At 65.8% G+C, this 670,751-nt stretch carries 599 protein-coding genes, 7 tRNA genes, 1 pseudogene and 3 riboswitches (1 of these 610 cut by a window edge); of the genes and pseudogenes, 261 read left to right on the top strand and 346 right to left on the bottom strand.

Translation table 11 applies throughout. From position 1 onward, the window contains the following. Positions 1-261, bottom strand: partial view of a TRAP transporter substrate-binding protein gene (locus CAL13_RS18030; protein WP_086073141.1) — the beginning only. 837 nt of this gene lie to the left of the window's left edge; 261 of the gene's 1,098 nt are visible here — the first part of the coding sequence; its start codon is at positions 259-261; its stop codon lies beyond the left edge, outside the window. Positions 262-584: 323 nt separating this feature from the next. Here CAL13_RS18030 and CAL13_RS18035 point away from each other — a divergent pair, with 323 nt between their 5' ends. Continuing rightward, the gene (locus tag CAL13_RS18035; RefSeq protein WP_086073142.1) at positions 585-2,288 is read left to right on the top strand and encodes an argininosuccinate lyase; all 1,704 of its coding nucleotides are present in this window, start codon (positions 585-587) and stop codon (positions 2,286-2,288) included. Here the strand turns inward: CAL13_RS18035 and CAL13_RS18040 are convergent. After that, on the bottom strand, positions 2,240-2,662 hold the full coding sequence (locus CAL13_RS18040) for a VOC family protein (protein WP_086073143.1): 423 nt from the start codon (positions 2,660-2,662) through the stop codon (positions 2,240-2,242). The two genes, CAL13_RS18035 and CAL13_RS18040, sit on opposite strands and share 49 nt — an antisense overlap. 94 nt (positions 2,663-2,756) lie before the next feature. Further along, entirely contained in the window at positions 2,757-3,491 is a 735-nt protein-coding gene (locus CAL13_RS18045) for a GntR family transcriptional regulator (RefSeq protein WP_086073144.1), read from the bottom strand. Between the two features lie 407 nt (positions 3,492-3,898). Between CAL13_RS18045 and CAL13_RS18050 the strand changes: the two genes are divergently transcribed. The 14 genes from CAL13_RS18050 (at position 3,899) to CAL13_RS18115 (ending at position 18,361) form a co-directional block, all read left to right on the top strand. Then, positions 3,899-4,903 (top strand): ABC transporter substrate-binding protein, encoded by a 1,005-nt coding sequence (locus CAL13_RS18050; RefSeq protein ID WP_198297863.1) that lies wholly within the window; start codon positions 3,899-3,901, stop codon positions 4,901-4,903. Between the two features lie 19 nt (positions 4,904-4,922). Further along, positions 4,923-5,744, top strand: a complete 822-nt coding sequence (locus tag CAL13_RS18055) for an ABC transporter permease (protein WP_086073145.1) — start codon at positions 4,923-4,925, stop codon at positions 5,742-5,744. Continuing rightward, positions 5,741-6,514: an ABC transporter ATP-binding protein gene (locus tag CAL13_RS18060; RefSeq protein WP_086073146.1), complete on the top strand. Its 774-nt coding sequence runs from the start codon at positions 5,741-5,743 to the stop codon at positions 6,512-6,514. The genes CAL13_RS18055 and CAL13_RS18060 overlap by 4 nt, the downstream gene beginning before the upstream one ends. 71 nt (positions 6,515-6,585) lie before the next feature. Beyond that, the gene (locus CAL13_RS18065; RefSeq protein WP_086073147.1) at positions 6,586-7,317 is read left to right on the top strand and encodes a maleate cis-trans isomerase family protein; all 732 of its coding nucleotides are present in this window, start codon (positions 6,586-6,588) and stop codon (positions 7,315-7,317) included. Then, complete coding sequence (gene hydA, locus CAL13_RS18070; RefSeq protein ID WP_086073148.1) at positions 7,314-8,831, top strand: dihydropyrimidinase; 1,518 nt, start codon at positions 7,314-7,316, stop codon at positions 8,829-8,831. The genes CAL13_RS18065 and hydA overlap by 4 nt, the downstream gene beginning before the upstream one ends. Further along, complete coding sequence (locus CAL13_RS18075) at positions 8,828-10,168, top strand: amidohydrolase family protein (RefSeq protein ID WP_232467695.1); 1,341 nt, start codon at positions 8,828-8,830, stop codon at positions 10,166-10,168. The genes hydA and CAL13_RS18075 overlap by 4 nt, the downstream gene beginning before the upstream one ends. Positions 10,169-10,217: 49 nt before the next feature. Continuing rightward, complete coding sequence (locus tag CAL13_RS18080) at positions 10,218-10,907, top strand: hypothetical protein (RefSeq protein ID WP_157664897.1); 690 nt, start codon at positions 10,218-10,220, stop codon at positions 10,905-10,907. A 229-nt stretch (positions 10,908-11,136) separates the two neighbouring features. Beyond that, complete coding sequence (locus CAL13_RS18085; RefSeq protein ID WP_086058609.1) at positions 11,137-11,577, top strand: MarR family winged helix-turn-helix transcriptional regulator; 441 nt, start codon at positions 11,137-11,139, stop codon at positions 11,575-11,577. 73 nt (positions 11,578-11,650) lie between these two features. After that, the gene (locus CAL13_RS18090) at positions 11,651-11,860 is read left to right on the top strand and encodes a DUF1656 domain-containing protein (protein ID WP_086058610.1); all 210 of its coding nucleotides are present in this window, start codon (positions 11,651-11,653) and stop codon (positions 11,858-11,860) included. Further along, positions 11,857-12,777: an efflux RND transporter periplasmic adaptor subunit gene (locus CAL13_RS18095; RefSeq protein WP_086058611.1), complete on the top strand. Its 921-nt coding sequence runs from the start codon at positions 11,857-11,859 to the stop codon at positions 12,775-12,777. Before CAL13_RS18090 ends, CAL13_RS18095 begins: the two co-directional genes overlap by 4 nt. Then, a complete protein-coding gene (locus CAL13_RS18100) occupies positions 12,774-14,237 on the top strand; it encodes an efflux transporter outer membrane subunit (protein ID WP_086058612.1) in 1,464 nt (487 codons plus the stop codon). The genes CAL13_RS18095 and CAL13_RS18100 overlap by 4 nt, the downstream gene beginning before the upstream one ends. 5 nt (positions 14,238-14,242) lie before the next feature. Continuing rightward, entirely contained in the window at positions 14,243-16,255 is a 2,013-nt protein-coding gene (locus CAL13_RS18105; RefSeq protein ID WP_086073150.1) for an FUSC family protein, read from the top strand. 107 nt (positions 16,256-16,362) lie between these two features. After that, the gene (locus tag CAL13_RS18110; protein ID WP_086073151.1) at positions 16,363-17,250 is read left to right on the top strand and encodes an EamA family transporter; all 888 of its coding nucleotides are present in this window, start codon (positions 16,363-16,365) and stop codon (positions 17,248-17,250) included. Between the two features lie 73 nt (positions 17,251-17,323). Then, on the top strand, positions 17,324-18,361 hold the full coding sequence (locus tag CAL13_RS18115; RefSeq protein ID WP_086073152.1) for a hypothetical protein: 1,038 nt from the start codon (positions 17,324-17,326) through the stop codon (positions 18,359-18,361). Here the strand turns inward: CAL13_RS18115 and CAL13_RS18120 are convergent. Next, on the bottom strand, positions 18,351-19,058 hold the full coding sequence (locus CAL13_RS18120) for a hypothetical protein (RefSeq protein WP_086073153.1): 708 nt from the start codon (positions 19,056-19,058) through the stop codon (positions 18,351-18,353). The genes CAL13_RS18115 and CAL13_RS18120 overlap by 11 nt on opposite strands. Positions 19,059-19,305: 247 nt before the next feature. Between CAL13_RS18120 and CAL13_RS18125 the strand changes: the two genes are divergently transcribed. Further along, positions 19,306-19,719 (top strand): HVO_A0114 family putative DNA-binding protein, encoded by a 414-nt coding sequence (locus CAL13_RS18125; protein WP_198297864.1) that lies wholly within the window; start codon positions 19,306-19,308, stop codon positions 19,717-19,719. Between the two features lie 6 nt (positions 19,720-19,725). Here CAL13_RS18125 and CAL13_RS18130 read toward each other — a convergent pair. From CAL13_RS18130 to tyrS, 15 genes are all read right to left on the bottom strand, one after another. Beyond that, positions 19,726-19,816: transfer RNA gene (locus tag CAL13_RS18130), tRNA-Ser, on the bottom strand. Between the two features lie 107 nt (positions 19,817-19,923). Then, positions 19,924-21,663, bottom strand: coding sequence for a peptidase M14 (locus CAL13_RS18135; RefSeq protein ID WP_086073154.1), 1,740 nt, complete (start codon positions 21,661-21,663; stop codon positions 19,924-19,926). Positions 21,664-21,666: 3 nt separating this feature from the next. Further along, complete coding sequence (locus tag CAL13_RS18140) at positions 21,667-22,530, bottom strand: ABC transporter permease (RefSeq protein WP_086058620.1); 864 nt, start codon at positions 22,528-22,530, stop codon at positions 21,667-21,669. Positions 22,531-22,534: 4 nt separating this feature from the next. Further along, on the bottom strand, positions 22,535-23,458 hold the full coding sequence (locus CAL13_RS18145) for an ABC transporter permease (protein WP_086073155.1): 924 nt from the start codon (positions 23,456-23,458) through the stop codon (positions 22,535-22,537). Positions 23,459-23,501: 43 nt separating this feature from the next. Continuing rightward, a complete protein-coding gene (locus tag CAL13_RS18150) occupies positions 23,502-25,031 on the bottom strand; it encodes an ABC transporter substrate-binding protein (protein WP_086073722.1) in 1,530 nt (509 codons plus the stop codon). Positions 25,032-25,097: 66 nt separating this feature from the next. Next, a complete protein-coding gene (locus tag CAL13_RS18155) occupies positions 25,098-26,948 on the bottom strand; it encodes an ABC transporter ATP-binding protein (protein WP_332459890.1) in 1,851 nt (616 codons plus the stop codon). Between the two features lie 152 nt (positions 26,949-27,100). Next, positions 27,101-28,798: a SpoVR family protein gene (locus tag CAL13_RS18160; RefSeq protein WP_232467696.1), complete on the bottom strand. Its 1,698-nt coding sequence runs from the start codon at positions 28,796-28,798 to the stop codon at positions 27,101-27,103. After that, entirely contained in the window at positions 28,795-30,060 is a 1,266-nt protein-coding gene (locus CAL13_RS18165) for a YeaH/YhbH family protein (protein ID WP_086073156.1), read from the bottom strand. The genes CAL13_RS18160 and CAL13_RS18165 overlap by 4 nt, the downstream gene beginning before the upstream one ends. 10 nt (positions 30,061-30,070) lie before the next feature. After that, on the bottom strand, positions 30,071-31,996 hold the full coding sequence (locus CAL13_RS18170) for a PrkA family serine protein kinase (RefSeq protein ID WP_086058623.1): 1,926 nt from the start codon (positions 31,994-31,996) through the stop codon (positions 30,071-30,073). 290 nt (positions 31,997-32,286) lie between these two features. Beyond that, the gene (locus CAL13_RS18175; RefSeq protein WP_086073157.1) at positions 32,287-32,928 is read right to left on the bottom strand and encodes a riboflavin synthase; all 642 of its coding nucleotides are present in this window, start codon (positions 32,926-32,928) and stop codon (positions 32,287-32,289) included. Positions 32,929-33,100: 172 nt separating this feature from the next. After that, positions 33,101-34,228: a bifunctional diaminohydroxyphosphoribosylaminopyrimidine deaminase/5-amino-6-(5-phosphoribosylamino)uracil reductase RibD gene (gene ribD, locus CAL13_RS18180; RefSeq protein WP_086073724.1), complete on the bottom strand. Its 1,128-nt coding sequence runs from the start codon at positions 34,226-34,228 to the stop codon at positions 33,101-33,103. Between the two features lie 80 nt (positions 34,229-34,308). Continuing rightward, positions 34,309-34,791 carry a transcriptional regulator NrdR gene (gene nrdR, locus CAL13_RS18185; protein WP_086058625.1) on the bottom strand — a complete coding sequence of 161 codons (483 nt, stop codon included), beginning with the start codon at positions 34,789-34,791 and terminating at the stop codon, positions 34,309-34,311. 24 nt (positions 34,792-34,815) lie between these two features. After that, entirely contained in the window at positions 34,816-36,060 is a 1,245-nt protein-coding gene (gene glyA / locus CAL13_RS18190; RefSeq protein ID WP_086058626.1) for a serine hydroxymethyltransferase, read from the bottom strand. A gap of 441 nt (positions 36,061-36,501) precedes the next feature. Next, complete coding sequence (locus tag CAL13_RS18195; RefSeq protein WP_086058627.1) at positions 36,502-37,155, bottom strand: YbhB/YbcL family Raf kinase inhibitor-like protein; 654 nt, start codon at positions 37,153-37,155, stop codon at positions 36,502-36,504. Positions 37,156-37,214: 59 nt separating this feature from the next. After that, positions 37,215-38,444, bottom strand: coding sequence for a tyrosine--tRNA ligase (gene tyrS, locus CAL13_RS18200; RefSeq protein WP_086058628.1), 1,230 nt, complete (start codon positions 38,442-38,444; stop codon positions 37,215-37,217). A 149-nt stretch (positions 38,445-38,593) separates the two neighbouring features. Here tyrS and CAL13_RS18205 point away from each other — a divergent pair, with 149 nt between their 5' ends. Continuing rightward, positions 38,594-40,018 (top strand): M23 family metallopeptidase, encoded by a 1,425-nt coding sequence (locus tag CAL13_RS18205; protein WP_232462432.1) that lies wholly within the window; start codon positions 38,594-38,596, stop codon positions 40,016-40,018. A 29-nt stretch (positions 40,019-40,047) separates the two neighbouring features. Beyond that, on the top strand, positions 40,048-41,166 hold the full coding sequence (locus tag CAL13_RS18210; protein WP_086073158.1) for an anhydro-N-acetylmuramic acid kinase: 1,119 nt from the start codon (positions 40,048-40,050) through the stop codon (positions 41,164-41,166). Between the two features lie 130 nt (positions 41,167-41,296). Here CAL13_RS18210 and erpA read toward each other — a convergent pair whose 3' ends face one another. The 16 genes from erpA to pmbA all read right to left on the bottom strand — a co-directional run bounded on the left by erpA (position 41,297) and on the right by pmbA (position 63,115). Beyond that, positions 41,297-41,668, bottom strand: a complete 372-nt coding sequence (gene erpA / locus CAL13_RS18215) for an iron-sulfur cluster insertion protein ErpA (protein WP_086058630.1) — start codon at positions 41,666-41,668, stop codon at positions 41,297-41,299. 89 nt (positions 41,669-41,757) lie between these two features. Further along, positions 41,758-42,537, bottom strand: coding sequence for a DUF6776 family protein (locus tag CAL13_RS18220; protein WP_086073159.1), 780 nt, complete (start codon positions 42,535-42,537; stop codon positions 41,758-41,760). Then, on the bottom strand, positions 42,537-43,601 hold the full coding sequence (argC, locus tag CAL13_RS18225) for an N-acetyl-gamma-glutamyl-phosphate reductase (RefSeq protein WP_086058632.1): 1,065 nt from the start codon (positions 43,599-43,601) through the stop codon (positions 42,537-42,539). Before argC ends, CAL13_RS18220 begins: the two co-directional genes overlap by 1 nt. 129 nt (positions 43,602-43,730) lie before the next feature. Continuing rightward, the gene (rpsI, locus tag CAL13_RS18230) at positions 43,731-44,123 is read right to left on the bottom strand and encodes a 30S ribosomal protein S9 (RefSeq protein ID WP_066355857.1); all 393 of its coding nucleotides are present in this window, start codon (positions 44,121-44,123) and stop codon (positions 43,731-43,733) included. 9 nt (positions 44,124-44,132) lie between these two features. Next, on the bottom strand, positions 44,133-44,561 hold the full coding sequence (rplM, locus tag CAL13_RS18235; protein WP_086058633.1) for a 50S ribosomal protein L13: 429 nt from the start codon (positions 44,559-44,561) through the stop codon (positions 44,133-44,135). A gap of 320 nt (positions 44,562-44,881) precedes the next feature. Then, positions 44,882-45,592, bottom strand: coding sequence for an ABC transporter ATP-binding protein (locus tag CAL13_RS18240; protein WP_086058634.1), 711 nt, complete (start codon positions 45,590-45,592; stop codon positions 44,882-44,884). Beyond that, entirely contained in the window at positions 45,589-46,392 is an 804-nt protein-coding gene (locus tag CAL13_RS18245) for an ABC transporter ATP-binding protein (RefSeq protein WP_086058635.1), read from the bottom strand. The genes CAL13_RS18240 and CAL13_RS18245 overlap by 4 nt, the downstream gene beginning before the upstream one ends. Then, positions 46,385-47,251: a branched-chain amino acid ABC transporter permease gene (locus CAL13_RS18250; protein ID WP_086073160.1), complete on the bottom strand. Its 867-nt coding sequence runs from the start codon at positions 47,249-47,251 to the stop codon at positions 46,385-46,387. The genes CAL13_RS18245 and CAL13_RS18250 overlap by 8 nt, the downstream gene beginning before the upstream one ends. Positions 47,252-47,396: 145 nt before the next feature. Next, the gene (locus CAL13_RS18255; RefSeq protein ID WP_086058637.1) at positions 47,397-48,278 is read right to left on the bottom strand and encodes a branched-chain amino acid ABC transporter permease; all 882 of its coding nucleotides are present in this window, start codon (positions 48,276-48,278) and stop codon (positions 47,397-47,399) included. Between the two features lie 96 nt (positions 48,279-48,374). Next, on the bottom strand, positions 48,375-49,529 hold the full coding sequence (locus tag CAL13_RS18260) for an ABC transporter substrate-binding protein (RefSeq protein WP_086073161.1): 1,155 nt from the start codon (positions 49,527-49,529) through the stop codon (positions 48,375-48,377). 469 nt (positions 49,530-49,998) lie between these two features. After that, entirely contained in the window at positions 49,999-53,514 is a 3,516-nt protein-coding gene (locus tag CAL13_RS18265) for an autotransporter outer membrane beta-barrel domain-containing protein (protein WP_157664898.1), read from the bottom strand. A gap of 187 nt (positions 53,515-53,701) precedes the next feature. Further along, entirely contained in the window at positions 53,702-55,633 is a 1,932-nt protein-coding gene (locus CAL13_RS18270; RefSeq protein ID WP_086073163.1) for a hypothetical protein, read from the bottom strand. 35 nt (positions 55,634-55,668) lie between these two features. Beyond that, entirely contained in the window at positions 55,669-57,624 is a 1,956-nt protein-coding gene (locus tag CAL13_RS18275) for a hypothetical protein (RefSeq protein ID WP_157664899.1), read from the bottom strand. Between the two features lie 108 nt (positions 57,625-57,732). After that, complete coding sequence (locus tag CAL13_RS18280) at positions 57,733-59,748, bottom strand: hypothetical protein (protein ID WP_086073165.1); 2,016 nt, start codon at positions 59,746-59,748, stop codon at positions 57,733-57,735. Positions 59,749-59,834: 86 nt separating this feature from the next. After that, a complete protein-coding gene (locus CAL13_RS18285) occupies positions 59,835-61,367 on the bottom strand; it encodes a hypothetical protein (protein ID WP_086073166.1) in 1,533 nt (510 codons plus the stop codon). Positions 61,368-61,750: 383 nt separating this feature from the next. Next, complete coding sequence (pmbA, locus tag CAL13_RS18290) at positions 61,751-63,115, bottom strand: metalloprotease PmbA (RefSeq protein ID WP_086073167.1); 1,365 nt, start codon at positions 63,113-63,115, stop codon at positions 61,751-61,753. Positions 63,116-63,299: 184 nt separating this feature from the next. On the opposite strand from pmbA, the gene yjgA reads away from it, so the two are divergent. After that, entirely contained in the window at positions 63,300-63,851 is a 552-nt protein-coding gene (yjgA, locus tag CAL13_RS18295; protein WP_086058645.1) for a ribosome biogenesis factor YjgA, read from the top strand. Then, positions 63,848-64,531 (top strand): alpha/beta hydrolase, encoded by a 684-nt coding sequence (locus CAL13_RS18300; protein ID WP_086058646.1) that lies wholly within the window; start codon positions 63,848-63,850, stop codon positions 64,529-64,531. Before yjgA ends, CAL13_RS18300 begins: the two co-directional genes overlap by 4 nt. A 47-nt stretch (positions 64,532-64,578) precedes the next feature. Here the strand turns inward: CAL13_RS18300 and CAL13_RS18305 are convergent, their stop codons facing one another. Continuing rightward, positions 64,579-67,029, bottom strand: coding sequence for a bifunctional acetate--CoA ligase family protein/GNAT family N-acetyltransferase (locus CAL13_RS18305; protein WP_086073168.1), 2,451 nt, complete (start codon positions 67,027-67,029; stop codon positions 64,579-64,581). Between the two features lie 58 nt (positions 67,030-67,087). Here CAL13_RS18305 and gltX point away from each other — a divergent pair, with 58 nt between their 5' ends. Then, positions 67,088-68,500, top strand: a complete 1,413-nt coding sequence (gene gltX / locus CAL13_RS18310; RefSeq protein ID WP_086073169.1) for a glutamate--tRNA ligase — start codon at positions 67,088-67,090, stop codon at positions 68,498-68,500. Between the two features lie 70 nt (positions 68,501-68,570). On the opposite strand, the gene CAL13_RS18315 is transcribed toward gltX, so the two are convergent. After that, on the bottom strand, positions 68,571-69,074 hold the full coding sequence (locus CAL13_RS18315) for a hypothetical protein (protein ID WP_086073170.1): 504 nt from the start codon (positions 69,072-69,074) through the stop codon (positions 68,571-68,573). 663 nt (positions 69,075-69,737) lie between these two features. On the opposite strand from CAL13_RS18315, the gene CAL13_RS18320 reads away from it, so the two are divergent. The 4 genes from CAL13_RS18320 to CAL13_RS18335 all read left to right on the top strand — a co-directional run bounded on the left by CAL13_RS18320 (position 69,738) and on the right by CAL13_RS18335 (position 75,402). Beyond that, on the top strand, positions 69,738-72,677 hold the full coding sequence (locus tag CAL13_RS18320; protein ID WP_086058650.1) for a ribonucleoside-diphosphate reductase subunit alpha: 2,940 nt from the start codon (positions 69,738-69,740) through the stop codon (positions 72,675-72,677). A 22-nt stretch (positions 72,678-72,699) separates the two neighbouring features. Continuing rightward, a complete protein-coding gene (locus CAL13_RS18325; protein ID WP_086073171.1) occupies positions 72,700-73,878 on the top strand; it encodes a ribonucleotide-diphosphate reductase subunit beta in 1,179 nt (392 codons plus the stop codon). Positions 73,879-74,143: 265 nt separating this feature from the next. Further along, a complete protein-coding gene (locus CAL13_RS18330) occupies positions 74,144-74,668 on the top strand; it encodes a histone H1-like DNA-binding protein (RefSeq protein WP_086058652.1) in 525 nt (174 codons plus the stop codon). 173 nt (positions 74,669-74,841) lie between these two features. Further along, a complete protein-coding gene (locus CAL13_RS18335) occupies positions 74,842-75,402 on the top strand; it encodes a YggT family protein (RefSeq protein ID WP_086058653.1) in 561 nt (186 codons plus the stop codon). Here the strand turns inward: CAL13_RS18335 and CAL13_RS18340 are convergent. Beyond that, positions 75,322-76,326: a LysR family transcriptional regulator gene (locus tag CAL13_RS18340; RefSeq protein ID WP_086073172.1), complete on the bottom strand. Its 1,005-nt coding sequence runs from the start codon at positions 76,324-76,326 to the stop codon at positions 75,322-75,324. The genes CAL13_RS18335 and CAL13_RS18340 overlap by 81 nt on opposite strands. A gap of 157 nt (positions 76,327-76,483) precedes the next feature. Here CAL13_RS18340 and CAL13_RS18345 point away from each other — a divergent pair, with 157 nt between their 5' ends. The 3 genes from CAL13_RS18345 (at position 76,484) to CAL13_RS18355 (ending at position 79,044) form a co-directional block, all read left to right on the top strand. Further along, positions 76,484-77,671: a M20 aminoacylase family protein gene (locus CAL13_RS18345; protein ID WP_086073173.1), complete on the top strand. Its 1,188-nt coding sequence runs from the start codon at positions 76,484-76,486 to the stop codon at positions 77,669-77,671. A gap of 73 nt (positions 77,672-77,744) precedes the next feature. Next, a complete protein-coding gene (locus CAL13_RS18350) occupies positions 77,745-78,740 on the top strand; it encodes a Bug family tripartite tricarboxylate transporter substrate binding protein (protein WP_232467697.1) in 996 nt (331 codons plus the stop codon). Positions 78,741-78,756: 16 nt separating this feature from the next. Continuing rightward, entirely contained in the window at positions 78,757-79,044 is a 288-nt protein-coding gene (locus tag CAL13_RS18355; protein ID WP_086073174.1) for a muconolactone Delta-isomerase family protein, read from the top strand. A gap of 48 nt (positions 79,045-79,092) precedes the next feature. On the opposite strand, the gene CAL13_RS18360 is transcribed toward CAL13_RS18355, so the two are convergent. From CAL13_RS18360 to CAL13_RS18395, 8 genes are all read right to left on the bottom strand, one after another. After that, a complete protein-coding gene (locus CAL13_RS18360; RefSeq protein WP_086058657.1) occupies positions 79,093-79,599 on the bottom strand; it encodes a glycine zipper 2TM domain-containing protein in 507 nt (168 codons plus the stop codon). Positions 79,600-79,862: 263 nt separating this feature from the next. Then, entirely contained in the window at positions 79,863-80,810 is a 948-nt protein-coding gene (locus CAL13_RS18365; RefSeq protein WP_086073175.1) for a carbohydrate kinase family protein, read from the bottom strand. Between the two features lie 26 nt (positions 80,811-80,836). Next, positions 80,837-82,492, bottom strand: coding sequence for a DUF3426 domain-containing protein (locus CAL13_RS18370; RefSeq protein WP_086073176.1), 1,656 nt, complete (start codon positions 82,490-82,492; stop codon positions 80,837-80,839). 24 nt (positions 82,493-82,516) lie between these two features. Further along, complete coding sequence (prmA, locus tag CAL13_RS18375; RefSeq protein ID WP_086058660.1) at positions 82,517-83,440, bottom strand: 50S ribosomal protein L11 methyltransferase; 924 nt, start codon at positions 83,438-83,440, stop codon at positions 82,517-82,519. A gap of 80 nt (positions 83,441-83,520) precedes the next feature. Next, complete coding sequence (accC, locus tag CAL13_RS18380; protein ID WP_086058661.1) at positions 83,521-84,867, bottom strand: acetyl-CoA carboxylase biotin carboxylase subunit; 1,347 nt, start codon at positions 84,865-84,867, stop codon at positions 83,521-83,523. An 8-nt stretch (positions 84,868-84,875) separates the two neighbouring features. Further along, the gene (gene accB, locus CAL13_RS18385; RefSeq protein ID WP_086058662.1) at positions 84,876-85,337 is read right to left on the bottom strand and encodes an acetyl-CoA carboxylase biotin carboxyl carrier protein; all 462 of its coding nucleotides are present in this window, start codon (positions 85,335-85,337) and stop codon (positions 84,876-84,878) included. Between the two features lie 94 nt (positions 85,338-85,431). Next, positions 85,432-85,866, bottom strand: a complete 435-nt coding sequence (aroQ, locus tag CAL13_RS18390; RefSeq protein ID WP_086073177.1) for a type II 3-dehydroquinate dehydratase — start codon at positions 85,864-85,866, stop codon at positions 85,432-85,434. Between the two features lie 195 nt (positions 85,867-86,061). Further along, entirely contained in the window at positions 86,062-86,592 is a 531-nt protein-coding gene (locus CAL13_RS18395) for a TlpA family protein disulfide reductase (RefSeq protein ID WP_232467698.1), read from the bottom strand. Positions 86,593-86,674: 82 nt separating this feature from the next. Between CAL13_RS18395 and mpl the strand changes: the two genes are divergently transcribed. The 13 genes from mpl to CAL13_RS18460 all read left to right on the top strand — a co-directional run bounded on the left by mpl (position 86,675) and on the right by CAL13_RS18460 (position 102,996). Continuing rightward, positions 86,675-88,063 carry a UDP-N-acetylmuramate:L-alanyl-gamma-D-glutamyl-meso-diaminopimelate ligase gene (gene mpl, locus CAL13_RS18400; RefSeq protein ID WP_086058665.1) on the top strand — a complete coding sequence of 463 codons (1,389 nt, stop codon included), beginning with the start codon at positions 86,675-86,677 and terminating at the stop codon, positions 88,061-88,063. Beyond that, positions 88,060-88,674: a YqiA/YcfP family alpha/beta fold hydrolase gene (locus CAL13_RS18405; RefSeq protein WP_086058666.1), complete on the top strand. Its 615-nt coding sequence runs from the start codon at positions 88,060-88,062 to the stop codon at positions 88,672-88,674. Before mpl ends, CAL13_RS18405 begins: the two co-directional genes overlap by 4 nt. A gap of 61 nt (positions 88,675-88,735) precedes the next feature. Then, a complete protein-coding gene (locus tag CAL13_RS18410) occupies positions 88,736-90,802 on the top strand; it encodes a ribonuclease catalytic domain-containing protein (RefSeq protein WP_086073726.1) in 2,067 nt (688 codons plus the stop codon). 84 nt (positions 90,803-90,886) lie between these two features. Further along, positions 90,887-91,570, top strand: a complete 684-nt coding sequence (locus CAL13_RS18415) for a response regulator transcription factor (protein WP_086073179.1) — start codon at positions 90,887-90,889, stop codon at positions 91,568-91,570. Positions 91,571-91,595: 25 nt separating this feature from the next. Further along, positions 91,596-94,112, top strand: a complete 2,517-nt coding sequence (locus tag CAL13_RS18420; RefSeq protein ID WP_086073180.1) for a sensor histidine kinase — start codon at positions 91,596-91,598, stop codon at positions 94,110-94,112. A 106-nt stretch (positions 94,113-94,218) separates the two neighbouring features. Beyond that, the gene (locus CAL13_RS18425) at positions 94,219-95,313 is read left to right on the top strand and encodes an ABC transporter substrate-binding protein (protein WP_086058669.1); all 1,095 of its coding nucleotides are present in this window, start codon (positions 94,219-94,221) and stop codon (positions 95,311-95,313) included. Between the two features lie 176 nt (positions 95,314-95,489). Further along, a complete protein-coding gene (locus CAL13_RS18430) occupies positions 95,490-97,262 on the top strand; it encodes an ABC transporter permease (RefSeq protein WP_086073181.1) in 1,773 nt (590 codons plus the stop codon). Next, positions 97,255-98,340 carry an ABC transporter ATP-binding protein gene (locus tag CAL13_RS18435; protein ID WP_086073182.1) on the top strand — a complete coding sequence of 362 codons (1,086 nt, stop codon included), beginning with the start codon at positions 97,255-97,257 and terminating at the stop codon, positions 98,338-98,340. Before CAL13_RS18430 ends, CAL13_RS18435 begins: the two co-directional genes overlap by 8 nt. A gap of 44 nt (positions 98,341-98,384) precedes the next feature. Next, positions 98,385-99,278 carry a TonB family protein gene (locus tag CAL13_RS18440; protein ID WP_086073183.1) on the top strand — a complete coding sequence of 298 codons (894 nt, stop codon included), beginning with the start codon at positions 98,385-98,387 and terminating at the stop codon, positions 99,276-99,278. Further along, on the top strand, positions 99,275-100,168 hold the full coding sequence (gene aroE / locus CAL13_RS18445; protein WP_086058673.1) for a shikimate dehydrogenase: 894 nt from the start codon (positions 99,275-99,277) through the stop codon (positions 100,166-100,168). Before CAL13_RS18440 ends, aroE begins: the two co-directional genes overlap by 4 nt. A 7-nt stretch (positions 100,169-100,175) precedes the next feature. Continuing rightward, on the top strand, positions 100,176-100,910 hold the full coding sequence (gene mtgA / locus CAL13_RS18450) for a monofunctional biosynthetic peptidoglycan transglycosylase (protein ID WP_157664561.1): 735 nt from the start codon (positions 100,176-100,178) through the stop codon (positions 100,908-100,910). Between the two features lie 44 nt (positions 100,911-100,954). Further along, positions 100,955-102,133 carry an LPS export ABC transporter permease LptG gene (gene lptG, locus CAL13_RS18455; RefSeq protein WP_086058675.1) on the top strand — a complete coding sequence of 393 codons (1,179 nt, stop codon included), beginning with the start codon at positions 100,955-100,957 and terminating at the stop codon, positions 102,131-102,133. Positions 102,134-102,162: 29 nt separating this feature from the next. Continuing rightward, on the top strand, positions 102,163-102,996 hold the full coding sequence (locus CAL13_RS18460) for a symmetrical bis(5'-nucleosyl)-tetraphosphatase (protein WP_086059588.1): 834 nt from the start codon (positions 102,163-102,165) through the stop codon (positions 102,994-102,996). Between the two features lie 11 nt (positions 102,997-103,007). Here the strand turns inward: CAL13_RS18460 and CAL13_RS18465 are convergent, their stop codons facing one another. The 4 genes from CAL13_RS18465 to CAL13_RS18480 form a co-directional block, all read right to left on the bottom strand. Continuing rightward, complete coding sequence (locus CAL13_RS18465; protein ID WP_086059589.1) at positions 103,008-103,754, bottom strand: lysophospholipid acyltransferase family protein; 747 nt, start codon at positions 103,752-103,754, stop codon at positions 103,008-103,010. A gap of 186 nt (positions 103,755-103,940) precedes the next feature. Continuing rightward, positions 103,941-104,333: a Holliday junction resolvase RuvX gene (gene ruvX / locus CAL13_RS18470; protein ID WP_086073184.1), complete on the bottom strand. Its 393-nt coding sequence runs from the start codon at positions 104,331-104,333 to the stop codon at positions 103,941-103,943. Further along, the gene (locus tag CAL13_RS18475) at positions 104,326-104,916 is read right to left on the bottom strand and encodes a YqgE/AlgH family protein (RefSeq protein WP_086058677.1); all 591 of its coding nucleotides are present in this window, start codon (positions 104,914-104,916) and stop codon (positions 104,326-104,328) included. The genes ruvX and CAL13_RS18475 overlap by 8 nt, the downstream gene beginning before the upstream one ends. Positions 104,917-105,003: 87 nt before the next feature. Next, positions 105,004-105,168 (bottom strand): rubredoxin, encoded by a 165-nt coding sequence (locus tag CAL13_RS18480; RefSeq protein WP_086059590.1) that lies wholly within the window; start codon positions 105,166-105,168, stop codon positions 105,004-105,006. A gap of 147 nt (positions 105,169-105,315) precedes the next feature. Here CAL13_RS18480 and thiD (CAL13_RS18485) point away from each other — a divergent pair, with 147 nt between their 5' ends. The 3 genes from thiD (CAL13_RS18485) to hemL all read left to right on the top strand — a co-directional run bounded on the left by thiD (CAL13_RS18485) (position 105,316) and on the right by hemL (position 108,151). After that, positions 105,316-106,125 carry a bifunctional hydroxymethylpyrimidine kinase/phosphomethylpyrimidine kinase gene (thiD, locus tag CAL13_RS18485; RefSeq protein WP_232462435.1) on the top strand — a complete coding sequence of 270 codons (810 nt, stop codon included), beginning with the start codon at positions 105,316-105,318 and terminating at the stop codon, positions 106,123-106,125. Then, on the top strand, positions 106,122-106,787 hold the full coding sequence (thiE, locus tag CAL13_RS18490; RefSeq protein ID WP_086073185.1) for a thiamine phosphate synthase: 666 nt from the start codon (positions 106,122-106,124) through the stop codon (positions 106,785-106,787). The genes thiD (CAL13_RS18485) and thiE overlap by 4 nt, the downstream gene beginning before the upstream one ends. Positions 106,788-106,867: 80 nt before the next feature. Next, positions 106,868-108,151, top strand: coding sequence for a glutamate-1-semialdehyde 2,1-aminomutase (gene hemL / locus CAL13_RS18495; RefSeq protein ID WP_086073727.1), 1,284 nt, complete (start codon positions 106,868-106,870; stop codon positions 108,149-108,151). A gap of 106 nt (positions 108,152-108,257) precedes the next feature. Here the strand turns inward: hemL and CAL13_RS18500 are convergent, their stop codons facing one another. The 15 genes from CAL13_RS18500 to CAL13_RS18570 all read right to left on the bottom strand — a co-directional run bounded on the left by CAL13_RS18500 (position 108,258) and on the right by CAL13_RS18570 (position 124,835). Further along, entirely contained in the window at positions 108,258-108,662 is a 405-nt protein-coding gene (locus tag CAL13_RS18500) for a RidA family protein (RefSeq protein ID WP_086058680.1), read from the bottom strand. Between the two features lie 62 nt (positions 108,663-108,724). Beyond that, the gene (locus CAL13_RS18505; protein ID WP_086073186.1) at positions 108,725-110,407 is read right to left on the bottom strand and encodes an AMP-binding protein; all 1,683 of its coding nucleotides are present in this window, start codon (positions 110,405-110,407) and stop codon (positions 108,725-108,727) included. A gap of 35 nt (positions 110,408-110,442) precedes the next feature. Then, on the bottom strand, positions 110,443-111,627 hold the full coding sequence (locus CAL13_RS18510) for an acyl-CoA dehydrogenase family protein (protein WP_086058682.1): 1,185 nt from the start codon (positions 111,625-111,627) through the stop codon (positions 110,443-110,445). 186 nt (positions 111,628-111,813) lie between these two features. Next, positions 111,814-112,644 (bottom strand): enoyl-CoA hydratase family protein, encoded by an 831-nt coding sequence (locus CAL13_RS18515; RefSeq protein WP_086073728.1) that lies wholly within the window; start codon positions 112,642-112,644, stop codon positions 111,814-111,816. A 56-nt stretch (positions 112,645-112,700) separates the two neighbouring features. Continuing rightward, complete coding sequence (locus CAL13_RS18520; RefSeq protein ID WP_086073187.1) at positions 112,701-113,579, bottom strand: SDR family NAD(P)-dependent oxidoreductase; 879 nt, start codon at positions 113,577-113,579, stop codon at positions 112,701-112,703. After that, complete coding sequence (locus CAL13_RS18525) at positions 113,576-115,945, bottom strand: bifunctional salicylyl-CoA 5-hydroxylase/oxidoreductase (RefSeq protein WP_086073188.1); 2,370 nt, start codon at positions 115,943-115,945, stop codon at positions 113,576-113,578. Before CAL13_RS18525 ends, CAL13_RS18520 begins: the two co-directional genes overlap by 4 nt. A gap of 119 nt (positions 115,946-116,064) precedes the next feature. Beyond that, complete coding sequence (gene siaD / locus CAL13_RS18530; RefSeq protein WP_086073189.1) at positions 116,065-116,868, bottom strand: biofilm regulation diguanylate cyclase SiaD; 804 nt, start codon at positions 116,866-116,868, stop codon at positions 116,065-116,067. Further along, positions 116,868-117,242: a biofilm regulation phosphoprotein SiaC gene (gene siaC / locus CAL13_RS18535; RefSeq protein WP_086058686.1), complete on the bottom strand. Its 375-nt coding sequence runs from the start codon at positions 117,240-117,242 to the stop codon at positions 116,868-116,870. The genes siaD and siaC overlap by 1 nt, the downstream gene beginning before the upstream one ends. Before the next feature lie 23 nt (positions 117,243-117,265). Then, entirely contained in the window at positions 117,266-117,808 is a 543-nt protein-coding gene (gene siaB / locus CAL13_RS18540) for a biofilm regulation protein kinase SiaB (RefSeq protein ID WP_086073190.1), read from the bottom strand. A 15-nt stretch (positions 117,809-117,823) separates the two neighbouring features. After that, positions 117,824-119,812 (bottom strand): biofilm regulation protein phosphatase SiaA, encoded by a 1,989-nt coding sequence (gene siaA / locus CAL13_RS18545; RefSeq protein ID WP_086073191.1) that lies wholly within the window; start codon positions 119,810-119,812, stop codon positions 117,824-117,826. A 324-nt stretch (positions 119,813-120,136) separates the two neighbouring features. Further along, entirely contained in the window at positions 120,137-120,838 is a 702-nt protein-coding gene (locus tag CAL13_RS18550) for an ABC transporter ATP-binding protein (RefSeq protein ID WP_086073729.1), read from the bottom strand. Beyond that, complete coding sequence (locus CAL13_RS18555; protein ID WP_086073192.1) at positions 120,838-121,686, bottom strand: ABC transporter ATP-binding protein; 849 nt, start codon at positions 121,684-121,686, stop codon at positions 120,838-120,840. Before CAL13_RS18555 ends, CAL13_RS18550 begins: the two co-directional genes overlap by 1 nt. Continuing rightward, positions 121,683-122,732, bottom strand: a complete 1,050-nt coding sequence (locus CAL13_RS18560; protein WP_086058690.1) for a branched-chain amino acid ABC transporter permease — start codon at positions 122,730-122,732, stop codon at positions 121,683-121,685. Before CAL13_RS18560 ends, CAL13_RS18555 begins: the two co-directional genes overlap by 4 nt. A 2-nt stretch (positions 122,733-122,734) precedes the next feature. Continuing rightward, entirely contained in the window at positions 122,735-123,655 is a 921-nt protein-coding gene (locus CAL13_RS18565) for a branched-chain amino acid ABC transporter permease (protein ID WP_086073193.1), read from the bottom strand. A 16-nt stretch (positions 123,656-123,671) separates the two neighbouring features. Beyond that, entirely contained in the window at positions 123,672-124,835 is a 1,164-nt protein-coding gene (locus CAL13_RS18570; RefSeq protein ID WP_086073194.1) for an ABC transporter substrate-binding protein, read from the bottom strand. 166 nt (positions 124,836-125,001) lie between these two features. On the opposite strand from CAL13_RS18570, the gene CAL13_RS18575 reads away from it, so the two are divergent. The 6 genes from CAL13_RS18575 to CAL13_RS18600 all read left to right on the top strand — a co-directional run bounded on the left by CAL13_RS18575 (position 125,002) and on the right by CAL13_RS18600 (position 130,796). After that, entirely contained in the window at positions 125,002-125,919 is a 918-nt protein-coding gene (locus tag CAL13_RS18575) for an alpha/beta hydrolase (RefSeq protein WP_086073195.1), read from the top strand. Next, positions 125,916-126,404, top strand: a complete 489-nt coding sequence (locus CAL13_RS18580) for a MarR family winged helix-turn-helix transcriptional regulator (RefSeq protein ID WP_086058694.1) — start codon at positions 125,916-125,918, stop codon at positions 126,402-126,404. Before CAL13_RS18575 ends, CAL13_RS18580 begins: the two co-directional genes overlap by 4 nt. 26 nt (positions 126,405-126,430) lie before the next feature. Then, on the top strand, positions 126,431-127,474 hold the full coding sequence (locus CAL13_RS18585) for a hypothetical protein (RefSeq protein WP_086073196.1): 1,044 nt from the start codon (positions 126,431-126,433) through the stop codon (positions 127,472-127,474). A 91-nt stretch (positions 127,475-127,565) separates the two neighbouring features. Then, positions 127,566-128,792, top strand: coding sequence for a bifunctional glutamate N-acetyltransferase/amino-acid acetyltransferase ArgJ (gene argJ, locus CAL13_RS18590; RefSeq protein ID WP_086073197.1), 1,227 nt, complete (start codon positions 127,566-127,568; stop codon positions 128,790-128,792). A gap of 15 nt (positions 128,793-128,807) precedes the next feature. Beyond that, positions 128,808-129,680, top strand: a complete 873-nt coding sequence (locus CAL13_RS18595) for an ATP-binding protein (RefSeq protein ID WP_232467699.1) — start codon at positions 128,808-128,810, stop codon at positions 129,678-129,680. Between the two features lie 144 nt (positions 129,681-129,824). Further along, complete coding sequence (locus CAL13_RS18600) at positions 129,825-130,796, top strand: Nudix family hydrolase (protein ID WP_086073730.1); 972 nt, start codon at positions 129,825-129,827, stop codon at positions 130,794-130,796. Here the strand turns inward: CAL13_RS18600 and CAL13_RS18605 are convergent. The 7 genes from CAL13_RS18605 to CAL13_RS18635 all read right to left on the bottom strand — a co-directional run bounded on the left by CAL13_RS18605 (position 130,774) and on the right by CAL13_RS18635 (position 142,448). Next, positions 130,774-132,399 carry an efflux transporter outer membrane subunit gene (locus tag CAL13_RS18605; RefSeq protein WP_086073199.1) on the bottom strand — a complete coding sequence of 542 codons (1,626 nt, stop codon included), beginning with the start codon at positions 132,397-132,399 and terminating at the stop codon, positions 130,774-130,776. The two genes, CAL13_RS18600 and CAL13_RS18605, sit on opposite strands and share 23 nt — an antisense overlap. 17 nt (positions 132,400-132,416) lie before the next feature. Then, a complete protein-coding gene (locus CAL13_RS18610) occupies positions 132,417-135,539 on the bottom strand; it encodes a multidrug efflux RND transporter permease subunit (RefSeq protein ID WP_086073200.1) in 3,123 nt (1,040 codons plus the stop codon). Next, positions 135,536-138,637 carry an MdtB/MuxB family multidrug efflux RND transporter permease subunit gene (locus CAL13_RS18615; protein WP_086058701.1) on the bottom strand — a complete coding sequence of 1,034 codons (3,102 nt, stop codon included), beginning with the start codon at positions 138,635-138,637 and terminating at the stop codon, positions 135,536-135,538. The genes CAL13_RS18610 and CAL13_RS18615 overlap by 4 nt, the downstream gene beginning before the upstream one ends. Further along, positions 138,634-139,953, bottom strand: coding sequence for an MdtA/MuxA family multidrug efflux RND transporter periplasmic adaptor subunit (locus CAL13_RS18620; protein WP_086073201.1), 1,320 nt, complete (start codon positions 139,951-139,953; stop codon positions 138,634-138,636). Before CAL13_RS18620 ends, CAL13_RS18615 begins: the two co-directional genes overlap by 4 nt. 184 nt (positions 139,954-140,137) lie before the next feature. Beyond that, positions 140,138-140,887 (bottom strand): cell division protein ZapD, encoded by a 750-nt coding sequence (zapD, locus tag CAL13_RS18625; protein WP_086058703.1) that lies wholly within the window; start codon positions 140,885-140,887, stop codon positions 140,138-140,140. A 56-nt stretch (positions 140,888-140,943) separates the two neighbouring features. Continuing rightward, positions 140,944-141,594: a dephospho-CoA kinase gene (gene coaE / locus CAL13_RS18630; protein ID WP_232462643.1), complete on the bottom strand. Its 651-nt coding sequence runs from the start codon at positions 141,592-141,594 to the stop codon at positions 140,944-140,946. Between the two features lie 20 nt (positions 141,595-141,614). Continuing rightward, positions 141,615-142,448, bottom strand: coding sequence for a prepilin peptidase (locus tag CAL13_RS18635; RefSeq protein WP_086073202.1), 834 nt, complete (start codon positions 142,446-142,448; stop codon positions 141,615-141,617). 205 nt (positions 142,449-142,653) lie between these two features. On the opposite strand from CAL13_RS18635, the gene CAL13_RS18640 reads away from it, so the two are divergent. Next, positions 142,654-143,451 (top strand): copper resistance protein NlpE N-terminal domain-containing protein, encoded by a 798-nt coding sequence (locus tag CAL13_RS18640; RefSeq protein WP_086058705.1) that lies wholly within the window; start codon positions 142,654-142,656, stop codon positions 143,449-143,451. A 99-nt stretch (positions 143,452-143,550) separates the two neighbouring features. Here CAL13_RS18640 and CAL13_RS18645 read toward each other — a convergent pair whose 3' ends face one another. From CAL13_RS18645 to CAL13_RS18660, 4 genes are all read right to left on the bottom strand, one after another. Then, on the bottom strand, positions 143,551-143,784 hold the full coding sequence (locus CAL13_RS18645) for a response regulator transcription factor (RefSeq protein WP_086058706.1): 234 nt from the start codon (positions 143,782-143,784) through the stop codon (positions 143,551-143,553). 111 nt (positions 143,785-143,895) lie between these two features. After that, positions 143,896-144,738: a pantoate--beta-alanine ligase gene (gene panC / locus CAL13_RS18650; RefSeq protein WP_086058707.1), complete on the bottom strand. Its 843-nt coding sequence runs from the start codon at positions 144,736-144,738 to the stop codon at positions 143,896-143,898. A 42-nt stretch (positions 144,739-144,780) separates the two neighbouring features. Continuing rightward, positions 144,781-145,671: a segregation and condensation protein A gene (locus CAL13_RS18655; protein WP_086073203.1), complete on the bottom strand. Its 891-nt coding sequence runs from the start codon at positions 145,669-145,671 to the stop codon at positions 144,781-144,783. Between the two features lie 17 nt (positions 145,672-145,688). Further along, positions 145,689-145,877: a DUF3460 family protein gene (locus CAL13_RS18660; RefSeq protein WP_086058709.1), complete on the bottom strand. Its 189-nt coding sequence runs from the start codon at positions 145,875-145,877 to the stop codon at positions 145,689-145,691. Positions 145,878-146,051: 174 nt separating this feature from the next. On the opposite strand from CAL13_RS18660, the gene CAL13_RS18665 reads away from it, so the two are divergent. The 5 genes from CAL13_RS18665 (at position 146,052) to CAL13_RS18685 (ending at position 152,479) form a co-directional block, all read left to right on the top strand. Then, positions 146,052-147,440: a DHA2 family efflux MFS transporter permease subunit gene (locus CAL13_RS18665; protein WP_198297814.1), complete on the top strand. Its 1,389-nt coding sequence runs from the start codon at positions 146,052-146,054 to the stop codon at positions 147,438-147,440. After that, on the top strand, positions 147,430-148,989 hold the full coding sequence (gene glpK / locus CAL13_RS18670) for a glycerol kinase GlpK (protein WP_086073204.1): 1,560 nt from the start codon (positions 147,430-147,432) through the stop codon (positions 148,987-148,989). The genes CAL13_RS18665 and glpK overlap by 11 nt, the downstream gene beginning before the upstream one ends. 133 nt (positions 148,990-149,122) lie before the next feature. After that, on the top strand, positions 149,123-150,019 hold the full coding sequence (locus CAL13_RS18675; RefSeq protein WP_086058712.1) for a LysR family transcriptional regulator: 897 nt from the start codon (positions 149,123-149,125) through the stop codon (positions 150,017-150,019). A 180-nt stretch (positions 150,020-150,199) separates the two neighbouring features. Beyond that, positions 150,200-151,393, top strand: a complete 1,194-nt coding sequence (locus CAL13_RS18680; protein ID WP_086058713.1) for a CaiB/BaiF CoA transferase family protein — start codon at positions 150,200-150,202, stop codon at positions 151,391-151,393. Positions 151,394-151,486: 93 nt separating this feature from the next. Beyond that, entirely contained in the window at positions 151,487-152,479 is a 993-nt protein-coding gene (locus CAL13_RS18685; protein ID WP_198297865.1) for a Bug family tripartite tricarboxylate transporter substrate binding protein, read from the top strand. Between the two features lie 43 nt (positions 152,480-152,522). Here the strand turns inward: CAL13_RS18685 and CAL13_RS18690 are convergent, their stop codons facing one another. Beyond that, on the bottom strand, positions 152,523-153,146 hold the full coding sequence (locus CAL13_RS18690) for a LysE family translocator (RefSeq protein ID WP_086058715.1): 624 nt from the start codon (positions 153,144-153,146) through the stop codon (positions 152,523-152,525). A 70-nt stretch (positions 153,147-153,216) separates the two neighbouring features. Then, positions 153,217-154,131, bottom strand: coding sequence for a LysR substrate-binding domain-containing protein (locus tag CAL13_RS18695; protein ID WP_086058716.1), 915 nt, complete (start codon positions 154,129-154,131; stop codon positions 153,217-153,219). Between the two features lie 188 nt (positions 154,132-154,319). On the opposite strand from CAL13_RS18695, the gene gtdA reads away from it, so the two are divergent. From gtdA to CAL13_RS18740, 9 genes are all read left to right on the top strand, one after another. Continuing rightward, complete coding sequence (gene gtdA / locus CAL13_RS18700; protein ID WP_086058717.1) at positions 154,320-155,372, top strand: gentisate 1,2-dioxygenase; 1,053 nt, start codon at positions 154,320-154,322, stop codon at positions 155,370-155,372. Positions 155,373-155,758: 386 nt separating this feature from the next. Continuing rightward, a complete protein-coding gene (locus CAL13_RS18705) occupies positions 155,759-156,457 on the top strand; it encodes a fumarylacetoacetate hydrolase family protein (RefSeq protein WP_086073205.1) in 699 nt (232 codons plus the stop codon). A gap of 39 nt (positions 156,458-156,496) precedes the next feature. Continuing rightward, positions 156,497-157,759 carry a flavin-dependent oxidoreductase gene (locus tag CAL13_RS18710; protein ID WP_086073206.1) on the top strand — a complete coding sequence of 421 codons (1,263 nt, stop codon included), beginning with the start codon at positions 156,497-156,499 and terminating at the stop codon, positions 157,757-157,759. A 45-nt stretch (positions 157,760-157,804) separates the two neighbouring features. Continuing rightward, the gene (locus CAL13_RS18715) at positions 157,805-158,794 is read left to right on the top strand and encodes a tripartite tricarboxylate transporter substrate binding protein (RefSeq protein WP_232467700.1); all 990 of its coding nucleotides are present in this window, start codon (positions 157,805-157,807) and stop codon (positions 158,792-158,794) included. Between the two features lie 46 nt (positions 158,795-158,840). Then, positions 158,841-159,479 (top strand): maleylacetoacetate isomerase, encoded by a 639-nt coding sequence (gene maiA / locus CAL13_RS18720; RefSeq protein WP_086073733.1) that lies wholly within the window; start codon positions 158,841-158,843, stop codon positions 159,477-159,479. A 31-nt stretch (positions 159,480-159,510) separates the two neighbouring features. Beyond that, positions 159,511-159,885 (top strand): chorismate mutase, encoded by a 375-nt coding sequence (locus tag CAL13_RS18725; protein WP_086058720.1) that lies wholly within the window; start codon positions 159,511-159,513, stop codon positions 159,883-159,885. A gap of 41 nt (positions 159,886-159,926) precedes the next feature. After that, positions 159,927-160,871 carry a Bug family tripartite tricarboxylate transporter substrate binding protein gene (locus tag CAL13_RS18730; RefSeq protein WP_086073734.1) on the top strand — a complete coding sequence of 315 codons (945 nt, stop codon included), beginning with the start codon at positions 159,927-159,929 and terminating at the stop codon, positions 160,869-160,871. 16 nt (positions 160,872-160,887) lie between these two features. Next, complete coding sequence (locus CAL13_RS18735; protein ID WP_086073207.1) at positions 160,888-162,228, top strand: FAD-dependent oxidoreductase; 1,341 nt, start codon at positions 160,888-160,890, stop codon at positions 162,226-162,228. A gap of 451 nt (positions 162,229-162,679) precedes the next feature. Continuing rightward, a complete protein-coding gene (locus tag CAL13_RS18740) occupies positions 162,680-163,867 on the top strand; it encodes a 3-hydroxybenzoate 6-monooxygenase (RefSeq protein ID WP_086073208.1) in 1,188 nt (395 codons plus the stop codon). A gap of 130 nt (positions 163,868-163,997) precedes the next feature. On the opposite strand, the gene CAL13_RS18745 is transcribed toward CAL13_RS18740, so the two are convergent. The 5 genes from CAL13_RS18745 to CAL13_RS18765 form a co-directional block, all read right to left on the bottom strand. Next, positions 163,998-165,002: a Bug family tripartite tricarboxylate transporter substrate binding protein gene (locus tag CAL13_RS18745; protein WP_086058723.1), complete on the bottom strand. Its 1,005-nt coding sequence runs from the start codon at positions 165,000-165,002 to the stop codon at positions 163,998-164,000. 294 nt (positions 165,003-165,296) lie between these two features. Next, positions 165,297-166,037, bottom strand: a complete 741-nt coding sequence (locus tag CAL13_RS18750) for an amino acid ABC transporter ATP-binding protein (protein WP_086058724.1) — start codon at positions 166,035-166,037, stop codon at positions 165,297-165,299. Positions 166,038-166,093: 56 nt separating this feature from the next. Further along, a complete protein-coding gene (locus CAL13_RS18755) occupies positions 166,094-167,122 on the bottom strand; it encodes an amino acid ABC transporter permease (RefSeq protein ID WP_086059598.1) in 1,029 nt (342 codons plus the stop codon). 133 nt (positions 167,123-167,255) lie between these two features. Next, positions 167,256-168,446: an amino acid ABC transporter permease gene (locus tag CAL13_RS18760; RefSeq protein WP_086073735.1), complete on the bottom strand. Its 1,191-nt coding sequence runs from the start codon at positions 168,444-168,446 to the stop codon at positions 167,256-167,258. A 66-nt stretch (positions 168,447-168,512) separates the two neighbouring features. Further along, positions 168,513-169,529 carry an amino acid ABC transporter substrate-binding protein gene (locus tag CAL13_RS18765; protein WP_086059600.1) on the bottom strand — a complete coding sequence of 339 codons (1,017 nt, stop codon included), beginning with the start codon at positions 169,527-169,529 and terminating at the stop codon, positions 168,513-168,515. 229 nt (positions 169,530-169,758) lie between these two features. Between CAL13_RS18765 and CAL13_RS18770 the strand changes: the two genes are divergently transcribed. From CAL13_RS18770 to cheD, 3 genes are all read left to right on the top strand, one after another. Beyond that, positions 169,759-170,433, top strand: a complete 675-nt coding sequence (locus tag CAL13_RS18770; protein WP_086058725.1) for a cell division ATP-binding protein FtsE — start codon at positions 169,759-169,761, stop codon at positions 170,431-170,433. Then, positions 170,430-171,338 (top strand): cell division protein FtsX, encoded by a 909-nt coding sequence (locus CAL13_RS18775; RefSeq protein WP_086058726.1) that lies wholly within the window; start codon positions 170,430-170,432, stop codon positions 171,336-171,338. Before CAL13_RS18770 ends, CAL13_RS18775 begins: the two co-directional genes overlap by 4 nt. 281 nt (positions 171,339-171,619) lie before the next feature. Then, a complete protein-coding gene (gene cheD / locus CAL13_RS18780; protein WP_086058727.1) occupies positions 171,620-172,255 on the top strand; it encodes a chemoreceptor glutamine deamidase CheD in 636 nt (211 codons plus the stop codon). A gap of 110 nt (positions 172,256-172,365) precedes the next feature. Here the strand turns inward: cheD and CAL13_RS18785 are convergent, their stop codons facing one another. Next, on the bottom strand, positions 172,366-176,001 hold the full coding sequence (locus tag CAL13_RS18785; protein WP_086073209.1) for an indolepyruvate ferredoxin oxidoreductase family protein: 3,636 nt from the start codon (positions 175,999-176,001) through the stop codon (positions 172,366-172,368). A gap of 208 nt (positions 176,002-176,209) precedes the next feature. On the opposite strand from CAL13_RS18785, the gene mutY reads away from it, so the two are divergent. After that, entirely contained in the window at positions 176,210-177,292 is a 1,083-nt protein-coding gene (mutY, locus tag CAL13_RS18790) for an A/G-specific adenine glycosylase (RefSeq protein WP_198297866.1), read from the top strand. Here the strand turns inward: mutY and rodA are convergent. The 5 genes from rodA to CAL13_RS18815 all read right to left on the bottom strand — a co-directional run bounded on the left by rodA (position 177,254) and on the right by CAL13_RS18815 (position 183,019). Beyond that, on the bottom strand, positions 177,254-178,390 hold the full coding sequence (gene rodA / locus CAL13_RS18795) for a rod shape-determining protein RodA (RefSeq protein ID WP_086058729.1): 1,137 nt from the start codon (positions 178,388-178,390) through the stop codon (positions 177,254-177,256). The genes mutY and rodA overlap by 39 nt on opposite strands. Beyond that, on the bottom strand, positions 178,387-180,441 hold the full coding sequence (mrdA, locus tag CAL13_RS18800; protein WP_232467701.1) for a penicillin-binding protein 2: 2,055 nt from the start codon (positions 180,439-180,441) through the stop codon (positions 178,387-178,389). Before mrdA ends, rodA begins: the two co-directional genes overlap by 4 nt. 15 nt (positions 180,442-180,456) lie before the next feature. After that, on the bottom strand, positions 180,457-180,921 hold the full coding sequence (gene mreD, locus CAL13_RS18805) for a rod shape-determining protein MreD (protein WP_420042463.1): 465 nt from the start codon (positions 180,919-180,921) through the stop codon (positions 180,457-180,459). A gap of 73 nt (positions 180,922-180,994) precedes the next feature. Next, positions 180,995-181,894 (bottom strand): rod shape-determining protein MreC, encoded by a 900-nt coding sequence (gene mreC / locus CAL13_RS18810; RefSeq protein WP_086058732.1) that lies wholly within the window; start codon positions 181,892-181,894, stop codon positions 180,995-180,997. Between the two features lie 81 nt (positions 181,895-181,975). Further along, positions 181,976-183,019, bottom strand: coding sequence for a rod shape-determining protein (locus tag CAL13_RS18815; RefSeq protein WP_057653883.1), 1,044 nt, complete (start codon positions 183,017-183,019; stop codon positions 181,976-181,978). Between the two features lie 217 nt (positions 183,020-183,236). Here CAL13_RS18815 and gatC point away from each other — a divergent pair, with 217 nt between their 5' ends. Genes gatC through gatB form a run of 3 tightly spaced genes read left to right on the top strand, consistent with a single transcriptional unit; the run spans position 183,237 to position 186,542 of the window. Then, a complete protein-coding gene (gene gatC, locus CAL13_RS18820; protein ID WP_086058733.1) occupies positions 183,237-183,545 on the top strand; it encodes an Asp-tRNA(Asn)/Glu-tRNA(Gln) amidotransferase subunit GatC in 309 nt (102 codons plus the stop codon). Positions 183,546-183,547: 2 nt separating this feature from the next. After that, positions 183,548-185,086, top strand: coding sequence for an Asp-tRNA(Asn)/Glu-tRNA(Gln) amidotransferase subunit GatA (gene gatA, locus CAL13_RS18825; RefSeq protein ID WP_086073210.1), 1,539 nt, complete (start codon positions 183,548-183,550; stop codon positions 185,084-185,086). A 1-nt stretch (position 185,087) separates the two neighbouring features. Beyond that, positions 185,088-186,542 carry an Asp-tRNA(Asn)/Glu-tRNA(Gln) amidotransferase subunit GatB gene (gene gatB, locus CAL13_RS18830; RefSeq protein WP_086073211.1) on the top strand — a complete coding sequence of 485 codons (1,455 nt, stop codon included), beginning with the start codon at positions 185,088-185,090 and terminating at the stop codon, positions 186,540-186,542. A gap of 1,138 nt (positions 186,543-187,680) precedes the next feature. On the opposite strand, the gene pyrE is transcribed toward gatB, so the two are convergent. Beyond that, positions 187,681-188,355, bottom strand: coding sequence for an orotate phosphoribosyltransferase (gene pyrE / locus CAL13_RS18835; RefSeq protein WP_086073212.1), 675 nt, complete (start codon positions 188,353-188,355; stop codon positions 187,681-187,683). A gap of 215 nt (positions 188,356-188,570) precedes the next feature. Here pyrE and CAL13_RS18840 point away from each other — a divergent pair, with 215 nt between their 5' ends. After that, positions 188,571-189,353 carry an exodeoxyribonuclease III gene (locus tag CAL13_RS18840; RefSeq protein WP_086058737.1) on the top strand — a complete coding sequence of 261 codons (783 nt, stop codon included), beginning with the start codon at positions 188,571-188,573 and terminating at the stop codon, positions 189,351-189,353. Here CAL13_RS18840 and CAL13_RS18845 read toward each other — a convergent pair. The 6 genes from CAL13_RS18845 to metX all read right to left on the bottom strand — a co-directional run bounded on the left by CAL13_RS18845 (position 189,335) and on the right by metX (position 196,784). Beyond that, positions 189,335-191,434 (bottom strand): putative bifunctional diguanylate cyclase/phosphodiesterase, encoded by a 2,100-nt coding sequence (locus CAL13_RS18845; RefSeq protein ID WP_086073213.1) that lies wholly within the window; start codon positions 191,432-191,434, stop codon positions 189,335-189,337. The genes CAL13_RS18840 and CAL13_RS18845 overlap by 19 nt on opposite strands. Positions 191,435-191,698: 264 nt before the next feature. Beyond that, a complete protein-coding gene (locus CAL13_RS18850; protein WP_086073214.1) occupies positions 191,699-192,544 on the bottom strand; it encodes a universal stress protein in 846 nt (281 codons plus the stop codon). 71 nt (positions 192,545-192,615) lie between these two features. Further along, entirely contained in the window at positions 192,616-193,494 is an 879-nt protein-coding gene (locus CAL13_RS18855) for a universal stress protein (protein ID WP_086073215.1), read from the bottom strand. Positions 193,495-193,545: 51 nt separating this feature from the next. Continuing rightward, positions 193,546-194,739 carry a muropeptide transporter gene (locus tag CAL13_RS18860; RefSeq protein ID WP_086073216.1) on the bottom strand — a complete coding sequence of 398 codons (1,194 nt, stop codon included), beginning with the start codon at positions 194,737-194,739 and terminating at the stop codon, positions 193,546-193,548. An 81-nt stretch (positions 194,740-194,820) separates the two neighbouring features. Continuing rightward, positions 194,821-195,435, bottom strand: a complete 615-nt coding sequence (gene metW, locus CAL13_RS18865; protein WP_086058742.1) for a methionine biosynthesis protein MetW — start codon at positions 195,433-195,435, stop codon at positions 194,821-194,823. Next, positions 195,432-196,784 carry a homoserine O-succinyltransferase MetX gene (gene metX, locus CAL13_RS18870; protein ID WP_232467702.1) on the bottom strand — a complete coding sequence of 451 codons (1,353 nt, stop codon included), beginning with the start codon at positions 196,782-196,784 and terminating at the stop codon, positions 195,432-195,434. Before metX ends, metW begins: the two co-directional genes overlap by 4 nt. Next, positions 196,774-196,852: riboswitch (SAM riboswitch) on the bottom strand. Its footprint overlaps the gene before it by 11 nt. 179 nt (positions 196,853-197,031) lie before the next feature. On the opposite strand from metX, the gene CAL13_RS18875 reads away from it, so the two are divergent. Further along, positions 197,032-197,253, top strand: a complete 222-nt coding sequence (locus CAL13_RS18875; protein ID WP_086059603.1) for a LuxR C-terminal-related transcriptional regulator — start codon at positions 197,032-197,034, stop codon at positions 197,251-197,253. A 31-nt stretch (positions 197,254-197,284) separates the two neighbouring features. Here the strand turns inward: CAL13_RS18875 and CAL13_RS18880 are convergent, their stop codons facing one another. Continuing rightward, the gene (locus CAL13_RS18880; RefSeq protein WP_232467703.1) at positions 197,285-197,884 is read right to left on the bottom strand and encodes a hypothetical protein; all 600 of its coding nucleotides are present in this window, start codon (positions 197,882-197,884) and stop codon (positions 197,285-197,287) included. 215 nt (positions 197,885-198,099) lie between these two features. Here CAL13_RS18880 and gshA point away from each other — a divergent pair, with 215 nt between their 5' ends. The 6 genes from gshA to CAL13_RS18910 all read left to right on the top strand — a co-directional run bounded on the left by gshA (position 198,100) and on the right by CAL13_RS18910 (position 204,739). Continuing rightward, a complete protein-coding gene (gene gshA, locus CAL13_RS18885) occupies positions 198,100-199,680 on the top strand; it encodes a glutamate--cysteine ligase (protein WP_086073217.1) in 1,581 nt (526 codons plus the stop codon). 333 nt (positions 199,681-200,013) lie between these two features. Further along, on the top strand, positions 200,014-201,129 hold the full coding sequence (locus CAL13_RS18890; RefSeq protein WP_086073218.1) for a TRAP transporter substrate-binding protein: 1,116 nt from the start codon (positions 200,014-200,016) through the stop codon (positions 201,127-201,129). A 31-nt stretch (positions 201,130-201,160) separates the two neighbouring features. Beyond that, positions 201,161-201,784 carry a TRAP transporter small permease subunit gene (locus CAL13_RS18895; protein WP_086073219.1) on the top strand — a complete coding sequence of 208 codons (624 nt, stop codon included), beginning with the start codon at positions 201,161-201,163 and terminating at the stop codon, positions 201,782-201,784. Then, the gene (locus CAL13_RS18900) at positions 201,781-203,784 is read left to right on the top strand and encodes a TRAP transporter large permease (RefSeq protein ID WP_086073220.1); all 2,004 of its coding nucleotides are present in this window, start codon (positions 201,781-201,783) and stop codon (positions 203,782-203,784) included. The genes CAL13_RS18895 and CAL13_RS18900 overlap by 4 nt, the downstream gene beginning before the upstream one ends. A gap of 83 nt (positions 203,785-203,867) precedes the next feature. Beyond that, entirely contained in the window at positions 203,868-204,266 is a 399-nt protein-coding gene (locus CAL13_RS18905) for a DUF6152 family protein (RefSeq protein ID WP_086073221.1), read from the top strand. Next, positions 204,263-204,739, top strand: coding sequence for a DUF6644 family protein (locus CAL13_RS18910; RefSeq protein WP_198297867.1), 477 nt, complete (start codon positions 204,263-204,265; stop codon positions 204,737-204,739). The genes CAL13_RS18905 and CAL13_RS18910 overlap by 4 nt, the downstream gene beginning before the upstream one ends. Positions 204,740-204,754: 15 nt before the next feature. On the opposite strand, the gene CAL13_RS18915 is transcribed toward CAL13_RS18910, so the two are convergent. Next, on the bottom strand, positions 204,755-205,318 hold the full coding sequence (locus CAL13_RS18915) for a PAS and helix-turn-helix domain-containing protein (RefSeq protein WP_086073222.1): 564 nt from the start codon (positions 205,316-205,318) through the stop codon (positions 204,755-204,757). Positions 205,319-205,455: 137 nt separating this feature from the next. Here CAL13_RS18915 and CAL13_RS18920 point away from each other — a divergent pair, with 137 nt between their 5' ends. After that, a complete protein-coding gene (locus CAL13_RS18920) occupies positions 205,456-205,911 on the top strand; it encodes a cupin domain-containing protein (RefSeq protein ID WP_086073223.1) in 456 nt (151 codons plus the stop codon). Between the two features lie 183 nt (positions 205,912-206,094). Here the strand turns inward: CAL13_RS18920 and CAL13_RS18925 are convergent, their stop codons facing one another. Beyond that, complete coding sequence (locus CAL13_RS18925) at positions 206,095-207,552, bottom strand: amino acid permease (protein WP_086073224.1); 1,458 nt, start codon at positions 207,550-207,552, stop codon at positions 206,095-206,097. A gap of 370 nt (positions 207,553-207,922) precedes the next feature. Continuing rightward, positions 207,923-207,997 (bottom strand) — tRNA-Arg (locus CAL13_RS18930). 221 nt (positions 207,998-208,218) lie between these two features. Between CAL13_RS18930 and CAL13_RS18935 the strand changes: the two genes are divergently transcribed. Next, positions 208,219-209,181, top strand: a complete 963-nt coding sequence (locus CAL13_RS18935; protein ID WP_086073225.1) for a c-type cytochrome — start codon at positions 208,219-208,221, stop codon at positions 209,179-209,181. 87 nt (positions 209,182-209,268) lie between these two features. On the opposite strand, the gene CAL13_RS18940 is transcribed toward CAL13_RS18935, so the two are convergent. After that, on the bottom strand, positions 209,269-210,462 hold the full coding sequence (locus CAL13_RS18940) for a hypothetical protein (protein WP_157664900.1): 1,194 nt from the start codon (positions 210,460-210,462) through the stop codon (positions 209,269-209,271). Between the two features lie 14 nt (positions 210,463-210,476). Between CAL13_RS18940 and CAL13_RS18945 the strand changes: the two genes are divergently transcribed. After that, positions 210,477-210,938, top strand: a complete 462-nt coding sequence (locus CAL13_RS18945) for a helix-turn-helix domain-containing protein (protein ID WP_086073227.1) — start codon at positions 210,477-210,479, stop codon at positions 210,936-210,938. Between the two features lie 148 nt (positions 210,939-211,086). On the opposite strand, the gene CAL13_RS18950 is transcribed toward CAL13_RS18945, so the two are convergent. Beyond that, positions 211,087-211,704 (bottom strand): SecDF P1 head subdomain-containing protein, encoded by a 618-nt coding sequence (locus CAL13_RS18950; RefSeq protein ID WP_086073228.1) that lies wholly within the window; start codon positions 211,702-211,704, stop codon positions 211,087-211,089. Positions 211,705-212,050: 346 nt separating this feature from the next. On the opposite strand from CAL13_RS18950, the gene thiC reads away from it, so the two are divergent. Beyond that, positions 212,051-213,964, top strand: coding sequence for a phosphomethylpyrimidine synthase ThiC (gene thiC / locus CAL13_RS18955; RefSeq protein ID WP_086058763.1), 1,914 nt, complete (start codon positions 212,051-212,053; stop codon positions 213,962-213,964). 84 nt (positions 213,965-214,048) lie between these two features. Then, a complete protein-coding gene (locus CAL13_RS18960) occupies positions 214,049-214,894 on the top strand; it encodes a hypothetical protein (RefSeq protein ID WP_086058764.1) in 846 nt (281 codons plus the stop codon). 444 nt (positions 214,895-215,338) lie between these two features. Here CAL13_RS18960 and CAL13_RS18970 read toward each other — a convergent pair whose 3' ends face one another. Then, complete coding sequence (locus tag CAL13_RS18970) at positions 215,339-216,202, bottom strand: helix-turn-helix transcriptional regulator (RefSeq protein WP_086073230.1); 864 nt, start codon at positions 216,200-216,202, stop codon at positions 215,339-215,341. Positions 216,203-216,369: 167 nt separating this feature from the next. Between CAL13_RS18970 and CAL13_RS18975 the strand changes: the two genes are divergently transcribed. Further along, complete coding sequence (locus tag CAL13_RS18975; RefSeq protein WP_086059608.1) at positions 216,370-216,876, top strand: YbaK/EbsC family protein; 507 nt, start codon at positions 216,370-216,372, stop codon at positions 216,874-216,876. A gap of 91 nt (positions 216,877-216,967) precedes the next feature. Here the strand turns inward: CAL13_RS18975 and metH are convergent, their stop codons facing one another. Continuing rightward, positions 216,968-220,744, bottom strand: coding sequence for a methionine synthase (gene metH, locus CAL13_RS18980; protein ID WP_086073231.1), 3,777 nt, complete (start codon positions 220,742-220,744; stop codon positions 216,968-216,970). A gap of 86 nt (positions 220,745-220,830) precedes the next feature. Further along, a riboswitch (cobalamin riboswitch) is annotated at positions 220,831-221,031 on the top strand. A 92-nt stretch (positions 221,032-221,123) separates the two neighbouring features. On the opposite strand from metH, the gene CAL13_RS18985 reads away from it, so the two are divergent. The 5 genes from CAL13_RS18985 (at position 221,124) to CAL13_RS19005 (ending at position 226,439) form a co-directional block, all read left to right on the top strand. Next, positions 221,124-223,052, top strand: coding sequence for a TonB-dependent receptor domain-containing protein (locus CAL13_RS18985; protein WP_086073232.1), 1,929 nt, complete (start codon positions 221,124-221,126; stop codon positions 223,050-223,052). An 8-nt stretch (positions 223,053-223,060) separates the two neighbouring features. Further along, positions 223,061-224,041, top strand: a complete 981-nt coding sequence (locus CAL13_RS18990) for a cobalamin-binding protein (protein WP_086073233.1) — start codon at positions 223,061-223,063, stop codon at positions 224,039-224,041. 65 nt (positions 224,042-224,106) lie between these two features. Further along, a complete protein-coding gene (locus tag CAL13_RS18995; RefSeq protein ID WP_086073234.1) occupies positions 224,107-224,895 on the top strand; it encodes a thiazole synthase in 789 nt (262 codons plus the stop codon). Next, on the top strand, positions 224,892-225,701 hold the full coding sequence (thiD, locus tag CAL13_RS19000; RefSeq protein WP_086058771.1) for a bifunctional hydroxymethylpyrimidine kinase/phosphomethylpyrimidine kinase: 810 nt from the start codon (positions 224,892-224,894) through the stop codon (positions 225,699-225,701). Before CAL13_RS18995 ends, thiD (CAL13_RS19000) begins: the two co-directional genes overlap by 4 nt. 57 nt (positions 225,702-225,758) lie before the next feature. Continuing rightward, positions 225,759-226,439: a protein-L-isoaspartate O-methyltransferase family protein gene (locus tag CAL13_RS19005; protein WP_086058772.1), complete on the top strand. Its 681-nt coding sequence runs from the start codon at positions 225,759-225,761 to the stop codon at positions 226,437-226,439. A gap of 31 nt (positions 226,440-226,470) precedes the next feature. Here CAL13_RS19005 and rfaE2 read toward each other — a convergent pair whose 3' ends face one another. The 6 genes from rfaE2 to ubiE form a co-directional block, all read right to left on the bottom strand. After that, positions 226,471-226,959: a D-glycero-beta-D-manno-heptose 1-phosphate adenylyltransferase gene (gene rfaE2 / locus CAL13_RS19010; RefSeq protein ID WP_086058773.1), complete on the bottom strand. Its 489-nt coding sequence runs from the start codon at positions 226,957-226,959 to the stop codon at positions 226,471-226,473. Beyond that, on the bottom strand, positions 226,956-227,834 hold the full coding sequence (locus tag CAL13_RS19015; protein ID WP_086058774.1) for a ferritin: 879 nt from the start codon (positions 227,832-227,834) through the stop codon (positions 226,956-226,958). Before CAL13_RS19015 ends, rfaE2 begins: the two co-directional genes overlap by 4 nt. Before the next feature lie 224 nt (positions 227,835-228,058). Next, complete coding sequence (gene ubiB / locus CAL13_RS19020; protein ID WP_086073235.1) at positions 228,059-229,612, bottom strand: ubiquinone biosynthesis regulatory protein kinase UbiB; 1,554 nt, start codon at positions 229,610-229,612, stop codon at positions 228,059-228,061. A 3-nt stretch (positions 229,613-229,615) separates the two neighbouring features. Then, on the bottom strand, positions 229,616-230,350 hold the full coding sequence (locus tag CAL13_RS19025) for a ubiquinone biosynthesis accessory factor UbiJ (protein WP_086073236.1): 735 nt from the start codon (positions 230,348-230,350) through the stop codon (positions 229,616-229,618). Between the two features lie 267 nt (positions 230,351-230,617). Beyond that, a complete protein-coding gene (locus CAL13_RS19035) occupies positions 230,618-231,613 on the bottom strand; it encodes a Tim44 domain-containing protein (RefSeq protein ID WP_086073238.1) in 996 nt (331 codons plus the stop codon). A 178-nt stretch (positions 231,614-231,791) separates the two neighbouring features. Further along, the gene (gene ubiE, locus CAL13_RS19040) at positions 231,792-232,565 is read right to left on the bottom strand and encodes a bifunctional demethylmenaquinone methyltransferase/2-methoxy-6-polyprenyl-1,4-benzoquinol methylase UbiE (protein ID WP_086058779.1); all 774 of its coding nucleotides are present in this window, start codon (positions 232,563-232,565) and stop codon (positions 231,792-231,794) included. Between the two features lie 174 nt (positions 232,566-232,739). On the opposite strand from ubiE, the gene phoB reads away from it, so the two are divergent. The 3 genes from phoB to serA all read left to right on the top strand — a co-directional run bounded on the left by phoB (position 232,740) and on the right by serA (position 236,127). Further along, positions 232,740-233,453 (top strand): phosphate regulon transcriptional regulator PhoB, encoded by a 714-nt coding sequence (gene phoB / locus CAL13_RS19045; RefSeq protein ID WP_086058780.1) that lies wholly within the window; start codon positions 232,740-232,742, stop codon positions 233,451-233,453. Continuing rightward, a complete protein-coding gene (gene phoR, locus CAL13_RS19050) occupies positions 233,450-234,757 on the top strand; it encodes a phosphate regulon sensor histidine kinase PhoR (protein WP_086058781.1) in 1,308 nt (435 codons plus the stop codon). Before phoB ends, phoR begins: the two co-directional genes overlap by 4 nt. Positions 234,758-234,927: 170 nt before the next feature. Further along, positions 234,928-236,127, top strand: coding sequence for a phosphoglycerate dehydrogenase (serA, locus tag CAL13_RS19055; protein WP_086058782.1), 1,200 nt, complete (start codon positions 234,928-234,930; stop codon positions 236,125-236,127). On the opposite strand, the gene CAL13_RS19060 is transcribed toward serA, so the two are convergent. Beyond that, on the bottom strand, positions 236,075-236,986 hold the full coding sequence (locus CAL13_RS19060; RefSeq protein WP_086058783.1) for a LysR substrate-binding domain-containing protein: 912 nt from the start codon (positions 236,984-236,986) through the stop codon (positions 236,075-236,077). The genes serA and CAL13_RS19060 overlap by 53 nt on opposite strands. A 103-nt stretch (positions 236,987-237,089) precedes the next feature. On the opposite strand from CAL13_RS19060, the gene CAL13_RS19065 reads away from it, so the two are divergent. Genes CAL13_RS19065 through CAL13_RS19080 form a run of 4 tightly spaced genes read left to right on the top strand, consistent with a single transcriptional unit; the run spans position 237,090 to position 240,102 of the window. Then, positions 237,090-237,533, top strand: coding sequence for a VOC family protein (locus CAL13_RS19065; protein ID WP_086058784.1), 444 nt, complete (start codon positions 237,090-237,092; stop codon positions 237,531-237,533). A 12-nt stretch (positions 237,534-237,545) separates the two neighbouring features. Beyond that, positions 237,546-238,232: a 5-oxoprolinase subunit PxpB gene (gene pxpB, locus CAL13_RS19070; protein ID WP_420042404.1), complete on the top strand. Its 687-nt coding sequence runs from the start codon at positions 237,546-237,548 to the stop codon at positions 238,230-238,232. A 38-nt stretch (positions 238,233-238,270) separates the two neighbouring features. Beyond that, the gene (locus tag CAL13_RS19075) at positions 238,271-239,305 is read left to right on the top strand and encodes a biotin-dependent carboxyltransferase family protein (protein ID WP_086073240.1); all 1,035 of its coding nucleotides are present in this window, start codon (positions 238,271-238,273) and stop codon (positions 239,303-239,305) included. A gap of 11 nt (positions 239,306-239,316) precedes the next feature. Beyond that, positions 239,317-240,102 carry a LamB/YcsF family protein gene (locus tag CAL13_RS19080; RefSeq protein WP_086073241.1) on the top strand — a complete coding sequence of 262 codons (786 nt, stop codon included), beginning with the start codon at positions 239,317-239,319 and terminating at the stop codon, positions 240,100-240,102. Positions 240,103-240,135: 33 nt separating this feature from the next. Here CAL13_RS19080 and CAL13_RS19085 read toward each other — a convergent pair whose 3' ends face one another. The 5 genes from CAL13_RS19085 to CAL13_RS19105 form a co-directional block, all read right to left on the bottom strand. Then, positions 240,136-240,852: a GntR family transcriptional regulator gene (locus tag CAL13_RS19085; protein ID WP_232467704.1), complete on the bottom strand. Its 717-nt coding sequence runs from the start codon at positions 240,850-240,852 to the stop codon at positions 240,136-240,138. A gap of 62 nt (positions 240,853-240,914) precedes the next feature. Beyond that, complete coding sequence (locus CAL13_RS19090; RefSeq protein WP_086073242.1) at positions 240,915-241,838, bottom strand: XamI family restriction endonuclease; 924 nt, start codon at positions 241,836-241,838, stop codon at positions 240,915-240,917. Next, on the bottom strand, positions 241,835-243,421 hold the full coding sequence (locus tag CAL13_RS19095; RefSeq protein ID WP_086073243.1) for an Eco57I restriction-modification methylase domain-containing protein: 1,587 nt from the start codon (positions 243,419-243,421) through the stop codon (positions 241,835-241,837). The genes CAL13_RS19090 and CAL13_RS19095 overlap by 4 nt, the downstream gene beginning before the upstream one ends. 125 nt (positions 243,422-243,546) lie before the next feature. Continuing rightward, a complete protein-coding gene (locus CAL13_RS19100; RefSeq protein WP_086073244.1) occupies positions 243,547-247,512 on the bottom strand; it encodes a DUF3683 domain-containing protein in 3,966 nt (1,321 codons plus the stop codon). 325 nt (positions 247,513-247,837) lie between these two features. After that, a complete protein-coding gene (locus CAL13_RS19105) occupies positions 247,838-248,359 on the bottom strand; it encodes a YqaA family protein (protein WP_086073245.1) in 522 nt (173 codons plus the stop codon). A 319-nt stretch (positions 248,360-248,678) separates the two neighbouring features. On the opposite strand from CAL13_RS19105, the gene ilvA reads away from it, so the two are divergent. From ilvA to CAL13_RS19135, 6 genes are all read left to right on the top strand, one after another. Then, positions 248,679-250,187, top strand: a complete 1,509-nt coding sequence (gene ilvA, locus CAL13_RS19110) for a threonine ammonia-lyase, biosynthetic (protein ID WP_086058792.1) — start codon at positions 248,679-248,681, stop codon at positions 250,185-250,187. A gap of 39 nt (positions 250,188-250,226) precedes the next feature. Next, a complete protein-coding gene (locus tag CAL13_RS19115; RefSeq protein ID WP_086058793.1) occupies positions 250,227-251,120 on the top strand; it encodes a LysR family transcriptional regulator in 894 nt (297 codons plus the stop codon). A 252-nt stretch (positions 251,121-251,372) separates the two neighbouring features. Then, positions 251,373-251,759: a cupin domain-containing protein gene (locus CAL13_RS19120; RefSeq protein WP_086058794.1), complete on the top strand. Its 387-nt coding sequence runs from the start codon at positions 251,373-251,375 to the stop codon at positions 251,757-251,759. Between the two features lie 163 nt (positions 251,760-251,922). Further along, entirely contained in the window at positions 251,923-252,909 is a 987-nt protein-coding gene (locus CAL13_RS19125; RefSeq protein WP_086073246.1) for a Bug family tripartite tricarboxylate transporter substrate binding protein, read from the top strand. Continuing rightward, positions 252,906-254,129, top strand: coding sequence for a CaiB/BaiF CoA transferase family protein (locus CAL13_RS19130; protein ID WP_086073247.1), 1,224 nt, complete (start codon positions 252,906-252,908; stop codon positions 254,127-254,129). The genes CAL13_RS19125 and CAL13_RS19130 overlap by 4 nt, the downstream gene beginning before the upstream one ends. Beyond that, positions 254,129-255,295: an acyl-CoA dehydrogenase family protein gene (locus CAL13_RS19135; RefSeq protein ID WP_086073248.1), complete on the top strand. Its 1,167-nt coding sequence runs from the start codon at positions 254,129-254,131 to the stop codon at positions 255,293-255,295. The genes CAL13_RS19130 and CAL13_RS19135 overlap by 1 nt, the downstream gene beginning before the upstream one ends. A gap of 51 nt (positions 255,296-255,346) precedes the next feature. Here the strand turns inward: CAL13_RS19135 and CAL13_RS19140 are convergent, their stop codons facing one another. The 3 genes from CAL13_RS19140 to CAL13_RS19150 are packed head-to-tail and all read right to left on the bottom strand — an operon-like array spanning position 255,347 to position 257,727. Further along, positions 255,347-256,087 (bottom strand): IclR family transcriptional regulator, encoded by a 741-nt coding sequence (locus CAL13_RS19140; protein ID WP_086058798.1) that lies wholly within the window; start codon positions 256,085-256,087, stop codon positions 255,347-255,349. Between the two features lie 46 nt (positions 256,088-256,133). Then, on the bottom strand, positions 256,134-256,688 hold the full coding sequence (locus CAL13_RS19145; protein ID WP_086058799.1) for an adenine phosphoribosyltransferase: 555 nt from the start codon (positions 256,686-256,688) through the stop codon (positions 256,134-256,136). A 34-nt stretch (positions 256,689-256,722) separates the two neighbouring features. Continuing rightward, the gene (locus CAL13_RS19150; RefSeq protein WP_086058800.1) at positions 256,723-257,727 is read right to left on the bottom strand and encodes a LysR family transcriptional regulator; all 1,005 of its coding nucleotides are present in this window, start codon (positions 257,725-257,727) and stop codon (positions 256,723-256,725) included. Between the two features lie 305 nt (positions 257,728-258,032). Here CAL13_RS19150 and CAL13_RS19155 point away from each other — a divergent pair, with 305 nt between their 5' ends. From CAL13_RS19155 to CAL13_RS19185, 7 genes are all read left to right on the top strand, one after another. Then, on the top strand, positions 258,033-258,986 hold the full coding sequence (locus tag CAL13_RS19155) for a succinylglutamate desuccinylase/aspartoacylase domain-containing protein (protein WP_198297868.1): 954 nt from the start codon (positions 258,033-258,035) through the stop codon (positions 258,984-258,986). A 104-nt stretch (positions 258,987-259,090) separates the two neighbouring features. Further along, positions 259,091-260,068, top strand: coding sequence for an ABC transporter permease (locus CAL13_RS19160; protein ID WP_086058801.1), 978 nt, complete (start codon positions 259,091-259,093; stop codon positions 260,066-260,068). 346 nt (positions 260,069-260,414) lie between these two features. After that, positions 260,415-261,332: an ABC transporter permease gene (locus CAL13_RS19165; RefSeq protein ID WP_086073250.1), complete on the top strand. Its 918-nt coding sequence runs from the start codon at positions 260,415-260,417 to the stop codon at positions 261,330-261,332. Next, positions 261,329-262,309: an ABC transporter ATP-binding protein gene (locus tag CAL13_RS19170; protein WP_086058803.1), complete on the top strand. Its 981-nt coding sequence runs from the start codon at positions 261,329-261,331 to the stop codon at positions 262,307-262,309. Before CAL13_RS19165 ends, CAL13_RS19170 begins: the two co-directional genes overlap by 4 nt. A 2-nt stretch (positions 262,310-262,311) precedes the next feature. Continuing rightward, positions 262,312-263,391 (top strand): ABC transporter ATP-binding protein, encoded by a 1,080-nt coding sequence (locus CAL13_RS19175; protein ID WP_420042464.1) that lies wholly within the window; start codon positions 262,312-262,314, stop codon positions 263,389-263,391. 23 nt (positions 263,392-263,414) lie between these two features. Beyond that, a complete protein-coding gene (locus tag CAL13_RS19180) occupies positions 263,415-264,311 on the top strand; it encodes an alpha/beta hydrolase (RefSeq protein WP_086073251.1) in 897 nt (298 codons plus the stop codon). An 89-nt stretch (positions 264,312-264,400) separates the two neighbouring features. Next, the gene (locus CAL13_RS19185; protein ID WP_086073252.1) at positions 264,401-265,546 is read left to right on the top strand and encodes a M20 family metallopeptidase; all 1,146 of its coding nucleotides are present in this window, start codon (positions 264,401-264,403) and stop codon (positions 265,544-265,546) included. Positions 265,547-265,773: 227 nt separating this feature from the next. Here CAL13_RS19185 and CAL13_RS19190 read toward each other — a convergent pair whose 3' ends face one another. From CAL13_RS19190 to CAL13_RS19265, 16 genes are all read right to left on the bottom strand, one after another. Continuing rightward, on the bottom strand, positions 265,774-267,837 hold the full coding sequence (locus CAL13_RS19190; RefSeq protein ID WP_086058808.1) for a UvrD-helicase domain-containing protein: 2,064 nt from the start codon (positions 267,835-267,837) through the stop codon (positions 265,774-265,776). 9 nt (positions 267,838-267,846) lie between these two features. Further along, on the bottom strand, positions 267,847-269,994 hold the full coding sequence (locus tag CAL13_RS19195; RefSeq protein WP_086073253.1) for a primosomal protein N': 2,148 nt from the start codon (positions 269,992-269,994) through the stop codon (positions 267,847-267,849). A gap of 349 nt (positions 269,995-270,343) precedes the next feature. Then, the gene (hemE, locus tag CAL13_RS19200; RefSeq protein ID WP_086073254.1) at positions 270,344-271,426 is read right to left on the bottom strand and encodes a uroporphyrinogen decarboxylase; all 1,083 of its coding nucleotides are present in this window, start codon (positions 271,424-271,426) and stop codon (positions 270,344-270,346) included. A 9-nt stretch (positions 271,427-271,435) separates the two neighbouring features. Then, entirely contained in the window at positions 271,436-272,509 is a 1,074-nt protein-coding gene (locus tag CAL13_RS21385; protein WP_232467705.1) for a hypothetical protein, read from the bottom strand. A 136-nt stretch (positions 272,510-272,645) separates the two neighbouring features. Continuing rightward, positions 272,646-273,815 carry a PepSY-associated TM helix domain-containing protein gene (locus CAL13_RS19210; RefSeq protein WP_086073255.1) on the bottom strand — a complete coding sequence of 390 codons (1,170 nt, stop codon included), beginning with the start codon at positions 273,813-273,815 and terminating at the stop codon, positions 272,646-272,648. Positions 273,816-274,212: 397 nt separating this feature from the next. Next, positions 274,213-274,641, bottom strand: coding sequence for a F0F1 ATP synthase subunit epsilon (locus tag CAL13_RS19215; RefSeq protein ID WP_086058813.1), 429 nt, complete (start codon positions 274,639-274,641; stop codon positions 274,213-274,215). 155 nt (positions 274,642-274,796) lie between these two features. Further along, the gene (gene atpD / locus CAL13_RS19220) at positions 274,797-276,197 is read right to left on the bottom strand and encodes a F0F1 ATP synthase subunit beta (protein ID WP_086058814.1); all 1,401 of its coding nucleotides are present in this window, start codon (positions 276,195-276,197) and stop codon (positions 274,797-274,799) included. 81 nt (positions 276,198-276,278) lie between these two features. Then, entirely contained in the window at positions 276,279-277,175 is an 897-nt protein-coding gene (gene atpG / locus CAL13_RS19225; protein WP_086058815.1) for a F0F1 ATP synthase subunit gamma, read from the bottom strand. Positions 277,176-277,278: 103 nt separating this feature from the next. Beyond that, positions 277,279-278,820, bottom strand: coding sequence for a F0F1 ATP synthase subunit alpha (gene atpA, locus CAL13_RS19230; RefSeq protein WP_086058816.1), 1,542 nt, complete (start codon positions 278,818-278,820; stop codon positions 277,279-277,281). Between the two features lie 71 nt (positions 278,821-278,891). Continuing rightward, positions 278,892-279,431, bottom strand: a complete 540-nt coding sequence (locus CAL13_RS19235) for a F0F1 ATP synthase subunit delta (protein WP_086058817.1) — start codon at positions 279,429-279,431, stop codon at positions 278,892-278,894. A gap of 12 nt (positions 279,432-279,443) precedes the next feature. Beyond that, entirely contained in the window at positions 279,444-279,914 is a 471-nt protein-coding gene (locus tag CAL13_RS19240) for a F0F1 ATP synthase subunit B (protein ID WP_086058818.1), read from the bottom strand. 142 nt (positions 279,915-280,056) lie between these two features. Next, positions 280,057-280,299: a F0F1 ATP synthase subunit C gene (gene atpE / locus CAL13_RS19245; RefSeq protein ID WP_003815363.1), complete on the bottom strand. Its 243-nt coding sequence runs from the start codon at positions 280,297-280,299 to the stop codon at positions 280,057-280,059. 112 nt (positions 280,300-280,411) lie between these two features. Continuing rightward, positions 280,412-281,293, bottom strand: a complete 882-nt coding sequence (gene atpB, locus CAL13_RS19250) for a F0F1 ATP synthase subunit A (protein WP_086058819.1) — start codon at positions 281,291-281,293, stop codon at positions 280,412-280,414. 68 nt (positions 281,294-281,361) lie between these two features. Continuing rightward, positions 281,362-281,892, bottom strand: coding sequence for an ATP synthase subunit I (locus CAL13_RS19255; protein ID WP_232462444.1), 531 nt, complete (start codon positions 281,890-281,892; stop codon positions 281,362-281,364). Positions 281,893-282,176: 284 nt separating this feature from the next. After that, positions 282,177-283,715: a DUF1254 domain-containing protein gene (locus CAL13_RS19260; protein WP_086073256.1), complete on the bottom strand. Its 1,539-nt coding sequence runs from the start codon at positions 283,713-283,715 to the stop codon at positions 282,177-282,179. Positions 283,716-283,880: 165 nt separating this feature from the next. Next, positions 283,881-284,663 (bottom strand): enoyl-CoA hydratase, encoded by a 783-nt coding sequence (locus tag CAL13_RS19265; protein ID WP_086058821.1) that lies wholly within the window; start codon positions 284,661-284,663, stop codon positions 283,881-283,883. Between the two features lie 199 nt (positions 284,664-284,862). Here CAL13_RS19265 and CAL13_RS19270 point away from each other — a divergent pair, with 199 nt between their 5' ends. Then, positions 284,863-286,629, top strand: coding sequence for a M61 family metallopeptidase (locus CAL13_RS19270; RefSeq protein ID WP_086073257.1), 1,767 nt, complete (start codon positions 284,863-284,865; stop codon positions 286,627-286,629). Between the two features lie 55 nt (positions 286,630-286,684). Beyond that, positions 286,685-287,821, top strand: a complete 1,137-nt coding sequence (gene mnmH / locus CAL13_RS19275; protein ID WP_086073258.1) for a tRNA 2-selenouridine(34) synthase MnmH — start codon at positions 286,685-286,687, stop codon at positions 287,819-287,821. 94 nt (positions 287,822-287,915) lie between these two features. On the opposite strand, the gene CAL13_RS19280 is transcribed toward mnmH, so the two are convergent. Then, positions 287,916-288,815 (bottom strand): NAD(P)/FAD-dependent oxidoreductase, encoded by a 900-nt coding sequence (locus CAL13_RS19280; RefSeq protein ID WP_086059612.1) that lies wholly within the window; start codon positions 288,813-288,815, stop codon positions 287,916-287,918. Between the two features lie 221 nt (positions 288,816-289,036). Here CAL13_RS19280 and folB point away from each other — a divergent pair, with 221 nt between their 5' ends. Then, positions 289,037-289,396 (top strand): dihydroneopterin aldolase, encoded by a 360-nt coding sequence (gene folB, locus CAL13_RS19285; RefSeq protein WP_086059613.1) that lies wholly within the window; start codon positions 289,037-289,039, stop codon positions 289,394-289,396. Between the two features lie 105 nt (positions 289,397-289,501). Next, entirely contained in the window at positions 289,502-290,527 is a 1,026-nt protein-coding gene (ttcA, locus tag CAL13_RS19290) for a tRNA 2-thiocytidine(32) synthetase TtcA (RefSeq protein WP_086073259.1), read from the top strand. A gap of 7 nt (positions 290,528-290,534) precedes the next feature. Here the strand turns inward: ttcA and CAL13_RS19295 are convergent, their stop codons facing one another. The 5 genes from CAL13_RS19295 to hemA form a co-directional block, all read right to left on the bottom strand. Beyond that, a complete protein-coding gene (locus tag CAL13_RS19295; RefSeq protein ID WP_086073260.1) occupies positions 290,535-291,110 on the bottom strand; it encodes a UbiX family flavin prenyltransferase in 576 nt (191 codons plus the stop codon). Next, positions 291,107-291,433 carry a Grx4 family monothiol glutaredoxin gene (gene grxD / locus CAL13_RS19300; protein ID WP_086058826.1) on the bottom strand — a complete coding sequence of 109 codons (327 nt, stop codon included), beginning with the start codon at positions 291,431-291,433 and terminating at the stop codon, positions 291,107-291,109. Before grxD ends, CAL13_RS19295 begins: the two co-directional genes overlap by 4 nt. Positions 291,434-291,484: 51 nt before the next feature. Then, positions 291,485-292,240, bottom strand: coding sequence for a peptide chain release factor N(5)-glutamine methyltransferase (prmC, locus tag CAL13_RS19305; RefSeq protein ID WP_232462645.1), 756 nt, complete (start codon positions 292,238-292,240; stop codon positions 291,485-291,487). Between the two features lie 57 nt (positions 292,241-292,297). Then, the gene (gene prfA, locus CAL13_RS19310; RefSeq protein ID WP_086073261.1) at positions 292,298-293,380 is read right to left on the bottom strand and encodes a peptide chain release factor 1; all 1,083 of its coding nucleotides are present in this window, start codon (positions 293,378-293,380) and stop codon (positions 292,298-292,300) included. 78 nt (positions 293,381-293,458) lie between these two features. Then, positions 293,459-294,733 carry a glutamyl-tRNA reductase gene (gene hemA / locus CAL13_RS19315; protein WP_086073262.1) on the bottom strand — a complete coding sequence of 425 codons (1,275 nt, stop codon included), beginning with the start codon at positions 294,731-294,733 and terminating at the stop codon, positions 293,459-293,461. Between the two features lie 199 nt (positions 294,734-294,932). Between hemA and CAL13_RS19320 the strand changes: the two genes are divergently transcribed. The 4 genes from CAL13_RS19320 to CAL13_RS19335 all read left to right on the top strand — a co-directional run bounded on the left by CAL13_RS19320 (position 294,933) and on the right by CAL13_RS19335 (position 297,065). Further along, positions 294,933-295,008 (top strand) — tRNA-Phe (locus tag CAL13_RS19320). Between the two features lie 178 nt (positions 295,009-295,186). Further along, positions 295,187-295,732 (top strand): MOSC domain-containing protein, encoded by a 546-nt coding sequence (locus tag CAL13_RS19325; protein ID WP_086073263.1) that lies wholly within the window; start codon positions 295,187-295,189, stop codon positions 295,730-295,732. 155 nt (positions 295,733-295,887) lie between these two features. Beyond that, on the top strand, positions 295,888-296,427 hold the full coding sequence (locus CAL13_RS19330) for a methylated-DNA--[protein]-cysteine S-methyltransferase (RefSeq protein WP_086073264.1): 540 nt from the start codon (positions 295,888-295,890) through the stop codon (positions 296,425-296,427). Beyond that, positions 296,424-297,065 (top strand): DNA-3-methyladenine glycosylase I, encoded by a 642-nt coding sequence (locus CAL13_RS19335; RefSeq protein ID WP_086058831.1) that lies wholly within the window; start codon positions 296,424-296,426, stop codon positions 297,063-297,065. The genes CAL13_RS19330 and CAL13_RS19335 overlap by 4 nt, the downstream gene beginning before the upstream one ends. Positions 297,066-297,107: 42 nt before the next feature. Here CAL13_RS19335 and CAL13_RS19340 read toward each other — a convergent pair whose 3' ends face one another. Together CAL13_RS19340 and CAL13_RS19345 are read right to left on the bottom strand one after the other, a co-directional pair. Beyond that, the gene (locus CAL13_RS19340; protein ID WP_086073265.1) at positions 297,108-297,914 is read right to left on the bottom strand and encodes an aspartate dehydrogenase; all 807 of its coding nucleotides are present in this window, start codon (positions 297,912-297,914) and stop codon (positions 297,108-297,110) included. Continuing rightward, the gene (locus CAL13_RS19345; RefSeq protein ID WP_086073740.1) at positions 297,911-298,891 is read right to left on the bottom strand and encodes a cation diffusion facilitator family transporter; all 981 of its coding nucleotides are present in this window, start codon (positions 298,889-298,891) and stop codon (positions 297,911-297,913) included. The genes CAL13_RS19340 and CAL13_RS19345 overlap by 4 nt, the downstream gene beginning before the upstream one ends. 248 nt (positions 298,892-299,139) lie before the next feature. On the opposite strand from CAL13_RS19345, the gene CAL13_RS19350 reads away from it, so the two are divergent. After that, positions 299,140-301,629, top strand: coding sequence for a hypothetical protein (locus CAL13_RS19350; protein WP_157664901.1), 2,490 nt, complete (start codon positions 299,140-299,142; stop codon positions 301,627-301,629). Positions 301,630-301,668: 39 nt separating this feature from the next. Here the strand turns inward: CAL13_RS19350 and CAL13_RS19355 are convergent, their stop codons facing one another. The 4 genes from CAL13_RS19355 to CAL13_RS19370 all read right to left on the bottom strand — a co-directional run bounded on the left by CAL13_RS19355 (position 301,669) and on the right by CAL13_RS19370 (position 306,466). Further along, a complete protein-coding gene (locus CAL13_RS19355; RefSeq protein ID WP_086073267.1) occupies positions 301,669-302,691 on the bottom strand; it encodes a 2Fe-2S iron-sulfur cluster-binding protein in 1,023 nt (340 codons plus the stop codon). A gap of 24 nt (positions 302,692-302,715) precedes the next feature. After that, positions 302,716-303,195, bottom strand: a complete 480-nt coding sequence (locus tag CAL13_RS19360; RefSeq protein ID WP_086058835.1) for a GlcG/HbpS family heme-binding protein — start codon at positions 303,193-303,195, stop codon at positions 302,716-302,718. A gap of 48 nt (positions 303,196-303,243) precedes the next feature. Further along, complete coding sequence (locus tag CAL13_RS19365; RefSeq protein ID WP_086058836.1) at positions 303,244-304,704, bottom strand: aldehyde dehydrogenase family protein; 1,461 nt, start codon at positions 304,702-304,704, stop codon at positions 303,244-303,246. Between the two features lie 226 nt (positions 304,705-304,930). Continuing rightward, the gene (locus tag CAL13_RS19370) at positions 304,931-306,466 is read right to left on the bottom strand and encodes a hypothetical protein (protein WP_086058837.1); all 1,536 of its coding nucleotides are present in this window, start codon (positions 306,464-306,466) and stop codon (positions 304,931-304,933) included. A gap of 275 nt (positions 306,467-306,741) precedes the next feature. Here CAL13_RS19370 and CAL13_RS19375 point away from each other — a divergent pair, with 275 nt between their 5' ends. Together CAL13_RS19375 and CAL13_RS19380 are read left to right on the top strand one after the other, a co-directional pair. Beyond that, entirely contained in the window at positions 306,742-307,461 is a 720-nt protein-coding gene (locus CAL13_RS19375) for a GntR family transcriptional regulator (RefSeq protein WP_086058838.1), read from the top strand. An 8-nt stretch (positions 307,462-307,469) separates the two neighbouring features. Further along, positions 307,470-308,399, top strand: coding sequence for an ornithine cyclodeaminase family protein (locus CAL13_RS19380; RefSeq protein WP_086073268.1), 930 nt, complete (start codon positions 307,470-307,472; stop codon positions 308,397-308,399). Between the two features lie 92 nt (positions 308,400-308,491). On the opposite strand, the gene CAL13_RS19385 is transcribed toward CAL13_RS19380, so the two are convergent. The 4 genes from CAL13_RS19385 to CAL13_RS19400 form a co-directional block, all read right to left on the bottom strand. Next, entirely contained in the window at positions 308,492-308,782 is a 291-nt protein-coding gene (locus CAL13_RS19385) for a 2Fe-2S iron-sulfur cluster-binding protein (RefSeq protein ID WP_086058840.1), read from the bottom strand. Positions 308,783-308,890: 108 nt separating this feature from the next. Further along, positions 308,891-309,214, bottom strand: coding sequence for a ferredoxin (locus CAL13_RS19390; RefSeq protein WP_086073269.1), 324 nt, complete (start codon positions 309,212-309,214; stop codon positions 308,891-308,893). Then, on the bottom strand, positions 309,211-309,513 hold the full coding sequence (locus CAL13_RS19395; RefSeq protein ID WP_086058842.1) for a 2Fe-2S iron-sulfur cluster-binding protein: 303 nt from the start codon (positions 309,511-309,513) through the stop codon (positions 309,211-309,213). Before CAL13_RS19395 ends, CAL13_RS19390 begins: the two co-directional genes overlap by 4 nt. Positions 309,514-309,528: 15 nt before the next feature. Further along, positions 309,529-310,260: a TenA family transcriptional regulator gene (locus CAL13_RS19400; protein ID WP_086058843.1), complete on the bottom strand. Its 732-nt coding sequence runs from the start codon at positions 310,258-310,260 to the stop codon at positions 309,529-309,531. A gap of 354 nt (positions 310,261-310,614) precedes the next feature. On the opposite strand from CAL13_RS19400, the gene CAL13_RS19405 reads away from it, so the two are divergent. From CAL13_RS19405 to mdoH, 5 genes are all read left to right on the top strand, one after another. Next, a complete protein-coding gene (locus CAL13_RS19405) occupies positions 310,615-310,839 on the top strand; it encodes a hypothetical protein (protein ID WP_086073270.1) in 225 nt (74 codons plus the stop codon). Between the two features lie 132 nt (positions 310,840-310,971). After that, positions 310,972-311,352 carry a hypothetical protein gene (locus CAL13_RS19410; RefSeq protein ID WP_086073271.1) on the top strand — a complete coding sequence of 127 codons (381 nt, stop codon included), beginning with the start codon at positions 310,972-310,974 and terminating at the stop codon, positions 311,350-311,352. A 100-nt stretch (positions 311,353-311,452) separates the two neighbouring features. Then, the gene (locus tag CAL13_RS19415) at positions 311,453-311,773 is read left to right on the top strand and encodes a DUF1488 family protein (protein WP_232462446.1); all 321 of its coding nucleotides are present in this window, start codon (positions 311,453-311,455) and stop codon (positions 311,771-311,773) included. A gap of 315 nt (positions 311,774-312,088) precedes the next feature. Next, positions 312,089-313,600: a glucan biosynthesis protein G gene (locus CAL13_RS19420; protein ID WP_086059616.1), complete on the top strand. Its 1,512-nt coding sequence runs from the start codon at positions 312,089-312,091 to the stop codon at positions 313,598-313,600. Then, positions 313,581-316,109: a glucans biosynthesis glucosyltransferase MdoH gene (gene mdoH / locus CAL13_RS19425; protein WP_086073272.1), complete on the top strand. Its 2,529-nt coding sequence runs from the start codon at positions 313,581-313,583 to the stop codon at positions 316,107-316,109. The genes CAL13_RS19420 and mdoH overlap by 20 nt, the downstream gene beginning before the upstream one ends. A 344-nt stretch (positions 316,110-316,453) precedes the next feature. Here mdoH and CAL13_RS19430 read toward each other — a convergent pair whose 3' ends face one another. The 5 genes from CAL13_RS19430 to apaG form a co-directional block, all read right to left on the bottom strand. Beyond that, positions 316,454-317,407, bottom strand: a complete 954-nt coding sequence (locus tag CAL13_RS19430) for a D-2-hydroxyacid dehydrogenase family protein (protein WP_086073273.1) — start codon at positions 317,405-317,407, stop codon at positions 316,454-316,456. A gap of 46 nt (positions 317,408-317,453) precedes the next feature. Further along, positions 317,454-318,332, bottom strand: a complete 879-nt coding sequence (locus CAL13_RS19435) for a DsbC family protein (RefSeq protein ID WP_086073274.1) — start codon at positions 318,330-318,332, stop codon at positions 317,454-317,456. Between the two features lie 49 nt (positions 318,333-318,381). Further along, positions 318,382-319,551, bottom strand: a complete 1,170-nt coding sequence (locus CAL13_RS19440; RefSeq protein ID WP_086073275.1) for a UbiH/UbiF family hydroxylase — start codon at positions 319,549-319,551, stop codon at positions 318,382-318,384. Continuing rightward, entirely contained in the window at positions 319,548-320,858 is a 1,311-nt protein-coding gene (mltA, locus tag CAL13_RS19445; protein ID WP_086073741.1) for a murein transglycosylase A, read from the bottom strand. Before mltA ends, CAL13_RS19440 begins: the two co-directional genes overlap by 4 nt. Positions 320,859-320,923: 65 nt before the next feature. Continuing rightward, positions 320,924-321,298, bottom strand: a complete 375-nt coding sequence (apaG, locus tag CAL13_RS19450; RefSeq protein ID WP_086058851.1) for a Co2+/Mg2+ efflux protein ApaG — start codon at positions 321,296-321,298, stop codon at positions 320,924-320,926. Positions 321,299-321,394: 96 nt separating this feature from the next. On the opposite strand from apaG, the gene rpe reads away from it, so the two are divergent. The 7 genes from rpe to CAL13_RS19485 all read left to right on the top strand — a co-directional run bounded on the left by rpe (position 321,395) and on the right by CAL13_RS19485 (position 327,744). Further along, entirely contained in the window at positions 321,395-322,111 is a 717-nt protein-coding gene (rpe, locus tag CAL13_RS19455; protein ID WP_086073276.1) for a ribulose-phosphate 3-epimerase, read from the top strand. A 112-nt stretch (positions 322,112-322,223) separates the two neighbouring features. Then, entirely contained in the window at positions 322,224-322,931 is a 708-nt protein-coding gene (locus CAL13_RS19460; protein WP_086058853.1) for a phosphoglycolate phosphatase, read from the top strand. 262 nt (positions 322,932-323,193) lie between these two features. Next, positions 323,194-324,714 (top strand): anthranilate synthase component I, encoded by a 1,521-nt coding sequence (gene trpE, locus CAL13_RS19465; RefSeq protein WP_086073277.1) that lies wholly within the window; start codon positions 323,194-323,196, stop codon positions 324,712-324,714. Between the two features lie 29 nt (positions 324,715-324,743). After that, a complete protein-coding gene (locus CAL13_RS19470) occupies positions 324,744-325,316 on the top strand; it encodes an anthranilate synthase component II (protein ID WP_086073278.1) in 573 nt (190 codons plus the stop codon). A 23-nt stretch (positions 325,317-325,339) separates the two neighbouring features. After that, positions 325,340-326,365 (top strand): anthranilate phosphoribosyltransferase, encoded by a 1,026-nt coding sequence (gene trpD, locus CAL13_RS19475; RefSeq protein WP_086058856.1) that lies wholly within the window; start codon positions 325,340-325,342, stop codon positions 326,363-326,365. Between the two features lies 1 nt (position 326,366). Further along, positions 326,367-327,155 carry an indole-3-glycerol phosphate synthase TrpC gene (gene trpC / locus CAL13_RS19480; protein ID WP_086058857.1) on the top strand — a complete coding sequence of 263 codons (789 nt, stop codon included), beginning with the start codon at positions 326,367-326,369 and terminating at the stop codon, positions 327,153-327,155. A gap of 79 nt (positions 327,156-327,234) precedes the next feature. Next, entirely contained in the window at positions 327,235-327,744 is a 510-nt protein-coding gene (locus CAL13_RS19485) for an acyl-CoA thioesterase (RefSeq protein ID WP_086058858.1), read from the top strand. A gap of 18 nt (positions 327,745-327,762) precedes the next feature. Here CAL13_RS19485 and CAL13_RS19490 read toward each other — a convergent pair whose 3' ends face one another. After that, positions 327,763-329,478 carry a response regulator gene (locus CAL13_RS19490; RefSeq protein WP_086073279.1) on the bottom strand — a complete coding sequence of 572 codons (1,716 nt, stop codon included), beginning with the start codon at positions 329,476-329,478 and terminating at the stop codon, positions 327,763-327,765. Positions 329,479-329,764: 286 nt separating this feature from the next. On the opposite strand from CAL13_RS19490, the gene CAL13_RS19495 reads away from it, so the two are divergent. Further along, a complete protein-coding gene (locus CAL13_RS19495; RefSeq protein WP_086073280.1) occupies positions 329,765-331,687 on the top strand; it encodes a glycoside hydrolase family 15 protein in 1,923 nt (640 codons plus the stop codon). A gap of 74 nt (positions 331,688-331,761) precedes the next feature. Continuing rightward, positions 331,762-332,922 (top strand): DNA topoisomerase IB, encoded by a 1,161-nt coding sequence (locus tag CAL13_RS19500; RefSeq protein WP_086058861.1) that lies wholly within the window; start codon positions 331,762-331,764, stop codon positions 332,920-332,922. Here the strand turns inward: CAL13_RS19500 and CAL13_RS19505 are convergent. Together CAL13_RS19505 and CAL13_RS19510 are read right to left on the bottom strand one after the other, a co-directional pair. Next, on the bottom strand, positions 332,855-334,411 hold the full coding sequence (locus CAL13_RS19505; RefSeq protein ID WP_086073281.1) for a DHA2 family efflux MFS transporter permease subunit: 1,557 nt from the start codon (positions 334,409-334,411) through the stop codon (positions 332,855-332,857). The genes CAL13_RS19500 and CAL13_RS19505 overlap by 68 nt on opposite strands. Before the next feature lie 68 nt (positions 334,412-334,479). Next, positions 334,480-334,974 carry a MarR family transcriptional regulator gene (locus CAL13_RS19510; RefSeq protein ID WP_086073282.1) on the bottom strand — a complete coding sequence of 165 codons (495 nt, stop codon included), beginning with the start codon at positions 334,972-334,974 and terminating at the stop codon, positions 334,480-334,482. A gap of 157 nt (positions 334,975-335,131) precedes the next feature. Here CAL13_RS19510 and CAL13_RS19515 point away from each other — a divergent pair, with 157 nt between their 5' ends. Next, positions 335,132-335,875, top strand: a complete 744-nt coding sequence (locus tag CAL13_RS19515) for an aldolase (RefSeq protein WP_086073283.1) — start codon at positions 335,132-335,134, stop codon at positions 335,873-335,875. A 108-nt stretch (positions 335,876-335,983) separates the two neighbouring features. Here the strand turns inward: CAL13_RS19515 and CAL13_RS19520 are convergent, their stop codons facing one another. Beyond that, complete coding sequence (locus CAL13_RS19520; protein WP_086073284.1) at positions 335,984-336,841, bottom strand: MetQ/NlpA family ABC transporter substrate-binding protein; 858 nt, start codon at positions 336,839-336,841, stop codon at positions 335,984-335,986. A gap of 191 nt (positions 336,842-337,032) precedes the next feature. Between CAL13_RS19520 and argB the strand changes: the two genes are divergently transcribed. From argB to CAL13_RS19540, 4 genes are read left to right on the top strand one after another with little or no spacing between them, the layout of a single operon-like run. Then, the gene (gene argB / locus CAL13_RS19525) at positions 337,033-337,932 is read left to right on the top strand and encodes an acetylglutamate kinase (protein WP_086058866.1); all 900 of its coding nucleotides are present in this window, start codon (positions 337,033-337,035) and stop codon (positions 337,930-337,932) included. Further along, positions 337,932-338,678, top strand: a complete 747-nt coding sequence (locus CAL13_RS19530) for a pyrimidine 5'-nucleotidase (RefSeq protein ID WP_086058867.1) — start codon at positions 337,932-337,934, stop codon at positions 338,676-338,678. Before argB ends, CAL13_RS19530 begins: the two co-directional genes overlap by 1 nt. A gap of 31 nt (positions 338,679-338,709) precedes the next feature. Then, positions 338,710-339,285, top strand: a complete 576-nt coding sequence (gene slmA / locus CAL13_RS19535) for a nucleoid occlusion factor SlmA (protein WP_086058868.1) — start codon at positions 338,710-338,712, stop codon at positions 339,283-339,285. A 17-nt stretch (positions 339,286-339,302) separates the two neighbouring features. Beyond that, the gene (locus CAL13_RS19540; RefSeq protein ID WP_086073285.1) at positions 339,303-340,265 is read left to right on the top strand and encodes a 3-hydroxyacyl-CoA dehydrogenase family protein; all 963 of its coding nucleotides are present in this window, start codon (positions 339,303-339,305) and stop codon (positions 340,263-340,265) included. A 23-nt stretch (positions 340,266-340,288) separates the two neighbouring features. On the opposite strand, the gene CAL13_RS19545 is transcribed toward CAL13_RS19540, so the two are convergent. Both CAL13_RS19545 and hmpA read right to left on the bottom strand, forming a co-directional pair. Next, the gene (locus CAL13_RS19545; RefSeq protein WP_086073286.1) at positions 340,289-340,483 is read right to left on the bottom strand and encodes a hypothetical protein; all 195 of its coding nucleotides are present in this window, start codon (positions 340,481-340,483) and stop codon (positions 340,289-340,291) included. Between the two features lie 55 nt (positions 340,484-340,538). Then, complete coding sequence (gene hmpA / locus CAL13_RS19550) at positions 340,539-341,720, bottom strand: NO-inducible flavohemoprotein (protein ID WP_086073287.1); 1,182 nt, start codon at positions 341,718-341,720, stop codon at positions 340,539-340,541. Between the two features lie 140 nt (positions 341,721-341,860). Between hmpA and norR the strand changes: the two genes are divergently transcribed. After that, complete coding sequence (gene norR, locus CAL13_RS19555; protein WP_086073288.1) at positions 341,861-343,456, top strand: nitric oxide reductase transcriptional regulator NorR; 1,596 nt, start codon at positions 341,861-341,863, stop codon at positions 343,454-343,456. Between the two features lie 6 nt (positions 343,457-343,462). On the opposite strand, the gene CAL13_RS19560 is transcribed toward norR, so the two are convergent. After that, a complete protein-coding gene (locus tag CAL13_RS19560) occupies positions 343,463-343,864 on the bottom strand; it encodes a carboxymuconolactone decarboxylase family protein (RefSeq protein ID WP_086073742.1) in 402 nt (133 codons plus the stop codon). Positions 343,865-344,063: 199 nt separating this feature from the next. Between CAL13_RS19560 and CAL13_RS19565 the strand changes: the two are divergent. Continuing rightward, positions 344,064-344,846, top strand: a pseudogene (locus CAL13_RS19565) (LysR family transcriptional regulator); the annotation flags it as partial. 72 nt (positions 344,847-344,918) lie between these two features. Here CAL13_RS19565 and CAL13_RS21565 read toward each other — a convergent pair. The 4 genes from CAL13_RS21565 to gpmA form a co-directional block, all read right to left on the bottom strand. Further along, complete coding sequence (locus CAL13_RS21565; RefSeq protein WP_086073290.1) at positions 344,919-345,716, bottom strand: HesA/MoeB/ThiF family protein; 798 nt, start codon at positions 345,714-345,716, stop codon at positions 344,919-344,921. Further along, a complete protein-coding gene (locus tag CAL13_RS19575; RefSeq protein WP_086058875.1) occupies positions 345,713-347,185 on the bottom strand; it encodes a S41 family peptidase in 1,473 nt (490 codons plus the stop codon). Before CAL13_RS19575 ends, CAL13_RS21565 begins: the two co-directional genes overlap by 4 nt. 33 nt (positions 347,186-347,218) lie before the next feature. Beyond that, entirely contained in the window at positions 347,219-348,847 is a 1,629-nt protein-coding gene (locus tag CAL13_RS19580; RefSeq protein WP_086073291.1) for a murein hydrolase activator EnvC family protein, read from the bottom strand. Positions 348,848-349,286: 439 nt separating this feature from the next. Then, positions 349,287-350,036 (bottom strand): 2,3-diphosphoglycerate-dependent phosphoglycerate mutase, encoded by a 750-nt coding sequence (gene gpmA, locus CAL13_RS19585; protein ID WP_086058877.1) that lies wholly within the window; start codon positions 350,034-350,036, stop codon positions 349,287-349,289. A 159-nt stretch (positions 350,037-350,195) separates the two neighbouring features. On the opposite strand from gpmA, the gene CAL13_RS19590 reads away from it, so the two are divergent. The 6 genes from CAL13_RS19590 to CAL13_RS19615 all read left to right on the top strand — a co-directional run bounded on the left by CAL13_RS19590 (position 350,196) and on the right by CAL13_RS19615 (position 355,136). Continuing rightward, the gene (locus CAL13_RS19590) at positions 350,196-350,618 is read left to right on the top strand and encodes a rhodanese-like domain-containing protein (RefSeq protein WP_198297679.1); all 423 of its coding nucleotides are present in this window, start codon (positions 350,196-350,198) and stop codon (positions 350,616-350,618) included. A 45-nt stretch (positions 350,619-350,663) separates the two neighbouring features. Continuing rightward, entirely contained in the window at positions 350,664-350,921 is a 258-nt protein-coding gene (gene grxC / locus CAL13_RS19595) for a glutaredoxin 3 (RefSeq protein ID WP_086058878.1), read from the top strand. Positions 350,922-351,000: 79 nt separating this feature from the next. Then, entirely contained in the window at positions 351,001-351,522 is a 522-nt protein-coding gene (gene secB / locus CAL13_RS19600; protein WP_086058879.1) for a protein-export chaperone SecB, read from the top strand. Further along, positions 351,506-352,585 carry an NAD(P)H-dependent glycerol-3-phosphate dehydrogenase gene (locus CAL13_RS19605; RefSeq protein ID WP_086058880.1) on the top strand — a complete coding sequence of 360 codons (1,080 nt, stop codon included), beginning with the start codon at positions 351,506-351,508 and terminating at the stop codon, positions 352,583-352,585. Before secB ends, CAL13_RS19605 begins: the two co-directional genes overlap by 17 nt. 212 nt (positions 352,586-352,797) lie before the next feature. Further along, positions 352,798-353,673: a Bug family tripartite tricarboxylate transporter substrate binding protein gene (locus CAL13_RS19610; RefSeq protein ID WP_420042465.1), complete on the top strand. Its 876-nt coding sequence runs from the start codon at positions 352,798-352,800 to the stop codon at positions 353,671-353,673. Positions 353,674-353,810: 137 nt separating this feature from the next. After that, a complete protein-coding gene (locus CAL13_RS19615) occupies positions 353,811-355,136 on the top strand; it encodes a cytochrome P450 (RefSeq protein WP_086073743.1) in 1,326 nt (441 codons plus the stop codon). Positions 355,137-355,155: 19 nt separating this feature from the next. Here the strand turns inward: CAL13_RS19615 and CAL13_RS19620 are convergent, their stop codons facing one another. Together CAL13_RS19620 and CAL13_RS19625 are read right to left on the bottom strand one after the other, a co-directional pair. Beyond that, positions 355,156-355,626: a tRNA (cytidine(34)-2'-O)-methyltransferase gene (locus CAL13_RS19620; RefSeq protein ID WP_086058882.1), complete on the bottom strand. Its 471-nt coding sequence runs from the start codon at positions 355,624-355,626 to the stop codon at positions 355,156-355,158. An 18-nt stretch (positions 355,627-355,644) separates the two neighbouring features. Further along, on the bottom strand, positions 355,645-356,415 hold the full coding sequence (locus CAL13_RS19625) for a ComF family protein (RefSeq protein ID WP_232467707.1): 771 nt from the start codon (positions 356,413-356,415) through the stop codon (positions 355,645-355,647). Between the two features lie 115 nt (positions 356,416-356,530). Here CAL13_RS19625 and CAL13_RS19630 point away from each other — a divergent pair, with 115 nt between their 5' ends. Further along, positions 356,531-357,475, top strand: a complete 945-nt coding sequence (locus CAL13_RS19630) for a methyltransferase domain-containing protein (protein WP_232462448.1) — start codon at positions 356,531-356,533, stop codon at positions 357,473-357,475. An 18-nt stretch (positions 357,476-357,493) separates the two neighbouring features. Here CAL13_RS19630 and CAL13_RS19635 read toward each other — a convergent pair whose 3' ends face one another. From CAL13_RS19635 to rsmB, 7 genes are all read right to left on the bottom strand, one after another. Beyond that, positions 357,494-358,738: a YbdK family carboxylate-amine ligase gene (locus CAL13_RS19635; RefSeq protein ID WP_086058884.1), complete on the bottom strand. Its 1,245-nt coding sequence runs from the start codon at positions 358,736-358,738 to the stop codon at positions 357,494-357,496. Between the two features lie 229 nt (positions 358,739-358,967). Beyond that, the gene (locus CAL13_RS19640; protein ID WP_086073294.1) at positions 358,968-360,437 is read right to left on the bottom strand and encodes a TrkH family potassium uptake protein; all 1,470 of its coding nucleotides are present in this window, start codon (positions 360,435-360,437) and stop codon (positions 358,968-358,970) included. Between the two features lie 78 nt (positions 360,438-360,515). Next, on the bottom strand, positions 360,516-361,895 hold the full coding sequence (gene trkA / locus CAL13_RS19645; protein ID WP_086073295.1) for a Trk system potassium transporter TrkA: 1,380 nt from the start codon (positions 361,893-361,895) through the stop codon (positions 360,516-360,518). Beyond that, a complete protein-coding gene (locus CAL13_RS19650; protein WP_086058887.1) occupies positions 361,892-362,569 on the bottom strand; it encodes a response regulator in 678 nt (225 codons plus the stop codon). Before CAL13_RS19650 ends, trkA begins: the two co-directional genes overlap by 4 nt. Positions 362,570-362,581: 12 nt before the next feature. Further along, positions 362,582-364,897 (bottom strand): sensor histidine kinase, encoded by a 2,316-nt coding sequence (locus CAL13_RS19655; protein ID WP_086073296.1) that lies wholly within the window; start codon positions 364,895-364,897, stop codon positions 362,582-362,584. Beyond that, the gene (locus tag CAL13_RS19660; RefSeq protein ID WP_086073297.1) at positions 364,894-365,478 is read right to left on the bottom strand and encodes a DUF4390 domain-containing protein; all 585 of its coding nucleotides are present in this window, start codon (positions 365,476-365,478) and stop codon (positions 364,894-364,896) included. Before CAL13_RS19660 ends, CAL13_RS19655 begins: the two co-directional genes overlap by 4 nt. Before the next feature lie 39 nt (positions 365,479-365,517). Beyond that, positions 365,518-366,927, bottom strand: coding sequence for a 16S rRNA (cytosine(967)-C(5))-methyltransferase RsmB (rsmB, locus tag CAL13_RS19665; RefSeq protein WP_086073298.1), 1,410 nt, complete (start codon positions 366,925-366,927; stop codon positions 365,518-365,520). 410 nt (positions 366,928-367,337) lie between these two features. Between rsmB and CAL13_RS19670 the strand changes: the two genes are divergently transcribed. Next, positions 367,338-368,216, top strand: a complete 879-nt coding sequence (locus CAL13_RS19670) for an MBL fold metallo-hydrolase (protein ID WP_198297988.1) — start codon at positions 367,338-367,340, stop codon at positions 368,214-368,216. 78 nt (positions 368,217-368,294) lie between these two features. Here the strand turns inward: CAL13_RS19670 and CAL13_RS19675 are convergent, their stop codons facing one another. Continuing rightward, on the bottom strand, positions 368,295-369,593 hold the full coding sequence (locus CAL13_RS19675) for a multidrug effflux MFS transporter (protein ID WP_232467708.1): 1,299 nt from the start codon (positions 369,591-369,593) through the stop codon (positions 368,295-368,297). A 179-nt stretch (positions 369,594-369,772) separates the two neighbouring features. On the opposite strand from CAL13_RS19675, the gene CAL13_RS19680 reads away from it, so the two are divergent. Beyond that, the gene (locus CAL13_RS19680; RefSeq protein WP_086073747.1) at positions 369,773-370,024 is read left to right on the top strand and encodes a helix-turn-helix domain-containing protein; all 252 of its coding nucleotides are present in this window, start codon (positions 369,773-369,775) and stop codon (positions 370,022-370,024) included. A gap of 212 nt (positions 370,025-370,236) precedes the next feature. After that, on the top strand, positions 370,237-371,523 hold the full coding sequence (gene rimO / locus CAL13_RS19685; RefSeq protein WP_232462646.1) for a 30S ribosomal protein S12 methylthiotransferase RimO: 1,287 nt from the start codon (positions 370,237-370,239) through the stop codon (positions 371,521-371,523). A gap of 18 nt (positions 371,524-371,541) precedes the next feature. Here the strand turns inward: rimO and CAL13_RS19690 are convergent, their stop codons facing one another. After that, positions 371,542-372,093, bottom strand: coding sequence for a ferritin-like domain-containing protein (locus tag CAL13_RS19690; RefSeq protein ID WP_198297820.1), 552 nt, complete (start codon positions 372,091-372,093; stop codon positions 371,542-371,544). 303 nt (positions 372,094-372,396) lie between these two features. Between CAL13_RS19690 and CAL13_RS19695 the strand changes: the two genes are divergently transcribed. Continuing rightward, the gene (locus CAL13_RS19695) at positions 372,397-372,981 is read left to right on the top strand and encodes a TIGR00730 family Rossman fold protein (RefSeq protein WP_086059624.1); all 585 of its coding nucleotides are present in this window, start codon (positions 372,397-372,399) and stop codon (positions 372,979-372,981) included. 39 nt (positions 372,982-373,020) lie between these two features. Next, entirely contained in the window at positions 373,021-373,596 is a 576-nt protein-coding gene (locus tag CAL13_RS19700) for a hypothetical protein (protein ID WP_420042466.1), read from the top strand. Between the two features lie 4 nt (positions 373,597-373,600). Here the strand turns inward: CAL13_RS19700 and CAL13_RS19705 are convergent, their stop codons facing one another. Then, positions 373,601-376,153 (bottom strand): hypothetical protein, encoded by a 2,553-nt coding sequence (locus CAL13_RS19705; RefSeq protein WP_157664903.1) that lies wholly within the window; start codon positions 376,151-376,153, stop codon positions 373,601-373,603. A gap of 250 nt (positions 376,154-376,403) precedes the next feature. On the opposite strand from CAL13_RS19705, the gene CAL13_RS19710 reads away from it, so the two are divergent. Further along, entirely contained in the window at positions 376,404-377,030 is a 627-nt protein-coding gene (locus CAL13_RS19710; RefSeq protein WP_086073301.1) for a pyridoxamine 5'-phosphate oxidase family protein, read from the top strand. Between the two features lie 47 nt (positions 377,031-377,077). Here CAL13_RS19710 and fmt read toward each other — a convergent pair whose 3' ends face one another. Both fmt and def read right to left on the bottom strand, forming a co-directional pair. After that, positions 377,078-378,022 (bottom strand): methionyl-tRNA formyltransferase, encoded by a 945-nt coding sequence (gene fmt, locus CAL13_RS19715; protein ID WP_086073302.1) that lies wholly within the window; start codon positions 378,020-378,022, stop codon positions 377,078-377,080. A 2-nt stretch (positions 378,023-378,024) separates the two neighbouring features. Then, positions 378,025-378,537, bottom strand: coding sequence for a peptide deformylase (def, locus tag CAL13_RS19720; RefSeq protein WP_086073303.1), 513 nt, complete (start codon positions 378,535-378,537; stop codon positions 378,025-378,027). A 270-nt stretch (positions 378,538-378,807) separates the two neighbouring features. On the opposite strand from def, the gene dprA reads away from it, so the two are divergent. The 3 genes from dprA to CAL13_RS19735 all read left to right on the top strand — a co-directional run bounded on the left by dprA (position 378,808) and on the right by CAL13_RS19735 (position 381,459). Further along, entirely contained in the window at positions 378,808-379,959 is a 1,152-nt protein-coding gene (gene dprA / locus CAL13_RS19725; RefSeq protein WP_086059625.1) for a DNA-processing protein DprA, read from the top strand. A 37-nt stretch (positions 379,960-379,996) separates the two neighbouring features. Next, complete coding sequence (locus tag CAL13_RS19730; protein WP_086073304.1) at positions 379,997-380,905, top strand: hydroxymethylglutaryl-CoA lyase; 909 nt, start codon at positions 379,997-379,999, stop codon at positions 380,903-380,905. 68 nt (positions 380,906-380,973) lie between these two features. Then, positions 380,974-381,459, top strand: coding sequence for a hypothetical protein (locus CAL13_RS19735; protein ID WP_086073305.1), 486 nt, complete (start codon positions 380,974-380,976; stop codon positions 381,457-381,459). A gap of 41 nt (positions 381,460-381,500) precedes the next feature. Here CAL13_RS19735 and CAL13_RS19740 read toward each other — a convergent pair whose 3' ends face one another. The 8 genes from CAL13_RS19740 to CAL13_RS19775 all read right to left on the bottom strand — a co-directional run bounded on the left by CAL13_RS19740 (position 381,501) and on the right by CAL13_RS19775 (position 391,869). Further along, on the bottom strand, positions 381,501-382,538 hold the full coding sequence (locus CAL13_RS19740; RefSeq protein WP_086073306.1) for an amino acid ABC transporter substrate-binding protein: 1,038 nt from the start codon (positions 382,536-382,538) through the stop codon (positions 381,501-381,503). 196 nt (positions 382,539-382,734) lie between these two features. Beyond that, positions 382,735-384,006, bottom strand: coding sequence for a phenylacetate--CoA ligase family protein (locus CAL13_RS19745; RefSeq protein ID WP_086073307.1), 1,272 nt, complete (start codon positions 384,004-384,006; stop codon positions 382,735-382,737). Positions 384,007-384,023: 17 nt separating this feature from the next. Then, positions 384,024-384,827, bottom strand: coding sequence for an ABC transporter ATP-binding protein (locus tag CAL13_RS19750; protein WP_086073308.1), 804 nt, complete (start codon positions 384,825-384,827; stop codon positions 384,024-384,026). A 730-nt stretch (positions 384,828-385,557) separates the two neighbouring features. Then, positions 385,558-386,886, bottom strand: coding sequence for an ABC transporter substrate-binding protein (locus CAL13_RS19755; RefSeq protein ID WP_086073309.1), 1,329 nt, complete (start codon positions 386,884-386,886; stop codon positions 385,558-385,560). 68 nt (positions 386,887-386,954) lie between these two features. Continuing rightward, positions 386,955-388,019: a branched-chain amino acid ABC transporter permease gene (locus CAL13_RS19760; RefSeq protein ID WP_086073310.1), complete on the bottom strand. Its 1,065-nt coding sequence runs from the start codon at positions 388,017-388,019 to the stop codon at positions 386,955-386,957. 6 nt (positions 388,020-388,025) lie between these two features. Further along, positions 388,026-388,955, bottom strand: coding sequence for a branched-chain amino acid ABC transporter permease (locus tag CAL13_RS19765; protein WP_086058907.1), 930 nt, complete (start codon positions 388,953-388,955; stop codon positions 388,026-388,028). Between the two features lie 36 nt (positions 388,956-388,991). After that, a complete protein-coding gene (locus CAL13_RS19770; RefSeq protein WP_232462647.1) occupies positions 388,992-389,741 on the bottom strand; it encodes an ABC transporter ATP-binding protein in 750 nt (249 codons plus the stop codon). 154 nt (positions 389,742-389,895) lie between these two features. Beyond that, positions 389,896-391,869, bottom strand: coding sequence for an AMP-dependent synthetase/ligase (locus CAL13_RS19775; RefSeq protein ID WP_086058909.1), 1,974 nt, complete (start codon positions 391,867-391,869; stop codon positions 389,896-389,898). A gap of 184 nt (positions 391,870-392,053) precedes the next feature. Here CAL13_RS19775 and CAL13_RS19780 point away from each other — a divergent pair, with 184 nt between their 5' ends. Then, entirely contained in the window at positions 392,054-392,725 is a 672-nt protein-coding gene (locus CAL13_RS19780; RefSeq protein WP_086058910.1) for a Crp/Fnr family transcriptional regulator, read from the top strand. A 50-nt stretch (positions 392,726-392,775) separates the two neighbouring features. On the opposite strand, the gene CAL13_RS19785 is transcribed toward CAL13_RS19780, so the two are convergent. Next, positions 392,776-393,399 (bottom strand): LysE/ArgO family amino acid transporter, encoded by a 624-nt coding sequence (locus tag CAL13_RS19785; RefSeq protein WP_086073311.1) that lies wholly within the window; start codon positions 393,397-393,399, stop codon positions 392,776-392,778. Between the two features lie 112 nt (positions 393,400-393,511). On the opposite strand from CAL13_RS19785, the gene CAL13_RS19790 reads away from it, so the two are divergent. Both CAL13_RS19790 and CAL13_RS19795 read left to right on the top strand, forming a co-directional pair. Next, positions 393,512-394,423: a LysR family transcriptional regulator ArgP gene (locus CAL13_RS19790; protein ID WP_086073312.1), complete on the top strand. Its 912-nt coding sequence runs from the start codon at positions 393,512-393,514 to the stop codon at positions 394,421-394,423. 84 nt (positions 394,424-394,507) lie between these two features. Next, positions 394,508-395,014 (top strand): copper chaperone PCu(A)C, encoded by a 507-nt coding sequence (locus CAL13_RS19795; RefSeq protein WP_086058913.1) that lies wholly within the window; start codon positions 394,508-394,510, stop codon positions 395,012-395,014. Between the two features lie 13 nt (positions 395,015-395,027). On the opposite strand, the gene CAL13_RS19800 is transcribed toward CAL13_RS19795, so the two are convergent. Continuing rightward, entirely contained in the window at positions 395,028-395,753 is a 726-nt protein-coding gene (locus CAL13_RS19800; RefSeq protein WP_086073313.1) for a YggS family pyridoxal phosphate-dependent enzyme, read from the bottom strand. Between the two features lie 99 nt (positions 395,754-395,852). On the opposite strand from CAL13_RS19800, the gene CAL13_RS19805 reads away from it, so the two are divergent. Then, complete coding sequence (locus CAL13_RS19805; protein WP_086073314.1) at positions 395,853-397,097, top strand: aminotransferase-like domain-containing protein; 1,245 nt, start codon at positions 395,853-395,855, stop codon at positions 397,095-397,097. Between the two features lie 72 nt (positions 397,098-397,169). Here the strand turns inward: CAL13_RS19805 and CAL13_RS19810 are convergent, their stop codons facing one another. Genes CAL13_RS19810 through CAL13_RS19830 form a run of 5 tightly spaced genes read right to left on the bottom strand, consistent with a single transcriptional unit; the run spans position 397,170 to position 403,282 of the window. Next, positions 397,170-398,543, bottom strand: a complete 1,374-nt coding sequence (locus tag CAL13_RS19810) for a four-carbon acid sugar kinase family protein (RefSeq protein WP_086073315.1) — start codon at positions 398,541-398,543, stop codon at positions 397,170-397,172. After that, complete coding sequence (locus CAL13_RS19815) at positions 398,536-399,801, bottom strand: ribulose-bisphosphate carboxylase large subunit family protein (protein ID WP_086058917.1); 1,266 nt, start codon at positions 399,799-399,801, stop codon at positions 398,536-398,538. Before CAL13_RS19815 ends, CAL13_RS19810 begins: the two co-directional genes overlap by 8 nt. Before the next feature lie 8 nt (positions 399,802-399,809). Then, positions 399,810-400,349: a VOC family protein gene (locus tag CAL13_RS19820; protein ID WP_086058918.1), complete on the bottom strand. Its 540-nt coding sequence runs from the start codon at positions 400,347-400,349 to the stop codon at positions 399,810-399,812. A gap of 12 nt (positions 400,350-400,361) precedes the next feature. Continuing rightward, positions 400,362-402,239, bottom strand: a complete 1,878-nt coding sequence (locus CAL13_RS19825) for a TRAP transporter large permease (protein ID WP_086073316.1) — start codon at positions 402,237-402,239, stop codon at positions 400,362-400,364. 29 nt (positions 402,240-402,268) lie between these two features. Next, positions 402,269-403,282: a TRAP transporter substrate-binding protein gene (locus tag CAL13_RS19830; protein WP_086073317.1), complete on the bottom strand. Its 1,014-nt coding sequence runs from the start codon at positions 403,280-403,282 to the stop codon at positions 402,269-402,271. A 155-nt stretch (positions 403,283-403,437) separates the two neighbouring features. Between CAL13_RS19830 and CAL13_RS19835 the strand changes: the two genes are divergently transcribed. Continuing rightward, positions 403,438-404,358: a LysR family transcriptional regulator gene (locus CAL13_RS19835; protein ID WP_198297869.1), complete on the top strand. Its 921-nt coding sequence runs from the start codon at positions 403,438-403,440 to the stop codon at positions 404,356-404,358. Between the two features lie 41 nt (positions 404,359-404,399). Here the strand turns inward: CAL13_RS19835 and CAL13_RS19840 are convergent, their stop codons facing one another. Further along, positions 404,400-405,050, bottom strand: coding sequence for a 2-hydroxychromene-2-carboxylate isomerase (locus CAL13_RS19840; protein WP_086059627.1), 651 nt, complete (start codon positions 405,048-405,050; stop codon positions 404,400-404,402). Between the two features lie 77 nt (positions 405,051-405,127). After that, on the bottom strand, positions 405,128-406,192 hold the full coding sequence (selD, locus tag CAL13_RS19845; protein WP_086073318.1) for a selenide, water dikinase SelD: 1,065 nt from the start codon (positions 406,190-406,192) through the stop codon (positions 405,128-405,130). A gap of 87 nt (positions 406,193-406,279) precedes the next feature. On the opposite strand from selD, the gene CAL13_RS19850 reads away from it, so the two are divergent. The 5 genes from CAL13_RS19850 to CAL13_RS19870 all read left to right on the top strand — a co-directional run bounded on the left by CAL13_RS19850 (position 406,280) and on the right by CAL13_RS19870 (position 411,260). Then, positions 406,280-406,744 (top strand): HIT family protein, encoded by a 465-nt coding sequence (locus CAL13_RS19850; protein WP_086073749.1) that lies wholly within the window; start codon positions 406,280-406,282, stop codon positions 406,742-406,744. A gap of 29 nt (positions 406,745-406,773) precedes the next feature. After that, positions 406,774-407,232, top strand: coding sequence for an STY0301 family protein (locus tag CAL13_RS19855; protein WP_086073319.1), 459 nt, complete (start codon positions 406,774-406,776; stop codon positions 407,230-407,232). Continuing rightward, a complete protein-coding gene (locus CAL13_RS19860) occupies positions 407,233-407,985 on the top strand; it encodes a uracil-DNA glycosylase (RefSeq protein WP_086073320.1) in 753 nt (250 codons plus the stop codon). A gap of 307 nt (positions 407,986-408,292) precedes the next feature. Then, complete coding sequence (locus CAL13_RS19865) at positions 408,293-410,044, top strand: DEAD/DEAH box helicase (protein WP_086058925.1); 1,752 nt, start codon at positions 408,293-408,295, stop codon at positions 410,042-410,044. Between the two features lie 31 nt (positions 410,045-410,075). Beyond that, positions 410,076-411,260: a class I SAM-dependent methyltransferase gene (locus tag CAL13_RS19870; protein ID WP_086073321.1), complete on the top strand. Its 1,185-nt coding sequence runs from the start codon at positions 410,076-410,078 to the stop codon at positions 411,258-411,260. Between the two features lie 6 nt (positions 411,261-411,266). On the opposite strand, the gene CAL13_RS19875 is transcribed toward CAL13_RS19870, so the two are convergent. Together CAL13_RS19875 and CAL13_RS19880 are read right to left on the bottom strand one after the other, a co-directional pair. Then, the gene (locus CAL13_RS19875) at positions 411,267-412,397 is read right to left on the bottom strand and encodes a CCA tRNA nucleotidyltransferase (protein WP_086073322.1); all 1,131 of its coding nucleotides are present in this window, start codon (positions 412,395-412,397) and stop codon (positions 411,267-411,269) included. A gap of 40 nt (positions 412,398-412,437) precedes the next feature. Further along, complete coding sequence (locus tag CAL13_RS19880; RefSeq protein WP_086073323.1) at positions 412,438-414,612, bottom strand: transglycosylase SLT domain-containing protein; 2,175 nt, start codon at positions 414,610-414,612, stop codon at positions 412,438-412,440. 28 nt (positions 414,613-414,640) lie between these two features. On the opposite strand from CAL13_RS19880, the gene CAL13_RS19885 reads away from it, so the two are divergent. The 5 genes from CAL13_RS19885 to CAL13_RS19905 all read left to right on the top strand — a co-directional run bounded on the left by CAL13_RS19885 (position 414,641) and on the right by CAL13_RS19905 (position 419,672). Next, on the top strand, positions 414,641-415,264 hold the full coding sequence (locus CAL13_RS19885) for a 5-formyltetrahydrofolate cyclo-ligase (protein ID WP_086073324.1): 624 nt from the start codon (positions 414,641-414,643) through the stop codon (positions 415,262-415,264). A gap of 216 nt (positions 415,265-415,480) precedes the next feature. Then, complete coding sequence (locus tag CAL13_RS19890; RefSeq protein ID WP_086073325.1) at positions 415,481-416,911, top strand: circularly permuted type 2 ATP-grasp protein; 1,431 nt, start codon at positions 415,481-415,483, stop codon at positions 416,909-416,911. Between the two features lie 2 nt (positions 416,912-416,913). After that, a complete protein-coding gene (locus tag CAL13_RS19895) occupies positions 416,914-417,882 on the top strand; it encodes an alpha-E domain-containing protein (RefSeq protein WP_086058931.1) in 969 nt (322 codons plus the stop codon). Between the two features lie 32 nt (positions 417,883-417,914). Beyond that, positions 417,915-418,715 carry a transglutaminase family protein gene (locus CAL13_RS19900; protein ID WP_086073326.1) on the top strand — a complete coding sequence of 267 codons (801 nt, stop codon included), beginning with the start codon at positions 417,915-417,917 and terminating at the stop codon, positions 418,713-418,715. Positions 418,716-418,808: 93 nt separating this feature from the next. After that, the gene (locus CAL13_RS19905) at positions 418,809-419,672 is read left to right on the top strand and encodes a proteasome-type protease (protein ID WP_232462451.1); all 864 of its coding nucleotides are present in this window, start codon (positions 418,809-418,811) and stop codon (positions 419,670-419,672) included. 111 nt (positions 419,673-419,783) lie between these two features. On the opposite strand, the gene metF is transcribed toward CAL13_RS19905, so the two are convergent. The 5 genes from metF to CAL13_RS19930 all read right to left on the bottom strand — a co-directional run bounded on the left by metF (position 419,784) and on the right by CAL13_RS19930 (position 424,160). Then, entirely contained in the window at positions 419,784-420,629 is an 846-nt protein-coding gene (gene metF / locus CAL13_RS19910; RefSeq protein ID WP_086058933.1) for a methylenetetrahydrofolate reductase [NAD(P)H], read from the bottom strand. Continuing rightward, positions 420,626-420,964, bottom strand: coding sequence for a phage holin family protein (locus CAL13_RS19915; RefSeq protein ID WP_086058934.1), 339 nt, complete (start codon positions 420,962-420,964; stop codon positions 420,626-420,628). The genes metF and CAL13_RS19915 overlap by 4 nt, the downstream gene beginning before the upstream one ends. 77 nt (positions 420,965-421,041) lie before the next feature. Continuing rightward, positions 421,042-422,460, bottom strand: a complete 1,419-nt coding sequence (gene ahcY, locus CAL13_RS19920) for an adenosylhomocysteinase (RefSeq protein ID WP_086058935.1) — start codon at positions 422,458-422,460, stop codon at positions 421,042-421,044. 125 nt (positions 422,461-422,585) lie between these two features. Continuing rightward, positions 422,586-422,698: riboswitch (S-adenosyl-L-homocysteine riboswitch) on the bottom strand. Continuing rightward, on the bottom strand, positions 422,691-423,722 hold the full coding sequence (locus CAL13_RS19925; protein ID WP_086058936.1) for a glycosyltransferase family 4 protein: 1,032 nt from the start codon (positions 423,720-423,722) through the stop codon (positions 422,691-422,693). Its footprint overlaps the riboswitch before it by 8 nt. A gap of 207 nt (positions 423,723-423,929) precedes the next feature. Then, positions 423,930-424,160 (bottom strand): DUF1289 domain-containing protein, encoded by a 231-nt coding sequence (locus tag CAL13_RS19930; protein WP_086059628.1) that lies wholly within the window; start codon positions 424,158-424,160, stop codon positions 423,930-423,932. Between the two features lie 186 nt (positions 424,161-424,346). Between CAL13_RS19930 and CAL13_RS19935 the strand changes: the two genes are divergently transcribed. Then, positions 424,347-425,102 carry a Fic family protein gene (locus CAL13_RS19935; RefSeq protein ID WP_086073327.1) on the top strand — a complete coding sequence of 252 codons (756 nt, stop codon included), beginning with the start codon at positions 424,347-424,349 and terminating at the stop codon, positions 425,100-425,102. A 110-nt stretch (positions 425,103-425,212) separates the two neighbouring features. Here CAL13_RS19935 and CAL13_RS19940 read toward each other — a convergent pair whose 3' ends face one another. From CAL13_RS19940 to leuC, 3 genes are read right to left on the bottom strand one after another with little or no spacing between them, the layout of a single operon-like run. Further along, positions 425,213-426,094 carry an alpha/beta fold hydrolase gene (locus CAL13_RS19940; RefSeq protein WP_086073328.1) on the bottom strand — a complete coding sequence of 294 codons (882 nt, stop codon included), beginning with the start codon at positions 426,092-426,094 and terminating at the stop codon, positions 425,213-425,215. Positions 426,095-426,137: 43 nt separating this feature from the next. After that, on the bottom strand, positions 426,138-426,812 hold the full coding sequence (gene leuD / locus CAL13_RS19945) for a 3-isopropylmalate dehydratase small subunit (RefSeq protein WP_086073329.1): 675 nt from the start codon (positions 426,810-426,812) through the stop codon (positions 426,138-426,140). Beyond that, positions 426,805-428,229 (bottom strand): 3-isopropylmalate dehydratase large subunit, encoded by a 1,425-nt coding sequence (gene leuC / locus CAL13_RS19950; protein ID WP_086073330.1) that lies wholly within the window; start codon positions 428,227-428,229, stop codon positions 426,805-426,807. Before leuC ends, leuD begins: the two co-directional genes overlap by 8 nt. A 141-nt stretch (positions 428,230-428,370) precedes the next feature. On the opposite strand from leuC, the gene CAL13_RS19955 reads away from it, so the two are divergent. Further along, a complete protein-coding gene (locus CAL13_RS19955; RefSeq protein ID WP_086058941.1) occupies positions 428,371-429,294 on the top strand; it encodes a LysR family transcriptional regulator in 924 nt (307 codons plus the stop codon). A 120-nt stretch (positions 429,295-429,414) separates the two neighbouring features. Here CAL13_RS19955 and metK read toward each other — a convergent pair whose 3' ends face one another. After that, a complete protein-coding gene (gene metK / locus CAL13_RS19960) occupies positions 429,415-430,578 on the bottom strand; it encodes a methionine adenosyltransferase (protein ID WP_086059629.1) in 1,164 nt (387 codons plus the stop codon). Positions 430,579-430,830: 252 nt separating this feature from the next. Here metK and CAL13_RS19965 point away from each other — a divergent pair, with 252 nt between their 5' ends. The 6 genes from CAL13_RS19965 to CAL13_RS19990 all read left to right on the top strand — a co-directional run bounded on the left by CAL13_RS19965 (position 430,831) and on the right by CAL13_RS19990 (position 436,561). After that, positions 430,831-431,736 carry a lysophospholipid acyltransferase family protein gene (locus CAL13_RS19965; protein ID WP_086073750.1) on the top strand — a complete coding sequence of 302 codons (906 nt, stop codon included), beginning with the start codon at positions 430,831-430,833 and terminating at the stop codon, positions 431,734-431,736. Continuing rightward, positions 431,733-432,623, top strand: coding sequence for a lysophospholipid acyltransferase family protein (locus CAL13_RS19970; RefSeq protein ID WP_086073331.1), 891 nt, complete (start codon positions 431,733-431,735; stop codon positions 432,621-432,623). Before CAL13_RS19965 ends, CAL13_RS19970 begins: the two co-directional genes overlap by 4 nt. A gap of 138 nt (positions 432,624-432,761) precedes the next feature. After that, entirely contained in the window at positions 432,762-433,655 is an 894-nt protein-coding gene (dapF, locus tag CAL13_RS19975; protein ID WP_086073332.1) for a diaminopimelate epimerase, read from the top strand. A gap of 20 nt (positions 433,656-433,675) precedes the next feature. Beyond that, a complete protein-coding gene (locus CAL13_RS19980; protein ID WP_086058944.1) occupies positions 433,676-434,335 on the top strand; it encodes a DUF484 family protein in 660 nt (219 codons plus the stop codon). Positions 434,336-434,367: 32 nt separating this feature from the next. Beyond that, positions 434,368-435,297: a tyrosine recombinase XerC gene (gene xerC / locus CAL13_RS19985; RefSeq protein WP_086073333.1), complete on the top strand. Its 930-nt coding sequence runs from the start codon at positions 434,368-434,370 to the stop codon at positions 435,295-435,297. Between the two features lie 58 nt (positions 435,298-435,355). Further along, positions 435,356-436,561, top strand: a complete 1,206-nt coding sequence (locus CAL13_RS19990) for a fumarylacetoacetate hydrolase family protein (protein WP_086073334.1) — start codon at positions 435,356-435,358, stop codon at positions 436,559-436,561. 10 nt (positions 436,562-436,571) lie between these two features. On the opposite strand, the gene CAL13_RS19995 is transcribed toward CAL13_RS19990, so the two are convergent. The 3 genes from CAL13_RS19995 to CAL13_RS20005 form a co-directional block, all read right to left on the bottom strand. Continuing rightward, entirely contained in the window at positions 436,572-437,609 is a 1,038-nt protein-coding gene (locus CAL13_RS19995) for a metal ABC transporter substrate-binding protein (RefSeq protein ID WP_086073335.1), read from the bottom strand. Positions 437,610-437,892: 283 nt separating this feature from the next. Next, complete coding sequence (locus CAL13_RS20000) at positions 437,893-438,738, bottom strand: metal ABC transporter permease (RefSeq protein ID WP_086073336.1); 846 nt, start codon at positions 438,736-438,738, stop codon at positions 437,893-437,895. Positions 438,739-438,778: 40 nt separating this feature from the next. Continuing rightward, on the bottom strand, positions 438,779-439,525 hold the full coding sequence (locus tag CAL13_RS20005; RefSeq protein ID WP_232462453.1) for a metal ABC transporter ATP-binding protein: 747 nt from the start codon (positions 439,523-439,525) through the stop codon (positions 438,779-438,781). Positions 439,526-439,930: 405 nt separating this feature from the next. Here CAL13_RS20005 and CAL13_RS20015 point away from each other — a divergent pair, with 405 nt between their 5' ends. From CAL13_RS20015 to CAL13_RS20065, 11 genes are all read left to right on the top strand, one after another. Continuing rightward, the gene (locus CAL13_RS20015) at positions 439,931-440,524 is read left to right on the top strand and encodes a Fur family transcriptional regulator (RefSeq protein WP_232467709.1); all 594 of its coding nucleotides are present in this window, start codon (positions 439,931-439,933) and stop codon (positions 440,522-440,524) included. 463 nt (positions 440,525-440,987) lie between these two features. Then, positions 440,988-442,094: a CobW family GTP-binding protein gene (locus CAL13_RS20020; protein ID WP_086058951.1), complete on the top strand. Its 1,107-nt coding sequence runs from the start codon at positions 440,988-440,990 to the stop codon at positions 442,092-442,094. 48 nt (positions 442,095-442,142) lie between these two features. Further along, positions 442,143-442,607: an RNA polymerase-binding protein DksA gene (gene dksA / locus CAL13_RS20025; RefSeq protein WP_086058952.1), complete on the top strand. Its 465-nt coding sequence runs from the start codon at positions 442,143-442,145 to the stop codon at positions 442,605-442,607. A 175-nt stretch (positions 442,608-442,782) separates the two neighbouring features. After that, the gene (gene hslV / locus CAL13_RS20030) at positions 442,783-443,322 is read left to right on the top strand and encodes an ATP-dependent protease subunit HslV (protein ID WP_086058953.1); all 540 of its coding nucleotides are present in this window, start codon (positions 442,783-442,785) and stop codon (positions 443,320-443,322) included. A gap of 85 nt (positions 443,323-443,407) precedes the next feature. Next, positions 443,408-444,742: an ATP-dependent protease ATPase subunit HslU gene (hslU, locus tag CAL13_RS20035; RefSeq protein ID WP_086073338.1), complete on the top strand. Its 1,335-nt coding sequence runs from the start codon at positions 443,408-443,410 to the stop codon at positions 444,740-444,742. A 112-nt stretch (positions 444,743-444,854) separates the two neighbouring features. Next, complete coding sequence (locus CAL13_RS20040; protein ID WP_232467853.1) at positions 444,855-445,391, top strand: GNAT family N-acetyltransferase; 537 nt, start codon at positions 444,855-444,857, stop codon at positions 445,389-445,391. Continuing rightward, the gene (locus CAL13_RS20045) at positions 445,384-445,947 is read left to right on the top strand and encodes a cob(I)yrinic acid a,c-diamide adenosyltransferase (protein ID WP_086073339.1); all 564 of its coding nucleotides are present in this window, start codon (positions 445,384-445,386) and stop codon (positions 445,945-445,947) included. Before CAL13_RS20040 ends, CAL13_RS20045 begins: the two co-directional genes overlap by 8 nt. A gap of 144 nt (positions 445,948-446,091) precedes the next feature. Next, a complete protein-coding gene (locus CAL13_RS20050; protein ID WP_232467710.1) occupies positions 446,092-446,691 on the top strand; it encodes a DUF4142 domain-containing protein in 600 nt (199 codons plus the stop codon). A 184-nt stretch (positions 446,692-446,875) separates the two neighbouring features. Continuing rightward, positions 446,876-447,364, top strand: coding sequence for a (2Fe-2S)-binding protein (locus CAL13_RS20055; protein WP_086073340.1), 489 nt, complete (start codon positions 446,876-446,878; stop codon positions 447,362-447,364). Then, the gene (locus tag CAL13_RS20060) at positions 447,361-448,500 is read left to right on the top strand and encodes an FAD binding domain-containing protein (protein ID WP_232467711.1); all 1,140 of its coding nucleotides are present in this window, start codon (positions 447,361-447,363) and stop codon (positions 448,498-448,500) included. Before CAL13_RS20055 ends, CAL13_RS20060 begins: the two co-directional genes overlap by 4 nt. Then, on the top strand, positions 448,497-450,830 hold the full coding sequence (locus CAL13_RS20065) for a xanthine dehydrogenase family protein molybdopterin-binding subunit (protein WP_086073341.1): 2,334 nt from the start codon (positions 448,497-448,499) through the stop codon (positions 450,828-450,830). Before CAL13_RS20060 ends, CAL13_RS20065 begins: the two co-directional genes overlap by 4 nt. 41 nt (positions 450,831-450,871) lie before the next feature. Here CAL13_RS20065 and lipA read toward each other — a convergent pair whose 3' ends face one another. The 6 genes from lipA to CAL13_RS20095 form a co-directional block, all read right to left on the bottom strand. Further along, positions 450,872-451,849: a lipoyl synthase gene (lipA, locus tag CAL13_RS20070; protein WP_086058958.1), complete on the bottom strand. Its 978-nt coding sequence runs from the start codon at positions 451,847-451,849 to the stop codon at positions 450,872-450,874. Between the two features lie 159 nt (positions 451,850-452,008). Then, positions 452,009-452,764 (bottom strand): tetratricopeptide repeat protein, encoded by a 756-nt coding sequence (locus CAL13_RS20075; RefSeq protein WP_086058959.1) that lies wholly within the window; start codon positions 452,762-452,764, stop codon positions 452,009-452,011. A gap of 29 nt (positions 452,765-452,793) precedes the next feature. Next, on the bottom strand, positions 452,794-453,420 hold the full coding sequence (lipB, locus tag CAL13_RS20080) for a lipoyl(octanoyl) transferase LipB (protein ID WP_086073342.1): 627 nt from the start codon (positions 453,418-453,420) through the stop codon (positions 452,794-452,796). Positions 453,421-453,423: 3 nt separating this feature from the next. Beyond that, the gene (locus CAL13_RS20085; RefSeq protein WP_086058961.1) at positions 453,424-453,699 is read right to left on the bottom strand and encodes a YbeD family protein; all 276 of its coding nucleotides are present in this window, start codon (positions 453,697-453,699) and stop codon (positions 453,424-453,426) included. A gap of 25 nt (positions 453,700-453,724) precedes the next feature. Then, a complete protein-coding gene (locus CAL13_RS20090) occupies positions 453,725-454,618 on the bottom strand; it encodes a D-amino acid aminotransferase (protein ID WP_086073343.1) in 894 nt (297 codons plus the stop codon). Positions 454,619-454,718: 100 nt separating this feature from the next. Then, the gene (locus CAL13_RS20095; protein ID WP_086058962.1) at positions 454,719-456,059 is read right to left on the bottom strand and encodes a D-alanyl-D-alanine carboxypeptidase family protein; all 1,341 of its coding nucleotides are present in this window, start codon (positions 456,057-456,059) and stop codon (positions 454,719-454,721) included. A 372-nt stretch (positions 456,060-456,431) separates the two neighbouring features. Between CAL13_RS20095 and CAL13_RS20100 the strand changes: the two genes are divergently transcribed. Beyond that, positions 456,432-457,922: a putative bifunctional diguanylate cyclase/phosphodiesterase gene (locus CAL13_RS20100; RefSeq protein ID WP_198297870.1), complete on the top strand. Its 1,491-nt coding sequence runs from the start codon at positions 456,432-456,434 to the stop codon at positions 457,920-457,922. A 188-nt stretch (positions 457,923-458,110) separates the two neighbouring features. On the opposite strand, the gene CAL13_RS20105 is transcribed toward CAL13_RS20100, so the two are convergent. From CAL13_RS20105 to CAL13_RS21620, 6 genes are all read right to left on the bottom strand, one after another. Beyond that, entirely contained in the window at positions 458,111-458,761 is a 651-nt protein-coding gene (locus CAL13_RS20105; protein ID WP_086073345.1) for an alpha/beta hydrolase, read from the bottom strand. A gap of 12 nt (positions 458,762-458,773) precedes the next feature. Then, a complete protein-coding gene (locus CAL13_RS20110; RefSeq protein ID WP_086058965.1) occupies positions 458,774-459,418 on the bottom strand; it encodes an ABC-type transport auxiliary lipoprotein family protein in 645 nt (214 codons plus the stop codon). Next, entirely contained in the window at positions 459,415-460,368 is a 954-nt protein-coding gene (locus CAL13_RS20115; RefSeq protein ID WP_086073346.1) for an MlaD family protein, read from the bottom strand. Before CAL13_RS20115 ends, CAL13_RS20110 begins: the two co-directional genes overlap by 4 nt. After that, positions 460,355-461,200 carry an ABC transporter ATP-binding protein gene (locus CAL13_RS20120; RefSeq protein ID WP_086058967.1) on the bottom strand — a complete coding sequence of 282 codons (846 nt, stop codon included), beginning with the start codon at positions 461,198-461,200 and terminating at the stop codon, positions 460,355-460,357. Before CAL13_RS20120 ends, CAL13_RS20115 begins: the two co-directional genes overlap by 14 nt. Continuing rightward, on the bottom strand, positions 461,197-462,333 hold the full coding sequence (locus tag CAL13_RS20125) for an MlaE family ABC transporter permease (RefSeq protein WP_086058968.1): 1,137 nt from the start codon (positions 462,331-462,333) through the stop codon (positions 461,197-461,199). Before CAL13_RS20125 ends, CAL13_RS20120 begins: the two co-directional genes overlap by 4 nt. A gap of 119 nt (positions 462,334-462,452) precedes the next feature. Then, positions 462,453-462,581 (bottom strand): hypothetical protein, encoded by a 129-nt coding sequence (locus tag CAL13_RS21620; RefSeq protein WP_269768184.1) that lies wholly within the window; start codon positions 462,579-462,581, stop codon positions 462,453-462,455. Between the two features lie 18 nt (positions 462,582-462,599). Here CAL13_RS21620 and CAL13_RS20130 point away from each other — a divergent pair, with 18 nt between their 5' ends. The 3 genes from CAL13_RS20130 to CAL13_RS21390 are packed head-to-tail and all read left to right on the top strand — an operon-like array spanning position 462,600 to position 464,454. Continuing rightward, positions 462,600-463,484 carry a biotin--[acetyl-CoA-carboxylase] ligase gene (locus tag CAL13_RS20130; RefSeq protein WP_086073347.1) on the top strand — a complete coding sequence of 295 codons (885 nt, stop codon included), beginning with the start codon at positions 462,600-462,602 and terminating at the stop codon, positions 463,482-463,484. Next, positions 463,481-464,296, top strand: coding sequence for a type III pantothenate kinase (locus CAL13_RS20135; RefSeq protein WP_086073348.1), 816 nt, complete (start codon positions 463,481-463,483; stop codon positions 464,294-464,296). Before CAL13_RS20130 ends, CAL13_RS20135 begins: the two co-directional genes overlap by 4 nt. Further along, positions 464,296-464,454: a hypothetical protein gene (locus tag CAL13_RS21390; RefSeq protein WP_086073349.1), complete on the top strand. Its 159-nt coding sequence runs from the start codon at positions 464,296-464,298 to the stop codon at positions 464,452-464,454. The genes CAL13_RS20135 and CAL13_RS21390 overlap by 1 nt, the downstream gene beginning before the upstream one ends. A 102-nt stretch (positions 464,455-464,556) precedes the next feature. Here the strand turns inward: CAL13_RS21390 and CAL13_RS20145 are convergent, their stop codons facing one another. From CAL13_RS20145 to CAL13_RS20155, 3 genes are all read right to left on the bottom strand, one after another. Then, the gene (locus CAL13_RS20145) at positions 464,557-465,864 is read right to left on the bottom strand and encodes a 3-deoxy-D-manno-octulosonic acid transferase (protein ID WP_086073350.1); all 1,308 of its coding nucleotides are present in this window, start codon (positions 465,862-465,864) and stop codon (positions 464,557-464,559) included. Between the two features lie 31 nt (positions 465,865-465,895). Then, on the bottom strand, positions 465,896-466,801 hold the full coding sequence (gene waaC, locus CAL13_RS20150; RefSeq protein ID WP_086073351.1) for a lipopolysaccharide heptosyltransferase I: 906 nt from the start codon (positions 466,799-466,801) through the stop codon (positions 465,896-465,898). Between the two features lie 118 nt (positions 466,802-466,919). Further along, entirely contained in the window at positions 466,920-467,852 is a 933-nt protein-coding gene (locus tag CAL13_RS20155) for an NAD-dependent epimerase/dehydratase family protein (RefSeq protein WP_086073352.1), read from the bottom strand. Between the two features lie 236 nt (positions 467,853-468,088). On the opposite strand from CAL13_RS20155, the gene CAL13_RS20160 reads away from it, so the two are divergent. The 8 genes from CAL13_RS20160 to CAL13_RS20195 all read left to right on the top strand — a co-directional run bounded on the left by CAL13_RS20160 (position 468,089) and on the right by CAL13_RS20195 (position 477,710). Then, positions 468,089-471,049 carry a glycosyltransferase gene (locus CAL13_RS20160; protein WP_157664904.1) on the top strand — a complete coding sequence of 987 codons (2,961 nt, stop codon included), beginning with the start codon at positions 468,089-468,091 and terminating at the stop codon, positions 471,047-471,049. Positions 471,050-471,130: 81 nt separating this feature from the next. After that, positions 471,131-472,156 (top strand): glycosyltransferase, encoded by a 1,026-nt coding sequence (locus CAL13_RS20165; RefSeq protein WP_086073354.1) that lies wholly within the window; start codon positions 471,131-471,133, stop codon positions 472,154-472,156. A 1-nt stretch (position 472,157) separates the two neighbouring features. After that, positions 472,158-473,288 (top strand): FAD-dependent oxidoreductase, encoded by a 1,131-nt coding sequence (locus CAL13_RS20170; protein ID WP_232467712.1) that lies wholly within the window; start codon positions 472,158-472,160, stop codon positions 473,286-473,288. A gap of 3 nt (positions 473,289-473,291) precedes the next feature. Further along, positions 473,292-474,089, top strand: a complete 798-nt coding sequence (locus CAL13_RS20175) for a pyridine nucleotide transhydrogenase (RefSeq protein ID WP_086073355.1) — start codon at positions 473,292-473,294, stop codon at positions 474,087-474,089. Further along, entirely contained in the window at positions 474,086-474,919 is an 834-nt protein-coding gene (locus tag CAL13_RS20180) for a sugar phosphate isomerase/epimerase family protein (RefSeq protein ID WP_086073356.1), read from the top strand. The genes CAL13_RS20175 and CAL13_RS20180 overlap by 4 nt, the downstream gene beginning before the upstream one ends. Next, positions 474,916-475,272 carry a DMT family transporter gene (locus CAL13_RS20185; protein ID WP_086073357.1) on the top strand — a complete coding sequence of 119 codons (357 nt, stop codon included), beginning with the start codon at positions 474,916-474,918 and terminating at the stop codon, positions 475,270-475,272. The genes CAL13_RS20180 and CAL13_RS20185 overlap by 4 nt, the downstream gene beginning before the upstream one ends. Continuing rightward, a complete protein-coding gene (locus CAL13_RS20190; RefSeq protein WP_232467713.1) occupies positions 475,269-476,102 on the top strand; it encodes a glycosyltransferase family 2 protein in 834 nt (277 codons plus the stop codon). Before CAL13_RS20185 ends, CAL13_RS20190 begins: the two co-directional genes overlap by 4 nt. A 360-nt stretch (positions 476,103-476,462) precedes the next feature. Beyond that, on the top strand, positions 476,463-477,710 hold the full coding sequence (locus tag CAL13_RS20195) for a hypothetical protein (RefSeq protein ID WP_157664905.1): 1,248 nt from the start codon (positions 476,463-476,465) through the stop codon (positions 477,708-477,710). 161 nt (positions 477,711-477,871) lie between these two features. Here CAL13_RS20195 and CAL13_RS20200 read toward each other — a convergent pair whose 3' ends face one another. From CAL13_RS20200 to CAL13_RS20255, 12 genes are all read right to left on the bottom strand, one after another. Continuing rightward, positions 477,872-478,612, bottom strand: a complete 741-nt coding sequence (locus CAL13_RS20200) for an ABC transporter ATP-binding protein (protein ID WP_086073360.1) — start codon at positions 478,610-478,612, stop codon at positions 477,872-477,874. 25 nt (positions 478,613-478,637) lie between these two features. Then, positions 478,638-479,432, bottom strand: coding sequence for an ABC transporter permease (locus CAL13_RS20205; RefSeq protein ID WP_086073361.1), 795 nt, complete (start codon positions 479,430-479,432; stop codon positions 478,638-478,640). A 17-nt stretch (positions 479,433-479,449) separates the two neighbouring features. Further along, positions 479,450-480,571 (bottom strand): rhamnan synthesis F family protein, encoded by a 1,122-nt coding sequence (locus CAL13_RS20210; protein ID WP_086073362.1) that lies wholly within the window; start codon positions 480,569-480,571, stop codon positions 479,450-479,452. Continuing rightward, a complete protein-coding gene (locus CAL13_RS20215) occupies positions 480,564-481,511 on the bottom strand; it encodes an NAD-dependent epimerase/dehydratase family protein (protein ID WP_086073363.1) in 948 nt (315 codons plus the stop codon). Before CAL13_RS20215 ends, CAL13_RS20210 begins: the two co-directional genes overlap by 8 nt. Then, the gene (locus tag CAL13_RS20220) at positions 481,512-482,672 is read right to left on the bottom strand and encodes a glycosyltransferase family 4 protein (RefSeq protein ID WP_198297871.1); all 1,161 of its coding nucleotides are present in this window, start codon (positions 482,670-482,672) and stop codon (positions 481,512-481,514) included. A gap of 92 nt (positions 482,673-482,764) precedes the next feature. Beyond that, positions 482,765-483,820 (bottom strand): glycosyltransferase family 2 protein, encoded by a 1,056-nt coding sequence (locus CAL13_RS20225; protein WP_086073365.1) that lies wholly within the window; start codon positions 483,818-483,820, stop codon positions 482,765-482,767. Further along, on the bottom strand, positions 483,817-484,386 hold the full coding sequence (gene rfbC, locus CAL13_RS20230) for a dTDP-4-dehydrorhamnose 3,5-epimerase (protein WP_086073366.1): 570 nt from the start codon (positions 484,384-484,386) through the stop codon (positions 483,817-483,819). The genes CAL13_RS20225 and rfbC overlap by 4 nt, the downstream gene beginning before the upstream one ends. Next, entirely contained in the window at positions 484,383-485,285 is a 903-nt protein-coding gene (rfbA, locus tag CAL13_RS20235; protein WP_232467714.1) for a glucose-1-phosphate thymidylyltransferase RfbA, read from the bottom strand. Before rfbA ends, rfbC begins: the two co-directional genes overlap by 4 nt. Beyond that, the gene (rfbD, locus tag CAL13_RS20240) at positions 485,282-486,181 is read right to left on the bottom strand and encodes a dTDP-4-dehydrorhamnose reductase (RefSeq protein WP_086073367.1); all 900 of its coding nucleotides are present in this window, start codon (positions 486,179-486,181) and stop codon (positions 485,282-485,284) included. Before rfbD ends, rfbA begins: the two co-directional genes overlap by 4 nt. Further along, on the bottom strand, positions 486,178-487,248 hold the full coding sequence (gene rfbB / locus CAL13_RS20245) for a dTDP-glucose 4,6-dehydratase (RefSeq protein ID WP_086073368.1): 1,071 nt from the start codon (positions 487,246-487,248) through the stop codon (positions 486,178-486,180). Before rfbB ends, rfbD begins: the two co-directional genes overlap by 4 nt. A gap of 2 nt (positions 487,249-487,250) precedes the next feature. Continuing rightward, positions 487,251-488,162 carry a glycosyltransferase family 2 protein gene (locus tag CAL13_RS20250; RefSeq protein WP_198297872.1) on the bottom strand — a complete coding sequence of 304 codons (912 nt, stop codon included), beginning with the start codon at positions 488,160-488,162 and terminating at the stop codon, positions 487,251-487,253. 59 nt (positions 488,163-488,221) lie between these two features. Beyond that, positions 488,222-489,328 (bottom strand): MraY family glycosyltransferase, encoded by a 1,107-nt coding sequence (locus tag CAL13_RS20255; RefSeq protein WP_086073370.1) that lies wholly within the window; start codon positions 489,326-489,328, stop codon positions 488,222-488,224. A gap of 498 nt (positions 489,329-489,826) precedes the next feature. On the opposite strand from CAL13_RS20255, the gene CAL13_RS20260 reads away from it, so the two are divergent. Then, entirely contained in the window at positions 489,827-490,396 is a 570-nt protein-coding gene (locus tag CAL13_RS20260) for an SRPBCC family protein (protein ID WP_086058999.1), read from the top strand. Positions 490,397-490,553: 157 nt separating this feature from the next. Next, positions 490,554-491,444, top strand: a complete 891-nt coding sequence (locus CAL13_RS20265; protein ID WP_086059000.1) for a DMT family transporter — start codon at positions 490,554-490,556, stop codon at positions 491,442-491,444. A gap of 55 nt (positions 491,445-491,499) precedes the next feature. Here the strand turns inward: CAL13_RS20265 and CAL13_RS20270 are convergent, their stop codons facing one another. From CAL13_RS20270 to CAL13_RS20305, 8 genes are all read right to left on the bottom strand, one after another. Next, complete coding sequence (locus CAL13_RS20270) at positions 491,500-492,699, bottom strand: acetyl-CoA C-acyltransferase (protein ID WP_086073371.1); 1,200 nt, start codon at positions 492,697-492,699, stop codon at positions 491,500-491,502. A 70-nt stretch (positions 492,700-492,769) separates the two neighbouring features. Further along, positions 492,770-495,118, bottom strand: a complete 2,349-nt coding sequence (locus CAL13_RS20275; RefSeq protein ID WP_232467854.1) for a 3-hydroxyacyl-CoA dehydrogenase NAD-binding domain-containing protein — start codon at positions 495,116-495,118, stop codon at positions 492,770-492,772. 296 nt (positions 495,119-495,414) lie between these two features. Further along, on the bottom strand, positions 495,415-496,629 hold the full coding sequence (gene clsB, locus CAL13_RS20280; protein WP_086073373.1) for a cardiolipin synthase ClsB: 1,215 nt from the start codon (positions 496,627-496,629) through the stop codon (positions 495,415-495,417). Then, positions 496,626-497,483 carry an endonuclease/exonuclease/phosphatase family protein gene (locus CAL13_RS20285; protein ID WP_086059004.1) on the bottom strand — a complete coding sequence of 286 codons (858 nt, stop codon included), beginning with the start codon at positions 497,481-497,483 and terminating at the stop codon, positions 496,626-496,628. The genes clsB and CAL13_RS20285 overlap by 4 nt, the downstream gene beginning before the upstream one ends. A 41-nt stretch (positions 497,484-497,524) precedes the next feature. Continuing rightward, positions 497,525-499,312, bottom strand: coding sequence for an aspartate--tRNA ligase (aspS, locus tag CAL13_RS20290; RefSeq protein ID WP_086059005.1), 1,788 nt, complete (start codon positions 499,310-499,312; stop codon positions 497,525-497,527). 91 nt (positions 499,313-499,403) lie between these two features. Then, positions 499,404-500,072, bottom strand: a complete 669-nt coding sequence (locus CAL13_RS20295; protein ID WP_198297822.1) for a DUF502 domain-containing protein — start codon at positions 500,070-500,072, stop codon at positions 499,404-499,406. A gap of 15 nt (positions 500,073-500,087) precedes the next feature. After that, on the bottom strand, positions 500,088-500,426 hold the full coding sequence (locus CAL13_RS20300) for an FmdB family zinc ribbon protein (RefSeq protein WP_086059007.1): 339 nt from the start codon (positions 500,424-500,426) through the stop codon (positions 500,088-500,090). A 187-nt stretch (positions 500,427-500,613) separates the two neighbouring features. Then, positions 500,614-501,873, bottom strand: coding sequence for a putative Na+/H+ antiporter (locus CAL13_RS20305; protein ID WP_086059008.1), 1,260 nt, complete (start codon positions 501,871-501,873; stop codon positions 500,614-500,616). Positions 501,874-502,066: 193 nt separating this feature from the next. On the opposite strand from CAL13_RS20305, the gene CAL13_RS20310 reads away from it, so the two are divergent. Both CAL13_RS20310 and CAL13_RS20315 read left to right on the top strand, forming a co-directional pair. After that, a complete protein-coding gene (locus CAL13_RS20310) occupies positions 502,067-503,293 on the top strand; it encodes a CaiB/BaiF CoA transferase family protein (protein ID WP_198297873.1) in 1,227 nt (408 codons plus the stop codon). Between the two features lie 27 nt (positions 503,294-503,320). Continuing rightward, positions 503,321-504,274: a hydroxymethylglutaryl-CoA lyase gene (locus CAL13_RS20315; protein WP_086059009.1), complete on the top strand. Its 954-nt coding sequence runs from the start codon at positions 503,321-503,323 to the stop codon at positions 504,272-504,274. A 4-nt stretch (positions 504,275-504,278) separates the two neighbouring features. Here the strand turns inward: CAL13_RS20315 and CAL13_RS20320 are convergent, their stop codons facing one another. Then, on the bottom strand, positions 504,279-505,064 hold the full coding sequence (locus CAL13_RS20320) for a GntR family transcriptional regulator (RefSeq protein ID WP_157664535.1): 786 nt from the start codon (positions 505,062-505,064) through the stop codon (positions 504,279-504,281). Between the two features lie 215 nt (positions 505,065-505,279). Between CAL13_RS20320 and CAL13_RS20325 the strand changes: the two genes are divergently transcribed. The 9 genes from CAL13_RS20325 to CAL13_RS20365 all read left to right on the top strand — a co-directional run bounded on the left by CAL13_RS20325 (position 505,280) and on the right by CAL13_RS20365 (position 514,249). After that, complete coding sequence (locus tag CAL13_RS20325; RefSeq protein ID WP_086059637.1) at positions 505,280-506,155, top strand: HpcH/HpaI aldolase/citrate lyase family protein; 876 nt, start codon at positions 505,280-505,282, stop codon at positions 506,153-506,155. Positions 506,156-506,229: 74 nt separating this feature from the next. Next, positions 506,230-507,444 (top strand): CaiB/BaiF CoA transferase family protein, encoded by a 1,215-nt coding sequence (locus tag CAL13_RS20330; protein WP_086073375.1) that lies wholly within the window; start codon positions 506,230-506,232, stop codon positions 507,442-507,444. Positions 507,445-507,567: 123 nt separating this feature from the next. After that, positions 507,568-508,431: a branched-chain amino acid ABC transporter permease gene (locus CAL13_RS20335; protein WP_086059012.1), complete on the top strand. Its 864-nt coding sequence runs from the start codon at positions 507,568-507,570 to the stop codon at positions 508,429-508,431. Continuing rightward, a complete protein-coding gene (locus CAL13_RS20340) occupies positions 508,428-509,447 on the top strand; it encodes a branched-chain amino acid ABC transporter permease (RefSeq protein WP_086073377.1) in 1,020 nt (339 codons plus the stop codon). Before CAL13_RS20335 ends, CAL13_RS20340 begins: the two co-directional genes overlap by 4 nt. Before the next feature lie 10 nt (positions 509,448-509,457). Further along, on the top strand, positions 509,458-510,162 hold the full coding sequence (locus tag CAL13_RS20345; RefSeq protein WP_086073378.1) for an ABC transporter ATP-binding protein: 705 nt from the start codon (positions 509,458-509,460) through the stop codon (positions 510,160-510,162). A gap of 75 nt (positions 510,163-510,237) precedes the next feature. Continuing rightward, positions 510,238-511,467 carry an amino acid ABC transporter substrate-binding protein gene (locus CAL13_RS20350; RefSeq protein ID WP_086073379.1) on the top strand — a complete coding sequence of 410 codons (1,230 nt, stop codon included), beginning with the start codon at positions 510,238-510,240 and terminating at the stop codon, positions 511,465-511,467. Positions 511,468-511,522: 55 nt separating this feature from the next. Beyond that, positions 511,523-512,311, top strand: a complete 789-nt coding sequence (locus CAL13_RS20355; protein ID WP_086059016.1) for an ABC transporter ATP-binding protein — start codon at positions 511,523-511,525, stop codon at positions 512,309-512,311. Next, positions 512,304-513,251 (top strand): HpcH/HpaI aldolase/citrate lyase family protein, encoded by a 948-nt coding sequence (locus tag CAL13_RS20360; RefSeq protein WP_157664906.1) that lies wholly within the window; start codon positions 512,304-512,306, stop codon positions 513,249-513,251. The genes CAL13_RS20355 and CAL13_RS20360 overlap by 8 nt, the downstream gene beginning before the upstream one ends. Next, the gene (locus CAL13_RS20365) at positions 513,248-514,249 is read left to right on the top strand and encodes an HpcH/HpaI aldolase/citrate lyase family protein (protein ID WP_232462458.1); all 1,002 of its coding nucleotides are present in this window, start codon (positions 513,248-513,250) and stop codon (positions 514,247-514,249) included. The genes CAL13_RS20360 and CAL13_RS20365 overlap by 4 nt, the downstream gene beginning before the upstream one ends. 15 nt (positions 514,250-514,264) lie before the next feature. Here the strand turns inward: CAL13_RS20365 and CAL13_RS20370 are convergent, their stop codons facing one another. Continuing rightward, positions 514,265-519,466 (bottom strand): autotransporter outer membrane beta-barrel domain-containing protein, encoded by a 5,202-nt coding sequence (locus CAL13_RS20370; protein ID WP_086073381.1) that lies wholly within the window; start codon positions 519,464-519,466, stop codon positions 514,265-514,267. Positions 519,467-520,081: 615 nt separating this feature from the next. On the opposite strand from CAL13_RS20370, the gene CAL13_RS20375 reads away from it, so the two are divergent. The 11 genes from CAL13_RS20375 to CAL13_RS20425 all read left to right on the top strand — a co-directional run bounded on the left by CAL13_RS20375 (position 520,082) and on the right by CAL13_RS20425 (position 530,118). Further along, positions 520,082-521,215 carry an ABC transporter substrate-binding protein gene (locus CAL13_RS20375; RefSeq protein ID WP_086073382.1) on the top strand — a complete coding sequence of 378 codons (1,134 nt, stop codon included), beginning with the start codon at positions 520,082-520,084 and terminating at the stop codon, positions 521,213-521,215. Between the two features lie 14 nt (positions 521,216-521,229). After that, positions 521,230-522,105, top strand: a complete 876-nt coding sequence (locus tag CAL13_RS20380) for a branched-chain amino acid ABC transporter permease (RefSeq protein ID WP_086059020.1) — start codon at positions 521,230-521,232, stop codon at positions 522,103-522,105. After that, positions 522,102-523,067, top strand: coding sequence for a branched-chain amino acid ABC transporter permease (locus CAL13_RS20385; protein WP_232467715.1), 966 nt, complete (start codon positions 522,102-522,104; stop codon positions 523,065-523,067). Before CAL13_RS20380 ends, CAL13_RS20385 begins: the two co-directional genes overlap by 4 nt. Next, entirely contained in the window at positions 523,060-523,818 is a 759-nt protein-coding gene (locus tag CAL13_RS20390; RefSeq protein ID WP_086059639.1) for an ABC transporter ATP-binding protein, read from the top strand. Before CAL13_RS20385 ends, CAL13_RS20390 begins: the two co-directional genes overlap by 8 nt. Beyond that, positions 523,815-524,612, top strand: coding sequence for an ABC transporter ATP-binding protein (locus tag CAL13_RS20395; protein WP_086073383.1), 798 nt, complete (start codon positions 523,815-523,817; stop codon positions 524,610-524,612). Before CAL13_RS20390 ends, CAL13_RS20395 begins: the two co-directional genes overlap by 4 nt. Before the next feature lie 125 nt (positions 524,613-524,737). Then, on the top strand, positions 524,738-525,490 hold the full coding sequence (locus CAL13_RS20400; protein WP_086072475.1) for a maleate cis-trans isomerase family protein: 753 nt from the start codon (positions 524,738-524,740) through the stop codon (positions 525,488-525,490). A 3-nt stretch (positions 525,491-525,493) separates the two neighbouring features. Beyond that, entirely contained in the window at positions 525,494-526,315 is an 822-nt protein-coding gene (locus CAL13_RS20405) for an alpha/beta fold hydrolase (RefSeq protein ID WP_086057533.1), read from the top strand. After that, on the top strand, positions 526,306-527,349 hold the full coding sequence (locus CAL13_RS20410) for a 2,5-dihydroxypyridine 5,6-dioxygenase (RefSeq protein WP_086057532.1): 1,044 nt from the start codon (positions 526,306-526,308) through the stop codon (positions 527,347-527,349). The genes CAL13_RS20405 and CAL13_RS20410 overlap by 10 nt, the downstream gene beginning before the upstream one ends. A gap of 20 nt (positions 527,350-527,369) precedes the next feature. Further along, positions 527,370-528,020 carry an N-carbamoylsarcosine amidohydrolase gene (locus CAL13_RS20415; protein ID WP_086059024.1) on the top strand — a complete coding sequence of 217 codons (651 nt, stop codon included), beginning with the start codon at positions 527,370-527,372 and terminating at the stop codon, positions 528,018-528,020. A 35-nt stretch (positions 528,021-528,055) separates the two neighbouring features. Next, positions 528,056-529,276 carry an FAD-dependent monooxygenase gene (locus CAL13_RS20420; protein ID WP_086073384.1) on the top strand — a complete coding sequence of 407 codons (1,221 nt, stop codon included), beginning with the start codon at positions 528,056-528,058 and terminating at the stop codon, positions 529,274-529,276. 119 nt (positions 529,277-529,395) lie between these two features. Then, positions 529,396-530,118 carry a TetR/AcrR family transcriptional regulator gene (locus tag CAL13_RS20425; protein WP_232467716.1) on the top strand — a complete coding sequence of 241 codons (723 nt, stop codon included), beginning with the start codon at positions 529,396-529,398 and terminating at the stop codon, positions 530,116-530,118. Positions 530,119-530,151: 33 nt separating this feature from the next. Here CAL13_RS20425 and CAL13_RS20430 read toward each other — a convergent pair whose 3' ends face one another. Next, complete coding sequence (locus CAL13_RS20430; protein ID WP_157664907.1) at positions 530,152-533,085, bottom strand: hypothetical protein; 2,934 nt, start codon at positions 533,083-533,085, stop codon at positions 530,152-530,154. 160 nt (positions 533,086-533,245) lie between these two features. Then, positions 533,246-534,913 carry a GMC family oxidoreductase gene (locus tag CAL13_RS20435; RefSeq protein ID WP_086073387.1) on the bottom strand — a complete coding sequence of 556 codons (1,668 nt, stop codon included), beginning with the start codon at positions 534,911-534,913 and terminating at the stop codon, positions 533,246-533,248. A 186-nt stretch (positions 534,914-535,099) separates the two neighbouring features. On the opposite strand from CAL13_RS20435, the gene CAL13_RS20440 reads away from it, so the two are divergent. Then, entirely contained in the window at positions 535,100-537,286 is a 2,187-nt protein-coding gene (locus tag CAL13_RS20440; RefSeq protein WP_086073388.1) for an NEL-type E3 ubiquitin ligase domain-containing protein, read from the top strand. On the opposite strand, the gene CAL13_RS20445 is transcribed toward CAL13_RS20440, so the two are convergent. Beyond that, positions 537,276-537,764 (bottom strand): GAF domain-containing protein, encoded by a 489-nt coding sequence (locus CAL13_RS20445; protein ID WP_086059030.1) that lies wholly within the window; start codon positions 537,762-537,764, stop codon positions 537,276-537,278. The genes CAL13_RS20440 and CAL13_RS20445 overlap by 11 nt on opposite strands. Positions 537,765-537,970: 206 nt before the next feature. Between CAL13_RS20445 and CAL13_RS20450 the strand changes: the two genes are divergently transcribed. Both CAL13_RS20450 and ubiA read left to right on the top strand, forming a co-directional pair. Next, on the top strand, positions 537,971-539,176 hold the full coding sequence (locus CAL13_RS20450) for an aminotransferase-like domain-containing protein (protein ID WP_086059640.1): 1,206 nt from the start codon (positions 537,971-537,973) through the stop codon (positions 539,174-539,176). Between the two features lie 16 nt (positions 539,177-539,192). Continuing rightward, positions 539,193-540,119, top strand: coding sequence for a 4-hydroxybenzoate octaprenyltransferase (ubiA, locus tag CAL13_RS20455; RefSeq protein WP_086073758.1), 927 nt, complete (start codon positions 539,193-539,195; stop codon positions 540,117-540,119). Positions 540,120-540,127: 8 nt separating this feature from the next. Here ubiA and CAL13_RS20460 read toward each other — a convergent pair whose 3' ends face one another. Beyond that, positions 540,128-541,531, bottom strand: a complete 1,404-nt coding sequence (locus CAL13_RS20460) for a DUF1254 domain-containing protein (protein ID WP_198297874.1) — start codon at positions 541,529-541,531, stop codon at positions 540,128-540,130. Between the two features lie 317 nt (positions 541,532-541,848). Here CAL13_RS20460 and panB point away from each other — a divergent pair, with 317 nt between their 5' ends. Then, a complete protein-coding gene (gene panB, locus CAL13_RS20465; RefSeq protein ID WP_086073390.1) occupies positions 541,849-542,694 on the top strand; it encodes a 3-methyl-2-oxobutanoate hydroxymethyltransferase in 846 nt (281 codons plus the stop codon). A gap of 45 nt (positions 542,695-542,739) precedes the next feature. Here the strand turns inward: panB and CAL13_RS20470 are convergent, their stop codons facing one another. Genes CAL13_RS20470 through CAL13_RS20500 form a run of 7 tightly spaced genes read right to left on the bottom strand, consistent with a single transcriptional unit; the run spans position 542,740 to position 549,579 of the window. After that, on the bottom strand, positions 542,740-543,804 hold the full coding sequence (locus CAL13_RS20470; RefSeq protein WP_420042468.1) for an ABC transporter substrate-binding protein: 1,065 nt from the start codon (positions 543,802-543,804) through the stop codon (positions 542,740-542,742). Then, the gene (locus CAL13_RS20475) at positions 543,804-544,976 is read right to left on the bottom strand and encodes an NAD(P)/FAD-dependent oxidoreductase (RefSeq protein ID WP_086073392.1); all 1,173 of its coding nucleotides are present in this window, start codon (positions 544,974-544,976) and stop codon (positions 543,804-543,806) included. Before CAL13_RS20475 ends, CAL13_RS20470 begins: the two co-directional genes overlap by 1 nt. Continuing rightward, positions 544,973-546,400 carry an FAD/NAD(P)-dependent oxidoreductase gene (locus CAL13_RS20480; RefSeq protein ID WP_086073393.1) on the bottom strand — a complete coding sequence of 476 codons (1,428 nt, stop codon included), beginning with the start codon at positions 546,398-546,400 and terminating at the stop codon, positions 544,973-544,975. The genes CAL13_RS20475 and CAL13_RS20480 overlap by 4 nt, the downstream gene beginning before the upstream one ends. Next, positions 546,393-546,710, bottom strand: a complete 318-nt coding sequence (locus CAL13_RS20485; RefSeq protein WP_086073394.1) for a (2Fe-2S)-binding protein — start codon at positions 546,708-546,710, stop codon at positions 546,393-546,395. The genes CAL13_RS20480 and CAL13_RS20485 overlap by 8 nt, the downstream gene beginning before the upstream one ends. Next, a complete protein-coding gene (locus CAL13_RS20490; protein WP_086059037.1) occupies positions 546,707-547,501 on the bottom strand; it encodes an ABC transporter permease in 795 nt (264 codons plus the stop codon). Before CAL13_RS20490 ends, CAL13_RS20485 begins: the two co-directional genes overlap by 4 nt. 42 nt (positions 547,502-547,543) lie before the next feature. Next, on the bottom strand, positions 547,544-548,431 hold the full coding sequence (locus CAL13_RS20495; protein WP_086059038.1) for an ABC transporter permease: 888 nt from the start codon (positions 548,429-548,431) through the stop codon (positions 547,544-547,546). After that, entirely contained in the window at positions 548,428-549,579 is a 1,152-nt protein-coding gene (locus CAL13_RS20500; protein ID WP_086073395.1) for an ABC transporter ATP-binding protein, read from the bottom strand. The genes CAL13_RS20495 and CAL13_RS20500 overlap by 4 nt, the downstream gene beginning before the upstream one ends. Before the next feature lie 255 nt (positions 549,580-549,834). Between CAL13_RS20500 and CAL13_RS20505 the strand changes: the two genes are divergently transcribed. Continuing rightward, entirely contained in the window at positions 549,835-550,698 is an 864-nt protein-coding gene (locus CAL13_RS20505) for an IclR family transcriptional regulator (RefSeq protein WP_086073396.1), read from the top strand. A 6-nt stretch (positions 550,699-550,704) separates the two neighbouring features. Here the strand turns inward: CAL13_RS20505 and CAL13_RS20510 are convergent, their stop codons facing one another. The 5 genes from CAL13_RS20510 to CAL13_RS20530 form a co-directional block, all read right to left on the bottom strand. Next, positions 550,705-551,943 (bottom strand): MFS transporter, encoded by a 1,239-nt coding sequence (locus tag CAL13_RS20510; RefSeq protein ID WP_086073397.1) that lies wholly within the window; start codon positions 551,941-551,943, stop codon positions 550,705-550,707. Between the two features lie 273 nt (positions 551,944-552,216). Beyond that, positions 552,217-553,578, bottom strand: coding sequence for an MFS transporter (locus tag CAL13_RS20515; protein ID WP_086073398.1), 1,362 nt, complete (start codon positions 553,576-553,578; stop codon positions 552,217-552,219). Further along, positions 553,575-554,699, bottom strand: a complete 1,125-nt coding sequence (locus tag CAL13_RS20520; protein WP_086073399.1) for an aromatic ring-hydroxylating oxygenase subunit alpha — start codon at positions 554,697-554,699, stop codon at positions 553,575-553,577. Before CAL13_RS20520 ends, CAL13_RS20515 begins: the two co-directional genes overlap by 4 nt. Before the next feature lie 739 nt (positions 554,700-555,438). Continuing rightward, on the bottom strand, positions 555,439-555,945 hold the full coding sequence (gene ssb, locus CAL13_RS20525; RefSeq protein WP_086059644.1) for a single-stranded DNA-binding protein: 507 nt from the start codon (positions 555,943-555,945) through the stop codon (positions 555,439-555,441). Between the two features lie 148 nt (positions 555,946-556,093). Further along, complete coding sequence (locus CAL13_RS20530; RefSeq protein ID WP_086059040.1) at positions 556,094-557,278, bottom strand: MFS transporter; 1,185 nt, start codon at positions 557,276-557,278, stop codon at positions 556,094-556,096. Positions 557,279-557,395: 117 nt separating this feature from the next. Here CAL13_RS20530 and uvrA point away from each other — a divergent pair, with 117 nt between their 5' ends. Beyond that, positions 557,396-560,296: an excinuclease ABC subunit UvrA gene (uvrA, locus tag CAL13_RS20535; RefSeq protein WP_086059041.1), complete on the top strand. Its 2,901-nt coding sequence runs from the start codon at positions 557,396-557,398 to the stop codon at positions 560,294-560,296. Between the two features lie 41 nt (positions 560,297-560,337). After that, positions 560,338-561,003, top strand: a complete 666-nt coding sequence (locus CAL13_RS20540) for a glutathione S-transferase family protein (protein WP_086059645.1) — start codon at positions 560,338-560,340, stop codon at positions 561,001-561,003. Between the two features lie 94 nt (positions 561,004-561,097). Here CAL13_RS20540 and CAL13_RS20545 read toward each other — a convergent pair whose 3' ends face one another. Genes CAL13_RS20545 through CAL13_RS20555 form a run of 3 tightly spaced genes read right to left on the bottom strand, consistent with a single transcriptional unit; the run spans position 561,098 to position 563,964 of the window. Further along, positions 561,098-562,225, bottom strand: a complete 1,128-nt coding sequence (locus tag CAL13_RS20545; protein WP_086073400.1) for a deoxyguanosinetriphosphate triphosphohydrolase — start codon at positions 562,223-562,225, stop codon at positions 561,098-561,100. 45 nt (positions 562,226-562,270) lie between these two features. Then, positions 562,271-563,347 carry a 3-dehydroquinate synthase gene (gene aroB / locus CAL13_RS20550; RefSeq protein ID WP_086073401.1) on the bottom strand — a complete coding sequence of 359 codons (1,077 nt, stop codon included), beginning with the start codon at positions 563,345-563,347 and terminating at the stop codon, positions 562,271-562,273. Beyond that, positions 563,344-563,964 (bottom strand): shikimate kinase, encoded by a 621-nt coding sequence (locus tag CAL13_RS20555; protein ID WP_086059044.1) that lies wholly within the window; start codon positions 563,962-563,964, stop codon positions 563,344-563,346. Before CAL13_RS20555 ends, aroB begins: the two co-directional genes overlap by 4 nt. A gap of 114 nt (positions 563,965-564,078) precedes the next feature. Between CAL13_RS20555 and CAL13_RS20560 the strand changes: the two genes are divergently transcribed. Continuing rightward, positions 564,079-566,523: a penicillin-binding protein 1A gene (locus CAL13_RS20560; RefSeq protein WP_086059045.1), complete on the top strand. Its 2,445-nt coding sequence runs from the start codon at positions 564,079-564,081 to the stop codon at positions 566,521-566,523. 45 nt (positions 566,524-566,568) lie between these two features. Here the strand turns inward: CAL13_RS20560 and cyaY are convergent, their stop codons facing one another. Next, positions 566,569-566,898, bottom strand: coding sequence for an iron donor protein CyaY (gene cyaY / locus CAL13_RS20565; protein ID WP_086059046.1), 330 nt, complete (start codon positions 566,896-566,898; stop codon positions 566,569-566,571). Positions 566,899-566,929: 31 nt separating this feature from the next. On the opposite strand from cyaY, the gene lptM reads away from it, so the two are divergent. Both lptM and lysA read left to right on the top strand, forming a co-directional pair. Continuing rightward, positions 566,930-567,157, top strand: a complete 228-nt coding sequence (lptM, locus tag CAL13_RS20570; RefSeq protein WP_086059047.1) for an LPS translocon maturation chaperone LptM — start codon at positions 566,930-566,932, stop codon at positions 567,155-567,157. Beyond that, a complete protein-coding gene (gene lysA, locus CAL13_RS20575) occupies positions 567,154-568,446 on the top strand; it encodes a diaminopimelate decarboxylase (RefSeq protein WP_086073402.1) in 1,293 nt (430 codons plus the stop codon). Before lptM ends, lysA begins: the two co-directional genes overlap by 4 nt. Positions 568,447-569,503: 1,057 nt before the next feature. On the opposite strand, the gene ccsB is transcribed toward lysA, so the two are convergent. The 3 genes from ccsB to CAL13_RS20590 all read right to left on the bottom strand — a co-directional run bounded on the left by ccsB (position 569,504) and on the right by CAL13_RS20590 (position 573,727). Then, positions 569,504-570,793: a c-type cytochrome biogenesis protein CcsB gene (gene ccsB, locus CAL13_RS20580; RefSeq protein WP_420042469.1), complete on the bottom strand. Its 1,290-nt coding sequence runs from the start codon at positions 570,791-570,793 to the stop codon at positions 569,504-569,506. Between the two features lie 59 nt (positions 570,794-570,852). Continuing rightward, the gene (locus CAL13_RS20585) at positions 570,853-572,943 is read right to left on the bottom strand and encodes a cytochrome c biogenesis protein ResB (RefSeq protein WP_420042405.1); all 2,091 of its coding nucleotides are present in this window, start codon (positions 572,941-572,943) and stop codon (positions 570,853-570,855) included. A gap of 82 nt (positions 572,944-573,025) precedes the next feature. Beyond that, entirely contained in the window at positions 573,026-573,727 is a 702-nt protein-coding gene (locus tag CAL13_RS20590) for a c-type cytochrome (RefSeq protein ID WP_198297875.1), read from the bottom strand. Positions 573,728-573,938: 211 nt separating this feature from the next. Between CAL13_RS20590 and yihA the strand changes: the two genes are divergently transcribed. Together yihA and hemB are read left to right on the top strand one after the other, a co-directional pair. Further along, the gene (yihA, locus tag CAL13_RS20595; RefSeq protein ID WP_086059050.1) at positions 573,939-574,562 is read left to right on the top strand and encodes a ribosome biogenesis GTP-binding protein YihA/YsxC; all 624 of its coding nucleotides are present in this window, start codon (positions 573,939-573,941) and stop codon (positions 574,560-574,562) included. Then, positions 574,559-575,569, top strand: coding sequence for a porphobilinogen synthase (gene hemB / locus CAL13_RS20600; protein ID WP_086073403.1), 1,011 nt, complete (start codon positions 574,559-574,561; stop codon positions 575,567-575,569). The genes yihA and hemB overlap by 4 nt, the downstream gene beginning before the upstream one ends. Before the next feature lie 170 nt (positions 575,570-575,739). On the opposite strand, the gene dsbD is transcribed toward hemB, so the two are convergent. From dsbD to CAL13_RS20705, 21 genes are all read right to left on the bottom strand, one after another. Beyond that, positions 575,740-577,851: a protein-disulfide reductase DsbD gene (gene dsbD / locus CAL13_RS20605; protein ID WP_420042406.1), complete on the bottom strand. Its 2,112-nt coding sequence runs from the start codon at positions 577,849-577,851 to the stop codon at positions 575,740-575,742. Positions 577,852-577,929: 78 nt separating this feature from the next. Continuing rightward, positions 577,930-578,274, bottom strand: a complete 345-nt coding sequence (cutA, locus tag CAL13_RS20610) for a divalent-cation tolerance protein CutA (protein WP_086073405.1) — start codon at positions 578,272-578,274, stop codon at positions 577,930-577,932. A 212-nt stretch (positions 578,275-578,486) separates the two neighbouring features. Then, entirely contained in the window at positions 578,487-578,882 is a 396-nt protein-coding gene (rplQ, locus tag CAL13_RS20615) for a 50S ribosomal protein L17 (protein ID WP_086059056.1), read from the bottom strand. A 138-nt stretch (positions 578,883-579,020) separates the two neighbouring features. Continuing rightward, positions 579,021-580,007, bottom strand: coding sequence for a DNA-directed RNA polymerase subunit alpha (locus CAL13_RS20620; protein WP_086059057.1), 987 nt, complete (start codon positions 580,005-580,007; stop codon positions 579,021-579,023). Positions 580,008-580,240: 233 nt separating this feature from the next. Beyond that, entirely contained in the window at positions 580,241-580,864 is a 624-nt protein-coding gene (gene rpsD, locus CAL13_RS20625; protein ID WP_086059058.1) for a 30S ribosomal protein S4, read from the bottom strand. 11 nt (positions 580,865-580,875) lie between these two features. Continuing rightward, a complete protein-coding gene (gene rpsK, locus CAL13_RS20630; RefSeq protein WP_086059059.1) occupies positions 580,876-581,277 on the bottom strand; it encodes a 30S ribosomal protein S11 in 402 nt (133 codons plus the stop codon). Positions 581,278-581,292: 15 nt separating this feature from the next. After that, a complete protein-coding gene (gene rpsM, locus CAL13_RS20635; RefSeq protein WP_057654208.1) occupies positions 581,293-581,658 on the bottom strand; it encodes a 30S ribosomal protein S13 in 366 nt (121 codons plus the stop codon). Positions 581,659-581,699: 41 nt separating this feature from the next. After that, entirely contained in the window at positions 581,700-581,813 is a 114-nt protein-coding gene (gene rpmJ / locus CAL13_RS20640) for a 50S ribosomal protein L36 (RefSeq protein ID WP_066357345.1), read from the bottom strand. Between the two features lie 33 nt (positions 581,814-581,846). Then, entirely contained in the window at positions 581,847-582,065 is a 219-nt protein-coding gene (infA, locus tag CAL13_RS20645) for a translation initiation factor IF-1 (protein WP_086059060.1), read from the bottom strand. Positions 582,066-582,074: 9 nt separating this feature from the next. Beyond that, on the bottom strand, positions 582,075-583,406 hold the full coding sequence (gene secY / locus CAL13_RS20650) for a preprotein translocase subunit SecY (protein ID WP_086059061.1): 1,332 nt from the start codon (positions 583,404-583,406) through the stop codon (positions 582,075-582,077). A 13-nt stretch (positions 583,407-583,419) separates the two neighbouring features. After that, positions 583,420-583,860 carry a 50S ribosomal protein L15 gene (gene rplO / locus CAL13_RS20655; protein WP_086059062.1) on the bottom strand — a complete coding sequence of 147 codons (441 nt, stop codon included), beginning with the start codon at positions 583,858-583,860 and terminating at the stop codon, positions 583,420-583,422. A gap of 9 nt (positions 583,861-583,869) precedes the next feature. Next, entirely contained in the window at positions 583,870-584,055 is a 186-nt protein-coding gene (rpmD, locus tag CAL13_RS20660) for a 50S ribosomal protein L30 (protein ID WP_086059063.1), read from the bottom strand. Positions 584,056-584,058: 3 nt separating this feature from the next. Further along, complete coding sequence (rpsE, locus tag CAL13_RS20665; protein WP_066357354.1) at positions 584,059-584,580, bottom strand: 30S ribosomal protein S5; 522 nt, start codon at positions 584,578-584,580, stop codon at positions 584,059-584,061. Between the two features lie 15 nt (positions 584,581-584,595). Next, positions 584,596-584,961: a 50S ribosomal protein L18 gene (rplR, locus tag CAL13_RS20670; RefSeq protein WP_086059064.1), complete on the bottom strand. Its 366-nt coding sequence runs from the start codon at positions 584,959-584,961 to the stop codon at positions 584,596-584,598. 21 nt (positions 584,962-584,982) lie between these two features. After that, complete coding sequence (rplF, locus tag CAL13_RS20675; protein WP_086059065.1) at positions 584,983-585,516, bottom strand: 50S ribosomal protein L6; 534 nt, start codon at positions 585,514-585,516, stop codon at positions 584,983-584,985. Between the two features lie 10 nt (positions 585,517-585,526). After that, complete coding sequence (gene rpsH / locus CAL13_RS20680) at positions 585,527-585,922, bottom strand: 30S ribosomal protein S8 (protein ID WP_086059066.1); 396 nt, start codon at positions 585,920-585,922, stop codon at positions 585,527-585,529. Positions 585,923-585,932: 10 nt separating this feature from the next. After that, entirely contained in the window at positions 585,933-586,238 is a 306-nt protein-coding gene (rpsN, locus tag CAL13_RS20685; protein WP_086059067.1) for a 30S ribosomal protein S14, read from the bottom strand. An 11-nt stretch (positions 586,239-586,249) separates the two neighbouring features. Continuing rightward, positions 586,250-586,789, bottom strand: a complete 540-nt coding sequence (rplE, locus tag CAL13_RS20690) for a 50S ribosomal protein L5 (RefSeq protein WP_086059068.1) — start codon at positions 586,787-586,789, stop codon at positions 586,250-586,252. A 12-nt stretch (positions 586,790-586,801) separates the two neighbouring features. Continuing rightward, the gene (gene rplX / locus CAL13_RS20695) at positions 586,802-587,122 is read right to left on the bottom strand and encodes a 50S ribosomal protein L24 (protein ID WP_086059069.1); all 321 of its coding nucleotides are present in this window, start codon (positions 587,120-587,122) and stop codon (positions 586,802-586,804) included. Positions 587,123-587,132: 10 nt separating this feature from the next. Then, positions 587,133-587,510: a 50S ribosomal protein L14 gene (gene rplN / locus CAL13_RS20700; protein WP_086059070.1), complete on the bottom strand. Its 378-nt coding sequence runs from the start codon at positions 587,508-587,510 to the stop codon at positions 587,133-587,135. 413 nt (positions 587,511-587,923) lie between these two features. Further along, positions 587,924-588,679 carry an aspartyl/asparaginyl beta-hydroxylase domain-containing protein gene (locus tag CAL13_RS20705; RefSeq protein ID WP_198297876.1) on the bottom strand — a complete coding sequence of 252 codons (756 nt, stop codon included), beginning with the start codon at positions 588,677-588,679 and terminating at the stop codon, positions 587,924-587,926. 249 nt (positions 588,680-588,928) lie between these two features. Between CAL13_RS20705 and CAL13_RS20710 the strand changes: the two genes are divergently transcribed. Beyond that, positions 588,929-590,356 carry an NAD-dependent succinate-semialdehyde dehydrogenase gene (locus CAL13_RS20710; RefSeq protein WP_086073406.1) on the top strand — a complete coding sequence of 476 codons (1,428 nt, stop codon included), beginning with the start codon at positions 588,929-588,931 and terminating at the stop codon, positions 590,354-590,356. Between the two features lie 120 nt (positions 590,357-590,476). Here CAL13_RS20710 and CAL13_RS20715 read toward each other — a convergent pair whose 3' ends face one another. From CAL13_RS20715 to CAL13_RS20800, 17 genes are all read right to left on the bottom strand, one after another. After that, positions 590,477-591,475: a hypothetical protein gene (locus CAL13_RS20715; protein ID WP_157664908.1), complete on the bottom strand. Its 999-nt coding sequence runs from the start codon at positions 591,473-591,475 to the stop codon at positions 590,477-590,479. A gap of 975 nt (positions 591,476-592,450) precedes the next feature. Then, entirely contained in the window at positions 592,451-592,732 is a 282-nt protein-coding gene (gene rpsQ, locus CAL13_RS20725; RefSeq protein ID WP_066641788.1) for a 30S ribosomal protein S17, read from the bottom strand. Positions 592,733-592,734: 2 nt separating this feature from the next. Continuing rightward, the gene (gene rpmC / locus CAL13_RS20730) at positions 592,735-592,926 is read right to left on the bottom strand and encodes a 50S ribosomal protein L29 (protein WP_086059075.1); all 192 of its coding nucleotides are present in this window, start codon (positions 592,924-592,926) and stop codon (positions 592,735-592,737) included. Positions 592,927-592,936: 10 nt separating this feature from the next. Continuing rightward, positions 592,937-593,353, bottom strand: a complete 417-nt coding sequence (rplP, locus tag CAL13_RS20735; protein ID WP_029579982.1) for a 50S ribosomal protein L16 — start codon at positions 593,351-593,353, stop codon at positions 592,937-592,939. Positions 593,354-593,355: 2 nt separating this feature from the next. After that, the gene (rpsC, locus tag CAL13_RS20740; RefSeq protein ID WP_086059076.1) at positions 593,356-594,156 is read right to left on the bottom strand and encodes a 30S ribosomal protein S3; all 801 of its coding nucleotides are present in this window, start codon (positions 594,154-594,156) and stop codon (positions 593,356-593,358) included. Between the two features lie 9 nt (positions 594,157-594,165). After that, positions 594,166-594,495, bottom strand: a complete 330-nt coding sequence (rplV, locus tag CAL13_RS20745) for a 50S ribosomal protein L22 (RefSeq protein WP_086059077.1) — start codon at positions 594,493-594,495, stop codon at positions 594,166-594,168. Positions 594,496-594,498: 3 nt separating this feature from the next. Next, positions 594,499-594,774: a 30S ribosomal protein S19 gene (rpsS, locus tag CAL13_RS20750; protein WP_086059078.1), complete on the bottom strand. Its 276-nt coding sequence runs from the start codon at positions 594,772-594,774 to the stop codon at positions 594,499-594,501. A 12-nt stretch (positions 594,775-594,786) separates the two neighbouring features. Continuing rightward, positions 594,787-595,614: a 50S ribosomal protein L2 gene (rplB, locus tag CAL13_RS20755; RefSeq protein WP_086059079.1), complete on the bottom strand. Its 828-nt coding sequence runs from the start codon at positions 595,612-595,614 to the stop codon at positions 594,787-594,789. Continuing rightward, positions 595,615-595,911 carry a 50S ribosomal protein L23 gene (gene rplW / locus CAL13_RS20760; RefSeq protein WP_066357397.1) on the bottom strand — a complete coding sequence of 99 codons (297 nt, stop codon included), beginning with the start codon at positions 595,909-595,911 and terminating at the stop codon, positions 595,615-595,617. Beyond that, positions 595,908-596,525, bottom strand: a complete 618-nt coding sequence (gene rplD / locus CAL13_RS20765; RefSeq protein ID WP_086073409.1) for a 50S ribosomal protein L4 — start codon at positions 596,523-596,525, stop codon at positions 595,908-595,910. Before rplD ends, rplW begins: the two co-directional genes overlap by 4 nt. Before the next feature lie 5 nt (positions 596,526-596,530). Then, a complete protein-coding gene (gene rplC, locus CAL13_RS20770; protein WP_198297687.1) occupies positions 596,531-597,220 on the bottom strand; it encodes a 50S ribosomal protein L3 in 690 nt (229 codons plus the stop codon). 253 nt (positions 597,221-597,473) lie between these two features. Next, positions 597,474-597,785 carry a 30S ribosomal protein S10 gene (rpsJ, locus tag CAL13_RS20775; RefSeq protein WP_066357409.1) on the bottom strand — a complete coding sequence of 104 codons (312 nt, stop codon included), beginning with the start codon at positions 597,783-597,785 and terminating at the stop codon, positions 597,474-597,476. 63 nt (positions 597,786-597,848) lie between these two features. Continuing rightward, entirely contained in the window at positions 597,849-599,039 is a 1,191-nt protein-coding gene (gene tuf, locus CAL13_RS20780) for an elongation factor Tu (RefSeq protein ID WP_086059082.1), read from the bottom strand. 78 nt (positions 599,040-599,117) lie between these two features. Further along, a complete protein-coding gene (gene fusA, locus CAL13_RS20785) occupies positions 599,118-601,223 on the bottom strand; it encodes an elongation factor G (protein WP_086059083.1) in 2,106 nt (701 codons plus the stop codon). 18 nt (positions 601,224-601,241) lie between these two features. Then, a complete protein-coding gene (rpsG, locus tag CAL13_RS20790) occupies positions 601,242-601,712 on the bottom strand; it encodes a 30S ribosomal protein S7 (RefSeq protein ID WP_086059084.1) in 471 nt (156 codons plus the stop codon). A gap of 310 nt (positions 601,713-602,022) precedes the next feature. Beyond that, positions 602,023-602,400, bottom strand: coding sequence for a 30S ribosomal protein S12 (gene rpsL, locus CAL13_RS20795; RefSeq protein WP_086059085.1), 378 nt, complete (start codon positions 602,398-602,400; stop codon positions 602,023-602,025). Between the two features lie 446 nt (positions 602,401-602,846). Continuing rightward, positions 602,847-604,121 (bottom strand): hypothetical protein, encoded by a 1,275-nt coding sequence (locus CAL13_RS20800; RefSeq protein ID WP_157664909.1) that lies wholly within the window; start codon positions 604,119-604,121, stop codon positions 602,847-602,849. Positions 604,122-604,498: 377 nt separating this feature from the next. Here CAL13_RS20800 and CAL13_RS20805 point away from each other — a divergent pair, with 377 nt between their 5' ends. After that, a complete protein-coding gene (locus CAL13_RS20805) occupies positions 604,499-605,218 on the top strand; it encodes an FHA domain-containing protein (RefSeq protein ID WP_086073411.1) in 720 nt (239 codons plus the stop codon). Between the two features lie 15 nt (positions 605,219-605,233). Here the strand turns inward: CAL13_RS20805 and CAL13_RS20810 are convergent, their stop codons facing one another. The 4 genes from CAL13_RS20810 to CAL13_RS20825 are packed head-to-tail and all read right to left on the bottom strand — an operon-like array spanning position 605,234 to position 611,135. Then, positions 605,234-605,626, bottom strand: a complete 393-nt coding sequence (locus CAL13_RS20810; protein WP_086059088.1) for a DUF4150 domain-containing protein — start codon at positions 605,624-605,626, stop codon at positions 605,234-605,236. A gap of 13 nt (positions 605,627-605,639) precedes the next feature. Continuing rightward, the gene (locus CAL13_RS20815) at positions 605,640-608,249 is read right to left on the bottom strand and encodes a DUF2169 family type VI secretion system accessory protein (RefSeq protein ID WP_086073412.1); all 2,610 of its coding nucleotides are present in this window, start codon (positions 608,247-608,249) and stop codon (positions 605,640-605,642) included. Between the two features lie 46 nt (positions 608,250-608,295). Continuing rightward, a complete protein-coding gene (locus tag CAL13_RS20820; protein WP_086073413.1) occupies positions 608,296-608,754 on the bottom strand; it encodes a hypothetical protein in 459 nt (152 codons plus the stop codon). A gap of 14 nt (positions 608,755-608,768) precedes the next feature. Next, positions 608,769-611,135 carry a type VI secretion system Vgr family protein gene (locus CAL13_RS20825; RefSeq protein WP_086073414.1) on the bottom strand — a complete coding sequence of 789 codons (2,367 nt, stop codon included), beginning with the start codon at positions 611,133-611,135 and terminating at the stop codon, positions 608,769-608,771. A 250-nt stretch (positions 611,136-611,385) separates the two neighbouring features. On the opposite strand from CAL13_RS20825, the gene CAL13_RS20830 reads away from it, so the two are divergent. The 3 genes from CAL13_RS20830 to CAL13_RS20840 all read left to right on the top strand — a co-directional run bounded on the left by CAL13_RS20830 (position 611,386) and on the right by CAL13_RS20840 (position 614,188). After that, the gene (locus CAL13_RS20830; RefSeq protein WP_086073415.1) at positions 611,386-611,781 is read left to right on the top strand and encodes a TssQ family T6SS-associated lipoprotein; all 396 of its coding nucleotides are present in this window, start codon (positions 611,386-611,388) and stop codon (positions 611,779-611,781) included. Positions 611,782-611,877: 96 nt separating this feature from the next. After that, a complete protein-coding gene (locus tag CAL13_RS20835) occupies positions 611,878-612,297 on the top strand; it encodes an MEKHLA domain-containing protein (RefSeq protein ID WP_086059648.1) in 420 nt (139 codons plus the stop codon). 289 nt (positions 612,298-612,586) lie between these two features. Continuing rightward, a complete protein-coding gene (locus CAL13_RS20840; RefSeq protein WP_157664910.1) occupies positions 612,587-614,188 on the top strand; it encodes a hypothetical protein in 1,602 nt (533 codons plus the stop codon). A 222-nt stretch (positions 614,189-614,410) separates the two neighbouring features. Here CAL13_RS20840 and rpoC read toward each other — a convergent pair whose 3' ends face one another. From rpoC to CAL13_RS20905, 13 genes are all read right to left on the bottom strand, one after another. Next, the gene (gene rpoC / locus CAL13_RS20845; RefSeq protein WP_086059094.1) at positions 614,411-618,658 is read right to left on the bottom strand and encodes a DNA-directed RNA polymerase subunit beta'; all 4,248 of its coding nucleotides are present in this window, start codon (positions 618,656-618,658) and stop codon (positions 614,411-614,413) included. Continuing rightward, positions 618,658-622,770, bottom strand: a complete 4,113-nt coding sequence (gene rpoB, locus CAL13_RS20850; RefSeq protein WP_086073417.1) for a DNA-directed RNA polymerase subunit beta — start codon at positions 622,768-622,770, stop codon at positions 618,658-618,660. Before rpoB ends, rpoC begins: the two co-directional genes overlap by 1 nt. A gap of 213 nt (positions 622,771-622,983) precedes the next feature. Further along, on the bottom strand, positions 622,984-623,370 hold the full coding sequence (gene rplL / locus CAL13_RS20855; protein ID WP_086059096.1) for a 50S ribosomal protein L7/L12: 387 nt from the start codon (positions 623,368-623,370) through the stop codon (positions 622,984-622,986). A gap of 78 nt (positions 623,371-623,448) precedes the next feature. Further along, positions 623,449-623,973: a 50S ribosomal protein L10 gene (gene rplJ, locus CAL13_RS20860; protein WP_086059097.1), complete on the bottom strand. Its 525-nt coding sequence runs from the start codon at positions 623,971-623,973 to the stop codon at positions 623,449-623,451. A gap of 226 nt (positions 623,974-624,199) precedes the next feature. Beyond that, the gene (gene rplA, locus CAL13_RS20865; RefSeq protein WP_086059098.1) at positions 624,200-624,904 is read right to left on the bottom strand and encodes a 50S ribosomal protein L1; all 705 of its coding nucleotides are present in this window, start codon (positions 624,902-624,904) and stop codon (positions 624,200-624,202) included. 2 nt (positions 624,905-624,906) lie between these two features. Then, positions 624,907-625,338 (bottom strand): 50S ribosomal protein L11, encoded by a 432-nt coding sequence (gene rplK, locus CAL13_RS20870; RefSeq protein WP_086059099.1) that lies wholly within the window; start codon positions 625,336-625,338, stop codon positions 624,907-624,909. An 89-nt stretch (positions 625,339-625,427) separates the two neighbouring features. After that, the gene (gene nusG, locus CAL13_RS20875; protein WP_086059100.1) at positions 625,428-625,961 is read right to left on the bottom strand and encodes a transcription termination/antitermination protein NusG; all 534 of its coding nucleotides are present in this window, start codon (positions 625,959-625,961) and stop codon (positions 625,428-625,430) included. A gap of 10 nt (positions 625,962-625,971) precedes the next feature. Next, complete coding sequence (secE, locus tag CAL13_RS20880) at positions 625,972-626,352, bottom strand: preprotein translocase subunit SecE (protein ID WP_086059649.1); 381 nt, start codon at positions 626,350-626,352, stop codon at positions 625,972-625,974. Between the two features lie 72 nt (positions 626,353-626,424). Next, positions 626,425-626,500: transfer RNA gene (locus CAL13_RS20885), tRNA-Trp, on the bottom strand. A 283-nt stretch (positions 626,501-626,783) separates the two neighbouring features. Beyond that, positions 626,784-627,974, bottom strand: coding sequence for an elongation factor Tu (gene tuf, locus CAL13_RS20890; RefSeq protein ID WP_086059082.1), 1,191 nt, complete (start codon positions 627,972-627,974; stop codon positions 626,784-626,786). A gap of 51 nt (positions 627,975-628,025) precedes the next feature. After that, a tRNA-Thr gene (locus CAL13_RS20895) sits at positions 628,026-628,100 on the bottom strand. A 116-nt stretch (positions 628,101-628,216) separates the two neighbouring features. Then, positions 628,217-628,290: transfer RNA gene (locus tag CAL13_RS20900), tRNA-Gly, on the bottom strand. 216 nt (positions 628,291-628,506) lie between these two features. After that, positions 628,507-628,593 (bottom strand) — tRNA-Tyr (locus tag CAL13_RS20905). A 178-nt stretch (positions 628,594-628,771) separates the two neighbouring features. Between CAL13_RS20905 and CAL13_RS20910 the strand changes: the two genes are divergently transcribed. After that, positions 628,772-629,503 (top strand): DeoR/GlpR family DNA-binding transcription regulator, encoded by a 732-nt coding sequence (locus CAL13_RS20910; protein ID WP_198297877.1) that lies wholly within the window; start codon positions 628,772-628,774, stop codon positions 629,501-629,503. Positions 629,504-629,630: 127 nt separating this feature from the next. Here the strand turns inward: CAL13_RS20910 and CAL13_RS20915 are convergent, their stop codons facing one another. The 7 genes from CAL13_RS20915 to CAL13_RS20945 form a co-directional block, all read right to left on the bottom strand. Further along, on the bottom strand, positions 629,631-630,635 hold the full coding sequence (locus CAL13_RS20915) for an asparaginase (protein WP_086073419.1): 1,005 nt from the start codon (positions 630,633-630,635) through the stop codon (positions 629,631-629,633). Next, positions 630,628-631,545, bottom strand: a complete 918-nt coding sequence (locus CAL13_RS20920) for a ParB/RepB/Spo0J family partition protein (protein ID WP_086059103.1) — start codon at positions 631,543-631,545, stop codon at positions 630,628-630,630. The genes CAL13_RS20915 and CAL13_RS20920 overlap by 8 nt, the downstream gene beginning before the upstream one ends. Before the next feature lie 33 nt (positions 631,546-631,578). Continuing rightward, positions 631,579-632,379 (bottom strand): GNAT family N-acetyltransferase, encoded by an 801-nt coding sequence (locus CAL13_RS20925; protein WP_086073420.1) that lies wholly within the window; start codon positions 632,377-632,379, stop codon positions 631,579-631,581. 5 nt (positions 632,380-632,384) lie between these two features. Continuing rightward, the gene (locus tag CAL13_RS20930) at positions 632,385-633,185 is read right to left on the bottom strand and encodes a ParA family protein (protein ID WP_086073421.1); all 801 of its coding nucleotides are present in this window, start codon (positions 633,183-633,185) and stop codon (positions 632,385-632,387) included. After that, entirely contained in the window at positions 633,182-633,853 is a 672-nt protein-coding gene (gene rsmG, locus CAL13_RS20935; protein ID WP_232467717.1) for a 16S rRNA (guanine(527)-N(7))-methyltransferase RsmG, read from the bottom strand. The genes CAL13_RS20930 and rsmG overlap by 4 nt, the downstream gene beginning before the upstream one ends. Before the next feature lie 14 nt (positions 633,854-633,867). Then, on the bottom strand, positions 633,868-635,784 hold the full coding sequence (gene mnmG / locus CAL13_RS20940; protein ID WP_086073423.1) for a tRNA uridine-5-carboxymethylaminomethyl(34) synthesis enzyme MnmG: 1,917 nt from the start codon (positions 635,782-635,784) through the stop codon (positions 633,868-633,870). Between the two features lie 3,249 nt (positions 635,785-639,033). Beyond that, entirely contained in the window at positions 639,034-639,240 is a 207-nt protein-coding gene (locus CAL13_RS20945) for a cold-shock protein (RefSeq protein ID WP_066357490.1), read from the bottom strand. Positions 639,241-639,631: 391 nt separating this feature from the next. Between CAL13_RS20945 and CAL13_RS20950 the strand changes: the two genes are divergently transcribed. Continuing rightward, positions 639,632-640,798, top strand: coding sequence for a pyridoxal phosphate-dependent aminotransferase (locus CAL13_RS20950; RefSeq protein WP_086073424.1), 1,167 nt, complete (start codon positions 639,632-639,634; stop codon positions 640,796-640,798). On the opposite strand, the gene CAL13_RS21295 is transcribed toward CAL13_RS20950, so the two are convergent. Then, positions 640,795-641,004 carry a hypothetical protein gene (locus CAL13_RS21295; RefSeq protein ID WP_157664911.1) on the bottom strand — a complete coding sequence of 70 codons (210 nt, stop codon included), beginning with the start codon at positions 641,002-641,004 and terminating at the stop codon, positions 640,795-640,797. The genes CAL13_RS20950 and CAL13_RS21295 overlap by 4 nt on opposite strands. A gap of 1,084 nt (positions 641,005-642,088) precedes the next feature. Between CAL13_RS21295 and CAL13_RS20955 the strand changes: the two genes are divergently transcribed. The 4 genes from CAL13_RS20955 to CAL13_RS20970 all read left to right on the top strand — a co-directional run bounded on the left by CAL13_RS20955 (position 642,089) and on the right by CAL13_RS20970 (position 647,054). Continuing rightward, positions 642,089-642,595, top strand: a complete 507-nt coding sequence (locus CAL13_RS20955) for a sigma-70 family RNA polymerase sigma factor (RefSeq protein ID WP_086059109.1) — start codon at positions 642,089-642,091, stop codon at positions 642,593-642,595. Continuing rightward, complete coding sequence (locus CAL13_RS20960; RefSeq protein ID WP_086073425.1) at positions 642,592-643,578, top strand: FecR domain-containing protein; 987 nt, start codon at positions 642,592-642,594, stop codon at positions 643,576-643,578. Before CAL13_RS20955 ends, CAL13_RS20960 begins: the two co-directional genes overlap by 4 nt. Before the next feature lie 200 nt (positions 643,579-643,778). Continuing rightward, positions 643,779-646,268: a TonB-dependent siderophore receptor gene (locus CAL13_RS20965; protein ID WP_086073426.1), complete on the top strand. Its 2,490-nt coding sequence runs from the start codon at positions 643,779-643,781 to the stop codon at positions 646,266-646,268. A gap of 99 nt (positions 646,269-646,367) precedes the next feature. Further along, positions 646,368-647,054 carry a nitroreductase gene (locus tag CAL13_RS20970; protein WP_232467718.1) on the top strand — a complete coding sequence of 229 codons (687 nt, stop codon included), beginning with the start codon at positions 646,368-646,370 and terminating at the stop codon, positions 647,052-647,054. A 42-nt stretch (positions 647,055-647,096) separates the two neighbouring features. On the opposite strand, the gene CAL13_RS20975 is transcribed toward CAL13_RS20970, so the two are convergent. Beyond that, on the bottom strand, positions 647,097-648,317 hold the full coding sequence (locus CAL13_RS20975; protein WP_086059112.1) for an MFS transporter: 1,221 nt from the start codon (positions 648,315-648,317) through the stop codon (positions 647,097-647,099). A gap of 189 nt (positions 648,318-648,506) precedes the next feature. On the opposite strand from CAL13_RS20975, the gene CAL13_RS20980 reads away from it, so the two are divergent. Then, a complete protein-coding gene (locus tag CAL13_RS20980; RefSeq protein ID WP_232467856.1) occupies positions 648,507-649,403 on the top strand; it encodes an AraC family transcriptional regulator in 897 nt (298 codons plus the stop codon). 39 nt (positions 649,404-649,442) lie between these two features. On the opposite strand, the gene mnmE is transcribed toward CAL13_RS20980, so the two are convergent. Then, on the bottom strand, positions 649,443-650,915 hold the full coding sequence (gene mnmE, locus CAL13_RS20985) for a tRNA uridine-5-carboxymethylaminomethyl(34) synthesis GTPase MnmE (RefSeq protein WP_086073428.1): 1,473 nt from the start codon (positions 650,913-650,915) through the stop codon (positions 649,443-649,445). A gap of 105 nt (positions 650,916-651,020) precedes the next feature. On the opposite strand from mnmE, the gene CAL13_RS20990 reads away from it, so the two are divergent. The 7 genes from CAL13_RS20990 to CAL13_RS21020 are packed head-to-tail and all read left to right on the top strand — an operon-like array spanning position 651,021 to position 658,826. Continuing rightward, the gene (locus tag CAL13_RS20990; RefSeq protein WP_086073429.1) at positions 651,021-652,622 is read left to right on the top strand and encodes an ABC transporter substrate-binding protein; all 1,602 of its coding nucleotides are present in this window, start codon (positions 651,021-651,023) and stop codon (positions 652,620-652,622) included. A gap of 28 nt (positions 652,623-652,650) precedes the next feature. Continuing rightward, positions 652,651-653,625, top strand: coding sequence for an ABC transporter permease (locus CAL13_RS20995; RefSeq protein WP_086059116.1), 975 nt, complete (start codon positions 652,651-652,653; stop codon positions 653,623-653,625). Further along, a complete protein-coding gene (locus CAL13_RS21000) occupies positions 653,622-654,551 on the top strand; it encodes an ABC transporter permease (protein ID WP_086073430.1) in 930 nt (309 codons plus the stop codon). The genes CAL13_RS20995 and CAL13_RS21000 overlap by 4 nt, the downstream gene beginning before the upstream one ends. A gap of 14 nt (positions 654,552-654,565) precedes the next feature. Further along, positions 654,566-655,639: an ABC transporter ATP-binding protein gene (locus CAL13_RS21005; protein ID WP_232467719.1), complete on the top strand. Its 1,074-nt coding sequence runs from the start codon at positions 654,566-654,568 to the stop codon at positions 655,637-655,639. After that, entirely contained in the window at positions 655,636-656,760 is a 1,125-nt protein-coding gene (locus tag CAL13_RS21010) for an ABC transporter ATP-binding protein (RefSeq protein WP_086073431.1), read from the top strand. The genes CAL13_RS21005 and CAL13_RS21010 overlap by 4 nt, the downstream gene beginning before the upstream one ends. Positions 656,761-656,775: 15 nt before the next feature. Beyond that, positions 656,776-657,636, top strand: a complete 861-nt coding sequence (locus tag CAL13_RS21015) for an N-formylglutamate amidohydrolase (protein WP_086073764.1) — start codon at positions 656,776-656,778, stop codon at positions 657,634-657,636. Further along, a complete protein-coding gene (locus CAL13_RS21020) occupies positions 657,633-658,826 on the top strand; it encodes a M20 aminoacylase family protein (protein ID WP_086073432.1) in 1,194 nt (397 codons plus the stop codon). The genes CAL13_RS21015 and CAL13_RS21020 overlap by 4 nt, the downstream gene beginning before the upstream one ends. A gap of 80 nt (positions 658,827-658,906) precedes the next feature. On the opposite strand, the gene CAL13_RS21025 is transcribed toward CAL13_RS21020, so the two are convergent. From CAL13_RS21025 to CAL13_RS21040, 4 genes are all read right to left on the bottom strand, one after another. Next, positions 658,907-660,334: a hypothetical protein gene (locus CAL13_RS21025; protein ID WP_086073433.1), complete on the bottom strand. Its 1,428-nt coding sequence runs from the start codon at positions 660,332-660,334 to the stop codon at positions 658,907-658,909. A gap of 141 nt (positions 660,335-660,475) precedes the next feature. Then, positions 660,476-661,624 (bottom strand): acyl-CoA dehydrogenase family protein, encoded by a 1,149-nt coding sequence (locus CAL13_RS21030; RefSeq protein WP_086073434.1) that lies wholly within the window; start codon positions 661,622-661,624, stop codon positions 660,476-660,478. A gap of 31 nt (positions 661,625-661,655) precedes the next feature. Then, positions 661,656-663,758, bottom strand: a complete 2,103-nt coding sequence (locus CAL13_RS21035; protein ID WP_086073435.1) for an acetate--CoA ligase family protein — start codon at positions 663,756-663,758, stop codon at positions 661,656-661,658. A gap of 141 nt (positions 663,759-663,899) precedes the next feature. Next, the gene (locus tag CAL13_RS21040; protein ID WP_086073436.1) at positions 663,900-665,267 is read right to left on the bottom strand and encodes an MmgE/PrpD family protein; all 1,368 of its coding nucleotides are present in this window, start codon (positions 665,265-665,267) and stop codon (positions 663,900-663,902) included. A 286-nt stretch (positions 665,268-665,553) separates the two neighbouring features. On the opposite strand from CAL13_RS21040, the gene CAL13_RS21045 reads away from it, so the two are divergent. Further along, positions 665,554-666,543: a Bug family tripartite tricarboxylate transporter substrate binding protein gene (locus CAL13_RS21045; RefSeq protein WP_086059122.1), complete on the top strand. Its 990-nt coding sequence runs from the start codon at positions 665,554-665,556 to the stop codon at positions 666,541-666,543. Positions 666,544-666,621: 78 nt separating this feature from the next. On the opposite strand, the gene CAL13_RS21050 is transcribed toward CAL13_RS21045, so the two are convergent. The 5 genes from CAL13_RS21050 to rpmH all read right to left on the bottom strand — a co-directional run bounded on the left by CAL13_RS21050 (position 666,622) and on the right by rpmH (position 670,342). After that, entirely contained in the window at positions 666,622-667,521 is a 900-nt protein-coding gene (locus tag CAL13_RS21050; protein ID WP_086059123.1) for a LysR family transcriptional regulator, read from the bottom strand. A 22-nt stretch (positions 667,522-667,543) separates the two neighbouring features. After that, positions 667,544-669,244, bottom strand: a complete 1,701-nt coding sequence (yidC, locus tag CAL13_RS21055) for a membrane protein insertase YidC (protein ID WP_086073438.1) — start codon at positions 669,242-669,244, stop codon at positions 667,544-667,546. A gap of 48 nt (positions 669,245-669,292) precedes the next feature. Further along, complete coding sequence (yidD, locus tag CAL13_RS21060; RefSeq protein WP_086073765.1) at positions 669,293-669,565, bottom strand: membrane protein insertion efficiency factor YidD; 273 nt, start codon at positions 669,563-669,565, stop codon at positions 669,293-669,295. A 139-nt stretch (positions 669,566-669,704) separates the two neighbouring features. Beyond that, on the bottom strand, positions 669,705-670,085 hold the full coding sequence (gene rnpA / locus CAL13_RS21065; RefSeq protein ID WP_086073766.1) for a ribonuclease P protein component: 381 nt from the start codon (positions 670,083-670,085) through the stop codon (positions 669,705-669,707). 122 nt (positions 670,086-670,207) lie between these two features. Beyond that, positions 670,208-670,342 carry a 50S ribosomal protein L34 gene (rpmH, locus tag CAL13_RS21070; RefSeq protein ID WP_057654304.1) on the bottom strand — a complete coding sequence of 45 codons (135 nt, stop codon included), beginning with the start codon at positions 670,340-670,342 and terminating at the stop codon, positions 670,208-670,210. Positions 670,343-670,751 lie beyond the last annotated feature (409 nt).

The raw sequence follows: 670,751 nt of genomic DNA on the forward strand, positions 1-670,751 counted from the left end.
CACGCCATCGAGCACCTGCAGGGCCGGTACGATCTCGCCTGCGGGAAAAGCGCGAATGGCGAACTTGCCACCGGTGGCTTCACCCACGTACTTGGCCAGGTTTTCGCCGCCGCTGTAGATGGCGTCGGCGCTGCGCGGGAAGCTGGATGCCAGGCGCCAATGGATGGTGGGCGCGTCCTGGGCAAAAACCGGGGAAGCGAGCGTGGCGCTACCGGCGGCCGCGCCCAACGCGGCGTTTTTCAGGAACGAACGGCGTTGCATTGCGGGTGTCTCCTGGGTGTAGGAAGAAATCGTCTTGCGCGGCGCCGCCCGGGTAGGACGGCCGCGGTCATCTTTTTGTGCACAGAGCTTTCAGGGCCCTGTCATTCCGGGTCGGAATCTTAAGGGCGAAATTGCCGTCCGCGCGCTTGCGGATAACCCTTAAATCATTGTTACAGCTGCCGCCGTAAAAACAGGGACGTTTCAAGGCGCGTCTTTGGCGTGTCCCGCACGTCACCCGCGTCACTGCCGTCAGTCCACCGCTCGCTAGAATGATTCTCCACTAAAACAAAGACGCCCCGGCAGGGGCGATGGAGAGCCCCCCGATGAGACGCCATTTCGCCCCCGCCTGCCTGGCTATCGCCCTTTCGTCGCTTGGCGCCGCGGCGGCCGCGCAGACCGCGCCAGGGCAACCTGCGCCGCCCGCCACCCCGAACGCGACGTCGGCGTCCTCCGCGGCTCCTTCTTCCGATGCGGGCCACGGCGGCGCGGGCCTAGCCGCTTCCCAAGCGCCGGACGCCGCGGCCAAACCGGCCGCCGCCCACCGGCGCGACGAATTCTTCTGGCTGGGGGAAATCAACAAGGCCACCGCCGTGATCAATACCGATCAAGGCCTGCTCGACAAAGCCATGGCGCCGCAACTGGCCGCCGCGGTCGCCAAAGTCATTCAGGATGGCAACCAGCCGGGCGGCAAGCGGCCGTCAACCGTCATCACGTTCGAACCGCTACTGATCAAGGCCGGGGGCATGGACGTCACGCTGCTGCACGCAGGCCGCTCCAGCCAGGACATGCACGCCACCTATCGCGCCGCCATCCTGCGCGACAAACTGCTGGAGCTGGCCGACCAGCTCAACATCACGTCGGCCACCCTGGTGGATCTCGCGGCCAGGCATGCCGGCACTATCGTCCCCAACTACACCAATGGGGTTGCCGCCCAGCCGAACAGCTACGGTCACTACCTGTTGGGCCATGCCGCCGCGCTGGACCGCGATGCGCAACGCATTCGCGAAGCCTACGCGCGCATCGACCGTTCCCCTATGGGCACCACTGTCCTGAACGGCACAAGCTGGCCCCTGGACCGCCAGCGCATGGCGGACTACCTGGGCTTCAGCCGACTGGTCGACAACGCCTACGACGCGTCGCAGATTTCATCCATGGACGAGCCGGTGGAGGTTGCGTCCATCGTCACCAGCATCGCGCTGCACACCGGCAATTTCATCGAAGACATCATGACGCAGTATGCGCAGTCGCGGCCGTGGATCCTGCTGCAGGAAGGCGGCGGCAACACCTATGTATCCAGCGCCATGCCGCAGAAGCGCAACCCCGGGTTGCTCAACTCGACGCGCAGCGATGCGTCCACGGCGCTCACGCTGGCGATGGGCCCAGTCATCCAGACGCACAACATCACCCCCGGCATGTCCGATCCCAAGGAAGTGGCGCAGAACTCGGCCATGGTGGACAGCGCCATCAAGGCCTTGAAGAAGTGGGATCGCGTAATGAAAGCGCTGGTCATCAACCCCGACCGCGCCCTGGAAGAATTGAACAGCGATTGGACCGCTTCCCAGGAACTGGCCGACGTCCTGATGCGCAAGTACCAGCTTCCCTTCCGCGAAGGCCACCACTTTGCTTCGGAAGTCGTGGAATATGCACGTCAGCACGATATCAAGCCGCTGGACTTTCCCTACGCCCAGGCGCAGCGCATCTATGCCGAGACCGTGAAGGGCACCCGGTACCCGCAGGCGCTGCCGATGAGCGAGGCCGAATTCCGGTCTACCCTGGACCCGGTCGCCATCGTGAAGAACCGCGCCACAGCCGGCGGCCCCCAACCGGCGGAAATGGACCGCATGCTCAAGGATGCCCGCGATCGTCTGGCAGCCCAGGCGGCGTGGATTTCGCAGCATCGAGAACATATCGACGATGCGCTGGCGCGCCTGGACAAGGACTTCGACCGGCTGCTGGACAGCGGCAAGGACAGCCCCGATCAGCCCGCCAGCGGCAATGCGGGATTCCACGCGACTTCCCACAAATAGCCGTCCGGGTCCTGGAAATAGCCGGCATAGCCGCCCCAGAAGGTTTTGCCGGCGGGCTTGACGACCTGGCCGCCCGCCTGGCGCGCCTGCTCCAGGACGGCGTCGACTTCGGTTTCGTTGCGCACGTTGTGCGCCAGGGCAAAACTTGGGACGCCCGGCGTCGCGGCAGGCAGACCGGTGTCGTGCGCCAGGTCTTCCCGCCCCCAGAGCGCCAGCTTCAGGCCGGGCTGCATATCGAAGAACGCCACCGCGCCGTGCTCGAACTCCACGCCGACGATGCCTTCGGTCGCCAGACCCATGCCGTCACGGTAGAAATGCACCGCGCGTTCCAAGTCGGAGACGCCCAGCGTAATGAAAGAAATGCGGGATTCCATTTTGACTCCTCCTTGGTGTGGACGCGCGCCGTTCAAGCGGGCTGCCATGACGGAGTGGGAGAGATGGCCGACGGCGGCCTTCGGCGTTGCCGCTTCAGGAAAAAAACAGGGACTGCAGATCCACCCGGCCTGCAGGCTCCGGTTCTTCGAGCGCGAGCGTCGCCTCGATATGCTGCAAATGATGCCGCATCAATGCCGCCGCCTGGGCGCCGTCGCCCGCCTCGATCGCATCGATCATCGTTTCGTGTTCGTGATAAGGGCAAGCCGGCGTATTGGGCTTGTCATACAGGGTAATGACGAGACAGGTCTGCGCGCAAAGCTCGCGCAGCGTCCGCGTCAGGATCCGGTTGCCGGTCAACTCGGCCATCAGCATGTGGAAAGCGCCCGATAACCGGATGATGGCGGCGCGGTCGCCCGCCGCCCGCGCCGCGGCTTCCTGACGCACGTGCGCCCGCAAGCGCGCGATATGCGACGCCTTGGGCCCCCGGGCGAGAAGATCCGCCATCGAGGGTTCGATCAGCTGGCGCATGGCGAATACCTCGCGCGCCTCCTCCACTGTCGGCTTGGCGATGAAGGCGCCGCGATTGGGTATCAGCGTGACCAGGTTCTCGTGCGCCAGCCGGGCCAATACCTGGCGTATGCGTCCACGCGTGCTGCCCGTGACTTCGGCAAGATGGTCCTCGACCAGGCGCGTTCCAGGCAGCAAACGATGTTCGAACACGGCCTGCTGCAGGCGGCGGTAGATATCCTCGTTCGCCAGTATGGGCGCCGGGGCGGCCGGCTTGGCGCTGGCGGCGCCTCGCGCGCCCTTTTCGTTCGGAATGGCCATAGGGAAGTGGTGTCAGGCGGAGGGCGGTGAAACGGCGCAGAACGAGGGGCGTTCATTGACGGCCCGTTCCGCAGCGACATTCTAGATTGCGCACAATATCGATGGGAAGAGGCGACGATCTGTTCACGCGCCGGAGCCATCGCCGCACGTGCGCCTGCCGCATCGCTTGCGCCCCCGCACCGCCTTTTGCACCCGCCGGGTGCATCCCGGCCCACCTTGGCGCAACCCACCTCGCCCTCGCGGATGGCGATCGATCGGAAAAACGCCGGCTCCCACTGCCGCAACAAAGCAGGAACAGATTGCGCACAATCCACCAGAAAATTGGCACAGCTATTGCTTTGACACAAGACATCGCAGCCGCATCGGCCAGCGACCGGACCGCCCCCCTTCATTACAGGAGCTTTCCCATGTCTTTCCTCAAAGCGGTGGCAGCCATCGCCATGGTGACCTTGGCCGGGTCCTACGGCCCCGCCCGCGCCGCCGACCCCGAGATCAAGCTGGGCTTCGCCAAATGCGCGCATTGCGTTCCGATGGGACTGACGCCGCAACTGGCCAAGGGCGTCGCCATCGACGCCACGGCCTTCACTTCCGGGAACGACGTGTTGACTGCCCTCGTTTCCAAAAGCGTGGACATCGCCCAGGTCACGTACCTGCACTTCGTGACCGCGCTGGACAAAGGCTTTGATATCGTCGCCATCTCCGGGGAGGTCAATGGCGGTTCGGAGCTGTTGAGCGCGCCGGCCCTCGGCCTGAAGGCGGACGACTGGGACGGGCTGAAGAAGCTGGTCGCGGCGCGCAAGCAGGCGGGTACGCCCCTGCGCGTGGCCGCCTCGCGCGGCAACGCACAGGACCTGCACATGCGCGGTGTATTGGCGACGCACGGCATCAACCCGGACAAGGACGTGCAGTTCATCAACATCCCGAACCCCGCGGACCATGCCGCGGCCCTGCAGCGCAACGAAGTGGATCTCGTGTCCACGGTGGAACCCTTTGCTTCACAGATCCGCATGAACGGCGCCGGCAAGCACTTCGACTTCCCCTACGACCAGGCGGCCGGCAAGCTGACCAACCTGATCGTCACACGGTCGGATGTGATCAGGGCCAAGCCGCAGGCGGTGCAGTCCACCGTCGATGCCGTGGTGGCGCTGGTCGGCAAACTGAAAACCGACCAGGGAATGTGGGTCGGCGCGATAGCCAAATACACCGCCCTCGATCCCAGGATTGCCGCCGCCGCGCTGGACAACGCGTATCCGGACTACGCCATGTACCAGAAGCAGACGCTCGCGATCGCCAGGATGATGAAGGACCTGCACTACGTGTCCACGGACGTCAGCGCGCAAATCCCGTCGCACATGGATTACAGCTTCCTGGCCAGGTCCACGGGCAAGACCCCGGCCGATCTGGGTCAGTAAGGCGGCGGAGCGACACATCATGCACCTGTTGCGTCATAAGGAGCGGCTCGCGGTACCGCTCATCGTCCTGCTCGCCTGGGAGGCATTTTCCCGATCCGGCTGGATTCCGCCGGCATTGCTGCCCGCACCTTCCCGGGTCATCCTGACCTGGGCCGACTGGATTTTCGGCACCGACGGCAGCACGCAGTCCTACAGCGGCGAATGGCTCAATGCGGCCGTCGCCAGTCTGCTGCGCGTCCTGGCGGGATATGCCATCGCGGCCGCCAGCGGCATCCTGCTGGGAATCGCCATCGGCTGGTGGCGCTGGGTAGAGAAGACGGTCGAGCCCACCATCCAGGTACTGCGGCCGATACCGCCGGTGTCATGGATTCCGCTGGCCATCATATGGTTTGGCATCGCCAACAAGCCCGCGATTTTCCTGGTGTTTCTCGGCGCGTTCTTCCCCATTTTGATGAACACCATCCATGGCGTGAAAAACGTGGACCGCAACCTTATCCGGGCCGCGGCAATGATGGATGCCACGCAATGGCAACTGCTGCGCCACGTAGTGATGCCGGCGGCGCTGCCGAGCATTTTCTCGGGGCTGCGCATCGCCATCGGTTCGGCATGGATGCTCACCGTCACCGCGGAGATGGTTGCCGTCAAGAGCGGCCTGGGCTACTCCTTGTGGGACTCGTATTACTTCCTGCGCTATGACCTCGTCATTGCGGCCATGGTCAGCATCGGTCTGCTGGGCTTCCTTTCCGACCTTCTGTTGAAACACATCATGAATGGCGCTTTGCATTGGCAGCGCGCCTCCACGCTGCAAGGCAATCAACACGCCGCCAGGAGTCCGCGATGAGCCATGTCGTTTTCGAAGGTATCGGCAAAACCTTTTACGACGCCCGCCGCAACACGGAACTGCTCACCCTGCAGGACGTGTCGCTCAGCGTGGGCGAACACGAGCTGCTTTGCCTGCTGGGACCATCGGGGTGCGGCAAGTCCACGCTGTTGAACATGCTTGCCGGTTTCGAGCAGCCGACCACCGGCCGGGTGACGGTGCAAGGCAAGCCGGTGACGCGGCCCGGTGCGGACCGCGGCATGGTGTTCCAGCAGGCGACCCTGATGCCCTGGCTGCCCGTCTGGGACAACGTGGCCTTTCCTTACCGGCTGCGCGGCATGCCCAAGGCGCAGCGGCGACGGCTTGCGCAACCCTACATCGATCTGGTGGGACTGACCGGCTTCGAGGACCACTACCCTTCCGAACTGTCGGGCGGCATGAGCCAGCGGGTCGGCATCGCTCGCGCGCTCCTGCTGAACCCGGGCGTGATTCTGATGGACGAGCCCTTTGCTGCGTTGGACGCGCAGACCAAGGCCGATATCCAGGAAGAGCTGGTCGCAATCTGGCAGAAGTCCCGATCGACCATCGTGTTCGTCACCCATAGCGTGGAAGAGGCCCTGATCCTCGGCACGCAGGTCGCCGTCATGACGCATCGCCCCGGCCGGATCCGCGAGCTTATTCCCATCGACCTGCCGCGGCCTCGCGACACCACCTCCGCCCTGTTCAACGAGATCAAGCGCCACGTGCTGTCCCTGATCCGCGAAGAGGCCGCGTTGGCGCGCGCCGCCTGACCCGCCCTGTCTCCTTCCCGGGCATGCCGGCGCGGCGCCGGCATGCCGTCCTATCTTGCTGGAATGCATCCATGACCGTGAACCGCCTGTTGTTGGGCATGCTGACCCCGTCATCGAATACCGCACTGGAACCCGTCACCAGCGCCATGCTTTCCGGGCTGCCCGAGGCCACCGCGCATTTCGGCCGTTTCCCCGTCACCGAGATCGCGCTGTCGGAACGGGCGCTGGCGCAGTTCGACGACGCCCCCATCCTGCAGGCCGCGACGCTTCTGGCGCACGCCAGGATGTCCGTGATCTGTTGGAACGGTACCTCTTCCGGCTGGCTGGGCTTCGACGCCGACCGCGAGCTTTGCCGCCGCATCGAGTCGGCCACCGGCATTGCAGCCTGCACGTCTGTCCTGGCCCTGAATGAAATCTTCGAACGTCGAAGCGTACGAAACTTTGCGCTCGTCACGCCCTACACCGACGACGTCCAGGCGCGAATCCTCAACAACTATCTCGATGCCGGGTACACGTGCGTGGCCGAACGGCATTTGGGCAGGCGCGACAACTTTTCGTTCTCCGAGGTCGATGCCGACACGTTGCGCGGCATGGTGCGCGAGGTGGCGAAATCCGGACCGGACGCGATTTCCATCTTCTGCACGAATCTGCACGGCGCACCCCTGGTGGAAGAATTGGAGCGCGAGGTCGGCATTCCCATCTACGACACCATTGCCACCGCCGTGTGGAAGTCGCTGCGCCTGGCCGGCGCAGACACGCGCCGCGTTCAGGGCTGGGGGTCGCTGTTCCGGGAGGTCCTATGAGCGACGCGCCCGCATCCGGCAACAAGCCATACGACCTCGTGGTGCGCCATGCTCGGGTGGCGACTGCCAGCGACGTGTTCGAGACGGACATCGGGATACGCGACGGACGTATCGCCGCGCTTGCGCGGGACCTGCCGCCGGGCGCCGAGGAAATCGACGCGGCCGGCCGCTGGGTATTGCCCGGCGGCGTGGATGCGCACTGCCATCTCGCGCAGAAAACCGGCGACAACTCCGTGATGGCAGATGACTTCCTGTCCGGGACCCGCTCGGCGGCCTGCGGCGGCACCACGACGGTGATCCCCTTCGCGGCGCAACTGAAGGGCGAGTCGCTTGCGCAGGCCGTGCGCGACTATCACGCCGTCGCCGACGGCAAGGCCTGCATCGATTACGCCTTCCACATGATCGTGTCCGATGCGACAGCGCAGGTCACGCAGGAAGAACTGCCGGCACTGATCGGCCAGGGCTACACGTCTTTCAAGATCTACATGACCTATGACGATCTCAAGCTGAACGACCGGCAAATCCTCGATGTCCTCGATACCGCGCGCCGGCACGGCGCCATGACGATGGTTCACGCCGAAAGCAGCGACTGCATCGCCTGGCTGGCCGATCGCATGCTGGCCGAAGGCTTGCAGGCGCCGCCCTACCATGCGTTATCGCGCCCTCCGGTCGTGGAGCGTGAAGCGACGCATCGCGCGATTTCGCTGGCGGAGCTGCTGGATACGCCCATCCTGATCGTGCATGTATCGGGGCCGGAGGCCATCGAACAGATACGCTGGGCGCAGACGCGCGGCCTGAAAATCTATGCCGAAACCTGCCCCCAGTACCTGTTCCTGACCGCAGCCGACCTGGGCGGCGACGCCTTGCACGGCGCCAAGTGCATCTGCAGCCCGCCGCCGCGCGACGCCGCTGCGCACGAGGCCGTCTGGAATGCGCTGGCCAACGGCACTTTCCAGGTGTTTTCTTCGGACCATGCCCCCTTCCGCTTCGACGGCGAAGGCGGCAAGAAGCCGCAAGGCGACGATACGCCCTTCAACCATGTTCCGAACGGCATCCCCGGACTGGAAACGCGGCTAGCGCTGCTGTTTTCCGAAGGCGTGCTGGAAGGCCGTCTGGATATCAACACCTTCGTCGCCCTGACGGCGACACAGCCCGCGAAGCTTTACGGCCTTGCGCCACGCAAGGGCACCATCGCCATTGGCGCGGACGCCGATATCGTCGTCTGGGACACCGGCCTGCCTCGCGTGGTGCGCAATGCGGACCTGCATCACAACGTGGATTACACCCCGTACGAGGGACGAACCGTCCGCGCGTGGCCCGGCATCACGCTCAGCCGGGGCCGCGTGGTCTATCGTGACGGAGAGTTCGTCGGGGAAGCCGGCCATGGGCGGTTCCTGCCCTGCGAGCGGCCGTTGGCGGCACGCCCCCGGCCCGCCAGGCACCGGCGCGCGCCATGGCTGGACGTCCTTTCAAGGGTCGCGCCGGACACGGCGAACGACGGGGCCACGCCATGACGACGCCCTTTCCCGCTTTCGACCTGATGATCGTCGGCGCGACCGCTTTGACGGCGGATCCGGCCCGCCCGTGCATCGAGAACGCGTGCATCGGGGTGCGCGATGGCGCGATCGCCTGGATCGATGCGTCGCCGCCTGCCGGGGCAACGGCAAGACGGCTGCTGGACGCCACCGGGCGCGTCGTGACCCCGGGTTTCGTCAATGTCCACACGCATTCCGTACTGACCCTGGTGCGCGGCGTCGCCGCGGATCTCGGCTTTGCGCCTTCCTATACTCCGGGCATCCCCAAGGCGTCGGATCTGGACGATTCGCAGGCCTGCGCCCTGGCCCGGCTCGGCGCCGTGGAAGCACTGCTCGCGGGCTCCACGACGATCGGCGACCACTTCACCCATGCCGACAGCACGACGGCGGCAATCGCCGAACTCGGCGTTCGGGTCGCAGCTAGCTGGCGCATCCTGGACGTGGATTTCGACCGCGTCGCCCGCAACCGGGAATGGGTGCACGAGCCGGCGATCGGTCAGGCGCTGCTCGACCGCGGACTGGCCCTGGCGCAGCGCTGGGCCGGCCATCCCCGGGTCACCGTCCAACTGGCGGCGCACGCCGCGGACACTTGCTCGGATGCGCTGCTCGCCGAGGTCGCCAGCCACAGCGAACGGCTCGGGCTGCGGGTGAATACCCATCTCGGCCAGAGCGCGGCCGAAGTGGAACGGGTGCGCGGGCGCACCGGCAAAACATCGACGCAGGTCCTGGACGAAGCGGGCTTGCTCAACGACAGGCTGATCGCAGGCCACTGCATCTACGTCACCGCCGACGATGCGGCGCGCCTTGCCGCCGCGGGCGTTCACGTCGCGCATATCCCGAAATGCAACGCCGCCTCCGGCCGCCTGGCGCCTACGCCGATGCTGCGCCGCGCCGGTCTGAACATCGCGCTGGCGACCGACACGCAGCACGGTGACATGATCGAATTGATGCGCTGGGCGCTGGCGACCGCCCGCATACAGGAGGGAAAGGTCGATGCCTCGTGGCAACCGGCCGATGTCTTTCACATGGCGACCCAGGGCGGCGCCGATGCGCTGGGCGTGGGACACCGCCTGGGCAGCCTGACCGTGGGCAAGGAAGCGGACATGGTGATACTGGACGCGCGGCGCCCGCATTGGGTTCCCCGGACCAATCCCGTGGGCACCCTGGTGCACACGGGACAGGGCCGCGATGTGGAAACGGTAATCGTCGCAGGCGATATCGTCGTCGAGCAAGGGCGGCCCATTCGGGCCGATCTGGACCGTATCTGCCAGGATGCCGAACGCGCGGCCAGAACCGTATGGCAGGCGGCGAGATAGACGCGGTCCCACGCTTTGGATCGGACCCGGTCCATGGAATGGGTTCGATTTGCGCGCGATGGAGGCTGAGCGAGCGGTGGGAAGAATCGGAACCGGAGTGGGATTATTCCGACAGACCGATCCCCTACAAACTCGAGTGACAGCAATGGCATCAGTCTTTTCGGCAAACGCGTTCCGCACGCTCTCGTATCCGCAGGAAGATCTTTCGCACGGCGGCGAGGCCGCCCGGCAATTGCCGGGGCGGCACGCAAGATCCGCCGAATCCATCGGAACGCCGGACGAAGAAGACCCGGCATGGCCGGGCCACACTTTGCACCAGAACGCCGAGCGCCATATGCGGACCTTCGGTCAACATAACGAACCGTGCCGGGATGCCGCTTCGGACGCGGAAAGGTCGGATTGCAGCCGCGTGACGTTCTTCAAACGGTGGAACGCGGAAGCCGAACAGATCGTAGGCAAGGACAGTCTGGGCGCAAAGGCGCCCAACCCCCTAAGGGTGCGTAGCTGGTTTTTCGCCATCGGCGAGTTCCTTGGCAAAGTCGACACCGTGCTGCGGGAAACCGAGGCCATCCGTTGCGCCGGCAAAGAACGCATCGAGGAAATACTCGGCATTTTCCGCAGGCACGGAATATTCGACTGGATCTCGCGCGCGATCGAGACCAAGCAAGCGTGCCGTCCCGATCAGGCCAAAGAGCGGGCAGAGGCGCTGATCCGGTACGCCTTTGCCAACACCATCTGACACCAGGCGGACGGCAGCTTTTCCTGCGCCGCCGCCCGCCTCCCCTCCTGCCCCTTCGCCTCCTGCCCCTTCGCCTCCTGCCCGCCCCGCCTCCTGCCCCTTTCGTCTTCTGCCCCTTTCGCCTTCTGCCCCTTTCGCCTCGCGTGTCGCCCCGTGCACCGCCGCACCGGCACACCGGCAGCCGCTGTTTGCTCTACAATCTCGGCCTAATTAGTAGTAAGCTAACTATATGTCAGCCCTCAAACGCCAGTTTGCCGTGACCAGCGGCATGCACACCAGCGCCCGCAATTGGCAGCGCGTGGTCCAGACCCGCCTGGGCCACCATGGCGTTTCCCCCGGCTGCATCAATCCGCTGCTGCTGATCGGCCGTTCCGGCGGCGGCTTGCGTCAGGTCGAGCTGGCCCAGCAATTGGGCATGGAAGGACCGTCCCTGGTGCGTCTGCTGGACAAACTGGCCGGCCTGGGGCTGGTCCGCCGTCAATGCGATGCCAACGATCGCCGCGCGAACCAACTTTGGCTGACCGACGCCGGCCAGGCCCTGTACGGCCAGATCGAGGAAGGACTGATCGCGCTGCGCCGGGAAGTCCTGGCCGAAATGTCGAACGCAGAACTGGACGCAGTGTTGAAGTTCTATCGCCTGATGGAAGAGGCTGCCTCGAATACTCCCTGACGCGGCCCGTGAGCGGCCGCGCAGCGCCACCCTATCCCCTATCGCAACAACCCCTTAGCAACGACACCCCATCATGGTTGGAGAATTCAGCCTTTACGGCGTCTTTATCCCGACGCTGCTGGGCCTCATGCTGCTCGCCTACCTGGCGCATAGCGTGCTGCGCCTGGTGCTGCTTCGCATGGGCGCCTATCGCCATGTCTGGCATCCGCCCCTGTTCAATGTGGGCTTGTACATCCTTGTGCTGGGCGGGCTGTTCGCGCTGGCGCGGAGTTCGCAGCTATGAGCCGCATCGCGCGCCGCACCGTATCCGTGGCCATCACCCTGGCCGTCGTCGCCGCTGCCATCGTGGTGGTCCGGCATCTCTGGCAGTACTACATGTACGAGCCTTGGACCCGGGACGCCCACGTCAACGCCGACGTGATCCAGGTCGCACCGGACGTGTCCGGCCTGGTATCCGAGGTCCGCGTCCAGGACAATGCCGAGGTTCATCGCGACGATGTTCTGTTCGTCGTGGATCAGGCGCGCTACCGCATCGCGCTGGAGCGGGCGCAAGCGGCCTTGGCGCAGAGCCGGGCCAATCTGGCGCAGCTGCAGCGCGAAGCCCGGCGCGACCGCGAGCTGAAGGACTTGGTGGCCACCGAAACCGTCGAGGAACGGCGTGCGCGCCTGGAACAGGCTGAAGCCGCCGTCGCCACGGCGCAGTCGGCCGTCGATCTGGCGCAGCTGAACCTCGAACGCTCGGTGGTGCGCAGCCCCGCCGACGGCCGCCTGAACGACCGTACAGTGCGCGTGGGCGACTATGTAACTGCCGGCAAGCCGGTGCTGGCGGTGCTGGACACGCATTCCTTCCGTGTCGACGGCTATTTCGAGGAAACGCGTCTGCACGGCATCAAAGTCGGAGACCGCGCAGACATCCGCATCATGGGCGAAGAAGGCGTGTTGCACGGTCATGTGCAAAGCATCGCGGCCGGCATCGAAGACCGCTATCGCAGCAACGGCGCCAACCTGCTGCCCAACGTCGCGCCCGCCTTCGACTGGGTGCGCCTGGCGCAACGCATACCGGTGCGCATCGCCATTGACGATGCACCGCCGGACATGCCGCTTATCGCTGGCCGCACAGCCACCGTCAGTATCCACGTTGCCGGCGCAACGCCGCGCGAAACCACCGCGACAGTCCCCGCACAAGCTCCGAAATCATGAACATGCGTTGGGTGCGCCATCTGGGCGCCGGGATTGCCGCGGTTTCCCTGGCGGCATGCCAGGCCGTCGGCCCCGATTATCGGCTTCCCGAAGATTCGGCATTCTCCAGGGTTCAGCAACGCCCGCTCCGGCTGGACGCCCGCGGATCGCAAGCCGTCGATCCGGCGCAAGCCGCCGTGGAGGGCCGCTGGTGGAAGCTGTACTCGGACCCGGCGCTCGACGCGCTGGTCGAACAGGCGCTGAAGGCCAACACCGAGCTGCGCATCGCGGCGGCACGGTTGAAGCGGTCGCAAGCGCTGTACGCCCGCGCGCGGGCGGCCGGGGGCTTCGGCGCAGAGCTGGAGGCCTCCGGCGGCCGGGGCCGCATTTCCGCCGAATCGCTGCTGCAGCCGGAACAGTTGCCGCCGTTCAACCTGGCCGACGCCAGCCTGGCCGTGTCCTACCAGCTCGATCTGTTCGGCCGGATCCGTCGCGGCGAAGAGGCGGCGCAGGCCAATACGGAGGCCGCCCAGGCGGCGAGCGAACTGGCCCGGATCAGCGTGGTGGCGTCCGTGGTCGGCGCCTACAGCGAAATCTGCCACAGCAACCATGAGTTGGAAGTCGCCCGGCATTCGCTGGCGGTGCAGCAGCGCAGCCGCGACGTCGTGGCCCGGCTGGCCGCGGCTGGCCGCGACACGCCTGTCGAAGTCGCGCGCGCCGATTCCCAGGTCGCGGCGCTTCGGGCTGCCATTCCGCCAATGGAGGCGCGCCGGCAGGCGGCGGGATACGAACTGGCAGCCTTGCTTGGCGACACGCCCGATAAGCTGCCGGCCGCCGCCATGCAATGCCAGGAAGCGCCCGAGCTGAGGCAACCGATTCCCCTGGGCAACGGCGCCGCCCTCTTGCGCCGCCGGCCCGACGTTCGACATGCCGAGCGGGAGCTGGCCGCGGCAACCGCCGAAATCGGCGTAGCGACCGCCGAGCTATACCCGGACATCCGCCTGGGCGCCTCCGTCGGCGCCAGCGGGCTGCTGGAAGACTTCGGCAAACCGGCGACGCAGGAATGGATGATCGGCCCGCTGATCTCGTGGACATTGCCGGATCGCGGCGCGCGGGCGAGGGTTGCCGCGACCCAGGCCGGCGCGGAGGAAGCCCTGGCCAGGTTCGACCAGGTCGTTCTGGACGCGCTGCGTGAAACTCAGACCATCCTCAGCCAATACGCCGAGGATCTGCGGCGTGTCGCAGCGTTGCGCGACGCGCGGGACAAGGCCCGTGCGGCGGCGCAGGCCGAACGCCGTTTGTACAGCGCCGGCCGCCAGCCCTACCTGTCCAGCCTGGATGCCGAGCGCTCGCTTGCGGCCACGGAAGCCACCCTGGCGGACGCGGAGGCACGCGTATCCCGTGACCAGATCAAGCTGTTCCTGGCGCTGGGCGGCGGATGGCAGGATGATGCCTCCCGCACGGCCGCTAGCGGGGAATAGCGGCCATGCTGATCCTGGATCGACAGGCGTGGATACATTCCGCCAAATCGTTTCTGGCCGCAAATATCGCGCTGTACATTGCCCTGGCCACCAACCTGCCCCGTCCGTATTGGGCCATGACCACCGCGTACATCGTGATGCAGCCCGTGCTCGGCGGCACCAATTCGCGCGGCATCTATCGCGTGGCCGGCACGCTGATCGCAGCGGTCGCGGTGATCGTCATCGTCCCGAACCTGCTGCAAACGCCCGTGATGCTCAGTCTGGCGTTATCGCTTTGGCTGTCGGCGTGCCTGTTCGTCTCGCTGCTGCACCGCGGTCCTTCCTCATACGTCTTCATGCTGGCCGGCTACACCGCGGCCTTCATCGGCTTTCCGGCGGTGCTGGCGCCCGACGCCATCTTCTCCACCGCCCTGGCCCGCAGCGAGGAAATTTTCCTTGGCAGCCTGTGCGCGGTCCTGGTGGGCGCGCTCGTCTTTCCGAGCTCGATCAAAACGATGGTGCGCCAGCGCATCGACGATCTGATGGGCGACGCGAAACAGTGGTGCGCGCAGGTGCTGGACCGCCGGGACAGTCCGGACGCGCTGCGGCGCCGGATGGCGGGCAACCTTTCACAGCTGGACCTCATCGTTCCCTTCGCCAAGCGCGACGATCCCCGCATGGGCAAGGTGGACGAATGGATGCTCGAGTTGCGCGCGCGCATGCTGGGCATGCTGCCCGTGCTGGCCGCCATCGAAGACCGCTTCAAGAATCTTGCGTCGGCCTCCGGCGAAGACGCGGAACTTGGTCAATTGGCTGCCGAGATGCGCGCCTGGGTCGAAAGCAACGAAATTCCCGGCCTGGACGCCCTGGCGGCGATCCGGCGCCGCATCGCCGCGCAGCATGCGGGCCTGGACGGCTCCCACGCCAGCCTGCTGCGCGCGACACTGAGATTGCGCCTGAACGAACTGGCGGAGCTGTGGTACGACAGCCGCCAGCTTCAACACGCCATCGCCACAGGCGAAACACCGCCGAAGCCGGCATTCGGGCTGGACCTGCGCCGGCTCGTCCGCCTGGGCAACCGTCACATCGATTGGGGAATGCTGACGTTTTCCGCGCTGGCGCCCGGGGCCACGCTGTTCGTCTATTGCATGCTGTGGATTGCCGTGGGCTGGCGCGACGGCGCCTCCGGCGCCATGATGAGCGCGGTGGCGGCTTCGTTCTTCGCCGCGCAGGACGACCCGGCGCCCAACATCCTGGCCTTTCTGTTGTGGGCGGTCGTGGCGATGGTGATCACGGGCGTGTATCTGTTCGGCATCCTGCCGGCCATCCAGGACTTCGTTCCACTCATCATGGTGATTGCCCCGACCTTCTTGCTGGTCGGCTTGATGGCATCCCGGCCGAAGCTGTTCCTGCCCGGCATGATCCTGATCACCAACATCGCCACCCTGCTGTCCATCCAGAACGGCGGCTACGTCGCGGATTTCCAGAGCTACGTCAACTCCTCAATTTCCACGATCATCGGCCTGGCTTTCGCCGCCGTGATGACCCGGCTATTCCGTTCCGTCGGGGCTGAATGGACGGCGCGGCGCCTGATCCGGCAAGGGTGGGGTGTGCTTGCCGACGCCGCGGAGGGGCGCGGGCGGCAGGACCGTGACCGCTTCCTGGTTCGCATGCTGGACCTGCTGGGGTTGCTGGCGACCCGGCTGGCGTCGCTGCCCGACGGCAGCGACGTCGCCGCCGTCGACATGCTGGACGACGTCCGTATCGGGCTGAACATTTTGAATCTGCGGCGCGCGCGCAACCAGCTGCCCGCCGTCAACGTAGTCAACCTGAACCGCCTTCTGTCCATGGTGGCGGCCCATTACCGTTCGCAACAACGCGCTGGCCGTGGGCTGCCGCCCCCCGCGGCGCTCCGGACGGAACTGGACGCATCCCTATCCCGGCTCGGCACGCTGGTGCCGAGCCAGGCCCGCGACGAATGCCTGCTCGGTCTGGTGGGGTTGCGGTACGGGCTATTTCCCGGCGCCGGGCCGGATTGATCGGGGCGCCGCGGCGCTCGATGCTGCCGCTGCATGCGCCGCGGCGCCCTCGCCGATTCCAGCACCCGGGAAGTCCGTACAATTGCCATCCTTCCCGCAGATCTGCCATGTCCACGCCGCGCGCCTCCTCGCTCCTGCCCCTCCTGTCCGTCTTCGGCTCCGTCACCTTCCTGGGCCTTGGCACATCGTGGGCCAAGCACACCCTTTTCCCGCTCGTCGGCGCGCAAGGGACCACGGCCGTCCGGGTGGGGTTCTCGGCGCTGCTGCTGCTTCTGCTGTGGCGTCCCTGGCGCTGGCGCCTTGCCGACAGGGATGCCCGGATGGTGGCCTGCTACGGCGCCGCGCTGGGCGCGATGAATCTGTGCTTTTACATGGCCCTGCGCACGATCCCGTTCGGCATCGCCGTGGCGATCGAGTTTTCAGGCCCGTTGATGGTCGCCCTGCTTTCTTCCCGGCGCGCCTTGGACTTCATCTGGATCCTGCTGGCGATTGCCGGACTCGGGCTGCTGCTACCCATGGTCAACAACGTGAGCACCCTGGACCCCGCCGGGGTGATGTTCGCGCTTGCCGCGGCGCTGCTTTGGGCAGCCTATATCGTGACCGGCAAGCGTGTCGGGCATCTGCATGCGGGCCATTCGGTATCGCTGGGGCTCACTGTCGCTGCCTTCGTCGCCGTGCCGGCCGGCATCGCCCATGCCGGCGCGGCCCTGCTTTCTCCGACGGTCCTGCTGGTGGGCCTGGGCGTCGCCGCTCTGTCCAGCGCCATCCCCATCTCGCTGGAAATGGTTGCCCTCAAACGCCTGCCGAAACAGGCCTTCGGCATCATGCTCAGCATGGAACCGGCCGTCGCGGCGCTGTTGGCGTTGGTGTTGCTGAACGAGCATCTGACCGGCACCCAGTGGCTGGCCATCGCGCTGGTGATGGCCGCATCCATGGGCACGGCCTTGACGGCGCAACGGCCCACGGTCACGCCCGCGGTTTCCTTGCAGGGCTAGTAGAAAGGCGCCCCAACGCGGGTCATTCAGGCAACACTGCGCCCCCGAGGCGATGGTTCTTTCAATATTTGCAATGGGTATTTTCTTTCTCGGCTGGGCCGCCCAGTACGAGCGCCACTTCATCAAGTATTTGTCCGGCCGCTACGGCGTCGAGCATCTTGCCCCGCCCAAGGGGTTGACGCGGCTTCAGCAGATTGCGGCGCCGATTCTCGGCCGCTCGCGGAGCGCCAACTTGCTCGGCCGAATCTACTGCGGAACGAGAAAGTTCGGCAAAACCGATTTGCTGATCTGCAACGAAGCCAGGATCGATTCGAAAACCAATCCCGCAATCATCAGGGCATTCCCGGGAAAAAAGGTACTTCTGGTCCGGGACCTGGTGGATACCGCGTTTCTCGATGAATGGCGCGCAGACTTCGATGCCATCTACAGCTTCGACTACGAGCAATGCATCGAGCTTGGCATGACCTATATGAATCAGTTCATGCCTGTGGGCTACCAAGAACTGCCTGCTCCCGCCCCCCTGAAAAAAGAGAACAGCAAGCCCACGGCATTGTTCATAGGACGGGAAAAGGGCCGCGGCGCGATGCTGATCGGCTTGGCTGACGCGCTGCAAAACTGCGGCTGCAATGTTGACTTCCGCATTCTTGCCGATGAAAGCACGTCAACCACCACCCCTTATCACATTACTTCGAAGATCGATTATCTCGAACTGCTGGAAGAGACGTTGAAGGCGGATGTGCTCGTTGAAATCAACCAGCCCGGCCAGTCGGGCTTCACACTGCGCACGCTTGAAGCCGCCTACTATGGCAAAAAGTTGATCACCGACAACCAGGCGATAAAGGAATCGCCTTTGTATCACCCTCACAACGTACTGATAGTCGGCGACAGGGAACAGTGGACCGCTGACCTGTTTCGCGATTTCCTTGATTTGCCGCTCCGGCGTGTCGGTCGAGAAACGCTATATGAATACTCGCCGGACTTCATGCTCGAGTCGCTGATCAAGAATCATGGCAAGGCGCACCAGTTCTGCCGGCCCGATGACCGGGACCGATTGAAGGCCGGCCGCATGCGGCGGCGCGGCCCTGCCGACGTTAGGGTGCTTAGCCGATAACCCGGACCTTTACGCCGACGACCGGGTCGGAACCGCCCCCGCCCGAGACGTGGATCACACCCGGATCGACCCCGAGCTTGGCCGCCATGGCCTTCTTCGCTTCCTCTGCGACCAGGACTCCCAATTCCTTCACCCCCGCCGCGTAGCCCTTGATCTCCACGCGTTTGACATTGGTGAAGTTCACCGTGATCGCCAGCGCGACGATCTTTGCCTCCAGGTTCGACCTATCCTGCTCAAGCCGTTCCTTCAGCTTCCGCTTGCTTTTCATCAATCGGTTCAGCGGAAAGATCGACTTCTTGATGCCCTTCACCAAATCCGAGCTCAGTCCCAGGGTCACGAACCCATCGTCGGCAGAACGGCGCGCACGGGTCGGCGCAACGGGATCGGCGGCCTCAGGCCCAGTGGCGGCTTCAGGCCCAGCGGTGGCCGGCGCCGCTGGCGCAGCGGGTGCGGTTCCAGCTTCCAGCGAAGAGGCTTGTGACGCGCGGATCCGCTGCATCAACAGCGCGTCCGTCGCGAAGGACATGGCGGGGCGAGCTGCCATCTGCGTCTGAGCGGTCTCCGAATGTTGGTTCGCGGTCGCCCCGTATTCGGCGAATGCCCGCGTGGCGGGGTCCCGGTAAACGACAGCGGAGACCTGTACCCCTTCCCCGGAGTGGACTGGCGTGTTGGTGGAGTTAAGGGCGGCAATGGCCATGTACGACTTCCTTATTGCGCATCAAGACGAAAGCGCAATAAGTGCATCCAGGCGGCGTACCGTTCGACGGGACTCTGTCCGCTTTTTTTGGCGTGCATCGTTAACGGCATCCGCGTCGCCGGCTATGACAACGAACCTGCAAACCCGATCGCTGCCAGCTGGACGGCAACGCGCATCCCTACACGTTCGTCAGCGTCAAGCAGTTGATCGAAGACTTCATCGCTGAAGTAAGCCGGAGGAAATGACTATGGAACGCAAACTGACTATCACCACCCGCCGCGATTGGGCTACCGCGCTGCGCGAAGCCGGCGCGGCAGCCGCCAACGGTGTGGAGCGTGGTACGTACCAGGGTGAAACGCTGAACTTCGAAACGCCCAGCGCCTTCTTCTCCCGCCTCACATCGAACCGTTGGGCAATGCTCGCTGAACTGCAAGGCGCCGGGAACGTGGGCGTGCGCGAACTCGCTCGCCGTCTAGGCCGTGACGTTAAACGCGTGCACGATGACGCAACTGCACTGGTAGAACTCGGCCTGATCGAGCGTTCGGAAACCGGCGCGCTTTCGTGCCCGTATGTGGATATCCACGTCGATATGCCATGTCCCGGCTCGCAGCATAGAGAGAAGCCACGAAAGCGGGAAATTCGCCAAGTTTTTAGAATATGAATTTTTTGGCGGACAGAGGGGGATTCGAACCCCCGATACGCTTTTGACGTATACACGCTTTCCAGGCGTGCGCCTTCAACCACTCGGCCACCTGTCCTGATCCGGGATCGCGGCTTCGGCTGGGCGAAGAACCGCAAAACGGCAATCCGCGATTCTAGCAGACTTTCCGGCCCGTTGTCCTGCGGCCGGCTTTCGGTCCCGCCGTCACAGCCGCAGATACCCCTCCACCGCCGCCAGCACCGTCTCCGTCTGCACGGTATGGGCAAAACGGAACGCATCCCCATAGACGGTCTCGTCGGGGAACTCCGAAATCAGCATCAAGGGGACTTCCTCGGCGACGCCTTCCGTGATCTGCACCGGGATCCCGTTCATCACTTCGAAGCCGCGCTGCTGCGCGTGGATCTCGAACATGCGCATCTGCCGGGCGTTGAATGCGACCAGCCCTTCCACCTTTTCGGCAAGGCGGCCGGTGGTGTGCTGCAGCAGCGCTTTCGCCTTATCCGCCCAACCGGGATGATGGCGCATCACCAGGAAAAAACCTTTGGGCACCGTCCAAAGCTCGAACCCGCGCGGCAGATACCCCGAAAGCGGGCGAGTCCATTCATGCGCGGGATACCCGTGCAGGTTCACATGCAGTTCCGCATTGCTCATGGCCCAGGCTTTGCGCCGGGCATCCGCTTCGTACCAAGGCGCGTGCTCGCGGTAGCCCAGGTCGTCGCCCAAGGCCGTATAGCGCGCAGCGTGGCTCATATGACGGGGGTTGTGCGCGCATAGCTCCCGGTGCAGCGCATAGCCATCCGGGTTTTCGGACGCGATCAGCACGAAATGGGCGCCCGGCCGGCCTTTCAGCTGCCCGGCTGCCCGCAGGGCGCCGACCACGCCCGACGTTTCGTTGGCATGTTGCCCTCCGGAAATCACTACCGGCTTGGCGCTGCCCTTCACATAGGTGCCCAGCACGGCTCTGCCCTGCCGGGTCTCAACCGTGAAAGGCTCCCCGCCGATTTGCGCCATTTCATGGGCGATGCGGCCGAAGGATAGCGGGCCATCCACTTCAGGCAAAGGCAGCCCGCTGGCATCCGGCGCCGTGGGCGCGACGGCGGCGAAAGGCTTCAACGCCACCACCGCCTTCGCGGGACCGGCCGCCCCGCGCACGTCGGGCACGATCTGCCCCGGCTGCAGACCGCGGTTGCCCAAGGGCCGCCCGGAATGGCGCTGGAAGATCTCCAGCAGGCCGAAATACAGGTCTTCATGCAGGGCCTCCACCGTACTGATGACCTCGTCCTCATAGCCGGAATCGCGCTCGATCGCGGGGATATCGACGCGCATGTCCAGGCGCTCGAAATACGGCTCGGCTGCGGGCCACGGATAGTTGCGCACGGCGTCAACGATTTCCTCGAACACGCGCGAGTACTCCGTCGGCCGCGCCTCGTCGATCTCCACGCCGTCGGCCCGGCCCTGGACCCGCACCCATCCGGTCGGCGACAGGCTCACCACGCCCGCATGATCCGCGGCCACGCGGTTGGGCGCGAAGACGCGCGCCGTTTCGGTTCGCCCATCGGCATACTGCAGTTCCACGACGTAGTGCAGGTCCGCGTCGCCTGCCACGAAATCCAGCCCCACGTCGCCCAGCATGCCGGCAAGGGGATAGGCTTCGAGCGTGAAGCGCCGCGCCGCCGCCTCTTCCCGCACGGGATAGCGCACCACGACGGCTTCCAGGCCTTCGCGGTCCACTTCTTCAAGGAAAAAGTGCACCAGCGGCTTGTAGGCGCTGCGGAACACCGCCGTCACGCCGGCGGCGGCCAGGCGTCGCTCGGCGGCGCGCCGCGCCGCTTCATCTTCGAACAGCCACGCCTGCACGCGGGACCCGCGATACTCGTCCTGCCCGAACTCTCGCACCCATTCGTCCAGCGTTCGTTCGATAACCCTGTCCAGCAATACGGTCATGGCTTATACCTTTCCAGTGGGGTCGAGACGGTCGCGCAGCCAGTCGCCCAGCAGGTTCAGTCCCAATACGGTCAGCATGATGGCAAGCCCGGGGAAGACGCTGACCCACCACGCGGTTTGCAGATAGGTCCTGCCGTCGGCCAGCATGCCGCCCCAGCTCGGGATGGTGGGATCCACACCCAGGCCCAGGAAGGTCAGGCTGCTTTCCAGCAGGATGTTGTTGGCCACATTCAGCGCCATCAGGATGATCAGCGGCCCCAGCAGATTCGGCACGATGTGATGACGGATCATCGCCAGGTCGCGCACCCCGAACGCGCGCGCGGCCTGGACGAACTCGCGCTCGCGCAGCGCCAGGACCTGGCCCCGCACCAGCCGGGCGTACTGGACCCACTGGGAGATGACCATGAAGAAGATCACGTTGAACAGCCCGCCGCCCAGAATGGAGATGAACGTGATGGCGACCAGGATGAAGGGCAGCGCCAGCTGCACGTCGGCGAAGCGCATCACGATCACGTCCCAGATGCCGCGGTAGTAGCCGGCGATCAAGCCCATGACGGTGCCCAGCAGCGCACCGAAGAACACCGACACGAAGCCTGCGGTCAGCGATATCTGGCCGCCGACGATCACCCGCGCGAGCACGTCGCGGCCCAGCGGGTCGGTGCCCAGGACGTGCGCCAGCGACTGAAAGGGCGGTGTCAGCCGCGCCGCCAGGTCCATGCCCTCTCCGCCGTCCGGAAACAGCCAGCCGGACAACAGCACGGCCAGGACCATCGCGGCCGTCAGCACCACTCCCATGATGAATTCCAGGGATCGGAAGCGGTTGCGCGAGCGGCGCTTGGCCGCCGGAGTGCTCAGCGTCGTGGACATGGGCTCACCGGATGCGGATGCGCGGATCGACGATGCCGTAGGCGATATCGACCAGCAGGTTGACGATAATGATGACGAGCGCCAGCACCGTGACGCTGCCCTGCAGCACCGGGTAGTCGCGCGCGGCGATGGCATCGAAGGCGAGCGTGCCCATGCCGGGCCAGTTGAAGACTTTTTCGATGACGACAATGCCGCCGATCAGACCGCCGAACTGCAGCCCGATATAGGTGATGAGCGGAATCGCGCAATTGCGCAGGGCATGCTTGTACAGCACCACGCGCTCGCGCAGGCCCTTGCTGCGCGCCACCATCACGTACTGCGCCGATAAAGTTTCCAGCATGGTCGTTCGCACCAGCCGCACATTCGTGGCGCTGAGGATGATCGCCATGGTCAGCGCCGGCATGACAAGGCTGATGGGACCATCCCACCCTGATGGCGGCAGCAGCGGAAACGTAATGGACAGCAGCAGCACCAGCATCAGCGCCAGCCAGAAGTTGGGAAACGACAGGCCGACCAGGGACAGAATGCGGATGAACTGGTCGGCGGCCTTGCCCTTGTGCACGGCGGCATGCACGCCCAGCGGAATCGAGACGATCAGCGATAGCGCCAGCGACACGAAAGCCAGCAACAGGGTCGCGGGCAGCGCATCGCCAATCAACTGCGACACCGCGGTCCCGCCCATGAAACTGCGCCCGAAATCGCCGGATAGTATCCCGTGCATATACGACAGGTATTGCACGGAGAACGGACGGTTCAGCCCCAGAGCCTGGCGGATGTTCTGCAGATCCTGCTCCGTGACGCTGCCCGCGCCCTGAGTGAGCATGATGGCGGGATCGCCGGTCATGCGCACGGCATAGGACACGAGCAAGGTCACGGCGACGATCACGAAGACCGCCTGCAGGACGCGTTTGACAAGAAAACCGATCATGGGAAAACCGCCCCGGATCGGCCGGGGCGCGAGTCAGGTTGGGCTACTCGACGGCGGCGTCGACGAAGCGGAAGCGGATGTCGCCGGGCACGCTCAGATTCTTTACGCGCTTGTTCACGCCCACCACCGTGTCCAGCGCGTACAGCGGCATTTCCAGCGCGTTGTCCGCGACATAGGCGGCGATTTCACGCAGCATCTTCTGGCGCTCTTCCACGTTGTAGGTGTTGCGCTGCGCCTCGAGCATGGCATCCAGCTTCGGATCCTTGTCGTAGGGATTCCATTTCTGGCCGGTGTGGTACATCAGATAAGCGGTGTTGTCATAGTCGTACGTCCATCCGCCCCAGTACATCTGCCACATTTCGCCCGTCTTGCCCTGCGGAATGATGTCGTTGATCAGGACTGGCGTTTCGTACGGTTTGATGGTCGTCTTGATGCCGACGCCTTGCAGATATCCCGCGATAGCCTGCGCCACCTCCCGGAACTGCGAGTCGCTGCCGCGGATGTCCAACTGAATGGAAGCCCCCGGCTTGACGCCAGCCTTGGCGAGCAATTTCTTCGCTTCGGCCGGATTGAAGGGCAGCGGTTTCAGCTCGGGGTCGTAGCCGAACGACAGATCGCCCTGGAAGCTGGCGATCGGCTTGGCATAGCCCAGCAGCAGCTGCTTGATGATGGCGTCGCGGTCCACCGCCATGATCAGGGCGCGGCGCACGTCGCGGTCCTTTGTGATGCCGCGCGACGTGTCGTAGCGCGCCACCACGGTGCCCGGGCCGCTGGTGCTCACGATGACCGCATTGCTCGACTTCTTGATCGTATCGACCAAACCCAGCGGGATGGCCGTCGCGACGTCGACGCGGCCAGCCTGCAGCTCCGCGACCTGGGTGGCGGGCTCGGCGATGAAGCGGTACACCACTTGGTCCACCTTCGGCTTGCCGTCCCAGTAGTCGTCGTTGCGCGCCAGCGTCAGGCTGATCTTCGGCTTGTAATCGACGAACTTGAAGGGTCCCGTACCGACCGGGTGTTCATTGAAGTACGCGTCGCCCTTTTCCTGGATGTACTTGGGCGGCACGATCATCCCGCCATAACCGGCCAGCTTGGTCAGGATCACCGGATCGGACCGCTTCATCACGAAATCGACCGTGTACGGATCCACCACCACGACCTTGTCGATCGAGTTGTAGTTCGACTGCTGCGGCCCCTTGGCCCCTTCCGGGCCGAGCAGCCGGTCGAAGGTGAACTTGACCGCATCGGCATTGAACGGCTCGCCGTTGTGGAAGCGCACGTTCTGGCGAAGCTTGAAGCGGATCCGGGTGTCGTTGTCCAGGAACTCCCAGCCGGTTGCCAGGGCCGGACGCAGCTTCATGTCGGCGCCGCGCATGGTCAGGCCATCGAACAGGTTGCTGCCCACCGAGCCCCACCACGTCACGAAGGTGTCGATGGGGTCCCAGCTGCCGGCGTCCTGCGTGATCGCCACAGTGAGCGTGCCGGCGGCCTGGGCCGGCGCACCGGCGGCGAGCGCGCCGCCGACGGCAAACGCCGCGGCCAGCCCGCGTGCGGTCTTGGTGAAGGTAAACATGAGCGCCTCCAGGAACGATTGCGTCGTCGCCGACGAAGTAGAAAACAGTCCGCGGCCCATCGCGGTTCAGGCGGCCTGGGCCACCAGGTGGCCCGGCGCAATTTCGACCAGCGGCACCACGCGCGGGGCATCGCCGACGCGCCGCACAGGGCTGGGGATCTCGCCGGAAATCAGCCGGGTGTCGATGTGCCTGCCCGGCTCGGCCACCGGCACGGCGGCCAGCAGTTTGCGCGTGTACGGATGCCGGGGCGATTCGAAGATATTGCGCCGGCTGCCCATTTCCACGATCTGCCCCAGATACATCACCGCCACCCGGTGGCTGACCTTCTCCACCACCGCCATATCGTGCGTGATGAACAGATAGGACAGCCGGCGATGCTTCTGCAAGTCCATCAGAAGATTCAGGATCTGCGCCTGGATGGAGACGTCCAGCGCCGAGACCGACTCGTCGGCGATGATCAGGCTCGGATTGCTGGCAAGCGCCCGGGCGATGCAGACGCGCTGACGCTGGCCGCCGGAAAACTCATGCGGATAGCGGCGGGCATGTTCGGGACCCAGGCCCACCTGCTCCAGCAGCTCGGCGATACGCGCCCGTATCGCCCGCTCGCCCTGCAGCAGCCCATGCGTGACGATGGGCTCCGCGATACTGAATCCCACCGTCTTACGGGGGTCCAGCGAAGCGTAGGGGTCCTGGAAGATGTATTGGATCTGCTGCCGCAGCCGCCGTCGGCCGGCCGCGTCCATGCCGAAAATGTCCTCGCCCCGGTACAGGACCCGGCCGGACGTCGGCTCGATCAGCTGCTGCAAAGTCTTGCCGATGGTCGACTTGCCGCTGCCCGACTCGCCGACCAGGGCCAGCGTTTCGCCGGGATAAATGTCCAGGTTCACGCTTTCCACGGCATGGACGCGATGCGTCACACGCCCCAGAAAGCCGCGGCCGACATCGAAGCGCGTCGTCAGATCGCGCACACTGAGCAAGGGCTCGCGGTAATCGGCCGTGTCCTGCTCATGGGTTTGTCCCACCTCGCGCAACGCGTCCCCCTCCAGCACGACCTGAGGCGTGCGCAACGGGAGATCGCGGCCGGTCATGCTGCCCAGGCGGGGAACCGCCGCCAGCAGCGCGCGCGTATACGGATGCTGCGGCGCCTCGAAGATTTGCGCTACCGGCCCCTGCTCCACTTTGCGGCCGCGCAGCATCACCACCACGTCGTCGGCCATTTCGGCCACCACGCCCATATCGTGGGTGATGAAGATCACCGCCGTGCCCAGATCCCGCTGCAATTCGCGGATGGTGTTCAGGATCTGAGCCTGGATCGTCACGTCGAGGGCCGTCGTAGGCTCGTCCGCGATCAACACCCGGGGTTTGCAGGACAACGCCATCGCGATCATCACGCGCTGGCGCATGCCGCCGGAAAGCTGATGCGGGTAGCGGTCCAGCATGGCTTGCGCATCGGGCAGACGGACTTTCTCCAGGAGGGCGCGGGCCGCTTCACGGGCCGCGGCGCGGGACAGCCGCTGATGCAGGATGAGCGCTTCCGTGATCTGATCGCCCACCGTGAACACCGGGTTCAGGGAGGTCATCGGCTCCTGGAAGATCATCGCCACGTCGTTGCCACGGATCGCGCGCATCGCGTCGTCGGAGGCGCGCGTCAGGTCGATCTCGCGGCCGGTCTTGTCGCGCAACACGATGGCCCCGCTGGCGATCTGGCCGCCGGTATAGTCCGTCAGCCGCATGATGGCCATGGACGTCACGGATTTGCCCGAGCCGGACTCCCCCACGATGGCCAGCGTACGGCCGGGGTAAACATCGAAATCGAGCTGATCGACGGCGCGGAAAACGCCCTCTTCGGTGGGAAAGTCGACCGACACCCCGCGCAGCGAGAGGATCGGTGCAACCGATTCGGCAGGCGTAGACAAGGAAAACCGTGAAACGTGTAAAAACGGAATCTTAACGATTTATCCGCGCTTCTTGGACCGCCGGAGCCATGCCGCAGCCCCGGGGTATCCCTGCTTGCGCGCAGCACAAAAATGGTTCAGCAGCCATCGTGCTCGCCGCCGCACGACCATGCCTAGGGCGACAGCTCGCGGAATGCCAGGGTCTGGCCGTCGGCGTCGGTTTCTTCCATGCGCACCTTGAAGCCCCACAGCCGGGCAAGGTGTTTCATAACCTGGTCGGCCTCCTCGGGAACCAGGGGCCGTCCGCGCGTCTGCTGATGCCGCAGGACGAGCGAGCGGTCGGTATCGCGGTTGAAACGCACCACCTGCACGTCCGGCACCAGGTTATCGCGGTTGTGCTGCTCCGCCAGCAGTTTCCGGACGTGGCGATACCCTTCGTCATCGTGGATCGCCACGACCTCCAGCTGGGGGTTGTCCTCATGGTCCGCGATGGCGAAGAAGCGGAAGTCGCGGATCAGCTTGGGCGACAGGTATTGCGAAATGAAGGACTCGTCCTTGAAGTTGCGCATGGCGAAGTCCAGCGTCTTCAGCCAGTCGCTGCCGGCGATGTCAGGGAACCAGCGCCTGTCCTCTTCCGTCGGATGTTCGCAGATGCGCCGGATGTCGCTCATCATCGCAAAGCCCAGGGCGTAGGGATTGATGCCGCCATAGCCGCGCTGGTCGAAGCCGCGCTGGCACACCACGTTAGTATGGCTTTGCAGGAACTCGATCATGAACCCGTCATCGACCAGGCCTTTCTCGTGCAGACGGTTCAGCAGGGTGTAATGCCAGAAGGTTGCCCATCCTTCATTCATCACCTTGGTCTGCATCTGCGGGTAGTAGTACTGCGCGATCTTGCGGACGATGCGCACCAGCTCGCGCTGCCATGTCTGCAGCTTCGGCGAGTACTTCTCGATGAAGTACAGAATGTTTTCTTCAGGCTCTGCGGGAAAAACCTCGCGCTTTTCGCTGCCGGTCTGCTCTGCCTTGGGCACGGTACGCCACAGGTCGTTGAACTGGATGCGCTGGTATTCCTCGCGGTCCGCCACGCGCTGAAGCTCTTCCTTGTGCGACACCGGCGCCGGCCGCTTGTAGCGGTCCACGCCGTGCGAAGACAAGGCATGGCAGGAATCCAGAATCTCCTCGACGGCATCGATGCCGTAGCGGTCCTCGCAAGCCATCACGTAGTTGCGCGCGAACACCAGGTAGTCCAGCACCCCGTCGGCATCGGTCCATTGCCGGAATAAATAATTACCCTTGAAGAAGGAGTTGTGGCCGTAGCAGGCGTGCGCAATCACCAGCGCCTGCATCGCCATGGAGTTCTCCTCCATCAGATATGCGATGCAAGGGTTGGAATTGATGACGATCTCGTAGGCCAGCCCCTGCACGCCGCGGCGGTATGCCTGCTCGTTGCGGATGAATTCCTTGCCGTAGGACCAGTGGGGATAGCCGACCGGCAGACCGGCCGAGGCGTACGCGTCCAGCATCTGCTCGGACGTGATGATTTCGATCTGATTGGGATAGGTGTCCAGCTTGAATTCGGCGGCCACTTCGGCGATTGCCTCGTCGTAGCGGCGGATCAGGTCGAACGTCCATTCCGACCCGGTCGATATGGGGGACGCCGCGCGGCCGATGCGGGGACCCTCCAGGGTACTCAGGAACTCGCTCACTTCACTATCCTCCTGTCGCGGCGCGTCGTCCTCGGGGACAGACACCTTGCGCGTATCGCCCGGCCCCGTGCGGGGCGCCGGGGCGCTGTCGCCATGCCGCTGCGCGGGATTCTCGCGCGGCGAGATGCCGCCACCGTCCGGCGGCCGGGTCCGGGCTGTCATGCCACCGCCTCTTTGCGGAAAAGCTCGTGGAACACGGAGAAAATCTCGCCGCGCTCGGAGATCCGGCGCATCACGAAATGCTCGGCCGGCTCGCGCTCGTACTCGGCCCAGAGACTGCTCTTGCGCACGTCATGGGTATCGTGGATTTCGATGTACGCGAAATAGCGTGCGGCGGGGAGCAGATGCTCCGACAGGAAACGCGCGCTGCGCGCCGCGTCCGCGCCAAAGGAGTCGCCGTCGCTGGCCTGTGCCGCATAGATGTTCCAGGTGGACGGCGAATACCGCTTCGCGATGACGTCCCGCATCAGCTCCAGCGCGGAGAGCACCACCGTACCGCCGCTCTTGGGGTCGTGGAAAAAGGTGTCTTCGTCCACTTCCTCCGCGTTGTCGGTGTGACGGATGAAAACCAGGTCCACATGCTCATACTTGCGCATCAGGAACAGGTACAGCAAGGTGAAAAACCGCTTGGCCAGGTCCTTTTTGTTCTCATCCATGGAACCGGAAACGTCCATCAGGCAGAACATCACCGCGCGAGCCATGGGCACCGATACCGACACGCGATGGCGGTAGCGCAGATCGATCTCATCAAGGAACGGCACTTTCGAGAGCCGCGCGCGGCAGGATTCGACTTCGGCCCGGGCGGCCTCCAGCGCCGCCTTCGGCGCGCCCTTGCGTTCCAGCTCTTCCAGGCGATCCTCCGCTTCGGACAGCTCGCGGCGGGCGCCCACGCTCAAGGCGATACGACGGGACAGCGATGCCTTGAGTGTGCGGCCCACGCTCAGCGAGCTCGGCGAACCCGTGGTGGTGTAGCCGGCCCGGTGCCATTTTTTCTGGTGCACCTCGCCCAGCTGGGTACGCGCCAGATGCGGCAGCTCCAGGTCCTCGAAAAAGAAATTCAGGAATTCGGCGCGCGACAGGGTGAAGGTGAACTGATCGACGGAATCGCCCTCGCCAGGGTCGCCGCGCCCGCTGCCATCGCCCCCGCCGTCGGGCCGGTCGATGGTGTCGCCTTTCGCGAATTCCCGGTTGCCGGGATGCACGATTTCACGGTCCCCGCCCATGCCGTGGCGCAGGCGGGGCTCGGAGATATCCCGGGCGGGAAGGTTGATTTCCCCGCCCTGGTCCATCTCTTCGATCGAGCGCTCCCGTATCAGGTCCCGTACCGCCTTGCGGACCTGGTGCTTGTAGCGCCGCAGAAACCGCTCGCGGTTGACGGCGCTCTTGTTGCGTCCGTTGAGACGACGATCGATAAGTGAATTCATACTACCTCGCTCAGGAGGACTTTCGCACCCGCAAGTACCATTCGCAAAGCAGGCGGACCTGCTTTTCGGTATAGCCTTTTTCGACCATGCGCTCGACAAAGCTCTGGTGCTTGCTCTTGTCCTCCGCCGACGCCTTGGCGTTGAAGGAGATGACCGGCAACAAGTCTTCCGTGTTGGAGAACATCTTCTTCTCGATGACCTCCCGCAGCTTTTCGTAGCTCGTCCAGGCGGGGTTGCGGCCGCCATTGTTGGCGCGCGCCCGCAGGACGAAATTCACGATCTCGTTGCGGAAGTCCTTCGGATTGGCGATGCCCGCCGGCTTTTCTATCTTCTCCAGCTCATCATTGAGCGCGGACCGGTCGAAGCTTTCGCCGGTCTCCGGATCGCGGAATTCCTCGTCTTGGATCCAGCAGTCTGCGAAGGTGACGTAGCGGTCGAAAATATTCTGCCCGTACTCGGAATACGACTCCAGGTAGGCCGTCTGGATCTCCTTGCCGATGAACTCGGCATACCGCGGCGCCAGATAGCCCTTGATGAATTCCAGGTAGCGGCGCCGCGTTTCTTCCGGGAAGTCCTCACGCGCGATTCGCTGCTCCAGCACATACATCAGGTGAACCGGATTGGCGGCCACCTCCGTCTGGTCGTAGTTGAAAACGCTGGACAGGATCTTGTACGCGAACCGCGTGGAAACCCCGGTCATGCCTTCGTCCGTGCCGGCGTAGTCCTTGTACTCCTGCAGCGCCTTCGCCTTGGGATCCACATCCTTCAGGCTCTCGCCGTCATAAACGCGCATTTTTGAATAAATGCTGGAGTTTTCCGGCTCCTTGAGCCGCGTCAGGACGGAAAACTGGGCCATCATGTCCAGCGTTCCAGGGGCGCATGGCGCATCGGCCAGGGAGCTATTGCGCAGCAGCTTGTCGTAGATCTGGACTTCTTCCGAGACTTGCAGGCAGTACGGCACCTTGACGATGTAGATGCGATCCAGGAACGCTTCGTTGTGGCGGTTGTTCCGGAAGGTCTGCCATTCCGACTCGTTGGAGTGCGCCAGGATCATGCCGTTGAACGGAATGGCGGAAAAACCCTCGGTGCCCTTGAAGTTGCCTTCCTGCGTCGCCGTCAGCAACGGGTGCAGCATCTTGATGGGCGCCTTGAACATTTCCACGAATTCCAGCAGTCCCTGGTTGGCCAGGCACAGCCCGCCGGAATAGCTATAGGCGTCCGGATCGTCCTGCGAATACCGGTCGAGCTTGCGGATGTCGACCTTGCCGACCAGGGAGGAGATGTCCTGGTTGTTTTCGTCGCCCGGTTCGGTCTTGGCAATCGCGATCTGACGCAGCACGGAGGGTGTCAGGCGCACCACGCGGAACTGCGAAATATCGCCGTCGTACTCCTTCAGCCGCTTTACGGCCCAGGGCGACATGATGCCGCTCAGGTAACGGCGGGGAATGCCGTAATCCTTCTCCAGCTGTTCACCGAAGCGATTCGGATTGAACAGTCCCAAAGGGGTTTCGTTTACCGGCGACCCTTTCAAGGCGTAGATGGGATACGTTTCCATCAGCGCCTTCAGCCTTTCCGCGATGGATGATTTTCCGCCTCCGACCGGACCGAGCAGATACAGAATCTGCTTGCGCTCTTCCAAGCCCTGCGCCGCGTGCTTGAAGAACGACACGATCTGGCCGATCACATCCTCCATGCCGAAGAATTCTTTGAAGGCCGGGTAGCGCCGGATGATCCGATTGGAAAACAGCCGCGACAGCCGCGGATCGTTGCGCGTATCGACGATTTCCGGTTCGCCGATCGCGGCCAGCATCCGTTCCGCGGGACTGGCATAAGCCATCGGGTCACGCTTGCACAGGTCCAGATATTCCTCGAGCGAGAGCTCGGTTTCCTGATCCCTGGCGTACTGCGATTTGAAGCCTTCGACGATGTTCAGCATTGGGATACCTCCAACAACATCAGAAAAGGGCCTAGCCGTGCTCCGTCATCCCATTGTGTGCCCTATTTGGCTCCGTGTCGCGAGAAGTGATCACCATATCTTGGTTCATGGCGCTGCTATGTTGCTTTCCCCACACAGCTATCGCAACGGTTTTACGGCCATACGGTTTAGTCCGTCAGCGCCCATGGCAAGTTCCTGGCGCCCCGCACTTGAACGCGCTTTGCAAAGGGTCTTGTCGCACTCCGGGTTGATGAATAACCATGATGAGACTGTCGGAATCGCAAGGAAATTCACCGTTTTTGCGAATGCGCGGCCTCGTCGGAAACTCGCATCATTCGTTCGACGTACCTCGCGATCATGTCGATCTCCAGGTTGACTTTGTCGCCCACCTTTACGTTACGCAACGTGGTCGCGCCTTGTGTATGAGGAATTACGTTAATGGTGATCTCACTACCCTCTGGTGCATCGATGACACGGTTCACTGTGAGGCTGATGCCGTTTACCGTCACAGAGCCTTTATAGGCCAGATATTTCGCCATTTCGCGGGGCGCGCGGATAACCAATTCCCGTGATTCGCCGACCGGCGCATAACGCAATACCTGCCCCAATCCATCGACGTGCCCGGACACCAAGTGGCCTCCAAGCGCGTCGCCGAGCCGCAGCGACTTTTCCAGATTCACTTCGCCTTCACGGTCCAAACCGACGGTGCGATCCAGGCTTTCACGCGACACGTCGATGTCGAAACCGCCATCGTGCAAATCCACCACTGTCATGCATGCGCCCTGGACCGCGATCGAGTCGCCCAAGCGCACATCCGATAAATCGAGATTCCCGGCGTCGATCCTTGCCCGTATCCCGCCGCCGCGATCCGCGCTCGCATAGGGCTGGACTTGGACAATTCGGCCGACGGCCGCAACGATGCCGGTGAACATACAAAAAGCTCCTGGAATATGGAAAATGACATCGACGTCGGCGTCGTCCCGGACCTATGCGCATGCGGCGGGCCTGACAGCGCCGACTCTGTATCGATAGGATACGCGCTTGGCGAAAAAGCCGGGGGAAGGCCCTGACGCAATATCGTGAACCGGCGAAAAAATGCCGGCGCTAGCGGGCCGGCGCCGCCGGCGAATGGGGAGTAGCAGCAGCCAGCAGGGACTGCCAACGATCGGCGAAGCGGCCGCGAAGCCGCACATCGCGGCCCACGGGCTGGATATCGATGAAGTCGAAACGGCGCGCGGCATCCAGGTGGGACAGCATGGGCAGCTTCACCATGCCGGGCGCATCGCCCAGCAGCACGGGCGCCACATAGGCCAGGATCTCATCCACGCACCCCGCGGACAGCAGCGCGCCGGTCAAGCCCGCGCCGGCCTCCACGTGCACTTCATTGACATCGTGGCGGGCCATCCAGGCCATCATGGCAGCCAGGTCGACACGGCCCTTTTCCGCTGCGGGAAGCACGATGACACGAGCATTGCGGCGCCCCAGGCGTTCCGCCTTGACGGGGTCGTCCGTGGCGGTGAACACCCAGACTTCACCGCCGTCGAACAGACGAGCGCTTTCGGAAATTTGCAAATTGCCATCGACGACCGCCCTGCGCGGTTGCCTGGGCACGGGCACCTCGCGCACAGTCAATCGCGGGTCATCCTTCAGCACCGTGCCCATGCCTGTGAGCACCACGTCGGCGCGGGCGCGCCATGCGTGGCCGTCGGCTCGGGCGGGATGGTCCGTAATCCATTGCGACATGCCGTTATGCAGCGCGCTGCGCCCATCCAGGGATGCCGCCATCTTGGCCCAGACCCACGGCGTTCCCCTGCTCATCCGCGCCGCGAAGCCGGCATTCAGCGCCAGCGCGTCCTCCAGGCACACGCCGGTCGTCACCGGGATGCCGGCTGCCCTCAGGCGCGCCAGGCCGGCGCCGTTGACCTGCGGATTCGGATCGCCCATGGCGACCACGACGCGCCCCGGCGCCGCGTCGATCACAGCGTCGACACAAGGGGGCGTGCGTCCGTAATGACTGCAGGGCTCCAGGGTGACGTAGAAGGTCGCCCCGGCGACCGACTCCCCGCGGGAAGCGGCATCGCGAAGGGCGCATATTTCGGCATGCGGTCCGCCCGGAGGCTGCGTGGCGCCCTGCCCCAACACCCGGTTGTCCCGCACGATGACGCAGCCCACGCGCGGGTTGGGTGCGGTGGTATAGAGCACCTCGCGCGCCAGCGACAAGGCATGGCCCATCCAATGGCGGTCCCGGGCGGCCGGATCGACCGGCCCTGAAGGGGGCGCGGCCGCCGCGGGCGACTGCGGCGGATTATTGCTCATGACTCCTTCCGAAGCTTGCCGGACAGCAGCGGCCCCTGCATCTCCCGAATGGCCTCGATGAACTCGCCGATGTCTTCGAAGCTGCGATAGACGGAAGCGAAGCGGACATACGCGACCTTGTCCAGCTTCTTCAGTTCGGTCATGACCAATTCGCCGACGTAGGCGGAGGGCACTTCGCGCTTGCCGCTGGTCAGCAGGCTTTCCTCGATCCGCGCCACGGCCGCGTCGACGTCTTCGGTACTGACGGGCCGCTTGCGCAGCGCCAGCGCCAGGCTGCCTCGCAGCTTGCCTTGGTCGTAGTCGCTGCGGCTGCCATTGCGCTTGACGATGGAAGGCATCACCAGCTCGACGCGCTCATAGGTGGTGAAGCGCTTGTCGCAGTGCTGGCAACGGCGCCGCCGGCGGATGGTATCGCCTTCCTCCGACACCCGGCTGTCGATGACCTGGGTGTCGGCATGGCCGCAAAACGGGCAGCGCACCGTAGTCCCCCGGCAGCCGCTGAATCAGCGGTACACAGGCAGACGGGCGGTGAGCGCGTTCACCCGCTCGCGCACGGCCGCGATGTTGGCCTCGTTGCGCGGATCGTCGAGCACGTCGGCGATAAGGTTCGCCGTCAGTTCGGTCTCCGCTTCCTTGAAGCCGCGCGTAGTGATGGCAGGCGTACCCAGCCGGATGCCGCTGGTGACGAAAGGCTTTTCCGGGTCGTTGGGAATGGCGTTCTTGTTGACCGTGATATGGGCCTGGCCCAGCACGGCCTCGGCTTCCTTGCCGGTGATGCCCTTGGCGCGCAGGTCCACCAGCATGAGGTGGCTTTCCGTGCGTCCGGAGACGATGCGCAGACCACGCTTGACCAGCGTTTCCGCCAGAACTTTTGCGTTCGCTACGACCTGGCGCGCGTAGTCCTTGAACTCGGGCTGCAGCGCTTCCTTGAAGGCCACCGCCTTGGCGGCGATGACGTGCATGAGGGGACCACCCTGGATGCCGGGGAAAATCGCAGAATTGACGGCTTTTTCGTATTCCGCCTTCATCATGATGACGCCGCCGCGCGGGCCGCGCAGCGATTTGTGCGTCGTGGAGGTAACGAAGTCGGCGTGCGGCACCGGATTGGGATACGCGCCGCCCGCCACCAGGCCGGCGTAGTGGGCGATATCGACCATCAGCAGCGCACCATTGTCGTGCGCGATGCGGGCCATGCGTTCGAAGTCGATGTGCAGGGAGTAGGCCGATGCGCCGGCAACGATCAGTTTCGGCTTATGCTCGCGCGCCAGCGCTTCCACCTTGCCGTAATCCAGGACCTCATTGGCGTCCAGTCCATAGGACAGGAAGTTGTACAGCTTGCCGGATGCGTTCACCGAGGCGCCGTGCGTCAGGTGGCCGCCTTCGGCCAGGCTCATGCCGAGCACCGTATCGCCGGGCTTGAGCACCGCCATGTAGACGCCCTGATTGGCCTGCGAGCCGGAATTCGGCTGCACGTTCGCCGCTTCGGCGCCGAACAGCGCCTTCAGCCGGTCGATCGCCAATTGTTCGACCACGTCCACGAATTCGCAGCCCCCGTAGTACCGCTTGCCGGGATAGCCTTCCGCATATTTATTGGTGAGCTGGGTGCCCTGCGCCTGCATGACGGCGGGGCTGGCGTAGTTCTCCGAGGCGATCAGCTCGATGTGCTGCTCCTGGCGCTCGTTCTCCTTTTGAATGGCGGACCAGATTTCTTCATCAACCTGGGAGATGGTGCGGGTACGGTCAAACATGGAAGTTCCTGAACGGAGTCGAAAAGCGGAATGCGGATTCCCCATAGTTTACCGTGCGGTTACCGCGCTTTTCCGGCGGGATGGCGTCGAAAACCTCGCGGGGACGCTATTTTTTGCGGGTCCGGCCGGTTCCCGGAAATTCTGCTCATGCGAACGTGAGCGAGCCTCAAGGAAGGCGCGCCCCGCGTCCGCGCCCCCGCGCCAATGGAAAAGCGCGATGACCGCACCGATTTGGTGCCCGAACGCATGACCGGCTGCCTGGATAGGCGGATGGCAGGCGCGGCGCACACGCGCGAGTGCCGAAGGCGCGCCAGGCGGCCGGAGGAAAAAGCGGCGTTCCGACGGACAAATACGAAAACAAAAAGCGCCGCTCGCAGCGGCGCGGGGGCTGAAAAGCCGCCTGTCTTTGGCTGGGCCGCCGAAAACGACCCCTGGACGCCTTCAGGCGGACGTGGCCCCGATTACCTTTGGCGCCAGGTCCGGGTTCAGCGTATAGGTGCCGGTGACGGACGCCTGCGCCAGTATCTTGTCCTGGATCGCCGCAAGCGCCTGCTTGCCGTTGAACGTACCTTCGACGTCCAACTGCGGCACGCTCAAGGCGTACAGCGTAAAGACATAGCGGTGCACCCTGGCATCGTTCCATGGCGGGCACGGGCCGTCATACCCGAAGTAATCCCCGCTCATATCGCGATCGGCCGCGAACCAGCTGGTGTAATCATTGATGCCCTGCCGGGCGCCGTGCGGCGCCAACGGTCCGCCCTTGCCCCGTGGGGTGATGCCATTGGAAAACGCGCCTTCCTCGATCTCGCGCATGTCCGCCGGCAAATCGACCAGCACCCAATGGAAGAAATTGACGCGCGGCAGGTCCGCCGGGACCACCCGGCCTTCCTGGTTGACGTCGTCGGGCTTGCTGGGCACGTCGGGATCATGGCAGATCAGGGCGAACGACTGTGTGCCTTCCGGTACGTCATCCCAGGAGAACTGGGGATTGAAGTTGTCCGCCAGCGCGACGTGCGACTGCGGGTCGATCCGCGCAAACGCATAGCGCTCGGGGATGGACTCGTTATCGGAAAAAGACAAGCTCGCTAGCTTCATGGCGTGCCTCCAAAGAAAGAACCGGGAGTCGGGGTCGTCTTCGTCGCGGAATGATTCCTTTAAGCCGCCAAGGTAACACGCGCGAACTTCCGTTTTCCCACCTGGACCACGTAGACGCCCTCGGACAATTGCAACGATTTGTCTTCCACCTTCTGGCCGTTGACGCGCACGCCGCCCTGCTCCACGTTTCGCTGGGCCTCGGCGCCCGACGCCGCCAATTGCGCCTCCCGCAGGACCTTCAGGATGCCCAGGGGCGCGCCGCCCAGCGTGACCTCCGGCATGTTCTCCGGGACGGCGCCATCGCGAAAGCGCGCTTCAAAGGCCGCCAGCGCATCACGCGCCGCCTGCTGACCGTGGAAACGCGCCACGATTTCCTGCGCCAATTCAACCTTCGCCTCCCGGGGGTTGCGCCCGGCGTCCGTGGCGGCCTTCAGCGCGGCGATGTCCTCCAGGGACCGGAAGGACAGCAGTTCGTAGTAGCGCCACATCAAGGTATCCGAAATGGACATCAGCTTTCCGAACATGGAGTCCGGCGCCTCGGAAATCCCGATGTAATTGCCCTTCGATTTCGACATCTTTTCGACGCCGTCCGTTCCTTCGAGCAGCGGCATGGTCAGGATGCATTGGGGTTCCTGTCCATACTCCTTCTGCAGTTCCCGGCCCACCAGCAGGTTGAACTTCTGATCCGTGCCGCCAAGCTCCAGGTCCGACTTCAGCGCGACCGAGTCGTAACCCTGCATCAGCGGATACAGGAACTCGTGCACGGAGATCGGAATACCGTTCTTGAACCGCTTGGTGAAGTCCTCCCGCTCCATCATCCGGGCGACCGTATAGCGGGACGCGAGCTGGATCATCCCGCGCGCCCCCAGCGGATCCGACCATTCGGAGTTGTAGCGGATCTCGGTGCGAGCGGGGTCCAGCACCATGCTGGCCTGCGCGTAATACGTTTTGGCGTTCTCTTCGATCTGCTCCCGGGTCAGCGGCGGACGGGTCGAGTTGCGGCCGCTCGGATCGCCGATCATGGACGTGAAGTCGCCGATCAGGAAGATGACCGTATGACCGAGGTCCTGCAGCTGCCGCATCTTGTTCAGCACCACCGTATGACCGAGATGGATGTCCGGCGCGGTGGGATCGAGCCCAAGCTTGATGCGCAGGGGGACGCCGGTAGCGCGGCTGCGCGCCAGCTTGCGCACGAATTCGGATTCAACGAGCAGTTCATCGCAGCCGCGCTTGGCGACGCGAAGATCAGCCTCGACCTCGGGGGTAATGGGAGCTTCTGATTGGGACATATTGGGGGACGGCTTGGCGCGCCCGGGCGGGCCGGAAGGAGGTAAAAATCACAAAAGTTGTCGAAAATTCTAGCCGAATCGGCTAGGATACCGCCCTAATCATAGCCAACTGTCGTAGGGGGTAATGTGTCCCCAAGGTTTTTCCGAAGATGATTTCAGGCCCTCAACAAAAGGGGGACCGCCGCACCAGCCCCGGCGCCTCCAGCCTGCCTTCCTCCCACACTCCCTCCCGCCGTTCCCGAATCGTCCGCGCGGCCGCCCTGGCCACCGCGCTGGGCCTGTTTGCCGCCGCAGCCGCCGTTGGCATGGTGCAGCAGCACCCCGCCGCCGAACTGCCGCCGACCCGGACCATCGAAAAAGTCATGTCGCTGACCTCGGACGAGTACCAGGTCGGCGCCACGTCCTCGGCCCCGTACATCAGCGAAACCCGCATCCGCCGCGGCGACACCCTGGCGGCGGTGCTGCAGCGGCTGCACCTGGACAATGATGCGTTGCAGGCCTTCCTGACGCACGACCCCAGCGCACGCAGTATTTACAAGCTTTATCCGGGCCGCTCCGTGCAGGCCGCGACCGACGCCGACGGCAAGCTGGTCTGGCTGCGCTATATCCATACGCCGGGCAACGATTCCGAAGGCCAGGTGGTGACCCGGTTCCTGGAAGTCCGGCCCCAGGGCGACGGCTACGCCGCGCGGGAAATGACGGAAGACACGGACCGCCAGGTCCGCGTCGCCATGGGCACGATCACGTCCTCGCTGTTCGCCGCGACCGACGCGGCCGGCATTCCGGACTCGGTCACGCTGCAGATGGCCGACATCCTTGGCTCGAAGATCGATTTCCTGCGCAACCTTCGCCAGGGCGACCAGTTCCGCGTGGTGTACGAAACGCGTTCCCACGACGGGCGCTACGCCGGCGCGGGCCGCGTGCTGGCCCTGCAGTTCGAGAACCAAGGCAAGCTGTACAACGCGGTATGGTTCAGCCAGGATGGCGGCGCCACCGGCTCCTACTACGATTTCGACGGCACCAGCCTGCGCGGCGCGTTCCTGCGCACTGCCCTGAAATTCAGCCGCATCAGCTCGACCTTCGGCATGAGGATGCATCCCATCCATAAAACCTGGACGGGGCACAAGGGCGTGGACTATGCGGCGCCCATCGGCACGCCGATCCATAGCACTTCCGACGGCGTGGTGGAATTCGCCGGCGTGCAGAACGGCTACGGAAACGTGGTGATCGTCCAGCACGACAACAAATATTCGACGCTGTACGCGCACCAAAGCCGTATTGCGCCGGGTATCCGCAAGGGCGTGCGCGTAACCCAGGGCGAAGTCATCGGCTATGTCGGCCAGACCGGCTGGGCGACGGGGCCGCATCTGCACTACGAATTCCGCATCAACGACAAGCCCGTGGATCCGCTGTCGGTCGATCTGCCGGTGGCCCAGAAGCTCGAAGGCAAGAGCGCCGTGGCGTTCGCCAAGGAAGCCGCGGTCTATAAGTCGCAGCTGAACATGCTGGCTCAGTTCCAGCAATCCATGCCGGGCACGGCGCTGGCCAGCGCGGCCGACGCCAGCGCAAACTGAGGAGGCCCGCGCCGCGGGCGAACAGTGTCATGAACCTGCCGGACAACCTATATATCGGCCTGATGTCCGGCACCAGTACCGACGGCGTGGACGGAGTGCTCGCCCGCATCCCCGGCGACGGCCGGCCAGACGTACTGGCCGAAGCCAGCCTTCCCATGCCAGCCGCGCTGCGGCGCGAGCTGCTTTCGCTGAATGCGCCGGGCGAGGACGAGCTGGCGCGTGGCGCATTGGCCTCGGCCGCCCTGGCGGAATGTTATGCGCAGGTCACGGCGGAGCTATTGCATACCGCTGCGGTGGACGCCGCGCATATCGCGGCCATCGGCGCCCATGGCCAGACGGTGAGACATCGCCCGGATCTGGGATACACCATCCAGTTGAACGCGCCGGCCCTGCTTGCGGAGCGTACCGGCATCCCCGTCGTGGCGGATTTCCGGACGCGCGACGTGGCTGCCGGCGGCCAAGGCGCGCCTCTGGTGCCCGCATTCCATGCGGCGATCTTCGCCACCGAAGCGCCTCGGGCCGTGCTGAATCTGGGGGGCATTGCCAACGTCACCCTGCTCGCGCCCGGCTGCCCCGTCACCGGCTTCGATACCGGCCCGGCCAACATGCTTCTGGACGTATGGTGCCAGCGGCATACGGGTCAGCCTTTCGACCGGGACGGCGCCTTTGCAGCCACCGGCACGGTAGACCAGAACATCCTCGAGTATCTTTTGTCCAGCGAGCCATGGCTGGGACAGCGTCCGCCCAAGTCCACTGGGCGAGACCTGTTCAACGCCGCATGGCTGGACGCGCGGCTGAACGCCTGGGAAGGGTATTGCCGGCGTCTGGCCCCAGCAGACATTCAGGCCACCCTGCAGCGATTCACGGCCAGCACGGTGGCGCAGGCGATCGAACGGGAAGCCCCTGCAACGCGGGATGTGCTGGTATGCGGAGGCGGCGCGCGCAACGCCGGCCTGATGCGCGATCTTGCCGAATGCCTGAACCGCCCGGTGGTCCCGACCGACGACCACGGCGTGCCGGCGCAGTCAGTGGAAGCCTTTGCGTTCGCCTGGCTCGCCTATGCGCACATCCATCGCATACCGGCGGGCCTGCCCACCGTAACGGGCGCGCGCGGAGCGCGGGTGCTGGGCGCGCTGTACCCCGCGTGACGACAGGCGGCTTACGTACGTCGCGCCAGCCGGCCGGACAGGCAGAGCGGCACGCCACAAAAAGACGAACGCCCCAAGACAAACGGCCAGCATGCGCTGGCCGTTTGTCTTGGGGCGATGACGCTCGGAATCAGACCGAGAAAGAGGACCCGCAGCCGCAGGTCGTCGTCGCGTTGGGGTTGCGAATGACGAACTGCGCGCCTTCCAGATCTTCCTTGTAGTCGATTTCCGCGCCGACCAGGTATTGGAAACTCATGGGGTCCACCAGCAGCTGGACGCCGTCCTTGTCGAGCGTGGTGTCGTCTTCGTTCACGACCTCATCGAAGGTGAAACCGTACTGGAAGCCGGAGCAGCCGCCGCCCTGAACGAACACGCGGAGCTTCAGGTCGGGGTTGCCTTCCTCGGCGAGGAGATCCTTGACCTTGGCCGCGGCGGCATCGGTGAAGATAAGCGGGGTCGGCGGGGCCGACTGCAGATCGACGGTTTCGGTAACTGCGTTCATGTCTTGACTCCTGCCCGCATGGGGCGAATCCGGTAGGGGCGCGCCAAGCGCCCCGAATAAGTCCTACTATAGCGCAGCGGTCCGCCCACTCAAAATGTGACAGGAACTTGCTGGGAGGTCAGCACCACGCCGTTCTGGACCACGTCCACGGTAGCTTCGGACGGCGTGAAATCGGGGGGCAGCGCCAGAATCCCCTCGCTGGTCCGATATTGGTCCATTTCCAGAGGAATCAAGCCGTCGGGCAAAGCGGTTGCAGCGATCGGCGCCCCTTCGGCCTCCTTATCGGATGGCGCAGGGGCGCCGCCGTGGGCCGCCGCCGCGGCATCGGCCGCCTGCAGCGGCGTGAGCGTGAGCTGGACGGGTTCGCCTTCCCGCTCACCCGTGACGGTAAACCGAAGGGCCCCCACGAACGGCGGCTGCCCAGGGCGGACGGCGCGCATGAGCAGCACCCGGTAACGCAAACCCGAAGGCACGCGGACCAGCTGCACCGCGCGCAGGGTCACTGTGCCGGCGGGCCCGGCGGGCAGCAGTTGGTCGTAGAACGCCAGCCGATCGCGAAGTTCGCCCGCCTGAGTTTGCAGCGCCCCGAGACTGTTCTCGAGGGCGCGGCGCGCAGCCTGCTCGACAGCCAGCTCCGCTTCCGTGGCGGCGAGCTGGCCTTGCAGTGACTGTGTCTGCGCCTGCGATTGCTCGAGCTGCGCCCGCAAAGCGGCCGCCTGCTCGGCGGCCGATGCGCCCGACGGCCCGGAAAACGGCATCCGCCAAGCCGCAGCGAACGCGGCGGCCGCGACCAGCAGACCGACCAGGACGCCAGTGCGAAACCCGGCACGGCGGCGGGATGGGACGCCATCGGACCGGGTGGCGGTCATCAGGGCAATACGGCGACGTGACCCAGCCCGGCGTTCTCCGGCAAACCGAACATCACGTTCATGTTCTGGACCGCCTGTCCAGCGGCGCCCTTGACCAGGTTGTCCTGGACGACCAGGATGACCAGCAGGTCGCCGCCGTCGGGCCGATGCAAGGCGATGCGCAAATCGTTGGACGCACGCACCGAGCGGGTCTCGGGCAGGCTTCCTGGAGGCATCACGTCCACGAACGCCTCATCGGCATAGCGCTTTTCGTACAAGGCCTGGAAGTCCGTATCGCGCGCTTCGGGCAGGATACGGGCGTAGATCGTCGAGTGCATGCCGCGAATCATGGGGACGAGATGCGGCACGAAGGTGAGTCCCACCTTGCCGCCCGCCATGCGCTGCAACTGCTCCACGATTTCCGGATGGTGGCGGTGTCCGGACACGCCATAGGCTTTGAAGTTGTCGCTGGCTTCGGAAAACAGCAGGCCGACCTCGGCCTTGCGGCCGGCGCCCGATACGCCGGATTTGCAGTCGGCGATAAGGGTCTGGGTGTCGACCAGCCGGGCGCCGTTTTCGAGCAAGGGCGCAAGCCCCAGCGCCACGGTGGTGGGATAGCACCCGGGATTGCCGACGACACGCGCCTTGGCCACGCGTTCGCGGTTGAGTTCCGGGATCCCGTACACGGCTTCGGCAAGGACGTCCGGGCAAGCGTGCGGCATCTTGTACCACTTCTCGAAGACGCCGGTGTCCTGCAGGCGGAAGTCCGCCGCCAAGTCGATAATGCGCGTGCCGGCAGCCAACAGGGTTTGCGCCTGCGCCATGGCGACGCCGTGCGGCGTGGCGAAAAACACCACGTCGCATTCCGTCAACGGCGCCTTTTCAGGTGTGGAAAACGCCAGGTTCACGCGCCCGCGCAGGTTGGGGAACATGTCGGCCACCGGCATGCCGTCTTCCTTTCGGGACGTAATGGCCGTGAGTTCGGCATTGGGGTGCTGCGACAACAGGCGCAGCAGCTCGACGCCGGTGTATCCGGTTCCGCCGACGATGCCGACCTTCACGCGTGTGCTGGATGCTTGTGCCATGATGCGGATTCCAAAGAAGGAATTTGGATTGTATCGCCGGCCCTTGGGGTGCCAGTGATCGATGTGGCACGGCGCCGGCGAATATGCCCATAAACAAAAAGGCCGCTTTCGCGGCCTTTTTGTTGGACATTAGCGCTTGCTGAACTGCTTGCGCCGACGTGCCTTGCGGAGGCCGACCTTTTTACGTTCGACTTCTCGCGCATCGCGGGTCACCAGGCCAGCCTGCGACAGGGCGGGCTTGAGCGTGGCGTCGTAGTCGATGAGGGCACGCGTGATGCCGTGGCGCACCGCGCCGGCCTGGCCAGACTCGCCGCCGCCATGGACGTTGACCTTGACGTCGAACGACTCCAGGTGACCAGTGAGCTCCAGCGGCTGGCGGACGACCATGCGGCCGGTTTCGCGCGCGAAGAATTCGTCGACGGGCTTGCCGTTGACGACGATCTTGCCCGTGCCTTTCTTGAGGAACACGCGGGCCACCGACGTTTTGCGACGGCCGGTTCCGTAATTCCAGTTACCGATCATGGCGATTCCTTAGATTTCCAGCGGCTTGGGCTGCTGGGCAGTGTGCGGGTGCTCGGCACCGGCGTACACCTTCAGTTTCTTGATCATGGCATAGCCGAGGGGACCCTTCGGCAGCATGCCCTTGACCGCCTTCTGGATGGCGCGGCCCGGGAAGCGCTGCTGCAGCTTCTCGAAGTTGGTCTCGCGGATGCCGCCCGGGTACGTGGTGTGGCGGAAGTACTTCTTGTCCTGCGCCTTGTTCCCGGTAACGACGATTTCCGCCGCGTTGATGATGACGATGTAATCGCCCGTATCGACGTGAGGCGTGAATTCGGGTTTGTGCTTGCCACGCAGGCGGTGTGCGACTTCGCTGGCCACACGACCGAGGACTTTGCCCTTTGCGTCGATCACAAACCACTCACGCTTGACTTCATGCGGCTTTGCCACAAAGGTCTTCATGATGGTTCCTAGATGATTAGATTGCCCTGGCCGAACACCGGCCAGGCTTCTTTCCCGAGCCGGGGCGCTTCCCGCCTGAGGGGACCGTCACGAGCGCATACGTCCGCCCTGCGCCCCCCGGCGCGCACCCCGTTGTCCCGCCCCGCCTAAGCGTTGTAACCCGCCCGTGCTGGCCGAAATAAGGGAAAGTCTTTGATTCTAGCACGAAAACGCTCAATGTTTGAGCGCATCATCCGGAGCGGACCGGACTGCGGGCGCAGCCCCACCCGTCGGCCGACGGCGCGCGTGCGGGGCCGACGGCGCTCGCCGCCCGGCGGCTGCTAGCCGCCCAGATAGGCTTCGAGCACGCGGGGATGGTCCATCAGCTCCCGACCTGTCCCCGACAATGCCAGCGCCCCGTTTTCCAGCACATAGCCGTGCTGCGCGATCTTCAGCGCCTGCCTGACGTTCTGTTCGACGAGGAACAGGGTCAAACCGTCGGCGTTGATCGCGCGCAGTGCACGGAAAATCTCCTGCACGACGATGGGCGCCAACCCCATGGACGGCTCGTCCAGCAGCAGCAGACGCGGCTTGGCCATCAGGGCGCGTCCGATGGCGAGCATCTGCTGCTCGCCGCCAGACAGGTTGCCCGCCACACCGTCCAGCCGCTCCTTCAGCCGCGGGAACAGATTGAAAACGTAATCCAGATCCGCCGCCGTATCGGCCCGGCCACGGCGATAGGCGCCCAGTTCCAGGTTTTCGCGCACCGTCATGGTCGTCAGGATGGCGCGCCCCTCCGGGACCTGCACGATCCCGCGCGCCACGATTTGATGCGGCGACAGCCGGGTAATGTCTTCGCCTTCGAAGAAAACCGAGCCCTTGGCTTTGGGCAGCAGGCCGGACAACGCCAGCAGGGTGGTCGACTTCCCCGCCCCATTGGCGCCGACGAGCGCGGTGATTTCGCCGGGCTGCAGCGCCATGTCCACGCCGCGCACGGCTTCGATATGGCCGTAATTCACTTCCAGCCCGCGGATTTCCAGCATGGCGGTCACTGCACGGCCCTCCTGTCGCCCGCCGGTTGCGGCGGCGCGTCTTCTTCATCATCCCGGCCCAGGTAGGCCTCGATCACCTGTTCATTGCTGCGGATCGCTTCGGGCGGCCCGCTGGCGATGATCTTTCCGAAATTCAGCACCGCGATGGTTTCGCACAACCCCATGACGAAACGCATATCGTGCTCGATCATGAGGATCGTATAGCCGCGCCCCCGGATGGCCTCGATTTCGCGCATCAGTTCGGCCCGCTCGCCCGTATTCATGCCCGCCACCGGCTCGTCCAGCAGCAACAGACGAGGCTCCGTCGCCAAAGCCCGTGCGAGTTCCAGGCGGCGCTGTTCGCCATAGGACAGATTGTCCGCCAGGTCGTACGCCTTGTGGTCGAGCTTCATCCAGGACAGCAGCTCCAGCGCGCGCTCCCGGGCGCGCGTCTCATGGCGCCGGAACCCGGGCAGGCTGAACAGCATGCCGGGCACGCCATAGTCCATATGCCGATAGGCCCCCACCACGACGTTCTGGAGCAGGGTCATCTCCTTGAACAACCGGATGTTCTGGAAGGTGCGCGCGATGCCCGCGCGCGTGATCTGGTGCGGCGCGGCCCCGATCAAACTGCGGCCGTCGAATCGCACCTGACCGCCGCTGGGCCGCAGAAGCCCCGTGATGATGTTGAATACGGTGGTCTTACCGGCGCCGTTGGGTCCGATCAGGCCGAAGATACTGCCTTGCGGCACCTGCAGATTCACGTCCTGCAGCACGTGCAGGCCGCCGAAACGCATGGAGATGGACGCGAGCTCAAGCATGGCGCTTTCCTCCCTTGCGCATCCAGCGGGCGAACCGGACCGGATCCCAAATGCCCTGCGGCAGGAACAGCACGATCAGAACCAGGATCAGGCCGTTGACGACCAGGCGGAAGTCGCTGAAGCCGCGCAGCACTTCCGGCAGCAACGTAATGATGGCGCTGCCCAGCAAGGGGCCGGGCAGGCCGCCGATGCCGCCCAATATCGTCATGGTGAGAATCTCCACACCGCGATCGAAACCGTATTCGCCCGGCCCGATGAAAAACGTCAGATGCGCGTTCAGCGCGCCGGCCAGCCCCGCAATGACGGCGCCCAGGATAAAGGCCAGCATCTTGTTGGCGCGCACGTTGATGCCCATGAGACCAGCCGCGGTCTCGTCGCCCCGTATGGCGTCGAAGGCGCGCCCCATCTTGGACACCCGCACCCGCCAAAGCACCAACAGCACGATGACGACCGACAGCAATACGTGCCACCACTGGGTCAATTGCGGAATGCCGTTCAAGCCCAGCGCGCCGCCTGTGAGCGATTCGGTGTTCAGCACCGCCACGCGGACCACCTCGCCGAAGCCCAGCGTAGCCATGGCCAGGTACACCCCGGACAGCCGTATCGTCGGCAGACCGATGATCGCCGCCACAATCGCAGGCGCCGCCATCCCGCCCGCCAGGGCCACGGAAAACGGCGCATCGTAGTTCATGGTCAGCAGCGCCGCCGTATACGCCCCGATCCCCATGAACGCCGCATTGGCCATCGCAAGCATCCCGCAAGCGAGCGTCAACCAGATCGACAACGCCAGCAGCGCATTGGTCCCCAACGACAAAACCAGATTGCCGTAGATGGCCCAGAAACTCTCAAATCCATTCATGTCCGTTATCCATCACACCGCGCCATCGCATAAATATCCCCACCATCCACCCACCTCGGGACGCGCGGATCCGGCTCCGCCGGTCCGCAGCGTCGCCCCCTTGAGGGGGAAGCGCGCCAGCGCTTCGGGGGTGGGCCCTCCCCTCTCACGCCTTGCGCTGCACCACCTTCCCGAACAGGCCTTGCGGACGCACCAGCAGGATCAGGAACAGCAAGCCGAACGCGACGGCGTCGCGCATGGTGGATCCGATGTACGCGACGGACAGCACTTCGGCGAAGCCCAGGAACAGGCCGCCCAGCATCGCGCCGCGGATGTCGCCCATGCCGCCCAGGATGATCACCGCGATGCCCTTGTGCAGCATCGGCTGGCCCATCAGCGGATAGAGCGCGTTGGAATAGAGCCCGATCAGCAGGCCCGCGACACCTCCCAGCCCGCCGGCCAGGAAGGAAGTCAGCAGGAACAATTGCTCGACATTGATCCCCAGCAGCCATGCCGCCTTCGGCGATTCCGCGATGGCGCGCAGGGCGCGGCCGAACTGGGTGCGGCGCATCACCAGCATCAGCACCGCCATCAACGCGAAGGACAGGAAGATGATGGCAAGCTCGATGGCGGTGACATGGATGCCCGCCACGACCATCGTGCCTTCCGGAACGACGCCTGCCGGAAACCGCAGGTTGCTCGCGCCGTAGATGCCCTGGATGCCGTTGTTCAGGATGATCCCCACGCCGATGGTCGCGATCATGGGAATCAGGTGCGGCGCATTGCGTCGACGCAGCGGCTTGAGTACGAGCCGGTCGATCAGCGCCCCGAGGACGCCCGCCACGATGAAGGCCAGGATCAACGCGACCCATAGCGGAACGCCCAGCCGGGTAATGATGGACAGCGCCGCGTAGGCGCCCACCATGAAGACGGCGCCGTGCGCCAGATTGATGATGCCCAGTACGCCGAAGACCAGTGTGAAGCCCAGGGCAAAGAGGGCATACACGCAGCCCAGCGACAGGGCATTGACGAATTGTTGTTCCAGCATACGGGGGCTTCCGAATCGAAAACGCCTTGCGGGCCGCGGCCAGGCGCCGCCCGCAAGGCGTCGGAGGCGGCCCGGGGGCCGCACTGCCGCACTGATTTACTTCTCTATGACGTACTTGCCGTTTTCGGTCTTGCTGACAATCGGGGCCTGTTCGGCGTCATAGCCGGCGGGCTTGCCGGCGCGGTCCTTGGCCTGGCGGAACTTGAACGCACCGGTCGCGCCGGTCCATTGCACGTCGGGCAGGGCGTCGCGCACGGCGGCGCGGTCGGCAGCCAGATCCCCCTTCAGCTGCACCTTCTTCAGGGCCTGGGCGACGATGTACATGGCGTCATACGCCTGCGCCGAGAACTGGTCCGGCGCCACGTTGTACTTGGCCTTGTAGGCGTCGATGAACTTGGTGTTTTCCGGCGTCTTGTTCTCGATGGACCAGGGGCTGCCGATCCACAAGTTGTTCGAGGCGGAACCCGGCGCCAGTTCGAAGATCTTCACCGAATTCATGCCGTTGCCGCCGATGATCGGGACGTTCAGGCCCAGCTGGCGCGCCTGCACCATGATGGGGCCGCCTTCGGCCAGCAGCGCCGACAGCACGATGGCATCGGGGTTGGTGCCCTTGATTTTGGTCAGCTGCGCCTTGAAATCGACGTCGCCCTTGGCGAAGGTTTCCGTGGTGGTGACCGGAATCTTCAGGTCTTCCAGGGCCTTCTTGAAGTTGTCGTAGCCGCTCTTGGTAAAGACGTCGTCATTGCCGTACAGCACGGCGACGTTCTTCAGGCCGACCTTGTTCTTCACGGTGGTGAGCGTGGCGGGCAGCACGTCGGCTTCCGTCACGGAGTTGCGGAAGATGTAGTTGCCGATCGACGTGATGCCATCCGCGGTATTGGAGGTGCCGAATGCCACCGTCTTGGCGGCCTGTGCAATGGGGTCGGCGGCCTGCGCCGAGTTCGACAGCGTGGGGCCGAACACCATCAGGACCTTGTCCTGGAAAATCAGCTTCTTGAAGACGTTGATGGCTTCTTCTTTCTTGCCCTGCTCGTCTTCGATGACCAGGCTGATCTTGTTGCCGTTGATTCCACCCGCGGCGTTGATCTCCTCAGCCGCCAACTGAAAGCCGTTGCGGATCGAAATGCCATATTGGGCGGCGCCGCCGGACAGGGCTTCCGCCACGCCCAGCTTGATGTCGGCCGCGTGCGCGGCGGGCAGTACCGCGCCGGCCACCAGGGCGGCCAGCACCTTATTGGATACGATCTTCATGGGAAAACCCTCTCTCACGGCGTTATGTAATCAGCGAGGATCTGCGCCCCGCTTGCTGTGGAACCACGCGGCCGGCGGACGCCAGGGCGGGGAAGTCCGCCATTATTACTCGAATTGTTGCGTGTTGAAACCCTTGTAAGCCCGGAAAAGACGCCCTTTTCCTGTGACGGAAGCTCGGGAAAGGGACCGAATAAGGCATTCGGGCCAGGACAAACGCATCATCGCCCCATGTCCGGGCGGGCCCAGCGCGGCAGCGTCCGGGCGATACCGCGCCGTGTCCGCGCAAATATGGCCGACGGTCAAGAGCTTGCGAGAAATCCGAGGTTGCGGGGAATCCGGCCCGGCGGCTGGCTCCGAGCACGCCGGTGCGATCCTGCCAGCGGGTCCGGGGTAGCACCGCACCCATCGGCGCCACTGGCGCCACCTGTCCCGCTCCGGGGGCGCCGCGCCCCCGCGTCAATGATCCGGCTTACCAGACGTAGCGCACGCCCAGATTCAGGGCGACATTGTGGTCCACGGGCCCGCCCTTCGTGTAGTCGACGTCCATATGCACCTGCAGGTTGTGCCTGATTTGCGCCGCCATGCCGGTGCCGAGCACCATGCGGGAGCCCGACAGGTCATTGTTGAACGTTATACCGTTCAGCGTCGTTTCGTTCTTGTCGATGAATTCGTGGATAACCGCGGCCTTGATGTAGGGCTCGACGTAACGCGTGTTGCCGAGGTCGAAGCGTTTGCCCAGCAGCGTCCCCAACTGCGCCTGCACAGAACGCGTCGGCCCGTTTTCGATGTCGAAGTTGTTGTCCAGGTCCTCGCTGGAACTTTTCGCCGCGAAAGCCGAGACCTTCACGTACGGTTCCAAGAAGCTTTGCCTGGGGAGGGGAATGTTCTTGCCGACTTCCAGCGATGCGCCGATACCGGGCGCGCTGTAGTGGCCAGACGCCGTGCGGCCGCTGCTGCCGATCACCCTCAACTGGTTCTGAAAGTTGTTTGCCTTGATGACGCCGTCGGCATACCAACCGTCCGGCCCCATCCATGTCGCGTATGCACCGAGGCCATAACTGTTGATCCGGCCCTTCGAACCACCTTCGACGTCAGCCTGGGAATAACTGTACGAGCCGAAGCCGCCGACGTACAGGTCCCCCGATTGCAGGACCAGCCGCTTGTCGGCGCCAATCAGGACGCCGTACTGGTCCAGGCCGAAGCCCGGCGCCGCCAGTTCGTCGATGCGGCTTGACGAGGAGAACGGACGCACCCAGCGTCCGTCGCCGGCCTTGTTGCCGCGCAGGTCGCCCTGGCGCTGCCGTAGCGTGCTCATTTCCGCGTGCCAGACGAAGGGCAAGGCCGCGGCCGTGCTGAGGGCCGTTTTGGCGGCGGGCGAGAGCACCTGGGGCGCCGGCGTGGGCGGCTCATTATCGGGATTGTTGTTGGGATTGTTATCCGGGTTGTTATCCGGGTTGTTATCCGGGTTGTTGTTGGGATTGTTGTCCGGATTGTTGTCGTCGCCGTCGTCTCGCACGAGCAACCATTGGTTGCCGGTATGCTGCAGCGTGTAGGTGTAGACCCCGGCATCCACCTTGCCGCCTTGCAGCTGGAAAGCGCCCGGGCCGCCGCCAGTCTGCACCACGGGGATATTGTTGCGCGGATTCTTGACGCTCTGGTCCTCGCCATAGGGATCCAGCACATGGGAGCCGGAAGCCTGTCCGCTGACGACCAGCTTGTCGTTGCCCTTGCCCGGGGCGAAGTCCACACCCATGCCGAAGAAGCCGCTTCCCTGCAAGGACGCGGCGGTCAACGTTTTGAACGGGCCCGCGCCCGAGTTGAAGTTGACGCGGCCGGCGCTCAGGCTGAGCGCGCCAACTTCCGGCGCCCGGCCCGCGCCGAGATTCCAGGTGGCGCCATCGCGGATCGCCAGCGTATTGGGATTCATATCCCCGGTCAACACGGCGCCATTGGACAGCTCCACATTGAGGATGCTGTCCGCGTCGCGCTGCATGGCGCCGGTCAGGACCGTGTTGGACACCTGCACATCGGCCTGGCTGCCATCGGCGGCATTGATGAGCACACCGTTGGCGCCACGCAATTGCGCCCCGTCGGCAACCGCCACATTCGCCCTGCTGCCGCCCAATACCGAAATGGCGGCCGACGTGCCTGCGCCGCCCAGCGAAGAGCCGTCGCCTGAAATCCGGACGGTGCCGCTCGCGCCGTTGTCAAGGCCAAGGCCGTCCGTGACGCGCGCTCCATTGGACAACTGGAGCAGCGCGGTCGCGCCGTCCGCCGATATCCCGCCATTCAAAACGGCGTCCGGGTGGTCGCCCTGCACGCCGATGGTGGCGCCGTTGGTGGCCGTGGCCGCGCCGTTCAAGGTGCTCGCACTGCCCAACCCGACGGTGGTGGCGGACCCGGCTCCGTCGGCCGTGGCCATGCCGGATAACGTGGCATGATCCAGGGTAAGGTCCGTCGTCGCGCCGTCCGTGGCACTGACGGTCCCTTGCATCCGCGATCCGCCGGTTTGGGAAAAAACGAGCGAACTGCCGTTGCCAACCGCGCGGGCATCCCCCGAAAGCGCCGTATTGTCGCTCTGCACCATGGCGCCTGCACCATTATCGACCAGCACCAGGGGGCCATTGGGCGCCGCCAGTGTCGCATTCGATAGCAGGATCGTGGACCGGGGAGCCGTGCCGGGGCCGTCGCTCGTGGCGTGTATCGCCGCGCCTTGCTTTCCTTCGACGTGAGAGTCCGCCATCAGGATATTCGGTCCTTGATCCGCCTGGGGGTTGATCGGCGAACCTATTCGAAGTCCGTCGACGTTGCCCACCACCGAACTGCCCTGCAGGAAGGAAATCTGCGCTGGGCCCGTTATATAAGCGCCCGCGCCGTAAAAGGGTTTGGGATTGGACGGCGGCGCGGCGGCGCCGATGCCGCCTTCGATACGCGTACCCATTGTGGTTACCGTGACGTTGGAACCGTAACCTTGCGCATACAGGCCCGTGCCGCCGCTCAGCACGCCACCCGCGACGACGACCCCAACGCTCTTCGTGTTGAGCGGGCCTGCCTGCCCTGCGAACAGCCCCCAGCCGTTCGCCGCGGCATCCGCATTGACCGAGGTATTCGACAGCCTGATGACGTAATCCCCGGGTGTCCATCCTGGGATCGAACCGTAGTTTTGCTGTTGGGCGGTAATACCGGCAAAAGTATTTTCTATCGTGCTATCGCCGATTGCCAGGGCCAGCGGCCCCGATGGCGCGGGGGATAGCGGATCGGCGCCAAAATTGATCGCGGGCTGGGGATTCCCGGCGCCATTGATCGTCGAGTCGGAGATCGTGACTTCCCCGCCGTTCAGGGAAATGACGGGCGCGGTGCCCCGGCCGGTGCCTTGATCGATATTGAAGTTGGCGTCCACGGTTGCATGGTGGATCGTGGTATGCCCGGCCGTGACGATCCGGCCTACCACCGTGCTGCCGCGATTGGCGGGGTCTCCGGATACCGCCAATGTGGACCCTGGGCCGATCAGCGCGACGGACAGCTTGCCGCCAGGCAGGACCTTGACGATGCCTTGCTCGCCACGTGTCGCCAGCGTGTTCGACGGCAAGGACGCGTAGCTGGCGCCGGCTTCGGCGAAGCCCCACACCGTGCCGCTGATTGTCAAGGCATTGTTGTTGCCCAGGATGACGTTGCCCAGGGTGCCGGTGCTCGAGATGTTCACACTTCCACCCAGCTGGGTCACGTTGTAAACATCGCAGTTTTGCGGATTGTTGACGGTCACCGGGCCGTTCGGCGTCAGATTCGCGCTCCCCGGCCGGAGCTTGGTCTCGGTGCGCAGATCCTGCCCTCCCGTGCAAACCAATGCGCGGTCCCCATAGGCATGGGCCTGGCACATCCCCAAAGTGCAGGTCAGAGTGCAGCCCAGGTACCGTGCGAGCGTGCCTAGTCGAAATCTTCGCGTGTTCATCCCCATAACTCCCTGGGCAAAGCTGGAAGCAGGCAAGACTATCGGGAGGTTGGCTACGCTTCCATTGGAAAAATCTGATGCGTTGCTACCGGTTCGGCCCCACGCGTTGGCATCCGGTATTCGATGTGCGCGGAGCTTAGCAATGCGCCACGCCGGCCAGTTTTCTGAAACAGGATTTTCGTTTTGCTTTTTGCCCTTATCTCAGGCGGACCGTCCATGGGCCTTATCGCCCCGGACCCGGAAGCAGCTTTTGCAGGAATGCGCCTTCGCTGTAGGGCGTGACGGTATCGATGATCATCGCCCGGTAAGGCGACACGGCCAGTGTTTTCCCGTTCCAGTGCGTGAAATAAAGCCGGCAGTCGCTGAGGTCGATGCTATCGAAGTCCGATGCGGGAAATCCTGGCGGTCCATCGGGTTCGCCGAATTCGATCGTGATAGGTCCGTGTTCCGGTATGTCGGTGGGCTGGATGACGTAGGGAGGGAGCTGGAAACTGCGATAGTCATTCAGGTTGCCTTCGGTCCTGCCCGACAGCGTCAGGTACACCTGTATCCAGTCGCCCGCTTTGGGCGGGTATTGGTTCCGGAACGTCACCTTTACCTTCAGCGTCAGTCCCTGCCTGTGATCGCCGACAAGATAGTTGCGGGGCTCCGGCATCGGTTCCGGCAGCTGCCGCTGCGGCGGGAAGTCGTCCAGGGCGTCGCGATTCACGATGACGCGCAATGGCTGGGACACCGCCGTATTGGACCGGTTCTTCATCGTGTAGTAGATATCGATGGCCTGGTTCTTGTCGAAGATGCCGGAACTCAGGGGGACCGCCATATCCAGGTCGTGGTCCAGAGCGGGTTCGCGCCATAGATTGCACGCGAGTGGAATATCGGCAGCGGGATCGAACGGCGTTCCGCCGTTTACATGGGCGTAGAGCGCCACCAGTGACCGGCCGTCGGTCAGCGGGTCGGCTGCGGTCGGAATGCTGAAAGGAATGTCCGGACCGTCCAAATTTATGTAGACACCGTCGTTTATCAGCACGCCTCCGCTGGTTGGGACCCCGACATCGCACAGTGGCGCGGCCAGGCCTCGAATGGCCGGGTGAAAGGGAACAATGCAATCGACCCCGATCGGCTGATCGGTTCCATAGATCTCCAACCGCACCGCGATTTGGCCGTTGGGATATACCAGTAGATCGTCTGCCGTGACCTCTTTCGTTCTCATCTGGCGGCTGGCCTGATCGCTGGTGGTCGGCGCGGGAGGGCGCGAGGGGCACAACCGCCGCGAGTAGTCGTCCAGGCCTTGCCAACCCAGCAGTATCCCGGCGGGATTTGCATTGCCGTCGATGTCCTCCATCGTTGCGGTGAACGTTACCCCGTCGATCGGCGACGTTACGGAACGAGGGCTCGGCGCTATCCCGACACTGCCACCGCGCAAGACGACCGCTTTCAAGGGCACCTTTGCATGATTTCCGGTGCGGGTGTCTGTCAATGTCAGTACCAGGGCGCCTTGCCGTGAAGGCAGAGCATTAACTCGAATTTCACCATCGGTACTGGTGTAGGGAACGTCAAGGCGGGCCGAGCCGGCGGATTCGTTGTTTCCATCACCTGTCAGCGCGGCAGAAAATGGTCCGCTCGAGTAAGGTTTACCGCCGAGGGTCAGCCTGAGTTCCAGGGGTGTCGCCAGTGATCCCATTGAGCAAATCGTCGTCGGCTGACCAGCCAACGCATTGAGCGGCTGCGCTTCGAGGGTCTTGTTTTCGACCACCGGAGCGGCCGGCGCCGTGAAGTGCAATGGGACGAACGGCGAAGGCTGCTGTGCATAACAGAGCGCGGTTGCCGTTGCCATGTAATCACTGGCGGTCGGCGCATTGCAGACGACGTATAGATAGACCTTTCCGTTTTGATCGGTCGTTACCGCTCCATCCTGCACCAATTGCGTGCGGGCCGGGTCGGCGTAGAGCACGATGTCGGTGGCGGGCAAGCCGCTATTGTCTTGCAGCAGCAGCGTCACCGGCATATTGGACGCGGGATAAACGTCGCCGAAGCGTACATCGACCTCGATGACGTTGACGTCTTGTCCGCCAGCGGCGGCGTTATTCCTGAAGGCGCGCAGGTGGACGACCGCCATGGCCGACCGGGTGCCGGCCTGGCTGGACCGCGCGGACACGGCAATATCCGTGATCCGCTGTGGAAACCGTCCTGTCACGCCCGGCCTCGTCCTCGTCGGCGCTGCTTCGCCATGCTGATTCCGGTGTGAGGCGATACCGTATCCACCTCTATATTCCTCGCGCGCGACTGTATCGGAGAACCGGCCACGGGTTCGTAGACGTAATAAAGCTTGCCTTCGGACCAGTCTATGTTTGCCAGTGCCTGCGGGAGGAAACCCGCCCGATCGCCTTCACGCCGGTCGAACACGATTACAACGTTCTGGTTGCCATATGCCAGATCCTGTTCGGTGATGGTGTACCTCGCGAGCGCGAGCGGGACGTACACGTTGAGGTTCGCTTCGGTTTCACCGGTCAGATCGAGCCGAACCGTGATGGCGTCTCCCTTCTCGGGCTTGATCCGGCCAAGAAAATCGACGCGCACGGCGAGGACCCGGCTATTCGTGTAATCCTCTAGGAAATAGCGCCCCGGTATCGCGGTCGGCAGCGTCAGATAATCGCTGACCTGCAGTGGAGTGGTTTTCAAACTGTCCCGGTCCACGTCCAGGCGCAGCGGCTGCGAGTACGCTTGATTGCCGCTATCTATGACGTAGTAAAGGTCGACACTGCCGTTCTTCTGGAAAATGGGATTGATCAATGGCGCGAACATCATCACCGTCTTCCCAACCAAATGCCTTTCGATCAGCTTGGCAGCGATTGGCTGGTCGGTTTCATGATCGAGCGGTCCCGGCGACGTTCGTCCGTATAACAGGATCAAGGCCGTGTCGTCGAGCAAGGGATCGTCGACGATGGGGATATCGAATGGAACGCCGGGGAGTTCGGCGCATCCCGCCAGCGCGGCATCCGTAATGTGAGCTGTAAAGTCCGCCACGGGCGGCTCGAGTCCCTTGATCGCGGGTAAGAAGGGGACACGGTGGTATATCGTGAATGGGATGCCGGTTCCTATGATCCCATAGACGTCCAAGGCGACGAAAATATTTCCCAGCTCGTAGGTCTGCAGATCCGTCTTGGTGACAGGCGTCGTCGTGTACTGGAATGTGGTCGGGTCATAATGACTGGTGACGATGGGTTCAGAGCCCGCGAAGTATTTCTGGGAAGCCGGGTCGGCCCCACGCCATTGCAGCGTGATGCTGTCCGGCTGTTGGGTTTCCTCCCCCCAAAGAGTCATGGATACGGAGAGCTTGACACCATCGGGACAGGGGGCCGTGACGATCTCTGGATCCGAGGTGATGACGATGGATTTGAAGACGGTCGCAACCAGGGGCAACCTTCCCTCATTGCCGGTTACCAGGTCCTTCAGCACCAATGTGCACCGTCCATAGTCGTAAGGGAAGATCTTGACGACCAGCTCTCCCTTCTCGTCCGAGATGGGAATGTCGAAGAGAACCTCCCCTGCAGGACTTTCGTACACGTCGATCAAACTGCCGACAAAAGCATCCCCCACGACCGGGATGTCCTGCAGGGCCACTCGGACTTGCAACGGTGTCGTCAGACTGTCCATGCAAGCGATATTGCGGTTCCCGTTCGTCGGATTCAACGATAGCGTCCCTCGCGGCAGCACGAAAGTCACTGGACGCGAGAAATGAATGAGCTGAGATATCGTTTCGGCGCTGGGCCATACCGGCGTCGCCGTAAAACGATAGCGCCGCGCACCTTGCGCGTTGCAGTTGAGGAAGAGCGTGGCTGAACCGTTCGAGTCGGTTTGGATTCGCAGGTTAGAAACAGGCTTGCTGAACCATGCGTCGTAAAAAATCCCGACGTCCGATGCCCGCTCGTTGTTTTGGTCCAGCACGTCGATCTTGACATCGACATACGGCGCCGGCGCAGTACCAAGCGCATACAGGGTAGACACCGTCAGCAAGTTCGCGTGGCGGCCATCGGCGACGGCATTGTCGCGACGAGCTTCGATGGCGGCGATGACGCTAGGCTCATTCCCCGCAGAGGGGGAGTGTTCGCGCCATACCGCCAATGCTGCTGTCCAGTTGGGATCCATGCCTGTATCTCTGTGCCTGATCATCAACAGGCCGCCATCGCGAAATGGCGGCCTTTCCCATGAAAGCGGCGCGGCGCCGAATCCCGATCGCCGCCTTCTATCGCGCCGTCAGAACTTGGAGCTTGGGAACCGGACTCGCCAGAAGCGGGAGTCGGTATGCGGCAAAACGGTATCCACGGTGACGTGGCGCTGGGGCGATGTGTAGGTCTGGTTGGTCGCCTTGTTCGTGTACTCGTAGTACAGGTTTCCCCAGCTGTAGTCGATGTTGGCCAACTGGTCATAGGTGAACCCGGGCAAGTCGATTTCCACGGGGCTTTGCTTCACGTCGTCCGGCTGCACGGTATACAGGATGGGCGCCGGGCTGTACTGCCCGTTCTGATTGTCGATCGTCATTCCGTACGTGTCCAGCCGGACAAGGATCGAATCGCCGGCGTGTGGCGGCGTACTGGCGTTGAACCTTATCTTCACTCCCCATGACTTGTGAGCGTCGTAGGAATCCTTGTAGTAATAGTTGTGCGGAATTCCGGACGGCGGTTGCAGCAATGGGCTGGGCGTGTTGCCACTCAGGTCCTGCCGGTCCACGACGATTGCGAGCGGCTGCGATATGTTTTTGACCGGCCCGTTCTTCATCACGTAGTAAATGACTACCGTTTGATTGACGTCGAATATGCCGGTACTGAGCGCAATCTTGACCGGTAGATCGTGCCCCAGATACTGCACACTCCAGTTCTTGGAGGCCAGATAAAGGTCATTGTCGGGATCCAGTTCCGTACCCCCGGCCGTATGCATGTACAGGGTGATGACGGACTGCCCAGTGCTCAATGGGTCCGCAGCCGACGGGATATACAAGGTGACGTAGCCTGTGTCTATGTCCGCGTAATCACTATCGTTTATGTAGGTGATGCCGTTTTCGGTATCTCCGATAGTGATGTACGGCGCGACCAGCCCTGTGATGCTCGAGTCGAACCAGTCTGGCTGCGTAAACGTCAGGGCATCCGTCGTTCCGTATAGGGACAATTTTGCGTTAAGGCCGCCATTGGGATAGTTGATAAAGTCATCCTCGGTGATGGGGCCGGTCTGGACCTGGCGGCTCGAGGGATCGTTTGTCGTCTGAGTAATCTGCGGGGAGGGGAGTTTCCCCGTCGTGAATGAGTCCGCTCCGGACCATTGGAGCAGCACGCCCGGGGGGTTTGGCGTGCTATTGATGTCCGTGAATGACGCGGTGAAGACCACCTTGTCGACAGGGCCGGTGATCGGATTCGGATTCGCGCTGATCTGGACGGGATCTTTCAGGACGATTGCTTTGAAGTCGAGCGTACCGGTATTGTTGGTGCTCGTATCGGTGAGCGTAAGGGTAAGGTCGCCCTGCTGCGTGGGAAAGACCCTTGCCATGATGTGACCCGCACCGTCCGTATAGGGGGTATCAAACTGGACGGCGCCGGCGTTGCCGGATCCTCCTTTCGGTTTGAGACTGCCCTGGAAAGGCCCGCGCGCGGCATACGGACTGTTGGACAACTTGACGAGTATGCCGATGCCGGTGGTCTTGCTTCCAACCGTGCACGTCATGAGCGGTTGATTGGGGACCTGGTTTGTCGCCTGCAGGATCAATTGACCGGTGGGAACGACGTTGGATTGCTTGAAATTCAGCGGTGCTCCGTCGGTACTGCGCGAGCCATTGACGTACCCATACCATGCGGCATTGCAATCGTCTACCTTCACGACGTAGCTGCGGTCGGCGTGGGCCGTGCATACCGCATACACGTAGCCGGTCGCGTCTGAATTGTCCAGCGTCAACCAGTGCTGGTTGTCAATTGGAATGGTGCATGCCGGGTCCTGATACAGCTTCACGTCGGATGCGGGATTGTCGAGGCCACCCTCAACCTTTAGCGTAAGTGCGGCGCCAGGAACCGGAATGCCGGAGTCGACATAACCTGAAGACCACGCAATAGTCGCCTTGACTTGAATGACATCAGGATGCACGCCGTCGGCGCTTTGTCCGTCCATAATATTGGTCAAGTCGACAATGATACTTCCGATGTCTTTTTCCTCCGCGCTGCCAGCGGGCAATGCTTGTGCGGATTCGTTTTTCTGGACGTGGGTCGGGGCGGACGATTGTTGCGTCATGGTTCTCTCCGAATGCGGGGCTGCCGAGTTGTGTATGGCGATGGATGCGGAATGTCGATGCGACGTACCAAGAACTTCAGCCGCGGCTACGGTTGTTTCTTGAGAAACCGTTGCGCCAGCACAAGCCGGGAGTTCGTGATCGCGCTATAAGGACTGACGGTGTCGACGAAAACCGGCCGCGGAGGGGAGCGGCGGACTTTCCCGTCCGTGGTTGTATGGATGTAGTACAGGTCGCCGTTGGATGCTTCGCGCTGGTGCAGGTCTTCCGGCTGGTAGGCTGCCAGGGTGCCGGAATCGTCACCGTAGACGATGGTGGCCTGACCATCGACGATGTCGGCCGGGGTTATGGTGTATTCCTCCAGCTTGATCCGGATGAACTGGTTCCTGTTGGCGAGTGTGCACCCGACCAGATCGAGGTATGGCTGTACCTTGTCTCCCGCCGTTGGCTGGACCCGGCCATCGAATGCGACGGTGACGACGAGCTTGTCGTTCTTCGCATATTGCTTATTGGTGTATTCGATGGGCTGGGGTATGGCCGGCCGCAGATCGTAGTCGATTTCTACGGAGCTTCCGCCGTATTTGTGCAGGTCGACCGGCACCTTGACACCCAGCGATACATTCTGGTTGCCGCTTTCCTTCACGACTTCATAGTAGATGTCGTAGGTCTTATTGCCTTGTTCGAATATTTCGCTACCGGGCCTGATGAACAGCCTGAGGGGCTTGCTTTCGTCCACCACCGTGCCCCAATCGAGAAGGATGTCTCGTTCGGGCCAAACGGGGTTTTCAGACGAGACCGCCTCATTTTGCTGGCGAGCAGAATCCGTTTCCGTTCCGGGAATCGCGTGGGCATAGAGGAAAACATAGGTTTCATATGCCTGCGCGTCGTTGATGATCGGAATGTTCACCGGCAGGCCCTCCTGCGGGAGGCCGGCGACGATCGTATCCGTGATCTTGCCGTGGTCCGTGATGAGCAACTTGGGCGGTTGCAGCGTACGGAAGGGAATCAACTGCGTTACAGCCACTTGCGCGCCGGCCGGACCTATCTGCAAGTTGAACCCGATGCCCTCCATGGCGGTCAATTCAGCCGCTGTTACTTTCTCCGTCGTGTAGCTGAAACTCGCGTCGTCGCCCGCGAGGGTCTGCTGCAACTGCGGAGGACGGAAGAAGGGATTATCCGCGGCGGACGCGGCTTCGTACGTCAAGGACAAGCCGCCCGGCTGCTTGATCTTCTGGTCGTTGGTGATCCTGGCCGTGATCACAACGCCCTTGTCGGGCTCGTTGACATTGCCTGGATTGGTGACGAACTCGACACGGGAGGAAACGACCGCATCGATGTCCAACTCATAGAAGTTGGAGGCGTCGTTTGCGTCTTCCAGATGCAACTTCAGGGAACCGGATTTGAAGGCGACAGGTTTGACATCGAGTTTATCGTTGCCGTCTGGCGTCTCGCCATTGGGGAAGAGAACGTATCCGGATTTATTCCCTTTTGCGTCGAGTATGGATCCTGTCAGTGTCGGGGCTGGCGTCGGGAGCCCGCTGAATTTCAAATGCAGGGTCGCCGCGTCGCTCAATAGCGAATTGACGACCGTTCCATTCTCGGATGTGAAGGTAAAACCCATGAGCCGCTCCTAACGGGATTCGCGCCAACGCCATTGCGTTGCGCAATGCATTCTCTTTCAAGGGTCGCGGCGCGAGGGAGCAACTTACTGATACGGGATTTGACACAGAGACGGGAGCACAGTCCGGACATGCGAGCAGGACGGTGCCGGAAAAGCAAAAGCGCACGCCGGTTTTTCTCCGGTGTGCGCTTTCGATATGAGGGGTTCAGTGAAATGGCGCCTTGGATATCGGCTCGGCAGAATCCTGTAGGCCGCTCTTGATTCCGCGCGTCTCCATGCTGCCCGGATTTGGACTTGTGGTTTGGTCAGGCCGAAGCAGACGTAATCATGCCGGCGCCGCCGTAGCCGGTCGGGATGGCGGCGCCGAGCAGGCCGACCGGCGCTTACTGCCCCGCAATCGCCATCTGCTCGATCAATATCGAACCGGTGGTTTTCGTCCCGCGTGAAATCGTGTCGGCCCCGACAGCGACGATCTGGCGGAACATGTCGCGCAGGTTGCCCGCGATGGTGACTTCCTGCACCGCATGCTGGATCTGCCCGTTCTCCACCCAATAGCCGAAGGCGCCGCGCGAATAGTCGCCCGTGACGTAGTTGACTCCCTGCCCGATCAATTCGGTCACCATGAAGCCGGTGCCCATTTTGCGCAGCATCGCTTCCAGGTCGTCCGTCGGCTCGGTCAGGCGCGACCGCAAGGTCAGATTGTGCGATCCGCCTGCGTTGCCGGTGGTGGGCATGCCGAGCTTGCGCGCCGTATAGGTGGACAGGAAGTATCCCTGCAGGACGCCGCCTTCGACCACGTCGCGCGGCCGCGTCACGACGCCTTCGTCATCGAAGGGCGAACTGCCCATGGCGCCCGGAATGTGGGGGTCTTCATTGACGTCGATGTGCTCGGCGAAGATCGGCTTGCCCAGGCTGTCCACCAGAAAGCTGGCCTTGCGATACAGGGCGCCGCCGTTGGCCGCCTGCGTCAACGCGCCGAGCAGCCCTAGGGCCAGCGGCGCCTCGAACAGCACCGGGAATTTGCCGGTCCGGATGCGGCGCGCGGACAAGCGGGACAGCGCGCGCTCGGCGGCGTAGCGCCCGACGGCTTCCGGCGACGCCAGATTTTTGGCATCGCGCTCGCTGGTGTACCAATAGTCGCGCTGCATGCCGTTGCCACGGCCGGCGATGGGGGCGACCGAGAGGCTATGGCGGGAATAAGGATAGCCGCCCATGAAGCCGCGCGTGTTGCCCATGACGAACTGGCCTTCGAAGGTGCCCACCGACGCGCCCTCGGTGTTGGTGATGCGCGGATCGACGGCCCGTGCAGCGCGCTCCGCCCGCAGGGCCAGTTCGGCCGCCTCTTCCGTGCCGATGGCCCAGGGGTAATGCAGCGCCAGGTCCGGGTATTCACGCGCGAGCATGTCGGCGTCGGGCAAGCCGGCGGCCGGATCCTCGGCGGTGTGGCTGGCGATATGCCAGGCCGCCTCGACGGTTTCGCGCAGCGCCGCCTCCGAGAAATCCGACGTGGATGCCGAGCCGCGGCGCTGTCCCGCATATACGGTCACGTCGAGCGACCGGTCGCGCGTCTGCTCCACGGTTTCGATGTCGTCCTTGCGCACCGAGACCGACAGGCCCAGGCTTTCGGACACTTCGGCAACGGCGTCGGTCGCCCCGATCTTGCGGGCGTGAACCAGGACGGCTTCGACCAATTCGCTGAAACGGGCGTGGTTTTCCGCTACAGGCAGGGAGGATGAGTAAGTGACCATTGATGCTCGCTATAGGTTGCCCCCTTTCCGGGGCAAGGAAAACCGAGGGGGGCGGGGCTTGCCCGGGCGTTCCCTGCAGCCGGCGCCGACCCATCCCGCACGGCCAGGAACCCCGCGGGCGCCCCGGCGTTTCCCTGAGAGACGGGTATCATAGCCAAACCCGCAAATCCCCTGTTTTCCCAAGATGTCAGATATGACTCCGCCGGTCGGCGACGAGGACGACCGCGACGACCGTCCCAGCAAATCCCAGGTCAAGCGCGAGATGCTCGCCCTGACCGAACTGGGCAAGCGGCTGATCGGCCTGTCGCCCGAGCGGCTGCGCCAGCTCCCGCTCGCGGAACGGCTGTACGAAGCAATACGCGAAGCGCAACGCACCACCAGCCGCGAAGGGCTGCGCCGCCAGACGCACTACGTCGGCAAACTCATGCGCGACGCGCCGGCGCAGGAGATCCGCCAACAGCTGCACGCATGGGAACACGGGTCTCGCGAAGAAACCGCGGCCATGCATCGGCTCGAGGCGCTGCGCGACCGCCTGATCGAAGACGATGCTGCGCTGACCGAATTGCTGTCGCGCCATCCCGAAACGGACGCCCAGCACTTGCGCACCCTGATCCGCGAAGCGCGCAAGGAAGCGCGCGCCAATGCGAATCTGCTGCAGGGCCAGGAGCCGAAGCGCAAGCATTACCGGGCGCTGTTCCAGGCCCTGAAGACCATCGAAACGAGCAACCACGCATGAGCGCCGACACCACACCAGACCTGCTCGATTGCATCGAACACGAAACCGGCCCGAATCCCACGCACGCCGTGATCTGGCTGCATGGCCTGGGCGCCGACGGCAACGACTTCGCCCCCATCGTGCCTGAGCTGCGGCTGCCGTCCGCGCCGGCCGTGCGATTCATCTTCCCCCATGCGCCGGTGCAGCCCGTCACGATCAATGGCGGCATGCGGATGCGATCCTGGTACGACATCCTGGTCCTGGACCTGGTGCGCCAGGAAGACGCAGCGGGCATCCGCCGTTCCGAAGCCGCCGTGCGCGCGCTGATTGCGCGTGAAAACGCGCGCGGCATCCCCACGTCCCGTATCGTCCTGGCCGGTTTCTCGCAAGGCTGCGCCATCACGCTGCATACGGGGTTGCGCCTGCCCGAAAAACTGGCCGGCATGATGGGCCTGTCGGGCTATCTGCCGCTGATCGACCTGGCCGCCGCCGAGCGCCACGGCGCCAATGCGGCCACGCCCATCTTCCTGGCCCATGGCACCCATGACCCGGTGGTGGACATCTCCCGCGCCACGGCCTCGCGCGACATGCTGGTCTCCCTGGGCCACGACGTGCGGTGGCACGCCTACCCCATGCAACACGCGGTCTGCCCCCAGGAAATCGCCGACATCCGCGCCTTCCTCCTGGACGTGCTCAAGTAGCCCAAGGCAGCGCGCCAGCGCTTCGGGGCGGGCCCGCCAGCCTGGACTCACCACCGCCGCGGTGGGACTATCTCTTTCCAGACGCGTCGCAGGGTGGGGTCGTCGGGGTCGGCGTCGTTCCGGAATCCGAGGCTCGTCATCAGGTGCAGCATCGGCCGGTTGTCCGCCAGCACCAATCCTTCGATGTATTCCAGACCCTGCTCGCGCGCGGCGCCCATGAGAGTCGTCATCAATTGGCGGCCCAGGCCCCGGCCCTGCCAGGCATCGCCCACCACCAGCGCGTATTCCGCCCCACGTCCATCCGGGTTGCGGAGATAGTGCGCCAGACCGATGACGGCCTCGTGGCGATGGCCGCGGTGGGCGGGGTTCGGCAACTCGGTGGTGGCGACCAGGGCCACCTCGCGGTCATAGTCCACCTGGGTATAACGGGCCAGCATGCGCGGGGTCAGCTCGCGCATCATCGAAACGAACCGCATGTAGCGCGAGCGTTCGGACAAGCCGCGGATGAAGGTTTGCAGGGATTCGGCGTCTTCGGGCCGGATCGGCCGTGCGACCCAGGGCGTGCCGTCGGCGAAGCGCCGTTCCTGCACGAGCTGGGCCGGATACGGATGAATGGCCATGTGCGGGTAGCCGCCCAGGCGTTGCTGTCCGGTCGAGGCCGGTTGCGCGGTCAGCGTCATCCGCAGCGAACGGGCATAAAGGCGCGCCTCGCCGGCATAAAGCGGATCGATGTCGATCGTCTCGATGTCCGGCACATCGGTGACCAGTTCGGATACCCGCACCAGGGCCTGCTGCAGGGCCTCGAACGCTGCCGTTCCAAAACGTGAAACGAGCACCTTGTTCCATATCCGGCTGCGCTCGATCAACTGACGCGCCAGAAAACCGTTGAGCGGCGGCAGGTCCATGCCCCGGTCGGCGCTGCTCAGCACCGCATCCGGACCACCGGCGCCAAAGCGGATGACCGGGCCGAAGCGTGGATCGCGCTGCACGCGGATGGCCATGGGGCGCGACAGCGGCTCGTGCAGGCCCGGCGGCATCGCGTCGTGAATTGGCGCCAGAAAGGCGTTCAACACGGTACGGGCTTCGGCGGGCGTCAGCGCCTGCCGCCCGTCGCGGCGCACCGCCGCCACGACGTCTTGCGCGGCCTCGGTCCTAGGCAGCGGCCCTTGCGGCAGCGGCGGCTGCGTCTGCAACAGCAACTGCTGGTTGTAGTAATGGGTGGACAGCACGCCGAAGGCGTCGGCGGCGGACTCGGGGGTCCGGAAGGCGGAAGTGCCGGCGTCATCCAGCATGCGGCGCAAAGGCCGCATGCCCGCATCGCCCATGAAGCAGGAGACGATGGGTTTCTGGGCGCGCGGCGCGATCTGGGCCAGCCGTTCCGCCACGGCGCGCAGATCGGCCAGCGCGTCCGGCGCCAGCAGCACCAGCACGCCATCGACGCCGGTGTCGTCGATCAGCGCGGTCAACACCGCCTGCGCGGTATCGGGCGTCAAGGGCGCATGCGTGATGACCGGATTGTCGACCGCCGCGCCGGCTTCCAGCAGGCCTTGCAGCGTACGGGTCGTGGCCGCCGACAGTTCGGCGCGCTGCACCGCTGCCTCCGGACCGATCAGGTCCAGCGCGAGTTGGGGCGGCCCGCTGCCATTGGAAAACAGCGCCACCCGCCGGCCGCGCGGACGGCGCGCATAGCCCAGCACCTTGAGCGCGGAAAACAGCTGCACGAAGTAGCGCACCCGCACCGCGCCGGCCCGGCGCAGCACCGCGTCGAACACCGCGTCGTCATCCTTGCCGCGTCCCGCCTTCAACACGACGACGGGCTTGGCGCTGGCCGCGGCGCGCAGCGCGCTGATGAAGGGGCGCGCCGCCCCCACATCTTCCAGGTACAGCGCGATGCTGTCGGTGCGGGGGTCGGTGGCAAGGAAATCCAGCACGGTGCCCAGGTCGACGATGGCTTCGTCGCCCAGCGAGATCGCGGTGGAAAAACCGAAGTGCACGTCCTCCGCCCAGTCCATCACCGCCGCGATGATGGAGCGGGATTGTGCGACCAGCGCCACCCGGCCCGTGCGCGCCAATGCGGGATGCTGGCTGAAGTTCAGGCCCGCCGGCGGGCGTTGCACACCGAAGGCGCGCGGCCCCAGCAGCTTGCAGCGGTGTTCCTGCGCCCACGCCTGGCACAACGCCACGGTGCCACGCGGATAAGGATCCGCTTGCTCATGCGGCAAGGCGATCAGGGCCCGAGGCGCCCGCGGCGACAGGCGGCGCAAGGTTTCGGCGAACACCGCCGGAGCGACGCACACCAGGGCAAGATCGGGTCGCTCCCCTTCGGCGAGGCCGTTGAATTGCGCCGGGATGTCGGGGGCCACACCTGATGTGCATGCGATGCGGGTGGTGCGCGCATCCAGGTTGCCGGGCATGGCCGCGGCGCCGGGCAGCGGGCGATCTGAAACGATCACCAGTGAACGCGGTTCGAAGAGAGAAGCCAACGCGTGTCGAAGCATGGACTCTCACCCTATTCTAAAATGCCGCCATCGCGCAATATAACCGGCCCTTTCTTCGATGACCCAGACCGCTCAATCCCGCGTCCGCACCCGTTTCGCGCCCTCCCCCACCGGCTACCTGCACCTGGGCGGGGCGCGCACGGCCCTGTTTTCCTGGGCCTTCGCCCGCCATCACGAAGGCGTTTTCGTGCTGCGCATCGAGGACACCGATCTGGAACGATCCACTCCCGAGGCTGTGCAGGCCATCCTGGACAGCATGGAATGGCTCGGCATGCAGCCCGACGAGGGGCCGTTCTACCAGATGCAGCGCATGGACCGCTATCGCGAGGTCGTGGCCCAGATGCTGGCAGCCGGCACTGCGTACCACTGCTACTGCACGCCCGAGGAAGTCGAGGCCATGCGCGAACGCGCGCGCGCCCAAGGACTGAAGCCGCGCTACGACGGCACCTGGCGGCCCGAACCCGGCAAGACGCTGCCGCCCATTCCGGAAGGCCGCCAGCCCGTGGTGCGGTTCAAGAACCCGCAGACCGGCGTCACGAGCTGGAACGATATGGTCAAGGGACCGATCAGCTTCGACAACGCGGAGCTGGACGACCTGATCATTGCGCGTCCGGACGGCACCCCCACCTACAACTTCTGCGTGGTGGTGGACGATTGGGACATGGGCATCACGCACGTGCTGCGCGGCGACGACCATGTGAACAACACGCCCCGCCAGATCAACATCCTGCGCGCGCTGGGCGCGACGCTGCCTGAATACGGCCACGTGCCGATGATCCTGGGCCCGGACGGTGAAAAGCTGTCCAAGCGCCACGGCGCGGTCAACGTCATGGAATATGACAAGCAGGGCTATCTGCCGGAAGCCATGATCAACTACCTGGCGCGCCTGGGCTGGAGCCACGGCGACGACGAACTCTTCAGCCGGGCGCAACTGGTGGAATGGTTCGATACGCGCCACCTGTCGAAGTCCGCATCCCAATGGGATCCGAAAAAGCTCAATTGGGTGAACGCGCATTACATCCGTCAGATGGACAATGCCGAACTGGCGGCGCGCGTGGCGCCCCGCATCTCGGCGCGCCAGGGCGATCCCGCCGCCGCCGACCTGCCGGCCGTCATGGGGCTGCTGAAAGACCGCGCCGAAACGCTGGAACAACTGGCCGAAGGTGCAATGCTGTTCTGCGGACCGTTCCAGGGACCGCCGGCGGAGCTGGCGGCGCAGCATCTGACCGATGACACCCGTGCCGCGCTGCGCGAATTCGCCGACCAGGCCGGCGCCATCGGTTGGACCCGCGAAGCCATATCCGCAACCATCAAGAACGTGCTCGCGGCCCGTGGCATGAAGATGCCTCAGCTTGCCATCCCCTTGCGCGTCGCCGTCACCGGCCAGACGCAAACCCCGGCCATCGACGCGGTGCTCGCTTTGCTGGGCCAGGAAAAGGTATTGCAGCGGCTGGCGCGCGCCCTGGGCTAGGACATCCCGGCAAGGCGGCGCCTGGCGCCTGCCTGCCCGACCCCGCCTCGGGCCGCCCTGTCCCGGCAGGTCAACGCAGCGCGTAGCCCGCTGGCATTTTGCGCGCGCGCAGGACTTCCCCGCGCTTGATATCGCGCAGCACCAGCGTGTTCTGGTTCACGCTTTCGACTCGATACCGGTTGGTATAGATGGGATCCGAGACGTCGACCGGATCGCCATTGGATTCGGTGGTCTGCATGGTGTACATGCCGTTGGCGTACGTCCAGCATCCGGTTTCCGTCAGGCCCGGCCGGGTCCGGTTATTCACCTTGAGCTGGGTCTGGTACCGCATCTTGCCGTCGGCTCCCAGCACCATCAAGGTTTGCTGCGTGCCCGCCATGCCGCGCGGCGTCGACACGGAATACCACGTGCCAAGCAGCGCCTCTGCCCCGGCGCTGGGTGCGCAGGCCACAGGTTTGGGGGGCGACGGCGATTGCTGCGGCGCCGGTGCGGGCGTTTGCTTTTTGACGGCGCAACCGGCCAGAACGAACGCGGCGCACGCAACGCCGGCGAAACGCAAAAAAGAACTGCTCATGATTCCTCACAGGCCACCGAAATGCCCGCAGCAGGCGGGAAAAAACGCATCGGTGTGAATCCCGATTCTGAAGAGCGCGGATCAAAGAAGCAATGTTCCCGCCGCAGGAAAGAAGAAGGCGATGCGCGACTGTGCGAAGGACGCAACATCAGGCAGACCACGATGGCGACATCGTGACGCCGGCGGCGTCGCCACAGTTCCGGGCGAAGGGGCCGTTCATTGCCCCGGGCCGCTGCCGCGGGTCCGTCGAACGGCTGTCCTATGTGTCTACCTATATATATAGGTGGACAGCCGGGACGCCGAAGCGCGCCTTCCGGAGGCGTCACCGTCCCCCCCGGGCGGCCTGGGCCGGCCATCGCTTCATGCGACAATGCCGCCTGACGAAGCATTCACTTCGCCGGCGGTGCAGAGCGCTGTAGGGCGATATATCTAGTAACACACTAAAGAAGTATCACGTTTCAATTCGCGCTTGTGGGCGACACCATCCACCACTAGAATTGGGTCTGGGACTGGGGTCGAACACAACATCTAGTGGTTAGGACAGGCCTGGAGCCATTCCGGCCAGCGCGTCCTTTGTAACCACTCCACTCCCTCCGCCATACACGAACACCCCCCGGGCGCGATCTCGGTCGCGCTTCGCCTCTTCTACGCACAGGAGCTTCCATGCAGCACACTTCGATCGCCTCTGTGACTCGGCCGAGCGCCGTGCCGCCTTCCCAGCCCGACGCCAACGCGCCGGCTTCCGGCCAATGGGCCGGTTATCAGGTCATCCGCCGCAACGGATCGGTGGTTGGTTTCGAGCCGAGCAAGATCGCCATCGCGATGACCAAGGCCTTCCTGGCGGTCAACGGCGGACAAGGCGCCGCGTCCGCTCGTGTGCGCGAGCTCGTCGACAATTTGACGCGCCAGGCCGTCAATGCGCTGCTGCGCAATCGCCCCAACGGCGGCACCTTCCATATCGAGGATATCCAGGATCAGGTCGAACTGGCCCTGATGCGTTCCGGCGAACATGACGTCGCTCGCGCCTATGTGCTTTATCGCGAGAAGCGCGCGCAGGAACGTGCCGCGACCGAACAGAAGGACAAGCCCGCCGCCGCGCCGCAGCCGGAATTCGTTCTGAACGTCACCGATCAGGGCGTGAAGCGCCCGCTGGATCTTGCCGCGCTGCGCGCCACCATCGAAGCCGCCGGCGAAGGCCTGTCGGATTACATCGACGCCGAAACGATCCTGAAGGAGACGGTGAAGAACCTGTACGACGGCGTGCCCGTGGACGAAGTCTTCAAGTCCGCCATCCTGTCCGCGCGCGCGCTGGTCGAGAAGGACCCTGCGTACAGCCAGGTGACCGCTCGCCTGCTGCTGCATACGATCCGCAAGGAAGTCCTGGGCCAGGAAGTGTCGCAGGCCGAGATGGCGCAGCGCTACGCCGAGTATTTCCCGACGTTCATTTCCCGCGGCATCGAGGGCGGCCTGATTTCGCCCGAGCTTGCCAAGTTCGACCTGCCTCGCCTGGCCGCGGCGCTGGACGCCAAGCGCGACCTGCAGTTCACCTATCTGGGCCTGCAGACGCTGTACGACCGCTACTTCCTGCACATCCGGGGCCAGCGCATCGAGTTGCCGCAGGTGTTCTTCATGCGCGTGGCGATGGGTCTGGCGCTGGGCGAAACGAAGCCCGGCGTCGATCGTGAAGCGCGCGCCATCGAGTTCTACGAGATCCTGTCGTCGTTCGACTTCATGAGCTCGACGCCGACGCTCTTCAATTCCGGCACACTGCATTCGCAACTTTCGTCGTGCTACCTGACGACGGTTTCCGACGACCTGGAAGGCATCTACGACGCCATCAAGGAAAACGCGCTGCTGGCCAAGTATGCGGGCGGCCTGGGCAATGACTGGACGCCGGTACGCGCCTTGCGTAGCCACATCAAGGGCACGAACGGCGAAAGCCAGGGCGTGGTTCCGTTCCTGAAGGTGGTCAACGACACCGCGGTGGCGGTGAATCAGGGCGGCAAGCGCAAGGGCGCTGTGTGCACTTATCTGGAAACGTGGCACCTGGACATCGAGGAATTCCTGGAGCTGCGCAAGAACACCGGGGACGAGCGCCGCCGCACGCACGATATGAACACCGCCAACTGGATTCCGGATCTCTTCATGAAGCGCGTCATGGAGAACGGCGAGTGGACGCTGTTCTCGCCTTCGGATTGTCCGGACCTGCACGACAAGTACGGCCGCGAGTTCGAACAGGCCTACCTTAGCTACGAAGCCAAGGTGGCAAGCGGCGAACTGAAGCTCTACAAAAAAATGCCGGCCGTCACGCTGTGGCGCAAGATGCTGTCCATGCTGTTCGAAACCGGCCACCCCTGGATCACGTTCAAGGATCCGTGCAACATCCGCTCGCCGCAGCAGCACGTCGGCGTGGTGCACAGCTCGAACCTGTGCACCGAGATCACGCTCAACACCAACGAGTCGGAAATCGCCGTGTGCAACCTGGGCTCGGTCAATCTGGTCGCGCACATGAAGCCCACGGCGGACGGCGGCTATGAGCTGGATCACGAGAAACTGAAGCGCACGATCAGCGTGGCGATGCGCATGCTCGACAACGTCATCGACATCAACTACTACGCGGTGAAGAAGGCGAAGGATTCCAACGCGCGCCACCGGCCGGTGGGCCTGGGCATCATGGGCTTCCAGGACTGCCTGCATCTGATGCGCGTGCCTTACGCTTCCGAAGCCGCGGTGGAATTCGCCGACCGTTCGATGGAAGCCGTGTGCTACTACGCGTACTGGGCGTCGAGCGAACTCGCTGAAGAGCGTGGACGCTACAGCACGTACGAAGGTTCGCTGTGGGACCGCGGCATTCTTCCGCAGGACACGTTGAAACTGCTGCGCGAAGAACGCGGCGGCAACGTCGACGTCGACATGTCGTCGACGATGGATTGGGATGCGTTGCGCGCACGCATCAAAGCGCATGGCATGCGCAACTCCAATTGTGTGGCAATCGCCCCAACCGCGACGATTTCCAATATCATTGGCGTATCTGCGTGCATCGAACCCACTTACCAGAACTTGTACGTCAAATCGAATCTCTCCGGCGAGTTCACGGTCGTTAACGATTACCTGGTACGCGACTTGAAGAAACTCGGTCTCTGGGACGAAGTCATGGTCGCCGACCTCAAGTACTTCGACGGCAGCCTATCCCGTATCGATCGCGTACCTGCTGAACTCCGCGAAATCTATGCCACCGCGTTCGAAGTCGAACCGCGCTGGCTGGTGGAATGCGCCTCGCGCCGGCAGAAGTGGATCGACCAATCGCAATCGCTCAATATCTATATGGCGGGCGCCTCGGGCAAGAAGCTCGACGAAACCTACAAGCTGGCGTGGCAGCGCGGTCTGAAGACCACGTACTACCTGCGCACGCTGGGCGCCACCAGCGCGGAAAAATCCACGGGACGTGGCGGCGAGCTGAACGCCGTCGCAGCGGGCGGCCAGACCGCATCCAGCGTGGCCGCCTCGCCTGCCCCGGTCCTGCCGGAACCTGAAATCGTCGGAGCGGTTTGCACCATGAGGCCGGGCGACCCCGGCTTCGAAGAGTGCGAAGCCTGCCAATGAACCGCATCCGGAGAATTTTCAAATGATCAATTGGGAAGACGACAACGTTGCGCTGCAACCGGGCCAACCCGCCGCCAAGCCGGCGGCCGGGATGCCGGCGCGCGCGTCGACCGGCGCCTTCGACGACGCCGCATTGCCGGCCGCCGCGCCTGCCCAGCCCGCGCCCCAGGCGGGGGCTGCCGCGCAGCGCGTCAAGGTTGCCGACAAACGCATCATCAACGGCGAGACCGACGTCAATCAGCTGGTCCCGTTCAAGTACAAGTGGGCCTGGGAAAAGTACCTGGCCACCTGCGCCAACCACTGGATGCCGCAGGAAATCAACATGTCGCGCGACATCGCGCTGTGGAAGAACCCCAACGGCCTGACGGAAGACGAGCGTCGCATCGTCAAGCGCAACCTGGGTTTCTTCGTAACGGCCGATTCGCTGGCCGCCAACAACATCGTGCTGGGCACCTACCGGCACATCACGGCGCCCGAATGCCGCCAGTTCCTGCTGCGCCAGGCGTTCGAGGAAGCCATCCATACGCACGCCTATCAATACATCGTCGAAAGCCTGGACCTGGACGAATCGGAAATCTTCAATGCCTATCACGAGATTCCGTCCATCCGCGCCAAGGACGAATTCCTGATTCCGTTCATCGACGCGATTGCCGACCCGAACTTCCATACGGGCACGCCGGAAGCCGATCAGAAACTGTTGAAGTCGCTGATCGTGTTCGCCTGCCTCATGGAAGGACTGTTCTTCTACGTCGGCTTCACGCAGATCCTGGCTCTGGGTCGCCAGAACAAGATGACCGGCGCTGCCGAGCAGTACATGTACATCCTTCGCGATGAATCCATGCACTGCAATTTCGGCATCGATCTGATCAACACCATCAAGCTCGAGAATCCACATCTGTGGACGCCCGAGTTCCGCGAAGAAATCCGCGGCCTGTTCCTGAAGGCTGTCGAACTGGAATACGCCTACGCCGAAGACACCATGCCGCGCGGCGTGCTGGGTCTGAACGCGCCGATGTTCAAGTCCTATCTGCGATTCATCGCCAACCGGCGCTGCCAGCAGATCGGTATCGAGGCACTGTTCCCGCAGGAAGAAAACCCCTTCCCGTGGATGGCGGAAATGATCGATCTGAAGAAAGAGCGAAACTTTTTCGAAACCCGCGTCATCGAATACCAAACCGGAGGCACGCTGAGCTGGGAGTGACCCGGTTCAGGGTGCCGGAAACAACGTAGCGATAGGCGACACGGATGGCCGTGCCGCCTATCGCCGCCATTTGAAATGGCTCGCGCCGTGAGGAGCGGGGGCCATATCAAATGGCAGTGCCGTATTCATTAGCGCACACCGTTTCAGCTGTCGCCTTTCGGGACAGCGGCATGCGCCGATGAATAGCCCGGGCATCGCTTCGCCGATATCGGCGCGGCGGCGCACGGGTTTAAGTTCTGGGACCCCTGAACCTAAGGAGCAAGTCATGGCAACTGCCAAGAAAGCCGCCAAGAAGGCGGTTAAGAAAGCCGCAGCCAAAAAAGCTGTCAAGAAGGCCCCCGCCAAGAAGGCGGTGAAGAAAGTCGCCGCCAAGAAGGCCCCGGCCAAGAAAGCCGTCGTGAAGAAAGTCGCTGCCAAGAAGGTAGCGAAGAAGGCCGTCAAGAAGGTTGCAGCCAAAAAGGCCGTGAAGAAAGTTGCGGCCAAGAAGGTTGCCACCAAGAAGGTAGCCGCCAAGAAGGCCCCGGCCAAGAAAGCCGCAACCAAAAAGGTAGCTGCGAAGAAGGTCGCGACCAAGAAAGTAGCGAAGAAGGCGCCGGCGAAGAAAGCCGCTGCCAAGAAATCGCCTGCGAAGAAGGCCGCTGCCAAGAAGCCCGCCGCCAAAAAGCCCGCTGCGAAGAAGGCTGCCGCCAAGAAGCCGGCCACGCCTCCTTCCACCGCTGCCGCTCCGGGTGCGAAGACCGCGCTGAACCCGGCCGCGTCGTGGCCCTTCCCCACCGGCGGCCGTCCGTAAGGCCGATATCGCCGCACTGTAGTACGAAAGCCACCTGGCAATGCCAGGTGGCTTTTTTGATTTGACGTCGTGTCCGGCTGCGGGCGCAACGCCACCGGATTCATGACATCGTGCGACAATTGGCCTGCCGTAAGACCCCTTTCAATACTTCTTTCCAACAAAAGCAGGCGGCCATGTTCGGCGAAATTTTCCGCTTTCTCCTCGACACCCTTTTCACCTTGTTCGGCGCGGCGCTCGTCGCCCGCGCATGGATGCATGCGGTACGCATGCATCCATTCAATCCCGTCGCTCGCTTTATCTACCAGGCGACCAACTGGCTGGTGAACCCGTTGCGCAGGATTTTGCCGGCACGCGGCGCGATCGATTTCGCATCGCTGGTCGCGGCGTGGCTCACTGCGCTGGTTTATCTGCTGCTGATCTGGGTAACGTCGCTGGGCATGATCGTGCCGCTGTCGGCCCTGCCCGTGGCCTTGGGAATTTCGTTCCTGACGGTGGTCAAGTGGGTCTTCAACCTGATCGTCTGGGTGACCCTGGCGCAGGCCATTCTGTCGTGGGTCAATCCGATGGCGCCGCTGATGCCGCTCCTGCAGACGCTCACCGATCCCCTGCTCGATCCCATCCGCCGCATCCTGCCGCGTTCGGGCATCGACTTCTCACCGCTGGTCCTGCTGGTGCTGGCCCAAGTGGCCCTCATGGTGATCACCCGTATCACCTACGCCGCGTTCGGGCTTTGATCGGTCATCAATACAGCGCGCGCTCGCGAACGTGCGCAGCACTTCGATCAGCCTCCTCGCCGCGGGGGGCAAGGCCCGCCGGCGTCGCACGAATAGCTTGGCTTGCGCGTGCTCGAACACCGGGTTGCGGATAGGGATTGCCACCAATGCGCCTTCCCGCAGTTCCTCCTCCGCCGCCGTCTCCGACAGGAAGGTGATTCCCAGCCCCGACATCGCGTACCGCTTGAGCGCGGCAATGGAATTGCAGGTGAATGCCGGCACGATGGCGATGTCCTCAGAAAACGCCGCCAGTTGGGCAAGCTGCCGCAGGCCGTAGCCCTTTTCCATCAGGCCGACGCGATGCGCGGCCGCCTGTGCCAGAGTGATGGGCCCGCCCTGGCCTGCCAATGCATGTCCGGGCGCCGCCAGCGCCCGCAGCGGCTGCGCGCGCGTCGCCACGATTTCGATGGCGGGGTCGGCAGGCGGGTTCAGGCCCAGGCCGATATGCGCCTCGTCGTCCCGGATCATCCGCACCGCGTCCGTCGCGCCGGCAAGGTCCAGGCGGACTTCCACGTTGGGGTACGCGCGACAATAGCCATCGAGCACATGGCGTCCCACCACGTCCATGAACCCCTCTCCCACCACCAGACGAACCAGTCCCCTCTGCAGGCCGTCAAAGTCGCGCAGGGTGGCCAGGAGCGTTTCTTCGTCCGCTTGCCGCTCGCGGCAGAAGTCGGCGAGGACGGCCGCCATATCGGTCGGCGCGATACCGCGTCCGCGGCGCTCGAACAAAGTCAGTCCCAGGTCGTTTTCCAACTGCTGCAGTTGGCGGCTGATGACGGACGGCTCGATGCCCAGGCGGTCAGCGGCGCCGCGGATGGAGCCCTGGCGGTATACCTCATGGAAATAGCGCAGCCTGCGCTCGTTCAGCGGCGGATTGGACATGTTGCCCTGGCGATTCGGACGGGGAAGGCGCGGATGCGACGCTCGGGACACGCGCCGATTGTTGCCCTTCAGTCAACGGAAGTCTACCAATAGGGCTCTTGTTCCGGGATATTCCCGTGCGGATACTGGCCCTGTTCCACGTCTTCCCGGAATCACCATGACTCCCAGCGTCCTGCAAGACCTACAGCCCCTGGCAGCCTGGCTGCGCGACATCCGCCAGGATCTGCATCGCTACCCCGAGTTGGCTTTCCAGGAACGGCGTACGGCCGATATCGTCAGCCGGCTGCTGCGTGAGTGGGGCTATGAAGTCACGTCAGGCGTCGGCGGCACGGGAGTCGTGGGCACCCTGAAGGCCGGCGCCGGTACGAAGCGCGTCGCGCTGCGCGCAGACATGGACGCGCTGCCCATGCAGGAAAACACCGGACTGCCCTATGCGAGCCAGCACGCGGGCGTCATGCACGCCTGCGGCCATGATGGCCACACCGCCATGCTGCTGGGCGCCGCGCGGTACCTGGCCGCAACGCGCCGCTTCGACGGCACGCTTCATCTGTATTTCCAACCCGCCGAAGAAGCCGGGCACGACAGTGGCGCAGCCCGCATGATTGCCGACGGCCTGTTCTCGCGCTTTCCCTGTGACGCAGTGTTCGGCTTGCACAATCATCCTGGCGAGCCCGTCGGCAAGTTCCTGTTCCGCAAAGGCGCTTTCATGTCCGCAAGCGACAAGATCGTCATCACGGTGCATGGGCGCGGCGGACACGCCGCTCGTCCTCATCTCGCCGTCGATCCGATCGTCGCCGCCTCCAGCATTGTGCTCGCCCTGCAAACCGCGGTATCGCGCAACATGGACCCGATCCAGACCGGCATCGTCACTGTGGGCGCTTTCCACGGCGGCATCGCGAACAACGTCATTCCCGACTCGGCACGGATGGAGCTGAGCGTACGCGCCTTCGACGCGGCAACGCAGGAATTGTTGCGCGAGCGCGTGCGCGCGATCGCGCGGTCGCAAGCGGAAAGTTATGGCGCCCGCGCGGACGTGGAAATCCTGCAAGGGTATCCGGTGCTTATAAACACTGACCCCGAAACCGAGTTCGCGGCCGACGTGGCGCGCGAGCTGTTCGGGGCCTCGAATGTCGACGCGGACTATCGTCCCGTCACTGCCAGCGAAGACTTTGCGTACATGCTGCAGGAGCGGCCCGGCTGCTTCCTGCGCCTGGGCAATGGTGCGGGAGCCGGCAGTTTCCCCGTCCACCATAGTCAGTATGACTTCAACGATAACAACCTTGTCCTGGGCGCCGCGTACTGGAGTCGTCTTGTCGAACGGTTCCTGACCGCCACCCCGGAGTAAGCGCCGATCAGCCCGCCGGGGCCGATGCGGCGCGATACCGGCGCCGAAGCCCAGCGGATCGAAAACCATCCCGGTGTCCATTACTGAAGACGAAACCATGATGCGCCGCCTCGCCGCCCTCTTCTGCCTGACCCTGCTGGCGCACGGCCTGCCTGCCGCGCGCGCCGCCGAACCGTATCCCGACAAGCCGATCCGGATCCTGGTGGGCTATGCCCCTGGGGGGTCGGCGGACACGCTGGCCCGCATGATCGGCCAGGCGCTGGGCCGGCAGTTCGGGCAACCGGTGATCATCGAAAACCGGCCAGGCGCCAGCGGCAATATCGCCGCGACCGCCGTGGCGCGGGCCGCGCCGGACGGCTACACGCTGTTCCTGGGATCCAACGCGACGGCCATCAACATGACGCTGTATCGCAATCTGCCTTTCGATTTGCGCAAGAGTTTCACGCCTGTAGGCATGATCGGCAGTTTTCCCAACGTGCTGACCGTCACGCCCGGCTTCCCGGCCCGCACGCTGCGCGAACTCGTCGACTACGCCAAGCATCATCCCGGCCAGGTGAATTTCGGCTCGTCCGGCACGGGATCATCGACGCATCTCTCAGGCGTGATGTTCGAGCAGCAGGCGGACGTCACACTGACGCACATTCCGTACAAGGGGAGCGCGCCCGCCCTCACCGACCTGATGACGGGACAAATCGACGTGATGTTCGATAACGCGCCTTCGTCTCTGCCTTATGTGCAGAGCGGAAAACTGCGTGCGCTGGCGGTGCTGAGCCCGGCCCGCCTGGATTCCGCGCCCGACATCCCGACCAGCGCGGAGGCCGGCCTGCCGCACTTCCAAATCAAGTCCTGGTACGGCCTGTTCGCACCGCGCGGCACACCGGAAGCCGTCGTGGCGGCGCTGAATGCCGGTATCAACAAGGCTTTGTCCGAGCCGGACCTGCTGGCCCGGTTCAAAAGCATGGGCGTCCAGGCCGAGCCCGGCACGCCGCAATCATTCGACCGTTACGTGAACGATGAGATCGATCGCTGGGGCAAGATCGTCAGGACATCCGGCGCCTCGGCGGAGTAGCACACAGGAGGTCCACATGCAATTTCTCGCCATTTCCCGCCTGCGTACCGAGCTGTACGGCGATGAGGATTTCGCTCCGTACCTGGAAGAGGAAGCACAACGGGCGCGGCAGCTCTACATGGACGGCCATGTCCGCCAGATCTGGTACCGCGGCGATATCCGAGGCGCGTGCTCGCTGATCGAGGCGCCGGACCGCAAGGCTGCGCTCGCCCACCTGGAAACCCTGCCCTTGGTGCGGGCCGGCATGCTGGAAATCCAGCTCGTCATCCCGCTGCAGCCCTATCGCGGCTTCGGCCCACGCTGAACGCCCGCCAAGCGTGCACCGCCTGGCGGGCGCGGGGCGCTTTCGCCCTTACATCGGCGTTACGCGCGTGGGCCCGTTGCCGCTGATGACCTGCACGCGTTGGCCGACGCTGACGGGAACGTCGGCTGCCTGGGCTACGACGCGGGTTTCACCGTTGTCCAGGCGCACGGTGATTTCCAGGCCGGAGGTTTTGTCGACGCGGTTTTCGATGACGTTGCCTGCCAGGGCGCCCAGGATGGCGCCGCCCACGGTAGCGATGGTGCGGCCGCTACCGCCGCCGACGGCGTTGCCGGCCACGCCGCCCAACGCTGCGCCGCCCAGCAGACCCGCGCCGCTGGACTTGTCACTCTCGATGGTGATGGGGCGCACGCCGGTGACCGTACCCGTGCGCACGATCTGCTCGCGCTGCGCCTGATCGTAGCTGTAGACCGCGCTGGACGCGGTGCGGTTCGCGCAGCCGGAGACCATGGCGACCGAAGCGACGACAGCGGTAATCGCCACCCAGCGAACGGCACGGGGGCGGCCAGAGGAAACGGAGGGGACGGTATGGTTCATGATGAAGCGATCTCCTGATCGGTATATGCCAGCGTTGCAGATGATACTCCGCGCACCTGTGGCGAGCCGTCTGAATTGCGGCCGCGGAAATACGCTGCAACCTTTTGTTTTGGACTCGTGCTAGATTTCGCACGCAAATTTCAGACCGAGCCGCGATTGGGCCGGTGCTTATCCGGAAAACGATGACGGGCGTTTCTAGCGCCGGCCGCCCCCAATGGGGGCCGGCGTTCGGAACGATCGGCAGAACGCCAGCCGCTTGCGGCTCAATCCAGCGCCGGCAAGGACAAGCCGTAGGCCTGCCTGAGCAAGTCGCCGATCTCCTCGCGCGTCGGGCGGTGATTCTGCGGCCCGCGCGACGCGATCTTGATGGCGCCCATGACGTTCGCCAGCTTGCAGCTGTCGAGCCAACTCCACCCGTTGGTCAGGCCGTACAGCAGCCCGGCACGATGGGCGTCGCCACAACCGGTAGGGTCCACCACCGCCTTGGCGCGCACCGGCGCAATCGCATGCTCCCGGCCCTCGGTCCACAGGGTGGCGCCCTCCGCGCCGCGGGTCACCACGACGGCCTGCAGCGTCCGCGCCAGCTCCTCGATCCTCTTGCCGGTACGTTGCTCGATAACGCCGGCCTCGTAGTCGTTGACCGTCAGCGCCTGCGTCAGCTCAAGCATGCGGCGCAAATCGTCGCCGTCGAAAAGCGGCATGGCCTGGCCGAGATCGAAGATGAAGGGAATGCCGGCGGCCTTCAGACGCTGCGCATGCGCGAACATACCCTCTTTCGCATCGGGCGCGACGATCGCCCATTGCGCCACGGCCCCTGTCAGGTCGTTGTCGGCCGCATGCGCCATGGCGCCGGGGTGGAAGGCCGCGATCTGGTTGTCGTCCAGGTCGGTGGTGATGAAGCACTGGGCCGTGAAGGTGCCGGGAATCGTTTTCACTCGGCTGGCGTCGATGCCCAGCGTGGACAGGCGCTCCAGGTAATCGCCCGCATCGTCGCCAACCGTGGCGACCGGTACGGGGTTGCCGCCCAGCAGCCTCAGGTTGTACGCGATGTTGCCCGCGCAACCGCCGAATTCCTTGCGCATGGAAGGCGTCAGGAACGACACGCTGAGGGCGTGGATACGATCGGGCAGGATGTGCTCCTTGAAGCGGCCTTCGAACACCGCGATGGTGTCGAAAGCCATGGAGCCGCACACCAGTACCGGAGCTGCCATGTTGAAAAATCCTTGTTTTGCGGAGATCAGGGGAAGAACTTGTCGAGCTGGTAGCCGTTGACGTGCAGACCGTTGACCTGGACCGGCACCGCGATGCTGCGCTCGCCGCCGGCGGGGAACGGCCCCTGGGCGCCAGGTGGCAGGTAGTTCTCGGGCAGGATCGCCTTGCGCACCACTACCGTGTCGGAAAGGTCGGTGAGCTGCAGCATGAAAGCCGGCCACGGCTGGGGCTTGTCGTAGCGGTTGCGCATGGTGACCCTGAGCACCAGGCGCATCTGGCCGTCATCGGCAGCCGCGCCGCTCTGCGGCTGCAGCGACGATGCCGTAATCGAAATGCGTTCCAGGCGCCGCACATAGCCGACTTGACAGCCCATCTGGGCACACACGCTTTCCAAAGCCGGCCGCAGCGCCGGGACGGCGGTGGCGATGGACGTACGGTAAATGTAAACCCACTGCAAGCCCAGCACGAGCAGACCGATCAGGCAGCCGATGCCCCACAAGCGCGCAATCCATGCGCGGCGGCGATGGACCTCTTCGTCCATGAAGATGGGCGGCGCCATGCCGGTGTCGGCATCGTCGTACCGGGTGCGGACCTCGCCGGGGACCGGAATGTAGTCCGGCGCATCTTCATCGGGTTCACGGCGGGCATAGATGCCCGGCCGGGCGACGGCAGGCTCGTCGCGGTCGCGCCGATCGTCGCCAGACAGATGGAGATCGCGCGCCTGTTGCTCGGCGTCGTCGAGATCGTCCTGACGGTAAGGCGCATAGGGTTCGCCGTAGGGGTCGCCATAAACGTCCCGATCGGCGTCGCGATCGGCGTAGGGATCGCCGTAGCGCTCCTCATCCCCGGCCGGCTGGCGTCCGGGCGGATAGCCGGAAAGAAGCAGCGGATCGACGCGGTGCGTGCCGACACGATGGCTGTCGTCCCGGCCACGCAGGACGGCGGGCTCCGCAGGCGGCGCGGCTGCCCCGACGTAAGGCGCCCGCGGCGGCGGCTGTGTCCGAACCGCTTCGGGCCGCGGCGCGAAACCGCGCGGCGATCCGGGCGCACGCACCGGCTCATCGCGATGGGACGATTCGAAACCGGATTGATGTTCGCTGGGCCGCGCCGATTCGGGCCGGCGTCCGGAGCGGATCAGGCGTGCGGACTCCGACGGCGTGTACGAACCGCCCTGATGTGCCGTCTCCCATGACGGCCGGGGCGGCGCGGGATGTTCCGGTTCCCATGGGGGGCGCGCCGCCGCAGGACCGGCGGGCTCGACAGGAGGCGTGGGCGCTGCGGGCGCCGATTCCCATGGCTCGCGCGATACGGTGTGGCGCTCCGGTTCCCAGGGCGGTCGCGGCGCAGCGCCGCGCTCGGGCGACGCCGATTCGGGTCGGGGCGGTATGACGGACGCGGGCGGCGACTCCGGCGCGTAGCCGGCCGAGCGGCTGTCGGCCGCTTTCACGGAAAGCACCGGCGACGTCGCTTCGGGAGGCGGGACCGCGCCTGGCGCGGGGGCGCGTACGGGGGACGGCGCCGGCACAGGCGCCGGACGGCCGGATTCGTCCACGATGGCGGCGTAGCCATCGAAGACCCGCCAACACACGCCGCAGCGCACCAGCCCATTGCGTACGCGCAATTGGTCGGCCACCACCTTGAAAGCGGTGCCGCAATGCGGGCAGCGGGTGGTCATGGCCATGGCGGGCTCCCGTGCCGGGCGGCGTCAGGCCTTGCGCCCGTGCAGGCAGACCCAGCCGTCCCTTTCCTGCCAGACCGACATGGGCATCCACCGCGCATACACGGCACAGACCTCGTCGGCCTGGCGCGCCAGGACACCGGAGAGCACGAGCGAGCCGCCGGCGGCGACGCGCGCGCAAAGCATGGGCGCGAGGACCTTGAGCGGATTCGACAGGATATTGGCCACCACGACGTCGCTCGCGCCCTCTTCCAACGCGTCGGGCAACATGGCCTGAACGTCCACGGCATTCACGCGGGCGTTATCGCGCGTGGCGGCGACCGCCTGCTCATCGATATCCACGGCCCACGTGCGTCCCGCGCCGAGCTTGCGCGCGGCAATCGCCAGAATGCCGGATCCGCAGCCGTAGTCGAGTACGGTGGCGCCGGCCGGCAGATTCGCCTCCAGCCATGCCAGGCAAAGATGCGTGGTGGGATGGCTGCCGGTGCCGAACGCCAATCCCGGATCGAGCTCGATCCGGATATCCCGGGCCGCATCCTGATCCGGCGCGGATGGGGCCGGGTCGTCGCGATGCCAGCTGGGGACGATGCAGATACGCTTGCCGATCGGGATGGGTCCGAACTGCGACTGGGTCAGCCGCACCCAATCCGCATCCGGGACGTCGCGCAACGTCCAGTCGCGCAGGGCATCGGCATAGTCGGCGCCGAGCGCGTCGCCGACCCCTTCCAGAATCTGCGCCGGATCGGCGCCATCGGGCAGGAGGGCAACCACCCGGTTGCGCTCCCAGGCCTGGACGTCGGGCTCGGTGCCCGGTTCGCCGAACAAAGGCTGTTCGGCATCCGTATCGCGATCGGCGTCTTCCACCGATACCGACAGAACGCCCGCTTCCAGCAGCGCATCGGACAGGGCCTCGGCCTGCGCCTCGGAGGAATGGAGCACCAGCTCACGCATGAAACGACCTTCCGTTTAGGCATCGAGGGCCGGCCGCCGGCCCGCGCCGGGCGTGGCCGGCCCTCGAACGTATTGTACGGTCAGGGACGCTGCGACAATTTCTGCTCCAGGTAATGGATGCTGGTGCCGCCTTCGATGAAGCGGGCGTCCTGCAGCAATTCCCGGTGCAGCGGAATATTGGTGGAAATGCCTTCCACCACCATCTCGGACAGCGCAATGCGCATGCGCGCCAACGACTGTTCGCGGGTGTCGCCGTACGTAATGACCTTGGCGATCATGGAATCGTAGTTCGGCGGAACGAAATACCCGTTGAATGCGTGCGAATCGATGCGCACACCTGGACCGCCGGGCGTGTGCCAGTTGGTGATGCGGCCGGGGCTGGGCACGAAACGGAAGGGATCTTCCGCGTTGATCCGGCATTCGATGGCGTGGCCCTTGAGCACGACGTCGCGCTGGCGCAGCGTGAATTTTTCGCCGGCGGCGATGCGGATCTGCTGCTGCACCAGGTCGATGCCGGTGATCAGCTCGGTCACCGGATGTTCCACCTGGATGCGCGTGTTCATTTCAATGAAATAGAACTCGCCGTTCTCGTAGAGGAACTCGAACGTGCCCGCGCCGCGGTAGCCGATCTTGCGGCAGGCGTCGGCACAGCGGTCGCCGATACGCTCGATCAGCCGGCGCGCGATGCCGGGCGCCGGCGCCTCTTCGATGACCTTCTGGTGGCGGCGCTGCATGGAGCAATCGCGCTCGCCCAGCCAGATGGCATTGCGGCCGCCGTCGGCCAGCACCTGGATTTCGATATGGCGAGGGTTCTCGAGGAACTTCTCCATATAGACTTCCGGGTTGTTGAACGCGGCGCCGGCCTCCGAACGGGTCATGTTGACGGCATTGATGAGCGCTGCCTCGGTATAGACCACGCGCATACCGCGGCCGCCGCCACCGCCGGCGGCCTTGATGATGACGGGATAGCCGACCTCGCGGGCGATGCGCAGGATCTCCTGCGGGTTGTCGGGCAGCGCGCCCTCCGATCCCGGCACGACCGGCACGCCGGCGTCGATCATGGCGCGCTTGGCGCTGACCTTGTCGCCCATGAGGCGAATGGACTCCGGCCGCGGACCGATGAAGACGAAGCCGCTTTTTTCGACCCGCTCGGCGAAGTCGGCATTCTCCGACAGGAAGCCGTAGCCGGGGTGAATGGCCTCGGCATCGGTCACTTCCGCGGCCGAAATGATGGCCGGCATGTTCAGGTAGCTTTCACGCGACGGCGGCGGCCCGATGCAGACCGATTCGTCGGCCAGACGGACGTATTTGGCATCGCGATCGGCCTCGGAATGGACGACCACGGTCTTGATGCCCAGCTCGCGGCAGGCCCGCTGAATGCGCAGGGCGATCTCGCCGCGATTGGCGATCAGTATTTTTTCGAACATGGGAACGATCAGCCGATGACGAACAGGGGTTGGCCGTATTCGACGGGCTCGCCGTTTTCGACCAGGATTTCCTTGATGACGCCAGCCTTGTCGGCCTCGATTTCATTCAGAAGCTTCATGGCTTCGATGATGCACAGCGGATCGCCTTCCTTGACCGACTGCCCGACGTCGACGAACGGCGCGGCGCCCGGGTTCGGGGCACGGTAGAAGGTGCCGACCATGGGCGCCTTGATGACATGGCCCTGCGGAACGGCCGGCGCAGCCGGCGCGGGCGCCGCGGCAGCCGCCGGCGCGGCGGGCACCGCCTGCGGCGCCGGCGCGGCCTCAGGGAGCTGATGGTAGGCAACGGGCTGCACCGTCTGCGAGAACTTGACGATGCGCACCTTGCCCTCGCCCTCGGTGATTTCGAGTTCGGCGATGCCGGACTCGGCCACCAGGTCGATCAGGGTCTTGAGTTTTCTGAGGTCCATAGAAGCTGCTTCCCGGAATGTTTGTCCACGGGCACCCCTGCGGCACGCCGTGTCGGATATCTATATAGAGGGTGTGAAAAACAGGTCGAACGAGTCAGTGGCGGGCCGCGTAACGGACCGCGGCTTCGTAGCCGTCCGGCCCGAGGCCGGAAATAAGCCCCACCGCCAGATCTGACAGGTAGGAGTGATGCCTGAAGGGTTCGCGCTTATACAAGTTGGACAAATGTACTTCAATAAACGGTATCGCCACGGCCGCCAGGGCGTCGCGCACCGCGACGCTGGTATGCGTATAGGCAGCCGCGTTGATGACGATGAAATCCGTCCCATCCTCGCGTGCCGCCTGGATGCGCTCCACCAGCTCGCCTTCGTGATTGCTTTGCCACGCCGTGAGCACCACGCCGAGATCCGCCGCAAGTGCCGCAAGGCCGTCATTGATCTGCGCCAGCGTGCGGCTGCCGTAGATGCCCGGTTCGCGGGTACCCAGTAGATTCAGGTTGGGGCCGTGCAGGACCAGTATGCGTTGCGCCATTGCTGCCAGGATGGTGGCCGCCCGGCCGCTTGCAAGACGGCCTGGCAGATTGCCGGTGGATAAGACACGGAAAAGCCGCTGTTCGGCTCCCGGTCCGCGGATATGACCGTCCGGTTACGCCGGACGGGCTGGTACCGCGAAAACCGCGAATAACCCCGCTTTTTACGACAATTTCGCCTATTTGTCCATTCCGCCTCAGCCGGTCAGCTGCTTCAATATCTGTTCGGTCGCGGAAACGTCGAGGACGCCGAGAAACTGCGTTTTCACGTCGCCATTTGCCGTCAAAATGACGGTAAATGGCAGACCGCCGGGCGCATTTCCGAGTCCGCGCATGACTTCGATAGCCCTCGGCCCGCTCACCAGCACGGGATACGAGACCGGCACTTTGGCGAGGAATTTCGCGACGTTCGGTGCCGAATCAATGGCGATTCCCAAAAACTGGATGCCCGGATGGCTTCGATGCAGCGCGTCCAGCTCGGGCATTTCCTTCACGCATGGCGCGCACCAGGTCGCCCAGAAATTGACCAGCATGGGCTTGCCGCGCCACTGCGCAAGCGGTTGGGACTGCCCGTGGACATCCGTGTAGGTCTGCGCCAGCAGAGCGGCCCCGCCGCCAGACTGGGCGCGAACGAGTCCGGGAACGGCCGCCGCGGCGCCGGCGAGGGACAGGAGAAAGCTTCGTCGCTTCATACGGGCATTTCTTCCGACGGGATTTGAAGCGGCCATCTTACCGTCGCGGGCGGCAAACGTGCGGACGCCGGGCGGCGCGAACGCCAGCCTCTACAATGCCGGCAGGAGAAAACAAGCTATGCATCTGCACATTCTAGGCATCTGCGGCACTTTCATGGGAGGCCTGGCGCTGATCGCGCGCGCCGCCGGCCACCGCGTTACGGGCTGCGATGCCGGCGTCTATCCGCCCATGAGCACACAGCTCGCCGAACAGGGCATCGAGCTGATCGAAGGTTACGGCGCCGATCAGATGTCGCTGCGGCCGGATCTGTACGTCATCGGCAACGTCGTGAGCCGCGGCAATCCGCTCATGGAAGCGATCCTTGACGCCGGCGCGCCCTACGTGTCGGGCCCCCAATGGCTGGGCGACCACGTGCTGGCCGGCCAACATGTGCTTGCCGTGGCTGGGACGCACGGCAAGACGACCACCAGCGCGATGCTGGCCTGGATCCTGGAGCATGCCGGCCTGCGGCCGAATTTTCTCGTGGGCGGCGTGGCGCAGGACTTTCAGGTATCGGCGCGGCTGGACCCGGCGCAGCGGTTTTTCGTCATCGAGGCCGACGAATACGACACGGCGTTTTTCGACAAGCGGTCCAAGTTCGTCCATTACCGCCCGCGCACGGCGATCCTGAACAACCTGGAGTACGACCACGCGGACATCTTTCCCGATCTGGCCGCCATTGAGACCCAGTTCCACCACTTGGTCCGAACGGTCCCGGGGCAGGGACGCATCGTGGCGCCCGCCCGCAGCGAGGCGCTGGACCGCGTGCTGGCGCGCGGCTGCTGGTCGCCGATTACCCGCTTTGGCGAAGGCGGCGACTGGCAGGCCGGGGCCGCGGACGGCGACGGCAGCTTCGACGTCCGCCGGGCAGGCGTGGATGTGGGAAGGGTGCGCTGGCGGCTGCTGGGCGAACACAACCGCATGAATGCGCTGGCCGCCATGGCGGCGGCCGAGCATGCGGGCGTGGCGCCCCAGGCTGCCATCGAAGCCCTGTCCGCCTTCGGCGGCGTAAAGCGCCGCATGGAGTTGCGCGGCACGGTGCGCGGCGTGGCCGTCTATGACGACTTCGCCCACCACCCCACCGCCATTGCCACGACACTTGCCGGCCTGCGCCGGCGCGTGGGCACGGCGCGCATCCTCGCGGTACTGGAGCCGCGATCCAATACGATGAAGCTGGGCACCATGGCCGAACGCCTGCCCGACGCCCTTCAGGCAGCGGACCTGGTGTTCTGCTTCGGACAGCACGAGGGCAAGCACGCGCTCGGATGGGACCCGGCGCGCGTCCTGGCGCCCCTGGGCGGGCGCGCGACGAGTTACGATGATCTGCACGCCATGGTGCGCGCCATCGCGGCCGCCGCGCGCGCCGGCGACCATGTCCTGGTCATGAGCAATGGCGGCTTCGGCGGCATCCATGACAAACTGCTCGACGCGCTGGCCGGACCGTCGTCGGCGCGGGAGCAACCATGATTCTCTACCTGCACGGTTTCCGCTCGTCTCCCGCCTCGTTCAAGGCCCGCATGATGGCCGACGAAATGGCGCGGCGCGGCCTGGCGGCCGACTGGCGCTGCCCGCAGCTGCCGGCCAGTCCGCGGGCCGCCGCGGACCTGGCCCTGGCCCTGGCCAGGGAGCAACTGGCGGAACTGGCTCGGCGGGGCATCGCCACACCGCGCGCCCTGACGGTGATCGGCTCCTCACTCGGCGGCTATTACGCGACGTGGGTGGCGGAACAGCTGGACTGCAAAGCGGTACTACTGAACCCCGCCGTCCACGCGCCCCGCGACCTGGCCACGCAGGTGGGCCGCCAGCATATGTATCATTCCGGCGAACCGTTCGAATTCCGCGCCGAGTATGTCGACGAACTTGCCGCCTTGCAGGTGCGCGGACCGACGCATCCGGAACGCTATTTCCTGGTCGCCGCCACGGGCGACGAGCTGCTGGACTGGCGGGAAATGCGCGATTGGTATTCGGGTTGCCGCCAGCGCATCGTGCAGGGCAGCGACCACGGGCTGTCCGACTTCGCCATGTGGATGCCCGAAGTCCTTGCGTTCGCCCTGGACGCCCCTTCCATAAACCAATAACGAACCAGCAGGATTCGTGCGCGCGGCGTTTTCCGGCCGCGCGCCACAGATGGACCACGCCATGCACGTGTTTTACGAAGACGACGGCCAATTCAAGGCCGGCCACATTCTTTCCGAGTCGGACGCCAGCCTGCAGGTGGAGTCCGAGTCGGGCAAGCGCAGCAAGATCAAGCGCGCCAACGCCCTGTTCACCTTTTCGTCTCCGGAACCGGCCGAATTGCTGAAACAGGCCGAAGCGGCCGCCGCCGACATCGACCTGCAATTCCTGTGGGAGTGCGCGCCCCAGGAAGAATTCGACTCGCCCGCCCTTGCTGCAGAGTATTACGGGCACCCGCCCTCGCCCACCGAACAGGCGGCTCTATTGCTGCGCCTGCACGGCGCGCCGGCGTACTTCCACCGGCGCGGGAAGGGACGCTACCGCCCGGCGCCGCCCGACATCCTGGCCGCCGCGCTGGCCGCCATCGAAAAGAAACAGAAGCAGGCGGCGCAGCAGCAGGAATGGGTAGACGAGATGGTCGCGGGCCGCCTGCCGCCGGAAATCGCCGGGATGGCCGAATCCCTGGTCGTCCGGCCCGACAAGAACACCATGCAGTGGAAGGCGCTGGAAGCCGCTTGCTCGCGGCTGCAGAAAAGCGCGGACCGCCTGCTGCTGGACCTGGGCGCCTTTCCCCATGCTCTGGCGCTGCACAAGCGCCGTTTCCTGGCGCAGTATTTTCCGCGCGGCACCGGCTTCCCGGAAGTCGCCGTGCCGGCCCCGGAACGGGAGCTGCCGCTGGCCGACGCCGAGATTTATTCCGTCGATGACGTCACAACCACCGAGATCGACGATGCGCTGTCGGTATCGAGCCTGCCGGACGGCAAGCTGCGCGTCGGGATCCATGTGGCGGCGCCCGGCCTGAGCGTTACGCGCGGCAGCGAACTGGACAAGCTGGCCCGTGCGCGCTTGTCGACGGTCTATATGCCGGGCGACAAGATCCCCATGCAGCCCGAAGCGGTCATCCAGGCGTTTTCGCTGGACGCCGGGCGCGAGGTGCCGGCGCTGTCGCTGTATGCCGTGGCCGATCCGCAAACCGGCGAGATCCTGGAATCCGAAAGCCGGGTCGAGCGCATCGTGGTGCGGGAGAACCTGCGCCACAACCTGTTGGACGAAGTGATCAGCGAAGCGGCCCTGGACGACCCGCAGGCCGACCTGCCCTACGGCCATTGGCTGCGCCCATTGTGGCGCCTGGCGCAAGCCTTGTCCGCGCGCCGCGATGCCGCGCGGGGCAAGCCTGAGAACAACACCCGGGTGGAATACAGCTTCTATCTGGACGGCGACCCGGACGATCCCGATACGCCGGTACGCCTGGTTCCGCGGCGGCGCAACGCGCCGCTGGACCGCATGGTGGCCGAATACATGATCCTGGCGAACAACCTGTGGGGCGGGTTGCTGGCGCGCCACGGCGTGCCGGGCATCTACCGTTCGCAGCAGGCCGGCCGGGTCAGGATGAGCACGCAGCCGTTGCCTCATGAGGCCATTGGCGTGCCGCAATACGCCTGGTGCACGTCGCCGCTGCGCCGCTACGTGGATCTGGTGAATCAGTGGCAGCTGATCGCGGCCGTGGACAACGGCGTGTCGGCGCGCCTGGCCGCTCCGTTCAAGCCGAAGGATGCCGACCTGTTCGCCATCATCGGCGCCTTCGATGCGCAATACGCCGCCTGGGGCGAGTTCCAGAACACGATGGAGCGGTATTGGTGCCTGCGCTGGCTGGCGCAACAGAATATCCAGCGCACCACCGCCAGCGTGCTGCGCGACGACCTGGTCCGCTTGAACAATGCCCCCCTGGTGACCCGGGTGGGGGGCATGCCGGCCCTGGCCCGCGGCACGCAGGTGGAGATCGATCTGCTCGGTTGCGATGAACTGACGCTGGAGCTCGAGTGCCGCTTCATCGGCGAGCTGGCAGCTCCGGCGGCCGCCGACCTGGGCGCGGACGAAGAAACGCCGGGCGAAACGTCCGCCGATGTGGTGGATGCCGCCGAGCTCGACGCGGTGGCGCGGATGCCGTCGGAAGCCATCGACGCCGTCGAAGCGGCTCAGCCCGGCGCCGTCGTGGACGAGAGCGGCACGGAGAAGAACAAGGCGGAATAGCCGCTGGCGTACCTGCGCAGCCGGCCGCGCGGCGCCGCCGCCGCGGCGACCGGCCGGCCACCGCAGGGGGGAAAAGGAGACACGATGCGGATATTGCTCGTCGAAGACAATGCCGACCTGGGGGACGCCATCGAAAGCAAGCTGCGCGCCTCGGGCCATAGCGTCGAATGGGTGCGCGATGGCGAAACCGCGCTGCGCTGGATCCGGCTGGAAGCCTGGGACGCCCTGGTGCTGGACATCATGCTGCCCGGAAAAAGCGGTTTCGACGTCATCCGGGAACTGCGGGCCTCGGGCGTGGAAGCGCCGGTGCTCGTGATCACCGCCCGCGCGGAGATCGAAGACAAAATCGACATGCTCGATCTGGGCGCGGACGACTACTTGGTCAAGCCGTTCGACCTGCGCGAGCTGGAAGCGCGTTTGCGCGCTTTGCTGCGCCGTCCGGCGGGCCGCACGACGAGCGTGGCGGTGCACGGCAACCTGACGCTCGATGTGGCCGGACGCACGGCGCACATCGCCGGCGTGCCGGTTACGCTGGGCCGGCGCGAATTCCGCTTGCTGGAAATCCTGCTCGATCGCATCGGCAGCACGGTCAGCAAGGAAAGACTGATGAGCCAGCTGTTCGACCTGGAAGACGTTCTGCCCAACGCGCTCGAACTGCTGGTTTCACGTCTGCGGCGCAAGATTGCGGGCGCCACCGTGGATATCGTGACTGTGCGCGGCGTGGGCTACCAGGCGCGTCATCACGACGATTCACCGGTTTCTTCCTAGTTTCCCGTCACCCGGAAGCAACGCCATGGACCTTGACGCGGCATCCTCGATACGGGGGCGTGTGTTCGCGATGGGCTGCCTGTTGATGCTGTGCGCCTGCATCGCGGTGGGCGCCTTCCTGCGGGACTACGCCCATCGCGCCGCGGACCGCGCCTTCGACCGGTTGCTGGCGGCGTCGGCGCTGACGATCGCCGGGTCGGTGCAGATCGACGACACCGGGGTAACGGCCGAACCGCCGTTTTCCTCGCTGGCCATGCTGTCGGGCAACGACCGGGTGTTCTATACCGTGCGCAACGCCAGCGGAAAACCGGTCACGGGTTATGACGACCTGGCGGCCACGCTGCCTTTGGCGCAGTCCGCCGCGCCGGTCTTTGCGGATCTGCGGTATCACGACGAACCGGTCCGTGTCGCCACGGTGGGCCGCCTGATTTCCGCGGGGCGCCACGCGGGCTGGGTCACCATCCGGGTAGCCGAAACCCGCGATGCGCGCGAAGCCCTGGCCGCCGAGATCCTGAACCGCAGCGCATTGCCCTTGCTGGTGGTCGTGCCCGTGGCGCTGGCGCTGCTGTGGTTCGGCATCCAGCGCGCATTCGCTCCCCTGTCCCTGATCGAACGCTCGCTTCGCGCCCGGGCGCCGGACGACCTGACGCCGCTCGAGACCCCCGTGCCGCGCGAGGTCAAGGGGCTGGCGGAAGCCTTGAACGGTTTCATGCGCCGCTTGAGCGGCATCATGTCGTCTTTGAACAACCTGGTGGCGGACGCCGCGCATCAGGTGCGTACCCCGCTGGCATCGCTGCGGGCGCAAGCCGAAGTCGCGATGGACGAGACCGATCCCGACCGGCTGCGCGCCCGCGTGGCGCGCATCCACGAGAACGCCACCCAGGCCAGCCAGCTGATCAACCAGTTGCTGATGGACGCGACCATCACGCACCGCCTGGGAATGCGCGGCCAGGCCTCGGTGGGCATCGCCGAAACCATCAACGAAACCCGGCGCCGCATCGGGCCGCTGGAGGCGCAGCGCCTGCGCATCTGGATTGCGCCGGAGGTGCGACGCGCACGTGTCGCCGGCGACCGCGTGGCGCTGCGCGAGATGCTGCGCAATCTGGTGGATAACGCGCTGCGCTACGCGCCTTCCGGACCCGTGGAAATCCAAGCCACGCCTGTGTCGGGGTATCGCGTGGCTCTGACCGTTGCCGATTGCGGTCCGGGCATCGCGGACGACGAGAAGGAAGCGGTGCTGCAGCGATTCACGCGCGGCCGCAGCGGCGCCGGCACGCCGGGATCGGGCCTGGGGCTGGCAATCGCGAAAACCGTCGCGCAGGCGCATGGCGGCGCGCTCTGGCTGCAGGATCGTCCCGGGGGCGGATTGTCGGCCCGCGTCGTGCTGCCGCTCGCGCGCCCGGTGTATCCCAAAGCCCTGCTGGCGGCCGCGGCATTGCTGTTGGCCGGCATGCTGGCCACGCCGTCGGCGCCGGTGCGCGCGCAATCCGGCGACGCCGGCATGACGGACGGCAGGTCCGATGATGTCACCATGGTCACGCGCTTTCCCGCCCAGCGGCCGCCGGAACGGCTCCTCGTCATCGCGGGAACGACGGACACGCCGGCGGCCGCGCCGGTGATCGCGGCCTTCCAGGCCGCACAGCCGGACGCCGCCGTCGAATATCGCGAAATGGGGAGCCGCGAACTGTACGAGGCTACGGTCAGCGGCCGCATGCGCGACACCGATGTGCTGATCAGCTCCGCGGCGGACCTGCAGGTCAGGCTCGCCAATGACGGCTATGCGCTGCGGTACGCTGCGCCGGGCGTGGAAAGACTGCCGTCCTGGGCGGTGTGGCGGGACGAGGTCTTCGGCTTCGCATTCGAACCCGCCGTGATCGTCTACAACCCGCGCCGCTTCAGCGAGGCCACCATGCCGCGCTCGCGCCAGGAATTGCTGCGTTTGCTGGAGACGGAACGCGGACGGCTGCAGGGCCGCGTGGGCACCTATGACATCGCGCGCAGCAGCGTGGGCCAGCTGATGGCGGAAGAAGACGAACAGGTGTCGTCGAACTTCTGGGGCCTGACGAATGCGCTGGGCCAGGTCGGCGCGCGGCTGAGCGGCACCACGGCCGGCCTGCTCGATGCGATCGAGCGGGACGAGCTGGACATCGGCTACAACGTGCTGGGGTCGTATGCGCTGGCCCGCCAGGCGGCCGGCCGTCCCATCGGGGTGATCTTCCCGCAGGACTACGTGCTCGTGCTGCCGCGGTCGGCCTTGATTGCCCGGCACGCTCCTCAGCCCGCGCTCGCGCGCGCTTTCATCGATTGGATCCTGTCGCCGGCCGGCCAGGCGGAGGTCGCGCGGGGCACCGGCCTGGGCGCCGCCGCGCAGGATTCCGCGAACTGGGCGGCGGACGCCGTGCTGACCCGTTCGCAGGGCATCGTCCAGCCCGTCGCCCTGGGGCCGGCGCTGCTGGTCGGCCTGGACCGGCAGCGGCACGCGCGGTTCGTGCAGAACTGGACCCGGCTGGTCACCGATACGCCGGCGGCGGCGACCCGGTAAAGCGATATCACGCCGTCCCATGACAGGACGGCGACAGCATGCGCCATCTAAGATGCGCCCACGCTGGCCGCGCCAGCGATGACTATTCCAACCGGAGAAGACAACCATGCACGTCCCGTCACGCCTGGCGGCGGCTTGCGCCGCCGCTTTTTCCCTTGCCGCCGTCAATGCGCTGGCCCAGACGCCGGCAAGCTATCCCTCCGACTACCAGAAGATCATCGACGGCGCCAAGAAGGAAGGCACGGTGGTGATCTATTCGACCACCGACACCAAGACGGCGGACCCCATCATCAAGGGCTTCGAAGCCGCCTATCCCGGCGTGAAGGTCGAATACAACGACATGAACAGCACGGAGCTCTACAACCGCTACATCAGCGAACAGGCGTCCGGCGGCAGCAGCGGCGACGTGGTGTGGAGTTCGTCGATGGATTCGGCGCTGCAGCTCGCCAAGGACTACGCGCTGCAATACAAGTCGCCGGAGGCGGGCAAGCTGCCGTCCTGGGCGGTGTGGAAGGATTCCGCGTACGGCACGACGTACGAACCGGCGGTGTTCATCTACAACAAGCGGCTGATTCCGCAGGGCGACGTGCCCAAAACCCATGCGGCGCTGGCCAAGCTCGTCGCGAGCCAGACCGACAAATTCCGCAACAAGGTCACCACCTACGACATCGAGAAGTCCGCGGTGGGCTTCATGCTCGCGGTACAGGACAAGATGCACGACCCGCACTACTTCGACACCTTGCGGGATACGGCCAAGGGCGGCCTGGTGGTGCAGTCGTCCACCGGCACGATGATGGAACGCGTCTCCTCCGGCGAAAACCTGCTGGGCTACAACATCCTGGGCTCCTACGCCGAGGCGCGCGCCCGCAAGGACGAATCGATCGGTATCGTTTATCCGACGGACTACACGCTGGTCCTGTCGCGCGTGGCCTTCATCAGCAAGAAGTCCAAGCACCGCAACGCGGCCAAGCTGTGGCTGGACTACCTGCTGTCGCAGAAAGGCCAGGAGCTGGTCGCCAACAAGGCCGACATGGCGTCCATTCGCGACGACGTATCGGGTGACAACGATGTGGACGGCCTGACCAAGAAACTTGGCAATGCGCTCAAGCCGATTCCGGTGAACGAAACGCTGCTCGATTACCTGCAGCAGAAGAAGCGCCTGGAATTCATCAACGACTGGCGCAAGGCGGCGGGCAAGTAAGCCCGAGCGGCGCCCCGGCACTTGCCGGGGCCCCAGGCTGCAAAGGCCGTCCGGGCCATCGTGGGGCCGGACGGCCCATCGAAAACAATAAACACGAGACGAATCGCCGCGGCGCAAGGCTGCGCGTCGCCTTGCCGCCCCTTCATCGCGGGCGGACCGAACACTAGGACAATTCCATGCAGACATTGCGCTCCCGATGGCAGTCGCTGCCGCGCGGCGTGGTGGTGCTGATCACGGCGCTGGCCATCTACGTGCCGCTGTCGTTGATCGTGTACCAAAGCTTCCTGTCCGCGCCCTTCTTCTCGCCGTCACGCGAAGCGGGGCTGGAAGCTTTCCGCTTCATCTTCGACGACCCGGATTTCTACAAGGCGCTGATCAGCGGCCTGATCCTTGCCTTCGGCCTGTTCATCATCGCGGTGCCGCTGGGCGGCATGCTGGCCTTCCTGCTCATCCGCACCGACCTGCCGGGCCGGCACTGGATCCAGCCCCTGATCCTGGTGCCGATCTTCGTTTCGCCCATGGTGCTGGGCTTCGGCTACGTGGTCGCCGCCGGCCCCGTCGGTTTCTTCTCGACCTGGGCGAAGCAACTGCTGGGTTTCGTGCCCTGGAACGTGTATTCGATGACGAGCATCGTCATCATCGCCGGCCTGACGCACGTGCCGCATGCCTATCTGTATATCTCGTCGGCGCTGCGCAGCATGGCATCGGACGTCGAGGAAGCCGCACGCGTCACCGGCGCATCGCCGCTGCGCGTGATGATGTCGGTGAGCCTGCCGATGGTGCGGCCGGCGCTGCTGTACGCGTCGGTGCTGCTGTTCTTCCTGGGGCTGGAGGTATTCGGCCTGGTGCTGGTGCTGGGCGACCCCGAAGGCAACCTGGTGCTGGCCACCTATCTGTACAAGCTGACGAACAAGCTCGGCACGCCGTCATACCACTTGATGGCCGCGGTGGCCGTGGTGCTGATCTGCATGACCGTGCCGCTGGTCGCCTTGCAGAGGCGCCTGATGCGCACCGCGAACCGCTTCGTGACGGTGAAAGGCAAGGCCTCGCGCGCGCGGCCGCTGCCGCTGGGCAAATGGCGCTGGCTGGCCAGCGCGGCGGTGTGGCTGTGGCTGTTCGTCGCCATCGTGGTGCCGCTGGCCGGCGTGGTGCTGCGCGCGTTCACGTCGAACTGGGGCATGGGCGTGTCGTTGCTGGACGTACTGTCGCTGGATGCCTTCCGCTCGGTGATGGGGCAATCCAATCTGCTGCGCGCCATCGTCAATTCCGTGGCGATCGGCGTGTTCGGCGGCGGTCTGGCGGTGGCCTGCTACACCTTCATCGGACTGGCCATGCATCGCAAGCAGGACCACGTCACCCGCTTCCTGGACTACAGCGTGCTCGTGCCGCGCGCGGTCCCCGGCCTGCTGGCCGGCCTCGCTTTTCTGTGGGTGTTCCTGTTCGTCCCGCTGTGGCTGGACAATGCGCTGGACGAAGGCGGCCTGCTGTCCTTCCTGCCGTATGCCGACTGGCTCCGCGAAAACTTCGTGGAATGGCTGCGCGGCATCCGCAGCACCATTTTCAGCGTGTGGCTGGCCTACACGGTCGTCTGGATGGCGTACGGCTTGCGCCTGATTTCCTCCACCCTGCTGCAGGTGGGGCCGGAACTGGAGGAAGCGGCGCGCAGCGCGGGGGCGCGGCGCGGCCAGATCACCCGCCACGTTACCGTGCCGCTGGCCCGGTATGGCCTGATCGGTTCGTGGCTGCTGATGTTCCTGATTTTCGAACGCGAATATTCCACGGGCGTGTACCTGCTGTCGCCGGGCACGGAGACGATCGGCTCCATGCTGGTTTCGCTGTGGGCGGCCGGCGCGATCGACATCGTGGCGGCGCTTTCCTTCATCAATATCGTCCTGGTGGTGATCGGCCTGGGCATCGCCCTGCGATTCGGAGTGAAACTTCATGATTGAACTATCGGTTAGCGACCTGCATCTGGACTACGGCGACAACCCCGTCCTGAAGGGCGTATCGATGGCGTTGAAGCAGGGCGAGGTCGTCTCCCTGCTGGGCCCGTCGGGCAGCGGCAAGACGACGCTGCTGCGCGCGGTGGCCGGCCTGGAAGCGCCCAAGCGCGGCCAGATCGCCATCGGCGAACGCGTCGTCTACGATGGCGCGGCCGGCCGCGAGATTCCCGCCGAAGCGCGCAACCTGGGACTGGTCTTCCAGTCGTACGCGCTGTGGCCGCACAAGACGGTGTTCGAAAACGTGGCCTATCCCCTGCAACTGCGCCGCACTCCGGCGGCCGAAACGCGGCAGCGCGTGCAGGAGGTGCTGGACCAGCTGGGCCTGGGACACCTGGCGCAGCGGCACCCGCACCAGTTGTCGGGCGGCCAGCAGCAGCGGGTGGCGATCGGCCGCGCCCTGGTCTACAACCCGCCCGTCATCCTTCTGGATGAACCGCTGTCCAACCTCGACGCCAAGCTGCGCGAGGAAGCGCGCGCCTTCCTGCGCGAGCTGATCGTGCGCCTTGGCCTGTCGGCGCTGATGGTGACGCACGACCAGAGCGAGGCGATGGCGATCTCCGATCGCATTCTGCTGCTGAACAACGGACGCATCGAACAACAAGGTACGCCCCAGGAAATGTACGGCGCGCCGGCCACGCTGTTCTGCGCCGAGTTCATGGGCAGCAACAACCGCCTGCACGGCAAGGTGACGGAAATCCGCGACGGCCAGGCCCGGCTGCAAGGCGAGGGCTGGTCGCTCTGGGGCAAGGCCGGCGGGGGCCTGGATGCCGGCCAGGATGCCGTCGGCGTCGTGCGCGTGGAGCAGGTTCGCCTTGGCGACGAGGCGCAGGGCAACCACATCGACATGCAGCTGATGACCAGCATGTATCTGGGCGACCGCTGGGAATACGTTTTCCGGCCGCCGGGCGACGAGTCCGTGAGCGCGATCGCGCTGCGCGCCTACGGCCAGGAAAGCCGGGCGCCCGGCGCTTACCGTCTGGCGCTGCCCGCGTCGCAACTGTGGATCTTCCCGGATCGGCGCTGACAGGCGCGGGCACGCAACGCCCGCGAGGCGACTAAAATGCGGGCGTGCATGCCTATCCCTATTCTCACCTGACCCGTACCGCGCGCTGGCTGGGCGCGCCGGCTCAGCATCGCCTATGGCTGGGGCTGGCGATTTCCCTCATCTTTCACGCCCTCGTGCTGGCGGTGCGCTTTGCGCCGCCACGCACGCCGCGCCCGCCCGCGCAGTCGCTGGAGGTCATCCTGGTCAACGCGCGCACCGAGACCGCGCCCGCCCAGGCCGACGTGCGCGCGCAGGCGAGTGTGGAGGGCGGCGGCGATGCCGAAAAAGGCATGGCGCAATCGCCGTTGCCGCAATCGGGCGACGCGCCCAGCGCCGTGGTGCTGGAGGCCATGCGCAAGCGCCAGGCATCCCTGGAAGAGGCCCAGCAGCGTCTGCTTTCGCAATTGCAGGCAAGCACCCAGGTCAGCCCGCCGCGGCTGTCGGGCGAGCCCGTGCCGGACGCGACCACGCCGGGCCGCGACGAACAGGACCAGGACAGCGTGCTGCAGAACGCCCAGGTGGCGGCGCTGGCGGCGCGCGTGCAGGCCTATAACAAGCGGCCGCGCCGCGAGTTCGTGGCCCCGTCCGCCGAAGCCTCGCGCTACGCGCAATACCTGGATGCCTGGCGCAGCCGCATCGAAGCGGTCGGCACCCAGCATTACCCCGACGAGGCCCGCGGACGCGTGTACGGCTCGCTGCGCATGACCGTTTACGTGCGTGCGGATGGCAGCGTGGCAGATGTGGAAATCGATCAGCCGTCGCCGCACGCGGTCCTGAACCAGGCGGCGCGCCGCATCGTGCAACTGGCGGCGCCTTTCGCGCCTTTTCCGCCGGACATCGCCCGCGACACCGACGTGCTCGCCATCACCCGCACCTGGAATTTCGTCAACGATAAGCTGGAGACCCAGGCACCATGACCGCCGCCACCGCCTCCGCCGCCACTGACGCCGCTCCGGCGCCTGGGCGCTACGCCGTCATCGGCAACCCGGTCTCGCATAGCCGGTCGCCACGCATCCACGCGCTGTTCGGCCAACAGACCGGCATCGCGCTGGCGTACGAGCTGCTGCCCGCGCCCGTGGACGCATTCGAAGCGACCGTGCGCGGGTTTTTCACCGGAGGCGGCAAGGGGCTGAACGTGACGGTCCCCTTCAAGCAGGAAGCGCACGCCCTGGCTGCGGCGCACCTGAGCCCGCGCGCGCAACTGGCCGGGGCGGTCAACACGCTGTGGTTGCAGGATGGCGCGCTGCACGGCTGCAATACCGACGGCGTCGGGCTGGTGGCCGATCTGGTCCGGCTCGGCGCCGACCTGAACGGCGCGAGGGTCCTGATCGTCGGCGCCGGGGGCGCGGCCCGTGGCGTGCTGCAGCCGCTCGCCGAGGCCGGCTGCGCCCGCATCCACATCGTCAACCGCACCGCCGAACGGGCGCAGGCGCTGGCCGCGGAGTGGCTGCGCGCCACCGGCGCCCCATCGCCCACCGTCAGCGCCGGCGGGCTGGGCGACGCCTTGAAGGGCGGGCCCTGGGAAGTCGTGGTCAATGCCACGGCCAGCAGCCTGGCCGATGCGGCGCCGGACCTGCCGGCGGGCCTGTACGCGGAAGGCGCCCTGGCCTACGACATGATGTACGGGCCGCAACCCACGCCGTTCATGCGGCAGGCGGCAACCGACGGCGCCGCCCTGGCGGCCGATGGGCTCGGCATGCTGGTAGGCCAGGCGGCCGAAAGCTTTTTCATCTGGCATGGCGTCCGGCCCGATCCCGAGCCGGTCCTGGCGATGCTGCGTCAGGAGCTGGCGCATGCGGCGCCCTAAGCCGCGGATGGCCACGCGGCGGGGTTCGACTGGAAAGATAGCGTGGTTCCGGGTCATTTCGGCCGGAGTCATGCTGCTGCTTTGCGCGGTCATCCTTTACCAGCTCTGGCTGTTCTGCATGGTGGTCTGGTATGCGCACCGCAATCCGGGCAGCAGCTCCGTCATGCGCCAGGAATTGGCGCGGCTGCAGGAAACCGACCCCAAGGCCAGGCTGCGCTTCGAATGGGTGGACTACGACCACATCAGCAATAGCCTGAAGCGCGCGGTGATCGCCTCCGAGGACGCCAATTTCACGGACCATGACGGCGTGGAATGGGAAGCCATGCGCAAGGCCTGGGAGTACAACCAGGAGCAGGCCGAGATGGGCCGCAGCCGCATGCGCGGCGGCTCAACGATCACGCAGCAGGTGGCGAAGAACCTGTTCCTGTCCGGCTCGCGCACCTACCTGCGCAAGGGCCAGGAACTGATCCTGGCCTACATGATCGAATGGGTCATGCCCAAACGGCGCATTCTTGAAATCTATCTGAACATCGCCGAATGGGGCGTCGGCGTGTTCGGCGCCCAGGCGGCCGCGGAGCACTACTACAGAACCGGCGCCGCGCGGCTGAGCGCCGCGCAGGCCGCCCGCCTGGCCGCGATGCTGCCGAACCCCCGGTACTACGACAAGCGCGGCGTCACCGCGTATCTGAGCCGGCGCACCGCCATCCTGCTACGGCGCATGCAGCAGGTCGAGATACCCTAATTTTGTTAAGCTAGCTCGCTTTGCCGATTCAACTTCACGTCCTCATGCGCACCGCCCGCCGATACCTGGCCCGTGAAATCTACCGCTCATGCACGGTCGTGCTGCTGGCGCTGCTCGGCTTGTTCACCTTCTTCGCGCTGGTCGATGATCTGGACAACGTCGGCGACAAATTCACGATCTTCGCGCTGTTCTACCTGCAGGCCCTGGCCATGCCGACGCGCCTGTACGACCTGCTGCCGATCGGGCTGCTGATCGGCTCCATCCTGGCGCTGGCCGGTCTGGCGCAACGCAACGAACTGGTGATCCTGCGCGTGTCGGGCGTCAGCGGCCTGAAGCTGCTTGGCATGTTGTGGATCGTCACCATCCCGCTGATGATCGGCGCGACGGTGCTTTCGGAATGGGTCACGCCCTGGGCCGAAATCAAAAGCGGCGAAGCCAACCTATTGTTCCGCGGCAGCGCGGGCGGCAACCGGCTCGAAAGCGGCTACTGGTTCAAGGAGCCGACCCGCGACGGCGGAAGCCGGACCATCAATATCGCAAAGTTGAAGGCCGACGGCGAAGTGGAAGGCATCACGCTGTACGAGTTCCGCAAGGATCTGGAGCTGATCGCGCTGTCCAAGGCCGAACATGGCCGTTTCGCCGACGGCAAGCTGATCATGGAGAACGTGGCGGAAGACCGCATCGCACCCGACGCCGTCGACGCCCTGGACAATGCGCGTCCGCCCACCGGCCCGATCATCCAGGTCATCAAGCTGCCCAGGCGCGAGCTGACGACGACGCTCACGCCCGGGCGATTGCTGGCCCGCGTGCTGACGCCCGAACGCATGTCGCTGGTGACGCTGCTCGATTACATCGACTACCTGCGGCACAACCAGCTGCAGGCCGACCGCCAGGTCGTGGCGGTATGGCGCAAGGCGGTGTATCCCTTCACCCTGCTGATCATGATGACCATCGCCGCCCCCGTGGCGTTCATGCAGACGCGCCGCGGCGGCGTCGGCGCCAAGGTCTTCATCGGCATCCTGGTCGGGGTGGCCTTCTTCATGGTGAACCAGCTTGCCCTGAACGTGGGCATGCTCAGCCATTGGGCGCCCTGGGTCACCGCCATCGTGCCCAATCTGGCGGCGCTGCTGATTGCGCTGGGCGCGTTGACGCTGATGGAATACCGCCACACCGTGGCCCGCATCATGGACCAGCGCTGGCCGTGGCGCCGCCCGGCCGTATGAGCGCCACGACCGCCCCCAAGGACACCGGCTTGAGCGCAAGCATCTGGATGATCGGAGACTTGCAGGGGTGTTGCGAACCTCTGGAGCGTCTGCTCGCGCACCCGGATCTGGTGGGGGAACCGGAGTCCCGCTTCTGGTTCGCGGGCGACCTGGTCAACCGCGGCCCGCAGTCGCTGGCCACGCTGCGCCGGGTGATCGCCCTGGAAGACCGCGCGGTCGCGGTGCTCGGCAACCACGACCTGCACCTGCTGGCCGCGGCCGCCGGCGTGCGGCGCCCGGGAAAATCCGACACGATCCAGGAAATCCTGGATGCGCCCGATGCAAAGGATCTGATCGATTGGCTGCGCTGGCGCCCGCTGGCGCATTTCGAACACAACCACCTGCTGGTGCATGCCGGCGCGCTGGCGAAGTGGGACGTCGCCAAGACGCTGTCGCTGGCGGGCGAAGTGCAGGACGTGCTGCGGGGCCCCAACTGGCAGCGGGCCCTGCAAAAGATGTACGGCAATCAGCCGACCACCTGGGATGATGAAATGCATGGCGGCAAGCGCCTGCGCGTCATCATCAACGCGCTGACGCGGATGCGGCTATGCACGCCAGCCGGACATATGGAGTTCGATACGAAGGTGGCGCCCGGCGCCTGGCCGGCGGGCCTGATTCCCTGGTACGACGTGCCTAACCGCAAGACGCGCGATATCACGGTGGTGTTCGGCCACTGGTCCACGCTTGGACTGCTGTTGCGCAAGGACGTGATCTGCCTGGACACGGGATGCGTGTGGGGCGGCATGCTGACCGCCCTGCGGATGCAGGACCGGAAGCTGGTCCAGGTCAGTTGCGGCAAGGGGCTGGACCCCAACGCCCACTGAGACGCCGCCGCCTACGTTGACACGGCTTCGTGGATGGCTGCGCGCGCCATGGCCGCAAGGCCGCTGCGGGAATGCGCCGCACCGTCCTCGCCGTGCACCGCGAGCGCCGGCAGATACACCGCTTCCACGCTCAGCCCGCGCACGCCCAGGATGCGCCAAAGATTGCCTACCAGGGTTTCCTCGCCGACGAAGGCCGCATACGGGTCGCGCCGGCCATGCCTTAGAAAGCGCAAGGCCACCGGCTGGATGGCCACTCCCGTGTCGCGCGCAGGCTCCAGCAGGCTGCCATGGAAAGGCAGCGGCTCGAACCCCATGGTGGTCGTACCTTCCGGAAACAGGCCGACTGCCTCGGACCGGGCGAAGCGGGACCGCATGGCTTCACCCACTGCGCGGACCGCGTGCCGATGCCCGCGCTCCAGGAACAGCGTGCCGGCGCCCGCCACCAGCCAGCCTACGATAGGCCAGCGCCGGATTTCCGCCTTGGCGATGAAGGCCGTGGGCCGCACGGCGTTGATCACGAAGATATCGAGCCAGGACACGTGGTTTGCCACCGTCAGGACCGGCCCGGTCATGGCTGGCGTACCGCATACGGTCAGCCGAACGCCGCAAACGCGCAGCAGCAGCCGTGACCAGGTGCGGTTCAGCATCGAACGGCCGCGCAAGCCGATGAACGGGTAGACGACGCCCACCAGCACAAGGCCGGCCAGCACCATTGCGGCCACGATGATGGCGCGAGGGAGAAAGCGGGCGATACGCAACGGCAGCGGCGTGGCGTCCCGCTGCCAATCGTCGGTGTGGCGTGGCGCGTCCGGGCTGGCCTGGGCGCCTGTGTCGGCGCCTGGCGGTTCGCGGCGGGAAAGGGAGGAACCGTGGTCTGTCATGGGCGGTGAAGGTCTGGCCGCGGCCCTTCGGCCGCGCGGCGCCACCATACCATGCCCGCACCGTCACATTGCATCGAGATACCGCTGCAGGATCACCGCCGCGGCCATGGCATCGTCCGGCGCGTTGGTTCCAAGCAAGGCCTGCGCCTCCATGCTGGATCCGCGTTCGTCTACGAGCACCACGGGCAGTCCGAAGCGGCCGTGCAACTGGTTGGCGAACCGGCGGCAACGCGCCGTGGCTTCCTGTTCGCCGCCGTGCGAGTCCAGCGCCAACCCCACCACCAGCCGTTGCGGCTGCCATTCACGCAACAAGGCCGCGATGCGCGTGAAACGCACATCGCGGACCTCGCTGTGAATGATCTCGATCGGCCGCGCCTGCCGGGTCAGCGTATTGCCAATGGCGATGCCGATGCGCTTGGTGCCGAAATCGAAGCCGAGCAGCGTCTCCTCAGGCATGTCCCGCGTCGCCGGCCAGCATGACGGGATCGATGCCAAGCAGCTTCAGGGCAGCCGGGTAGCGTTCTTCCGGCGGCACGTCGAAAATGATGTCCGGATCGGCTGAAACGCTGAGCCAGGCGTTGCGGGCCATTTCGTTTTCCAGCTGGCCGGCTCCCCACCCGGCGTAGCCCAGGGTGACGAGCATGCGTTCGGGGCCGTTGCCGTCGGCCACCGCCTGCAGCACATCGCGCGACGTGGTCAGCGCCAGGCCGCCCAGCTTGATGCTGGACGTGTAGTCGCCAGGCGGCGCGTGCAGCACGAAACCGCGATCCGTCTGCACCGGCCCGCCGAAGAACACCGGCGTTTCCTTGACCGGCGCAATTTCCAGATTCAGGTCGATGCGCTCGAACAGCGTTCCCAGGGTCAGGTCGGTGGGCCGGTTGATTACCAGCCCCAACGCGCCTTTCGCCGTATGTTCGCAAATGTAGATCACCGCGCCGGCCAGAGTGCCTTCCACCATGTTGGGCATGGCGACCAGGAATTGATTCGAAAAATCGACTGCCGGCATGTCGTCGTCCGGCTTGTTATCGTCGTCGCTCATAATGTCCCCCCAGGACAGTTTGCGCCGTTTCCCGCGATACCGCGGCCTTGCTTGCCCGGCATACAGTGTGGTGGATGGTCGTATGGTTCAGATCTCCATCAGCTCGAAGTCTTCCTTGCGGGCCCCGCATTCGGGACAGACCCAGTTCGGCGGCACGTCTTCCCACCGGGTACCCGGCGGGATTCCTTCTTCCGGCAAGCCGGCCGCCTCGTCATAGACCCAACCGCAGATAAGACACATCCAAGTTCGCATAGTTTCCCTGCTATGAAAGTTACGGCTTCGCGGGGCGATAAAACCGCCCAAGCGGACGCGATCCATTAGAATGGGGTCGATCTTACCGAAACCCAACAGGCAACTGGGCGCGTTTGCGCAAAAAACGGGCCCGACCAAGCTGTCGAAGTGACTTCGCCGACTCCCCCCATCGTACTGATCTTCGGGCCGTTCGATCCCACCGGTTCGGACGGCCTGCCCGCCGACGCTGTAACCTGCGCCAGCCTGGGCTGTCACGCGCTGTCCGCGCTGACCGCCCTGACCGTCCAGGACACGGCGGCCGTGGAGGACGTGCAGGCCGTGTCCCCCGAAATGCTGGACGACCAGGCGCGCTGCGTCCTGGAAGACATGCCGGTGCAGGCCATCAAGGTTGGCGGCCTGTACAGCGCGGAAGGAGCAAGCGCCGTGGCGCAGGTGGCCGCCGATTACAGCGATGTCCCGCTGGTGCTGCACCTGGGCCAACGCGCGCCCACGCCGCAGGACGTCGCCGAGCAGGAAGAGGCCGACGACCTGCTGGCGGCCACGCTGGAACTGGTGCTGCCGCAGGCCGACGTGGTGGTGGTCGAGCATGGCCGGCTGGCGCAATGGCATGCCGAGGGCGCCATGGACATCGGCGAGGCCACGTCGCCCGCGCACGCGATGCTGAGCGCGGGCGCGAAGTGGGTGTTGGTGCTGGGCAGCCCGCTGCGGCCCGGGCATTTCGCCAATGTCCTGCTGGGCCCCAACGGGACCACATCGAACTTCCCCTGGCAGACCCCGCCCGAGCGAAGCGGGGATACCGCCGGCATGCTGGCGGCGGCCGTGGCCGCGTTTCTCGCACATGGCCTAGGAGTCCCCCAGGCCGTGGAAAAGGCGTTGGCGCACGCCGACGCGGCCGTGGCCGCCAGTTTCCTGCCTGGCATGGGGCGGCGCGTGGTCAACCGGATGCCACGGCGATGACGGCCCTGCGTTTTCCCCGCGGCCTGTATGGCGTGACGCCGGAATGGGACGACACCGGCCGGCTGCTCGATGCCGTGCGCCACGCGGCGGCCGGCGGCATGCGAGCCCTGCAACTGCGCCGCAAGGACGTGCCCGCGTCGGTGCGGCGCGAGCAGGCAATGGCGCTGGCGAGCGAGTGCCGCGCGCTGGGCGTCGTATTTCTTGTCAATGACGATTGGGAACTCGCCCTGGAAGCGCGCGCCGACGGCGTGCACCTGGGCCGCGACGACGGCGATGTGGCCCAGGTGCGCGCCGCCGCCCCGGATCTGATCATCGGCGCGTCCTGCTACAACGACATCGCCCGGGCGCGGACCATGCTCGATGCGGGCGCGGACTACATCGCCTTCGGCGCAGTCTTTCCGTCCCCGACCAAACCGGCGGCCGTACGGGCGCCGCTGCCCCTGTTCGGCGAAGCGCAGGCGCTGGTGCGCGGACGCCCCGCCCCGCGCCCCGGCGTGGTGGCGATCGGCGGCATCACGCCGGCCAATGCCGTACTCGTGGCGCAGGCGGGCGCGGACGCGGTCGCGGTGATCACCGGCCTGTTCGAGGCGCCCGACATCCGGGCGGCGGCCATGGAATGCGCCCGCGCCTTCCTGCCGCCGCCAGCCGGCGCCACCGGCTGACCCTCCCGCTTCGGAATGGACGGCGGGTCGCGCCCTGCCGTTCCTTCCCGGTCCATCAACTTTTTCTGCAGAACACTCCCATGTCCAGCAACGCCGAACTTTTCGAACGAGCGAGCCGCAGCATTCCCGGCGGCGTGAATTCCCCCGTACGCGCTTTTCGCTCGGTAGGCGGCACCCCCCGCTTCATCGCGCGCGGAGAAGGCGCTTACGTATGGGATGCGGAAGGCAAACGGTACGTGGACTACATCGGATCCTGGGGCCCCGCCATTCTGGGCCACGCGCATCCCGACGTGGTGCGCGCCGTGCAGGACGCGGCCACGCGCGGCTTGTCTTTCGGCGCGCCTACCGAAGCGGAGATCCGGCTTGCCGAAACGCTGATCGAACGCCTGCCCTCGATGGAGCAGGTGCGTCTGGTCAGCTCCGGCACGGAAGCCACCATGACGGCCATCCGCCTGGCGCGCGGCGCGACGGGACGCAACAAGATCATCAAATTCGAAGGCTGTTATCACGGCCATGCCGACAGCCTGCTGGTGAAGGCGGGTTCGGGATTGCTGACTTTCGGCAACCCGACCTCCGCCGGCGTGCCGAGCGAATTCGTCGAACACACGCTGGTGCTGGACTACAACGATCTGGAAGCGGTCAAAACCGCCTTTACCCAGTACGGCCACGATATCGCCTGTGTCATCGTCGAGCCGGTAGCGGGCAATATGAACCTGGTCAAGCCCGTGCCGGGGTTCCTGGAAGGCTTGCGCGAGCAGTGCACGCAGCACGGCGCCCTGCTGATTTTCGACGAAGTCATGACCGGATTCCGGGTGGGACCGCAGGGCGTGCAGGGGCTGACGGGCATCAAGCCGGACCTGACCACGCTTGCCAAGGTGATCGGCGGCGGCATGCCTGTCGGGGCGTTCGGCGGCAGCCATGCCGTGATGCGGCACATCGCGCCGCTGGGCGCGGTGTACCAGGCGGGCACGCTGTCGGGCAACCCGGTGGCCGTGGCCGCCGGCCTGGAAACGCTGCGCCTGATCGGCGAACCCGGCTTCTACGAAGCCCTGAGCGCCAAAACGCGGGCCCTGGCGGACGGTTTGCAGGAACGCGCCCGCGCGGCGGGCGTCGCCTTCAGCGCCGATGCGATCGGCGGCATGTTCGGCATCTACTTCAGCGAAAAAATCCCCACCTCGCTGGCCGAGGTGTCGGCCTGCGACGTGGACGCCTTCAAACGCTTCTTCCACGCCATGCTCGACCACGGCGTGCATTTCGCCCCGTCGGCCTTCGAGGCCGGTTTCGTGTCGGCGGCGCACGATGATGACGCCATTGCGCACACCCTGGATGCGGCCGAGCAGGTGTTCGCGTCGATGAAGGGTTGAGGCGGGCACAAGGGCACAAGGGCGCAAGAGCGCAAGAGCACAAGGCGGCTTCCTCTCCTATGGGGTCGCCGCCGACCGCCTTGCCGATGCCAGGGGCGGATGCGGATCAGCCCGGAATCACCGCGGTGGCTTCGATCTCCACCTTGGCGCGCGGCTCCACCAGCGCCGCCACCTGCACCGCCGTCATGGCCGGATAATGCCGGCCGATGATCTCGCGGTAGTGCGCGCCGATGGCGCGATAGGCGCTGACGTACTCGTCCCGGTCGGTCACATACCAGGTGAGCCGGGTGATGTGTTCCGGCCGCCCGCCGCCTTGCGCCAGCACGCTGACGACGTTCTGCAGGGCCTGGCGCGTCTGGTCGGCGAAGTCGTCGCTTTCGAACTGTTGCGCGCCGTTCCACCCTATCTGGCCGCCGATGAACACCAGGCGGCTGCCCGGGCGGACTTCGGTCATAACGCCGTTCGAATACCCGCGCGGCGGCAGCCAGTCGGGCGGTTGCAGTATTTCCATGAGCCATCCTTTTATGAAGTGAATCGCCGCGAGGCCTGCGGCGCCGGCACGCCGCGCGGGCGTCAGGAGCCTGCGCACGCGGCCTGCTGGCGCAAAACGAAACGTTGAAGCTTGCCGGTCTCGGTGCGCGGCAGCGCGGAGACGAATTCGATCAGCCGCGGGTACTTGTAGGGCGCGATGGCCGCCTTGACGAACTCCTGCAGCTCGGCGACCAGCGCCGCATCGCCCTCACGGCCGGGCTTGAGCACGATATAGGCCTTGACGACCTGTCCGCGCTCGTCGCAAGGCGCGCCCACAACGCCGCATTCGGCCACGGCCGGATGGCGCAGCAGCGCGTCCTCGACTTCCGGGCCGGCGATGTTGTATCCGGCCGAAACGATCATGTCGTCATTGCGGGCCTGGTAGAAAAAGTAGCCGTCCGCGTCCTGGATAAAGGTGTCGCCCGGCAGGTTCCAACCGTCGCGCACAAAGTCGCGCTGACGGGGGTCGGCCAGGTAGCGGCAGCCGGTAGGCCCGCGGACAGCCAGCCGTCCTGGCTGGCCCACCGGCACCGGCTGCATCGCGTCGTCCACCACCTGCGCCACATAGCCCGGCACCACCTTGCCGATGGCGCCGCGGCGCACTTCGTTTTCCGGGCTGGAGACGAAGACGTGGATCATCTCGGTGCCGCCGATGCCGTCGATCATTTCGATGCCGGTCGCCTGCTTCCACAATTGCCGCGTCGTATCGGGCAACGCCTCGCCGGCGGACACGCTTTTGCGCAGGCTCTTCAAATCGTACCCGGCCGCCAGCCCGGCCATCTGCCGGTAGAACGTCGGCGCGGTGAAGACGATGGTCGCGCGGAAATCCTGGATCAGTTTCAGCAGGCCGTCCGGCGTCAGTTTTTCCGCCAGCAACGCGCACGCGCCGATGCGCAGCGGGAAGCACAACAGGCCGCCAAGGCCGAACGTAAAGGCGAGCGGCGGCGTGCCGCAGAACACATCGTCCGGTCCAGGCCGGATGACGTGGCGCGGAAACAGGTCGCACATTGCCAGCACGTCCCGGTGGAAATGCATACAGCCCTTGGGTTTGCCCGTGGTGCCGCTGGTGAAGGCGATCAGGCAGACATCGTCGGCCGCCGTGTCGCAGGCCGTGAAGCCGGGCGGCTTGGCCCGTGCGAGGCTGTCCAGGCTGTCCGGCGCGTCATCGTTGAAGACCATGATGCGCGTCAGGTCGGGGCAGTGGTATTCGTGGCCCGGCTGCATGCACAGCCGGGCTTCTTCCTGCAGCCGCGCGTCGCACAGCATGGCGCTGATTTTCGCTTTGTCGATGATCTGCTTCAGCTCTTTCGCGCGCAGCAGCGGCATGGTCGGCACCGTCACCAGACCGGCCTTGATGGCGGCCAGCCAGGATGCCGCCATCATCGGATTGTTCGGGCCGCGCAACAGCACGCGATTGCCCGGCACCAGCCCCATGTCCTCCACCAGGACGCGCGCGATGCGGTCCGTCAATGCCGCGAGTTCGGCGTACGTCATGGCGCCCTGACCGCCGTCCGATGCCGGCCAGCGCAGCGCCACGCGACCGCCCTGCCCGCGCGCCACATGCGCGTCGACGAGTTCCACGGCGCAATTGAAGCGCGGCGGATATTGCGTGTCCGGGCCGTCCAGCAGCAGCACCGGCCATTCTTCCGGCGGCGGCAGGTTGTCGCGGGCGAAAGTATCGACGTGCGCGGAACCCCGCGCGGGCGTGTCCAGCGTTCCTTGCATGGCGTTCCCCTGTTGTGCCGGCGTCCGGCCCCGGCTCAGCCGCCCTTCAACAGCGCGCGGGCGATGATCAGCTTCTGCACTTCGGTCGCGCCCTCGTAAATGCGCAGGGCGCGGATTTCGCGATACAGCTTTTCCACCGGCATGCCGGAAACCACCCCGGCCCCGCCAAACATCTGCACGGCCCGGTCGATGACGGTCTGCGCCGATTCGGTGGCCATCATCTTCGCCATGGCGGCCTCGCGCGTCGTCGGACGGCCCTGCACGTCGCGCTGCCATGCCGCCCGATACGTCAGCAGGGCAGCGGCGTCGATGGCCGTCGCCATGTCCCCCAGCGCGGCCTGCGTCAGTTGCAGATCGGCCAGCGTCTGCCCGAACATGCGGCGCGACGTCGCGCGCGCCAGGGCCTCGTCCATGGCCCGCCGCGCGAAACCGAGCGCGGCGGCCGCCACCGAGGCGCGAAAGATGTCCAGCGTCATCATGGCGAGCTTGAAGCCCTGACCCGGCTCGCCCAGCCGCTGGCTCGCGGGAATCCGGCAATCGGCGAACTCAAGCGTGGCGAGCGGATGCGGCGCGATGACGTGCAGCCGTTCGGCGATGCGGAAGCCCGGCGTGCCGGCATCGACCACGAAGGCGCTGATGCCGCGCGCGCCGGGCGCTTCGCCGGTGCGGGCGAAGACGCAATAGAAGTCCGCGATGCCGCCGTTCGATATCCAGGTCTTGGCGCCGTTCAGGACGTAGTGGTCGCCGTCGCGCCGGGCCTCGCAGGACATGGCGGCGACGTCGGACCCGGCCTCCGCCTCGGACAGGGCAAAGGCGGCAATGGCTTCGCCGCTGGCGACGCGGGGCAGGTAGCGTGCGCGCAAGGCGTCGGAACCCGCCAGTGCAATCGCGCCGCTGCCCAGACCTTGCATGGCGAAGGCAAAGTCCGCCAGCCCCTCATGACGCGCCAGCGTTTCGCGCAGGATGCAGATCGCGCGCGAATCCACCGTCGGGAGTTCCCCGCCCCAGGCGCCGTCCGGCCCCGCCGGCACGCAATAGCGCAGCCATCCCGCCTGCCCCAGCCGGCGCACCAGCGTGCGGCACGCGGCGTCAGTATCGGCGTGGCCGATATCGGCCAGCTCGCTCCCGCACCACGCCGACGCCTGTTCCAGCAAGGCCCGGTGCGAGGAGTCGAAGAACGGCCAATCCACCCAATCTTTCGCGTCGTGTGTCACCGGCATATCAAACTCCCATCAGAGGCAAACGCCCCAGCGCTTCAGACCTACCCACCCGCAACCACCGCCACAGCCCCAGCCCCAAAAGTTCACAGGTGCCGCCCGATCGGGGCGCCGCGGATCCGGCTTTGCCGGTCCGCAGGCGCGCCCCCTTGAGGGGGAAGCGCGTCAGCGCTTCGGGGGTGGGCCTACTCAATCTCCTTCGAATCTCGGCTCGCGCTTTTCCGCGAACGCCTCGTACGCCCGGCGAAAATCCTGTGTCTGCATGCAGATGGCCTGTGCCTGCGCCTCCGCCTCGATCGCTTCGTCCAGCCCCATGTTCCATTCCTGGTGCAGCAGCTTCTTGGTCATGCCGTGGGCGAAAGTCGGGCCGGCGGCAAGCTGGCCCGCCAGACGGCTCGCCGCTTCCAGCAGCGCATCGGACTCGTGCAATCCGTTGAAGAAGCCCCACGCCAGCCCCTCGTCGGCGCTCATGGCCCGGCCCGTGTAGAGGAGTTCGGCGGCGCGGCCCTGCCCGATGGTGCGCGGCAAGAGCGTGCAGGCGCCCATGTCCGCGCCCGCCAGTCCGACGCGCGTGAACAGGAAGGCCGTGCGCGCGCGAGGGGTGCCCAGCCGCAGGTCGGACGCCAGCGCGACCATGGCGCCGGCGCCCGCGCACACGCCATCGACGGCGGCGACGATGGGCTGCGGGCAGGCGCGCATCGCCTTGACCAGGTCGCCCGTCATGCGGGTGAAATCGAGCAGCTCCGGCATGGTCATGTGCGTGAGCGGCCCGATGATCTCATGCACGTCGCCGCCCGAGCAGAAGTTGCCGCCGGCGCCCGTTACCACGATCACCTTGACGTCCGTCGCGTAGACCAGCGCGCGGAACAGATCGCGCAGTTCCGCATAGGAATCGAAGGTCAGCGGATTCTTGCGCTCGGGCCGGTCCAAGGTGATCACGCCCACCTTGCCGCCTTCGCGCGCCTCCCACCGGAACGTGCGGGGGTGGATGGCCGCCATGGGCCGCTTGTGGTGCGCCATGCCGGGCGCTTGGGCCGCGCCGGCCTCCGGGGTCTCGTTCACGTTGCCGTCCTCCTTTATCCCGCCATGACTTCGCCGCCATCCACGGGGATCGCCTGCCCGTTGATCGCCGCCGCGCCGGGCTGGCAGAGCCAGGCGACGGCGTGGGCCACTTCTTCCGGCCGCACCAGACGGCCCTGCGGATTGCGCTGCGCCAGCCGCTCGCGCGCCTGGCCTTCGTCCATGCCGGTTTTCGCGGCGATGTTGCGGGTCGCATCGCGCACGATGTCGGTGTCCGTGTAACCGGGGCATACGGCGTTGACGGTGACCCCCTTGCCCGCCACTTCCAGCGCCAGCGCCCGGGTCAGCCCCACCACCCCATGCTTGGCGGCGCAATAGGCGCTGACATAGGGATAGCCGATCAGCCCCGCAGTGCTCGCCACGTTCACGATGCGGCCCCACCCCAGCCGCAACATGCCGGGCAGCGCTGCCTGCGTGCAATGGAAGGGCCCGCTCAGGTTCACCGCCAGCATCGCATCCCACATGGCGGCGCCGGTGCGGTCGAAGCGTTCGCTACGGGCCTGACCCGCGTTGTTCACCAGGATGGCGACGGGACCGAGGTCGCGGACGGCAGCGTCGAAGACGGATGCCACGGCGCCGGCCTGCGCCACGTCCGCGGCCCGCGCCGCCACCGTGCCCAGGGGCGCCAGACGGGCGGCGGCCGACGCCAGCGCGGCCTCGTCCCGGCCCAGCAGGGTCACGCAGGCGCCGTCGCGCAACAGCCGTTCAGCGATGGCCAGGCCGATGCCGCGGCTGCCGCCCGTCACCAATGCATGACGGCCCGCCAATGGCCGCTCGGACGGCGCGGGGGCGGCGCGCGGGTCGGTCGGGTCGCTCAGGCCGAGCGGCGCGCCGGCGGAATCGCGCCCCTCGGGCGCGGGCACGGACGCGTTCATGCACGGTCTCGCATATCGCCCGCGGGCTGCGCGGCGGCCGCCCTGGCGAAGTTGGTTTCAAGCTGGCGCTTGCCCGCCAGGTAGTTGGGCGGCCAAGCGATATCGGAATAGCCGATGCGGGCGGTTTCGCGCAGAGTCCATGCCGAGTCGGCCAAATGCGGCCGCGCAAGGGCGCACAGATCGGCGCGGCCCGAGGCGATGATGCCGTTCACATGGTCCGCTTCGAAAATCGCCCCGACCGCGATGGTGGCAATGCCCGCTTCGTTGCGGATGCGGTCGGCGAACGGCGTCTGGTACATGCGTCCGTACACCGGCTGCTGGTCGGGACTGACCTGTCCGGAAGAACAATCGATCATGTCCGCGCCCGCCGCCTTGAAACGCCGGGCGATTGCCACCGCGTCGTCCGCGGTGATGCCGCCTTCCACCCAATCGTGCGCCGAGATGCGGACCGACATAGGCAGATGGCGGGGCCAGACTTCCCGCACGGCTGCGAACACTTCCAGCGGGTAGCGCAGCCGGCCTTCCAGGTCGCCGCCGTATTCGTCGTCGCGCACATTGGTCAGCGGGGAGATGAAGCTGGACAACAGGTAGCCGTGGGCGCAATGCAGCTCCAGCCAGTCGAAGCCGGCGTTCGCCGCCCGCCGGGCCGCGGCCACGAAGTCGTCCCGCACCCGGTCCATGTCGCGCCGCGTCATGGCGCGGGGGGTCTGCGAAATGCCGGGCAGGTAGGGCAAGGCCGACGCCGACAGCAGCGGCCAATTGCCCTCTGCCAACGGGTGGTCCATCTGCTGCCATCCCAGTTGCGTGGAGCCCTTGCGGCCCGCGTGTCCCAGCTGGATGCCGATGCGGGCGTCGCTGTTTCCGTGCACGAAATCCGCGATGCGCGCAAAGGCTGCGGCCTGCTCGTCGTTCCACAGGCCGGGGCAACCCGGCGTGATGCGCGCGTCCGGCGACGTGCACGTCATCTCCACCATGACCAGCCCCGCACCGCCCAGCGCCTTGGCGCCCAGGTGCACCAGGTGGAAGTCGCCGGGCACGCCGTCGCGACAAGCGTACATCGCCATCGGCGAAACGACCACGCGGTTCTTCAGGCGCACGCTGCGCACCTGGTAGGGCGTGAGCATGGGCGGCGGCGGGCGCCGGTCCGCCGGCACATCCAGGCCGGCGCGCCGGGCGATCCAGCGCTCGTAGTCCTGCAGCCAGGCCGCATCGCGCAGCCTCAGGTTCTCATGCGAGATCCTCTGCGAACGGGTCAACAGCGAGTAGGCGAATTGTTCGGGCTCCAGCTGCGCATAGCGGTCGACATGCTCGAACCACTCCGTGGAGTTGCGCGCGGCGTTCTGGATTTTCAGGACTTCGACGCCGCGCACGTCCTCGTACTCCTGCAGCGCGGCGCGCAGGGCATCGCCCCGCGGCAAGCCGGCAAGGCGGTCGGCCAGATCGATGGCGTCCTCCAACGCGAGCTTGGTGCCCGAGCCGATGGAGAAATGCGCGCTGTGCGCGGCGTCACCCATCAGCACCACCGGTACGTCGCGCCGGCCGCCGGGCGTATCGAGGGTGTGCCAGTGCACCCAATGGCGGCATATGACGCGCGGAAAGCGGATCCAAATCGCGGAGCCGCGCAGATGGCGCGCGTTGCTCATCAGCGGCTTGCCATCCAGCCAGGCGGCGAACAGGGACTCGCAGTAGCGGATGCCTTCTTCCTGGCTCATTTCGTCCAGGCCGGCCGCCTTCCAGGTTTCTTCGCGGGTCTCGACGATGAAGGTGGACAGTCCCGGCTCGAAGCGATAGGCATGCGCCTGGAACCAGCCATGCGGCGTGTGGACGAAGGCGAAGGTAAAGGCGTCGAAGGCTTTTTCGGTGCCCAGCCAGACGAAACGGTTATGACGCTGGTCGATATCGGGCTGGAAGGTGTCGGCGTAGGCGGCGCGCACCCGGCTGTTGATGCCGTCGGCGGCGATCACCAGATCGGCATCGTACTGGCACGCCAGCGCCCTGTCGTCCTCCACCTGGGTCTCGAACACCAGCTCCACGCCCACCGCCTCGCAGCGCGCCTGCAGGATATTCAGCAGTTTCTTGCGGCCGATGCCGATGAATCCATGGCCGCCGCTACGCAGCGTACGCCCCTTGAAGTGGATGTCGATATCGTCCCAATGGTTGAAGGCGTCGCTGATTTCGCGGGCCGATACCGGGTCGGCCCGCCGCAGGTTTTCCATGGTGGCGTCGGAGAACACCACGCCCCAGCCAAACGTATCGTACGGACGATTGCGCTCCACCACCGTCACGCGGTTGGCCGGATCGCGCAGCTTCATCAGCAGGCCGAAATACAGGCCGGCCGGACCGCCCCCGACGCAAAGCACCTTCATCGCCCCCTCCCGCCCAGCGCTTCAAGCCTGGATAGTTTAGGCTTCAACTATATACCCGGCGCGCGGGGCGGCGCAACACGGGCTTGTACGGAGGCGGCGGGGTATGGCGCCGGAAACGGCTACGTGGCGGACCGGCGTTCCAGGGCGACGCGGTCGCGGCCGGCCTGCTTGGCCAGATAGAGCGCGCGGTCGGCGCGGCTGAGGGTGGTGGAGACGTTTTCGCCCGGACGATGCTGTGCGATGCCAACGCTCACCGTCAGGAGCAGTTGTTCGCCATCGACCTCGATGGCGTTGCCGCGCACGCCGGCCACGATGCGGTCGATCACGGCTTCGCCTTCCTGCAGGCTGACGTTGGGCAGCAGCGCCAGGAACTCCTCGCCGCCCCAGCGGGCCAGATCGTCGGTGTCGCGCACGGCGGCGCGCATCACGTCGGCCAGCCGCGTCAGCGCGCGGTCGCCGGCGTCATGACCGTAGCGGTCGTTGATGCGCTTGAAATGGTCCACGTCCAGCATCGCGACCACAAAGGCGGGCCGGTCGGACTCGGCGGTCAGCGCCAGTTCCTTCATGCGCTCCATCAAGGCGCGCCGGTTCAGCAGATTGGTCAGCGGATCGCGTATGGAGGATTCGCGCAGCGCCGCGTTCATATCGCGCATCAATTCCTGGTAGCCATCCGAAATGCGCACAAGCTTGGCCAGGCGCCGCAGCTCGCGGTCGTAGCGTGCGACCAGACCGAGCTCCCGCTGGCGGGCCATCATCTGGAAGGCGTCGGACAGATAGGAGATGCGTTCGATGCGTTCCAACTGCTCGTTGGTGTGCTGCCACAGGTCGGCGAGCGCCCCGTGCAGCGGATGACCGGCGTAGGCCGGGTCATCGAGCAGTATCTGGATGCGTAGCTCCAGGTCCTGGTAGCGCTTTTTGTTCATCAGCGGCCGATCACGTTGAAGGGAAACGTGCAGTCTTCCTTGAATTCCTCTGCCAGTTCGCCGACCCGCTCGTTGCGGCTGTCGTAATACCAGTTCACGCAAACCTCGCGGCCGTCGGCATGCGCCGCCTCGAGCAGGTCGAAGATGTCCATCACCGCCTTGACGCTGCTGGTATTCAGGTACTGCAGCTCCAGCGTCAGGGTCAGGGGACGGCGGTCGGCGGCCAGGTATTCGTCCACCCATTGGATGACCGGCCCGTACAGTTCGAACGAGTTTTCCGGATAGGAGTCGCCGCTCAGGTGCAGCCGTCCGCTCGCGCTGTCACTCAGGATGGACGGCGTCGATTGCGAGCCCGGGATATTGAGATCTTTCATATGGCTTCTTGCTTCGATTCGGGTCAGATGACGACGCTCAGGCTGAAAAAGCCCCGTCCGTCGCCGTGCGGGCTCAGCGACGCCTCGATGCCGGCGCTGGCGCGGCGCGCCAGGTCGATCAGGCCCAGCCCCGCCCCGGTGGATGCGCCTGGGTCGCGGGGCTGTCGCAACTGCGTCTTGTAGACCGCCTTCAGCGCCGTTTTGTCCATGGCCGCCAGTTCGCGCACGCGTTCGACCAGACGCTCGCCGTCGGCAATCTCCACGCGATTGCCCGCGGTGACGGTATAGCGGCCCTCGGCATTGCGCGCGATGACCACCGTCGCCGCGGCGTCCGCATCGCCATAGCCCTGCTGGACGGCGTACTGGCGGATGTTCTGCGTCATCTCGATATACGCCGAGAAGACGTCCATGGCTTCGGCCGGGCGCGCCTGTTCCGTTTCCAGGTAATTCTTCAGGGCGTTGCCGATTTCTTCGATCAGGCTGCGCGAGATCGGCCCGTTGAAGCAAAGCAGCGTGCGGTCCTGATTGAATCGCTCTCGCAGCGCGTAGAGATCCGATGCGTTCATGGCGGTATGTGGAAGTTATTCAAACCGGAAGGAAAGGATGGTGATGTCGTCGCGTTGCGGCAGGTCGCCGCGATAGTCGGCCAAGGCGCGATCCAATGCTTCGCATTGGTCCGCCAGGGGCAGGCGCGCCACCGTTTTGAGCATCTGCACGAAGCGCGTGCTGCCGAAGCCGAAGCCGTGTTCGCCGCCGGCCTGGTCAAGGAAACCGTCGGTGCTCAGATAGAACGTGGCGCCGGCCGCCAGGGGCAGCATAAGGTTGGCGTATTCGCCGCGGCGCTTGTCGCCCAGCGACCGGCGCGCGCCCCGATGCTCGCGGCATTCCGCGCCGTCGCTTTCGTAAAGGGAAATCTTGGCGCCCGCGAACGCCAGGCGGCCCGCCGCCCGGTCGATATAGACCAATCCCGCATCGGTATTGGTCGCGAGGGCGTGCGGCAGCTGCATGTCGGCCAGCATACCCCGTATGGCGGCGTCGGTACGCGCCAGGATGGCGGCGGGATCGGCGGGACCGGTTTCGGCGATGGCGACGTCCAGGGCGGCGCGCACGAGCATGGTCATAAGGGCGCCCGGCACGCCATGCCCGGCGCAATCCATGACCCCCAGCAGGCAGTTCTCGCCGTGCGGGCGGAAGACGTAGAAATCCCCGCCCACCACGTCGCGCGGCTTCCACATGACGAAGTGGCGTTCGCCCAGGGACTGCGCCATCTGGCGTCGCGGCAGGATGGCCTGCTGGATCAGGCTGGCGTAATCGATGGAATCGCCGATCTTCTTGTTCGCGCTGGCCATGGCGCGATTCGCCGCTTCCAGCGCCTGCGTGCGCTCGCGCACCTTGATTTCCAGTTCCTGCGTATGGGTTCGGACCTTTTCCGCCATCACGCCGAAGGCCCGGCTGAGATCGCCGATCTCGTCGGCTCCGCCCGCGGGCAGCCGCACGTCGTAGCGGCCGTCCGCGATGGCCCGGGCGGACTGCTGCAGCTTGCGGATGGGACGCAGCACCAGCCGGTTCACGGCATAGCCGAAGGCGGCCAGCAGGCCGCCGATCAGCAATACCACGGCGGCAATGGCAGGCCACAGTCCCGCAGTGCCCCCGATCCGCGCCGCATGCAGGTCCACCGCCGCCAGCACGTACCACCGCAGCTCGGGCACATACGACACCGCCATCAGCTGGCGCTTGCCCTGCATGCGCACCCAGATGGACTGCGCCGCGTCGGGCGTGCCGGGGGCCAGGCGCAATGCGTCGTCCAGCGCCTGGCGTCCGGCATCGTCCTGGATCACGGTGAAGATCCGGCCCCGGCCGCTTTCGGCGGCGGCGCCGGAGTTGTAGTCGATCAGCGCGGGATCCGGATGCGCCTGGATATTGCCTTTGTCGTCGATGATGATGGGCGTCACGCCCGGCTCACCGCTGCCGACGAACTCGTGCAGGAAATCGCTCAGATCCAGGCTGGCGCCGCCGATCGCCAGCGGCTGGCCGTTGTCGCGCGCGATGACGTTGAACCAGACGCGCGTGATTTTCAGCTTGCCGTCGGGGTTGACGTTGATGTTGTAGTCGCCCTTCGCCGCCAGGCTGTCGTAGAACCAGCGGTCCTCCGGATCGTCGGCGCGCAGCTTGTAACGCGGCGACTGCGACAGAGGCTTGCCGGCTTCGTTGAAGTAATAGTTGCCGCTGGCGGCATTGATCAGGAAATAGGCATGGGAGCGGAAGGCATCCCGAAAGCCTTCCGCCTCGCGGAAGAAGCGTTCCCGCTTGGCAGGATCCTTTTCGTCCAGCAGCCAGTCGCGCGCCAGCTCGGAACCGATGAAGCGCTGTGAAAGCGCCAGCTCGCGCAGGACGGGCGCAAGAATGCGCTGGCGGCTGAGCAGCGCGAAGTTGTCGGCGTAGGCGCGGCCGAAGTGTTCGCGCACCTGCTCCATGGCATGCCAGCCGAGCAAGGCGGTGGGAATCAAGGCCAGCAGGCAAGCCAGACCCAATGCGAGCAGCGACTTCGCCCGCAGCCCCAACTTCGCCATGTATGCCACTCCCGCGACGGGACATTGCCGTCCCCAAATTCGCCAGTCCGCATGTCCCGAAGCAACCCGTGGCGGGCTTCGAATCGGCGTCGCGGCCGACCGGCAGGCCACGTACGGTCGATGCCAGTGTAGAGGCCGGGAAGCCGGGGAATACCACCGAACATGCGGCAAAAATGGCTGCTCCAAGCCGCTTACCGCAATACGGGCGTAAAAAACGCCGCAGATACGCGTTTTATTGCGTTCCGTTGCGCGGGCGCGGGATCTTGCCGGCGCAAACGGCCGGCCGAAGACGGCCATGGGCCGCGGCAATGGGCCGGCGCGCGATCAAACGCCAAGGTAGCGGGTCCAGAGGGCGCGGTCGCCGTCCAGCATGCGCGAGTCGCCTGTCCAGACGATCCGGCCCCGCTCAAGGATCAGGTGCCGGTCCGCCAGCGCCAGCAGGCGCTCGACGTATTTATCGATCACCAGGATGGTCTGCCCGGCAGCGCGCAGACGCGCCAGGCATCCCCAGATTTCCTCGCGGATCTTGGGCGCCAGGCCCTCCGTGGCCTCGTCCAGGATCAGCAGGCGCGGGTTGGTGACAAGCGCGCGGCCGATGGCGAGCATCTGCTGCTCGCCGCCGGACAACTGGTCGCCCATGTTGCGAGCGCGTTCCGCCAGCCGCGGGAACAGATCGAACACGCGTTCCGGCGTCCATGGGTCGGCCGCTGCGGCGCGCCGGGTGGCGAAGGCCGTCAGATGTTCCCGCACGGTCAGATTGGGAAAGCACTGCCGCCCTTCCGGGACGATGGCGATACCGGCGCGTGCAATGCGATCCGTCGGCCAGCCCGTCACGTCGCGCCCCTCGAAACGGATGCGCCCGGCCTTCAGGGGCAGTTCACCGTACAGGGTGCGCAGCAGCGTGGTCTTGCCCATCCCATTGCGCCCCAGCAGCGTCGCCACTTCGCCGGCGCGGATGGACAGGTCCACGCCGAACAGTACCTGGCTGGGGCCGTAGCCGCTCTGGACGTCCTGCAGTTCGAGCATCATGCGTTGCGCGGCGGCATGGCGTCCGCCTCTCCCAGATAGGCTTCGCGCACGGCCGCATCCTCCCGGATCCGGTCGGGTGTGCCGCTGGCGATGATGCGTCCGTAGACCAGCACCGAAATCCGGTCGGCCAGGCGGAATACCGCTTCCATATCGTGCTCGACGAGCAGCATGGCCGCGCGGCCGCGCATCGATTCGATGAGATCCGCCAGCCGCAGCGTTTCGTCCGGCCCCATGCCCGCCATCGGTTCGTCCAGCAGCAGGACGCTGGGACGGGCAGCCATGGCCAGCGCGAACTCGAGCTTGCGCTGCTCGCCATGCGGCAGCGTGCCGGCGGGCCGCTGCAGGACGGAAGCGTCGATGCCGCAGTCGCGGGCCAGCGCCCGGGCGGCATCGTACAGACCGCTATCCGCCGCGCGCGGACGCCAGAAGCGAAAGCTGCTGCCGTCCTGCGCCTGCACCGCCAGCAGCAGGTTCTCCATCACGGAAAAGCGCCGGAATACATTGGTGATCTGGTACGAGCGGGACAGGCCCGCCGCCACGCGCCGGTGGGACGGCATGCGCGTGACGTCCACGCCGTTCAGCCACAGCGTCCCCGCGTCGAGCGGCAAGGTTCCCGACAGCAGGTGGATCAGCGTGGACTTGCCCGCGCCGTTCGGCCCGATGACGGCATGGATTTCCCCCGGCATCAGCGTCATGTCGACGTGGTCCGTGGCGACCAGGGCGCCGAAGCGGCGCACCAGGCCGGACGCCCGCAGGGCCGGCGGCGCGGGCGAATCCGGTGTGACCCGCTCGTCCCCATCCGACCGGGCGCGCTGTGCCGCGCCGGCGGCAACCCCTGCGATCATGGCCGCCCTCCTTGCCCTTCCCCGGCCGCCGGAACGTCGGATGCCCGCGCGTCGGCGCGCGTGGCGGCCGCAGGCGGGGCCGACGCATCGCCGCGGGTGGAAGCATTCCGCCTCGAAGGCGCGAACAAGGGCGCGAGCAGGCCGGCGAAGCCTCGCGGCGCGGCGAACACCACGACCAGCAGAAGCAGGCCCAGCGGCAAGTGCCAGTACTCGGTCCATTGCCGAAGCGCCTCTTCCAGCGACAGCATTACCGCCGCGCCCGCGACGCCGCCATAGCGCAGTCCCATGCCGCCCACCAGCACCATGATCAGCAGATTGGCCGATTGCGTCCAATGCAGCAGGTTGGGCGACACGAACAGGTTGTGGTTGGCCAGCAGTGCGCCCGCCAGCCCCGCCACGCCGGCGCCCAGGACGTATGCCGTGAGCTTGAGCCGGTAGACCGGATAGCCCAGCGCCCCCATGCGCGATTCGTTTTCCCGCACGCCTTGCAGGGCAGCGCCGAAGCGCGCATCGGCCAGGCGGTTGAACAGCAGCGTGATCACGATGAAGAGGAGCAGCACCACGTAGTAGAACGGCACATCGGCGCCCAGGTCCACGCCGGGCAGGCTGGCCGGCGCGGTCAGGTTCAGGCCGTCTTCGCCGCCATACTGGCGCAGCGAAATCACCACGTAGTACAGCATCTGCGCAAAGGCCAGCGTGATCATGATGAAGTAGACACCGCGCGTGCGCAGCGAAATGGCGCCCGTCGCCCAGGCCAGCAACGCCGCCACGGCGATCGCCGCCGGCCATGCGGCCAGCGCACTCTGGACGCCCGACGCGTTGAGTATCGCGGCGGTATAGGCGCCGGCGCCGAAAAACGCGGCATGCCCCAGGGCCACCATGCCCCCGTAGCCCAGCACCAGATTCAGCCCCGCCGCGGCCAGCGCGAAGATCAGCACGCGGCGCACGAAGGAAATGTAGAAGTCCAGGTCCAGCATGGGGGCGACCAGCGGGAACGCGGCCAGCGCCGCCACCCCCAACCACGCCCACATCGTCGTCCGGCGCATGATCAGCCGCGCGCCGGGAAAAGGCCCGCCGGGCGGATTACGAGCACGGCCGCCATCAGGATATAGACGGACAAGGCGGCCAGCGTCGGCCCGACGCTGCCGGCCACGGCTGGCGTGAAGATTTCCCGCAGCAGCGCGGGCAGGAAAGCCCGCCCCGCCGTATCGACCATGCCGACCAGCAGGGCGCCGACGAAGGCGCCGCGTATCGATCCGATGCCGCCGATGACGATGCAGACGAGCACCAGGATCAGGATTTCTTCTCCCATGCCGGTCTGCACCGCGGTAAGCGGCCCCAGCAGCGCGCCCGCAATCGCCGCCAAGGCCGCGCCCAGGCAGAACACGCCCAGGAACAGCAGCGGCACGCGCACGCCCATGCGGGTGGCCATCAGCCGGTTGGACGCGCCCGCGCGCACCAGCACGCCGGCCCGCGTCCGGGTGACGAACAAATAGAGCCCGGCCGCCACGAGCAGGCCGACCACGATGATCATGAGGCGGTACGAGGAATACATCAGGTCGGGCAGCAGACGCACCGGACCGCTCAGGGCGGCGGGCGTGGAAAGCATCACGGGCGCGGGGCCCCAGACCATTTTGACGATGTCGTTGGAGATCAGGATCACTGCATAGGTGCCGAGGACCTGCGCCAGGTGGTCGCGCACGGCCAGCCGCCGCACCAGCACGAGTTCCAGCACCGCGCCGATCGCGGCCGTGGCCAGCGCGGCCACGCAGACGGCCGCCACGAAGGAGCCGCTGCGCTGCATCACTTCAGCGGCGACATAGGCGCCCGCCATATACAGCGAACCGTGCGCCAGGTTCAGGATGTCCATGATGCCGAAGACCAGCGTCAATCCAGCGGCAATCAGGAACAGCATCAGGCCGAATTGCAGTCCGTTGAGCAGTTGCTCGAGGACGAGGGTGTATCCCATGAGGCGCCTGCGCCGGTCAAAGCTTGCACTGGTCCACGTAGACGTCCTGGTAGTGATCCACCGCCTTGCCCACCAGTTTGTTGGTCACCCGGCCACTGGCGTCCTTGTCGATGACCCGGACGTAGTAGGCCTGCACGGGATAGTGGTTCGCGCCGTAGGTGAACTTGCCCCGCACGGAGGGAAAGTCCGCCTTTGCGAGCGCGGCCAGGATGGCCTGGCGGTCGGACGCCTTGCCGCCGCTTTGGCGCACCGCGGCGTCGATGGCCATGATCACGTCGTACGCCTGCGCGGCATACAGCGACGGATAGCGGCCGTTGTATTCCTTGCGGAACGCCTCGACGAATTCCTTGTTGGCCGGCACGTCAAGGTCGTGGGCCCACTGGGCCGTGTTGTACATGCCGACCATGTCGGGCCCCACCGCCTGGATCACATCCTCGTCGGCGGAGAAGCCCGGGCCGACCAGCGCGATCCCGTCCTTTAGGCCGGCGCCGACGAATTGCTTGATGAAATTGATGCCCATGCCGCCCGGCAGGAAGATATACACGGCGTCCGGCTTGGCGGCGCGGATCTGCGCCAGTTCGGCGGCATAGTCGGGCTGCCCCAGCTTGGTATAGATTTCATCGGCCACGGGCGCGCCGTAGCCGCGCTTGAACCCGGTCAGCGCATCGCGGCCGGCGGGATAGTCCGGCGCGATGATGAGCATTTTCTTGTAGCCCCGGTTCGCGGCCATCTTGCCTGCCACTTCATGGAAGGCGTCGTTCTGGTACGCGGTGCCAAACCAATACGCGTTGCATTGCGCCCCGGCGTACTGGCTCGGGCCGGGATTGTTCGACAGATACGGCACCTTGGCGGCGAACAGCGCGGGCCCCACGGCCAGCGCCACGTTCGAGCCGATCGGCCCGGTGAAGAAATCGATTTTCTCGCGCTGGATATAACGCGTGACCAGCTGGCGCGCCTGGTCCGGATTGCCGCCCATGTCCGTCTGCAGGAATTCGGCCGGCTGGCCCCCGAGCTTGTTCCCCAGCTTTTTGATCGCCAGATTGAAGCCGTCGCGCGCCTCGGCGCCCAGGGCCGAGAAGGGGCCGGAAATATCGTTGGCGATGCCGACCTTGATGGCGTCCGCGGCGGCGATGCCGGGCAACAGCGCCAGGGCCGTAAGGATAGACGGGATGAAACGCATGCGATGCTCCTGGCGCGAGCCGCGCCGGCCGGTTATTTAAATGTGTGATGCGGTTCCGAAGCCAGCCTTGCGTTCCCCCTGCGCTGGCGCGTGACATAGTTTAGGTTTAAAGTAATGCGCGGAACAAGTCTAGGGTTTTTCCCAATACCCGCGCAAGCCGCCCGCCATGGCCATACTCTACCGCGACTACGATCGCGCCGCGCTCGATATCCAGTACAACGCCCGCGCCACCGCGCCGGATTTCGGCGCCATCATGCGCGAGTATGCCGAACAAAGCCGGCATGCGCGCGAAACGCTGCCCTGCGCGCTGAACGTCGCGTACGGTCCGCACCCTGACGAAACGCTGGACATTTTCCCTGCCGCGGCCGGCGGGCCGGCGCCCGTGTTCGTCTTCATTCACGGTGGCTATTGGCGGCTGTTGTCCAAGGACGACTCCAGCGCAATGGCGCCGGCCTTCACGCGCGCGGGCGCCGCCGTGGTGGCGCTGAACTATTCGCTGGCGCCCGCGGTCACGCTGGACCATATCGTGGACCAGGTCCGCCGCGCCATGGCCTGGCTGCACCGGAACATCGCCGCGCATGGCGGCGACCCCGGCCGCCTGCACGTGGGCGGCAGCTCCGCCGGCGGGCATCTGGTCGGCATGCTGCTGAACGACGACTGGCAACAGCGCTACGGCGTGCCGGCCGACGTCCTGCGCGGCGCCGCGCCGCTGTCCGGGCTGTTCGACCTGACGCCGCTGGTCCACACCCACATCAATGAATGGATGCGGCTCACACCCGAATCGGCCGCGCGCAACAGCCCGATGCTGCACCTGCCCGCCCGCCCCTGCCCGGTTGTGGCGAGCTACGGGGAAAGCGAAACGGACGAGTTCAAGCGCCAGACCATGGACTATCTCGATGCGCTGCGGGCGCGCGGCGGCGATGCCCGCTATGTTCCGATGCCGGGCACCAACCATTTCGACATCGTGCTGCGCCTGAACGACCCCGCGGCTCCCATAACCCGGGCGATTTTCGCCCAGATGGGCCTGGCGCCCGGCCAGGGGCGCCCCGACGCCGGCGCCGCTTCCTCCACTGGCCGGCCATGATCGACACGCCGGACCTGGAATCCCGCGCGGCGCCGGACGACCATCATGCCCTGCGCCTGTGGCTGCGCCTGTTGACGTGCGCCAACCTGGTGGAAGCCGAAATCCGCAGCCGGCTGCGCGCGGAGTTCGACACCACGCTGCCGCGCTTCGACCTGATGGCGCAATTGCAGCGCGCCCCAAAGGGCATGAAAATGGGCGAGCTCTCGCGCCACATGATGGTGACGAACGGCAATATCACCGGCATCACGGACCAGCTCGAAAAGGAAGGCCTGGTGGTGCGCACCAAGCTGGCGTCGGACCGCCGCAGTTCGCTGATCCGCCTGACGCCCCAGGGACGCAAGGTATTCGCCCGGATGGCGCGCGCCCATGAAACCTGGGTCAAGGAACTGTTTTCCGGGCTGCCCGAAAACAGCCGCAACGCACTCTTCCAGACGCTCGGAGAGCTTAAACTTCAGGTCGTGGCGCGCCGCACCCAGGCGCGCTGATCTCTCAACGATCCGTCAGAAACCCGATGATCCCGGTCGCGTTGCCCGGTGGAAACTTCTATCCGATACTCGCCGTATCGCTGGTGTGCCTCGCCACGCTGCTGACCTGGATCGCGGTGCTTTGCACCAACCGCATCGCGCGTCTGCGCCTGCGGGCCCATCCCCGCGCCAATGCCGCCGCGATGCTGGTTCTGGCCCTGGTCGGGGGAATCTTCCCCGTCCGCCAGGCTGTGCACTGGTTCGAAGCACGCCAAGCCGCTGAAAAGCAGGCCGCGCACACCCTGGTGCTGGACGCCCCGCGCACGCTGGACGGCATCGCCATGCCGGCCGGGACGCGCCTGCTGCTGCATCAGCGCGGCCGCCCCGAAAGCTATGAAACGGCGCACTTCCCGCGCCCGGTGCCCGTGGACGGCATTGCCGTGGCAAGCCTGCAACGGTACCTGGCGAAGTCGGATGCGAACACATTCCGCGCGATCGGCGCCTCCGGCGTCCTGCCCGAAGACGAGATCGCAGACGGGTGGCGCTGCTCCCGCGGCCACAAGGTGGAATTCAAGGCGGCGGACGACGGCAGGCTGCGCTTCACCAGCTGTCACCTGGCCGGCGGCAACACGCTGGACGGGCAACCCTTGCCTGCCGGCACGTGGGTCGCCCTGCGCCAGGGCGCGCGGCCGGCCAGCGACTTCCGCCACGTGGACGGCTGGCTGTTGCGCACGGACGGCAGCGAGCCGTCGATTGTCGCGGGCATGCCGCTGCTCAAGGCCGAACTGCGCCTGGACCGGGACCGCCGGCTGGTCTGGTTCGAAGGCAGCCTGGGCAAGGAATACGCGCTCGGCCCCATGACTTATCCCACGGGCACGCGCGTGGCGACGGCGAGCGCCACGCTCGAGGGCGCGCGGCCGGGCGATCTGGTCTTCAGCCCTTCCCGGGGCCGCGCCGCCGGCCGCAACGATGGCGACGACGTGCCGGCCGGCCAGTCAGTGCTGCAGGCCGCCGACGGCGCCGTGCGCGCGGTCATGAGCAACCGCGCCGCGGGCGTGCTCGACTTTGCGTCCATCGGCGTTACGCCGTGATAATAGAGAACTTTCAGTCCGCGCTTTCCGCGACGCTCACGCTTACCCCCACCGCCGGCCCGTCACGCGGGCCGTCATCGAGACACCGTCCATGGCCGTCAATCTGAAGATCCCTTCCGCATCCGAAATCTTTCCTGTTCCCGGCGTCGAGATCGGCGTTGCCGAGGCCGGCATCCGCAAGGCCGGCCGGCGCGACCTGACCGTTTTCCGCCTGGCCGACGGCGCCACCGTGGCGGGCGTGTTCACGCGCAACCGCTTCCGCGCGGCGCCGGTCCAGGTCTGCGAAAGCCATCTCGCAGGCGGCGATGCCATCTCGGCGCTCGTGGTCAACACGGGCAACGCCAACGCCGGCACGGGCGCGGACGGCCTGGAAAAGGCTCAGGCTACCTGCGCGGCGCTGGCCGGCCTTCTCAACATCAAGCCCACGCAGGTCCTGCCGTTTTCCACGGGCGTGATCCTGGAGCCGCTGCCGGTGGACCGGCTGGTGGCCGCGCTGCCCAAGGCCGTCGCGGCGCTGGCGCCCGATAACTGGATGAATGCCGCGCACGGCATCATGACCACGGACACGCAGCCCAAGATCGTCTCCGCGCGCAGGACCATTGGCGGCCACGCCATCACCATCACGGGCATCAGCAAGGGCGCGGGCATGATCCGGCCCAACATGGCGACCATGCTGGGCTTTCTGGCGACCGACGCCGGCATCGCGCGTCCCGTGCTGGAAAAACTCACCCGCCGCATCGCCGACGTTTCCTTCAACCGCATCACGGTCGATGGCGACACCTCGACGAACGATTCCTTCATCGTGATCGCCACGGGGCAGTCTGGTTTGCGCGTGGACAGCGAAAGCGATCCGCACTACGCCGAACTCGAACGGGCACTGGGCGAAGCCGCCGCCGAACTCGCGCAGAAGATCGTGCGCGATGCCGAAGGCGCGACCAAGTTCATGACCATCCGCGTGGAAGAAGCCGCCAACACGGAAGAAGCGCTGAAAGTCGCGTACGCGGTGGCGCATTCGCCGCTGGTCAAGACGGCCTTCTACGCGTCCGATCCCAATCTGGGCCGCATCCTGGCCGCCATCGGCTATGCGGGCATCGAAGATCTGGACGTGAGCCGGCTGCGCCTGTGGCTGGACGACGTGCTGGTGGCCACGCAGGGCGGCCGCAACCCCGATTACCGCGAAGAGGACGGCCAGCGCGTGATGAAGCAGGCCGAAATCCTGGTGCGCATTGCACTGGGGCGCGGCCAGGTGGCCGATACCGTGTACACCTGCGACTTCTCGCATGAGTACGTCAGCATCAATGCCGATTACCGATCCTGATCGCGTGGAACCAAAGTGACCGTTGCCCCTGAACTCGCCGCATTGCTCGCGCGCGCCGACCGCGTGCTGGCCCAACTGGAAGCCTATCTGCCGCCGGCCCCGCCGGAAATCGACTGGAGCGCACATGCGTTCCGCTGGCGCAAGCGCGGCGCGCGCGGCTGGCTGGATGCGGTGCGCCACATCGCGCGCATCGATCTGGACGATCTGCAGCACATCGATCGGCAGAAAGGCATCATCGACCGCAACACCGTGCAGTTCCTGGAGAAGAAGCCGGCCAACAACGTGCTGATGACGGGCGCGCGCGGCACCGGCAAAAGCTCGCTGGTCAAGGCGATGCTGGCGGCTTATGCCGATCGCGGCCTGCGCCTGATCGAGGTTGACAAATCGGATCTGGGGGACCTGGCCGACATCGTCGAACTGGTCGGCTCGCGTCCGGAACGCTTCATCGTCTTCTGCGACGATTTGTCCTTCGAGGAAGGGGAAGCGGGCTACAAGGCGCTGAAATCCGTGCTGGATGGCTCGGTCGCGGCCTCCGGCGACAACGTCCTGATCTACGCCACGTCCAACCGCCGGCATCTGATGCCGGAATACATGAGCGAAAACCTGCAGGCCAAGCACCAGCCCGACGGCGAAATTCATCCCGGCGAAACCGTCGAGGAAAAGATTTCGCTGTCCGAGCGCTTCGGCCTGTGGCTGTCGTTCTATCCCTTCCGCCAGGACGACTACCTGGACATCGTGCGGCATTGGCTGCGCGAACTCGGCTGCCCCGAAGAACACATCGAAGCGGCGCGCACCGAAGCCCTGCAGTGGACGCTGGAACGCGGTTCGCGCTCGGGCCGCGTGGCCTACCAGTTCGCCCGCGACTGGGCCGCAAGACATGTGAGTTAGCCCACCCCCGAAGCGCTGCGCGCTTCCCCTTTGAAGGGGGCGACGCTGGCGGACCGGCGAAGTTGGGTCCGCGGCGTCTTCGGTCTATCTATTACACCGCGGTGAGTTACACCGTTTGATGCGGGCGGGATGGGACGTAACACCATGACGACTGAACAGATTATTGATGTGGCGGCGGGGCTGATTTTGCGGCCCGACGGCAAGCTCTTGCTTGGACAGCGGCCGGAAGGCAAGCCCTGGCCGGGCTGGTGGGAGCTTCCTGGGGGCAAGCTGGAGCCGGGCGAGACGGTGCTGCAGGCCCTGGCGCGCGAGCTGGACGAGGAACTCGGCATCCGTGTGACCCAGGCCACGCGCTGGGTCACTTACGTGCACGCGTATCCCCACACCACGGTGCGGCTCGCCTTCTGCCGCGTCACGGGCTGGGAAGGCGAACCGCGCGGCCTGGAGAACCAGCGGCTGGAGTGGGTGGATCCCGCGCACGCGGCGTCGGTGGGCCAGCTGCTGCCCGCCACCCTGCCGCCCCTGCGCTGGCTGCGCTTGCCGGACACCTATGGCATTTCCAATATCGGCTCGCCGGCGGGCGTGCCCGGTTTTTTGGCGCGCCTGGACGCGGCGCTGGCGCGCGGGCTCAGGCTGGTGCAGTTGCGCGAACCCGGCTGGCCCGAGGGTCCGGCGGCGCCCTCGCTGCACGACGCCTTGCAACAGGTGCTGCAGCGCTGCCGCGCGGCGGGCGCGCGCGTGCTGGTGAACAGCATCCATCCGCAGGACTGGTGGCGCGAGGCCGATGGCGTGCATCTTCGCAGCGCCGATGCGGCCGCCCTGGATACGCGTCCGCTGCCGCCGGAGAACCACTGGGTCGGGGTGTCGGTACACGACGCCGCGCAGATGACGCAGGCGCGCGCCCTGGGTGCGGACTTCGCCGTGGCGGGCCCCGTCGCCCAGACCGCCAGCCATCCCGGCCAGCCGGGCATCGGCTGGGACGCATTCGTGGCGATGAACCGCGACGCCGGCCTGCCGGCCTATGCGATCGGCGGACAGACAATGGACACGTTGGCCACCGCGCGCGAATACGGCGCGCATGGCATCGCGGCAATCAGGGGCGTGTTCGGGGCGTAGCGGCGTCCTTGGTGGCGGACGTCCTTGCAGGCATCGGCGCGGACGCCGGCGCCACGGGCGTGCGTGCGGGCGCCGCGCCGGATTCCAAGGCCGCGGACGCTTCCGCCGGCGCAGGCTCGGCGCCATCCGCTTGCGGCAGCATGGGCGTGTCCACATTGCCGTCCCATCCGCCGCCCAGCGCGGCAATCAGCTGGACGCTGGCGACCAGCCGGTTTCCCATCAGCGAAATGGCGGTGCGCTCGGAACTGAGCGCCGTGTTCTCCAGCACCGCCACGCTCAGATAATCCACCAGGCCCTGCTTGTACTGATTGCGCGTCAACTCCAGGGACTCGCGCGCCGCCTGCAGCGCGCGCTGCTGAATCTCCTGTTCGCGCTCGAAGACGCGCAGCTGGATCATCGTGTCCTCGACCTCGCGGAGCGCGCCCAGCACTGTCTGCCGATAGGCGGCCGCCTGGGCGTCATAGGCGGCGCGCGCCGACTCGACCTGCGATGCGCGCAGGCCCGCATCGAACAAGGTCTGCGCCAGCGCGGGGCCAATCGACCAGAAACGGGCCGGCGCGGTCAGCCATTGCGCGAACTGGCCGCTGCGGAAGCCCCCGTCCGCCGTCAGCGTCAGATCGGGGAACCAGGCAGCCTGCGCCACGCCGATCTGCGCATTGGCCTGCGCCGTGCGACGCTCCGCGCCCGCCACGTCCGGCCGCCGCTCCAGCAACTGCGATGGCAGGCCGACCGGGATCGCGGGCACCCGCTGCGTGAACGGCGCGCGCGCCAAGGAAAACTTCGACGGCGCCTGGCCGAGCAGGACCGCGATGGCGTGCTCGAACTGGCCGCGCTGCCACTCCAGGTCCACCCATTGGGCGCGCGCGTTCTCCAGCTGGGTGCGCGCCACCGCCACATCCGACTTCGCCGCCACGCCGGCCTCGTAGCGGTTCATCGTCAATTCCAGCGAGCGCTGGTTGGTGTCGACGGTTTCGCGCAGCAGGCGCTCCTGCTCGTCCAGCACCCGCAGCTGGAAGTAGGTCTGCGCCAAGGTGCTCTGCGCGCTCAGGCGCGCCGCGGCCAGATCCGCCGCGCTGGCCTGCGCACCGGCGCGGCTGGCCTCCACCGAGCGCCGCACCGAGCCCCACAGGTCCGCTTCCCAACTGACGGTGCCCGTCAGGGAATAGGCGTTGACCACGGTGCTGCCGCCCCCCGTGCCGGACCCGGTGCCCGCGCTGCTGCCGGACCGCGTCACGCCGGCGCCCACGCCGACGGTCGGGAAAAACGCCGAGCGGGCGCCGCGCACCAGCGCCTGCGCCTGCCGGTAATTGGCCTCCGCCTGCGCGATGTCCAGGTTCGCCGCGTCCAGGCGGTTCATCAGGTCGTCGAGTACGGGATCCTGGTAGATGCGCCACCAGGCGCCGCGCTCGGCCGCATCGCTGGGCCGAGCGGGCCGCCAGCCGGGCGTATCGTCCTGTCCTTCCTTGTACTGCGTGCCCACGTCCACCGCCGGGCGCACGTAATCGGGCCCCACGGCGCAGGCGCCGAGCGCGCCGCACAGGATCAAAGAGGAAAGCAGCCGCAGCGGCGTGGCGGGCTGGCGTCGATGTAACGAGCGGGTCATGAATTGGCCTGTTGACACTAGTCCGTGGAAGGCACGACGATGCGCGCGGCGCGGCGGCGGCGCCCCCAGTGGCGCAAACGATCCAGATACAGATAAACCACGGGCGTGGTGTAGAGCGTGAGCAGCTGGCTGACGATCAGTCCCCCCACGATGGTCACACCCAGGGGCTGCCGGATTTCAGCGCCCGTGCCGGTGGCCACAACCAGCGGCACCGCGCCGAAGATCGCGGCCAGCGTGGTCATCATGATGGGTCTGAAGCGGGTGATGCAGGCTTCGTAGATCGCCTCGCGCGGCGCCAAACCGCGCGCGCGTTCGGCCGCGAGCGCGAAGTCGACCATCATGATGGCGTTTTTCTTGACGATGCCGATCAGCAGGAACACGCCGATCAGCGCGATCACGGTGAACTGGCTTTTCATCAGCATCAGCGCCAGCAGCGCACCTATCCCCGCCGAGGGCAGCGTAGAGAGGATGGTGAAGGGGTGGACGAAGCTTTCGTACAGGATCCCCAGCACGATGTACATCGTGACCAGCGCCGCCAGTATCAGCCAGGGCTGCTGCGACATGGTCTGCTGCGCGGCGGCCGCCGTCCCCTGGAATCCGGCCTGGATCTGGTCCGTCGGCAGGCCGATCCGGGCCACGGCCGCATCGATGGCCGCGCTGGCCTGGCTCAGGGAAACGCCGGGCGCCAGACTGAAGGAAATCGTGTCGGCCACGAACAGGCCCTGGTGCTGCACGCTCAGGGGCGCGTTGCCCACCTCGAACGAGGCGAACGCCGCCAGCGGCACCCGATTGCCGCTGCTCGTGACGACATCGACCTTGCGCAGGGACTGTGCGTCCTGCGCGAAGTTCTGCGGCACGCCCAGCACCACATGGTATTGGTTCAGCGGGCCGTACATCACCGATACCTGCCGCTGGCTGAAGCTGTTGTTCAGGACGGCGGAAATCTCGGCCATGCTGACACCCAGACGCGTGGCGGCCTCGCGGTCGATCACCAGATTGACCTGCTGTCCCTTGTCCTCGACATCCGTATCGACGTCCACGAGTTCCGGCAGGCTGGCCAGCGCGCGCTGCACCCGCGGCATCCACGTGCGCAGGGTCGCAAGATCGCTGGTCATCAGCGCGTAGTCGTAGGAGCCGCTGCTGGTCTGGCGCCCGCCGATGCGGATGTCCTGCTGCGCGACCAGGAACATGCGGGCGCCCGGGATGCTTTGCAGGCGGCCGCGCAGCCGCGCGATCACCGTTTCCGAAGAAACGCCGCGCTCCTTCAGCGGCTTGAGCTGGATTTGCATGAAACTGCTGTTGCTGCCGCCCCGGCCTCCCGCGAAGCCGGTCATGCTTTCCACGGCCGGGTCCGCCAGCACGACCTTGCGCATGTACTCCAGCTTCGGCACGGTGGCCTGGAACGAGGTGCCCTGGTCGACGCGGAAAAACCCCAGCAGCTGTCCGGTGTCCTGCTCGGGGAAGAACCCTTTCGGCACCACGATATACAGGTAGACGTTCAGGCAGATGGTCACCAGCAGCACCAGCATGACCAGCGGCCCCCGCTTCAGGCTCCAGGCCAGCGTGCCGGCATAGCGGTCGCTCAGCCAGCCGAAGCCGCGTTCGGACCAGTCGGCCAGCCGCGCCGTCCATCCCCCGCGTCTGGCGGCTTGCGCCGGATGCTCCGGGCGCAGCAGTTTGCCGCACATCATGGGCGTAAGGGTGAGCGAGGTCACCAGCGATACCAGAATGGCCGCCGACAGGGTCACCGCGAACTCGCGGAAAAAGCGCCCGACCACGCCGCCCATCAACAGGATGGGAATGAACACCGCCACCAGCGACAGGCTCATGGACAGCACGGTGAAGCCGACTTCACGGGCGCCGCGCATCGCCGCCCGCCGCGGCGACATGCCCTTCTCGATGTAGCGCATGATGTTTTCAAGCACCACGATGGCGTCGTCCACGACAAAGCCCGTGGCCACGATCAGCGCCATCAGAGAGATGGTGTTCAGCGTATAGCCGCACAGGTACATGATGCTGAACGTGCCGATGAGCGACACCGGCACCGCCACGCTGGGAATCAGGGCCGCGCGCCATCGGCGCAGGAACACCAGCACCACCATCATCACCAGGCCGACCGCGATCACCAGCGTCAGCTCGGCTTCGTGCAGCGATGCGCGAATGCTGGGCGTGCGATCCTGCGCAATGTTCAGCTGCACGCCGCCGGGCATTTGCGCCTGCAGCTGCGGCAGCTGCAGGCGCAGTTCGTCCACCACCTTGATGATGTTGGCGGCGGCCTCGCGGCGCACGATCAGCAGGATGGCCTTGCGATTGTTGAAGAAACCGGTCTGGTAGAGGTCCTCGACGGAGTCCTGCACCGTCGCCACGTCGGACAGCCGCACCGGCGCGCCGTCGCGCCACGCGACGATCAGGGGCCGGTATTGCGCCGCCTTGCTCAGCTGGTCGCTGGCCATGATGGTCCATTGGTACTCGCCGTTTTCGACGAAGCCCTTGGGCCGGTTGGCATTGGCGTTGGCCAGCGCCGTGCGCACGTCGTCCAGCGACACGCCGCGGCTGGTCAGCGCGCCGGGCAGCACATCCACCCGCACGGCGGGAAGCGAGCTGCCGCCCACCGTCACGTCGCCCACGCCGTTCACCTGGGACAGCTTCTGCGCCACGATGGTGGAGGCCAGGTCGTACAGCTCGCCCTGGGTATGCGTATCCGATGTCATGGCGAGCGTCATGATCGGCGCGGCGGACGGGTTCGCCTTGCGGTAGGTCGGATTGCTTTTCAGCCCGCTGGGCAGCAAGGTGCGCGACGCATTGATGGCCGCCTGCACGTCGCGCGCCGCTCCATCGATGTCGCGGTCCAGATCGAACTGCAGCGTGATGCGGGTGGAGCCCTGCGTGCTGCTCGACGTCATTTCGGTGACGCCCGCGATCGATCCCAGCGCCCGTTCCAGCGGCGTCGCCACGCTGGACGCCATGGTTTCCGGACTGGCGCCCGGCAGGCTGGCCGTCACCGATATGGTGGGAATATCGACCTGCGGCAGCGGCGCCACCGGCAGCAGCACGAAAGCCAGCGCGCCCGCCAGCACGACCGCCAGCGACAACAGCGTCGTGGCGACCGGGCGGACGATGAAGGGCGCCGACAGGATCATCGCGGCGCCTCGATGCGCCGGGCGCGGCGTCGCGCGCCCCAGCGATGTCCCAGGCGGTCGAACATCAGGTAGATCACCGGCGTGGTGAACAGCGTCAGCACCTGGCTCACCATCAGGCCGCCGACCATGACGAGCCCCAGCGGCTGGCGCAGCTCAGCGCCCGTGCCGGTGGACAGCATCAGCGGCACGGCCCCGAACAGCGCGGCCAGCGTCGTCATCAGGATGGGACGGAAGCGCAGCAGCGCCGCCTCATGGATCGCCTCGCGCGGCGACAGCCCGCGCTTGCGCTCGGCCTCGAGCGCGAAGTCGATCATCATGATGGCGTTCTTCTTGACGATGCCGATCAGCAGAATGATGCCGATGATGCCGATCATGTCCAGCTCGGTGCGCGACAGCAGCAGCGCGAGCAGCGCGCCCACGGCCGCCGACGGCAGTGTGGACAGGATGGTGATGGGGTGGATGAAGCTTTCGTACAGCACGCCCAGCACGATGTACATCGTCACGATGGCCGCCAGGATCAGCCACAGCGTGCTGGTCAGCGAGGACTGGAACGCCTGCGCCGCGCCCTGGAAACGCGTTTCGATTCCCGTCGGCAGCCCCATATCGCGTTCCGCGGCCTGGATGGCATCGACGGCGTCCGACAACGACGCGCCAGGCGCCAGGTTGAAGGAGACGGTAACCATGGGGAACTGATCCAGCCGGTTCACCGCCAGGACGGTGCTGGATTCGCTGATGCGCGCCACGCTGGACAGCGGCACCTGTGAGCCGCCCGAGGTCGGCACATAGATCTGCGACAGCGCGTCCGGGCCCCGGCTGAATTGCGGCTGCACCTCCAGCACGACGCGATACTGCGCCGACTGCGTGAAGATGGTGGAAACCAGCCGCTGCCCGAAGGCGTTGTAAAGCGCCTCGTCGATCACGGCCGCCGTGATGCCCAGCCGCGAGGCGGCGTCCCGGTCGATGTCGACATAGGTTTCCAGCCCCTCGTCCTGCAGGTCGTCGGTAACGTCCGCCAGCTGCGGCAGCTGCCGCAGCCGTTCCACCACGCGCGGCGTCCAGGCGCTGAGCAGCTTCAGGTCCGGATTGGACAGCGTCATCTGGTACTGGGTGCGGCTGACGCGGTCCTCGATGGTCAGATCCTGCACCGGCTGCATATACACCGTCATGCCGTCCATTCCGGCCAGCGATTGCCGCAGCCGCGCCAGGACTTGCTGCATGGACCCGCTGCGCAGCCCCTGCGGCTTGAGCGCGATCTGCATGCGGCCGGCGCTGAGCGTGGCGTTGCTGCCGTCCACCCCGATGAAGGACGACACGGTCTCGACGTCCGGATCGGCCAGGATGATGCGCGCGGCCTCCTGCTGGCGCGCCGCCATGGCCTGGAACGAGATGGACTGCGGCGCCTGCGTGATGGCCTGGATCAGGCCCGTGTCCTGCGACGGGAAGAACCCCTTGGGCACGACGATGTACAGCAGCACAGTCACCACGAAAGTCGCCAGCGCAACGAGCAGCGTCAGCGGCTGATGATCCAGCACCTTCTTCAGCAGGCGGTCGTAGCCGGCGATGATGCGGTCCAGGAAAGCGCCGGTAGCCAGATGGAAGCGGCCATGCCGGATCTCCGACTCCGGGCGCAGCAGGCGCGCGCACATCATCGGCGTCAGCGTCAGCGAAACCAGCAGCGAAAACAGGATCGACACGGCCAGCGTGATGGCGAATTCGCGGAACAGCCGGCCGACGACTTCCGTCATGAACAGCAGCGGGATCAGTACGGCGATCAGCGAGAAGGTCAGCGAGATCAGCGTGAAGCCGATCTGCCCGGCGCCCTTCAAGGCCGCCTGCAGCGGCGTTTCGCCCTCCTCCAGATGCCGGGCGATGTTCTCGATCATCACGATGGCGTCGTCCACCACGAAACCGGTGGCGATGGTCAGCGCCATCAGGGTCAGGTTGTTCACGCTGAAGCCGGCCAGGTACATCACGCCGAATGTGCCGATGAGCGACAGGGGCACGACCACGCTCGGGATCACCGTGGCGGTCAGGCTGCGCAGGAACAGGAACGTCACCATGACCACGAGCGCGATGGAAAGCATCAGCTCGAAGCGCACGTCCTCGATGGAGTCGCGGATCGTGCGCGTGCGGTCCGCCACCACGGTCACGTCCAGCGTCGCGGGCAAGGCGGCGCGCAGCTGCGGCAGCAAGGCGTTGATGCGGTCCACCACCTCGATCACGTTGGCGCCCGGCTGGCGCTGGACGTTCAGCAGAATGGCAGGCTTGTCGCCCGCCCATGCCGCCTGGCGCACGTCCTCCGCGCCCTGTACCGCCTTGGCCACGTCCGACAGGCGCAGCGGCGCATTGTTGCGATAGGCGATGATCAGGTCGTTGTAGTCGGTCGGCGCCTTCAGCTGGTCGTTCGCGTTGATGGTGGTGGAGCGCTGCGGTCCATCCAGATTGCCCTTGGGCTGGTTCACGTTGGCGGCCACGATGGCCGTGCGCAGGTCCGACATGGACAGGCCGTTGGCCGCCAGCGCATGCGGATTCACCTGCACGCGCACGGCGGGCCGCTGACCGCCCGCGACGCTGACCAAACCCACGCCGGGAATCTGCGATAGCTTCTGCGCCATGCGCGTGTCGATGAGATCGCGCACCTGCGGCAGCGGCATGGTGGGGGAGGTGATGCCCAGCGTCAGCACCGGCGCATCGGCCGGATTGACCTTGTTGTAGGTGGGCGGCAGCGGCAGATCCGATGGCAGCAGATTGGACGCCGCGTTGATGGCGGCCTGCACCTCCTGCTCGGCGACGTCCAGCGGAATATCCAGCGTGAACTGCAGCGTGATCACCGACGCCCCGCCCGAACTCGTCGAGGACATCTGGTTCAGCCCCGGCATCTGCCCGAACTGCCGCTCCAGCGGCGACGTCACCAGCGACGTCATGACGTCCGGGCTGGCGCCGGGGTACAGCGTGACCACCTGGATGGTCGGATAGTCGACTTCCGGCAGCGCGGACACCGGCAGCAGCCGGTAGGCGATGAGTCCGGCGATCAGGATCGCCACCATCGAAAGCGTGGTGGCGACCGGCCGCAGGATGAAGATGCGCGACGGACTCACGGCGCCGTCCGGGCGGGCGCGGCGGGCGCGGTGGCGGGCGCCGGGCCCAGGGATGCGCCCGGCGTCGGAGAAATGGTGGAAGCATCGGTCACCACTTCCACCTTGGCGCCGGCGCGCAGACGGTCGGTGCCTTCGGTCACCACCCGGTCACCGGGCTTGAGCCCCTCTGCCACGACCACCAGTTCGCCGCTGACCGGACCCAGCTTCAGTTGCCGCACCGACACGGTGTTGTCCGGCTCGGCGACGAATACGAACGGACCCTGCGAACCGCGCTGGATGGCGCCATTCGGTATGACCGTCATGCCCTGGCGCGTCTCCACCAGCAGCTGGATATTGACGAACTGGTTCGGGAACAAGGCATCGTCGTTATTGTCGAAGCGGGCCTTGAGCTTGACGGTGCCCGTCGCGACGTCGATCTGGTTGTCCAGGGTTTCGAGCACGCCGGCGGCAAGGCGTTTCGTATTCGTGCGGTCGTAGGCGTCCACCCGCAGCGTCTTGCCGGCGCGCAGCTGCTCGCGCACGTCGGGCAGTTGCGTCTCCGGCAGCGTGAAAATCACCGCGATGGGCTGGGTCTGCGTGATCACGACCAGGCCGTTGGTATCGCCCGAGGACACCAGGTTGCCCGGATCGACCTGACGCAAGCCCAGCCGACCGCTGATGGGCGCCGTGATGCGCGCGAAAGTCAGTTGCAGCCGTGCGTTATCGACGGCGGCCTGGTCGCTCTTTAGCGTGCCTTCGTACTGGCGCACCAGGGCGGCCTGCGTGTCCACCTGCTGCTTCGCGATCGAGTCCTGCTTGTACAGGGCCTGATAGCGGGCCAGATCGCGGCGGGCGTTTTCCAGCTGCGCCAGGTTCTGCTGCTGGGTTCCGAGCGCCTGCTGCAATTGCACATTGAAAGGCCGCGGATCGATCTGCGCCAGCACGTCCCCCGCCTTCACGTGCTGCCCTTCCTTGAAGTTGACCTGCACGAGTTCGCCGTCCACCCTGCTGCGCACGGTTACGGTGTTGTAGGCGGTGACGGTCCCCAGGGCCGGCAGGGTGATGTTTACGTCTTTGGTGGCCGCGGGATAGACCCGGACGGGAACGGCGGGCTCCATCATGGCGGCATTGGCGCCGGGGCGCCGCCCGCCGGGCGCGGCGGCCATGCCGGCACGGTGTCCGCCCGCCCCGGCATTCACGCCGGGCTCGGCCGCTCCCCGGGGCCGGAAGACGAGCCACGCCACGCCGGCCGCGACGAGCAAGACGACGAGCCAGGCAATGATGCGCCGGCGCCTGCTGGCGGGAGCGGGCGTGGGAACTGGAGATCGTTCGGACATGGGGACCAAAGGGGGACGCTACGGGGACCCGCTATTGTCCATCAGACTAAGTCTGTTTTATAGCGATCGCGGCCCGAATTGAAATCGCCCGCAACAGGAATTGAATCGCCGCGCGCCTGCCGGCGAAGCGGCGGGACGCCGGCGGCCGGGGTGGATGCGGGAAGGATGCGCGGCGCGCGCATCCTCAGGCGCACAAGGACATCTCGAAACGGACGTCGCGTCCCACCTGCTGGGGCTTGAGCTCCCCGTCCTGGGTGGAGAAGCGGATCCAGATCATATATTTGTTCGCGCTGATCTCGGGGAAGATGCCGCTTTCGCCATCGACCCAGACCCGCAGCAGCTGGTAGGCCTTGCCCCCCAGCATTTGCTGATACGTGCCCTGCTCCGCCACGGCCTGGCCGCGCCGGCCGGATTCCCGCAACAGACGCAAGCCGATGGTAATGCCCTCGTGCAGGGGCAGCAGCGGTTCCATCCAGGCCTTCAGATCGGCGCAGCGCACCGACTCGGGCTTCTGCTGCCAGGCGTAGTAGGACGGCATTTCGATCTGGGTGCCGCCGCCCGGAACCGCCAGGCGGCCGCGCAGGCTGACCAGCCACTCGTTCTCGCGCAGCGGCTGGCCGGTCTTGCCTTGGGAGACCAGCGCCGTGCTGGTCTTTTCCATATCGCGCAGCATCGCGTCCAGGGCGCTCTGCTCCACGTTGGGGTGGCCGCGCAGCGCGACCAGCTGCAGGCGCTGACGTTCGATATCCTGCAGCACGGCGCTTTTCACATCGGTGCGCTCGATGGCGTCCAGGATGTCGAAGATCGTTCCGACAGCGACCTGATGATTCTTCGGGTCGCCAGGACCCGCGAAGAAGAACAGCCGGTCGAACAGATATTCCAGGCGCAGGTACGCCCGGATGCGTTCGTTGAAGGGATATTCGTAAAGAATCACGCTCGATACAGGCCCGTCGTAGAACCGGTCGGGAGACCGGAGTTGTACCGGAGTTGTTATGGACGCCGCCCGCGATCGCGGGCCCCGGCCGGTGCCGAAGCCAGGGCGCACCACCGGTCGTGCATCGCTCTCGTTCGTGCCTGGAGCGTATCGGCCGACGTGGCGCCGTCGTTCAAGATAACGTCTTGTGCCGCGGCCAGCCGGGTCGCCCGGGCCGCCTGTGCCGCCATAATACGCTGTATGGTCTCGATCGTCAGCCCGCTGCGCGCCTGCACGCGGCGTATCTGTGTTTCAGGATCGCAGTCCACGACACAGATGCGGTCGACGCGATCCGTCCAACGCCCCGACTCCACGAGCAAAGGGACTACGAACACTACGTAACATCCTGTCGCTGAAAGGCCCGCCGCGATGGCTTCACGCGAAATCAACGGATGCAGGATGGATTCCAGCCGCGCCTTGGCGCCCGGGTCCGTGAAAACCTGCTGGCGCATCCAATCGCGGTCCATGCCGCCATCCGCGCGCGCGGACGCGGCGCCGAATTCACGCACGATGGCCGCCATCGCGGCCCCGCCGGGGGCGGTGAGCGCGCGCGAGATTTCGTCGGTATCCACTACCGTTGCGCCCCAGCCGGCCAGCAGATCGGCGACGCGGCTTTTGCCGGAGCCGATACCGCCGGTCAGGCCGATTTTCAAGCGCGGCGTTTCCACTTCCACGATTCTCCCAGGCGTCAGGCCGCCGATGCGCCGGCCACGATCAGCGCAACGATACCAGCAAGCGCAAGGTAGGGCCCGAAGGGCTGCGGCTGATGCCGGCCCAGGCGGCCGGCGGCGATCAACGCCATGCCCACGGCCACGCCGGCCGACGACGCGACGATCAGCACCATGGGCAGCGCCGCCAGCCCCAGCCAGGCGCCCAGCGCCGCCGCCAGCTTGAAGTCGCCGTACCCCATGCCGTCGCGTCCGGTGGCCCACCGGAACAGGTGGTGCAGAACGCGCAGTAAAACGTAGCCCGCTGCCGCGCCCCATATGGCCTGCGCCGGCGCTGCGAAGACATGCTGCGTGTTGACGAGCAGTCCGGCCCACATCAGCGGCAAGGTAATGACGTCGGGCAGCAGCCCGGTCTCCGCGTCGATCCACGCCAGCGCCAGCAGACCGGCGACGAGGCCCATCGCGCAGAGCGCCTGCGGGCTCGCACCGAAGCGCCATGCCATGACGGCGAAAAGCGACGCGCACAACGCTTCCAGCAAGGGCCGCCGCCAGGAAATGGTCCTGCCGCATGCGCCGCACCGGCCGCGTCGCATCATCCATCCCAGCACGGGAACACGGGCCCAGCCCCGTATGGCGGCATTGCAGGTGCCGCAGCGGACGCCGGCGCCCCACAGCCGCGGCCGGCGCGACGCCGCCGCTTGCGAAGCCGCGGCATCGCCGGCATGTTCCCATTCGTATTCAAGCACGCGCGGCAGGCGTTCGACGATCGGGGCCAGCCAGCCCCCGGCCAGCAGGCCGAGCAAGCCTGCCATCCAGATGATCCATTGCGTATCGATGGGGACGGGCGTTTCCATCCTGATATCCCGGACAAGTGGGCATGCCGGATGCTCTGCCCGTGCGGCGCGCCCGACTTGCGGACAGCGGACGCCCGGCATTGTTTCCGACACGTCGTAATTTGTTCAATGCCGTGCCGTTTCGCGGTAACGCGCAACGGCGCCGCGCCGCGGCAGAGCATTCATGCGTAGAATTGTGCGCCTGACTCAACCTGGGTACGCCGTCATGTCCGTCCATTCTCCTGTTTCCGCTTCACGGTTCCAGCCCGTCAAACGGGCCTTTTCGATCGCGGCGCTGGCCGCGGCGCCGGCCATTGCCGGCCTTGCAGGGTGCGCGGACCAGCAACAGCCGGGCTACTACGATCCCCCACGCGGAAGCACAGTCACCGACGCCCAATACATGGGCGTCGGCGCGGGCTACCGCCCCATCGTCCGCGCGCCGTCGCAGCTGCAGATCGACCTGAAAGCGCCGACGCCGACCGAACAGCAGCAGGCAGAAGCGCAACGCGCCAAAGCGATCCAGGACGGCCGCACCAGCGAGGACGGACAGCCGCTGCCGCCGCCGGCGGTCGCATCGGCAGACGCCGAATCCCCGCGGCCGGCGGCCGCGGCGCGCACGCCGACCGCGGCGGAACGAAGCCTGGTGCCGCAGGCCCAGACCTACGTGGGCACCCTGCCCTGTTTCGTGGCCGGCATGCAGTGCGACGCGCAGCGCATCACCCTGACGCTGGCGCCCAATGGACGCTGGCGCGGCCGCTCGGCCTATCTGGACAACTCGCCGGGACGCGAAAAGCCCGTCGCCGAGCAGGGCTGCTGGGCGGTCACCGACGAAAAGCCGCCCCGCGTGTTCCTGATGGGCGCCGACGGCAATACGCGCGCCGAATTCCAGGTGGCCGCCAACAACGTACTGCGGCTGCGGGCCGTGGCCGGCGTCACCCCCAACCTGAATTACACGCTGACGCGGCAGCCAGACCTGGACCCGATCGACGAGCTGGCGCGCCAGACCCCGCCAAGGTGCCCCTGATCCGCCGGCCCCCCATCGCAGGAACCCGCGAAAGGCCCGTTTGAAAACGGGCCTTTTGACATCCCGGGCCGCAAGACCGGCTTGCGCATGCGGCGAGGACTAGCCATTGCACCGCCGATGCGGGCACATCCGGCAAGCCAGTTCCACCGCGTTGCGAACACCCATTTTTTTGAAAATGCGCGCGCGATGCGCCTCCGCCGTGCGCGACGAAATATTCAGTTCGATGGCGATGTATTTGTTGGATTTGCCAATCACGAGGTAGTGCGCGATATCGCGCTCGCGCGGGGTGAGCGCCGCCGGCGCGTGCCACCCCTGTCCGTGCGGATGAACCATGCTGCTGAACTCGCTTGTTTTGTAACGGCGAGTAGTCTTACACGGACGCCCCAGCGCCGAAAGCTGTCAGTTCTGACAGGGTGACAAAATCCGCACGGGACCAGAACAGATTCAGAGTTCGAGGTTATCGATCAGGCGCGTGCCGCCCAGCTTGGCCGCCGCCAGAACGACGAGCGGTTCTCCCGCCGCCATATCCGCGGCATCCGGGGCCTTCAGGTCGCGGCGCCGGCGCACGGAGACATAGTCCACCTGCCAGCCGCGCGCCCGCAGCGCTTCGATGGCCTCGTTTTCCATGGCCGCCGCATCCTGGCAGCCGGCCGCCAGCTGCTGCTGGATCTGCTGCAGCTGTGCGTAAAGGCGGGGCGCCTCGGCGCGCTCGCCTTCGCTCAGGTATCGATTGCGCGATGACAACGCCAGGCCGTCGGGGGCCCGCACGGTTTCGTGCGCAACGACTTCCACCGGCAGCTGGAACTGGCGGCACATGGCGCGCACGATCATCAGCTGCTGATAGTCCTTCTTGCCGAACACGGCCACGCGGGGCTGCACGCAGGAGAACAGCTTCAGAACCACGGTGCAGACGCCGGTGAAAAAGCCGGGGCGGAATTCGCCTTCCAGGATATCGCCAAGATCGTCCGGCGGGCGCACCCGGTAGTTCTGCGGTTCCGGATACATCTCGTGCTCGTCAGGGGCGAACAGGACGTAAACGTCGCGCTGGCGCTCGAGCTTTTCGATGTCTTCAGCCAGGGTGCGCGGATAGCGGTCGAAGTCTTCGGCGGGACCGAACTGCAGCCGGTTGACGAAGATGCTGGCCACCACCGGGTCGCCATGCTGGCGCGCCAGCTTCATCAGCGCCAGGTGGCCGTCGTGCAGGTTGCCCATGGTGGGCACGAAGGAAACGCGGTTCTGCCCGCGCAGCTGATCGCGCAGTTCCTGGATGGTGTGAACGACTTTCAAGAATATCTCCGGGAATGGACGCGGGCGGGCGGGCGCCGGGCATCAGGCCGCCGCGGCGGCCACGCTGGTGTAAGCCAGCCTCACGTAGATGGGCGCATACGGCTCGGCCTGCGTGATCTCGAGCAGCGACTCGCGCGCCAGCTCCAGCATGGCGATGAAGTGCACCACGACGACCGCGGCGGGCGCGCCTTCGTCGATGCGCTCCATGAACATCTCGGTGAACTCCATGTAGCGTACATCGCTGAGCCGCCGCAGGATGTGCGTCATATGGTCGCGAACGGAAAGCTGCTCGCGCGTGATGTGGTGATGCGCGTTCAGTCTGGCGCGCTTCATGATGTCCGCCCAGGCCTGGCGCAGGTCCTCGGGGGTGACGTCGGGCAGCGCCCGCTCCACGCTCACGTCGGCCACGGCTTGCGCGCGCAGGAAGTCGCGGCCCAATTGCGGCAAGGCGTCCAGCTTCTGGGCCGCCAGCTTCATCTGCTCGTACTCGAGCAGGCGCCGCACCAGTTCTGCCCGCGGATCCTCCACTTCTTCGCCGGTGTCGCTTTTCTTGACCGGCAGCAGCATCCGCGACTTGATTTCGATCAGCATCGCGGCCATGAGCAGGTACTCGGCGGCCAGCTCCAGGTTGTGCAGGCGGATCTGCTCGACGTACGACAGGTATTGCCGCGTGACATCCGCCATGGGGATGTCCAGCACGTTGAAGTTTTGCTTGCGGATAAGGTAAAGCAGCAGGTCCAGCGGCCCTTCGAAGGCCTCCAGAAACACTTCCAGCGCATCCGGCGGGATGTAGAGGTCCTGCGGAAGCTGGAACAGCGGCTCGCCGTACAGCCGCGCGAACGCCACGCTGTCGACCACGTCGGGCGTGCTATCCACGGGAGGCTCCACGAGCGCTGCCAGGTCCTCGCCGGGCACGGAGGCGTTCTGCGGCATGAAGGAGGGGCCTGGGATCAGTCGGGCTGATAGACGTACGGCTTTTGGGGCACGCGGGCGGCGCGGAAGCCTTCAAGCAGCTCCGGATCCTGCGGCTTGTCCCACAGCAGACCGCGGCCTTCGCGCTGCCGTTTTTCCACGTCCGGATGCTTCTTTTTGTATTCCTTCAGGAATAGGGTGATTTCCGACTCGTAGTTCTTCGCCATGGAGGTAATGCTTCGGGGAGTTGCGTTGCACACGAGTTTACTTCAGGGCGGCCGGATGCGCGGCGTTACAATGGCCGGGCAACTCCCCGCCGCCGTCCTCCCCCCGACATGCCCACGAAAACGCTGGCTTCCGCCCCGCCGCTCGCCGATCCCGCCGCTTTGCGGGCGGCAAGAATGATTCCCTTTATCGTCGGATGCGCCCTCTTCATGCAGATGCTGGACGCGACAGTGGTGGCGACGGCCCTGCCGGCCATGGCGGCCTCGCTGCATTCCACGCCGGTCAAGCTGAACGTGGCGATTACCTCCTACCTGCTGGCCGCGGCCGTGTTCGTCCCGGTCAGCGGCTGGGCAGCGGACCGCTTCGGGGCCCGCCGGGTGTTCATCGCGGCCATCGTGCTGTTCACGGCAAGTTCGGTGGCCTGCGCGCTGTCGCAGAACGTCGCGCAACTGGTGCTGTCGCGGATCGCGCAGGGCATGGCGGGCGCGATGATGGTTCCTGTGGGCCGCATCATCTTGCTGCGCACCGTGCCGAAGGAAGACCTGCTCAAGGCCATGTCCTTCCTGTCCATCCCTGCGCTGCTGGGGCCGGTGATCGGTCCGCCGCTGGGCGGGTTCCTCGTGACCTACGCTTCCTGGCACTGGATCTTCCTGATCAATGTGCCGATGGGCGTGCTGGGGGTGGCCTTGATTCTTCGCTATATCCGCGAGGTACGCGAACAGGGCGTCCCCGGACTGGATTGGCTGGGCTTCGTGCTGAGCGGCGTCTGTCTGGCCGCCCTGGTCAGCGGTTTCGAGGCCGTGGGCAGGGACGTCATGTCCGACGCGCAGCTCCTCGGGCTGATCGCGGTCGGCCTGCTCTGCGGATTCTGGTATGTGCGCCACTCGCGCCGCGTCGCGCATCCCATCATCGACCTGTCGCTGATGCGCGTGCCCACTTTCGCCATCTCGACGCTGGCGGGCAATCTGTGCCGGTTCTCCGTGGGCGGCACGCCCTTTCTGCTTGCCATGCTGCTGCAAGTGGGCTTCGGCCTGACGCCATTCGCCGCCGGCATGATCACTTTCGCCAGCGCGGCAGGCGCGCTGCTGATGAAGTTCGTCGCCACGCCCATCGTGCGCCGTTTCGGCTTCCGGCGGGTGCTCACCGTGAACGCGCTGTTGACGGGCGCCTTCATCTGCGCATGCGCGCTGTTCGAGCCCACGACCCCGTCGTGGCTGATCATCCTGGTCCTGCTCATCGGCGGCTTTTTCCGGTCGCTGCAGTTCACCGGGGTAAATACCCTTACCTATGCCGACATCACCCCGGATAAGATGAGCCGGGCCAGCAGTTTCGCCGCCATGGCGCAGCAGCTCGGCATCAGCCTCGGCGTCGGGGTGGCGGCGGTGACGCTGAACGTGAGCATGGCGCTGCGCGGCGCCGACCGCGTGAGCATCGGCGACATCGTTGCCGGCTTCCTGGTGATCGGGCTGTGCTGCGCGGCCTCGTTTTTCTCATTCCGCCGGCTCGATCCGGCGGCCGGCAACCAGCTGAACGGACGGAAGGTGCAGACGAGCGATGAAGAATGACTACATCCTGGCCCTGGACCAGGGCACCACGAGTTCGCGCGCCATCGTGTTCGATCGCGCCGGCCGCGCGCGCGGAGTCGGACAACGCGAGTTCCGCCAGTACTACCCGCATCCCGGCTGGGTGGAACATGACGCGGCCGAGATATGGCGCAGCCAGCTGGAGGTGGCGCGCGAGGCGCTGAGCAATGCGGGCGTGACGGCGGCGGATATCGCGGCCATCGGCATCACGAACCAGCGGGAAACCACGCTGATCTGGGACCGGGCCACCGGCCGCCCGTTGTCGCATGCCATCGTCTGGCAGGACCGGCGCACCGCCGAAGCCTGCGACCGCATGCGGGGGGACGGCTGCGCGGACTTCCTGCAACGCCGGACCGGACTGGTGCTCGACGCCTACTTCGCCGGCACCAAGCTGGCGTGGCTGCTGGACAACGTTCCGGGCGCGCGGGCCCGGGCCGAACGCGGCGAAGTCGCCTTCGGCACGATCGATACGTGGCTGATCTGGCAATTGACCGGCGGCAAGGTGCACAGCACCGATTGCACCAACGCGTCGCGCACCCTGTTGTTCGACATCCATACGCAGGACTGGAGCGACGAACTGCTGGAATGCCTGAACATTCCGCGCGCGGTGCTGCCGTCCATCGCGCCCAGCAGCGCGATCGTCGCCGAAACGCTGCCGCAATGGTTCGGCGGCGCCATTCCCATCGCGGGCGTGGCGGGCGACCAGCAGGCGGCCACCTTCGGCCAGGCCTGCTTCAAACCCGGCATGGCGAAGAATACCTACGGCACCGGCTGCTTCATGCTGATGAACGTGGGCGACAAGCCCGTGACGTCGAACCATAAGCTGCTGTCCACGGTCGGCTGGGGCCTGCCGCGGCCCCAGAACGACAATGCGGACGCGCAAGTGTTCCGCGAGGGAACGCCTGCGTGGACGCCGACCTTCATGCTGGAAGGCGGGGTCTTCGTCGCGGGCGCGGCGGTGCAATGGCTGCGCGACGGCCTGGGCATCATCCCGCGTTCGGAAGACATCGAAGCCCTGGCGGGAAGCGTGCAGGACACGGACGATGTTTTCCTGGTGCCGGCCTTCGCGGGCCTGGGCGCGCCTCACTGGGACCCCTATGCACGAGGCACGCTGGTGGGCCTGACGCGCGGAACCACGCGCGCGCACGTGGCGCGCGCCACGCTGGAATCCATCGCGCTGCAAAGCGCCGAGCTGCTCACGGCAATGAAGGCCGATTGCGGGATCGAGCTTTCCGAGCTGCGCGTGGATGGCGGCGCCGCCCGCAACGATCTGCTGATGCAGATGCAGGCCGACCTGCTCGGGGTGCCGGTGGTGCGCCCGCGCGTATCCGAGTCCACCGCCCGCGGGGCGGCGGGCCTGGCCGGTCTGGCGGTCGGCTTCTGGGAAGATATGGATGCGTTCGCGGCCCAATGGCAGGCCGAACGTCGCTTCGAGCCGACCTGGTCCGCAGATCGCCGCGAAGCGCGCCTGCACCGCTGGGCGCAGGCGGTGGAATTGTCCAAGGGCTGGGCGGACGGGGCGGCCCGATAGCGTCCCGGGCGCGGCGGGCGCGGCTCCCAACGCGGTGCCGGCCGGCGGCGGCGGCCGCGCGGCGCCCACCGCCGCTGCGGCCGTGAAGCCCGGCATGCGGTAGGCGCATCCCGCCGGCCTACAATCGCTTGCCATGAATCTCGCGCGCATCGATCTCGTCACGCTTTCGCTTTTCGTCTCGGTGGCCCGGCTGGGCAGTATTTCCGCCGCGGCGCGGCAGGCGCGGCTGGCGGTGGGCGCGGCGAGCAAGCGCATATCGGACCTGGAGGCCGCGCTCGGCTCGCCCCTGCTGTTCCGCAAGGCCGCCGGCGTGGAGCTGACGGATGCGGGCCAGGCCTGCCTGGCGCATGCCACGCGCATCCTGCAGGAGGTCGACCAGATGGCCGGCACGCTGTCGGATTACGCGAAAGGCGTGCGCGGACAGGTGCGCATCGCGGCCAACACATCGTCGATCACGCAGTTCCTGCCGGACGACCTGTCGCGCTTCATGACCGAGCATCCCGCCGTGCGCATCGATCTGGAAGAGCAGAACAGCACCGATATCGTGTCGGCGGTCGTGGAAAACCGCGCCGACATCGGGATCTTCGGCGAGCGCACGCCCGATGGGGGACTGCAAACGTTTCCCTACAAACGGGACGAACTGATGCTGGTGGTTCCGGATAGCCATCCGCTGTCGGCCCGCGCCGGCGTGGCCTTTGCCGAAACCCTGGAATACGACTACGTCGGTTTGCCGGCCAACACCTCGCTGGCGAGCATGCTGGCGCAGGAGTGCGCGCGGCTGGACATGCCCATGAAGCTGCGCATTCAGGTGCGCAGCTTCGACGCCATCTGCCGCATGGTGCTGGCCACGCGGGGCGTGGGCGTCCTGCCCCGCATCGCCGCCGAACCCCACGCCCGCTCCATGCAATTGCGGCTCATCCCTTTGACCGACGACTGGACGCGGCGCTGGCTGCTGCTGGGCGTGCGGGATGTGGAAACGCTTCCGCTCGCGGCGAGGATGCTGCTGGCGCAATTGCGCGCCGCCCAATAGCGGCGGGCCCGGCTCCTTCCGGCGCGCCGCCCAATAGCGGCGGGCCCGGCTCCTTCCGGCGCGCCGACCGGTGTCGGCCTTCGCAATCCTGGAAACCCCCTTTGGCGGATGCGGCATTCCCGCAGGCGCGGCGCTGCGGCAAACTGTGTCGCCCTGGCAGGCGCATCGCCGGGAGGAGCCATGACAAGACAAATACTCGCGGGTATCCGCGTCATCGAACTGGGACAGCTCATCGCCGGCCCGTTCGCCGCCAAGACGCTGGCCGACTTCGGCGCCCAGGTCATCAAGATTGAACCGCCCGGCGTGGGCGATCCGCTGCGCAAGTGGCGCCTGCTGCACGAAGGCACGTCGGTGTGGTGGGAAGCGCAGTCGCGCAACAAACAGTCCGTGTGTGTCGACCTGCGCCAGACGGAAGGTCAGGAAATCGTCCGCATGCTCGCCGCCGAAGCGGACGTGCTGATCGAGAACTTCCGTCCGGGCACCATGGAGAAGTGGGGCCTGTCCTGGGAAACGCTGCACGCGTTGAATCCGCGGCTGATCATGCTGCGCATTTCGGGCTACGGCCAGACCGGCCCGAAAGCCGGCGAACCGGGCTTCGCCGCCATCGGCGAGGCCATGGCGGGACTGCGCTATTTGAACGGCGAGCCGGGGCGCGCGCCGGTGCGGGCCGGCCTGTCGCTGGGCGACACCATCGCGGGCCTGCATGGCGCGCTCGGTGTGCTGCTGGCGCTGTACGAGCGCGATGCGCGCGGCGGCAAGGGCCAGGTTATCGACGCCGCCTTGTACGAAAGCGTCTTCAACCTGACCGAAAGCCTGTTGCCCGAATACTCGGTGTTCAAGGCGGTCCGGGAGCCGGCGGGCGCGGCGCTGCCCGGCATTGCGCCTTCCAATGCCTATCGCTGCCAGGACGGCTATGTTTTGATCGCCGGCAATGGCGACGGCATCTACACGCGGCTGATGGCCCGCATCGGCCGGGAAGACCTGGCGCACGATCCCGCGCTTGCCCACAACGACGGCCGGGTCGCCCGCGTGCAGGAGATCGACGGCGCCATCGGCGCCTGGACACAGAACCGCACCATCGATCAGGTGCTGGAGGCAATGCGCGAAGCGGGCGTTCCCGCCGGACGCATCTACAGCGTCGCCGACATCGCCCAGGATCCTCATTACCGGGCCCGCAACGCCATCGTGAGCGTCCGGTCCGCCAGCGGCGTCGCAGTGGAAATGCCTGCCGTGTTTCCGCTGCTGTCCGAACATCCCGGCGCCGTGCGCGAACGCGCGCCGACGCTGGGCGAGCATACGGACGCGGTCCTGCGCGAGGCCGGCCTGGACGAAGCCCGCATCGCAGCCCTGCGCGAGGCGCGCGTCATCGAGTAATCCCGACACGAGTAACCCCGACATCCGCATCCCGCGCAAACCCGGTGCGGGATCCATCCCGGTTTGCACCACAACAAAGAAGGAGACACTTTCATGCTCAAGCCGCGCATCACTTCCCCGCTGCGCCGTATGCTGGCCCTGGCCGGCCTCTGCGCAGCCGCCGCCGCGCCCCTGACGGCGCACGCCGCATATCCCGACCGGCCCATCACGCTGATCGTTTCGGCCGCCCCCGGCGGCACCACCGACATCGCCGCGCGCCTGATCGCCCAGCCGCTGTCGCGCGCGCTGAACCAGACCGTCGTGGTCGAGAACAAGCCCGGCGCTTCCGGCAGCATCGCCGCGCAGGCGGTCACGCGCGCCGCGCCGGACGGCTACACGCTGCTGCTGCAGTATTCCGGCTACCAGGTCATCACGCCGCTGATCACGCCCAACCTGGGCTGGGATCCGGTGAAGGACTTCACGCCCATCGCCAACGTCCTGTCCGCGCCGCAGGTCGTGGTGATACGCCCGTCGCTGCCGATCAAGTCGCTGAAGGAATTGGTCGATTACGCCAAGGCCCATCCCGGCGAACTGAACTATGCGTCGTCGGGCAACGGCTCGCTGCAGCAGGTGGCGACGGAGCTGTTGAACCAGATGGCGGGAACGCGCATCGTGCACATCCCCTACAAGGGCACCGGCCCGGCCATGAACGATCTGCTGGGCGGCGCCGTCGATATGACGATCACGACGCCGCCGCCCCTGCTGGGACAGATCGCGGCCGGCAAACTGCGTGCGCTCGCCGTCACGGGCAAGAGCCGTCTGCCCTCGCTGCCCGACGTGCCGACCGCGGCGGAAGCCGGATATCCCGATTTGATCGTCTCGTCCTGGTTCGCGATGTACGCCCCGGCCAACACGCCCAAGGATGTGGTGGACAAGCTGTCCGGCGAAATCGAAAAGATCATGCGCACCGAGGAATTCCGCAAGAAAGCCGCGGAACAAGGCGCCGAGGCCGAATTCATGGGACCGGAGGCGCTGGGCAAGTACACGCGCGACGAACTGGTCCGCTGGAAGACCGTGGTGGACAAGGCACAGATCAAGGCCAATTGAGCGCGGCCTTCGCCTGTGACCCGGTGTCCGCCGGTCGCCAGCCTCAGGGCCGCCGCGCCAGCAAGGCCCACAGGCCGGCGCCGGAAAGCAGCGTACCGCCGGCCAGGTGAAAGCCGCGCCGCGCCGCGGGCGACGCCAGCCACCGGCTCGCCGCGCCGGCGCAGCAGGCGTACAGCGTGGCGTTCACCGCCGCCAGCGCCACGAAAGTCACGGCCAGCACCCAGAGCTGGCGCGCGGCATCGCCATCCGGCCGGATGAACTGCGGCAGGAAAGCGACGAAGAACACGATGCCTTTGGGGTTGAGCGCCGTTACCAGCCAGGTATTCGCGAACAGCTTCCATCGCGACACCGCTTGCGCCGCGGGCTGCGCCGGCTGTGCGGACGCGCCGGCCCGCAGCAACCGCAAGCCGAGATACAGCAGATAGCAGCCGCCTATCCATTTCACGACGGTGAACCAGAAGGCCGAGGCCGCGAGCAGCGCGCCGAGCCCCAGCAGGGAAACGGCCAGCGCCGTCGAGTCGCCCAAGGCCACCGCGGCGACCAGGGGCCAGCGCGCGCGACGCCCATGCGCCAGCGAATAGCTGATGACCGACACGATGGTCGGCCCGGGGATGATCAGCAGTACGGCCGAGGCCGCCACGAAAGCCAGCCACTGCTCTATCGGCATGATGTCTTCCTCCTGTCGTGTCCCGTCGCGATGTGCGCCGGTTGGGTTTTCAAGCGTGCAGCCTCGCGGCTCAAGGCTCAGCCACCACGCCCCGCAAGCACTCCAGCGCCGCTTCAACCGCCGCCGGCTGGAAGGTTTCCTGACGCCAGTACATCGTGACCGCGCCGAAGCCGGATAACCGGACAGGCAGGATGCGCATGGCATTCATCTGCGCGAAGCGCAGCGCAGCTCGGTGCGACGCCACGCCGATGAGATCGCTCTGGCTGATCAGCGTCAGGTTGATCGTAACGGAGTTCGATTCCACATGATCGGCCGGCAGCGCCTTGCCGGCCGCCGCCAGCGCGGTATCGAGCGCGTTGCGGATGGGCGTGCCCTTGGGCCACACGATCCAACGGTAGTCCATCAAGTCCTCCCACGTCACGCTGGGCAGGCTGAACACCGGGTGGCGCGGCCGCGCCACCATATGCACCGGCTCCAGATAGAGCGATTCCGACAGGATCGCCGGGTCATGATGCTCGGGCGCGGACCGTCCCACCACGATATCGAGCTCGCCTTGCGCGAGCTGGGCCAGCAAGTGATCCATGGTCGATTCCACCAGCTTGATGCGCGCCTGCGGCATGCGCTCGAGCAGGCGCATGACGGCCAGGGGCACCGTATCGGATGCCGACGCGCCGGAAGCGCCGATCACCACCCTGCCGCCGCCGCCCTGGCGCAGCGCCGCCATGTCGCCGCTGGCGCGCTCCAGTTGCGCGTCGATGCGGCGGGCGTGGGCGATCAGCGCTTCGCCGTAAGGCGTCGGCCGCAGACCGCGCGCATGCCGCTCGAACAGCGGCAAGCCGATATCGTCTTCCAAGTCCTTCAGCCATTTCGACAGGCCGGGCTGCGTGGTGTTCAGCATCGCGGCCGAATGGCTGATGTTGCGCGTCTGAGCCAGGCTCAGGAGCATCTTCAGGTTGCGCAAGCGCAGGCGGTAAGTCCAATCCATCGTTCCCCGGCAGGTCGGCGGGAGCGGGAGGCCCCCTGCGGGTCGGCGCGCAGCCCCGATGGCGTCTCCGTCCCGGGCCGGATCTTCGTCCAGCCATATGGTTTTTGGTATGGATAATACGATTAATTCATTTCCCCAGGCATATCGCGGTGCCGATAATAAGCAAAAAACGTGAAGGAGACACCGCCATGGCCGAAGGCACATCCACGCGCGCCGACCGCGCCGCCTACTACGAGCGCATCGCCCGCAAGAACCTGGCGCCGCTTTGGGAATCGCTGCACAACCTGGTTCCGCGTACGCCGCAGCCCCGCTGCGTGCCGGCGATGTGGCGCTACAACGATGTCCGCGCCGACGTCATGGAAGCCGGCAGCCTGATCACGGCGGAAGAAGCCGTGCGCCGCGTCCTGATCCTGGAAAACCCCGGCCTGCCGGGCCAGGCCAGCATCACCCAGACACTCTACGCAGGCCTGCAATTGATCCTGCCCGGTGAAATCGCGCCCAGCCATCGCCACACGCAGTCGGCGCTGCGATTCATCATGGAGGGCAAGGGCGCCTATACCGCCGTCAATGGCGAGCGCACCACCATGCATCCCGGCGATTTCATCATCACGCCGTCATGGACGTATCACGACCACGGCAATCTGGAAGCCTCCGAAGGGGGCGAGCCGGTGGTGTGGCTGGATGGGCTGGACATCCCGTTGCTGCGCATGCTCGACGCCGGCTTCGCGGAAAACTATCCGGCATCCACCCAGCCGGTGACGCGCCCCGAAGGCGATAGCTACGCACGCTACGGCTACAACATGGCGCCCGTGCGCTACCAGCCGGCGAACGGCAATTCGCCCATCTTCAACTATCCCTACGAACGCAGCCGCGAAGCGCTGGACCGGCTCTACCGCTTCGGCGAGCTCGACGCCTGGGACGGCGTGAAGCTGCGCTACATCAATCCCGCCACGGGCGGCTCGCCCATGCCGACCATGGCCACCTTCATGCAGTTTCTGCCGGCCGGCTTCCAGGGCAAGACGACGCGCAGCACCGACTCGACGGTTTATTCCGTGGTGGAAGGCCGCGGCACGGCACGCGTCGGCGACCAGGAATTCCACTTCGGCCCGCGCGACGTCTTCGTCGCGCCCTCCTGGCAGCCGGTTCAACTGGCCGCCGCGGAAGACGCCATCCTGTTCAGCTTTTCCGACCGGCCCGTGCAGATGGCCCTGGGTTTGTTGCGGGAAGAACGCCTGGAGTAAGGCCCACCCCAAGGTTGGCCCACCCCCGAAGCGCTTACGCGCTTCCCCCTCAAGGGGGTGACGCTGGCGGACCGGCGGGGGAAGCCCACCCCCGAAGCGCTTACGCGCTTCCCCCTTAAGGGGGCGATGCCGGTGGACCGGCGGAGCCGGATCCAGGGCATCCCGGATTTGGAGCCACCAGGGGAGGAAGTCCACCCCCGGAGCGCTGCGCGCTTCCCCCTCGAGGGGGCGATGCCGGTGGACCGGCGGAGCCGGATCCACGGCATCCCGGGTATGGGGGCACCAGCTACATATGACGCATGGCGTGATGAATTAGCGGCGACGTGCCTGCGTCAGCGTTCGACCGATATCTGTTTCTCGTACTTTGTCTTTGAAGGTCTTCATTCATGTCTTACGTCTTCGCTCCGCCAACGATCGTCGCCGTCCCCGTCGCCGGTTCCGCCGACAGCTTTCCCGTGCGCCGGGTGTACTGCGTCGGCCGCAACTATGCCGCGCATGCACGCGAAATGGGCTTCGACCCCGACCGGGAACCGCCCTTCTTCTTCTGCAAGCCGGCCGACGCCGTGATGCCGGTGGCCGAAGGTGAAACGCTGGAACTGCCGTATCCGGCAGAAACGGCCAACTATCACTACGAGATCGAACTTGTGGCGGCCATCGGCAAGGCGGGCGCGAACATCTCCGTGGAAAGCGCGCTGGACCACGTGTACGGCTATGCCGTCGGTCTGGACATGACGCGGCGCGACCTGCAGATGAAGATGCGCGAAGCCGGCCGGCCGTGGGAACTGGGCAAGGCGTTCGACGATAGCGCCCCGATCGGGCCGATCCATACGGTCGCGGCAAAGGGTCATCACGACCAGGCCGGCATCTGGCTGAAGGTCAACGGGCAGGACAAGCAGCGCAGCGACACCTCGAAGCTGATCTGGTCCGTTGCCGAAACCATTGCGTATCTGTCGCGCTATTTCCGCCTGGCGCCCGGCGATCTCATCTACACCGGCACGCCCGAGGGCGTCGGGCCCGTGGTCAAGGGCGATCTCATGGAAGGCGGCGTCGATGGGCTGGGCACCCTGCGCGCGCGCGTGATCTAGCACTCAACGGCGCCCAGGCGCGTAACCGGGAAACGAATCATGAAAGACACCGATGTCATTATCGTGGGCGCCGGCGTAGGCGGACTGGTTCTGGCCCTGAGCCTGCACCAGGCGGGCATCGCCTGCCGGGTCTACGAGGCTGTGCCGGAAATCAAGCCGCTGGGCGTGGGCATCAACCTGCTGCCGCACGCCGCGCGCGAGCTGGACGAGCTGGGACTGCTTCCTGCGCTGGACCGCGTGGGCGTGCACACGCGCGAATCGATTTTCTTCACGCGCCATGGCCAGTTCATCTATAGCGAGCCTGCGGGCAAGGCCGCCGGCTATGCCTGGCCGCAATACTCCATCCATCGCGGCGACCTGCAGATGACGCTGTTGGCCGCGGTGCGCGAGCGCCTGGGCGAAGACAGCGTGCGCGCGGACCATCGCGCCGTGCGCGTGGAACAGGACGACGACGCCGTCACTGTCCATATGACCGACAGCGCCGGCAAGCCGCGCCCGCCCGTTCGCGGCGCCATCGTCGTCGGATGCGACGGCATCCATTCGGCGCTGCGCAAGCAGCTGTATCCGAACGAAGGTGCGCCCCGCTATTCCGGCGTCAACATGTGGCGCGGCGTGACGCGCTGCAAACCGTTCCTGAGCGGCGCCAGCATGGTGCGCGCAGGCTGGTTATCCATCGGCAAAATGGTGATCTATCCCATCCGCGACAACGTCGACGCCGAGGGCAATCAGCTGGTGAACTGGGTGGCGGAAATCGAATCGCCCGAGCCGGCGGTGCGCGACTGGACGCGTCAGGGCCGCCTGGAGGACTTCTTCCCCGCGTTTGCGGATTGGCGCTTCGACTGGCTGGACGTCGCCGCGCTGATCCGGAACGCCGACTCCGTCCTGGAGTACCCGATGGTCGATCAGGACCCGCTGCCCACGTGGACGCAGGGCCGCATGACCTTGCTGGGCGACGCGGCGCACCCCATGGTGCCGCGCGGCTCCAACGGCGCGGGACAGGCCATCATCGACGCACGCTATCTGGCCGGCCAGCTCAAGCGGCAAGGCCTGACGCCGGCGGCGCTGCAGGACTACGACCGCGTCCGGGTCGCCGCCACCACGCGCGTCGTGCTGACGAACCGCAGCAATCCGCCCGACGCCATCCTGCGTGAAGCGTACGAGCGGTCGCACGACCAGCCCTTCGAGCGCATCGACGACATCATCAGCCGCGACGAACTGCAGGCGATTTCGGACCGCTACAAGCAGATCGCCGGTTTTGACCCGGAAACGCTCAGCTCACGCCCATCTTTCCTGAGCGTGTGAACCATTCCCGACGCGCTGGCGCGCTTACGCCATGGAGGAGATGAAATGAAGAACAAGATGATCGCGACATGCCGCGCGCTGGCGGCATGGTCCGTGGGGTTGGTCATGGCGCTGACCGCGGCGGCAAGCCAGGCGGCATGGCCGGAACGGCCGGTGACCCTGGTTGTGCCGTTCACGCCCGGCACCGGCATCGATTTGATTGCGCGCCAGCTTTCGGCGGCCCTGCCCAAGACGCTGGGCCAGCCCGTCGTGGTGGAGAACCTGGCGGGCGCGAGCGGCAACATCGGCACGGAGAAGGTGGCGCGGGCCGCGCCGGACGGCTACACCTTCCTGGTCACGGTCAACACCTTCGTCATGAACCAGCCGCTGTACCGGGAAAAGCTGCATTACGACCCGGTGAAGGACTTTGCCCCGGTCAGCCTGACGTCCTGGGGCACGCTGCTGCTCGTGACGCACCCATCCAATCCCGTCAACACGGTGCGGCAGATGGAGGACGCCGCGCGCAAGCAACCCGGCAAGCTCACCTACGGCACGCCGGGCGTCGGCACGCCGCATCACCTGGCAATGGCGCTGCTGCTGGACCAGACCAAGGTGTCCCTGCTGCACGTGCCCTACAAAGGCACGGCCGGCGCCGTGACCGACATGCTGGCCGGCCGCCTCGACTACATGTTCCTGCCCGTGCACGTGGCGCTGCCGCAGATCAAAGCGGGCAAGCTCAAGGCCATCGCCACCGGCAGCCCCAAACGCATGCCGCAATTGCCGGACGTCCCGACGTTGACCGAATCCGGACTGCAGGGCGCCGACGTGGACATGTGGTACGGCGTGCTCGCCCCACGCGGCACCCCGAAGGAGATCGTCGACAGCCTGAACCGGCAGATCGCCGAAGCGCTGAAGGCGCCTTCGGTGGCCACCGCTTTCGAGGCGCAGGGCATGGTGCCCGCCACCTCCACGCCCGAGGAATTCGGCGCGCTCATCGCCAAGGATGCCAAACGCTGGAGCGACGTGGTGGATCGCGCCGGCATCAAGGCCGACTGACCCGCCACGCCGGATGGATCGGATGGCGGAACGAATGGAAGGATTCATGCAACTCTACAGCTTCTTCAATAGCTCGACCTCATACCGGGTACGCATCGCCATGGCCTTGAAGGGCCTGCGGTACGACTATCTGCCGGTCAACATCCGCGTGCTGGAGCACCGCAAGGACGACTACGTCGATCGCAATCCCTCGGCCAGCGTGCCGCTGCTGGTGGACGGCGAAATGAGCCTGGGCCAGTCCCTGGCGATCATCGACTATCTGGACGCGGCCCATCCAAAGCCGCGCCTGTTGCCACAGGACCCCGCGCTTCGCGCGCGCGTCCTGGAAGTGAGCAGCGTCATCGCCTGCGATATGCACCCTGTCAACAACCTGCGCATCCTGCGCTACCTGCAGGACGTCCTTGGCGTATCGGCGGAGCAGAAGAACGCCTGGTACGCGCACTGGATCCGCGAAGGCATGACTGCCGTCGAAACGCTGCTGCAACGCCACGGCAGCGGCGCTTATTGCTTTGGCGATGCGCCCACCCTGGCCGACTGCTGCCTGGTGCCGCAGATCGCCAATGCCGAACGCATGGGGTGCGATATGTCGGCCTACCCGCGCGCCATGGCGGTGTACGCGCACTGCCAGGCGCAGCCGGCGTTCCAACAGGCCGCTCCCCGCAACCAGCCCGACTTCATCGCGTAGCGGCGCGGCCGACGCGAAATCCGGAGACATCATGCAGGAACCCGATCCCCACGGACGCCCGTTGCGGACGTATGACGACCCCGGCTACGTCCCGCTGTGCGAGACGCTTGCCGACGTACGCGCCAACATCGACCGGCTGGACGATGAGATCGTGCGGCTGATCGCCGAGCGCGCCATGTACGTCAAGGACGCCGCGCGCTTCAAGGGCGACGCCTTCCAGGTGAGCGCGCCGGCGCGCCAGGAAGAAGTGTTCGCCAAAGCGCGCGCACTGGCGCAGCGACACAACCGCGGCTTCGAAAACCTGGACCAGGTCGTCGATGCGACGTATCGGGCCATGGTGGCCGCCTTCATCGCCAACGAGCAGCATTACTTCAACACCATGAAAAAAATCGGAGACTCGAAGTGAACAAGCATGCATGCAGCCGCCTGCGACGCGCCCTGGCCATCATGGGCATCGCGATGCTGGCCCCCGTGGCCGCCGCGCACGCCGCCGACTGGCCCAGCCAGCCCTTCCGCGTGCTGGTGCCCTATGGCGTCGGCTCCAGCCCGGACCAGGTCGCCCGCATCGTCAGCGAAAAAGCCGGCGCCATTCTGGGCCAAACCATGGTCGTGGAGAACAAGCCCGGGGCCGGCGGCAATATCGGCACGTTCGCCATCGCCAGCGCCAAGCCGGATGGCTATACCTTCGGCGTATCGATCACCGGCCCGCTGGTGAACAACACTCTGCTTTTCGACAAGCTTCCCTACGACCCCAAGCGCGACCTGGCGCCGCTCACGCTTGCCGTGCACCAGCCCAACGTGCTCGTCGTGCCGGCCAAGTCCGGCATCCAGAACGTCACGCAGCTGCTGGACGAGATCAGGAAGAATCCGGACAAGTTCAACTTCCCCTCGCCGGGCGCGGGCACCGTATCGCATCTGGCCGTGGAACTGATGCTGCAGCAGATCGGCGCGCGGGCCGTGCACGTGCCCTACCCGTCGTCTCCGGCCGCGCTGACGTCGGTGCTGTCCGGCGACACGCAATTTGCCGCCCTGCCGCCCATCGCGGTCATGCCCATGGTGAAGGACGGGCGGCTGCGCGCGCTGGCCGTGACGTCGTCGCAGCGCTCGTCGCTGCTGCCCGATATTCCCACGCTGGCGGACGCGGGCGTGCAGGGCGTCGAAGGCTCGGCCTGGATCGGTTTCGTCATATCCTCCCAGGTGCCCGCGGACATCCGCCAGAAGCTCGCGGACGCGTTGATCCAGGCCATCAAGGATCCGGAAGTGGCCAAGCGCCTGCGCGCCCAATACATGGATCCCGTGGGCGACACCCCCCAGGCGTTCCGCGCCTACATGGACGACGAATTGAAGCGGTGGGGTCCGCTGATCGAAAAGCTTGGCATCAAAGGCCAGTAGGGCCGGGAGTTATCAGATGTATGTGACCGAACCTTCGCGACGCATCGCCGTACACGGCGAATTCGACGTGGTTGTTTTGGGAGGCGGGCCCGCCGGGCTGCTGGCCGCCGCAAGCGCGGCACGCAACGGCGCCAGCGTGCTGCTGATCGAGCGCTACGGCTTCCTGGGCGGCATGGGCACGGCCGCCGGCGTCTCGAATTTCTGCGGCCTGCACGCCAACATCCACGGCGATATCCAGCAGGTCGTGCACGGCATGACGGATGAACTGCTGGACCGCATGCGCGCGATGGACGGCCTGAACGAGCCGCATTTGATCCTGGGCAAGATCCACGCGCAGGCCTACGACATTTCCGCATTCAAATGCGCGGCGGATGGTCTGCTCCACGACAGCGGCGCGCGCGTCCTGTTCCATGCGCAGGCCTGCGGCGTGACGCGCAACGATGACGGCCAGCTGGACGCCGTCATCCTGGAAACCAAATCGGGCCGGCAGGCTGTGCGCGCGCGCATCTTCGTCGATTGCACGGGCGACGCCGATCTGGCCCATTGGGCGGGCCTGCCCTACGAAAAGGGCGATGCGCAAGGTCACATGCTCTATCCCACTCTGATGTTCAAGGTGGGGAACGTGGACGCCGCGCGGGCGCAGGAAGCGTGGAAGACGATTCCACAGCTGATGGACCAGGCCGAAGCCAGCGGCGAGTTCCGTTTCCCGCGGCGCGGCGCCATCGTGCGTCCGCAGAAACACGACTACGAGTGGCGGGTCAACGTCACACAGCTTTGCAACGCCGACGGGTCCGCGGCCGACGGCACGGACGCCGTTTCACTGTCCGCCGGCGAGCTGGAGGGCCGGCGCCAGATCGTCGAATACCTGAAGTTCCTGCGCGCCAAGGTGCCGGGTTTCGAGAACGCCTATGTCCTCGACATCGCGCCGCAGCTCGGCATCCGCGAAACTCGGCGGGTCGTCGCCGAGTACATGCTGTCGAAGGAAGACGTACTGGGTTGCGCCGACTTCGAGGACAGCATCGGCGTAAACGGCTGGCCTCTTGAGATCCATATGGCGGGCGACGTGAAATGGGTGTGGCCGCCGATCCCCGAATCGCGCGGCTACAACCAGCTGCCGTTCCGCATGATCGTGCCGCGCCGGGCGGCCGGCCAGCCGGACAACGTGCTGGTGGCGGGACGCTGCGCCGGCATGACGCACGAGGGACAATCCGCCGCGCGCGTCAGCGGCAGCTGCTTCGTGATGGGAGAAGCGGCCGGCACGGCGGCGGCCATGGCGCTGCAACGCGGCATCGCTCCCCGGGACCTGCCCGCAGCCGAGCTGCAGCAGCGACTGCGTCAGCAGGGGGTGTGGTTATAAACCCACCCCCGAAGCGCTGCCGCGCTTCCCCCTCAAGGGGGCGACGCTGGCGGACCGGCGGAGCCGGATCCGCGGCGTCCCCGATCGTGGGGCACCTGTTTTCATGGGGGCGGTGGTGGGCCCATCCCCGAAGCGCTGGCGCGCTTCCCCTTCAAGGGGGCGCGCCTGCGGACCGGAGGGAAAGCCCACCCCCGAAGCGCTGCCGCGCTTCCCCCTCAAGGGGGCGCGCCTGCGGACCGGAGGGAAAGCCCACCCCCGAAGCGCTGCCGCGCTTCCCCCTCAAGGGGGCGCGCCTGCGGACCGGCGGAGCCGGATCCGCGGCGCCCCGGTCGGCGCTACTGGCGCGGTGGGCTCTACTGGCGCGGTGGGCTCTACTGGCCGGTGGGCCCTGCTGCCTGGGTGGGCACTGTTCTTGTGGTGCGGTTTGAATGAATGAGAAGGAAGAAGGAATATGAGCGGGACATCTCATCAATCCGTCATCGTCGTCGGTGGCGGGATCGGCGGGCTGGCGGCGGCGCTGGCGCTGGCGCGCCTGGGCATTCGCGTGCAGGTGTTGGAACAGGCCGCGCAGATCGGTGAGATCGGGGCTGGGATCCAGCTGGGGCCCAATGCCTTCGCGGCGCTGGATGCGCTGGGCGTCGGCGAGAACGCCCGCAAGCGCGCGGTGTTCACCGACCACATCATCATGATGGACGCGGTGGATGCGCAGGAAGTGGTGCGGATCGATACGGGGGAAGCCTTCCGGGAGCGATTCGGCGGTCCCTACGCCGTCATTCACCGCACGGACATACACCTGTCCATTCTGGAAGCGGTACGCGAGAACCCGCTGATCGGGTTCAAGACATCGACGCAGGTCGCGGGCCTTGAGCAGGACGGCAACGGCGTGGAAGTCATCGACACGAATGGCGAGCGCTATCGCGCGGATGCCGTGGTGGGCTGCGATGGCGTCAAATCCGTGATCCGGCAGCGGCTGGTGGGCGATGAGGCGCGGGTCACCGGCCACGTGGTCTATCGAGCCGTGGTCGAGCGCGAGAACATGCCCGAGGAATTGCGCATCAATGCCCCGGTCCTGTGGGCCGGCCCGCGCTGCCACCTGGTCCACTATCCCTTGCGAGGCGGGCAGCAGTTCAATCTGGTCGTCACCTTCCACAGCCGCGAGCAGGAGGTCTGGGGCGTGCGCGAAGGCAGCAAGGAAGAAGTGCTGTCCTATTTCCAGGGCATCCATCCGCGCCCGCACCAGATGTTGGACCGCCCGACTTCGTGGAAACGCTGGGCCACGGCGGACCGCGATCCGGTCGAACGCTGGGGCGAGGGGCGCGCGACGGTGCTGGGGGACGCCGCGCATCCGATGGTGCAGTACATGGCCCAGGGCGCCTGCATGGCGCTGGAGGACGCCGTCACGCTGGGCGCCGCCGTCCGCGCCTGCGACATGGACCTGGAAGCGGGTTTCCGCCGCTACGAGTCGGTGCGCATCCCGCGCACGGCGCGCGTGGTGTGGTCCACCCGCGAAATGGGGCGCATCTATCACGCCCAGGGGGTGGAACGCCTGGTGCGCAATTCGCTGTGGGAAGGACGCACGCAATCGCAGTTCTACGACGCGCTGCAGTGGCTGTACGGCTGGCGCGTGCCCACCTTCTGAGAACCACCCTGGCGGGCTATTTGCTTTCGCGCTTCGGCCACCTGCCGGCGCCGCGCGCCGGCACACCGCCGGCAACAAAAAACCCCGCCATGCGCCAGCCGCATGGCGGGGTGTCCTCGGAAGCCAGCGGTCAGTTCAGGCTGGCGCCCGAAACCTTCACGATTTCCTTGTACTTGTCCTTCTCGCTGCGCACGAAGTCGGCGAACTGCGCCGACGACATCGGCTTGGCGTCCGAACCCATCAGCAACAGGCGCTGGCGCACGTCCGGTTGCATCAGCGCCGCGCTATAGGCCTTGTTCAGCTTGTCCACGACCGGCTGCGGCGTGCCGCCCGTCGTGAATACGCCGAACCACGTGCCCAAGTCGAAGTTCTTCACGCCCGCCTCTTCAACGGTGGGCACTTCGGGCAAGATCGAGGAGCGGGCCTTGGTCGTGACGGCCAGCACCTTGACCTTGCCATCCTTGATCAGCGGGGCGGACGCGGCCAGGTTGTCGAACATGAAGTCCGACTGCCCCGACAGCAGCGCCAGCTGCGCCGGCGCAGCGCCCTGGTAAGGGATGTGCTCGACCTTGATGCCGGCGCGCGCCTTCAAAAGCTCGCCCGCCAGATGGCCCGCGCTGCCATTGCCGCCGGAACCATAGTTCAACTTGCCGGGATTCGCCTTGGCGTAGGCAATCAGATCGCCCAGGTTCCGGATATTGTTGTTCTTGGCGAAATCGACGTTGACGACCAGCACATTGGGGACGGACGCCACCAGCGTGACCGGCGCGAAATCCTTGACCGGGTCGTACGGCAGGTTGGAGAACAGCCAGGGGTTGATCGCATGCGTAGCGACCGCGCCCATGACCAGCGTATAACCGTCCGGCTGCGCCTTGGCCGCCAGATCCGCGCCGATATTGCCGCCGGCGCCGGAGCGGTTTTCCACGATCACCGGCTGTCCCAGATCGCCGCGCACCTTTTCCGCGAGCATGCGCGCCATGGTGTCCAGCGGGCCGCCCGGGGGATAGGGCACGATGAAGCGCAACGGCTTGGACGGATAATCATCGGCATGGCTGGCCACAGGCGCCACGGCCGCGAGCGCAAGCGCGCCGCAGGCCAGGATGCGGCCCAGGCGGCCTGAAGTTTTCGGGAACATGTCCTCCACCCTCCTACGTTTTGAAATACTGCGTAGCATAACCTGAGCAACCGCCGCAACCGTGGCGTCCACGCCGCAAATTCCAAAGCCGAAGCGCCGCAAGAAGCGGCTGCTGCGCACGCTCCACACATCGGCCTTTCAAAGGCGATCGGCCAGGCGCCCAGCGGACGGCAAGCGGCTTGTGCCCTCTCGCAAGAAGCGAATCCGAGCGGGCGCCGCGGATCCGGCTCCGCCGGTCCGCGGGGCGCCCCCCGAGGGGGTAGCGCGCAGCGCTTCGGGGGTGGGCTTTCCCTTCTAATGGAGGATCTGGCTCAGGAACAGTTTCGTCCGCTCGTTCTGCGGACGGTCGAAGAACGCGTCCGGCGTGTTCTGTTCGATGATCTCGCCCCGGTCCATGAAGATGACGCGGTCCGCGACCTTGCGGGCGAAACCCATCTCGTGCGTGACGCACAGCATGGTCACGCCGCTTTCTTCGGCCAGCTTTACCATGACGTCCAGCACTTCCTTCACCATCTCTGGATCGAGCGCCGACGTCGGCTCATCGAACAGCATGATCTTCGGGCTCATGCAAAGCGAACGCGCGATGGCAACGCGCTGCTGCTGGCCGCCCGACAGCTGTCCCGGAAACTTGTTGGCCTGCTCGGGAATACGGACCCGTTCCAGATACTTCAGCGCCGTCGCCTCAGCCTCGGCGCGCGGCTTCTTCAGCACCCACATGGGCCCCAGCGTCAGGTTTTCCAGCACCGTCAGGTGAGGGAACAGATTGAAGTGCTGGAACACCATGCCGACCTCGCGCCGGATGGTCTCGATGTGCTTGAGATCGTTGGTCAGTTCCGTCCCGTTGACGACAATCTGGCCCTGCTGGTGTTCTTCCAGGCGGTTGATGCAGCGGATCAGGGTGGATTTGCCCGATCCCGAAGGGCCGCAGATAACGATGCGTTCACCGGGCGCGACGTCCAGATTGATATTGCGCAGAACGTGGAACTGTCCGTACCACTTGTTGACGCCCTGCATACGAATGATGGCCTCGGCCATGCGCGCACTCCCTTGTCGCGGCAGCCGCGCCGTTCGTGGCGGCGCGGCACGCCTGCTTATCGTTGATAGCCCTGCGCCAGCCGCCGCTCCAGCGCCTGGCTGTACTTGGACATCGAGAAACAGAAAATGAAGTAGATGAAGGCGATGAACAGATAGGCTTCGACGCCGAAACCCCGCCACGCCGCGTCGGACAGCGCGGCCTTGGCCGCCAGCGTCAGGTCGAAGATGCCGATGATGACGACCAGCGACGTGTCCTTGAACAGCGAAATGAAGATGCCGACCAGCGGAGGGATCACGATGCGCAGCGCCTGCGGCAGGATGATCTTGCGCATCTGCTGCCAATAGGTCAGGCCCAGCGAGGCAGCGCCTTCGTACTGGCCTTTCGGGATGGCTTGCAGCCCCCCGCGCACCGTTTCCGCGATGTAGGCCGCGGCGAACATGATGATGGCGATCTGCGCGCGCAGCAGCTTGTCGATGGAATAGCCTTCGGGCAGGAAAAGCGGCAGCATGACCGACGACATGAACAACAGGCTGATCAGGGGCACGCCCCGGATCAGCTCGATGTACACGACGCACAGCGCCTTGATGGCCGGCAGGCGCGATCGCCGGCCCAGCGCGAGCAGCACGCCGATGGGAAAGGCGAAAGCGATGCCGAACGTGGCAAGGATAAGCGTCAGCGGAAGTCCGCCCCAGCGGGCGTTTTCGACATAGGTCAATCCGAACACGCCGCCCCACATCAGGACCGCGACGACCGCCAGTCCGGCGATCCAGAGAATGGCAAGTTTCGGCCGCCAGAAACGGCGGATGCCGCTGCACACGACCACCGCCACCAGGACGACGCTCGCCAGCAGCGGCCGCCATTGTTCGTCGTACGGATAGGTGCCGAACAGGATCAGGCGGTGTTTCTCGCGAATGAAGGCCCAGCAGGCGCCGGCCGACGCGCGGCACTCCTGGGCCGTAGACGCCGAGAAATTGGCCCGGATGACGAGCCACTCCGCCAGCGCCGGCACCGCGAGAAGCAGAAACCAGGCGATAAGGACCGTCAGCAGGATGTTCAGGGGCGAGGAAAACAGCCGGGCCCGCATCCATCCCAGCGGACCGGTATGCGTGGACGGCGGGGGCAGCTGCGCGGCGGCATTGGGCGTCGCGTTCAAGGCAAGGTCCTCCGGTGACGCAAGGCGCCTTGCGCGCCGGGAACGGGCATGGCTTGCGTGCGCATCACCGCTCCACGAGCGCAATGCGCTTGTTGTACCAGTTCATCAACACGGAAATGGTCAGGCTGACCGTCAGATAGGCCGCCATGATGATCAGGATGCCTTCGATCGCCTGGCCCGTCTGGTTAAGGGTGGTGTTCACCACGGACACGATGTCGGGATAGCCGATGGCGACGGCCAGCGAACTGTTCTTGGTCAGGTTCAGGTACTGGCTGGTCATGGGCGGGATGATGACGCGCAGCGCCTGGGGCAGCACTACCAGCCGCAGCACCAGCGAGCGCCGCAGGCCCAGCGAACCGGCCGCCTCCCATTGCCCGATATTGACCGCCTGGATGCCGGAGCGCACGACTTCGGCAACGAAGGCGGATGTGTAGATCACCAGCCCGGCCAGCAGCGCGGCGAACTCCGGGGTGAGCGTAACGCCGCCGGCGAAGTTGAAGCCGCGCAGCACCGGCACATCCAGCGACAGCGAAGCGCCGCTGGCCAGCCAACCGAGCAGCGGCAAAGCGATGATCAGACCGATGGCCCAGCGCGTGAGCGGGAAGATTCGTCCCGTGGCCTCGCGCCGTTTGTTGCCCCAGTGCGCCAGCGCCAGCGTCAGCGCGATCGCCAGCCCCAGGCCGCCCAGCATCCAGTCCAGCGCGTCGCCCTGCAAGGACGGCAGTTTCAACCCGCGGTTGGATATGAAAACACCCGGCATGGGCTGGTGCGCCTGCCGCGGGCCCGGCATGTTTTCCGTGATCAGCGCATACCAGAAGAACAGCTGCAGCAGCAGCGGAATGTTGCGCATGACCTCGACATACAGGGACGCCAGCCTGGAGACGAGCCAGTTGCGCGACAGCCGCGCGATGCCGATCAGCGTGCCGAGCAGGGTGGCCAGCACGATTCCGGTCACCGCCACGCGCAGGGTGTTGAGGATCCCCACCATGACGGCGCGGCCGTAGGTATCGGCGGGCGTATAACGGATTGCCGTTTCGCCGATGGCGAAACCGGCCTCGCGCCCCAGGAAGCCGAAACCCGTGGAGATGTTGCGCGACGACAGGTTGTGCAGGGTGTTCGATACGAGGAACCAGGCCACCCATGCGACGATGGCCACCGCAACGATCTGGTAAACGATGGACCGCACGCCGGGATCGTTCCAGGAAAGCTTGCGGACCGGCGCCCCGTTCGGCGGGGCCTTGGAAGCAGGAGTCATTTCGCCACCATACAACAGGCGCGAGCCGCCCACGCCGGGCGGCCCCATGCCTGCTTACACGAACGATCAACGAATCGGCCAACCGTACATCAGGCCGCCCTGTTTCCATGGCGCGTTCAAGCCGCGCGGCAGCTTCATCAGGCTGCCGCCGCCCAGGTTGCGTTCGAAGCTTTCGCCGTAATTGCCCACCTGCTTGACGATGTTATAGGCCCATTTATCGTCCACGCCCAGGTTCTTGCCCATGCCGGGCGTCACGCCGAGGATGCGCTGCACGTTCGGGTTGGCGCTCTTGAGCATCTGGTCGACGTTCTGCGACGTGATGCCGTATTCCTCGGCTTCGAGCATGGCGTTCAAGGTCCAGCGCACCACGTTGAACCACTGCACGTCGTCCTGCCGCACCATGGGGCCGAGCGGCTCCTTGGAGAAGTCTTCGGGCAGGATGATGTACTTGTCCGGATTCTCCAGCGTGGTCCGGGTGGATGCCAGCTGCGACTTGTCGGTGGTGAAGGCGTCGCACCGGCCGGCGGAGAAGGCTCGGACGATTTCGTCGTACTTCTCGATCACCACCGGCTTGAATTCGATCTTGTTGCTGCGAAACCAGTCGGCCAGGTTGAGCTCGGTCGTGGTGCCAGGCTGAACGCACACCGTGGCGCCGTTCAGGTCCTTGGCGCTCTTCACACCCAGATCCTTCGATACCATCACGCCCTGGCTGTCGTAGTAGTTCACGCCGGTCCCGAGCAGACCCAGCGTGGTATCGCGGGTCAGTGTCTCGGTGGTATTGCGCGTCAGGACGTCGATTTCGCCGGACTGCAGGGCCGTGAAGCGCTGCTGGGTATTGAGCGGGGTGATCTTGAACTTGCTGGCGTCATTGAACATGGTCGCGGCAATCGCGCGGCACATGTCCACGTCCAACCCCTTCCACTCGCCCTTGCTGTCTGGCGAGGAAAACCCCGGAACGCCCGTGGACACGCCGCACTGGACGAAGCCCTTCTTCTTGACGTTGTCGAACGTGGCGCCCGCGTGCGCGAGCCCGCAAACGGCCAGCAAGGCGGCGCCCAGGGCGGCCGATTTCCAGGTCTTCATGGCGATCTCCATAGGAAGTGACGGGAAGTTCGAGCGACGGACGGCTGCCGGCCCTAGCTGCGCCGGATGGTAGCCGCCTGAAAAAACCAGGGACATGGGGGAAATCCCTGCGACGCCGCCGCTGATTATGGGGGACGTATCATGCCATAAAGCGCGCAGCGCGGGCGCAGCCGGCCTGCGCGCCGAGGCGCCGCCACGGTACTATTGCGGCTTCATCCCGTCATCCGCCATGATCGAATTCCAGCACGTATTCAAATCGTACGGACGCGGCCGCAACATCCTGGCCGATATCAACTTCCGCATTACGGCGGGCGAATTCGTCTTCGTATCGGGCCCCTCGGGCGCCGGCAAATCCACCCTGCTGAAGCTGATCGGCGGCCTGGAGCCCCCCAGCCGGGGTTCGATCCAGGTCAACGGCCAGCGGCTCGACAAACTGCCGCAGCGGGCCCGGCCCTACCTGCGCCGGGCGGTGGGCGTGATCCTGCAGGACACGCACCTGCTGTATGACCGCAACGCCTTCGAGAACGTCATGCTGCCCCTGGCGGTCACCGGCCAGCCTTGGGATTCGGCCGCGGCACGTGCCCGCGCCGCCCTGGAAAAGGTCGGCCTGTCCGGCAAGGAAAGCTTGAACCCGATCGAACTGTCCGGCGGCGAACAGCAGCGCCTGGCCATCGCCCGGGCCATCGTCAACCGGCCGGCCATCCTGATCGCGGACGAGCCGACGGCCAACCTGGACCACGATAGCGCGCTGCGCATCATGAACGTATTCCGCGACTTCAACCGGGTGGGCGTGACCACCCTGATCGCTTCGCACGACCAGGAACTGATGTCGCACTACGCGCAGCGGGTCTTGCGCATCGAGCCGGGCCGCTTCGCCGATCTGTCCCAGGAGACCCAACCATGAATGCATGGCTGCGGCAACACCGCTATGCATTGGGCATTACGCTGCGCCGCATGCTGGCCCAACCGTTTTCATCGCTGGCCAATCTGCTGGTGATGGCGCTGGCGCTGGCCCTGCCGGTGCTGGGCGCCGCCATCCTGGTCTCGGTGCAGCCCGTGGCGCGCCAGCTTTCCGTCACCCCGGAACTGACCGTCTTCATGAAGGTTGACGCGCCGGCGGGCGCGGCGGCATCGGTCGCCGACCGGATCCGCAAGGAGTTCGGCGACCAGGTCCGTGAAGTCCGTACGGTCGGGCGTGACGCCGCGCTGGCGGACCTGCGCCGCGACCCGGCCTGGGCGCAGGCGCTGGCAGTACTGCCCGGCAACCCCCTGCCCGACGCCGTGGTGGCCACCTTGCGCGACGGCGAGGACCTCGCCGGCCGCGCAGCGCGGCTGGCACAGGCGTGGAAGGGCTGGGACCAGGTGGAGCAGGTGCAGTTGGACAGCGCCTGGGTGCAGCGCATGGAAGCGCTGCTGCGGTTCGGGCGCATCGGGCTGATCTTTCTTGCCGCCTGCGTCGCGGTGGTCGTGCTGGCCACGGTCTTCAATACCGTGCGGATGCAGGCCCTGACCCAGCGCGAGGAAATCGCCGTGGCGCGGCTGGTCGGCGCCACCGAGTCCTTCGTGCGGCGTCCATTTCTTTACCTGGGCGCCCTCTCCGGCGCGCTGGCGGCCTTGCTGGGCATCGCCATCGCAGCCATCGCGCTTTCGCCGCTGAACGAGGCGCTGCTGGCCTTGGCCCGCAGCTACGGGGCCGACTTCGCCCTGCATATGCCCGAAGCGCCCTGGCTGGCCCTGGCGGTAGTGGCCGCCGCGGTGCTGGCCGCCCTGTCCGCCCGCTGGTCGGTGACGCGCAGCACCCGATTCTGAGAGATCGCGGTTTCCGGCGCCGGACCCGGCCGCCCGTGGGGCAAGGCCCGAAGCGGGCAGCGTTGCGATGCCGCAAATTCCCGAGCAGCCGCCCGAATGGCGGCCTGATTCGCGTCTTGGCCCGGCGCTGGTCTACCTACACTGATCCTGCGGCAGCCCGCGGCGCGGCAGCTCGCCAGGGGCCGCCGCGCAACATCGATGAAGTGACATAGAAATAAAGTCGAATTTTCGGCAAATTTTAGTAATATCCGTTTTCCCGCCTCTTCCGCCGCACACCGACCATGTCAGCCCGTGACGCCCGCGCGACGCGCCACTACTTCGATAGTGCCTTCAACTATCAGGCGGTCAAAGTACTGCCCAACGAGTACTACGTGACGGGCGACGATCTGATGATCACGACAGTCCTGGGCTCCTGCGTGGCAGCCTGTATCCGGGATCCCCAGACCGGCGTGGGCGGCATGAATCATTTCATGCTGCCCGAAGGCGACAGCCAGTCCCCCGCATCGGCGACGATGCGCTATGGCGCCTTTGCGATGGAAGTACTGATCAACGAGGTGCTCAAGGCGGGCGCCGCGCGAGAACGTCTGCAGGCCAAGGTATTCGGGGGCGGCGCGGTGCTGGAAGCGATGCACCAGCTGAACATCGGTGAACGCAACGGCCACTTTGTGCTGAACTACCTGAAGATGGAAGGCATCCCGGTGCTGGCACAGGATCTGGGTGACGTCTACGCCCGCCGCATCAGCTTCTTTCCCCGCGACGGCCGCGTGATGGTCCGCAAAATGACCACGAAGCCGCGCGCGATCGAAATCATCGCGAAGCGCGAAGTGGCCGTCGCCGAAACCCTCAAGGAAAAGACGGTCGCCAAGCCCAAAGTGGAGCGCTTCGCCATGCCGGCGCGCCGCGCGCCGGCCGTCTAGGGACCGTTACCGCCGGAATGCCGCGAACCGGCCGGCAGCGGGCGCCGCCAGGCGCGGTGCGCGACGGCCACCGGCATCGATGCGCCGGCAGCCGTGCGTGCGCTCCGGCGTCAGGCGGCCCGCACGGTGCCATGGCCGCTCGTCTCCCCGCCGCGCACATCCAGCTGGCGCAGCAGTTCCGCGCGGCGCGCCTCGGCGCGGGCGATGGCGGCCTCCTTGATATGACCGTATCCGCGGATCTCCTCGGGCAAGCTGGCCAGGGCCACCGCCAGATCCAGATTGGCCCGGCTCAAACGGGGCAGCAGCGACGCGATGGTTTCGCGGTACTCGGCGATCAGCGCCCGCTCCTTGCGCCGCTCGGCGGTATGGCCGAACGGGTCGAACGCCGTTCCGCGCAGGAAGCGTCCTTTGCGCAGCAGGCCGAAGGCCTTCATCATCCAAGGCCCATAGGCCCGCTTGACCAAATGCCCATTGGCGTCGCGCCGGGAAAATGCGGGGGGCGCCAGATGGAAGCTGAGCTTCCAGTCGCCTTCGAACTGCTCGGCGACTTTGCGCAGGAACACGCCGTCGCTGTACAGCCGGGCCACCTCGTATTCGTCCTTGTACGCCATCAGCTTGAAGAGGTTGCGCGCCACGGCCAGCGTCAGCCGCGACGTCCCCGCCGCGCCCTGTTCGGCGGCTGCCACCTGCTCGACGAAATCCACATAGCGGCGCGCGTACGCGCTGTTCTGGTATTCCGTCAGGAAGCGCTGCCGTTTTTCCACCAGCGCCGCCACGTCGGCGGGCAGACGGCGGACGCCGGCGGTGTCGCTGGTATTGGCGCCGCGCCGGATCTCGATGATTTCGGCGCCGCCCTGACGGCCCTCGCCTTCGTCCGGCGCCGCCGGCTTGATCAGCCGCTGCACCGCCGCCAGATCCTGGGCGGCGCGCCGCCCCCAGGCAAAGGCGGCCTTGTTGTTCTCCACCTGCTGCCCGTTCAGCTCGATGGCCCGCAATAGCGCGTCGCGGCCCAGCGGAATCCAGCCCTTCTGATAGGCGTAGCCCAGCATCAGCGGATTTGCGTAGATGGCATCCCCCAACAGACCCACCGCCAGTTCCGCGGCATCCACCGCATCGACCTGCCCCGGCATGCATGCCGCGCCGATATCGCGCCGCAGGCTGTCCGACGGCAGGCGCCAGTCAGGGTTGGAAATGAACGCGGCCGTGGGCGCCACATCGCTATTGAGCAGCAAGCGGGTGCGTTCGGGACGCATGCGGGCAACCGCATCCTGGCTGCTGGCGACCACAAGGTCTCCCGCCAGCACCAGGTCCGCTTCTCCCATGGCGACACGCGTGTTCAGCAGATGCCCCGGCGACTGCGCGAGAATCACATGCGAATGCACCGCGCCGCCCTTCTGCGCCAGACCCGCCATATCCAGCACGGAGCATCCCTTGCCTTCCAGGTGGGCCGCCATGCCGAGCAATTGGCCGATGGTCACCACCCCGGTGCCGCCCACGCCGGCAATGAAAACGCCATAGGGGCGTTCCAGCCCGGGCTGCTGGGGCTCCGGCAGGTCGCGGTCGATGGCGTCCTGAGCGCCGATGCCCTTGGGCTTGCGCAGCTTGCCGCCTTCCACCGTCACGAAACTGGGGCAGAAGCCGTTCAGGCAGGAAAAATCCTTGTTGCAGCTGGACTGGTTGATCGTGCGCTTGCGGCCGAACTCGGTTTCCAGCGGCTCGACGGACAGGCAGTTGGATTTGTCGGAGCAGTCGCCGCATCCCTCGCACACACGGTCATTGATGACGACGCGCCGGGCGGGATCCGGATAGGCGTTGTGCTTGCGCCGGCGGCGCTTTTCCGTGGCGCAGGTCTGGTCGTAGATCAGGATCGACACGCCAGGGTATTCGCGCAGTTCGCGCTGCACGCGGTCCAGTTCGTTGCGGTGCACGACCGGCACGCCCGGGGCCATGCCTTGCATCGTCTTGTATTTCTCGGGCTCGTCGGTGACGACGATGATTTTCTCGATGCCCTCGGCGGCCATCTGGCGCGTGATCATCGGCACGCTGATGGGGCCGTCCACGGGCTGCCCGCCCGTCATCGCCACCGCGTCGTTGAACAGGATCTTGTAGGTGATGGGCGTCTTGGCCGCCACGGCGGCGCGTATCGCCAGCAGCCCGGAGTGGTAGTAGGTGCCGTCGCCCAGGTTGGCGAATACGTGCTTTTCTTCCGTGAAGGGCGCGTGGCCGATCCACGGCACACCCTCGCCGCCCATATGCGTGAAGAGGTCGGTGCTGCGTCCCATCCAGCGGACCATGTAATGGCATCCGATGCCCGCCATGCCGCGCGACCCTTCGGGCACCCGCGTGGACGTGTTGTGCGGACAGCCGGAACAGAACCACGGCTTGCGCTCGGCCACCACGCGGGGCCGCGACAGCGCGCGTTCGCGCGCTTCGATGAATGCCAGGCGGGCTTCGATGCCGGCGCGCACGTCGGGCGGCAGCTCGAACTTCAGCAGGCGCGAGCCGATGGCCTTGGCGACGATTGCCGGCGAGAACTCGTAATGCGCCGGAAGCAGCCAGTTGCCCTGCGGAACCGCCCACTCGCCGCCGTCCTTGTCGTCGAACTTGCCGACCACGCGGGGGATTTTCTTGCCGCTGCCCACCCACGCGAACAGTTCCTCTTTCAGCTGGTATTCCAGGACCTGGCGCTTTTCCTCCACGACCAGGATTTCATCGAGTCCCTCGGCGAAGCGCTGCATGCCGGTGGCTTCCAGGGGCCAGACCATGCCTACCTTGAACAGCCGCACGCCGATGCGGCGGCAGGTCTCGTCGTCCAGGCCCAGATCGGACAATGCCTGCCGCGTATCGAGATATGCCTTGCCCGAGGTCATGATGCCGAAGCGCGCGGATTCGGTGGGCACGTGCCATAGCTCGCGGTTCAGGTTGTTGGCGCGCGCATAGGCCAGCGCCGCATACAACTTGAAGTCCAGCAGACGGGCTTCCTGTTCCAGCGGCGTGTCGGGCAGGCGGATATTGAGTCCGTCCGGCGGCATGCGGAAATCTTCCGGCAAAACGATGCTGACGCGCTCGGGATCGACTTCGACCGAGGCGGACACTTCCACGATATCGGTGATGCATTTCATGCCCACCCACACGCCCGCATACCGGCTCATCGCCCAGCCGTGCAGCCCGTAGTCCAGCACCTCCTGGACGGTCGAGGGAAACAGCACCGGGATCAGACAGGCCTTGAGCAGGTGGTCGCTCTGATGCGGCAGCGTGGAGGACTTGGCGGGATGGTCGTCGCCGGCCACCACCAATACGCCGCCGTGACGGGACGTGCCCGCCGCGTTGGCGTGCTTGAAAACGTCGCCGCAACGGTCTACGCCCGGCCCCTTGCCGTACCACATGCCGAACACGCCGTCGTAGCGGGCGCCGGGAAACAGGTTTACCTGCTGCGATCCCCATACGGCCGTGGCGGCCAGATCCTCGTTCAACCCCGGCTGGAAGACGACGTGGTGCGCCTTCAGATACTTCTCGGCCTTCCACATGTTCAGGTCCACGCCGCCCAGGGGCGAGCCGCGATAACCTGAAATGAACCCCGCGGTGTTGAGCCCTGCGCGCACGTCTCGCATGCGCTGCATCATCGGCAGGCGTACCAATGCGTGTATGCCGCTCATCCAGGCGCGGCCGGTTTCCAGGGAATACTTGTCGTCCAGCTGGACGGCGTCGAGCGCGGCGCGCTGCGCCGGCGTAAGGGGGGCGTTCATGCTGTCTCCGTTTGTTTTGGATCGTTCGTGCCAGCCTGGGCGGCGCCTCTTGTGGAGAGCTCCCGGCCGGGGTGAACAGTTGAACAGGCTTTGCAGGTTGGGCCTGTAACGTTTTTCCCATGCTGTTTTTACCCTTCGGCCGCCGGCCTAGCAAGGGGCACTTACCCTGCGCCGCAGCAAAACCGAAGCGGCGTGACGCGGTGCCATAATGCCGGCCATGGACTTCGCTACCCGCATCGCCGACTGGCAGGCGCGCCATGGCCGGCACGATCTGCCCTGGCAGAACACCCGCGACCCCTACCGCATCTGGCTTTCGGAAGTGATGCTGCAACAGACCCAGGTCAGCACCGTCATTTCCTATTACCAGCGGTTTCTTGAACGCTTTCCCGATATTCATTCCCTTGCCGCTGCCGAAGAGGAAGCCGTCATGCCTTACTGGGCCGGCCTCGGGTACTACGCGCGCGCTCGCAATCTGCACCGCTGCGCCCGCCAGATCGTGGGCGACTGGGGCGGCCGCTTCCCGCCGGACGCGGCATCGATCGCCACGCTGCCCGGGATCGGCCGTTCGACGGCGGCCGCCATCGCGGCCTTCGCCTATGGCGAACGGTCGCCCATCATGGACGGCAATGTGAAGCGGGTCTTCGCGCGTCATTTCGGCGTGGAGGGCGACCCGGCGCGGCGCGACACCGAGCTCCGGCTGTGGGCACTGGCCGAAGCCCAGTTGCGCGACGGCGCCGGCCCGGGCGTCGACATGGGGGCCTACACGCAGGGATTGATGGACCTGGGCGCCACGGTGTGCACGCGCGGCAAGCCGCTATGCGGCGCCTGTCCGGTGCGCGAAACCTGCGTGGCGCAGCGCGACGGCCGCCAGGCGGAACTGCCGACGCCCCGGGCGCGCAAGGCAACGCCGGAGCGAAGCACGGCCATGCTGGTGGTGGAGCACGAGGGACGTGTACTGCTCGAACGCCGCCCTTCGCCCGGCATCTGGGGCGGATTGTGGAGCCTGCCGGAATTCGATGCCGCGCTGAGCGGCACGCAGGCCTGCGCGCAACTGGGCGTGGAAACGGCCAGGGTGTGGGCGCTCGCCGCGTTTTCCCACACGTTTACGCATTTTCGTCTGCACGTGAAGCCGTGGTACGCGATCGTGACGCAGCGCCCGGCCGAAGGCGACCGCCCCAGGCAGTGGCTGGCGCTTGCGGACGCCGCGCAGGCCGCCCTGCCCGCGCCGGTGCGCAAGCTGATCGAGGGGCTGTCAGCGCTTCGTGGTGCGATGGCGGTTGACGCTCATTAGCATCCCGCAGGCAATGCCCACCGTCAGCAGCGCCGTGCCGCCGTAGCTCATGAAGGGCAGCGGCACGCCGACCACCGGCAGAATGCCGGTAACCATGCCGATGTTCACGAACACGTAGATGAAGAACATCATGGTCAGCGAGCCGCACAACAGCCGGCCGAACTGCGTGCTGGCGCGCGTGGCGATGGTCAGGCCGCGGGCGATCAGCAGGCCATACAGCACCAGGATCAGCACCCCGCCGTACAGGCCGAATTCCTCGGCGTAGACGGCGAAGATGAAGTCCGTCGTCCGCTCCGGAATGAAGTCCAGGTGCGTCTGCGTGCCTTTCATATATCCCTTGCCGTACAGGCCGCCGGAACCCACCGCGATCATCGACTGGATGGTATGGAAACCCTTGCCAAGCGGATCCGAACTGGGATTCAGCAACGTGCAGACGCGGTGTTTCTGGTAATCATGCAGCACCACCCAATCGACGTCCGGCTGGCACAGCTGGTCCTCATAGGCGACCAGCGTGCCGATCGCGATGGTGCCGGCGACCACCACCGGAACGAGCAGCTTGAACGACAGACCCGCGAAATAGATCACGCAGAAGCCCGCGCCGAAAACCAGCAGGGCGGTGCCGAGGTCCGGCTGGCGGACGATCAGCAGGAAGGGCACGATCAGCAGCAGGCCCGCCACGAAAAAGTCCCGGATCCGCACCTGGCCTTCGTGCCGCTGGAAATACCAGGCCAGCATCAGCGGCAGCGCAATCTTCATCATCTCGGATGGCTGGATGCGCGTCACGCCCAGGTTCAGCCAACGGGTGGCGCCCTTGCTCGTTTCGCCGAACAGCTCCACCGCCAGCAGCAGCGCGACACCGAGCACATAAACCGGCGGGGCGAGTTTCATCAGCATCTTGGGCGGCAGCAGGGCCACGGCCCACATCGCAAAGAAAGCGATGATGAAGTTGCGCGACTGGTCGGCGAAACGCCAATCCGTGCTGCCGACGGCCGAGTGCATCACGGTCAGGCCCAGCGCCGTCAGCAGGATGAGGATGAACAGCAGCGGCCAGTCGAACGCCGTCACCACCCGCGACAGGAGCAAGAGCACGCGCTTCATCGCGTTGCTCCCGCGGCGGCGGTGCGCGTACCGGCGGGCGACGCGGGATCACGGGGCTGCACGGCGTCCGCGTTGCCCCTTGGCAGCGCCGGCCGCGTCGGGGGCGTCCTGGTCCCGCCCGCGACGGCCGCCCCGGACGCGGGCCGCTGTTCCGTGCCCGCGGTATTGGCCGCCGACAAGTCGGGCTGGCGGGGCGGCGTGTCCGAAGCCTGGCGCGCCAGCCAGTAGTCGAACACCTTGCGGGCGACGGGCGCCGCGGAGCTGGCTCCCCAGCCGGCGTTCTCGACAATCAAGGCCACGGCGATGCGCGGATGATCCACCGGCGCGAACCCCATGAACAGCGCATGATCGCGCAGACGCTCATCGATCGAGCTGGCGTGATAGCGCGCGCCCCGCAGGCTGTACACCTGCGCCGTGCCGGTCTTGCCTGCCGCCTGGTACGGCGCGCCGCGGAAGGCCTGGCGGGCCGTACCGACGCGCACCACATCGGCCATGGCGTTCTTCACCACATCGATATTGGCCTGATGCAGGGATATCTGGTGATCCGGCGAACTGGGCGTAGGCGAGAAGATGCCGGTGCGCGGATCCTCGACTTCATGAACCAGGTGCGGCTTGCGATACAGCCCGTTGTTCGACAGCGTGGCCGTCGCCTGCGCAAGCTGCAGGATGGTGAAGGCGTTATAGCCCTGCCCCACAGCCACCGACACCGATTCGCCGGCGTACCACCGCTGCTTTTCGCGGTCCTTGTAGGCGCTGCGTTTCCATGCGGTGGATGGCAGCACGCCGCGCTTCTCGCCGTCCAGATCGATGCCGGTGATCTGGCCGAAGCCGAACTGTTTGGTGAAATCGTGCAGGGCATCGACCCCGATCTCAGGGCCCAGCGAGAAGAAATACGTATCCGAAGACACAACCAGCGCCTTGTGCATGTCGGTGGGGCCGAACACGGCGCCGGCCGCATTGCGGAACTTCTGCCCGCCGAACTCGAAATAGCCCGGGTCGGGAATGCGGTCGGTGGCGCGGCGCTTGCCAAGCTCCAGCGCGGCCAACGCAACGAAGGGTTTGTAGGTTGAGCCGATGGGATAGGTGCCGTAAATGGGGCGGTTGATCAGCGGATGGTCGGGCGACTCGTTCAGCATGCGCCAGTTATCGACGTCGATGCCATCGACGAACAGGTTGGGGTCGAACGAGGGCTGCGACACGAAGGCCAGCACTTCACCCGTGTCGGGATCGAGCGCGACCAGGGCGCCGCGCTGGTCGCCGAACGCTTCCTCCGCGACCTTCTGCAGCCCGAGGTCGATGGATAGCTTGATGTCGGCGCCCGGTACGGGGTCGATGCGCCGCAGCGTGCGCACGGGGCGGCCGCCCGCCGTCACCTCGACTTCCTCCAGCCCGGTGCGGCCATGCAGTTGCGTTTCCCAGCTTTTCTCGATGCCCTTCTTGCCGATGACATCGGTGCCGCGATAGTTGCCGAGCTGGCCGGCGGCTTCCAGTTCCTCGATGTCGCCGTCCGAGATGCGGCCGATATAGCCGACGACATGGGCTGCCGCCTTGCCTTCCGGATACTCCCGCACCCAGCGCGCGCGCAGTTCCACGCCGGGAAACTGAAAGGCGTGCGCGGCGAACCAGGCGGCTTCCGTATCGTTCAGGTTGTCGCGCAGCGTCAGCGTCGCATAACGGCTGGACTCGGCGATGCGGCGCTTGAGTCTGCGCTGGTCCGCGGGGCTCAGGTAGACGACCGGGGTCAGCGCCTTGAACAGGTCATCGATATTGCCTACCTGGGCCGGCACGATCTCAAGCGTATAGGTGCGGTAGTTGCGCGCCAGGACGGCGCCGTTGCGATCCAGGATTTCGCCGCGGCGCGGCGGTATGGGCACTACGGTGATGCGGTTGCGGTCGGCGCGTTCGGACAGGCCTTCGTACCGGTCCACCTGCAGCAGCCAGAAGCGGCCGACCAGGATGCCGAAGCACAGCAGCGCGGCGATGCCGCCCACCCAGGCTCGCAGCCTGAAGCGTTGTTTCTGCTGGGCGCCGGTTTTTTTGAACTCGAACATGACCGGTGAAAGCAATCAGACCGATGCCGACTCGACGTCGTCCGCGCCCCGCGAGGGCAGATGCAGCACCCAACCGGCCAGCGGCCACATGGCGGCGGTGATCGCCACGCCCACTGCCCAGTCCCAACCGGTCCATCTCCCCGCAATCCATGCCTTGATCAGCACCACGACCACGCGTGCGCCGAAAAAGATCGGCAGCATATGCATGGCCTGGCTCCACAGGTCGAAACGCTGCAGGCGCCGATGCAGCACGATGGCGCCGTAGGCGACCAGCGTATAGAACAGCGCATTGCCGCCCAGCACGCCAGCGTCGTGCACATCCATCAACAGACCGAATATGAAGGCGGTCACCATGCCCATGCGGCGCGGCTCATGCACGCACCAGAAGGCGATGACCAGGATCAGGACGTCCGGGGCCTGCTCCCACAGCCGCCACGGCAGCAGGGACGCCAGCCAGACGAGCAGCACGGAACCCCACACCACGAAGGTGTGCGCGGGACGCGCGACGCGCTCGGGCTCCACGGTTCGACGCGGACGCACCACGCGCGGCGGTTCACTCCGGTTTATCGGGCTCACTGAGCTCGGCCTCCTGGCGGTTGAATTCGGCGCGCTTGACATCGACCTGTAGGACAAGGAAGTGCCGGTAGCGTTCCGGATGGGCCAGCGGTTCGCACACCGCGCGCGCGAAACCGGATGCGGTGTCGCGTTCGACCTTCTGCACTTTCGCCACGGGCAGACCGGCGGGGAACAAGCCGCCGACACCGCTGGTGACGATAGTATCGCCCTCTTTGATGTCGGCATTCGCCGCCAGATAGCGCACCTCCATCTTGCCGGGCTGATTGCCGCCGAAGGCGATCAGCCGCAGGCCGTTGCGCAGGATCTGCACCGGAATGGAAACCTGCTCATCCGTCACCAGTGCGGCTTCCGCCGTCATGGGGGTGACGCGGACGATCTGGCCCACGACCCCGCCTTCGTCGATGACGGGCATGCCGGGCGCCAGGCCCTGGCGGCTTCCCTTATTGAAAACCAGCCGTTGATTGAACGCGTTGGGCGGCTCGTAAAGCACTTCCACGACCACCGCCTGCTGCGACAGGGTGTCCGTGACGCCCAGGAGCCGGCGCAGCTGCGCGTTTTCGGCGGCCAGTTGCGCCGCATGCGTCGCCACCTGCGCCAGTTCGATGCGCTGGCGCTGCAGGGCTTCGTTTTCGGTGCGGACCAGATTGGCGGCGTTGAGCCATTCGCTGACCTGCTGCACCATATCGCGAGGCAGCATCACCGCGCGTTGAAAGGGATAGATGCCCACGGACACCGCCCGGCGGACGGGTTCGAGGACACGCCATTGGGAATCGCCCACCAGCAACGCCAGCGCCAGCACGACGAGAACCGCCAGCTTCGCCTCGGCGGGCAGGCCCTGTCGAAATAGCCGCGGTGTGGTGGCGTTAAGTTGAGGCATGGATACTCACGGGCAGCAGCCCGGTGCCAGGCCGCCCACCGAGGCCGCTTCCCGGAAACGGCCGCGGCCGGGGCGCGAAAATCAGTCGTTGATGAAAATGGCGCCCAGCTTTTCCAGGTGCTCCAACGCCTCGCCGCAGCCGCGCACCACGCAGGTCAGCGGATCGTCGGCCACCACCACGGGCAGGCCGGTTTCTTCCTGCAGCAGGCGGTCGAGATCGCGCAACAGCGCGCCGCCGCCGGTCAGGGCAATGCCCTTGTCGGTGATGTCCGCGCCCAGTTCGGGCGGCGTCTGTTCCAGCGCGATCTTCACGGCTGACACGATCTGGTTCAACGGATCGGTCAACGATTCCAGGATTTCGTTGGAGGAAACCGTGAAGCTGCGCGGCACGCCTTCGGCCAGGTTGCGGCCCTTCACTTCGATTTCGCGCACTTCCGATCCGGGGAAAGCCGAACCGATTTGCTTCTTGATGAGTTCGGCGGTGGGTTCGCCGATCAGCATGCCGTAATTGCGGCGGATATAGTTGACGATGGCCTCGTCGAACTTGTCTCCGCCGACGCGCACGGAACCCTTGTACACCATGCCGCCAAGGGAAATGACGGCCACTTCCGTCGTGCCGCCGCCGATGTCCACGACCATCGAGCCGCTGGCGTCCGATACCGCCAGGCCGGCGCCGATGGCCGCAGCCATCGGTTCTTCGATGAGGTAGACGTGCGACGCGCCCGCGCCCAGCGCCGATTCGCGGATGGCGCGGCGTTCGACCTGCGTGGAGCCGCAGGGAACGCAGACGATGATTCGCGGGCTGGGCGCCAGCATATTGCGCGGATGCACCATGCGGATGAACTGCTTGAGCATCTGCTCGGTGACGGTGAAGTCGGCGATGACGCCGTCCTTCATGGGGCGAATGGCTTCGATGTTGCCGGGCACGCGGCCCAGCATTTGCTTGGCTTCATGGCCGACGGCCTGGATGATTTTCTTGCCGTTCGGCCCGCCTTCGTGGCGGATCGCGACTACGGAGGGTTCATCCAGCACGATGCCTTTGCCGCGAACGTAGATCAGCGTATTGGCCGTGCCGAGGTCGATCGCCATATCGCTGGAAAAATAACTACGCAGGAATCCGAACATGGATATAGGCTCAGCTAGATCAGGAATTTGGGACGTGCACTGCGACCGGACGCTGTGCCAGAACGGCGCGCCTGCGGGTGCAGCGGATTAAACCGTGAATGATAACTTATAATTTCAGCGGAAATAGGCCGCAAATCCCGGCTATTCCAGGCTTTGTAACGGCTCGCGGCCTGCCATGTAACGGCACCGCCCACGCCTCCACATTTTTTACATTCCCATGGCGCTAAACGAAGAAGACGTGGCCCGCATTGCCCGGCTGGCCAGAATCGAGCTCACGCCCGAGCGACGCGCGCACGCGCTGCAGGAGCTCAACGGCATGCTCCATATCATCGAGCGGCTGCAGCAGGAAGACACGCAGGGCGTGGAGCCGATGGCGCATCCGCTGTCCGCGCACGAGGACGTGGCGCTGCGGCTGCGCGAGGACCGCGTGACGGAACCGGCGTCGGAAAGCGCGCGCGAGGCGCTGATGCGCAACGCGCCCGAAGCGGGCGAAGGCCTGTTCCTGGTCCCCAAGGTGTTGGAGTAGTCATGACCAAACCCGCCCTGCATACCGAATTCGGCGATATCGCCGCCCTGCGGGAGGCGCTGGACCGGCGCCAGGTCAGCGCCGTCGAGCTGGCCCGCAGCGCCCTGGACGCCGCCGACGCGGCCGCCAGCCTGAATGCGTTTTTGCATATCGATGCCGACCTGACCCTGGCCCAGGCGCGCGCCGCCGACGAAGCCATCGCCCAAGGCGCCGCCGGCCCGCTGACCGGCGTGCCTATCGCGCACAAAGACGCCTTCGTCACGCAAGGATGGCGCACGACCGCCGGCAGCCGCATGCTGGCCGGCTACGTCAGCCCATTCGACGCCACGGTGGTCGAGCGCCTGCAGCAGGCCGGCGCCGTCTCCATCGGCAAGCTGAATTGCGATGAATTCGCCATGGGTTCCGGCAACGAGAACTCGGCATTCGGCCCGGTCCGCAACCCCTGGGATCCGGCCGCCGTGCCCGGCGGCTCGTCCGGCGGTTCGGCCGCCGCAGTGGCCGCCCGCCTGGTCGCCGCCGCCACCGGCACGGACACGGGCGGCTCGGTGCGCCAGCCGGCCGCGCTGTGCGGCGTCACCGGCATCAAGCCCACCTACGGCACGGTTTCGCGCTTCGGCATCGTCGCCTTCGGTTCGAGCCTGGACCAGGCGGGCCCGCTGGCCGCCAGCAGCCGCGACGCACTGGCCCTGCTCGACGTCATGGCGGGCTTCGATCCGCGCGACGCCACCAGCGTGGAACGTTGCAGCGGCGTTGAAAACGCGCCGGGCCGGGTGCGCCGCGATTTCGACGCGGCCCAGCAGGCGTTCGACGCAAACGGCGGCAAGCCGCTGGCCGGCCTGCGCATCGGCGTACCGGCGGAATATTTCGGCGACGGCCTGGCGGACGACGTGCGCGCGGCCGTGGAAGCGGCCCTTGCCCAGTTCGAAGCCCTGGGCGCGCAACGCGTGGCGATTTCGCTGCCTCGCACCGAGCTCGCCATCCCCGCGTATTACGTGATCGCGCCGGCCGAGGCATCGAGCAACCTGGCGCGCTACGACGGCGTGCGCTACGGCCACCGGGCGGCCGAGTACAGCGACCTGACGGAAATGATCAGCCGGTCGCGCGCGGAAGGCTTCGGCGACGAAGTGCGCCGCCGCATCCTGATCGGCACCTACGTGCTTTCGCACGGTTACTACGACGCCTACTATCTGCAGGCCCAACGCCTGCGCCGGCTGATCGCGCAGGATTTCCAGCGTGCGCTGCAGGAGTGCGACGTAATCATGGGCCCGGTCGCACCGGGCGTGGCCAAGGACATCGGCGAGAACCGCGACGATCCCACCGCCGACTGGCTGGCCGACGTCTACACCCTGGGCGTGAGCCTGGCCGGCCTGCCTGCCATGTCGGTGCCCTGCGGTTTCGGCGCCGGCGCGCACAGCCGCCGCCCGGTCGGGCTGCAGATCATCGGCAATTACTTCGACGAGGGCCGCCTGCTGGCCGTGGCCGACCGCTATCAGCAGGTAACGGACTGGCACCAGCGTGTACCCGGTGGGATGGATAACTGATATGGATTGGGAAATCGTCATCGGGCTGGAAACGCATACCCAGCTCTCCACCGACTCGAAGATCTTTTCGGGCAGCAGCACGCGCTTCGGCGCGGCGCCGAACACACAGGCCAACCTGGTGGACCTGGCGCTGCCCGGCAGCCTGCCCGTCATGAACCGCGGCGCCGCGGAACGGGCCATCCGCTTTGGCCTCGCCGTGGGCGGGCAGATCGCGCCGCGCTCGGTTTTCGCGCGCAAAAATTACTTCTACCCGGACCTGCCCAAGGGCTACCAGATCAGCCAGTACGAATTGCCGGTGGTGAGCGGCGGTGCGATCTCTTTCTTCGTCGGCGAGACGGCGAAAACGGTGCGGCTGACGCGTGCCCACCTGGAAGAGGACGCGGGCAAGTCGCTGCACGAGGACTTCCATCTGGCCAACGGTTCGCCGGCCAGCGGCATCGACCTGAACCGCGCCGGCACACCGCTCCTGGAAATCGTCAGCGAGCCGGAGATGCGCTCCGCCGCCGAAGCGGTCGCGTATGCGCGTGCGTTGCATAGCCTGGTGGTGTGGCTGGGCATTTGCGACGGCAACATGCAGGAAGGTTCGTTCCGTTGCGACGCGAACGTGTCGGTGCGCCCTGTGGGGCAGAAGGAATTCGGCACACGCACGGAGATCAAGAACGTCAACTCCTTCCGTTTCCTCGAGCGCGCCATTCTGTTCGAAGCCCGCCGCCAGATCGAACTGATCGAGGACGGCGGCACGGTGGTCCAGGAAACGCGTCTGTACGACGCGGACCGCGACGAAACGCGCAGCATGCGCAGCAAGGAAGACGCGCACGATTACCGCTACTTCCCGGACCCCGATCTGCCGCCGCTGGTGATTTCGCGGGAATGGGTGGAAGAAGTGCGCGCCACCATGCCGGAACTGCCGGCCGACAAGCGGGCCCGCTTCGAAAGCGAATACGGCCTGCCCGCCTACGACGCGGCCCAGCTGACGATGAGCCGCGATATGGCGGACTACTTCGAAGCCGTCGCGCGGGCGTTGCCGGCCGGGCAGGCGAAGCAGGCGGCCAACTGGATCATGGGCGAACTGAGCGCCGCACTGAACCGGGCGGAGACCGACATTGCAGCCTCGCCGGTCAGCGCATCGGCCCTGGCCGCGCTGATTTCGCGCATCCTGGACGGCACAATCTCGAACAAGATCGCGCGCGAGGTGTTCGGCGCGATGTGGGAAGGCGAGCACGGCGGGCAGCCGGACGCCATCATCGAGGCTCGTGGGTTGAAGCAGATCAGCGATACGGGCGCGATCGGGGCGATGATCGACGAAGTGCTCGCCGCGAACCCTACGGTGGTCGACGAGTATCGGGCCGGGAAGCAGAAGGCGTTCAACTCGCTGGTGGGGCAGATCATGAAGGCCGCCAAAGGGAAGGCGAACCCCCAGCAGGTGAATGAGCTGTTGAAGCAGAAGCTCGGCTGACAGACTGCCGTTCGGTCGTCGATCGTCATCGTGCGGTCGTCATATTCGGCGGTTCGGCGGTGGAGTTCCTGGCCCGTCCGGCGGGGTTGGCCTTCGCCCCGGCCGGCCCGATCGCCCGGTCCGGCGCCCTGCGCGCCGGACACCACTTCGCTGACCTCGTCCGGCGGCCGCTGTCTTGCCGGTTTCTGCTTGATACCCGTGCGGCTCGCCTCCCTACGGTACCCGCTCGTTCGGGCTCAACGTGCCGGCCGGGGCGAAGGCCAACCCCGCCGGACTCCGGGATGTCTCAACCGCGGGCGTCTGGGGGCGAGTTGCGTTCTTGCGCTTCGTGGCCGATGCGGTGGGGGGAAGGAAGAGGTTGCGGGGCCCGCTGATTTCGTCCGCCCTGCGCGGACGAAATCAGCCTACGCATTGTGCTGCGGGGACGGGTGCTGTGTTGCGGGGATGGGTGCTGTGCTGCGGGGACGGGTGCTGTGTTGCGGGGATGGGTGCTGTGCTGCGGGGGCGGGTGCTGTGCTGCGGGGACGGGTGCTGTGCTGCGGGGGCGGGTGCTGTGCTGCGGGGACGGGTGCTGTGTTGCGTGCACGCCGGGCTCGGCCGGCGCGGTAATGGGGCGCTCGCCGCGCCCCGTGGCGCGGCGGGGCGGATCAGCGGGGCGGATGTCGATTCGTTGGGCTCCGGGATGTCTTGAACGCGGGCGTCTGGGTCGACTTGGTCTTGCGGCTCCTGGGCCGGCACCCGCCGCAAGCCACGGCGCGTAGGCGCATTGGGCCCGCGCAGGGCGGGCCCAATGCGCGGGCCCCGCACTATCTTCCAATTCCCATTGTCGGCGCCTACGAAGGCCAAGCACACCGCCCGCCCCAGACGCCCGTGATTGAGACATCCCGGAGTCCGGCGGGGTTGGCGTTCGCCTCGGCCGGCACGTTGAGCCCGAGCAAGCGGGCACCGTAGGGAGGCGAGCCGCACGGGTATCAAGCAGAAAACGGCAAGACAGCGGCCGCCGGACGAGGTCAGCGCAGCGGTGTCCGGCGCGCTGGGCGCCGGACCGGGGCGATCGGGCCGGCCGAGGCGAACGCCAACCCCGCCGGACGGGCCAGGAAAACAGCCCCCCGCCGACCAACCGCCCCCCCAATACCCCTCAAACCCCGTATTTCTGCCGATAAGCCAACACAGCCCCCCGGTGGTCGCCAAATTCCGGCGCATCCTCGAGCAAGGTCAGAATATCGGTCAGCGAAGCGATGCTGACGACGGGAATCCCGTAAGTACGGCTCACATCCTGAACCGCGGAGTGCGCGGACAGCGCATCATCGGGCCCCGCCCTTTCCATGCGGTCCATCGCGATCAGCACCGCGGCCGGCTCCGCGCCCGCGGCCCGGATGATGTCCACCGACTCGCGGACCGACGTGCCCGCCGTGATCACGTCATCGACGATCACCACCTTGCCTTTCAGCGGCGCGCCGACCAGCGTGCCGCCTTCGCCGTGGTCCTTCGCTTCCTTGCGGTTGTAGGCAAAGGGCACCGGCCGGCCGGCGCGGCGGGGATCCGAAGCCAGCGCCATCGCCACCGCCGTGGCCAGGGGAATCCCTTTGTACGCCGGGCCGAACAGCATATCGAACGACACGCCGGAATCCAGCAGCGCGCCTGCGTAGAAGCTGGCCAGGCGACCCATCGACGCGCCGTCGTTGAACAGCCCGGCATTGAAGAAGTATGGACTGACACGGCCCGACTTCACTTTGAAGCTGCCGAAGCGGAGCACGCCCTGCTCCAGGGCGAAGCGGACAAAATCGATGGAAGGAGCGGCAGAGGCGGTCATAGGAGGGTACGAAGAAAAACGATGGACGCAGGCAAACCGGAATTATGCCTGCACCGGCATCCCGCCGCCTGGCAAGGCGATTCCGCTGCATGCCCGGGCCTCAACGTCCCGGCTTGGGCGATAGCGTTCTCATGCAGAAGCGTCATTTCTAGTACGCTAGCGGCCGTCCGATCACTACCTGGGTCACGGCAACGCCGGCCCTCTACCCATCGCCCATGCTCCGCATCATCTCCGCCAATTTGAACGGCATCCGCTCCGCAGCCAACAAAGGCTTCTTTCCCTGGCTGGAACGCCAGAACGCCGACTTCGTCTGCCTGCAGGAACTCAAGGCCCAGGCCGCCGACATGACGCTGGAAATGCTCAACCCGCCCGGGCTGTACGGCTACTTCCATTACGCGGAGAAAAAGGGCTACAGCGGCGTCGGCGTCTACGCGCGCACGCAGCCGCTGCAGGTCATCGAAGGCCTGGGCGTGCCCGAGATCGATTGCGAAGGCCGCTATCTGGAACTGGTCTACGACCGCCATTCCATCATCTCGGTCTACCTGCCCTCCGGCTCCAGCGGCGAGCACCGGCAGACCGCCAAATTCGCTTTCATGGAGCATTTCTACACGCACCTGGCGACCCTGGTGAAATGCGGCCGGCAGGTCGTGCTGTGCGGCGACTGGAACATCGCCCACAACGAGATCGACCTGAAGAACTGGAAAGGCAATATGAAAAACAGCGGCTTCCTGCCGGAAGAGCGCGCCTGGCTCACCAAGGTCTTCAACGACCTGGGATGGACCGACGTCTACCGCCGCCTGCATCCCGATGCCACCGGGGAAGGCTACACCTGGTGGAGCAACCGGGGCCAGGCCTGGGCCAAGAACGTGGGCTGGCGCATCGACTACCAGATTGCCACGCCTGAACTCGCGGCCACCGCCCGGCGCGCGTCCATCTACAAGGACGAACGCTTCAGCGACCACGCGCCCCTGACGATCGACTACGAGACGACGCTGTAGTCCGGCGCCTTGGCCGGGGGCGCCTGCGATATGGCCCGAATGAAGTCGTCCGGCGTCATGGGGCGCCCAAGCAGGAAGCCCTGCAGGGAATCGCAGCCCACGCGGGTCAGGAATTCCTGCTGCTCGTGCGTCTCCACCCCTTCGGCCACGATCTGCAGATTCAGCGTCTGCCCCAGGGCCACGATGGCGGAAACGATTGCGGCATCCTCGGAATCCTGCTCCAGGTCGCGCACGAAGCCGCGATCGATCTTCAATTCCGTGGCGGGCAGCCGCTTCAGGTACAGCAGGCTGGAATAGCCCGTACCGAAGTCGTCGATGGAGATCTTTACGCCCATCTCGTGCAATTGCCGCAGCGTCGCCAGCGTGGCCTCCACATCCCGCATGGCGGTGGACTCCGTGATTTCCAGTGTCAGATTGCTGGCGTCCAGGCCATGCCGTTGCAGCGTGCCGCGCACCGTCTGCACCAGCCCCGGGTGATTGAACTGCTGCGAAGACAGGTTCACGGCAACCGACCAATCGCGGTAACCGGCGTCGCACCACGTCTTCATCTGCCGGCAGGCTTCGTTCAACACCCATTCGCCCATGGCCACGATCAGTCCGGTCTTCTCGGCCAGCGGAATGAATACGGACGGCTCCACCATCCCCCGCGTCGGATGGTTCCATCGCAAAAGCGCCTCGGCGCCCGTGATGGGCCCCGCCGGCGCCCGGAACTTGGGCTGGTAGCGCAAAGAAAGTTCATTGCGGGCCATGGCCTGCCGCAGGTCGCGCAGCAATTCCAGCTGCGTCTGGACGTCCTGGTTCATCGATGCTTCGAAGTAGCAGTACGTACTTCGACCCGAGGACTTGGCGTAGTACATCGCGGCATCGGCGTTGGCCAGCAGCTCGTGCTGGTCGCGTCCGTTGCCCGGATAGATGGCGATGCCCACGCTGGCCGAGACATGCAGCGGATGGCCTTCCATCTCGATCGCTTCCTCGGCAATCCTGACCAGCTTGGAAGCGATGGTCGCCGCATCGGCGGGATCTTCCACCTGAGTCACCAGCACGAACTCGTCTCCGCCCAGGCGCGCCACCGTATCCTGGGCCCGGACATTGGCGCGTATCCGCGCCGCGACTTCGACGAGCAGGCGGTCGCCGATGTGATGGCCATAAGCGTCGTTCACCGCCTTGAAACCGTCCAGGTCCATGAACATCACCGCGAAATACGAGCGTTCCCGGGTCGCCGTGTGGATCGCCTGCTGCAGGCGGTCCTCCAGCAGAAGGCGATTCGGCAGCTTCGTCAGATTGTCGTGCAACGCCAGGTAGGTGAGTTCTTCGTTTGCCTCGGCCAGCGACGTCGCCAGAACGGAGGTTCGGGCTTCCATCCGGACGTCCAGCACTGACGTGATCAGTGCGATGGCGATGACTGCCAGCGTGACGACGATAATGACGACGGCGAGCCAGCCGGGGTCCAGCCCTTCCCTGGCCGCCCCGCACACGCTGCCCAGCGCAAACTGCGCCGCGCCCATGCCCGTGTAGTGCATGCCGACGATAGCGCCGCCCATTACCACCGCCGCGCCCAGCCGCAAGAGCCGGGTGTTGGGCCCGTCGCGCCGCAGCGCGAAGGCGATCCACAGCGCTGCGCCGGAGGCCGCCACGGCAATGGCGACCGACAGAAGAAACAACGACGGCACGTATGTGATCTGCGGCGTCATGCGCATCGCCGCCATCCCGGTGTAGTGCATGCCCGCCACGCCGGCGCCCATCAGGGCAGCCCCCGCGGCCAGCCGCCGCCACGGCAAGGTTTCCTGGCAGACCAGCCACAGGGCGAAAGCGGACGACACGATGGCGATGAGCAACGATGCCGCCGTCAGGCCGAAGTCGTATCCGAGCGGAATGGGCAGGCTGAAGGCCAGCATGCCGACAAAGTGCATCGACCAGATACCGACCCCGATGGCAAGCGCTCCGCCGGCCAGCCACCATCGCGCCGCCGTCCCTTGCGCCGTCGCAACGCGGCCGGCCAGGTCCAGGGCGGTGTAGGAGGCCAGGACCGCCACGGCCAGGGAACATATCACCAGCGCGGTGTTGTAACTGCCCACGTACATGTCTTCATCCAAAAAGCGCGGCTGTCGGCGCCGCTGGCGGCAGCGCTATGCGGCTGGAGGCCGCCTTCAACGGCATATCGGCGCCGCGAACCCGAAACTTGCGCAACAGTAACACTTTGTCGCTACTTTGCCATGCGTCGAAGACATGCGCTCGGCATGCGTTCCCCTTGGGCGTCGGAGAACGGTAGGAAAGCGGGCGGAATACGAGCGCGTGCGCCGGCGGCGGGCCGGCGCACGCGCTTGAAAGCAGGGGAAAAACGGGCTTTACCGGACCTGCTGACGCACGACGAGGACGTCGCAGGGCGCCTTTTCGATAAGGGCATCGGCAACGCTGCCGATTGCCGTGCGGGTCAGGCCGGTCGACCCGTGCGACCCTGTCACCAGCAGTTCGGCATTGGTTTGATCCGCGTAATCCGTCAATACGCGCTCGGGAATGCCGGCGGCTACCTGGACGCGGGGCTTGTCGCGTCCATGCAGTTCGGGGGTGGCTTCCAGGAACTCGGCCGCCGCCTCTTCGGCGGTGCGCTGGAATCCTTTGGCCGTGATGTCGTCCTTGCGGTTCCCCGGCAGATCGAAGGCATGAAACAGCGTCAGGCCGGATACCGGGAGCAAGGCAAGCACCGCGCGCAGGGCATGGCGCGAGCCTTCCGAAAAATCGCTGGCGACCAGCGCGTTGCGATAAGGCCGGGGTGCGCGGCGCTTGACGACGAGAACCGGCTGGTGGGCCTCGCGCACAAGTTTTTCCACCGTGGTGCCCAGCAGGATACGGCCCAGCGTTTCATCGCGCGCCACGCCGGCTACGATCAGGCAGCAGCCGTTTTCGTCGGCGGCCTGGCGCAGGGCCCTGACGGGATCGCCGTTTTTCACCAGCACCCTGATTTGTACGTCCAGTCCTTCCAGGTCTCGCAGCAGGGTGCGCTGCGCCTGGGCTTCGCGCTCGGCAACGGGACGCGGGGGCGTCAACATCGCCCTGGCCTGGGACTCGACCACGTGAAGGGCGATGATGGAGGTTTTCAATTGACGCGCCAGCAGTACCGCCCGATCCAGCGCGCGGTCTCCGCGCGCGCTCAAGTCCGTGGCAAGCAGAATGGGTCCCGAAAAGGTGTGCATCGCTGTCTCCCGGTTGACTCCGGCTCGTGTCCCATCCTTTTATGCGCGCGCCGGGCGGCGCGCCGAAACCGCTAGGGCCTGCCAGCCCGCACCAGCATGACGTCGCTGGGCAAGGCCTGCAGCAGGCGCTCGGCGACGCTGCCCACCATCGCGCCCATGATGCCCTTCATCCCTCTCGCGCCTGCAACCACCAGATCGCACCGCGCCCGAAACACATATTCGGACAGCAGCGTTTCGGGCTCGCCGTACTGGACGACCCGCCGCGCCGGCACGCCCGCCGGCAGATCGTTCACATCGCCCAGGAAACGCCGCATCGCATCATCGAGCTCCCGCTGCAGCGCTTCGGGGGCCTGCGCCGCGTCGCCCGGCATACCGAGCACCGTCTCGCAGGCATGAAACAGCGTCAACGCGGTGTCAGGCAACAGCGACGCGGCCGCGCGCAACGCCTGTGCCGAATCAGCCGAAAAATCGGTTGCCACGATACCGCTCGGATACGGCCCGTGCGGCCGGTTTTTCACCACCAGTACGGGCAAGGCCAGTTGCCGGACCACCTTGCGGACGGTGGATCCCAACAGCAGCTTGCCGAGCGATTCGCTTCTGCCGACGCCCATCACGACCATCCTGCAGGACGAAGCCTGGGCCGTCTGCAAGATCTGTTCCGCGGCGTCACCGCTTTCCACGCGGATATCGCTTTGCACGCCCGCGTGCTGCAGGTCGAGCGCCAGCCGGTAGCGCGCCCAATCGCGATGGTCCTCGCTAAGCCGATGCCAGGACGGCGCGCCGCCGGCGGCGCCTGAGGCATTCGGCTCGAGAACGTGCAGTGCGACGAGCGGGACGCGCAGGGAGCGGGCCAGGACCACCGCGCGGTCCAGCGCCCGGTCGCCCTGGGCGCTGAGATCGGTGGCCAGAAGAATCGGCGCGGCGGGCGGATGCGGATTCGGCGTCGACATGGGCGGGTCTCCTGTGTGCCGTCCGCCCCATTATCGCCCCGGGCGCCGCGTTTATGCCTGGTCCAGCGCCTGGATCTCGCAGCGTCGCCAGTAAAGCAGCGCCAGCCCCGGCACACCGATCAATACCGTCGCCAGGAAGAAATGCGGCCAACCCAGATGTTCGACCAGCACGGGCGTCAACGGCCCGGCCAGATAGGTGCGGCCGACCGCCGACAACGCCGACAGCAGGGCGAACTGCGTCGCCGAAAACGCCTGGCGGCAAAGGGCCATCAGCAGCGCCACGAAAGCCGCCGTGCCCAACCCGCCGCACAGGTTTTCCAATCCCACCGCCACGGCCATCAGCGGCACGGCGCCCGGTTTGATCGCCACCGCCCAATAGCCAAGATTGGAAACGGCCTGCAGGACGCCGAACAGCATCAAGGCCCGGTACAGGCCCAGGCGCGCCATGATGGAGCCGCCCGCCAGCGCGCCCACGATGGTGGCCGCCAGCCCGAGTATCTTGTTGACCGTACCGACTTCGGTCGGCGAAAACCCGGCGCCGCGCAGCAGGAAGGTCGTGGACAGCGCCCCTGCAAAGGCGTCGCCCAGTTTGTAAAGCACGATCAGGATGAGCACAGTCCACGCGCCCGGCCGGCCGAAGAACTCGCGCAGCGGGTCCACCACGGCGTCCAGGAGCGATCGCGGCGGCGGCGCCGGCCGCTCCGGCTCGGGCGCCCAATAGGTGGCCAGGACGCCGATACCCATCAGGCCGCCCATCAGGACATAGGTATTGCCCCAGCCCAGCCAGGTGTCCGCCAGGATCAGCGCCAGGCCGCCGGAGACCAGCATGGCGATCCGGTAGCCCAGAACCTTCACGGCAGCGCCGGCGCCGCGCTCCTCTTTATGCAGGACGTCGGTGCTGTAGGCGTCGAAGGCGATGTCCTGGGTGGCGGATAGAAAAGCCACCGCCACCGCGAGCAGGGCCAACGGCAGAAGCGCGTTGGCGGGAGAAAGCGTCCCCATCACGGCGATCGACGCTGCCAGGGCGAGCTGGGTGGCGAGCATCCAGCCGCGGCGGCGTCCAAGCAAGGGGACGGCGTAGCGATCGACCAGCGGCGCCCACAGGAACTTCAAGGTGTATGCCGTGCCGACCAGAGTCAGGAAACCGATATCCTGCAGCGACACGCCGGCAACCGTGGCCCACGCCTGCAAAGTGCCGCTGGTCAGCGCCAGCGGCAACCCGCTGGAAAAACCCAGGGCCAGCATGGGCGCGACGCGCCGGCTCGAATAAAGATGGGCCGCGTATGAAATGCTTTATCTCCCGTTGGCGAGGCGGCCGGAACGGCGTCAGCCTCCGCTGAAGCGGTAGACCGCGAGGGTGCTGCGCCAGCCTGGCAGCCATCGCACCTCGCGATCGTCGTTGAAGGTCGCCCGCTGCAGAATTCGCAGCCCCAGCTTGGCGGCCAGCGCTTCGAAGTCGCGCAGCGTGCACAAATGTATGTTCGGCGTGTTGTACCACTCGTACGGCATTTGCCCGGTCACCGGCATGCGGCCACGCAGAATGGACCAGCCATGAGGCCAGTACCCGAAGTTGGGAAACGACACGACGCCATATCGGGCGACGCGCGTCATTTCACGCAGAATGTGCTCGGTGCGATGCATCGACTGCAGCGTCTGGGACAGCACCACGGTGTCGAACTGCCCGTCGTCGAACAGCGCAAGGCCGTCTTCCAGATTCTGTTGAATGACGTCCACGCCGCGCCGCACACAGGCGATCACGTAATGGTCGTCGATTTCTACGCCCGCGCCGCGGATCTGGCGTTCGTCCCGCAGCCACGCCAGCAGTTCCCCATCGCCGCAGCCCAGGTCCAGCACCCGGGAACCGGGTTCGATCCAGCTGGCGATACGCGCCAGATCCGTACGCAGCACGGTACGGCCATGGGCGGACTGCGCGGCGTTCATTCGGCCCCCTTGTGCTCGATGGCGCGCGGCGGCAGCCCCAACTCGTGCGCGATGCGGTCGTAGTAGGCGCGCACCACGGCGTGGTAGCGCGCATCGTCCAGCAGAAAGGCATCGTGGCCGTGCGGCGCGTCGATCTCCGCATAGGTCACGGGGCGCCCGTTTTTCAGGAGCGCGCGCACCATCTCGCGCGAGCGTTCCGGCGGAAAGCGCCAGTCCGTCGTGAAGGAAACCAGCAGGAATCCGGCGCGTGCGGCCGCCAGGGCCCGGGCAAGATCGCCGCCATGGGTGCGCGCCGGGTCGAAATAATCGAGCGCCCGCGTGATCAGCAGATAGGTGTTGGCATCGAAATACCGCGAGAACTTCTCGCCCTGATAGCGCAGATAGGACTCCACTTCGAATTCCACGTCGTACCCGTAGCGGTATTCGCCGTTGGCGCCCGGCGCGCGCTGATTGCGGCCGAATTTCTCGGCCATATCGTCCTGGGACAGATAGGTGATGTGGCCGATCATGCGCGCGACCGAAAGGCCGCGGCGCGGCACCGTTCCATGTGCGTAGTAATCCCCGCCGTGGAAATCGGGATCGGTGATGATGGCGCGCCGCGCCACCTCATTGAAGGCGATGTTCTGCGCAGACAGCCTGGGCGTACTGGCGATTACCACGCAATGCGCCACCCGATCCGGGCAGACCGTGGCCCAGCTGAGCGCCTGCATGCCGCCCAGCGAACCGCCCATGACGGCGGCGAACCGCTGGATGCCGAAATGATCGGCCACCCTCGCCTGGGCATGCACCCAGTCCTCCACCGTCAGCACGGGAAAGGCCGCGCCCCATGGTTTGCCGGTATCCGGGTTGATGCTCGCCGGCCCCGTGGAGCCGAAGCAGGATCCCAGGTTGTTGATGCCGATGACGAAGAACCGGTCCGTGTCCACGGGCTTGCCGGGTCCGACCATGTTGTCCCACCAGCCGATGTCCTGAGGGTCGTCGGCCGCCACGCCGGCGACGTGATGCGATGCATTCAAGGCATGGCAGACCAGCACCGCGTTGCTGCGCTCGGCGTTGAGCGTGCCGTAGGTTTCGACCGCCAGCTCGTAGGTGGCCAGCGATTGTCCGCTTGCCAGCGGCAAAGGGTCGGTGAACTTCAGAAAAACCGGCGCCACCACGCCTACGGAGCGGCCGGCGGGGGCATTTGCCGCATGGCGGGCGTCTCCGCCAGGGGATGGCGCGGCCGCACGGTCTTGCGAAGGCGAAGCCGATGGCGAGGCGGACGGGGGGAAAACGGAGGACGCGCCGGACTGGGCGTTGGATTGCGCGTCGACAGCCGCGCGCGCGGATTGCTCGATGGTTGCAGTCATGCAGACCTCTTTAGCTGGATTTATCAGGCGCCCGCAAGCGGATCAGGCAAATCGGCGCCAAACGAATGAACGGCAGATTCTAGCACCCGCGGCCGGCATGGCCCGCGGGACCAGCCGGCCAGCGTACCGGATCGCGGCCGCAATCCCTGACCGCATCGGCGCTTCACCACCCCGGCGCGCCCCCGCACCATGACCGCTTCTGCATTTGTTCCGCTATTGCGCCGCCGCCGAGGCCGCGATCCATCCCATGCCAGAAAAGAAGTTGTCAGAACGCGAGGCCGCTTGCCTGCAATGGGCCGCCGCCGGCAAGACAAGCCGTGAAACGGCCATGATTCTGGGCGTCACCGAGCGGACGGTGAACTTTCATCTGCAGAACGCCTGCCGGAAGCTGCGCGCGCGCAACCGGCGCGCGGCTGTCGCGACCGCACTGGCCCGCGGCCTGCTCGTGGCCTGCGGCGCCGGATCCTGAACGGACGCGGCCGGGGACCGGACACCCGCCTCTAGGGCGCGTTGAAACGCAGGGAATGGACGAATTCCCGCGCGGGCTCGGCCGGCAGCCCCTGCTCCGAGCCGGTGGCGACGACCTCCACGAGCAGGCCTTGCCTGACCCAGACCCGGCCCAGGGCCCACACGGAATGCCCGCCCGCCTTCCCATGGATTTCGATGTCCTGACCATCGCCCGGCAGGGGCTCTGGCGGCTGCACGCCCAGGTTCTGGTGCAGCGACCGTATCAGCGCCGCGGCCAGCCTGCGCTGGCCCGCGGCATCGGCCGCCAGCGCAGGCGGCAGCGGCGCATATCCCACCGCAAACACCGCGTCCCCGGCGCGCGCCGATGTCAGCGAAAACCGCAAGGACTGGTTTTCCAGCGCGATTTCGCGGGTATCGGTCTGCACCCGCGCGGGAAACGTTGCAGTGGCGGCGCCATCGGCAATCGCGACCTCTCGCCAGTTGTAGGTGGGCGTGCATGCGGCCAGCAGGAGCGCGCACGCCCATGCCGTCCAACGCCGGCGGCCGGCAGGACGGCGGCATGGCGCGGGCCCGGCCGCGGCGGCGCCGTTCAGGGTGGGCCCTGGCGGACCGCTTGCGGCGCCTGCTTGCATGGCTTCACGCCTGTGGCACATCGGCTGTCAACCCTCCTGTCGCAACGGCGGTATAACGGTGTTGGCTCATTGTCGCCCATGCCCGACCGGGCTGGCGGCATGGCGTCCTTCCGGCGCCGACGGCGATTATCCTCTGCCGTCGCGGGTTACTCGGGGCGTGCCCAGGCGCAGCCCGTAAAATCAGCTTCCATTCACCCTGACCATAAGAAGCCTCCGTGACCGATATCGACGCCCGCCGCCTCGCCCGCCTGGACGCAAACCGGGAATTGCTCGCTCGCACCCTGCGCGGCATCGAAAAAGAAGGCCTGCGTGTCGATGCCGGCGGCCATCTGGCGAGCACGCCGCATCCGGCCGCGCTGGGATCCGCGCTGACGCACGAACGCATTACCACCGACTATTCCGAAGCGCTGCTGGAACTGATCACCGGCACGCACGACAACGTCGCCGGCCTGATCGGCGAACTCGAAGACGTCCATCGCTTCGTTTACGCCAACCTGGATGGCGAACTCATCTGGAACCAGTCCATGCCCGCCGCCTTGCCGGACGAAGCGGACATCCCCATCGCGTGGTACGGCACGTCGAACACGGGCATGCTCAAGCACGTTTACCGCCGAGGGCTGGCGTACCGGTACGGCAAGACGATGCAATGCATTGCGGGCGTGCACTACAACTTTTCCCTGGATGACCGGATCTGGCCGCTGCTCGAGCTGCCCGGCGGCAACGACCAGGACCGGCGGTCCGCGGGCTATATCGCGCTCATCCGCAATTTCACCCGCTATTCGTGGCTGCTGATGTACCTGTTCGGCGCCGCGCCGGCCCTGTCCAAGGATTTCCTGCGCGGCCGGTCGCATCCGCTGCAGACGCTGGACGCCGACACGCTTTACCTGCCGTATGCGACCAGCCTGCGCATGGGAGACCTGGGGTACCAGAACAAGGCGCAATCGCAACTGAAGCCCTGCTACAACGATTTGTCCACCTTTCTGCAGCGCCTGCATGCCGCCGTGACGATGCCGTGGCCTGCCTACGAGGCGATCGGCACGCACCGCGACGGCCAATGGGTGCAGTTGAACACCAATATCCTGCAGATCGAAAACGAGTACTACTCGAGCATCCGGCCCAAGCGCGCCACCGGGCGATGCGAGCGCCCTATCACCGCCTTGGCCGAGCGCGGCGTGCAGTATGTGGAAGTGCGCTGCCTGGACATCGACCCCTTCCAGCCGGTGGGAATCGCAGCCGAAACCAGCCGCTTCGTCGATGCCTTCCTGCTTTTCTGCGCCGCCAGCGATAGCCCCTTTTTCGACGAGCAGGGTTTCTGCAGCCGCAGCGCCGACAACTTCAGCCGGGTGGTGAACGAGGGCCGCAAGCCCGGACTGGAGCTGGCGCGCGATGGCAAGGCCATCGCGCTGCGGGTCTGGGGCAAGGAGCTGCTCGACCGTATCCTCCCCTATGCCGAAGTCCTGGACGCGGCATATGGCGGGCAGGCATATCGTCAGGCCGTCGCGGCCCAGGCCGTCAAGCTCGATGAGACCGACGCGACGCCGTCGGCGCGCCTGCTCGAAGATCTGCGGCGCACCGGCGCGTCGTTTCTGCAATACACCCTGGAACAGAGCCGCCGCCACGCGGAAGCCCTTCGCGCCACGCCCCTGCCGGCCGACAAAACGGCCGCGTACAACGCGATGGCGCGCGACTCGCTGCAAGCGCAGGCCGCCATCGAAGCCAGCGACACCGTGGATTTCGATACCTATGTCTTGCGGTATCACCAGGCCTTGAAGGCGCCGGACGCCGCTCCGACGTAGCAGTCCGCCAAGAGCCGGTTGTTGAGCTTTGCGCGGGGGCCGCAGCTCCCCGCCCGCGAATCCGGCTTTGCCAGCGTCCCGCCGGCAGCGCTCCTCATCCGAATGGACGGATTCGGGTTAGTCCCGACGTTCAGACAATTGTCAACACTGCCCCGGCGGCGTGTAATTCCCCAACACCCAAGCGGCCGCTCAGGCCAACGGCGCGAAAGCGCCAGGGCCTGGGCGGCCGACCTTCCGTGAACCGGCGCGGTCCCGCGGCGCACGGTTTCGCCAGGTTGGAATGTGGCATCCAAAAATCGATGGTTCTCATGCAGCCTTCAGGAGACACGTGCCATGCAACCGCAAACAGGTTCACGACGTAAATTTCTATCGGGCGCCGCCGCCGGCGCCGCGGCACTGGGCTTTCCCGCCGTCGCGCCCGCCCAGACACCGATCACCCTGCGCTTCCAGAGCACGTGGCCGTCCAAGGACATCTTTCACGAGTTCGCAATGGATTACGCCCGCAAGGTCAACGACATGGCGGGCGGCCAGCTGCGCATCGAGGTCCTGCCGGCCGGCGCGGTGGTCAAAGCCTTCGATCTGCTGGACGCCGTCTCCGCCGGCACGCTCGACGGCGGCCACGGGGTAGTGGCTTACTGGTACGGAAAGAACACCGCGGTCGCGCTATGGGGGTCCGGGCCGTCGTTCGGCATGGACGCCAATATGGTGCTCGCCTGGCATGAATACGGCGGGGGCAAGGAACTCCTGGAAGAGATCCAGAAAGCCATGGGCGTGAACGTGGTGTCGCTGATGTACGGGCCGATGCCGACGCAACCCTTCGGATGGTTCAAGCGGCCCATCACCAAAGCCGAGGAAATGAAGGGCGTGAAGTTCCGCACCGTCGGCCTGGCCATCGACATGTACAGCGCGATGGGCGCGGCGGTGAATGCGCTGCCGGGCGGCGAGATCGTACCGGCGCTGGACCGCGGCCTGCTCGACGGCGCCGAGTTCAACAACGCGTCCTCGGATCTGGCCCTGGGCTTTGCCGACGTGTCGAAGATCTGCATGCTCCAAAGCTTTCACCAGAGCGCCGAGCAATTCGAAGTGCTGTTCAACAAGGATCGATACAACAGCCTGCCCGATCATCTGAAGCACCTGCTGCGCTATGCCGCGCAGGCAGCCAGCGCCGACATGTCGTGGAAGGCCTGCCAGCGCTATTCGCAGGACTACGTGACGCTGCAGAACGAGCGCAAGGTGAAGTTCTACAAAACGCCCGATTCGATCCTGCAGCTGCAGTTGAAGATCTGGGACGAGATGATCGAGCGCCGCTCCGCCGAAAATCCCTTGTTCAAAAAGGTGCTGGATTCCCAGCGCGCCTTCGCGCAACGCGTCGGCAAGTGGTATGGCGATACGCAGGTGAACTACCGCATGGCCTACAACCATTACTTCGCCGCAACGTCCAAATCGTGATGCGGCGCTCAACGCCACGGGCGGCTTTCCCATGATGGCCTTCATCCGATTCGTCGACCGGCTGTCGACCGCCGTGGGAAAGGCGTTCGCCTGGCTGATTCTGGCGTTGACCCTCCATATCTGCTGGGAGGTGTTTGCGCGCTATCTGCTGAACCGGCCCAGCGCGTGGGCCTTCGATCTGCAGATCATGTACTACGGCATCCTTTTCATGATGGCGGGCGCCTATACACTGGCCAAGAACGGCCATGTACGGGGCGACGTCCTGTACGGTTTCCTGCCGCCGCGCGTCCAGGCGGCGCTGGACGTCACGTTGTACGTGGTCTTTTTCATCCCGGGCGTAACGGCCATGGTCTGGGCCGGCTGGTACTACGCCGGCGAATCCATCGCCATCCGCGAACACTCCTCGCTCATGGCGGACGGCCCGCCGATCTATCCCTTCAAGGTTTTCATTCCCGTCGCCGGCGCCTTTCTTCTGCTGCAGGGATTTGCGGAGATCGGACGCTGCATCCTGTGCCTGCGGCGCGGCGCCTGGCCGCGGCGGGCCGACGACGTCGAAGAGGTCGACGTCGACAAGCTCAAGCAGATGGTCCACGTGAAGGACGAGGACATCGCCGCGGCGGACCGCCCGGCCGCCGCCCAAGGACAGCGTTCATGAAAAACGGAAAAGCCGTGTGGTTCGGCTTCGGCTGCATCGCGGTCGTGGTCGCGATGATCGTCTTCCTCACGCCTTGGGCGAACCTCACGTCCGGGCATATCGGCCTGCTGATGCTGGCGCTGATCGTCGTGGCGATCATGCTCGGGTTTCCCACGGCGTTCACGCTGATGGGCATGGGCGTGCTGTTCACATTCTTTTCGTACTCCATGCAGGGGCATGGATTCTCGGCGCGTGCCGTGGAGCAGACCCTGGACCTGATGGTGCAGCGGACCTATGCCACGATGACCAACGAGTCGCTGATTTCCATTCCGCTCTTCGTGTTCATGGGTTATCTGGTCGAGCGCGCGAACCTGATCGAAAAACTGTTCCGTTCGATGCATCTGGCGCTCGCGCGGCTGCCGGGCGCGCTGGCCGTCGCCACGCTGGCGACGTGCGCGATTTTCGCGACGGCCACCGGCATCGTGGGCGCGGTGGTGACGCTGATGGGGCTGCTCGCCATGCCGGCCATGCTGAAAGCCGGCTATGGCGTCGGCCTGACGTCCGGGTCCATCACGGCCGGGGGCTGCCTGGGCATCCTGATCCCGCCATCGGTGATGCTGATCGTCTACGGGGCGACCACCGGCGTCTCGGCCGTGCAGCTGTACGCGGGAGCCATATTCCCCGGCATCATGCTGGCCGCGCTGTACATGGTTTACGTCGTCGTACTGGCGAGCCTGCGGCCGCAGGTGGCCCCGCCGCTGTCCGCCAGCGAACGGCAGATCGCGCTGCCGGAGGAAGCGGCGCGCATGGCCCGGGCGCACCCGGGCAACGCCATGGCGGCGCTGCTGTCCGGCCTTTTCCGCCGGGGCGGCAATGCCGCCTCATCGCGTACCTCCTTTCTTTGGACCTACCTGATCATCGGGCTGACGCCGCTGGCCGTTTTCGCCCTGACCATGGGCGCCCTGCACTACGCGGTGACGCAGCCTCCGGCCACCTACGACATTCCAGCGGAACTGCAGTTGAACAGCGGCGATGCCGCGGCGTTCGAAAGCGGCGGCCTGGCAGAACCGCCGGCTGCAGGAGGATTGGCGGAGCCGCCGGCCGAAGGGCCGACGGAGCTGGCCGGCGCGTCGGCCGCCGCCGGCACGGGCGGCCTCGCCGAGCCGACTGGCAGCGCCGCGCCGAGCGAGCCGCGTGCGGCCGGCGGCAGGGCCGCGCAAGACCGCGCCCCGCCCGCTGCCCATGCCGGCAACGATGCGCCGCGCCAGCCGACGCCCCCGGGGTACTGGATCGCCTTTGCCGGCTGTGCGGCGGCGCTTGCGCTGTTCTACGCCATGCTGAACTGGCCGCGCCTGCAAATCTTTCGCATGCTGGTGGAATCCTTCTTTCCTCTGGCCATCATGATCGCCGCCGTCCTGGGGTCGATCACCTTCGGCCTTGCCACGCCCAGCGAGGCCGCCGCCATGGGGGCCATGGGCGGCGCGCTGCTGGCGCTGGCCTATCGCCGCCTGACGCTGCCGGTGATGAAGGAATCGGTGTACCTGACGGCGAAGACCACCGCCATGGTGTGCTGGCTTTTTGTCGGATCTTCGATTTTTTCGGCGGCCTTCGCCCTGCTGGGCGGGCAGGCGCTGGTGGAATCCTGGGTACTGTCGCTGGGCCTGACGCGGCTGGAGTTCCTGATACTGGCCCAGGTGATCATTTTTCTGCTCGGCTGGCCGCTGGAGTGGACGGAGATCATCGTCATCTTCATGCCGATCTTCGTGCCGCTGCTCACCGCCTTCGACATCGACCCCCTGTTTTTCGGACTCCTGGTTGCGCTCAACCTGCAAACGGCGTTTCTGTCCCCGCCGGTCGCGATGTCCGCCTTCTACTTGAAAGGCGTCGCCCCGCCGCATGTCACGCTGAACCAGATCTTCATGGGGATGCTGCCTTTCATGGGCATACAGGTGCTTGCCATCTTTCTGCTTTACGCTTTCCCGGGCATCGGTCTATGGTTGCCCAAGTTGCTTTACAACTGAGCCCGATGCGGCCCGGCTGGCAGGACGCTTGCTCCGTGTCGTGGACGCTCTTCACATCGTCCCTTCCAGTGAGACCCCCGCACATGAAAGCCCCACGCAACTCATCCGTACGTTTGGCCGCCGGCATCGCGGCGCTTGCGCTGCCGCTTTGCCTGACGTCCATCGCTGCCGCACACCATGGCTGGGCATGGGCCGAAGAAGAGCAGATGCGCCTGAGCGGCGTCGTCAGGAAAGTGGTCATCGCCCCGCCGCATCCATACCTGGACGTCCAGACTGCGAATGACGGCCTGTGGCGCGTCGAGCTGGGCAACCCCACCCAGACGCGCGAGTCGGGTTTCGACGATGGCTCCGCCAAACCCGACGATACCGTCGTCGCCATCGGCAATCGGGCCAAGGACCATGCGGAAAAGCGCATGAAGGCCGTCCAGATTTCGGTGGAAGGCAAGACCTACGATATTTATCCAGAGCGCATCCGGCGGTGAACCTGGACGCCTTCCTGACCTGGGTGGCGGGATTGCCGCCTGCCGTCTTCCTGCGCGATTCCGGCACCGCCTACCTGCTCGTCAATGCGCTGCACATCGCCGCGCTGGGCGTGCTGCTGGGCGCCATCATGGCGCTGGACCTGCGCCTGCTGCGCGCCGGCACGCTGCCCCTGCGCGAGTTCGGTCCTTATCTGTCCCACCTGGCCGCCTGGGCGCTCGCCGTCGCCATCGTCACGGGCCTGCTGCTGTTTTCCGTCAAGCCGGACGAGTACGTCCGCAACCCCGCCTTTCTGATCAAGCTCGTCGTCGTTGGACTGGGCATTGTGAACGCGCTATGGCTGCACGCGGGGCCGCACTGGCGGCGCGCGCTGGCCGGCGATCCGATACCGCCCGCCATCCGCCTGCACGCGGGGGCTTCGCTGGTGTTCTGGCTGGGGGCGGTGTTGGCGGGGCGCTGGATCGGTTTCCTGTGAAAACGCCCCGATCGCTCAATTGCCCTGAGGGCGCATCAGCTTGTGAATGAGGCTCGACGACGTGGCCGCGGAAAACTTGGTCATGAGCCGGGCGCGATAGGTCTCCACGGTGCGGTGGCTCAGGCCCAGCTGGCGGGCGATCTCCTTGCTGGTCCTGCCCTCCGCGATGAGCGTGGCGATCTCACGCTCCCGCACGCTCAGCCCGATGGCGACCGGACGCAGCGAACTGAGGTCCTCGAACGTCCAGATTCCCGCGGCGTGCGGATCGTCCGGGGTCAACGTACGCCCCGTCACCCGGCACCAGAACAGTTCGCCGTCCAGCCGCTTCATGATGCGCTCGTCCGCATACCTGCCGGTTTCGCTCAGCACCGGCGCGAACCGCACACCCGCGTGCTCGAATTCCCGCGTGGTCGGATACAGGGCCTCGAAGGACACGCCGTCCAGCGCGCCCGCGCCGCAGCGGAACATCGCCTCCAACGCGGCGTTCGCGCGCCGCATCACCCGGCGGTTCGACACGCACATGCCGATGGGAGCCAGCATAAAGGCCTGCCTGTAGTCGATGTCCGGTCGCTTGCTCATGCGGCCTCCGATGGCGGTCTCGCGTGACGTATTTTTACTGTATTGCGGCCCGCCCGGTGCAACGCCACCATGGCTGCAGCCGGTTGATCCCATCGGATTCGCGGCCGGCGCCATCCGACTTGCAGAAGGAGATTGCCATGAGCGAGACCGCCATGCGCGGCACGGCCACCACCGCCGGGCCGTATCCCACGCTGTTTTCCCACGTCAAACCCGCCGACACGGTTTTCCGCGCCGGCGGCCTGCGCGACTTCTTCGTCTATCGCGACCTGGGCATCGCCAAGGCCACGCATGGCCGGGTGATCGCCCAACTGGTCCGCGCCCAGAATGCCCCGGAAGCCGGCACCGGCTGGCATATCCATCAGGCAGACTTCCACATCGTCTACATGCTGAAGGGATGGGCGCGCTTCATGTACGAAGACGTGGAAACCCTGGTCAGCGCCGGCGACTGTGTGCACCAGGCGCCCGGCATCCGGCATTTCCTGTTCGATTATTCGCCGGATATGGAGTACCTGGAAATCGTCGGTCCGGCTGACTTCGGCACGGTAGGCGTGGAGGGTCCCGCCCCGGTGCCCGCACCGACTCCCTGGCCCTGAGCGGTTTGGGAGCGGGGCACGGGGCACGGAGCACGGAGCACGGGGCACGGAGCACGGGGCACGGCCCACGGGGCACGGGCCAGCCGGCATGGCGTGGGCGCAGGCCGGCACGTGGCCCGTCAGGCCGCGCTCAGCCGATTGTCGTCACGCCGTTTCCATGCGCCTGAAAGCCATGCGGCGGCATCACGGCATTTTGCGCGCGCTGTCGATCGCCTGGCGCTCCAGCGGCTGAGCGCCCGCCCGCCGGCCTTCTTTGAACTTCATGATCAGATAGGCAACGGCCAGGGCCAAAAACCATACCGGCGTGACCTTCAAGGCGGCGGCCGTGTCCGGCTCTTGCGCCAGCGCCCATATCGTGAAGGCGAAAAAAGCGAACACCGCCGCGACGGCGGCCCGGCCGCCGGGCAGCTTGAAAGTCGAGCGGTCGTGCAGGTCCGGGCGTTGCCGGCGATACGCCAGGTATGAAGCCAGGATGATCGACCAGATGAAAATGAAAAGCAGCGCCGAGATGGTCGTGACGATGGTGAAGGCTTCGATGATGCTCTGTTCCGCATAAAGCAGCACCACGGCCGACAGCAAAAACACGCATGAAAAGAACAACGCGTTGACCGGAACCTTGCGCTTGTTCAATTTGGCGAAGGTTTCCGGCGCCAGCTTCGACGTGGCCAGCCCATAGACCATGCGGGATGACGAATACATGCCCGAATTCGAGCTGGACGCCGCGGAAGTGAGCACCACGAAATTGACCACGTGGGCGGCGGCGCCCAGGCCCGCAAGCGTGAACATGGCCACAAAAGGACTTGCGTTCGGGTCGACCTGGTCCCAGGGAATCACGGTAAGGATGACGAACAGCGCGCCAAGGTAGAACAGAACCATCCGTACGGGAATCGCGTTGATCGCCTTTGGCAGGTTTCGCGCCGGGTCCCGGGTTTCCGCCGCGGCCGTACCGACCAGCTCGATGCCGACGAAAGCGAAAATCGCAATTTGGAAACCCGCGATGAAACCTCGATAACCGTTGGGGAAGAAACCGCCGTTTTCCCAGAGGTGGGACAGCGACGCCTTGGTGCCGTCCGGCAGCGCAAAACCTGTTGAAAGCATGTAGATCCCCGCGCCGACCAGGGCGAGAATCGCGACGATTTTGATCAGGGAGAACCAGAATTCGGTTTCGCCGAAGTTGCGCACGCTGAGCATATTCAGCGTGAGGAGGACGGCGATAACGCCCAGGGCGGGAATCCAGTGCGAAAGATGCGGAAACCAGAACGAGACGTATCCGGAAAAAGCGATCACTTCTGCGACAACCGTCACGACCCAGCAGAGCCAGTATGTCCACCCGGTGAAGAACTGCGCCCATGGCCCCAGGTAAACACCGGCGAAATCCGCGAAGGACCGGAACTCCAGATTGGACAGCAGGATTTCTCCCAGCGCGCGCATCACGAAATACAGCATGAATCCGATGATGGCGTAGATCAACAGGATCGACGGGCCTGCCAGCGATATCGCCTTGCCGGCGCCCATGAAAAGCCCGGTGCCGATCGTGCCGCCGATGGCAATGAGCTGCAGGTGTCGGTTGGACAGACTGCGTGCAAGATGAGGCGTCTGCTCCGCCCGCGAATCAACGGAAGTCTCCGGCTTGATTTCCATTCAATGTCCTTTGATGTCTTGTCTTTATAGGTGTTATCTGTCTTGTGAATTCAGGCGAGCCTGAACCCCGTCCCAAAGACCGCTTACCGCTTCCGGCGTTGCGGACGGGGATATCGGGCCCCGGCACGCGAAGCGCGCGGACTGCCTGGTGGGGAGGATTATGCGTGGATGACCGTTGAAGACCTGTATCACGGCCCGCGGTTTATCGACCGATCCGGCTTGACGGCGCCTTTGATTGCCGCAATCAATGGCGGCGAGGCGCGCCAGGCGTCCGCGTTTCCCTAGGCGGAAGTACGCGCGCGATGGCGGAACGTAGGGGGAGGCCTGGGTCCGACCGGCTGCAGGAAATGCAGCTTGAACCGCTGAAAGGTGGCGCGCCCGACAGGAATCGAACCTGTATCAAGAGCTTCGGAAACTCTCATTCTATCCATTGAACTACGGGCGCGAAGAGGCAGTATTGTACCTAAAACAGGATTTCGCGCTTGAACGCGACGCCGCCCTGGCGCCCGGGCCGGCCTGCCGGGCGCCGCCGCCGCAAGGCCGGCCATCCCCAGCGTTATATAATCCAGCGTTTGCATGCGAGCCGGCGGGGATGAGGAGACCCTTCCTGGTTCGTACTACTTATCCGCCCCAGGCGTCCCCGGTACCCGACAGCAGGATTAGGTTATGAGCAAAGAGCAGGAACACGTACAAGAACACGCTGCACTCATCAAGACCCCGAAGCAGTTGATCGTCACCGTCGTTCTGGCATTTCTGGTCCCGGTCATCATCATCCTGATGCTGGTCAATATGGTGGCCTCCTACGGCCGCGCCGGCGCCGGATCCAACGCTTTCACGCCGGAAGCCGTCGATAAGCGGATCGCCCCCGTCGCGGGCTTCGAGCTCGTCGATGCCAACGCCCCCAAGGTCTTCAAGACCGGCGAACAGGTTTACAGCTCGGTCTGTACCTCATGCCACGCCGCCGGGGTGGCGGGTGCGCCCAAGGTCGGCGACAACGCCGCCTGGGCGCCGCGCATCAAGGAAGGTCTAGAGGCGCTGTTCAATGTTGCCTTGCATGGCAAGGGCGCCATGCCGCCGAAGGGCGGCAACCCGTCGCTGAGCGACTACGAAGTCGAACGCGCGGTGGTGTTCATGGCGAACAAATCGGGCGGCAACTTCAAGGAACCCGAACCGCCGGCGCAGCCCGCGGCGAATCAGGGCCAGGCCGCCGCGCCCGCACCGGCGCAACAGGCCGCCGCACCGGCCGCGGCGCCAGCGCAGGCCCAGGCTCAGCCCCAGGGCGGCGCGAAGCCGCAGGCGCCCAGCCAGCAGCCTGCGGCGCCCGCTACGGGAAGCCAGCCCCCCGCGCAACAGGCACCGGCTGCGCCCGCGCAGCAAGCCGCCGTCAATCCCGCCGGCGAAAAGCTCTACAAGCAGACCTGCTTTGCCTGTCATGGCACCGGCGTCGCTGGCGCGCCCAAGTTCGGCAGCAAGGCTGACTGGGACAAATACATTCAGACCGGCATGGACGCCATGGTGAAAGCCGCCATCGCCGGCAAGGGCGCGATGCCCCCCAAGGGCGGCGCCGCCAATGCTTCGGATGAAGATGTCCGCGCGGCCGTGGAGTACATGGTCAGCAACGCGAAGTAGGCTTGCTGCGGAAAGCCAACGCAAAACAACGAGTCCCTACCCCGCCATCGTGCCGGGTAGGGATTTGTTTTTGATGCGCCAAACGGCTCAGCAGGGCACAGCGCCGGTTTCCGGAATGTGCGCCCGTTGCGACGATGACGTGGGCCGCGATTCGCTCCCGGCCGACGGAGGAAGCGCCCACGGAATTGCGGCACGGGAAGCGGGCGTATCGCCCGTTACCGTCAAGCGTTCAGCGAACATATAGCCGCAGCCGTGGACCGCCAGCAGCGGCAGCTCCATGCCGAGATGGCGGCCCTTGCGCCGCAGACGCGACACCAGGACGTCCATGCCGCGCGGCGCCAGGCGCTTCGCGTCGGCTTCCCGGGGGCCCGGAACTGGGTCGGTTCGCGATGCCGCCGAGCGCGGCGCCGCGGGCGGAGGACGACGCAGAAGCAGTCCAGGACTGGCCGCAATCTGTACCAGGAAGCGGCGTTCCGCGACGGTGAGCCGCAGCGTGCGGTTGCGGGGGTCGGCGAGCAACCCGCTATCGGCGTCCAGGCGCCAGCCACACCGCCCGCGATGATGTGGACCAGGACGGTGCGCTGCCCCGCTTTCGGGTTCGTGGCATGGGCCTTCGCAATGGCCATGGCCCGGGCGGTCGACGCCGCGCCCGTCGATTTCAGGATCGCGATCGGCGCCGCGGCCGTCATTGCGTCTGCCATGGCGGCCGCTATCGCCCATGGAATCCGCACGAAGGTGCAACGGAACGTCGGAGCAATGATCGTGGTTGAACTGACCTTGAACGCCACCCATGGAATGCGTCCGAGAATGCGGCGGGCCGGAAGGATCCAAGCGGCACACATGACGCTCCCAAGACGCAAGAATCGCCGCCAATTCAACGCTATCGATGCCGAGGGGATGGCAGGCATCGGCCCCTGCCGCCATGACCCGCACTCGCCAATAGGCATCCGCGTCGCCATGGGGCGGCGTCCCCAGGGCGATGATCACCGCCGCCGGCGCGACACTACGGACGCCATCCGCATTGCGGGCCAGATCGTCGAGCTGGCCCAGCAGCAGCACGAACACGGAGGGCTGTTGTGCATAGAGGTGAAAGAAGCCCGCCAGGCTGCCGCAGCTGCGCACCGCGTAATCGCGCCTTGCCAATTCCTGGACAAGATTGTCCCGGCCCGCCCGTGCGTCCTGCAGCACAATGACGTTCCGATACTCCACCATGGCTGTTCTCCTACTTACGGCATAACCACAAACGTGATTTATATAAACACCAATGTGGTTGCCCCGCAAGCTTCAATCGGCCCGTGAAGAAATTTTCAGACCGATTGAGGCACGTTCGTGCGTTGCGCGGTTACACCCAGGCGGAGTTGGCGCGCCTGGCGGGCTTGTCGCAAAGCGCGGTGGCCAGCTACGAAAGCGGCGAACGCAAATCCAGCCGCGGGCTTTTCAAGCTCGCCGCCGCGCTTGGCGTCGATGCGCAGTGGCTGGACACGGGCAAAGGGCCGATGGAAAGCGCCTCGGATGTCTACGGCGGCGGCGCGGCCCCGCACCGGTACACGCTGATGGAAGAAGGCCTGCACGGCGCCTTCGCAAGCGCCCGCAAGGACGCCGACTGGCCTTTTGCGAACATTCCGCGCGCACGCTACGAAGCGTTGACGCCACGCGATAAAAGGCACCTGGAAAACATGATGGCGGCGTTCGTCGACGCCTGCCACGCCAACTACGCGGCGAGCCGCTCCAAAAACAAATCGCGCCGCGGCGAATAACGCTCACGGCGCGATTGCTGCGATGACCGCGCGGCGAAGGCGCCGCTTTGCATCGCGCGATGCCGCGCGAAACCCACCCGGATTGCGGGCACCTTGTAGCGCGCACATCCCGGCCGACAAAGCCGGGATACGCGCGTCCGATAGCGGCTCAGCGCGCCGGTGCAGGCGCCCCTGGCGTGGCGCCCGGGGCGGCCGTACCCGACTGCGCCGGCGCGGTGCTGGCCGCCGGGGCGTCGCCCCGAACGCGGGCCGCGATCTCGTTGGCCGTCTGTGCCGTATCCACACTGAAGGCCAGCACGCCGCGATTCAACGGCTCCGCGATGCGCGGCGCGGCCACCAATTGCCCATTGATCACCAGCACCAGCAACTTGCCGACATTCTGAGCGCTGATCTGCGACAGCTTGCGGGCGCCTTCGGGGCTGAAGCGCAGGCCCACGAAATTGTTGCCCTGGCGGTCCACCAGCGCGGCGGCTTCCGTCAGGTCCGCGCGCGTCAGTACCGGGTTCGGCTGCACATACACCGTGGTGTCGGTGAGCTTGACCTGCGTCAGCCCCGTCCCAGGTTCGGTCTGCGCCACGTAAAAGCCGACCGAAGCCGCGGCTGGAGCGGCCTGCGGCGCCGACGGCGCGGTGGCAGCGGGTGGCGTGGCAGCGCCCTGCTCGCCGGCCGTTCCCTTGGCGGCCTTGTTCCCTGGCGTCTGGCAGCCGGCCAGAACGACCGTCGCCATCAACATCGCGGGTGCCAATGTACGGAGTTTGATGTGCATAACGTTTTTCCTATTGGTGAATGAAAGGGGCTGGCGGCGGCGCAATCCCCGGGCCCGGTAACAAAAAAGTGTACAGGGGACGCAAGACGGGGGAGGCGGGAGACTGATTCCAGATGTAATGCCAAGGCTCGGTATCCAGCCTGGCGTCTTCTATACTGTCGCGTGCACGCAGGGGTACTTCCGGTCCCGCGTCGGTCCGTCTTCACGAGTCGATGGCGGCAGACGCGTTCCGGGGGTTGAGAGAGTCCCTTCGTACCAGTACGGATAATGCCGATGCTGGGAGCGTTCCGGCGTAACGCGCCGGAATCCGACCCGATTCGGCTCCAAAACCTCGCTTGGAGCTTCCATGAACGCCAATCCCAAATTCCTGGCCGCCACGGCCGAAGTCGACGCTGCCGCGGTTGCGCCGCTGCCGAAGTCCCGCAAAGTCTATCAGCAGGGATCCCGCCCCGACATCCGGGTGCCGTTTCGTGAAATCGAACAGCACGACACGCCCACCATGTTCGGCGGCGAAAAGAACCCTCCGCTGACGGTGTACGACACCAGCGGCCCCTATACCGATCCCGACGTCAAAATCGATATCCGCCGCGGGCTGCCGGAAGTGCGCCGCGCCTGGATCGAGGAGCGGGGCGATACCGAGCTGCTGGACGGCCCCACCAGCGCCTATGGCCGGGAACGCCTGAACGATCCCAAGCTGACGGCGATGCGTTTCGATCTGCGCCGCCCCCCGCGCCGCGCCAAGGCCGGCGCCAACGTGACGCAGATGCACTATGCGCGCCGCGGCATCATCACGCCGGAAATGGAGTTCGTGGCGATCCGCGAGAACCTGCGCCGCGAGCAATATCTGGAATCGCTGCGCGCCAGCGGTCCGGAAGGCGAGAAACTGGTCAAGCGCATGCTGCGCCAGCACCCGGGGCAGTCCTTCGGCGCCGCCATCCCGGAAACGATCACGCCCGAGTTCGTGCGCGACGAAGTGGCGCGCGGCCGCGCCATCATCCCAGCCAACATCAATCACCCCGAGCTGGAGCCGATGGCGATCGGCCGCAATTTCCTGGTGAAGATCAACGCCAATATCGGCAACTCCGCGGTCAGTTCCGGCATCGGCGAAGAAGTGGAGAAAATGACCTGGGCCATCCGCTGGGGCGGCGACACGGTGATGGACTTGTCCACCGGCAAGCACATTCATGAAACGCGCGAGTGGATCGTACGCAATTCGCCCGTGCCGATCGGCACGGTGCCTATTTACCAGGCCCTGGAAAAAGTCGACGGCAAGGCCGAGGAACTGACCTGGGAGATTTTCCGCGACACGCTGATCGAGCAGGCGGAACAGGGCGTGGATTACTTCACGATCCATGCCGGGGTGCGGCTGCCCTTCATTCCCATGACCGCGGACCGCATGACCGGCATCGTCTCGCGCGGCGGGTCCATCATGGCGAAGTGGTGCCTGGCGCACCACCGCGAGAGCTTCCTGTACGAGCGCTTCGAGGAAATCTGCGAAATCATGAAGGCCTACGACGTCAGCTTCTCGCTGGGCGACGGCCTGCGGCCGGGTTCGGCCTACGACGCCAACGACGAGGCGCAGTTCGCCGAGCTGAAAACGCTGGGCGAGCTGACGCAGGTGGCGTGGAAGCACGACGTGCAGGTGATGATCGAAGGCCCGGGCCATGTTCCGATGCAGATGATCAAGGAGAACATGGATCTGCAGCTCAAGCACTGTCATGAAGCGCCCTTCTACACGCTGGGCCCGCTGACCACCGATATCGCGCCGGGCTACGACCACATCACATCCGGCATCGGCGCGGCGCTGATCGGCTGGTACGGCACCGCGATGCTGTGCTACGTGACGCCGAAGGAACACCTGGGGCTGCCCAACAAGAAGGACGTGAAGGACGGCATCATTACCTACAAGATCGCCGCCCATGCCGCCGACCTCGCCAAGGGCCATCCCGGCGCTGCCATCCGCGACAACGCGCTGTCGAAGGCGCGCTTCGAGTTCCGTTGGGAAGACCAGTTCAACCTGGGCCTGGACCCGGATACGGCGAAGGAATTCCACGACGAAACCCTGCCCAAGGACTCGATGAAGGTCGCGCATTTCTGCTCGATGTGCGGGCCGCATTTCTGCAGCATGAAGATCACGCAGGATGTGCGAGACTATGCCGCCACACACGGCGTCGCCGAGCAGGATGCCTTGCAAAAAGGCATGCAGGAGAAAGCGGTGGAGTTCGTGCGCAAGGGGTCGGAGATCTATCACCAGACCTGACCCGCACCGCTTCAAACCAGGTTTGCCGCCTTGCCCGGCGGCAAACCGCACCCAGCGGCCCCGGGCCGACGACGATACGACAAGATGAGTTTGCTGAAACGCCTGCTGAACCCCAAGGCCTCGCGCGTACTGGACGCCGGGGAGTTTGCCGAGGCATATGCCCGGGCCGCCCGAACACGCTTTCCAAAGGAAGGCATCGCCGTCGCGCCGGAGGTCAGCGGCGGCGCCATACAGGTGCGCTGGTCGCTGCCGGGCGGAGAACAGGCCGTCCAGTCGCTGGGCAATGCGTACAGCGCCTATGGCAAAGCCCCTGCGGACCTCGACGCCATCATCGCGGCGCACCTGGACGCCGCACCGGCCGGCGCCAGACCCGATCCCGCCGCGCGGCGCGCCGCCATTCTGCCGGTGATCAAGACCCGCATGTGGCTGACGGCCGCGACGAAACAACTGCAGGCGGCGGGCACGGGTGAAGGAGAACGGTTCGTCGCCGAGCCGCTGACCGACGACCTTCTGACTCTCTATGTCGAAGATCGCGCCGATGCGATGAGCTATGTCGCGCCCGGCCACCTCGCCGATCTGGAAGTGGCGAAAGAGGCGCTCAAGCCGCTGGCGCTGGGCAATTTGCAACGCATGCTGGCCCAGGTGACCATCGAAGGCGAAGACGGCTGCTATGGCGTGCGCCTGGACGGCAACTACGACGCCAGCCTGGTCTTCCTTTCCGACGAATGGCGGGACCGGGTCCAGATCGACGGCGATCCCGTGATGGCGATTCCTGCGCGCGAAGAACTGCTGGTCTGCGGCAGCAACGACCGGCCGGGCCAGAACCGCATCCGCAATATCGCGGCGCACGTCATGGCGCGCTCCCCATACGGACTGTCGGCGCAGCTGTATGCGTGGCGCGACGGCATCCTGGCGCCGCACGACAACTGAACCGTCCAGAGCAAACGGGTGAAGGAGAAGTGTGCCGCCTTGCCTTCAGGGCGGCACACCGCAGCGCTGCCCCCAACCTGGGGCGCGTTTCCCCGCTTCCGGGAATCATCGTGCCGCGATGTACACATAGGCGCCACAATCCTGCCCACTTCAAAGGAGAGTTTTGCTTATGCACGCGGCACGATCGATTTCCGGGTGTGCAATCGTCGGCGCATCCCCGCTGGCACCGTCCGCGACCGGCGCCGCTGGCGCAACGGCCCCGAACCACGCCGAACAAGGTCCGGACCGCAACGATGCGCAAGACATGCAGCGGCGATTTGCGGCCGTCGGCTCCCAGCCCGCTGATGGCGGCAAGCGTCCGCCGCGGCGCCTCATTCCGGAAATCATCTATTGAACCGGCGGTCTGGCCGATGCCTGGAATAGCGGACCGCCCCTGACCCAGGGTCATTGATGCTGGCCAGCCTCCAGGATGGCCGGGATGCCGGTCCGCCCCGCTTCGGGCAGCAGCATGATCAGCTTCAGGTCCGGATGGGTGGCCAGACGGAACGTAACCTGTTGCAGCCGCAGCAAGCCTCGGCGGGGATGCTGGAATTCCCGCAATCCCCCTTCCCGCTCCACCACCGCGTGCCGGGTCCACCAGTGCGCGAATGAGGGGCTTTCGCGCAACAGCGCATCGACCAGCCGAAGCACGTCGGGTTCGTCCAGGTGCGGACCCGCATCGGCGCGGAATTCCGCCACGACCCGGCGCGCGCGCTGCTCCCAGTCCACCACCAGCGAACGCGCGGCCGGATTCAGAAAGATGTAGCGCAGCAGGTTGGGAGCGGCATCCACCGCCGGCCAGTCGTCGAAGAGTTCGCGCATGGCGCCGTTATAGGCCATGACGTTCCACGTACGGTCCAGCACGTAGGCCGGCGCATCGATGGCATCCACGCAGGCCGACAACACACCCGACACGCCGGCCGGCTCGTCGCGCGGATGCACGGGGTCCGCACATTCGGCAAGCTCGAACAGGTAGGCCCGCTCGGCCCGGTCCAGTTGCAGCACCCCGGCAATACGCCCCCACACCGCCGGGGATACCGAGACCTCGCGGCCTTGCTCGATCCAGGTGTACCAGGTGACGCTGATGCCGCACAGCTGGGCGACTTCCTCGCGGCGCAAACCCGGCGTACGGCGCCGCAGGCCGGCAGGCAGGCCCGCCATCTGGGGAGTGATGCGAGCTCGCGCGTTGCGCACGAAATCGCCCAGGGCGCGGCGGCGCAGCGCGGCGCCGTCAGCGGTCGTGGTCACGGATTGGGTGGCAGTGCTCATACCAGGATAAGGGAGATCTCGTACCCGTATTGAAACGCTATCTTAGCGTCCCGCCGGCGGCGCCGCCGCAGCGGCGACAGCGCCGTCCTGGGGATGCGGCACGGGGACAGCCCCTGCCCGCTTGTAAACTTTCGCGCTGCCGTATGCACAACACCGGGAGCCAGAACATGAATGAAGCCGCCGCCACGCCGTTGCCGGAATCCGCGCAGCGGGTCGCCGCGCTGCTGCGCGAACTGGGGCATGAGAACCCCGTGGTCATCCTTCCCGAAACGGGCAAGACGTCGGCCCAGGCCGCCGCTGGCCTGGGCTGCGACGTGGCGCAGATCGCCAAGTCCATCATCTTCCGCCGGGTGGCCGACGACATGCCGGTGCTCGTGGTCGCCAGCGGGGCCAACCGTGTGGACGAAGCCAAGGTGGCGCGCATTGTGGGCGGATTGGGCAAGGCCGATGCGCGCTTCGTCCGGGAAAAGACCGGCTACGCGATCGGCGGCGTGTGCCCCATTGGACACGCCGTTCGTCCGGTGACGCTGCTGGACGCGGACCTCTTCCGCTATGACGCGCTGTGGGCAGCGGCGGGCCACCCGCAGGCGGTTTTCAAGCTCACCCCGGCGCAATTGGCCGCGATGACCGGCGCACCGGTGGCCGACGTCGCCGAAGCTCCGGCCGCGGCCTGAATCGGCCGCAGGCTCGCCACTGGCCCGCGCCTGCCCGCGGCGCCGGCAGCCCGTCTGGCCCCGGAGGCCAGGCCGGGAAACCGGCGGCCCTTCAGCCCAGCACCGGCGCCAGGGTGCGCCGCACGTCGTCTTCCGCGCGGCCGCTGCGGGCAATGTAGTCCTTCAGCTGATCCTCGCCGATGGTCCCGACATTGAAATACTGCGCGTCGGGATGGCTCATGTAGAAGCCGCACACGCTCGAGGCCGGGAACATGGCGTAGCTTTCGGTCAGCTCGATGCCGACTTCCGCCGCGTCCAGGGTCTCGAACATGTCCCGCTTGACGACGTGCTCCGGGCAGGCGGGATAGCCGGGGGCCGGGCGGATGCCGCGATACTTTTCCGCGATCAGGGCATCGTTGTCCAGCGCTTCGTCGGCCGCATAGCCCCACAGGTCCTTGCGCACGCGGGCATGCAGGCATTCGGCATAGGCCTCGGCAAGCCGGTCGGCCAGGGCCTTCAGCATGATGCCGGAATAATCGTCGTTCGCCGCCGCGAATTCGGCTTCTTTCTTATCAATGCCCAGCCCGGCGGTCACGGCGAACAGGCCGATGTAATCGACCAGTCCGCTATCGCGCGGCGCGATGTAATCGGCCAGGCACTTGTTGCTCACGCCTTCGCGCTTGACCCCTTGCTGGCGCAGGTTGCGCCAGGTGAACAACACCCGGGAGCGGGTCTCGTCCGCGTAGATCTCGATGTCCTCGTCGTTGACGCGATTGGCCGGGTAGAAGGCCGCCACCCCGTTGGCGGTGAGCCAGCGGCCATCGACGATGCGCTTGAGCATCGCCTGGGCGTCGGCGTAGACCTTGCGCGCCTGCTCGCCCACCACCTTGTCGTCGAGGATGGCGGGGAACTGGCCGAACAGGCTCCAGGTCTGGAAAAACGGCGTCCAGTCGATATAGGCAGCGATTTCCGCCAGGTCGTAATGCTTGAATGTGCGCCGCCCGATGTACTTGGGGCGCGGCGGCGTATAGGCGGACCAGTCGATGGCGGGGCGCGCGGCGCGCGCCTCGGCCAGCGAAACCAGCGGCGTGGCCTTGCGGTTGGCATGGCGCCGGCGCACGTCCTCGTACTCCTGCTTGATTTCCGCGACATAGGCATCGGCCTGGTCGGACACCAGGTTGGTCGCCACGCCCACCGCCCGGCTGGCGTCCGGCGTATAGACGACAGGGCCGTCGTAATTCGGCGCGATCTTCACCGCGGTATGCACCCGGCTGGTCGTCGCGCCGCCGATCATCAGCGGCACCTTGCGTTCGCGGAAATACGGATCGCGCTGCATTTCGGAGGCGACGTAGGCCATCTCTTCCAGGCTGGGCGTGATCAGGCCGGACAGCCCGATGATATCGGCGTTTTCTTCCTTGGCCTTTTCGAGGATCTGCGCGCACGGGACCATGACGCCCATGTTCACAACCTCGAAGTTGTTGCACTGGAGCACCACCGACACGATGTTCTTGCCGATGTCGTGGACGTCGCCCTTGACCGTGGCGATCACCATCTTGCCCTTGGCCCGCACGTCGCCGCCCGCCGCGGCGATCTGGCGCTTTTCTTCCTCGATGAACGGCACCAGGTGCGCCACCGCCTGCTTCATGACGCGGGCCGACTTCACCACCTGAGGCAGGAACATCTTGCCGGCGCCGAACAGGTCTCCCACGATGTTCATGCCGTCCATCAGCGGCCCTTCGATGACTTCGATGGGCCGGCCGCCGCGCGCGGCGATTTCCTGGCGCACGATCTCGGTGTCTTCGACGATGTAGGTCGTGATGCCATGCACCAGCGCATGCGCCAGGCGCTGCTCCACCGGCAGCGCCCGCCACGCCAGATCCTCTTCCTTTTTGGCCCCCGTGCCCTTCACCGTTTCGGCGAACTGCACCAGACGCTCGGTCGGGGTGCGATCGTCGTCGGGGCCGGTCTTGCCCACAGGCTCGGCGCGGTCCAGGATCACGTCTTCCACCAGGTCGCGCAGTTTGGGATCGAGGTCGGCGTACACGCCCAATTGCCCGGCGTTGACGATGCCCATCGTCAGGCCTTCGCGGATGGCGTAGTACAGGAACACCGTGTGGATGGCCTCGCGCATCGGCTCATTGCCGCGGAACGAAAAGCTCACATTCGAAATGCCGCCGGAGATGCGCGCGTGCGGCAGGTTCTTGCGTATCCAGGCCGTGCCTTCGATGAAGTCCAGCGCATAGCGGTTGTGTTCCTCGATCCCCGTGGCGACGGCGAACACGTTGGGGTCGAAGATGATGTCTTCGGGATTGAAGCCTTCCTGGCGCACCAGCAGGTCGTAGGCGCGGCCGCAGATTTCCTTGCGGCGTTCGAGCGTGTCGGCCTGCCCCTGTTCATCGAAGGCCATCACGACCATGGCGGCGCCGTAGCGCCGGCACAGCCGCGCGTGATGCAGGAAGGCGTCCACGCCCTCCTTCATCGAAATCGAGTTGACCACGGCCTTGCCCTGCACGCATTTCAGGCCGGCCTCGATCACCTCCCATTTGGAGCTGTCGATCATCACCGGCACGCGCGCGATGTCGGGTTCCGACGCGATCAGGTTGAGGAAACGCGTCATGCAGGCCACCGAATCGAGCATGGCCTCGTCCATGTTGACGTCGATGATCTGGGCGCCGTTCTCCACCTGCTGGCGGGCCACCGCCAGCGCCTCGTCGTACTTCTCCTCGCGGATCAGGCGCGCGAACATCTTGCTGCCGGTGACGTTGGTGCGTTCGCCCACGTTGACGAACAGCGTCTCTTCGTCGATGTTCAGCGGCTCAAGGCCGGACAAACGCGTCTTGACCGGCACCTGCGGCACGACGCGGGGCGTCAGCGTCGCGACGCGGGCGGCGATGGCGCGGATGTGGTCCGGCGTGGTGCCGCAGCAGCCGCCGGCCATGTTGACCAGGCCCGCCCGCGCGAATTCCTCCAGCAGGGCCGACGTGTCGTCCGGCGTCTCGTCGAAGCCGGTGTCGCTCATGGGGTTCGGCAGGCCGGCGTTCGGATAGACGCACACATAGGTGTCGCAGATCTTCGATAGCTCGGCGACATAGGGGCGCATCAGGGCGGCGCCGAGCGCGCAATTCAGGCCGATGGTCACGGGCCGCGCATGGCGCACCGAATTCCAGAATGCTTCGACGGTCTGGCCCGACAGGATGCGGCCGGAGGCGTCGGTGACGGTGCCGGAAATCATGACCGGCAGGCGTACCCCGCGCTGTTCGAAAACTTCTTCCACCGCGAAGATCGCCGCCTTGGCGTTGAGCGTGTCGAAGATGGTTTCGATCAGCACGATGTCGATGCCGCCATCGAGCAGCCCGTTCATCTGTTCGATATAGGCCTCGCGCAATTCGTCGAAGGTGACGTTACGCGCGCCGGGATCGTTCACGTCCGGCGAAATGGAGGCGGTCTTGGGCTGCGGCCCAAGGGCGCCGGCGACGAAGCGCGGCCGTTCCGGCGTGCTGTAGTCGTCGCAGGCGGCCCGGGCCAGCCGCGCCGAGGCCAGGTTCATCTCGTACGCCAGCTCGGGAAGATCGTAGTCGCCCTGCGCGATGGAGGTCGCGCCGAACGTATTCGTTTCGATGACGTCCGCGCCGGCTTCCAGGTACTGCCGGTGGATTTCCGAAATGACGTCGGGCCGGGTCAGGGACAGCAGTTCGTTGTCGCCCTTGAGGTCCTTGCCGTGCTCAGCGAAACGCTCTCCGCGGAAGTCGGCCTCGGTGAGCTTGTAGCGCTGGATCATCGTGCCCATCGCGCCGTCCAGGATCAGGATGCGCGAACCCAGGGCGCGTACGAATTCGGCGCCGCGCGTGTACGAGGACAGCGGGTAAGGAAGAGCAGGATAAGACGACACGGGACGATCCTGGAGAAGGCGAAGGGAAGAACGAAGGTGCAACCTTGAATGGTAACAAAGCGCGCGGGCCGGGGCGGCCGTGATACATTCCGCCCCCTCGAACCGGTGCTTTCAGCGCAACTGCGTGGTGAAAGGTAAACGGGAAACAGGAAAGGACGCATCGCGCCGCCCATGGCGGCCGCCGGCGTGCTCGGCCTGTGCTGCCCCCGCAACGGTCCCCCCGCCAGGGCTCCTTTCGAGCCGTCATGGCGGGACAGCCCGATACCGGCCGGTTCGCCCGGGGAAGACGGCGTGCGCGCGTGGCCATGCCCATGGCGGCCCGCCGTCTTCCGATCCCTTGAACGACGTGCGGGGTCGCGCGTCACCACGAGGTCTCGTTATGAAGCCCCTTTTCACCCGGCGCCATGCCGGGTTGCTTGCCTGTCTGGCGCCCGTCTGGGCGGGCGCCCAGTCATTGCCGGCCGACGCCGGCACCGCAAACTCCCCGGCCGCCATCCCGCAACTCGATACCGTCGTCGTCACCGCCAGCCGCACGCCGCAGGCGCTGAAGGACGTGCTGGGCGATGTCAGCGTGATCGATCGCAACACGCTGGAAAGCGCGGGACAAAGCAGCCTGGCCGAAGTGCTGTCGCGCACCCACGGCATCGAATACACCAACAACGGCGGACCGCAGACGGTCACCAGCCTCTTCATGCGCGGCGCCAACAGCAACCAGACGCTGGTGCTGGTGGACGGCCAGCGCATCAATAACGCCACGAACGGCCTGGCGGCATTGAACGCCATCCCGCCGGACAGCATCGACCACATCGAAATCGTGCGCGGCGCCGCCAGCAGCCTGTACGGCGCCGATGCGCTGGGCGGGGTCATCAACATCGTCACCCGGCGCGAGGCCGAACGCCCCTTGTCGGCCTATGCGTCGGCGGGCGGCGGCACATACGGCACCAGCAGCTACAGCGCGGGCCTGTCCGGGGCCACACAGGGCTGGACCTACAGCCTGTCGAGCAGCTACCGCCAAAGCCACGGCTTCGATGCGACCAACGACAAGGCCTACGGCCACAACCCGGACCGCGACAGCTATTACGAAAGCAACGTGGCGGGCTCGCTGGGCTACGAGTGGAAGCGCGGCCAGACTCTGAGCGCGCAGTTCTACCAGACGCATGTGAACGGGGGCTATGACTACGACGGCTCGGATTTCAACGACCGCGCGATCCAGGACTTGCAGGGCTATTCGCTGACCAGCACCAACCAGCTGACCGACATGTGGCAAAGCACGCTGCGCGTGGGCAGCACGGTGGACCGCAACCGTTCGGAGAACGCGCCCGGCGATCCGGCGTTCGGCCAGAGCCCGGACGGCAAAACCACCTTCCGCACGCGCCAGAACCAGTTCCTGTGGCAGAACGACCTGCAGCTGGCCCAGGGACAGAAGGTGACGCTGGCCTATGAGCATCTGGACCAGCGCGTGGATGGCGATATCCCCTTCATGGGACGGTTCGTGAACTACGACGAGACGCGCCGCCACGTGAATTCCTTCACCGGGGTCTATCTGGGCGACTTCGGCGCGCATCACCTGCAGGCCAGCCTGCGCAACGACGACAACTCGCAGTTCGGCAATCACACCACGGGCGGCCTGAGCTACGGCTACGACATCACGCCCCGCATCCGTGCGACGGTGGGCGCCAGCACGGGTTTCCGCGCCCCGGACTTCAACGAGCTGTACTGGCCGAACGACGGCTACTTTGCCGGCAACCCGGACCTGAAGCCGGAAACGTCGCGCAACGTCGAAGCCGGCCTGCGCTACGCGGATGACGACAGCGAGCTGGGGGTGACCTACTATCGCAACAAGGTCAGGAACCTGATCGTGAGCCAGTCCGCGGATCCGGCCAACCCGTACTTCTATCAACCGTTCAACGTGTCGCACGCCCTGCTGGAAGGCGTCACGTTCACGGGGATGAAGAAGTTCGGCAATACTCGCCTGCGCGCCAGCCTGGACCTGAGCGACCCGCGCAACACCGACGAGGACAAGCGCCTGCCCCTGCGTGCCCGGAAGGTGCTGCGGCTGTCCGGCGACCACCGCTTCGGCGATCTGCTGCTGGGTGCGGAATGGTATGTCAGCGGCGACCGCATCGACTCCAGCGGCGACCGCCTGGGCGGGTACGGGCTGTTCAATCTGCTGGCCGCCTATGACGTCACGCGCAATGTGCAGGTGCAGGTGCGCTGGAACAACGTGTTCGACAAGGAGTACACCTTGGTCAAGGGCTACAACACGCCGGGTTCGAATGCGTTCGTGAACCTGACCTGGCGGATGTAGGGAAGGCGATGCGGGCGGCCGCCATTGCCATCGCCATCATGGCCGCCGCGGCGGCGGGCGGCGCGGCAACCTCAGCCGCGGCGCCAGGCGGCGCGGGCGCTGTGAACGGGACGACCCCAGCCGTGTCCGTGCGCGACGACCGCGGCCGCGCTGTCGTGCTGCCGGCGCCGGCCGCCCGCGCGATTTCCCTGGCCCCGCACGCCACCGAACTCATCTACGCAGCGGGTGCGGGATCGCGGCTGGCCGGCGTCGCGAAAGGCAGCGATTATCCGCCCGCGGCCCTGAGCCTGCCTTCCGTCGGCGACGCCCTGTCGCCGGACGCCGAAAGACTCGCCGCGCTGCAACCGGACCTGGTCGTCGGCTGGCAGCCCGGGGCGGTGGCAAACCTGCTGCCCTTGTTGCGGGCGATCAACGTGCCGGTGTACTTCAGCGATCCCCGCACCTTGCGCGACATCCCGGATGCGGTTGCGCGCATGGGCGGGCTGTTCGGCACGGAGGACGTGGCCGGCCCCGCCGCGGCGGCCCTGCGAGCGCGCATCGATGCGCTGGCGCGCCGCTACGCCGGCCGCCAGATCCTGCGGGTTTTCGTGCAGGCGGGACGCGAACCGCTCTACAGCCTGAACGGCGGCAGCATCGTCAGCGACGCGCTGCGGCTGTGCGGCGCGATCAACGTTTTCGCCGATGCTCCCATCGCCGCGCCCCAGGTGTCCGCAGAAAGCGTCCTGGCGCGCCGGCCGGATGCCGTCCTGGTCGGCACGGCGGGCGAGGAAACCCTGCGCGCCAGCGAGGCGATGTGGCGCGGCCTGCGGCTGCCCGCCGCGCTGTCCGGCCATGTGATCGGCATCGACGCCGACCGCCTCTATCGTCCCGGGCCCCGGCTGATCGACGCCACGGAAGCGCTTTGCCAGGACCTGGACCGGATACGCCTGGATGGCGGCAGCCCCGCCGGCGATCCGCCGGATGCCGGAAACAGCGCGCCGCGGCGCTGATTTATCATGACGGGTATACAAGCGCCGCGCGCCATCCGGGCGAACGGCCATTTCCAATCCCCGCCATGCAATCCCAAGATACTTTCACCGTCGCCGGCCGCACCTTCCGGTCGCGCCTGCTCGTCGGCACCGGCAAATACAAGGATTTCGAACAGACCCGCCAGGCGCTGGACGCCAGCGGCTGCGAGATCGTCACGGTCGCCATCCGCCGCGTGAACCTGGGCCAGAACGCCAACGAGCCGAGCCTGCTCGATTTCGTGCCGCCATCGCAATTCACCTATCTGCCGAACACGGCCGGCTGCTACACGGCCGAGGAAGCGGTGCGCACGCTGCGTCTGGCGCGCGAACTGCTGGACGGCCATGACCTGGTCAAGCTGGAAGTCCTGGGCGATCCGCACACCCTCTTCCCCAACATGCCTGAAACCCTGAAGGCCACCGAAACGCTGGTCAAGGAAGGCTTCAAGGTGATGGTCTACTGCACCGACGATCCCATCCAGGCGCGAATGCTCGAAGACCTGGGCGCGGTCGCCGTCATGCCGCTGGCGTCGCTGATCGGTTCCGGCATGGGCATTCTGAACCCCTGGAATCTGCGGCTCATCCTGGACCAGGCCCGCGTACCGGTTCTGGTCGATGCCGGCGTGGGCACGGCCTCCGACGCCGCCATCGCGATGGAGCTCGGCTGCGACGGCGTACTCATGAACACCGCCATTGCCGCGGCCAAGGATCCCATCCTGATGGCGAGCGCCATGAAAAAGGCCGTGGAAGCGGGCCGCGAAGCCTTTCTGGCGGGCCGGATGCCCAAGAAGCTGTACAGCGCCAGTCCGTCTTCGCCGACCGAGGGTGTGGTGCGATGATCCCCAATGCGTTGTCCATTGCGGGCGTCGACCCCTCTGGCGGCGCCGGCGTATTGGCCGATGTGAAAACCATGAGCGCGCTGGGCGCCTATGGCTGCGCGGTCATCGCCGCGATGACGGCGCAGAACACCCAGGGCGTCACGGGCGTGCTGCCGGTGCCGCCGGCCTTCGTGGGCCAGCAGATCGACACGCTGTTTGCGGACGTGCGCATCGACGCCGTCAAAATGGGCATGCTGGGCCAGCAGCCCGTGATCGGCGTCGTCGCGGAAAAGCTGGCGCGCTGGAAGCCGCCGCACGTCATCCTGGACCCGGTCATGGTTGCCAAGAGCGGGGATCTCCTGCTCGAACGCGATGCCGTCGGCGCCCTGCGCGAAGCGCTGCTGCCGCAGGCCACGGTGCTCACCCCCAACCTGCCCGAAGCCGGCGTGCTGCTGGAAGAGCGCCCGGTGGATACGGTGAAGGAAATGCGCCGGGTCGCCGAACGCCTGCGCAACAAGATGGCGTACGACGGCCAGCGCTGGGTGTTGCTGAAAGGCGGCCACCTGCCCGGCGACGAGACCGTCGATCTGCTGCACGACGGCGACCGCATGATCGAGCTGCCCGGGCACCGCATCGACACGCCGAACACGCACGGCACGGGCTGCACCTTGTCCGCCGCGCTCGCCGCGCTGATCCCGCAGACGGGCGACGTGCCTGAGGCCGCACGGCGCGCCAAGGCCTATCTGAGCGAAGCCATCCGCCATGCCGGGCGCCTGGACGCCGGCAAGGGGCACGGGCCCGTGCATCATTTCCATGCCTGGTGGTAGCCTGCCGACGCAAATCGGTACAATTGGCCCGCCTCCGAACTTTTCATTGCTGCTGTCATGAACGCTTCCACTCTTCCCGACGTCGAAAAAGCCCGCTTCAACATGGTGGAACAGCAGATCCGCACCTGGGAGGTGCTGGACGAGAAGGTGCTCGCCGCCCTGTTCCAGGTGCGCCGCGAACTGTTCGTGCCGCCCGCCCTGCGTTCGCTGGCTTTCTCGGACCTTGAAATCCCCCTGGAAATCAACGCGGTGGACACGCGCGAGACCATGCTGGCGCCCAAGGTGGAAGCCCGTCTCGCCCAGGAACTGCTGCTGGCCCCCACCGACGCCGTGCTGGAAATCGGTACGGGTTCCGGCTATCAGGCTGCCCTGCTCGGCGCGCTGGCGCAGCAGGTGACCACCGTGGAAATCGACAGCCGCCTGGTCGCCTTCGCCCAGCAGAATCTGCAGATGAACAACGTCAGCAACGTCAAGGTGGAAACGGGCGACGGGCGCAACGGATGGGGCACGACGGAATACGACGCCATCCTGCTGACGGGTTCCGTGCCGGTTGTCCCGGACGGCCTGAAGTACCAATTGCGCATCGGCGGCCGGCTGGTGGTGGTGGTCGGCACGGCCCCCATCATGACGGCGTGCCGCATCACGCGCACCACCGCGGCCAGCTTCGAAACCGTTCAGCTGTTCGAAACCGTCATCAAGCCGCTGCGCGGCGCCACGGTATCGCAGTTCAAGTTCTGAAGCGCCGCGTGTGCGCCAGGCAGGCGCGCGCTCAGCCGCCTGCCTGTATCTTGCGCACCAGGGCGGTGGTCGAACGCTGGAATTCGAACGGCACGGCTACCGCGCGCCCGCCCCACTGCCGGACCAGCGCGGTCTCGGGCAGTTTCTCCATATCGTAGTCGCCGCCCTTGACGATGACGTCCGGGCGCAGCAGGCCGATCAGGGCTTCGGGCGTGTCCTCGTCGAAGGTGGTCACCGCATCCACGCAGGCCAGCGCCGCGAGCAAGGCGGCACGGTCTTCCTGGCCGTTCAGCGGCCGTTCCGGCCCCTTCCCCAAGCGCCGCGCCGAGGCATCGGTGTTGACCGCCACAATGAGCGAAGCGCCCAGTTGCGCGCTTTCATCCAGATAAGTCACGTGCCCCCGATGCAGGATGTCGAACACGCCATTGGTGAATACCAGCGGGCGCGGCAGGCGGCCGTCGGCAATGGCGTCCAGGCACTGGCGGGGCGTCAGGATCTTGGATTCGAAGCGGGCAGTCATGCCGCCATTGTATGCGGCGCCAGCGCGCCCCGCTCCATCGCCATGGCGACTTCCTTGCGATAGCGGTTCAGGTCCTTCACCGTTTCGAAGCTGTGATCGAGCAGCTTGGAAAGAATATGCAGGATGCGGTCGCCCACTTTCTTTTCCCAGGCGCCGTCGAAGCGGATCTGGGTGTCGAGCCAGCGCTCCAGCCAGCCGGGCTCGGGCAGGCGGGCCTGCACCGTGTCGTTCGGGAACAGCGCCTTGTTCACGTGCAGATTGGTGGGATGCATGGCCTGCGAGGTACGCCCCGCGGACGCCATCAGCATGCCGATCTTGGAAAAGGCCAGGCGCGCCTGCGCCTGCGTCGCCTCGCCGCGATCGAACAGGGCGCGGCGCATGTATTGCAGATAGGCGCCGGCATGGCGCGCCTCGTCCTGCGAGATCGTTTTGTAGATGGCCTTGATGACGGGTTCGGTGTGCCAGGCGGCCGCGCAGCGATACCAGTGGTTGAGGCGGATCTCGCCGCAAAAATGCAGCATCAGCGTCTCCAGCGGCGGCGCCGGGTCGAATTCGAAGCGCACCTTGTGCAGTTCTTCTTCCGTTGGCAGCAGCTCGGGCCGGAAGCGGCGCAGATACTCCATCAACACCAGCGAATGCTTCTGTTCCTCGAAGAACCAGACCGACATAAAGGCGGAAAAGTCGCTGTCGCCGTGGTTGTCGCGCAGAAACATCTCCGTGGCGGGCAAGGCCGCCCATTCGGTGATGGCGTTCATCTTGATGGTCCGCGCCTGTTCATCGGACAGCTTGGCGCCATCGAAGTCGTCCCAGGGAATGTCCGTCGACATATTCCAGCGCACGGCTTCCATGGTTTTGAAGAGTTGCGGATAAAGCATGGTGATGGTCCGAAAGTGTGAAAGTTCCCCCGCGCGCGTGGCCTCGTTGCGCGAGCCGCGCCGGCGTGTATCGCGACGGGGTTGCCGCGGGACCGCCTGGCGTTGAGCCGGTGGGCGGCGGCGGCGAGCCATGCGCGGGCGGTTCCTTTATCGCCTTTGCATGCGAAGACGTGATGACAGAAAGATGGCAGAACCATGACGCTCTGCCGTGGGGGAAGGAAACGCTAGCCGCGCGTGAACCAGATGATCAGGGCCACCGCGACCGCCAGCAGCGACACCAGGACGCTGAGGAGGCGGTTGGTGTGTTCCTGGGTTTTGCGCATCCGCTCCAGCTCGGCAAGCACGCCCGGCTCGACATTGGCCCGGTCCAGGCGGTCGTGCAGCAGGCGCGGCAGTTCAGGCAGGAGCTGCGACCATTGCGCGGCCTCTTTTTCCATTTTCTTCCGGAGCCCCGCCCAGCCCATACGTTCGCGCATCCAGCGCTCGAGGTACGGCTTGGCGGTTTTCCAGAGGTCCAGGTTGGGATCCAGTTCGCGACCCAGCCCTTCGACGTTCAGCAAGGTCTTCTGCAGGAGCACGAGCTGCGGTTGGATTTCCACGTTGAAACGGCGCGAGGTCTGGAACAGCCGCAGCAGCACCTGGCCCAGCGAAATCTGCGACAGCGGCCGGTCGAAGTAGGGTTCGCAGACCGCGCGCACCGCGCCTTCCAGTTCTTCTTCCCGGGTGTCGGGAGGCACCCAGCCGGACTCGATGTGCAGTTGCGCCACGCGGCGATAGTCGCGGCGGAAAAAGGCCAGGAAGTTCTGCGCCAGGTAGTTCTTGTCGAACTCCGACAGCGAGCCGACGATGCCGAAGTCCAGCGCGATGTAGTGGCCCAGGGTTTCCGGGCGGTCGGACACGTAGATATTGCCCGGGTGCATATCGGCGTGGAAGAAGCCGTCATCGAACACCTGGGTGAAAAAGATCTCCACGCCGGTGCGCGCCAGTTTCTCGATATCGATGCCCGCCTCGCGCAGCCGCTCGGTCTGCCCCACCGGGATGCCGTACATGCGCTCCATGGTGAAGACGGTATTGGTGGTGAATTCCCAGATCACCTCGGGCACCATCAGCATGCCGGCGCGCCCGGTGTCCGGGCCGAAATTGCGCCGCAGCTGGCTGCAGTTGGAGGCTTCGCGCACCAGGTCCAGTTCGTCGTGCAGGTACTTGTCGAACTCCGCGACCACTTCGCGCGGCTTCAGCCGGCGGCCGTCCGCCCCCAGCCGCTCGATCACCGCGGCCAGCATGCGCAGCAGCGTCAGGTCTTTTTCGATGATGTCCAGCATGCCCGGCCGCAGCACCTTGACGGCCACTTCCCGCCCATCGTGCAACACGGCGAAGTGCACCTGGGCGATCGACGCCGAGGCCACGGGATCGACCTCGAAATGCTTGAACAGCGCCGCCGGCGGCGCGCCCAGCGCGGCCTGGATGCACTGCGCGGCCTGTTCCGAGGGGAACGGCGGCACGCGGTCCTGCAGCAGCGCCAGTTCAGCCGCGATGTCAGCGGGGATCAGGTCTCGCCGGGTCGATAGCACCTGCCCGAACTTCACGAAGATCGGCCCCAGCGATTCCAGCGCGCGGCGCAGGCGCATCCCCCGGGGCGAGCGCGGACGCGTGCCGAAACGCATGACGCGCAGCAGCAGCGTCGCAAGCGGGTGGTTCAGGCTGGAAAGAACCAGTTCGTCCAGACCGTAGCGCAAAGCCACGACCACGATACGCAGGAAACGAAGAAAGGTCAGCATCGGTCAGACGCCACCCATGCCCTGGCCCGCGCGCGGGGCGTCTTGCGCGCCGCGCGCGCCCTCGCCCGCGGCGGCCGTCGCGGCCAGCCGTTGCACGCGCGCCTGCAAGGCCGCCGTGCGGGCATGCAGGGCATCGACCGCGGCCTGGGCGCGCGCCACGTCCGCGCGCCAGCCGTTCATGGCGGGGGTCGCCACGAGCACGGATGTTTCCTGCGATAGATACTCCGCCAGATTGCTGCCCGCCCGCTGCGCAGCGCCGCGCAGCCCCGCGGCCACGGCGCGTACGCCGGCCACCAGCCGGGCGGCGGGAATATCGCCGATCCACCGGGCCAGATCGTCCTCCACGTCCCAGCGCAATTGCGCGGCCAGTTCGGCCACGACCTGGGCCAGCCCGGCATCGCCCGAAATGTGCGTCATGTCGGCGATCAGGTCGGCGCGCGCGCGCGCCGCGGCAGCCGCGTCCGGCGCCTCGCGCCCTGCCTGCAGCAGGCGCGCGGCGCTGAAGCGGGCCGGATCGGCGGTCAGCGTCACGTCGGGCACCACCGCAGGGTCGGCGACATCCGTGTAGCCTTCGCCGTCTATGGTCAGGCTCAGTTTGAACGCGCCGACGGCAAGACGCACGGTCTTGCCGGCGTGGCGGGCCAGGCGCGCGCGGGCCCAGTCCTCGCGCTTCAGCAAGGCATTGAGCGCGCGCACGGCGGGTCGGCCGGGATCGGGCAAAGCGGGAATCGGAAACATGGATGTTCGAAGGGCGCGCCGCGGCGCCCACGTCTGATCAGATCGCAAGTTTAACGGGTCGGCGCGGCCGGGCCGGCGCGCACAGCCCGCTGGCGCCGCTTGACGGCCCGCAGGCGGCGCGCGGCCTGATCGCCGCGCCGGGATGCCGCCGCCCGGCTGGCCGCGAAAAAAAACCGGCCCCGTTGGAGCCGGCGTGAGGCGCGGTTGCCCGAGCAAGGCGGACCGCGGAAGCAGAGAAGGATCAGAAAACCCGGACGGCGGCCCGCGTCAGCTCGCGTGCTGCACCGGAATCTGCTGGATGCCGGCCAGCAGCCAGCCGCCTTGCGTGGGCTTGAACAGATTCCAGACTTCCTCGAAGCGGAAGGCCTCGGCGCCCGCCTCTTCCCGGAGCATGCCGGAGAAGCGCACGCTGGCGAGGTGGCCGTCGGACACGGCTTCGATACCGAGCAATTCCGCGTTCAGCAGCACGACTTCCGTGCGGTTGGCGGCGCCCTGGCGTTGTTCCAGTTGCGGCCGCAGCTCGGAGACCAGATCGTCCGTCAGGTATTCGCGCAGCCGTTCGACGTCGCCGCTATCCCAGATGCCCTGGATGCGGACGAACTGCTCCTTGGACTGCTTGAGAAAGCCCTGCGTGTCGAAATCGCCGGGGATGAACCAATCGCCTTCGGACTGAGGCTGCGCGGCAGCACCCGCTCCGGCGGCGACAGCGGCCGGCGTGGCGGCGCCATGCCCGGTGGGCGGCAGGGCTTCGCGCAACATCGCAGGGCGCGCAGCCTGGGTGTCGTCCTGCCGCGCCGCACCGTAGGCGCCTTGCATGGCCGGGCGTGGTCCGGCCCCGCGCAGGCGGCGCACGATGAACAGCACCGCGAAGACCACCAGGGCGATCAGCAGCAGGCTCGAAAGCATTTCGGCGAATGCGCCGGACAGGCCCAGATGCGAAAGCAGCGCGGCCAAGCCCAGGCCCGCGGCGATGCCCGCGATCGGACCCAGCCAGCGCGAGGCGCCGCTGCGCGCACCGGCGGCGCCGGCCGCGCCAGCGGTGGCCGCACCCGCCGCAGGGGCGTTGGCGCCCGGCTGGTTGCGTGCCGCCGCAGGCGGCGTGGTGGCCTGGCGCTGCGTCGTGACGTTGGGCGATTGGCGTCCGAAACTGCCGCCGCTGCCCATGCGGCGCGCTTCGGCGTCGAAACTCGTGGCAATCATGGCGATGCCGCTGACCGCGACGAGAGCCGCGGCAACGATGCGCCGGAAAGAACAGCCTGACATGGTGTGCTCCTGTAGCGTGTCGTGCGGGCCGCGCCATCCGCAAAAAGCGGCGCGCCGCACGCGAGGGACGAGTCCCCGATATACCTGGGTTTCTTTCTTACAGAAACCTGAACAGCTACAGAATATCCGACTTTTGCCTAGGTCACAAGCGATGCGCACCGGGCGTGCCCGGGGGCGGCTATGCCAGCCTGACGCCTTCGTGCAGCGCGACCACGCCGGCGGTCAGATTGAAGTACTGCACTCTTTCCAGGCCGGCGCTGCGCAGCATGTCCGCCAGCGTTTCCTGGTCCGGATGCATGCGGATCGATTCCGCCAGATAACGGTAGCTGGCTTCATCCTTGGCCACCTTGCGGCCGAGCCACGGCAGCACATTGAAGGAATACCAGTCGTAGACGGGCGCCAGCGGCTTGGCCACACGGGAAAATTCCAGGACGAGCAGCTTGCCGCCCGGCTTGAGCACGCGGGCCATCTCCGCCAGCGCGCGGTCCTTGTGCGTCATATTGCGCAAGCCGAATGCAACGCTGACGCGATCGAAATACCCGGACGGAAACGGCAGCCGCTCGGCGTCGCACACCGCCGTCGGCAGCAGCACACCGGCATCCGCGAGCCGGTCGCGCCCCACGCGCAGCATCGAATCGTTGATATCCGTCAACCACACCTCGCCCTGGGGACCCGCCCGCCGGGCGAAGGCGCGCGCCAGGTCGCCCGTGCCGCCCGCGATATCGAGCACTTTCATCCCGGGACGAACCGCGGCGCGGCCGATGGTGAACGCCTTCCAGATGCGGTGCAGGCCGCCCGACATCAGGTCGTTCATTACGTCATAGCGGGATGCGACGGAATGGAAAACTTCGGCGACCTTGCGCGCCTTCTCGGCTTCCGCCACGGTTTTGAAGCCGAAATGGGTGGTGCCGGCGGAGGCGTCGCCGTCCGGCGCTGAAGAAGGGTTTTGCATGATGGATTCCCGAGTCAACGGGGTATGGTAGCCGATGGGGGCCCTGCCGCTCCGGGGGATGGGGTTCGCGCCCGCCGCGGCTGCGGCGTCACATACCTGAAATATTACGGCCATACTATCGCAACGTTCGCGCCACCCAGCCCATCCGGCGCGCCAACGAACGCAGCAGCCAACATGTCCAGCACCATACTCGTCGTCGAAGATGAACCCGCCATCCAGGAACTGATCGCCGTCAATCTGTCGTTCGCCGGACACAAGGTCCTGCGCGCCTTCGACGCAGACCAGGCGCAGACGCTGATCCGCGCCGAGCTGCCGGACCTGATCCTGCTGGACTGGATGCTGCCCGGCACCTCGGGCCTGTCGCTGGCGCGCAAACTGCGCGCCGAGGAACGCACCCGGACAGTGCCCGTCATCATGCTGACCGCCAAGGGTTCCGAGCAGGACAAGGTGGACGGGCTGGAAGCCGGCGCCGACGATTACATCACCAAGCCGTTCTCGCCGAAGGAGCTGATGGCGCGCATCAAGGCGGTGCTCCGCCGGCGTGCGCCGCAATTGACCGACGACGTCATCGACGTGGCGGGCCTGCGCCTGGATCCCGTCACGCATCGCCTGAACGGCAGCGGCCAGCCCCTGCAGATCGGCCCGACGGAGTTCCGGCTGCTGCATTTCTTCATGACGCATCCCGAACGGGTGTTTTCGCGGTCCCAGTTGCTGGACCAGGTCTGGGGCGACCATGTTTTCGTCGAAGAGCGCACCGTGGACGTGCATATCCGCCGGTTGCGCAAAGCGCTCGAGCCGACCGGCCACGATCTGCATGTGGAAACGGTGCGCGGCAGCGGATACCGGTTTACAGCACAAGTGCACGCGGGTAAAACCGGCGCACAATGATTTTGCTTCGTACAGTAGTTCTTATCGCGGCCTGGGCCATCCTGGCCGCGCTGCTCCAATGGCTGATCGGCAACCCGGCGGGCTGGATCGCCATGTGCCTGGCGCTGGGCGCGATGCTCCTCGGACGCGCCGCCCGCACCGAGCGCGTGGCCCGCTGGGCCCGGGACCCGGAAAGCGCGCCGCCGGCCGCGGTAGGCCCCTGGGACGACATCCTGGCGCCGCTTTACCGCTATCTTCGCGCCCAGGCGCGGCAACTGTCGGAAAGCCGCGATGCCATGCAGGGCATGCTGGCCGCCGCACAGGCCCTGCCCGATGGCGCGGTCACCCTGAACCAGGACTTGCAGATTGACTGGTGCAACCGCGTCGCGCGCCAGCACCTGGGCCTGCGGCTGCCTGCGGATCGGGGCACCAATCTGCTCAACCTGGTCCGCGCCCCCGAGTTCATCGCATACAGCCGGCAGGACGATTGGCCCGAGCCCATTCTGGTCCGCATGGCGGTGGGCAGCCAGGAACGGCTGCTGATGATGCAGCTGACCGCGTATGCGCAGAACCAGCGCCTGCTGATCACCCGCGACGTGACGCAGATCGAAAAGCTCGAAACCACGCGGCGCGATTTTGTCGCGAACGTGTCGCACGAGCTGCGCACGCCCCTGACGGTATTGACGGGATTCCTGGAAACCCTGCGCGAAATGCCGGACGAGGCGCTCAGCACCGAACAGCGCGCCCAATACCTGACCATGATGCACGAGCAGGCGCAACGTATGCAGGCGATCGTCGCGGATCTGCTCACCCTGTCCACGCTGGAGTCCTCGCCCAATGCCGAGCCGCATCGTGTCCGCATGGCGGCCCTGCTGCAAACGGCCCGCCAACAGACGGAGGCCCTGTCTGCCGGGCGGCACACGCTGGTCTGGCACCTGGACCCGCAGCTGGACGTGCTGGGCGCCGAAAGCGAGCTGTCGTCGGCGATATCCAATCTGTTGACCAATGCCGTGCGCTATACGCCCGACGGCGGGGTGATTACCGTGCGCTGGGAAACCCTGCCGGAAGGCGGCGCCCGGTACAGCGTGCAGGACACCGGCATCGGCATCGCGCCCCGCCACATACCCAGGCTGACCGAACGGTTCTATCGGGTCGACCGGGGGCGCTCCAGGGCTGTGGGCGGCACGGGGCTGGGGCTGGCCATTACCAAGCACATCGCCATGCGCCACGATGCGGAACTGAGCATCGCGAGCGAGGTCGGCAAAGGCAGCACGTTTTCGCTGATCTTTCCGGCCGATCGCGTGGTGGACGGCGAACTGGCCTGAACCTGCCCGGGCCGGCCCTTCCCTGCCCGCCTCGGCGCGCAGGGTCAGGCTCCGCGCATCGCACAGGGCCATTGGCCCTGCCGGCGGCGCGGCTACCCCGGGGCCGGCGTGCTCGCCCTGGCATGATGGTTGCGCCCAACCGTCGTTTCACCTGTCAGGGAGTCAGCAGCATGACGCGTATCGTCCTGTTCGAGAACATCCACCCCAGCGGCGTCGCCGTGTTCCGCGATGCGGGCTACACCGACGTACGCACCTATTCCTCGTCCCTGCCGCCGTCGGAACTGCGCGCGGCGCTCGAGGGCGCGGACGTCGTGGGGATCCGGTCCCGCACCCATCTGGATGCCGGCATCTTCGAGACGTTCACGCGGCTGCAGGTGGTGGGCTGCTTCTGCATCGGCACGAACCAGGTCGATCTGGACAGCGCGCTGCATCACGGCGTGCCGGTGTTCAACGCGCCGTTTTCGAATACCCGTTCGGTGGCCGAGCTGGTGCTGGCCGAAGCCGTCCTGCTCCTGCGGCGCATCCCGGAAAAGAACCTGCGCGTGCACCAGGGGCATTGGGATAAGACCGCGTCGGGCGCCTACGAGGCGCGCGGCAAGACCATGGGCGTGATCGGCTACGGCAACATCGGGTCGCAGGTCGGCACGCTGGCCGAAAGCATGGGGATGCGGGTCGTCTATTACGACGTGGAAGCCAAGCTGCCGCTGGGCAACGCCCATCCGGTCAATACGCTGGCCGAACTGCTTGCGCAAAGCGATGTGGTGACGCTGCACGTGCCTGGCGGCCGCAGCACCGAAAACATCATGAACGCCGAAACGCTGGCGCAGATGAAACGCGGCGCCATCCTGATCAACGCCTCGCGCGGCACGGTGGTGGACATCGAGGCCCTGCATCAGGCGCTGACGTCGGGCCATCTGGCCGGCGCGGCGCTGGACGTTTTCCCGACCGAACCGAAAAGCGTGGACGAGCCGCTCGCCAGCCCGCTCATCGGCATGCCCAACGTCATTCTGACGCCTCACATCGGCGGAAGCACGCAGGAATCGCAGGAGAACATCGGCCGCGAAGTGGCGGAGAAACTGGTGCGCTACCTGCAGTCCGGCACCACCAAGGGCGCCGTGAACTTCCCGGAACTGCCCTTTACGGAACGCAGCGGCAGCGCGCGCATTCTGCACATCCACAAGAATGTGCCGGGGGCCCTGGGCACCCTGGACAACCTGCTGGCGCAGCACCACCTGAACATCGTCAGCCAGAACCTGCAGACGCGCGGCGACATCGGCTATGTGGTCACGGATGTCGACGGGGAAGTCAACGACGACATCATGAAGTCGCTGTGCGCCCACCCGGTGACGATTCGCTGCCAGCGGATCTGATGGCGGCCGCCTCGTGCAGGCAGCCCGCCATGCGGGCCGCCACGCCGGCCGGGTCCGCGGAACGGCGGATGGCCACGCCGATTTCGCGGTCGAAACCCGCCGCGCCAAGATCCAGCAAACGCAGACCCGCCGTGTTCAGCTGGCGCGTGCGCGGCATGAGCGCAACGCCAAGCCCTGCCCGCACGAGGTTGGCGATGGCATCGATCTCGTCCAATTCCACCGCCTCATGCACCGCGATGCGGTGACGGCGCAAAAAGGCATCGACAAGGCGGCCGCCGAACGAGGCCCGCTCATAGCGGATGAACGGCTGCGTCGTCAATGCGTCGCGCCACGAAAGGCCGGCCAGCGATGCGGGCGCGGCCAGCACCATCGGCTCGGCCAGCAGCGGCCGCCACGCCAGTTCGGGCGGCAGCTTGAAGGGCGGCCGTATCAAAACGGCAAGATCGATCTCTCCCGAGTCCACCTGTCCAAGCAGGGATAGCGAGACACCCGGGACGATGCGCACGCTGACGTCCGGGAACTCGGCCCGGAAGCCGCGCAAGGCAGTGACCATGAGGTCCTGCTGCACCGACGCGATGGCGCCCATGCGCAGCGACCCCGTTACGTGGCCGGGCCCCGCCTGCGCCGCCATGCGGTCCACCATGGCCAGCACTTCTTCCGCCTGCGCCAGCATTTCGCGGCCGGTGTCGTTCAAGGCCGCCGCCCGCCCGGTACGGTCGAACAGAGACACGCCCAGGAATTCCTCCAGGCGGCGAATCTGCGCGCTGACGGCCGACTGCGTCAGCCCGAGCTGGCGGCCCGCGCCGGTAAAGGTGCCGTCGCGCGCCACGGCGACGAAAGTGCGGAACTCCGTAAGCATCGATAAATTTTATGGCAAGCCCAAAGAAATATCGTTTTTCAATCAAAAAAATAATCCATAAACTGCGGCTTTGCGATCCTTCATGCAATCACCGGAGTCTTGAATGAGTGCCCAACCCAGCGCCCAGCCGGCCATGCCCCCGTTCCACCTGGCCTTCCCCGTCCGCGACATCGCCGAAGCGCGCCGTTTCTACGGCGAGCTGCTCGGCTGTCCGGAAGGCCGCAGCGCCCCGGAGTGGGTCGATTTCAACTTCTACGGCCACCAGATCGTCGCCCATTTGGCGCCGGAGGAGTGCGGCCACAAGCAGACGAGCCCGGTGGATGGCCACGACGTCCCCGTCCGTCACTTCGGCGCGGTGCTGTCGATGCCCGAGTGGGAAGCGGTGGCCGACAAACTGACCAAGGCCGGCACCAAGTTCGTCATCGAACCGTACATCCGCTTCAAGGGCGAAGTCGGCGAACAGGCGACCATGTTCTTCCTGGATCCGTCCGGCAACGCGCTGGAACTGAAGGCCTTCAAAAACATGGACATGCTCTTCGCCAAGTAAGGCGGGCAGCCCGTGGACGAGACGGTTCACATGCCGGCGCCCGACTGGCGCATCCATCCGCAGGGCGACCGCTGCCTGCTGGTGACTTTCGGCGAATCGATCGATGCCGAGACGGGGCGCCGCTGCCTGGCGGTGGCGCGCCTGCTGCGGGGCGCGGGTCTGCCGGGCGTGACCGACGTGGTCCCTTCCTTCGTCGCGGTGGCCGTGCACTACGCGCCCGGCCCCGATGGCGCGGGGCCGACCTACCTGGAACTGGCCGGACGCATCGAAGCCATGCTGCACGCCGGGATCCCGGCTGGCGAAGACACCGCGCGGGATATCGAGATTCCTGTCCACTATGGCGGCGAGCACGGGCCGGATCTGGAAGACGTGGCCCGCGCCACCGGGCTGACGCCCGATGAAGTCATCGCGCTTCATACGCAGCCGGGCAACATGGTGTTCATGCTGGGCTTCGCTCCCGGCCACCCCTACATCGGCGTGCACGACGAGCGTTTGAATGTGCCGCGCCGGGCAACGCCGCGCACCGCGGTGCCGATGGGCTCGGTCGCCATCGCCAACCGCCAGACCGTGATCTATCCCAGCCGCCTTCCCGGCGGATGGAATGTAATCGGCGTCACGCCCCTGCGATTGTTCGATCCGGCGCGCGAGCCGGCGTCGTTGCTCCAGCCGGGCGACCGCGTGCGCTTCGTTGCGCTGTAGGTTTGGACGAGCCCACCCGGGGGCCTGCGGAGGATGACATGAGTCTTTGTGTATTGAAGCCCGGGCTGCTTTCGTCGTTCCAGGACTTGGGGCGGTTTGGCTATCAGCATCAAGGCATTCCGGTGGCGGGGGCGATGGACGCGCGCGCGCATCGGCTGGCGAGCTTGCTGGCGGGCAACGATCCCGCGCGTACCGCTTCGCTTGAGATTACGCTGCAGGGGCCGGTGCTGCGCTTCGAGCAGGCGGCGTGTTTCGCGCTCAGTGGCGCCTCGCTGGGGGCGGCCTTGAACGGCAAAGCGATTCCCATCAACCGTCCGCTGCTGGCGCGAGCGGGCGATATCCTGGCGTTCGGCGCGGCGGGCGGCGACGCGTCTTTGGACGGCGCGCAAGGACTGCGGGCGTATCTGGCTGTGCATGGCGGCTTCTCCTTGCGGCGCGTCATGGACAGCGAAAGCACCTATTTGCGCAGCGGCTTCGGCGGCTACGAAGGCCGTGCGTTGGCCAAGGGCGACGTGGTCGGGCTGCGGCGCGCGGTCAACGCGACGGCCCTGGATGAACTGGAGAACGCACTCTGGCAGATGCGGCTTTATCTACCCGGCACTCTGACCGCGCAGCCGCGCGCCACGGTGCGGGCGGTGCCGGGCCGTCAGTGGGATGACTTTACGCAGGCGGCGCGCGATGCGTTCGCCGGCGAACCATACGTTGTCACGCCTCAATCCGAACGCATGGGTTATCGGCTGCAAGGGCCCGCGCTGGCGATGACGCAACCCAGGCAGATGCTGTCGGAAGCGACCTGCTTCGGCACGGTGCAGGTGCCGGCCGACGGCGCGCCCATCGTATTGATGGCCGATCGCCAGACCACCGGCGGCTATCCCAAGATCGCGCAGGTGGCCAGCGTCGATCTGCCGCGCTTGGCACAGACCGCGCCGGGTAGCACCATACGCTTTGAAATGATTTCCCTGGACCAGGCGCAACGGCTGGACGGCGAGCGGGAAACCGCTTTCGCGCGGCTGGCCGACGCGCTGCAGGGACTGCGCGCGCTTTACGCGCGGCACACATCCGAATCTCAATAACGGAGCATGCCATGGCCTTATCCATCGACTTGAACTGCGACATGGGCGAAAGCTACGGCGCCTGGCGCATGGGCAACGACGAAGAGGTGCTGCAGTACGTTTCGTCGGCCAACATCGCCTGTGGCTTCCATGGCGGCGACCCTGGCACCATGCGCCGCACGGTGGCGGCCGCCCTGGCGAAAGGCGTGGCGCTGGGCGCGCATCCGAGCCTGCCCGACCTGGCCGGCTTCGGCCGCCGCGTCATGCAGATCACGCCTTCGGAAGCCTACGATATGGTGGTCTACCAGATCGGCGCGCTGTCCGCCGTCGCGGCGTCGCAGGGCGCACGGCTGCATCACGTCAAGGCGCACGGTGCGCTCTACAACATGTCGGCCAAGGATGTTGCGTTGTCCGAGGCGATCTGCCGGGCGATCCGCGACGTCGACGCCAGTTTGGTGCTGTATGGCCTGGCTGGCTCCGAGCACATACGTGCGGCCGAGAAGATCGGCGTGCAGGTGGCGCAGGAAGTCTTCGGCGACCGCTCCTACCAGAACGATGGTTCCTTGACGCCGCGCAGCCGCCCGGGCGCGATGATCGAGGACCTGGACACCGCCGTGGCGCAGGTGCTGCGCATGGTCACGGAGGGCAAGGTGCGTTCGGTCGATGGCAATGACGTGCCGGTCAAGGCGGACACGCTGTGCATCCACGGCGACCAGCCGGGCGCCCTCGCCTTCGCGGCCGGCATACGATCCGCCCTGGAAAAGGCCGGCGTCGCCGTTCGCACGGTGGGCGCAACGGCGGCGGAGCCGGCCGCCTGACCCGCCTTGCGCCGCGCCGCTATCGCGGACGCATCAGCGGGCCGGCTGCGCGTCGTTCAATTGCGCCGCATAGGCACGCACGACCAGCGGCAGGATCCAGCGGGCGCATTCGCGCCGCGCGGCCGCGGCGCCATCGAAGTCGCGCCGCTCCAGCGCCTGCAGGATGCGCCGCAGGTAGCCCGCAAGCGCGCCCACGTCCGCGCCCTGGCGCGACAGGTTGTAGCGCAGCGGCTCGCAACGTTCGTTCAGACGTTTCACCGCTTCGGCAAGCGGCGGGTTCTGCACGAACTCGACGATATGCAGGAATGCGTCGCGCATGATGGAAAGGTGGCTGGCGGCGTCGCGCAGCGGATCGCGGGCGGTAAGCCGTTCGCAGGCGTCGCGCAGCGAAGACAGCAAAGGTTCGACGTCATCGCAGCGCGCCACTTCGCGCATGGCGTACGACTCCAGTTCGCCGCGCAGCAGATAGATCTGCGCGATTTCCCGTTCGGTATAAAGCACCACGCGAAAACCGCGGCGCTGCTGGTGCGTCGCCAGCCCATTCAGTTGCAGCAGGCGCAGGGCCTCCCGTATGGGGCTGCGGCTCGTGCCGAAGCGCCGTTCCAGCTCCTGCTCCCGCAGCGGTTGGCCTGGCGCCAGCGTGCCGTCGATGATCATTTGGCGTATCCGCTCATAGAGCACAAACGGAATGGTCGCCGGCGGCTTGATGTCCATGCTTGCTCTCGCGTTGGAAAGAATCATCTGTTCCATGCTCGTCTCATCCTAACCCGATGATACATCCGGATAGAAAATGAAACGCGCCGAAGGCGAGATCAGGTGGCGGCGGTCGTTGCGATGAACTCCCCGAGCTTGCCAAGGTCATGCGACCAAAACAGAGAAAGACCGCGCGCCTGCGCCTGTTCCAGGTTCAACACCTTGAAGACCCCCGCCAGCGCGGCGGCGGGCACGACCTGCGCGGTGCCGAACTGCTTGATCCAGTATTCGGCCTTGACCGCGGCATCATTGTTCAGGCGCTTCACGCTGTTGGTCGCGCTGTTGGAAACCTTGCACTCGATCGCCAGCAGCCGCGTGTCATGCAATCGCACCACGACGTCGGCCTTGCGTTCGCCGAGCTGGCATTCGGCGCAGAACTGCATCGGTTGCGGTCCCCGGACGATGGTATTGATGGGCACGGCCGGCGCTTCGGTGAACCCGAGTGACCGCAGGTAGTCCTTGACCTTGGTCTCCTGGGTGTCCTTGCCTTCGTTGCGGCGCTCCGTCGCGATACGCTGCGCGGCCAGCAGTACGGACGACGCCAGCAAGGCGGCTTCGCGCTGCGGCGCCGTCGGGGCCTCTCCCCTTTCCACCCATGGGAACCGGTGCGGGTCGATTACCCGCTCGATCACGTCGAACACCTTGCGCAAGGCATTGCGGTCCTTGCGCAGTACGCCCGGGGCGGTGGATTCGACGTCGGCGATCACGCGCAGATCGTCCTCGGAAATCGGCGGGCCCGCCAGGTAGCGCATGGCCTCGCCCAGGCCAGCGCCATAGGCGTCGGCAAGCTTGTCGTCCGTGATCGCGCCCGGGGCAAGATCATCCAGTTTGCCGAACAGCAGTTCGAACTTGCTGCGTGCGTCGTCGTAGTGCGTCTGCCAGGAATCGGAGGCGGCCAGGCGTTCGGCCCGGAACTGGGCGGCGGCGATGGCGGCCTCTCGGGCCAGCTCCGCCGCGCTCCATCGATGAGGGACTCGTATCATGCAAGCAATGTGTCGGGACCCGGAATGCGCAGGCGCTCGATTTCGCGGGGTTCGAATTTCGTCAGGCCGCCGGCGTAGGTCCTGCCGCTTCCGGTGCGTATGTTCGTATTGAGCCACGCCACCAGGCTGGCGAGGATGGCCGGATCCAGGGGCGTCCGCGGATAAAGGCCATGCGCGATGTTGATGTGGCGGGCATCGCAGCTATTGCGGGTGAATTGCGGCGGGCGGCGCGCCATGTAGGTGCACAGAATGGGCGCGGGCGCCTTCAAGCCCACGGACCACCAGGCCTTGCGGTGCCGCGCGATGTAGCCCTGATCCGCGCCGCAGCGCCTGGCCCACGCCAGAAACGCGTCGATGCGTTCGCGTTCGTCGCGGGAAAACCCGTCCAGTTCGGGCGGCAGGTCGATCACCCGCCGCAGGTCCACGGCCGAGCGCAGGTCCGCGCCTGCCTGTATCAGCTCCCTGGCCTTGGTGACCGCCGGCAGCTTGACGCTGTCCGGCAGCGCCCGCGCATGCTCGCCGGCAATCCAGATGTTGTTCGCCCCGGTGACCTGGCCCCGATGGACGCGGAACAACTCGCCCAGTTCGATTTCGCCGCCGGCGACGGCCGGGGACGGCCGCACGATGATGGACCAGCGCGGCGCGGCTTGCAGCTGCTGCCGCGGGACGCTCACCCCTTTCTTCAAGCCATTGAGCTGCGCCAGCCGGTCCACCGCCCGCACGCGCACAGGCTCGTCCTGTTCGCCGATGCGAAAGCAGGTGATCGCGGCGGTGGTGGCGGTGCCCGGAAAGGCTTCGACGCGGGGCTCCAGCACGTGCAGCGCCAGCCCGCCCAACTCATCGAGCAGCAGCTTGCGCAGGGCGACGCCGTAATTGACGTCCAGCCATTCCGCGGACGTGATGAACACGCCGACGTCGCCCGGCCGTGCAAGCAGCCGCGTCTGCAGGAAGAAATGCAGGTGCAGTCCCGCCAGCGAGCTGGCCTTGATGCCGAATTGCGCGAACTTCCGGGCATACCAGGCTTTCCACGCTTCACCGATATCGTGATGCCGCACGTACGGCGGATTGCCGATGAAGGCCGTCGTCCCGGCGCAGCGCGGCAGCCTGATATCGCGATAGTCCTTGACGAGCACCGTCGCGCGGTCTGTCCAGCCACGCGCGGCAAGGTTGGCGCGCAGCATCAGGGCGGCAAGAGGATCCACTTCCACCGCGACCAGCGCGGCGTCCGGAAAGCGTTCGCCCGCGGCCAGGATGAAGCGGCCCGAACCCGCGCCCGGATCGACGATGCGGGCCGGCACGGCTTCGCCGGCCAGCCATGACGTCATGGCGCGGACGATGGGAGCCGGCGTGTAGATGGCGCCGTCGGCGCGCCGGTCCACCGCCCCGCGGATGGAAGAAAAGGCATCGCCCAGGGGGTCGCTGCCGCGGTTGATCGAGGCGCGGACGCGTTCGATATCGCGGGGCCCGGGGACAAGCCCGTGGGCCTGTCTGGCCAGCCTGCGCTCATTGGGCGTCAAGCCAGCCTGTCCGCCGATGAGCGCCAGACACAGGCCGACCAGGTCCTGTTCGCTCTGTAGTTTCAATTCCCGGTCTTCCGTATCGGCACACAGTGCCCGCAGAAAAAAGCGGGACGATCATACTGTAGCGGGCCATCGCAGAGCAACGCGGCGCTCGGCGCGGAAAGCGCGCCGCATGCCGCGTTGCCGGCTCAGACCAGTACGCGCTCGATGCCGCCGGCGTTGGCCTGCTTGACGTAGTTCTGCATCCATTCCTCGCCCAGGATGTGCCGCGCCATCTCGACGACGATATAGTCCGCGTCCATCGCGGTATCGCCCTTGTAGCGCGACAGGCCCTGCAGGCACGACGGGCAGGACGTCAGCACCTTGACCTCGCCGTTGAAGCCGTCGGCACGGATCGCGTCGCCGCCCTTGCGCAGTTCTTCTTCCTTGCGGAAGCGCACCTGCGTCGAGACGTCCGGCCGGGACACCGCCAGCGTGCCCGATTCGCCGCAGCAGCGGTCGCTCTTGATGGCGCCGTCGCCCACCAGCGATTTGACCGTCTTCATCGGATCCTGCAGTTTCATCGGCGTATGGCAGGGATCGTGGTACATGTACCGCACGCCCTGCACGCCATCGAGCTTGATGCCCTTTTCCAGCAGGTATTCGTGGATGTCGATCAGGCGGCAGCCGGGGAAGATCTTGTCGAACTCATAGCCGGCCAGCTGGTCGTAGCACGTGCCGCAGCTGACGACCACCGTCTTGATGTCCAGGTAGTTCAGCGTGTTGGCGACGCGGTGGAACAGCACACGGTTGTCCGTGATGATCTGGTCGGCCTTGTCGTTCATGCCGGCGCCGCGCTGCGGATAGCCGCAGCACAGGTAGCCTGGCGGCAGCACGGTCTGTACGCCGGCGTGCCACAGCATCGCCTGCGTGGCCAGCCCCACTTGCGAGAACAGGCGTTCCGAGCCGCAACCGGGGAAATAGAACACGGCCTCGGAATCCGCCGACGTCGCGCGCGGGTCGCGGATGATAGGCACGTAGTCCGGGTCCTCGATGTCGAGCAGCTTGCGCGCCGTCTGCTTCGGCAGACCGCCAGGCATCTTCTTGTTGACGAAGTGGACCACCTGTTCGGCGATCGGGCGCTTGCCCACGGTGGCCGGGGGATGCCTCGTCTGCTTGCGGGCCAGGCCCGACAGCAGATCGTGCGCGGCGCGCTGCACCTTGTACCCGACGTCCACCATGGCCTTGCGCGTCAGGTTGATGGTGGCCGGATCCTTGGCGTTCAGGAAAAACATCGCGGCCGACGTGCCGGGGTTGAAGGACTTGCGTCCCATGCGCCGCAGCAGCGCGCGCATGTTCATCGACACGTCGCCGAAATCGATGTCCACCGGACAGGGGTTGTAGCACTTGTGGCAGACGGTGCAGTGGTCGGCCACGTCCTCGAACTCTTCCCAGTGCTTCAGGCTGACGCCGCGCCGGGTCTGCTCCTCGTACAGGAAGGCTTCCACGAGCAGAGAGGTGGCCAGGATCTTGTTGCGCGGCGAATAAAGCAGGTTGGCGCGCGGTACGTGCGTCGCGCACACCGGCTTGCACTTGCCGCAGCGCAGGCAATCCTTGACCGATGCCGAGATGGCGCCGATGTCGCTTTGCTGCATGATGAGCGATTCATGGCCCATCAGGTTGAAGCTGGGCGTCCAGGCGTGCGTCAGGTCTGCGCCGGGCATCAGCTTGCCGGCATTGAAGCGGCCGTTGGGGTCCACGCGGCGCTTGTAATCCTGGAAGGGCTGCAGCTCTTCCTGCGTCAGGAACTCGTACTTGGTCAGGCCGATGCCGTGTTCGCCGGAAATCACGCCGTCCAGGTCGCGCGCGATCCGCATGATGCGCTCGACGGCCTCGTTCGCCTCGCGCAGCATGCCGTAATCGTCGGAGTTGACCGGAATGTTGGTGTGCACGTTGCCGTCGCCAGCGTGCATGTGCAGCGCGACGAACACGCGGCTCTTCAGCACGCGGGCATGGATGGCCCGCATTTCTTCGAGCACCTTCTGGCACGCCGAGCCCGAGAAAATGCGCTGCAGCTCGGCCAGCACTTCGGTCTTCCACGACACGCGCACGGTGCGGTCCTGCACCACGTCGAAGACGCGGGCGCCCGGCTGCGCCGCGATGCGGTCGGCCAGGGCTGCCTGCATGTGGCCCAGGCCCAGAGTCGCCATGTCGGGCAGCGCCTGGGTCAGCGGCTTGTCCAGTTCATTGAGCAGCCACTGCCAGCGCGCCCGCGTCGCGGCGATCAGAGCGCGGGCCTGCGCGGTGCGTGCGGCCAGCACTTCGGCACGGGTGATTTCGGCATCTTCCGCGTCCTCGGCCTTGCCCAGCGGCAGCGGCTCGCGCAGGAAGGCGTCCAGCTCGTCCAGCAGGCGCAGCTTGTTGCGCGTGGACAGCTCGATGTTGATGCGTTCGATGTGGTCCGTGTATTCCCCCATGCGATTCAGGGGGATCACCACGTCCTCGTTGATCTTGAAGGCGTTTGTGTGGCGCGCGATGGCGGCGGTGCGCGACCGGTCGGCCCAGAACTTCTTGCGTGCCTCGGCGCTTACGGCCACGAAGCCTTCGCCATGCCGCGTATTTGCCAGACGCACCACCTCGCTGGCGGCCGCGGCCACCGCGTCTTCATCGTCGCCGACGATGTCGCCGATCAGCACCATCTTGGGCAACACGCCGCGCTTGCTCTTGGTGGCGTAGCCCACGGCGCGCAGGTAGCGCTCGTCCAGGTGCTCAAGACCGGCCAGGATGGCGCCGCGCTGCCTGCCTTCGTGGTCGAGATAATGCTTGACCTCGACGATCGACGGGATAGCGTCGCGCGCCTGGCCGAAGAATTCCATGCAAACCGTGCGGGTATGCGCGGGCATGCGATGCAGCACCCAGCGCGCCGACGTGATCAGGCCATCGCAGCCTTCCTTCTGCACGCCCGGCAAGCCCGCCAGGAACTTGTCCGTCACGTCCTTGCCCAGGCCCTCCTTGCGGAAGCGGCGGCCTTCGATTTCCAGCACCTCGGTACGCAGCAGGGTTTCGCCCGGCTTGCCGCGGCCATCGAACCATTTGAGCTCGAATCGCGCGACCTCGACGTCGTGGATCTTGCCCATGTTGTGGCCCAGCCGCGTCACTTCCAGCCAGTTGCCGTCCGGGTCCACCATGCGCCACCACGCCAGGTTGTCCAGCGCAGTTCCCCACAGCACGGCTTTCTTGCCGCCGGCGTTCATGGCGATATTTCCGCCCACACAGGAAGCTTCTGCGGATGTCGGATCGACGGCGAACACGTAGCCGGCCTGCGCCGCGGCATCGGCCACCCGCTTGGTGACCACGCCCGCGCCCGTGAAGACGGTTGCCACGGGCGTCTCGACGCCGGGCAGCGTGGTCAGCTCCACCTTGCCCAGCGTCTCGAATTTTTCGGTGTTGATGACGGCGGACTTCCACGTGAGCGGAATGGCGCCGCCGGTATAGCCGGTACCGCCTCCGCGCGGGATGATGGTGAGCCCGAGCTCGAAGCACCCGCGCACCAGGGCGGCCACTTCTTCCTCGCTGTCCGGGGTCAGCACGACGAAGGGATACTCGACGCGCCAGTCGGTGGCGTCGGTGACGTGCGCCACCCGCGACAGGCCGTCGAATTTGATGTTGTCGCGCGCCGTGATGCGGCCCAGGGTTTTCTGGGTCTGGCGGCGCAACTGGGCGGTCTCGTCGAAGCGCGCCTCGAACGCCGCGACCGCGGCGCGGGCGCGCTCGATCAGCTGCAACACCTTTTCGTCGCGATAGAGATCGCGGCCTTCCTGGAACTCGATGCGGCCAGGCTCGCGGCGCTTGTCGATCTCCGCCAGGCGGTGATGCAAGGCATCGATCAACATGCGGCGCCGCTTGGGGTTGTCCAGCAGGTCGTCCTGCAGATAAGGGTTGCGGCTGACCACCCAGATATCGCCAAGCACCTCGTAAAGCATGCGCGCGGAGCGGCCGGTACGGCGTTCGGATCGCAGGTCGGTCAGCAACTGCCAGGCGTCTTCACCCAGCAGGCGGCCAACGATCTCGCGATCGGAAAAAGAGGTGTAGTTGTAGGGGATCTCACGCAGGCGGGTGCCCGGTGCCGGCGGAATCGCCGCATTCAGTAACTGGCTGGCGAGGGGGGCATTCATGGAGACAGAGGCGGTGGCCCTTAAAAACACATTTTAACGCTAGTGGGGGAGTCCTCCCCCGAAGCGCTAACGCGCTTCCCCCTCCAGGGGGCCGCGCCGGTGGACCGGAGGGGAAGCCTCGCCCCCGAAGCGCTAACGCGCTTCCCCCTCCAGGGGGCGCGCCGGTGGACCGGCAAAGCCGGATCCACGGCGCCCTGATGGCTGCGTTCTTGCGTAAGGTCTGGGGGCTTGTGGACTGGGGAAGTCGGGTCCGCTGCGCCCGATGCACTTGTTTCTTGCGAAGGAAGTGGGGTCGTTCGGCGCTGGCGCTCAGTTTTTTGTCAGCTCAGAACAGCCAAAGCAGGCCGCCGGTCATGGCGAGGTAGCGCAGGAATTTGCCGACGCCCATGTAAAGCACGCAAGGCCAGAATGGCAGGCGCAGCCATCCGGCGACGGCGCAAAGGGGGTCGCCGATGGCCGGGACCCAGGACAGCAACAGCGCCGGCGGGCCCATGCGGTGCAGCCAATCGTGCGCGCGCCGGTGCCAGCGGCCGTGGCCGGCATGCGTGCGGGCCTCGTGGGCGCGGTGCGGGTGCTTTTCCTTCCAGCGTTCGGCGGCGCGCCAGGCGCCCCAGCCCATGGCATAGCTGATCGCGCCGCCAACCGTGTTGCCCGCCGTGGCAACCAGCACGGCCGGCCAGAACATGTCAGGCGCCAGCTTGACGTAACCGAACACCGCCGGCTCGGAGCCGAGCGGCAGCAGGGTGGCGGAGATCAAACTGACGATGAAGATCGCGCTCAGGCCCACATTGGGCAGGGCCAGCGCGCCCAACAGCCAGTTCACGGCGGACATCAAGGCGGCTTCCATGGCGCGCAGTGTAGCTGTCCGCCGGGGCTGAAGCGTACATGCGCGGAGCAACGATGGGCAGCGGTCCAACGTCCCTGCAACGCGCGCGCTGTAGCCGATGCGCCGTCGTGGACATTCCGGGCTGGCTGTAGAAACGTTCCGCCTCTTCGAGACGCCGCCGCCGACCGCATCGCGGGACAGCAATAGAGCGGCCCGGCAACGCGCAACGTTTCTGGAAAGGGCTGGCCGGCTTGGGGAAAAGCGGCGGAAACCGGCGCCGGGCGTCGCCGGCCGCTGTGGTAATCTGCCCGACGCTTGTCAACCCCCTGCCCCGCAGTCCATGTCAACCGACTACCTGAAACGCATCCTGACCTCGAAAGTCTACGACGTCGCCGTCGAGTCGCCGCTGGAACCCGCCACACTGCTGTCCCAGCGAATTTCGAACACGGTGCTGCTCAAGCGGGAAGACGCCCAGCCGGTTTTCAGCTTCAAGCTGCGCGGGGCCTACAACAAGATGGCCAACATGCCGCCGGCGGCGCTGGCGCGCGGCGTCATCGCGGCGTCGGCCGGCAATCATGCGCAGGGCGTGGCCCTGTCGGCCCGCAAGCTGGGCTGCCGCGCCGTGATCGTCATGCCCACGACCACGCCGGAGGTCAAGATTGACGCGGTGCGCCGCCTGGGCGGCGAAGTGGTGCTGGCCGGCGAAAGCTTTTCCGACGCCTATGCGCATGCCAAGGAGCTGGAGAAAAAGCAGAAGCTGACCTTCGTGCATCCCTTCGACGACCCGGACGTGATCGCCGGACAGGGCACCGTGGGCATGGAGATCCTGCGCCAGCATCCCGGCCCGCTGGATGCGGTCTTCGTCGCCATCGGCGGCGGCGGACTGATCGCCGGCGTGGCAACGTACATCAAGCAGTTGCGGCCGGAAGTGCGCATCATCGGCGTGCAGACCGAGGACTCCGACGCCATGCTGCGCAGCGTGCGCGCCGGGCGGCGCGTGGTGCTGAACGACGTCGGCCTGTTTTCGGACGGCACGGCGGTCAAACAGGTGGGCGCGGAGACCTTCAAACTGGTGCGCCAGTACGTGGACGACTTCGTGGTGGTCGATACGGACGCCATCTGCGCAGCCATCAAGGACGTGTTCCAGGATACGCGCAGCGTGCTCGAGCCGGCCGGCGCCATGGCCGTGGCCGGCGCCAAGCAGTACCTCGCGCAGCAGAAATGGAAGAACAAGACCGTCGCGGCGATCGCCTGCGGCGCGAATATGAATTTCGACCGGCTGCGCTTCGTCGCCGAGCGCGCCGAAGTCGGCGAGATGCGGGAAGCGGTATTCGTCGTCTCCATGCCGGAACAGCGCGGCAGCTTCCGCAAGTTCTGCGAGCTCGTGGGCAACCGCAACGTGACCGAGTTCAACTACCGGATATCCGACGCCGTGCGCGCCCACGTGTTCGTGGGCATCCAGGTGTCCTCGCCCGCCGAGCCTGAAAAGCTCGCCGCCAACTTCCGCCGCCACGGCTTCGATACGTTGGACCTGACCCACGACGAAATGGCCAAGACCCATCTGCGCCACATGGTGGGCGGCCGCTCCGCGCTGGCGCACGACGAATTGCTGTATCGCTTCGAGTTTCCGGAACGGCCGGGCGCGCTCATGCGCTTCCTGAGCACCATGAACCCCAGCTGGAATATCAGCCTGTTCCATTACCGCAACCAGGGCGCCGACTACGGCCGCATCCTGGTCGGGATACAGGTGCCGCCCTCCGACAAAAAGGCCTTCAAGGCCTTCATCGCCGAGCTGGCCTACCCCTGCTGGAACGAAACCGACAACCCGGCGTACAAGCTGATACTCTGACCCGGCCCGCTGCCGCGACATGCCAAGGGAACACGCCTCATGGACGTCCAGCTCAATGACATCGCGTTGTTCGTGGAAGTGGCCAAGCGGAAGAACTTCAGCCACGCGGCCGAGGCTCTGAACATCCCGGCGGCCACGCTGTCGCGCCGCGTTACCGAACTGGAGCGGCGCGTGGGGATGCAGCTGCTCACGCGGACGACGCGCCGCATCGAATTGACGGAAGCTGGCGCTCTTTACTTCGAGCGCTGCCGGCACATCATCGAGGAAGCGCGGGTCGCCCACGAGCAATTGCACGATATGGCGGCGCAACCCAAAGGCCGCCTGCGCATCTCGCTGACGGCCAGCCTGGCGCAGCTGGTTCTGCCGCTCGTGATGCGCGAGTTCACCGAGCAGTATCCCGACATCGAATGCGAGTTCGACGTCAGCGGCCGGCCGGTGGACCCCATCAGCAACCCCTTCGACCTGGTGCTGCGCTTTGGCCAACAGCCCGACTCCAGCCTGATCTCGCGCCAGATCATGGTGATGTCGCACCAGCTGTACGCCTCGCACGACTATCTGGCGCGCCACGGCGAGCCGCTCACGCCGATCGACCTCAGCCACCACGATTGCCTGCGCTTTCCCAGCGGCGAAGGCGGTTCTTTCTGGATGCTGCATTCCGGCGAACGCGTGGTGCGGGTGCAAGTCTTCGGCCGCCTCATCGCGAACAATATGGGCATGCTGGCGCGGCTGGCCGCGCGCGGAATGGGCGTGGTGCCGCTTCCGGTCTTCCATACCATGGAAAAAGCCATCGAGCGCATTGGCCTGGTACGGGTGCTGCCCGACTGGCACCTGACGCCGATGCCGCTGTTCGCGCTGCTGCCATCGCGCGCCATCCCCGCCAAGACGCGGGCCTTCCTGGATTTCATCCAGCCGCGGCTGAACGAGCGCCGCTGACCCGGAGCCGGGCCGCGGCGCCCGGAACGCCGCTGGACCGATAGCGCGCCGCACTGCGCTTGGATCGCGCAGGACCGGCGGCCGCCGCCTTCCTTTCATCATTCATCGCCGCCGTTTCAGGCAGGCTCGCCCGCGCGCACCCGGATGCCGGTGCGGCATTCCGGCCCCAGGGCCCCAACCTCCGCGGCCGCGCTTGACTCAAATTTTCATGATGGTGAAAATAGATTCACATATGAGAAATCGGAGACAAGCATGGCAGCATCCAATCCGCCCTGGCTCATCAGGGAAGCCGACGTTCCCGGCTACCACCCCGCGAACCATCTTGGCACGACCAACCGCCGGCTGATCGGGCGGGAGAACGTCGGGGCGGCCAATGTGGAGGTCGTGCTGGGGGTGATCGAAAAGGGCAAAGGGGCGCTGCCCCATGCGCATCCGGGCATCGAACAGGTGTGCTACCTGATCGCCGGGACCGCGCGCGCCGAAGTCGATGGCGTCGCCGCCGACATGGGGCCGGGCGACTGCTGCTATTTCCCGCCCGATATCCCGCATGTGTTCACGGTGACCAGCGAAGAGCCGGCGCGGCTGCTGGTCATCTACAGCCCGCCTTACGAAGAGCGGCCGGATCGCGTAATCCGCTGACCCGGCCGCCGGATAACGGCGAAACGCAATACGTCCGGCGCAGCGCAGCAGCCTGTGCGCCGGACCCGCCGCCGGCGGCAGCGCGCGGCGCCGGTCCGCCGGCGCGGCAAACGCCCGGCCACTGCCCCATACGGGCATCACAACGACAAAAGGAGACAAACCCATGAATCGCTTTGCGCGCCTATCGCGTCATGCAGCCGCCGCCGCGGTCCTGTTCGCCGCCGCCGGCCTGACCGGGCCCGGCCCCGCCCGGGCGGCCTACCCCGAGCGGCCCATCACCCTGGTGGTGCCCTTCCCCGCCGGTTCCGGCACCGACGCGGTCGGCCGCATCTTCGCCGCCGAATTGGGCCGCATCCTGAATGGGCAGGTGGTCGTGGAAAACAAGCCGGGCGGCAACGCCACCATCGCCGCCTCCTACGTGGCGCGCGCCAAACCGGACGGCTACACGCTGTTCGTCACGACGAACACCTCGCACTCGGCGGCGCCATACCTGATGAAGAACGTGCCGTACGATCCCGTGAAGGATTTCACCCCCATCGCGCGGGGCGGCAACCTTCCGTTCATCCTGGTCGTGAATCCCAAGCTGCCCGTAAAGTCGGTGCAGGAACTGGTCGCCTACGCCAAGGCGCACCCGGGCAAGCTGACCTACGCCAGCGGCAACAGCACCGGCATCGTTGCCGGCGCCACGCTGGCCCGCCGCGCGGGCATCGATATCGTGCATATCCCCTACAAGGGCACGCCCCAGGCCATCACCGACGTGGTGGGTGGCCAGGTCGACATGATGTTCACGGACGTGGCGTCCGGCCTGCCCTTCGTCCAGTCGGGCAAGATGCGGGCGCTTGCCGTGTCCACCGCCGCGCGCAGCAGCGTCGTGCCCGACATCCCATCGATGGAAGACGCCGGCATCGCCGATTTCGACATCAATTCCTGGAACGGCTACTTCGGTCCGGCCGGCATGCCGCCCGAGATCGTCAAGACGCTCAACGCCGCCATCAACAAGATCGTCGCCGAACCGGAAGTGCGCAAGCAGCTGGCCGTGCTGGGCTTCGACGCCTTCAGCGGCACGCCCGAAGACTTCGCGGCCTTCGTGTCGCAGCAACTCACCCTGTGGGGCAAACTGATCCGCGACGCGGGCATCGAGCAGCAATGAAGAGAACCGAACACGGCGCGGGCGGCCCGCTGGCCGGCGTGCGCATCCTCGACCTGACCGCGGTGGTCATGGGGCCTTATGCCACGCAGGTGCTGGCCGACCTGGGCGCGGACGTCATCAAAGTGGAATCGCCGGCCGGCGACAACATGCGCGCCGTGGGTCCCATGCGCAATCCCGGCATGGGGCACCTTTACCTGCATCTGAACCGCAACAAGCGCTCCATCGTCCTGGACCTGAAGCAGCCGGCCGCGCGCGATGCCTGCCTGGCGCTGGCGCAGGATTGCGATGCGGTCCTGTACAACATCCGGCCGCAGGCGATGGCGCGGCTGGGACTGGACTATGCGGCCTTCGCGGCGCGCCAGCCGCGTATCGTCTATGCCGGCGCCTATGGTTATGCCGAAGGCGGGCCTTACGCGGGCCGCCCCGCCTACGACGATCTGATCCAGGGCCAGACCGGCATCGCGGACCTGTTCCGCCGCCAGAGCGCAGACGAACCGCGCTACGCGCCCTTGACGCTGGCCGACCGCGCCGTCGGCCTGCATACCGCCATCGCGTTGCTGGCCGCCGTGCTGCATGCACGCGAAACCGGCCAGGGGCAAAGCCTGGAGATCCCCATGTTCGAGGGCATGGCACATATGGTGCTGGGCGACCACCTGGGCGGCTGGACCTTCGATCCGCCGTTGGGCGACACCGGTTATGCGCGGCTGCTCGCGCCGCACCGCAAGCCCTACGCGACCCGCGACGGCCACGTGTGCCTGCTGATCTACAACGACAAGCACTGGCGCAACTTCTTCGCGGCCATCGGAAAGCCGGAAATGGCCGCTGACCCGCGCTTCGCCACGCATACGGCGCGCGCCGAACACATCGGCGAGGTCTACGCCTATGTCGCGCAGGTCATGCTGACGCGCGACACCGACGATTGGCTGCGCCTGCTGGCCGAGGCCGACATCCCGGCATCCCGGCTTTACGGCATCGAAGACTTGATCCGGGACCCGCATCTGCGCGCCACGGATTTCGTGCGCACCGTGGACCACCCGACCGAAGGTCGGTTGCGCACCCCGGCGCCCTTGGGGCGCTTCGACGGCACGCCGACCGCCTTGCGGCGGCCCGCGCCGCGGCTGGGCGAACACAGCATCGAAGTGCTGCGCGAAGCCGGCTTTGCCGAATCGGCCATCCAGGCGTTGCTGGACGCCCAGGCCACTCACGATGGGACCCGCTGATGGACTTTACATTCACCCCCGATCAAATCGCCATGCGCGACGCCGTGGAGCAGATCTGCGCGCGCTACCCCGACGAATACTGGCTGGAGCGCGACCGCGACGGCGGCTTTCCGCATGAATTGCATGCCGACCTGGCGCGCGACGGCTGGCTCGGCATCGCCATGCCGCCGGACTATGGCGGCGCCGGACTGGGCATGACCGAAGCCGCCCTGATGATGCAGACCATCGCCGCGTCCGGGGCCGGTTTCGCTGGCGCTTCGGCGGTGCACATGAACATCTTCGGCCTGAATCCCGTGGTGGTATTCGGCAACGCCGAACAACGCGCGCGCTGGCTGCCGGACCTGATCGCCGGCCGGCACAAGGCCTGCTTCGCCGTCACGGAGCCCGACGCCGGGCTCGACACCACGCGCCTGACCACGCGGGCCGTGCGCGAGGGCGATCATTACGTGGTGCACGGACGCAAGATATGGATCTCCACCGCCCAGGTGGCCCACAAGATGCTGCTGCTGGCTCGCACCACGCCGCTTTCCGAGGTCGACAAGCCCACGCACGGCCTTTCGCTGTTCTACACCGACCTGGACCGCGAGCGCGTCGAAGTCCGCGAAATCGAAAAAATGGGCCGCAAGGCAGTCGATTCGAACATGCTTTTCATCGACGGCCTTCGCATCCCGGCCGCCGATCGCATCGGCGAGGAAGGGCGCGGGTTCGAGTACATCCTGCACGGCCTGAATCCGGAGCGCATACTTATCGCCGCCGAAGCGGTGGGCATCGGCCGCGCGGCCCTGAATCGCGCCGTGCGCTACGCCAATGAACGCAAGGTCTTCGGCCGGCCCATCGGGCAGAACCAGGGCGTGCAGCACCCGCTTGCGCAGGCCTGGATGCAATTGGAGGCGGCCGACCTGATGGTCTTCAAGGCGGCCTCGATGTACGACGCCGGGCAGCCCTGCGGCCCCTATGCGAATTCGGCCAAGTACCTGGCCGCCGAAGCCGGGCACAACGCCTGCCAGACCGCGGTGCTGACGCTTGGCGGAATGGGTTACGCCAAGGAATATCACGTGGAACGCCTGCTGCGCGAAAGCTATATCCCGCGGATCGCGCCCGTCAGCCCGCAACTGATCCTTTGCTTCATCGCGGAGAAGGTGCTGGGGCTGCCCAAGTCCTATTGACCCAGGCTTGGCGCTGGCGGCGGGCGGCAAAAGCCGCGCCGCCGCGCCGCCTCATATCGCGTTCTGTTCCAGCGCCGCGCAGGCGGCGCGCAGAATGCGCGCGTACGCTTCCTGGTTCGGCTCGATGCGGTACACCGGCGCGCCGACCGAAATCGCGTAATGATCGCCGCCCAGGGCCAGCGGCCACGCGATCGCGCCGACTTCCGCCAGCGATTCGCCCAGATTGCGGAACCAGCCGCGTTGCCGTGACGCCGCGATATCGGCTTCCACCACATCGGGATCCACCATGGTGCGCTCATTGAAGCGGGTCAGGGGACCGCGGCGCAGCAGCGCCTGGCGCTTTTCCGGCGGCAGCGTGGAAAGCAGCGCCTTGCCGAGCGAATTGGCATGCAGCTCGCGGAACTCGCCGGCCACCGGCGCGTAGCGGATGGTGTGCGGCGAATCCAGCACTTCAAGGTACACCACGCGGTGGTCAGGCGTGAGCTTGGCGAAGACGACGGTTTCCTGCGTGGCCTCGCGCAATTCGAGCAGACTGGGGTAGACCCGGTCGCGCACCGGGTCGTTGCGGGCGATCTGCTGCGCCATGGCCAGCAGGCGGCTGGTGGGGTAATAGCCGTTGCGGCGGCCGACTTCGTACAGGTAGCCGAGTTCGGCGAGCGTGCGTATCAGGGCCAGGCAGCTGGATACGGGCACTTCGAGCAGGCGCGCCAGCTCCGAAAGCGCCAGCGGCCGCTTTTCGCGCGCGAATACCTCGATGATCTCGATGACCCTGAGAGCCGTCTTGACGCTCATCCCTTCCTTGCCTGTGGGTCCATTGCCGCCCTTTCGGATCACGCCGCTACGGCGCCGGTTCTTCGTCGAAACGGCAGACCGAATACAAAGGCGTGCCGGTTTCGGCGACGGCAACCGAACCGCCCAGCGCGGGCAGGTCGATGATCGTGGCGGCCTCGACGACGTTCGCCCCCAGCCGCTGCAGCAGCTTGATGGCCGCGATCATGGTGCCGCCGGTGGCGATCAGGTCGTCCATCAGGAGCACCCGCTGCCCCGGCCGCACGGCGTCGGCGTGCATTTCGACGGATGCATTGGCGTATTCCATCGAATACGACTCTGCCACCGTGCGATACGGCAGCTTGCCCTGCTTGCGCACCGGCACGAAGCCCAGGTTCAGCTCGTACGCGAGAACACTGCCGATGATGAAGCCGCGGGCGTCCACGCCGGCCACCAGGTCCAGCCGCTGTCGCATGTAGCGGTACACGAAAATGTCGATCAGCACGCGAAAGGTGCGGGGATCCTGCAGCACCGGCGTGATATCGCGAAATGTCACCCCGGGCTTGGGCCAGTCGGGCACGCTTCGTATGGTCCGCCGGACGAGTTCTGCGTAATCGGTTTGCATGATGGCGTCCGTCGTAGGGAGTGGAGGCTGGGAACTATAACCGTGCGGGCGCGCTTAAGCCAATGCGGCCTTCCTGCACCGGCGTCGGATGCGCACCGGCGCCGCGCCTTGCCGTGCGCGCGCGTCTGGCGGGCGCCGCCGCCTGGTCCGGCACGGGCAGCGCGGCAGCGATGTACTCAAGGAATTCTTCCACCACGCCGGGCAGCAGGCGCCCTTCCATGGTGTGCAATTGCAGGCGGCGCGTCGACATCTCGGGATGGTCGATGGGCCGGGCCACCAGCCCGCCGCGCTTCAGTGCCGACATCGCAGGCAGGTAGGCGCCCAGCATGACGCGGTCCGAGTTACGAACGAATGACATCAGCGCCGCCGACAGGTTGCTGACGAAGACCGGCTCGAAATGCATGCCTTCCTGCCGCCAGCAGCGTTCGAGCAGCTTGCGCGTGCCCGAGGACGATTCGGTCGACGCCAGCGGATAGGGCAACAGTTGCATGGGTGCGACGCTGGCAAGGCGCGCCAACGGATGAGCACGCGCCATCACGGCATACACGGGCGCGGGCACGGAATAGCGCACGACGGTGCCTTTCCTTTGCTCGGCGCCGAACGACACCGCCAGGTCGGCCTGTCCCTCGGCGACGCGCCGCATCGCTTCCGCGTGCGTGCATACCAGCAGGCTGAAACGCACATGCGCATGCCTGCCGCGAAAGGCCGCCATCGATTCGGGCAGGAAATGATGCGCCGGGCCGTCGGTGGCGACGACGCGGATCGTGCCGCTGGGCGCGCCCTTCAGCCCCGCGATGTCCTGCAGCACGGCCTCGGATTCGAGCAATGCGCGCCGCGCATGCGCCAGGAGCAGCTCGCCTGCCTCGCTCAACACCATGCCGCGCGACATGCGCTTGAAAAGCGGCGCGCCCACTTCGGCCTCCAGCTTGGCGATCTGGCGGCTGATGGCCGAGACGGCGACGAACAGGCGTTGCGACGCGGCGCTGAGGCTGCCCGCGGCCGCGACTTCGGCGAAGTACTTCAGGGCGATTCCGTGCATGGGCGACCTTTTTGGGCCAGATGGCGAGCTTTGCCTTTTCGGCAATACAAGGACGAAATATTCTAATGGTCGTTGGCGCTCGCCGCCCCTAGAATTCTTGCGAAAAAGTCCGTTCGGGCCGCGCAACCCGCGCCCTTCGGCTGCCGCCTCCTTCGTTACGGATCATGGCATCACAGAATCCCCCGTCCAAACCGCCTTCGGACCCGAAGGCGCGCCGCCCGGCCCCGCGTCCCCTCGTTTTTCCGCCGTTGCCGAACTTGAACCGCCTGTCCGGAGCCGCGATGCCCGCAGCCCACGATCTTCCCATGCGTCCCTTTGAATTGCCCTGCCCCGACCTGAATGTGGAGCGGGCCGGCAACACGGGCACGGAAGGCATCTGGCACTTCGATTCCGGCCGCCCCGGTCCCAGCGTCATGATTTCGGCGCTGATCCACGGCAACGAGCTGTGCGGCGCCTGGGCGCTGAAAGCGGCGCTGGCCCACGGCCTGCGCCCGCGCCACGGCGCCTTGACCCTGGCATTCTGCAACCTGGCGGCCTTCGACCGGTTCGACGCGGCCAACTACACCGCTTCCCGCTTTGTCGATGAAGACCTGAACCGCGTCTGGAGCGACGACAAACTGGCCGACGACAGTACGCAGGAACGGCGCCGCGCGGCCGTCATCCTGCCGTGGCTGAAGAAGGCCGACTGGCTGCTCGATATCCATTCCATGAGCAATTCGACCGTGCCGCTGCAGATGACGGGCATGCAGCAGCGCAACATCGATCTGGCGCTTAGCCTCGGCAATCCGGCCAAGATCATCGCCGATGCCGGCCATGCCGCCGGCGTGCGCATGCGCGATTACGGCAAGTTCGGCGAGCCTGGCGACAACGGCACGCGGTCGCTGCTGATCGAATGCGGTTTCCATGGCGCGCCGCAGGCGCGCGATGTGGCCCTGGACCAGATGGCGCGTTTCCTGGTCGCCTCGGGCATCGTCGAATCGACCGATCTCCCCGGCGCGTGGTTCATGCCGACGGCGCCGAAACAGCAGGCGCTGCGCGTCACGCACGCCATCGCGGCCAAGAGCGCGGACTTTCGCTTCGCCCAGCCCTGGAAGGGGCTGGAGACTTTGCCGCACGCCGGCACGGTGATCGGCTGGTCCGAAGGCGAACCGGTGTGCACGCCCTACGACGATTGCGTCCTGATCATGCCATCGCTGGCCAACGTCCGCGCCGGCGTGACGGTGGTGCGCCTGGCGCAGCCCATTGCGGCGCGCGGCTGAATCCACGCGCGCCGCGGGCTGACCGCGCGCGCAAGACTGCAGTAAAGTAGCGCCCACGAGCGCTTGCGCCGCACATCAAAAGACATCATTCGGGGAACCGCCGCGTGGCCTTGTTCATCCTGCGCAGGCTCATACAGAGCCTGTTCGTGCTTATCGCCGTATCCATCGTCGTGTTTTTCGCCGTCTATGCGGTCGGCGATCCGATCGAACTTCTCGTCAGCCCCGAAGCGAGTTTGGCCGACCGGCAGCAAATGATCGCGCGCCTGGGGCTGGACCTGCCTGTGTGGCAGCAGTATGGGAATTTCGTCTGGCGCGCGCTGCACGGCGACCTGGGCAATTCCTTCGTGCAGGGCGTGCCGGCCATTTCGCTCATCCTGCAACGCGTGCCCGCGACGCTGGAACTGGTGGTGGCCGCCATCGCGCTGACCTGTGTGCTCGGCATCCCGCTGGGCCTGCTCGCGGGCCTGCGCCGCGACACGGCGTTGGGCCGCGGCATCCTCGCGACCTCCGTTCTGGGTTTCTCGCTGCCGGCCTTCTGGCTTGGCATGATGCTCATCCTGATGTTTGCCGTGTGGCTGGGATGGCTGCCGGCGTCGGGCCGCGGCGAAACGGTCACCGTGCTCGGGATCCCGTTTTCCTTCCTGACGCTGGACGGGCTGTCGCACATGGCGATGCCGGCACTGAACCTGGCGCTGGCCAACGTGGCGCTGGTGCTGCGCCTGACCGCCTCCGGCGTGACCGAAGCGCAGAACCAGGAATACGTGAAGTTCGCGCGGGCCAAGGGCCTGCCCGCGCGCCGCATCGTCGGCCGCCACATCCTGCGCAATATCCTGATCCCTGTGGTCACCGTGGTCGGCATGGAGTTCGGCCATCTGATCGCTTATTCCACCATCACCGAAACCGTGTTCGCCTGGCCCGGCATGGGCAAGCTGCTGATAGACAGCGTCTACCAGCTCGACCGGCCCGTGGTGGTGGCCTACGTTATGTTCGTTACCCTGCTGTTCGTCCTGATCAATCTGATCGTCGATATCCTGTACGCCGTGCTGGATCCACGGGTGCAGCTGACGGCCGCGAGAGGGTGATGAGGCCCACCCCCGAAGCGCTGCGCGCTTCCCCCTCAAGGGGGCACGCCAGCGGACCGGCAAAGCCGGATCCGCGGCGTCCCGATCGGGGGGCGTCGGTTTCATGCGTCGATGGTGGCGCTGGCGGGAGGAGGGAACCCACCCCCGGAGCGCTGCGCGCTTCCCCCTCGAGGGGGCTCGCCAGCGGACCGGCGAAGCCGGATCCGCGGCGTCCCGATGGGGGGATACCCGTGGTGCGATGTCCGTTTTTGCGTTGCGGGTGCGGTGAAGCGCGGTGGATGAACCGGGACGCCGATATCTTTTGAGAGCCGCCTTTTAACATTCGGTCCACGACTTTTTTTCTGCCATGTCCGACTCCCTTTCTTCCGGCCGCACGCGCACCGTGCCGCCCCTGGCGGATACGCCGCGGCGCAACGCCATCCTTCGGCGGCTGCAGGGCCGTCCCACCGTGCGCGGCACGCTTATCGTTCTTGCCGTGCTCGCGCTGGTCATCCTGGTCGCGCCCTACTTCGCGCCGCAGAATCCCTATGACCTCGCCAACCTGAACCTGATGGACGGCCGGCTGCCGCCGCGTGCGGCGTCGATGGACGGCCATCTCTATTGGCTCGGCACCGACGACCAGGGCCGCGACATGCTCAGCGCCATCCTCTACGGGATCCGCATCAGCCTGCTGGTCGGCCTGTCGTCCGTCGCGCTGGCCACCGCCATCGGCAGCGCGGTGGGGCTGCTCGCGGCCTATGTCGGTGGCCGCGTGGATGCGCTGCTGATGCGGCTGGTCGATTTCGTCCTGGGCTTTCCTTCCATCCTGGTGGCGCTGGTCCTGCTCGCCGTCATGGGCCGCGGCGTGGACAAGGTCATCCTGGCGCTGGTGCTCGTGCAATGGGCCAACTATGCGCGCATCATGCGTGGCCGGGCGCTGCAGGAACGGCGCAAGGAATATGTGGAGGCCGCGATGAACCTCGGCTTTCCGGCGTGGCGCATCATGGTGGTGCACCTGCTGCCGAACTGCCTGGGCCCCATCCTGGTGTATGCGACGGTGCAGATCGCGCACGCCATCGCGCTGGAAGCGACGCTGAGTTTCCTGGGCGTCGGCGTGCCTATCACCGAGCCTTCGCTTGGCCTGCTGATCGCCAACGGTTTTCAATATCTGCTGTCCGGCGACTACTGGATCAGCCTTTTTCCGGGACTGGCATTGCTGTTCCTGATTCTTGCCATCAACATCCTGGGCGACCGTCTCCGGGAAAGCCTGGACCCGCGACGATGAGTGAACTCCTGCTTGATGTGCGCGGCTTGCGCACCGCATTTCATACCCCTGCCGGCGCCTGGCCGGCCGTCGACGGCGTGGACCTCACCCTGCGCCGCGGCGAAATCCTGGGCCTGGTCGGTGAATCGGGGTCGGGTAAATCCGTGACCGGTTTCTCCATCATGGGCCTGATCGACCCGCCCGGCGAAGTCGTGGCCGGCGAGGTCCGGTTCAAGGGCGAGGACCTGCGAAAGCGGGACGAAGAAGGCATGCGGCGCCTGCGCGGCAACCGCATCGCGATGATCTTCCAGGATCCCTTGATGACGCTCAATCCGGTGCTGCGCATCGGCGAGCAGATGGCCGAAACCATCCTGACCCACGAAAACGTCAGCCGCGCAGAAGCGATGGCGCGCTGCGCCGAGGCGCTGGCCATGGTGGGCATCCCGTCGCCGGAAGCGCGGCTGCGCAGTTTCCCGCACGAGTTTTCGGGCGGCATGCGGCAGCGCGTGGCGATCGCGATCGCGCTGTTGAACAATCCCGACCTGATCATCGCCGACGAACCAACCACGGCGCTGGATGTGACCATCCAGGGCCAGATTCTTTACCGCATGCAGGAAATCTGCCGCACCCGCGATACCGCGCTCATCTGGATCACGCACGACCTGGGCGTGGTGGCGGAACTCGCCGACCGCGTCGCCGTCATGTACGCCGGCCGTATCGTGGAAACGGGACCGGTGAACGAAGTGCTGGATGCGCCGCGCCACCCCTACACGCAGGGTCTGCTGCGTTCCATGCCGGCGGCCGGGCACCCCGGGGCGCGCCTGCGCCAGATTGACGGGATGGCCCCTAGCCTATCAGCGAGGCCATGGGGGTGTCCGTTCCGGCCGCGCTGTCCCAACGCGGTGACCCGCTGCACCGAACAATTCCCCGGACTCACGCGCGAGGGCGCCCGCGGTTTCCATTGCTACGCGCCCGTCGGGCGAGGGAGCGCGGCATGAATCTGCAAGCGACATCCACCGGAAACGACACCGCCGCCGTGGGCGCCGACGCGGCCGCCCGGCAAGGCGCCGATGCCGCCAACGCGACGCCCGTGATCGAGCTGCGCGGCGTGCACAAGCGCTTCGAGCAGCGGCCCGATCTGGCGCAACGGCTGCTGGCCCTGGCCGGCCGCCCCATCGACCGCGCCGTGGTGCATGCGGTCAACGGTGTCAGCCTGTCGATCGCGCCGGGCGAAGTGGTCGGCCTGGTCGGCGAATCGGGTTGCGGCAAATCCACGCTGGGCCGCATCGTGGCCGGACTGCACCCGCCCACCGAAGGCGACCTGCGCTACAACGGCCGCCCGGCGTCCGAGCTGAAAGGCCGCGACAGGCTGGACTACGTGCTGGGCGTGCAGATGGTGTTCCAGGATCCGCAGGCATCGCTGAATCCGCGCCATCGGGTGCGCCAGATACTTGGCGAGGCCCTGAAGGTGCACAAGCTGGCGCCGCCCGACGAAATCCCGGCCCGCATCGACGCGGCGTTGGCCGCCGTGGGCTTGGGCGCCGATTACCGCGACCGCTTCCCGCACCAGATTTCGGGCGGGCAGCGCCAGCGCATCGGCATCGCCCGGGCGCTGATGGTCCAGCCGTCGTTCCTGGTGTGCGACGAGCCGGTCGCCGCCCTGGACGTGTCGATCCAGGCGCAGGTCATAAACCTGTTCATGGACCTGCGCGAGCGTCACGGCTTCACCTATCTGTTCATCAGCCACGATCTGGGCGTGGTGCGCCATATCTCCGACCGCGTCGCCATCATGTACCTGGGGCGCATCGTCGAAACGGCGCCTGCCGCACAGATTTTTTCGCGCGCCAACCATCCCTATACCCAGGCGCTGCTGGCCGAAATGCCCGACGTCAACCGGCGCGGGCGACGCTTTACGCCCATTCAGGGAGAGATTCCCTCCCCGCTGGCGCCGCCGTCCGGCTGCACCTTCCACCCGCGTTGTCCGCACGCCATGCCACGGTGCCGGGAGCAGGCGCCGCCGCTGGCCGAAATCGCGCCCGCCCACTGGTCCGCCTGTCACCTGAACGACCGGGCTGCCTGATTCCGTCCTCGCAAGGAAGCCGCATGAACCTGTCCAACGTCGAACGCATCAGCCTGGATCTGAACCATCCAGGCCGCAACGCCATCCCGTATGTGGACGAGGACCGCAACAGCGACCGTCCGTTCACTTTGAATACCTACCGGCCCTACGGCTATACGCCGGACCGTCCGGTGGTTTTCGTGCAGCACGGGGTATTGCGCAACGGCGACGACTATCGCGATTTCTGGATTCCCGCCGCCGACAAACACAAGCTGCTGATCGTGGCGCCGACCTTCTCCAACGAGATCTGGCCCGGGACGGAAAGCTACAACAACGGTCGGGTGTTCACGCCCAGCGGCAACGTGCGGCCGGTGGAGGGCTGGACCTACGTGCTCGTTGAGCGCGTGTTCAACGACCTGCGCGCCGCCGAGATCACCGAATGCGAACAGGCCTACCTTTTCGGCCATTCCGCCGGCGGCCAGTTCGTGCACCGTCTGATGAGCAGCCAGTCACATGCGCCATTCAAGGCGGTTGCCGTGGGGAACCCGGGCTGGTACACGCTGCCGACCTTCGATCACCCCTATCCCGAGGGGCTCGATGGCGTGGGGCTGACGCAGGACCACCTGGTGCGCCTGCTTGGCTACCCCATGACCATCCTGGCCGGCGACCAGGACACCGCCACTGACGACCCGAATCTGCCCTCCGAGCCGGCAGCCCAGCGGCAGGGGCCGCACCGCTACGCCCGCGCCCATCACTATTTCGAGGCCGGCAAGCGCGAGGCCGCGCGCCTGGGCGTGCCGTTCAACTGGCAGCTGATATCGGTGCCGGGTATCGGGCACGACGGCAAGGCGATGTCGGCGGTGTGCGCCAGCCTCTGGTTCGACGGCCGCATGCCGGATGAGGCCGAGATGGCGCGCCTGGCCGGCAAGACCGTCGCATAGATCAAGCGGGGGCGCCGGTTCACGCGGCGAGTCGTCCGCGGCCCGGGACGAACCCCTACCAAGACACCATCATCGAACGAGGAACATTGATGCCCGCCCAGCCCTCTTCCGCCCTTCCCGACTCCGCCGCGATTGCCGCCGGCTTGCGCCCCTGGATCGAATGCGAGTCTCCCACCAGCTCGCCTGCCGGGGTGGCCGCCATGGCCGCATTGATCCAGGCCGAAGCGCAGGCGGCGGGCCTGCGCACGGCGATCCGATCGCTGGGCGGGAACACCGGCCCTTTGCTGACGATCACCAACCGCGCGCCGGACGATACCCGGCCCGGCATCCTGGTGCTGGCGCATATGGACACCGTGCATCCCATCGGAACGCTGCAGGAAACGCCTTACCGCATCGAAGGGGACAAGCTGTATGGGCCCGGGTGCTATGACATGAAGGCCGGCATCTACCTGGCCCTGCTGGCGCTCGGCCGCCTGTCCGAGCCGGGCTCGACGCGGTTGCCGGTGGACTTTGTCCTGGTCCCCGACGAAGAAACGGGCAGCCACGCCTCGCGCGCCTCGATCGAGGCCTACGCGCGCAATGCGAAGTACGGCCTGGTGTGCGAGCCGGCGCGGGCCAATGGCGGCAAATGCGTGACGGCCCGCAAAGGCACCGGGATGCTGCGCCTGAGCGTGAAAGGCCATGCTGCACATGCCGGCGTCGCCCACGAAAAGGGCCGCAGCGCGATCCGCGAGATGGCCCACCAGGTGCTGGCGCTGGAAAGCATGACGGACTATGCGCGCGGCGTGACAGTCAGCGTGGGGACGATAGAGGGCGGCACCGCGACCAACACGGTGCCGGCGCTGTGCCGGTGCGTGGTGGATTTCCGGGTGCCCGATATGCCGGCGGCCGAAGACACGCTCAAGCGCATGCGCGGCCTGAAGCCGGTTGGCCCGGACACGAGTCTGGACATCGACGTGGAACTGAACCGGCCGCCGATGGTGAAAACCGAGGCGACCAGCCAGTTGCTGGGCAAGGCGCGCCTGTTCGCGACGGCCGCCGGCTTCACGCTGGACGACGCCCCCATGACGGGCGGCGGCAGCGATGCGAATTTCACTTCCGCCATGGGTGTGCCCACGCTGGATGGCCTGGGCGCCGACGGCGACGGCGCTCACACGCTGCACGAACACATCCTGGTCAGCACGCTCGCCGCGCGGGCGAAGTTCTGGCATCTGCTGCTGAAGGATCTGGAGTAGCCATCCGCCGCCGGCAAGCGCCACTGGGGACGGAAATTCCGATGGGCGCATTCGCGGGGCATGCGGCCGTCTCGCCGGCAACGCGCTGGGGCCAGCTTCACCAATACCGTTGTGAGCACAATGCGCGCTCGCGCGCTGCATGGCGCGAGCCGGAACGCCCGAACACATCCGCACGCTGCCGGTGACCAACCCGGCGCGGCTTCACGGGCTCTACGGGGCAAGGCGGATCATCCGCCTTTCTGCAACAGCGCCTTCAGCATGCCCAGGCGTTCCTTCGGACTCATCGCGCGCGTGGCTTCGTCTTCCGGAAAGCGCGCGTCGCCCAGGCCCATCTCTTCGATGAAGCGCGACGGTTCGCGCACCAGGTCTTCTCGCGCGCGCCGCCGCTTCTTGCACCAGCTCAGGTTCAAGGTGCGCTGGGCGCGCGTGATGCCCACATACATCAGGCGCCGCTCTTCCTCGATACGTGTGGCAAGCGATTCCGCCGCGCGCGCCGGGTCGCCTTCCTCGTCGTCCTTGCCCAGATGCGGCAGCAGCCCTTCTTCGACGCCGGCCATATAGACGTGGGGATATTCCAGCCCTTTGGACGCATGCAAGGTCGATAGCTTGACGGCATCGGGCTCTTCGTCCTCTCCGCGTTCGAGCATGGTCACGAGCGCCACGTGCTGCACCAGTTCGAACAGCGTCATGCCGTCCTCTTCGGCCTTGCGCTTGAGCCAGCCGGTCAGTTCGAGCACGTTCTGCCAGCGCGTTTGCGCCGGCTTTTCATCGAGGATGTCGTACAGATAGCGCTCGTATTGGATGGCGCCGAGCAGGTCGTCCAGCAGCACGCCCGCAGGCTCGGCGGAGGCGGGCTTGGCGCCGTCGGGCGCGCCCCGGCCGGCCCGCCATTGCATCCGCTGGATGAATTGCGCGAAGGTGCGCAAGGCCTCGAGCTGGCGGGGCTGCAGCAGCGCATCCAGCCCCTGCTCGAAAACCGCCGCGAACAGCGGGATCTGGCGCTCTGCCGCATATTGGCCCAGCACCTGCAGCGTGGCTTGTCCGATGCCGCGCTTCGGCGTGGTGGCGGCGCGGATGAAGGCCGGGTCGTCCTCGTCATTGGCGATCAGGCGCAGATAGGCCAGGACGTCGCGGATCTCGGCCTTGTCGAAGAAGCTCTGCCCGCCGGAGATCGTGTAGGGAATCTTCAGGTTGCGCAGGGCCTGTTCGAGCACGCGCGCCTGATGATTGCTGCGATAAAGAATCGCGTAGTCCTTCCACTTGCCCTGGCGTTCGAAGCGGGCCGCGGAAATCCGCATCGCGATCGACTCAGCCTCGGCTTCCTCGCTGTCCATCGGCGTCACGACGATCGGTTCGCCCACGCCCAGGTCGGACCACAGTTTTTTTTCGAACAGCTTCGGGTTTTTCTCGATGACGCGGTTGGCGGCGGCCAGGATGCGCTGCACCGAGCGGTAGTTCTGCTCCAGCTTGATCAGCTTGAGGGTCGGATAGTCCGTCGTCAGCTTGGCAAGGTTCTCGATGGTCGCGCCGCGCCAGGCGTAAATGGCCTGGTCGTCATCGCCCACCGCCGTGAACATGGCCCGGTCGCCGGTCAGCAACTGCACCAGGCGGTACTGGCAGACGTTGGTGTCCTGATATTCGTCCACAAGGAGGTAACGCACGCGGTTCTGCCAGCGTGTGCGGACTTCCTCGTTGTTCTGCAGCAGCATCGCCGGGATGCGGATCAGGTCGTCGAAGTCCACCGCCTGATACGCCGCCAGCGTAGCCGTATAGCTGCGGTACACGCGCGCGGCCTCGATATCGGATTTCGTGGTGGCCGAGGCGGCCGCGGCATCGGGATCCACCAGCGCGTTCTTCCACAGCGAGATCGTGTTCTGCACCGCACGCAGCCAACCCTTGTCCGTGGTGCCCAGCAGCTCCTGGATGATGCCCATGGCGTCGTCGGCATCCAGGATGGAAAACTGCGGTTTCAGGCCGGCATGGCGCGCCTCTTCCCGCAGAAAACGCACGCCCAGGGCGTGGAAGGTACTGATCGTCAGGCCCTTGGCAAGCTTGCGGTCGACCAGCGTTTTGACCCGCTCGTCCATCTCGCGCGCGGCCTTGTTGGTGAAGGTCAGCGCCACGATATTGCGGCCCATGTAGCCGCATTCGCGCAGCAGGTAGGCGATCTTCTGGGTGATGACGCGCGTCTTCCCGCTGCCCGCGCCTGCCAGGACCAGGCAGGGGCCGCCCAGGTACAGGACGGCTTCGCGTTGAGCGGGATTCAATCCGGCGGGAACGGTCTCAGACATGACAACGCATCAAATTTCCAGAGGGTCGACTTCCAGCTGCCAGCGTACGCGCGCGGCGGCCGGCAGGTCGTGCAGCAAGGGATACCAGGCAGCCAGGAAGGCTTGCAGCGCCGGGCGGTTGACGCTTTCCACCAACAGCTGGGCGCGCTCCATATTGGCCACACGCACCACCCGCAGGGGCACGGGATCGTAGCGCGTCACCGCATGCGCCGTGGGGAAATAGCCCGCCATGTCGCCGTCCGGCAGATCGCGGGCGGCTTGCAGGAAGGCAAGCGCCTGGGGCAGCTCGCGCGCTTCCGCGGTAAGCAGGGCTTGATGGGCGAAAGGAGGCAGGCCGGTGCTTTCGCGCTCTTCCAGCGCGTGGCGGGCAAAGCCGGTGTAGTCATGACGAATCAGCGCCTGATACACGGGTTGTTCGGGATAGCCGGTCTGAATGAGAACCTCGCCGCCTTCGGTGTGCCGCCCGGCGCGGCCCGCCACCTGCATCAATTGCGCGAACAGGCGTTCCGGCGCGCGAAAGTCGTGCGCGAACAGCATCGCATCCGCGTTCAGCACGCCGACCAGCCCCAGCCGGGCGAAATCGTGGCCCTTGGCCACCATCTGCGTGCCGACCAGGATGTCCACTTCGCCGGCGTGCACGCTGGCGAACAGGGATTGCGCGCTGCCCTTGCGGCGCGTGCTGTCGGCGTCTATCCGCAGAATGCGCGCCTGGGGGAACAGTTCAGCCAATTGTTCTTCGACGCGCTGCGTGCCCCGCCCCATGGGCTGCAGATCCTGGTCGCCGCACTCCGGACACGCCCGCGGCACGGCGGCATGGTAGCCGCAGTGGTGGCACTGCAGGATATGGCCGCCGCGGCCCGGACCGCGATGCAGGACCGTAAAAGCAGTACAGCGCGGACAATGGCTGACCCACGCGCAAGAGGCGCAGTGCAGCACCGGCGCATAGCCGCGCCGGTTCAGGAAAACCAGGGATTGCTCGCCCTGCGCTAGCCGTTCGGCGATGGCGTCGATCAGTTGGGGCGACATGCCCTGCTTCATCGTCAGCCGGCGCGTGTCGACCAGCCGGATCTTCGGAAGCTGGCTCGCCCTGGCGCGGTTCGACAGCGTCAGGCGCAGATAACGGCCGCGTTCGGCTTGCTGCCAGGTTTCCAATGACGGCGTGGCCGAACCGAGCACCACCGGAATATGGCGATCGCGCGCCCGCCAGATTGCCAGGTCGCGCGCCGAATAACGCAGCCCGTCCTGCTGTTTATAGGAGGCGTCGTGCTCCTCGTCCACCACGATCAAACCCAGGTCCGGCAGCGGCGCAAAGATGGACATGCGCGTTCCAAGCAGGACCCGGGCTTCGCCGCGCTGCGCCCGCACCCATGCCTGCAAGCGTTCCCCATCCGACAAGCCGCTATGCAGCACCGCGAGCGTCCCGGGCCCCGCCACGGCATCGAGCCGGCTGCGCAGGACCGCCTCGAGCTGTGGCGTGAGATTGATCTCCGGCACCATCAGCAACACTTGGCCGCCGCGCGCCAACACCTGCCGGGCGGCATGCAGGTAGACCTCCGTCTTGCCGCTTCCCGTCACGCCGTGCAGCAGCACGGGCCGGAAACCCTGCAGCGCGGTGATCGCCGACACGGCGGCCGCCTGTTCGGCGTTCAGCACGGGTTCGGCCGGATCCGCGGTGGACTCCGCTTCGCTGCCGGGGCCGTCCGCCGGCGGCTGCGCCTTGCGGCGGCGCGCGTCCAGGCGAGCCACCGGTCCGGCGCCGGACCGCTTGCCTTCGTAGGCGGATGGTTTGCGCAACGGCGGCGGCAGCGCCGGAAGCATCACTTCGCCGAGCGGGCGGTGATAGTAATTGGCCGCGAACCGGGCCAGCCGCAGCCAGTCGTCCGGGAAGGCGGGCAGGTCGTCCAGCACCTTCTCCACTGGCTTGATCTGCGCCGCATCGAAGGAAGGCGTCTGGGGGTTCTCGACGACCACCCCCACCAGCCGCCGCCGGCCGAACGGCACGATAACGCGCGTGCCGGGCGCCAGCGGGCAGTCGTGACGGTAGTCGAACGGGCCCGGGAGCGGCACGTCCAGCGCCACCCGCACCCAGCGACACGCGGCTTCGGCCGCCTGCGGCAGGGTCGGCGGGGGAGCTTGCGTGGCGTCGGCGTCAGCCATGGCGGTCAGCCAAATGCATGAGTAAAGAAGTCGTCCTATTTAAAGTAGATTCTCGAAATCCGAGCTAAGCGGCTGTCGCGGCTGACAATGAAATGTAACCGTGACGGGCTGTGGATAACTTTGGGGAAAATTGGCGGGCAATTGGAGGCGGCCGCTTTTACCACAAGTCCATCCGTCTGATAAGGGCCGAGCGAAAAAATTTTTCCTCCTTGCGAATCAATAACTTACAGGACGTCTACCGACGACTCCGCCAGCAGCTCCCTTGTCGCCGTGTCCCTTCGCTGCTGTGCACAAGTAGGGTTTTTCGGCGATCGCTACACGCCGGGATGCAACAGAGCGGACGCTCACATTACGGTGCAGCGGCGTGGAAAGCGGGGCTGTAGGCATGTACTTCGTCCACCAGTTCGGCTACCGCTTCTGGAGGAGTAAAGCGAGAGATGCCGTGTCCCAGGTTGAACACGTGCCCTCCCCTGCCCACGCGTCCGAAGTCGGCCACCACGCGCCTGGCCTCGGCCCGGATCGCGGGGCCGCCGCCGAACAAGGCCATGGGGTCCAGGTTTCCCTGCAGGGCCACGGCGTCGGCCACCCGCTGGCGTGCGCGGCGCAGATTGACCGTCCAATCCACCCCTACCGCGTCGGCGCCGCATTGAGCAATGTCTTCCAGCCACATGCCGCCGCCCTTGGTGAACACGATGACCGGCACACGCCGGCCTTCGTGTTCGCGCGTCAGGCCGGCGACCACCTGCCGGGTATACGCGAGGGAATAGGCTTGAAACAGGCCGTCGGCAAGCACGCCGCCCCAGCTATCGAACAGCATGACGGCCTGGGCGCCTGCGGCGATTTGCGCATTGAGGTATTGAATGGTCGCCGTGGTATTTACCTGCAGAATGCGATGTATCAGGTCCGGCCGGGCGTAAGCCATGCCCTTGATGAGCCGGTAGTCGTCACTGCCCTTGCCTTCGACCATATAACAGGCGATGGTCCAAGGGCTGCCGGCGAAACCGATCAGCGGCACGGAGCCGTTCAGCTCCCGGCGTATCAATGAAACGGCGTCGAAGACATAGCGCAGGCGCTCCAGGTCCGGCGGCGCAAGCGCTGCGACATCGGCCTCTGTACGGACAGGGCGATCGAAATGCGGCCCTTCACCGGCGCGGAACTCCAGGCCCAATCCCATGGCATGAGGCACGGTGAGGATGTCTGAAAACAGGATGGCCGCGTCCAGAGGGTAACGCGCCAACGGCTGCAGCGTGACCTCGGCCGCGTAGTCGGGGTTCTGCGCCAGGCCCAGAAAGGACCCCGCCTTCTCGCGCGTGGCGTTGTATTCAGGCAGGTAGCGCCCCGCCTGCCGCATCAGCCAGATAGGCGTGTAGGGCACCGGTTCGCGCAACAGGGCGCGCAGGAAGACATCGTTTTGCAATGCGGCGGCGGACACGGCTTTCCTTCAAAGAACCAAGCCGTCGATTTTACCCGGCGGGTTCTCTTCCATGCCGGCGCAGGTCTCGCCTTGCGGCTGGCGGGACCGATATGGCGCCGCATCGATGTGATGTTTGCGCATCAGCGCCCAGAACGCACGCCGGTGTTTGGACGACGCGCGCGCGGCGCGTGCGACGTTGCCCGCATGGCGCGACAGGGCCGTGCGCACGTAGTCGCGCTCGAAGCTGTCCACCACCCGCGATTTGGCGATCCGGAAAGGTTCGTCGGGATGTATCCGCGGCGCTGCCTGGATCGCAAGCAGCGCGCTGTCGAAGGCTTGCTGCGACGGGCGCGGACGGACACCAGCGGGCCACGATCCGCGCCCCGGCGCCGGCGGCATGCAGGCGCCCTCGGCGACGGCATAGGGCGGCGCCGGCTCTTGCACCGCAAGTGACCCATGCCTTCCCTGTGCCGCATGGTCCCCGTGCGCCGCCTGCCCCCCATGCGCCGCCTGCCCCCCATGCGCCGCCTGCCCCCCGTGCGCCGCCTGGCCTCCATATACCTCCTGCGTCGGCTGCGCTGGATGAATGGCGGCCTGCTGTACGGCTTCGTGCCGGGCCGTATCCGTCCGCGGCATTTGGCCGACGCGGCTGCGTCCGGCCGTCACGCGGTCCGTGCGGACGCGCAACTCTTCCGGGCACAAGGGGTCGCGTACGAAGTCCTGCATTCCCAATGCGAGCAGATCCTCCACCGCGGCGGCTTTCAGTCCGCGCGCCACCCCGATCAGCGGCGTGCGCAGGACGGCTTTCGCGCACGACAGGGCCGTCCGCGTCCACGCCAGCGTGTCCGGGGAAACCGGAAGCAGGCAGACGTCGAAACGCCGTAACGCCATCGCCATTCTGGCCAGCGATTGCGCCGCGGCCGCGTCCCCCGCAGACCCCACGGCGGCGCCGGCGCACATCGCCACTACGCCGCCTTCGTCAAGACTGACCGGGTGCAGCCGCAGGCGCGCCATGGTTCGCGCATGTTTATCCACCCATGTCCGCATCCGGTCGGCATGCGCCGGCACCATAAGCACGCCGCAATCCAGCGTCTCGCGCATCGCTCCTCCTTCGAGTTATGAAGAGCTGCAAGACTAGATACCGGGCGCGACACGGACAATACGCAAAGTCCACACTGCGGGAGTTACGTAAGGGAAAACGCTGGGAAAACGCTGGCCGGAATCTGCCGCCAGGGTGTCAGGCTTTGGCCCCTTCCGCCCAGGCCTTGTGGCGCGCCTCCAGCTCCGCGATGCGTGCGGCGGCGGACTTGCGGCGGGCGAACCACAAATACAGACCGCTGCCGAGAACGATGATGGTGATGACGTCCAGCACCGCCCAGATGATCTTCAGCGGCATGCCGGCGTAGTCGCCGAAATGCAAGGGGCGGGAGACTTCCAGCGCCCGCAGGTACCAGGGCATTTCCACGGTCGCCGTTAATTCGCCGGTGCGGCCATCGACAAGGGCGGGGCTGAACAGGCGGGATGTCAGCGGCGTGTTGCCCTTGGCCCAGATGACGTAGTGATACGGGCTGCCGTACGGGCTTCCCGGGAAGGTGACGCTGGCGACGCTCATCCCGGGCAGCGCCTTCGCCGCGGTCTCCATTGCCGCATCCAGGGACGCCAGCTCGCTGACCTTCGGCGTCGTCTGGCCCTGGTAGGGCGCCAGCAGCGTCTGCAGCGCGGTAGCCTGCCAGTAGCGGAACATCGGCGTGGAAAGGTCGTTGATTACACCCGTCACACCAACGACGAAGGCCCAGGCCAGCGTGGCGACGCCCAGCAGGTTGTGCAGGTCCAGCCATTTGATCCTGGTCGAACGCGCCGCGCGGACGGTGCCGAAGGAAATCTTCTTCATGTATGGGCCGTACAGCACCACGCCCGAGACAATGGCGATGCAGAACAACAGGCCCATGAAGCCAAGAAACAACTCGCCCGCAAGGCCGGCGAACATATCCACATGCAGGTGCAGCATGATGTCCATGAATCCATGGCCTTCCTGATCCGCCGGCGGCACGTGCTTCAGCAACTGTCCGGTATGGGCGTCGAACCGCATGCGATGCGCCGTGCCGTCGTTGCCCGGCTGGGAGTTCAGCCCGATGAGGACTTGCGGATCCTCGTCGTCGATGAAAAGCCATTCGACCGCATCGGTGGGATACATCCGCTTCGCGGTCGCCAGCATGCCGTCCATACTGGCGCGAGGCGTGCCGGGCGCCACAACGGCATACGGTTCCCCGTCGTCCAGCCAATGTTCGATCTCATGCGTGAAGATCAGCGGCAGCCCCGTCACGCACAGCATCAGCAGGAAGATGGTGCAGATCAGGCTGGTCCACTTATGGATCTCGAACCAGGTTTTGATAGAAATTTTTCCCATGCGATCGGGCTCCGGCCGGGGGTTCGCGAGCAAATCCGGCGCAGCCTGCGCCCCATGCGATTGGGGCGCCGGACAACACCAAGCGGCGGCGGCAGCCTTTACGCCGATACGCACGGGATCGTCCGAGGCATCAACGACGTTAAGCTGATCGAGTACCGCTATTAATAATAATAAGAATGTGTCTCACTATTGTACTCATGGCGACGCCAACGGCAACGCGCGGACGAAAAAAAGCCAGGCAGGTGAACCGCGCATGGAGAGGAGAATCGTCCCATCCCCGATACGGGATTCGGCCTGCCTGGCCTTTGTGTCGTGCGTGTGTAGCTGTGATCAGTGCTGGGCGCCGCGGCGCGTGCGTGGACTCGATAACGCCGCGCAGCGGCGCTAGCGCCGCCGCTCAGTGACGGCGGCCCGAACCGCCGCGCAGACGGCGTGCGGCGACGGCCTGCGCCGCCAGCATGGCCAGCTCCGCCTCGACAACGGCAATGTCCGCCTTGTCCTTGGCGTTGCGCAGGGCCTCCTCCGCCTTCTGACGGGCGGCCTCGGCCTTGGCCTCGTCCAGGTCGGCGGCGCGAATGGCCGTGTCGGCCAGCACCGTGACGCTGCCCGGCTGGACTTCCAGGATGCCGCCGGCAACGAAGACGTTTTCTTCGCTGCCGTCCTCGCGCACGACCTTCAAGGTGCCCGGGCGGATCCGCGTAATCAGCGGCGTGTGTCCAGGCAGAATGCCCAGCTCACCCGCCTCGCCAGGCAGGACGACGAACTTCGCATCGCCGGCGAAGATTTCCGCATCCGCACTGACCACATCAACATGCAGAGTAGCCATTTCAATTCTCCGTGGCGCTGCGCGCCACCCTTGCCGCGTCAAACAGACCCCTCACCATCCCGCGCGCCGCGGATCCGGCTTTGCCGGTCCGGCAGCGCCGCCCCCTTGAGGGGCAAGCGCGATGCGCGCCGGGGATGGGTCTGTGCCTTATCCGCTTATTGCAGTTTCTTGGCCTTCTCGAAGGCTTCGTCGATCGTGCCCACCATGTAGAAGGCCTGCTCGGGCAGTGCATCGCACTCGCCGTTCACGATCATCTTGAAGCCGCGGATGGTCTCGGCCAGCGGCACGTACTTGCCGGGCGACCCCGTGAACACTTCGGCCACGTGGAAGGGCTGCGACAGGAAGCGCTGGATCTTGCGCGCGCGGGCCACGGCCAGCTTGTCGTCGGGCGACAGCTCGTCCATGCCCAGAATCGCGATGATGTCGCGCAGTTCCTTGTAACGCTGCAGCGTCTGTTGAACGCCGCGGGCCACCGTGTAATGCTCTTCGCCGACGACCTGCGGATCCAGCTGGCGGCTGGTCGAATCCAGGGGATCCACGGCGGGGTAGATGCCCAGCGCGGCGATGTCACGCGACAGCACGACGGTGGAGTCCAGATGCTGGAAGGTGGTCGCGGGCGAGGGGTCGGTCAGGTCGTCCGCCGGCACGTACACGGCCTGGATGGACGTAATGGAACCGGTCTTCGTCGAGGTAATGCGCTCTTGCAGCTTGCCCATTTCCTCGGCCAGCGTGGGCTGGTAGCCCACTGCCGACGGCATACGGCCCAGCAGCGCCGACACTTCGGTACCGGCCAGCGTGTAGCGGTAGATGTTGTCCACGAAGAACAGAATGTCACGGCCTTCGTCGCGGAACTTCTCAGCCATGGTCAGGCCGGTCAGCGCCACGCGCAGACGGTTGCCCGGGGGTTCGTTCATCTGACCGAACACCATGGCGACCTTGTCCAGCACGTTCGACTCTTCCATTTCGTGGTAGAAGTCGTTGCCTTCACGAGTGCGCTCACCCACGCCGGCGAACACCGACAGACCGCTGTGCTGCTTGGCGATGTTGTTGATGAGCTCCATCATGTTGACGGTCTTGCCCACGCCGGCGCCGCCGAACAGGCCGACCTTGCCGCCCTTGGCGAAGGGGCAGACCAGGTCGATAACCTTGATGCCGGTTTCGAGCAGTTCGACGGAAGGCGAGAGCTCGTCGAACGCGGGCGCTTCCTGGTGGATGCTGCGCTTTTCTTCGTGCTGGATGGGGCCCGCCTCGTCGATGGGACGGCCAAGCACGTCCATGATGCGGCCCAGCGTGCCGGCGCCCACGGGCACCGAAATGGGGGCGCCGGTGGCGGCCACGCTCATGCCGCGGCGCAGGCCGTCGCTGGAACCCAGCGCGATCGTACGCACCACGCCGTCGCCCAGCTGCTGCTGGACTTCGAAGGTCAGCCCTTTCTCGGCAAAGGCGTTGCCTTCTTCAGTCAGGGTGAGCGCCTCGTAGATCTTGGGCATTTGATCGCGGGGGAACTGAATATCCACCACGGCGCCGATGCACTGAACGATGGTTCCGTTGCTCATGTCGATTCCTTTGATAACTCTATGTCCTGTCGGGATGCTGCATCCGGGGACGCCGGCGGGGTGCCTGCGGGCACCGTGGCGTCAGACGGCGGCGGCTCCCCCCACGATTTCCGAAATTTCCTTGGTGATCGCGGCCTGACGCGTCTTGTTGTAGACCAGTTGCAGATCGCCGATCACTTTCTTGGCATTGTCCGAAGCGGCCTTCATGGCCACCATCCGGGCGGATTGTTCCGAGGCCATGTTTTCGGCCACCGCCTGGTAGAGCAAGCCCTCGACATAGCGTTGCAGCAGGTCGTCGATGACCGCCCGGGCGTCGGGCTCGTAGATGTAGTCCCAGCTGTACTCCGACTTCAGCGATTCGCTTTCGCCGCCACGGAAGGGGTCTTCCAGATCGCCCTCGGGCAGCGGCAGCAGACGCAGGAACACCGGCTCCTGCTTCATCGTGTTCACGAAGCGGGTCGTGGCGACGTACAGCTCGTCGATACGGCCGTCCAGGTAGGCATCCAGCTGGACCTTGATCGCGCCCAGGAGACGGTCCAGATGGGGCTGGTCGCCCAGACCGACTTCCTGCGACACCAGGTTCGCGCCAATGCGGGTAAGCAGCCCCATGCCTTTGTTGCCGAGCGCGGTGAACTGCACCTGCACGCCCCGCTCCTGGAACTCGCGCAGCTTGGCAAGCGTGACACGCGAAATGTTCGTGTTCAGGCCGCCGCACAGGCCCTTGTCGGTGGTCACCAGCACCACGCCCACGGCCTTGACCTGCTCGCGCGCGACCAGGTACGGATGCGTATATTCCGGATTGGCCTGCATCAGGTGCGACGCGATGGCGCGCACCTTGGTGGCGTAGGGACGGCCCGCCCGCATCCGGTCCTGCGCCTTGCGCATTTTGGATGCGGCGACCATTTCCATCGCCTTGGTGATCTTGCGCGTGTTCTGCACGCTCTTGATCTTGGTACGGATTTCCTTGATTCCGGGCATTGCGCTTTCCTGGTGAGACGGTCGGCGGCGAGGCTCGCCCCGCCGGCCATGCAGGCCGGATGCGCCTTGCGGCGCCCGCCGACCTCGTCACAGTCAAAATTACTTAAAAAGCACCGTGCTTCTTGAACTCCTGGATCTCGGAAGCCAGCACGGCTTCGTCGTCCTTGGACAGTTCCTTGGTGTCTTCGATGCGCTGGATCAAGTCGGGCATCTTGGACTTCAGGTGGTCCTTCAGCGCCTTTTCGAAAGCCAGTACTTGCGGAACCTCGACATCGTCCAGGTAGCCGTTGTTCACGGCATACAGGCTGACGGCCAGTTCCCACACCTGCAGCGGCTGGTACTGCGGCTGCTTGAGCAGTTCCACCACGCGCTTGCCGCGTTCCAGCTGACGGCGGGTGGCGTCGTCCAGGTCCGAGGCGAACTGCGCGAAGGCGGCCAGTTCACGGTACTGCGCCAGGTCGGTACGGATACCGCCGGACAGCTTCTTGACGACCTTGGTCTGCGCGGCGCCGCCCACGCGGGACACCGAGATACCGGCGTTGATGGCGGGACGCACACCAGCGTTGAACAGGTCCGTCTCCAGGAAGATCTGGCCGTCGGTGATCGAGATCACGTTGGTCGGCACGAAGGCGGACACGTCGCCGGCCTGGGTTTCGATGATCGGCAGCGCGGTGAGCGAGCCGGTCTTGCCCTTGACTGCGCCGTTGGTGAACTTCTCGACGTACTCTTCATTGACGCGCGCGGCGCGCTCCAGCAGACGGCTGTGCAGGTAGAAGACGTCGCCGGGATAGGCTTCACGGCCGGGCGGACGGCGCAGCAGCAGCGACACCTGGCGGTACGCCCAGGCTTGCTTGGTCAGATCGTCATAGATGATCAGCGCGTCTTCGCCGCGGTCGCGGAAGTATTCGCCCATCGTGCAGCCGGCGTACGGAGCCAGATACTGCATGGCGGCCGAGTCGGAGGCCGAGGCCGCAACGACGATGGTGTATTCCATCGCGCCGTGCTCTTCCAGCTTGCGCACCACGTTGTTGATCGTCGACGCCTTTTGGCCAATGGCGACGTACACGCAGGTAACGCCCTTGCCCTTCTGGCTGATGATGGTGTCCACCGCGACGGCGGTCTTGCCGGTCTGGCGGTCGCCGATGATCAGTTCGCGCTGGCCGCGGCCGATAGGCACCATGGCGTCGATGGCCTTGATACCGGTCTGCAGCGGCTGCGACACCGAGCGGCGGGCGATCACGCCCGGCGCAACCTTTTCGATCACGTCGGTTTCTTTCGTGTTGATCGGACCACGGCCGTCGATGGGCTCGCCCAGCGTGTTCACGACACGGCCCTTCAGCTCGGGGCCCACGGGCACTTCCAGAATGCGGCCGGTCGTCTTGACCTGGTCGCCTTCCGACACCTGGGTGTAGTCGCCCAGCACCACGGCGCCGACGGAATCGCGCTCGAGGTTCAGGGCCACGCCGAAGGTGTTGTTGGGAAACTCGAGCATTTCGCCCTGCATCACGTCGGACAGACCGTGGATGCGGGTAATACCGTCGGTCACGGAAACCACCGTGCCCTGGGTACGGATATCGGTCGAAGCGCCCAGGCCCTCGATGCGGCTCTTGAGCAGTTCGCTGATCTCGGAGGGATTGAGTTGCATTTTCAGACTCCTGGAATCCTGTTAATGGCGCGGCGGCTGCGCATCGCGCGGCCGCCTGTGCGCCTGTAGGCCTATGCCGCCAGCGTATCGCGCATGCGGGCCAATTGCGCTTGCACCGATGTATCGAGCACCTGATCTCCCACGGCCACCCGAACCCCACCGATCAGGGAGGGATCGACCGTCACGCGGGGCTTTAGCTTGAGGCCGAACTTCAGTTCCAGGGCGGCAAGCAAGTCCTTGACCTGCTCGGGGCTCAGCTCGAACGCGCTGGCGATGTCGGCCTGCGCCGTGCCCTCGTGGCGGTTCCTCAGCGCCTCGAACTGCTCCGCGATCTCGGGCAGAAGCAGCAGGCGGTCGTTTTCGACCAGCAAGGCGATGAAGTTGCGCGCGTACTGCGGCACGTCGCCCTGCAGAAGTCCGACGAAGGCCTGCGCGCGTTCGGTGTCCGCCAGTCGGGGATCCGACATGGCCGCACGAACGTCCGGATTGCCGGCGATCTGGGCCATTTGATTCACCAGCCCGGTCCAGAAGTCCAGCCCTGCCTTGTCTTCGCGCGCGGCGGCGAACAAGGCCTCGGCATACGGCCGGGCGACAGTCGATAGTTCAGCCATGACGTTTCCGGATTAAAGCTGCGCCTTGAGCTGGTTCAGCAGCTCGGCATGGGCACGGGCATCGATCTCGCGACGCAGGATTTGCTCGGCGCCCTTGACGGCCAGGGCGGCGACCTCGTCGCGCAACCGGTCGCGCGCGCGCTGCACTTCCAGCTCGGCATCCTGCTTGGCCTGCGCCACGATACGCGCGCGTTCGGCTTCCGCTTCGCGGCGCGCCTGATCCAGCAGCATGTTCGCCTGCTTTTCGGCTTCCACCATGCGAGCGTGGTTTTCGGACTTGGCAGAAGCTTCGATCAGACTGATGCGCGCCTGCGCCTGGGCGAGGTCGGCCTTGCCCTTTTCCGCCGCGGCCAGGCCGTCGGCGATTTTCTGGCGGCGCTCATCCATCGCCTTCGTCAGCGGCGGCCACACGAACTTCATCGTGAACCAGCCCAGAACGAAGAACACGAGCATCTGGAAAAAGATCGTCGCGTTCAGATTCACGGTCGTTTCCCTTTAACACCTTAAGGCCCCGGCGCCTAAGCGCCTGGAGCACTCGATACTTGCCGGCGCCCAGGCACGCAGCCTGTCACCGGCGTTTTTGACCCGCCGGCGCACCGGCGGGGGCATGCGCCATCAACCGATGTCAGCCGACGAAGGGGTTGGCGAACGCGAACAGCATGGCGATACCGACACCGATCAGGAACGCGGCGTCGATCAGGCCAGCCAGCAGGAACATCTTGGTTTGCAGGGCGTTCATCAGTTCAGGCTGACGAGCCGAAGCTTCCAGGTATTTGCCCCCCATCAGCGCGATACCGATGCAAGCGCCGATGGCGCCCAGACCGATGATGAGACCGCAGGCGAGAGCAACGAAAGCTACGTTGGTCATGACAACTCCTTGTTGAGAAATCTGAATGTCAAGAGTGATTGGAAGAGGTACAGCGCAATGCAAGAAGATCTTGCGTCCCGGCCCGGGCCTGAACCCGGGCCGAAAAACCCGGTCAATGTCCTTCGTGCGCCTGGCCGATGTAGACCAGCGTCAGCATCATGAAAATAAAGCCTTGCAGCAGCACGATCAGGATATGGAAGATGGCCCAGATGGAGCCCGCCAGCAGCTGGCCGATGCCCAGGCTGATGCTGGAGGCGTTGAAGCCTGTCCAGGCGCCGCCCAGCAGCGCGATCAGCATGAAAATCAGTTCGCCGGCGAACATGTTGCCGAACAACCGCATGCCCAGCGACACGGACTTGGCCGCGTACTCGATCAGGTTGAGCAGGAGATTGAAGGGGAACAGCACGATGGCCATGAAGCCGTGCGCATGGAACGGCGCGCTGACCAGTTCCTTCACGAAGCCGCCGGGGTGCTTGATCTTGAGCCCGTAGTAGAACATCAGCAGCAGCACGCCCAGCGACATGCCCATGGGCACGTTGAGGTCCGCCGTGGGCAGGATGCGATGGTAGTACAAGGGATCGCCATGGTGCGCGCCCAGGCCGGTCCAGCGGAAGATGGTGGCGAGCAGATCCACGGGCACCAGGTCCAGCGCGTTCATCAGAACGATCCAGAGGAACACCGTGAGGGCCAGCGGAGAAACGAAGCGGCGCGAGACCTCGCTCGGGACGATGCTCTTGGCCTGCTCCTCGACCATGTCGATGAGCGACTCCACGAACATCTGGAAGCGGCCCGGCACGCCTGCCGTGGCTTTGCGCGCCGCGCGCCACAGGAAGAAAACCACGACCAGGCCCATCAGGATGGACCAGAACAGCGAGTCGTAATTGATGATGCTGAAATTGGCGATGGCATCCTGCTTTTCGCCAATGTTGTTCAGATGCACCAGGTGGTGCTGAATATATTCAGACTGGGGCGACACGTCGCTGGCAGCAGCCATTTGTTTCCTACCCTGTTTGCTGTCGCTGGCGCGTCACGCCAGCCATTTTCGAACGATTAGAAGCGTCGCTACGACAACTTGCCGAACATCAGAAGCAGTACATACCCTTTCAGTGCGCAGATGAGGCCGATCAACATCGCCGGCCACACGATCCGCTCACCGCCAAGGTGAACCGCCAGCCACAACAGCAGCACTGTCATGCCCAGCTTGAATGCCTCGCCCAGGAAAAAAGTGAACGGATTGGCACGGCCTGGCCGTTGCGCGTCCACCAGCAAACGCAGCGCAAACAGAGTGTTTGGCACAAGATACGCCCCCGCCCCCACCAGCGCCGACAAACCTGCTGCCGTCCCCGCAACCAGCCACGCGACCACCGTCGCCAGAACCGCCATGACGCACTGCGCCACGACCGCTCGAATCAGCCCCCGGCTTGTTCTCGTGCGCAGCGCGGCTTTTTGTTCCGCACTGAGCACCAGCCTGGCCTCACCCGTCGGCAGAGCCCGCGCATCGCGCGGTGTCTCACTGTACTGACTGCCCTGACTTCCCCCCGGTTTTTCCGGTTCCTCTTTCAGGACATTCAAGTCGTTGGAATTATTGATCAATTCCGCAGACCCCCCTGCCGGGGCAGACCTCGTTCCGGATGCTTGCGCCCAACCCCTCGCAAACGCCTCCGGAAAAGCTTCTCCCAAAGCCTTCAGACCGATGTCTGGACGACGCAACCACGATTCAATCCCGCAAGCGTCAAACTATTGGAGTATAGCTGGAATCCGAACACACGGGCAAATCGACAGGCCGATGAAAGCCAGGGCGTTCAACGCGCAAAAAAAGGGGCGGACCATGTCCGCCCCTTCCGTCGCCTGGCTGGCGATGAAGCGCTGCCGCGGCTTCAGTCCTCGCGCACGGGCGGCGGCGCCCATTGCTGGGTCAGCGCGATATCGCGCGGCCAATACAGCCGCATATTGAGCATGAACGGGCCTTCCGCAGGCGCCGGCAGCCAGTTCGCCTGCTTCTCGCGGCTGGGCGCGCGGTGCTGGATGTAGATGTCCAGCGACCCGTCGGCGTTGTAGCGAAGGTTGTCAGTGCTGCGGATGGCATAACGGCGAGCAGGGTTTTCCACGAAGCTCTGGTTCGGCCCGTACAGGTTCAGCGACCAGAACGCATTGACGGGCGGCAACTGCCCCTTGTCGAAGTGCAGCACGTAGTCCTCGTCGCCGCTCAGGCGGTCGCCTTCGGAATCGATGAGCGTGACGGGATACATGATGTCTTCCGGCAAGCCGGCGCCCAGTCCCGCATACGCCACGGCCGCACGGCGCAGATAGTTCGTGCCATAGGTGCCAATGCCGCCGGACACCGTGTTCCAGCCATTGATGCCGGTGCCCAATCGCGAAACGTAGTCGGCGATGCGGCGCCCGGCCTCCGGACCGGCCTGGACCAGCGCCTGTTGCACGGCGGGGTCGAGCTGGGAGAACGCGACGGGAGAGGTGGTTCCAAGCCCGATCCGGCGCAGGCGGTCCAGCATGGGGTAGTCGTTGGCATGCGGCGGATTGTTGCGGACCGCATCGGCAAAAATGCCCCAGAAGGTGGCGGCGTCCATGCCGGCGACCTGCTCCACCGGCGGCGCGGCGCTCGGCGCGACCTCGGTCGCCGGCGGCGGCGTCACCGCGCGCGGCGCATACGGTTGCGGCGTCATTGGCGTGAGCGAGGCGGGCGACATGGCGCGCCCCGTGGGGGCCGCGGCCCTGGGAGCCGCATAGGGCGTGGCCGACAGGTTGGCCTGGAACTGATTCACCGCCGCGTAATCGTTCGGGCCGCTGGCCTGCACGTGACCGATCACCCAGCCCATGGACGTCGGGCTGCGCACGACATCCACCCCCGCGGGCAGAGCGCCCTGCCAGTACGGCCCCACAATGGCGAAGGTCTGCGGGCCATTGCCGTTCGTGCGCGTGCCGCGCGACGCGAACACGTCCGTCCACATATCCATGAGCGACAGCACGTAGAAGCGATTGCCGGGATCGGGCACGCGGACGATGACCGGGCCATTGCTCACGTCGTACCACATGCTGGAATACAGCGTATCGGTGTTCGGCCAACGCGCCTGCGGCGTAGCGGCATCCGGGAAAACCGTTTTATGCCCGAACTGGTTCATGGGCGCCTTCCCGTCCAGCGGCGACGCCACATTGGTCGTATTGCGGCGGGTAAGCTCCATCAGCACCATCGGGTAGGCATAGACGTAGGCGTCGATGGCCGTGTCGTGCAATTCCTGCGCGCTCATCGGCGCGGCAGGAACCGTCGGGGCGGGGACAGGCGTCTGCGAAACCAGGCGCAGCGTCGGCTGCGGGGATTGCGCGACGGCCATGCCGCTGACGCCTAAAACGCAAGCCAGGGCGGCCAGCCGCCATTTGCCGGAATGGGGAACAGTACGCATGGAGGGCTCCTTTGTTGTTGCCGGACCGCCCCCATCAGCAACCGCCGCGCCTGCTCATCCGCGCGGCGGACAGCCGTGAGGGCGACCCTATTTCGTGGAACCCAAAGGATAGGTCGCGCCCTTGATACAAACGCTGCAGCTACGTATCCATAAGAAACCGCGTGCTTACCGGTGGTGGAAGTTCGGCTTGCGCTTCTCGACAAACGCGGCCATGCCCTCTTTCTGGTCCGGAGTGCCGAACAGCGAATGGAACACGCGCCGCTCGAACAGCATGCCTTCGGCCAGGGGCGACTCGTAGGCGCGGTTCACGCATTCCTTCGCCATCATGGCGGCCGGCAGCGACATGGACGCAATGACGGTACCCACCTCGACCGCCTCGTCAAGCAGCTTGTCCGCCGGCACCACGCGCGACACCAGACCGGCGCGTTCGGCCTCTTCCGCACCCATCATGCGTCCGGTCAGCACCAGGTCCATGGCCTTGGCCTTGCCTACGGCGCGCGGCAGGCGCTGCGTGCCGCCCGCGCCGGGGATGACGCCAAGCTTGATTTCAGGCTGCCCGAACTTGGCCGTATCGGCGGCCACCACAATGTCGCACATCATGGCCAATTCGCAGCCGCCGCCCAATGCATAGCCGGCAACCGCCGCGATCACCGGCTTGCGTACGCGCTTGAGCGTTTCCCAATTGCGCGTGATGTACTCGCTGCCGTAGACATCCATGTACGTCCAGTCCTTCATCGCGCCGATGTCCGCGCCCGCGGCGAAGGCCTTCTCGCTGCCTGTGATGACGATGGCGCCGATGGAGCTGTCGTCCTCGAAAGCCAGCAGGGCCCGGCCCAGTTCGTCCATCAAGGCATCGTTCAAGGCGTTCAAGGCTTTGGGCCGGTTCAACGTCAACAAACCGACGCGACCGCGCGTCTCGACCAGAACCAGCGATTCCGATTCACTCATGGATGCCTCCTTTCGTTGTGGAATGATGACGGCCGGAGAATAACGCCCCGCGGTCGTTTTCTCCATGCCAACCGCATACAGTTGCCGCCGCCTCGCGCCTGTGGCAGCGTGCAGGGCCGGGGGACGGCCGGACCTCGGCGCGGATGGCGCCTGTGCAGGGTGGGTAGAATCGCCCTTATTCGATCACGCCCGCGCAACAATGGACCCCCAACCCATAATTTACCGCTTGCAACCCCACGACCCGGCGGGTCATCGCTTTCGAATCGTCCTTACGGTCGAAGCGCCCGACCCGCAGGGCCAGACGCTCACCCTGCCGGCGTGGATACCGGGCAGCTACCTGATCCGGGATTTCTCCCGCAACATCGAAACGTTGCGCGCGCGCGCCGGCGGGCGCGCCGTGCCGGTCGTCAAGACCGACAACCACAGCTGGAAAGCGGCGCCCGCCGATGGGCCGTTGACCGTCGAATACACGGTTTATGCGTGGGACCTGTCGGTACGCGGCGCGCACCTGGATGAAAGTCACGCCTTCTTCAATGGCACCAGCGTGTTCCTCTGCGTCGCCGGACAGTCCCATCTGCCATGCCTGGTGGAACTGCAACCGCCCCCTGGCATCGATGGCTGGAAGGTCTACACCAGCCTGCCCGAAGCGCGCGGCGTGCCAGGCGCCGCGCGGCGCCACGGTTTCGGCCTGTACCGGGCGCCGGATTACGACGCGCTCATCGACCATCCGGTGGAGATGGGCACGCCGCAGGTCGCCCGCTTTTTCGCGCACGGCGCCGAACACGAACTGGTGTTCACCGGCGTCGCGCCCCGGCTGGACCTTGTCCGCATCGCGAGCGACGTGCAACGGATCTGCGAAACGCAGATCGCCTTCTTCGAACCGCAATCCCGCCGCGCGCCTTTCCTGGACAGCAGCGACCGCTACGTGTTCATGACGATGGTGACGGGCGACGGCTATGGCGGGCTGGAGCACCGCGCTTCCACGGCCCTGATGGCCGCCCGCAAGGACCTGCCGGTCAAGGGGCAGACCGGACAGGGCGAAGGGTATCGCGGCTTCCTAGGACTGGTCAGCCATGAGTATTTCCATACCTGGAACGTCAAGCGGATCAAGCCCGCCGCCTTCGCGCCCTATGACCTGACGCGGCCCGCCCTGACGCGGCTGCTGTGGGTATTCGAAGGCTTCACTTCCTACTACGACGATCTTTTCCTGCTGCGATCCGGCGTCATCACGCAAACCGACTATCTGCGTCTGCTGGCCAAGACGATCACATCGGTGGCGCGCACGCCGGGCCGCGCGAAGCAATCGGTGGCGGACAGCTCCTTCGATGCGTGGACGCGCTATTACAAGCAGGATGAGAACTCGCCCAACGCGATCGTCAGCTACTACACCAAGGGCGCCCTGATCGCGCTGGCGCTGGACCTGACCTTGCGCCGGCAGAGCGGCGGCGCGCGTTCGCTGGACGACGTCATGCGCTTGCTCTGGCGTCGCTATGGCCGCGATTTCTACCGCGGCGCGGCGCAAGGCGTGCCGGAAGACGCCCTGCCGGCGCTGGTGCACGAGGCCACGGGCGTGGACGTACGCGGCTTCATCGACCGTTGGGTCAACGGCCGCACGGACCCGCCGCTGGCCGACCTGCTCGCGGACCAGGGCATCTCGCTGCAATGGAAGCCGACATCGAACCTGCCCTCGCTGGACGCGCGAACCCGCAAGCAAGGGGAAAGCATCGCGCTCGCCACCGTGCTGGAAGGCGGCGCCGCGCACAAAGGCGGTTTGTCGGCGGGCGACGTGCTGGTGGCGATCGACGGTTTGCGCGTCGATGCGCCGGCCGGCCTGGAAATCCTGCTTTCGCAGTATCGTCCCGGGGATACCGTGACGGTGCACGTATTCCGGCGCGACGAATTGCGCGCGTTCCGCGTGCGGTTGAATGCCCAGCCGGCGCTGGATTGCGTACTGACCGCCGCCTGATTCCCTTTACACCGGTTTCGCGGCCGGCAGCGGCCGCTACGCCATCGAAACTGTCATGTCTACCGCCTTGCACACCGCCGGCGTCCGTCCGGACGCCGAGTCCTACCGCGAACTATTCCTGTCCGGCGTGCCCTTGCTCGACGTTCGCGCGCCGGTGGAGTTCGCCCGCGGGGCCTTCCCCACGGCCGTGAATCTGCCGCTGATGGACGACCGCGAACGTGAACAGGTCGGGTTGCGCTACAAGGAACAGGGCCAGCAGGCGGCCATCGCGCTGGGTACCCGGCTCGTTTCCGGCGCCATCAAGCAGCAGCGCGTCGAAGCCTGGGCCGCGTTCGCGCGCGCCCATCCCGAAGGCTATCTCTATTGCTTCCGCGGCGGACTGCGCTCGCAGATCACGCAGCAATGGCTCAGGGAAGAAGCGGGCATCGCCTATCCACGTGTGATCGGCGGCTATAAGGCGATGCGCACCTACCTGGCCGAAGTCATCCGCGTCAGCGCCTTGACCCCCGGGCATCTGGTGCTCGGCGGACTCACCGGCAGCGGCAAGACGGAGGTCCTGCACGCCGTGGACAACGGGGTGGACCTGGAAGGCCACGCCAACCATCGCGGGTCGGGCTTCGGCAAGCGCGTCACGCCGCAACCGTCGCAAATCGATTTCGAGCACCGCCTGGCGATCGACCTGCTGCGCAAGCAGGCGCAAGGCTGGAATACCGTGGTCCTGGAAGACGAAAGCCGGCTGATCGGCGCCAATGCGCTGCCCCTGGAATTGCAGCAGACGATCCGCAATGCGCCGCTGGTCTGGCTGGAGGCGGGCCTGGACGAACGCATCGAACGCATTCTCGATGACTACGTGGTGGGGCTGCGCGCGGAATTCGCCGCGGCGCACGGCGATGCCGGGGATGCCTTGTTCGCGCAGCGCCTGCAGGACAGCCTGACCGCGATCTCGCGCAAGCTCGGCGGCGAGCGCTATGCCCGCCTGATGAGCTTGATGCGCGGCGCGCTGTCGCGCCAGCTCGACCACGGGGAATGCGACGGCCACCGCGCGTGGATCCGGGCCCTGCTCGAGGAATACTACGACCCCATGTACGCGCGCCACATGGCGGAAAAGTCGGCTCGCATGGTGTTCCGGGGCGACCGTCCCGCGGTAACGGAATACCTTTGCGAGCGGGCGCGGCAGTCGCTGGGACAATGACGCGCACGGCGGCGATGGCAGACCGGATAAACCAAGCCGATGGAACCCCGGCCGGGACATGCACGGATCGCATCCTCGCGGGTCCGCCTGGCGTCTAGCCGCGGCGTTCGATCTCCGCCTGGATCGCCTTGGCGGCGACCACGCCGTCGGCCATCGACGTCACCACGCAGGGATGCATGCGATTGGCGACCTCGCCGATGGCGTACACCCCTGCGGCGCTGGTGAGCGCCGTACGGCTGTCCGTCATGATGTAGCCGCGCGCGTCGCGCGCCAGTTGCAGGCTGTCGGCAAAGGCCGCCTGAGGCTCCCAGCCATAGAACACCAGGATGAGGTCATAGCGCCGGCCGTTGACGCTGCGCGCCACCGGGTCCACGGCATAAGCGCCCACGTGCAGATCGCGCGTATCGGCAGCGGCGACCAGCTGCGGCCTGGCGCGCACCGTGCGGGAATAAAGGTGCACTTCCCGCGCGCCGCGGCCCCGCACGAAGGCATAGTTCTCGAAACCGTTGTCCCCGCCGCCCAGCACGGCCACGGAAAGTCCGCGGTAGTCCTGCTCATGAACCGCTACGCCGGGGCCGACAAGCACGCCGGGCCACGTCTGCCCCGGCTCGGCGCCCGGCAGATTGCGCGCCCGCACGCCGGATGCGATCACGAGAAAGCGTCCGTGTACGCGCGCCGGCGTACCGTAGGGCGTCAACAGCGATACGTCGAATCCACGGTCGCGCCGCGCCACCCGCAGCGCGCGATGCCCAGTCAGGGCCGGCACCCGCGCCGCCGCCACGCTCTGCGCGATATTGGCCGCCACCTGCTGGCCCGTCACGCCGGGCAGCACCGCAATCCAGTCGTCGCGAAAAGGGTTGTCGTTTTCCAGCCCGCCCAGGCGGGCAGCTGCATCGACGAGCAGCGGCGACAGGCCGAGCCGCGCCAGCCAGATCGCACACGAGGCGCCGGCCGGGCCGCCGCCTACAATGATGGCATCGCTGTCTTCCCGCATTCCTTCCGGGCTTTCCTTGTGGTTGGGTCGGGTATTCTGCATCCGGCGTCGATTGTAGCGACAGCGCCGGACGCCCGCGCCGGCAACGACCGATCGGCCTGGACGCCGCAAAGGCGCGGCACGGAGCCGCATACAATGCGGCACATCGAAACGTCCCCGCGCCGCCCCGGCGGCGCCGGCCCGCCGATACCGGTGGCCGGCACACAGGAATCCGCTTGACCATGCCTACCCGCCGCATCTTCTTTTCCCGCCTGGCACTGGACGCCCGCATCGGCATTCTGGAACATGAAAGACGCGCGACGCAGCCGCTGCACGTCGATGCCGAAATCGACGTGGACATCACCCGCGACGTCGACGACCATGACATCCACAGCGTGCTGGATTACCGCGCCTTGCGCGAAGCCATCGTCGCCGAATGCACCCACGCCCACGTCAACCTGATTGAAACGCTTACCGAACGCGTCGCCGACCGGCTGATGGCCGATTTCAAGGAGATCCGGGCGGTGCGCGTGCGCATCAGCAAGCCCATGGCCTTTTCGGATTGCGCCGCGGTTGGCGTGGAGATCTACACCTCGCGCTGATCCGGGATCGCGCGCAACCATGACCGCTTTCCAATCATGAACGCTCCCGACACTTCCATCGCGGTTGCCCCGGCATCCGTCCCATCCGCCTCTGCGGCCGGCCTCATGCCCGATGCGGCGCCTGCCGCCGGCCAGCCCGCCTTGGGGCCCACAGCGGCTGCTGCGCCGTCAGTCCCCCGCGGCGGCGCGCCCGCCGGCGGCCGCGCCGCGCACGATAAAGCCCGCGTGCAGGCCAACAAGCTGGCGAAGCGGCTGGCCCGCGAAACGACGCGCGCCATCTCCGACTACAACATGATCGAAGCCGGCGACCGCGTCATGGTCTGCATGTCGGGCGGCAAGGATTCCTACGGCCTGCTCGACATCCTGATGCGCCTGCGCGAACGCGCGCCCTTCCCTTTCGAGCTGATTGCCGTCAACCTGGACCAGAAGCAGCCCGGCTTCCCCGCGGACGTCCTGCCGAACTATCTGCGCAGTCTGGGCGTGCCTTTCCACATCGAGACGCAGGACACCTATTCCGTCGTCACTCGCGTCATCCCGCAGGGCAAGACGATGTGCTCGCTCTGTTCACGGCTGCGGCGCGGCATCCTGTATCGCGTCGCCGACGAACTGGGCGCCACCAAGATCGCGCTCGGCCACCATCGCGACGACATCCTGGGCACCTTCTTCCTGAACCTGTTCTATGGCGGCAAGCTCAAGGCCATGCCGCCCAAGCTGGTTTCCGACGACGGCCGCCACACCGTGATCCGCCCGTTGGCGTACATACCGGAAGCCGAGATGGCGGCCTACGCGGCGCACAAAGGCTTTCCCATCATCCCGTGCAACCTTTGCGGATCCCAGGAGAACCTGAAGCGCAAGGAAGTGGGGCGCATGGTGCAGGAATGGGATCGCAAACACCCGGGCCGCGCGTGGAATGTATTCAACGCGCTGGCCAACGTAGTGCCCTCGCACCTCATGGACCGGCGGCTGTTCGACTTCGCAGGCCTGCGGCCCAACGGCATCGCCGACGCCAACGGCGACACGGCGTTCGACCAGGAGGATCCGGGCGCGGACGCCTGCGGACATGACGATACGCCTGGCAATGCAGCCGGCCAGGACCGCGAACAGGTGCTGAGCTTCGTGCGGTTCGAGTAAGCGGCGGTCAGTCCGCGCCTTCCCAGCGCGGACCGGCCACCGGGATATCGAACATCTCAAGCACGCGGGCCACGGTATGGTCCACCATCTCTTCGATGGATTGGGGCCGGAAGTAAAAAGCCGGCAGCGGCGGGAACACGATGCCGCCCATTTCCGTCACCGCCGTCATGTTGCGCAGGTGCGCCAGGTTGTAGGGCGTTTCGCGCACCAGCATGACCAGGCGGCGCCGTTCCTTCAGGGTGACGTCGGCGGCGCGCGTGATGAGATTGTCAGAGAGCCCGTGCGCCACCGCGGCCAGCGTCCGCATGGAACAGGGCGCGATCACCATGCCGGCGGTCGGGAAGGCGCCGCTGGCCAGGGCCGCGCCGACGTCCCGCACGCTGTAGACGCGGTCCGCCATGTCGTGCAGCGCCTGCCGCGTCATGCCGAGCTCGTGCTTGATATTCAGCACGCCGGCAGACGATACGACCAGGTGCGATTCCACGTCGGGCACGCCGCGCAGGGCCTGCAGCAGGCGCACCGCGTACAGTGATCCCGTCGCACCCGTCACGCCGACGACCAGCCGGCGTGCATCCTGCGTCACGCAGTGACTCCGGCGTTGTCCAGCAGCGTCTTGAGCTCGCCGCTTTCGTGCATCTGGCCCATGATGTCCGATCCGCCGATGAATTCGCCGCCCACATACAGTTGCGGGATCGTCGGCCAGTTGGAGTATTCCTTGATGCCCTGGCGGACCTCATCGTCCTCCAGGACATTGACCGTGACCAGCTTTTTCACGCCACAGCTTTTCAGCAGCTGGATGGCTTTGCCCGAGAACCCGCACTGCGGAAACTGCGCCGTGCCTTTCATGAAAAGCACGACCGGGTGTTGCGTCACGGTCTCGCGGATGAATTCTTGAACGTCGCTCATGGTTCGCTCGCAAAGAGGAAAGTTCTTTCAATTATAGGTATCCGCCGGTTTTCAGAGATACCCGCCCGAAATGCGTTCGATGCCGGCCAGATCGCGGCGGCTGTCCACCCCCCGCAGGCCGGCTTCGGCCAGCAGCCGGCGTACCGCCTCGGCCTGGTCCCAGCCATGCTCGACCCACAGCACGCCGCCCGGCTTCAGGTGCGCCCTGGCGCCGCCGATGATGACCCGCAAGGCGTCCAGACCATCCGCATCGTCCGTCAGCGCCAGCCGCGGCTCGAAACGCAGATCGCCCTTTTCCAGGTGGGGGTCTTCGCGGGAGATATAAGGGGGATTGGACACGATCACGTCGAATTTCTGCTCCGCGGTCAGCGCCTCATACCAGTCGCCGGCGGCGAAATGCAGGTGCGCCCCCAGCCTGACGGCGTTCTCGGCGGCCACCTTCAGGGCCTTCACGCTTCGGTCCGTCGCCAGGACCGCCACATCGGGGCGCGCCAGCGCAATCGAGATGGCGATTGCCCCGCTGCCCGTTCCCAGGTCCAGCACGGACACGGACTCGAAGCCTTGCAGCCATTCCAGCGCGGCCTGCACCAGCAGCTCCGTCTCGGGCCGGGGAATCAGCACATCGGGCGTGACCTTGAACATATGCCCCATGAACTCGCGCTGGCCCACCAGGTAGGCCATGGGCTCGCCCGCCGCCCGGCGCGCCGCCAGCACCGTAAAGGCGCGCACCGCCTCGGACGGCAGCGGATCGGTGTCGTGAGCCAGGATCCATGCCCGCGGCTTCTCCAGCACGTGCTCCAGCAGCATGCGGGCTTCCAGCCGCGGCAGCCCCGAGGCGAACAGGATGTCCTTGGCGCAGGCCACTCAGACCTCTTCGCCCAGTGCCGCCAGCTGCTCGGCCTGGTGCTCGGCGACCAGCGCGTTGGTCAACTCGTCCAGGTCGCCTTCCATGATCTGCTGCAGCTTGTACAGCGTCAGATTGATGCGGTGGTCGGTCAACCGGCCCTGCGGAAAGTTGTAGGTGCGGATGCGTTCGGAGCGGTCTCCCGTGCCGACCAGGCTCTTGCGCTCGGCCGCTTCCTTGCTCTGCCGTTCACGCAACTGCTTGTCCTTCAGACGGGCGGCCAGCACCTGCATCGCCTTGTCCTTGTTCCGGTGCTGGGAGCGGTCGTCCTGGCACTCGACCACCAGTCCGGTCGGGATATGCGTGATGCGCACTGCGGAGTCCGTCTTGTTGATGTGCTGACCGCCTGCGCCGCTGGCGCGGAAGGTGTCGATGCGCAGATCGGCAGGGTTGATGACGATCTCGCTGACCTCGTCGGCCTCGGGCATCACCGCGACCGTGCAGGCCGACGTGTGGATGCGGCCCTGCGCTTCGGTCGCCGGCACGCGCTGTACGCGGTGCGCCCCGGACTCGAACTTGAGCCGGCCGTATACCCCGTCGCCTTCGATCCGGACGATGACTTCCTTGTACCCGCCCAGCTCCGAGGGGCTTTCCGACATCAATTCCACCCGCCATCCCTGCCGCTCGGCGTAGCGCGTATACATGCGCAGCAGGTCGCCGGAGAAAAGCGCACTCTCGTCGCCGCCGGTGCCGGCGCGGATTTCCAGGAAAACGCTGCGGGCGTCGTCGGGATCGCGCGGCAACAGCAGGCGCTGCAGCGACGCATCGAGTTCCTCGATCTTGCCCTTGGCAAGGCGGATTTCTTCTTCGGCCATGCTCTTCATTTCCGGATCGGAAAGCATTTCCTGCGCCGTCGCCAGGTCGTCTTCCGCGCTCCGATACGCCGCGAAGGCGGCCACGACGGGTTCGACTTCGGCCCGCTCGCGCGACAGCTTGCGAAAGCGGTCCATGTCGGCGGCCGTGTCGGGTTCGGCGAGCAAGGCGTCCACTTCGACCAGGCGGCGGGACAACTGCTCCAGCCGGTCACGCATGGATGGTTTCATAGGGCAGATCAGGGAAGAAAAGGGAAACGGACGGCGCGGCTCAGCCGGCGCCGGCGATTGAGGAGGCGGCGAGCGTCGCTAACGCCGCGTATCGCGGCCGGGAAACAGACGGGGCACCAGGGACAACAGCTGATCCCGCTCGGCGCCTTCGCTGCGGTTGAGCGCGGCCAGGGGACCGTGGAGGTACTTCTGCGTCAGGCCGTGCGCCAGTTGCTCCAGCACGGCTTCCGGCGACTCGCCGCGCGCGAGCAGCCGGCGCGCGCGTTCCAGCTCAGCGGCGCGCACGTCTTCCGCCCCGCGCTGCAGGTCCTGGATGACCGGCACGACTTCCCGCGTGGCCATCCACTGCATGAAATTGCGCACGCGGGTTTCGATGATGGCCTCGGCCTGCACCATGGCGGCCCGGCGGGCGTCGGTGCCGCTCTGCACCAGCCGGCCCAGATCGTCCACCGAATAAAGATAGACGTCGTCCAGCCTGCCGACTTCCGGCTCGATATCGCGCGGCACGGCCAGGTCGATCATGACCATGGGACGGTGGCGGCGCTGCAGGGTGGCGCGTTCGACCATCCCCAGCCCGAGGATGGGCAGGGAACTGGCCGTACAGGAAACGATGACGTCGAACTCCGCCAGCCGGTCGGTCAGATCGGCCAGCCGCATCGTCCCGGCGGAAAAGCGGTTGGCCAGCGTTTCCGCGCGTTCGATCGTACGGTTGGCCACGACCATCTCGCGGGGCTGCTGCGCGGCGAAGTGGGTGGCGCAAAGTTCGATCATTTCCCCGGCGCCGATGAACAGCGTGCGGGCATCGCCCAGGCTTCCGAATACGCGTTCGGCCAAGCGCACCGCCGCGGCCGCCATCGATACGGAATGGGCGCCGATGTCGGTGTTCGAGCGGACTTCCTTGGCGACGGAAAAGGTACGCTGGAACAACTGGTGCAACAGCGTCCCGAGCGAGCCTGCCTCGTCGGCGGCGCGCACGGCGTCTTTCATCTGCCCAAGGATCTGCGGCTCGCCCAGCACCATGGAATCGAGCCCGCTGGCCACCCGGAAAGCGTGGCGCACGGCGCCGTCGCGCTGATGCTGGTAAAGGTGGGGGCGCAGATCCACCGCTTCGACCTTGTTGACGTCGGCCAGCCAGGCAGGCAGATGTTCGGCCACCTGCGGCTCCGCCGCACAGTAGACCTCGGTGCGATTACAGGTGGAAAGAATGGCGGCTTCGCGCACTGCGCCGCCGAAGGCGGATCGCAGGCCTTCCAAAGCCGGACGCAGCAGGTCGATAGGCATGGCGACGCGTTCGCGCACGGAAACCGGCGCGGACGTGTGATTCAAGCCGAAAGTAAGAACGTCTACCGACATTTGCCTATCGTCTGCGCGGCTGCGCAGGCCATCGGGGTCAGGGTCAGAGGCCGCGTCACGCCGTACGGACAGGACAAAGTCAAACCGCCGAAGGCAGGACGCACCGTCTGGGATGCGCAAAATTATAGCGCTTTGCTACCAATCAACGCCCGCGCCATGCACGAGCTCGAAAAATTGTGTATAGTTGCGGGCTTCCGTTGGCCTGGTAGCTCAGTTGGTAGAGCAGAGGATTGAAAATCCTTGTGTCGGTGGTTCGATTCCGCCCCAGGCCACCAAGGATCCCAAATGCCCAGCTTTGTGCTGGGCATTTTCATTTGCGTTTGCAGTCGTGCGGCGATCTCATTGTCAGATCGCGCCGGTGGCCCCCGCCGAAGACAAAACCGTCATCTTCACCTGCTATAAGACCTGATACGCGTGCCCTGCATGGCGCGCGCCCGGTTTGTGGAGATATTCATGACTCAGGCCTGCGTGGTGGCCGTTGCCAGGGACGCTGAGCACCGCTTTTCCAAGCAGCCCGCACGAGAGATACGCATCATCCAGGGGCTTGGGGTTGAAGGCGACGCCCATCAAGGCGTCACGGTGCAGCATCGTTCGCGCGTGGCGGCCGATCCGACGCAGCCGAACCTGCGGCAGGTGCACCTGATCCATGCAGAGCTGTTCGAGGAACTGCGGGGCAAGGGATTCGACGTCCAGCCGGCGCAGCTCGGCGAGAACATCACCACTTCGGGCATCGATCTGCTGGGATTGCCCCGTGGCGCCTTGCTGCGCATCGGCGATTCGGTCGTCTTGGAAGTCACCGGGCTGCGCAACCCCTGCGCGCAAATCGACAAATTCCGCTCCGGCCTGCTCAAGGCGGTTGTGGATCGCCGGACGGACGGCGCATTGATCCGTAAGGCCGGGATCATGACGGTCGTCCGGGCGGGCGGCGTCGTGCGGCCGGGCGATTCCATCGGGTTCGAACTGCCTCCGCCGCCCCATCATCCCCTCGAACGGGTCTGACCCATCGGCCGACCGGCCGGTCGCCGGAATGGCCGCATATGCCCGCACGGAATGTCGAACGGCAGCGCAAGAATTGGAGTTTCGCGCAGCGCCGGTCCGCCTACACTGCCCCCAGGAATACGACCCACGCAACTTTTCTTCCAAGGGGGCGTTACATGGCTTACGTCTACAAAACCGTGCAGACACCGGTGGGCAAATTGACGCTGGTGGCGCGCGCGGCGAAACTCGTCGCGATCCTGTGGGAAAACGACAAACCGGGCCGCGTGCGGCTGGGACCGATGCGCGAGGATCCGCGGGACGCCACCTTGCTGGAGACAGAACGGCAGTTGAGGGAGTACTTCGCGGGCGAACGCGTTTGCTTCGATCTGCCCCTGGATTTCTGCGGTACCGAGTTCCAGAAGCGCGTCTGGCAGGCTCTGCTCGAGATCCCTTATGGCGAGACGCGCAGCTACCGGGACATTGCCCTGCGCATCGGTCATGCGACCGCCGTACGTGCCGTGGGCGCGGCGAACGGCAGGAACCCGATCTCCATCGTGGCGCCGTGTCATCGGGTAGTCGGGGCGTCCGGAGGCCTGACCGGATTCGCCGGCGGCCTTCCGGCCAAGGCGGCGCTGCTGGCCCTGGAAGGGGCGGGGACAACCGCGCGCGACAATCCGTCGCGCACCTTTGGGATGAATGGACTGACACAGCGATGAGTGCGGTGACGAAGGCGGACGAGACCGGTGAAGAGTACGAAAACAGCGGGCTGGTCATCGGTCCGGACGGACTGGCGCGGCCGCCGTGGGCCGCCGTGGATCCCCTGCTGCAGCAGTATTACGACACCGAATGGGGCATGCCGGTGCGCGACGAGCGCGGCATGTTCGAACGGCTGACCCTGGAATGTTTTCAATCCGGTTTGTCGTGGGCGACGATCCTGCGCAAGCGCGAAGCATTCCGGGCCGCCTTCCACCACTTCGATCCCGAAGCGGTCGCGGCCTATGGCCCTGCCGACGTCGACCGGCTGCTCGCGGATAGCGGCATCGTCCGCAACCGCGCGAAGATTTTGGCGACCATCGGCAACGCCGCGGCAACGCTGAAGCTGCGCGCCGAGGGCGGCCTCGCCGAATTCGTCTGGTCATTCCAGCCCGCCGCCACGCCAGCGCCACGCACGCTGGCCGAAATTCCCACCACGTCGGAAGCATCCATTGCCTTGAGCAAGGCCCTGCGCGCGCGTGGATTCGCTTTCGTCGGGCCGACGACCATGCACGCGCTGATGGAAGCGACGGGCATTATCGATACCCACTTGGTCGGCAGCCATCGCCGCGGCAGTTCGGGCGTCTGGCCGAAAGGCTGATTCCGGCACCGCAAGCCCGGCGATGACGCCCTTAGGGCACGCCTAGGTGCCGACGCGCAGCGGGCCGTTCAGCTTGCGCAAGGCGGCTAGTACGCTTTGCGCCGTGATGCGGCCCGTTTTCGGGTTTTCCGATGGGATGTTCTGAATTTCCATGGAAAACGAAGCGGAATCGGCATCCACTTCCACCCGGTGCACATTGCGCTCCAGGCGCGGGTCGGCCCAGATCTCCAGGGTGGTGCGGTCGGGCCCTATCCCGGCCAGCGACACGCTGACCGCCACGTTGAGATTCGCGGGAAAGCCAACGGCGGCTTCCCGCGGGCTGCCGCGGAAGATCAGTGTGGGCTCGGTGATGCTGGAAATGTCGATATTGTTCTCGGTCAGATAGGGCGCGCCCAGCAGGCCGCGCACGGGCTTGCGGGTGATCATCGTGACGGAATGGATGGTCCCTTCGGCCGCCGCCGTCAGGGCGTCCAGGCCGAGGATGGCGCCCGAAGGCACCAGGATCTGGCCCCCGTGCGCGCGCGCAAGCTCGATCAACTGGGGATGGGAGAGCAAAGCGCCGGAGCTCAACACCACAGCCTTCTTGCCCGCCTTCAGCGCGGGAGCGACCGCTTCTTCGAAAACCGACGCGGGCGCGCATTCGATCACCACATCGCACAGCGGCTCCAGTCCCGCCAAGGTCGTGAACACGGGCGCATCTCCACGCCATGCGAAGTCCGGCCGCCGCGCCAGATCGCGCACTGCGATCGCCGACAACGCCACGCCGGGCACCGCGCCGGCATCCAGGGATTTCGCCACCGACTGGCCAATTGCGCCAAAGCCGGCGATACCGATACGAATCGCGCTCATAGACATCCTTGTTCGGAACCCGCGCCAGGACAGCGGTGTGCTGGCGCCCGGTCATTGTTGTTGAGGGGATCGTCAGGCTCTTCCACCTGGACGGTGACATGGCCGATATTGAACCGTTCCTCCACGCGCCGGCGCACGGCCTCGATCACCTCCCGAGGTGCGACGCCCTTGCGGGGCACGACGTGCAAGGTCAGCAGATGCTGCTCGGCGGTGATCGACCACGCATGGATATGGTGCGCCACCGCGACCTGCGGCACGTTGCCCTCCAGATCCGCCTTGACGGTTTCCGGCTCGAGCCCATAGGGAGTGCCCTCTAGCAGGATGTGCGCGGTCGATCGCACCAGATGCCAGGCGCTTCTCAACACGATCAGCGCCACGAAAATGGACAGGATTGGGTCGATAGGCGTCCAGCCCGTGAACATGATCACGACGGCGGCGGCGATGGCGGCCACGGAGCCCAACAGATCGCCGAGCACGTGTAGCAAGGCGCCCCGCATGTTGAGGTTGCCACGGTCGCCGCCGTGCAGAATCAGGAACGCAACGATATTGGCCCCAAGGCCGGCGGCGGCCACCGCGAGCATGGTTCCTGGCAGCACCGGGACGGGCGCCTGGAAGCGGATGATCGCCTCCACCGTGATCCACACCGCAATCGCGAACAGGGCCAGACCGTTGACGAAGGCAGCCAGGATTTCCAGGCGGCGATACCCGTAGGACATGCGCGGGGTCGCAGACCGGCGTCCCATCCGCAGCGCCACGCAACTGAACGCCAGCGCCGCCGCGTCGCTGACCATATGGCCCGCATCGGCCAACAGGGCCAGGGAGCCGGAAAGCAGGCCGCCCGCGACCTCGACAAGCATGAAGAGGACGATGACGGCCAGCGCCCAGATCAACCGGCGCTCGTCCGTCGCGCCATGGTGATGGTCGTGACCAGCATGAGCATGCGAATGGTCTTGCTCCGCATCCTTGGCGTGCGGCATTGAAACCTCATTGGCGATCGATTGCGATGGCGCGACTATACCGCCTTGGCGGGGATAGCCGGCGGCATTCAAGGTCTCCGCGAACGCATGGCCCTGCATCGCGCGACGCCATATGCCTGCGCGCCAAGACCGCGGCGCCGGAACGCGCGGCACGGACACATGAAAATTCAGGCGTATCCGAGCTGGCAAGCCTCGAACCCGTGCCGCGGCCCGCGCCACCGACGTTGCGGCATGCGCATGGCCGCGTCATGCGCGCCATGTCTTTACCTTACTCAGCCCGAACGAAGGACTTGCAGCAGCACATGCGTGAAACCTCCACCGTCCGCCAGCCCAAGAACGTGGACAGCCTCAACGGCATGCCGGCCATGACAGGCAACACGAACCACCCTACATTCGAAGCCCGCAAGCGCGATGGCATTCCCCGGTCAGCGCTTTCCGACAAGCGTGAGCCGGCCCCTCCCGCCACGCATCTCAGGCTCGTCGACGGCTACCCTCGCGGGCACAATCCGTTCGGCGATGACGTCGACGCGGTCGTCGACAGCTACCCTCGTGATCGCAACCCCTTCCACAATGACGATACGGAGCTGGCCGACGATTATCCCCGGGGGCTCAATCCATTCGGCGAGGACGATACCGAGGCGTATGTCGGGCCGTATGTCGGACCGTATGTCGGGCCGTATGCCGGGCCGACATGCCGGGGTGCCGGACGCGATGCCGGCCCCCTTCCGGACACCGCGGACGATCCCGGCGCCAAGCACAATTTGCGCAAAGAGCGGCCCGTTGCGCCGCCGAGAGCGAGCCTGCGGCGGGGAACCGCGCACGTGGCGCGTGAACAGCAGCCGGACGCCAACGAAACGCCTTCGGACGAGCGCTCCGACAGGACCACGCCCGACGGACCGCCTTGCGCGGCGCAGCCGGTCCAGGCGGGACGCCAATCCAACGCCGGAACGTTGCACAAAGGGGCCGACCGGCAGGACGGGGCCGCGGCGCGACACCGGCAGACGCCGAGCGCGCCTCGGGTGCCGGAAATCCATTCCCAGCCACTCCACCAGCGCGCCGTCGCGCCCGCGGACGATGGCGAGGGCCTGTCAAGCGCGATCACGTCGCTGCAGAATGCCCTGCTCGGGTGCCCGGCGGCACCGGCAAAAGCCGGTGAACGGGTCGAACTGCCTCGGCCACGGCCCCACGGCGACGTGCGGTATCTCAGCCCGCCCACGCCGTTGCGGATCTACAGCGAGGATCTGTACCGTGCCCTGGTGCCATCCGTGGAAGGCATGGGCCACCCCGACGCCGCCAGGATCGCGAAAGCACTGGCGCCGCTGGCGCAGTGGGCCGCGGCCGACGGCTACGCCGCGCTCGATGCGGCACTGCTGCGGGACACACTGGACGGCCGTTTGCGCGGCCTTCCGCTGGAAACGTTGAGCCGCCTGTCGCGCCTCGCGGCCCTCGACGACAAGACCAGACAAAAAATCCTGCGCGATGTGGCAAGGCGGCTGGGCGCGAAGGTCCAGGCGGACAGCCCGAAGGCGCGCCGCGCGCAAGCCTGCCTGGACATCGCCTCGGCCTTGCTCGATGTGGTCGGAGAAAAATGCCTGGAGCATGCGAGGGCAATGGCATGGCAACGCCAGGTTCCGGTCGCGATCGACGCCGCCGGCCGGGATGCGGCGCCGGAACTCGAGGCGGCGCTGCGCGCCATGTGGGACGGAGACCTGATTCTGCGGGATCCGGCGGAATGCCGGGCCGACAGCCTTGTCCGGATCTTGTTCAGTATGCCGGATGCCCAGCGACGGGCCCTGTCCAAGGCATTCGAATCCGCGCGGGATGCGCAGCAAGGCGACAGTCCGCTTGAGCTTGCAGTACGCCGGCACCTCGCCAGGCTGGAACCCGATCTGGTTGTGCGCGAGCAGCTCCTGAAGTACGTAAGGCAGCTGCGCAACGCCGCGCGAGCGATGCAAGGCGAAGCTCCCGTTGCCGCGGCCCTGACGGCGCACGCATCGGATTATCTCCCTCCCCATGGATCGATACCGAAAAACGGCACATTCCTTGGACGCCTGTGGGGGCGCATTCGCTCCGCGTTCGGCGGAACGCCGAAAACCCGGGATGCGGTCAGGACGCAGACCAAGCAATTGATCCGGCACTTGGCCGGAGGCAACGGCCTGAACGCTGGCCAATTGGACGAATGGAATAACGCGACAAAGCGCCTGACCGCGAAGCGCGGAGATGAGGCCCAGGCGTTGGTGGACCAGCTGATCCAGGATCGGCTCGGCAAGCTCGATGGAGACGATTTGGTCGCGCTGAGCGCCACGTTGGAGGACTTGCGGCGTTCCACCGGTCGGGACGAGCCTCTTACCGACCTTGAACGGATCTCACGCGACTTCTACAGCAGGGTGCGATGCGCTTTGGAAAAGGAAAAGGCCGTTCGCCGCGCCAGCCGCGCCATCGCAACCTTGGCGGATGCGCTTTCCAGCCGTCCCAAGGATCTTTTGTCCGCCTTGGACGCACTGGCAGATGCCGAGATCGACATGCCCGGCCATCAAAGCGAGCTGGAACTCTATGCAGCCGGCTTACGCCGCCTGGATCCGGCGGTGAAGAGAAAGCTGGACAAGCGGCTGAATGGACGAAAAGGCATATCGAAGTATGTCGACGGCATTCGCAGGTTCATTGGATCCGGGCCGGCGACTTGGCATCACTACCGCGCGCGACAGCTTGACACGCTGGCCCGCGCCGCGCGCGCGTAGCGATTGCGGCGGCGGGCAGGCAGGCCGCTTCATCGCGGCCTAGGCTTGCTCCGCCGCCATTGCATGCTGGAACGTGAAACTGTCCGCGTACATGTGGTCCAGGCTGGCCCCCAGGGTGGCGAACACGGCCTTGGCCTCGGTGATCATGTTGGGAGACCCGCACAGATAGATCGCGTGCTCCGACAGGTCATGGAAGTCCTCGGCCACGGCATCCTGGACATGACCGCGACGGCCTTGCCACGACGCGCTGGCGCGCGACAGCACGGGGACGAACTCGAACTCGTACAGCCGGCCCTTCCAACTTTCGATAACGTCGCGCATATACAGGTCTGCTTCGGTGCGCATGCCCCAATACAGCGTGACGGGCGGGCAGTCGGGATTGTCCAGCAGCGATTCAAGGATCGCCTTGATGGGCGCCAGCCCAGTCCCAGTGGCGACCATGAGCAGCGGCCGGTAATCCTCTTCGTGATAGCAGAATGTGCCCAGGGGGACCTCGATTTCCAGCGGCATGCCCAGTTGCGCTTGCCGCAGCACCGTGTCGGTGAAATACCCGCCTGGAATGCGGCGGATATGAAATTCGATCGACGATCCGTCATCACGTAGCGGCGACGCCATGGAAAAGCTGCGCGTGCTGCCGTCGGGAAGCAGAATGTTGATGTACTGGCCAGGCAGGTACGCCGGCAAACTACCGGGCGGCACCGTCAGGGTGACGTGCAGCACGTCATCGCAGGCGGTACGAATACCGGCCAGCGAGGCGGTGATCCGGACCGGGTCCGGCAATGCCGGCCCGCGCGGCGGGACGGTGACCAACAGGTCCGTGAGCGGCCGGGCCTGGCACGCGAGCGCGTAGCCCTGGGCGTGTTCGGCCTCGGTCAGCGCCATGGGAAATTCCTCGTACGCGACCCGGCCTTCCGCCAGTTTTATGCGGCACGTGCCGCAGCCGCCGAACGTGCACTCATGCGGCAGGGCGACGCCGGCGCGCTGAGCGGCGTCCAGAATGGCTTCGCCGTCGCCGACTTCGAAACTGGCAGCGGATTCGAGCAGAATGACGCGATGGGCCATGACGGGACCTCCGTGGTTGCCTGTCTACTTCTTGATGTCCGCCGCGACTGTGACCTTCATGCCTTTTTCGCCCAGCATGTCGGCCAGGGCCTGCAGCGCGGCCAGGCCCGCCTTCGTGTCCTGCTCGCCATTGCCGCCGCTCAGGCCCACGCCGCCGATGACTTCATCATTGACGACGATGGGAAAACCGCCGACGAAAACCGCGAACTTGCCATCGAAGCTCCATTGGATGCCGAACGCCTCGTTGCCCGGCAGCGCGGGGCCATTGGGAGGCGTGTTGAACAGATGCGTCGAGCGCTTGTGGCCGGCGGCGGTGAAGGCCTTGTTCCAGGCGATCTGCGGCCCGGTCACGCGCGCGCCATCCATGCGCTCCATGGCGATGGGATAGCCGCCGTCGTCCACCACGCAGACGGTTTCCAATACGCCGATTTCGCGGGATTTGGCGATCGCAGCCGCGATCATGACCCGTGCTTCTTCCAGTTCCAGTCGGTATACCTGTTTCATGGCTGTCCTAGCTGATGTTGGCGGAGATAATGCGACGGCCGATGCGTCTCAAGCGGCCCGGTAGACGGTTTTGATCTGCGTATAGAACTCAAGGCCTACCCTGCCCGATTCCCGGAACGTCGAGGTACTGGACCGCTTCAAGCCGCCGAATGGCGCGTTGATGAGGTTGCCCGTCGTCGTGCGGTTGATCTTGACCGTCCCGGCCTGGATGTCCTTCGCGAAACGGTGGGCGTAGGCCGCGCTGGTCGTCGCGATGGCGGCGGACAAACCGTATTCGGTGTCATTGGCCTTGGCGATGGCGTCCTCATAGCCGTCCACTTCGATAATGGCGATGACCGGGCCGAAGATTTCCTCGCGGGCAATACGCATCTGCTGCGTCACGTCGGTGAAGATGGCCGGGGACACGTAATAGCCCTTGGCAAGGTCGCCGTCGGTCAGGCGGTCGCCCCCGTACAGATGGGTGGCTTCCTGCTTGCCGATGGCCACATAGGAGAGCACGGTGTCCAGCTGGCGCGCGGTTGCCAGGGGCCCCAGGTCGCAGCCCGGCTGCATCCCGCTGCCTATCTTCATGGTCTTGACCTTATCCAGCAGCTTTTCGGTATAGGCGCTTTTGACGCGCCGATCCACCAGGACCCGGCTCGTACCTGTGCACGCCTGCCCGGTCAGCGAGAACCCGCCCTTGATCGTCAGGTCCACCGCCTTGTCCAGGTCGGCATCGGCGAGCACGATAAGGGGGTTCTTTCCGCCCAGCTCCATCTGCGTCCGGGTGGTCATGCCCACCGACCGGTGGATCTGCTCGCCTGCAGCCGTCGACCCGGTGAACGAAATGGCGCGCACTTCCGGCGCCTGCGTGATGGAAGGCCCCACCGCCGAGGCCGAGCCGGTAACGAAATTGAGCACGCCTTCGGGGATTCCCGCTTCGACGAAGGCTTCCGTCAGGCGGTAGCCGCTCAGCGGCGCATCCGACGAGGGCTTGAACACGACGGTATTGCCCATGATGAGCGCCGGGGCGATCTTGCGCGCCGGAATCGACACGGGAAAGTTCCAGGGCGAGATCACGGTCACCACGCCCAGCGGTTCCAGCTGGCTGTAGACGACCATATCGGGATCGTCGTTGGGAAAGGTCTCGCCGGTGAAGGACTGCCCCTCGGCCGCGTAGAAGCGCAAGGTCTGCGCCGAACGCAGGACTTCGTCCCTGGCCTGGTTCACGGCCTTGCCCTCTTCCCGGGTGAGCTCCTCGGCGATCTGCGCCGCGTGGGCTTCCAGATGGTCCGCGGCCCGGAACAGGATCTGAGCCCGCTTGGAGATCGGCGTGTTCTTCCACCGTTCGAACGCATTCTGCGCGGCGGCCACGGCCGCCGCGCCATCGGCCGCATCGGAGGCCTGGAACAGGCCCACGATGTCGTCGGTGTCGGCCGGATTGACATTGGGCACCGTCTTGCCGGCGGCGCAGCGCGTCCATTTGCCGGCGATGTAGTTCAGGAATTCGCGATTTTTCAGGTCTTCCACGGGCGGCGCCTCGATGCAGTAGGGTAAGGGACCGGGCTGCGCGGCAGCCGGAGCGACATACTGCACATTGTATACTGTAATCCGAGACGCGCCGCGCCGCCTTGCCTAGGGAATACCCGACGCGATCCGCGGATGACGCGGCAAATCGGCGGGGGGTGAGGCGGAGCGCCGTCCAGGGCGGCGCTCTGCCTCGCTCATATCGGCGCCCCTCCCCAGGGGCGTTCCGTCACTGCCAGATCAGGATGGCGCAGATCGTCGATATGAACAGCGCCACGACGACCGGCAACAGAAGCGCGCGCACCATATCGAGCACGTGCACGCGCGCGAAGCCCGCAACGGCGATCAGGGATGACCAGGCGATGAGCGTGCCGCCGCCGGTCCACACCGCACCCATTTGCCCGACCGCGGCCAGCGTGGCGGGGTCGATGCCGACCACCGGTCCCAGCGCGCCGGACAACGTGCCGGTCAGCGGCAAACCGGCGAAGCCCGAGCCGTCGATGCCCGTCACCATGCCGACGAGCAGGACGCCAAAGGCGACCAGGAAATGGTTCGACGGAATCAGGTGCTGGGCCGAAGCGATGATTTCGAACAGCAGGCCGGGGGCCTGCGCGCTGTCCACGCCAAGAATCTGCGCGGCCGTGTCATGCGCCCCGATGAAGAAGAAGCCGGCGATCGGCAGCACCGAACCCATGGCCTTGAACGCGAACACGAATCCGTCGGTGATGTGATCCGGACAGACGTCCAGCATCCGCCGCGGCCCTTCCGCGGCCAGTGTCACCAGCATCATCAGCGCAACCGCGACGCCGCCCACCAGCGCCGCCGCATCGCCCCCACGCAGCGGCGGCAAGCCGGGGAAGATGCGCGGCAGCACCATCACGGCGATCACACCAAGAAAGGCCAGCGGAGTCACCACGGCGAATACCCGCGACCACTTGATGCGTCGTTGCTCCTCCGGCGTTTCCGCCACGCGGGGCGGCATGCCCGGCGGTTGCTCGTAGCTCGTGCCGCGGGCAATCTCCGCCTTGTCGAAACTGCCCTCCGATTCGATCGCGGCCAGCGTGCCGTCCTGCGCGCGCGCCTGCCAGGCGCTGAGCAGCGCCGGGCTGCCCGGGACGATATGACGCCGGATCAGCAGGTACGTGATGCCGAGCGCGATGAACCCGGTGATCAGTGAGAGCACCAGCGCACGGTCGGCGACCGCCGAGGCGCTGACCGCCGCCCCCGCCGCCTTGGCGCTGATCCCGGGCGCCACTCCGATGACATAGTCGGACGAAAGCGCCATGCCTTGTCCGGAGATCGCAATCGCCATGGCGCCTGCAAGCGGCGGCAGGCCCGCTGCGATGGCGGCCGGCAGCAGAATGGCCGAGACCAGCGGCACGGCGGGCGTCGGCCAGAAGAACAGCGAGATCACATAGGTGCACGCCGCGATGATGAAGTACGACACATGCCCCCCGCGCATGACCCGGCGCATGGGCTGCACCATGCGAACATCCGCCTGAATCGATTTGAGCGAGTTCAGCAGCGCGGTCATGAAGGTAATGACCAGGAAAATATTGAACAGCTCCTTCGCCGCGACGAAGCTGGCCGAGAAGATGCCGATAAGCGCGCTGATGGGACTGCCTGTAATGGCGAGCACGACAAGAAAGGTGCCGATCACCGAAGGCACCACCACATTGGCGCGCAGGATCATGGTCAAGATGATCGCCACCACGCTGGCCAGATACACCCAATGCGAGACATTGAGCACCACGTCCGTATGCATCCGGATTCCCCTTGTCGCCACTGCGGTGGCGGGTATTGTTGAGACCGAATGTATACTATATGTCGTCGTAGCCGACCGCCAGTATCAAAACCCCCCGCCTAGGGAATACGATAGGTTTCGCCGCAGCCTGGCGTGTCTACGGCGCACCCGCTGCGCCTCCATTCGGAATACGGTATACTGTTTGTGCGCCAAAACGACATACCGGCAAGGAGGCCCGCGACCGGCGGAGTAATACAATGACACTGGAGATAACCGCTCGTACGCCGACCGCCGCCATGCCCACATCCAATTCTTCGTCAACGGCAGCCCGCACGCCCCCGCCCCCCGCTTCGCTGAAGATCGGCGAGCAGCATCCCCAATTGTTTGCCGTGGTGCGGGACAAGCTGCGGGAACGCATTCTCAGCGGAGAGTTCACGCCGGGCGATCGCCTGGTGGAAGGACGGCTGTCGGACGAAATGGGGGTTTCCCGCATTCCTGTGCGTGAAGCGTTGCGGGCCCTCGCTGCCGAGGGCCTCGTTACCATCGAACCGCGGCGGGGCGCTTCCGTGGCGGTCCTGTCGGACGCCGTCGCACATGACATGATAGAAGTGCGCGCCACGCTGGAAGGCCTGAACGCGAAGCTCGCGGCCCAGCGGCGCGACCAGAGCACTGTCGCCCGGCTGCAGGCCTTTCTGGACGAGGGCAACAACGCCGCCCGCGCGGATAGCCTGGAGCGCTTCCTGGCGCTCAATTCCGAATTCCACGAGATGCTGGCCACGATCGCGGGCAACGTGGTGCTCACCGACCTGATGCGCTCACTGCGCGATCGTACGGCCCTGCTCTTCGCGCCCAGCAATATGCGGCGCGCCAAGCAGAACTGGGACGAACACGCGCAGATCCTGAATGCGGTCATCGCGGGCAACGGCGATCTCGCGGCCCTGCTGGCCAGCCAGCACGTTCACAATGCCGCCAAGGCCTACACCGAAGCGCAGCAGTCCAAGCCCTCTTCCACCTGAGAACCGCCATGCTGCATATTTCCGATGAGATGGTCGATGCGGCCGTCTCGCCCAGTGACGCCCAGAATATATTGCTCGACGCTTTTCGCCAGTTCGGCCAGGGGCAGGCGGCGATGCAGAAGCGCGAACGCACCGACAGCGGCGGCGTGAAACTATCCACGCTGGGCGCGGTCATTCCCGGCCAGGACGTTGTGGGCGCCAAGGTCTACACCACGATCCAGGGGCAGTTTTCCTTTGTCATCCTGCTGTTCTCCGCGCGCGACGGCCGCCCGCTGGCGACGTTCGATGCCGCCGCCCTGACGCGGCGGCGCACGGCGGCGTGCAGCGTGCTCGCCGCACGTGCGCTCGCCCGTCCCGACGCCGCCACGCTGGGGCTGTACGGCGCCGGCACCCAGGGCGCCGAGCATGCCGCCCAGATGACCGCAGCCTTCGGATTGAAGCAGGTGCTGGTGCACGACCCGCACGCGCCACGCGGCTACACCGACACGCTTTCCGCAAGGATCGGGGTGCCCGTCGTGGAAACGGATCCCCAGGAAATCGCGGCCGCCGCCGACATCGTGGTGACGGCCTCGCGCTCGACGACGCCGCTGTTCAGCGGCGGCGCCTTGAAAAACGGCGCTTTCGTGGCCGCCATCGGGTCGAGCCTGCCGCACACGCGCGAACTCGACGACGAGGCCCTGCGCCGCGCCGCGCGTCTGGTGGTGGAATGGAAACCCCAATCCCTGACCGAGGCCGGCGACATTGTGCTGGCCTCGCGGGATGCGTTGCCGCCGGAAAAGATCGTTGAGCTCGCCGAGGTGCTGTCGGACAAGGTCGTCCGCCAACACGCGGACCAGATATTCATCTACAAGTCGGTCGGCGTGGGGCTGGAGGACATCGCGGTGGCTGGCCTCGCCTACCGCCGCATCGCCGAAAGCCGCGGCTTGCCGCAACCCTGATCAAGTCCACGGCGCCCCGCTACGGCGGCGGCGCCGCAGAATCTAGATAGCCGGAAGAGGCGGCGGCCAATCGCCGCCGGCAAAGCGTCCGCTCAACGCCCGGGTTCCCAGGACACCTTGATATTGCCATTGACGAAGGTCTGGCAGGCCATGCGGTAGCCTTTCTCGAAGTCTTCGGGCGTCAGATGCCGGCGCTCCTTGGGCTTGACCGCGTCGGTGTTCTCCAGGCCCTCTTCGATCAGGCATTTGCAGGTGCCGCACAGGCCGCCGCCGCATTTGAACGGGATGCCGCCCTTTTCCTTGAGGGACACGCGCAGCAGATTGCTGTTGGGCGGCGCGGTGACGACCTTGCCGCCGTTCGTGAGAAAAGTGATTTCAACCATGATGGGATGCCGGTACGAAGAAGGAGCCTTGGTCCAGGTCTGAAGGCATGACCCGTATGCCGCCGGGGTCCATGGCCGATGTGGGACTTGCTGTCGGAATCGGGCGCGTCATCCCTCGCGCCGCACCAGGGCGGCGTCCAGCGTGCCGAAATTCGCCAGCTGACCGATGGCGCAGCGTGCCTCTTCCAGCGTCGCGAAGCGCTCCAGCACGCGCGTGGGAACGACGTTGACGGTGTGCGGAGGCGCATCTTCCACGATGCGCACGCGCGTGGGACCCGGCGCCCGGACAATCTGGAACACCGCCTTCGTTTTGCCGCAGAAGACGTAGTCGTAGGTCTCCACGACTTCCACGTCGGCGCCAGGTTCGCTGTGGTAGATGCCCGGCTTGCTGGTCAGGACTGCGTAAAAGGCCGGGCCGGTCGGCGTAGTCATGATGCCTCGTCGTCCTGCGCCAGCTCGATATCGGCGGTGAGCCACAGTTGGCACGCGAGCCGATACCCCTGCTCGACGCGCTCGCCAAGCTGCTTTTTTTCCTTCCAGTTGACCGGGGGCAGATGCTCGCCCCCCGCGATCACGCGGCATGCGCACTTCGCGCACTTTCCCATGCCGCATTCATAGCGCAGATGCGGATAGGGAAAGCGCTTGATGCCCGCACGGACCACCAGGTTGGCGTTGTCCTGGACGACGTCCGTATAGGTTTCGCCGCCCTTGTGAAACACGACTGTCGGCATGTGCCCTCGCCGGCCTCAGGCGGCCATCTTGAGTTCGGGCAACGGGATGTCCTTCTCCACGTAGTCCGTATACAGCGCGGTCGTATAGAGCAGACGCATCTGCGCGCCGATTTCGCAGATCTTCAGGCAACGCTGCTGCAGTTCGGGCGTGTTGGCATGCTCCAGAACAATCTGGTAGCCCCGTTCGCCGTGAATTTCGTCCGAGACGATGTGCAGGTCGAAAAACTCCACTTCCTCATCGGTGAAACCGTACTTCTCCCGCAGCGTCGGGGTCTGCTTGCGGTAGATGGAAGGCACCTGCGATTCCAGCCCCACGACCAGGCCGGCCACTGCAACGATGGGATCCTCCCGCATCGCGACGCAATAGCACCAGCTTTGGAGCGCCCGGGTGGTGGGCGACATATTGTCCGGATTGGTCACCCGCTCCCGCGTGGTCCCGCACGCCTCTGCAAATCGGATCAGAAGATCCGTATGACGGTCGCCGCCGATCTCTTCCTCGTACATGTTGGCCAGCAGGAAATCCTTGGCTTCGGTGTAGTGGTCGGGCGTGCGGGCGTACAGATAACCCAGGTAGTCGGCGAAGGGACCGACGTAGTGATAGTGGTTTTCGGCCCAGCGGCACAAATGTTCACGGCTCAACTTGCCCGAAGCCCAGGCAATGCTGAAAGGCGAGGCATTGGCGCTTTTGCCTTTGATGGCGTTTTCCAGGGCGGTGCGAAATTCGTCTCGACTCATCAGTTCGGCCATGGCGGGCTCCTTGTTGCGAGTGGGGAAATGCCGCGCCATAGCGCCGGCATGAGTGCACATTGTATACCGTATGGTGTGACGAACACCCTGGGGTAAACACCGAGATGCTATCCCCGTAGCCGATGGGCCTACCGATAAGCACGGGCCGCTGCCGCAGATAACGGCCCTTCCGGTGGAGCCGCCCGCAGCGGCAGCCGGGGCGCCGCACCGCGCGAGCGCGTCGCCCTGACTGCGCGACGGCTGAATATTGCATACAGAAAAGCCCCGCCACGTGAGTTTCAAGCCCGAATGGGATTGAGCTGCCGCCCCTGACGCGCTATAATGTTTTCAGTCAAATAGCAATCAGTATTTACCATGAACACCCATCTTTCCCCGCAGGAAACCTATCTGGCTCGACCGATCGGCGAGCAAATGGCCGCCCACCTCGCCCGCCGCGCCGAAGTCCGCCGCATGGTGCCGCTGCTTCCCCGCAGCCTGGCTGAATTGTTTGCGGCCTGGCGCCGCCCGGCCACAAACGCATCCGCGCGCCCGCCACGCGAGAACCGCGCCGCGCATTCATGGGCATCGGAAACGAAGTAACGCAATAACGGGTTCAGCGCGGGAATCGGTCTTATATCTTATAGATTGAGCGGCAACGCCGCTTATGGAACCGGTGTCGGGGCACGGCGTTTGCTCCTCGGTGGGTTCGTTCAACTCCCCAAGGAGCAACACATGAAGCTTCGCCGTCTCACTCCCGCCCTGGCGTTTGCCGCCGTATTTGCCACGGGCGTCGCTACCGCGCAGTCGTCGGCCCCTACGACGCCCTCGACCACGCCAAACGACACCACCGCAACGCCGCCCAATAACGCCAAGGTTCCTCCCGGCACTGCTTCCCCGGCGCCCAATTCCACGGTGACGCCGCAATCCAATACCGGCAAGGGCACCGCCACCCACAAGAGCGGCACCAGCGGTCATGGTTCCCAGCACAGCGGCAGCATGAATAAAAGCCGCTCGGATAAAAGCCACTCGGGCAGCAGCTCGTCCAGTTCGACGCGGTCCGGAAACTCGGCCCAACCGTCCGAATCGGTTCCCGCCACGGGCGCGGGCAAGTAAGCCCGCCTGCGCGGCCGGCAAGACCGGCCCATCATCGCGCGGCCGCCTCGCAAGAGCTGGCCGCGCGTCTTTCGTGGTTCAGGCCTGCGGCGGGGAGGCCATGGCAGCTCCGCGCTTTACGGGCCGACCGTTATCCATCGCGCCAGGAGATGCAGGTATGGGCAATTTTGCAAATGAAACCCACGCGCGTGTGCAAGACGATGCAATCTTCTTCACCTTGACGCAAAACGGAGAAACGCGCCAATTCGAAATTTCCGGCGATGCGTTGCGCGAGTGCTTCGGGGCTGAAGACAGTTCGGGCAGCGCGCTGCTGCGGGGCTTCGAGCGGGGATGCGAAAAAATCCGGAGCGTGGCGCAAGCCGCTTTCAATACGCCGACCGACGGCATAACGACATTGGGCACCGGCGACTTCGACGGCTGACGCCGGAAGCCTTGCCTCCCCCCAGCAGACCATGGGGTGCGGCCTCAAGCCGCATGGGACCCTGCGCAATCGCGGCGCAGAGCCGCGATTGCGGCCGCAGAATCGGCGGCTTGGCTACGATGCACCGCAAAAAATTATTTCACGTTTGACAGGCCGCCAGCCCTATGCCCAGGAACATTGTGCAAAAATCGCGTGTCACATTGCATTCCGATAACCCTTTGGAGCCAGAGGCAATCCCACGTGTTTGCGCATTCTTCCCGCCGGCTGACCGGTGTATTGTCCGCCCTTTGCGTGTCGACCGCGGCGTTCGTCGGCATGGGCCTCGGGCAATCCGCCCAAGCTTTCTCATTCTTTGACGTCATGAAGCAGGCCCGCGACCTCGCCGGGCAAAGCTACAAGGCGCCGGAACCCAATCTTCCGGATTCCCTTCAGGAATTGAAATTCGCCGGTTACCAGCAGGTGCGCTTCAAGAACGACCATCTGCATTGGCGTAACGCGGGCACGAAATTCACCCTGAGCTTCTATCACGAAGGAATGCATTTCAATACGCCGGTCAAAATCAACGAGATCGACGCGGCGGGCGTCCATGAAATCAAATTCGATCCGGACGATTTCGATTACGGCAATCTCAAGCTGGACCCTGCCGCGCTGAAAAACCTCGGCTTCGCCGGATTCCGGGTTTTGTACCCGGTGAACAGCAAGGACAAAAAGGACGATGAACTGGCGTCCTTTTTGGGCGCCAGCTATTTCCGCGTCATCGGCAAGGGCCAGACCTACGGCTTGTCAGCCCGCGGCCTCGCGATCGACACGGCGCTTCCCTCCGGCGAAGAATTCCCGCGCTTTCGCGAATATTGGATTGCGCGCCCGGCCCCGGAAGATTCGACGCTGACGATTTACGCACTGCTCGATTCGCCGCGCGCCACCGGCGCATATCGCTTTATCTTGAAGCCCACGGACGACAGCACCGTGGTGGACGTCAAGGCGCGCATTTTCCTGCGCGACCAAGTCGGCCGGCTGGGTATCGCACCCATCACCAGCATGTTCCTGTACGGCTCCAACCAGCCGTCGCCGATTCCCAATTACCGGCCGGAGATGCATGATTCCGACGGCTTGGCCATACACACCGGCAACGATGAATGGCTGTGGCGGCCGCTGGTCAATCCGCGGCGTCTTGCGGTCAGCGCATTCAGCGTGGAGAACCCGCGCGGTTTCGGTCTGCTGCAACGCGGGCGGGAATTCAGCCGCTATGAAGACCTGGACGATCACTATGAAAAGCGCCCCAGCTTGTGGATCGAGCCGCAAGGCGATTGGGGCAAAGGCAGCGTCCAATTGGTCGAAATCCCGACCAAGGATGAAACCAACGACAACATCGTGGCGTTCTGGGTTCCTGAAAAGCAGCCGGCCAAGGGCGAACCGCTGGACGCCGACTACCGCATGACGTGGACCTTGAATGAAAACAAGACCCACACCACGCCGCTTGCTTGGGTCATGCAGACGCGCCGCTCCCGCGAAGAGGTGAAAGGCCCCGACCTGATTCGCCGCGCCGACGGCAGCATCGCCTACATCATCGATTTCGTCGGTCCTTCGCTGCAATCATTGCCCGCCGATGCCACCGTCACGGCCGACACCTGGGTCGATGGCAATGGGCAGATCGTCGAGAACACGGTTCGCCCCAACGGCGTCACGGGCGGGCGCCGCCTGATTTTGCGCGTCAACGTGAAGGATCCCACCAAGCCGGTGGAAATGCGGGCTTTCCTGACCAACGGCCAGACGCCGCTGTCGGAAACCTGGACTTATCGCATTCCGAATGAACCTGAAGCCAAATAACAGCGTGCCGGGCACCGACACGGTCGAAGACTACCTGGAACGCCTGGCGCTACCGCCGCAGGCCAGGCAACGCGCACTCGAACGCGCCGCGCAGGCCGCCGGCGAAGGACAGCCGGCGCTCGAGGCCATGCATCGCGCCCTGGCCGGCGATGATGCCGCGGCCGCCGAGCCGGAGCTCGCCTCCGGGCTGGCGCGCCTGCGGGCCGCCGAGGGCGACGACCCGGACATCGAGGCCATGGCGCGGCAGCTGCCGGACTCGGGTGTATGCCTGTCCTCGGCGCCGCCGCTGAACCGCACCCCGATGTCCCCGGAGCCGTGGATCACCAATCCGCTGGTGCGGGGATGGCGCCGGCTGCGGGGGCAAGCGCCAAGCACCGCCGAAGACTACAACGCCATCGCGCCTCGCATGGATCCGCGCTGGCGGCTGGCGGGCAGCCGCCGCCGGCTGGTGCTCCTGGTCATGGTGGCGCTGCAAACGGCCGTGGCCACCTATTACATGAAGGGAGTGCTGCCGTACCAGGGCAAGCAGGTCCTGGAAATCGGCATCCTCTTCCTGTTCGCGCTCCTGTTCTGCTGGGTGTCGGCGGGTTTCTGGACCGCCATGATGGGCTTTCTGCAGCTGCTGATCGGCCGCGACCGCTACAGTATTTCCGCTCGCGGAATGTCCGACGCGCCGCTCGACCCCTCGGCGCGCACGGCCATCGTCATGCCGATCTGCAATGAAGACGTGCCCCGCGTGTTCGCGGGCTTGCGGGCCACTTACGAATCCCTGGCGCAGACGGATGCGCTGGAGAACTTCGATATTTTCGTCCTGAGCGACAGCTACAAGGCGGATATCTGCGTGGCCGAACAGCGCGCCTGGGTGGACCTGTGCAAAACGGTCAAGGGCTTCGGGCGCATCTTCTATCGGCGCCGCCGCCGCAGGGTCAAGCGCAAGAGCGGGAACATCGACGATTTCTGCCGCCGCTGGGGCGCCAACTACCGCTACATGGTGGTGCTGGACGCCGACAGCGTGATGACCGGCGATTGCCTGAAACGGCTGGTGCAACTGATGGAAGCCAGCCCCGATGCCGGCATCATCCAGAGCGCGCCGCAGGCCAGCGGCATGGACAGCCTGTACGCACGCATCCAGCAGTTCGCCACGCGCGTGTACGGCCCCCTCTTCACGGCCGGCATGCACTATTGGCAGCTGGGCGAATCGCACTATTGGGGGCACAACGCCATCATCCGGCTGGCGCCTTTCATGCGACATTGCGTGCTCGCGCCTCTGCCCGGGAAGGGCGCTTTCGCGGGCGCCATTCTGTCGCACGACTTCGTCGAAGCCGCACTGATGCGGCGGGCCGGCTGGGGCGTATGGATCGCCTACGACCTGCCGGGCAGCTATGAGGAACTGCCGCCCAATCTGCTGGAAGAACTGCAGCGCGATCAGCGATGGTGCCACGGCAATTTGATGAATTTCCGGCTGTTCTTCATCGAGGGCTTCCATCCGGTGCACCGCGCGGTCTTCCTGACCGGCGTGATGTCCTACCTGTCCGCGCCGCTGTGGTTCCTGTTCCTGCTGCTGTCGACAGCGCTGCTGGCCGTGCATACCCTTACCGAGCCGCAGTACTTCATTGAGCCGCGCCAGCTCTTCCCCATCTGGCCGCAATGGCATCCGGACAAGGCGATCGCGCTGTTCTCCACCACGGCGGTGCTGTTGTTCCTGCCGAAGGTGCTGGGCGTGCTGCTGGTCTGGGCGCGCGGCGCCCGTTTGTTCGGCGGCCGGCAGAAGGTGCTTTCGAGCATGCTGCAGGAAGTGCTGTTCTCGATGCTGCTGGCGCCGGTGCGCATGTTGTTCCACACGCGCTTCGTGGTGGCGGCGTTCCTGGGCCTGTCCGCGAAGTGGATTTCGCCGGCGCGCGACAACAACGAAACCACCTGGGGCGACGCATTCAAACGGCACGGATCGCAGACCCTGCTGGGCCTATGCTGGGCGGCGCTGGTGGCCTGGCTGAACCCGGTGTTCCTGTTCTGGATGGCCCCGATCCTGGCGGCCCTGCTTCTGATCATCCCGCTGTCGGTCTATTCCAGCCGGGTGGACCTGGGACGGCGCGCATATCTGTCGCGTCTCTTCCGCATTCCGGAGGAAACGCACCCGCCGACCGAGCTGCAGGCGACACGGCGCTACACCGCCCAGAACCGCAGCGTGCCGCACATCCCCGATTTCGAGGACGCCATCGTCGACCCCGGCGTGAACGCCCTGGCGTGCGCCATGGCCACTGCCCGCCACAAACCCAACCCGCTGAACGAGGCCTACCGCCGCCAGCAGGTGGATCACGTGATGGAATATGGCGTAGACGCGCTGTCCGAGCCGCAGAAAATCAAGCTGCTGGACGACCCCGTCAGCCTGGGTCGTGTGCACGGCGCCATCTGGCGCAGCCGCGAGGAACACGCGGTGCAGCTGCGCGAGCGCACCGCGCCGCGCGAAGAAGCGGAACCCGACCTCGAAACCGCCGAGGCGGTGCTCTAAGACCGCGGCCCACCGCCACCCAAAGAAAAGGCGCCGGGAATTCCCGGCGCCTTTCGTTTCATTTGCCCCTCGAGCAGGAAGCGCGCCAGCGCCTCAAACGCGGTCACCCGAACCTAAGCCCAAGCCCAAGCCCCGGCCCCAGCCCCAGCCACAGCCACAGCACCAGCCCCAAAAACCCACAGGTGCCACCCGACCGGGGCGCCGCGGATCCGGCTTCGCCGGTCCGCAGGCGCGCCCCCTTGAGCGGGGAAGCGCGCCAGCGCTTCGGGGGTGGGCTTCCCTTCCGGTCCGCAGGCGCGCCCCCTTGAGCGGGAAGCGCGCCAGCGCTTCGGGGGTGGGCTTTCCTACAGCACCCGCAGCGGTGAGCCGGCGCCCCACGCCTTGATCGCTTCCAGTGCATTCGCATAGAAAGCCTTGAAGTTGTCCTCGCTGACGTAGCCCAGGTGCGGGGTCAGGACGACGTTGCGCAGCTGCCGGACCGGGTCGTCGGGCGGCAGCGGCTCGGCCGGGAACACGTCCAGGCCCGCGCCGGCGAGGCGCCCATTGCGCAGCGCATCCATCAAGGCGTCCTGGTCGACCAGACCCGCGCGCGATGTATTGACGAAAAAGGCCGTGGGTTTCATGGCCGCGATGCTGGCGGCGTCCACGACGTGCCGCGTGGACGCGGACAGGATCAAATGCACGCTCACCACGTCGGACGTCGCGAACAGCTCCTGCTTGCCGGCATAGCGGGCCCCACCCTGCTCCGCCCGCTCGGGCGTCAGATTCGGACTCCAGGCCACGACGTCCATATCGAAGGCTCGGCCCACCCGCGCCACGGCCGAGCCCAGCTTGCCAAGCCCGATCACGCCGAGCCGCTTGCCTTTCAGCGGCAGTGGCATCCCGGTCTGCCACTGGCCCTGGCGCATGTTCTGGTTTTCCGTGCAGAGGTTCTTGAACAAGGCCAGGATCAGCGCCCAACTCAATTCCGCCGTGGCGTTCACGGCATTGGGCGCGCCCGGTGCGCCGCTGACTACGATGCCGCGGGCCTTGCACGCCTCCATATCGATAGCGTTGTTGCGCAGGCCGGTGGTCACGAGCAGCTTCAGGGCCGGCAAGGCGTTGATCAGCTCGGCGGGAAACGGCGTGCGCTCCCGCATGATGACGATCACATCGAAAGGCTGCAGGGCGGCGATGCGCCCCGGGCCGTCGGGCAAATATTCGCGGAAGACCTGGACCGTGGCTTGCGGACCGAGCGAAGCCCAGTCGGCATAATCCGCCGCCACGCCGTGATAGTCGTCAAGAATGGCAATCTTCAATGCCTTCTCCTGGAGGGATGGAGGGAACACGTGGCCGCTTGCCCGCTCAGCCGCCCTTCTGCGAGGATTTATCCAGATACGTCATCAGCTCGTCGCGCGGCAGCGCACCGCTCACGCGCGACCCGTCGGCGAAGAACAGGGTGGGCGTGCCGCGCACCATCAGCCGCTGGCCCAGGGCCAGCACCTGATCGATGGGCGCATTGCAGGAGCCCGTGGGCGGCGTTTTGCCGCGCACCATCCAATCGTCCCAGGCCTGTCCGGGCTTGGGCGCACACCAGATGTCGCGCGCCTTGACACGCGAATCCGGGGCCAGGATGGGATAGATGAAGGTGTAGATCGTGAGGTTCGGGACGTCTTCCAGCGTCTGGCGCAACTGCTTGCAATAGCCGCAATTGGGGTCCTCGAAAATCGCGACGACCCGCGAGCCGTCGCCGTTGACGCGCTTGATTGCCAGGTCCAACGGCAATTGGCTGAAGGCAATCGAACCGATCTGCTCCTGGCGTTCGCGGGTGACGTCGCGGCGCGTGACGGCATCGATCAGCGGTCCTTCCATCACCCATCCCACCGAAGCGTCGGTGTAGATCAGATCCATGCCCACTTGCACTTCGAACAGGCCATACGGCGTGCGCCGCACCGCGGTGACGTTCAGGTCCGGAAAGCGTTCGTGAAAGCGTGCCGCCACGGCATCCGCGTCCGTGGGCGCTGCCTGTGTGGTGCTGACCACCTTCTCCCCGGGATTTGGCCCGTCCGTGCTGGTGGATTTGGCCGCCGGCGCCAGGCCGGACGTGTTCGTGACCGTTTCACCGGCGGCCGGCCGGCCCGCGGACTGCGTGGAGACGGACTTGTCGGCGGCGCTCGATGTCGCGGCCAGTGAAGCGGCCGCAACCGCCAGGCAGGCGGCGGAAAGCCAGGCTCGGATCGTCATTGCAAATACTCCTAGAACATACGGGCGCCTGGAACGGCCTTGCCTTGCGTCAACCCCGGGAAGCCTGCTCGATCAGCAGGCGTTTGATGGACGGCATCGCGTCCACCCATCGCATGCCGGCATTGCGCAGCCAGGCAGCCGGGGCCCCCCGGCTGGCGAACAGCCGGTGCAATCCGTCCGTGACCAGGCGCATGGCGAGCACCGGTTCGGCGCGGGCGCGCTGGTAGCGCCGCAATACCCGGAGATCGCCCGGTCCCCGGTAAGGTTCGCGTTGCGCAACGATTGTAGCCAGCGCCTCGGCATCGCCCAGCCCAAGGTTCAGGCCTTGTCCGGCCAAGGGGTGGACCCGGTGGGCGGCATCGCCTGCCAGCGCGACGCCGGGCGCAACCATCTGGGCATGCTCGACAAAAAGCGGAAACCCATGCAGACCGATATTCATGCGCACCTCGCCCAGCCGTCCGGCGGTTATGTGCGCCAGGTGACGCGACAGTTGCCGCGCCTGTTCTTCGGCAGGAAGGGCCTGCAGCGCCCGGGCCTGCGCAGCCGGCGCCGACCACACCATCGAAACCTGGGGACCGCGTTCGGTGTCCGGCAATGGCAGCAGCGCGAGCACGCCGTCGTCGCGGAACCACTGCATCGCCGTACCGTGATGGGGCAGATCCGCGTCCAGATGTGTGACAAGCCCTACCGCATCATAGGGGACGGACCGATGATCGAGGCCCGCGGCGCTGCGCAGCGGCGATGATGCGCCGTCCGCGCCCACGGCGAGCCCGGCGCGCAATTGGGCGCCGCCCTCGGTCAGCAGCATGCCGCGCTGGTAGCCGACGCAACGGTCGGTGATCCAGGGAATGCCGGATAAACGGACGGCCTGAGCCAGCACACGTTCGATTTCCGATGCTTCCACGATCCAGGCCAGATGGGGCTGGGCCGCCTGCCAGGCCGTCAAGGTGACGGCGCCGTCCGCGTCGCCATGGACCTCCATCGCATCCACCGGGGCCATCCGGGCCGCCGGCAGCGCATCCCAGATGCCGAGTTCCGCCAGGAAGCGCTGGCTGGCGGGAGACAAGGCGTAGACGCGCGGGTGGTAGTGCGCGGCCGGCGCCGGCGGCACCGCGGCCGCAGGCGCGAGCACCGACACAGGCTGGCGCCGGCGGGCGAGCGCCAGCGCGGTCGCCAGGCCCACGATCCCCGCCCCGCAAACGACGATACCCTCGCTCATCTGGCGCTCGGCTCCCCGGCCTGTTTAGGCCACAGTACCCACATTTGTCCGCGTTGCTTCATCCGGCCGGCCATCTGTCCGGCCGCGTCGCCGGTACCCCAGTAGAAGTCCGCCCGGGCGGCGCCGCGGATGGCGGTGCCCGTATCCTGCGCGAACACCAGCCGCTCCAGCGCGCGATCGGACCCCGGCCAGGTGGTCCCCAGGAAAACCGGCGTGCCCAGCGGCACGAAGGAAGCATCCACGGCCACCGACCGTCGCGGCGTCAGCGGCACCCCATAGGCGCCGCGCGGACCGGCTTCGGGATCGACCAGCGGCTCTTCCTTGAAGAACACCACCGCCGGATTGGCGTTCAGCATTTCCCGCACCCGTTGCGGATTGCGCTGGGCCCACGCGCGGATGCCCTGCATCGACGCCTGGTCGGCGCTCAATTCCCCCTTATCGATCAGCCAGCGGCCGATCGACACGTAAGGCTGACCGTTGTGGTCCGCATACACCACGCGGATCGTCTTGCCGGCGTCCGGGCCATCGGTCAGCAGGACCCGCCCGGAACCCTGGACCTGCAGAAAGAAATTGTCCACGGGGTCGTCGATGTAGACGAGCGCGGGCGGCCGCCGCCCGGGGTTTTCCAGTTCGGCCCGCGTGTCGTAGGGGACCACGCGCTTGCCTTCCAGTTTGCCGCGCACGCGCTTGCCCGCCAGCTCCGGGTAGATGGCACCCAGATCCACGGTGAGGAGGTCGTCCGGGGGGGAATAGAGCGGCCACTGATGCAGCCCGCCTTGGCGTCGCGAGCCTCGCACCAAGGGCTCGTAATAGCCCGTGACGAGATTCGCGGCGGGTTTGCCGTCCGCCGCCAGCAGGCGCCATGGCTGCAGATAGGTCTGCAGGAAGCGGCGCACGCTTTCGGGATCCGTAGCGACGGGACGCCGCGCCGGATCCACCGCCGCCGCGCAGACGGGCTGCCAGGCCCGTGGCGCGGCGCGGGCGGGGAGCGTCAGATTGCCGCTGGTCGGCCGCATCAGGCCCTTGCAATTGCGCAGGAACACGGGCCAGAACTGCGCCAGGTCGTCATCGCGCCAGCCGGGGATCTCGGCGTACGACACGCGCTGGAACCGCCCCGCCAGGGGGCGCGCCGGCGTATCGGGCAGCCGCGTCAGGGGCGGCACCGCCAGCGGCGCTTCGGCAGACGAAGGCTGCGGCGCGCCCGGCGCCGCAGCCGGGCTTTCTTCCGGGGGAACGTCAGGCGCAATGGTCGAACAGCCGGCCAGCGCCATGCTCAACAGCAGCGCGACCGGAAACAGGCGGGACAGGGATTGCTTCATCGACAAGGCAAGGGAGGACGGGAACAACGACGCCGGAGCGGGGCGGGGCCGGCTCAATGCAATATCCGCGGCATCGCCAGCAGGAATTCCGCGATCGGCACTTCGAAGGGGATGCCGTTTTCGCCCACGCAGTGATAGGTGCCGCGCATGGTTCCCACGGGCGTGGGAAGCGGGCAGCCGCTGGTGTACTCGAAGGTCTCGCCCGGAGCGAGCAGGGGCTGCTGCCCCACCACGCCCAGGCCGCGCACTTCCTGCACGCGCTGATTGCCGTCGGTGATGATCCAGTGCCGGCTGATGACCTGCGCGGGATGTTCGCCCGTGTTGGTGATGCGCACCGTGTACGCGAACACATACTGCTGTTCCGCGGGATCGGACTGCTCGGGCACGTAGCGCGGTTCGACCGCGACGGTGAGATCGTAGGGTTTCACTGGCTATTCCGGCCTTTTGCGAGACGGGTCAACGGCGGCGCGGGCGCGACAGCCCCTCGCCCCGGCAAACTACAATATTGGCACATTATCCCTTGAATGCCGCCGACCATGTCTTTCCTGTCCCCCGCCACCCGCATCGCGCCAAGCATCCTGTCCGCCGACTTCGCCCGCCTGGGGGAGGAAGTGCGCAACGTCGTCGCGGCGGGCGCCGATTGGATTCACTTCGACGTCATGGACAACCATTACGTTCCCAACCTGACCATCGGTCCCATGGTATGCGCGGCAATCCGGCCGCACGTCGACGTGCCCATCGACGTGCATTTGATGGTCGAGCCGGTGGACGAGCTGGTTCCCCAGTTCGCCAAGGCGGGCGCGAACATCATCTCGTTTCATCCCGAGGCGACGCGGCACGTGGATCGCACGCTATCGCTGATCCGCGACCACGGGTGCATGGCCGGCCTGGTGTTCAATCCCGCCACGCCGCTGGACTACATGGACTACGTGATGGACAAGCTGGATGTCGTTCTGATCATGTCGGTGAACCCCGGCTTCGGCGGCCAGTCCTTCCTGCCGTCCGCGCTGACGAAGCTGCGCGAAGCGCGCGGGCGCATCGACCGCTGGACGCAGTCGGGCGGGCAGCATATCGCGCTGGAGGTCGATGGCGGCGTGAAGGTCGACAACATCGGCGAGATCCGGGCCGCGGGCGCGGACACCTTCGTCGCGGGCAGCGCCATCTTCGGCCATCCTGACTATGCGGCCATCATCGGCGCCATGCGGCAACAGATCGCCAAGGCAACGACGCTGCCGGCCTGAACCCGATCGCGTCCGCCGCTTCCGGCGCCTGCCACCCGTCCATCCCGCGCGCCGCCGCAACCGCAACCGCTTTCGCGCCCATGACGGGCCGCCACTCCCCAGGGAAAACATCATGACGTCTATCAAAGCCGCGCTATTGGACCTGGACGGCACGCTGCTCGATTCGGTGCCTGATCTGGCCATGGCGGCCAACGGCATGCGGCTGGAGCTGGGCATGGGCCCCTTGCGCGAAGACGTCATCGCCACATTCGTAGGCAAGGGCGTGGACCGGCTGGTGCAGCGCGCCCTGGCCGGCGCGCAGGAACACGGCGAACTCGATCCCCAGCTGTTCGCCAGAGGCCGCGAGTCCTTTTATCGCCATTACCACCTGGTCAATGGCGACAAGGCCGTGGTTTTCGACGGCGTGCTGGAGGGCCTGAAAGCAATGCGCGACATGGGCCTGCGGCTGGCGGTCGTGACCAACAAGCCCACGGAATTCACACTGCCGCTGCTGCAGCGGACCGGGTTGGCGGGCTTTTTCGCGGCTGCGGTGTGCGGCGACACCTGCGCCCGCAAGAAGCCGGACCCGCAGCCGGTCCTGCATGCATGCACGCTGCTGGGCGTATCGCCCGCGCAGGCCGTGACGATCGGCGACTCGCTGAACGACACGCAGGCGGGCCGCGACGCCGGAACCCGCGTGCTAGTCGTGCCCTACGGCTACAACGAAGGCGTGGACGTGCGCACGCTGGAAGTCGATGGTATAGTGTCGTCCTTGGTCGAGGCCGCGCAGTGGATCGCCCGGGACGGCAACGTCCTTCCCGCCAGCGCCGCGCACGGTTGAACGCCCGGCCCCTTCCAGAGCCGTCGTTTCCAGACCATCCGACATCTCGTACATACGCAAATGATCGCCCCCATCCGAACGCAACTGCTTGGCGCCGCTTGGCGCTGGTGGCGTTTGTCTTCCGGGTGGCGATAAGCACTTCCCGGCGTCCGACGCACCCGCGCAACGGCGCCGACCGCAACAAATCTCCAAGCCCGGAACCAGAACACTGGCCGGGCTTTTTGCTGCATGCCCGGCTCGAATAAACCGAAACGAGACCGACATGACAGAACTGGAATTCAAAGCACTCGCCACACAGGGCTACAACCGTATCCCCCTCATCGCGGACACCTATGCCGATCTGGACACGCCGCTCGGCATCTACCTGAAGCTGGCCCATTCGGGGCCCGAAAACGGCCGCATGACCTGCCTGCTGGAGTCGGTGGTGGGCGGCGAACGTTTCGGCCGGTACTCCTTCATCGGCCTGCCCGCCCGCACCGTGATCCAGGCCCGCGGGACAGTGACCGAAGTGCTGCATGACGGCGAAGTCGTCGAAACCCATCACGGCGATCCCCTGGCCTTCATCGAGCAATACCAGTCCCGCTTCAAGGTCGCCCTGCGGCCGGGCATGCCGCGCTTCGCCGGCGGGCTGGCCGGCTACTTCGGCTACGACACCGTGCGCCACATCGAGCCGCGCCTGGGCCCGGCGGTCAAGCCCTTCCCGGCCGGCATGGAGGAAGGCACGCCCGACATCATGCTGCTGCATGTGGACGAACTGGTCATCGTCGACAACCTGGCGGGCCGCATCTACCTGGTGGTGTATGCGGATCCGGCGCAGCCTGAGGCCTACGCCCGCGCGCAACAGCGCCTGCGCGAGTTGCGCCAGAAGCTGCGCAAGCCCGTGGAAATCCCGTACAGCCACGCCAGCATGCAAACCGAGGAAAGGCGCGATTTCCAGAAGGAAGACTATCTGGCCGCGGTGCGCCGCGCGAAGGAATACATCGCGGCGGGCGACCTGATGCAGGTGCAGGTGGGCCAGGTCATCGCCAAACCGTTCCGGGACTCGCCGCTTTCGCTCTACCGGTCGCTGCGGTCGCTCAATCCCTCCCCCTACATGTACTTCTGGAATTTCGGCGACTTCCACGTAGTGGGTTCATCGCCCGAGATCCTGGTGCGGCAGGAACGCGTTGTCGACAACGGCCAGCCCAAATCGCGCATTACCATCCGGCCGCTGGCAGGCACGCGCAAACGCGGCGCCACGCCGGAAGAAGACGTCGCGCTGGCCGCGGAGCTGCAGGCCGACCCCAAGGAGATCGCCGAACACGTCATGCTGATCGACCTGGCCCGCAATGACGTCGGCCGCGTCGCCGAAACCGGATCGGTGAAGGTAACGGACACCATGTCCATCGAGCGCTATTCCCACGTGATGCACCTGGTCTCCAACGTCACGGGCGATCTGGATCCGCGTATGACCAGCATGGACGTGCTGCGCGCCGCCTTCCCGGCCGGGACGCTGACCGGCGCGCCCAAAGTGCGCGCCATGGAGATCATCGACGAACTCGAACCGGTGCGCCGCGGCATCTATGGCGGCGCGGCGGGCTACCTGAGCTACGGCGGCGAAATGGATGTAGCCATCGCCATCCGCACAGGCGTCATCAAGGACGGCACGCTGTACGTCCAGGCCGCCGCCGGCATCGTCGCGGATTCCAATCCCGAAGCCGAATGGGCCGAAACGGAAGCGAAGGCGCGGGCGGTGCTGCGCGCGGCCGAACAGGTGCAGAACGGGCTGGACCAGCCCATCTGAAGAACAACGGAACAAGCGAGGGCACGGCCATGAGCCTCCTGATGATCGACAACTACGACTCCTTCACCTACAACCTGGTGCAGTACTTCGGCGAGCTGGGCGAAGACGTGCGCGTGGCGCGCAACGACCAGATCACCCTTGAAGAAATCGCCGCCATGAAGCCGGACCGCATCTGCGTATCGCCGGGCCCCTGCTCGCCCGCCGAGGCCGGCATCTCGGTTTCCGTCATAAGGGAATTCGGCGGCAAGATTCCCATTCTCGGCGTCTGCCTGGGACATCAGGCAATCGGCGCGGCCTTCGGCGGCGATATCGTGCGGGCGCCGCGCATCATGCACGGCAAGACCGTCCGCATCGCCCACAAGGGCACCGACATCTTCGCCGGACTGCCCACGCCCTATACGGTCATCCGCTACAACTCGCTGACCATCGACCCCGGCACCCTGCCTGACTGCCTGGAAGCCACGGCCGTCGCCGAGGAAGATGGAGACATCATGGGCGTGCGTCACAAAACGCTGCCCATTTACGGAGTACAGTTCCACCCCGAATCCGTACTGAGCGAACACGGCCATGCCTTGATGCGCAATTTCCTGGCCATCCGATAAAAGACACCGCAAAGGGGACCACCATGACGATATCTCCGACCGAAGCGTTGACGCGCTGCATCGAACACCGGGAGATTTTTCACGACGAGATGCTGCACCTGATGCGCATGCTGATGCGCGGCGAGATGTCGCCCCAGATGGCGTCCGCCCTGCTGATGGGTCTGCGCGTGAAGAAGGAAACCATAGGCGAGATCACCGCCGCCGCGCAGGTGATGCGTGAGTTCGCCACGCCGGTCCAGACTCCCTATCCGGAACAGCTGCTCGATATGTGCGGCACGGGGGGCGACGGCAGCCACACCTTCAACATTTCCACCGCCGCAATGTTCGTGGCCGCAGCAGCGGGCGTAAAGGTCGCCAAGCACGGCGGGCGCAGCGCATCGTCGTCCTCGGGCAGCGCGGACGTGCTCGAGGCGCTGGGCGCCAATGTGCAGATCCCTTCGGAAGGCGTGGCGGAGTGCATCGATCGAGTGGGCATCGGTTTCATGTTCGCGCCTGCGCATCACAGCGCCATGAAAAATATCGCCGCCGTGCGCAAGGAGATGGGGGTGCGCACGATCTTCAACATCCTGGGCCCCCTGACCAATCCCGCCGGCGCGCTGAACCAATTGATGGGCGTGTTCCATCCGGACCTGGTCGGCATACAGGTGCGCGTGCTGCAGCGGCTGGGCTCGCGCCACGTGCTTATCGTTCATGGCAAGGACGGCATGGACGAAGCCTCCCTGGGCGCCGCGACCATGATCGGCGAATTGAAGAACGGCGAAGTGCTTGAATACGAGATCCACCCGGAGGACTACGGGCTATCCATGATGTCCAACCGCGGCATCAAGGTGTCCAATCGTGAGGAGTCGCGCGACCTCATCCTGGAAGCGCTGAACGACAAGCCGGGTCCCGCGCGCGACATCGTCGCGTTGAACGCCGGACTTGCCATCTATGCGGGCAATGCGGCGCCGTCCATCGATGCCGGATTGAAGCTGGCCGTCGAAACGATTGCTAACGGCGCGGCGCGCGGCAAGCTGGAAGAATTTTGCGCTTATACCCGGAAATTTTGAGATGAACGATATTCTTGCGAAGATCCTTGCTGTAAAGGCCGAGGAAGTCGCTACCGCGCGCCAGATGCGCAGCGAATCGGAACTGCTGCGCGAAGCGCAGGCCCGCCAGGACGTGCGTGGCTTTGCGCAAGCCATCGAAGACAAAATCGCCGCCGGCAAGCCCGGCGTGATTGCGGAGATCAAGAAAGCGTCCCCCTCCAAGGGCGTGCTGAGGGAAAACTTCAATCCCGCTGAAATTGCCGCTTCCTATGCCGTCCATGGGGCGGCCTGCCTGTCCGTGCTGACGGACGTGCAATTCTTCCAGGGCTCGCACGACTATCTGCGCCAGGCGCGCGCGGCCTGCCCCCTGCCTGTGCTGCGCAAGGACTTCATCGTCGATCCTTACCAGGTCATCTTTTCGCGCGCGCTGGGCGCCGACTGCGTCCTGCTGATCGTCGCGGCGCTCACGCCTTCGCGGCTGAAAGAGCTGGAAGCCTGCGCCTTGGAACTGGGCATGGACGTCCTGGTCGAAGTGCACGATGCCGCCGAACTCGAAATCGCAGCGCAGCTGCGCACGCCGCTGATCGGCATCAACAACCGAAACCTGCGCACGTTCGAGACCAGTCTGCAGAACACCCTGGATCTGTTGCCCCGCGTGCCCGCCGGCCGCCGCGTCGTGACGGAAAGCGGCATCCTGCGTCCGGAGGACGTGCGGATGATGCGCAAGCACGATGTCCAGGCATTCCTGGTCGGAGAAGCATTCATGCGCGCCCAGGATCCAGGCGCCGAACTGGCGCGGCTGATGGGTTGAATACTGGGCCCGCAACGTTGGCGCGCCGGCAGCCTGCGGCGCGCGTTTTGTTTCGCGTAACGAGCACATAGGAGCGACCTTGGACGCCGCTTTCAGCCACCAGCTGTCGATGACGATTCTGATGACGCCCGACATGGCGAATTTTTCGGGCAACGTCCATGGCGGCCATATCCTGAAGTACCTGGACCAGGTGGCCTACGCCTGCGCCAGCCGCTATGCCGGGCAGTACGTCGTCACGCTATCGGTCGATCAGGTCGTCTTCCGGGAACCGATCCATGTCGGCGAGCTCGTGACGTTTCTTGCGTCGGTGAACTACACGGGCCGGACGTCCATGGAAATCGGCATCAAAGTCATTACCGAGGACATCCGGCAAAAGCTGGTGCGCCATACGAACAGCTGCTACTTCACCATGGTGGCGGTGGACGAGCTGGGCAACCCCACGCCGGTGCCCCCGCTGGAGCCCCGCACGGAAGAGGAACGGCAGCGTTTCGAGGCCGCCAGCCAACGCCGCGCGCTGCGGCAGGAAATGCAGCGCCGCCACGATGCAATCAAGCGCAACGTATCGAACGTCACCGGCGCGGCGGCCTGACCCGCGTCTCCAGACGCCTCAGCGCTGCAAGGCTTCGGCCACCATGGCCGCCAACTGGTCCAGATTGAAGGGCTTTTGCAGCACCCTCTCGTGCTCCAGGATCGTGCCGCTGACCTGCGCATCCGCGTAGCCGGTGGCAAGGATGACGGGAAGGTCGGGCACCAGGCTGCGCGCCCGTTCGATGACCTCCGCCCCGTTCAGCTTGGGCATGATGAAGTCGACCATCAGGAGGTCCGGCGGCTGCTCCTGCAACAGCTTCAGGCCCGCCTCGCCGTCGGCCGCCTGCCGTACTTCGTACCCCAGTATCTGGAGGCATTCGACGATCAGGTTGCGGACCGACGGGTCGTCGTCGATTACCAGCACGTTGGCGGGGGCCGCGCCGCCTTTGTCTTCGGCAAGCGCGGGCGGTTCGTTGTCCAGCGCGGCCGGGTCGGCCGGCGTGAGCCAGATTTCCACCACCGTACCCCGGCCCTGTTCACTGGCGATGCGCGCCGTGCCGCCGGACTGGCGGGCGATGCCGTACACCTGGCTCAACCCCAGCCCTGTGCCCTTGCCGACCGGCTTGGTGGTGAAGAAGGGATCGAACACCTTGCTGAGCGTCTCGGGCGCAATGCCGCTGCCGGTGTCCTTGACCGCGATGACGATGTAGCGCCCGGCCGGGAGATCGCCTTCCGGGGTCTGCCGCACCGCGGTAGATAGCGTCACCACGCCGCCGGAGGGCATGGCGTCGCGCGCATTCAGGCAAAGATTCAAAACCGCCAGTTCCAGCTGGTTGGCGTCCGCAATGGCTTTGGGCACGTCCGGCGCGAACTCCGTCAGCACCCGCACGGTGGGCCCCAGCGACAGCCCAAGCAGCTCGCGCATGCCCGCCAGCAGTTCATTTACGTCCGTCGGCCGCAAGTCCAAATTCTGGCTGCGGGAAAAAGCCAGCAATTGCGCCGTCAATTTCGCGCCCCGTTCAACCGCCTGCTTGGCATTGGCGGCCAGCCGGCGCGCCCGTTCGTCCGGCGAAGTGCGCTGGATGAGTTCGACGCTGCCCATGATGACGTTCAGCAGATTGTTGAAGTCATGCGCAAGTCCGCCGGTCAGCTGGCCGATGGCCTCCATCTTCTGCGACTGCACGAGCGCGCTTTGGGTACGCTCGCGCTCGCGGATTTCCTTCATCAAACGGTCGTTCGCACGGGCCAGGGCATGGGTGCGTTCGGAAATTCGCGTTTCCAGTGTTTCGTTCAGCACGCGCAGCGCTTCTTCGGTTTCAGCCTGACGCTGCAGCTGCGCGCGGGCGCGGTATTGCCGTTCACGCGTGCGCAGCGCGGTGGCAATGGCAAGGCGCAGCGTGTCCGCGTGCAGCGGCTGCTCGAGCAGCATGACGTTGCCCAGCCGCTTGAAGCGCTCGGACGCGGAACCGGCAAGGGGCGACTCGGACGACTCAACGACCAGGAACGGAAAGTCCGACCACGGCTCCTGGCGCACCACCCAACCCGCCAGCGAGTCAAGGACGCCGGGCGTCAACGACGCTGCGGGCAAGACAGCGCAGGATGCACCGGACTCCAGTTCGGACAGCAGGCAGCGCGCGTCGTCGCAGCCGGTCGAACGCGCCCCGATCGCGTCCACGACGTCCCGTATGACTTCAGCATCGCGCCCATGTGGCGTTAGGATGAGCACATGCGCCGCGTCGTTCACCTGGTCTCCCGATTCATCGTTGTGGTTCTTTTGAAATAGAGCCGTCTCCATGTTTCATCCCATACGCGCCAAGGTCCCCCCGCACGGCGCGGAACGGCCATCGCAAAACGGAGTCTACCGAAGGGTCATGCGTCCGGACTTCAAGGGTTGTAACCGGGCAAAAGCCGCGTCCCGGCTTTGTTACAACCGCCGGGCGGTCGCTGCCGGAGTCACCCCGCGTTGCAGCACGCGGCGTGCCGCCTGCAGCCAGATGACGGCCCTCATCGGCGGTCTCGGCGCCGGGGCCCGTAAGAAGCTGGCGTGATAGCCTTCTCCCCGTTCACAACAGGTTTGCACTATGTCGAAACCGCTCGAAGATTACGGTCTGATTGGGAACATGCTGTCCGCGGCGCTGGTGTCGCGGGACGGCTCCATCGATTGGCTTTGCCTGCCGCATTTCAATTCGGCGGCGTGCTTCGCCGCCCTGCTGGGAACGGAGGAGCACGGCTGCTGGCGCTTGCGGCCTCGAGGAGAATTCCGGTCGAGCCGGCGTTATATCCCCGGTACGGCAGTCCTGGAGACGCGTTTCGAAACGGCGACGGGAGCGGCCACGCTGTTCGACTTCATGCCCTTGAGCGACGACGAAGAGCGCGTGGACGTGGTGCGCATCGTGCGCGGCGATGAGGGCCATGTCGACATGGACATGGACTTGATCCTGCGTTTCAACTATGGACAGGCGGTGCCTTGGGTGAGGCGGCGCGACTACGGCATCAGCGCCATCGCCGGACCGGATGCCGTCGAGCTTCATACGCGGGCGCCGCTGGAAGGAAAGGACCTGCGAACCGTATCGTGCTTCAAGATCCAGGCCGGCGAGCACATGCCTTTCACGCTTTCGTACCACCCGTCCCACAAGACGCCGCACTTCGTGCCGGACCGGCTGGAAAGTCTCGACCGCACGGTTTCGTGGTGGAAGGAATGGTCCAAGCGCTGCCGCACGGACCGGCGTTTTCCGGAATGGCATGAAGCCATCGTCCGCTCGCTGATCACGCTCAAGCTGCTGACTTTCCGCCCGACCGGCGGCATTGTCGCCGCGCCCACCACCTCGCTCCCCGAAAACCTGGGGGGCACGCGCAACTGGGACTACCGCTACTGCTGGCTGCGCGATTCCGCGCTGACGCTGTACGCACTGCTGAATGCCGGCTATCGGGAAGAGGCCGAGGCGTGGCGCATGTGGCTCATGCGGACCGCGGCGGGACATCCCAGCCAGTTGCAGATCATGTACGGGATCGCCGGCGAACGCAGCCTGCCAGAAATGGAAATCCCCTGGCTGCCCGGCTACGAAGGCAGCAAGCCGGTGCGCATCGGCAACGCGGCGTCCGCGCAGATTCAGATGGATATCTACGGCGAACTCATCGACACGCTGCATGCCGCCCGCGAAGCGGAGCTGGCGCCTTTGGAAGAGGCATGGCGGCTGCAGCGGGTGCTGCTGGCGCCCCTGGAGCAACGCTGGAACACCATGGATCATGGAATCTGGGAAGTCCGCGGCGCCCGCCGCGCCTTCACCCACTCGCGCCTGATGTGCTGGGTGGGCTTCGACCGGGCGATCAAGTCCGCGGAACGATTCCATTTGAAAGGCCCCCTGGACAACTGGCGGCGGGCGCGCGACGACATACGCGCGGACATTCTGCGCCATGGCTTCGACGCGGGGATGAACAGCTTCGTCCAGTACTACGGCGGCAAGGCGCTTGACGCCAGTTTGCTGCTGATCCCTCAGGTGGGTTTTCTGCCGATCGACGACCCGCGCGTCGCCGGCACGATCGCCGCCGTGGAAAAAGGCCTGGTGCGGGATGGCCTGGTCATGCGCTACGTGCCGGAAAGCGCGGACGACGGCCTCGGCCAGGACGAAGGTGTCTTCCTTGCGTGCAGCTTCTGGCTGGCGGACGCCTATGTCATGCAAGGCCGGCTGGACGAGGCGGCCGCCCTGTTCGAGCGCCTGCTCGACCTGCGCAATGACCTGGGACTGCTGGCCGAGGAATACGACCCGGTGCGCCGCCGGCTGGTCGGCAACTTCCCGCAGGGCTTTTCGCATATCGGTCTGGTCAACACCGCCTACAACCTGCTGCAGGCGCAGGGTCCGGCTCGCCAGCGCTCGCGCAGCGCGGCGCCGCACAACGGCTCGGGCGCCCACGGTGAAGGCAAGGCGGACCCGCATGCCAGCGCGCAAGCCTCCCAGGCCATCGCTGCCGCCACCACTCCGGCCGTGCCCGCCTCCGGCGATTGACGTGCGGGCACGCCGCTTGCACCCCGTGCCCGCCGCCGCAGCGGCACGGATGACAACGCAAGGGACGCCACGACATGCTGCACACCGGGGAATCGCCAGCCAGCGCGGATACCACCGCTTCGCCGGCATCGCCTGCGCCGGAGGACGCCTGCTGCGAGGTCGCGGGACTGAAGTACGTGGACGACCGGGGCCCGGGCATTACCCGCAAGCCGGACGGCGACGGATTCGCCTATTACTTTCCCGACGGCAAGCGCGTCCGGGACCCCAAGGAAATTGCCCGCATCAATGCGCTGGTCATTCCTCCCGCCTATACCGACGTGTGGATCTGTCCCGATCCCGCCGGCCATATCCAGGCCACGGGGCGGGACGCCCGGGGGCGCAAGCAGTACCGCTATCACCCGTCCTGGCATGCCGTCCGGGACGCCAACAAGTATGAGCAACTGTCAGCCTTCGCGCTCGCCCTTCCCCGCATACGGCGCAAGGTGGAGCGCGACGTGCGCGGGCCCGGCATGTCGCATGACCGCGTGGTGGCCGTGGTCGTGCGCCTGCTCGAAACCACGCTGGTGCGGATCGGCTCTCCTGCCTATGCACGCGACAACGGCTCGTACGGCCTGACGACGCTGCGGCGCCGTCACACCACCGTGGCGGGCAACCGTATCCGCTTCCGCTTCAAGGGCAAGAGCGGCGTCGAGCACGACGTCACGGTCAACGACCGGCGCATCGCGGCGGTGGTGAAGCGCTGCATGGAGATCACGGGCCACGAACTGTTTTCCTACCGCGACGAAGATGGCAAGGTCCGCACCGTGGATTCCGGCGCCGTGAACGACTATCTGCGCGAAGCCGGGCAGGCCGACTTCACCGCCAAGCACTACCGCACGTGGGCCGGCTCCGTGCTGGCGCTGGCGGAGCTGCGCAAGCGCCCCTGGACTTCCCAGACGGAGGCGAAGCGCATCGTGGTGGAAGTGGTCAAGGGCGTGGCGCGGCGGCTGGGCAATACGCCTACGGTGTGCCGTCAGTGCTATATCCATCCGCGCATCATCGAGGACTACCTCGCGGGAACCCTGCCGCCCCTGAAAGCCGCGCCGCCGACGCCCCGGGGACTGGACGCGGAAGAGCGCCGCCTCCTGCAGTTCCTGAGCAGCACGCCGCAGGAAAGCATGGGCAAGCCTATTCCGCCGCGACGTGCTGCAGCTCGTCCTGCCCGGCGGCAGGCGGCGCCCGCCGCGTCCGCATGAACAACAGGCAAGGAATCGCCGCCAGCGTCATCCACATCATGAAGCGGAAATCGTCCAGGTAGGCGATGAAGCTGGCCTGATTCGTGATGACCTCGTTCAGTCCCGCCAATCCGGCGGCGTTGCCGACGTTGAACACCCGCGACAGCGCATCCGGATGCGCCGCCAGCGTGGAGGCCGACACATAGGCCGCGAGCGAGGCATGCAGGGTGGCGCTGTTGCGAACCAGAAGGGTCTGCATGGCGGAAATGCCGATGCTGCTGCCGATATTGCGCGACAGGCTGTAAATGGCCGTCCCGTCGGACCGCAGCGCCCGGTCCAGCGTGGAGAACGTCATGGTGGTCAGCGGCACGGACGTGAAGCCCAGCCCCAGCCCCTGGATGAAGGAGGGAACGATCACGTCCCACTCCGTAATCTGCGGCGTGTAGGCGGACATCTGCCAAAGCGAAAATGTCGTCAGCCCGAATCCCAGCGCGATGATCAGCCGTCCATCGAACCGGCCCACCAGGCGGCCCGCCAGCAGCATGGACACCATCGTGCCGAATCCGCTGGGCGCGGTGACGACGCCGGTGGTCACCACCGGATAGCCGAGCAGCGTCTGCAGCAGGGGCGGCAAGAGGGCGCGGGTGGCATACAGCAGCAGTCCGAGCAGGAAGTAGAACGCCAGGCCCATGGCGAAATTGCGGTCGCGCAGCAGCGCGACCTTGAAGAAGGAGTGCTCGCCGGTGGTGGCCGTATGCAGAACGAAAAAAGTAAAGGCGACGAAGGCGCACACGGCGTAGGTGCGGATCTCGATGGCGTCGAACCAATCGGCCTGCTCCCCGCGGTCAAGCATCAGCTGCAGCAAGCCTATCGCCACGGCCAGCGTGGCGAAACCGAAGACATCGAAGCGCGCGGCGCTGCCGGCCTTGCGATCTTCGTGGATGTATCGCGCCACGCCGTAGAAGGAAAGCACTCCGACGGGCAGGTTGATCAGGAAAACCCAGCGCCAGTTCATATTGTCGGTCAGCCATCCGCCCAATGTGGGGCCGAGGATGGGCCCGAGCATCACGCCCATGCCCCACAACGCCATGGCCTTCGCATGGTCCTTGGGCTCGTTCACGTCCAGCATCACCGCCTGCGACAGGGGGACCAGCGCGGCGCCGAAGGCCCCCTGCAGCAGGCGGGCAAGCACGATCTGCACTAGATTCACCGCCGCGCCGCATGCCACGGACATCACCGTGAAGCCCGCGATAGAGACCAGGAAAACCATCTTCCGGCCATAGCGCCCAGACAGCCAGCCCGTGACGGGCGTGGCGATGGCGGCCGCGACGATATAGGACGTCAACACCCATGTGATCTGGTCTTGAGAGGCGGACAATCCCCCTGCCATGTGCGGCAGCGCGACGTTGGCGATGGTGCTGTCCAACGTCTGCATGATGGTCGCCAGCATGATGGAGACCGTGATCATGCCCCGATGCGGGACGGCGGCCGGATGACCGGAAGCAGCCATGATTTTAATAACCTACGTTACTATATGGACAAAAAAAAGGCGCCATCGGGACAGCCCGGATCGCGCCTTCATTCGAGATGAGGGAGCAGCTTGCGCAGCAGCCGCTCCAGCTCGTCGATTTCTGCCGGTTCGAAATTCGAAAACAGGGCTTTCAGCTGCGCCCGCCGCCGCGGCAGATACTGCTTCACGAACGCGAGCGCCTTGGGCGTCAGCTGCAGGAACACCTGGCGGCGGTCGGTTTCGCCGGCCAGCCGGTCCACATAGCCCTGCCGCTGCAGTTCCCGCGCCACCCGCGTACTGTTGGTCCGCGACGAATTCATGAAAACGCTCAGCTCGGACGGCTTGAGCCGGTGCCCTTCGCTGGCGTAGATGACGACCAGCGACGTCCACAAGGTAGAGTTCAGGCCATGCTCGCGCAGGGGCGCATCCATATAGTCGGCCAGGCGGCCAGCGACATGGGTGAACAAACGGCTGAGCACGGACTCGCGCAACTGCTGTCGCGCGGTCAGGCGCATCGCGAGCTCGCGCATGGCTTGTTCGAATGGATCGAAGGAGGAAGTCATCGCGTCGCGTCGAACCGATAACGTACGTTATTTTATCGCCGGCGGCACTGACGAAGGACTGAACGGCACCAACGCCGGACCAACTCCACTGTGCGGCGCGCGGGCGTTGAGGTTAAATCGTCGGTTCCGGCCTCGCTGCCCTCTTCCGCTTCCGCACATGCCGCATACACAGCGCGACCTTCCGCACACCGCCGATATCCTGTCCCTGCGCGCCGATCTGGCGCTGGCCCTGCGCGCCGCGGCGCACCATGGTCTGGAGGAAGGCGTCTGCAATCACTTCAGCGTGGCGCTGCCCGACGACAGCGACCGCTTCCTGATCAACCCCCGCGGCTTGCACTGGAGCGAGGTCGATGCCGAGGATATCGTGCTGGTCGACGCCAAAGGGGTCAAGCTGGCGGGCCGGCACAGCGTCGAAACCACGGCCATGTTCATCCATGCGGCGATCCATCGCCTGGCGCGCAAGACCTGCGTGCTGCACACGCATATGCCCTATGCGACAGCGCTGACCCTGACCGCCCGCCGGGGCCTGGACACCCGGCTATCCCAAACGGCAATGCGGTTTCATGGGCGCGTCGCCATCGATGCCCGCTACGACGGCCTGGCGCTCGATGCGGCCGAAGGCGAACGTATCGCGCGCGCCATGCGGGGCGCGGACGTTCTCTTCCTGGGGAATCACGGCGTCGTGGTTTGCGGCGAACGCATCGACTATGCCTACGACGACCTGTACTTTCTCGAGCGGGCCTGCCAGGCCGAAGTGCTGGCGCTTTCGACCGGCCAGCCGCTGGAACCGGTGGCAGAGGCGACCGCGCGCCACGTCGCGATGCAGATGCAGGACGAACGGCTGCAATCCACTTTGTTCTTCGAATCGCTGCGCCGCCGGCTGGCGCCGGCCGGCCGTTGAATGGACCGGCCATGCCATGCCATGGCGGCATGGCATGGCGGCATCGCAGCGCCGCCGGCGCCAGGCATCAGGGCCAGAGCACGCGCGGCGCCTACGGCAGTGCCGCGATCAGAATGCCGGGACGACGGCGCCCTTGTACTTCTCCTGAATGAAGGTCTTCACTTGCGGCGTGTGCAAGGCCTGGACCAGCTTTTTCACGGCGGCGGCGTCCTTGTTATCGGGACGCGCCACGATGATGTTGGCGTACGGTGAATCCGCGCCTTCGATGAACAGGGCATCGCGCGTCGGGACCAGCTTGGCCTCCAACGCGTAATTGGTATTGATCAACGCCAGATCCACGTCGTCCAAGGACCGGGGCAGCATGGCCGCTTCCAGTTCCTGGAATTTCAGGTTCTTGCGGTTGTCCACGACGTCCAACGGCGTGGCGCGGATGTCGTTGGGGTTTTTCAGCTTGATCAGGCCCTGCTTCTGCAGCAGCAGCAAGGCGCGGCCGCCGTTGGTGGCGTCGTTGGGGATCGCCACCGTTGCGCCGCTCTTGAGCTCCGACACGTTCTTGATTTTGCGCGAGTAGGCGCCGAAGGGCTCCACGTGCACCTTCGCCACGGACACCAGGTTGGTGCCGCGATCCCGGTTGAAGGTGTCCAGATAGGGCTGGTGCTGGAAGAAGTTGACGTCCACCTGTTTGTCGGCAGTCGCCAGGTTGGGCTGGACGTAGTCGCTGAAGACCTTGATGTCCAGGTCCACGCCTTCCTTGGCGAGCGTGGGTTTGACGAACTCCAGGATTTCCGCGTGCGGCACCTGGGTGGCGGCCACGCTCAGCTTTTCCGCGGCGGCGGCGGGGGCCGCGGCGAGCAGCGCGGCCGACAGGCCGGACGCCAGGACTGCAAGGCAGGCAGCCAGCGCCCGGCGGGCGGGATTGGCGGGTCCGGCCGCAGCGGCGCGGACGCGCGACGGTTTTTCGATCATTTTTTGTCCTCCTGGTTGGATGGTTCCCACATTAACCGTTGAATGAAAAGGGGCTCAAATCTACATGAAGCGGGCATTTTGCACCGCATCTTCTTATGCGCGCATGGAATATGGCCCGACCGGTAATACAATCCGAAGTCCGGGCGGGACGACCCGCGCCGCTCCTATTTTTGCATCGCGTTTCTGCCGCCATGACCGATACCAACGATACCGCCGTCCTGTCTCCCGCCCTGAAGGCAAGCGTTCTTTCCGAGGCCCTTCCTTACCTGCGGCGATTCCACGGCAAGACGATCGTCGTCAAGTACGGCGGCAACGCGATGACCGAAGAACGCCTGCAGCGCAGCTTCGCCCACGACGTCGTGCTGCTCAAGCTCGTCGGCCTGAATCCGGTTGTGGTTCACGGCGGCGGGCCGCAGATCGATGACGCCCTGCGGCGGGTCGGCAAGACCGGCACTTTCGTGCAGGGCATGCGCGTGACCGACGCCGAGACCATGGAAGTCGTGGAATGGGTGCTGGGCGGGCAGGTGCAGCAGGACATCGTCATGATGATCAACGAGGCCGGCGGCAAGGCCGTGGGCCTGACCGGCAAGGATGGCGGCCTGATCCGCGCCCAGAAAAAGCTGATGGCCAACAAGGACGATCCAGACCAGCCGCTGGACATCGGCTTCGTCGGCGACATCACCCAGGTGGATCCGGCGGTCGTCAAGGCGCTTCAGGACGACCAGTTCATCCCCGTGATCTCGCCCATCGGCTACGGCCAGGACGGCAAGGCCTACAACATCAATGCCGACGTCGTGGCCGGCAAGATGGCGGAAGTGCTGGGCGCGGAAAAACTGCTGATGATGACCAACACGCCGGGCGTGCTGGACAAGAACGGCCAGCTTCTGCGCAGCCTGTCGGCCCGCGCGATCGATGAGCTGTTCGCCGACGGCACGATTTCCGGCGGCATGCTGCCGAAGATTTCCTCATCGCTGGACGCCGCGCGCAGCGGCGTGAATTCGGTCCACATCATTGACGGCCGCGTGCCTCACTGCCTGTTGCTGGAACTGTTGACCGACCAGGGCGTCGGCACCATGATCACCTCGCGCTGATGCGTATCCATCGGCATCTGCTCAGGCCGGCCGCCCGGATGCGCCGCTCGCGCCGTGTCGCCACGGCGGCGCCCGAGCGGCTCTGGCTGTTCGACCTGGACAATACGCTGCACAACACGTCGCATGCGATTTTCCCGCGCATCGACGCCGGCATGACCCGGGCGGTGGCCGAAACGCTGGGCGTGGACGCCGATACGGCCAACGCCCTGCGCGCCAAGTACTGGAAACGCTACGGCGCCACCGTGATCGGCATGGTGCGCCATCATGGCGTCAACGCCGATGCCTTCCTGCGCATGAGCCACGACTTCGACGTGCGGTCGCTCATCAAGGCCGAGTCCGGGCTCGCCGGCAAACTGCGGCGGCTGCCCGGCCGCAAGGTCCTGCTGACCAACGCGCCGCTGCATTACGCCCGCGCGGTGCTGCGCCACCTGGGCTTGCTGAAGCAGTTCGACAGCCTGTGGGCGATCGAGCACATGAACTGGCACGGGAACTACCGCCCCAAGCCGTCCGTCGCCTTGCTGCGGCGCGTCCTGGCGCGCGAAGGCGTGCCGGCGGCGCGGACGGTGCTGGTTGAAGACACCCTGGAAAACCTGCGCGGCGCGCGCCGGGCCGGCCTGCGTACCGTGCACATTCATCACCCCGGGACGCCCTTCAGCAAAGGCGGGCGCAATCGTCCCAGTTATGTTGACCTGCGGGTGAACTCGGTCAGCGAACTGCTCTTGCGCCGGCGGCCGCTCAGGCGCTAGAGCCCGTCAACAAGAAGAAGGAGCCTTCGGCATGGCAAGCAGAACCGGCGAAAAGAAAACGCAGATCCTGCAGACCCTGGCGGAGATGCTGGAACAGCCGCACGCCGCACGCATCACGACCGCCGCCCTGGCCGCGCGCATGCAGGTTTCGGAAGCGGCGCTTTACCGCCACTTCGCCAGCAAGGCGCAGATGTTCGAAGGCCTGATCGAGTTCATCGAACACACCATTTTCTCGCTGGTCAACCAGATCGGCGCCGCCGAGCCGCAGGGCATCGGCCAGGCGCGCCGCATGGTGGACATGCTGCTCACCTTTTCCGAACGGAACAAGGGCATGACGCGCGTGCTGACCGGCGATGCCCTGGTTACCGAGGACAATCGGCTGCAGGAACGCATCAACCACATCAACGATCGCATCGAGGCCTCTTTCCGGCAGGCGCTGCGCAACGCCGTCTCCGATGGCGGGCTGCCGGCGAACGCCGACGTCAGCGCGCATGCGAGCCTGCTGACCCATTTCGTGCTGGGACGCTGGCTGCGTTACGCGCAAAGCGGGTGGCGCGTGGCGCCCACCGCACATCTTGACGCCCAGCTGCGTCTGGCACTGGGCTGATTCGAACGGGAGACACCATGGACACTTCGATACCGGCGCTGCCGCGCCCTTCCCTTTGCCGTGCCGTGGTGGTGGGCGGCGGCACCATGGGCGCCGACGTGGCGGTCGTGCTGGCGCGGGCCCAGGCTGGCGTCACGGTCGTGGAGCCGGCGGCCGATCGCCACGATACGATCCGGGAGCGGACCCGCGCCGGCCTTGCCGAACGCGGCATGGCGGAACTGGCGCAGAAAATCCAGGTCGTCGCATCGCTCGACGCGGTCGCATGGGAAGGCGTTCATCTGGTGATCGAATGCATACCGGAATCGCTGCCGATGAAGCGCAAGCTGTTCGCGGATCTCGTCGGCCGCGCCCCTGCCGGTGCGCTGCTGGCCAGCAATAGCTCCAGTTTTCCCATCAGCGAGATCGCACAGGGTCTGGATACCCGCGCCCGCATGCTCGGGCTGCATTTCTTCATGCCGGCTCACCTGATCCCGCTGGTCGAGGTGGTGCTGGGCGCGGACAGCGACGTCGCCAGCGGAGAGCACCTGGCGGCATTCATGCGCCGCTGCGGCATGGTGCCCGTGCTGGTCCGCAAGGACGTGCCCGGCTTTCTCGGCAACCGACTGCAGCATGCCCTGACCCGCGAGGCCTTCGCGCTGATTCAGGAGGGCGTAGCCAGCGCGGAAGACGTGGACGCGGCGGTGCGATTCGGTTTCGGGTTCCGCTTCCTGGCCGCGGGGCCGGTCATGCAGCGCGACCATGCCGGCCTGGACGTGCATTGCGCCGCTACCGCCACCACCTATCCTTCGCTATCGAAAGCGGACGGTCCCTTCCCGATTCTGACCGAGCGGGTTGCGGCGGGCAAGCTGGGCATGAAGACCGGCGAAGGGTTCTACGCCTGGACACCGGAAACGATGGCGGCGGAAAAAGCGCGCTACGCCGCCTTGCTGCGCGCCGGCCTGGCGCTGATCGAGAAGGAATTGCCGCCGATCGAACCGTAAAGGCGCAACGGTTGATCGGGCGTTCAGGCGGCCTGCGCCACGATCCACGCCGAAATGCGCGCCGCGATATCGTCGCTGTTGTCGTCCATCATCAGCATATGCGAATTGCCGGTCACGCCCATCCCGGCAAGACGCCAGTTATCGACGCGGCCGCCCCGCGCGCGCAGACGCTCGCCGTATTCGCGGCCCCGCCGGGCCAGGGTCTGCCGAACGCGCATGTGGGGCTGCTCCCCCGCCCGGTCCGGGGCGGGCAGCCGCCACGGCCGCCTGTTTCTAGAGCGCCGAGGCGGGGCCGAAGAATTCGTAGCGGCTCTGCGCGGCAGGCACGCCCAGGATATCCAGGGTCTTCTTCATGTAGCGCATGAACCCTTTCGGTCCGACGAAGTACGCATCCACATCCGGCGGGGATGGCAGCCAGCGGCGCAGCTGGTCGATGTGCGCAAGGCCTACATCGTCCGGCTTGCGTAGCGCGTCCGTCGCATCTTCGTAGCAGACGAAGTGGCGCAGCTGCGGATGACGGGCGGCAAGCTGGTCGACATGATCGCGGAAAGCATGGACCGCGCAGCTGCGCGCATAGTGGATGAAGTGAATGGGCCGGACGCCGGCTTGCAACGCCGCTTCCAGCATCGCCAGCACCGGCGTAATCCCGACGCCCCCGCTGATCAGCGCCAAGGGGCGATCGCCGGCTTGCAGCACGAATTCGCCGGCGGGCGGGAAGACGTCGACCGTATCGCCTTCGTTGACGCGGTCGTGCAGAAAATTCGACGCCACGCCACCCGGCTCCCGTTTGACGCTGATGCGGTACTGGCTGCCGTTCGGCGCTTGCGAAAGCGAGTAGTTGCGGCGGATTTCCTGGCCATCGACGTCTAGCCTCAGGCCCAGATACTGGCCGGGCTGATAGGCGAGCACCGCACCGCCGTCGGCGGGACGCAGATAGAAGGACGTGATGGCCGCGCTTTCCGCCACCTTGCGGTCAACGACGAAGGGACGCGCGCCGCGCCAGCCGCCGGGCGCCTGTGCCCGCTCCTCATACGCGGCCGCTTCCGCCTGGATCAGCATATCGGCCAGCTGCCCATACGCGGCCGACCAAGCGGCGATCACTTCATCGGTGGCCGTATCCGGCCCCAGCACCTCGCGAATCGCGCGCAGCAGGCAGGCGCCGACGATCGGATAGTGCTCCGGCTGGACCTGCAGCGACACGTGCTTGTTGACGATTTGCGTGGCCAGCGGCGCCAGGGCCTGGAGCCGGTCGATATTGCGGGCATACGCCAGCACGCCGTTGGCCAGGGCGCGCGGCTGCTCGCCGCTTGCCTGGTGGGCCTGATTGAACAGCGGCCGCACTTCCGGATGCTCGGCCAGCAGGATCTTGTAGAAATGCGTGGTCAGGGCTTCGCCGCCGGTCTCCAGCAGCGGGACGGTGGCGCGGATGATCGCAAGTTGTTTCGAGTCGAGCATGAGGTACGGCACTCCGGGTTGGACGGTCCTCTCCCTTGCAATACCCATGCCAGTTTTCGCGCCCTGGCATTCCTGGCATGCAAAGGAGAACCGGGTGTTAAAGTCAGGTTTCATCGACTCGGTTTCGCCAATTTGCAGTCATGCCGACCCGGAATCCCCTGCTCGAGACAGTCATCCCCCTGGTCTCCGACCTGGCCCGCGATGTCGAGCCGGCCGAGCGCTATCGGCGCTTCCTGAACGCCTTGCGGACGCTGCTGCCCTGCGACGCGGTGGGCTTGCTGCAGCTGGAGGGCGAGGTCCTGGTGCCCTTGGCGCTGGAGGGGCTGACCCCCGACGCAATGGGGCGACGGTTCCGCGTCGATCAGCATCCGCGCTTCCAGGCCCTGCTCAACGCGGAGAGCGCCATGCGTTTTCCGCCGGACTGCGCCTTGCCCGATCCCTACGACGGCCTGGTCGAGCAAGCGGAAGGCGATCTGCGCGTGCACGACTGCATGGGATGCGCCATCGAAGTTGGCGAGCGCAAATGGGGTCTAGTGACCCTCGACGCCCTGGCCCCCGCCCGCTTTTCCGAGGACGACCTGGCCGTGTTGAACGTTTTCGCGGGCCTGGCCGCCGCCACCGTCACCGTGGCGGCGCGCATCGAGACACTGGCCGTCACCATCGAAGACGAACGGCGGCGCGCGGAAAGCTATCGCATGGCCGCCGCCGCACCGGCACGGCGGCTCATCGGCCAAAGCGCGGCCTTCCGCCGCCTGACGCGGGAAATCGACATGGTGGCCGGAAGCGATCTGACGGTGCTGATTACCGGCGAAACCGGCGTTGGCAAAGAATTGGTGGCCCAGGCTCTGCATGCCGGTTCGCCGCGCGCCGGCAAGCCGATGATCAGCGTCAACTGCGCGGCATTGCCCGACAACCTGATCGAAAGCGAGCTTTTCGGACACGTGCGTGGCGCGTTCTCCGGCGCGGTGCAGGACCGGCGCGGCAAGTTCGAGCTGGCGCACGGCGGCACGCTGTTCCTGGACGAGGTCGGCGAACTGCCGCTGAGCGCACAGGCGAAGCTGCTGCGCGTGCTCCAGAGCGGACAGTTGCAGCGTGTCGGCTCGGACCGGGAACACCAGGTGGACGTGAGGCTGATCGCGGCGACCAACCGGGACCTGGCCGAAGAAGTCCGCACGCGCCGCATGCGGGCGGATTTCTATCACCGGCTCAGCGTCTACCCCCTGCGCGTCCCGGCACTGCGCGAGCGCGGGCGCGACATCCTGATTCTGACGGGCACTTTCCTGGAGGAAAACCGGGTGCGTCTGGGGCTGGGCGCCGTGCGGCTGGCCCATGACGCCCAGGCCGCCTTGCAGCACTATGGTTGGCCCGGAAATGTACGGGAGCTGGAACACGTGGTCAGCCGCGGGGTCCTCAAGGCGCTGGGCCGCCATGCGGCGCGGCCGCGCATCCTGACGATTGCGGCGGAAGACCTGGATATCGGACACCCGCCGCCCGCGACCGCCGCGGCGGTCCCTCCGTCGCTGCCCCGGCCCGGGCCGGTACCGAAGACCCTGCAGGCAAGGCTGCAAGAGGTGGAACGGACATCCATTGAAGCCAGCCTTATCCGGCATGATGGCAACTGGAGCGCCGCCGCCCGGGAGCTGGGCGTGGACCGCGCGAACCTGAGGCGGCGCGCCGCCCGGCTCGGCATGCCGGTGCAAGGCAGACCCGGACGGCCCCGGCGATCCGTGGCCTGACGGCGATCAAGCAGCCTTCTTGAGCGGCAAGGCGATGCCGCACTCGCCGAATACCTCGCGTACCGCCGCCAGCCCGTTGAGCGCCGCCGGAAAGCCGGCGTAGATCACCATCTGCATGACCACCTCGACGATTTCCTCGGGCCTGCAGCCGACATGCAGGGCGGCGTGCAGATGCACCTTGAGCTGCGGCGCCGCATTGCCGAGCGCGCACAGCGCGGCCACCACGGCCAGTTCGCGCTCGCGCAAGCCCAGCCCCGGCCGCGAATAGATATCGCCAAAAGCGAATTCGACCACATAGGCCGCGACGTCCGGGAAGGCTTCGCGCAGGCTTTCGATGACCCGTATGCCCGCCTCGCCATCCACCGCGTGCAATTGCTTCAGTCCGCATTCGTAGCGTTCGGATGCCATGATCTTTTCTCCAAGAGTTGCTGAGGTCCGGCCTGCGCGGATGCGCGGCACGGCATGGAGCAGGCACTGTATCGGCGGCGCGCCGGGCAGGGGAATGACCGAATTCGTGATACCTTTTTGATATATGCCGCCAGGGCCCGCAGCGTCGCCGCGGCCTCCCACCGTATCGCCCGCGCCGGTTCGCTTCCGGTCCTCACACATGCCCAATCTGCTGGATTCCCGCGGTCTCGCCCTATTCCTGGCGGTGGCCGATACGCTGAGCTTTCGCCAGGCGGCCGAACGGCTGCACATCTCGCAGCCGCCGCTCAGCCGCGCCATCCGCCAGCTGGAGGAACGGCTGGGCTGCGCCCTGTTCGTGCGCGACACGCAATCGGTGCGGCTGGCGCCGGCCGGCGAACGTTTGCTTCCCCATGCCCGCAAGATCATGCGTTTGCTGGCGCAGGCCGAGGCCAGCATCGCGGCCCCGCCCGTTCCGCCGCGACTGCGGCTGGGGTTGACGACGGCCGTCGAACCGCCATGGTTTCAGGGCATCGGCGCCCGCATGGAAGCGTCGGGCCGTTTCGATGCCGTCCTCGTCGTGTCGGACACTTCGCCGCGCCTGGTGCGGCAGTTGCGCACGCGTCGGCTGGACGCGGCGCTGATCGCGTTGCCCACGGAAACGGAGGGATTGTCGGTGACGGTGCTGGACCGCCAGCCTATGATCGTCGCCCTGCCCAGCGCCCATCCGCTGGCCCGGCGCAGAACCTTATCGCTGCGCGATCTGGCCGACGAAAGTATCTACATCTTCGAGCGCGCGCGGCAGCCGGCCTTCTTCGATTACTGCCGGCGCGTATTTCAGAAACACGGTTTCACGCCGCGCGCAGTGCGCGAACCGGAAGACCATCATGTGATTCTGGCGGGCGTGGCCAACGGGGAAGCATTCGCCCTGCTGCCGCGCTCATTCATGGCCCTGAAGCGGGCGGGCGTCAGCTACAGGGCGCTGCGGGAAGGCGACGAATTGGCGGTATCGATCGGTCTGGCCACGCCGGCGGATCGGGACGATCTGCACGCTCTGCTATGCCGGCGCGCCAGGGCCGCCGTCCGAGCCATGCCGGTGCGCGGCGCCGCGGCCGGCGCAGACCGCGCACTCGGGATCGCGCGGCACGTTCAGGCTGCGCCACTGCATCGAAAGCCCATCCAGACATAGCAGGCGCCCGGCCAGGGACTCGCCGATGCCGGCGAGCAGCTTCAGGGTTTCGGCGGCCTGCACGCTGCCGATGATGCCGACCAGCGGGGCGAGCACGCCCATGGTGGCGCAGTTCGCTTCCTCGACATCGTCCGCTTCGGGGAACAGGCAGTGGTAGCACGGCGAAGCGTCGCCGCGCATGTCGAACACGCCCACCTGGCCGTCGAAGCGGATGGCGGCGCCCGAGACCAGCGGCTTGCGGTGATGGACGCAGGCACGGTTGATCTGGTGGCGCGTGGCGAAGTTGTCGGAGCAATCGAGCACGACGTCGGCGGCGGCCACCGCAGCCTGCAGCGCATCATCCGTCAGGCGGCGGGCGATGGTCTCCACGACGATTTCGGGATTGAGGGCAAGCAGCGCGCGCCGCCCCGATTCCACTTTGGGCTGGCCAAGGCTTGCAGTGGTATGCAGCAATTGTCGCTGCAGGTTGCTCAGTTCGACGACGTCGTCGTCAACCAGGGTGATATGGCCGACGCCCGCGGTCGCCAGATACATGGCGGCGGGAGAGCCCAGCCCTCCCGCTCCGACGATAAGCGCGCGCGCCGCCAAAAATTTTTCCTGCCCTTCGATGCCGAGCTCGTCGAGCAGGATATGGCGCGCATAGCGCAGCAACTGCTGATCGTTCATTTCGCCTTGGCGGGCTGCACTCCATTAGGCGTGATCGTCATGCGTTCAGGCGCGGCCTGGGCCGGGCGTTGCTGTCCCGCCTTGTCCTGCCCCGTCTTATCGTTGGACGCCGTCTTGGGCACCGCCTTCTGGATCGGCTTGCCGTCCAGGAAGTTCACGGCCTGCTTCAATTGGAAGTCGTCCTTGCCGCCGAACTCGAAGGTTTTGGGCAGCTCGATATTGGCGGGATCCGCGGAAGACTTGATCTCGCCGTTGGGGGACTGCTGATTGGCCAGATGGCGCTGCAGGTCGGCTTCGCGCGGCAGACGGAACAGGTCGCCCTGCGCCGTATCGGCCACCACGTAGTCGGGCTCGATGCCCGTGGCCTGGATGGAACGGCCGCTGGGCGTGAAGTAGCGGGACGTGGTCAGCTTGATGGCCGTGTCTTCACTCAGGGGCAGGATGACCTGCACCGAGCCTTTGCCGAAAGTACGGTTGCCCATGACCTTCGCGCGCTTGTGATCCTGCAGGGCGCCAGCGACGATTTCCGACGCCGAAGCGGAACCGACGTTCACCAGCACCACCATGGGCACGGTCTTGACCCAGCCGGGCAGATTCGCCAGGTAGTTCCCTTCGCCACGCGCATATTCCGAAGGCGTGGCCAGGTATTTGTGGCGGGAGTCCGGCGTGCGGCCGTCGGTGGAAACGACCAGCGAGTCGGGCGGCAGGAACGCGGACGCCACGCCGATGGCGCTGGTCAGCAGGCCGCCCGGATCGTTGCGCAGATCCAGGATGAGGGCGCGCGGGGGCTGCTTGGCGCCCATTTCCGTCAGTTGACGCGCCATGTCGGCGCCCGTCTTCTCCTGGAATTGCGCGATACGCACATACCCGACGTTGCCCTCCAGCATCTTGCTGCGCACGCTGCGCACCTTGATGATGTCGCGCACGATATGCAGCACGATGGGCTGCGGATGGTCCGCGCGCATGATGGTCAGCGTGATCGGCGTCTTGGGCGCGCCGCGCATCAGCTTCACCGCGTCGTTCAACGACATGCCCTTGGTGGGCGTATCGTTGATCTTGGTGATGAGGTCGCCCGCCATGACGCCGGCGCGCGCGGCCGGCGTGTCTTCGATCGGGGAGATGACCTTCACGTAGCCGTCTTCGGCGCCCACTTCGATGCCCAGCCCGCCGAACTCGCCCTGCGTGGCGGTCTGCATATCGCGGTAGGCGTCGGCATCCAGATAGGCGGAATGCGGGTCCAGGCCGGACACCATGCCGGAGATCGCGTTGTTGATCAGCGTCTTGTCGTCGACGGGCTCGACGTAGTTGTTCTTGATGGCGCCGAACACACTGGTGAACTGGCGCAGTTCGTCCAGCGGCAAGGTGCTGCCGCCGCGCTGCGCAACGGCGGTCACCCCGGCGCTGAGCAGGATCCCGGCCACCACGCCGGCCGACACCAGGCCGAAACTACGAAACTTGCGAGTGCTCATGCACACTTCCTGAATTGGTTTAGCCGAACGCTTCTACTGGGCCAACCATTGGGCTGGGTCCACGGGCGCGCCGCCATGACGAATTTCAAAGTATAGGCCCGATTCCACCTGCCCGCCCGTAGCGCCGGCGGTGGCGATGGTGTCGCCTGCCCCTACCCTGTCGCCCACCTGCTTCATCAACGCCTGGTTGTAGCCGTACACGGTCATATATTGCTGCCCGTGATCCACGATGATGAGGTTTCCGAAGCCGCGCAGCCAATTGGCGTAAACCACGGTGCCGGGGGCCACCGCGTGGACGGGCGTGCCTTCCGGCACGCGCAGCACGATTCCGCGCCACACGCCGCCGTCCGGCCGGCTGACGCCGAACCGGCCCTGGATGGTGGCGCCCTTCACGGGCATGGCAAGGCCGGGACGCAGTCCGCGGCCTTCGGGCAACGGACGGGATGGCGCGGCCGAGGCGGTCGCGGACGGGCGGGCCGACCCGGGCGATCCGGACGACCGGGCAGAGGTGACGGGGCTGGAGGCATCCGGCCCGGGCGCGCCCGCGGGTTCGACCGGGGTCAAGCCTTCGATGTTGCCGCGCGCCACCGGCAGGCTGGCTTCGGCCGCGCGGCGCGCGGCGGCTTCGGCTTCGGCGGCCTGACGCGCGGCGGCCGCGGCGGCCTCGGCATCGCGGCGAGCGGCCGCTTCCACCTGCCCGCGGGCCTGCGTCGCCTCACGCGCCTCCTGGGCGCGGCGCGACGCTTCGGCGGCCTTGCGCGCTTCCTCGGCGCGCTTGCGCGCCTCTTCGGCCTTGCGGCGGGCTTCCTCGATGGCCTGGCGCCGCGCCTGTTCGGCTTTGCGCGCGGCTTCTTCTTCGGCCTTGCGGCGCGCTTCTTCAGCCTTGCGGCGCGCTTCTTCGGCCTTGCGCGCCTCTTCGGCCTGCTTTTCGATGGCTGCCTGCAGGTCCTCGATCAGGCGCGACATGCGCGCATCGTCGCGCCCCAGCTTGACGGCTTCCTGGCGCTGCGCCTCGATCTGCCCCTCCAGCCGGGCCAGCACGCTGGCGCGCTCTTTCTGCTGGGCGACCAGCGCATTCTTTTGCTCCCCGGTTTCCTTTACGACGTCGGCGATTTCCTGACGCCGCGCGTCGGCGCGGCCCTGCAGCCGCGCCAATTCCTCCAGGTCGCGCCGCAACACCTGCACCGCCTGGGCGCGCGCCTGCGAGACGTAACCCAGATAGGCCAGGTTGCGCCCCAGGGCCTGCGGATCGTCGCCGGACAACAGGGCAGTCCATGGCGACAACCCGCTGGCGTATTGGGAACGCAGCTGCCTGGCCAGCTCCTCGCGCCGCTGGGCCAGGACGGCCTGCTGGGCCGTCATCTGGCGCTCCAGCGCAGCCAGGTCGGCCTCGGCCTGCCGGCTCTGCGCCGCCAGTTCGGCCAGACGCCGGTTGATCTGCGAGATGGCGGTTTCCGATTCGCGCAAGGCGTCGGCGGCTTCCTTGCGGGCGGATTCCCGCTCTTCGATGGTCTTCTGCAGCGACTGTATGCGCTCGCGCAGCGCCGACTGCTGGCGCTGGGCTTCGCTTTGCTTCTCGCTCAAATCGCCCGGCGCCGCCCGCGCCACCGCCACAGCCAGCATCAACGCGGCCGCCCCCACCATTCCCGCCGCCACCCGCATCTCAAACACCTCACCCTACGTGTGACCCACGCCGCATGAAATCCGCCCGCTTCACCGATCCGACGCCCTCGCCCCCGTGGAAACGCGCACGCGCCAAACCACACTCACGCCACCACCACCAAGCACCATCCGACACCCCCTTGAAAATGAGCGCCCCCCCGATCCGGGACGCCGCGGATCCGGCTTTGCCGGTCCGCTGGCGTCGCCCCCTTGAGGGGGGAAGCGCGTCAGCGCTTTCGGGGGTGGGCTCCCCCTCCGGTCCGCCAGCGTCGCCCCCTTGAGCCACCAGGGCGCCGTGGATCCGGCTCCGCCGGTCCACCGGCGCGCCCCCTTGAGGGGGAAGCGCGTCAGCGCTTCGGGGGTGGGCTCTCCTTGGAAGCGCGTCAGCGCTTCGGGGGTGGGATCTCCTTGAAAGCGCGTCAGCGCTTCCGGAGTGGGCTTACCTCTTCGCTTTGCCCTGGGCCGCTACGGCGGCCATCGCCGCTTCGATCTCGGCCGGGTCGCCCAGGTAATAGTGACGGAGGGGCCGGAGGTCGTCATCCAGCTCGTAGACCAGGGGCTGGCCGGTGGGAATGTTCAGGCCGACGATGTCCTCGTCGGAGATATTGTCCAGATGCTTGATGAGGGCGCGCAGGCTGTTGCCATGGGCGGCGATCAGCACCCGGCGGCCGGCGCGGATGGCCGGGGCGATGGACTCGTTCCAGAACGGCAGGACGCGGGCGACCGTGTCCTTCAGGCATTCCGTCGCCGGCAGCTGGTCGGCCGGCACGCGGGCGTAGCGGCTGTCGAAGCGGGGGTGCCGGGGGTCGTCCGCGGACAACGGGTCCGGCGCGATGGCATAGGCACGGCGCCAGATCAGCACCTGCTCGTCGCCGAATTTGGCGGCGGTTTCGGCCTTGTTCAGGCCCTGCAATGCGCCGTAGTGCCTCTCGTTCAGGCGCCAGCTGTTGCCCACGGGCGTATACATGGCGTCCATGGCATCCAGCGCGATCCATAGCGTGCGGATGGCGCGCTTCAGAACCGACGTAAAAGCCAGGTCGAAGCCGTAGCCTTCGCGCTTCAAAAGCTCGCCGGCCGCCCAGGCCTGCTGGCGACCGGTTTCGGTCAGGTCCACGTCGGTCCAGCCGGTGAAGCGGTTTTCCAGATTCCACTGGCTTTCGCCGTGGCGCATCAGAACGAGTTTGTGCATGGTGCGGTCGCTTGAAACAGTGTTGAAAGATGCCGGAATGCCGTCATTTTATAATTGCAAGGTTGTGCCCCGTCCGGACGCTCGCGCGCGAGCGCGCCCGGACGGCGGTGTCCGGTGGCGGCTTGGCCGTCCATTAATCGTCAATTCTCAGGACGTTCCGTGGATTTTCTGCATTTTCTGCTTAGCCAGAACAATATCTTTATCGTTGCGGCGGCTGTCGTGTCCGGCATCATGCTGGCCATTCCGGCGCTGCGCAAGAGCGGCGGCGGATCGGCCATCGGAACGGCTGAAGCCATACAGCTGGTGAACCAGCGGCAGGCCGTCTGGGTGGATGTACGCCCCGCCGAGCAATTCCAGGCCGGGCACATCGCGCAGGCACGCAGCGTGCCGGCTGCGGACATCGAGAAAAAATCCGCCGGGCTTCCGAAGAACAAGCCCCTGGTGGTGGTATGCGAGCAAGGGCGCGACTCCGGCCGCGCCGTGGCCAAGCTCAAGGCCCAGGGCTTCAACGAGGTGGTCGCCCTGGAAGGCGGCATGAGGGCCTGGAGCCAGGCCGGCCTGCCGGTCACCCAGAAGGCCTGACCCGGATACCTCCCGACCCCGACTGCCTCGCGCAAGGAATCGACGATGAAGAAAGTCGTGATGTACAGCACCGGCTATTGCCCGTACTGCTCCCGCGCCGAAATGCTGCTCAAACAGCGCGGCGTCAGCGAAATCGAGAAGATCCGCATCGATCAGGAACCCGAACAGCGGGCCATCATGATGGAACGCACGGGGCGCCGCACCGTGCCGCAGATTTTCATCGGCGATACTCACGTGGGCGGCTTCGACGACCTGGCTGCGCTCGATCGCGCCGACAAGCTGCTGCCCCTGCTGAACGACTGAATGTCCTTACGCGCCGCCTGACGGGCGGCGCATCCCCGGCCTGAACAGGCTTTATCTCCTTACCTTTCCGGAACTCTCAATGGCTGACCAATCCAACCCGCAACAGGGCAATGACACACCGTCGTTCAACCTGCAGCGCGTCTACCTGAAAGACCTGTCGCTGGAGATGCCCAATGCGCCGCACGTATTCCTGGAACAGGAAGGGCCGCAAGTGGAAGTCAGCATCAATGTCGGCGGACAACGGCTGACTGAGACGCTGTTCGAATCCACCGTGACGGTGACGGTCACCACGCGCATCAGCGACAAGGTGCTCTATCTCGTCGAAGGCACGCAGGCCGGCATTTTCGAGCTCGCCAACATTCCGGCCGAGCAGATGGATCCGCTGCTGGGGATCGTGTGCCCCACCATGATCTATCCGTATCTGCGCGCCAATGTGGCGGACGCCATCACCCGCACCTCGCTGCCGGCGCTGCATTTGGCCGAAGTGAACTTCCAGGCCCTGTACGAGCAGCGCATCGCCGAGCTCTCGCAGCAGCAATCGCAGGAGCAGGAAGGCAACGACTCGGGCATCATCCTGCCGCCCAATGCCACCCGCCAGTAAGACCGCACCGTCGGCCGCGCCCCGCGTTGCCGTCCTGGGCGCCGGCAGTTGGGGAACGGCGCTGGCCGCCGCGGCCTCGCGCCGGTGCCCCACGCTGCTGTGGGCGCGCCAGGCGGCGCAGGCCGCCGACATGGCCGCGGCACGCGAAAACGCCCGGTATCTGCCGGGCGTTTCTTTGCCTGCCTCGCTCGAGATCACCGCGGACCTGGACCAGGCGCTGCGCCATGCCGCCGCCGATGGCGGCGACCCGCTGCTCATCCTGGGCGTACCGGTGGCGGGGCTGGAAACCCTGTGCCGCGAACTCGCGCGCCGCCTCCCGGCGCTGGGCCGCGACCGGTGGCACGTGGTGTGGACCTGCAAAGGCTTCGAGCAGGAAACCCGCCGCTTGCCGCACGAGATCGCGCGCGACGCGCTTGGCGCGCTGCCCTCGGTAGCGGCCGGCGTCCTGTCCGGCCCCAGCTTCGCGCGCGAAGTGGCGCAGGGTCTGCCGGTTGGGCTGACGGTCGCCAGCACCGATTCCGTTTTGTGCGAGACCGCGACGGCCGCGCTGCATGGGGGCGCGGTGCGCGTCTATGCCGGCTCGGACGTGATCGGGGTGGAAGTGGGCGGCGCGATGAAGAACATCATCGCCATCGCGTGCGGCGTGTCCGACGGGCTGATGCTGGGCACCAATGCCCGCGCGGCGCTGATCACGCGCGGCCTGGCCGAAATGACGCGCTTCGGCGTCGCCCTGGGCGCGCGCGCCGACACCTTCGCCGGCCTGACAGGTTTGGGCGACCTGGTGCTGAGCGCCACGGGCGAGCTGTCGCGCAACCGGCGCGTGGGCGTGGAGATCGGATCAGGCCGCAAGCTTGCCGACATCCTCGCCAGCGGGGTCACCGCCGAAGGGGTGCGGGCGGCCCGGGCGGCGCTGGACCGGGCCCGTGCGCTGAATGTGGACATGCCGATCACCGAAGCGGTATGCGCCGTCTTGTTCGACGGCGTCGCGCCCATGACCGCCGTCTCCACTTTGCTGGCGCGCGACGCCCGACCGGAAAGCGGGGACTTGCGCACACCCGACTAAAGGTTTGTTGAAACCAAACCGGCGCGGCATCACAGACCGGTTCGCGCCCGGATATCCGCCTGAGGAGAAAAACGATGTTCCAGTTCAACAACGGCCAAGGTGGCCGGGGCATATGGAAGCCCCGGCTCTGGCTGGCGCTGGCCGGCCTTGCCGCCGCCTTGATTGCCACGGCGCCGGCAAGAGCGGAGTGGCCGGAGCGCCCCATCGACCTGATTGTTCCTTTCCCGGCGGGTTCGTCGCCGGATCTGCTGGCGCGCATCGTTTCCGAGCCGCTGTCCAAGGCGCTGGGCCAGCCCATCATCGTGCAGAACAAGCCGGGCGCGGGCGGCAACATCGGCACGCGGCTGGCGGCCGAAGCCAAGCCCGACGGGTACACCGTCCTGTTCACCATCAACGGGCCGCTGACCACGGCGCCCACCCTGTACCGCAAGACGCTGGGCTACGATCCCTTCAACGACCTGGCCCCGGTCACACTGGTGGCAACCAGCCCCAACGTCCTGGTGGTCCCCCGCGACCTCGGCATCAAAACGGTCGAACAATTCGTCAAATTGGCCAAGGAACGGCCGGGCGCGCTGAACTACGGGTCGGTGGGCCCGGGCAGCGCATCCCAGTTGGCCATGGAAATGTTCAAGGGCCAGGCGGGACTCGATATCGCCCATATCCCGTACCCCGGCTTTCCCCAGGTGATAAGCGCCATCATTTCGGGCGACATCCAGTCGTCCTTCATGGTTCCCGCGATCGCCATGCCGCAGGCGCGCAACGGCAAGGCCACGGTGCTGGCGGTGACCAGCCTGCAACGCGCCGAAACGCTGCCCGATATCCCGACCATGGCGGAACAGGGCTATCCGGGATTCGAGGCCATTTCCTGGGACGCCATCCTGGTCCCCGCGGGCACGCCGAGCACCGTCATCGAGCGCCTGAACAGCGAGCTGGCGCGCATCATCAGCAGCGATAAAGTGCGCCAGCAAATGGCCGTGCAGTACTTCACGCCCGCGCCCTCCTCCCCCGAACAGCTTACGGACCGCATGCGAGACGAGAAGGCGCGCTGGGACGCCGTCATCAAGAAACTGAACCTGTCCCTGGATTGACGGGACGCCTCCGGACCCTGTTCCGACTACCCGCGCCGCGCACGGGCCACCCCCGTCCGCAGCGCTGCGCTTTTGGGAGCGTCCCGATGGGAACGGCCTTTGCTTTCCGGCGGCTTTCCCTTCTGGAGGACGCCGGCATGAAAGCCATGCCCGTCGATAGGGCGCTGGACAACACGCTCGCGTTGTTCGCCGATCCGTACGGATTCATCTCGTCCCGGGCGCGCCGGTTCGATTCGGATGTCTTCGAGACGCGGCTCCTCATGCGCCCGACGCTGTGCATGACGGGCGCCGCCGCGGCGGAGCTGTTCTACGATCCCGGCCGCTTCCAGCGCGCCGGCGCCGCGCCCGAGCCATTGCGCGCCACGCTCTTCGGCAAGCGGGCCGTGCAGACGCTGGACGGCCCTGCCCACCGCGCCCGCAAGGCCTTGTTCATGGAGGCGCTGTCGCCGCCACGCGTGGCCGCATTGGCCCGAGGCGTGGGGGTGGCATGGCAGGAAGCCGCCACGCGCTGGCCCGCCGCCGCCGACACGCAGCTCTATCCCGCCGCACAGGAAGTGTTGACCCGTGCGGTGTGCGCATGGGCCGGCGTGCCCCTGGCCGAAGCCGACGCGCCACGGCGCACCGCAGAACTGGCCGCGCTGTACGACGACGCGGCGCGGGGCGTGTCGGCGCATCTGCATTCCCGGCGCTGCCGCCATCGCGCCGAGGCATGGCTGCGCGGAGAGATCGAGCGGGTCCGCGCAAAAAGCTCGCTTCCCGCCGCGGCACGGCCGCACGCCTGGCCCGCATCCCGGGCCAACGGTGCGGCGAGACCCGCGGATGCCGGCACGGCTGGCGGCGCGAGCGCCCTGCACGCGGTCGCCCTGCACCGGGACGAACAGGGCCGCCTCCTGCCCGCAAGGATCGCGGCCGTGGAGCTGCTGAACATCCTGCGTCCCACCGTGGCGGTTTCGGTATTCATCGTATTTGCCGCCCACGCCCTGCTCTTCCACCCAGAACTGCGCCGCCCGCTGATCAATGGCGACCGCGCCTACCGGGAGCGCTTCATCAACGAAGTACGCCGCTACTACCCGTTCTTCCCGGCCGTGATGGCCGTCGTCAGGGAAGATTTCGAATGGAAGGGTTACCTGTTTCGGCGTGGCCGTCGCACGCTGCTGGACCTGTACGGGACGAATCACGACGCAAGGCTGTGGAAGGAGCCGTCGGCCTTCAACCCCGACAGATTCATCGACAGACCGCCGACACCCTTCGATTTCATTCCCCAGGGCGGGGGCCAGGCGCAAACGGGCCATCGCTGTCCGGGCGAAGGCGTCGCGATGGCGGCGATCGATGCAACACTGGACTTCCTGCTGACCCAGGCTCACTGCACGGCGGCGCCGCATGACGAGCGCATCGACATGCGGCGGCTGCCCGCCCTTCCGCGCGCCGCCATGCTGGTGCGGCGCGCGGCAGCGCCGGCATAGGCCAGCGCGCGGGCCAGCCCTACACGCCGCCGGCGTAGCCGGCCTGGCGCCAGGCCTCGAACACCACGACGGCCACGGCGTTGGACAGGTTCAGACTGCGCTGACCCGGGCGCATCGGCAGCCGCAGGCGCTGCGCCGGTGCGAACAGCGCCAGCTGCTCTTCCGACAAGCCGGCGGTTTCCCGCCCGAAGACGAAGACATCTCCCGGCTGCAATGGCGCGTCGGCGATGGAATGGCGCGTCCGCGTGGTAAGTGCGAACACCCGCTCGGGCGGCGCCCCAATGGCGGCCAGGGCTGCCGGCAGGGAGGGATGCACCCGCACCGGCTGCCATTCGTGATAGTCCAGCCCGGCGCGCCGCAAGCGGGCGTCATCCAGCTCGAAACCGAGCGGTTCGACCAAATGCAGCTGGGCGCCGGTGTTGGCGCAAAGCCGGATGGCGTTACCGGTATTCGGCGGGATTTCGGGCGAGACGAGAACGACGTGGAACATATCGGATGGGACGCCATGCTACGGCAGGCGATATTGTGCCAGCGTCCCGCCATCGTTTGCCGGCGCCCGGGCGGCCACCAGCGCGATGACTTCCCCGGCGCCCGCAGCGCGCACGGCCAGCGCGGCGGCGTGCAGGGTGCTGCCCGTGGTCATCACGTCGTCCACCAGGACGACCGGACAGGACGGCAGGCGGACGGTACAGGTGTAGCCGCCCGTCGCGCCCTGCATGCGTCCGGCGCGGGTCAGGGCGGCCTGCCGGGGCCCCTCGCGCGTGCGCGCCAGCCAGTGCCGGCGCAAAGGCAGGCCGGTGCGGCGGGCCAGCGCGCGCGCCAGTTCGCCCGCCGGATTGAATCCGCGCCGGCGCAGCGATACACGGGAAGCCGGGATCGGCACGAGCACGGCGCCCGGCGGCAGGGCGCCGCTGGCCGCCTGGGCCTGCATGACCAGATCCGCGAGCACACCGGCCAGGGCGTACCGCATTTCGGTTTTGTAGCGGGCGATCAGCATATCGCCCGGAGACTCGTAGTCGAAACCGGCCACGACGCGCGCCAGCGCCAGCGGACGGCGCTCGCAATCCGGGCAGGACGCGGCACATGCGCGCAGCCGCAGCGCACAGCGGCCGCACCGGCGCTGCGCGGCGTGCATGGTCGCCAGCACGTCGTCGAGGCACCCGGGGCAGAGCTTGCCGCATCGGGCGCGGGCGCCGCACAGGGCGCAGTCGCCGGGCAACGCCTGCCAGCACGCCGCCGATGCCGCCGCGATTCGTCGCAGCCACTGTGAGCCCGCCACTGCCATCTCCCTTCCCGGGGCGCGCCTTTCGCCGGTCGGCGCCCGCCCATGCGCAATAATGTCAGGGCTTATTTCAGCTTATCTTGCGCGCCGCGGGTGCCCCGGCGCGACCGAAATGTCCAACGCCCTTCCCTCGCTTCCCATCGTCAGCGCCCATGTGACGCGCCAGTTCGCCCGCCGCGGGGACCTGGAAAACGCGCAATTCCTTTATGGAGAAATCGGACGGCGCATGCTGGACCGCCTGCGCTATATCCGCATCCAGCCCACACGGATGATGGACGCCGGCTGCGGCGCGGGCGCTTGCCTGCCGTTGCTGCGCGAACGCTATCCCGAGGCCGAGTACATCGGCCTGGACGCCTGCCCGCCCCTGCTCGACGTCGCGCGCCGGCGGTTCAGTCCCAAAGGCTGGGCCGGCATTCTGGAGCGCGTCGCGGCGGGCCTGGGACGCAATGGCGGCGCCGGCAATGGACGGCTCCGGTTCCTTCAGGCCGACCTGGCGGACACCGGCCTGCCGCCGGAGTCCCTGGAACTGGTCTGGTCAAACCTGGCCCTGCATTGGCATCCGCGCCCGCACGACGTCCTGGCGGAATGGCGGCGTATCCTCAAAGTGAACGGCCTTGCCATGTTTTCCTGCCTGGGTCCCGCGACGTTGCGCGAACTGCGGCAGGCCGTGGCCGATGCCGGCCTGGACACGGCCACGCCCGCCTTCGTGGACATGCACGATTTCGGCGACCTGCTGGTGGAAAACGGTTTCGCTGATCCGGTGATGGACCAGGAAACCCTGACGCTGACCTACCAGACGCCCATGCGCCTGCTCGAGGACGTGCGGGCGCTCGGTGGCAACCCCAGCGCCACGCGCAAGGCGTCGCTGGCGACGCCGGCCTGGCGCGACCGGCTATGCGCGGCGCTGGAGTCTCAGCGGCGTCCCGACGGTACGATCGCATTGACCATTGAAGTTGCGTACGGCCATGCCTGGCGCGCCGCCGCCCGCCAGGCCGCGCCGGGCGAGACGCGGCTGTCGGTCAGCGCCATCGGGGGCCGTCACCGCACCGGCCGGTAAGGCGCCAGCCTTCGGCGGTCAGTGCAGACGGTGAGGTTCCGAAGGCTCGGCCAGCGTCTGCACGCCGACGCCGTGCAGCGGTTCGGACGTCGCGCGGACGCGCCGGCGCACGACTGCGGTGGGATCGTTGCCGGCCATGCCGACCAGGCCGGATTCGCCGCGGAAAGCGCCGGTCATCGACTCCACCACCGAGGGCAGGTCGCGCAGACGATGGAACTGCGCGCGCAGCCAGCGGGAATCGTTGCCTGCGCGCAGCGCGTCGTCACGCAGCGCGGCCAGCATATCGCTCGTGCCCAGTTCTTCCGCGATCGGCATCAGGCGCCCGAACACGCCGCGCAGATGATCGATCAGCCGCAGGCGCTGGCCTTCGGGCGTCACGTAGCTGCCTTGCAGCCCGAAGCGGCAGGCCTGGAAGTGATTGCTGCGATAGGCCAGCCAGAGGCCGCCCTCTTCCTGCGGCTCGCGATCCAGCAGGACCGCCAAGGCCTGGGCGAAGGCCGCCAGCTGGCAGGCGCGCTCGACTGTAAGAGGCGTGTCGCACACGCGGATCTCTACCGTGCCGAAGTCCGGCTTCGGCCGGATGTCCCAGTACAGATCCTTGATGCTTTCGGCCAGGCCCAGGTTGCGCAGTTGCGCCAAGTGGGCCTCGAACCGGTACCAGTCCGTCACGTCCGCCGGCAGATTGCCCGCCAGCGGGAAGCTGTTGACCGCGTTCAGGCGGCAGCAGGAAAACAGCGTGTCCACGCCCTCGTAGTAAGGCGACGACGCGGACAGGGCAATGAAATGCGGCACATAGGCCGACAATCGGCGCGTGAGCGCAATCGCCTGGTCGCCCGACTTCACGCCAATGTGGATGTGCTGCCCGAAGACAGTGAACTGGCGCGCCAGATAGCCATACATCTCGGCCAGGAACTGGAAGCGCGGCGTATCGGAAATCGACCGTTCCTGCCAGCGCATGAAGGGGTGGGCGCCGCCGCCCGCCACCGCGACGCCGACGGCGTCCGCGGCGTCGCACAGCGCGGTGCGCATTTCGCGCATCTCGGCGAGCAGGCCCATGGGGTGTTCGTGAACGGACGAATTCAGCTCGATCATCGAGCGCGTGATCTCGGGCTTGACGCGGTCCGCGATGGGGTGATCCGCCATTTGCGCCAGCAATTCATCCGAGGCAGCAGTCAGGTCGAAGGTCCGTGGATCGATCAATTGCAGTTCGAGTTCGATGCCCAGCGTGTTGGGTGCGGACGGGACGAACGGGATCTGTTCCATTACCTGCTCCTATGTATCTTATGTTGTTCGGGGATGGCGTCCGGCGGTCTTGAAACCCGGAGACATCCCGGGGCGCCTGGTGTGCGAAGCGAAGATGCAGTTTAGCCGCGACATGTTCTCATCCACGCGCATTTTCGGGATATTAATGCGCAACAGCGGGTAACTTGCGTGCTTCTCGCCAGCGCCGCGTAAGCGAACGCTCACAATCGCGGGTAAACCCGCGACAATTTCACTTCCGCCAGAAAGCGGGCGTAAAAAGAAGTAGCACGGTAAAGAGTTCGAGCCGGCCGATCAGCATGCCGAACGTGCACACCCAGGTCTGAAAGTCGCTTAGTACCCCGAAGCTCCCCATGGGTCCGATAGGGCCCAAGCCGGGCCCCGTGTTGTTGACGCTGGCGATAACGGCGCTGAAAGCGGTAACGGGATCCAGACCCGAAACCAGCATGATGATGGTCAACAGCGCAATCGACATGCCATACATCAGCATGAAAGCCATGATCGAGGCCATCACACGGTTTTCCACCACTCTGCCGCGAACGCGAACCGGGGTGACCGCGTGCGGGTGGAGCATGGCGACAAGCTCGGTGCGGGCCTGCTTGGCCAAAAGAATGGCGCGGATCATTTTGATGCCGCCGCCGGTGGAACCCGCGGAGGTCGCGACGCCGGACAGCAGCAGCATCAGCAATGGCGCGAACAGCGGCCACTGGGTGTAGTCGACGTTGGCGTAGCCCGTGGTGGTGATCACGGAAATCGTATTGAACATGCCGTACCGCAAGGCCTGCCCCATCGATGGATAGATGCCTTCGACGTACAGGAAAACCGAAATCGCCAGCGCCGCGCCAAGGGTCACCGCCAGGTAGGGAATGGTCTGGGGACAGGAGCGGTACGGCCGCAGGTTGCGCGCCTGCCAGGCGCCGAAATGGGTGGCGAAGTTGACGCCGGCGATCAGCATGAAGACGATTGCCACGACTTCCACCGCCACGGAATCGAAATGGGCGAAGCCGTCGTCCCATGTGGAGAAGCCGCCCAACCCCATGGTGGTCGCCATGTGGCACCACGCTTCGAACCATGGCAGTCCCGCCGCGCGGTATGCCAGCAGGCACAGCAGCGAAAGCCCGAAATAGATCGCATAAAGCGCCTTGGCGGTGCCCGCGATGCGCGGCGTCAGCTTTTCGTCCTTGATGGGGCCTGGGGTTTCAGCACGGAATATCTGGTGTCCGCCCACGCCGAGCAAGGGCAGGATCGCCACGGCGAGGACCAGGATGCCCATGCCTCCGAGCCAGACCAGCGTCGCCCGCCAGAGATTGATGGAGGGCGGCAGGCGATCCAGACCGGTGAGCACGGTCGCGCCGGTGGTGGTCAGGCCCGACATGGCTTCGAAATAGCCGTCGGTGAAAGATAGCGGCGTGCCGGCGCGATCGAAGTAAATGAACAAGGGAATGGCAGCCAGCAGGGGCAGCACCGTCCATACCATCGAGACAAGCAGGAAGCCGTCGCGCGGCCGCAGTTCGGTGCGATGATGCCGGGTGGCCAGCCATAGCAGGCCGCCGGCCGCGATCGCGATCAGGCTGGCATCGGCGAAGGCGCTCAGGGCCGCGTCGCCGGTATAGATGGCCAGCGCGAGCGGCAGCATCATGGTGACCGCAAACAGCGCCATGGTCAGGCCGAGCAGATTGAGCACCGACGCCAGCCGCTTCATGCGCGCGCCTCCGTGCCCTTGTGAAAACCGGTGCGCGCCGCCCGCGGGCGATCACCGTCGCGCATGCCGCCTGCGGTTTCAGAAGAAGGACGCCGAAACCTGGAATAGCTTTTCGACGCGCGCCATCTGATTGCGGCTGGGGACGAAAACGATGACATGGTCGTCCTGCTCGATGACGGTCTCGCCGTCTGGAATGATGATTTCGTCTGCCCGCGCCAGCGCGCCGATGATGGCGCCCTTGGGCAGCCGCAGCTCGTTGACGCGGCGCCCGACCACGCGGGAGGTGCGCCGGTCGCCGTGCGCCACGGCTTCCAGCGCTTCGACCAGGCCCTGGCGCAAGCGGTGCACGGCCACGACGTCGCCGCGCCGCACGTGCCGCAGAAGCTCGCTCATCGTGGCGTGCGAGGGCGATACGGCGACGTCGATATGGCTGCCTTGCATCAACTCTCCATAGGCCTGCCGGTTGATCAGCGCGATGACGCGCCGCGCGCCCAGGCGTTTGGCGAGCAGCGACGACATGATGTTGTCCTCGTCGTCGCTCGTCAGCGCCAGCCAGGTGTCCATGTCTTCGATGTTCTCGCGCTCCAGCAGGCCCTCGTCGGTGGCGTTGCCGTGCAGCACCAGCACATTGGACGGAAGCTTTTCCGCCAGATAGCGGCAGCGCGCCGCATCGTGTTCGATGATGCGCACGCTGTAGTTTTCCTGGGCCAGCTCGGTGGCCAGCCGCAGCCCGATGTTGCCGCCGCCGGCGATCATGATGCGGCGTGCGGTCTTTTCCGCATCTCGAAGCTGCCGAACCGCGCGCCGGGCGTGCCGCGTATCCGCGACGAAGATGACCTCATCGCCGGGTTGGATGACGGTGCCGTCGCCCGCCTGCAGCGGGCGGCCGTCGCGCACGACATCGACGATGCGCGCAGACACGTCCGGCCAGAGATCCGGCAGCGCGCCCAGCGCCTGGTTCGCCATCGCGCTGGACCGCCCGACACGCGCCGCCACGACGCTGACGCGACCGCCGGCGAATTCCACCACCTGCAGCGCCTCCGGGAATTCGATCAGGCTGTGCAGATAGGTGGTGACGCTTCGCTCGGGGCTGATGAGGGCGTCGATGCAAAAGCCGTCGTCGCCCATCAGCTCCGGATGCTCGGCGACGTCGGACGCCCGGATGCGGGCGATGCGCCGCGGGATGTTGAATACCTGCCGCGCGATACGGCAGGCCACGAGGTTGACGGCATCCGATGCCGCGCAGGCAATGAAGAGATCGGTATCTTCCGCGCCCGCTTCGCGCAGGACCGACACGCGCGAGCCGTCGCCATGCAATCCGCGCAGGTCGCAGCGCTCCTGCAGCGCGAGCAGGTTGCGCGCGTCGGTATCGATGACGGTGATGTCGTTATGTTCCGAGACGAGGTTCTCGGCCACGCTGATGCCGACCCTGCCGGCGCCCACGATCAGGATTTTCATGTACTGCGCTTGCGCGCGGACTCGATGCCCAATTGCTTGAGCTTGCGGTACAGGTGCGTGCGTTCCAGACCGGTCTTTTCCGAGACGCGGGTCATGCTATGGCTTTCGCGGACCAGGTGATATTCGAAGTAGATGCGTTCGAAGGCATCGCGCGCTTCACGCAAGGGCTGGTCCAGCGAGATGCTTCCCAGCAGGCCGTTGACCGGGGCCGGCGCATCCTGAGTGGCGGCCGGCAGCGCCGGCGCGTCCAATTCGTCTTCCAGCGGCGCCGCTGACATGGAAACCGCGGCCGGGACGGGCTGGGGCGCGCGGCCACGCTGCAGCGCCGCCGAAATAGTTTTTAACAACCGTTGGAGCGTGATGGGCTTTTCGAGGAAGTCGAGCGCGCCGATGCGGGTGGCTTCCACCGCGGTGTCGATGGTGGCATGACCGCTCATCATGATCACCGGCATATCGAGCAGGCCTTGCGAGCCCCATTCCTTCAGCAGGCTCACGCCGTCCGTGTCCGGCATCCAGATATCGAGCAGCACGAGGTCGGGACGCGCACGCAGGCGAGCGGCTCTGGCCTGGGCCGCGTTCTCGGCCAATTCGACCGTGTGTCCTTCGTCGTACAAGATTTCCGACAGAAGCTCGCGTATGCCAACTTCGTCATCGACAACCAGAATTCTGGCCATAAACCCGTCCACCTATTGCGTAGCCGCATTATCCTGTTGTTGTGCGGCTGCGTCCAGAGTATCGACCCCGCCCGCAAGGCGGGTCAACAGTATCGAAATGCGCGCGCCGCCTTCACGCCGATTCGCGAGATCGATGCGGCCGCCGTGCTCTTCCACAATCTTGCGGACAATCGCCAATCCTAACCCAGTCCCGTGGGATTTGGTCGTCACATAGGGCTCGAAGGCGCGCTGCATGACCTGCGGCGAAAAGCCCGGGCCCGTGTCGGCCACTGTGAAACGCAATGCCTGTTGTTCGCTGCCGTCGCCCTGCCGCGCGCGGGTCAATTGCGTGGTGACGCGCACCTTGCCTTCCTGTTGGCCGGCAATGGCATCGCGCGCGTTCGCCAGCAGGTTGTGAATGACCTGTCTCAGCTGCGTGGGGTCGCCTTCGATGGCCGGAAGACCGGACTCGAGCTCCACTTCCAGGTTCAGCGAATTGACGTGGTCGCGCACCACGCCTTCGATCGGATCCCACCCGTACAAGGACAGGACGTCCGCGACCAGGTCGTTGAAGTCGATGCGCTTCATGACCGCCGGCGGCGTACGCGCGAACTCACGGAAATCATCGACCATGTGCTTGAGCGAGGCTACCTGGTTGACGATGGTATTGGTGGATCGCTCCAGCATGCGGCGTTCGTTCGGTTCGAGCCGGTCGGCGAGCTTCATCGCCAGCCGTTCGGCGGACAGCTGAATGGGCGTGAGCGGATTCTTGATCTCGTGTGCGAGGCGGCGCGCCACCTCGCCCCAGGCCACCGCACGGTTGGCGGACATCAGTTCGGTAATGTCGTCGAACACGACCAGATAACCGTTGCCGCGCCCATCGACGCGCAGATGCGTGCCGCGCGCCAGCAGGGTCGCCGTCTGGGATGACCCGGCGCGCTCTTCCGCCGAAGGCGTCAGTTGGATCTCGAACTGCTGCTGCCAGTGCTGGCGTTCCGAGCCCACGGCGGCATGCGCGGCGAATGCCTGCCGCACGATCTGAGCGAAAGGCAGCATGCCTTCCACGGTTTCCAGCGGCCTGCCGATGACCGAGCGCAGATCCGTCTGCAATATGGTTTGCGCGCCCTGGTTCACGGTGGTCACGCGGAACGCTTCGTCGAACACCAGCACGCCGGACGACAAATTGGACAGCACGCTTTCCAGATAGACGTTGGATCGCTCCAGCTGCTGGCGGTTGCTTTCCACCATGCGCCGGGCCTCGTCCAACTGGCGCGTCATGGCGTTGAAGGACCGGGTCAGCTGCCCCACCTCGTCGCGTTCGGGCGGCTCCGGCAGCGGACGGTAATCGCCCACGGCAACGGCCTGCGTGCCGGCCGCCAGCCGCAGCAGCGGGCGCACCAGGCGCTTGGACAGCGACAGCGCCACTGCGATGGCTGTGAAGACGGACACCAGCAGCGCGAGTGTCAGCGTAATGCCATACAGCTTGCGCAGCCCCAGCCGCGACAAGGCCAGTTCCTGGTAATCGCGAAAGCCTTGCTGGACGCGGTTGGCGTTGTGGGCGATCTGGTCCGGAACCGGCTGTATCAGCTGCAGCCAGCGCGGTTCGCCGGTGGCGTTGCCCAGCGTATCGATGCGGTCCGGCGGCACCAAGGGGATCACCACCCGCAGGTGCAGGCCGCCGCCGCCGCGATCCAGCGGGTCGTCGGCTTCCGCCGCGGAATAGCCCCGCGAAAGTCGCAGCTGGTTCAATACCGTGGGCGGCGGCAACTCGGGAAGCAGCTGGCCATACTGGCTGGTGGAAAACGCGATCATGCGGCCGCCGCCGGTAAAAACCATGGCCTCCTGCACGCCGTTGGCTTCGCGCAGGCGCGTGAGCGTCAGCGCGATATTGCTGTCGCTGGTGCGGTTCAGCTCCATCGCCATGGAGCGTCCGCGTGCGTCCAGATCGGCCAGCAGGGAATCGAGCGCCGCCCGGCCGAGATTCAGGCCGGCTTCCAGCGCGTTGTCCACGCGGACGTTGAACCACGACTCGATGGAGCGCGACATGAACTGCACCGACAAGGTGTAAATCAGCGCGCCGGGCACCACCCCGATCAGCGTGAACGCCAGCGCGAAGCGCGCCGTCAGACGTGCGCCGAACTGGCGCCGCCGGATCTGGCGGACCAGCTTGACGGTCAGGGCCATCACCCAGGCGAACGACGCCAGCGCAACGATGCCATTGAGCACCAGCAGCGCGTCGTAGTACCGGGCGAAGCGGGATGCGTTGCCGGTGGACCAGGCCAGCAGGCCGAGCAGCAACAGCCCCGCCAGCGCGCCGGCGATCAGGGCGATGCGAAGCAGCAGTCTCATCGCTTGTCTCCGGGCGCCTCGGCGATGGCGAAATCGAAGTCCTTCCACGGCGTGGCGACCGACCAGGAGCTGCTATTGAGCGCGTTCACCTGGAAGGGGCGCGCCAGCATGGACGTATCGAGCCGCAGCCGCAGGCGGCCATCGTAGCGGACGCCGGCCGACAGATCGGCGGCGTCGGCCACCGCCCATCCCCGGATATGGCGCACCATGTCCATGGCGGCGTCCAGCGATTGCACGGGAAGGGTCAATTCCCCCACTCCCGCGCGCCATTGCCGGGTCAGGGCGTTGTAGACGATGCGCCAGGTCATGCTGGTATCCGCGACCGTGGAGTCCAGCCACCACCAGCGCGAACGGGTAATGACCAGGTCCGCGGTGAAATACAGAGGAACGCCGCGCTCGGCCGCCTCGCGCAACTGGTCGTTCAGATCGAAGCGGATGTCGGCGTCGATCTCCACCCTTCCATCGCGGATGACGGGATCGATATTCAGGACCTTGGGGTCGGCCGCGTACGCCCTGCCTGCCCACGGCAGCAGAAGCGCGGCGGCCAGCCACAGCAGAAACAGGCGCTTTGGAATGGGCATACGTAGGATCGGCGCTGCAACCCCGTTATTCTTCGCGATTCAGCGGGCCTTGGCAAACAAGGCATAGAAAAAGCCGTCGTGCTCGCCTTCCGGGGTGTCGCCGCCGGCCGTCGGCAGCAATTGCCCGGGCGCTTGCAGCCGTTGCGCGTCGCCATGCCGCGCCGCGAAAGCGGCCGCCTGGCGCTCGCCCTCGTCGGGAAAGACGGAGCAGGTCACATAAAGCAGCCGCCCGCCTGGGGCGACCGTGCGCCATAGGGCATCGACGATGCGCGTCTGCAGCTTGACCGTGCGCGGCACATCGTCGGCGCGCCGCAGCCAGCGGATATCGGGATGCCGCCGCACGATGCCGGAAGCCGTGCAAGGCACGTCGGCAAGCACGGCGTCGAAAGGCGTGCCATCCCACCAGGAATCCGGATCGGCGGCATCGGCGGCCTGCATCCTGACGCGTGCAGACGCGAGTCCAAGGCGGCGCAGGTTCTCGTCGACGCGCCGCAGCCGCCCTGGGTCGGCGTCCAGCGCCAGCAGGTCGATATCGGCCAATTCAAGCAGATGGGCGGTCTTGCCGCCGGGCGCGGCGCAGGCGTCCAACACTCGCATGCCGTCCGCCACGCCAAGCAGCGGCGCCGCCAACTGGGCCCCGGCATCCTGCACCGACCACCAGCCTTCCTCGAAACCGGGCAGCTGCTGCACCGGGCGTGGCTGCGCGAGCACGATGCCTTGCGTACCCGCGGCCCGCGCAGCCACGCCGGCCCGGTAAAAGGCCGTCAGCACGTCGTCGCGCGTGGCGCGGCGCCGGTTGACGCGCAACGTCAGCGGCGCGTGGGCATTGGCCGCGGCCAGGATGGATTCCCAGTTGGCTGGATAGGCGGAACGCAGCTTGTCGACCCACCATTGCGGATGATTCCAGCGCGCTTCGATATGCCGCGCAAGCTGCGCCGACAAGGCGGACCGGTCGCGCAGGAAGGTTCGCAGCGTGCCGTTGATCAGGCCCTTAAAGGGCGTGAGCCGGCGCTGTCCGGCGGCTGCTTGCACCGCCTGGTCGACGACGGTGTACGGGGCGTAGGCGGGCATGCCGGTCTGCCCGTCGTCGGTTGCGGCCTGGGCCGCGCCGTCCGGCGTCCCATTCCTGGGCACGGGACCATCGGCGGGTGGCGGTTCCTCGGTCCCGACAAGCAGCAGCGCGAGCGCCACCAGCAGCAGGGCTTCGGCCAGCGGCTCCGGCGGCGTGCGCGGCACCAGCAGCCGCCGCAGCACGCGGGCCTCGCCCAGGCGCCGCATGGTGTGGAAGGACAAGGCTTGGGTGCCCCCGCGCAGCGGCGCCGGAACGGCGGCCAGGGCGTCCGTCATGGATCGTCCGGCCAGCACGCCGGACACGACGGTGGCGCTTTGCAGCAGCAGATCGCGCAGCGGCGCGGCGCCGGGCGGGTGGCCCGGAGTGGAAACTGACATACGAGGTGGCGCCGGCTGCGCCTGAAAAGCGGGAAACAGTCAATGGTATCGCGCGGCGGGCGCCGCTGCCGGCGAGCGGTGGAACCGCAGCCTGCCGCCGGCCATCCGCGCCACCGTTGCATGCCCGGGTTGGACCCGCACGGCCGGACTGCCTGTATTGGTGCCGGGGGCGGTCTCATCCGGCGGTCTCATCCGGCGGTCTCATCCTCTTGGCCGCGGGTATATTCCTGTGGCGCCGCCCTTTTCGATGGCCCTACTATGCAGAATGCTGGCGGCCCTGGTCTGCCAGGATCGCGCAGGGCCGCGCCGCGGCCAGCGGTTTCACGCCGACGTCCGCCCCGGAGGTCAAGATGACGTCCCAGCTTTCCGACGATGCGCTGCGCCATGCCATCGCGACCGCGCACCAGGCCATGGGCGGCGCCCAGCCTCGGCCCGTCGTCGCATCGTTCTTCGACGAAGCGACCTTCACGGCCACACATGTGGTTCACGATCCTGGCAGCCGGGCGTGCGCCATCATCGACAGCGTTTTGGACTTCGATGCCGCCAGCGGACGCACGGCCGACGCCTCGGCCCGCCAGCTGGAGCAGTACGTGCGCGAGCACGGGCTCGACGTGCACTGGCTGCTTGAAACGCATGCCCACGCCGATCATCTTTCGGCGGCGCCGCTGCTGCAAGCCAGGCTGGGGGGCCGGTTGGCCATCGGGCGCCACATCGCCACGGTGCAGCAGACCTTCGGGAAACTCTTCAACGCCGGCACGGAATTCGCCCGCGACGGCAGCCAGTTCGACCACCTGTTTGAGGACGGTGAACAATTCCTCATCGGGAACCTGTCAGCCGTGGCGCTGCACGTGCCGGGCCACACGCCGGACGGCATGGCCTATGTGGTCGGCGACGCGGTGTTCGTGGGGGATACGCTTTTCATGCCCGATTACGGCACCGCCCGGTGCGACTTCCCTGGCGGCGACGCCGGCATGCTGTACCGGTCGATACGGAGGCTGCTGGCCCTGCCCGACGAGACCCGCGTATTCCTATGCCACGACTACAAGGCGCCGGGACGGGATCGTCATGCCTGGGAAACCACCATCGGGACGGAACGTCTGTGCAACGTGCACGTGCGCGAGGGCATCGACGAAGCGGCCTTCGTCGCCATGCGGCGGTCGCGCGACGCGAAGCTGCCCATGCCCAAACTGATATTGCCTTCCGTGCAGGTGAACATGCGTGCGGGCCGGTTGCCGGAACCCGAGTCCAACGGCGTGCGTTACCTGAAGCTGCCGCTCGATCGGCTTTGACGTCGGCGCGGCGGTTCGCGCCGCCACGGCGGCCACATGGCTCACGTGGTCATTAGGCCGGTCAACCCATTAGGCCGGTCAACCGGCCCTTTTGGCGAACCAGAACGATGCCTGGGCCAGCATCCCCGCGCCCAGCAGCGTGCAAGCGGCGGCCAGGGCGGGATTGCCGCCGACGCCCGCCAACGCGGTACACACGGCGCCGATGGCCATCTGACTGAAACCGTAAAGCCCCGATGACGAGCCGCTGACGGCGGGATTGACGTTCAAAGCCTCGGACATGGCTGTCGGCGACGCGATGCCGGCGCCATAGGTCAGGACCAGCATGGGGGCCACCGTCAACGCCACCGAAAGATGACCGGATACGACGGCAACGAGGAATACCGCCGCGCCCATGCAACTCAGCAGGTTCCCCATCACCATCAGGCGCGCAACGGGAATCCGCCCGATCAGGTTGATTGCGGTCAGGTTTCCGAACCACACGCCCAGAATGTTCAAAGCCAGATAGAACCCGACCTCGTGGCTGGATCGATGCAGCTGGTCCACGTAGATGAACGGCGCGGCGCCGATGAAGGCATAGAGCGACGTGGTGGCGCATCCGCCGCCCAATGCATAACAAAGGAATCGCCGGGACCGGATGAGGCCGACATAGTTCTGCAATACGGCTGAAGCGCCGCGCCCTGCGCGCTTCACGGTCTCGCGCAGCAGGAACAGGATCAGAACGACGTTCAGAATGCCGAATACCGACAGCCATCCGAAGATGGACCGCCAGCCCTGGGCTGCGCTCAGGCCGGCGCCGATCAGCGGAGACAGTCCCGGTCCGGCCATGATCAACAGATTCAGCATGGACAAACGTTTGGCGGCTTCGTCGCCCGATACGCTGTCCCGTATGATGGCGCGCCCCAGCACCAGTCCGGCGCATCCGCCAAGGGCCTGGAACAGACGCGCCGCGATCAGGGCGTGGATCGTCGGCGCGAAGTACGCCGCGATGCTGGCGCCCGCGCAAAGACTCATCCCGAAAATCAGCACGGGACGGCGGCCGAAGCGGTCGGAAACGGGCCCGTAGATCAGCTGTCCGATCGCCAGTCCGACGATATAGAAGCTCAAGGTCAGCTGCACCGACGACGCGCTGGCCGCCAGGTCGCGGGCGGCATCCGGCAACGCCGGAACGAAGATATGCATCGCCAGCGTGCCGTTCAGCGTGATCAGCGCCAGCAGCCATAAGGGCGACGCTTTCGCGGACGAGGCTGGGGTAGGCAGCGGCTTTGCGGAATGAACGATAGATGGGCCGGTGCGCTCACCGGGATCTGACGGCAACGGACTTGGCATATCGGGATGATAGCGGCGGGCGGCTTGCAAACCGCTGTGAGCCGGGTCCATGTAGCCGTCCTTGCGCCACCGGCGCCCCGCAGGGCCGCCGCCCCCAGGGCATTCCCGCTCTGTCCGCGTCCGGATGCGCCGTACGGCAATGCCGTATAATGCCGCCCGATTCCAGGCGCCGGCCCAAGCCGCCGCTTGGAAACCGTGCAGCGGATGCGCCGCTGCCGATCGAGCGATCCATGAACAAATCAATCGCGCCGGCCGCCGGCGCACGATGGCAGGCGTCGCGCATCAGCGAGGCCCGCAGCCGGGTCGGACTGCCGCAGGCCGATTTCGCGAAACTGCTGGGCGTAAGCGTGCGCACGCTGCAGGACTGGGAACAGGGCCGGCGCAATCCGTCCGGCGCGGCCAAGACCCTGCTGCGCGTCGCCCTGCTCCACCCCGAAACCTTGCGCCAGCTGCCGCCGTGGCGCGCGGACGAAGCGGCCTGACGCCGGCATCTGACCATTAATCCCCGCACGGCCCTGCCGCGCGCGACTCCAGGTAAATCGAATTGGAAATCATCGAAACATCGCGGCCCGGCAAAGGCGCCGATAAAGGTTCCGCCAACCCCGCCGGCAGCGGCAGCCCCGGCGGCAACGCTGCTGGCGACGCCGCGGCGGCGCGCGCCGGCGGCCGCGCACCGCGCGTCGGCTTCGTCAGCCTGGGCTGTCCCAAGGCGCTCGTCGATTCCGAGCGCATCCTGACGCAGTTGCGCACCGAAGGCTACGAGGTCACGCCATCGTACGACGATGCCGACGTGGTGGTCGTCAATACCTGCGGCTTCATCGACAGCGCCAAAGCGGAGTCGCTGGAAGCCATCGGCGAAGCGCTGGCCGAGAACGGCAAGGTGATCGTGACGGGCTGCATGGGCGTCGAGGAATCCGCCATCCGCAGCGTGCATCCGAGCGTGCTTGCCGTAACGGGCCCCCAGCAGTACGAGCAGGTGGTGCGCGCCGTGCACGACGCGGCGCCGCCCCAGGCGCAGCACAATCCCTATGTGGACTTGGTGCCGCCGCAGGGAGTCAAACTGACGCCGCGTCACTACGCCTACCTGAAAATCTCCGAGGGCTGCAATCACCGCTGCAGCTTCTGCATCATTCCGTCGATGCGCGGCGACCTGGTCAGCCGCCCTGTCGGCGACGTATTGAACGAAGCCGAGCGTCTGGTGAAGGCGGGCGTGAAGGAACTGCTGGTGATATCGCAAGACACCAGCGCGTATGGCGTCGATCTGAAGTACCGCACCGGGTTCTGGAACGGCCGGCCCGTCAAGACCCGCATGACCGAGCTGTGCGACGCGCTTTCAGAGTTGGGCGTGTGGACCCGTCTGCACTACGTCTATCCTTATCCGCACGTCGATGAAGTGATTCCGCTGATGGCGCAGGGTAAGGTGCTGCCCTACCTGGACATCCCTTTCCAGCATGCCAGCCCGCGCATCCTGAAGGCGATGAAACGTCCGGCATTCGAGGACAAGACGCTGGCGCGCATCAAGCGCTGGCGCGAGGAATGCCCGGATCTGACGCTGCGCTCCACCTTCATCGTCGGCTTCCCCGGCGAAACCGAGGAAGACTTCCAGTACCTGCTGGACTGGATGAGCGAGGCGCAGTTGGACCGTGTCGGCTGTTTCCAATATTCGCCGGTGGAAGGCGCGCCCGCGAATGCGCTTGACAACCCGGTCCCCGACGAGGTGAAGCAGGAACGCTGGGAGCGTTTCATGGCGCACCAGCAGGCGATTTCCGCCGCCCGCCTGCAGGCCCGGATCGGCCGGCAGATCGATGTGCTGATCGACGAGGTGGACGAGGACGGCGCGATCGGACGCAGTAGCGCCGATGCGCCGGAAATCGATGGCTGTGTGTATGTGGCCTCGGAGAAGCCGCTGCAGCCGGGAGATCTCGTCCGCGTCACCGTGACGGACGCGGACGAATACGATCTCTGGGGCGACGCGCAGTAAGCAGGCCGCGGGGCGGCCTCAGGCCAGGAAGTCCGACAGGTCGTCGGCGTGCTCCTCTTCGACCGCCAGGATTTCTTCAAGCAGGCGGCGCGTGGTCGGATCCTTGTCGCCGATGTAATCGACCATCTGGCGATAGCTGTCGATGGCGATACGCTCGGCGACCAGGTTTTCCTTGATCATGTCTTCGAGCGAGCCGGCCTCGACATACTCGGAGTGGCTGCGCCGGGTGATGCCTTCAGGATTCAGATTCGGTGCGCCGCCCAGCTGGACGATGCGTTCGGCCAGCCGGTCCGCATGCTCCTGTTCCTGGGCGGCATGTTCGGCGAACTCCGCCGCCACCGGTTCGGCATTCATGCCTCTGGCCATGAAGAAGTGGCGCTTGTAGCGCAGCACACAGACGATTTCGGTGGCCAGCGCCTCATTGAGCAAACGCAGCACGGTTTCGCGATCCGCGCGGTAGCCGTCGGTGACCGCGCCTTCCTCCAGCCCCTGGCGGGCCTTCTTGCGGATGGTCTGGACGTCGACCTGGAAGCTGCCCGCGTGTCCGGGTGCGTTTTGCGCGTTTTGCATGTCCATATCGCTCTCTCCTTTACTTATATCGGCGTTGGGAAAACCGGCGCGAAGGCGCCGGCCCGATGGCAAATCAGCATAGGACCGGGCACGAGAGGCGCTGTGTCGAAACGTGTCGGCCTGGTCCTGCATGCAGCTCGTCGTCGCGTGAAATGTGCGTAAACTACCGAGCTTTTTCCGGCCCCCGGAGGCAAGTTTCGGGCCTGGGCCGGGCTCGCAATCTGTCGCGGCGCGTCGGCGCGGCGGCCTCTGGCCGACGCCCGTCTCGCGCCCTTGCGACGCAAACCTGTGCTGAACCAATTCATGACACTCGAAAACATTTGTGTGTACTGCGGCTCGAATGCCGGCCGCCAGCCGGTTTACGCGGAAGCGGCCCGCGCGTTCGGCCATGAGCTGGCGCGCCGCGGCCTGACGCTGGTATATGGCGGCTCCAGCGCCGGGATCATGGGCATCCTGGCCAACGCGGTGCTGGAAGAAGGCGGGCGGGTGATAGGCGTTATTCCCGAAGCACTGGTGCAAAAGGAACTCGCCCATCGCAACCTGACGGAACAGCACATCGTGACGTCGATGCACGAACGCAAAACCCTGATGGCCGAAAAGGCCGATGCCTTCGTCGCCCTGCCTGGCGGCGTGGGCACGCTGGAAGAGATTTTCGAAACCTGGACCTGGGCGCAGTTGGGCTTCCATGCGAAGCCATGCGGCTTGCTCAATATCGCGGGTTATTTCGACAAGCTGACGGCCTTTCTCGACCACACCGTGGAGGAAGCCTTCATGCGGCCGCAGCATCGCGCCATGCTGGCCGTCGAAAGCGACCCGGGACGTCTGCTCGAGCGGTTCGCCGGCTATGCGCCGCCCACCGTGTCGAAGTGGATCGAGCCGGCCAAGTAGACCGCCGCTGGCGAGGGCGCAGCGCGCGCCGCATCGCCGCTGACCCCGCACTCCCCGCATCGACCGGACCAAGCCATGACCGCCACCGACGCCACCACCGAACAATTGCTGCGCGATTACTTCCGCGCCAAGGACGAAAACCGGCCCTGGTTCATGGCCCGCGCTTTCGCGCCCGACGCGCGCCTGCGCATGGTATTGAAGACCTCAACCATCGCATTTCCGTCCGAGGTTTCGGGCGAGCCGGCCATTGCCGACACGCTGGTGCGCAAGTTCGGCCAGACTTACGAGAACGTGCACACGTTCTACCTGGACCGCCCTGCCCCCGGCGCCGTGCTGACCTCGTTCAGCTGCGGCTGGATGGTCGCCATGACGGAGAAAGCTTCCGGCAATGTCCGCGTAGGGTGGGGACGCTACGACTGGCGTTTCCGCCACGCGCCGCACCGGGTGGAACATCTGACGATCACCATCGACTCGATGGAAACGCTGGCGCCGGAAGCGATGCCGGAAATCCTCGGCTGGATAACCCAGTTGCCCTACCCGTGGCTCGATAGGGCGGCGCTTGCCGGCGCCCCAGACCTTCCGGCACTCGCCGGCCTGCGCGCACTCGCGGACTGAGCGGTCAGCCGCCGCCGGAGATCGGCGTCTCCGCTCGCGCCAAGGGTGCGAGGTGATAGTGAAGCTCGAGGGGCCGCAGCAGCTCACGCGTCCATTCACCGGAAGCATCCCGCGTCAGCCGCATTTCGCAAAACACTGCGCCGCGGCTCCGCGATCCATCCAGTAGCACGCCCTCCAGATCGTCGCCATTCCAGGCGGCCACCGAGGTCAGCGGCTCCCATGTGACGTTCAGCCCGATCGAATAGGAGCCGTCCGCGTATCGTTTCACGTCGGCGTGCGTCTCCGCGCCTCCGCCAAGGAGGACGGCGCGGCCGTCCGCAAGCCTGACCGGCGACTCATCACGGAGCGCGGCGAAGGCCTCGTACAGCATGTTGCCGATCGACTGCGTGGCGAAAGCGCTGAGCGCGAGCGTGTCGGGACCTGCCAGACGCTGCAGGGCGAGCAACGCCCGATACAGGCCCGCGACGTGGGATGCCGCATCGCCGCCGGCGGCGGCCGGCGCCGGGCGCGAAGAGGTGTAGGGCACATACCTTCCGCTCGGGTCCACGCCGCACACGGAAAACCCGGCGGAGCGGCGGTCGATACCGTCCAGCGCCAATTGCCTGTCGAGTTCTATCTCTTGCGGGCCATCCGCAGTGGCAAGGCACCGGCGTACGGGTTTCACTGGCGGCATTGGCGTATTCAGCATGAATTCCGTTAACCGGCGATGCTGGTCACCCGTCAATACCAGATCGGCGCGCCCGGCAGCCGCGTCATACCGCACGCCGAACTGCTCGGCCACCGCCTGACGCAATTTGGCAGACCAGCCGGCAGCCGAAGGCGGACGCGGCGCGCTTTGCGCATCGCCGTTTGCCGCCTGCAGGACGTCCTGCAAGGCGCCGGCCAGCAAGGACCCGAGCTCCAGAAGCCGGTACACATGCCTGACGCGCATCCATTCGGGATCCGATTCCGGTACGCCGGCGTCTTCCAAGCCGTCGATCAAAAGCATGCCGGCGTCCAACAAGCCGGAAACCAGGCATGGCATCACGGCGGCGAACGAGTGCGAATGCCCCGCGCCGGCCTGACCGCCCTGGCTCTGCCGCGCCGCGGCGTCGACGATGCGCGCGCATAAAGCAGCGCGATCCTCGGCGCCCGACAGCTCGAAGCTATCGCGCGCCGCACAGACTTCCCGCACGGCGTGCGCACAATCGCGCAGCGCCCCGACCACCTCGGGCAAAGACGCCGCCGCTCCTTCGGCCAGGCGCAACAGGGATACGGCGCGCGCGGCAGCGATCTCCATCAGGGGGGCGCTGCGTGACGTCGCTTCCTCCTTCAATGCCTTGGAATCGATGCTCAGGCCGACGTCGCCGAACGCGTTGGCGCAGCGGCGCAGGGCGGCGATTTCCGGTTCGCTCAACGCCGCCAGCGAAGACCGCTGAAGCGGGCCGTCCGGATTGTCCGGGCTGCGCAGATGCGTGTGAAGAATATCCGCCACGGCCGTCCGCAGCCTTTCGGCAGCATCGGCCGGCACCTCCCTGCCGGCCGCTTCAATGGCCTGCTTCCAGTCGGCGTACGCGCGTGCGGCGGTCTCCAGCTGGCGTACCGCATCGATGCGCGGGCACGGGCCGGCGGCGTTTCTCAGCGCGTCCAGGCAAAGCGCCATTCTGTCCGCCATGACCGCGGCCCGCGCCTCGTTCGCGTCCGGCGCGGGCGATGGCAACGCGCCAGCAGCGGCCTGCCCGGAGTCGCGGGCAACGACGCCGTTCACTTGACTGAGCGCGCGATCGAGGAGCCGCAGCAGGGACTGCCGGCGTTCGCGCAGCTCGGGCGATCGGTGTTGCGCGACGACATCGCGCCGCGCGTTCTCGTCCAAACCGCGTATCGCGGAAAGATCGGGTTCAGCCAAATTGGCCAGCGCGTTGCGCAGCAGCAGTTCCGGCATGCCCTGCATATCCTGCGCCGCCTGCAGGGACACGGCCAGCCGGGCGCAAGCGCGATCCACATCTTCCGATGGCGCCTTCGTTCGCATGGCCTGCGCCAGGCCGCGCAAAGGCGCCGCGACGGTGCGCCGCTCGAGCTCCAGGTCGAGAACGGCAACGAGCACATCTCGCGCTGCACGCGCCGATGCGCTGTCGTTGTCTTGCATCTGCTTGTCGATCCCGCATGCGACCCGCAAGGCGAGCAGCTGATCAGTCGCCGCCGTTCGACAGTAGCGCCTGGCGGTCATGTCCAACACGTCTAGCTGGACGGACTTCGCGCAACCGCCCGCCACACGCGCCAGCAACTGCTCGATTCCCGCCTGGTCGGGCGCCGCCTGGGCCTGGCTCGGCGGGCATGGCCGTGTGATGCTGGCGGACCAGTCGCGCATGGCGCGAACCCGGCCGGAAGCCGTCAGGCGCGCATAGAGAAGGGACACTCCCCCGCGCAGCGCGGAGCATGGCCCCCGTTCGCGCAGCAGGCGCAGCACGCGGCGGACCCTTCCAGGGCGTGTAGAGAAGGTGCGCCGGCCCAGCTCGGGGACGGTGGCGGGCAACGCCGTGGCGGCGTCCTGAGGGGCGCTTGCGGCAATGGTCATCATGGACTCCTACGGACTGGCAAGGCGGAATCGAGAACCAGCGCCGCGCGACACGGAATGAACGCAGGACGCTGGCTCGATCGGCTCCATCCTAGGAAGGTCGGCCAGCCTTTTCTGTCACCGGCAGGCGCTTTCCCTACCGCCGGCATCGGAAAACCGGCTCGGAAAACTCCGACGGCGGCGCGCCGCGAGCTACGATAGCGGGACGCCGCGCTGCTCTTCCGCTGCCGGCACTACCCCTCTCCCCACGGACATGAACATCGAAGCCGCCCACCGTATCGCCGACCTGGATGCCCTGACAGCCCTGTACGGCGCGCCCAACGAGACATCGCTGCTCAAGGAAGTTGCGACGCTGCATCCCGACTATTGCGCCTTCATCCGGGCCGCGCCCTTCGCCGCCTTGGCGACCAGCGGACCGGGCGGCCTGGACGTCTCGCCGCGCGGCGACGCCCCGGGTTTCGTGGAAATCCAGGATGAAAGGACCCTGCTGCTGCCCGACCGGCGCGGCAACAACCGCATCGACAGTCTGCGCAACGTCATTGCGGACCCGCGGGTGGCGCTGCTTTTCCTGATACCCGGGATCGGCGAAACGCTAAGGGTGAATGGGCGCGCCGAAATCACGGTAGACCCGGCCTTGCTGGAACGGCTTGCGGTCGACGGCAAGGCGCCGCGTTCCGTACTGATCGTGCACGTGGAAGCGGTGTACTTCCAGTGCTCGCGCGCCGTGGTGCGATCGCGACTGTGGGATCCCGCGACACAACTGCCGCGCACCGCCCTTCCCAGCACCGGGCAGATCCTGCGCGACCTGGCCGGCACCGGGTTCGACGGCGACCGCTACGACCGCGAACTGCCGGAGCGTGTAAGGAACACTTTGTATTGAGACAGCCCCGGGGTTGGCGCCTGGGGGGCGGACCGGCGCGCCGGCGCTCAGGCCGGGGGCTGCCAGCCGCGGATGAAGACCTCTGCTTCCTGGCGCTTGCCCCCGGCGCGCTGCAATTCCTGCAGGCGCAGGATGCCGTCCGCCGTGGCGATATCGATGCCAGCCGGCGTGGCGCGCAGCACGGAGCCGGGCAATGCGGCCGGCGCGCCCGGCAGCGCCTCGGCGCGCCACACCTTTACGGGATCGCCGAGACCCGGCAGGCGGATCGTGGCGCCGGGAACCGGATTGAAGGCCCGCACCCGCCGCGCAAGGACATCGGCGGCCAGCGAACAATCCAGCGGAGCTTCTGCCTTGTCGAGTTTGGCGGCATAGGTGACGCCTTCCGCCGGCTGGGGCACTGGCGTGAGTCCGCCGGCCGCCAGGGCCTGCAACGCCTCTACGATGGCGGTCGCGCCCAGGGGGGCAAGCGCATCGTGCAGAGCGGCTGCCGTCTGCGCCGGCCCGATCGGGAGCTTGCGCACCAGCAGCATATCGCCGGTATCCAAACCGGCATCCATCTGCATGATCGTGATGCCGGTTTCCGCATCGCCAGCCTCAATGGCGCGCTGGATGGGCGCGGCGCCGCGCCAGCGCGGCAGCAGGCTGGCGTGGATGTTCAGGCAGCCGTGCGGCGGCAGGTCCAACACCCATTGCGGCAGGATCAGTCCGTAGGCGGCGACGACCATGACGTCCGCCTCGGCGGCGCGCAAATGGTCGTGCGCCTGGGCCGCGTCTTCGGGATAACGGCCGTCCAGCCGGAGACTGCGGGGCTGCGCTACAGGGATGCCGGCCGCCACCGCGGCTTGCTTGACGGGGCTCGGCGCGAGTTTCAGGCCACGCCCCGCCGGGCGGTCAGGCTGCGTGAGAACCAGGGGAACGGTATGGCCGGCGGCCAGGATGGCGTCCAGCGCAAGACGGGCGAACTCGGGCGTACCGGCGAAAACAACGCGCATCGTCAGGCCCGCACTGCTTCGCGTTCGGCCTTGCGCAGCTTGGTGCGGATGCGGTTCTGCTTGAGCGGGGAGAGATATTCGACGAAAACCTTGCCGTCCAGATGGTCCAGCTCGTGCTGGACGCATACCGCGAGCAGCCCTTCGGCTTCCATTTCGTAGGGCTTGCCGTCGATGTCCAGCGCCTTGAACCGGATGCGCGCGCTGCGCTGCACCTCGTCATAGACGCCCGGCACGGACAGGCAGCCTTCCTCGTATGTCTGCTTCTCCTCGCTTTTCCAGGTGATTTCCGGATTGATCAGGACCAGCAGCTGGTTCGCCTCTTCGGACACGTCGATAACGACGACGCGCTCGTGCACATCGACCTGCGTGGCAGCCAGGCCCACGCCGGGCGCGTCGTACATGGTTTCCGCCATGTCACGCACCAGTTGACGGATACGGTCGTCCACCTCCGCCACCGGTTTCGCCTTGATGTGCAAACGCGGATTGGGATAGTGGAGGATGTTCAGCAAGGCCATGGAAAAGCGCTTATCCCGGTACGGCGGCAGCCGGCCAGGAGGTAACGGTGAAGGTTGGGACAACCATGATGATAATTCATCAAGCGTTTGATTTCTAATAGTTTTCGGCTAAACGCCGGATAGCGCGCCGCGATGCCGCCCCTTGCCTGCAGACCGGCCGCTGGGGCGCGCGCCATGGCCGCCCCAACAAGGCCACTGGAGGGCGCCGGCGCGGACGCCCGCATCACGCTGGAATCGCCCGAGGCAGACCGCCGTGCGACACTGCGGCCCATGCCTTTGCACATCCCTTACGAAGAAATGGCGGCCTGGCTGCGCCTGTCGCAGGAACCCGGCCTGGGCCTGATCGGGGCCATCACCCTGCTGCGTGGCGTAGGCGGCCCGCATGCGATATACGCCATGAAGGCGGATGCGCTGGCGCGCCACTTGCCGCCGGGCCTGGCCCGGCAACTCGCCTCGCCGCCGCCCGCCGCCATGGCGGATGCCATTGAACGGGCGCTGCGCTGGGTGGAAGAGCCGGACCGCCACATCATTACCCTGGGCGACCCCCGCTATCCCGCCGCGCTGCTGACCACCGCCGATCCGCCCCTGCTGCTCTACGTGCGGGGCCAGCTCACCCCTCTGGCGGGGCCGTCACTGGCCGTCGTCGGCGCGCGCAACGCGACTGCCGGGGGCCTGGAAAACGCGCGGCGCTTCGCCGGGCACCTGGCGGCGCACGGCTGGTGCGTCGTCAGCGGCCTCGCGCAGGGCATCGATGCGGCCGCCCATGAAGGCGCGCTGGCCGCCGGCGCCGCGGGAGCCGGCACGGTGGCCGTCATGGGCACCGGCATGGACACGATATATCCGTCGCGCCACGCCGCGCTTGCCGAACGCATTGCCGCAGCCGGCGCGCTCGTTACGGAACTGCCCTTGGGCAGCCCCGCGCTGCCGCATCACTTTCCCCGCCGCAATCGCCTGGTGGCCGGCCTGTCGCGCGGCGTTCTGGTGGTGGAAGCGGCCCCGCAAAGCGGCTCGCTGATCACCGCCCGGCTGGCGGCTGAAAACGGGCGCGAGGTGTTCGCCATACCGGGCTCGATTCATTCGCCCTTGTCCCGCGGCTGCCATGCCCTGATCCGGCAGGGCGCCAAGCTCGTGGAGACCGCGCGGGATATCACCGAGGAATTCGGCTTGGCGGCGCCTTGGGGCGATGCGGCTGCCGGCATGCCCGCGGTGGAAACGCCGCCCAAGCCTTGCCGTGAGGACGGCGTCCTTGCCGCGATCGGCCATGATCCCGTCCATCTGGACACGCTGCTCGCGCGCACAGGGTTGGACAGCCCCAGCCTGAACGCCCGCTTGCTCGAATTGGAACTGACGGGTGCAGTCGCCCGGCTGGATGGAGGCCGGTTCCAGCGTTTGGCTGGAGCGCGCAGCGCCGCCAAGGACTAATATCGCGCTATATCGCCGTACGCTTCAGGAAGACGCCATGCCCGTACCCACCCACGTGAAAATTGTCGAAGTTTCGCCGCGCGACGGTCTGCAGAACGAAAAGGGATTCGTGCCCACGGACGTCAAGATCGAGCTGGTAAACAGGCTTGCCGCCGCCGGGTTCCCCAACGTCGAGGCAACGTCGTTCGTGTCGCCGAAATGGGTGCCGCAGATGGCGGACGCCGCGCAGGTGATGGCCGGCATCGAACGCCGGCCCGGCACGATCTACTCGGTCCTGACGCCCAATATGAAAGGTTTCGAGGCGGCGCTGGCGGCCGGCGCCGATGAAGTCGTCATCTTCGGCGCGGCCAGCGAGGCCTTTTCGCAGAAGAACATCAATTGCTCGATCGCAGAGTCGATTGCCCGCTTCGAACCGGTGGCCCAGGCCGCCAAGGCCGCCGGCGTGCGGCTGCGCGGGTCCATCAGCTGCGCGCTGGGCTGCCCGTATCAGGGCGAAGTGCCGGTGGAGGCCGTGGTGGACGTGGTCAAACGCTATCTCGCCCTGGGCTGCGACGAAATCGACGTGGCCGACACGATCGGCGTCGGCACGCCCAAGCGGGTGCGGCAAGTCATGGACGCCGTGACTGCGGTGGCCGACCCGGCACGGATATCGGGCCACTTTCACGACACCTACGGTCAGGCGCTGGCGAACATCACCGCGGCGCTGGAATGCGGCATCGCGATTTTCCATACTTCCGTGGCCGGACTGGGCGGCTGCCCGTACGCCAAGGGCGCAACCGGCAACGTGGCGACCGAGGACGTGCTTTACCTGCTGCGGGGCATGGACATCGATACGGGGGTGGATTTCGACGCCGTGGTGGACATCGGCCAATGGATGTCGCGGCATCTGCAGCGCCAGTCGTCGAGCCGCGCCGGCAACGCCATCGCGGCCAAGCGCGCGGCCTGATAACGCCGCAAGCGGCCCCGGGAAGGGGGCCATCCCGTCATCCTTCGCGAGAGGCGCCGCCCATCCCTATGAACCACCCCGCCGAGCCGCCCTCGTACGTCCCGCTTGCCGCGCTGCTGCAGGAGATCGGCCCCTTGCCGCTGAGCGGTCAGGCGTGGCCGGACTGGGTCAAGATTCTCGTATGGGTGCTGCTGGCGGCGCTGGGGTGGGAAATCGTGACCACCATCATCCAGCTGTCCAGCGGCAACCTGAACCCCCTGATGGTGGCCGGCGTGGCGGTGTGCTTCCTGGGGCTTGGCGTCGTCGCCTGGTTCATGCAGACCTCCATCACCACGATCGATGGCCGCGGCCTCAAACAGACCTGGCTTACGCGGCGGGAAGTCGCCTGGCAGGACATCCGGAGCGCGCGTTTCGTCCCCTTGATATTTTCGAAGCGGCTGATCGTCGTGACCCGGGCGGGCCGGCCCATGGTGTTCCAGGGCGGCACCCGTGAATTGGAAAAAGCCTTCATCCGGATCGCGGCGGCCTATCACGGCGCCGCGGGCCGGGGCTAGCGCCGGCGCCGTCCGGGATGCCCGGCCGCCGGCGCCAGGGGTCAACGGATCGGCAGCGCGTACATCAGCCCGCCCTTGTTCCACTGCGCGTTCAGGCCGCGCTGCAGCTTCAGGGGGCTGCCCTGGCCGACGTTACGCTCGAAACTCTCGCCGTAATTGCCCACCTGTTTGATGATGTTGTAGGCCCAGTCTTCGGACAGTCCCATGTTCTTGCCTGCGCCGGGCGTCACGCCCAGGATGCGCTTCACGTTGGGCTGGTCGCTCTTGGCCTTCAGCGTGTCGACGTTGGCCGACGTGATTCCGTATTCCTCGGCTTCGATCATGGCGCGAAGCGACCAGGAAACGATGTTCAACCAGTTGTCGTCGCCCTGGCGCACGAAGGGGCCCAGCGGTTCCTTCGAAATGATTTCAGGCAACACGACGAAGTCGTCCGGATTGCCGAGCTTGGAGATCCGTATCGATGCCAGGCCCGACGCATCGGTGCTGAACACATCGCAGCGGTTGCTGGCGAAGGCGTTGACGATTTCGTTGAAGTCTTCGATGACTACCGGCTTGTATTCCACTTTGTTGGCGCGCGCCCAATCCGCCAGCGTGTTCTCGTTCGACGTGCCGGCCTGCAGGCAGACCGATGCGCCGTTCAGCTCCTTGGCGCTTTTCACGCCGAGCGACTTGCGGACCATGAAGCCCTGGCCGTCATAGAAATTGATGCCGGCATGGATGATCCCCAGCGCGGTGTCGCGCTGCTGCGTGACCGTCGTGTTGCGCGTCAGCACGTCGATTTCGCCGGACTGCAGCGCGGTGAAACGCTGCTGCGCGTTCAGGGGCACGATCTTCGTTTTGCGGGCGTCGCCCAGCACGGCCGCGGCGACGGCGCGGCAAAGATCCACGTCGAGGCCGCGCCATTCGCCCTTGGCGTCGGGAGCCGAAAAGCCGGCGAACCCGGTGGTCGTGCCGCAACGAACGAAGCCGTTCTGGCGTACGGTGTCGATGGTGGCGCCGTGCGCCGCCTGCGCGGCGCCGGCCAGCAGCGCGGCGCCGAGCAGCGCCTTGAAACGTCCCGAGGTGAATCCGATACGCATGGGTTTTCCTTCTTCGGTTGTGATGCGCGCGGGCACGGACGGCGGCCCGCAAGGCGCCCAAGCTTAACGCGCAAGCACCGATCCCGAAAATGTCGGATCGCCCGGTTCCATATCACCGCAGGTCATGTAAACAGCCTTCGATGCCAGACGCCGCACGGCCCGCCCGGGTCCCGCGCGGCGTCCCGGTCGCAGGGATTCACGTGTAGCGGCGCGTGTCCTCGATGATCTTGCCGTCGTTGGGCAAGGTTCCCGGCGCGCACAGCCGCACCTCCGCGCGCAATTTGGCCACGTCGCGCACCGATCGTGCGATGGCCTGCGCCAGCCCCGGCGGCTCGCCGGACACTTCCACATGCAGCGTCATGACGTCCGCGCCCGGCTCGCCGCCGACGACCAGGCGCCCGCGCCCCGCTTCCGGATGACGGCGCAGGATCTCGGCGACCTGGGAGGGATGGACGAACAGGCCGCGCACCTTGGTGGCCTGGTCGGCGCGGCCCAGCCAGCCGCGTATGCGAGTGTTGGTGCGGCCGCACGGCGACTGGCCCGGCAACACCGCGGACAAGTCCCCCGTGCCGAAGCGCACCAGGGGATAGTCGGGATTGAGCGTCGTCACCACCACCTCGCCCACTTCGCCGTCCGGGACGGGATCGCCCGTGCCCGGGCGCACGATTTCAACGATGATGTCCTCGCCCAGCACCAGGCCTTCGCGCGCCGGGGTTTCGTAGGCGATCAGGCCCAGGTCGGCGCTGCCGTAAGCCTGGTAGGCGTCGATGCCGCGTTCTCCCAGCCAGTCGCGCAAGGGCGGCGGGAACGCCTCGCCGGACACCAGCGCGTGCCGCAGCGAAGGCAGCGGCTCGCGCAGTTCGTCGGCCTTTTCCAGGATCATCTTCAGGAAGCTGGGCGTGCCGGTATAGGCCGTGGGGCCCAGATCCCGGATGGCTCGCACCTGCTGTTCGGTCTGTCCGGTGCCGCCAGGGAACACCGTGCAGCCGATCGCGTGCGCCGCCGTTTCCATCATCGAGCCGGCAGGGGTGAAGTGATAGGAAAAGCAGTTGTGGACGAGCTCGCCCGGACGGATGCCGGCCGCATACAAGGCGCGGCCGAAGCGCCAGTAATCGCGGCGCGCGCTCTCAGGCTCGTAGATGGGCCCTGGGGAGGCAAACACGCGCACGGCCTGGCCCCAGCCCAGCGCGGAAAACCCGCCCATCGCCTTGCCGGGACCGTTTTCACCCGGGGTGTCGCGGCTGACCTGCTGGCGGGACAGCAGTTCCGACTTGCGCAACACCGGCAGCGCGGCCAGCGCCTGGCGTGTATCGATGCGGGCGGGATCGCAGCCCGCGAGCTGCGCCGCCACCGCAGGCGCATGCGCCATGGCCTGCGCGATGGCCTGCGGCAAGGCCGCCATGAGGGCCGCCTCGCGGGCCGGCGCAGGACGCGTTTCTAGCGTGTCGAAGTATGGGGAATGCGCCATTGGAGCAGCCATGGGATTTACGCCAGCCAGCGCTTGCGCCGGCGGTAGAACTTCGTATCGCGGAAGCTGCGGCGCGCCCCGCTGGAGATGCCCAGGTAAAACTCTTTCACGTCCTCGTTGTCCGCCAGCACCGCCGCCTCGCCATCCATCACGACGCGGCCGTTTTCCAGGATGTAGCCGTAATCGGCATACCGCAAGGCGATGTTGGTGTTCTGCTCCGCCAGCAGGAAGCTGACGCCCTCCTCGCGGTTCAGGTCGCGCACGATCTGGAAAATCTCTTCCACGATCTGCGGCGCCAGGCCCATGGACGGCTCATCCAGCAGGATCATCCCGGGGCTGGCCATCAACGCTCGGCCGATGGCCGTCATCTGCTGCTCCCCGCCGGACGTGTAGCCCGCCTGGCTGGTGCGCCGCTGCTTCAGCCGTGGAAAGTAACGATAGACCCGCTCCAGGGCCGCTGCCGTATCGGCCCGGCCGAGCCGGCGCGTATAGGCCCCGGTCAGCAGGTTTTCCTCCACCGTCAGGTGGGCGAAGCAATGGCGGCCTTCCATCACCTGCACCACGCCGCGCCGCACCAGTTCGGAAGGCGACAGGCGGTCGACCCGCTCGCCGCGATAGCTGATGCTGCCCTTCGTCACCTCGCCGCGCTCGCCCTTCAGCAGATTCGACACCGCACGCAACGTCGTCGTCTTCCCGGCGCCATTCGCCCCCAGCAGCGCGACGATCCGGCCCTCCGGCACGCGCAGCGACACGCCTTTCAACACCAGGATCACATGGTTGTAGATGACCTCGATGCCATTCACGTCCAGCAACGCGGACATATCCGCCCTCCATGGCGCTACGCGCCCGAACTCGCCTAATGCAAAAGAAGGAAAGGCAAGCGCTCCAAAAACAACCGTCCCATGGCACCGCCCCACGCCCACCACCGACGCCTCACGACCGGGGACGCGCGGATCCGGCTTTGCCGGTCCGCAGCGTCGCCCCCTCGAGGGGGAAGCGCGCAGCGCTTCGGGGGTGAGCCTCCCCTCCCCATGGCACCGCCCCACGCCCACCACCGACGCCCCACTACCGGGGACGCGCGGATCCGGCTTTGCCGGTCCGCAGCGTCGCCCCCTTGAGGGGGAAGCGCGCAGCGCTTCGGGGGTGGGCCTCCCCTCCCCACGGCACCGCCCCACGCCAACCACCGACGCCTCACGACCGGGGACGCGCGGATCCGGCTTTGCCGGTCCGCAGCGTCGCCCCCTCGAGGGGGAAGCGCGAAGCGCTTCGGGGGTGGGCCTCCCCTCCCCACGGCACCGCCCCACGCCAACCACCGACGCCCCACGACCGGGGACGCGCGGATCCGGCTTTGCCGGTCCGCAGCGTCGCCCCCTCGAGGGGGAAGCGCGAAGCGCTTCGGGGGTGGGCCTCCCCTCCCCATGGCACCGCCCCACGCCCACCACCGACGCCCCACGACCGGGGACGCGCGGATCCGGCTTTGCCGGTCCGCAGCGTCGCCCCCTTGAGGGGGAAGCGCGCAGCGCTTCGGGGGTGGGCTTTTCAGGGCTGGACTCAATCACCGCATGCCACGGGCGTCACATTCTTCTCCTTCGCGTACTTCGCGGAGGCCTCCTTCACCAGCGGACCGACCATTTCCTTGTCGGCCTGGTACCAGTCGGAGACCACCTTGAATTTGCTGCCGTCCCATTGGACGATGCGCGCCCAGTCGGCTCCCATGTGGTTCGAGCATGACGTTTTGATGGGACGCATGATCTCGCCGAAGCCCAACTGATTCAGCCTTTCCTGGGTCAGGTTCAGGTTCTCGAAGCCCCAACGCACCTGTTCCGGCGTCATCGACTTGCCCTTGCCGAACTTCTCCTGCGCGGTGCGGATGGCCTCGACCTGCAGCATGGAGATCATCATGCCGCGCATATGCGCGATGGTGCCCAGCGACACGCCGGTCCTGTCGCTGCCCTCTCCCTTCTCGTAGACGTACTTCTTCAGGTCCTGCGACACCTTGCCGGGCTCGCCGCTGTTGTGGATGGTGATGGCGTTGTAGCCCTTGGCGACCGCCCCCAGGTCCTTCACGTCGCCCTCGGAACCGGCCCACCAGATGGCGTACATCTTTTCGCGCGGATAGCCGCTGGCCTGCGCCTCGCGAATCGCGGTGGGCGTCATGATGCCGGCGCTCCACAGCAGCACGTAGCTGGGACGCGCCTGCCGGATCTGCAGCCAGGTGGACTTCTGCTCCACGCCGGGCGCCGTCACCGGATAAAGCAGCAGCTCGAAGCCGTCCTTGGCCGCGCGCCGCTGCAGCAGCGGAATGGGCTCCTTGCCGTACGGCGAGTCGTGATACACCAGCGCAATCTTCTTGCCCTTGAGATTGCCGCCCTCTTTTTTCGCGATGTCCTGGATCATGACGTCGGCCGCCGTCCAGTACGTGCCCAGCAGCGGGAAGTTCCACTGGAACACCGAGCCGTCCACCGATTGCGACAGACCGTAGCCCACCGTTTCCACGGGCACCTTGTCCAGGGGCGCCTTGTCCGTCACCGCGAACGTGATGCCGGTGGACTGCGTATCGAAGCCGGACGCGCCGGTGGGCGGGTGCGTCTTCAGACGTTCGTAGCATTCGACCCCGCGGTCGGTGGCGTACGCGGTTTCGCATTCCTCATAGGTGATCTTCACGCCGTTGACACCGCCGTCGCGCGCATTGACCAGTTTCAGGTAATCGAGCTTGCCGTCGGCCCAGGGGATGCCCAATGGCGCGAACGAGCCGGTGCGGTAGACCAGCAGGGGAACGAACTGTTCGTCCGCCCACGCCGGCAGCGAGGCCGAGCCCATTGCGGCGCCGGCAAGCACCAGGGCCGCCGCGAGTCCTGTCTTCAAGCGTTTCATCTCCATGACCTCCTGTTGGTGCGGATCACCGCGTCCGGTCCGATCCGTGCCGGACCTCGTTTTTGAAAATGGCGTCAATGCGGGAACGGCCAGATGCGCAGCTTCTCCTTGCCGATGCTCCAGAGACGCGCCAGCCCGTGCGGCTCGGCGATAAGGAAGAACACGATGAGGGCGCCGAACACCATGTGCTCGATGTGCGACGCGGTATCCACGGCCAGCGGCAGGCCGAGCAGGCGCGGGATGTTCGATAGCAGCACCGGCACCAGCACGATGAAGGCCGCGCCAAAAAAGCTGCCCAGGATGGAGCCCAGCCCGCCGATGATGACCATGAACAGCAGCTGGAACGAGCGGCCGAGATCGAAGGCCAGCGGTTCCCAGGCGCCCAGGTGGATGAAGCCCCAGAGCACGCCGGCCACCCCGACGATGAAGGCGCTGACGGCGAAGGCCGTCAGCTTGGCGTACATGGGGCGGATGCCGATGACGGCCGCCGCCACGTCCATGTCGCGGATGGCCATCCATTCGCGGCCGATGGCGCCGCGGACCAGATTCTTGGCCAGCAGCGAAAAGACGCTGACCACCGCCAGCACGAACAGGTACTTCTGGGCGGATGTCTGCAGCGGCACGCCGAAGACTTCCAGCGGGGGCACCGAGACGCTGCCCGAAGGGGAATAGTTGGTGAAGAAAGGGATGCGAAGGAACGCCCAATCGACGAAGAACTGCGCGGCCAGCGTCGCCACCGCCAGGTAAAGGCCCCGGATGCGCAGGCTTGGAATCCCGAACACCACCCCCACCGCGGTGGCGCAAAGGCCGCCCAGCACCATCTGCAGCAACAGCGGCATTCCGGGCATGCGCACGCCGAAGTTCCATGCCGCGTACGCCCCGACGGCCATGAAGGCGCCGGTTCCCAGCGAAATCTGGCCGCAATAGCCGACCAGGACGTTCAGCCCGACGGCGGCCAGCGACAGGATCAGGAACGGAATCAGGATCGCGCGCAGGAAATAGTCGCTGGCGAGCAGCGGCACGGCCACGAACGCCGCCGCCAGCAGCACCGCGATGAAGATGCGGTCCTGCCGGATGGGGAATATCTGCTGGTCCGCCAGGTAGCTGGTCTTGAACTGGCCGTTTTCGCGATAGAGCATGGCGTCTTACACCCGGTCGATGATCTTTTCGCCGAACAGGCCCTGGGGCCGGAACAGCAGGAACACCAGGGCCAGGACGTAGGCGAACCAGATCTCGATGCCGCCGCCCACCATCGGGCCCAGATAGACTTCCGACAATTTCTCGCCCACTCCGATGATGAGGCCGCCCAGAATCGCGCCGGGTATGGAGGTGAGCCCGCCCAGAATCACCACGGGCAGCGCGCGCAACGCGGCGGTGGCCAGCGTGAACTGGACGCCGAACTTGGATCCCCAGATCACGCCGGCCACCAGCGCGACCAACCCGGCCACGCTCCAAACCACCACCCAGATTCGGTTCAACGGAATGCCGATGGACTGCGCCGCCTGATGGTCGTCCGCCACCGCGCGCAAGGCCCGCCCCGTGCCGGTGAACTGGAAGAACAGCGCCAATGCCGCCACCAGCAAGGCTGCAATCACCGCCGCGGTCAGGTCCTCCAGATTGAGGAGCAAACCGCCTTCGAAGACGCGTTCCAGGATGATGGCGGGATCCTTCGGCATCCCGACGTTGACCGAATAGACCGAACTGCCGAAGGCCACCTGGCCGGCGCCGTCCAGGAAATAGCTGATGCCGAGCGTCGCCATCAGCAGCGTGGTCGCTTCCTGGTTCACCAGATGGCGCAGCACCAGCCGCTCCACCAGCACCGCCAGGCCGTACATCAACGCGGCGCTGACGATGAATGCCAGCACGTTGCCAAGCAGCGCGCTTTCAACGCCGAGCCATTGCGGGATCCATTCGGAGAACCGGGCCATCGACAGCGCCGCCACAAGCACCATCGCGCCCTGTGCGAAATTGAACACCCCGGAGGCTTTGAAGATCAGCACGAAGCCCAGCCCGATCAGGGCGTACAGCATGCCGCTCATCAATCCGCCGAACAGCGTCTCCAGGAAAAAGCCCATCGCGCCTCCCCTTTGGGCCGGCAAGCCGGCCCCGCCTCAAGCCGATACGCCCAGATAGGCGCGCACCACTTCCTCGTTGGCCCGCACCTGAGCGGGGTCGCCGTCGCCGATCTTGCGGCCGTAGTCCAGCACCACCACCCGGTCCGAGATATCCATCACCACGCCCATGTCGTGTTCGATCAGCACGATCGTGGTGCCGAACTCATCGTTCACATCCAGGATGAAACGGCACATATCCTGCTTTTCCTCGATGTTCATGCCTGCCATGGGCTCGTCCAGCAGCAGCATGCGCGGCTCCATCGCCAGCGCCCGGCCCAGGTCCACCCGCTTCTGCAGGCCGTACGGCAGGCGCCCCACGGGCACTTTGCGGTAGGCCTGGATCTCCAGGAAATCGATGATGTTCTCGACGAACTCGCGGTGCCGGATCTCCTCGCGCGCCGCCGGACCGATGCGCAGGGCCTGCGCCAGCAGCCCGGACTTCATGCGCAGGTTGCGGCCCGTCATGATGTTGTCCAGCACGCTCATGCCCTTGAACAGCGCCAGGTTCTGGAAGGTGCGGGCGATGCCCATCTCGGCGGCCCGGCGGGGGGTCATGCGGGTGTACCGCTGGCCCTGGAAAACAATGGCCCCTTCCTGCGGCGTGTAGACGCCGTTGATGACGTTCAGCATGGAGCTCTTGCCGGCGCCGTTGGGTCCGATGATGGCGCGGATTTCGTGTTCGCGGACGTCGAACGATATGTCCGTCAGCGCCTTCACGCCGCCGAAGCGCAGCGAAATATTCTGCATATCGAGGATCACCCCGCCGACCCGCCTGGCGCGGTCGGGATGATGGGCGGCCGCCGCCGGCGGCACGCTCAGCGGCGCCGTGGCGGCGGCTGCGGGAATGGCCGCCGTCAGACTCATCGTTGCGCTCCCGTCGCGGCGCCGGTCCGAACCGTCATCACGCCGCCTTCCCGGCCACGGCCGGATAGACCCGCACCTCGCGTATCGGCAGCGTCGCTGCAATCCGCCCCACGCGCCCGTCTTCGAATTTCACTTCCGTTTCCACATACTGCGACGGCCTGCCTTCGAACAAGGCGTCAACCAGGACCGCGTACTTCTGCGCGATGAAGGCGCGGCGCACCTTGCGCGTACGCGTCAGCTCGTCGTCGTCGGGATCCAGCTCCTTGTGCAGGATCAGGAATCGCCGCACCTGCGAAGCCGCCAGGCGCGCGTCGCGCGCAAGTTCGGCGTTGGCCTGCTCGACGCATTCGGCGATAAGCGCGTAGACCTCGGGCTTGCCTGCCAGGTCGGTATAGCCGGCGTAGGGCAGCCCGCGCCGCTCCGCCCAATTGCCCACCGCTTCCAGATCGATGTTGACGAACGCGCATACCGCGTCGCGTCCCGCGCCGAACGCCACCGCTTCCTTGATGTATGGGAAAAACTTGAGTTTGTTCTCGATGTACTTCGGCGCGAACAGGCTGCCGTCGGCCAGCTTGCCGACGTCCTTGGCCCGGTCGATGATTTTGAGCTGCCCGTCGTCGTCCAGGAAGCCGGCGTCGCCGGTGTGGAACCAGCCTTCCCCGTCGCGCGCGGCCTGCGTGGCTTCCGGATTGCGGTAGTACTCCTTGAACAGTCCCGGGCTCTGCACCAGGATCTCGCCGTTGTCGGCCACGCGGATGCGGACGCCCTCGACCGGCGGCCCGACCGTGTCCGGCCTGACGCGCCCGTCCGGTTGCACGCATACGAAGACGGACGTCTCGGTGGACCCGTACAACTGCTTCAGGTTGATGCCGATCGAACGATAGAAGGCGAACAGGTCCGGGCCGATTGCCTCGCCCGCGGTATAGGCCACCCGCACGCGGCTCATGCCGAGCGCATTGCGCAGCGGGCCGTAGATCAGCACGTCGCCAAGCGCGTACAGCAGGCGGTCGCGCAGGCTCACCTGCTGGCCGTCAAGCAGACGCACGCCGACGCGCCGCGCCAACGCCATGCAGGACTGGAAAAGCCGGCGCTTGAGCAGTCCGGCGTCCTCCATGCGGATCAGCACATGGGTGAGCAGGTCTTCGAGGATGCGCGGCGGGGCGAAGTAGTACGTCGGTCCGATGTCGCGCATATCGATGGCCACGGTGGCTGGCGACTCCGGGTGGTTGACGGTAAAGCCGGTGACCAGCAGCTGCGTATACGAGAACATGTTCTGTCCGATCCAAGCCGGCGGCAGATAGGCCAGCACGTCCTCGCGGTCGGTCAGCTTCTCCATGCGCTCGATGGCCCGCGCACGGTCGATCAGGGCGGCATGGGTCAGCACCACGCCCTTGGGCTTGCCCGTGGTGCCGGACGTGTAGAACATGGCCGCGGTTTGCTCCGGCCGCACGGCGCGCGCGCTGCGCTCGAAAAAGGCGGGGTCGCGCGCGGCAGCCTGCGCGCCTTGGCGCAGCAGCTCATCGAAAGACATCAGCAGCGCATCGGTGTAATGGCGCAGTCCGCGCGGATCGTCGTAGACGACGTGGCGCAGGTCGGGACACTGCTCGCGGATCTCGAGCATCTTGTCCACCTGTTCCTGGTCTTCCGCGATCACCACGCGGATCGCCGCATCGCGCAGGACGAAGGCCATTTCCTGTGCCACAGCGTCCTGGTAAAGCGGCACCGGTATGGCGCCCAGGCATTGCGCGGCCATCATGGCGATGTACAGCCGGGGGCGGTTTTCCCCCACTACGGCGACATGATCGCCCTGGGCCACGCCCAGCGCCGCCAGCCCGTGCACGACATGGCTGGCCAGGCTGGCTACCTGCGACCAGGTCAGGGTCTGCCAGATGCCCAGGTCTTTTTCCCGGATGGCCGGACGGTCGCCGCGCTGGCGCGCGTGTCCGAGCAGCAGGGCGGGAAAGGTGTCCGCCGCCGGCCCGGGCGAGGGTGCGGGCTGGGATTGCGCCACGTTGTCTCCTGTTGGGTTCCGCATTCGGCTCCCGTGCCTGGCGCTGGGAGCCTGCATTCGAGCCTGCGGACCGCGCGTTATCGCTGCGCTTTCATGTGCGCTTAAGGTATAAGCTTGCATCGGACCCGACTGTCGCATTCGCGACAATCCACACCGATATAGGGGCAAGTAGGGGTATATCCCGATGCAGGTGACCGACGCCTTGCAATTGTCCGCCGCCTGGTTCCGGCTGCTGACGCCGGACGAACAGGCGCGCGTGGTCAAGGACCTGACGGTGCAGCACACGCCGGCGGGCGCCATCGTCGAACGCAAGGGCGAGCTGGCGCAGGCCTGGATCGGCGTGCTCGCCGGCCTGGTAAAGGTGTCGGTGGGCAACGCGGAGGGCAAGATGGCCTCGCTCACCGGCGTTCCGGCCGGCGGCTGGATCGGCGAAGGGTCTCTTTTGAAGCGCGAGGCGCGCAAATACGATGTAGTGGCCTTGCGCGACTCCGTCATCGCCCGTCTGCCGGCCGCCACCTTCGAAGCCCTGCTCGACAGCAGCATCCCTTTCAACCGCTATCTGCTGGACCAGTTGAACGAACGCGTGGCGCAGTTCATCGGCAAGGCGGAAAACGACCGCCTGCTGGATGCCGAAGCGCGCGTCGCGCGCTGCCTGGCGGAGCTGTTCAATCCGCTCCTGTACCCCGGCATGGGGCTGCGTCTGAGCATCACGCAGGAAGAAGTGGGCTACCTGGCGCGGGTATCGCGCCAGCGAGCCAACCAGGCGCTGCGCACGCTGGAGAACGCGGGCCTTTTGAAGGTGGAGTATCGCGGCGTGCGGGTGATCGACCTGGAAGGGCTGAAGAACTACGGCTAGGGTCTGTGCATCGCGGGAAGGACGACGCGCTGGCGCCGGGCCGGAGCGCTTCAGATGGCGCGCGTGAGCAGGCGCCACGCCAGCGCCGCCATCACAATCGCGACGCCGCCGTCCAGCACCCGCCATGCGCGGGGATCGCGGAAGACCGGGCGCAGCAGCCGCGCGCCGCCGCCCAGGGTCAGCAGCCAGAAAATACTGGCCGCCACCACGCCAAGCGCATAGGCTGGCGCGTGCTCGCCGAAGGCCTGCGCGAGCGACGCGATCAACACGATGTCCAGCCAGAAGTGCGGGTTGATGAGAGTGAACCCCAGCGCCGCCAGCATCGCCGCGCCCCGAGTGGCCGCCGCCTGGCTGGCGGGCGCCAGGCCGTCGCCGCGCGCCCAGGCGCGCAAGGCGGAACGCGCGGCGTAGGCGGCCAGGAAAGCTGCGCCGGCCCACGTCATCGCCGGCACCAGCCACGGGGCGGTCGCTGCCAGGTGGCGCCAGGCCAGCACGCTGGCGCAAATGCAGACGGCGTCCGCCGCGGCGCAAACGGCCAGCACGCTGCCGATGTGGGCGCGCTGCAGCCCCTGCCGCAGGATGAAGGCGCTCTGCGCCCCCACGGCGGCGAACAGGCCCATGCCGGTGGCCAGGCCCGACATCCAGGGAGAGAAAAAGTCGAATGCGGCGTTCATGATGGCGGCATTCTCACTTGCAGCCGATATAAAGAACAGCTAATTTCACTAACGCGTATTTAGCGCGGCTAAATACCTTCCAGCGCCTTCACAACAACCTGGACCCGCTTGCATGAACCTGGATCACGCCCAATTGCGCGCCCTCGCCGCGGTCGTGCGCGAGGGCAGCTTCGAGCGCGCCGCCGCGGCGCTGCACGTCACGCCGTCGGCAGTCTCGCAGCGGATCAAGGCGCTGGAAGACCGCGTCGGGCGCCTGCTCGTGCAGCGGACATCTCCCGCCACGGCGACGCCCGACGGCCGCGTTCTCGTCCAATTGGCGGAACAGGCGGCATTGCTGGAGCACGATGCGCTGAACCGGCTCGGCGTGGCCGAAGACACACCCCGGGCGACGTTGCCGGTCGCCGTCAACCACGACAGCCTGGAGACCTGGTTCATGGACGCCGCCATCGGCTTTGCCGCGCGCACCCGCGCCACCCTGGACCTGCGCGCGGAAGACCAGGACCATACCGCCGAGCTTCTGCGCAGCGGCGCGGTGATGGGCGCGGTCACCACGCTGGCCGAGCCGGTGCAGGGCTGCCGTTTGCACGCGCTTGGCAGCATGCGCTACGCGGCCACCTGCAGCCCGGAATTCCATCGACGCTACTTCTCGGGCGGCGTCAACGCGCAATCGCTGGCCGCCGCGCCGGTGCTCGTCTACAACCGCAAGGACGCGCTGCAGGGCCGGTTCGCACGACGCATCATGCGCGGCGCGCCGTGGCAACCCCCGGTGTGGTGGCTGCCATCGGCGCGCGCCTTCGTGCGGGCGTCGCTGGCCGGCCTGGGTTGGACCATGAATCCGCTGCCCCTGGTCCAGGCGGATCTGGACGCGGGCAGGCTGGTGCTGCTGCGCGCCCGCGCTTTCGAGGACACGCCGTTGTACTGGCAGCATTGGCGCGTGGCATCGGACACCATGTCGGCCCTGACGGATGCGGTACTCGACGCTGCGCGTGGGTTGATCCGCCGGCGCGGCACGGGGGCTGAGTAAACTAGGCGCCGGCTTCCCGCCGCTGCGCCGGTCGCGGCCCCATCGAAGCCGTTGGCATACGGTTCACTTGTACTGGAGACTCGCATGACGTTTTCCCGCCTGGCCCTGGGGGCCGCTGTCCTGGCCTTTCACGGCGCCGTCTGGGCGCACGACTACACGGCCGGCGACATTGCGCTGGACGATCTATGGGTGCGGGCCACCGCGCCCGGACAAACCGCGGGCGGCGGCTACATGACGATCCAGAACCAGGGCAAGGACGGCGATCAGCTCATTGCCGTCAAGTCGGACGCGGCGGCCAGCGTCAGCGTCCACCAGACCGTCACCAGCAACGGGGTTTCGACCATGCGGGAGGCGGAGGGCGGCGTGCCGATTCCCGGGCACGGCAAGGTCGTGTTCGCGCCGGGCGGCTATCACATCATGTTCATGAAGCTGAAAGCCCCCTTCAAGGAGGGCATGGAGATCCCCGCCACGCTGAGCTTCCGCCATGCCGGCGACGTGCAGGTCAAATTCAAGGTACAGCCGCTGACCTACAAGGCGCCCGCGATGAGCGGATCCATGCATGGCATGGACATGGGCGCGCACAAGCACTGATCTGGCACGACGCCTAGGTCGCGGCGGCCGGTCCGTAATCGCGCGCGCCGAACAGCGCGCTGCCGATGCGGACTTCGGTGGAGCCTTCTTCGATGGCCAGCTCGAAGTCGCCGCTCATGCCCATGGACAGCCGCGACATCTCCACGCCTTGCACGGCTTCGTCGCGCAGGCGGTCGCGCCAGGTGCGCAGTGCACGAAAACAGGCCCGCACCGCCTGCGCATCGGCGGAATTGACGGCCAGGGTCATCAAGCCGCGCACGCGCAGCGCGGGATGATCGCGCGCCACCGCGCGCACGAAACCCGGCAATTCCGCCGGATCCAGGCCGAACTTGCTGGGTTCCGGCGACGTTTTCACCTGCACCAGAACGTCCAGCGTCCGCCCTTCCTGCTGCAGCCGGCGGTCCAGCGCCTGCGCAAGATCCAGGCGGTCCAGCGATTGGACTTCCGCCGCCAGCCGGGCGGCGTCCTTGGCCTTGTTGGTCTGCAGATGGCCGATCACCACCCAATCGATCGGCAGATCGGCCAGCGCACCGGCCTTGTCCCGGACTTCCTGCATCCTGCTCTCGCCGAAACGGCGCAGACCGAGCGCGGCCGCCTCGCGGATGCGATCGGTCCCGAAGGTCTTGCTGACGGGCAGCAAGGCGACTTCGGCGGGATCGCGGCCGGCGCGGCGGCAGGCCGCGGCGATGCGGGATTGCAGGTCGGCCAGGCGGCTGGCCAGGGTATCGGAGACGGACATTGCAAACTCTTCGGACGCCAACAGGCGCTAGTTTAGAATCTCCCGGCATCCGGCCCGCTCCCTGCAGCGGCATCTCGCACCTCGAACCAGGCGTCCATCATGTCGTCTCCGCCCGTGCCCGGCTACCGCTTCGCGGCACCCTTTGAAATCCCCGCGGCTTCGCCCATCCGCTCCCTCGTTCCCTACGCAAACCGGCCCGGCACCATCAGCATGGCCGGCGGCTACCCGGCCACCGAACTGTTCGACGTCGAAGGCCTGAACGCCGCCTCCGCCAAGGTCGGCGCCCGATTGGCGGCCTGCCTGCAATACTCCAACATCGAAGGCCAGGCCGCGCTGCGCGCGCAACTGGCGCGGCTGTCGGCCGAACGCGGCATCCAGTGCGACCCGGACACGGAGCTTGCCGTCACCGGCGGCTCGCAACAGTCGCTGGCGCTGCTTGCGCGGGTCATGCTGCAGCCCGGCGATGCCGCCATCATCGAAAGCCCCTGTTTTCCGAATTCGCGGCAGGCCTTGCGGCACACCGGCGCGACTGTTCACGCCGTACCGTCGGGACCGGACGGCATCGACCTGGACGCCCTGGAAGCGCTGGCCGCGCGCGTCCAGCCCAAGCTGGTCAGCGTGGTGGCGACATTTTCGAATCCCTGCGGCGCCACGCTGAGCCTTGCACGGCGCCGGCGGTTGCTGGAACTGGCCGCGCGATACCGCTTCCTCCTGGTGGAGGACGATCCCTACGGGGAGCTGCGTTTCGAAGGCGAGACCGTCCCGCCGCTGGCCGCCCTGGCCGAAGGCGAACAGCGCAACTGGGTGGCGTATATCTCCAGCATGTCCAAGACCATGGCGCCGGCGCTGCGCATCGGCTGGATGATCGCGCCTGCCGAAGTGCGGCGGCGCTGCGTCGGCGCGAAGGCCGCCGACGATATGGCGTCGTCGGCCTGGATCCAGGAAATCGTCGCGCAGTACATCGAAGACGGCCGCTATCACGCCCACGTGCCGCGCATCCGCGAGGCTTACGCGGGCCGCTGCGATGCGCTGGCGCGCGCGTTGACGGAAGAACTGGCGGACCGGGTGACCTTCCGCAAGCCGCAGGGCGGCATGTTCTGCTGGGCGCGATTCAACGGCGATATCGACGCGGGCAAGGTGCTGCCCTACGCCATCGAGCACGAAGTGGTGTATGTGCCGGGCAAGGCCTTTTATCCGGACCCGGCGCAGGCCGACGTCAGCGCCATGCGCCTGTCCTTCGCCACCATGAGCGCGGCCGAGATCCGCCAGGGCATGGTGCGGCTGCGGGCTGCCTTGCAGGCCTATGCGGAAGGCCGGCCCGTGTCCGTGACGCTGCCGGCTTGAAGGCCGGGGCGGCCGTCTCGAAGACGCCGGCCGCCGCCTTGCAGTGGCGGTTGCCTTGCGCCTGCGCGGCGATCAGGCCGCGCCCGCCAGCAGATCGGCGAACAATGTCGGCGGCCCCATCTGCCCGCCTTTGAGCATCAGCTCCACACCATCGGCGGGATGGCCGGGCGCGTGTACCCTGCATACCGCCACGCCCGTACTGACGGCGTAGGAGAAGGTGAGCGCCCGCGCGCCCCAGGATTGCACCGCCAGGCTGGACGTATCGCCGCCGGCGAAGCCGACGCGGGCGAGCGGATGACGCCGCAGCACGTCGGCCATGAGACAGCCGCCGGCAAGCGCAAGCGCCCTGGTAAAGCCGGCGCGCGACGCGCCGGAGGCCTCGGCCAGCGTTGTATGCGCCACGACACTGCGGCCTTCGGCCAGTGCCGCGCACACGCGGGCCGTCGCGGCAGCGATGTAGTCGCCGTCGCCCGCCGCCATGGCGGCCGGATCCAGCGCCAGCGAGACGAAGCCTGACGATTCCGCGGCCCGGATCTGCGCGGCGGTCACCGGCGAACGGCTGCCCGCCACGATGAACGTCTGGGCGACGCGACCCGGCGCCGGGTTCGCCGCCGCATCCTGCCGCGCGCCCGGCGTGTCCGATCCGCCGCCATCCCTTTCATCGGCGGCGATCAGCGCCTGCACGGCTCCGGTCGGGCCCACCGTCAGCAGCGGTGCGCCAGCCGCCAGCCGGCCGCGCAGCAGGCCGCCGATTCTGGGCAGGTGCTCCGCGCGGGCCACGTCGAAGAGCACCACAGGAGTCCCCTCGCGCAACATGGCCTCAAGCCGTTGGCTCTGCCGCGCGGCGTCCTGTTCAAGCATTTCGATATCGAAGGAGGCGATGCGATCCAATCCCTGCCGCGCCAGATGCCGCCGCAGGTCGGCTTCGTCCATGGGCGTGACGGGATGGCGGCTCATGGTGGGATGGCGGTCGAGCCGGTAGACCTGGCCGTTTTGTCCCGCGCGCGCATACAGGTTCGCGAACAGGCAATAACGGCCCAGGTTCGGCTGGCCGCCCACGATGAATGCGGGGCGTTCTCCCAAGGTCCGCCACGCCAGCCGGATTGCGTGGCCGATGCTGCCCACGTGCGGCGCGCTGTCGAAGGTCGAACAGGTTTTGTAGTGCAGCACCTGGGCGCCGGTAGCGGCCAATCCGCGGAAGAGGCGCGGCAGGGCGTCGTCCATTTCCGCAGGCGGCATGGCGCGCGCCGTGCCTGCCACGCCGACGCAGTCCAGCGGTCCGAAGCGGGCCAGGTCGTCGGGGTCCGGGACGTCCAGAAACAGGACCGCACGCCAGCCCGCCGACACCACGGCCGCCAGGGTGTCGGTGGACCCGGTGAAGTCGTCGCCGTAGTACGCCAGCCGCGGCTGCGCGGCAGCCGGACGCGGACCGGCACCGTCAACCATAGAACGCCAGCGCCTGCGCCAGCGCCGGCCGGTTGCGGGCGAATTCCGGCAGCGGCACGCCGGCGGCCGCCGCTTCCCAGGCGTCGCGGATGCTTTGCACGCCCGCCGCGGCGCCATCGGGATGGCCCAGGATGCCTCCGCCGGACAGGAAAATCAGGTCCTCCGTGCCCAGCGCGGCAAACGTGGCGGGGACCGTGCCGGCCCATTGCCCAGACGAGAACACCGGCATGACGGCATCGTCGCCTGCCATCGCCGTCAGGCAGGCGCGCGCCGACGCGATCACGCTGTCGTCGCTTTCGTAGAACTTGCCGCCCAGGCCGTTGACGTGCAGCTGATCGACGCCGGCGAGCCGCCACAAGGCCTGGTAGGCGGGAAACGCCATGCCCAGCGCCGGATGCCGCGCCATCGCCGCCAGCCCGTTGCGGTGTCCGTGCACGGCGAGCGGCGTGGCCCGGCGCAAGGCCTGGATGGCGCTGAAGCCGCACCAGTTCAGGCTGGCCATCACGCAGGTGCCGCCGGCGGCCTCCACCAGCGCGGCATGGGATCGCATGGCGTCCACGTCGTCCGAGATATTGAACGCGTACATCACCTTGCGGCCGGTGCGTCCCGCATGCTCGTTGATCACGCGCATCACGGCTTCCACCCGCTTCGCCAGCGGCGAATGCGGCGGATTCGCCATGACTTCGTCATCCTTGATGAAGTCGACGCCGGCCGCGCACAGGCCCGCCACGACGCGGGCGGTCTCTTCCGGCGGCATGCCGACGTTGGGCTTGATGATGGTGCCCAGCACGGGCCCCGCCGCGCGCCCGGTCAGGGCCCGGGTGCCCCGCACGCCGTGGCGGGGGGCATCGAAGCGGCGCACGTAATCGGCGGGCAGATCAAGGGACAGCAGCTTGACGCCAGTCATCTCGCCCAGGTCGTAGATATTGCCGGCGACCGTGGCGGCCAGCGTCGGCAGGTTCGCGCCGACATTGTCGATGGGAAAGGACACGGTGATATGCGCCTGCCGGAAAGGCCCTTTGACGCCACGCCGCGCCAGGTAGGCGTTGGGCAGGCTGGGCGTGTCCGAGACGCCCAGCTCCTGGATCGATTCCACCACCGCGCGCGAGCGGCGGCGCAGGTCGTCGGTCTCGCCCGCCACGCGGACGAAGGTCCCGCTGGATTGTTCGCCGGCCAGCACGTCGGCGGCCTGTTCCAGGGGGAAGGGCGTTTCGATCAGATAGGTCGCGCGGAAGTCGCGCCGCGATGTGTCCGTCATGACGCCGCCTAGAGGGTGGACAGATCGGGGAAGGGACGCACGGGATCGCGGCCGTCCCAGCCGATCGATGCCTCGCGGATCATGCGGAACAGCTTGCCCTTCGGGCCGGCCACTTCCGACAGTTCGATGACCGTGCCGGGATGCGTTTCGGTCTCGTAGTAGACGTAGCGCCCCCGGTCGCCGACCTCGCCGCTCATGCCCACCTTCAATCCGTGTGCCGCCAGACGTTCCACGTCCTCGTCGAAGTTCTCGGTCCAGTACGCCAGGTGCTGCAAGCCGGTGCGGCCCGCGTCCAGGAAAGCCTTGTACATCGACGGCGCATCGTTGCGCTGCTGGATCAGCTCGATCTGCAGGGGGCCGGAATTGGCCAGCGCCACGGACACTTCGATGGGCGAGGGCTGGCCGCGGTACATGAAGTTGCGAACCGGCACGCGCTCGGCATAGAACCACGGGCCGATGCCCAAAGTCTCGCTCCAATGCCGCATTTCCTTCTGGATGTCGTGCACGACGTATCCCGCCTGCCGCACCTCGCCGAACAACCGACTCATGTCACACCTCGATCAAAGAAAGCCCGTGGAGATCCACGGTATGAATGCCACCAGCAGCACGCCCACCGCCAGCGCGGCCAGATATCCCCACATGTGTGGCATGGCTTCGTCCGCGCCGACCTTGCTGATGGCGCAAGCGCCGTAATAACCCACGCCGAAGGGCGGCGCGAACAGCCCCAGGCCCATCGACAGGATCACCACCATGGCGTAGTGCACTTCATTGACGCCGACCGCGCGGGCGATGGGAAACAGCAGCGGCCCGAACAGCACGATGGCGGGAATGCCTTCCAGCACGCTGCCCAGGATGACGAAAGCGACGATGGAAACGAGCAGGAAGCCCGTCGTGCCGCCCGGCATGCGCCGCATGAGTTCGGCCAGGTCCTGCGAAAAGCCGGATTGCGTCAGCCCCCACGCCATCGCCGTGGCGGCGCCGACGATGAAAATGATCGCGCCCGCCAGCGCCGCCGTGTCGACCAGCATGGCCGGCAGCCGGCGCCAGTCGAAGCGGCGGTAGAACAGCAGTCCCGCCAGCACGGAATAGGCGATGCCGATGGTGGACACCTCGGTGGCGGTAGCCACGCCTTCGACGACGGCGGCGCGGATCAGGAAAGGCAGCAGCAGCGCCGGCACCGCCACCAGGAACAGGCGGCCGATCTCGCGGGCGGGCGCGCGCCGCACCCGGGACAGGTCCTCGCCGCGGCTGCGGCGCCAGACGATGACCGCCAGCGCGAGGCCCAACGCCACGCCCGGCAGCATGCCGCCGGTGAACAGCGCCGCAATGGACACGCCGGTAACCGAACCGATGGTGATGAGCACGATGCTCGGCGGAATGGTTTCCGTCTGCGCGCCCGTGCAGGAAAGCAATGCCGCCAGGTTGCCCGGCTTCGCCCCGCGCTCCTTCATCTCGGGGAACAGCGCGGGCGCCACCGCAGCCATGTCGGCGACCTTGGAACCGGAGATTCCCGACACCAGGTACATGGCGCCGATCAACACGTACGACAGGCCGCCGCGCACGTGTCCGAGCAGGCTCGCCAGGAAGCCGATCATGGCGCGCGCCATGCCGGTCATCTCGATCAGCAGGCCCAGCAGGATGAACATCGGCACCGCGAGCAGAATCAGATGCGACATGCCCTCGTCCATGCGCCCCACCATGACCATCAGCGGGGTCTGCGTGGTCAGCGCCAGATAGCCGAAGGTGGCGAGCGCGAAGGAGAACGCGATCGGCACGCCCAGGAAGACATTGGCCGCGACCAGCCCCACGAAGAAGACGAGCAGGTTGATCTTGCCGAGGCCAGCCAGCAGCGGCTGCGCCAGCATGAAGACGCCGGCCACCGCCGCGACGATTCCCGCCGCCGCCAGCGCGTGCCGCCACGACCCGGCGCGCGCCAGCCGCAGCAGCGCGAAACCGGCCATCAAAACGAAGCCCGTCGGCAGGGCCGACGCGCGCCACGCATTGGAGATTTCCAGCGCCGGCGTCGTCACGATGGCCTCCTCTGCCGCGTATTCCCACGCGTGCGGCAGCACCAGCGCCATGAAGCAGAGCGAGGCCGCCACGGCCACCGCGTCCAGCAGCGCCCGCGTGGCCGGCGACGCCCGCGACAGCAGGGCCGTCATACGCATATGTTCGCCGCGGCGCAGCGCCACGACCGCGCCCAGCATGGACAGCCAGAGGAACAGGATGGACGCCAGTTCGTCGCCCCACACCAGCGGCGAATGAAAGACGTAGCGCGCGATCACCCCCGCCAGCAGGACGCAGATTTCCGCCACGACCAGCAAGGCCGCGGGGATCTCGACCGCCAGGCCGAACAGCACGTCGGCCGCGGCCGCGCCGCGCGTCCAGGCCCCGGCCGCCTTGGTTTCACCCGTGTAGTAGCCTGCCTCTGTGTGCATATCGCCCCCCTTGGCGCGCCGCCGTCCCGCTACGCCAGCTTGCCCACGGCGCCTTCCAGCAGCCCCCACGCTTCATCGCCGAACTTGCCGCGCCACTCCTGATAGAAGCCGGCCTGGCGCAGCGCGGCCTGGAAGCTCTCGGATTTCGGCGCATTGAACGCCAGCCCCTTGGCCTCCAGATCGCTGCGGATGGATGCATTCATCTTCTTCAGGTCTTCCCGCTGCTGCATGCCGGCGTCGTTGAACGCCGTCTCCCACAACTTCTGCAACTCGGGCGGCAGGCGGCGGAAGGCGCGGCCGTTGGCGATGAACCAGTAGCCGTCCCAGATATGGTTGGTCAGAGAGCAGTACTTCTGCACCTCGTACAGCTTGGCCGCCTGAATGATGGGCAACGGGTTTTCCTGCGCATCCACAATGCGTGTCTGCAGCGCGGAATAGACCTCGCTGAACTGCAGGCTGGCCGGCGCGGCCGACAGCGCCTTGAACATCGAAATCGATAGCGGGCTCACCGGCACGCGGATCTTCGTCCCGTCCAGGTCGTGCGCATTGGCGATGGGCTTGTTGCTGGTGGTGATCTGGCGGAACCCGTTGTCCCACATCTTCTCGAAGGCGTACAGGTTCGCCTTGGCGATCTTCTGCCGCACGTGCGCGCCCAGGGGGCCGTCCATGGCCTTCCACACCTGGCCGTAATCGGAAAACGCAAAACCCACGGCATTGATGGCGGCCACCGGCACGACGGTGGCGATGACCAGCGCCGACGGCGTGAACAGTTCGATACCGCCGCTACGCACCTGCGACAGCATGTCGGTATCGCCGCCCAGCTGGTTGTTGGGGAAGATGGTGATTTCCAGCCTGCCGTTCGACTCCTTGCGGATCCGGTCCACCGCTTCCTGCGCCCGCAGATGCAGCGGATGCGTCATGGGCAGGTTATGGGCGTACTTGTACGAAAACTCGGGCGCGGCGCTGGCCAGGCGGGGCACGCCAAGCGCCAGCGCGGGGCTGGCCGCCAGGGTCCGCAACAGGGTGCGACGGGTCATCGTCATGGTTTGTCTCCTAGGCGCCGGTATGAATTCTTATGCGCGCCGGCAACGCTTGCCTGCCGGCGGACCGGCGATCGCGGGGCGAGGAACGCCCTTGGGCACGCACTGTACCGTGGAGACTAGAATCGGAGAAGCCGAAAATTTGAATCGATTATGCGATGAAAGAGATAAATCTCTCGACGCGGGATTTGCGCGCCTTCCTGGCCCTGGCCGAACAGCGCAGCTTCACCCGCGCCGCACGTCAGTGCCATCTCTCCCAATCGGCTTTCAGCGCCCTGATCAAATCGATCGAGGACGCGCTGGGCTATCGCCTGTTCGACCGCGACACCCGCAATGTCGAATTGACGCCCCAAGGCAAGCTGCTGGAAGGATCCGCGCGCCGGGTGCTGGACAACTTCGACGACATGATCGACGACTTCCGCGGCCACGCCATGCTCGCCAAGGGCCGCGTCTCGGTCGCCGCCCTGCCTTCGATCGCATCCGGCTGGCTGCCCGGCATCTTCGCCGAATTCCGCCGCCGCCATCCCGGCGTGGAACTGGAGCTGGCCGACGTCCTTTCCGTTCCCTGTCTGGAGCGCGTGCGCAGCGGACGCGCGGACCTGGCCCTGGCATCCTCCGGCATCCCCGCACAGGACCTGGACGCGCGCCTGCTGTGCAACGATCGCTTCCACCTGGTCTGCCGCGCCGACCATCCCCTGGCCCGGCAACGCGAACTCGGCCTGGCCGACCTGGCCGCCGCGCCATTCATCCATCTGGCGCGCTCGCACAGCGTCAGGCTTCAGCTGGAACGCGCCTTCCATCCCTATCCGATGAAAACCGTCATGGAGGTCGAACAACTCGCCACGGTCACCGGCATGATCGCCGCGGGCATCGGCATCACCATCGTCCCGGCGTTGACCCTGTATGAGTTCGAACGCCCCGACCTGGTCAGCCGCCCACTGAAAATCCCCGGCCTCGTCCGCCGCATCCATCTCATCACCCGCCGCGGCATGAGCCTCCCGCCCGCCGCCGAACGGCTATACGCCCTGATGCTGGAACGCCGCCCCGGCAGGCGCCCCACAACCGCAAAAAACAAGTAAGGGAGGGGCGGCCCGGAAACACAATCGCGGCACACCAAAAATCACCCCGCCCGGCCAGCCCACTCCAAAGCATCCTCCACCCGGTCATTCCCCCAAAACATCTCCTTCCCCGCGAACATCATCGGCGCCCCGAAAATCCCCAACGCCTGCGCCCGCTCCACCTGATCCCGAAACGCCTGCTTGATCTCATCGCTCTTTGCGCGCGCGATCACCGGACCAGGCTCGACTCCCACCCGCCGCAGCCGCTCGGCCACCACGTCTTCCTGCTGCATCTCCAGATCGTCCACGAAGTTCGCGCGAAAGATCTCCAGGCAGAAACGCTTGCCCCAGTCGGATTCCAGACCGATCAGCGCCACCCGCGAAGGCAGCACGCCCATCCTGGGGAACCCCGTGGGCCGGCGGAAAGCGATCCCATACTTGTCGGCCAGACGCGCCACCTCGCGCATCATGTACTCGCCCTTATCGGGAAACAGGCGGAATGGCGAATCGTCCCAGCCGCGCGCCTTGAAAATGGGTCCCAAGAGAAAAGGGCGATACGTTACGGTCACGCCGCGCGCCGCGGCGATCGGCTCGATGCGCTCTATCGCCAGAAAGCTATAGGGACTCGCGAAATCGAACCAGAACTCCAGCACGGGTCCATCCGCCCGCGTCTCCCGCCCTTCGCCCTGCCGGATCTGCCGGCCGCCATCCATTTCCGCCATGTCTCCTCCCTTTCACGTTGGTGAGTGTGCTTCGATACGGACAACCGGCGCCCGGCATGCCATCCGCGCTACGGACGAACGTCCACGCCAGCCTCGCCATTCATCATTTCGCCGACCACTGCCGCCTGCGTAAACCCTTGCTGCGCCAACAGGGCCAGCACCTGCGGCGCCGTCTCGCGATCGCACGCCACCAGCAGGCCGCCCGACGTTTGCGGGTCCGTCAGCAACGCGCGCCCGGTTGCATCAACCGCGGCGTCAAGCGCGATCGCCGCGCCGTACGACGCCCAGTTGCGGCCGGAAGCGCCCGTGATCATTCCCTCGGCCGCGAGGTCGCGCACCCCGGGCAGCCACGGCAGCGCCGCGACGTCGATGCGCGCGCGCAAACCGGCGCCGCGACTCATCTCCAGGGCATGGCCGAGCAGCCCGAATCCCGTCACGTCGGTGATCGCATGAACGCCCGGCAAGGCCGCCAGCTCAGGGCCTGGCGTATTCAGGCGCGTCGTGGCATCGATCATCGCGCGATAGCCATCGGCATCCAACTGCCCCTTCTTCAAGGCCGCCGACAGCACGCCCACGCCCAAGGGCTTGCTCAGAATCAGCACGTCGCCCGCGCGCGCATCCGCATTGCGCTTGACGCGCGCCGGATGGACCAGCCCCATCGCGGCCAGGCCGTAGATGGGTTCCACGGAATCGATGGTATGCCCGCCCGCCACAGGGATGCCGGCCTGCGTGCAGACGTCCTGCCCGCCGCGCAGGATCTCCGCGATGGTTTCTCGCGGCAGCACATTGATCGGCATGCCCACGATAGCCAGCGCCATGATGGGCGTGCCGCCCATCGCATAGACGTCCGACAGCGCATTGGTCGCGGCGATGCGGCCGAAGTCGTAGGGGTCGTCGACGATGGGCATGAAAAAATCGGTGGTCGCGATCAGCGCCTGCTCGTCGTTGAGCCGGTAAACCGCCGCATCGTCGGCCGTCTCGGTGCCAACCATCAGGCCGGGAAACGCCTGGGCCGGCGCAAAGCGCGCCAGCAGATCGGCCAGCACGCCGGGCGCGATCTTGCACCCGCAGCCGCCGCCGTGCGATAGCGAGGTCAGGCGCGGCGTGGCGCCCACGCTTGCTTCTTGGGTCATGAATACATCTCCTGGGAACCGGAAAAGCATAGCACCGGCAAAACGGCCTACTATCATGGTCCTTTCGTACGACTGCCCGCCCCTGCCATGACCACGCTGCTTCCCGACTGTCCGCTCTGCCAACAGCCCGGCGGCGCCGAGCTTTGGCGCGGCACCCATCTGCGCGTCGTCGAAGTGGAGGACCCGGACTACCCCGGCTACACGCGTGTCATCTGGAATTCCCACATCCCGGAAATGACCAGCCTGTCGCGCCACGGGCGAGAACTGATCATGGACGCGGTATGGCGTATCGAAGAGGCGCAGCGCGAGATCCTGCGGCCGGACAAGATCAACGTCGCGTCGCTCGGCAACATGGTGCCGCACCTGCATTGGCACATCATCCCGCGCTGGCGCGGCGACCGGCATTTCCCGGATGCCATCTGGGCCGCCGCGCGCATCCCGCCCGGCAACGAGCCGCCGGAATGGGCGGCGCGCATGGCGGCCATTCAAGCCGTCATGCAGCGCTACCGCAACCGCCTTCTGGAAAGCCTGGATGCCATGCCACGCCATTGACCGTCCCCACCTGTGATTGTCCGACCGCCATGAAGACCCGCATCCCGGCCCCGACCATTGCACGCGCGGCCGCCGCCATTGCCTTGATCGCCGCCGCCCCGGGCTGCCTGGCGGCGCGCAGCGTCGCGACGCCCTGCCCCGGCACGCTGCAGATCGAGCAGACGCCGCTCACGCCCGGCGGCTGGGCCGTCATCGAAGACCCCCGGCGCGAGGCCGTCCACCGCCTGCAAGGCATCACCTTCTTTTCCGGCGATCCGCGCAACGGCGTCGCGCTGCCGCCGGATTCCGAAAAACGGTCGCCGCGCGGCTATAAATCCACCTGGCATTTCCAGCCCAGACCCGAGGGCTACTGGATAGGCTGCAACTACACGGACACGAATCTGCTCGCCATCCGCAAGCTGGCCGACAACATCAGCCAGTGCGATATGAAGCAGTACCTGGCCAACCGCCACCGGCCCGGCGGCGCGGTCGAAGTCGTTTGCTACTGAATGGAAAACCGTCTCTGCACCCCGCTCTCCCAACTCGTTTCCCGTTTGCCCGCGGAATGGGCGGCCGCCCTGCGCGAGCCGCCGTGCGCCGCGGCCCTGCAGGAAGTCTGCCGCCACGTCGATGCGCGTGTGGCCGGCGGCGCCACGGTCTACCCCCATGCGCCCTTTCGCGCCCTGGAGATGCTGCGGCCGGGCGACGTCAAGGTGGTGATCCTGGGCCAGGATCCCTATCACGGCCCCGGGCAGGCGCAGGGCCTGGCCTTTTCGGTGCCGGACGGCTGCAAGCGTCCGCCCAGCCTGCGCAATATCTTCAAGGAAATCGCCGCCGAGTATCCCGAAAAAGGCATCCCGGAGGGCAATGACCTGACGCCGTGGGTCGAACAAGGCGTGCTGCTGCTCAACACGTCGCTCACGGTAGAGGATGGCCAGCCCGCTTCGCACGCGAAACGCGGCTGGGAAGCCGTAACGGACGCGCTGATCGCGCTGGTCGCCCGCCAGCCGCAACCCAAGGTTTTCATGCTCTGGGGCGCGCACGCGCAATCGAAGCGGGCCCTGCTGCCCGACGATGGCGGCACGCTGGTGCTGGCGGCGAATCATCCCTCGCCCTTGTCGGCATCCCGCCCGCCCGTGCCCTTTCTGGGATGCGGCCATTTCCGCCAGGCCAACGATTGGTTGCTGGCGCATGGGCAGGCGATTGTCGATTGGGGTTTGCCCCAGAAAAAGCTGGCGCGCCAGGGCGGTTTCGGGTTATGATTTCTGCGCTGCACAAAACGATCGGCATTTTTCCGCATTGGTAGTTCACCGACGGCGCCCGCCGACGGTTCCGCACCAGTCACGGTGTTGCGCAGCGCAGCCGGGTAAAACAAAGCCCCGGCCCCATGCCGGTCTCCGGTCTTCATCGCTTCCTGACCCCTTTCCTTACGCCCTGCGTCCTCAAGGACGCGTCATGCGCATGGTTGATCCGGTCGGCGTCGATGCTCCATCAACCAGCGCCTGGATCCGGCCCTCTTCCCTTCGGCCCGACCGCGCAAAAATGCCGCCTTGGCGGCAAGGGCAAGTCATGTCTTTCGAATCCCTGGGCCTCGCGCCCGATCTGTTGTCCGCACTGAACGAAGCGGGCTTCACTGCTCCCACTCCCGTCCAGGCCGCCGCCGTTCCGCTCGCGCTGGAAGGCCACGACCTAATGGTTTCGTCGCAGACGGGCAGCGGGAAAACCGCCGCCTTCATGCTGCCGGCGCTCAATCGCATCGCCCGTATGCCCGCCAACAAGGGCGTCGGCGTGCAGGTGCTGGTGCTGACGCCGACGCGCGAACTGGCCATGCAGGTCAACGACGCCACGCGCCAGTACGGCAAGAACCTGCGCGACCTGCGCACCGCCACGGTGGTGGGCGGCATGTCGTATGGCGTGCAGCTGAAGGCGCTGTCGCGCCGCGTCGATGTGCTGGTCGCCACGCCGGGCCGCCTGATCGACCACCTGAAGGCGGGCCGCGTCAAGCTGAACACGGTCCACACCCTCGTGCTCGACGAGGCCGACCGCATGCTCGATATGGGTTTCATCGAGGACATCGAAACCATCATCGAACGCCTGCCGGCGGAACGCCAGACGCTGCTGTTTTCCGCCACGCTGGACGGCACCGTGGCGCGCCTGGCCGCCAAGATGATGCGCGAACCGCAGCGCATCGAAATCGCCGGCCACAAGGAAAAGCACAGCAACATCACGCAGAGCCTGCTGTATGCCGACGATGCGGACCACAAGATGCAGCTGCTGGATCACGTGCTGCGCGATGCCGCGCTGGACCAGGCCATCGTCTTCACCGCCACCAAACGCGGCGCCGACGACCTGGCCGACCGCCTGGCCGAACAGGGTTTCGCGGCAGCGGCGTTGCACGGCGACATGAACCAGCGGCAGCGCACGCGCACGCTCAGCATGCTGCAGCGCCGCCAGCTGCGCGTGCTGGTCGCCACCGATGTGGCCGCGCGCGGCATCGACGTGCAGGGCATCAGCCACGCCGTGAACTTCGATCTGCCCATGCAGGCGGAGGACTACGTGCACCGCATCGGCCGCACCGGCCGGGCCGGGCGCGACGGCCTCGCGTTCACGCTGGCCACCCATGCCGAACGCCACAAGATCCGCCGCATCGAACACTTCATCGGGCAGACGCTGACGCCTCAGGTCATCGCCGGCCTGGAGCCGAAGCGCTCGCCGCGGCCCTTCGAGCGCAGCGGCAAGCCCGGTTTCGGCAAGCGGCCCTTCAACCGCGACGGCCGCGGCTTCGGGCCCCGTTCCTTCGAGGATCGTCCGCGCCGCGAATTCCGCGACGGCGCCGGCCCGCAATCCCGTCCGTCGTCGGGCGACCGGGGGCAGCGTCCCTTCGGCGACCGCCCCTTCCGGGCCGAAGGCGACTTCCGTCCGGCCGGGTATGCTCCCCGTCCGGCCGGCGATGCGGGACCGGGACGCGCCGAGCGCGGTTTCCGCCCGGCAGGCGATACGCGCCGTCCCGAACCGGGCTTCCGCGCCGAGCGCGCCGGCGGCCACGCTGAACGCGGCTTCCGTCCCGAAGGCGGTTTCTCGCGCGGCGCGCGGGACTTCCAGGGCGATCGCGGACCGCGCACCGATGGCGGTTTCCGCCCGGCGCGCAGCGAAGGCGGCATGCGTGCGGAAAAGACCGCACGCGAAGGCGCGTGGGGCGAGCGCGGCGGTGACCGTCCGGCCCACAATCCGGGCCGTCCCACGGGCAAGCCGGGCTTTGCCAAGCGCGACGGCGCGCGTGGCAAGTCCTTCAAGCCGGGCTTCGCCGGGCGCCGCGACTGATCGCGCCAGCCGGCGCGATTAATATCGCGGGATGCCTCAAGACTTTCCTCCTTCCCTGGACGCCGCCTCGCGCGGCCATGCCGAACGCATGGCCGCGCACCTGCGCGCCGCGATCGCGCAGGCCGGCGGCTGGCTCTCTTTCGAACACTGGATGGCCGAGGCGCTGTATGCGCCCGGCCTGGGCTATTACGCCGCGGGCAGCATAAAACTGGCCGAGCCGGCGGTAGCCGGTTCTTCCGCGGCTGCCCCCGCCGGCGATTTCGTCACGGCCCCCGAGCTGACGCCGCTCTTCGGCCGCACGCTGGCGACGCAGGCGGCGCAGGTCCTGCGCCAGACCCGCACGAACAGCGTCCTGGAGTTCGGCGCCGGCACCGGCGCCCTGGCCGAACAGCTGATCGACGGCCTGGCCGACGAAGGGTTGCAGGTGCGCTATGACATCGTGGAAGTCTCCGCCGACCTGCGCGAACGCCAGCAGGCGCGTCTTGCACGGTTTGCGGGTCGCGTGCGATGGCTGGACCGCCTGCCCGAGTCGTTCGAAGGCTGCGTCGTGGCCAATGAAGTGCTGGACGCCATGCCGGTGCGGGTTTTTCGCTGGGACGAACAAGGCGCCCTACTGGAACGCGGCGTCACGGTGGACGCGCAGAACGGCTTTGCCTGGTCCGACCGGCCGGCGTCCGAGACCCTGGCGCAAACCGTGGCCGGCCGCATGCCCGCACTGCCCGGCTACAGCTCCGAAATCAATGTGCAAGGCGAGGCCTGGGTGCGCGGCATGGGCCAGTGGCTGCGCCGCGGCGCCGCGCTCCTGATCGACTACGGCTTCCCCCGCCACGAGTACTATCACCCGCAGCGCGCGGCCGGCACGCTCATGTGCCACCTGCGCCATCATTCCCACGCCGACCCCTTTCTGGCGCCCGGCCTGCAGGACATCACCGCGCACGTCGATTTCACCGCCATGGCCGATGCCGCGCTGGAAGGCGGGCTTGATGTGCTCGGCTATACCTCGCAGGCGCGTTTCCTGATGAACGCCGGCCTGGTGGATCGCGTGGCAGCTCTGGATGCCGCCGATACCGCGGCCTACGCGCGCGCGATCGCGCCGGTGCAGAAGCTGCTGTCGGAAGCGGAAATGGGCGAATTGTTCAAGGTCCTGGCGATCGGGCGCGGCATCGATGCGCCGCTGGCCGGCTTCCAGCGCGGCGACCGCCGGGGCGCGCTGTAGCGCATCCTAGTCCGCCATGCCGGCCCGATCGGAAGGCATGGCGCGCAGCGCCTCCAGGCGCGCCTGGCGCAGCGCTTCCTTGATGCGTTCTGGCTGGCCCTGGCATTGTTTCGCGATGGCGCCTGCGTCGATTCCGCGCACGGCATCCACGTCCGCACGCCACGCTGCGATATCCAGTGCCGTCCTGATGGCCGCGGCGCGCAGCAGGCCGATAAAGCGATCCGGCTTGCGCAAGGCGTCGCAGCGCTCCATCAGGTTCAAGCGGGCGGCGGCGCCATCCTTCTCATCGGCGCGTCCCGCTTCCTGCAAGGCCTCCAGCACCATCGGCAGCAGCCGCGCATGATCGGCGCATTCCGCCGGTACGCGCAGCCGCGCCGACAATGCGCCAGCCTCCGGCGAGGCGCGGCACAGCAGGGCATAGCGCGACGGCAGGGGCAGGCCCGCCTGAGCGGCGGCGTCCACGTCGGACAGCACATCTTCGCTCAGCACCAGCCCCGGCAGCACCCGAGGCAAGGCGCAGGCCTGCGCCAGCACCTGGAACATGCGCGACGGCTGTTGCGCCATCAACCCGCGCGAGATCTCTTTCCACACGCGTTCCGGCACCAGCGCGTCGGCTTCGCCGGCCGCCACCATGGCGCGGCACAGGTCCAGCGTTTCCGGAGCCACGGCGAAATCGGTGAAGCGCGCGGCGAAGCGGGCCAGGCGCAGGATGCGCACGGGGTCTTCCACGAAAGCCGGCCCGACATGGCGCAGCACGCGATCGTGCAAATCGCGCACGCCGCCCAGGGGATCGACCAGCCGTCCCCCGGCATCGCGCGCGATGGCGTTGACCGTCAGGTCGCGGCGGCGCAGGTCGTCTTCCAGCGTCACGTCGCGGCCGGTGTAGAAGGTAAAGCCCTTGTAGCCGCGCCCTGACTTGCGCTCGGTACGCGCCAGCGCGTATTCCTCGCGCGTCTCGGGATGCAGGAAGACGGGAAAATCGCCGCCCACCGGCAGAAAGCCCCGCCGGACCATGTCTTCGGGCGTCGCGCCCACCACGACCCAGTCGCGGTCGCCGGCGGGCAGTCCGAGCAGCTCGTCCCGCACGGCGCCGCCCACGATGTAGGCCTGCAGCCCCTGGATGGCGGGATCGCTCACCGGCGCGCCTCCGCGCGGCCGGCGCGGGAAAACATCGCCTTCACGGCAGGTTCGTCCCTTCGGGACCCAGCGGCGCGACCTTGCCCAGGCGCTGTTTGAGCGATTGCGGCTGGCCGGTGAACATCGCGGCGTAGTAGGTGGCGTTGGCCATGACGTTCTTCACATAGGTCCGCGTTTCGGTGAACGGGATCGTCTCCGCAAAGATGGCGCCCTCGACGGGATGCGTCAGGCTGGCGCGCCAGCGATGCGGCCGGCGCGGACCGGCGTTGTAGCCGGCGCTGGCCAGCAACTGCGAGCCGTCCAGATCCTGCAGCACCATGCTCAGGTACGAGGTGCCGAGCAGGGTATTGGTATCGAAGTCGTTGACCTGCGATGGATTGAAACCGCTCAGCCCGATCTTGTTCGCCACCCACTTCGCCGTGCCGGGCATCAACTGCATCAGGCCGGAGGCGCCAACGGACGACCGCGCATCCATGATGAAGCGCGACTCCTGGCGGATCAGGCCATACACCCATGCCGGGTCCAGGGCGACCTGGGCCGCCTTGGCCGCCACGCGGCCTTCGAAAGGCGCGATATAGCGCTGCGTGAAGTCAAACTGCTTTTCCGTGCGCTCCGACGTGTTCACGACGCGGTCGTAGATATTGGCCCGCCGCGCCAGCTCCGCCGCCGCGAGCAGCTGGCGGTCGTCCATGTTGCGCAAGGAAAAATTCCACTCCGCCACGGCTTCGCTGCGCCAGCCCAGGCGGAACAGTGCGATTGCCCGCTGCAGCCCCGCATTGGCGCGGGCCTGCGCGAGCTCCTGTTTGGTGACTGCCGGCGGGCGCGGCGGCACCGTAATGGCCTGGCCCAGTTCCTCCGCCGCAAGCTGCCCGTAGAAATTGAATTGGCCGGCGATGCGCTCGTACTCGCGCTGCGCTTGTTCGCGATGCCCCGTGGCGGCCAGGCCGCGCGCGCGCCAATAGATCCATGCCGGTTCTTCGCGCGCCTGCGGCGTCATGGCGTCGATGGCGTCGATCACCCACTTCCAATCGATGCGAGGCTGTCGCAGCGCGGCGCGGACCTTCCATTCCTCGTTGTATTCGGTCAGACGGATATGGCCGGCCTGCACGTACCAGTCGTAAGCGCGGGGGTCCAGATTCAGCACCGCCACCAGCGCGAACTGGGCACGCACCCAGGCGGCATCCTGGCGCGGCAGGCTCCTGGCCCACTCACGGCTGAAATACGATTCGCCGGCGTCCAGGTCGCCGCGCGCCAGGCGCGCCAGCGCGATGGTCACCAGTTCCGTTTCGGCCTGCGTGCGGGGCGGGCGCGGCTGGCGCACCAGCCACTTCATCGGGTCCTTGAGCAGCGCGTCGAAGGCCTTCTGCTGGGGCGGCTCGAACAGATAGCCCGCGTACCGCTTGGCGTCGCCGACCTTGTTGTTCTCGATGGCATAGCGCAGCTCCGGCTGCAGCTCTTTCCAGCCCAGCACACGGTCGGCCACCAGCTGGTCGTAGAGCGACCAGCACCATACGCCTGGCGCGAAGGCGCGCATGGCCTCGCGCGCGGTGACGCGGCGGCCGGTCATGTGACGCGCTTCCAGCGCCGCGCATTCGGTCTGCGCGTTGCCGTTGCGCACGGGCGCCAGGCGGTTGACGGTGGCGTAATCGCCGGAGCGCGCGGCCGACAGCAGCCAATCGGCGCGCAATTTATCGGCCAGGTAGGCGTCGGGATTGCTTTCGATGAAACGCTGCATTTGCGCCACGGGCCATTGCTCGCGCGGCGTGTTCCATACCTGATAGCGCAGCAGCCAATACTCCGGATACATCCCCAGCGCATCGCCGCGCGCCTGCGGCACGGTCAAGGCCAATGCCGACCATTGCTTGCGCAACATGGCTTCGCGCGCCGTCATCACGGCCTGGCGGGCGGGCGTGGGCGGATCCTGTTCCGCCATCGCCGGCTCGTCAGGCTCGGCGGTCAATGTGGGGTCCAGCGCCGCCGCGGCAATGGGCACCACCGCCGATGCGGGCACGCTGTTGCCCACGCCTGCCTGCGCCTGCAATGCGCCGGCCGACACGGGGACGGCCGATGCATTCTGCGGGAGGGTTCGCTGTTGGGCGTCCACCGGCGCGCATGCAACCGCCAGCAGGGCCAGCAAGGGAGCGCAGCGCCGCAGCAGGCGTGCGGCATCGGCGCCGGACGATTTCTGATAACGTCCCGATTCCCCGCACTGCATCCGCTCTCTCCCCTGACTTCTGACCCGCATGACCACGCAAAATACGCAAAAGGATAACGCAGTACCGTTGCGCCGGCGATTGCGCGACGCCCGCGCCGCCCTGAGCGAGGCTCAACGCGACCGCGGCAGCCTGCTCATCCGCGCGCGCTTGTACACCTGGGTGGGACTCGCCCGCACCGCCGCGCGCGAAGCCGGCCGGCCGCAGCTTTCCGTCATTGCGGCCTTCTGGCCCCTGGCCGACGAGCCTGACCTGCGCGACCTGCTTAACCAGTGGGTCGAAGCGGGCATCACCGTGGCCTTGCCCGTGGTGCGGGGCGCCGATCAACCGCTGGAGTTCCGCGCGTGGTCGCCGGACGCGCCCATGCGCGAAGGCGCGTACGGCATTCCGGAGCCGCTGGACGGCGCGGCAGTCACGCCGGAACTGGTGCTGGTCCCGACGCTGGGCTTTACCGCCAATGCGGACCGCGTCGGTTATGGCGGCGGCTATTACGACCGGACGCTGGCGGCCCTCAAAGCCGCGGGCCATGCGTTCACGGCCATCGGCATCGCGTGGTCGTGCGGCAGGCTGGACGACGGCCACGTCCCGGCGCCCCATGACGTGCGCCTGGATGGCGTCCTGACGCCGGATGGCTGGGTGCCGAAAGCGCCCTGACCCGCGGGCGCCCCGGCACAACGGCGGTGCATCGGCGCGCCGCCGTGCACCATTGCGGCACAGCCGCGCTTGCGGCCGACGTGCCCATGCATGGCGCCGCTGCTCGTCTGCATTGGCACGCGTGTTGCTTTCCTTCAGGCATATGGCAAGCCATAAGGGCAATGCCCCATCCCGTCCGGCAAGAATCGGCGGGATGCGCCGGGAAGGAGCGAGAAGATGGACCAGCCGTCCAGCCGCGTGGCCGCCTACGACGAGATGACGGATTCTGCGGGCCAGGTGCGCCCGCACTACCGTGCGCTGGCCCAATGGCTTGCCGAACAGACCGATGAGGCCATGGCGGCGCGGCGGCTGGAAGCGGACCTTAATCTTCGCCGCGTCGGTATTACGTTTTCCGTGGCCGGCGACGAAGCGGGGACCGAGCGCCTTATCCCGTTCGACCTGATTCCCCGCATCATCCCCGCGGCCGAATGGCGCCGGCTGGACGCGGGCCTGAAGCAGCGGGTGCGCGCGCTGAACCACTTCATCCACGACATCTACCACGACCACGACATTGTGCGGGCCGGCATCGTGCCTCCCGAACAGGTCTTCCTGAACGCCCAGTACCGCCCCGAAATGCAGGATGTGGAAGTGGCGGAGAACATCTATTGCCACATCGCGGGCATCGACGTGGTCCGCGCTGGCAGCGGCGACTTCTACGTCCTGGAAGACAACCTGCGCGTGCCGTCCGGCGTTTCGTACATGCTGGAGAACCGCAAGATGTCCATGCGGCTGCTGCCCGACGCCTTCAGCAGGCTGAGGGTGGGCCCGGTCGCGCATTATCCCGACCTGCTGCTGGACAACCTGCGCGAAGTGGCGCCTCGAAGCATCGACGATCCCACCGTCGTGGTGCTCACGCCGGGCATGTACAACTCCGCCTATTTCGAGCATGCCTTCCTGGCGCAGCAGATGGGCGTCGAGCTGGTGGAAGGACGCGACCTGTTCGTGGACCGCGATACCGTCTACATGCGAACGACGCGCGGACCCCGGCGGGTGGACGTGATCTATCGCCGCGTTGACGACGACTTCCTGGACCCCCTGGCCTTTCGCGCGGACTCGGCGCTGGGCATCCCCGGCTTGCTGTCCGTCTATCGCGCCGGGCGCATCACCCTGGCCAATGCCATCGGCACGGGCATCGCCGACGATAAATCCACCTATCTCTACGTCCCCGCCATGATCCGCTTCTATCTGGGGGAAGAGCCTATCCTGCAGAACGTGCCGACGTGGTGCTGCGCCCATCCGGACGAGCTGTCCTATGTGCTGGCCAATATGCCGCAACTGGTGGTCAAGGAAGTGCATGGGGCGGGCGGCTACGGCATGCTTGTGGGGCCGGCCTCCACCCGCGCCCAGGTGGAGGCCTTCAAGGCCCGCGTGAAGGCCAACCCTGCCGCGTATATCGCGCAACCCACGCTGGCGCTTTCCACCGTGCCGACCTACGTCGAAAGCGGCGTTGCGCCCCGCCATGTCGATCTGCGTCCTTATGTGCTGTGCGGCAAGGAGATGCGTACCGTGCCGGGCGGCCTTTGCCGTGTCGCCCTGACCGAAGGCTCCCTGATCGTCAACAGCAGCCAGGGGGGCGGAACCAAGGACACCTGGGTCCTCGAGGAATGATCATGCTGAGCCGGACCGCGGACGATCTTTTCTGGATGTGCCGCCATATGGAAAGGGCGGAAAACATGGCGCGCATGCTGGACGTCAGCCTGCAGATGTCCCTGCTGCCGCAGGATGCCGACACGCGCGCAAGGTCGTGGCGCGCGGTGATGCGGATTTCCGAACTGCAAAGCCTGTTCGAACAGCGCTACCCGGACGGCACGGCGCGCGACGTGCTGCGCTTCATGGTCCGCGATGCCGACAACCCATCGTCCATCTACGCCTGCCTGCGCGCGGCGCGCGAGAATGCGCGGGCCGTGCGGGGCAGCCTGACCACGGAGGTATGGGAAACGTACAACAGCACCTGGCTGGAGCTGCTGCGGCACTTAAGGCTCGACCTGCCCGAACGCAACCCCGGCGAGTTTTTCGAATGGGTGAAGTTCCGCTCCCATGTCGCGCGCGGGGTGGCGCTGGGTACGATGTTCGAAGACGAAGCGATGTGCTTCATGCGGCTGGGCACCCACCTCGAGCGCGCGGACAACACGGCGCGCATGCTCGACGTCAAGTTCCATGAATACGAAGACGGGGAAGCCGTCCGCACCGATGCCGGCCAGGCCGCTCCTCCGCCCAACGAGTTCTATCGCTGGGCCGCCATCCTCGGTTCGGTATCGGCGCTGGAGATCTACCGCAAGGTCTACCGCGACGCCATTACCGCGGACCGTGTCGCGGAGCTGCTCATTCTCCATGCCGACATGCCGCGCTCCTTGCTCAGCTCCATCCAGGCCGTCACGAGCAACCTGGAGATGATCGCCAACGCCCGATCCGCCGAAACCGAACGGCGCGCGGGCATGCTGTGCGCCGAACTGCGCTACGGCAAGATCGAATCCATCATGGCCAGCGGCCTGCATCGCTTCCTGCAGCGCTTTCTAGAACGCGTCAACGATCTCGGCAATCGCATCAGCCAGGATTTTCTGCTCCCCTTGTCCGTCTGAGACGGCCAACGGCGCCCGAACCGGGGACCCCCATGCGACACCTCATCCGCCACGTCACGCACTACCGCTATACGGCCCCCGTCAGCTACAGCATCCAGACGCTGCGGCTGACGCCGCGCCCGGAAGAGCACCAGCGGCCGTTGCGCTGGCACATCGAGGCGCCGGGGGATCTGGCAGAGCAGATCGATGCCTACGGCAACGTCACGCACACGCTGACCCTGAACCGTCCCCACGAAGAGATCGAATTACGCGTCACCGGCCAAGTGGAAATCGGCGAGCTTCCCAACGGGCTGGTCCGCGCCGACGACAGCCGCCTGCCCGTGCACGCTTACCGGGTACAGACGCCGCTGACCCGGGCCGACGCCACCATTCTGGATTTCTGCGCCGGCGTACTGCCCCAGGGTATGCGCACGCCGGACGACGCGCTGACGCTGGCGAAGGCCATATCCGATCGCGTGGCCTACGAACCAGGCATCACCGATGTGACCACGGCCGCGGTGCAGGTGCTGCAGCTCGGCCATGGCGTTTGCCAGGACCATGCTCATCTTTTCCTGGCCTGCGCGCGGGGGATGGGGGTGCCGGCCCGCTATGTCAGCGGCTATCTGTACACGGTGGCGGAGCATGCGGCCAGCCATGCCTGGGCCGATGTCTGGCTGCCGGATACCGGCTGGTGCAGCGTCGATATCACCAACCGGCAGTTCGCATCGGAATGCCATTGCCGGCTCGCGGTGGCGCGCGACTACGATTCGGCCGCGCCGGTACGCGGCGTGCGGCACGGCGGCGGACAGGAATCCATGCGAGTCAGCGTGGAAGTGCGAGCCATGCGGCAATAGCGCACCGGCCCCGGGGCACCCCGTGCCCCTGGCCGGACTGCCGTTTTTGCCGGCCGTTGAATACAATTCCGGGGTTGCCTTGCCGGACCCCCCATGACTTATTGCGTCGCCACCCGCCAACGGACCGGACTGGTCTTTCTCGCCGACTCACGCACCAACGCCGGCGTGGACCAGATCAGCGTGTTCCGCAAACTCAACGTGTTCGAGCGGCCCGGCGAACGCGTCATGGTGCTGATGACGTCGGGCAATCTGGCCATCAGCCAATCCGTGGTCAACGTGCTTTCCATGCGCGACGGCGCCGACCCGGCCTCGATTTGCAACGCGCCGAACATGTTCGAAGCCGCGCGCATCGTCGGCGATGCGGTGCGTGAAGTGCATCGCCGCGACGCCGCCGCCCTGCATGACCAGGGCGTCGAATTCAACATCTCGCTGATTTTCGGCGGGCAGATCGGACACGAGCGCTGCCGCCTGTTCCAGATCTATTCCGCCGGCAACTTCATCGAGGCGCACGAAGAATGCCCCTATTTCCAGATCGGCGAATCCAAGTACGGCAAGCCGATCCTGGACCGCGTGCTTCAGCCGGACAGCTCGCTGGACGAAGCGGCCAAATGCGCACTGATCTCCATGGACTCGACGCTGCGGTCGAACATCTCCGTCGGCCTGCCGCTGGATCTTCTGGTTTATGAAGCCGATACGCTGCGCGTGACGCGCTTTGCCAATATCGACGAGAACAACCAGTATTTCCATATGATCCGCAACAGCTGGGGGGAGCGCCTGCGGCAGGTATTCGCCGAGATCGACGACCCGGTCTGGACCAATCCCTGCGCGCCGGACACCCTGGTGCCGCCGGGCCGCGTGCACCAGCCGGTGCGCGTGCTGCCCGGCAGCGCGGAACCCACGGACATCGCATCGTCCCAGGCCTTGGCGCAGGGACGCGACCCGTTCCAATCCAACTGAAACATCATGCGGGTCGCGCCGTGACGGCCCAGCCCCATCGCGCGCCGCCATCAAAGCGCCGCCATCGCTGAGTCATTGCCGGACTTTCCCCGGGGCGGCCCGCCCGTGCCGTCACTTGCGCGTCAGGTTGTTCCAGATCGCCAGCGGCGCTTCGGCGCTGTTCAGCGTGTAGAAGTGCAGGCCGGGGGCGCCCTGGTCCAGCAATTTGCGGCACAAATCCGTGACGACGTCCACGCCGAACGCGCGGATGGAAGCCTTGTCGTCGCCGAATTCCGCCAGCCGCAACCGGATCCAGCGCGGGATTTCCGCGCCGCACATCTGGGAAAACCGCACCAGTTGCGTATGGTTGGTGATCGGCATGATGCCCGGCACGATGGGCACGGAAACGCCCTTGGCGCGCACGCGATCGACGAAATCGAAGTACGCGTCCGGATTGAAGAAGTACTGCGTAATCGCGCTGTCGGCGCCCGCGCGCACTTTTTCCACGAAGTGGTCCAGGTCGCTGGACGGACTGTCCGCCTGGGGATGCATTTCCGGATAGGCCGCGACTTCGATGTGGAACCAGTCGCCCGTCTCCTGGCGGATAAAAGCGACCAGATCGCGTGCGTACTTGAGCTCGCCCGCATCGCCGCCCATGCCCGACGGCAGGTCGCCGCGCAGCGCGACGAGCTGGCGCACGCCTTCCTCGCGGTAGGCAGTCAGGATGGCGCGCAGGTCTTCGCGGGAGGCGCCCACGCATGACAGGTGCGGCGCGGCGGACACGCCCAGGTTGCGCAGCATGCGCACCGTGCCCGCCGTGCCTTCGCGGGTGGAGCCGCCCGCGCCGAACGTCACGCTGACGTAGCGCGGGTGGATGGCCAGCATCTGCTTGGCCGCGCGCAGCAGGCGCTCCTGCGCGGCGATGTCGCGCGGCGGAAAGAATTCCAGGCTATATGCCGGCGTAGAAGTATCGGTCATGAGGCAACCAGCATGGAGAACAGGCCGGAGATGATGCTATAGAGGATGGCGCCGATCACCGCCCACCAGAAGCCGTTGACCTGGAAGCCCTTCAGGATGGATCCGGCGAACCAGAACAGCAGCGCGTTCAGGACGAGCAGGAAGAGACCGAGCGTGACAATGGTGATGGGCAGGGTCAGCAGCACCAGCACCGGCTTGACCAGCATGTTCAGCAGGCCAAGCACCAGCGCCGCGATCAGCGCCGACCCGAAACTCGCCACGGAAATGCCAGGCAACAGATACGCGACCACCAGCAGGGCCACGGCATTCAGGATCCAGACGAGTATCAAGGTCATGTTCGATCTCCCGCATCAAGCGTTGTAAAGGGTGCCGCGCCGGTTGGCGCGGGCGCACCTATTTTGCGACAAGCCCATCAATAACGGTAGTGATTGCTCTTGAACGGGCCTTCGACGGACACGCCGATGTACGCGGCCTGCTCCGGCCGCAGCGTGGTGAGGTTGGCGCCGAGCTTTTTCAAATGCAGGCGGGCCACCTTTTCGTCCAGTTGCTTGGGCAGCACGTACACCTGGCCCTTCTCGTAGGCCTCATTGCGCGTGAACAGCTCGATCTGCGCGATGGTCTGGTTGGTGAACGAGGACGACATCACGAACGAGGGATGCCCCGTGGCGCAACCCAGGTTCACCAGACGGCCCTTGGCGAGCAGAATGATGCGCTTGCCGTCGGGGAAGATCACGTGATCGACCTGCGGCTTGATCTCTTCCCACTTGCAATCTTCCAGCGACGCGACGTCGATTTCGTTGTCGAAGTGGCCGATGTTGCAAACGATGGCCTGGTCCTTCATGCGCTCCATGTGGGCGCGCGTGATGACGTTGTAGTTGCCGGTCGCGGTCACGAAGATGTCGGCCTTGTCGGCGGCTTCTTCCATCGTCACGACCTTGTAGCCTTCCATCGCGGCCTGCAGGGCGCAGATCGGGTCGATTTCCGTGACCCAGACCTGGGCGCGCAGCGCCTGCAGCGCCTGCGCGCAGCCCTTGCCCACGTCGCCATAGCCGGCCACGACGGCGATCTTGCCGGCCACCATCACATCGGTGGCGCGCTTGATGCCGTCCACCAGCGACTCGCGGCAACCGTACAGGTTGTCGAACTTCGACTTGGTGACCGAGTCGTTCACGTTGATGGCGGCGAAGGCGAGTTCGCCCCGCTGGGACATCTGGTACAGGCGATGCACGCCGGTGGTGGTTTCCTCGGTCACGCCGCGGATCTGCGCCAGGCGGGTGGAGTACCACTTGGGATCGCGCGCCAGCGTCGCCTTGATGGCGGCGAACAGGACGCGCTCTTCCTCGCTGCCCGGCTTGGCCAGCACGGAGATATCCGACTCCGCCTTGGCGCCCAGGTGCAGCAGCAGCGTCGCGTCGCCGCCGTCATCCAGGATCATGTTGGCGTGCTGGCCGTTGGGCCATTCGAAAATCTTGTGCGTGTATTCCCAGTATTCGGCCAGGGTCTCACCCTTGACGGCAAAAACCGGCGTGCCGCCCGCGGCGATGGCGGCGGCGGCGTGATCCTGCGTCGAAAAGATGTTGCACGACGCCCAGCGCACTTCCGCGCCCAGCGCTTTCAGCGTTTCGATCAGTACGGCCGTCTGGATGGTCATGTGCAGACTGCCGGCGATGCGGGCGCCCTTCAAAGGCTGAGAGGCCGCGTATTCTTCGCGGGTGGCCATCAAGCCAGGCATCTCGGTTTCGGCGATGGCGATCTCGCGGCGGCCCCAGGCGGCCAGGCCGATATCGGCGACGATGTAGTCGGAAACGGACTTATCGGAAACGGTGTTCATGGGTTGCTCCACGTATAAACGGACGGCGCCACACCGCGGCCCGAAACGTGCGCAACGTCCCGGCCGGATATTGCGGCCGGGATCACACCGGATGATTGGTGCGCCCGCCTCTGCCACGCATGCGACAAAGGTGAGCGCCGTTGCATGCCGCCACGCGATGCGCGACAGCCAAACAGAGGCCTGAGCCTGGCGGGTATGTCGGGCGCCATGGCCCCCCGTCGCAACGCTCCTCAGGCGTGGGCAATATTGTACCGGGTAGCGGGTGTCAGCGGAACCAGCGCATTGAGCAGGTCCGTGGCGATCGCGTCCCAGGTGCGCGTCAGCGCATGCTGGCGCACCACGTCCCGGCTAAGGCTGAGCGCCTCCAGGCAGGCCTGGCCCAGATCGTCGCGCAGGAATCCGGTCACGCCGTCCTGGATCACCGCCATCGGCGCGTCGGTGCGGAACGCCGCCACGGGCGTTCCGCAGGCCAGCGCTTCGAGCATGACGAGCCCGAAGGTGTCGGTCAGGCTAGGGAACACGAAGACGTCGGCCGACGCGTAGTAGTGCGGCAGCCGGTCGTCGGATTGCATGCCTGTGTAGTGGACGTCCGGATACTTGCGGCGCAGCCGCTCGGCATCCGGGCCGCCGCCCACGACCACCTTGCTGCCGGGCAGGTTCAAACCGAGAAAAGCGTCCAGGTTCTTTTCGCGCGCCACCCGTCCGACACTCAGGAATATCGGGCGCGGCAGGTCGGGAAAGGCGTCGCGCGGCCCGGGATGGAAACGTTCGGCATCCACGCCGCGCGACCACACCTGCAGATTCTTCAGTCCATGGCGCGCCACGGTGTCGCGCACCGTCGGCGTCGGCACGAGCACCCGCTGCGATGGCCCGTGAAACCACTGCATATAGCGCCAAGGCAGATAGGCCGGGATGCCCATCCGCGCCTGCAGATAGTCGGGGAACATGGTGTGGAAAGACGTCGTGAACCGCCATCCCCGGCGCAGCGCCATGCGGCGCGCCGCCAGCCCCAGGGGCCCTTCGGTGGCGATATGCAGGGCGTCGGGAACGATGTCCCCCAGCAGCCGCCGCAGCTGCTTGCGCGGCTGGATGCACAGGCGCAGCTCCGGCTCCGACGGCGCCGGCACGGTCCGGCTGCCCTCCGGGCTGACGACGATCAGCTCATGGCCCCAGCTGGACAGGATCTTGCGCATGGTCGTCCAGGTGCGGACAACCCCGTTCACTTGCGGATGCCAGGCATCCGTAACCAGCGCGATGAGCATGGGCTTTTGCAAGAGAGCCAGGAAAGCGCTTATTTGGCCCGTGGTTCATGACGGGAATATGTCCCACCCCCGAAGCGCTATCGCGCTTCCCCCTCGAGGGGGCGCGCCTGCGGACCGGCGGAGCCGGATCCGCGGCGCCCCGGTGGCGGAGCTTCTTGCGGGGGGCGGAGCGGGATCCGCGGCGCCTCGGGCGGGTGCCCGGGGGCGCTATCTTCTGGGGTAGCCCTGGGAGCGGATGCGGTGCCAGACGACTTGTTTTTCGGCGTCGCTCATGAATACCCAGTTGGAGACTTCCATTGCCGTGCGGCCGCAGCCGCGGCAGATTTCATCGAAGAGCGTCGAGCACACCGCGACACAAGGCGAATCCGTGGCCGCGAAGACGCGGTCGTTCTCGGTTTCGGGGGCGGTGGGACACATATCGGGAGTGAAATCAGCCATGAGGGAAGAATAGCCGAATATGGGGTGGATGGCCCGGCTGGCCGGCGGGGCGGCCGGGCCATCCAAGGCCGGCGGCGGCGCCTTCCTGCCTCGCCGGATTTTCATGCTATTTTGCACGCCCGGGGTCTACGGCGCGCGTCGCCGCGCCCGCTGCCAGTAGGCCCCGGCACAACGCAAGGCGTAGCCATGAACCCGGTACTGCAATCCAAACTACAGGCTGCCGACGCCCAGAAGGCTGCGTTGGATGCCGTGCGGCCATTGCCGCCCCACACGGTGGCCTCGCTGCACGACAAGCTGACTTTGGAATGGACGTACCATTCGAACGCCATCGAGGGCAACACGCTGACCTTGCGCGAAACCAAGGTCGTCCTCGAAGGAATCACTGTCGGCGGGAAAACGCTCCGCGAGCACTTCGAGGCGACCAACCATCGCGATGCGATCCTTTATGTCGAAGAAATCGTGGCGAAGCAGGCGGCGTTGAGCGAATGGCAGATCAAGAATATCCACAGCCTCGTGCTGAAGGGGATCGACAACGATCAGGCGGGCCGCTACCGTCGTGAAAACGTCGTTATTTCGGGCGCCAGTACCATCCCGCCGGACTTTCTGCACCTTGACGAAGAGATGCAGCGGCTTATCGCCTGGCACGCGCAGGCCGGGCAGATGCACCCCATCGAGCGTGCCTCCGAACTCCACACGCGATTTGTGAAGATTCATCCCTTCGTCGATGGCAACGGCCGCACCGGCCGATTGCTGTTGAACTTCGAGTTGATGAAGTCGGGCTACCCGCCCGCCGTCATACGCAAGGAAGACCGCCTGGCGTACTACGACGCCCTGGACGAAGCTTGCGTGAGCGGAAATCACGACGCGATTACGAGCCTGGTTGCCGATGCAGTTCAGCGGTCGCTGGCCGCGTATCTCGACTTATTGCGTCCGACGCCCTGATTCGGGCCGCAATGCGCGGCATTCTCCTGCCAGGGGGCGGAGCGGCTCAAACGGCGGACGAGCGCGTCCGGATCCGCGATGAATCGGACCTCCGGATCCTGGAAACTGCATCAGCCAAAGAAGGACAACGCCGTCTCGGCGATCTGCTCCGGCAGCTCTTCCGCAAGGTAATGGGCGCCGTCCACCGCATGGCCCTGGACATCCGGCGCCACGTTGCGCCATAGCGCCAGCACGTCGAAGTTGCGGCCCACGGCGCCGCGAGCGCCCCAAAGGACGAGCAGCGGGCAAGGCAAGCGGCGTCCCGCCGCGCGATCCTCGCGGTCGTGCTCGAGGTCGATGGTGGCCGAGGCCCGGTAGTCTTCGCAAATGCCGACCGGCAGGCCCGGCAGCGCCGCGCAACGTTCGTATTCGGCCAGGGCGCGCGGGTCGAAGATCCCCAGACCCCCGGGGCGGCCGCCCATGATCGACCGCACGTAGAAAACCGGGTCCCGGCCGATCATGGTTTCCGGCATGGGCGCTGGCTGGATCAGCCAGAACCAGTGATAGTAGGCCTGCGCGAACGCGCGCGTCGTGCCTTCGTACATGTCCAGGGTGGGCGCGATGTCGAGCAGCATCATGCGTTCGACGCGTTCGGCGTGGTCCATCGCCAGCCGGTGCGCCACGCGAGCTCCGCGATCATGCGCCAGGACCCGGAAACGCGGGTGACCCAAGGCCGTCATCACGGCCGCCATGTCGGCGGCCATGGCGCGCTTGGAATGCGCGGCGTGATCGGGCGTGGCGTCCGGCTTGCCGCTATCGCCGTAACCGCGCAGGTCCGCGGCCACGCAGGTAAAGCGCGCGGTCAGCGCCGGCCACACCCGATGCCACATGGCGCTCGTCTGCGGATGCCCGTGCAACAGCAGCAGCGGCGGCCCCTCGCCTGCCACGCGGGCGGCGATGTGCGTTCCGTTCACCTCGAACCGGCGTACCGGCACGTCAAAAAGCGATGTCATAGCGCGTCTCCCATGTGGCGCCAGCTTAACGCGAGGCGCAAGCTCAGACCGCGCGCCGCGCGGCGTCGCCGGATGCCGGCGCCTTGCGGGCCGCCTCGACGGCCCGGCGCGCCACGTCCTTGAGCCACGGCCGCGTGCGCCAATGCCGAAGCTCGAAGTCCGCCACGGCGCTTTCGCGCGCCAGCGTGTCCTGCACCATGTCGTGTCCGCGCAGGAACATATCGCGATGACGGGGCGAGAGCGTGAACGGCAGCTGCGCGGCGCCATCATCCACGACGCCGGCGCGCACGTCGATGCGCAGTCTTGCCCGCGACGGGTCTTCGGTCCGGCGCAGCAATGCCTGCACATGCCGCTCGTCGAAGGTGACCAGCAAAAGCCCATTGTTCATCGCGTTGAAAAAGAAGATTTCCGCGAAGCTGGAGGCGATGACCGCGCGTATGCCGTACTGCTGCAGCCCCCATACGGCGTGCTCCCGACTGGACCCGCAGCCGAAGTTGGCGCCCGCGACAAGGATGCTGGCTTGCCGCCACGGCGGACGATTCAGCACGAAGCCGGGCCGCTCGGCGCCGGCTTCATCGAAACGCAGGTCATACAGCAGCCCGCGATCCAGTCCCCGCTTGTCGATGCCCCGCAGGAACTGCTTGGGCATGATCTGGTCGGTGTCCAGGTTGGTATAGGGAAGCGGGGCCGCTATTCCTTCGATGATGGCCTTATCCATGGTCGCGCTCCATCGCACGGACGTCGGTGATGCGCCCGGTCAGCGCCGCGGCGGCGGCCATGAGCGGGCTCATCAAATGCGTGCGGCCGCCGCGTCCCTGGCGGCCTTCGAAGTTCCGGTTGGTGGTGGACGCGCAGCGCTCGCCGGCGCCCAGCACGTCGTCGTTCATGGCCAGGCACATCGAGCAGCCGGGCTGCCGCCATTCGAAGCCGGCGGCCGTCAACACCGCGGCGATGCCTTCGCGTTCGGCCTGCTCCCGCACGGCGCCCGAGCCGGGCACCACCATCGCACGCACACCCGGCGCCACGCGCCGCCCGCGCGCCAGGTTCGCGACCGCGCGCAGGTCCTCGATGCGGCCATTGGTGCAGGAGCCGATGAATACGCGGTCCACGCGCAGCCCTGCCAATGGCATGCCCGGCGTCAGTCCCATGTATTCCACCGCCTTTTCCTGCGCGATGCGTGCGAGCTCACAGGCTGCCTCGTCCGCGTGCGGAACGTGCGACGTTACCGGCGCCGCCTGGTCCGGACTGGTACCCCAGGTGACATAGGGCGCGATACTGCCCGCATCGAAGACATGTTCGGCGTCGAAGCGCGCCCCCGGGTCGGTGCGCAGCGACTGCCAGTCGGCCAGCGCCGCGCGCCGTTCCTGCGCGGAAAGAAAACTGGCGCGGGCCGTCACGTAGTCGATGGTGGCGGCGTCCGGGGCCACCAAGGCGGCGCGCGCGCCGGCCTCCACCGCCATGTTGCACAGGGTCATGCGCCCTTCCATCGTCAGCGCGTCCACCGCGGCGCCGCAGAACTCCACCGCATAGCCGCGCGCGCCCTGCGCGCCCAGACGATGCACCACGTACATGACCATGTCCTTGGCGGTCGTACCCAAGGGCAGCGCGCCGTCGATGCGTATCCGCATCGTGCGGGCGACCCGGTAAACCAGCGTCTGACTGGCCAGGATGTGTTCGACTTCCGACGTCCCGACACCGAAGCCCAGGGCGCCCAGCGCGCCGTGCGTGGTCGTGTGGCTGTCGCCGCACAACACCGTCATCCCCGGCAGGATCATGCCTTGTTCGGGCGCGATGACGTGCTCGATGCCCTGCAGCGGGTCCGTGGTGTCGAACAGCGCGATGCCGTTCTCCTCGCAGTTGCGCTTCAGGTTGCGCGCCTGCAGGGACGAGGCGGGATCCGCAATGGTCCGGCGCGGCGCAGGGACCGCATGGGTCGGAATGATGTGGTCGACCACCGCCACCTGTTGCCCGGGACGGCGTGCGCGCAACCCGCGGCTCGCCAGTCCGGCGAACGCCTGGGGGCTGGTGTATTCGTTCATCAGATGCAGGTCGACATAGAGCAGGATGTGCTCGTCGTCCAGCCGCGCCACTTCATGGGCGCGCACCAGTTTGTCGTAGAGCGTCGTTGGGGCCATGACCGGGCTCCATGCAGGTTTGAAGCCGCAGTGTAGGAGCGGGAGGGCGCTTTATGATCAAATCGATTCTGAACCTTTGTTCAATTGAATTTAATAATCGCGCGTGCGCCCGCCGCCCCTCGGGAACACGCGTCGAGCGCAATGGACGCCCTATCCGAACTCGCTTTTTTCTCGTTGCTCGCCCGGCAGGGCAGCCTGACCGCCGCCGCGCGGGAGCTTGGCTTGACCCCGGCCGCCGTCAGCACGCGCCTGGCCAAGCTGGAACAAAGGCTGGGCGTGCGGCTGCTGCACCGTACGACGCGCCGCATCAGCGTCACACAGGAAGGCGAGCTTTACCTGGCCGAAGGGGCACGCATCCTTGCGGATCTCGACGCGCTGGAACGCCAGGTGGCGCGCGGCCGGGCGCAGCCCAGGGGCCTGCTGCGGGTGAACGCCAGCTTCGGATTCGGACGCCGCCATATCGTTCCGGCGGTGGCGGCGTTCGTGCGCCGCTATCCCGACGTCGACGTGCAGATGCGGCTCACGGACCGGCCCCTGCCTTTGCGTGACGAGGGTTTCGACGTGGGGATCCGCTTCGGCGACATTCCGGACGCTCGCCTGACGGCGCGCAAGATCGCCAGCAACCGCCGCTTGCTGTGCGCCGCGCCAACCTACCTGAAGGCGCGCGGAACGCCGCAATCCCCGCGCGACCTTCAGGGGCATGACTGCCTGGTGGTGCGCGAAAACGACAGCGCCTACGGCACGTGGCATTTGCAGTCGGGATCGAAAAGCGACTCCGTGAAAGTGCGCGGGCCGCTCAGTTCCAACGACGGCGAAAGCGTCCTGCAATGGGCCCTTGCAGGGCACGGCATCGCGCTGCGTTCGGAATGGGAAGTTGCCCCGTACCTGCGCGCGCGCCGGCTGGTGGCCCTGCTGCCAGGGTGGGCGCCGCCGCCGGCGGACATTCATGTGCTTTACGCGGAACGCGGCAATGTGCCGGCAAAGGTGTCGGCTTTCGTGGCCTTCCTGCTGGACCGCTTCGCCCCGCAGCGCAAGCGCCCCGGTAAGGACGGGCTGGTCTGGTAGCGGCGTCGGAAAGCGGCGTCCGGAAAGCGGCGCGGCCCGCACGCACCTGGGCAGGCACGCGCGGGCCGCATGGGGAATGCGCCGGACATGGCGTCCGGCGTCATCTGCCGGGCCGAACGATCAGACCGCCTTTTTCAGGGCGGCAGCCTTGTCGGTGGCTTCCCAGGTGAACTCCGGCTCCGAACGGCCGAAGTGGCCGTAGGCCGCCGTCTTGGAGTAGATGGGACGCAGCAGGTCGAGCATGTTGACGATGCCCTTCGGACGCAGGTCGAAGTGCTCGCGCACCAGCTTGGCCAACTGGTCGTCCGGGATCACGCCGGTGCCTTCCGTGTAGACCGTGATGTTGATGGGCTCGGCCACGCCGATGGCGTAGCTGACCTGCACCTGGCACTGGCGCGCCAGGCCGGCGGCCACGATGTTCTTGGCCACGTAGCGTGCGGCATAGGCGGCCGAACGGTCCACCTTGGACGGGTCCTTCCCCGAGAACGCGCCGCCGCCGTGCGGGCAGGCGCCGCCATAGGTATCGACGATGATCTTGCGGCCCGTCAGGCCGCAATCGCCTTGCGGACCGCCGATGACGAAGCGGCCCGTCGGGTTGACCAGGAAGCGCGTCTTCGGCGTGATCAGGCCGGCCGGGAAGGACGGCTTGATGATGTCTTCGATGACCGCTTCGCGGATGGTCTCCTGCGACACTTCGGGCGCATGCTGCGTGGACAGCACCACCGTGTCGACCTCAGTGGGACGGCCATCGACATAGCGGAAGGTGACCTGCGACTTGGCGTCGGGACGCAGCCAGGGCAGGCGGCCGTCCTTGCGCAATTCGCTCTGGCGCTGCACCAGGCGGTGCGAATACCAGATGGGCGCGGGCATCAGGTCGGGCGTTTCGTCGCAGGCGTAGCCGAACATCAGGCCCTGGTCGCCGGCCCCCTGGTTCAGGTAGTCGTCGGAGCTGCGATCCACGCCCTGTGCGATATCGGGCGATTGCTTGTCGTAGGCCACCAGCACCGCGCAGCCCTTGTAGTCGATGCCGTAGTCGGTGTTGTCGTAACCGATGCGGCGGATCGTGTCGCGCGCAACCTGGATGTAATCCACATTGGCCGTCGTGGTGATTTCGCCGGCGAGCACGACCAGGCCGGTATTGCACAGCGTTTCCGCGGCGACGCGGGCGTTGGGATCCTGGGTGAAGATGGCGTCCAGAACGGCATCGGAGATCTGGTCGGCGACCTTGTCCGGATGGCCTTCCGAGACGGATTCGGAGGTGAAAAGGAAATCGTTGTGTGCCACGGCTTTGCTTTCCTTGCATGGCTGCCGGGGCAAGGCTGCGCCCGGCGGCCGGATTGACGAAAGGTGCGTTGCACCTGAGATCGCAATCGGCAAGGACTTTGACCACGGCGCGACGCTTTAGCGGATTTTGCGCGGGCGCCCATGGCGCGAACCATCGGCAAACCGGCGCGTCGCCCCGCAAGTTGTCGGTTAACTCGGCGACCCTTGGCATTTTAAGCGAAAATGGCGGCTTTATCCCTGCCCCACCGCATGTTGCTCGTCGCCCTGTTCCGCCTGTTGGCCCGCCTGCCGCTATCCGTGCTGCATGGCATGGGGCGCTTTTTCGGCATCCTGGCCTATACCTGGCCGGGCAAGTATCGCGATCGCCTGCGCGCGAATGCCGCGCAGGCGGGCTACCCCGGCGACCGTTTCGCGCGCGAAGCCGCCGCGCAGGCCGGGGCGATGATTTTCGAAATGCCCAAGGTCTGGTTCCAGCCCGACCACTGTCTGGCCCGCGTGGTTTCCAACGACGACGATGTGGTGGCCGCCGCGCGCGCCGAAAACCGCGGCATCGTCTTCATGACCCCGCATCTCGGCTGTTTCGAGATCACGGCCCGCCACCAGGCGCGCCAGATGCCGCTCACCGTCATGTTCCGCCCGCCCCGCAAGGCCGCCATCGCGCCCCTGCTGGACGAAGCCCGCAACACATCCAATCTGCGCGCGGTGCCCGCCACCATGCAGGGCGTGCGCGAATTCGTGCGGGCGCTGCGCCGGGGCGAAGGCATCGGCATGCTGCCCGACCAGGCGCCGGCGCGCGGCGAAGGCGTGTGGGCGCCCTTTTTCGGCCGCATGGCCTATACCGTCACCCTGCCGGGCAAACTGGCCGCGCCCGGCGACGTCCCCGTCATCCTGGCCGCCGGCGAACGCCTGCCGCGCGGGCAGGGATGGCGCGTTCACTACGTACGCGTACCCGGCCCCCTGCCGGAAAGCGCGGAAGCGCAGGCCGCCCTGTTCAATGCCGCCATGGAAACCCTGATCCGCCGCTTTCCCGAGCAATACCTGTGGAGCTACAACCGCTACAAGACGCCGCGCGGCGCGCCTCCAGCGCCGGACGCGCCAGTGGCGGAGGGCCACGCCGGGGCTAGCGCCGCCGATGCTTCCATGGACGACGCCCGATGAGCCGCCTGAAGCATCGCGCGCTGGTCGCCCTGTTTTCCTGGTTTGGCCGCATGCGCCCGGCGACGCGGCTGCGCGCCGGCGCCATCCTGACCTGGTTCACGCTCGTCTTCGCGCGGCGGCGGAAACACATCGTTCGCGTCAACCTGCGCCTGTGCTTTCCAAACGAAAGCGAAGCCACCCGGGCGCGCTGGCTGCGCGAGCATTTCCGCGCCTTGTGCCAATCGGTGGTCGATCGCGGCGTGCTTTGGTATGGGACGCCCGAAGCCATCAAGGAAATGGTCACCGTGTCCGGCCATGAGGAATTCCTGCGGCTGGGGCGGGAAAAGCAGCCGCTGATCCTGCTGGCCCCGCACTTCATCGGCCTGGACGTCGCCGCCACGCGCCTGACGATGGAATCGCCCACGGGCGCCACCATGTACACGCCCCAACGCGACCCCGACGTCGATGCCATCGTGCGGGCCGGCCGGACTCGCTTCAACGAGGTCCACCTCGTCAGCCGCAAGGAGGGCATCCGCGGGCTGATCCGCCATTTGCGGGAAGCCCGCCCGGTTTACTACCTGCCCGACATGGATTTCGGGCGCGACGGCGCCGTATTCGTACCCTTCTTCGGCGTGCCGGCGGCCACCATCCCGGCCACGGCGCAGATCGCCCGCAAATGGAACACGCCGGTTTTCCCGGTCATCGAGTTCTGGGACCCGGACACCGGCCGCTATCACGTGGAAGTCCTGCCCGCGCTCAAGGACTTCCCCGGCGAGGACTCCCTGGAAGCGGCCACCGCCCGACTGAACCGGGAACTGGAGCAATGGGTGCGCCGCTGCCCCAGCCAATACTATTGGGTGCACCGCCGGTTCAAGACGCGTCCGAACGGCGAAAAAAAGTATTACTAGCCCACCCCCGAAGCGCTGCGCGCGTCCCCACTCTGGTGGCGCCGCTTGCTTCTCGTTTGTGTAAGGGAGCATGCAGCCGCGGGACGGGTTGCGTCGGCGCACCGAGCGGGGGCTACGGGATTCGGCGATAATGGCGCGATGACCTGGAACTTCACCAAAATGCACGGCGCCGGCAACGACTTCGTCGTCCTTGACGGCGTGCGCCAATCCATCGACATGACGCCGGAACGCGCCCGGGCGTTGGCCGATCGTCATTTCGGCATCGGCGCCGATCAGATCCTGCTGGTCGAGCCGGCCACCGTGCACGAGGCGGATTTCCGCTACCGCATCTTCAATGCCGACGGCAGCGAGGTTGAACACTGCGGCAACGGCGCGCGCTGCTTCGTGCGCTTCGTCCATGAAACGGGTCTGTCCGACCGCAATCCGCTGCGGGCGCAGATCGCCACCGGCATCCTCGTGCTCGATGAAGGCGACGACGAACAAGTCACCGTCGATATGGGCGTCACGCGTTTCGATCCGGCGGCCCTGCCCTTCGACGCCGATGGATTGACGAAGCGCCAGGAAGGCGAAGACACGCTTTATGTGTTGCCCCTGGCCGACGGCCCCGACGGGCGCGCCAGCGTGGAGATTTCGGCGGTGGCCATCTCCAATCCGCACGCCGTGCTGCGCGTCGATGACGTCGACACCGCGCCGGTCGGCCTGCTTGGTCCCGTGATCGAATCGCATCCGAGGTTTCCTCGCCGCGTGAACGCAGGCTTCATGCAGGTCGTCGATCGCCACCATATCCGCCTGCGCGTCTATGAACGCGGCGCCGGTGAAACGCTGGCCTGCGGCACCGGCGCCTGCGCCGCCGTGGCGGCGGGCATCCGCCGCGGCTTGCTCGATACGCCCGTCCAGGTGCAGGCGCGCGGCGGCGTGCTCACCGTCGGCTGGGACGGCAAGGCGCTGCGCATGACAGGCCCCGCGACCTCCGTCTATACCGGCCAGGTGGACGTCGACCAGTTGGTGTTCTCCATGGCATTGAACCGATAAGCGCACCGTTCCCATTTCCCATGACCGATACCGTTCTGAGCCCGCAGCAGGTCGCCGATTTTCTTCGTGACAATCCCGACTTTTTCGCTACCCATGCCGATGTCTTCGCCACGATGCGCGTGCCCCATCCCCATGGCAGCGGCACGATCTCGCTGGGCGAACGGCAGATCCTGACGCTGCGCGAACGCAATCGCGAACAGGAATGGCGGCTGAACGAGCTGATCCACAATGCCAACGTCAACGAAGGCATCAGCAACCGCCTCATGCAATGGTGCGCGCGCCTGCTGGGCGAAACCGAAATCGAACGCATCCCCGGCGAGATCGCGCTGGGACTGGCGCGCGAGTTCGACCTGAACGAAGTCGGCCTGCGCCTGTGGCGTCTGCCGAACCTGCCCGAAGGCGGCTATGGGGAACCGGTGTCGGAAGACGTACGCACCTTCGCCGATAGCCTCAAATCCCCCTACTGCGGCCGGGACACCGAATTCGAAGCGGCCAGCTGGCTCAGCGCCAAGCCCCGTTCACTGGCCTTGATCCCGCTGCGCCCGGGTGCCGAGGCGCCCACCGTGGGCCTGCTGGTGCTGGGATCGAACGACCCCGACCGCTTCGCGCCGGACATGTCGACCACCTTCCTGGATACGGTCGGCAAGCTCGCTTCGGCGGCCCTGCGGCGGATGGCCTGAGGGACACCATCGTGCCGCCGCTGCCGGAACCCATGCAGCAATGGCTGGCGCACCTGGCGGCGCACCGGCGCTATTCGCCGCACACGCTGGACGGCTACGCGCGCGACCTGCGGCATCTTGCGGAGCTGGCCGGCGACATGCCGCTGGAGCGGCTCGCCAACGGCCATATCCGCCAGTTCGTCGCGCGCCTGCACGCGCGCGAGCTGGGCCCGCGCAGCCTGGCGCGGGCGCTGGCGGCCTGGCGCGGTTTCTACCAATGGTGGGCGCCTCGCGCCGGCCTGCCGGGCAATCCCGTCGCGGGCGTACGCGCGCCGAAGGCGCCGCGCCCCCTGCCCAAGGCGCTTTCGGTCGAACAAAGCGCCGCCCTGCTGGACCGGCCCGGCGCCGGCCAAAGCCACGATCCCATCGCGCTGCGCGATCAGGCGATGGTCGAACTGCTGTACTCCAGCGGTTTGCGTCTGTCCGAACTGACCGGCCTGGACTGGCGCTACGCGCACGGGCCGGACCACACCTCCGCCAGCTGGCTCAACCTGGACGAACGCGAAGTGACCGTCCTGGGCAAGGGTGGCAAACGGCGCACCGTGCCCGTCGGCACGGCAGCGATCAAGGCGCTGCGCGATTGGCTGGCCGTTCGCGCCACCTTGCTCGCGCCCGGCGCGGCAGCGGACGACGAGGCCGCGCTGTTCCTGGGCGCGCGCGGCAGGCGGATTTCGCCGCGCGTGGTCCAGACCCAGGTTGCGCGCGTCGCGCGCGCCGCGGGACTTCCGGTGCACGTGCATCCCCACGTGCTGCGTCACAGCTTCGCCAGCCACGTGCTGCAGTCCGCCCAGGATCTGCGGGCCGTGCAGGAGATGCTGGGACACGCCAATATTTCGACGACGCAGGTGTACACGCGCCTGGACTTCCAGCATCTGGCCAAGGTCTACGACCAGGCCCATCCCCGCGCGGGGCGGAAGACCTGAACCGGCCTGCGCACCGTCATCGATTTCGCGATACCACTCAATAACAGGAGACACGCCCATGAGCAGCACCCCCGCCACCGACACGGACTTTCTGCCCCAGGACGCCGCGCGCGCCACGCTGGTGGGCCGGGTGTGGCGCCCGGCGCCCGTCGATGGTCCCAGCGTCGTCGCGATCCGCGACGGGCAGGTTTTCGACATCACCGCCACTGTCCCGACCATGGCCGACCTGCTCGACCATCCCGATCCCGTTGGCGTCGCGCGTTCGGCGCCCGGCGAAGCGCTCGGCCCGGTGCAGGCGCTGCTGCAAACGAGCCTGGCGCAAGGAAGCGGCGCACAACCGGCAACGCCGGCGATGACGCTGCTCGCGCCCTGCGACGTGCAGGCCATCAAAGCCTGCGGCGTCACCTTCGCGGTCAGCCTGTTGGAGCGGCTGATCGAGGAACGCACCGGCGGCGATGCCGGCGCCGCGCAGGCGATGCGCGCCACTTTGCAGGAAACGCTGGGCACCGATCTGCGCCGCATCAAGCCGGGATCCGAAGGCGCATTGCGCCTGAAGGAAACGCTGATCCAGCGCGGCGCGTGGTCGCAGTACATGGAAGTCGGCATCGGCACGGACGCCGAAGTGTTCTCGAAATCGCAGCCGATGTCGGCAGTGGGTTTCGGCGCGCAGGTCGGGCTGCTTCCCGCATCGGAATGGAACAACCCCGAGCCCGAAATCGTGCTGGCGGTCAACAGCCGCGGCGAAACCGTCGGTGCGACGCTCGGCAATGACGTGAACCTGCGCGACATCGAAGGCCGCAGCGCGCTGCTGCTCGGCAAGGCCAAGGACAACAACGGCTCCTGCGCCATCGGTCCTTTCATCCGCCTGTTCGACGACCATTACGGCATGGATGCGGTGCGCGACGACAGCGTATCGCTGCTGATCGAAGGCGGCGACGGCTTCGTGCTGAACGGCATCAGCCACATGCGCGAAATCAGCCGCGATCCGCTCGAACTGGTGGCCCAGACCTACGGCGCCCATCATCAATATCCGGACGGTTTCATGCTGTTCCTGGGCACCATGTTCTCGCCGATCCAGGATCGCGGCACCCCGGGCAGCGGATTCACGCACCGTGCGGGAGACCGCGTCACCATCGGTTCGCCGGCGCTGGGCAAACTCATCAACACCGTGCAGAAATGCACCGAGATCCCGCCCTGGACCTTCGGCGTGCGCAAGCTGTACGCGAATCTGGCGCGCCGCGGGCTGCTGCGCCACGAACAGTAGCCGAAGGGCTTCAGGGATTCAGCGCGGCCATGAAGGCGCGCAGATTCCATTCGAACATGCCCAGGTAGGTGGACGCGGGCGAACCGGGACGGGCTAAGGCATCGGAATACAAGGTGCCGCCCAGTTTGGCGCCCGTCTCGTGCGCGATGCGCTCGCTCAGACGCGGGTTGGTCACGTTCTCCAGGAAAACGGCCGGCACCTTTTCCCGCTTCACCTGATCGACGATGCGCGCGACGGCGGCGGCCGAGGGTTCGGCATCCGTCGATACGCCCATGGTGGAAATGAACGTGACGCCATAGGCCTGGCCGAAATAGCCGAACGCGTCGTGCGAGGTCACCACGCGCCGGCGCTCAGGCGGAAGACTGGCGAACGCCTGACGGATGCGGCGATCCAGGTCCAGGATGCGGCTGACATAGGCGTCGGTGCGCTCGCGATAGCGCTCCGCATGCGCAGGATCCGCCTGGGCAAGCGCCGCGCCGATATTGCGCGCGTACCGCGCGCCGTTGGCCAGATCCTGCCAGGCATGGGGATCCAGATCGCCCTCGTGCTTGTGACCGGCATGGCCGTGCGCGTGATCGGCATGGCCCTGCGTGTCATCGGCATGGCCGTCATGATCACCGGAATCATGTGCGCCGGCATCGCCGTGTCCACCCTCTTCGTCGAAATGCCGCGCCTTCACGCCATTCGACGCCACCACCGTCACGCCCTTGAAGCCGGCCGTTTTCACCAAACGGTCCATCCAGGTTTCAAAGTTCAAGCCATTGACCACCAGCATCTGCGCCGCGCTGAGCGTGCGCACATCGCTCGGGGTCGGCTCGTACTCATGTGCGTCCCCATCCGGCCCGACCAGCATATCGACCTGGACCGCATCCCCGCCGATCTCCCGCACCATATCGCCCAGAATCGAAAAGCTGGCGACAACGCGCAACGGCGCGCCCGATACCGCCCCGGACGAAGCCGCACCCGCCGCCGCCGATGCAGCGCCCGCAGCCGCCGCCCCCGCCGGTTCCGCAGCCCGAACCGGCGCCGCCCAAAGCCCCGGCAACATCGCCCCGGCCCACACCGCCCCTACGCCACCAACTATCCGTGCCACCGCCCGACGCCGCGCCAATCCCTTCGCCATGAAAACCTCCACCTGCCTAAATACGCCAATCCGCCACTAGCCATCGCCACCCGGCCCCCCACACACCACCGACGTCTGCAGACCCAACCCGCCCGCAGCCATATCTCAAAAGAAGCTCGGCCCATCGGGGCGCCACGGATCCGGCTCCGCCGGTCCGTCAGGCGCGCCCCCTGGAGGGGGAAGCGCGCCAGCGCTTCGGGGGTGGTCTCTACCTCCTCGCAATTCCGCCTTGCGGCCCAAATGCCACCGAGGCCAGGTACACCACACCCGCGCTCAAAATGATGGCCGGCGAAGCTGGCACGTTGTAGTGATACGAGACCAACAGCCCCGCCAGGGACGCTGCCGCGCCGATCAGGGCCGCCAGCGGAATCTGGCCCGCGGCGGTCCTGACCCAGAAGCGCGCCGCGGCGGCGGGAAGCATCATGATGCCGACCACCATCAAGGTTCCAAGCACCTGGAAACCCGACACCAGGTTGAAGACCACCAGCATCAGGAAGGCCATGTGGACCCAGGAGCCGCCGCCTCCCGCCGCACGCAGGAATCCGGGGTCCAGGCATTCCGCGACGAGAAGGCGATACAAGGCGGCCAGCGAGAACAGCGTGATCGTCGCGCACACGGTCACCAGCAGCAGCGCATCATCGTCCAGACCCAGCACGGTTCCGAACAGCACATGCAGCAGATCCATATTGGAGCCGCGCAGCGACACCAGCAGCACGCCAAGCCCCAGCGAGATCAGGTAGAACGCTGCGAAGCTGGCGTCCTCGCGCAGCGGCGTCAGCCGCGAAACCACGCCGGCCAGCAGCGCCACCGCCAGCCCGGTCACGATGCCGCCAAGCAGCATCGCCGTCAGCGACAGGCCGGAGAGCAGGAAACCGGCGGCAACGCCGGGCAGGATGGCGTGCGACATGGCGTCGCCCATCAGGCTCATCCGCCGCAGCACCAGGAACACGCCCAGCGGCGCGGCGCCGAACGACAAGGCGCAGGCGCCCGCCAGCGCGCGCCGCATAAAGCCGTAATCCACGAAAGGCGACACGGCCCACTCGACCAGGCTCACGGTTGCGCCCTCCGTCCGCGATAAAAGGTCCGACGGGCCCTCATGCCAGCTCCCTATCGCGCAGCGCGCGCGCCGTGCGCAGGTTGGCGTCGGTCAACGCCTGCGCCGTGTCGCCCCATGCGACAACGCGGCCCGACAGCAGCAGCGTGCGAGGGAAATGCGCCCGCACCAAATCCATATCGTGCAGCACCGCAATGATGGTGCGTCCTTCCGCATGGCAGGCAGACAGCAGGCGCATCAGGTCTTCCACGGTATGGGCGTCCACGGCGGCGAAGGGTTCGTCCAGCACCAGCACGCCGGCATCCTGGAGCAGCAGGCGCGCGAAGAGCGCGCGCTGCAGTTGCCCTCCGGACAGGGTCCCCACGATGCGGTCGCCGGCGCCAGCCATGCCAACGGCGGCCAGCGCCTGCTGGACCCGCTCGCGTTCGGCCTCACCGTAACGTCGCCACGCGCCGACGCGGCGCCACGCCCCCATGGCCACGAGTTCGTGGACCGTGATAGGGAAACCGCGGTCCAGATCCGCGGCCTGAGGCAGCCAGGCCAGATCGCGGCGCCCGTCCCCGCCCAGCGCGACGCGCCCGGACAGCGGCCGCAAGACGCCCATGATGCCTTTGATCAACGTGGACTTGCCCGCCCCATTGGGACCCACGATGGCCGTCATGGAGCCGGGCTCGAACACGCCGCTGACCTCGCTGACCGCCGCGCGGCCGCGCCAGCCGAAGGACGCCTGCTCCAGCCGGATCGCCGCGGGGGAGCGCACGCCGCTTACAACCATCCCATCGCCCATGCCGTCAAAGTCCAGAGCGCGGCGCTTACCAGGGCCGCCGCGGCCATGCGCTCGGCGGCCGACGCCATCATCCATGAGCCCCGGCCGACGCGGCGGCGCGCCGCGGGACCGTCCTTCGGCAGCGCCCGTGCTGACGGGGACGCGGCAGGCGCGGCGGGCCGTTCTGAAACGGCGGATTTGGCTTGGAGCGGATCGGAAGTCATGGGAATGCGGAACTCTATGCCGGCAGGCGCGGGCGACGGAGGCATGGGAGTGCCGGAGCCGCGTGCCGGATCTCGTATTGTTATATCATAACAAAACTGGCGCACCGCGCCGCGGCCCCGGGCCGTCGGGTATCCTTTCTCTTCCCTGTACCGCCGCCCGTCGCGCATGCGCCGTTCGCGCCCTGCCTTGCCGGCCAACAATATGTCGACTTCCCCACGACCGCCCCGGACCGATAGCGTCGGCGCCCAATTGGACGTCGCCGAAGCCTTGTGCGCGAAACGCGGCCGGCGCCTGACACCCATCCGCCGCAAGGTGCTGGAACTGCTGTTGCGCCATGGGCGCAGCCTGAAAGCCTACGAATTGCTGGATGCAATGCGGGACGTCCACCCCGGTGCGGCGCCGCCCACCGTATACCGTGCGCTGGATTTCCTGATGGACGAGGGCCTGATCCATCGCCTGGATGCGGTCAATGCCTGGACCGCCTGTCACGATGCGGGCGGGGCGCCGCACGACCTGCTGGTCGTGTGCACGGAATGCGGCGCGGTGGCGGAAGTGAGCGATCCCGCGATGAGCCGGCAGTTGGCGGAACGCGTGGCGCGCACCGGCTTCGCGCTGAACGCGCACGAGACCGAGATCCGGGCGTTGTGCCCGGCGTGCCAGCGCAAGCGCCCCGCCGGCGAACAGAGCCACCATCATGGCGGGCACGGACACGCGCATCACGATGGCCACGACGACGCCAGCGACGATGGCGCCACGGATGCCGCCCCGGGCAGGCAATCCAGCGGCGCCCATTGAGACCGGCGCCCCTGCGCAATCCCGGGATCGCGAACGCCTTTTTCGTGGCAAGGTCTTCGCGCGGCGGGCCGCCCGTGACCGGAATCTTGGGCGATCCTTGGGCGGCCGTACCAAAACGTCACGACAGCAACCCGAACGGCCGCCCGCGCATCGAAGCGTAAGCATCGAATACGCGCGTGACAAGGCGGTCATCCTTTTGTCCTGCGAAGGAATGAGGGGCGGCAGGGAAATTCGCCGATCTCCCTATTGAAATCGGTGTATATGCCCCCATTTGGCGGCAATCCTCCTTTTAAACCAGGGTAGGTACGGGGTTTGCCCGGCGTCGCCGACTGTGCTGTAATCCTGCGTCCGGGCGGGAACGCGGCCCTGTAAATGGCCCCGAAAAACCCCTTGCCTACCCGCGCTTCGCGCAACGCTTCAACCGCTTGGGGCGCTTTGCCGTGGCATTGAATCGGCAGTCATTATGAATACCTCGCGCAGTCTGGACGAAATGGTCCCCGTCACGATCCTCACCGGCTTTCTCGGTGCGGGCAAGACCACACTGCTCAAACGCATCCTCACCGAGTATCACGGCCGCCGCGTCGCGGTGATCGAAAACGAGTTCGGACCCGAAAGCATCGACAACGACCTGCTGGTGCAGGACAGCGAAGAAGAAATCGTCGAACTCAGCAACGGCTGCGTTTGCTGCACCGTCCGCGGCGACCTGATGCGCACACTGGGCGAACTGAAGGCAAAGCGCCAAGCGGGCGCGCTGAATTTCGAACGCGTCATCCTGGAAACGACGGGCATGGCCAACCCCGGCCCGGTCTGCCAGACCTTCTTCATGGACGACGACATCGCCGAATACTACCGGCTCGATGCAGTCGTCACCGTCGTCGATGCCAAGCACGGCATGGAGACCCTGGACGCCCAGGAAGAATCGCAGAAGCAGATCGGCTTCGCCGACCGCATCCTGATTTCCAAGCGCGACCTCGTCAACGAAGCCGACTACGAGGCGCTGCGCGCCCGCATCGTGCGCATCAACCCGCGCGCGCCGATCACCCCTGTGCATTTCGGCGAAGTGGATCTGAAGTCCATCATCGACATCAGCGGCTTCAACCTGAACGCCATCCTGGACATCGATCCCGAATTCCTGGCCGACGAACATCCCGACGCGCGCCACGATCACGATCATGGCCACGACCATGATCACGACCACGATCACGAAGGCGAATGCGGTCCGAATTGCGGCCACGCGCACCATCACCATCACGCGCACCACAGCGACGAGATCGGCGCTTTCGTGTTCCGGTCCAACAAGCCTTTCGATCCGGCGCGCCTGGAAGAATTTCTGGGCGGCGTGGTCCAGGTCTACGGGCCCGACCTGCTGCGGTACAAAGGCATTCTTTACATGAAGGGCGTGAACCGGCGCATGCTTTTTCAGGGCGTTCACATGATGATGGGCGCCGAGCCGGGGAAACCCTGGGCCGCTAATGAAAAACCGGCCACCAAGATGGTCTTCATCGGCCGCAAACTGCCCCAGGAAATATTCACCCGGGGACTGGAGCAGTGCCTGGCTGGCGCGTCCTGATCGCCGAACGCGATTTGCCAGGTCCGATTCATAGTTTGGAGTACTTTCATGGCTACCAAGGCAGCAACGAAAAAATCAAGCAAGTCGACAAACGAGACGCCGGTTGATCTGCCCAGCGAGGAAGAAATGCTGGCCATGCCCGAATCCGACTACATGAACGAACGCCAGCTGGCGTTTTTCAGGGAGCGGTTGAAAAAGCTGGAGCAGGACATCCTGAACAACGCCGGCGAAACCACCGAACACCTGCGCGAAACGCAGTTCGTTCCCGATCCGGCGGACCGCGCCACGATCGAGGAAGAACACGCGCTGGAGTTGCGCACGCGCGACCGCGAGCGCAAGCTGCTGAAGAAGGTGCAGCAATCCATCGCGCGCATCGACAGCGGCGAATACGGCTGGTGCGAGGAAACGGGCGAGCCCATCGGCATCCCCCGCCTGCTGGCACGGCCCACCGCCACCCTGTCCCTGGAAGCCCAGGAACGGCGCGAGATGCGGCAGAAGCTCTACGGCGATTGAAACGGGCCTGATGCGATCCCAGGGCCGCCCACCGGGCGGCCCTTTTTTGTTTTCGCGGGCGGCGCGCCGCGCCGATTCTTGAATCCGGCGTCCCACGCCCCCATATGCTGATTTCGTACCCCGGCGCGGGGCGCCCGGCGCCCAGCCGCCCGTGCTGGCAATCAGGAAAGGAATCATGGATCAATATCACGGCACTACCATCGTCAGCGTGCGCCGCGGCAACCGCGTGGCCCTGGGCGGCGACGGCCAGGTCACCCTGGGCAACATCGTCATCAAGGGCACGGCCCGCAAAATCCGGCGGCTGTACCACGACAGGATCCTGGCGGGTTTCGCCGGCGCCACCGCCGACGCCTTTACCCTGCAGGAGCGCTTCGAGGCCAAGCTGGAAAAGCACCAGGGCAATCTGATGCGTGCGGCCGTGGAACTGACGCGGGACTGGCGCACCGACCGCGTGCTGCGCCGCCTGGAAGCCATGCTGATCGTTGCCGACCAGGACCATACCCTGGTGCTGACCGGAAATGGCGACGTGCTCGAACCCGAACACGGGCTCGCCGCGATCGGATCCGGCGGCGCCTATGCGCAATCGGCGGCGCGCGCGCTGCTCGACAACACGGATCTGTCGCCGGAAGAAATCGTCAAGAAGTCGCTGGAAATCGCCGGCGAACTTTGCATCTACACCAACCAGAACCACCTCATCGAGACGCTGGGCGACTGAGGCGCCGCGCGGCCAGGCCTGCATCGGCCCCTCCCGCCCCCAAGCCCCTTCCCGTCCAGCATCCGTTCCGCACGAGGTCCCCAGCATGTCCGCATCCAGCATGACCCCCGGAGAAATCGTCTCCGAACTCGACAAATACATCGTTGGCCAGCAGCGCGCCAAGCGTTCCGTGGCCGTGGCGCTGCGCAACCGTTGGCGCCGGCAGCAGGTGCCCGAACCGCTGCGCAATGAAATCCACCCGAAGAACATTCTGATGATCGGCCCCACCGGCGTGGGCAAGACCGAAATCGCGCGCCGGCTCGCCAAACTGGCCAACGCGCCCTTCATCAAGATCGAGGCCACCAAGTTCACGGAAGTGGGTTACGTGGGCCGCGACGTCGACACCATCATCCGCGACCTGACGGAATACTCGATCAAGCAAACACGCGAGCTGGAAATGCGCCGCGTGCGCTCGCAGGCCGAGGACGCCGCCGAAGACCGCATCCTGGACGCCCTGGTGCCGCCGCCCCGCTCGGTCACCGGCGAGCCCGACCGCAACGAGGAAAGCAGCGCCCGCCAGACCTTCCGCAAGCGCCTGCGCGAGGGCAAGATCGACGACCTGGAAATCGAGGTCGAAGTCGCCCAGCCGGTCCCGCAAATGGACATCATGGGGCCGCCCGGCATGGAGGAAATGACGGAGCAGCTGCGCAACATGTTCGCCGGCCTGAGCCGCGACAAAAAGAAAACGCGCAAGCTGAAGGTGAAGGAAGCGTTCAAGCTCCTGGTCGAAGAAGAAGCTGCCAAGCGCGTCAATGAGGACGACCTGCGCACCGCCGCCATCGCGAATGTCGAGCAGAACGGCATCGTCTTCCTGGACGAAATCGACAAGATCGCCGCGCGCCAGGAAACGGGCGGCGCGGAAGTATCGCGCCAGGGCGTGCAGCGCGACCTGTTGCCGCTGGTGGAAGGCACAACGGTGAACACCCGCTACGGCATGGTGCGCACCGACCATATCCTGTTCATCGCTTCGGGCGCATTCCATCTGGCCAAGCCCTCGGACCTGATTCCCGAACTGCAGGGCCGCTTCCCCATCCGCGTGGAGCTGGATTCGCTGACCGCGGCGGATTTCGTGCGCATTCTGTCGGACACCGATGCGTCGCTCATCAAGCAATACACGGCGCTGCTGGCCACGGAAAACGTGCATCTGGAATTCACGGACGACGGCATCCAGCGGCTGGCCGAGCTGGCCTTCAACGTCAACGAGAAAACCGAGAACATCGGCGCGCGCCGGCTGTACACGGTGATGGAAAAGCTGCTGGAAGACCTGTCCTTCGATGCGACGGCGAATTCAGGCGACGTGGTGCGCATCGATGCCGCCTACGTCGATGCCAAGCTGGCGGAAACGGCGGCCAGCCAGGACCTGGCGCGCTACGTGCTGTAAACGAAGCGGCAAAGCGCCCACCGGGCGCTGGGCCGCTTGCCCTTGCGGGCGCCGCGTTGCCAAACTAGCATAGCGGCGCCCTCAATCACGGAAGACGACCTTGTCCGCCCCCATCTCCCATACCGTCCGCCTCGCCACGCCTGAAGACGTGCCGGGCATCCTGGCGTTGATGCGCGAACTCGCCGAATACGAAAAACTGACCGGCATCTTCGCAGCAACGGAAGACAGCCTGCGCGCATCCCTTTTCGGCCGCACACCGGCCGCCGAATGTCTGGTCGCCGAGCGCACGGACGCCGCCGATGGGGCTGCCGCCGAACTGCTGGCGTATGCCGTGTGGTTCCACAACTATTCGACCTTTCTGTCCCGCCGCGGGCTGTATCTGGAAGACGTCTACGTGCGCGCCGACATGCGGGGCCAGGGCATCGGCCGCGCCTTGCTGCGCCGGCTGGCCGCCATCGCGGTGGAACGCGGCTGCGGCCGCTTCGAGTGGACGGTGCTGGACTGGAATCAGACCGCCATCGATTTCTATGAAGGCCTCGGGGCGCAGGTGCTGCCGGAATGGCGCATCGTGCGCGTCACCGGCGACGCGCTGGAAAAAATGGCACGGCAGGTGGAAGCGCCGGCCGCCAGGGCGGACGTCGATGGCTAACCGGCTTTCGGTCATCGCCACGCGCACCGGGGACGACGGTACGACCGGGCTGGGCGACGGCAGCCGCGTCCCCAAGGACAGCGCCCGCGTCGCGGCCCTGGGCGATGTCGACGAATTGAACAGCGCCCTGGGCGTCGTGCTTACCGAAGCGGGATTGGACGCCGAAGTCGCCACGGACCTGTGCACGACGCAGCACGAGCTCTTCGACCTTGGCGCGGAGCTGTGCGTTCCAGGCTATGCCAGATTGGGCGACCACCATGTCGCCCGCCTGGACGCACGGCTTGCTCATTACAACGCGGGCCTGCCTGCCCTGCGGGAATTCATCCTGCCCGGCGGTTCGCGCCCGGCCGCGCTGCTGCACCAGGCGCGCACGATATGCCGCCGCGCCGAGCGGTCGGTGGTGGCGCTGCAGCGCAGCGAGGCGGTCAACCCGCCGGTCCTGCAGTACCTGAACCGGCTGTCGGATCTCCTGTTCGTCATGGCTCGCGTGGCCAATCGCGCGATGGACGCCGCGGACGTTTACTGGCGCAATCCCAAGACGGGCGGCGAAGACTAACGCCACACAACGCGACGCGCGGCGCTGATGTGCGGCCCTTTACCGGCAAGGCGGTTGCCCGCCACCGCCTTCAAAGGATTTCGGGTCCGGAACTTGCTCTAGCGGAACGACGCCATATCGGCGCATCTTTCCAAGGAGATTTCGATGACCGTACGCCTCATTACCCGTGGAATGCTCGCCGCCGGCATGCTGGCCTTCTGCGCCGGCGCGTGGGCCCAGCCGGCCCCCACCACGACCGCCCCCAGACAGGACGGCGCCCAGCGCAGCACGCTGTCGGGCGACGACAAGGACTTCCTGGAGAACGCCGCGCAGGGCGGCCTGGCGGAAGTCGAAGGCAGCAAGCTGGCGCAGAGCAAAAGCACCAACGCCGACATCAAGCAATTCGCGCAGCAGATGATCGACGATCACACCAAGGCCAATGAAGAGCTGACCGCGCTGGCCAAGCAAAAGGGCTACGACGCGCCGACCCAGCCCTCCATCATGCAGCGCACCGAACTGAAGGCCCTGAGCGCGGTCAGCGGCACCACCTTCGACAAGATGTACGCCAGCCGCATCGGCGTGTCCGCGCACGAGGACACCGTCAAGCTGTTCCAGAAGGCCAGCACGGACGCCAAGGATCCGGACATCAAGGCCTTTGCCTCGAAGACGCTGCCCACGCTGCAACATCACCTGGAAATGGCCAAGGCCCTGCAGCAGAAGGTCGGGCAGGAAGACGACGCGAAGAAGAACGGCGGCAAGCAGTAAACGCCGCGGGCCCATCGGCGCGCCCATCGCGGCGCGCTGTGCCGAGCCGGCCGCGCAATGCGGCCGTTTTTTCTGGGCGGCGCCGGCATGAGGCGCGCGGGCATGGGCACGCGCATTGCGGCGCCGGGCGCCATTGCGCGTGCCGACGCGCGCCAGGGAACATGCCGATCCGCAGGAGACTCCCATGAACGTCGTGCTCAACGTCAACGGTCACGCGCGCCGGCTGGATGTCGACCCGCGCACCACCCTGCTGGACGCCTTGCGCGAGCGGCTGGGCCTGACCGGGTCGAAAAAAGGCTGCGATCAGGGCCAATGCGGCGCGTGCACGGTGCTGGTCGGCGGCGAGCGCGTACTGTCGTGCATGACGCTGGCCGGCACGGTCGAGGGCGAAATCACCACCATCGAAGGCCTGGCCAATCCGGACGGCACGCTGGCGCCGATGCAGCGCGCCTTCATCGAGCGGGACGCTTTTCAATGCGGCTACTGCACGCCCGGCCAGATACTCAGCGCCATCGCGTGCGTGACCGAGGGCCACGCGGGCACCGAAGCCGAGATCCGCGAGTACATGAGCGGCAATCTGTGCCGTTGCGCCGCCTATCCCAATATCGTGCGCGCCATCATCGACGCGCGCGAGGCGACCGCCGGCGACGCGCCGCACACGGGAGAAGAATGATGCGGCCTTTCATTCTGGAAAGCGCCGCGACCGCGCACGAGGCGCTGCGCATGGCGCAACGGGCGCAGCTCCCGCATGGCCGCCGCGAGCCGGACGCCGGCGCGCCGCATCCCTACGCGGCGCCGCCGCCGGCGCAGCCGCATTCGCCCACCTCGCACCTGGACCACGATCATGACCGCCCCATGCAGTTCCTGGCGGGCGGCACGACGCTGCTGGACTTGATGAAGCTGGACGTGATACGGCCTGCGCATCTGATCAATATCAACGCGCTGCGCCATGAGTTCGGCGCCATCGAAGCCGATGCGGACGAACTGCGCCTGGGCGCGCTGGTGCGCATGTCGGCCGCGGCAGACCACCCCGCGATACGGCGCGACTATCCCGTCATCGCCGACAGCCTGCGCCAGGCGGCCAGCCCGCAGTTGCGCAATATGGCGACGCTGGCCGGCAACGTGCTGCAGCGCACGCGCTGCCCATACTATCGCGACACCAGCTGGAAAGCCTGCAACCGTCGTGAGCCCGGGTCCGGGTGCGCCGCTCGCGATGGCGTGAACCGGCGTCTGGCCGTGCTGGGCACCAGCGAATATTGCATCGCGCACTATCCCGGCGACTTCGCCAACGCGCTTGTTGCGCTGGAAGCCCAGGTGTCCATTCTGGATGCGCGCGGGGCGCCGTACACCATGCCGCTGGAAGATTTGCACCGCTTGCCCGGCAGCAGTCCGCACATCGAAACCAATCTGCCGGACGGCCATCTGATCACCGGTTTCACCGTACCCGCGCAACCCTGGACGCGCCGTTCGCTGTACCTGAAGATACGCGACCGCGCGTCGTACGACTTTGCGCTGGCCGCCGCCGCGGTGGCGCTGGACCTGGGACCGGACCGGATGGTGCGCACGGCCCGCATCGCCCTGGGCGGCGTGGCCACGCGCCCGTGGCGCTCGCACGAGGCCGAACAGGCGTTGCAAGGATGGGTGCTGGACGAGACCGCCGCGCGCCGGGCTGCGGAGGCGGCCTTTCGGGACGTATCCGCGCAGGGCCAGGCGAGCTTCAAGCCCGAACTCGGGCGCCGCACGCTGGTGAGGGCGCTGCTCGAAGCCGCGGCCTTGCCGGTATCGGGTGACGAGGACGCGACGCCATGACGCAGCACAGCCCCGCATCCCCCGAAAGCGCACATGGCGGCGTCCTGGGCTCCGTTCCGGATAAGGACGCCGAGGTCAGGATACCGGCCGGCGCCCGCATCGGCGAACCGCACCCGCGTGTGGACGGCTATGCGAAAGTCACCGGCCAGGCCCGCTATCCGGCCGACGAACCGGTGTCCAACGCCGCCTATGCCTTCCTGCTGACCAGCGATATCGCTCGCGGACGCATCGTGCGCATGCATCTGCAGAGCGCGCTGGCAATGGAGGGTGTGCTCGACATCCTGACCCACGAGAACGCGGGACACGAAGCGCGTCCGCCCACGCCGCAAAGCGGCGGCGGATCCACCACCACGCTGGAAAGCGACCGGGTGTGGCACGACGGCCAGATCATCGGCGTGATCGTGGCCGAAACATACGAGATCGCGCGCGACGCGGCCCATCGCGTGCGTGTCGATTACGAAGAAGAGCCGCCGTCGGCCACCTTCGACACGCCCGGCAGCGAATCGGTACGGCGCGAGCCCGGCGAGCATCGCGACTACGAAGTCGGCGATGCCGATGGCGCGTTCGCGGGCGCCGAAGTCAAACTCGATGCGTGGTACGAGACCCCGACGCAGCACCACAATCCCATCGAACTTTTCACGACCACCTGCGCCTGGGACCACGATGCGCTGACCATCTGGGAACCCAGCCAGTTCGTGCAGGGCCTGCGCCACAACGTGGCCCATCAGCTCGGCATGTCGCCGGAGCGGGTGCGGGTCATTTCGCGCTACGTCGGCGGCGCCTTCGGCTCCAAGGGCAGCGCGACGGCCCGCAGCGCCTGGATCGCGGTGGCCGCGCGCCGGGTCGGGCGGCCGGTCAAGCTGGTGCCCACGCGCGGCCAGGGCTACACCATCGCCACCTATCGCGCCGAAACACGCCACCATGTGCGACTGGGCGCCAGCCGCAACGGCGCCTTGACCGCGCTTTGCCACGAAGGATGGGAAGTGACCAGCCGGCCCAGCGACTACAACGTGTCCGGCACCGAAACCACGGCGCGCGTCTACGCCTGCCCGAACATCCTCACACGGGTCAACGTCGTGCACGCGGACCGCAACACGCCTGGCTTCATGCGCGCGCCGCCCGACACCCCGTACATGTTCGCGCTGGAGTGCGCGATGGACGAGCTGGCCCTGGCGCTGGGCATGGACCCCATCGAACTGCGCCGCGTCAACGATACCCCGCGCGACCCCGCGAACGGCTTGCCCTATTCCAGCCGCAGCCTGATGCAGTGCTTCGACGAAGGCGCCCGCGAATTCGGCTGGCAAGCCCGCAATCCGCGACCCCGGTCGCATCGCGACGGCGACTGGCTGGTGGGCTGGGGGTGCGCCACGGCGGCGTATCCATCAAATATCGCCGCTACGGCGGCGCGCGTCACACTGGCGCCGGACAGGGCGCGGGCGCAGCTGGCCGCGCACGACATCGGCACCGGTGCGTACACGGTGGTGGCGCAGACCGTGGCGCAGGCCTTCGGGCTGCCGCTGGAGCGCGTGCAGGTGGAAATGGGCGACAGCAGCCTGCCGCCCGCCTCGCTGGCCGCGGGATCCAGCCATACGGCGACCATCGTGCACGCGGTGGCCAAAGCCTGCGATCGCGCGCTGGGCCAGCTGCGGGGCGCCGCCGTGGCCGCGGGCGGCCCGCTGGCCGGCCACGATCCTCATGCCTTGCGCATCGAAAACGGCTGCCTGATCGGCCTGGACGGGACGCGCACGTCCTTCGCCGACGCGCTGGCCCACGCCGGCATGGGCGCCATCGAAGCATATGCGGAAAACGTCCCGGACGGCCTGCCGAAGGCCGCCATGCAGACGCTGTATCAGGGCAAGCCGCCCATCCTGCGCGGACACAGCCGCGAGGATGTCACCGCCTATGCCTTCGGCGCGCAGTTCGCAGAAGTGCGCGTACACCGCCTGACCGGAGAAATCCGGGCGCCGCGGCTGCTTGGGGCCTTTGCGGCCGGCACCATCGTCAATCCGCTGACGGCGCACAGCCAGTACATGGGCGGGATGATTTGGGGTTTGGGGTGCGCCCTGCTCGAAAAGACCGAGATCGACATCCGTCACGCCAGGTATGTGAACGACAACATCTCCGAATACCTGGTGGCGGCGAACGCGGACGTCACGGACGTGCGCGTCCTGCTGGTTCCGGAGCACGACACGGCGGTCAACCCGATGGGGATCAAGGGCATCGGCGAGATCGGCATCGTCGGCATGAACGCCGCCATCGCAAACGCGGTGCACCATGCAACTGGCCGGCGCATCCGGCGGCTGCCGATACGGCTGGAAGATATGTTGTAGCGAAGCGGGCGGCACGCCGGCAGGGGCGCCGCCCCGGGCGCTCAGTTCACGCCGGCGGCATGCGCCTGCTGGTCGGCGTGGTACGACGAGCGCACCATCGCGCCCACTGCGGCGTGGGTGAAGCCCATTTCGTAGGCCTCGCGTTCGAACATCGCGAACGTATCGGGATGAACGTAGCGCAGCACGGGCAGGTGATGCTCCGACGGCTGCAGATACTGGCCGATGGTGAGCATATCGACGTCATGCTCGCGCATGTCGCGCATCACCTGCAGGATCTCTTCGTCCGTTTCACCCAGACCCAGCATCAGGCCCGACTTGGTCGGAACTTCGGGGTGCAGGCGCTTGAACTCCTTCAAGAGCTTCAGCGAGTGCGCGTAGTCGGATCCCGGGCGGGCCTGCTTGTACAGGCGCGGCACGGTTTCCAGATTGTGGTTCATCACGTCGGGCGGACCCGCGTTCAGGATTTCCAGCGCGCGATCCAGACGGCCGCGGAAGTCCGGGACCAGCACCTCGATCCTGGTGGACGGCGACAGCTCCCGCACCTGACGGATGCATTCGACGAAGTGTCCGGCCCCGCCATCGCGCAGATCGTCGCGGTCTACCGAGGTAATGACCACGTATGACAGCTTGAGCGCTGCGATGGTGCGCGCCAGGTTGCGCGGCTCGTCCGGATCCAGCGGATCGGGGCGGCCGTGGCCGACGTCGCAGAAGGGGCAGCGCCGCGTGCACTTGTCCCCCATGATCATGAATGTGGCCGTGCCCTTACCGAAGCACTCGCCGATGTTCGGACACGACGCCTCTTCGCACACCGTGTGCAGGTTGTGCTCGCGCAGGATGCGCTTGATGTCGTAGAAGCGCGAGCCGGGCGCCGCGGCGCGCACGCGAATCCATTCGGGCTTCTTCAGACGCTCGGCCTGCACCACTTTGATCGGAATGCGGGCGGTCTTGGCCTGGGATTTCTGCTTCGCGGTGGGATCGTAGGGCTTGGCGGACGCGCCGGCGGTGTCGGCGGCGGGCATCGCGGTGGACGGAGAAGCGTTGGCCCCGGCGGGCGCGGCGAAGGGGGAATCGGCGGGCGTGGACATGTGTCGGCTACGCGCGGCGCGGCGGGGCGCCGCCTTCAGGAAAAACCCTATGATACTCCCGCACGGTTTCCGGGCCGCCGGGCCTTTTCCACGTTATGGGATGCGGCGCCCATCCCCTTCCGGGCGGTCAAGCAATGCCGAAAGCTCCGGCGCGGGACCGGCGCGCAGCATCTCCACGGCCTCCCGCAGAAACGCCGGCGTGGCGGTTTCCGGCACGCGCCGCAGCCATGCAGCGGCCTGATCGCGTTGACCGCGATCCAGCAGCAGCCGCGCGTAATGGAACATGCCGCGAAAATCGCCGCCTTCGGCCGCCTGCCGGTAGCAATCCATGGCGGCGTCCAGGTCGCGCGGCACGACGTCGCCCTCCTCCAGGAAACGCCCAACCACGCCGATGGACTTGATATGCCCCATGCCCGCCGCGCGCCGATACCACTGCAGCGCCGCGGCGCGGTCGCGCGGGACGCCGCCCCGCCCGTCGCGCAGCATGTGGGCGTGGTTGTACATGCCCCAGTCCAGGCCGCGTTCGGCCGCCAGGCGGAACCAATAGGCGGCGACCACCTCGTCCCGCGCAGTGCCCCAGCCGTTTTCGTAGCAGCGGCCGACCATGTTGATGGACATCAGGTGGTCGGCCTGCGCGGCGCGCTTGAACCACGCGAAGCCCGCTTCGGGATCGCGCGGCACGCCTGCGCCGTCCAGCAGCATCTGTCCCAGGATCGCCTGCGCCTCGACGAGCCCGTGCTCGGCGGCCGCCTGTATCCAGGGCGCGTAGCCCTCGGGCGGACCGGCCATCAGCGCGGCGAGCTGTTCGGGTGTGGTGGCTGCAATTTCGGCGGCGGAGATGGCGGGCATGTGGCGGTCCGGCGAGTCGACGCTGCGGATTATCGCGCGGCGCCGCCACAGAGCCCGGCGATACGGTCAGCCAGGCGCTCGCCCGCTTCTTCCAGCCCGGCCTTTACGCCGCAGGCGGCCATATCGACCGTGGGCAGGTTTTCATATCCGCAGGGGTTGATGCCCAGGAAGGGTTTGAGGTCCATGTCCACGTTCAGCGCCACGCCGTGGTAGGCGCAGCCCGCGCGGATCTTGATGCCGAGCGCGGCGATCTTCGCCAGCTCGCCGTCCGCGCGCGCCACGTAGACCCCCGGCGCGCCGGCCTTGCGGCAGCCCTGTATGCCGTAGTCCGCCAGCGTGGCGATAACGGCGTCCTCGAGGCGGGCGACGTATTCCTTCACATACATGCCCGCGCGCCGCAGATCGACCAGCGCGTACGCCACGACCTGGCCGGGACCGTGGTACGTGACCTGCCCGCCGCGGTCGGTGCGGACGACCGGTATGGCGCCGGGGTTGAGCACATGTTCCGGACGGCCGGCCTGGCCCAGTGTGTACACCGGCAGATGCTCGCACAGCCAGATCTCGTCCGCCGTGGCCGGCGTGCGGGCCTCGGTGAAAGCCTGCATCGCCTGCCACACCGGCGCGTAGTCGGCCGGCCGGTCCAACCACTTGATCATCGGCTACAGAACCACGGATACCATGGGATGGCCGTGCAGGGCCCGGTACAGGTTGTCCAGCTGTTCGCGCGATGTGGCGCGCACCGTGAAGGTCAGGCCGATGTAGTTGCCGCCTTTGCTTGGCCGCATTTCGACCGTGGCGGGATCGAAGCCCGGATCGAACTGCAGCACGACTTCGGTCAGGACCTGGGCGAAGTCCGGATGCCGTTTCCCCATCACCTTGATGGGAAAGTCGGAGGGATATTCGATCAGGGATTGCTCGGGCGGGATGTGGTTCATGACGTTCAGGGCCTCTCGATAAGCCCTAGATGGGGGCGCCGGCGCCCTTTCCAAGCAGGGCCGCGATACGCCGATCATACCCCTCGCGCAGGCGCGAATACACCGGGCCGGGCGTGCCCCCGCCGATCGGCTTGCCGTCGAGCATGCTGACGGGCAGCACTTCGCGCGTGGCCGAGGAAATCATCAGCTCGTCCGCGGTTTCGACCTCGGCGCGCGTGACGGGGCGCATTTCGAACGGGATACCGGCCTCTTCCGCCAGCTCGGCCATCAGGCCGTAGCGGATACCTTCGAGCACCAGGTGATTCTTCGGCGGGGCCAGCAGCCTGCCGCCCGCGGCAACCCATATGTTGCATGTCGCGCCCTCGGTCAACATGCCGTCGCGGAATTGCACCACCTCGTCCGCGCCCGCATCGACCGCGCGCTGCTTGGCCAGCACGTTGCCCAGCAGCGAGACCGATTTGATGTCGCAATGGAGCCAACGCTCATCGGGGATGGAAATCAGGGTCACGCCTTTTTCGCGCAGCGTCCGGTCGGGACGCACGAAGGGAGAGGTCATGCCGAAGACGGTAGGCGCGATGTCCTCCCCGGGAAAGCCATGGTCCCGCTTGGCAACGCCGCGCGTGACCTGCAGGTAGATCAGGCAGGAAGGCGTGAGCGAGCGTTCGATCAGGCCCTGCACCACTTCCTGCCAGGCTTCGTCGCTCATCGGCGCCGGGATACGGATGGCCCCCAGGCTGCGGCGCAGGCGGGCCAGGTGCTCCGGCATGCGGAACGGGCGGCCCTCGTAGACCGGTACCACCTCGTACACGCCGTCGCCGAAGATGAAGCCCCGGTCCAGCACCGAAATCTTCGCATCCTGCAGCCGCAGGAACTCGCCGTTCAGATACGCCTGGCTGTCGCCCGGCACGCCCGGAATCATGTTGCGCTCCTTGAATAACCACATAAAAACAAGGGCGGACACCCGGTCCGCCCTGCGGCGCGGCCATCCGCCGGTGGCCGCCAGCTTACACCGCCGCCGTCTATTGCAGGCGGCGCTTGATCATATCGAAGAGCCGCCCGAAGAAGCCGGCGCGTTCGACCGGCTCGCGCACCACCAGCGGCGCGGTCTGCAGGGTCTTGCCGTCCACGGTCAGGCGCAGCATGCCGACGCGCTGGCCTTTTTCCAGCGGCGCGACCAGCGGATCCGTGCGTTCGGCCACGGGCTTGATGTCGCCCGCCTTGCCGCGCGGCACGGCCACCCAGATCGGCGCGGGCGGCCCCAGCTTGACGGATTCCGCCTTGCCTTCCCACACGCGGGCCTCCAGCGGCGCCTGCGAGGCGTCGAACAGCTTGACCGTGTCGAAGTTCTGGAAGCTCCAGTTCAGCAGCTTCAGGCTTTCCTCGGCGCGCGTCGATTCGCTGTCCGTGCCCACCATGACGGTCAGCACGCGACGGTCGCCGCGCAAGGCCGTCGCCACCAGGCAATACCCGGCGGAATCGGTATGGCCGGTCTTCATGCCGTCGACGGAAGGATCGGCCCACAGCAGCCGGTTGCGGTTGGGCTGGCTGATTTTGTTGTAGGTGAAGCTGCGCTGCTTGTAGTAGTGGAAATACTGGGGGTGATCGGTGATCAGGTGGGTGGCGATGGTTGCCAGGTCGCGCACCGTGGTCGTGTGCTGCGGGTCCGGCAGGCCCGTGGCGTTCATGAAGTGGGAGCTCTTCATGCCCAGCCGCTCGGCTTCCTGGTTCATCATCGATGCGAAGGAAGATTCGCTGCCGCCCACGGCTTCGGCCAGCGCCACCGAGGCATCGTTGCCCGATTGCACGATGACGCCCTGCAGCAGCTCGTCCACCGTGACCGGCTTGCGCGGCTCGATGAACATGCGCGAGCCGCCCGTGCGCCAGGCGTGCTCGGACACCGGCACCTGCTGGTCCAGCGTCAGCCGTTTTTCGTCCAGCGCATTGAACACGACGTAGGCCGTCATGATCTTGGTGAGCGACGCCGGTTCAACCTGCTGGTCCGGATTCGAGGCGGCCAGCACCTGCCCGCTGTTGACGTCCACCGAGATCCAGGCGCGCGCGGCGATGGTCGGCGCGGGAATCGGCGAAACCGATACGACCTGCGACACGCCGTCCGTGTCGGTCGTCGCGATCTGTGAAGGCGACGCGCCCGACGGCGTGGTGGCGGATTGCGCCGGATTGCCGGCAGGCGCCGGCGCGGCAGAAGAGGCCTCGCCGGCCGGCTTGGCGGGCGCCGGCTTGCCGGACGATTGCGCCCAAGCCGCCGGACCTCCCGCCGCCAGGGCGGCAATCAATGCACTGGCCAGCACGCGCCGGCCAATAACCAGGGGAAGCACTCGGGGCAAACGCGGATTCGTCATCGGCAAATCGGGGTTGGAAGAAACAGGAGAAGACGGCAAGAAGCCGCCAATTATAGGCAGCGGCCCTCCCGCGACGCGCCGGAAACGGTCTGTTGTTACTTCCCAACATGCAACTTTATGCAACGTAGGAGATCACCGCTTACATTATGAGACCAGGCGGCGCGTTCCATACCCCGCGCCGCCCCGCTTTTGCGCGAAAAGGACCTCATCGCCGCAGAACGCGTGGCGAACCCCGGACAGCCAACCGCCGGCCGGCTCGCACGCGGCTTGTATGTATGTAGATACATTGTTGTTACTATGCGATCCGTAGCCCGGCGACAACCGGGGCGGCCCTGCCGGCCGCATGCGGTTTTTCTCCCTGCGGTCAACCTCATGAGCGGCACCTATTTTCTCGAGGCGATTCTGTTGGCGCTGGCCGTCGCGGTGCTGTGCGCGTACACCGTGGTGCTCGCGCGCCGGTTCGCCATTTCCCGCCGTTCCATGGACGGGTCGCTGCGGGCGCTCAATTCCGCTCTCTTGCGGGTTGCGACCACCGATACGCTGACGGACCTGCCCAACCGCGCCGCGCTGGTCGAGGCCGCCGAAGCCGCCATCGGCCGCGCCCGCCACACAGGCAACGAGATGGCGGTGCTGTTGATGGACCTGGACGGCTTCAAGCACATCAACGACACCTTGGGGCACAGCATCGGCGACGGCATGCTGCAGGCCTTCGCGCGCCGGCTTCGCGCCTGTGTGCGCGGCGAGGACACCGTGGCACGGCTGGGCGGCGATGAATTCGTCGTCGTGGTCGAAGGCCTGTACAGCCGCGAAGGCGCCGCGCGGGTGGCTCAGGCCGTCAACGCGGCCATGCGCGACGACCTGATGTTCCAAGGCACGACCCTGCGCCTGACCGCCAGCATCGGCATTGCCATGTACCCGCACGACGGCGACGACGTCGAAACGCTGATGAAGCACGCCGACATCGCCATGTACGGCGCCAAGGAGCTGGGCCGCAACGGCTTTCGCTTCTACGAGCCGCACATGGGAGAGTGCTACCGCCGCGCGTTGATGATGCAGCAGGGCCTGAACGAAGCGCTGGAGCGCGAGCAGCTGAGCGTGGACTACCAACCGCAGTTCGCCGAGGGCGGACGGCGCGTGACCGGCGCCGAGGCGCTGTTGCGCTGGCACCATCCCAAGCTGGGCGCCGTGCCCCCTGCCGAATTCATCCCGGTCGCCGAGCGCGCCGGCCAGATCATCGAAATCGGCTTCTGGGTCATGCGCACGGTGTGCCGGCACATGCGGCGCTGGGACGCGCGCGGCTTGCCGGCCCTGACCGTCTCCATCAACCTGTCGCCCAAACAGCTCACGCACCCTGACGTCGTGGACAGCATGGTGCGCATCGCCCGCGAGGAAGACATCGCGCCGGACCGGCTGGTGTTCGAAATCACCGAATCGGCCGCGATGCAGGACGCCGCGCTGAGTTCGCGCGTCATCCGCGCATTCCGGGCGCAGGGCTTCGGCATCGCGATCGATGACTTCGGCACCGGCTATTCCAGCCTGGCCTACCTGCAGCAATTCCGCGCGCAGCAATTGAAGATCGACCGTTTCTTCACCCATGGGCTGGACACACACGGCGAGGAAGGCCGCGCGATCGTGGCCGCCATTGTCGCCATGGCGCACACGCTCAACATGGACGTGGTGGCCGAAGGCGTGGAAACCATGACGCAGCTGCACGCCCTGCGTTCGCTGGCCTGTGACCAGATGCAGGGCTATCTGCTGAAACGGCCCATGCCCCCGGCGGCGTTCGAATACTTCCTGGAAGACCTGCAGCGGCCCGCAGCGACTGCAGTGCCGCCTCTGGACGGCCTTCCCGCATACCCATAGGGGGCTCCGGGTTTTTCCGGGCATACGCGGAGCCGGCTTTGTTTGTACGATTCGCCGTACAAATTCTGCGTCCCCAAGGGGTATAGGGATGTCGGCCGGTCCCGGGATGGCGATCCTGCGGCCGGCCGACGCTGTTCACGCCGCCGTCCCGGCACGGCACCGGCGAGAACCGCAGCCGCCGCGGCCGGTCAGGGAAAGGCGCGCGCCAGGCGCGTCAGCACCAGCTGCTTCAAGAGCACCAGCTTGCCGTGGAAGAAGTGCGATGCGCCCGGGATGACGACGACCGGCACGGCCCGATCGCGCACCCAATCCAGCATCTCGGACATCGGCACCACTTCGTCCTGCTCACCATGCACGATCAGGGTGTCTTCCGGCAGCGTGACCTCGCGGAACTGGAAACGCCAGACCGCCGCGCCGGCCAGCATCAGCGCGACCGGACGGGCCATGCCGGCTTCCGCCAGCGTCGCATCCAGCTGCGCCGCCACCGCGGTGCCGAAGGAAAATCCGCCCAGCACCCAAGGCAAGGCGGCCAGTTCCGGATGGCTTTCCAGCCATTGCGAGACCAGCTCGTGCATATCGGCGGTTTCGCCCACCGCCTTGTCGAAAACGCCCTCGGATGCGCGCACGCCGCGAAAATCCGGCCGCAACGCCACCAGCCCCTGCTGTACGCACGCACGCGACATGGTCGTGACGACCTTGTTGTCTCGCGTGCCTTCGTGCAAGGGATGCGGGTGCAGGATCAGCGCCCAGCCCCGCGGCGCACCGTCGGGCCAATCCACCGCGCAGTCGATGCGGCCGGCCAGGCCATTGAATTGCAGGATTTCGGTACGAGCGGACATGGGCAAAACGGATCAGGGCGAAGAGCGCAATGTTAAACCGCCGCGCGTGGCGGGCGCCGATGCCGACGTCGCCGACAGGCTGCGCGACAGCCACGCGCCCAGCTCCGTGGCGGCGGCGTCGGTGGCCGCGCGCAGCGCCAGCACGCCGCCCTGCGCGTCCTGCGTCGAAGCGGGCGCGCTGCGCGCGATGCGGATCGAATCCACGATCTGCCGATCGCGCACCAGCACGGCCTGCATCGCCACCTGACCAACGCTGGACTTGCCGTCCGGCGCGTAGACCTGCTCGAAGCGGGTCAGCGATACCTGCAGCAGCGGCGCGCGCGGATCCACCGATTCCGGCACCACCGGGCCTGACGCGGACAGGGTGTCCGCCACGCGCTGCTGGACGAGCTGCAGCGGCGAGGCCGCCCAGCGATACGTGGCGTAGGAATGCGGACTTGCGCTATCGCCCACGCGCCAGATCACGCCAGTGTCGGTCAGCATCTGCGGCGCGGAAAAGCTCAACGCCACCGGCTCGCGCGCTTGCGCCGAGGCCGGCGCGGACGCGGCGGGCGGCGGCCCCAGATCGAACAACTGCGCCTGTGCGCCGGTACGGCCCACGCCGCAACCGGCCAGCAGCAGCACCAGCGGCGCGACGCACATCCCGAACGTTTTCATTGGCCTCTCCCGAATCCTTCGAATCCCGCTTCGCCCGGACCGGGCCGCGGCGGCGGCGCGCCGAAAATGATCGATTGCGGCGTATCGCCCACGCGCCGCACCGTCGTCGACACGCCGCGCGCCGTCGAATTCAATTGATTCGCCATGGCGCTCACCGCAGGCAGCGTGTCGTTGCTCAATCGGGCCGCGGCGAAGGAAATTTCGCGCAGACTGCGCGTGGCCATGGCCAGCGGCCCATCGGGCGCGTCCAGATGCGCCACCGCTGCGCGCGCCTGCTGCGCCAGCGCGGACACGTCGCGGGCGGCGCCCTGCGCCTGACGCGAGGTTTCGTTCAAGGTATCGATCAGCGGTCCCACCTTGGCGACCACAGGCTGCAGGCTGGCGCTGAACGTTTTCAGCGCCGCCGTGGCGTCCGACGCGTTGCGCAGGGCCGTCTGCAGCGCCTGGATGTTCTGGTCGTCCAAAAGCTTCGCCAATTGCGCGGATATATGCTCCAGGTTGTTCACGATCGTCCCGCCGCCTTGCGAGAACCGCTCAAACAGACCCGGCCGCATGGGGATCACCGGCAATGCGTCGCCATGGCGCTCCAGCCGCGTCCTGGAGCTGCCGTCATCGCGCAACTCGATATTGGCGAGCCCCGTCACGCCCTGAACACCCAGCTCGGCCCAAGTGGATTCGGTGATCGGCGTGCCGGGCGCGACGCCGATGCGGATGCGCACCAGCCCGGGCACCCTCGGATCGAAACTCAGCGACTGCACCTTGCCCACCGGCACGCCCTGATAGCGGACAGGGGATTGCTGGGACAGTCCGCTCACCGCGGTGCCGGAGACGATTTCGTAAGGGGTCAGCGTGGACCGGTCGCGATTGATCAACACGCCTACGATGACCACCGCGGCAAGCAGCAACAGCGTAAACGTGCCCGCCAGCAGGGCGTGGCTACGGCTTTCCATACGTCAACTCCTCCGGCGCCAGATCGCCCAGCGCCCGCCGCCCCCGCTCGCCCAGGAAGAACGTGCGAATAAAGGGGTGGTCCACTTTCAGGATCTCCGGCACGGTATCGCAGGCAATCACGCGCTTGTCGGCCAGCACGGCCACGCGAGAGGACAGCGCCAGCAGCGTATCCAGATCGTGCGTCACCATCACTACCGTGAAATTCAGCTGCCGATGCAGATTGCGCACCAGCGTCACGAACTCGTCGGAACGCTGCGGATCCAGGCCGGCCGTGGGCTCGTCCAGGAACAGCAGCTCGGGATCCAGCGACAGCGCCCGCGCAAGCGCGACGCGCTTGACCATGCCGCCCGACAGATCCGCGGGGCGCTTGTAGGCATCGTCCGCCGACAGGCCCACCATGTGCAGCCGGCACATCACCACGTCTTCCACCAGCGTCTGCGGTATGGTGCGCAGCTCGCGCAGCGGCAGGGCCACGTTGTCGAACACCGAAAGCGCCGAAAACAAGGCGCCCGCCTGGAACAGCACGCCCCAGCGCCGCGCCAGCCGGCCGCACTCCGACGGACTCATCTCGTTCAAGCGCATGCCCAGCACCTGGACGGTGCCCGCGGCCGGCGTCTCCAGCCCCATGATCTGCCGCAGCAACGTGGTCTTGCCCGACCCGGAGCCGCCCACCAGCGACAGGATCTCGCCTGGGTAAACCGTCAGATCCAGGTTCTCGTGCACCACATGGTCGCCGAAAGCGGTCTTCAGACCGGTCACCGAAATGATCGGGGCCACGGTCAACGCGTCGTCCGTGAACAGATGCCGCTGATGGCTGACGTCGTCCTTCATAGCGGCACCCCGCTGAGCACAATGGCGAACAGGGCATCCACCAGGATCACCCCCGTAATCGACGTCACCACGGACGTCGTCGTGCGGCGGCCCAGGCTCTCGGTGTTGGGCTCGATGCTCAGGCCGAAATGGCAGGCCACGAGCGCGATCACCACACCGAACACCATGCCCTTGAACAGGCCGATGACGTAATTGGCAAGACTTACCGCGTCCGGCAGCGTATTCAAAAACCAGCCGAACGACACGCCCAACTGCGCGCGCGCCGCCAGCATGCCGCCGATCAGGGCCATCGCGTCCGTCCACACCACCAGCAACGGCATCGACACCGCCAGCGCCACCACGCGCGGCAGAATCAGGCGCTGGCTGTGGGAAATTCCCATCACCAGCATGGCGTCCAGCTCCTGCGTCACCCGCATCACCCCGATCTGCGCGGTGAAGGCGGAACCGGATCTTCCGGCCACCAGAATGGCAGCCAGCACCGGCCCCAGTTCGCGCACGATGGACGTGCCCAGCAGGCGCACGATAAAGCGGTCGGCCCCGTAGGTTTGAAGCTGCTGCGACGACAGGTAGGAAATCACCACGCCGATCAGAAAACCCACCAGCGCCGTAATTCCCAGCGCCTGGGCGCCGGCGCGATAGATCTGCGCCGAAATCTCGCGCCAGGGCGCGCGCGCCGGATGACGCAGCATCGCCGCAAGGTCCAGCATCAGCTGGCCCAGCATGATGAGCAGGGCGCGCCCGTGACGGGCGCTTTCCATGATCGCACCGCCCAGCGTCACCACGGCGCCCCAGCGGTCCGGCGGCGGAGGCGGCGGCGCCGCCGTATCGTGCGGATGCGCCGCCAGTGCCTGGAACACGCGCTGCAAGCCGGCCGGCAGGCGCAGGCGTTCGGGCAGCGCATCGCCCCACGCATGCCAGATCAGGTTCGCGCCCACCGTGTCCATGCGCACAATGCCGGTCAGATCCCAACGCATTGCAGGGGTCCCCTGCGCAAGGGCGCGGCAGCGCGCGTCCACCTCGCCGGGACGCGCCAGCGCGTGCACGCTCCAATCCCCGCCCAGATAGCAAACGCCGCCGTCCAGCCGGAATGGCGGCGCGGCGGCGGATGGCGGTGTCTGAACGGTATGAACCATAGGCGAATTGCGGGACCGGCTTGCATCGCGCCCTGCTGGGCGCGAATCCGGTAATCATAGCTGTCCCCGGGGTGGACCGGGGGGGCGGGATGGCGGCCCTGTCGAGACACGGCCGTGACCTACAATCCGTTCAGATTTTCCTGCAATGCGCCAGGGTGTTCGTCGTCCATCTGGTTCGCGCCGCCTGACGCCTGCACATGTGCGCCGATGCGTGAACAGCGCGACGGCGCCGCGCATCGATCTGCCATTTGCGTTGTCTCTTCAGCATGCCCGACCTGCCCGACCTGCCCTCGCCCGATTCCATGGCCGCCGCCCTGCGGGCCCGGCTGATTGACGCATCGCCACAGCCCTTCGGACGCGTCGATTGGGTCGGACAGACCGGATCGACGAATGCCGATCTGCTGGCCAGGGCGCGTGGGACGGTAGCCGGCGGACCCGCTGCGGATGCCGGCGCGGACCTCGGCGCCGCACCCAAACCGTGGCTTCTTGGCGCGCATCTGCAGCAGACCGGCCGCGGCAGGGCCGGCCGCAGCTGGCAGAACCGCCCCGGCGCCGCATTGATGTTTTCCTGCGCCTTCGACACCACCCTGCCCGCCGCCAGCCTGCCGGTCCTCTCTCCTGTCGCCGGCCTCGCTGCCTGCGAGGCCTTGCGTGCCATCGCCGGCCCGGCAGCCGCGGAACGTTTGCGCGTCAAATGGCCGAACGACGTTCAATGGGGCGACGCCAAGCTCGCCGGCGTCCTCGTCGAAACCGTGCGAAATCCCGGCGCGCGCGGCGCCAGCCACACCGTCGTGATCGGCATGGGCATGAATCTGCTGGATGGCGAGCGATTGTCGCGCGAACTGGAACGCGACATCGCCGACTGGCGCATGACCGGATCCACGGCGGCCCTGAGCGACGTGGCCCATGACGTCGCGCTGGCCTGGCGGGCCGCGGTGACGCAAGTGGAGGCTCAAGGATTCGAAGCCTTCGTCGATCGCTTCGCCCGGCTGGACGCCCTGGCCGGCCGCAACCTTAACGTGATCGATCGGGGCCAGGTGCTTCATCACGGCGTCGGCCGCGGCACGGACGCGCAAGGACGGCTGGTCGTGCAGACCGATGCCGGTGACGTGCCCATTTCCGTCGGCGAAATCTCGGTGCGGACGGCATGAGCGTCCTCATCCTGATCGACTCCGGCAACACCCGGCTCAAGATCGGCGTCATCGACCGCGCCGGCCAGGACGGCCGCGGCGTCGTCGCGCAGGCCTTCGACAACAGCGACATCCAGCGTTTGACCGCCTGGCTGGCGGCCTTGCCCATCAAGCCCGCCGCCGCCCTGGGCACCAATGTCGCGGGCCCCGCGCGCGCGGCCGCCATCGAAGCCGCCTTGGCCGCGCATGGCTGTCCTGTCCAATGGATGGTCCCCCAGGCCGAGGCATACGGCCTGACCTCGCGCTACACACGACCTGAACAACTGGGCGCGGACCGCTGGATGTCGATGCTCGGCGTCCTGGCCGGATTGGACGAGGCATCCCGCCCGCCCTTCCTGCTGGCCAGCTTCGGCACCGCCACCACGCTGGACACGGTTGGCAGCGACGGCGTCTTCGAAGGCGGTTTGATCCTGCCCGGACCGGCCTTGATGCGGCAATCGCTGGCGACCGGCACTGCCAACCTGCCCCTGGCGCAAGGCACCCTGCAGGACTTTCCCACCGACACGCACCAGGCTATTTCGTCCGGCGTCGCGGCCGCGCAGGCCGGCGCGGTGGTGCGTCAGTGGTTGGCGGGATGGAAGCGCTACGGCGCCGCGCCGCAAATCTACGCCGCGGGCGGCGGATGGCCGGAGGTGGAAGGCGAAACACGGCGCTTGCTGAACGATGCTGCGTCTGCCATGGGCCACTTGCCGCCCACCATCACGGTGATCGAAAATCCCGTGTTGAAAGGCCTGGCCTATGTGGCCGGCGCCATGCACCTGGGCTTGCCGTAATGCGCATTCTGTTCATCCTGATCGTGCTCGCGAATATCGTCGTCTATGGCATCGGCCAGGGCTGGCTGGGAACGCCGCCAGAGGACGAGGGGCGGGATACGATGAAGATGCAGCAGCAGTTGAATGCGGATAAGGTGGCGGTCGGGCGGGGATCTTGAAGTAAGGCGATAGCGCGCGCCGCTAGTACATCGGACGCGTCGCGCAAATCAGCAGCCAATGTCCGGCCTCGATGCTTCGCACGCGCTTGCATCGTCGGACTTCTACGGACGCGGAAGATTCTCCATACCCAGCCAAGGCCTTAAAGCCCGCACTATCCGCTCTGTCGCGCCCGCATGAGCGGCAGTCCATTCGAGTGCTGCCCTGCGCATCGCTTCCCGGCGTTCTTCGTCGGCCAACAGCGCGTGCGCCATACGCAAAGCCTCCGCGGCGTCCGCCACCTGCACCGCGGCGCCCGCAGCGATCGCGTCCTCGGCGGCTTGAGCAAAGTTGTGCATATGCGGCCCGAGGATCACGGGAGTCCCCGCGGCACAGGCTTCAATCAGATTTTGCCCGCCGAAAGGTGCAAACCCACCGCCGATGATCGCGATATCAGCGGCGGCGTAGTAGAACGCCATCTCTCCCAGTGTGTCGCCCAACAGTATCTGGACCTGAGGCCCCGGTATTTCTACACCTGCTGATCGCCGGACGAAAGTGAACTCATGGCGCTGAAGAATGGCCGCGACCTCTGCAAAACGCTGCGGATGTCGCGGGATGATCATATGTAGCGTGCCAGATACTTGCTCCTGGCTGATGGCGCTCTGTATCGCGTCAGCGAAAAGATCTTCTTCACCATCTCGGGTGCTGGCGATTGCAATAGCAGGGCGACCCAACGTCCGCCTCCAATCGCGGCCCGCTACAAGCTGCGTTTCCGAAAGCTCAACGTCAAACTTCAAATTTCCGACGACATGAGGACCGAAGGCGCCAATCTGGCGCAGCCGATCTGCATCGGCTTGCGTTTGAGCCAAAACAAGGTCGAGCGCTGCATACGCCCGCCGCAAGGCACGGCGCGCCCATCGTGAGCCCTTCAGAGACTTCTCGGACAAACGTGCGCTGACCAACACCATGGACACGCCTTGGCGAACCGCCTCGTGGATTAGGTTCGGCCATACCTCTCGCTCGATGAGGATGCCGCAGCGAGGCGTGAAGTGTTGAAGGAATCGCCGTACCGAACCGGGGAAGTCGTAGGGCAACCATGCCTGACACAACTGGCCGCTGGCGACCGCTTCAGCGAACAAGCGCTGCCCTTCCGCACGTCCTGTGGGCGTCGTGTGTGTCAGAAGGAGCGGCAGTCCTCGACCCAATAACATTCGAATAAGGGGTTGCGCCGCGCGGGTCTCACCGAGGCTTACTGCATGAATCCATATACGACCTTTGAGGTCAACGCTGGCATTTACCTGGGCGTAACGCCCGAAACGTGCCGGTCCAAAGATATCCCATTCGCGGCTAGCTCTGCCTGCGCGCAGCCGCATCCATAACCAAATCAATGGCGCGAAAATACGGAGGCAGAGGGTATAAAAGGCTCTGGTCATGGGTTGCCGAGATAGCCCCTCACATGATGAATCAGGGCGCCAAGGCCTGATCCACGGCTGCCAAGACCGCTTCCCGTGTGGGTGGTGCTCCCCGGTCGCCTAAACTCGCCGTAAACGAATCACCTACCAGCGGCGTCCGGACCGGCGTCGAGGCGCGATAGATTCCGATGGTCGGACGACCCAGCGCAGCGGACAAATGTGTCAAGCCGCTATCCAGCCCCACCATTACCCTGGCACGGGACAGAACGCTCGCGATAGAGGTAAGGTTCATGCGCGGAACCACCTCAGCGTCTTCGAATCCCTGAATCAAGTGTCTGGCTCGTCGCGCCTCTTCATCGTTGCCAGCAAGCAACCGCAACTTGCATCCAGCCTCACGCAAGCGATAGAAAACCGCGCGCCAATCCTCATCAGGCCATAACTTGTCAGGTCTGCTCGCACTCGGCATGATCACCGCGTAATCACCATCACGCCCGTTGCTCTGTCCGGAAAAACCTTGTAAGCCAAAGTCTGGCTTTCCCTGGGGCGTATACCCGAACGTCAACCCAGCCAGCATACGCTGGCGAACAACTGCAGGTTGCCAAAACTCGACTCTGTGTCGAACATCGTAGAACAGGGAAGCGAGCGGCTCTCGTGCGGACTTCCAGTCCAAGCCATGCCGCACGCCACGCGCCTGCCGGACAAGCCACGCCGATTTGAGCAATGCCTGCATGTCCAACACGACGTCGTATTGCTTGTCCTGCAGGCGTTCACGCAACGCGCGACGCTCTGCCCGGACCTGCGGAGACCACCATGACTTACGCCAGCGACGGTGCGCTACTTTAACAACGCTCTTCACCGCGGGATGCCAAGACGGAATCTCCGCAAACGTTTCTTCGGCCACCCAATCTATTCGGGCATCCGCAACATTTCGCGCGATGTCCGTCATGGCCGGCAGCATGTGGACTAGATCGCCGAGCGATGAAGTTCGAACTATTAAGATCTTCAAAGGGAGAGCCGCGAGAAGGTTGAAGCGGACCTATTCTAAGCGGTAAAAGTAGGCCCATGGACGCAACAATTCAATAGCACATCCATGCAGCCAGCGCCTTAAGCCCCTCCGGCAATGGCACTGGCTCAGGCAATGCGAAGCGGCTGGCCACCTTGGCCCGGCTACCGAGAGAGACCTTGATATCCCCCGCGCGCGCAGGCCCCATTTCATGCTTTACTTCCTTACCGAACACTTCGCCCAAGAGGCAAGCCAGCGATTTGATGGTTGTCGAACGCCCGGTACAAACGTTGAATACTCCCGCAGCTTGAACGCCTTCACGGTGAAGGGACTCCATGCCCGCGATAAGGTGGCTGACTACATCAGCGACATAGATGAAATCGCGGATTTGCTCGCCATCGCCATGAAGAACTATCGTCTGGCCCGCTGCGATGCGCGATGCAAAGATGCTGATCACGCCTGAGTAGGGTGAGCTCGGATCCTGTCGAGGGCCATACACATTAAAAAATCGGAACGCGATTGCGGGGACGCCATGGACTGATGTTCCCACGCGGGCATGGAGCTCGCAACCAAGCTTGTCGGCGCCATAGGCGGAAATAGGGCGTGTGGGGAAGTCTTCAGTGATTGGATTACTGCCTCCATCGCCATACACCGCCGCGGAAGAGGCCAACACTACGGGCAGCCGATCCAGGCGCCGCGCCTGGTCGAGAACCGCAATAGTCCCGCTCAAATTCGTATGGTGCGTGCCCAACCAATCCTTGTTCGCTTTGTCCACAGAAGCAATCGCCGCCATGTGGAACACACCATCGCAGCCGGCCATGGCTTTCGCCAAAACCGCCAAGTCTCCAATATTGCCCTCTATGAACTCTGCAGCAGGAGCGAGATTCTGCACTGACCCCGTGGACAGGTCGTCCAGAACCCGGACCGCATGGCCGGCCGAGAGCAAAGCATCTACAAGGTGCGAGCCGATAAAACCGGCGCCGCCAGTCACCAGAAAGGTCTTCATGAACTTCGTAATTGCCCTAAGACCGACATTCGCCGGACTTTTGATGCTCAACGCCGCCGAGGAGCAAGTTTGCTGGATAATCGCGCACCTGACGCGTGCGCAACCGGAAATCGTAGCATACGGCTACGTCGCTCGCCGACCCCGCCCGAGTACAATCGCGGTTCGTCTCAAGGCATGGCGCCTCCATCGTCCTGACCAGCGCGTAGAAACTGGTCATCAATACAGGTAGTCAACAAGTGCGCTTCGATTTTGAACATAAACCCATGGTTTTGTGGCAAGGGGCACCGCAAGCTCCGGATATCAAAATCACCAGCCTCGAAGAAAACTTCGGCTCCCGTGGCGGGTCTCGCATCATCAACACGATTTTCGAGGATATTCCGAAAAACCGTGCGGTTTGGCAACCCGACGTGCTGTGGCAAGCGAAATCACTGGCCAAGGCGGGCGGTATTAAACGGATTGTCGATATTGGGTGCGGGAACGGCGAAAAACTGGTCCACTATTTCGAGCCGGCCGAGTTTGAGACGATCGGTATCGATTTTCATGGATCGCTCGACCTCTGCCGCAAGCAGTTTCCGGACCGGCGATGGCTCGAGTGCGACCTCTCATCATATGATGACTTGGCCAGGATTGCGGAGATCAGCACGCCAGACCAGCCGGCCATCTACGTGCTTTCGGACGTCATCGAACATCTTAGCGACCCACGGCCGTTGCTTGCGTCTGTTCGAAATGCGCTACTTGCATGTCCGGAAAGCCGTTTTGTGGTTTCGACTCCTGACCGGTCACTGCTTGAATACGAAGATCCGCACCAGCGCCCCGCCAACGAGGCGCATTTGCGCGAATGGACGGTAGAGGAGCTGGTGCATCTCTTTCGAAGTAGCGGCTTCAAAGTAGAACAGGCTGGGCTCACTCGCGCGAACCAATTTTTCACGGAGCCGACGACCATTTTAGTCGTAGTGTCGTGTCCGCCCGATCATTACTTGGCCTTTCTAAAGCAGCAAGGGCTGATTCACGCGGATCTGTTGCCCACTACGCTGCTTGTGACGATGGAGTACGCCGGATACCATCGTACTGGCGGCATCGGTAGCTTCGTCCAAGAGCAACGGGTGGCCTACGGTTTTGACCGTACTTTGTGCTTGTTCGACGAAGCGGCGGCGCCTCCGGATAGCGCCCTCAAAAGCGAATTACGGCTATTGGGTCCTGAGCAGTTTTTTAATGACGATCACTTGCGTCATTTACCGGTAGAAGATCGTTTGTTAGCTGCTGTCCGGCAAATACTTTTTTATTTTCCGCAGTTACAACGCATAGAATACGCCGACTATCAAGGCGTGGGCTTCCGCATTGCGCAGGCGAAGCGGAGCGGCCTACTTCCCGATAGCGTTGCCTTGATTGCGCATTGCCATGGCACAACGCATTATCTTGAGAACGGCCATTGCAGTTGGTACGGCGCCGAGCATTTCGGCGTGGCCGAAAAAGAGAAGATTGGCATTGAACTCGCCGACAAAGTGATTTATCCGACCCGGTTCCTACAGAACCTTCACGAGCAGTCGGGAATTCACCCTCGGGGTCAACAGATCCTGATGCGCTACCCCTACAGCGAGGTCAAAAAACTAGGGGGATTGACGCGCGACGTTGACACGCTCGTTTTTTATGGCAAGCGCACAAACATGAAAGGGTACGGAATGTTCCTGGACATGGTTTGCCAATTGATCTACCCAGGCGAAGACAACGAGTTCTATACGCCCGGGCTCCGTAACATCGTCATCATAGGACCGCGGGGCCCGGTGACGCCGCAGGATGACGTTAACCTGGCAAACATTAAAGGCTTGTGCAATGTAGAGGAACACACCAACGTCGGTCGTGATGCGGCCATGGCGTTGTTGGCCGCCTTGGCAGATCGGGCCATCTGCGTCATGCCGTATCTGGCAGATAACCACCCCTATGCATTGCTTGACGCTGTTTTCTCCGGCGTCCTGCCGGTGATGGTTGATGCCGGCGGCGTTGGCGAGATGTACCCGCCTGCAGTACGGCCACACCTTCTGGCTAAGGCCGATCTCGTCAGTTTAAGAGAAACGGTTAAGACATTACTGGATCAGAATGCCGCGGATTTGCAGGCACTAGCGCGGAAGACGCTATCCGCTTTCGCTGCAGAGCAGCTGGCGATCAATAAAGAAGTCCATAACTTCAACGTGTCGTGCCCTGCCCTGGAGCCGACTACCCGGATACCACATCGATCTAGCGTCGCGGTGATCGTACCGGTCTACAACATGCCGTTTCCGCACATCGGCGAGCTCATCTACGCGCTAAACAATCAGACATATCCTGTCCAAGAAGTCATCTTCATCGACGACTGCTCGACGGAAGACTACTTTGGCGCACTGCAGGCATTTGTGGGCGAACGCATGCGTCTGCCCTACCGAATACTGCGCCATGAGGTAAATCGCGGCTTGGCAGCAACTCGGAATACGGGTATGCACGCCACTTCCGCAGACTATATCGTGAACGTCGACGCCGACGACATTCCGCTGAACGACTTTGTCCGTGACATTGTTTATAGCCTCGATGCTAATCCCGATGCAGCGGCTGCCATCCCATACCTATCGGCCTTCACCGATGGTACAGACTATCATGCGATGAAACCGGATGGCTATGTGTACCGGCCACTGGGCGACGGTGTCATTGCCGCCCAGGTAGACAATCACTTAGGCCACGCGAACTCAGGATATCGACGCTCCGCCCTGCTCGCCTGCGGGGGCTGGGACGGCACAGACCGCTCAATGTGGGAAGATTACGCCTTGTACCTGCGCTTAACATCAATGGGGTACAAGCTCCAGATCATCCCGAAGACAGGCTGCCTTTATCGCGTTCGGCCCAATTCGATGCTTCGGACCTATAACGTTTGGCCGGCAATGCAACGTATTGCACGAAACATGGCGGGTCTGCCGCGATACGAGAACTTCCGATTGCAGTCCTCCATGCGGCATTACGCAGTGGTCCGGCATAGGCTGGGTGAGATGCAAAAGCAACTGGAAGCATTGCAGGCTCACAACGCACAACTGAATGCGCATATGCAGCGTCGTTCAGTTCGGGCGATTCGGTCACTTAGCGACAGGATCGCCCGAAACCCAGTCATGTTCGCGGCACTACGGAAAGTCGGACTACTTTTCTGGAAAATGGCGAGAAAAGTCGTTCCGCGTTGAAGCGGATCCCTACCGAGCCGCGAGCAGCGCGCACCATTCTTCGTCTAGAGAATCAACGCGAGAAGAAATCGGATCGCAACCATGGACTTCTATCCCGTATTTCTGTCAATTGTATTTCTAGTGCGCAACCAAGACGCGCAGCTAGAACGGGTTCTTCGAAGCGCAACTGATGCAATATCCACCCGAGTAAGTGACTACGAACTCATTATCGTCGACAACGCTTCTGATGATAGAAGCGTTGATGTTCTGAAGGCCCTGACCGAGCCAGATGGGCTACCGAACCTTCAAGTGTACGCATTGACTAAGGAAGTGAGTAGCGATACGGCAGCGTGGGTCGGCTTGGAAAACGCACTCGGTGATTTTGTGGCGGTAATAGACCCGATGGTGGACGACATACGCTTCCTGCCGCAAATGCTAGATAAAGCCGTTCAGGGCTCGGACGTGGTATTCGCAAATAATGAACAAAAACCCCGTCAAGGCGTTCTGTATCATACGGCCTATAGGGTTTTCAATTCTTTGTATAAGGGCTTCAACGGAATTCACCTATCCGAGGAGGCTCCGAGTTATAGGCTCCTCAGTAAACGCGTCATTAACTTCATCCTCCAACACCCGCAGCCGGCGCTGACCTACAGACACTTGCCGGCGACCGGGGGGTTCGCACGTACCAATATGAGGTACAGCGCCCCTCCCGTCGCAGCCGGCACGAAGAAAGTCAGTGATAGCGTCGATCGCGGCATGCGCCTCCTCGTATCGACTACGCGTGCACCAATGCGTATCGTCACGAGCTTGTCGCTTTTCGGTGCCGCAGCCAATCTTCTATATTCGATTTACGTGCTTGCCGTGGGCTTTTTTAAGTCCGACGTAGCGCCTGGTTGGGTGAGCCTGTCACTTCAACAATCGGGAATGTTTTTCCTTATTTCGCTGGTACTGTTGATTCTAGGTGAGTATATTTTGCACATGGCCAGCTTGTCCAATGAGGGGCCGCTTTACCATATTGGGCAAGAGTTCACGAGCGCCCGGCTGACCCGAAAAGAGAAGCTGAACGTCGAAATCGTGAGCTCGCATCCTAAAGTGGTAGCGCGCCACGATCGCCATTCCGGTGATTGATGTGGATGAAGCTCATTTGGATGCGGTGATTATCGGCGGCGGTTTCTATGGCGCCGCCATCGCCATTTATCTAGCTAACCGGCCGGGCCTACGGCGGATAGTGCTACTGGAACAGGAAGCCGGCCTACTGCGACGGGCTTCTTATCACAATCAAGCGCGTGTTCATAATGGCTATCACTACCCCCGAAGCTTCACAACGGCCTATCGTAGTCGCGTAAATCTGCCGAGGTTTTTACGAGACTGGCCGTATGTAGTCAAGCAGGATTTCACCAAGCTTTACGCCATTGCAAGACGAAATTCAAAAGTAACCGCCAAACAGTTCGAGCGTTTTTGTGCGGAAATTGGAGCACAAATTCGCCCCGCGGAGCCAAAGCTCAGGGACCTTTTTGAGCCGCGCTTGATAGAAGCGGTCTTTTTGGTCGAAGAGTACGCCTTCGACGCAACCCGCCTCGCAGCGTGGGCGGAAGCTCAGCTTCGCGAAGCGGGCGTTGAAGTGAGCCTTTGTTCGAAAGCCACAGGCGTTTCCCGCAATCCTAAAGGAGGCCTAGCCGTGTCAGTTCATCGAAACGGCCACACTAGCGTCCTGAAATGTCGATACGCCTTTAACTGCACGTACAGTGGTATAAATCAATTGGGCGGAGACTTTCGCGGTACGCAGACCACCCTAAAACATGAAGTTACGGAAATGGCCCTCGTGAAAGTCCCGTCCGCGCTCGAAAATATCGGCATCACGGTCATGGATGGTCCGTTTTTCTCCATAATGCCCTTTCCAGCGCGTGAGCTGCATACCCTGTCGCACGTGCGCTATACACCGCATTTCAATTGGAAAGACGAAGCGGGCATCAATCCATACGACGAATTGAGCACGTATGCCAGGGCATCACGCGTGGAGCGCATGGTGAGAGACGTTGGACGTTACCTTCCTCCGATCCTAAACGCGCGTCACGTGGAGTCGCTGTTCGAAGTCAAAACGGTACTGCTCAAAAATGAGGCCGACGATGGTCGACCTATTTTGTTCGAGAAGCACGTTGACTTGCCTGGATTTTACTCAGTCCTGGGTGGGAAGATCGACAACATTTACGATGTACTGGAAAAACTCGAAACGGAACCGTTCGATAACAGTGCGGGATGATGCATGAAAGACAACGCTTTGATAGGATTTTCCGGCTTTGTCGGAAGCACGCTTCTTAAACAAACCGCCTTCACGGGGCTGTACCGCTCGAAAAATATCCACGATATCGCAGGGGCCAGGTTCGATCTAGTAGTCTGCGCCGGCGCGCCTGCGCAAAAATGGATCGCGAACAGCAAACCTGCCGAAGATAGGAGCAAAATCGAGTCTCTTATCGGATCGCTGAAGCTCCTTAAATGCCACACCTTCGTATTGATTAGCACAGTAGACGTGTTCAAGACACCTGTCGGTGTCAACGAGAGCAGCGCTGTCGAAGAAGACGGACTCCATCCTTACGGACTTAACCGACGTCTACTCGAAAAGTTTGTTCAGGAACATTTTCCCCGGCACCTCATTATTCGCCTTCCGGGCCTGGTCGGCCCTGGACTGCGAAAGAATGTAATTTTTGATTTTCTCAACAACAACAATCTACACACGGTCGATAGTCGAGGCGTATTCCAGTTTTACCCTATGGTGAATCTCTGGTACGACATCCAGATCGCTTTGAAGAATGGGCTTCAGCTCGTCCATCTCACGGCAGAGCCCATTAGCGTGTCAGAAGTCGCGTCCGGCGGCTTTGGGCGACAGTTCACCCAAGAAGTCAACAATGCCCCCGCCCGGTACGACATGCAGTCGCGTTATGCGGAACTGTTCGGCGCGCATGGCCAGTACCAATATAGCGCGCGAGAGACGATTCAGGCGATACGAGCGTACGCCCAGTCAGAGCCGGCCACCCTGAACACGACGGCCGGGGACACGTTATGAGGCTTTCCATCTCTAACATCGCTTGGGATGTGTCTGAGGACCACCGCGTCGCGGAAATCCTCCAGGAGCACCGTGTTGATGCCATAGACATTGCCCCGGGGAAGTATTTCCCTGACCCCGCCACCGCAAGGCATTCCGACATCGAGAAGGTTAGGCTGTGGTGGGCCGATCGAGGCATAGATATCATCGGCATGCAGGCGCTACTCTTTGGAACTACGGGCTTGAACGTGTTCGGCTCTGACACAGCCCAGGATGCACTGCTCAAACACATGACGGCCGTCTGCCGCATCGGCTCGTCTCTTGGAGCGACCCGACTAGTCTTTGGCTCCCCGAAGAATCGAGACAGGCGCGGATTGTCTGATGAGCAGGCAGTCGCCCGGGGCGCCGAGTTCTTTCGGCGTCTAGGCGACATTGCGCTCGCTGCAGGGGTAATGATTTGTTTGGAGCCGAATCCGGCTTGCTACGGCGCAAATTTCATGACATCAAGCGGCGAGACGGCGCACGTCGTGCGGATTACCAATCACCCGGCTATCGGCATGCAGCTTGATACGGGTGCGGTAGCGATAAATGGCGAGTCCATTGAAGCCGTATTGGCCGAGTGTGCCCCATTGATACGGCACGTGCACATCAGTGAGCCGAACCTTGTGCCAGTCGGAGATGGTCAAACGGACCACGGTGCTTTTCACGAGGCCATGATGAAGTACATTCCGGACCACGCGGTTTCCATCGAGATGCTGGCTACTAGACACGAGCCGCATTGCGCCGCCATTCGGCGCGCCATATCTTGCGCAACAGCGTATTACCGCCCTATTTTGGGTACTAGTATATGAAGTGGGTGATTTTGTTCGCAGGCATACTGGCAAATGCCTCTGCCAGCGTTCTAGTCAAGATATCTATGATGCCGCCGCGAGAGTTTCCCTCGCTTTCTCGCCCGATCGCGGCCCTGTCCAATTGGCCCTTTTGGCTTGGCCTAGGCCTGTATGGCGCAGCATTCCTGTTGTACGCTGCGGCCTTGACCAGACTACCGCTGAACGTTGCACATCCTGTATTGACATCCGGGGCGATCGCCACCGTGGCGTTGTTTTCAATTTTCCTCTTTCGCGAGCCATTCCACTGGACGACGATCGTCGGCATCGCCCTGGTCATCGCTGGTGTGGGACTCATCACTGCACGGGCTTCATGAAGATAAGAGATCGTATGCCGGCGGCTCCCTCACAGCTGCGCACCGAATGGCAAGTACCCGCCATGGAAGTCGCCTTTTGGACAGGAGCAACGCATCGCTATTGCGTCGTTATTCCGGTAATTAACGAAGGAGCCCGCATCAGGCGATTGTTGGAAAGAATGAAAGACCTTCGGATCTCGACAGTCGCTGACGTGATTATTGTTGATGGCGGCAGTACCGACGGCTCGCTCGAAGCAGGTTTTCTTAAAGAAATGGACGTCCGTGCCCTGATCGTCAAAACGGGGCGCGGCAAGCTGAGCGCTCAGCTAAGATGCGGATACGCCTTTGCCCTGGATCAAGGCTATCAAGGAATCGTGACGATCGATGGAAACGACAAGGACGATCCCGAGGCAATACCCCGCTTCATTGAGGCGTTGGATGATGGCATCGATTTTGTGCAAGCATCTCGGTTCGTTCCCGGCGGCATCGCCGAAAACACCCCGCGATCGCGAGATTTTGCTATTCGCTTCATTCATGCTCCTGTCCTATCAATAGCTTCCGGCTTCCACTGGACGGACACCACTCAAGGTTTTCGGGCCTACAGTCGAAAAATGTTGCTCGATCCCGCCGTAAGTCCGTTCCGGGACATCTTTTGTGAATATGAGCTTCTTGCGTTTCTATCGTATCGCGTGCCGAAGCTTGGCTACAGATGCAAGGAAATTGGTACAGCGCGGCGATATCCACCTGGCGAGGTCCCAACAAAGATTAGTGCGTTTCGCGGCAATCTCAAGGTTTTGAAAACCCTATTGCTCGCCTGTATCGGGGCCTACAACCCGAGGAATCCCGCCTAGGGACGGGTGCGACGCTGAATTAGCTTCGGTCGACCGAAGCGGGCCGGATCAGAAACAAATCTGCCGCCATTCGGCCATTGTGCTTGACGATATGCGGGTGGCAATACAGTAAGAATCACCAGTTGATTTGTCGGCTGATGAATTGGAGCGTCTAATGTTATCGAGTTGGCCCACCATGCTCCACGTGAATATCGTACCGATATCGTCCTGCACCATCGAAGAGACGAAGTTATTGGTCAGCTTTGATGGCCCGATGCCTCCGCTTGGGGGAGCAACCCCGTGACGAGCCGTCGTGGTCCCTTGTTGCTGCTGGTCGCGGTGCTGCTTGGGTCTTGGGCGTGCTTTAGGCCCGGCATCCTCATGTCCGACACGATGACACGCTGGGCTGGGGCTTACACGCTAGCCGGCAAGTTGGATATTTGGTGGGGAGTTGAACAGTGGCTCGCGCCGACAATGACCTGGTTCATGCTACCCGTCGCAATATTCGGGCTGAGTACCGGCTATTTCCTCGGCGCTCAAATCGCGTATCTAATCGCCGGTGGCGCCATGTGGATCCGTATGACATCCAGCGCAAGGCCCTGGTCGATTCCTCTTGTTTTTTCAATTCCCTTAGTCTTCGTTTACGGCAGCTTTGTAGTTCCCGATGTATGGACACTTGCGTCCATACTGTCGACTGTGGGGTGCTTATTCGCTCTTGGTTCAGGCGCTCGCGCGTGGCCGGCGCTCGTTCTGTTCTTCTCGAGCGTAGTGCTGTTCGGCTTTCGCCAGAACTCAATAGTGCTTGTTCCACTCCTGGTTGGGTTCGTCCTCACGGAGCGGGGTGTCAGCCGATCCTACAAAGCAGTCCTTACGTTAGTGGTAGCTGCCGCACTATTGACGGTCGCAACAGTCCCGACGACGCTTGGTTTCAAGGGCCCCACCAGTGCCGCAGCAGCGCCTGCTTGGGAATTGATTGGCGCAATCCGAATTGCGCAGCAGAAGGGCGTGGTACGGGATAAGACACTCACCCTTGCGGGAATAGCGGATACGAAAAAGGCGGTAGACAGACATTCATTCACCACAATTGACACAGTTCTATGGGGTCCGGACGCCGCGTTACCGACTACCGCTGTCATGGAACACAAAAACGAAATAATCCGTCGTTGGATTGCGATGGTGATCCACCATCCCTGGCTGTATATTGAGACGAAATTACAAATCTATAAGTGCATGTTGGGCCTGTGTGAGAGTTACCTCCAAACGCAAGTGGGCGTCGTAGAGCCTTGGCCGCAATTAGAAGGGCGTGTACAGGGGTATCAGGCTCAAGGCGTAAGCAGCGCCATACTCGCGTACGCGAATTGGACCGGAGGAGCGTTGCGTTGGATGGTGCTACCGATATTCTGGCTACCGATTTCTGCAATTGCGTTCGCCCTAAGTTGGAGGAGTTATAGCCGACATGATCGCATGCTGATTGGCATGGCGACTTTCTATTTGTTGAGCTTCTTTATTCTCAACCAGGCCGCCTCGTTTCGCTACCTCTTCCCAACGTATGTGATCTTCAGCGCTTACCAACTTCGTGCAGTCGCTTACCTGTCCGGGCGTTTATTCCGACGCCTCTCGGCCTCGTAAGCAAACGCGTTGCAGTTGCAGCTCCGCAGTTGTGGGCCCTCGCCCGCACTTGAGAAACGACGCACGAAGCCATCCCCGCGTCTTGAGGCGCAAACAACTGACCTCTAGGTTTATGGCGCAGGTGGCATTCTGCTCCACGAAAAAGATTCGCCGGCCTGGCGTCATCCGAAATACAACGGAACGATTTCCTCCGGTGTGCCGTCCATTTTTATTTTCCCATGTTCGAGCCAAAGCACGCGATTGCACGTGTGTAATATCAAGTCACGAGAATGGCTGGCGATGATGAGAATTTTCGTCGCCTGAACCAACCCGCCAAGACGTTCTTCCGCCTTGTGCTTGAAACCTTCATCGCCAACGGACAGCCATTCATCCATCAATAGAATATCCGGTCGGATTACCGTCGACACCGCAAACGCCAACCTCAGGTGCATGCCGGATGAGTAGGTGCGAACCGGCATATCGATGAAGTCACCGAGTTCAGAAAACTCGATAATCTCGTCCATCTGCGTTTTTATTTCACTCTTGCTCAGCCCAAGCAACGCGCCACGTAGACGAATGTTCTCACGTCCGGAAGCCTCAGGATCGATACCGAACGATATATCGATGAGCGAGCCAGTCTCACCTTCTATGCGAGCGCTTCCGGCCGAAGGGCCATAAACGCCGCTTAATAGGCGCAATAACGTGCTCTTTCCGGCTCCGTTGTGGCCCACCAAACCCACCCTGTCGCCGTCCTTGAAGCTAAAAGACAGGTTTTCTAATGCGCGTACGACTACGCGCCCTTGCGCATCCGCGCCTAACTGGCCGCCTGTTGCGACCTGGAAAATCCTTTTCTTCAGGGAGCGGGCGCTCGCGTTATAGATGGGAAACTCGACGCTCACCTGGTCAAAAACTATCGAAGCCATTTTTCGCTTTAGACGGAATTTCTTTTCACAGCCAATACGCAATTCGGCGCCGGAAGCGGCCGTAGAATCCCAACGTAATTGTCCAACCTACCATCGCCAGTGCTATGGATACCGCCCAGTTTTCGGGCGACGGCATTTGTCCCAGCAATGGCGCACGCACGATCTCAAGTAGGTGATAAGCCGGATTGGCATCCAAAATATAGGTGCTCGCACGTTCCGGCAGGAGATGTGGCATCCACATGATCGGGGTCAGGTAGAACACAATCTGGAGCGCACTAACAATAATCTGCGGAATGTCGCGATAGCGAGCCGATATAGTTCCGAGCAACAACGATACCCACAAAAGGTTCAGCACTAGGACAACGAACCCCGGTATGCTGACCACGGCCGCCCAAGTCAGCGGCTTGCCGACGGCGATCAAGACAAGCGGGAATATCACCAAGTTATGGGCCAAAATGATGATGTTGCGCCAGATCATGCGGAACATATGTACGGTGAGCGGGATAGGGAGCTGCTTGATGATCGCTTCAGCCGATATAAACCCGCTACATCCCTCCGTGATAACGGCGGAAATGAATCCCCACAGAATTAGGCCTATGGCGAGAAAGGGTAGAAACTGTTCCATGGGGGAACTGAATATCTGCCCGAACACGATGCCAATCGTGGCAATCACAACGCCCATGCTGATGGTGAGCCAAAACGCGCCGACTGCGGAGCGGCGATAGCGCTGGCGCACGTCCTGCCAACCAAGAACCCCGGCCAAGGGAAGCCGTCGAATCGCGCCGGCAATGTCTACGGCCGCTTCTTTGAAAATGTTCATCTCAAAACCGTCATTGTTTACTTAAGGCGAACAGCGTCCCGCGTCTGCTGCGCGGTAGGAACCGCTTCCGTGACCGCCTCTGCTACTTGTCTGTGAGAATTGAGCAATTTGCGCCAGACCACGTCGAGGTTTGTCGTGACGGAGGCCGAATCGCGCACGTGGATAATAGTCGATGGTAGAGGGTAGGCTTCTGGCTCTACCACCTTAGCCCATCGATAGCCTCTGGCTTCGCATGCGTACAGGAAGGCGCGTTCAATCGCATGCGCCAACGTTCCATCAACCTGGCCGGTTTCATCGGGGAAATCGGCAAACCGCAATCCGAGGTCCAGCAATGGCCGCAAGGCGTCTGTGCGACACCAGAACATCGACCCAGATGGGCACTCGAGTTCCATCTGGGGGTCAATGGCAACGTGCGCTCGCCCCATCAGCTCACGCGTCAACTCGAAGTTCTTTCCCCAATGGACATGGCGGCGGAGGGGATAAAAATGCTGCGGGAAAACAAACCCGACAGGCTCCTGTGATAGCAGGTGCAATATCGAGCTCACGGTCTCGGGAGAGCCAGCGAGGGACCGATAGAGATACTCCCGCCAAGGAGCGAGATGATCTCCCCCGTGCGGCGATTTTTTGGTGTGCAGGCTGAGCGCAACGTCGTACCTGCCGTACACGTCGGCGAAGCCGACCAGTTTCGGAGCAATATCGCGTCCTCGATTCTCAAACACCCGGACCTCGACGGTTCCGTTGGTGTATCCCTCAAACGCAACCAGAATCCGGTCTCGCTTTTCTGCCGAAGTGGTCGAGACGAACACGTCGGCGCGGACGGGAATGTTACGCAAGCATGCTAGAAGCTCCGCGCACAACTCCGGATAAAAGATATGGAGGACAGCGCAGACACGCAATTCCGGCGGTATGGTGATCGGGAACTGAAAAGGCACTGCGTAGGCATAGTCGTCCAGGTCGTCCGGTCGATTGGGCGGTCGAGGCGGCAATGATTCCTCTGCGACTTGGTGGCGGAAGACTTCTAGGAAACCTCGTAAACCTCGCCGGCGGAGCAGCCGCAGAACCTTCCTCGCGAAATCGCGCCCGCCGCCGGAGAAGCCGCGCCCAAACAACCGCCGCAAGGCGGAGACGTAGCTATTCATAACGCTTCGTATGATGATTCTGGTACCACGCCAATGTCGTGGCGATGGCGGCTTCGAACTCTGCTTCCGGAATCCAGCCGAGACCGACCGCGGCACGCTGAATTTCCAATATGCTCACGGGCACGTCCACCTTGCGTCCTTCCCGGAAGCGAACTTCAATTGGACGCCCAAGGGCCTGCTCAATGGCGGAAACGATCTCAAGCAGATTCTTGCCCTTGCCGCTTCCGATGTTAAAGATGCGCTCCGCACCCTCGTGCGTAGCTGCAGCGACCAGCGCGCGAGTGACGTCATCGATATAAATATAGTCGCGCACGATGGTTCCGTCGCCCCAAATCTCTATCGGGCGATTTAGCAACGTGCATTGCATGAAAGCGGCGACTACGCCTTGGCCTTTTGATGCCGTCTGGTAGGGACCAAAGGGATTGGCAACACGCAAGACACGGTACGAGAGACCATGCGTGAACTCAAACAAGTGCAGGTATTTTTCGATCGAGAGCTTCGAAATGCCATAGGCGGTAATTGGACTGGTAGGCGCATCTTCCGGCGTAGGGAGAACGCTCGGAATGCCATAGATGGTGCCCCCAGAAGAAACGAATACGATCCGCCGGACGGCGGCACTGCAACATGCTTGTAGCAACGCCAACGTGCTCAACACATTGCTCTGGACGTCAGCCACCATATTCGCGTTCGCACTCGCCGGCGTGGTAGCGTTGACAAGGTGGAATACCACATCACACCCCGCCACAGCCCGCGCGACGGCATCAGGATCGGCGAAATCACCCTGGATCCAGTCTACACAGTCCGGCAACGCATCCGGCCGGGAGCAACGCCCGAACGCCCGCAAGTACATCACCCTGCCTGCGAGGTCGCGGCACAGATTCATGCCAAGGAAGCCAGCACCGCCTAGCACCAAGCAACGCGCGTTTGCCAATGTGCTCATTTAGCTCTCCACAACGGCATCAGCGATGGACTGTTGTACCAGCTCGCGCAGAATGCGGCTCAACTTCTTGCCCTCTTTCTTCCAGTCGCTTTGAGCAGCGGTCCGTAGGCCGGCCGCTCGCAGCCGCTCGCGTTCCGCTGGATTCCCCAAAATAGAGCACAGAGCGTCAGCCAGGGCCTCCACGGTCGGTTCTGCCATTCGCGCGTTCTCGTCCGTCAACAACCATTCCGTGCAGGGTGCGCGATTACTGACTACAGGAACGCCGCAGGCCATGAGCTCCAAAGGCAGCAGGGACAGGTTAGTAAAGGACAGCACTAACGCCGCGTCGCAGCGAGCGTAAAGGTCGCCCAGCTTGTCCAAGCTCACTACCCCCGCATCGATATGCGGAAAAGGGACGTCGTAGCCGTCGATACTTCCGCCTGCAAGCACCGCCACTGCTTCCGGCATGCGCCGCGCAACTTCCTTCAGCGCCATGATTCCAAGTTCAAACCCGCGCCGAGCAGTCGCCGGTCTCGCGTAAAAAAAAATGTGCTTCTTCTTACGACCTTCCGCGAAGGGCTGAGCCCGGTACAAGCTACGATCATAGGAAAATCCCAACGCATGCGTACGCATCCCGTATTCTGCATGGAGTTTTTGCGCAAGCCAATCGCCTGCCGTAATCCCGACAAAACCGAATCGGTAAGTCGCCTCTGCAAAAGCGCTATCCGACCCCACCGGATAAAAGTACGGCTCGAAGTCTTGTACGAAATAACACTTATGGGTCGTCGCCTGAAAGGCGCGAACGGCATATGCCGTTTCCCAGGAAGTGGCAATGGAAACGGACGCCGCTGGTAGATCCTTCAAGCCAACGTACGTCTTCGCACGTAAAGGGAAATACCAAGAAGCGATGTTCCGGCCCAGTTGCGCCGGATCCAGATCGGGATAGACATTCCCAATAGCGATGATACGGCAATCGAATCCCTCCTCCTCAAGCATTCTGATAAATCGGAGGATATTCAGGTGACCGCCAGATGCGGGACCGACATCCGGCAGGAACCAATTGACCGTATTCTTAGCCACATCGGCCGCGTCCCACGGCTCGCTGGTGACTACGGGATTCAAGAATCCATAGCGCGCGGGGATGCTCACAGGCCGCCCTTCCCGGCCGTTCTTGCTCGTCAATACCTCCAAACATTTCCGAGCTAGAGCTTGAAGCCCATGTTGGCGAGCGTAGCGCGTAGCCTGGGAAAAGCGGTGCTGGAACTTGGCCGGTTTCATGCGTTGGCCCGCCCGCTGGAAGACGTAGGCAACCCTTCGCTGACACGGCGATCTCGGGACAGCTTACGGCGCCACCATGGGGACAAGCGATCAGCCCGGGCACCTATGTAATGGCCCGCCACGGTCATGAGATTCATCAAGGGCATTTTGAGCACGGCGCGCGGGTCCGCTCGCCAGAGGCCAGCCTCGGCGGCATAGGCGAAGTCGCGTCGCGTACGGCTAAGGTAGCTGCCCAGCGCGTGGCGGCGCGAAGGCACCAGGACATAGCCAAACAGGCGATACAACGCAAACGATTCGTCGAAGCTACGCTGCAGTTTCTCGAAAATCGCGTAATCGTGAGAGTGGTACACCGCGCCCTCATCCGAATATCCCTTCTTCCAGCCAGCTTCAATCACGTGCTTGGCCCATACCTGGTCCTCCGCGAAATCGACCTCGGGATAGGGAATCACCTCCCATACGGTACGGCGCAACAACGCGTTGTTATCCGAGAAGAAATGCAGTACCTGACGATAGTGTTGGTCGGCTCGATACCGGTCGGCGTCTTCGCAAAAGACGACCTTCTGCTTGCCGAAATACTCGAAGTGCTCGATAAGGTCTCGCTTGGTGAACGGATTAGCGTCTGGATAGGCGATATGCCGCCCATACACGCCGGCGATTGAGTCATCGCTATCGGCCACGTCCACAAGCGACTGCAGCCATTGCGGCGTAGCAGGTAGCGCGTCGTGAGTGAGCATCGCCACATATTGGCCGCGGGTCGAAGCTATGGCGAGGTTACGTGTTTTCCCATGACCGAACTCGGCGGGCGGAATCTGCAGCGTCCGGACGCGGGGATCTGCGAGCGATTTAACATGGTCGAGCGTGCCGTCCGTCGACCCGGAGTCCACGACAAGGACATCGAACGCAAAGCGGGTCTGCTGAATCAGGACAGCTTCCAACACCTGGCGAAAAATATCGCCAGGGTTCTTTGTAAGCACCACTACAGAGACCTTAGGAGCGGCGGCCTGCGGTAGCTTCGGGGAACGCCCGTCGGTGAATGAAATATCGGAGCTCATGCCGGCCCAACTTCGCCGTGATAGTCGAAAAGCTCGCTATCCTCGAGAGCCAAACCTTTTTCATCCTTTGCCGACAGCCGAGGCGTCACACCTTCCGGCCATGCAACGCCGATTGTGGGATCATTCCAAGCAATGGTCCTCTCATGTTCTGGCGCATAGAAGTCGGTCGTCTTGTATAGAAAATCGGCCGAGTCGCTAAGGACGAGGAACCCATGCGCGAACCCGGGGGGAATCCACAGCTGCTTTTTGTTCTCCCCGGTAAGCTCGACGCCAACCCATCGCCCAAAGGTGGGCGACCCGCGACGCACGTCGACCGCCACATCGAAAACTGCGCCCTCGGTGACACGCACCAACTTGCCTTGCGCTTGCTTGATTTGATAATGCAAACCGCGCAACACGCCACGGCTGGATCGGGAATGGTTATCCTGTACAAAATCGAAATCCAGTCCGGTTGATTCCGCGAAAGCCTTGCGATTGTAACTCTCGAAGAAGAAACCCCGGCTATCCCCGAACACCCGGGGTTCAATCACGAGCACTTCCGGTATCTGGGTAGGTATGACATTCACGTCCGAACCTCATCTTTAAGAAGACGAAGGAGATATTGACCGTATCCGCTCTTGGCGAGGGGATTTGCCAATTTTTCGAGTTGCTCCCGCCCAATAAAGCCTCGGCGGAACGCGATCTCCTCTGGGCAGGCAACCTTCAACCCTTGCCTGTGTTCGATCGTCTCAATGAAATTGCTAGCTTCTATCAGACTCTCATGCGTGCCGGTATCGAGCCAGGCGTATCCCCGCCCCATGATTTGCACATTAAGCAAACCGCGCTCAAGATATACCCGATTTGCATCGGTGATTTCCAGTTCACCCCTCGCTGAGGGGCGCAAGCTTGCAGCGATGTCGACGATCTGCTCATCATAGAAATACAAGCCCGTGACCGCATAGTTGGACTTCGGCTTTATAGGTTTCTCTTCCAGCGAGGTCGCGCGACCTTCGGTATCGAAGTCAACAACACCATAGCGCTCGGGATCGTGCACGTGATACGCGAACACAGTGGCGCCTACGGTCTGTTCCACTGCTCGTTCCAGTTGAACGTGCAAATCGTGACCATAGAAAATGTTGTCGCCAAGCACCAGCGCGGAAGGAGATCCATTCAGAAACTCCTTACCAATAATGAACGCCTGCGCCAAACCGTCCGGACTTGGCTGCACTGCATACTGCAAGTTGATTCCCCACTCACTGCCGTCACCGAGTAACTGCTGGAAGCGCGGAGTGTCCTGCGGCGTAGAAATAATAAGAATGTCGCGTAGCCCCGCCAGCATGAGTGTGGCAAGCGGATAGTAGATCATCGGCTTGTCGTAGATGGGGAGCAGCTGCTTGGACACAGCCTTGGTAACGGGATAGAGTCGAGTCCCAGACCCGCCTGCCAGGATAATGCCTTTGCGGTGACGTTGCATGGTGGTGATCATTTGTCGAGAATTTCTGTAAGCATGCGATCGACACCCGCCTTCCAGGATGGCAATGAAAGCCCGAAAGTCTGGCGCAATAAGGCTGTATCTAATCGCGAGTTCAAAGGGCGGCGGGCGGCGACTTCGTAAGCACTGGACGGAATCGGGTTGACTGACTCAGGCCGCACCCTTAGCTCTACTCCATGTTCGAAGGCCTTTTGGAGGACATACCGCGCATAGTCGAACCAAGACGTCTCGCCCGCTGCGACGAGGTGATAGGTACCTCCAAGTTCCGGGGTCCGAAGCAGACGAGCTATCAGATGTGCTGTCACATCCGCGATGAGATCCGCACCCGTCGGCGCGCCAACTTGGTCATCGATTACGGAAAGGCTATCCCGCTCCCGGGCCAGCCGCAGCATCGTCTTGGCGAAGTTCCGTCCGCGTGCGGCATAAACCCAGCTGGTGCGTAGAATCAGATGCACTCCGGCCGCCTTCCGGATTTGCTGCTCACCTTCCAGTTTGGTGCTGCCATAGACACTTAGTGGCTTTGTGGGATCGCTTTCCGTCCAAGGTCGCGTCCCGCTGCCGTCAAAAACGTAATCGGTGGAATAGTGCACCAGCAGAGCGCCGCTGGCCGCAGCTTCTCGAGCCAGAACGGCAGGACCCGTCACATTCACTGCACGCGCCGTGTCCGGCTCCTCTTCTGCCTTGTCCACAGTCGTGTACGCCGCCGCATTGACGATGACGTCCGGCGCAACCGCTTTTACCGTGTCGGCAAGGCGGTGTGTGTCGGTGAGATCCCCGCACAAGCCGATTTCGCCATCCCGGCCTAAAGCCACGAGCTCCCCCAGCGGCGCCAACGACCGTTGGAGCTCCCAGCCTACCTGACCGTTCTTGCCTAGCAGAAGGATCTTCACTGTTGCCGGCCCGCGTAGTTCTTTTCGATCCACTGCTGATAGGCGCCGCTTTGCACGTTGGCCGTCCAGCTGGTGTTCTCCAGATACCACGCTACGGTCTTGCGGATGCCGGACTCGAAGGTTTCGGCCGGCTTCCACCCCAGCTCGCGCTCGATTTTGCGTGCGTCGATCGCATACCGGCGATCATGGCCCGGCCGATCACGAACGAACTCAATCTGCTCAGCGTATGAGCGGCCATCGGCGCGAGGCTTCAATTCGTCCAGAATCGCGCAAATCGTTTTGACGACTTCGATGTTTGGCTTCTCGTTCCAACCACCGACATTGTAAGTTTCGCCGGGCTTCCCTGAAGCAAGGACGGTCCGAATGGCTGAGCAGTGATCCTTTACGTACAGCCAGTCGCGAATTTGTTGGCCATCACCATAGATGGGCAGCGATTTTCCGCTGATAGCGTTCAGAATGACCAAAGGAATCAGTTTTTCCGGAAAGTGATACGGGCCGTAGTTGTTGCTGCAGTTCGTCGTCAGGACAGGCAGGCCGTATGTGTGATGCCATGCGCGCACCAGATGATCGGAAGCCGCCTTGCTCGCGGAGTACGGGCTGTTCGGCTCGTAGGGATTCGTCTCCGCGAAGGGGGGATCGTCCGCCTCGAGAGAGCCATACACCTCGTCCGTAGATACGTGCAAAAAGCGGAAGGCACTTCTTTCCGCCGGTGGAAGGCCCGCCCAATATGTACGCACACTTTCGAGCAGGCTGAACGTACCCACGACGTTCGTCTGAATGAAGTCACCCGGCCCGTCAATGGAACGGTCCACGTGCGACTCTGCCGCGAAATTTACAACTGCCCGTGGCTTGTGCTCGCTCAGCAGTCGAGACATGACTGTACGATCCCCGATATCCGCTCGCACGAACGTATATCCGGGCCGCCCCGAAACGGACGCCAAAGTTTCAAGATTTCCGGCGTACGTCAACTTGTCGACGTTCACCAACGGCTCGTCGGTTTCACCGAACCAGTCCAACACGTAATTTCCGCCGATGAAACCGGCACCACCCGTTACCAAAATCGTCATAGCTACAGTTTCTTGAAAAAGGCGGCCACGAGAAGGCCGATATTGCCGCCGAAGGTTTGGCGATAAACGCCTGAACGCTTTAATCCTGCAAGGCGGCGCACGATACCACCATGGCGAGAGGTGTCGAATTCTTCGAAAATTCTCTGCTGAGGGGCTGGAAGTTGATCTGCAATGCGGCGTATGCCTGCCACGTTTGCGTCTATCCAATGTCGCAATTGCCCTTGCATCAGCAGCCGGACGCGCGCCAGCCGCGCTGAGATGCCTTGATTGGATCCTATGAGATTGCCGCCATGCTGTCTGTACAGGAGTGACGGTTCCGGGTCGTATACAACTTGGCCGCCGGCCGCGCTGATGGCGACATAGGTCCACCAATCGTGCGCGACAACGTCCAGATCCGAACCGGCATTCATGAGTACCTGACGGCCCTCGGCGTTGAACACCATGGTGTTCCCGCCGCCTACATTTTGCACAAGGGCGTTCCTGAAGTCAGGCTTTTGTGTAAAGAGAGGTGATAAGCCCAATCTTGCTCCGGTCTCATCAATTAGCGTCGTCCTGGAACAATACAGCGCAGGACCAGTTGAGGCCAATTTCTCCAACTCCTCGATCGCGCGCTCCAGCTTCCCCTTTGCCCACACGTCGTCTTGGTCGGAATAAGAGAAATACTCCGCGGAGATTTCCGATCGGCAGACAAGGGAAAGAAAATTTGCGGCAAATCCACGTGATGGACCCCGCACGACTTCCATGCGTGCCGGCCCCCAACGCCGATGGTACTCCGATAGAATCTCTAACGTACGGTCACGGGACCCATCATCGGAGACCCAAACCTTCCAGTTCCCGTAGGTCTGGGCCGAGATGGAGTCCAATTGCTCCCGAATGAAGCGCTCGCCGTTATAGGTACATAGCAGGATCGCCACGTGTGGCCCTGATTGCGGCGGAAAATCACTAGACGTTGACATTCCTGCACTATCCGTACTCAACCCTCGTCAGCCTCTTTCTTGACCATAAGCCAACGCGGCGTCGCGAACTTGACCAATTTGCGATACAGCGCTAGATAAACGATCGAAAACAACGCCACAAACCCCATCAACACATATTCGTACTGCCAGAACAAAACCGCCGGAATGACGGCCAGCGACGAAAGCACCCACAGATACGGCGAGGTCATCGCATTACGCTGGATCTTATGCCTGGCTTCGGTGGACCCGATGGCCCAGCGCACCAGCCGCTTATAAACCAGCATGTGCAGATGCACACCATCCGGCACCCCAGGGGACCGCCCCCGCAGCCACCGTTTCCGGTAAATCGAAAACAAGGTCTCGAACACCGGATAAATGCAGAGCAGCAGGGGAAACCATGCCGACACCTCCGGATGCCGGTACAGCATCAGCACCGACAATTCGCCGATCATGAACCCAATGAAATACGCGCCGCCGTCGCCCAGGAAAATCAGCCCGCGGGGATAATTCCAGATCAGAAACCCGCCGATGGCGCCCATCATCCCGACGGACGCCACCACCAGCAGGCGATCGCCCAGGTAGTACGACACGTATGCCATACCTGCCAGGATCATGGCCGATACGACGGCGGCAAGGCCGTTGTATCCGTCGATGATGTTGATGGCGTTGGCCGCGCCGCCCACGGCGATCATGGTGCAGACCAGCGAAATCGCCCAGAACTGCAGCAGCCAGTCCACGCCGATGATATCCAGCCGAACGACGGCCGCGTCCAGCAGATAGTAGCCCAGGGCGCCGGCGAGCATGGCCAGCAGCAGCCGAACCAGGGCGCGGACCCGCTTGGTCAGGTCTTCCGCCAGCCCGCCCAGGAAAGCCGGCATGCCGGCGAGCAGCAGCAGCAGCAACGGCTTGAGCAGGGCCGGCTCGCGCCATGCCGCGGCGCCGGCCACAACGAGCATCGCCACGACCAGGGCGATTCCCCCCACGCGCGGAACGGGGCGCACGTGGTACTTCTGCACGCCGGTCATGTCGCTGTCCGCGGTGTACCTTGCATGCAAATGCCCATACCGGAGCGTCAGCAGCGTGATGGCTGCGGACACGAGAAAGGCGATGGACACGTAAAGCATGAAGGATTACCTACCCTGCGACTCTTCTTTTGCGGTTTATCTAGGGTCGGCTGCGTTTTCATCGTTGGCGCGCGCCGTGGCAAAGCGGGGCGCGCGGCTCATCATTACCCTACTAGATGGCGGGGCGAATTTTACTTCTTTTCTGCAGGGTCTTCCGCGCGGGCCGACTTTCTGTATGTCACTGATTTAGAACAAATTGCACGCCGTTCCCACGGTAATGGACCGGGGCATCGCACGCACCGGCATCTACCGGCATGCGGCGTTCATTTGGTGACATGATTAACAAATAGTATCGGCGGCGCCAGGCCGTCGCGGCCGGAAATCCGCGCAGGCCGGATATTTGCTCTTCTTGGCCGGCAATTTCCACGCTGCCATTGCGCCTTTATCCATCAGCATTTATTCAGTTTCCAAACGGCGGCGGCGAGGGATTTCGATGTAGCCATTCGGACTGATCAGGTCCAAAATGGAGAGAAACAAGGTCATATAAAGGAGACAGCCATGCGCATTTCCGATGCTCAATGGATTCCTGCAACCCAGCACCAGACCTGGGAAGCGCTGACCGACTGCTCGGTTTTGCGGAAATGCATACCGGGCTGTGTCGAGGTGGAATGCCGCTCGCCGACGGAATATGCCTTCACCGTCCGGGCCAAGGTTGGCGGACTCGCCGCGGATTACCAGGGCGAGGTGCTGCTTTCCGACGTCAACCCGCCGCATGGCTGTACCTTGGTTTTCGAGGGAAAGGGCAATGCCGCGGGCCTGGCCATCGGGACCGCGCAGGTCAACCTGACGCCGAAGGACGAAGGGACCCGGCTTTCCTACACGCTCGCGGCCATGGCGGGCGGCAAGCTCGGCGAAGTGGGTGAAGCGACGCTGTTGAAGGCGGGCCAGAAGATCGTGGAGAAGTTTTTCGCCTCGTTCATCGATTACATGGCCACCCAGCCCCGGCTGGCCCCGCCTGCCCCGCCTCCGCCGCCCGAACCGCATGGACTGCGCAATTCCCGCTGGTCCTGGGCCGTGGTCACGGCGCTGATTCTGGTGTTCGTGGGCTATCACGCTTTCTTTACCTGATCGCCTGCGTCCCAACCAACGGCACCCGGCGGCCGGGGAGCCGATGCGGCATGGATGCGCACAACAGCGCCCGTTCCCGGCCCGCAAAAAACGGAGTGTTGAACCCCACCGCCGGTGTATGCTCCAGACCTTCGCGCCACATAGACCCCGGGGTTTTATGCGCAGCCGTGATCTGACCGATTTGCTCGTGTTGGCCGCCGTCTGGGGCGGCTCGTTCCTCTTCATGCGCGTTGCGGTGCCGGAGTTCGGCCCAGGCCCGCTGATGGAATTGCGCGTTGGACTCGCGGCCCTTGCGCTGCTGGCCGCGGTGGCGTGGCGCGGCGGCTTTTCCATCATCGCGCGGCACTGGAAGGCGATTCTGCTGGTGGGCGCGTTCAACGCTGCCCTTCCCTTTCTGCTCTACGGCTACGCCGCGCAACGCTTGGGCGCGGGTTTCCTGGCAATTTCCAATGCGGTGACCCCGATGTGGGGTGCGGTGATAGGGCTGGTGTGGATGCGCGACCGCCTGCCCGCCCTGCGCGTGCTGGGCCTGGCGATCGGCTTCGCGGGCATCATCGTGCTCGTCTGGGACAAGTTCGATTTCGGCGATGGCGGCACGGGCTTGCCCGTGCTGGCCGCGCTGGTGGCGCCGATCTGCTATGGCGTCGCGGCCAACGCGACGAAGCGGTATCTGACGGGCGTGGACGCCCTGAGCAGCGCGACCGGCAGCATGATCGCGGCGGCCTTGCTGCTGCTGCCGCTCGCGGCCTTCACATGGCCGGAAGCGCCGGTTTCGGTTCCGGCGTGGGCCTCGACCGTGGCGCTGGCGCTCGTCTGTACGGCGATGGCTTATGTGATGTTTTTCCGCTTGATCGCCAGCGTGGGTCCCACCGCGGCGGTGAGCGTGACCTTTCTGGTGCCGGTGTTCGGCGTGCTATGGGGCACTCTGCTGCTGGACGAAGAAATCACCGGGAGCATCGTGCTGGGCGCGGCGATCATCCTGGCCGGCACGGCGCTGGCGCTGGGGCTCGTCAAGAAGCCGCGCGAAGCCACGCCGGATTCGCCGTAGGCGAAATGCGGTGCGGCCATGCAAGGCCCCATCACGAACCGCTGACGCGCCGCGCCTACACGCGCTCGAATATCCCTGCTGCGCCCATCCCCGTTCCGACGCACATCGTCACCATCCCGTACCTGCCCTGCCGCCGCCGCAGGCCGTGGACGACCGTGGCCGCCCGGATGGCGCCGGTGGCGCCGAGCGGATGGCCCAGCGCGATGGCGCCGCCCAGCGGATTGACGCGCGCCGGATCGAGTCCCAGTTCGTTGATCACCGCCAGCGATTGGGCCGCGAAGGCTTCGTTCAATTCGATCCAGTCCATATCCTGCACCTGCAGCCCTGCCTGGCGCAGGACGGCGGGAATGGCTTCCCGCGGACCGATGCCCATGATCTCGGGCGGCACCCCGCGCACGGCGAAGGAGACGAAGCGCGCCAGCGGCGTCAGGCCGTGGTCGCGCACGGCCCGCTCGGAAGCCAGGATCAGGGCGCCCGCGCCGTCCGACGTCTGGGAGCTGTTGCCGGCCGTGACGCTGCCACGCGCCGCGAATACCGGCTTCAGTTTGGCGAGCGCCTGCGCGGATGTATCCGCGCGAGGGCCTTCGTCCCGGTCGAAGTCGCGCGACGCGGTTTTCAGCTCGCCGGATTGCAGGTCCGCGTCCCGCGTGACGACCGGCACCGGCGTGATTTCGTCGCCGAACTCACCCGCCTGCTGGGCGGCGATGGCGCGCTGGTGCGATTGCAGCGCAAACGCATCCTGGGCGTCGCGAGGGATTTTCCATTGTTCGGCCACGCGTTCGGCGGTAAGGCCCATGCCGTACGCGATGCCGACGTCCTCGCCGCTGGCGAAAACCGAAGGCGAGAAGGAAGGCGCATAGCCCATCATCGGGACCTGGCTCAGCGATTCCACGCCCCCGGCGATGACGACGTCGGCCTCGCCGACGCGGATGCGGTCCGCCGCCATGGCGACCGCGCTCAGGCCCGATGCGCAGAAGCGGTTGATGGTGATGCCGGGCACGCGATCTGGCAGGCCGGCCAGCAGCACCGCCATGCGGGCGACATTCAGGCCTTGCGAGGCCTCGGGGCGCGCGCAGCCGATGATGGCGTCATCGATGGCGGCGGGGTCCAGGCTGGGCGCCTGCGCGACCGCGGCGCGCAGGATGTGCGCCAGCAGATCATCGGGACGGGTATGGCGCAGCGCGCCCCTGGGGGCCTTCCCCACGGGGGAGCGGGTGGCCGCGACGATGTAGGCGTCTTGCAAGGTGGTCGGCATCGTTGTCTCCTGGCGGCGGCGCGTGGCCGCGCAGCGTATTGGTTCGAAGCGGCCGCAGCCGCGGGCAAGCTCAGTTGCGCACCGGCTTGCCCGTCTTCAACATCCCGACGATCCGCTCATGCGTTTTCGCATTCGCCAGCACGCCCAGGAAGGCGCGGCGTTCCTGCGCCAGCATCCACTCATCGTCCACCAGCGTCTCCGGGTCGACGTCGCCGCCGCACAGCGCCCCCGCAACAGCGCAGCCCAGCTCGTAGTCATAGGCCGAGATAAACCCGCCATCGCGCAGATTGATCAGTTGGGCGATCAGGGTAGCGGCGCCGTCCCGGCCGGCGACCGGAAAGCGGGTGGGCAGCGGCGGGCGCCAGCCGGCGTCGGCCATGGCCAACGCATGCCGGATGGCGACGTAGAGCAGCTCGTCTTCCTGCATGACGATGGGATCGCTTTCACGCAGCCAGCCGGTGCGCCGCGCCTCAAGGGCGGAGCCCGATACCTTGGCGGAGGCCACCGCTTCGGCAAAGGCTTGCAGGAAGGGCAGCAAGGGCTGGCCCGGCGCGGTGGCGCCGCGCTGCTCCGCCGCGCGGCGCGCGCAGTACGCCAATCCGCCAGCGCCCGGCACGAGGCCGACGCCGACCTCGACCAGGCCGATGTAGGTTTCCAAATGGGCGACGCGGGCCGCCGCGTGGACCGCGATCTCGCAGCCGCCGCCCAGCGCCAGGCCGGCCAGCGCGGCGACGGTGGGCACGAGGGCGTTGCGCATGCGCTGCGCCACGCGTTGCAGGTCCCGCTCCATCGGTTCGATGGCGGCGGCGCCGCCTTGCATGAAGGCCGGCAGCACCGCCTGCAGGTCCGCGCCAGCGGAAAACGGCGAGCCGTCCTGCCACACCACCAGACCGCGATAGCGGGCTTCCGCCAGCTCGATGGCATGCAGCAGGCCATGGGTGACCGCGCCGCTGATCGTGTGCATCTTGGTCCTGAAGGACGCAATCAGGATGTCGTCGGCGCCGGGGGCCGTCCACAGGCGGATCGATTCGTTCTCCTCGACGGTGCGTCCCGGGGGGTGACGCGCTTCGCCGACAAGTCGCGGCGGCGCCAGCTGGCGCCTGTAGACGGGCAGCTCGCGCCGCGGCTCGAATGTCTCCGTGCGCGGATTCCAGGAGCCCACCGGCGTGTGCACGCCGCCGGCCTCGTCCACCGGTCCTTGCAGCACCCAGTCCGGCAGCGGGACGCGGCACAAGGCGCGGTTCTGTTCGATGTCTTCCTGTATCCACTGCGCCACCGTGCGCCAGCCTGCCGCCTGCCAGACCTCGAACGGACCCAGGGCATGACCGAAGCCCCAGCGCATGGCGAAGTCCACGTCGCGCGCGGTATCGGCGATGTGAACGAGATGCACGGCGGCATAGTGGAAGGTGTCGCGCAGCAGCGCCCACAGGAACTGGCCTTGCGGGTGCGAGGATTCACGCAGGGCGCGCAGGCGCCGCGCGGGATCGCGGTCGTCCAGCGCTGCCGCCACGGCATCGTCCACGCGGGTTTCCGCGGGCACGTATTGACGTGTGGCGGGATCCAGCCGCAGGACGGCCTTGCCTTCCTTGCGATAGAAGCCCGCGCCCGTCTTCTGCCCCAGCGCCCCCTGCTGCAACAGCGCGTCGAGCACGACCGGCGTGGCGAAGGCCGGGCGGAATGGATCGTCGGGCAGGCCGGTCTGCATGGTGCGGATGACGTGCGCCAGCGTGTCCAGCCCGACCACGTCGGCGGTGCGGAAGGTGCCGGACTTGGCGCGCCCCAACCGGGCGCCGGTCAGTGCGTCGACGACGTCGTAGGTCAGCCCGTAGCGCTCGGCCTGCAGCATCGCCGCGAGGATGCCGAACACACCGATGCGGTTGCCGATGAAGTTGGGCGTGTCCTTTGCGCGCACCACCCGCTTGCCCAGGTCGGACACCAGGAAGGTTTCGATGCGATCCAGCAACGCGGGGTCCGTGCGGACGGCGGGGATCAGCTCGACCAGCGGCATGTAGCGCGGCGGGTTGAAGAAGTGCACGCCGCAGAAGCGCGATTGCACGGCGTCGGGCAAGGACGCCGCCAGCGCGTCGATCGACAGGCCGGAGGTATTCGTTGCCAGGGTGGCGTGCGGCGCCAGGGCGGGGACGATGCGGCGGTACAGGTCCTGCTTCCAGTCCAGGCGTTCCGCGATGGCCTCGATCACCAGGTCGCAGTCGCGCAACCGGTCAAGGTGTTCGTCGTAGTTGGCGGGCTCGATGTGCGCGGCGCGCGCCGGGTCGGCCAGGGGCGCGGGGTTCAGCCGCAGCAGATTATCGATGGCCTTGCGCGCCGTGGCGCTGCGGTCCGGTCCATCGGCGGGCAGGTCGAACAGCACGGCGGGCACGCCCGCGTTGACGCAGTGCGCCGCGATTTGCGCGCCCATGACGCCGGCGCCGAGCACCGCGACACGGCGGATCCGGGGCGGCTGCGCGCCCTGCCCGTTCGTTTCGCCCGGGCCGGGGCCGGCAGCGGATACGCTCGCGGGATGCAGCCCGGAAGCCGTGATCGTCGGTATCCCCATGTCGTGCCTCCTCCCATGTCGTGTCTTCTGTACGCCGCCGGCGGCGCTCGGTCCAGCCGCGCGGCCCTGTGGCTGCCGGATCGCCGGGCGGCCGCTCCGCAACCATTGCAGCATTGCGCACCGGCCGATGCAAGCTGCAGCGGCCGGTCGGCGCACCGTCAATACTGCCCGGCCTGACCCGTCAGCGCCACGCCGATACGCAGCAAGGTATAGGCGGCATTATCGATCGCCTGGCGCACCAGGCCGCGTCCATCGTGCTCGGTTTCGCACACCCGCTTGCCGCCGCGCGCGATTTCCTCTTCCAGCTTGTGCCGCAGCTCGGCGGCAAAGCCAGGGTCATCCACCACCACGTTGGCCTCGCGCGCCAGCAGCAGGCTGAACGGATCCAAATTTGACGAGCCCACCGTGGCGAAGTCGTCGATCACCGCCACCTTGGCATGCAGGTAGCCCGGCATGTACTCGTAGATTTCGATGCCGGCCTTCAGCAGGTCCGCATACAGGGCATGCGTCGCGTAGTACTGCAGCCGGTATTCGACCTTGCCCTGCAGGAGCAGGCGCACGCGCACGCCCCTCGCGGCTGCCCGCCGCAGCGCCACGCGAAAGCGCAGCCCGGGGAAGAAGTAGGCGTTGGCGATCAGGATTTCGCGCTGCGCGTGGGCGATGCCGTACAGATAGGCGCGTTCGAAGGTCTGCCGCCAGCGCAGGTTGTCGCGCAGCACGAAGGCCGCGCGCAGATGGCCCGGCGCGCGCGCGGCCGTGGCGAAGTAGGGACGGCGCAGGCGGCGGCGTTCCGCGCGATATTCCTCGCGGCCCATGGCGTCGCGGCCCAGACGGGCCCGCAGGACTTCCTGCGCATGGACGGCGTGGAGCACCAGCGGACCGCGCACCTCCACGGCGAAGTCCAGGCGCGGGCACGCGTCGGTGCCTTGCGTGGTCAGGTCGTCGTAGTCATCGACGATATTGATGCCGCCCACGAAAGCGATACGGCCATCGACCACCGTGACCTTGCGATGCAGGCGGCGCAGGCGGCTGCGCGAAAACACCAGCCGCATCGGCCATGGCGGTTCTGGCCGGAAGATGCGGCACTCCGCCCCCATCTCCAGCAGACGGCGCCGCACCTCGCCGACCCACTCCAGGCTGCCGTAGCCGTCGATGACCACGCGCACGTGCACGCCGCGAGCGCAGGCGCGCGCCAGGGCGGCCAGCACGCCCTGGGCGGTGCGGTCCAGAGTGAAAATGTAGGTTTCGAGATGCACCGTGGCGCTGGCCGCATCGATTGCGTCGCACAGCGCGGGAAAGAATTCTTCGCCGTTCTTCAGCAGGCGGATGGCGTTGCCATCCGACCAGTGCAGGCGCAGGGGCCGCGGCGTCACGGCAGTTCGAGCTCCGCCAGCAAGGGGGCGTGGTCGGACAGCTTGGCCCAGGCGCGGCCGCGCAGAACCCGTGCGCTGCGCACGGCGAAACCCCGTTGATAGATGCGGTCCAGCCGGAACCAGGGGAACACTGCGGGGAAGGTGCGCGGCGGCGGCGCCACCATGTAGTTGCCGTGCATTGTCAGCTGATTGCCGCGTTCCAGCAGCGCCAGGCTGTTGGGCACGCCGCGCAGCACATTGGTCAGGCGCCGCATGGTTTCGCGCAGGCGGGGCCCTTCGCCGACCAGCTTCGGCGCGTGAGAGAAGACTTCGTACACGCCGAGCCGCTCGACGAACAGCGGCGCCAGCCGGTCGTTCCAGTCGTTGAAGTCGCCGGCGATCACCATTGGCGCGCCGGGCGGCACCATGCGGTCGATGCGATCGACCAGCGCCTGGATCTGCCGCGTGCGGCTGCCGGCGAAAAGACCCAGGTGCACCACGAAGCAATGGATATCGCGTTCGCGCACGCGCACCGTCGCGTGCAGCAGGCCGCGCTGCTCCAGCCGGTGATCGGAGATGTCCTGGTTCTCGTGGTCCACGATGGGATACCGGGAGAGCAGCGCGTTGCCGTGGTCGCTGTGATTGCGCACCGCATTGCGGCCGTAACACATCTCCATATGCAGCGCGGCCGCCAGCGACATATGCTGCGCGTCCAGCACGTTGCGCGCCTCGTTGCGGCCCTGCACTTCCTGCAGGAACACCAGGTCCGGCCGCAGGCCGTACAGACCCAGGCGCAATTCCTTCAGGGAGTCCCGCGCACCCAGCGCGGAACGGCCCTTGTGAATGTTGTAGCTGACGACACGCAGAATGGACATGGCCGCGGTTCGGGCCTGTCGAAGGACAGGCCCTGGCGTCGTTATTTCACTTCCGGCGTGCGCAGACGGATATGAAGCTCGCGCAACTGCTTCTCGTCGACCGGCGACGGCGCCTGCGTGAGCAGATCCTGCGCGCGCTGCGTCTTGGGGAAGGCGATCACGTCACGGATGGATTCGGCGCCGCTCATCATGGTGACGATCCGGTCCAGGCCGAACGCGATACCGCCATGCGGCGGCGCGCCGTACTGCAGCGCATCCAGCAGGAAACCAAACTTCTGGCGGGCTTCCTCCGGACCGATCTTCAGCGCGCGGAACACCTTGCTCTGCACTTCTTCGCGGTGGATACGGACCGAGCCCCCGCCGATTTCCCAACCGTTCAGCACCATGTCGTAGGCCTTGGCGTAGGCCTTGCTCGGATCGGTCTCCAGAAAGTCCTCGTGACCGTCCTTGGGGCTGGTGAAGGGATGGTGCGCGGCGGTGTAGCGGCCCTCTTCCTCGTCGTACTCGAACATGGGGAAGTCCACGACCCACAGCGGACGCCAGCCAGCGGTGAACAGGCCGGCCTGCTTGCCGAAATCGCTGTGGCCGATCTTCACGCGCAGGGCGCCCATGGAATCGTTGACGACCTTTTCGCGATCCGCGCCGAAGAAGATGATGTCGCCGTCCTGCGCGCCGGTGCGCTTGATCAGCTCGGCCAGCGCGGCGTCATGGATGTTTTTGACGATGGGCGATTGCAGCCCTTCGCGGCCCTTGGCCGCTTCGTTGACCTTGATCCAGGCCAGGCCCTTGGCGCCGTAGATGCCGACGAACTGCGTGTAGCTGTCGATTTCGCTGCGGGACAGCGACCCGCCCCCCGGCACGCGCAGGGCCACGACGCGGCTGCCCGGCGTGGCGGCGGCGGTGGCGAACACCTTGAAATCGACATCGCGCATGATGTCGCTGATGTCGGTGAATTCCAGCGACACGCGCAGGTCCGGCTTGTCGGACCCGTAGCGGCGCATGGCCTCCGTCCACGTCATGGTGGGGAACGGATCGGGCAGATCGACGTTCTGCACCACCTTGAACACGTGGCGGATCATGCTTTCGAAGATCTCGCGGATCTCGACTTCGTTCAGGAACGACGTCTCGCAATCGATCTGGGTGAATTCGGGCTGGCGGTCGGCGCGCAGGTCCTCGTCGCGGAAGCACTTGGTGATCTGGTAGTAGCGGTCGAAGCCCGACACCATGAGCATCTGCTTGAACAGCTGCGGCGACTGCGGCAGCGCGAAGAACTGGCCGGCGTTCACGCGCGAAGGCACCAGGTAGTCGCGCGCGCCTTCGGGCGTGCTCTTGGTCAGCATGGGCGTTTCGATATCGATGAAGCCCAGCGAATCCAGGAATTTGCGCACTTCGATGGAAACGCGGTAGCGCAGCATCAGGTTGCGCTGCATCTGCGGGCGGCGCAGATCCAGCACGCGGTGCGTCAGCCGGGTCGTTTCCGACAGGTTGTCGTCGTCCAGCTGGAACGGCGGCGTGACCGACGCGTTCAGGATTTCCACTTCCTTGCACAGCACTTCGACTTCGCCGGAGGCCAGGTCCGGGTTGGCCGTGCCTTCGGGACGCAGGCGCACCAGACCCGTGACGCGGATGCAGTATTCGTTGCGCAGGCGTTCCGCGGTGGCGAAGGCGGCGTTATCGGGATCGAAAACGATCTGCGCCAGGCCGGCACGGTCGCGCAGGTCGATGAAGATGACCCCGCCGTGGTCGCGGCGGCGGTTCACCCAGCCGAACAGGGTAACGGTCTGACCGAGGTGGTCACGGCAAACCTGGCCGGTGTAGCAGGTACGCATTGCGGGATAACTCCGTTTCTACTTTGTTGGGGCGCCACGTAGGAGCGTCACGATAAGGGTTCGAGCGGCGGCACGCGGTCCGCCGGACGGTTCAGGGGGTGTCCTCCCGGCGCGCCGGACGCACGCCCGGCGCCGTGGGGATTTCCACGGGGCGGACAGGCGCGACGGCGGGCGGGGGCGGCGCCACGACGCCCATGGACACCACGTATTTCAGGGCCGCGTCCACGCTCATGTGCAGGTCGATCACTTCCGCGCGCGGCATCATCAGGAAAAATCCGGACGTGGGATTGGGGGTGGTCGGCACGTAGACGCTGACGTGGTCGCCCGGCAGGTGCGTGGCGACTTCGCCGCTGGGCACGCCGGTCAGGAAGGCGATGGTCCACGAGCCCTGACGCGGATACTGCACCAGGACCGCCTGCCGGAAGGCCTGGCCGTTCGGCGCCAGCACGGTATCGCTGACCTGCTTGACCGAGTTGTATATCGATCGCACCAGCGGGATGCGGCCCAGCAGCTTCTCCCATTGATCGAGCAGCGTGCGGCCGAGCAGGTTGGCGGCGAAGACGCCGGTCAGCAGGACCACCAGAATGACGAGCAGGAAGCGGAACCCGGGAATGTCCACGCCGAACAGGGACTCTGCCGACAGGAACCCGGGAACGAAGCCTTCCAGCGTGGCGATGAGAACGCCCAGCACCCAGACGGTGATCACCAGCGGCACCCAGATCAGGAGGCCGGTGATGAAGTACTTCTTGAAGACGCGCATCGCCATGGGAGTGCGTCAGGTAGCCGCGGCAGGCGCGGGAGACGAAGCCGGGGCGGAAGCGGGCGTGGCGGCGCCGCTGTCGGACTTGCCGGCGGCGTCGCTCTTTGCGGAAGCGCTGTCGCCGCTCTTCGAATCATCCTTGGACCCGCTCTTGGCGCCGCCACTGCTGCCGTTGTTGCGGAAATCCGTGACGTACCACCCAGAGCCCTTCAGCTGGAAGCCGGCGGCCGTGACCTGCTTCGAAAAAGCATCTGCCCCGCACTCGGGACATTGCGTGAGAGGCGCGTCGGAAATCTTTTGCAGTACATCCTTGGCATGGCCGCAGGCGCCGCACTTGTAAGCGTAAATAGGCATTCGATAACCCCCTGGTCCGCCGGGCGAAACACCCCGGGGCGGCGCGCGCCGCCGTTGCGGGGACGCGGCCGGACCGGGGCCGGCAAAAATACGGGAAAGTCTTGAATTTTAGCGGGTTTTTCCGCAGTACCAGGGCGTAACGGTACGCGGCCGTGACGCGGTGCGGCACGGCCCGCGGAAAGCGGCATCAGACCGGCAACAGGAACATCGCGGCGGCCACGGCCGTGGGCCACAGCGCCGCCAGGAACAACTGGCCCGCCGAAATGCTGCCATCCGGAAAGTGATTCTTCAGGATGGCGAACCCCGCGGGATTGGGCGCGTTGGCGATGACCGTAAGCCCGCCCCCCGTCACCGCGCCCGCCACCAGCATGTAGCGCCAGACTTCGTCGGTGCCCTCCACCAGCGAGCCCAGGTACGTCAGGGCGGCATTGTCCGTGACGGCCGTCAGGGCGGTGGCGCCCCAGAACAGGACCGTGGGGGACAGCCCCCCCAGCAGGTCCTGCAGCCACCAGTGCTGCAGGCCGCCCAGCACCACCAGGCCGGCCAGGAAGAAGCCCACCATCAGGCCCTCCTTGATCATCAGCCGGTTCTGGTGACGCTTGTAGGCTTCGGTGAAGCCGATGAAGAGCATCATCAGGGCCAGGAAGATGGCGGGATGGTGGGCGTTGAGCACGACGGCGACCAGGAAAATCAGATGGACGGCGATCACGGGCCAGGGCACGCCCGGCCGGCCGTTATCCCCGCCGGGCTTGTCCGCTTCCATCAGCGTTTTGCGGCAGACGAAGGTCAGGACGGCGGCATTGACCAGCACCGCCACGGCGGCGCGCCAGCCGAAATGGGTCGCCATGTGCGCGGCGTCCCACCCGAAGGTATTGGCCACCATCAGGACGGGCGGTGCGGCATAGGACGTCAGCACACCGCCGATCGACACGTTGACGAACAGCACGCCCAGCGTCAGGTACTTGAACCGGCGCCGGCCGCTGACCCGGAAATAAGCGTCCCGCAGCAGGATGGCGGCCAGCGTCATGGCCGCGGGCTCGGTGATGAAGGACCCGGCCAGGGGCACGATGGACATCACCACCAGATAGGTGCTGAGCTGGTTCGGCAGCGGCAGCACGCGCGCCAGCACGCGCACGCACGCATCCACGAACTCGAGAATGGGACGGCTGGCGGCGACCACCATGATGACGAAGACGAACAGCGGCTCGGTGAAATTGCGGGTGTCCATGTAGCCGACTGCTTTCTCCGTGCCGCCCAGCAGCGCCATGCAGACGATCAGCACGAAGGCCCAGACGCCGAACACGGCCTCGACCTCGGCCAGCAGATGCCAGACGCCGGCGTGCGGGCCGTTGCGGTGCGCCAGCCGGGCGAAGAACGGAACGGAAAAGGTATGCAGGACGGCGATGGCGAATAGCGCGGTGGCGATCGCTTCTATCGTGGTCGGCATGGGTCGGTTTCCCTCTTTTTGTCGCGGCGTGGAAACGCCGTGTGTTGTCGTGGCGGTTTTTTGCGCAGCAGGCACTATACAGAAGCCCGGATGCCCGCATCGTGAACAGGATGTTGATTGGGCCACAACGAAGTATTGACGCCGGCGCTGACGCCGCTTAATGTACGTACAAACGCACATTAAAGGAGACACCATGGCGGCATCCACGGTCATGGAGGGCGCGCTGGCGGGCGTCAAGGTGCTGGACCTGTCCAACTTCCTGGCGGCGCCGATGTGCGGCATGTTCCTGTCGGACTACGGCGCGGACGTGCTCAAAGTGGAGCGGCCCGGCAAGGGTGACGAGGTCCGCTACTGGGGCGAGAACAAGAACGGCGTGGGGCTTTACTACAAGGTCATCAACCGCAACAAGAAGTCGGTCACCCTGGATCTGCACACGCCGCTCGGGGCGGAGGCGGTAAAGCGCCTGGCGGCCGACGCGGACATCGTGCTCGAGAACTACCGCACCGGCACCCTGGAGAAATGGGGCTTGGGATACGACACGCTGAGCGCGATCAACCCCGGCCTGATCATGATCCGGATCACCGGTTTCGGGCAGACCGGGCCCTACAGCGACCGCCCCGGCTTCGGGACGCTGGCCGAAGCCTACGCGGGCTACGCCCATATCTCCGGGCAACCGGACGGCCCTCCCCTGTTGCCCGGCTTCGGCCTGGCCGACTCGACCACCGGCCTGATGGGCGCCTTCCTGGCCATGGTGGCCCTGGCGGAGAAGCGCCGCAGCGGCCGCGGCCAGTACATCGACCTGGCCATCTATGAAACGCTGCTCACCTTGCTGGGCCCGCAGGTCATCAACTACGACCAGCTGGGCATCGTGCAGCAGCGCGCGGGCAGCCGCCTGCCCTTCACCGCGCCGCGCAACACCTACCGCACCCGCGACGGCAAATGGGTCACCGTGGGCGGCAGCGCGCAATCGGCCTTCGTCAATATCTGCGAAACGCTGGGCGTGCCCGAGCTGGTGCGGGATCCCCGCTTCGCCGACAACCGCCAGCGTCTGCGGCACGTGGAAGCCCTGGACGATGCGCTGCAGCGCGCCATAGAGCGGTTCGACCTGGACGATCTGCTCGCCCGCTCGGCAGAGCGCCGCTGCACCATGTCTCCGGTGAACGACGTGGCGCAGATCTTAGCGGATCCGCATATCCAGGCGCGCGGCAACATCCGCGCGGTCGACGATGATGAGCTCGGCTGCACGCTTCGCATGCAGGACGTGGTGGGCAGACTGTCGGCCACCCCGGGTGCGATACGGCATCCCGGACCGCGGCTGGGCCAGCACAATCGGGAAATCCTGGTGGACCGGCTGGGCTACAGCGAAGAAACGCTGGCGCGGGCGGGCATCTTGCTGGACGATGGACCCCAACCCATCTAGGGCCGGTCACCGCCAAGGAGGGCAGCCATGTACCTACCCGAGCAGATCGACATCGTCGAAGTGGGCCCGCGCGACGGCCTGCAGAGCCTGCGCAAATGGGTGCCGACCGAAGACAAGGTGCGCATGGTGGACCGCCTGTCGCAGGCCGGGTTTCCGGTGATCGAGGTTACCGGGTTCGTGCATCCGCGCGTGATCCCCAACCTGCAGGATGCGGAAGCCGTGTGCGAGCGCATCGCGCGCCGGCCGGGCATTGTGTACCGCGGCCTGGCGCCGAATGCGCGCGGCGCCGAGCGCGCCGCCGCCGCGCGGGTGGACGAGATCGTCGGCCTGACCATCGCCAGCGCCTCGTACCTGAAGAAGAACCAGAACATGACGCCGGAACAGGCGGACGCCCAGGCGATCGAGGCGTTTCGTATCGCGGACGCCAAGGGCCTGCGCTATGTGCTGGCCATCGGCATGGCGTTCTGGTGTCCCTACGAAGGACTCATCCCGCAGGACCGCGTGCAGGCCATGGTGGGCCGCTTCCGCGATGCCGGCATACGGCGGCTGTATCTGGCCGGATCGGTGGGCATGGAGGATCCGCGCCATGTCAATGCGCTCTTCACCCGGCTGTACGACCGCTATCCGGACATCGAACTGGGATTCCACGTGCACAACCTGAGCGGCATGGCCACCGCGAACATCGTGGCGGCGTTGGATGCCGGCGCGGCCTGGCTGGAAGGCGCGATCTGCGGGATCGGCGGCGGCATCGCCATGCCGGAAACCTTGGGCGCGGTGGGCAACTTCCCCACCGAGGACATGGTCCGCATGATGACCCTGATGCAGGTGCAGACGGGCCTGGACCCGGATGCCGTGCTTGCCGCGTCGCGCGACATCGCGCGCCTGCTGGACATCGCGCCGCGCAGCCATGCGGCACACGGCAGCACGCGGGAAGCCGTGATGAAGTGGGGCCGGGAGCATCCGCACGAGCATCCCGCCTGAAGGTCTACTCCTCCGCGCTATGGGCGCGGAACCGCGTGCTTTGCGTATATCTGCCGCTGGGATAATGACCGATACCCACTTCGACAATGGTGCCCTGCCTGTCCAGGTAATAGCGCGAGATGCGCAGCGCCGCCTGGCCCTCGTCGGCCTTCAGCGCCTGTGCCATCTCCCGCGTCAGCTGCGCCGCGGTGATCTCCTGCAAGACCTCGACGATGCGGACGCCGTAGCGCTCCTCCACCAAGGAATAGATGGGGCGCTTGATGATGCGCGTGCGGCCGATGGCGCCCGCGTATTCGGGACGCAGGTACGCCTGCAGGTAACACAGCGGCGTGTCGCCGCCCGGCACCTTGCGCACGATGTTGGTTTCCGACCAGGCCTGGCCCGGCTGGCAGTGCAGCAGCTCCGCGAAGGCGTCGTCGGCAACGATTTCCCGGCGCGACTTCACGTGCATTTCCGTGGCGTCGACGAACTGCAGCAGGTCCGAGATGTTGTGGATTCCGCTGAAGAAGCGCGGCGATTCCGGACGCGCGCGCACCTTGGTGCCGATGCCGGGCCGCGACCACAGCAGGCCCTCTTCCTTCAATTCCCGCAGCGCCTGGCGCACCGTATGACGGCTGACCCCATAGCGCAGCGAAAGCTCGCCTTCGGTAGGCAGCGTGCTGCCGATGGGATAGCGGCCGCCATGGATATCGGCCGCCAGCGTCTTGGCCAGCGCCACGTAAAGAGGATTGCGGCCGCCGGCAAGCGCGCCTGCGTAATCGGAGCCGTCGGCGGAAGGGTTCGTGCGCATGGATTCGGAAAAAAGGTGGATGGTAAATGCCGCCCTGGCGAAGGCGCCATCGGAATTCGCATGATTAGCGATTGACAGGCTGCCACGCCGCCCGTATTGTACGTACAAACGCACATTTTAGACAAACGATGCGGACGGCCACCGAGACAGAACAGCCCGGCTTTCACGCCGGACTGCGGGCTCCCCGCCGTCCCCCGCGCGCGATGGAGACTCGCATGACGGTGTTCAGATCGTTTTTGTTCGCGCCGGCCAATCACGCCCGGCGCGTTGAAAAGGCCCTTGCGCTGGACGCCGACGCCGTCATCCTCGATCTGGAGGACGCCTGCGCGGTTTCCGAAAAAGCCGCCAGCCGCGCGAAAGTGGTCGAGGCCATGCGCCAGCCGCGCCGCTGCCTGGGCTATGTGCGCGTCAATCCCCTGCACACCGTTTTCGCCTACGGCGACCTGACCGAAACGATCCGTCCCGGCCTGGACGGCGTGGTGCTGCCCAAGGTCGAGTCGGCCAGCGACGTGCGCACGGCCGATTGGCTGATGCGGCAACTGGAACGCGAACGCGGCATGCCGGAGGGCGGCGTTGACCTGATTCCCATCATCGAGACCGCGCAAGGCGTGGCCCGCTTGCCCGAGATCCTGACGGCCGCGCCGCGGGTGCGGCGCGTGGCCTTCGGCGCGGGCGATTTCACCCTGGACCTGGACCTCACCTGGACGCGCGACGAAACCGAGCTGGCGCCCTATCGGGCGCAGATCGTCATGCAGTCGCGCGCCGCCGGCCTGGAGCCGCCGCTGGACACGGTATGGGTGGACCTGAAGGATCCCGAAGGATGCGAGGCCTCGGCGCGCAAGGCGCGCGAACTGGGCTTCCAGGGCAAGCTCTGCATCCACCCGGACCAGATCGCCATGGTCAACCGCGCCTTTTCACCGAGCGACGCGCAGATCGAACGCGCGCGCCGTGTCCTGGATGCCTTCGCGCAAGCCGAGGCCCAGGGCTCGTCGGCCATACAGCTGGACGGCCAATTCATCGATTACCCCATCGTCTACGCCGCGCAGCGGGTGGTGGCGATGGCGGAAAGGCTTTCGGGGCGCGCGGCCTAGGCCGCGCCCCGCCACGCCGCGCTTCGGCGGACGACATCGCGGGCGGCGCGCCCGCGGGACAGGAGGAGACTCTCATGAGCAATGCAGCGGCCGCCGTCCGGCCTCTCGATCATCTGAAAGTGATCGACGTATCCAGTTTTCTGGCCGGGCCCTTCTGCTCGACGCAGCTTGCCGAATTCGGCGCGGACGTCATCAAGCTGGAATTGCCGCGCGTGGGCGACCCGCTGCGGCGGTTCGGCACCATCACGCCCTGCGGCGACTCGCTGCCCTGGCTGTCCGAATGCCGCAACAAGAAGTCCGCCACGCTGGACCTGCGCACGCCCGAAGGCGCGGAGCTGCTGAAAGCGCTGGTGAAGGAATCGGACGTGCTGGTGGAAAACTTCCAGCCGGGAACGCTGGAGAAGTGGAACCTGGGATGGGACGTGCTGAAGGAAGTGAATCCGCGCCTGATCATGGTGCGGATCTCCGGTTATGGGCAGACCGGCCCTTACAGCGGCCGGCCCGGCTTCGGCCGCATCGGCAACGCCTTCGGCGGACTGTCGTACCTGGCCGGCTACCCGGACCGTCCGCCCGTGACGCCCGGCTCGGCCACGATTCCGGACTACATGGCGGGCCTGTACGGCGCGCTGGGTGTGCTGCTGGCGCTGCAATCGCTGGCCAAGACGGGACGCGGCCAAGTGGTGGACATCGGCCTGTACGAGCCGATCTTCCGCATCCTCGACGAACTGGCGCCCGCGTATCACATGAAGGGCTACGTGCGGCAACGCATGGGCCCCGGCACGGTGAACGTGGTGCCGCATAGCCACTACCCCACGGCCGACGGCCGCTGGGTCGCCATCGCCTGCACCAGCGACAAGATCTTCGAGCGCCTGGCCCACGCGATGGGCGTGCCCGAAGTGGCCGGCACGGGCAAATGGGGCACCATTGCGCAGCGCGAAGCCGAGCGCGCCCAGGTGGACGAGTACGTCGGCGCGTGGAGCTCCCAATACACGCGCGATGAAGTGCTGCGGCGCTGCGAGGAACACCAGGTGCCGTGCGGGCCGGTCTACGCCATCGACGAGATCTTCGAGGACCCGCAGTACGCGGCGCGCGGCAATATCGTCCGTTTCCAGGATGCGCGCGTGGGCGAATACGCGGTGCCCAACGTCGTGCCGAGGCTGACGGACACCCCGGGCGGCATCGACCGCCTCGGGCCCGCGCTGGGCGAGCACAACGACGAGGTTTACCGCGAGCGCCTGGGCCTGTCGCCCGAACGCATCGAGGCATTGGCCAAGGCCGGCGTGATCTAGCGGCGGACCGGGCAGCGCGCCCGGCGCCACGACGCGCCCAGGCAGGGGACCATGGCGCGCCGCCGGGCGCGCCATACGAGAGAACGCGGCGCACGCACGCCGCGCACTGGAGGAGACGTCATCGTGCCCTTTCTCGAGCTATTCGTCGGCGGCATCCTGCTGGGCGGTTTGTACGCCCTGATGGCTTGCGGCCTGAACCTGGTTTTCGGCGTCATGCGCGTCATCAACTTCGCGCATGGCGACCTGCTGGCCGTCGGCGCGCTGACCACGGTGTCGATCGTCGCCGGCATGCACCTTCCCTATTTCGCGGCGCTGGTCCTGGTGCCGCTGCTGACGGCCGCGCTCGGCCTGGCGATGCAGTGGCTCGTCATCCGCCGCATCGCCGACGCGCCGATGATCATGTCGCTGCTGGCGACCTTCGCGCTATCGACCATCATCGTCAATGTATCCATCCTGATCTGGGGCGGCGGCTACCGCGGCCTGCCCACGGTGCTGGGCGGCTCCGTCGCCCTGGCCGGCATGGACATACCGTTGTCGCGGCTGGTGTCCTTCGTCGTCGCCATGGCGGCGACGCTGGGCGTTTGGTGGTTCCTGCAGACCACCCGCTACGGCAAGGCCATCCGCTCGGTGTCGCAGGCGCCGGAGCTGGCGGTGATCTCCGGAATCTCGATCGAGCAGGTGCGCAACGTCACCTTCGCGCTGGGCGCCGCGATGGCGGGACTGGCGGGCGTGCTGCTGGCGCCCACATTCGCGTCCGACGCACAGCTGGGCGCGCGCTTCGGCATCAAGGCATTCGCGGTCATCATCGTCGGCGGCATGGGCAGCTACCCGGGCGCCATGCTGGCCGCCCTGCTCATGGGCATCCTGGAAGTCTTCGCCGGCTACCTTTACGGGCAGGTGCTGGGCGCGGCCACGGTGTTCCTGGCCATGCTGGTGGTACTGGTCGTGCGGCCGCGCGGCATCTTCGGCATGGGAGCGCGCGCATGAAAACCGTCCTGATCCTGGCCGTCGCCGTGATCGCGGCGGCCATCGCGCCGCGCTACGCCGGCTCATACCCGATGTCCTTCCTGGTGCAGACCTTCATCTTCATCGGGCTGGCCTATTCCTGGAACCTGATCGGCGGCTACGCCGGCTACACCCATTTCGGCCAGGTGACCTTCTTCGGCATCGGGGCCTACATCGGCGCGATCGCCATCGGCAAGGACATGCCCTGGATGTGGGCAACCCTGCTGGCGGCCGTGTGCGCGTCGCTGTGCGCGGCCGTGCTGGGCGCCATCATGCTGCGTCTGAAGGGGCCGTTCTTCGCCATCGGCATGTTCGGCATCGCCCGTGTATGCGAGTCGCTGGCCCTGGGTTTGGACAACATCACGCAGGGCGGCACCGGTCTGTACCTGGCGGCGGTGGATCTGGACCTGGTCTATTACGCCGCCGGCGCCATCGCGCTGGTGCTGATCGTCGCCACCTGGCGCCTGGACAATTCCCGGCTGGGGCTGCAACTGCTGTCCATCCGCGAGGACGAAACTGCCGCCGCCGCGTTGGGCGTGCGCACCACGCGGCTGAAGATCGGCACCTTCATCGCTTCGGCCTTCATGCCGGGCGCGCTGGGCAGCCTGTACGCCTGCTACCTGGGCTTCATCGACCCCACGACCGCCTTCGCGCCGATGACGGAACTGACCGTGATCGCGATGGTGCTGCTGGGCGGCATGGGGACGGTGCTCGGCCCCCTGGCGGGCGCCGTCGCGCTTTCCGTGGTGAACGAGGTGCTGTGGGCCCGCCTGCCGGAGATCTACCTTTCGCTGGTCGGCGTGATCATCCTGGTCGCCGTCCTTTTCATGCCGCGCGGCATCGTCAATTTCGCGCAGCGCCACGCTTGGTCCTGGATGCCGGTGGCGCGCGGGCACCTGCGCCGCCTGGCGGACCGGCGCGGCAAGCCGGCCGCGCAGGCGCGCAAGCCCATGCCGAAGGCCTCGCGGCCCGCGCCGAAGCAATTCATCAAGCCATGAGAGGAACGACATGCAGGAAGACATACTCGTGGTCGAAAACGTGCGCAAAAGCTTCGGCGGACGGGTGGCGCTGGATGGCGCCAGTCTGCGCATCGCCAAGGGCTCCATCACAGGCGTGATCGGGCCGAACGGGTCCGGCAAGTCGACGCTCTTCAACATCGTGGCGGGCACCCTGCCGCCGGATGCGGGACGGGTGCTGTTCGACGGCCAGGACCTGGCGCACGCCTCGCCGGCCGATATCTGCCGCCGCGGCCTCGGCCGGACTTTCCAGATCTCGCGCCTGTTCGCCGAAATGACGGTGCTGGAAAACCTGGTGGTGGTCGCGCACGGGCTATCGGATGCGGACGCGGTGCAGCGCGCGCTCGAGCTGCTGGACTTCCTGGAAATCACGCCGCTGCGCGACAAGTGGGGCGCGGAACTGTCGTACGGGCAGCGCAAGCTGGTGGAAATCGCGCGGGCGCTGATGCTGGCGCCGCGGGTGATGCTGCTGGACGAGCCCTTCGCCGGCATCAATCCGCGGCTGCAGAACCGCATCGTCGACCATCTGCAGATTCTGCGAGCCCAGGGGCTGACCCTGTTTTTCATCGACCACGAGATGCGCATCGTGCTGGAAATCTGCGACGACCTGTATGTGCTGTCCGAAGGCCAGGTCATCGCGCACGGCGATGCCGCAGCCATCCGCGCCGACGAGCGCGTCAAGGAAGCGTACTTCTGATGCAACGCGGGCTCGGGGCCCGCCCATGGCCGCCAGGCTCGCACCGAAACGGCCTTACGAACGGAGGAGACGAGGATGGAAACGCAGCGGGATGACAACATGATCGACGCGCCACGACGGAAATGGATAACGCGCACCGGCGCCGCTCTGGCGGTCGCCGCGGCATGCGCGGCGGGGCTGGCGGGCCCGGCGGGCGCGGCCGACAAGCCGATACGCGTGGGCGTGGCGCTGTCGCAGTCGGGAAACCTGGCCGACAGCGCGAAGCACTATTGGGAAGGCGTGGCCTTGTGGCGCGACCAGGTCAATGCCCGCGGCGGGCTGCTGGGGCGTCAGGTGGAGCTGATCGTCTACGACGACCGCAGCGATCCCGCCACCGCGGCCCGTCTGTACGAAAAGCTGATCAGCGACGACAACGTCGACCTGCTTTTCGGGCCCTGGGGATCGGCGTCCGCCGCCACGGCCTCGGGCGTGGCCAACCGGCACAAGCGCATCTTCTTCAACTCCGGCGGCGCGTCCGAGCAAATCCAGGAGCGAGGCTACAAATACCTCTTCCAGACCGCGGCGCCCATCAGCGCCTACGTGGCCAGTATCGGGCCGCTGGCCGAGCAGCGCCAGTTGAAGTCCATTGCGTTCTTCGGGCGCGACTACCCCGCGGCGCGCGACATGGAGAAATCCATCAAGGCCATCGCCCAGCAGCGCGAGCTGAAAGTGACCGCGTCGGAGTTCTTTCCCGCGGGCACCACGGACTTTTCCTCGATGATTGCACAGGCGCGCCAGCAGCAGCCCGACATCTGGGTCTCGGTGGGCTATCCCAACGAGGCGATAGAGATGGTGCGGCAATTCAAGGCCTCCAACTATCTGCCCAAGGTCTTCATCCACAACGGCGTATCCATCGACGACTTCCTGAAGGCATCTGGCAAGGACGGCGAATACGCCTTCGGCATGTCGCTGTACGAGCCGTCGCTCAAGACGAAGGGCAATGCCGAGTTCGTGAAGGCCTACCGCGAACAGTACAAGAGCGACCCCGGTTACTACTCGGCATTCTCCTATGCCGGCGCCACGGTGATGGAAGCCGCGGTGAAGGCGGCCGGATCGCTGGACCAGGACAAGCTGCGCGACGTGTTGACCACGCTGGAAGTCGACACGGTGATGGGTCACCACAAGGTCGATCCGAAGACCGGCAAGCAGGTGGGCGTTACCGGCCTGCTGGTGCAGGTGCGCGACGGCAAGCGGGAAATCGTCATGCCCACCGACGTGAAGACAGCGGACGCGGTCATCCCGATGCCGCCATGGAACAAGCGCTGAGGCATGCGCGGGCCCCGCGTCGGCGCACACCGGCCACGCCCGCAGGGAGACAGGCATGAACGAAGAAACCGGGCCCTACCTGGAAATGCAGGGCGTGACCACCGGCTACGGCGACGTGCCGGTGGTGCGCAATGCCACCATGCGCTTCGCGCGCGGCGGCATCACGGCGGTGATAGGCTCGAACGGCGCCGGCAAGTCCACCGCCATCAAGGCGGCAGCCGGACTGTTGCGCGTCTGGAAAGGCAATGTCCGCATCGGCGGCGTGGACGTCACCCAGGAAGCGCCGCACAAGCGCCTGGGCAGGGGGCTGGCCTTCGTGCCGCAGGGCCGTATCGTGCTGCCCGAGATGACCGTGCGCGAGAACCTGGACATCGGCGCGTACATTCTGGGCAACGACCGCGCGCGGATCGAACGTGCGCTGGACCGCGTGGTCGCCACCTTTCCGGTGATCGGGCAACGGCTGCGCCAGCTCGCGGGCACCATGAGCGGCGGCGAGCAGCAGATGCTCGCCATCGGCCGCGCGCTGATGACGGACCCCACCGCCATCATCCTCGACGAACCGTCGCTGGGGCTGTCGCCGAAATTCGTCAACACGGTATTCGAGAAACTGAGCGAGCTGGCCGCGTCGGGACTGACCGTCATCATGGTGGAGCAAAAGGCTTCGCGCGCGCTCCAGATCGCCGACAGCGGATACGTCATGCACACCGGGCAGGTGGTCTATGCCGGGCCCGGGCGGGAACTGCTGGACAACCCCAACGTCCAGCGCCTGTTCCTGGGCGAAGTGCCCGAGGAAATCGACAGGCTGGTGGCGGCCGCGCACGACGAAGAGGCCGAGCATGCCTGAACCCCGCCTGCGCCGCACGCTGCTCATGACGCCTGGCAATCGAGAGGACCGACTGCGCAAGGCCGCGACGTATGCGGCCGACGCGCTGGTCTACGACCTGGAAGACGGCGTGCCGCCCGCCCAGAAAGCCCGCGCACGGGAATGCGTCGCGGCCGTGCTGGCCGAGCGCGCATCCAGCGGACCCGAGCGATGCGTGCGGATCAACCCGCTGCAATCCGGGCTCGGCGCGGAAGATCTGGCGGCCCTGCCGCTGGACCGCATCGACAGCATCATGGTGCCCAAGGTGGAGTCCGCGGACGCCTTGCGCGACATCGACGCATGGCTCGCGCGCTCCGGCGCGGACCGCGGCCGCCAGCGTCCCATCGAACTGATCGCATTGATCGAAACGCCTCGGGGCGTGCTGCGCGCGCTGGACATTGCCGACGCGACCCCGCGCACCAGCGCGCTGTTCTTCGGCTCTGGCGACTACACATCGGCCCTGGGAGCGGCGCTGGACGCGGCGACGCTGCAGTATCCGCGCTGCGTCATCGCCGCCGCCGCAGCGGCCGCCGGCATCCAGGCCATCGACGCGGCGTTCTTCCTGGACGTGAAGGACGCGCAGGCGGCGCGGCAGGACGCACTGACGGCCAAGGCCCTGGGTTACGCAGGCAAGGTCGTGTTCCACCCGAACCAGATCGCCGCGGTCAACGATGCGTTCTCGCCCACGGCCGACGAAATCGCGCGGGCGCGCCGCATCGTCCAGGCCTACGAAGACCAGGCGCGGCGCGGCCACGGCACCGGCGTCGCCGACGGCATGTTCGTGGCCATCGACCTGGTGCCGCCCGCGCGGCGGCTGCTTGCGATTGCCGAGATGCTGCACCTGGCGCCCTCCGCACCGGCGGCGGTTGCGCCATCCGACCGACCGGCCGCGCCGCGGCCATCCGACATGGACCTGTCATGAACGCGTCTACCGACACAATGCCGCCCGCCTCGCACCGTCCCGAACGGCTGCACCGGTCCGAACTGGCCGTGCCCGCCACCAACCCGCGCTTTTTCGCGAAGGCAGCGGCCAGCGCCGCCGACGTCGTCTTTTTGGATCTGGAAGACGCGGTGGCGCCGCATGCCAAGGACGAAGCCCGCGCGAACGCCGTGGCGGCGCTGAACGAGGTGGACTGGGGCGGCAAAACCATGGCGGTGCGGGTCAATGGCCTGGATACGCCATGGGCGCACCGGGACATCGTTGACGTTGCGCGTCTCGCGCCGCGACTGGATCTGATCCTGCTGCCCAAGGCGGGATCCGGCTTCGACGTGCGCTTCGTCGACCAGCTGCTCACGCTGATCGAACGCGAAACCGGCCGCCCCACGCAGATCGGCATCGAAGTCCTGATCGAAACCGCCATGGGCGTCGCCAATGCCGAGGCCATCGCCCAGGGTTCGCCGCGGCTGGAGGCAATGATCTTCGGCGTCGGCGATTACACCGTGGACATGCGGACCTACGACGATGTGTTCGGCCTGCCCAGCCCGCGTTATGCGGTGCTGACGGGCAACGCGCACGGCGGCGCGCGCGAGCGGCACTGGAACGATCAATGGCATTTCGCGATGGCCCGCATCGCCAACGCCTGCCGCGCATATGGGCTGCGCCCCGTCGATGGTCCGTATACGGACTTCCGCGACGCCGAAGGCTACCGGGCGTCGGCCCAGCGCGCGGCGGCGCTGGGGTTCGAGGGCAAGTGGGCAATCCATCCCAGCCAGATCGAACTGGCCAATGAAGCGTTTTCTCCCACCCCTGCCCAACGCGAATGGGCAGCCCGCATCGCGAAGCTTATCGAGGACACCAACCGGACAGGGCAAGGCGCCGTCGGCGATGACGGCGTGCTGGTCGATATGGCGCACCTGAAACAGGCGCGGCAGATCGCCCGCCGCCAGGCCCTGATCGAGCGCATGGCGGCGGGCGCCTGACCCTGGCCGCGAGCCTCACCAGCTGTAGCGGTACCCCACCTGACCGAACACGCCGCGACGCGACTCGCCGTCCAGCTCCTTCGCCAGCTTGACGGTGGCGTAGAGCTGCCCGCCCTTGCCCACGCTTTCGTTGATGCCGAAGCCGAGCTCGCCCCAGGTGCGGCCGAAATCGGAACGGAACGACGTGCCGCCCACCGTCACGGCGCGCGGCGGCACGAAGTCGTGCAGCACGTCCACGGTCAGGTACGGCGTACCGGCCGCCGCGCCATCCTCGCTGCGCAGGTTCGGCGCGAACAGGCGGAAACCCAAACGGCCCCGCACCGCGTTGCTGCTGTTGCCCGACACGCGCGAGACATCGTCGTCGAAGCTGTCCAGATGCAGATACTGGTACACCAGCTGGGCCTGCGGCTCGATGGCCAGCTTGGGCATCAGCATGAAGGGCTTGCCCACTTCCTGCGAAAGCGCGATGCCGAAGCCGTTCTGCGTACCCCCGCCGCCATACGTGTCGTCGTACTTGTTGCGGTAGTGGGTAACCTGCGCCACCGAATCCCAGTAGCTGCCGTCCTTCCAGTACTTGGTGTAGTACCCGCCCACGCTCTGCGCCTGTGTCGTGGCGTCGCCGGCATCGTCGCTCAGCGCCGCGTTCAGGTCGCGCTTGCTGTCCTTGAACTTGGCGCTGGTCACGCCCAGGCTGGCGGTCACGCCGGCGTGGGTACTGCCGCCTTCCTCTGATTGCGATAGCGTCCAGTCCTTGCCGAACTGCATGAAGAAGGTGTGCTGGTTGACCGAGAAGCGGCTGCCCGAATCCGCGTTCAGCCCGTCGCCGCCGATGCGGCCCCAGAAGCCGTTGCGGTTGCCTTTCTGGTTCTGTTCCGTGGCATACACGTCGCCCACGCGTTCGTGCAGGCGCCCCAGGTTGGCGAAGCCGTAGTCCAGATTGAGCGCGGGCGTCAGCGCGTAGCCGACCACGCCTGGCCGATAGGCCGGGGGCCCCGGCGGCGTGGGATCGCCCGGCGAGGTCGGCCCGCCCAGCGTGGAACGCAGATAGTAGTTGTCCGCGCTCGCGGCGCCTCCGCGGTACAGCAGGTACTCGTAGGCGCCGGCTTGCAGCGGCGCGCCCAGGCGGAAGGCGCCCGGCGCGGTCGTGCCGCCGGCCGTCGCCGTCACCACGTTGATGCCGTCCCCGGTGGTGCGCGCGCCTGTGCCGCCGGTGTTGCGGATGTCGAGCGTGGTCGTGCCGGTGGCCGCGCCGCCGCTCACGATGAGACGATCCGACGGCGCACCGTCGCCGGCCAGCCGCGTGTTCATCGCGATGACGCCGTTGGCCCCGGTATAGCTGGACGCCGTAATGGTCTTGTAGCTGGACGCCTGCGCGGGGTCGCCGCCCGGCGCGGCGAAGGCCACCATGCCCGCATTATCGAACGCCCCCACCTCGGAGCTCGCCGTGACGTTCCAGGTGCTGCTGGCGTCCACGCTTACGTTCAGCGGATCGATGCGGCCGGTTAGCGTGGTGCCATCGCGCAGGTTGACCGTGCCGCTGCTGCCGGCATCGGCGATCAGGTCCCCGTTCAGCGTCACGCCTTGGGCGTCCAGATTCACCACGCTGCCCTGCGTCAGGTTGAGCAGCGTGCCCGAGGCTGCGGTGACGGTGGTGCCCGCGCGCACCGTGATATTGGCCTTCGCACCGGTCACGTCGATGGCGTGACCGGCCTGCGCCGCCAGGGCGCCGCCGTTGACCGTAATGGTGGAGACATCGCCGCGGCCGGCGGAGTCCGTCACCGCGATGGCGGCCGTGCCGCCCTGCACGTCGGCGCCGTTCAGGGTCAGCGTTCCGCCCGCGTCGGTAAGCGCGGCCGCGCCCTGTGCGCTCGCCAGCCGGGATCCGTTGACGGTGGCCACGCCCGCCGGCCCTTGCACGTGCAGGGCCGTCGCGTCGGCGCCTTGCGTCGATATCTGGCCGCCCGTCAGGATGGCGGTTGCGCCGCTGTCCAGCATCACGCCGCGCGCCCCTTGACCCGTGGTGGCGATGGTCGCGTTCGAAAGCTGCAGCGTGCCCCGGCTGCCGATATGTACGCCCGTCGCCTCCGCGCCCGCCGTGCGGATCTGTCCGCCCTGCACGAGCACATCGGCGTTCGCGCCCGAGGAGCTGATGCCCACGGCCCCCGCGCCGGTGGTATTCACCATCGTGTCGGACAGCGCGATAACGCCTTCAGCCGCCCGGTTGTTTAGGGCCACGCCGCTGCCCTCCACCGAGACGGTGCCGGCCATGCCGACGACCGTGCCGCCTGTCGCGGTGGCGTCGATCAGGATGCCATCCGCGGCGCCCGCGGCCTGGATAAGCCCGCTGCCGGCGATCGTCACGGAGGCGTTCGCGCCGGTCAGGTGCACCGCCGCGCCGCCGTCATCCGAGCGGATGACGCCCTGGTTGACCAGCGTGGCGTTCGCCCCCTGCACGAGCGCGCCGTCGCCGTTGGCGACATGGATAGTGGCGTTGTTCCGCACCGTGCCTTCGGCCCCCACCACCACGCCCGTGGACCCGGCGCCGGAAAGCGAAACGGCGCTGTTGTTGACCAGCGTGCCGCGGTTGCGCGCCACGAAGCCCACGACGCCGGCGGTGTCCGACTGTATGGCCGCGTTGTTGGTCAGCGTCGTATCGAGCCGGTCGCCCGCCGCGGCGCCCGTCAGGTCGTGTCCCTGTCCATCTACTATGCCGGCCGTCGCGCCGGCCGCGCCCAGCGTGATGGTCGTGGCCGCATCGATGGTGCCTTGCGCGCCGCCTTCGTTGACGATGGCCGCCGCGCCGCCGGCGGAGCCCGCCGTCCCGGTCACGCGGAAGGTCGAGGAATCCGTGGACAGGGTCGTGCCCATCCCCGTCGCGACGACGCCCCGCGCATCGGCGCCCGATACCGATATGTCGAAGGGCCCGGCCACCGACATGCCCGTGAAGGCCGCGCCGTCCGCCACGCGGAACAGCGTCGAACGCTCCGTGTCGACGGCCATCGTGGTCGCCGCCACATGGATGGCCGAGCCCTTGCCGGAAGCATAGAACCCGATCTGATCCGTTCCCCCCTGGAACGTGGGCACCGAAGCGGCGGCGACATGAATCGTTCCGCCGTCCTGTGCGAACGCGCCGATGGCGCCCGTGCCGGCCAGGTTCACCGCCCCGCTGACCGTGGCGACGCCCTGCGCCCCATCCACCCACACGCCGAAATTGCGGGTGCCGCTGGCCGGGTCCGCGCTGCCGTTGACGTTGATCGTGCCCGTCGATTCGGCATTGGCCGCGGTGCCGGGATTCGCGTTGACCATGACGCCGACGCCGTTGATGCCGTTGACGTTGATCGTGCCGGCGTTGCGCACGATGGCGCCGGTGCCTGCCGCGCCATTGTCGTCGGCCAGCATGCCGATATTGGCCAGCGGCAGACCGCCGGCCGCGCCATTGATGTCGATCGTGCCATTGTTCTGCAGCAGCGACGAAATGGGCGCGGTGGAATACATCGCCACCGTGTTCTGCGCCTGCGAGCCGATGGTGATGCGCCCGTCGTTGATGGCCGTATCGCCCGTGTCCATGATGCGTATGCCGTACGTGGGCCCGCTGATGGAAACGTCGGTGGTGCTTTCGTTCAAGCCGTACTGCGCGGCGCGTCCCAGGTAGATCTGCCCATTCGCGCCATTCACGAAGCTGGCGCCTCCGCTGACGTCCACGCCGATGACCTTGGTGATGTAGCCGGGATTCACGCCGGCGTTGATGACGCCGTCGTTCCGCGCCGCGGCGCCGTTCGCGACACCCAGGCCGATCGTGGTGTAGCCCTTGTAATTGAAGCCCGCCGCATTGATGACGCCGCTGTTCTGCACGGTGGTTCCCGCGCCGGTCGCGATGACGCCGGAGCCTGTGTAGTAGAAGGTATCGGCGGTGGCGGTATCCAGTTTGTCGCCCGCCAGATAGCCGGCCGAAACCACGCCGTCCGCCGCATTGACGAAGCGCGCGCCGCTTTCCACGCGCGCCACCTGCTGGATGATGTTGCCCGACAGCGTGCCGTGATTGGTGACGGTCGCCCCGTCGGCCGCCTTCACCGCCCCGGACGCGCGCACGATATCGATCTGCCCGCCCGCGGCGATCGTGGCCGAGCCCCTCGCCCCGGCGGCAAGAATGGCGTAGCGGTCGCCGTTGGGCGTGCGCGTCAGGTCGCCGTCCGAGGTATTGGTCATGTAGGTGACCGGCGTGTCGACGGTGGAATAGGCCTTGGCGAAGGCCTCGTCATACGCCTGCTGCGACGCCAGGACGCCGCTTTTCAGGGCGTTCACGAGCACGTCGTTGTAGGCCGCAAGCTCCGCCGCATTGGTCACGGTGTAATCGACGCCATTGAAGTTCACCGTGCCGGCGTAGGTGGTGACGGGCACCAGCACCGTAAGGCGGCCCTGCGCGTCCGGCGTCGGCAGGCCCGGGTCTATCCCCATATCGATGGCGTTGCGCGACTGCCAGACGATGCGGCTGTCCGCGTTGCCGCTCCCGTCGGCCGAGGTCAGATAGGTCTGCTTGGACACCATCAGGATGGAATTGGATTGCGGCGCAGCGTGCGGCGTCGCGCCCAGGTTCACGTTCAGCGTGCCGCCGCTTTGGTCGACCCGGCCCAGCGACGCCCGGTAATACATATCGCCGTCCACGTCTTCGAACTGGTTCACGGGCGTGGCGGCGTTCGACTGGTCCACGAAGGCGCGGGAATCGTAGACGCGGAACACCGTATTCGTACCCGTGGCGGGATTGCGGGCGCTCACCGCGACGGTCTGCGCGCCGGTATCCAGGCCGCTGGTGTTGAAGGACCCCGAAATCACGCTGACCGTGTCGGCCGGCACGATGCTGTTGCCGTTGTACCCCGTACCGATCTGCGAGGTGCCGTGCAGGGTAACGGTGTCGCCGTTGTTGACCACGGCTTCCCCCACACCGCCATTGCTGCCCGGCGGGTTGTAGTCCGCGATGCTGCAGCGCCCCCCCGTCGGCGCGGCCTGTCGGTCCGTGCCGGATTGGCAGGTGGATGCCAACGCCCATGCCGGCAGGGATAAAACGCCAGCCAGCATCCAACCTGCACGGCGCGCGGCGGCATTGCGGCGCGCACGCGCAGCCGATGTCCGGGACGACTTGCCTCGTCCCCGGGCCAGTTCCGACGCGACGACATACTGCTGCCGCGCCGAGTTCCAAACGGTTTTATGAAACAGATTCATGTCCGGGCCTGCGTGAGCATCTGTGGAGGACGCCGCTTGGCGTAGTGCGCCAAAGCGGCTGCGACGGCCCATGATTCGTTCGAATCGCGTGGTGACCAATTGACGATTCGGACTACGGCGATCGGGCGTCGGCAACGCGGTTGAACGCGCTGTGCGCGGACGCCGATGTAGAAGCGGTTGAGTTCGGCATGAGCCTCGCCGGGAGGGTCGCCGTAAGCGCGAGGGACGACGCCGTGCGCACGCTCGACGCGCGGCCTAGACCGATTGCCGGCCGGCGTGCGCCCGCTCTAGGCGATGCGGCCGATCCCAATCCCGTTGCATCCGGGCCGCAATCGTTTCGCGCCTTCGTTCGGGCACGGCCCTCGCGCGCCACCTCCGGCCGGCGCCGCCCCGCCGCCCCGGCCGGCACGCCTGGCGGCCGGCAACTGTGCGGGAAAACCCCCGGTCGGAAACCCGGCTTTTCCCCTTCCAAATTTATTAATCAATCATTTAATATCTGTCGGCGCGAGCCATGGTTCGCGTGTCTTCAGCAAGATTCTCGAGTCGCCTTCCGGAGCACGCGCCGGCAGGCGAAGCCGGCAAGGGTGAAGTACGGCAACGGAACGGAGGGCTTCCATGCGTAGAGGTTTTGTGGGGTACGCCGCGCTCGCGGCGCTTGTCGCCGGACATGCCGCATATGCGGCCGACACGGTGAAGGTGGGACTGATCCAGCCCCTGACGGGGTCGGTCGCCTACAACGGCATTGCGGATGTGAACGGCGCCAAGCTTGCGGTCGCGCAGCGCAACGCCAAGGGGGGCGTCCTCGGCAAACAGGTGGAACTGATCGTCGAAGACGGCCAGTGCCAGCCCGCCAAGTCCGTCAACGCGGCGGAAAAGCTGATCCAGAAAGACCAGGTCCCCGTCATATCGGGCGCCTTCTGCAGCTCGGCCACCATCGCCGTCATGTCCGTGGCCGAGAAATACAAGGTCCCGCTGCTCAGCGGCGTTTCGTCCAAGACCGACCTGACGGAACGCGGCAACCAGTGGTTCTTCCGCTCCGCGGAAACCGACTCCCTGATGGCGCACGCCTTCGCCGAGATCCTGGTCAAGAACCTGAAGCTGAAAACCATCGCCTATATCGGCGTCAATGACGACTGGGGCCGCGGCGGGGTCGATGAGTTTTCCAGGCAGATCGAATCCATGGGCGGCAAGACCGTGCTGAAGGAGTACTTCGACCACGGCACCACGGACTTCTACACCCTGCTCACCCGCGTGCGCGCGGCCAAGCCCGACGGCATTTTCGTCGCCGCGGAAACGCAGGACGGCTCCATCGTCGTGAAGCAGATGAAGGAACTGGGCCTGACCAGCAAGGTGTTCGGCGTGGGCAGCTGGGCCACGGCGGACTTCGTCAAGCTGACCGGCGACGCCTCCGAAGGCATCCATGCCGCCGTTCCGTACGCGGCCACCATCGATACGCCGGCCAATCAGGCCTTCGTCGCCGACTACAAGGCCGCCTACAAGGAAGCCCCGGGCAAATACTCCGCCGCCGGCTACAACGCCCTGAACATCATCATGGACGCCATCGAGCGCGCCGGCGCGGCCGATCCCGCCAAGATCCGCGAGGCAATGCAGAAGACCGACTACAAGGGCCCGAACGGCCACTTCCGGTTCGACGCCAAGCACCAGGCCTACGGCTTCGATGCCGTGCTCGTGCAACTGAAGAACGGCACGCCGGAAATCGTTTCGCGCACCACCGTCCAGGAACCCTGAAGGGGAGGTTTCCCTTGTTCGACCTACTTCTGCAATTCCTGGTCAATGGCCTGGTCAACGGCACGTTCTACGCCTTGTCGGCGCTGGGACTGACGCTGGTGTTCGGCCTGATGCGCCTGGTGAACTTCGCCCACGGCGAGTTCTACATGATGGGCGGCCTGCTGGGCTGGGCCTTGACGACGTCGCTGCACCTGAACTTTTTCGCGGGTCTTGCGCTGGTGATCGTCGTGATGGGCGCGGTCGGCTGGGTCGTGGACCGTCTGCTGATCGAACGGGTGCGCGGGCAGGGAGAAGAGCCCGGCATTCTGCTGACCATCGGACTGTCCATTTTCCTGACCAATACCGCGCTGCTGCTGGTGGGCACCGCGCCGCAGAAGGTCGCGGCGCCGGTGGCCGGCACGCCCGTCTTTCTCGGCCCCGTCGTCATCACACAGGTACGCGTTTTTGCGGTGGCGGCCTGCGCGGTCGTCATCGTCGCGGCGCACCTGTTGATCCAGCGCACCCGGCTGGGCAAGGCGATGCGCGCCACGTTCCAGGACCCGATGGCGGCGCGGCTGGCCGGCATTCCGACGGCCAGGATCTACGCAGCCACCTTCGCCATGGGGACGGCACTGGCCGGCACCGCAGGGATGCTGCTGGGATCGATCTATGTGGCGCAGGCCAGCATCGGCGGCCTGGTGAGCCTGAAGGCGTTCGTGGTGGTCATTCTGGGCGGCATGGGCAGCTTTGCCGGCGCCATCGCAGGCGGGCTGATCCTGGGTGTGGCCGAGGCGCTGTGGGGCGGCTACCTGTCCACGGGCTCGGTGGATCTGGTCGGCTTCGCACTGGTGATCCTGATCCTGTTCTTCCGGCCTTACGGCTTGTTCCCCACCCGCGCGGAGCGTGCATGATGAATGGCGAACGCAACTTCCTGGCGGGTTTCGTCCTGCTGATGCTGGCCTTCGCGCTCGGCGTGAACAACGAATACCTGCTGCATATCGCCGTCCTGATCCTGCTGTACGCGATCCTGGCGACCAGCCTGAATCTGATCGTGGGCTACGTCGGCGAGTTCCCCCTGGGGCACGTGGCCTTCTTCGGCATCGGCGCCTATACGCTGGCGCTGGGCGCAACGAAACTGGGCCTGGCGCCTGGGCTGCTGTTGCCGCTGGCCGGCGTCGTGAGCGCGATCGCGGGGCTGGTGATCGGCGGCGTAACGTTGCGGCTGAAGGGGCCGTTCTTCGTGATCGTGACGCTGGCCTTCGCCGAGGTGTTGCGCCTGGTGGCGAACAACTGGATCGATCTGACCAACGGGCCGATGGGGATTTCCGGCGTGCCGCACCCCGCCTTCCTGGACGCAGCGGGCTGGCTGGCCGGCAAGCGGGGCTATGCCGTGCTCGGAGTGGCGCTGGCCGCGGTGACATTGTTCATCGCCTATCGGCTGGTGCATTCCAACGCCGGCCGCGCCGCCATCACGCTGCGGGAGAACCGCTACGTCGCCGTGTCGATCGGCATCGATCCGGTGCGCTACGCGCTGTTCGTCTTCACGGTGGCAGCGTTCCTGGCAGGGCTTGCCGGGGCCTACTACGCCGCCTACATCTCGTATGTCGGCCCGGAAGTCTTCGGTTTCCCGTTCACGGTATCGATGATCATCATGGTGCTGCTGGGCGGCAAGGGAACGCTGAGCGGGCCGCTCATCGGGGCCGTCGTGGTGACCCTGCTCGAAGAGTATCTGCGCGAGTTCAAGGAATTGCGCCTGTCGCTGTTCGGCCTGATCGTCATGGGCGTCGTGCTGTTCTCGCCCAACGGCATCATGGGATATGCCCGCCGCCTTGCGCCGCGCCGCGCGCCTGCCGCGGAGAAACGCCATGCTTGAAGTTCAAGGACTCTGCAAATCCTTCGGCGGCATCCATGCGGTGCGCGACATCGACTTCCGTGTCGAGCCGGGCCAGATCGTCAGCCTGATCGGACCCAACGGCGCGGGAAAGACCACCTGCTTCAACCTGGTCACCGGCTTCTACGCGCCCAGCGCGGGCCGCGTGCGCTACCAGGGCCGCGACGTTACCGGCACCCGGCCGCACGAGATGGCCCGCATGGGGGTGGTCCGCACCTTCCAGAAGACCAATGTGCTGAAGAACCTGACGGTGCGCGAGAACCTGAAGGCGGCGCAGTACCTGCATGCCCGCGCGCCGTTGTGGCGCACCTTCTGGCCCGGCCCGGCCCAGCGTGCCGCGGAACGGGAGATCGAGGAACGGGCCGGCCAGATCGCCGCGCTGATGAACCTGCAGGCGCGCTGCGACACGCCGGCGCACGCGCTGTCGTGCGGCGAATTGCGGCTGCTGGAAGTGGGCGTGGCGCTGGGCGCACGGCCGCGTCTGCTGATGCTGGACGAACCGGCCGCCGGTTTGAACAGCCACGAAGCCGTCGTGCTGGCGCGCCTGCTGAAGACGCTGCCGGGCGCGTGGGTGGAATCGATACTGCTGGTGGAGCACAACATGAATCTGGTCATGCATGTTTCCGACCACGTGGTGGTGATGAATTTCGGGCAGAAGCTGGCCGCCGGCGCCCCGCGCGACATTCAGAACGACCCCGCGGTACTGGAAGCCTATATCGGGAGGGCGGCATGAGCGCGCCGGGCCGCCCCAAGGGCGCATCCTCCCCCGGGGAGGAAGTCGCGCAGCGGCAGGAGAATACGCCGGTGAGCGGCGCCCCCCTGCTCTCGCTGTCCAACGTCCATGCCGGCTACGGCAAGCTCAAGGCGCTGCACGGCGTGTCGATGGAAATCGCGCAAGGCGAGGTCGTGGCGCTGATCGGCGCCAACGGCGCGGGCAAGTCCACGATCCTGCGCACGGTATCGGGCCTGATCGCGCCGATGGCCGGCGACGTGCGTTTCGACGGCCGTCCCATCGGCGGCATGCAGGCGCCGGACATCCTGGCGATGGGCCTGGCGCACTGTCCCGAGGAAAGGCACATCTGGCCCGAAATGACGGTGCAGGAGAACCTGGAACTGGGCGCCTACCTGTGCCGCTCGCGCGCCGAAGTGCAGCGGCGCGTCGGCATTGCCTTCCACCGTTTTCCGCGTCTGAAGGAGCGCCAGCGCCAGCTGGCGGGCACGTTGAGCGGCGGCGAGCAGCAGATGCTGGCGATCGCACGCGCGCTGATGTCCGAACCCCGGCTGCTGATGCTCGATGAACCCAGCCTCGGCCTGAGCCCCAAGATGGCGCTGGAGGTCTTCCAGGTCGTGCGCGAAATCAGCGCGCACGGTGTGACCGTGCTGGTGGTCGAACAGAACGTGCATAACGCCCTGTCCGTGGCCTCGCGCGCCTACGTCGTCGAGACCGGCCGCATCGCCGCGGAGAAGGAGTCGAACGCGCTGCTGGGCGACCCGGAGCTCTTGAACGCCTACCTGGGCGGGGGATAGCCCACCCCGAAGCGCCGACGCGCTTCCCCTTCAAGAGGGCAAGGCGCTCGGCATGCGTGTGGAAGGCGCGTCTGGTGCCGGTTCGAAGACGCGCTGAAGTGTGAATAACGATGAGTGGAGTTGCGATGCAGAAGACCTACCGTATCGGCCAGATCGTGCCGAGTTCGAACACCACGATGGAGACGGAGATTCCGGCGATGCTGCTGGCGCGCCAGCAGATCCGGCCCGAGCGCTTCACCTTCCATTCCAGCCGCATGCGCATGAAGAAGGTGGTGAAGGAAGAACTGGCGGCCATGGATGCGGAGTCGGATCGCTGTGCGGTGGAGCTGAGCGATGCGCGCGTGGACGTGCTGGGTTATGCCTGCCTGGTGGCGATCATGGCGATGGGGCCGGGCTATCACCGCCAGTCCGAAAGCCGTTTGCAGGCCCACACCGCCGCCAACGGCGCGGATGCGCCGGTCATCACCAGCGCCGGCGCGCTGATCGAAGGCCTGAAGGTGATCGGCGCGCGCCGCATCGCCGTGGTGGCGCCGTACATGAAGCCGCTCACCCAGCTGGTGATCGACTACATCGCCAGCGAGGGCTACGAGGTGGTGGACTCGCGCGCGCTGGAGATTCCCGACAACCTGGAGGTGGGCCGCCACGACCCGGCGCGCCTGCCCGGCATCGTCGCCGGCATGGACCTGTCCAAGGCCGACGCCATCGTGCTGTCGGCCTGCGTGCAGATGCCGTCGCTGCCGGTGGTCGCGCAGGTCGAAGCGATGACGGGCAAGCCGGTGATCACGGCGGCCATCGCGACCACCTACGCCATGTTGAAGGCCCTGGACCTGGATCGCATCGTGCCGGGCGCGGGGGCCTTGCTGTCGGGAGCCTACTGAGCCATGCAAAGCACATTCCTGTATGGCGCGCACGTGCACGCCAACGGCATCCGCCAGCACTATCTGCGCTACGGCGGCCAGCGCCCTGGCATGGATCCGGTGATCATCGTGCCGGGCATCACCAGCCCGGCGGTCACCTGGGGATTCGTGGGCGAGCGCTTCGGCCAGGTCTTCGACACCTACATTCTGGACGTGCGCGGTCGCGGCCTGTCGCAGGCGGGCGACGATCTTGACTACGGCCTGGACGCGCAGGCGGCCGACCTGAACGCTTTCGCGCAGGCGCTGGGGCTGACGCGCTACAGCGTGGTGGGCCACTCCATGGGCGGGCGGATCGCCATCCGCGCGGCCAGCGCGCATCCGCCGGGGCTGGCGCGCATCGTCGCCGTCGACCCGCCCGTCTCTGGGCCGGGACGGCGCGCGTATCCGGCGCAACTGCCCTGGTACGTCGATTCCATCGCCCAGGCCCGCCACGGCATGGGCGTGGAAGAAATGCGCAAGTTCTGCCCGACCTGGACCGAGGCCCAGCTGCGGCTGCGCGCGCAATGGCTGCACACCTGCGACGAGCGGGCCATCCGCCAGAGCTTCGAGGAATTCCATACGCAGGACATCCACGCGAATCTGCCCGCGGTGCAGGCGCCGCTGCTTTTGATGACCGCCGCGCGCGGCGACGTGGTCAAGGACGAGGACGTGGCGGAAATCCAGGCGCTCAAGCCCGGCACCGAGCACGTGCGCGTGCCCGACGCCGGGCACATGATCCCCTGGGACAACGAGGCCGGCTTCTACGCGGCCTTCGGCGATTTTCTGGGAGCTTCGACATGGCGATAAGCGACTTCGAAATGGTGCGTGCCTGGAAACAGGTGCTTGAACTTTCCCGCCTGCAGCGCGGCCAGACGGTGACGATCCTGACCAGCGCCGGCACACACCCGCAGACCTTGTCCACGGCCCTGATCGCCTGCCAGGACATGGGCGCAATCGTGAACCGGCTGGACCTGCCGCCGGTCAACGGCGAGAAATCCCTGAGCCGCGACGCGCTGGCCTACCTGGGCACCACGCCGCTGACCGGCAACCGCGCCGCCATCGCGGCGCTGAAGGCCAGCGACCTGGTGCTGGACCTGATGACTTTGCTGTTCTCGCCCGAGCAGCACGACATCCTGCAAAGCGGCACGAAGATCCTGCTGGCCGTGGAGCCGCCCGAAGTGCTCGCCCGCCTGGTGCCGACCGCGCAGGACAAGGCGCGCGTGACCGCGGCCGCCGCCCGCATCTCGGCCGCGCGCGAGATGCGCGTGACCTCCGCCGCCGGCACCGACCTGAGCTGCCCGCTGGGCGAATTCCCCGCCATCAGCGAGTACGGCTTCGTCGATGAGCCAGGCCGCTGGGACCACTGGCCCAGCGGCTTCGTGCTGACCTGGCCCAACGAAGGGGGGGCCAACGGCACCATCGTCATCGACCGCGGCGACATCCTGCTGCCGCAGAAGTCGTACGCGAACGACCGCATCACGCTGACGGTGGAAAACGGCTACGCCACGCGCATCGAAGGCGGCGTGGACGCCGAGCTGCTGCGCGAATACATGCGCAGCTTCAACGACCCGGAAGCGTATGCGATCTCGCATATCGGCTGGGGCCTGCAGCCGCGCGCGCACTGGACCACGCTGTCGCTCTACGACCGCGAAGCGAGCATCGGCATGGACGCGCGCGCCTACGAGGGCAACTTCCTGTTCTCGCTGGGGCCGAACAACGAGGCGGGCGGCGCGCGCACCACGGCCTGCCATATCGACATTCCGCTGCGGGCCTGCACCGTCAGCCTGGACGGCCAGGAAGTGGTCCGCCAGGGCAAGGTCATCGACGCAGCGCAACCCTAGCACCACGGAAAGCACACCCCATGACTCACCAGGAAGAAGCCGTCTACCGGCAGCAGGGCTTTGGCGCCGACATGGACCTGAGCGGTCCGGCGGGCCTGCTCATCGTCGATTTCGTCAACGGGTTCGCCGACCCCGCGCGCTTCGGCGGCGGCAATATCCCCGCGGCCATCGAAGCGACCATTGCGCTGCTGGCGCACGCGCGCGATCGCCGCTGGCCGGTGGCGCACACCCGTATCGTGTTCGCCGACGACGATGGCGACGCCAACGTGTTCACCCTGAAAGTGCCCGGCATGCTCACACTGAAAGAGCACGACCCGGCCAGCGCCGTGGTGGACGTGCTGGCCCCGCGCGCGGGCGAACTGGTGGTGCGCAAGACGCTGCCTTCGGCCTTCTTCGGCACCGGCCTGGCGCCGTGGCTGACGCAGCGCGGCGTGCGTACCCTCGTCGTGGCCGGGTGCACCACCAGCGGCTGCGTGCGCGCCAGCGTCGTGGACGCGATGTCGCACGGCTTCAAGCCCCTGGTGGCCAGCGACTGCGTGGGCGACCGCGCGATCGGCCCGCACGAGGCCAATCTTTTCGACATGCGGCAGAAGTATGCCGCGGTCATGACGCGCGACGAGGCGCTGCGGATTCTCGATTCCGCCCGCGCCGAGGGCGACGGCAATCGATAACAAACCCGGCGCCCGCGAGGCGTGAGGAGAAGAGCATGAGCAGAAAACAACGTGTGGGGATCATCGGCGGCGGTATCGGCGGCGTTGCGCTCGCCAACGCCCTGGCCCTGCGCGGCATTGAAGTGCGCCTGTTCGAACGCACGGCCGCCTTCGGCCAGGTGGGCGCGGGCATCCAAATGACGCCCAATGCCGTCAAGGTGCTGAAGGCCCTGGGACTGGGCGACGACCTGCGCGAGATCGGCTTCCTGCCCCAGGCCCTGGTGGGCCGCAACTGGAAGACGGCGCGCGAACAATTCCGCATGCCGCTGGTCACGGAATGCCCCCGCCTGTATGGCGCGGAGTTCTACCACGTGCATCGGGCCGACCTGCACCAGATCATGGTGCGGCGCATTCCTGAATCATCCGTATCGCTGTCCGCGGCGTGCGCGTCGGTGCGCAACGAAGGCGGCGCCGCTGTCGCCACGTTCGAAGACGGCAGCCAGTACGAAGCCGATGCGATCGTGGGTTGCGACGGCGTGCGGTCCATCGTCCGCCGCGATCTGTTCGGCGATGAAGCGCCCCGCTTCACCGGCAACATGTGCTATCGCGCCGTGGTGCCCTTCGATGCCATGCCGTCCTTCGTCAGTCCCGATTCTTCGTTCTGGATGGGACCGCACGGCCACGTGGTCACGTACTACGTCAGCCGCGGCAAGGCGGTCAATATCGTGGCCGTCAACGAAACGGCGGAATGGGTCGAGGAATCGTGGAACGCGCCGAGCAGCCGCGAGGAGCTGCTGGGCGCATTCCGCGGCTGGCATCCCAACCTGATGCGGCTGTTCGAACGCGCCGACACGGTTTTCAAATGGGGCCTGTTCGATCGCGATCCCATGACGACCTGGCACCAGGGCCGCATCGCGCTGCTGGGCGACGCCGCCCACCCGATGCTGCCCTTCCTGTCGCAGGGTGCGGCCATGGCCATCGAAGATAGCTGGGTGCTGGCCACCGCGCTCGATGCCCACGGCGCCGATGTCGCCGCGGCGTTGCGCGACTACGAAGCCGAGCGGCTGCCCCGCACCAGCCGCGTCCAGCTCGAATCGCGCGAACGCGGCCGCACCTATCACCTGCCTTCGCGCTGGGAACAGCTCAAGCGCGACGTCGGATACTGGTGGCGCGGCCTGTTCAATCCCCACGCCGGCGGCATCCGCGCGAACTGGGTCTACGAATACGACGCCACCGCCTTCCGCCCCTGCACCGAACCCCAGCGCCGCGCTGCTTGACGGGAAGGCCCATGCCGGAAGCGCGACCGTGCTTCCGGCATGGGTTCAATATGGGAAAATGCGCGGCGGCTGGCAATTGGGCAGCCGCTATGCAGCGACGGACGCAAGGACGAGAACGAGTGGAAGGCAGACGTACAGGAACGGCCCGCGGCCGGACCGCCGCGCCGAAGGCCGCCGGCGCGTCCGCCCACGCGCGCCCGGGACGGCCCGAGGGCGCGAACGGCAATCTGCGCGAAAAAATCCTGGATGCGGCGGAAAGCCGCTTCGCCGATCTGGGCTACGCAGGCACCACCCTGCGCGACGTCGCGGAAAAGGCCAAGGTCACGCAGGCGCTGATCAGTTATTACTTCGGCTCCAAGCACGGCCTCTACGAAGCCGTCTTCCTGCGGCGCGGGCGCAAGATCTCCGACGAGCGGATGGAGCGGCTGCAGGCATTGCAGGAAGGCAAGCGCCGCCCCGCCATCCGCGACATCGTGCGCGCCTTTCTGGAGCCGACGCTGGCGTTGCGCCGCACCGCGAAAGGCCGGGCATTCATCCGGCTGCAGGCGCGCCTGCATACCGAGCCGCCCGAGATCTCGTACAAGCTGCGCAACGAAGCCTACGATGCGTCCACGCGCGCGTATGTGGAGGCCATCGGCCGCGCCCGGCCGGACCTGAACGCGCGGGACGTCTACTGGCGCGTGACGCTTATGGTGGGCGCCTATATGTACGCGTTTTCGGACACCCACCGGCTGGAGGAACTGGCCAAGGGCGTCTGCAATCCCGAAGACCCCCAGGAAATCATGGACCAGATCACCGCCTTCGTGGTGGGCGGCCTGGAAGCGGCGGCGCCGCGCAGCTGAGCGCCGCCGCGGTTGCGCGGCGGGCTGTCTTCGCTACATACCGAGTTGCCGCATCAGCCACCGCATGGGGTTCGGGGCGGCGCGGCGAACCCCGCCCCGCGCCGCGTTCCGGTTGCCATTGGCGGCCGGCGCAGGCGCATCCGCGCGATGTCCCGCGTTGGCGGCACCGCCGGATGGCGCCGCCGTGGCCGGAACAGCCGCCGATGCCGCACCGGGCGCCAACATCAGCTCGGCCTTTTTATCGCCCAGGAATGCCGCAAGGTCGCGGTCCGCCAGGATCGAGTAAAAGGCAGCGGCTGCTGCAGGCTGGAGTGCCTGCAGGGCCAGCGCCAGTCCGGGCGTTCCCGCGCCGTCACGCGCAGCCAACAGGTCGGGCAGCGACGGCGCGATGTGCGGCAGGATCGCGGGATCCCTGAGCATTTCATGAAACGCCTTTATCGCCGCAACATGGCCATTGCGCAGCGCCAGCGCCAGCCCCGGCATGCCGTTCGTCCTGCGGGCCTCGACCAACCCCGGCAATGCGGGTGCGATATGCGGCAAAAATATCGGATCGGCCAGCATGGCATGCAATGCGTCGATCACGCCGGCATAGCCGTACTCCATGGAGAACGCAAGGCCGCACGTGCCGGAGTGCGGCACCCGGGCGGCCAGCAGATCGGGCAGCGCCTGCTCGATATGCGGAACCACGGCTGGATGCCTCAAGAGCGCATGGTATGCCCGGATGGCACTGACTTTGCCGCGTTCGATCGCCCCGAGCACGCCAGGCACGGCACGCTGTGCATCCTTGGCGGCCAGCAGCCGCGGCAGCGCTTCCTTGACATGCGGGGTGATGCGCGGGTCCGCCAGCAGCGCGGTGTAGGCCTCGATGGCCGCCACATTGCCTCGCATCAATGCACTGAGCAGCCCCGGGTACTTCAGGGTATCCGCTGCCTCGATCAGGCCGGGAAGGTCGCCGCTGATGCGGGCGGCAACGGCAGGCGCGGTCAATAACGCCTGCATAGCCTTGATGGCGGCCGCGCAATTGCCGCGCATGGCGGCGCCCAGGGCGGACCCGCCGCCAGACAGACTGGCCAGACTGGAAACCAGCGAGCGAACGGATAGACCATCGACCAGGCCCGGTTCGCACAACAGGCGGCCCCACGCGTCCACCGCGTCCGCGTGATTGGCGGCCATGGCGGCATGAAGGGGCGGCAGCTCCGTCGGCGTCGCGACCAGCAGGTCGAGAATCTCCGCCGGCTTCCACAGCGGCGGGCCGGACCCGGACGGACTGCCACCGCCGTCCGCATTCTTGAATGCCGGGGCCTGCCATGCACACCAGCGGTCTTCGCGATCGTTCAGCAGGGTGATGGCCGCCTCGATCGCGGGCACGTTGCCTTGCGTCATCCACCGGTACAGCCGGGTGTCGGGATGGCCATGGGCGAGCAGCGCCCAGGGATTGGGGCACCACGCGCGCGCCAGTACCAGGGCGGCGTCGCCCATCCCGATCACACGGTCCAGCACGCCATTTCTTTCTTCCGCCGGGAATCCGTTCAGCAAGTAGGACAAGTTGGACTGCAGGAACTGCCGTGCCTGTTGCTCGCCCAGCCGATCCAACAGCAGGACGACAGATCCCGCATCGACGAGCCAATGCTGGGGGACGTTGGCAAGATCGTCCACGCCGCTGCATCGTATCGCCTGCCGCAGCGCCGCCGCCGGGGGAGCCTCGCGTTCCCTTCCCGGCGCGCTGGACCACGCAAGAAGATCGGACACGGTGATCAGGTCCGAAGTCAGGCGCGGGCTCCACCCATGTTCATCGGACTCCATGCCGGTCAGCTGCGCCTGCCAAGCGGCCTCGCTGCCGTAGGTGAAGAGCGCGTGGCGATCGCCTCTATCGTCCAGCCACTCTCCCCGATTGACGGGGACATCGGCCAGCAATTGCTCGGTATGCATGCCCCTGAGGACCGCCCTGGCGATCAACGACGCGTCGGTACGAATGGCATAGCGGGGCGGCATATCATCATCCAGCGCGACGAAGGCGTGCAGTTCCAGCGTATCGCCGTCCAGGCCCAGCGCATCGCCCACCGCGTGGATCACGCCGGAGAACGCTTCCATCATTTCGGCGGTGCATTCCCCCGACGCAGGCTTGCCGTAGATCGCCAGCTCACTGGCAAACCTGTCGCGGCACTGCTCGGCGACAAGGCCGGCCAGGCGATCTGGCGTCAAGGCGGCCACGACCTTGTCCCGGCAGGCTGCCACGAACGCCGCATCCATTTTTCGGCCGGAGTCGTCAAGCTGTTTGAAGCCCATCGTATCGGCGATAAGGTTCCACAGGGCGTTTATGTCGTGGGACTCGTTATTCCTGTAACGCTCTTCACGGCCGAACCTTGCCGCCATTTCGCGTCGCAGGATCTGCCGCGCATGGTCTTCCTTGAGCTTCCACAACAGGCCTTTGAGCCCGCCGATCGATAAGGCAAGATCCCGGGCCGCCGATACCAGATTCGCCACCGACACCGGCGCGCACACCACCACGCCGTGCGACAGGTCCAGTATCCCGGCGATTCTTTTGTCCAGCGGAAACCGGTCGTCGCGCACCATCGCGCAGAAATTATCGAGCGATCTTTTCCCAGGCCCATCGATACGCGCGGCCTGGGTATGGAAATAGGCCTCTTCGAATCGATGGGCGAAGAACGTATCGAAGCGGCGGGAAACGGCCTCCACATCGAGCACGCCATGGTCACTACAGAAAAGCACCAGAAAGTCCAGGCTTTCCCGCACCTCTTGCCTGTACCGCTCGAAGTCCGGGCTTTGGCAGAACTCCGCATGGCTGCGATACCGGTCCGCCGAATAGCTGATGCTGGACGTCTTGCTTTCGATCTCCGCCAGGACGCGTTGGGCCGAATCCGGTTCGTAGAACTGAAAGAACGCCGGTCCGAATGCGCCGGGCGCGGGCGGCAAGCGGGGAACGGAAGGTGAGCTGGTGTGAAACATGAGTGGGGAGTCCCATGCGAAGCGGCGCTGGAGCGCGGCATGGTCCGCCTTGCGTCGGACCGCAAAGGCGTCCCCAAGTGAAAACCAGCTCAATCCGAGATCGAATGAGCGCGAGCGTCGGCCGGACGCTCCCGCCGTTGAAATCGTTACGGCCGCGCCATCATGCGGCCAGCGCGCCGGCCGGCGCCGGTTCCACCGCCCGTGCCGGCCGTGCGCGCCTGTCCTCCAGAATCATGCGGGCGCCCTTTTCGGCGATCATGATGGTCGGCGAATTCGTATTGCCGGACGTGATCGTCGGCATGATCGACGCATCGATCACCCGCAGGCCTTCGATGCCATGCACGCGCAGCCGCGGATCGACCACGGCCTGGGCGTCCACGCCCATCCTGCATGTGCCGACGGGATGGAAGATGGTGGTGCCGATGTCGCCCGCCGCCCGCGCCAATTCTTCGTCGCTATCCAGGCTGGCGCCGGGACGGTATTCCTGCGGCTGATAGGGCGCCAGCGCGGGCTGCGCCACGATACGCCGCGTCAGCCGGATGCTTTGCACCGCGACGCGGCGGTCTTCTTCGGTGGACAGGTAATTGCAGCGGATTTCCGGCGGGACCGTGGGATCCGGCGCGGCGATGCGTACATGACCGCGGCTGGTGGGCCGCAGGTTGCACACCGAGGCGGTAAAGGCCGGGAACGCGTGCAAGGGATCGCCAAACTTTTCCAGCGACAGCGGCTGGACGTGATATTCCACGTTGGCCCGCGTCTGCTCCGGGCCGGAGCGGGCGAACGCGCCCAACTGCGACGGCGCCATGGTCAGGGGCCCACGCTTCAGGAAAACGTACTGCAGCCCCATCATGCCCTTGCCCCACAGGGTGCCCGCGATCGCGTTCAAGGTCTTCGCGCCCGTGACCTTGTAAACCATGCGCAATTGCAGGTGGTCCTGCAGGTTCGCGCCGACACCCGGCAGGTCGTGAAGCACCGGCACGCCATGCTCTTGCAGCCAGCCCCCGGGGCCGATGCCGGAAACCTGCAGCAATTGGGCGGAACCGATAGCGCCCGCCGACAGGATTACTTCGCCGCGCGCACGGACCAGGCGTTCTTCGCCGCCGGCGTCGCCGCGGAACCAGACGCCCACGGCGCGCCTGCCTTCGAACGCCAGCCGCATGACATGCGCGCCCGTCACCACGCGCAGATTGGGCCGCTTCATGACGGGCTTCAGGAACGCGCGCGCCGCGTTCCAGCGCACCCCCCGGCGCTGATTCACGTCGAAGTAGTCGCAGCCTTCGTTGTCGCCGCGGTTGAAGTCGTTGATCGGCGGGATTCCCGCCTGGGCCGCCGCCGAGCGGAAGGCGTCGAGCAAGTCCCAGGACAGACGCTGGCGCTCGACCCGCCATTCCCCGCCCACGCCGTGGTAGGGGTCCGCGCCGCCGTGGTAATCCTCGGTCTGCTTGAACAGCGGGAGCACGTCGTCCCAGCTCCAGCCGGGATTGCCGGCGGCTGCCCAGCCGTCGTAATCCTCGCGCTGGCCGCGCATGTAGATCATGCCGTTGATGGAGGAGCTGCCGCCCAGCACCCGCCCGCGCGGGTATCCCAGGTCGCGGCCGTTCAGTCCCGGATCGGGTTGCGTGCGATAGCACCAGTCCGTCCGGGGATTGCCGATGCAGTAGAGATAGCCCACCGGGATATGTATCCAGTGCCAGGTGTCCGGTCCCCCCGCTTCCAGCAGCAACACCCGTGTCGCGGGATCGGCCGACAGCCGGTTGGCAAGCAGGCAGCCCGCCGAGCCGGCGCCCACAATGACGTAATCGTAGGCGTCCTGCGTGTCCCATTCCATGCCATGTCTCCTCGATGTCCGCTTCGCGGCGTGCCTTTGGGCATCGGTTTTTCTCGCGGAGCTATGCGGGTTTTTAGATCACATGGCAGCACAGAGCAAGGCCGCGGGCGGCCGGGTCCTGGCCCGAGGAACCCCTCCCCCGCGGCGGACACTGAGCGGGCTCCATTCTGATGGAGGGAGTTTTACATGCGCATCGGTGCGCTCAACACCGTTCTCGATCTGATTCTGCCGGGCCCGCACCAGCCTCCGGCGCTGTCGACCGGCGGCTCTTTCAGCGACATCCTGCTCGCCGGCGTGCGCGGAGACATATCCGCCCAAGAATCCGCTCAACTTCGATCGCTGCTGGACCGGCTGCAGGCGGATCCGTATGGAAAAATCATTTTCGAAGCGCTGCAGGCCTATCACGATCACTTCCGGCAAGCGCCGGCGATCGTTGTGCGGCGGCATGCGTGGCAGGAACGGCCCTCGCTGAACGACTGTTGCGCGGTCGGCGATGGCTTCCTCGGCATTGGCGCGTCCGCACTTGCGAGCGAATGGCATGTGGATCTCGCGGCCCTGGCCGCAGCCACGGACCTGGAACTGGTGCGAGAGTTCGCCGCCGTCTATTGCAAAACGACGGGCTACCGGATGACGGTGACAGGCGGGACGGATATCTTCCTCTACCGGCCAGACTATAGAGACCGGCCGGACAGCACGTACGAGAAGAAGCTGGACAAATGGGCGGAGTCGGCGTCCGGCGTCATGCAACGCCGCGTGCGCCATCGTGTCGCAGAAAACATCAAGACCGATTTGAGGCAAATGCGATGCTACGGCGGCCTCGTCCACTTCTGCTTCAATCACCTTCTTGAAGCGCTGCGCAGCGGCAATCCAATCGCCAAGCCCGAGCTGTATGCGACCCCTTCCATGCTGGTGCTGCGCGAGTGGGGCAACGACTGGTGGCTGGCCTATGCCAGAAGCGATCGATCAGAGCCGCGCCATCCTCCCCGGCTCGACATCGGACTGAACGAGAAATCTCGTGGCAGGGGCGTCCATGAGACATCGCTGCCGCCGGTGCCTGCGGATCTGCAGGCCTATTGCATCGACGGTTGCCGCAAGCCCGATCTATCGAATCTGCCCTCCGGATTGAAGGTATTCCGTGCGCGGAGCGCCGGTCTCGAAGACGTGCCCCAGGTGCCCGACAGCGTGGAAATTTTGGACATCGCGGAAAACGACATCCGGCAGCCCAGGCGCGCCCTGCCATCGCACATCAAGACGCTGATCATTTCGGACAATCCGTTGCGCAGTCTGCCGCCGCTTCGCGCCGGAATCATGCGCCTGGAAGCGGACCGCACGTGTTTGACGCCTGCGGCGCCGGTGCCGCGCACGGTGGTTCAACCGTCCCTGCGCGGCAACCGGATTCCCGCCATTTCGGACGGCAACCCCGAGCCGCCCCCGGCCGACGTCTCGACGTTCGGACGCACCGCGCTTGCGCCTCAGGCGCCATTGCCCGCGGTCATGATGGCGTGGCTGGACAGCGTGCCAGGGCCGGCGCTGTCCTGGTGGTCGGAATTCGGCGACCCGCCGCACGCCAACGATTTCCGCAAGTTCCTGATCCGGCTGCTCGGCCTGAGATGCTGTGCCGATCCGGCGTTCAGGGCCGATATACAGAAGCTCCTCGTCGATCTATCGGATGCCAGCCGGAAGGATGTGCGTGAATTGATATTCGCCGCGTGCCGCGACGCCACGTCGCGGTGCGATGACCGGGTGGCGTACACGCTGAATCAATTGAAAACCCTGATGTTGAACGACGACATCCGCCGGGGTCTTTATGACGGCCGCGTCGCCGATGCGATTGCAGTCGCCAGACAGATGTTCCGCCTTGCGGAGCTGGAAAAGATCGCGGCGGACAAGGCGGCGACGCAATCGGAGAGCGACCAGATCGAGGTCTACCTGGCATATCAGGTGAAACTGCGCGATGCGTTGGACTTGAGCGTGGTCGTCCCCGACATGCTGTATTACGGCCATTCGCGCTTGAAGGGCGAAGACATGCAATCCGCGCTTGCGGCGGTGCGACGGCGGGAGAAAGAGGGCTTCGAGGAATTCCTGGCGCTGGACTATGACCCGTGGCAAACGTTGCTGCAGCGGCTTGAAGGCGAACGCTATCGGGCGCTGCAGGAAACGCGCCGCCAGGAACTGGAACGGCGCCTGGAACAGGCGTTGGCGCATCGTCTCAACGCGGCGGGACTCGCCGCGGACGACCCGGACGGCCGGCGCACGTTGGGCCGGTCGATTTTTCGCGAAATCTCGCTGGAAATCCTTCAGCCCTTGACGCGCGAGTACCTGGAGCGATTCGGCGCGCGGCCGCAGCGCAATGCCGGGCCGGTCACGTCCTGAGGCTGTCCAGGAAAACGCGGCAAAGCGCTTCCATCCCCAGTCGGTCTTCTTCATCGAAACGGCCCGGCAGGGGGCTATCCACGTCCCACACGCCGACCAGCGCATCGCCCTGAACCAGGGGCACCACGATTTCAGAGCGCGACGCCGCGTCGCAGGCGATGTGGCCGGGAAAGGCGTGCACGTCGGGCACCACCTGCGTCCGCCGTTGGCTGGCGGCGGCGCCGCATACCCCGCGGTCCAGCGGGATGCGCACGCAGGCGGGCTTGCCCTGGAAGGGCCCGACGACCAGCTCCTTGCCGTCGAAGAAGTAAAAGCCGGCCCAGTTCAGGTCGGGCAGGGATTGGAACACCAGGGCCGAGAAATTCGCGGCGTTGGCGATGCGGTCGGATTCGCCGGCCAACAGCCCGCGCGCCTGGCCGGCGAGTTCGGCATAGCGTTCGGTCTTGGTGGCGGCGGTGGACGGTACGGCGGTGAACATGGCAGTGTGCGCGGTGACGCAAGCGTTGCGGCCGGGCCGTCGTGGGGCGCCGGCAAAAGTGGGAGAATACCGCTTTGCCGTCCCTCTGTTACTCTTCCTTCGCATTCGTCTTAACTGCCTTCCCTTACGTGGCCACACGCCCCGGCCGGCTCACCGGCGGGCCGCAGCGCGCGACCGTTCTTTACCGTTCTTTGATGCATACCTCCATGGACAAGCCCTTCGAACCCGAATGTTCCTTTTCTGAACGCGCCCTGCAGCTGACCAGCTCGGCCATCCGCGAGATTCTCAAGGTAACCGAGCGCCCCGACGTCATTTCCTTCGCGGGCGGCCTGCCGGCTCCCAGCGGATTCCCCGTGGACGTCGTACGCGAGGCCTTCGACAAGGTATTGGTTTCGAACGGACGCGCTGCCCTGCAATACGGCCCGACGGAAGGCTACGCCCCGCTGCGGGCCTGGGTGGCCGAAGACCTGAACCGGCAAGGCGCCCGGGTGACGCCCGACCAGATCCTGATCGTGTCCGGCTCACAGCAGGCGCTGGATCTGCTGGGCAAGGTGCTCATCGACAAGGACAGCAAGGTTATGGTGGAAACGCCCAGCTATCTGGGCGCGCTGCAGTCCTTCAGCCTGTACCAGCCGCGCTACGAATCCGTCACTTCCGACGAAGGCGGCCTGGTTCCGGAATCCCTGAATGCGGAAAACACCCAGGGCGCACGCTTCCTGTACGCCCTGCCCAACTTCCAGAACCCCACCGGCCGGACGCTGAGCCGGGCGCGCCGCGAAGCCCTGGTCATGCAAGCCGCCAAACTGAACTTCCCGGTGGTGGAAGACGACCCCTACGGCGAACTGCGCTACGCCGGCGAGCCGCAGCCCAGCCTGCTGGCGCTGGGCGCCGATTGCGGCGCGCACGTCGTGCGCATGGGCTCTTTCTCGAAGGTGCTGGCGCCCGGCCTGCGACTGGGCTATATCGCCGCCCCGCGCCGGCTGATCGACAAGATGGTGCAGGCCAAGCAGGCCACCGACCTGCACACCGCGACGCTGACCCAGATGGCCGTTTACGAAATCGTGAAGGACGGCTTCCTGGCCCGCCACCTGCCCACCGTGCGCGAGCTCTACCGCAAGCAATGCGGCTATATGCTCGAAGCCCTGGACCGCGAGTTCCCGGCGTCGGCCACATGGACCCGCCCGGAAGGCGGCATGTTCATCTGGGTGACTTTGCCCGAAGGCATCGATACCACCCGGCTGCTGCAGCAGGCCATCGAGGAAAAAGTCGCGTTCGTGCCCGGCCAGCCCTTCTACGCCAGCGAATCCGCGCCGCGCAACACCTTGCGGCTCAGCTTCGTTACCGTGCCGGAAGAAAAAATCCGCGCGGGCGTCGCCACGCTGGGCCGGCTGATCAAGGCGCAACTGGGCTGAGGCCGCGGACATGTCCATGCAGCATTCCGGCGGCCGCATCGACCTGAACGACATCGAGTTCGACGACTGGGTGGCGCGGTGGCTGCCGCGCGCCTGGGGGCCCTACGCCCGCCTGTGCCGCCTGGACCGTCCCATCGGCACCTGGCTCACGCTGCTGCCCGCGGTGGCTGCGCTGGCCCAGGCTGCTGGCGGCTGGCCGGACCTGTGGCGCCTGGCCGTGTTTTCGCTGGGCGCCCTGTTGATGCGCGGCATCGGCTGCACCATCAACGATATTTTTGACCGCGACATCGACAAGCACGTCGAGCGCACGCGCTACCGGCCGCTCACCAGCGGCCAGCTGTCGCTGCGGCAGGCTCTGTGGTTCCTGTTTGCGCAACTGGCGGTGTGCGCGTCGCTGCTGCTGGCGATCAACCCGATGAGCCGCTGGCTGGCGGTGGCGTTGCTTCCCATCGTGGTGATCTATCCGCTGTGCAAGCGCTTCACCTATTGGCCGCAAGCGGTGCTGGGCGTGTGCTTCAACTGGGGCATGCTGATGGCGTGGTCGGATACGCGCAATATCGTGCCGCTGGGCGCCATCGCGGTCTACGTGGGCACCATCCTGTGGCAGATCGGCTACGACACCATCTACGCCTACATCGACGTGCGCGACGACCGGCGGCTGGGGCTGCATTCGACCGCGCTGCGCTTCGGCGATGCCGGCAAGCGCTGGATCGCCGGTTTCTACATCGCCACGGTGGCCTTGTGGGCCTGGGGCGGTCATGCCGTCGGCATGGGCTGGCCTTATGCGGCCGGCATGGCGCTGATTGCCGCGCACCTGGCGTGGCAACTGAAAAAGCTGGACCTGAACCGGCCCGAACTGGGTCTGGGCCTGTTCCGCGCCAACCTCTGGGTGGGCGTCATGCTGGTGGCGGCTTCGGTGGCTGGCGGACTCGCCGGCGCATAGCGTTTCCTTCACTGGATCCGCCGGATGGCCGGCGGCATCCAGAGCGATTGCGCGGCATCCTCGCGCGGCTGGTACATGCGGATCACCAGCGTGAACCGGCCGCTTTGCGGCGCGGGCAGCCAGTTGCGCACCTGTTCGCCCGCAGGCTGGGGGTACTGGACATAAACCGTCGATGTCCCGTCGGCCGCCGGCGTCAGGGGGTGCCGGCTGCCCACGGCGTAGACATTGACGGGGTTGTCGTGGAGCTCGCGCCGGTCGTTGTACAGCGTCATCGACCAGAAGGCGTCGGCAGGCGGCAATTGCCCCCGGTCAAAGCGGACCTCGTAGCGGAAGCTGCCATCCAGCGGCCGGCCGTCCGAATCGGTGACGGCGCGCAGCACGATTTCGTCTTCCGGCAAGGGCGTGGCCAATTGCACGCGGGCGGCGCGGGCGCGCAACGCGTAATCGGTGCCGTAGCTGCCCAGTCGCCGATCGGGCATGCGCCAGGCGTCGCCCTGCCGCGGACGCGGCTGCACCGGCGATCGCACGCTGGCCTGGCCCCGCTGCACCCCGGCCTCGATCGCCGAACGTATCTGCGCCGGCAGCCGCGCCATATCGAAGCGCTGGCCTGGCACCAACCCCAGACGCGCCATGCGCTGCAAGATCGGGTCGTCGTTGAAGTGGGAGGCATACCGTCCCGCCAGCTCCGCAAAGGTGGAGAAAAATGCGGCGGCGTTCATTTCCGCGACCTGCTCCACGGGCGCACGCCGGGACAGCGCCACGTCGTACGGCGCATCCACGGGCGTGGCTTTCTTTCCCCAGCGCGACAGGGGCGTGGCCTCCAGCCCCATCTGGAAACCTTGCGCCTGTCCCACGTCCGACGCTCCCCGGAATGCCACGCGCGCGCGCAGCAGGCCGGCGCCGGTCGGCGCCCGGATCGGGGTGACCGACCGCGGCAGCTTGCCTCGCCAGTCCGGCCCCACGATGGCGTAGACGCGCGCGCCGTCGTGGCCGATGCGGCTGCCCAAGGCGGCGAACACATCGGTCCACATATCGGCCAACGTGATCGCGTAATACCGGCCGCGCGCATCCGGCACCTCGATCAGCAACGGCTCCCGCGACACGTCGAACCACATGGATGACCACAGCGTATCCACATCGGGATAGGGCAGGCCGTGCAGCAGCGGATCCGGCGCACGGCTCATGTGGGTAAAGCGGTTGACGGGCGCCCCGCCGCCATAGGCGGTGTCCGGCGCCTGAACATTGGTCTGCACCTTGCGCGCGACGTCCATCAAGACCAGCGGATACGCGTATACGTAGGCGTCGGCGGCGATGTCGCGCGCCTCGCCGGCGTCCATGGGCGGGGCGGCCAGCGCCGGCCGGCCGACGCCCAAGCCGGCGCAGATGACCGCGGCCAGGAGCACGGACAGCATCCGGACCCAACACATCGCACGAGTGCGGGAGCGGCCAGAATGCCGGCCCCGGACGAAACAGCAACGCACAGGCATGCAGGCTTGGCCTCATGGGTCCGCGCGGACCGTCCGCGCGGCTCGAAAAAATTCTACTGAGCGAAAGTCTTAGCACCCATCCCGGAAACGGAGCAAAAAAGGATGACGCCGGCGGGCGGATGGTCCGCCGCCATGACGCCCGAACTTTCACGCCGTCCCAACGCCCGCAGCCGATAGAATGCGCTTTATTGGCGCGCCCCCGTCGCCTCCATCCCCTTGTTCATTACCCTCAAGGCAAGCCTATGTACCCCACCGCCGCGGATGCTGCGCCTCAGGCGCCGCGCAAGCCCATCACCCTGGCCAGTCTCGCCGCCATGCATCAACGCGGCGAGAAAATCGCCATGCTGACCTGCTACGACGCCAGCTTCGCCGCGCTTCTGGATGCCTGCGGCGTGGACATCCTGCTGGTTGGCGACTCGCTGGGCAATGTGGTCCAAGGGCAATCGTCGACGCTGCCCGTAACGCTTGAACAAATGGTCTATCACACCGAATGCGTGGCGCGCGGCAACAAAACGGCCTGGGTATTGGCGGACCTGCCCTGGGCGAGCTATCACGAATCCCCGGCGCAAGCCTATGCCAGCGCCGCACGCCTGCTGTCGGCGGGCGCGCAGATGGTAAAGATCGAAGGCATGGACGGACACACGCCATGGATGTCCGAGACGGTCGCTTTCCTGGCCGAGCGCGGCGTGCCGGTCTGCGCGCACATGGGCCTGACGCCGCAATTCGTGCACGCGCTGGGCGGCTATCGTGTGCAGGGCAAGGACGAGGCCAGCGCCGCGCATTTGAAGCAGCAGGCGCGGACCATGCGCGATGCCGGCGCCAGCATGCTGCTCTATGAAATGGTGCCGGCGGCGCTGGCGGCCGAAATCACGGCCGAAGCCGGGATTCCCACCATCGGCATCGGCGCCGGCCCGGGATGCTCGGGCCAGGTGCTGGTGCTGCACGACATGCTGAACGTCTTTCCCGGCCGCAAGGCGCGCTTCGTCCGCAATTTCATGGAAGGCGCCGGCAGCATCCAGGACGCGGTCCGCGCTTACGTGCAGGCGGTGAAGGACGGCAGCTTCCCGGCGGCCGAGCATTGCTACTGATCGCACGAGAGCCGTGCATGGGCGAGGATGCGCCAAAGCGCCGCATCACCGTTCCACCGTGCGGTTCCAGCGCGCATTGAAGGCCGCGCGCGTGGCATTCACCGCGTCCCAGTCCAGCACCTTCACGGTCTCCATATAGGTCTGGAACTGCTTGAGCATGTCCTGGTTGCCGGCGTCGGCCTGCACGGTGCGGTTGGACGGGAAATGGCCGCCGTACTGCAGCGCGTTGGCCTGGGCCTGCGGCGACAGCAGATACAAAGCCAGCTTTTGCGCCAGTTCCGGTTCGCTGTTCTTGGCGACCACGCACTCGCCCACCATCAGCAGCACGGACCCTTCTTTCGGCTGGGCATATTCCACGGGAATATCGCGCTTTTTCAGGCGTGCGATGGCAGTGGGCGTGAGCGGGAAGATCGCTGCCTCGTCGGATTGGATCATCTCCGCCAGCTTCGCCGAGTTCGGGATGTACTCCAGCACGTTGGGGCCGATGGTGTCCGGCCATTTCTTGAAACCGGGATCGACGTGCTCGTCGTCGCCGCCCTCGATGCGGTTGAACATCAGGAAGGCATGCAAGCCGAACGTGCTGCTGGCGGCGGACTGGAACACCACCTTGCCCTTGTACCTGGGATCCGCCAGGTCCATCCATGAGTTGGGCGGCGCCCAACCATTCTTCTTGAAAATGCGCGTGTTGTAGCCCAGGCCCGTCATGCCCATATCGATGCCGGCCGCCATGCCGTCCTTCATGACGGCGGCCGGATACAGATCCTTCAGCACGGGCGCGTCCTGGAGCTTCTCGCACAGTCCCATGGACACCGCGCGCGCCATGACGCCGTCGTCCAGGAACATCACATGCATCTGCGGCGCGTTCTTGTAGGCCTGGGCCTTGGCCAGCACCTCGGTCGATGTGCCCGGCACGACGACGATCTTGACGTTGTTGGCCTTTTCGAAGGCGGGGAAAACGTGCTGCGTGAAGGCGCGCTCCATATCGCCGCCGTTCATGCCGACATACAGGGTTTTCTGCTGCGCCGAGGCGCCGGCCGACAGCGCGGCCAGCATGACGGCGCCGGCCAGCCAGCGGCCGGGGCGGATTTTTCTGTCGCGATTCCGATTCATCATGTCGACTCCAGCGTGTGCCCATGGGCCTGTGTCGCGCTATCGCCGGCCGCATGAGCGACGGCCGCGTAACGATCGATGCGGAATGCATCGATGGGGATATCGGTGTGGCCGGTGGCGGCCAGGTCGGCCAGGACCTCGCCGGCGGCGGGGCCGATCTGGAATCCCGCGCCCGAGAACCCGAAGCCGTGCAGCAGTCCGGGCGTGGTGCGGCTCGGGCCGAGCACCGGGTTGTGATCCGGCATGCTGCCCTCCACCCCCGACCAGAAGCGGATGACGTGCGCGCCGCGCAAGGGCGGCAACAGGTCGGCCGCCCTGCGCAACAGCGTGCCGATCTGGGCATGGCCGGGACGCGCGAAGTCGGGGCCGGCGGGGGCGCCGCGGCCGCCGCCGATCACGCAGTTGCCGCGGTCCACCTGGCGCGCGTAGATGCCGCCGCCCTGCACGCCAAGGCTGACGGTCATGAAGCGCGGCAGCGGCTCGGTCACCATCATCAAGGGATGGATCGACGTTTCCGGCACGGTTTCGCCGAACGCGGCGGCGATGTCCCGCGCCCACGCGCCGGCGCAGTTCAGCAGCATCCGCGCGCGAACTTCCAGCGCATCGCCGACACGCAACACGAAGCCGTCGCCGTCATGGGTCACGCTGTCCACCCGGGCGTGTTCGCGTACCGTTGCGCCGGCCCGGCTCGCGGCCAGCGCGAAGGCCGGCGATACCAGGCGCGGGTTGGCATGGCCGTCCGCGGGACACAGCGATCCGCCGACCACACTGCGTCCCAGCCACGGAAAGCGGCGGTCCAGCGCCGCGCGGTCCAGGATTTCCAGATCCATCCCGAAGCCGCGCGTCGTCGCGCGATAGCGCTCCAGCGCCGCCATATCCGCTTCGCTATAGGCCAGCTTCAGATGGCCGGACCGCACGTACTCCCCGCCGGTGCCGATCAGGGCGTGCAGCTGCCCCCACAGCTGATGCGCGCGCCGCGCCAGCGGCATCTGCTCCAGCGCACGGCCCTGGCGACGCACGCCGCCGTAGTTGACGCCGCTGGCCTTGGCGCCGCAGGCGCCGGCCTCCAGCAGCGTCACGGGAATGCCGCGGCGGCGCAGGAACAACGCGGCGCTGGCGCCGACAATGCCGCCGCCGATGATGGCGACCTCGGTCTGCGCGCGCTCGATCATGGCGCCGCCTGCATGCCGGTATCCGCGGCCGCTTCCCCGTTCACGGCGGAAAACAGATGCACCGGAATGGGTTTGACAGGCGGCTGCGGGCGCAGCCGGCCGACGTCCGGCAGCGGCAGTCCGCTCGCTTGCGCCAGCACCTCGGCCGCCGCCGCGCCGCACATCCTGCCCTGGCAACGCCCCATGCCCACACGGGTCAATGCCTTGCCGCGATTGAGTTCCGCCGCGCCATGCGTGCGTGCGGCCTCGCGCAACAGCCCGACCGTGATTTCCTCGCAGCGGCAGAGCACCACGCCGTCGTCCAGCGATGCCGGCCAATCCTCGGGAAAGGGAAAGGCCCGCTCCAGCGCATTGCGCAATCGCTGCTGACGCGCCAGGCCGCGATCCAGCCTGCGCACGCGCGCCGCATCAACCGGCCGGCCGATGTCTTCCAACAGCGCCAGCGCGGCGCGCTCTCCCGCCAGCTCCGCGGCGTCGGCGCCCGCGATGCCGGCGCCATCGCCGGCCAGATACACGCCCGGCGCCGAAGAACGGCCGGCGGGGTCGCGTTCCGGCAGCCAGGCGCGATCGCGCGGGTGATACGCGAAACTGCAGCCCGCCAGCCCGGCCAGCTGCGTTTCGGCACGCAGGCCCAGGCCATAACCGAGCGCGTCGCACGCAATACGCAGGGGCTGGCTGCCGGTCGCATCGTCGCGGCGGCAGACGACTCCGGTGACCCGCTCGCGCCCCACCACATGATCCGGCCGCACCCCCCGATACATCGGCACGCCATGCAAACGCAGCCATGCCATGGTGTAAAAGCCCTTTGCCACCAGCGATGGCGACCGAAGCATGCCGGGCAGCGCCGCCCAGCCATCGGCTGTCCTGGCCGTGTCCAGCACCGCCGCCACGCGCGCGCCCGCCTTCGCATATTGATACGCGACCAGGTACAGCAGCGGACCGGTGCCCATGAAGGCCACGCGCTGGCCGATGCCGCAACCCTGGAACTTCAAGGCCACCTGTGCGCCGCCCAGCGTGTAGACGCCCGGCGTCGTCCACCCCGGAAAAGGCAGAACGCGATCGGTCGCGCCGGTCGCCAGGATCAGATGCGTATAGCCGACGGTGTGATTGCTGCCATCGCGCAGCACGTCCAGCACGCCGTTCTCGCAATTCCACACCAGCGAACCGGGCCGGTAGTCCACGTCGGACGCCAGTGACCGCATCGCCGCGTGCAGGCGCGAGGCCTTGCGATGTTCGAAGCCGTACAGCTCGCGCGGGCCCCGCCGGAAATTCGGGGGCGGCTGGCGGTAGATCTGCCCGCCAGCGCGCGGCGCTTCGTCCAGCACGATGGGACGCAGTCCGGCTGCCGCCAGCGTCTGCGCGGCGCGTATGCCGGCCGGCCCGGCGCCGACGATCACCGCTTGGACATCCCGTCCGTCACTCATGGCGATGTCCCTTCCCGATGGACGAAAGCAGCCGCATACCCGGCGCGATAAAGGTGGAGCAAGCGCGCAGCCGCGTACCGTCTTCCAGCATCATCCAGCAGTCCTGGCACGCGCCCATCATGCAGAAGCCCGCACGCGGCTCGCCGGAAAACTCCGTTTCGCGCAGCCGGTTGCCTTGCGTCAGCACCGCGGTCAGCACGGTATCGCCTTCCATGGCGTGCGCGGGACGCCCATCCAGCACGAAGGCCACTGCCGGCCTGCCAGCCTCGGTCAGCCGCGTCAGCAGCGGCGCCGCATTTGCATCGTTCATCGCTGCCCCACCAATACCCGGTCCAGCCCGTACACCCTGTCCAGCAACAGCATGGCAAGGGCCGTCAGCGCGATCACCATCGCGGAAACCGCCGCCATCATCGGGTCGATCGATTCCGTCGCGTACATGTACATGCGCACCGGCAGCGTGACGGTCGTCGGCGCGGTGATGAACACGGACATCGTGAGCTCGTCGAAACTATTGATGAAGGCCAGCAGCCAGCCGCCGAACACGCCAGGCACGATCAGCGGCAAGGTGACCTTGAAGAAAACCGTGGCGCGGCTGGCGCTCAGCGACAAGGCTGCGTGCTCGATGGAGCGATCGAAGCCCACCAGCGACCCGACCAGCAGCCGCAGCACATACGGCGTGACGATGATGACGTGGCTGGCCACCAGCCACGCGAAGCTGCCCGTCGTGCCGATCAGCGCAAAAAAGCGCATCAGCGCCACACCCAGCACCAGATGCGGAATCATCAACGGCGACAGCAGCAGCCCGTTCAATGCATCCCGTCCCGGAAAGCGATAGCGCGTGATGGCGCTGGCGGCGGGCAAGGCAAGGCAGACGGCCAGGGTGGCCGACAGCGTCGCAAGCAGCAGGCTGTTGCGAAAGGACTGCATGAAGTCCGCATGCTCGAAAAGCGCGTGGAACCAGCGCAGCGAAAAAGAGGTCGTCGGGATGCTGAGCGTGGAGGCCGGCGTAAAGGCAACCAGGCAGACAATCACGAGCGGCGCCAGGACGAATGCCACTACCAGGGCATTGAAGGCAAGCGCCAGGGGGCCGTTCTTCAGCATGCAGTTACCTCCCGCGATGGCCAGGTTTGGACAAGCATGGCGTTATCCCAGGCTGCGGCGGTACGACCGCTCGATGACGCGGTTGTAGGCCATCATGATGATCACGTTGGCGGCCAGCAGCAGGATCGCCAGCGTCGCGCCCAGCGGCCAATTCAGTTCCGTCAGGAACTCGTCGTAAACGATGGTGGCCACCATCTTCAGGCGGCGCCCGCCCAGCAGGGCCGGAATGGCAAAGGAGCTGGCGCTCAACCCGAAAACGATCAGGCTGCCCGACAGCACGCCCGGCATGCACTGCGGCAGCACCACCCGCCACATCGTCTGCAGGCGCGACGCGTTGAGCGAGTACGCCGCGTGCTCCACGGACGGATCGAGCTTCTGCAGCGACGTCCATACCGGAATGATCATGAAGGGCAGCATGATGTGCACCAGCCCGATCACGATGGCCGTCGGCGTGTACAGCAGCGCCCCGAATCCCAGCGCCTGCGCGGCCTTGCCGATAGGCCCGGCGGGCCCGAGCAGCATGCTCCAGCCGAAGGCGCGCACCACCAGCGAAATCAGCAGCGGCGAAAGCACGGCAAGAAGAAAGATGGACCGCCATGGCCTGCGCATGCGGCTCAGGATATAGGCCTCCGGTACGCCGACCACGACGCAGATCAGCGTGGTGAGCACGGAAATCCATAGCGTGCGCCAGAAAATGCCGATGAAGTACGGGTCGCTCAACACCATGGCGTAATGCGCTAGCGTATGGCCTGGCTGGATGCCGGTGTTGTAGTCGAAGGGCCGGAAGGTCAGCCCGAATGTCAGCGCCAGCGGCGTGACGACCAGCGTCAGGAACAGGATGCCGATGGGGATCGCCCCCAGCATCGCCGGCAGGCCGTCCAGGTGGCGGCGCGGCGCGCCGGCCGCCTGGCCGTAGCTGCCGGCAGTCATCGCGCGCCCTCCTGCAGGGGCTGCCGCTGCGCGGACCTTGCATCCGGGGCCGGGCAATCGCCGCCGGCCCAGCCCGCTCCGCCGTCGCTCGCGAGCGCAGTGGCGGGCAGTACCCGCACGACGTCGGGCGCCCAATCGAGCCCCATGCGGTCGCCGTCGCCATGGGGCGCCCGCCCGTCATTGGGCGTCAGCACCGTCAACACGCCCAGGGGCGTGTCGACTTCGTACATCCACTGGCTGCCCAGAAAATACCGTCCCGCCACCGTGCCGGGCAATCTTCCCTGTCCGGCCCCGACGGGGCGGATTTTTTCCGGACGCAGGCACACCCGCACGGCGTCGCCCGCGCGCAGACCGTGGCCGTCCACCTCCAGGCATAGGTCGCCGCAGCGCACCTGCGCCCGCGCCCCGGCGCTGCTCACCGTGGCCGCCAGTAGATTCGTCTTGCCCACGAAGCGCGAAATGAATTCGCTTTCCGGATGCTCGTACATGCGGTAGGGCGCGGCGATCTGCGTGGCGCGGCCTTCCTGCATCACCACCACGCGATCGCTGATCGACAGCGCTTCGGCCTGGTCGTGCGTGACCATCAGCGTCGTGGTGCCCGTCTTGCGCTGGATGGCGCGCAGCTCGAACTGCATCTCTTCGCGCAGCTTGGCGTCCAGGTTGGACAGCGGTTCGTCGAGCAGCAGCACCGGCGGCCGTATGACCAGCGCGCGGGCCAGCGCCACGCGTTGCCGCTGGCCGCCGGACAGCTCGCGCGGGTAGCGGCCGCCATGCTGGTCCAGCTTCACCATCGCGAGCGCCTCGCGCGTGCGTTCGCGCCGCTCCGCGCGGCCCACCTTGCGCATCGACAGGCCGAACTCGACGTTGTCCGACACGGTCAGGTGCGGGAAGAGCGCGTAGGTCTGGAATACGATGCCGAGTCCGCGTGTGTTGGGCGGTGCATGCGTGATGTCGCGGCCGTCCAGCACCACCCGCCCGCGGGTCACCTCGGCGAACCCGGCGATCATCTGCAGCGTCGTGGTCTTGCCGCAGCCCGACGGACCCAGCAGCGAGACGAATTCGCCCTGCTCGACCGACAGATCCAGGTCGCGCACGACCTGCAGCGCGCCGTAGTCCTTGCAGATTTTTTCCAGCCGAAGAAATGACATAGCCGCCCTGCCCTGTTGGTCTGCACACGGGCGAGCCGCGGACGTCCGGGGCCGGCGTGCTGCCGAAGCCCGGAAGCGCCCGCGCACCTCCCGGCGCGGCCGCCTCGCCCGCCAAGCGCGGTCGAAGCCCTTTGCCGGGCAGTCTACGGAGCGGCCGATCACAGGGTCAACGCGGGTTTTTCCGTATATCCGATTATTTCGCCTTGTTTTTCCGTCCAGTAGAATTTGATGTCCAGTTCATCAGCGGAAAATGCAATGGTACGGAATAAGACGCAGGAGACGGCAGCACCGCCGGAAACCGAATCGAACGCCCAGGGCGTGCTACAGCGCGCCTTCATCGTGCTGCGCGCACTTGCCGACGCGAAGGGGGAGCCGCTGCGATTGACGGAGATTGCGCAGCGCACAGGGCTGCCGCCCGCCACCGCACACCGGGTGTTGCAGGCGCTCATACAGCAGGATGTCGTGGAGCAGCCGGGTGGCAGCAAGGCCTATCAGCTCAGCGTCGCCTTCTACGCCATGGGCGCCGCCGCGGGGCGCTACCGCTCCAATCTGCGTGAGATCTACCGGCCGTCCATGCTGCGCCTGTGCGGCATGCTCAACGACACGGTCTTCATCCTGATGCGGCACGGCTTCGACGCCGTTTGCCTGGACCGCATCGACGGGCCTTTCCCGGTGCGCTCGCATACGGGCGATATCGGCGGGCGCGTCCCCCTGGGCCTGGGGCAGGCCGGACTCGTGCTGCTGGCCAGCCTGCCGCCGGCCGAACGGGAAGAAGTCATCCGCTTCAACATTCCGCGCCTGCACCACCTGGGTTTCATCGACGAAATCTCCATGCGGGTGCGCATCAAGCAGTGCCTGGAGAACCACTACGCCTACAGCGACGGCCCGGGCCTGTTTCCCGGGATCGCCGGCCTGTCCGTGCCCATCGTGGACCGCAATGGCGACACCGTCGCCGCTCTGAGCGTGGCCGCGCCGGCCGAACGCCTGAGCGGCGACCGCCTGCCCCTGATCCTGGAGATGCTGCAAAAGGAAGCGCGCGCCATCGGCACGCAGATCAACCCATTCGATCCGGCGCTGCGACGGCCGAACCAGTTCCTGGGCACTGGAAACCGGGAATAGTCAAGCTCAGCGCTTGCCGTGCGCCAAAGTCCGGGACGCGGGATCCCGCCGCAACCGGAGCATCGCAAGGCATCCGAAGAAGGGTCCCGCCGCCAGCATCCCGAAGGCGCCAGCCCAGCCGATCGCATGCTGCACGGCTGGCAGAAGATGGATACTGACCAGCGTCAGCAGAAAGCCGGCGCAGGTCTGTGCGGTCAACAACGTCCCAATGGAATCCGGCGGCGCGAGCTCCGCGATGCTTGCGGAAAACTGCGCCGAGTCCGCAACGATCGTAATGCCCCACGCGATCGCGACCGCGCCCACCACGAAGGAAGGCGCATCCATGAGCCAACCCATCGCCAACGCGCACGTCCCGCTGCCCGCCATCGCCGCAATCGTCACGGCCGTACGGCCATAGCGGTCGGCAAACCACCCGCCTGCCCACGCGCCCAGCGCCCCCGACCCCAGCGCGACGAAAGTCATGATCTCCGCCGCCCGGTCCGGCGCCGCCACGCCCGCGCGTGTGAAGCTCTCATGCAGGAACACCGCCAGCCAGGTCCACATGGCGTACAGCTCCCACATGTGGCCCAGATAGCCCAGGTTCGCCAGCCGCAGCGGCCGATGCCGCCACGCCAGCGTCACCGCCGCGGGATTCAGGCGCGCCGCCCGCCGCATGGCCGGCCCGACGCCGCACAGGTTGATCGCCAACCCCGCCACCGCCGCCAACAGCGCCGACGCCAGATAGATCTGCGGCCATTGCATACCGCCGAAGGCCGCCAGCAAATGCGGGCTCGCCGACCCCAGCGTCAGCGCGCCCACCAGCAAACCGATCAGCAGCCCCAGGTCCCGTTCCGCCCAGGTCGCCGCCAGCCGCATGCCGACGGGATAAATCCCTGCCATGCACATGCCCGTCACGAAGCGCAGGAAGTAGACCGCCGGCCCGGCGGGCTCGCACGCCAGCAACATCAGCGTTGCCCCGGCCGCCACCAGGGCCGACACCATGATCAGCCGCCGGGGATCGAAACGGTCCGCCAAGCCGAGTACGGCGCTGCCGATCGTTCCCGCCACGAAGCCCGCCTGCACCGAGCTGGTCAGCAGCGAGGCCTGCCACGCCGTCAACGGCACCGCCTGCTCAATGCTGGAAACCGCCGCCGATGATGCAAACCATACGGACATCGCAAGCACCTGGCAAAGCAGCAGAACCGTCAGCGAGACGGTCTTGCCCGCTCCAAGCGTCAATCGTCGCCCGATGTGCGGATCGGCCATGATCAGCCGGCGGGACGGGCCGCGGCACGGCGGTGCTTTATTACGTCGGTCTTCGTCATGGGTTCCTGGTGAGCCATGAAGCCATCGTTCTGTGCGCCGGCTGGCGATGAAGTTATCGCCCTACGCATCGGCGCGCGGTGAAGTATCGTTTTACATGCCTTCTGGCGATGAAGCTTGACACAGTTCACCGCCGGCAGGAATGCCCCAATCGCATCAGGAGACCAGCGCACAGCATGCCGCACGCGCTCATCGCTTCGCGGTCGGCACCCCGTTTCAGCCGCATTCCGCGCAGTACTGCCGGGGATAGGTTTCCCGCATCCCGATCGCAGCCGCCACGCCCGCGCAGGCCACAGCGACCGGCAACCACATTGCAGCCCCATAGGCTCCAGCCGACAGCGTGGATGCCGCCGCCGCGTCCGCCGCCCCGCCTGCGTCAAGGATCACCCCATACAACGTCTGGACCAACGCCGCGATTAGGAACACACCGGTATTGCTCAAGGCGATGGCGGTAGCGTCGGCGTCCACATCGACCGACTCCTTGATCGACGTGAAGGAGACGGTCACCTGGCTTGCCGACAACCCCAGCAGTACGCACAGCCCTGTCACCACGGCTTGTGGCATGTCCGGATGCCATGCCAGGCCCGTCCATGCGGCCGCTGCGATCAACGCAGAACCGATGATGAGAGGTTTGCGCGCAGCGATACGATCCGACAGATGCCCCATCAGCAAGGCTCCCGCGCCATAGGCGGCCATCGACGCGCTGACGATGGCAACCGCCTCGCCCTTATCCATCTCTTGGCGATTCATAAGGTACGGGATCGCCCATAGCCCAGCGAACGCATAGAACGTCCCGTTCGTCCCCGCAGTGCAGATGAGCAGTTTCCATAGCTGTTTGTTGCGCAGCGTGGCCGTCAGGCGCTCGCGCATGGTCCACCGATTGGACGACGCGCCAGCGGGCGCCGCGGCGCCAGGAAGCCGCTTGCCCCCAGGAACGACCGCCGGTCTGGCGCTTGTGCCGGGTGACGTGCGGCCGTCCGGACGATGGGGAAGCTTGGCGCGGTCCGGCGCCTCGCGGACCAGCGCAAACACCGCCGCGGCCAAAATGAGCGTTGCCACCGCGACAGCCTCCAAAAGGACGCGCCAATCCACAAACAGGAGCAATGCCGCCACAGGTGCTTCGGCCATCAGACTTCCCAGCGTGCCCAACAGCATGGTGACGCCCGTCACCAAGGCATATCGCCGCGCGGGAAACCAGCGCATGTTGTATTTCATGATGCCCGAGAAGACGCTCGCCGTCCCCAGCCCCACCAGCGCCGGCCCCAGCATCGCCAACCCGCTATCCCTCGCGAGCGACAGGACCCCTGCCCCGCATGCCGTCAGCACGGCGCCCGTCCCCACGACTCGCCCTACACCATACCGGTCGATCAGCAGGCCAGCCGGGAGTTGCATTAGTGTATAGACCCAAAAGTTCATCGACACGATCACGCCCAACAGCGCCGCGCCGACACCGAGGTCCGCCGCCATCGCGTCCGCCATGGCCGCAGGTGCAAACCGATGGAAAAATCCCAGGAAGAACAGTGCTACGAGAAGACCGTAGCCAACGTTGCGTCGGCTACCGTACTCAGGGAAACTCATACTCGACCTAGCACCTTTTCGACGATGCGCTTGTCGAATTCATGGACCACGCTTTCGGCGTCGGCGTAACATCCCTGGATGCCGTCTACCAAGCCACGTTGTTGGTGCTCGACGATCCGATCGTCTTCATGAATCACCTGGTCCCATCGCGCGAAGTAATATTTGGCCCGGCCAGCGTACTCGGGAGAAGACAAAGTCTCCTTGGGGAAGCAATACCCAACATTGACGGCCGTCCGATCGGGCGACAGCGGCGTCTTGTGTATCCACCACATGCAATCGGGTGCCGTGATTACGAAGAAGCCGGGCAACACGACGACGAAATGGGTGCCTTCGAGGCCCGCTCCATAAGCTTCCCGCGCCGGGGGGAAAGCATGCTGTCGTTCGTTCGGCCGCAGCGCTGGCGTGCCGCGACTGCGGTGAATCACCCCGATCCACTCCTGCTCGGAGTGAAGCGGCGCTACCGCCTGCTCACCTATGGAACTGCCATGCACATAAGGCGTGTGCAGGGTCTCCATATCGACTTCGACGTATAGCTTCCAGTTAGCCTGGACGACGTAATTGCGGGTTCTTACGCACCGCATGGAGGAAACGGCGTGTGGGGCAGCAATGCGGTCGAAGTAGTCCCCCATGTATCGATTGATATGATCTTCGGGTGAAGCGATGCCGCGATCAAGATTGACGAAAACCATGTTTTGGCGCTCGGTCACCGGCAGCTTCACCAGTGCGCGGTCTGCGGCCAATTCCCGACTGGCCCCGAGGCCAGGAGCACGCAACAAGCACCCATCCACGTCATAGGCCCATCCATGGTATGAACAGACAAACGCCTTCGCGGTCCCATTGTCCTCGCACACTAAAGGTGCTCCACGATGTCTGCATACATTTATGAACGCCCGCAGTGCGCCATCCCCATTGCGTGCGACCAGGACCGACATGCCGAGGATTGAGCGTGTGACATACTGGCCTGCCGCTTCCAGCGATGTCCCAAGGCATATGAAGTGCCAAGCCGACCGAAAGACGGCATCTTTCTCTCGCTCAAACCAGTCCATCGAGCGATAACAACTTGCCGGCGGGGTGCATGCCGTCTGCAGCGGCTTAAGCACCCTCAGGATGTCCGAGTTCATGGTATTGCGCCTCCGACCTGCCGCTGCGATTGCAGCTGCCTCCTCTAAGTACCTAATAAGGCGCTTCAGTAACTCGTACGTCGCTTTGATTCCCAACTCCTGGAGTACCGGTTGTCGCCCACGGGACTGAGCGAAACCAAGCTACTCCGCGCAGCCAATATCCGGCCGTCAGCGCGCCGGACAGTGACTGCACTGGCCGACCAGCAATTACTGTCGGATATCATGGAATAACGCTCTCGATCACGCCGATAGCTTGCAGCACACCAACTCACGTCCCGCTATGCTGAGACGACGGAGAACCCGGCATTTCGAATGAGTTGAGCGATCTTCGCGTCATAGCTATGTGGTGGCTTCCAGAAGCAGCGAGCACCGGCAGCTTCCCCATGTGCCCGGCCAGTTCTTTTTCACCGGGTCGCTGCCGAGTGTCCCAGCATCGCACATAAGGCCGCGCGGGATGAGGTCACGCATGCGTACTTCCCGGAGAGTGTCTTGGCCTCAGAAAACCAAGCCCGGACCGAACGCCAGCGCACAATCTGCTGAGCCTCCCCACATTGCCATCAATCAAGACATCAAAAGAATATGACTTCACGTCACAGCGGCGCACCGAAGACGCAGAGCCACGGAGCTGGCCTCTCTAAACTTTGTAGAGCGGGGTGAAAAAGTTCGATGTTGGATAGGGAAAGGCCCGCAGCTTAAAGGCTGCGGGCCTCTAGTCTTTCCAGCTCTATCCGGAAACGCTTTAGAACGGGATATCGTCGTCCATATCCGTCAGATTCGCCGCGCCGCCGCTGGCGGGCTGGGGCGCCGGCCGTTGCGGCGCCGGGCGCTGCGCCTGCGGGCGGGCCTGGCGTTGCGGCGCGTCTTCGTATCCGCCGCCACCGCCATAACCGCCGCCCTCGCCGCCGCCTTCACGGCCGCCGAGCATCTGCATCTGATCGGCGACGATTTCCGTGCTGTAGCGGTCGGCGCCGGTGTCCTTGTCCTGCCACTTGCGCGTTTTCAGACGGCCTTCGATATAGACCGAGCGGCCTTTCTTCAGGTACTCGCCGGCGATTTCGGCCAGGCGGTTGTACATGACGACGCGGTGCCATTCGGTTTCTTCCCGTCGTTCGCCCGTGTTCTTGTCCTTCCACTGCGACGTCGTGGCGACGGACAAGTTGCAGATGGCGCTGCCTTCGGGGCTGTAGCGCACTTCGGGGTCGCGCCCGAGGTTGCCGACGAGGATGACTTTGTTGACAGAGGCCATGCTGATTTCCCTAACGTTGTTGACCGCCATTATCGGCGATAACGGTCAGCCGGCCAAACGCCAAGGGACCGATTTGTCCCCTGGACCGCCCGAGGATGAGCGCCCTTTGGGACCGCCCATGCGGGGGCGCCGCCGTTCGGCAGCCGCCTCAGGTCAGCGGCCGCAAACCCCAGGTGACCGCCAGCCATACGGCCGCCAGTCCGGCCACGGCGATGAACACCGAAGGGGCCCCGCCATGTGCGGCCAGCAGGCCTCCCACCGCGCCCCCGCAGAAAAGCCCGGCCGCCTGAGAGGTGTTGTAGAAGCCCAGCGCCAGTCCCTTGTAGCCGGCCGGCGCCAGCCGCGAGACCAGGGACGGCTGCAGCGCCTCGAGCACGTTGAACATGACGAAGAAACACGTGAGCAGCACGACCATGACTTCGAAGCTGCCCATCCCCCAGCGCATCAGCGCGAGCACCACGATCAGGCCGGCGATGGCCGCCAGCAGCGCCCCCCTGTGGGCCCGGTTCTTCTCTGCCATGAACACGACCGGCACCATGAACACGAACGACGCCACGATGACCGGCAGGTAGACCTCCCACAGGTTCTCCACATCCAGTCCGCGCAGATGCGCCAGCATGGAAGGCACCACGACGAACAGCGACACCTGGATCAGGTGCAGGCAGAACACGCCGAAATTCAAGCGCAGCAAATCGCCGTGCAGCAGCACATGGGCCGGCCGCGCGCCCCGCATGGACCGGTCCGTGCTCTGCGGCGCAACCGGCACCCACCAGCGCGCCACGGCAAAGCTGACGACTCCCAGGCAGGCGATGGTCCAGAAGAGCCCCGCCAGGCCCCACCAGCCCACCAGCAAGGGCGCGGCAACGAGCGAAACCGCGAAGGACACGCCGATGGACGCCCCGACCATCGCCATGGCGCGCGTGCGCACCTCGTCGCGCGTGGCATCGGCAAGCCACGCGGTGATGGCGGCGGAGATCGCGCCTGCGCCTTGCACGGCCCGCCCGATGGTGATCCAGAACACATCGGGCGACAGCGCGCACACGACGCTGCCAATCACGAACAGCGCAAGGCCCAGCAGCACGATCGGCCGTCTTCCGAACCGATCGGATGCCAATCCAAAGGGAATCTGCAGCACGGCCTGCGTCAGGCCATAGATGCCCATGGCCAATCCCACCCTGGCGGGATCGTCCCCGCCCGGCAGTCCGCGCGCGGCCACGGCGAACACTGGCAAAAGCAAAAACAGCCCCAACATACGACAGGCGAAGAGGCCCGCCAGGGCGATGCTGGTGCGTCGTTCGGTGGGAGTCAGCTGAAGTCTGGATCGTGATGGCATGCGCGCTATCGATATGGCGGGGTTCCGCCAATGCCCTGGCACGACCCCAAACAAGGACGAGTTCGGCGCGCTATAGTACCAAGTTGGCCTTTGGAACTGCTTAAACGCTTAGACCCGATGGACGCGATACGCATTCGGGGTGCCCGCACCCATAACCTCAAGAACGTCTCGCTGGATCTGCCCAGGCAGAAGCTGGTGGTGATGACGGGTCTGTCCGGGTCGGGCAAGTCTTCCCTGGCCTTCGATACCCTGTACGCGGAAGGGCAGCGGCGATACGTCGAAAGCCTGTCGGCATACGCGCGGCAATTCCTGCAGCTGATGGACAAGCCGGACGTGGACCTGATCGAAGGCTTGTCGCCCGCGATCTCCATCGAACAAAAGGCCGCCGGCCACAACCCGCGGTCCACCGTCGGAACCATCACCGAAATCCACGATTACCTGCGGCTGCTGTACGCGCGCGTCGGCACGCCGTATTGCCCGCACCACGGCTTGCCCCTGCAGGCGCAAAGCGTCAGCCAGATGGTCGACGCGGTGCTGGGTTGGGCCGCCGATACGCGGCTGGCGATCCTTGCCCCGGTGGCGCGCGGCCGCAAGGGCAGCTTCGAAGACGAGTGCGCGAGCCTGCAGGCGCAGGGTTATGTGCGCCTGCGCGTAGACGGGCAGATGGTCGAAATCGATAGCATGCCGCCGTTGAAGAAGAGCGAAAAGCATGACATCGATGTCGTCATCGATAGACTGCGGATACGGCCCGAAAGCGCCCAGCGGCTGGCGGAAAGCTTTGAAACCGCGCTGTCGCTGGCGGACGGCCGCGTCGTCGCGCTCGATATGGACAAACACCGCGAGCAAGTGTTCTCCAGCCGCTATGCCTGTCCCGTGTGCGGGCACAGCTTGCCCGAGCTGGAGCCGCGGCTCTTCAGTTTCAACAATCCCATGGGGGCCTGCCCCAGTTGCGACGGCATCGGCCAGGTGGGGTTCTTCGATCCGCGGCGGGTGGTGGCTTTCCCGGAGTTGAGCCTGGCCGCCGGCGCCATCCGCGGCTGGGACCGGCGCAACGCCTTTACGCACTCGCTGCTGACGAGCCTGGCGGCGCATTACGGGTTCGACATCGAAGCGCCCTTCGAAAGCCTGCCCGAAGCCGTGCGCGAAAAAGTTCTGTACGGGTCGGGCGACGAAGAAATCGCCTTCGTCTATCTGAACGAGAAAGGCCGCAGCACCGTGCGCCGGCATGCCTTCGAGGGCGTTATCCCCAACCTGGAACGGCGCTGGCGCGAAACCGATTCGGCCACCGTGCGCGAAGAACTTGGCAAGTATCGCAACATCAAAGTCTGCCCCGAATGCAAGGGGTCGCGGCTGCGCGCCGAAGCGCGCCACGTACTGATCGGCTCCGAACAGCGCGACGATACCGAACGCCGCGGCCTGGCCATCTATGAAGTCGAAGGGATGCCGCTGTCCGATTGCCTGCAGTGGTTCCAGGCGCTCTCGCTGACGGGAGCCAAGCAGGAAATCGCGCAGCGCATCGTGCGGGAGATCCAGGCGCGCTTGAGCTTCCTGAACAACGTGGGGCTGAACTATCTTTCGCTGGACCGCAGCGCGGACACGATCTCCGGCGGCGAGGCGCAGCGCATCCGGCTGGCCAGCCAGATCGGCTCCGGCCTGACGGGCGTGATGTACGTGCTGGACGAGCCGTCCATCGGCCTGCATCAGCGCGACAACGACCGCCTGATCGGAACGCTGCAGCACCTGCGAGATCTGGGCAATAGCGTGATCGTCGTGGAACACGACGAAGACATGATCCGTTCGGCCGACTGGGTCGTGGACATGGGTCCGGGCGCCGGCGAACACGGCGGCCAGGTGGTGGCGCAAGGAACGCCTGCCCAGGTGCAGGAAGACTCGCATTCGCTGACCGGGCAGTACCTGAGCGGACGCCGCGCCATTCAGGTGCCCACGCGCCGTCCCGTCGATGACAGCGTGCCATGGCTCGTCGTGACCGGCGCCAGCGGCAATAACCTGAAGAACGTGGATCTGCGCATCCCCGCAGGCCGCCTGGTGTGCGTCACCGGCGTATCGGGGTCGGGCAAGTCCACGCTGGTCAACGACACCCTGGCCGTGGCGGTGTCGCGCCAGCTGCACCACGCGCAGGCGGAACCGGCGCCTTACGTGTCGCTGGAGGGTCTGGAGAACTTCGACAAGATCATCAACGTCGACCAGAGCGCCATCGGCCGCACGCCGCGCAGCAACCCCGCCACGTACACGGGCCTGTTCACGCCGATTCGCGAATTGTTCGCCGGCGTGCCGGAAGCCCGCGCGCGCGGCTACGACCCGGGGCGCTTCAGTTTCAACGTCAAGGGCGGCCGCTGCGAGGCCTGCCAGGGCGATGGCGTCGTCAAGGTGGAAATGCACTTCCTGCCGGACATGTACGTGCCGTGCGACGTGTGTTTGGGCAAGCGCTACAACCGCGAAACCCTGGAAATCCGCTATCGCGGCCGCAATATCAGCGAAGTGCTCGATCTGACCGTGGAGCAGGCGCTCGAGTATTTCGATTCGGTGCCCGCCATCTCCCGCAAGCTGCACACCTTGATGGACGTGGGGCTTTCCTATCTGCGCCTGGGCCAGAGCGCGACCACGCTGTCCGGCGGCGAAGCGCAGCGCGTCAAGCTCTCGCTGGAACTGTCCCGCCGCAGCACCGGCCGCACGCTCTATATCCTGGACGAGCCGACGACGGGCCTGCACTTTCACGACATCGAGCTGCTGCTCAAGGTCCTGAACCAGCTGGTGGACGCGGGCAATACGGTACTCGTCATCGAACACAACCTGGACGTGATCAAGACCGCCGACTGGATCGTCGACATGGGCCCGGAAGGCGGCGACGGCGGCGGCCGGGTCGTGGCGCAGGGAACGCCCGAGGCCGTGGCCGATACGCCCGGCAGCCACACCGGCCACTACCTGCGCCGCGTGCTCAATGGCGCCTCGCAGACCGCGGGTCCGGCCACCACGCCGCTGCGCCGGAAAGCCAAGTAGACTGTAGCGCCCGCGCAATGCGCGCCGCCTACGGGGCCGCCATGTACACCCTTCTGATCGGCAACAAGAACTATTCGTCCTGGTCTCTGCGCGCCTGGCTGGCGCTCAGCGTCCCGGGCATTCCCTTCAAGGAAGAAAAGCTGGGATTGTCTACGCCGGCATTCGCCGAGCGCCTGGCGCCACTGACGCCGGCGGGCACCGTGCCGGTATTGCTGGACGGCGACTTTGCGGTCTGGGACTCGTTGGCGATCTGCGAGTACGTGGCCGAACGGCATCCTCAAGCGGCGCTGTGGCCGGCCGATCCGAAGGCGCGCGCCAGGGCGCGGTCGCTGGCGGCGCAGATGCACAGCGGCTTCAGCCATTTGCGCAGCGCGCTGGGCATGAATATCGAGGCGCACCTGCCGGGCATCGACATCCCGCCGGAGGCGGCGCGCGATATCTCGCGTGTGCAGGCGATATGGCAGGACACCCGCGCGGAATACGGCAGCGGCGGCCCCTTCCTGTTCGGGGCTTTCACGATTGCCGACGCATTCTTCGCGCCGGTGGTTTCCCGATTCATCACGTATGGCGTGGCGGCCGCCGCTGGCCCTGTGCGCGCTTACATGGATGCCGTGCTGGACCTGCCCGCCATGCAGGACTGGATGCGCGAGGCGCGCGAAGAAAAAACCTTCGTGCCGGAAGACGAGCCTTACCGGACGCACCGCTGAAGCAACCGGCATGGGGCGGCGCCTTCGCCGTGCGCGGGGCGCCGCTCGCCTTACGGGACCGTACGCCGGCCGGCGCGCCCCCTTCCACGCCCGCTCACGACATATCGAACAGCCGCTTGTGCTCCCGCATGGCGTAGCGATCCGTCATGCCGGCGATATAGTCCGCGATGGCGCGCGCCTGCATACCCTCGGCGCGCCGCTGGTGGTCCGGCGGCAACAGGCGCGGATCATCCAGAAAGGCCGTGAACAGGTCCCGGACGATGCGGCGGGCCTTGTTGGTCATGCGCATCACGCGGAAGTGGCGATACAGATTCTCGAAAAGGAAGCGCTTCAGCTCGTCCGCTTCGGCCCGTATGCCTTCCGAAAATCCGACCAGCGGCGGCGCGTCGCGAACGTCTTCCACCGTTTCGGGCCGATGCTGCGCGATGCGCGCCGCCGTGGTGTCCGTCAGGTCGACGATCAGCGTGTTGATCATGCGCCGTATGGTTTCGGAGATCACGCGACGCGGCCCGATGTCCGGATAAAGGCGCCGCACGTCTTCGTAATGCCGCGCGAAGATGCCGACCTGCTGCATCTGATCGACGGTGAGCAGGCCGGATCGCAGGCCGTCATCGATATCGTGGTTGTTGTACGCGATTTCGTCGGCCAGGTTGGCCAGTTGGGCCTCCAGCGACGGACGGCGTTTGCGGATGAAGCGCTCGCCCACCGCGCCCAACTGGCGCGCATGCGCGACGGAACAGTGTTTGAGTATGCCTTCGCGCGTCTCGAAACACAGATTCAGGCCATTGAACGCGGCATAGCGTTCTTCCAGCTCGTCCACCACGCGCAGGCTCTGCAGATTGTGCTCGAAGCCGCCCGCCTCTGGCGCCAGTTCGCGCAGGCAGGCGTTCAGTTCATCCTGGCCCGCATGACCAAAGGGCGTATGGCCCAGGTCATGCGCCAGCGAGATCGCTTCCGTCAGTTCCTCGTTCAAGCGCAGGCTGCGCGCCAGCGTACGGGCGATCTGCGCCACTTCCAGGCTGTGCGTCAGGCGCGTGCGGAACAGGTCGCCCTCGTGGTTGACGAACACCTGCGTCTTGTATTCCAGCCGGCGAAAGGCCGTGCAATGGATGATGCGGTCGCGATCGCGCTGAAACTCCGTGCGGTTGCCAGGCGGTGGTTCCGTATGCGCGCGGCCCTGGCTGCGCGCGGGGTGGGCGGCGTAGGAAGCGAGAATTTCCATGGCGGTGATCGGAGCTCCTGTCTATCGGACCATCGCCGGCGCGGATCAGCCGACGGTACGCGCGAGCACCCGGCGCACCGCGTCTTCCGGCGCGCCGCGGGTGACGGCCTGGCCAATGCGTGGCGTCAGGACGAAACGAATTTCGCCGCCCTCCGCTTTTTTGTCCACCCGCATCAGGGCCAGCCAGCGCTCCGCCCCCAGGTCGGGCGCGGTGACCGGGCAGCCGATCGCCGCCACCAGCTTGCGCACACGCGCCACGTCGGCGGCCGGCAGCCCGGCGACTTCGCACGAGAGTTCGGCCGCCTGCACCATGCCGCAGCCCACGGCCTCTCCGTGCAGCCATTCGCCGTAACCCAGTCCGGATTCGATGGCATGGCCGAAGGTATGGCCCAAATTCAAAATGGCGCGCAGACCGGATTCGCGCTCGTCTTCGGCCACCACGCGGGCCTTCAGCTCGCAGGAAACCCGGATTGCATGGCCCAGCGCATCGCGATCCAGCGCCCGCAGCGACGTAGCATGCGCCTCGCACCAGGCCCAGAATTCATGGTCCAGGATCATGCCGTACTTGATGACTTCCGCCAGCCCGGCGGATACCTCGCGCGGCGGGAGCGTGGCCAGCACATCGGTATCGATTTCCACCGCCACCGGCTGGTGGAACGCGCCGATCATGTTCTTGCCGAGCGGATGGTTGACGCCCGTCTTGCCGCCCACCGATGAATCCACCTGCGCCAGCAGCGTGGTCGGCACCTGCACGAAACGGATGCCCCGCATATACACAGCGGCCGCGAACCCCGTCATGTCCCCGATGACGCCGCCGCCCAGGGCCACCAGCACCGAACGCCGGTCGAATCCGTTCGAGAGCAAGGCATCGAAGATCTGGTTCAGCGTCTGCCAGTCCTTGTGCGCCTCGCCATCGGGCAGCTCGATGCGCACCACCTTGCGACCCGTGCGCGCCAGCGCCCGCTCCGCCCGTTCCGCATAAAGCGCCGCCACGGTGGGATTGGTGATCAACCCGATGGCGGTGGCGTTATCCGGTATGGCCTCGTCCAGATGGTCGAGGCGGCCCGGCGCGATCCGGATGGGGTAGCGTGCGCCCGGCACGGCGACATCGACGACGTTCATGCTTGCTTCTCGTAGGCTTGCAATTTGGGCAACAGGTGCTTGACCAGCGTGCTGACCGGAATGCAGCCGGTATCGATGGTCATATGGGCAACGTCGCGATAGAGCGGTTCGCGCTGCGTCAGCAGATTGCGCAGCGTGCCGCGCGGATCCGCCGTGGCCAGCAGCGGACGATTGCGGTCGCGGCAGGTCCGGCGATAGAGCTCGTCAACGCTGGCCCGCAGATAGACCACGATGCCCTGTTCTCGCAGCACGGCGCGGTTGTCGGCTGAGAGGATGGCCCCGCCGCCGGTCGCCAGCACGATGCCGCGGCGTGCGGCGCATTGCGCCAAGGCGGCGGACTCCCTTTTGCGGAATCCCGCTTCGCCCTCGATTTCAAAAATCACCGGCACGCGCACGCCGCAACGGGATTCCAGCTCGTGGTCCAGGTCCACGAATTCGCGGCCCAGCACCCGCGCCAGCGAACGCCCGATCGTGGTCTTGCCCGCCCCCATCATGCCCACCAGGAAAATCGGCGTGTCGTAGGGCAGGACCACCCGCGGCGGCGCGCATACGGTCGAGCAGGATTCAGGGTCGGCGGCGGCCGTGGCAGCCGCGCAATCGGGTCGTGGCGCGTTCATAAGGCGTATTATCCCATTCGGATCAGTTGCCCGCGCGCCACACTGAACCACGCTGTTACAGAAACCGCGGGCGCGTCCGAAGCTGGGCCACCGGTTCCCCGTAAAATCGCGGCGATGAGCAAGCCCCAGACCCCTTCGTCGAAGAAAGAAGCGCCCGATTCGAGCGGCTCTCCCTTTATCCGTTTTTTTCTCAAGCTAGGCATTTTCTTCGCCGGCCTCGCGGCCTGCGGGCTGCTGCTCGGCGGGATGGCGCTTGCGCTGGCCTGGCCCAATCTGCCGGACCTGCACGCGATGACGGACTACCGCCCGCGCATTCCGCTGCGGGTTTACACGGCGGACAAGGTGCTGATCGGCGAATTCGGCGATGAACGCCGCAATGTGCTGCGCTTCAACGAGATCCCGGATGTCATGAAGTCCGCCGTGCTGGCCGCGGAAGACGACCGCTTCTACCAGCACGGGGGCATCGATTGGGCCGGCGTGGCGCGCGCCACGCTGACCAACCTGGTCAATATGTCGAAGACGCAGGGCGCCAGCACGATCACCATGCAGGTGGCCCGCAACTTCTACCTGTCTTCCGAAAAGACGTACACGCGCAAGTTCTACGAGCTGCTGCTTACGTTCAAGATCGAGGCAAGCCTGACCAAGGACCAGATCCTCGAGCTGTACATGAACCAGATCTACCTGGGTCATCGCGCCTATGGCTTCGCGGCCGCCTCGCGCACCTATTTCGGCAAGCCGCTTTCGCAGATCACACCGGCCGAGGCCGCGATGCTCGCCGGCATCCCCAAGGCGCCGTCGCGCTTCAATCCCCTTTCGAACCTGCCGCGCGCCGAAGTCCGCCAGCATTACGTGCTGGGACGCATGCGCAATCTCGGCTACCTCACCGACGCCGAATACCAGCAGGCGATGGCCCAGCCTATCGTGATCCGTTCGGCCGAGGGCACGCCCGCGGGCGGCTACGCCATCCACGGCGAATACGTCGCGGAGCTCGCGCGCCAACTGCTGTATGGCGTCTACCAGGACAACGTCTATTCGCGCGGCATCAATATCTACACGACGGTCAACTCCAAGGACCAGGAAGCCGCATACCGCGCGGTGCGCGAGGGGGTTCTCGAATACACCCGGCGCGCGCCCTATCCCGGTCCGGAAGCCCAGCTTGACCTCCCCGCCGGTATCGAGAAAGACCCGCAGGCCCTGGACGAAGCGCTGGATGGGGTGCTCGATAAGTACTCGGACAGCGACGATCTGCTGGTGGCCGTGGTGCTGTCGGCCAGTCCCAACGAAATCAAGCTGGCGCGCAGCTCGCGCGAAATCATCACGATCAACGACAAGAAAACCCTGTCGATCGTCGCCCGCGCGCTGAGCAGCAAGGCCAAGGACAGCCAACGGATCCGGCGCGGCTCCGTCGTCTACATCCACAAGATCGGCGACAACGACTGGGAAGTCATCAACATGCCCTCGGTGCAGGCAGCCTTCGTGTCGCTGGCGCCGCAGGATGGCGCCATCCGCGCCATGGTGGGCGGCTTCGACTTCTACCGCGGCAATTTCAATCGGGTGACGCAGGCCTGGCGTCAGCCGGGTTCGAACATCAAGCCTTTCGTCTACGCCGCCGCACTGGAGCGCGGGCTGACGCCGGCGACACAGATTTCCGACCAGCCTTTCGCGTTGTCGGCGGCGCAAACCGGCTCCAAGGCCTGGAATCCGAAGAACTATGGCAACGAGTACGAGCCCATGCTGACGATGCGCCAGGGCCTGTACAAGTCCAAGAACATGGTGTCGATCCGGATCATCCAGGCGATCGGCCCTCAGTATGCGCAGGACTATCTGACACGGTTTGGATTCGATAAATCGCGCCAGCCGGCGGTGCTGCCGCTGGCGCTGGGCGCGGGCTCGGTCACGCCGCTGCAACTGGCCGGCGCCTACGCGGTCTTCGCCAATGGCGGCTATCGCATCACGCCGTATCTGATCGATCGCGTCACCGACAGCAGCGGCAAGGTCATCATGCAGGCCAAGCCGCTGATCGCAGGCGACTCCGGCGCACGCGCCATCGATCCGCGCACGGCTTTCGTCATGGATGACATGCTGCGCGGCGTGGCGACCTACGGCACCGCGGCTCGCGCCCGCGTCGTGCTCAAACGCAACGACATCGCCGGCAAGACGGGTACGACCAACGAATCGGTGGACGCCTGGTTCTCGGGCTACACGCCGAGTCTGGTCGCCACCGCCTGGCTCGGCTACGACCAGCCCCGTTCGCTCGGCGCGCGCGAAACGGGCGGCGGCGTGGCGCTGCCGATCTGGCTCAGCTACATGCAGGAAATGCTGAAGGGCGTGCCCGAACAGAAGCAGCGTCCCAAGCCCGACGGCCTGCTGGTGGATAACGGCGAATACTATTTTTCGGAGTTTCCGCCCGGGCAGGCCGTTGCGCGCCTGGGACTGCCCGCTGCGGCGCCGCCGTCGTCGGACAGCCTGGGCGACCTGCTGAACGCCCTGCGCGCTTCCAACGGCGACGGCCGGCCGTCCGGCACCAGCTTCGGCGAAGGCTCGGTGCCCGGCCAGTGATGGCGGCGCCCGCAGCTGCGGGCGTTGCGCGCCATGGACGGATATCTACAGGCGGACGGTGACCGGCACGCCAGCGGCCTCGGAACAGATCTGGGACAAGGCATCGTGCAGGGGCGGCCCGCCGCGCGTGTCCAGCCAATGCTGGCCGTCGTAGCGATAATGGAAGCCGCCGCTGCGCGCCGCCACCCAGATTTCCTGCATCGCCGCCTGGCTGTTGACGACCACGTGCGTGTCGTCCTCGAAGATCAACGTCAACACGTTGCCGCTGCGGTTGGCTTCGACGTCCACGTCGAGCGATGCGGACCAATCGTCCGCCTGGCTTTCGATGCGGTCCAGGACCTGCTCCGCCAACGCAAGAAATTCGGTTTCGTTCATAATCCAGTCTGCAAGAATTACGGAGTTCCCCGTGTCCAATCCGGCATTCAGCCGTACCGCTCTGCGCATTGTAGCGACGCTGGCCGGTGTCGCGTCGCTGGCGGCATGCGGCTTCAAAGGCCCGCTCTACATGCCGACCGGCGATAACGGGCCCAAGGGCCCGCCCAAGGTCGTTGCCCCCCTGACTTTCCGCGCCGCGCCCGGCGTGCGCGTGGGCACCGCCTATCCCGATTATCCGCCGTCCGCAACGCAACAATGACCGCCACGCAACCCTTGCCGCCGCAGCCGGCGGGCCATCCCCATTTCCATTACCGCGACGGCGCGCTGTACGCCGAAGGGGTCCCCCTGCAGACGCTGGCGGATCGCCTGGGCACGCCCCTGTACGTCTATTCGCGCGGGGCGCTTGCCGCTGCCTGGTCATCGTACCGCGATGCCATCGGCGGCCGCGACGTCCTTGTGTGCTACGGCATGAAGGCGAATTCCAACCTGGCGGTGCTGAAAGAGTTCGCCCGCCTGGGCGCCGGTTTCGACATCGTCTCCGGCGGCGAATTGCACCGTGTGCTGTCGGTGGGCGGCGATCCGGCCAAAATCGTGTTTTCCGGCGTCGGCAAGCAGGCGTGGGAGATGCGCAAGGCCTTGGAAGCGGACGTGAAATGCTTCAACGTGGAGTCGGAAGCGGAATTGCACCTGCTGTCCGACGTCGCGACGTCCCTGGGGAAAAAGGCGCGCGTGTCGTTGCGCGTGAATCCGGACGTGGATGCCGGCGCCCATCCGTATATATCAACGGGCCTGAAGGAAAACAAATTCGGCATCGCCATCGTGGACGCGCCCAAGGTCTACCGGATCGCGGCGGCGCTGCCCGGCATCACGATCGCCGGTGTGGACTGCCACATCGGCTCGCAGATCACGGAAGTCTCGCCCTATCTGGATGCGCTGGACAAGCTGCTGGACCTGATAGACGGGCTGCGCGCGGCCGGTATCGAAATCGAGCACCTGGACCTGGGTGGCGGCCTGGGCATCCGCTATACGGATGAAACGCCGCTGGCGCCCGCGACGTTGATCGATCAGGTCTACGCAAAGCTGCAGGCGCGCAAGCTCGACCACCTGAAGCTGATTCTGGAGCCGGGCCGGTCGCTGGTAGGCAATGCAGGCGTGATGCTGACCACCGTGCAATTCCTCAAGCATGCCGAGGCCCGGAACTTCGCGATCGTCGACGCCGCGATGAACGACCTTATCCGTCCGACCTTGTATGACGCGTGGCACGGCCTGCTGCCGGTGCAGCGGCGCGACGGCCCGACGCTCGAGTACGACGTTGTCGGGCCGGTGTGCGAAAGCGGCGACTGGCTGGCCAAACAGCGGATGCTTGCCGTGGAGCGCGGCGACGTGCTGGCGATCGAGTCGGCGGGAGCGTATGGGATGGTGATGGCCAGCAACTACAACACCCGCGCTCGGGCGGCGGAAGTGATGGTCGATGGAGAGCAGTTCCACGTGATCCGGCAACGGGAAACCGTGGAGGATCTGCTGCGCGGGGAATCGACGCTGCCGTAGGGGTTTGTTTGCCGGGGCTTGGGTTTTGGCTGCTGGCGGGGGGTTGGGTTTTTTGGGCCGTCCGGCGGGGCCGGCGTTTGGCCGGTTCGGCCCGATCGGCCGGTCCGGCGCCCTGCGCGCCGGACACCACTTCGCTGGCCTCGTCCGGCGGCCGCTTGGCGGTGGTTTGCTTGTGACCGGGTTCTCGGCACGCCTCCCTACGGCACCCGCTCGTTCGGCCTCAACGGGCCGAACCGGCCAAACGCCGGCCCCGCCGGACTCCGGGATGTCTCAACCGCGGGCATCTGGGGCGAGCCGGGTTCTTGCGCTTCGTTGGACGCCCCGTTTGGGGGTGGAAGATTGTTCGGTGCCCGACCGAAGCGGCCGCCCTGCGCGGCCGCTTCGGTCATACGCGTTGTCGCTTGCGTATTGTCTGGGTTTTGTCTGGGTACTGCCTAAGCACTGCCTAAGTACTGCCTGAGTGCGGCCCAAGTACTGCCAGCATGCCGCCTGGGTGCTGGCTAAGCGCGTTTTCATCTCGTCGCTTTTGGGTCAACGAAGAGGCGCGAGGCGCGCAAGGCAGCGGCGCGCGAAATCGAAATCCCGGCCCCTTCAAAACGATGCCAGCCCATTCTCTAACCGGCCTGCATCCACCGCACGCCCCCGGAAACCGCCCCTCAAAGCCCGCGCAGCGCCCACCCCCTGCCCTGCACAAAGCGTATGACCGAAGCGGCCGCGCAGGGCGGCCGCTTCGGTCGGGCACCGCAAACTCTTCCACCCCCACCCGGCGCGTCCACGAAGCGCAAGAACCCCATCCGCCCCAGATGACCGCGGTTGAAACATCCCGGAGTCCGGCGGGGTTGGCGTTTGCCGCGGCCGGCACGTTGAGGCCGAGCAAGCGGACGCCGTAGGGAGGCGTGCCGCACGGCTATTCACAAGAACAACACCATCAAGCGGCCGCCGGACGAGGCCAGCGCAGCGGTGTCCGGCGCGCTGGGCGCCGGACCGGCCGATCGGGCCGGCCGCGGCAAATGCCAGCCCCGCCGGACGGCCCAAGAACACTCAGAAACCGCCCAAATCAAAGCTGCCCATAAGAATGCAACCCCGACAAAAACATATTCACGCCCAAAAACGCAAACCCCGTAATCAACAACCCCAGCAACGCCCAATACGCCGCCACAGCCCCCCGCAGCCCCTTGATCAGCCGCATGTGCAGCCAGGCCGCGTAGTTCAGCCACACGATCAGCGCCCAGGTCTCCTTCGGATCCCATTGCCAGTAGGCGCCCCAGGCGTCGGCCGCCCATAAGGCGCCCAAAATCGTCGCCACGGTGAAGAACGCAAAGCCGATCGTGATGGCGCGATACATGATGTCGTCCAGCACCACCAGCGGCGGCAACGCCGCGGCCACGCGGCGCCGGCCCAACAGGATGCCGCCCACGATCACCGCGCCCAGGCCGAAGTACGTCATCCACGCCGCCGACAGCCCCTCGGTCCGGAACACCATCGGCTCCGCGCAAAGCAGCACGCCCAGCACAAACAGCGGCGCCAGCTTGCGCCACGAGGTGGTCTGCCCGTTCTCCTTCACCAGGTAGGCAAAGCCCACCATCGCCGACAGCGAGAACGTGCCATACCCGATGAAATTCGCCGGCACGTGCAGCTTCATCCACCAGCTCTTCAGCGCGGGCACCAGCGGCTGGATCTGCGCCGCGTCCCGCGTGAAGGCGTACCACAGCAGGAAGACCACCGCCGAAGAGATCACCAGCAGCACGAAGCCGCCCAGGGCGCGGGTGGCATAGCGGCGTTCGTAATACAGATAGAACAGCGCCGTGATCAGAGAGAACAGGACGAACACTTCGTACAGGTTGCTGACCGGAATGTGGCCCAGGTCCGGTCCCATCAGGTGGCTTTCGCGCCACCGCACCAGCATGCCGGTCACACCGGCGAACACCGCGCCCCAGGTCAGCGCCGTTCCGAGCCACGCCGCCGTGGGGCTGAACAGTCCCGCCCAGTAACAGGCCGTCGCCAGCACGAACAGCGCGGACATCCACAGGATGGCCGATTGCGACGACAGCAGGTACTTCAGGAAAAACACGTCTTCGGCGCGCGCCAGGTCGTGCCCGTAAAGCAGCACCGCCAGCCCGCTGGCCAGCGCCACAGCGATCATCAGCCGGCGCAACGGCCGCCACAGCCAACCCAGCCAGGCCAGCACGGGCACGGCGCCGCCGAGGATCACTTTTTCGTAGTAATCCATCGAGCCGTAGAAGCGCGTGATCGCGTAGCCAGCGCCCACCGCGAGCAGCAGCAGAAACACGGCGTCGGTCCAGTCGGGACGGCCACGCCGTACGCGGCCGTCGCCGCTTTCTGCCATGCCTTCCTGCCAAAGGCCGTCTTCCGAGGTGGAGAGTGCGGGGTTGGACATAAGCTACCTCACTGCTTCAGGCGCATCAGCGCCGTTTTGAACCGGTCGAATTCACGATGGAAATCGAGTGTACGACGCTGGGATGTCATGGCCGCGTGCACGGCGCTGCCGGCGCCATCGCGGCCCGGAGCAATCCATACCCACACGCGCCGGTCGCGAATGAAGAACATGCTGAACACCCCGAGAACCAGCAACAGACAGCCTACGTAGACCACGCGCTTGCCCGGAGTACGGCTGACCTGGAACACGCTGGCCTGCACTTGCTTGAAATCGGAAAGCGTAAAGAACACGGGTGCAGGATAGAGCAATAGATCGGAAAGCGCGGCCACCGCCACGCGCGACCACATCGCTGCGCGCTCCGCGCCCTCGCCTTCGGCGGGCAGGGGCGGCAATCCGGCCTGTTCCCTTTCCATGGTGCGCAGCTCTCCCACGGTGGCGCCGATCAGGCGCACGACGACGTCGGCCGCGCGTTCCAGTTCGGCTGCCGGCGCGTTGCTCTGCAGGAAAGCGGCCACTGCTTGCAGGCCGCCCTCCGAAAACGTCTGCAAGGCGCGTTCCGCCGCCGTCTGCAGGGGCTGCCGGTCGCTGCCCTGCGGCGCGTTCTTTTCGGCGAAGCGGCGCGCGGCCTCCAGCCGTGCCTGTGGATCGGCCAGCAGCGCGCGCACGCGCATGAACTCGGCAACGGAGTTTTCGTCGTCCGCCGGCAAGCGCAGATAGCGGTAGTTTTCGCCGGCGTTGTTGCGCACGCCCGCCAGAAAGACCGGGAAGCCATCCAATTGCACCGGCAGCATGTAGTTGCGGAATTCGTGCGCCTGGCCGCTGGCATCGACCAGGCGGTACTCCACGCTGGGGCCCACGTTGCGCAGGTGCTCGTTCTTCTTGCCGGCGGCGCTGCCGGCCACCGCTGCGACGTTCTGGGCGAAATCGCGCGGCGCCTTGGGTGCGCCGCCCGAAAGATCCTCGACGTTGATGGGGCGCAGCGCCGTGACGTCCACGCGCAGATCGCGCAGCTGCGGCGGCGCCTCCTTGCCCGGCTCCGCGGCTTTGCCCACCGTGCCGCGCAGCTCGAAAGGCTGGACATCGGTGCCGCGCAAAGCGTAGCCGCGCAGCGTCACGGCGCTGCCGCCGTCCTCGAAACTGGACTGGTATACCGTCACGCCCTTGTAGCGCAGCGGCTCGTTCACCTCGATGGTCTTGTCGAAGGTTTCGCCGGTCTCGGGATCGCGGACCTCCACCTCGCTGGCGAAGCGGCTCGGCATGCCGGTGGAGTAGTAATCGACGATGAATTTCTTCAGGGTCAGCGTGAACGGAATCGGCTGCACCAGCGCGCCGTCGCCCACCATCACTACGGCATTGGCGGCGCGTCCGCCTTCCGGAACCATCATGCTGGAGCGGAAACTGGGATTATTGATGGACAGCCTGCCGCTGGGCGGGACATCGCTGATCAGCATGTTCTCCACGATAGGCGTCTTGCCGCCCAGCCACACCTGCAGGCGCACAAGAAGTTCGCTATCGAGCAGTCCGCCAATGCAGATGACGATCAGGGCGGTATGGGCGAAGACGTAGCCCAGGCGGTTTGCGCTGCCCTTCTTGGCCGCCAGCAGCACGCCGTCGCCGTCCTGGCGTTCCTTCAACGAATAGCCCAGGCCGCGCAACAGCTGGCGCACGCGACCGAGCGCCTCCGCCGGCGCGGCCTGAGTGTCGAAATCGACGCGATGCGGAAAGGCCCGAAGACTGGACACGCGCACGTATTCGCGGAAGGAAACGGCGTCGCGCAGCATCTTCGGCGTGTTCCGCGTCAGGCACACCCCGGTCGATACGACCAGGAAGGCCATGATCAGCAGGAACCACCAACTGTTGTAGACATGCCAGAGGGAGAACTTGTCGAATACCGCATACCAGAACGGACCGAACTGGTCGATGTAGGCCGACGATGCCTGGTTCTGCACCAGCACCGTTCCGACGATGCTGGCCACGCAAATGAACATCAGCAGGCTGACGGCGAACCGCATGGACCCGAGCAGTTCCAGCACCGCAGCCGGCAAGGTGCGCAGGGAGTCCGGGCGCGAAGAAGAGGGATAGGAAGGATCAGGATGCATGGGAAAAGGGGATCGCCTGTTGACCGGGCGATCCCCTTGCTACAGACAATGCGTCCCTGCGATGGTTCGGGACGATTGAAGATTACCGCAGACCGGCCGCGTAGTCCGAGACCGCCTTGATCTGCTCGGCGGTCATGCGGCTGGCGATGGTCTGCATGGGTTCGCTATTGCCGCGGCTGCCGTCCTGGAACAACTTGAGCTGTTCTTCGATGTAAGCAGGAAACTGGCCCGACAGGCGCGGATACTGCGCGGGGACGCCCGCGCCGTTGGCCGAGTGGCAGCTCGCGCATGCGGGCACGTTGCGCTCCGGCAGGCCGGCGCGCCAGATTTTCTGGCCCAGGTCCACAAGCGATTTCTGCCCAGCCGTGGCAGGTTCCTTCAAGGACTGCGCCGACAGATACAGCGCGACGTTTTGCATGTCCTGCGGCGTCAACGCCTGCGCGATGGCGGTCATGGGGCTGGGATTGCCGCCGGGGCCGTTGCGAAGCGGCGTTTTCGCGCCCTGCTTTTGCTGGAAATCGGCGAGCTGTTTCGCCAGGTATTCGTGGGGCTGGGCGGCCAGGTTGGGGTTGGCCGGGATGGTGCTATTGCCGCCGGCGCCGTGACAGCTGACACAGGCAATGATGCCGCGGGAGGGATCGCCGTTGGTGAAGAGCTGCTCGCCCTTGGCTGCGTCCGGCTTGGCCGGGGTCGCCGAAGCATCGGCCGCGATACTTGGAAAAACGGCGGTCATGCCAGACAGCAATCCGCCCACTACCAACATCCGGGACAGCACACGCTTCATGAAAACCTCGACGTTCGCAGCATCGATTCACGGCGCTGTTCCCGCGCCGCTTATGATTTGCCTATGTTTTCCATTCGCCTGCCCAGACCTGCCGGTGTACCCCGATATCTGTGATGCGACGCGGCGTGTTCCACCGGAGGGGGCTGACGCCCACCCTTGCAAACGCCGGATTATACAATAGGGTCCAGACCCCTCATCCCGCTTCCTTCCCGTGTCCCTGCTCCATCGCGCCTCCTTCTTCGTTTCGGCAGCCCGCCTCGACCAGCTGCCCGCCCCGGGCGCGCCCGAGGTCTGCTTCGTCGGCCGCTCCAATTCCGGCAAGTCCACCGCCATCAACGTGCTGACCAATCAGCGCCGTCTGGCGTTTTCGAGCAAGACGCCGGGACGCACTCGGCTGATCAATCTTTTCGGACTGCCTGACCCCTACGACCCCGATCATCCCCTTGGCTTCCTGGTGGACCTGCCGGGCTACGGCTACGCCGCCATCAGCCAGGACGAAAGAGAGAAGTGGGCCGATCTGCTGGGCGGCTACCTGGCCACGCGTGCCTCGCTGGCCGGCGTGGTGCTGTTGATCGACATCCGGCGCGGCGTCACCGACCTGGACCGCCGGCTCGCCGACTTCATCGCGCCCACCGGACGGCCAGTGCTTGCGCTGCTGACCAAGGCCGACAAGCTGCCTTACGGCCAGCGGGTTCGTGCCGTCTTCGCCGTCAAAAAGGAACTGGCCGATATCGGCGCCCTGCACGCGCTGCCGTTTTCGGCGCCTGACCGCATCGGCCTGGAAGAGGCCGCGGAACATATCGAAAACTGGATATCCCCCAAGGTAGTGCCATGAACCCTTACATCGTATCGGCCGCATTCCCGGCCTCCCGCCCGCGCCGGTTGCGGCGCGACGACTTCACGCGCCGCCTTGTGCGCGAGAACGTGCTGACGCCCAACGACTTGATCTATCCGGTGTTCGTCGCCGAAGGCAAGGGCCTGCAGCAAGCCGTACCTTCCCTGCCGGGCGTTGTGCGCTATTCGCTGGATACGCTGCTGCCGGTGGCGGAAACCTGTGTCGAGCTTGGCATCCCGGTGTTGGCGCTGTTCCCTGTCATCGACGGGTCGCTGAAGACGCCGGACGGTATCGAGGCGACCAATCCCGAAGGCCTGATTCCCCGCGTCGTGGCGGAGCTGAAAAAGCGCTTCCCGCAGCTGGGCGTGCTGACCGACGTCGCGCTGGATCCTTACACCAGCCACGGTCAGGACGGCGTCATCGACGACGAAGGCTACGTGCTGAACGAGCCAACGGTGGAAATCCTGATCAGGCAGGCGTTGGTGCAGGCGCACGCCGGCGTGGATATCGTCGCGCCCAGCGACATGATGGACGGACGTATCGGCGCCATCCGTCAGGCGCTGGAAAACGCGCAACACATCCATACCCGCATCATGGCGTATTCGGCCAAGTACGCGAGCGCTTTCTACGGCCCGTTCCGCGATGCCGTCGGTTCGGCGTCGAACCTGGGCAAGTCCAACAAGGCCGCCTACCAGATGGATCCGGGCAATATCGACGAAGCGCTGCGCGAAGTCGCCGCGGACCTGAGCGAAGGCGCGGACATGGTCATGGTCAAGCCCGGCATGCCGTACCTGGACGTGCTGCGCCGAGTGAAGGACGCGTTCCGCGTGCCGACCTTCGCCTACCAGGTCAGCGGCGAGTACGCCATGCTGAAAGCCGCGGCAGCCAATGGCTGGCTGGACCACGACAAGGTGATGATGGAATCGCTGCTTGGTTTCAAGCGCGCCGGCGCGGATGGCATCCTGACGTATTTCGCGATCGAAGCCGCCCGGCTGATGAGGGGGTAGCCCACCCCCGAAGCGCTGGCGCGCTTCCCCTCAAGGGGGCGGCGCTGGCGGACCGGCGGAGCCGGATCCGCGGCGTCCCCGATCCTGGGGCACCTGTTTTCATGGGCGGTGGTGGGTCCATCCCCGAAGCGCTGGCGCTTCACTGGCAAGGGGTGACGCCCGTTGGTTGGTCAGCGTGACGCCTGGGGCGTGGCGACGCGGTCCAGGGATTCGGCGAAGCGGCGGGCCTCCTGGAAGCCGATAACGCGCACGTCGCGCCGTTCGCGTCCCTGCGCGTCGAAGAAGATGATGCCGGGCGGGCCGAAAAGACGGAAGCGCTTCAGCAGGGCGCGGTCATCGGCATTGTTGGCCGTGACGTCGGCGCGCAGCAGCAACATGCCGGACATGCGGGCGGCGACAGCGGGGTCGGTGAAGGTGAATTGCTCCATCTCGCGGCAGGAGACGCACCAGTCGGCATAGAAGTCCAGCATCGCCGGGCGCCCTGCCGAGGCGACGGCGGCGTCCAGTTCCGCCAGAGAGCGGACCGGTGTGAACGTCAATGCGGCAGGCGCGATGGGCGTAGCGCTGAACGACCCGGCGCCCGGTTTTCCAGCATTTTCGCTTCCGGCGGTTCCGGCATTCGTCCAGCCGCGATCGGCCGCCGCCAGCTGCGATAGCGGGCGCAGGACATCGCGGCCGCCGCTCGCGGCGCCGACCAGAAGCACCACCGCGATCAGCGCCAGGAGTAAGCCGGCGCCCTTGGCGAACATGCGCGCGGTGCCGCCGACCGTTGGCAAGGGTTCGAACGCGCGCAGCATGACCGCGGCCACCAAAGCCAGCAGCGCCCATCCGACCATCTGCACCCAGACGGGCAGCAACGGAATCAGCATCCACCACGCCGTACCCAACAGCAACATGCCGAACAGGCGCTTGACCCCGTCCATCCATGGTCCCGCCTTGGGCAGCAGGCTGCCCGCCGAAGCGCCGACGATCAACAGCGGCACGCCCATGCCCCACGCCATCGCGAACAAAGCTGCGCCGCCAAGGACGACGTCGCCGGTCTGCGAGATGTACAGCAACGCGCCCGCCAACGGCGCCGCCACGCACGGACCGACGATCAGCGCCGAGACCGCGCCCATGACGAATGCGCCGGTGGCCCTGCCGCCGGGGACGCGCGACACCCGATCGGACAGACGGGTCTGGAGGGCGGCTGGGACCTGGAGCGTGAAGACGTCGAACATCGCCAGCGCCAGGACGCCCAACAAAGCGGCGAACAGCGCGAGTACCCAGGGCGTCTGCAGCCACGCCGCCAGACCGACACCGCTCAGGCCCGCCGCAACGCCGAGCCCGGTGTAGACGAGCGACATACCGAGCACATAGGCCGCGGCAAGCGCCAGCCCTCGGCTGCGCGTCACGGACCGCTCCCGCCCATGCCCTTGCCCGGCGCCGACGATCAGAGACGAAAGGATGGGAATCATCGGCAACACGCATGGCGTCAACGACAACAGCACGCCGAGCAGCAGGAAGACGCCGGCGGTCTTCAGCCATCCCATGCCTGCGATGGCGTCGGCCAGGCCAATATCATCGGTGCGGACAAGCGCGCCGATTCCCCCGGCCGCCGGCCGGTCTTGTGTGGCCACGCTGGACGGATCGCCGCTCGACGGCGCCAGCGCAGGCGTCGGCGCATTGGGCGCCGCGCCATCCGCGCCCTGAGAGGAACTCGACCCGGCGGCGCCGGCCGGCTGGCCGCCTGTCAGCCCCGCTATACCCGCCGGCGCGGCGGAGAAAGCCGCGCCGGCGGTGGGGTCCGGGTAATCCGTTGGAGAGAAATCGGCAGTCCCCGTGCCGGTGATCCGCAGGCCGTTCGCGGACGGCTGCAGGGATACGGTATGGGTCATCGGCGGATAACAGACGCCTTTGTCGGCGCAGCCCTGCCCGGTGACCTTCAACGTGAAGGGCCCGCCGCCGGGCTGCACCGGTACGCGTATCGATACGGGACCGTGATAGACCTCCATGTTTTTGTCGAACGTGGGGTCGTACTTCACCTCGCCGGCAGGGAAGATGGGCTGGCCCAGCGTGGCCGCGCCGGCGGGCGCTACCGCGAAAGCAAAGCGCTCGCGGTACATGTAGTAGCCCCTGGCCACCTTGTAGACGACGCGGATGGCGTCGGGCCCGTCGACCGAGGCGGAAAACGGAAATGCCTGTTCGGGCGCGAGGAAGTCATCTTCCGCCCGCGCGCCTGAGATGCCGGCGAACAGGCAAAGGCAAAAGAGCGCCAGGGTGCGAGCCGCCTGAATCCACACGCGGCAAGCAGCGCTATCGGGCGGGCACCGGTGTCGCGGCCATGCAAGGGGCGCAAAGGCAAACGGCATGTTCGCCTCTTATTGCGAGGTTTCGCGCGGCGCCGTCTGCGCGCGCACCCAATCCCGGTACGGTGCCGCGCTGGCGGTCACCGGAACGGCAATGATCTCGGGCACCTCGTAGGGGTGCATGCGCGTGATCGCCCGCATCAATGTATCCAGCCTTGCCTGGGTGGTCTTGAACCACATGGGAACCTCCTCCGCGCCTTCGACCTGACCCTTCCAGGTATAGATCGACAGCATCGGCGCGCCGAGGTTCACGCACGCGGCCAGTCCTTCTTCCACGACCACGTGCGCGATGCGCTTGGCCAGCAGCAGATCCGGCGCATTACTGATGACCAGCACCATATCGTCGTCGTTCGGCATGACCGCTTTCTCCTTGCCATCCCGGGCGCCGCCGGTGCGGCGCCCGCTTCAGGGCATTTTAGTCCGGTGAAACAGACGCCGCGGGTTGGTGCGAAATGTCCCGGCCTGCGGGCGAACGCGCCATTGCAGGCGCGGCCCGGCCATGCAGTCCCGGCATACGCCGAAAAAAAAGCGAGCCATAAGGCTCGCTCTTTTTTGCCTGGGGCGACCGCTTATTCGGCGGAACCTTCAGCTTGCGTTTCCGACACTTCCGGACGGTCAACCAGCTCCATGAAAGCCATGGGAGCGTTGTCGCCCTGACGGAAACCCATCTTCAGCACACGGGTGTAGCCGCCGTTGCGAGCCGCATAGCGCGGACCGAGTTCGGCGAACAGCTTGACCACGGCGTCGCGATCGCGCAGACGGGCAAACGCCAGCCGCTTGTTCGCGAGCGTGGGCTCCTTGCCCAGCGTGATCAGGGGTTCAATAACGCGGCGCAGTTCTTTCGCCTTGGGCAGCGTGGTCTTGATCGCTTCGTGAGTGATCAGCGAAACGGCCATGTTGCGGAACATGGCGAGACGGTGGCTGCTGGTGCGGTTGAGCTTGCGCAAACCATTACCGTGACGCATGACAATTTCCTTATGAATCTAAAGACGGCCTTGCGGCTGCCAGGTTATCCGGATCTTCTATCGGCATGCGACCATGCCGCGGCCCGGTGGCGGGAAAGGGATCCGCATTCGCGGACCCCGCAAAAACAACCCGAACGATCAGGGACGCTCGAGGCCCATCGGGGGCCAGTTCTCCAGCTTCATGCCGAGCGTCAGGCCGCGTGCGGCCAGCACTTCCTTGATTTCGTTCAAGGACTTGCGGCCCAGGTTCGGCGTCTTCAGCAGTTCGTTTTCGGTACGCTGGATCAGGTCGCCAATGTAGTAGATGTTTTCGGCCTTCAGGCAGTTGGCCGAACGCACCGTCAGCTCCAGATCGTCGACCGGACGCAGCAGCACCGGATCGATCTGGGGCGTACCGCGCACCGGCGCCTCGTAGGCGTCGCCCGCGCCTTCCAGGGCGGCGAAGACGGAGATCTGGTCCATCAGGATGCGCGCGGCCTGGCGCACCGCTTCCTCGGGCGAAATCACGCCGTTGGTCTCGATGTCCAGCACCAGCTTGTCCAGGTCGGTACGCTGTTCCACGCGCGCGCTTTCCACCGCGTAGCTGACGCGGCGCACGGGGCTATAGGAAGCGTCCAGGACGATGCGGCCGATGGTGTGCGTACGGTCTTCCGACAGCGCGCGCACATTGCCCGGCACATAGCCGCGGCCCTTCTCGACCTTGACCTGCATCTCGATCTTGCCGGCTTCGGTCAGGTTGCACAGCACGTGACCCGGATTGACGATTTCGACGTCGTGCGGCAGCTCGATGTCGCTGGCCAGTACCGGACCTTCGCCCTGCTTGCGCAGAACCAGCGTGACTTCGTCGCGATTGTGCAGCTTGAAGACGACGCCCTTCAGGTTCAGCAGGATGTCCACGACGTCTTCACGCACGCCGGGGATGGTGGAGTACTCGTGCACAACGCCGGTCATCTGGACTTCCGTCGGCGCGTAGCCGGTCATGGAAGACAGCAGGATGCGGCGCAGGGCGTTACCCAGCGTATGGCCGTAACCGCGCTCGAAGGGCTCCATGACGATCTTGGCATGGTGCGTCCCGACGGGCTCGACTTCGATGGAGCGCGGCTTCAGAAAACCTTGAGTGGACATTGACTTGTTTCCTTTTCAATACCCTCGGCTCGTTACACCGATAAGGCTGATGGAAGTGAGTGTGTATGGGAGCATCGGCCGGGACATGTCCCGGAAAAAGCGCCCCTTTCAAAAACCCGCAGACCCGCAACACCCCGAAGGGGCATTTGCGGGTCGAAACGCGAGTAATACAGCGAGACGAACGTGGGTGTTGCGTATCGCGCAGGCAGCGCCGCACCGGGCGGCGCCACGCATCAGCGCGAATACAGTTCCACGACCATCGATTCGTTGATGTCGCGCGCGACGTCGGCGCGATCCGGGGCCTGCTTGAAGACACCGGTCATCTTGTTGGTGTCAACTTCGACCCACTGGGGCAGACCGATGCTGGTGGCCAGATCCAGGGATTCGCGGATGCGAGCCTGCTTCTTCGCCTTTTCACGCACGGAGATCACATCACCGGCTTTCACCAGGATCGACGCGATATCGGCGGTGCGGCCGTTCAGCTCGATCGCGCGGTGGCTGACCAGCTGGCGCGCTTCGGCGCGCGTCGAGCCGAAGCCCATACGGTACACCACGTTGTCCAGGCGCGATTCCAGCAGCTGGATCAACTTTTCACCCGTGTTGCCACGGACGCGGTCGGCTTCCTGGAAGTACTTGCGGAACTGCTTTTCCAGAACGCCGTACATGCGCTTGAGCTTCTGCTTTTCACGCAGCTGCTGACCGTAGTCGGACGTACGAGCGCCGGACGTGCGGCCGTGCTGGCCGGGCTTGGAGTCCAGCTTGCACTTGGAGTCCAGCGAACGGCGGGCGCTCTTCAGGAACAGGTCGGTGCCCTCGCGCCGCGAGAGCTTGCATTTGGGTCCAATGTAACGTGCCACGAGGATTCCCCTTAAATACGACGACGCTTGGGCGGCCGGCAGCCGTTATGCGGAATGGGCGTGATATCGGCAATGCTCGAGATCTTGATGCCCAGCGCATTCAACGCGCGAACCGACGACTCACGGCCGGGGCCGGGTCCCTTGATGCGCACTTCCAAGGTCTTGATGCCGTATTCCAGCGCGACGCGCCCGGCCGTTTCGGCGGCAACCTGAGCCGCGAACGGCGTCGACTTGCGCGAGCCCTTGAAGCCTGCACCGCCCGAGGTCGCCCAGGACAAGGCATTGCCCTGGCGATCGGTGATGGTGATGATGGTGTTGTTGAAGGACGCGTGGACGTGCGCAATGCCGTCCGAAACGTTCTTCTTGACCTTTTTGCGTACGCGGGAGGCGCCGCTGGTGGAAGCTTTCGCCATAATCCTGTTCCTCGATTATTTCTTCAGGGACGCCGCAGCACGACGCGGACCCTTGCGGGTGCGGGCGTTGGTGCGGGTGCGCTGGCCGCGCACGGGCAAACCGCGCTTATGACGCATGCCACGGTAGGTGCCCAGGTCGATCAGACGCTTGATCGACAGCTGGACTTCGCGACGCAGGTCGCCTTCGACGGTGAACACACCAACGTGCTCGCGGATGCGCTCCAGCTCGGCGTCGGTGAGATCCTTGACCTTTTTGGTAACGGGCACATTAGCAGCTTCGCAGATCTTGCGGGCGCGCGTACGACCAATGCCAAAAATGGCGGTCAGGCCGATCTCGGCGTGCTGATGCGGCGGAATGTTGATGCCAGCAATACGGGCCATGACTGTTCCTTGAATAAATCTATTGCGTGGTGGCCGAGTGCTCAGCCCTGACGCTGCTTGTGCCGCGGGTCGGTGCAGATGACACGCACCACGCCGTGGCGTTTGATGATTTTGCAGTTGCGGCAGATCCGCTTAACCGATGCCAATACTTTCATGGGTGACTCCCTGTTATTCCGTAAACCGCCCGCTTACTTCGCGCGGAACACGATCCTGGCTCGCGTCAGGTCATAGGGCGTGAGCTCCACTATGACCTTGTCGCCCGGCAGGATCCGGATGTAATGCATGCGCATCTTGCCGGAAATATGGCCCAACACCACGTGGCCGTTTTCGAGCTTGACGCGAAAGGTCGCGTTGGGCAGGTTCTCCAGAACCTCGCCTTGCATCTGGATGACGTCGTCCTTTGCCATTCTCTTCGCTTAACGCATCGGCAGGTTCGAGTTCGAGCCCTTGAAGTTGGCCTTCTTGAGCAAGGATTCGTACTGGTGGGACATCATGTAGGCCTGAACCTGCGCCATGAAGTCCATCGTTACCACGACGATAATCAACAGCGACGTACCGCCGAAGTAGAACGGCACGTTCCAACGCATAACCAGGAATTCCGGGAACAGGCACACCAGCGTGATGTACAGCGCTCCCGCCAGCGTCAGGCGCATCAATATCTTGTCGATATAGCGCGCGGTCTGCTCGCCGGGGCGGATGCCGGGAACGAAGGCACCGCTCTTCTTCAGGTTGTCTGCAGTTTCGCGGCTGTTGAACACCAGTGCCGTATAGAAAAAGCAGAAGAAAATGATGGCGGCCGAATACAGCGTGATGTACAGCGGCTGGCGCGGCGACAGGGCAGCGGCCAGGTCACCCAGCCAGCGCATATGTTCGCTGCTGGAGAACCAGCTGGTGATCGTCGCCGGGAACAGGATGATCGACGAAGCGAAGATGGGCGGAATCACCCCGGCCATGTTCAGCTTCAGCGGCAGATGCGAGCTCTGGCCGCCGTAGATCTTGTTCCCCACCTGGCGCTTGGCATAGTTGACGGTGATCTTGCGCTGTCCGCGTTCCACGAACACCACGAAAGCCGTCACCACGATCACGAGCGCCACGATGAACAGGGCCGACAGCACCGACATCGAGTTCGTCCGGACCAGATCCAGCAAACCGGCCAACGCATTGGGCAAGCCCGCCACGATCCCGGCGAAGATCAGGATGGAGATACCGTTACCCAGGCCCCGCTCGGTGATCTGTTCCCCCAGCCACATGATGAACATGGTGCCGGTGAGCAGCGTGACCACCGTGGTGAAGCGGAACAACATGCCCGGATCCGTCACCAGACCCGGCTGGGACTCCAGCGCCACCGAAATACCCACCGCCTGCACCAGCGCCAGCACGACAGTGCCATAGCGGGTGTATTGGGTGATCTTGCGGCGGCCGGCCTCGCCTTCCTTCTTCAGCGCTTCCAGCGATGGCACGACCACCGACATCAGCTGCATGATGATGGACGCCGAGATGTACGGCATGATCCCCAGGGCGAAGATCGAAAAACGCGACAGCGCCCCGCCGGAGAACATGTTGAACAGGCCCAGGATCCCGCCCTGATTCTGCCGGAACAGATCAGCCAGGGCGTCCGGGTTGATGCCCGGAACCGGGATGTGGGTGCCCAGGCGGTACACCACCAGGGCGAGCACGAGGAACACGAAACGACGCTTCAGATCGCCGTACCGCGCTCCGCTCTTGCCCAGTGCCTGTGCGTTAGCCACTGTTCACCTCACCTCAAGCGAGCGAGCCGCCCGCGGCTTCGATGGCGGCGCGAGCGCCGGCCGTCGCGGTGATGCCCTTGAGCACGACCTTGCGCGACAGTTCACCAGACTTGATGACCTTGGCGTAACGAACCTGCTGACCGACCACGCCGGCCTGCTTCAGGACCTGAACGTCGATTTCGTCGACGGGGACTTTCTGCAGGTCGGACAGGCGCACTTCGGCGTACAGGTGCTGACCCAGCGGGGTAAAGCCGCGCTTGGGCAGACGGCGCTGCAGCGGCATCTGGCCGCCTTCGAAACCGACCTTGTGGAAGCCGCCCGAACGCGATTTCTGACCCTTGTGACCACGACCGGCGGTCTTGCCCAGGCCCGAGCCGATGCCGCGGCCGACACGGCGCTTGGCATGCTTGGCGCCCTCGGCGGGCTTCAGCGTGTTGAGTTGAATTTGCGACATCGCGATTCCTTAGACTTCCGTGACGGTGACCAGGTAATCCACTTTCCGGATCATCCCGCGCACCTCGGGCGTATCCTGCAGAACGCGCGAGCTATTGATACGGCGCAGGCCCAGGCCGCGAACGGTGTCGCGATGGGATTGCTTGGTACCGATAACCGAGCGCACCAGGGTGACTTTGATCTGCTTCTGAGCCATGATTTACCCCAGGATCTCTTCGACGGTCTTGCCGCGCTTGGCCGCAACTTCCGAAGGCGTCATGGAGGCGCGCAGGCCGTTCAGCGTGGCGCGGACCATGTTGTACGGGTTGCTGGAGCCCAGGCTCTTCGCGACCACATTACGCACGCCCATCACTTCGAAGATGGCGCGCATCGGGCCGCCGGCGATCACGCCGGTCCCTTCGGGGGCCGGAGAGATCAGCACGGTGGAAGCGCCATGCTTGCCGACCACGGTGTGGTACAGCGTGCCGTTCTTCAGGGCAACCTTGAACAAACCGCGGCGGGCCTGTTCCATCGCTTTCTGGACCGAGACCGGCACTTCGCGCGCCTTGCCCTTGCCCATGCCGATGCGGCCGTCGCCGTCGCCAACCACGGTCAGCGCCGCGAAGCTCATCGTGCGACCGCCCTTGACCACTTTGCTGACGCGGTTGACCGCGATCATCTTTTCGCGCAGGCCGTCGTCGTTCTCTTTTTCCACGGCGCCTTTGCCTTGTGGTTTAGCCATTTGACTGATCCTCGCTTAGAACTTGAGGCCGGCTTCACGCGCGGCATCGGCCAGCGCCTTCACGCGGCCATGGTAACGGAAGCCCGAGCGATCGAAGGCAACCAGTTCGATACCGGCGGCCTTGGCTTTCTCGGCAACGCGCTTGCCCACCAGTTCCGCGGCGGCCTTGTTGCCGCCACGGCCGGACTGGCTGGCCAGTTGGTTGCGCACTTCGGGTTCCACCGTGGAAGCGCTGACCAGCACGCGGTCGCCTTCCGGCGAAATGATGTTCGCGTAGATGTGCAGGTTCGAGCGGAAGATCGACAGGCGATGAACGCCCAGTTCCGTAATCTTCCGGCGGGTCGGAACCGCACGACGCAAACGGGATGTTTTCTTGTCCATGATTCGTCCTTGCGTCCGCCGTTACTTCTTCTTGGTTTCCTTGATGACGACACGCTCGTCCGCGTAGCGCACGCCTTTGCCCTTGTAGGGCTCGGGCTTGCGGTAAGCGCGGATTTCAGCCGCCTCTTGCCCCACGACCTGCTTGTTCGCGCCGCGGATGATGATTTCCGTCTGGGTCGGGCATTCCGCCTTGATCCCAGGGCGCAGCTTGTGATTCAGGTCGTGCGAGAAACCGAGTTGCAGTTTGATGACGTCGCCTTGCACCTGAGCGCGGTAACCCACGCCCACCAGGTTCAGCTTGCGCTCGAAACCCTTGCTGACGCCGGTCACCATATTGGCGACCAGCGCGCGCACCGTACCCGACATGGCGTTGGCGTGACGGGTATCGTTGGCGGCGGCGAAGGTCAGCTCGCCGTTGTCCAGCTTGACCGCGACGTCGCCGGTCAGCGGCTGCGTCAGCGAGCCCAGCGGACCCTCGACAGTGATCTGATCTTGCAGCAACGTCACTTTGACGTTGTTCGGCACCTTGACCGGATATTTGGCTATACGTGACATTTGAATCTCCTTAGGCCACGTAGCACAGGACTTCGCCGCCCACGCCGGTAGCGCGAGCCTTGCGGTCGGTCATGACGCCGCGCGAGGTCGACACGATGGCCACGCCCAGGCCGTTCATCACCTGGGGAATGGTGGCACGGCCCTTGTAGATGCGCAGGCCGGGGCGCGAGACGCGCTCGATGCGCTCGATGACCGGACGACCAGCGTAGTACTTCAGGGCGATCTCGAGCTCAGGCTTGGCCTGGGTGCCCTTGATCTCGAAACCCTCGATGTAGCCCTCGTCCTTCAGCACGGCGGCGATGGCGGCCTTCAGCTTCGAGGACGGCATGGTCACCGTGGCTTTGTCAACTTGCTGCGCATTGCGAATGCGGGTCAGCATATCGGCGATCGGATCGCTCATGCTCATATTCGTTCTCCTACCAGCTGGCCTTGGTGATGCCGGGGATTTCACCCTTCATCGCCATTTCGCGAAGTTTGTGGCGCGTCAGGCCGAACTTGCTGAACACGCCACGCGGACGACCCGTGACCGCGCAGCGGTTGCGCTGGCGGGTGGGGTTGGCGTTGCGCGGCAGCTGTTGCAGCTTGAGCCGAGCTTGGTAACGTTCTTCGTCGGTCTTCGACTGATCGTCGATGATCGCTTTCAGTGCGGCGCGCTTGGCGGCGAATTTGTCAACCAGCTTGGCGCGCTTGATATCGCGATTGATGAGTGAGAGTTTGGCCACGTCATCGTCCCTTAATTACGAAACGGGAAGCTGAACGCCGTCAACAGCGCCTTGGCTTCTTCGTCGGTCTTGGCAGTGGTGGTGATGCTGATGTTCAGCCCACGCAGCGCGTCGATCTTGTCGTACTCGATTTCGGGGAAGATGATCTGCTCTTTCACCCCGATGTTGTAGTTGCCGCGGCCATCGAACGCACGGCCGGACACACCACGGAAATCGCGCACGCGCGGGAAAGCCACCGACACCAGGCGATCCAGGAATTCGTACATCTTCACGCCACGCAGCGTGACCATGCAGCCGATCGGATAGTTTTCACGGATCTTGAAACCCGCGATAGCCTTGCGCGTCTTGGTGATCACGGGCTTCTGGCCGGCGATCTTCGTGAGATCGGACACGGCATGCTCGATGACCTTCTTGTCGGCCACGGCTTCCGAAACGCCCATGTTCAGCGTGATCTTGGTGATGCGCGGCACTTCCATCGGGCTCTTGTAGCCGAACTTGGCTTTCAGCTCGCCGACGATCTTGTCGCGATACAGGTCTTGCAAACGACTCATGTCCTTCGCTCCTTACGCCTTGGCGCCGACTTCGGCACCATTGGAACGGAAGACGCGCACCTTGCGGCCATCGACTTCCTTGACGCCGACGCGGTCGCCCTTGCCCGTGGCCGGGTTGAACAGCGCGACATTCGAAATATGAATCGGCATGGCCTTTTCGACGATGCCGCCGGGGTTGTTGGCCATGGGATTCGGCTTGGTGTGCTTCTTGACGACGTTTACGCCTTCAACGATCACATAGTCGGAATTCACGACCTGCAGCACCGTGCCGCGACGCTTCTTGTCGCGACCGGTCAGAACGATGACTTCGTCACCTTTGCGGATGTTGTTCATCGAGGGCTCCTTACAGCACTTCCGGCGCCAGCGACACGATCTTCATGAACTGCTCGGTACGCAGCTCGCGGGTCACGGGTCCGAAAATGCGGGTACCGATCGGTTCCAGCTTGGCGTTCAGCAGGACGGCGGCGTTGCCCTTGTCGCCGGGGAAACGGATGAGCGAACCATCCTTGCGGCGCACGCCGCTGGCGGTACGCACCACCACGGCGTTATAGATTTCGCCCTTTTTGACGCGGCCGCGGGGCGCGGCGTCCATGACGCTGACTTTGATGATGTCGCCGATGCCGGCATAACGGCGCTTGGAACCGCCGAGCACCTTGATGCAGCGCACTCGGCGCGCACCCGTGTTGTCGGCCACGTCCAGCGTGGTCTGCATTTGGATCATGATTTTTCCTGTTCCAACTTAACGAAAAGCGTTGTACCCGTGTCACCTGCCAGCCGCCGGTCGGCCTTTCAGCCGGCCGGTGACCGCAATGACGCTGGCGATACCGCCCTTTCCGTCAGTTTTGGTCCCGTATGGGTTAAAAAACCCCGGTTTGATCACCCCGGCTTCCCGACCGGACCCGGCCCCAGGCTTTCGACCATGCAGGCCACGGCACCCACGGATTGCACACACCAACTGCATTGCGCCCTGCTGTGTACGCCGCTACGCCGCCGCCCGGATCGGAATCGCCTGAACGCCTGGTCTGCTGATCTGAGACGCACCAGGGTTGGTATCCTGCGGATTTCCCCCGAAGACAAGAGATTCTTCGGGAAAGCTGGCCATTCTATCCCGTTTAAGCGGTGCGCGCAAGGGATTTATCGGCCGCCGTAGTAGTCCCTTTCCCAGTTGTCGTGATTGGCCTTGGAGCGGCGGATTTCCGAGGTCATCGGCGCCAGGGCGAGGATGAGGCGGTTCACCCAATTCATGGGCCAGCGGCAAGGGCGCTCGAAGTCGACGAACAGCACGGCGCGCAACCCGTCCGTATCGTTGTGCACCTGGTGGGGATACAGGTCGTCGAACACCACCACCTGGCCCTCTTTCCAGACGTAGCGCCGCCCGTCCACTTCGATCCAGCATCGTTCCTGCGGCGCAGGCACCACCAAAGCCAGATGCAGCCGGAGCACGCCATTGTAGGGACCGGTGTGCAGCGGTATCCGCTTGCCCGGTTCGAGAATGGAAAAGAAGGCCGTGCGCAGGCCCGGAATGCCCGCGATGGCACGCGCCGTCGCGGGGCAGCGGGCCAGATTGCGATCCGACCGCAGGCCATAGGCCATGAAGACGAAGGTCTTCCACTGCTTGTCGGTCGTGATCTTGGAGACTTCGGGGGACAGTTCATGAAAGGCCGGCAATTTTTCCCGGTCGCGCAGCACTTCCATCAATTCGGCCCGTATAGCCGGGGCTTGCGCCTCGAGCTGTGGGATCCAGGGAAACGCCGCGTTATCGAAGATGGGATGGTCGCCGACCAGGGACGCCCGCGCGATGGCGTTTCGCAGGACGTCCACGACACTGAAGAACAGTCGGGAGAAAAGGGTCAGGGAGCGCTTGAATGGGGCGTTCTGGAGTGGCTGCACAGTATTGGCGGTTCGTGGCGTAGCTGATGTGTCCGGCAAAACCCTTATATGGACGGGCCGGCACCTAGGGCCTGTTAACGCTAGAAGGTTCCGCCCCCGAAGGGGATAATACCGCGAGCCGCGCCGCGCGCATGGCGGGCCTGCGCCGCCCAGCGCATGCCGCTGCACGCCCTGTGCAATGGCGGGAGGAGTTTAGACTGGTGGCCACGTGGCAGCGGCCGCATCCATTTTTCCAACGAGGGACAAAGCATGTACGAACAGTTGGCGTTGTATATCGACGGCGAATTCCTGTCTGGCGACGGGCGCCGGACGCAGGACGTGACCAATCCGGCCACGCTGGAAGTGCTGGGTCAATTGCCCCATGCCACCGAGGCCGATCTGGACCGCGCGCTGCAGGCCGCCCAACGCGCCTTCGAATCCTGGCGCCGTACCTCGCCGATGGAGCGGTCGCGGATCCTGCGCAAGGTGGCCGAGCTGTCGCGCGAGCGCGCGCAGGAGATCGGACGCAACATGACGATGGACCAGGGCAAGCCTCTGGCCGAGGCCGTCCTCGAAGTGACCAGCTGCTCGGAGCACTGCGAGTGGCACGCCGAAGAATGCCGCCGCATCTACGGCCGCGTCATCCCGCCGCGCAACCCGGACGTGCGTCAGTTTGTCGTCCGTGAACCCATCGGCGTATGCGCCGCGTTCACGCCCTGGAACTTTCCCTACAACCAGGCCATCCGCAAGATCGCTGCGGCGCTGGGCGCCGGCTGCACCATCATCCTGAAGGGACCGGAAGACGCGCCCAGCGCCGTCATGGCCATTGCCCGCATGTTCCACGAAGCAGGACTGCCCCCCGGCTGCCTGAACATCGTGTGGGGCGAACCGGCCAAGGTCTCGGACTATCTGATCCGCTCGCCTATCGTGCGCAAGGTCTCCTTCACCGGCTCGGTGCCCGTGGGCAAGCACCTGGCGGCGCTGGCCGGCGCGCACATGAAGCGCGTGACCATGGAGCTGGGCGGCCACTCTCCGGTACTGGTGTTCGACGACGCGGACATCGACCGCGCAGCCGAAATGCTGGCCCGCTTCAAGATCCGCAACGCCGGACAGGTTTGCGTGTCGCCGACCCGCTTCTACGTGCAGAAAGGCGCCTACGACAAGTTCCTGTCGAAGTTCACCGACGTACTGAAGAACATCAAGGTGGGCGACGGTCTTGAGCCCGGCACGGAAATGGGTCCGCTGGCGCACGAGCGCCGCGTTCCGACGATGAGCCGCTTCGTGGAGGATGCCCGTGAAAAAGGCGGCAAGGTCGTGCTGGGCGGCGCGCCGCTGGAGCGCGCGGGCCACTTCTTCGCGCCGACTGTCGTCACGGACCTGCCCGAAGATTCCATGCTGATGACGGAAGAGCCGTTCGGCCCCATCGCGCCCGTGGTGCCGTTCACGGACATGGACGATGTCATCAAACGGGCAAACGCCCTGCCCTTCGGCCTGTCGTCCTATGTGTTCACCAACTCCCTGAAGACGGCGACCAAGGTTTCCAATGCCTTGGAAGCGGGCATGGTGAACATCAATCACTTCGGCAGCGCGCTGGCAGAAACGCCGTTCGGAGGCGTCAAGGACAGCGGCATCGGCAGCGAAGGCGGCACCGAAACCTTCGATGGCTACCTGGTGACCAAGTTCATCACGCACATCTGACGTTCCGGCCGCGCGCGGCCGCACAACGGTTCCAAAGAGAAAGGCCCGCGCCGCGGGCCTTTCTCTTTTGCCGATCTTGTGCTCAATTGCAGATCTTGTGCTCAATTGCCGATCCGGTGCTCAATCCGGCGCTGTAGCAGAACCGCCGGCAGCGGGATTCGGCGCCGCCGGTTCCAGCGGATACCGGCCTTCGATGAAGGCGTCCTGCCAATCCATATAACGCTTCAAGGCCGCGACTCCGCCGAGCGTGACCAGCGCTCCCATCGTCTCCGGATTGAGCTGCGCAACGGCGGACACAGGATCGGCCGGTGCGAGCAGGTTCGTATCGCCGAAGGGCAGCGACGTCAGCCACGGACGTGCGACGGGAAATATTTCCCGCACGACCCGCTGCGCCAGATACCCGATCGCGCCCCGTTCGCCCGCGCCAAGCTCCATCAGGCGTTGCGGCTCCACCCCGCCGTCCGGGCCTTTCCACGCGACGTGCTCGGGCAGCGGCAGACCCGCCAGCATGGCGATCACGGCTTGCACGATTGCGCAGCCCGGCCCCAGCGCCATCACCGGTCCCCACTCAGTCAGATAGTACTGCCCTGCCATCGGCGGACTATCCTGCGCCGGCACCGTCAAAACGCGCGCCTCGTCATCCCGCACGTAAGGCCGTGTGTACACGGCCAGCCCTTCTCGATAGCCCGCCGGCGGCACCACACGGACCGTCCACCTGTGCTGCGGATCCACACCCAGCCGGCACGTATGGCGCGCCAGGCGGATCAGCCGCCGAAAGGTCGGGGAGCGGTCCAGAATGGCCAGCTGTTCTTCCAAAGCCGCTTTGCCCTTCGCTTCGTGCCCGGCCCGAAACAGATCGAAGCCGGCAGGAACTGGAAAGATCGGATTGCCGACGGCCTCGATCGCGATATTCAGATAGGCCGCAATGGGCTGGTCGCCGCCATCGGGTACCGGGGCCTCATCGGCGGCGCAAAGTATCTGCATCGCATGCCAGACGGTCTCCGTTTCGGAGATGCGCCCGCTGCGGCGCCGTACCGCGCCATCGGCATCGATATAGGTTTCGCGGCGCATGCGCATGTCGTGCGGGACGATCCAGTCGCGCCCTCGCGGTGTCGTCATGGTCACCGGCACAGGGGTCCGATCATCATGGACTTCGGTTCGCGCTGCGCAGGCGCGGGGCAGGCCCGGACGCCAAGCGCCAAGCGGGGACGGGATGGCCTGCCCTCTGGCGGGGGGCGATGAAGGCACGCGTGAACTGGCCGGCTCGGACCGGAATCCGGCTGCCGAAGAAGCATCCGTATTCGCACTGGCCCCCGCGGCTCCAGGGAACGAAACAGGTAAGGTTGGCACCGGACGACCTCCGCCGAATAAAACGATATGCCCCGGCGGCGCGCCGCCGGACGGAATGCCGGCCCAGCGATCCCTGGCTGGGGCAACCAATTCATGGATACCGCAAACGCCGGCCAGGACCACGGGCGCCAGCGCGGGTATCAGTCGCGTTCAGATTTCGAGGGCGGTCCGTTCCGCACGAGATTGGCGGACTGCCACGCCAGGGATGCGGGGGACGCAAGAAGCAGCATTCCGGCGGTGTATAGCGCGTCGGTCCAATGGAAGACGGGGCGGGGCGGCTCCCCATTTTCGACAGACCGGACCGCGCGCATATGCGGATCGGCACCGGACCGCGACACGCCCGTCACGCTCGGGGGGCCTGCCGGCAGATCCGCCGCCGCGACAATTTCGTTGCGCCGCGTGGACGACCCGACGCATGGCCCCTGCGCCGGCGGCTGATAGTTCTCAAAGTGGTCGGCCAGCGCAGGACGAGGGCGTGCGCTCGAGCCGGGATCGCACCGGTCATGGAACCGTTCGCCAAGCGGCAGCTGCACGGGCCGACCCGCGGAATGGACTTGCGTCATGAACCCACCTTTCCTAAGGCTGTATAAGAATTTTCCTGAGTACAGGCGCCCGTCTATCGGTTCCACAACGCAAAAAAGCCAAGGGAGAGGCCCCTTGGCTTTTTTTCATACTGCCTTGCCGGCACTGCTGAACCGCGAGCGCGATCCGGCAGCGCCTGAGCGGTCGAAGTGACTCGACCGATCAGATCACGCGGGCAGCTTCGACCAGACGCACCACGCTCCAGGACTTGGAACGGGAGATCGGACGGCCTTCCGCGATTTCGACGGTGTCGCCTTCGTTGATCTGGTTCGTCTCGTCGTGCGCCTTGTACTTGTTGGAGCGCATGACGATCTTGCCGTAGATCGGGTGCTTGACGCGGCGTTCCACCAGGACGACAACGGTCTTGTCCATCTTGTTGCTGACGACCTTGCCGACCAGCGTACGCTTACGCTTGGCTTGTTGGGTGTTTTGCGTTTCGCTCATGATCATTTCCCTGCCTTCTCGGTCAGCACGGTACGTACGCGCGCAATGTCCTTGCGCACTTTGCCCAGCTGGCTGGTGTTGGCAAGTTGCTGCGTCGCCTTCTGCATGCGCAGGCCGAATTGGGCCCGCAGCAGGCTTTCGAGCTCTTTCTGCAGCTCTGCGGTGTCTTTCGAACGGAGTTCGCTGGCTTTCATTTAGGACTCCTTAAGCACCGATGTGACGCGCGACGAACGTGGTCGAGATCGGCAGCTTGGCAGCGGCCAGGCGGAAAGCTTCGCGCGCGAGCTCTTCACTGACCCCTTCCATTTCATAGAGCACCTTGCCGGGCTGGATTTCGGCGACCCAGTACTCCGGGTTGCCCTTACCGTTACCCATACGAACTTCAGCCGGTTTTTGCGAGATCGGCTTGTCCGGGAAGATGCGGATCCAGATGCGGCCGCCACGCTTGATGTGGCGGTTGATCGCGCGACGCGCCGCTTCGATCTGGCGAGCGGTCAGGCGGCCGCGGCCGGTCGCCTTCAGGCCGAATTCGCCGAACGACACGTTGGTGCCGCGCGTGGCCAGGCCGGTATTACGGCCCTTCTGCTCTTTGCGATATTTTCTGCGAGAGGGTTGCAGCATGGTTATTCTCCTTCAGGCGCCGGGGCGGCATCCGCCGCCTTGCGGGGACCGCGGCCGCGGCCACCGCCGCCAGGACGGCCGGGACGGCCGCCGTCAGGACGATCGCCACGGGGCGAGCGGCGCGGACGGCGCTCTTCTTCGCGAGGCGCGGCGGTCTCGGGGGGCAGCTCGCCATTGGCCAGCATGTCGCCCTTGTAGACCCAGACCTTGATGCCGATTACGCCATAGGTGGTGTGCGCTTCGGAAGTGCCGTAGTCGATGTTCGCCTTCAGCGTGTGCAGCGGCACGCGACCTTCGCGATACCACTCCGTACGGGCGATTTCGATGCCGTTCAGACGGCCGGAGCTCATGATCTTGATGCCCTGGGCGCCCAGACGCATGGCGTTCTGCATGGCGCGCTTCATGGCGCGGCGGAACATGATCCGCTTTTCCAGCTGCTGCGCGATCGAATCGGCGATCAGCTGCGCGTCGGTTTCCGGCTTGCGGATTTCCTCGATGTTGACGTGCACGGGCACGCCCATCAGGCGCTGCAGATCGCTCTTCAGACCTTCGATATCTTCGCCACGCTTGCCGATGACGACACCGGGACGCGCCGAGAACACCGTGATGCGGGCGTTCTTGGCCGGACGCTCGATGACCACGCGGCCGACGGAGGCGCCCTTGAGCTTCTTCTTCAGATACTCGCGGACGCGGATGTCTTCGGCCAGCATGCCGCCGAAAGCCTTGTCGTCGGCGTACCAACGCGAGGACCAGTTACGGGTAACCGCAAGGCGGAACCCAGTGGGGTGAATTTTCTGACCCATCGTGACTCCTTAGGCGCCGACCTTGACCGTGATGTGGCAGGTCTGCTTCTCGATACGATTGCCGCGGCCTTTGGCGCGAGCGGAGAAGCGCTTCAGCGACTGAGCCTTGTCCACGTAGATCGTGGTGATCTTCAGCTCGTCGATATCGGCACCGTCGTTGTGCTCTGCGTTGGCGATGGCGGACTCGACAGCCTTCTTCAGGATGCCGGCGGCCTTCTTGGGAGAGAAGGTAAGGATGTTCAGCGCTTGCGCAACCGACTTGCCGCGGATCAGGTCCGCGACCAGACGGGTCTTCTGCGCCGAGATGTGAACACCACGGATAATGGCAGTCGTTTCCATCGCTTACCTCTTGGCCTTCTTGTCCGCCGCGTGGCCCTTGAACGTACGGGTCAGCGCGAACTCGCCCAGTTTGTGACCGACCATGTTCTCGTTGATGTACACGGGAACATGCTGGCGCCCGTTGTGCACAGCGATCGTCAGGCCGATGAACTCGGGCAGGATCGTGGAACGGCGCGACCAGGTCTTGATCGGCTTCTTGTCTTTGGCAGCCGTTGCCGTATCGACCTTCTTCAGCAGGTGCGAATCGACAAACGGGCCCTTCTTGATCGAACGTGACATAGTGTTCGCCTCTTACTTGCGCTTGCGCCGTTGGACGATCATGTTGTTCGTCCGCTTGTTGCGACGGGTCTTGTAACCCTTGGTCGGGGTGCCCCACGGGCTGACCGGTTCGCGTGCCTCGCCGGTACGGCCTTCGCCGCCACCGTGCGGGTGATCTACCGGGTTCATGGCCACGCCACGAACCGTCGGACGCACACCGCGCCAACGCATCGCACCGGCCTTGCCGATCTGGCGCAGGCTGTGTTCTTCGTTACCGACTTCGCCGATCGTCGCGCGGCACTCGATGTGCACGCGGCGCACTTCGCCGGAGCGCAGGCGCACCTGAGCGTAGGTGCCTTCGCGAGCCAGCAGGACGGCGGAAGCGCCGGCCGAACGGGCCATCTGAGCACCCTTGCCGGGCAGCATCTCGATGCAGTGGATCGTCGTACCGACCGGGATGTTGCGGATCGGCAGCGTATTGCCGGCGCGAATCGGCGCTTCGATCCCGGACACCAGCTGCGCGCCCACTTCCAGGCCACGCGGCGCAATGATGTAGCGGCGCTCGCCGTCGGCGTAGCACAGCAGCGCCAGATGCGCCGTACGGTTCGGATCGTATTCCAGGCGCTCGACCTTGGCCGGAATGCCGTCCTTGTCGCGACGGAAATCGACGACGCGGTAATGCTGCTTATGACCGCCGCCACGATGACGGACGGTGATATGACCGTTGTTGTTACGGCCCGAGCCGCGCTTCTTCTTTTCCAGCAGGGAAGCGACCGGCGCGCCCTTGTGCAGGTTCGGGCTGACGACCTTCACCATGCCACGACGGCCGGCGGAGGTCGGTTTCATTTTCACGAGGGCCATTTACTTCACCTCCGCAAAGTCGATTTCCTGGCCTTCCTTGAGCGACACGTAGGCCTTGCGCTCGTTGCGGCGGCGACCCACGAACCGGCCAAAGCGCTTGACTTTGCCCTTGCGATTGAGGACCTGCACGGACTCGACCTGCACCTTGAAGAGCAGTTCGACGGCAGCCTTGATTTCCGGCTTGGTGGCCGTATCGACCACGCGGAAAGCGACTTGCTGATTTTTCTCGGCGACGAACGTGGCCTTTTCGGTCACGATCGGAGCCAGGAGCACCTGCATCAAGCGTTCGGTGTTCATCCCAGCATCTCCTCGAGTTGAGCGATGGCCGGCTTGGTGATCAGCACTTTCCGATAGTGGATCAGCGACAGCGGATCGGCGTAACGCGGTTCAACCACGGCAACGTGCGGCAGGTTGCGGGTGGCGAGGTAAACATTTTCATCGACGTTGTCGGTGATGATCAGCACCGAATCCAGGCCCAGACCCTTCAGCTTGGCCGCGGCCTGCTTGGTCTTGGGGGTGTCGAGCGTGAACGTATCGACGACGGCGATGCGGTCTTCACGGGCCAACTGCGACAGGATCGAGCGGATCCCGGCGCGGTACATCTTCTTGTTGACCTTCTGGCTGAAGTTTTCGTCGGGCGAGTTCGGGAAAATCCGGCCACCCCCGCGCCACAGCGGCGACGAGGTCATACCGGCGCGAGCGCGGCCGGTACCCTTCTGGCGCCAGGGCTTCTTGGTGGTGTGCTTGACTTCCGAACGGTCCTTCTGGGCACGGTTGCCGCTGCGGGCATTGGCCTGGAAAGCCACGACGATCTGATGGATCAGCGCTTCGTTGTAGTCGCGACCGAAAACGGTGTCGGGCGCGCTGAACGTAGCGGTCTGACCTTGTTCGTTCAGGAGCTTGAGTTCCATGTTGCTTATGCTCCCTTCTTGGCGGGGGCCTTGATGGCCGGACGCACGATCACATCCCCGCCCTTGTGGCCGGGAACCGCGCCCTTGACCAGCAGCAGGCCGCGTTCTGCGTCAACACGCACCACGTCCAGGTTCTGGACGGTGCGGGTCACGTCACCCAGGTGACCGGACATGCGCTTGCCGGGGAAGATGCGGCCGGGATCCTGCGCCTGGCCGATGGAGCCGGGGACGCGGTGCGAACGCGAGTTACCGTGCGACGCGCGCTGGGAGCCGAAGTTGTGGCGCTTGATGGTGCCCGCAAAGCCCTTACCGATGGTGGTGCCCGTGACGTCGACCTGCTGGCCGGCTTCGAACAGACTTTCCACGGCGATGACGGCGCCCGGCGCGAATTCTGCAGCGCGGGCGGGGTCGAGGCGGAATTCCTTCAGGATGCTGCCGGCTTCAACGCCGGCCTTGGCGTAGTGGCCCGTCTGGGCCTTGGTCACGCGCGAGGGACGGCGCGTGCCATAAGCCACCTGAACCGCGGCGTAGCCGTCGGCTTCGAGGGACTTCACCTGGGTCACACGGTTGTTCGACACGTCCAGCACGGTCACCGGGATGGATTCGCCTTCCTCGGTGAAAATGCGGGTCATGCCGACCTTGCGACCCACCAGCCCGAGCCGGAACGCGGCGGGCGTGGGTGTCGAATTCGACATCGTTTTCTCCATTCCCGACTGCGATTGGTCGGGGCTAATCAGGCAAGGTAACGGCTTGCCCTACAGTTAATCCTGCCGCCAAAACGGCAAGCTTGAAACTATAGCACGTAAAGTGATGCAAAGGCAATGGCCGCAGCCCGTTTTCGGAGCTGCGGCCATTGCCTTTGTGCCACACGCCGCAATAGCGGCGCGGCCGGCGGCGGTCGCCGCGGCGCCACCCGGTTCGCACCAGGCGGCAGCCGCGACGCTCACCTTATTCGAGCGCGATCTCGACGTCCACGCCGGCGGCCAGGTCCAGGCGCATCAGCGCATCGACCGTCTTGTCGGTGGGATCGACGATGTCCATCAGGCGCTGATGGGTACGGATCTCGAACTGGTCGCGCGACGTCTTGTTCACGTGCGGCGAACGCAGCACGTCATAGCGACGGATGCGCGTGGGCAGCGGAACGGGACCGCGAACGACCGCACCGGTACGCTTGGCGGTGTCGACGATTTCGGCAGCCGACTGATCGATCAGCTTGTAATCGAACGCCTTCAAGCGGATGCGGATCTTCTGGTTTTTCATGGTGATTCCTAAAGAACGAGGATTGGGTGGCGCCCGCTGGCGCCACCCCGCGGCGTCGCGAGATTACTTGCTGATCTTGGCAACCACGCCCGCGCCCACGGTACGGCCGCCTTCGCGGATGGCGAAGCGCAGACCTTCTTCCATGGCGATCGGCGCCAGCAGCGTCACCTTCATCGACACGTTGTCGCCCGGCAGCACCATTTCCTTGTCCTTGGGCAGCTCGATCGTGCCGGTCACGTCCGTCGTGCGGAAGTAGAACTGCGGACGATAGCCGTTGAAGAACGGCGTGTGGCGACCGCCCTCTTCCTTGGACAGGATGTACACCTCGGCGTCGAACTCCGTGTGCGGCGTGATCGAGCCGGGCTTGGCCAGCACCTGGCCGCGCTCGACTTCTTCGCGCTTGGTGCCGCGCAGCAGAATCCCCACGTTGTCACCGGCCTGGCCCTGATCCAGCAGCTTGCGGAACATTTCCACGCCCGTGCAGGTCGTCTTCAGCGTCGGCTTGATACCGACGATTTCGATTTCCTCGCCAACCTTGATCACGCCGCGCTCGATACGGCCCGTGACCACCGTGCCGCGGCCCGAGATCGAGAACACGTCTTCGACCGGCATCAGGAACGTGCCGTCCACCGCGCGCTCCGGCGTCGGAATGTACGTATCCAGCGCCTCGGCCAGCTTCAGAATCGCCTGCTCGCCCAGCTCGCCCTTGTCGCCTTCCAGCGCCAGCTTGGCCGAACCCTTGACGATCGGCGTGTCATCGCCAGGAAAATCGTACTTGCTCAGCAGCTCGCGGACTTCCATCTCCACCAGCTCCAGCAGCTCCGCGTCATCGACCATGTCCGCCTTGTTCAGGAACACGATGATGTACGGCACGCCCACCTGGCGGCTCAGCAGAATGTGTTCGCGCGTCTGCGGCATCGGGCCGTCGGCGGCCGACACCACCAGGATCGCGCCGTCCATCTGCGCCGCGCCCGTGATCATGTTCTTCACATAGTCCGCGTGGCCCGGGCAGTCAACGTGCGCGTAGTGACGCGTCTGCGTCTCGTATTCCACGTGCGCCGTGTTGATCGTGATGCCGCGCGCCTTCTCTTCCGGCGCCGCGTCGATCTGGTCGTACGCCTTCGCTTCGCCGCCGAACTTGTTCGACAGCACCGTCGTGATCGCCGCCGTCAACGTCGTTTTGCCGTGGTCCACGTGACCGATCGTACCCACGTTCACGTGCGGCTTGGTACGTTCAAACTTGCCTTTTGCCATGATCTTCTATCCTTTGACTTTCAAGGAAACTGTGGTTTGCGATCCGCCCGGCACTGGCCAGGGAGGATCGCGGAGGATTTACTTGGTACGGGCTGCGATAACTTCGTCGGCCACATTCTTCGGAGCTTCGGCGTACTGCTTGAACTCCATCGTGTACGTGGCGCGGCCTTGGGTCTGCGAACGCAGGCTGGTCGAATAGCCGAACATCTCGGCCAGCGGAACCTCGGCCTTGATGATCTTGCCACCGCCAGGAATATCGTCCATGCCTTGCACCATGCCGCGGCGAGAGGACAGGTCGCCCATCACCGTACCGGCATAGTCTTCCGGCGTTTCGACTTCGACGTGCATCATGGGTTCGAGCAGGACAGGCGCGGCCTTGCGCATGCCTTCCTTGAACGCCATCGAGGCCGCCATGCGGAACGCGTTTTCGTTCGAGTCCACGTCGTGGTACGAACCGAAGAACAGGGTGACCTTGACGTCCACCACCGGGTAGCCAGCCAGGATACCGGCGTTCAGCGTATCGACGATACCCTTTTCGACCGCGGGGATGTACTCGCGCGGCACCACGCCGCCCTTGATGGCATCCACGAACTCGAAACCGGCGCCGCCCGGGGGCAGCGGCTCCAGCTTGATGACCACGTGACCGTACTGGCCGCGGCCGCCGGACTGCTTGACGAACTTGCCTTCGGCTTCCTCGCAGGTCTTGCGGATCGTCTCGCGGTAGGCCACTTGCGGCTTGCCGACGTTCGCTTCCACGCCGAATTCGCGCTTCATGCGGTCGACCAGAATTTCCAGGTGCAATTCGCCCATACCGGAAATGATGGTCTGGCCGGATTCTTCATCCGTACGCACGCGGAACGACGGGTCTTCCTGCGCCAGGCGCGACAGGGCCAGGCCCATCTTCTCCTGGTCGCCCTTGGACTTGGGTTCGACGGCCTGCGAAATCACGGGTTCCGGGAACTCCATGCGCTCCAGCAGGATGTGGGAATCGACGTCGCACAGCGTATCGCCGGTCGTCACTTCCTTCAGGCCCACCACAGCGGCGATGTCGCCCGCCAGCACTTCCTTGATTTCCTCGCGGTTGTTCGCGTGCATCTGAAGCAGGCGGCCGATACGTTCCTTCTTGCCCTTGACGGGGTTGTAGACGGTATCGCCGGACTTCAGCACGCCGGAGTACACGCGCACGAAGGTCAGCTGGCCCACGAAGGGGTCGCTCATCAGCTTGAACGCCAGCGCGGAGAACTTTTCCGCGTCTTCGGCCTTGCGCTTGATTTCGTTGCCGTCGTCGTCCTGACCGGCGACCGGGGGGATATCCACGGGCGAAGGCAGGTAATCGATGACCGCGTCCAGCATGCGCTGCACGCCCTTGTTCTTGAAGGCGGTGCCGCACAGCATGGGCTGGATCTCGCCCGCGATGGTGCGCGTGCGGATGCCCTGGTTGATCTCGTCTTCGGTCAGCTCACCCGTTTCCAGGTACTTGTTCATCAGCTCTTCCGAGGACTCGGCGGCCGATTCGACCAGCTTCTCGCGCCATTCCTCGGCGGTGGCTTGCAGCTCGGCCGGGATGTCGCCGTACTCGAACTTGGTGCCCTGGCTGGCGTCGTCCCAAATGATCGCCTTCATCTTGATGAGGTCGACCACACCCTTGAACGCGTCTTCGGCGCCGATGGGGATGACGATGGGCACGGGGTTGGCGCGCAGGCGCGTCTTCAGCTGGTCATAGACCTTGAAGAAGTTGGCGCCGGTGCGGTCCATCTTGTTGACGAAGGCCAGACGGGGCACGCCGTACTTGTTGGCCTGACGCCAGACGGTTTCCGACTGGGGCTGCACACCACCCACCGCGCAATACACCATGCAAGCACCGTCGAGCACGCGCATGGAACGTTCGACTTCAATGGTGAAGTCCACGTGTCCCGGGGTGTCGATGATGTTGATGCGGTGCTCGGGGTAGTTGCCGGCCATGCCGCGCCAGAACGCGGTGGTCGCGGCCGACGTGATGGTGATGCCGCGTTCCTGCTCCTGCTCCATCCAGTCCATCGTGGCAGCGCCGTCGTGGACTTCGCCAATCTTGTGATTGACGCCGGTGTAGAACAGGATGCGTTCCGTCGTGGTGGTCTTCCCTGCATCGATGTGCGCAGAGATCCCAATGTTGCGATAGCGCTCGATGGGGGTTTTGCGAGCCATGATAGATAAATCCTTTGATTACCAGCGGAAATGGCTGAAGGCCTTGTTGGCCTCGGCCATCTTGTGCGTGTCTTCGCGCTTCTTCATCGCGGCGCCGCGACCTTCGGACGCATCGATCAGCTCGCCAGCCAGACGCAGGTCCATCGACTTTTCGCCGCGCTTCTTGGCGGCCTCGCGGACCCAGCGCATGGCCAGGGCCAGGCGGCGCACGGGGCGCACTTCAACCGGCACCTGGTAGTTCGCGCCGCCAACACGGCGGCTCTTCACTTCGACGATGGGCTTGACGTTGTTGATGGCGGTGCTGAAGACTTCCAGTGGGTCTTTGCCGGTCTTGGTTTGCACCTGCTCCAGCGCACCGTACACGATGCGCTCGGCGACGGCCTTCTTGCCGTCGAGCATCACAACGTTCATGAACTTGGCCAACTCGACGCTGCCGAACTTGGGATCGGGCAGAATCTCGCGCTTGGGGACTTCGCGACGACGGGGCATTGCTTGCTTCCTTGTGTCAGTTCAGTTGAACCACGGCGGCTGCCGTGGCCACGGTCATCCAAACGGAATGACCCCTTACGTGCCGCGCCAAACCGGGCGCGGCTGCACGGAGGCGGGCGGCGTACCGCCCACCGATACTGCTTGCGGCCTTCGCCTATCCAGAAAAGGCCGGTAAATCCAACACCACTCCCCGCTCGCCGCACACCAACCGATGTGACCCGATCAAGGGCGCCGCGGATCCGGCTCCGCCGGTCCGCCAGCGCCGCCCCCTTGAGGGGGAAGCGCGTCAGCGCTTCGGGGGTGGGCTCTATTAAGCCTTCTTCGGGCGCTTGGCGCCGTACTTGGAACGCGCCTGCTTGCGATCCTTCACGCCTTGCAGGTCCAGCGAACCGCGGACGATGTGGTAGCGCACACCCGGCAGATCCTTCACACGGCCGCCGCGCACCAGCACGACGGAGTGTTCCTGCAGGTTGTGGCCTTCGCCGCCGATGTACGAAATGACTTCGTAGCCGTTCGTCAGGCGGACCTTGGCGACCTTGCGCAGAGCGGAGTTCGGCTTCTTGGGAGTGGTGGTGTACACACGGGTGCACACGCCGCGTCGCTGAGGGCAGTTTTCGAGCGCCGGGCTCTTGCTCTTCGCGATGCTGACTTCGCGCGGCTTGCGCACGAGTTGGCTGATGGTAGGCATGACCTTTGGAATCCCTTTTACGTATTTCTACGTACCACTGGTAAGTACTTTCGTACCGGCTGATACTGTCCCTCCGCCCGGCAGCCGAAGCTACGGATCACAGGGGAGGCAGTTCGCGCAAAACCGCCTCAAACGTTTACGTAAAAGAGCGGGTCTTGCAGACAAATAAAGCGCACAAAACCAACATCTTGACCCTTCCGGGCACTTACGCTTGACTACATACGCCTGACGTAAGCACTGGGACTGGGCTGGGGCCATGCCCCATGCCGGTTTTGCACGCAGATAAATCGGTGAGCCAATGAATTTAGCGTAGTTTTCCGCCGCTGTCAAAGGGATTCTAGGGGAAACCCCTTAGGCGACGAGCCGGGGCAAGGGCCGCATCTGCGGTCGCCCTTGTTGAGAGGGCCCGTCCGTGGCGGCGCCGGGGAGGGACGGACTGCAAGCCGTCACCGGAAGTCGTGCCGGACCGTTGCCTGACGCCCCGCCTTCAGCTCAAGGACGACACGGTAGGGCGGCAGGTCCGCATTGCGGATCTCGAGCGTATGGCGGCCGGGCGGCAGCGTCAGGGTTTTCAGGGGCGGGCTCACGCCCCGGGAAACGCCATCCACGAAGATTTCGCCCCAGGGAAGGACGTCCACCCGGAGCGTCGCGCGCGCAAGCTGCGCCGGGCGCGTCCCGGTCGCAGAACCGGAGGACGCGGAGCCGGTTGCCGGGGCGTTCGCCATGCCGCCTGCCGTGCTGTTGCCGGCGTCGCCGGCGGCAGTGGCCGCCGTGGGAGGGAGATTCCGCGGCATGCTGTCCCGCGTCGCCCATGGCTCGGACGTTTCCGCGCCATTACTTCCCTCTGCGGCGCCATCCGAGCGCGGCTGCGCGGCTGCGCCGCCAGCTGGCGGTGCGCCGCTCGTGGCAGGCCTGTCGGCTGCGCGCGGCGCGGCGGCAACGCTCCGCGGCGTGACCTCCGTCCGGTCGTCCTGCCGGGTCCACGTCCAGATCCCGGCGACGGCGAGCGCGCCGGCGATCACCGCGAGCAAGGCCGCAGCCCGACGGCGTCCCCCACCGGCAGCGTCCCGTCCAGTGTCCGGCTCGATGTCGCCCCCCGAGGCCGTTTCCGGCGGCACGGCGGCCGCTTCGGCAATGGCCTCCGGCACGAACGACACGCCCAGCAGCTCGCACAACTCCACAATGGACGCCGGCCGCCGGGCAGCGGCCAGCGACAGCCCGCGATCGATCACGGACAGGAAGTGCTCATCGTATCCGCGCGGCTTGCGAGTCGTCAGCGGCACATAGTGCTCCTGTGCACGGCGCGCCAGCGCGTGAGGCGGCGGAGAGCCGCTGACCAGGGAACACATCACCGCGCACACCGCGTAAACGTCGGTCCAGGGCCCGCACACTTGGACGGGATCCGGGTCGAATTGCTCCACCGCGGCGAAGCAGGAAGCAGGCTCCATCGAAGCGGGATGATCGGGGTAGAGAGCGGGCACCAGCACATGGGCATGGCCGAATTCGTCCAGCCCCACCGTGTGCACCGAAATCGCGCCGTGCACCCTGCCCTCTTCATGCAGGGCAACCAGCGCCGGAGCGATCTCCGACAGCACCCGGCCGATGCGCTTTTGCGGCACCCCACCCGCCGCGGCCGCCGCGATGGCGGCCAGCGGCCGATAGCCGAACGGTTCCGGCGTGGGGTGAACCGTCTCGGGCACAAACGCCGTCGATACAGACATCGTCTTGACTCCGAATCCCATCTCCTGCCTCTCCGGCGCCGCCCGGCGCGCGGGTCCATCGCCGGGCGGCCGTCCCGGGCATCGCGCCACCGTGCGTCAGCGTCCGGCGGCCTTTGGCCGGGCGCAATAAACGCACAACCATCGCTGCCGCAGGCCTCACGCCAACGGCTTAATGCATAGAAATGAATTGAATCATGGACGGGCTGAAATGACACGTTTTATGACGTTCGGATGAGCTAGGCTGCGCCCTACGGGCTGCATCGCGCGCCCGGGAAACTGCGCGATGTCGCGAAATATCGACATGCAAGAATGCGCGCGCCCCGCCCGACTCCTGTTCCTATCTTGTGGACCAAGGGATAACTGCAGAGGATCGAACCATGAAGCTCACCGTGAACCGCCGTACCGATGCGCAGACCTTCCCCCCTGTGCAGGCCGTCTTCACACCGCCGGGGGGCACCATCGGGCGATCGGCGGACAACCATCTTGCTCTGCCCGACGCACCGGGAGGGCTCTGCCGCGTACAGAGCGCTTTGCGGTACCGGGACGGCGCCTGGCATCTGGCGAACCTGAGCGGCATGGCCGGCGTCGTTGTGAACGGTCAGCCGCTCGCGCGGGGCCGCGAATGCGTGCTCCAAAACGGCGACGAAGTCGTCATGGGCGCATACGTCCTTCATGCCAGCGACGACGCGGCGGTCGCGCCGGCGCAAGCCAACGATGTGTTCGGCGATTTGATCGGCCCCGGCACCCTGCCCGTGGCGAGCCCGGCGGATCTGTCCGTGCATCCCTTCGACATGGACAGCGGCGCGTCCCGCAATCCGGAAGACCCGCTGGCGCAACTGGCGGACGACGCCTGGCGGCCGGCCGCGGCTTCCGGCGACCCGCTGGCCCTGTTTCCGGACCACGGCGCTCCGGCCTCCCATCATCTGTCCGACCCGACCCCGGCCATGCTCCCCGCCGGCGATCCGCTTGCCGCGCGGCGGCCGGACCCCATTGCCGACACGTTGGAAGGAGACCATGGCCGCGGGCGGGACGCGATGCGCGACGACACGCCCGAGTTCGGCAGCCCGCTGGCGCCGCCCCGCGTGCGGCGCGAATGACGAATGACGGGACGATCAGGGCGCCAGCAACAGCACTTTTGGCTGGCTCGGCACGACCCGCATGCCGAGCGCGTTGACCCGATTCTGCAGCGAGAGGCTGGTCAGGCGTGTCGCCGGCGTCCCCATGATCAGCACAGTGAATGCGCCGGTCAGATGGCGGGACTGACTCATGAAGGTCTGCGATATCAAGCCGCCGGCGGCGCCTGGCGTATCGCCCATCGTGATGGGCGTTACCGTCGCCATGTTGTGCGCGGGCGCCGCCATGAATAGAACATTCCACGCATTGGGTATCGCGGTGGGCCCCAGGGCGATGTTGGGATACGGAATTGGGGCCATCGCCGCCGGCGGCGTCTTGCACACGTCCGGAAAAGCGAGGTCCATGCCCATCAACTGACAGTTTGCAAACATACGGCGCTCCAGGTCATTCCGCCGCCGCACGTCGGCGCGGCCATGTTTTGGTGCCTGCGGTATATGCCCCGCGAAGCCCGGCCGCCGCGGGCAGGACCGCTTCACCAAGGTCCGCGCGGAACAGGTTGGCGGCACGCAGATCCGCATCCGTGAAGTCCGCTCTGCTCATCACGGCCTGCATGAGATTCGCCCCACGCAGCGATGCAGCGTTGAAGTCGGCTCGAACGAACAGGCTTTCCGCCGCTTCGATGCCATCCAGACGCGCATTCGCCAGCAGGCATTCGGACAAGTCGCTGCCGCGAACAACGGCATTCACCAGACTCGCGCCTTGCATGCGGACGCCACGCATGCCGCACTGGTGCAGCGTGGCGCCGTCCAGCGTCGCTGACTGCAGGTCCGTGCCGGGCGAAAAGGAAGACATTTCGATCCTTGCCGCAGTCAGGTCCGCCCCATCGCGAAATGCGGTATCGATGAAGCCGCAACGCCTGACATGTGCCCGGCGCAGGTTTGCGTGCTCGAAAGTGCAGGCCATGAAGGCGCAGCGATGCAACATCGCATCCTCGAAGGCGCAATGCAGGAAGTGCGTTTTCATCAACACGGCTTCTTCCATGCTCGCGACGCTGAAGTCGCAGCGCTCCAGGCGCGTCTCCCCCAGGCGCGTGCCGTGCAGGATCGCGTCCGAGAACACACAAGCGACGCAGCGCGCGCCTTCCAGGGATGTCCGCGTCAGGTTTGCGCCCGCCAGCGAGACCTTCTCGAAGTGCGCCATGCCGGCATTGGCATGCGCAAGCCGCGCGTTTGCCAGCGACCCTCCCGCCATGGATGCATGGGCCAGTACGGCCTCCGTGAAGTCGCAGTCGTCCAGACGTGCGCCATCCAGCCTTGCGCCTTCCAGCGATGCGCCGCGGAAGCAGCTGCCGCGAAGATCCATGCCGCTCAGGTCCGCGCCGGCCAGGTGCAGCCCGCTGAAGTCGCGGCCGCGCGCGTAGATCGCCTGGACGCGGCGGCGCGTGCGCGCGGCGCGCTGCGGCGGCATCGGCGCCGCGGCAGCGCCGGCATGCGCGGCGTGACGGTACAGCGCCAGCACCTGCGGCTGCAAGCGATCACGCAAGCCCGTGGGCGATGGTCCGGCCGACGTTGCCGCAGGGAAACGCTCGTCGAAATCCCGCAATTGCCGCACCAGGGCCGGCGGGTCGATACGGCCCGCGCGCGGCGCCTGCATGTCGACCCTGGCGATCGCATCGAGATCGACGCCGGTGTGCTGCGCGAACCGGCGCATATCGCTGTCGTCCAGCAGAGCCTGCCTGCCTCGCTCCAGCAGCGCCTCCCCTTCCCTGCGCGCCTGCTCGGCCTCTTCCAGCGCGGCCGGCAGATCGTCAACGGTAGGACGACGCGGCAGTGCATCGTTCAACGGCAGATAGTCGTCGGCGTTCAGGCCCTCGGCCTCGAGCATGCGGCGCGACGATGCGCGCCGGCGCGCCGCGCCTGCCTGCAGATTGCGGGCCAGCGGCCGCGCGTGCACGTCGGGCAGGTCGCTGTCTGGCGCGTTGACGTACAGCGAAGCGGAAACGAGGTCGCTGTCGCGCAAGGCATGCACGGCGCCATGGCGCGAGTCGGCGCGGCGCCGCGCGACGTCCATGTAGTGCGCAATGGCGCGATGGTCATTTGCATCTTCAATCGCCAGCACCAAATGCGAGACGTCCGCCCCGTCGCTTTCGGCGATATCCAGCACGCCATGCCAGATGAGTATTGCCCGCTCGTGATCGGGAAAGAACCACGCCGTGGTCAGTCTCATATCCGCTTCTTCCAGGACGGCGGGCCGGGCATGCCTGAGCGCGAAGCAGCGTGCCCGCCAGACCGGCAAGCGGCCGGACAATACTTGTCGTTCCGGGTGCATATTCCAGAACGCGTAATCCACGCCGGACGGCACGTCGGGCCTGCCCGTCCACCATTGATCGGACGGCGCGGCGTTGAAGTAGCGGGCATCCATGTCGGGTGCGAAGCCCGGAAACTCATGCTCCAGCCAGGCCTGGTCGTATCGCGATCCCATGCGCGCGAAGCGCGCCGGCGTATCGGGCGCGATGCCGTCGAAACCGGCCGGGCGCACGATTTGTCCGGAATATCGAATGCGCTGGTCCGGCGACTCGACATTGGGCAGCGGCGTAACCCGCATGCCGCCGATCTCGTCCGGCTGCATGCCGATGCCGTGGGAGTTGTCCGGGCAGTCCGGACCGCCGTATGCGCGCCGCCAGTCGATGCGCATGGCGTCAAAGGGAGCGGGCGCGGTGGGCTTGCCGGCCACCCAATACCGGTCGCCGAACACCAGCAGGGACTTGTCGAGAGAGCCGACGCGAGCCCTTACGGCGCAGGCGGTCTTGTCGGGCTGATGCCGCGTATATGCTTTGCCGCTGACGATGAATTCGGCACAGGGCTTGGGCACGCCCAGGTCAAGCGCGCCGCCGACCTCCTGCGCCGCCAGACGCCACAGGTCCTGCTCGGACGTCAGTGCGGGAGCGTCCTTCAATGTAGCCATGGCCAGCATGGCGATGCCCAGCTTGTCGCTGCCCCGCCAGCGATACGGCCGCGTAAGCAGGCTCAGGCGCGACGGCTTTACCACACGCATGCCGTGCTCCACGTCGCAAACCGCGTTAGGGAAGAAGCAGCCGCCATCATTCTGTACGCTGATCCACGACGACACTGTGCGTGCCCGGCTCCACCCGGACCCGGATCTGGCGGCCCTCCGCGAAATCGGCGAAACGGGCGGGAGAAATCGGCACCTTTATCTCGGTTTCGAAAGGAAGGCGAAGTTCGCCGGCGGCAGAATCCGCCGCGACACCGCGATCGGCGAGCGCCTCCGAGGCGGCCGGCTGCACCGCCAGTCTCAGCTTCCAGATGAAGAAGCGATCCGCGCCCAGGCGCACGCCTGTGTCGGTCGCCTGCAGGACCTGCGCCGACGCACTGGCGCCGGTCCGGCGTATGGTCTCGCTGGCTTGGGTTTCGCGCACCGTGCGATCGTGCCGCCGCTTGACGTGATACAGCGCCACGGCGCCTTCGACCATGATGATCAGCACAACAAGCGCCATCCATCCGGCCCACGGCGGCAATCCCCAACGCTGCATGAATTCCATTCCGGCGATTTTCTTCAGAGTATCGTCACCAGGCCGGCAAGCAGGCTTTTGGCTCCGGCGCTTTCCGCCGCCAGCCCGTTGTTGCGGTATTCGATGCCGCCGATCTTGGTTGCCGTGGCGAACACGTCCATCTTGACGGCGTTCAGGTCGACCTTGGAGATGGCCACGCCAAGATTCGACCGCCAGACCGTGGCGTTGCCGACTCCCAGCGTGGCCTGCGCCACCGTCAGGTTCAGTCCGAAAGGCGTGGCCTTGAGCCAGCTCTTGGTGGACAGATCCTTGACCTGCTTGCCGTTCAGAACCACATCGGTATCGCTGGTGAGGGTAATGGTCTGCGGCGCCGTCATGTCGATGCCGGCGTTTTCGGACGCCACCGTGATCTGGCTGGCTGCCTTCGCATCCATGCCGGCAGCGGTGGAGGTGATTCGCACCTGGCCCTGGGCCGTCAGGTCCATGCCGGCCGCCAAAGATTGCATGGTGACCTGGCCCTGCGCTTTCTCGGTCAGCGTGCCCGCCTGCACGTCGTGCATCGCATCGCCCGACGTGACGGTAACGGTGCGGCCATTGTGCAGGGTCTCCTGGAAGGGCCCGGTCACCGTCCGGGTTTCGCCGTCGGCGGCGATCGTCGTGGTCAGCCCCTGGTCGTACCGCTCGGTCGTCATGCCGCCGGATACGTGCAGCGTGCGCGCGCCGTTGACGGTGTAGGTCTCATCCTCCGCCACGGTGACGGAGCGCGTCTGTCCAACCGTCAGGACGTCGACGCCCCCGACATGGGTGGTACGGTCCGCGCCGATGAAGGTGGTGTCGTCCACGCCGATGGTTGTCGTACGGATGCCGTCGACACTGCGCTGCTCGTCGGCTTCCACTTCGGTGCGCATGTTGCGTTCCGCATGCAGCCATATCTCCTCCTGTCCGGGTTTGTCTTCGAACATGAATGCGTTGGCGGTGCGCGGCGTTCCGTCCTGGGTCCGTGAGACGAACCCGCTTTGCGTCGCGTTTGCGGGCAGATCCCACGGCGGCATGTTGGCGCCATTGAAAACGCGGCCAATGACGATGGGCCGGTCGGGATGGCCGCCGATGAAGTCGACCACCACTTCGTCGCCGCGCCGGGGCAGCTGGATACCGCCGAAGCCGCCGCTGGCCCAGGGGCTGGAGACGCGCACCCAGCATGAACTGTTTTCATTGCGCTGTCCGTATCGATCCCAATGGAACTGGACCTTGATGCGCCCATACTGGTCCACCCAGATCTGCTGCCCTTCCTTGCCGACGACGGTCGCGGTCTGGGGGCCGTGGGTATAGGACTGTGGCGTGATGCGCGGCGGGCGGAACTGTACGGTGGACGGCAGGACGGTGAACCCGACGTCGATGGTTTGCGTCTGCACGCCCCCGGTGGCATAGCCGGATTCGCGTATGTGATAGTGCGCGGCGATGACGAGATAATCGCGATTCTCGCTGTCGCGCGGATGATTGCGCAGGCGAAAGCGATATCCCGGCGCCATCCCATGCGCGTTGCAGGCGCCGGACACCAGTTCCTGCCGGCATTGCATGGCCTGCAGACGCACGCGGCTGTAATGCTCGCCCTCTTCGGGATCGGTATAGCCGCCCAGCCACTCGTAGATCTCGAGCTTGCCGTCGTCGTACGGCGCGGGATTCGTGCGCCGCGCATCCATGCTGGTGCCGGGCCGCCTGAAATCGAAGTCCGTGGTTGCGAAACCGCTGGGTGTGATCTGCTCCGCCGGTTCCCATGCATTCACGTATGCTTCGCGCGGCACCGTCACGCGATCCGGCCCGTAGTACGGCAGCGACTCGCAGCCGCGGCAGGGATCGTGCTGTGTGACGTCATCGGTCAGCACCAGCGTGTGCTTGCCATGCTCGTGACGGAACCAGTAGTAGATGCCCTCATGCTCCATCAGCCGGCTGATGAAGTTGAAATCGGTTTCCTGGTATTGGACGCCGTACTCCCAACGCCGGTACGTCCCGGACAGACGCCATTCAACCGGATACGGGTAATCGGCCAGAACTTCGCGAAGGATGTCGGGCACGCTTTTGTTCTGGAAAATCTTGTTGTCCGACGTTTGCGTCAGGTACCAGAGCCAGGGACGTACCGTCGCCCGGTAGATGTACAGGCGGGACGTGCCGCTTTCCCGCCCCACGAGCGTGCAGCGTGTGATAAGCCCATTCATATGCCGGGTGTCCGCCCCGCTCGAAATCGCCAGCGTCAGCGGCTTGCCGAGCAGTTGCTTCATATCGAGCGCGTACGACTCCGACAGCAGCTCCACCTCCAGTTCGAACAACTGCGACAGCCCCTCCGACCCGTTCATCGATCGGAACAACAAAGCCTGGGGCGGCAGGGGCGTGTGTGCCGTGACGATACGGTCCATTCGAACTCCGCGTTGGCGCTGGCGCGCCGGTGGCTGGGGTGGCTGACGCCAGGATCCGGCGCGCAATTGCGGGCCGGGATAGGGATGCTAGAAGTCCCGCATTTCGCCGACGTTTCACTAACAATCGCTATCATTTTTTACGCCTCCGGCGGCCAGCGCTGCGGAATGGCGATCCGGTGCTTGTCGGCTTCACATTGCCACGACACAATATGTCGCCCTTTACACATTCCTTACTCACTTACCCCGGGATATGAACGCATCGGCCCGTATTGCCACGCTTGTCCTGATTGCCACGCTTGCAGGCTGCGCCGCGCCGCGCTCGCCGGAACCCGCCGCCCCGCCCAGCCAGGCGGCCCTGGATGCCATGGCGCATGTGCGCGAGCGCTATCAGGCGGGGGACTATGGCGACGTCATACGCACCGTCGCGACATCCGATGTGCTGGCGAGCGCGCCGGTCGGCGTGCGCATCGAAGCGTTGAAATTGCAGGCATTCAGCTACTGCGTAAGCGGCTACCGCGTATTGTGCGAAGACGATTTCGCCCGCATTCTTCAACTCGACCCCAAGTTCGAACTTGCGCCGGCCGAAATCGGGCATCCCTTGTGGGGACCGGCTTTCCGGCGGGTGAAGGCTGCGCAGGGCGGTTGACCGCGGCACGACGACGGACAAGGGACTTGTTGAATCGACGAAGGAAGCAAGCCTTTGGCCACACCCTTGTATGAAGATCCGGCGTTTTTCCAGCTCATGGCCGACAGCTACGAACGGTGGTTGGGAACACCCCTGCTGCCGAGGCCGATGCCGCCGCAAGCGGGCGCCCGGTGGTTGTATGAGGAAGCCGACTTTGCCGTATTGGCGCATAACGCCGACCCCGACCCATGCTTCATCTACGGCAACAAGGCGGCGCAGCGCCGCTTCGAATACCGCTGGGATGAACTGACTCGACTGCCCTCGCGGCTATCGGCGGAAGCGCCGAATCGGGAAGAGCGGGAACGGTTTCTGGAACGGGTGCGCCAGCACGGTTTCGAAAGCGGCTATCGCGGCGTCCGCATTACCAAGACCGGTAAACGGTTTCTTATCGAACAGGCCACCTTGTGGGAGTTGCGCGACGCGCGGGGCGCCCTGCACGGCCAGGCAGTCGTGATTCCGCGTACCACCGATCTGTGACACAGCGCGCGGGCGGGCCCTCTGCCCCGCAACCCATCGGACCCACCTCGCCGCCGAATATTCCGACGTGAAAACTCGCGCGGGAACCCGGCGACGGCGCGTTGCGCCGACATATCAGCCGGGTCCGTCTCGATAGACTGTGCACGCTATCCCCGAATCCGGGCACCGCGCGTGGGGGCGCCTCCCACGCGACGAACGGGATCCATTCCAGCGCCCGCCAACCTGCGCGCCGGACGTCGGCCCGGACGCGACCCATTGGCGCCGCGCTGACCCAGCGCGACATCCGACCATGACCCAAGCCCCTTCGCCAATACAAGGCAACAGCGCCCTGGCGCGGACGCCTTCCGTCCCGATGGGCGAGCTGGCGGGAAAACCATTCACCGCGGCGCAGGAACGCGCGCAGCGCTCGGCGCTTAGACCGCCCAGCTGGCGCCCCCAGCGCATGCTGAACGGCGTCCGCCAGCTGCTGCGCGCCGCCATGCATGGATCGCAGCCGCGCGCGGACCGCGCCCTGCGGCTGGCCCGCGACAATCTGGACCGCGCCTGTGAGCAGCTGTTCCGCGCACTGCTGAATCACGAGACGCCATGGAGGGGCGCGTCTGGCGGCAGCGTACGGGTTGCGCATGCATTGAGCGAAACCATCGCCTTCGAACGCGCGTATGCAGCGGCGGGCGGGCGGATTGCCGCCAACCATCCGGATCTGCACGACGTCTATCTGCCCTGCCTGGAGCGCTTCACGTTCACCGAGCTCCTGCTGTTGCGCGACCGCCTTGGCGCCAGCGTGGCGCCGGCCTGGCGGCCCCATCCGGCCCAGCACGGCGATCTTCTCCTGGCGCACTATCACCGCGCGGTCAAGGACGAGATCGCCGCACGCCAGCGTCCCTTCGCGGGCGTCATGCGCGTACTCCAGCGCGATATGCCGCAACGCGCGGAACTGGACGCGGCGTTGCGGCGCCTCGCGACGGCATTGAGCCATCGGGAACGGCGCGGAGAGCCCCCGATGCGCTTGCTGAACGACCTTGCGGGAAGCCAAGGCAATGAAGCGCTGATGCAGGCATTGCGTGCGCTGGCGTCGCCTTCGTTGCGCTTGCGCTGTGCACCTGCGCAGCGGCCGGTGCGCGTGGCGATTTCCGCACCCGACGGCGGCGCGGGGGACTGCGCCAGGCTGGTCAAGGACACCCTGGAGGACTGCCTGCGGTCGCGCCTGGTCGCTCGCGCGCAGGTCGCCTTCAAGCAAGGGGAGGCAACACGCCAGCCGCCAGCCAAGGTATTGGATGGCGTCCTTCGTATCCTGACCGAAGGTGTGACGGCCATGCGTGGCGCAGGCACGCCGATGGCCACGTACGATTACGGCATCGCAATGGCCCTGCTCGCGAGGGCGCTGACCGAGGGCGACATCGATCCGATGCGGTATCTGGCGGCACTGGACGCCGGGTCGCTGCAAACCTTCGCGGATCATCTGCCGGCCTTGCCCGCCGCTCGCCGCAGAGAACTGCTGGCCGCCATCGCCCAGGCGCGCAAGACCGTGGCGCCAGAAGGCGCGTCGCGGGCGGTCCGACCGTCCATCTCGAGGACGATTGAACGCGTCGGCCTTCAGGCCGCGCCGATATTGGCGCGTGTCGTCGCTCGCCTGCAGGCGGAACTCGGTAGCCAGGCAGCGCAGGCCGATATCCCAGGCGCGCTGCATGTTGCGGCCCCGTCACGCGACGCGCTGACCCGGATGTCCATCGACGTCACCCCGCGCAACGATGGCGACGTGGAGGTATCCGTCAGCGCGAACCTCATCTCGTCTGCGAAACGCGGACCGCTGTCCGTTACGTACGTCAGTCGGATCGGACCGGACCTGCGCCCGCTGCGCGGCGCGCTTCGGCACGTGCGCAACCGTGGATAACGGCGCGACGCTTGCGCCGGCACATGTCCCGGGTCACGACCTGCCGTAGCTGCGGCAGCCCATAAAAAAACCCCAAGCGGATGGACAGGCGTCCATGCTTGGGGTTGTCTTTACGGCTTGGGGTTGTCTTTACGGCTTGCGGTCGCCCGCGCCGTCCGGCATAACCAGACGGAGCGGGCGGCGGGGCAAACGGCAAGCGCCGTTCTCCCGCCCCCGTCGGGCTTATTCGCCCGGCTGCTCCGGATTGCTTTCCGGTGCGTGCTCGCCTTCGTTGTCCGAACCCACGGTAACCGGCGGTTCCTCGAAGGGATTCGCCAGCTGGCGCGCGGCTTCGCGTTCCGCCGCCTCCAGGGCTTCCTTGTCCTTGCGGGCAAGGTGGTAAGCGAGACCGGTACCGGCCGGGATCAGACGGCCCACGATGACGTTTTCCTTCAGGCCGCGCAGCTCGTCGCGCTTGCCCATGATGGCGGCTTCGGTCAGGACACGCGTGGTTTCCTGGAACGAAGCGGCCGAGATGAAGGAGTCGGTCGACAGCGAGGCCTTCGTGATGCCCAGCAGCACGTTTTCGTAGGTGGCGGGGCGCTTGCCGGCGGCGATCACGCGATCGTTCTCGTTCAACAGCTCCGAACGCTCGACCTGTTCGCCAGGGATGAAGTCCGTATCGCCCGCATCGACGATATTCACGCGACGCAGCATCTGGCGAACGATCACCTCGATGTGCTTGTCGTTGATCTTCACGCCTTGCAGACGGTAGACGTCCTGGACTTCGTCGACGATGTAGGTCGCCAGCTTCTCGATACCCTGCAGGCGCAGGATGTCGTGCGGGTCGGCCGGACCGTCCACGATCATTTCGCCCTTGTTCACCACCTGGCCGTCGTGCACCAGCACCTGCTTTTCCTTCGGAATCAGGAACTCGTGGCTGACGCCTTCCAGGTCGGTAATGACCAGGCGCTGCTTGCCCTTGGTGTCCTTGCCGAACGAAACCGTGCCCGTGACGTCGGCCAACATGCCGGCATCCTTGGGCGACCGGGCTTCGAACAGCTCGGCCACGCGAGGCAGACCGCCGGTAATGTCGCGGGTCTTCTGCGATTCCTGCGGAATACGCGCCAGGACTTCACCCACGGCAACCTGCTGCCCGTCACGCACCGTGATCAGCGCGCCCACCGGGAACGAGATGTTCACCGAGTGGTCGGTACCGGCGATCTTGACCTCTTCGCCGGACTCGTTGACCAGCTTGATCTGCGGACGCATGACGATCTTGCCGCTGCGCGTTTTGGGCGTGATGACGACCAGGGTCGACAGACCGGTGACTTCGTCCACCTGCTTGGCGACGGTGACGCCTTCCTCGATGTTCTCGAAGCGCACCTGACCGGCGTACTCGGAAACGATCGGACGGGTAAGCGGGTCCCAGGTCGCCAGGCGCGCGCCGGCCTTGACGGCCTCGCCGTCGCCGACCAGCACGGTCGCGCCGTACGGGATCTTGTGGCGCTCGCGTTCGCGGCCGTTGTCGTCATGGATGACGATTTCGCCCGAACGGGAGATCGCCACGCGCTCGCCCTTGGCGTTGGTGACGTAGCGCATCGTGCTGGCGAAGGCCACCGTACCGTTGGACTTGGTCTCCACGGCGCTGGCCAGCGCCGAACGGGACGCCGCGCCACCGATGTGGAACGTACGCATGGTCAGCTGCGTGCCCGGTTCGCCGATGGACTGCGCCGCGATCACGCCCACAGCTTCGCCGACGTTGACCATGTAGCCGCGGCCCAGGTCGCGCCCGTAGCAGTGCGCGCACAGGCCATGACGCGTTTCGCAGGTCAGCGGCGTGCGGACCTTGACTTCGTCCACGCCGATGCGGTCGATCAGGTCCACCGCATCCTCGTCCAGCAGCGTACCGGCTTCGATGGCCGTTTCCTGCGTGTCGGGGTTGACGATGTCCACGGCGGCGACGCGGCCCAGGATGCGGTCGCGCAGCGGCTCGATGACCTCGCCGCCTTCCACCAGGGCCTTCATCGAATAGCCCTGCGACGTGCCGCAGTCGTCCTCGATGATGACCAGGTCTTGCGTCACGTCCACCAGACGGCGCGTCAGGTAGCCCGAGTTCGCCGTCTTCAGCGCGGTGTCGGCCAGACCCTTACGGGCGCCGTGCGTCGAGATGAAGTACTGCAGAACGTTCAGACCTTCGCGGAAGTTCGCGGTAATCGGCGTTTCGATGATCGAGCCGTCCGGCTTGGCCATCAGGCCCCGCATACCGGCCAGCTGACGGATCTGGGCGGCCGAACCGCGCGCGCCCGAGTCCGCCATCATGTAGATGGAGTTGAAGGACTCCTGGCGCACTTCCTCGCCATGACGGTTGATCACGGGTTCCGTGGCCAGCTGCTCCATCATCGCCTTGCCGACCTTGTCGCCAGCCTTGCCCCAGATATCGACCACGTTGTTGTAGCGTTCCTGGGACGTGACCAGACCCGACGAGTACTGCTTGTCGATCTCTTTGACCTCGCGGCTCGCTTCGGCCAGGATGCTTTCCTTGGCCGAGGGGATCAGCATGTCGTTCATGGCGATCGAAATGCCGCCGCGCGTGGCCAGGCGGAAGCCCGACTGCATCAGCTTGTCGGCGAAGATCACCGTGTCGCGCAGGCCGCAACGACGGAAGGACTGGTTGATCAGGCGCGAAATCTCTTTCTTCTTCAGCGCCTTGTTCAGCACCGAGAAGGGCAGGCCCTTGGGAAGGATTTCCGACAGCAGCGCACGGCCGACCGTGGTCTCGTAGCGGCGCACCACGGGCTGCCATTCGCCCTGTTCGTCCTTCTCGTATTCCTTCAGACGGACGGTGATGCGGCTTTGCAGCTCGACTTCGCCGTTATCGTAGGCGCGCTGCACTTCGGCCACGTCGGTGAAGAAAATGCCTTCGCCCTTGCCGTTGATGCGTTCGCGCGTGGTGTAGTACAGACCCAGCACGATGTCCTGGGACGGCACGATCGAAGGTTCGCCGTTCGCGGGGAACAGGACGTTGTTCGACGCCAGCATGAGCGTACGCGCTTCCAGCTGCGCTTCCAGCGACAGCGGCACGTGCACGGCCATCTGGTCGCCGTCGAAGTCGGCGTTGAAGGCCGCGCAGACGAGCGGATGCAGTTGGATCGCCTTGCCTTCGATCAGCACCGGTTCGAAGGCCTGGATGCCCAGGCGGTGCAGCGTCGGCGCGCGGTTCAGCATCACCGGATGTTCGCGGATCACCTCTTCCAGGATGTCCCATACCACCGGTTCCTGGCTTTCGACGAGCTTCTTCGCGGCCTTGATGGTCGTGGCCAGGCCCATCATCTCCAGTCGATTGAAGATGAAGGGCTTGAAGAGTTCCAGCGCCATCAGCTTGGGCAGACCGCACTGGTGCAGCTTGAGCTGCGGGCCCACCACGATGACCGAACGGCCGGAGTAGTCGACACGCTTGCCCAGCAGGTTCTGACGGAAGCGGCCGCTCTTGCCCTTGATCATGTCGGCCAGGGACTTGAGCTGGCGCTTGTTGGCGCCCGTCATGGCCTTGCCGCGGCGGCCGTTGTCGAGCAGCGAGTCGACGGCTTCCTGCAGCATGCGCTTTTCGTTGCGCAGAATGATTTCCGGAGCCTTCAGTTCCAGCAGGCGCTTCAGGCGGTTGTTCCGGTTGATGACGCGGCGGTACAGATCGTTCAGATCGGAGGTCGCGAAGCGGCCGCCGTCCAGCGGCACCAGCGGACGCAGGTCCGGCGGCAGCACGGGCAGCACTTCCATGACCATCCATTCCGGCTTGATGCCGGATTTCTGGAAGCCTTCCAGCACTTTCAGGCGCTTGGAGATCTTCTTGATCTTCGCTTCCGAACCGGTGGCCTTCAGCTCGCCGCGCAGCGTTTCGACTTCGCGGTCGATATCGATGGTGCGCAGCAGCTCGCGCACGGCTTCCGCGCCCATCAGGGCACGGAAATCATCGCCGTATTCCTCGGTCTTCGCCAGGAAGTCGTCATCCGACATGATCTGGCCGCGCTTGAGCGGCGTCATGCCGGGCTCGATCACGCACCATGCTTCGAAGTACAGCACGCGCTCGATGTCGCGCAGCGTCATGTCCAGGACCATGCCCAGACGCGACGGCAGGCTCTTCAGGAACCAGATGTGCGCGACGGGGCTGGCCAGTTCGATATGGCCCATGCGTTCGCGGCGAACCTTCGCCACGGTTACTTCGACGCCGCACTTCTCGCAGATGACGCCGCGGTGCTTCAGGCGCTTGTACTTGCCGCACAGGCACTCGTAGTCCTTGATCGGCCCGAAGATCTTCGAGCAGAACAGGCCGTCGCGCTCGGGCTTGAACGTGCGGTAGTTGATGGTTTCAGGCTTGCGGACTTCGCCGTAAGACCACGAACGGATTTTCTCGGGCGAGGCGATCCCGATGCGGATGGCATCGAACTGCTCGTCTTGCGAGACTTGCTTGAAAAGGTCGAGTAGCGCTTTCATTAGTTACGCTCCAAATCCATGTCCAGGGCCAACGAGCGGATTTCCTTGACCAGCACGTTGAAGGATTCCGGCATGCCGGCATCGATGACGTGGTCGCCCTTGACGATGTTCTCGTAAACCTTGGTCCGGCCGGTGATGTCGTCGGACTTCACCGTCAGCATTTCCTGCAGGGTGTAGGAAGCGCCGTAGGCCTCGAGCGCCCACACTTCCATTTCCCCGAAACGCTGGCCGCCGAACTGCGCCTTGCCCCCCAGCGGCTGCTGGGTCACGAGCGAGTACGGACCGGTCGAACGCGCATGCATCTTGTCATCGACAAGGTGATGCAGTTTCAGATAGTGCATGTAGCCCACGGTGACCGGACGCTCGAATTTCTCGCCCGTACGGCCGTCGTACAGCCACGCCTGGGTGCGCGATTCGGTCAGCTGCATCCGCTTGGCCACCTCGTCGGGATAGGCCAGCTCCAGCATCTTGCCGATTTCCTCTTCGGTGGCGCCGTCGAACACCGGCGTCGCGAAAGGCACCCCTTCCTTCAGGTTTCGCGCCATTTCGATGACTTCGTCGTCCGTCAGCTCGTCGATGCGCGCGCCGGTGCCGGTCGTGTTGTAGACCTTCTCCAGGTAGGCGCGCAGCGACTTGGCCTGCGCCGTGCGCTCGTCGCGAAGCATGTCGGCGATGCGCTGGCCCACGCCCTTGGCGGCCCAGCCCAGATGCACTTCCAGCACCTGGCCGACGTTCATCCGCGACGGCACGCCCAGCGGGTTCAGCACGATGTCGACCGGCGTACCGTCGGCCATGTGCGGCATGTCTTCGACGGGCGTGATGCGCGAGACCACGCCCTTGTTGCCGTGACGGCCGGCCATCTTGTCGCCAGGCTGCAGACGGCGCTTGACGGCCAGGTACACCTTGATCATCTTCAGCACGCCCGGCGGCAGCTCGTCGCCCTGCGTCAGCTTCTTGCGCTTTTCCTCGAAAGCCAGGTCGAACTGGTGGCGCTTCTGCTCCAGCGATTCCTTGGCCTGCTCCAGAACCAGGGCATGCTGCTCGTCGGCCAGGCGGATGTCGAACCACTGCCAGCGGTCCAGATCGGACAGGTAGGCCTTGGTAATGGTCGCGCCCTTGGCGAGCTTGCGCGGACCGCCGTTGACGGTCTTGCCGATCAGCATCTTCTCGATACGATCGAACTGGTCGTTCTCGACGATGCGCAGCTGGTCGTTCAGGTCCTGGCGATAGCGGCGCAGTTCATCGTCGATGATGGACTGGGCGCGCTTGTCGCGCACGATGCCTTCACGCGTGAAGACCTGCACGTCGATCACGGTGCCGGTCATGCCGGACGGCACGCGCAGCGAGGTGTCCTTCACGTCGGACGCCTTTTCGCCGAAGATCGCGCGCAGCAGCTTTTCTTCCGGAGTCAGCTGGGTTTCGCCCTTGGGCGTGACCTTGCCGACCAGCACGTCGTCGGGACCGACTTCCGCGCCGATGTAGGTAATGCCGGAATCGTCGAGGCGGTTCAGTTGCGTCTCGGCCAGGTTGCTGATGTCGCGCGTGATTTCCTCGGGTCCCAGCTTGGTGTCGCGGGCAACGACCGTCAGTTCCTCGATATGGATCGAGGTGTAGCGGTCATCGGCAACAACCTTTTCGGAGATCAGGATCGAGTCTTCGAAGTTGTAGCCGTTCCAGGGCATGAACGCGATCAGCATGTTCTGGCCCAGGGCGAGTTCGCCCAGGTCCGTCGACGCGCCGTCGGCCAGCACATCGCCCTTGGCGACCTTGTCGCCGCGGCTCACGATGGGACGCTGGTTGATGTTCGTGTTCTGGTTGGAACGCGTGTACTTGATCAGGTTGTAGATGTCGACGCCGACTTCGCCGGCGACGTTTTCATCGTCGTTCACCCGGATCACGATACGGTCCGCATCCACGTGGTCGACCACGCCGCCGCGCAGGGCCTGCACGGTGGTGCCGGAGTCGACCGCCACGGTGCGCTCGATGCCCGTGCCGACCAGGGGCTTCTCGGGACGCAGGCAGGGGACTGCCTGACGCTGCATGTTGGCGCCCATCAAGGCACGGTTGGCGTCGTCGTGTTCCAGGAAGGGAATCAGCGACGCGGCCACCGAGACGATTTGCGACGGCGCGACGTCCATGTAATGCACGTTCGCCGGAGCGGTCAGCATGGTTTCGCCGGCTTCACGGCAAGCCACCAGGTCGTCGATGAAGCGCCCTTCCTCATCGAGCGCGGCGTTCGCCTGCGCGATGACGTAGTGGCTTTCCTCGATGGCCGACAGGTAGTCGATCTGGTCGCTGACCTTGCCGTCGATGACCTTGCGGTACGGCGTTTCCAGGAAGCCGTACTCGTTCAGGCGGGCGTACAGCGCCATGGAGTTGATCAGGCCGATGTTCGGACCTTCCGGCGTTTCGATCGGGCACACGCGGCCGTAGTGCGTGGGATGCACGTCACGCACTTCGAAGCCGGCACGCTCGCGCGTCAGACCGCCAGGACCCAGGGCGGAGACGCGACGCTTGTGCGTGATCTCCGACAGCGGGTTGGTCTGGTCCATGAACTGCGACAGCTGGCTCGAACCGAAGAACTCCTTGATCGCCGCGGAAATCGGCTTGGAGTTGATCAGGTCGTGCGGCATCAGGTTTTCGGTTTCGGCCTGGCCCAGGCGCTCCTTCACGGCGCGCTCGACGCGCACCAGGCCGGCGCGGAACTGGTTCTCGGCCAGTTCGCCGACGCAGCGCACACGGCGGTTGCCCAGGTGATCGATATCGTCGATCTGGCCGCGGCCGTTGCGCAGCTCGACCAGCACCTTGATGGTGTCGAGGATGTCCTCGTTGGTCAGCGTCATCGGGCCGGTGATGTCGTCGCCACGGCCCAGACGGCTGTTGACCTTCATGCGGCCCACGCGCGACAGGTCGTAGGTTTCCTCGCTGTAGAACAGGCGCTGGAACAGGGCCTCGACCGCTTCCTCGGTGGGCGGTTCGCCGGGACGCATCATGCGGTAGATGGCCACGCGCGCGGCCATCTGGTCGGCGGTTTCGTCCGTGCGCAGCGTTTGCGAGATGTAGGGACCGCGATCCAGGTCGTTGGTGTACAGCGTCTGGAACTCGGTGATGTTGGCAGCGCGCAGCGCGCTCAGCACGCTTTCCGTGATCTCGTCGTTCGCATGCGCGACGACTTCACCGGTGTCGGGGTCGACGATGTTCTTGGCCAGCACACGGCCGTACAGGAACTCCTCGGGCACCGAGATGCGCTCGATGCCGCCCGCAGCCAGGTCGCGCAGATGCTTGGCGTTGATGCGCTTGTCCTTCTCGACGATCACCTTGCCGGAACGGTCGGTGATGTCGAAGCGCGCCATTTCGCCCTTCCAGCGCTCGGGGATGAATTCCATCATCGCGCCTTCGCTCTTCAGATCGAAACGATCGAAGTCGAAGAACTCGGCCAGGATGGACTCCGGCGTCATGCCGATGGCCTTCAGCAGGATCGTCACGGGCATCTTGCGGCGGCGGTCGACGCGGAAGAACAGGATGTCCTTCGGGTCGAATTCGAAGTCCAGCCACGAGCCGCGGTAGGGGATGACGCGCGCGGAGAACAACAGCTTGCCGGAGCTGTGCGTCTTGCCGCGGTCGTGCTCGAAGAACACGCCCGGCGAACGGTGCAGCTGCGACACGATGACGCGCTCGGTGCCGTTGATGACGAAGGAGCCGGTGCCCGTCATGAGCGGAATCTCGCCCATGTAGACTTCCTGCTCCTTGACTTCCTTGACGGTCGGCTTGCTGACTTCGCGATCGAGCAGGACCAGGCGGACCTTGGCGCGCAGGGGCGACGCGTAGGTCAGGCCGCGCTGCTGACATTCCTTGACATCGAACACCGGTTCGCCCAGCACATAGCTGACGAACTCAAGACGCGCCATTCCGTTGTGACTGACGATGGGGAAGATGGACGTGAAAGCCGCCTGAAGGCCATCGTTGGCTCGCTGCGACGGAGGCGTATCCGCCTGCAGAAAAGTTAGGTAGGATTGAAGCTGCGTCGCAAGCAGGAAGGGGACGCTCTGGACGTCCTCGCGCTTGGCGAAGCTTTTGCGGATGCGCTTTTTTTCGGTGTACGAGTAAGGCATGAGCACTCCGACTCGAGGTTGCATGGGCCGTCAACCACGGCCCGGGGTGATACGACGCTGATACGGCGTTGCGACGACGCAAACAGACGTTGGTACGATGCTGATACGACTCCAGGAAACCCCGCTGAACCCTACGATCAACTAGGGTTTCCTGGAAACGCAAAAGCCCGGGGACGGCAAACTGCGCTGTCCCCGGGCAACTGGCATAAGGTCTTACTTGAGTTCGACCTTGGCGCCAGCTTCTTCCAGCTTCTTCTTCGCAGCTTCGGCGTCAGCCTTGGCGATGCCTTCCTTGACGGGCTTCGGCGCGCCGTCGACCAGGTCCTTGGCTTCCTTCAGACCCAGGCCGGTGATTTCACGCACGGCCTTGATGACGCTGACCTTGTTCGCGCCAGCTTCCGTCAGGATGACGTCGAACTCGGTCTTTTCTTCAGCGGCGGCAGCGCCACCGGCGCCACCAGCGGCGGGCGCGGCGACAGCCACGGCAGCGGCGGCAGCCGACACGCCGAACTTCTCTTCCAGATCCTTGATCAGCTCGGACAGTTCGAGCACGGTCATGCCAGCGATGGCGTCAAGGATTTCAGCTTTGCTAAGGGCCATTTTCTAAGAACTCCAAATATTGGTAATGCCAGGTTCGGTGTCGCTTCGTCGTACAACGAATTCCACGAACGCCGGGGCTTACGCCGCGGCCTTCTGGTCGCGCACGGCAGCGAGGCCGCGGGCGAACTTCGAGGGAACTTCGTTGAGCGTACGTGCAAATTGCGCAATCGGGGCTTGCATGGTGCCCAGCAATTTCGCCAACAACTCTTCGCGCGAAGGCAGCGAGGCCAGGGCCTTGACGCCTTCCTGGTTCAACAGGTTGTTGGGCAGCGAGCCCCCCTTGATGACCAGTTTGTCGTTGGTTTTGGCGAAATCGGAGAGGACCTTGGCCGAGGCGACCGGATCGGCGCTGATACCGTAGATCAGCGGACCGGTGAGCTGGTCGGACAGCGACTCGAAAGCCGTGCCGTTCACAGCGCGACGAGCCAGCGTGTTCTTCAGAACACGCAGGTACACGCCCGATTGACGCGCAGTCTTGCGCAGTACGGTGACGGAGGCGACGTCCAGACCACGGTACTCGGCGATAACAATCGATTGGGCCTTGGCGACTTGCGCCGCGACTTCCTCGATTACCACCGCTTTCTCTTGGCGATTGAGACTCACGGTTTGAACACTCCATCAAAAGACGCCCCGGGTGGGAGCCCGGAACGTCAACCGAATGCGGCGACCTGGTCGAGTTCTTATAAAGAAATCTTCCATGGGACGCCGTCTACGCTGGATCCGAACCGTACGGGCTTCGGGATTAAGCAGATGCTCCAGCGGTCTTTGACAGCAACGTCCGGACGGATCCGGACGCAGCCCAAAGTTCTGTTTGCCCGCGACGCGCCGATCAGGCGGCCGGCGTCGTGAGCGAGGCGATTTCCACGCGAGCGCCACCGCCCATGGTGGACGACACGGCGAGCTTGCGCAGGTACACGCCCTTGGCTGCAGCGGGACGCGCCTTGTTCAGGGCATCGACCAGCGCGGCCAGGTTGGTTTGCAGCTGTTCCACGCCGAAAGAAGCGCGGCCGATGGTGGCATGTACGATACCGGCCTTGTCGGTGCGGTACTGCACTTGGCCAGCCTTCGCGTTCTTGACCGCGGTGACGACGTCGGGCGTGACCGTGCCGACCTTGGGGTTCGGCATCAGGCCGCGCGGGCCCAGGATCTGACCCAGGGCGCCGACGACGCGCATGGTGTCGGGCGAAGCGATGACCACGTCGAAATCGATCTGACCGCCCTTGATGCGCTCGGCCAGGTCTTCCAGACCGACGATGTCCGCACCGGCAGCCTTGGCGGCTTCAGCCTTGTCGCCCTGGGCGAACACGGCGACGCGCACGGACTTGCCGGTACCGGCGGGCAGCACCACGGAACCACGGACCAGTTGGTCGGATTTCTTGGGGTCGATGCCCAGCTGCACGGCCACGTCGACGGATTCGTCAAACTTGGCGGTGGCGGTTTCCTTGATGAGGCTCAGAGCCTCGGTGACCGGATACAGCTTGGTGCGGTCGATTTTTTCACGCAGAGCGGCGGTACGCTTGGACAGTTTTGCCATGATCAGATCCCCTCAACCGTGATGCCCATGCTGCGGGCGCTGCCGGCGATGGTGCGCACGGCGGCTTCCAGGTCGCCCGCGGTCAGGTCGGGTTCCTTGGTCTTCGCGATTTCCTCGGCCTGGGCACGCGTCAGCTTGCCGACCTTGTCGGTGTGCGGCTTGGGCGAACCCTTCTGCACGCCGGCGGCCTTCTTGATGAGGACCGTGGCGGGCGGGGTCTTCATCACGAAGGTGAAGCTCTTGTCCGCGAAAGCGGTGATCACCACCGGAATCGGCAGACCGGGCTCCATGCCCTGCGTCTTGGCGTTGAACGCCTTGCAGAATTCCATGATGTTCAGGCCGCGCTGACCCAGCGCCGGACCGATCGGGGGGGAGGGGTTTGCCTTACCAGCCGGCACTTGCAGCTTGATAAAGCCGACGATCTTCTTCGCCATGCTTTGCTCCTTGCGGGTTCTAGCGCCCGCCGTTCAGCGGGCTCCCCGGGGGATTGGGGTTGAAACTGAGGGTGAAACCGAAACAGCGATCAGGTCTTTTCGACCTGACTGAAATCGAGCTCGACGGGCGTGGCGCGGCCGAAAATGGTCACCGACACGCGAACCTTGCTCTTTTCGTAATTGACTTCTTCGACGTTGCCGTTGAAGTCCGCGAACGGGCCTTCCTTGACGCGCACCATCTCGCCCACTTCGAACAAGATCTTGGGACGCGGCTTTTCCACGCCTTCCTCCATTTGAGAAAGAATCTTCTCGACTTCTTTCTCGGAGATCGGCGAAGGCCGGTTGCCCGAGCCACCGAGGAAGCCGGTGACGCGGTTCGTATTCTTGACCAGGTGCCAGGTTTCGTCGGTCAGATCCATTTCAACCAGGACGTAGCCCGGGAAGATCCGACGCTCGGAAATCGACTTCTGGCCGCCTTTCATTTCCACGACTTCTTCGGACGGCACCAGGATGCGACCGAAGGAGGTCTGCAGTCCGGCACGCTCGATACGCTCGAGCAGCGCCTTGTGCACGCTTTTCTCCATGCCGGAATACACATGGACGACATACCAACGTTTGCTCATGCGCCGTCCTTTATTTCCAGCCCAGCAGCAGGCCGTAAATGATCCACTCGATGCCCTTGTCGAGCACCCACATGAAGATGCCCATGATTGCCACGAAGGCGAAAACGATGCCCGTCATCTGGGTCGTTTCCTTCCTGGTGGGCCATGAGACACGCTTGACTTCGTTATACGATTCGCCGGCGAAGCTCAGGGTGCGGCGCCCGGGTTCACTGAACCAGGCGATGATGGCGGCAAGAATCAGGCCTCCGACGAAGACCCCGACGCGCGCCGCCATGGGCTGGGCGCTCAGGACGGAGAATCCCACGATCCCAGCAATAATGACGAGCACCGCCACGGTCAACTTCACCCGATCGGCGGTACTGGTAACGGTTTCGACGCTGGTATTAGACATTTTGCGCAACAAGCCCGCCATGAATGCGCAGCTTGTGATGATTTCCGGCAGGCCGGGGAGAGGAAGGCGGGTTGGCAGGGGCAGTAGGAATCGAACCTACAACCTTCGGTTTTGGAGACCGACGCTCTGCCAATTGAGCTATACCCCTCTAGTCACGCGAGGTCGTGCGGGGAAAAACCCTTGCACGGCCAGCTAGAGACCCTTACCTTCGCTTCCCGGTCATCTCCTCGCCCAGTCCGATGTACAGGACGTACACCGGGAACGCTCCGGGAAGCCGTGCCGTGCTGTATCGCCCAGTGCGACAATGGCGGACTTTGGAGGGACCAAAAACGAAGGATGGAACCTTGCGGAACCATCCATAATACTACTTTTCTCGCCGTTTTGTCCAGCGAAATTTGGGGTCCCGCTTGGGGGACCCCGGCGTCGCGAGATTACTTGCTGATCTTGGCAACCACGCCCGCGCCCACGGTACGGCCGCCTTCGCGGATGGCGAAGCGCAGACCTTCTTCCATGGCGATCGGCGCCAGCAGCGTCACCTTCATCGACACGTTGTCGCCCGGCAGCACCATTTCCTTGTCCTTGGGCAGCTCGATCGTGCCGGTCACGTCCGTCGTGCGGAAGTAGAACTGCGGACGATAGCCGTTGAAGAACGGCGTGTGGCGACCGCCCTCTTCCTTGGACAGGATGTACACCTCGGCGTCGAACTCCGTGTGCGGCGTGATCGAGCCGGGCTTGGCCAGCACCTGGCCGCGCTCGACTTCTTCGCGCTTGGTGCCGCGCAGCAGAATCCCCACGTTGTCACCGGCCTGGCCCTGATCCAGCAGCTTGCGGAACATTTCCACGCCCGTGCAGGTCGTCTTCAGCGTCGGCTTGATACCGACGATTTCGATTTCCTCGCCAACCTTGATCACGCCGCGCTCGATACGGCCCGTGACCACCGTGCCGCGGCCCGAGATCGAGAACACGTCTTCGACCGGCATCAGGAACGTGCCGTCCACCGCGCGCTCCGGCGTCGGAATGTACGTATCCAGCGCCTCGGCCAGCTTCAGAATCGCCTGCTCGCCCAGCTCGCCCTTGTCGCCTTCCAGCGCCAGCTTGGCCGAACCCTTGACGATCGGCGTGTCATCGCCAGGAAAATCGTACTTGCTCAGCAGCTCGCGGACTTCCATCTCCACCAGCTCCAGCAGCTCCGCGTCATCGACCATGTCCGCCTTGTTCAGGAACACGATGATGTACGGCACGCCCACCTGGCGGCTCAGCAGAATGTGTTCGCGCGTCTGCGGCATCGGGCCGTCGGCGGCCGACACCACCAGGATCGCGCCGTCCATCTGCGCCGCGCCCGTGATCATGTTCTTCACATAGTCCGCGTGGCCCGGGCAGTCAACGTGCGCGTAGTGACGCGTCTGCGTCTCGTATTCCACGTGCGCCGTGTTGATCGTGATGCCGCGCGCCTTCTCTTCCGGCGCCGCGTCGATCTGGTCGTACGCCTTCGCTTCGCCGCCGAACTTGTTCGACAGCACCGTCGTGATCGCCGCCGTCAACGTCGTTTTGCCGTGGTCCACGTGACCGATCGTACCCACGTTCACGTGCGGCTTGGTACGTTCAAACTTGCCTTTTGCCATGGCTGACTCCTGACTGGATGTGCGGATCTGACTAAAACGAAGACAAATGCTTGGTGCCCATGACGCGGATCGAACGCGTGACCTCTCCCTTACCAAGGGAGTGCTCTACCACTGAGCCACATGGGCGGAAAATCTTTCGTACAACTCGTACTGCCGCGCGACCCGGGAAACCGCCATCACCGGGCGCACCGCTTCCTGCAAATACGCGGCCAGACTGTTCCGCTGGCCGCGCACCGAAAACCTGGAGCGGGTGAAGGGAATCGAACCCTCGTCGTAAGCTTGGAAGGCTTCTGCTCTACCATTGAGCTACACCCGCGGCGTATCGTTTCCCATCCTGCCCTCCGCCGCAACCAGACACATGCCGGACGGCTCGCCTGCTCAACCCTTGCACGCCGCGATGCAAGCCCCAGACATTGCAAATCCAGGCCGACTGCGCCTGGATTCTGGATGTTCGGCATGGGCTGGCGCCCTGCCTGGGCGGTTATCGCTTCGTACGCAAGGACGGCTGCAGACCAGTCCACGGCGCGGTCTCTGGTGGAGGGGATTGGATTCGAACCAATGTAGGCGCAAGGCCAACAGATTTACAGTCTGCCCCCTTTAACCACTCGGGCACCCCTCCAGCGGAGAACTTGAAATTATGGTCACTTTCTTTCGCCGTGTCAAATTGCCTGAGCGGCGGAGCGTGGAAGCCCTTCGCACCCGCCTGGACAGTGCCCGTCAACTTTGTGAACATAGCCGCGGCGCAAAGGCGGCGGACTCGCATGTGGCAGGAAGAACGGTATCAACGGATAAGAAAGATGCTCGCGGCGCTGCGCAGCGCCTCGACGGACCGCATTGCCGAAGAGCTGGGCGTGTCGCGCGAAACGGTGCGGCGCGACCTGATCGCGCTGGAAGCGCGTGGCGAGTTGCGCCGCACGCATGGCGGCGCCGTCCTGGACGGCGAGGCGCCGGAACACGACCCGACGCATCACGACCGCCGTCATTACCGCGCTGTGGCGCGTGCCGCGGCCAGCCGCCTGTCCAACGGACAGACCCTGTTCATGGAGGCGGGGTCCATGGCGGTGACCCTGGCCGAGGCGCTGGATGTCCTGCATGGCATCACGGTGATCACGAATTCGTTCGACGCCGCGATGCGCATCGCGGCAAGCCGGGATCATCTTTCGCATGGCAACCGCGCGGTCATGCTGGGCGGTTCGGTATTGCCTTCGCTGGCCGCGACGCATGGCGAACACGCCATTGCCGAAATCCACCGCTATACCGCGGATGCGGCGCTGCTATGCCCAAGCGCAATCGATGCCCGCCACGGCGCCACCCACGCCGATCTTTCCCGCGCGGAGCTGGCTCGCGCCATGGCGGCGAATGCCCGCAGCATCGTCGCGATGGCCGATGATACGGCCATAGGCCAGAATGCGGGCGTTTCCTACTGCCCGGCCGACCGCATCGCGATGCTGATCTCAAACCGCAAAGCCGAAGCCACCGAGGGCTACGACGCACTGGCAGGCGCGTTGGGCGGCGTCGTGCTCGTCTGACCGGAAACCGGTCGGCACGGCAACCGATCGGTCGCCGGACCGCAGGCTGGGACGGTTGCGATGCCGGCCTGCGGGGCGTCGTGCCGGCGCGGCAAGGATTGCGCCGACGCGCCGGCGGTCGTGTCCGCTAGGCAGCGTCGAAGCAGCGCTGCAGCGCGCCTGCGTCGCGCGTCGACATGAGTGCCAGCGTCAGGAGAATGCGCGCTTTCTGAGGGCTCAGGTCGCCGGCCGCGACGGTGCCCAGCGCGTCGTCATCCACCTCGGTGTTACGCTGGACATGTCCGCTTGCGGTGCGCGATGCGCGCACCACGGCCACGCCCTGCCCCGTCGCGCGGCCGATGGCCTGGAAAGCGGCCTGGCTGGCATTGCCGTCGCCGACGCCCGCCAGCACGATCCCCTGGTACCGGCTCGCCATGAAGTCGATCAGGTCTGGCTGCATGTCGGCATGCGCGTACACCACGCCGACGCGCGGCCACTGTTCGACCGGCGGCAAAGGCGCGGATTGCCAGGGATAGTGCGCTCGCGGCCGCGCCGTCCCATAGAACAGCGGTCCACCCGCCTGCACGATGCCCGCCGGGCCGCGCGTGGGCGATGCGAATGCGGCGATTCCCGATGCCGCGATTTTCTGCACGTCGCGCGCATGGTGAATGTGCTCATTCATCAACACCAGAGCGCCGCGCCCTTGGGCCGCCTCATCGCGCGCAACCGCTACCGCTGCGTACAGGTTTGCCGGCCCTTCGGAGCCCAGCGCCGTCGCGGGCCGCATGGCGCCTGTCAGCACCAATGGCTTGCGCAGCGGCACGGCGAGTTCGAGGAACCATGCCGTCTCTTCGAGGGTATCCGTGCCGTGCGTGACGACGATGCCGTCGATGTCCGTATCCTGCTGCAGGGCAGACACGCGCGTGGCCAGCCCTTGCCATACATCGTGGCGCATGTCCTGGCTGCCGATATTGGCGACTTGTTCCGCACGCAGATTCGCCAGGGAAGCCAGGCCAGGGACGCCGTCAAGCAGCGACTCGATATCGATGGTCCCCGGCACATAGCCCACACGCAAGCCGGCCACCGGCGCGCCGGCGATGGTGCCGCCGGTTCCGAGCACGGTCACGGTGGGAAGCGCGCGGTGTTCAGGCATCGTCGAGCACGCCGGAAAGGCCCTGCTTTTCGAGCAGCGAGTTGAGATGATCCCAGCCATGGAAATCGATGACGATTTGCCCGCGCTCGCGCGCGCCAACCTTCAGGCTAACGCGCGTGCCAAGGAAATCCGACATCGCTTCTTCCAGGCGGGCGACGTCGCGGGAATTGCCCACGCTCTTCTTGCGCGGCGCCGGCTCGGCGTCCTTCGCGGTCTTGGCCACCAGCTTTTCCGCTTCCCGTACCGATAGCCGTTTCGCGATGATCTGGTTGGCCAGCTGTATCTGCGTGGCGCCATCGACGGCGAGCAACGCGCGCGCATGGCCCATGTCGATATCGCCGGCGAGCAGCATGGTTTGCACAGCCGGTGCAAGATTGAGCAGCCGCAGCAGATTGCTGGTCGCCGAGCGCGAACGCCCGATAGCCTGTGCAGCCTGTTCGTGCGTGAGCCCGAATTCGTCCAGCAGGCGCCGCACGCCTTGCGCTTCTTCCAAGGGGTTGAGATCTTCGCGCTGAATGTTCTCGATCAGCGCCATCACCGCGGCGTTCTCATCCGGGACCTCGCGCACGAGGACCGGCACTTCCTTCAGACCCGCCAGCTGCGCCGCGCGGAAGCGGCGTTCGCCGGCGATGATCTCGTATTGTCCCGGAGCCGATTCGCCGAGCGGACGGACCAGGATGGGCTGCATGATCCCCTGGGTCCTTATCGACTCTGCCAGCTCGGTCAATGCGCCTTCGTCCATGCGCGTACGCGGCTGGTACTTGCCGGCGCGCATGACGCTCACGGGCAGGACATTGGCGGGCGCCTCCTGCTTCGGTTCGTTTTTCCCCAGGGTGTGGATGGCAGGCATATCGGCGCCGAGCAGGGCGTCGAGTCCGCGTCCCAATCCTTTTGGTTTCTTGGTGGCCATAGTTTTATTTCCCAGCGGACCTTGGCGGTCCGCTTAGTCCTGTTGTTGCGTGCGATACCAATACGTATACCGGTCGGCGAATCCCAACGACGCATACAGGCGGCGCGCCGGCGTGTTGCCACGTTCCACCTGGAGATAAGCCGTGCGGGCGCCGGCTTCGCGGCCCGTGCTCAACAGCCGATGCATCAGCTGCCTTGCATAGCCCCTGCCCCGCACCTGCGGATCCACCACCACGTCGAACACGCCCGCCAGGTCGCCATCCAGCACCGTCATGCCTGCCGCCACATGGCGGCCTTGCTCATCGCGCGCCAGCCATCGCGTGCATGGCACGGCAATGGAGGTCAATCGCTGCGTGTGTTCTGCAACCTGGTCGGGGGTGTCGTCGCGCAATTGCCCCGCGACGCGTGCGAAGAGCCCGGGATCGGCTTGCTCGTATCGTAGCGTGGCTTGCGGGGTCGCGGATTCGTCCCCCGCCAACGGCATCGCCATCACGCAGGTATCGTCGATCGCGGCAAAACCTTTGCGGTCGAGCTGACCGTCCAGCGCCGTATCGGGACAGATGGACGTGATCCGGAAAATGAAAGGCTGCCGCGCGCGGGCGTAAACCGCCGCGCAGTGCGCCAGTTTTTCGTCCAGGCTGCGTTGCGAGGCGGCGAGCACGTTGACGCTGCGCGCCCGCCGTGCCTTGGATGGCGCCCATCGCACCAGCCAGCCATCGTAGATCATCTGTTCGCGCACCACCGTGGCGTTCAACGCCGCCTCTTCGATGCGCGCGTCGAGCAGGTTTTTGCCGAGAGTGCGAGCAACCGCAGGCGTGGTGGGCGAAGCGCGCATGGCGGTCAGTCCGCCAGGGCCTTGACGCGCTCGATCATTTCCGCGCCAAACGAGATGTACGCTTGCGCGCCGCGCGAAGCACGATCGTAGACCACGCCAGGCATGCCGTAGCTGGGCGCTTCGGCAAGCCGGACGTTGCGGGGCACTACCGTGGCGAAAACCTTGTCGCCGAAGTGCGCTTCCAACTGCGCCGATACCTGCTGCTGCAGCGTCATGCGCGGATCGAACATCACCCGCAGCAGACCGATCACCCGCAGCTGGGGATTGATATTGCGATGCACGCGCTTGATGGTGTTCACCAGGTCCGACAGGCCTTCCAGCGCGAAGTACTCGCATTGCATCGGAATGATGACGCCATGGGCGGCGGCAAGACCGTTCAAGGTGAGCAGCGACAACGTGGGCGGGCAATCGACCAAGATGAAGTCGTAGTCGTCCGCCACGGTGTCCAGCGCGTGCTTCAGCTGACGCTCCCGCTCTTCCATTTGAACGAGGTCGATCTCGGCGCCCGCCAATTCGCGATTGGCAGGCAGGACGTCATAGCCCCCCACTTCCGATCGCACACGCGCATCCGCGATGGTGGTGTCGCCGATCAGCACCTCGTAAAGGTTCGACTGCAGGCTCGCCTTGTCGATGCCGCTGCCCATGGTCGCGTTGCCTTGGGGGTCCAGATCCACCAGCAGCACGCGTTTGCCATGCGTGGCCAGCCCAGCGGCCAGGTTGATGGCCGTAGTCGTTTTGCCGACGCCGCCCTTCTGGTTCGCGATACAGAACACACGGGCGGGATTGGCGGACACTGTTTCGTTCATGGATTTCCTTGACTACGCGCGCCGTGGCGGCGCATCCAGATCAGGCATCGCTGTGCGTCGAGTTCCGGGACCTGAATCGTTTGTACGGCGTCGACTTGCCATTCGCCCACGGCATGCAGGCGCTGGATCTCGTCGTCCGGCACTTTGCCTTTCAGGGCCAGCAGCGTACCACCGGCCGCGACGTGCTGTCCCGCCAGACGCGCGAAGTCATCGAGCGCGGCAAACGCGCGAGACGTTACGACGTGGCAGTTGCCAGGATCCAGGTCCTCGACGCGACCATGGACGGCGCGCAGGTTTGGCAGCGACAGCGCGCCCGAAACCTGCCGCACGAACGCGGTCTTCTTCTCCACCGCGTCAATACAGGTGATGTGCCAATCGGGACGCATGACGGCCAGGATGACACCTGGCAAACCCGCCCCGGCGCCGACGTCGTACAGCCGGCCGGCGGCTGGCATGGCCGAGGAGATGGGCGGGACAACCGCCAGGCTATCGAAAATGTGGTGGACCAGCATCTGCTGCGGGTCGCGGATTGCCGTCAGATTGTACGTGCGGTTCCAGCGCTGGAGCAGCTGCAGGTAGCCCAGCAGTTGCTCCAACTGTTCGTCGGACGGAACAAGACCAAGCGCCGCGCAGGCGTCTTTCAGCCGCTCACCGGCGTCCTGCGACATGACTTCCCGCGGGCTCATGCGGCGCGTTTGCGCGAGCCGTACTGCAGGCGCTTCAGGTGAATAAGCAGGAGCGAAATGGCGGCCGGGGTCACGCCCGATATACGCGCAGCCTGCCCGATCGTTTCGGGCCGATGGGTTTTGAGCTTCTGCCGCACTTCGAACGACAAACTCAGCACCGTGTCGTAGTCCAGATCCGCGGGGATGCGTTGGGATTCATGCGCCATGTGCTTTTGGACTTCGTCCTGCTGCCGGGCGATGTATCCCGCGTACTTCACCTGGATCTCGACCTGCTGGGCAGCGTCGCGATCCGCGACGCCTGGACCCGCGACCGGCGTCCCGTCTGGCAAAGCGGCCTGCATCAAAGCGTCATAAGTGACATTCGGACGCTTGAGCAGATCTGCTAGTGAGTACTCACGTTCGATCGCTTGCCCGAGCAAGGTTTGTGCGGTTTCTTGCGGGAGGTTGCGCGGCGTGACCCACGTCGACCGCAAGCGCTGCACCTCCTTTTCGACGGTTTCGCGCTTACGCTCGAAAGCCTCCCAGCGGGCGTCGTCGACCAGGCCGAGACGCCGACCCGTCTCCGTCAGGCGCATGTCTGCATTGTCCTCGCGCAGGCTGAGGCGATACTCCGCTCTCGACGTGAACATCCTGTACGGTTCGGTGACGCCTCGCGTGATGAGATCGTCGACCAGAACGCCCAGATAGGCTTCGTCGCGCCGCGGCGTCCAAGGCTCGCGCTCCAACGCAGCCAACGCGGCGTTCGCGCCGGCGAGCAAGCCCTGTGCTGCGGCTTCTTCGTATCCAGTCGTACCGTTGATCTGGCCGGCGAAATACAGTCCGGATATTGCGCGCGTCTCCAATGTCGACCGTAATCCACGCGGGTCGAAGTAGTCGTACTCAATCGCGTATCCGGGACGCAGGATGTGCGCGTTCTCCAGTCCCGGCAGGGAATGGATGAGCTCCAGTTGCACGTCGAACGGCAAGCTCGTGGAAACGCCGTTGGGGTAAACCTCGTGCGTATCGAGCCCTTCAGGCTCGAGGAAAACCTGGTGTGAGGCCTTGTCCGCGAAGCGGTGAATCTTGTCCTCAATGGAGGGACAATACCGGGGTCCGACACCTTCGATCACGCCGGTGTACATCGGGGAGCGGTCGAGTCCGCCGCGGATGATCTCGTGCGTGCGAGCGTTGGTATGCGTGATCCAGCAGGGCAGCTGCCGGGGATGCATCGATGGCTTGCCCAGAAAAGAAAACACCGGCATGGGGTCCAGGTCGCCCGGCTGTTCCTCCAATACGCTGTAATCGATGGTCCGTCCGTCGATGCGCGGGGGCGTGCCCGTCTTCAGCCGTCCTTGCGGCAATTGCAGTTCACGGAGCCGCTGTCCGAGCGATGTCGCCGGGGGGTCGCCGGCGCGGCCAGCAGAGTAGTTCTGCAGGCCGACGTGGATCAGGCCGTTCAGGAAGGTACCGGCAGTCAGCACGACCTTGCGCGCACGAAACTTCAGTCCGATCTGGGTGATAGCGCCGACCACCCGATCCCCTTCCACCATCAGGTCATCGACCGCCTGCTGAAACAGCCAGAGGTTGGGCTGGTTCTCCAGTCGGGAGCGGATAGCCTTCCGATAGAGGACGCGGTCCGCCTGCGCCCGTGTGGCGCGCACTGCGGGCCCCTTGGAGCCGTTGAGGATGCGGAATTGAATTCCCGCCTCATCGGTGGCCAAGGCCATCGCGCCGCCCAGCGCATCGATTTCCTTGACCAGATGGCCTTTGCCGATCCCCCCAATGGACGGATTGCACGACATCTGTCCGAGGGTTTCGATGTTGTGGGTAAGAAGAAGGGTTTTCGCGCCAATGCGGGCTGACGCCAGGGCCGCTTCAGTGCCGGCGTGGCCACCGCCCACCACAATGACGTCGAACTCGCGGGGATAATCCATGGGGGTATATGCGGGGAGAAAGAGCTGCGAGCCGTGATTATAGAGGCTCGGCGTTTGGCGGGTGTTTCACGTGAAACAGGGTAGCGGATCGGTTTCCGTTTAATCCCTCCGATGGGAAAGGCGCCGTAATGCTGGCCTATCCTGAACGCCGGGTGGACCCCCTGCTTCTCATGATGACGAGCGCGGGCCCTCACGGGCGGCGCCTCCATTGGCGCCTCTAACGCAAAGCTCTACGCTGCGTGCCGGGCTCTACCCAATAGGTTGCCAACCTCCTCCTGGTCTCCGCTTCGAGCGAACGTCACAGTGCGCAAGCCGTAATGGGGACGTCGTCCGGGAGCAAACCGACACCAGCCCTACCTACTGCGACCGCCGTTCACGCCTCGCCGCCGCTATCTGGGGCAGCCTTCGAAACGCATGCGTCCGAAGCGGCTCCTGGGGTTGGTAGCGTTCCACGTGGAACATCGTCTCGCGACAGGTGCGTCGACGCACCCACGGCAAATGTTCCACGTGAAACAGCAGTTGTGGTGCACAGCCACACTTGGGAAAACTCCACGCACCAGCAGTCTAAGTTTCACCATGCCTCAAGAACCCACTCCGAAGGCCTGCAACCATATCCGATCATGCTTCTGAGACAAACCCACCGCGACACCTAGGGACGGCACCCTATCATTTCCTCCATGTCATGCATCTGCAACGAGTCAGTAGCAACGCATAAACCGATGAAAGCCCTGTCCATCCGCGTGACAACAGACAATCAAGCCGGCGCGCGACGGAGCGTAGGCGTGCCGGAATAAGATGCAGCGCCTCCGACACCAGCTCTCCCAGGTATCTAGTGGCGGTCTATCCGCGTGCATATAGACTGAGCGCTAGCGCTGCGCAAGGTATGCGACTAGGGGCAGTATGGTTACCCACCAAGCCATCGCTTGCCTGCTGCGTTATCGAGATCGCCATCGCGCTCAGCCCACCGAACCTCGTTCGATTGCCCGGATCGTTATCTCACCAGGGCTGCGCTGTAAGGCGCAAGCCACACAAGGCAGCGCGACCATCCCCTCAGGTAGAGCGAACCCGGCACCGCCCTACTTGCTTGAGATGCTTTGGTATCCCGCGCCTGTATAGCGGGGTGGTGCCGATGTACGGTCAAACAAGCGTGGTAAGTTCGCGGCAATGCGTTTACCTGGGCCGGCGAAACCTTCGCCGCCCATAATCCCCGGCTGAACCAGAGGCTGCAGGCCCCGGACACATTGTTCGATCAGGCACCCCATGCCCGTTTCGAGAATGACTGATACCGCCACGCTGGCGCCGGCATGCTCCTGCCCCAAAGCAGTAGCCCTTTCGGGCGCCCACGGGAACGCGTCGGTAGTTTCTAGCGCAGCCGGCGGTCACTCCTTAAAGCTTCGGCGAGCTCCAGCCGCGGGGGAGGCGGTGGTACCTATGATCACCGGTCGCGCCCATTGAAGCCCAAGTCGGGGTGTCGGACGTTATGATGTGTGTGCCCTTATCCCTATCCGAGGTCCGGCGCTCACGCGATGTTCCACGTGGAACATAAAACCGCTGTGGCAAGACGCCACATCGCTCCGGCAAACGCCGGATGTTCCACGTGAAACACAACGGGCGCGCGGCGGTCATGCCCGTTGGGGGGTCCTCGAGCCGACCGCGGTGGACGCGCCTACTTCACATCTGCGATGTGACGCGGCCCCGCCCTTCCTGGCGTACATGCACCACGAACACTGTCTTTCCTTAAGTGGTACCGCCATCCTGTGATCTGTAGCGGGAACCGCCAAACCGCTAGGGGACAGTGCAAGTTTGGGGGCGATCCATCGGATGGCTCTTACCGACCACGGGGTCTCCTGAGTAGGAGCAGTTCTACCGGTAGTTGCGATGCGCCACGATGAATGGTCCCTGCTGCCCGCTACCCGACCGCCGATGCGGGAATCCGCCGCAGCGCAGTCCGCGTTGTTGATCGGAGAAGTCCCTTCCCGGGCGCGGCAGCGGCAGAGGCGCCGCCTCTTGTCGCCCACGTTGAGTAGCGCGAGATCGGCCAACATAGCAGCATGTGCAACTCCTCTGCCTTCGGGCCGTACCGCTTACGGCGCCCAGCGCGTCGCACTCAGCTCTTGATTCCACGGGACGGAATCAGGCGGGTTGAATGGACCACGGTCCGCAGCCAGAGCAGATCTGCCGTATGCCAAATCCTTTCCTGTTCACTGACCAACACGGCGACAAAGATATGCGGAGATGCCGCTACCTGAGCGACAGGAGGGGACGTTATAGGCGAATCCGCCCGCTCGCCGCCCGGAGATCGAAGGCGCCGCGGAAATAATCCGGACAGTCCATGGGGCAGTGGCAATATTGTCTCGACGTACAACTGCCCAGCACCCGCCCCGCATACGGTCCAGACGGTGTGCATCCACTTTGCCGTATCGGCGTCGCGACTTCTGAAGTTCGCCGCTAACCTCGCTTGGTATCGACGCCAGCGTGAATGCACGTCTCGTCCATCAGCCAAACGGTGTGGAGAATCAACCATGTGACCCACGTTTCACGTGGAACAGTCGCTCCTCTGCTGATCCGTACGGTCTACGGCATACGCTCGAACATGGCGGGCCTGGCCGGCTTGCAGGTTGGTTGCGGCTAGCGCTTCGCATACAGCGCCAAGCGCCAATGCGTATTGAGAACCCGCTACCCAGGGGGGCGGAAGTCGACCGCGTGAGCCGCCGCACGGGCCGCGTACCGCCACGGGAACGAATGCGGCGCCAGACGCGCGCGCATATATCCACAGAAGTACCCACAGCGAACCAAGCGGCCTCCAGCGCGCAGGCGCGATGGGGATATTTCTGTGAACAACCGGGAGGCCGGCTTGAGGGCTGGCACGAGACAGCAGGGACACGATCCTCGCCGAATGGAGAAATCTACAAAAACCCCGTGGTTTGAGCGGTCTCACTTACACGCTCTATATAAAAACTACCAAAAACCAGGCCCGGGACGCTGTGGCAGAAGGAGTGGCCCCCTAGCGACGTGTCTGCGGAACCTGTGTATAACTTAGGGCCACATTCTGGTCCTAGACATGCGGTTCGAAGGTGAAACCCCGAAACGGAGGAGCGACGCCATGGACAATCCAGTACTTGTCCACAGGTTTATCCACCTTGAAAAACACAACGCCCCAGGCGCCATAGGGGCAACTGGGGCGACAAGGCTGGCGAACGCCAGCGCCGCTATGCGGCTCGGGTACGTGTGGTTGTGTTGTCTAACGGCTTACAGCGGACGAATGTCGGCAGCCTGCGGACCCTTGGGGCCGTCCTTGACTTCGAACTCGACGTCCTGGCCTTCGTTCAGGCTGCGGTAGCCGCGGCCCTGAATCGCCGAGAAATGTGCGAAGACGTCCACGCCGCCGGCGTCAGGGGTGATGAACCCATAACCCTTGTCAGCGTTGAACCACTTCACTTTGCCCTTCTGAACCATTTGTATAGCGTCCTATAAAAACACAATGCTGTGCGCGGATGTGATTCAAGGACGCTGACGCGATCCGGGTGGCGGCCAGATCCAGCCAGAAACAGCACCTGCGCCGGGCAGGAGGCCGAAGCGAAACGAGACAGACACTCGACTTGAATACAACAGCGAACTGAGCATACTCAGCCGTGATGACGCCAACAAATAGTTGTTTACCCCTATGTGGTTTTTTTTTAACTTGTCTCACAAGTTAGACGGGCCTTCATAGAGGCGTCATGTCGTTTCCCGGCATAAAGATATGCCGCACCGCCGGCAAAAGCCGCCCTCACATCTCGCGCCGGAGCTTGACGGTGGGATACTTCTGACCTTCGTTTCCGCAACGCGAGCACGCAACCCCTACACCATGATCCGCTCCAAATTGCCCGACGTAGGCACCACCATATTCACCGTCATGAGCCGGCTGGCCATCGAGCACCAGGCCATCAACCTGGGCCAGGGCTTTCCCGACTTCGATCCCTCGCCGGCGCTTGTGGACCTGGTCTCCAAAGCCATGGCGGCCGGACACAATCAATACCCGTACATGCCCGGCGTCGCGCCATTGCGTCAAGCGATTGCGGACAAGACTTTGCGCCTGTACGGCCACGCCTACGATCCCGAAACCGAGATCACGGTGACGAGCGGCGCCACCGAAGCGCTGATGGCCACCATCCTGGCGGCCGTCGACTCAGGAGACGAAGTGGTCGTGATCGAGCCCTGCTACGACTCCTATCTTCCGGCGATACGTCTGGCCGGCGGAACCGCCGTACCGGTCCCGCTCCGGCCGCCGACATCCGACGATCCGTATTACCGGATCGATTGGCAGCGGGTTCGAGACGCGATTACGCCCAAAACCCGCCTGCTCATGCTGAACTTTCCGCACAATCCCACCGGCGCGGTGTTGAACGACAGCGACCTGGACGCCCTGGAAACGATTGTGCGCGACACCGGCGTGCTGCTGGTGTCGGACGAGGTGTACGAACACATCGTCTTCGATGGACAGGCACACGCGAGCGTGTCGCGCCGGCCGCTTCTCGCGGAACACGCTTTCGTTATTTCCTCGTTCGGGAAGACCTATCACACAACCGGGTGGAAAATCGGCTATTGCTGCGCCCCGCGTCACTTGACCGCGGAGCTGCGCAAAGTCCACCAATTCATGGTGTTCACCGTGCCGTCCCCCATGCAACACGCTTTTGCGGCGTACATGCAGGACCCGGCTCCCTACCTGGAATTGCCCGCGTTCTACCAGGCCAAGCGGGATCGGCTGCATCGAGGCCTGTCGGCCACGCGTTTCCGTCCGTTGCCCAGCCCTGGGACGTTCTTCATGATGGCCGACTACAGCGCCATTTCGCATCTGCCGGAAGCCGAGTTCGCCCGGTGGCTGACAATCGAACACAAGGTGACGGTAATTCCGATCTCGGCCTTCTACCGGCGCCCCGAAGCACCGGAATCGAACCACAAGCTGATCCGGTTTTGCTTCGCGAAGAAGGACCAGACGCTGGATCAGGCCCTGGAGCGTTTGGCGGGGGTCTAGCGCCGCGATCTATTGCCCGGGGTACCCACGGGTGCGGGGATGACAAAGGCAGCCTCTGGCTGCCTTTCTGCTTTGTGGACGCCGTGCGGTTGGCCTTGCCGCTTGCGGGCAAGGTCAAACTGTTTATGCGGCTTTTTCGGGCCGCCTTTTCCGGAACGGCCCAGCATCCGGGCGGCGAGGCCGATCCGCAGATCGAATGTTTTCACTTTCTTTTCTCTATATATAAAGACTGGTAGTGATGGGTGTCTGTGGATAACTGGACAACCTCCGATTTGCCTGTCGACTCAACCGGTTACGCCGTTTCCCGCCTGTGCGCTAGCCATGTTTGGAGGGGTACGCCAAATTGGACAACTTTTCGTGTCGACGCAGATTCCCGGCTTGTTCCCGTCCGATCCACATGCTTTGCACAACCGCCTCCAGAGACGTTATTCACAGGCGGGTCGACGTCGTCCCCCAAGAAATCTCTTGCAGGCGGCTGCGTTCAGATTCCGCCGGGCAAGTCGACGCGTCCCCGGGGGAACAGGAGCAGACACTGCGGGAGCGCCGTTGCAGCGACTTTGCGCCGTCGTGACGCCACGAGCGATGAACAGGCGACACCTGGACCTGGGCAGTCCTGGCGATCGCGCCAGAAGCCCATGCGGCCCTCTGCTGACATCGGCACTGTTGCGCGGGCTGAAGATTGTTCGCGTTTGGGACCGCCGTCACATGCGGCGGGAGGGACTCCGGCGAAAGTCGACCGACAACCGGCGTTGCGCAGATTTCAAATTCCCGAGCATCCGCCCGGCACGGGGGCGATGCGGTTTGGTCCTTTCGCCGCTTTTCCTTTGGGAATCGCCTCCTGATAGCCCCATCGTACCGGTCGCCCACCCAAGCGCTCGCCGGAACCTATGTTTTCACATCTTCTTTTCTATATAAAAAGACTGGTAATGATGGGAGTCTGTGGAAAACTGGAAAACTGCCAGATTCCCCATGGCAATCAAGGCCTTGGTCGACCTTGGCGCTTGTGCAAGAACTCTGTTCTGCGCCAGGGACAGACTTGAGCAACTTTCCGCGATGTGGCACGGAAAGTGGCTTATGCCCACGCCGTCCACACCGTTTCCACATGTCGACCTCGCAGAGCTTACCCACAGGCGTTTTGCCTCGGGAAGCGCCGAATGTGGTTCCCCGCACGTCAACTGCGACAGATCCCGCCGCCCCGCCCGGCAGGCGGCGGACGCTACCGGAAGCGCGCTTTCATTCGTATAATAGTGAGAACAATTCTCATTAAATAGAAGGCGCCAGGAAATCGCCATGACTGCCGAGTCTTCCGCGCACGATGCCGTACACACGCTTTATCGCCACCACCATGGATGGCTCTTGGGCTGGCTGCGCGGCAAGCTCGGATGCGGCCATGACGCGGCGGATCTCGCGCAAGACACCTTCGTAAGAGTCTTGAAGGCCCGCAACGCCCAGCAAATCCGCGAGCCCAGAGACTATCTGGCCACCATCGCGAAAGGCTTGATGGTGGACATGTACCGGCGGCGGTCGCTGGAGCGCGCTTACCTGGAAGCATTGAGCCAGCTGCCTCCGCAAGCCGTTCCTTCCGTGGAGTCGCGGGCGCTGATACTGGAAGCCCTGTGGCAGGTCGACCGCGTGCTGGACCGGTTGGACCGCCGCGCGCGCGAAGCTTTCATCCTGTCGCAGTTCGATGGGTTGACCTATGCGCAGATCGCCGAACGCCTGGGGGTCACCCAGCGTACGGTGAACAATTGCATGGTCAGGGCGATCGAGGCCTGTTGCCAGGCGCTGGCTCCATGACGCGCATGCACGCCCTGCCGGCGGACCGCATCGACGATGCCGATGTCCAAGCACTGCGCGAGGCGGCGCGGCGCTTTGCATTCCTGTGTTCGGGCGAGGCGGGCGAACGGGATTGGGCCGCCTTGCATGCCTGGCGCCAGGAACGCCCCGAGCATGAACGGGCGTGGCAGCGCATTGAAGCCATGCGCAGTACCTTGCGGGAAGTGCCGGCGAATGTCGCGTCTCCGGTGCTGCGCACTACCCGGCGCCAACGGCGCGCCGTACTGAAAAGCATCGTCGGACTGACCGGCGGCGCGGCCCTCGGCTATACCGCCTGGGCCGCCCTGCCCTGGGCGCGCTGGGGCGCGGCCTATCGGACGGCCGCAGGCGAACAGAAAGACGTGCGACTGGTTGACGGCAGCGTGGTGTCGATGAATACCGACAGCGCGATGGACGTCCGTCACGACGGCGGCAATGGCATACGCGTGCAGCTGTTCGCTGGCGAAATTCTGGTCACCATGCCGCCGTCGCAGCCGCATCCAGCCGCAGCGCGGCCTTTGACCGTCTGTACCGTTGACGGCGAAGCATCCGGCCTTGGCGCCCGCTTTACGGTACGAAAGCGGGATGACGATACCGGAGTCGCCGTTTATGGCGGCGAAGTGTCGATCCGTCCTTTGCAGGACCGTCCGCTGGCCGTCCCAGCCGGCATGCAGGTGGCCTTCGACGCGCGGGCGGCGGCATCCTACGGTCCTGTAGACGAAGACGCCCTGGCGTGGCGCCGGGGCAGCCTGGTCGTCCACGACTGGCCCCTGGCGAAGGTCGTGGCGGAAATCGGCCGCTATCGCGCAGGTGTGGTCGGCTGTTCGGCCGCCGTTGCGGACCTGCGCGTGACCGGCGCTTTTCCCACCCGGGATACCGATCGGGCCATCGCCGCGCTGACCAAGGCCTTCCCGGTCCGTGCCGTGTTCGTGACTCGCTATTGGGTTCGGCTGGAAGCCGCCTGAGCCGGCAACTTCCGCCGCCGGTCCCGCCTGTCGCGCACCGCAGCCGGAAACGTCCACAGGCCGCGCCCGCATCGAGCGGCACGATGGCCAGCGTGGCGCCTGCCAACGGCAGATTGATGCGGATTTTTTGCCGCCACGCTTTCACTTTTTCGCCGCTCATTCGGCCCACGGGTAAACCCCCCACGGTCGAAGGAAAAGCCATGTCTGCGTTTCTCTGCGATGTATCCCCTGTGTCCGGTCCGTCTCTGCGGCTGGCTCGAGCCGCATTGTCGCTGGCGCTCGCGGGATTCGCGGCCGGCGCGCCCTTGTTTGCGAACGCCGCGGAGCCCGCATCGCGCGCCAATGACGCCGCCGGCCGCGCGGTTTACGACATCGCCGCTGGCGACCTGACGCGCGTGCTGACCGATTACGCGGCGGCCGCCGGCGTGGCGTTGTCGTTCGATGCGGGACTGACGCGCGGCCGGTCGTCGCCCGGTCTGCACGGGCGGTACACCCTCGATCAGGGATTTGCCGCCATCCTTTCGGGTTCCGCGCTCCATGCCATGCAGCAGGGGCCGGGCGTTTATACCTTGCGCGCGCAACCCGCCGGCACGCCGCCCGTGGCGGTGATGCCGGAAGTCCAGGTGATGGCGCAGGATGGCGATCCGTGGGGCCCAGTGTCCGGATATATCGCGCAGGACAGCGTGACGGCGACCAAGACCGATGCGCCGCTGCTCGAGACTCCCCAGTCGGTATCCGTCGTGACGCGGCAGCAAATGGACGACCAGGGCGCGCAGACGGTGTCCCAGGCCTTGCGCTATACGGCGGGCGTGGTGCCGGAAGCGCGGCCGGGCCGATACGACTATCCCAATATCCGCGGATTCGGCACCCCGGGCGGCGCCGACGCCAACTTCGTCGGGCTCATGGACGGTCTGCGGCTGCCGCGCGGGGTGTACTACATCGCGCCGTCGATCGATCCCTACATGTTGGAGCGCGTGGAAGTGCTGCGAGGACCGGCGTCCGTCCTGTACGGGAGCATGAGCCCGGGCGGCGCGGTGAACCTGCTGAGCAAGCGCCCCGTGTTCGACCCGCAGTACGAGCTCGATCTGCAATACGGCAGTTTCGACCGCAAGCAGGCGGCATTCGATTTCTCCGGCCCGGTGGACGAGACCAAGACGCTGGCGTACCGGCTAACCGGGTTGACGCGGGATGCGTCAACGCAAGTGGATTACACGAAGGACCAGCGGACTTCCATTTCGCCTTCGCTCACCTGGCAGCCCGACGCCGACACGCGCTTCACGCTATTGGCCAACTACCAGCATGACCCGACCGCAGGCGCCTTCAATTACCTGCCTGCGCTTGGCACCGTGAACGCCACGGGCTGGGGACGCCTGCGGACGGGTTTCTTCGACGGCGATCCCGACTTCGATCGTTCCAAGCGCAAACAGTATTCGGTCGGATACGAGTTTGAGCATCGCTTCAACCGCACGTGGACCGTGCGCCAGAACCTGCGCTACATGCATGCCGGCTACACGTATAAATCGGTGTACGAGACGGGATGGGAAAACCCGGAAGATCCGGTGGTGCTGACGCGCGCCACAATCGCGACGCGCGAGGCCTTCGACAACATCGCGGTGGATAACCAGCTTCAGGCGACCTTCGATACCGGGGCATGGAAGCACACGGCTTTGTTGGGGGCGGATTATCGGCACAACTATGCGACCGCAACGATGGGCTATGGCGCCGCGCCGTCCCTGAACGTGCTGGCGCCGGTCTATGGGCAGGACATCGTTACGCCGCCGGACGCCACGCGGACCCGGCAGTATCTGGACCAATTCGGCGTGTACCTGCAGGACCGCATACGCTGGGGCCGTTGGGCATTTCTGGCGGGCGTGCGCAACGACTGGGTCGACAACCGCAATACGGCAACGACCGTCGACACTGGCGTGACGGTGCGTCAGCCGCAGTCCGACGACGCTTTCACGTATCGGGTTGGCGCGACCTATCTGTTCGATAACGGTCTGGCGCCGTATGCGAGCTACTCGACGTCGTTCGAGCCGGTGACGGGTACGGATTTCAGCGGGAATCCGTTCAAGCCGACCAAGGGCAGGCAGATCGAAGCAGGCTTGAAGTACCAGCCGGATGGACTGAAGAGCTTCTTCACGGCGTCCGTGTTCCAGATCACGCAGACCAATGTGAAAACTCCGGACCCCGACCCTGAACATCTGTTCGCCAGCGTGCAGACCGGCGAGATCCGTTCACGCGGCGTGGAGCTGGAAGCCCATGCCGCGCTGACGCGGGACCTGGACGCGATCGTCGCGTATACCTGGTTGAACGCCGTCAATACGAAAAGCAATAGCGCGCAGGACAAGTGGCCGTTCGCCGTGCCGCGCAACGTCGCTTCGGCCTGGCTCGATTACCGCCTGCCCGCCAACGTCCTGCCCGGCGTGTCGCTGGGAGCGGGCGTGCGCTACGTCGGCAGTTCCTTCGGCAACGAGCAGAACACGTTCAAGGTGTCGTCATACACCCTGGTGGACGCGGCCATTCGCTACGACTTGGGCAAGCTGAACGCGCGTTTTTCGGGCGCCGATATTGCGGTCAATGCCTCGAATCTTTTCGACCGCAGGTTCGTGGCGTCGTGCTGGTCCGACACTTCATGCTTTTACGGGCCGCGCCGCAGCGTAGTCGCGAATCTGCGTCTGCGCTGGTAGACGGCGGGGCTGGCTGGCGCCGGGCGCATAATGTTCGCACCTGCGCCGCACGCGGATCCTGCCGCGGCGGTTTGTGCGTTCTACGGGAGGAACAGTGCCATGACCATGAAAGCGCCGCATGAAGTCGTCGATGAAGCGATCCGCTCGCGCCGCAGCGTGCGAGGGTTTCTGCCGACGCCGGTGCCCATGGACACCATACGGGATATTCTTTCCGTGGCGTCGTACGCGCCCAGCGGCAGCAACATCCAGCCCTGGAAAGTACATGTCATTACGGGACGCACGCGCGATGCCTTGTCGGCTGCCCTGCTTGATGCGCATGCGCGCAAGGAGCCGGAATCGCGCGAGTACGCCTACTATCCGGTCAAGTGGCGCAGCCCCTACATCGAACGGCGCCGGCAAACGGGTTGGGGCCTGTACGAAACGGTAGGCGTGGCCAAGGGCGATCGCGCAGGTTCGGCGCGTCAGCACGCGCGCAACTACGCATTCTTCGGCGCGCCGGTGGTATTGATGTTCTGTATCGACAGCGACCTGGAAAAAGGGAGCTGGCTGGATTTCGGCATGTTCCTGCAGAACATCATGGTGGCGGCGCGTGGACGCGGTTTGCATACCTGCCCCCAGGCCGCCTTGGCGAACTATCCGGATATCGTCAAACGCTGTCTTGGCATCGGCCCCGACCAGGTCCTGGTCTGCGGGCTGTCCATCGGCCATGAGGATCCCGATTGCGTCGCCAACCGCTTCCGGCCGCCGCGCATCGGCCTGGATGAGTTCGTGACATATCACGATTGAAGCGATGCCGGCATAACGCTGGGCATCGCTTCGCCGCGCCGGTCACGCCGCCGCGGGCGCGGGGTGCGGACGCAGTCTGAGCAGTATCAACATCGTGGCCAGGAGCAGCGCAACACCGCTGGCGGCGAACACGCCCAGCGCGCCGCTGCTATCGAAAATGGCTCCGCCGGCCGCCGCGCCCAGCGTGATGGCAAGCTGCACCGCGGCCACGATCAGGCCGCCGGCGCTCTCGGCCTCGTCTGGCACCGCCCGCGTGATCCAGGTGGACCAGCCGACAGGCACGGTGCCGAAGGCGAAGCCCCACAGCGCAATCATCGCGAAGTCGGCGTAGACGGCGCTGCCCAAGGCCACCATTCCCAGTCCCAGCGCCGCCATGAGCAACGGCATCAAAGCCAGCGTCAAACGCAGATTGCGCTCCAGCATGAACCCGGCCACGGTGGTGCCGGCGAAGTTCGCGACGCCGAAACCCAGCAGAATTGCGGACAGTCCGTGCACGCCGACGCCCGCCACGGTCTCCAGGAAGGGGCGCAGATAGGTGAAGAAGGCGAAGTGGCCGGTAAAGACCAGGATGACGGCGAGCATGCCGAGCGCGATACCGGGGCGGCGCAGCACTTCCACCAGCGTGCCCAGCCGCGTCTCTCCGCGAGCTGCCATGCGAGGCAGCGTCGCCAGCTGCCAGATGAAGGTCACCACGCCGATCGCCGTGGTCGCCAGGAAGACGTTGCGCCATCCGATCAGGTCGCCCAGATAGCTGCCGACCGGCGCGGCCACGATCGTCGCGGCCGATACGCCGCTGAACATGACGGACAAGGCGCGCGGAATCAGCGGTTCAGGCACCAGACGCATGGCCGTGGCCGCCGACATCGTCCAGAAGCCGCCAAGCGCGATGCCCAGCAGCACGCGGCCCAGGATCAGGATCGTCAGCGTCGGCGCCGCGGCGACCAGCAGATTGGACGCGATCAGCAGCAATGAAAAGGCAAGCAGGACATGGCGCCGGTCGAGGCGCCGCGTCGCAGAGGCGATAAGCAGACTGGTTACCAGCGCGACCGCCGCCGTGGCGGTCACCGCCTGTCCTGCCATGCCTTCGGTCACGCCCAGGTCCGCCGCCATGGGCGTCAGCAGGCTGGCCGGCAGGAACTCGGCCGTGACCAGGCCGAACACGCCCAGAGACATCGAAAAGACCGCGGGCCAGGCCGGCTTCACGGGGGACTGCCCCGCCGGCGCCGTTTCCGCCTTGCTGGCGCTGAGTGGGTTCGAGTGCATCGTGATCTCACCAAAAAGGGACTTGGAATAGCGCGCAGCTTAGGCTAGAGTGACCGGACGATCCATGCCATTGAATCCGAAATGTTTGATCGAAAGTCTGGGCTTGGCGATGAGGCGGTCGACGTCGGGCCCGATGGCGTTGCGCCACCGGTCCGCGCCGGCGACGTCGTCAGCGAACTCCTGCTGGGCATGCGTCTGTTCGGCATCCAGTACCGGCGCATACAAATGCCGCGTCCTTTCGGCGTGCGGTTCCATGCCGCGCCCGGCCGTGCGCAATTCCACTTCGTGGCCCGCGGAAAGATATGCCTGCGCACCGAGGGCGGCGCCCTCCATACGCTGGAAGCCGGCGGCGCGGTATTGCTGCCGCAGGGCAAGACCCACTCCCTGCTGTCCGATCCAGGGGTGCAGGCGCGCGATATCGCCACGTTCGACACGCTCAAGCTGTGCGAGACCGTGTGCGCCCTGGTCGCGGACGCCGATAGCTGCCATGGGTGCGACGACCCGCTGGTTTTCAGCGCCTGCATGGAGTTCGACTTGGGCGGCATGCATCCCTTGATTGCCCTGATGCCGGAGGTCATGCGGGTCGACACGCTCCTGGACCGTTATCCGGAAATCCTTCCCATGCTGGAAGCCATGGCGCGCGAATCGCGCGAAGAGCGGGCCGGCTATGCCGCCATCCTGGCGCGGCTGGCGGACGTGGTGGCGGCCTTCATCGTGCGCGGCTGGGCCGAATGCGGATGCGGCGACGCGGCGGGCTGGATACAGGCCCTGAAGGATCCCAGGCTGGGCCGCGCCATCGTGGCGATGCACCGCGACCCGGGACGCGATTGGACGGTGGCGGAGCTCGCCGAGCAGATGGGCAGCTCGCGTTCCGTCTTCGCCGAACGCTTCCTGGCCGTGACCGGCATGACGCCGTTGCGCTACCTCACGGAATTGCGCATGCGGCTGGCGGCGCAGTGGCTGCGCGATGGAAAGATGTCGATCGAAGCCGCGGCTTACGAGCTGGGGTATGGATCGCAGGCGGCGTTCAGCCGGGCGTTCAAGCGGGTGGTAGGCTATCCGCCCGGGGCGGCGCGGGCGGGTTGATGGCGTTGTCGGCGTCTGTCGGGGGGCGGCGCGCGACGATCACTTCCCAATACAAAACCGCGAAAAAATCTCCCCCAGCAAATCGTCGCTGGTGAACTCGCCGGTGATCGAGGACAGGCTTTCGTGCGCGAGCCGAAGTTCTTCCGCGAACAGATCGAGCACGCGGTCATCCTGGGCGGCATGGTCCTCGGCCATTTGCAGATGCGATTGCGCCTGCTGCAGGGCGCGCAGGTGGCGCTCGCGCGCGAGCCAGGGGGATTCCGCGCCCGGGTTCCAGCCTGCGATGTCCAACAGAGCCTTGCGCAGCGCGTCCAGGCCTTCGCCGGTGCGCGCCGAGATGCGCAGCTGCATGGTGACCGGCGGAAAGTTTCCACCGCCCGATAATTCTCCCGACAGCGCGGAACCGGCTTCGGGCTCGAACACCGAACTGCCGTCATCGGCGCCATTGGCGTCGCCCGCAAGGCCCGACCCATCCTGCGCCGGCGGCAGCAGATCGATCTTGTTCACCACTTCCAGCACGGGCGTGCCCGGCGGCAATCTGGCCGCGATACCCGCGTCCAGGTCTTCATCGCCCGCGGCCGTCGCGTCCTGCAGATGCAGAATCACATCGGCTTTCTCGATTTCTTTCCACGTGCGCGCGATGCCGATCTGTTCCACGGGATCGTCGGTGTCGCGCAGCCCCGCTGTATCGACGACATGAAGCGGGATGCCGTCCAGATGGATTTCCTGCACCACTTTGTCGCGCGTGGTGCCGGCGATGGGCGTCACGATGGCCACTTCATCCCCGGCCAGTGCATTCAATAGACTGGATTTCCCCACATTCGGGCGGCCGGCCAGCACGACGTGCAGGCCTTCGCGCAGGATCACGCCCTGCCGCGTCTGCGCAATGATGGCGCGCAGGTCCGCGGTCAATCCTTCCAGCAGCGGACGCGCCTGGTACTTCTCGAGAAAATCGATTTCTTCTTCCGGAAAGTCCAGCGTCGCTTCCACCAGCATGCGCAGATGCACGATGCGGTCGGCCAGCGCATTGACCTTCTCGGAGAACACGCCAGACAGCGACGCCATCGCGCCGCGCGCGGCCGCATCGGAAGTGGCCTCGATCAAGTCCGCCACGGCTTCTGCCTGCGCCAGATCGATGCGCCCGTTCAGGAAGGCGCGCTGCGTGAATTCCCCGGGTTCCGCGATGCGCAGTCCCATATCGCTTCCCGCGTCCAGGCACAGCTGCAGCACGCGCCGCAGCACCGCAGGACCGCCGTGTCCTTGCAGCTCGAGCACGTCTTCGCCGGTATAGGAATGCGGCGCCGGAAAGAACAGCACGATGCCTTCGTCCAGCACTTCGCCGTCGGCGGTTTTGAAGGGCAGCAGATGGGCATGGCGCGGCGTGAGTTCGCGTTGAAACAGGCGACGCACCAGATTGGAAAGCTGTGCACCGGAAACGCGCACGATGCCCACGCCGCCGCGGCCGGGCGCTGTCGCAATCGCGGCGATGGGGACTTGCACTATGGGGGACATATAACCGGATCGACTAGGCAATAAGGGAATATAACCGTTGCGCTGGGCATCTTTGCTGGGTATGTTCGCCGTGAGGTTCAAGCCCAACTTGATCAGGAGCCATTTATGTCTTTCCGGTTTACCCGGGCTGTCGCGGGGGGCGTTGCCGCCCTGGCTATCGCCCTCGGCGCTCACGGCATGGCCATGGCCAGGGATCTGGTCGTCGGTCTGAAGACCGAGCCCAGTTCTCTCGATCCCCAATACCATTCGCTGACCCCGAACACGCAGATCGCCCTGACCATTTTCGATCCGCTGGTGCGCGCGGACGACAAGCTCAAGCCCACGCCGGCGCTGGCCGAATCGTGGAGCGTGGACGGCGATGTGTGGACCTTCAAGTTGCGGCCCAATGTGAAGTTTTCCGATGGGACGCCGTTGACCGCGGACGATGTGGTCTTCACGTTCGAACGCGTGCCCAAAGTGCCCAACAGCCCCTCGCCTTTCACGCTTTATCTGAAGGACGTGGCCAAGACCGAAGCGGTGGATCCGCATACGGTGCGCATCACCACCAAGGGCCCTTCGCCGCTGTTGCTGCCCAATCTGGGTCAGATTCCCATCCTGTCCAAGAAAGCCGCATCCGGCCCCGCGCCGGAGGGCAAGACGACAACCGAGTTGAATGCGGGCGACGGCCTGGTCGGCACGGGTCCCTACAAGCTGGTTTCGTGGCGGCGCGGCGCCGAACTCGTGCTCGCGCGCAACGACAACTACTGGGGCCAGAAACCGGTATGGGATAAGGTCATCTACAAGCCCATGACCAATGCCGCGAGCCGTGTGGCGGCCCTGCTGGCCGGCGACGTCGACATGATCGAGGATCCCCCCACCGACGATCTGCCCAAGCTGAAGTCCAACAAGAGCCTGCACATCCAGGAAACGCCGTCCGTGCGCGTCATGTATGTGGCCATGGATCAGTACGCCGAGCCCACGCCCGGCGTGACGGATGCCGAGGGCAAGCCGCTGGCCAAGAATCCGCTGAAGGACAAGCGCGTGCGTGAAGCGCTATCGCTGGCGATCGACCGCAAGGCCATCCAGGAACGCGTGATGGGCGGCGTGTCGCAGCCGGCCGGCAACCTGCTGCCCTACGGCATGTTCGGTGCGTCCAAGGCGCATTCAGAAGCGCCGAAGCCGGACGTGAACAAGGCGAAGGCGCTGCTCAAAGAGGCGGGCTATCCCGAAGGTTTCAACATCATTCTGGGCGCGCCTTCCGGCCGCTACATCAACGACTCCAAAGTGGCGCAGGCCATCGCGTCGATGTGGAGCCGCATCGGCGTGAAGACCAGCGTGGAGGCGTCGGCGCCGCCGGTGTTTTTCAAGAACCGCGACAGCTACAAATACAGCGCCTATCTGGCTGGATGGTCGGTGACGAGCGGCGAGATGTCGAACGCCCTGGGATCGCTGGCGGTCACGTCCGATCCGTCGAAGGGCCTGGGTACGACCAATCGCGGCCGCTATTCCAATCCGAAGATGGACGAGCTGTACATGCAGGCGGCCACGACCATGGACGACGCCAAGCGCGCCGAGCTCTTGTCGAAGGCGGCCGACATGGTGATGGACGACTACGGCATCCTGCCGATCCACTTCGAGCTGTCCGTGTGGGCCATGAAGAACGACATCCGCTATGCGGGCCGTTCCGACCAGATGACCCAGGCCCAGGACGTGACGCTGAAGAAGTAGTCATGCGACGCAACGGAGTAGTACGACCGTGCTAGCGACCATCATTCGCCGCCTTCTGCAGACCCTCGTCGTCATGCTCGTCATGTCGGCGCTGGTCTTCGGCGGCATCTACCTGGTGGGCGATCCGGTGGCCATGATGGCCAGCCCGGACGCCACCGAAATCGAACGCGCGGCCATCCGGCAATCGCTGGGGCTGGACCTGCCTTTGTGGCGCCAGTACCTGATCTTCATCGGCAAGGCCATACACGGGGACTTCGGCAACAGTTTCCTGACCGGCGAACCGGCGATGCGCCTGATCCTGGATCGCATGCCGGCGACGATGGAGCTTGCGGTCGTTGCAATGCTGCTATCGCTGGCGATCGGCATTCCGCTGGGGATACGCGCCGGGCTCAAGCCCAAGGCGCCCGGTTCGCGCGTCATCATGACGGGCTCCGTGCTGGGTTTTTCGCTGCCCAATTTCTGGGTGGGGCTGATGCTGATCATGGTGTTCGCGGTGACGCTGGGCTGGCTGCCGGCGAGCGGTCGCGGACCCACCGTGCCCGTCGGCGGGATACGGCTGAGCGTGCTGACGCCCGGCGGGTGGGCGAATCTGATCCTGCCCGCGGCCACGATCGCGCTGGCCAAGTGCGCCACGATCATCCGCATCACCCGCGCCGCCACGCGCGAGGCGCTGCCCATGGACTACATCAAGTTCGCGCGCGCCAAAGGGCTGTCGGAGTCGCGGGTGCTGCGGGTGCACCTTCTGAAGAACATCCTGATCCCCATCGTGACTGTCGCGGGCCTGGAATTCGGGCAGGTGGTGGCGTTCGCGGTGGTGACCGAATCGGTGTTCTCCTGGCCCGGCATGGGCAAATTGCTGATCGATTCGATCATCAACCTGGACCGGCCCGTGGTGGTCGCGTACCTGCTGCTGATCGTATTTTTTCTGGTCATGTTGAACCTGGTCGTGGACATCATCTACACCGTTCTGGACCCCCGCGTACGACTGGACGGACGACGATGACGACTACCGCTTCCACCGACCCGCGCGCGGCCGCGCCGGCCACCGCGAAGGAGCAGGGACCCTGGCGTCGCTTCGTGGCCGATTTCTTCGCCAGCAAGCTGGCCACGCTCGGCCTGGTGCTGCTGGTGGTGATCCTCGGCGCGGCCGTGCTGGCGCCATGGATCGCGCCGCAGAACCCCTATGACATCGGGACGCTTGACATCATGGACGCCAAGCTGCCCCCGCTGAGCGAAAACGCCGCTGGCGACGGACGTTACTGGCTCGGCACGGATGGGCAAGCGCGGGACATGCTGTCGGCGATTCTGTACGGCCTGCGCACCAGCATGATGGTTGGCTGTATCTCCGTGTTTTTCGCTTTTCTGATCGGCGCCACGGTGGGCCTGGTCGCCGCTTACTTCGGCGGCCGTATCGATGCGCTGCTGATGCGCATCGCGGATATCCAGTTGTCGTTTCCTTCGATCCTGGTGGCGCTGATTCTGCTGTCCATCCTGGGATCCGGCGTCGACAAGGTCATCATCGCGTTGATTGTGGTGCAGTGGGCGTACTTCGCGCGTGCCGCGCGCGGCGCTGCGCTGGTCGAGCGCAACAAGGAGTACGTCGAGGCGGCGCGCTGCATGTCCCTGGGCTGGGGGCGCATCCTGCGGCGCCACCTGCTGCCGAACTGCATGCCGCCCCTGATCGTGATTGCCACCATCGATCTCGCCCACGCGATCGCGCTGGAGGCGACGCTGTCTTTCCTGGGGGTCGGAGTGCCCGTCACCGAGCCATCGTTGGGCATGCTGATATCCAACGGATTCGAGTTTCTGCTGTCCGGACGGTACTGGATCTCTTTCTTCCCCGGCGTGGCGCTGGCGATCGCGATCATCGCCATCAATCTGGTGGGCGACCATCTGCGCGACGTGCTGAATCCGCGCAACGCGAATTGAGAGGAGCATCGAGGATGACGACGATGACTCCAAATGCCCTGAGCGAAAACGGCGGCAGCGCACAAGCGGTTGCATCCGCTGCCGAGCAGCGCCCGGCGACACGCTCCAATGCCGCCGAGCCGTTGCTGCGCGTATCGGGACTGCGTACGCATTTCTTCACCCGGGCGGGCGTGGTCAAGGCCGTGGATGGCGTGGACCTGCATCTGGAACAGGGCGAAATCCTGGGCCTGGTGGGAGAGTCCGGTTCGGGCAAGAGCATTACCGGTTTCTCGCTGATCGGCCTGATCGATGAGCCGGGCCGCGTGGTGGACGGCTCCATCCGCTTCGATGGCCGCGAGCTGCGCGATGCGACCCAGGAGCAGATGCGTGCGCTGCGCGGCAACGACATCGCGATGATCTTCCAGGACCCGATGATGACGCTCAACCCGGTCCTGCGCGTGGACACGCAGATGATCGAGGCCATTCAGGCGCACCGCAAGGTGGATCGGACCGTGGCGCGGGCCCGTGCCCGCGACGTACTGGCAATGGTGGGCATTCCCTCGCCGGAGGAACGCCTGCGGGCGTACCCGCACCAGTTGTCGGGCGGCATGCGGCAACGCGTGGCGATCGCCATCGCCCTGCTCAACGCGCCGCGCGTCATCATTGCGGACGAGCCGACGACCGCGCTGGATGTCACGATCCAGGGCCAGATTCTGTACGAAGTCCAGAAGCTGTGCCGCGAGACCGGCACGGCGCTGCTGTGGATCACGCATGACCTGGCAGTGGTGTCGGGCCTGGCGGACCGCATCGCGGTGATGTATGCGGGGCGCGTGGTGGAAACGGGCACGACCGCCGATGTGATTGGACGGCCCCTGCATCCTTATACGCACGGTCTCATGATGTCGATCCCGACGCCCGAGACGCGCGGGCACGATCTGACTTCGATCCCCGGCATGACCCCTTCCCTGCTGAAACTGCCCGAAGGCTGCGCCTTCCGCACGCGCTGCCCGCGCGCCACCGATGCCTGTTCGAAAGCGCCCGACTCGGTGGAATGGCGCCCCGGCCATTGGGTGCGCTGCTGGCACGCCGGCGAACCGGAGGCGCGATGAATCCCGGTGTGACGCCCATTCTGTCGCTGCGCGGCGCGGAGATGCGCTTCGAGCAGCCTGTCGACCTTGCCGGCCGCATCGCGAACCTGTTTGGCGCCGGATTGCGTAAAACGGTCGTGCATGCGGTGGCCGGTGTCGACCTGGACGTCCTGCCAGGCGAGGTCATCGGCGTGGTGGGCGAGTCCGGCTGCGGCAAATCCACGCTGGGCCGCATGATCTCGGGCATCCTGCCGCCCACCGCGGGCAGCATCGCCTACGCAGGCAGGCAAGTGGCTGCCATGGACGACAAGGAGCGCCGCGCGTACGAGCTGGGCGTGCAGATGATCTTCCAAGACCCGTACGCGTCGCTGAACCCGCGCATGCGGGTGGAAGAGATCATCGGCGAGGCCCCCATGGTGCACGGGCTGGTCAGCCGGCGCGACCGTAAGGCCTATGTCGCCGAACTGATGCGGCAGGTGGGACTCGACCCGGCGTACGCGCAACGCTATCCGCACCAGTTTTCCGGCGGCCAGCGGCAGCGTATCGGCATCGCGCGCGCCCTGGCGCTGAAGCCCCGCGTCATCGTATGCGACGAAGCCGTCGCGGCCCTCGACGTGTCGATCCAGGCGCAGGTGCTGAACCTGTTCGCGCACCTGCGCAAGGAGCTGGACCTGACGTACCTGTTCATCAGCCACAACCTTGGCGTGGTGGGACACATTTCCGACCGGGTGGCCATCATGTATCTGGGCCGCATCGTGGAGTTGGCCGATACGGAACAGGTATTCAAGCGGGCGAACCATCCCTATACGCAGGCCCTGTTGAAGGAACTGCCGACGCTCAATCCGCAACGGCGCGACTTCCAGCCGATACGCGGAGAACTGCCCTCGCCCCTGGCGCCGCCGCCGGGATGCGCCTTTCACCCGCGGTGCCCGCATGCGATGGATCGCTGCCGCCAGGAGCGGCCGTTGTTGCGCGAAGTGGCGCCTGGTCAGCTGAGCGCCTGTCATTTGAACGATCTGCCGGGCGGCGCCGCCGCACGCCAGACCGCAAAAGCGGTGGCCTTACATCCCGCCCAGCAGGGCGATTTGCAAGTGCCCCGCGAGCCCGACCCCCTGACCAATCCCGCCACCACGCCCGGCTGAGGAATTCCCGACATGATGCGCATTGCCGAGACCGAGTTTGATCCGTACATCCGCATCGCACCGCGCGCCACGCCCCTGCCGCTGGTCTGCGATTCCCCGCACAGCGGGGTGGTTTATCCCGCGGACTTTGGCTATGCCATCGACGCCGCCGTCCTGCGCACCGGCGAAGACACTTTCGTGGATGAACTTTGGCAGGGCATTCCGGACGTGGGCGGAACGCTGATCCTTGCACAGTTTCCGCGCACCTACATCGACCCCAATCGCGAGCCCGACGATATCGATCCGGCGCTGCTCGCCGAGCCGTGGCCCGGCATGCTGAATCCCACTGAAAAAAGCCGGCTGGGTCATGGACTGATCTGGGCCCGCGCGGGCGGGCGGCCCATCTACGATCGCAAGCTGTCCGTGCAGGAGGTCAGCCACCGCATCCGCGCGTACCACCAGCCTTATCACGCCGCGTTGAACCGCGACATCGAGGCGGCTTACCAGTGGTTCGGCGCGGTGTGGCATTTGAATCTGCACTCCATGCCGTCGGACTCGTATGAGGTGATGCAGGTACGGAGCGATCGGCCGCTGGCGGACTTTGTGCTGGGAGACCGCGACGGGACCACCTGCGATCCGGAGTTCGTCGCCGTGGTGGAAAACTCGCTGCGCGAAAGCGGCTATACGGTTGCCCGCAACGATCCCTTCAAGGGCGTCGCGCTGATTGCGCGCCTGGGCAATCCGTCCCAGCGGCGCAACAGCCTGCAGATCGAGATTCATCGCGGGCAATACATGAACGAATCGACCTTCGAGAAGAACGACAAGTTTCAGGCCCTGCAGGCCGCACTGACCAAGGCGGCGCAAGACGTCGCGTTATACATTCAAAGGCAATTATGAAGACCCTGGACGAAATCGAGCGCGCGCATGGCGAGCTCACGGCGATACGCCGAGATATCCATGCCCATCCCGAACTGGCTTTCGAGGAAACCCGCACCGCGTCACTGGTGGCGGAAAAGCTGCGCAGCTGGGGCATCGAGGTGCATACGGGCTTCGGCAAGACCGGCGTGGTGGGCGTATTGCGCGCCGGCACGGGGGGCAAGACCATCGGCCTGCGCGCGGACATGGACGCCCTGCCCATGCCGGAGCACAACCGCTTCGCGCACAAGTCGACCATCGCCGGCCGCATGCACGGCTGCGGCCACGATGGCCACACCACCATGCTGCTAGGCGCGGCACAGTATCTGGCGAAGCACCGCAACTTCAATGGGACCGTGGTCTTCATCTTCCAGCCCGCGGAGGAAAACGGCAACGCCGGCGCGCGTGCAATGATGCAGGACGGCCTGTTCGAGAAGTTTCCGTGCGACGCGGTTTTCGGCATCCACAACATGCCCGGCATGCCGACCAATCAGTTCGGTATCCGCCCCGGCCCGACGATGGCTTCCAGCAACCGCTTCACCATCACGATCAAGGGCGTGGGCGGCCATGCGGCGCAGCCGCACAAGACGGTGGACACCATCGTCATCGCTTCGGAGATGGTGGGGGTGCTGCAGACGGTGGTGTCGCGCACCAAGAACCCGCTGGATACCGCCGTGCTGTCGATCACGCAGATCCATGCGGGCGACGCATACAACGTCATCCCCAGCGAGGCCGTGCTGCGCGGCACGGTGCGCACCTATACCACCGAGACGCTGGACACGATTGAAGACGCGATCCGCCGGGTGGCGACCACGCTGCCGCAGGTCTACGGCGGCACGGGCGAGCTGGATTTCGTGCGCGCCTATCCGCCGCTGGTGAACTGGGAAAAGGAAACGGCGTTCGCGGCGCAAGTGGCCGAGGCTACCTTCGGCAAGGAAAACGTCGATCGCGACATTCCGCCTTTCATGGGCGCCGAGGACTTTTCCTTCTTCCTGGAAAAAGTCCCCGGCTGCTACGTGTTCCTGGGCAATGGCGAAGGCGACCATCGCCTGGAGTCGTACCACGGCATGGGCCCATGCACCTTGCACAATCCCAACTACGACTTCAACGATGCGTTGCTGCCGGTGGGCGCGACGTATTGGGTCAAGATGGTGGAGACCTTTCTCGCCTAGCCTCCGATCGCATGGGCGGCATGGCTCGGGAAACGCGACGGCGCCATCCCTGCCATGAACGGGGGACCGGCGGGCCCGCCTTAACCGCTGATCCGGCGGGCCGGGCTGCCTTGGGCCGCGGCGTCCGCTGAGGCGGCCGGGGCGCTGGCGGATATGTAGGCCACGATGGCGTCGGCGATGCGTTTGGCCGCCGGCTCAGGCGGGCTTGCGTGCTCGCCCCTGCCCGGCTGCAGCGTACCGTCGCGCCGCAGCATCGCGATCCCGCCATGCGCGGCGATGGCTTCGGCCGCGCGGCGGTGGTTGGCGTCCATCGAGGCCGTTTCGTCGATCACCATGGCGCCTGGCAGCACCGACGCCACCTCGCTCACCATCGAGACCGAGTCGCCCGGCACATGGAAGCGCCCGGTAGGGCCGCCCGCGCTGCGATAGGCATGCAGCAGCGGGCCGTACGCGCTGGGCGATTCGGCGTACTGGAAATCGAACACGTCCACCTGTGCGTTGGGATAGGCGCTCAGTGTTTCCGCGAAAGCCCGGGTGACCTCGTCGCGGGTGCCGGTACGATGGGGATTGGGGTTTACCTCCGCGCCGTCCGGCCCGTACTTGCCGGTGCGCGGACTGCTCACGATCACGAAGTGGCAACGGCGGCGTCCTTCCAATTCCAGCCTGGCAATGTCGCTCGCCTGCCGGCGGGCATCGTCGGGGGTCAGGCGGCGCAGGGTACGCACTCCCGTTTCCGGGTCTTCGTCGACGACATCTCCGCCCAGCAATATCGATACGGTGTCGCCATCGACCTTTGGAATGGGCTTGTAGCCCTTGCCCGCGTAGTCGCGTGCAGCTTGCTGGATCGACGCTTCGGTCACGTCGTGCGCCACACCGGGGACCAGGATCAAATTGGTCCTGGCTGCCAGCTGCGTGCGTTCCTCTTCCGTGACCGCCGATACGGGCAGGGCCATGATCGCCGGCAGGCGACGGGCCGTCTTGATGTCCTGGGTCAGCTTATGGCCGGTAAACGCCGTGATGACGACATTGTCCGAGGGAACGTCGCCCAGCACGGGTGCAAGCCCGTGGTCCGATCCGGCCAGGATGAAGATCAGGCGATCGTATTCGCTGGCGTCTACGCGGTCCATCCAGCCCTTCAATGTTTGCGTCAGCGCGCGCTCCAGGCTGGCATGGTCGCGCCCGGCCACCGTCAATGTCTCGCACGAGATCTCGCCCGGCCGATAGAGGCCGGCGTCGACCAGCGCCCGCATCGTTTCGACCGCCACGGCGCGCGCCTGGCGGCGGTCGCCTTCGTGGCCCTGCGGCACGGCCGCGATCAGCTTGACGTGCTTTTGCACGGACGGGCTGGCATGGTGTCGGCTTGCGCAGGCGTCGCTGGCGCGGCCCGGCGTGGCGCGGTCGCGGCTGCTTGTCAGCGCGTGCGCCAGCGGGACGGTGGCGGGCGTCGGCGCGGCCTGCGTGCCCGCGGCGGATGGAGGATTGACAGGGGAAAGTCCGTGGATTTGCATGCGTATGTCCTTTGGTCGAGTCTGCGCGACGACGAAGGTGCGGCGCGGCGGTAGGAACGATAGGGCTGGCGATATCGCGCAGCCCGGGATGCACGCATTTATTCGGACGAGTTCTTCGGCGCGGCCGCCCGGTTCCCTGCGCTACGCCGGCCGCTGCGAGAAACTGCGCTCGAACACGCCTTCCGCGATGCGGTTCTTCAGTATCTCGATGGAGCCGCCCGCGATCATCCAGCCCCGGCATCGCCGCACGCAGTACTCCACCAGCGATTCCTGGCTGTATCCCATACCGCCCAGCACCTGCAGCGCTTCGTTCGCGACATCGAAACCCGCCTGATTGCAATACGCCTTGGCGATGGCCGTTTCGGTCGCGGACGGAAAACCGGTGTCCGCGTTGCACGCCGCCCGGTACAGCAGCAGTTGTCCCGCATCGAGCTTGATGCGCATATCCGCGAACTTCCACTGCAGGCCCTGGAATTCGCACAGCAGGCGTCCGAACTGCTTGCGCTGCTGGGCCCAGGCGCGCGCTTCCTCGTAGGCGTAGCGGCCCAGCGCGAGCGAGCGGGCGGTGTTGCCGATGCGCTCGACATTGAAGCCGGCGATCTGCTTTTTGAAGCCGCCCTCGCCCAGGACCACCATGTCGTCCGGCACATACACGTCGTCGAAAAAGATCTCCGCCCATTCTTCGCCCGACATGAAGGCGGAGCGCTTGCCCAGACGCACGCCCTCGGTACGGGTATCGATGAGAACCGAACCGATGCCTTGCGTGCCGGGGCCGAAGCGCACGTAGGCCAGGATGACGTTTGCGTGCGGCCCATGGGTGGTGAAGATTTTGGAGCCGTTGATACGCCAGCCCTGGCCGTCGCGGGTGGCGCTGGTCTTCAGTTCGGTGACGGCGGAGCCGGCGTCCGGTTCCGTCATGCCGACCGAAATCAGCGCCTGGCCGGCCAGCAGCGGCTTCAGATACTTTTCTTTCTGCGCGGCGTTGCCGTACTCGGCCAGGACGCGGATGGCGCCGAAATTGCCCGCCTGCACCACATCGGCGCTGCGCGGGCAGACCGACGCAATGGTCTCGATGGCGATGACGGCGTCCATGAGCGTACCGCCGATGCCGCCGTTTTCTTCCGCGATGGTGATGCCCAGCAGCCCCTGTTCGGCCATGGAACGCGCGACGTCCCAGGGATAGTCGTTGGAATGAGCGCGCTCGAGCGCGCCCGCACGCAGCTCGTGTTCCGCGTAGCGGCGGACAGCCGCTTGAAAATCGCGCTGTTCGGGAGTCAGTTGAAAATCCATGTCGCTATTTCCTTCTTGTGCAAAACAGGCACTAGGCCACACGCAGCAGGCCGTCCACGGCCACGACGCCGTCGGCGCGTACGAACAAAGGGTTGATCTCCGCTTCCGCAACCGTGACGGCGTTCAGCAGCGCCAGACGCGAGAACGCCGCGATGGCGCGCGCCAATGCGTCGCAATCGCCGCGCGGCAGCCCACGGTAGCCGCGTATCAGCTGGGTCACGCGAACTTCTTCGATCATGACGCGCGCTTCCGCTTCGCTGACCGGCGCGAGGCGGATGGAAAAGTCGGGGTTCAGTTCCGCTGCGATACCGCCCGCGCCCAGCAGCACCGTGGGGCCTACCATCGGGTCCCGCCGATACCCCAGGATCAATTCCAGCAGCCGGTCCTCCATGGCCTGCACGAGGATGCCATCGACGGCCGCATCGGGCGCATGCCTGGCGACGTTCGCCAGCATGGCGTCCACCGCGGCGCGGAGCCCGCCGGCGTCGGCGATGCCGACGCGAACCGCACCCGCATCGGTTTTGTGGGGGACGTCGCGCGACGACACTTTTGCCACGACGGGATACGGCACATCGTGATCCAGCGTGGCGGCATCGGCCAGGACCGATCGCGCGATGGGCAGACCCAGCGCCTGGAATATCCGTCCGGCCTCGTACTCCGTCAGCGCGCCGTGGCGCGGAATATCGGCCGGCCAGTCGATGGATGACGTGCCGGGTTGCTGCGCCTGTGCGGGATGTCCGGCGTCATGCCGGCGCTGGAACAGCACGGCCAAGGCGTCCGCGCAGGATTCCGGCGTGCGGAAGGCCGCGATGCCCTGCTGCCTCAGCAACGCGAGCGACGCGGGCGCTTCCGGCGCCAGAAAGGCGACCACGGGTTTCCCGTCTGGCTTGCGCGCCTGGATCAGGGGATTGACCGCGAAGTCGGGATGAAACTGGGCGGACGATCCGGCGACGCTCAGAACCGCATCGCACCAGTCGGCGATCAGCAGCTGTTCCAGCAGGTCCTTGTACTGTTCGGGGCGCGCGGCCAGCGTCAGATCGATCACTGGCGCAGACCGTATCCGCAGTCCCCGCTGCGCCATGTGCGTCACGAACTCAGCGGGCGGCGCGGCGGCCACGAGGCCGCGCATGCCAAGGTTGTCGACGACCGTCGCGGCCCCGCCTCCGGTGGTGGTGATGACAGCCACGCGCGGCGCGCCGCCATGCGCCGCCTGGACGCCGCCATAGCGTGCGGCCAGCGGCACGATTTCGAACAGCGTTTCCAGATGATGCACGCGCAAGACGCCATGGGCGCGGAAAAAGGCGTCGACCGCCGCGTCATTGCCCGCCAAGGCGCCAGTGTGCGATTGCGCCAGCGCATCGCCCTGTTCGGATCGTCCCAGCTTGTATGCGACCACCGGCTTGCCGGCCCGTTGCGCCCGCCGTAGCGCCGCGCTGAGTATCGGCGCCTGCCGCAGCGTTTCAAGGAAGAGCAGGATGACTTTGGTGTGGGGGTCCCGGACCAGCGCGTCGACGACTTCTCCGACACTGATGTCGCTTTCATTGCCCACCGATACGGAGCTGGCGAAACCGAAGCCTCGCGCCGCGGCTCGCGACAGCAGCGACCCCATCATCGATCCGCTTTGCGACACCATGCTGATGTCGCCGGGCGCGAGGTCGTCGGCTTCGAAGGCGGCATTCACCGAAACGATGCCGCCGGAATGCAGATTTGCGGTGCCGATGCTGTTGGGCCCCAGCACACGCACGCCCAGTTCACGGGCGCGAGTCACCAGCGCCTGCTGCCGCGCCTGCCCGTCAGGACCGGTTTCCGCGAACCCATCCGAATAGATCGTCACCACCCGTGCGCCGGCCGCGGCGGATTCTTCGATCACGCGGCCGATGTGTTCGCCGGGAATCATGACGAACACATGGTCCACGGGCCCCGGCAAACGGGTGAGGTCCGGGTATGCCCGTTCACCCAGGATTTCCGTACGCGTCGCGTTGATGGGATAGACGCTGCCGGAATAGCCGTGCTTGCGCATGAAACGCAATGGGCGCGCGGTGTTCTTGCGCGCGTCGCCCGATGCGCCGACCAGCGCGATGGCGCGTGGCGCAAGCAAGGCCTGCGCGAAATCTGTATGGGAGTCTGCGGACATGGTGTTGGCTATAGGCTGGCGTTGGGTCTATGGCTGGAGCGTGGCGACGGGACGGACGCATGCGCCGGCCTCCGGGGCGGCGCATTGGCTTGTAAGGCGCATTGCGGCGGGAAAGGACGGGGCGGGTCAGGACCGCGTGGGTCAGGACCGCGCATCATGCGTTGGCTGATCGGCTGCCAGGTCGAGATCGCGCACATCCAGCGACTCCAGTGCCCAGACCGATCGGCGCAGCTGACGCGCGCGTTCGCTGCCCAGCACCGGAGCGGCCAGCTCATCGAATTTGTCGTTGAGCTCCTTGTCGGAGAGCGGCGCTTCCGGGTCTCCCTTGCGATAGGGCGCAAAGTGTTCGTGCCGGGCGCCGTCATGTGTGACGATGGTCACGCGGGCTGCGCGCATGGACGGAAAGCCGGCCGTCAGCGCCGTGTCTTCCGCAAGCCTTACGCGCCGCATGAGGGCGCGCGTGTCGGCGTCCTGCAGCGCTTCCGGCAGGAAGGCCGCAAGGCGCACAGAGCCATGGCGCATCGCATATGCAACGGTATAGGGCAGGCTGAACTTCGCTTCGAAAGCGCTGGCCGGTTCCGGATTGCCCGCCACGTCGAGCGCGGCCCGGTAGGTGGCGACATGGATGCTGGCGATGTCTTGGGCTCGCACGCCGGTTTCTCGCAGCGCAAGCGCCGCATCGATGGCGGCGAACGTATGGCCGCAGCAGCCGTGGTTTTTCTGGGTGACGCGCGTGATGTTGTAACGGTCGCCCAATCCTTCCAGCACGGCATCCCAGGCCGGATCCTGCGCCAACGCGGCGCCGAAGCCTACCTTGCCTTCCAGGATGTCGGGCACGCCCGTGACGCCATGCGCCGCGGCCTGGCCGGCCCGTACGCCGACCGCGGCCGCGTGGCCGGCATGCAAGGCCTTGCTCATCGCGTCGGAACGAAACGCCTGCTGCAGACCGGCGGCCATGGTGGCGGACGTGGCGATCGCATGACCCATCGCGTCCGCATCGCCAGGGGCCGCGAGCGCCGCCGCCGCCGCGGCCGCGCCGAGCGAGCCCACGGTGCCCGTCGTATGGAAGTAGCGGTAATGGGACGGTTGCAGCGCGGCGCCGATGCGCGTGGAGATTTCGTATCCGACCACGATCGCGTTCAGCAGCGCGCGCCCCGTGCCGCGCCGGTGTTCCGCCAGGGCCAGTGCCGCCGCGATGACGGGGCATCCCGGGTGATACACCGCGTCGCGGAAGATGTCGTCGAACTCGGCGGTATGCGAGGCGCTGCCGTTGATCCACGCCGCGGTGGCGGGAAAGGCCGTAGTGCCGTTGCCGGGCAGGCTGCAACGGCCATGGCCCAGTTCTTCGTTATGGGCGGCCAGCAGCTCGCGGCAGGGGGACAAGCGGGTGCCCGGGTAGAGCGCGGACAGCCAGTCCAGTACGGCGCGCTTGGCATGATGCAGCACTTCATCTGCCAGGGGCGCGATGGCGTCGCGCGCGCCATAGGCGGACAGGGATTCGAGCAGCATGGATGTCTCCGTATGATGCGCGCGGCATGCGCCATGGCGCTTGGGCCCGCTTTTATGATCGTCGCCGATCCTCCCACTCTAGTCCTTCGCCACACCGCGGGGATTGAAAAATCGGCAAGCGAGCTTTCACGGCGGAGCAGGACTGCGGCCTCGATTTCAGTAGCGTCGATCCGCCGTGAACGCTGCCTTGCCAAATTTTCAAACCTTGCCGGCCGCCCTCTCCCTAAGATCGGAATGAGCCCGGGCCAACCGAGCCGAGAACAAGATCACAATGGAGACAAGCCTCATGACCTTTTCCAAGCGCCTGTTGCGTTGGGCCGGCGCCTGCGCGGCCGCCCTTGCTTGCAATGCCGCCATGGCGGCCGACGATGCGGCCGACTACCCGGCACGTCCCATCACCTTGCTCGTCGGCTTTCCCGCCGGCGGTCCTGCAGACCAGGCCGCGCGCATCCTGGCCGACCGGCTGCAAAGCGCGTGGCACGGCGCGCGCATCGTCGTGGAGAACCGCGGCGGGGCCAACGGCACCATTGCCGCCGCCGCGATGACCAAGGCGGCCCCGGACGGCTATACGCTCTTCCTGGTGACGCGCAGCCACGTCAACGTGAAATGGCTGTACAAGACGCTGCCTTTCGACGTTGAAAAGGATTTTCAACCGGTGGCCGTGCTGCTTACCATGCCGAACGTGCTCGTTGTCGGGCCTTCGGTCAAGGAAAAGGACTACGCCAGCCTGGCGCGCGATATCGCCGCCAAGCCGGATACCTTCACGGCGTTTTCATCGGGCAATGGCTCCGACCCGCATCTGGCCCTGGCCGAATTCCAGGACAAGACGGGGCTGCGGATCCGCCATATTCCGTACAAGGGCGGCGCGCAGGGGATGATGGATATGCTGAGCGGGCGCGTGGACCTGTCGTTTGCGACGCTGGGCACCGTGATGGCGCAGATTCAGCAGGGCAAGCTGCGCGGCTTCGCCATCGGCGGCGAGGCCCGCAACCCGCAGTTGCCGGACGTGCCGACCTTCGCCGAGGTGGGCGTGAAGGACTTTTCGCCCCAGGCCTGGTATGGCGTGATGGCGCCCGCCGGCACGCCGCCGGCAATCGTGGCCAAGCTGAATCGCACCATCAACCAGGTGATGAACACGCCGGAAGGCCGGAAGCAGCTTGCGCAGATGGGCGCCCTGCCTGCCAGGCTATCTCCGCAGGAATTCGCGAAGCTGTACGCGCACGATATCGCGGTGAACGGCAGATTGATCCAGGAGCTGCACGTCGGCGTGGATTGATGCCTTTCGTGGATTGATGGCTTTTGGATTGACGCCTTTGGGCCCGATTCCCTTTGCGCGGTCTAACGTCCGCCGGCGCTAGACCGCTCCGGGCGCAGGCCGCAAGGTGTCCACCAAATCCGCCATGAGAGGGCTCATGCTGGCGGCATCGCGCACGCACATGAAGAAATGCCGCTCGGCCCACGCATCCTGCAGAGTGAGCAGCACCAGCCCCATATCGGCCAGGTAATTGCGCGCGATGCCTTCGGGCACCACGCCGATTCCCAGTCCTTCGCGGATCATGCGGCAACGCGTCTCGAAGTTGGAGACTTGCAGCTTGACCTTGGGCGGCCGGGACACGGTGAGCCCGATATAGTCCAGGAACTGGTCGAGCGAATGCCGGGGGAAATAGCCCAGCAGGTCGTAGTCCAGCGCCTCTTCCAGGCGCAGCGAACCCCGCGCGGCCAAGGCGTGGCCGCGCGGGACGACCAGGCCCACGCGGTCGCGCCGGAAAGGAAAGGACGAAACGCCCGGCGCGGGCCGGTCCGCATGATAGATGCCGATATCGGCGGAACCGTCCGCCACCATGCGCGGCACGTCGTAGCTGTGCGCTTCCAGCAGGTCTACCGCGACGTTGTGGCGCCCGTTGAGGAAGCGCGCCATGGGTCCGGGAAGGAATTGCAGCGCGGAGGAAGGATTGGCGGCCAGCCGGATCTTGGCCTGACCGTCCGCGGAATAGCTGTCTACCGCTTCTTCCGCCAGTTGGACGCTGCGCAGGATGGCCTTGGCGCGCTGATAGAGCAGGACGCCGGCAGGTGTGGGTTCGACGCCGCGCCCATGGCGGTGCAGCAGCGTGCGGTTCAGGTGGCGTTCGAGTTCGGCCACCCGCTTGCTGGCGGCCGAGGTGACCAGATTCTCGCGTTCCGCCGCCTTGGAAAGACTTTTTTCCTCGACGGCGGCGACGAAGATTTCGAGCGCGGGGATGTCCAGCTTCTTCATGGCCAGCCGTCCCCGCCGCCCGTCAGCGCTTGGCGGATTCCGTTTCCAGGCGCAGTTTGCGCGTGATGTACCACTGCTGCAGGATCGACAGCGTGTTGTTCACGCACCAGTACAGCACCAGGCCGGCGGGGAACATGAACATCATGCCGCCGAACACCAGGGGCATGATCATCATGACCTTGGCCTGGACCGGATCCGGCGGCGTCGGGTTCAGCTTGATCTGCAGGAACATGGTGGCCATCATGATGGCCGGCAGGATGAAGTACGGGTCATGCACCGACAGATCGTGCACCCAGCCCAGCCAGGGCGCGCCCCGCATTTCGACGCTGGCCAGCAGCACCCAGTAGAGGGAAATGAACACCGGGATCTGCACCACCATGGGCAGGCAGCCGCCCAAGGGGTTGATTTTCTCGGTGCGGTACATCTCCATCATGGCGGCGTTGAGCTTCTGCTTGTCGTCGCCATACTTTTCCTTCAGCGCCTGCAGCCTCGGCGTGACCTGCTTCATGCGGGCCATGGACCGGTAGCTCGTCGCGGCCAGCGGATAGAACACCGCCTTCACGATGACCGTCAGCGCCACGATGGTCCAGCCCCAGTTCCCCAGGATGGAGTGCAGCCACGTCATCAGGGCGAACAGCGGCTTGGCGATGATGGTCAGCCAGCCGTAGTCGACCACCAGGTCCAGGCCCGGCGCCAGCGCCGCCATGGCCTTCTGGTCCTGCGGGCCGACCCACAGATGCGCATCGACGCTGGCCGACGCGCCCGGCGCGATCTCGCCCACGGCTTCGATCGTGCGCGCGGCATACAGGTTGTCGCGGACCTGCAGCAGCTCATTGGTGCGCGGCTTGCCCTCGGGCGGAATCCACGCGGTGGCGAAGTAGTGCTGCACCACGGCGATCCAGCCATTGTCGGCCTGCTTGATATAGCTGGCCTTCTTCTTCGCGATGTCGGAGAAGGTCGCCTTCTGGAATTTGTCCTGATCCGAGTACACCGCCATGCCGGTGAAGGTGTGATAGAAGCTGGACGTGTCCGGGGGATCGTTGCCGTCGCGCTGCAGCTGCAGGTACAGCGAGGGGCGCTGCGGGTCGGCGCTGGTGTTGGTCATGTCGTGGCGCACGTCGATGTCGTAGCGGCCGCGATGCAGCGTATAGGTCTTGGTGACTTTCAACCCGCCCGATTCGGCTTCGAACACCACCGACAGCGTGTCGCCCGTCATGTTGCGTTCGGACGAAACCATGCGGAACGGTGTCTGGTGCGTCGGGAAGCCAGGCTGGCTGGCCGCGCCCACCACGCCGGACTGCGCGACATAGGTCAGTTCGGGCGAGTCGTCCAGCAGCACGGTCGGCTGGTCGCCGCGATTGGAATCGGGATACTTCAGCAACACCGCCTGGACGAGCTGCGCGCCGGTGGTGTCGAAGGTCAGCCGCAGGACGTCGGTAGTGACGACGATCTTTTGCGAGTCCGCCTGCGCCTTGGCGGCCGCGGGCGGCACGCCGCCGGGGGTGGCAGGCTGACCCGCCGCGGGTACGTTGGGGATCGTATTGCCGGCCGCGGGCTGCGCGGCGTCGGGCGCGGCCGCCGGCTTCGAACCCTGCGGCGCCGTGGCGGTGGGCGTCGAGGCGCCGAACAGCGACGGCTTTCCGTTATGGACTTGCCAGTTGTTCCAGAGGAGCAACAGCGAGAAAGAGAAAATCATCCAGAGGACGGTGCGTCGGATATCCATGGTGCCTACAAGGTAAAAGCGGGACCGGCAAAGCCCGCCAGTTTAGCGTCAATCCTGCGGAGTGCGCTCGCGGGGGCCGGAATGGCAGGGGCAGCCGGACCGCGGCGCGTCGGGGACGGGGTCATACCCGCCGGGGCTCCAAGGGTGGCAGCGGCCGATCCGCCGGACGGCCAGCCATAAGCCGCGCCACCCGCCGTGGGTCTCGATCGCCTCGATGGCATAGGCGGAGCAGGTGGGCGTGAAGCGGCATTGCCGCCCTATCCACGGGCTCAGGAAGAACCGGTAAAACCGGATCGGTGCGATCAACAAGGACTTGATCATGCGCATGCACCCCGCGGCGGGTTCGGCCGGGCCGATGTTGCGCCCGGTGCGCCAGGCGGGCACGCATTCCGTGGCGAAGCTGATGCCGGTCTTGGTCCGGCGCCACATGCGCGCCGTGGGATGCGCGTCGGGGATCCCATCATGGCGCAGAGCGTAGCAGCCGTTGGAAGTGAGTGTCTACTTCGGATCGGGCTGCCCGTTTGAGGGCCCTGAGGGTGAGCTCGGTCGGCACCCGCGCCTGCAGCCGCACGACATAGTCGCCGGGCCGCAGCGAATGCCGGCATGCCCGGAACGCCTCTCGCACGACGCGCTTGAGCGTGTTGCGCGTGACGGCGCGAGGCGCGTTGCGCTTGGCGATGACCAGCCCCAGCCGGGCCTGCGGGGATTCCGCGGCGGCGCCGGGTGCGGCGAAGGTGATCATGAAAAACGCCCCTCGGGCAAGCCGGCGTCCCTTGAGGGCGGCGGCGAACTCGGAGGGGCGGTGCATCCGCGCCTCCGGCGGAAGCGTGGGGCGGGGCATATCGGGCAACTGCTCGGGCAATGGCGCGGCCCCTTGCGCGGTCGGCTGAGCGGGCACAGGCTTGTCCGATGGCGCTGCCGCCATCGGGCCGGCCGGCGTCGCCGCGCGTCCAGGCGCGGCGCTCAGACGGCCAGGCGCTTGCGGCCCTTGGCGCGACGGGCGTTCAGCACGGCGCGGCCGCCGCGGGTTTTCATGCGCACGCGAAAGCCATGGGTGCGCTTGCGGCGGGTGACGGAGGGTTGGAAGGTGCGTTTCATGGGCGGTCCACAAAAAGAACAATGAAAAATACGGATGGGCGGCAATCGTGGGCAAAAGGGCCCACGCGCCCATGGCCAAGGCGCTTACAGATCGATCGGGGTTTGCGGCGTCGCCATGGCGCTGCCGCCTCTGGCGGTCGGCCCCCGGGGCCTCGGACCTTCCCCTTGTCCATGCTGCCCGGCGGACGTGCTTCCAGCCTGAAATGCCGGGAAGCCGTATCCGGACGGGACGCGGCGAAGCGGAAACGGGGGACGAAACAAGTCACCCGCCGCCAGTCGAGCCCGCCATTTCAGCAAGTTTCTTCTCTATTGTCAAACAGTTAGGGGCCGGATTGCCACGCGCGGGCGCGCCGCCCTGTGGATAACCACAGCCCGGGCAAGGTAGAATCGAGGTTTAGACAAGACCGAC

The sequence above is a fragment of the Bordetella genomosp. 9 genome, assembly GCF_002119725.1.
Taxonomy (GTDB): Bacteria; Pseudomonadota; Gammaproteobacteria; order Burkholderiales; family Burkholderiaceae_B; genus Bordetella_C.

What these genes read in the sequence shown, in the direction of transcription:
- CAL13_RS19545 (WP_086073286.1), bottom strand. Translation starts at nt 340,483, where the DNA reads ATGCGCGTTCGGCAGACCCTGGCCCGGCGGGGCCGCGAATACGGCGAG.
- CAL13_RS19930 (WP_086059628.1), bottom strand. Translation starts at nt 424,160, where the DNA reads ATGGCTGATTTCACTCCCGATATGTGTCCCACCGCCCCCGAAACCGAG.
- CAL13_RS19670 (WP_198297988.1), top strand. Translation starts at nt 367,338, where the DNA reads ATGGGCGGCGCCCAGCCTCGGCCCGTCGTCGCATCGTTCTTCGACGAA.
- CAL13_RS20110 (WP_086058965.1), bottom strand. Translation starts at nt 459,418, where the DNA reads ATGAAAACGTTCGGGATGTGCGTCGCGCCGCTGGTGCTGCTGCTGGCC.
- CAL13_RS20365 (WP_232462458.1), top strand. Translation starts at nt 513,248, where the DNA reads ATGAACGCGTCTACCGACACAATGCCGCCCGCCTCGCACCGTCCCGAA.
- CAL13_RS19400 (WP_086058843.1), bottom strand. Translation starts at nt 310,260, where the DNA reads ATGGCCGAACTGATGAGTCGAGACGAATTTCGCACCGCCCTGGAAAAC.
- siaC (WP_086058686.1), bottom strand. Translation starts at nt 117,242, where the DNA reads ATGAAAGATCTCAATATCCCGGGCTCGCAATCGACGCCGTCCATCCTG.
- CAL13_RS21390 (WP_086073349.1), top strand. Translation starts at nt 464,296, where the DNA reads ATGCGCATTCTGTTCATCCTGATCGTGCTCGCGAATATCGTCGTCTAT.
- CAL13_RS19620 (WP_086058882.1), bottom strand. Translation starts at nt 355,626, where the DNA reads ATGTTCCACGTCGTTCTCGTCTCGCCCGAAATCCCGCCGAATACCGGT.
- CAL13_RS19825 (WP_086073316.1), bottom strand. Translation starts at nt 402,239, where the DNA reads ATGCACACAGAGGCAGGCTACTACACGGGTGAAACCAAGGCGGCCGGG.
- CAL13_RS20400 (WP_086072475.1), top strand. Translation starts at nt 524,738, where the DNA reads ATGCAGAAGACCTACCGTATCGGCCAGATCGTGCCGAGTTCGAACACC.
- CAL13_RS20530 (WP_086059040.1), bottom strand. Translation starts at nt 557,278, where the DNA reads ATGCCATCACGATCCAGACTTCAGCTGACTCCCACCGAACGACGCACC.
- norR (WP_086073288.1), top strand. Translation starts at nt 341,861, where the DNA reads ATGCCGACCCGGAATCCCCTGCTCGAGACAGTCATCCCCCTGGTCTCC.
- CAL13_RS20175 (WP_086073355.1), top strand. Translation starts at nt 473,292, where the DNA reads ATGAAAGACAACGCTTTGATAGGATTTTCCGGCTTTGTCGGAAGCACG.
- CAL13_RS18815 (WP_057653883.1), bottom strand. Translation starts at nt 183,019, where the DNA reads ATGTTCGGATTCCTGCGTAGTTATTTTTCCAGCGATATGGCGATCGAC.
- CAL13_RS19130 (WP_086073247.1), top strand. Translation starts at nt 252,906, where the DNA reads ATGAAGAGAACCGAACACGGCGCGGGCGGCCCGCTGGCCGGCGTGCGC.
- phoR (WP_086058781.1), top strand. Translation starts at nt 233,450, where the DNA reads ATGATTTTGCTTCGTACAGTAGTTCTTATCGCGGCCTGGGCCATCCTG.
- CAL13_RS19195 (WP_086073253.1), bottom strand. Translation starts at nt 269,994, where the DNA reads ATGGCTGACGCCGACGCCACGCAAGCTCCCCCGCCGACCCTGCCGCAG.
- CAL13_RS18880 (WP_232467703.1), bottom strand. Translation starts at nt 197,884, where the DNA reads ATGCAAGCAGGCGCCGCAAGCGGTCCGCCAGGGCCCACCCTGAACGGC.
- CAL13_RS20090 (WP_086073343.1), bottom strand. Translation starts at nt 454,618, where the DNA reads ATGATTCCGGGCGTGCCGGGCGACAGCCAGGCGTATCTGAACGGCGAG.
- CAL13_RS18280 (WP_086073165.1), bottom strand. Translation starts at nt 59,748, where the DNA reads ATGACGCAACAATCGTCCGCCCCGACCCACGTCCAGAAAAACGAATCC.
- CAL13_RS18475 (WP_086058677.1), bottom strand. Translation starts at nt 104,916, where the DNA reads ATGAGCGACGACGATAACAAGCCGGACGACGACATGCCGGCAGTCGAT.
- CAL13_RS19785 (WP_086073311.1), bottom strand. Translation starts at nt 393,399, where the DNA reads ATGAACGCCGCATTCGACTTTTTCTCTCCCTGGATGTCGGGCCTGGCC.
- trpE (WP_086073277.1), top strand. Translation starts at nt 323,194, where the DNA reads ATGACAGAACTGGAATTCAAAGCACTCGCCACACAGGGCTACAACCGT.
- CAL13_RS20145 (WP_086073350.1), bottom strand. Translation starts at nt 465,864, where the DNA reads ATGACCAGAGCCTTTTATACCCTCTGCCTCCGTATTTTCGCGCCATTG.
- CAL13_RS20445 (WP_086059030.1), bottom strand. Translation starts at nt 537,764, where the DNA reads ATGTTCACCGCCGTACCGTCCACCGCCGCCACCAAGACCGAACGCTAT.
- CAL13_RS19395 (WP_086058842.1), bottom strand. Translation starts at nt 309,513, where the DNA reads ATGCCGACAGTCGTGTTTCACAAGGGCGGCGAAACCTATACGGACGTC.
- CAL13_RS18685 (WP_198297865.1), top strand. Translation starts at nt 151,487, where the DNA reads ATGCTCAAGCCGCGCATCACTTCCCCGCTGCGCCGTATGCTGGCCCTG.
- CAL13_RS20055 (WP_086073340.1), top strand. Translation starts at nt 446,876, where the DNA reads ATGAACGTCGTGCTCAACGTCAACGGTCACGCGCGCCGGCTGGATGTC.
- CAL13_RS20050 (WP_232467710.1), top strand. Translation starts at nt 446,092, where the DNA reads ATGACCGTACGCCTCATTACCCGTGGAATGCTCGCCGCCGGCATGCTG.
- rpmC (WP_086059075.1), bottom strand. Translation starts at nt 592,926, where the DNA reads ATGAAAGCCAGCGAACTCCGTTCGAAAGACACCGCAGAGCTGCAGAAA.
- CAL13_RS20205 (WP_086073361.1), bottom strand. Translation starts at nt 479,432, where the DNA reads ATGAACATTTTCAAAGAAGCGGCCGTAGACATTGCCGGCGCGATTCGA.
- CAL13_RS19370 (WP_086058837.1), bottom strand. Translation starts at nt 306,466, where the DNA reads ATGCATACGGACGTGGTGCTCAATGTCTCGCATTGGGTGTATCTGGCC.
- CAL13_RS19710 (WP_086073301.1), top strand. Translation starts at nt 376,404, where the DNA reads ATGAACATCGAAGCCGCCCACCGTATCGCCGACCTGGATGCCCTGACA.
- CAL13_RS19385 (WP_086058840.1), bottom strand. Translation starts at nt 308,782, where the DNA reads ATGGTTGAAATCACTTTTCTCACGAACGGCGGCAAGGTCGTCACCGCG.
- CAL13_RS18715 (WP_232467700.1), top strand. Translation starts at nt 157,805, where the DNA reads ATGAAGAACAAGATGATCGCGACATGCCGCGCGCTGGCGGCATGGTCC.
- CAL13_RS18135 (WP_086073154.1), bottom strand. Translation starts at nt 21,663, where the DNA reads ATGACCGTATTGCTGGACAGGGTTATCGAACGAACGCTGGACGAATGG.
- CAL13_RS19420 (WP_086059616.1), top strand. Translation starts at nt 312,089, where the DNA reads ATGGGCCTCGGGCAATCCGCCCAAGCTTTCTCATTCTTTGACGTCATG.
- CAL13_RS19060 (WP_086058783.1), bottom strand. Translation starts at nt 236,986, where the DNA reads ATGCTTACGGAGTTCCGCACTTTCGTCGCCGTGGCGCGCGACGGCACC.
- CAL13_RS19970 (WP_086073331.1), top strand. Translation starts at nt 431,733, where the DNA reads ATGAGCCGCCTGAAGCATCGCGCGCTGGTCGCCCTGTTTTCCTGGTTT.
- rsmB (WP_086073298.1), bottom strand. Translation starts at nt 366,927, where the DNA reads ATGTCAGTTTCCACTCCGGGCCACCCGCCCGGCGCCGCGCCGCTGCGC.
- CAL13_RS18550 (WP_086073729.1), bottom strand. Translation starts at nt 120,838, where the DNA reads ATGCTCGAACTGCAGGACGTCCAGAGCGGCTACGGCCCCAGCCAGGTA.
- CAL13_RS19860 (WP_086073320.1), top strand. Translation starts at nt 407,233, where the DNA reads ATGGAAAACCGTCTCTGCACCCCGCTCTCCCAACTCGTTTCCCGTTTG.
- dapF (WP_086073332.1), top strand. Translation starts at nt 432,762, where the DNA reads ATGACCTGGAACTTCACCAAAATGCACGGCGCCGGCAACGACTTCGTC.
- CAL13_RS19995 (WP_086073335.1), bottom strand. Translation starts at nt 437,609, where the DNA reads ATGTTGCCGGGGCTTTGGGCGGCGCCGGTTCGGGCTGCGGAACCGGCG.
- CAL13_RS18145 (WP_086073155.1), bottom strand. Translation starts at nt 23,458, where the DNA reads ATGATCGGTTTTCTTGTCAAACGCGTCCTGCAGGCGGTCTTCGTGATC.
- CAL13_RS20715 (WP_157664908.1), bottom strand. Translation starts at nt 591,475, where the DNA reads ATGACGACACCGCGAGGGCGCGACTGGATCGTCCCGCACGACATGCGC.
- CAL13_RS18745 (WP_086058723.1), bottom strand. Translation starts at nt 165,002, where the DNA reads ATGTTCCCGAAAACTTCAGGCCGCCTGGGCCGCATCCTGGCCTGCGGC.
- CAL13_RS19690 (WP_198297820.1), bottom strand. Translation starts at nt 372,093, where the DNA reads ATGCAAAACGCGCAAAACGCACCCGGACACGCGGGCAGCTTCCAGGTC.
- CAL13_RS19115 (WP_086058793.1), top strand. Translation starts at nt 250,227, where the DNA reads ATGGACGTCCAGCTCAATGACATCGCGTTGTTCGTGGAAGTGGCCAAG.
- CAL13_RS20495 (WP_086059038.1), bottom strand. Translation starts at nt 548,431, where the DNA reads ATGACTGCCGGCAGCTACGGCCAGGCGGCCGGCGCGCCGCGCCGCCAC.
- CAL13_RS18090 (WP_086058610.1), top strand. Translation starts at nt 11,651, where the DNA reads ATGGTTGGAGAATTCAGCCTTTACGGCGTCTTTATCCCGACGCTGCTG.
- CAL13_RS18110 (WP_086073151.1), top strand. Translation starts at nt 16,363, where the DNA reads ATGTCCACGCCGCGCGCCTCCTCGCTCCTGCCCCTCCTGTCCGTCTTC.
- CAL13_RS19795 (WP_086058913.1), top strand. Translation starts at nt 394,508, where the DNA reads ATGACGTTTTCCCGCCTGGCCCTGGGGGCCGCTGTCCTGGCCTTTCAC.
- rplE (WP_086059068.1), bottom strand. Translation starts at nt 586,789, where the DNA reads ATGAGTCGTTTGCAAGACCTGTATCGCGACAAGATCGTCGGCGAGCTG.
- prfA (WP_086073261.1), bottom strand. Translation starts at nt 293,380, where the DNA reads ATGAAACCATCCATGCGTGACCGGCTGGAGCAGTTGTCCCGCCGCCTG.
- accC (WP_086058661.1), bottom strand. Translation starts at nt 84,867, where the DNA reads ATGTTCGAAAAAATACTGATCGCCAATCGCGGCGAGATCGCCCTGCGC.
- CAL13_RS20960 (WP_086073425.1), top strand. Translation starts at nt 642,592, where the DNA reads ATGACGCGCATGCACGCCCTGCCGGCGGACCGCATCGACGATGCCGAT.
- CAL13_RS19325 (WP_086073263.1), top strand. Translation starts at nt 295,187, where the DNA reads ATGACTCAGGCCTGCGTGGTGGCCGTTGCCAGGGACGCTGAGCACCGC.
- ubiE (WP_086058779.1), bottom strand. Translation starts at nt 232,565, where the DNA reads ATGCAAAACCCTTCTTCAGCGCCGGACGGCGACGCCTCCGCCGGCACC.
- CAL13_RS19360 (WP_086058835.1), bottom strand. Translation starts at nt 303,195, where the DNA reads ATGAAACAGGTATACCGACTGGAACTGGAAGAAGCACGGGTCATGATC.
- prmC (WP_232462645.1), bottom strand. Translation starts at nt 292,240, where the DNA reads ATGCTGCTGGAGCACGTGCTGGAGAAGCCGCGGGCATGGATCCTGGCT.
- CAL13_RS20330 (WP_086073375.1), top strand. Translation starts at nt 506,230, where the DNA reads ATGAGCAATGCAGCGGCCGCCGTCCGGCCTCTCGATCATCTGAAAGTG.
- CAL13_RS18045 (WP_086073144.1), bottom strand. Translation starts at nt 3,491, where the DNA reads ATGGCCATTCCGAACGAAAAGGGCGCGCGAGGCGCCGCCAGCGCCAAG.
- CAL13_RS18035 (WP_086073142.1), top strand. Translation starts at nt 585, where the DNA reads ATGAGACGCCATTTCGCCCCCGCCTGCCTGGCTATCGCCCTTTCGTCG.
- rpsJ (WP_066357409.1), bottom strand. Translation starts at nt 597,785, where the DNA reads ATGAAAAACCAGAAGATCCGCATCCGCTTGAAGGCGTTCGATTACAAG.
- rpsC (WP_086059076.1), bottom strand. Translation starts at nt 594,156, where the DNA reads ATGGGTCAGAAAATTCACCCCACTGGGTTCCGCCTTGCGGTTACCCGT.
- erpA (WP_086058630.1), bottom strand. Translation starts at nt 41,668, where the DNA reads ATGAACGCAGTTACCGAAACCGTCGATCTGCAGTCGGCCCCGCCGACC.
- glyA (WP_086058626.1), bottom strand. Translation starts at nt 36,060, where the DNA reads ATGTTTGACCGTACCCGCACCATCTCCCAGGTTGATGAAGAAATCTGG.
- rplX (WP_086059069.1), bottom strand. Translation starts at nt 587,122, where the DNA reads ATGAACAACATCCGCAAAGGTGACGAAGTCATCGTTCTGACCGGTCGC.
- CAL13_RS18905 (WP_086073221.1), top strand. Translation starts at nt 203,868, where the DNA reads ATGAAAGCCCCACGCAACTCATCCGTACGTTTGGCCGCCGGCATCGCG.
- CAL13_RS18320 (WP_086058650.1), top strand. Translation starts at nt 69,738, where the DNA reads ATGCAGCACACTTCGATCGCCTCTGTGACTCGGCCGAGCGCCGTGCCG.
- CAL13_RS19850 (WP_086073749.1), top strand. Translation starts at nt 406,280, where the DNA reads ATGACCACGCTGCTTCCCGACTGTCCGCTCTGCCAACAGCCCGGCGGC.
- CAL13_RS18645 (WP_086058706.1), bottom strand. Translation starts at nt 143,784, where the DNA reads ATGGTTCATCCGCACGGACAGGGGTGGCACGCGCCGGCGGCGCTCACC.
- gtdA (WP_086058717.1), top strand. Translation starts at nt 154,320, where the DNA reads ATGGCCGAAGGCACATCCACGCGCGCCGACCGCGCCGCCTACTACGAG.
- mrdA (WP_232467701.1), bottom strand. Translation starts at nt 180,441, where the DNA reads ATGTTCGAGTTCAAAAAAACCGGCGCCCAGCAGAAACAACGCTTCAGG.
- CAL13_RS19820 (WP_086058918.1), bottom strand. Translation starts at nt 400,349, where the DNA reads ATGAGTCGGTTGTTCGGCGAGGTGCGGCAGGCGGGATACGTCGTGCAC.
- mtgA (WP_157664561.1), top strand. Translation starts at nt 100,176, where the DNA reads ATGGCCACGCGGCGGGGTTCGACTGGAAAGATAGCGTGGTTCCGGGTC.
- CAL13_RS20305 (WP_086059008.1), bottom strand. Translation starts at nt 501,873, where the DNA reads ATGCCGACCACGATAGAAGCGATCGCCACCGCGCTATTCGCCATCGCC.
- CAL13_RS20370 (WP_086073381.1), bottom strand. Translation starts at nt 519,466, where the DNA reads ATGAATCTGTTTCATAAAACCGTTTGGAACTCGGCGCGGCAGCAGTAT.
- rplV (WP_086059077.1), bottom strand. Translation starts at nt 594,495, where the DNA reads ATGGAAACGACTGCCATTATCCGTGGTGTTCACATCTCGGCGCAGAAG.
- folB (WP_086059613.1), top strand. Translation starts at nt 289,037, where the DNA reads ATGCCTACCCGCCGCATCTTCTTTTCCCGCCTGGCACTGGACGCCCGC.
- CAL13_RS18425 (WP_086058669.1), top strand. Translation starts at nt 94,219, where the DNA reads ATGCACGTCCCGTCACGCCTGGCGGCGGCTTGCGCCGCCGCTTTTTCC.
- gatB (WP_086073211.1), top strand. Translation starts at nt 185,088, where the DNA reads ATGGATTGGGAAATCGTCATCGGGCTGGAAACGCATACCCAGCTCTCC.
- CAL13_RS19015 (WP_086058774.1), bottom strand. Translation starts at nt 227,834, where the DNA reads ATGCTTTATCCGCAACTCTTCAAAACCATGGAAGCCGTGCGCTGGAAT.
- CAL13_RS19655 (WP_086073296.1), bottom strand. Translation starts at nt 364,897, where the DNA reads ATGAGACTGCTGCTTCGCATCGCCCTGATCGCCGGCGCGCTGGCGGGG.
- CAL13_RS20710 (WP_086073406.1), top strand. Translation starts at nt 588,929, where the DNA reads ATGTACGAACAGTTGGCGTTGTATATCGACGGCGAATTCCTGTCTGGC.
- CAL13_RS18410 (WP_086073726.1), top strand. Translation starts at nt 88,736, where the DNA reads ATGCACGTGTTTTACGAAGACGACGGCCAATTCAAGGCCGGCCACATT.
- CAL13_RS18435 (WP_086073182.1), top strand. Translation starts at nt 97,255, where the DNA reads ATGATTGAACTATCGGTTAGCGACCTGCATCTGGACTACGGCGACAAC.
- rplW (WP_066357397.1), bottom strand. Translation starts at nt 595,911, where the DNA reads ATGAACACCGAACGCTTGATGCAGGTGCTCCTGGCTCCGATCGTGACC.
- CAL13_RS18520 (WP_086073187.1), bottom strand. Translation starts at nt 113,579, where the DNA reads ATGAACGCGTCCGTGCCCGCGCCCGAGGGGCGCGATTCCGCCGGCGCG.
- rplQ (WP_086059056.1), bottom strand. Translation starts at nt 578,882, where the DNA reads ATGCGTCACGGTAATGGTTTGCGCAAGCTCAACCGCACCAGCAGCCAC.
- CAL13_RS19470 (WP_086073278.1), top strand. Translation starts at nt 324,744, where the DNA reads ATGAGCCTCCTGATGATCGACAACTACGACTCCTTCACCTACAACCTG.
- CAL13_RS19410 (WP_086073271.1), top strand. Translation starts at nt 310,972, where the DNA reads ATGAAGCTTCGCCGTCTCACTCCCGCCCTGGCGTTTGCCGCCGTATTT.
- CAL13_RS18995 (WP_086073234.1), top strand. Translation starts at nt 224,107, where the DNA reads ATGCAATCCCAAGATACTTTCACCGTCGCCGGCCGCACCTTCCGGTCG.
- CAL13_RS18680 (WP_086058713.1), top strand. Translation starts at nt 150,200, where the DNA reads ATGACAAGACAAATACTCGCGGGTATCCGCGTCATCGAACTGGGACAG.
- CAL13_RS21035 (WP_086073435.1), bottom strand. Translation starts at nt 663,758, where the DNA reads ATGTCCGCAGACTCCCATACAGATTTCGCGCAGGCCTTGCTTGCGCCA.
- hemA (WP_086073262.1), bottom strand. Translation starts at nt 294,733, where the DNA reads ATGTCGGTAGACGTTCTTACTTTCGGCTTGAATCACACGTCCGCGCCG.
- CAL13_RS19080 (WP_086073241.1), top strand. Translation starts at nt 239,317, where the DNA reads ATGGCCTTATCCATCGACTTGAACTGCGACATGGGCGAAAGCTACGGC.
- CAL13_RS19835 (WP_198297869.1), top strand. Translation starts at nt 403,438, where the DNA reads ATGAAAGAGATAAATCTCTCGACGCGGGATTTGCGCGCCTTCCTGGCC.
- CAL13_RS21620 (WP_269768184.1), bottom strand. Translation starts at nt 462,581, where the DNA reads ATGGCAGATCGATGCGCGGCGCCGTCGCGCTGTTCACGCATCGGCGCA.
- CAL13_RS20060 (WP_232467711.1), top strand. Translation starts at nt 447,361, where the DNA reads ATGATGCGGCCTTTCATTCTGGAAAGCGCCGCGACCGCGCACGAGGCG.
- CAL13_RS18950 (WP_086073228.1), bottom strand. Translation starts at nt 211,704, where the DNA reads ATGCACATCAAACTCCGTACATTGGCACCCGCGATGTTGATGGCGACG.
- CAL13_RS18735 (WP_086073207.1), top strand. Translation starts at nt 160,888, where the DNA reads ATGTATGTGACCGAACCTTCGCGACGCATCGCCGTACACGGCGAATTC.
- CAL13_RS18845 (WP_086073213.1), bottom strand. Translation starts at nt 191,434, where the DNA reads ATGTACGTGGGCAGTTACAACACCGCGCTGGTGATATGTTCCCTGGCC.
- atpG (WP_086058815.1), bottom strand. Translation starts at nt 277,175, where the DNA reads ATGCCCGGAATCAAGGAAATCCGTACCAAGATCAAGAGCGTGCAGAAC.
- CAL13_RS20300 (WP_086059007.1), bottom strand. Translation starts at nt 500,426, where the DNA reads ATGCCTATTTACGCTTACAAGTGCGGCGCCTGCGGCCATGCCAAGGAT.
- CAL13_RS19890 (WP_086073325.1), top strand. Translation starts at nt 415,481, where the DNA reads ATGGACCAGCCGTCCAGCCGCGTGGCCGCCTACGACGAGATGACGGAT.
- CAL13_RS19560 (WP_086073742.1), bottom strand. Translation starts at nt 343,864, where the DNA reads ATGGCATCCGAACGCTACGAATGCGGACTGAAGCAATTGCACGCGGTG.
- CAL13_RS18575 (WP_086073195.1), top strand. Translation starts at nt 125,002, where the DNA reads ATGGCCATACTCTACCGCGACTACGATCGCGCCGCGCTCGATATCCAG.
- CAL13_RS18935 (WP_086073225.1), top strand. Translation starts at nt 208,219, where the DNA reads ATGAGCAAAGAGCAGGAACACGTACAAGAACACGCTGCACTCATCAAG.
- CAL13_RS20285 (WP_086059004.1), bottom strand. Translation starts at nt 497,483, where the DNA reads ATGTCCATTCTGCGTGTCGTCAGCTACAACATTCACAAGGGCCGTTCC.
- CAL13_RS18920 (WP_086073223.1), top strand. Translation starts at nt 205,456, where the DNA reads ATGAGCGAGACCGCCATGCGCGGCACGGCCACCACCGCCGGGCCGTAT.
- CAL13_RS18315 (WP_086073170.1), bottom strand. Translation starts at nt 69,074, where the DNA reads ATGAGCAGTTCTTTTTTGCGTTTCGCCGGCGTTGCGTGCGCCGCGTTC.
- rodA (WP_086058729.1), bottom strand. Translation starts at nt 178,390, where the DNA reads ATGAAGCGCGTGCTCTTGCTCCTGTCGCGGGTGGTGACGGCGTTCGAC.
- dksA (WP_086058952.1), top strand. Translation starts at nt 442,143, where the DNA reads ATGGCTACCAAGGCAGCAACGAAAAAATCAAGCAAGTCGACAAACGAG.
- aspS (WP_086059005.1), bottom strand. Translation starts at nt 499,312, where the DNA reads ATGCGTACCTGCTACACCGGCCAGGTTTGCCGTGACCACCTCGGTCAG.
- metF (WP_086058933.1), bottom strand. Translation starts at nt 420,629, where the DNA reads ATGACCGATACTTCTACGCCGGCATATAGCCTGGAATTCTTTCCGCCG.
- CAL13_RS18305 (WP_086073168.1), bottom strand. Translation starts at nt 67,029, where the DNA reads ATGCTTCGACACGCGTTGGCTTCTCTCTTCGAACCGCGTTCACTGGTG.
- selD (WP_086073318.1), bottom strand. Translation starts at nt 406,192, where the DNA reads ATGACCCAAGAAGCAAGCGTGGGCGCCACGCCGCGCCTGACCTCGCTA.
- CAL13_RS19955 (WP_086058941.1), top strand. Translation starts at nt 428,371, where the DNA reads ATGGACGCCCTATCCGAACTCGCTTTTTTCTCGTTGCTCGCCCGGCAG.
- CAL13_RS19905 (WP_232462451.1), top strand. Translation starts at nt 418,809, where the DNA reads ATGACTTATTGCGTCGCCACCCGCCAACGGACCGGACTGGTCTTTCTC.
- CAL13_RS20415 (WP_086059024.1), top strand. Translation starts at nt 527,370, where the DNA reads ATGACTCACCAGGAAGAAGCCGTCTACCGGCAGCAGGGCTTTGGCGCC.
- ssb (WP_086059644.1), bottom strand. Translation starts at nt 555,945, where the DNA reads ATGGCCTCTGTCAACAAAGTCATCCTCGTCGGCAACCTCGGGCGCGAC.
- CAL13_RS18585 (WP_086073196.1), top strand. Translation starts at nt 126,431, where the DNA reads ATGATCCCGGTCGCGTTGCCCGGTGGAAACTTCTATCCGATACTCGCC.
- CAL13_RS18525 (WP_086073188.1), bottom strand. Translation starts at nt 115,945, where the DNA reads ATGAAGGTGCTTTGCGTCGGGGGCGGTCCGGCCGGCCTGTATTTCGGC.
- CAL13_RS18360 (WP_086058657.1), bottom strand. Translation starts at nt 79,599, where the DNA reads ATGAACCATACCGTCCCCTCCGTTTCCTCTGGCCGCCCCCGTGCCGTT.
- CAL13_RS18275 (WP_157664899.1), bottom strand. Translation starts at nt 57,624, where the DNA reads ATGGATCCCAACTGGACAGCAGCATTGGCGGTATGGCGCGAACACTCC.
- CAL13_RS20560 (WP_086059045.1), top strand. Translation starts at nt 564,079, where the DNA reads ATGAGCAAGCCCCAGACCCCTTCGTCGAAGAAAGAAGCGCCCGATTCG.
- siaA (WP_086073191.1), bottom strand. Translation starts at nt 119,812, where the DNA reads ATGGCGAAGTTGGGGCTGCGGGCGAAGTCGCTGCTCGCATTGGGTCTG.
- CAL13_RS18335 (WP_086058653.1), top strand. Translation starts at nt 74,842, where the DNA reads ATGTTCGGCGAAATTTTCCGCTTTCTCCTCGACACCCTTTTCACCTTG.
- CAL13_RS21030 (WP_086073434.1), bottom strand. Translation starts at nt 661,624, where the DNA reads ATGGATTTTCAACTGACTCCCGAACAGCGCGATTTTCAAGCGGCTGTC.
- CAL13_RS18220 (WP_086073159.1), bottom strand. Translation starts at nt 42,537, where the DNA reads ATGACCGCCACCCGGTCCGATGGCGTCCCATCCCGCCGCCGTGCCGGG.
- CAL13_RS18895 (WP_086073219.1), top strand. Translation starts at nt 201,161, where the DNA reads ATGATGGCCTTCATCCGATTCGTCGACCGGCTGTCGACCGCCGTGGGA.
- CAL13_RS20430 (WP_157664907.1), bottom strand. Translation starts at nt 533,085, where the DNA reads ATGTTTCACACCAGCTCACCTTCCGTTCCCCGCTTGCCGCCCGCGCCC.
- CAL13_RS19915 (WP_086058934.1), bottom strand. Translation starts at nt 420,964, where the DNA reads ATGACCTTGATACTCGTCTGGATCCTGAATGCCGTGGCCCTGCTGGTG.
- CAL13_RS19135 (WP_086073248.1), top strand. Translation starts at nt 254,129, where the DNA reads ATGGACTTTACATTCACCCCCGATCAAATCGCCATGCGCGACGCCGTG.
- CAL13_RS18750 (WP_086058724.1), bottom strand. Translation starts at nt 166,037, where the DNA reads ATGGCCGAGGCCATCATTCGTATGCAGGGCGTCAACAAGTGGTACGGA.
- CAL13_RS19780 (WP_086058910.1), top strand. Translation starts at nt 392,054, where the DNA reads ATGCAGGTGACCGACGCCTTGCAATTGTCCGCCGCCTGGTTCCGGCTG.
- CAL13_RS19025 (WP_086073236.1), bottom strand. Translation starts at nt 230,350, where the DNA reads ATGTTTCCGATTCCCGCTTTGCCCGATCCCGGCCGACCCGCCGTGCGC.
- CAL13_RS18150 (WP_086073722.1), bottom strand. Translation starts at nt 25,031, where the DNA reads ATGTTTACCTTCACCAAGACCGCACGCGGGCTGGCCGCGGCGTTTGCC.
- CAL13_RS20295 (WP_198297822.1), bottom strand. Translation starts at nt 500,072, where the DNA reads ATGCGCGTCTTCAAGAAGTACTTCATCACCGGCCTCCTGATCTGGGTG.
- argJ (WP_086073197.1), top strand. Translation starts at nt 127,566, where the DNA reads ATGGCCGTCAATCTGAAGATCCCTTCCGCATCCGAAATCTTTCCTGTT.
- CAL13_RS19660 (WP_086073297.1), bottom strand. Translation starts at nt 365,478, where the DNA reads ATGCCCATTCCAAAGCGCCTGTTTCTGCTGTGGCTGGCCGCCGCGCTT.
- CAL13_RS20115 (WP_086073346.1), bottom strand. Translation starts at nt 460,368, where the DNA reads ATGGAAAGCCGTAGCCACGCCCTGCTGGCGGGCACGTTTACGCTGTTG.
- leuD (WP_086073329.1), bottom strand. Translation starts at nt 426,812, where the DNA reads ATGGATAAGGCCATCATCGAAGGAATAGCGGCCCCGCTTCCCTATACC.
- metW (WP_086058742.1), bottom strand. Translation starts at nt 195,435, where the DNA reads ATGAACGCCGCGCAGTCCGCCCATGGCCGTACCGTGCTGCGTACGGAT.
- fusA (WP_086059083.1), bottom strand. Translation starts at nt 601,223, where the DNA reads ATGGCTCGCAAAACCCCCATCGAGCGCTATCGCAACATTGGGATCTCT.
- thiD (WP_086058771.1), top strand. Translation starts at nt 224,892, where the DNA reads ATGATCCCCAATGCGTTGTCCATTGCGGGCGTCGACCCCTCTGGCGGC.
- CAL13_RS18760 (WP_086073735.1), bottom strand. Translation starts at nt 168,446, where the DNA reads ATGACTCCTGCTTCCAAGGCCCCGCCGAACGGGGCGCCGGTCCGCAAG.
- CAL13_RS21020 (WP_086073432.1), top strand. Translation starts at nt 657,633, where the DNA reads ATGAAGACCCTGGACGAAATCGAGCGCGCGCATGGCGAGCTCACGGCG.
- CAL13_RS20125 (WP_086058968.1), bottom strand. Translation starts at nt 462,333, where the DNA reads ATGGTTCATACCGTTCAGACACCGCCATCCGCCGCCGCGCCGCCATTC.
- CAL13_RS18975 (WP_086059608.1), top strand. Translation starts at nt 216,370, where the DNA reads ATGAATGAAGCCGCCGCCACGCCGTTGCCGGAATCCGCGCAGCGGGTC.
- CAL13_RS18040 (WP_086073143.1), bottom strand. Translation starts at nt 2,662, where the DNA reads ATGGAATCCCGCATTTCTTTCATTACGCTGGGCGTCTCCGACTTGGAA.
- trpD (WP_086058856.1), top strand. Translation starts at nt 325,340, where the DNA reads ATGACGATATCTCCGACCGAAGCGTTGACGCGCTGCATCGAACACCGG.
- CAL13_RS18210 (WP_086073158.1), top strand. Translation starts at nt 40,048, where the DNA reads ATGAACCTGCCGGACAACCTATATATCGGCCTGATGTCCGGCACCAGT.
- mnmE (WP_086073428.1), bottom strand. Translation starts at nt 650,915, where the DNA reads ATGTCCCCCATAGTGCAAGTCCCCATCGCCGCGATTGCGACAGCGCCC.
- rplP (WP_029579982.1), bottom strand. Translation starts at nt 593,353, where the DNA reads ATGCTGCAACCCTCTCGCAGAAAATATCGCAAAGAGCAGAAGGGCCGT.
- CAL13_RS18710 (WP_086073206.1), top strand. Translation starts at nt 156,497, where the DNA reads ATGAAAGACACCGATGTCATTATCGTGGGCGCCGGCGTAGGCGGACTG.
- rpoB (WP_086073417.1), bottom strand. Translation starts at nt 622,770, where the DNA reads ATGCCTTACTCGTACACCGAAAAAAAGCGCATCCGCAAAAGCTTCGCC.
- CAL13_RS18115 (WP_086073152.1), top strand. Translation starts at nt 17,324, where the DNA reads ATGGGTATTTTCTTTCTCGGCTGGGCCGCCCAGTACGAGCGCCACTTC.
- infA (WP_086059060.1), bottom strand. Translation starts at nt 582,065, where the DNA reads ATGGCAAAGGACGACGTCATCCAGATGCAAGGCGAGGTTCTGGAGAAC.
- CAL13_RS18770 (WP_086058725.1), top strand. Translation starts at nt 169,759, where the DNA reads ATGATCGAATTCCAGCACGTATTCAAATCGTACGGACGCGGCCGCAAC.
- CAL13_RS18505 (WP_086073186.1), bottom strand. Translation starts at nt 110,407, where the DNA reads ATGCAAGGAACGCTGGACACGCCCGCGCGGGGTTCCGCGCACGTCGAT.
- rpoC (WP_086059094.1), bottom strand. Translation starts at nt 618,658, where the DNA reads ATGAAAGCGCTACTCGACCTTTTCAAGCAAGTCTCGCAAGACGAGCAG.
- tuf (WP_086059082.1), bottom strand. Translation starts at nt 599,039, where the DNA reads ATGGCAAAAGGCAAGTTTGAACGTACCAAGCCGCACGTGAACGTGGGT.
- aroB (WP_086073401.1), bottom strand. Translation starts at nt 563,347, where the DNA reads ATGAACGTCGTCGATGTCGCCGTGCCGGGCGCACGCTACCCCATCCGG.
- CAL13_RS20970 (WP_232467718.1), top strand. Translation starts at nt 646,368, where the DNA reads ATGACCATGAAAGCGCCGCATGAAGTCGTCGATGAAGCGATCCGCTCG.
- CAL13_RS18510 (WP_086058682.1), bottom strand. Translation starts at nt 111,627, where the DNA reads ATGCCGGTGACACACGACGCGAAAGATTGGGTGGATTGGCCGTTCTTC.
- CAL13_RS20975 (WP_086059112.1), bottom strand. Translation starts at nt 648,317, where the DNA reads ATGCACTCGAACCCACTCAGCGCCAGCAAGGCGGAAACGGCGCCGGCG.
- CAL13_RS20490 (WP_086059037.1), bottom strand. Translation starts at nt 547,501, where the DNA reads ATGCTGAAGAACGGCCCCCTGGCGCTTGCCTTCAATGCCCTGGTAGTG.
- CAL13_RS19140 (WP_086058798.1), bottom strand. Translation starts at nt 256,087, where the DNA reads ATGAGCGTCAAGACGGCTCTCAGGGTCATCGAGATCATCGAGGTATTC.
- nusG (WP_086059100.1), bottom strand. Translation starts at nt 625,961, where the DNA reads ATGAGCAAACGTTGGTATGTCGTCCATGTGTATTCCGGCATGGAGAAA.
- mpl (WP_086058665.1), top strand. Translation starts at nt 86,675, where the DNA reads ATGCATCTGCACATTCTAGGCATCTGCGGCACTTTCATGGGAGGCCTG.
- fmt (WP_086073302.1), bottom strand. Translation starts at nt 378,022, where the DNA reads ATGCGCGTTGTTTTCGCCGGTACGCCCGAGTTCGCCCGTCTTGCGCTG.
- CAL13_RS21025 (WP_086073433.1), bottom strand. Translation starts at nt 660,334, where the DNA reads ATGCAAATCCACGGACTTTCCCCTGTCAATCCTCCATCCGCCGCGGGC.
- CAL13_RS19405 (WP_086073270.1), top strand. Translation starts at nt 310,615, where the DNA reads ATGAACACCCATCTTTCCCCGCAGGAAACCTATCTGGCTCGACCGATC.
- CAL13_RS20395 (WP_086073383.1), top strand. Translation starts at nt 523,815, where the DNA reads ATGAGCGCGCCGGGCCGCCCCAAGGGCGCATCCTCCCCCGGGGAGGAA.
- CAL13_RS20460 (WP_198297874.1), bottom strand. Translation starts at nt 541,531, where the DNA reads ATGCTGTCCGTGCTCCTGGCCGCGGTCATCTGCGCCGGCTTGGGCGTC.
- CAL13_RS19815 (WP_086058917.1), bottom strand. Translation starts at nt 399,801, where the DNA reads ATGACGGACACATCGCGGCGCGACTTCCGCGCGACCTATCTGATCGAA.
- CAL13_RS20180 (WP_086073356.1), top strand. Translation starts at nt 474,086, where the DNA reads ATGAGGCTTTCCATCTCTAACATCGCTTGGGATGTGTCTGAGGACCAC.
- CAL13_RS20505 (WP_086073396.1), top strand. Translation starts at nt 549,835, where the DNA reads ATGGTACGGAATAAGACGCAGGAGACGGCAGCACCGCCGGAAACCGAA.
- CAL13_RS19380 (WP_086073268.1), top strand. Translation starts at nt 307,470, where the DNA reads ATGCTGCATATTTCCGATGAGATGGTCGATGCGGCCGTCTCGCCCAGT.
- uvrA (WP_086059041.1), top strand. Translation starts at nt 557,396, where the DNA reads ATGGACGCGATACGCATTCGGGGTGCCCGCACCCATAACCTCAAGAAC.
- CAL13_RS20435 (WP_086073387.1), bottom strand. Translation starts at nt 534,913, where the DNA reads ATGGAATGGGACACGCAGGACGCCTACGATTACGTCATTGTGGGCGCC.
- CAL13_RS18775 (WP_086058726.1), top strand. Translation starts at nt 170,430, where the DNA reads ATGAATGCATGGCTGCGGCAACACCGCTATGCATTGGGCATTACGCTG.
- rpsQ (WP_066641788.1), bottom strand. Translation starts at nt 592,732, where the DNA reads ATGAGCGAAACGCAAAACACCCAACAAGCCAAGCGTAAGCGTACGCTG.
- CAL13_RS19330 (WP_086073264.1), top strand. Translation starts at nt 295,888, where the DNA reads ATGGCTTACGTCTACAAAACCGTGCAGACACCGGTGGGCAAATTGACG.
- CAL13_RS18730 (WP_086073734.1), top strand. Translation starts at nt 159,927, where the DNA reads ATGGGCATCGCGATGCTGGCCCCCGTGGCCGCCGCGCACGCCGCCGAC.
- CAL13_RS18330 (WP_086058652.1), top strand. Translation starts at nt 74,144, where the DNA reads ATGGCAACTGCCAAGAAAGCCGCCAAGAAGGCGGTTAAGAAAGCCGCA.
- CAL13_RS20515 (WP_086073398.1), bottom strand. Translation starts at nt 553,578, where the DNA reads ATGAGTTTCCCTGAGTACGGTAGCCGACGCAACGTTGGCTACGGTCTT.
- CAL13_RS18060 (WP_086073146.1), top strand. Translation starts at nt 5,741, where the DNA reads ATGAGCCATGTCGTTTTCGAAGGTATCGGCAAAACCTTTTACGACGCC.
- CAL13_RS20840 (WP_157664910.1), top strand. Translation starts at nt 612,587, where the DNA reads ATGACCCAAGCCCCTTCGCCAATACAAGGCAACAGCGCCCTGGCGCGG.
- CAL13_RS18100 (WP_086058612.1), top strand. Translation starts at nt 12,774, where the DNA reads ATGAACATGCGTTGGGTGCGCCATCTGGGCGCCGGGATTGCCGCGGTT.
- CAL13_RS21565 (WP_086073290.1), bottom strand. Translation starts at nt 345,716, where the DNA reads ATGAACGATCAGCAGTTGCTGCGCTATGCGCGCCATATCCTGCTCGAC.
- CAL13_RS20390 (WP_086059639.1), top strand. Translation starts at nt 523,060, where the DNA reads ATGCTTGAAGTTCAAGGACTCTGCAAATCCTTCGGCGGCATCCATGCG.
- CAL13_RS20015 (WP_232467709.1), top strand. Translation starts at nt 439,931, where the DNA reads ATGTCGACTTCCCCACGACCGCCCCGGACCGATAGCGTCGGCGCCCAA.
- CAL13_RS20955 (WP_086059109.1), top strand. Translation starts at nt 642,089, where the DNA reads ATGACTGCCGAGTCTTCCGCGCACGATGCCGTACACACGCTTTATCGC.
- CAL13_RS18620 (WP_086073201.1), bottom strand. Translation starts at nt 139,953, where the DNA reads ATGTCCGAACGATCTCCAGTTCCCACGCCCGCTCCCGCCAGCAGGCGC.
- CAL13_RS20255 (WP_086073370.1), bottom strand. Translation starts at nt 489,328, where the DNA reads ATGCTTTACGTGTCCATCGCCTTTCTCGTGTCCGCAGCCATCACGCTG.
- CAL13_RS19980 (WP_086058944.1), top strand. Translation starts at nt 433,676, where the DNA reads ATGACCGATACCGTTCTGAGCCCGCAGCAGGTCGCCGATTTTCTTCGT.
- atpD (WP_086058814.1), bottom strand. Translation starts at nt 276,197, where the DNA reads ATGAGCAACGGAACCATCGTTCAGTGCATCGGCGCCGTGGTGGATATT.
- CAL13_RS18170 (WP_086058623.1), bottom strand. Translation starts at nt 31,996, where the DNA reads ATGCTGAACATCGTCGAAGGCTTCAAATCGCAGTACGCCAGGGATCAG.
- CAL13_RS19260 (WP_086073256.1), bottom strand. Translation starts at nt 283,715, where the DNA reads ATGCGTACTGTTCCCCATTCCGGCAAATGGCGGCTGGCCGCCCTGGCT.
- CAL13_RS20520 (WP_086073399.1), bottom strand. Translation starts at nt 554,699, where the DNA reads ATGAACTCGGACATCCTGAGGGTGCTTAAGCCGCTGCAGACGGCATGC.
- CAL13_RS18325 (WP_086073171.1), top strand. Translation starts at nt 72,700, where the DNA reads ATGATCAATTGGGAAGACGACAACGTTGCGCTGCAACCGGGCCAACCC.
- CAL13_RS18195 (WP_086058627.1), bottom strand. Translation starts at nt 37,155, where the DNA reads ATGAAGCTAGCGAGCTTGTCTTTTTCCGATAACGAGTCCATCCCCGAG.
- CAL13_RS21045 (WP_086059122.1), top strand. Translation starts at nt 665,554, where the DNA reads ATGACCTTTTCCAAGCGCCTGTTGCGTTGGGCCGGCGCCTGCGCGGCC.
- yjgA (WP_086058645.1), top strand. Translation starts at nt 63,300, where the DNA reads ATGTCAGATATGACTCCGCCGGTCGGCGACGAGGACGACCGCGACGAC.
- CAL13_RS19800 (WP_086073313.1), bottom strand. Translation starts at nt 395,753, where the DNA reads ATGTCCGTCTCCGATACCCTGGCCAGCCGCCTGGCCGACCTGCAATCC.
- rpmH (WP_057654304.1), bottom strand. Translation starts at nt 670,342, where the DNA reads ATGAAACGCACCTTCCAACCCTCCGTCACCCGCCGCAAGCGCACCCAT.
- CAL13_RS20450 (WP_086059640.1), top strand. Translation starts at nt 537,971, where the DNA reads ATGGACAAGCCCTTCGAACCCGAATGTTCCTTTTCTGAACGCGCCCTG.
- lptG (WP_086058675.1), top strand. Translation starts at nt 100,955, where the DNA reads ATGCGCACCGCCCGCCGATACCTGGCCCGTGAAATCTACCGCTCATGC.
- CAL13_RS20065 (WP_086073341.1), top strand. Translation starts at nt 448,497, where the DNA reads ATGACGCAGCACAGCCCCGCATCCCCCGAAAGCGCACATGGCGGCGTC.
- CAL13_RS18095 (WP_086058611.1), top strand. Translation starts at nt 11,857, where the DNA reads ATGAGCCGCATCGCGCGCCGCACCGTATCCGTGGCCATCACCCTGGCC.
- CAL13_RS19870 (WP_086073321.1), top strand. Translation starts at nt 410,076, where the DNA reads ATGCCTCAAGACTTTCCTCCTTCCCTGGACGCCGCCTCGCGCGGCCAT.
- CAL13_RS20260 (WP_086058999.1), top strand. Translation starts at nt 489,827, where the DNA reads ATGCGCATTTCCGATGCTCAATGGATTCCTGCAACCCAGCACCAGACC.
- CAL13_RS19350 (WP_157664901.1), top strand. Translation starts at nt 299,140, where the DNA reads ATGCGCGCCATGTCTTTACCTTACTCAGCCCGAACGAAGGACTTGCAG.
- CAL13_RS20190 (WP_232467713.1), top strand. Translation starts at nt 475,269, where the DNA reads ATGAAGATAAGAGATCGTATGCCGGCGGCTCCCTCACAGCTGCGCACC.
- CAL13_RS18050 (WP_198297863.1), top strand. Translation starts at nt 3,899, where the DNA reads ATGTCTTTCCTCAAAGCGGTGGCAGCCATCGCCATGGTGACCTTGGCC.
- CAL13_RS20980 (WP_232467856.1), top strand. Translation starts at nt 648,507, where the DNA reads ATGCGTCTGTTCGGCATCCAGTACCGGCGCATACAAATGCCGCGTCCT.
- CAL13_RS18415 (WP_086073179.1), top strand. Translation starts at nt 90,887, where the DNA reads ATGCGGATATTGCTCGTCGAAGACAATGCCGACCTGGGGGACGCCATC.
- CAL13_RS19640 (WP_086073294.1), bottom strand. Translation starts at nt 360,437, where the DNA reads ATGAAGCGGCTGGCGTCGGTGCTCAATCTGCTCGGCCTGACCATGGCG.
- CAL13_RS18085 (WP_086058609.1), top strand. Translation starts at nt 11,137, where the DNA reads ATGTCAGCCCTCAAACGCCAGTTTGCCGTGACCAGCGGCATGCACACC.
- CAL13_RS18900 (WP_086073220.1), top strand. Translation starts at nt 201,781, where the DNA reads ATGAAAAACGGAAAAGCCGTGTGGTTCGGCTTCGGCTGCATCGCGGTC.
- CAL13_RS18675 (WP_086058712.1), top strand. Translation starts at nt 149,123, where the DNA reads ATGAATCTCGCGCGCATCGATCTCGTCACGCTTTCGCTTTTCGTCTCG.
- CAL13_RS18555 (WP_086073192.1), bottom strand. Translation starts at nt 121,686, where the DNA reads ATGATCGCAGGGGTTGCCGCCGGCGCGGCACAGCGCGCCCGGTCGGAT.
- CAL13_RS21010 (WP_086073431.1), top strand. Translation starts at nt 655,636, where the DNA reads ATGAATCCCGGTGTGACGCCCATTCTGTCGCTGCGCGGCGCGGAGATG.
- CAL13_RS18915 (WP_086073222.1), bottom strand. Translation starts at nt 205,318, where the DNA reads ATGAGCAAGCGACCGGACATCGACTACAGGCAGGCCTTTATGCTGGCT.
- secB (WP_086058879.1), top strand. Translation starts at nt 351,001, where the DNA reads ATGGCTGACCAATCCAACCCGCAACAGGGCAATGACACACCGTCGTTC.
- CAL13_RS20375 (WP_086073382.1), top strand. Translation starts at nt 520,082, where the DNA reads ATGCGTAGAGGTTTTGTGGGGTACGCCGCGCTCGCGGCGCTTGTCGCC.
- CAL13_RS19165 (WP_086073250.1), top strand. Translation starts at nt 260,415, where the DNA reads ATGTCCGACTCCCTTTCTTCCGGCCGCACGCGCACCGTGCCGCCCCTG.
- xerC (WP_086073333.1), top strand. Translation starts at nt 434,368, where the DNA reads ATGCAGCAATGGCTGGCGCACCTGGCGGCGCACCGGCGCTATTCGCCG.
- CAL13_RS18340 (WP_086073172.1), bottom strand. Translation starts at nt 76,326, where the DNA reads ATGTCCAATCCGCCGCTGAACGAGCGCAGGCTGCGCTATTTCCATGAG.
- CAL13_RS20120 (WP_086058967.1), bottom strand. Translation starts at nt 461,200, where the DNA reads ATGAAGGACGACGTCAGCCATCAGCGGCATCTGTTCACGGACGACGCG.
- CAL13_RS18695 (WP_086058716.1), bottom strand. Translation starts at nt 154,131, where the DNA reads ATGGATTGGACTTACCGCCTGCGCTTGCGCAACCTGAAGATGCTCCTG.
- CAL13_RS19125 (WP_086073246.1), top strand. Translation starts at nt 251,923, where the DNA reads ATGAATCGCTTTGCGCGCCTATCGCGTCATGCAGCCGCCGCCGCGGTC.
- rplL (WP_086059096.1), bottom strand. Translation starts at nt 623,370, where the DNA reads ATGGCCCTTAGCAAAGCTGAAATCCTTGACGCCATCGCTGGCATGACC.
- CAL13_RS18860 (WP_086073216.1), bottom strand. Translation starts at nt 194,739, where the DNA reads ATGCTGGCCCTGGGTTTTTCCAGCGGGTTGCCGCTGGCGCTGACCAGC.
- CAL13_RS18640 (WP_086058705.1), top strand. Translation starts at nt 142,654, where the DNA reads ATGTCCGTCCATTCTCCTGTTTCCGCTTCACGGTTCCAGCCCGTCAAA.
- CAL13_RS20620 (WP_086059057.1), bottom strand. Translation starts at nt 580,007, where the DNA reads ATGTCCACTCAAGGTTTTCTGAAGCCGCGCTCCATCGAAGTCGAGCCC.
- CAL13_RS19770 (WP_232462647.1), bottom strand. Translation starts at nt 389,741, where the DNA reads ATGCAGAATATTTCGCTGCGCTTCGGCGGCGTGAAGGCGCTGACGGAC.
- CAL13_RS20410 (WP_086057532.1), top strand. Translation starts at nt 526,306, where the DNA reads ATGGCGATAAGCGACTTCGAAATGGTGCGTGCCTGGAAACAGGTGCTT.
- CAL13_RS18570 (WP_086073194.1), bottom strand. Translation starts at nt 124,835, where the DNA reads ATGCGTTTCATCCCGTCTATCCTTACGGCCCTGGCGCTGTTGCCCGGC.
- CAL13_RS18960 (WP_086058764.1), top strand. Translation starts at nt 214,049, where the DNA reads ATGAGTTTGCTGAAACGCCTGCTGAACCCCAAGGCCTCGCGCGTACTG.
- prmA (WP_086058660.1), bottom strand. Translation starts at nt 83,440, where the DNA reads ATGCGTGAGCTGGTGCTCCATTCCTCCGAGGCGCAGGCCGAGGCCCTG.
- CAL13_RS18255 (WP_086058637.1), bottom strand. Translation starts at nt 48,278, where the DNA reads ATGCTGGAACAACAATTCGTCAATGCCCTGTCGCTGGGCTGCGTGTAT.
- CAL13_RS18300 (WP_086058646.1), top strand. Translation starts at nt 63,848, where the DNA reads ATGAGCGCCGACACCACACCAGACCTGCTCGATTGCATCGAACACGAA.
- CAL13_RS20420 (WP_086073384.1), top strand. Translation starts at nt 528,056, where the DNA reads ATGAGCAGAAAACAACGTGTGGGGATCATCGGCGGCGGTATCGGCGGC.
- CAL13_RS18500 (WP_086058680.1), bottom strand. Translation starts at nt 108,662, where the DNA reads ATGGAAATACTGCAACCGCCCGACTGGCTGCCGCCGCGCGGGTATTCG.
- CAL13_RS18660 (WP_086058709.1), bottom strand. Translation starts at nt 145,877, where the DNA reads ATGGCGAAGAACTACGAGTCGGAAATCACCCTATTCCTGAAGGAATAC.
- CAL13_RS18970 (WP_086073230.1), bottom strand. Translation starts at nt 216,202, where the DNA reads ATGAGCACTGCCACCCAATCCGTGACCACGACCGCTGACGGCGCCGCG.
- CAL13_RS21385 (WP_232467705.1), bottom strand. Translation starts at nt 272,509, where the DNA reads ATGCGCGAGACGCTGGATTGCGGCGTGCTTATGGTGCCGGCGCATGCC.
- CAL13_RS18690 (WP_086058715.1), bottom strand. Translation starts at nt 153,146, where the DNA reads ATGCCGATAGAGCAGTGGCTGGCTTTCGTGGCGGCCTCGGCCGTACTG.
- CAL13_RS19840 (WP_086059627.1), bottom strand. Translation starts at nt 405,050, where the DNA reads ATGGATGGCGGCCGGCAGATCCGGCAGGGCGAAGGGCGGGAGACGCGG.
- rplO (WP_086059062.1), bottom strand. Translation starts at nt 583,860, where the DNA reads ATGTCGCAAATTCAACTCAACACGCTGAAGCCCGCCGAGGGCGCCAAG.
- CAL13_RS19145 (WP_086058799.1), bottom strand. Translation starts at nt 256,688, where the DNA reads ATGCAAACCGATTACGCAGAACTCGTCCGGCGGACCATACGAAGCGTG.
- CAL13_RS19830 (WP_086073317.1), bottom strand. Translation starts at nt 403,282, where the DNA reads ATGACGATGACCCGTCGCACCCTGTTGCGGACCCTGGCGGCCAGCCCC.
- slmA (WP_086058868.1), top strand. Translation starts at nt 338,710, where the DNA reads ATGGCAAGCAGAACCGGCGAAAAGAAAACGCAGATCCTGCAGACCCTG.
- CAL13_RS18480 (WP_086059590.1), bottom strand. Translation starts at nt 105,168, where the DNA reads ATGCGAACTTGGATGTGTCTTATCTGCGGTTGGGTCTATGACGAGGCG.
- CAL13_RS18565 (WP_086073193.1), bottom strand. Translation starts at nt 123,655, where the DNA reads ATGGGATACACCCTCGTCCTCGAGCAACTGCTCAACGGACTGCAATTC.
- atpB (WP_086058819.1), bottom strand. Translation starts at nt 281,293, where the DNA reads ATGGCTGCTGCCAGCGACGTGTCGCCCCAGTCTGAATATATTCAGCAC.
- CAL13_RS19105 (WP_086073245.1), bottom strand. Translation starts at nt 248,359, where the DNA reads ATGGAAGCCGCCTTGATGTCCGCCGTGAACTGGCTGTTGGGCGCGCTG.
- CAL13_RS18890 (WP_086073218.1), top strand. Translation starts at nt 200,014, where the DNA reads ATGCAACCGCAAACAGGTTCACGACGTAAATTTCTATCGGGCGCCGCC.
- CAL13_RS19520 (WP_086073284.1), bottom strand. Translation starts at nt 336,841, where the DNA reads ATGATCGAAAAACCGTCGCGCGTCCGCGCCGCTGCGGCCGGACCCGCC.
- CAL13_RS19765 (WP_086058907.1), bottom strand. Translation starts at nt 388,955, where the DNA reads ATGGGCTTTTTCCTGGAGACGCTGTTCGGCGGATTGATGAGCGGCATG.
- pmbA (WP_086073167.1), bottom strand. Translation starts at nt 63,115, where the DNA reads ATGGTCACTTACTCATCCTCCCTGCCTGTAGCGGAAAACCACGCCCGT.
- CAL13_RS19235 (WP_086058817.1), bottom strand. Translation starts at nt 279,431, where the DNA reads ATGGCTGAACTATCGACTGTCGCCCGGCCGTATGCCGAGGCCTTGTTC.
- glpK (WP_086073204.1), top strand. Translation starts at nt 147,430, where the DNA reads ATGAAGAATGACTACATCCTGGCCCTGGACCAGGGCACCACGAGTTCG.
- CAL13_RS18850 (WP_086073214.1), bottom strand. Translation starts at nt 192,544, where the DNA reads ATGCACACCTTTTCGGGACCCATTCTGCTTGCCACGGACTTGAGCGCG.
- rpmD (WP_086059063.1), bottom strand. Translation starts at nt 584,055, where the DNA reads ATGGCTCAGAAGCAGATCAAAGTCACCCTGGTGCGCTCGGTTATCGGT.
- ubiB (WP_086073235.1), bottom strand. Translation starts at nt 229,612, where the DNA reads ATGCTGACCTTTCTTCGTTTCCTGCGTATCGTGGTCGTGGCTTTGCGC.
- gatA (WP_086073210.1), top strand. Translation starts at nt 183,548, where the DNA reads ATGACCAAACCCGCCCTGCATACCGAATTCGGCGATATCGCCGCCCTG.
- CAL13_RS20950 (WP_086073424.1), top strand. Translation starts at nt 639,632, where the DNA reads ATGATCCGCTCCAAATTGCCCGACGTAGGCACCACCATATTCACCGTC.
- CAL13_RS21040 (WP_086073436.1), bottom strand. Translation starts at nt 665,267, where the DNA reads ATGCTGCTCGAATCCCTGTCCGCCTATGGCGCGCGCGACGCCATCGCG.
- pyrE (WP_086073212.1), bottom strand. Translation starts at nt 188,355, where the DNA reads ATGACCGCCTCTGCCGCTCCTTCCATCGATTTTGTCCGCTTCGCCCTG.
- CAL13_RS18840 (WP_086058737.1), top strand. Translation starts at nt 188,571, where the DNA reads ATGCTCCGCATCATCTCCGCCAATTTGAACGGCATCCGCTCCGCAGCC.
- CAL13_RS19500 (WP_086058861.1), top strand. Translation starts at nt 331,762, where the DNA reads ATGCTGCACACCGGGGAATCGCCAGCCAGCGCGGATACCACCGCTTCG.
- rpsH (WP_086059066.1), bottom strand. Translation starts at nt 585,922, where the DNA reads ATGAGCATGAGCGATCCGATCGCCGATATGCTGACCCGCATTCGCAAT.
- CAL13_RS20005 (WP_232462453.1), bottom strand. Translation starts at nt 439,525, where the DNA reads ATGGGCGATGGGATGGTTGTAAGCGGCGTGCGCTCCCCCGCGGCGATC.
- CAL13_RS18755 (WP_086059598.1), bottom strand. Translation starts at nt 167,122, where the DNA reads ATGCGGGCCCGGCTGTTTTCCTCGCCCCTGAACATCCTGCTGACGGTC.
- CAL13_RS21050 (WP_086059123.1), bottom strand. Translation starts at nt 667,521, where the DNA reads ATGAAGAAGCTGGACATCCCCGCGCTCGAAATCTTCGTCGCCGCCGTC.
- CAL13_RS19035 (WP_086073238.1), bottom strand. Translation starts at nt 231,613, where the DNA reads ATGTCAGGCTGTTCTTTCCGGCGCATCGTTGCCGCGGCTCTCGTCGCG.
- hydA (WP_086073148.1), top strand. Translation starts at nt 7,314, where the DNA reads ATGAGCGACGCGCCCGCATCCGGCAACAAGCCATACGACCTCGTGGTG.
- CAL13_RS20165 (WP_086073354.1), top strand. Translation starts at nt 471,131, where the DNA reads ATGGACTTCTATCCCGTATTTCTGTCAATTGTATTTCTAGTGCGCAAC.
- CAL13_RS19935 (WP_086073327.1), top strand. Translation starts at nt 424,347, where the DNA reads ATGAACCCGGTACTGCAATCCAAACTACAGGCTGCCGACGCCCAGAAG.
- CAL13_RS20185 (WP_086073357.1), top strand. Translation starts at nt 474,916, where the DNA reads ATGAAGTGGGTGATTTTGTTCGCAGGCATACTGGCAAATGCCTCTGCC.
- CAL13_RS20925 (WP_086073420.1), bottom strand. Translation starts at nt 632,379, where the DNA reads ATGCGCGCTTCGCCCACCACGCCTGCGGTTGCTCGCACTCTCGGCAAA.
- argC (WP_086058632.1), bottom strand. Translation starts at nt 43,601, where the DNA reads ATGGCACAAGCATCCAGCACACGCGTGAAGGTCGGCATCGTCGGCGGA.
- CAL13_RS18855 (WP_086073215.1), bottom strand. Translation starts at nt 193,494, where the DNA reads ATGTCGACGCCGAATCCGCATCCGCCCGCCGCGCCGATTCTTCTGGCC.
- CAL13_RS20325 (WP_086059637.1), top strand. Translation starts at nt 505,280, where the DNA reads ATGACGGTGTTCAGATCGTTTTTGTTCGCGCCGGCCAATCACGCCCGG.
- ruvX (WP_086073184.1), bottom strand. Translation starts at nt 104,333, where the DNA reads ATGCCTGAGGAGACGCTGCTCGGCTTCGATTTCGGCACCAAGCGCATC.
- CAL13_RS20500 (WP_086073395.1), bottom strand. Translation starts at nt 549,579, where the DNA reads ATGTCATTTCTTCGGCTGGAAAAAATCTGCAAGGACTACGGCGCGCTG.
- CAL13_RS18075 (WP_232467695.1), top strand. Translation starts at nt 8,828, where the DNA reads ATGACGACGCCCTTTCCCGCTTTCGACCTGATGATCGTCGGCGCGACC.
- thiC (WP_086058763.1), top strand. Translation starts at nt 212,051, where the DNA reads ATGAACGCCAATCCCAAATTCCTGGCCGCCACGGCCGAAGTCGACGCT.
- CAL13_RS19335 (WP_086058831.1), top strand. Translation starts at nt 296,424, where the DNA reads ATGAGTGCGGTGACGAAGGCGGACGAGACCGGTGAAGAGTACGAAAAC.
- CAL13_RS20470 (WP_420042468.1), bottom strand. Translation starts at nt 543,804, where the DNA reads ATGAATCGGAATCGCGACAGAAAAATCCGCCCCGGCCGCTGGCTGGCC.
- CAL13_RS19885 (WP_086073324.1), top strand. Translation starts at nt 414,641, where the DNA reads ATGACCACGCAAAATACGCAAAAGGATAACGCAGTACCGTTGCGCCGG.
- CAL13_RS19615 (WP_086073743.1), top strand. Translation starts at nt 353,811, where the DNA reads ATGAAAGCCATGCCCGTCGATAGGGCGCTGGACAACACGCTCGCGTTG.
- rplF (WP_086059065.1), bottom strand. Translation starts at nt 585,516, where the DNA reads ATGTCACGTATAGCCAAATATCCGGTCAAGGTGCCGAACAACGTCAAA.
- CAL13_RS20825 (WP_086073414.1), bottom strand. Translation starts at nt 611,135, where the DNA reads ATGGACCGTATCGTCACGGCACACACGCCCCTGCCGCCCCAGGCTTTG.
- ribD (WP_086073724.1), bottom strand. Translation starts at nt 34,228, where the DNA reads ATGGGCCATGCCTTGTCGCTGGCGCGCGAGGTGCTCTATACCACCGCA.
- CAL13_RS19900 (WP_086073326.1), top strand. Translation starts at nt 417,915, where the DNA reads ATGCGACACCTCATCCGCCACGTCACGCACTACCGCTATACGGCCCCC.
- CAL13_RS18250 (WP_086073160.1), bottom strand. Translation starts at nt 47,251, where the DNA reads ATGAATGGATTTGAGAGTTTCTGGGCCATCTACGGCAATCTGGTTTTG.
- CAL13_RS18395 (WP_232467698.1), bottom strand. Translation starts at nt 86,592, where the DNA reads ATGGCCGCTTCAAATCCCGTCGGAAGAAATGCCCGTATGAAGCGACGA.
- CAL13_RS20385 (WP_232467715.1), top strand. Translation starts at nt 522,102, where the DNA reads ATGATGAATGGCGAACGCAACTTCCTGGCGGGTTTCGTCCTGCTGATG.
- CAL13_RS18925 (WP_086073224.1), bottom strand. Translation starts at nt 207,552, where the DNA reads ATGGAAATCAAGCCGGAGACTTCCGTTGATTCGCGGGCGGAGCAGACG.
- CAL13_RS19340 (WP_086073265.1), bottom strand. Translation starts at nt 297,914, where the DNA reads ATGAGCGCGATTCGTATCGGTATCGCCGGCTTTGGCGCAATTGGCCAG.
- CAL13_RS19075 (WP_086073240.1), top strand. Translation starts at nt 238,271, where the DNA reads ATGAGTCTTTGTGTATTGAAGCCCGGGCTGCTTTCGTCGTTCCAGGAC.
- CAL13_RS20820 (WP_086073413.1), bottom strand. Translation starts at nt 608,754, where the DNA reads ATGGAATTCATGCAGCGTTGGGGATTGCCGCCGTGGGCCGGATGGATG.
- rsmG (WP_232467717.1), bottom strand. Translation starts at nt 633,853, where the DNA reads ATGTCGCAGGACGCCGGTGAGCGGCTGAAAGACGCCTGCGCGGCGCTT.
- rplA (WP_086059098.1), bottom strand. Translation starts at nt 624,904, where the DNA reads ATGGCAAAACTGTCCAAGCGTACCGCCGCTCTGCGTGAAAAAATCGAC.
- CAL13_RS19925 (WP_086058936.1), bottom strand. Translation starts at nt 423,722, where the DNA reads ATGCTCATCGCGCTGGTTACGGATGCCTGGCATCCGCAAGTGAACGGG.
- CAL13_RS21000 (WP_086073430.1), top strand. Translation starts at nt 653,622, where the DNA reads ATGACGACTACCGCTTCCACCGACCCGCGCGCGGCCGCGCCGGCCACC.
- CAL13_RS18665 (WP_198297814.1), top strand. Translation starts at nt 146,052, where the DNA reads ATGATTCCCTTTATCGTCGGATGCGCCCTCTTCATGCAGATGCTGGAC.
- CAL13_RS20130 (WP_086073347.1), top strand. Translation starts at nt 462,600, where the DNA reads ATGCCCGACCTGCCCGACCTGCCCTCGCCCGATTCCATGGCCGCCGCC.
- rnpA (WP_086073766.1), bottom strand. Translation starts at nt 670,085, where the DNA reads ATGCCCCGCCCCACGCTTCCGCCGGAGGCGCGGATGCACCGCCCCTCC.
- CAL13_RS19735 (WP_086073305.1), top strand. Translation starts at nt 380,974, where the DNA reads ATGAACCACCCCGCCGAGCCGCCCTCGTACGTCCCGCTTGCCGCGCTG.
- rplN (WP_086059070.1), bottom strand. Translation starts at nt 587,510, where the DNA reads ATGATCCAAATGCAGACCACGCTGGACGTGGCCGACAACACGGGTGCG.
- rpsK (WP_086059059.1), bottom strand. Translation starts at nt 581,277, where the DNA reads ATGGCGAAAGCTTCCACCAGCGGCGCCTCCCGCGTACGCAAAAAGGTC.
- CAL13_RS19790 (WP_086073312.1), top strand. Translation starts at nt 393,512, where the DNA reads ATGAACCTGGATCACGCCCAATTGCGCGCCCTCGCCGCGGTCGTGCGC.
- hslV (WP_086058953.1), top strand. Translation starts at nt 442,783, where the DNA reads ATGGATCAATATCACGGCACTACCATCGTCAGCGTGCGCCGCGGCAAC.
- CAL13_RS18175 (WP_086073157.1), bottom strand. Translation starts at nt 32,928, where the DNA reads ATGTTCACCGGCATCGTTGCGGCCGTCGGCCGAATTGTCCAAGTCCAG.
- CAL13_RS20095 (WP_086058962.1), bottom strand. Translation starts at nt 456,059, where the DNA reads ATGACGAATCCGCGTTTGCCCCGAGTGCTTCCCCTGGTTATTGGCCGG.
- phoB (WP_086058780.1), top strand. Translation starts at nt 232,740, where the DNA reads ATGTCCAGCACCATACTCGTCGTCGAAGATGAACCCGCCATCCAGGAA.
- CAL13_RS18370 (WP_086073176.1), bottom strand. Translation starts at nt 82,492, where the DNA reads ATGGCCATGACCACCCGCTGCCCGCATTGCGGCACCGCTTTCAAGGTG.
- CAL13_RS18765 (WP_086059600.1), bottom strand. Translation starts at nt 169,529, where the DNA reads ATGAAGACCTGGAAATCGGCCGCCCTGGGCGCCGCCTTGCTGGCCGTT.
- CAL13_RS20910 (WP_198297877.1), top strand. Translation starts at nt 628,772, where the DNA reads ATGCTCGCGGCGCTGCGCAGCGCCTCGACGGACCGCATTGCCGAAGAG.
- thiE (WP_086073185.1), top strand. Translation starts at nt 106,122, where the DNA reads ATGACGGCCCTGCGTTTTCCCCGCGGCCTGTATGGCGTGACGCCGGAA.
- CAL13_RS18285 (WP_086073166.1), bottom strand. Translation starts at nt 61,367, where the DNA reads ATGGGTTTTACCTTCACATCCGAGAATGGAACGGTCGTCAATTCGCTA.
- CAL13_RS20045 (WP_086073339.1), top strand. Translation starts at nt 445,384, where the DNA reads ATGGCTAACCGGCTTTCGGTCATCGCCACGCGCACCGGGGACGACGGT.
- CAL13_RS20075 (WP_086058959.1), bottom strand. Translation starts at nt 452,764, where the DNA reads ATGCCCGCCATCTCCGCCGCCGAAATTGCAGCCACCACACCCGAACAG.
- rplB (WP_086059079.1), bottom strand. Translation starts at nt 595,614, where the DNA reads ATGGCCCTCGTGAAAATGAAACCGACCTCCGCCGGCCGTCGTGGCATG.
- mnmH (WP_086073258.1), top strand. Translation starts at nt 286,685, where the DNA reads ATGTCTACCGCCTTGCACACCGCCGGCGTCCGTCCGGACGCCGAGTCC.
- gltX (WP_086073169.1), top strand. Translation starts at nt 67,088, where the DNA reads ATGACCCAGACCGCTCAATCCCGCGTCCGCACCCGTTTCGCGCCCTCC.
- cyaY (WP_086059046.1), bottom strand. Translation starts at nt 566,898, where the DNA reads ATGAACGAAACCGAATTTCTTGCGTTGGCGGAGCAGGTCCTGGACCGC.
- grxC (WP_086058878.1), top strand. Translation starts at nt 350,664, where the DNA reads ATGAAGAAAGTCGTGATGTACAGCACCGGCTATTGCCCGTACTGCTCC.
- gpmA (WP_086058877.1), bottom strand. Translation starts at nt 350,036, where the DNA reads ATGCACAAACTCGTTCTGATGCGCCACGGCGAAAGCCAGTGGAATCTG.
- rpsG (WP_086059084.1), bottom strand. Translation starts at nt 601,712, where the DNA reads ATGCCCCGTCGTCGCGAAGTCCCCAAGCGCGAGATTCTGCCCGATCCC.
- leuC (WP_086073330.1), bottom strand. Translation starts at nt 428,229, where the DNA reads ATGGCCCCAACGACGCTCTACGACAAACTGGTGCGCGCCCATGAAGTG.
- grxD (WP_086058826.1), bottom strand. Translation starts at nt 291,433, where the DNA reads ATGAGCGACGTTCAAGAATTCATCCGCGAGACCGTGACGCAACACCCG.
- CAL13_RS19505 (WP_086073281.1), bottom strand. Translation starts at nt 334,411, where the DNA reads ATGGCTGCTTCCGGTCATCCGGCCGCCGTCCCGCATCGGGGCATGATC.
- CAL13_RS19895 (WP_086058931.1), top strand. Translation starts at nt 416,914, where the DNA reads ATGCTGAGCCGGACCGCGGACGATCTTTTCTGGATGTGCCGCCATATG.
- CAL13_RS19265 (WP_086058821.1), bottom strand. Translation starts at nt 284,663, where the DNA reads ATGAGTGAATCGGAATCGCTGGTTCTGGTCGAGACGCGCGGTCGCGTC.
- aroQ (WP_086073177.1), bottom strand. Translation starts at nt 85,866, where the DNA reads ATGGCGCAACGCATACTGGTCCTGCACGGCCCCAACCTGAATCTACTG.
- CAL13_RS19345 (WP_086073740.1), bottom strand. Translation starts at nt 298,891, where the DNA reads ATGCCGCACGCCAAGGATGCGGAGCAAGACCATTCGCATGCTCATGCT.
- CAL13_RS20275 (WP_232467854.1), bottom strand. Translation starts at nt 495,118, where the DNA reads ATGGGCGCGCAAATCGCGGCGCACTGCGTCAACGCGGGCGTGCCCGCC.
- CAL13_RS19460 (WP_086058853.1), top strand. Translation starts at nt 322,224, where the DNA reads ATGACGTCTATCAAAGCCGCGCTATTGGACCTGGACGGCACGCTGCTC.
- CAL13_RS20355 (WP_086059016.1), top strand. Translation starts at nt 511,523, where the DNA reads ATGAACGAAGAAACCGGGCCCTACCTGGAAATGCAGGGCGTGACCACC.
- CAL13_RS19510 (WP_086073282.1), bottom strand. Translation starts at nt 334,974, where the DNA reads ATGACTTCCTCCTTCGATCCATTCGAACAAGCCATGCGCGAGCTCGCG.
- CAL13_RS18610 (WP_086073200.1), bottom strand. Translation starts at nt 135,539, where the DNA reads ATGATCCTGTCGGCGCCCTTCATCGTCCGCCCGGTCGCCACGACGCTG.
- ahcY (WP_086058935.1), bottom strand. Translation starts at nt 422,460, where the DNA reads ATGAACACCGTTTCCGATAAGTCCGTTTCCGACTACATCGTCGCCGAT.
- CAL13_RS19530 (WP_086058867.1), top strand. Translation starts at nt 337,932, where the DNA reads ATGCGTATCCATCGGCATCTGCTCAGGCCGGCCGCCCGGATGCGCCGC.
- hemL (WP_086073727.1), top strand. Translation starts at nt 106,868, where the DNA reads ATGTCCAGCAACGCCGAACTTTTCGAACGAGCGAGCCGCAGCATTCCC.
- CAL13_RS20210 (WP_086073362.1), bottom strand. Translation starts at nt 480,571, where the DNA reads ATGAATAGCTACGTCTCCGCCTTGCGGCGGTTGTTTGGGCGCGGCTTC.
- CAL13_RS18245 (WP_086058635.1), bottom strand. Translation starts at nt 46,392, where the DNA reads ATGCTTGAGCTCGCGTCCATCTCCATGCGTTTCGGCGGCCTGCACGTG.
- CAL13_RS19650 (WP_086058887.1), bottom strand. Translation starts at nt 362,569, where the DNA reads ATGGCCAGAATTCTGGTTGTCGATGACGAAGTTGGCATACGCGAGCTT.
- CAL13_RS20540 (WP_086059645.1), top strand. Translation starts at nt 560,338, where the DNA reads ATGTACACCCTTCTGATCGGCAACAAGAACTATTCGTCCTGGTCTCTG.
- tuf (WP_086059082.1), bottom strand. Translation starts at nt 627,974, where the DNA reads ATGGCAAAAGGCAAGTTTGAACGTACCAAGCCGCACGTGAACGTGGGT.
- CAL13_RS19730 (WP_086073304.1), top strand. Translation starts at nt 379,997, where the DNA reads ATGCCCGTACCCACCCACGTGAAAATTGTCGAAGTTTCGCCGCGCGAC.
- CAL13_RS19695 (WP_086059624.1), top strand. Translation starts at nt 372,397, where the DNA reads ATGACACTCGAAAACATTTGTGTGTACTGCGGCTCGAATGCCGGCCGC.
- CAL13_RS20835 (WP_086059648.1), top strand. Translation starts at nt 611,878, where the DNA reads ATGGCCGACAGCTACGAACGGTGGTTGGGAACACCCCTGCTGCCGAGG.
- CAL13_RS20310 (WP_198297873.1), top strand. Translation starts at nt 502,067, where the DNA reads ATGGCGGCATCCACGGTCATGGAGGGCGCGCTGGCGGGCGTCAAGGTG.
- CAL13_RS19630 (WP_232462448.1), top strand. Translation starts at nt 356,531, where the DNA reads ATGTCCAACGCCCTTCCCTCGCTTCCCATCGTCAGCGCCCATGTGACG.
- CAL13_RS20345 (WP_086073378.1), top strand. Translation starts at nt 509,458, where the DNA reads ATGCAGGAAGACATACTCGTGGTCGAAAACGTGCGCAAAAGCTTCGGC.
- CAL13_RS18560 (WP_086058690.1), bottom strand. Translation starts at nt 122,732, where the DNA reads ATGCGCCGGACGACGATGTGGGCGTGGTTGGGGGTGGCGGCGCTGGCC.
- CAL13_RS19495 (WP_086073280.1), top strand. Translation starts at nt 329,765, where the DNA reads ATGTCGAAACCGCTCGAAGATTACGGTCTGATTGGGAACATGCTGTCC.
- CAL13_RS19215 (WP_086058813.1), bottom strand. Translation starts at nt 274,641, where the DNA reads ATGGCTACTCTGCATGTTGATGTGGTCAGTGCGGATGCGGAAATCTTC.
- rpsL (WP_086059085.1), bottom strand. Translation starts at nt 602,400, where the DNA reads ATGCCTACCATCAGCCAACTCGTGCGCAAGCCGCGCGAAGTCAGCATC.
- CAL13_RS20155 (WP_086073352.1), bottom strand. Translation starts at nt 467,852, where the DNA reads ATGAAGACCTTTCTGGTGACTGGCGGCGCCGGTTTTATCGGCTCGCAC.
- CAL13_RS18345 (WP_086073173.1), top strand. Translation starts at nt 76,484, where the DNA reads ATGACTCCCAGCGTCCTGCAAGACCTACAGCCCCTGGCAGCCTGGCTG.
- CAL13_RS20225 (WP_086073365.1), bottom strand. Translation starts at nt 483,820, where the DNA reads ATGAGCTCCGATATTTCATTCACCGACGGGCGTTCCCCGAAGCTACCG.
- rplM (WP_086058633.1), bottom strand. Translation starts at nt 44,561, where the DNA reads ATGAAGACCTTTGTGGCAAAGCCGCATGAAGTCAAGCGTGAGTGGTTT.
- CAL13_RS21005 (WP_232467719.1), top strand. Translation starts at nt 654,566, where the DNA reads ATGACGACGATGACTCCAAATGCCCTGAGCGAAAACGGCGGCAGCGCA.
- CAL13_RS18785 (WP_086073209.1), bottom strand. Translation starts at nt 176,001, where the DNA reads ATGAACGCCCCCCTTACGCCGGCGCAGCGCGCCGCGCTCGACGCCGTC.
- CAL13_RS19180 (WP_086073251.1), top strand. Translation starts at nt 263,415, where the DNA reads ATGAACCTGTCCAACGTCGAACGCATCAGCCTGGATCTGAACCATCCA.
- CAL13_RS19355 (WP_086073267.1), bottom strand. Translation starts at nt 302,691, where the DNA reads ATGGCCCATCGCGTCATTCTGCTCGAATCCGCTGCCAGTTTCGAAGTC.
- CAL13_RS19440 (WP_086073275.1), bottom strand. Translation starts at nt 319,551, where the DNA reads ATGAGCGAGGGTATCGTCGTTTGCGGGGCGGGGATCGTGGGCCTGGCG.
- CAL13_RS20200 (WP_086073360.1), bottom strand. Translation starts at nt 478,612, where the DNA reads ATGGCTTCGATAGTTTTTGACCAGGTGAGCGTCGAGTTTCCCATCTAT.
- CAL13_RS18515 (WP_086073728.1), bottom strand. Translation starts at nt 112,644, where the DNA reads ATGGCGCACCACAAGCGGCCCATGGCGGCCATCCACCCCCGCACGTTC.
- secE (WP_086059649.1), bottom strand. Translation starts at nt 626,352, where the DNA reads ATGTCTAATACCAGCGTCGAAACCGTTACCAGTACCGCCGATCGGGTG.
- CAL13_RS19005 (WP_086058772.1), top strand. Translation starts at nt 225,759, where the DNA reads ATGAACGCTTCCACTCTTCCCGACGTCGAAAAAGCCCGCTTCAACATG.
- atpE (WP_003815363.1), bottom strand. Translation starts at nt 280,299, where the DNA reads ATGACCAACGTAGCTTTCGTTGCTCTCGCCTGCGGTCTCATCATCGGT.
- CAL13_RS19120 (WP_086058794.1), top strand. Translation starts at nt 251,373, where the DNA reads ATGGCAGCATCCAATCCGCCCTGGCTCATCAGGGAAGCCGACGTTCCC.
- CAL13_RS19805 (WP_086073314.1), top strand. Translation starts at nt 395,853, where the DNA reads ATGTCGTCTCCGCCCGTGCCCGGCTACCGCTTCGCGGCACCCTTTGAA.
- siaD (WP_086073189.1), bottom strand. Translation starts at nt 116,868, where the DNA reads ATGAACAAAAAGCGCTACCAGGACCTGGAGCTACGCATCCAGATACTG.
- CAL13_RS20405 (WP_086057533.1), top strand. Translation starts at nt 525,494, where the DNA reads ATGCAAAGCACATTCCTGTATGGCGCGCACGTGCACGCCAACGGCATC.
- CAL13_RS18990 (WP_086073233.1), top strand. Translation starts at nt 223,061, where the DNA reads ATGCGGGCGGCCGCCATTGCCATCGCCATCATGGCCGCCGCGGCGGCG.
- cutA (WP_086073405.1), bottom strand. Translation starts at nt 578,274, where the DNA reads ATGCCGAACGACGACGATATGGTGCTGGTCATCAGTAATGCGCCGGAT.
- lipB (WP_086073342.1), bottom strand. Translation starts at nt 453,420, where the DNA reads ATGATCAAGTGGTTGGACCGGCCGGCCGACTACGCGCCGGTGTGGCAG.
- CAL13_RS19515 (WP_086073283.1), top strand. Translation starts at nt 335,132, where the DNA reads ATGCCGCATACACAGCGCGACCTTCCGCACACCGCCGATATCCTGTCC.
- CAL13_RS19605 (WP_086058880.1), top strand. Translation starts at nt 351,506, where the DNA reads ATGCCACCCGCCAGTAAGACCGCACCGTCGGCCGCGCCCCGCGTTGCC.
- CAL13_RS20585 (WP_420042405.1), bottom strand. Translation starts at nt 572,943, where the DNA reads ATGCATCCTGATCCTTCCTATCCCTCTTCTTCGCGCCCGGACTCCCTG.
- CAL13_RS19210 (WP_086073255.1), bottom strand. Translation starts at nt 273,815, where the DNA reads ATGGGAAAAATTTCTATCAAAACCTGGTTCGAGATCCATAAGTGGACC.
- CAL13_RS20590 (WP_198297875.1), bottom strand. Translation starts at nt 573,727, where the DNA reads ATGAAGCGTGTGCTGTCCCGGATGTTGGTAGTGGGCGGATTGCTGTCT.
- CAL13_RS20805 (WP_086073411.1), top strand. Translation starts at nt 604,499, where the DNA reads ATGAAGCTCACCGTGAACCGCCGTACCGATGCGCAGACCTTCCCCCCT.
- rpsS (WP_086059078.1), bottom strand. Translation starts at nt 594,774, where the DNA reads ATGTCACGTTCGATCAAGAAGGGCCCGTTTGTCGATTCGCACCTGCTG.
- CAL13_RS19755 (WP_086073309.1), bottom strand. Translation starts at nt 386,886, where the DNA reads ATGGAGATGAAACGCTTGAAGACAGGACTCGCGGCGGCCCTGGTGCTT.
- CAL13_RS20135 (WP_086073348.1), top strand. Translation starts at nt 463,481, where the DNA reads ATGAGCGTCCTCATCCTGATCGACTCCGGCAACACCCGGCTCAAGATC.
- CAL13_RS19185 (WP_086073252.1), top strand. Translation starts at nt 264,401, where the DNA reads ATGCCCGCCCAGCCCTCTTCCGCCCTTCCCGACTCCGCCGCGATTGCC.
- rpsE (WP_066357354.1), bottom strand. Translation starts at nt 584,580, where the DNA reads ATGGCTAAACCACAAGGCAAAGGCGCCGTGGAAAAAGAGAACGACGAC.
- serA (WP_086058782.1), top strand. Translation starts at nt 234,928, where the DNA reads ATGACGCGTATCGTCCTGTTCGAGAACATCCACCCCAGCGGCGTCGCC.
- CAL13_RS18705 (WP_086073205.1), top strand. Translation starts at nt 155,759, where the DNA reads ATGTCTTACGTCTTCGCTCCGCCAACGATCGTCGCCGTCCCCGTCGCC.
- hmpA (WP_086073287.1), bottom strand. Translation starts at nt 341,720, where the DNA reads ATGCTCGACTCGAAACAACTTGCGATCATCCGCGCCACCGTCCCGCTG.
- CAL13_RS18985 (WP_086073232.1), top strand. Translation starts at nt 221,124, where the DNA reads ATGAAGCCCCTTTTCACCCGGCGCCATGCCGGGTTGCTTGCCTGTCTG.
- CAL13_RS20100 (WP_198297870.1), top strand. Translation starts at nt 456,432, where the DNA reads ATGAGCGGCACCTATTTTCTCGAGGCGATTCTGTTGGCGCTGGCCGTC.
- CAL13_RS20020 (WP_086058951.1), top strand. Translation starts at nt 440,988, where the DNA reads ATGAATACCTCGCGCAGTCTGGACGAAATGGTCCCCGTCACGATCCTC.
- CAL13_RS18055 (WP_086073145.1), top strand. Translation starts at nt 4,923, where the DNA reads ATGCACCTGTTGCGTCATAAGGAGCGGCTCGCGGTACCGCTCATCGTC.
- CAL13_RS20930 (WP_086073421.1), bottom strand. Translation starts at nt 633,185, where the DNA reads ATGAACGAAACAGTGTCCGCCAATCCCGCCCGTGTGTTCTGTATCGCG.
- mutY (WP_198297866.1), top strand. Translation starts at nt 176,210, where the DNA reads ATGCCGGCCATGGACTTCGCTACCCGCATCGCCGACTGGCAGGCGCGC.
- CAL13_RS20480 (WP_086073393.1), bottom strand. Translation starts at nt 546,400, where the DNA reads ATGAGTGACGGACGGGATGTCCAAGCGGTGATCGTCGGCGCCGGGCCG.
- CAL13_RS19940 (WP_086073328.1), bottom strand. Translation starts at nt 426,094, where the DNA reads ATGACATCGCTTTTTGACGTGCCGGTACGCCGGTTCGAGGTGAACGGA.
- CAL13_RS19740 (WP_086073306.1), bottom strand. Translation starts at nt 382,538, where the DNA reads ATGCGTATCGGATTCACCTCGGGACGTTTCAAGGCGCTGCTCGGCGCC.
- CAL13_RS20215 (WP_086073363.1), bottom strand. Translation starts at nt 481,511, where the DNA reads ATGAGCACATTGGCAAACGCGCGTTGCTTGGTGCTAGGCGGTGCTGGC.
- CAL13_RS20315 (WP_086059009.1), top strand. Translation starts at nt 503,321, where the DNA reads ATGTACCTACCCGAGCAGATCGACATCGTCGAAGTGGGCCCGCGCGAC.
- CAL13_RS20195 (WP_157664905.1), top strand. Translation starts at nt 476,463, where the DNA reads ATGTCCGACACGATGACACGCTGGGCTGGGGCTTACACGCTAGCCGGC.
- CAL13_RS19745 (WP_086073307.1), bottom strand. Translation starts at nt 384,006, where the DNA reads ATGGCGCATTCCCCATACTTCGACACGCTAGAAACGCGTCCTGCGCCG.
- trpC (WP_086058857.1), top strand. Translation starts at nt 326,367, where the DNA reads ATGAACGATATTCTTGCGAAGATCCTTGCTGTAAAGGCCGAGGAAGTC.
- siaB (WP_086073190.1), bottom strand. Translation starts at nt 117,808, where the DNA reads ATGAACGCATCGGATCTCTACGCGCTGCGAGAGCGATTCAATCAGGAC.
- CAL13_RS20270 (WP_086073371.1), bottom strand. Translation starts at nt 492,699, where the DNA reads ATGCCGACCACCTTGCAAGACGCCTACATCGTCGCGGCCACCCGCTCC.
- CAL13_RS19375 (WP_086058838.1), top strand. Translation starts at nt 306,742, where the DNA reads ATGCCCACATCCAATTCTTCGTCAACGGCAGCCCGCACGCCCCCGCCC.
- CAL13_RS20945 (WP_066357490.1), bottom strand. Translation starts at nt 639,240, where the DNA reads ATGGTTCAGAAGGGCAAAGTGAAGTGGTTCAACGCTGACAAGGGTTAT.
- CAL13_RS18405 (WP_086058666.1), top strand. Translation starts at nt 88,060, where the DNA reads ATGATTCTCTACCTGCACGGTTTCCGCTCGTCTCCCGCCTCGTTCAAG.
- def (WP_086073303.1), bottom strand. Translation starts at nt 378,537, where the DNA reads ATGGCCTTGCTGAACATCCTCCACTATCCCAATCCGCGTTTGCACATC.
- maiA (WP_086073733.1), top strand. Translation starts at nt 158,841, where the DNA reads ATGCAACTCTACAGCTTCTTCAATAGCTCGACCTCATACCGGGTACGC.
- CAL13_RS20085 (WP_086058961.1), bottom strand. Translation starts at nt 453,699, where the DNA reads ATGAACCACATCCCGCCCGAGCAATCCCTGATCGAATATCCCTCCGAC.
- tyrS (WP_086058628.1), bottom strand. Translation starts at nt 38,444, where the DNA reads ATGTCCCAATCAGAAGCTCCCATTACCCCCGAGGTCGAGGCTGATCTT.
- mnmG (WP_086073423.1), bottom strand. Translation starts at nt 635,784, where the DNA reads ATGGATTATCCCCGCGAGTTCGACGTCATTGTGGTGGGCGGTGGCCAC.
- CAL13_RS19065 (WP_086058784.1), top strand. Translation starts at nt 237,090, where the DNA reads ATGAGTGCCCAACCCAGCGCCCAGCCGGCCATGCCCCCGTTCCACCTG.
- CAL13_RS20815 (WP_086073412.1), bottom strand. Translation starts at nt 608,249, where the DNA reads ATGCGTGTGGTAAAGCCGTCGCGCCTGAGCCTGCTTACGCGGCCGTAT.
- CAL13_RS18365 (WP_086073175.1), bottom strand. Translation starts at nt 80,810, where the DNA reads ATGGCAGCTCCGGTACTGGTGTGCGGCTCCATGGCTTTCGACACCATC.
- CAL13_RS20340 (WP_086073377.1), top strand. Translation starts at nt 508,428, where the DNA reads ATGAAAACCGTCCTGATCCTGGCCGTCGCCGTGATCGCGGCGGCCATC.
- CAL13_RS18725 (WP_086058720.1), top strand. Translation starts at nt 159,511, where the DNA reads ATGCAGGAACCCGATCCCCACGGACGCCCGTTGCGGACGTATGACGAC.
- CAL13_RS19270 (WP_086073257.1), top strand. Translation starts at nt 284,863, where the DNA reads ATGGACCCCCAACCCATAATTTACCGCTTGCAACCCCACGACCCGGCG.
- CAL13_RS18635 (WP_086073202.1), bottom strand. Translation starts at nt 142,448, where the DNA reads ATGGAAACGCCCGTCCCCATCGATACGCAATGGATCATCTGGATGGCA.
- CAL13_RS18875 (WP_086059603.1), top strand. Translation starts at nt 197,032, where the DNA reads ATGCCAGAAAAGAAGTTGTCAGAACGCGAGGCCGCTTGCCTGCAATGG.
- cheD (WP_086058727.1), top strand. Translation starts at nt 171,620, where the DNA reads ATGTCAGCCCGTGACGCCCGCGCGACGCGCCACTACTTCGATAGTGCC.
- trkA (WP_086073295.1), bottom strand. Translation starts at nt 361,895, where the DNA reads ATGAAAATCCTGATCGTGGGCGCCGGCAGGGTCGGCATCAGCGTGGCC.
- gatC (WP_086058733.1), top strand. Translation starts at nt 183,237, where the DNA reads ATGGCGCTAAACGAAGAAGACGTGGCCCGCATTGCCCGGCTGGCCAGA.
- CAL13_RS18160 (WP_232467696.1), bottom strand. Translation starts at nt 28,798, where the DNA reads ATGACAGCCCGGACCCGGCCGCCGGACGGTGGCGGCATCTCGCCGCGC.
- CAL13_RS20965 (WP_086073426.1), top strand. Translation starts at nt 643,779, where the DNA reads ATGTCTGCGTTTCTCTGCGATGTATCCCCTGTGTCCGGTCCGTCTCTG.
- CAL13_RS18420 (WP_086073180.1), top strand. Translation starts at nt 91,596, where the DNA reads ATGGACCTTGACGCGGCATCCTCGATACGGGGGCGTGTGTTCGCGATG.
- CAL13_RS18580 (WP_086058694.1), top strand. Translation starts at nt 125,916, where the DNA reads ATGATCGACACGCCGGACCTGGAATCCCGCGCGGCGCCGGACGACCAT.
- CAL13_RS19575 (WP_086058875.1), bottom strand. Translation starts at nt 347,185, where the DNA reads ATGAGCACTCGCAAGTTTCGTAGTTTCGGCCTGGTGTCGGCCGGCGTG.
- CAL13_RS18605 (WP_086073199.1), bottom strand. Translation starts at nt 132,399, where the DNA reads ATGACCCGCTCGTTACATCGACGCCAGCCCGCCACGCCGCTGCGGCTG.
- CAL13_RS19100 (WP_086073244.1), bottom strand. Translation starts at nt 247,512, where the DNA reads ATGAATGCCCCCCTCGCCAGCCAGTTACTGAATGCGGCGATTCCGCCG.
- yidD (WP_086073765.1), bottom strand. Translation starts at nt 669,565, where the DNA reads ATGATCAAGTCCTTGTTGATCGCACCGATCCGGTTTTACCGGTTCTTC.
- CAL13_RS18120 (WP_086073153.1), bottom strand. Translation starts at nt 19,058, where the DNA reads ATGGCCATTGCCGCCCTTAACTCCACCAACACGCCAGTCCACTCCGGG.
- CAL13_RS19085 (WP_232467704.1), bottom strand. Translation starts at nt 240,852, where the DNA reads ATGGAACAGATGATTCTTTCCAACGCGAGAGCAAGCATGGACATCAAG.
- lipA (WP_086058958.1), bottom strand. Translation starts at nt 451,849, where the DNA reads ATGCCCGCCGCCGACACCGCCGGCGCGTCCGCCAAGCCCTACGATCCC.
- lysA (WP_086073402.1), top strand. Translation starts at nt 567,154, where the DNA reads ATGACCGCCACGCAACCCTTGCCGCCGCAGCCGGCGGGCCATCCCCAT.
- CAL13_RS19170 (WP_086058803.1), top strand. Translation starts at nt 261,329, where the DNA reads ATGAGTGAACTCCTGCTTGATGTGCGCGGCTTGCGCACCGCATTTCAT.
- CAL13_RS18740 (WP_086073208.1), top strand. Translation starts at nt 162,680, where the DNA reads ATGAGCGGGACATCTCATCAATCCGTCATCGTCGTCGGTGGCGGGATC.
- CAL13_RS20440 (WP_086073388.1), top strand. Translation starts at nt 535,100, where the DNA reads ATGCGCATCGGTGCGCTCAACACCGTTCTCGATCTGATTCTGCCGGGC.
- rfbB (WP_086073368.1), bottom strand. Translation starts at nt 487,248, where the DNA reads ATGACGATTTTGGTAACGGGTGGTGCCGGTTTCATCGGCGGAAATTAC.
- CAL13_RS20350 (WP_086073379.1), top strand. Translation starts at nt 510,238, where the DNA reads ATGGAAACGCAGCGGGATGACAACATGATCGACGCGCCACGACGGAAA.
- accB (WP_086058662.1), bottom strand. Translation starts at nt 85,337, where the DNA reads ATGGACCTCAGAAAACTCAAGACCCTGATCGACCTGGTGGCCGAGTCC.
- CAL13_RS21015 (WP_086073764.1), top strand. Translation starts at nt 656,776, where the DNA reads ATGCGCATTGCCGAGACCGAGTTTGATCCGTACATCCGCATCGCACCG.
- CAL13_RS20800 (WP_157664909.1), bottom strand. Translation starts at nt 604,121, where the DNA reads ATGTCTGTATCGACGGCGTTTGTGCCCGAGACGGTTCACCCCACGCCG.
- CAL13_RS18065 (WP_086073147.1), top strand. Translation starts at nt 6,586, where the DNA reads ATGACCGTGAACCGCCTGTTGTTGGGCATGCTGACCCCGTCATCGAAT.
- CAL13_RS19865 (WP_086058925.1), top strand. Translation starts at nt 408,293, where the DNA reads ATGTCTTTCGAATCCCTGGGCCTCGCGCCCGATCTGTTGTCCGCACTG.
- CAL13_RS19580 (WP_086073291.1), bottom strand. Translation starts at nt 348,847, where the DNA reads ATGCGGGTGGCGGCGGGAATGGTGGGGGCGGCCGCGTTGATGCTGGCT.
- CAL13_RS19390 (WP_086073269.1), bottom strand. Translation starts at nt 309,214, where the DNA reads ATGACTACGCCGACCGGCCCGGCCTTTTACGCAGTCCTGACCAGCAAG.
- CAL13_RS18165 (WP_086073156.1), bottom strand. Translation starts at nt 30,060, where the DNA reads ATGAATTCACTTATCGATCGTCGTCTCAACGGACGCAACAAGAGCGCC.
- panB (WP_086073390.1), top strand. Translation starts at nt 541,849, where the DNA reads ATGTACCCCACCGCCGCGGATGCTGCGCCTCAGGCGCCGCGCAAGCCC.
- CAL13_RS19810 (WP_086073315.1), bottom strand. Translation starts at nt 398,543, where the DNA reads ATGGTTGACGGTGCCGGTCCGCGTCCGGCTGCCGCGCAGCCGCGGCTG.
- CAL13_RS19155 (WP_198297868.1), top strand. Translation starts at nt 258,033, where the DNA reads ATGCGTCCCTTTGAATTGCCCTGCCCCGACCTGAATGTGGAGCGGGCC.
- CAL13_RS19880 (WP_086073323.1), bottom strand. Translation starts at nt 414,612, where the DNA reads ATGCAGTGCGGGGAATCGGGACGTTATCAGAAATCGTCCGGCGCCGAT.
- CAL13_RS20320 (WP_157664535.1), bottom strand. Translation starts at nt 505,064, where the DNA reads ATGCGCACGAACCCTTCCGCCGACGGCTCCGATTACGCAGGCGCGCTT.
- ttcA (WP_086073259.1), top strand. Translation starts at nt 289,502, where the DNA reads ATGCCCGATGCGGCGCCTGCCGCCGGCCAGCCCGCCTTGGGGCCCACA.
- CAL13_RS18430 (WP_086073181.1), top strand. Translation starts at nt 95,490, where the DNA reads ATGCAGACATTGCGCTCCCGATGGCAGTCGCTGCCGCGCGGCGTGGTG.
- CAL13_RS18355 (WP_086073174.1), top strand. Translation starts at nt 78,757, where the DNA reads ATGCAATTTCTCGCCATTTCCCGCCTGCGTACCGAGCTGTACGGCGAT.
- rplD (WP_086073409.1), bottom strand. Translation starts at nt 596,525, where the DNA reads ATGGAACTCAAGCTCCTGAACGAACAAGGTCAGACCGCTACGTTCAGC.
- rpsM (WP_057654208.1), bottom strand. Translation starts at nt 581,658, where the DNA reads ATGGCCCGTATTGCTGGCATCAACATTCCGCCGCATCAGCACGCCGAG.
- mreC (WP_086058732.1), bottom strand. Translation starts at nt 181,894, where the DNA reads ATGCCTCAACTTAACGCCACCACACCGCGGCTATTTCGACAGGGCCTG.
- rplR (WP_086059064.1), bottom strand. Translation starts at nt 584,961, where the DNA reads ATGGACAAGAAAACATCCCGTTTGCGTCGTGCGGTTCCGACCCGCCGG.
- CAL13_RS20545 (WP_086073400.1), bottom strand. Translation starts at nt 562,225, where the DNA reads ATGGAAATTCTCGCTTCCTACGCCGCCCACCCCGCGCGCAGCCAGGGC.
- argB (WP_086058866.1), top strand. Translation starts at nt 337,033, where the DNA reads ATGACCGATACCAACGATACCGCCGTCCTGTCTCCCGCCCTGAAGGCA.
- CAL13_RS19675 (WP_232467708.1), bottom strand. Translation starts at nt 369,593, where the DNA reads ATGGACCCGGCTCACAGCGGTTTGCAAGCCGCCCGCCGCTATCATCCC.
- CAL13_RS20830 (WP_086073415.1), top strand. Translation starts at nt 611,386, where the DNA reads ATGAACGCATCGGCCCGTATTGCCACGCTTGTCCTGATTGCCACGCTT.
- rpe (WP_086073276.1), top strand. Translation starts at nt 321,395, where the DNA reads ATGCCGCCGACCATGTCTTTCCTGTCCCCCGCCACCCGCATCGCGCCA.
- CAL13_RS18140 (WP_086058620.1), bottom strand. Translation starts at nt 22,530, where the DNA reads ATGTCCACGACGCTGAGCACTCCGGCGGCCAAGCGCCGCTCGCGCAAC.
- CAL13_RS19150 (WP_086058800.1), bottom strand. Translation starts at nt 257,727, where the DNA reads ATGCACGGAATCGCCCTGAAGTACTTCGCCGAAGTCGCGGCCGCGGGC.
- CAL13_RS18125 (WP_198297864.1), top strand. Translation starts at nt 19,306, where the DNA reads ATGGAACGCAAACTGACTATCACCACCCGCCGCGATTGGGCTACCGCG.
- CAL13_RS19090 (WP_086073242.1), bottom strand. Translation starts at nt 241,838, where the DNA reads ATGATACGAGTCCCTCATCGATGGAGCGCGGCGGAGCTGGCCCGAGAG.
- ccsB (WP_420042469.1), bottom strand. Translation starts at nt 570,793, where the DNA reads ATGGCAGAAAGCGGCGACGGCCGCGTACGGCGTGGCCGTCCCGACTGG.
- CAL13_RS20475 (WP_086073392.1), bottom strand. Translation starts at nt 544,976, where the DNA reads ATGATCGAGCGCGCGCAGACCGAGGTCGCCATCATCGGCGGCGGCATT.
- CAL13_RS20555 (WP_086059044.1), bottom strand. Translation starts at nt 563,964, where the DNA reads ATGAACGCGCCACGACCCGATTGCGCGGCTGCCACGGCCGCCGCCGAC.
- rfaE2 (WP_086058773.1), bottom strand. Translation starts at nt 226,959, where the DNA reads ATGACTGCCCGCTTCGAATCCAAGATCCTGACGCCCCGCCAGTGCCTG.
- CAL13_RS20360 (WP_157664906.1), top strand. Translation starts at nt 512,304, where the DNA reads ATGCCTGAACCCCGCCTGCGCCGCACGCTGCTCATGACGCCTGGCAAT.
- rplC (WP_198297687.1), bottom strand. Translation starts at nt 597,220, where the DNA reads ATGTCGAATTCGACACCCACGCCCGCCGCGTTCCGGCTCGGGCTGGTG.
- CAL13_RS18205 (WP_232462432.1), top strand. Translation starts at nt 38,594, where the DNA reads ATGATTTCAGGCCCTCAACAAAAGGGGGACCGCCGCACCAGCCCCGGC.
- CAL13_RS19190 (WP_086058808.1), bottom strand. Translation starts at nt 267,837, where the DNA reads ATGTCTGAGACCGTTCCCGCCGGATTGAATCCCGCTCAACGCGAAGCC.
- ilvA (WP_086058792.1), top strand. Translation starts at nt 248,679, where the DNA reads ATGTCAACCGACTACCTGAAACGCATCCTGACCTCGAAAGTCTACGAC.
- waaC (WP_086073351.1), bottom strand. Translation starts at nt 466,801, where the DNA reads ATGCTGCCGGCCATGACGGACATCGCGCGAAATGTTGCGGATGCCCGA.
- CAL13_RS18600 (WP_086073730.1), top strand. Translation starts at nt 129,825, where the DNA reads ATGACGACTGAACAGATTATTGATGTGGCGGCGGGGCTGATTTTGCGG.
- yidC (WP_086073438.1), bottom strand. Translation starts at nt 669,244, where the DNA reads ATGGATATCCGACGCACCGTCCTCTGGATGATTTTCTCTTTCTCGCTG.
- rfbA (WP_232467714.1), bottom strand. Translation starts at nt 485,285, where the DNA reads ATGATCACCACCATGCAACGTCACCGCAAAGGCATTATCCTGGCAGGC.
- CAL13_RS20485 (WP_086073394.1), bottom strand. Translation starts at nt 546,710, where the DNA reads ATGAACGATGCAAATGCGGCGCCGCTGCTGACGCGGCTGACCGAGGCT.
- CAL13_RS18655 (WP_086073203.1), bottom strand. Translation starts at nt 145,671, where the DNA reads ATGCCGCAGAACGCCTCCGTGCCCGGCGAGGACCTGGCAGCGCTCGTG.
- hemB (WP_086073403.1), top strand. Translation starts at nt 574,559, where the DNA reads ATGAACCCTTACATCGTATCGGCCGCATTCCCGGCCTCCCGCCCGCGC.
- CAL13_RS19415 (WP_232462446.1), top strand. Translation starts at nt 311,453, where the DNA reads ATGGCAGCTCCGCGCTTTACGGGCCGACCGTTATCCATCGCGCCAGGA.
- rplK (WP_086059099.1), bottom strand. Translation starts at nt 625,338, where the DNA reads ATGGCGAAGAAGATCGTCGGCTTTATCAAGCTGCAAGTGCCGGCTGGT.
- atpA (WP_086058816.1), bottom strand. Translation starts at nt 278,820, where the DNA reads ATGCAACTCAATCCCTCCGAGATCAGCGAACTGCTCAAGAGCCGCATC.
- CAL13_RS19280 (WP_086059612.1), bottom strand. Translation starts at nt 288,815, where the DNA reads ATGCGGGAAGACAGCGATGCCATCATTGTAGGCGGCGGCCCGGCCGGC.
- CAL13_RS20810 (WP_086059088.1), bottom strand. Translation starts at nt 605,626, where the DNA reads ATGTTTGCAAACTGTCAGTTGATGGGCATGGACCTCGCTTTTCCGGAC.
- CAL13_RS18105 (WP_086073150.1), top strand. Translation starts at nt 14,243, where the DNA reads ATGCTGATCCTGGATCGACAGGCGTGGATACATTCCGCCAAATCGTTT.
- rpsI (WP_066355857.1), bottom strand. Translation starts at nt 44,123, where the DNA reads ATGATCGGTAACTGGAATTACGGAACCGGCCGTCGCAAAACGTCGGTG.
- CAL13_RS20990 (WP_086073429.1), top strand. Translation starts at nt 651,021, where the DNA reads ATGTCTTTCCGGTTTACCCGGGCTGTCGCGGGGGGCGTTGCCGCCCTG.
- CAL13_RS19760 (WP_086073310.1), bottom strand. Translation starts at nt 388,019, where the DNA reads ATGCTCTATCGCGAAAACGGCCAGTTCAAGACCAGCTACCTGGCGGAC.
- CAL13_RS19490 (WP_086073279.1), bottom strand. Translation starts at nt 329,478, where the DNA reads ATGGAGACGGCTCTATTTCAAAAGAACCACAACGATGAATCGGGAGAC.
- CAL13_RS18260 (WP_086073161.1), bottom strand. Translation starts at nt 49,529, where the DNA reads ATGAAGATCGTATCCAATAAGGTGCTGGCCGCCCTGGTGGCCGGCGCG.
- mdoH (WP_086073272.1), top strand. Translation starts at nt 313,581, where the DNA reads ATGAACCTGAAGCCAAATAACAGCGTGCCGGGCACCGACACGGTCGAA.
- ubiA (WP_086073758.1), top strand. Translation starts at nt 539,193, where the DNA reads ATGCAGCATTCCGGCGGCCGCATCGACCTGAACGACATCGAGTTCGAC.
- aroE (WP_086058673.1), top strand. Translation starts at nt 99,275, where the DNA reads ATGACCGCCGCCACCGCCTCCGCCGCCACTGACGCCGCTCCGGCGCCT.
- CAL13_RS20105 (WP_086073345.1), bottom strand. Translation starts at nt 458,761, where the DNA reads ATGTCCGCTCGTACCGAAATCCTGCAATTCAATGGCCTGGCCGGCCGC.
- dprA (WP_086059625.1), top strand. Translation starts at nt 378,808, where the DNA reads ATGCCTTTGCACATCCCTTACGAAGAAATGGCGGCCTGGCTGCGCCTG.
- CAL13_RS19705 (WP_157664903.1), bottom strand. Translation starts at nt 376,153, where the DNA reads ATGATGACCATTGCCGCAAGCGCCCCTCAGGACGCCGCCACGGCGTTG.
- CAL13_RS19435 (WP_086073274.1), bottom strand. Translation starts at nt 318,332, where the DNA reads ATGACGATCCGAGCCTGGCTTTCCGCCGCCTGCCTGGCGGTTGCGGCC.
- CAL13_RS19855 (WP_086073319.1), top strand. Translation starts at nt 406,774, where the DNA reads ATGAAGACCCGCATCCCGGCCCCGACCATTGCACGCGCGGCCGCCGCC.
- hslU (WP_086073338.1), top strand. Translation starts at nt 443,408, where the DNA reads ATGTCCGCATCCAGCATGACCCCCGGAGAAATCGTCTCCGAACTCGAC.
- rpmJ (WP_066357345.1), bottom strand. Translation starts at nt 581,813, where the DNA reads ATGAAAGTATTGGCATCGGTTAAGCGGATCTGCCGCAACTGCAAAATC.
- CAL13_RS19750 (WP_086073308.1), bottom strand. Translation starts at nt 384,827, where the DNA reads ATGTCCGCGTTGCTGGACGTGAATGGCATCGAGGTCATCTACAACCAT.
- CAL13_RS20915 (WP_086073419.1), bottom strand. Translation starts at nt 630,635, where the DNA reads ATGCCTGAACACCGCGCGCTTCCCACCGTGACCGTGCTCGGAACCGGC.
- CAL13_RS19990 (WP_086073334.1), top strand. Translation starts at nt 435,356, where the DNA reads ATGAGCAGCACCCCCGCCACCGACACGGACTTTCTGCCCCAGGACGCC.
- metX (WP_232467702.1), bottom strand. Translation starts at nt 196,784, where the DNA reads ATGACTGCAACCATCGAGCAATCCGCGCGCGCGGCTGTCGACGCGCAA.
- CAL13_RS20265 (WP_086059000.1), top strand. Translation starts at nt 490,554, where the DNA reads ATGCGCAGCCGTGATCTGACCGATTTGCTCGTGTTGGCCGCCGTCTGG.
- CAL13_RS19635 (WP_086058884.1), bottom strand. Translation starts at nt 358,738, where the DNA reads ATGGAACAGATCCCGTTCGTCCCGTCCGCACCCAACACGCTGGGCATC.
- CAL13_RS19540 (WP_086073285.1), top strand. Translation starts at nt 339,303, where the DNA reads ATGGACACTTCGATACCGGCGCTGCCGCGCCCTTCCCTTTGCCGTGCC.
- CAL13_RS19680 (WP_086073747.1), top strand. Translation starts at nt 369,773, where the DNA reads ATGAACAAATCAATCGCGCCGGCCGCCGGCGCACGATGGCAGGCGTCG.
- CAL13_RS20510 (WP_086073397.1), bottom strand. Translation starts at nt 551,943, where the DNA reads ATGGCCGATCCGCACATCGGGCGACGATTGACGCTTGGAGCGGGCAAG.
- CAL13_RS20920 (WP_086059103.1), bottom strand. Translation starts at nt 631,545, where the DNA reads ATGGCCACCAAGAAACCAAAAGGATTGGGACGCGGACTCGACGCCCTG.